The 901,037-nt window shown below is 66.0% G+C and carries 914 protein-coding genes, 13 tRNA genes, 2 other RNA genes, 6 pseudogenes and 1 riboswitch (2 of these 936 cut by a window edge); of the genes and pseudogenes, 492 read left to right on the forward strand and 443 right to left on the reverse strand.

Annotated elements, in window-relative coordinates; genetic code table 11:
* Window positions 1-819, forward strand: partial view of a primosomal protein N' gene (locus FA702_RS05630; protein ID WP_136955355.1) — the end only. Its footprint begins 1,350 nt before the window's first position; 819 of the gene's 2,169 nt are visible here — the last part of the coding sequence; the start codon falls outside the window, past its left edge; its stop codon occupies window positions 817-819.
* A gap of 77 nt (window positions 820-896) precedes the next feature.
* A complete protein-coding gene (locus FA702_RS05635; protein WP_136955356.1) occupies window positions 897-2,450 on the forward strand; it encodes a hypothetical protein in 1,554 nt (517 codons plus the stop codon).
* A 57-nt stretch (window positions 2,451-2,507) separates the two neighbouring features.
* Here the strand turns inward: FA702_RS05635 and FA702_RS05640 are convergent, their stop codons facing one another.
* Window positions 2,508-3,578 (reverse strand): bifunctional transcriptional activator/DNA repair enzyme AdaA, encoded by a 1,071-nt coding sequence (locus FA702_RS05640; RefSeq protein ID WP_136957280.1) that lies wholly within the window; start codon window positions 3,576-3,578, stop codon window positions 2,508-2,510.
* 98 nt (window positions 3,579-3,676) lie between these two features.
* On the opposite strand from FA702_RS05640, the gene FA702_RS05645 reads away from it, so the two are divergent.
* The 6 genes from FA702_RS05645 (at window position 3,677) to FA702_RS05670 (ending at window position 10,390) form a co-directional block, all read left to right on the forward strand.
* Window positions 3,677-5,233: a S1C family serine protease gene (locus tag FA702_RS05645; RefSeq protein WP_255504730.1), complete on the forward strand. Its 1,557-nt coding sequence runs from the start codon at window positions 3,677-3,679 to the stop codon at window positions 5,231-5,233.
* Window positions 5,234-5,426: 193 nt separating this feature from the next.
* Entirely contained in the window at window positions 5,427-5,981 is a 555-nt protein-coding gene (locus FA702_RS05650; RefSeq protein ID WP_136955357.1) for a F0F1 ATP synthase subunit delta, read from the forward strand.
* A 31-nt stretch (window positions 5,982-6,012) separates the two neighbouring features.
* A complete protein-coding gene (gene atpA / locus FA702_RS05655; RefSeq protein WP_124808003.1) occupies window positions 6,013-7,542 on the forward strand; it encodes a F0F1 ATP synthase subunit alpha in 1,530 nt (509 codons plus the stop codon).
* 101 nt (window positions 7,543-7,643) lie between these two features.
* Window positions 7,644-8,516, forward strand: coding sequence for a F0F1 ATP synthase subunit gamma (locus FA702_RS05660; RefSeq protein ID WP_136955358.1), 873 nt, complete (start codon window positions 7,644-7,646; stop codon window positions 8,514-8,516).
* 29 nt (window positions 8,517-8,545) lie between these two features.
* Window positions 8,546-9,994: a F0F1 ATP synthase subunit beta gene (atpD, locus tag FA702_RS05665; protein ID WP_136955359.1), complete on the forward strand. Its 1,449-nt coding sequence runs from the start codon at window positions 8,546-8,548 to the stop codon at window positions 9,992-9,994.
* 141 nt (window positions 9,995-10,135) lie between these two features.
* Complete coding sequence (locus FA702_RS05670) at window positions 10,136-10,390, forward strand: ATP synthase F1 subunit epsilon (protein WP_136955360.1); 255 nt, start codon at window positions 10,136-10,138, stop codon at window positions 10,388-10,390.
* Window positions 10,391-10,480: 90 nt separating this feature from the next.
* Here the strand turns inward: FA702_RS05670 and FA702_RS05675 are convergent, their stop codons facing one another.
* A complete protein-coding gene (locus FA702_RS05675) occupies window positions 10,481-10,915 on the reverse strand; it encodes a VOC family protein (RefSeq protein WP_136955361.1) in 435 nt (144 codons plus the stop codon).
* 154 nt (window positions 10,916-11,069) lie between these two features.
* Window positions 11,070-11,867 (reverse strand): TorF family putative porin, encoded by a 798-nt coding sequence (locus FA702_RS05680; RefSeq protein WP_136955362.1) that lies wholly within the window; start codon window positions 11,865-11,867, stop codon window positions 11,070-11,072.
* 245 nt (window positions 11,868-12,112) lie between these two features.
* Between FA702_RS05680 and FA702_RS05685 the strand changes: the two genes are divergently transcribed.
* The 3 genes from FA702_RS05685 to FA702_RS05695 all read left to right on the forward strand — a co-directional run bounded on the left by FA702_RS05685 (window position 12,113) and on the right by FA702_RS05695 (window position 17,961).
* Window positions 12,113-12,910: a metallophosphoesterase family protein gene (locus FA702_RS05685; RefSeq protein WP_136955363.1), complete on the forward strand. Its 798-nt coding sequence runs from the start codon at window positions 12,113-12,115 to the stop codon at window positions 12,908-12,910.
* A gap of 352 nt (window positions 12,911-13,262) precedes the next feature.
* Window positions 13,263-16,613 (forward strand): TonB-dependent receptor domain-containing protein, encoded by a 3,351-nt coding sequence (locus tag FA702_RS05690; protein ID WP_136955364.1) that lies wholly within the window; start codon window positions 13,263-13,265, stop codon window positions 16,611-16,613.
* Window positions 16,614-16,812: 199 nt separating this feature from the next.
* Window positions 16,813-17,961 carry a PPC domain-containing protein gene (locus FA702_RS05695; protein WP_136955365.1) on the forward strand — a complete coding sequence of 383 codons (1,149 nt, stop codon included), beginning with the start codon at window positions 16,813-16,815 and terminating at the stop codon, window positions 17,959-17,961.
* 267 nt (window positions 17,962-18,228) lie between these two features.
* Here FA702_RS05695 and mtgA read toward each other — a convergent pair whose 3' ends face one another.
* On the reverse strand, window positions 18,229-18,942 hold the full coding sequence (gene mtgA, locus FA702_RS05700) for a monofunctional biosynthetic peptidoglycan transglycosylase (RefSeq protein ID WP_136955366.1): 714 nt from the start codon (window positions 18,940-18,942) through the stop codon (window positions 18,229-18,231).
* A 182-nt stretch (window positions 18,943-19,124) separates the two neighbouring features.
* Here mtgA and FA702_RS05705 point away from each other — a divergent pair, with 182 nt between their 5' ends.
* The 3 genes from FA702_RS05705 to FA702_RS05715 are packed head-to-tail and all read left to right on the forward strand — an operon-like array spanning window position 19,125 to window position 24,996.
* The gene (locus FA702_RS05705; protein WP_136955367.1) at window positions 19,125-20,333 is read left to right on the forward strand and encodes an efflux RND transporter periplasmic adaptor subunit; all 1,209 of its coding nucleotides are present in this window, start codon (window positions 19,125-19,127) and stop codon (window positions 20,331-20,333) included.
* Window positions 20,333-23,518, forward strand: a complete 3,186-nt coding sequence (locus tag FA702_RS05710) for an efflux RND transporter permease subunit (protein WP_136955368.1) — start codon at window positions 20,333-20,335, stop codon at window positions 23,516-23,518. Before FA702_RS05705 ends, FA702_RS05710 begins: the two co-directional genes overlap by 1 nt.
* The gene (locus FA702_RS05715) at window positions 23,515-24,996 is read left to right on the forward strand and encodes an efflux transporter outer membrane subunit (protein ID WP_136955369.1); all 1,482 of its coding nucleotides are present in this window, start codon (window positions 23,515-23,517) and stop codon (window positions 24,994-24,996) included. The genes FA702_RS05710 and FA702_RS05715 overlap by 4 nt, the downstream gene beginning before the upstream one ends.
* Before the next feature lie 85 nt (window positions 24,997-25,081).
* Here the strand turns inward: FA702_RS05715 and rpoH are convergent, their stop codons facing one another.
* From rpoH to FA702_RS05750, 7 genes are all read right to left on the reverse strand, one after another.
* Window positions 25,082-25,984 (reverse strand): RNA polymerase sigma factor RpoH, encoded by a 903-nt coding sequence (rpoH, locus tag FA702_RS05720; RefSeq protein WP_124808017.1) that lies wholly within the window; start codon window positions 25,982-25,984, stop codon window positions 25,082-25,084.
* A 121-nt stretch (window positions 25,985-26,105) separates the two neighbouring features.
* Complete coding sequence (locus FA702_RS05725) at window positions 26,106-27,083, reverse strand: RluA family pseudouridine synthase (protein ID WP_124808018.1); 978 nt, start codon at window positions 27,081-27,083, stop codon at window positions 26,106-26,108.
* Between the two features lie 71 nt (window positions 27,084-27,154).
* On the reverse strand, window positions 27,155-28,159 hold the full coding sequence (locus FA702_RS05730) for a glycosyltransferase (RefSeq protein ID WP_124808019.1): 1,005 nt from the start codon (window positions 28,157-28,159) through the stop codon (window positions 27,155-27,157).
* 11 nt (window positions 28,160-28,170) lie between these two features.
* Window positions 28,171-29,457: a hypothetical protein gene (locus FA702_RS05735; RefSeq protein WP_136955370.1), complete on the reverse strand. Its 1,287-nt coding sequence runs from the start codon at window positions 29,455-29,457 to the stop codon at window positions 28,171-28,173.
* Window positions 29,454-30,773, reverse strand: a complete 1,320-nt coding sequence (locus tag FA702_RS05740) for an O-antigen ligase (RefSeq protein WP_124808021.1) — start codon at window positions 30,771-30,773, stop codon at window positions 29,454-29,456. Before FA702_RS05740 ends, FA702_RS05735 begins: the two co-directional genes overlap by 4 nt.
* Window positions 30,770-32,167, reverse strand: a complete 1,398-nt coding sequence (locus tag FA702_RS05745) for an O-antigen ligase (RefSeq protein ID WP_124808022.1) — start codon at window positions 32,165-32,167, stop codon at window positions 30,770-30,772. Before FA702_RS05745 ends, FA702_RS05740 begins: the two co-directional genes overlap by 4 nt.
* Window positions 32,167-33,270, reverse strand: a complete 1,104-nt coding sequence (locus FA702_RS05750) for a glycosyltransferase (RefSeq protein WP_168195998.1) — start codon at window positions 33,268-33,270, stop codon at window positions 32,167-32,169. The genes FA702_RS05745 and FA702_RS05750 overlap by 1 nt, the downstream gene beginning before the upstream one ends.
* A 232-nt stretch (window positions 33,271-33,502) precedes the next feature.
* On the opposite strand from FA702_RS05750, the gene FA702_RS05755 reads away from it, so the two are divergent.
* Window positions 33,503-34,591 carry a transglutaminase-like cysteine peptidase gene (locus FA702_RS05755; protein ID WP_223806463.1) on the forward strand — a complete coding sequence of 363 codons (1,089 nt, stop codon included), beginning with the start codon at window positions 33,503-33,505 and terminating at the stop codon, window positions 34,589-34,591.
* A 31-nt stretch (window positions 34,592-34,622) separates the two neighbouring features.
* Here the strand turns inward: FA702_RS05755 and FA702_RS05760 are convergent, their stop codons facing one another.
* Entirely contained in the window at window positions 34,623-35,102 is a 480-nt protein-coding gene (locus tag FA702_RS05760) for a glycosyltransferase (RefSeq protein ID WP_124808024.1), read from the reverse strand.
* The gene (locus tag FA702_RS05765) at window positions 35,099-35,551 is read right to left on the reverse strand and encodes a glucuronosyltransferase (RefSeq protein WP_124808025.1); all 453 of its coding nucleotides are present in this window, start codon (window positions 35,549-35,551) and stop codon (window positions 35,099-35,101) included. Before FA702_RS05765 ends, FA702_RS05760 begins: the two co-directional genes overlap by 4 nt.
* Before the next feature lie 181 nt (window positions 35,552-35,732).
* On the opposite strand from FA702_RS05765, the gene FA702_RS22720 reads away from it, so the two are divergent.
* From FA702_RS22720 to FA702_RS05795, 6 genes are read left to right on the forward strand one after another with little or no spacing between them, the layout of a single operon-like run.
* Complete coding sequence (locus tag FA702_RS22720) at window positions 35,733-36,053, forward strand: hypothetical protein (protein WP_168195999.1); 321 nt, start codon at window positions 35,733-35,735, stop codon at window positions 36,051-36,053.
* A gap of 1 nt (window position 36,054) precedes the next feature.
* Complete coding sequence (locus FA702_RS05775) at window positions 36,055-37,443, forward strand: O-antigen ligase (RefSeq protein WP_124808027.1); 1,389 nt, start codon at window positions 36,055-36,057, stop codon at window positions 37,441-37,443.
* Window positions 37,440-38,525, forward strand: a complete 1,086-nt coding sequence (locus FA702_RS05780) for a polysaccharide pyruvyl transferase family protein (protein ID WP_124808028.1) — start codon at window positions 37,440-37,442, stop codon at window positions 38,523-38,525. The genes FA702_RS05775 and FA702_RS05780 overlap by 4 nt, the downstream gene beginning before the upstream one ends.
* Window positions 38,526-38,560: 35 nt before the next feature.
* Complete coding sequence (locus tag FA702_RS05785; protein WP_124808029.1) at window positions 38,561-39,880, forward strand: hypothetical protein; 1,320 nt, start codon at window positions 38,561-38,563, stop codon at window positions 39,878-39,880.
* Between the two features lie 24 nt (window positions 39,881-39,904).
* A complete protein-coding gene (locus tag FA702_RS05790) occupies window positions 39,905-41,332 on the forward strand; it encodes an oligosaccharide flippase family protein (protein ID WP_124808030.1) in 1,428 nt (475 codons plus the stop codon).
* A gap of 3 nt (window positions 41,333-41,335) precedes the next feature.
* Window positions 41,336-42,316, forward strand: coding sequence for an alginate lyase family protein (locus FA702_RS05795; protein ID WP_136955373.1), 981 nt, complete (start codon window positions 41,336-41,338; stop codon window positions 42,314-42,316).
* A 4-nt stretch (window positions 42,317-42,320) separates the two neighbouring features.
* Here FA702_RS05795 and FA702_RS05800 read toward each other — a convergent pair whose 3' ends face one another.
* The 8 genes from FA702_RS05800 to FA702_RS05835 form a co-directional block, all read right to left on the reverse strand.
* Window positions 42,321-43,442 carry a glycosyltransferase family 4 protein gene (locus tag FA702_RS05800; RefSeq protein WP_124808032.1) on the reverse strand — a complete coding sequence of 374 codons (1,122 nt, stop codon included), beginning with the start codon at window positions 43,440-43,442 and terminating at the stop codon, window positions 42,321-42,323.
* Complete coding sequence (locus FA702_RS05805) at window positions 43,439-43,972, reverse strand: DapH/DapD/GlmU-related protein (RefSeq protein WP_210417592.1); 534 nt, start codon at window positions 43,970-43,972, stop codon at window positions 43,439-43,441. The genes FA702_RS05800 and FA702_RS05805 overlap by 4 nt, the downstream gene beginning before the upstream one ends.
* Before the next feature lie 89 nt (window positions 43,973-44,061).
* Window positions 44,062-44,859 carry a WecB/TagA/CpsF family glycosyltransferase gene (locus FA702_RS05810; RefSeq protein WP_136955374.1) on the reverse strand — a complete coding sequence of 266 codons (798 nt, stop codon included), beginning with the start codon at window positions 44,857-44,859 and terminating at the stop codon, window positions 44,062-44,064.
* A 10-nt stretch (window positions 44,860-44,869) separates the two neighbouring features.
* Window positions 44,870-45,832: a GDP-L-fucose synthase gene (locus tag FA702_RS05815; RefSeq protein ID WP_210417593.1), complete on the reverse strand. Its 963-nt coding sequence runs from the start codon at window positions 45,830-45,832 to the stop codon at window positions 44,870-44,872.
* 4 nt (window positions 45,833-45,836) lie between these two features.
* On the reverse strand, window positions 45,837-46,901 hold the full coding sequence (gene gmd, locus FA702_RS05820) for a GDP-mannose 4,6-dehydratase (RefSeq protein WP_124808035.1): 1,065 nt from the start codon (window positions 46,899-46,901) through the stop codon (window positions 45,837-45,839).
* A gap of 341 nt (window positions 46,902-47,242) precedes the next feature.
* The gene (locus FA702_RS05825) at window positions 47,243-48,616 is read right to left on the reverse strand and encodes a hypothetical protein (RefSeq protein ID WP_124808037.1); all 1,374 of its coding nucleotides are present in this window, start codon (window positions 48,614-48,616) and stop codon (window positions 47,243-47,245) included.
* Window positions 48,613-49,122, reverse strand: coding sequence for a hypothetical protein (locus tag FA702_RS05830; RefSeq protein WP_124808038.1), 510 nt, complete (start codon window positions 49,120-49,122; stop codon window positions 48,613-48,615). The genes FA702_RS05825 and FA702_RS05830 overlap by 4 nt, the downstream gene beginning before the upstream one ends.
* Window positions 49,123-49,221: 99 nt before the next feature.
* Window positions 49,222-50,187 carry a cell wall hydrolase gene (locus tag FA702_RS05835; RefSeq protein ID WP_168196000.1) on the reverse strand — a complete coding sequence of 322 codons (966 nt, stop codon included), beginning with the start codon at window positions 50,185-50,187 and terminating at the stop codon, window positions 49,222-49,224.
* 378 nt (window positions 50,188-50,565) lie between these two features.
* Between FA702_RS05835 and FA702_RS05840 the strand changes: the two genes are divergently transcribed.
* The 3 genes from FA702_RS05840 (at window position 50,566) to FA702_RS05850 (ending at window position 54,567) form a co-directional block, all read left to right on the forward strand.
* A complete protein-coding gene (locus tag FA702_RS05840; RefSeq protein ID WP_168196001.1) occupies window positions 50,566-51,402 on the forward strand; it encodes a class I SAM-dependent methyltransferase in 837 nt (278 codons plus the stop codon).
* A 97-nt stretch (window positions 51,403-51,499) separates the two neighbouring features.
* Window positions 51,500-53,230, forward strand: a complete 1,731-nt coding sequence (locus FA702_RS05845) for a type I secretion system permease/ATPase (RefSeq protein WP_210417594.1) — start codon at window positions 51,500-51,502, stop codon at window positions 53,228-53,230.
* Window positions 53,227-54,567 (forward strand): HlyD family type I secretion periplasmic adaptor subunit, encoded by a 1,341-nt coding sequence (locus FA702_RS05850; RefSeq protein WP_136955376.1) that lies wholly within the window; start codon window positions 53,227-53,229, stop codon window positions 54,565-54,567. Before FA702_RS05845 ends, FA702_RS05850 begins: the two co-directional genes overlap by 4 nt.
* Here FA702_RS05850 and FA702_RS05855 read toward each other — a convergent pair.
* A complete protein-coding gene (locus FA702_RS05855) occupies window positions 54,564-54,965 on the reverse strand; it encodes a hypothetical protein (protein WP_124808042.1) in 402 nt (133 codons plus the stop codon). The two genes, FA702_RS05850 and FA702_RS05855, sit on opposite strands and share 4 nt — an antisense overlap.
* Window positions 54,966-55,176: 211 nt before the next feature.
* Between FA702_RS05855 and FA702_RS05860 the strand changes: the two genes are divergently transcribed.
* On the forward strand, window positions 55,177-56,478 hold the full coding sequence (locus FA702_RS05860; RefSeq protein WP_124808043.1) for a UDP-glucose/GDP-mannose dehydrogenase family protein: 1,302 nt from the start codon (window positions 55,177-55,179) through the stop codon (window positions 56,476-56,478).
* A gap of 353 nt (window positions 56,479-56,831) precedes the next feature.
* Window positions 56,832-58,229 carry a sugar transferase gene (locus FA702_RS05865; protein WP_136955377.1) on the forward strand — a complete coding sequence of 466 codons (1,398 nt, stop codon included), beginning with the start codon at window positions 56,832-56,834 and terminating at the stop codon, window positions 58,227-58,229.
* Between the two features lie 105 nt (window positions 58,230-58,334).
* On the opposite strand, the gene FA702_RS22725 is transcribed toward FA702_RS05865, so the two are convergent.
* Window positions 58,335-58,478 (reverse strand): hypothetical protein, encoded by a 144-nt coding sequence (locus tag FA702_RS22725; protein ID WP_168196002.1) that lies wholly within the window; start codon window positions 58,476-58,478, stop codon window positions 58,335-58,337.
* A gap of 271 nt (window positions 58,479-58,749) precedes the next feature.
* Entirely contained in the window at window positions 58,750-59,544 is a 795-nt protein-coding gene (locus FA702_RS05870) for a metallophosphoesterase family protein (protein ID WP_223806607.1), read from the reverse strand.
* A 152-nt stretch (window positions 59,545-59,696) separates the two neighbouring features.
* Here FA702_RS05870 and FA702_RS05875 point away from each other — a divergent pair, with 152 nt between their 5' ends.
* Window positions 59,697-60,716 (forward strand): class I SAM-dependent methyltransferase, encoded by a 1,020-nt coding sequence (locus FA702_RS05875; RefSeq protein WP_124809202.1) that lies wholly within the window; start codon window positions 59,697-59,699, stop codon window positions 60,714-60,716.
* A 1-nt stretch (window position 60,717) separates the two neighbouring features.
* On the opposite strand, the gene FA702_RS05880 is transcribed toward FA702_RS05875, so the two are convergent.
* The 4 genes from FA702_RS05880 to FA702_RS05895 form a co-directional block, all read right to left on the reverse strand.
* Window positions 60,718-61,203: a Rap1a/Tai family immunity protein gene (locus tag FA702_RS05880; RefSeq protein ID WP_124809203.1), complete on the reverse strand. Its 486-nt coding sequence runs from the start codon at window positions 61,201-61,203 to the stop codon at window positions 60,718-60,720.
* Window positions 61,204-61,285: 82 nt separating this feature from the next.
* Window positions 61,286-62,056 carry a metallophosphoesterase family protein gene (locus FA702_RS05885; protein ID WP_124809204.1) on the reverse strand — a complete coding sequence of 257 codons (771 nt, stop codon included), beginning with the start codon at window positions 62,054-62,056 and terminating at the stop codon, window positions 61,286-61,288.
* 184 nt (window positions 62,057-62,240) lie between these two features.
* Complete coding sequence (locus tag FA702_RS05890; RefSeq protein WP_168196003.1) at window positions 62,241-64,814, reverse strand: hypothetical protein; 2,574 nt, start codon at window positions 64,812-64,814, stop codon at window positions 62,241-62,243.
* Window positions 64,815-64,994: 180 nt separating this feature from the next.
* Window positions 64,995-66,257, reverse strand: a complete 1,263-nt coding sequence (locus FA702_RS05895; RefSeq protein ID WP_136955379.1) for an acyltransferase — start codon at window positions 66,255-66,257, stop codon at window positions 64,995-64,997.
* A gap of 11 nt (window positions 66,258-66,268) precedes the next feature.
* Here FA702_RS05895 and FA702_RS05900 point away from each other — a divergent pair, with 11 nt between their 5' ends.
* From FA702_RS05900 to FA702_RS05920, 5 genes are all read left to right on the forward strand, one after another.
* A complete protein-coding gene (locus FA702_RS05900) occupies window positions 66,269-66,961 on the forward strand; it encodes a polysaccharide biosynthesis/export family protein (RefSeq protein WP_223806608.1) in 693 nt (230 codons plus the stop codon).
* Window positions 66,962-67,055: 94 nt separating this feature from the next.
* On the forward strand, window positions 67,056-67,511 hold the full coding sequence (locus FA702_RS05905) for a hypothetical protein (RefSeq protein WP_136955380.1): 456 nt from the start codon (window positions 67,056-67,058) through the stop codon (window positions 67,509-67,511).
* Between the two features lie 107 nt (window positions 67,512-67,618).
* A complete protein-coding gene (locus tag FA702_RS05910) occupies window positions 67,619-68,929 on the forward strand; it encodes an outer membrane beta-barrel protein (protein WP_168196004.1) in 1,311 nt (436 codons plus the stop codon).
* Window positions 68,930-68,995: 66 nt separating this feature from the next.
* Complete coding sequence (locus FA702_RS05915) at window positions 68,996-71,107, forward strand: AAA family ATPase (RefSeq protein ID WP_124809209.1); 2,112 nt, start codon at window positions 68,996-68,998, stop codon at window positions 71,105-71,107.
* Entirely contained in the window at window positions 71,107-71,808 is a 702-nt protein-coding gene (locus FA702_RS05920) for a hypothetical protein (RefSeq protein WP_136955382.1), read from the forward strand. Before FA702_RS05915 ends, FA702_RS05920 begins: the two co-directional genes overlap by 1 nt.
* Here the strand turns inward: FA702_RS05920 and FA702_RS05925 are convergent.
* From FA702_RS05925 to FA702_RS05945, 5 genes are all read right to left on the reverse strand, one after another.
* On the reverse strand, window positions 71,758-73,110 hold the full coding sequence (locus FA702_RS05925; protein WP_168196005.1) for an O-antigen ligase: 1,353 nt from the start codon (window positions 73,108-73,110) through the stop codon (window positions 71,758-71,760). The two genes, FA702_RS05920 and FA702_RS05925, sit on opposite strands and share 51 nt — an antisense overlap.
* 13 nt (window positions 73,111-73,123) lie before the next feature.
* Window positions 73,124-75,580 (reverse strand): sialidase family protein, encoded by a 2,457-nt coding sequence (locus tag FA702_RS05930; RefSeq protein WP_210417595.1) that lies wholly within the window; start codon window positions 75,578-75,580, stop codon window positions 73,124-73,126.
* A 129-nt stretch (window positions 75,581-75,709) separates the two neighbouring features.
* Window positions 75,710-76,516 (reverse strand): WecB/TagA/CpsF family glycosyltransferase, encoded by an 807-nt coding sequence (locus tag FA702_RS05935; RefSeq protein WP_210417596.1) that lies wholly within the window; start codon window positions 76,514-76,516, stop codon window positions 75,710-75,712.
* A gap of 191 nt (window positions 76,517-76,707) precedes the next feature.
* Window positions 76,708-78,654, reverse strand: a complete 1,947-nt coding sequence (locus FA702_RS05940) for an acyltransferase family protein (protein WP_136955384.1) — start codon at window positions 78,652-78,654, stop codon at window positions 76,708-76,710.
* Window positions 78,651-79,694 (reverse strand): acyltransferase, encoded by a 1,044-nt coding sequence (locus FA702_RS05945; RefSeq protein ID WP_124809213.1) that lies wholly within the window; start codon window positions 79,692-79,694, stop codon window positions 78,651-78,653. The genes FA702_RS05940 and FA702_RS05945 overlap by 4 nt, the downstream gene beginning before the upstream one ends.
* 277 nt (window positions 79,695-79,971) lie before the next feature.
* Between FA702_RS05945 and FA702_RS05950 the strand changes: the two genes are divergently transcribed.
* The 5 genes from FA702_RS05950 to FA702_RS05970 all read left to right on the forward strand — a co-directional run bounded on the left by FA702_RS05950 (window position 79,972) and on the right by FA702_RS05970 (window position 83,300).
* Window positions 79,972-80,331 carry a Mov34/MPN/PAD-1 family protein gene (locus tag FA702_RS05950; RefSeq protein ID WP_370385511.1) on the forward strand — a complete coding sequence of 120 codons (360 nt, stop codon included), beginning with the start codon at window positions 79,972-79,974 and terminating at the stop codon, window positions 80,329-80,331.
* 158 nt (window positions 80,332-80,489) lie between these two features.
* A complete protein-coding gene (locus FA702_RS05955; protein WP_136955385.1) occupies window positions 80,490-81,131 on the forward strand; it encodes a histidine phosphotransferase family protein in 642 nt (213 codons plus the stop codon).
* Window positions 81,132-81,148: 17 nt separating this feature from the next.
* The gene (locus FA702_RS05960; protein WP_136955386.1) at window positions 81,149-81,853 is read left to right on the forward strand and encodes an N-acetylmuramoyl-L-alanine amidase; all 705 of its coding nucleotides are present in this window, start codon (window positions 81,149-81,151) and stop codon (window positions 81,851-81,853) included.
* 7 nt (window positions 81,854-81,860) lie between these two features.
* Window positions 81,861-82,285: RNase P RNA component class A (rnpB, locus tag FA702_RS05965), an RNA gene on the forward strand.
* A 55-nt stretch (window positions 82,286-82,340) separates the two neighbouring features.
* The gene (locus FA702_RS05970; protein ID WP_136955387.1) at window positions 82,341-83,300 is read left to right on the forward strand and encodes a cation diffusion facilitator family transporter; all 960 of its coding nucleotides are present in this window, start codon (window positions 82,341-82,343) and stop codon (window positions 83,298-83,300) included.
* Window positions 83,301-83,387: 87 nt separating this feature from the next.
* Here the strand turns inward: FA702_RS05970 and clpX are convergent, their stop codons facing one another.
* Both clpX and clpP read right to left on the reverse strand, forming a co-directional pair.
* Window positions 83,388-84,644, reverse strand: a complete 1,257-nt coding sequence (clpX, locus tag FA702_RS05975) for an ATP-dependent Clp protease ATP-binding subunit ClpX (protein ID WP_124809217.1) — start codon at window positions 84,642-84,644, stop codon at window positions 83,388-83,390.
* A 158-nt stretch (window positions 84,645-84,802) separates the two neighbouring features.
* Window positions 84,803-85,510 carry an ATP-dependent Clp endopeptidase proteolytic subunit ClpP gene (gene clpP, locus FA702_RS05980; RefSeq protein WP_136955388.1) on the reverse strand — a complete coding sequence of 236 codons (708 nt, stop codon included), beginning with the start codon at window positions 85,508-85,510 and terminating at the stop codon, window positions 84,803-84,805.
* A 229-nt stretch (window positions 85,511-85,739) separates the two neighbouring features.
* On the opposite strand from clpP, the gene FA702_RS05985 reads away from it, so the two are divergent.
* Window positions 85,740-86,546, forward strand: a complete 807-nt coding sequence (locus FA702_RS05985) for a GNAT family N-acetyltransferase (RefSeq protein WP_136955389.1) — start codon at window positions 85,740-85,742, stop codon at window positions 86,544-86,546.
* Here FA702_RS05985 and FA702_RS05990 read toward each other — a convergent pair.
* The 4 genes from FA702_RS05990 to sppA all read right to left on the reverse strand — a co-directional run bounded on the left by FA702_RS05990 (window position 86,516) and on the right by sppA (window position 91,183).
* Window positions 86,516-87,313, reverse strand: a complete 798-nt coding sequence (locus tag FA702_RS05990; protein ID WP_168196006.1) for a lysophospholipid acyltransferase family protein — start codon at window positions 87,311-87,313, stop codon at window positions 86,516-86,518. The two genes, FA702_RS05985 and FA702_RS05990, sit on opposite strands and share 31 nt — an antisense overlap.
* 147 nt (window positions 87,314-87,460) lie before the next feature.
* On the reverse strand, window positions 87,461-89,041 hold the full coding sequence (tig, locus tag FA702_RS05995; protein WP_136955391.1) for a trigger factor: 1,581 nt from the start codon (window positions 89,039-89,041) through the stop codon (window positions 87,461-87,463).
* A gap of 75 nt (window positions 89,042-89,116) precedes the next feature.
* Window positions 89,117-89,201, reverse strand: a tRNA-Leu gene (locus tag FA702_RS06000).
* Between the two features lie 98 nt (window positions 89,202-89,299).
* Complete coding sequence (sppA, locus tag FA702_RS06005) at window positions 89,300-91,183, reverse strand: signal peptide peptidase SppA (RefSeq protein ID WP_136955392.1); 1,884 nt, start codon at window positions 91,181-91,183, stop codon at window positions 89,300-89,302.
* An 84-nt stretch (window positions 91,184-91,267) separates the two neighbouring features.
* Here sppA and FA702_RS06010 point away from each other — a divergent pair, with 84 nt between their 5' ends.
* A complete protein-coding gene (locus FA702_RS06010; RefSeq protein WP_136955393.1) occupies window positions 91,268-92,311 on the forward strand; it encodes an aspartate carbamoyltransferase catalytic subunit in 1,044 nt (347 codons plus the stop codon).
* A complete protein-coding gene (locus tag FA702_RS06015; RefSeq protein ID WP_136955394.1) occupies window positions 92,308-93,537 on the forward strand; it encodes a dihydroorotase family protein in 1,230 nt (409 codons plus the stop codon). Before FA702_RS06010 ends, FA702_RS06015 begins: the two co-directional genes overlap by 4 nt.
* A 21-nt stretch (window positions 93,538-93,558) precedes the next feature.
* Here FA702_RS06015 and FA702_RS06020 read toward each other — a convergent pair whose 3' ends face one another.
* The 3 genes from FA702_RS06020 to FA702_RS06030 are packed head-to-tail and all read right to left on the reverse strand — an operon-like array spanning window position 93,559 to window position 96,285.
* Window positions 93,559-94,950, reverse strand: coding sequence for a tetratricopeptide repeat protein (locus FA702_RS06020; protein WP_136955395.1), 1,392 nt, complete (start codon window positions 94,948-94,950; stop codon window positions 93,559-93,561).
* 26 nt (window positions 94,951-94,976) lie between these two features.
* A complete protein-coding gene (locus FA702_RS06025) occupies window positions 94,977-95,549 on the reverse strand; it encodes a hypothetical protein (RefSeq protein ID WP_136955396.1) in 573 nt (190 codons plus the stop codon).
* Between the two features lie 13 nt (window positions 95,550-95,562).
* Window positions 95,563-96,285: a ParA family protein gene (locus tag FA702_RS06030; RefSeq protein ID WP_124809227.1), complete on the reverse strand. Its 723-nt coding sequence runs from the start codon at window positions 96,283-96,285 to the stop codon at window positions 95,563-95,565.
* A 330-nt stretch (window positions 96,286-96,615) separates the two neighbouring features.
* On the opposite strand from FA702_RS06030, the gene FA702_RS06035 reads away from it, so the two are divergent.
* Together FA702_RS06035 and FA702_RS06040 are read left to right on the forward strand one after the other, a co-directional pair.
* A complete protein-coding gene (locus FA702_RS06035) occupies window positions 96,616-97,578 on the forward strand; it encodes an SPOR domain-containing protein (RefSeq protein ID WP_255504731.1) in 963 nt (320 codons plus the stop codon).
* Between the two features lie 4 nt (window positions 97,579-97,582).
* Window positions 97,583-98,848: a DUF418 domain-containing protein gene (locus tag FA702_RS06040; RefSeq protein ID WP_136955398.1), complete on the forward strand. Its 1,266-nt coding sequence runs from the start codon at window positions 97,583-97,585 to the stop codon at window positions 98,846-98,848.
* Between the two features lie 9 nt (window positions 98,849-98,857).
* On the opposite strand, the gene FA702_RS06045 is transcribed toward FA702_RS06040, so the two are convergent.
* A complete protein-coding gene (locus tag FA702_RS06045; protein WP_136955399.1) occupies window positions 98,858-99,529 on the reverse strand; it encodes a TIGR02281 family clan AA aspartic protease in 672 nt (223 codons plus the stop codon).
* Window positions 99,530-99,609: 80 nt separating this feature from the next.
* Here FA702_RS06045 and FA702_RS06050 point away from each other — a divergent pair, with 80 nt between their 5' ends.
* Complete coding sequence (locus FA702_RS06050) at window positions 99,610-100,404, forward strand: transglutaminase family protein (protein WP_136955400.1); 795 nt, start codon at window positions 99,610-99,612, stop codon at window positions 100,402-100,404.
* Between the two features lie 149 nt (window positions 100,405-100,553).
* Window positions 100,554-101,246 carry a L,D-transpeptidase family protein gene (locus tag FA702_RS06055; protein ID WP_136955401.1) on the forward strand — a complete coding sequence of 231 codons (693 nt, stop codon included), beginning with the start codon at window positions 100,554-100,556 and terminating at the stop codon, window positions 101,244-101,246.
* Window positions 101,247-101,271: 25 nt separating this feature from the next.
* On the opposite strand, the gene FA702_RS06060 is transcribed toward FA702_RS06055, so the two are convergent.
* The 9 genes from FA702_RS06060 to FA702_RS06100 form a co-directional block, all read right to left on the reverse strand.
* A complete protein-coding gene (locus FA702_RS06060; protein ID WP_136955402.1) occupies window positions 101,272-102,054 on the reverse strand; it encodes an SDR family oxidoreductase in 783 nt (260 codons plus the stop codon).
* Window positions 102,055-102,115: 61 nt separating this feature from the next.
* Window positions 102,116-102,847 (reverse strand): sigma-70 family RNA polymerase sigma factor, encoded by a 732-nt coding sequence (locus tag FA702_RS06065; RefSeq protein ID WP_124809233.1) that lies wholly within the window; start codon window positions 102,845-102,847, stop codon window positions 102,116-102,118.
* Window positions 102,844-104,961, reverse strand: coding sequence for a flagellar biosynthesis protein FlhA (locus FA702_RS06070; protein ID WP_136955403.1), 2,118 nt, complete (start codon window positions 104,959-104,961; stop codon window positions 102,844-102,846). The genes FA702_RS06065 and FA702_RS06070 overlap by 4 nt, the downstream gene beginning before the upstream one ends.
* A 6-nt stretch (window positions 104,962-104,967) precedes the next feature.
* On the reverse strand, window positions 104,968-105,831 hold the full coding sequence (locus FA702_RS06075; protein WP_136955404.1) for a transglycosylase SLT domain-containing protein: 864 nt from the start codon (window positions 105,829-105,831) through the stop codon (window positions 104,968-104,970).
* A gap of 157 nt (window positions 105,832-105,988) precedes the next feature.
* Window positions 105,989-106,339, reverse strand: coding sequence for a flagellar protein FlgN (locus tag FA702_RS06080; RefSeq protein WP_136955405.1), 351 nt, complete (start codon window positions 106,337-106,339; stop codon window positions 105,989-105,991).
* Window positions 106,336-106,581 carry a flagellar biosynthesis anti-sigma factor FlgM gene (flgM, locus tag FA702_RS06085; protein WP_255504732.1) on the reverse strand — a complete coding sequence of 82 codons (246 nt, stop codon included), beginning with the start codon at window positions 106,579-106,581 and terminating at the stop codon, window positions 106,336-106,338. Before flgM ends, FA702_RS06080 begins: the two co-directional genes overlap by 4 nt.
* Window positions 106,582-106,727: 146 nt before the next feature.
* Window positions 106,728-107,255, reverse strand: a complete 528-nt coding sequence (locus FA702_RS06090; protein ID WP_136955406.1) for a flagella basal body P-ring formation protein FlgA — start codon at window positions 107,253-107,255, stop codon at window positions 106,728-106,730.
* Window positions 107,256-107,314: 59 nt separating this feature from the next.
* Window positions 107,315-107,764: a hypothetical protein gene (locus FA702_RS06095; RefSeq protein ID WP_136955407.1), complete on the reverse strand. Its 450-nt coding sequence runs from the start codon at window positions 107,762-107,764 to the stop codon at window positions 107,315-107,317.
* Window positions 107,761-108,486 (reverse strand): MotA/TolQ/ExbB proton channel family protein, encoded by a 726-nt coding sequence (locus FA702_RS06100; RefSeq protein WP_136955408.1) that lies wholly within the window; start codon window positions 108,484-108,486, stop codon window positions 107,761-107,763. The genes FA702_RS06095 and FA702_RS06100 overlap by 4 nt, the downstream gene beginning before the upstream one ends.
* Window positions 108,487-108,700: 214 nt before the next feature.
* Between FA702_RS06100 and flgB the strand changes: the two genes are divergently transcribed.
* The 13 genes from flgB to FA702_RS06165 are packed head-to-tail and all read left to right on the forward strand — an operon-like array spanning window position 108,701 to window position 118,299.
* The gene (gene flgB, locus FA702_RS06105) at window positions 108,701-109,048 is read left to right on the forward strand and encodes a flagellar basal body rod protein FlgB (RefSeq protein WP_125954937.1); all 348 of its coding nucleotides are present in this window, start codon (window positions 108,701-108,703) and stop codon (window positions 109,046-109,048) included.
* Window positions 109,049-109,051: 3 nt separating this feature from the next.
* Complete coding sequence (gene flgC / locus FA702_RS06110) at window positions 109,052-109,468, forward strand: flagellar basal body rod protein FlgC (RefSeq protein ID WP_124809242.1); 417 nt, start codon at window positions 109,052-109,054, stop codon at window positions 109,466-109,468.
* Window positions 109,468-109,749, forward strand: coding sequence for a flagellar hook assembly protein FlgD (locus tag FA702_RS06115; protein WP_124809243.1), 282 nt, complete (start codon window positions 109,468-109,470; stop codon window positions 109,747-109,749). The genes flgC and FA702_RS06115 overlap by 1 nt, the downstream gene beginning before the upstream one ends.
* Window positions 109,750-109,776: 27 nt before the next feature.
* Window positions 109,777-110,571: a flagellar hook-basal body protein gene (locus FA702_RS06120; protein WP_136955409.1), complete on the forward strand. Its 795-nt coding sequence runs from the start codon at window positions 109,777-109,779 to the stop codon at window positions 110,569-110,571.
* Window positions 110,572-110,580: 9 nt separating this feature from the next.
* Window positions 110,581-111,324: a flagellar basal body rod protein FlgF gene (locus FA702_RS06125; protein WP_136955410.1), complete on the forward strand. Its 744-nt coding sequence runs from the start codon at window positions 110,581-110,583 to the stop codon at window positions 111,322-111,324.
* Window positions 111,325-111,338: 14 nt separating this feature from the next.
* Window positions 111,339-112,127 (forward strand): flagellar basal-body rod protein FlgG, encoded by a 789-nt coding sequence (flgG, locus tag FA702_RS06130; RefSeq protein WP_124809246.1) that lies wholly within the window; start codon window positions 111,339-111,341, stop codon window positions 112,125-112,127.
* A 5-nt stretch (window positions 112,128-112,132) separates the two neighbouring features.
* A complete protein-coding gene (locus FA702_RS06135) occupies window positions 112,133-112,822 on the forward strand; it encodes a flagellar basal body L-ring protein FlgH (RefSeq protein WP_136957281.1) in 690 nt (229 codons plus the stop codon).
* 20 nt (window positions 112,823-112,842) lie between these two features.
* Window positions 112,843-113,952 (forward strand): flagellar basal body P-ring protein FlgI, encoded by a 1,110-nt coding sequence (locus tag FA702_RS06140; RefSeq protein WP_124809248.1) that lies wholly within the window; start codon window positions 112,843-112,845, stop codon window positions 113,950-113,952.
* Window positions 113,949-114,266 (forward strand): rod-binding protein, encoded by a 318-nt coding sequence (locus tag FA702_RS06145; RefSeq protein WP_136955411.1) that lies wholly within the window; start codon window positions 113,949-113,951, stop codon window positions 114,264-114,266. Before FA702_RS06140 ends, FA702_RS06145 begins: the two co-directional genes overlap by 4 nt.
* 6 nt (window positions 114,267-114,272) lie before the next feature.
* Complete coding sequence (gene flgK, locus FA702_RS06150; RefSeq protein ID WP_136955412.1) at window positions 114,273-115,613, forward strand: flagellar hook-associated protein FlgK; 1,341 nt, start codon at window positions 114,273-114,275, stop codon at window positions 115,611-115,613.
* Between the two features lie 4 nt (window positions 115,614-115,617).
* Window positions 115,618-116,538, forward strand: coding sequence for a flagellar biosynthesis protein FlgL (locus tag FA702_RS06155; protein ID WP_136955413.1), 921 nt, complete (start codon window positions 115,618-115,620; stop codon window positions 116,536-116,538).
* Between the two features lie 43 nt (window positions 116,539-116,581).
* Window positions 116,582-117,445, forward strand: a complete 864-nt coding sequence (gene motA, locus FA702_RS06160; protein WP_136955414.1) for a flagellar motor stator protein MotA — start codon at window positions 116,582-116,584, stop codon at window positions 117,443-117,445.
* Between the two features lie 14 nt (window positions 117,446-117,459).
* Entirely contained in the window at window positions 117,460-118,299 is an 840-nt protein-coding gene (locus tag FA702_RS06165; RefSeq protein WP_124809253.1) for a flagellar motor protein MotB, read from the forward strand.
* Between the two features lie 10 nt (window positions 118,300-118,309).
* Here FA702_RS06165 and FA702_RS06170 read toward each other — a convergent pair whose 3' ends face one another.
* Window positions 118,310-120,064, reverse strand: coding sequence for a chloride channel protein (locus FA702_RS06170; RefSeq protein WP_136955415.1), 1,755 nt, complete (start codon window positions 120,062-120,064; stop codon window positions 118,310-118,312).
* Window positions 120,065-120,200: 136 nt separating this feature from the next.
* Complete coding sequence (locus FA702_RS06175; RefSeq protein ID WP_136955416.1) at window positions 120,201-121,028, reverse strand: flagellin; 828 nt, start codon at window positions 121,026-121,028, stop codon at window positions 120,201-120,203.
* 361 nt (window positions 121,029-121,389) lie between these two features.
* On the opposite strand from FA702_RS06175, the gene FA702_RS06180 reads away from it, so the two are divergent.
* From FA702_RS06180 to fliS, 18 genes are read left to right on the forward strand one after another with little or no spacing between them, the layout of a single operon-like run.
* Complete coding sequence (locus FA702_RS06180; RefSeq protein WP_255504733.1) at window positions 121,390-122,598, forward strand: sigma-54-dependent Fis family transcriptional regulator; 1,209 nt, start codon at window positions 121,390-121,392, stop codon at window positions 122,596-122,598.
* Complete coding sequence (gene fliE, locus FA702_RS06185) at window positions 122,595-122,972, forward strand: flagellar hook-basal body complex protein FliE (RefSeq protein WP_124809256.1); 378 nt, start codon at window positions 122,595-122,597, stop codon at window positions 122,970-122,972. The genes FA702_RS06180 and fliE overlap by 4 nt, the downstream gene beginning before the upstream one ends.
* A gap of 3 nt (window positions 122,973-122,975) precedes the next feature.
* Window positions 122,976-124,715 carry a flagellar basal-body MS-ring/collar protein FliF gene (gene fliF / locus FA702_RS06190; RefSeq protein WP_136955417.1) on the forward strand — a complete coding sequence of 580 codons (1,740 nt, stop codon included), beginning with the start codon at window positions 122,976-122,978 and terminating at the stop codon, window positions 124,713-124,715.
* Window positions 124,712-125,722 (forward strand): flagellar motor switch protein FliG, encoded by a 1,011-nt coding sequence (gene fliG, locus FA702_RS06195; protein ID WP_124809258.1) that lies wholly within the window; start codon window positions 124,712-124,714, stop codon window positions 125,720-125,722. Before fliF ends, fliG begins: the two co-directional genes overlap by 4 nt.
* Complete coding sequence (locus FA702_RS06200) at window positions 125,715-126,356, forward strand: FliH/SctL family protein (protein ID WP_136955418.1); 642 nt, start codon at window positions 125,715-125,717, stop codon at window positions 126,354-126,356. The genes fliG and FA702_RS06200 overlap by 8 nt, the downstream gene beginning before the upstream one ends.
* Before the next feature lie 56 nt (window positions 126,357-126,412).
* Window positions 126,413-127,720 carry a FliI/YscN family ATPase gene (locus tag FA702_RS06205; protein WP_370385512.1) on the forward strand — a complete coding sequence of 436 codons (1,308 nt, stop codon included), beginning with the start codon at window positions 126,413-126,415 and terminating at the stop codon, window positions 127,718-127,720.
* On the forward strand, window positions 127,710-128,141 hold the full coding sequence (locus tag FA702_RS06210; protein WP_136955419.1) for a hypothetical protein: 432 nt from the start codon (window positions 127,710-127,712) through the stop codon (window positions 128,139-128,141). Before FA702_RS06205 ends, FA702_RS06210 begins: the two co-directional genes overlap by 11 nt.
* A 29-nt stretch (window positions 128,142-128,170) precedes the next feature.
* Complete coding sequence (locus FA702_RS06215) at window positions 128,171-129,394, forward strand: hypothetical protein (RefSeq protein WP_136955420.1); 1,224 nt, start codon at window positions 128,171-128,173, stop codon at window positions 129,392-129,394.
* A 41-nt stretch (window positions 129,395-129,435) separates the two neighbouring features.
* A complete protein-coding gene (locus FA702_RS06220; protein WP_136955421.1) occupies window positions 129,436-130,029 on the forward strand; it encodes a flagellar basal body-associated FliL family protein in 594 nt (197 codons plus the stop codon).
* A 7-nt stretch (window positions 130,030-130,036) separates the two neighbouring features.
* Complete coding sequence (locus FA702_RS06225; RefSeq protein ID WP_124809263.1) at window positions 130,037-130,933, forward strand: FliM/FliN family flagellar motor switch protein; 897 nt, start codon at window positions 130,037-130,039, stop codon at window positions 130,931-130,933.
* Between the two features lie 36 nt (window positions 130,934-130,969).
* A complete protein-coding gene (gene fliN, locus FA702_RS06230) occupies window positions 130,970-131,257 on the forward strand; it encodes a flagellar motor switch protein FliN (RefSeq protein WP_124809264.1) in 288 nt (95 codons plus the stop codon).
* Window positions 131,257-131,547, forward strand: a complete 291-nt coding sequence (locus tag FA702_RS06235; protein WP_124809265.1) for a flagellar biosynthetic protein FliO — start codon at window positions 131,257-131,259, stop codon at window positions 131,545-131,547. Before fliN ends, FA702_RS06235 begins: the two co-directional genes overlap by 1 nt.
* 28 nt (window positions 131,548-131,575) lie before the next feature.
* Window positions 131,576-132,448 carry a flagellar type III secretion system pore protein FliP gene (fliP, locus tag FA702_RS06240; RefSeq protein WP_136955422.1) on the forward strand — a complete coding sequence of 291 codons (873 nt, stop codon included), beginning with the start codon at window positions 131,576-131,578 and terminating at the stop codon, window positions 132,446-132,448.
* 13 nt (window positions 132,449-132,461) lie between these two features.
* A complete protein-coding gene (locus FA702_RS06245; RefSeq protein WP_124809267.1) occupies window positions 132,462-132,734 on the forward strand; it encodes a flagellar biosynthetic protein FliQ in 273 nt (90 codons plus the stop codon).
* A 10-nt stretch (window positions 132,735-132,744) separates the two neighbouring features.
* Window positions 132,745-133,527, forward strand: a complete 783-nt coding sequence (gene fliR, locus FA702_RS06250; protein ID WP_136955423.1) for a flagellar biosynthetic protein FliR — start codon at window positions 132,745-132,747, stop codon at window positions 133,525-133,527.
* A gap of 10 nt (window positions 133,528-133,537) precedes the next feature.
* Complete coding sequence (locus FA702_RS06255) at window positions 133,538-134,677, forward strand: flagellar biosynthesis protein FlhB (RefSeq protein WP_136955424.1); 1,140 nt, start codon at window positions 133,538-133,540, stop codon at window positions 134,675-134,677.
* Window positions 134,678-134,722: 45 nt separating this feature from the next.
* Window positions 134,723-136,189 carry a flagellar filament capping protein FliD gene (gene fliD, locus FA702_RS06260; RefSeq protein ID WP_136955425.1) on the forward strand — a complete coding sequence of 489 codons (1,467 nt, stop codon included), beginning with the start codon at window positions 134,723-134,725 and terminating at the stop codon, window positions 136,187-136,189.
* Window positions 136,189-136,569 (forward strand): flagellar export chaperone FliS, encoded by a 381-nt coding sequence (gene fliS, locus FA702_RS06265; protein ID WP_136955426.1) that lies wholly within the window; start codon window positions 136,189-136,191, stop codon window positions 136,567-136,569. Before fliD ends, fliS begins: the two co-directional genes overlap by 1 nt.
* A 193-nt stretch (window positions 136,570-136,762) precedes the next feature.
* Here the strand turns inward: fliS and FA702_RS06270 are convergent, their stop codons facing one another.
* The gene (locus FA702_RS06270; RefSeq protein WP_255504734.1) at window positions 136,763-137,749 is read right to left on the reverse strand and encodes a chemotaxis protein CheB; all 987 of its coding nucleotides are present in this window, start codon (window positions 137,747-137,749) and stop codon (window positions 136,763-136,765) included.
* A 268-nt stretch (window positions 137,750-138,017) separates the two neighbouring features.
* Here FA702_RS06270 and FA702_RS06275 point away from each other — a divergent pair, with 268 nt between their 5' ends.
* The 9 genes from FA702_RS06275 (at window position 138,018) to FA702_RS06315 (ending at window position 144,871) form a co-directional block, all read left to right on the forward strand.
* Window positions 138,018-138,278, forward strand: a complete 261-nt coding sequence (locus FA702_RS06275) for an STAS domain-containing protein (protein WP_136955428.1) — start codon at window positions 138,018-138,020, stop codon at window positions 138,276-138,278.
* On the forward strand, window positions 138,275-140,440 hold the full coding sequence (locus FA702_RS06280; protein WP_136955429.1) for a chemotaxis protein CheA: 2,166 nt from the start codon (window positions 138,275-138,277) through the stop codon (window positions 140,438-140,440). Before FA702_RS06275 ends, FA702_RS06280 begins: the two co-directional genes overlap by 4 nt.
* Window positions 140,437-141,309: a protein-glutamate O-methyltransferase CheR gene (locus tag FA702_RS06285; protein WP_136955430.1), complete on the forward strand. Its 873-nt coding sequence runs from the start codon at window positions 140,437-140,439 to the stop codon at window positions 141,307-141,309. Before FA702_RS06280 ends, FA702_RS06285 begins: the two co-directional genes overlap by 4 nt.
* A complete protein-coding gene (gene cheB, locus FA702_RS06290) occupies window positions 141,306-142,352 on the forward strand; it encodes a chemotaxis-specific protein-glutamate methyltransferase CheB (RefSeq protein WP_136955431.1) in 1,047 nt (348 codons plus the stop codon). Before FA702_RS06285 ends, cheB begins: the two co-directional genes overlap by 4 nt.
* 1 nt (window position 142,353) lies before the next feature.
* Window positions 142,354-142,899: a chemotaxis protein CheD gene (locus tag FA702_RS06295; RefSeq protein WP_136955432.1), complete on the forward strand. Its 546-nt coding sequence runs from the start codon at window positions 142,354-142,356 to the stop codon at window positions 142,897-142,899.
* Window positions 142,900-142,979: 80 nt separating this feature from the next.
* Window positions 142,980-143,306: a response regulator gene (locus FA702_RS06300; RefSeq protein WP_305036249.1), complete on the forward strand. Its 327-nt coding sequence runs from the start codon at window positions 142,980-142,982 to the stop codon at window positions 143,304-143,306.
* 22 nt (window positions 143,307-143,328) lie between these two features.
* Window positions 143,329-143,772, forward strand: a complete 444-nt coding sequence (locus FA702_RS06305; RefSeq protein WP_136955434.1) for a chemotaxis protein CheW — start codon at window positions 143,329-143,331, stop codon at window positions 143,770-143,772.
* A 16-nt stretch (window positions 143,773-143,788) separates the two neighbouring features.
* Window positions 143,789-144,043 (forward strand): hypothetical protein, encoded by a 255-nt coding sequence (locus FA702_RS06310; protein WP_124809279.1) that lies wholly within the window; start codon window positions 143,789-143,791, stop codon window positions 144,041-144,043.
* 156 nt (window positions 144,044-144,199) lie between these two features.
* Window positions 144,200-144,871, forward strand: a complete 672-nt coding sequence (locus FA702_RS06315; protein WP_124809280.1) for a glutathione S-transferase family protein — start codon at window positions 144,200-144,202, stop codon at window positions 144,869-144,871.
* Between the two features lie 31 nt (window positions 144,872-144,902).
* Here the strand turns inward: FA702_RS06315 and FA702_RS06320 are convergent, their stop codons facing one another.
* A complete protein-coding gene (locus tag FA702_RS06320) occupies window positions 144,903-145,865 on the reverse strand; it encodes a complex I NDUFA9 subunit family protein (RefSeq protein ID WP_136955435.1) in 963 nt (320 codons plus the stop codon).
* A 204-nt stretch (window positions 145,866-146,069) separates the two neighbouring features.
* Between FA702_RS06320 and FA702_RS06325 the strand changes: the two genes are divergently transcribed.
* Together FA702_RS06325 and FA702_RS06330 are read left to right on the forward strand one after the other, a co-directional pair.
* Window positions 146,070-146,156 (forward strand) — tRNA-Leu (locus tag FA702_RS06325).
* Window positions 146,157-146,333: 177 nt separating this feature from the next.
* Window positions 146,334-147,536, forward strand: a complete 1,203-nt coding sequence (locus FA702_RS06330; protein WP_136955436.1) for an integrase arm-type DNA-binding domain-containing protein — start codon at window positions 146,334-146,336, stop codon at window positions 147,534-147,536.
* A gap of 235 nt (window positions 147,537-147,771) precedes the next feature.
* Here the strand turns inward: FA702_RS06330 and FA702_RS06335 are convergent, their stop codons facing one another.
* The 3 genes from FA702_RS06335 to FA702_RS06345 all read right to left on the reverse strand — a co-directional run bounded on the left by FA702_RS06335 (window position 147,772) and on the right by FA702_RS06345 (window position 150,340).
* Window positions 147,772-148,701, reverse strand: coding sequence for a retron St85 family RNA-directed DNA polymerase (locus tag FA702_RS06335; protein WP_136955437.1), 930 nt, complete (start codon window positions 148,699-148,701; stop codon window positions 147,772-147,774).
* Complete coding sequence (locus FA702_RS06340) at window positions 148,689-149,552, reverse strand: retron St85 family effector protein (RefSeq protein WP_136955438.1); 864 nt, start codon at window positions 149,550-149,552, stop codon at window positions 148,689-148,691. The genes FA702_RS06335 and FA702_RS06340 overlap by 13 nt, the downstream gene beginning before the upstream one ends.
* 545 nt (window positions 149,553-150,097) lie before the next feature.
* The gene (locus FA702_RS06345) at window positions 150,098-150,340 is read right to left on the reverse strand and encodes a hypothetical protein (RefSeq protein WP_136955439.1); all 243 of its coding nucleotides are present in this window, start codon (window positions 150,338-150,340) and stop codon (window positions 150,098-150,100) included.
* Window positions 150,341-150,578: 238 nt separating this feature from the next.
* Here FA702_RS06345 and FA702_RS06350 point away from each other — a divergent pair, with 238 nt between their 5' ends.
* Window positions 150,579-151,409, forward strand: coding sequence for an HNH endonuclease (locus FA702_RS06350; protein WP_136955440.1), 831 nt, complete (start codon window positions 150,579-150,581; stop codon window positions 151,407-151,409).
* A gap of 48 nt (window positions 151,410-151,457) precedes the next feature.
* Here FA702_RS06350 and FA702_RS06355 read toward each other — a convergent pair whose 3' ends face one another.
* The 3 genes from FA702_RS06355 to FA702_RS06365 are packed head-to-tail and all read right to left on the reverse strand — an operon-like array spanning window position 151,458 to window position 152,435.
* The gene (locus tag FA702_RS06355) at window positions 151,458-151,865 is read right to left on the reverse strand and encodes a hypothetical protein (protein WP_136955441.1); all 408 of its coding nucleotides are present in this window, start codon (window positions 151,863-151,865) and stop codon (window positions 151,458-151,460) included.
* A gap of 1 nt (window position 151,866) precedes the next feature.
* Window positions 151,867-152,250, reverse strand: a complete 384-nt coding sequence (locus FA702_RS06360) for a DUF3768 domain-containing protein (protein ID WP_136955442.1) — start codon at window positions 152,248-152,250, stop codon at window positions 151,867-151,869.
* Window positions 152,247-152,435, reverse strand: coding sequence for a hypothetical protein (locus FA702_RS06365; protein WP_136955443.1), 189 nt, complete (start codon window positions 152,433-152,435; stop codon window positions 152,247-152,249). Before FA702_RS06365 ends, FA702_RS06360 begins: the two co-directional genes overlap by 4 nt.
* Window positions 152,436-153,012: 577 nt before the next feature.
* Here FA702_RS06365 and hsdR point away from each other — a divergent pair.
* The 7 genes and pseudogenes from hsdR (at window position 153,013) to istB (FA702_RS06400) (ending at window position 161,909) form a co-directional block, all read left to right on the forward strand.
* A complete protein-coding gene (hsdR, locus tag FA702_RS06370; RefSeq protein WP_136955444.1) occupies window positions 153,013-156,393 on the forward strand; it encodes a type I restriction-modification system endonuclease in 3,381 nt (1,126 codons plus the stop codon).
* Window positions 156,393-156,719, forward strand: coding sequence for a type I restriction-modification system subunit M N-terminal domain-containing protein (locus FA702_RS06375; protein WP_210417599.1), 327 nt, complete (start codon window positions 156,393-156,395; stop codon window positions 156,717-156,719). The genes hsdR and FA702_RS06375 overlap by 1 nt, the downstream gene beginning before the upstream one ends.
* 104 nt (window positions 156,720-156,823) lie before the next feature.
* Window positions 156,824-157,597: pseudogene (gene istA / locus FA702_RS06380) on the forward strand (IS21-like element ISRsp3 family transposase); the annotation flags it as partial.
* A 259-nt stretch (window positions 157,598-157,856) separates the two neighbouring features.
* Window positions 157,857-159,320 carry an IS21 family transposase gene (istA, locus tag FA702_RS06385; protein ID WP_162832905.1) on the forward strand — a complete coding sequence of 488 codons (1,464 nt, stop codon included), beginning with the start codon at window positions 157,857-157,859 and terminating at the stop codon, window positions 159,318-159,320.
* Window positions 159,320-160,129, forward strand: a complete 810-nt coding sequence (gene istB / locus FA702_RS06390; protein ID WP_009823666.1) for an IS21-like element helper ATPase IstB — start codon at window positions 159,320-159,322, stop codon at window positions 160,127-160,129. The genes istA (FA702_RS06385) and istB (FA702_RS06390) overlap by 1 nt, the downstream gene beginning before the upstream one ends.
* 261 nt (window positions 160,130-160,390) lie before the next feature.
* Window positions 160,391-161,140 (forward strand): annotated as a pseudogene (istA, locus tag FA702_RS06395) (IS21-like element ISRsp3 family transposase); the annotation flags it as partial.
* Entirely contained in the window at window positions 161,130-161,909 is a 780-nt protein-coding gene (gene istB / locus FA702_RS06400; RefSeq protein ID WP_006955904.1) for an IS21-like element ISRsp3 family helper ATPase IstB, read from the forward strand. The pseudogene istA (FA702_RS06395) and the gene istB (FA702_RS06400), both read left to right, overlap by 11 nt.
* Window positions 161,910-161,992: 83 nt before the next feature.
* On the opposite strand, the gene FA702_RS06405 is transcribed toward istB (FA702_RS06400), so the two are convergent.
* The 8 genes from FA702_RS06405 to FA702_RS06435 all read right to left on the reverse strand — a co-directional run bounded on the left by FA702_RS06405 (window position 161,993) and on the right by FA702_RS06435 (window position 169,283).
* Window positions 161,993-163,771 (reverse strand): ATP-dependent RecD-like DNA helicase, encoded by a 1,779-nt coding sequence (locus FA702_RS06405; protein WP_255504735.1) that lies wholly within the window; start codon window positions 163,769-163,771, stop codon window positions 161,993-161,995.
* A gap of 214 nt (window positions 163,772-163,985) precedes the next feature.
* Entirely contained in the window at window positions 163,986-164,507 is a 522-nt protein-coding gene (locus tag FA702_RS23125) for a hypothetical protein (RefSeq protein ID WP_255504736.1), read from the reverse strand.
* A gap of 44 nt (window positions 164,508-164,551) precedes the next feature.
* Window positions 164,552-164,743 (reverse strand): AlpA family transcriptional regulator, encoded by a 192-nt coding sequence (locus FA702_RS06410; protein WP_023836545.1) that lies wholly within the window; start codon window positions 164,741-164,743, stop codon window positions 164,552-164,554.
* 488 nt (window positions 164,744-165,231) lie between these two features.
* Window positions 165,232-166,149 (reverse strand): nucleotidyl transferase AbiEii/AbiGii toxin family protein, encoded by a 918-nt coding sequence (locus tag FA702_RS06415; protein ID WP_136955445.1) that lies wholly within the window; start codon window positions 166,147-166,149, stop codon window positions 165,232-165,234.
* A gap of 4 nt (window positions 166,150-166,153) precedes the next feature.
* Complete coding sequence (locus tag FA702_RS06420) at window positions 166,154-166,942, reverse strand: type IV toxin-antitoxin system AbiEi family antitoxin (RefSeq protein ID WP_136955446.1); 789 nt, start codon at window positions 166,940-166,942, stop codon at window positions 166,154-166,156.
* Window positions 166,943-167,107: 165 nt separating this feature from the next.
* Window positions 167,108-167,728 carry a thermonuclease family protein gene (locus tag FA702_RS06425; protein ID WP_136955447.1) on the reverse strand — a complete coding sequence of 207 codons (621 nt, stop codon included), beginning with the start codon at window positions 167,726-167,728 and terminating at the stop codon, window positions 167,108-167,110.
* Entirely contained in the window at window positions 167,709-168,854 is a 1,146-nt protein-coding gene (locus tag FA702_RS06430; protein ID WP_136955448.1) for a hypothetical protein, read from the reverse strand. Before FA702_RS06430 ends, FA702_RS06425 begins: the two co-directional genes overlap by 20 nt.
* Before the next feature lie 183 nt (window positions 168,855-169,037).
* Window positions 169,038-169,283, reverse strand: coding sequence for a helix-turn-helix domain-containing protein (locus FA702_RS06435; RefSeq protein WP_136955449.1), 246 nt, complete (start codon window positions 169,281-169,283; stop codon window positions 169,038-169,040).
* 555 nt (window positions 169,284-169,838) lie between these two features.
* Here FA702_RS06435 and FA702_RS06440 point away from each other — a divergent pair.
* On the forward strand, window positions 169,839-171,083 hold the full coding sequence (locus FA702_RS06440; RefSeq protein ID WP_136955450.1) for an integrase arm-type DNA-binding domain-containing protein: 1,245 nt from the start codon (window positions 169,839-169,841) through the stop codon (window positions 171,081-171,083).
* A 36-nt stretch (window positions 171,084-171,119) separates the two neighbouring features.
* Here the strand turns inward: FA702_RS06440 and FA702_RS06445 are convergent, their stop codons facing one another.
* Window positions 171,120-171,437, reverse strand: a complete 318-nt coding sequence (locus FA702_RS06445) for an MbcA/ParS/Xre antitoxin family protein (RefSeq protein WP_136955451.1) — start codon at window positions 171,435-171,437, stop codon at window positions 171,120-171,122.
* A 133-nt stretch (window positions 171,438-171,570) separates the two neighbouring features.
* Between FA702_RS06445 and FA702_RS06450 the strand changes: the two genes are divergently transcribed.
* Both FA702_RS06450 and FA702_RS06455 read left to right on the forward strand, forming a co-directional pair.
* Entirely contained in the window at window positions 171,571-171,840 is a 270-nt protein-coding gene (locus tag FA702_RS06450; protein ID WP_136955452.1) for a helix-turn-helix domain-containing protein, read from the forward strand.
* Between the two features lie 2 nt (window positions 171,841-171,842).
* Window positions 171,843-173,153 carry a type II toxin-antitoxin system HipA family toxin gene (locus tag FA702_RS06455; RefSeq protein ID WP_136955453.1) on the forward strand — a complete coding sequence of 437 codons (1,311 nt, stop codon included), beginning with the start codon at window positions 171,843-171,845 and terminating at the stop codon, window positions 173,151-173,153.
* 245 nt (window positions 173,154-173,398) lie between these two features.
* Here FA702_RS06455 and istB (FA702_RS06460) read toward each other — a convergent pair whose 3' ends face one another.
* Window positions 173,399-174,187: an IS21-like element ISRsp3 family helper ATPase IstB gene (gene istB / locus FA702_RS06460; RefSeq protein ID WP_136955454.1), complete on the reverse strand. Its 789-nt coding sequence runs from the start codon at window positions 174,185-174,187 to the stop codon at window positions 173,399-173,401.
* Window positions 174,188-174,225: 38 nt separating this feature from the next.
* Between istB (FA702_RS06460) and FA702_RS23520 the strand changes: the two genes are divergently transcribed.
* The gene (locus FA702_RS23520) at window positions 174,226-174,507 is read left to right on the forward strand and encodes a helix-turn-helix transcriptional regulator (protein ID WP_370385499.1); all 282 of its coding nucleotides are present in this window, start codon (window positions 174,226-174,228) and stop codon (window positions 174,505-174,507) included.
* Window positions 174,508-174,799: 292 nt separating this feature from the next.
* Window positions 174,800-175,147, forward strand: a complete 348-nt coding sequence (locus FA702_RS06470; RefSeq protein WP_255504737.1) for an Arm DNA-binding domain-containing protein — start codon at window positions 174,800-174,802, stop codon at window positions 175,145-175,147.
* Here FA702_RS06470 and FA702_RS06475 read toward each other — a convergent pair.
* A protein-coding gene (locus FA702_RS06475; protein WP_255504738.1) for an IS3 family transposase occupies window positions 175,148-176,331 on the reverse strand; the annotation gives its coding sequence in 2 pieces (ribosomal slippage) (window positions 175,148-176,052 and window positions 176,052-176,331; 1,185 coding nt in all).
* A 5-nt stretch (window positions 176,332-176,336) separates the two neighbouring features.
* Here FA702_RS06475 and FA702_RS06480 point away from each other — a divergent pair.
* Together FA702_RS06480 and FA702_RS06485 are read left to right on the forward strand one after the other, a co-directional pair.
* On the forward strand, window positions 176,337-176,927 hold the full coding sequence (locus FA702_RS06480; protein ID WP_255504739.1) for a DUF6088 family protein: 591 nt from the start codon (window positions 176,337-176,339) through the stop codon (window positions 176,925-176,927).
* Between the two features lie 133 nt (window positions 176,928-177,060).
* Window positions 177,061-178,056 carry a DUF4238 domain-containing protein gene (locus tag FA702_RS06485; protein ID WP_168196008.1) on the forward strand — a complete coding sequence of 332 codons (996 nt, stop codon included), beginning with the start codon at window positions 177,061-177,063 and terminating at the stop codon, window positions 178,054-178,056.
* Window position 178,057: 1 nt separating this feature from the next.
* Here the strand turns inward: FA702_RS06485 and FA702_RS06490 are convergent, their stop codons facing one another.
* The 23 genes and pseudogenes from FA702_RS06490 to FA702_RS06600 all read right to left on the reverse strand — a co-directional run bounded on the left by FA702_RS06490 (window position 178,058) and on the right by FA702_RS06600 (window position 193,495).
* Window positions 178,058-178,510, reverse strand: coding sequence for a hypothetical protein (locus FA702_RS06490; protein WP_136955457.1), 453 nt, complete (start codon window positions 178,508-178,510; stop codon window positions 178,058-178,060).
* Between the two features lie 339 nt (window positions 178,511-178,849).
* Window positions 178,850-179,719: a nucleotidyl transferase AbiEii/AbiGii toxin family protein gene (locus FA702_RS06495; RefSeq protein ID WP_136955458.1), complete on the reverse strand. Its 870-nt coding sequence runs from the start codon at window positions 179,717-179,719 to the stop codon at window positions 178,850-178,852.
* Window positions 179,712-180,332, reverse strand: a complete 621-nt coding sequence (locus tag FA702_RS06500; RefSeq protein WP_136955459.1) for an AbiEi antitoxin N-terminal domain-containing protein — start codon at window positions 180,330-180,332, stop codon at window positions 179,712-179,714. Before FA702_RS06500 ends, FA702_RS06495 begins: the two co-directional genes overlap by 8 nt.
* 434 nt (window positions 180,333-180,766) lie before the next feature.
* The gene (gene istB / locus FA702_RS06505; RefSeq protein ID WP_006955904.1) at window positions 180,767-181,546 is read right to left on the reverse strand and encodes an IS21-like element ISRsp3 family helper ATPase IstB; all 780 of its coding nucleotides are present in this window, start codon (window positions 181,544-181,546) and stop codon (window positions 180,767-180,769) included.
* Between the two features lie 111 nt (window positions 181,547-181,657).
* Window positions 181,658-182,557 (reverse strand): annotated as a pseudogene (locus FA702_RS06510) (DUF935 family protein); the annotation flags it as partial.
* Window positions 182,491-182,883, reverse strand: a complete 393-nt coding sequence (locus tag FA702_RS06515) for a hypothetical protein (RefSeq protein ID WP_136955461.1) — start codon at window positions 182,881-182,883, stop codon at window positions 182,491-182,493. The pseudogene FA702_RS06510 and the gene FA702_RS06515, both read right to left, overlap by 67 nt.
* Window positions 182,883-184,355 carry a terminase large subunit domain-containing protein gene (locus FA702_RS06520; RefSeq protein ID WP_136955462.1) on the reverse strand — a complete coding sequence of 491 codons (1,473 nt, stop codon included), beginning with the start codon at window positions 184,353-184,355 and terminating at the stop codon, window positions 182,883-182,885. Before FA702_RS06520 ends, FA702_RS06515 begins: the two co-directional genes overlap by 1 nt.
* The gene (locus tag FA702_RS06525) at window positions 184,355-184,894 is read right to left on the reverse strand and encodes a phage protein Gp27 family protein (RefSeq protein WP_136955463.1); all 540 of its coding nucleotides are present in this window, start codon (window positions 184,892-184,894) and stop codon (window positions 184,355-184,357) included. Before FA702_RS06525 ends, FA702_RS06520 begins: the two co-directional genes overlap by 1 nt.
* Window position 184,895: 1 nt before the next feature.
* Window positions 184,896-185,186: a hypothetical protein gene (locus FA702_RS06530; protein ID WP_136955464.1), complete on the reverse strand. Its 291-nt coding sequence runs from the start codon at window positions 185,184-185,186 to the stop codon at window positions 184,896-184,898.
* On the reverse strand, window positions 185,183-185,545 hold the full coding sequence (locus tag FA702_RS06535) for a DUF2730 family protein (protein ID WP_136955465.1): 363 nt from the start codon (window positions 185,543-185,545) through the stop codon (window positions 185,183-185,185). Before FA702_RS06535 ends, FA702_RS06530 begins: the two co-directional genes overlap by 4 nt.
* A gap of 145 nt (window positions 185,546-185,690) precedes the next feature.
* On the reverse strand, window positions 185,691-186,173 hold the full coding sequence (locus tag FA702_RS06540) for a hypothetical protein (protein WP_136955466.1): 483 nt from the start codon (window positions 186,171-186,173) through the stop codon (window positions 185,691-185,693).
* Window positions 186,174-186,175: 2 nt separating this feature from the next.
* Window positions 186,176-186,868: a regulatory protein GemA gene (locus FA702_RS06545; protein ID WP_136955467.1), complete on the reverse strand. Its 693-nt coding sequence runs from the start codon at window positions 186,866-186,868 to the stop codon at window positions 186,176-186,178.
* Window positions 186,861-187,133, reverse strand: coding sequence for a LexA family transcriptional regulator (locus FA702_RS06550; protein WP_136955468.1), 273 nt, complete (start codon window positions 187,131-187,133; stop codon window positions 186,861-186,863). The genes FA702_RS06545 and FA702_RS06550 overlap by 8 nt, the downstream gene beginning before the upstream one ends.
* Window positions 187,130-187,387 carry a hypothetical protein gene (locus tag FA702_RS06555; RefSeq protein ID WP_136955469.1) on the reverse strand — a complete coding sequence of 86 codons (258 nt, stop codon included), beginning with the start codon at window positions 187,385-187,387 and terminating at the stop codon, window positions 187,130-187,132. The genes FA702_RS06550 and FA702_RS06555 overlap by 4 nt, the downstream gene beginning before the upstream one ends.
* Window positions 187,384-188,139: a hypothetical protein gene (locus FA702_RS06560; protein WP_136955470.1), complete on the reverse strand. Its 756-nt coding sequence runs from the start codon at window positions 188,137-188,139 to the stop codon at window positions 187,384-187,386. Before FA702_RS06560 ends, FA702_RS06555 begins: the two co-directional genes overlap by 4 nt.
* A 55-nt stretch (window positions 188,140-188,194) precedes the next feature.
* A complete protein-coding gene (locus FA702_RS06565) occupies window positions 188,195-188,755 on the reverse strand; it encodes a host-nuclease inhibitor Gam family protein (RefSeq protein WP_168196009.1) in 561 nt (186 codons plus the stop codon).
* A gap of 205 nt (window positions 188,756-188,960) precedes the next feature.
* Window positions 188,961-189,371, reverse strand: a complete 411-nt coding sequence (locus tag FA702_RS06570; RefSeq protein ID WP_136955472.1) for a hypothetical protein — start codon at window positions 189,369-189,371, stop codon at window positions 188,961-188,963.
* A gap of 15 nt (window positions 189,372-189,386) precedes the next feature.
* Entirely contained in the window at window positions 189,387-189,983 is a 597-nt protein-coding gene (locus tag FA702_RS06575; protein ID WP_136955473.1) for a hypothetical protein, read from the reverse strand.
* On the reverse strand, window positions 189,980-190,192 hold the full coding sequence (locus tag FA702_RS06580; RefSeq protein WP_136955474.1) for a hypothetical protein: 213 nt from the start codon (window positions 190,190-190,192) through the stop codon (window positions 189,980-189,982). Before FA702_RS06580 ends, FA702_RS06575 begins: the two co-directional genes overlap by 4 nt.
* A 2-nt stretch (window positions 190,193-190,194) precedes the next feature.
* The gene (locus tag FA702_RS06585) at window positions 190,195-190,965 is read right to left on the reverse strand and encodes an AAA family ATPase (protein WP_136955475.1); all 771 of its coding nucleotides are present in this window, start codon (window positions 190,963-190,965) and stop codon (window positions 190,195-190,197) included.
* 50 nt (window positions 190,966-191,015) lie between these two features.
* Complete coding sequence (locus FA702_RS06590) at window positions 191,016-192,818, reverse strand: Mu transposase C-terminal domain-containing protein (protein ID WP_168196010.1); 1,803 nt, start codon at window positions 192,816-192,818, stop codon at window positions 191,016-191,018.
* 8 nt (window positions 192,819-192,826) lie between these two features.
* Window positions 192,827-193,210 carry a hypothetical protein gene (locus FA702_RS06595; RefSeq protein ID WP_136955477.1) on the reverse strand — a complete coding sequence of 128 codons (384 nt, stop codon included), beginning with the start codon at window positions 193,208-193,210 and terminating at the stop codon, window positions 192,827-192,829.
* 45 nt (window positions 193,211-193,255) lie between these two features.
* Window positions 193,256-193,495, reverse strand: coding sequence for a helix-turn-helix domain-containing protein (locus FA702_RS06600; protein WP_136955478.1), 240 nt, complete (start codon window positions 193,493-193,495; stop codon window positions 193,256-193,258).
* A 39-nt stretch (window positions 193,496-193,534) separates the two neighbouring features.
* Between FA702_RS06600 and FA702_RS06605 the strand changes: the two genes are divergently transcribed.
* Complete coding sequence (locus tag FA702_RS06605) at window positions 193,535-194,302, forward strand: S24 family peptidase (protein ID WP_136955479.1); 768 nt, start codon at window positions 193,535-193,537, stop codon at window positions 194,300-194,302.
* 28 nt (window positions 194,303-194,330) lie between these two features.
* Complete coding sequence (locus FA702_RS06610; protein WP_136955480.1) at window positions 194,331-194,678, forward strand: hypothetical protein; 348 nt, start codon at window positions 194,331-194,333, stop codon at window positions 194,676-194,678.
* Here the strand turns inward: FA702_RS06610 and FA702_RS06615 are convergent.
* Window positions 194,675-195,244, reverse strand: coding sequence for a hypothetical protein (locus FA702_RS06615; protein ID WP_136955481.1), 570 nt, complete (start codon window positions 195,242-195,244; stop codon window positions 194,675-194,677). The genes FA702_RS06610 and FA702_RS06615 overlap by 4 nt on opposite strands.
* A 246-nt stretch (window positions 195,245-195,490) precedes the next feature.
* On the opposite strand from FA702_RS06615, the gene FA702_RS06620 reads away from it, so the two are divergent.
* The 23 genes from FA702_RS06620 to FA702_RS06730 all read left to right on the forward strand — a co-directional run bounded on the left by FA702_RS06620 (window position 195,491) and on the right by FA702_RS06730 (window position 214,134).
* On the forward strand, window positions 195,491-196,456 hold the full coding sequence (locus FA702_RS06620) for a hypothetical protein (protein WP_136955482.1): 966 nt from the start codon (window positions 195,491-195,493) through the stop codon (window positions 196,454-196,456).
* A 44-nt stretch (window positions 196,457-196,500) separates the two neighbouring features.
* Window positions 196,501-196,836: a capsid cement protein gene (locus FA702_RS06625; protein WP_136955483.1), complete on the forward strand. Its 336-nt coding sequence runs from the start codon at window positions 196,501-196,503 to the stop codon at window positions 196,834-196,836.
* Window positions 196,837-196,943: 107 nt separating this feature from the next.
* Window positions 196,944-197,873 carry a hypothetical protein gene (locus FA702_RS06630; protein ID WP_136955484.1) on the forward strand — a complete coding sequence of 310 codons (930 nt, stop codon included), beginning with the start codon at window positions 196,944-196,946 and terminating at the stop codon, window positions 197,871-197,873.
* 82 nt (window positions 197,874-197,955) lie between these two features.
* The gene (locus FA702_RS06635) at window positions 197,956-198,606 is read left to right on the forward strand and encodes a hypothetical protein (protein WP_136955485.1); all 651 of its coding nucleotides are present in this window, start codon (window positions 197,956-197,958) and stop codon (window positions 198,604-198,606) included.
* Between the two features lie 27 nt (window positions 198,607-198,633).
* Window positions 198,634-199,374 (forward strand): DUF1320 domain-containing protein, encoded by a 741-nt coding sequence (locus FA702_RS06640; protein WP_136955486.1) that lies wholly within the window; start codon window positions 198,634-198,636, stop codon window positions 199,372-199,374.
* Complete coding sequence (locus tag FA702_RS06645) at window positions 199,371-199,880, forward strand: phage virion morphogenesis protein (protein WP_136955487.1); 510 nt, start codon at window positions 199,371-199,373, stop codon at window positions 199,878-199,880. Before FA702_RS06640 ends, FA702_RS06645 begins: the two co-directional genes overlap by 4 nt.
* Window positions 199,877-200,296 carry a hypothetical protein gene (locus FA702_RS06650; RefSeq protein ID WP_136955488.1) on the forward strand — a complete coding sequence of 140 codons (420 nt, stop codon included), beginning with the start codon at window positions 199,877-199,879 and terminating at the stop codon, window positions 200,294-200,296. Before FA702_RS06645 ends, FA702_RS06650 begins: the two co-directional genes overlap by 4 nt.
* Window positions 200,293-200,511, forward strand: a complete 219-nt coding sequence (locus FA702_RS06655; protein ID WP_136955489.1) for a hypothetical protein — start codon at window positions 200,293-200,295, stop codon at window positions 200,509-200,511. The genes FA702_RS06650 and FA702_RS06655 overlap by 4 nt, the downstream gene beginning before the upstream one ends.
* Window positions 200,504-201,439 (forward strand): phage tail tube protein, encoded by a 936-nt coding sequence (locus tag FA702_RS06660; protein ID WP_136955490.1) that lies wholly within the window; start codon window positions 200,504-200,506, stop codon window positions 201,437-201,439. Before FA702_RS06655 ends, FA702_RS06660 begins: the two co-directional genes overlap by 8 nt.
* A gap of 134 nt (window positions 201,440-201,573) precedes the next feature.
* Window positions 201,574-201,960, forward strand: coding sequence for a histidine kinase (locus tag FA702_RS06665; RefSeq protein ID WP_136955491.1), 387 nt, complete (start codon window positions 201,574-201,576; stop codon window positions 201,958-201,960).
* Window positions 201,961-201,998: 38 nt separating this feature from the next.
* The gene (locus tag FA702_RS06670; protein WP_255504740.1) at window positions 201,999-202,319 is read left to right on the forward strand and encodes a DUF1799 domain-containing protein; all 321 of its coding nucleotides are present in this window, start codon (window positions 201,999-202,001) and stop codon (window positions 202,317-202,319) included.
* Window positions 202,316-206,008 (forward strand): hypothetical protein, encoded by a 3,693-nt coding sequence (locus FA702_RS06675; RefSeq protein ID WP_136955492.1) that lies wholly within the window; start codon window positions 202,316-202,318, stop codon window positions 206,006-206,008. The genes FA702_RS06670 and FA702_RS06675 overlap by 4 nt, the downstream gene beginning before the upstream one ends.
* The gene (locus FA702_RS06680) at window positions 206,008-208,650 is read left to right on the forward strand and encodes a hypothetical protein (RefSeq protein ID WP_136955493.1); all 2,643 of its coding nucleotides are present in this window, start codon (window positions 206,008-206,010) and stop codon (window positions 208,648-208,650) included. The genes FA702_RS06675 and FA702_RS06680 overlap by 1 nt, the downstream gene beginning before the upstream one ends.
* Window positions 208,650-208,955 (forward strand): hypothetical protein, encoded by a 306-nt coding sequence (locus FA702_RS06685; protein WP_136955494.1) that lies wholly within the window; start codon window positions 208,650-208,652, stop codon window positions 208,953-208,955. The genes FA702_RS06680 and FA702_RS06685 overlap by 1 nt, the downstream gene beginning before the upstream one ends.
* A 2-nt stretch (window positions 208,956-208,957) precedes the next feature.
* On the forward strand, window positions 208,958-209,617 hold the full coding sequence (locus FA702_RS06690; protein ID WP_136955495.1) for a hypothetical protein: 660 nt from the start codon (window positions 208,958-208,960) through the stop codon (window positions 209,615-209,617).
* A 13-nt stretch (window positions 209,618-209,630) separates the two neighbouring features.
* A complete protein-coding gene (locus FA702_RS06695; protein ID WP_136955496.1) occupies window positions 209,631-209,864 on the forward strand; it encodes a hypothetical protein in 234 nt (77 codons plus the stop codon).
* Between the two features lies 1 nt (window position 209,865).
* Window positions 209,866-210,234 carry a hypothetical protein gene (locus FA702_RS06700; protein ID WP_136955497.1) on the forward strand — a complete coding sequence of 123 codons (369 nt, stop codon included), beginning with the start codon at window positions 209,866-209,868 and terminating at the stop codon, window positions 210,232-210,234.
* Entirely contained in the window at window positions 210,234-211,004 is a 771-nt protein-coding gene (locus tag FA702_RS06705; RefSeq protein ID WP_136955498.1) for a hypothetical protein, read from the forward strand. Before FA702_RS06700 ends, FA702_RS06705 begins: the two co-directional genes overlap by 1 nt.
* Before the next feature lie 162 nt (window positions 211,005-211,166).
* On the forward strand, window positions 211,167-211,778 hold the full coding sequence (locus FA702_RS06710; RefSeq protein ID WP_136955499.1) for a lysozyme: 612 nt from the start codon (window positions 211,167-211,169) through the stop codon (window positions 211,776-211,778).
* A gap of 12 nt (window positions 211,779-211,790) precedes the next feature.
* On the forward strand, window positions 211,791-212,159 hold the full coding sequence (locus FA702_RS06715) for a hypothetical protein (protein WP_136955500.1): 369 nt from the start codon (window positions 211,791-211,793) through the stop codon (window positions 212,157-212,159).
* Between the two features lies 1 nt (window position 212,160).
* Complete coding sequence (locus FA702_RS06720) at window positions 212,161-213,528, forward strand: hypothetical protein (protein ID WP_168196011.1); 1,368 nt, start codon at window positions 212,161-212,163, stop codon at window positions 213,526-213,528.
* 12 nt (window positions 213,529-213,540) lie between these two features.
* Window positions 213,541-213,765 (forward strand): hypothetical protein, encoded by a 225-nt coding sequence (locus FA702_RS06725; protein WP_136955502.1) that lies wholly within the window; start codon window positions 213,541-213,543, stop codon window positions 213,763-213,765.
* Window positions 213,766-213,939: 174 nt separating this feature from the next.
* Window positions 213,940-214,134 (forward strand): hypothetical protein, encoded by a 195-nt coding sequence (locus tag FA702_RS06730; protein ID WP_136955503.1) that lies wholly within the window; start codon window positions 213,940-213,942, stop codon window positions 214,132-214,134.
* A gap of 197 nt (window positions 214,135-214,331) precedes the next feature.
* On the opposite strand, the gene FA702_RS23525 is transcribed toward FA702_RS06730, so the two are convergent.
* Together FA702_RS23525 and FA702_RS06740 are read right to left on the reverse strand one after the other, a co-directional pair.
* Window positions 214,332-214,781, reverse strand: coding sequence for a helix-turn-helix domain-containing protein (locus FA702_RS23525; RefSeq protein WP_136955504.1), 450 nt, complete (start codon window positions 214,779-214,781; stop codon window positions 214,332-214,334).
* Window positions 214,782-215,006: 225 nt separating this feature from the next.
* Window positions 215,007-215,097, reverse strand: a tRNA-Ser gene (locus FA702_RS06740).
* Window positions 215,098-215,277: 180 nt separating this feature from the next.
* Here FA702_RS06740 and FA702_RS06745 point away from each other — a divergent pair.
* From FA702_RS06745 to FA702_RS06780, 8 genes are all read left to right on the forward strand, one after another.
* The gene (locus FA702_RS06745; RefSeq protein WP_370385500.1) at window positions 215,278-216,117 is read left to right on the forward strand and encodes a peptidylprolyl isomerase; all 840 of its coding nucleotides are present in this window, start codon (window positions 215,278-215,280) and stop codon (window positions 216,115-216,117) included.
* Complete coding sequence (locus FA702_RS06750) at window positions 216,114-216,440, forward strand: DUF1905 domain-containing protein (protein ID WP_136955506.1); 327 nt, start codon at window positions 216,114-216,116, stop codon at window positions 216,438-216,440. The genes FA702_RS06745 and FA702_RS06750 overlap by 4 nt, the downstream gene beginning before the upstream one ends.
* A 109-nt stretch (window positions 216,441-216,549) precedes the next feature.
* Complete coding sequence (locus FA702_RS06755; protein ID WP_136955507.1) at window positions 216,550-217,056, forward strand: MucR family transcriptional regulator; 507 nt, start codon at window positions 216,550-216,552, stop codon at window positions 217,054-217,056.
* Between the two features lie 318 nt (window positions 217,057-217,374).
* Window positions 217,375-218,541, forward strand: coding sequence for an efflux RND transporter periplasmic adaptor subunit (locus FA702_RS06760; RefSeq protein ID WP_255504741.1), 1,167 nt, complete (start codon window positions 217,375-217,377; stop codon window positions 218,539-218,541).
* Entirely contained in the window at window positions 218,541-221,699 is a 3,159-nt protein-coding gene (locus tag FA702_RS06765) for an efflux RND transporter permease subunit (protein WP_210417600.1), read from the forward strand. Before FA702_RS06760 ends, FA702_RS06765 begins: the two co-directional genes overlap by 1 nt.
* A complete protein-coding gene (locus tag FA702_RS06770) occupies window positions 221,696-224,872 on the forward strand; it encodes an efflux RND transporter permease subunit (protein WP_136955508.1) in 3,177 nt (1,058 codons plus the stop codon). The genes FA702_RS06765 and FA702_RS06770 overlap by 4 nt, the downstream gene beginning before the upstream one ends.
* Window positions 224,869-226,311, forward strand: coding sequence for an efflux transporter outer membrane subunit (locus tag FA702_RS06775; protein WP_136955509.1), 1,443 nt, complete (start codon window positions 224,869-224,871; stop codon window positions 226,309-226,311). Before FA702_RS06770 ends, FA702_RS06775 begins: the two co-directional genes overlap by 4 nt.
* Window positions 226,312-226,328: 17 nt before the next feature.
* On the forward strand, window positions 226,329-227,186 hold the full coding sequence (locus FA702_RS06780) for a Rossmann-like and DUF2520 domain-containing protein (protein ID WP_136955510.1): 858 nt from the start codon (window positions 226,329-226,331) through the stop codon (window positions 227,184-227,186).
* 9 nt (window positions 227,187-227,195) lie between these two features.
* On the opposite strand, the gene nhaA is transcribed toward FA702_RS06780, so the two are convergent.
* Together nhaA and FA702_RS06790 are read right to left on the reverse strand one after the other, a co-directional pair.
* Window positions 227,196-228,455 carry a Na+/H+ antiporter NhaA gene (nhaA, locus tag FA702_RS06785; protein ID WP_136955511.1) on the reverse strand — a complete coding sequence of 420 codons (1,260 nt, stop codon included), beginning with the start codon at window positions 228,453-228,455 and terminating at the stop codon, window positions 227,196-227,198.
* A gap of 150 nt (window positions 228,456-228,605) precedes the next feature.
* Window positions 228,606-228,681 (reverse strand) — tRNA-Thr (locus FA702_RS06790).
* Between the two features lie 219 nt (window positions 228,682-228,900).
* On the opposite strand from FA702_RS06790, the gene FA702_RS06795 reads away from it, so the two are divergent.
* The gene (locus FA702_RS06795) at window positions 228,901-231,015 is read left to right on the forward strand and encodes a hypothetical protein (protein ID WP_136955512.1); all 2,115 of its coding nucleotides are present in this window, start codon (window positions 228,901-228,903) and stop codon (window positions 231,013-231,015) included.
* A complete protein-coding gene (locus FA702_RS06800) occupies window positions 231,012-231,740 on the forward strand; it encodes a DUF3142 domain-containing protein (RefSeq protein ID WP_255504742.1) in 729 nt (242 codons plus the stop codon). Before FA702_RS06795 ends, FA702_RS06800 begins: the two co-directional genes overlap by 4 nt.
* A 13-nt stretch (window positions 231,741-231,753) precedes the next feature.
* Here the strand turns inward: FA702_RS06800 and FA702_RS06805 are convergent, their stop codons facing one another.
* Complete coding sequence (locus FA702_RS06805) at window positions 231,754-232,767, reverse strand: polyprenyl synthetase family protein (protein ID WP_136955514.1); 1,014 nt, start codon at window positions 232,765-232,767, stop codon at window positions 231,754-231,756.
* Between the two features lie 113 nt (window positions 232,768-232,880).
* Between FA702_RS06805 and FA702_RS06810 the strand changes: the two genes are divergently transcribed.
* Entirely contained in the window at window positions 232,881-233,168 is a 288-nt protein-coding gene (locus tag FA702_RS06810; RefSeq protein ID WP_124807693.1) for a chorismate mutase, read from the forward strand.
* A 42-nt stretch (window positions 233,169-233,210) separates the two neighbouring features.
* Here FA702_RS06810 and FA702_RS06815 read toward each other — a convergent pair whose 3' ends face one another.
* Window positions 233,211-233,990, reverse strand: a complete 780-nt coding sequence (locus FA702_RS06815; protein ID WP_136955515.1) for a helix-turn-helix domain-containing protein — start codon at window positions 233,988-233,990, stop codon at window positions 233,211-233,213.
* A gap of 81 nt (window positions 233,991-234,071) precedes the next feature.
* Between FA702_RS06815 and FA702_RS06820 the strand changes: the two genes are divergently transcribed.
* Window positions 234,072-234,836: a class I SAM-dependent methyltransferase gene (locus FA702_RS06820; protein ID WP_136955516.1), complete on the forward strand. Its 765-nt coding sequence runs from the start codon at window positions 234,072-234,074 to the stop codon at window positions 234,834-234,836.
* A gap of 50 nt (window positions 234,837-234,886) precedes the next feature.
* On the opposite strand, the gene FA702_RS06825 is transcribed toward FA702_RS06820, so the two are convergent.
* On the reverse strand, window positions 234,887-235,354 hold the full coding sequence (locus FA702_RS06825; protein ID WP_124807696.1) for an Lrp/AsnC family transcriptional regulator: 468 nt from the start codon (window positions 235,352-235,354) through the stop codon (window positions 234,887-234,889).
* A gap of 218 nt (window positions 235,355-235,572) precedes the next feature.
* On the opposite strand from FA702_RS06825, the gene FA702_RS06830 reads away from it, so the two are divergent.
* From FA702_RS06830 to FA702_RS06845, 4 genes are all read left to right on the forward strand, one after another.
* Window positions 235,573-237,381, forward strand: coding sequence for a sensor histidine kinase KdpD (locus tag FA702_RS06830; protein ID WP_136955517.1), 1,809 nt, complete (start codon window positions 235,573-235,575; stop codon window positions 237,379-237,381).
* Between the two features lie 33 nt (window positions 237,382-237,414).
* A complete protein-coding gene (locus FA702_RS06835) occupies window positions 237,415-238,407 on the forward strand; it encodes a polysaccharide deacetylase family protein (RefSeq protein ID WP_136955518.1) in 993 nt (330 codons plus the stop codon).
* Window positions 238,408-238,494: 87 nt separating this feature from the next.
* Window positions 238,495-238,570, forward strand: a tRNA-Ile gene (locus tag FA702_RS06840).
* Between the two features lie 99 nt (window positions 238,571-238,669).
* A tRNA-Pro gene (locus FA702_RS06845) sits at window positions 238,670-238,746 on the forward strand.
* A 26-nt stretch (window positions 238,747-238,772) separates the two neighbouring features.
* Here FA702_RS06845 and FA702_RS06850 read toward each other — a convergent pair.
* Both FA702_RS06850 and FA702_RS06855 read right to left on the reverse strand, forming a co-directional pair.
* A complete protein-coding gene (locus tag FA702_RS06850; RefSeq protein WP_136955519.1) occupies window positions 238,773-239,339 on the reverse strand; it encodes a DUF1993 family protein in 567 nt (188 codons plus the stop codon).
* A gap of 66 nt (window positions 239,340-239,405) precedes the next feature.
* Window positions 239,406-239,858 (reverse strand): tRNA (cytidine(34)-2'-O)-methyltransferase, encoded by a 453-nt coding sequence (locus FA702_RS06855; protein ID WP_136955520.1) that lies wholly within the window; start codon window positions 239,856-239,858, stop codon window positions 239,406-239,408.
* Between the two features lie 158 nt (window positions 239,859-240,016).
* On the opposite strand from FA702_RS06855, the gene FA702_RS06860 reads away from it, so the two are divergent.
* Together FA702_RS06860 and FA702_RS06865 are read left to right on the forward strand one after the other, a co-directional pair.
* A complete protein-coding gene (locus FA702_RS06860; protein ID WP_136955521.1) occupies window positions 240,017-241,279 on the forward strand; it encodes a dipeptidase in 1,263 nt (420 codons plus the stop codon).
* Window positions 241,280-241,432: 153 nt separating this feature from the next.
* Window positions 241,433-243,853: a TonB-dependent receptor gene (locus FA702_RS06865; protein WP_136955522.1), complete on the forward strand. Its 2,421-nt coding sequence runs from the start codon at window positions 241,433-241,435 to the stop codon at window positions 243,851-243,853.
* 2 nt (window positions 243,854-243,855) lie between these two features.
* Here the strand turns inward: FA702_RS06865 and FA702_RS06870 are convergent, their stop codons facing one another.
* From FA702_RS06870 to FA702_RS06885, 4 genes are read right to left on the reverse strand one after another with little or no spacing between them, the layout of a single operon-like run.
* A complete protein-coding gene (locus FA702_RS06870) occupies window positions 243,856-244,860 on the reverse strand; it encodes an FAD:protein FMN transferase (RefSeq protein ID WP_370385501.1) in 1,005 nt (334 codons plus the stop codon).
* Window positions 244,857-245,813: a DUF4198 domain-containing protein gene (locus FA702_RS06875; RefSeq protein ID WP_136955523.1), complete on the reverse strand. Its 957-nt coding sequence runs from the start codon at window positions 245,811-245,813 to the stop codon at window positions 244,857-244,859. Before FA702_RS06875 ends, FA702_RS06870 begins: the two co-directional genes overlap by 4 nt.
* Window positions 245,814-245,824: 11 nt before the next feature.
* A complete protein-coding gene (locus tag FA702_RS06880; protein ID WP_136955524.1) occupies window positions 245,825-246,301 on the reverse strand; it encodes a DUF2271 domain-containing protein in 477 nt (158 codons plus the stop codon).
* Window positions 246,302-246,317: 16 nt separating this feature from the next.
* The gene (locus FA702_RS06885) at window positions 246,318-246,893 is read right to left on the reverse strand and encodes a PepSY-associated TM helix domain-containing protein (protein ID WP_255504796.1); all 576 of its coding nucleotides are present in this window, start codon (window positions 246,891-246,893) and stop codon (window positions 246,318-246,320) included.
* Window positions 246,894-247,196: 303 nt separating this feature from the next.
* Between FA702_RS06885 and FA702_RS06890 the strand changes: the two genes are divergently transcribed.
* The 5 genes from FA702_RS06890 to FA702_RS06910 all read left to right on the forward strand — a co-directional run bounded on the left by FA702_RS06890 (window position 247,197) and on the right by FA702_RS06910 (window position 254,215).
* Window positions 247,197-249,635: a TonB-dependent siderophore receptor gene (locus FA702_RS06890; protein WP_136955525.1), complete on the forward strand. Its 2,439-nt coding sequence runs from the start codon at window positions 247,197-247,199 to the stop codon at window positions 249,633-249,635.
* Between the two features lie 201 nt (window positions 249,636-249,836).
* Window positions 249,837-250,634, forward strand: coding sequence for an energy transducer TonB (locus tag FA702_RS06895; protein ID WP_255504743.1), 798 nt, complete (start codon window positions 249,837-249,839; stop codon window positions 250,632-250,634).
* 15 nt (window positions 250,635-250,649) lie between these two features.
* A complete protein-coding gene (locus tag FA702_RS06900; protein ID WP_136955526.1) occupies window positions 250,650-251,333 on the forward strand; it encodes a Fe2+-dependent dioxygenase in 684 nt (227 codons plus the stop codon).
* 66 nt (window positions 251,334-251,399) lie between these two features.
* Window positions 251,400-251,810 carry a hypothetical protein gene (locus FA702_RS06905; RefSeq protein ID WP_136955527.1) on the forward strand — a complete coding sequence of 137 codons (411 nt, stop codon included), beginning with the start codon at window positions 251,400-251,402 and terminating at the stop codon, window positions 251,808-251,810.
* A gap of 128 nt (window positions 251,811-251,938) precedes the next feature.
* Window positions 251,939-254,215, forward strand: a complete 2,277-nt coding sequence (locus tag FA702_RS06910) for a TonB-dependent receptor (protein ID WP_136955528.1) — start codon at window positions 251,939-251,941, stop codon at window positions 254,213-254,215.
* Window positions 254,216-254,266: 51 nt separating this feature from the next.
* Here the strand turns inward: FA702_RS06910 and FA702_RS06915 are convergent, their stop codons facing one another.
* Genes FA702_RS06915 through FA702_RS06925 form a run of 3 tightly spaced genes read right to left on the reverse strand, consistent with a single transcriptional unit; the run spans window position 254,267 to window position 258,431 of the window.
* Window positions 254,267-255,796, reverse strand: coding sequence for a DHA2 family efflux MFS transporter permease subunit (locus FA702_RS06915; RefSeq protein WP_136955529.1), 1,530 nt, complete (start codon window positions 255,794-255,796; stop codon window positions 254,267-254,269).
* Between the two features lie 12 nt (window positions 255,797-255,808).
* Entirely contained in the window at window positions 255,809-256,960 is a 1,152-nt protein-coding gene (locus FA702_RS06920; protein ID WP_136955530.1) for an HlyD family efflux transporter periplasmic adaptor subunit, read from the reverse strand.
* Entirely contained in the window at window positions 256,953-258,431 is a 1,479-nt protein-coding gene (locus FA702_RS06925) for an efflux transporter outer membrane subunit (RefSeq protein ID WP_136955531.1), read from the reverse strand. Before FA702_RS06925 ends, FA702_RS06920 begins: the two co-directional genes overlap by 8 nt.
* Window positions 258,432-258,515: 84 nt before the next feature.
* Here FA702_RS06925 and FA702_RS06930 point away from each other — a divergent pair, with 84 nt between their 5' ends.
* A complete protein-coding gene (locus FA702_RS06930) occupies window positions 258,516-259,154 on the forward strand; it encodes a TetR/AcrR family transcriptional regulator (protein WP_136955532.1) in 639 nt (212 codons plus the stop codon).
* 37 nt (window positions 259,155-259,191) lie between these two features.
* On the opposite strand, the gene FA702_RS06935 is transcribed toward FA702_RS06930, so the two are convergent.
* From FA702_RS06935 to FA702_RS06945, 3 genes are all read right to left on the reverse strand, one after another.
* Window positions 259,192-261,075, reverse strand: coding sequence for an AMP-binding protein (locus FA702_RS06935; protein WP_136955533.1), 1,884 nt, complete (start codon window positions 261,073-261,075; stop codon window positions 259,192-259,194).
* Window positions 261,076-261,157: 82 nt separating this feature from the next.
* Window positions 261,158-262,921 (reverse strand): MFS transporter, encoded by a 1,764-nt coding sequence (locus FA702_RS06940; RefSeq protein ID WP_136955534.1) that lies wholly within the window; start codon window positions 262,919-262,921, stop codon window positions 261,158-261,160.
* Between the two features lie 98 nt (window positions 262,922-263,019).
* On the reverse strand, window positions 263,020-264,534 hold the full coding sequence (locus tag FA702_RS06945; protein WP_136955535.1) for a DcaP family trimeric outer membrane transporter: 1,515 nt from the start codon (window positions 264,532-264,534) through the stop codon (window positions 263,020-263,022).
* Between the two features lie 177 nt (window positions 264,535-264,711).
* Between FA702_RS06945 and acs the strand changes: the two genes are divergently transcribed.
* Together acs and FA702_RS06955 are read left to right on the forward strand one after the other, a co-directional pair.
* A complete protein-coding gene (acs, locus tag FA702_RS06950; protein WP_136955536.1) occupies window positions 264,712-266,664 on the forward strand; it encodes an acetate--CoA ligase in 1,953 nt (650 codons plus the stop codon).
* Window positions 266,661-267,281: a response regulator transcription factor gene (locus FA702_RS06955; RefSeq protein WP_194921452.1), complete on the forward strand. Its 621-nt coding sequence runs from the start codon at window positions 266,661-266,663 to the stop codon at window positions 267,279-267,281. The genes acs and FA702_RS06955 overlap by 4 nt, the downstream gene beginning before the upstream one ends.
* Here FA702_RS06955 and FA702_RS06960 read toward each other — a convergent pair.
* From FA702_RS06960 to FA702_RS07005, 10 genes are all read right to left on the reverse strand, one after another.
* Window positions 267,255-270,599: a PAS domain-containing hybrid sensor histidine kinase/response regulator gene (locus tag FA702_RS06960; RefSeq protein WP_136955537.1), complete on the reverse strand. Its 3,345-nt coding sequence runs from the start codon at window positions 270,597-270,599 to the stop codon at window positions 267,255-267,257. The genes FA702_RS06955 and FA702_RS06960 overlap by 27 nt on opposite strands.
* Window positions 270,600-270,708: 109 nt before the next feature.
* Window positions 270,709-271,518, reverse strand: a complete 810-nt coding sequence (gene tatC / locus FA702_RS06965) for a twin-arginine translocase subunit TatC (RefSeq protein WP_136955538.1) — start codon at window positions 271,516-271,518, stop codon at window positions 270,709-270,711.
* Window positions 271,515-271,904, reverse strand: a complete 390-nt coding sequence (gene tatB / locus FA702_RS06970; protein WP_136955539.1) for a Sec-independent protein translocase protein TatB — start codon at window positions 271,902-271,904, stop codon at window positions 271,515-271,517. Before tatB ends, tatC begins: the two co-directional genes overlap by 4 nt.
* Before the next feature lie 32 nt (window positions 271,905-271,936).
* Complete coding sequence (locus FA702_RS06975) at window positions 271,937-272,191, reverse strand: twin-arginine translocase TatA/TatE family subunit (RefSeq protein WP_136955540.1); 255 nt, start codon at window positions 272,189-272,191, stop codon at window positions 271,937-271,939.
* 72 nt (window positions 272,192-272,263) lie between these two features.
* Window positions 272,264-272,938, reverse strand: coding sequence for an SMC-Scp complex subunit ScpB (gene scpB / locus FA702_RS06980; protein WP_136957292.1), 675 nt, complete (start codon window positions 272,936-272,938; stop codon window positions 272,264-272,266).
* Entirely contained in the window at window positions 272,938-273,756 is an 819-nt protein-coding gene (locus tag FA702_RS06985; RefSeq protein WP_136955541.1) for a ScpA family protein, read from the reverse strand. Before FA702_RS06985 ends, scpB begins: the two co-directional genes overlap by 1 nt.
* Window positions 273,756-274,790 carry a beta-N-acetylhexosaminidase gene (gene nagZ, locus FA702_RS06990; RefSeq protein WP_136955542.1) on the reverse strand — a complete coding sequence of 345 codons (1,035 nt, stop codon included), beginning with the start codon at window positions 274,788-274,790 and terminating at the stop codon, window positions 273,756-273,758. Before nagZ ends, FA702_RS06985 begins: the two co-directional genes overlap by 1 nt.
* A gap of 68 nt (window positions 274,791-274,858) precedes the next feature.
* Window positions 274,859-275,641 carry an SPOR domain-containing protein gene (locus FA702_RS06995; protein ID WP_136957293.1) on the reverse strand — a complete coding sequence of 261 codons (783 nt, stop codon included), beginning with the start codon at window positions 275,639-275,641 and terminating at the stop codon, window positions 274,859-274,861.
* Between the two features lie 18 nt (window positions 275,642-275,659).
* On the reverse strand, window positions 275,660-277,408 hold the full coding sequence (gene argS / locus FA702_RS07000) for an arginine--tRNA ligase (RefSeq protein WP_136955543.1): 1,749 nt from the start codon (window positions 277,406-277,408) through the stop codon (window positions 275,660-275,662).
* Window positions 277,409-277,535: 127 nt separating this feature from the next.
* Window positions 277,536-278,228, reverse strand: a complete 693-nt coding sequence (locus FA702_RS07005) for a hypothetical protein (protein WP_136955544.1) — start codon at window positions 278,226-278,228, stop codon at window positions 277,536-277,538.
* A gap of 156 nt (window positions 278,229-278,384) precedes the next feature.
* Between FA702_RS07005 and ispH the strand changes: the two genes are divergently transcribed.
* From ispH to rnhA, 3 genes are read left to right on the forward strand one after another with little or no spacing between them, the layout of a single operon-like run.
* A complete protein-coding gene (gene ispH, locus FA702_RS07010) occupies window positions 278,385-279,380 on the forward strand; it encodes a 4-hydroxy-3-methylbut-2-enyl diphosphate reductase (protein WP_136955545.1) in 996 nt (331 codons plus the stop codon).
* A 12-nt stretch (window positions 279,381-279,392) separates the two neighbouring features.
* Window positions 279,393-280,370 carry a homoserine kinase gene (gene thrB, locus FA702_RS07015; protein WP_136955546.1) on the forward strand — a complete coding sequence of 326 codons (978 nt, stop codon included), beginning with the start codon at window positions 279,393-279,395 and terminating at the stop codon, window positions 280,368-280,370.
* Window positions 280,367-280,798: a ribonuclease HI gene (gene rnhA, locus FA702_RS07020; RefSeq protein ID WP_136955547.1), complete on the forward strand. Its 432-nt coding sequence runs from the start codon at window positions 280,367-280,369 to the stop codon at window positions 280,796-280,798. The genes thrB and rnhA overlap by 4 nt, the downstream gene beginning before the upstream one ends.
* A 38-nt stretch (window positions 280,799-280,836) precedes the next feature.
* Here rnhA and FA702_RS07025 read toward each other — a convergent pair whose 3' ends face one another.
* The 3 genes from FA702_RS07025 to FA702_RS07035 form a co-directional block, all read right to left on the reverse strand.
* A complete protein-coding gene (locus FA702_RS07025) occupies window positions 280,837-281,019 on the reverse strand; it encodes a DUF1508 domain-containing protein (protein WP_136955548.1) in 183 nt (60 codons plus the stop codon).
* A 127-nt stretch (window positions 281,020-281,146) separates the two neighbouring features.
* The gene (locus FA702_RS07030) at window positions 281,147-282,223 is read right to left on the reverse strand and encodes an FAD-binding oxidoreductase (RefSeq protein ID WP_255504798.1); all 1,077 of its coding nucleotides are present in this window, start codon (window positions 282,221-282,223) and stop codon (window positions 281,147-281,149) included.
* A 79-nt stretch (window positions 282,224-282,302) separates the two neighbouring features.
* Window positions 282,303-283,265: an alpha/beta hydrolase gene (locus tag FA702_RS07035; RefSeq protein ID WP_136955550.1), complete on the reverse strand. Its 963-nt coding sequence runs from the start codon at window positions 283,263-283,265 to the stop codon at window positions 282,303-282,305.
* Window positions 283,266-283,358: 93 nt separating this feature from the next.
* Here FA702_RS07035 and FA702_RS07040 point away from each other — a divergent pair, with 93 nt between their 5' ends.
* The 7 genes from FA702_RS07040 to FA702_RS07070 all read left to right on the forward strand — a co-directional run bounded on the left by FA702_RS07040 (window position 283,359) and on the right by FA702_RS07070 (window position 290,634).
* Complete coding sequence (locus tag FA702_RS07040) at window positions 283,359-283,847, forward strand: prepilin peptidase (protein WP_124807733.1); 489 nt, start codon at window positions 283,359-283,361, stop codon at window positions 283,845-283,847.
* A gap of 63 nt (window positions 283,848-283,910) precedes the next feature.
* A complete protein-coding gene (cpaB, locus tag FA702_RS07045; protein ID WP_136955551.1) occupies window positions 283,911-284,942 on the forward strand; it encodes a Flp pilus assembly protein CpaB in 1,032 nt (343 codons plus the stop codon).
* Between the two features lies 1 nt (window position 284,943).
* Window positions 284,944-286,578 carry a type II and III secretion system protein family protein gene (locus FA702_RS07050; RefSeq protein ID WP_255504745.1) on the forward strand — a complete coding sequence of 545 codons (1,635 nt, stop codon included), beginning with the start codon at window positions 284,944-284,946 and terminating at the stop codon, window positions 286,576-286,578.
* A gap of 14 nt (window positions 286,579-286,592) precedes the next feature.
* Window positions 286,593-287,267 (forward strand): CpaD family pilus assembly protein, encoded by a 675-nt coding sequence (locus FA702_RS07055; protein ID WP_136955552.1) that lies wholly within the window; start codon window positions 286,593-286,595, stop codon window positions 287,265-287,267.
* A gap of 3 nt (window positions 287,268-287,270) precedes the next feature.
* Complete coding sequence (locus FA702_RS07060; protein WP_136955553.1) at window positions 287,271-288,554, forward strand: pilus assembly protein CpaE; 1,284 nt, start codon at window positions 287,271-287,273, stop codon at window positions 288,552-288,554.
* A 91-nt stretch (window positions 288,555-288,645) separates the two neighbouring features.
* Window positions 288,646-289,617, forward strand: coding sequence for a type II secretion system F family protein (locus tag FA702_RS07065; RefSeq protein ID WP_136955554.1), 972 nt, complete (start codon window positions 288,646-288,648; stop codon window positions 289,615-289,617).
* An 18-nt stretch (window positions 289,618-289,635) separates the two neighbouring features.
* Window positions 289,636-290,634, forward strand: a complete 999-nt coding sequence (locus tag FA702_RS07070; protein ID WP_136955555.1) for a type II secretion system F family protein — start codon at window positions 289,636-289,638, stop codon at window positions 290,632-290,634.
* Window positions 290,635-290,681: 47 nt separating this feature from the next.
* Here FA702_RS07070 and FA702_RS07075 read toward each other — a convergent pair whose 3' ends face one another.
* From FA702_RS07075 to FA702_RS07100, 6 genes are all read right to left on the reverse strand, one after another.
* Entirely contained in the window at window positions 290,682-291,464 is a 783-nt protein-coding gene (locus FA702_RS07075) for a fumarylacetoacetate hydrolase family protein (RefSeq protein WP_136955556.1), read from the reverse strand.
* Window positions 291,461-291,919: a MarR family winged helix-turn-helix transcriptional regulator gene (locus FA702_RS07080; protein ID WP_124807740.1), complete on the reverse strand. Its 459-nt coding sequence runs from the start codon at window positions 291,917-291,919 to the stop codon at window positions 291,461-291,463. The genes FA702_RS07075 and FA702_RS07080 overlap by 4 nt, the downstream gene beginning before the upstream one ends.
* A 159-nt stretch (window positions 291,920-292,078) precedes the next feature.
* Window positions 292,079-292,687 carry a TetR family transcriptional regulator gene (locus tag FA702_RS07085; RefSeq protein WP_255504747.1) on the reverse strand — a complete coding sequence of 203 codons (609 nt, stop codon included), beginning with the start codon at window positions 292,685-292,687 and terminating at the stop codon, window positions 292,079-292,081.
* Window positions 292,688-292,713: 26 nt separating this feature from the next.
* Window positions 292,714-293,586 (reverse strand): crotonase/enoyl-CoA hydratase family protein, encoded by an 873-nt coding sequence (locus tag FA702_RS07090; RefSeq protein ID WP_136955558.1) that lies wholly within the window; start codon window positions 293,584-293,586, stop codon window positions 292,714-292,716.
* Between the two features lie 59 nt (window positions 293,587-293,645).
* Window positions 293,646-294,431 carry an SDR family NAD(P)-dependent oxidoreductase gene (locus FA702_RS07095; protein ID WP_124807743.1) on the reverse strand — a complete coding sequence of 262 codons (786 nt, stop codon included), beginning with the start codon at window positions 294,429-294,431 and terminating at the stop codon, window positions 293,646-293,648.
* A 27-nt stretch (window positions 294,432-294,458) separates the two neighbouring features.
* Window positions 294,459-295,631 (reverse strand): acetyl-CoA C-acetyltransferase, encoded by a 1,173-nt coding sequence (locus FA702_RS07100; RefSeq protein WP_136955559.1) that lies wholly within the window; start codon window positions 295,629-295,631, stop codon window positions 294,459-294,461.
* Window positions 295,632-295,778: 147 nt separating this feature from the next.
* On the opposite strand from FA702_RS07100, the gene thiL reads away from it, so the two are divergent.
* The 6 genes from thiL to FA702_RS07130 all read left to right on the forward strand — a co-directional run bounded on the left by thiL (window position 295,779) and on the right by FA702_RS07130 (window position 303,349).
* Window positions 295,779-296,705 (forward strand): thiamine-phosphate kinase, encoded by a 927-nt coding sequence (gene thiL / locus FA702_RS07105; RefSeq protein WP_255504748.1) that lies wholly within the window; start codon window positions 295,779-295,781, stop codon window positions 296,703-296,705.
* Window positions 296,706-296,819: 114 nt separating this feature from the next.
* On the forward strand, window positions 296,820-298,937 hold the full coding sequence (locus FA702_RS07110) for a sodium-translocating pyrophosphatase (RefSeq protein WP_136955561.1): 2,118 nt from the start codon (window positions 296,820-296,822) through the stop codon (window positions 298,935-298,937).
* Window positions 298,938-299,099: 162 nt separating this feature from the next.
* Window positions 299,100-300,284: a GNAT family N-acetyltransferase gene (locus FA702_RS07115; RefSeq protein ID WP_255504749.1), complete on the forward strand. Its 1,185-nt coding sequence runs from the start codon at window positions 299,100-299,102 to the stop codon at window positions 300,282-300,284.
* Window positions 300,281-301,162 carry a transcriptional regulator gene (locus FA702_RS07120; protein WP_136955562.1) on the forward strand — a complete coding sequence of 294 codons (882 nt, stop codon included), beginning with the start codon at window positions 300,281-300,283 and terminating at the stop codon, window positions 301,160-301,162. Before FA702_RS07115 ends, FA702_RS07120 begins: the two co-directional genes overlap by 4 nt.
* 31 nt (window positions 301,163-301,193) lie before the next feature.
* Window positions 301,194-302,096 carry an acyl-CoA thioesterase II gene (locus tag FA702_RS07125; protein WP_136955563.1) on the forward strand — a complete coding sequence of 301 codons (903 nt, stop codon included), beginning with the start codon at window positions 301,194-301,196 and terminating at the stop codon, window positions 302,094-302,096.
* 89 nt (window positions 302,097-302,185) lie between these two features.
* Complete coding sequence (locus FA702_RS07130) at window positions 302,186-303,349, forward strand: M23 family metallopeptidase (RefSeq protein ID WP_136955564.1); 1,164 nt, start codon at window positions 302,186-302,188, stop codon at window positions 303,347-303,349.
* Between the two features lie 23 nt (window positions 303,350-303,372).
* Here FA702_RS07130 and uvrC read toward each other — a convergent pair whose 3' ends face one another.
* A complete protein-coding gene (gene uvrC / locus FA702_RS07135; protein WP_136955565.1) occupies window positions 303,373-305,310 on the reverse strand; it encodes an excinuclease ABC subunit UvrC in 1,938 nt (645 codons plus the stop codon).
* A gap of 210 nt (window positions 305,311-305,520) precedes the next feature.
* Between uvrC and infA the strand changes: the two genes are divergently transcribed.
* The 5 genes from infA to FA702_RS07160 all read left to right on the forward strand — a co-directional run bounded on the left by infA (window position 305,521) and on the right by FA702_RS07160 (window position 307,739).
* Window positions 305,521-305,766, forward strand: a complete 246-nt coding sequence (gene infA, locus FA702_RS07140) for a translation initiation factor IF-1 (RefSeq protein WP_100866134.1) — start codon at window positions 305,521-305,523, stop codon at window positions 305,764-305,766.
* Window positions 305,766-306,371 carry a Maf family nucleotide pyrophosphatase gene (locus FA702_RS07145; RefSeq protein WP_136955566.1) on the forward strand — a complete coding sequence of 202 codons (606 nt, stop codon included), beginning with the start codon at window positions 305,766-305,768 and terminating at the stop codon, window positions 306,369-306,371. Before infA ends, FA702_RS07145 begins: the two co-directional genes overlap by 1 nt.
* The gene (locus FA702_RS07150) at window positions 306,364-307,356 is read left to right on the forward strand and encodes a ribonuclease (RefSeq protein WP_136955567.1); all 993 of its coding nucleotides are present in this window, start codon (window positions 306,364-306,366) and stop codon (window positions 307,354-307,356) included. The genes FA702_RS07145 and FA702_RS07150 overlap by 8 nt, the downstream gene beginning before the upstream one ends.
* Complete coding sequence (gene yacG / locus FA702_RS07155) at window positions 307,353-307,535, forward strand: DNA gyrase inhibitor YacG (RefSeq protein WP_136955568.1); 183 nt, start codon at window positions 307,353-307,355, stop codon at window positions 307,533-307,535. The genes FA702_RS07150 and yacG overlap by 4 nt, the downstream gene beginning before the upstream one ends.
* Before the next feature lie 128 nt (window positions 307,536-307,663).
* Window positions 307,664-307,739: transfer RNA gene (locus tag FA702_RS07160), tRNA-Phe, on the forward strand.
* A gap of 23 nt (window positions 307,740-307,762) precedes the next feature.
* On the opposite strand, the gene FA702_RS22730 is transcribed toward FA702_RS07160, so the two are convergent.
* The 10 genes from FA702_RS22730 to FA702_RS07200 form a co-directional block, all read right to left on the reverse strand.
* A complete protein-coding gene (locus FA702_RS22730; protein ID WP_168196012.1) occupies window positions 307,763-308,059 on the reverse strand; it encodes a GIY-YIG nuclease family protein in 297 nt (98 codons plus the stop codon).
* A 224-nt stretch (window positions 308,060-308,283) separates the two neighbouring features.
* Window positions 308,284-309,450 (reverse strand): tyrosine recombinase XerC, encoded by a 1,167-nt coding sequence (gene xerC, locus FA702_RS07170; RefSeq protein WP_168196013.1) that lies wholly within the window; start codon window positions 309,448-309,450, stop codon window positions 308,284-308,286.
* Complete coding sequence (locus FA702_RS07175; protein ID WP_136955571.1) at window positions 309,369-310,007, reverse strand: hypothetical protein; 639 nt, start codon at window positions 310,005-310,007, stop codon at window positions 309,369-309,371. Before FA702_RS07175 ends, xerC begins: the two co-directional genes overlap by 82 nt.
* A gap of 20 nt (window positions 310,008-310,027) precedes the next feature.
* On the reverse strand, window positions 310,028-310,462 hold the full coding sequence (locus FA702_RS07180) for a hypothetical protein (RefSeq protein ID WP_168196014.1): 435 nt from the start codon (window positions 310,460-310,462) through the stop codon (window positions 310,028-310,030).
* On the reverse strand, window positions 310,423-310,590 hold the full coding sequence (locus tag FA702_RS22735) for a hypothetical protein (protein ID WP_168196015.1): 168 nt from the start codon (window positions 310,588-310,590) through the stop codon (window positions 310,423-310,425). Before FA702_RS22735 ends, FA702_RS07180 begins: the two co-directional genes overlap by 40 nt.
* A 111-nt stretch (window positions 310,591-310,701) precedes the next feature.
* Window positions 310,702-311,592, reverse strand: coding sequence for a hypothetical protein (locus tag FA702_RS07185; RefSeq protein WP_210417601.1), 891 nt, complete (start codon window positions 311,590-311,592; stop codon window positions 310,702-310,704).
* 10 nt (window positions 311,593-311,602) lie between these two features.
* Window positions 311,603-311,800, reverse strand: a complete 198-nt coding sequence (locus tag FA702_RS23130) for a hypothetical protein (RefSeq protein WP_255504750.1) — start codon at window positions 311,798-311,800, stop codon at window positions 311,603-311,605.
* A 154-nt stretch (window positions 311,801-311,954) separates the two neighbouring features.
* The gene (locus FA702_RS22740; protein WP_168196016.1) at window positions 311,955-312,092 is read right to left on the reverse strand and encodes a hypothetical protein; all 138 of its coding nucleotides are present in this window, start codon (window positions 312,090-312,092) and stop codon (window positions 311,955-311,957) included.
* Entirely contained in the window at window positions 312,092-312,520 is a 429-nt protein-coding gene (locus tag FA702_RS07195) for a hypothetical protein (RefSeq protein WP_136955574.1), read from the reverse strand. The genes FA702_RS22740 and FA702_RS07195 overlap by 1 nt, the downstream gene beginning before the upstream one ends.
* Window positions 312,517-312,804, reverse strand: a complete 288-nt coding sequence (locus tag FA702_RS07200; protein ID WP_168196017.1) for a hypothetical protein — start codon at window positions 312,802-312,804, stop codon at window positions 312,517-312,519. Before FA702_RS07200 ends, FA702_RS07195 begins: the two co-directional genes overlap by 4 nt.
* A gap of 207 nt (window positions 312,805-313,011) precedes the next feature.
* Here FA702_RS07200 and FA702_RS07205 point away from each other — a divergent pair, with 207 nt between their 5' ends.
* The gene (locus FA702_RS07205) at window positions 313,012-313,506 is read left to right on the forward strand and encodes a hypothetical protein (RefSeq protein ID WP_136955576.1); all 495 of its coding nucleotides are present in this window, start codon (window positions 313,012-313,014) and stop codon (window positions 313,504-313,506) included.
* A gap of 99 nt (window positions 313,507-313,605) precedes the next feature.
* Here the strand turns inward: FA702_RS07205 and FA702_RS07210 are convergent, their stop codons facing one another.
* Entirely contained in the window at window positions 313,606-313,935 is a 330-nt protein-coding gene (locus tag FA702_RS07210; RefSeq protein WP_168196018.1) for a helix-turn-helix domain-containing protein, read from the reverse strand.
* Window positions 313,936-314,029: 94 nt separating this feature from the next.
* Here FA702_RS07210 and FA702_RS22745 point away from each other — a divergent pair, with 94 nt between their 5' ends.
* Window positions 314,030-314,257, forward strand: coding sequence for a helix-turn-helix transcriptional regulator (locus tag FA702_RS22745; RefSeq protein ID WP_168196019.1), 228 nt, complete (start codon window positions 314,030-314,032; stop codon window positions 314,255-314,257).
* A gap of 28 nt (window positions 314,258-314,285) precedes the next feature.
* Here FA702_RS22745 and FA702_RS07215 read toward each other — a convergent pair whose 3' ends face one another.
* Window positions 314,286-314,918, reverse strand: a complete 633-nt coding sequence (locus FA702_RS07215; RefSeq protein ID WP_136955578.1) for a hypothetical protein — start codon at window positions 314,916-314,918, stop codon at window positions 314,286-314,288.
* 80 nt (window positions 314,919-314,998) lie between these two features.
* On the opposite strand from FA702_RS07215, the gene FA702_RS23135 reads away from it, so the two are divergent.
* The 15 genes from FA702_RS23135 to FA702_RS07275 all read left to right on the forward strand — a co-directional run bounded on the left by FA702_RS23135 (window position 314,999) and on the right by FA702_RS07275 (window position 321,452).
* A complete protein-coding gene (locus tag FA702_RS23135) occupies window positions 314,999-315,133 on the forward strand; it encodes a hypothetical protein (RefSeq protein ID WP_255504751.1) in 135 nt (44 codons plus the stop codon).
* The gene (locus tag FA702_RS23140; protein WP_255504752.1) at window positions 315,130-315,255 is read left to right on the forward strand and encodes a hypothetical protein; all 126 of its coding nucleotides are present in this window, start codon (window positions 315,130-315,132) and stop codon (window positions 315,253-315,255) included. The genes FA702_RS23135 and FA702_RS23140 overlap by 4 nt, the downstream gene beginning before the upstream one ends.
* Before the next feature lie 132 nt (window positions 315,256-315,387).
* Complete coding sequence (locus FA702_RS07220; protein WP_136955579.1) at window positions 315,388-315,846, forward strand: helix-turn-helix transcriptional regulator; 459 nt, start codon at window positions 315,388-315,390, stop codon at window positions 315,844-315,846.
* Window positions 315,847-315,869: 23 nt separating this feature from the next.
* Window positions 315,870-316,313 carry a hypothetical protein gene (locus tag FA702_RS07225; protein ID WP_136955580.1) on the forward strand — a complete coding sequence of 148 codons (444 nt, stop codon included), beginning with the start codon at window positions 315,870-315,872 and terminating at the stop codon, window positions 316,311-316,313.
* A 138-nt stretch (window positions 316,314-316,451) separates the two neighbouring features.
* Window positions 316,452-317,087 (forward strand): hypothetical protein, encoded by a 636-nt coding sequence (locus tag FA702_RS07230; RefSeq protein ID WP_136955581.1) that lies wholly within the window; start codon window positions 316,452-316,454, stop codon window positions 317,085-317,087.
* A gap of 108 nt (window positions 317,088-317,195) precedes the next feature.
* Window positions 317,196-317,810, forward strand: a complete 615-nt coding sequence (locus FA702_RS07235) for a hypothetical protein (protein WP_136955582.1) — start codon at window positions 317,196-317,198, stop codon at window positions 317,808-317,810.
* The gene (locus FA702_RS07240) at window positions 317,807-318,085 is read left to right on the forward strand and encodes a helix-turn-helix domain-containing protein (protein WP_136955583.1); all 279 of its coding nucleotides are present in this window, start codon (window positions 317,807-317,809) and stop codon (window positions 318,083-318,085) included. The genes FA702_RS07235 and FA702_RS07240 overlap by 4 nt, the downstream gene beginning before the upstream one ends.
* Entirely contained in the window at window positions 318,082-318,363 is a 282-nt protein-coding gene (locus FA702_RS07245) for a hypothetical protein (protein WP_136955584.1), read from the forward strand. The genes FA702_RS07240 and FA702_RS07245 overlap by 4 nt, the downstream gene beginning before the upstream one ends.
* Window positions 318,360-318,563, forward strand: a complete 204-nt coding sequence (locus FA702_RS07250) for a hypothetical protein (RefSeq protein WP_136955585.1) — start codon at window positions 318,360-318,362, stop codon at window positions 318,561-318,563. The genes FA702_RS07245 and FA702_RS07250 overlap by 4 nt, the downstream gene beginning before the upstream one ends.
* Before the next feature lie 5 nt (window positions 318,564-318,568).
* Complete coding sequence (locus FA702_RS07255; RefSeq protein WP_136955586.1) at window positions 318,569-318,802, forward strand: hypothetical protein; 234 nt, start codon at window positions 318,569-318,571, stop codon at window positions 318,800-318,802.
* Window positions 318,799-318,975 carry a hypothetical protein gene (locus tag FA702_RS22750; RefSeq protein ID WP_168196020.1) on the forward strand — a complete coding sequence of 59 codons (177 nt, stop codon included), beginning with the start codon at window positions 318,799-318,801 and terminating at the stop codon, window positions 318,973-318,975. Before FA702_RS07255 ends, FA702_RS22750 begins: the two co-directional genes overlap by 4 nt.
* Entirely contained in the window at window positions 318,972-319,925 is a 954-nt protein-coding gene (locus tag FA702_RS07260; protein ID WP_136955587.1) for a DnaB-like helicase N-terminal domain-containing protein, read from the forward strand. Before FA702_RS22750 ends, FA702_RS07260 begins: the two co-directional genes overlap by 4 nt.
* A gap of 99 nt (window positions 319,926-320,024) precedes the next feature.
* Window positions 320,025-320,786 carry a hypothetical protein gene (locus FA702_RS22755; RefSeq protein ID WP_168195954.1) on the forward strand — a complete coding sequence of 254 codons (762 nt, stop codon included), beginning with the start codon at window positions 320,025-320,027 and terminating at the stop codon, window positions 320,784-320,786.
* Window positions 320,787-320,793: 7 nt separating this feature from the next.
* A complete protein-coding gene (locus tag FA702_RS07270; protein WP_136955589.1) occupies window positions 320,794-321,135 on the forward strand; it encodes a hypothetical protein in 342 nt (113 codons plus the stop codon).
* A gap of 26 nt (window positions 321,136-321,161) precedes the next feature.
* Entirely contained in the window at window positions 321,162-321,452 is a 291-nt protein-coding gene (locus tag FA702_RS07275) for a hypothetical protein (RefSeq protein ID WP_136955590.1), read from the forward strand.
* On the opposite strand, the gene FA702_RS07280 is transcribed toward FA702_RS07275, so the two are convergent.
* The 4 genes from FA702_RS07280 to FA702_RS07295 all read right to left on the reverse strand — a co-directional run bounded on the left by FA702_RS07280 (window position 321,436) and on the right by FA702_RS07295 (window position 323,599).
* Window positions 321,436-321,960, reverse strand: a complete 525-nt coding sequence (locus tag FA702_RS07280; protein ID WP_136955591.1) for a zinc ribbon domain-containing protein — start codon at window positions 321,958-321,960, stop codon at window positions 321,436-321,438. The two genes, FA702_RS07275 and FA702_RS07280, sit on opposite strands and share 17 nt — an antisense overlap.
* A 231-nt stretch (window positions 321,961-322,191) precedes the next feature.
* A complete protein-coding gene (locus tag FA702_RS07285) occupies window positions 322,192-322,656 on the reverse strand; it encodes a hypothetical protein (protein WP_136955592.1) in 465 nt (154 codons plus the stop codon).
* Entirely contained in the window at window positions 322,653-323,231 is a 579-nt protein-coding gene (locus tag FA702_RS07290) for a hypothetical protein (protein ID WP_136955593.1), read from the reverse strand. The genes FA702_RS07285 and FA702_RS07290 overlap by 4 nt, the downstream gene beginning before the upstream one ends.
* Window positions 323,231-323,599, reverse strand: coding sequence for a hypothetical protein (locus FA702_RS07295; protein ID WP_136955594.1), 369 nt, complete (start codon window positions 323,597-323,599; stop codon window positions 323,231-323,233). The genes FA702_RS07290 and FA702_RS07295 overlap by 1 nt, the downstream gene beginning before the upstream one ends.
* 93 nt (window positions 323,600-323,692) lie before the next feature.
* Here FA702_RS07295 and FA702_RS23530 point away from each other — a divergent pair, with 93 nt between their 5' ends.
* A complete protein-coding gene (locus FA702_RS23530) occupies window positions 323,693-323,869 on the forward strand; it encodes a ribbon-helix-helix protein, CopG family (protein ID WP_136955595.1) in 177 nt (58 codons plus the stop codon).
* 15 nt (window positions 323,870-323,884) lie between these two features.
* Here FA702_RS23530 and FA702_RS07305 read toward each other — a convergent pair whose 3' ends face one another.
* Both FA702_RS07305 and FA702_RS07310 read right to left on the reverse strand, forming a co-directional pair.
* On the reverse strand, window positions 323,885-324,241 hold the full coding sequence (locus FA702_RS07305) for a helix-turn-helix transcriptional regulator (protein WP_210417602.1): 357 nt from the start codon (window positions 324,239-324,241) through the stop codon (window positions 323,885-323,887).
* A complete protein-coding gene (locus FA702_RS07310; RefSeq protein WP_136955596.1) occupies window positions 324,238-324,486 on the reverse strand; it encodes a type II toxin-antitoxin system RelE/ParE family toxin in 249 nt (82 codons plus the stop codon). Before FA702_RS07310 ends, FA702_RS07305 begins: the two co-directional genes overlap by 4 nt.
* 159 nt (window positions 324,487-324,645) lie before the next feature.
* Here FA702_RS07310 and FA702_RS07315 point away from each other — a divergent pair, with 159 nt between their 5' ends.
* Window positions 324,646-324,957, forward strand: coding sequence for a hypothetical protein (locus tag FA702_RS07315; RefSeq protein ID WP_136955597.1), 312 nt, complete (start codon window positions 324,646-324,648; stop codon window positions 324,955-324,957).
* A gap of 73 nt (window positions 324,958-325,030) precedes the next feature.
* The gene (locus FA702_RS07320; protein ID WP_136955598.1) at window positions 325,031-326,311 is read left to right on the forward strand and encodes a tape measure protein; all 1,281 of its coding nucleotides are present in this window, start codon (window positions 325,031-325,033) and stop codon (window positions 326,309-326,311) included.
* 773 nt (window positions 326,312-327,084) lie between these two features.
* Here the strand turns inward: FA702_RS07320 and FA702_RS07325 are convergent.
* The 4 genes from FA702_RS07325 to FA702_RS07340 are packed head-to-tail and all read right to left on the reverse strand — an operon-like array spanning window position 327,085 to window position 328,179.
* The gene (locus FA702_RS07325; RefSeq protein ID WP_136955599.1) at window positions 327,085-327,525 is read right to left on the reverse strand and encodes a hypothetical protein; all 441 of its coding nucleotides are present in this window, start codon (window positions 327,523-327,525) and stop codon (window positions 327,085-327,087) included.
* Window positions 327,522-327,734 carry a hypothetical protein gene (locus tag FA702_RS07330; protein WP_136955600.1) on the reverse strand — a complete coding sequence of 71 codons (213 nt, stop codon included), beginning with the start codon at window positions 327,732-327,734 and terminating at the stop codon, window positions 327,522-327,524. Before FA702_RS07330 ends, FA702_RS07325 begins: the two co-directional genes overlap by 4 nt.
* Window positions 327,734-327,943 (reverse strand): hypothetical protein, encoded by a 210-nt coding sequence (locus FA702_RS07335; protein WP_136955601.1) that lies wholly within the window; start codon window positions 327,941-327,943, stop codon window positions 327,734-327,736. Before FA702_RS07335 ends, FA702_RS07330 begins: the two co-directional genes overlap by 1 nt.
* On the reverse strand, window positions 327,940-328,179 hold the full coding sequence (locus FA702_RS07340; RefSeq protein WP_136955602.1) for a hypothetical protein: 240 nt from the start codon (window positions 328,177-328,179) through the stop codon (window positions 327,940-327,942). The genes FA702_RS07335 and FA702_RS07340 overlap by 4 nt, the downstream gene beginning before the upstream one ends.
* A gap of 372 nt (window positions 328,180-328,551) precedes the next feature.
* On the opposite strand from FA702_RS07340, the gene FA702_RS07345 reads away from it, so the two are divergent.
* The 3 genes from FA702_RS07345 (at window position 328,552) to FA702_RS07355 (ending at window position 331,459) form a co-directional block, all read left to right on the forward strand.
* A complete protein-coding gene (locus FA702_RS07345; RefSeq protein WP_136955603.1) occupies window positions 328,552-329,805 on the forward strand; it encodes an integrase arm-type DNA-binding domain-containing protein in 1,254 nt (417 codons plus the stop codon).
* Between the two features lie 434 nt (window positions 329,806-330,239).
* The gene (locus FA702_RS07350; protein ID WP_136955604.1) at window positions 330,240-330,491 is read left to right on the forward strand and encodes a hypothetical protein; all 252 of its coding nucleotides are present in this window, start codon (window positions 330,240-330,242) and stop codon (window positions 330,489-330,491) included.
* 206 nt (window positions 330,492-330,697) lie between these two features.
* Window positions 330,698-331,459, forward strand: coding sequence for a hypothetical protein (locus FA702_RS07355; RefSeq protein ID WP_136955605.1), 762 nt, complete (start codon window positions 330,698-330,700; stop codon window positions 331,457-331,459).
* Between the two features lie 578 nt (window positions 331,460-332,037).
* Here the strand turns inward: FA702_RS07355 and istB (FA702_RS07360) are convergent.
* The 6 genes from istB (FA702_RS07360) to FA702_RS07385 all read right to left on the reverse strand — a co-directional run bounded on the left by istB (FA702_RS07360) (window position 332,038) and on the right by FA702_RS07385 (window position 338,390).
* Window positions 332,038-332,847 (reverse strand): IS21-like element helper ATPase IstB, encoded by an 810-nt coding sequence (gene istB / locus FA702_RS07360; protein WP_009823666.1) that lies wholly within the window; start codon window positions 332,845-332,847, stop codon window positions 332,038-332,040.
* The gene (istA, locus tag FA702_RS07365) at window positions 332,847-334,310 is read right to left on the reverse strand and encodes an IS21 family transposase (RefSeq protein ID WP_162832905.1); all 1,464 of its coding nucleotides are present in this window, start codon (window positions 334,308-334,310) and stop codon (window positions 332,847-332,849) included. Before istA (FA702_RS07365) ends, istB (FA702_RS07360) begins: the two co-directional genes overlap by 1 nt.
* Window positions 334,311-334,684: 374 nt before the next feature.
* The gene (locus FA702_RS07370) at window positions 334,685-335,629 is read right to left on the reverse strand and encodes a hypothetical protein (RefSeq protein ID WP_136955606.1); all 945 of its coding nucleotides are present in this window, start codon (window positions 335,627-335,629) and stop codon (window positions 334,685-334,687) included.
* Between the two features lie 630 nt (window positions 335,630-336,259).
* Window positions 336,260-336,664 carry a hypothetical protein gene (locus FA702_RS07375; RefSeq protein WP_136955607.1) on the reverse strand — a complete coding sequence of 135 codons (405 nt, stop codon included), beginning with the start codon at window positions 336,662-336,664 and terminating at the stop codon, window positions 336,260-336,262.
* Window positions 336,665-336,859: 195 nt separating this feature from the next.
* On the reverse strand, window positions 336,860-337,681 hold the full coding sequence (locus tag FA702_RS07380; RefSeq protein WP_255504753.1) for a hypothetical protein: 822 nt from the start codon (window positions 337,679-337,681) through the stop codon (window positions 336,860-336,862).
* Between the two features lie 172 nt (window positions 337,682-337,853).
* Entirely contained in the window at window positions 337,854-338,390 is a 537-nt protein-coding gene (locus tag FA702_RS07385) for a DUF2939 domain-containing protein (protein ID WP_136955609.1), read from the reverse strand.
* 277 nt (window positions 338,391-338,667) lie between these two features.
* Between FA702_RS07385 and FA702_RS07390 the strand changes: the two genes are divergently transcribed.
* Window positions 338,668-339,117, forward strand: coding sequence for a DUF6869 domain-containing protein (locus FA702_RS07390; RefSeq protein WP_136955610.1), 450 nt, complete (start codon window positions 338,668-338,670; stop codon window positions 339,115-339,117).
* 127 nt (window positions 339,118-339,244) lie between these two features.
* Here the strand turns inward: FA702_RS07390 and FA702_RS22760 are convergent, their stop codons facing one another.
* The 6 genes from FA702_RS22760 to FA702_RS07415 all read right to left on the reverse strand — a co-directional run bounded on the left by FA702_RS22760 (window position 339,245) and on the right by FA702_RS07415 (window position 347,297).
* Complete coding sequence (locus FA702_RS22760) at window positions 339,245-339,415, reverse strand: hypothetical protein (protein WP_168196021.1); 171 nt, start codon at window positions 339,413-339,415, stop codon at window positions 339,245-339,247.
* 603 nt (window positions 339,416-340,018) lie between these two features.
* The gene (locus FA702_RS07395; RefSeq protein WP_136955611.1) at window positions 340,019-340,651 is read right to left on the reverse strand and encodes a glutathione S-transferase N-terminal domain-containing protein; all 633 of its coding nucleotides are present in this window, start codon (window positions 340,649-340,651) and stop codon (window positions 340,019-340,021) included.
* Between the two features lie 72 nt (window positions 340,652-340,723).
* Window positions 340,724-342,055, reverse strand: coding sequence for a cytochrome c (locus tag FA702_RS07400; RefSeq protein ID WP_136955612.1), 1,332 nt, complete (start codon window positions 342,053-342,055; stop codon window positions 340,724-340,726).
* Window positions 342,052-344,214 (reverse strand): xanthine dehydrogenase family protein molybdopterin-binding subunit, encoded by a 2,163-nt coding sequence (locus tag FA702_RS07405; RefSeq protein WP_210417603.1) that lies wholly within the window; start codon window positions 344,212-344,214, stop codon window positions 342,052-342,054. The genes FA702_RS07400 and FA702_RS07405 overlap by 4 nt, the downstream gene beginning before the upstream one ends.
* Complete coding sequence (locus tag FA702_RS07410; protein ID WP_136955614.1) at window positions 344,207-344,662, reverse strand: (2Fe-2S)-binding protein; 456 nt, start codon at window positions 344,660-344,662, stop codon at window positions 344,207-344,209. Before FA702_RS07410 ends, FA702_RS07405 begins: the two co-directional genes overlap by 8 nt.
* A gap of 274 nt (window positions 344,663-344,936) precedes the next feature.
* Entirely contained in the window at window positions 344,937-347,297 is a 2,361-nt protein-coding gene (locus FA702_RS07415) for a PAS domain-containing protein (protein ID WP_168196022.1), read from the reverse strand.
* A gap of 266 nt (window positions 347,298-347,563) precedes the next feature.
* On the opposite strand from FA702_RS07415, the gene FA702_RS07420 reads away from it, so the two are divergent.
* From FA702_RS07420 to FA702_RS07430, 3 genes are all read left to right on the forward strand, one after another.
* Window positions 347,564-348,400, forward strand: coding sequence for an alpha/beta fold hydrolase (locus FA702_RS07420; protein ID WP_136955616.1), 837 nt, complete (start codon window positions 347,564-347,566; stop codon window positions 348,398-348,400).
* A 45-nt stretch (window positions 348,401-348,445) separates the two neighbouring features.
* The gene (locus FA702_RS07425) at window positions 348,446-349,165 is read left to right on the forward strand and encodes a hypothetical protein (protein WP_136955617.1); all 720 of its coding nucleotides are present in this window, start codon (window positions 348,446-348,448) and stop codon (window positions 349,163-349,165) included.
* Window positions 349,166-349,254: 89 nt separating this feature from the next.
* Window positions 349,255-351,435 carry a TonB-dependent receptor gene (locus FA702_RS07430; RefSeq protein ID WP_168196023.1) on the forward strand — a complete coding sequence of 727 codons (2,181 nt, stop codon included), beginning with the start codon at window positions 349,255-349,257 and terminating at the stop codon, window positions 351,433-351,435.
* 63 nt (window positions 351,436-351,498) lie between these two features.
* Here FA702_RS07430 and FA702_RS07435 read toward each other — a convergent pair whose 3' ends face one another.
* Complete coding sequence (locus FA702_RS07435) at window positions 351,499-352,155, reverse strand: response regulator transcription factor (RefSeq protein WP_136955619.1); 657 nt, start codon at window positions 352,153-352,155, stop codon at window positions 351,499-351,501.
* Window positions 352,156-352,398: 243 nt separating this feature from the next.
* Here FA702_RS07435 and FA702_RS07440 point away from each other — a divergent pair, with 243 nt between their 5' ends.
* From FA702_RS07440 to FA702_RS07460, 5 genes are all read left to right on the forward strand, one after another.
* Window positions 352,399-352,761 carry a response regulator transcription factor gene (locus tag FA702_RS07440; RefSeq protein ID WP_168196024.1) on the forward strand — a complete coding sequence of 121 codons (363 nt, stop codon included), beginning with the start codon at window positions 352,399-352,401 and terminating at the stop codon, window positions 352,759-352,761.
* A 144-nt stretch (window positions 352,762-352,905) separates the two neighbouring features.
* A complete protein-coding gene (locus FA702_RS07445) occupies window positions 352,906-354,312 on the forward strand; it encodes an aldehyde dehydrogenase family protein (protein ID WP_136955621.1) in 1,407 nt (468 codons plus the stop codon).
* Between the two features lie 11 nt (window positions 354,313-354,323).
* Window positions 354,324-355,169 carry an aldo/keto reductase gene (locus tag FA702_RS07450; RefSeq protein WP_210417604.1) on the forward strand — a complete coding sequence of 282 codons (846 nt, stop codon included), beginning with the start codon at window positions 354,324-354,326 and terminating at the stop codon, window positions 355,167-355,169.
* A gap of 281 nt (window positions 355,170-355,450) precedes the next feature.
* A complete protein-coding gene (locus FA702_RS07455) occupies window positions 355,451-355,996 on the forward strand; it encodes a carboxymuconolactone decarboxylase family protein (RefSeq protein WP_136955623.1) in 546 nt (181 codons plus the stop codon).
* A 286-nt stretch (window positions 355,997-356,282) separates the two neighbouring features.
* Entirely contained in the window at window positions 356,283-357,113 is an 831-nt protein-coding gene (locus FA702_RS07460) for an alpha/beta fold hydrolase (protein ID WP_210417623.1), read from the forward strand.
* 453 nt (window positions 357,114-357,566) lie between these two features.
* Here the strand turns inward: FA702_RS07460 and FA702_RS07465 are convergent, their stop codons facing one another.
* Window positions 357,567-358,859, reverse strand: coding sequence for an ATP-binding protein (locus FA702_RS07465; protein WP_255504754.1), 1,293 nt, complete (start codon window positions 358,857-358,859; stop codon window positions 357,567-357,569).
* 5 nt (window positions 358,860-358,864) lie between these two features.
* Window positions 358,865-359,590, reverse strand: a complete 726-nt coding sequence (locus FA702_RS07470) for a response regulator (RefSeq protein WP_136955626.1) — start codon at window positions 359,588-359,590, stop codon at window positions 358,865-358,867.
* 190 nt (window positions 359,591-359,780) lie between these two features.
* Here FA702_RS07470 and FA702_RS07475 point away from each other — a divergent pair, with 190 nt between their 5' ends.
* Both FA702_RS07475 and FA702_RS07480 read left to right on the forward strand, forming a co-directional pair.
* On the forward strand, window positions 359,781-360,296 hold the full coding sequence (locus FA702_RS07475) for a hypothetical protein (protein ID WP_136955627.1): 516 nt from the start codon (window positions 359,781-359,783) through the stop codon (window positions 360,294-360,296).
* A gap of 78 nt (window positions 360,297-360,374) precedes the next feature.
* Window positions 360,375-360,803 (forward strand): EF-hand domain-containing protein, encoded by a 429-nt coding sequence (locus FA702_RS07480; RefSeq protein WP_136955628.1) that lies wholly within the window; start codon window positions 360,375-360,377, stop codon window positions 360,801-360,803.
* Window positions 360,804-360,859: 56 nt separating this feature from the next.
* Here FA702_RS07480 and FA702_RS07485 read toward each other — a convergent pair whose 3' ends face one another.
* Window positions 360,860-361,195 (reverse strand): rhodanese-like domain-containing protein, encoded by a 336-nt coding sequence (locus tag FA702_RS07485; protein WP_136955629.1) that lies wholly within the window; start codon window positions 361,193-361,195, stop codon window positions 360,860-360,862.
* 125 nt (window positions 361,196-361,320) lie between these two features.
* On the opposite strand from FA702_RS07485, the gene FA702_RS07490 reads away from it, so the two are divergent.
* Together FA702_RS07490 and trxC are read left to right on the forward strand one after the other, a co-directional pair.
* The gene (locus FA702_RS07490; protein WP_136957297.1) at window positions 361,321-361,668 is read left to right on the forward strand and encodes a carboxymuconolactone decarboxylase family protein; all 348 of its coding nucleotides are present in this window, start codon (window positions 361,321-361,323) and stop codon (window positions 361,666-361,668) included.
* Between the two features lie 21 nt (window positions 361,669-361,689).
* Complete coding sequence (trxC, locus tag FA702_RS07495; RefSeq protein WP_136955630.1) at window positions 361,690-362,127, forward strand: thioredoxin TrxC; 438 nt, start codon at window positions 361,690-361,692, stop codon at window positions 362,125-362,127.
* A 27-nt stretch (window positions 362,128-362,154) separates the two neighbouring features.
* Here the strand turns inward: trxC and FA702_RS07500 are convergent, their stop codons facing one another.
* Window positions 362,155-362,643, reverse strand: coding sequence for an Lrp/AsnC family transcriptional regulator (locus FA702_RS07500; protein WP_136957298.1), 489 nt, complete (start codon window positions 362,641-362,643; stop codon window positions 362,155-362,157).
* Between the two features lie 92 nt (window positions 362,644-362,735).
* On the opposite strand from FA702_RS07500, the gene phhA reads away from it, so the two are divergent.
* Complete coding sequence (gene phhA / locus FA702_RS07505) at window positions 362,736-363,602, forward strand: phenylalanine 4-monooxygenase (protein ID WP_136955631.1); 867 nt, start codon at window positions 362,736-362,738, stop codon at window positions 363,600-363,602.
* Between the two features lie 99 nt (window positions 363,603-363,701).
* Here phhA and FA702_RS07510 read toward each other — a convergent pair whose 3' ends face one another.
* Window positions 363,702-366,068, reverse strand: coding sequence for a TonB-dependent receptor (locus FA702_RS07510; protein ID WP_255504756.1), 2,367 nt, complete (start codon window positions 366,066-366,068; stop codon window positions 363,702-363,704).
* A 224-nt stretch (window positions 366,069-366,292) separates the two neighbouring features.
* Here FA702_RS07510 and FA702_RS07515 point away from each other — a divergent pair, with 224 nt between their 5' ends.
* Window positions 366,293-366,784, forward strand: a complete 492-nt coding sequence (locus FA702_RS07515; protein WP_136955633.1) for a MarR family winged helix-turn-helix transcriptional regulator — start codon at window positions 366,293-366,295, stop codon at window positions 366,782-366,784.
* Window positions 366,785-366,803: 19 nt separating this feature from the next.
* Here the strand turns inward: FA702_RS07515 and FA702_RS07520 are convergent, their stop codons facing one another.
* Window positions 366,804-367,499, reverse strand: coding sequence for a nuclear transport factor 2 family protein (locus FA702_RS07520; protein ID WP_136955634.1), 696 nt, complete (start codon window positions 367,497-367,499; stop codon window positions 366,804-366,806).
* A gap of 158 nt (window positions 367,500-367,657) precedes the next feature.
* Here FA702_RS07520 and FA702_RS07525 point away from each other — a divergent pair, with 158 nt between their 5' ends.
* Both FA702_RS07525 and FA702_RS07530 read left to right on the forward strand, forming a co-directional pair.
* Window positions 367,658-368,512 carry an SDR family oxidoreductase gene (locus tag FA702_RS07525; RefSeq protein WP_255504757.1) on the forward strand — a complete coding sequence of 285 codons (855 nt, stop codon included), beginning with the start codon at window positions 367,658-367,660 and terminating at the stop codon, window positions 368,510-368,512.
* Between the two features lie 71 nt (window positions 368,513-368,583).
* Entirely contained in the window at window positions 368,584-369,465 is an 882-nt protein-coding gene (locus tag FA702_RS07530; protein WP_136955636.1) for a dienelactone hydrolase family protein, read from the forward strand.
* Between the two features lie 92 nt (window positions 369,466-369,557).
* On the opposite strand, the gene FA702_RS07535 is transcribed toward FA702_RS07530, so the two are convergent.
* The 8 genes from FA702_RS07535 to FA702_RS07570 all read right to left on the reverse strand — a co-directional run bounded on the left by FA702_RS07535 (window position 369,558) and on the right by FA702_RS07570 (window position 377,742).
* Window positions 369,558-371,039 (reverse strand): carotenoid oxygenase family protein, encoded by a 1,482-nt coding sequence (locus FA702_RS07535; RefSeq protein ID WP_136955637.1) that lies wholly within the window; start codon window positions 371,037-371,039, stop codon window positions 369,558-369,560.
* 449 nt (window positions 371,040-371,488) lie between these two features.
* Complete coding sequence (locus tag FA702_RS07540) at window positions 371,489-372,277, reverse strand: CmcJ/NvfI family oxidoreductase (protein ID WP_136955638.1); 789 nt, start codon at window positions 372,275-372,277, stop codon at window positions 371,489-371,491.
* A 133-nt stretch (window positions 372,278-372,410) separates the two neighbouring features.
* A complete protein-coding gene (locus FA702_RS07545) occupies window positions 372,411-373,355 on the reverse strand; it encodes a Gfo/Idh/MocA family oxidoreductase (protein ID WP_136955639.1) in 945 nt (314 codons plus the stop codon).
* Between the two features lie 61 nt (window positions 373,356-373,416).
* Window positions 373,417-374,259, reverse strand: coding sequence for a class III extradiol dioxygenase subunit beta (locus FA702_RS07550; RefSeq protein ID WP_136955640.1), 843 nt, complete (start codon window positions 374,257-374,259; stop codon window positions 373,417-373,419).
* Entirely contained in the window at window positions 374,259-374,684 is a 426-nt protein-coding gene (gene ligA / locus FA702_RS07555; RefSeq protein ID WP_136955641.1) for a protocatechuate 4,5-dioxygenase subunit alpha, read from the reverse strand. The genes FA702_RS07550 and ligA overlap by 1 nt, the downstream gene beginning before the upstream one ends.
* The gene (locus tag FA702_RS07560) at window positions 374,681-375,706 is read right to left on the reverse strand and encodes an amidohydrolase family protein (protein WP_136955642.1); all 1,026 of its coding nucleotides are present in this window, start codon (window positions 375,704-375,706) and stop codon (window positions 374,681-374,683) included. The genes ligA and FA702_RS07560 overlap by 4 nt, the downstream gene beginning before the upstream one ends.
* On the reverse strand, window positions 375,703-376,524 hold the full coding sequence (locus tag FA702_RS07565) for an NAD(P)-dependent oxidoreductase (RefSeq protein ID WP_136955643.1): 822 nt from the start codon (window positions 376,522-376,524) through the stop codon (window positions 375,703-375,705). Before FA702_RS07565 ends, FA702_RS07560 begins: the two co-directional genes overlap by 4 nt.
* A gap of 63 nt (window positions 376,525-376,587) precedes the next feature.
* The gene (locus tag FA702_RS07570; protein ID WP_136955644.1) at window positions 376,588-377,742 is read right to left on the reverse strand and encodes a LysR family transcriptional regulator; all 1,155 of its coding nucleotides are present in this window, start codon (window positions 377,740-377,742) and stop codon (window positions 376,588-376,590) included.
* A 112-nt stretch (window positions 377,743-377,854) separates the two neighbouring features.
* Between FA702_RS07570 and ligK the strand changes: the two genes are divergently transcribed.
* The 5 genes from ligK to FA702_RS07595 all read left to right on the forward strand — a co-directional run bounded on the left by ligK (window position 377,855) and on the right by FA702_RS07595 (window position 382,838).
* Window positions 377,855-378,529: a 4-carboxy-4-hydroxy-2-oxoadipate aldolase/oxaloacetate decarboxylase gene (ligK, locus tag FA702_RS07575; RefSeq protein ID WP_136955645.1), complete on the forward strand. Its 675-nt coding sequence runs from the start codon at window positions 377,855-377,857 to the stop codon at window positions 378,527-378,529.
* A gap of 117 nt (window positions 378,530-378,646) precedes the next feature.
* On the forward strand, window positions 378,647-379,705 hold the full coding sequence (locus FA702_RS07580) for a 4-oxalomesaconate tautomerase (RefSeq protein WP_136955646.1): 1,059 nt from the start codon (window positions 378,647-378,649) through the stop codon (window positions 379,703-379,705).
* Window positions 379,706-379,829: 124 nt separating this feature from the next.
* On the forward strand, window positions 379,830-380,714 hold the full coding sequence (locus FA702_RS07585; protein WP_136955647.1) for an amidohydrolase family protein: 885 nt from the start codon (window positions 379,830-379,832) through the stop codon (window positions 380,712-380,714).
* Window positions 380,715-380,838: 124 nt separating this feature from the next.
* Window positions 380,839-382,005, forward strand: a complete 1,167-nt coding sequence (locus FA702_RS07590; RefSeq protein ID WP_136955648.1) for a GNAT family N-acetyltransferase — start codon at window positions 380,839-380,841, stop codon at window positions 382,003-382,005.
* Window positions 382,005-382,838, forward strand: coding sequence for a proline dehydrogenase (locus FA702_RS07595; protein ID WP_136955649.1), 834 nt, complete (start codon window positions 382,005-382,007; stop codon window positions 382,836-382,838). The genes FA702_RS07590 and FA702_RS07595 overlap by 1 nt, the downstream gene beginning before the upstream one ends.
* A 6-nt stretch (window positions 382,839-382,844) precedes the next feature.
* Here the strand turns inward: FA702_RS07595 and FA702_RS07600 are convergent, their stop codons facing one another.
* Together FA702_RS07600 and fumC are read right to left on the reverse strand one after the other, a co-directional pair.
* On the reverse strand, window positions 382,845-383,879 hold the full coding sequence (locus FA702_RS07600; protein ID WP_136955650.1) for a polysaccharide deacetylase family protein: 1,035 nt from the start codon (window positions 383,877-383,879) through the stop codon (window positions 382,845-382,847).
* A 111-nt stretch (window positions 383,880-383,990) separates the two neighbouring features.
* Window positions 383,991-385,373 (reverse strand): class II fumarate hydratase, encoded by a 1,383-nt coding sequence (gene fumC / locus FA702_RS07605; RefSeq protein WP_136955651.1) that lies wholly within the window; start codon window positions 385,371-385,373, stop codon window positions 383,991-383,993.
* Between the two features lie 74 nt (window positions 385,374-385,447).
* Here fumC and FA702_RS07610 point away from each other — a divergent pair, with 74 nt between their 5' ends.
* Together FA702_RS07610 and FA702_RS07615 are read left to right on the forward strand one after the other, a co-directional pair.
* Window positions 385,448-385,864: a secondary thiamine-phosphate synthase enzyme YjbQ gene (locus tag FA702_RS07610; protein ID WP_136955652.1), complete on the forward strand. Its 417-nt coding sequence runs from the start codon at window positions 385,448-385,450 to the stop codon at window positions 385,862-385,864.
* Window positions 385,865-385,940: 76 nt separating this feature from the next.
* Complete coding sequence (locus tag FA702_RS07615) at window positions 385,941-386,705, forward strand: DUF2059 domain-containing protein (protein WP_136955653.1); 765 nt, start codon at window positions 385,941-385,943, stop codon at window positions 386,703-386,705.
* Window positions 386,706-386,725: 20 nt separating this feature from the next.
* Here FA702_RS07615 and FA702_RS07620 read toward each other — a convergent pair whose 3' ends face one another.
* The 3 genes from FA702_RS07620 to FA702_RS07630 all read right to left on the reverse strand — a co-directional run bounded on the left by FA702_RS07620 (window position 386,726) and on the right by FA702_RS07630 (window position 392,307).
* Window positions 386,726-388,681 carry a S9 family peptidase gene (locus FA702_RS07620; protein WP_136955654.1) on the reverse strand — a complete coding sequence of 652 codons (1,956 nt, stop codon included), beginning with the start codon at window positions 388,679-388,681 and terminating at the stop codon, window positions 386,726-386,728.
* Between the two features lie 182 nt (window positions 388,682-388,863).
* The gene (clpB, locus tag FA702_RS07625) at window positions 388,864-391,443 is read right to left on the reverse strand and encodes an ATP-dependent chaperone ClpB (RefSeq protein ID WP_125954799.1); all 2,580 of its coding nucleotides are present in this window, start codon (window positions 391,441-391,443) and stop codon (window positions 388,864-388,866) included.
* Between the two features lie 342 nt (window positions 391,444-391,785).
* Entirely contained in the window at window positions 391,786-392,307 is a 522-nt protein-coding gene (locus tag FA702_RS07630; protein WP_136955655.1) for a bacteriophage CI repressor, read from the reverse strand.
* Between the two features lie 279 nt (window positions 392,308-392,586).
* Between FA702_RS07630 and FA702_RS07635 the strand changes: the two genes are divergently transcribed.
* The 15 genes from FA702_RS07635 (at window position 392,587) to FA702_RS07705 (ending at window position 407,938) form a co-directional block, all read left to right on the forward strand.
* Window positions 392,587-394,608, forward strand: coding sequence for a hypothetical protein (locus FA702_RS07635; RefSeq protein ID WP_136955656.1), 2,022 nt, complete (start codon window positions 392,587-392,589; stop codon window positions 394,606-394,608).
* The gene (locus tag FA702_RS07640) at window positions 394,583-395,413 is read left to right on the forward strand and encodes an ATP-binding protein (protein ID WP_136955657.1); all 831 of its coding nucleotides are present in this window, start codon (window positions 394,583-394,585) and stop codon (window positions 395,411-395,413) included. Before FA702_RS07635 ends, FA702_RS07640 begins: the two co-directional genes overlap by 26 nt.
* A 132-nt stretch (window positions 395,414-395,545) precedes the next feature.
* Complete coding sequence (locus FA702_RS07645; protein WP_136955658.1) at window positions 395,546-395,842, forward strand: hypothetical protein; 297 nt, start codon at window positions 395,546-395,548, stop codon at window positions 395,840-395,842.
* Window positions 395,826-396,293, forward strand: a complete 468-nt coding sequence (locus tag FA702_RS07650) for a hypothetical protein (RefSeq protein ID WP_136955659.1) — start codon at window positions 395,826-395,828, stop codon at window positions 396,291-396,293. The genes FA702_RS07645 and FA702_RS07650 overlap by 17 nt, the downstream gene beginning before the upstream one ends.
* A 5-nt stretch (window positions 396,294-396,298) precedes the next feature.
* Window positions 396,299-396,658 (forward strand): hypothetical protein, encoded by a 360-nt coding sequence (locus tag FA702_RS07655; protein ID WP_136955660.1) that lies wholly within the window; start codon window positions 396,299-396,301, stop codon window positions 396,656-396,658.
* Window positions 396,655-397,038, forward strand: coding sequence for a hypothetical protein (locus FA702_RS07660; RefSeq protein WP_136955661.1), 384 nt, complete (start codon window positions 396,655-396,657; stop codon window positions 397,036-397,038). Before FA702_RS07655 ends, FA702_RS07660 begins: the two co-directional genes overlap by 4 nt.
* Before the next feature lie 187 nt (window positions 397,039-397,225).
* Complete coding sequence (locus tag FA702_RS07665; protein ID WP_136955662.1) at window positions 397,226-398,122, forward strand: Mu-like prophage major head subunit gpT family protein; 897 nt, start codon at window positions 397,226-397,228, stop codon at window positions 398,120-398,122.
* A 12-nt stretch (window positions 398,123-398,134) separates the two neighbouring features.
* Complete coding sequence (locus FA702_RS07670; protein ID WP_136955663.1) at window positions 398,135-398,428, forward strand: hypothetical protein; 294 nt, start codon at window positions 398,135-398,137, stop codon at window positions 398,426-398,428.
* Between the two features lie 54 nt (window positions 398,429-398,482).
* Complete coding sequence (locus FA702_RS07675; RefSeq protein ID WP_136955664.1) at window positions 398,483-398,872, forward strand: hypothetical protein; 390 nt, start codon at window positions 398,483-398,485, stop codon at window positions 398,870-398,872.
* Between the two features lie 564 nt (window positions 398,873-399,436).
* Window positions 399,437-400,186, forward strand: coding sequence for a DUF3800 domain-containing protein (locus FA702_RS07680; protein WP_168196025.1), 750 nt, complete (start codon window positions 399,437-399,439; stop codon window positions 400,184-400,186).
* A 224-nt stretch (window positions 400,187-400,410) separates the two neighbouring features.
* The gene (locus FA702_RS07685; RefSeq protein WP_136955666.1) at window positions 400,411-402,885 is read left to right on the forward strand and encodes a TonB-dependent receptor; all 2,475 of its coding nucleotides are present in this window, start codon (window positions 400,411-400,413) and stop codon (window positions 402,883-402,885) included.
* Window positions 402,886-403,088: 203 nt separating this feature from the next.
* On the forward strand, window positions 403,089-406,007 hold the full coding sequence (locus FA702_RS07690) for a pitrilysin family protein (RefSeq protein WP_210417625.1): 2,919 nt from the start codon (window positions 403,089-403,091) through the stop codon (window positions 406,005-406,007).
* 47 nt (window positions 406,008-406,054) lie between these two features.
* The gene (locus tag FA702_RS07695) at window positions 406,055-406,351 is read left to right on the forward strand and encodes a hypothetical protein (RefSeq protein ID WP_136955668.1); all 297 of its coding nucleotides are present in this window, start codon (window positions 406,055-406,057) and stop codon (window positions 406,349-406,351) included.
* A gap of 163 nt (window positions 406,352-406,514) precedes the next feature.
* Window positions 406,515-407,159, forward strand: a complete 645-nt coding sequence (locus tag FA702_RS07700; RefSeq protein ID WP_136955669.1) for a hypothetical protein — start codon at window positions 406,515-406,517, stop codon at window positions 407,157-407,159.
* A gap of 26 nt (window positions 407,160-407,185) precedes the next feature.
* Complete coding sequence (locus FA702_RS07705) at window positions 407,186-407,938, forward strand: hypothetical protein (RefSeq protein WP_136955670.1); 753 nt, start codon at window positions 407,186-407,188, stop codon at window positions 407,936-407,938.
* Window positions 407,939-407,975: 37 nt separating this feature from the next.
* Here the strand turns inward: FA702_RS07705 and gatB are convergent, their stop codons facing one another.
* The 5 genes from gatB to rpsU form a co-directional block, all read right to left on the reverse strand.
* Window positions 407,976-409,469 (reverse strand): Asp-tRNA(Asn)/Glu-tRNA(Gln) amidotransferase subunit GatB, encoded by a 1,494-nt coding sequence (gatB, locus tag FA702_RS07710; protein ID WP_136955671.1) that lies wholly within the window; start codon window positions 409,467-409,469, stop codon window positions 407,976-407,978.
* 94 nt (window positions 409,470-409,563) lie between these two features.
* Window positions 409,564-411,060, reverse strand: coding sequence for an Asp-tRNA(Asn)/Glu-tRNA(Gln) amidotransferase subunit GatA (gene gatA, locus FA702_RS07715; protein WP_136955672.1), 1,497 nt, complete (start codon window positions 411,058-411,060; stop codon window positions 409,564-409,566).
* Entirely contained in the window at window positions 411,060-411,362 is a 303-nt protein-coding gene (gatC, locus tag FA702_RS07720; RefSeq protein ID WP_124807817.1) for an Asp-tRNA(Asn)/Glu-tRNA(Gln) amidotransferase subunit GatC, read from the reverse strand. Before gatC ends, gatA begins: the two co-directional genes overlap by 1 nt.
* Before the next feature lie 95 nt (window positions 411,363-411,457).
* Complete coding sequence (locus FA702_RS07725; protein WP_136955673.1) at window positions 411,458-412,036, reverse strand: FKBP-type peptidyl-prolyl cis-trans isomerase; 579 nt, start codon at window positions 412,034-412,036, stop codon at window positions 411,458-411,460.
* Window positions 412,037-412,221: 185 nt separating this feature from the next.
* Window positions 412,222-412,428: a 30S ribosomal protein S21 gene (gene rpsU / locus FA702_RS07730; protein WP_091145878.1), complete on the reverse strand. Its 207-nt coding sequence runs from the start codon at window positions 412,426-412,428 to the stop codon at window positions 412,222-412,224.
* Window positions 412,429-412,640: 212 nt separating this feature from the next.
* On the opposite strand from rpsU, the gene crcB reads away from it, so the two are divergent.
* From crcB to FA702_RS07760, 6 genes are read left to right on the forward strand one after another with little or no spacing between them, the layout of a single operon-like run.
* A complete protein-coding gene (gene crcB / locus FA702_RS07735) occupies window positions 412,641-413,042 on the forward strand; it encodes a fluoride efflux transporter CrcB (RefSeq protein WP_136955674.1) in 402 nt (133 codons plus the stop codon).
* Window positions 413,039-414,229 carry an RluA family pseudouridine synthase gene (locus FA702_RS07740; RefSeq protein ID WP_136955675.1) on the forward strand — a complete coding sequence of 397 codons (1,191 nt, stop codon included), beginning with the start codon at window positions 413,039-413,041 and terminating at the stop codon, window positions 414,227-414,229. Before crcB ends, FA702_RS07740 begins: the two co-directional genes overlap by 4 nt.
* Entirely contained in the window at window positions 414,229-414,831 is a 603-nt protein-coding gene (locus tag FA702_RS07745) for an FMN-binding negative transcriptional regulator (protein WP_136955676.1), read from the forward strand. The genes FA702_RS07740 and FA702_RS07745 overlap by 1 nt, the downstream gene beginning before the upstream one ends.
* Window positions 414,828-415,502 carry an HAD-IA family hydrolase gene (locus FA702_RS07750; protein WP_136955677.1) on the forward strand — a complete coding sequence of 225 codons (675 nt, stop codon included), beginning with the start codon at window positions 414,828-414,830 and terminating at the stop codon, window positions 415,500-415,502. Before FA702_RS07745 ends, FA702_RS07750 begins: the two co-directional genes overlap by 4 nt.
* Window positions 415,499-415,723: a hypothetical protein gene (locus FA702_RS07755; RefSeq protein WP_136955678.1), complete on the forward strand. Its 225-nt coding sequence runs from the start codon at window positions 415,499-415,501 to the stop codon at window positions 415,721-415,723. Before FA702_RS07750 ends, FA702_RS07755 begins: the two co-directional genes overlap by 4 nt.
* Window positions 415,720-416,415: an ATP12 family chaperone protein gene (locus tag FA702_RS07760; RefSeq protein ID WP_136955679.1), complete on the forward strand. Its 696-nt coding sequence runs from the start codon at window positions 415,720-415,722 to the stop codon at window positions 416,413-416,415. Before FA702_RS07755 ends, FA702_RS07760 begins: the two co-directional genes overlap by 4 nt.
* A gap of 22 nt (window positions 416,416-416,437) precedes the next feature.
* On the opposite strand, the gene FA702_RS07765 is transcribed toward FA702_RS07760, so the two are convergent.
* The 4 genes from FA702_RS07765 to FA702_RS07780 are packed head-to-tail and all read right to left on the reverse strand — an operon-like array spanning window position 416,438 to window position 419,960.
* Window positions 416,438-417,046 carry an ABC-type transport auxiliary lipoprotein family protein gene (locus tag FA702_RS07765; RefSeq protein WP_255504758.1) on the reverse strand — a complete coding sequence of 203 codons (609 nt, stop codon included), beginning with the start codon at window positions 417,044-417,046 and terminating at the stop codon, window positions 416,438-416,440.
* Entirely contained in the window at window positions 417,043-417,981 is a 939-nt protein-coding gene (locus FA702_RS07770) for an MlaD family protein (protein ID WP_125954787.1), read from the reverse strand. The genes FA702_RS07765 and FA702_RS07770 overlap by 4 nt, the downstream gene beginning before the upstream one ends.
* Before the next feature lie 18 nt (window positions 417,982-417,999).
* Window positions 418,000-418,833 (reverse strand): ABC transporter ATP-binding protein, encoded by an 834-nt coding sequence (locus tag FA702_RS07775; protein ID WP_136955680.1) that lies wholly within the window; start codon window positions 418,831-418,833, stop codon window positions 418,000-418,002.
* Window positions 418,830-419,960 (reverse strand): ABC transporter permease, encoded by a 1,131-nt coding sequence (locus FA702_RS07780; protein ID WP_136955681.1) that lies wholly within the window; start codon window positions 419,958-419,960, stop codon window positions 418,830-418,832. Before FA702_RS07780 ends, FA702_RS07775 begins: the two co-directional genes overlap by 4 nt.
* Window positions 419,961-420,109: 149 nt before the next feature.
* Here FA702_RS07780 and FA702_RS07785 point away from each other — a divergent pair, with 149 nt between their 5' ends.
* Window positions 420,110-422,941: a valine--tRNA ligase gene (locus FA702_RS07785; RefSeq protein ID WP_136955682.1), complete on the forward strand. Its 2,832-nt coding sequence runs from the start codon at window positions 420,110-420,112 to the stop codon at window positions 422,939-422,941.
* Window positions 422,942-423,049: 108 nt separating this feature from the next.
* Window positions 423,050-423,793, forward strand: a complete 744-nt coding sequence (locus tag FA702_RS07790; protein WP_136955683.1) for a 7-carboxy-7-deazaguanine synthase QueE — start codon at window positions 423,050-423,052, stop codon at window positions 423,791-423,793.
* 170 nt (window positions 423,794-423,963) lie between these two features.
* Here FA702_RS07790 and ssb read toward each other — a convergent pair whose 3' ends face one another.
* From ssb to FA702_RS07815, 5 genes are all read right to left on the reverse strand, one after another.
* On the reverse strand, window positions 423,964-424,515 hold the full coding sequence (gene ssb, locus FA702_RS07795) for a single-stranded DNA-binding protein (RefSeq protein ID WP_136955684.1): 552 nt from the start codon (window positions 424,513-424,515) through the stop codon (window positions 423,964-423,966).
* A gap of 95 nt (window positions 424,516-424,610) precedes the next feature.
* Window positions 424,611-426,467 carry a ferrous iron transporter B gene (locus tag FA702_RS07800; protein ID WP_136955685.1) on the reverse strand — a complete coding sequence of 619 codons (1,857 nt, stop codon included), beginning with the start codon at window positions 426,465-426,467 and terminating at the stop codon, window positions 424,611-424,613.
* Window positions 426,464-426,745, reverse strand: a complete 282-nt coding sequence (locus FA702_RS07805) for a FeoA family protein (protein ID WP_370385502.1) — start codon at window positions 426,743-426,745, stop codon at window positions 426,464-426,466. Before FA702_RS07805 ends, FA702_RS07800 begins: the two co-directional genes overlap by 4 nt.
* A 91-nt stretch (window positions 426,746-426,836) precedes the next feature.
* The gene (locus tag FA702_RS07810; RefSeq protein WP_136955686.1) at window positions 426,837-427,496 is read right to left on the reverse strand and encodes a COQ9 family protein; all 660 of its coding nucleotides are present in this window, start codon (window positions 427,494-427,496) and stop codon (window positions 426,837-426,839) included.
* A 13-nt stretch (window positions 427,497-427,509) separates the two neighbouring features.
* Window positions 427,510-428,100, reverse strand: coding sequence for an ankyrin repeat domain-containing protein (locus FA702_RS07815; protein WP_136955687.1), 591 nt, complete (start codon window positions 428,098-428,100; stop codon window positions 427,510-427,512).
* A 130-nt stretch (window positions 428,101-428,230) separates the two neighbouring features.
* Between FA702_RS07815 and FA702_RS07820 the strand changes: the two genes are divergently transcribed.
* The 11 genes from FA702_RS07820 to FA702_RS07870 all read left to right on the forward strand — a co-directional run bounded on the left by FA702_RS07820 (window position 428,231) and on the right by FA702_RS07870 (window position 438,822).
* Entirely contained in the window at window positions 428,231-428,824 is a 594-nt protein-coding gene (locus FA702_RS07820; protein ID WP_255504760.1) for an SCO family protein, read from the forward strand.
* 1 nt (window position 428,825) lies between these two features.
* On the forward strand, window positions 428,826-429,284 hold the full coding sequence (locus FA702_RS07825; RefSeq protein WP_136955689.1) for a YcgN family cysteine cluster protein: 459 nt from the start codon (window positions 428,826-428,828) through the stop codon (window positions 429,282-429,284).
* The gene (locus FA702_RS07830; protein WP_136957300.1) at window positions 429,281-430,018 is read left to right on the forward strand and encodes a M48 family metallopeptidase; all 738 of its coding nucleotides are present in this window, start codon (window positions 429,281-429,283) and stop codon (window positions 430,016-430,018) included. The genes FA702_RS07825 and FA702_RS07830 overlap by 4 nt, the downstream gene beginning before the upstream one ends.
* A 52-nt stretch (window positions 430,019-430,070) precedes the next feature.
* A complete protein-coding gene (locus FA702_RS07835; protein WP_124807834.1) occupies window positions 430,071-430,529 on the forward strand; it encodes a hypothetical protein in 459 nt (152 codons plus the stop codon).
* Window positions 430,504-431,514 (forward strand): bifunctional diaminohydroxyphosphoribosylaminopyrimidine deaminase/5-amino-6-(5-phosphoribosylamino)uracil reductase RibD, encoded by a 1,011-nt coding sequence (ribD, locus tag FA702_RS07840; protein ID WP_136955690.1) that lies wholly within the window; start codon window positions 430,504-430,506, stop codon window positions 431,512-431,514. Before FA702_RS07835 ends, ribD begins: the two co-directional genes overlap by 26 nt.
* 11 nt (window positions 431,515-431,525) lie before the next feature.
* Window positions 431,526-432,149, forward strand: a complete 624-nt coding sequence (locus FA702_RS07845) for a riboflavin synthase (RefSeq protein ID WP_136955691.1) — start codon at window positions 431,526-431,528, stop codon at window positions 432,147-432,149.
* A 477-nt stretch (window positions 432,150-432,626) separates the two neighbouring features.
* Window positions 432,627-433,184 carry a hypothetical protein gene (locus FA702_RS07850; protein ID WP_136955692.1) on the forward strand — a complete coding sequence of 186 codons (558 nt, stop codon included), beginning with the start codon at window positions 432,627-432,629 and terminating at the stop codon, window positions 433,182-433,184.
* Window positions 433,106-435,079: a TonB-dependent receptor gene (locus FA702_RS07855; protein ID WP_136955693.1), complete on the forward strand. Its 1,974-nt coding sequence runs from the start codon at window positions 433,106-433,108 to the stop codon at window positions 435,077-435,079. Before FA702_RS07850 ends, FA702_RS07855 begins: the two co-directional genes overlap by 79 nt.
* 2 nt (window positions 435,080-435,081) lie before the next feature.
* Window positions 435,082-436,437 (forward strand): LLM class flavin-dependent oxidoreductase, encoded by a 1,356-nt coding sequence (locus FA702_RS07860; RefSeq protein ID WP_168196026.1) that lies wholly within the window; start codon window positions 435,082-435,084, stop codon window positions 436,435-436,437.
* Window positions 436,438-436,454: 17 nt separating this feature from the next.
* Window positions 436,455-437,828, forward strand: coding sequence for an MFS transporter (locus FA702_RS07865; RefSeq protein WP_136955694.1), 1,374 nt, complete (start codon window positions 436,455-436,457; stop codon window positions 437,826-437,828).
* 34 nt (window positions 437,829-437,862) lie between these two features.
* The gene (locus tag FA702_RS07870) at window positions 437,863-438,822 is read left to right on the forward strand and encodes a TauD/TfdA family dioxygenase (protein ID WP_136955695.1); all 960 of its coding nucleotides are present in this window, start codon (window positions 437,863-437,865) and stop codon (window positions 438,820-438,822) included.
* 53 nt (window positions 438,823-438,875) lie between these two features.
* On the opposite strand, the gene FA702_RS07875 is transcribed toward FA702_RS07870, so the two are convergent.
* Window positions 438,876-439,661 (reverse strand): SDR family NAD(P)-dependent oxidoreductase, encoded by a 786-nt coding sequence (locus FA702_RS07875; RefSeq protein ID WP_136955696.1) that lies wholly within the window; start codon window positions 439,659-439,661, stop codon window positions 438,876-438,878.
* Window positions 439,662-439,774: 113 nt separating this feature from the next.
* On the opposite strand from FA702_RS07875, the gene FA702_RS07880 reads away from it, so the two are divergent.
* Window positions 439,775-440,665: a LysR family transcriptional regulator gene (locus FA702_RS07880; protein ID WP_136955697.1), complete on the forward strand. Its 891-nt coding sequence runs from the start codon at window positions 439,775-439,777 to the stop codon at window positions 440,663-440,665.
* A 64-nt stretch (window positions 440,666-440,729) separates the two neighbouring features.
* A tRNA-Val gene (locus tag FA702_RS07885) sits at window positions 440,730-440,805 on the forward strand.
* A gap of 32 nt (window positions 440,806-440,837) precedes the next feature.
* On the opposite strand, the gene FA702_RS07890 is transcribed toward FA702_RS07885, so the two are convergent.
* From FA702_RS07890 to FA702_RS07965, 16 genes are all read right to left on the reverse strand, one after another.
* Window positions 440,838-443,114: a TonB-dependent receptor gene (locus FA702_RS07890; RefSeq protein ID WP_168196027.1), complete on the reverse strand. Its 2,277-nt coding sequence runs from the start codon at window positions 443,112-443,114 to the stop codon at window positions 440,838-440,840.
* 43 nt (window positions 443,115-443,157) lie between these two features.
* On the reverse strand, window positions 443,158-444,108 hold the full coding sequence (locus FA702_RS07895; RefSeq protein ID WP_136955699.1) for a FecR domain-containing protein: 951 nt from the start codon (window positions 444,106-444,108) through the stop codon (window positions 443,158-443,160).
* Window positions 444,098-444,625 (reverse strand): RNA polymerase sigma factor, encoded by a 528-nt coding sequence (locus FA702_RS07900; RefSeq protein ID WP_136955700.1) that lies wholly within the window; start codon window positions 444,623-444,625, stop codon window positions 444,098-444,100. Before FA702_RS07900 ends, FA702_RS07895 begins: the two co-directional genes overlap by 11 nt.
* Window positions 444,626-444,651: 26 nt before the next feature.
* Window positions 444,652-445,497 carry a ChbG/HpnK family deacetylase gene (locus FA702_RS07905; protein ID WP_136955701.1) on the reverse strand — a complete coding sequence of 282 codons (846 nt, stop codon included), beginning with the start codon at window positions 445,495-445,497 and terminating at the stop codon, window positions 444,652-444,654.
* Window positions 445,472-446,353 carry a glycosyltransferase family 2 protein gene (locus FA702_RS07910; protein ID WP_255504762.1) on the reverse strand — a complete coding sequence of 294 codons (882 nt, stop codon included), beginning with the start codon at window positions 446,351-446,353 and terminating at the stop codon, window positions 445,472-445,474. Before FA702_RS07910 ends, FA702_RS07905 begins: the two co-directional genes overlap by 26 nt.
* 102 nt (window positions 446,354-446,455) lie before the next feature.
* Window positions 446,456-447,340, reverse strand: a complete 885-nt coding sequence (gene galU, locus FA702_RS07915) for a UTP--glucose-1-phosphate uridylyltransferase GalU (RefSeq protein ID WP_136955702.1) — start codon at window positions 447,338-447,340, stop codon at window positions 446,456-446,458.
* Between the two features lie 401 nt (window positions 447,341-447,741).
* Window positions 447,742-448,623, reverse strand: coding sequence for a succinate--CoA ligase subunit alpha (gene sucD, locus FA702_RS07920; protein WP_136955703.1), 882 nt, complete (start codon window positions 448,621-448,623; stop codon window positions 447,742-447,744).
* 3 nt (window positions 448,624-448,626) lie between these two features.
* The gene (gene sucC / locus FA702_RS07925; RefSeq protein WP_124811465.1) at window positions 448,627-449,826 is read right to left on the reverse strand and encodes an ADP-forming succinate--CoA ligase subunit beta; all 1,200 of its coding nucleotides are present in this window, start codon (window positions 449,824-449,826) and stop codon (window positions 448,627-448,629) included.
* Window positions 449,827-449,877: 51 nt separating this feature from the next.
* A complete protein-coding gene (locus tag FA702_RS07930) occupies window positions 449,878-450,810 on the reverse strand; it encodes an electron transfer flavoprotein subunit alpha/FixB family protein (protein ID WP_136955704.1) in 933 nt (310 codons plus the stop codon).
* Between the two features lies 1 nt (window position 450,811).
* Window positions 450,812-451,558 carry an electron transfer flavoprotein subunit beta/FixA family protein gene (locus tag FA702_RS07935; RefSeq protein ID WP_136955705.1) on the reverse strand — a complete coding sequence of 249 codons (747 nt, stop codon included), beginning with the start codon at window positions 451,556-451,558 and terminating at the stop codon, window positions 450,812-450,814.
* 48 nt (window positions 451,559-451,606) lie between these two features.
* The gene (locus tag FA702_RS07940) at window positions 451,607-453,628 is read right to left on the reverse strand and encodes an acetyl/propionyl/methylcrotonyl-CoA carboxylase subunit alpha (protein WP_136955706.1); all 2,022 of its coding nucleotides are present in this window, start codon (window positions 453,626-453,628) and stop codon (window positions 451,607-451,609) included.
* Window positions 453,629-453,660: 32 nt separating this feature from the next.
* Entirely contained in the window at window positions 453,661-454,944 is a 1,284-nt protein-coding gene (locus FA702_RS07945; RefSeq protein WP_136955707.1) for an O-acetylhomoserine aminocarboxypropyltransferase, read from the reverse strand.
* Window positions 454,945-454,977: 33 nt separating this feature from the next.
* On the reverse strand, window positions 454,978-457,119 hold the full coding sequence (scpA, locus tag FA702_RS07950) for a methylmalonyl-CoA mutase (RefSeq protein ID WP_136955708.1): 2,142 nt from the start codon (window positions 457,117-457,119) through the stop codon (window positions 454,978-454,980).
* A 155-nt stretch (window positions 457,120-457,274) separates the two neighbouring features.
* Window positions 457,275-457,712 carry a methylmalonyl-CoA epimerase gene (gene mce, locus FA702_RS07955; RefSeq protein WP_136955709.1) on the reverse strand — a complete coding sequence of 146 codons (438 nt, stop codon included), beginning with the start codon at window positions 457,710-457,712 and terminating at the stop codon, window positions 457,275-457,277.
* Window position 457,713: 1 nt separating this feature from the next.
* The gene (locus FA702_RS07960; protein ID WP_136955710.1) at window positions 457,714-458,892 is read right to left on the reverse strand and encodes an acetyl-CoA C-acyltransferase family protein; all 1,179 of its coding nucleotides are present in this window, start codon (window positions 458,890-458,892) and stop codon (window positions 457,714-457,716) included.
* Window positions 458,893-458,921: 29 nt separating this feature from the next.
* Entirely contained in the window at window positions 458,922-460,448 is a 1,527-nt protein-coding gene (locus FA702_RS07965) for an acyl-CoA carboxylase subunit beta (protein WP_136955711.1), read from the reverse strand.
* 114 nt (window positions 460,449-460,562) lie between these two features.
* On the opposite strand from FA702_RS07965, the gene FA702_RS07970 reads away from it, so the two are divergent.
* On the forward strand, window positions 460,563-461,984 hold the full coding sequence (locus FA702_RS07970) for a short-chain fatty acyl-CoA regulator family protein (protein ID WP_136955712.1): 1,422 nt from the start codon (window positions 460,563-460,565) through the stop codon (window positions 461,982-461,984).
* 40 nt (window positions 461,985-462,024) lie between these two features.
* On the opposite strand, the gene FA702_RS07975 is transcribed toward FA702_RS07970, so the two are convergent.
* Together FA702_RS07975 and dctA are read right to left on the reverse strand one after the other, a co-directional pair.
* Complete coding sequence (locus FA702_RS07975) at window positions 462,025-462,945, reverse strand: TonB family protein (protein ID WP_136955713.1); 921 nt, start codon at window positions 462,943-462,945, stop codon at window positions 462,025-462,027.
* Window positions 462,946-463,035: 90 nt separating this feature from the next.
* The gene (gene dctA, locus FA702_RS07980) at window positions 463,036-464,331 is read right to left on the reverse strand and encodes a C4-dicarboxylate transporter DctA (protein ID WP_136955714.1); all 1,296 of its coding nucleotides are present in this window, start codon (window positions 464,329-464,331) and stop codon (window positions 463,036-463,038) included.
* Between the two features lie 99 nt (window positions 464,332-464,430).
* Here dctA and FA702_RS07985 point away from each other — a divergent pair, with 99 nt between their 5' ends.
* Window positions 464,431-464,616, forward strand: coding sequence for a hypothetical protein (locus FA702_RS07985; protein WP_124810563.1), 186 nt, complete (start codon window positions 464,431-464,433; stop codon window positions 464,614-464,616).
* Here FA702_RS07985 and FA702_RS07990 read toward each other — a convergent pair.
* Window positions 464,583-465,836, reverse strand: a complete 1,254-nt coding sequence (locus FA702_RS07990; RefSeq protein WP_136955715.1) for a TetR/AcrR family transcriptional regulator — start codon at window positions 465,834-465,836, stop codon at window positions 464,583-464,585. The genes FA702_RS07985 and FA702_RS07990 overlap by 34 nt on opposite strands.
* 5 nt (window positions 465,837-465,841) lie before the next feature.
* Entirely contained in the window at window positions 465,842-467,611 is a 1,770-nt protein-coding gene (locus FA702_RS07995) for a class I adenylate-forming enzyme family protein (protein WP_136955716.1), read from the reverse strand.
* Between the two features lie 326 nt (window positions 467,612-467,937).
* Between FA702_RS07995 and FA702_RS08000 the strand changes: the two genes are divergently transcribed.
* The 5 genes and pseudogenes from FA702_RS08000 to FA702_RS08020 all read left to right on the forward strand — a co-directional run bounded on the left by FA702_RS08000 (window position 467,938) and on the right by FA702_RS08020 (window position 474,057).
* Window positions 467,938-468,717 carry a thioesterase family protein gene (locus FA702_RS08000; RefSeq protein WP_136955717.1) on the forward strand — a complete coding sequence of 260 codons (780 nt, stop codon included), beginning with the start codon at window positions 467,938-467,940 and terminating at the stop codon, window positions 468,715-468,717.
* A 17-nt stretch (window positions 468,718-468,734) separates the two neighbouring features.
* Window positions 468,735-469,967 carry a serine hydrolase gene (locus FA702_RS08005; protein WP_136957303.1) on the forward strand — a complete coding sequence of 411 codons (1,233 nt, stop codon included), beginning with the start codon at window positions 468,735-468,737 and terminating at the stop codon, window positions 469,965-469,967.
* 58 nt (window positions 469,968-470,025) lie between these two features.
* Window positions 470,026-471,264: pseudogene (locus tag FA702_RS08010) on the forward strand (3-hydroxyacyl-CoA dehydrogenase NAD-binding domain-containing protein); the annotation flags it as partial.
* 26 nt (window positions 471,265-471,290) lie between these two features.
* Entirely contained in the window at window positions 471,291-472,889 is a 1,599-nt protein-coding gene (locus tag FA702_RS08015; RefSeq protein WP_136955719.1) for a class I adenylate-forming enzyme family protein, read from the forward strand.
* Complete coding sequence (locus tag FA702_RS08020) at window positions 472,882-474,057, forward strand: acetyl-CoA C-acyltransferase (protein WP_136955720.1); 1,176 nt, start codon at window positions 472,882-472,884, stop codon at window positions 474,055-474,057. The genes FA702_RS08015 and FA702_RS08020 overlap by 8 nt, the downstream gene beginning before the upstream one ends.
* A 105-nt stretch (window positions 474,058-474,162) precedes the next feature.
* Here FA702_RS08020 and FA702_RS08025 read toward each other — a convergent pair.
* The 4 genes from FA702_RS08025 to FA702_RS08040 form a co-directional block, all read right to left on the reverse strand.
* Window positions 474,163-474,238: transfer RNA gene (locus tag FA702_RS08025), tRNA-Lys, on the reverse strand.
* Between the two features lie 12 nt (window positions 474,239-474,250).
* Window positions 474,251-474,772 carry a 2-amino-4-hydroxy-6-hydroxymethyldihydropteridine diphosphokinase gene (gene folK / locus FA702_RS08030; RefSeq protein ID WP_136955721.1) on the reverse strand — a complete coding sequence of 174 codons (522 nt, stop codon included), beginning with the start codon at window positions 474,770-474,772 and terminating at the stop codon, window positions 474,251-474,253.
* Complete coding sequence (gene aguB, locus FA702_RS08035) at window positions 474,769-475,620, reverse strand: N-carbamoylputrescine amidase (RefSeq protein WP_136955722.1); 852 nt, start codon at window positions 475,618-475,620, stop codon at window positions 474,769-474,771. The genes folK and aguB overlap by 4 nt, the downstream gene beginning before the upstream one ends.
* 83 nt (window positions 475,621-475,703) lie before the next feature.
* Window positions 475,704-476,555: a class I SAM-dependent methyltransferase gene (locus FA702_RS08040; RefSeq protein ID WP_136955723.1), complete on the reverse strand. Its 852-nt coding sequence runs from the start codon at window positions 476,553-476,555 to the stop codon at window positions 475,704-475,706.
* A 112-nt stretch (window positions 476,556-476,667) separates the two neighbouring features.
* On the opposite strand from FA702_RS08040, the gene msrA reads away from it, so the two are divergent.
* Window positions 476,668-477,195, forward strand: a complete 528-nt coding sequence (gene msrA / locus FA702_RS08045) for a peptide-methionine (S)-S-oxide reductase MsrA (RefSeq protein WP_136955724.1) — start codon at window positions 476,668-476,670, stop codon at window positions 477,193-477,195.
* 3 nt (window positions 477,196-477,198) lie between these two features.
* On the opposite strand, the gene FA702_RS08050 is transcribed toward msrA, so the two are convergent.
* A complete protein-coding gene (locus FA702_RS08050; RefSeq protein WP_136955725.1) occupies window positions 477,199-478,461 on the reverse strand; it encodes an RsmB/NOP family class I SAM-dependent RNA methyltransferase in 1,263 nt (420 codons plus the stop codon).
* Window positions 478,462-478,489: 28 nt separating this feature from the next.
* Here FA702_RS08050 and FA702_RS08055 point away from each other — a divergent pair, with 28 nt between their 5' ends.
* Complete coding sequence (locus FA702_RS08055; protein ID WP_370385503.1) at window positions 478,490-478,708, forward strand: DUF1674 domain-containing protein; 219 nt, start codon at window positions 478,490-478,492, stop codon at window positions 478,706-478,708.
* A 26-nt stretch (window positions 478,709-478,734) separates the two neighbouring features.
* Here FA702_RS08055 and FA702_RS08060 read toward each other — a convergent pair whose 3' ends face one another.
* From FA702_RS08060 to dksA, 4 genes are all read right to left on the reverse strand, one after another.
* Window positions 478,735-479,166: a DUF4112 domain-containing protein gene (locus FA702_RS08060; RefSeq protein WP_210417605.1), complete on the reverse strand. Its 432-nt coding sequence runs from the start codon at window positions 479,164-479,166 to the stop codon at window positions 478,735-478,737.
* Window positions 479,167-479,171: 5 nt separating this feature from the next.
* Window positions 479,172-480,641 carry an ABC transporter substrate-binding protein gene (locus tag FA702_RS08065; protein ID WP_136955726.1) on the reverse strand — a complete coding sequence of 490 codons (1,470 nt, stop codon included), beginning with the start codon at window positions 480,639-480,641 and terminating at the stop codon, window positions 479,172-479,174.
* A 103-nt stretch (window positions 480,642-480,744) separates the two neighbouring features.
* Window positions 480,745-481,113, reverse strand: a complete 369-nt coding sequence (locus FA702_RS08070; RefSeq protein WP_210417627.1) for a PilZ domain-containing protein — start codon at window positions 481,111-481,113, stop codon at window positions 480,745-480,747.
* A 195-nt stretch (window positions 481,114-481,308) separates the two neighbouring features.
* Window positions 481,309-481,767 (reverse strand): RNA polymerase-binding protein DksA, encoded by a 459-nt coding sequence (gene dksA, locus FA702_RS08075; protein WP_124810578.1) that lies wholly within the window; start codon window positions 481,765-481,767, stop codon window positions 481,309-481,311.
* A gap of 306 nt (window positions 481,768-482,073) precedes the next feature.
* Here dksA and FA702_RS08080 point away from each other — a divergent pair, with 306 nt between their 5' ends.
* Complete coding sequence (locus tag FA702_RS08080; RefSeq protein ID WP_255504763.1) at window positions 482,074-482,427, forward strand: hypothetical protein; 354 nt, start codon at window positions 482,074-482,076, stop codon at window positions 482,425-482,427.
* A gap of 42 nt (window positions 482,428-482,469) precedes the next feature.
* Here FA702_RS08080 and FA702_RS08085 read toward each other — a convergent pair whose 3' ends face one another.
* From FA702_RS08085 to FA702_RS08105, 5 genes are read right to left on the reverse strand one after another with little or no spacing between them, the layout of a single operon-like run.
* Window positions 482,470-483,600, reverse strand: coding sequence for a GNAT family N-acetyltransferase (locus FA702_RS08085; RefSeq protein ID WP_136955727.1), 1,131 nt, complete (start codon window positions 483,598-483,600; stop codon window positions 482,470-482,472).
* Window positions 483,597-484,373 carry a glycerophosphodiester phosphodiesterase family protein gene (locus tag FA702_RS08090; RefSeq protein WP_136955728.1) on the reverse strand — a complete coding sequence of 259 codons (777 nt, stop codon included), beginning with the start codon at window positions 484,371-484,373 and terminating at the stop codon, window positions 483,597-483,599. The genes FA702_RS08085 and FA702_RS08090 overlap by 4 nt, the downstream gene beginning before the upstream one ends.
* Window positions 484,345-484,812, reverse strand: a complete 468-nt coding sequence (locus tag FA702_RS08095) for a RidA family protein (RefSeq protein ID WP_136955729.1) — start codon at window positions 484,810-484,812, stop codon at window positions 484,345-484,347. The genes FA702_RS08090 and FA702_RS08095 overlap by 29 nt, the downstream gene beginning before the upstream one ends.
* Window positions 484,805-485,434 carry an HAD family hydrolase gene (locus FA702_RS08100; protein ID WP_136955730.1) on the reverse strand — a complete coding sequence of 210 codons (630 nt, stop codon included), beginning with the start codon at window positions 485,432-485,434 and terminating at the stop codon, window positions 484,805-484,807. Before FA702_RS08100 ends, FA702_RS08095 begins: the two co-directional genes overlap by 8 nt.
* Window positions 485,431-485,661, reverse strand: a complete 231-nt coding sequence (locus FA702_RS08105; RefSeq protein ID WP_370385504.1) for a DUF3572 domain-containing protein — start codon at window positions 485,659-485,661, stop codon at window positions 485,431-485,433. Before FA702_RS08105 ends, FA702_RS08100 begins: the two co-directional genes overlap by 4 nt.
* Before the next feature lie 111 nt (window positions 485,662-485,772).
* Here FA702_RS08105 and FA702_RS08110 point away from each other — a divergent pair, with 111 nt between their 5' ends.
* A complete protein-coding gene (locus FA702_RS08110; RefSeq protein ID WP_136955732.1) occupies window positions 485,773-486,135 on the forward strand; it encodes a response regulator in 363 nt (120 codons plus the stop codon).
* A gap of 10 nt (window positions 486,136-486,145) precedes the next feature.
* Here FA702_RS08110 and FA702_RS08115 read toward each other — a convergent pair whose 3' ends face one another.
* The gene (locus FA702_RS08115; RefSeq protein ID WP_370385505.1) at window positions 486,146-486,766 is read right to left on the reverse strand and encodes a Pycsar system effector family protein; all 621 of its coding nucleotides are present in this window, start codon (window positions 486,764-486,766) and stop codon (window positions 486,146-486,148) included.
* Window positions 486,767-486,896: 130 nt separating this feature from the next.
* Here FA702_RS08115 and FA702_RS08120 point away from each other — a divergent pair, with 130 nt between their 5' ends.
* Both FA702_RS08120 and FA702_RS08125 read left to right on the forward strand, forming a co-directional pair.
* The gene (locus tag FA702_RS08120; protein WP_136955733.1) at window positions 486,897-487,136 is read left to right on the forward strand and encodes an acyl carrier protein; all 240 of its coding nucleotides are present in this window, start codon (window positions 486,897-486,899) and stop codon (window positions 487,134-487,136) included.
* An 8-nt stretch (window positions 487,137-487,144) separates the two neighbouring features.
* Window positions 487,145-488,344, forward strand: coding sequence for an aminotransferase class I/II-fold pyridoxal phosphate-dependent enzyme (locus tag FA702_RS08125; RefSeq protein WP_136955734.1), 1,200 nt, complete (start codon window positions 487,145-487,147; stop codon window positions 488,342-488,344).
* A 51-nt stretch (window positions 488,345-488,395) separates the two neighbouring features.
* Here FA702_RS08125 and FA702_RS08130 read toward each other — a convergent pair whose 3' ends face one another.
* Both FA702_RS08130 and FA702_RS08135 read right to left on the reverse strand, forming a co-directional pair.
* Complete coding sequence (locus FA702_RS08130) at window positions 488,396-488,665, reverse strand: usg protein (protein ID WP_124810588.1); 270 nt, start codon at window positions 488,663-488,665, stop codon at window positions 488,396-488,398.
* 125 nt (window positions 488,666-488,790) lie between these two features.
* Complete coding sequence (locus FA702_RS08135) at window positions 488,791-489,441, reverse strand: YqaA family protein (protein WP_136955735.1); 651 nt, start codon at window positions 489,439-489,441, stop codon at window positions 488,791-488,793.
* A 322-nt stretch (window positions 489,442-489,763) separates the two neighbouring features.
* On the opposite strand from FA702_RS08135, the gene FA702_RS08140 reads away from it, so the two are divergent.
* The 20 genes from FA702_RS08140 to FA702_RS08230 all read left to right on the forward strand — a co-directional run bounded on the left by FA702_RS08140 (window position 489,764) and on the right by FA702_RS08230 (window position 505,678).
* Entirely contained in the window at window positions 489,764-490,186 is a 423-nt protein-coding gene (locus FA702_RS08140; RefSeq protein WP_255504764.1) for a hypothetical protein, read from the forward strand.
* Window positions 490,176-491,504: a DNA-packaging protein gene (locus tag FA702_RS08145; RefSeq protein WP_136955737.1), complete on the forward strand. Its 1,329-nt coding sequence runs from the start codon at window positions 490,176-490,178 to the stop codon at window positions 491,502-491,504. The genes FA702_RS08140 and FA702_RS08145 overlap by 11 nt, the downstream gene beginning before the upstream one ends.
* A 23-nt stretch (window positions 491,505-491,527) precedes the next feature.
* A complete protein-coding gene (locus tag FA702_RS08150) occupies window positions 491,528-492,694 on the forward strand; it encodes a phage portal protein (RefSeq protein ID WP_136955738.1) in 1,167 nt (388 codons plus the stop codon).
* On the forward strand, window positions 492,691-492,999 hold the full coding sequence (locus FA702_RS08155; protein WP_136955739.1) for a DUF6127 family protein: 309 nt from the start codon (window positions 492,691-492,693) through the stop codon (window positions 492,997-492,999). Before FA702_RS08150 ends, FA702_RS08155 begins: the two co-directional genes overlap by 4 nt.
* Window positions 492,996-493,415 (forward strand): HK97 family phage prohead protease, encoded by a 420-nt coding sequence (locus tag FA702_RS08160; protein WP_255504765.1) that lies wholly within the window; start codon window positions 492,996-492,998, stop codon window positions 493,413-493,415. Before FA702_RS08155 ends, FA702_RS08160 begins: the two co-directional genes overlap by 4 nt.
* A gap of 84 nt (window positions 493,416-493,499) precedes the next feature.
* Window positions 493,500-494,654 (forward strand): phage major capsid protein, encoded by a 1,155-nt coding sequence (locus tag FA702_RS08165; protein WP_136955741.1) that lies wholly within the window; start codon window positions 493,500-493,502, stop codon window positions 494,652-494,654.
* Between the two features lie 136 nt (window positions 494,655-494,790).
* Complete coding sequence (locus FA702_RS08170) at window positions 494,791-495,351, forward strand: hypothetical protein (protein ID WP_136955742.1); 561 nt, start codon at window positions 494,791-494,793, stop codon at window positions 495,349-495,351.
* Entirely contained in the window at window positions 495,348-495,506 is a 159-nt protein-coding gene (locus tag FA702_RS22765) for a hypothetical protein (protein ID WP_168196028.1), read from the forward strand. The genes FA702_RS08170 and FA702_RS22765 overlap by 4 nt, the downstream gene beginning before the upstream one ends.
* A gap of 3 nt (window positions 495,507-495,509) precedes the next feature.
* The gene (locus FA702_RS08175) at window positions 495,510-495,905 is read left to right on the forward strand and encodes a DUF3168 domain-containing protein (RefSeq protein ID WP_136955743.1); all 396 of its coding nucleotides are present in this window, start codon (window positions 495,510-495,512) and stop codon (window positions 495,903-495,905) included.
* 26 nt (window positions 495,906-495,931) lie between these two features.
* On the forward strand, window positions 495,932-496,339 hold the full coding sequence (locus FA702_RS08180; protein WP_136955744.1) for a phage major tail protein, TP901-1 family: 408 nt from the start codon (window positions 495,932-495,934) through the stop codon (window positions 496,337-496,339).
* Window positions 496,336-496,650, forward strand: a complete 315-nt coding sequence (locus tag FA702_RS08185; protein ID WP_136955745.1) for a gene transfer agent family protein — start codon at window positions 496,336-496,338, stop codon at window positions 496,648-496,650. The genes FA702_RS08180 and FA702_RS08185 overlap by 4 nt, the downstream gene beginning before the upstream one ends.
* Window positions 496,647-496,859 carry a phage tail assembly chaperone gene (locus FA702_RS08190; RefSeq protein WP_136955746.1) on the forward strand — a complete coding sequence of 71 codons (213 nt, stop codon included), beginning with the start codon at window positions 496,647-496,649 and terminating at the stop codon, window positions 496,857-496,859. The genes FA702_RS08185 and FA702_RS08190 overlap by 4 nt, the downstream gene beginning before the upstream one ends.
* Window positions 496,852-497,430, forward strand: a complete 579-nt coding sequence (locus FA702_RS08195) for a tail tape measure protein (protein ID WP_136955747.1) — start codon at window positions 496,852-496,854, stop codon at window positions 497,428-497,430. Before FA702_RS08190 ends, FA702_RS08195 begins: the two co-directional genes overlap by 8 nt.
* 26 nt (window positions 497,431-497,456) lie before the next feature.
* Window positions 497,457-499,823 carry a DUF2460 domain-containing protein gene (locus tag FA702_RS08200; RefSeq protein WP_136955748.1) on the forward strand — a complete coding sequence of 789 codons (2,367 nt, stop codon included), beginning with the start codon at window positions 497,457-497,459 and terminating at the stop codon, window positions 499,821-499,823.
* Between the two features lies 1 nt (window position 499,824).
* A complete protein-coding gene (locus FA702_RS08205; RefSeq protein ID WP_136955749.1) occupies window positions 499,825-500,649 on the forward strand; it encodes a DUF2163 domain-containing protein in 825 nt (274 codons plus the stop codon).
* A complete protein-coding gene (locus FA702_RS08210) occupies window positions 500,646-501,041 on the forward strand; it encodes a C40 family peptidase (protein ID WP_136955750.1) in 396 nt (131 codons plus the stop codon). Before FA702_RS08205 ends, FA702_RS08210 begins: the two co-directional genes overlap by 4 nt.
* A 6-nt stretch (window positions 501,042-501,047) precedes the next feature.
* Window positions 501,048-503,255, forward strand: a complete 2,208-nt coding sequence (locus FA702_RS08215) for a phage tail protein (RefSeq protein WP_136955751.1) — start codon at window positions 501,048-501,050, stop codon at window positions 503,253-503,255.
* A 31-nt stretch (window positions 503,256-503,286) separates the two neighbouring features.
* Window positions 503,287-503,739, forward strand: a complete 453-nt coding sequence (locus FA702_RS08220; RefSeq protein ID WP_136955752.1) for a DUF2793 domain-containing protein — start codon at window positions 503,287-503,289, stop codon at window positions 503,737-503,739.
* A 197-nt stretch (window positions 503,740-503,936) separates the two neighbouring features.
* A complete protein-coding gene (locus FA702_RS08225; RefSeq protein ID WP_136955753.1) occupies window positions 503,937-505,031 on the forward strand; it encodes an OmpA family protein in 1,095 nt (364 codons plus the stop codon).
* Between the two features lie 95 nt (window positions 505,032-505,126).
* Complete coding sequence (locus FA702_RS08230) at window positions 505,127-505,678, forward strand: superoxide dismutase family protein (protein ID WP_255504766.1); 552 nt, start codon at window positions 505,127-505,129, stop codon at window positions 505,676-505,678.
* 10 nt (window positions 505,679-505,688) lie between these two features.
* Here the strand turns inward: FA702_RS08230 and FA702_RS08235 are convergent, their stop codons facing one another.
* Both FA702_RS08235 and FA702_RS08240 read right to left on the reverse strand, forming a co-directional pair.
* Window positions 505,689-506,687, reverse strand: coding sequence for a GDP-mannose 4,6-dehydratase (locus FA702_RS08235; RefSeq protein ID WP_136955754.1), 999 nt, complete (start codon window positions 506,685-506,687; stop codon window positions 505,689-505,691).
* Between the two features lie 101 nt (window positions 506,688-506,788).
* Window positions 506,789-508,105 (reverse strand): nucleotide sugar dehydrogenase, encoded by a 1,317-nt coding sequence (locus tag FA702_RS08240; protein ID WP_136957310.1) that lies wholly within the window; start codon window positions 508,103-508,105, stop codon window positions 506,789-506,791.
* Between the two features lie 195 nt (window positions 508,106-508,300).
* Between FA702_RS08240 and wecB the strand changes: the two genes are divergently transcribed.
* Both wecB and wecC read left to right on the forward strand, forming a co-directional pair.
* The gene (wecB, locus tag FA702_RS08245) at window positions 508,301-509,431 is read left to right on the forward strand and encodes a non-hydrolyzing UDP-N-acetylglucosamine 2-epimerase (RefSeq protein ID WP_136955755.1); all 1,131 of its coding nucleotides are present in this window, start codon (window positions 508,301-508,303) and stop codon (window positions 509,429-509,431) included.
* Window positions 509,412-510,743, forward strand: a complete 1,332-nt coding sequence (gene wecC, locus FA702_RS08250; protein WP_136955756.1) for a UDP-N-acetyl-D-mannosamine dehydrogenase — start codon at window positions 509,412-509,414, stop codon at window positions 510,741-510,743. The genes wecB and wecC overlap by 20 nt, the downstream gene beginning before the upstream one ends.
* Window positions 510,744-510,879: 136 nt before the next feature.
* Here wecC and FA702_RS08255 read toward each other — a convergent pair whose 3' ends face one another.
* Window positions 510,880-513,210: a TonB-dependent receptor gene (locus tag FA702_RS08255; protein WP_136955757.1), complete on the reverse strand. Its 2,331-nt coding sequence runs from the start codon at window positions 513,208-513,210 to the stop codon at window positions 510,880-510,882.
* A gap of 195 nt (window positions 513,211-513,405) precedes the next feature.
* Between FA702_RS08255 and FA702_RS08260 the strand changes: the two genes are divergently transcribed.
* Window positions 513,406-514,017, forward strand: coding sequence for a TetR/AcrR family transcriptional regulator (locus FA702_RS08260; protein ID WP_136955758.1), 612 nt, complete (start codon window positions 513,406-513,408; stop codon window positions 514,015-514,017).
* Window positions 514,018-514,219: 202 nt separating this feature from the next.
* On the opposite strand, the gene FA702_RS08265 is transcribed toward FA702_RS08260, so the two are convergent.
* From FA702_RS08265 to FA702_RS08275, 3 genes are read right to left on the reverse strand one after another with little or no spacing between them, the layout of a single operon-like run.
* Window positions 514,220-515,128: a sterol desaturase family protein gene (locus tag FA702_RS08265; protein ID WP_136955759.1), complete on the reverse strand. Its 909-nt coding sequence runs from the start codon at window positions 515,126-515,128 to the stop codon at window positions 514,220-514,222.
* A 4-nt stretch (window positions 515,129-515,132) separates the two neighbouring features.
* Window positions 515,133-515,567, reverse strand: coding sequence for a hypothetical protein (locus FA702_RS08270; protein ID WP_233497517.1), 435 nt, complete (start codon window positions 515,565-515,567; stop codon window positions 515,133-515,135).
* A 15-nt stretch (window positions 515,568-515,582) separates the two neighbouring features.
* A complete protein-coding gene (locus FA702_RS08275) occupies window positions 515,583-516,017 on the reverse strand; it encodes a TIGR01244 family sulfur transferase (RefSeq protein WP_136955760.1) in 435 nt (144 codons plus the stop codon).
* A gap of 384 nt (window positions 516,018-516,401) precedes the next feature.
* On the opposite strand from FA702_RS08275, the gene FA702_RS23460 reads away from it, so the two are divergent.
* The 7 genes from FA702_RS23460 (at window position 516,402) to FA702_RS08310 (ending at window position 523,237) form a co-directional block, all read left to right on the forward strand.
* Window positions 516,402-517,175: a cold-shock protein gene (locus FA702_RS23460; protein ID WP_125954776.1), complete on the forward strand. Its 774-nt coding sequence runs from the start codon at window positions 516,402-516,404 to the stop codon at window positions 517,173-517,175.
* Window positions 517,176-517,311: 136 nt separating this feature from the next.
* Window positions 517,312-518,505, forward strand: a complete 1,194-nt coding sequence (locus FA702_RS08285; RefSeq protein WP_125954662.1) for an aspartate aminotransferase family protein — start codon at window positions 517,312-517,314, stop codon at window positions 518,503-518,505.
* Window positions 518,502-519,428 carry an ornithine carbamoyltransferase gene (gene argF, locus FA702_RS08290; protein ID WP_136955761.1) on the forward strand — a complete coding sequence of 309 codons (927 nt, stop codon included), beginning with the start codon at window positions 518,502-518,504 and terminating at the stop codon, window positions 519,426-519,428. The genes FA702_RS08285 and argF overlap by 4 nt, the downstream gene beginning before the upstream one ends.
* A 21-nt stretch (window positions 519,429-519,449) precedes the next feature.
* Complete coding sequence (locus tag FA702_RS08295; protein WP_124810648.1) at window positions 519,450-520,358, forward strand: Hsp33 family molecular chaperone HslO; 909 nt, start codon at window positions 519,450-519,452, stop codon at window positions 520,356-520,358.
* 98 nt (window positions 520,359-520,456) lie between these two features.
* Window positions 520,457-520,909 (forward strand): hypothetical protein, encoded by a 453-nt coding sequence (locus tag FA702_RS08300; RefSeq protein WP_255504768.1) that lies wholly within the window; start codon window positions 520,457-520,459, stop codon window positions 520,907-520,909.
* Window positions 520,910-520,980: 71 nt separating this feature from the next.
* Window positions 520,981-521,697, forward strand: a complete 717-nt coding sequence (queC, locus tag FA702_RS08305) for a 7-cyano-7-deazaguanine synthase QueC (RefSeq protein WP_124810649.1) — start codon at window positions 520,981-520,983, stop codon at window positions 521,695-521,697.
* On the forward strand, window positions 521,684-523,237 hold the full coding sequence (locus FA702_RS08310; RefSeq protein ID WP_136955762.1) for an MFS transporter: 1,554 nt from the start codon (window positions 521,684-521,686) through the stop codon (window positions 523,235-523,237). The genes queC and FA702_RS08310 overlap by 14 nt, the downstream gene beginning before the upstream one ends.
* A gap of 9 nt (window positions 523,238-523,246) precedes the next feature.
* Here FA702_RS08310 and FA702_RS08315 read toward each other — a convergent pair whose 3' ends face one another.
* Entirely contained in the window at window positions 523,247-524,236 is a 990-nt protein-coding gene (locus FA702_RS08315; RefSeq protein ID WP_136955763.1) for an agmatine deiminase family protein, read from the reverse strand.
* A 16-nt stretch (window positions 524,237-524,252) separates the two neighbouring features.
* Window positions 524,253-525,953, reverse strand: coding sequence for a M28 family metallopeptidase (locus FA702_RS08320; protein WP_370385506.1), 1,701 nt, complete (start codon window positions 525,951-525,953; stop codon window positions 524,253-524,255).
* 162 nt (window positions 525,954-526,115) lie between these two features.
* On the opposite strand from FA702_RS08320, the gene FA702_RS08325 reads away from it, so the two are divergent.
* The 4 genes from FA702_RS08325 to FA702_RS08340 all read left to right on the forward strand — a co-directional run bounded on the left by FA702_RS08325 (window position 526,116) and on the right by FA702_RS08340 (window position 530,989).
* Entirely contained in the window at window positions 526,116-528,824 is a 2,709-nt protein-coding gene (locus FA702_RS08325) for a bifunctional [glutamine synthetase] adenylyltransferase/[glutamine synthetase]-adenylyl-L-tyrosine phosphorylase (RefSeq protein WP_136955764.1), read from the forward strand.
* Window positions 528,821-529,294, forward strand: coding sequence for a peroxiredoxin (locus FA702_RS08330; protein ID WP_136955765.1), 474 nt, complete (start codon window positions 528,821-528,823; stop codon window positions 529,292-529,294). The genes FA702_RS08325 and FA702_RS08330 overlap by 4 nt, the downstream gene beginning before the upstream one ends.
* Window positions 529,294-530,091 carry a ferritin-like domain-containing protein gene (locus FA702_RS08335; protein ID WP_136955766.1) on the forward strand — a complete coding sequence of 266 codons (798 nt, stop codon included), beginning with the start codon at window positions 529,294-529,296 and terminating at the stop codon, window positions 530,089-530,091. The genes FA702_RS08330 and FA702_RS08335 overlap by 1 nt, the downstream gene beginning before the upstream one ends.
* Before the next feature lie 193 nt (window positions 530,092-530,284).
* On the forward strand, window positions 530,285-530,989 hold the full coding sequence (locus FA702_RS08340; RefSeq protein WP_136955767.1) for a M23 family metallopeptidase: 705 nt from the start codon (window positions 530,285-530,287) through the stop codon (window positions 530,987-530,989).
* A gap of 15 nt (window positions 530,990-531,004) precedes the next feature.
* Here the strand turns inward: FA702_RS08340 and FA702_RS22770 are convergent, their stop codons facing one another.
* On the reverse strand, window positions 531,005-531,169 hold the full coding sequence (locus FA702_RS22770; protein WP_168196029.1) for a hypothetical protein: 165 nt from the start codon (window positions 531,167-531,169) through the stop codon (window positions 531,005-531,007).
* Between the two features lie 87 nt (window positions 531,170-531,256).
* On the opposite strand from FA702_RS22770, the gene FA702_RS08345 reads away from it, so the two are divergent.
* The 5 genes from FA702_RS08345 (at window position 531,257) to murA (ending at window position 536,732) form a co-directional block, all read left to right on the forward strand.
* Window positions 531,257-531,895: a pyridoxamine 5'-phosphate oxidase family protein gene (locus tag FA702_RS08345; RefSeq protein WP_136955768.1), complete on the forward strand. Its 639-nt coding sequence runs from the start codon at window positions 531,257-531,259 to the stop codon at window positions 531,893-531,895.
* Window positions 531,888-532,358 (forward strand): nuclear transport factor 2 family protein, encoded by a 471-nt coding sequence (locus FA702_RS08350; protein ID WP_136955769.1) that lies wholly within the window; start codon window positions 531,888-531,890, stop codon window positions 532,356-532,358. Before FA702_RS08345 ends, FA702_RS08350 begins: the two co-directional genes overlap by 8 nt.
* Window positions 532,359-532,447: 89 nt before the next feature.
* Window positions 532,448-533,998: an acyl-CoA synthetase gene (locus FA702_RS08355; RefSeq protein WP_136955770.1), complete on the forward strand. Its 1,551-nt coding sequence runs from the start codon at window positions 532,448-532,450 to the stop codon at window positions 533,996-533,998.
* Between the two features lie 51 nt (window positions 533,999-534,049).
* A complete protein-coding gene (locus tag FA702_RS08360) occupies window positions 534,050-535,348 on the forward strand; it encodes a cytochrome P450 (protein WP_136955771.1) in 1,299 nt (432 codons plus the stop codon).
* 100 nt (window positions 535,349-535,448) lie between these two features.
* On the forward strand, window positions 535,449-536,732 hold the full coding sequence (gene murA, locus FA702_RS08365; protein WP_136955772.1) for a UDP-N-acetylglucosamine 1-carboxyvinyltransferase: 1,284 nt from the start codon (window positions 535,449-535,451) through the stop codon (window positions 536,730-536,732).
* A 10-nt stretch (window positions 536,733-536,742) separates the two neighbouring features.
* Here murA and FA702_RS08370 read toward each other — a convergent pair whose 3' ends face one another.
* The 4 genes from FA702_RS08370 to FA702_RS08390 all read right to left on the reverse strand — a co-directional run bounded on the left by FA702_RS08370 (window position 536,743) and on the right by FA702_RS08390 (window position 539,313).
* Entirely contained in the window at window positions 536,743-537,051 is a 309-nt protein-coding gene (locus FA702_RS08370) for a DUF1905 domain-containing protein (protein WP_136955773.1), read from the reverse strand.
* Window positions 537,041-537,292: a ribbon-helix-helix domain-containing protein gene (locus FA702_RS08375; RefSeq protein WP_136957312.1), complete on the reverse strand. Its 252-nt coding sequence runs from the start codon at window positions 537,290-537,292 to the stop codon at window positions 537,041-537,043. The genes FA702_RS08370 and FA702_RS08375 overlap by 11 nt, the downstream gene beginning before the upstream one ends.
* Window positions 537,293-537,608: 316 nt before the next feature.
* On the reverse strand, window positions 537,609-538,331 hold the full coding sequence (phbB, locus tag FA702_RS08385) for an acetoacetyl-CoA reductase (protein ID WP_136955774.1): 723 nt from the start codon (window positions 538,329-538,331) through the stop codon (window positions 537,609-537,611).
* Window positions 538,332-538,530: 199 nt separating this feature from the next.
* A complete protein-coding gene (locus FA702_RS08390; RefSeq protein WP_255504769.1) occupies window positions 538,531-539,313 on the reverse strand; it encodes a hypothetical protein in 783 nt (260 codons plus the stop codon).
* A gap of 425 nt (window positions 539,314-539,738) precedes the next feature.
* Here FA702_RS08390 and FA702_RS08395 point away from each other — a divergent pair, with 425 nt between their 5' ends.
* The 6 genes from FA702_RS08395 to FA702_RS08420 all read left to right on the forward strand — a co-directional run bounded on the left by FA702_RS08395 (window position 539,739) and on the right by FA702_RS08420 (window position 547,166).
* On the forward strand, window positions 539,739-540,149 hold the full coding sequence (locus tag FA702_RS08395; RefSeq protein WP_309229318.1) for a DUF3576 domain-containing protein: 411 nt from the start codon (window positions 539,739-539,741) through the stop codon (window positions 540,147-540,149).
* 84 nt (window positions 540,150-540,233) lie between these two features.
* The gene (leuS, locus tag FA702_RS08400) at window positions 540,234-542,756 is read left to right on the forward strand and encodes a leucine--tRNA ligase (RefSeq protein WP_136955777.1); all 2,523 of its coding nucleotides are present in this window, start codon (window positions 540,234-540,236) and stop codon (window positions 542,754-542,756) included.
* Between the two features lies 1 nt (window position 542,757).
* The gene (gene lptE, locus FA702_RS08405) at window positions 542,758-543,261 is read left to right on the forward strand and encodes an LPS assembly lipoprotein LptE (protein WP_255504771.1); all 504 of its coding nucleotides are present in this window, start codon (window positions 542,758-542,760) and stop codon (window positions 543,259-543,261) included.
* Between the two features lie 37 nt (window positions 543,262-543,298).
* Complete coding sequence (holA, locus tag FA702_RS08410; RefSeq protein WP_136955779.1) at window positions 543,299-544,321, forward strand: DNA polymerase III subunit delta; 1,023 nt, start codon at window positions 543,299-543,301, stop codon at window positions 544,319-544,321.
* A 159-nt stretch (window positions 544,322-544,480) separates the two neighbouring features.
* Window positions 544,481-545,797, forward strand: a complete 1,317-nt coding sequence (locus FA702_RS08415; RefSeq protein ID WP_136955780.1) for a glycosyltransferase family 1 protein — start codon at window positions 544,481-544,483, stop codon at window positions 545,795-545,797.
* Between the two features lie 181 nt (window positions 545,798-545,978).
* Window positions 545,979-547,166, forward strand: a complete 1,188-nt coding sequence (locus FA702_RS08420) for a polysaccharide biosynthesis/export family protein (protein WP_210417606.1) — start codon at window positions 545,979-545,981, stop codon at window positions 547,164-547,166.
* Window positions 547,167-547,285: 119 nt separating this feature from the next.
* Here FA702_RS08420 and FA702_RS08425 read toward each other — a convergent pair whose 3' ends face one another.
* From FA702_RS08425 to kdsA, 12 genes are all read right to left on the reverse strand, one after another.
* The gene (locus FA702_RS08425) at window positions 547,286-548,140 is read right to left on the reverse strand and encodes a WcbI family polysaccharide biosynthesis putative acetyltransferase (protein ID WP_136955781.1); all 855 of its coding nucleotides are present in this window, start codon (window positions 548,138-548,140) and stop codon (window positions 547,286-547,288) included.
* A complete protein-coding gene (locus FA702_RS08430; protein WP_136955782.1) occupies window positions 548,140-549,201 on the reverse strand; it encodes a GSCFA domain-containing protein in 1,062 nt (353 codons plus the stop codon). The genes FA702_RS08425 and FA702_RS08430 overlap by 1 nt, the downstream gene beginning before the upstream one ends.
* 185 nt (window positions 549,202-549,386) lie before the next feature.
* On the reverse strand, window positions 549,387-550,319 hold the full coding sequence (locus FA702_RS08435; RefSeq protein ID WP_136955783.1) for a UDP-glucuronic acid decarboxylase family protein: 933 nt from the start codon (window positions 550,317-550,319) through the stop codon (window positions 549,387-549,389).
* 10 nt (window positions 550,320-550,329) lie between these two features.
* Window positions 550,330-551,172 (reverse strand): bifunctional 2-polyprenyl-6-hydroxyphenol methylase/3-demethylubiquinol 3-O-methyltransferase UbiG, encoded by an 843-nt coding sequence (locus FA702_RS08440; protein WP_136955784.1) that lies wholly within the window; start codon window positions 551,170-551,172, stop codon window positions 550,330-550,332.
* 5 nt (window positions 551,173-551,177) lie between these two features.
* Window positions 551,178-552,293, reverse strand: a complete 1,116-nt coding sequence (locus tag FA702_RS08445) for a glycosyl transferase family 90 (RefSeq protein WP_168196030.1) — start codon at window positions 552,291-552,293, stop codon at window positions 551,178-551,180.
* Window positions 552,286-555,402 carry a glycosyltransferase gene (locus FA702_RS08450; RefSeq protein ID WP_136955786.1) on the reverse strand — a complete coding sequence of 1,039 codons (3,117 nt, stop codon included), beginning with the start codon at window positions 555,400-555,402 and terminating at the stop codon, window positions 552,286-552,288. The genes FA702_RS08445 and FA702_RS08450 overlap by 8 nt, the downstream gene beginning before the upstream one ends.
* A 1-nt stretch (window position 555,403) precedes the next feature.
* The gene (locus FA702_RS08455) at window positions 555,404-557,035 is read right to left on the reverse strand and encodes a DUF4214 domain-containing protein (RefSeq protein ID WP_168196031.1); all 1,632 of its coding nucleotides are present in this window, start codon (window positions 557,033-557,035) and stop codon (window positions 555,404-555,406) included.
* Window positions 557,025-558,857, reverse strand: coding sequence for a hypothetical protein (locus tag FA702_RS08460; protein ID WP_136955788.1), 1,833 nt, complete (start codon window positions 558,855-558,857; stop codon window positions 557,025-557,027). Before FA702_RS08460 ends, FA702_RS08455 begins: the two co-directional genes overlap by 11 nt.
* Window positions 558,858-558,950: 93 nt before the next feature.
* Complete coding sequence (locus tag FA702_RS08465; protein WP_136955789.1) at window positions 558,951-559,604, reverse strand: ABC transporter ATP-binding protein; 654 nt, start codon at window positions 559,602-559,604, stop codon at window positions 558,951-558,953.
* Window positions 559,601-560,410 carry an ABC transporter permease gene (locus FA702_RS08470; protein ID WP_136955790.1) on the reverse strand — a complete coding sequence of 270 codons (810 nt, stop codon included), beginning with the start codon at window positions 560,408-560,410 and terminating at the stop codon, window positions 559,601-559,603. Before FA702_RS08470 ends, FA702_RS08465 begins: the two co-directional genes overlap by 4 nt.
* The gene (locus FA702_RS08475) at window positions 560,410-561,519 is read right to left on the reverse strand and encodes a hypothetical protein (protein ID WP_136955791.1); all 1,110 of its coding nucleotides are present in this window, start codon (window positions 561,517-561,519) and stop codon (window positions 560,410-560,412) included. The genes FA702_RS08470 and FA702_RS08475 overlap by 1 nt, the downstream gene beginning before the upstream one ends.
* Window positions 561,520-561,702: 183 nt before the next feature.
* Window positions 561,703-562,539 carry a 3-deoxy-8-phosphooctulonate synthase gene (gene kdsA / locus FA702_RS08480; RefSeq protein WP_136957314.1) on the reverse strand — a complete coding sequence of 279 codons (837 nt, stop codon included), beginning with the start codon at window positions 562,537-562,539 and terminating at the stop codon, window positions 561,703-561,705.
* A 206-nt stretch (window positions 562,540-562,745) separates the two neighbouring features.
* Here kdsA and FA702_RS08485 point away from each other — a divergent pair, with 206 nt between their 5' ends.
* Genes FA702_RS08485 through FA702_RS08505 form a run of 5 tightly spaced genes read left to right on the forward strand, consistent with a single transcriptional unit; the run spans window position 562,746 to window position 568,032 of the window.
* Window positions 562,746-563,732 carry an SIS domain-containing protein gene (locus FA702_RS08485; protein ID WP_136955792.1) on the forward strand — a complete coding sequence of 329 codons (987 nt, stop codon included), beginning with the start codon at window positions 562,746-562,748 and terminating at the stop codon, window positions 563,730-563,732.
* Window positions 563,725-564,567 (forward strand): 3-deoxy-manno-octulosonate cytidylyltransferase, encoded by an 843-nt coding sequence (gene kdsB, locus FA702_RS08490; RefSeq protein ID WP_136955793.1) that lies wholly within the window; start codon window positions 563,725-563,727, stop codon window positions 564,565-564,567. Before FA702_RS08485 ends, kdsB begins: the two co-directional genes overlap by 8 nt.
* An 8-nt stretch (window positions 564,568-564,575) precedes the next feature.
* Window positions 564,576-565,190: a histidine phosphatase family protein gene (locus FA702_RS08495; protein WP_136955794.1), complete on the forward strand. Its 615-nt coding sequence runs from the start codon at window positions 564,576-564,578 to the stop codon at window positions 565,188-565,190.
* Window positions 565,187-566,815, forward strand: coding sequence for a beta-3-deoxy-D-manno-oct-2-ulosonic acid transferase (locus FA702_RS08500; RefSeq protein ID WP_136955795.1), 1,629 nt, complete (start codon window positions 565,187-565,189; stop codon window positions 566,813-566,815). Before FA702_RS08495 ends, FA702_RS08500 begins: the two co-directional genes overlap by 4 nt.
* Window positions 566,812-568,032 (forward strand): glycosyltransferase, encoded by a 1,221-nt coding sequence (locus FA702_RS08505; RefSeq protein ID WP_136955796.1) that lies wholly within the window; start codon window positions 566,812-566,814, stop codon window positions 568,030-568,032. Before FA702_RS08500 ends, FA702_RS08505 begins: the two co-directional genes overlap by 4 nt.
* Before the next feature lie 3 nt (window positions 568,033-568,035).
* Here the strand turns inward: FA702_RS08505 and FA702_RS08510 are convergent, their stop codons facing one another.
* Window positions 568,036-568,584 carry a sterol desaturase family protein gene (locus tag FA702_RS08510; protein WP_255504772.1) on the reverse strand — a complete coding sequence of 183 codons (549 nt, stop codon included), beginning with the start codon at window positions 568,582-568,584 and terminating at the stop codon, window positions 568,036-568,038.
* Between the two features lie 334 nt (window positions 568,585-568,918).
* On the opposite strand from FA702_RS08510, the gene FA702_RS08515 reads away from it, so the two are divergent.
* Complete coding sequence (locus tag FA702_RS08515) at window positions 568,919-569,665, forward strand: SDR family oxidoreductase (protein WP_255504773.1); 747 nt, start codon at window positions 568,919-568,921, stop codon at window positions 569,663-569,665.
* Here FA702_RS08515 and FA702_RS08520 read toward each other — a convergent pair.
* Window positions 569,646-571,130, reverse strand: a complete 1,485-nt coding sequence (locus tag FA702_RS08520) for a sulfatase-like hydrolase/transferase (protein ID WP_370385507.1) — start codon at window positions 571,128-571,130, stop codon at window positions 569,646-569,648. The two genes, FA702_RS08515 and FA702_RS08520, sit on opposite strands and share 20 nt — an antisense overlap.
* Before the next feature lie 192 nt (window positions 571,131-571,322).
* Here FA702_RS08520 and FA702_RS08525 point away from each other — a divergent pair, with 192 nt between their 5' ends.
* Entirely contained in the window at window positions 571,323-572,564 is a 1,242-nt protein-coding gene (locus FA702_RS08525; RefSeq protein ID WP_136955800.1) for a capsule biosynthesis protein, read from the forward strand.
* A gap of 16 nt (window positions 572,565-572,580) precedes the next feature.
* Here FA702_RS08525 and FA702_RS08530 read toward each other — a convergent pair whose 3' ends face one another.
* Genes FA702_RS08530 through FA702_RS08540 form a run of 3 tightly spaced genes read right to left on the reverse strand, consistent with a single transcriptional unit; the run spans window position 572,581 to window position 574,449 of the window.
* Window positions 572,581-573,162 carry an LptA/OstA family protein gene (locus tag FA702_RS08530; RefSeq protein WP_136955801.1) on the reverse strand — a complete coding sequence of 194 codons (582 nt, stop codon included), beginning with the start codon at window positions 573,160-573,162 and terminating at the stop codon, window positions 572,581-572,583.
* Between the two features lie 14 nt (window positions 573,163-573,176).
* Entirely contained in the window at window positions 573,177-573,821 is a 645-nt protein-coding gene (locus tag FA702_RS08535; protein ID WP_136955802.1) for an LPS export ABC transporter periplasmic protein LptC, read from the reverse strand.
* Window positions 573,822-573,831: 10 nt separating this feature from the next.
* Entirely contained in the window at window positions 573,832-574,449 is a 618-nt protein-coding gene (locus FA702_RS08540; protein WP_136955803.1) for a ribonuclease D, read from the reverse strand.
* A gap of 111 nt (window positions 574,450-574,560) precedes the next feature.
* Here FA702_RS08540 and ung point away from each other — a divergent pair, with 111 nt between their 5' ends.
* On the forward strand, window positions 574,561-575,241 hold the full coding sequence (gene ung, locus FA702_RS08545; protein ID WP_136955804.1) for a uracil-DNA glycosylase: 681 nt from the start codon (window positions 574,561-574,563) through the stop codon (window positions 575,239-575,241).
* A gap of 112 nt (window positions 575,242-575,353) precedes the next feature.
* The gene (locus FA702_RS08550) at window positions 575,354-576,160 is read left to right on the forward strand and encodes a cystatin domain-containing protein (RefSeq protein ID WP_136955805.1); all 807 of its coding nucleotides are present in this window, start codon (window positions 575,354-575,356) and stop codon (window positions 576,158-576,160) included.
* A gap of 74 nt (window positions 576,161-576,234) precedes the next feature.
* Here the strand turns inward: FA702_RS08550 and FA702_RS08555 are convergent, their stop codons facing one another.
* From FA702_RS08555 to FA702_RS08570, 4 genes are all read right to left on the reverse strand, one after another.
* A complete protein-coding gene (locus FA702_RS08555; protein ID WP_136955806.1) occupies window positions 576,235-577,668 on the reverse strand; it encodes a glutamate synthase subunit beta in 1,434 nt (477 codons plus the stop codon).
* 22 nt (window positions 577,669-577,690) lie between these two features.
* On the reverse strand, window positions 577,691-582,331 hold the full coding sequence (gene gltB / locus FA702_RS08560; RefSeq protein ID WP_136955807.1) for a glutamate synthase large subunit: 4,641 nt from the start codon (window positions 582,329-582,331) through the stop codon (window positions 577,691-577,693).
* Between the two features lie 213 nt (window positions 582,332-582,544).
* The gene (locus FA702_RS08565; RefSeq protein ID WP_136955808.1) at window positions 582,545-583,921 is read right to left on the reverse strand and encodes a hypothetical protein; all 1,377 of its coding nucleotides are present in this window, start codon (window positions 583,919-583,921) and stop codon (window positions 582,545-582,547) included.
* Window positions 583,922-583,963: 42 nt separating this feature from the next.
* Window positions 583,964-585,211 carry a TIGR04063 family PEP-CTERM/XrtA system glycosyltransferase gene (locus FA702_RS08570; RefSeq protein ID WP_136955809.1) on the reverse strand — a complete coding sequence of 416 codons (1,248 nt, stop codon included), beginning with the start codon at window positions 585,209-585,211 and terminating at the stop codon, window positions 583,964-583,966.
* 164 nt (window positions 585,212-585,375) lie between these two features.
* Here FA702_RS08570 and FA702_RS08575 point away from each other — a divergent pair, with 164 nt between their 5' ends.
* The 3 genes from FA702_RS08575 (at window position 585,376) to FA702_RS08585 (ending at window position 588,458) form a co-directional block, all read left to right on the forward strand.
* The gene (locus tag FA702_RS08575; RefSeq protein WP_136955810.1) at window positions 585,376-586,797 is read left to right on the forward strand and encodes a putative O-glycosylation ligase, exosortase A system-associated; all 1,422 of its coding nucleotides are present in this window, start codon (window positions 585,376-585,378) and stop codon (window positions 586,795-586,797) included.
* Window positions 586,794-587,909 (forward strand): acyltransferase, encoded by a 1,116-nt coding sequence (locus tag FA702_RS08580; RefSeq protein ID WP_255504775.1) that lies wholly within the window; start codon window positions 586,794-586,796, stop codon window positions 587,907-587,909. Before FA702_RS08575 ends, FA702_RS08580 begins: the two co-directional genes overlap by 4 nt.
* 87 nt (window positions 587,910-587,996) lie before the next feature.
* Window positions 587,997-588,458 carry a MaoC family dehydratase gene (locus FA702_RS08585; RefSeq protein ID WP_136957316.1) on the forward strand — a complete coding sequence of 154 codons (462 nt, stop codon included), beginning with the start codon at window positions 587,997-587,999 and terminating at the stop codon, window positions 588,456-588,458.
* Window positions 588,459-588,509: 51 nt separating this feature from the next.
* On the opposite strand, the gene FA702_RS08590 is transcribed toward FA702_RS08585, so the two are convergent.
* A complete protein-coding gene (locus tag FA702_RS08590; protein WP_136955811.1) occupies window positions 588,510-589,772 on the reverse strand; it encodes a polyhydroxyalkanoate depolymerase in 1,263 nt (420 codons plus the stop codon).
* Between the two features lie 224 nt (window positions 589,773-589,996).
* Between FA702_RS08590 and FA702_RS08595 the strand changes: the two genes are divergently transcribed.
* The 8 genes from FA702_RS08595 to ribA all read left to right on the forward strand — a co-directional run bounded on the left by FA702_RS08595 (window position 589,997) and on the right by ribA (window position 597,230).
* Window positions 589,997-591,787: an ABC transporter transmembrane domain-containing protein gene (locus tag FA702_RS08595; RefSeq protein WP_136955812.1), complete on the forward strand. Its 1,791-nt coding sequence runs from the start codon at window positions 589,997-589,999 to the stop codon at window positions 591,785-591,787.
* A 93-nt stretch (window positions 591,788-591,880) separates the two neighbouring features.
* Window positions 591,881-592,696, forward strand: coding sequence for an undecaprenyl-diphosphate phosphatase (locus tag FA702_RS08600; RefSeq protein ID WP_136955813.1), 816 nt, complete (start codon window positions 591,881-591,883; stop codon window positions 592,694-592,696).
* Window positions 592,697-592,813: 117 nt separating this feature from the next.
* Window positions 592,814-593,080 (forward strand): GlsB/YeaQ/YmgE family stress response membrane protein, encoded by a 267-nt coding sequence (locus tag FA702_RS08605; protein ID WP_124809942.1) that lies wholly within the window; start codon window positions 592,814-592,816, stop codon window positions 593,078-593,080.
* Between the two features lie 118 nt (window positions 593,081-593,198).
* A complete protein-coding gene (gene ppk2 / locus FA702_RS08610; RefSeq protein ID WP_136955814.1) occupies window positions 593,199-593,978 on the forward strand; it encodes a polyphosphate kinase 2 in 780 nt (259 codons plus the stop codon).
* Window positions 593,979-594,089: 111 nt separating this feature from the next.
* A complete protein-coding gene (gene rpmG, locus FA702_RS08615) occupies window positions 594,090-594,257 on the forward strand; it encodes a 50S ribosomal protein L33 (RefSeq protein WP_124809944.1) in 168 nt (55 codons plus the stop codon).
* Between the two features lie 73 nt (window positions 594,258-594,330).
* Window positions 594,331-595,023 (forward strand): outer membrane lipoprotein carrier protein LolA, encoded by a 693-nt coding sequence (locus tag FA702_RS08620; protein WP_136955815.1) that lies wholly within the window; start codon window positions 594,331-594,333, stop codon window positions 595,021-595,023.
* Window positions 595,024-595,377: 354 nt separating this feature from the next.
* A complete protein-coding gene (locus tag FA702_RS08625) occupies window positions 595,378-596,169 on the forward strand; it encodes an exodeoxyribonuclease III (protein ID WP_136955816.1) in 792 nt (263 codons plus the stop codon).
* The gene (gene ribA, locus FA702_RS08630; RefSeq protein WP_136955817.1) at window positions 596,166-597,230 is read left to right on the forward strand and encodes a GTP cyclohydrolase II; all 1,065 of its coding nucleotides are present in this window, start codon (window positions 596,166-596,168) and stop codon (window positions 597,228-597,230) included. Before FA702_RS08625 ends, ribA begins: the two co-directional genes overlap by 4 nt.
* Window positions 597,231-597,264: 34 nt before the next feature.
* Here the strand turns inward: ribA and FA702_RS08635 are convergent, their stop codons facing one another.
* Both FA702_RS08635 and FA702_RS08640 read right to left on the reverse strand, forming a co-directional pair.
* A complete protein-coding gene (locus FA702_RS08635; RefSeq protein WP_136955818.1) occupies window positions 597,265-597,564 on the reverse strand; it encodes a hypothetical protein in 300 nt (99 codons plus the stop codon).
* Between the two features lie 56 nt (window positions 597,565-597,620).
* Window positions 597,621-597,968: a hypothetical protein gene (locus tag FA702_RS08640; RefSeq protein WP_136955819.1), complete on the reverse strand. Its 348-nt coding sequence runs from the start codon at window positions 597,966-597,968 to the stop codon at window positions 597,621-597,623.
* A 289-nt stretch (window positions 597,969-598,257) separates the two neighbouring features.
* Here FA702_RS08640 and FA702_RS08645 point away from each other — a divergent pair, with 289 nt between their 5' ends.
* Together FA702_RS08645 and FA702_RS08650 are read left to right on the forward strand one after the other, a co-directional pair.
* On the forward strand, window positions 598,258-598,437 hold the full coding sequence (locus FA702_RS08645) for a DUF465 domain-containing protein (RefSeq protein ID WP_136955820.1): 180 nt from the start codon (window positions 598,258-598,260) through the stop codon (window positions 598,435-598,437).
* 14 nt (window positions 598,438-598,451) lie between these two features.
* Window positions 598,452-599,444 carry a TerC family protein gene (locus FA702_RS08650; RefSeq protein ID WP_136955821.1) on the forward strand — a complete coding sequence of 331 codons (993 nt, stop codon included), beginning with the start codon at window positions 598,452-598,454 and terminating at the stop codon, window positions 599,442-599,444.
* On the opposite strand, the gene recQ is transcribed toward FA702_RS08650, so the two are convergent.
* The 3 genes from recQ to gyrB form a co-directional block, all read right to left on the reverse strand.
* Window positions 599,428-601,179, reverse strand: coding sequence for a DNA helicase RecQ (gene recQ / locus FA702_RS08655; protein ID WP_136957317.1), 1,752 nt, complete (start codon window positions 601,177-601,179; stop codon window positions 599,428-599,430). The genes FA702_RS08650 and recQ overlap by 17 nt on opposite strands.
* Window positions 601,180-601,413: 234 nt before the next feature.
* Window positions 601,414-601,659, reverse strand: coding sequence for a hypothetical protein (locus FA702_RS08660; RefSeq protein ID WP_136955822.1), 246 nt, complete (start codon window positions 601,657-601,659; stop codon window positions 601,414-601,416).
* Window positions 601,660-601,663: 4 nt separating this feature from the next.
* On the reverse strand, window positions 601,664-604,171 hold the full coding sequence (gyrB, locus tag FA702_RS08665) for a DNA topoisomerase (ATP-hydrolyzing) subunit B (protein WP_136955823.1): 2,508 nt from the start codon (window positions 604,169-604,171) through the stop codon (window positions 601,664-601,666).
* 203 nt (window positions 604,172-604,374) lie between these two features.
* On the opposite strand from gyrB, the gene FA702_RS08670 reads away from it, so the two are divergent.
* Window positions 604,375-605,814: a M20/M25/M40 family metallo-hydrolase gene (locus tag FA702_RS08670; protein WP_255504777.1), complete on the forward strand. Its 1,440-nt coding sequence runs from the start codon at window positions 604,375-604,377 to the stop codon at window positions 605,812-605,814.
* 250 nt (window positions 605,815-606,064) lie between these two features.
* A complete protein-coding gene (locus FA702_RS08675) occupies window positions 606,065-606,673 on the forward strand; it encodes an HNH endonuclease (RefSeq protein ID WP_136955825.1) in 609 nt (202 codons plus the stop codon).
* 4 nt (window positions 606,674-606,677) lie between these two features.
* On the opposite strand, the gene FA702_RS08680 is transcribed toward FA702_RS08675, so the two are convergent.
* The 4 genes from FA702_RS08680 to FA702_RS08695 all read right to left on the reverse strand — a co-directional run bounded on the left by FA702_RS08680 (window position 606,678) and on the right by FA702_RS08695 (window position 610,046).
* Entirely contained in the window at window positions 606,678-607,019 is a 342-nt protein-coding gene (locus FA702_RS08680; RefSeq protein ID WP_136955826.1) for a helix-turn-helix transcriptional regulator, read from the reverse strand.
* Between the two features lie 163 nt (window positions 607,020-607,182).
* Window positions 607,183-607,293 carry a cytochrome bd-I oxidase subunit CydX gene (gene cydX / locus FA702_RS08685; protein WP_124809957.1) on the reverse strand — a complete coding sequence of 37 codons (111 nt, stop codon included), beginning with the start codon at window positions 607,291-607,293 and terminating at the stop codon, window positions 607,183-607,185.
* An 11-nt stretch (window positions 607,294-607,304) separates the two neighbouring features.
* Window positions 607,305-608,453, reverse strand: coding sequence for a cytochrome d ubiquinol oxidase subunit II (gene cydB / locus FA702_RS08690; protein ID WP_136955827.1), 1,149 nt, complete (start codon window positions 608,451-608,453; stop codon window positions 607,305-607,307).
* Between the two features lie 12 nt (window positions 608,454-608,465).
* Complete coding sequence (locus FA702_RS08695; protein ID WP_136955828.1) at window positions 608,466-610,046, reverse strand: cytochrome ubiquinol oxidase subunit I; 1,581 nt, start codon at window positions 610,044-610,046, stop codon at window positions 608,466-608,468.
* 154 nt (window positions 610,047-610,200) lie between these two features.
* On the opposite strand from FA702_RS08695, the gene FA702_RS08700 reads away from it, so the two are divergent.
* Entirely contained in the window at window positions 610,201-611,787 is a 1,587-nt protein-coding gene (locus tag FA702_RS08700; RefSeq protein ID WP_136955829.1) for an ATP-binding cassette domain-containing protein, read from the forward strand.
* Window positions 611,772-613,352, forward strand: a complete 1,581-nt coding sequence (locus FA702_RS08705; RefSeq protein WP_136955830.1) for an amino acid ABC transporter ATP-binding/permease protein — start codon at window positions 611,772-611,774, stop codon at window positions 613,350-613,352. Before FA702_RS08700 ends, FA702_RS08705 begins: the two co-directional genes overlap by 16 nt.
* A 2-nt stretch (window positions 613,353-613,354) precedes the next feature.
* Here FA702_RS08705 and FA702_RS08710 read toward each other — a convergent pair whose 3' ends face one another.
* The gene (locus tag FA702_RS08710; RefSeq protein WP_210417607.1) at window positions 613,355-613,945 is read right to left on the reverse strand and encodes a TetR/AcrR family transcriptional regulator; all 591 of its coding nucleotides are present in this window, start codon (window positions 613,943-613,945) and stop codon (window positions 613,355-613,357) included.
* A 136-nt stretch (window positions 613,946-614,081) separates the two neighbouring features.
* Here FA702_RS08710 and FA702_RS08715 point away from each other — a divergent pair, with 136 nt between their 5' ends.
* Window positions 614,082-615,050, forward strand: a complete 969-nt coding sequence (locus tag FA702_RS08715) for an SDR family NAD(P)-dependent oxidoreductase (RefSeq protein WP_136955832.1) — start codon at window positions 614,082-614,084, stop codon at window positions 615,048-615,050.
* 40 nt (window positions 615,051-615,090) lie between these two features.
* On the opposite strand, the gene FA702_RS08720 is transcribed toward FA702_RS08715, so the two are convergent.
* Together FA702_RS08720 and pyk are read right to left on the reverse strand one after the other, a co-directional pair.
* Window positions 615,091-616,707 carry an inorganic phosphate transporter gene (locus FA702_RS08720; RefSeq protein ID WP_136957318.1) on the reverse strand — a complete coding sequence of 539 codons (1,617 nt, stop codon included), beginning with the start codon at window positions 616,705-616,707 and terminating at the stop codon, window positions 615,091-615,093.
* Window positions 616,708-616,842: 135 nt separating this feature from the next.
* A complete protein-coding gene (gene pyk / locus FA702_RS08725) occupies window positions 616,843-618,309 on the reverse strand; it encodes a pyruvate kinase (protein WP_125954556.1) in 1,467 nt (488 codons plus the stop codon).
* A gap of 98 nt (window positions 618,310-618,407) precedes the next feature.
* Here pyk and FA702_RS08730 point away from each other — a divergent pair, with 98 nt between their 5' ends.
* The 5 genes from FA702_RS08730 (at window position 618,408) to ruvC (ending at window position 620,853) form a co-directional block, all read left to right on the forward strand.
* Window positions 618,408-618,746 (forward strand): DUF1244 domain-containing protein, encoded by a 339-nt coding sequence (locus FA702_RS08730; protein WP_136955833.1) that lies wholly within the window; start codon window positions 618,408-618,410, stop codon window positions 618,744-618,746.
* A gap of 121 nt (window positions 618,747-618,867) precedes the next feature.
* Window positions 618,868-619,104 carry a DUF2312 domain-containing protein gene (locus FA702_RS08735; RefSeq protein WP_124809966.1) on the forward strand — a complete coding sequence of 79 codons (237 nt, stop codon included), beginning with the start codon at window positions 618,868-618,870 and terminating at the stop codon, window positions 619,102-619,104.
* Window positions 619,105-619,261: 157 nt separating this feature from the next.
* Window positions 619,262-620,005, forward strand: coding sequence for a YebC/PmpR family DNA-binding transcriptional regulator (locus FA702_RS08740; RefSeq protein WP_124809967.1), 744 nt, complete (start codon window positions 619,262-619,264; stop codon window positions 620,003-620,005).
* Between the two features lie 19 nt (window positions 620,006-620,024).
* Complete coding sequence (locus FA702_RS08745; protein WP_136957319.1) at window positions 620,025-620,375, forward strand: DUF3147 family protein; 351 nt, start codon at window positions 620,025-620,027, stop codon at window positions 620,373-620,375.
* Between the two features lies 1 nt (window position 620,376).
* A complete protein-coding gene (gene ruvC / locus FA702_RS08750; RefSeq protein WP_136955834.1) occupies window positions 620,377-620,853 on the forward strand; it encodes a crossover junction endodeoxyribonuclease RuvC in 477 nt (158 codons plus the stop codon).
* A gap of 215 nt (window positions 620,854-621,068) precedes the next feature.
* On the opposite strand, the gene FA702_RS08755 is transcribed toward ruvC, so the two are convergent.
* From FA702_RS08755 to FA702_RS08765, 3 genes are all read right to left on the reverse strand, one after another.
* Entirely contained in the window at window positions 621,069-622,262 is a 1,194-nt protein-coding gene (locus FA702_RS08755) for a glycosyltransferase family 1 protein (protein ID WP_136955835.1), read from the reverse strand.
* 82 nt (window positions 622,263-622,344) lie between these two features.
* Complete coding sequence (locus tag FA702_RS08760) at window positions 622,345-622,734, reverse strand: hypothetical protein (protein WP_233497485.1); 390 nt, start codon at window positions 622,732-622,734, stop codon at window positions 622,345-622,347.
* A 208-nt stretch (window positions 622,735-622,942) separates the two neighbouring features.
* Window positions 622,943-623,419: a hypothetical protein gene (locus FA702_RS08765; RefSeq protein WP_168196032.1), complete on the reverse strand. Its 477-nt coding sequence runs from the start codon at window positions 623,417-623,419 to the stop codon at window positions 622,943-622,945.
* 284 nt (window positions 623,420-623,703) lie between these two features.
* Here FA702_RS08765 and FA702_RS08770 point away from each other — a divergent pair, with 284 nt between their 5' ends.
* The gene (locus FA702_RS08770; RefSeq protein WP_168196033.1) at window positions 623,704-626,505 is read left to right on the forward strand and encodes a DUF3857 domain-containing protein; all 2,802 of its coding nucleotides are present in this window, start codon (window positions 623,704-623,706) and stop codon (window positions 626,503-626,505) included.
* A gap of 163 nt (window positions 626,506-626,668) precedes the next feature.
* On the opposite strand, the gene typA is transcribed toward FA702_RS08770, so the two are convergent.
* Window positions 626,669-628,510 carry a translational GTPase TypA gene (typA, locus tag FA702_RS08775; protein ID WP_136955837.1) on the reverse strand — a complete coding sequence of 614 codons (1,842 nt, stop codon included), beginning with the start codon at window positions 628,508-628,510 and terminating at the stop codon, window positions 626,669-626,671.
* 427 nt (window positions 628,511-628,937) lie between these two features.
* Between typA and FA702_RS08780 the strand changes: the two genes are divergently transcribed.
* Complete coding sequence (locus FA702_RS08780) at window positions 628,938-631,679, forward strand: TonB-dependent receptor (protein ID WP_255504779.1); 2,742 nt, start codon at window positions 628,938-628,940, stop codon at window positions 631,677-631,679.
* 143 nt (window positions 631,680-631,822) lie between these two features.
* A complete protein-coding gene (locus FA702_RS08785) occupies window positions 631,823-632,239 on the forward strand; it encodes a DUF805 domain-containing protein (RefSeq protein ID WP_136955838.1) in 417 nt (138 codons plus the stop codon).
* Here FA702_RS08785 and FA702_RS08790 read toward each other — a convergent pair.
* Genes FA702_RS08790 through FA702_RS22775 form a run of 11 tightly spaced genes read right to left on the reverse strand, consistent with a single transcriptional unit; the run spans window position 632,236 to window position 636,691 of the window.
* Window positions 632,236-633,048 (reverse strand): MOSC domain-containing protein, encoded by an 813-nt coding sequence (locus tag FA702_RS08790; protein WP_136955839.1) that lies wholly within the window; start codon window positions 633,046-633,048, stop codon window positions 632,236-632,238. The genes FA702_RS08785 and FA702_RS08790 overlap by 4 nt on opposite strands.
* A complete protein-coding gene (locus FA702_RS08795) occupies window positions 633,045-633,395 on the reverse strand; it encodes a YbaN family protein (protein WP_136957322.1) in 351 nt (116 codons plus the stop codon). The genes FA702_RS08790 and FA702_RS08795 overlap by 4 nt, the downstream gene beginning before the upstream one ends.
* 7 nt (window positions 633,396-633,402) lie before the next feature.
* Window positions 633,403-633,816 carry a SufE family protein gene (locus FA702_RS08800; RefSeq protein WP_136955840.1) on the reverse strand — a complete coding sequence of 138 codons (414 nt, stop codon included), beginning with the start codon at window positions 633,814-633,816 and terminating at the stop codon, window positions 633,403-633,405.
* 54 nt (window positions 633,817-633,870) lie between these two features.
* The gene (locus FA702_RS08805; RefSeq protein ID WP_136955841.1) at window positions 633,871-634,104 is read right to left on the reverse strand and encodes a hypothetical protein; all 234 of its coding nucleotides are present in this window, start codon (window positions 634,102-634,104) and stop codon (window positions 633,871-633,873) included.
* 26 nt (window positions 634,105-634,130) lie between these two features.
* A complete protein-coding gene (locus tag FA702_RS08810) occupies window positions 634,131-634,394 on the reverse strand; it encodes a hypothetical protein (protein ID WP_210417608.1) in 264 nt (87 codons plus the stop codon).
* Between the two features lie 33 nt (window positions 634,395-634,427).
* Window positions 634,428-634,700: a hypothetical protein gene (locus FA702_RS08815; RefSeq protein WP_190287275.1), complete on the reverse strand. Its 273-nt coding sequence runs from the start codon at window positions 634,698-634,700 to the stop codon at window positions 634,428-634,430.
* A complete protein-coding gene (locus FA702_RS08820; protein WP_136955842.1) occupies window positions 634,697-634,993 on the reverse strand; it encodes a hypothetical protein in 297 nt (98 codons plus the stop codon). The genes FA702_RS08815 and FA702_RS08820 overlap by 4 nt, the downstream gene beginning before the upstream one ends.
* 41 nt (window positions 634,994-635,034) lie before the next feature.
* Entirely contained in the window at window positions 635,035-635,412 is a 378-nt protein-coding gene (gene pspC, locus FA702_RS08825) for an envelope stress response membrane protein PspC (protein ID WP_124809980.1), read from the reverse strand.
* On the reverse strand, window positions 635,409-635,717 hold the full coding sequence (gene pspB, locus FA702_RS08830) for an envelope stress response membrane protein PspB (RefSeq protein WP_124809981.1): 309 nt from the start codon (window positions 635,715-635,717) through the stop codon (window positions 635,409-635,411). Before pspB ends, pspC begins: the two co-directional genes overlap by 4 nt.
* Window positions 635,718-635,720: 3 nt before the next feature.
* On the reverse strand, window positions 635,721-636,536 hold the full coding sequence (gene pspA / locus FA702_RS08835; protein ID WP_223806685.1) for a phage shock protein PspA: 816 nt from the start codon (window positions 636,534-636,536) through the stop codon (window positions 635,721-635,723).
* Window positions 636,533-636,691: a hypothetical protein gene (locus FA702_RS22775; protein WP_168196034.1), complete on the reverse strand. Its 159-nt coding sequence runs from the start codon at window positions 636,689-636,691 to the stop codon at window positions 636,533-636,535. The genes pspA and FA702_RS22775 overlap by 4 nt, the downstream gene beginning before the upstream one ends.
* Before the next feature lie 176 nt (window positions 636,692-636,867).
* Between FA702_RS22775 and pspF the strand changes: the two genes are divergently transcribed.
* Both pspF and recF read left to right on the forward strand, forming a co-directional pair.
* Window positions 636,868-637,893, forward strand: coding sequence for a phage shock protein operon transcriptional activator (gene pspF, locus FA702_RS08840; RefSeq protein WP_136957323.1), 1,026 nt, complete (start codon window positions 636,868-636,870; stop codon window positions 637,891-637,893).
* Between the two features lie 123 nt (window positions 637,894-638,016).
* Window positions 638,017-639,090, forward strand: coding sequence for a DNA replication/repair protein RecF (recF, locus tag FA702_RS08845; RefSeq protein ID WP_136955843.1), 1,074 nt, complete (start codon window positions 638,017-638,019; stop codon window positions 639,088-639,090).
* On the opposite strand, the gene FA702_RS08850 is transcribed toward recF, so the two are convergent.
* Window positions 639,091-639,798, reverse strand: coding sequence for a GDSL-type esterase/lipase family protein (locus FA702_RS08850; RefSeq protein WP_125954545.1), 708 nt, complete (start codon window positions 639,796-639,798; stop codon window positions 639,091-639,093).
* Between the two features lie 64 nt (window positions 639,799-639,862).
* On the opposite strand from FA702_RS08850, the gene FA702_RS08855 reads away from it, so the two are divergent.
* From FA702_RS08855 to FA702_RS08865, 3 genes are all read left to right on the forward strand, one after another.
* Window positions 639,863-640,552: an ABC transporter ATP-binding protein gene (locus tag FA702_RS08855; protein ID WP_136955844.1), complete on the forward strand. Its 690-nt coding sequence runs from the start codon at window positions 639,863-639,865 to the stop codon at window positions 640,550-640,552.
* Window positions 640,549-643,116 carry an ABC transporter permease gene (locus FA702_RS08860; protein ID WP_136955845.1) on the forward strand — a complete coding sequence of 856 codons (2,568 nt, stop codon included), beginning with the start codon at window positions 640,549-640,551 and terminating at the stop codon, window positions 643,114-643,116. The genes FA702_RS08855 and FA702_RS08860 overlap by 4 nt, the downstream gene beginning before the upstream one ends.
* Before the next feature lie 124 nt (window positions 643,117-643,240).
* Window positions 643,241-643,501: a hypothetical protein gene (locus FA702_RS08865; RefSeq protein WP_125954542.1), complete on the forward strand. Its 261-nt coding sequence runs from the start codon at window positions 643,241-643,243 to the stop codon at window positions 643,499-643,501.
* Window positions 643,502-643,507: 6 nt separating this feature from the next.
* On the opposite strand, the gene queF is transcribed toward FA702_RS08865, so the two are convergent.
* The gene (gene queF / locus FA702_RS08870) at window positions 643,508-643,960 is read right to left on the reverse strand and encodes a preQ(1) synthase (protein ID WP_136955846.1); all 453 of its coding nucleotides are present in this window, start codon (window positions 643,958-643,960) and stop codon (window positions 643,508-643,510) included.
* A 225-nt stretch (window positions 643,961-644,185) separates the two neighbouring features.
* Between queF and FA702_RS08875 the strand changes: the two genes are divergently transcribed.
* From FA702_RS08875 to FA702_RS08915, 9 genes are all read left to right on the forward strand, one after another.
* Window positions 644,186-645,349 carry a hypothetical protein gene (locus FA702_RS08875; RefSeq protein WP_136955847.1) on the forward strand — a complete coding sequence of 388 codons (1,164 nt, stop codon included), beginning with the start codon at window positions 644,186-644,188 and terminating at the stop codon, window positions 645,347-645,349.
* A gap of 98 nt (window positions 645,350-645,447) precedes the next feature.
* Complete coding sequence (gene sseA / locus FA702_RS08880; RefSeq protein WP_136955848.1) at window positions 645,448-646,308, forward strand: 3-mercaptopyruvate sulfurtransferase; 861 nt, start codon at window positions 645,448-645,450, stop codon at window positions 646,306-646,308.
* Between the two features lie 44 nt (window positions 646,309-646,352).
* Window positions 646,353-647,588 carry a cystathionine beta-lyase gene (gene metC, locus FA702_RS08885; protein ID WP_136955849.1) on the forward strand — a complete coding sequence of 412 codons (1,236 nt, stop codon included), beginning with the start codon at window positions 646,353-646,355 and terminating at the stop codon, window positions 647,586-647,588.
* On the forward strand, window positions 647,585-648,607 hold the full coding sequence (locus tag FA702_RS08890) for a mechanosensitive ion channel family protein (protein ID WP_370385508.1): 1,023 nt from the start codon (window positions 647,585-647,587) through the stop codon (window positions 648,605-648,607). Before metC ends, FA702_RS08890 begins: the two co-directional genes overlap by 4 nt.
* Before the next feature lie 88 nt (window positions 648,608-648,695).
* Complete coding sequence (gene cobA / locus FA702_RS08895; RefSeq protein WP_136955850.1) at window positions 648,696-649,478, forward strand: uroporphyrinogen-III C-methyltransferase; 783 nt, start codon at window positions 648,696-648,698, stop codon at window positions 649,476-649,478.
* Window positions 649,475-649,771: a DUF2849 domain-containing protein gene (locus FA702_RS08900; protein ID WP_136955851.1), complete on the forward strand. Its 297-nt coding sequence runs from the start codon at window positions 649,475-649,477 to the stop codon at window positions 649,769-649,771. Before cobA ends, FA702_RS08900 begins: the two co-directional genes overlap by 4 nt.
* Window position 649,772: 1 nt before the next feature.
* Window positions 649,773-651,407: a nitrite/sulfite reductase gene (locus FA702_RS08905; protein ID WP_136955852.1), complete on the forward strand. Its 1,635-nt coding sequence runs from the start codon at window positions 649,773-649,775 to the stop codon at window positions 651,405-651,407.
* Window positions 651,400-651,834 (forward strand): DUF934 domain-containing protein, encoded by a 435-nt coding sequence (locus FA702_RS08910; RefSeq protein WP_136955853.1) that lies wholly within the window; start codon window positions 651,400-651,402, stop codon window positions 651,832-651,834. Before FA702_RS08905 ends, FA702_RS08910 begins: the two co-directional genes overlap by 8 nt.
* Window position 651,835: 1 nt before the next feature.
* Window positions 651,836-652,669 carry a phosphoadenylyl-sulfate reductase gene (locus FA702_RS08915; RefSeq protein ID WP_136955854.1) on the forward strand — a complete coding sequence of 278 codons (834 nt, stop codon included), beginning with the start codon at window positions 651,836-651,838 and terminating at the stop codon, window positions 652,667-652,669.
* Window positions 652,670-652,694: 25 nt separating this feature from the next.
* On the opposite strand, the gene FA702_RS08920 is transcribed toward FA702_RS08915, so the two are convergent.
* Window positions 652,695-653,387, reverse strand: coding sequence for a glutamine amidotransferase (locus FA702_RS08920; RefSeq protein WP_136955855.1), 693 nt, complete (start codon window positions 653,385-653,387; stop codon window positions 652,695-652,697).
* Between the two features lie 61 nt (window positions 653,388-653,448).
* Window positions 653,449-653,631: a hypothetical protein gene (locus FA702_RS08925; RefSeq protein WP_136955856.1), complete on the reverse strand. Its 183-nt coding sequence runs from the start codon at window positions 653,629-653,631 to the stop codon at window positions 653,449-653,451.
* Between the two features lie 399 nt (window positions 653,632-654,030).
* On the opposite strand from FA702_RS08925, the gene FA702_RS08930 reads away from it, so the two are divergent.
* Window positions 654,031-654,369 (forward strand): PilZ domain-containing protein, encoded by a 339-nt coding sequence (locus tag FA702_RS08930; protein ID WP_136955857.1) that lies wholly within the window; start codon window positions 654,031-654,033, stop codon window positions 654,367-654,369.
* A gap of 168 nt (window positions 654,370-654,537) precedes the next feature.
* Here FA702_RS08930 and FA702_RS22780 read toward each other — a convergent pair whose 3' ends face one another.
* Both FA702_RS22780 and FA702_RS08935 read right to left on the reverse strand, forming a co-directional pair.
* The gene (locus tag FA702_RS22780) at window positions 654,538-654,696 is read right to left on the reverse strand and encodes a hypothetical protein (protein ID WP_168196035.1); all 159 of its coding nucleotides are present in this window, start codon (window positions 654,694-654,696) and stop codon (window positions 654,538-654,540) included.
* A 68-nt stretch (window positions 654,697-654,764) separates the two neighbouring features.
* Window positions 654,765-656,360, reverse strand: coding sequence for an isocitrate lyase (locus FA702_RS08935; protein ID WP_136955858.1), 1,596 nt, complete (start codon window positions 656,358-656,360; stop codon window positions 654,765-654,767).
* Between the two features lie 147 nt (window positions 656,361-656,507).
* Between FA702_RS08935 and FA702_RS08940 the strand changes: the two genes are divergently transcribed.
* From FA702_RS08940 to FA702_RS08960, 5 genes are all read left to right on the forward strand, one after another.
* Window positions 656,508-657,929, forward strand: a complete 1,422-nt coding sequence (locus FA702_RS08940) for a short-chain fatty acyl-CoA regulator family protein (protein WP_136955859.1) — start codon at window positions 656,508-656,510, stop codon at window positions 657,927-657,929.
* Between the two features lie 106 nt (window positions 657,930-658,035).
* On the forward strand, window positions 658,036-658,545 hold the full coding sequence (locus tag FA702_RS08945) for a GNAT family N-acetyltransferase (protein ID WP_136955860.1): 510 nt from the start codon (window positions 658,036-658,038) through the stop codon (window positions 658,543-658,545).
* Between the two features lie 23 nt (window positions 658,546-658,568).
* A complete protein-coding gene (locus tag FA702_RS08950) occupies window positions 658,569-659,144 on the forward strand; it encodes a DUF1285 domain-containing protein (RefSeq protein WP_136955861.1) in 576 nt (191 codons plus the stop codon).
* Window positions 659,141-659,749, forward strand: coding sequence for a CoA pyrophosphatase (locus FA702_RS08955; protein WP_136955862.1), 609 nt, complete (start codon window positions 659,141-659,143; stop codon window positions 659,747-659,749). Before FA702_RS08950 ends, FA702_RS08955 begins: the two co-directional genes overlap by 4 nt.
* Entirely contained in the window at window positions 659,746-660,927 is a 1,182-nt protein-coding gene (locus FA702_RS08960; RefSeq protein WP_136955863.1) for a CCA tRNA nucleotidyltransferase, read from the forward strand. Before FA702_RS08955 ends, FA702_RS08960 begins: the two co-directional genes overlap by 4 nt.
* A gap of 247 nt (window positions 660,928-661,174) precedes the next feature.
* Here FA702_RS08960 and FA702_RS08965 read toward each other — a convergent pair whose 3' ends face one another.
* The 13 genes from FA702_RS08965 to hisB all read right to left on the reverse strand — a co-directional run bounded on the left by FA702_RS08965 (window position 661,175) and on the right by hisB (window position 670,212).
* Window positions 661,175-661,708, reverse strand: a complete 534-nt coding sequence (locus FA702_RS08965; protein WP_136955864.1) for a DnaJ domain-containing protein — start codon at window positions 661,706-661,708, stop codon at window positions 661,175-661,177.
* A 163-nt stretch (window positions 661,709-661,871) separates the two neighbouring features.
* Window positions 661,872-662,384 (reverse strand): peptidoglycan-associated lipoprotein Pal, encoded by a 513-nt coding sequence (gene pal, locus FA702_RS08970; protein WP_136955865.1) that lies wholly within the window; start codon window positions 662,382-662,384, stop codon window positions 661,872-661,874.
* Between the two features lie 140 nt (window positions 662,385-662,524).
* A complete protein-coding gene (tolB, locus tag FA702_RS08975) occupies window positions 662,525-663,925 on the reverse strand; it encodes a Tol-Pal system beta propeller repeat protein TolB (protein WP_136955866.1) in 1,401 nt (466 codons plus the stop codon).
* Complete coding sequence (locus FA702_RS08980) at window positions 663,922-664,863, reverse strand: hypothetical protein (RefSeq protein WP_136955867.1); 942 nt, start codon at window positions 664,861-664,863, stop codon at window positions 663,922-663,924. Before FA702_RS08980 ends, tolB begins: the two co-directional genes overlap by 4 nt.
* Before the next feature lie 12 nt (window positions 664,864-664,875).
* A complete protein-coding gene (tolR, locus tag FA702_RS08985; RefSeq protein ID WP_124810159.1) occupies window positions 664,876-665,337 on the reverse strand; it encodes a protein TolR in 462 nt (153 codons plus the stop codon).
* Between the two features lie 3 nt (window positions 665,338-665,340).
* Entirely contained in the window at window positions 665,341-666,042 is a 702-nt protein-coding gene (gene tolQ, locus FA702_RS08990; RefSeq protein WP_136955868.1) for a protein TolQ, read from the reverse strand.
* On the reverse strand, window positions 666,039-666,527 hold the full coding sequence (locus FA702_RS08995) for a YbgC/FadM family acyl-CoA thioesterase (protein WP_124810161.1): 489 nt from the start codon (window positions 666,525-666,527) through the stop codon (window positions 666,039-666,041). The genes tolQ and FA702_RS08995 overlap by 4 nt, the downstream gene beginning before the upstream one ends.
* A gap of 116 nt (window positions 666,528-666,643) precedes the next feature.
* Entirely contained in the window at window positions 666,644-667,024 is a 381-nt protein-coding gene (locus FA702_RS09000; RefSeq protein ID WP_136955869.1) for a histidine triad nucleotide-binding protein, read from the reverse strand.
* Between the two features lie 66 nt (window positions 667,025-667,090).
* On the reverse strand, window positions 667,091-667,417 hold the full coding sequence (locus FA702_RS09005) for a phosphoribosyl-ATP diphosphatase (protein WP_136957325.1): 327 nt from the start codon (window positions 667,415-667,417) through the stop codon (window positions 667,091-667,093).
* Between the two features lie 69 nt (window positions 667,418-667,486).
* Window positions 667,487-668,248, reverse strand: a complete 762-nt coding sequence (hisF, locus tag FA702_RS09010) for an imidazole glycerol phosphate synthase subunit HisF (protein WP_136955870.1) — start codon at window positions 668,246-668,248, stop codon at window positions 667,487-667,489.
* A 3-nt stretch (window positions 668,249-668,251) separates the two neighbouring features.
* Window positions 668,252-668,980: a 1-(5-phosphoribosyl)-5-[(5-phosphoribosylamino)methylideneamino]imidazole-4-carboxamide isomerase gene (hisA, locus tag FA702_RS09015; protein WP_136955871.1), complete on the reverse strand. Its 729-nt coding sequence runs from the start codon at window positions 668,978-668,980 to the stop codon at window positions 668,252-668,254.
* Window position 668,981: 1 nt separating this feature from the next.
* Window positions 668,982-669,617, reverse strand: a complete 636-nt coding sequence (gene hisH / locus FA702_RS09020; protein WP_136955872.1) for an imidazole glycerol phosphate synthase subunit HisH — start codon at window positions 669,615-669,617, stop codon at window positions 668,982-668,984.
* Entirely contained in the window at window positions 669,610-670,212 is a 603-nt protein-coding gene (hisB, locus tag FA702_RS09025) for an imidazoleglycerol-phosphate dehydratase HisB (RefSeq protein WP_124810166.1), read from the reverse strand. The genes hisH and hisB overlap by 8 nt, the downstream gene beginning before the upstream one ends.
* Before the next feature lie 158 nt (window positions 670,213-670,370).
* Between hisB and FA702_RS09030 the strand changes: the two genes are divergently transcribed.
* The gene (locus FA702_RS09030) at window positions 670,371-670,868 is read left to right on the forward strand and encodes an SspB family protein (RefSeq protein ID WP_136955873.1); all 498 of its coding nucleotides are present in this window, start codon (window positions 670,371-670,373) and stop codon (window positions 670,866-670,868) included.
* A 54-nt stretch (window positions 670,869-670,922) separates the two neighbouring features.
* The gene (locus FA702_RS09035; protein ID WP_136955874.1) at window positions 670,923-671,390 is read left to right on the forward strand and encodes a hypothetical protein; all 468 of its coding nucleotides are present in this window, start codon (window positions 670,923-670,925) and stop codon (window positions 671,388-671,390) included.
* A 23-nt stretch (window positions 671,391-671,413) separates the two neighbouring features.
* On the opposite strand, the gene FA702_RS09040 is transcribed toward FA702_RS09035, so the two are convergent.
* Window positions 671,414-671,791 carry a VOC family protein gene (locus FA702_RS09040; protein ID WP_136955875.1) on the reverse strand — a complete coding sequence of 126 codons (378 nt, stop codon included), beginning with the start codon at window positions 671,789-671,791 and terminating at the stop codon, window positions 671,414-671,416.
* A 79-nt stretch (window positions 671,792-671,870) separates the two neighbouring features.
* Between FA702_RS09040 and gmk the strand changes: the two genes are divergently transcribed.
* Both gmk and FA702_RS09050 read left to right on the forward strand, forming a co-directional pair.
* A complete protein-coding gene (gene gmk / locus FA702_RS09045; protein ID WP_136955876.1) occupies window positions 671,871-672,524 on the forward strand; it encodes a guanylate kinase in 654 nt (217 codons plus the stop codon).
* A gap of 9 nt (window positions 672,525-672,533) precedes the next feature.
* On the forward strand, window positions 672,534-673,391 hold the full coding sequence (locus FA702_RS09050) for a metallophosphoesterase (protein WP_136955877.1): 858 nt from the start codon (window positions 672,534-672,536) through the stop codon (window positions 673,389-673,391).
* 34 nt (window positions 673,392-673,425) lie between these two features.
* Here the strand turns inward: FA702_RS09050 and FA702_RS09055 are convergent, their stop codons facing one another.
* The 3 genes from FA702_RS09055 to FA702_RS09065 form a co-directional block, all read right to left on the reverse strand.
* Complete coding sequence (locus FA702_RS09055; RefSeq protein ID WP_136955878.1) at window positions 673,426-674,229, reverse strand: SDR family oxidoreductase; 804 nt, start codon at window positions 674,227-674,229, stop codon at window positions 673,426-673,428.
* A 45-nt stretch (window positions 674,230-674,274) separates the two neighbouring features.
* Complete coding sequence (locus FA702_RS09060; protein WP_136955879.1) at window positions 674,275-675,414, reverse strand: acyl-CoA dehydrogenase family protein; 1,140 nt, start codon at window positions 675,412-675,414, stop codon at window positions 674,275-674,277.
* Window positions 675,415-675,535: 121 nt separating this feature from the next.
* Entirely contained in the window at window positions 675,536-676,696 is a 1,161-nt protein-coding gene (locus tag FA702_RS09065) for an acyl-CoA dehydrogenase family protein (protein ID WP_136955880.1), read from the reverse strand.
* A 206-nt stretch (window positions 676,697-676,902) separates the two neighbouring features.
* On the opposite strand from FA702_RS09065, the gene FA702_RS09070 reads away from it, so the two are divergent.
* The 10 genes from FA702_RS09070 (at window position 676,903) to FA702_RS09115 (ending at window position 687,166) form a co-directional block, all read left to right on the forward strand.
* A complete protein-coding gene (locus FA702_RS09070) occupies window positions 676,903-677,751 on the forward strand; it encodes an SDR family NAD(P)-dependent oxidoreductase (RefSeq protein WP_136955881.1) in 849 nt (282 codons plus the stop codon).
* On the forward strand, window positions 677,748-679,175 hold the full coding sequence (locus tag FA702_RS09075) for an MFS transporter (protein ID WP_168196037.1): 1,428 nt from the start codon (window positions 677,748-677,750) through the stop codon (window positions 679,173-679,175). Before FA702_RS09070 ends, FA702_RS09075 begins: the two co-directional genes overlap by 4 nt.
* A gap of 117 nt (window positions 679,176-679,292) precedes the next feature.
* A complete protein-coding gene (locus FA702_RS09080) occupies window positions 679,293-680,582 on the forward strand; it encodes an acyl-CoA dehydrogenase family protein (protein WP_136955883.1) in 1,290 nt (429 codons plus the stop codon).
* 122 nt (window positions 680,583-680,704) lie between these two features.
* Window positions 680,705-681,796 (forward strand): Zn-dependent alcohol dehydrogenase, encoded by a 1,092-nt coding sequence (locus FA702_RS09085; RefSeq protein ID WP_136955884.1) that lies wholly within the window; start codon window positions 680,705-680,707, stop codon window positions 681,794-681,796.
* Window positions 681,793-682,872 (forward strand): phosphotransferase family protein, encoded by a 1,080-nt coding sequence (locus FA702_RS09090; RefSeq protein WP_136955885.1) that lies wholly within the window; start codon window positions 681,793-681,795, stop codon window positions 682,870-682,872. Before FA702_RS09085 ends, FA702_RS09090 begins: the two co-directional genes overlap by 4 nt.
* Window positions 682,873-682,986: 114 nt before the next feature.
* Complete coding sequence (locus FA702_RS09095; RefSeq protein WP_136955886.1) at window positions 682,987-683,133, forward strand: lmo0937 family membrane protein; 147 nt, start codon at window positions 682,987-682,989, stop codon at window positions 683,131-683,133.
* Between the two features lie 85 nt (window positions 683,134-683,218).
* Window positions 683,219-684,424 (forward strand): hydrolase, encoded by a 1,206-nt coding sequence (locus FA702_RS09100; RefSeq protein ID WP_136955887.1) that lies wholly within the window; start codon window positions 683,219-683,221, stop codon window positions 684,422-684,424.
* A gap of 5 nt (window positions 684,425-684,429) precedes the next feature.
* Window positions 684,430-685,443, forward strand: a complete 1,014-nt coding sequence (locus tag FA702_RS09105) for an arginine N-succinyltransferase (RefSeq protein WP_136955888.1) — start codon at window positions 684,430-684,432, stop codon at window positions 685,441-685,443.
* Window positions 685,444-685,470: 27 nt separating this feature from the next.
* The gene (locus FA702_RS09110) at window positions 685,471-686,736 is read left to right on the forward strand and encodes an N-succinylarginine dihydrolase (protein WP_136955889.1); all 1,266 of its coding nucleotides are present in this window, start codon (window positions 685,471-685,473) and stop codon (window positions 686,734-686,736) included.
* A gap of 199 nt (window positions 686,737-686,935) precedes the next feature.
* On the forward strand, window positions 686,936-687,166 hold the full coding sequence (locus FA702_RS09115; RefSeq protein WP_136955890.1) for a hypothetical protein: 231 nt from the start codon (window positions 686,936-686,938) through the stop codon (window positions 687,164-687,166).
* Window positions 687,167-687,294: 128 nt separating this feature from the next.
* Here the strand turns inward: FA702_RS09115 and FA702_RS09120 are convergent, their stop codons facing one another.
* Window positions 687,295-687,768: a DUF3237 domain-containing protein gene (locus FA702_RS09120; protein WP_124810183.1), complete on the reverse strand. Its 474-nt coding sequence runs from the start codon at window positions 687,766-687,768 to the stop codon at window positions 687,295-687,297.
* Window positions 687,765-689,246 (reverse strand): carotenoid oxygenase family protein, encoded by a 1,482-nt coding sequence (locus FA702_RS09125; protein ID WP_136955891.1) that lies wholly within the window; start codon window positions 689,244-689,246, stop codon window positions 687,765-687,767. The genes FA702_RS09120 and FA702_RS09125 overlap by 4 nt, the downstream gene beginning before the upstream one ends.
* 85 nt (window positions 689,247-689,331) lie before the next feature.
* Between FA702_RS09125 and FA702_RS09130 the strand changes: the two genes are divergently transcribed.
* Complete coding sequence (locus FA702_RS09130) at window positions 689,332-689,784, forward strand: MarR family winged helix-turn-helix transcriptional regulator (protein ID WP_255504506.1); 453 nt, start codon at window positions 689,332-689,334, stop codon at window positions 689,782-689,784.
* 60 nt (window positions 689,785-689,844) lie between these two features.
* Complete coding sequence (locus FA702_RS09135; RefSeq protein ID WP_136955892.1) at window positions 689,845-691,173, forward strand: MFS transporter; 1,329 nt, start codon at window positions 689,845-689,847, stop codon at window positions 691,171-691,173.
* Between the two features lie 25 nt (window positions 691,174-691,198).
* Here the strand turns inward: FA702_RS09135 and FA702_RS09140 are convergent, their stop codons facing one another.
* From FA702_RS09140 to FA702_RS09160, 5 genes are read right to left on the reverse strand one after another with little or no spacing between them, the layout of a single operon-like run.
* Complete coding sequence (locus FA702_RS09140; protein WP_136955893.1) at window positions 691,199-691,978, reverse strand: SDR family oxidoreductase; 780 nt, start codon at window positions 691,976-691,978, stop codon at window positions 691,199-691,201.
* A gap of 23 nt (window positions 691,979-692,001) precedes the next feature.
* Window positions 692,002-692,553 (reverse strand): NUDIX hydrolase, encoded by a 552-nt coding sequence (locus tag FA702_RS09145; protein ID WP_136955894.1) that lies wholly within the window; start codon window positions 692,551-692,553, stop codon window positions 692,002-692,004.
* Window positions 692,550-693,230, reverse strand: a complete 681-nt coding sequence (locus tag FA702_RS09150; RefSeq protein ID WP_136955895.1) for a TPM domain-containing protein — start codon at window positions 693,228-693,230, stop codon at window positions 692,550-692,552. Before FA702_RS09150 ends, FA702_RS09145 begins: the two co-directional genes overlap by 4 nt.
* A 1-nt stretch (window position 693,231) precedes the next feature.
* Window positions 693,232-694,026, reverse strand: coding sequence for a YgcG family protein (locus FA702_RS09155; protein ID WP_370385456.1), 795 nt, complete (start codon window positions 694,024-694,026; stop codon window positions 693,232-693,234).
* Window positions 694,027-694,036: 10 nt separating this feature from the next.
* Window positions 694,037-694,654 carry a LemA family protein gene (locus tag FA702_RS09160; RefSeq protein ID WP_136955897.1) on the reverse strand — a complete coding sequence of 206 codons (618 nt, stop codon included), beginning with the start codon at window positions 694,652-694,654 and terminating at the stop codon, window positions 694,037-694,039.
* Between the two features lie 228 nt (window positions 694,655-694,882).
* Here FA702_RS09160 and mscL point away from each other — a divergent pair, with 228 nt between their 5' ends.
* Together mscL and ssrA are read left to right on the forward strand one after the other, a co-directional pair.
* On the forward strand, window positions 694,883-695,329 hold the full coding sequence (gene mscL, locus FA702_RS09165) for a large conductance mechanosensitive channel protein MscL (protein ID WP_136955898.1): 447 nt from the start codon (window positions 694,883-694,885) through the stop codon (window positions 695,327-695,329).
* A 52-nt stretch (window positions 695,330-695,381) separates the two neighbouring features.
* Window positions 695,382-695,778, forward strand: a transfer-messenger RNA (tmRNA) gene (gene ssrA, locus FA702_RS09170).
* A 142-nt stretch (window positions 695,779-695,920) separates the two neighbouring features.
* On the opposite strand, the gene FA702_RS09175 is transcribed toward ssrA, so the two are convergent.
* The 6 genes from FA702_RS09175 to FA702_RS09200 form a co-directional block, all read right to left on the reverse strand.
* Window positions 695,921-697,504 (reverse strand): MFS transporter, encoded by a 1,584-nt coding sequence (locus FA702_RS09175; RefSeq protein ID WP_255504507.1) that lies wholly within the window; start codon window positions 697,502-697,504, stop codon window positions 695,921-695,923.
* Window positions 697,505-697,542: 38 nt separating this feature from the next.
* Window positions 697,543-698,604, reverse strand: coding sequence for an amidohydrolase family protein (locus tag FA702_RS09180; RefSeq protein WP_136955900.1), 1,062 nt, complete (start codon window positions 698,602-698,604; stop codon window positions 697,543-697,545).
* A gap of 34 nt (window positions 698,605-698,638) precedes the next feature.
* Window positions 698,639-699,337, reverse strand: coding sequence for a DUF2490 domain-containing protein (locus tag FA702_RS09185; protein WP_136955901.1), 699 nt, complete (start codon window positions 699,335-699,337; stop codon window positions 698,639-698,641).
* A 93-nt stretch (window positions 699,338-699,430) separates the two neighbouring features.
* Window positions 699,431-700,861, reverse strand: a complete 1,431-nt coding sequence (locus tag FA702_RS09190) for an NAD-dependent succinate-semialdehyde dehydrogenase (protein ID WP_136955902.1) — start codon at window positions 700,859-700,861, stop codon at window positions 699,431-699,433.
* Between the two features lie 4 nt (window positions 700,862-700,865).
* The gene (locus tag FA702_RS09195; RefSeq protein WP_136955903.1) at window positions 700,866-701,606 is read right to left on the reverse strand and encodes a nuclear transport factor 2 family protein; all 741 of its coding nucleotides are present in this window, start codon (window positions 701,604-701,606) and stop codon (window positions 700,866-700,868) included.
* A 59-nt stretch (window positions 701,607-701,665) separates the two neighbouring features.
* Window positions 701,666-703,090, reverse strand: coding sequence for an MFS transporter (locus tag FA702_RS09200; protein WP_136955904.1), 1,425 nt, complete (start codon window positions 703,088-703,090; stop codon window positions 701,666-701,668).
* Between the two features lie 192 nt (window positions 703,091-703,282).
* On the opposite strand from FA702_RS09200, the gene FA702_RS09205 reads away from it, so the two are divergent.
* Both FA702_RS09205 and FA702_RS09210 read left to right on the forward strand, forming a co-directional pair.
* Window positions 703,283-704,197 carry an SDR family NAD(P)-dependent oxidoreductase gene (locus tag FA702_RS09205; RefSeq protein WP_136955905.1) on the forward strand — a complete coding sequence of 305 codons (915 nt, stop codon included), beginning with the start codon at window positions 703,283-703,285 and terminating at the stop codon, window positions 704,195-704,197.
* Window positions 704,198-704,308: 111 nt separating this feature from the next.
* The gene (locus tag FA702_RS09210) at window positions 704,309-705,229 is read left to right on the forward strand and encodes an SDR family NAD(P)-dependent oxidoreductase (protein WP_136955906.1); all 921 of its coding nucleotides are present in this window, start codon (window positions 704,309-704,311) and stop codon (window positions 705,227-705,229) included.
* A gap of 188 nt (window positions 705,230-705,417) precedes the next feature.
* Here FA702_RS09210 and FA702_RS09215 read toward each other — a convergent pair whose 3' ends face one another.
* Together FA702_RS09215 and FA702_RS09220 are read right to left on the reverse strand one after the other, a co-directional pair.
* Entirely contained in the window at window positions 705,418-706,293 is an 876-nt protein-coding gene (locus tag FA702_RS09215) for a methylenetetrahydrofolate reductase (protein WP_124810201.1), read from the reverse strand.
* Between the two features lie 78 nt (window positions 706,294-706,371).
* Entirely contained in the window at window positions 706,372-707,772 is a 1,401-nt protein-coding gene (locus FA702_RS09220) for an aminomethyltransferase family protein (protein ID WP_136955907.1), read from the reverse strand.
* A 123-nt stretch (window positions 707,773-707,895) separates the two neighbouring features.
* Between FA702_RS09220 and purU the strand changes: the two genes are divergently transcribed.
* Entirely contained in the window at window positions 707,896-708,750 is an 855-nt protein-coding gene (gene purU, locus FA702_RS09225; RefSeq protein ID WP_124810203.1) for a formyltetrahydrofolate deformylase, read from the forward strand.
* A 73-nt stretch (window positions 708,751-708,823) separates the two neighbouring features.
* Window positions 708,824-709,225, forward strand: coding sequence for a VOC family protein (locus FA702_RS09230; RefSeq protein WP_136955908.1), 402 nt, complete (start codon window positions 708,824-708,826; stop codon window positions 709,223-709,225).
* 29 nt (window positions 709,226-709,254) lie between these two features.
* Here the strand turns inward: FA702_RS09230 and FA702_RS09235 are convergent, their stop codons facing one another.
* The 10 genes from FA702_RS09235 to FA702_RS09280 form a co-directional block, all read right to left on the reverse strand.
* Window positions 709,255-709,992 (reverse strand): alpha/beta fold hydrolase, encoded by a 738-nt coding sequence (locus tag FA702_RS09235; protein WP_136955909.1) that lies wholly within the window; start codon window positions 709,990-709,992, stop codon window positions 709,255-709,257.
* 30 nt (window positions 709,993-710,022) lie between these two features.
* Window positions 710,023-710,799 carry a glutathione S-transferase family protein gene (locus tag FA702_RS09240; RefSeq protein WP_136955910.1) on the reverse strand — a complete coding sequence of 259 codons (777 nt, stop codon included), beginning with the start codon at window positions 710,797-710,799 and terminating at the stop codon, window positions 710,023-710,025.
* A gap of 22 nt (window positions 710,800-710,821) precedes the next feature.
* Window positions 710,822-711,583, reverse strand: a complete 762-nt coding sequence (locus FA702_RS09245) for an SDR family NAD(P)-dependent oxidoreductase (protein WP_136955911.1) — start codon at window positions 711,581-711,583, stop codon at window positions 710,822-710,824.
* Entirely contained in the window at window positions 711,580-712,044 is a 465-nt protein-coding gene (locus FA702_RS09250) for a beta-lactamase hydrolase domain-containing protein (protein WP_136955912.1), read from the reverse strand. Before FA702_RS09250 ends, FA702_RS09245 begins: the two co-directional genes overlap by 4 nt.
* Before the next feature lie 11 nt (window positions 712,045-712,055).
* Complete coding sequence (locus FA702_RS09255) at window positions 712,056-712,928, reverse strand: amidohydrolase family protein (protein WP_136955913.1); 873 nt, start codon at window positions 712,926-712,928, stop codon at window positions 712,056-712,058.
* Between the two features lie 347 nt (window positions 712,929-713,275).
* Window positions 713,276-715,396: a PQQ-dependent dehydrogenase, methanol/ethanol family gene (locus tag FA702_RS09260; RefSeq protein WP_136957327.1), complete on the reverse strand. Its 2,121-nt coding sequence runs from the start codon at window positions 715,394-715,396 to the stop codon at window positions 713,276-713,278.
* A gap of 66 nt (window positions 715,397-715,462) precedes the next feature.
* Entirely contained in the window at window positions 715,463-717,028 is a 1,566-nt protein-coding gene (locus tag FA702_RS09265) for a class I adenylate-forming enzyme family protein (RefSeq protein WP_136955914.1), read from the reverse strand.
* Between the two features lie 7 nt (window positions 717,029-717,035).
* Window positions 717,036-717,833, reverse strand: a complete 798-nt coding sequence (locus tag FA702_RS09270; protein WP_136955915.1) for a glutathione S-transferase family protein — start codon at window positions 717,831-717,833, stop codon at window positions 717,036-717,038.
* On the reverse strand, window positions 717,833-718,612 hold the full coding sequence (locus FA702_RS09275; protein WP_136955916.1) for a glutathione S-transferase family protein: 780 nt from the start codon (window positions 718,610-718,612) through the stop codon (window positions 717,833-717,835). The genes FA702_RS09270 and FA702_RS09275 overlap by 1 nt, the downstream gene beginning before the upstream one ends.
* A 258-nt stretch (window positions 718,613-718,870) precedes the next feature.
* Window positions 718,871-719,569 (reverse strand): pirin family protein, encoded by a 699-nt coding sequence (locus FA702_RS09280; RefSeq protein ID WP_136955917.1) that lies wholly within the window; start codon window positions 719,567-719,569, stop codon window positions 718,871-718,873.
* 114 nt (window positions 719,570-719,683) lie between these two features.
* On the opposite strand from FA702_RS09280, the gene FA702_RS09285 reads away from it, so the two are divergent.
* Entirely contained in the window at window positions 719,684-720,613 is a 930-nt protein-coding gene (locus FA702_RS09285) for a LysR family transcriptional regulator (protein WP_136955918.1), read from the forward strand.
* Window positions 720,614-720,702: 89 nt separating this feature from the next.
* On the opposite strand, the pseudogene FA702_RS09290 reads toward FA702_RS09285, so the two are convergent.
* From FA702_RS09290 to FA702_RS09310, 5 genes and pseudogenes are all read right to left on the reverse strand, one after another.
* A pseudogene (locus FA702_RS09290) lies at window positions 720,703-720,864 on the reverse strand (DUF1427 family protein); the annotation flags it as partial.
* Between the two features lie 14 nt (window positions 720,865-720,878).
* Window positions 720,879-721,706, reverse strand: a complete 828-nt coding sequence (locus FA702_RS09295) for an alpha/beta fold hydrolase (RefSeq protein ID WP_136955920.1) — start codon at window positions 721,704-721,706, stop codon at window positions 720,879-720,881.
* 93 nt (window positions 721,707-721,799) lie between these two features.
* Complete coding sequence (locus tag FA702_RS09300; RefSeq protein WP_136955921.1) at window positions 721,800-722,459, reverse strand: hydrolase; 660 nt, start codon at window positions 722,457-722,459, stop codon at window positions 721,800-721,802.
* Window positions 722,460-722,603: 144 nt separating this feature from the next.
* Window positions 722,604-723,248 (reverse strand): energy transducer TonB, encoded by a 645-nt coding sequence (locus FA702_RS09305; protein ID WP_168196038.1) that lies wholly within the window; start codon window positions 723,246-723,248, stop codon window positions 722,604-722,606.
* A 39-nt stretch (window positions 723,249-723,287) separates the two neighbouring features.
* Window positions 723,288-723,728 (reverse strand): thioredoxin family protein, encoded by a 441-nt coding sequence (locus FA702_RS09310; protein ID WP_136955923.1) that lies wholly within the window; start codon window positions 723,726-723,728, stop codon window positions 723,288-723,290.
* 141 nt (window positions 723,729-723,869) lie between these two features.
* Here FA702_RS09310 and FA702_RS09315 point away from each other — a divergent pair, with 141 nt between their 5' ends.
* Window positions 723,870-725,789 carry an energy transducer TonB gene (locus FA702_RS09315; protein WP_168196039.1) on the forward strand — a complete coding sequence of 640 codons (1,920 nt, stop codon included), beginning with the start codon at window positions 723,870-723,872 and terminating at the stop codon, window positions 725,787-725,789.
* Between the two features lie 17 nt (window positions 725,790-725,806).
* Here the strand turns inward: FA702_RS09315 and mutM are convergent, their stop codons facing one another.
* Window positions 725,807-726,619 carry a bifunctional DNA-formamidopyrimidine glycosylase/DNA-(apurinic or apyrimidinic site) lyase gene (gene mutM / locus FA702_RS09320; RefSeq protein WP_136955925.1) on the reverse strand — a complete coding sequence of 271 codons (813 nt, stop codon included), beginning with the start codon at window positions 726,617-726,619 and terminating at the stop codon, window positions 725,807-725,809.
* Between the two features lie 92 nt (window positions 726,620-726,711).
* Here mutM and FA702_RS09325 point away from each other — a divergent pair, with 92 nt between their 5' ends.
* Genes FA702_RS09325 through FA702_RS09335 form a run of 3 tightly spaced genes read left to right on the forward strand, consistent with a single transcriptional unit; the run spans window position 726,712 to window position 730,191 of the window.
* Window positions 726,712-727,497, forward strand: coding sequence for a class I SAM-dependent methyltransferase (locus FA702_RS09325; RefSeq protein WP_136955926.1), 786 nt, complete (start codon window positions 726,712-726,714; stop codon window positions 727,495-727,497).
* Window positions 727,498-727,510: 13 nt separating this feature from the next.
* Window positions 727,511-729,070 (forward strand): 2-polyprenylphenol 6-hydroxylase, encoded by a 1,560-nt coding sequence (ubiB, locus tag FA702_RS09330; protein ID WP_136955927.1) that lies wholly within the window; start codon window positions 727,511-727,513, stop codon window positions 729,068-729,070.
* On the forward strand, window positions 729,067-730,191 hold the full coding sequence (locus tag FA702_RS09335; protein ID WP_136955928.1) for an acyltransferase: 1,125 nt from the start codon (window positions 729,067-729,069) through the stop codon (window positions 730,189-730,191). The genes ubiB and FA702_RS09335 overlap by 4 nt, the downstream gene beginning before the upstream one ends.
* A 42-nt stretch (window positions 730,192-730,233) precedes the next feature.
* Here FA702_RS09335 and FA702_RS09340 read toward each other — a convergent pair whose 3' ends face one another.
* Window positions 730,234-730,656 (reverse strand): hypothetical protein, encoded by a 423-nt coding sequence (locus FA702_RS09340; RefSeq protein ID WP_136955929.1) that lies wholly within the window; start codon window positions 730,654-730,656, stop codon window positions 730,234-730,236.
* 93 nt (window positions 730,657-730,749) lie between these two features.
* On the opposite strand from FA702_RS09340, the gene coaBC reads away from it, so the two are divergent.
* Entirely contained in the window at window positions 730,750-731,940 is a 1,191-nt protein-coding gene (gene coaBC / locus FA702_RS09345; RefSeq protein ID WP_136955930.1) for a bifunctional phosphopantothenoylcysteine decarboxylase/phosphopantothenate--cysteine ligase CoaBC, read from the forward strand.
* Entirely contained in the window at window positions 731,927-732,403 is a 477-nt protein-coding gene (dut, locus tag FA702_RS09350; RefSeq protein ID WP_136955931.1) for a dUTP diphosphatase, read from the forward strand. Before coaBC ends, dut begins: the two co-directional genes overlap by 14 nt.
* A gap of 133 nt (window positions 732,404-732,536) precedes the next feature.
* On the opposite strand, the gene FA702_RS09355 is transcribed toward dut, so the two are convergent.
* Together FA702_RS09355 and FA702_RS09360 are read right to left on the reverse strand one after the other, a co-directional pair.
* Window positions 732,537-733,550 (reverse strand): nitronate monooxygenase family protein, encoded by a 1,014-nt coding sequence (locus tag FA702_RS09355; RefSeq protein ID WP_136955932.1) that lies wholly within the window; start codon window positions 733,548-733,550, stop codon window positions 732,537-732,539.
* A 302-nt stretch (window positions 733,551-733,852) separates the two neighbouring features.
* The gene (locus FA702_RS09360; RefSeq protein ID WP_210417636.1) at window positions 733,853-735,106 is read right to left on the reverse strand and encodes an aspartate kinase; all 1,254 of its coding nucleotides are present in this window, start codon (window positions 735,104-735,106) and stop codon (window positions 733,853-733,855) included.
* A 109-nt stretch (window positions 735,107-735,215) separates the two neighbouring features.
* On the opposite strand from FA702_RS09360, the gene ubiG reads away from it, so the two are divergent.
* Together ubiG and FA702_RS09370 are read left to right on the forward strand one after the other, a co-directional pair.
* A complete protein-coding gene (gene ubiG / locus FA702_RS09365) occupies window positions 735,216-735,959 on the forward strand; it encodes a bifunctional 2-polyprenyl-6-hydroxyphenol methylase/3-demethylubiquinol 3-O-methyltransferase UbiG (protein ID WP_136955934.1) in 744 nt (247 codons plus the stop codon).
* 4 nt (window positions 735,960-735,963) lie between these two features.
* A complete protein-coding gene (locus FA702_RS09370) occupies window positions 735,964-736,143 on the forward strand; it encodes a hypothetical protein (protein WP_124809735.1) in 180 nt (59 codons plus the stop codon).
* Window positions 736,144-736,147: 4 nt separating this feature from the next.
* Here FA702_RS09370 and FA702_RS09375 read toward each other — a convergent pair whose 3' ends face one another.
* The 6 genes from FA702_RS09375 to FA702_RS09400 all read right to left on the reverse strand — a co-directional run bounded on the left by FA702_RS09375 (window position 736,148) and on the right by FA702_RS09400 (window position 738,869).
* Window positions 736,148-736,468 (reverse strand): DUF1294 domain-containing protein, encoded by a 321-nt coding sequence (locus FA702_RS09375; RefSeq protein ID WP_168196040.1) that lies wholly within the window; start codon window positions 736,466-736,468, stop codon window positions 736,148-736,150.
* A 60-nt stretch (window positions 736,469-736,528) separates the two neighbouring features.
* Entirely contained in the window at window positions 736,529-736,933 is a 405-nt protein-coding gene (locus tag FA702_RS09380) for a thioesterase family protein (protein ID WP_124809733.1), read from the reverse strand.
* A gap of 53 nt (window positions 736,934-736,986) precedes the next feature.
* Complete coding sequence (locus tag FA702_RS09385; protein WP_136955936.1) at window positions 736,987-737,523, reverse strand: AAA family ATPase; 537 nt, start codon at window positions 737,521-737,523, stop codon at window positions 736,987-736,989.
* Window positions 737,520-738,104, reverse strand: coding sequence for a nicotinamide riboside transporter PnuC (pnuC, locus tag FA702_RS09390; RefSeq protein ID WP_136955937.1), 585 nt, complete (start codon window positions 738,102-738,104; stop codon window positions 737,520-737,522). The genes FA702_RS09385 and pnuC overlap by 4 nt, the downstream gene beginning before the upstream one ends.
* A 13-nt stretch (window positions 738,105-738,117) precedes the next feature.
* Window positions 738,118-738,465, reverse strand: coding sequence for an arsenate reductase (locus FA702_RS09395; RefSeq protein ID WP_136955938.1), 348 nt, complete (start codon window positions 738,463-738,465; stop codon window positions 738,118-738,120).
* A gap of 92 nt (window positions 738,466-738,557) precedes the next feature.
* Window positions 738,558-738,869 carry an antibiotic biosynthesis monooxygenase gene (locus FA702_RS09400; protein WP_136955939.1) on the reverse strand — a complete coding sequence of 104 codons (312 nt, stop codon included), beginning with the start codon at window positions 738,867-738,869 and terminating at the stop codon, window positions 738,558-738,560.
* A 130-nt stretch (window positions 738,870-738,999) separates the two neighbouring features.
* Here FA702_RS09400 and aroC point away from each other — a divergent pair, with 130 nt between their 5' ends.
* The gene (gene aroC, locus FA702_RS09405) at window positions 739,000-740,100 is read left to right on the forward strand and encodes a chorismate synthase (RefSeq protein WP_136955940.1); all 1,101 of its coding nucleotides are present in this window, start codon (window positions 739,000-739,002) and stop codon (window positions 740,098-740,100) included.
* Between the two features lie 137 nt (window positions 740,101-740,237).
* Here the strand turns inward: aroC and FA702_RS09410 are convergent, their stop codons facing one another.
* Complete coding sequence (locus FA702_RS09410; RefSeq protein ID WP_136955941.1) at window positions 740,238-741,011, reverse strand: enoyl-CoA hydratase-related protein; 774 nt, start codon at window positions 741,009-741,011, stop codon at window positions 740,238-740,240.
* A gap of 146 nt (window positions 741,012-741,157) precedes the next feature.
* On the opposite strand from FA702_RS09410, the gene FA702_RS09415 reads away from it, so the two are divergent.
* Window positions 741,158-742,468 carry a dicarboxylate/amino acid:cation symporter gene (locus FA702_RS09415; protein WP_136955942.1) on the forward strand — a complete coding sequence of 437 codons (1,311 nt, stop codon included), beginning with the start codon at window positions 741,158-741,160 and terminating at the stop codon, window positions 742,466-742,468.
* Window positions 742,469-742,612: 144 nt separating this feature from the next.
* On the opposite strand, the gene FA702_RS09420 is transcribed toward FA702_RS09415, so the two are convergent.
* The 3 genes from FA702_RS09420 to dapB are packed head-to-tail and all read right to left on the reverse strand — an operon-like array spanning window position 742,613 to window position 744,476.
* A complete protein-coding gene (locus tag FA702_RS09420; RefSeq protein ID WP_136955943.1) occupies window positions 742,613-743,044 on the reverse strand; it encodes a hypothetical protein in 432 nt (143 codons plus the stop codon).
* Window positions 743,041-743,751, reverse strand: a complete 711-nt coding sequence (gene nth / locus FA702_RS09425) for an endonuclease III (RefSeq protein WP_136955944.1) — start codon at window positions 743,749-743,751, stop codon at window positions 743,041-743,043. The genes FA702_RS09420 and nth overlap by 4 nt, the downstream gene beginning before the upstream one ends.
* Window positions 743,748-744,476, reverse strand: coding sequence for a 4-hydroxy-tetrahydrodipicolinate reductase (gene dapB / locus FA702_RS09430; protein ID WP_136955945.1), 729 nt, complete (start codon window positions 744,474-744,476; stop codon window positions 743,748-743,750). The genes nth and dapB overlap by 4 nt, the downstream gene beginning before the upstream one ends.
* Before the next feature lie 480 nt (window positions 744,477-744,956).
* On the opposite strand from dapB, the gene FA702_RS09435 reads away from it, so the two are divergent.
* Together FA702_RS09435 and FA702_RS09440 are read left to right on the forward strand one after the other, a co-directional pair.
* Window positions 744,957-745,406 carry a hypothetical protein gene (locus FA702_RS09435; protein ID WP_136955946.1) on the forward strand — a complete coding sequence of 150 codons (450 nt, stop codon included), beginning with the start codon at window positions 744,957-744,959 and terminating at the stop codon, window positions 745,404-745,406.
* Window positions 745,407-745,414: 8 nt separating this feature from the next.
* Window positions 745,415-746,113 carry an NAD-dependent deacylase gene (locus tag FA702_RS09440; RefSeq protein WP_136955947.1) on the forward strand — a complete coding sequence of 233 codons (699 nt, stop codon included), beginning with the start codon at window positions 745,415-745,417 and terminating at the stop codon, window positions 746,111-746,113.
* A gap of 204 nt (window positions 746,114-746,317) precedes the next feature.
* Here the strand turns inward: FA702_RS09440 and FA702_RS09445 are convergent, their stop codons facing one another.
* The 4 genes from FA702_RS09445 to FA702_RS09460 form a co-directional block, all read right to left on the reverse strand.
* The gene (locus FA702_RS09445) at window positions 746,318-747,091 is read right to left on the reverse strand and encodes a HesA/MoeB/ThiF family protein (protein ID WP_210417523.1); all 774 of its coding nucleotides are present in this window, start codon (window positions 747,089-747,091) and stop codon (window positions 746,318-746,320) included.
* Between the two features lie 16 nt (window positions 747,092-747,107).
* Entirely contained in the window at window positions 747,108-748,481 is a 1,374-nt protein-coding gene (locus tag FA702_RS09450; RefSeq protein ID WP_124809719.1) for a class II 3-deoxy-7-phosphoheptulonate synthase, read from the reverse strand.
* 104 nt (window positions 748,482-748,585) lie between these two features.
* A complete protein-coding gene (locus FA702_RS09455) occupies window positions 748,586-751,489 on the reverse strand; it encodes a pitrilysin family protein (RefSeq protein WP_136955948.1) in 2,904 nt (967 codons plus the stop codon).
* Window positions 751,490-751,546: 57 nt separating this feature from the next.
* Entirely contained in the window at window positions 751,547-752,140 is a 594-nt protein-coding gene (locus FA702_RS09460; RefSeq protein ID WP_136955949.1) for an FKBP-type peptidyl-prolyl cis-trans isomerase, read from the reverse strand.
* A gap of 166 nt (window positions 752,141-752,306) precedes the next feature.
* On the opposite strand from FA702_RS09460, the gene FA702_RS09465 reads away from it, so the two are divergent.
* From FA702_RS09465 to FA702_RS09515, 11 genes are all read left to right on the forward strand, one after another.
* Window positions 752,307-752,606 (forward strand): hypothetical protein, encoded by a 300-nt coding sequence (locus tag FA702_RS09465; protein ID WP_136955950.1) that lies wholly within the window; start codon window positions 752,307-752,309, stop codon window positions 752,604-752,606.
* Between the two features lie 87 nt (window positions 752,607-752,693).
* Entirely contained in the window at window positions 752,694-753,275 is a 582-nt protein-coding gene (locus tag FA702_RS09470) for a NifU family protein (protein WP_136955951.1), read from the forward strand.
* A 61-nt stretch (window positions 753,276-753,336) separates the two neighbouring features.
* Window positions 753,337-753,930: a malonic semialdehyde reductase gene (locus FA702_RS09475; protein WP_136955952.1), complete on the forward strand. Its 594-nt coding sequence runs from the start codon at window positions 753,337-753,339 to the stop codon at window positions 753,928-753,930.
* A gap of 27 nt (window positions 753,931-753,957) precedes the next feature.
* Window positions 753,958-754,587 carry a tRNA (adenosine(37)-N6)-threonylcarbamoyltransferase complex dimerization subunit type 1 TsaB gene (tsaB, locus tag FA702_RS09480; protein ID WP_136955953.1) on the forward strand — a complete coding sequence of 210 codons (630 nt, stop codon included), beginning with the start codon at window positions 753,958-753,960 and terminating at the stop codon, window positions 754,585-754,587.
* Window positions 754,584-755,054 carry a GNAT family N-acetyltransferase gene (locus FA702_RS09485; protein ID WP_136955954.1) on the forward strand — a complete coding sequence of 157 codons (471 nt, stop codon included), beginning with the start codon at window positions 754,584-754,586 and terminating at the stop codon, window positions 755,052-755,054. Before tsaB ends, FA702_RS09485 begins: the two co-directional genes overlap by 4 nt.
* Before the next feature lie 161 nt (window positions 755,055-755,215).
* Window positions 755,216-755,692, forward strand: a complete 477-nt coding sequence (locus FA702_RS09490) for a MucR family transcriptional regulator (protein ID WP_136955955.1) — start codon at window positions 755,216-755,218, stop codon at window positions 755,690-755,692.
* Window positions 755,693-755,774: 82 nt separating this feature from the next.
* Complete coding sequence (locus tag FA702_RS09495; protein ID WP_124809710.1) at window positions 755,775-756,197, forward strand: Fur family transcriptional regulator; 423 nt, start codon at window positions 755,775-755,777, stop codon at window positions 756,195-756,197.
* Entirely contained in the window at window positions 756,181-756,951 is a 771-nt protein-coding gene (locus FA702_RS09500; RefSeq protein WP_370385457.1) for a lysophospholipid acyltransferase family protein, read from the forward strand. Before FA702_RS09495 ends, FA702_RS09500 begins: the two co-directional genes overlap by 17 nt.
* Window positions 756,952-757,003: 52 nt before the next feature.
* Complete coding sequence (gene miaB / locus FA702_RS09505) at window positions 757,004-758,326, forward strand: tRNA (N6-isopentenyl adenosine(37)-C2)-methylthiotransferase MiaB (protein WP_136955956.1); 1,323 nt, start codon at window positions 757,004-757,006, stop codon at window positions 758,324-758,326.
* Between the two features lie 50 nt (window positions 758,327-758,376).
* Entirely contained in the window at window positions 758,377-758,781 is a 405-nt protein-coding gene (locus FA702_RS09510; protein WP_136955957.1) for a solute carrier organic anion transporter, read from the forward strand.
* A 224-nt stretch (window positions 758,782-759,005) separates the two neighbouring features.
* Window positions 759,006-760,094: an IS5 family transposase gene (locus tag FA702_RS09515; protein WP_136957250.1), complete on the forward strand. Its 1,089-nt coding sequence runs from the start codon at window positions 759,006-759,008 to the stop codon at window positions 760,092-760,094.
* A 111-nt stretch (window positions 760,095-760,205) separates the two neighbouring features.
* Here the strand turns inward: FA702_RS09515 and FA702_RS09520 are convergent, their stop codons facing one another.
* A complete protein-coding gene (locus tag FA702_RS09520) occupies window positions 760,206-760,709 on the reverse strand; it encodes an RcnB family protein (RefSeq protein WP_136955958.1) in 504 nt (167 codons plus the stop codon).
* 272 nt (window positions 760,710-760,981) lie between these two features.
* On the opposite strand from FA702_RS09520, the gene FA702_RS09525 reads away from it, so the two are divergent.
* From FA702_RS09525 to FA702_RS09540, 4 genes are all read left to right on the forward strand, one after another.
* The gene (locus FA702_RS09525; protein WP_136955959.1) at window positions 760,982-762,019 is read left to right on the forward strand and encodes a PhoH family protein; all 1,038 of its coding nucleotides are present in this window, start codon (window positions 760,982-760,984) and stop codon (window positions 762,017-762,019) included.
* Window positions 762,016-762,510, forward strand: coding sequence for an rRNA maturation RNase YbeY (gene ybeY, locus FA702_RS09530; protein ID WP_136955960.1), 495 nt, complete (start codon window positions 762,016-762,018; stop codon window positions 762,508-762,510). Before FA702_RS09525 ends, ybeY begins: the two co-directional genes overlap by 4 nt.
* Before the next feature lie 36 nt (window positions 762,511-762,546).
* Window positions 762,547-763,488 carry a hemolysin family protein gene (locus FA702_RS09535; RefSeq protein WP_136955961.1) on the forward strand — a complete coding sequence of 314 codons (942 nt, stop codon included), beginning with the start codon at window positions 762,547-762,549 and terminating at the stop codon, window positions 763,486-763,488.
* A gap of 163 nt (window positions 763,489-763,651) precedes the next feature.
* A complete protein-coding gene (locus FA702_RS09540; RefSeq protein ID WP_136955962.1) occupies window positions 763,652-764,533 on the forward strand; it encodes a LysR substrate-binding domain-containing protein in 882 nt (293 codons plus the stop codon).
* Between the two features lie 6 nt (window positions 764,534-764,539).
* Here FA702_RS09540 and FA702_RS09545 read toward each other — a convergent pair whose 3' ends face one another.
* Complete coding sequence (locus FA702_RS09545) at window positions 764,540-765,229, reverse strand: Fe2+-dependent dioxygenase (RefSeq protein ID WP_136955963.1); 690 nt, start codon at window positions 765,227-765,229, stop codon at window positions 764,540-764,542.
* A gap of 93 nt (window positions 765,230-765,322) precedes the next feature.
* Here FA702_RS09545 and FA702_RS09550 point away from each other — a divergent pair, with 93 nt between their 5' ends.
* Complete coding sequence (locus FA702_RS09550) at window positions 765,323-766,069, forward strand: hypothetical protein (protein WP_136955964.1); 747 nt, start codon at window positions 765,323-765,325, stop codon at window positions 766,067-766,069.
* A 448-nt stretch (window positions 766,070-766,517) separates the two neighbouring features.
* Here the strand turns inward: FA702_RS09550 and FA702_RS09555 are convergent, their stop codons facing one another.
* Window positions 766,518-766,766 carry a GlsB/YeaQ/YmgE family stress response membrane protein gene (locus FA702_RS09555; protein ID WP_124809750.1) on the reverse strand — a complete coding sequence of 83 codons (249 nt, stop codon included), beginning with the start codon at window positions 766,764-766,766 and terminating at the stop codon, window positions 766,518-766,520.
* 553 nt (window positions 766,767-767,319) lie between these two features.
* On the opposite strand from FA702_RS09555, the gene FA702_RS09560 reads away from it, so the two are divergent.
* From FA702_RS09560 to FA702_RS09580, 5 genes are all read left to right on the forward strand, one after another.
* A complete protein-coding gene (locus FA702_RS09560; protein WP_136955965.1) occupies window positions 767,320-769,335 on the forward strand; it encodes a ribonucleoside-diphosphate reductase subunit alpha in 2,016 nt (671 codons plus the stop codon).
* 276 nt (window positions 769,336-769,611) lie between these two features.
* Window positions 769,612-769,998 (forward strand): PepSY domain-containing protein, encoded by a 387-nt coding sequence (locus tag FA702_RS09565; RefSeq protein ID WP_136955966.1) that lies wholly within the window; start codon window positions 769,612-769,614, stop codon window positions 769,996-769,998.
* A gap of 112 nt (window positions 769,999-770,110) precedes the next feature.
* The gene (locus tag FA702_RS09570) at window positions 770,111-771,166 is read left to right on the forward strand and encodes a ribonucleotide-diphosphate reductase subunit beta (protein ID WP_136955967.1); all 1,056 of its coding nucleotides are present in this window, start codon (window positions 770,111-770,113) and stop codon (window positions 771,164-771,166) included.
* 15 nt (window positions 771,167-771,181) lie between these two features.
* The gene (locus tag FA702_RS23535; RefSeq protein WP_370385458.1) at window positions 771,182-772,012 is read left to right on the forward strand and encodes a HipA family kinase; all 831 of its coding nucleotides are present in this window, start codon (window positions 771,182-771,184) and stop codon (window positions 772,010-772,012) included.
* Window positions 771,996-772,892 (forward strand): DUF3037 domain-containing protein, encoded by an 897-nt coding sequence (locus FA702_RS09580; RefSeq protein ID WP_136955969.1) that lies wholly within the window; start codon window positions 771,996-771,998, stop codon window positions 772,890-772,892. The genes FA702_RS23535 and FA702_RS09580 overlap by 17 nt, the downstream gene beginning before the upstream one ends.
* A 491-nt stretch (window positions 772,893-773,383) precedes the next feature.
* Here FA702_RS09580 and FA702_RS09585 read toward each other — a convergent pair whose 3' ends face one another.
* Entirely contained in the window at window positions 773,384-777,409 is a 4,026-nt protein-coding gene (locus tag FA702_RS09585; RefSeq protein WP_168196041.1) for a non-ribosomal peptide synthetase, read from the reverse strand.
* A gap of 269 nt (window positions 777,410-777,678) precedes the next feature.
* Here FA702_RS09585 and FA702_RS09590 point away from each other — a divergent pair, with 269 nt between their 5' ends.
* From FA702_RS09590 to FA702_RS09600, 3 genes are read left to right on the forward strand one after another with little or no spacing between them, the layout of a single operon-like run.
* Window positions 777,679-778,026: a hypothetical protein gene (locus FA702_RS09590; protein WP_255504508.1), complete on the forward strand. Its 348-nt coding sequence runs from the start codon at window positions 777,679-777,681 to the stop codon at window positions 778,024-778,026.
* Between the two features lie 42 nt (window positions 778,027-778,068).
* Window positions 778,069-778,965 carry a pirin family protein gene (locus tag FA702_RS09595; RefSeq protein ID WP_136955971.1) on the forward strand — a complete coding sequence of 299 codons (897 nt, stop codon included), beginning with the start codon at window positions 778,069-778,071 and terminating at the stop codon, window positions 778,963-778,965.
* A gap of 28 nt (window positions 778,966-778,993) precedes the next feature.
* Window positions 778,994-779,377: an OsmC family protein gene (locus FA702_RS09600; protein WP_136955972.1), complete on the forward strand. Its 384-nt coding sequence runs from the start codon at window positions 778,994-778,996 to the stop codon at window positions 779,375-779,377.
* 202 nt (window positions 779,378-779,579) lie between these two features.
* Here the strand turns inward: FA702_RS09600 and FA702_RS09605 are convergent, their stop codons facing one another.
* Window positions 779,580-781,238: an alkaline phosphatase gene (locus FA702_RS09605; protein ID WP_136955973.1), complete on the reverse strand. Its 1,659-nt coding sequence runs from the start codon at window positions 781,236-781,238 to the stop codon at window positions 779,580-779,582.
* A gap of 143 nt (window positions 781,239-781,381) precedes the next feature.
* On the opposite strand from FA702_RS09605, the gene FA702_RS09610 reads away from it, so the two are divergent.
* Window positions 781,382-782,377 (forward strand): bile acid:sodium symporter family protein, encoded by a 996-nt coding sequence (locus FA702_RS09610; RefSeq protein WP_136957331.1) that lies wholly within the window; start codon window positions 781,382-781,384, stop codon window positions 782,375-782,377.
* 133 nt (window positions 782,378-782,510) lie between these two features.
* Here FA702_RS09610 and FA702_RS09615 read toward each other — a convergent pair whose 3' ends face one another.
* Window positions 782,511-783,107: a PAS domain-containing protein gene (locus FA702_RS09615; protein WP_136955974.1), complete on the reverse strand. Its 597-nt coding sequence runs from the start codon at window positions 783,105-783,107 to the stop codon at window positions 782,511-782,513.
* A gap of 81 nt (window positions 783,108-783,188) precedes the next feature.
* On the opposite strand from FA702_RS09615, the gene FA702_RS09620 reads away from it, so the two are divergent.
* Entirely contained in the window at window positions 783,189-783,884 is a 696-nt protein-coding gene (locus FA702_RS09620; RefSeq protein WP_136955975.1) for a peptidylprolyl isomerase, read from the forward strand.
* Between the two features lie 163 nt (window positions 783,885-784,047).
* Here the strand turns inward: FA702_RS09620 and FA702_RS09625 are convergent, their stop codons facing one another.
* From FA702_RS09625 to FA702_RS09655, 7 genes are all read right to left on the reverse strand, one after another.
* Window positions 784,048-784,467, reverse strand: coding sequence for a hypothetical protein (locus tag FA702_RS09625; RefSeq protein WP_136955976.1), 420 nt, complete (start codon window positions 784,465-784,467; stop codon window positions 784,048-784,050).
* Window positions 784,468-784,585: 118 nt separating this feature from the next.
* Window positions 784,586-785,746, reverse strand: coding sequence for an aminotransferase class I/II-fold pyridoxal phosphate-dependent enzyme (locus FA702_RS09630; protein ID WP_136955977.1), 1,161 nt, complete (start codon window positions 785,744-785,746; stop codon window positions 784,586-784,588).
* 199 nt (window positions 785,747-785,945) lie between these two features.
* Window positions 785,946-787,202 carry an adenosylmethionine--8-amino-7-oxononanoate transaminase gene (locus tag FA702_RS09635; RefSeq protein ID WP_136955978.1) on the reverse strand — a complete coding sequence of 419 codons (1,257 nt, stop codon included), beginning with the start codon at window positions 787,200-787,202 and terminating at the stop codon, window positions 785,946-785,948.
* The gene (gene bioD, locus FA702_RS09640; RefSeq protein WP_136955979.1) at window positions 787,199-787,819 is read right to left on the reverse strand and encodes a dethiobiotin synthase; all 621 of its coding nucleotides are present in this window, start codon (window positions 787,817-787,819) and stop codon (window positions 787,199-787,201) included. The genes FA702_RS09635 and bioD overlap by 4 nt, the downstream gene beginning before the upstream one ends.
* Window positions 787,816-788,991, reverse strand: a complete 1,176-nt coding sequence (locus FA702_RS09645) for an 8-amino-7-oxononanoate synthase (RefSeq protein WP_136955980.1) — start codon at window positions 788,989-788,991, stop codon at window positions 787,816-787,818. The genes bioD and FA702_RS09645 overlap by 4 nt, the downstream gene beginning before the upstream one ends.
* A gap of 13 nt (window positions 788,992-789,004) precedes the next feature.
* On the reverse strand, window positions 789,005-790,060 hold the full coding sequence (bioB, locus tag FA702_RS09650; protein ID WP_136955981.1) for a biotin synthase BioB: 1,056 nt from the start codon (window positions 790,058-790,060) through the stop codon (window positions 789,005-789,007).
* A gap of 106 nt (window positions 790,061-790,166) precedes the next feature.
* On the reverse strand, window positions 790,167-791,687 hold the full coding sequence (locus FA702_RS09655; protein ID WP_210417524.1) for a phosphomannomutase: 1,521 nt from the start codon (window positions 791,685-791,687) through the stop codon (window positions 790,167-790,169).
* A gap of 230 nt (window positions 791,688-791,917) precedes the next feature.
* Between FA702_RS09655 and FA702_RS09660 the strand changes: the two genes are divergently transcribed.
* The 6 genes from FA702_RS09660 to fdhD all read left to right on the forward strand — a co-directional run bounded on the left by FA702_RS09660 (window position 791,918) and on the right by fdhD (window position 798,321).
* A complete protein-coding gene (locus tag FA702_RS09660; RefSeq protein WP_136955982.1) occupies window positions 791,918-792,331 on the forward strand; it encodes an NAD(P)H-dependent oxidoreductase subunit E in 414 nt (137 codons plus the stop codon).
* Complete coding sequence (locus FA702_RS09665) at window positions 792,328-793,869, forward strand: NADH-ubiquinone oxidoreductase-F iron-sulfur binding region domain-containing protein (protein ID WP_136955983.1); 1,542 nt, start codon at window positions 792,328-792,330, stop codon at window positions 793,867-793,869. Before FA702_RS09660 ends, FA702_RS09665 begins: the two co-directional genes overlap by 4 nt.
* A gap of 64 nt (window positions 793,870-793,933) precedes the next feature.
* Window positions 793,934-794,467 (forward strand): molybdenum cofactor guanylyltransferase, encoded by a 534-nt coding sequence (locus FA702_RS09670; RefSeq protein ID WP_136955984.1) that lies wholly within the window; start codon window positions 793,934-793,936, stop codon window positions 794,465-794,467.
* Window positions 794,457-797,309, forward strand: a complete 2,853-nt coding sequence (gene fdhF, locus FA702_RS09675; RefSeq protein ID WP_136955985.1) for a formate dehydrogenase subunit alpha — start codon at window positions 794,457-794,459, stop codon at window positions 797,307-797,309. Before FA702_RS09670 ends, fdhF begins: the two co-directional genes overlap by 11 nt.
* The gene (locus tag FA702_RS09680) at window positions 797,306-797,533 is read left to right on the forward strand and encodes a formate dehydrogenase subunit delta (RefSeq protein ID WP_255504510.1); all 228 of its coding nucleotides are present in this window, start codon (window positions 797,306-797,308) and stop codon (window positions 797,531-797,533) included. Before fdhF ends, FA702_RS09680 begins: the two co-directional genes overlap by 4 nt.
* The gene (gene fdhD / locus FA702_RS09685; protein WP_136955986.1) at window positions 797,533-798,321 is read left to right on the forward strand and encodes a formate dehydrogenase accessory sulfurtransferase FdhD; all 789 of its coding nucleotides are present in this window, start codon (window positions 797,533-797,535) and stop codon (window positions 798,319-798,321) included. Before FA702_RS09680 ends, fdhD begins: the two co-directional genes overlap by 1 nt.
* Window positions 798,322-798,348: 27 nt before the next feature.
* On the opposite strand, the gene FA702_RS09690 is transcribed toward fdhD, so the two are convergent.
* Window positions 798,349-798,690: a response regulator gene (locus FA702_RS09690; RefSeq protein WP_168196042.1), complete on the reverse strand. Its 342-nt coding sequence runs from the start codon at window positions 798,688-798,690 to the stop codon at window positions 798,349-798,351.
* Between the two features lie 126 nt (window positions 798,691-798,816).
* On the opposite strand from FA702_RS09690, the gene FA702_RS09695 reads away from it, so the two are divergent.
* The gene (locus FA702_RS09695; RefSeq protein ID WP_255504511.1) at window positions 798,817-799,578 is read left to right on the forward strand and encodes a TonB family protein; all 762 of its coding nucleotides are present in this window, start codon (window positions 798,817-798,819) and stop codon (window positions 799,576-799,578) included.
* An 81-nt stretch (window positions 799,579-799,659) separates the two neighbouring features.
* A complete protein-coding gene (locus FA702_RS09700) occupies window positions 799,660-800,103 on the forward strand; it encodes a DUF2721 domain-containing protein (protein WP_124809678.1) in 444 nt (147 codons plus the stop codon).
* Between the two features lie 22 nt (window positions 800,104-800,125).
* Here the strand turns inward: FA702_RS09700 and FA702_RS09705 are convergent, their stop codons facing one another.
* Genes FA702_RS09705 through FA702_RS09715 form a run of 3 tightly spaced genes read right to left on the reverse strand, consistent with a single transcriptional unit; the run spans window position 800,126 to window position 802,436 of the window.
* Complete coding sequence (locus tag FA702_RS09705; protein WP_136955988.1) at window positions 800,126-800,431, reverse strand: polyhydroxyalkanoic acid system family protein; 306 nt, start codon at window positions 800,429-800,431, stop codon at window positions 800,126-800,128.
* Window positions 800,431-801,219 (reverse strand): hypothetical protein, encoded by a 789-nt coding sequence (locus tag FA702_RS09710; protein WP_136955989.1) that lies wholly within the window; start codon window positions 801,217-801,219, stop codon window positions 800,431-800,433. Before FA702_RS09710 ends, FA702_RS09705 begins: the two co-directional genes overlap by 1 nt.
* 11 nt (window positions 801,220-801,230) lie before the next feature.
* Complete coding sequence (locus FA702_RS09715; protein ID WP_136955990.1) at window positions 801,231-802,436, reverse strand: toxic anion resistance protein; 1,206 nt, start codon at window positions 802,434-802,436, stop codon at window positions 801,231-801,233.
* A gap of 207 nt (window positions 802,437-802,643) precedes the next feature.
* Between FA702_RS09715 and FA702_RS09720 the strand changes: the two genes are divergently transcribed.
* Together FA702_RS09720 and FA702_RS09725 are read left to right on the forward strand one after the other, a co-directional pair.
* Window positions 802,644-804,227 carry a SulP family inorganic anion transporter gene (locus FA702_RS09720; RefSeq protein ID WP_370385459.1) on the forward strand — a complete coding sequence of 528 codons (1,584 nt, stop codon included), beginning with the start codon at window positions 802,644-802,646 and terminating at the stop codon, window positions 804,225-804,227.
* Between the two features lie 2 nt (window positions 804,228-804,229).
* Window positions 804,230-804,853, forward strand: coding sequence for a ParB-like protein (locus FA702_RS09725; RefSeq protein WP_210417525.1), 624 nt, complete (start codon window positions 804,230-804,232; stop codon window positions 804,851-804,853).
* Window positions 804,854-804,986: 133 nt separating this feature from the next.
* On the opposite strand, the gene FA702_RS09730 is transcribed toward FA702_RS09725, so the two are convergent.
* Window positions 804,987-806,744 carry a fatty acyl-AMP ligase gene (locus tag FA702_RS09730; RefSeq protein ID WP_136955992.1) on the reverse strand — a complete coding sequence of 586 codons (1,758 nt, stop codon included), beginning with the start codon at window positions 806,742-806,744 and terminating at the stop codon, window positions 804,987-804,989.
* Between the two features lie 146 nt (window positions 806,745-806,890).
* Between FA702_RS09730 and FA702_RS09735 the strand changes: the two genes are divergently transcribed.
* The 4 genes and pseudogenes from FA702_RS09735 to FA702_RS23155 all read left to right on the forward strand — a co-directional run.
* The gene (locus FA702_RS09735) at window positions 806,891-807,466 is read left to right on the forward strand and encodes a regulatory protein RecX (RefSeq protein ID WP_136955993.1); all 576 of its coding nucleotides are present in this window, start codon (window positions 806,891-806,893) and stop codon (window positions 807,464-807,466) included.
* The gene (locus FA702_RS09740) at window positions 807,450-807,953 is read left to right on the forward strand and encodes a DUF192 domain-containing protein (protein ID WP_136955994.1); all 504 of its coding nucleotides are present in this window, start codon (window positions 807,450-807,452) and stop codon (window positions 807,951-807,953) included. Before FA702_RS09735 ends, FA702_RS09740 begins: the two co-directional genes overlap by 17 nt.
* Before the next feature lie 128 nt (window positions 807,954-808,081).
* The gene (locus tag FA702_RS09745) at window positions 808,082-808,492 is read left to right on the forward strand and encodes an NADH:ubiquinone oxidoreductase subunit NDUFA12 (protein WP_136955995.1); all 411 of its coding nucleotides are present in this window, start codon (window positions 808,082-808,084) and stop codon (window positions 808,490-808,492) included.
* Between the two features lie 253 nt (window positions 808,493-808,745).
* Window positions 808,746-808,928, forward strand: a pseudogene (locus FA702_RS23155) (DUF2155 domain-containing protein); the annotation flags it as partial.
* Window positions 808,929-808,963: 35 nt separating this feature from the next.
* Here FA702_RS23155 and aat read toward each other — a convergent pair.
* Window positions 808,964-809,746, reverse strand: coding sequence for a leucyl/phenylalanyl-tRNA--protein transferase (aat, locus tag FA702_RS09755; RefSeq protein ID WP_168196043.1), 783 nt, complete (start codon window positions 809,744-809,746; stop codon window positions 808,964-808,966).
* Window positions 809,747-809,815: 69 nt separating this feature from the next.
* Between aat and FA702_RS09760 the strand changes: the two genes are divergently transcribed.
* The 8 genes from FA702_RS09760 (at window position 809,816) to FA702_RS09795 (ending at window position 815,678) form a co-directional block, all read left to right on the forward strand.
* A tRNA-Trp gene (locus tag FA702_RS09760) sits at window positions 809,816-809,891 on the forward strand.
* A 339-nt stretch (window positions 809,892-810,230) separates the two neighbouring features.
* On the forward strand, window positions 810,231-810,425 hold the full coding sequence (secE, locus tag FA702_RS09765; RefSeq protein WP_136955996.1) for a preprotein translocase subunit SecE: 195 nt from the start codon (window positions 810,231-810,233) through the stop codon (window positions 810,423-810,425).
* A 46-nt stretch (window positions 810,426-810,471) separates the two neighbouring features.
* Window positions 810,472-811,008, forward strand: a complete 537-nt coding sequence (gene nusG, locus FA702_RS09770) for a transcription termination/antitermination protein NusG (protein WP_124809668.1) — start codon at window positions 810,472-810,474, stop codon at window positions 811,006-811,008.
* A 70-nt stretch (window positions 811,009-811,078) separates the two neighbouring features.
* Window positions 811,079-812,404, forward strand: coding sequence for a M20/M25/M40 family metallo-hydrolase (locus FA702_RS09775; RefSeq protein ID WP_255504512.1), 1,326 nt, complete (start codon window positions 811,079-811,081; stop codon window positions 812,402-812,404).
* 175 nt (window positions 812,405-812,579) lie between these two features.
* On the forward strand, window positions 812,580-813,011 hold the full coding sequence (gene rplK / locus FA702_RS09780) for a 50S ribosomal protein L11 (protein ID WP_136955997.1): 432 nt from the start codon (window positions 812,580-812,582) through the stop codon (window positions 813,009-813,011).
* A gap of 4 nt (window positions 813,012-813,015) precedes the next feature.
* Window positions 813,016-813,717: a 50S ribosomal protein L1 gene (rplA, locus tag FA702_RS09785; RefSeq protein WP_136955998.1), complete on the forward strand. Its 702-nt coding sequence runs from the start codon at window positions 813,016-813,018 to the stop codon at window positions 813,715-813,717.
* Between the two features lie 266 nt (window positions 813,718-813,983).
* Window positions 813,984-814,199 carry a hypothetical protein gene (locus tag FA702_RS09790; protein WP_136955999.1) on the forward strand — a complete coding sequence of 72 codons (216 nt, stop codon included), beginning with the start codon at window positions 813,984-813,986 and terminating at the stop codon, window positions 814,197-814,199.
* Between the two features lie 153 nt (window positions 814,200-814,352).
* Entirely contained in the window at window positions 814,353-815,678 is a 1,326-nt protein-coding gene (locus FA702_RS09795; RefSeq protein WP_255504513.1) for an alginate export family protein, read from the forward strand.
* Here FA702_RS09795 and FA702_RS09800 read toward each other — a convergent pair.
* The 3 genes from FA702_RS09800 to FA702_RS09810 form a co-directional block, all read right to left on the reverse strand.
* Complete coding sequence (locus tag FA702_RS09800; protein ID WP_255504514.1) at window positions 815,662-816,234, reverse strand: hypothetical protein; 573 nt, start codon at window positions 816,232-816,234, stop codon at window positions 815,662-815,664. The two genes, FA702_RS09795 and FA702_RS09800, sit on opposite strands and share 17 nt — an antisense overlap.
* Window positions 816,231-816,992 carry a molybdopterin-binding protein gene (locus FA702_RS09805; protein ID WP_136956001.1) on the reverse strand — a complete coding sequence of 254 codons (762 nt, stop codon included), beginning with the start codon at window positions 816,990-816,992 and terminating at the stop codon, window positions 816,231-816,233. The genes FA702_RS09800 and FA702_RS09805 overlap by 4 nt, the downstream gene beginning before the upstream one ends.
* Before the next feature lie 91 nt (window positions 816,993-817,083).
* A complete protein-coding gene (locus FA702_RS09810; protein ID WP_136956002.1) occupies window positions 817,084-818,619 on the reverse strand; it encodes an NAD(P)/FAD-dependent oxidoreductase in 1,536 nt (511 codons plus the stop codon).
* 161 nt (window positions 818,620-818,780) lie between these two features.
* Between FA702_RS09810 and FA702_RS09815 the strand changes: the two genes are divergently transcribed.
* Window positions 818,781-819,755, forward strand: coding sequence for a magnesium and cobalt transport protein CorA (locus FA702_RS09815; RefSeq protein WP_136956003.1), 975 nt, complete (start codon window positions 818,781-818,783; stop codon window positions 819,753-819,755).
* A gap of 296 nt (window positions 819,756-820,051) precedes the next feature.
* Here the strand turns inward: FA702_RS09815 and FA702_RS09820 are convergent, their stop codons facing one another.
* Complete coding sequence (locus FA702_RS09820; protein WP_125954433.1) at window positions 820,052-820,882, reverse strand: TorF family putative porin; 831 nt, start codon at window positions 820,880-820,882, stop codon at window positions 820,052-820,054.
* A 294-nt stretch (window positions 820,883-821,176) separates the two neighbouring features.
* On the opposite strand from FA702_RS09820, the gene FA702_RS09825 reads away from it, so the two are divergent.
* The 4 genes from FA702_RS09825 (at window position 821,177) to FA702_RS09840 (ending at window position 826,282) form a co-directional block, all read left to right on the forward strand.
* On the forward strand, window positions 821,177-821,824 hold the full coding sequence (locus FA702_RS09825) for a DUF47 domain-containing protein (protein ID WP_124809659.1): 648 nt from the start codon (window positions 821,177-821,179) through the stop codon (window positions 821,822-821,824).
* Window positions 821,825-821,847: 23 nt separating this feature from the next.
* A complete protein-coding gene (locus FA702_RS09830; RefSeq protein ID WP_136956004.1) occupies window positions 821,848-822,846 on the forward strand; it encodes an inorganic phosphate transporter in 999 nt (332 codons plus the stop codon).
* A 109-nt stretch (window positions 822,847-822,955) separates the two neighbouring features.
* Entirely contained in the window at window positions 822,956-824,509 is a 1,554-nt protein-coding gene (locus FA702_RS09835) for a hypothetical protein (protein WP_136956005.1), read from the forward strand.
* 135 nt (window positions 824,510-824,644) lie between these two features.
* Complete coding sequence (locus FA702_RS09840; RefSeq protein WP_136956006.1) at window positions 824,645-826,282, forward strand: M20/M25/M40 family metallo-hydrolase; 1,638 nt, start codon at window positions 824,645-824,647, stop codon at window positions 826,280-826,282.
* A gap of 16 nt (window positions 826,283-826,298) precedes the next feature.
* On the opposite strand, the gene rimO is transcribed toward FA702_RS09840, so the two are convergent.
* Complete coding sequence (rimO, locus tag FA702_RS09845; protein WP_136956007.1) at window positions 826,299-827,693, reverse strand: 30S ribosomal protein S12 methylthiotransferase RimO; 1,395 nt, start codon at window positions 827,691-827,693, stop codon at window positions 826,299-826,301.
* A 149-nt stretch (window positions 827,694-827,842) separates the two neighbouring features.
* Between rimO and FA702_RS09850 the strand changes: the two genes are divergently transcribed.
* On the forward strand, window positions 827,843-828,253 hold the full coding sequence (locus tag FA702_RS09850; RefSeq protein ID WP_210417526.1) for a DUF1761 domain-containing protein: 411 nt from the start codon (window positions 827,843-827,845) through the stop codon (window positions 828,251-828,253).
* Between the two features lie 13 nt (window positions 828,254-828,266).
* Here FA702_RS09850 and FA702_RS09855 read toward each other — a convergent pair whose 3' ends face one another.
* From FA702_RS09855 to FA702_RS09875, 5 genes are all read right to left on the reverse strand, one after another.
* On the reverse strand, window positions 828,267-829,313 hold the full coding sequence (locus FA702_RS09855) for a TrkA family potassium uptake protein (protein WP_136956008.1): 1,047 nt from the start codon (window positions 829,311-829,313) through the stop codon (window positions 828,267-828,269).
* Window positions 829,310-830,119: a M23 family metallopeptidase gene (locus FA702_RS09860; protein ID WP_136956009.1), complete on the reverse strand. Its 810-nt coding sequence runs from the start codon at window positions 830,117-830,119 to the stop codon at window positions 829,310-829,312. The genes FA702_RS09855 and FA702_RS09860 overlap by 4 nt, the downstream gene beginning before the upstream one ends.
* Complete coding sequence (serS, locus tag FA702_RS09865; protein WP_136956010.1) at window positions 830,119-831,399, reverse strand: serine--tRNA ligase; 1,281 nt, start codon at window positions 831,397-831,399, stop codon at window positions 830,119-830,121. The genes FA702_RS09860 and serS overlap by 1 nt, the downstream gene beginning before the upstream one ends.
* A gap of 75 nt (window positions 831,400-831,474) precedes the next feature.
* Complete coding sequence (locus FA702_RS09870; protein WP_210417527.1) at window positions 831,475-831,666, reverse strand: DUF2892 domain-containing protein; 192 nt, start codon at window positions 831,664-831,666, stop codon at window positions 831,475-831,477.
* Window positions 831,667-831,762: 96 nt separating this feature from the next.
* A tRNA-Val gene (locus tag FA702_RS09875) sits at window positions 831,763-831,837 on the reverse strand.
* Window positions 831,838-831,916: 79 nt separating this feature from the next.
* On the opposite strand from FA702_RS09875, the gene FA702_RS09880 reads away from it, so the two are divergent.
* Window positions 831,917-832,240: a DUF3297 family protein gene (locus FA702_RS09880; protein WP_168196044.1), complete on the forward strand. Its 324-nt coding sequence runs from the start codon at window positions 831,917-831,919 to the stop codon at window positions 832,238-832,240.
* A 34-nt stretch (window positions 832,241-832,274) separates the two neighbouring features.
* On the opposite strand, the gene FA702_RS09885 is transcribed toward FA702_RS09880, so the two are convergent.
* On the reverse strand, window positions 832,275-833,171 hold the full coding sequence (locus tag FA702_RS09885; protein ID WP_136957342.1) for a LysR family transcriptional regulator: 897 nt from the start codon (window positions 833,169-833,171) through the stop codon (window positions 832,275-832,277).
* A 103-nt stretch (window positions 833,172-833,274) separates the two neighbouring features.
* On the opposite strand from FA702_RS09885, the gene FA702_RS09890 reads away from it, so the two are divergent.
* The 5 genes from FA702_RS09890 to mmsB all read left to right on the forward strand — a co-directional run bounded on the left by FA702_RS09890 (window position 833,275) and on the right by mmsB (window position 838,819).
* The gene (locus FA702_RS09890) at window positions 833,275-834,771 is read left to right on the forward strand and encodes a CoA-acylating methylmalonate-semialdehyde dehydrogenase (RefSeq protein WP_136956011.1); all 1,497 of its coding nucleotides are present in this window, start codon (window positions 833,275-833,277) and stop codon (window positions 834,769-834,771) included.
* Window positions 834,772-834,779: 8 nt separating this feature from the next.
* Window positions 834,780-835,922, forward strand: coding sequence for an acyl-CoA dehydrogenase family protein (locus FA702_RS09895; protein ID WP_136956012.1), 1,143 nt, complete (start codon window positions 834,780-834,782; stop codon window positions 835,920-835,922).
* Window positions 835,919-836,992 carry an enoyl-CoA hydratase/isomerase family protein gene (locus tag FA702_RS09900; RefSeq protein ID WP_136956013.1) on the forward strand — a complete coding sequence of 358 codons (1,074 nt, stop codon included), beginning with the start codon at window positions 835,919-835,921 and terminating at the stop codon, window positions 836,990-836,992. The genes FA702_RS09895 and FA702_RS09900 overlap by 4 nt, the downstream gene beginning before the upstream one ends.
* 62 nt (window positions 836,993-837,054) lie before the next feature.
* The gene (locus tag FA702_RS09905) at window positions 837,055-837,840 is read left to right on the forward strand and encodes an enoyl-CoA hydratase-related protein (protein ID WP_136956014.1); all 786 of its coding nucleotides are present in this window, start codon (window positions 837,055-837,057) and stop codon (window positions 837,838-837,840) included.
* A gap of 109 nt (window positions 837,841-837,949) precedes the next feature.
* A complete protein-coding gene (gene mmsB / locus FA702_RS09910) occupies window positions 837,950-838,819 on the forward strand; it encodes a 3-hydroxyisobutyrate dehydrogenase (RefSeq protein ID WP_136956015.1) in 870 nt (289 codons plus the stop codon).
* Between the two features lie 11 nt (window positions 838,820-838,830).
* Here mmsB and FA702_RS09915 read toward each other — a convergent pair whose 3' ends face one another.
* Window positions 838,831-839,685 (reverse strand): CHAP domain-containing protein, encoded by an 855-nt coding sequence (locus FA702_RS09915; protein ID WP_370385460.1) that lies wholly within the window; start codon window positions 839,683-839,685, stop codon window positions 838,831-838,833.
* Window positions 839,686-839,849: 164 nt separating this feature from the next.
* On the opposite strand from FA702_RS09915, the gene der reads away from it, so the two are divergent.
* Window positions 839,850-841,229 carry a ribosome biogenesis GTPase Der gene (gene der / locus FA702_RS09920; protein ID WP_136956016.1) on the forward strand — a complete coding sequence of 460 codons (1,380 nt, stop codon included), beginning with the start codon at window positions 839,850-839,852 and terminating at the stop codon, window positions 841,227-841,229.
* Between the two features lie 9 nt (window positions 841,230-841,238).
* Here the strand turns inward: der and FA702_RS09925 are convergent, their stop codons facing one another.
* From FA702_RS09925 to FA702_RS09935, 3 genes are all read right to left on the reverse strand, one after another.
* Window positions 841,239-841,955 carry an MgtC/SapB family protein gene (locus FA702_RS09925; RefSeq protein WP_136956017.1) on the reverse strand — a complete coding sequence of 239 codons (717 nt, stop codon included), beginning with the start codon at window positions 841,953-841,955 and terminating at the stop codon, window positions 841,239-841,241.
* A gap of 99 nt (window positions 841,956-842,054) precedes the next feature.
* On the reverse strand, window positions 842,055-842,534 hold the full coding sequence (locus tag FA702_RS09930) for a gamma-glutamylcyclotransferase (RefSeq protein ID WP_136956018.1): 480 nt from the start codon (window positions 842,532-842,534) through the stop codon (window positions 842,055-842,057).
* 25 nt (window positions 842,535-842,559) lie between these two features.
* Window positions 842,560-843,339 (reverse strand): inositol monophosphatase family protein, encoded by a 780-nt coding sequence (locus FA702_RS09935; RefSeq protein WP_136956019.1) that lies wholly within the window; start codon window positions 843,337-843,339, stop codon window positions 842,560-842,562.
* Window positions 843,340-843,583: 244 nt separating this feature from the next.
* On the opposite strand from FA702_RS09935, the gene FA702_RS09940 reads away from it, so the two are divergent.
* A complete protein-coding gene (locus FA702_RS09940; RefSeq protein ID WP_136956020.1) occupies window positions 843,584-844,528 on the forward strand; it encodes a helix-turn-helix domain-containing protein in 945 nt (314 codons plus the stop codon).
* A gap of 12 nt (window positions 844,529-844,540) precedes the next feature.
* Here the strand turns inward: FA702_RS09940 and FA702_RS09945 are convergent, their stop codons facing one another.
* Window positions 844,541-845,476 carry a ribose-phosphate pyrophosphokinase gene (locus FA702_RS09945; protein ID WP_136956021.1) on the reverse strand — a complete coding sequence of 312 codons (936 nt, stop codon included), beginning with the start codon at window positions 845,474-845,476 and terminating at the stop codon, window positions 844,541-844,543.
* A gap of 221 nt (window positions 845,477-845,697) precedes the next feature.
* On the opposite strand from FA702_RS09945, the gene FA702_RS09950 reads away from it, so the two are divergent.
* Both FA702_RS09950 and FA702_RS09955 read left to right on the forward strand, forming a co-directional pair.
* A complete protein-coding gene (locus FA702_RS09950) occupies window positions 845,698-847,380 on the forward strand; it encodes an NAD+ synthase (RefSeq protein ID WP_136956022.1) in 1,683 nt (560 codons plus the stop codon).
* A gap of 84 nt (window positions 847,381-847,464) precedes the next feature.
* Window positions 847,465-847,929 (forward strand): hypothetical protein, encoded by a 465-nt coding sequence (locus FA702_RS09955; RefSeq protein WP_136956023.1) that lies wholly within the window; start codon window positions 847,465-847,467, stop codon window positions 847,927-847,929.
* A 12-nt stretch (window positions 847,930-847,941) separates the two neighbouring features.
* Here FA702_RS09955 and FA702_RS09960 read toward each other — a convergent pair whose 3' ends face one another.
* The 5 genes from FA702_RS09960 to FA702_RS09980 form a co-directional block, all read right to left on the reverse strand.
* A complete protein-coding gene (locus tag FA702_RS09960; protein WP_136956024.1) occupies window positions 847,942-848,634 on the reverse strand; it encodes an HPP family protein in 693 nt (230 codons plus the stop codon).
* An 86-nt stretch (window positions 848,635-848,720) separates the two neighbouring features.
* On the reverse strand, window positions 848,721-849,275 hold the full coding sequence (gene rpsI, locus FA702_RS09965) for a 30S ribosomal protein S9 (protein WP_136956025.1): 555 nt from the start codon (window positions 849,273-849,275) through the stop codon (window positions 848,721-848,723).
* On the reverse strand, window positions 849,275-849,754 hold the full coding sequence (gene rplM, locus FA702_RS09970; RefSeq protein WP_124810456.1) for a 50S ribosomal protein L13: 480 nt from the start codon (window positions 849,752-849,754) through the stop codon (window positions 849,275-849,277). Before rplM ends, rpsI begins: the two co-directional genes overlap by 1 nt.
* A gap of 167 nt (window positions 849,755-849,921) precedes the next feature.
* Window positions 849,922-850,251 carry a divalent cation tolerance protein CutA gene (gene cutA / locus FA702_RS09975; RefSeq protein WP_136956026.1) on the reverse strand — a complete coding sequence of 110 codons (330 nt, stop codon included), beginning with the start codon at window positions 850,249-850,251 and terminating at the stop codon, window positions 849,922-849,924.
* 6 nt (window positions 850,252-850,257) lie between these two features.
* Entirely contained in the window at window positions 850,258-851,331 is a 1,074-nt protein-coding gene (locus tag FA702_RS09980) for a COX15/CtaA family protein (protein WP_136956027.1), read from the reverse strand.
* A gap of 107 nt (window positions 851,332-851,438) precedes the next feature.
* On the opposite strand from FA702_RS09980, the gene FA702_RS09985 reads away from it, so the two are divergent.
* A complete protein-coding gene (locus FA702_RS09985) occupies window positions 851,439-851,810 on the forward strand; it encodes a MerC domain-containing protein (protein WP_136956028.1) in 372 nt (123 codons plus the stop codon).
* 69 nt (window positions 851,811-851,879) lie between these two features.
* On the forward strand, window positions 851,880-852,899 hold the full coding sequence (gene thiS / locus FA702_RS09990) for a sulfur carrier protein ThiS (protein ID WP_136956029.1): 1,020 nt from the start codon (window positions 851,880-851,882) through the stop codon (window positions 852,897-852,899).
* On the opposite strand, the gene FA702_RS09995 is transcribed toward thiS, so the two are convergent.
* The gene (locus FA702_RS09995) at window positions 852,900-853,949 is read right to left on the reverse strand and encodes an aromatic ring-hydroxylating dioxygenase subunit alpha (protein ID WP_136956030.1); all 1,050 of its coding nucleotides are present in this window, start codon (window positions 853,947-853,949) and stop codon (window positions 852,900-852,902) included.
* A gap of 67 nt (window positions 853,950-854,016) precedes the next feature.
* On the opposite strand from FA702_RS09995, the gene FA702_RS10000 reads away from it, so the two are divergent.
* Window positions 854,017-854,592 (forward strand): TetR family transcriptional regulator, encoded by a 576-nt coding sequence (locus FA702_RS10000; RefSeq protein WP_136956031.1) that lies wholly within the window; start codon window positions 854,017-854,019, stop codon window positions 854,590-854,592.
* A 13-nt stretch (window positions 854,593-854,605) separates the two neighbouring features.
* Here the strand turns inward: FA702_RS10000 and FA702_RS10005 are convergent, their stop codons facing one another.
* Window positions 854,606-856,873, reverse strand: a complete 2,268-nt coding sequence (locus FA702_RS10005; RefSeq protein WP_136956032.1) for an NADP-dependent malic enzyme — start codon at window positions 856,871-856,873, stop codon at window positions 854,606-854,608.
* 48 nt (window positions 856,874-856,921) lie between these two features.
* Window positions 856,922-858,556: a hypothetical protein gene (locus tag FA702_RS10010; protein ID WP_136956033.1), complete on the reverse strand. Its 1,635-nt coding sequence runs from the start codon at window positions 858,554-858,556 to the stop codon at window positions 856,922-856,924.
* A gap of 91 nt (window positions 858,557-858,647) precedes the next feature.
* Here FA702_RS10010 and mutS point away from each other — a divergent pair, with 91 nt between their 5' ends.
* From mutS to FA702_RS10025, 3 genes are all read left to right on the forward strand, one after another.
* Window positions 858,648-861,224 (forward strand): DNA mismatch repair protein MutS, encoded by a 2,577-nt coding sequence (gene mutS / locus FA702_RS10015; protein WP_136956034.1) that lies wholly within the window; start codon window positions 858,648-858,650, stop codon window positions 861,222-861,224.
* Window positions 861,217-861,825, forward strand: a complete 609-nt coding sequence (locus FA702_RS10020; RefSeq protein ID WP_136956035.1) for a 5'-methylthioadenosine/S-adenosylhomocysteine nucleosidase — start codon at window positions 861,217-861,219, stop codon at window positions 861,823-861,825. Before mutS ends, FA702_RS10020 begins: the two co-directional genes overlap by 8 nt.
* A 108-nt stretch (window positions 861,826-861,933) precedes the next feature.
* Window positions 861,934-862,224: a GIY-YIG nuclease family protein gene (locus FA702_RS10025; protein WP_136957344.1), complete on the forward strand. Its 291-nt coding sequence runs from the start codon at window positions 861,934-861,936 to the stop codon at window positions 862,222-862,224.
* Between the two features lie 113 nt (window positions 862,225-862,337).
* On the opposite strand, the gene FA702_RS10030 is transcribed toward FA702_RS10025, so the two are convergent.
* Window positions 862,338-863,681: a NupC/NupG family nucleoside CNT transporter gene (locus FA702_RS10030; protein ID WP_136956036.1), complete on the reverse strand. Its 1,344-nt coding sequence runs from the start codon at window positions 863,679-863,681 to the stop codon at window positions 862,338-862,340.
* Between the two features lie 104 nt (window positions 863,682-863,785).
* Here FA702_RS10030 and FA702_RS10035 point away from each other — a divergent pair, with 104 nt between their 5' ends.
* The 7 genes from FA702_RS10035 to FA702_RS10065 all read left to right on the forward strand — a co-directional run bounded on the left by FA702_RS10035 (window position 863,786) and on the right by FA702_RS10065 (window position 868,876).
* Window positions 863,786-864,493, forward strand: coding sequence for a queuosine precursor transporter (locus FA702_RS10035; RefSeq protein ID WP_136956037.1), 708 nt, complete (start codon window positions 863,786-863,788; stop codon window positions 864,491-864,493).
* Between the two features lie 59 nt (window positions 864,494-864,552).
* The gene (gene argB, locus FA702_RS10040; RefSeq protein ID WP_136956038.1) at window positions 864,553-865,485 is read left to right on the forward strand and encodes an acetylglutamate kinase; all 933 of its coding nucleotides are present in this window, start codon (window positions 864,553-864,555) and stop codon (window positions 865,483-865,485) included.
* Window positions 865,486-865,532: 47 nt separating this feature from the next.
* A complete protein-coding gene (locus FA702_RS10045) occupies window positions 865,533-866,057 on the forward strand; it encodes a hypothetical protein (protein WP_136956039.1) in 525 nt (174 codons plus the stop codon).
* Window positions 866,058-866,134: 77 nt separating this feature from the next.
* The gene (locus FA702_RS10050; RefSeq protein WP_124810471.1) at window positions 866,135-866,428 is read left to right on the forward strand and encodes a YggT family protein; all 294 of its coding nucleotides are present in this window, start codon (window positions 866,135-866,137) and stop codon (window positions 866,426-866,428) included.
* 41 nt (window positions 866,429-866,469) lie between these two features.
* On the forward strand, window positions 866,470-867,360 hold the full coding sequence (gene folD / locus FA702_RS10055) for a bifunctional methylenetetrahydrofolate dehydrogenase/methenyltetrahydrofolate cyclohydrolase FolD (protein WP_136956040.1): 891 nt from the start codon (window positions 866,470-866,472) through the stop codon (window positions 867,358-867,360).
* A 51-nt stretch (window positions 867,361-867,411) separates the two neighbouring features.
* Window positions 867,412-868,254, forward strand: a complete 843-nt coding sequence (locus FA702_RS10060) for a hypothetical protein (RefSeq protein WP_210417528.1) — start codon at window positions 867,412-867,414, stop codon at window positions 868,252-868,254.
* 7 nt (window positions 868,255-868,261) lie between these two features.
* Window positions 868,262-868,876 (forward strand): MarC family protein, encoded by a 615-nt coding sequence (locus FA702_RS10065; protein WP_124810473.1) that lies wholly within the window; start codon window positions 868,262-868,264, stop codon window positions 868,874-868,876.
* A 6-nt stretch (window positions 868,877-868,882) separates the two neighbouring features.
* Here FA702_RS10065 and FA702_RS10070 read toward each other — a convergent pair whose 3' ends face one another.
* Both FA702_RS10070 and trxA read right to left on the reverse strand, forming a co-directional pair.
* Entirely contained in the window at window positions 868,883-869,509 is a 627-nt protein-coding gene (locus FA702_RS10070; protein ID WP_136957345.1) for an LON peptidase substrate-binding domain-containing protein, read from the reverse strand.
* A gap of 2 nt (window positions 869,510-869,511) precedes the next feature.
* The gene (gene trxA / locus FA702_RS10075; RefSeq protein WP_136956041.1) at window positions 869,512-870,420 is read right to left on the reverse strand and encodes a thioredoxin; all 909 of its coding nucleotides are present in this window, start codon (window positions 870,418-870,420) and stop codon (window positions 869,512-869,514) included.
* A 213-nt stretch (window positions 870,421-870,633) separates the two neighbouring features.
* Here trxA and FA702_RS10080 point away from each other — a divergent pair.
* Window positions 870,634-870,708, forward strand: a tRNA-Gly gene (locus FA702_RS10080).
* Between the two features lie 100 nt (window positions 870,709-870,808).
* Here FA702_RS10080 and FA702_RS10085 read toward each other — a convergent pair.
* Together FA702_RS10085 and FA702_RS10090 are read right to left on the reverse strand one after the other, a co-directional pair.
* On the reverse strand, window positions 870,809-871,372 hold the full coding sequence (locus tag FA702_RS10085; RefSeq protein WP_136956042.1) for an ImmA/IrrE family metallo-endopeptidase: 564 nt from the start codon (window positions 871,370-871,372) through the stop codon (window positions 870,809-870,811).
* Window positions 871,373-871,747, reverse strand: a complete 375-nt coding sequence (locus FA702_RS10090; protein WP_136956043.1) for a helix-turn-helix domain-containing protein — start codon at window positions 871,745-871,747, stop codon at window positions 871,373-871,375.
* A gap of 77 nt (window positions 871,748-871,824) precedes the next feature.
* On the opposite strand from FA702_RS10090, the gene FA702_RS10095 reads away from it, so the two are divergent.
* Entirely contained in the window at window positions 871,825-872,142 is a 318-nt protein-coding gene (locus FA702_RS10095) for a DUF2188 domain-containing protein (protein WP_255504516.1), read from the forward strand.
* A gap of 323 nt (window positions 872,143-872,465) precedes the next feature.
* Here the strand turns inward: FA702_RS10095 and FA702_RS10100 are convergent, their stop codons facing one another.
* The 3 genes from FA702_RS10100 to FA702_RS10110 form a co-directional block, all read right to left on the reverse strand.
* Window positions 872,466-872,945: a hypothetical protein gene (locus FA702_RS10100; protein WP_136957347.1), complete on the reverse strand. Its 480-nt coding sequence runs from the start codon at window positions 872,943-872,945 to the stop codon at window positions 872,466-872,468.
* 103 nt (window positions 872,946-873,048) lie between these two features.
* A tRNA-Leu gene (locus FA702_RS10105) sits at window positions 873,049-873,135 on the reverse strand.
* Between the two features lie 161 nt (window positions 873,136-873,296).
* Entirely contained in the window at window positions 873,297-874,184 is an 888-nt protein-coding gene (locus FA702_RS10110) for a zinc-ribbon domain-containing protein (RefSeq protein WP_136956044.1), read from the reverse strand.
* A 153-nt stretch (window positions 874,185-874,337) separates the two neighbouring features.
* On the opposite strand from FA702_RS10110, the gene ftsE reads away from it, so the two are divergent.
* The 5 genes from ftsE to FA702_RS10135 are packed head-to-tail and all read left to right on the forward strand — an operon-like array spanning window position 874,338 to window position 878,631.
* Window positions 874,338-875,120: a cell division ATP-binding protein FtsE gene (gene ftsE / locus FA702_RS10115; protein ID WP_136956045.1), complete on the forward strand. Its 783-nt coding sequence runs from the start codon at window positions 874,338-874,340 to the stop codon at window positions 875,118-875,120.
* Complete coding sequence (locus FA702_RS10120) at window positions 875,117-876,055, forward strand: ABC transporter permease (protein WP_255504517.1); 939 nt, start codon at window positions 875,117-875,119, stop codon at window positions 876,053-876,055. Before ftsE ends, FA702_RS10120 begins: the two co-directional genes overlap by 4 nt.
* A gap of 50 nt (window positions 876,056-876,105) precedes the next feature.
* The gene (locus FA702_RS10125; protein ID WP_124810529.1) at window positions 876,106-876,609 is read left to right on the forward strand and encodes a YdcF family protein; all 504 of its coding nucleotides are present in this window, start codon (window positions 876,106-876,108) and stop codon (window positions 876,607-876,609) included.
* 17 nt (window positions 876,610-876,626) lie between these two features.
* Window positions 876,627-877,349 carry a 1-acyl-sn-glycerol-3-phosphate acyltransferase gene (locus FA702_RS10130; protein WP_136956046.1) on the forward strand — a complete coding sequence of 241 codons (723 nt, stop codon included), beginning with the start codon at window positions 876,627-876,629 and terminating at the stop codon, window positions 877,347-877,349.
* Entirely contained in the window at window positions 877,342-878,631 is a 1,290-nt protein-coding gene (locus tag FA702_RS10135; protein ID WP_136956047.1) for an NRAMP family divalent metal transporter, read from the forward strand. The genes FA702_RS10130 and FA702_RS10135 overlap by 8 nt, the downstream gene beginning before the upstream one ends.
* On the opposite strand, the gene FA702_RS10140 is transcribed toward FA702_RS10135, so the two are convergent.
* The 16 genes from FA702_RS10140 to metA all read right to left on the reverse strand — a co-directional run bounded on the left by FA702_RS10140 (window position 878,614) and on the right by metA (window position 896,191).
* The gene (locus FA702_RS10140; RefSeq protein WP_136956048.1) at window positions 878,614-879,576 is read right to left on the reverse strand and encodes a prephenate/arogenate dehydrogenase family protein; all 963 of its coding nucleotides are present in this window, start codon (window positions 879,574-879,576) and stop codon (window positions 878,614-878,616) included. The two genes, FA702_RS10135 and FA702_RS10140, sit on opposite strands and share 18 nt — an antisense overlap.
* Window positions 879,573-880,703 (reverse strand): histidinol-phosphate transaminase, encoded by a 1,131-nt coding sequence (locus FA702_RS10145; protein ID WP_136956049.1) that lies wholly within the window; start codon window positions 880,701-880,703, stop codon window positions 879,573-879,575. The genes FA702_RS10140 and FA702_RS10145 overlap by 4 nt, the downstream gene beginning before the upstream one ends.
* A 60-nt stretch (window positions 880,704-880,763) precedes the next feature.
* Window positions 880,764-882,896, reverse strand: coding sequence for a bifunctional diguanylate cyclase/phosphodiesterase (locus FA702_RS10150; protein ID WP_136956050.1), 2,133 nt, complete (start codon window positions 882,894-882,896; stop codon window positions 880,764-880,766).
* Window positions 882,897-883,235: 339 nt separating this feature from the next.
* Window positions 883,236-884,648, reverse strand: coding sequence for an ammonium transporter (locus FA702_RS10155; RefSeq protein WP_125954384.1), 1,413 nt, complete (start codon window positions 884,646-884,648; stop codon window positions 883,236-883,238).
* A 23-nt stretch (window positions 884,649-884,671) separates the two neighbouring features.
* Window positions 884,672-885,010, reverse strand: coding sequence for a P-II family nitrogen regulator (locus FA702_RS10160; protein ID WP_124810512.1), 339 nt, complete (start codon window positions 885,008-885,010; stop codon window positions 884,672-884,674).
* A 173-nt stretch (window positions 885,011-885,183) separates the two neighbouring features.
* On the reverse strand, window positions 885,184-885,915 hold the full coding sequence (locus FA702_RS10165; RefSeq protein ID WP_136956051.1) for an endonuclease/exonuclease/phosphatase family protein: 732 nt from the start codon (window positions 885,913-885,915) through the stop codon (window positions 885,184-885,186).
* A 55-nt stretch (window positions 885,916-885,970) separates the two neighbouring features.
* On the reverse strand, window positions 885,971-886,840 hold the full coding sequence (locus FA702_RS10170; RefSeq protein WP_136956052.1) for an alpha/beta fold hydrolase: 870 nt from the start codon (window positions 886,838-886,840) through the stop codon (window positions 885,971-885,973).
* Window positions 886,841-886,919: 79 nt separating this feature from the next.
* Window positions 886,920-888,440: a peptide chain release factor 3 gene (locus tag FA702_RS10175; protein ID WP_136956053.1), complete on the reverse strand. Its 1,521-nt coding sequence runs from the start codon at window positions 888,438-888,440 to the stop codon at window positions 886,920-886,922.
* Window positions 888,441-888,512: 72 nt separating this feature from the next.
* Window positions 888,513-888,905, reverse strand: a complete 393-nt coding sequence (locus tag FA702_RS10180) for a hypothetical protein (RefSeq protein ID WP_136956054.1) — start codon at window positions 888,903-888,905, stop codon at window positions 888,513-888,515.
* Window positions 888,902-889,786, reverse strand: coding sequence for an aldose 1-epimerase family protein (locus FA702_RS10185; protein ID WP_136956055.1), 885 nt, complete (start codon window positions 889,784-889,786; stop codon window positions 888,902-888,904). Before FA702_RS10185 ends, FA702_RS10180 begins: the two co-directional genes overlap by 4 nt.
* A gap of 81 nt (window positions 889,787-889,867) precedes the next feature.
* Window positions 889,868-892,285 carry a phenylalanine--tRNA ligase subunit beta gene (gene pheT / locus FA702_RS10190; protein WP_136956056.1) on the reverse strand — a complete coding sequence of 806 codons (2,418 nt, stop codon included), beginning with the start codon at window positions 892,283-892,285 and terminating at the stop codon, window positions 889,868-889,870.
* Window positions 892,282-893,382: a phenylalanine--tRNA ligase subunit alpha gene (gene pheS, locus FA702_RS10195; RefSeq protein WP_136956057.1), complete on the reverse strand. Its 1,101-nt coding sequence runs from the start codon at window positions 893,380-893,382 to the stop codon at window positions 892,282-892,284. Before pheS ends, pheT begins: the two co-directional genes overlap by 4 nt.
* 63 nt (window positions 893,383-893,445) lie before the next feature.
* On the reverse strand, window positions 893,446-894,333 hold the full coding sequence (locus FA702_RS10200; protein WP_136956058.1) for an AraC family transcriptional regulator: 888 nt from the start codon (window positions 894,331-894,333) through the stop codon (window positions 893,446-893,448).
* 203 nt (window positions 894,334-894,536) lie between these two features.
* On the reverse strand, window positions 894,537-894,899 hold the full coding sequence (gene rplT, locus FA702_RS10205) for a 50S ribosomal protein L20 (protein WP_124810520.1): 363 nt from the start codon (window positions 894,897-894,899) through the stop codon (window positions 894,537-894,539).
* Between the two features lie 13 nt (window positions 894,900-894,912).
* Window positions 894,913-895,116, reverse strand: coding sequence for a 50S ribosomal protein L35 (rpmI, locus tag FA702_RS10210; RefSeq protein ID WP_124810521.1), 204 nt, complete (start codon window positions 895,114-895,116; stop codon window positions 894,913-894,915).
* Between the two features lie 166 nt (window positions 895,117-895,282).
* Window positions 895,283-896,191, reverse strand: a complete 909-nt coding sequence (gene metA / locus FA702_RS10215; protein WP_168196045.1) for a homoserine O-succinyltransferase — start codon at window positions 896,189-896,191, stop codon at window positions 895,283-895,285.
* 49 nt (window positions 896,192-896,240) lie between these two features.
* Window positions 896,241-896,348, reverse strand: a riboswitch (SAM-I-IV-variant riboswitch).
* A gap of 121 nt (window positions 896,349-896,469) precedes the next feature.
* Between metA and FA702_RS10220 the strand changes: the two genes are divergently transcribed.
* The 3 genes from FA702_RS10220 to FA702_RS10230 all read left to right on the forward strand — a co-directional run bounded on the left by FA702_RS10220 (window position 896,470) and on the right by FA702_RS10230 (window position 898,902).
* Window positions 896,470-896,646: a bacterioferritin-associated ferredoxin gene (locus FA702_RS10220; protein WP_136956060.1), complete on the forward strand. Its 177-nt coding sequence runs from the start codon at window positions 896,470-896,472 to the stop codon at window positions 896,644-896,646.
* Window positions 896,647-896,794: 148 nt separating this feature from the next.
* Complete coding sequence (bfr, locus tag FA702_RS10225; RefSeq protein WP_136956061.1) at window positions 896,795-897,274, forward strand: bacterioferritin; 480 nt, start codon at window positions 896,795-896,797, stop codon at window positions 897,272-897,274.
* A gap of 692 nt (window positions 897,275-897,966) precedes the next feature.
* Window positions 897,967-898,902 (forward strand): DUF4238 domain-containing protein, encoded by a 936-nt coding sequence (locus FA702_RS10230; protein ID WP_136956062.1) that lies wholly within the window; start codon window positions 897,967-897,969, stop codon window positions 898,900-898,902.
* Between the two features lie 158 nt (window positions 898,903-899,060).
* Here FA702_RS10230 and FA702_RS10235 read toward each other — a convergent pair whose 3' ends face one another.
* On the reverse strand, window positions 899,061-900,635 hold the full coding sequence (locus FA702_RS10235) for an ATP-binding cassette domain-containing protein (RefSeq protein ID WP_136956063.1): 1,575 nt from the start codon (window positions 900,633-900,635) through the stop codon (window positions 899,061-899,063).
* A gap of 362 nt (window positions 900,636-900,997) precedes the next feature.
* Between FA702_RS10235 and FA702_RS10240 the strand changes: the two genes are divergently transcribed.
* Window positions 900,998-901,037, forward strand: the 5' end (the start) of a protein-coding gene (locus FA702_RS10240) for a PQQ-dependent dehydrogenase, methanol/ethanol family (protein WP_210417529.1). It continues 2,150 nt past the right edge of the window; 40 of the gene's 2,190 nt are visible here — the first part of the coding sequence; it begins with the start codon at window positions 900,998-901,000; its stop codon lies off the right edge, out of view.

Consider the following 901,037-nt stretch of genomic DNA (forward strand, 5'->3'; position numbering starts at 1 on the left):
CGACTGTCGCGCCGGCTGGCCTGCCATCACTGCGGGCACGAAGTGCCGACGCCGGACGCATGCCCCGAATGCGGCGAGCCGGACTGCCTCGTCGCCTGTGGTCCGGGCGTGGAGCGCATCGCCGATGAGGTCGCGGAAATCCTTCCGCAAGCGCGGGTTGCGCTGGTCACTTCAGACACGCTGACAAGCCCCGCCAAGGCCGCCGAATTCGTGGAGCAGGCATCGAACAAGGCGATCGACGTGATCGTCGGTACCCAACTCGTGACCAAGGGCTATCACTTCCCCGAGCTGACATTGGTGGGCGTGGTCGATGCCGACATGGGCCTCGAAGGCGGCGATTTGCGCGCGGCGGAGCGCACCTATCAGCAGATCGCGCAGGTGGCAGGACGCGCCGGGCGCGGTGAAAAGCCGGGCGAAGTCCTGATCCAGACCCGCCATCCCGAGGCGCCCGTGATCGGGGCACTGGCCAGCGGCGACCGCGACGCTTTCTACGCCGCCGAGACCGAAGCGCGCCGCGACGCCGGCGCGCCCCCGTTCGGGCGCTGGGCGGCGATCATCGTCTCGAGCGAGGACGAGGCCGAAGCGCGCGAGGCGGCGCGTGCGATCGGCGGCACCCGCCCGGAACTGCCCGACGTGATGATCCTTGGCCCCGCCCCGGCTCCGCTTTCGTTGCTGCGCGGACGCTATCGCTACCGCCTGCTGGTCAACGCGCGCCGCTCCACCGAACTCCAGCGCGTGATCCGTGCGTGGCTGGACCCGCTGCGGTTCCCCTCGGGGGTGCGGGTGGCCGTGGACATCGATCCGTACAGCTTCGTCTAAATCCGATCGAAAAGCCGGTTGCAAACGTCTGAAACCTTGTGAGACTTGCCGCGATCTTGGCAGGGGGAACAAGGCAGATGCGCAATGGGATCAGAAGGCTGGCGGTTCTGGTGTCCGCCGGGCTGCTGCTCGCGGGAGCAGCGCCATTGCAGGCGACGACATGGTATCGTGCCCGTACCGCGCATTTCGTGATGTACAGCGATGGCGATCCCAAGGCGCTGCGGACGCTGGCGCAAAAGGCGCAGAAGTTCGAAGCGGTCCTCAATGATCGCTACAAGGCGGTGTTTGATCCCGATACCCCGCCAATCGACATATACATCCTGCGCTCGCAGGAAAACGTCGCCAAGCTGATGGGAGGCTCCAAGACCACAGCGGGTTTCTACAAGCCCGACACCGAGGGCAGCATCATCCTCTCCAACCGGGAAGGAGCCAGCAACGAACTGGATCTGGACCGGGACTCCACGCTTTTCCACGAATACACGCACTATTTCATGCTGCATAACTTCGTCAGTGCCTATCCCGCGTGGTTCACCGAAGGCTTTGCCGAACTGCTGGCGACCGTGGAGTTTCCGGCCAAGGGCGGATACGAAATCGGCCGCCCGCCGAAGTACCGCGCCTACGGACTGTTCATGAGCACACCGGTGCCGATCACGTCGATTCTGGGCGAATCGTCGTTCAGCGGCAACGCTGAACAGTTGGACTTCCGCTATGGCCGGTCGTGGCTGCTGACCCACATGCTGGTGGTCGGCACGAAGCGTAAAGGCCAGATGGATACCTACCTGAACCTGCTCAACACCGGAACGGCGCTCCCCGAGGCCGCGCAGCAGGCGTTTGGCGATCTGGCCCAGCTGGACAAGGATCTCGACAAGTACCGGTCGGGACGGCTGACCTACTACAGGTTCGATATGCCCGCTTCGGACGCCCCCGAACCGGCCATCGAGCAACTGGACGCGGTGGAAACGCAGCTCATCCCCTATCGCCTCATGCGCCGGGCCGGCGACGATGCCGCTTCGGCGGTCGAACCACTGGCCCTGATCGCGCAGGCCAACCCCGCTTCGGCGGCGGCCTGGTTCGAATTCGCCCGCGCCGCCTCCGTTGCCGCTGATGAAGCTTCGGACAGCGGCGCCAAGGCGGCTCTGCGGCAACGCGCCGCCGATGCGCTGGATCGCGTGCTCTCGCTCGATCCAGCGCATGTTCGCGCTCTGCTCTACAAGGCCGAGGCGCAGGCCGAACATCTGCACTTCATCGGCAATAACGATCCCGCGCGCTGGAAGGAAGTCGGCACGCTGTTGCGCCGGGCGAACGCGGGCAATCCCAACGATCCGCTCGTGCTGTATCAATGGTACAGGAATTTCGGGTTGCGCCGCGAGGCACCTCCGCAGAATGCTCGGGACGCGCTGGCTCGTGCATTCCAGCTTGCGCCCGACGTGACGGATATCCGCGTCGCCTATGGCTTTGATCTTGCCCGGCATGACGATTTCACCAACGCGCTGGCGGTGGTCCGGCCCATCGCTTTCGACCCGCACAATGCCCAGGCGGGAATCTCCGTGCTCCTATCGTTGCGGGAAATGCAGAAGCGCCGGGATCAGGAGAAGAAGGACGGCAAGGCCTCGGTCAACGCAGCGCATTGAAAGAGGGGCTATCATCCGCGTCCTTGCCGGTCCGGACTGCTGCTTCCCGGCCCAAGATCAAGCGCTTTCGCGGGCGAGCAACGCGCGCTTGATGTCGAGGCCATAGGCATAGCCCCCCAGCGTGCCGTCCGAGCGAATCACCCGGTGGCACGGGATCAGCACGGCGACGTTGTTCGCGCCGTTGGCAGACCCGGCCGCGCGCACGGCGGAGGGCTTGCCTACGGCCGCGGCGACTTCGGCATAGCTGCGGGTTTCACCTGGCGGAATGCGGCGCAGTTCGCGCCACACCGCCTGCTGGAACGCGGTGCCATCCACATCGAGCGGCAGGTCCGGCATTTCCGCCGGACGGTCGCAGGCGGCGATGGCCGCTTCGCGCAGGACCGCCACGTATTCGCCGCCGCGCACCAGCGTGGCATGGGGAAAGCGGGCGCGCAGATCAGCCTCGTCCTCGTTGAACGAAAGCCGGCAGATTCCCCGCGCGGTTGCCGCCAGCAGCATGGGCGCAAGGCTTGTCTCCGCGATGTCCCAGTGAATTTCGACGTTCGCGCCGCCGTTGCGCCAGGCCGATGGCGTCATCCCCAGTTCCTTTCCGGTTTCCTCGTAGAAACGGCTGGGCGCCGAATAGCCCGCCGCATAGACCGCCTCGGTCACGTTGCCCGCCGTCTCCAGCGCCTGCCGCGCCCGTTCAGCCCGCCGCTCGCGCGCATAGCGGGCGGGCGAAAGCCCGGTCTCCCGCTTGAACAGGCGCTGGAAGTGGTGCGGCGCATAGCCGACCAGCGCCGCCAACTGCTCAAGCCTGGGCGCGTTTTCCTCCTGCAACAGCGCAACCGCCCGTTCGACCGCGATCCGGTCGCGGCCAACCTCGTCGGGCAGGCAGCGCCGGCAGGCCCGGAAGCCCGCCGTCCGCGCCTCCGCGCCATCGGCATAGAACACCACGTTCTCGCGCCGGGGACGCCGCGCCGGGCAGCTTGGCTTGCAGTAGATGCCGGTGGTCAGCACCGCGCCGACAAACCGCCCGTCCAGGCTGCGATCCCGCCGCTCGAACGCGGCATAGGCCCAGTCGAAGTCGATGCCTGAGCCGTTTCCGATCACCCGGCGAGTCGTGCTGTCGATCTTGGTTTCGGGCATGGTATCAGGCGATGTCATGCCACGCTTCTATCGCGATCGCATGGCGGTCGCTTCCCGAAACTTGCGGTCAAAGCAAAACGGCGCAAGAACGGCCGATCATGCCGAGTTTCCGCTGCGCCGCGCGCGCCATCGCCCTTCTGTTCCTTGCGCTGATCGCCGCACCGGCGCTGGCCGATCCGGCGGATATCGCCGCGGCTAGCCGGGGCGTGGTGCGCGTGGTCATCATCCAGAACGATGGCGACAACGCCCAGCTCATCACGCACGGCAGCGGCTTCGCCATCGCGCCCGACCTGGTGGTGACCAACGCCCACGTCGTGGACGAACTGCGCCAGGACGATTCGCTGCTCGTGGGCGTCGTGCCCGCCGAAGGGCGCAGCGGCTATCAGGCGCGGCTTGTCGCCTATTCGCCCAGCAACGATCTGGCGCTGCTTAAGGTCGACAGCAAGGCATCGCTTTCGCCCGTCACGCTGTTTTCGGGCGCGCCGGCGGACAGCGCGGAAGTCTATGCCGTCGGCTATCCCGGCAATGTCGATCTGGCGCAGGGCCTGTCGATGGCCGATCTGGTCACACCGCAGGCCCCGGTGAAGACGCGCGGCTATGTCTCGGCCGGGCGCACGTCCAGATCGTTCGACACGCTGCTGCACACCGCACCGATCGGCGCGGGCAATTCGGGCGGGCCACTGTTCGATTCGTGCGGGCGCGTGCTGGGCGTGAACAGCTTCGGCACGGTCAGCGACAACAGCACCGATTCGGCGTTCTATTTCGCCATCTCCATGCGCGAACTGACCGCCTTCCTGCGGCAGGCAAAGGTCGAAGCCCATGTCAGCGGGCTGCCCTGCACCTCGATCGCCGACCTCGACCGCGCCGAAAGCGAACGCGCCGCCAGCGATCACGCCCGCCAGGCCGCCGATGCCGAAGCCAGGAACGCCACCAAGGCGAAGGCGCTCGAAAAGGCGCGCCGCGATGCGGAAATCGCGGTTCTTTCCGAACGCGACAACGGCATGGCTCTAGCCGCGCTTCTGCTGGTGTCGGCGCTGCTGGCCGGCGGCAGCGCCCTGCTGTTCATGCAGCGCAACGAGAGCCGGAATCTCAGGATCGCCGGCGCCGCCGGGGGCGTGCTGCTGCTGGCCGCGATCGTGACCTGGCTGGTGCGCCCGTCGCTCGAATCGATCGAGACGAGGGCGGAGGACATGCTCGCGGCTGCGAGCCCGACCCCCGGCGTCACCGCCCCCGGCGCGGCGACGGAAGGCACCGGGCGCATGGCCTGCGTGATCGATACCCAGCGCAGCCGGGTCACCGTTTCGGACATCACCGACGTTCCGCTGGAATGGAGCGCCGACGGCTGCGTCAACGGCCGGGCGCAATACGGGCTGGCTCAGGACGGCTGGACGCGAATCCTCGTTCCGGACGGCGAGGAGACGATTTCGGTCAACCGCTACGATCCGGCAACGCGGACCTACATCGTCGAGCGCTTCCTGATGAGCCTTGATGACATGAACAAGGCCCGCGCCGAACGGAAGAAAATCGTAGTCCCAGCGTGCGGCGCACCGACCGACGCCGCGCGGCGCTTTGGCGAGGCGCAGCAGGCGATCAAGGCGCTGCTTCCGGCCGAACCAAACGAGCGGATGCGCTACAACTGCCAGCCGCAGCCCTGAACGTCCGTTTCGAAACGCGCGGAACGATACGATCCGCAACGAATACGATTGCGCGACCTAGGTCGAAGGCGCGAAACTCGCATCTTGTAATACGACGGTTACGTTGCTAGGCGCGCCCCGTCTGCGGGCTACCACGTGTTAAAGCGTGTGCGTGGCCCAATCGGCTTATCCGAATGAAGGGGGACCTGAGCGCGTGGAAGTTTCCAGCGGCATTACGGCCAGTCTGCAAGGGCGTTACGCATCGGCGCTCTATGATCTGGCGCGCGAGCAGGACGCCGTTTCCACCGTGGAAGGCGATCTCGAAAAGCTCTCCGCCGCGATCCGCGAATCGGCCGATCTGGCCGCGCTGATCCGCAACCCGCAAGTCAGCCGCGAAGCCGCCGGCAAGGTCGTCGAGGGAATCGCCGGCCTGCTGGGTCTGGCGCCGCTGACCAAGAACTTCCTCGGCGTGCTCGCCGGCAACCGCCGCCTGTCCGCCCTGCCCGACGTCGTGCGCGCCTTCTCGGCGATCGCCGCCGCCGCGCGCGGCGAGGTGACGGCCGAAGTCACCACGGCGCACCCGCTCGACTCCGCGCAGCTTGCCGATCTTTCGGCGAAGCTGAAGGAACGCGAAGGGCGCGACGTGAAGGTGAAGGCCAGCGTCGATCCCGACATTCTGGGCGGTCTTGTCGTGCGCATCGGCAGCACGATGATCGACAGTTCCATCCGCACCCGTCTCAATTCTCTCGCCCAGGCGATGAAGGGCTGAAAAGCCCCACAGGTTCTACGAAAGGCTGAACATGGAAATCCGCGCCGCTGAAATCTCGAAGGTCATCAAGGACCAGATCGCCAGCTTCGGCACAGAGGCCCAGGTCTCGGAAGTCGGCTCCGTGCTGTCCGTGGGTGACGGCATCGCCCGCATTCATGGGCTCGACAAGGTCCAGGCCGGTGAAATGGTGGAATTCACCAACGGCGTGAAGGGCATGGCGCTCAACCTCGAAGCCGACAACGTCGGCGTCGTGATCTTCGGCTCGGACGCCGAGATCAAGGAAGGCGATACCGTCAAGCGCACCGGCACGATCGTGGACGTGCCCGTGGGCAAGGGCCTGCTCGGCCGCGTGGTCGACGCGCTCGGCAACCCGATCGACGGCAAAGGTCCGATCGAGGCCGCCAGCCGCCAGCGCGTGGAAGTCAAGGCGCCGGGCATCATCCCCCGCAAGTCGGTGCATGAACCCGTGCAGACCGGCCTCAAGGCGATCGACGCGCTCGTGCCCGTCGGCCGTGGCCAGCGCGAACTAATCATCGGCGACCGCCAGACCGGCAAGACCGCCGTCGCCATCGACACCTTCATCAACCAGAAGGCCGTCAACGCCGGCACCGACGAAGGCAAGAAGCTTTACTGCATCTACGTCGCCGTCGGTCAGAAGCGCTCGACCGTGGCGCAGATCGTCCGCCAGCTCGAGGAAAACGGCGCGATGGAATACTCCATCGTCATCGCCGCCACCGCTTCGGAACCGGCACCGCTCCAGTACCTCGCGCCCTACACCGGCGCGACCATGGGCGAATTCTTCCGCGACAACGGCATGCACGCCGTGATCGTGTACGACGACCTTTCCAAGCAAGCCGTGGCCTACCGCCAGATGTCGCTGCTGCTGCGCCGCCCGCCGGGCCGCGAAGCCTATCCGGGCGACGTGTTCTATCTCCACAGCCGCCTGCTCGAGCGCGCCGCGAAGATGAACGACGAGAACGGCGCCGGCTCGCTGACCGCCCTGCCGATCATCGAAACCCAGGCGGGCGACGTTTCGGCCTACATCCCGACCAACGTGATCTCGATCACCGACGGCCAGATCTTCCTGGAAACCGGCCTGTTCTACCAGGGCATCCGCCCGGCCATCAACGTCGGCCTCTCGGTTTCGCGCGTGGGTTCGTCGGCGCAGACCAAGGCGATGAAGAAGGTCGCCGGCTCGATCAAGCTGGAACTGGCGCAGTACCGCGAAATGGCGGCCTTCGCGCAGTTCGGTTCGGACCTCGATGCCTCGACGCAGAAGCTGCTCAACCGTGGCGCGCGCCTGACCGAGCTGCTCAAGCAGCCCCAGTTCTCGCCGCTCGGCTTCGAAGAGCAGACCTGCGTGATCTTCGCCGGCACGCAGGGCTATCTCGATGCCGTGCCGACCAGCCGCGTGACCGAGTACGAAGCCGAACTGCTCAGCTTCCTGCGCACGAGCCATGCCGACCTGCTCGGCCTGATCCGCGACACCAAAGACTTGGGCGACGAAGCCAAGGGCAAGCTGGTCGCCGCGCTCGACGCGTTCGCCAAGCAGTTCGCGTAACACACGTCATCCCGGCGCAAGCCGGGATCTCGTGCCGCCAGGTACGGCCTAGTGGATAGGGACCCCAGCGTTCGCCGGGGTGACGAATTGGAGAAAATTGAGTGGCTTCGCTGAAGGAACTCAAAGGCCGGATCAACTCGGTCAAGTCGACCCAGAAGATCACCAAGGCCAAGCAGATGGTCGCGGCGGCCAAGCTGCGCAAGGCGCAGGCGGCGGCAGAAGCCGCGCGCCCCTATGCCAGTCGCCTGGCCGAAGTCATGGGCAGCCTTGCCGCCAAGGTCGCCGGGCAGGACAACGGGCCGCTGCTGATGCGCGGCACCGGGTCCGACCAGCGCCACCTGCTTGTCGTGGTCAACACCGACAAGGGCCTGTGCGGCGGTCTCAATTCGAACATCGTCAAGGAAGCCAAGGCCCAGGCCCGCGCGCTGATCGCCGCCGGCAAGACCGTGACCTTCTACCTCGTCGGCAAGAAGGGCCGCGCGCCGCTGCGCCGCGATTATCCCAAGGCGATCGCGGAGAACTTCGACACCAGCACGGTGCGCACGCCCGGCTTCGACGAAGCCAGCGCGATCGCGCACCAGATCCTCGCCATGTTCGAAGCGGGCAAGTTCGACGTCGCCCACCTCGTGGCGCCGAAATTCAAGTCGGCGCTGGCGCAGGACCCGGTGACCACGCAGATCATTCCGGTTCCCGCCCCCGCCGCCGCGGCTGCGGCCGACGCGGTGGTGGAATACGAACCGGGCGAGGAGGAAATCCTCGAAGAACTGCTGCCGCGCTACGTCACCACGCAAGTGTTCGGCGCGCTGCTGGAACGCGAAGCGTCCGAACAGGGCGCGTCGATGACCGCGATGGACAACGCCACGCGTAACGCCGGCGAGCTGATCAACAAGTTGACCATTCAGTACAACCGCAGCCGCCAGGCCGCGATCACCACCGAACTCATCGAAATCATCGCGGGCGCGGAAGCGCTCTGACGATCGGGACAGAAGGCAAGGAAAGAACCATGGCCACCGCAGTAGCGACCTCCACCGGCAAGATCAGCCAGGTCATCGGCGCCGTCGTCGACGTGAGCTTCGATGGCGAGCTGCCGGCGATCCTCTCCGCGCTCGAAACCGACAACAACGGCAACCGCCTCGTTCTCGAAGTGGCGCAGCACCTGGGCGAAAACACCGTCCGCACCATCGCGATGGACTCGACCGACGGCCTCACCCGCGGCCAGCCGGTGAGCAATACCGGTGCGCAGATCTCGGTGCCGGTCGGCCCCAAGACGCTGGGCCGCATCATGAACGTGATCGGCGAACCGATCGACGAGCGTGGCCCGGTCGGCGCGGAACAGACCGCCCCGATCCACGCCAAGGCCCCGGAATTCATCGACCAGTCGACCGAAGCAGCGATCCTCGTCACCGGCATCAAGGTGATCGACCTGCTCGCCCCCTATGCGCGCGGCGGCAAGATCGGCCTGTTCGGCGGCGCCGGCGTGGGCAAGACCGTGCTGATCCAGGAACTGATCAACAACATCGCCAAGGGCCACGGCGGCGTCTCGGTCTTCGCGGGCGTGGGCGAACGCACCCGTGAAGGCAACGACCTCTACCACGAGTTCCTCGACGCCGGCGTTATCGCCAAGGACGCCGACGGCAACCCGACGCCGGACGGCTCGAAGGTCGCCCTCGTGTTCGGTCAGATGAACGAGCCCCCGGGCGCCCGCGCCCGCGTCGCGCTTTCGGGCCTGACCATGGCCGAATACTTCCGCGACCAGGAAGGCCAGGACGTGCTGTTCTTCGTCGACAACATCTTCCGCTTCACCCAGGCGGGTTCGGAAGTGTCGGCGCTGCTCGGCCGTATTCCTTCGGCCGTGGGCTACCAGCCGACGCTCGCAACCGACATGGGCGCGCTGCAGGAACGCATCACCTCGACCACCAAGGGTTCGATCACCTCGGTCCAGGCCATCTACGTCCCCGCCGACGACCTTACCGACCCGGCGCCGGCCGCCTCGTTCGCGCACCTTGACGCGACGACCACGCTGAACCGCGCGATCTCGGAACTCGGCATCTACCCGGCGGTCGACCCGCTCGACTCCACCTCGCGCGTGCTGACGCCCGCCGTTGTCGGCCAGGAGCACTACGACACCGCCCGCCGCGTTCAGGAAACGCTGCAGAAGTACAAGTCGCTGCAGGACATCATCGCGATCCTGGGCATGGACGAGCTGTCGGAAGAGGATAAGCTCACCGTCGCCCGCGCCCGCAAGATCCAGCGCTTCCTCAGCCAGCCGTTCCACGTCGCCGAAGTGTTCACCGGCATTTCGGGCAAGTTCGTGCAGGTTGAAGACACCGTCCGCTCGTTCAAGGCCGTGGTCGATGGCGAATACGACCACCTGCCCGAAGCCGCGTTCTACATGGTCGGCGGCATCGACGAAGCGGTCGCCAAGGCCAAGAAGCTGGCCGAAGAGGCGTAAGTTGGAACGCCTCTCACCCTTCGGGGGAGAGGATACGGAGACTTGCTGCGGCATAGCCGGAGCTAGTCGGAGTTGGAGAGGGGGAGCCCCCTCTCCCAACCCTCTCCCCCTGAAGGGTGAGAGGGCTAAGAGGCAAGGCACATGCTGCACTTCGAACTCGTCACCCCGGCCCGCCTCGTCCGTTCGGAAGAGGTCTACATGGTCGTCGTTCCCGGCACGGACGGGGAATTCGGCGTGCTGGAAGGCCACGCGCCGTTCATGTCCACGGTCAAGGACGGCACGATCAAGCTCTACAAGAGCCAGGGCGCCGTGCCGGAGGAAATCCAGGTCCAGGGCGGCTTCGCCGAAGTCAGCGCCAAGGGACTGACCGTGCTCGCGGAGCACGTCGAGGGCTGAAGCCTCTCGCGCTTGCCGGGCTCGGACCCATGAAAAGGGCCACTCCTCTTGCGGGGAGTGGCCCTTTCCGTTTTACCGGTTGCGCCAGCCTTACCAGCTGCCGGTGTTGGGCATGCTGGCCCACGGCTCGGCCGGTTCGAGATGCCCGTCCTGCAGCAGTTCCACCGATATGCCGTCGGGCGTCTTGACGAACGCCATGTGCCCGTCCCGCGGAGGGCGGTGGATGATATGGCCGGCATCGGCCAGCTTCTGGCAGGTTTCGTAGATGTTCTCGACCCGGTAGGCGAGATGGCCGAAGTTACGGCCGCCGGTGTAGGTTTCGCCTTCGCCGTCCTCGGGCGGCCAATTGTAGGTCAGTTCCACTTCGGCCACGCCTTCCCCGCCGGGCGCGGCCAGGAAGATCAGGGTGAAGCGGCCCTTCTCGCTTTCCATCCGGCGCACTTCGTGCACGCCGATAAGCTCGAAGAAGCGGATGGTGGCCTCCGGGTCGGTCACCCGGATCATGGTATGCAGATACTTGGTCACGCGGCACTCGCTCTGTCTGGAGGACGTCCGCGCCCAAGGTAGTGCCCTTCCCCGCCAAACCCAAGGGCGGTGCGCGGAAAGGTTTTCCCAAACGAAAGGCCAGCGCCGATTTCCGGCGCTGGCCCCCGCGTCATCCTGCCTTTCGGCCGGAAGGTCAGAAGCTGGCGGTTACCGAGAACACGCCCACGGCCTTGGCCGCGCGATAGGTTTCGAAGGGCGAAGGCGTGCCCGTCTGGTCGGCAAAGGGCGCGGCGGCCGCATCCGACTTGCTGACGTTGGTGCCGACGACCGAAGCGTCGAACGTCAGGTTCTTCCAGGTCAGGCTGGCACCCACGTTGTAGTCGATGTACTGCTTCGTGTAATTGAAGCCGCCGCCGGTGTGGCCCAGGTGCGAGTGCAGCGTGATCGGCGTGCCCGGAATGCCGCCGCTCAGCTCACCATAGACATAGGTGCTGTGGTGCGTCGGCGTGAAATCGAGCACGGTCTGCTTCGGCGCGAAGAACACGCCCGCCTTGGCGTTGACCGGACCGATCGTCTTGGCGAGCGAGCCATAGACTTCGTAGTAGTTGAGGCCCGGCGCACCCGGATAGATGTAGCCATAGAGGCCCGCGTCGATCGTCACGCCGCTGCTGCCCAGGCCATGGGTGTAACCGCCATAAACGTCGATTTCGGTGCCGCCGATGTTGACCGTGCTGTTGCCGGCCGACGCGCTCGACCCCCAGGTCGAAACATAGAAGCCCGAGCTGTGGGCAACGGTGATCGCGCCCTGCACCGCCGGACGGTTGTTCGACTGCGAGATGCCGCGGAACCGGTACTGGCTGACCACGGCGGCGCTTCCGGTGATTTTGAAATCGCTCGGCGGAGCGGTTTCGTCCGCGAGGGCGGGCGAAGCCACGGCCAGCGTCGAGACGAAAAGAGTCGAGGCCAGAAGGGCCTTGATGGACGTACGCATGAGCATTTCCTTTTGCTTGTTCTTGACGCGTCGTCCCGCCTGCGGAGCCCCGCCGGCCTCGTATATATGGGCCGACTTTGAGCTTGCGGCGCCAGAACTGCATGGCCGTGCTGCAATGCACAAGACGAAAATTGCCCTATGTTGCCCTATTGTAAATGAATGTGTCTTTTCCGCATCACCGCGCGCAACCGGCTTGTTTCGGTGCGAGGCGCCGCGCATATCCACGGGCGGAAAGCCATTCGATCATGTTCAACACGCTCCGTTCCCTGTTTGCCCGCCGCGCCGCGAACGCCGCCCCCGCGACGTCCTGGGCCGCCATTCCGCGTGGTCAGCGCCTCTATGCGATCGGCGATATCCACGGACGGCTCGACCTGTTCCGGACGATGATCGACCGGATCGAGGCCGACGACGCGGCGCGCGGTCCGGCCGACACGACCGTCATCCTCCTGGGCGATCTGGTCGATCGCGGAGCGGACAGCGCCGGCGTGATCGACACCGCGCGAACATGGAGCCGGCAACGCCGGGTCCGCTTTATCCAGGGCAATCACGAGGAGATGTTCCTCGGCAGCTTCGACAACGACGAAACGCTGCGCCGCTTCCTGCGGTTCGGCGGCCGTGAAACCCTGGCCAGCTATCGGATCGACCCGGATGCCGGCGACCACGCCACCCTGCCCGATCTTCGCAAGGCGATGGCCGAACGCGTGCCGGCGGGGGACATCGCCTTCCTGCGAGCGATGGAAGAACGCATCCACATTGGCGACTACCTCTTCGTCCATGCCGGGATACGCCCCGGCATGCCGATCGCCGAGCAGACCGCATCCGACATGCGCTGGATTCGCGGTGAATTTCTCCAGGACCGGTCCGTCCGCGAATTCATGGTGGTGCACGGGCACACGATCGCCGAAGAACCGGAATTCACACTCAACCGGATCGGACTCGACACCGGCGCCTATCGATCCGGCCGCCTGACGGGCCTGGGGCTTGAGGGCACGCGGCAGTGGTTGGTAACTGTGTCGGATAACGACCCGTCTGGAATTTCCTGACCAGGGCGCCGCCGCTTCATTGGCGAGGCCGCTCTGCATCGAAAATTCCTGCTGCGTTGCAGTATGGCAACATATGCAATAATATTACCCAAAATGACCGCGGGGAGGACCTTTTACGTCTTCTCTTCACCAAAGATCGCACATTTTTTCCGCGTGCGTCGGCGCATGTCGTCACAATGTCTAAACATTGCAATATCGGTGTCATCTGCAACCTGTTCGAGTCTTCCGGCAGGGCCGCTAAGAGTTGCCCGCCCATTGCTCCGAGGGGTGATTCCGCATCCGCGAAGGATACGGAAAACGTCGGGCGATGGACGCTCAAAGGCTGGTTTTCCGGTCCAAAACGGGGTTCGACATGCAGTTCAGATTCTTCCTTGCCGCCAGCGTGGCTGGCCTTTCGCTGGCGACCGCCATCGCCACGCCCGCTCATGCGCAGGAAACCTCCGCCTCCATGCGCGGCTCGGTTACTGACGCCGGGACCGCTATCGCCGGCGCGACGATCACCATCGAGCACCTGCCCACCGGAACGATCACCAGCGCCACCACCGACGGTAGCGGCGTGTTCACCGCCAACAGCCTTCGTCCTGGCGGCCCCTACTCCGTCAAGGTCACCGCCCCCGGCCACCCCGGCGCGACCGTGACCGACGTCTATACCGTTGTCGGCCAGACCTTCTCACTGCCCATCGAACTGTCCGCCGCCGAAACCGGCGCAGACCAGGGCGCCCCGATCATCGTGACCGCGACCCGCATCAAGGGCGCCGGCAACCTCTCCGCCGGCCCGGTGACCGTGCTGACCTCGGAACAGATTTCGAAGGTGGCTTCAGTCAACCGCGACATCCGCGACCTTGCCGCGCGCAACCCGTTCGCCACGCTCGACACCAGTTCGACCAACGGTCGCCAGGTATCCTTCGCCGGCCAGAACCCGCGCTTCAACCGCTTCACCATCGACGGCGTGCCGATCACCGACAGCTTCGGCCTGAACCCCGACGCTCTGCCTTCCCGCCGCGGTCCGGTGCCGCTGGATTCGATCGGCCAGTTCGAAACCAAGGTCGCGCCCTATGACATTCGCGAAGGCTTCTTCCAGGGCGGCGTCAGCAACGCGATCCTGAAATCGGGCACCAACGATTGGCATGGCACCGCGTTCTTCACCTACAGCTCCGATGCGCTGACCGGCAAGAAGACCGCGCCCTATATCACGCGCCCCGATGGCCGGATCCCGCTGCCCTCGTTCGAAAGCAAGGACTTCGGCGCCACGCTTTCCGGCCCGATCATCAAGGACAAGCTGTTCTTCATGGTTTCGGCCGAGCGCGTTCGCGCGGCACGCCCTGTGCAGCCCGGTACCGTCGAGGACAATTCCGGCACGCCCGTCACCGGCGCGACCAATGCCGACCTTGCCCTGATCCAGAGCATCGCGAAGACCAAGTACAGCTTCGATCCGGGTGGCATCCTGAAGACCGACGGCGACAAGGACGATCGCATCGTCGGCCGTCTCGACGCCAACCTTTCGGAAACGCAGCGCGTTTCGCTGACCGGCCTGTACACCAAGGATTCGCTGATCGTGAACACCACGACCGGCAATACCAACCTGGGCCTCTCGTCCAACGCCTATACCAAGCCCAACAAGCTGCGCGCCGGCATCCTGAACTGGAACGCCGACTGGTCGGAAAAGTTCTCGACCGAATTCCGCGCGCTCTACAAGGCCTATGACAGCGGCCAGTTCCCGCTGATGGGCCGCACCGCGCAGTTCGCGATCTGCGCCGATCCGAACACGCCCAACCGCACCGGTGGCGCGACGACGACGAATGCGAGCCTGAGCTGCCCCAGCGGTACGCCGCAGTACATTATCGGTTCGGGTGGTCCCAGCCAGTCGAACGTCCTTCAGGTGCGCACCTGGGGTGGGTCGATTTCCGCCAAGCTGCGCGCAGGCGATCACAACTTCCGCCTGCTGGGCGAATGGAACCATACCAAGACGTTCAACCTGTTCGTCAATCCATCGGCCGGCTCCTACTACTTCGACAGCATTGCGGATTTCCGGAACGGCAACGCGCAATCGTTCAGCTACAACAATGCCGGTACGCTGAATCCGAACGACGCCGCGGCGAACTTCTCCTACGACACCTACACTTTCGGCCTGCAGGACGATTGGCGTGTCAACAAGATGCTCAGCGTGACGGCAGGTCTGCGCTATGACGTGTACGGCACCTCGTCGCACCCGCAGCTCAACCCGAACTTCCTCACGCGCTATGGCTTCCCCAACACCTATTCCATTGAAGGCATGGGCCTGTTGCAGCCGCGCGTTGGCTTCACTTTCACGCCCACGCCGCGCCTGACCGTTCGCGGCGGCGGCGGTATCTTCGGTGGCGGATCGCCGGACGTCTACATCGGCAACTCGTTCTCGAACACCGGCGTTATCAATACCTCGATCACGGCGCGCGTTACCGACGGAGGCGTGTATCAGCTTAACGGCACCGCTGCCGGCGGCAATGCGGCGACCGCTTCGCAGATCCTGAACGCGCCGTCGTTCACGGTGATTCCGACCGCGGCGAATGCGGCGGTCCAGGCTGCGGCTGGGTCGCTTACGTCGAACCCCAATGCCACGACCACGATCAACGCGATCGATCCCAACCTGAAGATGCCCAACCAGTGGCGTGCGACGCTGTCGGCGGATTATACCGCCGATCTCGGCCCGCTCGGCGATGGCTGGCACTTCGGGGCCGACCTGCTCTACTCGAAGGTCCGCAGCCAGGTGACCATCGTCGACCTGCGTTCGAAGGTGCTTACCGGTTCGCTGACGCCCGATGGCCGCCAGCGCTACCAGAACGGCCTCGCCGTTCCGAACTCCGGTGACACGGGGCAGGACCTGCTGTTGACCAACACCGACTATGGCCGCAGCTGGATCGGTGTGGTCCGCTTCGACAAGACCTGGGACTTCGGCCTGACCATCGGCGGCGCCTATACCCGGCAGGACGTGCGCGATGCCGGAGCGCTGACCTCGTCGATCGCTTCGTCGAACTACGGCAACTCGACGTACTATGACCCGAACTCGATTTCGCCGGGTCATGCGAACGACGAAGTGCGCTGGGCGTTCCGGTACAACCTGTCGTACGAACATGCCTTCTTCGGCGACTACAAGACCCGCATCGATCTGTTCGGCACGACCCGTGCGGGCAGCCCGTACAGCTACGCGATGCAGGATCTTTCGGGCGGTCGTTCTGGCGTGTTCGGAACGGCAGGTACCAACACCCGGTACCTGTTCTACGTCCCGACCAGCCTCAGCGATCCGAAGGTGGTGTATGACAGCGCCACGACGGCCAACCGGATCGACGCGATCATCAACGGTTCGGGCCTTGCCGCCTATCGTGGCCAGGTTGCGCCGCGCAATGCCTTCCGTTCCAAGGCGTTCACCCGCATCGACCTGCATCTGGAACAGGAAGTGCCGCTGCCGCTCGGCGCGCGTTTCTCCGTATTCGGAGACATCGAGAACTTCACGAACCTGCTGAAGAGCTCGTGGGGCCAGCAGCTGCGTTCCAGCTTCCCCTATCGCAAGGTCGTGGCGAAGGTGAGCTGCGTCGCGAACGGCGGCAACGCCTGCGCCCAGTACAAGTACGAGCAGCCCAACCCGGACACCATTCTGGCCGACGAACTGGTGACCACCAACGGCTCCTCGCTCTACACCATCCGCATCGGCGCCCGCATCAGCTTCTGATCGCAGCGCAGAACGCACACGCAAAGCGCGGGGGAAAGCACGGCTTCCTCCCGCGCTTTTCGTTGGCGGAACAGACATCTCCGAAACGGAACAGTGTCCGGATCGGTGTGCGATTCCCCACTGCGTCGGCGCGCGCTTCATGGCATGACATCGCCGCCGGTTTCCATCTCGGACCCGGCGCATGGGACCGTTTCTCGAAATGAAGACCAGACTGCTTCTTTCCGCCTCGTTTGCCCTCGCCACGATCGCGCTTGCCGATCCGGCTCTGGCGGCCTGTTCCGCCGATGGCGCCCGCGCCTTGCCCGTGGGCAAGCTGGAGCAGGTGCCGGCAGGCTCCGCCCCGCGCTTCGCCGTCGATCTCGCGGCCGGCGAAGGTCTCCAGATTGAGCTGGCGCCGGTCGGCGCGGCCGATTCCGGCGACGATGACGAGCATGACAGCAAGGCGCCCGCCACCGGCCTTTCCGCCTGCGACGCGACCGGCAGGGTCGTGGCACCCCTCCCCAGCGACGTCTTCGCCAGCGGCGGCAGCCTGGCGCGCGCGGACGATGGCACGCTGACGCTGCGCCTGTCCGCCCCCAAGGCCGGCCGCTACGTGATCGCCACCGATGCTGCCGACGTGGCCCGTGAAATCCTGCTACGCCCGCGCGCTGTTTCCGCCCAGCCCCGCCCGGCCACGCCGCTGGAGATCGGCGGCAGCGATTTCGTGAAGATCAGCAAGGGCGCGCCGCGCGTCTGGTCGTTCGCAGGCAAGGCGGGCCAGTGGGTCAAGATCACCGCGACCTCGGAAAGCGATACCGTGCTGCATCTGGCCGCGCCGGTCGCCGGCGGCGGCTACGAAGTGATCGCCGACAACGACGACAGCGACGGGCTGAACCCCAAGATCCAGCGCAAGCTGCCGGCCACGGGCACCTATTACGTCCAGCTCGAATCGCTGTCCGACGAGACCAACGACGCGACCGTCGTGGTCCAGCCGACCCAGGCCCCTCCCCCGCCGCCGCCGCCCGCCGCGCTCCGTGCCGGCACGCCGGTGCAGGGCAAGCTCGCCAGCAGCGACGATACCCGGCTCTATATCCTGCCGGTCGTGGCGGGACGTTCCTATCGTCTCGAACTCAACGCGCCCTATGACGCCGTGCTGGAAGTCGGCCAGCCCGATCCGCTGGAACCCGAAGACGGCAAGGACGGGGCGGGCTTCGCCGCCAGCCGCACCGTGGACGACAACACCTCGGGCACCGAGAAGATGAACATCACCGCGCGCACCAGCGGCCCGTTGCTCGTGCGGGTCCGCGCCTTCAGCGTGGGCGACGATGGCGGCGATTATACGCTGATCGTCAAGGAAGCCGGAAACTGACGCCGATGGCGGGCCGGGGATTTCCCCGGCCTGCTTCGCGCTCCGGACGTCATCGGAACGCCACCTTTATTCGCCCGCCAGCCCGCTTCATGAATTTTTGGACACGCACCCTCTCAGCGGGTGGGAATGGCTGGTCCGCGTCGTCTCAACCTCGAACGAACATCGCACAGGCCGGCGGTGCGGTTCGCGGCCGACTCGATCCCGGCCGGGAGAACTCCTGATGCCTCGGGAGACGCCGGCAAGCCTCCTCCCAGCGCCAACGTCGTTTCAGCGATAGACGCAGGTGTCGTAATCGGCACGGACCGTGTTGACGCGCGCGGCGATGGCGTTGCCGTGGCGGCGGGTGAAGCCGGTCGCCCCCGTCACCGCGCGCACCTTGGGCTGCGGGAAAGCGGCGGCGATGCGGGCGGCCTCGATGCGCGAAAGGTGCCGCGCCCCCTTGTTGTAGTACCGTTGCGCGCCGGCTTCGACGCCGTACGTCCCGATCCCGGTTTCGGCGACGTTGAGATAGACCTCCATGATCCGCCGCTTGCCCCAGATCGTTTCGATCAGCACGGTGAACCAGGCTTCCAGGCCCTTGCGGAAATAGCCGCCGCCCTGCCACAGGAACACGTTCTTGGCGGTCTGCTGGCTGATCGTGGAGCCACCGCGAATGCGCCCGCCCTGCTGGTTGCGGCGCCAGGCGGTGAGGATCGCGTCCTCATCGAAGCCGGAATGGAGGCAGAACTTGGCGTCCTCGCCGGCGATCGCCGCATCGACCATGTTGCGATCGATAGCGTCCAGCGAGGTCCAGTCCTTGGTGAAGCCGTTGGGGTCCATCAGCATGGTGGCCGTGACCGGCACGGGCACGAACTTGTAAAGCACCGTCAAACCCACGCTGATGACCAGAAAGGCAATGATCGCGCGGCCTATCCACCAGCCAGCGCGATAGGCGAAGCCATGGTTGCGGGTGGGGCGGGAGGGCTTCAGGCTCTCGAACATGCCCTTTGCTTACCGGACGCCGGGCGGCAAGCAAAGAGGCTTTGAAAGGCCCGGAAATCGGCGATTCTTGCCTGCACATTACGCATGTTTAAGTTGACCCGGAACGGGGTGGACGGCCACTTCGCGGCCGCAATGCAGGCATGGTATGCTTGGCGCGCGCAGCGTTTTGACGTGGGGTACCGATGACTTTCGAACATGATGTTCCGGCACTCAGCCGGTCGCGGCAGATCAGGCTGCTGATCATCGCCGTTGTCGCCGTGGTGGCGATCTACGGCGCGATCACGCTGGCCCGCGCCCTTTTCCGGCACCCCGAAACGCCTCCCCCAGCACTGCCGCCGGGCGAACTGCAACTGACCCAGGGCCAGATCGCCAGCATGAAGATCCAGACGGTGCAGGCCGATGACGGAGAAATCCGCACCGGCGCCACCGGCATGATCGACGTGGACGGCACGCAAAGCACCCCGGTGTTCCTGCCCTATTCGGGCCAGGTGGTGAACGTCTTCGTCGAAGCCGGCGCGCGCGTCGGCGCGGGCCAGCCGCTGCTCAGCATCCGCACCGGCGATATTGCGGACGCCCGCAACGCACTGATGTCGGCCGAGGCGCAGCGCGCGGCGGCCGGCACCTCGCTTCGCGTGGCGCAGGAGAACGCCGCGCGGGCCGAACAGGTTTACAAGACCGCCGGCGGCGCGCTGAAGGACTACCAGCAGGCGCAGGCCGATCTCGCCAGCGCCCAGTCGGCCGTGCGCGTCGCCGATGCGGCGGCAGCGGCGGCGCGCGGCAAGCTATCGGTGTTCGGCGGCGGCGGCGGCAGCGGCGCGCTCGCCACGCTGCGCGCGCCGATCTCCGGCGCCGTGGCCACCCGCGCGGTTTCCGCCGGGCAATTCGTGCAGGTGGGCGGAAGCCAGCCGGCGTTCGTGATCGCCGACCTGTCGCGGGTATGGCTGATCGCGCAAGTCGCGGAAAGCGATGCCACGCGGGTGAAGGTTGGCGATCACGTCAACGTCACCACCAACGCATGGCCGGGCCGCGTGTTCGATGCGGTGATCGACAACGTCGGCGCGCAGCTCGATCCCGTCACGCACCGCCTGCCGGTCCGCGCGACCATCGCCAATGCCGATGGCGCGCTGAAGCCGCAGATGTTCGCCAGCTTCACGATCAAGGCGCCCAGCAGCACGCCGGGCGCGCTGGCGGTGCCGGCGGTCGCGGTGATCAACGAAGGCGATACCGCGCGGGTCTGGGTCTATCTGGGCAAGGGCCGGGTCAAGGCGCAGAACGTGACCGTGGGCGAAAGCCATGACGGCTACGTCACCATCACCTCCGGCATTGCGCCCGGCACCAAGATCATCACCGACGGCGCCCTGTTCGTCAACGAAGCGGGGCTTGGCGACTGATGGTCAGGCTCGTCCGTTTCGCCCTGCGGCAAAGGCTGACGATCGTCGGCTTCTTCGTCGCGATGCTCGTCGCCGGGGGCATCGCGTTCTACAACCTCAACATCGAAGCCTATCCCGATCCCGTTCCGCCGATGGTCGAACTGGTGACGCAGTCTTCCGGCCTTTCGGCCGAGGAGATGGAACGCAACGTCACCATCCCCATCGAGGTCCAGATGTCGGGCCTGCCGCACATGAACGCGATCCGCGCGATCTCGCTGTTCGGCCTGTCGGACGTGAAGATCCAGTTCACCTACGACTACAACTACGATCAGGCGCTGCAGCAGGTGGTCAACCGCCTGGCCCAGTTGCCACCGCTGCCCGGCGGGGTGGTGCCGCAGATTTCGCCCACCAGCCCGGTCGGCGAAATCTACCGCTACCGCATCAAGGCGCCGGCGGGCTATTCGGTCGAGGATCTCAAGACCCTGCAGGACTGGGTGCTCCAGCGCCGCTTCCGCGCGATCCCCGGCGTGGTCGACGTGACCGGCTGGGGCGGCAAGGAACGCTCCTACGAAGTGGTGATCGACCACGACAAGCTGGTCGCCCACCACGCCAACGTCGGCCAGGTCATCACCGCGATCAGCCACAGCAACGCGAACGTCGGCGGCCAGACGATCAACTTCGGCGCGCAAGCGGCGATCGTGCGCGGCATCGGCCTGATCCAGTCGGTCAGCCAGATCGAGGACGTCGTCGTCGCCCGCGATGGCAATGCCCCCGTGCTGGTCAAGGACGTGGCCACGATCCGCATCGGCAACCTGCCGCGCAACGGCATCGCCGGCCTCAACAACGACGACGATATCGTCCAGGGCATCGTGCTGATGCGCCGTGGCGCGCAGTCCATGCCCACGATCCAGGCGGTCAAGGCCGAAGTCGAGAAGATCAACACTACCGGCGTGCTGCCGCCCGGCGTGCAGCTCGAACGCATCTACGACCGTTCGGACCTGATCGGCGTCACCACGCATACCGTGATGGAAAACCTCGTCGCCGGCGTGCTGCTGATCTTCTTCCTGCAGTGGGCCTTCCTCGGCAACCTGCGCAGCGCGCTGATCGTGGCGGCGACGATTCCCTTCGCCCTTGCCTTCGCCGTGCTGATCCTCACGCTCCAGGGGGAATCCGCCAACCTGCTCTCGGTTGGCGCGCTCGACTTCGGCCTTGTCGTCGACGCGACCGTGATCATGGTCGAGAACATATTCCGGCACATGGCCGAACGATCGCACGAGGTGGAAGCCCACAAGGATACGGGCGCGCACTATACCTTCGCCAGCCGGCTCTCGGCGGTGCTGGGCGCGTCCAGCGAAGTCAGCCGGGGCATCTTCTTCGCCGCCGCGATCATCATCGCCAGCTTCCTGCCGCTGTTCACGCTGACCGGCGTGGAAGGCCACATCTTCGGCCCGATGGCCAAGACCTATGCCTATGCCATCATCGGCGGCCTGATCGCCACATTCACCGTGGCCCCGGCGCTTTCGGCAATGCTGCTGCCCGACAAGCTGAGCGAAGTGGAAACGTGGATCGTTACCAAGATGCGTGGCGTCTATGGCCCGGCGGCGGCCTTCGCGATGAAAAACCGCCTGTTCACGATCGGCGGGGCCTGTCTGCTGCTGGTAGGCGCGCTGATCGGAGTGCGCTCGCTCGGCATCGAGTTCCTGCCGCACCTTGAAGAAGGCAACATGTACATCCGCGCGTCGCTGCCGGCCTCGATCTCGCTGGAAGCGGGCGAAAAGACCGCGCAGTCGATCCGGCGCGACATGCTGAAGTATCCGGAAGTCACCGCCGTCCTCTCGGCCCACGGCCGCCCGGACGATGGCACCGACGCCACCGGCTTCTTCAACGTCGAATACTTCGTCCCGCTCAAGCCGTTCGATGAATGGCCATCGGGCATGGACAAGGAAAAGCTGATCAAGGAACTCTCGCAGAAGTTCCAGGAGAAGTACCCCGGCGTCGACTTCTCGTTCTCGCAGATCATCGAGGACAACGTGGAGGAAGCGGCCTCGGGCGTGAAGGGCGCGAACTCGGTCAAGCTGTTCGGCCCCGATCTGGAAACGCTGGAAAAGCTGGCCAGCCAGATCAAGGACCAGATGCAGAAAGTGCGTGGGATCACCGACCTTGGCATCTTCCAGTCGCTGGGCCAGCCGACCGTGCGCATCGACATCGATCGCGAAAAGGCCGCCCGCTATGGCCTGACGCCTGACGACATCAACCAGACCGTCGCCGCCGCCATCGGGGGCACCTCGCCCGGCGATATCTACGAACCGCACACCGACCGCCACTTCCCGATCGTGGTGCGCCTGAAGCCCGAACAGCGCGACAGCATCGAGGCGGTCAAGCGCATCACCGTGGGCGCGACCTCGCCCGATGGCACACCGATCCAGGTGCCGCTGTCGGAACTCGCCGAGATCAAGCTGACGACCGGCGCCTCGTTCATCTATCGCGAGCACCAGTCCCGCTACATCCCGATCAAGTTCTCGGTCCGCGACCGCGACCTTGGCAGCGCCGTGGCCGAAGCGCAGGCGAACATCGCCAAGCACGTGGTGCTGCCGCCGGGCTACTCGCTGGAATGGGCGGGCGAACTCGCCAACCTGCAGAACGCCATAGCGCGGCTGGAGATCGTGGTGCCGATCAGCCTCGTCATCATCATCGGCCTGCTCTACGCCAACTTCGGCTCGCTGCGGGATACCTTCCTGGCGTTCAGCGTCATCCCGATGGCGATCATCGGCGGCGTGCTGGGCCTGCTGCTGACGGGGACGGCGTTCAGCATCTCCGCCGCGATCGGCTTCGTCGCCCTGTTCGGCATATCGGTGATGGACGGCATCCTTGTGGTGACGAACTTCAACCAGGCGATAGACGAAGGGGCGGACCGTGCCTCGGCACTCAAGACCGCGATGACCAATTCGCTGCGGCCGGTGGTGATGACCTGCCTCGTCGCCGCGATCGGCCTGCTGCCGGCGGCGCTCTCGACCGGCATCGGCAGCCAGGTGCAGAAGCCGCTCGCGCTCGTCGTGGTCGGGGGGATGACGCTCGCGCCCGTGCTGATCCTGCTAGTCCTGCCGCTGCTGATCGACCGTTTCTCCAGCCGCCTGCAGCCCAATTGGGCAAAAAAGGCCGAAGGACAAGGCGACGAAGGCGAGGAAGGAACGGAGGTGCCGGCATGACGCGTCCCCTGATGAACGTCGCGCTCAAGGTGGCGCTGCTGCTCGCGACGGCCACGCCCACGCTGGCCGCTCCGGTCAAGGTCGATCTGCCGCAACCGCCCACACCGGCGGGCAACGCGCCCGCCAGCGTGCTGGACACGCCGATCGCGCCCCAGGCCGGCACCGCCCAGGCGGTCCATCCGGGCGCGGCGGTGGAAGGCGAATGGTGGAAGGCGTTTGGCAGCCCCGCTCTCGACGGCCTCGTCGCGCAGGCGCTTGCCGCCAACAACGATATCCAGGTCGCGCAGGCCACGCTCAAGCAGGCAAGCGAACTGACCCGCGTGGCGCGGGGCGGCCTGTTCCCGCAGATCGACGCGGGCTATCAGGCCTCGCGCCAGCGCGTTGGCAACGTGCTGTCGTCACCCCTGCCGACGCAAACGCCCTCGCTGTTCACGCTGCACACCGCGCAGGTCAACCTGACCTACACGCTCGACCTGTTCGGAGAGACGCGCTCGCGCATCCGCTCCGCGCAGGCGGCCACGCGCGCGCAGCAGGCGCGGCTGGCGGGCGTGAAGACCATGGTCGCGGGCAACACCGCGCTGGCGGTAATCCAGAACGCCGCGCTGGAAGCGCAGGCGGACGCCGCCCGCAGCGCCGTTACCAGCAACCGCGACATCCTGAACCTGCTGCGCCAGCGGCAGGCGCTGGGCGCGGTCGGCGCGGCCGACGTGGCGGCGCAGGAAGCGGCGCTGGCGGCGGCCGAAGGCGCGCTGCCTCCGCTGGACCGCGCGCTCTCCGCCAACCGCAGCGCCTTGCAGGTGCTGCTCGGCGTCGCGCCGGGTTTCCCCCTGCCCGCCCTGCCCTCGCTCGATGCGCTGGCACTGCCGGCAGACCTCCCGCTCAGCCTGCCGTCCGATCTCGTCGCCACCCGGCCCGATGTGGTCGCCGCAGCGGCGACGATGGAAGGCGCGGCGGCAGACGTGAAGACCGCCATCGCCGCGCGCCTGCCTTCGATCACGCTGGGCGCGAACGCCGGCGGCGCGGCGCTGGACTTCGCCAGCATGTTTGCCAGCGGCAACCCGTTCTGGGCGCTGATCGGCTCGATCGGGGCGCCGCTGTTCCACGGCGGCTCACTGCGCCACCAGCAGCACGCGGCGGAAGACGCGCTGGAAGCGGCCAAGGCCAATTACCGCGCCACCGCGCTCCAGTCCTTCGCCGATGTCTCGAACGCGCTCACCGCGCTCCAGACCGATGGCGCGGCGCTGGATGCGGCGGACCGGGGAGACCGCTCGGCCAGCACCAGCCTGGGCTTCGCCACGCGCCAGTTGCAGCTCGGTGCGGTCGGCACGCTGTCGGTGCTCAACGCGTCGGCCACGCAGGCGGCGGCGCGCCAGCAGCTCATCACCGCGCGCGCCGCGCGGCTGACCGACACGGTGGGCCTGTTCATGGCGCTGGGCGGCGGGCAGATCCCACCGGTGAAGGTGGCGAGCCAGCCCTGACTCCATAGCGGAGAAGCAGGCTTCCTAACGAAAAAGGCCGGGGAGATTCCCCGGCCTTTGTTCTTGTCCGCGCGAAGGGAAACGATCAGCCGGCCGGCAGCAGATGCCGTTCGCCGGCGATCCGCTGCATCGCCTTTTGCAGCTTCTCGAACGCCCGCACCTCGATCTGGCGCACGCGCTCGCGGCTGACGTTATAGACCTGGCTCAGTTCCTCGAGCGTCTTCGGCTCGTCGATCAGGCGGCGGTCCGTCAGGATGTGGCGTTCGCGGTCGTTGAGGCTGTCCATCGCTTCCACCAGCATTTCGTGGCGGAACTGGGCTTCCTCGGCATCGGCCACCGTCTCGTCCTGCAACGGGCGGTCATCGGTCAGCCAGTCCTGCCAGCTGCCCTCGCCATCCTCGCGCATGGGGACGTTGAGGCTGGCGTCGCCACCCATCATCATCCGGCGGTTCATGTTGACCACTTCCTGCTCGGGCACGCCGAGATCGGTCGCGATCTTGCGCACGTCGTCAGGATGGAGGTCCGAATCCTCGAACGCCTCGAGGTTCTTCTTCATCCGGCGCAGGTTGAAGAACAGCTTCTTCTGCGCGGCGGTGGTGCCGATCTTCACGAGGCTCCACGAGCGCAGAATGAATTCCTGCATCGACGCTTTGATCCACCACATCGCATAGGTGGCCAGGCGGAAGCCGCGATCCGGCTCGAACTTCTTGACGCCCTGCATCAGGCCGATGTTGCCTTCGGAAATCAGTTCCGAAACCGGCAGGCCATAACCGCGATAGCCCATCGCGATCTTGGCCACGAGCCGGAGGTGGCTGGTGACGAGCTGGGCGGCGGCCTGCGGATCCTGGTGTTCCTGATAGCGCTTCGCGAGCATGTATTCCTGCTCGGCGGTCAGCACCGGGAACTTGCGGATTTCCGCCAGATAGCGGTTGAGGCTGGCTTCCCCGTTCAACGAGGGGACGGACAGCGCGTTCTTCTGTTCACTCACCTGAACACTTCCTTTCTTCGCGTCGGAACCCCAGTGCCTGAACCCCTAATGGGCGTTCGGCGGCGGGACCACACATGGAATCTTCGCGGGTTGATATCTATTATACCAGTGGATGCTAATGCTAGAGATTGGACATAGCCACGGCATTCTGCCCCTCAACGCACAATTCGACGATCAGTTCCCGCATATCGACGGGCGTCGGGCTGGCGAAGTGGAGCGGCTGGCCGCCGACCGGGTGGAGGAATCCAAGCTCGGCCGCGTGCAATGCCTGACGGCGGAAACCAAGCCGGGAAAGAAGCGGCCGAAGCCGGGAGGGCGTGCGTCCATATACAGGATCGCCTAATAGCGCATGGCCGATTGACGCAAGGTGAACGCGCACCTGGTGCGTCCGCCCCGTCTCCAGCCGGCATTCGACCAGCGCCGCCTCGTCCAGCGGCGCCAGCGTGCGGTAATGCGTCACCGCGTGCTTGCCCCGGCCTTCCTCGACCAGCGCCATCTTCTTGCGATCGTGGCTGGACCGGCCGATCGCGCCCCGGATCGTTCCGGCAGGCGGCAGCGGCTGGCCGGCAGTGACGCAGCGATAGGCGCGCGTGATCGAGTGATCGGCGAACTGCCTGGCCAGCCCTTCATGCGCGGCATCGGTCTTGGCCACGACCAGCAGGCCGGACGTGTCCTTGTCGATGCGATGGACGATCCCCGGCCGCGCCACACCGCCGATGCCCGAAAGCTGGCCCCGGCAGTGGTGCAGCAAGGCGTTGACCAGCGTACCATCGGGATTCCCCGCCGCAGGATGAACCACCAGACCGGCCGGTTTGTCGATCACGATCAGGTCCGCGTCTTCGTACACGACCGCCAGCGGAATATCCTGCGCCACCGCTTCCGCCGGCGCGGCTTCCGGCACGCGGATCGTGTAAGGCGTGCCCGCCGCGGGTTTAGAGGAAGCCTGCGTAGCAATACGCCCGCCGACCTCGATCCCGCCTTCCTCGATCAGCGCCTTTATGCGTTCGCGAGAAAGGCCGGATACGTCCGCAAGCGCCCGGTCAAGCCGCAGCCCGCCCGCTTCGAAGATGCCCGTGATGACTTCTGCGCTTCCCCCCATGCCCCGCGATATGGGAACTGTTGCAACCGCGGCAAGGGGCTTCAGGGCATCTTTGCGCCGTTGCCCCCTGTTTACGCGAGATCGACGGATTGCAGCGGCCGCTCCGGTGGCACGCGGGGCCGGAACAGGCCGGTCACAAGACCCAATGCGGTGCTGTTCCACACGAGAAACGAATAAGGGACGAGTTCCAGCGAACGCCGGCGCCACCAGAACCACGCCATCGGCGCGAGAGCATAGGGCACGGACAACCACCAGGGCGCCCGCGCCACCAGAAGCAGGGCAAGCAGAACCCACCAGCCCAGTACGGCCACGCCCTTGCGGATATGGCCCAGCCGCCGCAAAACGACCGCGAGATGCGGCCTGCCCAGCGCGGCACGCAGCACTTCACCGGTCGCACCGGTATAGCCCGACCGGATGCGCCGCATCAGCAGGCGATAGCCCTGCGTGGTATAGCCATAGTGCCGCACCGCCGGCACATCGATACGGGCAAGCTTCCACCCCCGCGCCGCCAGCCGGGCCGCCAGTTCGAATTCCTCGAAGGCATGGAGGTTGCGGTCCGCGAAGTACCCCGCCGCGCGCACGGCATCGACGCGATACAGCCCGCCGCAATCGAGCCGGTCCACATCGCCGGGCTGCCAGTCGCTGCCTTCGGCCACCTTGGCCGCGCGGATCTTGAACTCGGCGTTGGTGGCATTCATTTCGCGCACCCGCCCCCCCACGCCCGCATGGCCTGGATGATCACGCAGAAAGGCGATGCCCGCATCGATGAAGGCGGGATCGAGTTCCATGTCTCCATCGAGCAGATAGAAGAACTCGCCGGTCGCGTGCTGGAAAGCGAGTTGCGCCCCCGCACCGCAGCACCGCTCGTCCAGGTTGGCAAGCTGCACGATGCGGATCGGGAAAGTCCGGGCGATTTCCAAAGTCCGGTCGGTCGATCCGCTGTCGGCCAGCACCACGTCGCCACCCACACGCGCCACGGCGGCCAGCGCACTGGCGATCGCGGCGGCGATGTGCTCCTCCTCGTTCAGCGCCTTGATCCCGATCGTCAGCAACGGCCGATCCTGCCCCTGTTCCATCTCTACCGTCCCTAACGCGCCCAAGCGCCAGCCACTTCGCCGCCCCTGGCGCCGGGATCGGGCCGCCGCGCCGAAGCGATCCATTGCCACGCCTTGCGCCATACCCAGTACAGGAACACCAGTTCTCCGCCCAGTACGCCCGCCACCGACCAGATCGGCTGCGCGAACACCAGAACCGTCGCCACCGTGGCGATGGAAAACGCGGCGGAATAGATGCTGGCCATCGCCAGAGGCCGAAATGCGCCGGCAGCCTGCAACAGCGCGCTTTCGGGCGTGCGGATGGCGCGGATGAAAGCCACCGTCAACCACGATGCGGCCCCCGTCACCAGCACGGGCATGGCATAATGCGCCGGAAACAGCAGGCGCGGGGCGAACAGGAACAGCGCCAGCACCGCCAGCCCCACCAGCAGGCACACACCCGCCAGCACCATCCGGAACAGCCGCAAGGCGTGCGCGGCCGAATCCACCGCGCCTTCGCCCAGTTGCCGGGCCATCTGCGCGCGCTCGAACTCCATCAGCGCATTGGTCGCCACGGTGATCGGACGGATCAGCAATTGCGTCGCCGCGATCGGCGCGAACGCCGCCGGCCCGCAGATGGCCGTCACCAGATAGGCATGGCAGTTCACCGTTGCCTCGGTTGAAACCACCCCGGCCAGGGACCAGCTCGAATGCTCGCGCCATACCCGGCGATAGCCCCGCAGCACCGCTGGTGTGGGCGCGATCAGCAGCGCCGAGGCATAGGGTCTGCCCAGCGCGCCGATCCCGGCCACAGTCGCCACCAGCAATACCAGATAGGCATGGTCGAGCGTGATCGCCTCCAGCGTGAACAGCAGGCCGATCCCCCCCATCAGCGACACCGCATAGACCACGTCCGAAGCGATGGTGCGCGTCTGGTGTCCCAGCGCGTAGGCGTGGGCGCGGCCCAGCCAGCGGACGAGGCCCAGCGAAGCGAAGAAGGCGAAGATCACCGATGCTTCCGCCGGAAAACCCGTCGCGAGCGCCAGCGCGGCGAACCCGACCGTCGCGATCGCCGCACCGACAACGCTGGCCATCAGCACCGCCTTTGCCGCCTGGTCCGCCCCCTGCTCCCGCCGTTGCGTCATGAACACCAGCAGCGGCGCGCAGAACATCGCGCTCCACACGCTCGTTGCCAGTGTCGCCGCTATCAGCAGGAACGAAAAGCCGCCGAACGCCGCCGGCGGCAACGATCGCAGCAGCAGCAGCGAAAGCAGGAACTGCGCGCCCGCCGTCGCCACCGGGCCAAGCGCGGCAAGGACGTAACGCGCCAGTCGGTTCATGAAAGCGCGTGTCGCATACTCGCCGTGGCCCATGGCGAGCTGACGCGACGGCGGTCGGCGCGATCGGCCTCGGCCTTCAACGCGGGGATGAGCGCCAGCGCGAACATCAGCATCACCTGCATGATCACGTCACGGTCGAACAGGCTGGATTCCGTGGTGTTGTGCATGAACGCGAACATGATGAACGCGATCACGATGGCCACACGTTGCGCCTTCAGCCGATGGTCGCTGAACACCTGGACCAACGGCACGACGATCACCGAGGCAACCACCAGCAGCGCGCCCGGAACGCCGATCTGGACCGCCAGATCGAGGAACCCGTTGTGGCCGTTCGCCAGTTCGGTGATCCAGCCCTTGGCGTATTTGAAGATCGGGCTGATCGGGCCGACGTTCCAGAACGAACCGTAGCCAGACCCCAGCCACAGGTGATCGTTGAGGTAGGCCAGCAAGGCACGCCAGACCGAGGAACGCCCGGTCACCGCTTCGGGATCGCGCAACAGCGCTTCCAGCGGATTGCTGTAGAGATCGTTGAGCAGCGCAGCCGCCGCGAACACCACCATCAGCAGCGGGATGACATAGACGCGGCGGCGCGCAGGCAGCCGTTCAAAGGCGAAGCCGGCCAGCACGGCCACGCCGATCAGGCCAAGCGAGGTCTTGGAGTGCGAGAAGTAGAGGAATACCGCCGCCGCCACGATTCCGGCCACACGCGGCCAGAGCCATTTGCGCGGCGCGTCGAAGATCAGCAAAGGTATCAGCAGCGCGCTGACTTCGCCGGCGAAGTTCTTGTGCATCATGATGCCACGCCAGCTTCCCACCAGTTCCTTGTCGCCGATCGCGTTGGCCTGGTGAATCCCGAAATCGGGAAACAGCGCGACGGTGACGAAGTTGGCGAAAAGCGTGACGCAGAGCGCGATCCGCAGGATGTTGACGGTCAATGCCGATCCGATCTGCCGGACGCTGACGAAGATGATCCAGATCACCAGCGTCGTCAGGATCATGCGCCGCAACGCGACCGAGGGATCGATCGACCACGAAAGGCTGAGCCAGCACCAGCCGAGCGCCACGACCAGGGGAATCGGCACGGCGATCAACCGGCGCCATTCCGCCGGGCGAAGGCCGAACAGAACCGCTGCCGTCAGCGCGAAATAGGCCAGCTGGCGCCCGGCGTTGCCCTCGCCCAGCATGGGCTGGTCGCTATAGACCATCAGCGGCCCAAGCAGCACGAGCAGCAGCACCCCGCCAAGGCAGGCGGCGAGCAGTTGGCGGTTGGCCGGCTTTTCCAGGCGCCAGCCATCATCGCGCGCTTCGGTGTTCATAGAGTTCCCCCAACCATTGCGGCATTGGTATCGGCCACCACGGCATCCGCGCCGCCGCGCGTTTCCACCGCCCCCTTGCTCCGGACGGCTTTCGCTTCACCCGACGCGCGCAGCAGCGCAGCCAGTTGGCCGAGAGCAAACATCAGATGCACTTCCAGCAAAGCGTCTCGATCCAGCAGCGTCGATTCCGTCAGATTGTGACCGAAGGCGAACACGATCACCGAAACGATCCACGCCGCCGCCCCCCGTGGCAACGTCAGGCTCGTCAGCAGGCTCGTCAGCGGCGAAACGAACACGGCGAGCATGACCAGGGCAAGGCCGACCGGCCCGATCGTGACCAGCAAGTCCAGGTAGCCGTTATGGCCGTTGCCCAGCCGCGCGACCCAGTCCTGATTGTATCGGAACACGGGGCCATCCAGCCCGACGTTCCAGAACGAACCGAACCCGGCGCCCCAGGGATGATCGTACCAATAGTCCAGCACCACCGGCCAGATCACCACGCGCCCCGTCAGCAGCGACTGGTCGGGGCTGTAGAGCGGCGCCACGATCACACCCCACCGGGTCGTGACGAAATAGCTTATGCCCGCACCGGCAACCATCGCCAGGGGGACGAGGAAGGCGCGATAGGCCGGGCTGTACAGCAGGTAAAGCCAGCCCGTGCCGATCGCCACCAGCAGAATGTTCATCGATGTCTTGGAACCGGTCCTGTACAGGAAATAGCTGCTGCCGGCCAACACCGCCGCGCGGGGAAGCAGGCGCCAGTGGTTGCCGCCGAACACGAATGCCAGAACCGTGACCGCGCACAAGGCTCCGGTGTAGTTCTTGTGCTCCAGCAATCCGCGCCAGCACCCGACCAGGTTGAGGTCCATCCTCTCCCCTTCCTGATGGACTGCCACTGGGCTGGCCGCGACCGCTGCGAAATTGAGCACCAGCGCCACCGCCAGGATGATCCGCAAGGCCGCCATCGATCGCCGGAAGCCCAGTTCATCGCATATCCGGAAGATCGACCAGATAAGGATCGCGGTCAGCAGCAGCCGGCGCATCCCGATGCCGGGATCGGCCGACCAGAACAACGTGACCGCCGACCACACGAGCACCAGCGCCATGCTCGGCGGAAGGACCCAAAGCCGCTGCATGTTGTTGTAGCACTGCGATCCCAGGATCAGCATGACGAAAATCGAGATATACCAGAACTGGCGCGTGCTGTCGCCCATCGCGGTTGCCGGATCGGCAACCCGCACCTGCAAGGGCCGGGTGCCGATCACGAGCATTCCGAACAGCATGACCATCGCGATCAGGGCGATGACCCTGCGCACGCGCGCGGGCGACATCAGCGCCATCAGCGGCGGCGGCGGCATGTTGAGCAGATAGTGCCTGTTGTTCGCCCCGCGCATCAGACCGCCAATGCCTCGTATGCGTCGACAACCGCATCGAACCGCGCTTCCTCCGCGATCCGCCGCGCAGCCGCGCTCCACCGCCGGTAAGCGGCGGAATCGTTCAGCACCGCGGTGATCGCCCCGGCCAGGGCGGCATCGTCGTCAAGCGGAACCACGATGCCGCAGGCGTCGCCACCTTCCGCCGTGACCGCTTCCACCTGCTCGGGCACATTCGAAACGATCAGCGGCAATCCTACGCGCGCGGCTTCGATCAGCCCGAGACTGTGCCCTTCGAACCTGCTGACCTGCACGAACACATCGCCCCCGGCCAGAATGGCAAGCGCCTCGCGCCGGGGGCGGACGCCAAGGAAGCGGACCCGCTCCGCAATGCCCAGTTGCTCCGCCAGCGCCCGCAATTCCGCCTCGTCAGGCCCGGTCCCGACAATATCGAGCGAAGCATCCGGCACCTCCGCCAGCGCGCGGAGCAGCATCGGGTAGTTTTTCTGATAGGCCAGCCGCCCGGTACTGACGATCCGTCGCTGGGTTGGCGCATCCCTGACTTCACCGGCCATGCCGAAAAGATAGGTTTCGATATCGGGCGGCAGCGCGTTGCGGATCGCCCGGCGTTTGGCGCGGTACGCGGCCGGCTTGCTGGCCAGCGACGCGGACACGGCGTGCGACACGCTGATGATCGCGCGGACATTGCGCAACTGCCCGGACCACGCATCGAGCCGGTTAAGCAGCGGCGCGTGCGTTTCGACCGGCGAATGATGGGAAATGGCAACGCGCGTCGCGGGGCTGCTCCAGCGCGCCACGATCGGCACCAGGACATTGGCGGCGGGCATCGCCGTCACCACCAGCCGCGGTTCATGCGCTCTGAGCCATCGCGCCAGCGCGAACACCAGACGAACGGCACGGACGGGATTGCGCAGTGGCCCGGAAACGAAATGGAGCCAGCTCCGCCCGGCTCCGCTACCATCTCCGCCACCCGCCTCTCCCCAGCGCGGCGGATAGAACGCGACGCATTGGGTCTCGAAGCCGCGCTCGGCCAGCGCATCGGCGAGATTGCCCCACAGTTCACGAATGCCACCGGACGGGTGCGTTGCAGCAAACACGATCATTCCGCGTGCCCGATGGGCCTGCCCCTGTGTCAACGATCGGGACATGCCCACCTGTTCCTCCAGAACAAAGTCGTCCAGCGCGTTTCCCGATGCACGAAAACTACCGCATCACCATAGATGCCGGGTACTTGCCCGTCAAATAGAGACATGGATTACCAAAGGTTACGTCGCGCTTAACTAAGAAGCGTTACCCGGCCCAAACCCTGCATGCGGCAAACAGCGGACGTTCATCATGGAGCGTCCGATGCGCCTGTTCTATACCGTACTGGCCGGCCTGTGGCTGGCAAGCGGCAACGCAGAAGCGAAAAGCCCAGCCGACGGCGGAAGTTTCATTCCGCTGGGCGCTCCCGCATCCGCTCCGCTGGGCTTCACCCAGATGTGCGAACGCGATACGGAATTGTGCCTCGCCGGGGCAACGAGCATCGCCGCCGCGCTCAGCCCGCCAACCGAAAGCGCGCCACTTGTGGTCATGGCTTCGGCACCACCCGCGTTCGATCGCGAAGGCGCGGGTTATCGTCGCTTGCGCGTGACGGCGGATGACTTGTCGCGCTTCGGGAAGGACAACCCCGTCGATCGCTTCGGTCTCGTCCGTCTTCTGGTCGGGGACGCGGCCGCGACAGCGACCTCTCCAGTCGCAACCGCCCCCTGCCCGCCCGCGGCTGGCTGGACGGAAAGCCTTGCTCCCGATGTCCCGTGCGACCAGGTGAGCGACGCGATACCATCGCAAACCCGGGGACTGGCGACGGCAGCCTTCGTCACGCTGGTTCCGCAGCCGTTGCAGCCTGCGGCGCCCGCGATAGCGCTTCCCCCGCTCGATGGGGAGCCTGCGAAACCGGCGGACGCAGCCTTTGACGGAAAGGCGGCATTCGCGCTGATCGGCAAGGTCAACCGCAACGTCAACGATGCCGTCGTCCAGGTGGAAGACATCAATTCCACGGGCGAGGAAGACCGCTGGAACCGTCTGGGTTACGGCTGGCGGCCCGCCGGCGATTGCGAGGACATTGCGATCGAGAAGCGCATGCGCCTGATGGAAATGGGCTTCCCCGCAGACCGGCTGTTTCTGGCCGTGGCCTACAAGTACCGCGCCGGGTTGCACACCGTTCTGATCGCGCGCCTGCCCGATGGCGATTACGTGCTCGACAGTCTCGTGCGCAAGGTCAGGCCATGGTCGAAGGTGACGTACCAGTGGCTTCGCGTGCAGACGCCCGGCGATCCGTTGGTGTGGCGAGGCCTGACCCCGGCGCCGGCGGCCGCGCCGACCGTCCGCATCGCCAGCAGCGATAGCGGAGAGGCCGCGATACCGCCCCAGCCGGCGGCCTGAGCACGATCCGCGCCGGACAGGGCCCGCCAGATCAGATTTTCCCGGTCGAAATATACCCCGTCAGCGCGTTGACCAGTTGTCCGCGCACGGCATCGTCCCAATCCGCGCGCGGCGCTTCCAGCCGCTCGCGCAATGTCCGCGCCAGCGCCTCGTCGTCTTCGGCCACGTAAATGCCGGACCGGCCGGCAAGCGCGGCGACGGTCGCCATCTGGTGATCGTTGCGATGCTCGTGCAATGCCACGCGCCTTGGATAGAGGATCAACGGCTTGTGATGGCGCAACGCCATCAGCACCGTACCGATCCCGGCGTGCGACACGATGATGCTGGCGGCCCCGAATCGGGCCTCGAACTCGCGCGGCTCGATGAAATGTTGCCACTCCATATGGTCGGGCTGATAGGTGCCGCCACCGGTCTGCGCAAAGACGGGCTGCGCCAGATCCGGCGCAATGCCGTCCATGGCCCGGATCAGCCGGTCAAAGGGCAACTGCGTTCCGACGGTGACAAGAATCAAATGACTGCCCCCAGAAAATAGAGCCCTTGGTCGGGGTTAGCCAGGTGTTGCCATTGCGTCACCCGCAGGGTTGCGAAATAGCGGGCCATCCGCCCGCTGGCCGAAAGCTCTTCGGAATTGGCGATGCTGTCGATCCACACTGTCCGCCGCCCCAGCACACGCCCCGCGATCAGGCAGGCCAGCCCCGGAAACGCGCCGGTGGACACTATCACCTCCGGGCGATGGCGCAGCACCAGCGCAAAGGCGCACCACATCGTCCGCAAGGCCGCGACGGGGCCGTTGCGGTTGGAATCAGGAATGCTGAGGACGTCCTCGATGCCTTCCCTCCAACCCAGCGCGGGATCGGTAGTGACGTAGCGGGTATCGAACTGGTCGAATGCCGCGCGAAGACGCAGCAACTGCTCCCAGTGCCCTCCGCCGGATGCCACCGCCAGAACCTTGATCCCCATATCCTCGAATCTACTCCGACGCCAAACCGATCGAAGGCTGGCTTGCATATCAACCTGCTACCATTGTTGCTGCACTGCAATCAACCGAGGGCTGAAAATGAAGTGTACCATCATGGTGCGGTGAAATTCGTTTATATATCCTTCGTTGTACGCGCCAATTCCTTCCGACAAACTTGGCCGCATGAAGTACCGCGCGCCGTCATTTGTCTGGCGCACGCCGCGGCCGGTCGGTCGAAATGCCGCAAAAAGATCATGCTGCGCAACCCGTCTTATGGGAATTCCCGCTGGCGAAGCAAAGGCATCCGTGGCAAATGACTCATTGTGCGGTGCAAATGAAACTGTCCGTGACTGGCACAGTGCAGGAAGAATACGCGTGGAAAGTGTTTCCGGTCAGGCCTGCTGGGTTATATTGGCATGGTCTTTTCCGCATAGCGTGCGCAATCATGCCGCCTTCGCCGGCACGATGACGATCGCGACTGAGCATCTGCGTCAGGAACAGTGAGATGAACGATCCCGCTTCCCTACAGACCGTGCAGGATCGACTCGTGGCCAAACGTCCGCGCAGGCCGGTTACCCGGCCCGGAACCGGCCGATCCGGAACCGGCAGCTTCGTCGATTCGATGATTGCGGCGCTGGTTGTACTGTATCTCGTCGCCGCTGCGGGGGCCACGGCCAACCTCCTCACGCCGGTCGATCCCACCGGCAAGATGCTGGAAGGCAGCGGCCTGCTGACGATAAGCTGGCTGGCGCTCTACGGCATTTCCGCCCCCTTCATCATCACCAGCCTGCGGCCATCCATCACTCTCCGGGAAGTCGTCCTGTTCGCGTTCGCCGGCCTGGCGATCGCCGGCGTGGCGTGGTCCAAGATGCCGAATGCCACGCTGATGTACGGGTTTTCGCTCATCGCGAACCTCGCCTTCGCCTGGGCATGCCATCGCCACCTTTCACTCGAACGGTTCGAGCGCATCCTGCTGTTCACGCTGAACGCGCTGATCGTCATCGGCCTGCTCATGGCCGTGGTCGGCCTGCCACACGCCTATTATTTCGATCCGATCGATCGCGCGAACCTGCTCGGCACCGTCCTGGTCCGCGGGTTGTTCAGCCACAAGATCTACGCCGGCTTCTATGCCGCGATCGCGTTCGCCATGAACATTCAGTTGCTGCGCAATCCCTGGCGCTGGCCGATGGCGGCGACGTGCGCGCTGGCGGTGCTGGTTTCCGGGTCGTCGCTGGGCCTCGTCACGCTGTTGCTGGTCTGCGTGTTGATGGTTCTGCTCCCGCGTCTGCAAGACCTTCAGCTTCGACTGCTGTTCCTGGTCATGATGCTGTTCGGCGCCGTCGTCGCGCTGCTGTCATGGCAGACCCTGTTCGCCGATGCGGTTGGCGCCCTGGGCCGCGACGTGACCCTGACCGGCCGCACCACGCTCTGGGCCTATGCCGTGCAGTTCTGGTCGGAAAAGCCGGTGCTGGGCTGGGCCTATGGCGGCATATTCGGTGACGATCCCAACGCGCCGGGCGCTATCGTCAACGTCGACAAGTACTACCAGGCACCGCACTTTCACGATGTCTACCTGCAAGTCGCGGCGGAAATGGGCTCGGTGGGTTTCCTGCTGTTCTCGACGATCCTGTTCATGACGATCGGCACCGCGCTGCGCAACACCTGGACGCTGCGGCGGCCGGTCGATACCGTATCGGCGATCTTCGCGCTGTCGCTTGCGGTCATCGGCACCGTGATGAACATTGGCGCGCGCTATAACGAACTTTCCACGATCCTGCTGGCCTACTTCTTCCTGGCCACGGGCAATGGCGCGGGCGTCTGGCGCGCGCTGCCCCGTCCTTCTTCCGGCCGCGTCCGCGCCGGAGCGCTGCAGAATCGGGCGAGCGACCGATGAGGGCAGACAGCCAGACGACAAAACCCCGTCCGACTTTCTTTCTCCTCCTGAAAACCCAATACGAAAATCTTGGCGACCTGATCATCAACCGCGAATGCATCGGTCTGCTGCGCACGCGCGGGACCGTCGCGGTCGGACTGGCCCACGCGCCTGCCGCGTTCATCGCCAACCTGCATCTCGCCCCGGGCGAAGAGCGCACCGCACGCGCCGGTTTCCATCTGGAACTGATCCGCTCCGCCCTGTCGGGCGATGGCGACACCTATTACGTGCTGCTGCCGGGCGGCTATTCCGGCGATCTGCGCGGAATGCAGGCTGTCAAGGAATGCATCTCCACGGCGTATTTCTGGCTGCTGCGGCTGTGTGGCGTGAAGATCATTCGCATGGGCGCGTCGATGGGGCCATATTCGCCGGGCCGTGCCCGGTTCGAAAAGCTGAAGTCGCGGGCGATGCGGCTGATCGGCCTGCGCGACCATATCTCGCTGGCCTATGCCGACAGCATCGGACTCGCGCATGTGCGGCGCTTCCCTGATTTTGCGTTCATGCTGCCCACGCGCCAGCACACGCCGGACAGGCAGGCTCCCTACATCGTTCTCAGTTTCCGCGCCGAAGGGGCGCAACACATCGATGAAATCGCCACGGCGGCGCGCCGGATGCTGGATGCGCTGGACCCGCAACGCCGCCATCGTATCGTCCTTTCGGCGCAGGTCGAACGCGACGAACCGGTTTGCGCCGCGCTGAAGCAGCGGCTGGAGGCGGATCGCCCCTGCGAAACCGTTGGCGCGGCCATCGGCGAAAGCGCGCTGTTCGACCTGTACCAGCAAGCCGCCTGGGTGCTCAGCAACCGGCTGCATGTCCTGCTGTTTTCCGCAAGCTGCGGCGCCCCGGTCTGGGCATTGGTTCACCCCGCGCGCAACCGCAAGATCATTGGCCTGTTCGAGGATTCGGGCATGGCGGAACGGCTGGTCGATCTGACACGGCAGGAACTGCCGGCAATGGCAACCCCTGCCGATCCGGGCGTCGACATCGCGATCTTCGCGCGCGCGCGGTCAGGCATCGTTCAGGCCATCGCCGCGCTGCCGTGACCCTCCCAGCCGCCTCTCCCCAGGATTCCCCAGTCATGCGCCTGCAGACGTTTCCCCGATACGAACTGTTCGATCCGCTGGTGCCGGTCCACCAGATTACCGATGGCAAACGGCCGACGATTCACCGCTTCTTCGACAGTTGCCCGATCAGCCCCAGCGGACGCTACATCGCCCTCAACGAGTTTCCCTATCAGGACAGGCCGCCAGCGCCCGGAGACCGTTCGTTCGTGGTGGTCGTTGATCTTGCCAGCGGCGAGGAAGTCTATCGCGACAGCACAGCGGCGTGGGACACGCAGGTCGGAGCGCAAGTGCAATGGGGCGCGACCGACGCGGCCCTGCTGTTCAACCGCATGGACGAGGCGACGTGGCTCCCGCATGGCGTGCAGGTCGATTTCACCAATGGTACGGAAAGACGGTTCGAAGCGCCGGTCTATCATGTTTCGCGCGATGGACGTTTCGCGATATCGCCCGATCTCGTCAAGATCGGCATCGCGCAGGCCGGCTACGGGGTACACGTCCCGCCCGGTCGCGTCGCCCCGAACAGTGGAGCGCCTGCCGACGACGGCATATTCATCACCGATCTGGAGCGCGGTGAAAGCCGGCTGCTGGTGAGCCTGGCGGACGTGTGCGCGGCAATCGCTCCCGCGAGCGATACTTTCGCGCCGGAAACCAACGCCGTCTATGGCTTTCACACCAAATGGAACGACCAGGGCACGCGGATCATGTTCATCGTCCGCCAGTTCCCGGCCGGTGCCCGCAAAGGCAAGAGCCGCAACTGGCTGGTGACGCTCGACGCGGACGGATCGAACATACGGGTCGCCGTGCCGCCCCATGTCTGGTCCGATGGCCACCATCCCAACTGGGAACCGAACGGCGACCGCATCATCATGAACCTGCCGCCGGCATCCAGCGCCGGCCTGTTCGGGCGGATGCGCATCCTGCTGGGCAAGATCGGTCGTCGCACGGGCCTGCCGATCGGCCGCGCCGGCGTGCCGCTGCATTTCCGGTCGGTCCGCTTCGATGGCGCGGACCTGCGCTCCGTTTCGCGTCATCAAGGTTCCGGCCATCCCACGATCCACCCCGGCGGCGGGCACCTGATGACCGATTGCTACGCCTATGAACCGATGGCCGCGAACGATGGCACCGTCCCGCTGCGGCTGATCGATCTGGCGACTGACGCCGTGCGCAACGCCGTGCGGATCGACACCGCCCCCGCCTACAAGGGACCGCGCAGCGAATACCGCATCGATCCGCATCCCGCGTGGGACGCGCAAGGGCACCTCCTGACGTTCAACGGCGCCGTGAACGGCGTGCGATCGGTCTTCGTCGCGGACTTCTCCGCCCTGTTGCAATAGACCGCCAGATCACGGGAAACCACCATGTCCCTTGCCAAGAACGTCGCGTGGATGCTGGCAGGCCGATGGGCCTACAACCTGATTACGCTGGCGTCGTTCACCACGATCGTCGCGCTCATCTCCCCCGCGGCCTTCGGCATCTATACCATCGCCTCCACTTTCCTGATCTTGTCGGACACGTTCTTTTCCGACGCGGTCGAAAACCTGATCGTCCGGCAAAATGGCGAAGAAGCGGATATAGCGCCGACAACGTTCTGGGTATCCGTCGGCATCTCGGGATTGATGGCCGCGCTGATCGCCGTGATCGCGTTCGGTTTCGGATGGTTCTACAGCAGCGTCGAAACGCAGTGGGCAATCCAGGCGATCGCGCTGATCATCGTGGTGCAAGGCGCGGCTTCCGTTCCCCGCGCACTGCTGATGCGACACGGGCGATCGCGCCAGTACGCGACCAACTCCGCGCTCTCCAACCTGATCGGCGCCGCGATCGGCGTGGCCTCCGCCTATCGTGGCGCGGGTTTCTGGAGTCTCATCATCCAGCAGGGCGCGCTGCACATCTCGATGTTTACGCTCTGCTCGATTCGTGCCGGCTTCGTCCCCAGCATGCGCCTTGACCGGACAATCGCGCATGATTTTGCCGGCCATGTCGCCACGATGCTGTGGTCCACGATTCTCAATGTCTTCGGCAACCGGCTGGACATTCTGGTGATCGGCGCCCTGTTCAGCAACAGCGTGACCGGGGTCTATGGCCTGGCCAAGCGGCTGGTGCAGATCCTGCAGGATCTCGTCGCCAGTTCGTTCGACAAGGTCATGCTGTCCATGATCGCGCGGCAGGGTCTCAAAGGGCATCAGGAGCGGATCTATCGCAGTTCGGTGCTGATGCAGGGCATTACCGCCATTCCCAGTTTCGCCGGATTCGCGGCCATATCGCCGCTGGCGATCAAGATGATCTTCGGGCCGGAGTGGGACGGCGCCGCCGCGTTGATCATCATGATGACGGTGGGCGGCATCTTCCGTTCGATGGTAACCATCGAGCGCGCCCAGCAGATGCTGGCCGGGCAGACCAGGCTCATCGCCAATGTCCGGCTTGTCGAACTGATCATCGGCGTGATTCTCGTCGTCCCGTTCGGGCGGCTTGGCCCGGCCTACATGGCGGTGGTTTTCTCGGTGCGCTATGTCATCGGCTATGTACTGGTCATCGCATCACGCATCGGGAGACGCGAAACGCCCGCGTTGCTGGCGCAGACCGCGCGGTGGCTGGCCGTTCCCGTTCTCGCCACGCTCGCCATGTCCGGCATCGTCTGGCTGGCGCAGCGCGAACTGCACGGCCTGGGGCATCCGATGCTGACGATCGCCGCTTCCGTCATGATCGGCGTCGTGGTCTTCGGAGCCATTCTTGCCGCAGCGCGCCGGTTCTGGTTACCCTATCTCATGCAAGCGCAGGAGGCGTCCTGAAACATGCCTGTTCCCGCCGTTCCGCTTCTGCTCCTTGCCGGCGCCGCCGGCGTTTCGCCCGGCTGCCCTCCGGTCGCGACGATTCCCCGCACGATGGAAATCGTCACCCGGTATGTCGCGGATGACAGCGACGCGACACGGTCACGCCTCGATCCAGGCAAAGTCCAGGCACAGGCCGGCGTGCGCGCGGCCATTGTTGGCCCCGTGCGCCGGATAAACGCGCTCGCGGACCGTTACCGGCAGGCGCCCGATCCGGCCGCGGCCCGCTGTCTTGCCGCGCACTTCGCGGCCCAGGCGCAAGCCGGTGCGATGACGGTATCTCCCGCAGATGCCGACATGTTCTTCCGCGAATGGATGATCGCCAGCCTCGCAATTTCGTACCTGAAGGCCAAGAGCGCGCTGGACGCCATGCCAGAGGGCGGAATGATCCGCTCCTGGCTGGTGCAGAGCGCCAGGGCGGTGCAGGCATTCAACCAGCAAAGGATCGATCGCGGCCTGATCGACAACCACCGTTACTGGGGCGGCCTTGCCGCGCTGGCGACCGGCCTTGCCGCCAATGACAGGGGGCTGGTCGCGTTCGGGCGTAACAGCCGCGCGCTGGGCCTCGCGCAAGTGACGCCGGAAGGGACTCTGGCGGCGGAACTGAAACGCGGTCCCAAATCGCTCCACTACCACCTGTTCGCGGCGGCACCGCTGGCCGCTTCGGCAGAGCTTGATCCGTCAGGCCTTTCCGCGGCCGAGCGAGGCGCGCTAACCCGCCTCGCCGATCGCATTCTGGACGATGCCGGCACCCCGTCCGGCGGCCGCATCGGCGCCTTGGCGGGACAGCCGCAGGAGGCGCCGGAAGCGCCCATCCTCTTCGCCTTGCTCAGGCCCTATGCAGGCCAGACCGGAGGATACCGGCAGAAGCTCGATGCCCTGCTCGCCGGCGCGCGCCCCACCTACCTGTTTCTCGGGGGCGACACCACGTTCCTGACGCGATAGGCGTTCATGCCTGCAAGGCCTTGAGCACGCCCTCCGCGAAGCGGTCGGCCATGGCCTCTATCGTATAGCGGGCAGACACGGCGCGCGCCTGCTCGCGCATCGCCGCCAGACGCTCGGGATCGAGCAGGATCTCCGCAACGGCATCGCCGTAAGCTACCGGATTTTCCCAGTCCTGCACGATCAGCCCGCTGATTCCATCGTTCAGATAGGCGATCTCGGGGCTGTGCCAGGGAAAGGCCGTGGTCACGATGGGTAGCCCTGCGGCGGCCGCGTCCAGAATCGCCAGCCCCACCAATCCCGGCATCAGGAACAACTGCCCCAGCAGCATCAGTTCGATCTTGTCCGGGCCGAACTTCGGTCCCAGCACATGGATCCAGGGATGGGGCGCCGCCTGCGTCTTGAGCGTTTCGAAAGCGGGACCGCCGCCAATCACCAGCATTTCGAAATCCGGAACCCGCGCGCGCGTCTGGCACGCGGATTCGATCAGGAAATCCAATCGCTTGTCTTCGTAAAGACCGCCCACGAACACGCCCACGTGCGTGCCCGTCAACCCCAGTTCCGCGCGCCGGTGGGCCAGCCGTTCGGGCGTGACCGCCGCGATCTGCTGGCGCACGGTTCCGGTATCCACGGCATTGTTGAACACGGTGATCCGGCTGGCGGGAAAGCCCAGCGATTCGATATGCTTGCGCGTCTCGTCGGTATAACCGAACCACCAGTTCACCCTGGTTGCCCAGAACCGCTTCCACCGCTCGGCGCGGCTGCTGCGATCGCGCGCCTGAAAGTTCCGGCCGTGGCCAAAATAGGCCACGCGCTTCAGACCAATCATCGAGGCGATGTTAAGAAAATAATTCAGGGCCAGCTTGTTTTCCTGCTGGACGATAACGAGGTCCGCTTTCAGCGCCTCGCGCAGGCCGTGCTGATACGCCAGCCCCCCAATCGTGGTGGTCGGCACCTTGATGCCCCAGGCAATGTCCACGGTATCGCGCTTTTGCCGGTTCTCCTCCGGCGGATCGCTATATACGACACGGTAATCGACATCGTGAAGCGCCAGCCGCTCCCTCAGCCGTTCGTGGAACGGATAGCGATAGTGGTGCGAAACAGGGAAAATATACCGGACCTGCCTCACGCCGCCCCCGCTCCCATCGCCGCTTCGTGTTCGATCACCTGTTCGGGCGTGAACCGCATGCCGATCCGTGACGCCGGATTGCCGGACATGATCGCGTAGGGCGGCACATCCTCGCTTACCACGGCCCCGGCAGCGATGATCGCTCCCCGGCCGATGGTGATGCCGCTCAGGACGATCGCTCCGAAGCCGATCCAGACGTCCGCGCCGATGGTCACGCTGTTGCGCGGATCATCCGCCAGACGCGGCGTGTCGCCGACCCACGCCGCGCGACTGATCAGCTTTCCCACATCGCGCATATCGTGATCGCGCCGTCCCACGATGCCGACATTGTTGGCGATCAGACAGCCGTTCCCGATCTCCCCGTTTACCTGGATTGAACAGAACTTGCCGATATAGACATCATCGCCGATCGCCAGCTTCCGCGAAGCGCTGACATAAGACAGCATGCCGATATGGAACCGCTGCCCCACCACGACGCTGCCCGATACGAACAGCCTGCGCTTCAGGGATTTCCAGGCTCTGCCGATCACGGCCGCCCCTCTTTGAGCGAGCAGTCAGGTTCACATGATTCCGATAGCGCCGGAGCAAAAACCGGCACAGGCACGGGGCAGCGCATGATTCAGCCGTTCCGTCCCTGGCGCAGTTGCATGAGCACGAACTTCGGTGCCAGGATCAGGTAACGGCGCCACAGGCGACGCGGTTCGCTCAACAGGCGATGCAACCATTCGAAACCGGTCTTGCGCATCCAGCGAGGCGCGCGTTTCACGTCTCCCGAATGGAAATCGAACGCCGCGCCCACGCCGATCAACGTGGCCCCGGGCAGACGGTCGACGTGATCGCGCATCCAGAATTCCTGCTTGGGCGTGCTGATGCCCACCCACACCACGCCGGCGCCCGATTGCTTGATCCGTTCCACGACAGCGGCATCTTCCTCCGCCGTCATCGCGCGGAAGGGCGGCGTCTCCAGACCGGCGACCTTGAATCCCGGATACTTGGCCACGAGATTCTGCGCCATGCGTTCGGCAACGCCCGGCTTTCCGCCGAAGAAATAATGGGAAACGCCCGCCTTTGCCGACACTTCGCACAACGCATCGACCAGATCCGCGCCACAAACGCGGCCCACATCCCGATGGCCACGCCAACGGGCAAGCCAGACCAGCGGCATCCCGTCCGGGGTGATCATCCCCGCCTTGTAGTGCAGCGCCATGATATCCGGGTCCTCGACGGCACGGACCACGCCATGCACGTCGCGCACACAGATGAAATGCGACTTCCGATCGCGTACCCAGCCGAGAATCGTGTTCACGGCCAGATCCATGTTCACGAGGCTGACCGGCACTCCCAGCACCTTTGTGGCTGGCAGCCCCGAAGGACTCGCCATCGTCAGCGCATCGCCCTGATTCACACGCGCCTGCATGATCGCCTCGCTACGCAAGCGAGCCGGCGGGTTCGGCGTGGTCGAGATACCACCGATACGCCTCCTCGATGCCTTGTTTCAGAGGTATTTTCGGTTCCCAGCCTAGGGCGCGGATGCGTCCGGAGTCCATCAGCTTTCGCGGCGTGCCGTCGGGCTTGGTCGGGTCCGTGGCGATATCGCCAGCGAAGCCGACCACCGCGGCGACGGTCCGGGCCAGATCGAGGATCGTCACGTCCTCCCCGCTGCCGATGTTGACGTGCTCGTCACCGGAATAGTGCTTCATCAGGAAGACGCAGCCATCGGCCAGGTCGTCGACGTGCAGGAACTCGCGCCGGGGCGATCCCGTTCCCCATATCTCGACCGCGGCGGCCCCGTTCGCCCTGGCCTCGTGCGCCTTGCGGATCAGCGCCGGAAGGACATGGCTGGTCCTGAGGTCGAAGTTGTCGCCCGGTCCGTAAAGGTTGGTCGGCATGGCCGAGATGAAATCGCGCCCGTGCTGCCGGCGATAAGCCTGCGCCAGCTTGATCCCCGCGATCTTGGCGATCGCATACCATTCGTTGGTCGGCTCCAGCGGACCGGTCAGCAGCGCGCTTTCCACGATCGGCTGCGGCGCGAACTTCGGATAGATGCACGACGATCCCAGGAACAGCAGCTTGGCCACGTCGACGCGATGGGCCGCCTCGATGACATTCGCCTCGATCATCAGGTTGTCATAGAGAAAATCGGCCGGATAGCTGTCGTTGGCCAGAATGCCGCCCACTTTCGCCGCGGCCAGGAACACGGCGTCCGGTCGCTCCCGCTCGAACCAGCCGCGCACCGCCACCTGATCGCGCAGGTCCATCACGTCGCGCCCGGCCACCACCACGTTGCACCCTTCGGCCTGCAGGCGGCGGACGATGGCCGAGCCCACCATCCCGCGATGTCCGGCGACGAACACCTTCCGGCCTGCAAGATCGAAGGCGCCGTGTTCCATCGGGTCAGGCATCCTTGGCAATCGGCGCGTCGCGCATCACCTGCAGGTCGTCCCGCACCATCTCGGCGCACAGGTCGCGGACCGAAGTCTCGTGGACCCAGCCCAGCTTCTCGCGCGCCTTGGTCGGATCGCCGATCAGCAGTTCGACTTCGGTGGGGCGGAAATAGCGCGGGTCCACTTCCACCAGGCACTTGCCGGTTTCCACGCAATAGCCGCGTTCGTCCACGCCTTCGCCTTCCCAGCGCAGCGTGATGCCCGCATCCGCGAACGCCCATTCGACAAAGGTGCGGACCGGCGTCGTCTCGCCCGTGGCGAGCACGTAGTCGTCGGGCTGTTCCTGCTGCAGCATCAGCCACATGCCGCGCACGTATTCGCGCGCGTGGCCCCAATCGCGGCGGGCATCGAGATTGCCCAGCCACAGCTTCTCCTGGCGCCCCAGCCGGATCGCCGCCGCCGCCCGCGTGATCTTGCGCGTCACGAAGGTCTCGCCGCGCAGCGGGCTCTCGTGGTTGAACAGGATGCCGTTCGAGGCGTGCATGCCATAGGCCTCGCGGTAATTGACCACGATCCAGTAGGCATAGAGCTTGGCCGCGGCATAGGGCGAGCGGGGATAGAACGGCGTCGTCTCCCGCTGCGGCACTTCCTGCACCAGGCCGTACAGCTCCGATGTCGATGCCTGATAGAAACGGGTGGTCTTTTCCATGCCCAGGATGCGAATCGCCTCCAGCAGGCGCAGCGTGCCGATACCATCGGCATTGGCCGTGTACTCGGGCGTTTCGAAACTCACCATGACATGGCTTTGCGCGGCCAGGTTGTAGATTTCGGTCGGCTGCGTTTCCTGGATGATCCGGATCAGGTTGGTGGAATCGGTCAGGTCGCCGTAGTGCAGGTGAAAACGCGAACCTTCCGCATGCGGGTCCTGGTAGATGCCCTCAATACGCCCCGTGTTGAACGAAGAAGAGCGGCGCTTGACGCCATGAACCACATACCCCTTGGAAAGCAGAAGCTCAGCGAGATAGGCCCCGTCCTGCCCCGTCACACCGGTTATTAATGCAACCTTTTCAGCCATTTTCACCGCTTACCAGACTAGCCAAAGAACAGCCAAAGCCTTCGCAGATGCACAATCCATTTGCAACCAGTTTCTCCTTCTGTCGCACGCTGGGACAATCCACCACGATTTCACACCATGTCACCGTAAAGAATTGGTATTTCGCTCAGTTCCGCGTCATTCTGAAAGAAGCACCGCGACCGGTTGCACGCTATGGAACGATAGCGACCGCCTGGAACGGAAGGGCTGAAGCGCGCACCATCGCGCGCTTTTTCCCGCGCAGCAATCAACGCTTCTCGCTTTAGCGAACAGGCGATGGAAAAGGTGGCCAGGGACGTACCCCCCCCGGCCACCCGGACCAGCTAAGCCGCGTAGGGCCTCGGCATCACGCCGGGCACCAGACTCATCTGATCGACGTAACACGCCTTGGTCCCGTCCGGCGTTGTGCCGCTGTCGATGAACAGGCGCAGGCTCAGGCCGGTGATGTCGTCGGGCAGCACGAACGGTTTCAGCACGATCCAGCCAAAGCCGTTGGTCTGCACGATGTTGGCGTCGGCGATCACCGCGTTCACGGTGCCCCCCAGCGATGCCGCCGTGGCCCGCAGGCACAGGCGGGCCAAGTTGGTGCTGGAGCCGCCCGTGTCGCGCCACACCCGCGCGCAAGCGGTCACCGGCTTGCCCAGCAGGTACTGGCGGAACTTCGTGGCATCCACCACCTGGTCGATCCACGTCTGCGCCGCGCCGCTGGCCACGCCTTTCAGCGAGAACGGCTTGCGCGGATTGGCGTAGGTCGTCGTGTCCTTGCTGAAGGCGATCGTCCCGCTCGACGTGAAGCTGTCCGGCGCGGCCGCCGTGTTGGTCCACGTCTGGAAATCGCCATTGACGATCATCTGCTGGTCCGCCGGCAGCAGCAGCGAGGGCGAGCGCGCGATGCCGGCACCCGGCGAACTGGCGTCCCACCACGCATTCAGCATCGCCACGTAGAGCGCGCAGCCGGTATCGGTGCTCTCGTGGATGCCATCGCCGTTGTAGAGGCCATTCGGCTTCCCGGCGGCGAGGTAGGCCTGATAGACCGTATCGTCCACCGCGATGCCCCACGCGGCCGCATTGCGGAGCAGCGCCGGACGCCAGCTCGTCTCCCCATTGGTATTGGCCTGGAGCGGATGCTGCGTGGTCCACAGGATCGGCGTCATGGGATGGACGGTGCGGAACTGCTCGATCGCGGCCAGCATCTCGCCTTCGATATTGGTGAAGCTGGCCAGGTTGATGCCATGCCCGATGAACAGGGCGTCCGCCGGCACCGCCGCGATCGCGCGCAGGAAATAGGCGTGCAGGAAATAGCGCGGGATCGAGCCGGAAACGCTGGCCTGATAGATGTCGAGCCACAGCCCGTTGCCGGGATCGCGCAGGGTTTCGGCCAGCACGTATTTCTGGGTACTCAGGCTGTCATAGACATAGATGCGCACGCCATGCGTCGCCGGCAGGCGGCCGGACGCGATCAGGCTGTCCGCCCATTGCGCGGGATAGCGGCGCGGCGTACCGTCGGCGGGCACGCTGTTGCGCGTGGTGCTGTCGCCCCACACCAGGATCGTTGCGTTCTGCCCGGCCGCCAGCTTGCGCTTGACCGATGCCAGCCAGTTTGCAGCGAAACCGATGCCGGCGGCGGCGGCCCAGTCCCGTTTCGGCTTCGCGGCGGTCGCCACGCCCAGCGCCTTCAGCGCGAGCGCGGCGCTCATTGCGACACCCGATAGGTAACGGTGCCGGAAGCCAGGGCGATGTCGAGATACAACGTGGCTGCCGCTTCGGTTTCCACCCAGACCAGTTCATTGAGATTGCCGGACCAGATCAGCGGCGCACTGGCCAAAGTCGCTGGCAGCTTGGTCGTTCCCCCATCGACGGAGCGCAGCAGGCTGACCGTGCCGCTCCAGGCGCCCGACAGCGTAAGGACAATTTCCCGTCCCGGCTGGGGCGTGAATGCCGGGGTCGTCACCGATGCGTTCGCGGTTCCGGTCAAGGGAGCCGATGACGCCGCGTTATAGCGCGGACCGCCATCCACAGCCAGCACCACCTCCGCGTGCGTTCCATCGCCCATGTCGCGGAAGCGCTTGGCCGTGCCGGCCAGAATGCTCGTAATCACATCCACCATGTCAGTCCTCCATTGCGGGAAAACGCGCGAGGCGATGGCCCTTCTTCGTCCGCCCTGCGCGGCGTCGGTAAGCGCCACGCCGGTCGGAACGGCCACAACCCCATGTTCTCCTTATGTTCCAATGCATGTCGCAAAGGTTGTAGGACAGGAAAATTTTCCGGAACCTTGGCCAGTCCACCGCTGGCCGGGCGAAAATCAGGGATTGGGTACGATCATCCGCTTGCCGGCCGCCGCACCGCCGGTCTTGTCGCCCCCTGCGGCAGAGGCGGGCGCCCCGGCTGCCGCAGCGGAAGCGGAGGCGGAATCGGGTGTGGTCGCCTCCATCGAGAGCAACCAGCGCGCCGTGGGGCGAGTCGGCGTCGCGGGGGCCGAGTTGATGGATTCGCTGTTCGCCAGCAACGGCCGCCGCGCGGCGCTCACGACGCCGCCCTCATCCACCTGCGTCAGCGTTTCATCCAACGCCAGCGCCTGATCCTGTCCGGTAAAGACCGGCTCATTGCCGGCATAGGCCAGATTGAACGCGCCAGGCGAACCGAACGTGCCGGGCAACCGATAGAAGATATGCCGCCCGACGACGGATACTTTAAGCAACTTGGTGATCCACACCGGCACGACGTAATCCGCATGATAGTTCGTCGACCAGCCGACCGGAGTATAGACCGAGCCGGCCAGCGCCGCTGCGGCGATCTTGCGCGCGCGATCCCACAGCGCAGTGACCGGCTTGCGCACGAGCGAGCCGTCACACGTGAAGGAAAACTGGCACCCCGTCCGCCGCTCGTGCCCTTCATAGACGACACCGCAGACGGTCTTGGGATACAGCGGGTGCCGCACCCGGTTCAGAATGACCTGGGCCACCGCCCGCTGCCCATCCACAGGCTCCAGCGCCGCTTCATAATAGATCGCGGTCGTCAGGCATTCCACCGCTCGTTCCCAGTCGCTTGCCTGGCCGCTCACCAGCGAAAAGGTTCTGGCTGCGGGACTTTTCTCGGTCGTCAGCGGAATCGCCGCATTGCGGGCCACGGCATCCGTCGGCGAAATCTTTTCCAGCTTGTCCGGATCGACGGAAAGATCTTCCACACGGAAAGGGAGCGGCGCGTTTGGCAGCGCGACGCGTACCACGCTCGAACGCGCGTCACCTTTCCACCAGCCCGCCGGCGCCACGCGCCACAGCGTCAGTCCGCCCGCGACAACCAGCGCCAACACCGTCAGCCAGACAACTGCGCGCGGAACTGGGCGCGCCAGCGGACGGATCGGCCGGGGCGGGGGCACAACGCTTGCCGCAGGGTTGATGATCGCCTGATCGTTCACAGCGGCGGATTACCAGAACGGACCGGACCGCGCGATGCAATTTATCACGGTGTACCGCAATGCACCATCTTTCTGCCGCAACGCCGCCTCTTTCCGGACTGCGGTATTGTCGTCGCGCACGCCCCGTGCCACGGTACGGATGCTTACGTCTTGGCGATGCTGCGATTGTTCTCCGCCCACAACATATCGCTCGAACGTGACGCGGTGCAAAAAGGACGATATGCAGTAGCCATGGTCCACACGCCACCACCTGCCTCCGACGGAAACGGCTTTCGCCTGTTTTTCGACAGCGAACTGACCCGTCCCACGCCCTATGATGGAGACGGGGACTACATCGGCATGGCCCGTCCGCGGCTGGATCGCACGTTTCGGCTGATCGAGCGGTACATGCCGGGCGCACATGTCGCTGATATCGGCGCGTCTCCCTTCTACCTGCTGGATCGCGCGCTGGCCGCGGGGGCAAGGCAGGCTTCAGGCGTCTATTTCGCGCACGATGCCCACCCGCTGAAAGGGTGCGACCGCATCTATTCCCGCCACGGATCGATCGCCCTGCACCACAGCAACATCGAGGACGAGGATCTGCCCTTCGCCGACGATGATGTCGATGTGCTTACCGCATGCGAAATCCTGGAACATTGCGAATACTTCCCGCTGCGCTTCGCCAATGAGGTCCGGCGGGTGCTGAAACCGGGTGGATTGCTGTGCATCACCGTGCCCAACGTTGCATCGGTGGCGAACATCGGCAAACTGCTGCTCGGGCAGAACATCTACATGAAATACCGCGCCGATCCGACGGGTCGGCACAAGCACGAATACACCATGCGGCAATTGCGTGCCTTCGTCGATTTCCTGGGCATGGACATGGCCGGCGCGGGCGTACTGCCCTTCGTGACCTCGCATCGCGCACTGCCCCGGCTCGCCTATCGCGCGGTGGCGGCCACGCCGGTGCTGCGGCGCTATTCGCCGAAAATCTACGTCCTTGCGCGCCAGCCGCTCGACAAGGACCGAACACACCTGACAACACCGCCCCGCGCCCTCTTCGACGCGGTGGAATCAATCGAAGCATGACCCTTGCAATACAAATTCCACCCCACCTGTTTTCTGATAGCGCCTGCTTTCTGTTAGCTTGAAACCTTGCCCCTCCCTCAGATCGAGGACCGATTTGGTGAGCGCGTTCAATTCCGGGGAACTCAGCGACGCCATGCGCTCACTGCGCGGCTCGCTTGTCGTGGTCGCGCTGCTGAGCGGCGCTTTGAACGTGCTGCTGCTGGGCGGCTCGATCTACATGATGCTGATCTACGATTCGGTCCTGCCAAGCCGCAGCATACCCACGCTGGTCGGATTGCTGTTCATGGTGCTGGCGGTCTATGCGTTCCAGGGTCTGTTCGATGCCTTCCGGTCCCGCCTGCTGAACGACATCGCGATTTCCTTTGATCAGCGGATGACCGCGCGGGTTCAGGACGCCGCCTTCACTGCGCGCCTGCGCGGCCTGGGGGCAAGCGGCCTGCCATCGGGCGCGGTCCGCGATCTCGATACGATCCGCTCGTTCCTTTCCGGCAGCGGTCCCAGCGCTTTCATCGACGCGCCCTGGATCGTGTTCTTCCTGCTGGTGCTGGCCATTCTTCACATCTGGCTTGCCGTCACGGCCTTGATCGGCGCGTGCATCATGGGAGGACTTACCTACCTGACCTATCGCGCCAGCGCGGAACCCACTCAGCGCAGCGCGCAGACCATCGTCGCCCGTCAGGCCGCGAGCGAGGAGCGCTTCCGCCATGCGGAAACGATTCACGCGCTCGGCATGGAGCAGCGGCTGCGCCAACGCTGGGAGGCGGCCAACCGCGTGTTTCTCGCCGCGCAGGACCGGGTAACGAGGGCCACGAACCTTTATGGCGGCATCAGCCGGATTTTCCGCATCACGCTCCAGTCGCTCATCCTTACCGTCGGCGCGCTGCTGGTGATCGACGACAAGGCAAGCGGCGGCGTGATCTTCGCCAGTTCGATCCTCTCGGCCCGCGCGCTGGCGCCAGTCGACCAGGTCATCGCGCAATGGCGCGGTTTTGCCGCCGCCCGCGACAGCTGGAACAGGCTTTCCAGCCTGCTGGCGTCGCTCCCACCCACGCCGGTGGCAGAAACCGTGCTGCCCCGCCCCGCCGCCACGCTTTCGGTCGAAAACTGCGTCGTCGCGCCCCCGGGAACCCAGCAAATCACCGCGCAGGGCGCTTCGTTCACGCTGGAAGCGGGCGATGTGCTGGGCATCGTTGGCCCCAGCGGATCGGGCAAAAGCTCGATGGCCAAGGCACTGGTCGATGCCTGGCGACCGGTGCGCGGCGCGATCCGGCTCGATGGCGCCACCTTCGACCAGTATGACCCGCAGAGACTGGGCGAATACATAGGCTATCTGCCGCAGACAGTGGAATTGCTCAACGGGACCGTCGGCGAGAACATCGCCCGCTTCGATCCCGATCACGATTCGAACGCGATCGTGGAGGCGGCGATGATAGCGGGCGTACACGATCTCATCGTGTCGCTGCCCAAGGGATATGCAACGCCGGTCGGCGCGGACGGAGAGCAGCTTTCCGGCGGCCAGCGCCAGCGCATCGCGCTCGCCCGCGCACTTTATCGGAATCCCTTTCTCGTCGTGCTCGACGAACCGAACTCCAACCTCGATGCCGAAGGCGAAGCGGCTCTCGACGCCGCCATCCGCGCAATCCAGGACCGTCGCGGAATCGTGGTCGTGGTTGCCCATCGCGGCATGGCGATCAACCGCGTCAACAAGGTGCTCTACATGGTGGGCGGGCACGCCAGGATGTTTGGCCCGCGTGACGCCGTGCTGGCAAAAATCGCCCCGCTCATTCCCGCTCCGCCGGGCGGGATCGCAGGGGAGCCGGTGGCATGAACGAGCAATTGGCGCTTTCCGTGGATGTGCCCCCTCCCTCGCCTTCCGACCCGCTGGGCGTGGAAGAACGCCTTGTCCGCACGCGGCGCCTGGCCTTCATGGGGTTGGGCGCATTCCTGCTGGTGCTGGTGCTGGCGGCGAGTGTCATTCAGGTCGGCGGTGCCGTGGTCGGACAGGGCCAGTTGGGTGTCGAAAGCCGCGTCAAGCAGATCGCCCATCCCGCAGGAGGGGTCATCAAAGCCATCTTCGTTCACGATGGGCAAAAGGTGGCGAAGGGCCAGATGCTGATCCAGCTGGAAGACAATGTGACCGGCCTCAACGCCAGCCTTTCCGTTCAGACGGTGGATCAGTTGCTGGCGCAGCGGGCACGGCTGATGGCGGAGCGCGAAAATGCGCCCGCGATCGCCTTCCCGCCGGAGCTGACTCGCAACGCAAGTTCATCCGCCGCGGCAGCCATGGCATCGGAGCAACGCCTGTTCAACCTTCGGCGCAGCGAACGCGCCAGCCTGCGCGGCCAGCTTGCCCAGCGTGTCGTGCAGCTTGAACAACAGATCGACAGCTACCGCGCCCAGATCGGCGCGCTGCAGCAGCAGAAAGTCCTGATCGAACCCGAGCGGGAGGGCGTCCGGGATCTTTGGAAGAAGGGACTGGTCACCATCAACCGGCTCAACCAGTTGGAACGGGCCGCCGTGGACATGGACGGATCGATCGCCTCGCTGCAAGCCAATATCGCCCAGACGCGCGCGCGCATCACCGAAACCCGCCAGCAGATCATCTCGATCGACCAGAACGCGCGATCCGAAGCCGGCACCGAACTGGCCCAGGTAATGACCACGCTCAACGAGCAGCAGGTCAAGAGCGCTTCCGCTTCGGACCAGTTCAGCCGGACGGAAATCCGGGCGCCCTATTCAGGCACGGTCGACAAGCTGGCTTTCGCCACCGTGGGTGGCGTGATCCAGCCGGCGCAGAAAATCATGGAAATCGTGCCCGAGAACGAGCGTCTGCTGGTGGAAGCGGCGATGAACCCCGCCGACATCAACCGCCTTCGCTATGGGCAGAAGGCACGGGTCCGGCTTTCCGCGTTCAGCGCGCCGACGACGCCGGAAATCCCCGGCACCGTGGTTTTCGTTTCGCCGGAACGGACTTCCGATCCCAACACCGGCGCCAGCTTCTATCGCGTACACGTCCTGATGGATCAGGCGGTGATCGCGCACGAGCGGCTGGATCTGAAGCCGGGGATGCCAGCCGAGGTGTTCGTCAGCGCCGGCGAACGCTCGCTGCTGTCCTATGTCCTCAAGCCTCTACGCGATCAGTTCGCTCGCGCTTTCAGGGACTAGGCCGTGAATGAAGGCGCAGCAGCCCGCGCGGCGCGGTGGGCTACTTGCGCGGAAAGCATCTGTCCTTCGCGCAGTCTCCGGGCGCGCCGGTTCCACGACCATCGGCGCAAATGGCTGGTCGCGACCAGCACCGATGGCCACAGCATCGTCAGCAGCACGTCCCGCAGGGTATCGCCACCCCGCCACGATCCGTAGAACAGCCGATCGCAGACTTCGTTGAACGCCTCGAAGAAGAACACGCACAGCAAGGCGGGAACCGATCCCCGACGCGTTCCCCAGACAAGCTGGAACAGCACGTAGATCGCAAGCCCGGCGTGAACATGCATCAGGGCATGGCTCTGCCCCATGGCGGCCACAAGCGCCTCTTTCAGCTCATGGTACTGTGAAAAGAAGTCCATATCGCCAGCCTAGCGCGAAATACCTTCGGTTTGGTTAGCGCCGGAACCGCCGCCGTTCCGGGTTATGCGGTATGCTGTTGATCGGCTTCGGGACATAAGTCATCGTTGCAATGCAGCATCAGGGGCGGTAGATGGCCAACCTGCAGATTTCGGCAAGTACAGTCCGAATGAAACATCTTAACGGCCTTGTAACGCGGGGACATTTTCAAACATGCGCATAACGATGATCGGCTCTGGCTATGTGGGTCTGGTTTCCGGCGCCTGTTTCGCCGACTTCGGCCACGACGTCGTTTGCGTCGACAAGGACATCGCCAAGATCGAGGCGCTGCGCAACGGCGAGATTCCGATCTTCGAGCCCGGCCTTGACCAGCTTGTCGCCAGCAATGTCCGCGCCGGGCGGCTGTCCTTCACCACCGACCTTGTCGATGCGACGCGCGATTCCGACGCCGTGTTCATCGCCGTCGGCACCCCGTCGCGCCGTGGCGATGGCCATGCGGACTTGTCCTACGTCTATGCCGCCGCAGAGGAAGTGGCCCACGCCCTGAACGGCTTTACCGTTGTGGTCGACAAGTCGACCGTGCCGGTGGGCACCGGAGACGAGGTCGAACGGATCATCCGTGAAGCCAATCCCAATGCGGACTTCGCCGTGGTCTCCAATCCGGAATTCCTGCGCGAAGGTGCGGCGATCAGCGATTTCAAGCGCCCGGACCGCGTGGTGATCGGCGGCGATGATGCGCGCGCGCTGGAAGTGATGCGGGAAATCTACCGGCCGCTGGCCATCGGCCGATCGCCGGTGATCGAGATGAGCCGGCGCGGCGCAGAGCTGACCAAATACGCGGGCAATGCATTTCTCGCCACCAAGATCACCTTCATCAACGAAATCGCCGATTTGTGCGAAAAGGTTGGCGCGGACGTGCAGGATGTGGCGCGCGGAATTGGGCTGGATAACCGTATCGGTTCCAAGTTCCTGCACGCCGGGCCTGGATACGGCGGCAGTTGCTTCCCCAAGGACACCCTGGCCCTTCTCAAGACCGCGCAGGATTTCGAAGCACCGCAACGCATCGTTGAAGCGGTGGTGGCGGTCAACGACAATCGCAAGCGCGCAATGGGCCGCAAGGTGGTCCACGCGCTTGGCGGCGATGCCCGCGGCAAGACGGTTGCGATCCTGGGCCTGACATTCAAGCCCAATACCGATGACATGCGCGATTCCCCGGCCATCGCCATCATCCAGAGCCTGCAGGATGCGGGCGCGCATGTTTGCGCTCATGATCCCGAAGGCACCGAGCAGGCGAAGAAAGTGCTGAACAACATCAGCTATTTCGACGGACCTTACGACACGATGGAAAATGCCGATGCGCTGGTGATCGTGACCGAATGGGACGCTTTCCGAGCGCTCGACCTGGCACGCGCCAGGGAGTTGCTGAAGGCTCCTGTCCTCGTCGATCTGCGGAACATCTACGCCCGCGAGGCGGCGGAAGCGGCCGGCTTCACCTACTACGGAATCGGCCGCTGACCCCGGCGCGAGGGGAACCGCCCCTCGCGCGGGCCTTGCTCGATTCTCTTGTCGCAAATGCGAGATGACCGGCGTGGTGGTCGTTTTCCGCCTTTGCGTTGCCGTTGCCACCACTTCGGATTTTTGCCGAATGTTGCAAGCGAGACCGATTTTGCGATGCAAAATCGCGATTCCGCACAACAGCAAAAAACCCTTGGCATTTTACAAACAGGGTGCGGTATTGGGTTGTAACGGTACTATTTTGAGACAAATGTAAAACCGTCGGAGTATGACGCAGCGCATTACTGCTATAGTCTCAGCATGGCATGAAGCGCACGTCGCAGTTAAGATTGTAACCGCTGCCGGGGGTAAAAATGGAGGAAGTGCAAGCCTGGCACGTGATGCCGTCTGCCGAATCGAGCAGTCACCGATCATCCTCCAAAGCCATGTTGCGCCTGCGCATGTATCTGATGATGTTGCTGGGCGACATCATCGCCATTTCGGCGGGCTTCCTGCTCGCCAGCAACCTGCACATCTTTCACGAAGACAACGGGCAGGGTCTCGATCAGATGGCCCTTCTCGTTCCGCTTTTCGTCCCGATCGCGTTGCTGATGCGTGCTTACTCCCCGGCGATCATGCACGAACGCTGGACCAGCATCGGTCGCGCCACCAATGCATTCGCGATGTCCACCGCGGTGATCATGCTGGTCGCCTTTTTCCTCAAGGCCAGCGAGGGCTGGTCGCGCTCCACGTTCGTCGCCGGCGTACTGCTCTCGGGCCTGTTCATCGCCGTCCTGCGCTATCTGTTCGTGCGCCATTCAAGCGCGCTGGTAGGTGGCGAGCCTTATGAAGTCGTGGTTGTCTATGACGGGGTTCCCGCCCCTGCGGTTTCCTCGGCCAGTTGCACGATCCTTGTGGAATCCGGCGAAGTATTCAATCCTTCCCGGCTGAGCCCGGCCACGTATGATCGCTTCGCCGAAGTCATTCAGTACGCCGATCGCGTGGTCGTCCAGTGCCCGCCCGAACGCCGCCAGATATGGGCGCTAACGCTCAAGGGCGCCAACGTGCAGGGCGAAGTCATCGCGCCGGAAATGACCGAACTGTCACCGATCGGCGTGGCGCGGCAGGACGGCACGCCCACGCTGATCGTTTCACGTGGGCCGCTGGGCCTGAAGGATCGTATCATCAAGCGGCTGTTCGACATTGCCGTGGCAGGATCCGTGCTGTTCCTTCTGGCGCCTTTGCTGGTGATCGTCGCCCTGGTGATCTACCTGCAGGATCGGGGACCGGTGTTCTTCGTGCAGACGCGCGTCGGCCGCTCGAACCGGCTGTTCCACATCCTCAAGTTCCGGAGCATGTATGTCGGTCGCTCGGATGCCGTCGGCAGCCGCTCCGCCAGCCGGGATGACGATCGCATCACCCCGTTCGGCCGCTTCATTCGCGCCACCAGCATTGACGAGATGCCACAGCTCATCAACGTGCTGAAAGGCGATATGAGCATCGTCGGCCCGCGTCCGCATGCCTTGGGCTCAACCGCTGAAAACCTGCTGTTCTGGCACATCGACGAACGCTACTGGCACCGTCACGCGATCAAGCCGGGCCTGACCGGACTGGCCCAGGTGCGCGGCTATCGCGGCGCCACGCACCGCAAGTCAGATCTCGTAAATCGCCTTCAGTCCGATCTCGAATACCTCGATAAGTGGACAATCTGGCGCGATGTGCTGATCCTGATCCGCACGTTCGGCGTGGTGTTGCACAAGAACGCTTACTGATACTGGCGACAGGTAAGCGGAAGCCCCTGACCTGCGGCGCATAGGCTTCCGCTTTTCACCCCGGCGAAGGTATCCGCGTTATCGGAACGCAATCACGTGGCGAATTCAGAAGGCCAGCGGTATCGTCAGCGCCAGAAACACGCTGCCCCAGAAGGCGGCGCCCAGTCCCAGTCCGTCCACCATGGTAACGATAGCGCGTTCATCGACACCATCGCTGCAGAAATACGTTGCGCTTCCAGTACGACCCATCGTTTGGCTCCCACTCCAAAACATTTACTGGTTTTTCTTATTATTGTCTCAATCTGGGGCAAAGTTCGGCGATTTGCAAGAGTCCCGCGGCGGTCATGACCGGCACGCCAGCGCACGCGGCGGTGCCTCCCGTCCGGCAAGCGCGCCGCAACGCAGCATTTCATGCGCAGGAATGAGCCGAAATTCCACTTCCGGTGCGGTCGGGATGACTTGTTGTTCTATTCGCACCGCAACCTGGCGCGCCGGCAGTCAGGTGCGAAACGGCCGGGAATTACATTCCGGCGGTGATGATTTCGCGGTCTTCCCCGTCAAGCACCAGCGCCGTCAGCGTTCCGGTCCTGTATGCGCCGGTATCGATACCGATTCGATTGTCCGCCCAATCAACCGACGCGGTGATGCTGTGCCCGTGCACGACCACCACGCCATGATCGGTGGCATCATCCAGAAATCCCTCGCGAATCCACAGCAGGTCGTTGCGGCCTTGCCGCGCCAGCGGCACGCCGGGGCGAATACCCGCATGACAGAAGAAGTAATCGCCCGACCGCGCTGACAGCGGCAGACGCCCCATCCATTCCATCAAATGCGCGGGAATGCGCTCGCGCATGGCGGCAATGGTATCTGCCGGGTCGGCATCCGCCTCTGGCACGGCAAGGCCATAGCTGCGGAGCGTCTCATCCCCGCCGGAACGTATCCAGGGCCGCAAGACACGACCGTCGCCGCCATAGACGGCCATCATCATGTCTTCGTGGTTGCCCTGAAGCACGACCACGTTTCCGGTCGTCTTCTGCAGATTGTACACATGCTCGACAACCGGCGCGGAATCCGGCCCCCGATCCACCAGATCGCCGACCAGTACCAGATGGCATCGCTTGCCCGATGCACCACGCTGATGCGCGCTGACCCGGTCCAGCAGCTCGGTCAGCAAATCGAGACGGCCGTGGACGTCACCGATCGCATAGACGCGGTCACCCTTGGCCGTTGCCGGAAGCCTGGGGCGGCGGCGAAAGAGAAATCCCATGCTGTCTGCCTCTCTTTCTGCCCGCGGAATTGCCTGTTCGCTGTCCACCACACCGCCAGGGCTGTCAAGCACGGTGCGGAGGCCGGACAACCGCCTACGACCAGTGACGAGACTCTCCCGCCGTGCCGGCAACTTCTTGGCGCATCACCCTTTCTATGCCATGAATCCGAGCAGGCCGGTCCGTTCCGGAAGGGGGAATTGTGATCGAGACATCGTCGAGCCGCTGGCAGGATGATCTGGTTTGTCCACGCTGCCGCACCAGCTTGCGCCATACGCCCGATGGCGGCTTGCAATGCGGCAACTGCGCGCTCGCAAGCGTGCCATTCCCGGTGGTGGGCGGCAAGCCGGTGCTGGTCGATTTCTCCAACAGTATTCTTGATCGGGACGCGGTACTCGCCAGCGCCGCCGCCAGTCCGATCCGGCGGGGCGGATGGCGCGCCCTGCTGACCCGTGCGGTGAACGGTACTAATCGCATCGCGCCCCGCATCGCGCAGGCAATGCTGGCAAGGCTGGCGATGCCGGGCACGCATCGCGCCCGCGTACTGGTGGTGGGCGGCGGCGCGATTGGCGCGGGGGCGGAGGCACTCTACGCAGCGGCAGACATCGATCTGATCGGCTTTGACATCTATGCCTCGCAAACAACCGATTTTGTGGCCGATGCTCACGCAATTCCGTTCGCCGATGGCAGCATCGACGCCGTATGGATACAGGCCGTGCTTGAACACGTCGCCGATCCCGGGCGGGTCGTGGCGGAGATCGTCCGCGTTCTGCGGCCCGGCGGGCTGGTCTTCGCCGATACGCCGTTCCTCTGGCCGGTGCACGAGCAAGCCTATGATTTTACGCGCTGGTCGCCCAGCGGCCATCGCTGGCTGTTCCGCGATTTTGCAGTGATTGCGGCCGGGACGTCCTCCGGACCCGGCACCGCCAGCCTTCTCGCCCTGCGCTATCTCGCGGCTGCGCTCACACGCAGCAACAAGTTGGGGCAATTGCTGACGCTTCCGCTCGTCTGGCTCCGCCTGCTCGACCGGTGGTGCGCGCCGCGCCGCAGCCTGGACGCGGCGGCGGGACTGTTCTTCTTCGGTTGCAAGACCGACCGGCCACTCGATCTCAAGGGGCTGGTACGGTTCTACGACGAGCAACTGCCGCTGGAAGCCGCCGCCCGCAGCGGCAACATCGCACAGACCAAGGTGGAAGGTACGGCTTCAACGCCGCCAGGATAGATCAGGGTGTGGCCGGCGCGGGAACCGTCGATGCAGGCGGTGGCGACGAAGGAGAGGCCGGCGACGGACGCGGCGGGGGCAATGATGCCGGTGCGGCGGGTGGCGGCACCAGCTTCAAGCCTGGCAATCCGTCCACCTTGGCATTCTCATCAAGCCCCACGACGCACTTGTAACCTTCCTTCAGCGCGATGGCGACGCCCGAAGCGGCAAGCCCCGCGCGACTGTCCGGATGCGCTGCCACGTAATCGACGAACTTGCGCCGCAACTCGCTCTGCGAAATCGTGCCAGGCACGCAAAACTCGCGCTCGCCCAACCAGATTTCATAGGCGCGCATCGTATCGTAGACCGCCGTGACATAGGCGAAGCAATAGGTGATGCCGGTCGGCGCGCTGTCATTGCAGCGATCCGCGAGTTCGCCCGCCGTGAGGAAACCCAGGCGTCCCGTACCGGCGGCCGCAAGCAGGGTTAGCGAAGCGATCAAGGACACCGGGTGCTCCATTCATGCCGGATGCGGGAAATCCAGACGCCTGGCCGCCGTGGCCATCCCATCGCCCCTGGCGCGGCTACCGTCAAGCTGCTCTGATGAGCGAATCCGTCGTAATGATGCCCCGCTGCGTCCCTTCCAGATAGACCGCGGAAAGGATGCCCGTGCGATAGGCGCCGGTATCGATGCCGATCCGGTTGTGCCGTACCTCGGGTTCGGTATGAACGCTGTGACCGTGCACGATCACCGCACCGTGATCGCCGAGATCGGACAGAAATTCTCCCCTGATCCAGAGGAGGTCGGTGGCAGTCTGGCGGTTGAGCGCCACGCCGGGCCGCACGCCCGCATGGCAGAAAAAGTAATCGCCTGACCGCGCGCGCAACGGCAAGGCGCGCAGCCAGTCGATCCAGGGACGCGGAAAGGAACGATTGAGCATCGCGGTATAGCCCGCGATGTCCACATCCTCATCCGGATCAGGCGGCGTTATGCCAAAGCTCTGCAGAGTCTGCTTCCCCCCCACGCGCATCCACGCCTTCAGCATGCCCGGCTCGCCATCGAGCGCCCGCAGCATCAGTTGTTCGTGGTTGCCCTGCAGCACCAGGACCTGATCGGTCTCGCGCGTCAGATCATACAGAAAGCCCAGCACCTTGGCCGAATCCGGCCCGCGATCGATCAGGTCGCCCAGCAGCAGCATGTGCTGCGACCGCGCGGCGGGCAGCCCCGCATCGTGTTCGTCCAGCCGCGCCAGCAGGGCAACCAGCAGTTCATAGCAGCCATGCACGTCGCCGATCGCGTAGATGCGTTCCCCACGATCCGTCGCCGGGCGGGCGCGCTGCCCTGCCGTCACGCTTGCCATCGTCTGATCTTCCGCTTCGCCAAGCCTATCTCCAGATACCAGTTTCCAGTGGTGACGCTGGTTTAGCGCCATCAACCCAAACCGCATATTAACCGCCGGGTTTCATGCGCTGTCAACCGACGGCGCGCCCGCTCCGCCAGCCTGCGCGGAAGCGCGGTTCCGCCAACCGGCTAGGGTCCTGACCCTAGATAAGAACGAAATCGTGCGCGGCCAGCGTGGCGGTGTTCTCGAAGTGTGCGAACAGCACGGCAGCCTGCGCCCCACTACCGTCCGCGTCATAGTAGAGATCGCCGCTGGCCTTGTCGTACAGCAGATGCTGATCCGGCGTCATCGCCTGCTTGCCGATCACGAAAGCGCCTTCGGCCAGCGCACCGCCATGGCCCAATGCCGAAAAGATCCCGCTGTCCAGCACCAGCTTGTCGGTTCCGCTCTTGAACGAACGGATGGTGTCCACGTCGCCATGGCCGATTGCCGTATCGAAGTAGATCGTGTCCACTCCACTACCGCAGCGGATGGTATCCGATCCGCTACCGCCGTGAAACTCCGTGGCGTAAGTCGCGCCGGTGAGAACATCGTTCCCGGCGGTTCCGGTTAGCTTGGCGGACAATGCGTTCCATTTGGCATCGAGATCAATCGTCTTGACGATATTGCCGGGGTCTATCCGATCGACATGGATACCGGTCAGCACACCGTTCGCGGAATAGGCATAGGTGGTCACCGCCGAATTGGCGACTTTCACCATGTCCCACGACAGGAGCTTGAAGGCACCGTCGTAATGCTGGGTAATCGTTGATCCGTCCGATTGAACGATGGTCTTGTCCGCGCCGACAAGGTTGAAGGCGGCGTCGAAGTGCTGGGTGACCCCCAGTCCGGCCATCACCTTGTCCGCCCCGGTCAGAACGAAATTGGCATCAAAGTGCTGGGTAACCACGCCATCCGACTGGACGATGGTCTTTTCCGCGCGGACGAGCGCATCCGCGGCGTTATAGAACTGCGTCACCGTGCTGCCGTCAGCCTGAATCACGCTGTGCTTCGTCAAGAGCTTCGCCCCGGACGCGTCGTACTCCGACGTCCAGATGGAGCCGACGGTGGAATAGTCCGAGACCGTGCTGCCCAGCGTCTTTCCGGCGCCGTCCTGATGCACAGTGGTAATCGCGCTATCCGCCTTGGTCGACGTGTCTACCGCAACGGCCTTGCCGGCCGCATCGAAGGTGGTGACCACCACATGACCATCCGCTTGATGCACGGTCTTCTTGGTCAGCACGTTGCCATAGGCATCGCGTTCTGTCGTCGTGCCATCCACGGTGGTGGTGGCCCATGCGGCCTCAAGCGCCTTGTTGGGCGCGCCGATCGTGGAAACCGTGGTGCCTTCGCCCGTCACCACCTTGGTCGTCTGCGATCCATCCGCGTTCTGCGTCGTCAGCGACAGATCGAGATTCTTGACGACCAGCCGGCCCGTGCCCGAGACGACTTCGGCCCCCAGTTCGACCGATCCGACATATTCATCCGCCGAAACGATGTGCAGCGCCTGCAATGCCTTCAGGACCGCGGCCACATCGACCGTGGCGGTGGGCAGATCCTTGTCGAACACAACCGCGGTATAGGTGTCCTTGTGATAGATCGTGGCGGTTTGGCCGTCGGGCGATACATACGTGCCGATGGCGGCGCCATAAGCCTCGAATGCTCCCTTGTGCACCCAGATCATCACTTCGTTGGTGATCGTGCTGGCGTTGCCACCGGGCTTGCTCGTCAACCAGATGTCGTAGGCGACGTTGAAGCCGGCGAGGTTGCCCGTATAGGCGAGATCCTGTTTGGCCGTGAACGCGGTGATGTCTCCCACACGCGCGGGAAAGACGTGCTCGGTATCCGTCGGATTCACGCCGGCCGGGTTCAGCGGACTAATGCCGAAGATGAGTTCCGGGAACGCCAGGATCGTGGGCGTCAGGCTGGTGGAAAGCGGTGCCGACCAGGAAAAGGTTGCCCCATCGGTCACATTGCCGGGCGAGAACTGGGTCGTGACCATCACGTCCTTGCCCCAGGCCAGGCCGCTGATGTTCCAGGTGTTGTTCAGCGCATACCAGCCGTTGAAATTCCAGCCGGCGCCGGGCCGGTCGATCACGATGGCACCGTCGGCCGCCGAAACTGGCGCAAGCGGCAGATCGAAATCGGCCGCCGTCAGGCTCGACAGCGCCACACCACGCAAGACAAGGGTTTCAGAGGATGACAACGTGACCTTGACATCCCCGCCGACCTGCTTCGAGCGGGCCAGCAGGTCATCGAACGACGTGATCGCATAGCCATCGAGATCGACCACATCCCATCCCGGCTGGAAGTTGACGATCGCGTCGGAACCATTCCCGGCGGCAACGCGGAACACGTCCGCACCCTTTCCGCCGACCAACACGTCGTTCCCGCCCAGGCCGTTGAGCGTGGCGCCCGTGTTGCCCGCGACGATCAGGTTGTCGAGATTGTTGCCCGTTCCCCAGTTCGATCCCGCCGAAACGAGGTACAGGTTTTCGACATTGCCGGGCAGCGCCATGCCACCCCAGAAGCGGACGTAGATCGAATCCACCCCGCCGCCGGCATTTTCGCGTACCGTCGAAGCCGCGTCCCACAGGTTGTAGACGTCATCTCCGGCACCGCCGACGAGCGTATCGCCCGCTATGCTGTGGAAGATATCGTTACCTGCGGTGCCGTTGCGAACCCCGCCTGCCGATCCCGTAATCGTCCAGTTAGTAGTCTTGCCGGATTCCGGCATGACTTTTCCGATGGCATTGTAATACATCGCTTGCGCCCCGACCAAGTTGGGTCGACTTATGGGGCAAGCGAATTGCGCTTAAGTTAGACGCAAAGGTAAACTGCGCATTATATATTTGCCGATGATAGTGCGGCCAGGCCCTCAAAGCAGGCTTCACCGGCAAGCCCACGCCGCGGACTTTCAGCCTTGGGCGCGTCCCGCTCCCGTCACCCGGAAGTGAGGCGATCGACCGGATGCCCAAGCGAGCAGCGGCCGCTCCACAAGGCGATGCACGATGATCCCGGCAACGATCGCGCCCCCGACGAACACGAAGTACAGCCCGGCAAGTGGCACATGCGCCGCCAATGGGCGGGCGAGCCGAAACAGAATCAGCAACACGGGGTTGTGCACGAGATAGATCGAGAACGACGCGTCGCCCAGGGCTTCGGCAGCGCGCGACAGAATCGTATCTTCATGGGGAGCGACCAGCGCCAGCCACACGAGCGGCGCCGCCAGCGCAGTCCACGCCGCGGCCCGCCAAAGCCCGGAGGGGATGGCGGTCGCTTCCACCACGACATCGGCCGCGATCACGGCGAAGGCCGCGACCAGCAGGCCCGCCCACGCCCGCGCACGCAGGATCGGCGCCGAGCGCAGATAGAGGATGCCCAACAGGAAGCCGGCAGCGAACTGGAAGTTCGCACCAACTTCGCTGCCCATGAGCAGGACTTTCAGGAACTCTGCGGCAAGCGGTCTGTCCGCCAGCGCGGACAACAACCCGGCCTGGGACAGCGCGGCATAAACCAGCGGCGCCGCAAACCAGGCATAAAGCAGCCAGATCCGGCGCCTTGTTCCCAGCAAAGCCACCGCGAACAGGGCATAGAAGATCAGTTCGTGGCGCAGGGACCACAGCACATTGGGCTTCAGTTCCCCGACGGGCGACAGAACCAGTGCCCTCAGCATTGGCCCCCATTCGACCTGATGTGTTCCGGCATAGCTCAGGAGATTGTAGCCAAGGGTGCACAGCCACATGAACGGCACGATCCGCACGAAACGCCGCCAGGCGAACGTGCCCGTGGACACACGGGCGTCACCCTGCCCGTTCAGCGAAACAAAAACGATAATGAAGCCGCTGATGACGAAGAAGATCGAGACGCCGAAGGCCCCGGTGTCGAGGATGGGGAACGGACTGAGGCCGAAAAATTCGCCATGTCCCATCATGGTGTTCGCGTGCGACACCACGACCATCGACGCCGCAAGCCCCCGCAACAACTGGATGCCAACGAGGCGATGCCCCGAACCAGCCTGACCGCTCACCCGACCGCCTTTCCGATGTCGTCCGGCCTTGCCGGCCTCGTCCCCGTCGTCGGCACTTTCACTCTCCTGAATCTGCCGGACGGTGTCGGGATCGTTGCCGCGCAGCAACGCCAGTGCAACATATTTCCCTGGGAGTCCGTCCTGAAACAAGACATCCCGCGATGCAACACATGGATAGTCATTGTGATCAACGTCATACTGTTCTATACTGCGAATGCGTAATATGTGACCCTGACATGAGGAAGACCGGACCGGGCATGATGAAAGTTGTTGCTTTCCTTCGCATCCTGATCAGCGCAGTTCTGCTTTGCACGGTGACCGCCTGCGCGGGCGCGCCAGCACAGGTCGTTTCCTCTGGCGATCGCTATGTCGCGAACGCGAACACGGATACCATCGAGGATTACAAGCTTGGCGCGGGCGACAAGATTCGGGTCACGGTCTTCAACGAACCAACGCTTTCCGGGGAATTCGCGGTCGGATCATCCGGCAACCTTTCCCTGCCGCTGATCGGTGACGTGCAAGGCACGGGCCGGACGCCGCAGGAAGTGGCCCTTGCCGTGCAAACGAAGCTGGCCGATGGCTATCTGCGCGATCCGAAGGTCAGCGTCGAGGTTATCAATTTCCGGCCCTTCTTCATTCTCGGGGAAGTCAAGGCGCCTGGCCAGTATCCCTATTCCGCAGGCCTGACGGTTCCCAACGCCGTCGCCACCGCGCAGGGCTTCACCCCGCGCGCAGCGCGCGGCATCGTCTATATCAGGCGGGCAGGCACCACCGAGGAAGTGGCGTTTCAAGTCAGTCCTGATCTTCGAGTTTTGCCGGGCGATACCATTCGCATCGGCGAGCGTTATTTCTAACCGTTTTCTTCTGAATCGTTTTCTGCAGCACTCTTGAGTTGATAAAGTCGCACTGAGGGTCCCAGGCTGCATGACTTCTACAGGGGGTTGTAAAATGCTGGGAAAAAATCGAGGAACCCGCCTGCTGGCGGCGGGATTGGCAACGGTATCGCTTCTGGCCATCGTGCCGGATTTCGCCATGGGCCAGAACGGAAGTGGCGCGCCGCAAAGCACCGAGACCTGCGCGCTGAGCGGCCCCGTGCTGTCCGAGTTCGCCAAGCTTCCGGCCAACGCGACGCTGGAGGACTACGAAGGCGCCACCCTGTTCGCGGTGAGCCAGGTATCCTGTTCCAACGAGGCGGCCATTGCCGCCCTTGAAAGCCTTGCCGGCACGCCGTCGCTTTCCGCGGTGCAGCGGCAAGCCATCCTCAACGTCGCGGAAGCGCTCAAGCGCCGCACCCTGCGGCGAGGCACCGGGGCGATCAATGGCGGTGGCGATGGCTTTGGCAACAGCGCATTCGGCTCGCCCGTGGTCGGCGTTGGCGGCGGTTCTTCGAACTACACGTCGTAAGGCCACGCGCCCGCGCCGCGAAGGCCGCGCATTGAAGGATTAACTCTGCTGCCTGCGACCGGATCGTCCGCCTGGGTGGAGGTTTCGCGAACTGGGGAAACTATAAAGTGAAACGGTTCAACATCATCGGTTCGTTCACGCTGGCGCTCGTCGCCACGGCCGTGGCGACCTCGGCTCACGCCCAATCGGCGAGCGGTTCCGTCCTGATCGATACCGCGATACCGCCGGATTTCGACAAGGGCCGCAACGTTAGCGTACAGGAAAAGGCTCGCCCGGATTACGATCCGCTGGGCATCAACGTTGGCTCCTTGAACGTTTTCCCCTCGCTGAGCACCTATGCCGGACTCACCGACAACGTCCTGCTTTCCGGCAGCAACCGCGATACCGATGGCTTCGCCGGCATCAGCCCTGCGCTGCGCGTCGAATCCGACTGGAACCGCCACCAGCTGCGCGCGCGCGCGCGTGGCGATTTCCAGCGCTTTTTCAGCACGCCGCGCCGCAACCAGAACAACTGGGATCTTGGCGTGCTCAGCCGGCTGGATGTACGTTCAGACATCGCCGTCACCCCGGAATTCCAGATCGGCCGCATCTATGAAACGCCATTCTCGGGCGGCATTCAGAGCGATTTTACGGTCCTTTCAAGCTACTTGCGCACCTATGCCGCCTTGCGGGGCAGCTATCAGGCCGGCCAGGCGCGCACGACGCTGGCCTTCGACTGGACCAATCTCGATTTCAGCACGATCAACGTGGGCAACGGCACGATCCGCAGCCAGCGGGACCGCAATCGCGAGGCATGGCGCGTCACCGGGCAGGTCGAGTACGCGCTTACCCCAAGCGCCACTGTCTTCGGCCAGTTGGGTTACGAACGCGTCGATTATGACAATCTGCTGCTCAGTGGCGATCCCAACCGGTCATCGGATGCGGTCCGCTTCCTCGCGGGGATGAATCTCGATCTGGCGGGCCTGCTGCGCGGTTCGATCGGCGTGGGCTACACGCACCGCAAATATGATACCCCCTCGCTCTATCCCACGCTCGATGGCTTCGCGGCGCAGGTCCGGCTGGAATACTTCCCGTCCGAACTCACCACGCTTTCGCTGTCCGCAAGCCGCACGATCGAGGATTCGAACATTCTGGGCACGACCGGCTATTTCGACAACCGGATACGAGCACAGATCGATCATGAGATGCTGCGCAATCTTATCTTAAGCGGTTCGGTGGACTATTCGCACCAGAACTATGTCGGAACGAACCTGAAGAATGATGTCGTCGGAGTTCGCGGGCAGGCTCGCTATCTGGCGAATCGCAGGCTGAATCTGAATTCGACGATTTCCTACACCAGCCGCAACCGCAACGGGGCGGGGTTGGGTTCCGATTTCGACGAGTTCCGCGTCCTGTTCGGCGCAACGCTGCAATACTGATCTTGGTGCACCGCGGAAATCAATGTTATAGTGCACCGCACAATCGTCTGAGGAATCCATAGAGACATGGAAGTTACGCATCAAAACGAAGCACCAGCGGGACGCTTCTCGGACTTTGTGCAAAGCGCTCAGGACACCTTGCGGCGGCGGTGGCTGACGCTGGTTATCGTAACCGTGGCCATCACTGTCGCAGGTGTTGCCGGGATTTCCCTGATCACGCCGCGCTATACTGCGGCCGCGCTGATCCGCATCGACCCATCGCGCAATCCGCTGAATAACAAGCAGCCTCAGGAAGCGCTCAGTCCCGAATCCATCGAGACCGAGGTTGCCGTCCTTAGCTCCACGGAACTCGCGCAGCGCGTCGTCAAGGCGCTGAAGCTTGAGAACGATCCGGAGCTGCTCGAAAGCGTGCGCAAGGCCGGCAATGTCAGTGGTGATCGCGATGCGGCTCTGGCGAGCGCACTGCTCGACCGCCTTTCGGTCAGCCGCGACAAGCTGACCTATCTGATTTCCGTTGGATACACCTCCGAAGACCCGCAGAAGGCCGCGCGTGTCGCCAACGCCGTCGCGGAAGGGTATCTCGACCTCAAGGTCAACACTTCGACCGGAACGGCGGCCCGGCAGGCCGACTGGTTCCGCGAACAGCTCGACAAGCTGGCCGCCGAAATGCGCGCGGCCGACGAGCAGGTTGCGCAGTACCGCGCCCAGGCGGGCCTCGCGCAGGGTTCCGGCTCAAACGCCGGCACGATCGTCGACCAGCAGGTTGGCCCGCTGTCCAGCCAGCTGGCCATGGCCGAATCCGATGCCGCGGCCGCACGCGCCGCGCTCAGCACCGCCGAACGCCAGATCCAGCGCGGCAATCTCGATTCTGTCGAGCAGGTCCGCAATTCCCCGGTGATCAACGACTTGCGCCGTCAGCGGGCCGAAATCCTGCGCAATCAGGGCGAGGTGGAGGCCCGGTACGGCCCCAGGCATCCGGAAAGCATCCGTGTGCGCGATCAGCTCGCGTCGATCGACCAGCAGATCCGCGACGAAGCCGAACGCGCCGTGGCATCCCTGCGTGCCAATACGACGGCCGTGGAAGCACGCGCCGGAAGCCTGCGCTCGACGATGGGCCGCGTGGCGGGCGAACAGGCCAGCAACACGCGTGCGGCCGTGATCGCCGACAGCCTGGAGCGCGATGCGGCAGCCAAGCGCGCGGCCTATGACCGCATGTCGCAGATGTGGCTCGAATCGACCCAGGCGTCGCAGAATCAGATTTCGCAGGCCGTGATCGTCAACCGGGCCGACGTGCCCACCAAACCCACCTTCCCCAAGCGCCTGCTGATGAGCGTGCTGTCGCTGGTCGTCGGCCTCGCCGCGGGCATCGCCACGATCATCTTCCAGGAAATGATGGTTCGCGGCCTGCGCACGATCGACGACGTCGAATCCACGCTCGGTCTGCCAGTGCTGGCCGCCGTGCCCAAGCTGCCGCGTTCATCGAACCCGGGGCGCACGCTGCTCGAAAAGCCGACCTCGCTGTTCAGCGAATCGTTCCGTATTGCCAGGGCCGCCATTCTGGGGGTCAAGTCGGCCAAGCCGCCGAAGATCATTGCCTTCACGTCCGCGCTGCCCAGCGAAGGGAAGACCACGTCGTCGCTGTCGTTCGCCCGTACCCTGGCGCTCAACGGCTCACGCGTGATTCTGGTCGATTGCGACGTTCGCCGTGCCCAGGTGCGGCATATCGTCGAGAACCCCGGTTCGGGGCCAGGGCTGGTCGAGGTGCTGCACGGCACCGCGAGCGAAGCGGAAGCCATCCACCCGGGCGATGTCGAAGGCATGGATCAGCTTCTGGTCTCCGCGCCGTATTTCAGTTCCGAAGACTTGTTCGGCAACGACGGCATGGTCACGCTTCTGAACAAGCTGAGCGACCGTTACGATTTCGTGGTGCTGGACCTTCCGCCGCTGGTGGGCCTGGCTGACGGCCGCTTCCTGGCCGCAATGGCCGACGCCACCGTTCTGGCGGTGCGCTGGGCTTCCACGCCGCCTCAAGCCGCCGCGTCCGCCGTCAACTGGCTGCAGTCGGACGGCTCGAACCCGATCGGCGTGATCTACACGATGGTCGATTCCGCGGCCGAGGCGATCGGCGGTCTCTATTATTCCAAGAAGTACACGCAGTACTATCGCGCCGCGGCCTGATGGAAGGCGGTCGTCGGGTTGTTCCGTATGACCGCCTCGTCAGCTTGGGCGTTGCCGGTGCCGTGCTGCTGTGCCTTGCGCAGTCCATCGGTGTCATCCGGACGGAACAGGCCGTTGCGCCGCTGATCCGCCAGCTCGGCGTGTTGAGCCTCCTGGCCGAACGCAACTATCCACTTTCGGGACCGTCGCTGCTTCAGGCGGGCACGGATAGTCTCCCCCCGCGCGGGCTGTTGTCGTCGGCCAACATGAAAGTGCTCGCAGCTGGCGCCGAAAACGATCCGGTGTTGCGCAGCCGGCTGCTTGATGCCGCGCGCACCGACGCCCTGCAAGCCACCGCCACGCGCCCCATCTGGGGGGAAGCATGGACAATGGTGGCCTTCAGCACGGCCCAGCGCCGGGGCGAGCGCGATGCCGAAACGCGCAAGGCGTTCGAACGCAGCTATGCCGATGCCCCATACCAGCGCAATGCTGGCGCCTGGCGCGTCGCCTATGCCTTCCGCAACTGGTCCGACCTGTCGCCGGAAACGCGATCGCGCAGCGTCGCGGAAGCGGTCTGGCTCGCTCGCATAGACAAATCCCTGCGCGATCGCGTGTTCGCGATGGCACGGCAATCCGACGCTTTCGTTCCGCTTCTTACGGAATGGCGCCGGTCACGGCTTGGAGACGCCGACTACCGGAACCGGGCGGGCAGTGCCCCATAACACGCCGGCCAGGAACATGGCGAAACAGGTGGTCGCCGGCACGTCCAGGCAGATATCGATCATGCCGTTGGCGAACAGAAAGACGAGAGCCAGCGCAATGCCCCATGCTTCCAGCGACCGTCGCCCGCCCGAAAAGTGGCGGACTACAGGCACGGCCACCATCGCCGCCGCCGCCAGCAGAAACAGCAGATAGGGCAGACCGCCTTTCAGCAGCAGTTGCAGCAGGATGTTGTGGGGCGAATTGACCGTCCACGCCGCTTCGGCCACCAGCGGATCGGGCAACAGCATGCTGTTGAGCGTGGGAAAGCCGCCCGGCCCATAGCCGAACCATGGAGAGCGCCACGCCGCTGCGAGATAACGCGACCACATTTCGGTCCGCACAGCGGCGCCAACGTCCAGTTCGCCAAGGCGGCGCACGACGACATCGGCCATCCCGGCCAGGCTGATCACTCCGACAAGACCCGTTATCAACGCGATCCGGAGAAGCCCCCCCCGCGTTCCGCCGCGCGCCAGCGCGCGTGCGCCAAGAACCGCCAGCAGCAGCCCCGCAACGAACAGCGGAAACCGCGATCCGGCGTAGAGCATCACCGCAAGGCACAGTATGACCAGCCCCAACTGCGCGGCTATGCCGGGATTGCGCACCAGAGCGCGCCAGGGTTGCCGCTGGTGCCGCAAGCGCGCGGCGACCCGCGCTGCCGTCAGCAACAAGGCGATGCCGGCCAGAACCGCCTGGATATTGGCGTTGCTCGCCAGACCGGTCAGCCGCCCATTGCGAAACATGGGAACGTCGAACGGCCCGGCCAGCACGCCCGTCCCCATGAGCAAAGACAGACCGAGCTGGAGCGCCACGATTATCAGCCAGATATCAATCAGGCGCACCACCGGAACGTGTCGATACCCGATCAGCGCGCCTGCCAGCAGCGCCATGACGGCAGCATGGAAACCGACGATGTTGCCCGTCGCCATGTCTGGTGCCAGCCAGGCCCCAGGGGCGAGCAGCGGCGCCAGCGCGATCCACGCCATCGCCAGCAGCACCGGGCCGATCACCGGCAGGAACGCTCGCCAGAAGGTCAAAGGCACAGGGCGGAACAGCAACAGCAGCAGGTAGAGGCCCATGACCAGGCAGGCCATTGCCCTACCCTCCATGCTGTCGAACGAGGCGAAGAAGAACCCGCACGACAGGGCCAACGCCCCGGCAACAATCTCGATCAGCCCCCGAATTTTCGCGAACGGGCCTTCGGGAACAGCGCCCAGCCTGTCGGCAGACAGTACCGGCCTGTGCGTCCTACCTGGAGATCCCATTCCCAGAGGCATTTCAGCGCGCCTGCTCCACCGCACTGCACTCTTCCTCGCCGGCGGCCGAAATCGTACCCGGCCGGCACGGCGCCGGCTCGCCATAGATCCAGCCGGAACCGGTGAAACCGACATAGACCCTGCCGAACACGTTCTTGTCGCCTTCGATTACCGTCACCTGATCCAGACGATCGAGCGGGAAACCGGTCAGCCGCTGCCAGGTTCGCGCGTTATCGACAGACCGCCAGATGCCAAAGCGACCGCCGACCCGCCCGGAAACGAAGATTGTGGGCATGTCCGAGCCGCGCGGCGCCTTGCCGAAAGCGACATCGTCCACGCCATCCACGTCCTCCAGAACGGTCCATGTCTTGCCACCGTCGACAGATCGCCGCAGTCGCGAATCACGGGATTTCGGTTGCCCGTTGGTCAGGAACAGCCAGCCGGCCTTCCCCGGCACGGCCCGCAACTTGGCCGCGCGCGAACTGTCTGGCACGACCTGCCCCGCGAAAACACGGCTCCAGCGCTGCCCCTTGTCGCGCGTGACCCACACCCCCGCGAGCGAGATGTTGTCGCCATCGCCGCTGTGTAAAAGATAGAACGTTCCGGGCGCAGCCCGGTCCGCCGCCAGCGTCTTCCGTTGCGGCCAATAGTCCTTGAACGATCCGGTATGCGGGAGCATCTCGCCCGGCAACACCACGCGCGACCATGTCCGGCCACGGTCAAGCGTATAGAAGGGCGAGCGGTTGAATGCCGGTTCCCACACGATGTTGTCGGGATCGTCCGACGAAACCGCGATCGTGCCGAATGACATGCGCCAGGGGTCGGCCGGATCGGTGCCCGGCGGCGTGGGCAAACTGGCGAAGCGCGTCCACGTCCGCCCCCCGTCCTCGCTATAGCCGGCCAGTACCGACTGCCCGTCTTCGGAACAGCAACCCATGCGGGTATCCGAAGCATTGGTGACCAGAAAGCCCGGGCGCGCGGGAGTCCAGTCCACCTGCTGCGCGGCGATCAGCATCCGCTGGCGCGGCCCGAATCCGGTCGAAAAGGCATCGAGATCCGGTTTGACGTGAATGCCGAAATCCCATGCGGCAAAAACCGGAGGGAAGCCGGGCGCACTGACCGCATCGTTGGTCACCAGTTCCTCGATCCCACGGGTACGGCTTTCCCAGACGACCGGTGCGCAGGCAGACGCAGGTTGCGCGGTGAAAACGCCTGTTCCCGCCGCCGTCCACAGCCGGCCGGACCGGTTGGGATCGAACATGATCTGGCCCGTGGCGAAATAGGCGTGGTCGGCGATGGCCAGCCACGGTGGATCGCGGTCCCCGACCTTGGCGCTGCGCGAGGCCATGTTCCATGTGGCTCCATCAACCGAGCACCACAGCCGCCCTCCCTGATCGCCGACCATCACGGTTCCGTGCGCCGGGTCGACGGCGACGGCAGCGAAGACGCGCCCGTCGGCTATACGGGCGGTCAACTCTTCCCATCGGCCGCCCGACAACCGCATCACGCGCTTTTCCTCGCCATCCGCGGCATAGAACGAGCCGTCGGCCGCAAATGCGCCGCGACGGACAAAGCGCGGCCCGCCGACGGACGCCATTCCGCCCCCATCGGCATTGCCGGCATAGACACCGTTCCCCGCGGATGCGGCCCACAATCGTGTGGTCCCCCCATCCTTTCGGAACCACACCAGAATACCCGGTGCCTGCACGCCGGGCTTGCCCGGCCGCATATCGCGCGCAGGCGGAACGGCGGCGACGCGTTCCCAGTGGCCGCCTCCATCGCCGCTGCGCCAAAGCCCGCGATCAGGGGAACCGAACGCTACAACATCCGGATTTTCGGGCGAAACCGCCATGAAAGCGCCATAGAGGCGAAATTCGCTATTGGCGTCCAGCGCGAATGCCTCGTCCTTGCCAGGCCCACCAAGCACGCGCCGCCAATGGCCGCCGCCATCGTCGGAACGGAAAACACCGTTCATGAAGGCCATATACAGCCGATTCGGATCGCCCGGCGCCACGACGATCTCGTAAACCCCGGCAGCCGCCCCGGCCTGCACAACATTCTCCTGAGGCATCGACCGGGCCGAGACCAGTTGCACCCACCGGTCCGCCGCCGCGTCCCAGCGATAGGCTCCGTACACGTCGGTTCGCGCCACCCACGTCTTGCCCGCGTCATCGGCGGACAACCCGGTGATGAACCCCCCGCCACCGATGGCCACGGGCCGCCAGGCCATCGCCTCGTTCGGGCGTGGGGCGCCCAGTGTCGATTTCGGCGGATTCCAGACGCGCTCGCCGCTGTCCTCGAACAGATGCGGCATCATGCCCCACAGCAGGGCAAGGCTGCCCAGCCCGAGAGAGATCACCAGCAGCACGGCCCTGAAAACGCGGCCGCGCGCCATCGACCCCGCAGGCGAACGCCTGCGCCGGCCGGTGCGGCCAGCCTCGATCCCGATCTGATGCACGCTGGCCGGAGCTATGGTCACTTCATGTCACCGCGATCGCCAGGCGCGCGACCGGCATCTGCGCGCTCAGAATTCATACCGGCACCAGCATGGTCCGCACCTGTTTTCCGCTTGGAGTGAAAGTCGCTTCCTCCAAGCTATTTCAAGCGTTTAATCGTGCGTCTTGGTCAGGATATGGTAGATAGCCGCCGGATTGCTGGCAAGATACCGCAATCCCAGCCGGCGCGGTTCCTGCCACGCGCGAAACATCCATTCGATGCCCAGATTCTGCATCCATGCCGGTGCGCGAGGCGCAAAATCGGAATAGAAATCGAACAGGCCGCCGCAGGTGCGTATCCAGCCGAGGCCGGCCAGCTTGTGCCGGTTGCGGATGGCGAAATCTTCCTGCTTGGGGCTGCCGAGACCAAGCCAGAGCACGTCGGCCCCGGAAGCGACGATCTGCGCGCAGATATCGTCTTCTTCCTCGCGGGTGAAATAGCCGTTCCGCGTACCGACCACCTCCAGTCCGGGATAGGCCTTGGTCAGATTATACGCGGACTTTGCGGCGCGGTCATCGCGCGCGCCCAGGAAAAAGAAGCGCACACCGGTTTCCGCCGCGATCGCCGATGCATCGCGCACGAAATCCGTCGTCGCAACGCGTTCCCGCACGGGGTTTTTGCACAACAGCCGGGTCGCCAGCACCAGCGGCATCCCGTCGACATCGACGATATCGGCCTGGTCGATCAGCCGGCGAAAATCCGGATCGTGATGATAGTTGGTAATGACCAGTCCATTGGTCGCAACGACCACCCGCGGCATTTCAAGTTGCCCGGCACGAGCCCGCGAAACGTCGTTGACCATAACCTCGGCCAATTCAGCACGCGTCAGCCGCGAACTACGAATTCCGCCGATGTACACCACATCGGCTTCATCGGAAGCAGGCGTTCCGGCAGTGGTATCAGAAATCAGCCGCACCATAGCTCCCGATTACTTACGGCTTCACTAGCCTACATGAAGAACCAATACCAGTAGTGCAGTGCAGCATAGTGCCATGCTTAATGGTCCCAAAAGAAGAAAACTAGCGAAATTTTGCGCTCAGGTCGCTTGATGGCCCCAAGAAGAACAATGGCATAACCGAGTTTCGAAAACGTTATGCGTGGTCTTCCCGTTCATCGCGCCTGAACCGCGATCGCGCTCGCCCATCCTCCGTCGCGCGCGGCCATCACCGATCCGCGCGCACTGAGGTGGGCGTGATCGGCATACAGAATGACGCCGTCGCGATAGGATTGGCAACGCCCGCCCGGACAAAACCAGCGATCCATGCGCACGACCCCAATATCATGTCCGCGTTCGGCGGCCTCGAGGAAATGAAGGACGGCCCGCTTTTCCGAGCGATATTCTGCTTCCGCGAAACTGCATTCCGCATTCGCGCCCAGGGTCCACCGCCCTTCTGTCCGGCGCAGCGCGCACCGGCCGTAGTCAGTGGCCGTCGAAGGAGGCGGTGCCAGGAACACCACCTTTCGCCCCATCCCCCGAATCGCCGCCACGGTCTCATCAAGCGCGTGCAGCAAGGCTTCTTCGCTGCGTGGCAAAACAACAGGCGCGCCGTTTCCGCGATCGACCAGCAGCGCGAAGCCGGGTTCGGCATCGGGCAGATACTGGCCGATGGAACTCGACAGGATCACGGTACTAAGCTCCGGATGCCGGGCCAGCATCGCCACGACGGAGCGGTTGAAACGGAGGCACGCTTCGCCCTGCCTGCGGGGATAGAGTTTCTCGTTGACCGCGGCAACGCCAACAAACGGTCCGCAGAATGTCTTGGTCGCCTGCACGATGCCTCCAGGTGTGACCGCCGCTACGCCCGGCGCAACGTGCATCCCGAACGAATCCCCCCATACCAGCGTCTCGGGGGCAGGTCCGGAACGGCAGGCGCGATCCTCCAGCGTGGAGCCATTGCCATTGCAGGCAGCGGAAAGGCCGAAATTGGGTGCACGGTCCCCCACCGCAGCGCCCGAACGCAGGGTCGCTGCATAGACCAGCCCCACGGTCACCAGCGGGATCGCGAGCAAGACCGCCAAGCTGGTCGCGCCCATCCGGAACGAACGCAGACGCCGCTCAACCCAGCGATACTGCGCCTCGGCCCAGACAAGACAGGGAATGATCAGCAGCAGGTTCACCCACAACGGCACCGGCGCAATCATGACGTTGCCGGCAAAGGCAAACACCGGCCAGTGGACCAGATAGAGCGAATAGGAACGATCGCCCGTCGCGCAGATGGGCGCCAGCATGGCGGAAAGCCGCTTGCCCGGCTCTCCGCCCGGCACGAGCAACAGCGCGGTGGCAAGGCAGCAAACCAGGGCCGCCCAGCCGGGATGGTTCGCATCATCGGCCACCAGCGGCACGATCAGCAGTATCGCAACGGCGAACATCCGCGCCGCCGGCCATCGCCCGGGCTTTACCCGTCCGCGCGCCAGCGCCAGTGCCAGAACGCTGCCGACACCCAGCTCCCAGGCCCGCGACGGCACCATGTAAAAGGCGGCGGATGGCGCAAACGAGCGTAGCCAGAGACATCCCGCGAAGCTCGCTACGGTCGCCATCGTCACCAGTGACAGGCGGAAGCGCCGGGGAGCGAACGCCAGCAGCAGCGGCAGGCCGAGGTAATACTGCTCCTCCACCGCAAGCGACCACATGTGCAACAGCGGCTTCAATTCCGCGCCGCTGCTGAAATAGTCGGCCTGCCGCCAAAGGACGACATTGACCACGAATGCAAAGGCGCCGGCCAATTGCGCGGCGAAATCCTTCAGTTCCTTGCTATCCAGCAGGAACACCGCGAAAGCGGCGGTGACGACCAGCGTGGCATATGCCGCGGGCAGCAGTCTCCGCGCGCGCCGGGCATAAAAGCCCGCGAAGGTGAAGCTGCCATTGCCCAGTCCGTCGTCGATGATCCGTGCCATCAGAAAGCCCGACACGACGAAGAAGATGTCGACGCCAAGAAAACCGCCCGGCACGAACGGGACGCGCGCGTGATGCGCCAGAACCAGCAGAATTGCCAGGCCGCGCAGGGCCTGGATGTCCAGGCGCAGTCGGCCGCCGACTGCGTGCGCCGTGGCCGTCACCGAGGCAGGCTGTCCGCCGTGCGCCGCGCCATGCGGGGTTTAAGGGACATGCGCATCATCGGCTTTTCCACGAAAGAATGCACCACCACCGCCACCACGCAGGAAAGGAAAACAGCAGGCACAAGACGGAAATCCATCGCCCAATCCCCCAGCTTGCGTAGAACGATGAACAATGCGGCGATGCAATACATATGCACCAAGTATAGCGAGTATGAGGCATCGCCCAGCAAAAGCAACAGGTTGCTACGTGGCAGCGCGGATTCCAGCCGGATGCCCCCCATGACCAGGCAGGTTCCGGCAAGCATGAAACAGGCATCGGCCTGGTTGCTGAACAACACCTCGGGCGTCACGCGCATGCCCGCCACCAGAAACACGGCGGCAGCGAGCAGCCAGCCCAGACCGGAACCGATGGAAACCTCCGCATCTCCCCCGCGCAGGTGCCACAGGCCGATGGCCATCCCGCCAACGAACGTCAGCACCACCGGGCGGCCATAGAATTCAAAGGCCACGCCTTGCGGCTGGAACAGCGCATTGAACAGCGTGATGCCGAGCAGGACCAGCGCCACCCCGATGAACCGCTTGGCCGCAGTCAGGTAACTGAATGCCGCGAACAGAACGTAGAAGAACATCTCGTAGTTCAACGTCCATCCCAGCTTCATCATCGGCACGATTTCGTCATTCCCGCGCCGGAACGGGATGAACAGCACGGATTTGACAAAGCCCTCCAGCGAATAAGTCGTATTCTTGAGCAGCATCGGAAAGACGATCGCTATCAGCGCGACTACCAGTGTGACCAGCCAATAGAGCGGCGCCACCCTCGCGATGCGCCTGAGCAGGAAATCCGGAGCTGAAAAAGCGCCGTTGCCCGTCACCGACACCATGATGAACCCGCTTATAACGAAGAACAGGATCACGGCAAAGCTGCCCAGACGGACGATCGACGGAATCTCGACATTCAGCGGATGAAGAATCGCATGTACAACGACCACCGCAAGCGCCGCAAACGCCCGAAGATACTGAATCGAGTAAAGCTTTTTCATTGCGTTTTTTTACGCCCCTGCCGAACCAGCGACAACGGGGGTTGCGAAGACCCGAATCCCAAACAGGAACACTTCGGCGCCATGGAAACATGGTAAATGCACCGGAATACAGAAGCAAAACGTGGACAAGCGCCCTCGAGCACCAGCCCTTTTGCGCCAAACCGCGAAAGTGTGGTCTATGCCTTTGCGATCCGGTATCCTTTGCCTGGCGCGTACCCACCGATGATCCCGCCGGAGCGCAATGTCCTTCGTTATCCGCCAATCCGCTCTGACCACGATGCGCCAAGCCGCAGCCGGCGCGGCGCCACGGGAAGCGTGCGGCCTGCTGCTTGGGCAAGGGGCGCATGTGGAGACTGCGATGCCCACCGCAAACGTCGCATCCGACCCGATGCGCCATTTCGAGATCGACCCGGCGGCCCTGATCGCCGCACATCGCCACGCGCGCGCGGATGGCGCAAAGGTGCTGGGATATTTTCATTCCCATCCCAACGGCCTACCCCATCCTTCCCGGACCGATCAGGCGGCAGCGGCGGGCGACAACCGGATATGGGCCATCGTGGCGCGCGGGCGCATCACCTTGTGGAAGGATGCGCCATCCGGTTTCGAACCGCTTTCCTATGACACCGTAGAAGGTTAAGGCGAAGCAACCATGCCGTACCGACACGCCGAGAGGACCGCGCACGCGCCGCTTTACGGGCCATCCCGCTCCGGGGCGGGTCATGCGCGCAGGACCGTGTCAACTTCGTCAACTTCACCAGCCCCGAACACTCCATTCCCGAAAGCAAGCGCCGGATCATGACCACCGAAGCACTCGAACTCGCCAGCCTGCTCTGCTCCCGGCTGTGCCACGACATGCTCAGCCCGGTGGGGGCGCTTTCCAACGGGCTCGAGCTTCTGTCCGATGAAAAAGACCCGGAGATGCGCAAGCGCTGCTTCGAACTGCTGGAACAGAGCGCCAAGATCTCTACCGACAAGCTGCGCTTCTTCCGGCTGGCCTTCGGCGCGGCCGGCGGCTTCGGCGATTCGGTGCCGCTTTCCGAACCCAAGGCGCTGGTCGACGCGCTGGTCGGCAACAACGGCCGCGTCACGGTGAACTGGGTGCTGGGCGGAGACACCCTGCCCAAGCCGGCGGTGAAAGTGCTCCTCAACCTCTCGCTGATTGCGCTCGATTCGCTGGTGCGCGGCGGCACGCTCGACATCGGGGCGGAGCCACGCGACGGCACGAGCGAGATCGTGGTGCGCGCTTCGGGCCAGCGCATCGCCTTCGATCCCGCCATCGGCCGCGCGCTGGACGGTAGCGCCGGGGCGGAAGAGCTTTCCAGCCGCACCGCCCCCGCCGCCATGCTGCACCAGCTTGTCGCCAGCATGGGCGGCGGCTTGCAGTATCACCTCTCCGACGACGCCCTGGTGATGGGCGCGGTGGTGCCCGCGGCATAAGGCGCTCCGGGATGGCGATGAACCGGTGGCTGATCCATCGCGAGGTTCCCTCGCCCAACTGGAACGAGCGCAAGCTGCCGGTATCGATGGTGGTGCTCCACTACACCGGGATGCGCACCGCCGCCGAAGCGCTGGAGCGCATGTGCGATCCCGCCGCCGAGGTTTCCGCCCACTACATGATCGACGAGGACGGCACCGTCACGCTGCTGGTGCCCGAGGAAAAGCGCGCGTGGCACGCCGGCCGGTCCTATTGGCGGGGAATTACCGACGTCAATTCGGCCAGCATCGGCATCGAACTGGTCAATCCGGGGCACGAATGGGGATACCGCCCCTTCCCCGACGCGCAGATGGAAGCGCTGATCCCGCTGCTGGCGGACATCGTGAAGCGCCACAACGTTCCCCGCGCCAACGTGGTCGGCCATTCCGACATAGCCCCTGCGCGCAAGGATGATCCGGGCGAACTGTTCGACTGGCCGCTGCTCGCGCGCTACCGCCTGGCGCTGCCCATCCCCAAGCCGACCATGCGGCTGCTCTACGACAACGACGGCGCGTTCTTTCTCGCGCTCGAACGCTTCGGCTATGACATATCGGACGGCCGCGCGGCGGTGCGCGCGTTCCAGCGCCGCTGGCGCCCGCACAAGATCACCGGCGAGATCGACGGACAAATCGGTGGCCTTCTGTTCGAGCTGCTGTTGGAACGCGACCTCGGCCATGCTAGGTGACCCCTCGCCAGGGGGCCGGGCAGCCGCGTCATCGCAAGATGCCGAGGAAAGTCCGGGCTCCACGAAACAGGGTGGCGGGTAACGCCCGCCGGCCTTCGCGCAAGCGGGGGTCAGGGAAAGTGCCACAGAGAGCAGACCGCCTATGCGTCGCAAGGCGCAGGCAAGGGTGAAAGGGTGCGGCAAGAGCGCACCGCGCGACCGGCAACGGAAGCGGCACGGCAAACCCCACCCGGAGCAAGACCGAATAGGGACGGCGCGCCGGGCAACCGGCAGGCGTGTTTCGCGCCAAGGTCTTCGGACCTGCAATGTCCGGGTTGGTTGCTGGAGCGGCACGGCAACGTGTCGCCGAGAGGAATGGCTGCCCCCGCCGATACGGTGCCGAATGGCATACCATCGGCGGGACAGAACCCGGCTTACAGGCCCCCTGGCATATCATCGCATCCGCAAAGCATTTTCCTGCCGGCCCGGTTCGGGCTAGGAGGCGATCATGTCAGCCGGCCATCACCTCCATCACGATCACCATGGGCATGACCACGGTTCAGGGCACGGGCACGGGCATCACCACGCCCCCGCCAGCTTCGGCCGCGCGTTCGCGATTGGCATCACGCTCAATCTGGGCTTCGTCGTGGTCGAGGCGGCCTATGGCATCATCGCCGGATCGATGGCGCTGGTGGCCGATGCCGGGCACAACCTTTCGGACGTGCTGGGCCTGGTGATCGCCTGGGGCGCGAGTGTGCTCACCGCCCGGCCGCCGTCCGCCCGCTTTACCTATGGCTTCAAGTCCAGCTCGATCCTGGCCGCGCTGGCCAATACCTCGCTGCTGCTGGTCGCGCTGGGCGCGATCGTGGTCGAAACCATCCGGCGACTGATCGAGCCGGAACCGGTGGCCGGCGGCCCGGTGATGATCGTCGCCGCGATCGGCATCGTCATCAACGCCGCTACCGCGCTGATGTTCATGCGCGGCAGCAAGCACGACATCAACCTTCGCGGCGCCTACCTGCACATGGCCGCCGACGCCGCGGTTTCGGCGGGCGTCGTCGTGGCGGGCTTCTTCATCGCGACGACCGGCTTTGCCTGGATCGATCCCGTCACCAGCCTCGTCATCGTGGCGGTGATCGCCATCGGCACGTGGGATCTGCTGCGCGATTCGGTGAAGATGGGCCTGCATGGCGTGCCCGCCAGCATTGACGAAGGCGCGGTGCGCAGCTTTCTGTGCGGCCAGCCGGGCGTCACCGCCGTCCACGACCTGCACATCTGGCCAATGAGCACCACCGAGACCGCACTAACCGCCCATCTGGTCATGCCGCAAGGCCACCCCGGCGATGCCTTCCTGCGCGAACTGGCGCACGAGCTGGAGCACGATTTCCGGATCTGCCACACCACCGTCCAGATCGAAGCCGAGCCCATGCTCGATTGCGCGCACGGGTGCCAGGGCGGCGACGCCTGAACGCGAGAAGGCGCTGAATGCGAAAGAGGCAGGCTTCCCGAAGGAAACCCGCCTCTTCAGAAGTTCAGCGAACGGGAAGCGCTGCCGTCAGGCGGCTTCTTCCTTGCCCTTGAGCACCTGCACCGGCTCCTTGCGGCCATCGACGACATCCTTGTCGACGACCACTTCGGTCACGCCTTCCAGCGTGGGCAGGTCGAACATCGTATCGAGCAGCAGCCCTTCGACGATCGACCGCAGGCCGCGCGCACCGGTCTTGCGCTCGATGGCCTTCTTGGCGATCGCTTCCAGCGCGTCGTCGGTGAAGGTAAGCTGCACGTCCTCCAGCTCGAACAGACGCTGGTACTGCTTGACCAGCGCGTTCTTGGGCTCGCGCAGGATCTTCACCAGCGCCTCGATATCGAGGTCGTTGAGCGTGGCGATCACCGGCAGACGGCCGACGAATTCGGGGATGAGGCCGAACTTGAGCAGGTCTTCCGGCTCCGCCTTCTGCAGCAGTTCGCCCACCTTGCGCTTGTCCGGATCGGCAACGTGCGCGCCGAACCCGATCGAACGCTTCTGTAGGCGATCGGCGATGATCTTTTCCAGCCCCGCGAACGCGCCGCCGCAGATGAACAGGATATTGGTCGTATCCACCTGCAGGAATTCCTGCTGCGGATGCTTGCGCCCGCCCTGCGGCGGAACGGAGGCGGTGGTGCCTTCCATCAGCTTGAGCAGCGCCTGCTGCACGCCTTCGCCCGACACGTCGCGCGTGATCGAGGGATTTTCCGCCTTGCGGCTGATCTTGTCGATCTCGTCGATATAGACGATGCCGTGCTGCGCCTTCTCGACATTGTAGTCCGACGCCTGCAGCAGCTTGAGGATGATGTTCTCCACATCCTCGCCCACATAGCCAGCTTCGGTCAGCGTGGTGGCGTCGGCCATCGTGAAGGGCACGTCGAACGTCTTGGCCAGCGTCTGCGCCAGCAGCGTCTTGCCCGAACCGGTCGGCCCGACCAGCAGGATGTTCGACTTCGAGAGCTCGACCTCGCTGCCCTTGCCGCTGTGCTTCAGGCGCTTGTAGTGATTGTGGACGGCCACCGAGAGCACGCGCTTGGCGCGGTCCTGACCGATCACGTAGTCGTTCAGCGTCTCGAAGATGTCACGCGGCGTGGGTATGCCGCCATCCTTCTTTCCGGCGATCCCGGCCTTGGTCTCTTCACGGATGATGTCGTTGCACAGTTCGACGCATTCATCGCAGATGAACACGGTCGGCCCCGCGATGAGCTTGCGCACCTCATGCTGGCTCTTGCCGCAGAAGCTGCAATACAGGGTGCTCTTGGTATCCGATCCGGAAAGCTTCGTCATTCTATCATCCCAGGCGCCTTCCCACGGAAGGCCGGCCCGATCATCCTACTACCCCAAGGGCATTAATCAACCGGACACGTTCAAAGCGAAAATCGGGTTACCGCACGGTGCCTTTCGCCAAGGTTAAGCGCCGCGCGGCCCCTGTCAGTTCTTCCTCATCAGGCGGCCGGCGCGCCGCCCGAACCTTCTTCGACACCGGTCTGGTCGGTGGCCGGACGCGATTCGAAAACCTTGTCGACAAGGCCGAATTTCTGCGCTTCGTCGGCTTCGAGGAAGGTATCGCGATCCATCGCCCGCTCGATCTCCTCCAGCGTGCGGCCGGTGTACTTGACGTAGAGCTTGTTCATCCGTTCACGGATGCGCAGGATCTCGCGCGCCTGGATCTCGATGTCGGAGGCCATGCCCTGCGCGCCGCCGGACGGCTGGTGAATCATGATTCGCGCGTTGGGCAGCGCGATGCGCATGCCCGGCTCGCCCGCCGCGAGCAGGAAGCTGCCCATCGAGCAGGCCTGGCCGATGCACACGGTGGAAACGCGCGGCCGGATGTACTGCATGGTATCATGGATCGCCATGCCCGCCGTGACGACACCGCCCGGCGAGTTGATGTACATCGAGATGTCCTTCGACGGGTTTTCCGATTCGAGGAACAGCAGCTGCGCGGTGATCAGCGCCGCCATGTGGTCTTCCACCTGGCCCGTCACGAAAATGATGCGTTCGCGCAGCAGGCGGCTGAAGATATCGAAGCTGCGTTCGCCGCGGCTGGTCTGTTCGACGACGACGGGAACGAGCGCGCCGGTGACAGGATCGGTGGTGAACTTGCCTTGAGCGCCATAGGCGCCGCTGTTGTGGCCGAACAGGTCGAGCATGAATCCCTCTTGTGGTTGCCGCGTCTATGTCGCGTGCCACGGGAAGATGTTCAAGGGCGTTAACCCGTCCATGCCGGAAATACCGCTCCGATTGCCCTTTGGACAGCGGAACTGCCACGCGCGATCTTGACGGAACCGTGGCGAATCCCCCGTTCATGCCGTCAAACTGTCACCGCTTCGACGCGCAGCGGTCACGAAGGCATCCTACGATCAAGGATCGGAGGACACCATGGGTTCGCAGACTCAACTTCGCAGGCTTTCGGTCCGGCTCGCGCGCGACGACGGCGATCTTCTGGCCGTGCAGAAACTGCGCTGGCAGGTCTTCGCCGCGGAGATGGGCGCGAACATTCCGGTTACCGGTCCATCGGCCAGCGGTGATTCCTGCATCGACAGCGATCCCTACGACGCGCTGTGCGATCACCTGCTCGTGGTCGACGAGGACGGGTGCGCCGAAGATGGCGGGAGAGACCCGCTGGTGGTCGGCACCTATCGCCTGCTGCGCGAAAGCGTGGCGCGCAAGGCCAGCGGCTTCTATTCGGAAGGCGAGTTCGACCTATCCCGGCTGGCCGGCGCGACCGGCGGCGGCGAGCTGCTCGAACTGGGGCGTTCGTGCGTGCTGCCCGCCTATCGCACCAGCGCGACCATCTCGCTGCTCTGGCGCGGCATCGCGGACTATCTCGCGCTCCATGACATTGGGCTGATGTTCGGCTGCGCCTCGTTCCCCGGCATCGACCCCGACGCGCACGCGGCGGCACTGTCCTACCTCCACCACGTCTGCCTCGCACCGGACTACCAGCGGCCCGCCGTGCTTCCCGGCAAGGGCATCGCGCTCGAACGGCTGCCGCGCGGCAGCTATGACGAGCGGCGCGCGCTGGTGCAGTTGCCGCCGCTGATCAAGGGCTACCTGCGCGCCGGTGCCCGCTTCGGCGACGGCGCGTTCGTGGACCGTGAATTCAACACGATCGACGTCTGCGTCGTGATGCCGGTGGAGCTGATCTCGGAACGCTACGCCGCCCGTTTCAGCGTGGCAGCCTGATCTTCCGTCGGGGCGGCGCAACCGCCCAGCAGGTCGGCCAGGCGCAGCGCGATTCGGGCTTGCGCTTCACGGACGACCTGCTTGCGATCCCCGCCGCTCAGCGGCTTGCCGAAATCGACGTCGATCGTCGCACCCCCGGCAGCGGCCAGCGCCAGCGCGTGCGGCAGCAGGGCGTCGTCCCCGACCCAGGCGACCAACTCCCGCTGGCGCGGATCGCGGCAGGCCAGCGTGACCGGACAGACCATGCGAAGGTCCACCGCCTGATCGGGAACAAGGCTGGTGCGGAAAGGCAGCACGCCCTCCCCGGTACTGGTCGTGCCCTCGGCAAAGAGAACCAGCGAGCGCCCCGACGCCAGCCGCGCGACAAGCTCCCGCCCCGCCTCGACCACACCGGCCCGGCGATGACGATCGACGAACACGCTGCCGTGCCGCTGCGCCAGAACGCCCAGCAGCGGCCAGCCCGCAACATCCGCCTTGGCAACGAAACCCACGTCCGCCACGCGCGCCAGCACCGCGATGTCGACCCACGACAGGTGATTCGCCAGCACCAGCGTACCCGGCACCAGGCGCCGGTCGCCATGGCAGCGCACGCGAATGCCGAAGCCGCGCAACAGGATGTCCCACGCCGCGTTCTCGATCGCGCGGCGTGACGTGCGCCAGCGGCCAGCGAGCCGCCAGGGCACCGACAGCATCAGCACAAGAACGAGCGAGGCAAGCGCGCGACCATAGCGATACCCCACGCGCAATTTCCGCCAGCCTCCGGCCATCGCCGATCCCTCCCGCGTGCAGGCCCGCACCCGGCGAGCCATGCGACACGGGCATGACAGGATCGCGACAAACAAAAAGGGCGCGCCCTGCGGCACGCCCTTCCCGTTTCGTCAGTCAGCCCCGGAAGGAGGCGACGTGGCCGGAGATCAGGCCTCTTCAGCCTTTTTCTTGGCCGGAGCCTTCTTCTTCGGAGCCGGCTTTTCGGCAGCGACTTCCTCGGCCGGAGCTTCAGCGGGAGCGGCCGCCTTCTTCTTCGGCGCGGCCTTCTTCGCGGCGGGCTTGGCTTCCTCGGCCGGGGCTTCGGCGGCGGGCGCTTCCTCGGCGGGGGCTTCTGCCTTCTTCTTGGCCGGAGCCTTCTTCTTCGCGGCGGGCTTCGCTTCGGCCGCCGGCGTCACGCCTTCTTCGGCTTCGATGGCGGCCTGCAGCTCGTCACGCGTCACTTCGCGCTCAGCCACTTCGGCCTTGTCGAACAGGAAGTCGACGACCTTGTCCTCGTAGAGCGGGGCGCGCAGCTGGGCGGCGGCAAGCGGTTCCGAACGGACGTACTCGATGAAGCGCTGGCGATCTTCCTCGCGGTACTGCTGGGCCGCCTGGCGGATCAGCATTTCCATTTCCTGCGCGGACACCTGCACGCCGTTGGCCTGGCCGATTTCCGACAGGAGCAGGCCAAGACGGACGCGGCGTTCGGCGATCTTGCGGTAGTCTTCCTTCTCCGCCTCGATCTCCTTCAGCGCTTCCTCGGGGTTTTCCTCGTGGCTCGCTTCGTGGGTCAGCTGCTGCCAGATCTGCTCGAATTCGGCTTCGACCATCGACGGCGGCACGGCGAAATCGTGGCCGGCGGCCAGCTGGTCGAGCAGCGCGCGCTTCATCTGAGTGCGGGTGAGGCCGGCGGTTTCCTGTTCGAGCTGGCCCTTGAGCAGGCCGCGCAGCTGCTCCAGGCTCTCAAGGCCGAGCATCTTGGCGAACTCGTCATCGGCCACGAACTCGCCGCCGTGCTTCACCGCCTTCACCGTGATGTCGAAGGTGGCTTCCTTGCCCTTCAGGTTCTCGGCTGGATAGTCTTCCGGGAACGTGACGGTGATGACCTTCTCGTCGCCGACCTTCAGACCGGTGAGCTGTTCCTCGAAGCCGGGGATGAAGCGGCCCGAACCGATTTCCAGCGGCTGGTCTTCGGCGGTGCCGCCCTCGAAGGCGACGCCATCGACCTTGCCGAGGAAATCGATGATCAGCTGATCGCCTTCCTTGGCCTTGGCATTCTTCGGCGCGTCGGTGAACTTCTTCTGCCCGGCGGCGATGCGGTTGACGGCTTCGTCCACCTGGTCCTCGCCCACGGGCACGACCAGCTTTTCAAGCTTCAGGCCATCGAGCGACGGCGCGGCGATGTCCGGCAGGACTTCGAGCGCGACGGTCAGTTCGGCGTCCTGCCCTTCGGCATAGCCATCGCCCAGCGCGACCGAGGGCTGCACGGCGGGGCGCAGCTTGTGATCGGCCACGAGCTTGTCCAGCGCGGCGCGGATGGTGGTGTTGAGCGCTTCCTGGTGAAGCGCCGGGCCGTGAATCTTGCGCACGAGGTTCGCGGGCACCTTGCCGGGGCGGAAGCCGGGCATCCGCACCTGCGGCGTGATCTTCTTCACTTCCCCTTCGACGCGCGACGCGATGTCGGCGGCCGGGATGGTCACGGTGTAGGCGCGCTTCAGGCCCTCGTTGGTGGTCTCGACGATCTGCATCCTGATCCAACTTTCTGTACGTCATTGACGCACCGCGCGGCGCGTCGTCCTCGGGTCGGAGCTTGGCGCAGCGACTGGTGCGGGCGAAGGGACTCGAACCCCCACATCTTGCGATACTGGAACCTAAATCCAGCGCGTCTACCAGTTCCGCCACGCCCGCATCCGGCGAAAAGCAGGCGGTGCCCCTATCGCAGCGGCGGGAAAAGGGCAAGCGCCTTGGGTCCAATCGGGCAATGCGGCCTTCCGGACGCCTCCGGATCAGCGCGCCAGGCGCGCCAGCGCGGCCAGCAAGCCCCAGCCCTGATGCGCGGCGGGAGGAGCGGCGGCGCGGTCATCGCCCACGCATTCCAGGCAATAGGCCTGCGCACCGCGCCCCGACAGCAAGCGCGAGACATCGGCCATCAACCGGCCCGCCAGCGCCTGCTGGCGCAAGGCAACGAAGCCGGCCAGATCGCCCGATGGCGCCGCCGCGGCGTCCCCGTCGTCGCTGGCCATCTGTTCCAGCAGGCTGCGCACCGTGCCATCGCCCGATCCCAGGAAAACGGGGTGCCACTTGTCGACCTTGGCCGCCTTGGCGGTCCACGCCAGCGCATCATCCAGCCCGCCGAACTGGTCGACAAGACCGATCTGACGCGCGGTGCCGCCATCCCAGATGCGACCCTGGCCGATGGCATCGACCTGCTCGGGCGTCTTGTGGCGCGATGCGCCGACAAGGCCGATGAAGCGGCGATAGTTGTTTTCGATCTGGCCCTGCAGCAGCCCCTGGAACGCCGGTGTCAGCCCGCCCAGCAGGTCGGGCTGGCCAGCCAGCGGCGTCGTGCGCAAACCATCGGCGTGGACGCCATACTGCGCGATGGTGTCCTCGACGGTCGGGATCACGGCGAAGATTCCGATCGAGCCGGTGATCGTGTCCGGCTCCGCGAAGATGCGCTGGCCAGGCGTGGAGACCCAGTATCCACCGCTTGCGGCCAGATTCGCCATCGACACGGCCACCGGCAGCCCCTTGGCCTTGATCCGTTCGATCGCGGCGCGAATCCGTTCCGAGGCCAGCACCGATCCGCCCGGCGAATCGACCCGCACCACCAGCCCGGCGTAGTCATCGCTGGCCGCCGCCTTGTCGAGCAGCGCGGCAATCCGGTCGCCGCCCGCGGTCCCCGGCCCGGCATCGCCATCGACGATCTCGCCCGCGATGGTCACCACGGCGATCGCCTTGCCTTCGCGCGGTTCAGGCTTGTCGGCGAGATAGGTCGCCATGTCGGTGGAGCGGAACGCGCCAAGCCCGGCCGACGGATCGGCGCCCGCGAGTTCGGCCACGCGCTTGCCGAAGGCGATGCGATCGCCCAGCTTGTCGACCAGCCCGGCCTTGAGCGCCGCCTGCGCCGCATCGTTATTGCTTTCGGCCAGCCACTTCACCGGATCGCCCGTCACCAGCGCTAGGTTCGCCTTGGGCCGGGCCTTCTTCACTTCGGCCTGCCAGCTGTCCCACAGCGCGGTGTACACCGCGTTTAGCGCTTCCTTCGCTTCGGGCGAGGCATCGTCGCGGATGTAGGGTTCCACCGCGCTCTTGTAGGTGCCGACCTTGAAGACGTGCGCCTTCACCTTCAGCCGGTCGAGCAGCGCCTTGTAATAAAGGTTGGTGCCACCGGGGCCGGTCACGATCGCGCCGCCGATCGGATCGACCCAGACCTCGCTGGCATGGGCCGCCAGTTGCACGCCATCGTCCTGATACATCACCGCGCGGACCAGCACCGGCTTCTTCGCCGCCCGGGCCTTGTCCATCGCCGCGCCGATATGGCTGAGATGGACCTGCCGCCCGCCCGCGAACTTCTCGAGATCGAGCACGATCACCTTGATCCGCGAATCGGTGGCCGCCTGCTCGATCGCGCGGGCGATGTCGCGTTCGCGGTATTCCCGACGCGGCTTCTCGCCGCTGGTCAGCAGGCTCAGCGGATCGATATGGCTACGTTCCTCCACCACCGGGCCATCGAGCACCAGATAGAGCGCGCCTTCACGCACCATGCCGGGGGCCGGACGCAGCGTGAGCACCGCGTAGAGCGCCCAGAAGAACAGCAGGAGGAACAGGAGGACGAGAGCGTCCTTGACGGCGACGAGGAGCTTCCAGGCCGAGCGGGCGAATTTCATGGGGGATATCTACGGCCTGAACGCGAAGAGTTCCAGCCGCAAGGCTTGAGATGCCTCCGTGCCGGGTCTAGGGCGTGGTCTTCGATGCAACCATCGACCCCCACCTCCTCCGCCGCACCGCCTTCGGCCCGCTATCCCGCCGGCGGCCTTGCCTTTCCCCATCGCGATCTGACCGGGATCGGCCGGCTTGCCCGGCACGAGATCCTGTTCCTGCTGGACGAGGCGGAACAGTGGGTGGAGCTGAACCGGCAATCGCAGAAGCGCGCCGAAGTCCTCTCGGGCCTCACCATCATCAACGCCTTCTTCGAGAATTCCACCCGCACGCTGCTGTCGTTCGAGATCGCGGGCAAGCGGCTGGGCGCGGACGTGGTCAACATGCACGCCGCCACGTCCAGCGTGAAGAAGGGCGAAACGCTGATCGACACGGCGATGACGCTGAACGCGATGCGCGCGGACGCCATCGTCATCCGCCACGCCAGTTCCGGCGCGGTGCGGCTGATCGCCGAAAAGGTCGATTGCCCGGTGCTCAACGCGGGCGACGGCCAGCACGAGCATCCCACGCAGGCACTGCTCGACGCGCTGACCATCCGCCATGCGCTGAAGCGCCCCCCCGGCAGCGACCTGAACGGCCTGCGCGTGACGATCTGCGGGGACATCCTGCACAGCCGCGTCGCCCGCTCCAACATCCTGGCCCTGACCGCGCTGGGCTGCGATGTCAGCGTCTGCGCGCCGCCCGCGCTGATGCCGGCCGAGATCGAGGCGATGGGCGTGAAGCCCTTCCACGATTTCGACGCGGCGCTGAAGGGCGCGCAAGTGGTGATGATGCTGCGGCTCCAACAGGAACGGATGAGCGGCCAGTTCATCCCCTCCCCCCGCGAATACAGGCATCTGTACGGGCTGACGCTCGACCGGCTCGCCAAGGCGGAAGCCGATGCCTTCGTCATGCATCCCGGCCCCATGAACCGGGGCGTGGAGATCGACAGCCAGGTGGCCGACCATCCAACCCGCAGCCTGATTACCCGGCAGGTGGAACGCGGCGTCGCCATCCGCATGGCCTGTCTGGACGTGCTGACACGGCGCGCGAGAGGCGTGCCCGGCTGGGCCGAAGAACAGGGAGTCCTTACATGACCCCGCGCCCGCTGACCATCACCGGCGGCAGGCTGGTGCTGCCCGAAGGCGAACCCGTTGCCGGCGCGCTGCGCTGCGAGAACGGGCGGATCGTGGCGATCGGGAATGTTTCGCCGGCGGAAGGCGATGACGTGATCGACGCGCGCGGCGCGCTGATCGCGCCGGGCCTCGTCGATCTGGGCGTCTTCGCCATCGACAAGCCGGCGTTCCACTTCGGCGGCATCACCCGCGCCGCGCTGATGCCCGATCAGGGGCCGCCACTGGACCATCCGGCGCGCGTCCGCTTCGCCGCGCAATCGGGTAAGCCCGATTTCTGGGTCCACCCGCTCGCCGCCGCCACGCGCGGGCTGGAAGGCGCGGAACTCGCCGAACTGGCCCTGATGCGCGAGGCCGGCGCACGCGCGGTCGCGACCGGGCGGAACTGGATCGCCGATTCGGGCGTGATGCTTCGGCTGCTGCGCTATTGCGCGATGCTCGGGCTGGTCGTCATCACCCATGCCGAGGATGCCGGCGTCACCGGCGCGGCCGTGGCCACCGCCGGCGAGATGGCGACCCGGCTGGGCCTGCCGTCCGCCCCGGCCGAGGCCGAAGCGCTGGCGGTGGCGCGCGACATCACGCTGGCCGAACTATCGGGTTGCCACGTCCACTTCCGGCAGGTGACGACCGCGCGCGCGCTGGATCTCGTACGCAAGGCCAAGGCGCGCGGCGCGCCGGTGAGCGCGGGCGTGACCCCGGCGCATTTCATGCTGTCCGATCTGGAACTCGCCGATTTCCGGACGTTCTGCCGCCTTTCGCCGCCGCTGCGCAGCGATGCCGATCGCAAGGCGGTGATCGCCGCGATCGCCGACGGCACGATCGACGTGATCGCATCGGGCCATGATCCGCGCGGCCCCGAGGACAAGCGCCTGCCCTTCGCCGATGCCGAACCGGGCATGGCCGGGGCGGAAACGCTGTTGCCGCTGACGCTGACTCTGGTGCGCGATGGTCATATCAATCTTGCCCGCGCGTTCGACCTGCTTGCCGGTGCCCCGGCACGCCTGCTGGGCGTGGATGCCGGAAGGCTGGAGACCGGCTGGGAAGCCGATATCGCGCTGATCGATCCGGTCCGTCCCTGGATCGTCGATTCGGACAAGATGGCAGCCAGCGCCGGCAACACGCCGTTCGACCGGCGGCCCGTGGAAGGCCGGGTCAACGCCCTGTTCAAGGGCGGCAAGCTGATCGCCTGAACGCAGGCGGGCCGAAGCCCGTCAGCGCAACCGCGCGAGACGGGTATCGGAGGGGCGGCCCGGCTGCGGCGGAGCCACACGGGGCGCGGCCATGACGAGGCACGCGCCGCCGCGCGCCTTGACCGAGCGGCACAGCGTGGCGGCGGAAGCCTGCCCGACGAAGCCAGCCGCCTGCACGCGCCAGAAGTGGCGGCCGTTGACGGTGACCTCGGTGGTCACGTTGCGATAGCCCGCCAGCGCCGGATTGCGCGACGCGAAGTGACGCCAGGCCCGGCGTGCGCCATCGGCGGTGGAGAACGCACCCAGCTGTACCAGATGCGTGCCCGGTGCGACCGTGGGACGCACCGCCAGCCTGCTTGCCGGCTTGGCCACCGGGCGCGCGGAAAGACGAACAGCCGGATGCGTCACCGGTGCGGCGATGCGATAGGGCCGGGCCTGCGGCTGAACCACCGCGACCGGCGCGGCTTTCGCCGCGGGCGCGTCGATCATCGCCAGTTGCGCGGGGCGCGGCTGCGTCGAAGCGTCCGCCACTCGTGGAGCGGGCGCGGTATCGAGCGCCGGCAGTTCCTCCACGGCGGCCTTGGCCAGCGTGGGGGCCGCGCCGGCGTTGCCTGCCTTCGGCGTCTCCGCCTTCGCCGCGGCGGCGTCGGCCAGTTGCGCCGTTTCCGGGAAGTTGGCGAGCGCCAGCGCCGTCGGCTGGCCGGCATCTTCGCGTACCGGAGCACCGATCAGCGAGGCCACGCGGAGGCGCACGTCCTCGGGATTGCCCATGGCCGCCCATTGCTGGATGCGCGCGTCGAGCTGGTCGGCGGGCACATCGAACGAAGCCATGACCCGGGCTTCCTTCCATTCGCCATGAAGCGCCAGGGCGAATGCAAGATTCTGGCGGATCTTGGGATTGGTCCCGCTGGTACGCAGCGCGTTAGCCATCATTTCGATGCCTTCGCCGGTACGGCCGGCCAACGCTAGCGCCAGCCCATAGTCCTCGACCGGAATGGCATCGCGATAGCTGTTCAGCGTGTCGACCGCCTCGTTGCTGCGGCCCATGCCGATTTCGGCCAGCGCAAGGCTCAACGCGGCCTTGCCGCTGTCCTCGCCCAGTTCCATCGCCTCGTCATAGGCCTGCCGCGCGGATTCGAAGCGGCCGGCGCGCAAGTAGCTGTTCCCCAGCAGGAGGCGGTAAGCGCCGTTGCGCGGATCGGACAACACGGCCTTTTCCGCGAGGGCGACCGCCTTGTCGGCATGGCCGCCACCCAGTTCCGCGCGGGCATTGGCCGCGATCTTGTCGGCATGCGGCCCGCCGGCCGCACAGCCCGCGAGCAGGCCAGCCGCCAGCGCGGTGGCTAACCCCATGCGCAGCCGCCGGCGAAGCGGGGCAGCGCGCGGTGCGGTGAAATCGATCGAGGGCTGCATGATCGGAAAATCCCCTGGCAAACGGATCAAGGCCGCTTGGCGCGGCAGGCCAGGTCTTCAAGACCGGGCACGGTTTCGAGAAAGCGGTCGAGCGCGTCGGTCACGACCTGCTGCGCGCTGCGGTTCTCCAGAGTGCTGGCAAGCCGCAGGCGGAAATGGCGATCGGCGTCGAGACGCAGTGTGAAAGCGGCCTTGCGGCCCGAAGCCAGGGCAACGCCATGGCGACGCGCCGGCTGCGGCGCAACTTCGGGTTCCGACGGTGCCGATACCGGCTCAAATGCGGGAGCTTCTTCCACAACCGGGGCTTCCTCGGCCACGGCCTGCGCGAGCGTCTTCATCTGGCGCACCACTTCGGGCACCGCAGGCGCGGCGTCGGCATGATCGGGCACCGGCGCACCATGGGATGAGCCATGCGACGGTGCCTCGCCCATATCGTTCCAGCCCAGATCGTCGAGAGGAGCATGGCCGCCGCCCAGCCCGACACGGTGCTGTTCGTCATAGGAAATCGGCGCAAGCTGGGGCCGCATGGCGGGGCGCGCGCCGCCCTTGCGGGCAAGAAGGCTTGGCGTCAGCGAAGCGAAGGAGCGGGGTTCGGTCATCAGGCTCCTCCCTTCACGAACCACTGACGCGGCGGCCGAAGCCTCCGGCCGCGCGTGGAGCAGCGCCGATGACTGGCGCCGGCTGCGCGGGCACCGCGAAGACGGTACGGCGGAAATTGCGTTCGAGCCGTTCGGAAATATAGGTCCACAGCGCAGTGACTTCCTGCGCCGAACGCCCCTTGGGATCGACTTCCATCACCGTGCGCCCATCGATCATCGAGGCCGCGAAATCGGTGCGGTGGTGCAGCGTTACGGGGGCTACGGTGCCGTGCTGCGACAGCGCGATCGCCGCTTCGGAGGTGATGCGTGCCTTGGGCGTCGCGCCGTTTACCACGAAGATCAGCGGCTTTCCGGCGCGCTCGCACAGATCGACCGTGGCGCCAACGGCGCGCAAGTCATGCGGGCTGGGGCGCGTGGGCACGACGATCAGTTCCGCCACGGAGATAACCGACTGGATCGCCATCGTGATCGCCGGTGGCGTATCGATTACGGCCAGCTTGAAGCCCTGCTGGCGCAGAACGGCAAGGTCGGCGGCCAGACGGGCCACGGTGGTCTGGGCGAAGGCCGGGTATTCCGCCTCGCGCTCATTCCACCAATCAGCCAGCGACCCCTGCGGATCGATGTCGATGAGAACGACCGGGCCGGCGCCGGCGCGCTGCGCCTGCACGGCAAGATGACCGGACAGGGTGGTCTTTCCCGATCCGCCCTTCTGCGATGCCAAAGCCAATACGCGCAATGGGTATCCCCCTCTTATACCGAAACGGTCCTGAACGGGAGATCGCAGAACAGACTGAAATTTCCGTTAATGCCGCGCGGGAGGGGGAAGGGACAACACGCACCCGATTTCGTGGCAATGAGGCTCGCAAGGCCGCAATTCTTTGCTAATGCGGGGTTAACCGATCACAAATACCATACCCAATCCAGCAGCTACTACACGAGCGGGGGCCTTGCCGTGCTTCGACCGAAAGCGGGAACAACCATAGGAATTGCCATACTGGCAGCCTGCGCGGCCGCCCCGGCCCTGTCCGCCCAAGCCCAGACGACAGGCAGCGGTGCGAACGCGAACGTGGTGAAATCCGGCGTCGATGCCTGGCAACGGCAGGACTATGCAGGCGCGGTCCGCCAATGGGAGACAGCCGCCGCCAAGGGCGATGCGGACGCGGAGTTCAACCTGGGGCAAGCCTATCGGCTGGGCAAAGGCGTGCCGCAGGACATGGCCAAGGCCGAATTCTATTTCGGCCGCGCCGCGCGCAAGGGACATCCGCAGGCCGGCGACAACTATGGCATCGTGCTGTTCCAGTCGGGCCGCCAGACGGAGGCCCTGCCCTGGCTCAACACCGCCGCTGATCGCGGAGAGCCGCGCGCGATGTACATCCTCGGCATCGCCGCCTTCAACGGCGATTACGTGGGCAAGGACTGGGTGCGCGCTTATGCGCTGATGACCCGCGCCGCGGCCAGCGGCCTGCCGCAGGCGACATCCAGCCTCGCCACCATGGACACCGTGATCCCGCTGGAGCAGCGGCAAATGGGCATTTCGCTGGCCGGCGATCTCGAACGGAAAGCGGAACAGGCGCGCAGCGTGCAACTCGCCGCCAGCGATCTGGGCGCCAAGGCCCCGCCGGTGCAAACGCCCGCCAACGCCGCGCCCCGGCCGTTGCCCACCATCAGCGTACCCGCCTCCACCGTCGCGGCGGCTCCGCCACCGCCCGCACCCCCGCGCCCGGCAACGCCCCGACCGGCAACGCCCCGACCGGCACCTCCCCCGCCAGCCCAGCATACCCCGCCCACCGTCCGCGCGACCGGCAACTGGCGCATCCAGCTGGGCGCGTTCTCGCAGCGCGGCAATGCCGATGCGCTGTGGAGCCGGGTGAAGGCCCGACCGGGCTTGGCCGGCCATCCCCGGATCGACATTCCCTCCGGCGGCGTGACGCGCCTGCTCGCCGGCGGCTACGGCGGACAGGCGGACGCGGAAAGGGCGTGCGACGGCCTCAAGGCTGGTGGCATCGCGTGCCTGGTGATAAAGCCGTAAGGCTTTGACGAATCACGCTTCGGACCAGCCCGCTTCCCTCCCACTTCCAGCGCATGGCGGCCCTTCGCGGATCGCGGCGATCGATTTCGTGCGCGGCATTGCCGTGCTGGGCATCCTGACGATCAACATCACCGGGTTCTGGGGTCCGACGCTCGCCAGCTTCTCGCCCGCCCTGCCCCGCGTCGAACCCGGTGCCGACGCGTGGTTCGCGCTGTCGTTCCTGCTATTCGAAGGCAAGATGCGCGCACTGTTCACGCTGCTGTTCGGGGCCAGCATGATGCTGTTCATCGAAGCCGCCGAACGGCGCGGGTTGAACGGCGATGCGATGCAGGCCCGCCGGCTGTTCTGGCTCGCCCTGTTCGGATACGCGCATTACTTGCTGCTATGGTGGGGGGACATCCTGTTTCCCTATGCCCTGTGCGGCCTGGGCGCGCTGGTGTTACGCCGCCTGCCGCCTGCCGCGTTGGCCGCCATTGCCATCGCGGTGTTCTGCGCCGCACACGGACTGGACGGCATCGGCGATGTGCCCGGCATAGCGGCCGAACAGCGCGTGCTGTCCGGGCATGGCACTGCAGCGGAACAGGCTGAACAGGCCGCGATGATGGCGCGGATCGCGCAATCGATGGCGCAGGACACGCAGATCCTGAACGCCGGCTTCCTCCAGGCGATCCGGCTGCGGCTTGCTCTGGCACCATTCCTGCCGTTCAAGATCGCGCTGGCGACGGCGACCGAAACGCTGCCGCTGATGCTGGTGGGCATCGCCCTGTTCCGCAGCGGCTTTTTCACCGGCGGCTGGAGCCGTCGCGCGATCGCCCGCATGGCGGCGGTCGGCATCGGCATCGGCGGGATGCTGACGCTGCCGGTCCTTTGGTGGATCTGGGCGCATCATTTCCCCCCGCGCGCGATGCTGGGCGTAATGGACCACATCGCGGCGATCCCGCGCGCGATCATGGCGCTGGGCTACCTCGCCGCACTGTTGCTGTGCTGGCCGCGCGCAAGCGGCCATCCGCTCGCCCGCCGCCTCGCAGCCGCCGGACGCTGCGCCTTCACCAACTACCTGGGGACCACGGTGCTGATGGGCGCCGTGTTTTCGGGCTGGGGCCTGGGCCTCGGCCCCGAACTGCCGCGCCTGTGGCTGCCGGCTTTCGTCGTACTCGGCTGGATCGCGATGCTGGCCTGGCCGGCATGGTGGCTTGCCCGATTCCGCCAGGGGCCGATGGAAGCGGCGTGGCGACGCCTGACGTTCCTGTTCGTCGCGAGGCCATCCTGATCCCGCGGCTCAGGATGGCGTATCCGCCGCCTTCTGCGGATGCTTCGGACTCAGGATCAGGACCCCGCCTTCCACGCGCCACGACTTGAGCCGTGACAGCAGGTTCATGCCCAGCACGTTGAGGCCGCCGGTCGACCCGGTGACGATCACGTCCATGTCGCGCGCCACGATCGATCCGAAGCGCAATTCGCCCACCCGCGCCATGCGCGCCTCCACTTCTCCGTTCGCCGTGCGCACCGATATCGGCAGGCGCAACGGATCGGGCCTGATGTCGGCGGCGGCGGCGGCATCTTCGGACAGCGCCGTGATGGTGGCCCCGGTATCGACCATGAAGCGCTGGCGCACGCCGTTGACGCGCGCTTCGATCCAGTAGTGCCCGTCGGCCGCCAGGGGAATGCGCGTTTCGCCACCCGCCACGCTCTGCGACGGCATCCCGATGTTGGAGGTGAGGGAATCGAACGTGGGATCGAGATGCACGAAGCGCACCACCGTCAGCGCGAACACCGCCAGCAACGCGACATTGCCGACAAAGCCCAGCAGCCGCCCGGTCAACGGTAGAAAGCCGCGAATCATGCCGGCGATCATCACCAGCACGATCGCGCCGCCCGCCGCCAGAAGCAGCGGCGGGGCACCGGTCAGCGCCGGCGGCAAGGCAGCGATCAGATTTCCCGGAATGTCCATCGAATCGCGCGTACCATGCCTTTCCTTTCACGCGGCTGACATCATCGGAACGCATGGGCGGTCAAACCATTGGAGCGATCATGATCCTCACCATAGCCACCCGCCTTTCCTGCCGCATGTATGGCGCAACCGATGCCTTGCTCCAGATCGAAGCGGCCCCGACCTCGCAACAGTCCATCCTTTCCGCAAACATCGCCAGCACGCCCACCCCGCACTTTCTGCGCGTGGGGGCACAGGATGGCATCGGCGAAAGGATATGGGTTCACCACGACGGCGAATTCTCGGTCAGTTATGATGCGCGGATCGAAGTGCTGCGCAACGATTTCGACCTGGCGTCGCTAGCCGGGCTGCCGCCGCACCGCCTGCCGGGAGAGGCGGTGCCCTATCTGCTCGATTCGCTCTATTGCCCGGCCAGCCGGCTCCAGCCCTTCGTGCAGGAGGAATTCGGCGCACTGGCGGGCGGTGCGAAGGTGGAGGCGATGCGCGCCTGGATCGCCGGCCACTTCCGTTACGTTCCGGGATCGAGCAATTCCGCGACCACCGCGCTGGACAGCTTCGTCGAGCGACGGGGCGTGTGCCGCGACTATGCCCATACGCTGATCGCCCTTGCCCGCGCGGCGGCCATCCCGGCCCGGTTCGCGTCCGGCTATGGCCCCGGCGTATCGCCGCAGGACTTTCACGCCGTGGCCGAGGTTTTCCTGGCCGATCCGGCGGGCCAGGGCGGAAGCTGGCGCATCGTCGATGCCACGGGCATGATCACGCCAGACGCCTTCGCGGTCATCGGCGTGGGGCGCGATGCGGCGGACGCCAGCTTCGTCACAAGCTACGGCACGATGGACCTTGTATCGAAGGACATCACCGTCCGCAGCGAATAGCGGCCGCCGCCGATAGCGGGAGGAACGATCGGGTTTACTTCCCTTTCAGCCCTGTGTGTTAAGCCGTGCGCAAGGCCGCGCGAAGCATGGACGCACGGCGCGCGACCGAAGGCGATGAAAGGCCGGCACCTGTGACAGACGATGGACCGATGAATCTGCTGCGCAAGCGCTGGATTCGCGTCCCCGCCGGCTTCATCGCCATGTCGCTCGCCTCGATGCTGGCGTTCCACGTCGGGCAGGATGCGGCGCAGGTATTCTTCCCGCACAAGGACGGCACCGCGCAACCGGCGACGGCGAAGCCTGCCGCCAAGCCGCCGCAACCCGCCCCTGCGCCCAAGCCGCCGGCCGACGATCCGTTCGTGGTCAAATCGATCCTGAAAATCGACGAACCGATCAAGTTCGGCCAGTTCTTCTGGGACGAAAGCAAGGGCGAACCGGGGCCGCTGGTGGTCACTGTCGATCTGGAGGCCCGCACGCTGTCGGTGTTCCGCAACGGCCACGAGATCGGCGCGACCGCGATCCTCAAGGGCTATGGCGACAAGCCCACCCCGGTCGGCGTGTTCCCGATCACCGAGAAGGACGCCGATCACGTTTCCAACATCTATGACGCGCCGATGCCCTACATGCTGCGGCTGACCAACGACGGCGTCTCGATCCACGGCAGCAAGGTGGAAAAGGGCTATGCCACCAACGGCTGCATCGGCGTGCCCGATGCCTTTGCCAAGCGCCTGTTCGAACAGGCGAAGCTGGGCGACAAGGTCATCATCACCGACGGCAAGCGCATCGGCGTGGGCGATCCCATCGTGGTGGAGCAGCAGGCCCAGACGCCATCGGGCGCCTGAACCTTGCGGCATAGGCGAATGGGCATCAGCGGGGCGCCATCCGGATCGCGCCGTCAAGGCGGATGTTCTGACCGTTGAAATAGGAATTGCGCACCAGTTCCATCGCCAGCGACGCGAATTCCTCGGGCTTGCCCAGCCGCTTCGGGAACGGGACCGAGGCGTTGAGGCCATCCAGCACCTTTTCCGGCAGGCGGCCCAGCAACGGCGTGCCGAAGATGCCGGGCATGATCGAGTTCACGCGGATGCCAAGGTCCATGAGATCGCGCGCCATCGGCAGCACCAGCCCGTTCACGCCCGCCTTCAGCGAACCGTAGGCGACCTGCCCCACCTGCGCGTCCTGCGCGGCGACCGAGGCCGTCAGGATGATGGTACCCCGTTCGCCGTCCTCCAGCGGGGCCAGCGCGGCCATGCCCAGCGCGGACAGCGAGGCAACCCGGTAGCTGGCAATAAGGATACCCTGCGCGGCGAATTCATAGTCCTCGGTCGAAAGGCGCACGAACTCCCCGGTTTCCTTGTTGCGGCCGACGGTCTTGCCCTTGCGGTTGGCCATGGCGCAATGGACGCAGATGCGTTCCTGCCCATGCGCGGCGCGGGCCTTTTCGAAGCCGGCCACCACCGATTGTTCGCTGGTGATATCGACCTTGCAGAACAAGCCACCGATCGCGCCGGCTACCTCCCGGCCCAGTTCCTCGTTCAGATCGAATATCGCGACCTGCACCCCGCTGGCGGCCAGCGCCTCTGCCGTGGCGCGTCCCAGTCCGGAAGCCCCGCCGGTAACGACGGCGGCCGTGCCCGCATCAATCCGCATCTTGCTCTCCCATGATTTAACCGATCGATTAAATCATGGGAGACGATGCGGCAAGAGCCGATCAGAGAATGTCGGCCTCATCCCCCAGCGCGGCCCGCAGCTTTTCGAGCGCCTGCGCCTTGAGCTGGTGAACGCGGGGAATGCTGACGTCGAGCACCTGCGCGATTTCGGCAAGGTTCAGTTCCTCGACGAAGTAGAGCTGGATCACGAGCTGGAGCCTTTCCGGCAACGCGGCGATAGCGAAGGCCACCCGCGCGCGCATCTGTTCGTCGGCCAGCAAGGCGAAGCTGTCGGGCCGGTCGTCGGCAAAGGCCGGATCGCTATCGGAATAGGCGCTGTCGATCGTTTCAAAGCGCACTGGTTCGCTCCCGGCGTGCAAGGTGGCAAGTTCCTGGTCGGTCAGGCCCATGGCGGCGGCCAGTTCGGCATCGGTGGGATCGCGCCCCAGTTCGTTGCGCAGCGTCGCGGTATGATCGGCCAGCATCCTGCGCCGTTCGGACACGCTGCGCGAAAGCGGCGTCACGCGGCGCACCAGATCGACCATGGCCCCGCGCACGCGCATCTTGGCATAGGCGGCAAAGCCGTCCTCTGTCGGGCCGGAGTGCTTCTGGGCGCATTCGGTCAAAGCAACCAGCCCGGCCTGCACCAGGTCTTCCAGTTCCATGCCGGCGCGCCCGGACCCATGGATATGCCACGCCAGGCGCCGGACCATGGGCAGAAACCGGCGGATACGATCCGCGGTATCGTCACGGTAGGCACGCGCGGCGGCAAATCGACGTTGATCATGTTTCATGCAGCAAGGCCCTCGGGGTGCAGCACTGACGGTTGGGGAAGCGCGGGAACGGGCCTGTGCGCCTCGTTTCCGATGACGGAAATGACCTCGATCGGCTGCGTCGGCGGCAGTTCCGAGATCGAAATGACAAGACAGGTCGGCGCACGCATCCGCAGCAGCGCCGAAAGCGCACGGCGCGCGCGGGGCTGGACCACCAGCGCCACCGGCGACGCGGTCGGCCCGCGATCGCTGATGATCTGCGCCACCCGTTCGCCGATCCCGCGCGCGAGATCGGGCTCGATCACCGGCTGGCCGGTTACCGGGTCCTGCAATCCCTGCACGATCATCTGTTCCAGCGAGCCGTCGAGCGTCAGCACCGGCAGGCGATCGTTCGGCCCGCACACCCGCGCGACGATCATCGCACCAAGGCGGGCGCGCAGGATGTCCACCAGGCGATCGTGCTCGGTCGTCTGCAACACCGCTTCGCTCAAGGCCGAGAGGATCGGCAGCGGATGGGCGATGCTGACGCCGTCTTCCAGCAGCGCATGGAACAGGCGCGTGACGGCGCCCAGCGACAGCGGCTGCGGGTAGATCGTTTCGACCAGGCCGGCCGCGCGGACCTTGACCGCGTCGAAGATGGCACGAACTTCGTCTGGTCCCAGAAGCACTTGCGGCCGTTCGCCGAGAAGCTGGTTGAGGTGCGTGGCGATAACCGTGCTGGCATCGACCGTCAGGAATCCTTCGGCGATGGCATGGTCGCGCTGGGCGGCATCGATCCACAGCGCCGGGCAGCCGAAGCTGGGATCGCGCGTGGCATCGCCCTGCAGCCCGTGGTTCTCGCGCGCCTCGCCCACGTCGATGGCCAGGATCTTCTCGCCCTTGATGCTCGCCCCGCCCAGTGTGACGCCGCCCAGCACGATGCGATAATCGTTCGGCGGCAGATCGAGCGCATCGCGGACGCGGAATTGCGGCACGATGAAGCCGAAGGTCTGGCTGAGCTGCTTGCGCACGCCGGTAATCCGGGCGACCAGCGGCGAACCGCGCCGGTCGTCGACCAGATGGACAAGGCCATAGCCCAGCTCGATGGTAACGAGCGTCTGGTCGCTGACCTCTTCCAGCGTGATGCGCGAGGGATCGACCGGGATTTCCTCTTCGACCACTTCGGGCGCGGGGCGTTCGGAGCGCTTCTTCAGCGCCCACCACAGCCAGCCCGCAAGCGCGGCCGCCGGCAGGAAGATCGACTGCGGCATCGCCGGTATCATGCCGATCGCACCCAGGATCACCGCAACCGGCAGCCAGGTGCGCGGATCGGCGAGCTGGCCGCCGATCTGCCCGGCAAGGTCGCGGGTATCCGACACGCGGGTCACGATCACGGCGGCGGCAATGGAGAGCAGCAGCGAGGGGACTTGCGCCACCAGCGCGTCGCCAACCGCCAGCGTCACGTATTTCTGCGCGGCATCGCCGGCGGTCAGCCCGTGGCTGATCATGCCCAGGCAGAAGCCCGCGATGATGTTGACCGCAAGGATCAGCAGGGCGGCGATGGCGTCGCCCTTCACGAACTTGCTGGCACCGTCCATCGAACCGTAGAAGTCCGCCTCGGTCGCCACTTCGCGGCGACGGGCCTTGGCTTCGTCGGCGGTGAGCAGGCCGGCGGCAAGGTCGGCGTCGATCGCCATCTGCTTGCCCGGCAAGGCATCCAGGGTGAAACGCGCGGACACTTCCGACACGCGGCCCGCACCCTTGGTCACCACCATCAGGTTGATGATCATCAGGATCATGAACACGAACAGGCCGACGGCGAAGTTGCCGCCGATCAGGAACGCGCCGAACGCCTCGATCACATGGCCGGCCGCCGCGCCGCCCTGGTGCCCGTTGACCAGCACGATGCGCGTGGAGGCGACGTTGAGCGCCAGGCGCAACAGGGTGCCGAACAAGAGGACGGATGGGAAGGACGAGAAATCCAGCGGCTTCTCGGCGTTCATCGACGCCATCAGGATCGCCACCGAAAGGGCGATGTTGAGGACGAAGAACACGTCGAGCATGAACGACGGGATCGGCACGATCATCAGGACGATGAGCGTGAGAATCCCCGCCGGCAACGCGAGAGCACTGGGTGAGCCTAGGCGTTTGAGCATCGTGGCTTAGAGTCCGAAAGAGCGGAGCCGGTCGTAGGCGGCGCGGACATGGCTGGGGGTGGCGGAAGCGTCGTTCAGCGCGAAGGCATCGCGCAGCGTGTCCGCCATAGAGGAAGCCGGCCGGGCCGGTTGCTGGCCGGCGGCATAGGCCGTCGCCTGAAACTCCTGCGCGATCGGACCACCGGTGAAGGTGGGTGTATTGTCAACCGGCATGACATTGCCGGACGCTGCCGGCAAATAGCCGCCGGCCCAGGCCATGTCGCTGTTGGCCGCGCCACCGGCGGCGGCAAGGCGGCCGCTGAGCAAGCTCATCACGCCCTGCAGCGAACGCGGCGCGCCGCTATCGTCATAGAAGATCGACCGGTTCGAAGCCGCAGCCTGCGGCAGCAGTGCCGCCGCCGATTGCGAGGGATCGGTCGCCATGGCGGTCAGGAAGCGTCCCGCTCCTTCCGCGCCGAGAAAGTGCGCGAGATAGAGTTCGGAATTCCCCGGCTGCCGCCCCAGCACGCCGAATAGATAGTTGCGGTTGTCGTTGGCCAGTTCGCCCGCCATCAGCGCCGAAAGCTGCGGATCCGAGCGCATCGACATGATCTGCTGGCGCAGCGCCGGATCGCGGACGCTGCCGTTCTCGATGACGCTGCCGGCCCAGTCATAGCCATGATCCGCGCCATGCTTGTCCAGCGTGCGAAGCCAGGTGGAATTGGTGAACTGGTAAAGCCCGGTGGCGCTGGACGTGCGCGCGCGCGCATTGGGATTGAGGCCGGATTCAAGCCGTGCCTGCGCCAGCAGGTAGCCGAAGTCGACTCCCGTCGCCTGTGCGGCCCGCGAGATGGCGGCGCGCACATCGCCCGGCCCGGTTGTTCCGTCCATGGCAGCGGCCCATGCGGCCGGCCCGGCGGGAGACTGGACTGAACTCACAAAAATCCCTTTCCGTCACGCTGCTTCCGAATTTCGAAAGCGGCTTCAGGAAAGGGATAAGCAAAGATCGTGCCAAACACCCCGATTAAGGGGCGCAAGGAAATAAATATCAGGCCCGGTAGTTCAGCCGGCGGGTAGAGCGATGCGCATTGTAAAGCGTCGGCGCACCGACCATCGCGTCCAGCCGCGCCGAGACGTTCGAGGCGATCAGGTTGCGCACACGGCGGTTGGCTTCGTTGAGGCGCCGCGCTGCATCCAGCAGGCCGCGGCATTCCTCATCGACCAGATCCGGCGAGGCTTCACCCAGGCGCCCGCACAGGTTGCTCTTGTCCACCGCGCATCCCATGATCGCATCCACGTCAAGTCCGGCAAGCGCGTGCCGTTCCTTTTGCAGGACGGCAACCATCTGCCGCAGCGTGTCGCGCATTTCGATGGGACGGACGGCGGCTTCATGGCTCATTGCGGGCTCCTCCAGAGCATACCGGCAGCAATCATCGCGTCAGCGATCTTGGCGGGGATCAGGGGATAGCGGCCGCTCTCGATCGCCTTGCGGATTTCCGCAACCCGTTCGGAGTTGACCGGCGCAGTGCCGGCTTTGACCGCTTCGCTGGTTTCCACCTGCGGTGTGGACGAAGCCACACTGCCGGAGGTTGCCGGCTGATCGTCCGCTTTGACCGATTGCAGGCCAGTCTCGGTGTTCACAGTCTTGACCTGAACCGCGCCAACCGGGCGCGTCGGTCCGATTTCAAATGATGGCATGGTCCCGCTCCTATAGCGTTTCTCATGCCCAAGAACGGCGTTGAAGCCGGTGCGTTAAGGCCACCCGGAAAAAAATTGCCGAATGGCGGTCATTCGATCGGTAGTTCCACCAGTCCCGGACGCACGATCTGCGCACGCACAGGGTCGGATTTGGCCGAGGTCTTGACCCGTATCCACGCGCCAACAGCCCCGGAATCCATGGCTTCTCCGGGTTGGGAGACGGCAAAGCCCTCGCCCGTCACGGAAACGGTCACGGCTTCGCCGCGCAGAACCGCCGGGGCGGCAGCTTCTTGCCGGGTTGCCGGCGCAAGGCCGACCACCGGCACGAAAATGCGCCAGCTGCCGGCGTCGGGACACTGGACGATCACGCTGTCGCGCGTGCCGCCCCGCCAGGACAGCGCCAGCGGCGCGCGGCAGGCGGCAAGGCGCATCCGGCGATCCACCGGCAAGGCCGCGCCGCCCGGCACGCCGATCGGCGCACCAGTGAAGCGCGCCACGGCGATGTCGATATCGGTCAGATCGGCCAGCCCGGCCCGCTGGGCCTGTGCAGGCGTGCCGATCGCAACGCCAGCCAGCGCCATGGCCAGTAGGGTAAAGGCAGGAATCTTGCGCTTCATGGGTTAGGACCCCGGATAAGTAAGTGTCTCACGCAAATAAGCAAACATCGTGCCATCCATCAGCTGGCCGATGCGCTTTCTTCGGTATCGAAGCCAAGCGTAACCGTGGCGCCGCGCGAGGTGCCCGGCTCCACGACAACGCGGGCGTTTTTGCCGCGTTCGCCCGCGCTCTGCGCCAGCGCCGCGGCGCGCGCGAACGCGGCCGCCTGATCGCCGGGGCCATGACGCACCACGATCGTCACGCGCAAACGCGGATCGCTGCCCTGATCGGCCAGCCATTGCGCCAAAGGCGGAGCGCCGGCACCGTCGGACCACACGCCCACAGGCTCGGCGCGAACGGAGGCCTGGACGGGCGCGGGCGGTGGCGTGTGCGCGGCGGCGGCATGAGCCTTCGCAACAGGCTGCGCCTTCTCCGGCGTGTTGGCCAGCGCGGAAGCCGCGATCATGAACAGGATCATCGACAGGTCGGCCAGAATGGTCTGCCAGCCGGTCGACGGGCGGACGATCATGCCGCTTCCCCCGCACGCGTCGCCGCAGCGGCGTGATCGTCCGCGCCGTGGCGTGCAGCGGTATGGCCGCCATGGTGATCGCCCTCCAGGCGCGCGTGGCGCGGCGTGGCGAGCGCGACCTGCTGAACCAGCCAGTCGATCACCGACTGACGCGCGGCCTCTTCGTCGCGGGCGCGCCGCTCGACCATCTTGGCCAGCGGTCCCAGCACGAGATTGGCGAAGATCAGCCCGTAAAGCGTGGTCAGCACCGCCATGCCGATGGCGCTGGAAAAGGCGCCGCGTGCCACGCCGTCAGCCGGCAGTTGCGTCAGCGACACCAGCGTTCCGGCAAGACCGAACACCGGCGCCAGATCGGCCGCCTGCGCCAGCATCCCGGCCGCCTCGCCCGCTTTCGTCCGGCGCGTGGCGCGAAAGGCCTCGTGCTTTTCGAGCAGGCCGGAGACCGACCGGGTCGACAGCATGGCGTTGGTGGCTTCATCAAACTCGCGATCGCCGCTGCGGCACGGCTGGGCGCGCAGCAGGCCGTTCGCGCGAATGTCGGCGGCCTGCCCGGCCAGGACGGCGCGGACGGTATCGGCACGGAAGCGCGGCCGGAACAGGTCCGTCAGCGCCTTCCCCGTCGTGGCGGTCGCGGACAGGCCACAGCGCAGCACCGCGGCCAGCGCGGTGCCGCCAAAGACGATGACGGCGGCGGCGGGATTGTAGAAATGCGTGAAATCCATGGATCAGGAACTCCTGCTCGGGGCGAAGAACGGCTTTGTTTTCCGAGGTTTCAGGGAGTGGCCGAACTTTGCCGGTCCCTGCCGCGAAACGGCAAACCCTTGCCGGAAACGCGCCGCGATTTTGCCGGTTGGACGATGTTCGGGAGCGGCAAAACGATTTGGCACGATGCTTGCAAAATCGATGTCGGCAACACCTATGCGGAGCTGACCGACGATGAGCGACAGTCTTTTCGGGATACATGGCAAGGCGCTTGAACTGCGTTCGCAGCGCATGGGCCTGCTGACGTCCAACATCGCGAACGCCGGAACACCGGGCTACAAGGCCAAGGACATCGATTTCCAGGCCGCGCTGAAGGCGCGCGCCACGGGCGCGAGCGAAGACCAGGCGATGGCATCGGCCACGCGCTATCGCGTGCCGGTCATGCCCAGCCTTGACGGCAACACCGTCGAGATGGCGACCGAGCAGACCGCCTTCGCCGAAAACGCGGTGGGCTACACCGCCACCCTCTCCTTCATCCGCGGACGCATCGACAACGTCACGCGCGCGCTCAAGGGCGAATAAACCATGGCAGGCCCAAACACCTCCCCCATGACGCTGTTCAACGTGGCCGGCCGCGCGATGTCCGCGCAGCTCGTGCGCATGAACGCGGCGGCATCGAACCTCGCCAACGCGGGTACGGTCTCATCCAGCGAAAGCACGGCCTACCGCCCGCTGCGTCCCGTCTTCTCCGAAGAACTGGACCGGTCGACGGGCCTTGCCACCGTCAAGGTCAACGGCGTGTACCGTTCGTCGGCGACGCCGATCAAGGATCACCAGCCGGACAACCCGCTCGCCGACCAGAACGGCGATGTCTGGTCCGCTCCGGTCGATGAAAGTGCGGAAATGGTCGAGATGCTCGAAAGCTCTCGCCAGTACCAGAATGTTGTCGAAGCGATGCAGACCGCCAAGCAACTGATGCTCGATACGATGAGGATGAAATAATGACCAGCAGCGTTTCCAATACGTCGGGCACCGGTTCGACGACCAACACGTCCACCGCCAAGAACTCGTGGGGTTCGCTCGGCGCGGGTGACTTCCTGAAACTGCTGACCACGCAGCTTCAGAACCAGGACCCGACCGCCCCGGTGGACAACACCCAGATGGTCGCGCAGCTCGCGCAGTTCTCGAGCCTTTCGACCTCGAACGACATGAGCAGCACGCTCAAGACCATTTCCAGCCAGATCGCCACCCTGAACACCAAGCTCACGGGCACGGCGAGCTAAGACCTTCAACCGGAAAGGACCTCCACCATGTCTTTCTACACTTCACTCACCGGCCTGAAGAACGCCCAGACCGATCTGGGCGTCATCAGCAACAACATCGCCAACGCGGAAACCAACGGCTTCAAGTCGAGCCGTACCGATTTCGCGGATATCGTGGCCACCACCGCGCAGACCTCGCCGACCATGACCATCGGCATCGGCGCGCAGGTTTCCGCGATCAAGCAGAACTTCAAGGCCGGCGCCACCGACCTGACAGGCAACGCGCTCGACGTCGCCATCACCGGTGAAGGCTTCTTCACCACGCGCGATGCGGTGACGGGCAACACCTATTATACCCGCAACGGTTCGTTCGACATGGACAGCAGCGGCTACATCCATGACGACACGAACAACCGTCTGCAGATCTACGCTCCGGGCGGCAGCACGCTGACCGACGCGCAGATCCCGCTGACCAACGGCGCCGGTTCGGAATACGCTGGCATCACCATTGCCGAGAACGGCGATGTCACGGCGTCCTATGCCGATGGTTCGAACACCGTGATCGGTAAGGTCGCGCTGGCCTCGTTTACCACGCCCACCGGCCTGCGCCAGGAAGGCTCCTCTAACTGGAGCGCGACCGGCATTTCCGGCGCAGCCACTTATGGCACGCCTTCGACCGGCAGGTACGGCGGGCTTCTCGCCGGCGCGGTCGAGCGTTCGAACGTCGACATCGCCGAGGAACTGGTCGGGCTGATCACCGCGCAGCGCAATTTCCAGGCGAACGCGAAGGCGATCGATACGGCGACGCAAATCTCGCAGACCGTGATCAACCTGCGGACCTGAGGCTAAACCATGGACCGTCTGATCTACACCGCCTATTCGGGCATGAGCACGTCGATGACGAAGCAGCGGATGATCGCCAACAACATGGCGAACGCGCAGACCGTGGGCTTCCGTGCCGAAATGCTCACGACCACGCCGATGACTCTGAAAGGCCCAAGCCTGGAGGCGCGGGCCATGACGGATGGCGAGGTCTATGGCGCGGACATGAAGCAGGGTGCCATCATCGCGACGGACAATCCGCTCGATATCGCGATGACGGGCAAGACCATGCTGACGGTCCAGGCGGACGACGGTTCCGAGGCCTATACCCGTCGTGGCGATCTTGCGGTCGACGCGACCGGGTTGCTCGTCAATGGCGACGGGCGGCCGGTGATCGGCAGTGGAGGGCCGATCACCGTGCCGCTCGGTTCGAAGATCACCGTCGCGCCCGACGGCAGCGTGATGGCCGCCGACCCCGCGACGCCCGACACCCCGCCGCAGGTGGTGGACCGGATCAAGCTGGTCAGCACCGATGGATCGCCGATCAAGAAGGGCATCGACGGCTTCTTCCGCGTCGAAGGCGGCGGCGTGCTGCCCGGCGACGAGGACGCCCGCGTGGTGACCGGATCGCTCGAGCAGTCGAACGTCAATCCCGCCGACGTCCTGGTCCAGATGATCGAAGCGCAACGCAGCTTCGACATCCGCACCAAACTGATCTCGACCGCGCGCGAGGTCGATGAAAACAGCGCCGCGCTCATGCGCATCAGCAGCTAACGGAGTACCGAACGATGCCAAGTTCAGCCCTTCACGTCGCCCGTACCGGGCTTGAGGCGCAGGACACGCGGATGCGCGTGATCGCGAACAACCTCGCCAACGTCGGGACCACCGCCTTCAAGCGCGATCGCGCCAACTTCGCCACGCTGGCCTATCAGGACGCGCGCGTCGCCGGCCAGCAGTCGTCGAACGAAACCGCCTATGCCACGGGCCTCAATCTCGGCACCGGCGTCGGCATCCAGTCGACCACGCGCATCGAATCGCAGGGATCGTTGCAGAACACCGACAACGCGCTGGACCTGGCGCTCGATGGAGACGGCTTCTTCCAGGTGACTCTGCCGGGCGGTCAGCTGGCCTATACCCGCGCGGGCAACTTCAGCCGTTCGGCCGAAGGCCAGCTCGTCACCGCGCAGGGCTATGTCGTGCAGCCCACGATCACGATTCCGGAAGGCGCATCGGCGATCACGGTTGCCCAGGACGGCACCGTATCGGCCACGCTGCCGGGTAACGCCGAACCGACCCAGCTCGGCCAGTTGACGGTCGCCAGCTTCGCCAACCCGGCGGGCCTGCGCGCCAGCAGCGACAACTTCCTGATGGAAACCGCCGCCAGCGGCACCGCGCAGATCGGCATCCCCGGCGACAATGGCCGCGGCCATATCAAGCAGGGCTTCCTCGAAGCGAGCAACGTCAACGTGGTGCAGGAGTTGGTCGACATGATCGAGACCCAGCGCGCCTACGAGATCAACTCCAAAATGATCTCCGCCGTCGACGAAATGCTCAAGAACGCGAACCAGACGCTGTGACCATGATGCATTCTCCCTTGAAGCGCGCGAACGCCGGCAAGGCCCTGCTGATCGGTGCGGCACTGCTGGCGCTGAACGTCGCAGGCCCGGCGCAGGCCGGCCGCAAGCCGCCGGTGGGCTTCAGCCCGACCTTGCCGCAGCAGCCCGCCCCGCGCCCCGCGGACGGCAGCATCTTCAATGCCTCGGCAGGTTACGCGGGTCTGGTCGAAGGACGCCGCGCTCATTCGGTCGGCGATCCGCTGACGATCGTGCTGGTCGAACAGATGACAACCTCGAAGTCGGCCAGCTCCAAGACCGACCGCGCCGGCAGCGCCAATATCGTGCCGCCGAGCGCGGGGCCTTTGTCGTTTCTTGACCCCAACGCCCTTAAAGCGTCGGCCGGATCGTCGTTCAACGGTAAGGGCAATGCCGCACAGACGAACTCTCTCGGGGGTTCGCTGTCCGTCACGATCGCGGAAGTGCGACCGAACGGCACCGCCCTCGTCAGAGGGGAAAAGCGCTTGTTGTTGAGCCAGGGTCAGGAATGGGTTCAGTTTTCCGGGATCGTGCGCCTTGGCGACATCGACCAGAACAACAGCCTCGTTTCGACGCAAGTCGCCGACGCGCGGATCGAATATGCCGGAAACGGCGCGATCCAGCGGGCCAGCCGTGAAGGCTGGCTCAGCAAGTTCTTCAACATTCTCAGCCCCTTCTGAGGCTTTCCTCGAGGTCCGTCATGCGCCGCCTGCTTCTTTCCCTGACCGCCGCCTTCGCCGCCGCGCTCGCTACTGTCGCCCCCGTGGCGGCCCATGCCGAGCGCGTGCGCGATCTGGGCGCGTTCCAGGGCGTCCGCACCAACCAGCTGACCGGGTACGGCATCGTCGTCGGACTGGCCGGAACGGGCGATGACAACCTGGAATACCTGACGCAGGCGATGAAAGGCACCGCTGGCCGGCTTGGCGTGCAATTGCCGCCGGGCGTGTCGCCGGGCCTCAAGAATGCGGCCGCCGTGCTCATCACCGCCGACCTGCCCGCCTTCGCCAAGCCGGGCCAGCGCATCGACGTTACCGTCTCCACGCTGGGCAAGGCCAAGTCGCTGCGCGGCGGCGCGCTGATCATGACGCCGCTCTACGGTGCGGACGGGCAGATCTACGCGATGGCGCAGGGCAACCTGGCCGTCGGCGGCCTGGGCGTCGCCGCCAAGGACGGATCGCAAGTCACGGTGAACATTCCCACCGTCGGCCGGATCGCCGAAGGCGCCAGCGTGGAACGCGCGGTCGCCACCGGCTTCGACGACAACCCGATCCTGCGCTGGAACCTGTTCAACGCGGACTTCCTGACTGCATCGCGCGTGCGCGACGCGATCAACGCGCGCTATCCCGGCATGGCTTCGGTGGAAGACGGCGTGACCCTGGCGCTGCATCTGCCCGAAGGGGCCGACGCGCGCGCCAGCACGATGGCCGCGGTCGAGATGATCGAGGTCAACCCGGCGGAAACCCCCGCGCGCGTGATCGTCAACAGCCGCACCGGCACCGTGGTGATCAACAGCGCCGTGCGCCTTGCCCCGGCGGCGATCAGCCACGGCAAGCTGGTGGTCAAGATCGACGAAAAGCCGCAGGTTTCGCAGCCCGCGCCCTTCAGCAACGGCCGCACCACGGTCACGCCGAACAGCCAGATCGACGTGCAGGAACAGCAGGCGCATGTCGCCCTGTTCAAGCCGGGCGCCTCGCTGTCGTCGATCGTCGATGCGCTCAACAAGCTGGGCGTCACGCCCTCGGACCTCGTCGCGATCCTGGAAGCGCTGAAGCAGGCCGGATCGCTCAAGGCGGAAATGGTGGTGATATGAGCATTCTTCCGATCAACGTCGGCGGCGTAGTATCCGCCGCCACCGACGCCCTCTCGACCGAGCGCGGGAAACTGCGCCAGGCGGCGCAGGGTTTCGAGGCGATTTTCCTCCGCCAGATGCTGTCGGCGGCCCACAAGACGAATTTCGCGGGCGAGGACGATCCTTTTGCGGGCCGTGGCAACGAAACATTTACCACGATGCGCGATGAACAGTTCGCCGACATCGCTTCCAAGACGGGCGCGCTTGGTTTCGCCAAGCAGATCGAGGCGCAGATTGCCGCCCGCTTCCCGCAGGCTTCGGCGAAAAAGGAGTAACCGGCGATGTCGTCAGACCTTCTCTCGATTGCCCGCAGCGGCGCGAAAGCTGCGCGGATCGCGCTGGACGTCACCGCCCAGAACATCGCGAACGCGTCGACGGAAGGCTATGTCCGCCGCACGGCCAAGATGTCCGAGGTTTCGACCACGGGCTACTTCGGACAAACGTCCGATGTTTCGCTGTCCGGCGTCCGTGTCAGCCAGGTGGTGCGCAACGCCGATGCCTTCCGGCAATCGGAAGTGCGCCGGACCGGCTCGGACACGGCGCGCGCCGATGCCGAAGTAACCGGTCTCAGCAACGTCGAAACGGCGCTGGAACAGTCCAACGTCTATGATTCGATCACCGGGTTCGAATCCGCCCTTCAGAAGCTGAAGGAAGATCCGACCGACAGTTCGCTGCGCGCATCCGTCGTGGAAAGCGCGCGGACGATGACCAACACCTTCCAGATCGCCTCGCAGCAGCTCGACGCGGTGGGCAATGGCCTGCACTTCGAGGCCAACGCCGGCGTGACCGAGGTGAACCGCCTGGCGCAGGAACTGGCCCGCACCAACGTCCGCCTCGCGCGGGCATCGGACGCGACCAGCGACCAGACCTCGCTGCTCGACCAGCGGGACAATCTGTTGCAGCAGATGAGCCAGTACGGCGACATCGCGACCACGTTCTCGCCGGACGGCACCGTGAAAGTGCAGATCGGCGGCGCATCTGGCCCGGCTATCGTCAACGGCGGCAACACCGATGCGCTGACCGCCGCGACCGCCGCGGATGGCACGATCACGTTTTCGACGGCGTCGGGCGCCAGCGTTGCCCTTTCCGGCGGTTCGCTCGCCGGCCAGAACCTCGCGCTCGGCAAGCTGTCGCAGCTTCATGGTGATCTCGATGCGCTCGCGGCGAACATCGTCACCACGGTGAACGGCGTCCAGACCGGCGGCGTGGACGTGGACGGCAACCCCGGCGTGGCCATGTTCTCCGGCACCGACGCGGCCAGCTTCTCGCTGGCACTGACAAACGGATCGCAGATTGCCACGGCCCCGGCCGGCGCCGCGGCCAAGAGCCTTAACACGACGAACCTCGACGCGCTGCGCAACGCGCTCGGCAACGCCGACCCGGCAGGCAAGATGGACTCGATCCTGTTCGACGTCTCGTCGGCCGTATCGGGCCGCACGGTAACGCGCGATGCGCTGAAGACCATTTCCGATTCCGCCAAGACCACGCTGGCCGCACAGTCCGGCGTCGATCTCGATAGCGAGGCGGTCAATCTCGTCCGTTACCAGCAGGCGTTCCAGGCATCTGGCCGCGTCATGCAGGTGGCCTCCAACATCTTCGACACGCTGATAGGCATCAGGTGATATCATGACCACTTTCGCTACCAGCACCAGCGCGTTCTACAGCCGCTCGACGCTCGATCTCACATCGCTGCGCGCCCAGGCGGAAAAGCTGCAGACGCAGATCAGTTCGGGCAATCGGCTGACGACCTCGTCGGACGATCCGGTTGCGGCATCGCGGCTGCGCGCGCTGTCGCGCACCGACACGCTGTCCAAGATCGATACCGACGCCGCCAACCGTGCGACGTCGGATCTCAATCTGGCGGATTCGGCGATGACCGAGTTTTCCAACACGATCATCCGCGTGCAGCAGCTGGCGACGCAGGCCGCGAGCGGCACAATGTCCGACACGCAGCGTTCGAGTATCAGCACCGAACTGAAACAGTTGCAGGGCAACCTGGTGGCGCTCGCGAATACGCGCGATTCCGCCGGGCACGCGCTGTTCGGTGGCCAGACGGGCGGCGACGCCTACACGGTCGATGCTTCGGGCAACGCGTCCTATGTCGGCACCGGTTCGGCCGGGCAGCTTGCGCTGGGCGACGGACAGACCGTCACGCGCGGCGTGACCGGTCCGGAATTTCTGTCGTTCAACGTGAACGGGACGCAGACCGACATCATGTCGGTCGTGAAGACCCTGTCCGACGCACTCGATGCGGGGGGCGCCGGGGCGACCACCGCCGCCAACAATGCGCTGACGTCGCTCCAGGCGGGGCTGGATTCGGTCACCACCGCCCAAACGGTGGTGGGTTCGCGACTGTCGTGGATCGACATCAACGTCCAGCGGCAGACCGCGATGGCCACATCGCGCGCCACCGAACAGAAGGACATCGGCGGCACCGACATCACCGAAGCCTTCACCCGGCTCCAGGAACTGTCGACGGTGCTTCAAGCCAGCCAGGCCAGCTTCACCAAACTTTCGGGCCTGTCATTGTTCAGCATGTTGAGCTGATCCCGAACCATACCGCTTTCGAATTCTGAAGGGTTGAACTTCCATGTACGCTGGTATCGGCATCATTATCCTGCTGGTCATGGTCTTCGGCGGCTTTGCCATCACTGGCGGCGCGCTGGGGCCGGTCATGGAGGCGATCCCGCACGAAATGCTCATCATCGGCGGCGCGGCCGTCGGCGCGCTGGTCACGGGCAACTCGATGCACGAGCTGAAGGCGATCGGCGGCGGCTTCGCCAAAGTGTTCAAGGGGCCGAAGCACACCAAGCAGGATCACATCGACGCGATCATCCTGTGCACTAAGCTGATGAAGATCCTGCGGTCGGACGGGCCGGTGGCGCTGGAAAGCCATGTCACGGACCCCGCCAGCTCACCTATTTTCGCGGAATTTCCGCGCCTTTTCGCCAACAAACCCTTGATTTCGCTGATCTGTGACACGCTGACCCTGATCGTCGTCTCCTCCGGCACGCTGGAGGTTCACGCTGTCGAGGACGTGATGGATCACGCGATGAAGACGCACTTCCACGAGGAAGCCGAGCCGCAGCACGCGCTGCAGGGCCTGGCCGACGCCCTGCCCGCGCTGGGTATCGTCGCGGCCGTTCTGGGCGTGGTGAAGACCATGGGCTCGATCGACAAGCCGCCAGCCATCCTTGGCGGCATGATCGGTTCGGCGCTGGTCGGCACGTTCATGGGCGTGCTTCTGGCCTATGGCATCGTCGCCCCGCTGGCGAGCCGCCTCAAGCAGGTGCTCGATCAGGACGAGATGATCTTCCAGGCCGTCAAGCAGGTCATCATCGCTTCGCTTCACGGGTGGCCGCAGCCGCTGGTGGTGGAAAGCGCGCGGTCGGGCCTTGGCCATGCCTTCCGCCCCGGCCTGTCCGAACTGCTCGACGCGCTGCGCGGCCGCTAAGGGAAGGCTGAACCATGGCCAAACCTCCCAGAGGCAAGAACGAGCCGCCTCCGGCGCCAATCATCGTCAAGAAGGTCACGGTGGTAGCCGGCGGCCACCATGGCGGCGCGTGGAAAGTCGCCTACGCCGACTTCGTGACCGCGATGATGGCCTTCTTCCTGCTGCTGTGGCTGCTGGGCGCGACCACCGAAAAGCAGCGCAAGGGCCTTGCCGATTACTTCACGCCCACCCTGGTCAAGATGAAGGAAGGCGAAGCCGGCTCCTATGGCCTGCTCGGCGGCTCCTCGATCACCGACGCGGACAACTATCCGCACAAGGCCGCGCAGACCGGCACCAAGACTCTGACCGTGCCGCGCGACGCCACCGGCGGCGCCAAGGACGGCGGATCGAAGGCCAAACGCACGGCCGTCGAGAAGAAGTTGCAGGAAAAGCTGGCCGCCAACGCCAAGCTGCGCCAGCTCGCCCGGCAGGTCCGCATGGTGGACACCACCGAAGGAACGCGCATCGACCTGGTCGACGACGCCAACTTCTCGATGTTCCGCCTCGGCACCACGCTGCTGACGCCCGACGCGACCGAACTGTTGCAGGCGATCGGCCAGGCGATCGGCCCCGATCCATCCGGCATCACCGTGCGCGGCCATACCGATTCGGTGCAGTGGAAGCCCGGCCAGGCTGCCAACAACTGGTCGCTATCCGCCGGCCGCGCCGAAGCCACGCGACAGGCGCTGATGCACCAGGGCGTGGCCGAAAGCCGCTTCCGCCGGATCGAAGGCGTGGCCGACCGCGAACTGCTGGTGAAGGACAACCCGTCCGATCCGCGCAACCGCCGGATTTCCATCCTGCTCGTGAACTGACGCCTGCCCCTCAGGTTTCGCCGAAAATGTCCCGCTGCGCGCTTTCGAGTTTCTCGAAATAGCGCCGGCGGGCATGGCGTTCGGTGACCACGCCGACGACGTGCTGTCCGGCATCGATCACCACCATTTCGTCCACGGCCAGCCGATCGAACAGGGCCAGCATCTCCTGGATGCCGGTCTCGGGATGCAGCGCGGTATCGACCAGCGTGGCTACCGAACTGACCAGGCCATCCATGGCAAGATCGGACCGATAGGCCAGCGCCGTGGGAACGATCCCGCGATAGCGCCCTTCGCGATCGACAAGCACGGCCTTACTCACCGACCCCAACGGGATCGCCGCGCGAAACGCGGCAATGGTGCTGTCGTCCGCGATGCTGACCCAGTCCTTGCGCATGATTCGGCCGGCGTGAAGGTCCACGACCCAGCTGATGTCGCGCGGGCTGCGCACGATCGATCCGCGCACGTGAAGACGCCAGGTGGAGAAGGAATAACCGAAGGCTTCGCGTGTGACGGCGCTCGAAATAAGCGATGCGGTCAGCACCACGCCCATCAGCGCGAAATCGTGCGTGGTCTCCAGCATCAACATGGCCAGCGTCATCGGACCACCCACCACGGACACGCTGAATGCGGCCATGCCCACCAGCGCCGCATCGTTGGAATCGATCGCCAAGCCGGGAAACAGCATGTTGCCCACACCGGCAAAAATCTGTCCGACCAGTGAACCGAGGAACAGCGAGGCGAAGAAAAGCCCCCCGCGGAAACCGAAGCTGAGCGAGATCACAGACGCCGCTATCTTGAGGGCCAGCACCGTCAGCAGAAACATGATCGGCGGATGCAGCAGAAGGTTGAGATGCAGCGCGCCATGTCCGGCCGACAGCGCCTGCGGCGACAGCCAGGCGATCGGCATGAGCAGGCAGCCGCCGATCACCGGCCGCCACGCGCCGATGCGCGTCCAGGATTGGACCACCAGCTCCATCGCCGTCACCAAGCGCATGACCACGATGCCGATGAACGCACAGACCAGCCCGAGCGCCGCATAGACAAGGTAATCGGGCGTGTGCAGCACCCGGTTCGCCGTCGTCGCGATCAGATAAGGCTCAACGCCAAGCAGGCGCGTGATGAAGACCGCCGACAACGCGGCCGTGACCACCGGCGCGATCGCGGCCGGGGTGTAGGCTCCGATCACGATCTCGAAGGCATAGAAGGCGCCGGTCAATGGCGCGCCGAAAGCCGCGCCGACGGCTGCGCCGGCCCCTGCCCCGGTCAGCGTGCGCAGATCCGCGCGGCGCAGCTTGAACCATTGCCCCAGCGCGGAGGCGACGCCCCCGCCCATCTGGGCATAAGCGGCTTCGAGCCCGACCGAAGCGCCCGCGCCGTTCGATACGATCGTCTGCCCGGCGATGATCAGGCTGTCGGACAGTGGCAACCGCCCACCGTGCAGCGCATTCGCCTCGACCACGTCGATCAGCGTCCGGCGGCGGCGATGGAGCCATCGCGCCATGAACACCAGCACCAGCCCGCCGGTCGGCAGGGCCAGCAGGCGCCAGGGGTGATGGATCGATCCCAGCGCGCTCAGGCGGTTGATCGTGACGCCATAGAAGAAGTGCTGGATGCCATGCGCCAGGAACTGCTGCGCATTGGTGAGGATGCCGGCCGCAAGCCCGGCCAGCAGCGCGAGCACGATAAAGGCCGCCTCGCTTTCGCGCAGGCGGCGGCGGAACCGGATGGCGGCGGACCGCACGAGATATTTGCCAGACGAAGCCACGGCTCCCGCCAATCGCCTCGCGCGCGCGGAGTCAAGCAGTCAAGACGAATGTCCGCGCTCAAAACGCCAAAGGCCCGGCGATCTCGCGATCGCCGGGCCGCCACCTGGTGGAGGCAGGTGTCAGGTTGCGTCAGGCTTAGCGAAGCAGCGAGAGAACGTTCTGCTGGCTCTGGTTGGCCTGGGCGATCATCGCCGTCGAAGCCTGGCTCAGGATCTGGGCCTTGGCGAGCGCCGTCGTTTCCGCCGAGTAGTCGGTGTCCTGAATGCGCGAGCGGGCATCCGACAGGTTCGTGACGTTGCTGGTCAGGTTGTTCACCGCCGACTGGAGGCGGTTCTGACCGGCACCCAGCGTCGAACGGGCCTTCGAGATGTCTTCGAGTTCCGTGTTCAGCGAAGTGAGCAGGCCATTGGCCGCCGTCGCCGTCGAAACGTCATAGGAACCGGCAGCGCCGCCGCTGGCAGCAAGCGTGGTAAGGTCGGACATTTCCAGATCGACCGTGTCGGTGGCGTTCGCGCCGGCCTGGATCGTCACGGTCGTGGTCGTGCCGTCGAACAGCGCAACACCGTTGAACTTGGTGTTGGTGATGACCTGGTCGATCTGCGAGGTCAGCTGGTCGACTTCCGTCTGCATGTAGGTGCGGTCGGTGGTGTCCTGATAGGTGCCCGAGGCCGACTGGGTGGCCAGTTCGCGGATACGCTGCAGCATGTTGGTCACTTCGCCCAGCGCGCCTTCAGCGGTCTGCGCCAGCGAGATGCCGTCGTTGGCGTTGCGGATGCCCTGGTTCATGCCAGTGATCTGCGAGGTCATCGAGGTGGCGATGGCGAGGCCGGCGGCGTCGTCCTTCGCGCTGTTGATGCGGGTGCCGGTGGACAGGCGCTGCATGGCAGTGCCCAGCATCTGGCTGGCCGAGTTCGAAGCGTTCGCCGCGCGCAGTGCGCTGATGTTGGTGTTGATAACGGTCATGTCAGTCTCCAGTGAGGATCGTTCCCGAGAGGACCGCCGAGTCACGGGGATAACGCGGCTGTCGAGGCAAAGACCGGCATGGGGATCAGGTTTTTAAGGGGAAAAAATGCGCGGCATGCAAAAAACTACGCTCAACGCCTAAGTACGAACACTGAGGTTAATGGTTCATTTAGGATTTAGAGGCAAACCGTCACCAGATATGGTTAAGACGGGGACCATTAACATGGATCAGCATACGGACGGATTGAACGTCTCTGAACAGGCCGGAAGCGTTAACGCGCCACTGGTTCAGCGGGCGGACGCTATTGTCGGGAGTTTCGGCAGCAGCGCTGGTACGTATGTGTACGCATCGGAAGAAGGCGTGCAGCATGATCCCAGAAAGATCGCGATCGCGCTAGAACGCGCACCGCACAACGAACTGATCCGCGCGCCGGGAGGCCGCCAGTTCACGCTGCGCTATGTCGATGGAGCTTCGGAAGGCGCGCTCGCCGCGCTGCTTGCCTGTGCCGCCCCCGCCGGTACGCCCGTAGCCGCCGATCCAGAAAGCCTTTCCGTCCTCGCCCTGGCCGAACGCATCGCCGCGAGCGACATCCCCGTGCTCATCAACGGCCCGACCGGAACCGGCAAGGAAGTGTTGAGCCGCTTCATCCACGATCGGTCGCGCCGCGCCGACAAGCCGTTCATCGCCATCAACTGCGCCGCCATGCCGGAAACGATGCTGGAAGCACTGCTGTTCGGCCACCAGAAGGGCGCCTTCACCGGCGCCAACGCCGCTAGCGAAGGTTTCTTCCGCGCGGCCGACGGTGGCACGCTGCTGCTCGACGAAATCGCCGAGATGCCGCTGTCGCTTCAGGCGAAGCTGCTGCGCGCCCTGCAGGAAGGCGAAGTCCTGCCGCTGGGCGCGACGCAGCCGGTCAAGGTTGACGTGCGCGTGATCGCCTGCGCCAACCGGGATCTGCCGCTGGAAGTCGAGGAAGGCCGCTTCCGCGCGGACCTTTACTACCGCCTCAACGTTTTCCCGCTGTCGCTGGGCGCGCTGTGCGAGCGCCCGGAAGATATCGCGCCGCTCGCCTTCGCGATGATGCTGCGCCACGTTCCGCGCGGCATGAACACGCCGTGGATTTCCGATGCCGCGATCGCGCTGCTGGCCCAGCACACCTGGCCGGGCAACGTCCGCGAACTGGAAAACGTGGTGCGCCGCGCGCTGCTTCTGGCGGGCGACGCGCCGGAAATCCTGCCGCAGCACGTCGTGTTCGATCGCCCTGCCCGCCTGGTCACCGACCGCAACGGCGCGCAGGCCGCAGCGATGCCAGGCACGGTAACGCCGATCAACCCGGCAGTACCAGCCGCGCCCGCCGAAATCGTCGGCGACGACATGGGCGCGTCCGGAGCCAAGCTTTCCAACATCGTTCAGATTTCCGAAGCGCGGGCAATCCTGGCCACGCTCGAGGCCTGCGGCGGCAGCCGCGTGGCCGCGGCACGCCAGCTCGGCATTTCGGAACGCACGCTACGCTATCGCCTTGCCAGCTTCCGTGAAGCCGGCATCGCAGTCGCTGGAGGTCGTCGATGAGTGGTATCAACGGAATCGGCGGAAGTGCCGCCGGGGTGCAGCAGATCATCGCGCTGCGTCAGCAGATCATTGATCGTTCCAACCTGCTTCAGCAGATCCACAAGCCCGATGCAGCCGCATCGGGCGCGGCCGAGACCCAGAGCAGTGGTCCGGCCGGCGGTTTCACCGAAGCACTCAAGTCCGCGCTCGACAGCGTCAGCGCCACGCAGAACAAGGCGGAAGCGGTCAGCGAAGCCTATGAACGTGGCGAAGTGACCGATGTCGCGAAGGTCATGCTCGCCCGACAGGAAGCCGGCGTCGCCTTCGAAGCCACGCTCCAAGTTCGCAACCGCCTGCTGTCCGCCTACCAGGACATCATGCGGATGGGGGTCTGATAAATGAGTGACCTTGTTCCCGCTGTCGCCGGTGGCAGTAGCCCTTCGGTGCTGACGCCGCTGACAGATCCCGCGCTCGGCGGCGCTTCGGCGCGGCTGCGCGCCTTCATGGGCCAGACGTCGGTTCGCCGCGCCCTGCCCTGGTTTGCCGGCATGTCGGCAGCCGGGCTTGCCGGCGTGCTGTGGATGACCATGGCCCCTGCCCCGCAGCGGATGCTCTATTCGCAGCTTTCCGACAACGAACGCGCCCAGGTGGTCGCCGCGCTCGACAAGGCGTCGATCCCCTACACAATCGACAATTCGACCGGCGCGATCACCGTGCCGGAAAGCGATCTCTACAAGGCGCGCATGGTCGCCGCCTCGGACGGCGCGATCGCCGCGCCCGAAACCGGGCAGCAGATGATCGACAAGCTGCCGATGGGCGCAAGCCGCACATTGGAAGGCCAGCGCCTTCAGGCCGCGCGCGAGCGCGAGCTGGAACTGACGATGATGGAAATCGACGGCGTGGAAGCCGTGCGCGTCCATCTTGCCGAACCGGAAAAGTCGGTGTTCGTGCGCGACAACGTCGCGCCTTCGGCATCGGTGATGGTCAAGCTTGCCCGTGGCCGCCAGCTTTCCGACAGCCAGGTTTCGGCGATCGTCAACCTGATGGCGGGATCGGTGCCGGGCCTGTCGGTCGATTCCGTGAAAGTGATCGACCAGCACGGCCGTCTGCTGTCCGCCGCCAAGGCCGGCGACAGCGATCGCATCGAAATCCAGGGCCGCATGGAGGACAAGCTCCGTCAGCAGGTTTCCCAGTTGCTGACCCCGATGCTGGGCGATGGCAACTTTTCGAGCGAGATCCAGGTCGATCTGGACATGGATCAGGTGACCTCGGCCCGCGAAAGCTATGACAAACAGGGCGCGGTCCGCACGGAATCGCAGTCCGCTTCCCAGTCGGCCGGAGCGGCCGGCGCGATCGGGGTGCCCGGTGTGCTGTCGAACACGCCGCCGCCGGCGACCACCGCCCAGCCTGGCGCGCCGCAAGGCACGCCGGCACAGGGAGCGCAGGCCGCCAACGGCCAGGCGCCGGGAACTCCGGGTACGCCCGGAACGCCCGCCACGCCGCCCGCCAATGGCGAAAGCTCGTCCACGCGCACCTACGAACTGGGCCGCGAAGTGGCCGTGTCCAACGTGGCGCCGGGCAAGATCAAGCGCCTGTCGGTTGCCGTGGCCGTGAGCCAGGAGGCGATGGCCAAGGCCAAGCCCGCCGATATCGAACAGATCAAGCAGCTCGTCAGCGCCGCCGTTGGCGCGGACCAGACGCGCGGAGACCAGGTCGCCGTTGCCATCCGCAGCTTCAAGCCGGCGGTTGTCGAAGCGCCCAAGTTCTACGAAACGCCGTGGTTCGCCACGATCCTGCGCAATGCCGTTGCCCTGCTCGCGGTGCTGCTGGTGCTGCTGCTGGGCGTGCGCCCGCTGATCAAGGCGCTGAAGCGTGATACGGCCGCATCGAAGCGCAACAAGGCTGAAAACGACGACGAAGAGGCAGCGGAGGATGGCGAAGGCGCCGTTTCCGCCCCCAAGCCGCTGGTCGCCAAGGCCGATCTGCGCCCGGCGCAGGACGCCTCCACGGGCGTCGTCGATACCGAATTGCTGAGCCGCCAGGTTGGCATCGCCCAGCGGCTGGTGAAGGAAAAGCCTGACAGCGCCGTTGCCGCCCTGCGCCAGATGCTGAAGGAAAACACGGAGGAAGCGGTATGAGCGACCTGTCTCCCATCAGCGGCGCCGAACGCGCCGCGGTGATGGTCATGCTGCTTGAGGACGAGCAGGCCGCCGAAATCCTCGGTCAGCTTGAACCGGAAGAGCTGCGGACGCTGGGCGAGAAGATGTGCGCGCTGGGCGAGATCGGCCCGATGGCGATCGCGCAGGCGATCACCGGCTTCGTCGAACGCACTGAACGGCTTGGCCTGACCGCGCACGACCGCATCGGCCAGGTCCGTTCGCTGATGACCCGCGCCGTGGGCGAGATCAAGGCGGAAAGCCTGATGCAGCGCATCACGCCGGCCGACCTGCCGCGCACCTCGCCGCTGGAACTCGCGCGCTGGCTGACGCCCCAGGTGCTGACCCCACTGATCCGCGACGAACACCCGCAGGCGATCGCGGTGCTGCTGGTGCAGCTCGATCCGGAAGTGGCCGCTGCCGTGCTGCACGCGCTGCCGGACAACATCCAGCCGCAGGTCGTGCACCGCATCGCCACGCTGGGGCCGGTTTCGCCGGATGCCATCGCGATGCTCGAACAGATGCTCAACCGCCGCATCGGCGAATGCCATGGCCAGTCGGTGATGACGATGGGCGGGCCGCGCGAAGCGGCCGACATTATCAACGCCGCCGCGCGCGCCGTCGAAAAGCGCGTGATGCCCGAGATCAACAAGATCGACAAACAGCTCGCCAAGCAGATCGAGAACGAGATGTTCAAGTTCGAGCACCTGTTCGTGCTCGACAGCAAGTCGATGGGTTCGCTGCTGCGCGAAGTGGACAGCGACACGCTGATCGCCGCGCTGAAGGGCATTCCGGACACGCAACGCGAGGTGTTCTTCGACGCCATGTCCTCGCGCGCCGCCGATGGTGTGCGCGACGAGATCAACGAACGCGGCCGCATGAAGATGGCCGAAGTGATCGAGGCGCAGAAGGCCATGGTCACCGCCGCGCGCCGGCTTGCCGCCGAAGGCGTGATCGTGTTCGGCGCGAGCGACGACGATTATGTCTGAGCCGACCCGCGCGGTTGCGCTTTCCGCATTGACGGAACGGCGCGTCGGCTTTGCCCCGGACAAGCGCTTCGTGGGCGGCGGCCGCATGGAAGTATCGCCGCTGGCGCGTCGAGCCCAAACGCCGCCTGCCCCGGTTGTCGAGCATGTCCCTGAACCGGAGCCTGAAAATCCGGTCACCCGCGCTTTCGCGGATGGCTATGCCAAGGGCCACGCCGAGGGACGCGGCGCCGCCGAAGCCGAAGCGGCGATCGCGGACGCCACGCGCCACCGGATCGAAATGGCCATGACGCGGATGGACGGTGAACAGCTTGCGCTGCTGCACGAACGGCTGCGCGAAACGGTTCTCGCCTTGTGCCAGTCCGTGCTGGACGAAGCCGCCATCGCGCCCGACCGGCTTACCGAACGCGTGAAGATCGCCGCCGGAATGCTCGCGCGCGCGCAGGACGCGCGTATCGTCAGACTGCATCCCGAGGATCTTGCACTGGTTGCCCATAACCTGCCCGAAGACTGGCACTTCGAACCTGATCCCGCCCTCGAACGCGGCTCCATCCGCGTGGAAGGCGCGCAGGGTGGCGTCGAGGACGGGCCGGAACAGTGGCGCATCGCTTTGCAGGAGGCGCTTCGCGCATGTTGAATCCCGCGCTCGCGCCGGACGCCATCCCTCCTTCCCGCATGAACCCGGCCCTGGCGATGCTCCACCGTTTCGCCGCGGCGGAGCCGGACCTGGCGCCGGCGCGCTATGGCCTGCTGACGGCCTGTGATGGCGGCATGCTGGAAGTGACCGGCCTTTCCGTACCGATCGGCACCCAGTGCCGGATCATGCACGGGCGCGGTTCGCTGGCGGCCGAAGTCATTGGCTTCCGCAACGGCAATACCCTGATGATGCTGCTCGGCGATCCCGTGCTGCTGCGCCCCGGATCGCGTGTGAAACCCGAAGGCCGCCCCGGCATGTTGCCGGTGGGCGAAGCCTTCCTGGGGCGCGCGGTCGATGGCGAAGGCAAGCCGATCGACGGCGGCGCCCCGATCGTCGCGCAGAAGGAGTGGCCTTCTGGAGGCGTCCGCGCCGGCGCGCTGGATCGCAGCCCCGTCCGCCAGACTTTCGATACCGGCGTTCGGGCGCTCAATGCCATCACCACGTTCGGGGTCGGCCAGCGCATTGGCATCATGGCCGGTTCCGGCGTCGGCAAATCGGTCCTGCTCGACATGGTCGCGCACGGGGCCGAGGCGGAAATCGTCATCGTCGGCCTGATCGGCGAGCGCGCGCGCGAAGTGTCCGATTTCGTCGAACGCCACATGAATGGCGAGAAGCGGTCGCGCAGCGTCGTGGTGGCCGTTCCGGCGGATCACGCGCCGAACCTGCGCATTCGCGGGGCGTTGCTCGCCACCAGCCTGGCCGAATACTTCCGCGCGCAAGGCAAGCGCGTTCTGCTCATCATGGACAGCCTGACCCGCGTGGCCCACGCCGGGCGCGAGATCGCGCTCTTGCTGGGTGAACCCGGCGCGGCGCGCGGCTATCCGCCGTCCGCGCTGGCGACGATCACCAAGCTGGTCGAACGCGCAGGCAACTCCGCTGCCAGTGGCGGTTCGATCACCGGCCTCTACACAGTGCTGGCGGATGGCGACAACCAGGACGATCCGGTGGTCGATACCGCCCGCTCGATCCTCGATGGCCACGTCGTGCTCTCACGCGACCTCGCGCAGCGCGGGCAATATCCGGCCATCGACATCGCCGCCTCGCTCAGCCGCGTGATGAACGACATCACCGCGCCGCGACACCAGAAGCTGGCGCGCGATTTCCGTGCCCTGATCGCCAGTTACGAAGCCAATCGCGATCTTGTGCTGATGGGAGCCTATCGATCGGGCGCGGACCCGCAGCTCGATCGGGCCATCGCCATGCATGACGAGCTGACGCAGTTCCTGTGCCAGCCGGCGCCCGAAATCGTCCCGCTCGATGCGAGCGTCGCCGCGTTGACCAAGCTGCTGGACCATGAAGGCTGAACGCGCCAAACTTGCGCGCCTGCAACGCCTGGAACGCATCCGCGACATCGCGCGACGCAATGCGCTGGTCGAAGCGGGAGTGGCGGAGGGCACCCTTGCCCAGTTGCAGGGGCTGGCCGAACGCACTGCGCGCATGTCGCTCGACTATGCCGCGCGCAGCGATGCCGAAGACGCGGCCGCGCTCCAGCACCTGCACCAGTTCGTGCGCGGGCTGGACGAGGTTACCAACGGAACCCGCGCCGACATGGAACGGGCGCGCGCCATCGCCGATGCAAAGGCCCGCGAAGCCGCGGAAGCCGAACGCAGGCGGGCGGCGGTGGAGGAGAGGGTCGAGGCCCAGTCCCAGCTCATTGCCCGCAAAACGGCGGCCAACGCCGTGGCATTGACGGCAAAAAAGGCATTTGGCACGAACCTTGAATAGAAGATCGCGGAACCACCAGGGAGTCCGCGATGTTCGAAATTGCCGCCTTCAATTCTGCGACGGCCGCGCGTGCAGGCAGCGATGCCGCACTGTCCGCGATCGACGAGAATGCAGGCAGTCCGGCGTTTCAAGCCGTTCTGGACCAACGGCGGGCGTCCGCCGCTCGCAATGCGAACGACGATCGCGCCGCGTCCACCCAACGCGATACGGCAAAACCGGCAGACGATTTGCCGGCAAGCGGCAAAACCTTGCCGGTTGCCGGCAAGACATCCGGCAACGATGACGATGACGCCTCCGAAAAGGACGAAGATCGCAAGGATGCCGAGGCCCGGGCAACGGCAAACATCGATCCCGCACTGATCGCCAGCTTTCTGCGGCAAACGCAGGCGAACGGAAACGCCGCTGGCGCTTCCGATGCCACCGGCGGCGCAAGCGCGGCCGCAACCGCTCCCGCCCTGCCCGCCGCCATCGCGCAAACGGCCAAGGCCGCTGGCGCGCAGATCGTCAATGCCCTGGGCATTCCCGAAGACGTCGCGGCCGCCAAGCTCACGCTTGAGCCGCAAGGCGCGGCACCGGCGGCGACCACCGGCGACAAGGCGCAGGCCGCGGCCCACGCCGCAGCCCCGCAGACGGCGGACATGCTGGCCCAGGCGATGGCGCCTTCCGAAACCGCCCACAAGGCACAGTCCGCCACGCTTGCCGCCGCCGTCTCCACCAAGGTAGAGAGCGATGCCCTGCCGACCGACGGCTACTCGCTTGCCGCCATTCAGACCGCGCCGGCCACCGCCGCGCAGCCCCAGGGCGCCGCGCCAGCCAACGGCGCTTCGGCGGCGCAACCCGTCAACTTCGCCACGCTGGTGGAAACGATCGCCCGCGCGAAGGAAGAAGCTGGCATGGGAACGGTTGGCGTTTCGCTCGCCCACGCCGAATTCGGCAAAGTCTCGCTGCAGTTCCGCCAGGAACACAATGGCCTGTCCGTGGCGATGAGCAGCGCCGACCCGGCCTTTGCCCCTGCCGTGGCCGCCGCCAGCCGCGCGGAAGCCGGCTCCACCAACGCCGATGCCAACGCGCCGCGATCGGAAGCGCAGCCGCGCCACGCCGGCGGCCAGGCGCAGACCTCGGCCGACGGCGCAAACGCGCAGGGCCGCCAGGGCCGCGCGCCGATCGCCGATACGCGTCCCCAGACCGCCGCGCCGCGCGTCGGCAGCCAGGACACCGCGACCGATCCCAACGCTGACGGCATCTACGCCTGACGCGCCCCACCATTCCACGAATACCGATCGAAGGACCTCGCATGAGCGATAAGAAGGACAAGGAAGCCAAGCCGAAGAAGGGCGGTGGCATGATGATGAAGATCGGCATGGCCGTTGGCCTGATCGCCGTCGGCGGCGGCGGGGCTTACGGCCTTGTCGCGGCCGGGATCATCGGCGGCTCGCACGAGGCGAAGAAGGAAGACAACACGCCCAAGCTGATCCGCAAGGGCGCCAAGGACCCCTTCGCGCCCGTGGCCAAGGAAGGCGAAGGCGAAGGCGCGGCGGCCGAAGGCGCCGAGGGCGATGGCGGCAGCGAATACCGCACGCTGTACTTCAGCTTCGCCGAGGATTTCACGTCGAACCTCAAGGATTCCGACGCGCTCGTGCAGACGAGCATCGCCGCTTCCACGCGCCGCGATTATCGCGTGATGCTGTGGCTGAAGAAGCATGAGCTGGCGCTCCGCTCCGCGATCCTCGCCGATCTCGCCGATACGCCCGAAGCGGACATCCACACTGCCGAAGGCAAGGATCGCCTGCAGAAGCGGCTGACCGCCACGATCAACAAGGTGCTGACTTCGGCCGAAGGTTTCGGCGGAGTCGACGCGGTCTATTTCAAGACTTTCATCGTCCAGTAAGGCAACCATGAAGCCAGAACGCGCCTTTATTGCCGAACGCCCGCTGGCCCAGCACAGCGAAGCGTTGCTGCGCCCCGGCCCCGGACCGGCGGAACTGATCCCGGCGCTTTCCCGCGCCACGGAACGGTTCGCCCGCTCGCTCCGCGTCGCGCTTGCACCGCTGCTGGGCAACGAGGGACCGCAGGTGGCGGTTGCCGAACCGACGAGCTGCAACTTCAAGGAATTCGTCACCACGGTTGAATCGCTGGCGGCAAACAGCCTGATGGCAGCCGGCTCCCAGGCTGCTCCGCTGCTCTGCACGATCGAGGCGGAAGCGGTGCTCAGCCTGGTGGACCGCGCGTTTGGCGGCCGCGGCCAGGTGCCGGAGGTGCTTCCCCGCGAATTCCCCCTCTCTGCGGAACTGATGATCGACCGGCTGGAACGCCAGATCGGCATCGGGCTGGCCGCCGCGCTGGGATCGAATTCGGCGGACGCCGTCCAGCCGATCCGCCGCGACAGCAGCCTGCGTCAGCTTCACCCCTTCCCGGCGGCGACGCAGCTGGCCGTGCTGACCGTGTCGGTGACGGAGGAAGGCCTCGCACCGTGGACCATGCGGATCGCGTTCCCGCTGACCACGCTGGCCCACCTGTTCGGGCATGGCGAGAAGCCACCGATCGCGCGTACCCGCGTTGGCCCGGCCGATCCGCTGTCGCAACCGTTCGCGGACATGCCGCTGCCGGTCAGCGCGCTGCTGGTCGACGTGGCGCTGCCGCTTTCCACGATATCGTCGCTGGAAGTGGGGCAGATCCTGTCCCTGCCGATCGCCCGCAACATTCCGGTCCGCGTCGGCAAACGAACGATCGCGCACGGAACGCTTGGCTCGGTCGATGACCGGGTCGCCATCCAGATCACCAACCCTTCCTGATTTTGCCAGACCACACGCATTCGAACGAGGCACCCCATGAGCTTTATTCCCCGCAGCTTTGATCTTCTGAAGGACGTGGACGTCCGCCTGACCGTGGAACTCGGTCGCACCGAAATGAAGTTGAAGGACGTTCTCGGCCTGAGCGAGGAAAGCGTCATCATGCTCGACCGCCAGACCGACGAACTGCTCGACGTCATGGTCAACGGCAAGCTCATCGCGCGCGGCGAAGTCGTGGCGCAGGGCGATCGCTTCGGCCTTCGCATCGTCGAACTGGCGGGCGACGCAACGCCTGTCGCCTTCACCGGAAAGGGCGAGGCCGCCTGATGTTCTGGTATATTCTCAAGCTGCTGATCCTGCTGCCGCTGATTGGCGGCCTGGCCTGGGCCAGCCTGAAGTTCGCCAAGCGGATGGAAGGCAAGTTCGGGCAGGGACAGGGCACGCGTTCGGTGAAGATCATCGAAACGCAGATGCTTTCGCCCACCCTGCGGCTTGCCGTGCTGGAATTCCACGGTCGCGAAATCCTCGTCTCGGCCTCGAAGAACGGGCTTGTTGCCCTGGCCGAAGCACCGGCGCGCAGCGCCTCGCACGAGCCGCTGATCGACACCACGGCCTGACGCCGCCCACCCGCAGGATCTTCTTCGCATGCGTATCTTCGGCCCCCTGGCATCCGCCCTGTTCAGCGCGTTCCTGACCATTTCCCTGATTTTCGGCAGCGTGCCGGCCGCCCATGCGCAAGCCGTGGCGCCCGCTTCCGCCGCCCCCGCTTCCACCATCGCCGCGCAGGCCGCGCCCGCTTCAGCCCCGGCTGCCGCGACCCCGTCGCCTTCGGCCGTTTCGGGCGCGCTCGACCGCGCCTTCGGCCAGATGGCCGGCAACCAGCAGGGTGGCAGCCTTTCGCTGTCGCTGCAGCTCCTGCTCATCATGGGGCTGCTCACGATCCTGCCTTCGCTGGTTCTGATGATGACCAGCTTCACCCGCATTCTCGTGGTGCTGGCGATCCTGCGGCAAGCGCTGGGACTTCAGCAGTCGCCGCCGAACCAGGTGCTGATCGGCCTTTCGCTGTTCCTGTCGCTGTTCGTCATGGCGCCGACGCTGGACAAGGTGAACGCCAACGCGATCCAGCCCTATGCCGCCGGCACGATCAACGCCGAACAGGCGATCAGTGCGAGCGGCAAGGAATTCCACGCCTTCATGATCCGCCAGACGCGCGAGCACGATCTGTCGATGTTCGCCGACATGGCCCACGCGCCCCGGTTCACCAACGCCGCCGACGTGCCGTTCTCGATCCTGCTGCCGGCTTTCGTGACCAGCGAGCTGAAGACCGCCTTCCAGATCGGCTTCATGCTGTTCCTGCCCTTCCTGGTGATCGACCTGGTGGTTTCGTCGGTGCTGATGAGCCTGGGCATGATGATGATGTCGCCAACGGTAATCTCTTTGCCATTCAAGCTTTTGCTGTTCGTTCTTGTGGACGGGTGGGCACTGCTGATGGGCAGCCTTGCGGCCAGCTTCGGCTAGGAGGAGACGCGCCATGGACGATACTTCCGCCCTCCTTGCCCTTGCCGACCGGATGCTGTGGGTGACCGCGCTGGTTGCCGCCCCGGTCCTGCTCGCCTCGCTGGCCGTCGGCCTTGTCGTCGGCGTCATCCAGGCGGCGACCTCGGTGAACGAACAGACGCTGACCTTCGTGCCCAAGCTGGCGATCATTGCGCTGGTCCTGGTGCTGCTGGGCGGCGCGATGATGGGCCTGATCGGCGATTTCATGAAGGACATCTTCGCCCAGATCGCGGCTACCGGGAACTGAGCGCCACCCGATGATCCAGCTCAACTTCGGCTTCGGCGGACTGGAACATGAGTTCTGGCGGATGCTGTTCGTGATGACGCGGATCGGCGCCGCCATCCTCGCCGCCCCGCTGTTCGGCGCGATGGCCGTTCCCTATCAGCTGCGCGTCGTGCTTTCGGCATCGCTGGCCATCATGATCTGCGCCTGGTCGCCGGTCGCCCCGCCGCCGGCGCTGCTGTCGCTGGCCGGGCTGATGGCCACGCTCAACGAGATCATGATCGGCCTGTCGCTCGGCTTCGTGCTCCAGCTTTCCTTCGCCGCGCCCACGATAGCCGCCGAAGTGATCGGCGCCAGCATGGGCATGAGCATCGCCACCGCCGCCGACCCTTCCAGCGGCGCGCATTCGCCCGCGCTCGGCCAGTATTTCGCGGTGGTGCTGACCGTGCTGTTCCTGGGCCTTGGCGCGCATCTCAACTGGATCGCGCTGATCGTGGAAAGCTATCGCGCATTCCCGCCCGGCAGCGCCTGGTTCGCGCCCGGCCGGTTCGAAATCATCATGGGCTTCGGTTCGGTGATGTTCGCCACCGCGCTTTCGATCGCGCTGCCGGTCACGCTGCTGCTGCTGCTGGTGCAGGTGATGACCGGCGTGATCAGCCGGTCGGCCCCCAGCCTCAACCTGTTCTCGCTGGGCCTGCCCGCCGGCATTCTTGCCGGACTGGTCGCCCTGATCGCCGCGATGCCGCTGCTGACCGACCGGCTGGAAGACCTTTCCGCCGCCGCCGTCACGCAGGCCGGCGCGATGATCGCCAAGTAGGAGCGCCGCCGTGGCCGAGGACAATGGCGAAAAGACATTCGCCCCAAGTGAGAAGCGCAAACGGGACGCCGCCAAACGCGGCGACGTATTGCGCTCCCGCGAAGTCACCACCGCCATTGCCGTGCTGGTGGGCGCCGCCTGGCTGAAGTTCGCCGGCCCCTGGGTGCTGACCGAACTGGGCGATACCGCCCGCGCCGGCTTCACCTGGGATCGCGGCACGCTGGAAGATTTCTCGCCCGATCAAATGATCGTGCCGGCCATCGTCGCGCTACTGCCGCCGGTGCTGGTCCTGGGCGGCCTGATCATGGCCGCCTCGCTCGGCTCGCAGATCGGCCTCAGCGACGGACGCTGGGTAGGCAGCAACCTTGCCCCCAAGGCATCGCGGATCAACCCGCTTTCGGGCCTGAAGCGGATGCTCGGCCTGCAGGGCTGGATCGAACTGGGCAAGGGCCTGGCCAAGCTCGCGCTGCTGGGCAGCATTGCCTACCTGTGGATGCGTGGGCGGATTTCGGGCCTTGTCGGCCTGGGCGGCGGCGAAGTCAGGATGCAGCTGGCCTACGCCTGGGATTCGCTGCTTTCCCTTCTGTTCATGCTCGCCGGCGGGCTTGTCCTGATCGCGATGATCGACTTCCCGGTCCAGTGGGCACGCCGCTTCATGCGCCTGCGCATGAGCCACCAGGACATGCGCGACGAAAGCAAGGAAGCCGAAGGTTCGCCCGAAAAGAAGGGCGCGATCCGCAACAAGCAGCGCCAGCTTGCCATGGGCGGCGTGCAGAAGGCGATGCGCGAGGCGCAGTTCGTGATCACCAACCCGACCCACTTCTCGGTCGCGCTGGCCTACGATCCGGACAAGGCCTCTGCCCCGATCGTGCTGGCCAAGGGCCGTGGTGAAAAGGCGCTGGCGATGCGCGAACTGGCCGCGGAACTGAACGTGCCGACGCTGGAATACCCCGCACTTGCCCGCGCCGTGTACTTCACCACGCGCGAAAACCAGGTGATCCGCGAGGAACTCTACGTCGCGGTCGCCTCCGTCCTGGCTTTCGTCTTTTCGCTCAAGCGCGGCGAGACGCCGCCCGCGCCGCAGGTGGACGTGCCGATCGAGGTTCGCTTCGACGCGGACGGCCGACCGGAACGCCAGACAATGCATTGATCCGTCACCCCTTAACTCACCAGCCAAGGGACCGTTCTTTTCGTCATGGCTACGACCTCATCCACTTCGAGCACGACCTCGTCGACATCATCCTCGTCGGTTACGTCGACATTGCTGTCGGCCCTCGGCGGTGGCAGCGGCATCAACATGGCGTCGCTGGCGGAGCAGCTTTCGTCTGCGCAGTACGCGAGCCGGATCGACCAGCTCAGCACCAAGTACGACAAGCTGACGACGCAGATCTCGGCCGCGTCCACGCTGAAAAGCATGATTTCCTCGCTGGCCACGTCGCTCGGCACGCGCGTGCGTACGGGCGACCTTGCCGTGACGCCGACGATTGCCAACGCGAGCGTGGCTACCGTCACCAAGGGAACGCTTTCGGGCAGCGGCACCTATTCGCTGGAAGTGACTTCGGTCGCCAAGAGCCAGACGCTCAGCTCGCCCGTCTATGCCGCGTCGACCTCGACCGTCGGTTCGGGCACGCTGACGCTGAAGTTCGGCACCGTGTCCGGCTCCTCCTTCACCGAGGATACGAGCCACAGCGCCGTCAACATCACCGTGCCGACCGGCGCCACGCTCAGCGATGTGGCAACGGCGATCAACGCTTCGGGCGCAGGCGTCACTGCCTATGTCGCGAACGGCTCCAACGGCGCGCAGCTGGTGCTCAAGGGCAAGAATGGCGCGGCCAACGGCTTCGTCCTGGAAGCGTCTGAGAACGCCTCCGATCCCGGCTTGTCGAATCTCGCCTGGTCCCCTTCCGGCGATCTTTCGCGCCTGACCACGACGGCCACCGACGCGGTGTACAAGCTGGACGGCGTGCAGCGCACGAGCACGTCCAACACGATCACCGATGCCGCGCCGGGCCTGACGCTCAAGCTGACGGGCACCAACGCGGGTTCGCCCACGACGATCGGCTTTTCCGATCCGACCAGCGCGATTTCGACGGCGATGACCGATCTCGTTGATGCGCTGAACTCGGTCGCAAGCGAACTGAAGAACGATACCGATCCCAACACGGGTGCACTGAACAACGATCCCGGCGCGCGCTCGCTGCAGAACACGCTGACGACGCTTGGCAGCACGGTGATCATGCCCAACGCCGCGGCCGGCGCGCCCAAGACACTTTCCGATCTCGGCCTGGTGATCCAGCGCGACGGCACGTTCGCGCTGGATTCCAACCGCCTGTCCGCCACGCTGGCGAACTATCCTTCTGAATCCGCGGCCATGTTCACCAACGGCCTGTATGGCGTCTATGCCTCGTTCGACAAGATCTCGCGCAACCTCACCTCGGCAGTGGACCCCAGTTCGCTGACCGGGACCGTCAACCGCCTGACGGCGGCGCAGACCAAGGCCGCGAGCGACAAGAGCGATCTTGCCGCCCAACAGGAAACGCTGCGCCAGCAGATGGTCAGCCGCTTCGCCTCGCTCGACACGCGGCTTAGCGCGTCGAAATCGACGCTGTCCTTCCTGCAGGCGCAGATTTCCGCCTGGAACTCCAAGAGCTCCAGTGGCTGATGCGGTATCTCCGGGATCCCAGCGAAGCCTATCGCCGGGTCGATTTTGACGCGCGCGTGTTTGGCGCCGATCCGCGCCAACTGGTGGACCTGTGCCTGGAACAGTTCACCGGCTCGCTATCGCGCGCGATCTACGCGGCAGGGCGCGGCGACAACGCCGCGAAAAGCGCGGCGCTGACGCGCGCGGTTTCCTCGCTGCTGGCGCTGGAAATGGGGGTGGATACCAGCAACCCCACCGGCCCGGCGCTCATCCAGCTCTATCAGGCGGCACGGCGCTCCGTGCTCGATTCCGCGGTGAACTTCGACGCCGACCGTCTTTCCATAATCCGCGCCGATTTCCTCGAGATCCGGCAGGCCATGCTGCAAGCGGCGCGCGGCTGACGCCACGGCCGCTTCATTCGGCTACCTTCCGGGATTGCTAAAGGATTGATCGATCCGGACCGGTCGCGGACACATCTGTCCGCCGGTCACGATCCCCCGCACCGGCCCCGCCCCTTGTCCCCGAAGGCAATGGGACGCACGGTCCGGATCGATCGTCGTGCCGGCATCGGGTCAACACCGCCCGATGCCGGCCTCAACCAATATGGCAACAGCCGATCATGGCGGTCGCGAGTTCATCGAGCGCCACCTCGCGCGAGGCGGCATCGAGTTCGATGGCGGCCGTCGGCGCTTCGGCAACGAGCGCCGTCTTGCGGTCCTGCGCGAAGGTATCGCAGCCGGCATCGCGCAACAGCTTGAGCCCTTTCGCGCCATCGTTGCCCATGCCGGTCAGCACCGCGCCCACCGCGGGAACCGCGCCGCGCGCGATCGAGCCGTAGAGCAGGTTGGCGGAAGGCCGTGCGCCTTCGATCGGTTCGCGCGCGATCAAGCGAATACGAGGGGGTGTGCCCGGTTCCACGACGACGTGGCATTCCGGATCGGCCGCGATGTGGATCGTGCCCTGGCTGAGCGTCGCGCCGTCCTTCGCCGCCTTCACCGCGCACTTCAGATCGGTGTTAAGGCGCTTGATGAACGTTTCGACGAGCGCCGGTTCCGCCTGCAACGCCACAATGGTCGGCGGACAATTGGACGGGAAATCGGATAGCAGCGTCGTCAGCGCGTCGATCCCGCCCATCGAGGCGCTGCACGCCACGATGCGGCCGTTCCATTCGAACTGGGCATCCACCTGCTTCTGGTCGCGCACCGTCTTGCGATCGCGCACATTGCTGTTGGCGGCCGCCAGCACGATCTTGCCAAGTTTGCCGACCGACTTGTTGAACTGTTCCGGCGTGGCGCGCAGCGGCTTGGGAAAGCACTCCACCGCGCCCAGCTCGAAGGCCTTGAGCGAGGTTTCGGTGCCCGCCTGCGTCAGGCTCGACAGCATGACCACGGGCAGCGGATTGTGCTCCATGATCTCTTCCAGGAACTCGATTCCGCTCATGCCCGGCATTTCCACATCGAGCGTGATCACGTTCGGGCGCAGCGCGTCGATCTGGTCGCGCGCCTCGGCGGCGTTGGCCGCCGCGCCCACGACCCGGACGTTCTTCGCCTGGTCCAGAATATCCGAAAACAGCGCGCGCATGGCGGCTGAATCGTCAACGACAAGAACTCTTGCTTCGTGCATCTGCTTGCAAACCTTCGCCTGCAGGCGTGCCCAGGCGGCACCCCTTCACGGCAAACAGGCTTAACGCTTTATCACCGAGCAAATTGCATCCGAGGGGATAGGTATCTCAACCTAGGTTCTCCGCAAGGCAGCCTTTGCGCCTCGATGGTTAAATGCCTTCCAGCGAAACCGACCGGGCAGCCAGCCTGACGGGATCGGATGCACGCCACGCGAAGGAACCGTCACGATGCCGACCATCACCCTGCCATCGCGCTGCGATCGGGCCGCCGCCGAAGCGGTGCTGCCCACCATGATCGCAGCGCTTGGCTCAGGTCCGCTGCACATCGATGCGCGCGAATGCTCGCAGATCGGGCAGGCCATGCTGCAACTGCTGGTCAGCGCGCGGCGCTCGCAAGGAGGGGCGACCATTCTTCCCTCCCCCGTCCTGCGCGATATCGCCCGGCTGGCCGGCCTAGAAGCGGACCTGTTCGATGGAGGCGCGGCATGACGAGCGAGGAAATCCAGGCCATCTTCTTCGCGGAATGCGAGGAATCGCTGGCGGCCGCCGAAACCGGGCTGGCCGCCTGCCAGGCCGGCACACAGGACGATGACACCGTCAACGCGGTGTTCCGGGGCGTCCATTCGATCAAGGGCGGCGCGGGTGCGTTCGGCTTCATTGCGCTCCAGGCCTTTACCCACACGTTCGAAACGCTGCTTTCGGATGTGCGCGACGGCACCGTGCCGCTGACCGATCCGCTGATCGAGCTGCTGCTGCGCGCGCTCGATACGCTGAGCGATCATGTTGCCGCGGCGCAAGGCGCCGGCGAGACGCCGGAAGACACGGCCCTGCTGGCCGAGCTGACGGCGGCCCAGGCAGCCAACGCCGGTGGCCCAACGGCTCCGGCTCCCCAACCGAAGGCCAAGCCGGCCAAGGCCACCAAGGCGAAGCCGGCTCCCGAACCCGCGCCCGAAGCGCAGGATGCGCCCGATGCGGAGATCGACATCGATCTTGACGCCATGCTCGATGATCTGGCCGGGGCAATGGGCGGATCGTCACCCGATGCGGAAGGCGATGACGATGATGCGGCGGGCCGCTGGGAAATGCGCGTCCGGCCGCATGCCGGTGCCATGCGCAACGGCAGCGAGCCTGTGCTCATGCTGCGCGAAGCCATCGAACTGGGCGGCCGCTGCGAACTTTGCGACATCTCGGAAGTCCCGCCGCTCGACAAGATCGATCCGGAAACCGGCTATCTCGGCTGGCATTTCAGCTTCCCCGAAGACGTCACCGAAGCCGCCGTGCGCGACATCTTCGATTTCATCGGCGACGAATGCGATCTCGTGATCGGGCGCGGTCTCGCCATGCCGCCGGTGCAGTTGCCCGACCCCAAGCCCGGCAACGTCGCTCCCGCTGCCCCTGCCCCGACTTCGGCGGCGGTACAGGAACTTCCGCGTCCGGCCCCTTCCGCCGCGCCGGCGCCGGCTGCCGCCGCGAACCAGACGATCCGCATCGAACTGGGCAAACTGGACCGGCTCATCGACGCGGTGGGCGAACTGGTGATCGCGCAGGCGATGATGGCGCAGCGCCTCGTGAGCGAAGGCGTGACCGCTACCGAGGAACTGACCATCCTCGAAAGCCTGACGCGCGACATTCAGGAAAGCGCGATGTCCATCCGCGCGCAACCGATAGGATCGGTGTTCAGCCGCGTGCCGCGCATCCTGCGCGAACTGACCCAGTCCACCGGCAAGCATGTGCGGCTGGACGTATCGGGCGAAAGCACCGAACTCGACAAGACCGTGATCGAGCGGCTGGGCGAACCGCTCACGCACCTGATCCGCAACGCGGTGGACCATGGCATCGAGGAATCCGATCAGCGCGTTGCGTCCGGAAAATCCCCGGAGGGTACGCTGACGCTTTCGGCCGAGCACCGTTCCAGCCGGATCGTTATCCGCATCGCCGATGACGGGCGCGGCATAGACCGCGAGCGCGTGCTGGCCAAGGCGATCGAAAAGGGCCTCGTGCCCGCCGATGTCCAGCTATCGAAGGAAGAAATCGACCAGTTGATCTTCGCGCCCGGCTTTTCGACCGCGCAGACCGTGTCCAACATCTCCGGCCGGGGCGTGGGCATGGACGTGGTGCGCCAGAACGTGAAGGATCTGGGCGGCCGCATCACCATCGAATCCGAACCCGGCAAGGGCACGGCCTTCATCCTGACGATGCCGCTGACGCTGGCCATTTCCGATGGCATGGTCGTCAACGTGGGCGACCAGACGCTGGTCATCCCGCTGGCCAGCGTGGTCGAAAGCCTGCGGCCCGACATCGAGCATGTGAAGGGCCTGGGCACGCAGCGCGCGATGATCAACGTGCGCGGCCGGTTCATTCCGATCATCCCGCTCCACGCCGCCGTAGGCGCGCTGGGCGCTGCCGAAACGCCCGATCACGGCGTGCTGATCGTGGTGGAAACCGAAGGGGCCGGGCGCGCCGCGCTGCTGGTCGATGCCATTCGCGATCAGCGGCAGGTCGTGATCAAGAGCCTCGACACCCACTACCGGTCGGTCGAAGGCGTGGCCGGGGCAACGATCCTGGGCGACGGCCGCGTCGCGCTCATCATCGACGTGGACGGCCTTGTCGCGCGCAGCCTCTCCGCCGCCCCGGCGCAGGAGGCCGCATGAACATCGCCGCCGCGTTCGAACCGTCGATGCCCGGGATCAGCCCGGGCATCTACGACAACGACGATTTCACCGCCATCAGCGAGATCGCGCACCGCGAGGCGGGGCTGGTCCTGCCACCGGGCAAGGCGATGCTGGTCTATTCGCGCCTCGCCCCGCTGGTGCGGGATTCGGGCTGCGCCACGTTCGGCTCCTATGTCATGCGTATCCGCGAGGATGGCGAGGAACGCTCGCGCGCGATCTGCGCCCTCACCACCAACCACACGTTCTTCTACCGCGAAGCGCATCATTTCGAGCACTTCGCACAGGAATTGCGGTCGGATTTCGTGAAGCGTCTGGAACGCGGTGGCAAGCTGCGCATCTGGTCCGCCGGCTGCTCTAGCGGCGAGGAAACCTGGTCGCTGCTGATGACCCTGCTCGGCCCCGAACGGAACGCCGGACTGGCGATCGCGCAGCGCGACGTGCGGATGCTGGCCAGCGACATCGCGGTCCACGCGCTGCGCAAGGCCAGTGCCGCGCGCTATCGCGCCGAGGATCTGAAGCCCATGCCCGAACGCCTGCGCGAAGCCTGGTGCCGGACCGACGGCGCGGACGCCACGATAGTGCCCGAAATGCAGGCCCTCGTCCGTTTCCGTTCGCTCAACCTGCAAGGCCCGTGGCCCATGCGGGGGGAATTCGACGTGATCTTCTGCCGGAACGTCATGATCTATTTCGACACCCCCACCAAGGAGCGGCTGGTCGCCCGCTTCGCCGAAAAGCTGGCGCCCGGCGGCCACCTTTACATCGGCCACAGCGAGCGCGTGACCGGACCGGCGCTGGACCACCTTACTAGCGTCGGCCCCACCATCTATCGCAAAGGAGGCAGCCGATGAGCCGCCGCCCGATCCGCGTCGTCGTCGTCGAGGATTCTCCGACCATGCGCGCGATCATCCATACGCGCCTGTCCAAGGAAGATGACATCGAAGTCGTCGCGTCCGCCGCGAACGCCGCGGAAGGCCGCCAGATGATCCGCGAGCTGGACCCCGACGTCGTCACGCTCGACGTGGAAATGCCGGGCATGAACGGCCTGGATTTCCTCGAGAAGATCATGAAGCTGCGCCCAACCCCGGTCATCATCGTATCGGGCGCAACCCAGCAGGGCAACGAAACGACCGCCCGCGCGCTGACGCTGGGCGCCGTCGATTGCTATGCCAAGAGCCAGATTTCGGGCACGCTGCCGCTCGACGATGGCGGCAAGCTGGCGCGTCTCGTCCGCGATGCCGCGAAAGTGAGCTTCGCGCGCGATGACGCACCGGCCACGCCCATGGCCGCCGCCCCGCCTCCGCCGCCTCCAGCGACCAGGAAGGGGCCGCCCAAGGTCATCGTCATCGGCTCGTCCACCGGGGGCGTGGAAGCCTTGCACACGCTGCTTTCGCAGTTTCCCGCCGATTGCCCGCCGACGCTGGTTGTCCAGCACATCAACGAGCGCTTCACCGCAGCCGTAGCGCGCACACTGGACGAAGCTTGCGCCGCCCGCGTGGTGCTGGCGCAACCCGACCTGCCGCTGCGGCCGGGCCATATCTATTTCCCGCCCGACAACGATCGCCATCTTCTGGTCGGCGGGCCGCAAATCCTGCGCACGAAGCTGCGCGCCGGCGATCGCATCTCCGGCCACCGGCCCAGCGTGGACGCCCTGTTCCAGTCAGCCGCGGAAATAGCCGGCAAGGACGCCGTGGGCATCTTGCTGACCGGCATGGGTTCGGACGGTGCCAGCGGGCTGCTGGCCATGGCGCGTGCCGGCGCGCTGACGATAGCGCAGGACGAAGCGACCTGCGCGGTCTTCGGGATGCCGCGCGCCGCCATCGCGCTGGGCGCCGCCAGCATCGTCGCGCCGATCGACCAGATCGCCCGGCACACTTTCAGCAAGGCCGCCTGACATGTATCATCGCCCTCTCCTTCCTTCCCATCCCCAGCGCCGCACGGTCATGCAGGGCCAGGCCTTCGCCAGCGACGGTGCGGACGAGGAATTCACCACCGTCCTGGGCAGTTGCGTGTCCACCTGCCTCTACGATCCGGAAGTGCGCGTGGGCGGCATGAACCACTTCCTGCTGGCCGAGCCGCCCAGCCCGAACGCGGCGATCGACGTCCATTACGGCGTCTATCTGATGGAAGTGCTCGTCAACGAGATGCTGGCGCGGGGCGCGCGGAAACACCGGCTCAAGGCCCATCTTTATGGCGGCGCGAACGTGAACCGGACGATGATGAAGATCGGTTCGATCAATGCCGAATTCGCCCGTGGCTTCCTGATCCGCGAAGGCATCGTGCTGATGCGCGAGGACCTGGGCGGCACGCAGGCGCGCCGCGTCGATTTCCGGCCCGCCTCGGGGCAGGTCCGCTGCCGCGTGGTGGAGGAACGCCTTGCCCCGCCCGTTCAACCCACCACCCGCCCGCAGAAGGCGTCGGGCGACGTCGAACTGTTCTGACAGGGAACCCCTCTCACTCGAAAGCGAACCACGACATGACCAAATCTACCCGAATCCTGACTGTCGACGACAGCCCCAGCATGCGCGCCCTGCTCAACCACGCCCTCGCCTCCAACGGCTTCGACGTGGCGCAGGCGGAAGACGGGATGGCCGCGCTCGACTGGCTGGAAAGCAACGAAGTCGACGTCGTCATTACCGACATCAACATGCCCCGCCTGGATGGCTTCGGCCTGATCGAGCGCCTGCGCGACGGCGAACGGCACCGCGATCGCCCGATTCTGGTGCTCACCACCGAAAGCTCGGACGAGAAGAAGGCCCGCGCCCGCGCCGCCGGCGCGACCGGGTGGATCGTGAAACCGTTCGATCCCGCCAAGCTCGTCGCGGCGGTCCGCCGCGTCACCCATTGATGGCTGGACGGGAGACAAACCGATGATCCGCGAACTGATCACATTCGAAGTCGAAGGCCAGGTCTTCGGGCTGGACATCATGTCCATCCGCGAAATCCGCGCCTGGTCGCCCACGACGCGCCTGCCGCGCGTGCCGTCCTATGTCGCGGGCGTGGTCAATCTGCGCGGCACCGTGCTGCCCGTCGTCGATCTGGCCGCCCGCCTCGGCTGGAACGCGACCGAACCCACGCCCCGCCACGCGATCATCGTCACCCAGATGGACGCCCAGATCGGCGGATGGATCGTGGATGCCGTCAGCGACATCGTCACCGTGCCGGAAGAGGCGTTGCAACCGCCCCCGCCCAGCACCGGCCAAGACACGGTCATCCCGTTCCTCGAAGGGCTTGCCGCCATCGATGAACGCATGGTCATGGTTCTCAACCTCGCCGCGCTGAGCAACGAAGCCCAGCTCGCCGAAGCCGCCTGACGCATGGAGGATACCGATGAACCAGGAGGCCACGCACCGGCAGATCGCCATCGTCCTTGAGGAACTGTCGCAGGAAGTCGAAGCGCTTGGCGCGTCGCTCTGCCTCGATCCCGATATCGTCGTCCGCCACATGACCACCCTGCAGGCGATCGACATGATCGGCCAGAAACAGCGCTCGCTTGCATCGCTGCTGACGGCCGATTGCCCGGCCGCCAGTATCGAGAAGATCGCCATCGACGCGCTGCGGGAACGCCTGCGCCTGTTCGGATAGCGTCTTAGGGTCGGGATCGGGCCGCGCGCGCCGATGCGCGCGGTCCGATCCGCCCGTCGGCCGATCGCGCCTTACCCCAGGCGGATGCGAAATTGTGGGGAACCCAGCCGATGGCGGCTGGACTTCGCCCGTGGCCCTGCGCCATGGAATGTCGCCATGTGGCAACTCTATCAGTTTCCCCTTTGCCCGTTCAGCCGCAAGGTTCGCCTGCTGCTCAGCGAAAAGGGTGTCGGCTATGAACTGTGGCGCGAAAATCCGTGGGAACAGCGCGACGAATTCACGCGCATGAACCCGGCCGGCCGCACGCCGGTGCTGCATAATCCGGAACGCGAGATCACGCTGGTCGACAGCCGGGCGATCTGCGAATACTTCGAGGAAACGGTCGACAAGACGCCAATGATCAACGGCACCGCCGCCAACCGCGCCGAAATACGCCGGCTGGTGGCGCTGTTCGACGAAAATTTCTTTGCCGACGTCACGCATCCGCTGATGGAAGAACGGATGCGCAAGCGGCTGATCTACCGCCAGCCGCCCGACAGCCGCCTGCTGCGCGAGGCCATGCGGCTGGCCAACGCCCATCTCGACTATATCGACTATCTCATCGACAACCGCCCCTGGCTGGCCGGCGCGACGATGAGCCTCGCCGACCTTGCCGCCGCCGCGCAGATTTCGGTGGCGGACTACCTCGGCGGCATCGACTGGTCACAGCACGAACAGGCGCGCGGCTGGTATTCGGTGTTCAAGAGCCGGCCAAGCTTCCGCCCGCTCCTGTCCGAACGCATGGACGTGATCCAGCCGCCCTCGCACTACGGCGACGTGAACGCCTGACGCCGGCGTTCACGCGCCGCCTTTGCCGGATTCAGGCCGCGCGGGGCTTGGAGCCGAAACGGCCGTGCTTGCGAAAACGGACCATCCACCGCTCCAGGAACAGCGCCAGCGGGCGCGGATGCACACCCAGATCGCGGATGCCGGGCAACGTGCCGGTCGCCGCGCTGCCCGCCTTGAGCAGCAGCCACTGGTCCCGCGTCAACGGCGCGCCAGGCAGCCAGCCCAACGCCGCGATCAGGCTGGAAACACCGTCGGGCAGATCGATGAAAGTACGGTCCCGCGCCTCCGCGCGCGCGATCCGGCGGTTGAGATCGCCCATCGTGATCACTTCCGGGCCGGCCAGCTCATAGACCTTGCCCGCATGGGCCGCGGGGTCGGCGAGCACGTTGCCCACCGCTTCAGCCGCGTCGTCCACGCTCAGCGGCTGCAACCGCGCGTCCGGACCGAATACCGGGACCACGGGAAAAGCCGCGATGATCCGGCCGAACATGGTGACGAACTGGTCATCGTCGCCAAACAGCACCGACGGACGCAGGATCGTCGCGCCGGGGAACGCGGCGCGCACCGCAGCCTCGCCTTCGGCCTTGGTCCGCGCATAGGCCACAGGCGATCCGGCATCGGCGCCCAGCGCCGAGACATGCACGAACGCGGTTGCCCCGGCCTGCGCCGCCGCGGCGGCGATGCGCCCGGCGCCCTCGCCCTGGATCGCGTCGAGATCGCCCTTGAAGGCCCCGACCAGGTTCACCACCGCGTCCGCGCCATGGACAGCGGCGGCGACCGCCTCGGGCTTGCTCACGTCCACGCGCAGGAACTGCACCTGGCCAAGATTGCCCAGCGGCTTGAGATGAAACGCCTTTTCCGGATGCCGGCTGCAGATCCGCAGGCGCGCACCGCGCGCCAGCAGTTCCTGCGCCAGATGCGTGCCGAAGAAGCCGCTGCCGCCGATCAACGTGACCAGCCTGCCTTCAAGATCGCGCGTCCTGCCCTTGCCCATATCCGTCAACCCGCCAGAAAATAGCCGTGCGCGGACCGGAACACCCGCCGCGTGCGCGAAAGCCTTTGCACGCTGGATTGGCCAAATTCAATGGCCAAGAAAAAGAGTCGGCATCATTCGACACGTCGCGGTTGACACCCGCGAATCCATCCCGTATCGGCGCGCTCCTACCCGGCGATGAGCGTTCTGGCCCATCGCCTCCGTGCCCAGATGGCGGAATTGGTAGACGCACCGTCTTCAGGTGGCGGCGCTCGAAAGGGCGTGGAGGTTCGAGTCCTCTTCTGGGCACCAAAACTCCTGCGGGAGTGGCATCAAAGATCTTGAAAAAACCGCAGAATTCTGCCAGTTTTGGCTGGATTTTGATGCCGCGTGTTTCACGCTGTTTCAGGCCGTGCCCCCACAATCAGGGGCATGGAGCGGGGCATATGCCCCCACATGCCCTTTTCTGGCGAAAGGTCATGCCCCCAAATGTCACTGACAGCCTTACAAATCCGAGCTTTTTCGCCCGGAGCTACCGCCTACAAGCGCGCCGATGAGCGCGGCCTCTACCTCGAAATCTTCCCCAACGGCTCGAAGCTCTGGCGGTTGAAGTATTACGTAGGCGGGAAAGAAAAGAGGATCGCTCTTGGAGCCTGGCCCGAAGTTAGTCTTCAGGCGGCCCGCCTCGAGCGCGACGAGCTCAGACTGCGTATTGCGAAGGGCGAAGACCCTGCTTTGACGCGAAAGAAGAACAAGGCGACGGCCAAGATCAGCGCCGCCAACACCTTCGAGTCGGTCGCGCGCGAGTACATCGAGATCAAGATGGTCGGCGAAGGCCGGGCCGAGGCCACCCTGCTCAAGGCTCGCTGGTTCCTCGATCTGCTCAAGCCCGCGATCGGGCACATGCCGATTTCGGATGTCGACCCGCAAATGATGCTCGCCCCGCTCAAGAAGCTTGAGGCACGCGGCAATCGAGAGACTGCCAAGAAGTGCCGCTCGTTTGCGAGCCGGGTGTTCCGCTACGGCGCCGCCACTGGCCGCTGCACCACGGACCCGACGGCCATCCTCAAAGGTGCGCTGCTGACGCCACAGGCCCGCCATTATGCGGCGATTCTCGAACCGGAGAAGCTGGGTGAACTGCTGCGCGCCATCGATACGTTCGAATGTTACCCTATCACCAAGCTTGCGCTGAAGGTCGCCCCGCACATTTTCGTCCGACCGGGTGAAATGCGGCATGGCGAGTGGCAGGAGATCGACTTCGAGAAGGCGATCTGGACGATCCCCGCAGGGAAGATGAAGGCGCGGCGTACACACGCAGTGCCCCTATCGCGCCAAGTGCTCGAACTGCTCACGGAGCTGAAGGCGATCACCGGGGGCCAAGGCTACATTTTCCCAGCCTTCCACACCCGGCTACGACCGATGAGCGAGAACACGATCAACTCGTCGTTCCGCCGCATGGGCTACAGCAAAGATGAGATGACCGCGCACGGATTCCGTTCAACGGCTTCAACCCTGCTCAACGAAAGCGGTCTCTGGCACCCCGATGCGATCGAACGCGCGCTGGCCCACGGCGACAGCAATGCCATCCGTGGCACTTACAATCGAGGCCAGTACTGGGATGAGCGCGTCAAGATGGCGCAGTGGTGGAGCGACTATCTCGATGAGCTGAGGTCTGGCAGAGCGTTTGATTGACAACGGCTGGGGAGCGGCTCTGGGGATGTTGCATCGCGCATTTGAACAAATGCCGCTCCCCAAAACATGGCTTTTCTAGAGCATCAAATTTGAAAGATCTAATCTTCTTACGATTATAGCGACCTCAAATCTACCGCTACCTTCCCCAAAATCTTCTGGGGAGAATCGAGCACTCAGCACGATTGTCTTCGACGCGATAGTCTTTAATTCATATGTCGTGCATTCGATTTTCTGCTTACGAGAGGTCTAGTATCTCAGCCATCAATTTCTCACCATATTTAAGCTTCATACGAAGCACGAACGCAGGCTCAGCATCGTTCGCAAATGCAAGCAGGCCTACAAGCTTTCTTAAATTTTCCGCATCGAGTAAGCCTTTTTCATAATGGTGTATCATCGCACGAATTAATTTCTTCCGCTCTCGTCCGATCGAGATCGTACCATCATTCGTCAACGTAAGGCCTGTCACAACTCTACGATACTTCGTAGTCGCAAAGACTGTCTTTTCATCGTTTAAGGTCAGACGAGGCCGATTGATTTCGCGCAATGTCGTTCTGACGATTTTCTCAATAGGCTGAAGATAGCCAGTTCGCTTTGCAGAAAAGGTTAAATCGTCGGCATAGCGAGTGTATGTGACCATCTCTCTAGCAGCTCGTTCAGCCATCAAACGGTCAAAATCATACATCAAGAGGTTAGAGATATGCGGTGAGGTCGGCGCTCCAATCGCCAATCGCATGCCCGCTGACGTTCTAGTGGACTTAAAAAGTAGCCGTGCCGACAGCTCGCGATCTTCCAAATCGTCCAGCAGGCCATGCGCTTCTGTGTATGCCACCCAGTCACTCGCCTTGATAGACGGGAAGAAATTCTTGAAATCCAGCTTTAAGATCGGCCCGTTGTGCATATGCCGCCCGGCGTTTTCCTTTATCGAAAGCCCTTTTTCGTAAGCTGTCGCGGATGGATGCACCGGAAGATTCTGGAGAAATTGTTTCTGGAAAAGCCTTTGAAGGAGCTTCACTTCTTTAGCAGGTTGCGAAATTGGACGATCTTCGCCATTACGCTTCTTGATGGTATAGTGCTTGTAACGGCGATGCGCCGTAGCAACGATTTTTCGCACATCGTTCTCAAGCAGCCCCGAGCCAGAAGCAAGTTGTTCGATCAAATGCCCCATGGCATGTTCCTTACTTCCAGTATGGCGTTATACCGATCTTCGTCATTTTCACGCCAACTCTCAAGAATCGCTAAACGGCGTTTCGTTCTAGCCGACGGAAGAGCGCCATCGCTTATCTTGAACTGTGCTGCATCCCTATCGAGAGATTTATTTGAGAAAATGAGCCAACGATCACCTTTCCTTACTGTCTTAACCCATTTCAATTGTTCTGCACATAAAAGGAACCTATCTAGCTGCTCCTCGCGAAGTTCAACGCCGATATGCTGAAGCGCTAGAAGAATTTCGGCCTTCTCCAAAGCGCCGAATTCCTGACAGAACCCGACCATCGCTTTGATGATATGTCCCTCTTTATTTAAGTCAAATGTTGTATGCGATGGTATCGATGCGAGTCGCTTATCAATTTTTGGTCTAATCAATTTTTTAAGTCTGTCTGAATCTATGGATTTCAAATTTCCAGGAGATCCATTGAGGCTTGCGAAGGTGAAAGTCACAACCGCCGCGTCATTCTCGTTCAGTAAGGCTTGGAGCGGACCTAATCGAATGTAGGACTCGACGTGAAAATGCCGCTCTTCGATGATAACCAGTGTTCGGCTACGAATTTCTTCAACGGTACAGAAGCTACCTAGCTCGCAAAAACTACCCTCGCTCTCGCAGAACAAGAGTATTATTTCACAAAGTTGAGCGATATCGCTCTCGAAACGCAGGAAATCATCGTACTTGGCGCTCTTAATATAGAATGCATTTATGTCCTCCGCCCGCACCAAAGATGCATCGGGCGGAATGGCGCCATCGATAATTTTGTAGAACACGTCTCTCAGAGACTTTGGATCATCCTCAGGCTTATCGGACATATGTCCGCCACATAGGAGGATAAATTTGGTAGGTGCTCTGACCCAGATTGCTTTCGGATCCATTTGTATCAGGAACTCAAAAAGCATTAAAATAGCTTACCTATGCTCCGGAAGAGTCCGATACGAGATCGAGCGGAGCGGCTCTGCAAGAGCCGATCTCGTATCGGACTCTTCCGGAGCCACAAGTGTGACCAATAATTTGAAGTCCAAACGAAACGTCGGACTAGATGCCGTTAGGCACCCAAAACGCGTAAGCTGTTTCACTACATAGCGGGCAAGCGGCGGGTTTTAAAGGGGGAATTTCGTGCGTTTGATGCAGTCCCTCCGAGCGAAGATGAGCAGCCGATTGGGTTTGGCTTTTACGACCATGTCGGTCCGCCAATGCGAATCGTGGCTGTCGCCCAAAGATCCACTGGCTAGATCGATTTGGGCACGCTTCAATCTGCACGCCTGATGCTATGGGACAGCAACGGGTTGACGGCGAGGATGACATCCTGGATTCAGTTTGAGAGTTTAGAGCACACTGGCGAGGCCGTTGCCGGGCGCTAAGCGCCCGGCTGCACCTTCTTGGCCTCGTCGTCCATCGGCGTGCGCAAGACGATCCGGCCATTGATCGGCACGACCTCGAGCTGGAGCGACAGGCCCTTGCGGTCGCGGTGGAACCAGGCGGCTCCGACCTTGGTCCAGAAGGCCTTTTCGCCGCGATTGCTGACGTGCCAGGCGATGAAATCCGGGGCTTTGGGCTCGGGCGCGCTGTCGGGTGCGGATGTTTGGGTAGTGCGGGCCATGGGATGTTCCTTTAGTGTTGGTGGCTCGTTGCACCAAACAGGAAGGCCGCGCGGCAAAGGGCGAGGGGTCATGTTCAACACGGGTGACGGAACGGAACCGGCGCGGGCCGGACATTGACCGTCGACCGCGTGCGGCCAGTGCGGGTGCTCAAAACGAAGCCGCCAGACCGAAGGACGCCCAGGCCCATCCCACCATCCCCCGCTTGCACCGCGCCGCGCTCTGTCCCAAACCCTTGTCATGGCAATGGAAGGCACCGCGCGGAAACGTTGGAGCGAGGAGGAGACGGTGCTCGCGCTCTACCTCTATTTCCAGCTGCCGTTCGGGAAGTTGCACTCGGGCAATCCGGAGATCCAGACGCTCGCCGCTGCCATTGACCGGTCGAGCAGCTCGGTGGCGATGAAGCTGTGCAACTTTGCCAGCCTCGATCCGAAGATCACCGAGAGCGGGCGCAAGGGGCTCGACGGTGCATCGAAGCTCGACCGCGCCACCTATGCTGAGTTCGGGCAGGACTGGTCGGGTCTGGTGGCGCGGGCCGAAGAGCTGTGGTCCAGCCAGGTCGACCGCCAGATCGCCGCCGCGCAATCAATACCGCCCGCCAGTCAGCGCCTCCACGAGAAACGCAGCGAGTTCAAATTCGAGCCGTGGCAAGGCGAGTCCACGACGCAGGCGGTAGTGAACCAGCGCGTCGGCCAGGACTTTTTCCGGCGCGCGGTGCTCGCCAATTATGAAGAGGCTTGTTGCATTACCGGCATTGCTGACCCGCGCCTGCTGACCGCCAGCCATATCAAGCCGTGGGGCAAGGACAGCCAGAACCGTCATAATCCCGCAAATGGCTTGCTGCTATCCGCCACGCTCGACCGCGCCTTCGATCGCGGGCTGATCACCGTGGACCGTGCGCGCCGCATTCATGTCTCCCGCCAGCTGCGCGACAGCCGCAGCCGCGAAACCCGCGACTATTTCCAGCAATTCGAAAAGGCGACCTTGCGCCCGGCGGCGCGGTTCGATCCGGAGCCGGCCTTTCTCGATTGGCACAATGAACACTGCTTTGTGGATCACCGCGCCGCCTGACGTGTCAGGCGGCGCGCTTGGACAGCAGACCTCAATCCACCGATCCCATCAGAACAGCGACAGCTGCGCCTCCTCGCCTGCGACGAACATGACGGGCGGACCACACATCACAAGTTCCCGTCCGGCGTGACGCACGATAATGCCATCATAAATGCCTGCCTGATCACCGCGCGCGCGATCGCCATCGCTGCACCGATCATGATAGCTGCGCGCCGCGCCGCCATACAGCGATGGATGCACGAGCCGGTAGGCCTCAGCTCCCGCAGGCCCTGTGCCAACACAGACCCAAAGCTTTCCACCGTATCGGAATGGCTTGCGGATGGGCTGACCCATGCCGATGCGGTCGGCGCTGTAGCTGGCGCGAATATCGCCTTCGCCAACCTGCTTCTCGCTGGCGTGGCACCACGCACCGAAAGCAAGTCGCGACGGTTCCACCGTGTGGGAGCGGGCCGCCATATCAATACTCGCCTGCCAACATAATGGTCAGCACCCGCCGCGTAACGGCAGGATCAGCCGGGTCCTCACTGCCGAACCGCAACGCGCGGTCATAGGCATCGATTTTCCAGAGCACGGTCATGGCAACATCCACAGGCCGCGAAGTCGACCAGACACCGTCCACCCCCTGCCAGATCGCCCCGAAGTCGCGCTCGCCATAGGGATCATTGTCCGGCGTGAAGGCATCGAAGGTCTCGACCAGCTCGCGCAGCCGCGATTGATCGTCTTCGGGCAAGGCCCGAACGCCCTCGGTCGCCACCACCACACAGGCAATGCCCATTGCGCGGCGCGCCAGATCATTGAGCCGCGCAATCCGCTCGGCACGGGACAGCACCGCGCCGCTCATGACGCGATGCTCCCGCCGCATTCGCACAGCCGCACCAGCTCGCCAAAATCCTCGCGCTCGCCGAGCTCGTCGGCCAGTTGCTGCACCGCCGCCAGCGGCAAGCCGTTGTCATGCGCCAGCATGCGCAGCCAGTCCTCGCGGCACTCGGCCCCGCACGCGCGGTAATTCAAGATCAGGTCACCCATGGTCCAAACTCCATCCGGCAAAGCCGCATCCGTCACGCGGCATGCGGCTCTGCCTTCCGGCGAGGATGGGAGGGGGAGGGAAAACCCTAATCGATGCCCTGGCGCGGGCCAGCAGGCGAAGCCTGCCACACGGGGGTGACGATTGGGGTTTGGGAACGAGAGGGCAAAGCCCTTGGCGTTCCCCTCAAGGATCGCCGCAGCGATCCGCACAAACACGGCGCCCTTGCACGGCGCCAAGCCGCCGGACGCCCTGCGCGCGGGCCAAGTGGGCCAGCGGGCGTCCGGCAATGACAGAGGCAAGAGCGCCTGCGGGTCAGCTCAGGAACGCCGCGCCCTCAGGAGCATGGCCACCGGCCATGCGGGACAGAGCGCGTCCTCCAGAACCTCCCGCTCCGCCTCCCCCCGCTCCTGATCATTACCCAGATGGGCCGGGACTACAGGCCCGGTCCGCGCCAGCGGATAGAGCAGGTCGCCCGGCAGGGTAGCGCTCTGAACTGCTTGAAGTTATTACTATCCCGATTGCCGGGTACTGCGGAAATCTGTGGTCTAAATGACGGTGTGGCGATACGTTGGATACATGATCGGGGGAAACTCGAATTTTGCATTTCTACAAAAGCTTGAGCCCCAGGCTTACCGCCTTGGGGCCTTGGCTGAGCGTTACTTCGCCGACGATCCCAACACATGCCTCATCAAGCTGAGGCAGCTTTCAGAACTCATCGCACAGCTGACCGGGTCGCGCTTCGGGTTGGAAGTCTCCCCCTCAGACAATCTCGCTGACCTGCTGCGGCGACTGAAGTTCGAGTGTAGCCTTCCGCGTGAAGTCTGTGAGCTGTTCCACTCCCTGCGCATCGCCGGGAACGAGGCGGCACATGGCGGCGCTGATGACCATGCCGGGGCTCTCAACTCACTGAAATTAGCCCGGCAGCTTTCAATCTGGTACTTTCGGACCTTCCATCGCCCGGCCGAGAAGCTTGGGCCGTTCGTGCCGCCAATTGCGCCAAGCGATGCCAACGCACCGCTTATCGAAGAGCTAAGCCGCCTGAAAGCGGAGCTTGTCGCAACACAGACAGAAGCGGAGCGCCTGAGAGCAGAGGCCGAAACAGCCGCCGCCGAGCGGAATTCTGCCGAGCAAATCGCCGCGAGCGAGCGCGAAGAGCGGGCGGTCTGGGAAACCTTGGCTGAGGATGCGGAGCGCGAACGCCTGCAGCTATCGGCGCAGCTCAAGGCAGCACTTGCGTCCGCGCGAAGCGATGATGCACCAGCGCCGGAAATCGTCGTTGAACTTGCGCGCGACGCTGCTGACCAGATCAGCCTCGATGAAGCGGGCACCCGCGCGCTGATAGATCAGCAGCTTCGTGATGCTGGCTGGGAGGCCGATACTCCCACGCTTCGATACTCGAATGGCACCAGACCCGTGAAAGGACGTAACCGGGCCATTGCCGAATGGCCGACGATGACAGGTCCGGCAGACTACGCCCTGTTTTGCGGGAAGACTCTTGTCGGTACGATAGAAGCCAAGCGCAAAAACAAGAATGTCATGGCCGTGCTGCGCCAGGCTGAGCGCTATGCGTCAGACATTCACATGCAGGAATCGGAGTTCGCCGAGGGCGGACCGTGGGACGTGTTCAAGGCTCCGTTTGCATTCTCGACGAACGGCAGGCCCTATCTCAAACAGGTTGAAGCTCTGTCCGGCATCTGGCGGCGGGATCTGCGAGACCCGAACAACCCAGCTGAAGTTCTGGCCGGGTGGCCTTCACCGCAAGGGCTCACCGAGCGTCTTGCTGTCGATGTCAAAGCCGCCACCCATGAGCTGGCGACCCAGCCATTCGACTTCGGTTTCCCGCTGCGCCATTATCAACGCAATGCCATTGAGGCTGTCGAGGGAGGTCTGGCCGAAGGTCGCAAAGCCATGCTCGTCGCGATGGCAACGGGCACCGGCAAGACCAAACTAGCCATCGCAATGCTCTATCGCTTGATTTCAGCAAAGCGCTTTCGCCGGGTCTGCTTTGTTGTCGACCGGAGCGCGCTGGGGCGTCAGACAAAGGACGAGTTCACCTCCACCAAGGTGGTCAATGGGAAGGCGTTCGCCGACATCTTTGGCCTCAAGGGTCTGGCCGATGTTGCGCCGGATGAAGAGACCCGAGTTCATATCTGCACAATTCAGGGCCTGGTGCGCCGCGTGCTCTATTCCGAGAGTGCCCAGGACGCGCCACCGATTGATCAATATGATCTGCTGGTGGTCGACGAATGCCATCGTGGCTACCTGCTGGATCGCGAAATGTCGGACAGCGATCTCAGCTTCCGGGACCAATCTGACTATGTGTCGAAATACAGGCGCGTGCTGGAGCATTTCGATGCTGTCAAAATCGGGCTGACGGCCACCCCTGCGCTCCATACCACTGACATTTTTGGCGAACCGATCTTCACCTATTCCTACCGCGAAGCTGTCGTCGACGGCTTCCTCAACGACCATGAGCCACCAATCCGGATTGCCACAAAGCTGTCGGAGGGCGGTATCCAGTTCGTTCGCGACGAAGCGGTGGATTTTGTCCACCCCGGCACGGGCCAGGTGGAAACCGTAACCCTGCCCGATGAAATCGGGTTTGAGGTCGAGCAGTTCAACAAGAGTGTGGTGACGGTTCCGTTCAACCGGGCAATTGCGCGGGAGCTGGTCAAATATATCGACCCTGCCGATCCTGACAAAACCTTGATCTTCGCTGTCTCGAAGGCGCATGCCGACATTCTTGTAAAGGAGCTGCGCGACGCATTCCGCGATGCCTATGGCCCGATGAAGGATGAAACAGTCCAGCGTTTGACCGGCGACGTCGACAAGATCGAAAATCTCATCCTCGCGTTCCGCAATGATCCCCTGCCAAAGGTCGCGGTCACGGTCGATTTGCTCACCACCGGTGTCGACGTCCCCAAGATCACGAACCTTGTGTTCATGCGGCGGGTGAATAGCCGCATCCTTTACGAGCAAATGCTGGGGCGCGCGACACGTCTTTGCCCGGAGATCGGCAAGGAGGGCTTCCGCATTTTCGATGCGGTTGATCTTTATGCGCACCTCCAGAACATGACGGACATGAAGCCGGTCGCGGCTGATCCCAAGTTCACGTTGACCAAACTGTTCGAAGAGCTGCAGGGGCGCGGTGATGCCGAACACAAGAACCGTGTCCGCGAGCAAATCATTGTCCGCCTGCGTCGCCGGCTCAAAAAACTGTCGCCTGAGGCGCGGGCCAAGTTTGAGATTGAAGCTGGCGAAACGCCCGAAGCTAGCCTTGATCGCTTCGTCAAAGGCGATCCGATTGACTTGGCTATCTGGGCTGCCGACCGACCCAATCTCGGCCCAATCCTCGACTGGACGAACGAGGACGGAACGCCTCGCATGCTCCCGATATCGGAGCACCCCGACGAGGTGACCAGCGTGACCCGCGGCTATGGCTCCGCTGACAAGCCGGAAGACTTCCTCGACAAGTTTGCCCAATTCGTCCGCGACAATGTCAACCGGATTGCCGCGCTGCGGATCGTCGTCCAGCGTCCGCAAGAACTGACCCGCGAGGAATTGCGTCAGCTCAGGCTCGCGCTCGACGCAGAGGGTTTCACAGACAGCAAGATCAAGCGCGCCTGGGTCGATGCCACCAATCAGGACATTGCGGCGTCGATCGTTGGTTACATCCGCCAGGCCGCGATTGGCGACCCGCTCGTTCCCTATGCAGACCGCGTGCGCCTCGCCGTTGAAGCGATCTTGCGAAAGCGCGATTGGACGGATGTGCAGCGCAAGTGGATTGAACGGATCGGCCGCCAGCTTGAGCTTGAAATCGTAGTGGATCGGGCTGCGTTCGATGCCGAGCCTTTCGCCTCGCTTGGTGGCTGGCCACGCATCGACCGGGTGTTTAATGGCGAGCTGGAACAGGTCGTTCGCGACCTCAATGAGAGCATTTGGAAAGAGGCAGGATAATGAACGGACCCAGGGCGCGTGAGACCGTTCAGAAGCTTTGGAACGCCAGCAAGAGCCTTCAGGGTGGCGGGGTCAGCTACTACGAATATGTCACCGAACTGACCTACCTTTTGCTGCTCAAAATGCTGGAGGAGGTATCGCGAGACGGCAAGAAGCTCGAGGAGCGGCTTCCTGCGGAGTACCGGTGGAAGGCTTTGAAGGCTAAGGAAGGCGAAGAGCGCCTCCAGTTCTATCGGACGCTTCTGGTCACCCTAGGCGACAAGTCCAAGGTCAATTTCCCGCTGGTCAATCAGGTCTTTACGGACGCAAAAACGTCTCTGTGTTGAGTTGCACTGAGAAGTGACCCGGGAGGGTTATAAGTTTTCACTGAGAATTGACCCATGTTTTCCTCGCCCCTGGCTGACAGTCAGGAGGCATCGGAGTGATCGACATGGACCTACTCAGTGTGATCCGCCGCTGGCATTTTCGGCAAGGCATCCCCATTCGCGAGATCCGGCGGCGGACTGGATTATCGCGCAACACGATCCGCAAATATCTGCGCGATGACGCGGTGGAGCCGACGTTCAAGGTTCCCAAACGGCCGAGCAAGCTTGATCAGTTTGCAGAAAAACTGACGACGTGGCTGCGGGTGGAATCTGGCAAGTCGCGCAAACAGAAGCGAACAGCCAAGCAGCTACATGCAGATCTGGTTAAGCTGGGCTACGAGGGATCATACAGCCGTGTTGCCGCCTTCGCCCGCTCGTGGAAGACCGAACGCCAATATGAAAAGCAAACCAGTGGGCGCGGCACATTCGTACCGCTGATCTTCCAGCCCGGTGAGGCCTTTCAGTTCGATTGGAGTGAAGATTACGCCCTTCTGAATGGCCGGCCTACCAAGCTGCAGGTGGCCCATACCAAGCTCTCCCACAGTCGGGCGTTCATCACGCGAGCCTATCTGCTGCAAACGCACGAGATGTTGTTCGACGCACTGACGCAGGCCTTCCGGGTGCTGGGCGGCGTGCCTCAGCGTGGAATATTCGACAATATGAAGACGGCTGTAGACCGGATCGGCCAGGGCAAAGTCCGACAGGTCAATGCGCGGTTCGCTGCCATGGCCAGCCACTACCTGTTCGAAACGGATTTTTGCAATCCGGCCTCAGGCTGGGAGAAAGGTCAGGTCGAGAAAAACGTTCAGGATGCGCGTCGACGGTTATGGCAGCCAATGCTGCGTGGCGACAACTACGATGGCCGGTTGAGCGGCAACTATGATGGCCGGTAGGATCGGTTGTCTGGGCTGATCGTAGGGAGGGGCGTAGCCCCGACCGGAGAGCGGACCAGACAACCGGTGGCGATCTTTTTCCCCTTCTTTCGGGGGGGCTGATCGGGGCTGTGGCGGGCGGTGGTATCGGAACACTCATCGAACAACGAGCGATGGGTTTGCGATGCCGGGCCACCACATTTCCGATCAGCAGGTATTTCTCTTCATGACCCATCGTCGCCAACACACCCAGGCCGTCGCGGCTGCCAAGGCCGGTATCAGCGAGCGCAGCGCACGCCGGATCGAGAACGATCCGCAGCTTCCGTCCCAGAAGAAGAAGGAGCGCCACTGGCGCACCCGCGCCGATCCGCTCGAGCCATTCTGGCCACGCGTCGAGGAGTTGCTCCAGATCGACGGTATCATTGCCGTCACGGTCTTCGAGACGCTCCAGGACGAGTTCGGCGAGGATGCTGTTCCCGATGCGATACGACGAACACTTGAACGCCGGATCGCCCGCTGGCGGGCACTGCACGGCGGCGAGAAGGAGATCTTCTTCCCGCAGCATCATGAGCCCGGTCGGCAGGGCCTGTCGGATTTCACGGTATGCGACAGTCTCAAGGTCACCGTTGCCGGCGAGACCCTGGCCTATCGCCTTTACCACTTCCGCTTGGCGGCGAGTGGCTGGGAGCATGCGGCTGTCGTGCTGGGCGGGGAGAGCTTTGCCGCCCTTTCGGAGCACCTGCAGGATGCCTTGTGGAAGCTGGGCGGCGCGCCGGCCGAACACCGCAGCGATTCCCTGTCAGCCGCCTACAAAAACCTCGACGCCGATGCGCAGCGGGATTTTACCCGAAGCTATGACGAGCTGTGCCGTCATTACGGCATGCTCGCTACCCGCAACAACCGCGGCGAGGCGCACGAGAACGGATCGATCGAAGGTCCCCATGCCCATCTCAAGCGACGGCTCGATCAGGCCTTACGCCGGCGGGGAAGCCGCGATTTCGTCAGCATCGAGGCCTGGCGCGAGTTCGTTGAGGCGCAGGTCGCCAGACAGAACCGGCGGCATGCTGCGCACATCGATGCAGAACGCAGGGTACTCAAGGCGCTGCCCGCAAGGCGAACCACCGATTTCGCCATGGTCACCGTCGATGTCACCCGCAACGGCACCGTCGCCATCGATCGGGTTACCTATTCGGTGCCTTCCCGCCTCGTCGGACGGCGCCTCAACGCGCATCTCTTTGACGATCGCATTGAGCTCTTCCTCGGTCCGGACAGGGTAATGTCCACGCCGCGTGTGCGGATCAGCCATCCCCACCGGGGGCACAGCATCGATTTCCGGCACATGATCGGTAACCTGCGCCGCAAGCCTGGTGCGCTGCGCAACCTCGTCTACCGCGAAGCCCTGTTCCCCGATCACGCCTACCGGCGGGCCTGGCAAGCCTTCGATGCCCAACTCGATGGACGGCAGGCCTGCCGCGATGCCGTCGCGCTGCTCGATATCGCCGCCAGGGGCGACTGTGTCGACGTGCTGGCCCGGCGGATCGATGAGGCACTCGACAGAGGGCGCTTGCCCGATGTCGATGCGCTCAGGGACGAGTTCCTGCCAACCGCAAGATCGCAGCGCGATGTCACTATCCCGCCTCCCGATCTGCACAGCTACAACAGCTTGATCGCCAGCGGGGAGGTGTACTGATGACCCGCACCAAGGACCAGGCCGCCGCCGTGCTGCCTACCCTGCTCAAGGCCTTGCGCCTGCCGAGTATCAACCGCAACTGGAAGCGCCTCACCGACACCGCCGATCGCGATGGCTGGCCGGCCGCCAACCTGCTGGCCTCGCTTCTCGAGATCGAGATGGCCGATCGCTCCTCCCGGCGCATCCAGCGCCATCGCGACCAGTCCGGCTTGCCCGCAGGCAAGACCTTCGCCACCTTCGATTTCGACGCAGCCCCCGGCATCCGCAAACCGCACCTCTTGTCCCTCGCCGCCGGTGACGACTGGATCGAGAGCGGCGGCAACCTGCTGCTGTTCGGCCAGAGCGGGACCGGCAAGACGCACGCAGTTGCTGCCATTGGTCATGCCCTCATCGACACGGGGCGGCGCGTCCTGTTCTGCTCCACCACCGACATGGTCCAGAAGCTCCAGTCCGCGCGCCGCGACCTCAGCCTACCCGCCATGCTCGACAAGCTCGACAAGTTCGATCTCATCGTGCTCGACGATCTGTCCTACGTCCGCAAGGACCAGGTCGAGACCAGCGCCTTGTTCGAGCTCATCGCCCACCGCTACGAACGCCACTCGCTCGCCATTACCGCCAACCAGCCATTTTCGGCATGGGACAACGTCTTCCCTGATCCCGCTATGACTGTCGCCGCGATCGACCGCCTCGTGCACCACTCGATCATCATCGAGATGAACGGCGAAAGCTACCGCAAACGTTCCGCCGTCGCCCGTATCAACGCCGGCGATTACGACCCGCCGAATGGCGCCCCGGACCGGCCATCATAATTGTCGCTGGCTTCGCGCTCGGGAGCACCCTTGCTGAGGCAACGGGTAATTGTCGCCAGCGGCAATTACATGCCAACCATCCCATGCGCTTCAGACCCTCGCTTCCGGCCAGCGTCAGCGACAATTACCCAGCGTCGTAATTGTCGCTCGACGGTTGCTCCCCGCAACAGCAAATGGTAGCCAGAATTCACCAACCGGCGCGGCCACCTATCGGCCATCATAATTGACGCCGACCGGACTCCGTAATCGTCGCGCTACACAATGCCCAACTTCCCAGATCTTGATGCCCTCAATGCCTGGTTGGAAGAGCGGTGCATCGCACAATGGGGAGAAATCCAGCATGGCGTCCTCCCCGGCACAGTTGCCGATGTGCACGCCGTTGAGATTATCAGCCTGATGCCGATGGGGCGGGCCTTCGATGGCTTTGTCGAACATACCAAGCGCGTGTCGCCGACCTGCCTGATCGCGTTCGAGCGCAATCGCTATAGCGTTCCTGCATCCTTTGCGAACCGGCCAGTGAGCCTGCGGGTCTATCCTGATCGGTTGGTCATCGCGGCCGAGGGGCAAATCTTGTGCGAGCACAACCGGATTATCGACCGTTCTCACCAGAAGCCGGGGCAGACGATCTATGACTGGCGGCACTATCTGGCAGTTGTTCAGCGCAAGCCTGGCGCTTTGCGCAATGGGGCGCCATTCCTCGAAATGCCCGAAGCCTTCCGGCAACTGCAGGGGCATCTGCTCAAGCGGCTCGGTGGTGACAGGGAGATGGTCGAAATCCTCGCCCTTGTTCTACAGCATAACGAACAGGCTGTGCTCAGCGCCGTCGAACTGGCCCTCGAAGCTGGGGTGCCGACCAAAACCCACATCCTCAATGTTCTGCACCGCCTGATCGATGGCAAGGCTCCACCGGCATCCCCAATCGATGCCCCGCAGGCCCTGCGCCTCGCCCAGGAGCCTGTTGCCGATGTCGAACGCTACGACACGCTGAGGGCGTTACGCCATGCGTCATGATCCGGCCAGCGCCGCTGTGGTTGTCATGCTACGTGGCCTCAAAATGTATGGCATGGCGCAAGCCGCTGGTGATCTGATCGAGCAGGGCGCGCCAGCCTTTGATGCTGCCGTTCCGATCCTCTCACAGCTTCTCAAGGCGGAGATGTCCGAGCGGGAGGTCAGGTCCATTGCTTACCAGATCAAGGCAGCCCGGTTCCCGGCCTACAAGGATCTGGCAGGCTTCGACTTTGCCGTCAGTGAGGTCAACGAGGCGCTCGTGCGTCAACTTCACCGTGGTGACTTTATGGATAGCGCCGACAACGTCGTACTGATCGGCGGACCAGGCACCGGCAAAAGCCACATCGCGACGGCTTTGGGCGTCCAGGCGGTTGAGCATCACCGCAAAAAGATCCGCTTCTTCTCCACCGTCGATCTGGTCAATGCGTTGGAGCAGGAAAAGGCCGCAAACAGAGCGGGCCAGTTGGCCGAGCGTCTGTTGCGCCTCGACCTCGTCATCCTTGATGAGCTGGGATATCTACCCTTCAGCCCTTCAGGCGGGGCCATGCTGTTCCATCTGCTCAGCAAACTCTATGAGCGGACCAGCGTTGTTATCACCACCAACCTGAGCTTCAGCGAGTGGTCCAGTATCTTTGGCGATGCCAAAATGACCACCGCCCTGCTGGATCGCCTCACGCATCATTGCCATATCCTTGAAACCGGCAATGACAGCTTCCGCTTCAGAGCCAGTTCCGCCGCCCCAAAATCCAGAAAGGACAAATCACCCGCTTGACCCTGCTCGTCGCAGGCAGCACATCATCCACGCCCACCCGGGTCACTTCTCAATGAAAATCCCGGGTCACTTCTCAGTGCAACTCAACACTCGAACACCTCGACCTTGCCCGCGCCCCACTGGCGCAGCCGCCAGTCCACGGATGAGCCGTCGGCGGCCTTCAATGCAACAGCGGCCTTGTCCGGATCGATCCGCTCGACCCGGTAGGCAGAGCCTCGCGTCACGCCCTTGTCGGCATAGTCGCGGGCGAAGCGGACAACATCGCCGATCGCATAGCTTGCGGCTTGCCGGGTTTCAGCACGGGTCAGTCCCTTGGCTTCCAGGGCCTCGAACCGAACGGCCGCGGATGAGAGCTCGCCGCGCTGCACCAGCTGCTGCCGGATCATGGCGGTTAGAGTGTCGCGCCCGTCGCGCGAAGGCTCGATCACCAATGTGCGCACACGCTCGGTAGGGCTCAGGGCAACATAGCGCTGTGCCATCGTCGCTAGACGGGCATCCCTGCTTGCACCTTCGATCACGTCGCCGCCGCCGCGCTCCAGCGCCGCGAGCGCCTTGCCGGCATGGCCCTCGATTGACGCCATGACGGCTTCGCGGGTGTCGGCATTGGTCTGCCGCACAACGTTGGCCAGTTTTGCGGTGGCCATGCCCGCCTGCTGCAACTGGGCGAAAGCTGCGCCCGCGCCGACTGAGCCAAGCTGCCTGACGTCCCCCACCAGCACAAGCCGTGCACCGGCCTTGTCAGCGCTGGCCATCAGAGCTGCCATGTCACGCGCCGAGAGCATCGAAGCTTCATCCACGATCCAGACCGCACCCTTGCCGAGCCCCTTGGCCTCCGGTGACACGAGATGCCGCGCGACCGTATCACCGCGAAGGCCCAGCGCCTCTCCCAGGACTGTCGCAGCCGAAGCCGTCGGCGCAAGCGCGGTCACCGTCAGCCCACTCTTCGCCGCTTCACGAGCATAGGTCGCCAGGACGGTCGTGGTCTTGGCGGTCCCGGCATAGCCTTGCACAGCTGCCACGCGGTCACGCGAGGTGAGCAGCGCTGAGGTCGCGCGCTTCTGATCGTCGGTCCAGGCAAAGCCAGCCCGCGCGGATTGCCTTGCGGCACGCTCGACCGTCCGCGCAGCAGCGAGCGACGAAGCCAGCGGTACAGAAACGCCGCGCCCGGCGGCTTCCAAGCGCAGCATGGCCTGCTCGGTGGCGATGGCTTCGGGCGTGGTGAACCCCGCAGACTCTGCGCCGCGCCGGTCTAGATAGGCGCGCGGGACCAGCGCGCCGCGCTCGCCCGCTTCGGCAATGGCAGCGCTGATGGCGTTGTGGCTGAGCCTGCCAAAGGCATAGTCACCCGCCTCTCGGGCCAGCGTGCTGGCCGGGAACACGGCCTGACGCTCGGACAGCTTGGCGGCAGCCCAGGCGACCGCCCGGGCAGCGAGGATCTCAGGGCTAGCCGCCAGTTCGCCTGCCCTTGCCCGCTCTTTGGCCTCCGCGATGGCGCGCGCCTGCGCCGCCTCGCCAAAGCCCTTCGCCTCTGCCGTCGCGCGCCAGTCGGCGCGCAAGCTCTTGTGGTCCGCATGGCTTTTGGCCTCTCGTGTATCAAGCGCGGCGATCTGCTTCTCGGCGGCGCTGGCCTCCTCACGGCTCGTGCCGCGCTCGGCAAGGCGCTCTGATATAGACCCGATCACGCTCGCCATTTCGGCAAGATCGGTCTCCCGGTCGGTGCCGTGCAAGAGCGCAAGGAAGCCTGCATCGATAACCTTCAGCAGCAAGGCATACTCCGAAAGTCCGCGCCGGTTTGCGAAGCCGGACAGGGTTCTTGCCTGCGACGGATTGAGGCGGATAGTCCGCTTGATGTAGCTTGCCATCACCACCTCCCGCGCGCGCTTGAAGCGCGCTCCCGAAATGGCGCAATTGCGACGTTTGTGGTGGCTGCGCTGAACGAGCGCGCTCTGCGCGCGCACCAAAAGCCGCAGAAATCCTTGCTGCACGCGTGCGTGGGGTGTGTATCCCTTTTCCGGGCCCGATGCATCGCATCGTGGCCCTTCACAGGTTCCGGTGAATAGTCCTGGCTGTGCTCCATTAGATATCCCCCAGGTCCCGAGGTACTCGCGCGAATGCGCGGATCTGACGCTCGGCTTCAGCATCGGCGGCAGCGCGGTCGGGGAACGGCTTTTCGGGAAGCGCGGGGACGAATGTGAGGTCCTTGTCCTGCATCCATTTGCGCACCGACCGATCGACCACAGCACGCAGTGTCTCGCGCAGATCGAAAGCATCTTCAGGGGACAATCGGGCCCATTGGAGATGGTGGAGAATGAACCCGCCGAGCGGGTATGTTTTGTCGCCGATCGCGACCAGGGGACCTTCAAATTGGGCCGAGAATTCCTCGCCCTTGAAGCGATCGATCATGGGTCGTTCGAAGTAGAGCCAGTCGGCGATGAAGTTGCGGTAACAGCTGCCATCGAGGCCCGGGCGACTGAGCCGCCTGACGTAATCGTCGATCATCAGTTCTGTCAGAGACTTGTATCGGTCATTGACCGGGACACGAACGAGCGCCCAGCCTTCCGCGCGCAAGGCGGCTTCCAACATGGAGAAAATGGACATTTTGGGAATGCTTTCTGCGGGCCACTGCCCGCCAATCGAGGGGGTCAGTAGCGGCGCAGCGGAAGGGCGTTGATCCATTCCGAGATGTCGGCGGCGCGCCAGCGAATGCGGCCCCCACCGATGTCGACGGGGTGGGGAAAGCCCCCTTTTCGCATCTTCCTCCAGATGGTGGAGCGACTGCGAATGCCGGTGAGGCGCAGCACCTCCTGGCAGGTGATCAGTTCGGTATTGGACATGACAGATTCCTCTTGGTTCAAGGTTCTGTCACTGGCGCCGTCGTCCCCTTCCGGAGTGACCGGTTGACCGTCGCAGGGCGCGCCGCACGACGGTCCTGTATTCAACCCGACACCCCTGCCTGAGCTTCAGTGACCATCAGAAGCTATGTGCGACGCCTGGCTGTTGGAAAGAACAAAACAGGATCAAATACCGTTCCACATCCTGCGAGGACGCGAGTGGACGCACCGGGACGCATTGCGGCCAGCAAGAATTGTGTGAACGACAAGCTCACGCTCGATTATGGCGGTGATCGACGGCAACCGCAGCGCATTGTGTCGGTGTTTGTTGCCGGAATCTGCGCGACTCGGTTGCGCCCATCTATCGTCACGAGCGGAGGCTTCGCCGAGCGCCTCGTTGGCGACGGAAACCTCATGGGCTGCGGACCCTAGCGCGGACGAAAGTCGGGTATTCTGCCCCCATGGCATGTCGCAACTGGCCAAGCCTACGGTTACGCAAGCAGCACATTCTCCAAGGCAGCGATCAGCTCATTTCGCTTCCCGTCAGGAAGTCGGTCGAGGTTCTGTCGCTTCCAGAGAACGGCAGGCAGTTTGTCGGCTCCAGGTATGCCGAGAAGGTCCCAATCGGGCGTGCCTTTCTTGAAGCCGACAATGAAATGCCGATGAGCTTCGGGCATTTCAGCGACCATCGCAGTGATCAGCGCCTCGCGAGCGGCTTCAAGTTCGGCAAGTTCAACCGGCTCGATGGTCATACCGACAAACCCCCGCGCATATTCCTCTGTCAGTGGTTTGCGTGCGGGGGCGAGGATCTCTGCCATCGGCCGATTATGGCTGATGAGATAGACTAGGAATGCCCGGCGCAGCTCGTCCCCTATCCCCTCATGGGCGAGAAGGTCGCGCACATCAAACAGGTCGCGCGGATGCTGGCGATCAAGAGCTGCGACGATCTTGCCGGCATAGAGGTCGGCAAAGGAGACAACCGGTATTTCGGCAAAGCCGAACTCCTCTTCGACCCTCGGTACCACAGGCGTGATGACAGGTTCGTAGACTGTGCCGCGCAAGACCGGCGTGATCTCAATCTTGATCTGCACATCCCCGGAACGGACGATCAGCTTGGTAACGATGTCGTCGCCAGCAGAGCGAGACGGATGGATCTTCGCGCCTGGAATGCCGCCGCCAATCTGCTCTGCAATTCGCAGCATCGCGGCATCTATGGCCTTGAGCGATGTGGCGCGGTCCTCGACCGGCAGATAGGTCAGATCAATATCGACAGACAGGCGGGGCATGTCGCGCACAAACAGATTGATCGCAGTTCCGCCTTTCAGGGCAAATGCCTGCTCCCTGGCGACAAAAGGGATGGTGCGGATCAGGAGCGCGACTTGCTGCCGGTAGGTATCGAGGAAAGCCATGCTCTCATTGGCCTCCCAGGTCAGACGGGACGGTTATCTGGTAGGTGGGATCGAGCTTGCCGCCTTTCACGAGAACGCGCTTGCCCGCCCCTAGATCGACCCGCTCCATGTCGAGCCGCGATCGCCAGGCATGGCGGTGCCGGTCAGCAAAGAAGAAGAAAAGCCGCTTCACCTTCACGCTTGCGCAGGCCTCGAGCAGGGTCTGCAATCGACGCGGACTGAGGTCAGTCATGCCCTCCATCAACATATCGACCTGATGGAAGCTTTCGCGGTGCGGGAGCTCGTCGAGAAGTTCGAGCAGCGCACGCTCCTTGCTGGAATATCGTATTGGGAGGCTCATGCCGGCAGCACTGTACATCACAGGTTGCGGCGCTGGTGGGGCATCAGCATCGCTCGGAAACAGGCGCAGGCTGTTGTGCCACTGGAAGTCTATATCGAGGGGCAGATCGGCCAGCCAGGTCGGGGCGCGTGTCGGTCCATAAAGGTGGACCTCGCGCATCCGCGCGGAGAGATAATGCGCATAGCCAAGCTCCTCGAGCGCAGTGCGCCCGCCTACCGTGAGCGGCAGATCCATGAGGTATTGAAGCGATATGACGACCTGTTCCCAGGTCAGCGGGGATTGGGATCGGCGATAGACGCGGCGCGCTGGGCTATGGAGCCATCCTGCACGCACATATTGGCTGCGCAGTGCAGAAGAATAGCCTTGGTCCTCTAACCAGGCAGCATCCACTAGCAGCCCATCGGGGAGCTTTTGCTGCAGCTGGTTTAGTTTTCCCTCAAAACGCGTAGCCATGCTTAGCCTTATGGCACATTCTCAAACCAACGTCGAGTTTAAGTTTAGTCGATTTCGCTAAGCTAAACTTAGCATTTTTTCTCATTGTTAAACCAGAGGCATCGGCGTCATGGTTCTCGATGCCCCACAGATTGGGGTGCGCGCCGAAAACTCGGCAACCTCGAGTCAGATCAATTGACCCTGTCGCTCAGACACCTTGCTCCGACGTCTCTGCCGACGCTTGAAGCTCCACGGTGGCTCGGGATTGTCCATCGCCCAAAGGCCTCGCCGATCACGCCGGGCATCGTCTTGCGCTGCAAAATACTCCGTCTCGCGGTCAAACGTATATTGCTCGGCCACCCAGGCCCAGCCGTTCACAATCATCTCGAGCTCGATGTTGCGCGTGACGGGACGCGCTCGCTTGACCGATCCGCCGCCCCGCTTGCCCTCGTGATAATAGTCAACCGTCCCGACATCCATCTGCTCCGTCAGGAATGCCATGCACAGCACCCGCTTGTACGAATCGATGGGCATGTAGCCAGTGGACTCCTTGCCGACCGGGTCGAGTCGCAGCTCCTTGTCCGCGATGAGACCGGCCAGAAAGTCCTTGGCTTCCTGACCGAATGGTTGCGCCATTTCGGGCGCATCGATGAACGCAAAGCGGAACGGAACGCGCTCAACCCAAGCCTGGCGGTAGGGATGCCAGACGCTTGCCAGAAAGCCATCGCCGTCGAAGACTTTCCGGACGGTCGCCTTGAAAACGTCGTCGGGACCTGCAAGGCCCGGATCATCGGGTACGATGATCATGCTGACCCACCTCGACGAATGCGGTGTCGTTTCTTCTCTTGATCGAGTGTGCGGACTTTGGACGCAAAGGCGATTGACCGGTCCCAGGCCAACGCCGGAGCCAAGCAAAGCGCTGAGGATCATGGTGGAGAAGGAATTCGCGGATGCGATGCTGCTCATCAATGGGGGCGCGCATCAGCAGTCCGCGCCAATCATTGTCGATCGTTTGGCGCGAAGCGCCAAGGCTCTCGGCCTTGGCATACCATTCGCGCCCTGCCTGGAGGTCACCAAGCTCGATGTGGACTGCGCCCAACAATGTGCAGGGCCTGTAGTCGCTCGGGGTCAATCGATGCGCGTCGTTTGCCAATGCCTTCGCGTCGTCGAGGCGGCGCAGGTCACGCATTGCTCCGCCGCGCGTTGTTGCAAGGGCCGAATGTAGTTTGGGATTTGGACCGATCTGCGCCCGCGCTGCTGCGGTCAGGCTCAAGGCTTGCTCGGGTTCATCTGCCTTGCGCCAATGCGCGCTCGCGTTCACGGCATCCCAGGGATTACCGCTGGTTTCCCATGCTTTTGTGAAGGCTTCGGCTTCCAATGCATGGAAGACTTTCTGCAGCGATTCTGTCCAGCAGTCATCGGCCTCAGTCTTCAGCCATGCGACGTCCTCGGCCTTGAGGCGCTGCCGATTGGCGACTTGCCTGAGAAGCGCCATCACGCGCGGATAGTCCTCGCTTTCGACATATCCTATGCCGAAGCGCTGCCGCAGCTCCCTTGCTTCCCGCTTCCGGCGCAGCACGGGATCATTCGCCATGGCGGCAAAGGTCTCCCTGACCGCGGCGGCTTTTGCCTCTTCGCATGCCGCCCGTTCTGCCGCATCCTTCACGGCCTTGGCCGAAGCTTCCTCAATGCGCGCTGCCTGCTCCTGCTCGGCCTGGGGGCGAAACTCTCCTTGAGTGATCTTGCCATCGGACAAGGCGCAGAGGGCGTGAAGACCCGACGCGACGAGAAACTGTCGCTGCAACGCGGTCACTTGCTCGCCAGAATCGATCTTCAACAAGATCCCGTTCAAGCGAGCTCCCAATTGGGACGCGCCGGGCAGGTCCTCCAGAAGATAGCGTTTCGCCAAATCGCCGCGCAGAGATTGTGTCATGGCCCTTCGCTACGTCTGGGGTTATGCGCACTAATGGTATCTACAACTCAGATATCGCGCAGCTTTCTATGTGCCACACCGACCTTTTGGATCTCTTAACATCTCCGGGTTGTGTCGTTGCCGGAGCGGGACGCTGCTGCGGCACACGGAAAGAGCTGGAAGCCAAAGCTAAATTGATTGGCCTTAGAAGACATCCTTGATCGAGGGGCCACGCTCTCGCGGCCCGATCTTGATATCGAGATCGAGGCTCGCGATCACGCGGAGCAGCGTGCCGAGCTTTACTCCGACGCTGCCGTTCTCGATGGCTGATATGGTTTTCTGCTGTGTACCGGAAATGTCGGCCAGCTCTGACTGGGTCATCCCCTGCCGCACACGCGCACTCTGGATGATTGCACCTAGCTGCCTCGGCAATCTTACAAGCTGATCCATCACTGCCTCCGTTGGCCCTTCTATACCCTCTAAGGTATAAACCCGCAATATACCCTGTGGGGGATCAACCTGCCGCTTTCGAGAGCTCTCCGACCGGGGGAGCATGGTCAGCAGTTCATGGCCGTAGGTGCCATGTCATGGCGCGATCGAATTGTGGGGACCCAAAGCCGGTACGTATTGCAACAAACAGTCACAAATAAATCGAACCAAAAAACTTGCATTGGAACGATACACCGTGCTACATGATGAATGTGCCTGAAACAGCGCTTAGAGACCCAAATCTTGTAAGCAATTCAAACTTGGGGGCATGGCAAGTGGCATTTCAATCTTCGAAATGTGTAGATAGTAATTTTATCAAATACTTACTTTTTACTTGTTTGTCCTCTTCTGGGCACCATTTTTCTTTCCGGACGCATCCGCAAGCGTCCGGAAAAATCCAAGAAATCAAAGGCTTTTCACGGATCTGGCGTCCGCCGGCATCCGGCTGAAATCGTTGCAATTGACGGTATCCGACGGTATTTTTGACGGTATCGAAACCGGCAAAAAGGTGGCTTCATGCTTACCGATCTGGCAGTCCGAAAGGCAGTCGCGCGCGACAAGCCCTACAAGCTCTCCGACGGCGGAGGCCTGTACCTGCTGGTCACCAAGGCCGGTCAGCGGTGCTGGCGGGTCGACTATCGCTTTGGAGAAAAGCGAGCGACAGCCGCGCTGGGGGTCTATCCGACCGTCACCCTCGCCGAGGCCCGCGCCAAACGGCTGGAAATCAAGAAACAGATCGCAGAGGGCATCAATCCTGCCGCCAAGCGCAAGATCGACAAGATCACCGGCCCGCTTGCCAATGTGAACAGCTTCAAGGCCGTTGCGGAAGAATGGCTCGACAAGGCCCGACGCGAGGGCCGTGCCGATGTGACCGTGGGCAAGCTGACTTGGCTGCTCGAATTCGCCTACCCCATCATCGGAGACCGCAAGGTCGGCGAGATCAAGGCGCCCGAACTGCTCGCCGTCCTGCGCGCTGTCGAAAAGCGCGGCCATTACGAAACCGCACGAAGGCTGCGCAGCACCTGCGGGCAGGTATTCCGCTATGCCATCGCCACCGGCCGCGCCGACCGGGACGTTTCGGCAGACCTGCGCGGCGCACTGATCGTGCCCAAGGTGACGCACCGCGCCGCGATCACCACGCCGAAGGAAGCGGGCGATCTGCTGCGCGCGATCGATGCCTATTCAGGCTATCCGGTCACTCACGCAGCGCTGCGGCTGGCTCCCTATGTCTTCGTGCGCCCTGGCGAACTGCGACAGGCCGAATGGAGCGAGTTAGACTTCACCCGCAACATCTGGACGATCGCCGCTGACAAGACGAAGATGCGCATCGCGCACCGCGTGCCGCTCAGCCGTCAGGTCCTTGCCATACTGGAAGAGCTGCGCGAGATCAGCGGCAATCGCCGCTACCTGTTCCCTGCCCAAGGCAAGCGCGACAGGCCCATGTGTGAAAACACGATCAACCTCGCGCTCCGGCGGATGGGTTTCGACGGCACCACGATGACCGCGCACGGCTTCCGCGCCATGGCCAGCACGCTGCTGAACGAACAGGGGCGCTGGAATCCCGACGCAATCGAGCGCCAACTTGGCCATGCCGAGACCGATGACGTCCGTCGCGCCTACGCGCGCGGCGAGCACTGGGATGAGCGGATCAGGATGATGCAGAGCTGGGCGGATTACCTCGACCAGCTCAGGTCCGGTGCAAAGGTGCTGCAAGGCAGCTTCCGCAAGCCATCGGGCGCTGCAAGCGCGTTGCCGGGTTGATCCTGCTGCATTGCTCAGGATCTGTCACCAATCTGTTCAGCCGGCGATTTCCGCATCAAGGTAGGCCTCGACGCGCCGCATACCTGCGAGGCCATCTGCCAGCATGAGATCCAGCGCGCTGGCTCCAGCAAAGGCCTCGTTGGGAGCACCTATCCACCGCGCGGCCCTATCGCTGTCAGCGAACATGCATCGCAATGCGCGATGAATGCCGAGTAGCGCTGCGGCCCGCCCTTCGCCGTTGAGAAGCCGTTCGGCTGCTTCATGTTGAACGCCCCAGCGCGCGACCAATGCAGCGGCGGCCCGCGTCATGGCCAGTATTTCGTTATCGTCGTATTGAGCGCTGGCGATCGACATGGACAGATCCACTGACTTCGACGCGCCCTCGATAGCACGGAACGTCCGGCCAGGTCACCAACGAACTTACCGATCGGTAAGAATTTCCGGTTGAGCCTCAACAGTAAGGGGCTTCCTTCCCGATCGGGAAGAAATGCTCTTGAAACTCTACAGCACATATGAGAACTTCCCGCTCGGTAAGACTGACATGATCGACAACGCAACCCAATTCGGCGCAGCCGTCGCCTCCGCCCGAAAGTCCCTTGGCCTTACCCAGCGGGAGCTGGCGCTCGCCATCAACAGCGGTGAGCGCTTCATCGTCGATCTGGAAGCAGGAAAGCCCACTGCGCAACTCGGCAAGGCACTCGCCGCCGCCAAGGCTGTCGGCTTGCGGCTCACCGCAACCGGCATTTCGCAGGCCTGACGGTGGACCTTCCGGTTCACCACGAAGACCGCCTGGTCGCCACGATCAGCGCAGCCCCGCAGGCCACCCGCCTTGCCTACGCGGATGCCTGGACCTCATCCGCCGACAGCTTCCCGGTCTCGCTGGCCATGCCGATCCGGCCGGAGCCCTATGAGGGAGAACAGGTCCTCCCCTGGCTCATGAACCTTCTGCCGGAGGGTGAACCGCTGCGCGCCATGACGCGCGCGCTCGGTGCAGCGCCGGAGGACGCGCTCGGCCTGATCGCGCAGACCGGCAACGATCTGGCAGGCGCGCTCAGCATCACTCCGCTGCAGCCACGCGGCAAGCCCGGCTATCGCACGATCCCGGATGTCGACGCACTGGAGCGGATCATCGAGGAACTGCCTGCACGGCCATTCCTGGTCGGCGAGGACGGTGTCTCGATGAGTCTTGCCGGCGCGCAGGAGAAGCTGCCGGTGGCGATCATCGACGGTCAGATCGCCGTGCCGATCAACGGCGCGCCCTCCACCCACATCCTCAAGCCCGACAATCCAAGCCTGCCCGGCAGCGTCCAGCACGAGGCGCTATGCATGGTCCTCGCCCGCCGCGTCGGCCTCAATGTCGCGCCGGTGACCACAGGCGTTGCGGGGAAGCGCAGCTATCTGTTGGTCGATCGCTACGATCGGATAGGTACCGGCAACGATGTCCGCCGCCTGCATCAGGAGGATTTCTGTCAGGCACTCGGCCGCCCGCCTGCCGCCAAGTATGAATTCAACGGCACCGGCATGCGCGGCCCCTCGATCGCCGACATGTTCGCCCTTGTCCGCCAGCATATGACGGCGCGCGACATCACCCGGCTGCTGGACGCCGTGATCTTCAATATCGCCATCGGCAACGTGGACTCCCACGCGAAAAACTACTCGATCCTGCTCGGCCCCGGTGCCCCGCAGCTTGCCCCGCTCTACGACCTGATGTCGGGCCTCGCCTGGACCAACATCACCCAGAACCACGCCCAGGCCATCGGCGGCCAACGCCGCGGTCGGCACATCTACGGTCGCCACTGGCGGCGCATGGCCGAAGCCGCAGGACTGGCAGCGCGAGGAACGGTGCAGCGGGTGGAACAAGTAGCGGCGCGGTTGCTGCGCGAACTGCCCGCAGCGGTCGAGGAGGTGGAAGCTATGCCAGCAGGTTCGTCGATGCTGGAAGTCTTCACAAAGGAGATCGCTGAGCGGGCAACCGAGGTCCAGGTGCATGCAGGACAGGAAGGTGAACCAGAAGCAAGCGGCGCCGTGGATGAGGCCCCTACATTGGGAGGCTCGGCATATGGTCAATAATATCTGGCTACTCGCGTCCTGGTCAGGCCCTGCGATATCGGTTAGCTGAGATCGGGTGGCTGAAGATTGGTCCGAATCCGAAATTGACGAGGTTGTCGCCGACTACTTCGGAATGCTTGGCGACGAGCTCGCGGGTCGTCCTTTTGTAAAGCTCGCTGTTGAGTTGCACTGAGAAGTGACCCGGGATTTTCATTGAGAAGTGACCCGGGTGGGCGTGGATGATGTGCTGCCTGCGACGAGCAGGGTCAAGCGGGTGATTTGTCCTTTCTGGATTTTGGGGCGGCGGAACTGGCTCTGAAGCGGAAGCTGTCATTGCCGGTTTCAAGGATATGGCAATGATGCGTGAGGCGATCCAGCAGGGCGGTGGTCATTTTGGCATCGCCAAAGATACTGGACCACTCGCTGAAGCTCAGGTTGGTGGTGATAACAACGCTGGTCCGCTCATAGAGTTTGCTGAGCAGATGGAACAGCATGGCCCCGCCTGAAGGGCTGAAGGGTAGATATCCCAGCTCATCAAGGATGACGAGGTCGAGGCGCAACAGACGCTCGGCCAACTGGCCCGCTCTGTTTGCGGCCTTTTCCTGCTCCAACGCATTGACCAGATCGACGGTGGAGAAGAAGCGGATCTTTTTGCGGTGATGCTCAACCGCCTGGACGCCCAAAGCCGTCGCGATGTGGCTTTTGCCGGTGCCTGGTCCGCCGATCAGTACGACGTTGTCGGCGCTATCCATAAAGTCACCACGGTGAAGTTGACGCACGAGCGCCTCGTTGACCTCACTGACGGCAAAGTCGAAGCCTGCCAGATCCTTGTAGGCCGGGAACCGGGCTGCCTTGATCTGGTAAGCAATGGACCTGACCTCCCGCTCGGACATCTCCGCCTTGAGAAGCTGTGAGAGGATCGGAACGGCAGCATCAAAGGCTGGCGCGCCCTGCTCGATCAGATCACCAGCGGCTTGCGCCATGCCATACATTTTGAGGCCACGTTCGCCGATGGCTATGCGCAGGCCGTCAGGGTGAAAGTCCACGAAGGGCATAAACGGCAGCTCGACAAGCTTGCGCAGGAGCAGGGAGATTGAAGCGCCGGGAAAACAAGTCGCCTGCAAGCGACGAACAGCTTGCGCTCCCGTTCGATCGTAGCCCCAAGGCAATCCGAACCAACGGCGCGGAGCCGCTCGCCGTCCGGATCCCCGATGCGGTGCGGATGACCGGAATAGGCCGGTCGAAGCTCTACGAGTTGATCGCCTCGGGCGACCTGGAGACGATCAAGATCGGCAGGTGCACACTGGTGACGGTCGATGCGCTCAAAGCCCTTCTGGCCAGGGCACGGGCCGACAGCTATAAGGGAGGCCGCTGAGCACCAAAACACTGCGGTCAGCGATTTGAGTCCTCATCGAGGACCAAGCCAAAGCGCGATACGGTATTTTTGACGGTATCGAATCAGCGAATCAGGGCAACAAAGCATTGTGATATAAAGCCTTGTTCGCACGTCACGGTCCCTCTTCTGCACCAATACTGGCTCTGGATACGTCCAGCAGCGTCCAGTAAGCGGCTGGTTTTACAGCATTTTTAGACCGAAAATCGCCAGACACCGTCCGGCGAAATCCGGCTAAGGGCAACAACAGCGGCAACAAAAGTTGCCCTTATTGTTGCCCTCGGATCGACCCGGCCTTGCTGGGAAAACGACCATACTGACCTACATCCAGATCAATGCCGCCAAGCCGAGGGAAAAGGCTTGGACCCTGAGTGATTCTCAAAGCCTCTATCTCGTCATCCAGCCCAACGGCTCGAAGCTGTGGCGCTTCAACTACCGCTTCCTCGACAAGCAGAAGAAGCTTCACCTCGGTGGCTGGCCGACCATAAGCCTCGCAGAGGCGCGCGCCCGGCGCGACGAGGCCAAGAAGAAGATCGCCAACGGGATCGATCCGGCGCTCGACAAGAAGCGCGCGCGTATCGCCGCCAATGGACTGCCCGCGATGATTGGTCCGGTTTCATGATTAGCTGATCCGGATTTCCGATGCCAGCCTGGGCGGGAGGCGAAGCGTAGCTGAGCCGAGTGTCCAGGCTGGCATCTTGATCGTTTCTGGGGCCGGTGGTCGGTAGCCGAGGCTGCTGTGCGGGCGCAGTCGGTTGTAATGATCGCGCCACCAGCTCGTGACGCAGCGGACCTCCTCCAGACTGTAGAAGATCTCGCCATTGAGCAGTTCATCACGCAGGCGGGCATTGAAGCTCTCGATATAGCCGTTCTCCCAAGGGCTGCCGGGCTCGATGTAGAGGGTGGTGACACCGAGGCGGCCCAACCATCCGCGCACTGCATGGGCGACGAACTCGGGGCCATTATCTGACCTGATATGCTGGGGCGGCCCATGCTCGATGAACAGATCGGCCAGCACGTCGATGACGTCGTTGGACCGGAACCGCCGCAGCGGTACCATCGCCAGGCATTCCCGGCTGAACTCGTCGATGATGTTGAGCATCCGGAACTTGCGGCCGTTGTCCGTCTGATCCTCGACGAAGTCGTACGACCACACGTGCCCGCGATGCTGCGGGCGCAACCGCATGCACGATCCATCGCCCAGCCAGAGTCGACGTCGCTTCGGCTGCCTCTTCGGTACTTTAAGACCCTCCCGCCGCCAGATCCGTTCGACCACCGACAGGCTGACCTGCCAGCCAGCGTCGCCGAGCAGCGCATGGATGCGGCGATAGCCGTACCGACCATAATCCTTGGCCAGCGCGATGATGTCAGCCGTCAGACGCTGCTCGTCGCCGTCATCCTTCGGACGATGTCGCTGCGTCGAACGATGCTGAACCAGAACACGGCAGGTCCGCCGCTCCGATACCGGAAGTACGCGACGGACCTGCTCGATCGCCTCGCGGCGACGAGAGGGGCTTAAAAAGTCAGCTTCGACGCCTCCTGCAGGATCGCCTTATCCAAGGCGAGATCTGCAACCAGCTTCTTCAGCTGCGCATTCTCCCGCTCCAAATCCTTCATCCGACGCACCTGGTCGACCTTCAGGCCGCCATATTCCTTACGCCACCTGTAGAGCGTTTGTTCGGCAATGCCGATCTGCCGGCAAGCCTCGACGGCAGTCCCTCCCCGCCCGACAATCACATCCACCTCACGCAGCTTCGCGATTATCTGCTCCGGCGTAAATCGCTGACGTCCCGTACATTTCTCCAATTCTCATGCCCCAAAGGGCTCGCTTCAGAATTGGACCAATTTTCTCAAGGCAGACCACCCGCAATGGCGACGTTCGCAGGATTGCCCGCGGCCTCTATGACAAGCCCAAACTCAACCACCTCACGGGCAAGCTTACGCACCCCGATCCATACGCCATCGTCCACGCACTGGCTCGCCGGGACCAAGCCCGCATCTTGATCGATGGCGCGACCGCTGCCAACGATATTGGTCTCTCCGATGCCGTACCGGCCCGCATCGTAGTGCATACCGATGCCAGGCTGAAGCCCATTACGCTCGGCAACCTCCAGATCGATTTCAGAACCACCGCGCCCAGCCGGCTCCACTGGGCCGGCCGGCCAGGCATGCGTGTGGTCCAGGCTTTGCATTGGTTGCATGACGCCGGGGGCGACACCGACCGGGCTGTCGCCAAGCGCCTGCGCACCATCTTCGCCCACCCTGATCACGGCGTCGACATCGTCAACGACCTCCAAGCCCATATGCTGACGCTTCCGCTCTGGATGCAGAATATCCTGCGTAATATGATGCCAACTACGTCGTCAGCTGACCGCCTGAAGATCAAGCGAACCGCTCGTTGATAGTGCATCGACGGGCACGACTGGTGAAAAGCTTATTGGCGGAGAACTGAGGCCAGCTGCTCTTCCTGGGCCTACGCGAGGCGTCGCATCACGACGTCTCGACATCGGCCAGCCTTGCCCCCAGCTTATGGCCATGAAGCAGAAGCCGCTAAAGACTGAATTGCACCATTGGTGGCCTCGAACCCTCGCCGACCATTGGGCGGCGGCCGACGCCATGGTCTCGGTAATCCGCCCGAATGGAACTTTGCACCGCGCGCGGCCGGGCGCGTTCGGGGCGATTACTAATGCCCATCATATGAAAATGGGCGGACCGTGGGATTCAACCTTCGAGCCGATCTTCAACGAGCCTGACAATGAAATGGCAGCGTTCGTGCGGTGGCTAGGAACGCTCGAGGCTTCGCTGGCATTGCCCGATCAGCCGATGGTCGAGCGGATACTCCCGCAACCGCTCCCCGATGAACGCGCGGCGCAGATCGCCCGTGTCACCGCGTCGCTGCTTGCCCGCAGCCCAAGCATTCGCGCGTCGATCAAACGGACCACCGAGTATTACCGGCGCAGCTTTGGCCTAGCCGATCCGACCGCTGACAAGACGCTGATCGCCGCGAACCAGCGCGGGCTTTATGACGCCTATCGCAAACGCATGATGCATGGCCGCTGGGCCATTCTGTTCAGCGACGAGCGGGAGTTCATCGCCGGCGACGGCTTCCTGCACAATTTCCCCGCCTCGCAGGACGCGCTTAACTCCGGGCTCAAGCTGGTGCTGCCGATCCTGCCGACGGCGACGATCGTCTATATGTCGCCGATGCAATATCCGTCGGAGCCGCGCCTGGTCACGCTGCGGCTCGGCGCTGAAGAGGTGGAGCGGTTGACCGCGATCACGCAGGTCTATGCCAGCGATTTCCTCTTCTATCGCGACGACAAGCCGGATCTGAGCGAGGCCTTTAAACACGGCGAGCATCGCCAGTTCCAATATCATGGCCATCATTGGCTCGATCCGTTGCTCGACGATCTGTCGCAATATAATCGCTGGGGAAAGGACGGCGCCGCCGGCATTTCCAGGCGGCGTCCGTATAGCGAATCGCTCGAAGGCAATCGCTGGCTCGACCGTTTCGTAGCCCAAGGCGACTAGCTCAGGGACCGCCCTTGCGGACCCTCGCCTCCAGCGCCGCCAGCTCGGCACGCGCCGCCTCGATAAAGGCTGTCTTCGCCGCGAATGCATCGCCTTCGGCACGATCTTTTCCTGCCGCATTGGCGGAGAGCGCCAAGTCGCAGATCTGCTTGGCCGCATACTGCACGCTCTGACCCGAGAGCAGCCAGATCTCGGCCTGGAGCGCGAACAGAGGCATGATGTTGTCGATTGACTTGGTGCCACCGGTCGCGACGGTGAGCAAGTTACGATCGGCCTCGGCGATGAATTTGGCATATAGGCGCTGCCGCTCGAGGATCCGCTCGCGCACGAGCAGCAGCTTCCACTCGTGCAGACGAACACCGCGCCCAGCGATATAGCTGACCCAACCCGCCACCAGCGCGCCGCCGAGCGACGCGGCAACGGGGACGATGATCTCGGCAAAGCTGGCGGGCATGAACGCTGGATGGCCAATTTGCGTGCGGCTGGCAATCCGCGCGCCAATCGTCCGAAGGTATTCGAGGCTGGACGCACCCTGTCAGCGCATCACCCACGCGAGGCAGCAGCGCCAATGATGCAGATCGGCCGCGCAAATATCTCGCGCCTTTTTTCGGACTGAACTGGGAGCGGCAAAGGCAGGGTGACGAGGCGTTTGATGCCTTGGCGCGTGATCGATGACCCGCCCTCTTATCGATCAAAACATCCCATAATTTGATTTATAGAGGCTTCGATAGCTCAGAATGGGTATCTCGGGACCCAAGGCGGTAGGCGTTCCCTCGGTCTGCGAAAAGCTTGATTAGGCAGTCTTTGCCGACAGCCTTTCGCATGAGGGGCCCACAAGATTCCACACCGCATCAATGATGGAATTCAGACCAACGCCTTCGAGTTCGACGGAAGCGGCATAAGCACGCCATTGGCGCTGTTTCGTTTCGTCCTCCATCATCTTGGCTGAAAGCCCGGGCGGCCGTTCTGTCGGGATAGGTGTTCCGCGCCGCTCGAAAGTCGCGCGGATGGCCACATCCAGATCCTCGGAGGCGATCTCCAGATTCCTGGGTATGGCCCATAGGTCATAATAGTCCTTCATCCGGCCATTGAGCACGCCGAGCGCCACCATCGCCTGGAACTTCTCGGCAATGACCGTCGCCGGCGGGTAGGACCTAATGTGCGGGACAGGGAGATCGAGCAGCGTCGGGTAGTCGAGTTGTTGAGCGGCATCCGCCAGCGCATCGCCGAAGCCGATGTCGATTGTCACCGGTATTCGCGTGCGCTCGAGATAGGCCGCCGTCTTGAGCCTGACGCCGCCGTATTCCATTTCCTCGCGGATCGCTGTGGCAACCAATCCTTCGGCGTCGAACACAAGGCCGTCGCCTCCTTCAATTTGCATGATTGCCCGGAAGTCGGCGACCAGCTTGTCGGGATTGGCGTCGCCATGGCCCAGGAAGTCGGCATCTAGCGTGACTCGATTGTCGTCGTCGATCCACGCCGTGACCAGCATTCCGCCCTTGAGCACGAATCGCTCGCGATATTCCGAGACCGACAGCCGATAGAGGAGGCGCTCAAGCGCGAAGCGGACCAGCAGAACGTCGAACGCGCGGCCTTCTCTTCGCGAAATATTGAGCAGGCGATCCTTGACCGACTTGGCGAGATTGACGGGCGATCTAGCCATTGGCGGTGAGGGCCTCGAGATAAGGGCGCATGGTCTTCCAGGCACCGCCGGCCTTGGCTCCTTCGGCGATTGCGCTCGGTGTCGTCTTGCGTTGCTCGATTGCCGCACGAAGTCCTTCGACTGCGACCGAACGATCGACCAGCTTGGGATTGCGGAACGCATCGGCGAGGGTCTTCGGAATCGAATAGATAGGTACGTTTACGCCGGCGATCGTATGATGCTCGACGCCTTGGCGAAGATAGGAGTCGGTGAAGCGTACGATCCGAAGTGGCGGATAGGATTGCACTGGCGACCAATCGCTCGTGCCGATCGCCATCCATATCCGTCTCGGCATTTGATCAGTCAGGCCGTGAAAGGCCAGGGCCGAGGTCAGGGCAATGACGCCCTTGGGAACCCGGATCGCAGCTTCAGCCAGTATTTGGTGCTCCTCAATCTCTGAGTCGCGCCGCTGATACAGGCCACGCGAGATGCGCTCGAGTTCACCTTCCTCGACGGCCCGCGCTATCGTTTGCGGACCGATACCGGCGGCACGCAGCTCTCCCGCGCGCCTCATTGTATGGGCGGTAAATAGACTGCGAAGCTTTGTCCGTTGCGAGATGGGCCTCGAGGCCATGTGACGAATCCTCTGATGGATTGAATCTTTATCAGAGGTTTTGTCACATGTCATCCGGTTGCAGCGAGGGCATCCCGGCGCACTGCCCGCTCAGCTTGAACCCTCCTAAACAAGTGCAATCAGGACTCGAACCATCGTATCCGAGGACGTCCACCCTTTTCCACGAATCCAGATCGTGCTATTAGTGCCCTTGGCGAGTTTGCAAGTCTATGATTTGACTGCGAAATCAACCGCTTAGTCGCCCAGCGATCAAGCTCTTCTGGCACCATTTTCACCCTCTGCAGCGTCCAGAGGCGTCCAGCAAGAGGCTGGATTTAAAGGATTGTTTCATTCAAAATCGGAGGCTGTTGAGTTGCACTGAGAAGTGACCCGGGATTTTCATTGAGAAGTGACCCGGGTGGGCGTGGATGATGTGCTGCCTGCGACGAGCAGGGTCAAGCGGGTGATTTGTCCTTTCTGGATTTTGGGGCGGCGGAACTGGCTCTGAAGCGGAAGCTGTCATTGCCGGTTTCAAGGATATGGCAATGATGCGTGAGGCGATCCAGCAGGGCGGTGGTCATTTTGGCATCGCCAAAGATACTGGACCACTCGCTGAAGCTCAGGTTGGTGGTGATAACAACGCTGGTCCGCTCATAGAGTTTGCTGAGCAGATGGAACAGCATGGCCCCGCCTGAAGGGCTGAAGGGTAGATATCCCAGCTCATCAAGGATGACGAGGTCGAGGCGCAACAGACGCTCGGCCAACTGGCCCGCTCTGTTTGCGGCCTTTTCCTGCTCCAACGCATTGACCAGATCGACGGTGGAGAAGAAGCGGATCTTTTTGCGGTGATGCTCAACCGCCTGGACGCCCAAAGCCGTCGCGATGTGGCTTTTGCCGGTGCCTGGTCCGCCGATCAGTACGACGTTGTCGGCGCTATCCATAAAGTCACCACGGTGAAGTTGACGCACGAGCGCCTCGTTGACCTCACTGACGGCAAAGTCGAAGCCTGCCAGATCCTTGTAGGCCGGGAACCGGGCTGCCTTGATCTGGTAAGCAATGGACCTGACCTCCCGCTCGGACATCTCCGCCTTGAGAAGCTGTGAGAGGATCGGAACGGCAGCATCAAAGGCTGGCGCGCCCTGCTCGATCAGATCACCAGCGGCTTGCGCCATGCCATACATTTTGAGGCCACGTAGCATGACAACCACAGCGGCGCTGGCCGGATCATGACGCATGGCGTAACGCCCTCAGCGTGTCGTAGCGTTCGACATCGGCAACAGGCTCCTGGGCGACCCGTTGTCGGTCGTCATGGTCTGCGACAGCACGACTTTGGAGATGGCGCTGTCCATGTAGGCGCATAGCTGATGGAAATCGGCCGTGCCGGATTTCGCCGCCGTCAGCAGTTCGACGGCCATTCCCTCCGGCACAACAAAGCCGCTGTCGGTGGCGATGGCTTGAAGCGCCTGGAGCAGCTTGTTGACCTGTTCCGGACTTGTCGACTGCGGATAAGTGCCCTTCGCGGTCGGCGTGCCGAACTTGTCGAGAAAGATGTTCCAGAAGCGGATGCCGTTGCGCTTGAACAGCGTGGGCCAATAGAGCCAGTGCGCCAGCCCGAGACCGTAGGGACTGTCATCGTCCGGCGCGCCGACCGCGTGAACCCAGAACTTGCGTTCCGGCATGATCTCGCCCTGCATGTTGCCGGGCACCAGCATCCGCAGGTTGTCCTGGGCATCGTAGCGGAAGCGGCGCGCGTGGCGAACCTTGATGTCCACGAAATCAAAGAGGCCATCGCGGTAGCCCCACATCATCTCTGCGACCGAATAACCGTAGAACGAGCCCATCAGCATCTTGCCGGTGGTCCGATCCCACTTCAGGCGCTTGACGGTCTTGTCGAACGCCTCGGCCGCAGCAACGGAACGCGGATCGCTTTCATCGCCGGGGATGGTGTTCCAGTCGCGCGCGACGACGGCGCCGATCCGCTGCTGCAAGGTCGATTTGACCTGATCGTCGTTCAACACGACATCGTAGGCGCCCCAATCGACCGCCATCGACAGCTTGGGGTCGCGCGCCTCGCGCAGACCGCGCACCCACGGCTGCGTGATGTCGCGCCCGTCGCGGGTGGTCGCGATCTCTCCCAGCAGAGCCGGTTGCGGCTTGGGGATGGTTGCGTCTGCCATGGTTACTTGCGGGCCTTTCGATTGCGGCGGTATTGCGCACGGCGCGCCGGATCGTTGGCGTCGGTCCATTCGGCCCGGCCCATGGCAACGCGGTGCAGGAAGACGGTGGCTTCGTTCAGCCCGGCAGCGCCATCGAGCGACACGAAGTCGAGGTGCGGCAGCGGGTGCGTATTGTTGACCGGCAGCCGGTGATTGGACACGCGGATCAGCCAGTCACGCTGGCCGGCATCGCGCAGGGTGACATAGCGCGAGGCCGAGCCGCGACTGTGGCTGGCCTTGATCGATACGACCTTCAGGCCGAGTTCGCGCGCGGCGGTGCCAAGGCGCATGGCCAGTGCAAGGATGTCCTGTGCCGTAGCGCAGCCGGCGCCGGTCACGATCCGCAGCATCGTCATCAGAAGAACAGCCCGCTGGCCCGGCGCCGGATGGTTCCGAAGCCGGTGGTGTTGATGATCATTTCTTCAGCGGTCAGCCGCGAGTCCGGGAGCCGATGCACGTCGATCGGCGCGGCATTGTCGTTCGCGGCCGATACGCACAGCGCCGCCGCCCAGAACCGGTCACCGTGACCATCGCTTTCGCCATCGTGGACCAGGCGCACGCCGCCGGTGGCGGTGAATGCCTTGGTGATCGAGTGCAGATCGTCCCGCAGCAGCATGTCGCCAACCGGGATGCGGAACTTGCGATCCTCCATGGCGTCCTTGAGCAGCGAGGCCATCGCGAACTTGCGGACCATGGAAAAGATGACGCCTTCCACGCGCGAGCGGCCGAGCAAGTCCTGGGCGGCTTCCACGAACGGTTCGCCCATGCCGGTCTGGTCGATCGCAACGCGCGATGCCCGGTCGCGGTTCACCACGCGCGCCAGCTCTGCCAGCTGCGCGCGGAACGGTGCGCGGCGCATGGTGATGATCTCGCGCGGGTAAAGCGTGTCGCCGATCTTCACCGCTACCCAGATGCAGGTAAGGTCTTTCTTGCGGGCGATATCCATGCCGACGAAGACTTCGCCGTTCGTGGGCCGCAGTTCCTCGCCATACTCCCGCTCGGCGGTGATGATCTCGCCGGTGTATTCAACGACCTTGAAACGGCCATAGCTCTCGGTTTCAACGGCGTTGATCAGATCGAAATCAAGCCACGCGGTAGCTTCGTCGAGCCACTTCAGCTCGAATTCCTGCGCCCACAGGTCCGCGTCGTTCAGCGCGGCCTTCAGTTCCTCGACGTTGCGGTCGAGGCCCTGCCTGACCGCGTCGTAGATATCGACGATATGGCGCGACCAGATCGACGGGTTGGCCGTCATGATCTCGTAGAACTTGTTGCCCTTGCCATTCGGCGTGGAAACAACGCGCAGTTTCCAGCCCTTGGAGATCACGGGGAACAGCGCGCCCCAGATCGCCTTGGACTTGGCGTGGAACGCAAATTCGTCGAGCAGGACGTTGGCCGAGAAACCGCGCGCGGTGTCCGGATTGGCGGGCAGCGCGGTGATGCGCGAGCCGCCCGGAAATTCCACCTCGAACGCGCGATAGGTGGCGCCGGTCTCTTCGGAACGCCATTCGCCCTCCTGCACTTCCGGCGGCGCGCCCTTCAGCCCGTTGTAAAGCTCCCAGAACGCGCGCGTCATCGGCTTCACGTTCTCGGTCATGGCCTCCATGGCCTGGCGTTCGCCGCGCGAGAGGATCACCCAGCGGGTACGCTTGCGCGCCAGCTCCGCTTCGATGCAGTCATCGACCAGCTCGGCGCAGGACGTGAAGGTCTTGCCCGTCTGACGCGCGAACATGCCAGCCTTGAACCGGCTGCGGTCCTGCAACCACTTCCACTGGTAGGGGTGGAAGTTGATGAGCCGTTGCAGCTCGTCACGGACCGCGAAGTCGGCCATCAGTCGGCAAATCCGAGGATGCGACGGGCACGCTTCAGCGCATCGGGGTCAAGCTCGCCCTTGCCACCGGCATCGTCCAGCTTCCGGCGCATTTCCGCTTCGGCCTGCTTGCGGCCTTCCTCGCGGACGCGGGCGTCGCGATCGGCGTCGATCTTCGCGGCCGACTGCAGTTCCTTCGTGGCCTTGGCCAGAAAATGGAACGCCTTCGGGTCGAGGTCTTCGCCGTCGCCGGCCGCCAACGGCAGGACCATGCGCGCACCGATGCTGGTGAGCAGCTGGACCATGAGCTTGCCTTCGGCGTTCTGCGCGCTGCCGAAGTCCTTGGCGAAGCTCTCGGCCACCACGCGGATATCGCGGTGCCGTTCGGCGAGGCCGGCATAGTCCTTCGCGTAGCGGCCCACGGCCGAGCGTGAACGGGGATGGCCGAGGTCGGCCAATTTCTCGACAATGCCGTCGATCGTAGCGCCGGCTTCCAGCGCGCTGACAACGGCCGCCTGCACTTCCTTGGGCAGGGTCTTGATGGACGATTTGCGGCCCATGTCAGTCGCCGGTCTTGTGGCGCCAGACGCCTTCGACGACGAGGCGGCCCTCGGCGATGTCGCGCCCGTCCACAAGGATGCGGGCGACGATGAACGGGCCGAGTTCTTCGCTGGCGATCAGCTTCTGTTCGGCCAGCCAGCGCAACTGGTCTGCCACGTCGCGCCGCGCGATGCGATGGCCAAGCTGGGCAAGCAGCATGGCGAGGACATCATCGTTCTGCTCGCCGCCGATGTCGTTGAGCAGATCGAGGATGGCGCGCCGGATCAGCGGGACGATGGCGGCCGGGATCATCGATCCAGCCCCCGATCCACGAGGATTTTCAGATAATCGTTGGTAGAGTTGAGCTGCCGCTCGATGCTGCCAAGGCCGCGCTCTACCCCGCTTACGCGGGCATCAACCGCCGCGATCTTTTCCATGAGCTGGATGCGCGTCGGCGCGCTGTCCTGCTCCTGCGCAAGATGATCGACGGCCGTGGTGGTGGCCGTCAGCCTGTTGGCGAGATCCCCGACGGTCCGCGCCAGGCTGTCGAAATCAGCCTTCGTCGGGAATTGCGTGCGGAGATAGAGGAAGCCGGCGCCGAACAGGATCGGCGTGATCGCGGAAATGATCGGCCACAGGTCGATCATGATATTGAGCAGGGAGGACGGCACGGATCAGCCCTCCACCGACGAAACAGGATGTCCGAAACGCAAAACGGCCTCCACGCGCAGCAGCGATGAAACTGTGTTTCACCGTGCTGGAATGGAGGCCGCAGGCAGGGAGTCCCCCGGTGCGCATCAAGACGCTATCGGACGGTCAATTCTCTCCGAACATTTCGAGTTGCCGGGCATCCTTCGGGCGGACCAGCAAGGGCGCCGCCTGGCATTCGGTGCCTTCGTCGGTCTGGTTGACCAGACGGGAAAGGTGCCGCCGCGCCATGCGCAGGATCGCGGCCCCTTCCACGACAGTCAGCCGACCAGCGCGGATCGCAGCAATGACGCCTTGCCGCCGTGCGCGCAAGAGCGCGTTGCGACCCGTAGGGATCGGCAGGCGTTCGCGGCCATAGACGTGGCTAAGGATCGCAGCCTTGTCCGATCCGACGATTTCGACAAACGGGCTGCGCCCGGCGTCCATCGGAATGTAAACCTCCTGCCCGGCGAAGGCATCGACCAGGCGCAGCGTGTCGTAAGGCCCGATGTGCGCCGCCATCTCCAGCATCATCGGCGGCCAGCTTTCGTGCGGCTTCGCATCGGGCGGGATCGGGATGTCTTCCGGCCGGAAGGTGCGCGGGCGGGCCATGGCTATTCGCCGCGCAGGCGCAGGATGCCGCCAAGGTGACGGATCAGGCCATCCAGTTCAGCAACATGCAGGTCATAGTAGGACCGATCGCGATCATAGCCTTGCCCCTCGACCCAGGCGGCGATGCGTTCGGCGCTGCCGCCGCCGTGGCGATCGATCCGCCCTCGCAAGGCGTTGATGACGGCGCAGCGTTCGTGATGGGTGGCCGTAAAGCCATCCGTTTCGATCTGAATAGCTGCTGTCTCTTCGCTGGTGGGCCACTGCACACCCTCACGCTCCAGCCAAAACTTCAGCGCCTCGATCACGGCGGGGGCATGGCGATGGTCGAGGAAACGCAGAGCGCTGACACCCGTCTGACGCTTGACGAAGGCGCCGATCGCCCGGTCATCCGATTTGTCGACCAGGCCCAGCCAGTACAGGCTCCACCACAGCGCACGAACCTTACCGATGTGGGCGCGGTGCCCGGCCGGGGCGGTGTGGCCGCGGTTGAGGTGATCGAGCAAGCGCGCCATCTCACCTATAGTCATGTCCGACAGGCTTTCCTTGCCGATTAATCTGGACTGGAGCGCCTTGCGGTCATCATCATCCATCTTGTTGGCGTGGCAGGCCGCGCGGACGGCGCGGTAGAACCGCAGCCGTTCAGCCGAGGTCTTGCCCTGGCGGCGCCCATGATGGACGTGAACGGTCTTAGCCATGGGCGGTCTCCCGGCGCTGCAGCTCGGCGCGCAAGGCTGCGGTCGTGAAGCGATCGAGCTGGATTTGGGCGGGCGCGATGTTGCGGCGACCGCCATGGGTTTTGACCAGATGCCCATCGCGCACGAGGGCCGCGACCGCTTCGTGAGCGCGGGTGCGGGACTTGGTGCCAAGATGCGCCGCGATCTCCTTCAACGAGGGGGCGATGCGGCGATCGGCGTAGTACTGCTCGATGAAATCGAGCGCGCGGCGTTGCTGCGGGGTCATTGGACGGTCCCCCGCGTTGGCGCTTCCGCGCGCGTGGCGGCAAAGACCGCGTCGGCCAACAGACCGGCAACGGCGTCAATCTCTTCGCCGGACAACCGGACATAGAAAGCCCGCCCGCCGCGCGAGATCGTGATAAACACCTCGTCGCCGAGGACGCCGAACGCGATCCCATCGTGCACGTGTCCGCCCGACTGATAGACGGGCATATCGCGCCCGACGACCCGGAGCGGGATCAGAGGGTTTTTGCCGCTCACTTGCCGATCTCCTTGTCCAACAGGCGGAAGAGGACATCGACGACGAACCGCCATGCGGCATGTTCCGAGCGATAGTCGCGGGCGAGCTTGGCCGCCTGCGCCATGTAGCAGGCGGCATCGACGGCCGAGCCGTCCGCCGCGCGATAGGCCGCGTGGACGGCATGCTCGGCGGCTTTCAGCGCCAATCGTTCCTGCCCAGCCGTGCCGAGGGTTAGGCGTGGCGCAAGTGCATGCTGGTGCCGCGCGGCTTCGCCAGCAGCTTCAAGTTCCTGTTGGTGATACAGGGCGCGCCAGACATCGTCGCATGCCCGCAACACGTCATCGAACCGCTCGCGCGCCGCAGGCTTGGCGCCATAGACGCGACCGGCCGACGCATCGAGCCAACGGGCCACGTCCGTGGCGTACCAGACGATTTCCATCATCAGGCCGAAGTGCACACGCGTCCAGGCATCGCCATCCAGCACCGGCCAGCGTGCGGCACGATCGATCAGGCCCGACGCGAGGCGCTGGAGCTGATGCGACGGCAGGCCATCAACGACGGCCGGAACGAACCGGGCAAGCCAGCGCGGCATGAGCGCGGCGGGGCAATCCTCGGTGCCGTTGATATCCTTGCCGAAGGCGGCCAGGAGGCACACCAGTTCGCGGCCCTGTTCGTCCTGGCGCCGCCAGTGTCCCTGCGCGATGGCGCCGGCCGCCAGATAGGACCGGGCGAGTTCCACCCGGTGTTGGCGTGTCATGGTCTGAAGTGTCATGGGGTGATCCTTGGGAAAGGGCGCGGGCAGCGCGCGGCACCGCCCGCGCCGATGGTCATTCGTCCGTTTCAGGCGTGGTGGCGGTGTCGGCCGGTTTCGGGCGCGGCCAATCGACGAAGAATTCCTCGCCCTGGGCGACGTAGGCGCCGAGTTCGCCGAGCATCCGGCCGAGTTCGTCTTCCGCCTGGATGGCCTTGATCGCCGTGGGCTTGTCCAGCTTGTGCGTGGTGCGGATGACTGCCGCTTTCTTCAGCGCCACCAGCTTTTCGACCAGCTTGGCCATCGTGGTCTTGCGCAGCTTCAGCGCGGGCGGCGACGTGCGTTCGCCGATCAGGCAGCCGGCGAGCGGCACCGACTTGCGCTTGTTCTGCGTCAGCTCGGGCGCGGCAACGGCCCACCAGGCGCGAAGCTGGAGGAAGATGGCACTGGCGCGCACTTCCAGTGGCTTCGCCATGCGATCCCGTTCCGCCTCGATCCGGGCGATGGCGCTGCCAGCGTCGGCGGCGAGCTGTTCGATCGTATCGTTCAGATCGCGGTATTCGGCGATCAGCGCGATGGCGGCTTCAAGGGTTTGCGGTGCTTCCTGCTTCGGAGCCTTGCGGCGCGGTGGTGCCATGGTCAGTCTTCCAGTCTGGTTGGGGTGGCGGGGATGGTGATGAGGGCGACGGCACCGCAGACCGCGCATTCCGCGCTCTGCCGGCCGACCAGCCAGTTGATGGAGCCGCAGCCCTGGCAACGGTTCGGTTCATCCGTGCGGAAGGCAGGAGGCGGAGAATGCGGCACAGGCACCGGGTGCGGTGCAGCCGTGACGATCGGCCGGATCACAGTTCGGCCCCTTCGGCTTCCGGCGCGTCCGTGTTGTTCGGGCAGGTCGGGCAGGCGCGGGCGAACTGCTGATGCGCGAAGTTGGCCGGCGGCCCCTTGCGGCGGCGCGCGCGGATGCAACTGTGCAGCGGGATCGGCCCATGGATGGGGCAACCGACCTGGTCGCCGCCATAAACCGACAGGACCGCGCGTTCGGGTTCGACGGTCCGGGCCGGATACTTGTTGTTGATCAGCTTGCTGATGGTGCCGGAGCTGCAGGCGAAGCCGGCCGCTGTCAGACGATCAGCGACGTTCCGCTGACTGGTCTGGTCGCAGGCCGCTGCGAGCAGATGGAGCCAGCGCGGGAGATCATCGCCCCACGCGGCAATCGCCCGCGCCATGTTGGTGGAGAGTTGATTAACAATCATGGTTAACACCCGTGGTCAAAAAAGGGGGGGAAGCGGCGGGTGCGCGGAAATTTCGCGCGCGGTGCCGGTGTTCGGATCGGTGACGATGGTGACGGTGCGCCCGCCTTCGCGGCGCTGCCCGATGACGGGCACGAGCGGGCCATAGGTGCCGGCCAGAGCATAGACGGAGCGTTGGCCGGAATTGGCGTTGCCGCGCACAACCCGCCGCAGGATGCCGGCCCGCAACAGCGCGCTGACATAGACCTTCGCCGATGCTTCGGTGACTTCGGCGGTCATGCACAGTTGCACGAGATCAAACCGCTTCAGGATGCGGATGGCGCGCCACATGGCGGTGCGCCCGCCGCGCTTGGCGCTGGGCCGAAGCGCGGCATCGAGGGCGGGCGGCGTGGCGAGAGTGCGGGCGGTTTCCGGCATGAGGTATCGCGTGCGTCCCTGACGGTCGTTGGCGGGAATGGCGGTGAGCAGCCCGGCCTGCGCCCAGCGCGAGAGGCGCCATGCGATGGAGCTGGCCGGCGCGCCGATCGCGCCCGCCAGTTCGGGGACGGATGCGGGATCGGACAGCATGCGAAGGGTGGACCAGAGCGGCTGACGGATGGCGCTGGCGGCGGTCATGGAAACACCTGCGAAATCAGAGTGGGGATGCACCGCCACGCAAGATGCGCGGCGAGCATCAGGATCGGGGGCAGGATGGCGGCCGGGAGCGCGGCGGCGATCGGCGCGACAGCCCGCGCCAAACGCCGCTGCTGTTCGCGCAGATCGTCGGTTTCGACATCGCGTGGGATGACGATGATGACGGCGGGGATAGCTTCCGGGCCGCGCATGGTCAGGCCGCCTTGCGCGTGATCACGTCGCCGGTGCGCACCGGACGATCGCCCCACCATGCGGCGTTGATGTTGGCTATGCCTTCTTCGGCCGCGAGCTTTTGGGCGGCCTGCAGGTTGTTGACGATGCGGCGCGTAACGCCCTTGCAGTGCACCCGGAACAGTTCGGCCAAGTCATCGGCAATGCGGATACGGTGGCAATAGTGATCGCGCAGCTTGATCGCATCGTCATAGGAGGCAGGCAGCGCAGCCGTAGTGGCGACGATGCGGTTGTCGAACCGCTCCCACGCCTTCAGCTTCGCCGGCAGCGCCTCTTCGCCGATCATCAGGATGGCGATGTTCGTGCCGTCGTGGATGTCGCGCAGGGTGTTAACCAGCCCCTTGTTCGCGAGGTAATCCATCTCGTCCACGATCAGATCGACGGGTTGGCGGTTGAGCTGCTCGATGATCTGGCGCAGCAGATCGGCCGCCACACGCTTCGGCCGGGCGATGCCGAGTTCGGCCGCCAGCACGTCCAGCAGCGTCTTGCGGGTCCAGAGTTCCTGCGCCTGGATATAGGCCGCGCCGGTCCGCGCCGCGCTGAAGGCGGCGGCGACCGTCTTTCCGTAGCCCGAGAACCCATGGAAGATGCCCATGCGCGCGGACGGATTGTCGCTTTCGCGGCAGTCGATCAGCGTCTTGAGGCACAGCGCCATGTTGGTGAGCTGCGCCTGCCCCTGCCCCGGCGAGTGATCGCCGAAATCAAGAGTGGGCTGGTTGGCAAGATCATGCATCGGCGGTTCTCCGTGGTTGAAGGCAGGGTGAAAGGGTGTTTCGGGGCGCATCAGGCGGCGCCCTGCTGGCGGCGCGGCGCGGCAGGGCCGGCGCGCTGGAAATCGACGAAGGTCATCTTGTGGGCGCGGTATTCGCTGGTGCCCGCGTAGAGCTGCGCCCGGCGCAGTGCGTCCGGCTCCACCGCATCCCCGCGCTTGTCCGCGGCGATGACGGCATCGGCTTCGGCGACCTTCTGTTCGACCGTGCGGGCCGGTGCCGCGACCTGTTCGGTGCGGCGCATGACGGCATCGAGCTGCGCGCGATCGACCGGCGCTTCCGGCGTGGCCGCGATGCTGGCGATGGCCGGGGTGACGTGGCGGACGGTCGGCGGCGGCAGATGTGCCAGCTTGCCCGCCGCTTCGGCCTCGGCGCGCAGCAGCTCGTCGCGCGCTGTGTCAAAGCTATAGAGCCGTTGCTTGGCGCGCAGTTCCGCCTTGGCCGCGCTCATGTGCGCCTGCATCTGGTTGCGGGCGGCCATGGCGAATTGCTGTTCGGTCATGCCGGACCGTGCGGCATCGACCACAGTGTCGATGTAATTGCCGTTCGCGTCGAACAGGAACAGCGCGCCGAGATCGTCCTCGTCACGGCGAACGTGGACCGGCTTGCCCATCCATTCGACGAGACGCGGCGACCAGTAGCGACCGTTCTTCCAGCGCACGCCGCGCTTGGTGACAGTGGCCGTGCCGACATAGGCCGAGAGGGCCAGCTTCAGTTCGCGTTCACCCGGTGCGGCGCGCGCCGGCTGCGGGCTGCGCTGCCACCGTTCCATCGGTGACATCTTCAGGCTGGAATGCGTGCGCTGATGGTATTCGCCATCAACCCACGCATCCAGAATGGTCTGCAGCTCGGCGCCGCTGATGCTGGCGGTGATCTCGGCGCGGCCGGTCTTCTTCTTGGCCTTGGCGCGCAGCTTCTGCGCCTGCGCGACATTGTGCCCGGCGAAGCCCGGCAGAAGCGCCGCGCGTTCCCGCATGAACGTCCCAAAGAGGCGCTCGACGTGCGGCTTGTCTTCCGGCGTGCCCGGCAGGCAGGGGTCGAGCGTGATGCCCAGCAGATCGAGGGCGGTGCCGATCGACGCGTTGATAAAGCCCGAGCCGTTATCGACCTTCAGCACTTCGGGCATGACGCCCCACGCCGCGATCGTGGTGACCAGCATGCGCCGGACCGACTGCGCGCTTTCCGACGCGACAACGAGGAAGCGGGCGCGGCGGCTCCAGCGATCAATTATGCCCAGCACCGACCAGCGGCCATCGGTGCAGTGCACGTCGGCCTTGGTCGTATCGATCTCCCACATTTCGTGGGCGTAACCGACGGTTGCATCCATACGGCCGAGCGCGGGGCGATAGGACGACTTGTAGCCATCCGGATCGCGCAAGGCGGTGAAGAGGACTTTCTTACGCTCTTCGAGATCACGCATGAACAGCTGAAGCACGCGCAGATGCGGCAGTTCACCGAAATTGAAGGCGCGTAGCAGCTTGAGGACGGTCGCCGCTGGGCGCCGCTGTTCGGCGATCATCGCCTCGACCGCATCGGCAATGTCCGGATGACGGTCAAAAAAGCCGGTGCCTTTCGGTCGCCCGCGCTGACGTGCCGTGGCCTTGACCGCATCGGTCTGCCGCGAAACGAAATCATCGCGGGCGGCGTCTGGCAGCGCCAGCGCGCAGTAGGCCCGTCCGCCCCCGAGATCGGCGCGGCGCTTCCACTGCCATGCCTCGGCTTCGGCCCGCTTGCGGACGCCGCGTTCGGTGGTCGGCAGGCCGGCAAGGCGCAGGTCCGCGATCTCGCGCGCGGTAAGCCAGAGGGCATCAGGCACGGCGGCGCTCATTCGCCACCGCTCTGCTTCAGCGCGCGGGCAAGCCGCTCGGCCTCGGTGCGGCCCAGCATGCGGCCGGGCGGGGGAAAGGAAACCGCAATGCCCTGCGCCTGCAACAGCCTTGCAAGCTCGCCGCTGGCGATGCTGTTGTCTGGCAGGATAACCGGTTCGTCGCCTTTGTTGACCCGTTCCGACGCAAGGCGAACATTCGCGGTACAAATGGCGCGTGGCCGCATGTATAGAGCGCGCATGAGAGTCGCGGCCCACCAGTCCACCAGTTCGCACGAGGCGGCCTTCCAGCGCGCCCAGGGCGTGGGCGTGGGAACGAAGGCATACTCGTCGATGATGATGGTGCCGCGCTTCCCGAGCAGCGGGGCGTGGGGATCAGACACGTGCGCGCGCCTCCCCGAGCAGCGAATTAGGCGAGGCAAGGCGCATCAGGCTGCCCGCCGCATCTTGATGCGCTGGCCGTCTTTTCCGTACCGGCTCGGCCAGATTTCCGACGCGGGACGTTCAAGAAAGTCCGCGATGATGCCCTCGCAACGCGCTGAAACGCGTGCGTTGATGGCAAGGCCAAGTGCCTGTTTGCTGACACCATTGGCCGCAGCCAAATCAGCGAGAGTAGTGCCTCGCTTTCTGATTGCGGCCTTGATGTCCTCGGGGTGCATATCGTCCATACCGCGCCTTTCCTCCTGTCGTTTTGCTTGTCATTAGCTATGACAGGCAAAAAGACATGTAAAGCGCAAAATGAAAATGCGTTCGTCGCTGGCTGGTCAGCTGCGGCCGCCGCGCGCCTCAAGGCCGCGATCAAAAGGTTTGGCAGTCAGGATAAAGTGTCCGCTAGCGCGGGAATTTCACGCCAATCGCTAGTAGAAATTCTACGGTTTGACGAAATTGCCGAGCGAGGTTCACGGCCTCGCTACAAAAATCTTTACGCCATTTGCGAAGCCATTGGCATAAGTGAAGATGACATAATCGCAGACGGACCAAAGGTTTCGGTAAATCTTCCAGATTTATCGAAGCCTCTTTCTGGAGACGTTCAACTCAATGGCGAAGACTTCAATTTAATAAGGCAGTATGAAGTTAATGTATCAGCCGGACCTGGACTGATACCTGCGAGAGAGAGCGCGTCAGACGGCATCGCATTCGCTCGATCGTGGCTCCTTCGGCGCGGTATAGCCGCCGATCTATCAGGATTGGTCAAGGTCAAAGGGGACAGTATGGCTCCTACCATCCCTGATGGGGCGATGGTGCTTGTCCAACTTGATCCTCATATCGAACGCGAAGGCATTTACGTATTCAGCCGTGACGGAGAAGCCTTCGTGAAACGTCTAATGCCGGTGGACGTGGCGCCAGATGGGCGGCCGAAATCAATCGTCATCATGTCCGACAACCCAGAATATCATCCGGAGGCATTGGCGGGTTCGGCACTGAAGGACATTAGAATTGTGGGGCGCGTCAGGACGGTGCTAGCGGATTTGTAGCGCACGCTCGGCTTATGGGGGAATAGTAATGAATTTCACGAAGGTTTTGTTGATATCGTCGCTGTTACTTTTGCCATGCCCGGCACTGGCAGCTTCAACGTATCTGTCGTGTGAATTTCAAAGCAACGGCGGGGTCTGGCCAGTAAACATTACGGCAGATGAGCAATCCGGAAAGGTGACTCTTTTTATGCCATCTTCCGGCCACACCGAAACGGTTCCGGCCGCATTTGGTGCTGATAAGGTTGTCTTTAGGACGGGCATGATGGCATACGAATTAAGCCGGACTGACCTGTCCATTACGCGCGTTGTGTCAGTTATTAACTCGACAGAGCAAGGGCGATGCAAGGTGCAGCAGCCGCCGAAAAGGGCCTTCTAATCGGCTGGTGCGCCTAACTCCTCACTCGGCACAGCCAGCCCATCGGCGATTAATCCCTCGCCCCAAATCCGTACCCGCTCCAGCCTCAAGGTGTTGTCGCGGAACTGGTCGTATTTGACGCGGGGGATGGTGACGTATCCTGCCAGGGCATCGGCACCGGGTCCGTCACGATCCGGGGCAGTACCGTTCGCGGCGGTGGCGGCGGGTCCGCCGGATGGACCGCAATGGACCGGGGCGCGCACGCCGGCATGAGCATCACCATAGCGATCAGCGGCAGCGCGCTGATCCACGACAGAGGCAGGTTCTTCACGATCGGCCTTTCTCGCCTGTTCGGCGTAACGGGTTTCGGTTTCGATGCGGACAGCCTCGGCGCGCGCCGCAGCAGCCTTTTCCGCTGCGGTGACAGCCTTGCGCTGCAGCTGCGCCACGTCGCGCCATTCGTTGCGGTTGTCGCGATAGTGGTTGCCGCGTAGCCAGGCCGCGATCAGGGCGATGATCAGCAGGCCGACCAGGCCGCCCGCGATCGGGACCAGGCGCATGCGCAGTGCATCGACGATCGGCTGCATTTTCATCACCCCGAAATTTGGCCCACAGGGCGCGTGGAGCGACGATCCGCTCCTTGGTACCTGAATTGACGCCGACACCCCGTAGCAGCGTGCTACGGGCAGATTTGGCGCGGTTCGATCGTCACCCTTCCGGCGCTCTTGCCATCGGTGCGGCGATGGGCCATTGCCTGCCTGTCACGTCCATTCCGGCCTGATGTCCGTCCGCTGACATCACGCGCGCGTTTCCCGCCCGGTTAGCTGGGCGGCATGGATCAGACGAAACCCCGCACCATCCGCATTGCCCGCACCGGCACGTTCACCAGCAACGAAGGCATTCAGGTCTCGTTCGGTGCGGCCGAGCTGGCGGCGACCGCCGCCGCCTATGACCCCGCCGCCGATCCGGCGCCGCTGGTGGTCGGCCATCCCAAGCTGGACGATCCGGCCTATGGCTGGGTGAGCGGTCTTGCCGTCGAGGGTGATACGCTGGTCGCCACGCCCGACAAGGTGGAGCCGGCCTTTGCCGAGATGGTGAGCGAGGGGCGCTTTCCCAAGGTTTCCGCGCGGTTCTACCCGCCCGAGCATCCGGCCAATCCCAAGCCCGGCGCCTGGTATCTCAAGCACATCGGTTTCCTGGGTGCGCATGCGCCGGGGATCAAGGGGCTTGGCACCGTACAGTTCGCCGACGGCGCGGATGAAGGCGCGGTCACGCTGGATTTTTCATCCCACGAACAGGAGGCCGCTTTGGCTGACAAGGAAAAGGAAGTGAGCTTCGCCGAGCGCGAAGCCGCGTTGAATGAGCGTGAGGCCAAAGTCGCGGCCCGCGAAAAGGCCGATGCCGAAAAGGCGGCCAAGGCCCGGCACGAGGCGCATGTGTCGTTTGCCGAAGGGCTGGTGTCGAAGGCGCTGCTGGCGCCGGCCGGCAAGGGCCTGGTCGTGGGCCTGCTCGACCATTTCGACGCCACGGCGATGGTGAGCTTTGGCGAAGCGGGCGAGATGGCCCCGGCCGACGCCTTCCGCAAACTGTTCGACGGCGCCACGCCACTGGTCAGCTTCGGCGAGCATGGCAAGAAACCCGAGGGACAGGAAACCCACGTCAGCTTCGCCGCGCCGGATGGCTACAGCGTCGATCCGGCCGCTGGTGCGCTTCATGCCGCCGCGACTGCGATCCAGCGGGACAATCCCGATCTCGACTGGATGGCCTGCGTCAGGCGCGCCCAGGCGCAGGGTTCCTGATCCGGCCCGTCACTCTCCCCGCACCATCCTGAAGGACCAGCACGATGTCCAAGACTGTTCTGTTTTCCATGACCGCCCTCGCCTCGGCAGCGGTTTCCGCCAATCGCTTTGTCGGCCTGCTGACCGGCGCGCATTGCGCGGCCGGTGCCAAGCCGCAGGGCGTGTCCTGCTATGCCGCCGCCGTGGGCGAAGCCTTCGAGGTCGATGTGTACGGCACGCGCATGGTCGAGGCCGGTGACATCATCGCGCCCGGCGCGGAGGTGAAGTCCGATGCCACCGGCAGGGCGATCCCGCGAGCCGGCGCTGGCGAAATCGGAGGTTACGCTATCAGCGGTGCTTCCGCTGCCGGCCAGCTGATTGAGGTGCTGTTGCGGTTTTAGCCGCAACCCCGACGCCCAGGGAGGCGGCCTGATCCGGCCCACATCCGGCAGTCAGGCGGCGCAACGGCCTCCCCCCGACATCATCTTTTCACGAGGAAGCAAACCCCATGTCCATGAACACTTCGCAGGCCCGCGTCGTTGATCCGATCCTGACCCAGCATGCGCGCGGCTACAGGAACGGCCAGTATGTCGGAGGCGCTCTGTTTCCGACCGTCACCATGCCGACGCGCGCAGCAAAGCGGATCGAATTCGATCGCTCGGCCTTCAAACGTCGCCGCACCCGCCGAGCGCCCGGCACGCCGATCGTTGCGCTGGAATTCGGGTACGAGGGCAAGCCGGTGGCGCTGCACCAGGAAGCGCTTTCGGCGATCGTGCCCTTTGAGCACATGGCTGATGCGAGCCAGGTGCCGGGCCTCGATCTGCAGCAGATCGGCGTGGACACCGTGCTGGCGGTGATCGCGTTGGAAAAGGAAATTCAGCAGGCCGGGGTGGCGCGATTGGCGGCCAACTATGCCGCGGCCAACAAGGCGGCGCTGGCTGGTGACGACAAGTGGTCCGATCCGGACAGCGATCCGCTGGTTCAAGTCAATGACGCGATCGAGGTAATCCGTTCGCGTATTGGCGTGCGGGCCAACACGCTGATGCTGGGCGGCAAGCTGGCCAGCAAGCTCAAATCGCACCCGAAGATCAGGGACCATTTCAAGTTCACCACCTCTGCATCGGTGACGATGGAAATGCTGCGCGCCTATTTCGATCTGCCGACCGTGGTTGCGGGCGACGCGATCTACGACATGCCGGATGGCACCACCGTCGATGCATGGGGTGGGGATGCGATCCTCGCCTATGTGCCGCTGGAGGGCGAGCGTCAGATGCCGGTCCCCAGCTACGGCTACACCTATCAGCTTTCCGGACATCCGCTGGTCGAGCCGAGCCGGCAGGACGCTGGCATCCGCAGCTGGGTGAACGACTGCCTGGATGAATTCTCGCCCGAGATGGTCGGTCCTGACGCCGGGTTCCTCTTTCAGGCCGCGCTCTGATCCTTGGCGCGGCCTGACCGGGTGGCGGCGACCTGACCCGCCGCCACCCGGCCTTTCCCTCCCCTTCGCGGAGTTTGTTTCCATGCAGACATACAAGACCTTGATCACCGTTCGCGGCCTGCGCCGCGCTGACCCGCTGCGCGCCCGCGAGCCGATTGGCGAAGGCGAAGTGATCGCGTTGCCCGATCATCTGGCCGGCAACCTTTGCGCCATCGGCGCTCTCGAAGGGACGGACGCGCCCGCTACAGTGGAGCTGGCTTTGATCGGTGTCGATTTCGCCCGCGATCCCGATCAAGCGCTTGTGGACGTGAGCACGGTCGGGATCCGCCCGACCGATATAGAGGCACTGGCGCAGGCCTTGGAGGCCCTCGGTGCGCTGGTGCTGCTGCCGGGCGAAGGACTGGCGGGCCGTGACATCATGAAATTCGTTCAAGCTCTCAAGGACTTCGGCGCGGCGGTTCTTCTGCCCGGCGAGACCGTGGGGCTGGACGATGTGCTGGCCAGTGACCTGATGGACGAGATCTCCGCGCGGATCGCGGCCGGTGCGGTCTCGGCCGCTGACCTGCCCGAAAGCGTGATCGGCCTTGCCGCGACCGTAATCAAGGTGCCCGAGGCTACCCTTGAGGCCGGTGGGCCGCCTGCCGGTTCCGAGCCACTTCCGCCCGTCGCCGACGCCCAGCCGCCTGTGGCTGCCACCGCACCCGCCAAGCCTGCCCGCAAGGGCAAGGCCTGACGGCGGCCGACACCGAAGGGCGGTTGCATGGCCGTTGAAGCCATCCTGAAACAGCCGGGCGAAGTGCTGCGGCATGCGGTGCGTCTGCCGATCGTGGTGGCGGCGATCGGCGCGGTCACCGTGATCGCGCGCGGGCTTGTGCCCGGCGCGCCGTTGCTGACGGCCGTGCCCGAGCTGGCGGACGGCGTGATCACGCTGACGCTGTCAGCCGGCGGGGATGGCGAACGCTATCTGGTGACGGTGGCGGCGGTTGGCGCGGACGGCGCCTCGGCCGAAACCGAACTGGATGTGGCGGTGATCGACGCCGCCTGGATCATGCCCGATGGCGGCGTGCCATACCTGACGATCGCCGAATTCGTCGGCCGCGTGGGTCTGCCCGAAGTGATCGCGCGCACCGATGGCATTGGCGACGGGCGCATCGACCGGGCGCTGTTGATCGGCGTACTGTCGGATGCGCAGGCGACGATCGATGCGCATCTTGCCGGCCGCTATGCCGTGCCCCTGTCCGATCCGCCGCTGATCGTGCAGAAGATGATGACCGATCTGGCCCGCGCCGCGCTTTATCCCGACGGCGCGCCGGATGGCATCGCCGACCAGGCCAAGCAGACGCTGCGCATGCTGGAGCGCATCCAGGCGGGCCAGATGCCGATCCCGGCGGCGACGCCCCCGGCGCCGGCCGCCAATGCCGACAATCCCGTCCTGATCAGCCCCGGCCGCCGCGCCTACCCTGACGGGCTGGACGGATATGCGCGCGGGTGGCCGCTATGAGCGGCGTGGAAATCACGATCACGCTGGCCAGCGCGGAGATCGAAGCCGCGCTCGATCGCGCGATTGCCGGTGGTGCGGATATGCGCCAGCCGATGGGCGAGATCGCCAGCGAATGGCTGGGCCTGGTGCACGATCGGTTCGACGAGGAACGCGATCCGCTGGGCGTGCCGTGGGCGAAGCGGCACGGCAACGCCGATCCGGACCGCAAGCTGCTGCACCTTACTGGTGATCTGCGCCTTGCGGCCCGCGAAGATGCCGGCCCCGATTATGCGCAGGTTGGCGTGCTGCCCAGCGGCGGCCCCGGTGTTTACGCGCGCATCCATAACGAGGGTGGCGAGATCAGGCCGAAGCACAAGAAGGCGCTGAAGTTCGGCGCCACGGTGGTCAGCCGCGTGGTGATGCCAAAACGCCAGTTCATCGGGTTCGGCCCCAAGGAAAACGAAGTAGCGGAGGACGTGCTGGGCGACTGGCTGCGCGGCCTGTTCGCGGGGAGCGCGCCCGCATGATCGCGCAAGCCCCGATCGTCGCCCGCCTGCTCGCTGCCGGCTTCAACCATGCCGAGGGCGTGCTGGAATTCGCGGGACTGTCGGAGGCGCCGCGCGTCAGCCCGGCGCTGTTCGTGGTGCCCGAGCGCGAAAGCGCCGGAGCGAATACGCTGGGCGCGGGCGCCGTCGATCAGAAGATCACCGAGATTTTCAACGTCGTTGTCGTGGTGCGGACGGAGCGCCGGCCGGGTGCCGTGAACGAGGCGCTCGGCGAAGCGATCGGCGCCGTGGAAACGGCGCTGGCCGGGTGGATGCATCCCGACGCGTCGTCGCACTGTCAAATCGCGGGAGGGCGGTTGCTGTCAACCGACGGACAGCGGGTGGCGTGGGCGATGTCCTTTAGCGTTTCTCGGCATTTCAGGAAGGTAAGTCAATGACCGAACAGGTTGATCTCAACCCGCCGACCGCGCCCCGCAAGGTGGACGGTCAGGGGCGTGAACTGGACCAGTGGGGCCTTCCGCTGAACGGCCCTGCGCGCATCCGCGCGCTGGCGAAGCTGGACAAGCCCGATCCGAACGTGGCGCCCGAAGCGTGGGCCGCCACCGCCGCAACGGCGAAGGGCAAGGCCAAGACGGAGACCGAAAATGGTTGATTGGGTGGCGGTCGTCCTCGCCAAGAAGGAAGTGACCTACGGCACCGATGCGGTGCCGGTGGCGGCGACCAATGGCGTGCTGACGCGCAACTATCAGGGCAAGCCGGTCGACCTCGACCAGCTGGAGCGCAATCTGGACAGCGGCCTCTATGGCGCGCAGGCCAGCGCGCCCAGCAACGAACGGCGCACGTTCTCCTACGAGGTCGAAATCGCCGGTTCCGGCGCGGCCGGCACGGCGCCCGCCTGGATGGAACTGCTGGAAGGCTGCGGCATGGCTGCGGCCGTGCTTTCGCCCGGCGTGGACGCGCAGCAGAGCTTTGCCGCTCCCGGCGTGGGCGCCAGCCTTTCGCACTATGATTTCCTGTCTGACCAGCGGCGCAAGGCGCTGGGCAGCGTTGGCACCTACCAGCTCGATTTCACGGCCGGCGCCTATCCGTTCATCACCTTCAACTGGACCGGCCTGCTGCCCGCCGCCACGCCGTTCGACAAGACGGCGCCCGGTGCAGTCGCGCTCGCGCGCTGGAAGCAGCCGGTCGAGGTCAACGACGCGAACACGGATTTCACGCTGGACGGCTATGCCGCGAAGATGCGGAGCTGGAAGGCGGATGCCGGCGTTACTGTGGCGCCGCGCAATCTGGTCGGCAGCCGCTATATCCGGCGCGGCAATCACGCGATGAAATCGACGCTGGTGATCGAGGCGGTGGACGTGGCGACGAAGGATTACCTTTCGACGCTGCGCACCGGCGCACTGGTAGCGCTGCACCTGACCCATGGCATCGCTGCCGGCAACATCGTGGAGATCACCACGGCCAAGGCCCAGATCACGAGCATCACCGAAAGCAAGGAAGATGACATCGTGATGTGGACGATGGAGCTGATCCACACGATCGACGGCGGATCGCCCGATCTGGTGATCACTGCGAAATAAACACCCGAGGGAGCGTTGCCGGCACGGCCGGCTGAATGGGTCGCTGGCGTCCGGGCCGGGCTGACCAGTAGCCGACAGAGCGGGGACACGGCCGAGACAACCGGCCCCGCACCCCAACAACACGGAGAATGAGCATGTATCGGCTGATTAGCGAGCGCATGGCCTGGTGGCCGGTGCTGTTCGACGGGGTGACCGAGGAAGGCGAAGTCGTCACCAACAAAATCGAGCTGCGCTTCCGCATCCTGGGCGAAGATGACTACGTTGCCTGGGCGCAGGAGCTGGCCGCCCCTTCGGTTGCCGAGGACGGAAGCGAGAAGGCCGTATCGACCGATGCCGCCGTTGCCCGCCTCATGCGCGTGGTATCGGACTGGCGGGGCGTGGGTGCCGAAAACGGCGAGCCGCTGCCGTTCAACGCCGCCAACTTTGGCGCACTGCTCCAGGCGCCCAACGTGGCGCCCGCTGTCGGGCGCGCCTACCTCGCGTGCCGCCGCGCCGCGCCGGAAATCCGCGAGGGAAACTGAAAAAGGCCGCTCGCGCCTGGGCAACCGGGCGGGGCGGCATGACCCGCAGGATGGCCGATCCCATGACCCAAGCCGCGCAAATGCCCGAATGGATGCAGGAGCGGCTTGGCGGAACCGTTGTGGCGCCGGGCGAGATCGAGCTGGCTCCGGACGAAGTGCAGCCGTTTGCGCTGTTCCTGTCGCTCGCCACGCAATGGCGGTGGTGCCCGATCAGCGGGCAGCGCCTCGGCATCGACTATGGTGCGATCCAGACGACGGCGGCGATGATGGATGTCACCGTGACGCCCGCGCTGTTCACTGATCTGCGCCGCATGGAAGCGGCGGCGCTGGACGCCCTGGCGGAAGGCCGGCGGCCATGACGACGATCGTAACCGGCGTTCGGCTGCAGGTCGAAGGCGGCGCCAGCTTCGTCGGGCAGCTGAAGGACATGCGCGCCGGCATCGCCGACGTGGCCGATGTCGAAAAGGTCGCTGCGGCGGCGGGCGTCCAGTTGGCCAGCGCCACGGAGGCGGTTGCCACGGCGTCACAGAGCGCGGCGAGTGGTCTGGGGCGCGCAGCCGAGGCGGCGAACGAAAATGCGGCCGCCTTCGGGCGGGCGAAAACAGCGACCAACCAATACGCTTCGGTGGCCGCGCAGCTCCGGGCCGAACTGGACCCGATGTTCGCGGTGCAGCAGCGGTTCGACCAGGAGCTGGCGCGCGCGGACCAGCTGTTCGCGGCCGGCGCGATTTCCGCGCGCGAATACGCGGCGGCGCAGAAGCTCGCCAACGATAACCTGCGGGCGGGCGCCGCCGCGATCTTTGCGGTCGATGGGGCGCAGGATCAGCTCAACAAGAACCTTGGGCTTGCCCGCGCCGGGTGGCAGGGCGTGGGCTACCAGCTGCAGGACGTGTTCGCGTCCTACGCATCGGGATCGCGGCTGACGACGATCGCCGCGCAGCAGGTCGGCCAGCTATCGTCCGCTATCTCGATGATCGCGGCGGCGAGCGAGACAAGCACCGGCGCAATGGGCCGCTTTGCCACGTTCATGGGTGGCGGATGGGGCATCGCGATCGGCGTGGCGGTATCGCTGGCCGGCGCGCTGGCCAACGCGCTCTATACCAGCGCGGATGCAACGGCGAAGGCGCACGAGGTTTCGACCGGGCTGAAGGACGTGCAGGGTCTGCTGGGCGACGTGTTCGACCTGACGACCGGCAAGATCAAGCTCAACACCGCCGCGCTTGATGCCAATACACAGGCAGCACTGCTCAACCTTCAGGCGAAGTCGCTCGATCTCAAGACGGACGCGCTGAAGCGCCGGCAGAGCTTTGAAGAGGTGTTTCGCGACGCTGCCTCGCCGTCGTGGTTTGATCTGTCGGGCGCGGCGCTGGCGGGCGACACCGTAGTCGAGGGTATCTACAAGGAAGCCGAAGGCTCGATCGTTGCCACGGTGCTGCGCAATGTCGAGAAAGGCAAACTCAGCCCGACCAAGGCGTTCGACCGCCTGAAGGGCCTTGATTACAGCGGCGCGCAAATCTCGCGCGACAAGGCGCTGCAGGCCCTGCAGGACATCGTTTCCGCGCGCGGCATGGAGGAAACGGCCAGCCTGATCGATCAGTCGCTGGCTGCCGGCGCGCTCGATCCGGCGCTGCGCAAGGAACCGAAGGCCAAGAAGCCGAAGAAGGTCAATCTCGACGCGGCGGCGCGGCGGGAAGCGGCCCGCGTGGAATTCGGCGAGGATACCGACAAGAAGATCGGGAGCATCCGCGATCAGTTTGCGGATATCCCGACGCAGGTCCGCAAGGTCAACGAGGCGCTGCGGCAGCTCGACGACCTTGCCTCGGACGTGCAGCGCCGCAAGCCGCCGAACTACAAGGATGCGCTGGGTGACATCGCCGCCCTGAAGCAGGCCATTCGGGACAACCTCGACAAGCCGTTCGGCGACTATCTCGAAAAGGCGCGGGAAAGCGCCGAGATCGACAAGCTGTTGATCGCCGGGAAGGATGACCAGGCCGCCGCGCTCAAGATTGTGCTGGACTTGCAGCGGGAGATGGGGCCGCTCACGCGCGACCAGCTTCAGACCGTGCTTGCGACCGTTGAAGCCCAGCGGCGCCAGAGCCTTGTTTTCCGCGACCAGCGGGCGCTGATCCAGACCAATGTGCGCGCCGTGCAGGACATGCGCGCCGCGTTGACGCAAACCGTTGCGGATGCGCTTCGGGGCCGGCTGTCGCTCAACAACATCCTTTCGTCTTTCGCCAATTCCTACATCAACCAGACATCGCAGCGGATCGTCGAGAAACTGTTCGGCGACACGCTCCGGTCGCTGGAGGATCAGGCCAGCGGTCAGGGCAAAGTTGATACTGCCGGCACGGAAATGGCCACGGCCATGGGCAAGGGTTCGGCGGCCGTTATCGAATTCGCCAATGTCGTGCGTGAGGCGAACAGGGCGATCGGCAACGCATCCGCACGGTCCCCGCTGCAGGAGGCCGTGGGCGATGCCTTCGGCAGTGCCGGCAACGCCGTTTCATCGACGTTGCAAGGCTTCCTTTCCGGGCTGGGCGACAAGCTGCGCGAACAGGTCGCCAACGACAATGGCGCGGATGCCCCAATCACCGTCATCGGCAAGCGGACCAGCAAATCATCCGTCGAACCGACGGGCAATATCCTTGTCGATATGGCCGGCGCGTTCCTGGGCAAGCTGGGCCTCGACATTCCGGTCAAGGTCTCGGCCGGCGTCAAATCCACGCTGAACAAGCTGGAAACCGCACTGCCGAACGCGCTGGCTGGCGCATTTACCGGTTCGTCCGCGAGCCGGATCATTCTCGGGGATCGCGGGGCAACCGGCACGATCGGCAGCGCGATCGGCGGCGCCCTGGGCCAGAAGGTTGGCGAGAAGTTCCTTACGTCCGGCCTCACGTCGATTTCCAAGAACCTTGGCGGGCTGGCCGGCCCGATTGGATCGGTCCTCGGTGGCGTGCTGGGCGGCCTTTTGGGCGGCGTTTTCCATTCGACCACCAAGGGTTACGCCGTCGTTACCAATTCGGGCGTCAGCTCGGGCGGCAACAACAACCAGCTGGTGCAGCAGGCGGCGTCGAGCGGATCGGGCCTGCAATCGACGATCAGCCAGATCGCCCAGCAGCTGGGTGCGAGCGTCGGCAACTATTCGGTCTCGATCGGTAAGCGTTCCTCGGGCTGGATCAGCGTGTCGGCGTCCGGATCGTCGCAGGTCGCGGACAAGTCGTGGAAACAGGCCAATGTCGGCGGCGACCTGATCTATGACGGCAAGGACGAGGCCGCCGCCATCGCCGTGGCGATCAGCAACGCGATTGCCGACGGCGCGATCAGCGGGATCAGCCAGAAGGTGCAGGCCGCGCTGCTGTCCACCAAGGACATCGACAGCGCCCTGCGCGAAGCAGTCAAGGTGCAAGACCTTGAACTGGCGCTGGGCGGCGTCCAGGCCGCGCTGGAAAAGGAATTCCGCAGCTTCGAGCAGACGGCCAAGGAACGGCTGTCGCTGGCGCAAAAGTATGGCTTCGATATTGTCGAGGTCGAAAAGCTCAATGCCAAGGAACGGCTCGCGCTGTCCGACAAGCTGCTGAAGGAGCAGGTCGGTTCCTTGCAAGACCTGATCGACGAAATGACCAGCGGCAGCCTGTTCGAGGGTTCGGCCGTCGATCAGCGCAACGCCTTGCTGGCCAAGATCAGCGCCACGCAGGCCGACGCCAATGCTGGCGTTGAGGGCGCGGCCGACAAGCTGGCCTCGCTCTATCAGCAGCTCGCTTCGGTCTCCAAGGATGTCTATGGCACGACGGGCGGTTTCGCTGCCGATCGGCAGGCGATCATCGACGGGGCGCAGCAGGCGATTGCAGCCGCGAATGCACGCGTGTCGGCAGCCGACAAGGCAACCGATCCCGCGTTGCAGACCACGAACACGCTGCTGGATGAACAGGCGGGCCAGCTTGCCAAGCTGACCGCGTTGACCGGGCTTTCGGCGGACTATCTCAAGTCCATTGCCGCCGCGCTCAACAAGACCGACCTGTCGAACCTGCGCGCGCAGTTGGCGTACTGATGGCTGCGCCGGTTGCCCTGGTCGAACTGCATCCCCGCAATCCTGCGGACGGCGCGGTGCAAGTTGTGCGCCTTGCCGGCGGTGGCATGGATTACCCGTACGCCTATGGCGGGTTTGTCGATTGGCGCGCCGGCAACGTCCAGCTGCCGACGTTCGTTACCAGCATCAAATTCGAAGGCGGCGACTTCGGGGCCGGCGGCGAAACGCAGGGCGCCGAAGTCCAGTGGGCGGCCACGACCAAGATTGACCTGACGGCGCTGGCCAACCTGTTCTGGATCGACGCGGACGCCGTCATGCGGATCGGGCCGGAGAATGATCAGGGCGCGCTGCCGCCGGTTGCACTGGCCGGCAAGGCGCTCGGCGCCACGGTAGAGGGCGGCGTCATCAAGATCACAATGTCCGATCCGGCCGCCGATCTCAAAAAGCCGCTGCTGACCGCACGCTATGGCGGCACCGGTGATCTGGACGGGCCGCCGGAGTGGGATGGCAAGATCAAGCCGCGCGTGTGGGGGCGTGTCTGGAACCGCGCGGGCGAGTGCATCGACAAGGCGCACAATATCTATTGCTGGGCCGATCCGCTTCACCCGATCCAGGCATTCGATGCGGTACGCGACAAGGGCGCGCCAGCCGCCGACCTGACGATCGTGAACTGGCAGGGCAGCGCCGCCGCGACGCTCGCCACGTTGCGTTCGGCTGCGGTTCCGCCGGGCGGTGGCGTGGTGTGCCCGTCGCTTGCCTGCGTCCGCTGGTGGACACAGCCGTCCGGCGACCTGACCGCCGACCTGCGCGGCGAGATCGGCGCTGGCTACGTCGAAACCACGGCCGACATCGTGGCGCGGATCGTCGCGGCCGGACCGGGCACCGCGTTCGCGGCCGGAACGATCGCGGCGGCGCGCGCGGCCCGGCCGGCGCCGGTCGGCTGGGTTGCGGCCGATGACAGCACGACGGTAGCCAGCATGGTCGAAGAGCTGCTCGGCAATTCGTCGCTCTTGTGGCTGCTCAACGATGCCGGCGAGATCGTGTTGCGCGAATGGGCGTGGGGCGCGCCGGTCGCGGCGGGGATCAGCCAGTCGGTGAAGCGCACCTCGGTGTTTCGGCCGGTCGCTACCCGCAAGCTCGGCTACTGCCGGAACGAAAAGGTCATGGCGCGCGGCGACCTGGCCGCGATCGTCCTGACCGACGGCGTGACCTATGGCGACGGCACGCCGATCGATGCGCTGAAGCCGGCACAGCCCGGCGCCGACGTGACCGGCGAGCATACTTCGGCCGACACGGGCGCGGTCAACGGCGTGCCGGCCGCGACGATCACGACGAAGCTGTCGACGCTGGAAACCGACACGGCGGCGGCGATCAGCAATATCGCCGCGCTGGAAGCGCAGGCATCGGACCTTCAGGCGCAGGCCGTGGAGCTGGGCGACGCCATCGCCGAGGTCGGCGGCCAGGTCGTGACGCTTCAGACCACGACGGCGTCGCAAGGATCGCTGATCGCGAGCAACGCGACCGCGATCAGCAACGTCGCCGGCAACCTTGCCACGCTGACCACGACGGTTTCCGCGCTTGGCACGACCGTATCGACGCAGGCGAGCGCGATCAGCAGCCTGGAAACGCAAGCGGCATCGCTCAACACGACCGTGACCGCGCACACCGCGTCGATCGCCGCCAACGCCAGCGCGATCGCCACGACCAACGCCAACGTCGCCGCTCTGACCACGACGGTTTCGGCCGGCGGCGGCAACCTGCTGACCAATTCGGATTTCGCGGCCGGGAGTTCGGCCGGGTGGACGATGTGGTACGATCCGGGTTCGGGAGCGGCGGTCGATAACGTCGGCGTGAACCTGCCGGATGCCAACTGGCACCCGATCGCCGAAAACTGTCTGACGTTGCACCAGACCAACCGCGTTGGCGCTGATACCAACATCAACTGGACGTCGGATGCCATCGCGTGTCAGCCCGGCGACGTAGTCCAGGGCTATGCATGGGTGGCCGCGCACCGCGCGCAAGTTGCTGTCCAGGTCGGCTTTCTTGATGACGCTGGCAGCTGGACGGGATCGGGGTGGTCAGGCTTGCAAACCGTCGGAACTGGCGGGCGCAGCCAGTCGGACTATACCCAAGTCGGCGTGCCTGCGATTGCCGCGCCGGCCGGCACAACCCGAGCGGTGCTGGTCGTCCTGAAGTGGGATACGGCAGCCGGCTATACGGATAGCTGGATGTGGGCGCTGCGCCCCTATCTCGGCTACGCACGAGCCGGGCAAACCACGTTCAACACCTACTCCCGCGCCAATGCGCGGGCGGTGATCCAGACGCAGGCTACGGCACTATCGACCGCGTCGGCGCAGATCGCGTCGCTGACGTCCACAGTGTCGGCGCAAGGCGCATCGATCTCGACGCAGGCGACTGCGATCAGCACGCTCAACAGCAACGTGGCCACCGCGTTCGCACGCTGGGCGCTGCAGGTCGATGCCAACGGCTACACGGTGGGCATCGAGATCAACAACAACGGTTCGACCGGGGCGATCAAGTTCCGCTCTGACCTGTTCGAGATCTCCAGCCCGGCCGGCGGCGCCAAGGTGACCTTCATTGCGGGCGTCCTGCGGTTCATCGACAGCGGCGGCGTGGCCCGCGTCGAAATGGGGATCGCCTGATGCCCGAGCCCTATGTCCGCATCCGCCGCGCCGATGGCTCGATCAAGATGACCGAGCAGTCGTTTCTGGCGCGCAAGCTGGGCAAGTTCACGCTGGCATCGACCGATGGCAGCGGATCGATGAACGTGCCCGACCTTGGCCAGGGCAAGCCGTGGGTCATCGTGATCCCGACCGATGGCGGGTATGGCGCCAGCTCCAAGTTCCCACATTCGGTGTCCGTTTCGGGCACCACGATCTCGTGGGCGCCGGGTGGCTATTCCACCTCGGTGCGCTGCGGCTCGATCGTGCTCTACGGGACGTACTGACCGTGGGTGCGTTCGCTCGCTTCAACAACAGCGTCGATGGCTCCCGCCAGATCGACGAGACGTACAAGAACCTCGCGCTGCGGGCCAAGGGCACCTTCACCGCGAGCGATGGCGTCGTGCCGGTTGCGATTACCGTGGCAGGCGTCAATCCGGTGGTCGCGGTGCGTTCCACCGGCACCAATTCGCCCGTGATGCTGCATTCGGCCACGGATAACGGCGGCGGATCGTGGACCTATCGGTTCCTGTCCAAGGCCGGCGACGTCGTGACCTATTACGTGTTCGACGAACCGGGTGGCGCACCGGCCAAGTATCTGGTGATCCGCAACGCGGCCAACGAAATCTGCTTCAATGCCAACGAGGAATACCTGATCCCGGTTTCCTATCAGGTCTATGGCTGGTCCAACGGCGGCCCGAACAGCCACGTCAACCTGCCCACCGGCCGGACCTATGCGGCGGTTCAGTGCAGCGGTGATCGCGGGTTCAGCAGCGCCTTCCTCGGCACGGGCATCTGGGCGGTCGCCGTGTTCGGCGTTGGCGCATACTTCGACGCCACCGGCGTGATCCTTGAGGGCAAGGGCATGTATTCGACCAGCGCGGCAACGCCGCTGGGCAACAGCCCCGCCTATGGCCGCTTCCTGCTCGTCGATGTCACCGGGTTCTGAAGGAGGAACGACTATGCCTACCGCGATTGAAAACCTCGCCGCCATCGTCAACACGGACGAGTTCGACCAGATCGCGACGGCCATGGCCGCGCAGCGAGCCAGCTGGATCGACAACGAGTTGGTGTTCACGCACGTCAAGGCGCTGGCCGAGATCATGCCGCGCCTGAAGGGCATCGTCGCCGGCATGAACCCGGCGCCGGCACCTGCCGCTGAAGAAGAGGCCGGCGGCGAGGCGGCGGCCAACTGATATGACGGCGGTCGATCCCCTCTATGCGCAATGGCTGATGGCCGATGCCAAGTGGCAGGTCACGACCGATGCCGCGCTCGATGCGCGCTGGGGATCGACCGCGCAGACGACCGAGCGCGTCACCACGCTGGCGACCAAGGGTGATGCGATCGTCGAGGGCGCCCGTCAGATCGCGTTCCTCGGCGGCGGCGGTCCGCTCGCGATCGAGGAGCATGAGTTGGCCGGCGCGTGGCGCCAGTATCTCGGGCAGGTTGTGACGCTGACGATCGACCGCCTTGGTTACGAGGCCGGCCTGGACGTGTTCGTCATCGGCGCGGCCGACAACATGGCAACCGGCACGTCCACTCTTACCGTAATCCGGAGGCTCTGATGGGCAACGTGCTTCTGCTGTCCCCTACGCCGATCGCCGCGATTGCCGCGTCGCGCGGCAGCGGCGTGGCCAACCTGCTGACGCGCCCGCCCAAGGAAGTGTGGGCCGATGTCGCGGCGGGATCGGTCGCCAATATCGATGTCGATTTCGGGGCCGTGGTGCCGGTGGACACGGTCTATCTCGGCTACCTCTATCCGCCCGCTGCCGGCGCGACGTGGACGATCACGGGCGGCGCGGCCGGCTATACCGACGTGACGCTGTCGCCGGCCGGCGCGCTGCGGGCCGTGGACAGCGCCAGCCGCACCCCGAAGCGCACGCACGCCTTCTGGCACGGCGACGTCTTCAACGTGCGCTATCTGCGCCTCGCCGTGACGCAGGCGGCCGGATCGCCCGCGCTGACGGCCGGCGTGGTGATGGCCGGCAAGGCATGGCAGCCGCAGTTCAACATGGAGTTCGGCAGCGGCCGGCGCGTGATCGATACGGGCACCGTGGCCAGCCTGCCTGACGGTGGATTTGCCACGATGGAGGGCGCGCGCAAGCGGGCCTGGTCCTGGACGCTGGGCGACCTCTCGGTGGCCGAGACGGACGCGCTGGAGGAGCTCCAGCTCGACCACGGCGAGACGATCCCGCTGCTGGTCGTGGAAGACCCGGACGCGACGGCCGGCCAGCGCAACCGGCTGCACTACGGCCTGTTTACGGGCCTCAAAGCGTATGAGCGCGAAGACCCGACGAAGACCAAGTGGTCATTCGATTTCGAGGAATGGGCATAGGCGATGCAGCCCGGTTGCATCGCCATTGCACCCGAGCCGGAAACCACGCTAGAGATGGCGCTGTCGCTGCCGACCTGCGCCGACCGTCAGTGGGCGGACATCAATCCGGTCAGGGCCGCGCCGGATAGTTCCGGGGATCATTCCCAAATCCCGGAACCGCTGATGTCATCCAAGATCAAGAAGGGCACGCTGGCCGCGATCGTCGGCGTGTTTGCCGCAACCACACTCTATACGATCACGCCGCAGGACGAGAGCGGGCGCACCGTGCAGGTCACGGTGGCGCCCGATGGCGAGCCGACCATCACGCATGTGAGCGGCCCGCAGTATCGGCGCGCCTATCTCGACATCGGCGGGGTCGCCACCGCGTGCGACGGGATCGCCCAGCGCATCAAGCTCGGACAGGTTTACACCGAGGCACAATGCACCGCGATGCTGGACAAGGCGCTGATCGAACACGCCCAGGGCGTGATGGATTGCTCGCCGGCCCTTCGCCAGCCAGGCCGCGACTGGCAGCGCGTGGCGGCGGTAAACCACGCCTATCAGTTCGGCGTTGCGGGATGGTGTACCTCAACCGCCCGCCGCCTGATCGAGCAGGGCAAGATCGCCGAAGGCTGCAACGACCTGGCTCGGTGGAACAAGGTGCGGCAGGGCGGCGTGCTGCAGTTCAGCAATGGCGTGCAGCGCCGATCGATGCGCCGCCTGGAATACTGCCGCACCGGCCTGCCCGGCTATCCGGTCGAGACGCTTCAGGCCCGCCTGAAGCCGTGGAAGTGAAGGAACACCGCAATGGCTGACAAACTGGTCAACATGGACACGCGCCCCGCGACGGCCAACGGCACGCAGGGTCGGCTGCGGGATTTGGGTGATGGCACGTTCGCCGAAGTCGTCTCGCTCCCGGTGTCCAACGCCGTGTTTTGGCCGGCGAACACGGCGTTCGATGCGCGCAGCTATAGCGAGATCAAATTTCAGTTCTCTGCGGGGTCAGTCGCCGTCACCAGTTCGCTGGACGATGCGGCATTGGCGTATGACGCGCAGCCGGTGCTGGACAAAAATTACTCGCCTCAGGCGGTCGCATCCATCCCGGCCATCTATTCGGTGCCGGGGCGGCAATGGCTGAAATTTTCCGCCCCCGTCTATGTGATCGGAGGCAACTGACGTGGCGGTCGATATGGCAGCGCGCGGCATGGCCTCACCCGGCGCAAAACGGGACTGGGCGGCGGGCGTTGGCATCGGTTTCGCTGCAAACTGGCTGGCATCGGTCAAGCGCAAGCTGGCGCTGCTACAGAGTGCAACGATCCTTGTGTGGGGCGACAGCACCACGCGCAACAGCGTGCCCGCTGACGGCACGCCGCGCCGCTATCCCGCGCAATGGGCGGACAGCCTGATCGCGTCCGGCCGGCTGCCGGCGACGCATGGCGTGCGCATCTTCGTCTATGATAGCTTGTCGTCACAGAAATACGTGCTGGCCGAAACCCTGCGCGATCCCGGCAACGGGCTGTGGCTCGACATCTACCAGGCCAGCGTTTCCGGCTCGATCCCGCGCTATTTCATGCACGCCTACTTCCTTCGTGCGCTGGCGGCGGTGCCAGCGGATGCCCTGTTTATCGGGCATGGCATCAACATGGCGAGTTTCACCAATATCGCCGGCGAGATGCTGGCCGCGATCGAGCAGTTCCGCACGGTCAACCCGATGGCACCGATCCTGTGGACCACGCAGCATCCGCTCCAGGCCAACACCAATGGGGAGACGAGCTGGCGTCCGGCGCTGCTCCGCAATGCGGCCGCGTGGGGCATCGCGGTGGACGATACGGTCTATCAGGCCTATCTCGACGCCGGGAAGCCGAACAGCCTCTACAACGGCGACGGCATCCATGAGAGCACCGGCACCGGCTGCGCGCTCTATGTCGATATGCTCAACAAGTGGTGGGATGCCAGTTCGCCGGGTGTCGGGATTGCTCGCCCGCCCTCGCTGCTGCTGCCGGCGGATCAGCAACTGATCGTCAACGGCGATTTCCAGACGTGGACCAACACGGGGGCTGCGCCGGACGGATGGACTGTGGGCGGCGCGGGCACCGTCGCGATCAGCAAGGACACGACGTACTACGCCAACCCGCGCAAGCCGTTTAGCTGCAAAATGATCGGCAGCGGTGCGGCTGAAAGCTACATCGAACAGCAGGTGCCTGCCGCCCTGCGCAACTACCTGTTGGGCCGCTGGGTGACCGGGGCCGCGCGCGTTTGGCGTGACAAGGGTGGGAGCAGTAATTTTCTCGGTCGCCTTTGCCTTGTCGTTACCGCCGCGTCGATTGGCGGGACCAAAAACGTCAAGATTGCCGATGCGAACATCACACAAACGGACGGCTTTGGCTGGACCGTTCTGGAACCCTACCAGATCCCCGACGACGCCACGATCGTGCGCCTGCGCATGTTCGCGGATAGCAGCACCGCGCCGGACGGGACCAAGGCGTGTTACGTCGATCAGGTCAGCCTTGTGCCCGGCGTGATGCCGAGGCCGTACAGCCTGTAAAGGAGAGCAATCATGGAGATTGGAGCGATGCGAGGCGTCTACATCGGCGTGCATGAGCATCTGCGCGGTGAGGCGGCGACGCTGGAGCAGCGCGAGGACGGGCTTTATGCCTGCTTCGACGACGTGCGGACGGGAATGAACATCGACATGCACGGGCCGTTCGCGGCCGATCAGTTCGATGTCTCACCGGATGCCGTCGAGACGGCCGAGCGGGAAAACCCTTCTTTCACCGCATGACGCATGGAAAGTTGCGCTTCCAACTCCCTTGCCGAATCGTTCCTTGTATGTTCCAAGCCGGCTATGCGACGGAAGGGCGAGCAGAAATTGGAGCGGAAATGGATGCCGTGGGGGCCGGGGCATCCCGTTCATCGCCCCATCCGCACCGGGGACAAATGGCTATACGCATGGGCCATGCAGGCATGTACCCCGTACCCGCTGATCGAGCGCAAGACCGGCATCACGGTGCAGCGCCTGCTTGCGCTGGAAGCCGGCGCAGCGCCTACAGGGCCGGAGTGCGAGGCGCTCGCGAAACTATGGCGGTGCCCGTTGGACGATCTGCTGGCCTCGATGGAGCTGGAAGGGGATATCAGGGGCGACCATGAATGAGGACTGGCATATCATCGTGACGGCCAACGGTCGCCCCCTGGTGGGTGCCGGCGGGTCGCCGATCCTGTTCCCGGATAAGGATGCTGCCGCGCCCTTTGCGACCAAGCCGACCGACCGGATTGAACCGTGGGCTGGCGGGTTCCGACCGGTGCCTTCGGCAGCCGATCCGGCTTTTTAGTGCCCAGCTTCACCCAATCTCAAGCCGTCGCTATGAGCGCCCGAACATCTTTCAGGCGGTTTTCAAGCTGGGCTTCAAGATCATTGCACCACTGCTTAAACTGTGCCGGCCGCATGGTGCTGCGGCCGCTCTCCCAGCCGTACCATGAGGCGACGGATACTCCCAACATCCGGGCGGCGGCTTCTTGCGTCAGCCCAGCTGCCTCCCTCAATTCCCGGATGTGCGATGCCATCGGCAATGGGGGGGCGATGGGACCGTCAACGAGTGCGGCTAGCCACGCCGTCCAAACGTCCGGATGCATCTTGCCCTCCCCGTTCTCCCACCGGGTCCAGGTGCGTGACGAAACGGACACAAGCGCTGACGCTTCTTCGCGTGACAAATTGGCTAGGACGCGGGCGGCCTTGACCGCTTGGGGTGACGGGCAACCCGCCAGTTCGGAGTAGGCCGGACGGCCACGGCTTCTGATCATGGTGGAGTTGCTAGCACGCACCAGATAATCCGGCAATTATTATTTATTGTCTCTAATTTGTGCTGGTTTATTTACGCCAATTATGTTCGCCAATTTTTTTCGCGCTACAGCGGAAGGGTAAGAAATCAGCGGCGCGGCCATCGGAATTTCGTTGTTGGCCAACACGTGGGCTGGCGGGGCGGCGCTGGCCTAACCCCTTGAGATTTCAACGTATTTTCGAAGAATTGGCGGAGCGGGAGGGATTCGAACCCTCGATACGCTTTTGACGTATACTCACTTTCCAGGCGAGCGCCTTCGACCACTCGGCCACCGCTCCGCATGCCTTGGAGCCACGCGCCCTAGCGGGATGAAGCGGCTTTCGCAAGGCGCGGATGCCTGCCACAAGAGACAAATGTTGCACTCGCCCGCCCGCGCCCTTTTCGCCGTCGTTTCGCTGATCTCGTTAGCCGGTATCCCGGCACGAGGCGCCGCCCCCGCTTCCCCCCGGCCACCTGCCATGGCGCCCGCCGAAATCGTCGCGACGGCACCGGATGCGGACTGGAGACGAATCGATCCCGCGGACCTGATCGTTATGGATCTTGCCCCGGACGCGGTGGGGCGCCCGCGCCGCGTGATTATCCAGTTGTTGCCCGCCCCGTTCTCGCAAGGGTGGATCGGCAATATCCGCAAGCTTACCGCCGCGCGCTGGTGGGATGGCACCAGCATCAACCGCGTGCAGGACAACTACGTGGTCCAGTGGGGCGATCCCGATGGGGAGGACAAGGCGCGGGCGAAACCGCTTCCCGCCGGCCTCGCCCGCGTGCCGCAGGACGACTACACGTCGAAAGTGTTCGCCGCCCCGGAAATGATCAGCCGGAAACCGGATGCCTACGCCCCGGGAACGGGCATCGACGCCGGCTGGCCGGTAGGGTTCGGCAAGGACCGGATGTGGCCGCTCCACTGCTATGGCATGGTGGGCGTGGGGCGCGACATGCCGCCCGATACCGGTTCGGGCGCGGAACTCTATGCCGTGATCGGCCATGCCCCGCGCCAGCTTGATCGCAATATCGCGCTGGTCGGCCGCGTCATCGATGGCATGGAGCACCTGTCTGCGCTGCCGCGCGGCACCGGCGAGATCGGCTTTTACAAGACCGCCCCAGAGCGCACGCCGATCCTGTCCATCCGCCAGGGCTCCGACGTACCCGGCCTGCCCGCCTACCAGTATCTTGCCACGATCAGCGACAGTTTTCGGCGCTATGCCGACGCGCGCGCCAATCGGCGCGATCCGTTTTATATCCGGCCGGCCGGCGGCATCGACATCTGCAACCTGCCCGTTCCCATCCGGCGCGCGAAGTGAGCGGCGAAACCTATCGCCTGACAACCCCGCTATGGCGCTGGTCCGGCCCCAGTGCCGCGAACTGGTATTTCCTGACGATCGATGGCGGCGTGGGCGATGCGCTGTCCGCCACGGCGCTGATGGAACGGCTCGAACACGGCAAGGGCCGTGGCTGGGGGTCCGTCCGCCTTCGCATCCGGATTGGCGCCAGCGCATGGCAGACCTCGGCCTTCCCCAGCAAGGAACAAGGCTGGATCGTGCCCGTGAAGGCCGCCGTCCGCCACGCGCGAAGACACGGTGCCAAGCTGGCACAATTCCCGGGCCGGAAATTCTCACCATTTTGATTGTATGCCTGTACCCCCACAGATATAGAAAGAACCGGGCATGAATGTGTTCGACATTGGCAATTCCGGCACAAATGAGAAGATTGCTCGATAAAACAGGGGTTAAGCGATGCAGGAAATGGATAAATCGGATTTGACGGCTTTAACGGTGCAACTGTTGAGTGCCTATGTCGCTAACAACAGCCTCCCCAGTAACGAACTAGCATCGCTTATCGAAACGACGCGCAATGCACTTGCCGGCAAGGTTGAGGCGCCGGCTCCGGAAGCACCGGAATTTGTGCCTGCGGTCTCGGTTCGCAAAAGCACGGCTTCGCGCGATCATCTGATCAGCCTGATCGACGGGAAACCTTATCGCAGCCTGAAGCGGCACTTGACCAGCCACGGTCTTACTCCCGACGAATACCGCGAACGCTACAAGCTGGCGAAGGACTATCCAATGGTGGCGCCCAGCTATTCGGAACAGCGGCGCGCGGTCGCGCAAAGGCTGGGGCTGGGTCGCAAGCCCAAGGCGGCCAAGGTGGCTGCGGACCCCGTCGTCACCAAAACGGTCGCGCCCGCGAAGAAGGCCGCAAGCACCCGGAAACCACGCAAGGCAGCCGCTGCCGAAAGCGCCTGAAGCCTGCAAGAGCCGTGCGCCCGATCAAAAGCGCGCGCACGGCCGTTCCATGCTCCAGGTCTGTCACGACTTGTAATCATTTGCACCCGGTTCGCGACGTTCTGTGACTTGCAGCCGGCCCGATGATCCCCGACATACCGGCAACTCGGTTGGGGCCATCGAGTCGATAATCTGGCGCGGACACCCGTCTTGCGCAGATTGAGGCAGGACCGGTTTGGAATGACTTCAGTCGAAGAAATGTCTGCGCGTGATGATCAGACGACGGCATCCGGGGCGTCGTCCCAGCCGGCCGGATCGAGCCGGACGAAAACATGGCTCATGGCCGGTGCCGTCATCCTTGGTCTGGTTCTGACCGGATTGGGCGCACGCTGGCTTTCCCAACGCGGCGGCGGAGAAGCGCGCGGGCGCCCCGCCGCGGCGGTCAACGTCGAAAAGGCATCACGGCAGGACATGCCCGTCAGCGTCACCGCGCTGGGCACGGTTCAGCCGATCGTGACGGCCACCGTGCGGCCGCAGCTTTCGGGCGTGCTGTTCAAGCTGTTCTTCCAGGAAGGGCAGATCGTGCGGCAGGGGCAGGTGCTCGCCCAGATCGATCCCCGCCCGTACCAGCTTGCACTGGCCCAGGCACGCGCCAATCTGGCGCGGGACGAGGCGCAGTTGCGCTCCGCCCGGCTGGACCTGACGCGCTACGAAACGTTGCTCAAGCAGGATTCGATCGCGCGGCAGCAGGTGGACACACAGCGCGCGACGGTGGGGCAGTTGACCGGAACGGTGGCGGCCGATCGTGCCGCGATCGGTTCCGCGGCGCTGAACCTCGATTACACCGCGATCAAGTCGCCCATCACCGGCCGCGTCGGCATCCGGCAGGTGGACATCGGCAACTATCTCACGCCGTCGGACACCAATGGCATCGTGGTGGTGACGCAAGTCGATCCCATCGACGTCAGCTTCGCGTTGCCGCAAGTGCAGCTTTCGCAGATCGGGCAGGCATCGGGCAGCGGCGCGGGGCTTCCCGTGGAGGCGCGCGACCAGAACAGCAACGTCAGGATCGCGAGCGGCCGGTTCCTGACCTTCGACAACCAGGTCGATTCCACCACCGGCACCGTCAAGGCCAAGGCCCGCTTCGACAATCCCGGCAGCGCTTTGTTCCCGGGCGGCTTCGTCAACATCGCGATGCTCGTCCAGACGCTGCACGGCGCGGTGACTGTGCCGGTGAGCGCCGTGCGCCATGGCACGCAGGGCGATTTCGTGTTCACGCTCCAGCCTGGCAGCAAGGTGAAGCTGACGTCGGTGAAGATCGGCCCCAGCGCGAACAACCGCGTCGCCATCCTGTCGGGGCTTGCGGCCGGCACCACGGTCGTCACCGAAGGCGCGGACGGCTTGGAGGATGGCTCCACCGTACGCCTGCCGGGAGCCGGCAAGGGCGGCGGGGGGGCGGCAGGCAGCCACAAGCGCGGCGCTTCCGCCAAGAGCGGCGGGAACTGATGGCGTCCGAAGACGCGCTCGACGCGCCTGCGCCCGCCGAACCCAGCGGCCCTTCCCGCCTGTTCATCCTGCGCCCGGTCGCCACCACGCTGCTGATGATCGCCGTGCTGCTGGCGGGCCTGGTCGCCTATCGCGTACTGCCGCTGTCGGCCTTGCCGGAGGTCGATTATCCGACGATCCAGGTGTCCACGCTCTATCCCGGCGCCAGCCCCGACGTGATGGCGCTGACCGTCACCTCACCGCTGGAACGCCAGTTCGGGCAGATGCCGGGCCTTACCCGCATGACCTCGGCCTCGTCCTCGGGCGCCTCGGTCATCACCATGCAGTTCCGGCTCGACCTGTCGCTCGACGTGGCCGAGCAGGAAGTGCAGGCGGCGATCAACGCGGCCAACACGCTGCTGCCCAGCGACCTGCCCGCCCCGCCGATCTACGCCAAGGTCAATCCCGCCGACGCGCCGATCATCAGCCTGGGCATCACCTCGAAGACACGTCCTTTGGGCGAAGTGCAGGGCATCGTCGAGCGGCAGTTTTCGAACAAGATCGCGCAGGTTTCGGGCGTGGGCCTCGTATCGATGTCCGCCGGGCAGCGCCCCGCCGTGCGCATCCAAGCCAACGTGCCCGCCCTTGCCGCGCGCGGCCTTTCGCTGGAAACGATCCGCAGCGCGATCGGCAACGCCAATGCCAACGCCGCCAAGGGCAGCTTCGACGGTCCGACCCGAAGCTGGACGATCGACGCCAACGACCAGCTGGCCGATGTCGCCAGCTATCGCAATCTCGTGGTCGCCTATGCCGGCGGCGCGCCGGTGCGCCTGTCCGACGTCGCCACGGTGGTCCAGGGGACGGAGAACGTTCGCCTCGGCTCGTGGATGAACGGATCGCCGGCCGTGGTCATCGACGTACAGCGCCAGCCCGGCGCCAACGTCATCGGCACGGTGGATGCGATCAAGACCGCGCTGCCCGAACTGGAAGCGCAGCTTCCGGCCGACGTCCATGTCACGCTGCTGACCGATCGCACCGCCGGCATTCGCGCCTCGGTATCCGACGTGCAGTTCGAACTGGTGCTGGCGGTGCTGCTGGTCACGCTGGTGATCTTGCTGTTCCTGGGTTCCGTCCGCGCCACCGTCGTCGCCAGCATCGCCGTGCCACTGTCGCTGGTGGGCGCGTTCGCGGCGATGTATTTCCTCGATTTCTCGATCAACAACCTCACGCTGATGGCGCTGACCATCGCCTCCGGCTTCGTCGTGGACGATGCGATCGTGGTGCTGGAAAACATCGCCCGGCACATCGAGGACGGGATGAAGCCGTTCGACGCGGCGCTGAAAGGTGCGAGCGAAATCGGCTTCACCATCATCTCGCTCACCGTCAGCCTGATCGCGGTGCTGATCCCGCTGCTGTTCATGGGCGACGTGGTCGGCCGCCTGTTCCGCGAATTCGCGGTGACGCTCGCGGTCACCATCCTGATCTCGGCGGTGGTCGCGCTGACGCTGGTGCCCATGCTCTCGGCCCGCTGGCTGCGCCCCGAACACGAGGAGCGCGAATACCGCGTGACCGCGTGGACGCGCGGGCAGTTCGACCGGTTGGCCGATCGCTATGCCCGTTCGCTCGATTGGGTCATGGCGCGCGGGCGGATGATCATGGTGGTCTTCGCCGGCACGCTGGTGGTCACCGGGCTGCTGTTCATGGTCATTCCCAAGAACCTGTTTCCCGAACAGGACACCGGGCAGATCGCGGTGACGACGTCGGCCGGGCAGGATGTCAGCTATGCCCGCATGGCGGCGCTTCAGCAGCAGGTGGCGCAAGCGCTGCTCGCCAATCCCGCCGTCGGCAGCCTCAGTTCCTCGATCGGCGTCGATGGCCAGAACGCCACGCTGTCGCAGGGCCGGATGCTTGTGAACCTGAAGGGCGAAGGGCAGCGTGGCGATCTCGATGACGTGCTGGGCGGCCTGGAGAAGGCGGTGGCCGATATTCCCGGCGTCCGCGTCTATTTCCGCCCGGTGCAGGACCTCACGATCGACACCTCGACCGGCGTCAACGCCTATCGCTTTTCGGTTCAGGGCGCCGATCAGGATCTGGTCGATCAATGGGGCGCGAAGCTTGCCACCGTGCTCAAGGCCGATAGCCATCTGCGCAACGTGACCACCAACGTACTGGCAGACGGGCGCGCGGTGGTGGTCGACATCAACCGGGATACCGCCGGGCGGCTCGGCCTCAGCGCACTGACGATCGACAACGCGCTCTACGACGCGTTCGGGCAGCGCATCGTCTCCACCATCTACACCCAGTCCAGCCAGAACCGCGTGATCCTGGAAGCGCAACCCGGTTCCATCACCGACCCGCAAGCGCTGGGCGCCCTGCGCATCCCGCTGGCGGGCGGGGCCAGCATTCCGCTGTCCACCGTCGCCACGATCCGAACCGAGGCAACGCCGCTCGTCGTGGCGCGCGAGGCGCAGTTCCCGGCCGCGACGATTGGCTTCGACCTTGCCCCCGGCGTCTCGCTAGGTTCCGCCGTGCAGGCGATCGAGAGGACCGAACAGGCCATCGGCATGCCGCCCGCGCTGTCGACCAACTTCTCCGGCGCGGCCAGCGCGTTCAAATCCTCGCTCGGCAACGAGCTGTGGCTGATCCTCGCGGCGATCGTGGTAGTCTATATCGTGCTGGGCGTGCTCTACGAAAGCTTCGTCCACCCGGTGACGATCCTTTCCACCCTGCCCTCCGCCGGCATCGGCGCGCTGCTGGGCCTGTGGCTGACCGGGTCGGGCCTGGGCGTGATCGGCATCATCGGCATCGTTCTGCTGATCGGCATCGTGAAGAAGAACGCGATCATGATGATCGACTTCGCGCTGGAAGCGATGCGCCACGAAGGGGCCAACGCCCGCGAAGCGATCCGGCAGGCCGCTCACTTGCGTTTCCGGCCAATCATGATGACCACCTTCGCCGCGCTGTTCGCCGCGATCCCGCTGATCTTCGGCGGCGGCATGGGCCATGAACTGCGCCAGCCGCTGGGCATCGCCATCGCCGGCGGGCTGATCTTCAGCCAGGTTCTGACGCTGTTCACCACGCCGGTCATCTTCCTGGCGCTGGAGGACTGGCGCGAACGCCGGGAAGCCCGCCGCACCCCCGCGCCGACACCGGCGGCAGGAACGGCTCCGGCCGCATGAACATTTCCGCGCCTTTCATCCGCCGCCCCGTCGGCACGATCCTGCTGACGATCGGGCTGATGCTGGCGGGCATCGGCGCGTTCTTCAGCCTGCCGGTCGCGCCGCTGCCAGCGGTCGATTTCCCGACGATCATGGTGCAGGCGAACCTGCCCGGCGCCAGCCCCTCGACCATGGCCGGCAGCGTCGCCGCGCCGCTGGAACGCCACCTCGGCACGATCGCGGGAGTCAGCGAGATGACATCCCGCTCCGGCGTCGGATCGTCGCAGATCGTGCTCCAGTTCGATCTTTCGCGCGACATCGATGGGGCGGCGCGCGATGTGCAGGCGGCGATCAACGCCTCCCGCGCGGACCTGCCCGCCACGCTCAAGACCAATCCCAGCTACCGCAAGGCGAACCCCGCCGAAGCGCCGGTACTGATTCTCGCCCTCACCTCCCCCACGCGCAGCGCTTCGGAAATCTACGACGCGGTTTCCACGGTCGTGCAGCAGAAGCTGCTCCAAGTGCAGGGCGTGGGCAACGTGGAACTGGGCGGCGCGGCGCTGCCCTCCGTGCGGGTGGAGGTCAATCCGCTGGCGCTGTCGCGCTTCGGCATCGCGCTGGAAGACGTGCGCACCGCGCTCCAGTCCGAAAGCGCCAACCGACCGCGCGGCGTGATGGATACCGGCACCTACAGCTGGCAGGTCTATTCCAACAAGGCCGGTCGCTATGCCGCGGATTACCGCAACACCATCATCGCCTGGCGCAACGGTGCGGCGTTGCGCCTTGCCGACATCGCCGAAGTCTCCGACGGTCCCGAAGACATCCGCACGATGGGGCTGTTCAACGGCGAACGCGCGGTGCCGATCCTCGTCAGCCGCCAGCCCGGCGCCAACATCGTCGCCACGGTGGACGCGCTCAAGGCGCAACTGCCGGCCCTGCAAGCCGCGCTGCCGCCCGACATCCACCTGTCCATCGCGTCGGACCGGACGCTGACGATCCGCGCCTCGCTGCACGAGGTGGAGATCACGCTGCTGATCTCGATCCTGCTGGTGGTGCTGGTGGTCAGCCTGTTCCTGCGCAGCTGGCGCGCCACGCTCATCCCTGCGGCGGCGGTCATCGCCTCGCTGCTGGGCACGCTGGGCGTGATGTATCTGGCCGGATTCTCGCTCGACAACCTCTCGCTCATGGCACTAACGGTGGCGACGGGCTTCGTCGTCGACGACGCGATCGTGGTGGTGGAAAACGTCAGCCGCCATATCGAAGAAGGCATGAAGCCGATGGATGCAGCGCTGAAGGGCGCGCGCGAGGTGGGCTTCACCGTGATCTCGATCTCGGTCAGCCTGATCGCGGTGTTCGTACCGCTGGTCTTCATGGGTGGCCTGGTCGGGCGCTTGTTCCGCGAATTCGCGCTGACCATGTCGGTCGCCGTCGGCATCAGCCTGATCGTTTCGCTCACCACCACGCCGATGCTGGCGGCCCGTCTGCTCCGCAACGAGGAGCGCGAAAGCCGGCTGATGCGCACCGCCCGCCATGCCTTCGACTGGGCGCAGGCGCGCTATACGCGCAACCTGGACTGGGCGCTGGCGCATCGCGGGATCGTGCTGCTGATCCTGCTCGGCACGGTGGTGCTCAACATTTACCTGATCGGGGTTTCGCCCAAGGGCTTCTTTCCACAGCAGGATACAGGCGGCCTGATGGGCGGCGTGCGCGCCGACCAGAGCATTTCCTTCACCGACCTGCAGGACAAGATGACGCGGATCACCCGGATCGTGAAAAGCGATCCGGCCGTGGCCACCGTAGTCGCTTTCGCCGGCGGATCGCGCGCGGGTGGCGGTTTCCTGTTCACCACGCTCAAGCCGCGCAGCCAGCGCCCGCCGGCGCAGGAGGTGATCGCCCGGTTGCGCCCCAAACTCGCCCGCGTGCGCGGCGTCAGCCTGTTCCTCAATCCGGTGCAGGACCTCCAGGCCGGCGGCCGGCAGACCAACAGCACCTATCAATACGTGCTGAAGGCGGACAGCCCCGATACCCTGAAGGCAGCCGGACAGAAGCTGGTCGATGCGCTCAAGACACATCCCGACCTCATCACCGATGTCGATATCGACCAGCAGGACGCGGGCGCCAACGCCTTCGTCGAGGTGGACCGCGATGCGGCCGCGCGGCTGGGCATCCTCATGCAGTCGGTCGATGCCACGCTGTATGACGCGTTCGGCCAGCGCCAGGTGGCGAACATCTATTCCGGGCTGAACCAGTACCATGTGGTGATGGAAGCCGCGCGGCAGTTCAACGGTTCGCCCGATGCGCTGGCCAACATCTATCTGCCCGTCGGCACCGCGCCCGGAGCCGCCACGGCCGCCGCCGGAATCGGTGGTACCGGAGCGGGCGGTTCGGCCACCGCCTCCGGCACCGCCGTCAGCACTTCGGCCCGCACCATGGCGCCGCTTTCCGCCATCGCCCGCTGGTCCACAGGATCGACCAACGCGCAAGTCAGCCATTCCGACGGCGAACCCTCGGCCACGATCTCGTTCAACCTGCCGCGCGGCGTCTCGCTCGGCATGACAGCGCAGATGATTGCACAGGTGCAGGCCTCGCTGGCCCTGCCCGCCACCGTTCACGGCGAATTCGGCGGCACCGCCAAGGTCTTCGCGCAATCGACATCATCGATGCCGCTGCTGATCCTTGCTGCGCTGGTCGCGATCTACATCGTGCTGGGCATCCTCTACGAAAGCGCGATCCATCCGCTCACCGCGCTGTCCACCCTGCCCTCGGCCGGGGTCGGCGCGATGATCGCGCTGATTGCCACGGGCGGCGAATTCGACCTGATCGCGTTGATCGGCATCATCCTGCTGATCGGCATCGTGAAGAAGAACGCGATCATGATCATCGATTTCGCGCTGGAGGCGGAACGCAACCATGGCCTTACGCCCGCCCAGGCCGTGCGCGAGGCGTGCATCCTGCGCTTCCGCCCGATCCTGATGACGACGCTCGCCGCCGCGCTCGGCGCGCTGCCGCTGGCGATCGGCTTCGGCGATGGCGCGGAACTGCGCCGGCCGCTGGGCGTGGCGATCTTCGGCGGTCTGGTCGCCAGCCAGGTGCTTACGCTGCTGACCACCCCGGTCGTCTATCTCGCGCTCGATCGCTTCCGCCGCCGCAAGCCCGCGCCAGACCTCACGCTTTCCACCGGAGCCCCGGCATGAACCGCGCCATCCTCGCCGCCTTCCCCGCGCTGCTGCTTGCCGGGTGCAACATGGCCCCGGCCTATCGCCCGCCGATGACCGTGGCGATCCCCGCCTCGTTCAAGGAAGACCCGCAATGGGCGCCCGCCACCCCGTCCGACGCGGCCGCGCGCGGAGACTGGTGGGCGTTGTTCAACGATCCGGTGCTGGACGGCCTGGAACGCAAGGTCAGCGTCACCAACCAGAACATCGCCGCATCGCGCGCCGCCTATGATGCCGCGCGCGCGCTAGTGCAGGTGCAGCGATCGGGCCTGTTCCCCAGCCTTACCGCGTCGGCCAGCGGCACCCATTCGGAAACCTTCGCCGGCCAGAAGATCACCAACGCCAATGGCGGCACCACCACCACGCCCGGCGGCATTTCCAGCACGACGACGACATCCCGCTACGCGCTCAGCATCGGGGCAAGCTGGGAGCCTGATCTCTGGGGCCGGCTTGGCAACGCGGTGTCGCAGGCCAAGGCCAATGCCGAGGCCAGCGCGGGCGATCTCGCCAACGCCACGCTTTCGGCGCAGGGCGAGCTTGCCACCAACTATATCCAGTTGCGTGGGATCGATGCGCAGATCGACCTGCTCGACCGCACCATCGGCGATTACCAGCGCGCCCTGTCCATCGCCACGAACAAGTACAACGCCGGCACCGTCGCCCGGTCGGACGTCTATCAGGCGCAGACCACGCTCAGCAACGCCGTGGCCTCGCGGCAGGACTTGGGGCGGCAGCGCGCGGTGCTGGAACACGCCGTGGCCGTGCTCGTCGGCGAGAATCCCTCGACGTTCGCCATCGCCAAGGCGGACTGGCGGCCCGTGGTGCCGACCGTGCCCGGCGTTCTGCCCGGCGCGCTGCTCCAGCGCCGCCCGGACGTGGCCGCCGCCGAGCGCCGCGTCGCCGCCGCCAACGCGAACGTGGGCATTCAGCGCGCCGCCTATTTCCCGCAAATCTCGTTGTCGGGCAGTGCCGGCACCAACGGCAGCTCGCTGGGCCAGTTGTTCACCGCGGCGACAAGCCTGTGGTCCCTGGGGCTCAGCGGCGCGATGACGCTGCTCGATTTCGGCGCGCGCCACGGGCAGGTCGTACAGGCGCGCGCGCAATACGAGCAGACCGCCGCGCAATACCGCCAGACCGTGCTGACCGCCTTCCAGCAGGTGGAAGACAACCTCGCCGCCACGCGCTTCCTCGCGGAGGTCACGCGCAGCCGCGCCGAAGCGAGCGAATCCGCGACCAAGGCGGAAGCGATCGTCACCAACCAGTACCGCAGCGGCACGGTCGATTACGCGCAGGTGATCGTCGCCGAAACATCGTCACTCAGCGCCCGGCAGACTCAGATCCAGGCCACGGTCGACCAGCAGACCGCCGCGATCGCGCTGGTCCAGGCGATCGGCGGGCGATGGAACGACACGCCCTGACACGCTAAGGTGGCGGAATGGCACTCGAAGCCCTCATCCGCCGCATCGGCATCATCGGCACCGGCCGCGTGGCGCGCGCGCTGGCACTGGGCTTTTCGCGCCACGCGCCGGTGACGATGTGGGGCCGCTCGCCCGACAAGTTCGCCGCAATCGAGGGTGTCGAAGCAGCTGAGACATGCGCCATACTGGCGGCGCGGTCAGACGTGATCGCCGTCTGCGTTTCTGATGATGCCATCGCGACGGTCGTCGATGAACTCGCGCGAACCGGAGCATTCTCCCACGCGCCGCTTGTCTTCCACGTCAGCGGACGCAGCGGCACAGCGCTGCTGGCACCCTTGCGTGACAAGGGCGCGCTGACGGCGTCAATCCATCCCGCGATGACCTTCACCGGCGATCCCGCGCAGGAGGTACGGCGCATGACGGGTGCACGCTTCGCGATCACCGCAGCCGATTCACAAGCGGGCGCAAAGGCTCAGGAGATCGTGGCGATGCTGGGCGGTGTGGCGGTCCCGATCGCGGAGGAACACCGCACGCTCTATCATGCCGCGCTCTCGCACGCGGCCAATCACCTCGTCACGTTGATCGCGGGCGCCTCCGACGCGTTGCGCGCCGCCGGCATAGGAGACCCCGGCGCCCTTCTCTCCCCTCTGGTTCAAGCATCACTCGATAATAGCCTGATCGGCGGATTTTCGGCTCTGTCCGGACCGCTGCTGCGCGGCGATGCCGATACGGTGCGGGGCCATATCGCCGCACTGGCAAGCGCCTGTCCCGCAGTTCTGCCCGCTTACCGCGCAATGGCGCTCGCCACGCTGGACGAACTCGAACGGCAAGGCGCGATGCCGCAAGACGCGTTGCGCGAAGACCTCAGCCGCTGAGCCGTGCCGTCACAGCGTTTTGACGTCTCCGTCCTCGTCGATCTCACGCGCGACGTCGTTCTCGACACTGGCCTGATCCGCGGCACGCGGCGCAAGGCGCAGGATCGCAAAGCCCAGCAATCCGGACAGCACCGATCCGGCCAGCACGCCCAGCTTCGCTTCGTCAATCAGCGCCGCTGCCCCGGGAAAGGCCAGCATGGCGATGAACAGGCTCATCGTGAAGCCGATGCCGCACAGCACGGCAAGGCCATAGACTTGCAACCAGGTCGCCCCGCGCGGACGCTGCGCGATCCCTGCCTTCACGGAGAGCCAGATCGCCGAGAAGATGCCCGCCTGCTTGCCCAGGAAAAGCCCGGCGATGATGCCCAGCGGCAGCGCATCGCCCAGCGCGTGGAGGCCGCTCCCGCCCAGCGCGATCCCCGCGTTGGCCAGCCCGAACACGGGCACCACGAACCACGCCGAAACCGGATGCAGCGCGTGTTCCAGCCGGTGCAGCGGCGAATCCTCGGCATCGGGCGCGCCCGGCGTCGCCACGATCGGCACGGTCAGCGCCGCAAGAACGCCCGCGATCGTCGCATGGACACCCGAAATCAGGATCGCCAGCCACAGCGCCGCAAAGCCGGCCAGATAGACGCCAAGGTGGCGCACGCCCATCCGGTTGAGCACCATCATCGCGGCGAATATCCCGCCCGCCGCCGCCAGCGCCAGCCACGAGATGCTGGCGGTGTAGGCCACGGCGATGATCACCACCGCGCCCATGTCGTCCACGATCGCCACCGTGGTCAGGAACAGCTTGAGCGACGTCGGCACCCGGTTGCCCAGCAGCGCCATGACGCCGATCGCAAAGGCGATGTCCGTCGCAGCCGGGATCGCCCAGCCGGCCCGCAGATCGGGATGGCCGCCCGAGACCAGCAGGTAGAACGCCGCCGGCACCGCCATGCCGCCCGCCGCCGCCAGGAACGGCAGCCGCCGCTGCTGCCAGGTGACCAGCCGCCCGTCGACGAACTCGCGCTTGATCTCCAGCCCCACCAGCAGGAAAAAGATCGCCATCAATCCGTCGTTGATCCACAGGTGGACCGTCATCGGCCCCAGCTTGTCGCTCAGCACCGGCCCGGTTTCGGCATGAAGCAGGTGGAAATAGGCTTCGGCCAGCGACCCGTTCGCAATCACCATCGCCAGTGCAGCCGCCAGCATCAGCACCACGCCACCAGCCGCTTCGCCCTGCAGGAAGCGCAACAGCAACGATGGGGAACGCCCCGCAGATTTCATGACAACTCCTTGAACGCCACGGACACTTTCCGGGCCAAAGCGCGACCATGCGGCCAGGGCCGCCCCCGCGCAACCCCGGATACCCGAAGGCGAACGATCAGGCCTGCCTGAACGGCGAACCGGTAGGTGAGGCTGCGATGGAGAGGAAAATGGTGCCGCTTAGGTGACTCGAACACCTGACCCCATCATTACGAATGATGTGCTCTACCGGCTGAGCTAAAGCGGCCCTACCCCGTGGGCAGGGGCGCCGTTTACAGAGGGCGCGCGGGGAACGCAATGGGTTTTGCGCAATTTCTTGCCTCCCATCGTTCCGGAGTGGAAACGCGGCGAAACTGGTGGCGATTGGCCCCCGATGATGCCCCCGACGATAGATTGTGCCGCCTTGCCGCTTTGCCTTGTTCCGGCGAATCCCGTACTCTCGCGCCCACTGCTGGGGAGTGTGGACATGCGGAACAAGAGGCGGATCGCGATCTGGACCGGGGTTGCGGGGTTGGCTCTGCTGGCGGGTGCGGGGCCGGCTGGCGCCAGTTCGGATTATTCGTGCGATCCGGTCTGGGCGCTTTCCGACAGCGGTTTCAGTTGCGGCAACCGCGCCCTGCTCGCGCCGGGCAACGATACGCGCGTCAATCTGTTCCTGTTGCGCCGGACGGCACCGTTGGGCAAGGCCATCGCCTATGCCAAGCCCACGTGGGAGGAGCGCGGTTTCGGTCACAGCTTCTTCGGCTGGTACACCTTGCGCGACACTTACGCGGGGCGTGGCGGCGCAGACGAGGCAGTCTCGGAAGACCAGCCGCTCAATTCCCGTTGTAACAGCGCAGCGTCCGGGCAGACGGCATTCGAAGCCGCGCTCGCCGCCGCGAAGGGCATTCCGGAAGGCGAGCGCACCGCGCTGCGCGGCGCGCGCGCGACCCTGGCGGAAAAGTGCTCCGAGATCAGCGATCATGCCGACGCGGCGCTCGACAATGGGTGGCGCGCGCAGGTCGCCAGCGCATCGGGGCGCGAATTCGCCGGCTACGTGGATGCCGCCACCGCGTTTTACATCGGCCAGTGGGACAAGGCGCGCGGCGGGTTCGCCGCACTGGCTGGCGCTCGCGATCCGTGGATCGCCGAAGCGGCGGCCTATATGGCGCTGCGCGTGGAACTGAACGCGGCGCAGGCTGCCAGCTTTGACGAGTACGGCGATTTTACCGGGCCGGAGAAGGTCGACAAGCCCGCGCTCCAGCGCGCCCGCGCCGCCATTGCCGCCTATCTCAAGCGCTATCCCAAAGGCCGCTATGCGGATTCAGCACGGGGCCTCGACCGGCGCGCACTGTGGCTGTCGGGCGATCTGGCGGGGCTTGGCCGCGAATACGAACGGCTGCTGCAGGCGCTCCCGCCAGACAGCGCCGAACTGGCCACGCTGATCCAGGAAATCGACAACAAGCTGATCCTCCAGAAGAACGCGGAAGCGGCGGTCGACAGCCCGATGCTGCTCGCCGTGATCGACCTGATGCGGATGCGGCAGTTCGATGGCGAGGAGCAACCGCCGCTGAGCGCCGCCACGCTGGCGGGCCAGAAAGGCCGCTTCGCCGCGCGCCCGGACCTCTATGCCTATCTCCAGGCCGCCCATGCCTTCTACATCGCGAAGGACAATGCCAAAGCCGCAGCGCTGCTCCCCGATCGCGCGCCGCAACCGGCCAGCGTGCCGCTGGCGTTCAGCGCGCGGATGCTGCGCGGCATGGCGCTGGCGGGTGGCAATGGCGAGACGGGCTACTGGCAGGGGCTGATCGGCGCGGCGTCCGATCCCTATCAGCGTCCGCTGGCCGAACTGGCGCTGGCGCTGGCTTGGCAGAAGGCGGGCCGGTTCGAGACGGTGTTCGATGCAAACTCGCCCGTGCGCGACGACCGTATCCGCGAACTGCTGCTGATGCGGTTGGCGGGCGCCGATCTGCTGCGCCGCTTCGCCGCCGATCCGGCATCGGCCCCGCATCCGCGCCAAATCGCGCTGTTCACGCTGCTGCACAAGGATCTTGCGCACGGCCACTATGCCGATTTCGGCCGCGATCGCGTGCTGGTGCCGGCGGACGCGGGCAGCGAGCTTTCGATCTGGGACTTCGGGACGGGCGACGCGGTGCCGGTGGGCGTCTTCACGAAAGGCAAGTGGTCCAGCGAACTCGCCTGCCCCGCACTGGACGTCACCGCCGGGCAGCTTTCGCAGAACCCGGCCAATGTCCGCGCGCGACTGTGCCTGGGCGAATTCTGGCGACTGAACGGCTTCGATCGCTTCACCACCCTCGACCCGGTGCAGGCCGACGGCACGCTGGCGTCCGGCCCCGGCCGCTTTAGCGGCGCGGTGCTGACGCGCGGCGCGATCTACGCGGCGATCATCGCCAACCGGCAGGCGGCGGCGGACGAGCGTGCCTACGCACTGTACCGCGCGATCCGCTGCTACGCGCCGGCGGGCATCAGCGACTGCGGGGGCGAGGAGGTTCCGATCGCCCAGCGCAAGGCGTGGTTTGACCAGTTGAAGCGCGACTACCCCAACAGCCAGTGGGCTCGCAGCCTGCGCGTCTATTGGTGATCCGCTCCATTGCCGCACTCTTGCTGTGCCTCGGCCTGCTGACGGGCTGCGGCAAGCGCCCAGCTGGCGAACGAGCGCCTGCTGGGCATGTCAACGCGGCGCAGCATGATGCCTTCTTCCTGTGGGCGGGCGTGAAGGCGCCCGGAGTGCTGGCGAAGGCGAAGACGATCTACCTGCTCGACGGCGAAGTGCGCGCCAGCCACGCCGGGGGGTTCGTGCCCCTGCGGGCAGGGGTGCCGCATGTCCGCCACACCGAGATCTGGCTGGTGGTCCGGCTCGAACGGCTCGACTGGGAGGAGCCGGTCTGGCGGCGGGTGCTGGCCGAACTCGATCGCTGGCAGGCAGCGGGCAACCGGCTGGCCGGGCTGCAACTCGATTTCGATGCGCGCACGCGTGGGCTGGACCGATATGCCACCTTCCTGGCCGAAGCGCGGCGGCGGCTGCCCCGGCGCTACAAGCTGTCGATCACCGGCCTGATGGACTGGAGCGCGGGTGGCGATCCGGCGGCATTGGCCGCCCTGGGCACCGTGGTCGATGACGTCGTGCTTCAAACCTATCAGGGACGACGCACGGTGCCGGGGTACGAAGCCTATCTCCGCTCGCTGGCGCGCCTGCCCTTCCCCTATCGGCTGGGGCTGGTCGAAGGCGGCGAATGGCGCGCGCCGCCCGAACTCGCGCGCGATCCCCATTTCCGGGGCTATGTGGTGTTCCTGCTGCCGCGCTGAACGGCGCGCGCGGTCAGAACCGGCGCGCCACCGCGAATTCGGCCGCCTCGATCATCGCGGCCTTGGCCTCGCTGGCCGGAAACGCTGCGATCGCATCGATCGCGCGCTGGGCATAGTGCCGGGCGCGTTCACGCGTGGCGAGCACCGCGTCATGCTTGCGGATCAGCGCGATCGCGTGGACGAGATCGGCATCGCCCGTGCGGTTGCCGGCAATCGCATCGCGCCAGAACGCCCGTTCCTCGTCCGAACCGCGCGCATAGGCGAGGATCACCGGCAGCGTCATCTTGCCATCGCGGAAATCGTCGCCCTGGTCCTTGCCCATCTCGGCCGCGTCGGAATCGTAGTCGATCGCATCGTCGGTCAGCTGGAACGCGATGCCGAGGTAGCGGCCATAGGCCTCCAGCGCCAGCTCGTCCGCCTCGGGCCGTTCGGCCACCACGGCGGCGATGCGGCAGGCGGCGGCGAACAGCGCGGCCGTCTTGGCGCTGATGATCGCGAGGTAGCGTTCCTCGGTGGTTTCGACCTGCCGCTGCGCGGTCAACTGGTCGACCTCGCCCTCAGCGATCACCGCCGAGGCGTTGGACAGGATGCGCAGCACCCGGATCGAGCCGTCCTCGACCATCAGTTCGAAGGAGCGGCTGAACAGGAAATCGCCGACGAGCACCGTGGCCGGGTTGCCGAACACGATGTTGGCGGTCTTCTTGCCGCGCCGCAGGTCCGACCCGTCCACGACATCGTCGTGCAGCAGCGTGGCGGTGTGGATGAACTCCACCGCCGCCGCCAGCTTGAAATGCCGCGCCCCGCCGTACCCGAGCAACGCCGCGCTGGCGAGCGTGAGCATCGGGCGCATCCGCTTGCCGCCACCCGCGATCAGGTGGCCCGCCAGCGCCGGGATCAACGGAATGCGCGACTGCATCCGGTCGAGAATCACGGCGTTGACGCTGTTCATGCCTTCGGCGACCAGCGACATCATCGGGGCGAGCGAAGGCTCTGCCTTGCGGGGAAGCGAGTGGACGGTTGCAGTCATCGCCGTCCGCTTGGCCGAGGGGCGGCGGCTTGGCAAGACGCAAGTTGCGCGTTAGCGCACGAGCGACGCGGTTTCGCCGCGCGGGTTGGGCCGACAAACGACGAGGTAAGGGAATGAGCGACGACCCGGTGCTGGCAGGATTCCGCCAGAGCATCGACAATATCGACGCGGCGATGATCCATATTCTCGCCGAACGGTTTCGCATCACCCAGGCGGTCGGCGCGTACAAGGCCGAAAAGAAGCTGCCGGCCAGCGACCCCGGTCGCGAAGAACGCCAGATCGCGCGTCTGCGCGCCCTGGCGACCGACGCCAAGCTCGATCCCGAATTCTCGGAAAAGTTCCTGCGCTTCATCATCGACGAAGTGATCCGCCACCATGAGCAGGCGGCCGCGGCGGGCTGAAGCCGGCGGATTTGACAAAGTCGCAGGCGCTTCGGCGGTCCGCTATCCGCCCGTTCCCGGAAACAGCACCACCAGCTTGTAGTCCACCCGCTCCGCCGGGATGAAAGTATGCTGTTCGTAAGCCAGCGGCCCGTCGAGCGGATGGAGGAACGTGCGTTGCCCGCCTTCGCGCACGCTGACCGACTGGGCATCCCATAGTCGCCGGAACAGCGCGGATTCCGCCTTCATCTCCGCCACCAGTTGCGCCATCGCCGCATCGTCCAGTGCGCGGGCATAGTCGGCGCGGAATTCGGCGAGCAGCCGGGCGGCGCGGTCCTCCCAGTCGGGCAGGAGGGTGCGCGCAGAAGGTTCGGTAAACGTATAGCGCAGCAGGTTCTTCTGCTGGCCCGGCCCCAGCCAGCCGCTGAACAGATGCTCCGCCGCCGCGTTCCAGCAGCAGGCGTTCCACAAGCGGTCCAGCCCGTAGGCCGGATGGGCCTGCGCCTCCACCAGCGCGCGGACCGATCGCGGCGCCTGCGGCATCGGTTCCGACCGGGGCGCATCGGGATCGCGCCGGCCCGCCAGTTCGAACAGATAGGCGCGTTCCGCCGGGGTGAGCGCCAGCGCGTTCGCCAGCCGGGCTAGCGCTTCCGGCGAAACGCGGATGTCGCGCCCCTGTTCGATCCACGCGCACCAGGTCACGCCGATCCCCGCCAGCGCCGCCAGTTCCTCGCGCCGCAGCCCCGGCGTCCGCCGCCGCCGCGTGGGCACGGATGGCGTGACCCGTTCACGGTGCGACCGGATGAACCGCCCGAGCAGGCGGCGTTGTTCCTCGCTCAACATAGGCACACTTATAACAGGATAAATGCATCTATTGTAACAGGGTAAAATGGGTGCATTCTCGCGGAACAAGGAGAGCAAGACATGACCCGTTCCCACGATGATCTGGTGCAGGACCAGTTCGGCCCCCGCGCCGAAGCCTATGTGCACAGCCCCGTCCACGCCGCCGGCGAGGATCTCGACGCGCTGGAAGCGCTGGCGGAACACGCGCGCCCGCGCCGCGCGCTCGATCTCGGCGCGGGCGGCGGCCATGTCGCCTATCGGCTGGCCCGCCATGCCGGGGCCGTCATCGCGGCGGACCTCTCGGCCGAGATGATGGCCGCTGTGGCGAACACCGCGCGCGAACGCGGCCTGGCGAATCTGGAGACCTGCGTCACGCCGGCCGAAGCCCTGCCGTTCGCCAACGCCGCGTTCGACTTCCTGGGCTGCCGCTTTTCAGCCCACCACTGGCGGGATTTCCACGCCGGGCTGCGCGAGGCGCGGCGCGTGCTGGAGCCCGGCGCGACCGCCGTGTTCATCGATGTGGTGTCCCCCGGCCCCGCCGCGCTCGACACGCATCTGCAGGCCGTGGAACTACTGCGCGATCCTTCGCATATCCGCGACTATTCGGTCACCGAATGGGGCGAGGCGCTGACCGCGGCCGGCTTCCTGCTGCGCGCGGTGAGGACACGGCGGCTGCGCATGGAGTATTCCTCGTGGGTCGAACGGATGCGCACGCCCGAACCGCACCGCGCGGCGATCCGATCGTTGCAGGCGGGCGCATCGCGCGAACTGGCGACCTATTTCGAGATCGAACCGGACGGTTCGTTCACGCTGGACACCGTGCAGATCGAGGTGGTGGCGGGCTAAGCCCCGCCACCCAGCTTCAGGCTTCCCCTCCCCCCCGGGGAGAAGGGAGCCTATTCGTCCATCGGCACGCCGGGCAGCTGCTTGGCGGTGCGGATCGTCAACGAGGTCTTCACGCTCGCCACGTTGGGCGCGGGCGTGAGCTTGCTGGTGAGGAATTCCTGGAAACTTTGCAGATCGCGGCTGACGATCTTGAGAATGAAATCGATCTCGCCGTTCAGCATGTGACATTCGCGCACTTCGGCAAGGCCGCGCATATGCTCCTCGAACTGGCGGAGCGATTCCTCGGCCTGGCTCTTGAGGCTGACCAGCGCGAAGACCGTGATTGAGAAACCCAGCTTGGACGCATCGAGATCGGCGTGGTAGCCGCGGATCACGCCCGCCTCTTCCAGCGCGCGCACGCGGCGCAGGCACGGCGGGGCGGTAAGGCCCACGCGCTGCGCCAGCTCCACGTTGGTTACCCTGCCTTCATCCTGCAGTTCGGCGAGAAGCCGGCGGTCAATCGCATCCAAAGTTGCCATGCCTTTAGCATCCCGATCGTCACCACATGAATCCATGGCGGGTATGGTAATTTTCCACACCTAATCCAGGGGCGGGTGATAATTTTATTGTGTCATATCGCAATCGTCCCACAATGCAACGCGGTCGATGATGCCGCTTCCCGAACCGCCACGATTTGTTAGGGTCTGCCGCTGTAGCTGGCCGCTCTCCGGTCCGCGGGGGGCCAATCGGAGCAGGAATGATCGTCGATGACCGCCTTGATACCGTGCTGCGTACCGTCGCGGCCGGGCCGACGGCGGCGAGGACGCAGTTCCTGCAACTCGTGGACCTGCTGCGGCGCGAGGACGCCCGCAGCGTAAAGCGGCACGATTCCGCGCTGGAGCGCCTGGATTCGCTGACCACCCTGCTGGGCGAGGACGAACGCGCCGCGCTGCTGCGCCAGACCCGCCTGACCGATGCCGCGCTGGTCGCCCGCTTCGCCGCGCAGGAGCCGCGCGTGGCGCTGGCCGCGATCGGATCGGCGCGCCTTTCCGAACAGGGCTGGCTGGACCTGATCCCCGCGCTGCCCGTGCAGGCGCGCGGATTTCTTCGCCACCGGCGCGATCTGGGCGCGAACGTGGAAGCGCTGCTCGCGCGGCTCGGGATCGACGATTTCGGCCTGCCGCAGCCCGATGGCTATCATGCGCTTCCCGCCACGCCCGCGCAGACCAGCGAGTCCGGCGCTTGGCCGATCGACGAGGCTAGCGACGGACGGATCGCCGTCCTGACGCCGGCGGCGCGCACGCCGCCCCCATCCCCTGAAACGGACGGGCAGCCCGGTCGCAACGAAGGCATCGGCGCGATCGTCCGACGGATCGAGGCATTCCGCCGCAACCGCGATGCCGCCGCCGGGCCGGCCGATCCCACGGCGCCGCATCTGCCCTTCAGCGACGAGGCGCGCGCTACGGCGCCCCCCCGTATCACCGCCGTCGACCTGCGCTGCGATGCCTCGGGCGGGATCGTCCAGGCGGGGTTGCAGGCGGGCGCCGGGCTTGGCCCGATGCTGGTGGGCTTTCGTCCGTTCACGACCGAACCGGGCGCACCGGCACGCTGCGACGCCGCCACCGTCCGCGCGGCGGAAAAGCATGTGCCGATCATCGCCGGGCGAATGGAACTGACAGGTTCGCCGCTGATCGCCGGGGCCTGGCGGATCGACGCCGCGCCGCTGTTTTCCGCCGACGGCGGGCGCTTCACCGGCTATCACGCGTTGCTGCGCCGGCCGGCTGCGCCCCATGTCGCCGGTGCGGAGGCGGCGTCCGGCCGGCCCGCCAACGACGACGTTCCCGATGGCAGCGCCGACCGGCTGCGCCAGGTGCTGCACGAGCTGCGCACGCCGATCAATGCGATCCAGGGCTTTGCCGAGCTGATCCAGCAACAGCTTTTCGGGGAAACCCCGCACCAGTACCGGGGGCTGGCGGCCAGCATCGCCGCCGACGCCGCGCGAATGCTGGCGGGGTTCGAGGAAATCGAACGGCTGGTAAAGCTGGAAAGCGGGCGGCTGGAAAGCGAACCGGGCGAGACCGACCTTGCCGAACTGGTCGGCCGGCTGCTGAAGCAACTGGAGCCGGCGACCGTTTCGCGCCAGGTGCGCCTGAGCTTTACCCGGCCGGAGGCGCCGGTTCCGGTGGGCGTGGCTAGGATCGAGCTGGAGCGCATGATCTGGCGCGTGTTCTCGGTCATGGCCGCCTCCGCCGCGCCGGGCGAACGGCTCGCCACCGCGCTGAGCGAGGATAACGGCACGGCGGTGCTGGCCCTGCCGCTGACCGCCTCGCTTGCGCTGCACGACGACGAAACCCTGTTCGCACCGGATCAGGGGCGCGGCGGCGTCCAGCCCGTTTCCGCGATGCTGGGCCACGGCTTCGCGCTGCGTCTCGCTATGGCGGAAGCCCGCGCCGCAGGGGGACGGTTGGAACGGCGCGGCTCAAAAATTATTGTTACCCTGCCCATCTTGACCCGGCCCGATCATGCACTTAGCGAAAGTGAGGGTCCCGCTGCCGGCGCGGGTTGAAGCAGTCCGGTTCCCTCGGGGGGAAACGTGGGCATGAAGACGATCCTGGATTTGCCGGCAGAGGCGGACATGGTCCGCTTTGCGGCCGACTTCGGGCAGCGCTTCATCGTCACGGTCGATACCGAGGAAGAGTTCGACTGGGGACAGCCGTTCAGCCGCACCGGGTTCGGCCTGGATCATGTGCCCCATATCGCCGAGTTCCAGACGTTCTGCGAAAGCTTCGGCGTCAGCCCGATCTATCTGGTCGACTACCCCATCGCCACAGACCCGCGCGCGGCGGAGGTGATGGGCGGCCCGATCGCGGCGGGCAAGGCCGAGGCCGGGGTACAGCTTCACCCCTGGGTCAGCCCGCCCTTCGAGGAAACCGTCAGCGTTCACAACAGCTTCTCGGGCAATCTTCCGCGCGAGCTGGAACGCGCCAAGTTCAACACGCTGCGCGATGCGATCGAAACCGAGTTGGGTTCCACCCCGCGCATCTACCGCGCCGGGCGCTATGGCGTGGGGACCGAAAGCGCGCGCATACTGGCGGACGCCGGCATCGCCATCGACACCTCGGTCCGCGCGCTGTTCGATTACAGCTCGGGTGGCGGCCCCAACTTCCGCGATCACCCGCTGACGCCCTACTGGATCGATCGTGCCGCCAACCTCATGGAACTGCCGCTGACCACGGTGTTCTGGGGCATGTTGCGCAAGCAGGGCCGCACGCTCTACCCGATGCTGTGGCGCGTGCCGCGCCTGCGCGGCCTGCTGGCGCGGGTGGGCATGCTGGAACGCATTCCGCTGACGCCCGAAGGCGTGAGCGTGGACGAAGCGCTGAAAGGCGTGGACATCGCCATCGACGACGGGCTGCCAATCCTGGTATTCTCGTTCCACAGCCCGTCCTTGTGCCCCGGTTACACGCCTTATGTCCGCGATGCCGACGATCTGACGCAATTCTACGACTGGTGGCGCACAATCCTGACCTACCTCGCCCAGCGCGGGATCAAGCCCACGACGGTTCGCGAGATCACCGCCGCCGCCGGCTGATCCTGCCTTGGCCCGTGGCTGACGCCGCATCATGCCAAGCCTGCCTTGCCAAGACCGCGCCTCCCCTCTAACGCCTCCACCGGGGTCGGGCCTGTAGCTCAGCGGTTAGAGCTGGCCGCTCATAACGGCTAGGTCGCGGGTTCGAATCCTGCCGGGCCCACCACCCCACCCGCGCGCGCCGGCCAGTCGCTGCCGCGCGGGGAATGGATGCGGCATTCCCGCTTGCGTCCACCGGCCGCCATCCCTAAGGGCAACCCGGTGTCGGGGAGTAGCGCAGCCTGGTAGCGCATCTGGTTTGGGACCAGAGGGTCGTAGGTTCGAATCCTATCTCCCCGACCACTCTTCACCACCGCCGTCCCGCCGCGTTATTGTCCGGGCACCGTCCCTGGCCGCAGATAGGCGAACATGTGCGCGACGTAGTCCGCCTTGCCGAGATCGACGCCGGCGCTGCGCAGGATCGCGTAGGCGATCATCACGTGGAAATAGAACTGCGGCAAGGTCCAATCCCGCGCGTACTGTTCGGCGGTCAGGTCGAAGATCATTCCATTGGGCAGGCCGTGCGCCAGCGCCCGTCCGGCCGCGGCATCGAGCGCCGCCGTATCGACGCCATCGAGAAACGCCAGGGTCTCGCCGATCCTCGCCTGCGCCTCGGCAAGCGAACCCGGCCGTTCTCCGGCATTGCGCCCTTCGTCCAGCAGCGTGGCGACGATCGGCGCAAACGCCTCGTCGCCGAGACGAAACACGCCTTCATAGGCCTGCACACAGGCGAAACGGATCTGCGTGGCGAGCGGAAACATATCCGGCGCAAGCCGCGCGGACAGCAGAGTCTCCGCCTCATCAGGCGACAACTGCGAGCGGGCCTTGTCCAGCCAGCCGGACAGCGCACCAAGCATCTGCCGATATGTCGGCACGACGAGACTGGCTAACGTCATGAAAAGTCCTTTCCGCGGGAGAGTGCCCGATGACGGCACCATAGGGCCATCCGCACCAACCGTCGATCAGCCAGGCAAAGTCTGCGTCTGGCGCAACGCCTCGCCCAACGCGAGCGCGGCCGACGAGGCGAGGTTCATCGAGCGGACCTGCGGCCGCATCGGAATGCGCACGCGGGCGTGGCAGGCGTCGGCGATCGCGGCCGGCACCCCGGCGCTTTCCTTGCCGAACAGCAGGATGTCGTCCGGCGCGAAGGCGAAATCATAGACCGATTGGCTGGCCTTGGTGGTGAACAGCACCAGCCGATTTGATCCTGCGGTCTCCCTGAACGCATCGAACCCGGCATGGCGCGCGATGGTGACATGATCGATATAGTCCATTGCGGCCCGGCGCACCCGGCGATCATCCCACACGAAGCCCATCGGTTCGATCAGGTCCACGGCCACGCCCAGGCACGCGCCAAGCCGCAGCACGGCGCCGACGTTCCCCGCGATTTCCGGCTCGAAAAGCGCTATACGCATTCCGGCTGATTGGCGCGGGCGCAGGCGTCATGCAAGCCCTCAGCGTGCACCGGGTATCAGCAGGATTGCATTGGCATCGCGCCGCGCATGAGTATGGTCGGCGCATCATCCGGATCATCCTGGTCCGGTCATCGTCACGCCGAAACCACTGGAACACCATGCCCGCAAGCTCCACCTGCCGCACCGCCCTTCTCGGCCTGATCGCCGTCTGCACCGCGCTGACGGCACCCGCGTTCGCCGCATCGCCCGCAGCGACGCAGGACTACCAGGCTCGCGTCGCGCGCGTCCTGCGAGCCACGCCGCTGATCGATGGGCACAACGACTGGCCCGAAACGCTGCGTGAACGCGAAGGGGACAAGCGCTGGACGATCGACCTGACCGATCTTTCCAAAAGCCCCGAAGCCTACAACACCGACATCGTGCGCCTGCGCAAGGGCATGGTCGGCGGACAGTTCTGGTCGGTCTATGTCTCGGCCAACCTGCCGGGCAAGCAGCAGGTCGAAGAGACGCTGGAACAGATCGACCTCGTGAAGACGATCGTCGCCCGTTACCCGGAAACCTTCGCGCTGGCGCGCACGGCGGCGGACGTGCGCCGCGCGCACGCGGCCGGAAAGATCGCCTCGATGATCGGCGTCGAGGGCGGCGGGCAAATCGACGGCAACCTTTCCATCCTGCGGACCTATGCCGCGCTGGGAGCGGGCTACCTGACGCTGACGCATTCGCGGACGATCGAATGGGCCGATTCCGCCACCGACAATCCGCAGCACGATGGGCTGACGCCGTTCGGCGAACAGATCGTGGCGGAACTCAACCGGCTTGGGATGCTGGTCGATCTCAGCCACGTGAGCGAGGCGACGATGCGCGATGCGCTGCGCGTGTCGAAAGCGCCGGTGATCTATTCGCATTCGGGCGCGCGCGCCGTGGACGACCATCCACGCAATGTTTCGGACGAGACGCTGAAGCTGGTGGCGGCGAACGGCGGTGTGGTCATGGTCAACTACGCGCTGCCCTATGTCTCGGATGCCTACCGGCGGTGGGCAGCGGATTCGGCGGCGGAAAAGACCCGGCTGAACGCGCCGCCGTTCGGCGGGCTGGACATCGGCCAGCCGGAAAAGGCCGCGGCCGACTATGCCGCCTGGCTGAAGGCACACCCCGCCCCGCGCGTGACGCTGGGCGAAGTGGCCGATCATATCGAGCATATCGCGAAGGTGGCCGGCGTGGACCATGTCGGCCTGGGATCGGATTTCGACGGCGTGGGCAACGAATTGCCGGAAGGGCTTCAGGACGTTTCGACCTATCCCGCGCTGCTGGCCGAACTGATGCGGCGCGGCTGGAGCGATGCCGATGTCGCCAAGCTGGCCGGCGGCAACGTGCTGCGGGTGATGGAACGCGCGGAACAGGTCGCCAAGACGATGAAATAACGGCAGCTTTCATATCCGCCGGGCACCGCGACCAATTGCGACAATTCAGGCCCGGTCCAGCAAAGCTCTGACACAAGTCTCCCCTAATCCGATCACGGACCGGGACGTGCGCGCCTCCTTTGCGTGCGCGGCCGAACAGCATCAGGGAGTACCATGCAGCGTTGTTTTCCGACCGGCCTGTGGCTGGCCACCACCATCCTGTCGCCCGTGCCCGTGCTGGCGCAGACCGCCGCGCCCGACAGCGGGGCGGCCGGCCAACCGTCCGCCCAGCCGAGCGGGCAGCAGGCGACGGATGAAGGCGAGGAAGAGATCGTCGTGCAGGGCCAGAGGCCGCGCGGCAGCGTGATCGGCGACATCAAGCCCGAACTCACCTTCAACGGCGGCGATATCCGCGCCCTCGGCGTCAGCAGTATCAACGACCTGCTGACCGAACTCGGCCCGCAGCTGGCCAGCACGCGCGGCGGCTCGCCCGTGATTCTGCTGGAAGGGCGGCGCGTCTCCAGCTTCCGCGAAATCGCGACGATCCCCGCCGAAGCGATCCAGCGCGCCGAAGTGCTGCCCGAGGAAGTGGCGCTCAAGTACGGCTATCCCGCCAACCAGAAAGTGCTGAACATCGTGCTGCGGCGGCGGTTCAAGTCGATTACCGTGGAAGGCAAGGACAAGTTCACCACCGATGGCGGCGCGAACAATCCGGAAATCGAACTGGGCCTCCTCACCATCCGCCGCAACGGCCGCCTGAACCTCAACCTCGATTACGAGAACACGGCCGCGCTCGCCGAAAGCCAGCGCGGGATCACCACCAGCACCGGCGGCGACACCCAGCGCTCGCTGGCCCCGTCGGACGAGCAACTGACGCTGACGGCGACCTACGCGCACACGTTCTCGCCGAAGGTCAGCGCCAGTCTGAACGGCGAGATGGTGGTGGATCGCCAGCATTCGCTGATCGGCGCATCGACGACTCCGGACCTCGACGTGTTCCAGCGCACGGCGAAGGACCTGTCGCTCCACCTCGGCTCGACCGTGAACGCGGATTTCCGGGGCCTGCACAACACGCTGACGACGACTTACGACCACGACGAAGGCCGCACCATCAGCGTGCGCGGGGTGCCGGCGGACGTGGCCCGCAGCACGACCGACACGGTGACGGCGGACCTGACCTCCAACGTCACGCCCTATCGCCTGCCGGCGGGCGACATCTCGCTCACCGCGCGGCTGGGCGGCACGTTCAACAGCTTCGGATCGGAGGCCTTGCGCGCGCAGGTGACACAGCAGAAAGCCGATCTCGACCGCACGACCGGCCTCGCCTCGCTGAGCGTAGACGTGCCGGTGTTCGACAGCCCCTCACCGTTCCTGGGCCGCCTCTCGGTGAACGGCAACGTGCAGTTGCAGACCCTGTCCGACTTCGGCGGGCTGACCAGCTATGGCTATGGCGCGACCTGGACGCCGCGCCGCGAAGTGAGCCTGATCGCCTCGTTCGCATCGACACAGAGCGCGCCGACGATGCAGCAGATCGGCAACCCGCAGATCCCCACCCCGCAGGTGCCGGTGTTCGATTACACCACCGGGCAGAGCGTGCTGGTCACGCGGGTAAGCGGGGGCAACAACGCCCTGCTCAGCGCCGAAAAACGCGAATGGCGGCTGGGCCTGACGCTCAAGCCTTTCACCGGCAAGGACATTACCTTCTCGGTCGACTACAACCACGCCAGCACGGACAACGGCATCATGAGCCTGCCCGCGCTGACCGCCGCGACGCAGGCTGCCTTCCCCAGCCGTTTCATCCGCGACGATGACGGCAACCTGATCCGCATCATCGGAACGCCCGTGAACATCGACCGGCAGGAAAGCGGCGTGCTGCGCTGGGGCTTCAACTTCTCCAAGACGCTGAAAACCCCCAAGGCGCAGGCCGACGCGATGCGCGCGGCCTTCATGCGCGCCTTCGCCGAACGGCAACGGCGGGCGGGCGAGGCCGGCGCACCGCTGCCCCCGCCGCAGGACGGCTTCGGTGGCGGCCCTCCCCGGGGCGAAGGCGGCCCTCCGCGCGGGTTCGGCGGGCCGGGTGGTCCCGGCGGGCGCGGGCCGGGCGGCGGCAATCGCCTCACCTTCGCGGTCTATCATTCGGTGCATCTGACCGAGACGGCGCGCCTTGCCGCCGGACAGCCGACCATCGACCTGCTGAACGGCGGCACGATCGGCAGCCAGTCCGGCCAGCCACGGCATGAAGTGGAAGTCCAGGCCGGCCTCTCGCACAGCGGCTTCGGTCTGCGCCTGACCGGCCAGTGGCAAAGCGCGACGCGCGTGGTCGATCCATCGGGCACGCCCAGCGCCAACCTGCACTTCGGCAGCCTCGCCACGTTCAACCTGCGGCTTTTCGCCAATCCTGCGCAGGTGCCCGGCCTGATCGGCAAGCACCCATGGATGCGGGGGATGCGCGTGAGCCTGGCCGTGAACAACCTGCTGAACACCCGCCAGAAAGTAACCGACGGCACGGGCGCAACGCCCTATGCCTATCAGCCTGCCTATCTCGATCCGCTGGGCCGGACGGTGATGATCAGCGTGCGCAAGCTGTTCTTCTAGGGTCAGAGCATCGCGGAAAGGGCCGGGCTGAGCCACTCGGCCCCGTCGCGCGTGATCAGGCGTGTGGCGAGACCCTCCCGCACGGCCAGATCCCTCGCCTCCGCGATGGGAACCGCACCCAGCGCGCTGGCCCAGGCGTCGGCCATCATGCAGGAGGCGTGCAGCACACTGATGGCGCTCGCCGCGCCGTACGGCACATGGCCGGTACGCGGATCGAGCGTGTGCGCGCCGCGCAGGTAGTCGCCTGAAGTCGCCACCGCCAGTTGGTGCAGCGCCACGCGCAGCGCCGGCAGGGCGATGCCTGCGGGCGTTTCCAGATCGACCCACCACGGATCGCCATCGGGGCGCATCCCGCGCCCCACGCATTCGCCCCCCACCCCGACCAGCGCGTGCGCAACGCCTGCCCGCGCCAGCAGGTCGGCCACGGCATCAGCGGCATAGCCCTTGGCCACGCCCGACAGGTCGAGCCACAACCCGCCCGGCTGGAGCAGGCGGGCCGATACGCCTTCGCCCGGCCGATCCAGCGCGAGCCGCCGCCAGCCGGAAACCTCCAGCGCCCGTGCGATCGCGGCCTCGTCCGGCGGCGCGTCCCGCCGGCGCGGCCCCAGCCCCCATACGTCCGTAAGCCGGCCAAGCGCGGGATCGAAGACCCCGGCGGACCGTTCCGCCACCTGCAGCGCCGCTTCCATCACCGCCGCGAAATCGGGCGGCAATGCGGTCCAGCTTCCCGGCGCGGCGCGGTTGTAGCGGCTGAGCAGCGAGGACGGCTCCCAGTGGCTCATCTCTGCCACGATCCCGTCGAGGCGCGCTTGGACGCGGGCCGCCAGTAGTTCCGCATCGCCGCCCGCCGGCAACGCCATGCGGACATGCCAGCGCGTGCCCATCGTCTCCCCGTCGCAATCGACGACGGGTGCGCCGCGGTCGAACCGCGCCAGCGCCGTTTCATCGATCCGTTCCGGCACAGCTATCCGCATGGCCGCCGGAACGGTCGATGCCGCGATGGTCACGGCGCCACGACTTCCAGCGTCGCGGTGTACGTCATGCGGCGCTTGGTCGCGCGCGGCGCGCTTGGCTTGTCGTCGGTCAGGCTGGCGTTCACCCAGTAGAAACCCGCGACCGGCCACTTCACCGTGACCAGGCCGTCCGCGCCGGTCATCAGCGCCTGCGCGTGATCGCCATCGCGAAAACGCTGGGCGTTGGGCACGAATTCCACCTTGAGGCCGGCCGCCGGCTTGCCATCGACCAGGAAGCGGAACTTGCCCGGCTCGCTGGTGACGAGATCGTCGGGATGCGTGACCGGCACCATTTCCAGCCCCTTGCCCGAGGCCTGGAGCACGGTCTGTGTCGGCTCGCCGGCGGTGACGAAGAACTCGTTGCGGCTCTGGTTCTGGGTGAGATCGAGATCGGTCGCGTTCGCCGGAATGTCGGCCACGGTGGCGACGACATGCGCGGGATCGATCATGCGGCGCGGCCCGCCGCCCTCGCCTCCCGGACCTCCGGGACCGCCCGGACCACCAGCGGGCGGCATCGGCGGGCGGTTGCCACCCTCGGCGCCCATGCCGGGAGCGCCAGCGCCCGGGCCACCCGGACCACGGCGCCGGCCGACCATCCAGTCCTCGCCATTGACCTTGAACCTTCCCATCACCGCATCCATCGTGGTTCCGATCCGCCAGGTCCCGGGCTTGTCGATCACCACGTCGAACGTGCTGCGATAGCGGCCCCGCGCGACGTTCTCGATCTTGCCGGCCGTGCCGTCGGGCGCCTGCACCTGCACCGCATCCACGTTCAGCGGCGCATGGTTGGCGACGAACGGCACGGACGAGGTGGCGGCATCGACCGTGATGCCCTGGTTGGTATCCGACAACACGGTGAGCGAGGGCAGGAACCAGGCGTCATGCGCCTGCGCGGGCACGGCAAAGGCCAGCGATCCCGTCGCCAGCAGAAGGGTCTTGTTCAGCATCGATCGCACTTTCAACGGACGGTGACGGAAACGGCGCCCAGTTCGGAACGCCCGGCGGCCGAAGCATCGCGCACCGGCACGGACAGCGGCACGGAAACAAGCTCCCGCCCGCCGCTCTCGCGCGCCGCCTCGACATGGACGACATAGGCGCCGGGGCGCAGATCGGCCGGTAGCGGGATACGATAGGCGCCCGGCGCGCGCGTCGCGCCGCTGACGCCATCGGCGGCCAGGTTCAGGCTGCGGCCGCCCTTGCGCCACCAGGTGCGCAAGTCGGCCAGCCACTTGGTGCCCGGCTCGTTGCCCTTCTTCTTCACGTCGTACCACACCGCCAGCGTGCGCGCCGGACCGCCGGCGGCCGGCTCAATCCAGGCCGCGACATAGGGCTTGTGGTATTCGGCGACCGAAAGGCGGGGGACGGTGATCGTCAGGGTGCCGGCGCTGGCCGGAGTGGCCACGACACCGGCCACGAGGATCAGGCTTTTTCGCATGGGCGTGAACAGTCCTTCAGTGGATGAAAAAGAGAGCGATGACGAGCGGGATCGCCGTTCCCAGCGCGACCAGCGGCCAGGTGGAAGGTCGATGCCGCGCGTGCAGCTGGAGCAGGAGCAGCCCGGTGAGCGTGAAGATGACGCAGGCGGCGGCGAACACATCGATGAACCAGAACCACGCGGCCCCGGAATTGCGCCCCTTGTGCAGATCGTTGAAATAGGAAACCCAGCCGCGATCGGTGCGCTCGGACGTTACTTCCCCGGTCTGGCGATCGATGCTGACCCAGGCATCGCGCCCCGGCCCCGGCAGGGCGACATAGACTTCATCGTCATTCCATTCGGCGGCATGGCCCCGCACGTCGAGTCCCACCAGACCGACCAGGCTGGCCGCGACGGGTTCGGGCACGGGCGCGTCCTTGCGCGCGCCGGCTTCCAGCACGCCGCGCAGGGCGGGCGGCAGCGTGGCCTGCCGCGAAGCAACCTTGGGTTCCGCGCTGATCGAACTGGCGTGGTTGAGCGTGATCCCGGTGATGGCGAACAGGAACATGCCGACCAGCGAGACAGCAGCGCTGATCCAGTGCCACGTGTGCAACTGTCTGAGCCAGAACTGGCGCGCCTTGCGCGACTTGCGGCGCGGCGCGGCCGGTGATGGCCGAACACCCGCATCCGCCGGGCGCGCATCGCCCCCGCCCTGCGCGCCGGTTTCCCGCTCGATAACCCGAATCCCGTCCAACGTTCCCTCCAGCCCGCACGATTCCCAAGCACGGGCATACTAGCGCCTCGCGACGTCTGCGGCAGCCTTTGGCATTGTTGCGAATAATTATCAATAGAATTGACTCTGCGAATTAATCGCAATATCCGGACCCGAAATTTCAAACCAAGGGGGAATCCTTCAGTGACCAGAACCACGTCGACCTCATCGTTCCTCGCGCTCGGCTGTGTCAGCGCGCTGGCTTTCGCCGGCCCGGCGCAGGCGCAGGAAGCGGAACAAGGTCGCAAGCTGGGCGGCATGACCGTGACCGACACCGCGATCACCGAAGAACCGGGCCGCACGCTGGAATCGCCCAAGCGCACGCGCCCTGTGCGCGATACGCCGCAGACCATCACCGTGCTAACCAGCGAGGTGATCGAGCAGCAGAACCTGCTGACCCTGCGCGACGTGCTCTCCACCGTGCCCGGCGTCACCTTCGGCGCAGGCGAAGGCGGCGGCGGCTATGGCGACAGCATCAACTTGCGCGGCTACAGCGCGAACAACGACATCACCATCGACGGGGTGCGCGACAGCGCGCAGTACACCCGCTCGGATCAGTTCAACGTCGACCAGATCGAGGTGACCAACGGCGCCAACTCGGTGATCTCGGGCGCCGGTTCGGTCGGCGGCAACATCAACCTGATCACCAAGCGACCCAAGGGCGATGACAGCGCGGTGTTCAGCGCGGGCATCGGCACCGACAACTACTATCGCGGCACCGTGGACGTGAACCACCGCGTCAATGACCTGATCGCGTTCCGCCTCAACGCCATGGCGCACAGGAACGACGCGCCCGGCCGCGACGTGGAGGACTACAAGCGCTGGGGCATCGCGCCGGCCGTGACCATCGGGATCGACAGCCCGACGCGCCTGACGCTGCAGTATTACCACCAGGAAGACACCAATATCCCGCAGTATGGCGTGCCCTATTACGCCTCTGCCGGTGGCAAGCCCGCGGGCTTCAGCCGTTCGGGCTATTACGGGCTGCGCGGCGTGGACAAGCAGAAGATCAACGTTGACCAGTTCACCGCGACGTTCGAGCACGAATTCAGCGACAAGGTCTCGATCCGCAACCTCGCCCGCTGGCAGGACGTGCGCCAGCTTTCCATCGCCACCGCACCGCAGGGAACCTTCTGCCTGGCGAGCGGCGTGACGCCCACGGGCGGCGCCTGCACCACTTCCGCTTCGGCAATCAGCCCGGTGACGGCGACCTCGTTCGGCGGCCCGGCCACGGTGGCGATCACCGTGCCCGCCGGATCGTACCTGCTGACCGGCCCCCAGGGCAACGTGCGCGACACGCGCAACCAGCTGATGTTCGACCAGATCGACCTGAAGGCGGTTTTCAATACCGCCGGGATCGAGCACACGCTGGACGTGGGCGCGGCCGCTTCGTGGGAGAAGTTCGAACTGTTCGGCGGATCGGCCCTGCGCAACGCCGACGGCACCAATCCCTATGACCGGACCACCACCACGCGCCACCTGCCGTTCGGCAGCATTTCCGACCCAAACAGCGCCAATCTCTACACCGGCCCGATCAATATCACTCCCACCAGCTATCAGCGCGGCGAACAGACCAATTACGCGGTCTATGCGCTCGATACGCTCAAGCTCGGGCGTTATCTCGAACTGAGCCTTGGTGCGCGCTACGATCACGTATCGGGCAGCAACCGCACCGACGCGATCGCCGCCTTCAACGGGTCCGGCCCGTCGGGCACCGCGAGCGGCCCGATCGTCAGCTACAGCAAGGGCGATCGCCTGATCGGCGCAACGCTGCGCAACAGCGCGGACCTGTTCTCCTATCGCCTGGGCCTCACGTACAAGCCGGTGGAAGCCGTCAGCCTGTATATCGCCTATGGCAACTCGCGCACACCGTCGAAAGCCTCGGTCAACGGTTCCTGCTCGACGGCGACCTGCAACATCTCGCCCGAATCCGCCAAGAACTACGAGATCGGCGCCAAGGCCGAACTGTTCGATGGCGGCCTGCTGGTCTCCGCCGCGGCGTTCCGCAACGAACGGGACCGCTACGCCGTCGCCTCGAACGATCCGATCGTGCCCGATCAGCAGCTCGACGGCCATTCACGGGTGGATGGCATCGCGCTCAGCGCCTCGGGCCGGATCACGCCCAACTGGTCGATCACCGCGAACTATACCTATCTCAAGGGCAAGCTGATCCAGTCGGTATCGGACTTCTGCCTGAACAATCCGGGCGCGACCGGGTGCGCCAACAGCGCGGCCAATCCCGATCCCGGCGCGGGTTCGGAACTCGCCAACACGCCCAAGCATTCGGGCAGCCTGTTCACCACCTATGCCCTGCCGTTCGGCCTGACCGTGGGCTATGGCGCGACCTATCAGGGCAGCTTCGCCTTCGCCGCGCCGACGCTGGCCGCGCCGACCGTGCTGCGATCGAAGGCCTACTGGGTGCACCAGGCCTATCTGTCCTACGCGATCACGCCCGAAATCTCCGCGCAGCTCAACGTCAAGAACTTCACCAACGCGCTCTACTACACGCGCATCCGCAACAACGGATGGGCGACGCCGGGCGATGCCCGCTCGGCGGTGTTCACGCTGAATGTGAAGCTCTGATCCGACCCCGCGCCGGATCGCACGCCACGTTATCCGGAGCGACCCCGCCGGCCCTGCCGGCGGGGTTTGTCGTTTCGGGACAGCCAGAACGCAACTTTGACCTGAATCATTGTTGATATGCATTTGCAACAGCAATGATATGCGAGTAATTCGCATTAAAGACAAAGCCCGTCGGATCGGCGCGAGTCACGGAGGCAGATCGTGTTGCACAAGGCTGAAGGGCTGATCGCGGACGGCGATACCCTGCTTTCGTGGGACCAGATCGCCGCCGCGACGAAAGACAATGCCCGAATGCGGCTGGTTTCGTCCAGCAACTTGCTCGATACCGCCCCGGCCGTGCCCGCCACCCGGTCTGCTCGCTATGGCGAAGGTCGCCGTTTCAGCACGCGGGCGCTCGTCATCACGGCTGCGGTGCATATCGCGGCGATTGCCGGGCTGCTGACCGTGCAGCACCACGCCGCCAAGCATCAGGAAGACCGGCTGGTGGCCGTCACGCTCTCGCTCGCGCCGCCTCCCCCGCCACCGCCCCAGGCGAAGCAGCCGCCGCAGACCCAGCCCGTTCCCACCACGCAGCCGCTGCCCCAGATCGTGATCCCGCAAGCCGCCGCGACCCCGGCCGCGATCGATCCGCTGCCGCAGCCGGTGATCCAGCCCGGCCCGCCCGCCCCGCCGGCTCCCCCCGCGCCGCCAGCGCCGCCCGCCGCGCCCAGCACGGTGCAGGGTGGCGATCTCGGCACGCGCATGGTCGCCGGCTCTCCCCCGCGCTATCCGGTGGAAAGCCGCCGTCGCAAGGAACAAGGAACCGTGGTGCTCGCCCTGGTCCTGGGGCTGGACGGCGCGGTCGAACAGATTTCGGTCAGCAACAGCAGCGGCTTCCGCCGGCTGGACGATGCCGCGCTCTCCGCCGTGCGCAAATGGCGCTGGGAACCGACCCTGCGCGGCGGGCAGGCGGTGAAAGTGCGCGGTGTCGTCGAAATTCCCTTTGTTCTGCAAGGCTGAAGGCAGCACCTTTTCATGCTTATTCCCGTTCCCGGCCTGCTGGATGCCGATGGCGTCGCGGCGGTTCGCGCCCTCATCGATCGGGCACAATGGATCGATGGCAACACCACGTCGGGCTACCAGTCGGCGCTTGCCAAGAACAACCTGCAACTGCCCGAGGAAGCGCCTGAGGCGCAGCAGGCGGGGCAGCTGATCCTGGCGGCGTTGGGCGCGTGCCCGCTGTTCATCGCCGCCGCGCTGCCGCTGAAAATCTTCCCGCCGCTGTTCAACAGCTATGCCGGCGGGCAGGCTTTCGGCACCCATGTCGACAATGCCGTGCGCATCCAGAAGGATACCAACTTTCGCGTGCGTTCGGACCTGTCGATGACGGTGTTCCTCGAAGCGCCGGAAGATTACGACGGCGGCGAACTGACCGTTGAAACGCCGTTCGGCGTCCAGCAGGTCAAGCTGCCGGCCGGCCACGCGGTGCTCTACCCCTCCTCCTCGCTCCACCGCGTGGAGCCGGTCACGCGCGGGCGACGGGTGGCAAGCTTCTTCTGGATCCAGTCGATGATCCGCGACGACGCGGCGCGCGCCAGCCTGTTCGATCTGGACCAGGCGATCCAGACGCTGGGGGCGACCGTGGGGCAGAGCGATCCCTCGATCATCCGCCTGACCGGCGTCTATCACAACCTGCTGCGGCGCTGGGCTGACGCCTGAACCCAAGCAGGCGCGGATGCAGCGGGTGCGTGACAAAGCCGCCGCGACCGACTAACGGCCGCCGCAATGGCATCGCTCCGCGCCTTTCTCCTGCGCCATCGCATCATCGCCGCCGCCCTGGTGGCGCTGGCGCTGTGCATGAAGGCGGTGGTGCCGGCGGGGTACATGGTCGCGCCGCAGGCCCGGACCTTCACGCTGCTGGTCTGCGCGGATTCGCTGGGCGAACGCACCGCCAAGCAAGTGAGCATTCCCGCCCGCGATGGGACCCACGAAGGCAAGGATGCAAGCGCGAAAGCGCATGAGGTCTGCCCGTTTGCCGGCCATGCCTTCCCGGCGCTGGGCGGCGCGGACCCAATCCTGCTGGCGCTGGCGATCGCCTTCGTGCTGGCGCTCGGCTTCGCTCCCGCCCCCTCGCCGATCATCCGGCGCGTCGCGCGCCTGCAACCGCCCTTGCGCGGTCCGCCAGCGCTTTCCTGAACGCCCGCCGGTCGCACCCGACCGGCCGTCCCGGCGCCTGAACGCGCGCCACTGTTCCAGGAAAGCATGATCGCGCCCATCCGCGCCATGCCTCCGCCATTCCACCGATACCGGAGGAGAAATCCGCCATGAGGATTTCGTTCGTCACGTCTCTTTCCACGCTGGCCACCGTGCTGGTCTTAACGCCTATAGTCGCCCATGCCGAGGAAGACGCCGCCACGGCGTCCGACGCGCCCCGTTCCGACATTCTGGTGATCGCGCAGAAGCAGGCCGCCACGATCGAGAACGCACCGTCCACCAAGGCGGCGGTGACCGCGGACCTGATCGCCGAAAAGATCAACGCGGTCAGCGTGGAGGATACGCTCAAGTACCTGCCCAGCCTGATCGTGCGCAAGCGGCACATCGGCGACAACTTCGCGCCGATCGCCACGCGCACCTCGGGCCTTGGCTCCAGCGCGCGCAGCCTGATCTTCGCCGACGGCGCGATCCTGTCCGCGCTGATCGCCAACAACAACGGCAACGGCAGCCCGCGCTGGACGTTGGTGACGCCGGAGGAAATCGCGCGGATCGACGTGCTCTACGGCCCTTTCTCCGCCGCCTATGCCGGCAACAGCATCGGCACCGTGGTAAACATCACCACGCGCCTGCCCGAGAAGCTGGAAGCCCACGCCTCGGTCCTGACCAATATTCAGCAGTCCGACCTCTATGGCACGCACCAGACCCTGCCGACGTGGCAGTTCGCCGGTTCGGTGGGTGACCGCTTCGGCCCGCTCGCGGTGTTCCTGAGCGGCACGCGCACGGTAGCGAACAGCCAGCCGATCAGCATCGTGACCGCCGCAGCCGCACCGACCGGAACAACCGGCGCCTATGACGACCGCAACCGCACCGGCACCGCAATCAAGGTACTGGGCGCCGGCGGCATCGAGCATCACGAACAGAACACCTGGAAGGCCAAGGCCGCGCTCGATCTCGGCGGCAATACGCGCCTCAGCTACGTCCTCGGCATCTGGACCGACAAGACGCGCGGCACCGTGGACAGCTATCTGCGCGACGGCTCGGGCACGACGACCTACGCCACCGCCAACAGCGGCGTGACCACTGGCTTCAATTCCGGCGTCTATACCCGCGACGCGCTGCACTTTTCGCACGCACTGACCGCTCAGGGCGGGTCGAAGCTGATCGACTGGCAGGTTGTCGGCACGCTCTACGACTACGCGCACGATCTCCAGAACGGCCCATCGACCGCGACCAGCGGCCCGACCGCCAACAGGCTGCCGTCCGCCTTCGCCGGCGGACCCGGCACGATCCAGCGGCAGGACGGCACCGGATGGATGACGCTGGACGCCAAGGCCGCGCTCCATCTCGGCGCACACGAGGTCAGCTTCGGAGGGCATGGCGATCGCTACAAGCTGGCGGCGCAGACCTTCCTGGCGAGCAACTGGCTCGGTACCGCCACCCAAGGCGCGCTCAGCACAGCCTCGCGCGGCAAGACGCGCACGCTGGCGCTGTGGGCGCAGGACGCGATCCGGATCACCCCGCAGTGGACGCTGACGCTGGGCGCGCGGCAGGAATGGTGGCGCGCGTGGGACGGCTACAACCTGATCGCCAGCGGCGCATCGGTGACGCAGGCGGAACGCAAGGCCAACGGCTTCTCGCCCAAGGCCTCGCTCGCATGGCAGCCCGCGCCGCAGTGGACCGCGCGCCTTTCGTTCGGGCAGGCGTGGCGTTTCCCGACCGTGGGCGAACTCTATCAGGCAACCACGGTGGGCACGCTGCTGGCCAATCCCAACCCCAACCTGCGGCCCGAACGTGCGCGCAGCGGCGAACTGGCGGTCGAGCATCAGGACGCCCATGGCACGATGCGCGTGTCGCTGTTCAACGAGGTGATCGATGGCGCGCTGATCTCGCAGACCAACATCAACACGCCGGGGATCACCAGCAGCTATGTCCAGAACGTCGATCGCACGCGCGCACGGGGCGTGGAACTGGCGATCGACCGGCGCGACGTGCTGCCCGGCTTCGACGTGGCCGGCAGCGTGACCTATGCCGACGCGATCACCAGCCGGAACAGCGCCTTTCCCGCCTCGGTCGGCAAGCTGCTGCCCAGCGTGCCGCACTGGAAGGCCAACGCGGTGCTGACCTGGCGGGCGAGCGAGAAGCTCTCGCTCACCAGTGCTGCGCGCTATGCCAGCCGCAACTATGCCACGCTGGACAACAGCGATACGGTGGGCAACACCAATCAGGGATTCTACAAATACTTCGTGATCGACATGCGCGCGGTGTTCCATGTGAACGACCATTTCGACTTCGCGCTGGGCGTCGATAACCTCAACAACGACCGATACTACCTGTTCCACCCGTTCCCGCAGCGGTCGTTTACCGCGCAGGTGAACTGGAAGCTGTAAGCGCCGGAAAAGCCGGGGTGGACGCAATCGCCGCCCGCCCCGGTTTCCACGTCAGTGCGCAGCCGAACGATCCACTTCGCGGCTCGGTTTCGGCGTCAGCCAGATGACCATGGCCGACGCCACGAACAGCACGGCCAGCACCAGGAAGACGTGGTTGGTCGCCTGCGCCAGACTTTCGCGATCAACGATGTTGGCGATGACCTGCCGCGTTTGGTTGAGCGAGAAGCCTTGCGCCGAGAGCCCGTCCGCCGCCTGCGCCGTGTTCAGGCGCCCGACGATCTCGCTGCGGGCGACGCGCTGGCTGTCGTCCCAATAGGTCGTGGCGACGGACGCGCCGATCGCGCCCGCCATCGTCCGCATGAAGCTCATCACCCCCGCCGCCGATGCCGTCTCGCGCGGCTCCACCGCGCTCAGGCCCAGCGCCGTCGCCGCGATGAAGAAGGCCGGCATCCCGAAGCCCTGCACCATCTGCGGGAACGACAGCGTCCAGAAATCGGCATCCGCCGTCCAGCCCGACCGCAGCCAGGACACCATGCCCAGCCACAGGATGCCGCCGAAAACGAGCAGGCGCAGGTCCACCTTCGATGCCAGGCGGCCGACGATGGGGGCCATGATCACCGCGCCCACGCCAATGAACGAGGTGGCATAGCCGGCATCGGTGGACGTGTAGCCAAGCCCCACCTGAAGGTATTGCGGGATGATCACCGAGGTTGCGAAAAAGCAGGCGTAGGTCAGCGCCAGCGACAGCGTGGATACCGTGAACCCCCGGTGCCGGAACACCCGCAGATCGACGATCGGCTGTTCCTCCGTCAGTTCCCAGGCCAGGAAAATCGCGAAGAAGATCGCGGCGACAACACCCAGCGCCACGATCAGTGGATCGCCAAACCAGTCGCGCTCGCGCCCCAGGTCAAGCAGGATCTGCAACGCCCCGATCCAGATGATCATCAGCACGAGGCCGGTACGGTCGACGCGCAGGTCTTCCGTCGGCGTTTCGGCCGGGCGCAACACCCGCATCGCGCCGAAGCTGCACAGCAGGACCACCGGCACGTTGATGAAGAAGATCCAGTGCCACGACCACGCATCGCTGATCGAACCGCCGCAGATCGGCCCGAGAATGGGAGCGACAACCGTGGTCATCGCCCACAGCGCCATCGCCTGGTTGCGTTGTTCGGGCGGGAAGATACGCATCAGCAGCGTCTGCGACAGCGGCATCAGCGGCCCGCCGCACAGTCCTTGCCCGATCCGGCAGGCCACGAGCATCCCAAGCGTGGGCGACATGCCGCACAGCATCGAGAAGATGCCGAAGCCCATCATGCAGAAGATAAAGGTACGCACCGCGCCGAAACGGCCGGCAAGCCAGCCGGTCAACGGAACGCAGATCGCCTCCGCCACGGAATAGGACGTGATGATCCATATCCCCTGGCTGGTGGAAATGCCCAGGCTGCCGGCGATGTGGGGCACCGACACGTTGGCGATGGTCGTATCGAGCACGACCATGAAGTTGGACGCCGCCAGCACGATCCCGGCGATCACCAGCGCGGCGCCACGGATCGCTACGGGAGCCTCAGTCGAACCGGCCATGGGACCGCCTCCTCACTTGCCGGAAACGTCAACCTCGGCGGTCATCGACAGGCCCACGCGCAGCGGATGATCGCGCAGTTCCTGCGGATCGAGCGTGACGCGCACGGGCAGGCGCTGGACAACCTTGATCCAGTTGCCCGTGGCGTTCTGCGCGGGGATCAGCGCGAACGAAGCCCCGGTGCCGCCCGAAAGCCCCGTGACCTTGCCGTGATAGGTCACGCCGCCGCCATAGAGATCGGACGTGAGCGTGACCGGCTGGCCGACCCTGACTTTCGCCAGCTGCCCTTCCTTGAAGTTCGCGTCGACATAAAGCTGGCCCACCGGCACCACCAGCATCAGCACGCCACCGGGCGCGACGCGCTGGCCGACCTGGACGTTGCGCCGCGTGACGATGCCATCGACGAGCGCGCGCACCACGGTGCGTTCCAGATCGAGCCGCGCCTGCGCCACGCGGGCTTCGGCGGCCTGCACTTCAGGCGCGGTGGCCACGCTGGTGCCAACGATCAGCGCGTTGTTGGCGGCCAGTTGCCCGCTGGCCGCGCCACGGGTGGAGGCGGCCTGTGCCACGCCGGCGCGGGCGAGTTCGAGATTGGCCTGCGCCGCCGCGAAGGCGTTGGTCGCGCTGGTCAGTTCCTCGCCCGATACAGCCCCGTTGGGCGCGAGACGGCGGCGGCGGTCGAGATCGATCCGGGCCTTGGTGAACTCCGCCTCGGCCGCGGCGAGCTGCGCCCGCGCGCGGGTGATGTCCGCCTCGCGCGCGGCAACCTGTGCCGCCAGCGCCGTGCTCGTCGCCGCGGTCTGGCCATACATCCGGCGGGCCTTGGCCAGTTCCGCCTCCGCCTGCGCCAGCGCGATGCGGGCGTCGCGATCGTCGAGCTGCACCAGCACGTCGCCCTTCTTCACAACCTGCGTGTCCTGCACCGGAACGCCCGCGACCTGCGCCGCGACCATCGAGGTGACGCTGGCGGTATCGGCCCCGACATAAGCATTGTCGGTCTCGACATAGTGGCTGCCGACGAGGACGTACCACACGCCATAGGCAAGGGCGGCCAGCACCACGGCCGCCGCGATCGCCCGCAGCGCGGTACGACGTTTCTCGCTGGCGCCGGATGCAGGGGCCATCGGGGCGCCTTGGGTCTGAACGGCGGGATCGGCTTCAGCCATGGGAGGAATCCTTCGGTGCGGCAACCGCGGTGCTAGTGATCGAAAATCCGCCGCCAAGCGCGCGGACAAGGGCAACGTCGAGCGAGAAGGCACGCGCTTCCAGATCGGCGACTGCCATCCGGTTCTGCAACACCTGCTGCTCGGCAGTCAGGACGTTGAGGTATGTGGAAAGCCCGCCTTCGTAGCGCTGCCGGGCAATGGAGTAAGCCTGTTCCGAAGCCGCCAGCGCCTGCCGGCTTTCCCCCAGACGGGTCGCCAGCGCGTTCCGGCTGGCGACGGCATCGGCCACTTCGCGGAACGCCGTGGCGACCGTACCATCATAGCTCGCAACCGCCTCGTCATAGGTGGCGCGCGCCTGCCGGTACTGGCCCTGCAGCGCCCCGCCCCGGAACAGCGGCAGGCTGATCGCCGGCCCCGCCTGCCCATAGGTGGATCCGCTGTCGAACAGGTTGCCAAGGCCCAGCGCCTGGAACCCCGCCAGCGCACTCAACTTGATCGCCGGATAGAAATCGGCGCGCGCCACCTTGATGCGGCTGGCAGCGGCTTCCACCCGGGCACGGGCGGCGGCGATGTCAGGCCGGCGGCCGATCAGGTCGGTGGTGACGTCCACCGGCAAGCCCCGCGCGATTGCCACCACGGCGGGCAGCGCGATGTCCATGCCGCGATCCGGCCCCTTGCCCACCAGCGCGGCGATGCGGTTGCGGGTGAGCGCGATCATTTCGTCGGTGGCGGCAAGATCAGCGCGCGAGGCCGGCACGGCGGCATCGGCCTGCTTGAGTTCACCGCGCGTATCGAGGCCTGTGGTCACGCGATCGGACACCAGCGCGCGCGTTTGCTGCCGCAGTTCCAGCGCCCGTGCCTGCACCGCGCGTTCCGCCGTGAGACGGGCAAGATCGGCATAGGCGCTGGCGATGTTGGTGGACAGCACCAGCCGCGCCTGTTCCAGATCGATCCGCGCCGCTTCAGCCTGCGAGGTGGCCGCCGCCAGCGCGGCCCGGTTGCGCCCCCACAGATCGAGGTCGAATTCCAGCGTGGCGGCGACCTGCCCGGTATCGTTCCACCCCTTCGGCACGAACGCGGGCGGGATACCGTTGTTGTAGCTCTGCTTGTTTTCGCCCACGCTGCCCTGCACGCCCAGCGATGGCAGGCGCGCGGCGCCGGCCTGCTGCTCCAGGGCACGCGCCGCGCGCAGGCGCGCCGCCGCCGCCGCCAGATCGGGCGCGCCGGCCAGCCCTTCCTCGATCAGCGCGGTCAACTGGCTGTCGCCATAGGCGCTCCACCAGTTCGTCTCTGGCCAGGCAGGAGCCGCGGTCGCAACCGTCGGCGATACCAGCGCCCGCGTAGCCGCGAAGCTGTCCGCCGATCGAACAACAGGCGCTGGCCCCTGTTGCGGAATCGACGCGCACCCTGCCAGCAACAGCGTGCCACCGAACGCCAGCGATGAAAGGAATGGGAAATTCGACTGAGTCATGGAAAAACCGTACTCTGTGGTACGGTTAGGCAATAACGTCGAACCGCCCCTTGTCAACATAAAACTGTACTCTATAGTACGGTCATGCCGCAGTCAGGAAAGAAACCTCCCGGAAAGCGCGAGGCGCGCAAGATCGACAGGCGCGAAGCCATCGTCGAAGTGGCCAAGCGCCAGTTTCTCGACAACGGCTATGCCGCCACGTCGATGTCGGCGATCGCCGCCGAACTGGGCGGCTCCAAGGCCACGCTGTGGAGCTATTTTCCCAACAAGGAAGACCTGATCGCGGCAGTGCTGGATGAGGCCACCGCCGCCTATCGCCAGCAGTTCGCCGACCTGTTGCGCCCGTCGAAGGACATGCCTTCGGCCGTTCTGCAATTCACGCGCAGCTTCATGGCAAAGCTGACCCTGCCCGAACCGTTGCGCCTGCACCGGCTGATCGTGGCGGAAAGCGGACGCAATCCGGAGCTGGGTCAGTTGTTCTTCGAACGCGCGCCCGGCCCCACGCTGGCGATGCTCCGAGATTTCATGGCGGACGGCATGGCCAGCGGACAATTGCGCCAGGCCGATCCGCAGCTGGCGGCCGACGCGTTGACCTCGCTGTGCCTTGGCGGGATGCACCGGCGCATCCTGTGGGGCGCGCCCCCCCCTGCGCCGGCGGCTGTCGAAACCGAAGCGCGCAACGTCACCGATATCTTCATGGCCGCTTTCGGACCAAGGCCCTGAGCCGGCCGCATCGCGCCGATGCGGCCGGGCGAAAGGTTCAGACCAGCGCGTGCCCGCCGACCGCGGCTTTCAGTGCATCGGGCACCGCGGGGTCCTCGATCGTCGGCGGGGTGGTGAAATCCTCGCCATTGACGATCTTGCGTAGCAGGTTGCGCAGGATTTTGCCGGAACGGGTCTTGGGCAGTTGCTGGACCACGAACGCGGTCTTGAGCGCGGCGACGGCGCCGAGTTCGGCGCGCACGGCCCGGATCACCCGGTCGCGCATCGTGTCGTCGCCCTCCGCGCCCGCGCGCGGCACCACGAACGCCACCGGAATCATGCCCTTGATGGCATCATCCGCGCCGATCACCGCGCATTCGGCCACGCCATCGACCCCGGCGACGATTTGCTCCATCTGCCCGGTGGACAGGCGGTGCCCGGCGACGTTGATGATGTCGTCCGTGCGCCCCATGATGTGCACGAAGCCTTCGGCGTCTATGTAGCCGGCATCGCCCGTTTCGTAGAAGCCGGGAAAGGCGAGGAAGTTCTTCTCGTACCCGGCCTTGTTGTTCCACAGTGTGCGAAAGGCCCCGGGCGGCAGGGGCGCGCGGATCGCAACCGCGCCGCTTTCGCCGGCTGGCACGGGATGGCCGTCTTCCGACAGGATCGTGAAATCATAACCCGGCACGGGAAATCCGGCGCTGCCGCGCTTGCGGCGCAGGTCGCCCAGCGCGAAGCACGAGGCGATCGCCGGCCAGCCGAGTTCGGTCTGCCACCAGTGGTCGATCACCGGCAGCGCCGTGCAGCCTTCCGCCCAGGCGATCGTTTCCGGATCGGCCCGCTCGCCCGCCAGGAAGATCGCCTGGCACCGCCCGGTACCGATCTCGTCGATGAACCGGCCGTCGGGGTCTTCCTTGCGGATGGCGCGGATCGCGGTGGGCGCGGTGAAGAAGGTCTTCACGCCGTGGCGCGCAATGGTGCGCCAGAACGTGCCGGGATCGGGCGTGCCCACCGGCTTGCCCTCGAACAGCACCGTCGTCGCCCCCACCAGCAGCGGCGCATAGACGATGTAGCTGTGGCCGACGACCCAGCCCACATCAGACGCGGCCCAGAACACGTCGCCTGCGCCAATGTCGTAGATATTGGCCATCGACCAGGCGAGCGCGACGGCATGGCCGCCATTCTCGCGCACCACGCCCTTGGGCGTCCCCGTGGTGCCGGAGGTGTAGAGGATATAGAGCGGATCGGCGGCCGCGACCGGCACCGGCGCGAGCATCGGATCAGCCGCCGTGGCGGCGCGCAGGGTCTGCCAGTCGCGATCGCGCGGCGCGTGCAGCGTGCCTTCCAGCCGATCCCGCTGAAGCAGCACGACATGCTCGATCCGATGCTCCGCCAGCGCCAGCGCTTCGTCCACCATCGGCTTGTAAGCAACGACGCGCGCGCCTTCGATGCCGCACGAGGCGGTCAGCAGCACCTTGGGCGTGGCGTCGTCGATGCGCTTGGCCAGTTCGAGCGCCGCGAAGCCGCCGAACACCACCGAATGGATCGCACCCAGCCGCGCGCAGGCCAGCATGGCGAACACGGTTTCGGGGATCATCGGCATGTAGAGGACCACCCGATCTCCCCGGCCAACGCCCAGCGAGGCCAGCATCGCGGCAACGCGGCCGGTTTCCTCGAGCAGTTCGGCGTAGCTATACTGCCGGACTGTGTCGGTGACCGGGCTGTCATAGATCAGCGCGGCGGCTTCGCCCCGCCCCGCCGCGACATGCCGGTCCAGACAATTGTGCGCGGTGTTGAGCGTACCGTCGGGAAACCAGCCGCCATCTTCGTCCCACACGCGCGAAGGCGCGGAGGTCCACTCCAGCGCCTTGGCCGCTTCGGACCAGAACCGTTCCGGCTGCTCGATACTGTCGCGCCATGCGCGGCTGTAGGCTTCGCTCATCGTCGAACCTCTCCTGTCCCCGTCCCCGTACCAAGGGGTTCGGCGCCGCACCTTGATCGAACACAAGGCGCGGCGCCATTGGTCATTGGTCGATGTTCCGGCGGAAGGTTTCGGGCAGGAAGAACAGCCCGATCACCACAGTGGCCGCCGCGACCACGACCGGGTACCAGAAGCCGTGGTAGATATCGCCGTTAGCCGCGACCATCGCGAAACCGATCGCCGGCAGCAGTCCGCCCAGCCAGCCGTTGCCGATGTGATAGGGCAGCGACATCGAGGTGTAGCGGATGCGGCTGGGGAACAGTTCCACCAGCATGGCCGCGATCGGGCCGTAGACCATCGTCACCAGCAGCACGAGGTAGAACAGCAGCGCGACGACGAGCGGCTTGTTCATCTGCGCCGGATCGGCCTTGGCCGGATAGCCGACCTTCTCCAGCTCGCCCACCACGGCGGGCTTGGCTTCGACCGCGGGCTTGTCGCCCTCCGCCGGCTTCGCCTTCACTTCAGGCGCACCCGCGACCTTGGCGGTGAAGGCGGCGATCGCCTTCTTCCGGTCGTCGCCGGAAACCGTGGACGGATCGGGCGCCAGGATCGTTTCCCCGCCGATGGTCACCGACGCGATGGCACCAGCCGGTGCGGCGACGTTCTCATAGTTCACCGCCGCCTTGGCGAGCGCGTTCTTGACGATATCGCAGCTGGTGGTGTCGAACTTGTTGCCGCCCACCGGATCGAACTGCGACGAGCATTCGCCGGGGAACGCCGTCACTTTCACCGGCGCCGTGGCCTGGGCCTTCGCCAGCGCGGGGTTGGCCGCGTCGGTCAAGGCATGGAACACGGGGAACAGCGTGACGGCCGCCAGCGCCGCGCCGCCGAGGATGATCGGCTTGCGACCGACCTTGTCCGAAAGCCAGCCGAAGAACAGGAAGAACGGCGTGGCCATCGCCAGCGCGATGATCGTCAGGGTGTTGGCCTGGATGCCATCCACCTTGAGCATCTTTTCCAGGAAATACATGGCGTAGAGCTGACCAGTGTACCAGATCACGGCCTGCCCGGCGATCGCGCCGAAGAAGGCGATGAGTACGACCTTCAGGTTCTTCCATTCGCCGAAGGCTTCGGTCAGCGGCGCCTTGGAGGCGGTGCCTTCCGACTTCATCTTCTGGAACACCGGCGATTCATGCAGCTTCAGGCGCAGCCACAGGCCCACCACCAGGAACAGGCCCGACAGCAGGTAGGGAACGCGCCAGCCCCAGGCCTTGAACGCATCCTCGCCCACGCCGGTCACGGGCGAACGCACCGTGATCACGATCAGCAGCGCCATGGCCAGGCCCGCCGTGGCGGTGATCTGGATCCAGCTGGTATAGAGGCCTCGCTTGTTGTTGGGCGCGTGTTCGGCGACGTAGGTCGCCGCGCCGCCGTATTCGCCACCGAGTGCCAGCCCCTGGAACATGCGCAGCACGACCAGCATGATCGGCGCGGCGACGCCGACCGTCTCGTACGTGGGCAGGCAGCCGACGAGGAAGGTGGAAAGCCCCATCACCACCAGCGTGATGATGAAGGTATAGCGCCGGCCGAAGGTATCGCCGATCTTGCCGAAGACCAGCGCGCCGAACGGGCGGACGATGAAGCCCGCCGCAAAGACCAGCAGGGCCATGATGAACGACGTGGTCGGGTTCAGCCCGGTCAGGAACTTGGCCGCGATGATCGAGGTCAGCAGACCATAGAGGTAGAAATCGTACCATTCGAACACCGTGCCCAGTGACGATGCCGTGATGATCAGCTTTTCGCTGTGTGTCGCCTGATGATGCTTTGGCAGTCCGACGGCATCCGCCGGTATTTCCTGATAGTCCATGATTGCCTCTCCCAGTCCCAGACAGGATCTGAACGTCTATTTTACGGCTGTTCGACCCGAAGAGCCGCGTGCATCGTTATGATTTTTAGGTACTTCTTCTAGAAACTATACTTCGCGGCGAAATCCAGGCGATCGACGTGGCCGTTCAGATCGTTGACCAGACGCCGGTCACCATGGCGGTATTCGACACCAAGGTCGACATTCTTGACCGGCGAATAGAATACGTTGCCGGCGATGCTCCACGCCTGGCGGTTGTACATGGCGATGCCCGCCGTGGTGCGGTTGAGATAGCCGGCGTAGCTCACACGCTGGAAGCTGCCGATCAGGTTCACGCGCCATTGATCGTTCAGCGCGAAGCGGCCCGCGCCGAACAGGGCCAGGTTGCGCACGCTGCCGAGCTGGCCATTGGCCTGCAGCACCGTATCCGGGCTGAAGTTCAGGCCCAGGTAGCGGCCAATCCCTTCGCCATAGGTCGCCTGGAAGCGGACGTCGCTGGTGTGCTTTTCGTTGAGGAATATCTTGCCGGTGGTGCTGATGCCCCAGCCCACGCGCGAATCGCTGATGTGGGCCAAGCCTGTCCGAGCGTTGTCCACGCGCAATTGGCGGCCCAGCGCGGCAACGTCGAGGAACCCGAACTTGCCCGCGTATTCGAGCCGCGCGGTGAAATCGGGCGCGTGGTCCTCGCCATTCTCGATCAGCGCGGCGGCACCTGCCGTGGCCGACGCCGTTTCGGGATTCTCCGCCGCGAGATGCAGCGTCAGCCCCTTGTCGAGCGGCAGGCTGTAGCGGACCATCGGCTGGCGCACGAAGATCAGGCCATCGACGCCGCCGACATAGTCGGTGCTTTCGGGATAGACGGCGGGGTTCGAGAAGTTGGTGAATTCCTGCCCGAACATCCACCGATCGAACTGCACGAACGCGCGCCGCATAGCAAGGTCATAGGCGTTGGTCGTCCGCTGCGTGCCCTGCCCCAGCGCCTGCGGCGTGCCCGGCGCAGCCTGGAAGTCGAACTCGATATAGGCCTTCAGCGCGTGGCTGCCGAGCTTGGTGTTGGCATCCACCCAGAACCGGGTCTGCTTGGCGGTGAAATCGGTGACACGCGTCGGCGAGGTCGGGCTGGCCGGGTTGAACACCGGGATCGACTGCGGCAGGTAAAGGTCGCGCCCCAGCGAATTGCTGGGATCGTCGCCGCCGCTGTAGCGCGCGCTGCTAGCCAGCAGCTTGATGTAGCCCGACAGGACGACGCTGGAATTGCCCGAGCGGAAACCCTGCTTCGGCGCGGCGTCCGCCAGCGCGGTGGCCTTGGCCGTCGCCTCGTCGCTTTTCGTGGCGGCGGCTTCCGCCGTGCGCGTGGCGGCCAGCGCCTGGGCCTGCGCCTGTTCGGCGGTCTGCCGCACCGCGATAGCCTGATTGGCAGCCTGATCGGCATGGGCTGCCTGCTCGTCGCGCGCGCTCTTGAGATCGGCACGCAGCTGCGTCATTTCGGCTTCGAGCCGTTGCAGGCGCGCCTCGAGTGCGGCTTCACGGCTGGTCGGACGTGCCTGGACCATGCCCGGCACCGCCAGCGCGGTTGCGGCGAGCAACCAAACAGATCCCCTGATCTTGATGCTCATTGGATAATCCCTCTCCCGGTGCCCATCTGACGAGACACTGCGGATCGGACTTTTCCTCGAACGAGAACTGGCAACCAGCCGGAGCTTGGTCTTATATCTACGACCATTGTCTAGGCGCGCCGCGCCGGCCCCGTGCGGTAGGGTTGCGGCAACGAATTATGTGAGGAGAGCCTGAGTATGGGTGAGGCCATCTACCCCGTTCCGTCGGAATGGTCGGCCAACGCGCTGATCGACGATGCGCGCTATCAGGAAATGTACCGCCGCTCCGTCGAGGAACCCGACGCGTTCTGGCGCGAGGAAGCGCAGCGGATCGACTGGATCAAGCCGTTCACCCGCGTCAAGGAAACCAGCTTTCACGAGGCCGATTTCGGCATCAAGTGGTTTGCTGATGGCACGCTGAACCTGTCCGCCAACTGCCTCGACCGGCACCTGGCCGAACGCGGCGACGCCATCGCCATCCTGTGGGAGCCGGACAGCCCCGAGGATGCGGAACGCCGCATCACCTATCGCCAGCTTCACGAGGACGTTTGCCGCTTCGCCAACCTGCTGCGCGCCAAGGGCGTGAAGAAGGGCGAGCGGGTGACAATCTACCTGCCGATGGTGCCCGAGGCCGCCGTGGCCATGCTGGCCTGCGCGCGCATTGGCGCCATCCATTCGATCGTGTTCGCGGGCTTTTCGCCCGACGCGCTCGCCGGCCGCATCATCGACTGCGACAGCCGCATCGTGCTCACCTCCGACGAAGGCCTGCGCGGCGGCAAGAAAGTGCCGCTCAAGGCCAATGTCGATGAAGCGCTCAAGCAGTGCCCCGACGTCGATACGGTGATCATGCTCCGGCGCACCGGCGCCGCCGTAGCCATGGTCGAAGGCCGCGACGTGGACTGGGCGACCGCTGTCGCCACGCAGGCCGCCGAATGTGCGCCGGAGGAAATGAGCGCGGAAGACCCGCTGTTCATCCTCTACACCTCCGGCTCCACCGGCAAGCCCAAGGGCGTGCTGCACACCACCGGCGGCTATTCGGTCTGGGCGTCGCTGACGCACCAGTACGTGTTCGACTACCGGCCCGGCCAGATCTACTGGTGCGCGGCGGACATCGGCTGGGTCACGGGCCATTCGTATGTGGTCTATGGCCCGCTGGCCAACGGCGCGACCACGGTGATGTTCGAAGGCGTGCCCAACTTCCCCGACGCCAGCCGGTTCTGGCAGGTGGTGGACAAGTTCGGCGTCGAGATCTTCTATGGCGCCCCCACCGCACTACGCGCGCTGATGCGCGAAGGCGACGAATGGGTGAAGAAGACCAGCCGCAAGACGCTGCGCCTGCTGGGTTCGGTGGGCGAACCTATCAATCCCGAAGCCTGGGGATGGTATCACAAGGTGGTGGGCGAAGGCCGCTGCCCGATCGTCGACACCTGGTGGCAGACCGAAACCGGCGGCGCGATGATCACCCCCCTGCCCGGCGCCACCGCGCTGAAGCCGGGTTCGGCTACGCGCCCGATGTTCGGCGTGAAGCCCGCGCTGGTCGACAACGACGGCACGTTCCTGGACGGCGCGACCGACGGCTGCCTGGTCGTGACCGATTCGTGGCCCGGCCAGATGCGCACCGTGTGGGGCGATCACGAACGCTTCTTCCAGACCTATTTCACCACGTTCAAGGGCCTCTATTTCACCGGTGATGGCGCGCGGCGCGACGAGGACGGGTACTTCTGGATCACTGGCCGCATCGACGACGTGATCAACGTGTCCGGCCACCGCATGGGCACGGCCGAGATCGAAAGCGCGCTGGTTGCCCATCCCAAGGTGGCCGAAGCCGCCGTGGTCGGCATGCCGCACGAGATCAAGGGACAGGGCATCTACGCCTACGTCACCTGCAATGCCGAGATCGAACCGGATGAGGCGCTGCGCAAGGAGCTGATCCAGTGGGTGCGGCACGAGATCGGCCCGATCGCCACGCCGGACGTGATCCAGTTCGCCCCCGGTCTGCCGAAGACCCGATCGGGCAAGATCATGCGGCGAATCCTCCGCAAGATCGCAGAAAACGACGTAAGTAACCTTGGCGATACGTCTACCCTTGCCGATCCTTCGGTCGTGGACCATCTTCTGGCCAATCGACCGAAATTGGCGGAGGCCGTATAAGTACGATCCTGATCGCCGACGATCACCCGCTGTTCCGTCAGGCCCTGACGGTCGCGGTTGCCCACGTCGCGCCCGAAGCAAAAATCCTGGAAGCAGGCACGCTGGCCGCCGCCGCGAAGGCGACGGCCGACGCGCCCGACCTGCGCCTTATCACGCTGGACCTGAAAATGCCCGGCGCGGTCGGCTATTCCGGGATCGCCTTGCTCCATGCCGAAAAGCCCGATGTGCCGATCCTGGTGGTGTCGAGCGCTGAGGGCGCCAATGCCGCGCAGGAAGCGCGCGCATTCGGCGCGGTGGGCTTCTTGCGCAAGGATGCCGATCTGACCGTGATCGAGGATGCCATCCGGAAGGCGCTGGGACGGCCCGAGGAGATTCACCCGCAGGCCGAGCCTGTCGATCAGGTTCGCCGCGAGGTGGCGGGCCTGACGCCGACTCAGCTCAAGGTGCTGCTCGCGGTGCTGGAAGGCAAACTCAATAAGCAGATCGCCCACGACCTTGGTATGAGCGAAGCCACCGTCAAGGCGCACATGACCGCGATTATGCGCAAGCTGGACGTGCGCAACCGCACGCAGGCCGCGCTCGTCGCGCGGTCACTGGGGCTCGACCTCGCGCATTGAGACCCGCGCGAGGAAGGCTTCCAGCGCGGACGGATCGATTGGCTTCACGAACAGCGGAATACCGCGCCGGCGCGCGCGTCGGCGCAGTTGCGCGCCGCTTTCGGCCGTGACCATCGCCATCGGCATGGCCGGACGATCCTTGTGGATCAGATCGGCCAGGGCAATGCCGTCCTCCCCGCCATCGAGGTGGAAATCGAGCAGCGCGACATCCGCGCGCGCCACCAGCGCCAGCGCCTCGGCCATGGTCGCGGCGCCCAGCACGGTATGACCGCTGCCGCCCAGCAGGGCTTCGGAGGCCTCGATGATGACCGGATCGTTGTCCACCACCAGCACCGTCAGTGCGCGGAGCGGCCGGCCGGCGCTAAACGGCGCGTGGGCATCTCCGTCCTCGTCGGGCATCGCGACGGCGGGCAGGATCACGCTGAACCGGCTGCCCTTGCCCGGCGTTGACGCAAGCTCCAGGCGAACGCCGAGCAGCCTGGCGATCCGTTCCACGATGGCAAGGCCAAGGCCAAGGCCTTCCGCCTCCACCGTCCCCAGCCGGGTAAATTCCGAAAACACGGCCTTCTGCTGGTCTTCGGGAATGCCCACGCCCGTATCGACCACGTCGATCCGCAGAGCGTTGCCGCGCCGCCGCACGCCGACGAGAATGCCGCCCTGCTCGGTGTAGCGCACGGCGTTGGAGAGCAGGTTCTGAAGAACGGAGCGCAGCAGGCCCGGATCGGTTTCCACTGCGCCGAACACCGGCCCCACCGTCAGCCGCAGTTCCTTTTCCTCCGCCATCGGGCGAATGCCTTCGGCGATGTCGCGCAGCAGGCGCGCCAGCGGAATCACCTCGGGACTGGGCTGGATGCCGCCAGCATCAAGCTTGCTGATATCGAGCAGCGCGCGCAGCAGGTCTTCCGCCGCCACGATCGAGCGCTCCACCCGCGCGACCATGATTTTCGCGCCGCCTTCCACGCTGCGATCGAGCGCGGAAGCGAACAGCCGCGCGGCATGGAGCGGTTGCAGCAGATCGTGGCTGGCGGCGGCGAGGAAGCGCGTCTTCTCGCGCGTCGATTCGGCCAGCAGGCGATTGGCTTCGGACAATTCCCGCGTGCGTTCGGCGACGCGGCTTTCCAGCTGTTCAAGCGTCCGCCGCAGTTCCCCCCGCACGCGGGCTTCCTCGGTGGTATCGGCAAAGGCGGTGACATAGCCGCCGCCCGGCATCGGCCCACCGGTGGACCGGATGACGCGCCCGTCCGGCCGCACGCGCTCCGACGTGAACGTCCGGCGCGCGCGCAGGTGCGCCAAACGTTTCTCCACTTCCTCGTCCGGCGTTCCCGCGAAATGGCCGCGTTCCACGTTGAAGCGGATCAGGTCGGCGATGGGGACGCCCACGCGCACCAGCCCCGGCGGGTAGTTGAACAGTTCGATGTATTGGGTGTTCCACGCCACCAGATTGAGGTCCGCATCGATGACGCTGATGCCCGAATGCAGGTTCTCGAACGTGGCCGCCAACAGCGTGCGCGAGAAGCGGAGCGACTGGCCGCCCTCGTCAAGCAGCCGCGCCACATCCTCGATGCTCATCTGCGCGCCGGCCAGCGCGGAGGCGACGAGCGTGCGCGCCGACGAGACTCCGACCACCCCGGCGATGAGGTCCTGCGCCCGTCGGGCCGTCAGCCGATCGACCGGCAGCGTCCGTCGATAAGCCGGGAACTCCTCTTCCGCCCGTTCCTCGCCGGTGAAGCGACCGACCAGATCGGCCAGTTCGCCGATGTTGCGCACCGGCCGCGCGCCCCGCAACATGATCGGCAGGCGGCTTCCCGGATCGCGCCCCGCCGTCCCGGCGACAAGCACGATCAGGTTGGCCGCCATGCTCCACAGCACGCCATGGACCAGCGGGCTGGCATGGCCGATGCCGAGCAGGCGCAAGGGATCGGCCAACGTTCCGGCCAATGCGATCATCCACGCTTCGGGGAGGACCTGCGGCATGGCCAGCGTCCACAGCCACAGCGCGAAGCCGGCGGCCAGGCTGGCGCGCCCGGCAACCGGATCGCGATCCTTGCCGAAAATCCCCAGCACGAAGTGCGGCGTGAACTGCGCCATCGCCGCGAAGGCGACCAGCCCGATCGAGGCGAGCGAGCTGCGCGGCGACAGCATCAGCGCCCATACCAGCGCCAGCGCGACAATGCCGACGATCGCCGAGCGCCGCACCACCATCATGCGCCGCCCCAGGGCGCCGGCGGCATCGTCGGTCTCGCTGCGCAGAACGGCGGGGAAGATCAGGTCGTTCGAGACCATCGTCGCCAGCGCGGTAGCGTCCACGATAACCATGGCGCTGGCAGAACTGATCCCGCCGAGCAGCGCGATCGAGGTCAGCCAGTGCAGCCCTGCGGCATCGGGCAGCGCCAGCACAAACAGGTCGGGCGCGGCGGCGGGCGGCAAGGCCACCAGCCCCGCAAGCGCGATCGGCAGGACCAGCACCGCCATGCCGATGACATAGGCCGCCACGCCCCACCGCGCGCGCGGCAGATCATCGGGCTGCTGCGCTTCGGCCAGGCCCATGAAGAACTGGCGCGGCAGCACCACGATCGCCATCGCGGAAATCATGCCGATCACCACGAATTCGAACGAGAGATGCGAAGGGCCGAAGCGCGCCGCCGTTTCGCGCAATCCGATCGCGAACCGCTCCGGCGGCGCCTGCGCGATGACATAGACGGCGATCGCGCTCACCACGATCAGCGCCACCAGCTTGATGATTGATTCCAGCGCGATCGAGAACAACATGCCCTCGCTTCGCCCGGCGACTTCATACCGCCGCGCGCCGAACAGGATCGCGAAAGCGGCAAGCACGACCGACGCGGCAACCATCACCGGTACCGCGACGTCGCTGCCCGAAACGACCGCTATGGCACTGCCGATCGAGCGCAATTGCAGCGCGACGTAGGGAATGATGCCCACCAGCGCGATCAGTGTGACCAGCCGCGCCATTCCGGGATCGTGCCCGAAGCGGGCGGCGATGAAATCCGAAATGGTGGTAGCCTTTTCCTCGTGCACCGCTTCGGCCAGCCGCCGCAGCAGGGCCGGGGCAAAAATCAGCAGCAGCGACGGCGCGAGGTAGATCGGCAGGTAGTTCCACCCTTCGCGCACCGCGCTGCCAACCGCGCCATAGAACGTCCAGCTCGAACAATAGACGCCCAGCGCCAGCGTGTAGGCGACATGGCGCAGCGCCGGACGACTACGCGCCGCGTCCGCGCGCGCTTCGACCAGGGCGGCAACGACAAACAGGATACCAATCAGTGCAAGCGCATAAAGCGCCGCCAACGTCAGGCTCATCCCTGGTGGCCTTTCGAGCTACTCCCGCGTCCTTAGCAACAGTCGGACACATGGCAAGCGATGCCACGCTCAAAAGGACGCGGGGTGGCCCGGGAAATCGGTCAGGGAATCAGGGCAGAAGCCGGGTGGGTTCGCCGGCGGCGGCATCGGCTTCCTGCTTCGCCTTTTCCGCCGCGTCGGATTTCTCGGCGAAGCGCATCACCACCAGCGTGCCTTCGAACAGGAACAGCAGCGGAATGGCGAGCATCAGCTGCGAAACGACATCGGGCGGGGTAATCACGGCCGCCAGCGCGGTGATCCCGACAATCACGTAGCGCCGCGCGGCCACCAGTTGCGCGCGCGTGACGATTCCCGCGCGGTTCAGCAGCATCAGCAGCACCGGCAGCAGGAAGCTGATGCCGAACGCCAGGATGAACTGCATGACGAGGTTCAGATAATCGCCCGTGCCCGGCAGCGCCTCCAGATGCAGCCCGCCCTTGTCGCCCTGAAAGCCGAGGAACCATTTGAAGGCGGTGGGCATGACGATGAAATAGGCGAGGCTGGCGCCGGCGGTGAACAGAATCGGCGTGGCGATCAGAAACGGCAGGAACGCCTTCTTTTCCCGCGCATAGAGCCCCGGCGCCACGAAGGCCCAGAGCTGGTTGGCGATGATCGGGAAGCTCAGCAGGAACGCCGCGAACAGCGAAACCTTCAATTCCACGAAGAACGCTTCGTAGAGCTTGGTGTAGATCAGCTTGCCCTGCCCCGGCGGAAACGCTTCCATCAGCGGACGCGCCAGCAGCGCGAAGATATCGTCCGCGAAATAGAAGCAGATCGCAAACGTGACCGCCAGCGCATAGACGCACCGCAACAGCCGCGTGCGCAGTTCCAGCAGGTGATCCAGCAACGGCGCCTGGGTTTCGTCGATATCGCGAATCATAGCAGCCGGGGCGCGTCGGTTTGAGGAGATGGAGCCGCTGGGGCGGTCTCGACCGGCGGCGTGGGCGCGTGCGCCGCCACTTCGGGGATCACGCCGGGCGCGGCGACCTGATCGGCAGCGGCCTCAGGCGTCTGCCCTTCGGCAGCCTTTCCCCCGTCCTGCGCCATGATCGTGGCATTCTGTTCGCGCCATTTGCGCTCCATTTCCTCCATTTCCGCCTCGCGGATCATGGTTTCGATCCCGGCGCGGAAATGGTTGGAGACGCGGCGGATCTTGCCGATCCAGCGGCCTGCTGTGCGCAGGGCGAGCGGCAGGTCCTTGGGGCCGATCACAACGATGGCGACAATGGCCACCAGCAGCAGCTCTGACGGCGCTACGTCGAACATGGTTCAGATCGGGTCCGGTATCCAGGCCGCGTTCAGGCGTTGCCCGAAGGCCCCTGCTGCTCGGCCGGAGCGGCAGTCGGTTGGGCAGACGGCGCCGGCGGCGCGGACTGCTGGAGCTGCGGCGGCGGTGCGGTTACCGGGCGATCGGTCTCTTCCGTCATACCTTGCTTGAAGCTTTTGATACCCTTGCCGAAATCGCCCATCATTTCGGAAATGCGACCACGCCCGAAAAGCACGAGAACGACCAGCGCGAGGATAATCAGGTGCGGTAGGGACAGGCTACCCATCGTAAAATCTCCTTCTCCGCTCCAGATAGGGCATCTCGCGCGGAATCGCCAGTCAATCCAAGCCGTAAAGAGTCAATCCGACCGCAAAGGTTCGTCTTCGTCGTCGGAAAAGGCCGGTTCGGCGTCGCCCCGGTCCTCTTCATCATGCCCCGTCAAGGCCGCGAAAACATCGTCCACCGGGTCAAGCAAGCCGGCAGCGCGCAATTCGTCGATCCCCGGCAAGTCCTTGCGTGACTCCAGACCGAAGTGCGCCAGGAAGCCGGGCGTCGTGGCATAGATCGTGGGCCGTCCCGGCACCTCGCGCCGCCCCGCAACGCGAATCCAGCCCGCTTCCAGCAGCACGTCCAGCGTGCCGCGCGATGTCTGCACGCCCCGGATCGCCTCGATCTCGGCGCGGCTGACTGGTTCGTGATAGGCGATGATCGCCAGGGCCTCGGTCGCCGCGCGCGACAGGCGGCGCACGTCCTCGCGCTCCTTCCGCAGCAGGTGGGCCAGATCGGCCGCCGTCTGGAAGTGCCAGCAGCCGCCGCGTTCGACGAGTTCGATCCCGCGCCCGGCGTAGTGCGCGACAAGCTGCGCCAGCGCGCCATCGACCCGTGCGCCGCCGAGATGGGCGGACAGTTGCTGGGGCGTCAGCGGCTCGCCCGCCGCGAAAAGCGCCGCTTCCACGGCACGAACGAGATCGTCCGGCGATCCGCCCCATGCGTCGGTCAGGCCATCCGCCCGATCTTCCGGCAGCTGTTCCATCACGGCTGCGCCGCCCGCAGCATGAGCGGCCCGAACATCTCCTCCTGCGCGATTTCCGCTCTCCCCTGCTTGGCCAGTTCCAGCGCTGCGACGAAGCTGGAGGCCAGCGCGGAACGGCGCAATTGCGGGTCGGTCCAGGCGGGATCGCGCCGCGACGGCAGGAACGCGCGCAAGTCCATCCAGTCCACGGTCACGCCCAGCATCGTCGACACCCGCGTAAGCGCGGATTCGAGCGTCATCACCGGGCGCTCGCGTACCATGTGGACCACCGGCGCGGTGCGCGCCTTCACCTGGCCGTAGGCCTGCATCAGCATGAACAGGTCACACTGCCAGCGCCGCTCCTGATCGACATGCAGCCCTTCCGGCGCGCCGCGCGGAAACACGTCGCGCCCCAATCGGTCCCGCGCCATCAGCCGTGCCCCCGCTTCCCGCATCGCGCCCAACCGTTGCAGGCGCAATTGCAGGCGCAGCGCCAGTTCCTCGGGCGATGGCTGGATTTCCGGATCGTCCGGCAGCAGCAGCAGCGACTTGAGGTAAGCGAGCCAGGCGGCCATCACCAGGTAATCCGCCGCCAGCTCCAGCTTCAGCGCCTCAGCCCGTTCGATATAACCGAGGTATTGGTCCACCAGTTCGAGGATCGAAATCCGCCGGAGATCGACCTTCTGCCGCCGGGCAAGATCCAGCAGCAGGTCGAGCGGCCCTTCCCAGCCGTCCAGCTCCAGATAGAGCGAAGCATCCTCGGTCGCCGCCGAAGCCACGCCGTTCCACACCGCATCGCCATCGAACAGCGAAGCGGGCGTGGCGGCGGCCTGTTCCATCAGGCGTCCGCCAGCGCGAGCAGAGCGTCGCGCTTGGCGACAAGCGCGGCATGGCGCTCCATCGGCGCGCCGGGGGCAAAATCGGCGGCGAAATCGGTGGTATCCCGCAGCGCGCGCGCCAGCCGTTCCCGCGCCGCCGCGCTGATCACGGGCGTGGCGCTGGCGATGCCGATCATATCGTCCATCTTCGCCCAGCAGTTGAGCACCAGATCGCACCCTGCCGCGATGGCCCGGGCGGCGCGTTCGGGCACGCTGCCCGCCAGCGCTTCCATGTCGAGATCGTCGGTCATCAGCAGGCCATCGAAACCGATGCGCTTGCGGATCACCTCGCCGATCACGAACGGCGATTGCGTGGCCGGATTCTCCGCGTCCCAGGCGGTGTAGCGCACATGCGCGGTCATCCCGATCGCGGCGCCGGCCAGCGTGCGGAACGGTTCGAGATCGATCTCCAGTTCCTCGGCCGAGGCATCGACGGTGGGCATTTCCTTGTGGCTGTCCGCCGTGGCGCGGCCATGGCCCGGCATGTGCTTGACCACGCCGGCCAGACCCGCGCGCGCCAACCCGTCCAGCGCCGCGCGCCCCAGCGCCGCCACGCGCAACGGCTCGGCCCCATAGGCGCGATCGCCGATCACGTCGTGCGCGCCGGGCTGGCGCACATCAAGCAGGGGCAGCAGATCGACGCTGATCCCCGCTTCGGCCAGATCGAGCCCAAGTGCCTCGGCATTGGCGCGTGCTGCTTCGATTGCGGTGGCCGGCGCCACGTCCCACAGCCGGCCGAACCATTCGCCGGGCGGATAGGGCGGCCACACCGGCGGCTTCATCCGCGCCACCCGGCCGCCTTCCTGATCGATGCAGATCAGCGTGCGATCGCGCCCGTGCAGCGCGCGCAATTCATCGGTCAGCGCCCGCAGTTGCGCGCGATCGGCCACATTGCGGCCGAAAAGCACGTAGCCGGCCGGATCGGCATCGCGAAAGAAGGCGCGCTCGTTATCGGTGAGAGTCAGGCCCGAAAGGCCGAAGATCGCCGGAACCATGCATCAGGATTCGGCCAAAACCCGCCATTCCGCAAGGCTTCGCAGCCGGAATGGCGGGGAAAACCGGATCAGCGCTTCACCTGGCACTTGAGGCCGCCTGCCTGCAACCGGCCGCACAGCGCGTTGGCTGCGCCCGCATCCCCCGCCAGCGCCTGCAAGCGATAGACCGTGCCGATATCCGCCTTGCCTTCGACCACGCGGTGATTGAGGCCCTTCAGCGCCTCGTGCTGGCTGGAAAGCTTGCTCCACGCGGTCTCGGCGGCGGAACTGCTGGAGAACGCGCCAATCTGCACGCCCACGCCACCCGCAGCCGGCGCGGCCGGGGCCGTGGCCGGCTTGGGCGCATTGCTGCCCGCTGCGGCCGACGCATTGGCGGCGGCGGAGGCCGATGCGGAAGCCGCCGGAGCCGCTCCCCCGGCAAGGTTGGCCGCGGGCCTTTCGCCCTCGCTGACCTTGAAGCTGGAATCTCCGGTGCCCTGGAACGTCTTGCCGCCTGGCTCCTTCGGCGCGATCTTGTAGGGCTCGCGGCTGGCTTCGATCAGGCTGCCATCGGCATTGGCGGCAGGGCCGCCCCGGTGCGTGGCCCAATAGACCCCGCCGAGAATCGCGGCTAGCAGGACCAGCCCGAGAACCGCGAACCCGATGAAGCGGCCGTTGCCCGGCTCCTCGTCATCGAATTCCACGTCGTCCGCGCCTTCGAGCCACGGCAACCGCTGTTCGTCGCCCAGCGCCAGACGCGCGCCGGCAGCGCTCTCGGCCGCTTCCTCCGTCGCGTCGAACGGCATCGACGCGGAGGGATGTTCATCCCCGTCGTGCCGTTCGTGCTGCCCGTCCTGATCCCCGTCCGCCATGTTCACGTCGCTGACCCTTCACAGTTCCTCGGCCGCTTCCACCCCAAGGATGGCGAGACCGTTGCGCACAACCTGCCCGATTTGCGCCGCGAGGAAAAGCCGAGCCGCCGTCAACGCCGCATCCTGTGCCACTATGAACCGTTTTTCGGGTCGATCGTTGCCCAGGTTCCAGTAGGAGTGGAAGCCTGCCGCCAGATCGTAAAGGAAGAACGCCACCCGGTGCGGCTCGCGCGCGACGGCGGCCGCTTCCACCAGACGCGGAAACTGCGCGGCAAGCTTCACCAACGCCAGTTCCTCAGGCCCCAGCACCGAAAGATCGGCGCCGGACGGCGCGAAACCTTCCGCCGCGCCCTTGCGCAGCGTCGAGCTGATCCGGGCGTGGCAATACTGCACGTAAAACACCGGATTGTCCTTCGACGCTTCCACCACGCGGGCGAAGTCGAAGTCCATCTGCGCGTCGGGCTTGCGCGTCAGCATGGTGAAGCGCACCACGTCCTTGCCCACTTCGCGCACCACGTCGGCCAGCGTGACGAACGTGCCCGCCCGCTTCGACATCTTCACCGGCTGGCCATCGCGCAGAAGCTGCACCATCTGCACCAGCTTCACCTCGAACGGGATCGGCTTGCCTTCGGCGCCGGTCAGCGCGGCGACGGCGGCCTTGATCCGCTTGACCGTGCCGGCATGGTCGGCGCCCCAGATGTCGACCAGCGCATCGGCCTTTTCCGCCTTCTGGAAGTGATAGGCGAGATCCGCGCCGAAGTAGGTCCAGTTGCCGTCGGACTTCTTGATCGGACGGTCCTGATCGTCGCCGAACCGGGTCGAGCGGAACAGCGGCAATTCCACCGGTTCCCAGTCTTCCGGCGTCTTGCCCTTGGGCGCTTCGAGATGCCCGTCATAAACCAGATCGTGCGCGCGCAGCCAGGCTTCCGCCGCTTCGGGCTTACCGGCCGCCTGCAGTTCCGCCTCAGACGAGAACAGGTCGTGATGGATGCCGAGCAGGGCGAGATCGTCCTTGATCATCACCAGCATGGCGGCGACGGCCTTCTGCCGGAACAGCGCGAGCCATTCGGCTTCGGGCGCGGCGGCGTAGCGATCGCCGAATTCCTCGGCCAGCGCCTTGCCCACGGGCACCAGATAGTCGCCCGGATAGAGCCCTTCCGGAATCTCGCCCACGGCCTCGCCCAGCGCCTCGCGATAGCGGACGTGCGCCGACCGGGCGAGGACATCGACCTGCCCGCCAGCATCGTTGACGTAGTATTCCTTGATGACCTTGTGGCCGGCGACTTCGAGCAGGCTGGCCAGCGCATCGCCCACCACCGCGCCCCGGCAATGGCCCATGTGCATCGGCCCGGTGGGATTGGCGGAGACGTATTCGACGTTGACGACCTTGCCGCCGCCCAGCGTCGAGCGGCCATAGCCGGCGCCCGCCACCGCGATCAGCCGCAGTTCGTCCAGCCAGGCGCCGTCGGTCAGGCGCAGGTTGATGAAGCCCGGCCCGGCGATGTCCGCCGACGTGACGCGCGGTTCCTTCTCCAGTTCCGCCACCAGCGCCGCCGCCAGCGCGCGCGGATTGGTGCCGGCGGGCTTGGCCAGCACCATCGCCGCGTTGGTCGCCAGATCGCCGTGCGCGGGATCGCGCGGCGGCTCGCAGGTCACCGCGCCGCGCGGCAGGCCAGCAGGTAGCGTGCCGGCGGCTTCCAGCGCATCGAGCGCGGCGTCGATCACCCGGGCAAAGGCGGCGTGAAGATTGGCTTGAACATCGGGCATCGGAAAAGGCTCACGAAAAACGGGCGAGCACCCCCGCAGGAACGGAGGCGATCATCATCCAGCGCCCCTTTGCGGCGGCGCGGCGGTTTTGCAAGCCCGGCAATCGCCGCCGGACCCGCAACAAGCGTCATCGCGTGGCGTTGAACGTCAGTTGCTGGTCGGTCAGCTGGAAACCGACGAGCAGTTCGAACGTGGCGCGCGCGATCGCGGCGCGCACGTCGGGCTGCGCCAGCGGATCGATCGCGGCATCGGCATCGCCCGCGCGCCGCTTGCGGCTGAGGCGGTTGCGAATCTCTTCCGGCAGCGTCGCCTGCGCGCGATCCACGTAGGACGCAGCCTTGGCATGGCCCGTGGCGCGGTCCTGCCCGTCGGCGAAATCGATGCTCACCGTGCCGACGCGCTTGGCGATGACAACGTTGCCGCCGCGCATCACGGTGGAGAAATAGGGCAGTTCGACGTGGCGTGCGCCGCGCGTGTCGGAACGGCGCGCCAGCACGTCGAACGTGGCGACGGTGTAGAGCTTGTCCCCACCCTGCCCCTGATCGCAGGTGCTGCGCAGGTTGGTGATCGAGGCGGTCACGTCGAGCGCGCCCGAATCGGTGCGCTTGGGATCGGAGAACAGCGTTACGTCGCCGGCGTATTCGGGAATCGCCACGCGCGGGCACGGATCGCGCAGCGCCGTCACGCCCACGCTGTCGTCCACCACCAGTTCGCCCTTGCTCTTGGCGCAGCCGGAGAGCGTCCCCGCCAGCAAGGCGACGCCGATCGCGGAACCGATGGCGACACCGGACTTCGGAACACGGCGGAAGATGGCGGTCATGAGCGCAGAAATCCTTAAAAGACGATGCCGCATCCGCGCGAACCGACAAGATGATCCACGGGGCAGCGCAATTCCTCTAGCCACGCCCGAACCTTTCGGCAATGCTTGGACTTTGAGAGGTTTCCGGAACGTGATGCCGCTGCTAATGGCCCCCCGATGAACGCCACCTTTCCAGACCAGGCCCAAACGGCCCCCGGCGATGCCGCCGACGCCAAGGCTCCGCTCAAGCTTCTGATCGCGGCGCCGCGCGGCTTCTGCGCCGGGGTGGACCGCGCGATCGAGATCGTTGAGCGCGCGATCACGCTCTATGGCGCGCCGGTCTATGTCCGGCACGAGATCGTTCACAACCGCTTCGTTGTGGACGGGCTGAAGTCCAAGGGCGCGATCTTCGTGGAGGAACTGGACGAAGTGCCCGATGGCGCGCCGGTCGTGTTCTCGGCACACGGCGTGCCCAAAGTGATTCCGGCGGAAGCCAATTCGCGCGGGCTGGACTGGCTGGACGCCACCTGCCCACTGGTGAGCAAAGTCCACCGGCAGGCCGAACGGCAGGTCGAGGCCGGGCGCCACATCCTGTTCATCGGCCACCACGGCCATCCCGAAGTGATCGGCACGATGGGGCAGGTTCCTGACGGCGCGATCACGCTGGTCGAAACGGTCGAGGACGTGGCGCGGCTGGAGTTCCCGGACGATCTGCCGCTGTCGTTCCTGACCCAGACGACGCTTTCGGTGGACGATACCGCGGAAATCGTGACCGCGCTGCGCACGCGCTTTCCGCGTATCGTTGGTCCGCGCGCCGAAGACATCTGCTATGCCACGTCCAACCGTCAGGCGGCGGTCAAGGCGATCGCGGACGCCTGCGACCTGATTCTGGTGATCGGCGCGCCCAACAGCTCCAATTCGCTGCGGCTGGCCGAAGTGGCCGAACGGCAGGGCACGCGCGCCTTCCTGATCCAGCGCGCGGCGGAAATCGATCCGGCCTGGCTGGACGGCGTGACCACGCTGGGCCTGACTGCCGGCGCTTCCGCGCCGGAAATCCTGGTGCGCGAAGTGGTGGACCTCCTCTCCACATGGCGCACGGTCACCGAGGAAACGGTGAAAGTGCGCGACGAGGAGAACATGGTGTTCAAGCTGCCTCGCCAGCTTGCCAACTGAGAAGACCGGGCAATGGCGGTCTATACCCACCTCGACGCCGGGGCGATGGCCGATATCGTGGCTAGCTTCGCCATTGGCGAGCTCGTCTCGGCCAAGGGGATCGCGGAAGGCGTCTCGAACAGCAACTGGCTGATCGAGACGACCGGCGCGGATGGAAAGGGCGCGCGGTTCATCCTGACGATGTACGAATTCCGCATCGAACTGGACGACCTGCCCTATTTCCTGTCGCTGCTCGATCACCTCGCGGCCAAGGGTTGCCCGGTGCCGCGCACGATCCACGCTCGCGATGGGCGGCTGTATCAGGTGCGCGACGCAAAGGCGCTGGCGCTGATCGAGTTCCTGCCGGGCGTTTCCGTGGCAGATCCCACGCCGGCGCAGGCGCGTGCCGTCGGCGCGGCGCTGGCGCAGTTGCACCTTGCCGCCGCCGACTTTCCGCAGACGCGCGCGAACGGCATGGACCGCGCCGAATGGCAGCGCCTGCTGGACGCGTGCGGGCATGACGGTCTTGCCTCGATCGATCCCGTTCTGGCCGATCTGGTGGAGGAAGCCCTGCCCCGGCTCGCCACGCAATGGCCCGCTGGCCTGCCCCGCTCGGTGATCCATGCCGACCTGTTCCCCGACAACGTGCTGATGCTGGGTGACAGGGTGACCGGCCTGATCGACTTCTACTTCGCCTGCAACGACACGACGGCCTACGATGTGGCGGTGACGCACGCCGCCTGGTGCTTCGACAGCGCGGGCATGGCGTTTCGCGCCGACATCTCCGCGGCGCTGCTCGAAGGCTACGAAAGTGTGCGTCCGCTGCTGCCGGAAGAGCGCGCCGCCTTGCCGGTGCTGACACAGGGCGCGGCGATCCGCTTCACAGCCAGCCGCGCCTATGACTGGCTGAACACCCCTGCCGACGCGCTGGTGACGCGCAAGGACCCGATGGCCTTCGCCCGCCGGCTGGCGTTCTATACTGATCCCGCCAACGCCGGGGTCTTCGCGTGAAGCACGTCCAGATTTTCACCGACGGCGCGTGCAAGGGCAATCCCGGCAAGGGCGGCTGGGGCGCTCTGCTCCGCATGGGCGAGCACGAAAAGGAAATGGCCGGCTCCGAAAAGGAGACGACCAACAACCGCATGGAACTGATGGGCGCGATCAAGGCGCTCGAAGCGCTCACGCAGCCGTGCCAGGTGACGCTGCATACCGACAGCAAGTACGTGCTGGACGGCATCACCAAATGGGTCTTCGGCTGGCAGAAGAACGGCTGGAAGACCGCCGACAAGAAGCCGGTCAAGAACGATGACCTGTGGCGCGCGCTGGTCGCCGCCGCCCGCCCGCACAGGATCGAATGGGTCTGGGTGAAAGGCCACGACGGCCACCCCGAGAACGAACGCGTGGATCGCCTGGCCAGCGACGCCGCGCAAGCCGCCTGAACGCGGCCGCGCGGCGCCCTTCGCCAGCTCAGCAGCGCTTATTCGACGGTCGTGTCCTTCACCGGCGCGGCCGGCCCGTTCTTCTGGATCGATTCGATCGCGCTCTTCGCGCTCGCCTTGCTGGAATAGCCTTCGGTCCAGAAAATGGTTTCGCTGTTGTAGCAGAAATAGGCCACGAACTCGCCGGCCTTGTTCTTCCGGATTTCAAAACGATGCGCCATCACACCCGCTCCTTCGCGCTGGATCAGTTAGTAACAGTCCCCGTACACGGGATAGCACGCGGCCCGGTGGCGCAAAGGGGCTATCGTCAATCGCCACCGGAATGGTGATTTTGCCGACGTCGGACCGTCAGGCAGCCATGACGAAGCGCGACGGGGCATAGCGCGCCCGGTCGACCCCCGCCGTCATCGCATCCGCCGGTTGCCCCAGCACGATCTGGGCGGCCAGCCGCGCCGCCGCCGGAGCGGTCTGGATGCCGAATCCGCCCTGCCCGGCGAACCAGAAGAACCCTTCGCGCAGCGGGTCAAAGCCATAGACCGGCAGGCGATCGGGCGCGAAGCTGCGCAGACCCGCCCAGCGCCGTTCCAGTGCGGCGATGCGCCAGTCGACCACCTGCTCGAAGCGATCGATCGCGACCGCCACGTCCAGTTCCTCGGGCGCGGCATCGCAGGGCGCGTCGGGAATTTCGTCGTGCGGCGAAAGCCACAACCGGCCGGCCTGCGGCTTGAAATAGAAGTCTCCGTTGATGCCCAGCGTCAGCGGCATGTCGGCCGACGCTTCGGGATCGGTGCGCAATTGCACGATCGTGCGCCGCAGCGGCAGGATGCCGACCGGGTCCGCACCGGCCAGCGCTGCGACCTCGTCCGCCCACGCACCGGCCGCATTGACCACGATCGCCGCGCGCGCCGCGCCGGCCCCCTGTCCCTCACCCCAGGCCACGCGCCAGCCCGCCGCATCGCGCTCCACGGCGGAAACACGCGCGCGGACGCGCAGCACGGTTCCCGCCCGGCGCCCGATGGCAAGGTAATGCTGGTGCAGCGCGGCCACGTCGATGTCCGAACAGTCCGGCTCCCACGTCGCGAAAGCCCACTCCGGGCGGAGGCCGGGCACGCGCGCTTCCATCGCCGCGCGGCTTTGCCATTCGATGTGGATGCCCATCGCGCCGAAGCTTTCGGCATAGGCTTCCAGCTTGTGCCGGTCCTCGGCCGTCGCGATGCTCAGCGCCCCGCGCGGAGACAGGAAGCCATGCTCGCGCAGGTACCTGCCCGACGCCATCGTCAGCGGAACTACGCCCGGCCCGCCGTAGGTTTCCTCCCAGAACGCTGCCGACCGGCCGGTGGTGTGATAGCCCGGTGCATCCTCCGCCTCGATGACCAGCACGCGGGCGTAAGGCGCAAGCTCGGCGGCAAGGCTGGCGCCGGCCATGCCCGCGCCGATCACGGCAATGTCGAAAGTCTCGGTGGTCACGGGTTGCGGCAGAGTCCTGAAGGCAGCATTCGGTGGGTCAACGTGCGATAGCCGGGGCCATTCGGTCGAGGAAATCGTCGATCGTCGCGATCACCCGATCGCGCACGGGGTCGGCCTCGCGCAGCAGTTCGTGGCGGCCTTCGCGGCCCCAGGTCACGAGTTGCGCGCGCGGCAACCGCGCTGCAGCCCGCGCGATCGCCCGGTAGCCGACCAGTGCATCGTACCGCGCGCCAAGGATCAGCACGGGAACGTCGACCGCCTCCAGAGCGCCCGGCTGCTCCATCCCGCGAATCGAGGCGACCGCCCGTTCCACCCAGCGCCAGGTTCCAGGCCCGATCGCCAGCGCGGGGCGCTGTTCCTTCCACCACAGTTCGTCCGCGTAACGGTCGGCATCGTGCGTCAGCAGGACATGACGGCCCGCTGGAGACGAGCCCGGCTTCTCGCTGGTCTTCCACGCCAGCCGCCCCGGATCGCCGATGCGGCACATGAAGCGCGCCAACGCCTGATGCAGCGCGGAAGGACCGGGCGTGGTCAGCCCCAGCATCGGCGCGCTGAGCACGACCGCGACCGGATCGATCCGCCGTTCCACCACCGCCCGCAGCACGAGATGCCCGCCCATCGAATGGCCAACGATCACGTGCGGCCCCGGAGTCTGCGCCCGCCAATCGGACCAGAACGCCGCCAGATCGTCTATCCACACGCCGAAATCGCGGACGTCGCCCGCCATGGGGTTCGCACCATACCGCCCCGAAGCGCCCTGCCAGCGCCAGTCGGCTGCGGTTACGCGCCAGCCCTCCCGGTGCCAGTGGTCCAGCGTCTCTAGGTACTTCTCATAGAAATCGCCGCGCCCCGGCATGAACAGCAGCGATCCGCGCACGGCAGCGGCGTCTTCGGGGGCCCGCTGCCAATCGATACGCCGGATGGCATGGCCGTCGCGCGCGGACCACCATGCTTCCGTCGCCGCGGCGGGAATCGCTCTCCGATCGATGTTCACCGCCATGCAGGTCCGATCCCCATCGGGCCAGAATCGGCGGAAATCCCCGCCAACTCTTGGTTACCGTTTGGTAAGTGGTTGTCGCGTAAGGCATAGCCCATGCAGGGCAATTTCATCGTTTACGGACTGGTCGGAGCCTTGGCAATCGCGCTGCTGGTTGCCGCTTTCACCGATATCCGTCGCCGCCAGATCGACAACTGGCTGAACGCCGCCATCGCGCTGGCCGCGCCCGCGTTCTGGTTCGCGATGGGCTGGCATGTCTGGCCGGACATCGCGGTGCAGATCGGCGTGGCGCTGTTAACCTTCGCCATTCTCGCCGGCCTGTTCGCGTTGCGGGTCATGGGCGGCGGCGATGTCAAGCTGCTCGCCGCGCTGGCGCTGTGGATACCCGGCAAGCTGTTCCTGCAATTGCTGGTGATCATGGCGCTGACGGGAGGAATCCTGACGATCGTGCTGGGCGGCTGGCACGTGATGCGGCGGCAGAAGGACAAGCTGAAAATCCCCTACGGCGTGGCGATCGCCGCCGGCGGGCTGTGGATCATCGGCACTACCAACTGGGCCGCTTTGCAAGCCGTTTCGGCAGGATAGGCCAATTTTAACCAATTTCCCTGAAAAGGCGCAAATCCGGACAAGAGGGCGGGATAGAAGGCCATGGATAGAAAGAAGCTGTTTCTGCTGGTGGGGGCGCTGATCGTCGCGATCGGCACGGCCTTTGCGGCAAGGAGCCTGCTCTCCGGCGGCGCACCGACGCCGCAGGCCGAGGCTGCCGCGAAAATCGAAAGCGGTCCCAAGGTACTGGTAGCCAAGCGGGCGTTGCCGCTGGGCACGATCATCACCGCGGATGCGATCGGCTACCAGCCCTGGCCCAAGGATCTCGTTCAGGACGCCTATTTCGTCGAAGGCGAAGCGGACATGGCGAAAATGCTCGGCACCGTGGTGCGCCAGCCGATCACGGCGGGCGAACCGGTCACGCGCGGCTCGCTCGTCTCGCCGGGCGATCGCGGCTTCCTCGCCGCCGCGCTCGGGCCGGGCATGCGCGCCGTGACCATCGCGGTTTCGGATCACACCGCCGTCGCCGGCTTCGTCTTCCCCGGCGATCACATCGACCTTGTCCTGACGCAATCGGTCAAGGGTGCGGAAAATCAGGCCGCGCTGCAGACGTCGGAAACCATCCTCAAGAACCTGCGCGTGCTGGCGACCGACCAGTCGACCGAGCAGGAAACCGTGGACGGCAAGACCCGCGTCCACACCTTCGGCACGGTGACGGTCGAAGTGACGCCCAAGATCGCGGAAAAGATCGCCGTCGCCCAGACGCTGGGCACGATCAGCCTGTCGCTCCGCTCGATCGCCGACAATTCGGCCGATCTGGAACAGGCGCTGGCATCGGGCCAGGTCAAGATCCCGGCCGGCGCGACCAAGGCCGACGAGGAAAAGCTGATCAAGCAGGCGATGCACCAGCCGGTCGAGAACGGTTCCAGCTTCGTCACCGGCGGCGACGTCTCGCGCTTCCAGCGCAGGACCATGCCTTCGATGGTGCCCGCTGGCTTCGGAACGCACGGCATGGCCGCCGGCGCGCCGCCGATGGCCGCCCCGGCCGGAGCGCCGATCATCATCAACCGTGGCCCGATCGTCAGGATCACCCGCGGCAAGGACACCGAAACCGTCGCGGTGGGGGGAAACTGAGATGACTCAGCACAAGCCCGCGCAGGCGAAAGGCAAAACCATGAAAGCCCGCATCACCTTCCCGCTGCTTCCGGCCGCGCTGCTCGTCACGCCGCTGGCCCTGGCAGGCGCCCTGGACGCGGCAAGCGCCCAGAGCGTGACCAGCCCGGCGCGCAGCATCGCCATCGCCATCGGCCGCGGTGAACTGATCACCCTGCCCGGTCGGATGTCGGACGTGTTCGTCGCCAACAACGACATCGCCGACGTGCAGGTGAAGGCCACGAACCAGCTCTATGTGTTCGGCAAGGCCGGCGGCGAAACCACCGTCTATGCCAGCAACGGCAAGGGCGACGTGATCTGGTCGGCCAATGTCCGCGTCGGCACCAACATCGACAGCGTGGACCAGATGCTCCACCTGGCGATGCCCGATGCCAAGATCTCCACGGCAACGATGAACAGCACCGTGCTGCTCACCGGTACGGTCGGCGCGCCGGAAGACGCGGCCGAGGCAGAGCGGCTGGTGAAGGCCTTCGTCGGCGACAAGACCCAGGTCATCAGCCGCCTGAAGCTGGCCACCCCGCTGCAGGTCAACCTGCAGGTCCGCATCGCCGAAGTCAGCCGCTCGCTGGTCAAGTCGCTGACGTCGAACATCACCTCGATCGACGGCACCGGCGGTTTCAAGTTCGGCATCGGTCAGGGATCGGCTGCTTCCACCTTCCATCCCGGCGCCCCGCTGGGTGTCGGTTCGAGCGTCAGCTACTATGGCGTCGACCCGTCGACCGGGCAGGTCGCGCTGCTGCCGGGCACCACGGTTAACCCCGCGTCCACCGGCACCACGCTGGCGGCGGCGGGCAAGCTGTTCGGGCTGGGCATGCTGGCCAAGCTGGATGCGGCCGAAACGGTCGGCCTTGCAACCACGCTGGCGCAGCCCAACCTCACCACGATGTCGGGCGAGACCGCCGATTTCCTGGCGGGCGGCGAATTCCCGATCCCGATGAGCCAGGGCCTTGGCACGACCTCGGTCGAATACAAGCGCTATGGCGTGAGCCTGTCCTACACGCCGACGGTGCTCTCCAACGGCCGCATCTCGATGCGCGTACGCCCGGAAGTGTCCGAGCTGTCCTCGCAGGGCGCCGTACAGATTTCCGGCTTCACCATCCCCGGGCTGACCGTGCGCCGCACGGAAACGACAGTGGAACTGGGTTCGGGCCAGAGCTTCATGATCGCGGGCCTGATGAACAGCAACTCGCAGAACAACATCCAGAAGCTGCCCGGCGCCGGCGACATCCCGATCCTCGGTTCGCTGTTCCGCTCGACCGGCTTCAAGCGCGGCGAGACCGAACTGGTGATCGTGGTCACGCCTTATCTGGTGAACCCGGTCGATGCGAACCAGATCAAGCTGCCGACCGACGGCTTCCAGGCCGCCAACGACCTGCAGCGCATCCTTGGCAACATGGAAAGCGACAGCGTCAGCGGCAAGCAGGGCATGCACCCGACCGAAAAGCCGAGCACGGTGCAGTCCGGTTCGCAGGTCGGCGCGCTCGACAAGCCATCGGGGCCGGCCGCGGCCGCCGACAAGGCCGCGCCCGAACCGCGCAACGCCCGTCGTTCCGGCAAGAGCGCCGAGGCGCCCGCGCCCGGCTTCAGCATCAATTGAGAGAGGGACGACCGATGCCCGTGATTTCCAACCGTCCTGCAAGCGTCCGTCTCGCCGGGGCCGCCATCGCCCTTTCGCTTGGCCTTGCCCTTTCCGGCTGCGCCGGCATGCCGACCAACCGGTCGCTCGAAAGCGTTCATCAGCCCGTGGTGGAGCGCAATCTCTATACCTTCGACGTCAACACCCTTACGGGCGGCGGCGTTCCAGTTGCGGACCAGCGCCGTCTGGCCGACTGGTTCGAGACGCTGGGCCTGCGCTATGGCGACCGCGTTTCGGTGGACGATCCCGTCCAGTCGGGCGCGACGCGCACGGCGGTAGAGGCCGTGGCCGCGCGTTTCGGGCTGCTGCTGGCCGATACCGCGCCGGTGACCGAGGGCGTGGTCCCGGTAGGCATGGCGCGCGTGGTCATCACCCGCACCACCGCCAGCGTGCCCGGCTGCCCGGACTGGTCCGCCAAGTCGGACGCGAATTTCGGCAATGGCGCATCGCCTAACTTCGGCTGCGCGACCAACGCCAACCTTGCCGCGATGGTGGCCGACAAGGAACACCTTGTCCACGGCGCGACCGGCACCGGCGATACGGTGGTGATGAGCTCGACCAAGGCGATCAGCACCTATCGCGACGCCAAGCCGACGGGCGGTGGTGGCACCACCGTCAAGCAGCAGTCGAGCCAGTCGGGAGTGAACTAAGCCATGAACGCGCCCTTCAAGAACGGCAATCGCGATACGTTCGCCGCCTTCATGTGTGACGACGCGGCGCTGGATGTCCTGCGATCGATCGTGGTCGACATGGGCTGGCAGCCTGAAAAGTGCAACAAGGGCGGCCTGCGCAACGCGATCCAGTCGCTCTCGATCACGGCCAGCCCGGCGATCCTGATGGTCGACCTTTCGGAAAGCGGCGATCCGCTGACCGACATCAACGCGCTGGCCGAAGTCTGCGAACCCGGCACGGTGGTGATCGCCGTCGGCCAGGTCAACGACGTGCGGCTCTATCGCGATCTGGTTGCCTCGGGCATCCAGGACTATCTGCTGAAGCCGCTGTCGCCCAACCAGGTCCGCGATGCGCTGGTCCAGGCCCAGGCGATCTTCGCCGCGCCCAAGACCAGCGATGCCGGCGCGATCAAGCGCCACATCTCGACGGCTGTTGTCGGCACGCGTGGCGGCGTCGGCGCATCGACGATTGCAACCTCGCTGGCATGGCTGTTCAGCTCCGACCAGAAGATGCCGACCGCGCTGCTCGATCTCGACGTTCACTTCGGCACCGCCGCGCTGACGCTCGATCTCGAACCGGGCCGTGGCCTGACCGACGCGATCGACAATCCCAGCCGTATCGACGGGCTGTTCATCGAGCGCGCCATGATCCGCGCGAACGACAATCTCGCGATCCTGTCCGCGGAAGCGCCGATCAATGCGCCGCTGATGACCGATGGGGCGGCCTTCGTGCAGTTGCAGGAAGAATTCCGCCACGCGTTCGAAATGACCGTGATCGACATGCCGCGCAACATGCTGATCAACTTCCCGCACCTGCTGGGGGAAGTGAACGTGGCGGTCGTGGCGACGGAACTGACGCTGGCCGGCGCGCGCGACGCGATCCGCCTGCTGTCGTGGCTGAAGGGCAACGCGCCCCACGCGCAGGCGCTGGTGGTGGTCAACAAGGTCCACGCCGGCATCGGCGAAATCAGCAAGACGGACTTCGAAGCCTCGATCGAACGCAAGATCGACTTCATGATCCCCTATGACGCCAAGGCCGCCGCCAACGCGGCCAAGCTGGGCCAGACGTTCGTGGGCGCCAACCGCAACATCAAGGCCACGACGGTCATCGCCGAAATCGGCAAGGCGATCGTCAACGCCGGCGACGATGCGGACATGAAGCCCGTGGCCGCAGCCGCGGCGGGCAAGGCTTCGCTGCTGAGCAAGTTCGACCTGAAGAAGATGCTCGCGGCCAAGAAGGGCAAGGCGGCCGCCCCGGCCTCCTGATCCCGCCCCTGCTCTGGCGCACGACAATGAAGCCACTTTTCCGTCCCCGACAGGCTGGAAGGTGGCGGTTTGAGGTAAGAGACCGATGCCGATGAACGCCCTGCCCCTGATCGTCGTCGTCTTCGGCGTGCTGGCGCTGTTCGGCATCGGCTATGCCCTCTTCCTGGGGCCTTCGCCCGCCAAGGAAAGCCAGCGCCGGCTTCAGGCCGTGCGTTTCCGCCATTCGGAAAGCGCTTCCGACAAGATGGAAGCGCAATACCGCAAGGCCGTGGCCGCGCGGAAGCCAACCACCTATCGCATCGCCGGATCGGCATCGCGGTCCGAAGCCCTTGCGCTGCGCCTGCACCGCACCGGCAAGGGATGGACGCTGACGCAGTACGTCTATGCCTCGATCGGGCTGGGCATCGCCGTCATGGCGCTGGCCACGCTCAAGACCGGCGCACCGCTGCTGGGCCTTGGCGCCGGTATCCTCGTTGGCGCTGGCCTGCCCCACATGATCGTCAACCGCGCGATCAACAAGCGGACCAACGCCTTCGTCACCCGCTTTCCCGACGCGCTGGAACTGCTGGTGCGCGGCCTGCGCTCCGGCCTGCCGATCAGCGAAACGCTGACCGTCGTGGCAAACGAACTTCCCGGCCCGGTGGGCGAGGAATTCAAGCTGGTAACCGACCGCATCAAGGTGGGCCGGACGATGGACGAAGCGATGCAGGAAACCGGCGATCGGCTGGACCTTCCGGAATTCAACTTCTTCTGCATCACGCTGGCCATCCAGCGCGAAACCGGCGGCAACCTTGCCGAAACGCTGGCGAACCTGGCCGACGTGCTGCGCAAGCGCGCCCAGATGAAGCTCAAGATCAAGGCAATGAGCTCCGAATCCAAGGCTTCCGCCTACATCATCGGTTCGCTGCCGTTCATCGTGTTCGCGCTGATCTACTGGATCAACCCCGCCTACATGCTGAAATTTTTCACCGACGAACGCCTGATCGTCATCGGCCTGGGCGGCATGGTCTGGCTCAGCCTGGGCGGCTTCATCATGGCCAAGATGGTCAACTTCGAGATCTGAGCGAGGGAAACGCACACCATGGATGCCCCGCACGGCCCCACCCTCCTCGGCTTCGACGTTCTTGCCGTCGGCTCGATCCTTGCCGGCGTCGCCGCGGCGGCGGTGATGCTCGCCATCTACGCCGCGATCACGGTCAAGGACCCGATGGCCAAGCGCGTCAAGGCGCTGAACGAACGCCGCGAACAGCTCAAGGCCGGCATCGTGACGCCCAACACGCGCAAGCGTGCGAGCATCGTCCACCGCAACGAGACGACCGATATCATCCGCACGTTCCTCGAAAAGATGAGCGTGCTGCAGGACAGCCAGCTTGCGACCATCCAGCAGAAGCTGGCGCAGGGCGGCATCCGCAAGAAGGAATGGGCCGTCGCGGTCATCCTTGGCCGCATGATCGGACCGATCGTGCTGGGCCTGATCGCCGCGCTGGTGATCTACGGCATCAACTACTTCCCCGAATGGGGCAGCTTCAAGCGCTTCATGGCGTTCGCGGTCATCGTGATCCTGGGCTACAAGGGGCCTGACCTGTTCGTGCAAAACCTCATCGGCAAGCGTACCTCCGCAATCCGCAAGGGATTGCCCGATGCGCTGGACCTGCTGGTCATCTGCGCCGAAGCCGGCCTCACGGTCGACGCCGCATTCAATCGCGTGGCGCGCGAACTGGGCCGCGCCTATCCCGAACTGGGCGATGAATTCGCGCTGACCGCGATCGAACTGTCGTTCCTGACCGAGCGGCGGCAGGCCTTCGAGAACCTTGCCTATCGCGTGAACCTGGAATCGGTGAAGGGCGTGACCACCACGATGATCCAGACCGAGCGCTACGGCACGCCGCTGGCATCGGCGCTGCGCGTGCTGTCCGCCGAATTCCGCCACGAACGCATGATGCGCGCCGAGGAAAAGGCCGCGCGCCTGCCCGCGATCATGACCGTGCCGCTGATCCTGTTCATCCTGCCGACGCTGTTCATCGTGATCCTTGGCCCGGCAGCCTGCTCGATCAGCGACAACTTCATCAACCGCAAGTAGGCGTTCCAAAGCCACGTCGTCCCCGCGCAAGCTGGGACGCCGTGGCCCTAGAACCGCGCGGCTTTCTGCTCGATCGCGCCGAACACCGCGCGGCCCTTGGCATCGCGCGCCTCGATCCGCAGCGTTTCCCCTACCGCGATCGGCACCACGCCCAGCGGCGCGGTCGCGACCAGCGTTCCCGCGCCCAGCCCTCGCACCGTCGCCAGATGCGCGATCTGCGCCCCGAAATCGGACACCGTGTCTCCCGAAAGCCGCTCGACCGGTTCGGCGCCACGCTCGACCGTCAGCGGCAGGCCCAGCCGGCCGCCCTGCCATGCCTCGCCAAGGCCGTCGGGCGTGACGAATACCGGCGAGAAATGGCGCGCCGCCAGTGCCGGCACGCCTTCTGCCCCGCGCAGCACGAGATCATCGACCAGCCCCACCAGCCTGATCCGCGCCAGCGCATCGGCGGCGGAAACGCCTTGGGGCACGTCACCCGTAACCGCGACCAAGCCAATCTGGACATCGCCCGGCACGTCATTGCCAGGCAGCGTCAGCGGATCGCGGCCTCCGCGCAGATCGTCGCTGGGCGCCCGCTCTGCGCCAGTGAACGCGGCAAAGGTGCGCGGCAGCGGCGCGGCCGCCTCGCGCTCGTGAAAACGCTTGCGCGGGATCGCGCCATGTTCGAGTTCGATCGCCAGCGATTCCAGCACCGGAGCGTTGCGATCCCAGGAATCGAGCAGATCGCGCAAGGTGGGTACGATGTGGTCCGCATCCGCATACCAGGCCAAATCGCTGGAGACGATGATCAGTCTGCCATCCCGGCCCTGTGGTAGCGACGTCAGCTTCATCTTCGCTCTCCCTCGATTACCCGCGCCGCCTTCAGCAGCTTGTCGAGCATCACGCGCAGACGTTGCGTCTCGCGCTCGGTGAGCGCGGAGAATATCCGCTCGTAGATTTCCTGCGCCTGCGGCCACAGACGATCGTACATGGCGCGGCCGGCTTCGGTAAGCATAAGATGATGCGACCGTCCGTCGGCAACGTTGGGACTGCGGCTGACCAGCCCGCGATCTTCCAGCACCTTGCAGGCGCGGTTGACAGCCACCTTGTCCATCAGCGTCACGCGCACCAGTTCGCGCTGGGTCAGCGATCCCGCATCCCCCAGCACCGCCAGCACGCGCCATTCCGGGATCTTGAGGCCGAATTCGTTCTTGTATTCGCCGGAAATGAGATCGGTTACCGCATTGGCGGTAACAGCCATGCGATAGGGTATGAACTCATCGAGACGGGTCTGCTTTCCGGCCATAAGATCGCTTCACATGAAACCAACCTGACTCGCAAGCGAAACAATGTTGCCTGCGAAAAGGACGATGCCATTAATTCAAGCGAAGCTGACCGGTCGCACGACATTTTCTTTAGGCGGGCATCGGGCCAACTACCTTGGCCCTTCCCGTGGCGGCGCGTGTCAATGCGCCAGAATACCGGCCATGATGATGTCGATGGTGTGTTCGCGATAGCGGTCGCGCAGTTCTTCGGTCAGCGTATCCTGATCGAAGCAGTGCCGCAGCACCAGCCGCGCGGAAAAGAAGCGATCAGCGGCTCCGGTCAGCGTGAAGTAGAAGAGCTGCGCATCGATCGGCCGGAACACGCCAGCCTTCACGCCTTCATCGATCAGCCGTTCGTAGGCAAGGTAGAGCGGCGTCAGGTATCGTTCGGCGATCCGCTTCGCTTCCGCATCGTCGCTGTCCCGAACCAGCCGCATCAGCAGGCGGTTGAGATAGGGGTAGGCGTAGAAGGTTTCGATGACCTTGGAGATGTGGCGCCGCAGCTTGGCTTCGGGCGCCATGTCGTCCTTGGTCACCAGCGCATCGACACTGCGGACGATGGCTTCCATGTCCCGGTCCAGCAAGGCTTTGAGCAGACCGGCCTTGTTACCGAAATAGTATTTCACCAGCGCCGAGTTCAGCCCCGAGCGCAACGAAAGCTCGGACAAGGAAATGTCCACCAGATCGCCTTCGCGCATGATCGCGGAAGCCGTCTGGAGCAGCAGCTCGCGCGCGCCGGGCGTATCCATCGTGTCCTGTTTCCTGTTCGTCTCGGTCATTCCCAGTCCGGCTCGTCCCACCATGGATAAAAGGCGGGCATATCCGATGAAACGCGTCCGGGGTAGCGGGGAGCGCGTTTTTCAAGAAAACTAGCCACACCTTCCTGTGCATCGCTGCCGCGCGACAGGGTATAGATGGCCCGGCTGTCGACGCGGTGCGCCGCCATCGGGTGGTCCGCCGCCGCATTGCGCCACAACATCGCGCGGGTCATGGCCACGGACACGGCGCTGGTATTATCGGCAATCTCGCGCGCGAGGCCCCTGGCCGCATCGAGCAGTTCGCCAGGCTCGTGCAGCGATCGGACGAGGCCGCCGCGCAAAGCTTCCTCGGCATCGAACACGCGGCCGGTCATGGTCCATTCCAGCGCCTGGGGCAGCCCCACGATGCGCGGCAGGAACCAGCTCGACGCCGCTTCGGGCACGATGCCGCGCCGCGCGAAGACGAGGCCGAAACGCGCCGTCTTCGACGCGAGCCGGATGTCCATCGGCAACTGCATGGTAACGCCCACGCCCACCGCCGCGCCATTCACGGCGGCGATGATCGGCTTCTTCGACCGGTAGAGCCGCAAGGTCAAAAGGCCACCACTGTCGCGCACCCGTGGGTCCGACAGGTCCGTGACCTGTTCATCGCTGGAGAACGGCCCGCCCTTGCCATCGGGGGTGAGGTCCGCTCCCGCGCAGAAGGCGCGATCACCCGCCCCGGTGACGATCACGACCCGCACCGCGTCATCGGCATCAGTGCGGTCGAACGCGTCGATGACTTCCTGCATCATCGTGCCCGTGAAGGCATTCATCTTCTCGGGGCGGTTGAGCGTCAACGTGGCAACGCCCTCCTCGATATCGAGGAGAATCTGCGAATAACCGGTCATGGCCCTCTCCCGGGGACGGCAGGGCGCGCCCGTTGACGCGCCCCGCGTCTGTTATGGTATCAGCGCGGCGCCATGCGGATGGCACCGTCGAGGCGCACGTCCTCGCCGTTGAAATAGCCCGTTTCGATCATGCAGAGCGCGAGGTTGGCATATTCCTCGGGCATGCCGAGCCGCTTGGGGAACGGGACGGAGGCGGCCAGCGCATCCTTCACGTTCTGCGGCGCGGCCGCCAGCAGCGGGGTGTTGAAGATGCCGGGCAGGATCGTGTTCACGCGGATGCCTTCGCCCATCAGGTCGCGCGCGATCGGCAGGGTCATGCCGACGACGCCTCCCTTCGAGGCGGAATAGGCCGCCTGGCCCATCTGGCCGTCTTCCGCGGCGACCGACGCGGTGTTGACGATCGCGCCGCGCTCACCGAACTCGTCACACGGATCAAGCGTCAGCATGCCGGCCGCCGACTTGGCGATGCAGCGGAACGTGCCGACCAGGTTGATCTGGATGATCCAGTTGAAGGCGTCCATCGGGAAGTGCTTGACCTCGCCGGTTTCCTTCGAGCGGCTGGCGGTCTTGATCGCGTTGCCGGTGCCAGCGCAGTTGACGAGGATGCGTTCCTGGCCATGGGCCGCGCGCGCCTTCGCGAAACCGGCATCGACGCTTTCGTCCGACGTCACGTTCACTTCACAGAACACGCCGCCGATTTCGGCCGCGACGGCTTCGCCCTTTTCCTTCTGCAGGTCGAAGATGGCGACCTTTACGCCCTTGGCGGCGAGCGCGCGGGCGGTGGCGGCGCCGAGGCCGGACGCGCCGCCGGTGACGACCGCGGCAACAGTGTTATCAAGCTTCATGGTTCTCAATCCTCTCCCGGAAAACGATTACAGCGCCTCGACGATGGTGACGTTGGCAACGCCGCCCCCTTCGCACATCGTCTGCAGGCCATACTTCTTGCCCCGCGCGCGCAGCGCGTGGATCAGCGTCGACATCAGCTTGGTGCCCGATGCGCCGAGCGGATGGCCCAGCGCGATGGCGCCACCGTTGACGTTGAGCTTCTCAGGGTCCGCGCCGGTATGCTTGAGCCAGGCGAGCGGCACCGAAGCGAAAGCCTCGTTCACTTCATAAAGGTCGATGTCGCCGATTTTCATGCCGGCGCGCTGGAGCGCGCGGTCGGTGGCGAACAGCGGTTCTTCCAGCATGATAACGGGATCGCCAGCGGTCACGGTCAGGCTGTGAATGCGGGCGATGGGCGTCAGATTGTAACGCTTGAGCGCCTCTTCCGAAACGACCAGCGCCGCGCTCGAACCGTCGCAGATCTGGCTGGAGGTTGCGGCGGTCAGCGAGCCGTCCGGGGAAAGCAGCTTCACGCCGGCGATGCTTTCCAGCGTCGCGTCGAAACGGATGCCTTCGTCCACGGTGTGCTGCTGTTCGCCTTCGGGCGTTTCGATCGTGATCGGCACGATTTCGTTGGCGAAGGCATTGGCCTGCGTCGCCGCGATGGCCTTCTGGTGGCTGGCGAGCCCGAACCGGTCGAGATCGTCCTTGGTGAAGCCGTGCTTCTGCACGATCATTTCCGCGCCCATGAACTGCGAGAACATGACGTTCGGATACTTGGCCTCAAGGCCCGGCGACTTGTAGTGCCCCAGCCCTTCCTTCATGTGGAAGGTGGCATTCGAGCCCATCGGCACGCGGCTCATGCTTTCGACGCCAGCCGCGATCACCACATCCTGCACGCCCGACATCACCGCCTGCGCCGCGAACTGGATCGCCTGTTGCGAGGAACCGCACTGGCGGTCGATCGTCACCGCCGGGGTGGATTGCGGCAGCAGCTTCGAGGCGAGCACGGCGTTGCGCCCCACCTGCATCGCCTGCTGCCCGGCCTGGGTGACGCAGCCCATGATAACGTCGTCCACCGCCGCCGGATCGATACCGGTGCGCGAAACGATCGCATCGAGGCTCGCCGCCGCCAGATCGACCGGGTGAACCCCGGCGAGCCGGCCACCGCGCCGCCCCCCGGCCGTGCGAACCGCATCCACGATATAGGCCGTTGCCATGATCTTCCGACTCCTCTCGGGCAAATGATTTAATCGAACGGTTAAACCGCACACGATCCATGGTCAAGCGGTCACGCCGCAACGCCCTCTATCCGCGACAGGAAGGCGGGCCTTTACCCGCACGCCGTCTCGCCCCAAAGGATGGGGGTGACCGATCCCCTCCCTCTTGACGAAAGCGGGTTCATCGCCGCGCTGCGCGCGCTGGCGCGCGATCCCGCGGCGCGCGGGCTGGCCGATGATGCCGCCGTGCTGGCGTTCGGCGGGGAAGCTCTGGTGCTCACGCACGACATGATGGTCGAAGGCGTGCACTGGCTGCCCACGCAGGACATGGCGGACGTGGCCTGGAAACTGGTCGCCACCAACCTGTCCGACCTTGCTGCCAAGGGAGCGGTGCCGGCGGGCGTTTTGCTGGGCTATATGCTTGGCCGCGATGACGCGCGGTTTCTTGCCGGCTTGCGCGAGGCGCTGGACGCGTTCGACGTACCCCTGCTGGGAGGCGACACCGTGGGCGCCACCGCGCCGGGCACGCATGCAGCCGAACGGCGCGCAATCGGGCTGACCGCGATCGGCGGGGCGACGCACCGCCCGGTTCCGTCCCGAAGCGGCGCGAAGCCGGGCGATGGGCTGTGGCTGACCGGCCCGGTCGGCGCGGCCATGCTTGGTTTCGAGGCGCTGCAGGCAGGCGGCACCCCGGCCGACACCGCAGCCTTCCGCCGTCCCGTGCCGCGCCTGGCCGAAGGCAAAGCGCTCGCACCGCTCGTCAGCGCCATGATGGACGTGTCGGACGGCCTGCTGATCGACAGCGCCCGCCTGGCCGAAGCCAGCGGCGTGACCATCGCGATCGATTCCGGCGCAGTGCCGCTCCCCGCGGCCCTGCCCGCCGCGCGCGCCGCCGATGCCATGCGCTGGGGCGACGACTACGAACTGCTGTTCACCCTGCCGGGTGGCATGACGCCCCCGTGCCCCGCGTGGCGCATCGGATCGGTCGCGCCGCAAGGTCCGCATCCGCTGCTGGTGGACGGCATCCCGCCCGCAGGAAGGCTGGGCTATATCCACGGCACCCAGGACAATTGATCCAGGTCATCGTTTCGCTTGCGAGGCGCGAATAAACCTATAGCCTCCCCGACCAACCCGCAACGACGGGCAACCGGACAGAAAGGCGCCGGATCAATAAAGGGGGATGCTCTCGTGAACCTAGTAACAATTGCAATAGTGTTGGGGTTACTAGCCATCGTCTACGGCTTCGTGACCAGCCGCCAGGTGCTTGGCGCACCGGCGGGCAATGCCAGAATGCAGGAAATCGCCGCCGCCATCCAGGAAGGCGCGCAAGCCTATCTGAAGCGCCAATACACCACCATCGCCATTGTCGGCGTGGTCGTCGCGGTCATCGTGGCGATTTCGCTGGGCGCGGTATCGGCCGTCGGCTTCGTGCTTGGCGCGGTGCTCTCGGGTGCGGCAGGGTTCATCGGCATGAACGTGTCGGTCCGCTCAAACGTCCGTACCGCCGCCGCCGCGCAGTCCGGCCTGCAGCAGGGCCTTACCCTCGCCTTCCGCGCCGGCGCCATCACCGGCATGCTGGTGGCGGGTCTGGCTCTCCTCGCGATCGCTGTGTTCTTCTACTATCTCACCAGCGTCGCCGGTGAAGCGGCCAACAGCCGCACCGTCGTCACCGCGCTCACCGCGCTCGCGCTCGGCGCCAGCCTCGTGTCGATCTTCGCGCGTCTGGGCGGCGGCATCTTCACCAAGGCCGCTGACGTCGGCGCCGACCTCGTCGGCAAGGTCGAGGCCGGCATTCCCGAGGACGATCCGCGCAACCCGGCGGTGATCGCCGACAACGTGGGCGACAACGTGGGCGACTGCGCCGGCATGGCCGCCGACCTGTTCGAAACCTACGTCGTCACCATCGGCGCCACCATGATCATGACCGCGCTGCTCGTGAAGAACGCGGCCAACCTCGATGCGCTGATGGCGATCCCGTTGCTGATCGGCGGCGTCTGCATCGTCACCTCGATCGTCGGCACCTATTTCGTGAAGCTCGGCTCCTCGAACAACATCATGGGCGCCATGTACAAGGGCTTCTTCGTTACCGCCTTGCTCTCGGTTCCGGCGATCTGGTTCGCTCTGAGCCACGCACTGGGCGGCGACATGGAAGCGAGCACGACCTATCAGGCGTTCGGCCATGACTATGCGTTCACCGGCCGCACGCTGTTCTACGCGGGCTTCGTCGGTCTGGCGCTGACCGGCCTTATCATCTGGATCACCGAATACTACACCGGCACCAGCTACCGCCCGGTGAAGTCGATCGCCAAGGCCTCGGTCACCGGGCACGGCACCAACGTGATCCAGGGCCTGGCCATTTCGATGGAAGCCACCGCGCTTCCCGCGCTGGCGATCGTTGCCTCGATGGTCATCACTTACAAGCTCGCCGGCCCGCTCGGCATCGCCTATGGCGCCACCGCCATGCTCGCGCTCGCCGGCATGGTCGTCGCGCTCGATGCCTATGGTCCGGTCACGGACAACGCCGGCGGCATCGCCGAAATGGCCGGGCTCGACGATTCGGTCCGCGAAAAGACCGACGCGCTCGATGCCGTGGGCAACACCACCAAGGCGGTCACCAAGGGCTACGCAATCGGCTCCGCCGGTCTCGCCGCGCTGGTGCTGTTCGCCGCATACACCACCGACCTGCGCGAATTCTTCCCGAGCCTGAGCGTCGATTTCAGCCTCGAGAATCCTTACGTGATTGTCGGCCTGCTGCTCGGCGCGCTGCTGCCCTACCTGTTCGGCGCGATGGGCATGACTGCGGTCGGCCGGGCCGCCGGCGATGTCGTCGTCGACGTGCGGGATCAGTTCCGCGACAATCCGGGCATCATGGAAGGCACTTCGAAGCCCGACTATGCCCGCACCGTGGACCTGGTGACCAAGGCCGCGATCAAGGAAATGATCGTGCCCTCTCTGCTCCCGGTCCTCGCGCCGATCGTCGTGTACTTCGTGATCTCGTGGGTCGCGGGGCAGGACAACGGCTTTGCGGCGCTGGGCGCCTTGCTTCTCGGCGTGATCGTCGGCGGCCTCTTCGTCGCCCTGTCGATGACATCGGGTGGCGGCGCGTGGGACAACGCCAAGAAGTACATCGAGGACGGTCACCACGGCGGCAAGGGATCGGAAGCACACAAGGCCGCCGTCACCGGTGACACCGTCGGCGATCCCTACAAGGATACCGCCGGTCCGGCGGTCAATCCGATGATCAAGATCACCAACATCGTCGCGCTGCTGTTGCTTGCCGCGCTGGCTGGCCATAGCATGGTCTGATCATAACGTCCGGCCCGAGTCGGGGAGAAAGCGACCCCGCCCGTTCATTCGGGCGGGGTCATTTCATTTCGGTGCGATCATTAACATAACTTTCGGTCCTTGCTGGTAGCCCGGACACGCGGCGTTGATCCCGCAGGCAGTCCAGGGCCGGAAGTCAGTTTCGTGAGCGCGCAACCTTTCATCGAACGCCGATCCCGGCAGCGCCTTGCGCCAGCACCGGCTAACGCCGTCATCACGGGCGATTCCGCGCTGATCGTCGCGCCGTGGAACAGCTGGGTCGATGCCGAGGCGGTGCGGCGCTGGGATGCCCTGGCGCGCGATGCCTCCACGCCCAACCCGTTCTTCGAAAGCTGGTATCTGCTGCCGGCGCTGCGCCGTTTCGACCCCGCAGGCACGGTTCGGATCGCCCGGCTGGAGCGCGGCGGTGAACTGATCGGGCTGATGCCGCTGGCGCCTTCCTGGCGCTATGGCCGGTGGCCGCTGCCGCATCTGGCCAACTGGCTGCATCCCAACTGCTTCCTGGGTGCGCCCCTGGTCGCGCGCGGGGACGAGCCGTCATTCTGGCGCGCCTTGCTGGCCTGGGCCGATGCCAATGCCGGCCCGGCCCTGTTCCTTCACCTTGCGCTGCAACCGCTGGACAACGGCCTGATCGGCAGCCTCTACGCGATCGGCGCGGAACAGGGCAGGCGCATCGCACTGGTGCATCGGGAAGAACGCGCGCTGCTGTGTTCCCGGCTTGCGCCCGACGATTACCTGCAGCGCGCGGTGCCGGGCAAGAAGCGCAAGGAATACCGCCGGCAACAGGCCCGCCTGTCCGAACTGGGAGCGCTGGAGTTCCACCGCGAAGATGGAATCGAGCGGGTCGCTTCGTGGGTCGAGCAATTCCTGACGCTAGAAGCCGAAGGCTGGAAAGGCCGTTCGGGCAGCGCGCTGGCCTGCGCGCCGCAAACCCAACTGCTGTTCCGCGAGGCGATGAACGATGCCGCCCATCGTGGACTGCTTGAACGCCTGAGCCTTACCCTTGACGGACAGCCGATCGCCATGCTGGCGAACTTCCTGACGGCGCCCGGCGCCTTTTCCTTCAAGACCGCTTTCGACGAACGCTATGCCCGTTTCTCGCCCGGCGTTCTCCTCCAGCTGGAAAACCTGGCCATGCTGGAACGCGAAGATATTGCATGGTGCGACAGTTGCGCCGCAGCCGATCACCCGATGATCGATTCGCTGTGGATGGAACGCCGCTCGATCGGCCGTCTCTCCATCGCGATCGGCGGATCGACCCGCCGCGCCGCGTTCGAACGGCTGGTAGCCATGGAACTCAACCGCAATCCCGCAGGGATCATCCCATGAAACCAGACCACGGATCGTTTGGCGAAAGCCACCGCTTGCCCGTCTTCGCCGACGAGGCCCGCGCCACCTTCGCGTCCTGCTATCCCGAACAGCCGCACAAGCTGACGCACCGGCTGGGCGATCACCCGCTGATGGCGCTGGACGCGCTGGCGGCCATGGCCGAAGCACTGCCGGCGCCATCGGTCGAATACAACCGCTCCGACTTGCCCGTGGGGCTGAACGGCGCGAAGGCCGAAGGCAACGGCCTGGGCATCGGCGATACGATCCGCAACATCGCGTCGACCGGCAGCTGGGCGGCGCTCAAGAACATCGAACAGGTGCCCGCCTATGGCGAACTGCTGGCAAGCCTGCTGGAAGAACTGCGCCCGACGATCGAGGCCCGCACCGGCGCGATGCTGAAGCCGCAAGGCTTCGTCTTCGTCACCAGCCCCGATGGCGTCACGCCCTATCACTTCGATCCGGAACACAACATCCTGCTGCACTTGATGGGCAGCAAGGTGATGACGATGTTCCCGGCGGGCGATGCCTTCTACGCCCCAGACGAAACGCACGAGACCTATCACACGGGCGGCGGGCGCGAACTTTACTGGCGCGACGAGCTGGCGGCAGGCGGCCGCGAATGGGCGCTCTCCCCCGGCGAGGCGCTGTTCGTGCCGGTGATGGCCCCGCATTTCGTCCGCAACGGCCCCGCACCTTCGGTATCGCTGTCGATCACCTGGCGTTCCGAATGGAGCTTCGCCGAAGCCGATGCGCGGGCCTTCAACGGACTGCTGCGCAGGAACGGCCTGAGCCCGCGCGCGCCCGGCCGGTGGCCCGCGAGCAACAAGGCCAAGGCCTTCGGCTGGCGCCTCTATGCCAAGGTCAAGGGTTTGCGTTGACGTAAACGGCAGGTTCGCGCATGGGAGCGCGATGACCGACGCATCCCCTGCCCCCCAGCTTTCCGGCGAGGAACTTGTCAGCGGCCTGTTGCGCCTGCTCGACGTCGATGATCTGGGCGGCGACCGCTTCCTGGGCAGCCGCAAACCCGGCGGCGTCGGCCGCGTCTTCGGCGGACAGGTCATCGGACAGGCACTCGCGGCGGCCGAACGCACGGTGCCGGAGGATCGCCCGGTCCATTCGCTTCACGCCTATTTCCTGCGCGGCGGCAACGAGGACTACGAGATCGATTTCCGCGTCGAGCGCGATCTCGATGGCGGCAGCTTCTCCAACCGCCGCATCGTCGCCAGCCAGCTTGGCAAGCCGATCCTGACCATGCTGGCCTCGTTCCACCGGCGGGAGCCGGGCGTACGCCATGCGAGTGCGATGCCCGCCGTCCCCGCGCCCGAGGAACTGGTCAACGAGCGTGAACTGCGCCGCCGCCATCTCGACAAGTTGCCCAAATCGCAGCAGGAATTCGTGCTGCGCCAACGCCCGATCGACCTGCGGCCGGTGGAACCGGAACGCTGGACCTCGGCGAAGCGGATGGAACCGGTCGCGAATACCTGGTTCCGCAGCATGGCCGCCCTGCCGGACGATCCAAAGATCCACCGCGCGGTGCTGGCCTACGCCAGCGACATGACGCTGCTGGGCACCTGCACGCTTCCCCACGAACTGCGCTGGGACAAAGGCAACGTGATGAGCGCCAGCCTCGATCACGCGATCTGGTTCCACGACGATTTCCGCGCCGACGAATGGCTGCTCTATGCTTGCGACAGCCCGTGGGCGGACCATGCGCGCGGCTTCAATCGCGGCAGCATTTACACGCGCGACGGCCGGCTGGTCGCCAGCGTGGCGCAGGAAGGCATGATCCGGCCGATCGCGCCCAAGGCCTGATCCGCGTCCGCCAGTCGCCATTCCACCAGCCGCCAAAGCGCGTCGACCAACGCGCTTGACCCGGCGGAGCCTTGTGCGAGCATGGCGGGATGAAGCTGCCTTATCCCATCCTCGCCATGCTGGCCTTTGCTCCGCTGCCCACCGGCGGCTTCGTCGCCATGGCAGAGGCACCGGCGCTATCGGGCTTTCCTGTCGATGTGGCGATACCGAAAGCACCCGCGCCGGTGGTGACCGATGACCGCGCGCGGCTGCTTTACGAACTGCGCGTCACCAACTTTCACACGGCGCCGATCGATCTGGCGGCACTGGACCTGCTCGACGATGCGGGAACGGTACTGGCCCACTATGCTCCGGCCGATCTGGCCGCGATGATCGGCACTATCGGCCCGGAGCCCACCCCCGGCACCGAACGTACGCTGCCCGGCGGACGGACCGGCGTGGTGTTCATCGATCTTGCGCTTCCCGCCGGCGCAAAAGTGCCGGCGGGCCTGGGCCATCGCCTGACTTTCTCGCTGACACTGCCCGATGGAAAGACGATCGAACGGTCGCTGACCGGCCCGGCCACTCCGGTCGACGCGCCGGCCGTGGTGATCGCCCCGCCACTTGCCGGCGACGGCTGGCTGGCCGCCAATGGTCTGGCCGCGCCCGATCACCGGCGTTCGTGGAACGCGATCAACGGGCGGGCGCATCTGGCGCAGCGCTTCGCGATCGACTGGGTCCGGCTCGACAACAAGGGTCGCTTCCTCGCGGGTGACCCGGGCCGCAACGAAAGCTATCCGGGCTACGGCGCGCCCGTGCTCGCGGTGGCGGATGCCAGGGTGGTCTCGATCATCAACGATCTGCCGGAAAACGCCGGCGCCAACCCGCAGGAAGGCCGTCGTCCGACGGTGGAGACGATCAGCGGCAACACCGTGATCCTGGACCTGGGGAACGGTGCTTTCGCGCTCTACGGCCACCTTCAGCCCGGCAGCGTTCTCGTCCATCCGGGAGAGGCCGTGCATACCGGGCAAGCACTGGCCAGACTGGGCAATTCGGGCAATTCCGATGCGCCGCACCTGCATTTCCAGCTGATGGACGCGCCGTCCGCGCTCGGGGCGGAAGGCCTGCCCTATGCCATCACCCGGTTTACCGTGGCCGGCGTGGCCCACGATTCGGCCGTGCTGGAAGGAAAGGCCGCGTGGAAAGCATCGGGCCTGCCCCATGCCGTTGCCGCCGAATTTCCAGACGACAACGCCGTCGTCAGCTTTCCCTGAACGCGTGCTATCCGTTCGGCCGGTTATCCGTTCGGATGGTAGAAATCGTACACGGTCTGCGCGACCGCTGAACTGACCCCCGGCGCGCGCTGCAGGTCCTCCAGGCTGGCCGCGCGCACCTTCCCCGCCGTGCCGAAGTGCAGCAGCAGCGCCCGCTTGCGCGCCGGGCCGATGCCCGGAATCTCGTCGAGCGGGCTGGCCGTGATCGCGCGGCTGCGCTTTTCGCGGTGCGCGCCGATGGCGAAGCGGTGCACCTCGTCACGCAGACGCTGCAAGTGGAACAGCACCGGCGAATTGACGGGCAGCGTCTTCTCCCGCCCATCCGGGAAATGGAACACTTCGCGCCCTTCGCGGCCGTGGTGCGGCCCCTTGGCGATGGCGATCAGCGGCACGTCGTCGATGCCGAGTTCCTCCAGCGTCTCGCGCACCGCGCTCATCTGGCCCTTGCCGCCGTCGATCAGGACCAGATCGGGCCAGACGCCGCTTTCGCGATCCGGGTCTTCCTCCTGCGCCCGGACGAAACGGCGGCGGAAGACCTCGCGCATCATCGCGAAATCGTCGTTGGATTGCGCCGCCTTGATGTTCCATTTGCGGTACTGGCTGTTGAGGAAGCCATCCGGCCCCGCCACGACCATCGCCCCCAGCGCGTTGGTGCCCTGGATATGGCTGTTGTCGTAGATCTCGATGCGCTGCGGCACTTCGGGCAATTCCAGAAACTCCGCCATCTCGCGGTTGACCTTGGCCTTGGTGCCGGTTTCGGCCAGACGCCGCTCCAGGGCTTCCACCGCGTTGCGGCTGGCCTGCTCCATCAGCCGCCTCCGGTCGCCCCGCTGCGGCACCGAAATCTCCACCTTGCCGCCGGCCGCCTCCTGCAAGGCCTCCGCCAGCAGGTCGGCTTCCGGCAGCGCCCGGTCGACCAGGATCAGGCGCGGCGGCGGCACCTCCTCGTAGAACTGGGCAAGGAAGCTGGTCAGCACCTCGGCTTCCTCCAGCCCTTCGGTATGGCTGGGGAAGAACGCGCGATGGCCCCAGTTCTGCCCGCCCCGGATGAAGAAGGCCTGGATGCCGATGTGACCGCCCTTCGCGGCCATGGCGAAGACATCGGCGTTGCCCACGCCTTCGGCATTGATCGCCTGGCTGCCCTGGATGAACGTGGCGGCGCGCAAGCGATCGCGCAGCATCGCCGCCCGTTCGAAGTCGAGCGCTTCGGAAGCCTGCGCCATCTGCCCTTCGATCTCGCGCTGCACGGCGGACGACTTCCCCCCCAGAAAATCGCGCGCCTGTCGCACCAGATCGGCATAATCGTCCTCGCTGATCCGGCCGACGCAGGGCGCCGAACAGCGCTTGATCTGGTAGAGCAGGCACGGCCGGTCGCGCCGCGCCATGAAACCATCGTTGCACGAGCGCAGCAGGAAAAGTTTCTGCAGCGCGTTGATCGTGGTGTTGACCGATCCGGCGCTGGCGAAGGGGCCATAGTAGTTCCCCTTTGCCTTGCGCGCGCCGCGATGCTTCATGATGCGCGGAAACGCATGGTCGGTGCGCAGCAGGATGAACGGAAACGATTTGTCGTCGCGCAGCAGCACGTTGTACGGCGGGCGGAAGCGCTTGATGAGCTGCGCTTCCAGCAGCAGCGCCTCAGCCTCCGAATTGGTCGTGACGATGGTCATCGACCGGGTCTGGCTCACCATGCGCCGCAGGCGGTTGGGCAGGCGTTCCACCTGGGTGTAGTTCGTGACGCGGTTCCGCAGCACCCGCGCCTTGCCCACGTAAAGCACATCCCCGCGCGCATCGTGCATGCGATAGACGCCGGGCTTGGCCGGCAGCGTGCGCACCACCTCGCGAATGGTCTCCACGCCCTTGTCGATATCCGGCTGGTCCGACCCGCGCAGCGCATAGGTCGCCTTGTCCTCGTGGAAACGTTCGGACGATTGCCGGTCAGGGGGAACGGAGCCGCGGGCCATGATGGTGCAGATAGGCGCTGTGCCCCGCTTTGGGGAGATGCCCGCCGCTGCGCACGGTGGACAAACCGGGCACATCCACCCGCGCCGCCTGACGGCGTCGGCATGGGCTTCCCTTTTTGCTCGCGGGACGCTATGGGCGCGCCGCGCGGGACTGTTTCCGACAACCTTGCGACATACGCAAACCAAGCGAAAAGGCATCCGAACCCGCCGATGGCGAAAGAAGAACTCCTCGAAATGCGCGGCACGGTGGTGGAGCTGCTGCCCAACGCGATGTTCCGCGTGCGCCTTGAAAACGATCACGAGATCCTGGGCCACACCGCCGGTAAGATGCGTAAGAACCGCATCCGCGTGCTGGTGGGCGACGAAGTGCTCGTGGAACTGACGCCCTATGACCTGACCAAGGGCCGGATCACCTACCGCTTCATGCCCGGCCGGGGCGGCCCCGGCCCCTACTGATGGTCGGCGTACCCACGCCGCCTTCCCCGCTGCCGCCCCTGGTTCTGGCCTCCGCCAGCCCGCGCCGCCTTGAGCTGCTGGCACGGCTGGGCGTGACGCCCGACAGGGTGCTGGCCACCGACATCGACGAAACCCCGGCGAAGGGCGAACTGCCCCGCCCCCACGCAGTCCGCCTCGCCGCCGAAAAGGCGCGCGCCGCCGCCGCGCAGGCGCCCGGGGCCTTCGTGCTGGCAGGCGATACCGTGGTGGGCGCGGGCCGGCGCATCCTGCCCAAGGCGGAAGACGAAGCCACCGCGCGCGCCTGCCTGGCGCTGCTCTCCGGCCGCCGCCATCGCGTGTTCTCGGCCGTCGCCGCCGTCACCCCCGACGGAACCCTGCACGAGGCGCTGAGCGAGACGATCGTGCGCTTCAAGCGGTTCACGACAGAGGAAACGGAAGGCTACATCGCCGGCGGCGAATGGCGCGGCAAGGCCGGCGGCTATGCCATCCAGGGCAGCGCGGAAGGGCTGTGCCTGTGGCTTTCCGGCAGCCATTCCGGCGTGATGGGCCTGCCGCTCTACGAAACCCGCCTCCTGCTGCGCCGCGCGGGCTTTCCGCTTGGCTGAATGGCTGCACGAAGACGGGATCGGCGAAGAACGCGCGATCCTTGTGGAACGGGGCGACATCATCGCCGCGCGCGTCGACTGGGGCGAAGCGCTGCGGCCCGGCTTCACCGGACCCGCGCAAATCGTGGTGAAGCACAAGGGCACCCGACGCGGCATCGCGCGGTTCGCCGATGGCGGTGAAGCGCTGGTCGATGGCCTCGATCCCGCCGTCACCGAAGGGGCTACCCTGCTGCTGCGCGTGACCCGCGCCGCGATCGCGGAAAAAGGCCGCACCAAGCTGCCGCAGGCGCGCCCCGCCGGTCCCGAAGCCCTCCCCGCCCCCGCTCCCGGCCTGCTCGCGGAACTGCGCGCCGGCCCCTTGCCCGTCCGCTCGCTGCCGATCACCGACCGTTCCTTCGACGAAGCCGGCTGGCACGAACTGGTCGAACAGGCGCAGGGCGGCGAGATCGCCTTTCCCGGCGGCAGCCTCCTCGTCAGCCCGACGCCGGCGATGACGCTGATCGACATCGATGGCACGCTGCCGCCGCCGATGCTGGCGCGCGCCGCCGTCCCCGCGATTGCCCGTGCGCTGACGCGGCTGGACATCGGCGGATCGATCGGCGTCGATTTCCCGACGCTGGCGGACCGAAAGGACCGCCTTGCCGTCGATGCCGCGCTCACCGAAGCGCTGGCCGGATGGAAGGGCGAACGCACCGCCATGAACGGCTTCGGCTTCGTCCAGCTCGTCGCCCGGCTCGAACGGCCCTCGCTGGTCGCGCGCTTCGCCCGGCACCGCACGGGCGCCGCCCTGCGCGCCCTGCTGCGGCAGGCGGAACGGGTCACCGATCCCGGCGTGCTGCTGCTGACCGCCGCTCCGGCGCTCCGAAGGGCCATGCCGGCGGAATGGGAAGCCGAACTGATCCGCCGCACCGGACGCGCCGTGCGCTGGCAGGAGGACACTGGCCTTGCTCTCGACGGCGGATTCGCGCAGGCAGTTGCGGCATGACCCTCAAACCCACTCCGCGCGCGAACGGGCAAAGGCGCTGCCCGATCTGCGGCAAGCCCCGCGTGGAAGCCCACGCGCCGTTCTGCTCCACCCGCTGTCGCGATCGCGATCTGGTGCAGTGGCTGGACGACGGCTATGCCCTGCCCGGTCCGCCGGCCGACCCTGACGCGCAGGATTGAACCGCGCCCGCCGGCGTTCGACGGGGAGCGGTGAAAAGTGCAAAACAGGGCTGGACAAGCCAGCCGCGCTTCGCCATAGCCGCGCTTCCAATCGCCAGACGCCCTCTCGGGGAAACGTCCGCAGCGATGCCCGGGTAGCTCAGTTGGTAGAGCACGTGACTGAAAATCACGGTGTCGGCGGTTCGACTCCGTCCCCGGGCACCACCTTTAAAATAGCGCATTGATTTTCATCCACTTTTTCGGTTGGACATTTTTTCAGAGGCATCGGTTGGACAAATTCCGACTTTGAGAAGGCGCTTTATCTCATCGGAAAGCTCCGCCTTTCTCGAGAACCATTCGCCATTTATGCGTAGATGAGCGAATTGCTCGTGGTACGCCGCTTCTGCGCTTTCATCCCCGAATGTCCATGCAAGAAGTCTCAACCTATGGGGCGATCCCGTCTGCAGTTTCTTCATGCGCGCAGGAAGATTGATGGTGATGCCAATTTTCACGGCACCCTTCTGATTTCCGATAAAGTAGATCACACTCCTGCCTTTCGGGACGAGAGTATGGTCGGTCAGATTTGATCTGGGTTTCCGCCTGTCTTGGGGGCGATAGTCAGGATCCTGACAGTCAGAATATGACCGCAGGAATTGTTCTGTACCTGGTTCGCCTTGGACATACCGGCTTGGAAGCCCCTTACGACGGAATCGGTATCGCGCCTTGCCATGGCGATCTTTCGTCGCTCTGACATTTGGTGGAAGTTCCATCACTGTTCCTTATCGAACGTGGACAGCAGGTTGGACATTGCGGCGTCTGCCAGCTTGCTTCGGTTCGCCCTGGCGCGGTACTTCACGAACGTCGCCGCCTTCTTGTGACCGGTGATCGCCATGCCCTCGGCATCGGTCCCTCCGCTCTCGGCGATCCGGCGCGACACCGCTTTGCGCAGGCCGTGCATTGAGCAGTTCTCCAGCCCGGCATCATCGCACCACTTGCGCATCCGATTTCCGAGCCCGGCGACGCTGAAAGGCTTGCCGTGCTGCGTCGTGACCAGATGCCGGATCGGCGCTGCCGGCAGGGCTTCCAGCGCCGCTTTCGCCATCGGTAGCATTTCGACCGAAGCCTCTTCGTTGTCCTTGGCGTGGGCGATGATGATCCGGCCGTTCTGAATATCGTCTCGGGTCAGGGTGGCGACGTTGCAACGCCGTGCCGCGGTGTTGAGGGCAAGCTCCAACGTCAGGCGCGCCATGGTGCCCAGCTCGTGCTTGGCGCGATAGCGCTCGATCTCGTCTTCCGTCCATGTATGGAAGCCGGGGCCTTCCTTATAGACGTCGGTGAGCCGCGCCGGGTTTTCCGTGCGCCATCCTAGCCGAATGGCATGGTCCATCACGCCCGCAAGCACCTTGCGCAATTCATTCGCGGCGGCAGGCGTGGCAGACATGCCGGCAAGGATCTTGTCGAGCCAGATGACGGTGATCTTGGCCACCGGCCGGTTCCCGTATCGACGCCCCTTCTGGTCCTTGCGATCAGCAAACCGCTCAAGGATGCGGGCCTGCTTATACATGGTCCTCTCGCCCTTCTTCTTCCACTTCGTCGTGGCCTTGAAGCGGGCGATCAGGTCATCAAGGCTTTGCGGCTCGATCCTCGCCGCCGACACCGGTCCTGTCTCTGCCAATGGGCCGGCCTTGATGATGTTCGCATAGCCTTCGTGGAATGCGATTGATCCGGGATCTCCGGGAACATAGGCGCTTTTCCAGCCCTTGCGGCGGAACCGGTAGCGTATCTTGCCGTGGCGATCGGGGACGGCGCAGACGTTGGGCGGAAGTTCAGACATCTTCATCCGTCCATTCTTCATCACCCGACGGCTTCGTGTCGACCGATTCGCCGATAACCACCTCGATCGTCGCCCGCTTGAGATCCATGATGATCCGGGCACGCGCGATGCCTGCGTTGGCGACGGCCTTGGTGGCGCGATCCATGTCCGCCTGGGTAATGCGTGCCGGGGCCGTCATGCCGACTGCCCGGAAAAGAGCCCCGGCGCTCCGCGGCAACGCGCTCGCGTTCGGCCCGCGCCTCCGCTTCCTTCTTGGCGGCGTAGTCGTTGAGCTGGCCCTGAACCTTGTTGCGGGCAGTCATCAGCTTCGCGCCAAGCTCGTTCTTCTCGGCATCGACCACGCGCCCGCCGGTCAGATAGTGGGCCTTGGCCGACTTGTGCGCGGTATCGACGTGATCGATCGCGGCACGCACCAGCTTGATGAAGCTGCCGCCACGGGCATAGCTTTCGTCGTCAACGACCTTGGCGCGATCGGCGGCCGCCATGATGTCCTCGACCTTCTGCTCGAAGTCGGGGCGATCGGTCAGTAGCGCCTCACGAAACGCCGCGCGCGCCTCCTCCTCAACCGGTGGCTTGTTGTGGCCGGAAAGGGCTTCGGCCGGCTTGGGCTTCTCAGGCCACGGCGCGACATCATCGAACACGGGTTGGGTAATCGGCATGGGGAATGCTCCTTCGGGGGTCAGAAAGGCAAAGGCGTGTTGGTGCTCAGCCGGTCGATTTTCCGCCCGCGCTCCGCGTAGGCGCTGTCCGGCGCTTGCTCGCGCGCCCACGCCTGCCGGGCGACGAGCGAGCGGTATTCGGCTTCCGTCACCGGTCCCCCGGCGCACTTCGGCCACACGGTATCGAAGTCGATCGGCTCACCGTTGGCCTCGGCCTGCCAGCGCCACGACCGGTCCATGACCTCGCCGGTCTCGGGATCGTGCGGCGGGCCAAACCAGAGGCGGACGCCAAGAATGATCGTGTCGCGGCCGAGCCGGACCTTGTAGAAGCCCGCCACCGGCTCGGATGCATCGACACCACGAAAGGTGCGCGCCATGACAGCCTGGGCATCGGCATAGGTGGCGGGCGCGCGGCTCATTTCGCGATGAACTTCGATGCGATCCACCGCCACCACGGCGCACGCTTGGCCATGCGCTCGGCGTACCATGCGCGGGTTGGCGTCACGCCGAACAGGGGCGGATGCGCGGTGCCGGCGCTGCTCTGGCGCATGGTGGGCACGGGGACGTGGACGCGGGCGGTCATGATACAGGGACCAGCTTGCCCGACTGGCAGACGTACCAGACATCGGCATCAATGCCGTCCTGCCCGACAATCCCAGCGGCTACAGAGATGATCTTGTAGGAAGGGTAAGCCTCACGCTCGACAGCAAAGATTGCGCATCCTTCCGCGCCCATAACTCGTCCGACATAGCCGGTCGCACTGGCCGCGCCCCAAGTGCCGGTCGCACTGGCCGCGCCCTGATCGCCGGTCGCACTGGCCGCGCCCCAAGTGCCGGTCGCACTGGCCGCGCCCCAAGTGCCGGTCGCACTGGCCGCGCCCCGAGTGCCGGTCGCACTGGCCGCGCCCCGAGTGCCGGTCGCACTGGCCGCGCCCCGAGTGCCGGTCGCACTGGCCGCGCCCCGAGTGCCGGTCGCACTGGCCGCGCCCCGAGTGCCGGTCGCACTGGCCGCGCCCCAAGTGCCGGTCGCACTGGCCGCGCCCTGATCGCCGGTCGCACTGGCCGCGCCCCAAGTGCCGGTCGCACTGGCCGCGCCCCAAGTGCCGGTCGCACTGGCCGCCCCGAGTGCCGGTCGCACTGGCCGCGCCCCGAGTGCCGGTCGCACTGGCCGCGCCCCAAGTGCCGGTCGCACTGGCCGCGCCCTGATCAATCGTCACATGGGCGTCATCGGACTTGATCGCCCGTTCCCACACCCAATCCCATGCGCGCTTCACCAGATCGCCGATGCCGATCTCGATATTGACGGTCAGGATAGTGCTGGCAGCCTTGTCGTCTTCGCGGCGGCAAATGTCGCCGGACTGCGTGACCGTGAAATACCTGGACCGTCCGGGAGCGTAATATCCGAACACCGAAAGCGGATGAATGTCTTCGGGGCAGGCATGAAAGCCATTGCCGCAGCACTCCGCCTTGCCTTCGACGGTATAGGTCTTGCCCGGTTCGAACTGGAAACCGCGACAGGTCAGATCGGTGTTGAAGCCCTTGATCGACTGGATCGCCGTCTCGGGCTGCTCTTTTTTCTTGGACATGGGGAGCCTTTCAGGACCGCAGCGCGGCCACCAGTTTTTCGGAAAGGAAGACGTTTTCGGTCGCGCCCGAGAACATCGGGGCGATGTCGCGGGGATCGTGCCCGGCAAGACCGCAGCCAATCGCGGTCACCAGAAAGGACATCTCGGGATGTTCCGCCGCATACCGAACGAAATCGGCGACATACGGAGCAATGCGCTCGACCGGCATCGTCCGGATATTCTCGTCCTTGGTAGGGATGGCGTAGGAATTGCCGGACAAGCCAACGCCGCACCCCAGCGCAGCACCCCATGATTGAAGCGCCTCGCGGGCAGCGCCGGCACCATGGGCACCAGCCAGATTGGAACCGAAAACGAAAATCGGCTTAGCCACAGAAAGCCTCCATAACGAGAACGAGAAACGGTGAGACGGCCATCGCCACCGCCACGACAAGCGCGGTCAGGGCGGTATCGGCAGGGTCAGCGGCGAGGATGGCGCGCGCGGTGCGGAGCTGGTGGAGCATCACAGCCTCACCTCGTTCCGATCGGCCCCGACGACATCGGCGCCGGGCGACCATGACCACGGCTCAACCGGATCGAACGCGTCCATCGCCATGGCGAACAGCTTGACCGAATAGGGCACGCCGACGTTGCGCGTGACGCCGGTGTCCGGGCACTTGAGCCACTTCTTGGTCTCCTTGACCTGGTAGAAGTGGGCCACCGTCTTGCCGGTGATCGTGTCCGTCTCGTGGATGACGAAGTGCCGCTTGTGGAACAGCGGAACCTTGCCCAGCGCTTCGGCGAGCGTGGTGGCGTCCGCTACGTCGATGGCCGCGCATTCGGTGCTGTCCATGATGTGCCACGCCCGATAGGTGTGGCGGACCAGCGGGCGGGCGCGCATATCAGCCTTGACGCTATCGAAGCAGGCGGCGCGGGTGCGGGTGGCGTTCATGCCACGACGCTCCCCGACAGGCCCAGCGCGGCGTTTTCAGCCATGCGCCCGGCAAGTGCCCCGGCTTCGATCCGCTCGATCGCGGAGCGCATCCAAGCGGCATCCTCGCTCAGCGCCGGGCCGAACACGCCGACCGCCATGCAGACGGACTCGGGCTTGCTCAGGATGCGCTCGATATCGCCAAGCGCGGCCGACAGCTTGATCCGCAGGCGCTCCAGATCGCGCACGACTTCATCGCGATCGTAGTTCGCGGGAATTGCCGAAGTGATGGATTGCAACTGCATCTTCGCCTCCATTGCCATCGCTGGCTTCCGGGTCTGCGCTTTCGGCTCACCGGGTATGGAGGTTTAATATTTGCATATTGCAAAGTCGTCAACTGGAAATAGTTGCAATTTGCAAACTTGGTGCGAATCACCTATCCGCAGACTGCGCTTATGGCGTAGATGTAGGAAAGCTATTTGACGCGCGGGCCAAGGCAGGAGTTCGGGACCATGATCAATCGCGATGAGATTGGCCTAAAGGAGATCAATCAGGACGTGGCGCGCGAAGCATTTGCTCAGGCTGAGCGCTATCTGACTGACGTAATCGAAAACAAGGACCGCATCGATCAGCGATGCTTCATCTTGCTTGCAGGATACCTCCCTGTCACGCTGGCTGTAGCCAGCGGCAAGCCCGATTTATGGGGCGCACTTGCGGCTCTGCTGCTTACGGCCGGGTCCGTCTCGTTACTTTTGGCGCTTCGGGCTTTACCTTATCCTGCGGTTGCCGTGTCACCGGCGGCCTACATGATGGAAGGTATAATCGACGGGGATGAGAGAGCCTTGCCAATAGCGCAAGCCGCCTTGGCCCATGACGCAATTGAAAAAATCGCTATTGCGGTCAAGTCGAACCGGATGAAGCTGCGGATGCTTGGCTTCGCTATCTGGTGCGGAGCGCTTTCGATTGCCGCGCTGGCAGCGATCAGAATTTACGCAGCGGTGAGCTAGGCACTGACCGCTCGAAGTATTCGTCTTCTCGCGCCGGCAACGGCTGCTGCTTGGGTGTCGGGCTAGGTGATGGCTGCGGGGCTGGCTTCGGCTGATCTGTCATCCGTTGGTTCCATCCTTAATGTAATCGACGACAAACTTTTCGACCTTGGCAAGCTGAGCTGGGGCCAGATCCGAGATCATCTCTAGCGTGCGTGTATCGACCTCCTTGGGGTCGTACTCTGCGATGAAGCCTGGGCGAGTTTTGAGGGCCGGCGCGAGCCTGCGCAACCACTTGAGAGAAAGGCCGCGCTCGCCTTCTTCAAGCAGGCTGATGACCGCCCCGGTGGTAGGGGGCTCGCATAGATTTGCTAGCTGCTCCTGCGTCAGTTTCATGAACTCACGCCACGCCCGAAGGTGGTTTGGTCCGCCGTTTTTGTCATCAGCCATTTTCGCAGTTTGCAAGATGCAACGCGGCATGTCCTCACGCATACTGCAAAGGTTGGGCTTGCAAGTCTCTTTGCAATCTGCAAAGTAATGCGCCATGGAAACGATCACTCCCACGGCGCTGGCGGAGGCTTCTGGCATCTCGCTTCCCTATGCCTCGCAGATTATTAGCGGCAAGCGGACTCCCGCTCGCTCGCTCGCCATCCACATCTTGCGCACGACCGGCTGGCGGCATGGCAGCATTGCCAAGTTGACCGACGAGCAGATCAGCACGCTCGAAAGCGTCGATCCATGGGTTCCCCGCGCCTCCCCGGAGGCCGCGTGACCACCGGGTTCTGCATCACCCCCGATGATTACCTGTCGGTCGGCATGGCGCTCGCCGCGTGCATGATCTCGCTGGCGACGTGCGTTTTGCTCCACCGGAACGAGCGCGCGTGGTTTCGCGACCAGATCGTCACGATCAGGCGCGAGCGCCGGCAGATCATCGGATGGACCAAGGAAGGTTGGCCCATCGCCAGCGCCCGCGACACTGCCGTCATGGTGGACAGCAGCCGCGTCGCCTTTACCCCGATCGCGGAACTGCCTTTGCCCTCCACCGGTCCGGGAGAGGCGTAAACATGGATCGTCTCCACGCCCCCGGAGGTAACCACCCGGTTGACTGCAAAGGCTTTGGTGACGGGCTTTGCATCGGACGGGCTCCAGCCCGCGACTTCGATGCCGGCAAACAGGCTCATGGTAGAGCCATTCACAAACCTGCTGCCGGGCCGGTCCATCAGTTCGATGGAGCGCACTGTCCACGTCGAGGCGGTCTTGTTCTCGACACGCACCTCCAGCCTGACCCAATTCGGCCACGACGTTTTTTTGAAATCCACGCTGAACACGGGTGCATCCATCCAGTGCGCCCTTTTGTGCGCGGCTCGCGCGTAACGAAACGACGCCGCGCTCAGCAGCAGCGCCAATCCCGAAATTGCCGTGGAGATGGTCAATGATCTGTCCCGCGCAGTTCTTGTTGGCTGCCGCGCGCACGATGCAGCGCGCTGGCACCGAGTCAAGGGAGGCGGCGTAGATGCTCGCCGCCCTCCTCACCTTCGGCCTTCGCCTCTCCGCCGGCGCGCTCGTGATGATCGCGGTGAGCTGCGCGGCCGACATCCTGATCCGCCGGGCGCGCCGCGCGCTCCGCAACCGCAGGAGCCGGCCATGAACATCGCGACGCTTGTCATCTTGGACGTTATCGCGCTCGCCGTCCTGTTCTGGCTGGCCGCACGCGCGCCGCTCGGCTGGCAGGATGAGGACGGGTTTCATGTCAGGGAGCGTCCCGAATGAGTGGCATCCCCACAGTTTGCCCGCCGGGTCGCACCGCAGGGCAGGAGGCGGCGGCCTCCATCCTCTCCCGGCTTGCCGCCTCCAACCATTCCCATGTCGCTGACCCGTACTTCCATAATGGAGATTTCCCACATGCATGACCCGTCGTCAGCGTCCGAAGGCGGTTTCGTTGGACGAGATCGTGTCTGCCGTGTCGTGCAGGGGCTTCTCCGCGGCGCGCAGCAGATGGGTTGGACCGACGAGAGCCTGGCCGCCGCATCCGGCGTGCCGGCGCGCACGATCAAGTCCTATCGCGTCGAGGGCAAGGAGCCGTCGCTGAGCAATGCGCTGTCGCTCGGATCGGCGCTTGGCCCGGCCGTCGTGAACGGGCTGCTCGCCGTGATTGGTTTCGGCGGCGCCCGGTCGCTGGGCGAGGAAGACGCGATCGACCCCGCGCAGCTGGTCGCAACGGTGCTGGAGCCGCTGTCCGCAATCGCTTCGGCCGCCGCCGATGGTCGGATCGACCACACCGAGCGCCCGGCGGTCGAACGCGCCGCCGACGCCATCATTGCCACCATGGTTCCGATTTCGAGCGCCGGCCGCAACGGCTGAGCGCGATGCAAGGGAGGGTCCCCATGATCGATTTCCTGAATGCGGCTTACGCTGGTTTAGGCGCTGCTGGGTTTACCGTCGGCTTGGTGCAGACGGCGATCGCGTTTCACGAGAACCGGCGCGCGGCCGCTTTGGCGAAACTGCTTGCCGATGCCGTCGAGCAGGGCACCGCCGCGCGCGGCCACGTCGTCAACCTCCAGCAGTCGTTGACCAAGATGGCAACCGACCTCGACGAGGCACTGGTCCGCAGCGTCGAAATCCACGCCGAGAACGACAAACTGCGCCAGCAAGTCGAGCGCGTGCGCCAGCAGCGCATTCGCGCCTCCCGCGCCGCAGCCGCCAAGCGGATCGCCGACGCGCAGCAGCGCCGGGTCGCCGCGCAGACCAAGACCATCTCCGCCCTCGCCGGCGGCGCACTTCGTCCCCGCGACGAGGTTGTCGCCGACGTGCGCCGGCACAGCGCCTGAAATCCACGGGGCGCGGTGGCCCCGATAGAGGAACGATGCGGTCCCGATAGCCCGTGCGACGCTGATGGATACGGTGCCTTTACCCACCGGCAGCGCCAATCGTTCCCCACCGGCCAACCCCAAGCACAGGAGGCCGCCATGGCCAGACGTAGAGCCCCCGATACCGAGACTGAGCAGGATAACGGCGGCGTGTATAACCGCCCGAATGCCGAGGTCGCGCTCAAGATCCTCGACACCGAGATCAAGCCGCGCAAGGCGTTCATCCAGGAAAAGACCGGCGACCTTTCCGACCCCTACAAGCGGGTCAAGGACGAGTGCCACTTCCCGCGATCGATCCTCGACCTGATCGCCAAGTTCGACGGCATGGAAGACGCCAAGCGGGATCACAACCTGCTCGCCCTGCACCTCGCGCTTGAGCTTCGCGGCTATCGCCGTCCGCTCGATCTCGTTTCCATGGCGGAAGGCGCTCAGGGCAACGAGCCGATCGTGAAGGCCGGCGCCACCGGTGGTCGTCCGAGGCTGGCCACGGTGCCCGACCATACCGGCGGCGACGACGATCTTGCCGAAGCCGGCGGGGCCGATCCGACCAATCTCGACCTGGGCGGCGGCACGGATGGCGACAAGGCCAATCCGTTCGAAGCGACCGACGAGGAACTGTCCAAGCAGGAAGGCCGGGGCAAGAGCCGCGCCAAGGACAAGGACAAGGCCGAGCCCGGATACGGCACCAGTGCCGCGGCGATGGCCGCCATGTCCGGTTCCACGCAACTCAACTGACCATTTCCGGGCGGGGCCGAAATGGTGCCCGCCCGGGTCTGCCGGAGCGTCATAATGCAATACGCTGCTTTCGACCTGGCCAAATCTTGCTCCGGATGGGCTGTCCAGATGGAGGGAGACATCCGGGAGAAGTTTTCAGGAAGTTCATGGCTTAAGGCACTCGAGCGCCTTCGCCTAAGCAATGTCAGCCGAAATTGGCGTGTGTTTGAGGATCCCAAGCGTGGCGTAATTTCGGTAGCTCACGGTTATTGGATTTTGGCCACCGAATTTGACGATGAAGGTCAGTGCCTCGCGCTTCTTCACGAGAACCTTGCAATACTTCACGAGGTTTTCGGATTTGACGCGATGTTATACGAACGATCTCTTACCCCGGAGCAGAGGGGTGGTAGGTCGAATGAAGCAAATGACGTCCTTATCGAACTGAATGGTCATGCAAAAAGCTTCTATTTTGCGTATCGCCGCGCCGGATTGATGCGCACCATTCAAGGAATTCATCGAGCTTCATGGCAAACTGGATTTCTCGGCGGAGTTAAGCGCGGAACCAAGCGCAAGGAACTTACCGAACTCTATGTAGATCGCGCCAGAGAATACGGTTTCGTATTTCGTAAGCCCGATGAAGCCGCTGCACTCGGCATCCTCACGTATGGAATGCTTTCACGAAAAGAGCATGTCCCGTGGGTCTTGGACGAAGTGCTGAGACCTATGGCGGAAGCGCGCGCATGAAGAAGCTCAGCCTCACCCACGCTGCCCGCGCCGCCCGCCGTCGCCTGATCCTGCGTGAGTACCGCGCCGGCATGAAGGCGGAAGCCTTGGCCGAGCGCTACGGCGTCAGCCCTCGCACGGTCCGTCACTATGCTGCCGACGCCAAGGTCCAGCGCCCACGGGGACGTCCCAGCGTGTGGCCGGAGTGCCCGCCCGACCAGTTGCGGATCTTCCGCAAACTCGCGCGTGAAGTCGGCGCCATAGCGGCCCGTGCTGCAATGGAAGGCGCCCGATGAGCGAGCGCATCGAAATGCTGCGCCAGAAGGCGCGCGAGGAAGCGGCCGAGCGCGAGCTGAGCTTCATCCACGCGAACCGGACCACCGGGATGCGGCACGACATCGGCGCGGCCGAGCATTCGTCTGCCGGTATCCGCTGGTTCGGCGGCGTGCGCTCCCTTGGCGGCATCCGTGGCGGCGACATCGAGAATGGCGGCCAGATCGTCGCCGACCGCTCGCCCTGCCCGCGTTGTGGCATCCGAAGTGACATCGGCTGCAAGCATCGGAGGCCAGCATGATCCCGATCCGTGGCACGAGAGCCGCGCCGCCGCGCTGGCCCTACACCGATCACCGGACGATCGCGGAAGTCGATGCGGCGATGGCGCGCCCCGATACCGTGCCGCCGAACAAGACCTGGTGCGAGCATTGCCGCGTGGCGTTGTCGGCCAAGCAGATCGGGTCGTGCGTGCGTGCGGCGTGCCCGGTGAGGATCTGGTAGCCACGATGGACCTCGACCAGACCCCCACCATGTGCTGCCCCGATCAGGACCGGATCAAGGACGTCGAAACGCGCGATGGAAGCGCCGTGGCGGACGTACACCGGCACAAGGGCCTGTTGCGCGGCTTCATCCTTGAAAGCGGCTCCTACGGCACACGCCGGCGGCTGATGCACTGGCTGCGGAATGGGCGTCTGACGCGGGCCGTGGAGCATCCTCAGGATCTCAGGAGGGTGCGGTGAAGCGCAAGATCAAGCACGCAGACGGACGCGCCGCCGAAATGGCGTTTGAGGTCCATGCGGCCCTGCTCCGTACCGAAACAGCAACCCCGTCCCTGCGCGACAATCCGCTTTGGATCATGCTCCGCCAGGACGCCTACGAAACCTTCTATCTCGCGCTGGACAAGATCATATGAATGCGCAGACCGCAGAAATCACCGAGCTTCCGCCGCCGGCCGACATCTCGAATGTCGAGGCCGAAGCGTTTCTTCTTGGCTGCATGATGACAAATCGTGCCGCGATTGATCGCGTTGCGGACATCCTGCGCGCCGAGGACTTTCGGCACCCGCTGCATGGTCGCATTTTCGAAACGCTGGTACATCAGGCATCGCTTGGGCGCGGCACTTCGCCGATCGCCATCAAGGGTATGTTCGAAGGCGATCAAGACTTAGCCGATCTAGGGGGGGCCAGTTATCTCGCCAAATTGACCGGCGACAATTCCATCGGCGTGCTCGACGAGCGCGAGTTTGCCCGCCAGATCATCGACCTCGCCGATCGCCGCCGGATGCGCGCCGGGCTGCTCGAAGCCGTCGCCAAATGCTCGGACTTGAACGCGCCGCTTCTTGAAATCGCATCCTGCGCCGACGCCGCTGTATCTGCCCGCGCCGAGACTGGCCTGGTCGAAGCCGATGCCGCCGATTGCGTGGCATCGTTCATGGCCGAGATGGATGATGATTCCACCGGGGTTCGCTGCGTCAACATTCCCGCGATGGACGATCTTCTCGGTGGCCCTCGCCCCAAGAGCCTGACGATCCTTGGCGGTCGCCCCGGCATGGGCAAGACCGCTGTCGCCTGCTCCTACGCCCGCGGCGCCGCCAACAATGGGCACGGCGTCCTGTTTGTCACGCTGGAAATGGCCAAGGAAGAACTGATCGGACGAATGATCGCCGAAGCGCTGTTCGACAACGAGAAGCAGCGCGTGCCCTACAGCGTCCTGCGAGGCCGCCCGAACCATTGGGAGCGGCAACAGATCGAAATGGCCGGGAACTACCTCTCCAGCCTGCCCCTGACCGTCGTGGATACGCGCGCATCGATGGGCGGATTTCCACGAGCGAAGGCACCCTTGGCGACGACGAGGTCGCCGTGATCCCGATCAGCATCCTCACCGCCTGACAACCTGTTTCCCGGCCTTCCGGCCACCACCTTGCCCCGCCGCTTTGGCGGGGTTTTCTATGGAGTAGTGCAAATGGCACAGTACGGATTCGGCGCGGGCGTCCTTGTCGGCACCGCGCAGTCGGATGCCGCGGGCAACGCGATCGCCGCGCCCACCCCGATCCAGTTCGGGATCATGCAGGAAGCATCGGTCGACTTCTCGTTCGACATCAAGGAGCTGTTCGGCCAGTACCAGTTCCCGGTCGCGATCGGGCGCGGCAAGGGCAAGATCGCGGGCAAGTCGAAGTTTGCGCAGCTCAACGGCCTGACCATCAACTCGCTGTTCTTCGGCCAGACGCTGCTTTCCGGCGAAATCGGCGAAGTGATCGACACGACGGGGACGGCCATTCCGGCAACCCCCTTCACGATCACGCCGACCGTGCCGAACTCCGGCACCTGGACGAACGATCTCGGCGTGCTCGACCCCAACGGCCTCCCCATGACCCGCGTGGTCAGCGGGCCGACGGCGGGGCAGTACAGCGTCAGCGCCGGGGCTTATGTATTCGCAGCGGCCGACACGGGCAAGGTTGTCCGCATCAGCTACCAGTACACCGCGACGTCGACGACGAAGAAAAAACTTGCGATCAGCAACGTGCTGATGGGCTACGCCCCGCAGTTCCGGGCCGACCTGCTCGTGCCCTACGGCGGCAAGCAATTCGTCCTCACGCTGCCGGCGTGCATTGGCACCAAGCTTTCGTTCGCGACGAAGCTCGACGACTTCATGGTCCCCGAGTTCGACTTCTCGGCCTTCGCGGACGCCGCCGGCAACGTCGCCTATCTCGCAACCTCGGAGTAACGAAACCATGATCCCCGGCATCCCCATGCAGCTCGGCGACGGAAAGACCTACACCATCCCGCCGCTGACACTCGGCTCCCTCGAGGATCTTCAAGACCGGATCGACGCCGTCTCCGGCATGGACAAGGCATCGATCGCGACGATGATCGATGTCGCCCTGGCCGCGCTCAGGCGCAACTACCCGGACCTCACCCGCGAAGAAGTAGGCGGCCTGATCGACGTTGCGAACATGGACGAGGTTTTCACCTCGGCGCTCGACGCATCTGGTCTCAAGCGAAAGGCTCTGGAGGCTGAGGCCGCCGAAGCGCAAGGCGCGCCGGAGGGAAACGCACCAACCGAGAGCGAATAACCGCTCTCATCGCCTGGCTCGCGACCATGACCGGATGGACGTGGGATCAATGCCGGGCACTCGACCTTCCCCGTGTCGATGCCCTCCGTGCCGCCTGGCGGGACAATCCGCCGCTGGCGATCACGATGCGAATGGCGGCCGAAGCGCTGGGCGCGCGGTTCGATGGAGCGAGCAAGCCAAATGCCGCGCCGGCCGAGGAGACGGCGCGCGGCGAGCAGGCAGATCCGCACGCCTTGATGGCCGCGCTGGGTCAGTCCGAGCCTGTGCCCTATGTGGCTCCGAAGAGGGGAATTGCGCTTCCTACAGACGGCGGTTGACGCGATCGGTCAGAATGAAAACTGCCTTCGGGCAGCTCTTGTTGAAGTACGAAGCCTCTTCCTTGGGCGATCCATCCTTGAAGGCAACGAATGATCGGTTCATCCCACCGAACCCGTTTCGCGCCCGATACTCTATGCAGACAAGCGACCCGGCATCATCCGTGCCGATCCGCTCTACGACGAGCGAATCGGGGTCTCTCAGCGCGGCCTTAACGGCCTTAGCCGCCGCGACCGCAGATTTGAGCCTAGTCTGATCCGCTACCTGATCGGCACTCAAGGTTGGGGTCGCGGGGACGGTCGGCTTGATGTCCGGGTTGAAAACCAGAACAAGGCCATTCGCGACCACTCCGAGACCAAGGAAGCAGAGGATGTAAAACCAGCACCCTCGCTTCTTTTTGGCGCTCAACTGCACCTGCTGCTGCTCGAAGTTGTAGCCGCAATGCTTGCACACAACCGCAGCGGCTTTGATGGTCTCGGCACACTTAGGGCACTGCTTTTCGTCCGACATGTGAAACCCCTCTTTCGGCGCAGAGATTATTCACTGTCGGCAGATAGTCCAGCGTTAGGGCGTCGTGAGCCATTCACCGCCGTTGTGGGTTCGAACTGCGAGTGAAATGGAGGTGGCTCACTGCCACCCCCATCCATCACGGTTCAGCGCCTGCCTAGCCCCGCCATGCCAAGCCACGCCTTGCTGAGCCATACCGTTCCATACCTTGCCTTGCCTGCCATGTTTCGGGGCCTATTCGGCGCCCCGAGCCTCGTCGATTGCCGCAAAAACCTGCGCCAGTTCCACGAGCTCTGCGTAGCGCTTCCGCCACGCCTCCAGTTCCGTGAGCGCCGCCCTTAGAACCTGCTTGCGCAGATCGGGATCGCTCATCGCGTGAACGACGCTGGTGTAAGACCGGTCGCGCTCCTGCACAACCGATACGAACGCCCGCATCGGCTTCCGCTCTTCCGCCGCCTCAACCACGACCTCAATCGACCGGATGATGCCTCTGGCCTGATCGACGCGGTAATTCTGCGCCGCCACGTTGTCATCCCACTCGAACAGGTCGTGCAGCGGGTTCTTGGCGGCCTTGGCAGTGTGAACCACCCATTCCGGCTCAAGGCGGCCATTGTGGCGAACGCGGATGCGCTCAAGTTCGTCGCCGGCCGCCTGGGGGTCAACGGAGATCCGGGCGCCCTCTTTCCAGCGGTAGATCATGCCTCTGCTCCTCCGACATGGAAGCGCCCATAGGAGCCGTTCCGTTCCGGCCGCCATTCGCCAATCCCGACCCCAAAGCCGGCGACGTTGAGCAAGTTGGCAATTTGCTCGGCACTGATCGCGGACGTGTTGAACTTGATCTGGACCGGGATGCTCCACTCCGGAAACTCGGGGCGATAGCGAATGTCGGCGGTCCCCATGCCGACGCGGACCATGTCCTCGCGCGGCCGTGGTTCCCCGATCACCGGCAGCATTTCGGCGTCGATATGGAACGCGCCGCGCAAGACGGTCATCTTGGCGTCAACGTACCGCGCCGCCGAAACCATGGCAGCCTTCACCCCTATCGCGGGGAAGCCATAGGCTCCCGTCTCGGTGCGATAGAAGCAGGCTTCGTAATCGGCCTCGGGGTCTTTCGCCTCCTTGCCCTTGGACGCCTTCTTCATCTGCTTGTCGAGCATCTGGCGCTTGGCCTTCTCGCTCCAGGCATGGACAATAAGGGGACTGTCCCCGATGAGCATGAGCGTGATCGTTTCGATTTGAAGCGCCGGGAGGATGATCTGTTGGGAGGCGGCCATTATGCGTTCCCTCCTGCAAGCCTGGCAATGTCGGCAAGAATGATATCGAAATCGCTTGCCTCAAGGATCATGTCCTCGCTGAAAGTCCGACACCAGCGCAGCTTCCATTCGACCGCGCGTAGATCTGGAGCCGGCATATCGAGCAGAACGCCTTCAGCTTTCACTAGCGCGTCACCCGACCCATTAAGGTAATTCTGCGCATCAGCCTCCGCTTTAGCCTTGATGCAATCCCGCATCGCAGCATCCCATTGCGCTCGAAGGCCGGGGCCATAGATGTTGACGGCGGCGGCCACCGGAGCGGCGGCAGCAAGTGCGATACCAGCGGATAGGAATCCGCGGCGATCTGATGTAGTGGCAATCGAAGCCATGACCTGATCCTTCGGTGATCGGTTGCGGTTAGGGCGGCTTGAGAGGGCTCAATCTCTCTTGCCGCCCGCCTTTTATGCGCGTATAAAAGGCGCATGTCAACAATTAATCCGCGCAAAAAACCACGAGGCCGCCCGCCTGTCGAAAGCGAGGAGATCCGCGCTCGCGTGCAACAACCATTGCTAGGTAGGTTGGACGAATACGCGGAGAAGAATAATTTGCCGCGCTCTGAAGCCATCCGCCGCCTGGTCGAAAAGGGGCTGGGCAGCTAAGACTTGCGACGCTTCCTAAACCAAGTCCTCAACACCAACCTGCAGCGCCGCCGCCAGCTTGCACACAGTCTCTACCGAACCTTTCTTCCGGCCGGCTTCGATGTCAGCAATCTGAACGCGGTTCACGCCCGACGCGCTGGACAGGGTGGCTTGTGTCATGCCGCGAAACTCACGCCAGACGCGCAAGGGGTTTTCCCCGCTAACAAGCCGCTTCGCAACATCGGCTGGCACCAGCTCATCGCGGCCGGCGGCGATGTCGGTCATGGCGCGATCATAGGTGCGCAGATCGGCGAGTTCATCGACCGCAGCCTTGAGGTTCCGGTACTCGTCCAGCGGGATCGTAATCATCTCGCCCATGTTCATCTCCATCATTCGTAGATGCCGCCGCGCGGCCCAATTTCCAGAACGGCCAACACCACGCCATCATCCATGATGACGCGCCAGTCGCCGACCCGCAGCCTGATCCCTTCGCGACCCTTGAGCGCCTTGACGTTGTTCGCGAGCGATACCGGATCAGCCGCATATTGCTCGACCTTGCTGATGATCCGAGCAGCATCATTCGCGGGCATCTTGCGAAGGGTCTTGATCGCGGCGCGGGTATAGCTGATCGGCTTCATGCGATTTGTGTAGCCTAAAGCTACATTGTAGTCAATAGCTACATTTACAGATGTGCGTTTCGCCTTGCCACCGCTGCAACGAAAACGTATCAGTTTCATCACCTCGGGAACTGCGCCCATAGGCCGGAAGCCCGATCCCCACAGATCAGGATTGACCCCGTGAGCGACATCGTGTTCCTTCGCGGCGTGAGCGAGAATCGCGACTTCGAGGCGCTTGGGCGCTACGTGGATGCCAGCGAGCGTATCGACAGGCTGTTGTCCGCGCGTCACAATCTCGGCTCCGCCATCGCGCAGATCGTCAGGCCGTTGTCGTTGCCCGCCGACAAGACCTCGATACCGTCCATCGATGTCGACGCGCTTGCCGAGCAGGTGAGCAACCTCACCGTGATCGAAAGCGAGCTGCGCGCCGCGATCGATGACGCCAACCAATACGCCGAAGCCGCCGGGAAGAAGGCCGTTCGCCGCCTGTAGGCGACACCGCAACATCACCGACAAGCATCGATAGCCGTCCCTGACCGGGGCGGCTTTTTCATTTGGAGCGACCATGACCGACAAGGTCGAAGTCAAGATCGTTGGCGACGAGTCCAGCGCGCAGGCCGCGCTGCGCCGTTCGGCCGCTGCGGTCACGGAAGCCTCCAACGTGATGCGGGACCGCCTGGGCGCGATCCGCGATCGCTCACGCGAGGCGTTCGCTGGCATGGCGCAGGACGCGCAGAAGGCTGAGGGTGATGTCCAGCAGGCCACCACCAGCATTGGCTCCGCGTTCGATCGGCTGAAGGCCCGCTTCGATAGTTTCACCACGGGCTTCAAGCAGGGGTGGCGCGAGGCCGACGCTGAGATCAAGGCGGCCCGCCAGAGCGCGGAGAATGCTTCCGCTTCGGGCGGCAAGCTCGAGCGCGGGTTCGGGGGCGCCCTCGAAGTCGCCAAGGGCTTCGTGATTGCCAAGATCGCCGAGCATATTGCCGAGATCGGCTCCAAGACCATCGAAACGGCGACCGAGTTCGAGCGACTTCGCTCTGTCCTGACGACGCTGCAGGGATCGGAGGCCGGTGGCGCGGCGCAGTTCGCCCAGCTCAAGAAGTTCTCGACCGACACGCCTTACGAGCTTTCCGAGGTCGTCGAATCGTTCGCCAAGCTGAAGTCGCAGGGCCTTGACCCGTCGAATGCCGCCCTCACCTCCTACGGCAACACCGCCGCGGCGATGGGCAAGTCGCTCGACCAGATGATCGAAGCCGTGGCTGATGCCGCGATGGGCGAATACGAGCGCCTCAAGGAATTCGGCATCAAGGCGGTCGATGCCGGCGACAAGGTCATCTTCAATTTCAATGGACAGGCGACCGAGGTCAAAAAGAACAGCGCCGACATCCAGGCTTACCTCCAGAAGATCGGCAACACCGACTTTGCGGGCGCGATGGACCGCCAGATGGATACTTGCGGCGTACTCCGACTGTTCAAGCGCACGATCCGCCTCAACGATAGCCTCCTGCATAGCCTTGAGACGATCCCTATAACCCTCCGCCATGATGATGCAGGCATCCCGCTGCTTGGTCAGCCGCTCGTTTTCCTTGGCCAGTTGGTCGAGGGCGGTGAGGGCGTTGGCCAGCAAATCTGGCCAAGGGGACGGCGTGAAGCCACCACGATCATCTGCCCACCGCGACCCGCATGCTTCGCATATCGTCCAGATGGTTCCTCCGCGATGGGTGTCCTCATGAGTGCAGATGCTGCGTCCGGCATAGTCGAGCGCCCTCCGCACCGCTTCAATGTCGATCTCGCTCATGACTGTTGTTCCTCGGTTGGGGTGCCGCTCGATAGGGGCGCATCCTGACGGACCGCGCTCTCGTGAACGGAGCCGGTGCCCGTCTCCGCCCTGCGGGCATCGATCGCTTGCGCGGTGAACCGGATGAGTTGCTCTCCGTCGCCACTGAGCATCCAACCATAGGTCTGGCGGTGCAGACTCAACTGGAACAGCCACGGAATGCCGATGCGGCTTGCCCGCTTGCTAATGAAAACCCAGTGGCGCGGATTCCACGAACGCAGCCGCGAGGCCTTTCCTATGCTGAACCAAACCGACCATTCCCAGCATAGTTGAGCGCGATGGTGGTAGCTAACTAGCGTCCACGAGCCCCGGACATTCGTCCTTGAAAACCAGCGCAACGGAGACTGCCACCCCTTGATCTGCTTGAGAGCACGAACCGTTGCCAGACCAAGGACAGTATGGGGCTCGCCACTGGTTGCGCGATACGCTTCAACCAAGTCTAGGAGGTGGCGCGCTGTCGATTGGGTGATGTTGTCAGCAGGGCCGTACCAGCGAGCAACCGACATTATCTTGTCAGCGTCAGGGATTGAAGCCCGTAGGGTGGAGACGCTTGCGGCTCCATCGTCAGACGAAAGCCCGCCCGGACGCCCCTCCATATCCTCGCTCATACTTCACCGCCTTCCTTGGATGGCGTAGGCTCCTTGGGCTGATGATCGCCGCACCAGTCTTGCACATATACGATCGGCCAATAGAAGGATCGCTGCCCCGCCCATGCGGTCGCTTGCGGCGGAACGAGACGGCAGCGGCTATTTTCCATGAACCGGCACGTCGCACAGGTCTGCTTATCCATGGGTCACCTCTGCTTTGGTGAGGGCGGCGATAGCCCTGCCTAGGGGGCAGTTGCGCTCATGCTCAGCGGCGCTATTCTCGCGCATGTCAGCGTCGCAATAATCGCAGAATACGTCTGCAATGCCCGCCGCGATTTCCGCATCGACTATCCCTTTCAACGCCTCCACCAGATCCCGGTGAGCATCGGTCTCCGGGTTATTGGCAGTTGTTGGCAGGGGGGTGGCCTCACGGTTTGCGCGGATGAGCGCTTTCTTCGCGACCTGCGCATCTGTCTTGCGGCGCTGCAATTCCGGGCCTACCGCCTTAGGATCGGCATAGTAGTCGTCGCCAATGCGGATGAACCATTCGCTACCGCCACCAAGATGGCTGACAATTACCTTCGTCAGTTCGCGAAGGTGCTTGGCCAATGCGGCCTCCAACGGTGTCTCTGTCATGAGGGGTTCCCTTCGGTGGAAGGCGTGCCAAAAACCTTGGCAAGGCATTGGGGGCACGTTTCCCAATCGTAATCGCCATGCTCGCAAGGCCCCATCGCGCGGATGAAACTCTCGCGCTGGGCTTCACGCATGGCCTTCTTTTCCTCTGGCGTGGCATTGCGCTCCCATTCGCGGGCACGCTCCAGCAGCCTCTCAAGCTCGGGGTCCATCAGGGGTTCTCCACCTTGTAGGCGATGATGTCGTTGTCGTGGTTGTGGGATTGCCAGCGCCACCAGTCTTCACCAGGGCCAGACCAAAACTTGGCTCGTTCCCGTTCAACGACCTGGCCATCGCGGAACACCACGGTCACCATCGTATCTGGCGCCACAGGGCACGGCCCACCGGAGTGCGCAACGAAGCCTTCGGGGAGAGAGGTCATGGGAGGAAATCTCCGATGCAAAAGGCGTGCTGGTCCGGCTCATCAAGCGCGACCAACCTCACCGCCTCCGATCGCCGGTCATATGGTCCATCGCAAATAGCGCCCTTGAGCACCCACCACTTGCCAGCCCAAATTCCGCGACCAGGAACAATCCGAGAAGGATCGTCGCCATAGGCCGCAGCAAGGCTGCCGGCGCGCGCGATTGCATCTTGGTTGCGGCGCTCAACGGCTGCCATCGCCGCCTCATACCTTTCGGCCCACTCACCCTTGCCCCCGCCCACATCGGGGTTCGGAGTCGGTTCGACTCCCGATTGCGGAATCCCGCTCGAATGGTTGGACATCGCAACTGCGGGACTCGGCGGGATTGCGTCGGTCAATGAAGATGGTTGGTCACCGCTAAGTGATTGTTTTTCATCACTGCCCGCATTCCGTCCCCGGGCACCATTGGAAACCCCGAATTTCCCCGCATGACCCTTTACAAGCCCGGGAAATCCTAGGAATATCCTCACATATTGACCCGCATTAACCCGCGAAGGACTTGGCGCAGCCGGGGGCTTTGGGGGATCAGATGGGGGCATTCTTCGGAAATCCGATAATGTGAGGCCCCCATGCCCCTGACCGATACGGCAGTCCGGAACGCAAAGCCCCGAGAGAAGGCATTCAAGCTTGGTGACAGTGGCGGCCTATATCTTCAGGTGACGCCAACAGGCGCGAAACTGTGGCGCCTCAAGTACCGCGTGCACGGCAAAGAGAAGAAGCTGGCGATCGGCGTTTACCCCGAGATCAGCCTCGCCGATGCTCGGGCAAAGCGCGATGCCGCCAAGGCAGAATTGGCCTCGGGCAAAGACCCTTCACGCGAGAAGCAACGGCGGGCGATCATCGCCAAGGCTGACGCCGGCAACACGTTCGCCCTGATCGCATCCGAGTTCATCGCGCATAAGAGGCGTGATGGAAATCGGGCCTGGGCACCCAAGACTGCCGACAAGAATGAGTGGTTGATCGGACTGCTTACCCCCAGCCTTGGCTCGATCCCGATCGCGGACATTGAGCCGGCCGAGGTGCTTCATGCGGTTCGCAAGATCGAAGCTCGGGGCGCCATCGAGTCAGCCCGTCGGGCTCTTCAACTTGCAGGTGGAGTGTTCCGGTACGCGGTAGCGACCACCCGCCTTCGATCCGATCCAACCCGCGATCTGAAAGGCGCCCTGCTCTCACCCGACGTCAAGCACAGGGCCGCAATCCTCGACCCCAAGAAGCTGGGTGAATTGCTTCGGGCGATCGACGGCTACAATGGCCACTACACCACGAAATTCGCTCTGGAACTCGCGCCGCATGTGTTCGTGCGTCCGGGCGAACTCCGGCACGCCGAATGGCCAGAAATCGACTTCGACAAGTCGGTGTGGGCTATCCCGGCTGCCAGGATGAAGATGCGCAAACCGCATCATGTGCCCCTGTCCCGGCAAGCGCTCGAGATCTTCCGCCGCCTTTATGCTGTGCGCGTGAGCGAAGGTTACATCTTTCCCAGTATTCGAACGCACAAGCGGCCGATGAGCGAAAACACCCTCAACGCGGCATTGCGCCGGCTGGGGTTCGGTAGCGATGAAGTTTCGGCGCACGGCTTCCGCGCAACGGCGTCAACGCTGCTGAACGAAGCACAAGACGCGAAAACCGGACAACCCCTTTGGAGCGCCAATGCGATCGAAAGGGCATTGGCCCATGGCGACGAGGACAAGGTCCGCGCCGCCTATCACCGCGGCCAGCATTGGCCGGAGCGCGTGAAGATGGCCCAGTGGTGGAGCGATTATCTCGATACGCTCCGTACTGGGGCCGAGATCGTGCCGTTTCCCGAGAGGGAGGCCGGATAGAGTTTCACCGGGCACGGTGCCCGATGAAAGCGGGCCAGCTGGGGAGCCACTACCTCCCCCGCCGGCCCTGACCACCAACCGCCACAGGAGGGCGATTCGATGACTTGTGCCGACCTAGACACCCTTGCCGTAGCGAGCAAATGGCCCTCGACCGTGCTGGGGGAAGATGATCCGATTTCCCGGTTTTGCATGATGTTCGTTGCGCACAACGAGGACCCCAGCCTTGAGCCGGAATACCTCGCAGCGCTGTCCGCCATGGACGAATACCAGCCGCAAACGAGCCGCGACGCGCTGCGGAAGTTTGTCGCGATCTACGATTGCGGCGGGCATCCTACCGACGATCGGGAGAAGGCCTTGATCGCCCAGGCGAAACACGTCCTCCAAACGAAGCCAACGCGAGCGCGAAACACCAGGCCGTTAGGCGAATGGTCCTCGTGGCGCAGGAAATCTCCGTCAAGGCAGGTCAGATAGCGCAGTTGATCGAGACCTGCGAAGAGGCGGCCCACAATCTGTACGCGGGGTATGAGAGAAGCAAAGAGGAACAGTCAGCGGCGTTACGCAGGATCGACTTGTTCCACGACTTGGCGCGCAGCGTGGCGGTGCAAATCGAGAAAGCAGGGGAGCAGATCGAGCGAATGGAATCCGATTTAGGCCACCCGAACGCAAATCTGGCCGGAGTCCACTGACATGCAGCTTCCAACTACCATAAACGTGCTTCCAGCCGTTTCTGAAACGCCGGATTTCGCGCTCGACGATTTACGCGTGTTCTCGAGCATCCCCAATGCTCATTACGATGTGGTGCCCCTGCTCGGCATGGTCGCGGTTTACGAAACCGACACCCTTACACGCGCTCGACATCAGGGCGCTTGCTGCAATCGCGCTCCGGGATGGGATGTCTCTAGTTCGCTCCGGCGGCGGTCGGGGCTGCTTCGCGAAATGGCAGACGCTCGCCGATGACATCGGGGTCGACATCGCCCGATTTTCGAAATCCCTCAAACGGCTGCGCGAGTTCGGTTACGTCGTGATTGAGCAGCAGGACGATGACCGCCGACGCAAAACAATCCGGGTCGTATATCCCGAAAATAGTTGCACTGAGCGACAAGTATCTAATGCGGAAATGGTTGCCACCAGCGACAACAATCTCAGCGAAATGGTTGACATGGGAGACAACCAATCGGGCGAGATAGTTGACATACGCGATTTTGAAACCCGCAGAAATCTGCCAAAAACTACCCCCTATTATATTCCCTTAAAGGGGGAATTACATGTTGCCGAAGCAAGAGGATTATATGCTGTTGAAACAGCGCGCCGGTTTGGCGCGTGTGATGACGATGATGATTTTTCAGATGAGATAGCGAACGCTGTCCAGCAGGTCGGCAAGCGTGCTTCCAAGGCGGAGCTTCCAACCAGCGGCATCCGCCTGAACGACATTCTACCTGGCGCTTGGAAGAGCAAGTCCATTGGCGCCTGCCTCGCAGGACTCGAGCGCGGGCTGCAACTCATCGGCTACCGCACAGACCGCCTGATCCCGGAGGACGCGGAGTCCGTCCAACGGTTCCTGTCGAGCCTGGCTAACGTCAGCGCCGGCGAGCAAGATGGATACCGCGCCGAGCGGATGCTCGAACGGATCGAACAAGCGGAAGCCGCGGCATGACTCGCGCGCCTCATCTCGAACCAGTTCACCCCGTGAGCGCCGGCACGAGTGCCCGCGTGCCGTCGCTCCACCACCATCGGAGACTATCGTGATCAATGCCGCCATTGACCGGGCACCGCTTCAGCGCGCCTCCCGAAACTTCAGATCAGAAACCGAACGCCGCGTTGAACGCGCAGCCCTGATCGCATCCGACCAGGCAAGCCGGATCGCAGTGCGCTCGATCCGCGAAGCAATGGCGGGGGCTGACGGGACCTCTGAGCAAAGACTGGCGTCGCTCTTTTCTGCCGAAATACACTCGCGGAACCACCTGCGCCTTGACTGTAGCGCGACGATTACGGAGTCCGGTCGGCGTCAATTATGATGGCCGATAGGTGGCCGCGCCGGTTGGTGAATTCTGGCTACCATTTGCTGTTGCGGGGAGCAACCGTCGAGCGACAATTACGACGCTGGGTAATTGTCGCTGACGCTGGCCGGAAGCGAGGGTCTGAAGCGCATGGGATGGTTGGCATGTAATTGCCGCTGGCGACAATTACCCGTTGCCTCAGCAAGGGTGCTCCCGAGCGCGAAGCCAGCGACAATTATGATGGCCGGTCCGGGGCGCCATTCGGCGGGTCGTAATCGCCGGCGTTGATACGGGCGACGGCGGAACGTTTGCGGTAGCTTTCGCCGTTCATCTCGATGATGATCGAGTGGTGCACGAGGCGGTCGATCGCGGCGACAGTCATAGCGGGATCAGGGAAGACGTTGTCCCATGCCGAAAATGGCTGGTTGGCGGTAATGGCGAGCGAGTGGCGTTCGTAGCGGTGGGCGATGAGCTCGAACAAGGCGCTGGTCTCGACCTGGTCCTTGCGGACGTAGGACAGATCGTCGAGCACGATGAGATCGAACTTGTCGAGCTTGTCGAGCATGGCGGGTAGGCTGAGGTCGCGGCGCGCGGACTGGAGCTTCTGGACCATGTCGGTGGTGGAGCAGAACAGGACGCGCCGCCCCGTGTCGATGAGGGCATGACCAATGGCAGCAACTGCGTGCGTCTTGCCGGTCCCGCTCTGGCCGAACAGCAGCAGGTTGCCGCCGCTCTCGATCCAGTCGTCACCGGCGGCGAGGGACAAGAGGTGCGGTTTGCGGATGCCGGGGGCTGCGTCGAAATCGAAGGTGGCGAAGGTCTTGCCTGCGGGCAAGCCGGACTGGTCGCGATGGCGCTGGATGCGCCGGGAGGAGCGATCGGCCATCTCGATCTCGAGAAGCGAGGCCAGCAGGTTGGCGGCCGGCCAGCCATCGCGATCGGCGGTGTCGGTGAGGCGCTTCCAGTTGCGGTTGATACTCGGCAGGCGCAAGGCCTTGAGCAGGGTAGGCAGCACGGCGGCGGCCTGGTCCTTGGTGCGGGTCATCAGTACACCTCCCCGCTGGCGATCAAGCTGTTGTAGCTGTGCAGATCGGGAGGCGGGATAGTGACATCGCGCTGCGATCTTGCGGTTGGCAGGAACTCGTCCCTGAGCGCATCGACATCGGGCAAGCGCCCTCTGTCGAGTGCCTCATCGATCCGCCGGGCCAGCACGTCGACACAGTCGCCCCTGGCGGCGATATCGAGCAGCGCGACGGCATCGCGGCAGGCCTGCCGTCCATCGAGTTGGGCATCGAAGGCTTGCCAGGCCCGCCGGTAGGCGTGATCGGGGAACAGGGCTTCGCGGTAGACGAGGTTGCGCAGCGCACCAGGCTTGCGGCGCAGGTTACCGATCATGTGCCGGAAATCGATGCTGTGCCCCCGGTGGGGATGGCTGATCCGCACACGCGGCGTGGACATTACCCTGTCCGGACCGAGGAAGAGCTCAATGCGATCGTCAAAGAGATGCGCGTTGAGGCGCCGTCCGACGAGGCGGGAAGGCACCGAATAGGTAACCCGATCGATGGCGACGGTGCCGTTGCGGGTGACATCGACGGTGACCATGGCGAAATCGGTGGTTCGCCTTGCGGGCAGCGCCTTGAGTACCCTGCGTTCTGCATCGATGTGCGCAGCATGCCGCCGGTTCTGTCTGGCGACCTGCGCCTCAACGAACTCGCGCCAGGCCTCGATGCTGACGAAATCGCGGCTTCCCCGCCGGCGTAAGGCCTGATCGAGCCGTCGCTTGAGATGGGCATGGGGACCTTCGATCGATCCGTTCTCGTGCGCCTCGCCGCGGTTGTTGCGGGTAGCGAGCATGCCGTAATGACGGCACAGCTCGTCATAGCTTCGGGTAAAATCCCGCTGCGCATCGGCGTCGAGGTTTTTGTAGGCGGCTGACAGGGAATCGCTGCGGTGTTCGGCCGGCGCGCCGCCCAGCTTCCACAAGGCATCCTGCAGGTGCTCCGAAAGGGCGGCAAAGCTCTCCCCGCCCAGCACGACAGCCGCATGCTCCCAGCCACTCGCCGCCAAGCGGAAGTGGTAAAGGCGATAGGCCAGGGTCTCGCCGGCAACGGTGACCTTGAGACTGTCGCATACCGTGAAATCCGACAGGCCCTGCCGACCGGGCTCATGATGCTGCGGGAAGAAGATCTCCTTCTCGCCGCCGTGCAGTGCCCGCCAGCGGGCGATCCGGCGTTCAAGTGTTCGTCGTATCGCATCGGGAACAGCATCCTCGCCGAACTCGTCCTGGAGCGTCTCGAAGACCGTGACGGCAATGATACCGTCGATCTGGAGCAACTCCTCGACGCGTGGCCAGAATGGCTCGAGCGGATCGGCGCGGGTGCGCCAGTGGCGCTCCTTCTTCTTCTGGGACGGAAGCTGCGGATCGTTCTCGATCCGGCGTGCGCTGCGCTCGCTGATACCGGCCTTGGCAGCCGCGACGGCCTGGGTGTGTTGGCGACGATGGGTCATGAAGAGAAATACCTGCTGATCGGAAATGTGGTGGCCCGGCATCGCAAACCCATCGCTCGTTGTTCGATGAGTGTTCCGATACCACCGCCCGCCACAGCCCCGATCAGCCCCCCCGAAAGAAGGGGAAAAAGATCGCCACCGGTTGTCTGGTCCGCTCTCCGGTCGGGGCTACGCCCCTCCCTACGATCAGCCCAGACAACCGATCCTACCGGCCATCATAGTTGCCGCTCAACCGGCCATCGTAGTTGTCGCCACGCACCTTGACCGTCGCCCAACACCGCAAAAAGGTGTGAGGGATAGTTGACTGCTGTTTTGTACCCGTCGACGAAATTCATAGGACGGATCTCAGCACCAACTCTTACTGCCCGTCGCCGCTAGCACGTCGGTTCGCCTTTATTCATCTTCTTCAACCGGTTGTGAAGATCACTCCATATCGGTTCTCCCGAATCTATCGGGGACTGCCCGAAAGGCAGCGACACTGCGCCGGATCGGCCGGTGTCCAGATCATGGAAAATGATGGCTGCGTCATAAGCTTTGCTTAAAGCGCCCGGCACAAGGGCTGCACGGAGTTCGTCATCTGCATTGGGAGCCACAAACCCGATCCCGAAGGGCACAGAAACCTTGGCCTTAGGAGGTATGTTGACAGGGGAGAGCGTCCACTCCACCCCTCCACCGTTTTGAGCATTCAAGTCGTTCTTGTTCAACTGACGCTCCCAGCGCCCCTTTCCATCTCCGCTAAGCTTTGCCGACAAGCCCTCACCCTTAATTGTAAGTTCCCACGACAATCTAAGGGGGCGGTCGGTGAGATTTCGTAAGTCAAAACTCGATATCCCGAGCATGACGTCATCATTTTCGACGTCGCCCACCTTCCCGAAATTGGCATATCCAGCTACTGGCCACTTGATGCAGGTAGTGGCGAGCGGAAGCCCCGGAACAAGCGTCTCGGGATGAATGTAACCTGGCACTGGGGGCTCGAGAAGGAGCAGAAGAGGTGGAACGGGTAAACGCTTTGGTTTTGGCGTATACCATGCCTCTGCGCGCTCCAAGCCAACGTGAACTACTAGTAGCACAGCAGCCACCAGGAACCGATTCATGCGGGTGAGACGCTTTGTCGTAACGCTAAAGAATAAGATCGATAGGCATAGCAGAAACGATGCCGCAATCATCAATCTAGCAACAAAAAGTGTGTTCAGCCCAGCGGTCGCCAGCGAGCCCAAGAGCAATGCCGCTGCGGTGCTGATTAGCAGCGAACCAATCGGATGGCTGGCAACAGCTCTAAGAATTGGAATAGACATCGCAAGCAGGATGCGAACGCCCAACGATAGCGTCAAGGTGCTGACAGCTCAATCGCACCAAAGAAAGCGGAGTTATCGCGCCGGCGGCCGGGACTAAAACTTCAAACTATCGATAACGTCATAACCTCACGCAGTGAGAACAAAAGCGGTTCCACAGCGCTTATGTCGTTCAATCCGCCCAGGTAGGACCCGCGATTTCGCCGCCGTTTCCCGTCTGACGGGCGCTGAGAGGCAATACCCCATTCGGATGGATCAGGAGATGGTTTCGACATTATCGAGCCGGGTGCGCTTACAGCGGCAAATTCGGCAAGGAAGCGCGCAGTAGCGGAGTGAAGCTGTCTGGGCTGGTATCAGACGCTTTGGATCGGAAGGCGCAACGGGGTTACTACATCAACGCCCTTGAGATCCGCGACCAGAGGTCATTGCCAAACGCCGCTAGCTGTCCCGATGGATCTTCCTGCACCGGATTGAATATGGTCCACCGCAAGTTCCAATCGAGGGCAAGCGCCGGTGCCAGATCGGATCGGTTGTCCGCTTCGCCGCTTACAAGAACGATCGGAACAGCCACAGCATCGAAGCCGTCCGTTCGATCATAATTTCGATGGCAACCGGGCCGGCACCAAACATTGTACCTGTCACTGACGTACTCGCAGCCTAGATCAGCGCCCGCCCGAGCAACCCTATCGGCGCAATCAGACCGCAGGCCAGAATAACCGCGCAGCCGGTCCCACCAGCACCATTCGAGGACGGTCCAGCCGTATCGACCTCTCCATTCTCCGCCTGCCGCTTCATCTCCCTGATCACATTGTCGATCTTGCTCTTTGCCTCACCGAATAGATCGAGTGCCACCACCTGTCCGCCACGGACGTTCTGCTTTGCGGTGCCAGACACTTCGAACAGGTACGGCGACACCTCATTGTAGATGATTGTGCCGCTGACCCCGGTCCATGACCCCATTGTCATGCCCGTGGTGAAGGTGATGGTGCCGGAGGCCTCGTCGACCGCGTCAACGCGATAGTTCGACGCCTGCACGGCAGACTTGCACAGAGCCACCATCATTTCGCGCGTTGCACTAAAACGCCCGTCAACGAATGAGGGACGGTCCGGGGCCGTAGCCGTCTCTTCTCCGACCACGACAGGGGCACCGCATCCTGGGCAGGTTGCCGCCTGGTCCGAAATGTCACGATTGCATTCAGAGCATTTGATGAGCGCCATACAACCCACCCGCCTTGCAGTTACGCCAGTGGTGGCTGGTCAATCCACCGCGAAATCGAAGATGCGGGCTGTCACCGCGCCCCCAGCCCCGCCGCCTGCGAGCGAGTAGATGAAACCGTACTCGCCCTTTGCTAATTGCGCGGTGGGCTGGACGCGGAAGACGCCGGGCCTAACCATCTGATAGTCGAAGCCGATGCGATCCTTGTCCATGACGCCGGTCTTGGCGCCGGCGAGATTGATACTGCCGACGCGCGCTTCACGACGTCCGCTCTTTTCCATGAGGTGGACAAGCGTGAATTCGGCCGCCGAGGTCACGGTCGCGGCGGTGCCCGATGCCCAGGTCACGGCGGCATTCTGGGTATTCGGATTGGATTCGTCGAAGAAGAAATAGAACGTCGGCTGTTTCGCCGGCGTGTGCGTCCGGGCCGAAGCGTTCTGGATCGCCGCTTTCACGCTCATGGAAGCGATGCCGCCGGTCAATGCATACCCGAACAGGCCTCCGGTCTTGGCCTGGTTGGTGACGGTCGGATCGATCCGCACCATCTTTTGGGCCATGTCGTTCAAGAGGTAGACACCCGGGGCATGCGGGACGGCCGGGTCTGGCGAGTCCAGCGACAACTGCGCCGGGGCAGCACTCACTGCCGGCGCCTCGAGCAGCGCCGCAATCACCGGCCCGGACACCCCCTTCTTCTTCAGATCAAGGATCTGATCGACGCTCAGATCCATGTGGGTCGCCGAGTTTTTGACCTTGGCAACGACCGCCTCATCACCAATGCCGGATTGTGACAACAGGATGATCTCATCCAGAGTGAGAGGTGACGCCATCGCTGGCACAGAGAGACCCGCGGCGACGAGCGCCATAACGCACCCAACGGTTTTCATAATGCCCCCCGAAGAATCGATGCAGCTTGATGGCATGCTGCGATGACAGTGGCGAGCCGAGGATTGATCAAATTTGGCGGCGCCGGATCATGCATTGTATCGGAGAGGTCATCCGCGGACAGGTCCCATTCCGATGGATGGGTCGATAGGGCTAGGGCTTCTCGTTCATCAGCCCGGGCGGAAGCTCCAGCCTGATTACCTTCCACGTTGCGAACCCACGTCTCTCGAGCAAAAATGAAGGCCCTTCCTGGTTCAGTTTCACATTGCGCAACCGAACCCGGAACCGATCGAGAGACACGTACCTTGCCTGACTTTGGATGTCTGGATTGTCCTCGATCTTGGTCTTTTCCGTCGGATTTTGGCCTCGGAGGATCGCGGCAATTCCATCTGGTGTGACGTAGGCATCGATCATACGATCCACGATGCCAGGAAGGACAAGTAGGCCCAGACCAGAGAACGGATTGTTTTTCATCTCTGGATCGTTCTGCATCTTATTCACTAGCGCGGCCGTCATCTGCGATTTCAGATTGTCACGAACGGCCGGAAAATCGACGTTTGCCTCAAGCTTGTCAGAGTCCGCATCTATCGCAGCGGCTCGCAGCGAATGCAGCGCATAGTATGGCGATCCGCCGTAGATGCCGATCGCAACCAGACCAATTGCCATAGCGATTAGGATCGACTTCTTCATTTCAACCCTCGAGAATCGACGCTGATATTCAAGACCACTTTGGGTGTACGGGAAAGACGCCGGCGAGAGGCAGACTGAAATAGATCGGATTTGACCACCGGCATCGACCAAAGAGCACCCAGCGACTTAGGGCGCGTGGAAGAATTCCGCTTTGGAGGATGTCTGCTATTCGGGATCGCCGACGAGCGTTCGAACGGCAAGGAGGGCGGGGTAATCGGACATTAGGCTGACGGCATTATCGGAGCTTGCTTGAAACGCGACAATGAGATGAACGGCTATGAGCTATTCTGACGAACTTGATGCGGTGCTGGCGCGGGACGATGCTGACAAGTTGATCCGACAGCTTGACGCTTACGCCAGCTATTATGCCAATGGAGAGGGTGAGTGGCCAGAAGAACACGTTGAGGATTTCAGCGAGATTCTGGAATGCCACAATTACGATTCTGAACAGGCGCTAGCCTACGTTATCCTCGCAGTAGCCCGCGTGGACGATGCAGATTTCCTTCGCCTCATGGGATGCAGCCTCCTCGAAGACGTGCTGCGAAATCCGTCGGACGAGATATTGCAGCGCATTGTCGCTCAGGCACGCAAATCGGCGCGGTTTCGTTGGATGCTTAGCTGTCCATTCAAAGTAGCACTGGCCGTCAATGCTTGGGATGCGATAGAAGCCTTCCGCATTACAGGTCCACATGATGAGCCACCTCTCGACACCTTGCCTTCTAGGTAGCTATTGTCCGCAATCGCGGCGTGTCCGGAAGGGCGCTTGTCGTCGAAACTTGGTGGATTGCGGTCATGCAGCTTATCGATGACGTAGGGCGTGAAACCACATAAATTGACCGTCAAACCGGGGGCAATCAATGACAGAGATTTGCATCGGCGGTCGGTATCTCATCGATGGATATCCAGCGACCGTAATTGGCATCCTTGCCGGCCGGCAGTTTGCCGCAGGATATCCCGCGGACGAATGGGCTGATGTTCTTGGGACCGGCATACTTGTCAACGATGATCAGGCGGGGCTGTTGCATTACCCTGACCTTGGAGACATCCGCATCGAACCTTTATGACTGCAGATGGGCGTTCCGGTAAGACCGCTCTCAAGGGAAAATTTGGGATAGCTGCCGCTCCGGCCACGCCCGAATTTGTCTACGCCGTCTAGCCAATTCCGAGACCACGGCAGCGCTGCAAAGCCCGACCGTCCTCCGGCCAGGACCGACGCGATCGGCCCCGAAGGCCCGCCAGCCAGCAAAACGGCAAACTGAAACTGAAACTAATGTTTATTGAATCGCAGACCCCTCACAGGGAGATGTCTGGAAATGGCAGATTTCCCCATTGGACGTGATCACACTGAGCGATAGCAAGTCGGAGGCGGGGTGAAGATCACTGCCTCGGCTGCACTCAAGGCCCCGAACACCAAAGCGGCGCAAATTTTTTTCGGGGCAGCATAAGCTAAAAGGGGCTTCAATGGGGGCACTGAAAATCTCGTAAAATCAAAACGATATTTAAATCAACGCACTAATGCGTATTTGAGATGACGTCCCCGACCATAGCGCACTGATGAGTGTCCTGATCGAACTTCGCCAGGCGGCGGGGCGACGCCATCCTCGAACACCCCAGTCGCGTTTCGAAACCTACGGCAGCGGGATGGTGTCGTCGGTCGTGACAAGGCCCTGCCCCTCGGCCGCAATGGCCACCGCTACCGAAGGCCGCCGCCCGACAACGCGCAGCAGCGCGGCGATGCGGGGAAAGGGCGCCAGGGAAATTTTGAAATACCGCGTCCAGCTGGCGATCACGAAGAAATAGGCATCCGCGGCGGTAAAGGTCGCCCCGGTGAGAAAGGGGCCAACAAGATCGCGCTCGGCCTGCGCAAGGCGGCCCTCGATCCGCTCCAGCGCAACGGCGCGCGCGCGTTCGTCAAGCGGCCAGCGCAGCGGCACGAAGCTCTTGTGCAATTCGGCGGCGGTGAAGCTCTGCCATTCGAGCACCCGGTAGCGCTCCATCGTGCCGACGGCGGAAAGCAGATCGTCGCGACCGAACCGTTCGCACAGGTATTGGGCGATCACGACGTTCTCGGTCAGCCATGTGCCGTCCTCAAGCAGCAGCAGCGGCACCATCCCGCGGGGGGCGACGGTGCGATAGTCCGAACCGTCCGGTCGGCGCTTCTGCGATACGTCGACCACTTCAAGCGCGAATGGCGCACCGATTTCCCGCAGCAGGATATGGACGGAGAGCGAACTTGCGCCGGGATGGGTAAACAGCTTCATCGCAGGTTTGGTTTTCGTTTCAGGAACGCCGCTCCGGCATTCGGCACATGTATCAAGGCAGGGCGATCCCTCTCACTGCTCTCGCAGTTCCCGCACGTTCGCGGCGGTCAGATTCGAAGCCTGCGTGCCAAACCGGGCGGTAACGTAGTTGGCAACCGCCGCGATCTCCGCGTCCGAATAGGCGGCATGGAAGGCCGGCATGTAGGGACCGGGCGAATGCGCCGAACCGCCTCCATTCAGCACCATCAGCGCGACATTGTTGCCGGTACGATCGTTGACGGCGCGGATACCGGTCAGCTGCTGGAAAGGACTGACGGCTCCCTTGCCGCTCCACGCGTGGCAACTGACGCAAGCCTGCTCGAACACGCGCTTGCCGTGAGGATTGCCCGTCGGGCCTTGCGAAGCGACAGGGTTGGCCGGCCCGGCCATCGCGGGCAGGCCAGAGCTGCGAATGGACGGAATGGTCCGCAGATAAGCCGCGATCGCGGCAACATCCGAAGGTGTCAGCCGCCCGGTGCTCAATGCAACCACCTCGGCCATCGGACCGGAGGCGACACCGCGTTGCGGCGCATGCCCGCGCGCAAGATAGCTGACGAGGTCGTCCGACGACCATGCTCCGATGCCGCTGACCTGGTCGCTGGTGATATTGTAGGCGTTCCAGCCTTCGGCGGCACCGCCGGCGAACTTCTGCCGGGTGTTCATGGCCTGCATCAGCGTGCGCGGCGTGTGGCATTCGCCGCAATGACCGGCCGCTTCGACCAGATAGGCGCCGCGGTTCCACTGGGCATCGCGCTCGGCGACCGGACGGAACACCGGTTCGCGGTTGAACAGCGCTCCCCAGATCGCCATCAGCCAGCGCTGGTTGAAGGGGAAGCTAAAAGTGTTGGGCAAGTTTGCCCGCCGCACCGGGGCCAGACTGGCAAGATAGCGACGGATCGCCAGGACATCGTCATCGGTTAGCATGGCGTAGGATGCGTAAGGGAACGCCGGGTAGAGCCGCTGGCCATCGCGGCCGATGCCCTTGTGCACGGCGCGCACGAATTCGGCATCGCTCCAAGCCCCGATACCGGTCTCCCGGTCGGGCGTGATGTTGGGGGTGTAGATCGTGCCGAACGGCAGCTTGAACGCACGCCCGCCGGCAAATGGCTTGCCACCCTTGGCGGTGTGGCAGGCCTGACAATCGGCTGCCTCGGTCAGATAGCGGCCCTTCGTGAGCGGATCAGCCGATGCCAGTTCGGGTGGGACCCCGGTGGGCGATCGTCCACGGTAGGTGGCCAGATCGACCTGCTGGCCGCCCGCGAACGCCAGCGGGCCGGGCAAGGCCACTTGCCACCAGGCAAGTCCTCCCGCGATGGCTACCGCCGCAATGGCGCCAAGGACGATCGTTTTGCGGGGCCGTTTCATCGCCAGGCACTCTTGCTCAGCAGGGAGGAATCGACGGGCATGCGGCTGAGCTGGATGCCCGTTGCGGCGTAGATGGCGTTGTTGAGCGCGCCCTGGACCGTGACCGTGCCAGGTTCGCCGATCCCGCCGGGCGCCTCGGCGCTGGGCACGATATGGACCTCGATCTGCGGCATCTCATCGATGCGGACGACGCGGTAATCGTGGAAATTGCTTTCCTGCGTCCGCCCGTTCGCCAGGGTGATCTGGCCATAGAGCGCGGCGGAAAGGCCAAATACCATGCCGCCCTGTATCTGGGACACGATGCCGTCCGGATTGACGGGCGATCCGCAGTCCACCGCCGTGGTCAGCCGCTTGACCGCCACCGTGCCGTCCTCGGCCACGACAACTTCGGCCACGGTGCAAAGATACGTACCGAACACGTATTGCAGATTGATGCCACGCCCCGCGCCGGCCGGCAGCGGCGTGCCCCAACCCGCTTTCTGCGCGGCAAGATCGAGCACCGCGCGGGCGCGTTGATGTTTGCCGATCAGGCTGCGGCGAAAGGCTAGCGGGTCCTGCCCCGCTTCGCGCGCCACGCGGTCAACGAAGCTTTCGGTGGCGAACACGTTCATATTCGGTCCGACACCGCGCCAGAACGCGGTGTACACGCCGCGTGGTTCGTGGCGGACCCAGTCCACGAGCAGGGCGGGCATGTCGTAGGGCGTTTCCGCCGCGCCATCGACGGCATCGCTATCAATTTTGCCGTCGTAGGCGGGCGGCAGCCAGCGCGCGACCACGCTGGGGCCGACAACGCGATGCGACCAGGCCTCGACCTTGCCGTTCGCGATCCTGGCCTTGAGCCAGGCGCCATAGACCGAGCGATAGGGCGCCCGCGCTACATCCTCTTCCCGGCTCCAGACGACCTTGACCGGGCCATCGACATGTTTGGCGATACGCACGGCCTTGCGGACCCCGTCCACCTCCAGGCGGCGACCGAAGCCGCCACCGATAAGATGGTTATGGACCGTTACCTGTTCCGGACTCAGACCTGCCTCTTGCGCGGCAGCCCGCTGCGTCATCGTCATCACCTGCGTGCCAACCCAGACCTCGCATTTTCCGGACGTGAGGTGGACGGTGCAGTTCATCGGCTCCATCGGGGCATGGGCCAGGAGGGGCAAGGCGTAGTGCGCCTCGATCACGCCATCGCCCGACAATTTCGCCGCTGCGCCGGTATCCAGCGCGACGTGCGCCTCGGCTTGCGATGCCTTGTCCAGGTCGGCCCACAAGTCGGCGCTACCCAAAGTGGCGTTGGGGCCATCGTTCCAGGTGATGTCCAGCGCCGCCAGCGCGCGCATCGCCGCCCAGCTGGTTTCGGCCACCACCGCGACCATGTCATCAAGCACGATCACCTGCTGCACGCCGGGCAGGGCCTTGGCCGGGCGATCATCGACCCGCACGACCTTCCCGCCTACCACCGGAGCGCAGGCCAGCGAGGCGAACCGCACGCCTTCGGGCATCGCGTCGATACCATAGCGGAGCGAGCCATCTACCTTGTGCGCGGTATCGAGCCGTCGCTGCGAACGACCGATAAGGCGGAAGGTTTCTGGCGACTTGAGTGGCGGATCAGCCGGAACCGGCTCACGCGCGGCCTGTGCGGCCAGCGCGCCATAGGCAAGGCGTCGACCACTGGGCTGGTGGACGACTTCACCCGGCTCGGTGCGGCATTCCGCCGCCGGCACACGCCATTGCCGCGCGGCAGCTGCGATCAGCATGGCACGGGCGCTGGCGCCGGCCTTGCGCATGACCGGCCAATAGCCGCGTACCGATGTCGAACCGCCGGTGGCCTGCACCTTGAAGATCGGATTGCCGTAGAGCGCGTCGTCGGCCGGCGCCTCTTCCAGCTTGACCGCCTCAAGCGCGACATCCAGTTCCTCGGCGATCAGCATCGCCAAAGCGGTGTAGATTCCCTGCCCCATCTCGGTCTGCGGCATCACCAGGGTTACGTTCCCGTCCCCAGCCAGGCGGATGAAGGCGTCGGGGGCGAAGGCTGCGGAGGCGGGGGCCGCGCCGGTTGCCGCAACCACCGAAACGCCCCGGACGGTAAGGCCAAGCACCAGCGCACCGGCGCCAAGCGACGCGCCGCGCAGCACCTGTCGGCGCGAGAGAGCCGGATCAGCCATGACGCGCCGCCTCCTTGATGCCCTCGCGGATACGCACATAGGTTCCGCATCGGCAGATGTTACCAGCCATGGCGGCGTCGATCGCGGCATCATCGGGCGTCGGATTGCTGGCCAGCAGGGCCGCGGCCGACATGATCTGCCCAGACTGGCAGTAACCGCACTGGATCACGTCCAGATCGAGCCACGCCTTCTGGATGCGTGCCCCCGCCGGGGTCGCTCCGATCGCCTCGATGGTCGTGACCGGCCTGTTGCCAATCTCGCCCACCGGCAATTGGCAGGACCGGACGGGTGCGCCATCCACATGAACCGTGCAGGCGCCGCATTGCGCGATGCCACAACCGAACTTGGTGCCAGTCAGACCCAGATCGTCGCGCAGCACCCATAGCAGCGGTGTTTCGGCATCTACTTTGACCTCACGCTGTTGGCCGTTCACGTTGATGGTCGTCACGCCTGATGCCTCCGATTTTTTGGCAGGTTATGGCAGATCGGATGCGACGGATAGCCCTACCTGCGTATGGTTTAACCGACGAAGAAGACCGGCGATAAATGGCCACCGCATTGAATGATGCCGGCGCACCTCTTCAGCGTCCCTGGAAGGGAGAGGCCCTTTTTGCCCAACAGCAAAGGGTGCGGAAGGATTGGGGACGCTTGGCGACCGTTCCATTCCATCCTGGAAAGTACCTTCAGCTCCGCTCTGGCATGACCCCGCCCGACCAGGGAGTTCAGTCCACGGCGGCGATGCTGGGCACGGTAAAGCTGAATACCGCGCCGCCGCCGGGCTCGTTCCGCGCATGCAGGTTCCCCCCCATGCCCTGCACCGCATTGCGACAGACCTGCAGCCCCATCCCCATGCCGGTAGCTTTGGTGGTAAAGAACGGTTCGAACAGCTTGTCGCGGACATCGTCCGCAATACCTGGGCCAGCATCCCGCACCGAAACCGCGATGCCTTCGGACACGTTCGAGATTTCGACGGTGATCTTGCGCGGATCGGACCCTGCCTGCATCGCCTCTGCCGCGTTGGTGATGAGGTTGACCAGAACTTGCTGGAACTCGACCGGATCGGCGAGCACCAGCGCAAGATCGGGATCACAGTGCAGCACCAATTGCGCCTCCGCCCGCCGGACCTCGCTTTCGAGCAGACCGCAGGTGGCCTGCGCCAGCGCGCTGATATCGACACGCCGCAATTCGCGGCGCCGCGGCGCAAGACTCTCGCGCGTGTGCTCGACGATCGCCTGGACACGGTGAACCGTCCGGGTCAGCCGCTCGATGCCACGGATCGCCGCCTCAAGGTTGGGTGTTTCCCCGGTCAGCCAGCGCATGGTGGTCTGCACATCCATCGCCATCGACGCGATGGGCTGGTTCAGTTCATGCGCGATGGTGGCGGAATAGGCACCCACCGTTGCAATGCGGTTGGCCCGCGCCAGTTCGTCCTGCGCGGCGCGGCGCATCTCCTCGATCCGCTGCTGTTCGGAAAGGTCGACGAGGTTTGACAGGTGCAGGTCGTCCGACAGCCGGTTCACGTTGAAATGAACAGGTATCCGGCGCAAATCCTTGCCGATCAGCACGGTCTGCCCGGAAATATGCTCTTGATCGTAATAGACCATCTCGAGCTGGCTTATCAGGACGTCACGGCCGTCCTCGGCGTTGTGCGCGGGCGGGTTGGCCGCCAGTTCGGCGAGGTCTGCATAGCCCATCATCTGGGCGAGCGCCCGATTGACCCGCGTGGTCCTGATATTCGACAGGCATTCCTCGAGAACATGCGGATTTCCCTCGAAATACGCCCGCAAGTTCTGGACGCCTTGCGCCTTGATGCGATCAAGGATGGGCTTGGTTACGCTGAAGTCCATCTCGGCGAAGCTGATGCCGCCCACGTCGAACAGGCTCGAATAGCGCGCTTCCGTGCGCAGCAGTTCGGCCGTCCGCTCGGCGACCCTGCGTTCGAGGTTGGCCATCAGGTCGTTGACGCGCTGCTGGGCCAACACCTCGTTGTGGATGTCCGTCGCGCCGCCATAGAAGCGCAGGATCTCGCCGGTCTCGGCGGACCGCACCGCCCGACGTGCCATCGACATCCAATGGTAGCTGCCGTCCTTGTGCCGCAGACGGACCTGGCAGGCGATATCTTCGCCCGTTTCCAACGATCGCGTCAGCACCTGGCGCAATGGCCCGATATCCTCGGGATGGATGCATTCGCGCCAGGTTTGCCCGGCGATGCCTTCCTCTCGTTCAACGCCGGTAATCTCGGTGAAGCGCCGATTGAGAAAATCCCATTTCCCGTCAGCCGTCGAGCGCCAGAGCAACTGGGGAACCGAATCCGCAAAAACTGTCAATTCGCGTTGGCTTTCTTCCAGTTCGTTGCGGAGCTTTTGCAGTTCCTCCTTCGCGGTGACCTCTTGATGAACATCGGAAAGCCCGCCGAAGCGTTCAATCTCGCCGGTGAACGGTGAGCGGACTGGCTTGTCGTAAATTTGCATCCAGCGATACGAACCGTCGGCCTGGCGCACGCGGATCTCGAGGTCGGTCAGGGTCTGCGTGGCGACCGCATGGGGAACCGCGGCATGAAGCGCGGCAAGGTCATCCGGGTGGACGACATCGTTGTAGCGCTCGTTCGCCAGCACACTTGAGCGATCCAGTCCGGTTACATGGGTCCAGTGTTCGTTGAGGTATTCGATCTCGCCCCGGGGGTTGGACCGCCACAATACGAACGGGACCGAGTTGAGGAAATGTTCGATCTCGGCCCGGCGGCGGTCTGCCTCCGCGCTCGCCGCGCGCAGGCGCCGCTGGCTTATCAACAGGAATGCGACAAAACCGATCGCGATGCAGGGTAACAGAGCCTGTAGTGCGGCAGCAAGCGGCTCACGGTCCGCCTGCGCCATAAGCCGGGCGACGATAGCCAGCGCCATGCAGACAGGCGCCCCAACGAGAACGGCGATTTCCCCGCCGCCTGCAAGGGCCGCGGCGACTACGACAAGATGGAGAATGGAAACAGGCAGATTATCGCCAGAGGCCCGGTCGAGGAAAAACACCGCCCATGCCATGAGGAAGGCGCCGGACAGCCAAAGATAGCTGTATTTGCGGTCGGTCATGCCACTCGGTCCCATCGCCCAACTCGCCCGTCATTCCATCGCTATTCGCGCCTGACAAGCCGCCGCCGCCATAAGCCTAACGTCAAACCCCTGTTGCCGCCAAGCACGTACAGAGCCGCCAGGAGGCGGCCCCGGCCAGTGCGTGAACACCATTAGCCGTCCGGCGCTCGACCGCGATTGCTGCGCGCTGGTATGTCCTCCCCCTACCTTGTTCTGCCTAGCCATCGCGAAGGGCCATGCTCAACCTCCCGCAAAAGGAGTAAGCCATGTACCAGCACAACACGGCGCCGACGCAGCACATCACAGTCGGCGATACGCGCTATGCTTATCGCCGGTTCGGCGAAGAAGGCGGAACACCGATCGTGCTCCTCCAGCATTTCACTGGCGGAATGGATCACTGGGATCCGCTGCTGACCGATGGTCTTGCCCGCAAACGCCCGGTCATCCTGGTCAACAGCGCCGGGGTCGCCAGTTCCACGGGCACCGCCCCCCCGACGATCGAGGGGATGGCCGGATGCATCGCCGAATTCATCGATGCACTCCAACTCCGCACGTTCGATCTGCTCGGCTTCTCGATGGGGGGCATGGTCGCGCAGGCGTATGCCAAGCAACATGGCGACCGCGTGCGCAAGCTGGCTCTCCTGGGCACCAGCCCACGCGGCGGCGATCCCACGCCCTTCCAGACCGAAGTGGCGCAGCGCGCCAGTGGCAACGCCAACCTAGAGGACTTTGCCTGGCTGTTTTTTGGCCATTCCGAAGCGGGCCGCGCAGCCGCTGCGGCATTCTGGCAGCGCCGGCATGAACGGACAGAAGATATCGATCCGCCAAGCGGCATGGCCACGATCATGGCGCAAGTGGCCGCCGGACGGGACTGGCTCGTGCCACACGGCGAACGCTTTGCCGATCTTGCAGCGATCAACTGCCCGACGCTGGTCGTCAATGGCAGCCTCGACGTGATGCTGCCAACGATCAATTCATTCCATCTCCAGCAGCATCTGCCCGATGCGCAGCTAATTCTCTATCCCGACGCAGGCCATGCCGCGCAGTTCCAGTATCCCGAACTGTTTCTGGCCCATCTCCTCCTGTTTCTCGACGGACACTGAGCAGCCTGCGGACGATTTTCGTCCCTGCAAATTGAAGGACATGCTATGAATCCCCTCGCTACAGCAACCATTGCCGCCCATGGCGGGCTGGATCAATGGAAGCGCTTCAGCACGCTTTCCGCGCGGCTCGCCCAGGGCGGTGCGCTATGGCCGCTCAAGGGGGTCGGCGGCGTGCTGGACGATACCGTGGTGACCATAGACCTGACCCGCCAACAAGCCTCGCACGCGCCCTTTGGCGACGCGGCGCGCAAGTCCGCGTTCACGCCACATCGGGTTGCGCTTCTGTCCGGCGCGGATGCCGTGCTGGAAGAACTGCTCGACCCGCGCGCCTCGTTTGCCGGACACACCCTCGAAACCCCGTGGACCGAACTGCAACTGGCCTACTTTGCCGGCTGCGCGATGTGGACCTATCTGACGCTGCCCTTCCTGCTGGCCGAGCCGGGCGTCACCGCGCAGGAAATCGAACCCTGGGAGGAAAACGGCGAACAATGGCGCCGCCTCGCCGTGACATTCCCCGCGAACATCGCCACCCACAGCACGCAGCAGACGCTCTATATCGGCAGTGACGGCCTGCTGCGGCGCCACGATTACGACGTCGAGATCACCGGCAACACACCGGGCGCGCACTATCCGTCCGCCTATATCGACGTGCAGGGCATCCGTTTTCCCACCAGCCGCCGCATCTATCCACGCCAGGCCGATGGCAAGCCGATGGCCGAGCCGCTCGTCGTGTCGATCGATCTTGGCGAAATCGTGCTGCGCTGATGCATCGCGGCCCATTGGAACGACCATGGCGGTACGACCGATTGACCGATAGAAACCCCGGAATGCGGCACACAATTTTCGGGGCGTGCTTGTTCGTCGCAGCCTTCTTCGCGGCGCCTTCGGCAGCGTTCGCCAGCGATTCCGGCAGCGGTGCTACCGCGATTGAGACCTCGCAGATCACCGTGACAGCCTTGCGCCGACCGCTGCCTGAAGATGCCGTGCCCGCCAGTCTGACCGTTCTGACCGGGCAGCAGTTGCAAGCCCGTTCCGTCCGCTCGTTTGCCGATCTGGCGATGGTCGAACCCAGCCTCCAGATTTCCGCTTATCAGGGCGAAAGCCAGATCTTCCTGCGCGGGATCGGCGCAGTCACGTTCCTTGGCGGATTTGATAGCAGCGTTGCGGTCAACCTGGACGGCGTTTACCTTGGCAGGCCCAGCGCGGCAGCATCGGCGATGTTCGATCTCGACCGGATAGAGATCCTCAAAGGCCCGCAAGGCACGCTCTATGGCCGCAACGCCACCGGCGGCGCAATCAATCTGGTGAGCCGCGGACCGACGAAGGACTGGCACGCCGACGGGCGCGTGGCATTCGGCAATTATGCCCGCGCCGATGCGTTCGCCAGCATTGCCGGCCCGCTGACCGACAGACTGGCAATGCGCTTGTCGGTGGGGAGCAGCAATCACGCCGGCTACACCCGGCTGATCACCGGACGTAATGCAAGTGGCAAGGACCGCGTTGATCACGCCGAGGACCAACACGACCAGAGCGCCCGCTTGCGGCTGGACTGGCAGGCCCGCAGCAATCTGAAACTTACCCTCTCCGCCGATGTCAGCCGGGCTGATGACCGCGCCGTGGTGTTCCACTTTGCTGGGCCGGGCTATGGCAACAATCCCGTCTTCCTCGCGCGCCTTGCGCAAGGCATCGTCGGCCCGGTCGGAGCGCGCACCATCGCCTCGTCCGTGCTGCCGTTCAACCGGCCGCTGAACTGGGGCCTGATGGCCCGGGCAGAGCTCGATCTGGGCAGCGCCATCCTGAGCACGACGGCAGCGTACCGCCAGACCCACCCGAAAAACTTCGACGACCTGTCGAACAGCACCGTGCTAGCCGAAACGCAGTACAAGGAAGAGGACGCCCGGCAATGGAGCGTTGACGTGGCGCTGCATTCGATGCCTTCGGCCACGCTCACCTACTGGCTCGGCGCCTCGCACTACATCGAGCGCAATACGGTTCGCAACGAGTACTTCTTTCCCTATCTCGTTACGCTTCTGGGCGGCACCGGCAGTGCTGATTGCTGCCTGCTGCGGGCCAACGGCACCCAGCACACCCTTGCCAATGCGCTCTTTGGCGAGGTGGGCGGCGCGATCCTGCCTCGAACCACCGTCACCGTTGGCGGGCGCTGGACGCGCGAGCGTCGCCGAGGGACCAATCTGCTCGATTTCACCGGGCTCCAGACCCTGAACAATGCGGTTCTTGCTCCAGCCGAGTTCCGTTCCTTCACGCCAAAGGCCGTGATCGACCACACGTTTTCGGAGTACGGCCACATCTTCGTGTCGGCCGCGCGGGGCTACAAGGCAGGCGGCTTTAACCTCGGCTCTGCGCAGAACACGCCCTACGCCCCGGAAAAGATCTGGTCCTATGAACTGGGTGCCAAGTTTGCCGGCCCCAACTGGAAGATCGAAGCGAGTGCCTTTCACTACGATTACCGCGATCTTCAGGTGCAGGATGTCGACGCCAATTCCGTGCTCATACGCAACGCCGCGACCGCACGGGTCGATGGAGTGGAACTGGGCCTGCGCGGCGCGAGCGGGCCGCGGTTCCGGTTCGCGGCGCAAGCGACCTGGCTGAATGCGCGCTTTTCGCGCTACGCCACCATCAACACCAAGCAGCCGGGCCTCGGCGTGCAAGACCTTGCCGGTAACCCGCTACCCCATGCGCCGCGCTGGCGCGTGCTGGGCTATGCCGAACGGGATTTTGCGCTGCATGGCGGCGCCATCCTGCGGCTGCGCGGCGATGCCAGCTGGCAGGACCGGACCTGGTTCACCGCCTTTCGCGATGCGCGGGCCACCCAGGCTGCGTGGTGGTGGCTCAAGGCCCGGGCGACCTGGATCCCCGCGCATGCGCGCTGGCAGGCCGCCGTCTTTGTCGACAATCTCACGAATACGCGCGCGTTCACCAATGTCTCGATCACCGGCGATCTCGACGCGAGCCGGGCGCTCGGCAACATGGCTCCGCCTCGCACGTTCGGGTTGGAGTTCGGCTTCAGTCTCTAGGGTCAGGAGCCATTGCCGACACGGCAGGGCCAAGCACCCGTGCCACCCATCGGCAGCGTCCGCCTAGATGCCGAGCAGATCGATCTTGCGCAGCATATCGGCGACCGAGATCGACTTGAGTTTGCGCCCGGCGCTCGAGCGATGCATCTTGACCGTGATCTCGGTGATGCCGAGTTCGTGGGCGATCTGCTTGTTGAGCAAGCCGCGCGCTACCCCGCGCAAGACGTCCGTTTCACGGGGTGTCAGGCTTTCGCCCAGACGCCGCACACTCTTGCGCTCGCCGCCGTCTTTTTGTTTCTCGCCTTCGGTGCGCAGTGCATGAGTCACCACGTCAAGCAGTTCCTGCTGCCGAAAGGGCTTTGGCAAAAAGTCGATCGCGCCGGCCTTCATCGCTCTGACGGAGGTGGCGACATCAGCGTGACCGGTAATGAACACGATCGGCACGAACTGGTTCATCTCCCGCAGTTGCGCCTGGAGTTCGAGGCCGCCGGTACCCGGCAGCCGTAGATCGAGCACGAGGCAGCATGGCCGATCAGGTATGCCATGCTGCAGCATGTCTGCGGTGGATTCGAACACGGCCGTTTCAAGGCTCACGGATTCGAACATATCCTGCAGACTTGCGCGCACGTCGGGATCATCATCTACGACAAGCACAAGCGGCTGCCGCGATGTTACCTGGGCCGATGCTTCCTGCACGAGAACTGCCCTGACGGTAGCCATGGATCGCCTTTCCGGCCGATCGGCCTTGTATTGCGTCGCCAATCTACAGCGACTTTGCACGCAGTGCCAGCCGCCGCGCCCCATACCTCGGTATGGGACGCCACGGAACAAGAGCTAGGCAGCCGCAAGACTGCTATCAATTAGCTGCAAAGTAGCGGATGACCACTAAAGGCGACATCGGCCTGGCAATGCCACGCGGCCCCGAACGAGAGGACAATGTTGGTGCCTGGGCCTTCCCCGAAAATGCCGGTTATCATCGGGATTGTCGACGATGATGATGACGTGCGCGAGGCATTGGAAGAGATGCTGGAAAGTCATGGCTATCTGACGATTTCGTTCAAGTCGGCTACCGATTTCCTCAAATCTGCCGATGTCGCGCGTATGTTCTGCGTCATCACCGACTTCCAGATGCCGGGCCTGACCGGACTCGACCTGATCGATGCGCTGCGGGAATTTGGACTGCCCACGATCCTGATCACCGCATTTGCAACGCCGATGATCGAGCAGCAGGCCCGTAACGCCGGCGTGCACCGTTTCCTGCGCAAGCCTTTCAATCCCCAGCAGCTTGTTGCCGCCATCAAATCCATTCGCGGCGGGATGTTGTGAATCGTCGGCCGCACTGCGGGTAATCACGGAGCCTTGGCGCCGGGCGGGGCATACCACGGTAGAGCTTTGCCGAATGCCGACACCCGATCATGGTGGCGACCAAGCCGCGTCACACCAGAGGGCGCCGCCACCAAGGAATTGCGCATGCCCTATCACCTTCTCATCGACGGCGCTCTGGTCGACAGCGCCGACGTCATCGACGTCATCGACCCGACGACGGCCCAGCCCTTTGCACAGTCGCCGCGCGCCAGTGCCGCTCAGGCCGATGCCGCCATTCTGGCCGCCAAGCGTGCGCAGCCAGCCTGGGAAGCCCTCGGTTACGAAGGCCGCAGGCCCTATCTTGAGCGGTTTGCGGAGGCGATCACCGCCAACCTCGATTCCATTGCAGCCACTCTGACCCGTGAACGCGGCGGCCCGATTGCAGATTGCCGCTTCGAGGTAAGCCGCGCACGCGATGCCATCGCCCACTTCGCCACGCAGTCTCTGGTCGACCGCGTGCTGCTCGAAACGCCCGGACAGCGCATCATCGAACAACGCTACGCGCAAGGGGTGCTGGTCGCTATCATGCCGTGGAACAGGCCGATGACGCTGCTCTCCTTCAAGCTCGGGCCAGCGCTGATTACAGGTAACACGGTGATCGCCAAGCCCGCGCCGACCACGCCGCTTTCCACCCTTCTCCTCGGCCAGCTGGCTGCCGACATTTTCCCCGCCGGCGTCTTCCAGACTCTGGTGGATGCCAATGACCTCGGCCCTCTGCTGACCAGCCATCCCGACGTCGCTCACGTCAGCTTCACCGGCTCGACGCCGACCGGCAAAAAGGTGCTGGTGTCGGCCGCCGACACGCTGAAGCGCTTTACCCTGGAACTCGGCGGCAACGACGCAGCCATCGTGCTGGACGACGCCGACATCGCCAAGGTTGCAGACCGCATCTTTGCCGCAGCTTTCATCAATGCAGGCCAGGTCTGCTTTGCCACCAAGCGCGTCTACGCCCCGCGCCGGCATGCAGCCGATCTCGCAGCGGCCCTTGCCGAACGGGCCGCGGCGGCGGTTCTGGGCGATGGCATGAACCCTTCCACCACCATGGGCCCGCTGCAAAACCGCATGCAGTTCGACAAGGTGCTGGACGTGATCGCGTCCGCCCGCGCGCAGGGCGGCCGATTCCTGACCGGCGGCGACGCCACCGGTCAGGGCTACTTCATCCGCCCGGCAATCGTCACCGGTCTGCCCGAACAGGCGCGGCTGGTTCAGGAGGAACAGTTCGGCCCGGTTCTTCCGGTTCTGGCCTATGAGCATGTCGACGAAGCGGTGGCCGCGGCAAACGCCAGCGACTTCGGGTTGGGCGGCACCATCTGGGGCTCGGACACGGACCGGGCCATGGCCGTGGCCAGCCGCATCCAGACGGGCACCATCTGGGTGAACCAGCACATGGCGCTGCCCCTGGACGTTCCGTTCGGCGGCGCCAAGCAATCGGGCATAGGTCTCCAGAATGGCCTTCCGGGCATGGAAGACGTGACCCAACTGCGCATTCTCAACGCCATTCTGGCGGAATGAGGGGACCGATAATGGACAACACCACGTTTCGGATCGGCGGTGAACTTGAGGTAAGCCGGCTAGGCTTCGGCGCCATGCGTCTCACCGGACCAGGCATATGGGGGCAGCCCACCGACCGGGAAGCAGCCCTCGCCACGCTCCGCCGGGTGCCCGAACTGGGCATCAACCTGATCGATACGGCGGACAGTTACGGGCCGGATGTTTCCGAACCGCTGATCCGTGAAGCCCTGCATCCTTACGCCCCCGGCATGCACATCGCCACCAAGGCCGGGCTGCGCAGGCCCGGCCCCGATGCGTGGATGCCGCACGGCGATCCCGACTATCTCATCGCCCAGGCGCGCAGGAGCCTGACGCATCTTGGCGTAGAGCAGATCGATCTGTGGCAACTGCACCGGATTGATCCCAGCGTACCGCGTGACGAGCAGTTTGGCGCCGTTCGTGCCATGATCGACGAAGGGATCATCCGCCATGCTGGGCTCAGTCAGGTAACAGTTGCGGAGATCGAGGCGGCGCAACGGGTCTTTTCGGTCGCGACCGTGCAGAACCGCTTCAATCTTTCCGATCGCTCGAGCGAGAATGTGCTGGATTACTGCACGCGCCACGCGATTGGATTCATTCCATGGTTTCCGCTCGCGGCAGGGGCGCTAACCGGGCCGGGCTCCGCCCTTGCCGTTATCGCTCAGGCACATGCGGCGACGCCGGGCCAAATTGCCATCGCCTGGCTGCTGCGTCGCAGTCCCGTCACCTTGCCCATCCCGGGCACCGGGAGCGTGGCGCACCTCGAAGAAAATGCTCGGGCATTGCATATCGTGCTGAGCGATGACGAGTTCGCCAAGCTTGAGGCCGCTTACCGATAGAATCGGGACTCATTACCACAAGCCGCGAGCCTGAAAGACGTCGCGTTTTCCAGAAGGGAATTCCTCACAATCCGCCACCCCTACCAAGGGACGGGAAAGACAAACCATCGCAGGCCTGTTCCACCCCCGTCGTCGGGATCAGACTGGCCCTGTTCGGACCAGCTGCGGTGTAAACCGGGCGCCGCCACATTCGAGAACAAGATCCTTGAGCTGGCCGATCACCCCCTGCCGGGGCGCTAGACCGCCGCGGCCACCCGCCTTCGCCACAACGGAGAATGAAGATGTCCCGCATTGCCATCACCAGCCGTGACCAAGCCCCTGCCGCCTCCCAACCCACGCTCGATGCCGTGCAAAAGCAGCTCGGCTTCACCCCCAACTTCTTTGCCGTGCTGGCCAACAGCCCGGCGGTCCTTGCCGCCCACGGCGCCTTCGACGGTGCGCTCGGCAAGACGCTCGATTTGAAGACCCGCGAAGGGATCGCCCTTGCCACGGCGGCCGTCAACGGGTGCGAATACTGCACCGCCGCCCATACCTATACCGGGCACACCTTCGCACGGCTTTCCGAGGCCGACATTGCGGCAGCGAAGCGCGGAGAGGCAGCGGATGAAAAGCTTGCCGCCGCGCTGCATTTCGCCCGGCGTGTCGCTGAAACGCGGGGCAAGGTTGGCGATGACGACCTGGCGCAACTGCGCGCGGCGGGCTACGGTGATGCCCAGATCGTGGAAATCGTGGCCAACGTCGCCAAGAACTTCCTCACCAATCTCATCAACAACGTGGCGCAGACCAACGTCGATTTTCCGGCGATCACCGCCAGCGCAGCCGCCTGAAAACGCACATGGCCGGGGCGGCGCGCGGACGGCGGAAGCCGCCCTATACTCTCGTGTTATTGCGCCGCGCTCGCGCAGTGTGGTTCTTTTGCATGCACCGGGCGCCGCTGCCGCGGCACTCGCTCCAACGGAACACGAAGGCTGATGCGTCATGAGCCAAGCCGATTTCGAACTCTCCCGTCGCCAAGTGGTAGGCGGGGCCGCCCTTTCACTCGGGCTCGCGCTATTTCCTGATCCCGCAATGGCGTCCGTGCTCCAACACGCCGCATCAATAGGAAACATGACCATGGGAACGATCAAAGTCGCAGACGGCACAGAAATCTTCTTCAAGGACTGGGGACCGAAAGGCGCGCAGCCGATTGTGTTTCACCACGGCTGGCCGCTCAGTGCGGACGACTGGGACGCCCAGATGCTCTACTTTCTGGCGCAGGGTTATCGGGTGATCGCCCATGACCGCCGCGGCCACGGGCGCTCCACCCAGACCGATACGGGCAACGACATGGACACTTACGTGGCCGATGTCATCGCGCTCACCGATCACCTAGATCTGCGCAACGCGGTGCATATCGGTCATTCGACCGGCGGCGGAGAAGCGGCACGCTACGTCGCCCGCGCGAAGCCAGGCCGCGTTGCCAAGGCCATTCTCGTCGGCGCCGTCCCGCCGATCATGGTGCAGTCTGCCACGAACCCCGGCGGCACCCCGATGGCGGTATTCGACGGCTTTCGCACGGCGCTTGCAGCCAACCGCGCGCAGTTCTACCTCGATGTGGCGAGTGGTCCGTTCTACGGCTTCAACCGTCCGGGGGCCAAGATCTATCCCGGCACCATCCAGAACTGGTGGCGGCAAGGCATGATTGGCGGCGCCAAGGCGCACTACGACTGCATCGAGGTGTTTTCGGAAACCGATTTTACCAAGGACCTGCAGGCGATCGACGTCCCCACGCTCGTGCTGCACGGCGATGACGATCAGGTCGTCCCGATCGCGGATTCCGCGCAACTTGCCATCAAGTTGCTGCGCAAGGGCCAGCTAAAGGTGTACCCGGGCTATCCGCACGGCATGCTGACCGTTCACGCCGATGTGCTCAATCCCGATATGCTGGCCTTTATCAAGGCCTGATCCGGAAACTGGAACGCTGCCCCGGAAAGGCCGCCCTCATCACGAGGGCGGCCTTTTCGTGCACGAAAACGGCGCGCTTTGATGTGAGGTAAAATCCCTTCGCGCGGTGCAGTCTCGCGCCAGCCCTTCGGCGGCAGTAGCCGGTTCGAAAGGCGATCTTGGAGATAGAAAGTGCCGGGCGGCCCCAGGAGAGGGGGGGAGCATCGGGGCCGCCCGACAAGGTTGGGACCACATCAGGCCCTGTGCGTGCCAATAGCGGGATCGGGAGAGTTGGCACCGCATCGATTCCGGATCGATGCCATGATGGTGCGCTAGTTTCAGCCCGGAGGCTATAACGCGGAAGTATGTAGGGTGTCTTGCCAGACCATACCGAGGTGCTGTTCTCTTTCATCCATCGGAAGGACCACAAGCCTGCTCGCGTGGATTGCCGCGCGAACGCGATCATGTCCTCAGTCACGCCGCGCGCAGCAGCAGCGTTATTGCGAAACGGCCGTTGCGGCGGCCGAACGTGACCGTGCCGTTATGCGCGGCCGCCACGCGGCTGACGATGGCAAGGCCCAGCCCGGTCCCCTCGCCGCCGCGCGCGCTATCGCCGCGGGCGAAGGGGCGCAGCATCTGTTCGCCCGCGGTGGGCGCGATGCCGGCGCCGGCATCGCTGACCGTGATCCGCAGCGCGCCCTCTTCCAACACAGCGTCCATCCTGATCGGCGCCATGCCGTGACGCGCCGCGTTCGACAGCAGGTTGGCCACAGCCCGCGCTACCGCCTGCGGTCGCAGCGTGAAGACCAGGCCCGTTGCAACATTGGACGCGACATCGGGCAGGACCATGCCCGCCAGCCCGGCATCGGCCGCGGCATGCGCCAGAAGTCCGGCCACGTCGGTCGGCACCGGTGTCTCGTTTTCGAAGCCGCGGCCGAAATCGAGGAACTGGGTCAGCATCGCCTCGATCCGGTCCACCTGCCGCAGCGCGGTGTCCTCCAGTTCCTCGTCCTGCCCGCGCAACATTTCCAATGAGAGCCGCAGCCGCGTCAAGGGCGTGCGCAAGTCATGGCTGACCCCGGCCAGCATCAGCGCGCGCTCGGCTTCCTGCCCGGCGATCCGCGCGGTCATGCGGTTGAGCGCGACGGCCACGGCGGCGACCTCCGCCGGGCCGGAAACGTCGAGCGGCGGCTGGGTGCCATCGGCGCGGTAGCCGTCCACGCTCCGCGCCAGTTGCCGCAGCGGCCGGTCGATCCGGCGCTGCAGCGCCAGTCCGCAGGCGATAGCGATCACGAACGCCACGGACGAGGCAAGCATCAGGCTGGCCAGCGCCCCGCGCTGGCGCGGTGGCGTGATGCTGACCCAGTAATCGCCCTGCCCCATGCGCAGCAGGAACCATAGCCGCCCACCCTTATCGGTGCGCCAGACGAGTTCGTCCTGCATGTGCAGGCGCGAAGCGAGAGTCAGCGTGAACTGGCGCTCGACCATCGTGGGAAAGCGCGGCCCGTCCGAAGGCACATCCGCCGCCGGGCGCACCGCCATGCTGCCCGCGCGGTTGATCCCGTCGATCAGCGTCGCCTGGCGGGCCGGGTCCATATCGCGCATCGCCTGCGACAGCGCGGTGACCATGTCCGCGGTGACGGCGGCGACGCGGATCACTTGCGGGCGGATCACCAGCGTCATCACGAGAATGCCGGCAAGCAGCTGCCCCGCCAGCACCACCGCCACCAGCAGCGCCACGTTGCGATGGAACAGCCGCCGGAACACGCGCTTCAGCCCCCCGCCGTCCTGTCGGCCATGCCTTCCGTCAACACATACCCGACGCCCCATACCGTTCGCACATGGCGCGGATCGGCCGCATCGTCGCCGATCGCGCGGCGCAGGCGGACGATTTGCACGTCGATGGCGCGGTCGGTCACTTCCGCATCGCGCCCCAGCGCCCGTTCGATCAGTTGCGCCCGGCTGAGCGGCCGCCCGGCGCTGCGCGCCAGTGCCGCGAACAGCGCGTATTCGCGCGAGGACAATGGCAGCACCGCGCCATCGCGGCTGACCGTCATTGCGGAGAAGTTGATGCGGAACGGACCGATCTCGCGCTCCTCGTCGCGCGCCATGATCCGCTCCGGCCCCAACCGGCGCAGGATCGCGGCGAGCCGCGCCACCAGTTCGCGCGGCAGGAACGGCTTGGCGAGGTAATCGTCCGCGCCCATCTCCAGCCCCAGCACGCGGTCGATCGGATCGCCACGCGCGGTGAGCATGATTACCGGCGTCGCGTCGCCCGCAGCGCGCAGCCGGCGCACCACCGCCAGGCCATCCTCGCCGGGCATCATCAGATCGAGCACGATCACGTCGGCCGGCTCGCGTTGCAGCGCCGCGTCCATCGCCTTGCCCCCGTCCACCGCGCGCACGGCATAGCCATGCTCGGACAGGAAACGCTGCAACAGCGCGCGCAACTCGGGATCGTCGTCGACAACAAGCACGCGGGGCGGACGGTGGCTCATGCCCCGCCTTGTGCCATTCCCGCCCGGCCGCCGCCAGCGCGCAAGCTGTGACAAATGGTGACAGCGCGCCGTGCGTGTCACGCCTTGCCGCATCATCGCGCTTCGCCGGCATCGTCGCGACACATCGCCCGGCCATTCCCTTTCCATCGCCGGACAACGGCGTTCATTTTCACGCAAAGGAAACCAGACCATGATGCGCAAGACCATGAACACGATGATCGCCATGCTCGCCGCCACGACCCTGCTTGCCGGTGCCACCGCCGCCGAGGCAAGGCAGGGGATGGTGCGCGTTCGCGGCGCCAATGGCGCGGCCACCGGCGTCGCCGGGCCACGCGGCATCGCCGGACGCGCCCACGGCACCTATCAGTCGTCCGACGGCACAGTGACGCATGCCAGCGGCAGTGCGTTCCGCGGCGCCAACGGCAGCCGCGGCTATCGCGGCTCGTCCACGTCGGTTTCGCCCGACGGCACCGTGACGCGTAGCGGCCAGGCCGCCGCCAGCGGTGCGCGCGGGGCCGCCAGCAGCGCGGGCAGCTTCACCCGCTCGGCCGATGGCACCTGGAACGGCAGTCGCTCCACCCAGGCGACAAGCGCCACCACCGGCAATTCCTATTCGGGTTCGACCACGATCGATCCGGCCACGGGCAAGCCCGTCCACTCCGGCAGCTGTACCGATGCCTCCGGCGCCACGATTCCCTGCCGCTGATCCCGGCCCTTCCCTTTCCCTCCGGCGCGGGGAGCTTCCGGCTTCCCGCGCCCTTCCCGTCGCCGTAAGGAAAAACCTATGAAAGCCCTTTCGATCGCGCTGGTCGCGCTGGCCATCATCCCCGCCGTCGCCCATGCCGCCCCTGCCCGCGCCACCGCGCTGCCCGAAGGCGCCGCCGATCGCCTGCGCGAAGCCGATGCCAACGGGGATGGCGCGATCAGCCGCGCTGAACTGGGCGCATGGCGCGTCAGCCAGTGGCAACGCATGGATCGCAACGGGGACGGCGCCTTTTCGCGCGATGACCTGCCTGCGCTGATGCGCAGCCGCTGGGATTCGGATCGTCTGGTCCAGTTGCGCCAGCTCTACGACCGCAACGGCGATGGGCGCATCAGCCGCGCCGAATTCGTCGACGGCCCCGCCCCGGCCTTCGAGGCGGCGGACACCAACCGCGACGGCGTGGTTACCGCGCAGGAGATGCAGGCGTTGAAGGCCCGCAAGGCCGGCTGAGCCGCCGCCCGCTTCCCCAAACGCGCCCCTTGCAGCCGGATGTCCGGCCGGATCGATCAGCGCTTGATCGGCAACCCGGCCGAAGCCCATGCGTTGAAGCCGCCCGCCAGGTGCGTGTCGACGGCGGCCTGCGCCACCGCGCATTTGTCGAGCGCCATGGCCGAACGCTTGCCGCCAAGGCAGTTCAGCACCAGTTTCCTGCCAGCCGCATCGGGCAGGCGCGAGGCCTGGAACGTCGACAGCGGCATGTTGACCGCACCGGGAATGTGGCCAGCGGCGAACTCGTCCGCCTCGCGCACATCCACCACCAGCGCCTTGCCCTCGTCCAGCAGCGCGGCAAGCTCGGTTGCGCCGATTTCCGCATGCCGGGGCGTTCCGAAACCGAAGACCATCCGTTGTCCTTTCCGTGTCCGGAGGGCGATTTGCGGCGCCCTCATAATTTGATGTTGCTTATATTGTAATTACATTATATAAGTCAATATTAATTTACAGCGAAATCCGGTAAAGGAGCATGACAATGCACAAGGACTGGCCAGCGATGGCAACCGAACTCTCGGGGGCGATCAAGGAAGTGCGGCTTGGCGCGCCCGAGGTGATGAAGGCGTTTTCGGCCATGGCCAAGGCCGCCACGGATGCCGGCGCGCTCGATACCAGGACCAAGGAACTGATCGCGCTGGCCATTGCCGTGGCGATCCGCTGCGACGGCTGCGTGGCCTTTCACGCCCAGGCGGCGGTGAAGCACGGCGCGACGCGCGAAGAGGTCATGGAAACCATGGGCATGGCGCTCTACATGGGGGCAGGCCCCAGCCTGATGTATGCCGCGCAGGCGGTCGAGGCCTATGACCAGTTCGCGGCGAAGGGCTGATTGCCAGAACGGACGAGCCGTATGACCCCGACCGATGCCGCGATCGTCATCTGCCCCCGGTGCGAGGCGGCCAACCGCGTGCCGCAGGGGCGACTGACGCAGCATCCCACCTGCGGCAAATGCAAGGCGCCGCTGTTCACCGGCCAACCGCTGAACGCCACGCTGGCCGCGTTCGACCGGCACGTGGGCAAGGGCACGCTGCCCGTGCTCGTCGATTTCTGGGCCGAGTGGTGCGGTCCATGCAAGATGATGGCCCCGGCCTTCGCCTCGGCCGCGCAGGCACTCGAACCCTCGGTGCGGTTGCTGAAGGTGGATACCGAACGGGAACAGGCGCTGGCCGCGCGTTATGGCATCCGGTCGATCCCGACGATGATCCTTTTTTCGGGCGGGCGCGAGGTGGACCGCATCTCCGGGGCGATGGACGCACGCCGCATCACGGCCTGGGCGCAACGCCCCTGATCGTTGCCGCCCATCGCAAGCCGTGCGCTACGCCGTGGCTTCCACAGACAACGGCAGGGCGGTTTCGTACTTCACCGCGCGCAAGGCGAAATGGGAAGAGGCCGCGCCCACCGACGGGTGCTTGAGCAGCACGCGCATCAGGAACGCCTCGTAATCCCGGACATCGCGCGCCACCACGCGGATCATGTAGTCCCATTCGCCGGACATCGAATAGCATTCCATCATCCGGGGCTGATCGCGCACGAACGTCTCGAACGCTTCCACGCTCTCCGTCTGATGGCCCTTGAGCCGGACGTTACAGATCACGTTGACGCCCTGCCCCAGCCGTTCGGGGTCGGCCAGCCACACCGGCTTGTGCAGAACTCCCGCATCCTCAAGCTGCTTCACCCGTCGCCAGCACGATGGCGCGGTGCTGCCGACGCGCTGCGCGAGATCGGTGTTCGACAGCGCGCCATCGCGCTGAAGTTCCGTGACGATGCGCCGGTCGAGTGCGTCCAGGTCGAGCGATTCTTTCATAATTTCCACGATTGCGAAATTCTATCTCACATATCGCACGATGCGCCTGCATTTTGAACAGGAATTGCACGCGCGTTGTGCGATCATGCGGCATGGCTCAGGAACACACCGCCCGCCCGCCCGAAGCGGCAGAAGATTGGACGATCCGGCAGGACTGGGCATCCTATACCCCCGCCGAACACGCGATGTGGGACCGGCTGTTCGAACGGCAGGCCAGGATGCTGCCCGACCGGGTCGTGCCCGAATTCATCGCCGGGCTGGACGTCCTGCGCATGACGAAGCCCGGCATTCCCGATTTCGAGGAACTGTCCGAACGGCTGATGAAGGCGACGGGATGGCAGGTGGTCGCGGTACCGGGCCTCGTGCCGGACAAGGTGTTTTTCGAGCACCTCGCCAACCGCCGGTTCGTGGCCGGCCGCTTCATCCGGACGCCTGACCAGATCGATTACCTGCAGGAACCTGATGTGTTCCACGACGTGTTCGGCCACGTCCCGCTGCTCGCGCACCCGGTGTTTGCCGACTACATGCAGGCCTATGGCGAAGGTGGTCTGCGCGCGGACGGGCTGGGAGCGATCGAGCGGCTGGCGCGGATCTACTGGTACACGGTGGAATTCGGACTCATCCGGCAGGAGAGCGGGTTGCGGCTCTATGGCGCCGGGATCGTCTCGTCGTTCGGGGAATCGGTGTTCGCGCTGGACGATCCCTCGCCCAACCGTCTGGGCTTCGACCTGCGGCGGTTGATGCGCACGCGCTACCGCATCGACGATTACCAGCAGAGCTATTTCGTGATCGACAGCTTCGAAGACCTGCTGCGACAGACCATCGAGACCGATTTCGCGCCGCTCTATGCGGAATTGGACGGCCAGCCCGATCTGGATGTCGATACGGTATTGCCGACCGATCGCGTGCATACGTTGGGGACGCAGGCCTATGCCCGCGAAAAACACGCGACGGCCTGATACTTCCCCCCAACCCGACACGGGCAAGCCCGGAGCACGCGCAAAAAGGGGCGACCGTTGCCGGCCGCCCCTTCGCTGGCGTTCACGCGCCGGGGAAGATCAGAACTTCTTGTTCACCGTCACCGCGAATTCGCGTGGCCGGCCGACGTTCGAATAGGCCGTGCCGGCGGACGACGCGAGCGCCTGGAACCGCAACGGCAGGTAGTAATACTTGTCGAACAGGTTCTGCGCTTCCACCGAAATCGACAGATCCTCGTTTGCGTTCCGCCAGGTGATGCGAGCATTGGCCAGCGTGTAGGACGGGTTGTAATCCAGCGGCCCGAAGTTACCGCCGCCCAGCGCGAGGCGCCCGATCGTCTGCTTGCCCACATGCGACAGGTCGATGCGCGGCGTGATGGAACCGGAAGAACCGAGATCGGCGCGGTACTGCACGCCAAGGCTCCACCGCCACTTCGGCGTGGTGATCGGATCGGCCAGACGGATCGATCCGCCCACCGTCGGCCCGATGCGCGACCACGAGCCGTCGATGTAGCTGAGCGAACCATCGATATCGAGACCGGGGATCGGGCTTGCGCTCAGTTCGGCCTCGGCGCCCGCCATATGCCCGTCACCCGCGTTCTGGATCGCCGCGCAGGGGAACGGATCGGTTCCCACGGCAAAACCATCAAGCAGCGAACAGTCGCCGATCGGCAGCTGGATATTCTTGTAGTCGTTGTAGAAGCCGGAAAGGTTCAGGCGCAGCTTGCGGTCGAACAGATCGGTCTTCAGGCCGCCTTCGTAAGCGGTCAGCGTTTCCGGCGTGAAGGTACCGTTCTTCGCCTGCGCCTTGGTGAACGGACGCGCGGTCACACCGCCGCCCTTGAAACCGGTGCTGACGGTCGCATAGGCCAAAACTTGCGGGCTGAAGCGATAGTCGACCGAAATACGCCAGTCGACCTTGTGGCCATCGTACTTGGCAACCGAACCATCCAGCGCGCCGACACCGAAGATATCGACCAGCGGACCGCCGCTCCAGTTCTTGCGAACGAAGGTGTAGTCCTTGTGCTCCTTGGTGTAGCGCAGACCACCGGTGATCGTCAGCCCTTCGACGGGCCGGACGATGACCGTACCGAACGCCGCCTTGCTGTTGGCGTTGACCGGATCGTTGCCCAGGAACTGCAGGAACAACGGCGGCGCGCCATGGCCGATATAGCGGATGTCCTGCCGGGTGAAGTAGATCGACTGCTGGTCGTTGTAATAGCCACCCAGGGTCCAGTCGACCATATCGCCGATCTTGCCGTTAAGGCGCAGTTCCTGGCTGAAGAAGCGGAAGCGCAGATCGTTGAAGCCGGCGCCGCCAATGAGCGGATCGGGCGTGTAATCGTCATCGGTGCCAAACTGTTCGCGATATTTGCGATAGGCCGTGATCGACTGGATCTTCAGCGAATCGTTCAGCGAAATGTTCAAATTGCTGGAAACGCCCCAGCCCGTGAACTTCGTGGTGTTGGGCATGGTATAGGCTTGCGCGGCCTGCCCGCCAGCCGGAAGGTAGAAACTGGCATAGGTGCAATAGCGGCCGCAGGTAAAATCGATCCCGTCCGATTTCGCAGGGTTGGAATAGGACAGCACACCCGCCGCGTTGGTGCGGTTTTCGTAGGTGTAATCGCCGGTCACCGTCCAGTCGATCGTGTCGTTGGGATTGTAACGCAGTGACCCGCGCAGACCCGAATAGTTCTTCTCGCCAAGCTTGGCGACAACGCAGTTCGACGGCGTGGAGGCATTGCCGGCGATACCGAGGGCATTGCCCGGCTTCGCACAGCCATAGTCAATCTGACTGACATAGCCGTCCTGGCGCTTGAACACCCCGGAAACGCGGGCATAGAGCCCCTCGGCAAGCTTGAAATTGGCACTTCCGCGCAGATCGATGCGGTTGCGGGAACCATAGGCCGCCTCGACCGAGCCGCTGTTTTCCGCGGCGGGCTTGGCCGAGAACAACTTGATCGCGCCACCGATGGAGTTCCGGCCCGTCAGCGTTCCCTGCGGACCACGCAGCACTTCCACGCGATCCAGGTCCAGCAAGTCCATGACGCTGCCGGTCAGGGTCGCGAAATAGACGTCATCGACGTAGATGCCGACGCCCGGTTCGTAGGCGGGGTTGAAGTCATACTGGCCGATGCCGCGAATGTAGGCCGCCATCGACGATCCGAAGGCCCCGCCCATCTGCGTCAGCTGGACGTTGGGCGCCTGGGCCGCGATCTGGGAAATATCCGTCTGGTTGCGTGCTTCCAGAAGCTTGGAATCGACCGCCGTGATCGACAACGGGGTATCCTGCAAGCGTTGCGACCGGAACTGCGCCGTCACCACGATTTCCCGCGACGCGGCGGATTCATCCGCTGATGATTGTGCCTGCGCGGCTTCCTGCGCGAAGGCGGGCATGGCGAGACCAAACGCCAGCGCCGCGGCACTTCCCGCGGAAAAAAGACGCACGATTCCTGCAGTACGGTTGGCGATTGCCATATCCCCTCTCCTGTTAGTATCCTCTACGGGAAAGCCTTGCTAATTGTTAGTTAGGCATACAAACTTACTCATGGCAAGCGCTTCCTGCACCATGCCGCAGCAAAAACCGCGCTGATGCACAAAAGCCACAAGAACTCTGCCCGCTTGGCGCCCGCCTCTTGCCGTACGCGCCGGGTGCGGCGATAGGAAACGCCATGACTTCCATGGCTTCCGCCCCCACCGATCCCCAGACCGACGGCAACGAAAACGTCGCCCTGCTGATCGACCTGCTGAAGCTCGCCACCTTCATCGCCGGTCCGATGCGCGAAGGCGTGGCGGAGCCGCTCGCACTGAGTGCCACCGACCTGCGCCTGATCCTCGCGCTCGGCGGCGAAGGCGAACTGGCTGGGCACGACCTGTCCGAAATCATGGGAGTGCCTCCCATGAATGTCAGCCGCGCGCTGGCCAGCCTGCTGGAACGCGGCCTTGTCGAATCCGGCAGCGATCCGGCGAACCGGCGCCGAAAACCTTTCCGGCTGAGCGCGCGAGGGCAGGCTGTTTTTGCCGACACGCTGCCCGCCATGGCGAACGTGGGCGGAGCCCTTTTCGCCGATCTCGGCAAGGCGGAGCGCGCGGCGTTCGGCCAGGCCATGCAGGCCGTGCTGGCGCGCATTCCGGCCTGGATGGATCGTCACGGACCCGCCTGACGATCGATCCCAACGCGCGTCATGATGTCGCCTTGCTGGCCAGCACCGCGCCAAAGCGGGGATGGGCGAAGTGCATCGGCACATCATGGCGGTGTGGCCATGTCTGGCGGATTTCCGCGCTGCGGATTTCATCCGGGCCGAACGGATTTTCGGGATAGCATTCGGTCAAGGGCTGTAGATGCGCGGTGGTCTTCGACCAGCCGGCTTCGTATTCGCCCTGCCACTGCATCATGTAGTCCAGCCGCTTGATCTTCCACACGCCATCTTCGCGCACGTAATCGTTCTCGTAGATCCCCGCTTCCATAAATTGGAGCGGCAGACCTTCCGGCTTGAAGGCGCGTGTTTCGTGGCTGCCGCCAAACAGCATGCCGCGGAACCGGCCCTTTGCGGTTTGCCGGTCGGGCGCGACGGTGATGATGTCCTGCATCTGGAAATGATCGAGCAGGAAGCCATAGGCCGGCGCTTCCTCGCCCGGGGCCAGGAACAAGCTTCGGAACCAGGTGCCATAGAGCCGGCGGGCGCCTTCGCGGCCCCGGTAGATGCCCGACAGGAAGATCACCTCGCCATCCTCGGCAAAAAGCTCGGCCACGTCGTCGGCCCGGTTGAAGTCGATGTAATAGCCATAGGCCCAGTGCAAGCGGCGGATGGCGTTCACGTCCTCCAGCAGCCCCAAGCGGTTTTCCAGCGCCTCCAGGCGGGCGGAAACGTCCGTCATTTCTACTCTCCCAATTCCAATTTTTGTATGTAACACTAACAATAACAAGCGAGAGAACCATTGCGAGAGGAAAACATGGCGGCTGCAAAAAAAGACGGTTCGGAGTGGTCCGGCCAGGTCGCCTTCGTGACGGGGGTGTCACCGGGATCGGTCTTGGCGTGGCGCAGGCGCTTAGCGATGCCGGCCTGCGGCTGGCGCTCAGCTATCGCAACGAGGCCCATCGCGAACAGACCGCGCGCTGGTTTGCCGACAACGGGCGGGAACCGCCGCTGTTCGTGCCGCTGGATGTGACCGACCGTACCGGCTTCGCCGAAGCGGCCGAGTCGGTGGAACGGCATTTCGGCGCGGTGCACGTGCTGGTGAACAACGCCGGCGTCAGCGTGTTCGGACCCACCGACGAGGCGAGCTATGCCGACTACGACTGGATCATGGGCGTCAATTTCGGCGGCGTGGTCAACGGACTGGTCAGCTTCCTGCCCGGGATCAAGGCGGCCGAGGGACCGCGTCACGTCGTCAACATCGCCTCGATGGCGGCCTTCCTGCCGGGGCCGCAAGCCGGCATCTACACCGCCAGCAAGTTCGCCGTGCGCGGCCTGACCGAATCGCTGCGCTACAACCTAGCCCCCCACGGCATCGGCTGTTCGCTGTGCTGCCCGGCGCTAACCCGGACCAACGCATGGGATTCGGCGCTCAAGCGCCCGGACACTTTCGCCGACAGCGGTTTTGCGCCCGTTGCCCGGGCGGAGCTGGAGCAGTTCGGGACGGCTTTCGAGGCGGGGATGGACCCATACGAAGTCGGCCGCAAGGTGTTCGCGGGCATGGTCGAAGACAGGGCGCTTATCCTCACGCATCCCGAGTTCCGCGAGGATTTCGAGGAAATCTTCCGGGACAGCGTGGCCGCCCTGCCCGACGAGGAAGCGCCGCCCGCCCGTCGGGAAATCGAACGCCTGCGGCGCGAGGCAAACAAGGCGGCAAAGGCCGGCCGGATCATCGGTCTTTCCGATCTCACCTGACGGCCATCGGTTGCGCCACGCGGCTTCGTCGCTATCCTCGCGATCGGCGGGGATTTCACGGAGAGATGACGATGTGCGATCAGGATACCGAAGCCGATAACCAAAGCTGGCTGGCGTTGAACCGCCGCCAATTCACCGCCCTGGGGGCGGGCGCGGCAGCTATGACCATCGTACCCGGCTGCATGGCCCAGACGCGTGATGGCGCGGGCGCGATGAAGGTAGCCAGCCGCGCAGTGACGATCACCACGCCTGACGGAAAGGCCGATGCCTTCTTCGTCCACCCCGAAGGCGGCAAGCATCCCGCCGTGATCATGTGGCCGGATATCGCCGGCCTGCGCGACGCCTACAGGACCATGGGCACGCGGCTGGCCGAAGCGGGCTACGCTGTGCTCGTTGTCAACCAGTATTACCGCTCCAGCCCGGCGCCGATTCTCAACAGCCTGTCGGAATGGCGCTCACCCGAAGGGCAGCAAAAGCTGGCGCCGATGATCGCGGCGATCACACCGGCGGGAACCGTGCGGGATGCCGCCGCTTTCGTCGCCTGGCTGGACGGGCAGTCGGAAGTGGACACGGGGCGGAAGATCGGCACCTGCGGCTATTGCATGGGCGGACCGTTCACCGTCCGCACCGCGCTGGCCAATTCCGCACGGGTCGGCGCGGCGGCCTCGTTCCATGGCGCCAGCCTGGTCAACGACACGCCCGACAGCCCGCACAAGCTGCTCGCGCAGACTCAGGCGGCCTACCTCTTCGCGATCGCGCAGAACGATGACGCACGCGCGCCCGACGACAAGGTCCGGCTGCGCGAAGCGGCGGATGCTGCGAAGCGGCCCGCCGAGATCGAAGTCTATCCCGCCCAGCACGGCTGGTGCACGATCGACGCGCCGATCTACGACAAGGCGCAGGCCGAGAAGGCCTGGGGCCGCATGCTGGCGCTATACACACAGTATCTCTGACGGGTCCGTCAGACGGAAATGCTGCGCGCGGTGTGGCGCAGCATTTCCGCAATTCCCAAGATCATCTTGCTGCCCGGCGATGACGATGCGCGTCACGCCACCGCATCCAGTTGCGCCTGCGGCACCCACCAGCCGTGCACTTGCGGACGCAACCGGGCGGGTATCGCCACTTTCGCCACCGGCCCCGCCGCAAGGTTGCCGGCATCGACTACCCAGGCCTCGTGCACGAAGCTGTTGTCGCCAACCTGCCGGTCCACGATCATGATCAGCCATCCATCGTGCCCCGGGTCCTTCGCCGGCACGTGCACTGGCTCGTTATAGCCGGCCTGCGGCGGCAGGGGCAGCGCCTGCGAGACGTGCGGCGCGGCCGTGTCCATCCCGTCCAGACGGACCAGCAGGTTGAAGCTGACCCCCACCGGCCCGGCGAACAGCGGCGGCCCCTGCAACGCGGGATTCATCGACAGCATCCAGCCGTGGCCATAGCGGCGCCCCTGTTTCGCGGCGGGGATCACCGGGAAATCGCCCGGTGGCCCGATGATGGTTTCGGTCACTTCGCCGCTCTCCGCCTTGGGATCGACGGTCCAGCGGGTCAGCGCACCCTGGACCTCCTGCGGCGCCATGAAGATGCCCGATGGTTCGCGGATGAACGCGAAGGCGTTGGTGTTGTTCAGGCACGCATCGAAATGCAGCAGGCCGTTCTCGTCCTCCCACGCGTTCATCATGTGGTAGGAGTGGCACCCCTCCGGTCCCTTGAACCACCGAATTTCCGATACGTCGCCATAGCGCGGCATCACGCCCAGCCAGGACGCGAGTTCCGGTTCGTGGTGCCAGTGCTCGCCCCCGGCCTTGATGCGATCCAGATCGGCCGTCGTCGGATAGATCGGGAACAGCGCATAGTTCTCACTGATCGTGAAATCGTGCATCATCGCGCAGTAGGGCGCATCGAACCACTGCTCCGACTTCAGCACGCCATCAGGGCCGACAATGCAGTAGGCGACTTTCGGCGATGCAAGGCCGTCCGCCTCGTAGCCATAGAAGAACAGTTCGCCGGTCCCGGCATCGATCCGCACGTGGGCGGTCATGGTCTCGGACTTCAGCGCGCCGTCGAAATCATGCGAGCCGATGGTTTCGAGCGTGCGGGGATCGACGCGATAGGGGCGCCCATCCTCCTTCGCCATGAGCAGGCGGCCAGCGTGCCAGACCGGCGTGGTGTTGGCGACGGTGCGGTCGATCCCGCGCACGTCCTCGTCATCGGTATAGGGGTTGCGGTATTTGCCGAAGCGCGCGCGGCCCCGTTCCTTCTCCGCCCTGTGCCGCGCCGTTTCCACGAACCGGATCGCAAAATCGGCCGTGCCGTCCGCGTTGAACGACAGGCGGCTGACCATGCCATCGCCCGACAGCGTGTGATCGTCGGCGAACTTGGGCGGAAAGGCCGGATCGGGAACCGCGCGGAAGAAGCTGCCGTGCACTTCGGCCGGCAGCGTGCCCTCCACGGCCAATCCCTTCAGGTCAACGTCCTGGCCAACCGGTTCGTTCAGGCCGGTGAAATACGGAGTCTGCGGAAAAGCGCCCATCGATCCTCATCCTACCAATTGTTATTATTTCATACAGGCCGGCGCGTCCGATGCCAACCGATTCCGCAAGGGCGCGGCGCGATTTGAAACGGAGGAAGGTGCAGCATTGCCGCATTTCGCCAGGGCCAAAACGGAAAGGACCGCCGCCGCAAATGCGACGACGGTCCTGGAAGCTGCCTTCCCGCTGGGCGGGTAAATCGGCCTCCTCTCCAACCGATCAGAAGTCCGTCCCTAAACGCCTGTGGCTGACCAAATGTTCGCACAGCGATGTGAAACAGGGAGCGACAAACAGGTTGTGGACTTCAAACGAAACGGACTGCGACTCCTTGCATTCCCGACTGCTCGCAAGCGAAGTTTATCGCGAAAATAGCCTCCTAGGCGGTACGACGCAATCACTGTTGCAAAGCAGGTGCCACGGGGTGCCGCAATTGCACCACCGGCGAACGGGATCACGCCCACCACCAGGCCGTTGCGCGCATCTCTATGCTGACCCGGGCCGGCGCATCCGCCGGGCAATCGGGCAGGTCAAACGCCACGTGGGGAACGTGATGCGCCCGATCCTCATCCGTATCGTTGGTCTTGAACAGGATCGCCTCGTCCCGCATCAGCGCGGGGAAATAGTGCCAGCGATGCGCGGCATTGTGCGCAATCACCAGCCCTTCGAACGACCATTCCGGCTTGCCCTCCTCGTCGAACACGGCATCGGCTTCGATCAGGTCTTCCAGCGCCAGCGTGCGGGCATCGCACAGGGCCAGCGGCACGTCCTGCGGCGGCGGGGACAGCGCGCGCCATACGTTGTAATGCGCGCAGCGCAGGAACGGCCGGCCCGCCGCCCCGCGTTCGCCGAACAGCGCGGCGGTCCTGTCCGAAATGTCGATATGCGCGAAGCGCGCCGGCATGGAATTGTTGAGGCTGCCCGCCCTGCCCGATCGTTCGCTGAAGCGCAGCAAGCCGGGGCTGCCGACGTGGACATGATCCGCCCCGGTCACATGGCGGACCAGTTCCACGATCTCGTGCATGTGCAGTGAAACGACCTGTTCGCGGTCTGTGAAATCGGAAACGGCGCTGCGATGGGTGACGAGTTGGAAGCCCTCGCGATCGATCGTTGTCCCGATGGCGCGCGCATCGTGCAAGGGCATGGGCACCGGCGAAATATCCACCTCGTCCCGCTCGTGCGCGTTGGCATAGTAGCGCGGGCGTGCGAAGCGGCGACCCGAATAGGCGATGAGCGCTTCCATCGATGCATCCTTCTCCTGCGCCCGCCGCTACCGCCGGACGATCCGGAGAAAAGACCACAATTGTTAGTATTGCAAACAGAAAGGTCCGCTCCGCCAGCGGGCTGAGCGGACCTTCGGGGAAAGGGTGCGGGAATCAGCCCTGAGCGAGCTGCTGCTCCAGTTCACCCAGCACGCGATAGCAATCGAACACCTTGGCCACCGAGCTGTTGGGATCGCGCCCTTCGCGAATCGCGCTGACGAATTCGCGATCCTGCAGTTCGATGCCGTTCATGCTGACGGCAACCTTCGACACGTCGATCGGTTCTTCCTTGCCGTTCACCAGATCGTCGTAGCGCGCGATGTAGGTCGCGGTATCGCCGATATAGCGGAAGAACGTGCCCAGCGGTCCGTCGTTGTTGAAGGACAGCGACAGCGTGCAGATCGCGCCGGTTTCGCTCTTGAGCTGGATCGACATGTCCATGGCGATGCCCAGCTCGGGATGGACCGGGCCTTCCACCGCGTTGGCCTTCACGATCTTGCCCGCCTGATAGGCGAACAGATCCACCGTGTGCGCGGCGTGGTGCCACAGCAGGTGGTCGGTCCACGAACGCGGCTCGCCCTTGGCGTTGATGTTCCTGCGGCGGAAGAAATAGGTCTGCACGTCCATCTGCTGGACGTTGAACTCGCCCGCCTTGATCCGGTTGTGCACGAACTGGTGGCTGGGATTGAAGCGGCGGGTATGGCCCACCATGCAGACCTTGCCGGTTTCCTCCTGCACGCGCAGCACGTCCTGCGCATCCGCCCAGCTATCGGCCAGCGGAATCTCGACCTGAACATGCTTGCCTGCCTTCATGCAGGCGATGGCCTGCGATGCGTGCATCTGGGTGGGCGTGCACAGGATCACGGCGTCCACGTCGTCGCGCGCCAAGGCGTCTTCCAGTTCGGTGGACGAATGCTTCGCGCCATACTTGGCGGCAACGGCGGCAGCCTGTTCGCCGGTGCGGCTGATGATCGAGACGATTTCGACGCCATCGATGTTCTTCAGGCCATCGAGGTGCTTTTCGCCGAACGCGCCGGCGCCTGCGAGGGCGATACGCATGGGGTCAGTTCCTTCAAAAAAGACCGGGCGGCCCGGAAGCCGCCCGGCAGGGTGGATCGTTTCAGTCCGCCGGTTCGAGCACGATGTGCCCGATGGCGGTGTTCGAGCAGGGAATGTGGTAGTGGCGGTTCAGCCGCTTGACCTTCTTGCCCAGCGCGCCGCGCATGATCAGCCACATCACCATCTCGATGCCTTCGCTGCCGGTTTCGCGCAGGTATTCGATATGCGGGATATGGCGCACGTCGTCATTGTCCGATTCCAGCAGGTCGAGGAACTTGTTGTCCCATTCGCGGTTCAGCAGGCCGGCGCGCGGCCCCTGAAGCTGGTGGCTCATGCCGCCCGTGCCCCAGATCTGCACGTTGAGGTCTTCCGGGAAGCTTTCGACCGCGCGGGCAATCGCCTCGCCCAGCGCCCAGCAGCGGTTGCCCGAAGGCACCGGATAAGTGACGACGTTCACCGCAAGCGGCACCACCTTGCACGGCCACTTTTCCGGCTGGCCGAACATCATCGAGAGCGGCACGGTCAACCCGTGGTCGACATCCATCTCGTTGATGATGGTCATGTCGAAGTCTTCGAGAATCAGGCTCTGCGCGATGTGCCAGGCGAGATCGGCGTGGCCTTCCACGTCGGGCACCGGGCGCGGCCCCCAGCCTTCGTCGGCCGACTTGTAGTGCTCACCACAACCGATCGCGAACGTCGGGATGATGTTCGCGTCAAAGGCGGAAGCGTGGTCGTTATAGACCAGGATCACCACGTCGGGCTTCGTTTCCTTTTCCCATTCGCGGGTCCATTCGTACCCCTTGAAGATCGGGCCGAAATAATCGTCCTGCCACTTGCCCTGGTCCACGGCGACACCCAGCAGGGGAACGTGGCTCGAACCGACGCCAGCAGTAATCTTGGCCATCAGTAGCCTCCCTTGATCGATCGGTTGCCTTCGGGCGAGCGGCCGCCGTCCAGCATCATCTGGCGGTATTCCGGCCAGGTCATATCCGTCATCGTGCTCACCGCTTCGGCAAACGGCAGGCCGTCCGACGAGAAAAGCTTCGACAGGAAGTAAACGTTCCCGCCCAGGTCCAGCAGGCGGTTGTAGTCCCGCGCCAGCAACGCTTCCTTCGCGTCCTCGCTGATCTTCCATTCGTCCAGATAGGCCCGCTCGTCGGCCTTGAACCGCTCGCGGTTTTCCGGCTTCATCAGGCTCATCGCGAACTGGTTGATCCAGTATCCCTTGCGGGCGCGGGCGGCGGTATAGACGCGGGTGCCCGGTATGTCCTCGAACTCGGCAAGGTATTCGTGGATGTTCTGCGTGGGCTTCTGGTTCGTATCGCTCACAGGCCCCTCTCCTTCAGCTTGGCGTCAAGGCGCGGGAACACCCGGCGCGCATTGCCCTCGAAAATCGCGTGGCGTTCGGCGTCGCTGATGTCCAGCGCGTCGACATACCGCTTGGTGTCGTCGAAATAGAACCCGGTGGTCGGATCGATCCCGCGCACCGCGCCGACCATTTCGCTGCCGAACAGGATGTTCTTGTTCTCGATCACGTCGGCCAGCAGATCGATGCCCGGCTGGTGATAGACGCAGGTATCGAAGAACACGTTGTTCATCAGGTGCGTGTCGAGGCCGGGCTTCTTCAGCATGTCGGCGAGGCCACGATACCGGCCCCAGTGATAGGGCACCGCGCCGCCGCCGTGCGGGATGATGAAGCGCAGAGTCGGGAACCGGCCGAACAGGTCGCCTTCCAGAAGTTGCATGAACGCGATCGTGTCCGCCGCGATGTAATAGCCGCCGGTGGCGTGCATCGCCGGGTTGCACGAACCCGAAACGTGGATCATCGCCGGAACGTCGAGTTCGCACATCTTCTCGTAGAACGGGAACCAGTATTCGTCCGTCAGCGGCGGATGCTTGAAGTGCCCACCGCCCGGATCGGGATTGAGGTTGCAGCCGATGAAGCCCAACTCGTTCACGCAGCGCTCCAGCTCCGCGATCGAGCTGGTCATGTCCGCTTCGGGCGATTGCGGCAGCATGCACACACCCGCGAACGTTTCGGGATAGAGGCCAACGACGCGCGCAATCAGATCATTGCAGACCTGCGCCCACTTCACCGCGACCGACTGGTCGCCCACATGCGGCGCCATCGCCGAAGCGCGGGGCGAAAAGATCGTCATGTCTGCGCCGCGCTCTTTCAGCAGGCGAAGCTGGTTCGATTCGATGGTTTCGCGGATCTCGTCGTCCGAGATATCGGGGTAAGCCGGGCATTCGGTCCCGGCCTTGAACGCGGCCTTCTGCTTTTCGCGCCATTCATCGTGCGCCTTTGGCAGCACGGTGTAATGGCCGTGGCAGTCGATGATCATGGTCATGCGACTTCAGTCCTCTCCGGTTTGAATGCGATCGTCTTGCCCGCCTGCTCGCGCTGGCGGCGGACCGTTCCGCTGGTCATCACCGGTTCTATCCCCAGCGATTCCAGCGTCTTGCAGCTTTCTTCCATCTCGGCAGCGCGGCGGATGCCGTGCGTCGTCATGCGCTCTACATTGTAGGCGGCGCGGACCGCCCAGCTTTCCCGCTTCTCGCTGGCGTCGAGCGAGGCCAGCACTTCGTCCACCACGCCGGCGGCGCTTGCGGCCAGCATCATCTCGGCGGTCAGCGCCTCGACGCCCTTGACCATGATCGAACGGATCATCTTGATCGCGCTCGCCCGGCCGATCTCGTCGCCCACGATGCGCACGTTGGCGAATCCGGCTTCGCGTAACAGCGCTTCCGCGTCGGCCGCCGCTTCGCCGGCCAGCAGCAGCGGCACGTTCATGCGCGCGGGATGGACCGGCGCCAGCACCGCCACGTCGACATAGCGCCCGCCCGCCGCCTCGATCGCCTTCGCAGCAGCGCGCTTGGTATCGGGCGCCACCGAATTCATGTCGCACCAGATCGCCCCCGCCTTCAGCAACCCGGCATAGTCGCGCGCCGCCGGCAGGGCGGAATCCGCCGTCACCAGCGAAAGCGCGAAGTCCGCGCTGGTCAGCGCGCATTCGGCGGTGGCGCAGGCGACGACGCCGGCCTGCTCCATCACCGCGCGCCGCGTGGGATCGATGTCATAGGCCAGCGCGCCCGCTTCCCAGCCGGCGGCCTTGGCGAACGTGGATCCGGCTTCGCCGAACCCGATCAGGGCAAGAGTGGCATCCATCGATCGCCCTCCTGCGCGGAGAGGCCCGCCCCGGGAAATGCAAAGATGGGCGCAGGCATAAATTTATGCGAAACCCGCCTCCGCAACCTCGTGCAGCAGCGTGACGAACGCGGCCTGCGGCGCGGTGGGCCGCCAACCCTGACGGGTGGTGATCCCGATCGTGCGCGTGACCGGAACCGGCGGCGGCCGCATCGCTAGCACACCGGCATCCAGTTCCACCGCGAGCTGCGCCGGCGACAGCAGCGTCAGCGCATCGCTTCCCCGCAGCAGCTGGCGCACGGTCAGCACCGATCCGCATTCGATCCCGACATGCGGCGGGTCCGCCCCCACCGCGCGCATCATCGCTTCCCAGTAATGGCGCAACGGCGTGTCGCGCCCCGACAATATCCAGGGATAGGCGGTCATCGCCGCGCCATCGACCGTGGGCAGCGCCAGCAGCGGATGGCCCGCGCGCATCACCAGCGCGGGGCGATCCTCGAACACCGCTTCCTGTTCCAGATCGTCGAGCAGGGCCGCCTCGCGCAGCGCGCCCAGCATCAGGTCGATCTCGCCATCGCGCAGCGGGCCGGCGAGCTCGGCATGACTGCCTTCCACCACCGCGACATCCACCCCCGGCCAGTCGCGCACGAAGCGCAGCATCGTTTCCGGCAGCCAGCGCGCGCGCGAAAGCGGCATCGCCCCCACCACGATGCGCCCCGCCGCCTTGCCCTGCCAGGCCGCCACTTCGGCAAGGCCCGCGCGCAGTTCCGCCATGGCGAGGCCGAACCCGCGCGCGCGCCGCTCCCCAGCCGGCGTCAGCATCACCGAACGGCCGCGCCGGTCAACCAGCCGCTGCCCCAGCGCGACGGCCAGATCGGCCACGGCCCGGTGCAGCGAGGCGGTGGAAAGCCCGGTCTCCTCGGCCGCGACGGCATAGCTTCCCGCCCGAGCCAGCGCCAGGAACGCGCGCATCTGCGTGCCGGTCACACGCGGGGAACCGATGTGCGCAAGCGCCGCATCGGCGCGCGGCGCCAGCAGCAGCGCGGGTTCCGTCGGGGTCATGCCAGCCGCGCCGCGCTCGAACAGCGCGCAGCCGAGGTCCGCCTCCAGCCGCGCGATCGCCTGTGTCAGCGCAGGCTGCGTCAGATTGATGGCGCGCGCCGCGCGGGTCACGCTGCCGTGCCGCACCGTTGCCGCCAGCGCAGCGAAGTGCCGGATATTGAGAGGCCGCTCGCTCATGCCACTCGCTTAGCATTTCCTTATGCCCCGCGCCAAACATTGCATTGGCTGGCATGGCGCGTGCGGCCCATGGACACGGCGAGATCACGCCATTCAATTGGGAGCACGGGCTATGTCGGGTATCGTCGTCCAGAACATCGAGCGGGCCGATCCGGCCGTGATCGACGGCCTTGCCGCCTGTGGCGTGGCCACCGTGCACGAGGCGCAGGGCCGCACCGGCCTGCTCGCCAGCTACATGCGCCCGATCTATCGCGGCGCGCGCATCGCGGGTAGCGCGCTGACGATCAGCGCCCCTCCCGGCGACAACTGGATGGTCCACGTCGCCATCGAACAGCTCCAGGCCGGGGACATCCTCCTGCTCGCGCCAACCTCTCCGTGCGAGGACGGCTACTTCGGCGATCTTCTCGCCACCAGCGCCCAGGCGCGCGGCTGCCGCGGCCTAGTGATCGACGCCGGCGTGCGCGACGTGCGCGACCTTACCGAGATGGAATTCCCCGTCTGGTCCAAGGCGATCTATGCGCAGGGCACGGTCAAGAACACGTTGGGCAGCGTCAACGTGCCCGTGGTCTGCGCCAATGCGCTGGTCAATCCGGGCGACGTGATCGTAGCCGATGACGATGGCGTCTGCGTGGTTCCCCGCGCCAACGCCGAATCCGTGCTGAAAGCCGCGCAGGCGCGCGAAGCCAACGAAGGCGAAAAGCGCGCCAAGCTCGCCGCCGGGGTCCTGGGGCTGGACATGTACAAGATGCGCGAACGGCTCGAGAAGGAAGGGCTGAAGTACGTATGAGACAATACGTATGAGACAAGGGGTGCGCGCAAGCGCCCCTTCCCCGTTCGCGTCGAGCGTAGTCGAGACGCCGCGCGCAACGTGTCTCGACAGGCTCGACACGAACGGAGCTTTGGCATGAGTTCTCATTCAGCACCCTGCATGTGGATGCGCGGCGGCACGTCCAAGGGCGGATACTTCCTCAAGGAAGACCTTCCCGTCGATACCGCCGCGCGCGACGCGTTCCTGCTCGGCGTGATGGGCAGCCCCGATCCGCGCCAGATCGACGGCATGGGCGGCGCGGACCCGCTGACTAGCAAGGTGGCCGTGGTAGCGAAGTCCACGCGCGAGGGGATCGACGTCGATTACCTGTTCCTGCAGGTCTTCGTCGATCAGGCGATCGTTACCGACGCGCAGAACTGCGGCAACATCCTGGCGGGCATCGGCCCCTTCGCGATCGAGCGCGGTCTTGTCGCCGCCACCGGCGAGGAAACCCGCGTCGCCATTTTCATGGAAAACACCGGCCAGGTCGCGGTCGCCACGGTGCAAACGCCGGGCGGCAAGGTGACGTACGCCGGCACTGCCGCGATCGATGGCGTGCCGGCCACCCATGCGCCGGTCCCACTGGAGTTCCGCGATACCGCCGGATCTTCGTGCGGGGCGCTGCTGCCTTCGGGCAACGCGGTCGATGTGGTCAACGGCGTGCCGGTCACGCTGATCGACAACGGCATGCCCTGCGTGGTGATGAAAGCGCAGGACGTCGGTATCACTGGCTACGAGGACCGCGACTGGCTGGACAACGCCACCGAACTGAAGGCAAAAATCGAAGCCATCCGCCTGGCCGTGGGCGAGCGCATGAACCTGGGTGACGTGAAGGAAAAGTCCGTCCCCAAGATGATGCTCGTCGCCCCGCCGAAGAACGGCGGCGCCGTTACGGTGCGCAGCTTCATTCCCCACCGCGCCCACGCCACGATCGGCGTGCTGGGGGCGGTGAGCGTCGCTACCGCCTGCCTCATCCCGGGTTCCCCCGCCGCCGAAGTCGCCGTGATCCCCGAAGGCGAGCGCAAGACGCTGTCGGTGGAACACCCCACCGGCGAAATGAGCTGCGTGCTCGAAACCGACGAAACCGGCGCCGTACGCACCGCCGCGCTGCTGCGCACCGCGCGCAAGCTGATGGACGGCGTGGTGTTCGGATAGCCTGTCACCCACATTGCTTCGTCATTGCGAGCAAAGCGAAGCAATCCAGAGGTCCACGCACAACCGCCCTGGATTGCCGCGTCGCCTCCGGCTCCTCGCAATGACGAAAACCGGAGAAGTACGAATGACCGATCGCATCCTGAGCTGGCACACCAACCCGTCCAAGCCGCGCTACACGCCGCCCGCCGGCGCCATCGACGCGCATTGCCACGTGTTCGGCCCGATGGCGCAGTTCCCGTTCAGCGCCAAGGCCAAGTATCTGCCGCGGGATGCCGGGCCGGACATGCTGTTCGCGCTGCGCGATCACCTGGGCTTCGCCAAGAACGTGATCGTGCAGGCGAGCTGCCATGGCACCGACAACGCCGCCACGCTGGATGCCATCGCCAAGTCCGATGGCAAGGCGCGCGGCGTGGCCGTGGTCGATCCCGCAATTTCGGAAGCCGATCTTCATGCCCTGCACGAAGGCGGCATTCGCGGCATCCGCTTCAATTTCCTCAAGCGGCTGGTCGATGACGCGCCGAAGGACAAGTTCCTCGAAATCGCCAACCGGCTGCCCAAGGGCTGGCACGTGGTGATCTATTTCGAGGCCGATATTCTCGACGAACTGCGCCCGTTCATGGACGCCATCCCCGTGCCGCTGGTGATCGACCACATGGGCCGCCCCGATGTGCGACAGGGGCCGGACGGGGCGGACATGAAGGCCTTCCGCGCCTTCCTGGACAGCCGCGACGACATCTGGTTCAAGGCCACCTGCCCCGACCGGCTCGACGCGATCAAGGAAGGCGGCGCGGGCGATCCGTGGAACGCCTTTGCCGACGCGGTGGCGCCGCTGGTGGCGGACTATCCTGATCGCTGTCTGTGGGGCACCGACTGGCCCCATCCCAACATGGACACCGAAATCCCCGACGACGGCCACCTTGTCGATATGATCCCCCGGATCGCGCCGACCGCGGAACTCCAGCGCAAGCTGCTGATCGACAACCCCACCGCGCTGTACTGGGCCGACTGACAGCCCGCACGGGCAGGCCCCGCGCCTGCCCGATCACCCCCTTGTCAGGCCGCTGCACCACCCGGCGCGCAGCGAAAAATTAAACCCCTTCGGTTAGAGGCCACTCTGACGGAAGGGACGGCAAGTGATCCGCACGCAACCGCATATCGAGGGCGAGACCGCGCCGCGGTCGGCTTCCGTGCGCGCGCCCAACGCGGTGGCGTTTGGCCCGGCCCTTGCCGATCCCGCCTTTTGCGCGGCATGGACCCGCCTCGAAGCGTCCGCCGCCCTGCCAACGCAGGGCCTGGCCTTCGTCACCGCGCTAGCCTGTTCGATGCTGGCCGGCGCCGACATCAACGTTTTCGCCATCACCCACGAGATCGGCGGGCAGGAACTGGCCGCGCAGGGCTGGGAGGGACTGGCGGCGCTGCTGCCCTTGTATCGCGATGCGTCCAGCCGACCACACCGCTGGCGGATGCCCGGCGCGCGCGAGGTCTATGAACCTTGCGATGCGCTCTATGATAGCCCCGAAGCCGCGCGCCGGCTCGCCCAAGCCATCGCCGGGCAATCGCAGCCCGTCTCGCTGGACCGGATACCGGCGCAGTCGCTGCTCGTCCCCACGCTGCGCGCGGCGATGAAAGGGCGCGGACTGGTGTCGGTCCGGTCCGCCCTGCCCTGTCCCACGATCACGCTTGGACCGGCGTGGGAACACCCTGACGACCAGTTCAACGCCGGCCGCCGTTCCGACTTCCGCCGCGCCGCGCGCAAGGCCGCGGCCATGGGTGCCGTGACCTACGAGGTCCACGCGCCCGATCCAGACACCTTCGACCGCTGGTTCGACGAGGCGCTCGATGTCGAACTGCACAGCTGGAAGAAGGAGGCAGGGACGGCCATGGCCAGCGATCGCGCCAAGGCCGATTTCTTCCGGGCCTTCTTCCGCGCCGCCAGCGCCGCCGGCACGTTCCGCGTCGCCTTCGTGCGCATCGATGGACAGCCGGCCGCCATGCAGCTTGCGATCGAGCACGCCGCGCGCTTCTGGCTGTTCAAGATCGGCTACGACGAACGCTTCGGCAAATGTTCACCGGGAACGCTGCTGATGCTGCACACGCTGCAATACGCCGCCGCGCGCGGGCTGATCGCCTACGAACTGCTCGGCAATATCGAGCCATGGATTTCCGAACTGTGGACGCGCGATCACCACGAATGCGTGCGGCTGCGCACGTATCCGTTTTCGCTCGCCGGGCTGGCGGCACTGGCCGTGGACGGCGGCGATTGGCTGCGCCAGCGCCTGTTTCCCGAAACCGGTGCCTGATGCACGGCGTGAAAGCCGCCCTGCGTGACGCGCGATATGCCCTTCCCGGCCGTCTGGGGCGCCTGCTGCCCGCGCCGGATGCGCAATCCGTCGCGCGGCTGGCGCGGCGGCTCGAACAGCGCGGGATCTGGGTAACAACGGGTTACATCCCGGGGCCGGACGCGGAACCCGCTGCCGTGGCGGCCAAGAACATCGCCGTGATCGCGCTGCTGGCAGGGCAGGACGGCACGCCGTACCTCGCGGCGAAGCTGCCAACGCTGGCGTTCGACGAGCCAGCCTTCGCCACCATCGCGCAGGCGGCAGACAGCGCCGCCATGCCTCTCCTGTTCGATGCCCACGCGCTGAAGGACGCCGGGCCGATCCACGCATATCTCGCGGCCCTGCTCCCCGAACGCCCCTGCACCGGCTGCGTTCTCCCCGCACGCTGGCGGCGCAGCATGGATGATGCGGCGCGCCTGCGCGACACCACCGCCCGCCTGCGCATCGTCAAGGGCGAATGGGCCGATCCCGACTGGCCCGATTGCGACATGGACCACGCCTATCGCGCGCTGGTGGAAACGCTTGCCGGCCGGTCGGCCCCGGTGGCGATCGCAACGCACAAGCCGGAACTAGCGGAGCATGCGCTGCGCACCTTGCGCGCCGCCGGCACGCCGTGCGAACTCGAACAGTTGCGGGGGCTGCCGATGCGGCGCACCACGGCCATCGCGCGCAAGCTGGGTGTGCCGGTCCGCGTCTATATCCCGTTCGGCGAAGGGTGGTGGCCCTATGCGCTCGACAAGGCGCTCGCCCGCCCGTACCTGCCGCTGTGGATGCTGCGCGACCTGATCGGCTGAAACGCCCTACTTTTGATCCGCATCCACGCGCTTGTAGTCCTCCTGGATGGCCTTGGGCACATCCTCGAAGCTGTCCCACGGCAGCGGCTTGTGCAGTTCCATCGACCAGCGTTCGAGCCATTCGATCCCGTCCTTGCCGCTATAGGGATCGGGCGTGCGGTACGCCGGATCACGCATCGCCTGGTCCAGCGAGACCGGACGCAGCCGCTGGCGCTTCAGAATGGCGGCCAGTTCGTCCATGCTGTCCGCATTGAGCCGCGTGGCGTGCAACAGCATGACATAGGGAATGTCGCGACCGAACAGCGCGCGCGACGCCGTGCGATACCAGCCGATCGTGCGTTCGGTATAGGCCAGGTACGTCGCGCGAATGCGCTGCCGACGGGGTTCGTCATGCCGGGCGATGGCGTCATCGTAAGGCTCGGCGAACTCCCAGTCGTCCGCGTCGATGGTGACCGGGGCGTTGTGGTAGCCATGCTCCGTCAGCCACTGCTCGATCTCGCGCTTGACCGCTTCGGGCGATCCGGTCTCCAGATAGGGGTAGCGGAACCAGCGCGGCCGGCGATGGCGTTCCGCCAGCAGTTCGCGAATGACCGGCTCGCCGCGCGCGATGTCCGCAATATAGGCCCGCGCCCCGATCTGGTTGGGCGAATTGTGCGAGAAGGTGTGGTTGCCCAGATCCATCCCGGCATCGAGCCAGCGCCGCAGGTTGGCGATCTGGCGCGGACGGTCGAGCGCGAGCTTCCCTTCGTTGACGAAGCCCGTCGCCGGAAAATGATAATGCCGCAGACCCCGCAGGATCATCACGTTGATGTAATCGACGTAGGCCTGGCTGTTGAGCTGGGTCAGGCCCGGCAAGTCATCGAACGTCAGCGCGATCGTGCCGCGTGGCGGGCGCGCGGCCGTCTTTGGCGCGGGCTTGGCAGCGGCATTCGTCGCAACCGAGGCGTTGGGCAAGGCATGGGCATTGGGCGCGGCACGGACGGCCGGCGCCACCAGCGCCAACATTATCAGTGACGGCAGGAACGACAGGAACTTGCGCATTGGCTTCCTCTGACAGCGGGCAGTCCCCGACCGCGCTCTAGCGCGGCGAGCCGGGATGCGCCACTCGTCCAAAGGTTTGCATGCCCGGCGGTCCGATCCAAATAGGATCGATCACACCATGTCGGCCGGGCGCACCAGCCGGTCGAACGTGGCTTCGTCCACCAGCCCCAGCGCCAGCCCCGCCTCGCGCAGGGTCAACCCCTGTGCGTGCGCGTGCTTGGCGATCTTCGCGGCGTTGTCATAGCCGATCGCCGGCGCCAGCGCTGTCACCAGCATCAGCGAGCGTTCGACCAGTTCGGCGATGCGGCCCGCATTCGGCGCGATGCCTTCGACGCAGCGCTCCGCGAAGCTGTCCATGCCCGTCGCGAGCAGGTGGACGGACCGCAGCACGGCCGCGCCGATCAGCGGCTTGAACACGTTGAGTTCGAGATGGCCCTGCAAGCCCCCAACCGTCACCGCCTGATGGTTGCCGATCACCTGCGCGGACACCATCGTCAGCATCTCGCACTGCGTGGGGTTGACCTTGCCCGGCATGATCGAACTGCCCGGCTCGTTGGCCGGCAAGTCCAGTTCGCCGAGGCCCGAACGCGGTCCGGAGCCGAGCAGGCGGATGTCGTTGGCGATCTTGGTCAGCGCCACCGCCAGCGTGGCCAGCGTGGCCGAAAACTGCACCAGCGCATCGTTCGACGCCAGCGCCTCGAACTTGTTGGGCGCGGTCACGTATGGCCGGCCCGTCAGCGCCGCGACTTCGGCCGCGAAATCCGCGCCGAACCCTTCGGGCGCGTTCAACCCCGTGCCCACGGCCGTGCCGCCCTGCGCCAGGCGAAGCAGAAAGGCCTCCGCATCGCGCAGGCGGCGATAGGCATCGCGCAACTGCTGGACATAGCCCGAAAACTCCTGCCCCAGCGTTAGCGGCGTGGCGTCCTGCAGATGCGTGCGGCCGATCTTGACGATGCCCTGCCACGCCTCCGCCTTGACCGTCAGCGCGCCGCACAGCCGGTCGAGCGCGGGGATCAGGTCATCGTTGAGCGCCTGCACCGCCGCGATATGCAAGGCGGTCGGAAAGCTGTCGTTGGACGACTGCCCGCGATTGACGTGATCGTTGGGATGGACCGGGCTCTTGCCGCCGCGCGTTCCCGTCAGGATCTCGTTGGCGCGCCCGGCGATCACCTCGTTGACGTTCATGTTCGATTGCGTACCGCTGCCGGTCTGCCAGATGACCAGAGGAAACTGATCGTCGTGCCGGCCCGCGATCACTTCGCCCGCCGCCGTGCCGATCGCGTCGGCCAGTCCGGCATCCAGCCCGTGACGCCGGTTCACCCGCGCCGCCGCCTGCTTGACCAGCGCCAGCGCGCGCACGATGCCCAGCGGCATCCTTTCCTGCATACCGAAAGGGAAATTCTCGACGCTGCGCTGGGTCTGCGCGCCCCAGTAAGCGGATGCGGGGACGGCGATTTCGCCAATACTGTCGGATTCAAGGCGCGTGGCGGTCATGGGATCACTCCGGAAGGGCGGTCTTATCCTACACCGGCTCGACAGCAAGGCCAGCCGGTGCGATGAAAACCGCGATGCGCCAATCCCTGACCGAACTTGCCGTTCCCACGCCGGGTCGCGGCCTTCACGAAATCACGCCCGAAGTCACGGGCTGGGTCGCCGCGCAGGGGATCGAGACCGGGCTGCTGACCGTGTTCTGCCGGCATACCTCGGCCTCGCTATGCATCCAGGAAAGTGCCGCGCCCGAAGTGCGCGGCGACGTGGTCCGCTGGCTCGACCGGCTCGCGCCCGAGAACGCTGGGTACGCGCACGACGACGAAGGGCCGGACGACATGCCGGCGCACCTCAAGGCAATCCTGACCGGCGTTTCGCTGTCGATCCCGGTTGCGGGCGGGCGCCCCGTGCTGGGCACATGGCAGGGCATCTACCTGGTCGAACACCGCCGGGCGCCGCACCCGCGCAGGGTGGTTCTTCATCTGCTGGGGGCATAGGCATACCGGCGCAATCCGCGCTTCATGGTGTCACGCGAATGCGCTAACGCGGGGCCGCCCCGATCCGGAGACCCCGATGTCCGCACTTCTTCGCGCTACCGTTGCCGCAGCGCTGTTGCTCTCTCCCGCCGCCGCCATCGCGCAGGAAAGCCCCGCGCCCGCAGCGAGCGCAAGCCCCGCTCTGCCGCCCGTCGATCCCGCGCGGCTACAGGCCGCCACCGCCACGGTCGACCACATCTTCCCGGCCGGCACGTATGCCAAGATCATGAACGGCACGATGGACGGCATCGTCCGGCAATCGGTCGACAGCATGACCGCGCTGCCGATGCGCGATCTTGTCGGCCTGGCGGGCCTGAAGCCCGAGGAAGCGGCCAAGGTCGGCAAGGGCACCATCGCCGAAGTCATGGCCATTCTTGATCCCGCCTTCCGCCAGCGCACGGATCTTTCCATGGCGGTGATGCGCGACGAGATGACCACGATGATGACCCAGTTCGAGCCGGACATGCGCGCAGGGCTGGCCGAAGCCTATGCCCGCCGTTTCTCCGCCGCCCAGCTCGACGAGATGAACCGCTTTTTCGCCACGCCCACGGGCAGGGAATATGCCAGCAATTCGATGACACTGTTCATGGACCCGGCCGTCATGGGCCGGATGCAGGCGCTGCTGCCGCAGATCATGCGCCAGATGCCGGCGATGGTCCAGAAGATGACCGCCGCCACCGCCAACCTGCCCAAGCCGCGCCGCTATAGCGACCTGACAGCGACGGAACGCGCACGGCTTGCCCAGCTGCTCGGCCTCAGCGAGGCCGATCTGGCAGGGCGCCAGCCGCGCAAGGGCCAGTAGAGCAAAGCACCGGCGCGCGTTCAGTCCGCGGGGTTGTACTTCGCCAGGAACACGTCGAGCCGGTCCAGCCATTGCTGCATGTTGGCGCTGGTGGAAAAGCCATGGCCTTCGCCTTCCAGCGTGTAGAACTCATAGGGTTTGCCGGAGAGCTTGAGCGCGTCGGCAAACAGTTTCGACTGCTTGAAGGGCACGCGCTGGTCCTCGGTTCCGTGCATCATCAGCACCGGCACCCGCAGGCGATCCAGCGTGAACAGCGGCGATACGGTCTTGAGGTCGAACGTTTCCTCACCCTGCACGGTCCGCCGCCAGTCCTTGCGATACCGCTTGCTGACCTTGAACGCGATCTGGAACTTGAGCTGGCGCGGCAGGTCCGAGATGCCGGCGAAACTGGCTGCGCAACGATACCGTTCGGGATTTCGCGCGGCGCCCCACAGCGCGGCATAGCCGCCATAGGAAGCACCGACCAGGCACACCCGCTTGGGATCGATCGTGCCGTCCCTGGCCAGCCAGTCCATCCCGTCATCGAGATCGTCCTGCATGGCCCGGCCCCACTGGCCCTCGCCCTTCTCGTAGAACGCCTTACCATAACCGCCCGAGCCGCGGAATTCAGGCTGGAGCACCGCATAGCCGCGATTGGCCAGGAACTGCACCTCGGGATCGAACGTGCCATCGTCACGGACATCGTAAGGCCCGCCGTGCGGCAGGATCACCAGCGGCAGGTTCTTCGGGTCCCGCCCGGCCGGCAGGGTGAGATAGGCGGGCACATCAAGACCGTCACGCGCCTTGTAATGCACATAGCGGGTCGGCACGAGGTCGGCGGAACGCAGCTTTTCGTTCACGCGTGCCAGAAGCATCATCTTGCCGGCGTCCTGCCCGTACAAATAGTATTGCCCAGCGTTACTGGACGACCCGAGGTGGACCATCAGCACGGAATCGTCGCGGCTGCGCGAAACGATCGACGCCTGCATATCGCCGACCGCCTTGTCGATCGCGTCCTGCACATCGTGCATCCCCTTGTCGAACCAGTGCACCCGGGGCTTGTCGTCGGTGTACCATGCGGCCAGCAGGTTCGCGCCATCGGGCGTGGTATCGAAATCGTCGATGTCGTTCGACACGTTGTCGAGGATCAGTTCGCCCCGTTCGCGCGTGGCGAAGTTGAAGCGGTAGAGCGCGTAGCGCCCGGTCGCCTCGTTGTTCATGATCCGGTAGCCGAGATCGCTGCCCTGATAGATGCGGAACGCGTCGAAACCGGCGTCCTCATCCCCCTGTTTGGCCTTCACCACCGTATGGAACGATTCCGTGGCGTTCGGGCGGTAGATCATCGTCCAGCGCTCTCCCGACCAGCCGAAGCCGGCCCGCACCACGCCCTTGTCATCGGCATACCAGTCCCAGATGTCAGTGCGGGAGGGAACGACCTGCTTCTGTTTGTTGGTCGCAAGCTCGATGCTGAACACGGAGGGGTAGTCATAGATCGTGCTCTGATAGGCCAGCAGGATCGACTGCCCTTCGGGATCGATCCAGAGCACGTCATCGCCGACCAGCCCTTCCTCCCGGCCGCCGATGAAGCGGGTCTTGCCGGTGGTGATGTCGAACGCCACCAGCCGCGTCTGCCAGGCATCGTCGCCGTCCCAGGGCACCGATTTGCCCATGCTTATCAGGATCGTGCCGTTTCCGGCCCAGCGATACCAGTTGAGATCGTAATCGTTCCCAAGGGCCATGACCCGGGGATTGTTCTCGCCGATCTTGATGACCCCGATGCAATCCTTGCCGGCGACATTCAGCCGGGCGACAATGCGCGTACCATCGGGCGAGAGCTTGGGATTGCGCATGAACGGCTGGTTGGCCAGCACGCTGGTTTCGATGCGCGGGGGGCGGGACTGCGCGGCCGGCGCGGCATCCGTTTGTGCGAGGAGCGGCGCCCCGACCGCAAGCATGATCGTGGTTGCCGCCCCGGCAAGCCAGCGCTTGTAGAACATCGAATCCCCCGGTCTTAAAACACCGCCCTGTGCCGAATGAGGCGATGGAAGACGCCGCCGTCAATTCTCTTTCCGCGTTACATCTCCATGAAATAGCGCAAGAATGGACGTTCCAATGCGAAACCGCCCCCTCCCGGTAAACGGGAGAGGGCGGCTGTGTTCGCGCCGGGACCGGCCGCGGGTCAGGACACGCTGAAGTTCAGCGCGCCATCGCCTTCGTCGATCCGCACGGTGCTGCCGTCCGGAATCTCGCCGCCCAGCAGTTTCTCGGCCAGCGGGTCCTGCAGATAACGCTGCACCGCGCGCTTGAGCGGCCTTGCGCCATAGACCGGATCGTAGCCCACCCGGCCCAGCCAGCGCTTGGCGGCGTCGGTGAGGTCGATCGCGATCTTGCGGTCCTTGAGCAGCCCGGCCACGCGCGCCACCTGGATGTCGACGATCGGCGCCATGTGCTCCTGGCCCAGGCGGTGGAACAGGATGATCTCGTCCAGCCGGTTCAAGAATTCCGGCCGGAAGTGCCCGCGCACCACTTCCATCACCTGCGGTTCGACCGAGGTGACGTCCTGCCCTTCCTCAAGGTTGGCGAGGTACTGGCTGCCGAGGTTCGAGGTCAGGATGATCAGCGTGTTGGTGAAATCCACCACGCGCCCCTGCCCGTCGGTCAGCCGGCCATCGTCCAGCACCTGCAGCAGCACGTTGAACACGTCGTTGTGCGCTTTCTCAACCTCGTCGAACAGCACGACCTGGTAAGGCCGCCTGCGAACCGCTTCGGTAAGAACACCGCCTTCATCATAACCAACATAGCCCGGAGGCGCGCCGATCAGGCGGCTGACGGAGTGCTTCTCCATGAACTCGCTCATGTCGATGCGCACCATCGCGCTGTCGTCGTCGAACAGGAAGCCGGCGAGCGCCTTGGTCAGCTCGGTCTTGCCGACGCCGGTGGGGCCAAGGAACAGGAACGAGCCGAGCGGCCGGTTCGGGTCCTGCAACCCCGCGCGGGCGCGGCGCACCGCCTTGGACACGGCCACGACCGCGTCCTTCTGCCCGATCACGCGGCGGCCAAGCTCCTCCTCCATGTGGAGCAGCTTCTCACGCTCGCCTTCCATCATCTTGTCGACCGGCACGCCGGTCCACTTGCTGACCACGGCGGCGATATCCTCGGCCGTCACTTCCTCACGCAGCAGCGCGTTCTCGGACTGGGTATGCGCGTCAGCCAGCTGCTTCTCCAGCTCGGGAATGCGGCCATAGGCCAGCTCGCCCGCCTTGGCGAGATCGCCCTGGCGCTGCGCCTGCTCCAGTTCCATCCGCGCGGCGTCCAGCGCCTCCTTGATCTTGCCCTCGGCGGCGATCTTGTCGCGCTCGTTCTGCCAGCGCGTCGTCAGTTCGGACGACTGCTGCTCCAGGTTGGCCAGCTCCTCGCGCAGGTTCTCCAGCCGGTCCTTCGAGGCCGTGTCGCTTTCCTTGGCGAGCGCCATTTCCTCGATCTTGAGCTGGATGATGCGGCGGTCGAGCTTCTCGATCTCCTCGGGCTTCGATTCCACTTCCATGCGGATGCGGCTGGCGGCCTCGTCCATCAGGTCGATGGCCTTGTCCGGCAGGAAGCGGTCGGAGATGTAGCGGTTGGACAGCGTGGCCGCGGCGACGATCGCGTTGTCGGCGATGCGCACGCCGTGGTGCAGCTCGTACTTGTCCTTGATGCCGCGCAGGATGCTGATCGTGTCCTCCACGGTCGGCTCGCCCACGAACACCGGCTGGAACCGCCGCTGCAGCGCGGGGTCCTTCTCGATGTACTTCTGGTACTCGTCGAGCGTGGTCGCGCCGATGCAGTGCAGTTCACCCCGCGCCAGCGCCGGCTTGAGCAGGTTGGAAGCGTCCATCGCGCCATCGGTCTTGCCCGCGCCGATCAGCGTGTGCATCTCGTCGATGAACAGGATGATCTCGCCCTCGGCGCCCTTCACCTCGTCCAGCACCGCCTTGAGCCGTTCCTCGAACTCGCCGCGATACTTCGCCCCGGCGATCAGCGCACCCATGTCGAGCGCCATCAGCCGCCGGTCGCGCAGCGATTCCGGCACGTCGCCATTGGCGATGCGCAGCGCCAGGCCTTCCGCGATCGCGGTCTTGCCCACGCCGGGTTCGCCGATCAGCGCCGGGTTGTTCTTGGTGCGCCGGGCGAGAATCTGCACGGTGCGGCGGATTTCCTCGTCGCGGCCGATCACCGGATCAAGCTTGCCCTCGCGCGCCGCCTCGGTGAGATCGCGCGCGTACTTCTTCATCGCCTCATAGGCGTTTTCCGCCCCGGCGCTGTCGGCCGTGCGGCCGCCGCGCAACTGGGTGATCGCCGCTTCCAGCGCCGGCGCGGTGACGCCCGCGGCCTTGAGCGCCTGCCCCGCCGCCGTGGTGGTCGCCAGCGTCAGCGCCACCAGCATCCGCTCTACGGTGACGAAGCTGTCGCCCGACTTGGCGGCGATCTGCTCGGCCTGATCGAGCACGCGCACGGCATCGTTGTCGAGGCCCGGCGTCTGCTGCGCGCCGGAGCCGGACACGGCGGCGATCTTCGCCAGCGCCTTGTCGACTTCGGCCTGGGCCAGCGCGGCATTGCCGCCGGCGCGCTGGATCAGCCCGGAGGCCATGCCCTCGCCGTCTTCCAGCAGGGCTTTCAGGATATGATCCGGCGTGATCCGCTGATGGTTCATGCGGATGGCAACGGTCTGGGCCGCCTGAAGGAAGCCCTTGGCACGATCGGTGAATTTCTCGAGGTTCATGGGGTCTAATGTCCTCCTGTTGCGCCAGAGATAGTGTTGCGTTTGGGCAACACAAGGACATGGGTCAAATTTTCGGGCGCTGACATGTTTCACGCATCCAAATGCGGACGGGGGCTAGATGAGCGCTGGAGCGGATCATAGAGATTGGCATTGGGGAACCTCCCCAGTCGGGTCCCCAATGTTGCCGCAAAAGCCTAAAAAATGGCAGAAATCGGCCAGAAGGCAGGGGTGGCGACGACAATCTCTATGATCCGAGGGTCCTCAATACCGAAATCGCCAATTTCCGCCGTTTCCGATAGAGTCTGGCGCGATTGGAGAACCATTGAGGACCCTGTTGAGGACCTATTCAGGACCATCGCTTTCCCGGTGCCCCTCTCCTACCGGCCCATATCCTCGTATCAGCGCCAAGTTGATGCCAGTGCGAACGTCGGGTGATTCAAGCGCACTCATTAGCTGAAGATATTCAGCCTCATTTTCGCATCTTGGTCTGCCGAATAGCGCCTCGCATACCCGTACTATTTCTCGAACTACGCTGAGCACGCGTGCTTCACGTGCCCAACCCAAATCTGGTGGGCTGAGAGATTCATCGAAATTCATCGCATCGGGCGGAATATTGGCCAATGCTGCGCTCAAGAGAAAGCGCCCAACACCGTCGCCGTAGATACCTCGGCGATCCGCGCTTCGAACATAGCGGTCGATTGCAACGCGATCCGGTAGACGAACCAAATCGCGATAGCGAACAGGCACTTGGCCACGACGCCGCCACTGCGCAATAGTTGAGCGATCCAGTCCTAGCTTCGCCGCTAGGTCAAGATCGGTCTGCGCGCCAACGGCTACGCGAAGTTTATCAACGTCGTCGCTCATCACCATGTTGACATGTCACACTCATCACGGCATGTGACATGTCACACAACGAGATGAGTACAGCGATGAAGACCAACGCCGTTCCTGCGGGGAGCGATAGCCTACTTCTTCAAGTGCGGGGAGGGTTCATTCTTCACCGCACGAGCCTGGCCTCTTGGTGCCGGAACCACGGTGTGGATCACGCGCACGCACATAGGGTTTTGCGCGGCCTAACGAATGGGCCGCGAGCCAAGGAACTGCGGAGCCGCCTCATCAACGCGGCTAGCAGGATGCCCGACCATGCCTAACGAGAACTGGATCGGCACGAGCAGCCTCGCAGCAGCAGCGGGCATTTCGCGGCGCAAAGCAACGGCGGCGTTGATTCGCGGAATTGGTGGACGAACATGGCGGGGTGTTCAACTCGTAGTCCGCACTGAACTGGGTCATGGTGGCAAATCTGGCCTTCGCTACGAAGTCCTTCTAAGCAGCCTGCCAGAACCTCTTCAGAGGGCTTTCAGAGACCTCTCACCAAACGATGATACGTATGCCATCGTGGCACACGTAACGCCGCCGCTTCCCAAGTTCATCGCGGCGCTGAACCAGGGCGCAACCGAGACGAAGCGCTATGCGGTGCTTCGTCTTGTGATGGAGACCGCAAAAGGTACTCCAGAACGGGCCGTGGCTATCCGGGATGCGGCACGGCATCACGGCGAGAACGAGCGCACCATCCAACGTTGGGTGCAACGCTGCGAAACGCATGGTTGGGATTTGGACGCGCTCGGTCGGAAACGCCCTGAAAATGCCGACCGAAAGCGGGTTTGGGTATCGCGCGCATTCGACAAGCGCTTCCGCGCCGCCGGACATACCCAGGCCGATCTGGAACAACTGAGCGCCTGGCTCACGCGAGAAATCGCCGGCTGGTGGCAATCGCCCGTCCAGAGGGCTGGCTGGAAGCGTGTCCGCCTGGAAGTGCTGACTTCGTTGCGCCGGGAGTGCATGACGCGCGGCTTCGATCTGCCGGCCACCGCTTTCGACATTTCACGACGCCGCATCGAAGAACTGCGCTTCCATCGCGCGGTGGACGTGATGAAGCACGACGCCAAGCGGCACGACGACGCCAAACCGCGCATTCGGCGTGACAACAGGCGGTTCAAGCCCATGGAGCAGGTAGTCATGGACGTGAAGCCGCTGGACTGCGTGCTCATGCGGGCGGACGGTACGTTGGCATATCCCAAGCTCATCGGCTTCATGGATACCGGCACGCATCGCCTGTTCGGTCGCATCATCCTGTTGCCGCAAGGCGAAGGGGTGCGCCAGGAGCATGTGACCGATGCCTTTCTTGATATGGTGGATCATCCCGACTGGGGCTTCCCGCAACAGCTATATTGCGACAACGGCTCGGAATATAAGCATTTCGATCTGATCCGCGAAGCACTCAAGATGATCGCGGACGAAGACGCGCAGGTCATCATCCACGCGAAACCCTATTCCGGTGCCTCCAAGCCTATCGAAAGCAAGTTCTCCGTCATTGACCAGCAAATAACGTCGCTCATGGACGGCTACACGGGTTCCAACCGGATGGACAAGAAAATCCACCGCATGGGCCAGAAGGCCAAGCCTTATGGCGGATCGATCGAGCAATTCGAGGAAGAGTTCTTCCTCCGCCTGGCCGATTTTCACGCGATGCCGATCGGCAGTGGCCCATTCAAGGGCAGAAGCCCGATGGAAGTCTATCATGGGCACCTGGATAACGGCTGGTGCCCCGTCCGCGTCAACCGCCTCGCCCTGGACTGCGCATTCGCCAAGCAGCTCGGGCAACGCAAGATCGACCGCGGCGCGATCACCATCGGCAACGAGCGGTTCCGGCATAGCGAGTTGGCCGCGTTCGCCGGACGCCGCGTGCAGGTGGTCAAGCCATATCGACGCGCGGCATGGCCGCTCGCGAACCTGCCCGATATCGGCTGGGTCGCGCTCGAACCGGAAATGCTCCACCTGCCCGGTGCCGTTGACGGTGCGATAGAAGCCGGTCGGATGCAGAAGCGCCACAATCAGGCGATCCGGCGCATGAAATCCGGGGCCAATGCAGTCGATCCAACCGCCAACATGCGTGATCGGATCACGAAGCTACCGACGCGAGCCGCTCCCGCTCCGCTCATCGATGTGATGCTCTCCAGCGAAGCCGAGAACTTTGCCGGTGCAAGGATCAAGGCGGAACAGCGGCGCGAACGTCAGCCCAGCGACGTGCAACGCTTGATTGCGCAGCAGTGGGAAGAAACCGAATTTTTGGAGGGATACATTGCATCTCGACGCGCAAAAACCTGACGCCCTGCCTTTCGTCGATACGTCGATAGCCAGGCAGTTGCTCGCCCGGATGACGATCACGCACGAAGAGCGAGGCATTTCCGTCATCTCTGGCCCTTGGGGGATCGGCAAGACCACCGCAATCGACGCGTTCGCGCGCGATCATGAATTTGAGTGCCTTGTGATCAAGGTAGAACCGGGTGCCCACAAGCGTGGCGCAACCTACGGCGATGTCATGAAGCGTGTCGTGGAAGCGCTCCGCGGCCTTCGTGATCTCCCGGCCGGGACCCAAATTTCAAACTCGACCTGGACGCTGCGCCAGATGATCTACACGCACCTGACGGAACTATTCGACTATCCTCGCTATTATGAAAGTGGATCGGCACCAGCATTCACGTTCATTTTCGATGAAGCGCAGTATCTGTCCCGAGAGGCCATTGAAGCGTTGCGCTTTTGGAACGATTCGGATCGAGGAACAACACCGTTCCCGGTTGGGTTGATATTTGTCGGCAATAACGAGTTTGCCCTGGCGGAAAGTCTTGGTGGCGAAAGCGTGATTTCCGGCGCTGTGCGCAGCAGGTTGCTATTCGAGGTCCCACTGACCTACGCACATGTGAGCGACGCCGATCTTGCGACCTTCGCTCAGTCTCGCGGCGTCATCGAAAAATCCGCCATAGAGGCGTTTCTAACCTATTTCAGCAAACCCCGCATCGCCCGCGACCTGCGCCAGGCCGAACGCAAGCTGTCATCCTGCCGGCGAAGGGCAGGAGAAGGCCCTATTTCAGCCGATATCATAAATTCAGTTCTTCATCCGGACAGAATTTAAGGACACCAACCGATTACCCGCGCGATCGTCCGGATCGGTTATAGGTCAGCGGCAGGTATTCAAATAGGTTTTTCTCCCGTCCGCATACCCGACTTCGTTAACCATATTTTATGGCAACCAGGAGTTATCGACATGGGATACGTCAACAACACTGTTGCCCGCCATTTCCACACTGGCGAGCATAAGAGAAATGATCCGAAGTCAATTTTCAATGACCTCGACTTGGGTCTCTCCAACGCGGCTGACCTAATCCTGATGATCCAAGATCAGGTTCTTGAGCCTGGAGAAGATACCCTTGAGCACGTGGACCGCATCGCATCCGCGCTCAATGCCCTGCTGGCATATTTGGGCCAGATGGGCCGGTGGCTGGATGCTTTGGAGCCAGCCGTGTGCGATCTGGGAGAGGTGGCTCATGTCAATTTCCCTTGAGCCGCGCCAAGAGCGCCGCCGCACCGCCCTCCCGCATCCAACCCCGAAAGAAGTGCGCACCCCACCTCTTAGCCCTTCTCAAATCCAATCTACGGCGTGCCCAGCCTGCGGGCACACCCCACCTCTGTCGCATGAGGAGGCGCACGCCGCGTTTTCCGCTGGCTTGCGTGCGACGCGTAATCTGCATCGCAGGTTCATTCTGGAAACGCTCGACCAGTACCGTCCTCACGGTGCGAATGCGTGGTTCATTCGGATTCTGGCTGAGCATACCGCGCACCTGTTCATGTTCGAGGAGGGGATAGAACAGGAATTTCATCTTTTTGCCGCCGCTGGCGTGCTGGCGTTGCAACCGCCAACGCGCGCGCGGCCTCGCTTGAAAGCACGGCTGACGATCGGCCGCGCCGAACTGGCGACCCGGATTGACCAACTTGTCATCGGCATAAGGAACTGACCGCAATGGCGCGTCGAAATGCACCGGAACTCGATCCAGACTTTCAGAAGATGCAACGTGTCCTGGACATGCTGGACAGCATGGACGCTCGCGTAAAGCAGGAACTGGAAGCCGCAAAGGAGCGTGATTTCGAGAAGCTGCTGCTGGCGCATCCGATGGCCGACAGCCTCGAAATCCAGAAGATCATCGCCGGTTTGCGAGGGATAGACGCTACAGTCGCCGGCCGTCGTCGCGCGGAAATCATCCGCCTCAGTCTGGCCGGCGTCCCCGTCAAACAAATCGCCGTCGAAGTTGGTTTGGCCTACTACTATGTGGTCCAGTTGCGCGCGCGTTTGGGTCTATCGAAGCCCAGGCGGAAACGATGACCGCGCGGGAACTGCCCGGTGACGATGCCTTGACGACGCTGGCCGGCGCGGTTGGCGATGAGCTTGCCATGAAATTGGCGACGCGCTTTGGTGGCGTCCGCCTTTATGTTCCTCGCCAGATTGGCGAACATCACCCGATTTGTGCCGCCCTTGGCCGTGAAGACGCCGATCGCCTGGCCGCATGGGCAGGCGGCGGCAGTTTGGATATACCCAAGCAAGCGGCCCGGCGCGAGCGCGTGCGGCAACTGCGCTCGCGAGGGGCATTGACAATCAGCCAGATCGCGTTGGAAACAAGCTACACCGAACGGCACATCTATCGCCTGCTTCGTGCGCAACGCGATACCGATCAGCCGTCTTTGTTCGACGACCTTTCATCCTGAAGACGCGCACGCCCTGACCTGCGTCAGGAGGCAACGCGCTGCCTTTGCTCCGATACTGGTGGCGCGCGCCGGATCGGGTCCCGTCTCCAATCCCGGCATTCGGTTCGGTGCGTAGCGATCGGCGGTTTCGAGCTGCGGCGACAGCCCGCACCGCCGATCGCTTCCGCTATCGAAAGGGAACGTCGCAGTGCTGGTAACGCCGGAAAACCTCGCCAAGCTCAACATTGGTTTCAATACCAAGTTCAATGCCGGCTTCGCTGGCGCAAAGCCGATCTACGATCAAATCTGCATGATGACGAACTCATCCGGCAGTGAAGAGGTCTATGCATGGCTGGGCCAACTGCCCAGCATCCGGGAGTGGATCGGCGCGCGCGTTCTTCACAATCTGGAACTTCACGGTTTCAGCATCTCTAACAAGACGTTCGAATCGAGCGTCGCGGTGCCTCGCACCAGTATCGAGGATGATAAGGTAGGCGCATTTTCGCCTCTGTTCGAAGACCTTGGCCGCCGCGCCGCCGAATTTCCTGACGAACTGTTTGCCGCCCTGGTGCAATCCGGCTTCACGACCAACTGTTACGATGGGCAGTATTTCTTCGACACCGACCATCCGGTGGTTGGCGCGGACGGCGTCACGGTTTCCAGCGTTTCCAATTTTCAGGGCGGCGCTGGCACCGCGTGGTATCTCCTCGACCTCTCGCGCGCGATCCGCCCGTTCATTTATCAGGAGCGCATTCCCTTTGCGCTGCAAAGGCGGGATCGGGACGGCGACGATAACGTCTTTGTCCAGGACGAATACCAATACGGTGTTCGCGGTCGCTGCAATGTCGGCTTCGGGCTGTGGCAGTTGGCCTACGCATCCAAGCAGGCATTGTCGCCCGCGACCTATGAGAACGCCCGCTCGACGATGGCCAAAATGCGCGGGGATCAAGGCCGCAAGCTCGGCATCAGGGGGACGCATTTGCTCGTTCCCACCGATCTCGAAGGGGACGCCCGCCGCCTCCTGAAAAACCAGCTTGCCGCCGATGGCAGCAGCAATCCGTGGTTCGACAGCGCCGAACTGCTCGTTTCGCCCTGGCTCGACTGACAGGAGATTTACATGCCCCAGCTTTCAAGCGTGACCTGCTATTTCGTCAACCCAATCGTCGGAACGGTCCGGGAAGATGACCGCACGGCGTCGTGGACGCTTACCGAAGTCACGTTCGCCTTTCTGTCCGGTGACCAGGCGCAGCCGACCGATGGGTTGGTATTCAATTGCCATCACGCGCTGCGCGACCAGGACGGCAACCCCGTGCCCTCGGAAATCCTGGCCCTGCTCGATCTCGAACAGGGATTGCGCGACGCCTTCAAGCGCGAGTTCGGCGCAGCCTGGGCGGCAATCGACGCAGGCTGATCGGTTCGGCCGTTACCGCCGCGAGCAAGCCCTTTCAATTTGAGCGGAGCCACCATGCCCAAGCATGACAACAACCATATCGATCTGACGGCCGTTCTGTCGGCAATGGAAGTTATTGCGCTGGTGGAAGCGTTCGGCGGAACCCGCCTGTATCTGCCAGTGCAGATGACCGAAGAAAATCGGATTGCCAAGGCTATCGGATATGAAGCGGCGCTGAAACTATGGGAGGCCCTCGGGTTTGGCGTGCTGCGCATACCGATTGCCCGCGATCTGCGCGCACGGCACTATCGCGCCCAAGGGGATAGCTACGCGAAGATCGCGCGTAAAATCGGCATGACCGAACCCGGCGTGGTACAGTTGTTCAAGCGGATAGCGAAGCAGGAAGGGGAGTCCCCGAGCCAACGTCCGAAACAATTCCCGGTTGTCGGTCGATTGAAGCGGTGAGCCTGTCCGCAGCATCGATGATGCGCCCCCGCGCCAACGTCCGAAGCCGTTCCCGGTTATCGGCCGGGCGCCACGGTGAACGCATCGCGTGACAATGTAGGCGGGTTTCGGCCGGACATCAACGCAGGGCTTACCACAATGAAGGGCAGGCTTTTCCCGATCACCATGTTATGGTTTGCGGCACGCTCCCCGACCTTACGTCCATGCCGAACCCTCACCTGATGAGGGTAGTCGATGCTCGTGCCGAATGCCAATTACCGCCGACACGGCACATGGGCAATATTGGCCTCTGAGGCACTTCTGAGAAGGCAGTTAGACGCGGACGCTCTAGCCGGGAACTGTAAGGTCTGTCCCAGTTCCTTACCGGGAAGATGCGAGCCGCCGACTCGGTTATCCCGCCTAATGTAAGGTGCCTTATGACTACGCCGATAGACTGCGGATCGGCTTATCTCGGCTGATCCCGCCTTTGGGTCCAACGACAATCTCTATGATCCTATCTAGCGCTATGACGCTGGCACCTTCATGTGGCTAAAAGAGCTTTCCATACCCCTCGAGAGGTACGCTGTGATCTTTGCTGAAGCATACGTGGATGAGAGCGGAACGCATGATGGTTCGCCCATGCTTACGGTCGCGGGATATATGTTCAAACGGGAACAAGCGCGCCGGTTTTCCCGGGACTGGGAAAAGGTCCTGTCGAAGCATGGGCTGCCGTTTGCTCATCAAACTGACTGCGCAACTGGCAATGGTCATTACAAGGCAATGTGTAAAGATGAGAGGATCACTGTTCAATCTGCGCTGATTGAGCATATCAAGCGACGAACTATATTTGGTTTTGGCGTATCAGTTGATCCTAGAGCTTATACCGAAATTGTCGGAATTGAGAATAATGCCCCAAGCGCGTACACCTTTGCCCTCCAAGGTTGCTTCACCATTATTCGGCGCTGGGTAGAAAGGACTAACTTCGCGGGATACATCGCATATGTCTTTGAGGCCGGTCATGCCTCAGAGGCAGAGGCTGCCCGATACATCAGGGATGCGCTACTTAAGAGCGACAGTGCCAAACAAAAGCACCGCTATGTAAGCCATAACTTCATAGACAAGCGTTTTGCACTCCCCCTTCAAGCGGCTGACATGTTGGCATGGCAGTACCATCATTACCTCGCCAGAAGGATCGAAAAAGGCATTACTAACCCGCGAGCAGATTTCTCCGCACTGATCCGGAAGAAGGACGTTTGCATCGAGCATAACAACGATAGCCTCGTTCGTTTCCGCAAGGAAGTAGTAGATGAGGGGTGGCTTACCGGGCGATATTAGTGGTCACTTATCCATTGCATCTATCCTTTTGAGCTCCTCGCCCCTCCCGAGAAATACCCCACCCCCCCAACGCGTTAACCCGCCCTGACCCACCCCGAATTGCTGCATCGCAACAAGCCGGTCACGCCACCGTCACCGGACCTGCGCCGAACTGCAACCTGCGCCCCCTAGGTGCCGCCCGGAAGCCCGATCGGGTCGGGCGGTTCAAACCCAGGGGGACAAACATGATCGCATTCCAACCGCGCCTGGCGCTGCGCGCCTCTTGCCTTGTGCTGGCCACCATGCTGGCCACGCCGGCGCTCGCCGCGCCGGACGACCAGGCCGCGCCGGCCGCCGATGCGCAAAGCCCGGACGCCGAGGCGCCGGGTGGCGGCGGGCAGCTTTCCGAGATCGTGGTGACCGCGCAGAAACGCCGGGAAAACCTGCAGGAAACGCCGATCGCGATTTCGGTCCTCACCAGCCAGAGCCTTACCGACCGCCACGTCACCTCGCTGCTCGATCTGGGTGACGGCGCCATTCCTTCGCTGAAGGTCGCTCCGTTCTTCTCGCGCCCCGGCGCGCTGATCGTCAACATCCGCGGCGTGGGCGTGCTGTCCGATTCGAACCAGCCCGCGCGCGATCAGGGCGTGGGCGTCTATGTCGATGGCGTGTACATGGGCCGCGCGCAGGGCCTTGGCACCGCGCTGTTCGATGTCGAGAACATCGAAGTCCTGAAAGGCCCGCAGGGCACGCTGTTCGGCCGCAACACCATGGGCGGCGCGGTCAACATCGTGACCAAGAAGCCCAGCGGCCAGTTCAAGCTGAACGCGACGGCCGGGGTCGGCAACTATGGCTCGTACAAGGGCGAAGTGCACGTCGATCTGCCGGAGTTCTCGAACATCAGCCTGAAGGTCGATGGCGTGATCGCCCGCCGCAATCCCTTCGTGAAGAACCCGATGCCGGGCCAGCTGGGCTTCAACTCGTATGACAAGCACGGCGTGCACGTGGAAGCGCTGTGGAAGCCGGTCAGCAATTTCAGCGCCGACCTGTCGTACGACAACAGCTACGACGCGACCAGTACGCTGTACATGCAGCAGATTTCGGCGCCGCTCGGCCTGCCCGTTTCCGCCTCGGGATCGGCGGCGGTTCCGGCCAACATTCTCTCTCCGCTGTTGATCCTGCAGCCCGACCGCGCCTCCACCGCCGTGGTCGGCGCGCCGCAGCAGGCGAGCGTGGGCAAGGCCGAAGGCGGGCGGCTCGGCCTGGAATACATCGCCACGCCGAACCTGACCTTCCGGTCGATCACCAGCTACCGCGAAATGACGCAAAGCCAGTTCGACAACGGGTCCGTGGCCACCAGCATGCAGCGCCCCACCTCGGTCACCAGCTTCCAGAACTTCGCCTTCGGCCGTTACAGCCTCGCGCCGTTCCGGCAGAACCAGTTCAGCCAGGAAGTGCAGGTGATCGGCGAAGTGCCGCGGCTGAAGTACCAGGCCGGCGGGCTCTATTACCAAGAACGCGTGGAAGACAGCGCGCAGGCGCCCAACACGCTGATGTTCACCAACGCGGCCGGCACCGCCTATACCATCTGCGATCAGGCACTGGTTTCAAGCTGCCGCTATGTGACGCAGCGCGCCAGCCACGTCAAAACCACTAGCATCGGCGTTTATGGCCAGGCGACCTACACCCCGCCCGTGCTGGAAGACATGGTGCACCTGACGGTCGGCGCCCGCTGGACGCGCGACAAGAAGGAAGGTTCGCTGTTCACCATCAACGGCGCCGCGCCGTCGATCCCGGTCAACGGCGTCAACGTGGTCGGCCCGATCGCGCTCAATCGCAGCTGGTCGCGCGTCGATCCGCTGGTGAACCTGGCGTTCGATGCGTCGCGTGACCTGCACTTCTACGGCAAGTGGAGCACCGGCTATCGCTCCGGCGGCGCCAGCTCGCGCTCGCTGACGTACCGCGCGTTCGATCCGGAAAAGGTGTCGATGTTCGAAATCGGCGCGAAAACCGAATTCTTCGACCGCCATGCCCGGTTCAACATCGCCGCCTACACCGGCACCTACAAGAGCATCCAGCTCGACTTCAGCGGCCTCTATGTCGATACCGTCAACGGCGTGCCGCAGCTGACCACCCGCACCACGACCGACGTCGTCAACGCGCCCGGCACCGGCCGCCTGAAGGGCGTGGAAGCCGAACTGCTGCTGATGCCGCTGGATGGTCTGACCCTGTCGGCGAGCTACGCCTACAACAGCGTGCACATCCCGCCGACGGTCAACCCGTTCCCGCAGACCGGCGGCGTGCTGATCACGACGCCGGTGCCGATCTACCAGGTTTACACGCCGAAGCATTCGGCCAGCGGATCGATCGACTACGAACGCGAAGTGACGGCCGGCGGCGCGATGCTGAAACTGCACCTCGACGGCAACTACGATTCCGGCTTCTACGCCAACTATACCGACTCCAACTATGACAATGTCACCCGCGCGGTGCGTTACGCACAGGTCAAGGGTGACTCGGCGCTGGTGTTCAACGGGCGCATCGCGCTGGCCGACATTCCCATGGAAGCGAACGGTGCGAAGGTGACGGTGGCGTTTTGGGCGCGCAACCTGTTCAACGAACAGCACCTGTTCTACAAGACCGGCAGCGCCGCCGCCGGCATCAGCGGCTTCTTCAACGATCCGCGCACCTGGGGCGCTGAAATCAACGTGAAGTTCTGATCCGCGCGCTACGGCGCAAGGCATCCCGAAGGCCGGTCCGCACGCATCCCGCGTGGGCCGGCCTTTCGCGTATGCAAGTTTGCAAGCGGCGTTCGACGAACGGACACGTCGTTCGTCGAACGCCGTTCAGCTTCTGTATGGCTTCGGTTTCTGAAACGGTTACAAAGGATACAGAGTCTCCTGTAGGATAACCCATGATCCGCATGCCTTCCGCTTCGCCGTTCGTCTCCACCTCCGCCCTGGCCACCGCCATCGCCGCCGCTCTCGCCTTCGCCGGAGCGCAGCCGGCGCTCGCGGCGCAACCGGCACCGCCCGAGGCAACCAAGCCCGCCCCCGTCGCCGATCTCGTCAGCCGGGTGAACATTCCCTACGAAAGCTTCACCCTGCCAAACGGCCTGCGCGTGCTGGTCAGTACCGACCGCAAAGCGCCGGTGGTGGCGGTTTCGGTGTGGTACGCGGTCGGCTCCAAGAACGAACCGAAGGGCAAGACCGGCTTCGCCCACTTGTTCGAACACCTGATGTTCAACGGGTCCGAACATGCGCCCGGCGATTTCTTCGAACCGCTGCAGCAGGTCGGCGCGACCGACATGAACGGCACGACGTGGTTCGACCGCACCAACTATTTCGAGACCGTGCCGACGGCCGCGCTCGACCGCACGCTGATGCTGGAAAGCGACCGCATGGGCTACCTGCTGGGCGCGGTCACCCAGGAAAAGCTCGATAACCAGCGCAGCGTCGTTCAGAACGAGAAGCGGCAGGGCGATAACCAGCCGTTCGGCATGGTCGAGTACGAGGAGCTGGAGACGCTCTATCCCTCGGGCCATCCCTATCACCATTCCACCATCGGCTCGATGGACGACCTGAACTCGGCCTCGCTCGAAGACGTCAAAGGCTGGTTCCGCGACCACTACGGCCCGAACAACGCCATCCTCGTGCTGGCGGGCGACATCAATCTCGCCACGGCCAAGGCCAAGGTCGCCAGATGGTTCGGCGCCATTCCCGCCGGCCCGGCGGTGCAGCCGGTGTCCGTGCCGGTGCCCACGTTGCCCGCGCCGGTCAGCAAGACGATCAAGGATCAGATCGCCACCACCCGCATCTACCGCGTCTGGACGATCCCCGGCCTCGACAACCCGGAATACCTGCCGCTGCAGATGGCGGGCGCGGTTCTTGGCGGGCTTGCCAGCTCGCGGCTCGATGACGCGCTCGTCCGGCAGCAGCAGCTTGCCGTCGCGGTCTCGGCGAGTACCTCGATCTTCGCGCAGGGCGGGCAGTTCGAGGTCTTTGCCGACGTGAAGCCCGGCACCGATCCGGCGAAGGTCAGCGCCGCGCTCGATGCCGAAGTGGCGCGGTTCCTTGCCCAAGGGCCGACGCAGGACGAACTGGAACGCGCCGCGACGACCTTCGCCGCCGGGCAGATCCGCGCGCTGGAATCGGTGGGCGGCGGCAACGGCAAGGCGCCGACGCTGGCCGAAGGCCTGCTCTACCAGCGCGATGCCGGCGCCTATCGCAAGGAACTGAACGCCGCCGCCGCGCTCACGCCCGCGCAGGTGCGCGACGTGACCCGGAAATGGCTTTCGCGTCCCACATTCGCGCTGACCGTGGAACCGGGAACGCGCACCGAAGGCGGCGAACACCGTGGCGGTTTCCTGACCGATCCCAAGAGCCCGTCCGCCCGCCCCGCCTTCTGGCGCGATCCGCGCTTTGCGGATGGTTCGGCATCGGGCGCGGGCGTAAGCGCGCCCGACCGGTCGGAGCTTCCCCCCGTGGGGCAGCTCAGCCCGCTGGTGTTCCCAAAGATCGAACGCGCCACCCTGCCCAACGGGATGAAGGTCTATTTCGCCCGTCGCGCCGACGTGCCGGCGGTATCGGTGCGCGTGAGCTTCGACGCCGGCTATGCCGCCGATCCCAAGAACGCGCTCGGCACCGAAGCGCTGCTGCTCAAGCTGATGAACGAAGGCACGACCACGCTCGATTCCTCGGCGTTCGCGCGAGCACGCGAACGGCTGGGCGCCAGCATCTCGGGAAGCGCGAACCCCGATACCACGTCGTTCCAGCTCGATGCGGTTACGCCCAATCTCGCTGCCTCACTGGGGTTGCTGGCGGACTATATCCAGCATCCGGCGCTGGATACCCGCGAACTCGAGCGCGTGCGTGCCCAGCAACTCACGGCGATCAGCGGCGAGATGAAGGACCCCACGTCGCTGGCGTTCCGGGTGCTTTACCCCACGCTCTACGGGCCGCAGCACCCCTATGGCATTCCCGCCACCGGAACCGGCGATCCGGCCGTCGTCGCGCGCCTCTCGCGCGATGATCTGGCCACGTTCCACAAGCGGTGGTTCCGCCCGGATACCGCCAGCGTCTTCGTGGTCGGCGATACCACGCTGGCCGAAGTCACCAAACTGCTGGAAAAGAGCTTCGGCGCCTGGAAAGCGCCGGCCGAACCCGCCCCGGTCAAGAACTTCGCGGTGCCGGTTCCCGTCCAGAAGCCGCGCATCATCCTGATAGACCGGCCCGCCTCCCCTCAATCCGTCATCATGACGGGCGAAGTGCTGGACGCGAAGGGCACCGACGACTTGCTGGCGCTGCGCACCGCCAACGACATCTTCGGCGGCAACTTCCTCTCACGCATCAACACCAACCTGCGCGAAACCAAGGGCTGGTCCTATGGCGTGTCGAGCGGCGTGGTCGACCGGGAAGACCGCGTCCCCTTCCGCATCATCGCGCCGGTGCAGACCGACCAGACCGGCCCCGCCATTGCCGAACTGCGCAAGGAACTCACCAGCTTCCTCGGCGCGAAGGGCGTCACCGCCGACGAGATCAAGTGGTCTACCAGCGGCAGCGCGCGTGAACTGCCCGGCATGTTCGAAACCTCGCGCTCGGTACTCGATGGCGTGAGTTCGATCATCGAAAACAAGCGGCCCGACAACTACTACGAAACGCTCGCCGGCCGCTATGGCAGCATGACCGCGCAGCAGGCGGACGCCGCCGCCCGCGCCGCAATCTCGGCCGACAAGCTGGTCTATGTGGTGGTGGGCGATGCAGCCAAGGTGCGGCCACAACTGGAAGCGTTGGGCCTGCCAGTCGAATCGCTTGCTATTGACAGCAATGTAGGTAGCAAATGAAAGGGCGTCGCCGGCGCTTGCCGGCGGGCCGTTAACGGGAGAGAACCATGTCTGTTGCCGGTACCTATGATTGCGTGACCAAGACGCCGATGGGCGATCAGTCGAGCAAGTTCACCGTCGAAGTCAGCGGCGATACCTTCACCGGCAGCAACGCCGGCCCCACCGGCACGATGGCGGTGGAAAACGGCAAGGTCGATGGCAACACGCTGACCTGGCAGATGAAGATGACCGTGCCGATGCCGATGACGCTGGACTGCAAGGCCACCGTCGATGGCGATACGCTGACCGGTTCGGTCACCGCCGGCATGTTCGGCACCTTCCCGATGAACGGGACGCGCGCCTGAACGAAGGCACCACGATTCCTTACGCGGATGGGCGCAACTTGCGTCCATCCGCGTCGTCGTGAAGATGGTGCCAATCAGCGTAATGCGCGGCAAACGCGGTAAGTAAAATCGGCATTGTTGGCTTTCCCCCACAGGTATACTGGGCGTTGCAGGGGGTTCGACGATGCGGACGATTTTATGGGCCTTGGCGGCCGTTTTGGCGCCGCAGAATGCGGCGTACGCGGCAGACAGCACCGCCGACACCGCCGCCGCCCCTTGTGAATTGCATGTGTGGCCATCCGGCCCGTTGCGCTCTACCTATTATGGCTGGGTACATGGCGGCATCGTCGATGGCTCCGTGCAGGGCCGTCCGGGGTATCCGAAACTGCCTGATCAGCCGTTGACCACCGCGCGACAGGTGGAAATCCTGAACAGCCAGGATCTGCCAGCCATCCTCGGCTTGCTCGGCTTCCGGACGGTGCTGCACGATCAGCCGCTGGAAAGCCGCGTGTTGCGTGGCACCGTTGGCCGCATTCTCGCGAACAGTCCCCCCTGCTACGCGGAACTCGCCATCGATGACGTCTTCTTTCAGGCAGATGTCTTCAGCGGTGCCTATCTCAAGACGCTCGTGCGCTTCCGCAGATTTGACGCCGGCGATACGCCGACCCGCTCGTTCGGCACGATTGCGACCGAGAAACTCAACCAGTTCCCGCCGGCAAAAAGCGATGCGGACCCCGCGGATGCTGTCGCCGAACTGTCTGCGGCCTTTGGCAAAAGCCTGACCGATTTCGGCAGGATGCTGGCCGCCCCGCCGAAGCGCAAACATTGACCGAACCAGGATAAGAGGGGGTACGAATGAAATATCCAGGCCTTGTGCTCGGAACGATGCTGCTTGCCGGCAGCGTGCAGCACGCCTGCGCACAGGAACAGGGGTCGGCGACTACCCCGGCGGCGGTCGCGCCGGATCAGACCGCCACGGCTCAACCCGCTCCGGCTCCGGTCGAGGTCATTGCGCATCCCCCTGCTGATGTCGCGGCGGATGGGTGCGAACTGCATATCTGGCCCGCGCAACGAATGACCTCGATGACGACCGGCCTGCTGGGCGGAGGCTTGCTGGATGCGGCGATTCACGGCAACCGGGATGCCACCAACCGCACGCTGCTGGCCAGCGCCCTCGACAGTCCGAGCCAGCTGGATGCGCTGCAGGCGCTGGATCTGCGGACGGAACTGAAGCTGACGCCCGGCACCACGATCATCACGCATTCGCAACCGGTCGACCGCCACACCATGAACTCGGTCAAGACACGGCGCGGGGAATCGCCAAGCAAGTGCTATTCCGAGCTGATCGTGGCTGACGTCTCCTACCAGAAAGCCGCCATTTACGGTCGTTCGCTGCGAACCCTGTTCATGGTTCGCGATTTCGGGGCCGGCGAGAAGATCGCCTTCGAATACAAGGCCTGGGGCGGCAACGGCCTGAAACTGTTTCCACCCAAGGAAGGTGAAGACGCCGTGGCCGCGCTCGACGAGCTGGTCTCCGTGTTCAAGAAGAACTTCCAGGAATACGCCAACAACGAACGCAAGGCGCCACGCACGCCGGCCAAATCCTGATTGATGGGTTCCGGCCCGCGCAGCGCGGGCCGGAGCGTTACCCCAGCTTCTTCTTCAGCAGTTCGTTGACCATCTGCGGGTTGGCCTTGCCCTGCATGGCCTTCATCGTCTGGCCCACGAAGAAGCCGAATAGCGCTTCCTTGCCGCCGCGGTACTGTTCGACCTTGTCGGCATTGTCGGCCAGCACCTTGTCCACCACCGCCTCGATCGCGCCGGTGTCGCTGGTCTGCTTCAGGCCCTCGCGCTCGACGATCGCCGCCGCGCCGTCGCCCGTCTCCAGCATCTTTTCGAGCACCTGCTTGGCGATCGAGCCGGAAATCGTGCCATCGCCCACCAGGGCCAGCAGTTCGGCCGCGCCTTCGGGGCTGACCGGCGAATCCTCAAGGCCCCGGCCCAGCTTGTTGAGCGCGCCGAACAGTTCGGAGGTCAGCCAGTTGGCCGCCTGCTTCGCCACGTCGGCTTCGCCCTTGCCCTGCTTGCCCGCGCTTTCGGCCAGCAGCTTCTCGAACCAGCGCGCGGTTTCCACGTCGGCGGTCAGCACGCCGGCGTTGTAGGGGGACAGGCCCAGCACGGTTTCGTAGCGGTGGCGCTTGGCGTCCGGCAGTTCGGGCAGGCTGGCGCGGCATTCCTCCAGAAACGCATCGTCCAGTTCCAGCGGCAGCAGGTCCGGATCGGGGAAGTAGCGGTAATCGTGCGCGTCTTCCTTCGACCGCATCGAGCGGGTGGAGCCGCTGTCCGGATCGAACAGGCGCGTTTCCTGCACGATCTTGCCGCCGCTCTCCAGCACATCGACCTGGCGGTTCGCCTCGTGCTCGATCGCCTGCATGACGAAACGCACCGAATTGACGTTCTTGGTCTCGGTGCGCGTGCCGAACGGCTCGCCGGGCTTGCGCACCGAGACGTTGACGTCGGCGCGCATCGAGCCCTGATCCATGTTGCCGTCGCACGATCCGACATAGCGCAGGATCGTGCGCAGCTTGGTGAGATAGGCCCCCGCCTCCGCCGGCGAGCGCATGTCGGGCCGGCTGACGATCTCCATCAGCGCCACGCCCGAGCGATTCAAGTCCACGTAGGACATCGTCGGGTGCTGATCGTGCATCAGCTTGCCCGCATCCTGCTCCACGTGGATGCGCTCGATGCCGATGGTCTTGGTGCTTTCGGGGTCCTTGTCGTCGAGCTGGATCTCGATCGTGCCCTCGCCCACCAGCGGGTGATAGAGCTGGCTGATCTGGTAGCCCTGCGGCAGGTCCGCGTAGAAGTAGTTCTTGCGGTCGAAGCGCGACCATCTGTTGATCTGCGCGTTGATCGCCATGCCCGTGCGCACCGCCTGGCGGATGCATTCGCGGTTGGGCACCGGCAGCATCCCCGGCATCGCAGCGTCAACGAGGCTGACCTGGCTGTTCGGCTCGGCCCCGAAGGCCGTGGCCGATCCCGAGAACAGCTTGGCGTTGGACGTGACCTGCGCATGGACTTCGAGGCCGATCACGACCTCCCATTCCCCCGTTGCGCCCTGAATGCGATAGCTGCTCATCTCGTTCTTCCGTCATCCCCGCGCACGCTGGGATCTCGTTGATCTGGGTCGGACCTTCAGGCCCGAGACCCCGGCTTACGCCGGGGTGACGCGATTACCACCACTTCTCCGGCTTGGCCGCGAACCCCGCGCGTTGCTCGATCGCGAGTCCGGCGTTCAGCACGCCCTGTTCGTCGAAGGCCTTGCCGATGATCTGCAGGCCCAGCGGCAGCCCGTTGCGGTCCAGCCCCGCCGGCACCGACATCGCCGGCAGGCCGGCAAGGCTGGCGGGCACCGAGAACACGTCGTTCAGGTACATCGCGAGCGGATCGTCGCTCTTTTCGCCCAGCGCGAAGGCGGTGGTCGGCGCGGTCGGCGCCAGGATCACGTCGACTTCGGTGAAGGCGTTCTTGAAGTCGTGGCTGATCAGCGTGCGGACCTTCTGCGCCTGCGTGTAATAGGCGTCGTAGAACCCGGCCGAGAGCACATAGGTGCCGATCAGGATGCGACGCTTGACCTCCGCGCCGAACCCGGCCGCGCGCGTGGCGGCGTACATGTCCTGCAGGTTCGCGCCATCGGGCAGTTCGCGCAGGCCATAGCGCACACCATCGTACCGCGCGAGGTTGGACGAGGCTTCGGCCGGCGCGATGATGTAGTAGGTCGGCAGCGCATACTTGGTGTGCGGCAGCGAGATGTCGACGATCTCCGCGCCCGCTTCCTTCAGCCAGGCGATGCCATCGTCCCACGATTTCGCGACGTCCGGGTCCATGCCGTCCATGCGGTATTCGCGCGGGATGCCGACCTTCTTGCCCCGCAGGTCGCCCGAGAGCGCCTCTTCCCAGGCGGGCACCGGCAGGTCGAGGCTGGTCGCGTCCTTGGGATCGAACCCGGCCATCGCTTCCAGCATGATCGCGCAATCGCGCACGTCGCGCGCCATCGGCCCGGCCTGATCGAGCGAGCTGGCGAAGGCCACGATGCCCCAGCGCGAGCAGCGGCCATAGGTTGGCTTGATACCCGAAATGCCGGTGAAGGCCGCCGGCTGGCGGATCGAACCGCCGGTGTCGGTTCCGGTCGCGGCCGGGGCCAGACGCGCGGCGACGGCGGCCGACGAACCGCCCGACGAACCGCCGGGCGCCAGCGGCGCGGTATCGCCCGGGCGGCGCCAGGGCGAAATCACGTTGCCGAAAGCACTGGTCTCGTTCGACGAACCCATCGCGAACTGATCGAGGTTCAGCTTGCCCAGCATCCCCGCGCCGGCATCCCACAGCTTGCTGCTGACGGTGCTTTCGTACTCGGGCGTGAAGCCTTCGAGGATATGGCTGGCGGCGGTGGTCTGCACGCCCTTGGTGGCGAACAGGTCCTTCATGCCAATGGGCACGCCCGCCATCTTACCCAGCGGCTTGCCGGCGGCGCGATCGGCATCGACCTTCGCGGCGGCTTCCAGCGCCTTTTCGGGCGTGGTGAGGATGAAGGCGTTGAGCGCGGGCTGCGCCGCCGCCACCGCCGCGTTGAACGCGGTGGCGACTTCGGTGGCGGTAAATGCACCCTTGGCCACACCTTCGCGGATGGCGGCGATGCCCAGTTCGGTCAGTTCGTTTGCGGTATTGGACATTACTCGATCACCTTGGGCACGCCGAAGAAGCCGTGTTCGGCCGCCGGCGCATTGGCCAGCACCGCATCGCGAATGCCGCCGCCGGTCAGCGGATCGGCGTTCACCACGTCATCGCGCAGGCGCAGGGTATTGGGGATCACGGCCGTCATCGGTTCGATGCCGGCAACGTCCACTTCGCCCAGCTGCTCGACCCAGGCGAGAATGCCGTTGAGTTCGGGGACCATCGCCTCAAGCTCCGGTTCGGTAACCTTGAGGCGGGCCAGCGAGGCGATCTTCGCCACCGTGGCGGTATCTACGGACATGGGATTTCCCTGCCTTGGACAAACGAAAAAACAAAGGACGCCGCGCGCTAGCATCGCGCGCGGCGTCCTTCAAGCGAACGGACGGAAACGCGCGATCAGCGCTGCGGGGCTTCCCCAGCGGGCGGCGCGCCATGCGGGCCACCGTGCGGACCGCCGGGCATGCCCTGCATCCCTTGCATCTGTTGCAGGACGCGCCGCTGCTGCTCCAGCTCGGCGGCGCTCTTGAAATCGATCAGTTCGACTTCGAACACCAGATCGCTGTTCGCCGGGATCACCACTTCGCCGGTGCCCTGGTTGGTCTGCGGGCGATCGCCGTAAGCATCGGCGGCCGGAATCTCGAGCCGGTACTTGCCGCCGCGCTTCATCATCTGAAGCCCCTTGGAAAAGCCGGGGATCACGCCATCGACCGGCATGGCGACACGTTCGCCGCGATCGAATTCCTTGCCGGTGGAAGCGAGCCGCCCGACATAGTTCACCAGCGCGACATCGCCCGTCTTCGGCGATTCGCCTTCACCCTGCTTGATCGCCTCGACATAGACCGCCGCAAAGTGCTGCGGCCGCGCGGCATAGGCCCCGCCGATCCCGATCAGAGCGGCCACGGCAACGCCAAGCCAGATCTTGGTGACCGACCCCTGCGCAACAGGCTGCAGCGGAACGCGCGTGATTTCGGACATTGCTTCCCCTTTTGAGCGCCCCGGTCTGAGGCTCCCCCTGCGGTAAGGCGCGAATCGCCATCGGCCGCAAAGGCCGGATGTGCGAAAGGGCGCCGCGATGACGGCGCCCCTCTTGGCCCAGCCGGGCCGTCGCGGCAAGAGGCTAGATGGCGGATGAGACCAACGTCTCTTCCGCCGCCCGAACCTTACTTGGCGCCGTCGCGCTCCAGCCGCTTGCGCTCCAGCTTGCGGGCGCGGCGAACGGCGGCGGCCTTTTCGCGGGCGCGCTTTTCGGAGGGCTTTTCATAGTGGCGGCGCAGCTTCATTTCGCGATACACGCCTTCACGCTGCAGCTTCTTCTTGAGCGCGCGAAGAGCCTGGTCGACATTGTTGTCGCGAACGAGAATCTGCATAAACCGACACACCTCAAACAGCTTCAGGCGAGAGCCCGCCAATCATGCGGGGGTCACCGTGATTCGGGAAACACGAACGGGGCCGAATCCATGCTGGACCGGCTCCAACCGGCGGCCCGTTAGCAGTGCGCCGAACGAAAGGCAAGCAAACTCGCGCCGCGATCGTTCCCGCGCCCTTCCCCCGGAGCCGCGGAACGTCTAAGGCCGCAACCATGAATTCTCCCTCCACCTTGCAGGCATCGCTGCTGGTCGCCGCTGGCGGCGCCGGCGGATCGGTGCTGCGCTATCATGCCGGCCGGCTCGTCGCGGGCATCGCCGGCCCCAACGCGGCCTTTCCCTGGCCCACCTTCTCGATCAACGTCGCGGGCAGCCTGCTGATGGGGCTGCTGGCGGGCTGGCTCGCCCGGCATGGAACAAGTGGCGAAGCCTGGCGGCTTTTGCTGGCGGTGGGCGTGCTGGGCGGCTTCACCACATTCTCTTCGTTCAGCCTCGAAACCGCGATGCTGGTCGAGCGCGGGCTGATCGGCACGGCCACGGCTTATGCGGCGGGTTCGCTGGCGGCGGGCCTTGCCGGGCTGTTCCTGGGCCTTTTCGTGATGCGGGCGGCGGCATGAGCGAAGAAGTCCGCCAGTTCACCATCGCGCACGACGATGACGACATCCGGCTCGACCGTTGGTTCAAGCGCCACCTGCCGCAAGTGGGCTTCGCCACGGTCTCGCGCTGGGCGCGCACCGGCCAGATCCGCGTCGATGGCAAGCGCGCCGACGTCGATACCCGGCTGACAAAGGGGCAAGTGTTGCGCGTGCCGCCGGGCGGGACCACCCCACCTATGGGCGGCAAGGGCGCCCGCCCACGCAAGCCGCTGACCGAGGAGCAGATCGCGCTGGCCGAATCCATGGTGCTGGAGAAAGACCGCGCGGCGATCGTGCTCAACAAGCCCCCCGGCCTCGCCACGCAGGGCGGCAGCGGCACGCACGAGCACGTCGACGGGCTGCTCGATGCCTATGCCGAGGACAAGGGGCCGCGCCCGCGCCTGGTTCACCGGCTCGACAAGGACACCTCGGGCGTCCTGCTGATCGCCCGCACGCCCGGCAGCGCGGCGTTCTTCTCCAAGCGCTTTTCCGGCCGGTCGGCCAGGAAGATCTACTGGGCGCTGGTGACGGGCATTCCCGACATATCGGACGGGCTGATAGAACTGCCGCTGGCCAAGCAGCCGGGCACCGGCGGCGAGAAGATGATGGTCGATGAAAGCGGCCAGGGCCAGGCGGCGCGCACCCGCTACCGCGTGGTCGATCGCGCCGGCAACCGGGCGGCCTGGGTGGAACTCCAGCCGCTGACCGGCCGCACCCATCAGCTTCGCGTTCACATGGCGGCGATCGGCCATCCGATCGTGGGCGATGGCAAATATGGCGGACAGGCGGCGTTCCTGACCGGCAGCATCAGCCGCAAGATGCACCTCCACGCCCGCCGCCTGCGCATCGAGCATCCCGAAGGCGACCTGATCGATGTGACCGCGCCGCTGCCCGAGCATTTCGCGGCCAGCATGGCGCAGCTGGGCTTTGACGAAGCCGATGGCGCTCTCCAGCTCGAACCGGTCAAGCTGGTCGACGAGAAGGACGAACAGAAGCGCGCGGCCAAGGCCCATGCCAAGCAGTACCGCAAGGAGCGGCGCGGCGAACGGCGCAAGCGGGCCGATGGCCCCACCGGCCGCAAGCCGACGGGCAAGCGCGCCGCTGCGAAGCCGGCCGCCAGGAAGCCGGCCGCGCGCAAGACGCCATCGCCCCGCACGCCCAAGCGCTGATGCATCCCAACCCCGCCTTCCGCAGCGACGATCGCGATCTGCACGAAGCGCTGATCGCGGAAATCGGATTCGGCATGGTGTTCCTGACCACGCCGGACGGGCCGCGCGTGGCGCATACGCCGCTGCTTTCGACCGGCGATGGCGCCGTGCAGTTCCATCTCGCGCGCGGCAACGCGCTGACCCGCCACCTGGACGGCGCCATGGCACTGGCGGTGGTCAACGGGCCGGACGGCTATGTCAGCCCGCGCTGGTATGCCGATGCCGCACAGGTGCCGACGTGGAACTACGTGGCGCTGGAACTGGAAGGGCGCGTGCGGCGCATGGATCAGGATGGCCTGCGCGCGCTGCTGGATGGGCTTTCCGCGCGGCATGAGGAGCGCATCGCCGATGGCGCGCCGTGGACCATGGACAAGATGCCGGAACCGCAACTGCGGCAGATGATGGGCGCGATCGTGGGCTTCGAGATGGAAGTGCTGGCCTGGCGGCCCACGTTCAAGCTTTCGCAGAACAAGCCGGCCGACGAACGCACCCGCGTGGCGGCGGGGCTTGAGGCGGAAGGATCGCCCGCCATCGCCGAACTGATGAGGAAGCTGGTGCCATGACGTCCGACGCGCCTTTGCGCCTTGCCATCTTCGATTGCGACGGCACGCTGGTCGATAGCCAGGCCGACATCTGCGCGGCCATGGACGCCGCGTTCGCCACCGCCGGGCTTGTCCCGCCCGATCGCACCGCCACACGCAGGATCGTGGGCCTTTCGCTGCACGAGGCGATGCGCCGCCTGCACCCCGCCGGCGGAGACCGCGACCATGCGACGCTGGCCGGGTACTACAAGGACGCCTTCCGCGCCCGGCGCGAGGCCGGCGCCGTGGCCGAGCCGCTCTACGAAGGCATCGCCGCGCTGGTGGAGGAACTGGTGGGCACCGGCTGGCTGCTGGGCGTCGCCACCGGCAAGAGCGACCGGGGCCTTGCCCATTGCCTGGCCACCCATGGCCTTGCCGGGCACTTCGTTACGCTGCAGACGGCCGACCGGCATCCCTCGAAGCCCCATCCTTCGATGGTGGAAGCCTGCCTCGAAGCCACCGGCGCCAGCGCCGCGCACACCGCCATGATCGGCGATACCGCCTATGACATGGAAATGGCGCGCAATGCGGGCATCCGCGCATTCGGGGTGGACTGGGGCTATCACGATCCGGCGGAGCTGTTCGACGCGGGCGCCGAAGCAGTGGCCACCACCATGGTCGAACTGCGCGCCCTGCTGAAAGGCATGGAATGAGCGCCGAGCGCGACCCGGCCATCGCCCGTTTCGCCATCCTGCAACTGGTCCGTCTTTCCGGCACGCTGCTGGTGCTGGCCGGCGCGCTTGTCGCTTCGCGCAAGGTCGGGTGGCTGGCGGGCCTGCCCGAAGCGGCGGGCTATGTCCTGATGGTCGCCGGCCTCGCCGATTTCTTCGCGCTGCCGCCCCTGCTGGCGAAGCGCTGGCGGAGTTCCGAATGAAGCGTTTTTACAAGGACGTGACCGTTGTCGCCGAAGATGGCGGCTTTCGTGTGGCGCTGGACGGACGGGGCATCCGGACCGTCGGCGGACGGCAGCAGATCGTCCCCAGCCGCGCGCTGGCCGAGGCCATGGCGGCGGAGTGGGCCGATCAGGGCGAAGAGATCGACAGCACGCGCTTCATCCTGCGCGACATGGCCGATTTCGCGCTGGACGTGGTGGCGCCCGAACGCGCCCGCACCATTGGCGAACTGCTGCCTTATGCCGAAACCGATACGCTGTGCTATCGCGCCGAGCCGGACGAGCCCTTGGCGGCGCGCCAGCGCGCGGTGTGGGAACCGCTGCTGTCCGCCATGGAAACGCGCATCGGCGTGAGCTTCCACCGCGTTTCGGGCGTGATGCACCGGCCGCAGCCGCCCGAGGCGATCGAGCGCATCGCCGGCGAACTGGAAGGGCTGGACGCCTTCGCGCTGGCGGCGCTGCGCAACACCGCCAGCCTGGCCGCGTCGCTGACGCTGGGCCTTGCCGCGATCGCGCCGGGCGCGGACGTGGAAGCGCTGTGGAACGCCGCCAATCTCGAGGAAGACTGGCAGGCCGAACTCTGGGGCAAGGATGCCGAGGCGCAGGACCGGCGCGACAAGCGCTTCGCGGCGTTCCGCGCGGCAACCCGCTTCGCGGAACTTGCGCGGGCTTAAACCGCTTTCCTGCCAATCAGGATCAGCCGAACCAGTCGACCACGTCCTTCGCCACGGCGTTGGCCGCCTTGTTCAGCGCCGGCCCCACCTCGCTCGCTTCCGGCGCGACGCCCGGCACGTCCTGTTCGAAACGCTTGGTCTCAATCTTGCCGCCGGGCAGTTCCTTCACCGCATCGAACCGCACGATCACGCGCCGGCTGCGCGCGTCGTAACCCATGTCGAGCAAGCGGCCGGACAGGCGCGGCCCGCTGACGCCCAGATCGTTCTCCACCACCAGCCTGCCGCCCTTGGCGCGCAGGGTTTCGGCCAGCAGGCGCTGGAACAGCCGCGTCGGCCGTTCGACCCATTGCGTGCCCTTGAGATAGGCCACGTTGGAATCGTCGATCTGCACCGGAATCCGCAGCACCGCCAGCCGCGCCTCCGCCGCAGGCTCCAGCACGGCGGTAGCGCCGGCAAGATTGCCGGACGCGCCCGCGCCGGCGGCAGGCGCGTTTTCGGGCGTCAAGCTCATCAGCGTGCCCGGCACCTTGGTGCCGATATTGACGCAGGCCGAAAGGGCAAGAGCGAGGGCGGACGCCAGCAGCGGCGCGACCAGGATCGGTTTGCGGATCATCGCGATGGTCCCTTTCATGGCTTGTAGTCCGGCAGCTTCGGGCTGCCGACGATGGCGCTGACGCCCCGGTCGTTGATCTTGTCGGTCACTTCGCGCAACGACCGCGTGGTCGCCTGCAGATCGCGGATCGCGGCTTCGGCGGCCGGCAGCGTGCGTTCGTTCAGCTGGCGCGCGGCCGGGCGCGTATCATCCAGCGTGGCCTGGAGCGCGTCCGCCGCGGACTGAGCCGATTTCAGCGTCTGGCGCAACTGCTTGGCCAGGCCGCTGCCTTCGTCGTTGATCATCGCGTCGGTCGATCCGGCCAGCTTCTCGAAGCTGGAAAGCGTGTAGTTCGCCTGCCGCAAGGTCGCCTGCAATTCGGACAGCACCCGCTTCACATCGGGCGAGGCAGCGGCAAGGTTGCCGGTCATCTTGTCCGTGTTGCGCATGATGTTTTCGAACGACTTCAGGTTCTGGTCGGACAGCACCATCGTCAGCCGCTCGGTCAGCGTCGCCAGCCGTTCCAGCAGCAGCGGCGTGTTGGCCAGGATCTCTCCGAGCCCGCCACGCTTGGTCGGAATCACGGGCACGCCTTCCGGCCCCTTTTCCTCGATCGGCGGCGCGCCCTTGACCGCGCCCTGCAACTGGATGGTGGTCACGCCGGTGAAGCTGCCCTGCAGGCTGGCGGTCGTGCCCTGCAGGATCGGCACCTTCCTGTTGATCTTGATCCGCACCCGGACGAATTCGGGGTCCTTCTCCCACAGATCGATGTCTTCCACCTGCCCCGAAGGCACGCCCGAGAACGAGACTTCCGAACCCTTGGCCAGACCATCCACGGACTGCTTGAAGAAGATGTCGTAGTGATCCTGTTCACCCTGGTTCAGGCGCGCGATCCACACCGTCAGCGCGGCGATGCCGGCCAGCAGCAGGAGGGTAACGGCCCCGACCCAGATATGGTTTGCGCGCGTTTCCATCGGCTGTGTTCCCGTATCCTATGCCTCGTCCTGCGGATCGTCGTCCACCGGAACGGCAACCCCCGGCGGTGCGATGCGATCCTGCGCGGCCTTGGCGGCACGGCCGCGCGGGCCATTGAAGTATTCCTGAATCCACGGATGATCGAGCGCCAAGAGTTCCGGGATCGTCCCCACCGCGATCACCTTCTTGTCGGCCAGCACGGCCACACGGTCGCAGATTTCGTACAGGGTATCGAGATCGTGCGTGATCAGGAACACCGTCAGCCCCAGCGTCTGCTGAAGACTGGCGATCAACTGGTCGAACGCCGCCGCGCCGATCGGGTCCAGCCCCGCCGTCGGCTCATCCAGAAACAGCAGTTCGGGATCGAGCGCCAGCGCCCGCGCCAGCCCGGCGCGCTTCTTCATGCCGCCGGAAAGTTCGGCTGGGTACTTGGCCGTGGCATCCGCCGGCAGGCCGGAAAGGATCACCTTGTAGCGCGCGATCTCGTGCCGCAGCTCGTCGCTGATCTCGGGATAGAATTCGCGCAGCGGCACCTCGACGTTTTCGGCCACGGTCAGTGTGGAGAACAGCGCGCCGCCCTGGAACAGCACGCCCCACTGGCTGCGGATGTCGATATCGTCGTCGTCGCGCGCGTCGGTGATCGAGCTGCCCAGCACCTCGATCTCGCCCGCCTCGGGAATCTGGAGGCCGATGATCGCGCGCATCAGCACCGATTTGCCCGTGCCCGAGCCGCCAACGACGCCCAGAATCTCGCCTCGCCGGACATCGAGATCGAGGTCTTCGTGGACGACATGCGGACCGAACACGTTCTTGAGTCCGCGCACGCGGATGAGGATGTCCGGATCGCTCATCCCCAGCCGACCTTGGTGAAGAACACCGCAAAGAAGGCATCGAGCACGATTACCATGAAGATAGCCATGACCACCGCCGCCGTGGTGCGCGTACCCACTTCCTCGGCATTGGCCTTGACCTGCATCCCCTGATAGCAGCCCGCCACCGCCACGATCAGGCCGAACACCGGCGCCTTGACCAGCCCGACCCACACGTCGTGCAGCGGCACCACTTCCTGGATGCGCGAAAGGAAAGTGAGGAAGGGAATGCCCAGCGTCGTCGCCGAAAGGAACGCGCCGCCGATGATGCCGACCACAGCGGAATAAGTGCCGAGCAACGGCAGCATCAGCATCGTCGCCAGAATGCGCGGCAGAACCAGCGCTTCCATCGGCGAGACCCCGATCGTGCGCATGGCGTCCACTTCCTCGGTCAGCTTCATCGTGCCGAGCTGCGCGGCGAAAGCCGAGCCGGACCGGCCGGCGACCATGATCGCGGTCATCAGGATGCCGAGTTCGCGCAGCGTCAGCCGGCCGACCAGATTGACCGTGTAGATCTCCGCGCCGAACTGGCGAAGCTGCACCGCGCCCTGCTGCGCGATGACGATGCCGACCAGGAAGCTCATCAGCCCCACGATCGCCAGCGCGTTCACGCCCACCAGTTCCATCTGGTGAATCATCGACTTGCCGCGAAAGCGCCCCGGATGCCGCAACAGCGTGCCCAGCGCCTGCACCACCTGCCCCAGGAAGCCCAGAACCTGCAGCGAACCCCAGGCCAGCCCGACCACGGCATCGCCCACTTTGCCCGGCACGCGTTCGAACAGCGGCAGGCGCGGGGCGCTCACGCCCGAATCGTTCTCTCCGGCCTGGCCCACCGCGGCGATCAGGCGCTCCGCTTCGCTGCTGGCGCCGACGATCTCCGCGCCCCGCTCCTGCGCCAGGCGCCACACCATCCACGCGCCCACGGTATCCATGCGTTCGACGGCGGACAGGTCGATCCGGGCGATCGGTTCGTCCAGCGCGCGCACCCGGGCATCGAGCGCGCCGAGCGTGGACACCAGCATGGCGCCGCTGAACGCCAGCGTGGCGCCACCGGCTTCCTCGGTTCCGGCATCGCCGGGCTGGATCGTGAAGTCGGCTAGCGCCCGCATATGATCCGCTTCATGCGGGAAAATGGCTGGGGCGACAAGTGCATGACGTGCGACACAACGTTTCAAAGTCAATTTGGGTTTCAAGCCGCCGTGCCGGTTTGGCGCCCCGGCGCTTGCAGGCGGGCGGAACGGCTGGCAAAGCGCGCGCCATGACCGAACAGACTCTCGACAAGACCTTCGAGCCCGCCGCGATCGAGGCGCGCTGGTACAGCCATTGGGAAACGAACGGGCTTTTCCGCCCCGAACGGCCCGAAGCGGTGCCGTTCACGATCGTAAACCCGCCGCCGAACGTCACGGGATCGCTCCACATCGGCCACGCGCTCGATAACACGCTGCAGGACGTGGTGATCCGCTACGAACGGCTGCGCGGCAAGGATGCGCTGTGGGTGGTCGGCACCGACCACGCTGGCATCGCCACGCAGATGGTGGTCGAGCGCCAGATGGAAGCGCGGCAGGACAAGCGCACCAACTACACGCGCGAGCAGTTCGTAGAGAAGGTGTGGGAATGGAAGGCCGAATCCGGCGGCACGATCACCCGCCAGCTGCGGCGGCTGGGCTGCTCGATGGACTGGTCCAGGGAACAGTTCACCATGGACCCGCACTTCACCAAGGCCGTGGTGAAGGTGTTCGTCGACCTTTACAATCAGGGCCTGATCTACCGCGACAAGCGGCTGGTGAACTGGGACCCCAAGCTCAAGACCGCGATCAGCGACCTCGAGGTGGAAACGCGCGAGGTGCAGGGCGGGTTCTGGCACTTCAAGTATCCGCTGGCCGATGGCGTGACCCGCGACGACGGGCTAGATTACATCGAGGTCGCCACCACGCGGCCCGAAACGATGCTGGCCGACATGGCCGTGGCGGTCCATCCGGACGATCCGCGCTACCAGAGCGTGATCGGCAAGGACATCCTCCAGCCGCTGACCGGCCGCCGCTTCAAGGTGGTGGCCGACGAACACGCCGACCCGGAACTGGGCAGCGGCGCGGTGAAGATCACGCCGGGCCATGACTTCAACGACTTCGAGGTCGGCCGCCGCGCCGGCATCAAGGCGGGCGACATGCTCAACATGTTCGATGCCGAAGCGAAGGTGGTGCAGACGACGGACGGGCTGGTGCCCGCCGAATTTGTGGGGCTGGACCGCTTCGACGCGCGCAAGCTGGTGGTCAAGCGGATGAAGGAAGCCGGCTTCCTGATCCCGCACGTGACCAAGGACAAGGAAGGCAACGAAGTCCTCCACGATGCCGAACCGCGCACGATCCAGACGCCGTTCGGCGATCGCGGCGGCGTGGTGATCGAACCGTGGCTGACCGACCAGTGGTATGTCGACGCCGAAACGCTCGCCAAGGCGCCCATGGAAGCCGTGCGCTCCGGCGCGATCGAGATCGTGCCCAAGACCTGGGAAAAGACCTTCTTCAACTGGATGGAGAACATCCAGCCGTGGTGCGTGAGCCGGCAGTTGTGGTGGGGGCACCGGATTCCGGCGTGGTTCGGTCCGAAGATCGAAGGGAATCAGATACGCTACGATCTGGGACTTTCGAACGTCGAAGTCTTTGTCGCGGACGATGAGTTGGAAGCAGAAAAGCTTGCCCTTGCTAAATACAAGGCGTTGGGACGTCCGATTGCGTTCTTGGACTCTCCCGCCCGCTTGCAAGAGGTGACAGAGCCCGGTCGAGACCCGGACTACATTTATCTCTGGCAGGAAACGGACGTCCTCGACACCTGGTTCTCCTCCGCGCTCTGGCCGTTCGCCACGCTCGGCTGGCCGGATGAAGACGCGCCGCTGCTGAAGAAGCACTACCCCAACGATCTGCTCGTTTCCGGCTTCGACATCCTGTTCTTCTGGGACGCGCGCATGGCGATGCAGGGCCTGCATTTCATGAAGGAAGTGCCGTGGAAGCGGCTCTACCTGCATGGGCTGGTCCGCGCGGCGGACGGGCAGAAGATGTCCAAGTCCAAGGGCAACGTGGTCGATCCGCTGGGCCTGATCGACCAGTACGGCGCGGACGCGCTGCGCTTCTTCATGTGCGCCATGGAAAGCCAGGGCCGCGACGTGAAGATGGATGAAAAGCGCGTGGAGGGGTATCGCAACTTCGCCACGAAGCTGTGGAACGCCGCGCGCTTCTGCCAGAGCAACGGCATCACCGGCGGTATCGGCGATCACACCGGCCCCGGCATCGCGCCACAGCTTGCCGTGAACCGGTGGATCATCGGCGAAGTCGTCGAAACCGTCACCGAACTCGACAAGGCGATGGCCGACCTGCGCTTCGACGCCGCCGCCAACGCGATCTACCACTTCGTGTGGGACACGTTCTGCGACTGGTACATCGAACTGATCAAGGGGTCGTTCGACGACGAAACCAAGGCCGTCGCCGGCTGGGTGCTCGACCAGATCCTCGTTCTGCTCCACCCGTTCATGCCCTTCGTGACGGAGGAGCTATGGAACAAGACGGGCGCGCGCGCCGGCGAGCTGATCGTGGCGGACTGGCCGCAGCCGACGGCGGCGGTGGATGCGACGGCCAAGCGCGAGGTAGAATGGCTGATCGCGCTGGTTTCCGCCTTGCGCACCGCCAAGAACGAGCTTGGCATCGCGCCCGGCGCCAAGCTGGACGCCTATCTGCCCGAACCCAGCGCGGCCACGCGCGCGATCATCGAGGCGAACGGCCCGGCGATCGACCGGCTGGCGCGGCTTTCATCGATCCGCTTCGAACCGGCCCCTGCCGGCCCGGCGATGCAGATCGGCGCCGGCGATGCCAACATCGCGATCCCCCTTGAAGGCGTGATCGACATCGCCGCCGAAAAGGCCCGTCTCGAAAAGGCGCTCGCCGCCGCGCAGAAGGAAGCCAAATCGCTCGAACGGCGGTTGAACAACCCCGCGTTCGTCGAGAAGGCCAAGCCCGAGGCGGTCGAGAAGGCCCGCGCCGATCACGCGCACCACAGCGCCGAGGCCGAGCGGCTGGCGGCGGCGCTGGCGCGGCTGGGGTGATGTGATGCCTGCTCCGTTCGTGTCGAGCGACGTCGAGACACTCCGCGCGATGGTTCTCGACATCGCTCGAACCGAACGGAGGCTGGATTGCGTCCGCCAGACCACGCCATGCTAGTCCTCGCCACCACCACGCCGGGCGAACCGGAAATCTTCGCCTCGCTGCAGGGCGAAGGGCCTTCCGCCGGCCGCCCTTCGGTGTTCCTGCGGCTGGCGCGCTGCAATCTCGCCTGCCGCTGGTGCGATACCGCCTACACCTGGCGCTTCACCGGCGACAACCGCCCGCACCGCGACGGAATCGCGTTCGAACGCAGCGAGAACCAGATCACGCTGGACGAGCGCGAGGTGGCCTTGCGCCTGCTGGCCCATCCGCAGGACCGGCTGGTGGTGACCGGCGGCGAACCGCTGTTGCAGGCCCCCGCCCTCGTCCGCCTGCTGGCAATCCTGAAGGAAGCGCGGCCCGGCCTGCATATTGAGATCGAGACCAACGGCAGCGTGCCCCCGACGCAGGCGCTGGATGCGCTGGTCGACCAGTATAACGTCAGCCCCAAGCTGGCGCATTCGGGCAATCCGGCCGATCTGGCGCTGGTGCCCGAACGGCTGGCGCACTGGGCCATCGAACCGCGCGCCTTCTTCAAGTTCGTGGTCGCCACGCCCGACGATCTGGAGGAGATCGCGGCGCTGCAGGCGCGTTACGCCATTCCGTCGCAGCGCCTGTTCGTGATGCCGGAAGGCACCGCCAGCGCCCCCTTGCGCGAACGGTCGGTATGGCTGGCCGAAGCAGCGCTGAAGGCCGGCTGGCGCTTCACCGACCGGCTGCACATCCACCTCTACGGGGATACGCGCGGCACATAATAAACAAGAAAGTTGATCTGGCAGGTTTGCCAAAGCTGCAAACTTGCTAATCGAGACAGGTCGTAGAGGTAGTTTGTGCAATCATCCTTTTGGAAGGGAATGATTCTCGGCCAGAGAAAACTACCTCTACGGCCCTCCGTTGCCTTTGGAGGGCAACGGTAACCCAAAATTCAGAACGGAATATCGTCGTCCAGATCGTCGGAGAAGCCGCCACCGGACGATCCGCCGCCACCCTGGTTCCAGCCCCCACCCGAAGACGCGCCGCCCCCGCGTGAGGAGCCGCCGCTGCCGCCTTCGTTCCATCCGCCTCCGCCGCCGCCCGAACGCTGACCGCCCCCGAAGCCACCACCCCCGCCGCCACCGGCACCGGGCGCGCCATCCAGCATGGTCAGCACCGCACCGGGGCCTTGCAGCACGACTTCGGTGCTGTAGCGGTCGTTACCCGACTGGTCCTGCCACTTGCGGGTGCGGAGCTGGCCTTCGATATAGACCTTGCTGCCCTTGCGCAGGAACCGTTCGGCCACGCCCGCCAGACCTTCGGAGAAGATCGCCACGCTGTGCCATTCGGTACGTTCCTGCCGCTCGCCGGAATTGCGGTCCTTCCACGTTTCCGACGTGGCGATGCGCAGGTTGCAGACCTTGCCGCCGTTCTGGAACGAACGCACTTCCGGGTCCGCCCCCAGATTGCCGACCAGAATGACCTTGTTGACGCTGCCTGCCATCGAATCGTGTCCCGTGTGAATGTGGAGGTTGGCCTAGCCAATGCGCGGCGGCAGGGCGAGTCCGCCCCCTGCCCTTTCCACAACGCGGAGGAAAACTATCCCAGCCCGAAGGCGCGCGCCGTCCAGAAGGTCACGCCCGCCGCCAGATAGGCAAGGCCGAACAGGTAGGCGAGCATGAACGCCGGCCATTTCCACCCGTTGGTTTCGCGCCGGGTAACGGCGATCGTCGACATGCACTGCGGCGCGAACACGAACCAGGCGAGGAACGCCAGCGCGGTCGGCAGGGTCCAGTGCGCCTTGAGCTGGTCTTCCAGCGCGTTCGCCTGCGCGTCCTCGTCGTTCGCGTTGTCCACGGCATAGGTCGTGGCGAGCGAGCTGACCGCCACTTCGCGCGCGGCCATGGCGGGGATGATCGCCAGCGCGATATCGCGGTTGAAGCCCACCGGTTCCACCACCACGGCCAGCCCGTTGGCGATGTGCCCGGCGATAGAGGCGTCCACCTGGCTCTGCCCCTCGCCCGCGCGGGGGAAGTTCAGCAGGAACCACAGCACCACCGTGACCGTAAAGATCATCGTGCCGGCGCGGCGCAGGAATATCCACGCCCGTTGGAACAGGCCGAGCGCCAGATCCTTCACCGTGGGCAGCTGGTACTTGGGCAGTTCCATGATGAAGCCGCTGGCCGCGCCCTTCGTCACCGACCGGCGCAGCACCAGCGCCACCACCATCGCCCCCACCACGCCGAACACGTAAAGACCGAACAGCACCAGCCCCTGCAGGCCGAAGCCGGGGCCGACGGTGCGGTGCGGAATGAACGCGGCGATGATCACGGCATAGACCGGCAGGCGTGCCGAACAGGTCATCAGCGGGGCGATCAGGATCGTGGTCAGCCGGTCCCTGGGATCGGTGATGCTGCGCGTGGCCATGATGCCGGGAATGGCGCAGGCGAAGCTGGACAGCAGCGGGATGAAGCTGCGCCCGGAAAGGCCCACCGTCGCCATCAGCCGGTCCATCAGGAAGGCGGCGCGGGCCATGTAGCCGGTCGCCTCCATCGTCAGGATGAAGAAGAACAGGATCAGGATCTGCGGCAGGAACACGATCACGGCCCCCACGCCCGCGATCACGCCATCGGTCAGCAGATCACGCGCGAGCGAGGGCGGCAGCTCGGTCTTGACCAGATCGCCGAACGCCGAAACCCCCGCGTCGAGCGCATCGGCAAAGGGCGTGGCCCAGCTGAACACCGCCTGGAACACCACGAACAGCAGCGCCAGCAGGATCGGCGGCCCCAGCCACGGGTGCAGCAGCACGCGGTCCATCCGGGCGTGGATGCGGTGTTTGGCGGTTTCCGCAAGGATCGCTCCATGCGCCATCTCGTGCGCCAGCATCCGGCGTTCGGGCAGCGTGACATGCGCGCGCGGCGCGGTTTCAGCGGACACGCGATCGCGCGCTTCGGCGATCGCGGCGGACAGTTCGGCCAGCCCCCGGCGCCGCACCGCCACGGTCGGAATCACGGGCACGCCCAGCGCGGTTTCCAGCGCCGCCGGATCGAGCGTCAGCCCGTCACGCTCGGCAAGGTCCACCATGTTGAGCGCGACCACCGCCGGGCGGCCAAGCTCCAGCACTTCCTGCGCGAACACGAGATGCTGTTCGAGGTTGGAGGCATCGAGCACGATCACCAGCACGTCGGGCTGGGCCTGCCCCACCTGTTCGCCCATGATGACCTTGCGCGTCACCTCCTCATCCGGGCTGGTGGCGTTGAGGCCGTAGCTGCCCGGCAGGTCGACGAGTTCCACCGGTTCGCCGCTGGGCAGGATCATGCGCCCCGCCTTGCGCTCCACGGTGACGCCCGGATAGTTGGCGATCTTCTGGCGCGCGCCCGTCAGCGCGTTGAACAGCGCGCTCTTGCCCGCGTTGGGATTGCCGACGAGCGCGGCGACGCAGGCGTTGCGGCTCATGCCGTTGCTCCGATCAGTTCGACATGCATTGCCCGGGCATGAACGCGCCGCAGCGCGACCGTCATCCGGCCGATCTCCACCGCCAGCGGATCGCGCGAAACGAACACCCCGCGATAGGCAAGGCGCACATGCGCCCCGGCATCCAGCCCCAGCGCGCGCAACCGCTCCGCCTCTTCGGGCACGAGCAAGTCCCAATCGACGGAATCGATTCGCGCGGGCGTGCCGAGTGGGATCTGGTCGAGTGTCACGCCCACGGCGCTGCCATAGCCCGAAAGCATTTGCAAGGCATTCGCAATAAGCCGACTGAAATTAGCATGGCTCCAATGGCGCGGCCCAGCCGCCGCGCGCATTGATGCCGGTCAAGTGCTCTTATCGCGCGGGATACCGCAGGCGGCCGAACAGGCGCATCACGCTGAAGGTTTCCTCGCGCGGGCGGGTCAGCCGGGCCTTGGCCTTCTCGAAACGCATCACGCCCTCGATCCGCCGATCGAGGAACGCGCGCGTATCGGCATGGCCTTCGCTCTTGTCCTCGGCGTGGACGGCCAGCGTCGCGGCATAGATCGCCGCCAGCGTGGCGCGCTTGGTATAGTGGTTGTAGTCCGTCGCGGTATCGCCGGCGAGCCGCCACATCGCGTCCGCGCTGTGCCAGCCGAGCTTCATGGCCGTGGGCGCATTCTGCGGCATGGCCATGATCGCCAGCGCGCGGCGCAACGCCTCCTCGCGCCCCGCCAGCGCATCGAGCCGGAACTGCACCAGCGATCGGATGCGCTCGCGGATCGGCAGGTTGCCGATGCGGGCTGTGGGCAGGGCTTCGGCCATGTCGGCATCGATGCGCGCGATCCACGCCGCGATCATCGCCATCGGCTTGCCGCCGAACGCGAACGCGGCCACCGCCGGGTCCACCCCGGCCGCGTCCGCCGCGCTGGCCACCGCCGCCTCGCCCCAGCCATCGAAGACGGCGGCTTCGGCGACATGAGGCGCGAGTTGCAGGCGGATGTCGTCGAGCGTCGGTTCGGAAACGGATGTCATCGCCACAGCCCGATCAGAACGAAGGCCCGTAGGTGGGCTTCTGCGGCGCGGCCTTGGCGGCCTTCATCGCGTTGTCGATCTCTTCGAGCACGGCACTGTTCTTGCCGTCGAGCGCGGCATAATCCCGCGCGGAACGCCCCGAATTATCCGGCCGCTCCGGATTGGCGCCCGCCTTCAGCAACATGCGGATGATCGCCATGTCGCGACGGTGCACCGCGTTGATCAGCGGCGTTTCGCCGGTGTTGTTCGGCTCATCCACGCGCGCGCCGCTCTTGATCAGGAAATCCACGCCTTCGGCAAAGCCAAGATCCACTGCCATCACCAGCGGCGTGGTGCCCTTTACGTCGCGGATGTTCACGTTGGCGCCCTTGGCGACGAGGAATTGCATCCACGTCAGATCGCGGCGGGCGGTGACGATGTGCAGCGCGGATTCGCCAGACGTGACGTCGCGCGTGTTGACGATCTGAGTACCGGGCTCGTTCAGCGCGTTCTGGACCTTTTCGCCGTCCTTCTTCTTCACGGCTTCCAGGAACTTGTAGCTTTCCGAAAACTGCGCTTGCGCGGGCGCGGCGAGGCCCAACCCCAGCCCGAGTCCGGCGATCATCGCCAGTCCCGCCAAAGCCGATCGAAGCCCGTTGTGCCGCCGCGTGTTCACGTCCCTGTTCCTTCTGCTGCGAGCCTGCCGGACTCGCCCCTTGCGGAACCCGTGTTAGCAGAGCATGAACCGTCCCGCCATGGCCCGACCGATCTTGCTTGCAGCGCTAACCGCCCTGGCCGCCACGCTTTCCGCGTGCGGCGGCTCCGCCCCCACCGAAACGCCACCGCTGGAAGGCGCGGCGATCGGCGGGGATTTCACCCTTGTCGACAAGGACGGCAAAACCGTCCACTTCAACGATTTCGCGGGCAAGTACCGCATCGTGTATTTCGGCTACAGCTTCTGCCCGGATGTCTGCCCGCTCGATCTCCAGCACGTGATGCAGGGCTACCACCTGTTCGCGAAGGACCACGCGGACCTTGCCAAGAAGGTGCAGCCGATCTTCGTGACGATCGACCCCGCGCGCGATACGCCGCAGGTCGTCGGCCAGTTCGCCGCCAATTTCGGCCCGGAACTGCTGGGCCTGACCGGCACCGAAGCGCAGGTCGCGCAAGCGGCCAAGGCCTTCGCGGTCTATTACCAGAAGCGCCCCGGCACCGCGCCCGATGCCTATCTGATGGACCACAGCCGCGGCGTCTATCTGATGGGGCCAGATGGCAAGCCGATCGCGCTGCTGCCTGGCGAGAAGGACGGGAAGGCCGTCGCCGCCGACCTTGCGAAATGGGTCCGCTGACATGGCCGCGCTGGCCGACCGCTTCTGGGAAAAGCCCGTCGAGACGCTGACCCGCGACGAATGGGAAGCGCTGTGCGACGGCTGCGGCAAGTGCTGCCTGCACAAGCTGGAAGACGAGGACACCGGCGCGGTCTATCACACCAACGTCGCGTGCCGACTGCTCGACCTTTCGACCGCGCGCTGCGCCGACTATCGCCACCGCAAGGCGATGGTGCCCGATTGCCTGCGGCTGACCCCGCGCATCGTGGCGGAAGTGCCGTGGCTGCCAGCGACCTGCGCCTATCGCCTGCGCGCCGATGGCCGCCCCCTGCCCGCGTGGCATTACCTGATTTCCGGCGATCGCGATGCGGTTCACCGGGCGGGCGTCTCCGTCGTGGGCAAGGCCGTCAGCGAGGTTCTCGCGGGGCCGCTGGAAGACCATATCGTGCCGGAAGAGGTATGGCAGGCGTCGGGGGGATGATCGACTGGCTGCGCCGCCCCGCCGCGCCGCGCGTGGTCAAGCCGCGCACCCTGCGGATCGGTGGGCAGGACCTGCCGCTCGTGATCCGGCGGCTGCGGCAGGCCAAGCGGATGACGCTGCGCCTTTCGCCCGACGGCAGCGAAGTGCGCATCTCGATTCCCGCCTGGGGCCGCGTCGGCGATGCCGAGGCGTTCGCGCGCGATCGCGCCGACTGGCTGGCGCAGCAACTGGCGCGCCTGCCCGCGCAGCAGACGCTCGAACCCGGCGCGCCGGTGCCGTTCCGCGGCGTGGTGCGCCGGCTCGACTGGCATGCGAACGCGCCCCGCAAGCCATCCGTCGGGGACGACGCGATCGTGCTTGGCGGCCCGCGCGAGGGGCTGGAAAGCCGGCTGCGCCGTTGGCTGGAACGCGAGGCGCTGGCCCTGCTGGCCGACGATCTGGCGCATTACTGCGCGCGTGGGGGCCACCCCGTGCCGCGCCTCGCCCTGTCGCGCGCGCAGCGGCGCTGGGGCAGCTGCGCCGCCGACGGATCGATCCGGATAAACTGGCGGCTGGTGATGGCCCCCGATTTCGTCCGGCGGTCGGTCGTGGCGCACGAGGTCGCGCATCTGCGCCACTTCGACCACAGCCCGGCCTTCCACGCCGAACTCGATCGCCTGTTCGAACGGAGCATCGACGAGGCAAACCATTGGCTGAAGCGCGAGGGGCGCGGGCTCTACCGCCCGTTCGGCTGATCCTGGCGCAGGGCACTGGCGGAATCGGCGGCCACCGCCTATCTAGGCGTCGATGAAGGACTTCTTCCGTAACGTCTCGCCCCGGCGCGCGATCATGGATCTGTGGCAGATCATGGGCGCGCCCAGCGAATACCGCACGCGCGGCCTGCTGCTCGCCGCCTGCGTGACCGGCGGGATCTTCTACCTGATGGTCCAGCAGGAAGGGCGCGGCCTGCCCCGCCCGCCCAAGGTGCTCTACTTCGAAAGCTGGCGCGCGGACCGTTCCGACAAGGAGATCATCGCGGGCAACATCGCCGCGACGAAGAAGGCCCGCGCCGAAGAGGCGGAAGAGGAACGCCACGCCGAAAACATCCGCCAGATGTACAAGGCCGTGGGCGCGGCGACGGGTATCGATACCGAGAAGATGTATCAGGAAGGCAAGGCGGAACGCGAAGCCGAAAAGAAGGCCGAGCAGGAACGTGCCGAGAAGATCATCCAGCAGCATCGTGCCCAGCCCAGCCCCCAGCCCTGACACTGCGCGGCCGGATCGGGACTGGCTGGACGCGGCAGCGGCGATCGCCGCGCGCGGCCGTCCGCTAAGCCGCCCCAACCCCGCCGTCGGCGCGGTGATCGTGCGCGACGGGCGCGTGGTCGGGCGCGGATGGACGCAGCCGGGAGGGCGCCCCCATGCCGAAGCGATGGCGCTGGCCCAGGCCGGCGCCGGCGCGCGCGGGGCCACGCTCTACGTCACGCTGGAACCCTGCGCCCACGCCAGCGCGCGCGGACCGTCCTGCACCTCGCTGGTGCTGGCATCGGGCTTGGCGCGCGTGGTGATCGGCTGCGAAGACCCCGATCCGCGCACGGCCGGCAACGGCATCGCCCTGCTGCGGCAGGCCGACATCGCGGTGGAGCTGCTCCCTTCCGCCGCCGCGCAGGCGTCGCTGGACGGCTATCTTGCCCGCAGCCGGCTGGGCCGGCCGCACATGACGCTCAAGCTCGCCACGTCGCTGGACGGGCGGATCGCGCTGGCCGACGGGACGAGCCAGTGGATCACCGGCGCACAGGCTCGCGCACATGTCCATGCCGAGCGTGCCCGCGCCGATGCCATCCTCGTCGGCGGCGGCACGCTGCGCTCCGATGCGCCCCGGCTGGACGTGCGTCTGCCAGGCCTGGACGATCGCAACCCGGAACGCTGGGTGCTGACGCGCGGCGCTGCGCCGGACGGGTGGCGCGCCGTTGCGGACATTACCGCGCCCGATGCTTTCGCCGATGCGCAATACCTGTTCGTCGAAGGCGGGGCCGGTGCCGCCGCCGCGTTCCTGGCCGCCGACATGGTCGACCGCATCCTGCTTTACCGCGCGCCCATCGTGATCGGCACCGGGCTTGCGGCGATCGGCGATATCGGCCTGGCCGCGCTGCCCGATGCGCACGGCCGCTGGCAACTGGCCGAACGGCGCCAGCTTGGCAGCGACACGCTCGACGTCTACCACCGTCTCCGTCCCACCCTTCCAGCCTGAAAGCCGCGCGCATGTTCACGGGTATCGTCACCGAAATCGGCAATATCATCGCCATCGAGGATCGCGGCGACCGCCGCGTGACGGTGTCGTGCGCGATGGACCCGGCGAAGATCGCGATGGGCGCCTCGATCGCCTGTTCGGGCGTGTGCCTGACCGTGGTGGACAAGGGCGGCGTGGCCGGCGAAGCGTGGTTCGCGGTCGACGTCTCGCGCGAGACCGTGTCCCGCACCGCGCCCGCGCAATGGCAGGCCGGCCGGCCGATCAACCTCGAACCCGCGCTCAAACTGGGCGACGAGCTTGGCGGGCACATCGTGACCGGGCATGTCGACGCGGTGGGCGAAGTTGTGGGCATCTGTCCCGAAGGCGCCTCGCGCCGGATCGGCATCGCCGCCCCACGGGAACTTGCCCCGTTCATCGCGCCCAAAGGCTCGATCACGGTGGACGGCGTATCGTTGACCGTCAACGAAGTGACCGACCAGCCCGATGGCACGGCGCACTTCGCGCTGAACATCATCCCCCACACCGCCGAGGTCACCACGCTTGGGCGCCTTGCCCCCGGCGACAAGGTCAATCTCGAGATCGACGTGCTCGCGCGCTATCTCAAGCGCATGCAGAGCCTTGCCGCGCCGGCCTAGGGTCGGGGTCCGTCAAGGCGGCGCGAAAGCCTGCCTGTTGGGCGCAAAAGCAAAGCTTGCGCTTGACGCTGATGACTCAACCAAATAAGTAGACATTCATCCCTCACGGGTTCCGGTGACCAGGCCGGCCGTGTCTTCAGAGGGTCCTGGTCCGCGGCATTTGATCGGGAAGCAGCTTGCTCCGCGTGACCAACCGCTAAAGCGCGCGATGCTGGGGCGACAGCGCCAGGCATCGTGTTCCCTCACGCCAGGTGATGAGGTGATACGATGCATGCCATGAGCTTTATCTGACGTAACCCGCCGTGTCCGGCCGCGCCCTGCGCGCGGAGGGAGCCGGATCGCCCGGCCGGTTACGCCCCGCACAGACCATAAAATCCTCGCTTTGCAACTGACGCGGCCATCATGCCCCGCGTTCCGGTCCACCGGACGCATGCGTGCGGCACGCCCTTCTCCATCTTCAGGTTTCAGGGATCATCCATGTCCGATTTCATGTCGTCCGCGTTTCGCGGAAGCCTTTCGCGCGCCCTTGCCCGCTCCATCGCCACAGCTTCGGTCAGCCTCGTCGCGCTCGCCGCCGCACCGGCCTGGGCAGCCGCCGCCGATGCCCCGGCGGCCGATGCGCCAGCTGACAACACCGCCGCGCCGGACGGGGAAGCCGCCGATGCCGGCAACGAGATCATCGTCACCGCCCGCCACCGCGAGGAACGGCTGCAGGACGTGCCGCTCGCCATCTCCTCGATCGCGGGCGGTGAACTCAACGCCCAGCATCTCGATCGCGTCTCGGACTACACCGTGAAAGTCCCCAACTTCGGCGCGATCCAGCAGAACACGCGCGTTTCGGGCCTCTACATCCGTGGCGTGGGCGGCAATGCCAACAACGACGGCGCGGAAGGCGGCGTCGGCCTGATCGTGGACAACGTGTTTTTACCCACGTCGGCTTCAGCTGGCTCGATTTCGTGGACCTGGAAGGCGTCGAAGTCGTGCGCGGGCCGCAGGGCACGCTGCTCGGCAAGAACACCACGGTCGGCGCGGTGATCGTGCGCACCGCCAAGCCCAAGTTCGACCCCGAACTCAACATCAGCGCCACTTATGGCGGCCGCAACCGCTTCCAGGTGCGCGCCAACGCCACCGGCCCGATCATCGCCGACAAGCTGGCCTATCGCGTCACGTTCGCCACCGATCAGGGCGGCGGCTGGATCCGCAACGCCTATGACGGGGCCAAGTATCTCGACAACAGTCGCTGGTCCGTGCGCGGCCAGTTGCTGTTCACGCCGGCCAGCAACATCAGCAGCCGCCTGATCGTCGAGCATTATGAAACGCGCGAATACAACAACTTCTACCCGGCTTCGGCCGACGTGAACGCCAATCTGAACCTCGATGGCTCAGTACGATCCGTCCGCGCCGGAAGCTGGACCAACAAGCTGGGTGCGCTGTTCGGCTACACGCCCAGCTTCGACATCACCAAGAACGCCAACCTCAATTCGCAGCAGCGGCTGGTCTCGCGCACCAACGGCATCTCGAACGAGCTGAACTGGGACTTCGGCGGCGCGACGCTGACCTCGGTCAGTGCCTGGCGTCAGCTCTATTTCCGCCCCTACAACGACAGCGACCTGACGCCGCTGCCGATTTTCCGCGCCGGCTATGACGTCGATGTCGACCAGTATTCGCAGGAACTGCGGCTTGCCTCGAACAAGGGGGGCCTGCTCGACTGGCAGGTAGGCGCCTATTACCTGCACGAAGACCTGGTCAGCGATTACCGCACGATCTTCTATTCGGGCGCGGCCGCGTTCCTGACCGGCAGCAACGCCACCCCCGCCGCCATCCTGAACGGCATCGATTACAGCAAGCGTGGCAAGCTCAAGATCGATAGCGGCGCGGTGTTCGGCCAGGCCACGCTGCACCTGACCGACGCCCTCTCGCTGACCGGCGGCGTGCGCTTCACCCGCGAACGCAAGCAGGTGAACGTGACCGGTTCCTACACCGGCGGCGCCACCCTGCCCCTGCCGGCGCTGAACACCGCCCGTTCAACCATTCTTGCCAGCCTTGGCGGCACCACGGCGCCGGAAGGCGGCCTTTTCACCGTGGGCGCGGCCAATACGCGCAATTCTGTCGCCTGGCTGGTGAACCCGTCGTTCAAGGTCAGCGACAACATCCTGCTCTATGGCTCGGCCAGCTATGGCGAAAAATCGGGCGCGGCGAACACCACCGCCTCCACGCTCACGCAGTCGGTCATCATCACCCAGCCGGAAAAGTCGCTCGACTTCGAAGCCGGCTTCAAGACCACCTGGCTCGACCGCAAGCTGACGCTCAACGTCAATTTCTACAACAACACGATCAAGGGCTATCAAGCCGCGCAAGTCGATACGCAGCGGCCCACGCTCGGCTCCTACCTTGCCAACGTGGGCAAGGTGCGGCTGCGCGGGGTGGAGTTCGAAACCACGATCGCGCCGGTTCCGGGCCTCACCCTGAACTTCAACGGCGCCTATAACGACGCGAAGTACCTCAACTATGCGAACGCGCCCGCGCCGCTGGAATTCCAGGCCGCGCTGGGCGGAGCGACCTCTACGCTCAGCCTCACCGGCTACCAGATCGCCAACGCGCCCAAGTGGGTGCTGCAGGGCGGCTATAACGTCGAGCAGCCGATCGGCGGCAACCTCAAGCTGACGAGCTACGCCACGGTCAGCTATCGCAGCCGCACCGCGTTGATCAATCCGCGTTCGATCTACGGCTGGCAGAACGCCTATGCGCTGGTCAACGCCGGCATCGGGCTGCGGACCGAGGACGATCGCTATTCGATCCTGCTTTGGTCGAAGAACCTGTTCGATAAGCGCTACGCCGCGGCATTCGGTGCGGCCAGCGCCAACACCCCCATCATCACCATCCTGGGCGAACCCCGCACCTGGGGCGTGACCCTTTCCGGGAAATTCTGACCATGGCCGAACCCCGTCAAATGCGCCTCGGCGCATTCCTCTACAGCATCGGGCACCATGTCGCCGCCTGGCGCCATCCCGATGTTGATCCGCACGACGCCTTCCGCTTCGAGTTCTATCGCGAACTCGCGCAGAAGGCGGAAGCCGCCAAGTTCGACGCGGTGTTCTTCGCCGACAACGTGGGCCTGCTGGGCGGGTCCGCCGAGGCGATCAGCTACGCCCCGCCGGTCTATTTCTGGGAACCGCTGACCCTGCTGGCCGCGCTGGCCACGCATACCAGCCGGATCGGCCTGATCGCCACGGTATCCAGCACCTACATGCCGCCCTACCATGTGGCGCGGAAGTTCGCCGCGCTCGACCAGTTGAGCGGCGGCCGCGCGGGCTGGAATCTGGTGACGTCGGGCACCAATGCCGAAGCGGCCAACTTCGGCCTGTCGCACCAGCTTGCCCACGCCGAACGCTATGACCGCGCGGCAGAGCATATCAGCGTGGTCAAGGGCCTGTGGGACACCTGGGATGACGATCCGCTGGTGCTGGACAAGGAAAGCGGGCGCTTCTTCGATCCGGCCAAGGTCCGCTTCCTCAACCACGAAGGGCCCTATTACAGCGTGCGCGGGCCGCTCCAATCGGGCCGGCCGGTGCAGGGCCATCCCGTGATCGTGCAGGCGGGATCGTCCGCCGACGGACAGAAGCTCGCCGCCACCACCGCCGAAGTGGTGTTCACCGCGCAGCAATCCCTGGAGGAGGCCGTCGCCTTCGCGCAGGGTGTGAAAGACCAGGCCGAAGGCGCCGGGCGCAGCCGCGACAGCCTGCTGGTGATGCCCGGTGCCAGCATCTACGTCGCCCCCACACGCGAGGAAGCGCAGGCCAAGTTCGACGCGCTCCAGCGCTTCGTCGACGTCAAGGCCGCCGCGCAGGGGTTCAAGACGTTCCTCGACTGGGACCTCAGCGAAGTCGATCTGGATGCGCCGCCCCCTCCCCCACCCTTCACCGAAGGCTGGCAAAGCCGGCAACGGCTGCTTTACGATCTGGCGGTGCGCGAGGGCCTGTCCGTGCGGCAACTGGTCGGCCGGATCAGCGCGGCGCGCGGCCATCTCGTGCTGGTCGGCACGCCCGCCGACATCGCCGACACGCTGCAGGAATGGTTCGAGGCAGGCGCCGCCGACGGTTTCAACATCCTCGCGCCCACACTGCGCGACGGGCTGACCGACTTCATTGATCTCGTCCTGCCCGAGCTGCGCCGGCGCGGGCTGTTCCGCACCGAGTACGAAGGCACGACCCTGCGCGATCATCTGGGGCTCGCGCGGCCCACCGTCGCCCCGCGCCCTACCGCCGCCGTCACCGAAGCGGCGGCCTGAACCAGGAACGGCCCGGCATGACACGCTCCCCGCAATCCGCTCCATCGGCGTCGCAACTGATCCGCTTCGCCGCGATCGCGGTGCCGATCTATGCGGCCGCACAGCCCGTTGCGGCTTACCTGCCTGCAATCATGGCCAAGGATTTCGGCCTGTCGCTGGGCACGCTCGGCCTGTTGATGCTGGTCGGCCAGATCATCAATTCGGTGCTCGATCCGGTGATCGGGACATTAAGCGACCACACCCGCGCGCGGTTCGGCCGGCGGCGGACATGGATCGCGGCGGGCGGGCTGACCTTCACCGCGGGCGCCGTACTGCTGTTCTTTCCGCCGCCCGGCGGCAGCATCGTCTGGCTCGCAACCGGCCTCCTCCTGTTCTATGCCGGCACATCCGCCGTGCAGACGCCATTGCTCGCCTGGTCGGGCGAACTCAGCAGCGATTATCATCAGCGCACGCGGATCACCGCCTACATCACCGTGCTGGTCGCGGTGGCGCTGGTGGTGACGCTGGCCGTCGCCGCCGTGGGCGACCGCCTGTTCCAGGGCGATGGACGGATGCGGCTGGCGCTGTTCGGCGCGCTCGTTCTCGTCACCGCCCTGCCTGGCCTGTGGCTGACGCTGACCGCCGCCCCTGATCGCCCGGCGGAGCTGATGGCGCGGGCACCGTTCTCGCTGCGCACCACGCTGGGCGCGGTGTTCGGCAACAGCCTGCTGGTCCGCGTGATCCTGTCCGATGCCGCCGTCCGCACCGGACAGGGCATCCGCGGTGTGCTGCTGGTGTTCTACGTGACCTATTATCTGCGGCGGCCGGAATGGGCGGCGGGGCTGTTCCTGTTCCAGTACATCTTCGGCATGGCGGCCGGCCCGATCTGGCTGCGCATCTCGCTCAGGCTCGGCAAAAATCGGACGGCCGTGCTGGCGGAACTGGTCCAGGCCGCCATCAACGCCGGCCTGTTGCTGACCGCGCCCGACCGCTTCGGCCTCGTCCTGTTCCTCGCCTTCGCGCAGGGGCTGGCGCAGGGATCTGGCAACATCATGCTCCGCTCGATGGTGGCGGACATCGCCGACAAGCACCGCGCCGAAACCGGCGAGGACTGCGTCGGCCTCTACTATTCCGTGTTCAGCGTCTCGGAAAAGCTCGGCACCGCGCTGGCAGTGGGCCTTGCCCTGCCGCTGGTCGCGGCGCTCGGCTTCGATCCGAAAAGCACCGCCAACACGCCGCAGGCGCTGAACGGCCTGCTGCTCGTCTTCGCACTCGGTCCGTCGATTGCCCATGCCGTGTCGGCCGCGCTCGTCGCCGGCTTCCCGCTCGACGGGAAGCGTCACTCCGAAATTCGCCGACAACTCGAGGCGCGGGACCGCACCAGCGCCGCCTCCCTCGTGCCGGCCGAATGATCCCTCCTGCCCCCTGTTTCAAGGAGACTGCATCATGAACGCCATTACCACCTACACCAACGCCCGCGATCCCAACTCCCCACTCGACATCGTCCCCGTCACCGGCACGATCGGCGCGGAAATCCGGGGCGTGGCCCTCTCCGGCGATCTCGATCCCGCCACCGTGCAGGCGATCAAGGATGCCGTGGTGCGCCACAAGGTCGTGTTCTTCCGCAACCAGCACGAATTGGACGATGCCCGGCACGAGGGCTTCGCCGCGCTGTTCGGCGATCCGGTCGCGCACCCCACCGTGCCCGTGGCGGAAGGTTCGCGCTACCTGCTCGAACTCGACAGCAAGGAAGGCTACGCCGCATCGAGCTGGCATACCGACGTAACCTTCGTCGACGCCTATCCCAAGGGATCGATCCTGCGCGCGATCACCATTCCGGAGGCCGGCGGGGATACCGTGTGGGCCAATGGCGAAACCGCCTACGAAGGCCTGCCCGAACCCTTGCGGCAACTGGTCAACACGCTCTGGGCCACGCACACCAATCTCTATGACTATGCGGCGGCGCTGGGCAATCCCGCGCGCGGTAGCGAAGACAGCGTGCAGCGCGAGCGCATCGCGCAGCACCGCAACGTCTTTGCCTCCACCGTCTATGAAACCGAGCATCCGGTGGTGCGCGTCCATCCGGTGTCAGGGCAGCGCAGCCTGCTGCTCGGCCATTTCGTGAAAGGCTTCGTCGGGCTGAACCAGGCGGATTCGCAGCGCCTGTTCCAGATCCTGCAGGACCACATCACCAAGCCGGAAAACGTGGTGCGCTGGCGCTGGCAGCCGGGCGATGTGGCGTTCTGGGATAACCAGTCCACCCAGCACCGGGCCGTCGCCGATTTCGGCCTCCAGCGCCGCACGCTGCGCCGTGCGACGATCGCCGGCGACGTGCCGGTGGCGATCGACGGACGCAACAGCCGCACCGTCCGCAAGGAAAAGGCCACGCAGTACGAAGCCGTCTGACGATAATCCGCCTTCCCGTGCCGCGAATCTGTTCGGCGGCACGGGATTGCGCTTCAGGCGATCGTTGGAATGATCCCGCCTTCCATGCGGACGGCAGCGCCATTGGTGATCGCGCCCAGCGGGCTGGCGAGCACCGCGACCTGCGCTGCGATCTCATCGGGTTCGATCAGCCGCCGGATCAGCGAAAGTGGACGGAACTTTGCAAAGAACTCGGCTTCGCGTTCGGCTTCGGGCGCATCCTTGTTGTCCACCACCGAGCGGATGAATCCGGCAATCCCTTCCGAGCGCGTCGGCCCCGGCAGGATCGCATTCACTGTCACGCCGGTGCCGCGTGTCTGCTCCGCCAGCCCGCGCGCGATCGCCAGCTGGGCCGTCTTGGTCATCCCGTAGTGAATCATCTCCTGCGGCGTCGCCAGCGCGCTTTCGCTGGACACGAAGATCACGCGCCCGGTGCCCCGCGCCAGCATTTGCGGGAAATAATGCCGCGCCAGCCGCGCGCCACTCACCACGTTGACCTCGAAGATGTGATGCCAGTCGGCATCGCTGATCTCGGCAAAGGGCTTGGCTTCGTAGATCCCCAGATTGTTGACGAGGATATCGACGTCGGGAAGCGCCGCGATCAACGTGGCCGCACCTTCGGCCGTCGCGGGATCGGCCAGCACGCCCCGCGCGCTCCCCTTCGCCCCGATCGCCTTTACCGCGCGCTCCAGCTTTGCAGAATCGCGGCCGCTGATCGCAACCGCTACGCCTTCGGCGGCCAGTCTTTCCGCAATGGCAAGGCCGATGCCCGCCGTGGCGCCAGTGACGAGGGCCGTCTTTCCGGCAAGGTTAAGATCCATGATGCGTCTCCATGAAACGGGATTGTTGCATGGTACATAAGCGCGTCACCGACTTGTGATTAGACAGCACTGATGTATTTTAGAATTGATTATAATTCACGAGTATCCTCCTCATGGATAACCGCCTCGGCGAAATGGAAACTTTCCTCGCGGTGGCGCGGCAAGGCAGCCTGGCCGGCGCGGCGCGGGAACTGCGCCTCACACCCTCCGCCGTCAGCCGGGCGCTCGGGCGGCTTGAAGCGCGGCTGGGCGTGCAACTGATCGCACGCACCACCCGCGCGCTCGCCCTGACGCCCGAAGGCGAAGCCTACCGTTTGCGCGTGGCTGGCCTGCTGGAAGAAATAGACGAACTGGAACGCGATTTCCCGGCCACCGGGCAAAGCCCTTCGGGCCGCCTCAGGGTCAACGCCTCCGTCCCGTTCGGCGTGCATTGCCTGATCCCGGTCCTGCCCGAATTCCAGCGCACCTTCCCGGCGATAACGCTCGATCTGGCACTGACCGACGCGATGGTCGATCTGGTCGACGAACGCGCGGACATCGCCATCCGGGTTGGCCCCTTGCGCGATTCCGGGCTGCGCGCGCGAAAGCTGGGGCACAGCACGATGGCCGTGGTGGCAAGCCCTGCCTATCTGGAGCGCCACGGCACTCCGCGTGTTCCCGCGGACCTCGAGCGCCACACCTGCCTGCGTTTCAGCTTCCGCCGTTCGGTCGATTCCTGGCCATTCCGGACCGACGGCGTGACCACGCACCAGGTCATGGATGGCCGGTTTCTTGGCAACTCGGGCGAAGTGGTACGCATGATGGCGCTGGCCGGCGGGGGCATCGCGCGGCTCGCCCGCTTCCATGTCGCGGCCGATCTGGCGGCCAGCCGGCTGGTCGAACTGCTCACCCCCTTCAACCCCGGCGATGGCGAGGACATCCACGCGCTGCACGTCGGCCACGACCGCCTGGCGACGCGCATCCGTGCGTTTCTCGATTTTCTCGAAACGCGTATCCGCCTTTAGACGGCACGCCCCAACCGGGATTGACTACCCCGACCAAACCGCGCATGAGCGCGGCTCCCGCGAGGGGCGGTTAGCTCAGTTGGTAGAGCATCTCGTTTACACCGAGAGGGTCGGCGGTTCGAGCCCGTCACCGCCCACCACGTTCCTGTTCCGCTTCGACGGAACCGGTACCCTACCACGCCACCGACACGCCGAACCGCACGGTCAGCGGCTCCACGGGCACCGACTGATCGCGCCTGTACAGCAGCAGGGGGTTGCCCAGCGCGAAGCGGTTGGCGCGGGTGTTGAAGAGGTTGGTCGCCGCCATCGAGAGATCGACCGGCCCCCGGCGAAGCCCGGCATGGAGGTCAGCCACGGCATAATTGCCCTGCGAGACATCGAACAAGGCGCCCGGCCCGAGCACCGATCGCCCGACGTAGCGCATGTCCAACCCGGCCCGATAAGTGGTGATGCCATGTCCCCAGCCGTAACGCAGGCTGGCGGCGGCCGAAAACGGTGGCGTATCCGGCAAGCGCCGGTCGCGGCCGACGGACTGCGCGGGCAGCGCGCCGGTCGTTCGGTTCGAGGTGAAGAGCACCGAGCTTTCCGCTTCCAGCCCCGGCACGATCACCCAGTTTCCGCTCGCTTCCAGCGCGAAAATCTTCGCGTTGCCGACGTTGGTGGTATAAGAAAAGCCCTTCGCGCTCACCAGTTCGGCCAGCACGTTCTGCCACCGGGCATAGGACGCCGCAGCCGAGAACGAGAGCCCGGTAGGCCCCGAGCGCGAACGGCGAAGCCCCACCTCCCCCATCACGATCGAATCCGCCTGGAACTCCGACACCTTGCCGACCCCGCGCGCCACCGATACCCCGCCGTTGCGGTAGCTGGTCTGGAACCGGGCAAAGAGCGAAAGGTCGTGCCGGACAGGCCAGAGCAGCGCCACCGTGGGGTCTATGCGCGAGGCGCCCTTGCCCTTGATCGGCGAGGATACGCCGCCGCGCGATGGTTCGCTGTCGGTCCGCGCGGTGGTGGCACGCGCGCCCAACGTCGCCTTGATCGCGCCCAGCAAGGGGAAGGTGACCTGTCCGAACAGCGATCCGCTGCGGGTGACATTGGTCAGTTCGTCCAGTTCGGGCGGCGCCTCGGGCATGCCCAGCGAGCGCGACTGGCCGTCGCGCACCCGTTCATAGGCAAGACCCAGCACCCAGGTGACCGGCCGATCGAGCGGCCCGGACAAGCGCGTTTCCGACGAGAACGTGCGGGTCGATCGCTGCGTCTGGTAGGCGCGGCGGGGCGTGCCCGGGGTGGTGGCGTCAAACGTATCGAGCGCCGATCGGCCGCCCAGGCTGGCCGTTGACGTCAGCCGCATCCCGTTCGGCGCGCTGTATTCCACGTAGAGGCGGCCCAGCCCCAGCTCGCTGGAATAGGGTTGCGCGATCGCCGCGCGATGCGAAAGCGCGCCGGATGCATCGGCATAAGGGGCATCCCGCGCGCTCGTGCGCTGATAGAGCCCGCTGGCCTCGACGGGGAAGCCGTCGCCCAGCCGGGCCGCCAGCGCGCCGCGCCCTCCCGCTATATCGACCACGTTGCGGTCATGCCCCAGCCCCGGCACATCGATATAGCCGCCGTCCCGTTCGCGATAGGCCACCAGCCGCACGCCCGCTTCCGAGCGCAACAGGGGCATGTTGAGCATGGCCGAGCCATCCCAGCCGGTAGTGGCATCCGGGGAAACGCTGACGCCGCCGGTGACCGATCCGGCATAGCGATCGAGGTCGACCGCGTTCGGCATGATGCGGATGACCCCGCCGATCGAGCCCGAGCCATAGAGCGTGCCTTGCGGCCCCTCCAGCACTTCCACCGACGCGATGTCGTGCAGCTTGAGGTTGGGCGTGGGGCTGCCAAAGCCCAGCAGCGTATCGCCGAAATAGATGCTCGTCGTGGGCTGCGTCCAACTGTTGAAGCTGCTGTCGGCAATGCCACGGATGAAGATCTTGTTGCGCCCTTCCCCGAACGCGGTGGTCTGAAGGATGGGTTGCGCGCGGGCCATGCTGTCCAGCGAGGACGGGTCGCCCAGCCGGGAGCTTTCTTCGCCGGGCATCCGCCCCACGCTTCCCGGATAGAGCATGATCGGCGTGGGAAACTTGCCCCCCACCACCACGATCGGCGGTTGCGACACCGTGGCAGGCGGGGGGAAACTGGCAGGTGCCGCGCGCGGACGCCCCCGCGCAAGCGGCGCCCGTTCGATCCGGAACCCCCGCGCGCCGATCCTGACCGCGCGATAGCCGGTCCCCTTGAGCAGTTGCGTCAACGCGCGCGCGGGATCGGACCCTACCTTGCGCGCCTGGACGCGCACCGTCGCCACCGCGGGATCGACCGAAACGATCTCGCTGCCGGTGCTTTCGGCCAGACGGCGCAGGGCGACGGAAAGCGACCCGGCCGGCAGGGAAATGACCGGACTATCGGCGGCCAATACCTTCGTGCCCGCGGAACAGCAGGCCAGCGCCAGCAGGGCGCTAGCTGCGACCCTTCGACGGCGAAAGCACCCAGATTTCGCCTTCACGACGGCAATCAACTCCGACCAGACGCGCGAGATGTTCAACGTCGCGCGCTGTCTCTCCCGAAAGCCTGACATTGCCAGTAAACGGCATGGCCGACAAGCCGCCCTCCAGCCGGATTTCCGCACCATTGCGGCGATGGAAGGCCGCCACGACATCCGCCAGCGTGGCCTGGTCGAAATCCAGTTCGCCGGTCTGCCAGCCGCCCACCGACGCCGCCTTCCAGCGCGTGGCAAGGCCACTTGCTTCGTCGATCGTCAAACCCTCGCCGGCGTGGAGGGCGAGGCGGGCACCGTCCGGATCGACCATGACGCTGCCTTCGCTGACCGAAACCATCAGCCGCCCGGCATCGCGCCGGACGTTGAACACGGTTCCGACATCGACAATGCGGTAGCGGCCCGCCTCCACCGTGAACGGCGCATCGGCGCGATGGCGGATCGCGAACAGCGCCTCGCCACCATCCAGCCGGACAGACCGTTCACCGTCCCCCCGGGTCAATCGCGTATCGCCGTTGAGCACGATCGCGGTGCCTTCGGCGAGGCGCACGGTCTGCATCTTGCCGGCCGCCGTCGCGAAGGTCGTCGGTTGGCGATCGCGCGGCGCGACCGTCCACAGCGCCACGCCGGCCAGCGAGGCCGCGAGCGCGATGCCGGCGCCCGCACGCCGCCATCCCCGACGTGCCAGCACCACCGGCTGCGTTTCCCTCGCCGGTTGGCGCAGGACCGGCGCTTCGGCCAGCAGGCGATCCGCCGCCGCCACACGGTCGAACGCGGCCTGATGCTCCGGCGCGGCTTCCAGCCAGGCGACCAGATCAACCCAACGCGCAGCGTCCATCGCGGGCATCCGCACATGCCACGCGATTGCCGCCTCCATCGCCCCGTCCGGGGCCTCGTGCGTTTCAGCGCTCATGGCAATCAACCTCATGCTGGCCGCGCTCCCCGTGCGCGGCAGGTTCCATCACGGGATCGGCAAGACCGGCCACCAACTGGCGGTACGCCCTTCCCAGCAGTTTCTCGACGCCCGACAGGCTCATCCCCAACTCCTGCGCGATCGCCTTCTGCGGCCGCTGTTCCAGCCGGAACATCAACAGCGCGTCACGCATCCGTTCGGGCATCGCATCCAGCAGGCTTCCGACCCGTTGCAACTCGCCGCGCGCGATCAGGCCACGTTCGGCGTCCGGATACTCCCCGCTTTCGGGCTGCACCGCCTGCCACGCCTTCTCGCGCACGCCGCGGCGGGCCGCAGCGATGCGGCGGTCGGTGGCCAGGTTGCAGGCCATGCGGAACAGGTAGGCGGCCGGATCAGCAATCGGGCCGGGACGCGCATCCTGAAGCCGCAGCCAAAGCTCCTGCGCCGTCTCTTCCGCCTCATCCCGATTGCCGAGACGGGCGGACAGCAATCGCAGGATCATCGGACGCTGTTCCATGAATACGCGCTCCAGCCCGGCTTCGCTCACAGAGGCACCACCCGCTCTATCCGGGCCAGCCGTTCGGGCAGCGCCGCGGCGGCCAGCACGCTGGCTTCGCGAATGCGCGCGTCTGCGATCGTATCGCCGTCAAGATGACCGGCACCGGGATGACACATGACCACGTGCATATCCGAAGGCGCGGCAAAGAAGCGCGGCAAAAGCGCGGCATAGTCGGTGGTGAAGTCGTAGTGCCCGCCAAAGCTGCGGTTGCTCGCCACCCCGCGCCGGGACAGCAGCCGCCGGAAGCCGGCCGCGTGAAGGCTCGATCCGATAGCCTTGTCGATGAAGGGCCGCCGGCTCATCGCCCCCAGCCGATCTCCGGGGTTGCGCACCCAGGCGTGCGGCGCGTGTTCCAGCACCGCATCGACCACCACCTCGCGCAGGCCCGGATAGACATGGACGTGCTGGTGCGCGTCGACGAAATCCGGCGCCGCGCCCCGCACCGCCACGAAGGCCGCGATCTGCGCGTCGATCTCTGCGCGGAATTCCTTGAGGTCCAGCTTGCGCCGGTGCGCCATCACCATCAGCGCGTCTGCACTGGGCAGGCGGCCATCGGCATCCGTGCAGGACATGCGCGTGATCGGGCGCTCGCTGGACAGCGTAAGGTGCAGCCCCACATGCAGCGGCCCGTGGCGCGGATCGCGCACGCGCGCGGCCTCGACCAGCAAGGGCGCATCCTTCTCCCAGTTCGCGAAGGGCACCATGCAACTCACCGCGTTGATGCTGCCCGATGCCGCCAGCGAAGCGATCGTTTCGCTGATCCCGCGCGAAAGCGCGAAATCGTCGGCGCACAGGATGAAGCGCTCAGGCGTGGGATAGCTGGCTTTCATGGCGTCTCAACCTTTCGCTGCTGAGGGCGCGCGCGCGCAGCCTGTCCGCAAGGTATCCGTGGAAGAACGCCTTGCGATTCGCCGCGCGCGAGCAATGGTACAGGATGCGTTCGTGAAAGCGCCACCCCGGCGCAGGGGCGGAGCCGGACCGTTCGGCCGGCGCGCATTCGAAGTGCCGGTGATAGGCGATGCGGCCCTGCTGCTCGATCCGCGCCATGATCTCATGATCTTCCAGCACCCAGTTCCAGATCTGCGGATCGAAGCCGCCGACCGCCCGCAGCGCAGACGTGCGGAACACCTGCCCCGCGCCGCCGTTCAGGCACTGTTGCGGCAGCAGCTTCGACGTCAGTTCCAGCTTCCATCCCGCGAACCGCCGTTGCCAGCGCGAAGCGCCGGGCGGTTGCGTGGCGGCGACAGCGGCCACCGTGCCCCGGGCCAGCAAGCCGGCGGCGCGCGAAAGATAGTCGGGCGGGTACAGCGTATCGGCATCGCACGTGGCGACGAATTCGGTGCCCGTCACCGCCAGCCCGGTCCGCAGCGCGGCAACCTTGCCCGGCTCCTGTTCGACCAGCAATTCTGCCGAGACCCCCGCCGCCGCGCACGCCGCCAGCGCCACCGCCCCGCTGCCATCGGTCGAGGCGTTGTCCACCAGCACCATACGGAACGGAACGTCCTGCCGTGCTAGGCTGGCGATGCAGGATGGCAGATGCGCGCGTTCGTTGAAAAACGGCACGATCACGGTCCAGCGCTCGGCGTGCCAGGCGTGAATGCCGCCCGCCCCTTGCGAAAGACCGCTCATCGCCTCGGGATCGCCCGATGCGGTCATGCCTGCCGTGATGCTTGTCGCGTCTCTCATGCACAGAACTCCCCGTCCGTGCATGAGACGACAGCGAGAGGCGACTCCCGCCTCCCGCGCTTTCAAAATTCGGTCAGACTGGCGCCATCGGCGTTGCCGGGGTCAAAGCCCCAGCAGCCTCCGGGCGACGGCGCGCACCTCGTCCGCCATGTCGGGCCGTTCCAGCGACAGCGCCAGCGTGGCCTCGACGAAGCCGGTCTTGCTGCCACAGTCGAAGCGGCGGCCGGCGAAGGTCACGGCATGGAACGGCTGTTGCCCGATCATGGCTGCCATGGCGTCGGTCAACTGGATCTCGCCCCCCGCGCCCTTTTCCTGCCCTTCCAGCGTGCGCATCACTTCGGGCTGGAGGATATAGCGCCCCGAAATGATGAGGTTCGACGGCGCATCCTCGCGCTTCGGCTTCTCGACAAGCCCCTTGACCTCGGTCAGCGTGCCCTGGCGCGCGCCCGGCGCGATCACGCCATAGCTCGACACTTCCTCGTCCGGCACTTCCAGCACGCTGATGAGGTTGCCGCCAACTTCGTGATAGGCATCGACCATCTGCTTCATGCAGCCCGGCGCGCCGATCATCAGTTCATCGGGCAGGAAGATCGCGAACGGTTCGTCGCCCACGATCGCGCGCGCGCACCACACCGCATGGCCCAGCCCCATCGGCACCTGCTGCCGCACCGTGACCAGATTGCCCGGCGGAATGCGCGTGGGCTCCAGAACCGCGAGATTCTTGCCGCGATCGGCCATCGTGCGTTCCAGCTCGAACGCGGTATCGAAATGCTCCACGATCGAGGTCTTGCCGCGCCCGGTCACAAAAATCATCTGCTCGATCCCGGCCTCGCGCGCCTCGTCGACCGCGTACTGGATCAGCGGCCGGTCGATGATCGGCAGCATTTCCTTCGGGATAGCCTTGGTCGCCGGCAGGAACCGCGTGCCCAGCCCCGCGACGGGAAACACCGCCTTGCGGATCGGCTTGCGTTCGGTCGAACCCTTCATGCTCACTCCTCGATAGCGTTACGGCCAGAGCATCACCCGGCGTTGCTCCGACATTGCCATGCGCCCCGCACTCTTTTGTATGCCCGACGCTTGCTGCGCCAAGGCTTTGCGCCCGCCTGTTCCACCAGGGGGCACCAGACGCGGAATGGCTCCGCTACACCCTGCTCATGCGACACGGCCGTGACATAAGGCACAACGAATGTTGCATTGCAACAAAATGAAACAGCTTTTCGTAGCCCGCTGAAAGCGCTGCGCTATTCCGCTGGCTGTCTATCGCAGAGGAAGCTTTGACATAGCGTTACCGGCCGCCGGAACGAAAAAGGGAGCCATAAGGCTCCCTTTCCCGTTTCCGTGCCGGTCCCGGCCCGTCCAGCTTGCGCCGGAACCGGGCACCGAGCGCCTTACTTGAGCGCTTCGGCCAGCGTTTCGCCCAGCAGGCTGGGCGAGGGGGAAACGCGGATGCCCGCCGCTTCCATCGCCGCGATCTTGCTTTCCGCATCGCCCTTGCCGCCCGAAACGATCGCGCCAGCGTGGCCCATGCGGCGGCCCGGAGGCGCCGAACGGCCGGCGATGAAGCCGGCCATCGGCTTCTTGCGGCCGCGCTTGGCCTCGTCGATCAGGAACTGCGCGGCCTGCTCCTCGGCGTCGCCGCCGATTTCGCCGATCATGATGATCGACTTGGTCTCTTCGTCCGCCAGGAACAGTTCCAGCACATCGATGAAGTTGGTGCCGTTGACCGGGTCACCACCGATGCCGACGGCCGTGGTCTGGCCAAGGCCGATGTTCGAGGTCTGGAACACCGCTTCATAGGTCAGCGTGCCCGAACGCGAGACCACGCCGACCGAACCCTTCTTGAAGATGGAGCCGGGCATGATGCCGATCTTGCATTCGTCCGGCGTCAGCACGCCAGGGCAGTTCGGGCCGATCAGGCGCGACTTGCTGCCCGAAAGCGCGCGCTTCACGCGCACCATGTCGAGCACCGGAATGCCTTCGGTGATGCAGACGATCAGTTCCATCTGCGCATCGATCGCCTCGAGAATGGCGTCGGCCGCGCCCGGAGGCGGCACGTAGATGCACGAAGCGGTGGCGCCGGTGGCGGCCTTCGCCTCGGCGACAGTGTCATACTGCGGCAGGCCGATGTGGGTTGTGCCGCCCTTGCCCGGCGTCACGCCCGCAACCATCTGCGTGCCATAGTCCAGCGCCGCCTGCGTGTGGAACGCACCGGTCTTGCCGGTCATCCCCTGGGTGATGACCTTGGTGTTCTTGTTGACGAGAATGCTCATGGTTCAGGAAACCTTCCGGACTTCTGCCACGATCTTCTGCGCGGCATCGCCAAGGTCGTTGGCGGGAACGATGGGGAGACCCGAGTTGGCGAGGATGTCCTTGCCCTGCTGCACGTTGGTGCCTTCGAGGCGGACGACGAGCGGAACCTGCAGGTTCACTTCCTTCGCCGCGGCGACGATGCCGTCGGCGATGATGTCGCACTTCATGATGCCGCCGAAGATGTTCACCAGGATGCCCTTCACCGCGGGATCGCGGAGAATGATCTTGAACGCCGCCGTCACCTTCTCCGTGGTGGCGCCGCCGCCCACGTCGAGGAAGTTGGCCGGGAACTCGCCGTTCAGCTTGATGATGTCCATCGTCGCCATGGCGAGGCCCGCGCCGTTCACCATGCAGCCGATGTTGCCATCGAGCTTGATGTAGGCGAGGTCGTACTTGCTGGCTTCGATTTCGGCCGGGTCTTCCTCGGTCTCGTCGCGCAGGGCGACGACATCGGGGTGACGGTAGAGCGCGTTCGAATCGAAGCTCATCTTGGTGTCGAGGACGAGCAGATTGCCGTCCTTGGTTTCGACGAGCGGGTTGATTTCGAGCATGTCGCAATCCAGCGCCATGAAGGCGTTGTAAAGCTGCTGCGCGATCTTCGCGGCCTGCTTGTTGAGATCACCCGTCAGCTTCAGCGCATAGCCCACGGCGCGGCCGTGGTGCGGCATGAAGCCCTGCGCCGGATCGATGGTGATCGTCGCGATCTTCTCGGGGGTCGAATGGGCGACTTCCTCGATGTCCATGCCGCCTTCGGTCGAGACGATCATGGCGACACGGCCGGTGGCGCGGTCGACGACCATCGACAGGTAGTATTCCTTGGCGATGTCCACGCCATCGGTCACGTAGAGGCGGTTCACCTGCTTGCCGGCCTCACCGGTCTGCACGGTCACCAGCGTGTTGCCGAGCATTTCCTTGGCGAACGCCTCGACTTCCTCGACGCTCTTGGCCAGGCGCACGCCGCCCTTGGCGTCGGCCGGCAGTTCCTTGAACTTGCCCTTGCCGCGGCCGCCGGCGTGGATCTGCGCCTTGACCACATACAGCGGTCCGGGAAGCTGCTTGGCGGCAGCGACGGCCTCTTCGACCGTGAGCGCGGCGATGCCGGCCGGAATGCCGACTCCGAACTTCGCCAACAGCTCCTTGGCCTGGTATTCGTGGACGTTCATGATCCCTCCTGGGGTGGAATGGAAACTGCGAATCGGTAGCCCTCTCGGGCCTTAGAGCTTGCTCGTCAACTCCGGGACGGCGGAAAAGAGGTCCGCCACCAGGCCGATATCGGCGACCTGGAAGATGGGGGCGTCCTCGTCCTTGTTGATGGCGATGATGGTCTTGGAATCCTTCATGCCGGCGAGGTGCTGGATGGCGCCGGAGATGCCGACGGCGATATAGACTTCGGGGGCGACGATCTTGCCCGTCTGGCCCACCTGGTAGTCGTTGGGCACATAGCCCGCGTCCACCGCCGCGCGGCTCGCGCCCACGCCCGCGCCCAGCTTGTCCGCCAGCGGCACGATCACCTGCTCGAACGTCGCCGCGTCCTTCAGCGCCCGCCCGCCCGAGACGATGATCTTGGCCGAGGTCAGTTCGGGACGCTCGCTCTTGGCGATCTCCGCGCCCACGAAGCTGCTCGTCCCCGCATCGGCCGCGCCGCCCACCGCCTCGATGGCCGCGCTGCCGCCGTCCGCCGCCGCCTTGGCAAAGGCCGTGCCGCGCACCGTGATCACCAGCTTGGCGTCGCCGCTCTCCACCGTGGCAATGGCGTTGCCCGCGTAGATCGGCCGCGTGAACGTCTTCGGCCCTTCCACCGAGAGAATGTCCGAGATCTGCATCACGTCGAGCAGCGCCGCCACGCGCGGCGCCACGTTCTTGCCCGTCGTCGTCGCCGGCGCCACGAACGCGTCGTAGTCCGCCATCAGCCCCGCCACCAGCGGCGCCACGTTCTCCGCCAGCGCGTTGGCCAGGCTCGCGTCATCGGCCGTGACCACCTTGGCCACGCCCGCGATCCGCGCCGCCGCCTGGGCCACGCCGTCCACGCCCGCGCCCGCCACCAGCAGCGTCACCTCGCCCAGCTGCGCCGCCGCGCTCACCGCCGACAGCGTCGCATCCTTCACCGCCGAACCATCGTGTTCGACCCATACCAGTGCCTTGGTCATCTCAGGCTACTCCCAGTTCCTTGAGCTTGGCCACCAGCGCGTCCACGTCGGCCACCTTGATCCCCGCCTGCCGCACCGGCGGCTCCGATACCTTCAGCGTCTTCAGGCGCGGGCTCGTGTCCACGCCGTAGTCCCCCGGCGCCTTCGTCGCCAAGGGCTTGCTCTTCGCCTTCATGATGTTGGGCAGCGAGGCATAGCGCGGCTCGTTCAGCCGCAGGTCCGTCGTCACCACCGCCGGCAGCGCCAGCCGCACCGTCTCCAGACCGCCGTCGATCTCGCGCTTCACCACCACGGCGTCGCCGTCCACCGTCACCTCGTTGGCGAACGTCCCCTGCGGACGGCCCAGCAGCGCCGCCACCATCTGCCCCACCTGGTTCGAATCATCGTCGATCGCCTGCTTGCCCGTGATGATCAGGCCCGGCTGCTCTTCATCGGCAATCCCCTTGACGATCTTCGCCACCGCCAGCGGTTCCACCTCGTCGTCCGACTGCACCAGGATCGCTCGGTCCGCGCCCATCGCCAAGGCCGTGCGCAGCGTCTCCTGCGCCTTCGCCGGTCCCACCGACACCGCCACGATCTCCGACACCACGCCCTTCTCCTTCAGGCGGATCGCTTCCTCCACCGCGATCTCGTCGAACGGGTTCATGCTCATCTTCACGTTCGCCAAATCAACACCCGTGCCATCCCCCTTCACCCGGGGCTTCACGTTGTAATCAATCACCCGCTTCACGCAGACCAGGGCTTTCATTGCAGCGTTCCTCTCTTCGACGGGGCGGCAGGCGCGGCCCCGGATGACTTATTCAAGTTCCAGAATGATGGCATCCACGGCCAGGCTGTCGCCCGCCTTGGCATTGACGGCCTTGACCTTGCCCGCCTTTTCCGCGCGCAGGATGTTTTCCATCTTCATGGCCTCGACCACCGCGAGCGGCTGCCCCGCCTCCACCGTATCGCCTTCGCCCACGTTCAGCGCCACGAGCAGGCCCGGCATCGGGCAGACGAGGTACTTGGACATATCCGGCGGCACCTTCTCGATCATGTGCCGCGCCAGATGCGCGATGTGCCCCGGCAGGACCTGGACATCGTGGATCGCACCGCGCGTGGTCAGGCGCAGGCCCGAAGCCTTCGCCTCGACCTTGACGATCAGCGCCTCGCCATCGGCCTCGGCATGAATGAGGCGATCGCCCGGCGTGTATTCGAGCGCGAGGTCGATCTCGGCCCCGTCGACCGTGATCGTGTTGCCGCCCACTTCGACCGCGTGGGTTTCGCCGGCGATCTTCACCGCCCACGACGACGGCGGATCGAGTTCGTCGCCCAACTGCCCGTCGATCTGCCGCGAACGGTCGGCCCGCGCCGTGGCGAGGAAGCCCGCCAGCCCCGCCAGCGTGCGCTTCAGCGCATCCGACGTTGCCGCTCCGTGGAAGCCTTCGGGATATTCCTCGGCAATGAAGCCGGTGGTCAGCTCGCCCGACCGGAAGCGCGGGTGCTGCATGATCGCGCTGACGAAATCGATGTTGTGGCCGAGCCCCTCGATCTCGAAAGCATCGAGCGCGGCAATCTGCCGGTCCGCCGCCTCGTCGCGCGTCCGCCCCCAGGTGATCAGCTTGGCGATCATCGGGTCGTAGAACATCGAGACTTCGCCGCCTTCATAGACGCCGTCGTCCACGCGCACGCCATCGACGCCGCGACGGCCATTGGCCTCGCCATCGTCGGTCCAGCCGGCCAGCGGCGGATTGTAGCGGACCAGGCGTCCGGTCGAGGGCAGGAAGCCGCGATAGGGGTCTTCGGCATAGACGCGGTTCTCGATGGCCCAGCCGTCGATCTTCACGTCGTCCTGCGTCATCGCCAGCTTCTCGCCATAGGCGACGCGGATCATCTGTTCGACCAGGTCGATGCCGGTGATGGCCTCGGTGACGGGATGCTCCACCTGCAGGCGGGTGTTCATTTCCAGGAAGTAGAAGCTCTCGCCCGTCTTGTCCGCGCCCGAGACGATCAGCTCGACGGTGCCGGCCGAATAGTAGCCCACCGCCCGCGCCAGCGCGACGCACTGCTCGCCCATCGCCTTGCGCATCTTGGGCGTGACGAACGGCGAAGGCGCTTCCTCCACCACCTTCTGGTGGCGGCGCTGGATCGAGCATTCGCGTTCGTTGAGGTAAAGGATGTTGCCGTGCTGGTCGCCCAGGATCTGAATCTCGATGTGGCGCGGGTCGAGAATGAATTTCTCGATGAACACGCGATCGTCACCGAACGAATTGAGGCCCTCGCGCTTCACGCTCTCGAAGCCTTCGCGCACGTCCTTCTCGCTGTAGGCCAGGCGCATGCCCTTGCCGCCACCGCCGGCCGAGGCCTTCATCATCACCGGATAGCCGATCTCGTTGGAGATGCGCACCGCGTGCTCGGTATCCTCGATCTCGCCCACGAAGCCGGGTACCACGTTGACGCCCGCCTGCTTGGCCAGCTTCTTGGATTCGATCTTGTCGCCCATCGCCGCGATCGCGCCGACCGGCGGCCCGATGAACGCGATGTTCTCCGCCGCCAGCGCCTCGGCGAACGACGTCCGCTCGGACAGGAAGCCATAGCCCGGATGCACCGCTTCCGCGCCGGTCTGCTTGCACGCCGCGATAATCTTGTCCGCGATCAGGTACGACTGCGCGGCCGGCGACGGACCGATATGCACCGCCTCGTCCGCCATCTGCACGAACGGCGCGCGCGCATCGGCATCCGAATAGACGGCCACCGTCCGGATACCCATCCGGCGGGCGGTCTTGATGACGCGGCAGGCGATTTCGCCACGGTTGGCGATGAGGATTTTCTTGAACATGCCTATCTTTCCGTCGCTGCAATTACCGTAATTCAGACCTGCTCCAGCGCCTGCGCCAGATCGGCCACGATGTCGTCGATGTGCTCGATGCCCACCGAGACGCGCACCGTGTCCGGCCCTGCCCCCGCGGCGACCAGTTCTTCCTCGCCCAACTGGCTGTGCGTGGTCGAGGCGGGGTGGATGATGAGCGAGCGGGTGTCGCCGATGTTGGCGAGGTGGCTGAACAGCTTGGCCGACTGGACGAGCTTCACCCCCGCCTCGTACCCGCCCTTCACGCCGAAGGTGAATACCGCGCCGCCCTTGCCGCCAAGGTACTGCTTCGCCAGTTGGTGATAGGGGTCTTCCGGCAGTCCCGCATAGCTCACCCACGCCACCTTCGGATGGTTCTGCAGCCACTGCGCCAGGTGCAGCGCATTGCTGCAATGGCGCTCCATGCGCAGGGCCAGCGTTTCCATGCCGGTCAGCGTGAGGAAGGCATTCATCGGCGCCATGGCAGGGCCAAGGTCGCGCAGGCCCAGCACGCGGCAGCCGATGATGAAGGCGATCGGGCCGACGGGCTTCAACGCCTCGGTCAGCACCGCGCCATGGTAGCTGGGGTTGGGCTGGGTGAGCGAGGGGAACTTGTCGCTGGCCGCCCAGTCGAACTTGCCCGAATCCACGATCAGGCCGCCGATGGAATTGCCGTGGCCGTTGAGGAACTTGGTGCACGAATGGACGACGATGTCCGCGCCATGCTCGATCGGGCGGCACAGCGCGGGGCTGGCCATGGTGTTGTCCACGATCAGCGGCACGCCCGCCGCATGGGCGATGTCGGCAATCGCCGCGATGTCCTGCACCACGCCACCGGGGTTGGCGAGGCTTTCGATGAACACGCCGCGCGTCTTGTCGGTGATCGCCGCGGCGACGGCGGCAGGATCGTCGGCGTCGACGAACACCGCCTTCCAGCCGAACTTGGCGAAGCTGTGCGCGAACTGGTTGAGCGTGCCACCATAGAGCTTCTTGGCGGCCACGATCTCGCAGCCCGGCTCCATCAGGGTGTGGAACACGATGAACTGCGCGGCATGGCCCGATGCCACGCCCAGCGCGCCCACGCCCCCTTCCAGCGCCGCGATCTTCGCTTCGAGCGCAGCGTTGGTGGGGTTCATGATGCGGGTGTAGATATTGCCGAATTCGGCGAGGGCGAAGAGGTTCGCCGCGTGTTCGGCACTGTCGAACACATAGCTCGCCGTCTGGTAGATCGGCGTGATCCGCGCCTTGGTCGTCGGATCAGGCGCGCACCCGGCGTGGACCGTCAGCGTCTCAAGCTTCTGCGTCATGGCATCCTCCTTCGTGTAGCGCGCGCGACCCTATCACGCCGCTTCGATCTCGCTACCCAGTGGCGGCATGTTGTGGCCCAGCAGCCGCAGCATGTCCGCCGCGCATTCCACGACGTTGGAGCCGGGGCCGTAGATGCCCTGCACCCCTGCTTCGCGCAGGAATTCATAGTCCTGCGGCGGGATCACGCCCCCGGCGACGACCTTGATGTCGGGCCGGCCGGCGGCTTTCAGGTGGCCGATCAGTTCGGGGATCAGCGTCTTGTGCCCGGCGGCGAGGCTCGATGCCCCCACCGCGTCGACGTCCTTTTCCAGCGCCAGCGCGCAGGCTTCCTGCGGCGTCTGGAACAGCGGGCCGCTGGTGACGTCGAAGCCCATGTCGCTGAAGGCGCTGGCGATCACGTTGGCGCCGCGATCGTGCCCGTCCTGGCCCATCTTGGCGACGAGCATGCGGGGCTTGCGGCCCAGGCGGCGAGTCACGGCCTCGACGCCGTCCAGCACCTGCCGGTAGCGGCTGTCGCCGGCATAGGCCGCACCGTAGATGCCCTTCACCGGGGTCGGCACGGTGCCGTGGCGGCCGAACACGATTTCCATCGCGTCCGAAATCTCGCCCAGCGTCGCGCGGTGGCGCGCGGCTTCGACCGCAAGTTCAAGCAGATTGCCGCCCGTCTTCGCGCCTTCGGTCAGCGCGTTGAGCGCGGCGCGACACTTGGTCTCGTCACGCCCCGCGCGCACTGCCTTCAGCCGCGCGATCTGCGCTTCGCGCACGGCGTGGTTATCGACTTCGAGCGTTTCGATCTGGTCTTCGCTGGCAAGGCGATACTTGTTGACGCCGACGATTACGTCCTCGCCCCGGTCGACCCGCGCCTGGCGGCCGGCGGCGGCTTCCTCGATCATCGCCTTGGGCCAGCCGGCGGCGACGGCCTTGGCCATGCCGCCCTCGCTATCGACGCGCTCGATGATCTCCCAGGCCTTGTCGACCAGTTCCTGCGTCAGCGCCTCGATGTAGTACGACCCGCCGAGCGGATCGACCACCTTGGTCATCCCCGTCTCTTCCTGGATCACGATCTGCGTGTTGCGCGCGATGCGGGCGGAGAAGTCGGTGGGCAGCGCAATGGCTTCGTCGAGCGCGTTGGTGTGGAGCGACTGGGTGCCGCCGAGCATCGCGGCCATCGCCTCGATCGTGGTGCGGATGACGTTGTTGTAGGGGTCCTGCTCCTGCAAGCTGACGCCCGAGGTCTGGCAGTGGGTGCGCAGCATCTTGGAGCGTTCGTCCTGCGCACCGAGCTTGGTCATCACCCGGTGCCACAGCACGCGGGCGGCGCGCAGCTTGGCCACTTCCATGAAGAAGTTCATGCCGATGGCGAAGAAGAACGAGAGGCGACCGGCGAACTTGTCGATGTCCAGCCCGGAGGCCACGCCGTACTTCACGTATTCCATCCCGTCGGCGATGGTGAAGGCGAGTTCCTGCACCTGCGTCGCCCCGGCTTCCTGCATGTGGTAGCCGGAAATCGAGATCGAGTTGAACTTCGGCATCTCGCGGCTGGTATAGCCGAAGATGTCGGAGATGATCCGCATGCTGGGTTCGGGCGGGTAGATGTAGGTGTTGCGGACCATGAACTCCTTGAGGATGTCGTTCTGGATGGTCCCGTCGAGCAGCTTGCGGTCAACGCCCTGCTCTTCACCGGCGACGATGAAGAAGGCGAGGATCGGGATCACCGCGCCGTTCATGGTCATCGACACCGACATCTGATCGAGCGGGATGCCGTCGAACAGGATCTTCATGTCCTCGACAGAGTCGATGGCGACGCCCGCCTTGCCGACATCGCCGACGACGCGCGGATGGTCGGAGTCATAGCCGCGGTGCGTCGCAAGGTCGAAGGCGACCGAGAGGCCCTTCTGCCCGGCGGCGAGGTTGCGGCGATAGAAGGCGTTGGATTCCTCCGCCGTGGAGAAGCCTGCGTACTGGCGGATGGTCCACGGGCGACCGGCGTACATCGAGGCGCGCACGCCGCGCGTGAACGGGGCGAAACCGGGCAGGCCGGGATCGGCGGTGACGTCCTCGGCGGTGTAGAGCGGCTTGACGGCGATGCCTTCCGGCGTCTGCCAGGTCAGATCCTTGCCCTTGACTTCCTTGGCGGCGGCGGCCTGCCAATCGGCCAGTGTCTTGTCGGTCATCGTCTCAATCTCCATGCCCTCTCCCCGGTCGGGGAGAGGATACGCAGGCTAGGCAGCTTGCTGCCTAGCCGAAGTTGGAGAGGGGCCTTGCGACGCTTTGGGTGCGCGCGCCCCCTCTCCCAACCCTCTCCCCTGAAGGGGAGAGGGCTAGAAGCTCAGTGCCCGCCCTTGGGCGTCTCCATGATCTCGGTCAGCTGCCCGCCCATGTCCTTGGGGTGGACGAAGAAGATCAGCGTGCCGTGCGCGCCGATGCGGGGTTCGCCGAGCACGCGCTTGCCCTGGGCTTCGAACCAGGCCTTCGCTGCGTGGATGTCGGGCACTTCGTAGCAAAGGTGGTGCTGGCCACCCAGGGGATTGGCGGCGAGCCACTTGCCCACGGCGCTGTCCGGGCTGGTCGGCTCGATCAGCTCGATCTGCGTGCCGGCAGTACCGTTCTCACCCGGCGTGTTGACGAACGCCACGCGCACCTGCTGGCTTTCCAGCACGAACGGCTCGGTGATCTCGCTCGCGCCCATGACGTCGCGGTAGAAGGCGATGGAAGCGTTCATGTCAGGCGTGGCGACGCCGACGTGGTTCAAGCGGCCCAGTTTCATCTCAGACCCTTTCAATGACCATGGCGATGCCCTGACCGCCGCCGATGCACATGGTGATCAGGCCGTACTTGCCGCCGGTGCGCTGCAACTCGTACATCGTCTTGACCGTCAGGATCGCGCCGGTCGCGCCGATCGGGTGGCCGAGCGAGATGCCCGAGCCGTTGACGTTGGTCTTGGCCGGATCGAAGCCGAGTTCCTTGGCGACGCCACAGGCTTGCGCGGCAAACGCCTCATTGCTCTCAATCACGTCGATCTGGTCGAGCGAGAGACCTGCCCGCTGCAGCGCCACCGGCACCGCCTTGACCGGGCCGAGGCCCATCACACTGGGTTCAACGCCCGCATGGCCCCAGCCGAGGATCTTCGCCATCGGCTTCAGGCCAAGTTCTGCCACCGCCTTGCCGCTGGCAAGCACGACGGCCGCCGCACCGTCATTGATGCCGCTCGCGTTGCCTGCGGTGACCGTGCCGTCCTTCTTGAACACAGGCTTGAGGCCAGCGAGCGATTCCGCCGTCGTCTCGCCGCGCACGTGCTCGTCGGTGTCGAACACGGTCACGCCCTTGCGGGTCTTGATCTCGACCGGGACGATCTGGTCCTTGAAGTAACCCGCGGCGATGGCCGCAGCGGCGCGTTTGTGGCTTTCCGCAGCCAGCGCGTCCTGATCCTCGCGGCTGATCGCGCAGCGTTCCGCCACGTTTTCCGCCGTCACGCCCATGTGGATGCCTTCGAACGGATCGTGCAGCGCGCCGAGCATCGCGTCCATCAGCACCTGATCGCCCATCTTCTGGCCGTTGCGCGCGGTGAGAATCATGTGCGGCGCGTTCGACATGCTTTCCGCGCCGCCGCCGACGGCAATGTCCTGCTCGCCCAGGGCAATGCCCTGTGCTGCCGAAACGATCGCCTGCAGGCCCGAACCGCACAGGCGGTTGACGTTCATGGCCGGGGCCTCGATCGGCACGCCCGCGTTCACCGCAGCGACGCGGCTGACGTAGGCATCCTTGGGCTGGGTGGGTACGACGGTGCCGATCACCACGTTCTGTACCTTGTCCGCAGTGATCCCGGCGCGGGCAATGGCTTCCTTGATCACGATCGCGCCCGTCTCTGCCGGACGCAGCGGGGCAAGGCTGCCGCCGAAGGAGCCGATCGCGGTACGCGCGCCCGAGACGATGTAGATGTCGGTCATTGTCGGTCTTTCCAAAATCCGGGGGCAGATCAAAGCGGAATGTTGTCGTGCTTCTTCCACGGGTTCTCGAGGCTCTTGTTGCGCAGCTTGCGCAGGCCGAGCGCCACGCGGCGGCGGGTGGAGTGCGGGTAGATCACCTCGTCGACGAAGCCCTTGCTCGCCGCCACGAACGGGTTGGCAAAGCGGTCTTCGTATTCCCTGGTCTTCTCGGCCTGCTCCTCGGCGGAGAGGCCGCGGAAGATGATCTCGACCGCGCCCTTGGCGCCCATCACCGCGATTTCGGCGGTGGGCCAGGCGTAGTTGAGGTCACCGCGCAGGTGCTTGGAGGCCATGACGTCATAAGCGCCGCCATAGGCCTTGCGGGTGATGACGGTGATCTTGGGCACGGTCGCCTCGGCATAGGCGAAGAGCAGCTTGGCGCCATGCTTGATGATGCCGTTGTGCTCTTGGGCGGTGCCGGGGAGGAAGCCCGGAACGTCGACGAAGGTCACGATCGGAATGTTGAAGGCATCGCAGAAGCGCACGAAGCGGGCGGCCTTCTTCGACGAGTTGATATCGAGCACGCCCGCCAGCACCATCGGCTGGTTGGCGACGATGCCGACGGTGCGGCCTTCCACACGGCCGAAGCCGACGATGATGTTGCCGGCATGCTTGGGCTGGACTTCGAAGAACTCGCCCTCGTCCACCGTCTTGCGGATGACTTCGTGCATGTCATAGGGCTGGGTTGCCGAGGCCGGGATGATCGTGTCGAGGCTCGGCTCGCTACGGTCGTAGGGGTCCGAGGTCGGCCGCTCGGGCACGTCCTGGCGGTTCGACAGCGGCAGGTAATCGAAGAAGTCGCGCGCAGCGAGCAGCGCCTCGATGTCGTTCTCGAGCGCGAGGTCGGCCACGGAGGTCTTGGTGGTGTGCGTGACCGCGCCGCCCAGTTCCTCCTGCGTGACGATCTCGTTGGTCACGGTCTTGACCACGTCAGGGCCGGTGACGAACATGTAGGACGAGTCCTTCACCATGAAGATGAAGTCGGTCATCGCCGGGGAATAGACCGCGCCGCCCGCGCATGGGCCCATGATCAGCGAAAGCTGCGGCACGACGCCCGAGGCGAGCACGTTGCGCTGGAAGATCTCGGCATAGCCGCCGAGCGAAGCAACGCCTTCCTGAATGCGCGCGCCGCCGGAATCGTTGAGGCCGATGACAGGCGCGCCGACCTTCATCGCCATGTCCATGATCTTGCAGATCTTCATGGCGTGGCGTTCGGAAACCGCGCCGCCGAACACAGTGAAATCCTGGCTGAACACGAACACGAGCCGGCCGTTGATCGTGCCCGATCCGGTGACCACGCCATCGCCGGGAATGACCGTATCGGGCATCCCGAAATCGACGCAGTTGTGCTCGACATACATGTCGACTTCCTCGAAGCTGCCTTCGTCGAGCAGCACTTCGAGCCTTTCGCGCGCGGTCAGCTTGCCCTTGGCGTGCTGCGCGTCGATGCGCTTCTGCCCGCCGCCCATCCGCGCGGCTTCACGACGCTTTTCCATTTCGGCGATATTCGCAGACATATCCTCGCCCCAAACCTGACCAGATAATCGGCCGCGATGGCGCAACAGGACCGCAGAGTCCAATGTTAAGTTGCAAACTTGCAAAGCACAGATTTGCAAATTATCAACTAAAGTATGAGCAAACGCCGCGTCTTTGCCGGAAACCAGTTGCGCGCGTTGCGAACGCGGCGAGGCCTGTTGCAGACCGAGATGGCGCGCGCGCTGGGCATCAGCGCTTCCTACCTCTGCCAGCTCGAAAACGACGAACGCCATCTCACCCCCGCGCTGGCAGACCGGCTGCGCGCGCAATTTCCGGTGGACTGGGAAGACCTTGCGCCGGACCGGCAGGACCTGCTGGCCGATGCGCTGCGGCAGGCGGTGGCCGACCCGCTGCTGCCCGCCACGCTGCCGGGCGAACAGATCGAGCGCGTGGCCGAACAGTTCCCCGCGTTCGCCGAACAGTTCGTGCGGATGCACGCCATCCACCGCCGCGACCGGCAGCGGCTGGAAATGCTGGACGAGGCGCTGGGGTCGGACAGCGTGGCGGCGGGGATCACCGGCGGCCGCCTGCCGTGGGAGGAAGTGCGCGACTGGTTCCACCTCGCCAACAACTACGTCGATCTGATCGACCGCCGCGCCGAAGTCCTGGCGCGGGAACTGGCCGCCGATCAGGCGTCGCCCTCGATCGACCGGATGGAAGCGTGGTTCGCGGCGCGCGGCGTGACCATCGACTACCGGCCGGGCGGCCCCTTGCGCCTGTTCGATCCGGTGCAGCGGCGCTTGGTGATTGATTCCAGCCAGCCGGTCGAAAGCAGCCGGTTCCAGATGGCCTACCAGTTGACCGCGATGGCGCTGGAACAGGACATCGCCGCCATCGTCGAGGACACGCTGCTCGCCAGCGACGCCGCACGCGAACTGCTGACCGTGGGGCTGGGCAACTATGCCGCGGGGGCGTTGCTGATGCCCTACGAGCAGTTCCGCACCGCCGCACGCGCGCTGCGGCACGACGTCGACCGGCTGCGGCAGGTGTTCGGCACCAGCTTCGAACAGACCTGCCACCGCCTGTCCACGCTGCAACGCCCGCAGGCGCGCGGCATTCCGGTGTTCTTCTGCCGCGTGGACATGGCCGGCAACATCACCAAGCGCCATTCGGCCACCCGCCTCCAGTTCGGCCGGTTCGGCGGCGCCTGTCCGCTGTGGATCGTGCACGAGGCGGTGGCGATCCCCGACCGCATCCACGTGCAGGTGGCCGAGATGCCCGATGGCGTGCGCTATGTCTCGATCGCGAAGGGGCTGGTGAAACCATCGGCCAGCTTCTACCGCCCGCCGCGCCGCTATGCTGTGGCGCTGGGCTGCGAAGCCGCGCTCGCCAGCGAATTCGTCTATGCCGACGGCCTCAACCTCCAGCGCGACGAAGCCGTCGCCCGGATCGGCGCCTCCTGCCGCATCTGCCCGCGCGACACCTGCGACCAGCGCGCCTTCCCCCCCAGCGACAAGGCGATCATGGTCGATCCCAGCCAGCGCGATCTGGTGCCCTACCGGATCGGGGAGGGATAACCGGCGGTTGCTGACGATCCGGGTCCGTCACCCGCAGCGATCAAGGCCCCGTCAGCGGGATAATCCAGCGAATACGCTCGATGGCAACGGGCGACGCAGCCTTGCCATCTCCTGGCGCCGACAACGTGTAATACGCGCGAGAAGACATGACCTCGCACGACTTCTGATCCAATGACGAAACCTTGCTGCTGACAATCACGCGACAGGCATCGACACGGCCCGAACTGTTCAGCGTGAGCGCCACGACCACGGTGCCGCCGACTTCCAAGTGCAAGGCTTCGCTAGGATAATCTTTCCAGCTCACCCAACTGTCCGGTTCGATCGCTTGCGGGCGAATATCCGCGCGCTGCGCGATCACGACACCGGGATTTCCGCGATGCGCTTTCCCTTCGGCACCGGATGCCGGGAACGACCCAACAACGCCCGCAGGATCAATCTGCCACCCGCGCAGGAGATCGTCGTAGCACGGTTGCAGCGCAGCGAACGCCTTCCCAAAATCCTTGAGATTCAACGCGAACAATAAGTCCCCGGCAACGGAGAACGATGCCGCCTGATTATCGGGCGCCGTTGCCAGCAGCTTCGCATCGACATCGTATGCGCCGATGAGACGTGCGGATTTGCCCGGCACCTTGATCGTCTCCGCTCCGAACTGTTGCGAGCGGCCTTCCGGGTCGAGCCGAAGATCGACCTGCACGCGCGCGGCGAGCTTGGGCACCCCGCCCCCGGCCAGCAGAATATCGAGGCTGTCCGGCCCCGCCGATTTCGCAATATCGAGCGTAACCTCCTGACTGGCGGTTCCGAAATGGCGCTGCAGATGACATCCGTCGTCAGCATAATTCACGCGCCACGGCCCATCCGGTTCCAAGGCCGCAGCAGACGGCGGAGACGGAGGAACCTGGGCGGAAGCCGGCACGCTTCCCAGGAACGCGAGGACGCATACTTGCCTGAAAAATTCGCGCACGGTCTATCTCCTCTTTCGGAATGCCACGCCAAAATGAAAGATGCATAACAGCACGGGAAAATCGCAAGGCGCTTCCGACACCAAAGCCCGCTAGCCGCCACCCCCCAGCGCAGCCCGCAGCGCACCTTCGTCCAGCTTGCCCTCCCAGCGCGAGACGACCACCGTTGCCACGGCGTTGCCGATGAAGTTGGTCAGGCTGCGGCATTCGGACATGAAACGGTCGACGCCCAGGATCAACGCCATGCCCGCCACCGGCACGGAAGGCACGATCGAAAGCGTCGCCGCCAGCGTGATGAAGCCCGCGCCGGTTACGCCCGCCGCGCCCTTGGACGAAAGCATGGCGACGCTAAGCAGCAGCACCTGCTGACCCAGTGTCAGTTCCACTTTGCAGGCCTGCGCGATGAACAGCGAGGCCAGCGTCATGTAGATGTTGGTGCCGTCCAGATTGAAGCTGTAGCCGGTGGGCACGACCAGGCCGACCACCGCCTTGGGGCAGCCGGCGCGCTCCATCTTGTCGATCAGCGCGGGCAGCGCGCTTTCCGACGAGGACGTGCCCAGCACCAGCAGCAGTTCATCCTTGAGATAGGCAATCAGCCGCAGGATCGAAAAGCCCGCCAGCCGCGCAACGACGCCCAGCACCACCAGCACGAACAGCGCCGAGGTGAGGTAGAACGTCAGCACGAGGTGGACGAGGTTCGCCAGGCTATCGATGCCATACTTGCCGATGGTGAAGGCCATCGCGCCGAACGCGCCGACGGGCGCCGCCTTCATCACGATCGCCACCAGCCGGAAGAACGCGACGGACACGTCTTCCAGCAGCGCGACCACCCGCTCGCCCCGCGCGCCCGTGGTGGCGAGCGCGATGCCGAACAGGATCGCCACGACCAGGACCTGCAGGATGTTGCCCTCGCTCAGCGACGACAGGAAGGTTTCCGGGATCATCGCCATGAGGAAGCCGGTCACGCTCGCCTCGTGCGCCTTAGCGGCATAGGCGGCGACCTTTCCGGCATCGAGCGACGCCGGATCGATGTTCAGCCCCGCGCCCGGCCGCACGATGTTGCCCACGATCAGCCCCACGATCAGCGCCAGCGTGGAGAAGAACAGGAAATAGGCGAAGGCCTTGGCGGCGACCCGACCAACCGAAGCGAGATCGCGCATCCCGGCGATGCCCGTCACGATCGTCAGGAAGATCACCGGCGCGATCACCATCTTCACCAGCTTGATGAAGGCATCGCCCAGCGGCTTCAGCGCCTCGCCGGTGGCGGGCGCGAAATGGCCGATCAGCACGCCGGCGGCGATGGCGACCAGCACTTGCAGGTAGAGGTGGCCATACCAGCGGCGCGACGCGGCGGGCGCTTCGGCAACGGTTTCATCGGGCAGCATCATGGACGCGGACAATTGCGCAGTCCGCGCCGCTTGTCACCCGATGGCGCAGTCAAAGGCGTGCATACCGGACGTTAACCCGCGCCTGATACAGCGCAGGCCATGATCGACAAGATCACCGTCCTGGTGCCGCACTTCCTGATGGCCTTGATGATCTGGCGCCTGCTGCACCGGCCCGATCTCGATCGCGATCCGCTGGTCGAAGGCAAAGGCGGATCGCCGGATGCGCAGGACCGCAAACCAGGCCGTTGGCGTCAAACGGGCTCCACGCCTGACAGCAGGCCATAACAAAAGCAGGCGGCATAGCATTCCACCGCCTGCGCAGGATCGTCGAAACCCGCCGCCCAGCTCCGCAATTCGTTGGCCGGATTGATTGTCGCCGCCAGCACTTCGGCGGCGACAAGCGGATCGACCGGCAGCAACGAGCCGTCCGCGATCCCGTCCGAGAGCATCCCCGCGAACCGCCGCGCGATACGTTGCGCGCTGTTCAGCACCGCATCGCGCCGTTCCTGCGGCAGGGCCTGCAACGCCGTCGTGCGCAACAGCGGCGTCGGATCGGAAAGCTGCAACGCCACCAGTTCGGCCACCGCGCTCGAAATCCTCCCCCAGCCGTTGCGCGGCAGCGTGGCGGCGGCGAACTGCACCGCCGCGATCCTTTCGTTGCCGTGCTCGAAGCAGGCGAGCACCAGATCGTCCTTGGCCTCGTTGTGGTGATAGAAACTGCCCTTGGTCACGTTCAGCCCGCTGGCGATGCGGTGGACCGAAGCGCCCTTGTAGCCGCGCTGGTTGATCGTCAGCGTCGCCATGCGCAGGAATTCCCCGCGCGGGTTGCGCATTCCCTCCGGCGGCGTCCGCCATGGCGCATCACCGCCGCCGAGCGCTTCGGGCCGCCATGCCGCCCCGCGCGGCGCGATCCCATCCGCCAGAACGGACAGCAACCGCTGCTTGAGGCGCGGGAAGTCCTGCACGGAATAGAGCGGCGTCCACGCCGGCAACCAGAACATCACCTGAAGCAGGATGTGCGCCCGCGCGGTGCGCACCGCATGGTCGCGCTCCCCCGGCCCGGCCGGCAACAGATCACGCACCACGCGGAACAGCTCGATGTACCGCTCCTGCAACGGGCGGTGCAGCGCTTCGGGCAGCGTGCGCATTTCCGACAGGACGGCAATGCGCCCTTCCTCGCCCCGCCGGATCATCGCACGCAGATCGACGTGCCCGTCGATCCAGCAGGCCAGCCGCGCGCGCGGGGTGGGCGCCTGCGCCGCGATCCGCGCCAGCGCGATCAGGCGGTCGATCGTGGCCTCGAACACCGCGTGGACAAGGTTCTCCTTGCGCCCGAAGTAGTAGGCAACGCTGCTGGCATTGAGCCCGACGCGCGCCGCCACTTCGCTGAACGTAGTGCCCTTCACGCCCTTTTCGTTGATGAGGTCGGTCGCTGCGCGCACGATATCGCGGCGGCGGCGCTCGAACCGCCCCGCGTCGTTGTCGGGATGCGCCTGGCTTGCCATGCCGTTCAGGCGAAGTGCCGCCGCAGTTCGGACTTGAGGATCTTGCCGTTGGCGTTGCGCGGCAGCGTCTCGGCGCTGAACACCACGCGCACCGGCACCTTGAACGCCGCCAGCCGCGCCGCGACGAAGGCGCGCAGTTCCTGCTCGCTCGCCTGCATGCCCGGCGCGAGGTGGACCACCGCTGCCGGCTCCTCGCCCAGCGTGCGATGCGGCATGCCCACCAGCGCCGCGTCGGTCACGGCCGGGTGTTCGTAAAGCACGTTCTCCACCTCGATCGAATAGATGTTCTCGCCGCCCCGGATGATCACGTCCTTGGCGCGATCGGCGATCGTGCAGAAGCCTTCCTCGTCGATCCGCGCAAGGTCGCCGGTACGCACCCAGCCGTCCACGAAGGTCTGCGCGGTCGCTTCCGGCCGGTTCCAATATCCCGCCACGATCATCGGCCCGCGCGCCCACAGTTCGCCGATCTCGCCCGCCGGCAACACGGTGACGCCATCGTCCGCGCGCACCTCGATATCGGCGACGGCGACCGCCGGACCGCAGCTCGACGGGCGGTTGAGATAATCCTCCGCGGCATGGTGCGTCAGAGTCGCCATCGTCTCGGTCATGCCCCAGCCGTTGCCGGGCAAGGCGCCGAAGGTTTGCCAGATCGCCTGCACCAGTTCGGGCGCGGACGGCGCGCCGCCATAGGCGATCGCTTCGAGCGAGGAGAGATCGTACTGCGCGCGGTCGGGATGCTCGATCAGTTGCCACGCGATAAAGGGCACGCCGCCGGTGGCCGTGACCTTCTCACGCTCGATCAGCCGGAACGCCTCGACGGTGTCCCACTTGTGCATCAGCACCAGCTTGCTGCCACTGGCCAGCGACCCCATCAGCGTGGCGCTGCACGCGGTGACATGGAATAGCGGGATCACCATCAGGATGGTGCGCGGCTGCGGCGCGGGCGGCATCTCGCCCCGGCGCAACGCGGACTGCGCGCCGCTGAAGGCACTGGACAGGATGTTGGTGGTGAGATTGCGGTGCGTGCCCAGCGCGCCTTTCGGCCGCCCGGTGGTGCCGCTGGTGTAGAAGATCGTGGCAGGATCGTCCGGAGCGATTCCGGCGTCGGGCAAGGGACGGTCGGGAAGCGCCGCATAGCGGTCCGGACGGCCGATTACGTCCTCCAGCAAACGGGTGCCTTCCGGTGCCGTCGCGCCCTCGTCTGCGCGGCACACCAGCACATGCGCCAGGCCCGGCAGGTCCGCGCGATCGGGAACGATGCGCTGCCACCGATCCGCATCGGCGATCAAGACGTGTGCGCCACTGTCGGACAAAGCGAAGGCCAGCTCATCGCCCTTCCACCAGGCGTTGAGCGGCACCGCGATCGCGCCGAGAACCGTGGTAGCGAACAAGGCCACCGTCCATTCGGGCAGGTTGCGCATGGCAATCGCCACGCGGTCCCCCTTCCCCACGCCCAGTTCCGCCAGATGGGCGGCCAGCGCGGCGACCGCGCGATGCCAGGCATCGAACGAAACCCGCTCCGCGCCATAGACAAGGAACGTGCTGTCCCCGTGCTGGCGGGCCAGGGCCGCCAGAGCGCCGAGATGCGGCAGGGCGTTCTTCCACACGCGCGTCGGCACGCCCCGGATGGTCACCGTTTCCATCTCGAACGGCATGCCCGGAGCGCAGAGCTTCGCCCGCACCTCCTCCAGCGACATCGCCGGCCAGCCGGCCGGGATGGCGGGCAAGGCCTGGTCGATGGACGCATGGTCGGTGGCATGGCGTTGCTCTGTCATGGTGATCCCGTCCCGATCGGGCCATCCTGCCCGGCATTGTCGTTCGCCGCGCAGACTATCTGCGCCACCCCCGTTCCGGCAACCCGCCCGCGCAAATTTTCATGAAGTGGGTATGGCCCACGCGAAGCACCGGATTCCGTAACGTAAAGCATGAAATTATCTGTTTTTTGCATGAAATCGTCACCCAAATCACCGTGCAAATCCCCTTTTCTGAAAAGACGGTATGGACTAGCCACAGGACGGGATTCGGGCTTAACCTGCCCGTGGGAGAGATTGCGCCATCATGAAACCAAGCCTGGAAACCTCCGCCGCATGAGCCTGCTGCCATGAGCATGGGGGCGCTGATCGCGCGGTTGCAGCCGGATGGCACCGACCGGCTGGTCCTGTCCGGCGCGGACGGCTGGATGCAGGGGCGCACGATGTACGGCGGCGCATCCACTCTGATCGCCTATGCGGCCGCGCGCAGGCTGCGGCCCGACCTTCCGCCGCTGCGCGGCGCGCAGATCGGCTTCGTCGCCCCCGTGGGCAGCGATGTGGAAGCGCGCGTCGGCGTCCTGCGCGAAGGCCGCAGCGTGGCGCAGGTGACGACCGACCTGTTCTGCGAAGGCGCGCCGGTCCTGCGCGCGCTGTGGCTGTTCGGGGCGGCGCGGCCGACCAACGGTGGCGTGCCCGCCCAGCGAACGGACGAAGCCATTCCCGTCGAAGAGGCCGCTCCCGTAATCGCGACCGACGATGCGCCCCAGTTTATCCACAATTTCGAAATGCGCCGCGCCGAGCCCCGTGGCGGCGTGCGGCCGAGCGTCCTCCGCCGCTGGGTGCGCCTGCGCGACCGCGCAGGCCTCGACCCGATCGCGGAACTGGTGGGGATCGGCGACGCCCTGCCGCCCGGCGCGGTCCGGGCCATGGAACGGCGTGGCCCGATCAGTTCGATCAACTGGTCGCTGACGCTGCTGGGCGACGCCCCGCAGACGCGCGACGGCTGGTGGCTGCTGGAAACCGCGTCCAATCACATGGCCGACGGCTTCAGCAGCGAAACCCTGCGCATGTGGAACGCCGATGGCGTGGAAGTGATGCGCGGCCTGCAAAGCGTGGCCATTTTCGGCTGATGGAGAACCAGCAAGCGATGGACCTGATCCGCCCCGAAGACGCCGGTTTCGACGCCGCCCGCCTCGCGCGAATCCCGGCCTTTCTCGAAGAACGCTACCTTGCCCCCGGCAAGCTGGCAGGAACCGATGTTCTGGTGGCGCGCGACGGCCTGCCGTTCTTCCGCGCCACGCTGGGCAAGGCCCGCGCCGATGGAACGCCGCTGCGCGACAATGCCATCTTCCGCATCGCCTCGATGACCAAGCCGGTCACCTCGATCGCGCTGATGATGCTGGTCGAGGAAGGGCTGATCGCCCTCGACGATCCCGTCACGCGCTTCGTGCCGGAGTTCGCGAACCTGACGGTCTATGCGGGCGGCGGGGGCGAAGCGCCGTTCGTGCCGGGCAAGCCCGCAACGGGCATGCGGATCGTCGATCTGCTGACGCATATGTCGGGCCTCACTTACGGCATCCAGAACCGCACGAACGTCGACGCGGCCTATCGCAAGGGCAAGCTGGACGGGCACGCCAGCCTGCCGGGCAACGACCATTTCGTGACCGAACTCGCCAAAATCCCGCTTGAATACGCGCCGGGTACCGGCTGGAACTATTCGGTATCCACCGATGTGCTGGGCGTGATCGTGGCGCGCATTTCGGGCCTGAGCCTGGGCGAATTCTTCCGCACGCGCATCTTCGAACCACTCGGCATGGTCGATACCGCTTTCCATTGCCCGCCCGAAAAGCAGGACAGGCTGACCGACGCCTGGAACTACGTGCCTGGCAAGCCGCCCGAACTGCTCGACGAAGCGGAGAAGACCAACCTGACCCGCCAACCGCGCTTCGAAAGCGGCGGCGGCGGCCTGCTTTCCACAACCGCCGACTACCACCGCTTCTGCGCGATGCTGACCGGCGGCGGCGCGGCGAATGGTGCGCGCATCGTTTCGCCCAAGACGTTGCAGCTGATGGCCCGCAACTACCTGCCGGGCGGCGTCGACCTCACGCAAGTCTCCACCTCGCTGTTCAGCGAAGCGAACAACGCCGGCACCGGGTTCGGACTCGGCTTCGGCGTGCTGCTCGATCCGGCCAAGGCGCTGGTGCCCGGCAGTGCCGGCGAATTCTTCTGGGGCGGTATCTTCTCGACCGCCTTCTTCATCGATCCCGTGGAGAAGCTGCACATGGTCTTCATGACGCAGCTTCTGCCCTCCTCCGCCTACCCGATCCGGCGACAGCTCAAGACCCTGATCTACGGCGCGATGGCGCAAAGCCGCGCCTGAACCCGCAACCAGACCCCATACTCAGGAGAGGTACATCATGTCCGACCCCATTCCCGGCGCCAAGGAACACATCGACGCGGCCCGCATCGCCGCCGCGCGCGTTGACGACATTCCGGCCGACACCGCGCTTCTTCCCGTCAACCGCGTCGGCGTGATCGGCGCCGGCACCATGGGCGGCGGCATCACCATGAACTTCCTGACCGCCGGCATTCCCGTGACGATCGTGGAAATGACGCAGGAAGCGCTCGATCGCGGCGTCGCCACGATGCGGAAGAACTACGAGAACACGGTGAAGCGCGGCAAGATGGACGCGGCGCTGGCCGAAGCGGCGATGGGCCGCCTGACGCCGACGCTGGACTTCGGCGCGCTGGCCGAGGCCGACCTCATCATCGAGGCGGTCTATGAGAACATGGACGTCAAGAAGGAGGTCTTCGGCCGGATCGACGGCATCGCCAAGCCCGGCGCGATTCTGGCCAGCAACACCAGCTATCTCGACGTCAACGAAATCGCCGGCGCCACGTCGCGTCCCGAAGCGGTGCTGGGCATGCACTTCTTCTCGCCCGCCAACGTGATGAAGCTGCTCGAAGTGGTGCGTGGCGCGAAGACCGGCAAGCAGCAGCTCGCTACGGTCATGGCGCTGTCGGTCAAGATCGGCAAGGTGCCGGTGGTTTCGGGCGTGTGCCACGGCTTCATCGGCAACCGCATGCTCTCGCCGCGCCAGGCCCAGGCGCACGCGCTGATCATGGAAGGCGCGAACTACTGGGAAGTGGATGAGGCGCTGCTCGAATTCGGCTTCCCGATGGGTCCGTACCAGATGTCGGACCTCGCCGGTGTCGACATCGGCTGGCACCGCGATCCCAACCGCATCGAAACGCTGCGGGATTCGCTGTGCGCGGTCGGCCGCTGGGGCCAGAAGACCAAGAAGGGCTTCTACGATTACGACGACAACCGCCAGCGCACGCCGTCGGAAGAAGTGAAGAAGATCATCGCCGAATGGGCGGCGCGCGAAGGCAAGCCGCAGCGCACGATCGGCAAGGACGAGATCCGCGAACGCCTGCTCTATCCGATGGTCAGCGAAGGCGCGCTGATCCTGGAGGAAGGCATTTCGCAGCGCGCGTCCGACATCGATACGGTCTGGCTCAACGGCTATGGCTGGCCGGCCTGGACGGGCGGCCCGATGTTCTGGGCCGATCACATCGGGCTGGATACGGTCGCCGCCGGCCTGGAAAAGTATGGCCTGCCGGTCGCGCCGCTGCTGGCGCGCAAGGCCGCCGCTGGCGAAACGTTCAACGCCTGATCCACAACGGCGGCGGGAGAGAAACCTTGCGGATCGAAGACATCGCCGAAGCGGATTTCATCCCGCTCACCACCATCCTGCGCGCGCACGCCGCGCGCAGGGGGAAGGCCACCGCCATTGCTGACGAACATGGCAGCGTAAGCTGGGCGGAGCTGGACGCGCTGCTCGACCGCGTCGCCGCCGCGCTCCAGCGGGAAGGCGCGGGCAAGGACGAACCCGTCGCCATTGCCGCGCTTAATTCGGTGCGCACGGGCCTGGCCTTCCTCGGCGCTATCCGGGCCGGCGCCGTGGCCGCGCCGCTGACCTCCACCGCCGCGCCCGAAACGGTGCTGGCGATGCTGGCCGACAGCGGCAGCCGCGTGCTGCTGCTCGACGCCGAGATGGCGGACCGGCTGGCGGGGCTTCCCTTCCCCGCCGGCGTCCGGCGAATCGCGCTGGACGACAGCGCCGTGGGGGAACCGTTCTCGCAATGGATCGCGCCGGAAGGCGCACGGCCCGAAGAACGCCTGCCCGCGCCCGGCGATCCGTTCAACATCATCTATTCGTCGGGCACCACCGGATCGCCCAAGGGCATCGTGCAAAGCCACAAGATGCGCCACGAATACGCGCGGCGCACGATCGTCGGCGGCTATGACGACGATACCTGCGTGATCTGCTCCACGCCGCTCTATTCCAACACCACGCTGGTGAGCTTCCTGCCCACGCTCACCGCGGGCGGCAAGGTCGTGCTGATGAAGAAGTTCGACGCGCGCGGCTTCCTGGAACTCTCCCAGCGCGAACGGGTTACCCACGCCATGCTGGTGCCGGTGCAGTACCGCCGCATCATGGAAGTGCCCGATTTCGAGAGCTTCGATCTCTCGTCCTACCGGCTCAAGTCCTCGACCTCGGCGCCCTTCCCCGCCTGGCTCAAGGCCGATGTGCTGCGGCGCTGGCCGGGCGGTCTTACCGACGGCTACGGCATGACCGAAGGCGGCGCGACCGCGATCCTGGTGGCGCACCTCCACCCGGACAAGCTCCACACCGTCGGCCAGCCCAGCCCCGGCCATATCATCAAGATCATCGACGAGGCAGGCAACGAGCTGCCGCAAGGCGAAGTCGGCGAAATCGTCGGCCATTCGCCGATCATGATGAACGGCTACCACGGTCAGGACGAGAAAACGCGCGAAGTCGAATGGTTCGACGGCGAAGGCCGCCGCTACATCCGCCATGGCGATATCGGCAAGTTCGACGAAGACGGTTTCCTGATCCTGATGGACCGCGCCAAGGACATGATCATCTCGGGCGGGTTCAACATCTTCCCGACCGATCTTGAAGCCGAACTCACCCGCCAGCCCGCCGTGCGCGAAGCGGCGGTGGTCGGCGTGCCCAGCGAGAAGTGGGGCGAAACCCCGCTCGCGGTGGTCGTGCTGGCCGATACCGCCGCCGATCCGCAGGCGATCCTGGCCGAAGCCAACAGCCGCCTCGGCAAGACGCAGCGCATCGCCGCGATCGAAGTCGTCGACGAACTGCCGCGCAGCCCGATCGGCAAGGTGCTCAAGCGCGAACTGCGCGACCGCTTCGGCGGCAACCCGATTGCCCAAGCCACCTCAATGACCCGGACCATCAAGGAGACAGACCATGCGTGATGCCGTTATCGTCGCCGCCGCGCGCACCCCGATCGGGCGCGCCTACAAGGGCGCTTTCAATGCCACCCCCGGCGCCACGCTGGGCGCGCTTTCGCTGCAGGCCGCCGTTGCGCGCGCCGGGATCGAGCCGGGCGAAGTCGACGACGTGGTGTGGGGCGCGGCGCTGCAGCAGGGCGCGCAGGCCGGCAACATCGCCCGCCAGGTCGCGCTGCGGGCCGGCCTGCCGGTCACCACATCGGGCATGAGCATGGACCGCCAGTGCTCGTCGGGCCTGATGACCATCGCCACCGCTTCCAAGCAGGTCATCATCGACCGCATGGATGTCGTCGCCGCCGGCGGACAGGAATCGATCAGCCTTGTCCAGACCAAGGACATGCGCGTCATGCCCGACCGTTCGCTGGTGGAAATGCACAAGGCAATCTACATGCCGATGCTGCAGACGGCGGAAATCGTCGGCCAGCGCTATGGCATCGGCCGCGAAGCCTGCGACGAATACGCGCTCCAGTCGCAACAGCGCACCGCCGCCGCGCAGGCCGCGGGCAAGTTCGATGACGAGATCGTCGCCGCCGATGCCTCGATGGCCGTGGCCAACAAGGAAACCGGCGAAGTCACCTACCAGGACGTCCATCTCGCCAAGGACGAAGGCAACCGGCCCTCGACCACGCTGGAAAACCTGGCCGCGCTGAAGCCCGTGATCGAAGGCGGCATCGTCACCGCCGGCAACGCCAGCCAGCTTTCCGACGGTTCCGCCGCGGTGGTGATCATGGAAGCCGCCGTGGCCGCGCAAAAGGGCCTGACGCCGCTCGGCCGCTATGTCGGCATGGCCGTGGCCGGCACCGAGCCGGACGAGATGGGCATCGGCCCGGTCTTCGCCATTCCCAAGCTGCTTCAGCGTTTCGGCCTCAAGATGGACGACATCGGCCTGTGGGAACTGAACGAGGCCTTCGCGGTGCAGGTGCTGTACTGCCGCGACAAGCTGGGCATCCCCAACGATCTGCTGAACGTCAACGGCGGCTCGATCTCGATCGGCCACCCCTATGGCATGACCGGGGCGCGCTGCACCATGCACGCCCTGATCGAAGGCAAGCGCCGGGGCGCGAAGTACGTCGTGGTAACGATGTGCGTCGGCGGCGGCATGGGCGCGGCCGGCCTGTTCGAAGTGCTGTGAACCACGCGGAGGGGGCGCGGCGGCGCTCCCTCCGATCGGCGCGCATATGGTGCGTTGGCGCCCCGTCCGGATGGGGCGCTGCGTGCAAAACCGTCGATGCTGGAATGGTGAGCCCTGCTGGATTCGAACCAGCGACCTACTGATTAAAAGTCAGTTGCTCTACCGACTGAGCTAAGGGCCCGACCAAGGCCGATCACCTAGGGCGCGGGGTGCGGCGGGTCAAGCGGGCGTTGTGGTGTTTTATGCGCAGGCCGGTTTCAGGATCGCGCCAGCCGGGGGCGATGGCGGCGGCCGGGGTGAGGACGAACGTCCGCTTGCGGTATTCCGGATGGGGGATGCGTAGCGCGGGCGCGGTGCGTGGTGCCTGGCGCCAGACGCCGCCGCTCCACAGGATCACGTCGAGGTCCAGCGTGCGCGCCCGCCAGCGCTGGCCGCGCCGCACGCGGCCGAAATCGTGCTCGATCCGCTGGAGCAGCAGGAGCAGCGCGGGAGGCATCAGATCGCCCGCCACGATCGCTACCGCGTTGGCATAGCGCCGGCGCGAAGGCCCGAGTGGGGCGCTCACGATCGTACGCGAGACCGCCTCCACCGCCAGCCCCTGCGCCGCGAGCGCGCGCACCGCCGCGCGCAGGACGGCGGCCGGGGCACCATGCCGCGCGTGGCGCACGTTGGACCCCAGCGCGATCAGGTAGCGCTGCGCCGGCGCGGGCGTCACACGTCCTGCGCCAGCCGCGCGTAAAGTTGCGGGCGGCGATCGCGGAAGAAGCCCATTCCGGCGCGATGCTTCGCGGCTTCGGCCAGGTCGATTTCCGCCACGAGCACGCCGGTTTCCTCCGCCCCGTATTCGGCGAGGAAATCGCCCCACTGATCGCTGATGAAGCTGTGCCCGTAGAAGCGCTGTTCGTTCTCTTCGCTGCCGATACGGTTGGCGGCGATCACCGGCATGCAGTTCGACGCGGCATGGCCCAACATCGCCCGGCGCCAGATGCGGCTGGTATCGAAGCTGGCATCATAGGGTTCGGAGCCGATCGCGGTGGGGTAGAACAGCAGTTCCGCCCCCATCAGCGCCATCGCGCGCGCGCATTCGGGATACCACTGGTCCCAGCACACGCCCACGCCGATGCGGGTGCCGAACACATCCCACACCTTGAAGCCGGTATTGCCGGGGCGGAAATAGAACTTCTCCTCGTACCCCGGGCCATCGGGGATATGGCTCTTGCGGTAGATGCCCATGATCTCGCCGTCGGGGCCGATCATGGCGAGGGTGTTGTAGTAGTGATGGCCGTCGCGCTCGAAGAACGAGGTGGGGATGGCGATGCCCAGCGCTTGCGCCAGCTTGCGCATCTCGCGCACCGAGGGATCCTGGTCGAGCGGATAGGCCAGCGCGAAGCGGGCCTCGTCCTCGGTCGTGCAGAAATAGGGGCCAGCGAACAGTTCCGGCGGCAGCACGACTTGCGCGCCGCGCGCGGCGGCCTGTTCCACCAGCGCGGCGACAGCAGCGATGTTCTGCGCTTCGCCGGCATTGAGGGCGAGTTGCAGGGCGGCGACGGTGATCTTGCTCATGGCCGGGGACTTATTGCCCCCGGCCCGGCAATTCAACGGCAAGACCGTGACAAAGCACCGCCAGGGTCAGGACTTTGGGGCGATCAGGGGCGCTTGCGGAACAGCAGCGTCATGCGATCGCTTTCCCCCACGCCAGCAAAGCGCATCCGATCGGCATCCCCCTGCGAGAAGGTGGGCGGAAGCGACCAGACGCCGGCGGGGTGATTCGCGGGGTCCTTGGGGTTGGCGTTGATCTCGCTCTGGCCGACGAGTTCGAAACCGTGCGCTTCGACCATGGCGATCACGTCCTTCTCCCGCAGATAGCCCTTGCTGCCATCGGTGTAGGAGGCGGGAGCATCGGGCCGGGCGCGATGCTGGACAATGCCAAGCAGGCCATCGGCCTTGAGCAGGCGGCGCATCGCCAGCAGATCGGGGTAGAGCCAGCCTCCGCGCCACATGTTGTGCACTTCGCGGAAGATCAGCACGCGATCGACCTTGCCGTCGAGATCGGCGGGCAGGCTGTCGGTGTTGAAGGCGAGGATGCGTTCGGCGGGAACGCCGGTCCACTGCGCGGCCTTCGCGGGGAAAGTTGCGCCAAGGTTGCCGAAGGCCTGCTTCGTGCGTTCGGGCGCATTGGCGACACCGGGATTGAGCCCGATGTACTGGCCCTGCGGCCCAAGGTAAGGCACGAGGACGCGCGTGTACCATCCGCCGGACGGCAGATAGTCCACCACCGTCATGCCCGGCTGCACGCGGAAAAAGCCCAGCGTTTCGGCGGGGTGGCGCCAGATGTCGCGGGCACGGTCGCCATCGCGGCGCGGATCGGCCAGCACCGCCGCCATGGCCGGCGATGTTGCGGCGGGGGCCGGCGTTTCGGCCTGGACGGAGGTCTGGGGAACCAGGCCGGCGACCGCCATGGTCAGGCTGGCGGCAAGGGCTGTCAGGACAGTGCGCACGCGCAAATTCCTCTCTCGGTTGGGATCGCGCGTAAGGTAGCCAAGTGGGAAGCGATGACAAGCGCCGGTCGCATTCCTATCTAGCCTTCAACCAAACAGGAAAGGACAAGCGATGGCCCAGGCCATTTTCGCAGGCGGGTGCTTCTGGTGCACCGAAGCGGTATTTCGGGACGTGATCGGCGTCAGCAACGTGGAAAGCGGCTATATCGGCGGCGCGACGCCGAACCCGACCTACAAGCAGGTCTGTTCGGGCAACACCGGCCACGCCGAAGCCATCCGGGTGACGTTCGATCCCGATGCGATTTCCTACGGGCAATTGCTCGACATCTTCTTCGCCACGCACGATCCGACGCAGCTCAACCGGCAGGGCAACGACATCGGCACGCAGTACCGTTCCGCCGTGTTCCCGCTGGACGAGGAGCAGCAAGCCGAGACCGAGGCGGGAATAGCCCGCGCGCAGGCCGATCGCGCGGAGCCGGTCGTCACCACCATCGAAGGGCCGGCGGAATGGTATCCGGCGGAGGACTACCACCAGGAATACTGGGAAGGCGAAGGGCAGCGCAATCCCTATTGCCTGGCCGTGATCCCGCCCAAGCTGATGAAGCTGCGCAAGAGCTTCGCCAACAAGGTCAAGGCGTAAGCATCAGACCTTGCGCCAGCGGGCGGCGAAGAAGCCATCGATGCCGCCCGCATCGGCCAACATCCCCGGATCGCTGCGCGACCATCCTTCCGGCGTCGGCGCGACGCCGGCGGGAAGCTCCTCGGTCGCGATGGGATCGGGCGCCAGCGCGGTGAAAGCGCGGGCCTGCGCCTCGCCTTCTTCCGGCTCCAGCGAACAGACGGCATAGACCAGCACGCCACCGGGGCGCAGCCATTCTGCGGCGCGCTCCATCATGCTGTGCTGAAGCGCGGCCAGTTCCTCGATTACCGGCAAGCGGTGCAGCACATCGGGATGCCGGCGGCAGGTACCGGTGGCGGTACAAGGCGCGTCGAGCAGGATCGCGTCAAACGGTTCCTCCGGCTGCCAGGCGAGCGCGTCGGCCGCAACGACCTGTGCCTCCAGGCCGGTGCGCTTCAGGTTTTCACGCAGACGATCGAGCCGCCGGGCCGATTTGTCGAGCGCGGTAACCTGCCAGCCGGCAGCCGCCAGTTGCATGGTCTTGCCGCCCGGCGCGGCGCAGAGATCGAGCGCGCGCCGCCCTGCCCCCGGCCCCAGCAGCCTTGCCGGCGCGGTGGCGGCAAGGTCCTGCACCCACCACGCGCCTTCGCCGAACCCCGGTAGCGCTTCCACCGCGCCCGCGCGCGGCAGGCGCACATGGCCGGCCATCAGGGAAACGCCGCCCAGCCGCTCGGCCCATTCGGCCGTGGCATCGGGATCGCGCAGGGTCAGATCGATCGGAGGCGGATCGGCGAGACCGGCGGCGATGGTCCCCACGCGGTCCGGCCATGCGGCCTGCCACCGTGCCTCCGCTTGCACGGGCAGGGTCGGCGCCGCGGGCAGCTTCGCCGACCCCCGGATCACCGCCGAGAACACGCCGTGCGCCAACCGGCGCGGCCCACCCGCAAGCAGCGGCAGACCGGTCGCCACCACGGCATGGGGCGGAAGATCGAGCCGCAGGGCCTGCGCCAGCATCAGCCGCAGCACGGTGCGCGCCTTGGCATCGTCCGGCAGGCGCTGGCGCGTGGCCCCGTCGATCAGGAGATCGAGGTCCTGCATCCAGCGCAGCGTTTCCTGCGTGATCGCCAGAACGAGCGCGCGATCGTCCCCGCGCTCTATGCCGCGCAGGATCGGGGGCGCGATCTGGTCCAGCGGATCGCCCCGGCGCAGCACGGCATCGAGCAGGCGCAGGGCGGCGCGGCGAACCGGCAAGCCGGGCGTATCATCGGGAACGGGGGGACGCGACATCGCGCGCCTATCGCGCGTCCGGCGGCGCTTGGCAATTGAACTCGGCGCCAGGAAGGTCCATCTGGAGCGCATGGACAAGCCCACGCCCCGCGCCACCCAGCGACCGGCCGGTTTCACGCCGCCCGACTACTGGACCAATCCGCCCGTGCCGGAACCGAAGGCAGCCGTTCCGACGGAAGACCCCGACGGGCTCGATCCCACGCGCTTCGGCGACTGGGAAAAGAACGGCATCGCGATCGACTTCTGATCGCCGACGACTGACTGCTGGCGTAATCAGCCTTCGATGATCCGCGTCTGCGGATGATGCCGATCGAGATGCTTGCGGACGATCCGCAGGTTGCGCGTGTTCGAGCGGAACAGGAAATCGAAGGCATCGCCGGCAACCGGCACCGCGCCCAGCAATGCGTCGAACGCGACATTCGCACCCATCCGCAGCAGCTTCCATTTGGGCAGGCCGAGATTGCGCGCTTCCCACACAATCCACGCCCCCATCGCCGCCGTGACGAAATCCCCCACCACCGGTATCAGCCCGGCGAGCGCATCGAGTCCCACCGGCCGGTTGATGCCAGGAATGACGAAGCTGCGTTCGAGCAGGTGCTCCATCAGTTCGATGAGCTGCCGCACCGACGCCGGATCGCGCCCGGTGCCGGGAAGTTCGATGCCCATCCGCACGGGACGGGCGCGGGATCGGGATGCCTGTGCCATCCCCCCTATTTGGGAAGCATGGCCAGCGGCGGCAAGGGATGCCATCCCCAGGGGTTGGGCGCGAAGCCCGTCACGCGGCTGCGCACCAGCGACCAGCGCAGGGGGCGGGCGATGGGGATGTAGCCGTTGACGGCGGTTATTTCCGCTTCGGCCTCCGCCAGCAACGCGGCGCGCTGCTGGGGATCCTTCGCCACGCGTGCGTCATCCAGCCGGGCATCGCCCGCAGCGCTGCACACTGGCCGGCGCGCGGCGCAGGCCAGCTGGTTCAGGAACCACGTAGCGCGGCCATAGCGGGCAACGGAATCAATCAGGCGCAGGTCGGCCGGTGCCGCCTCTCCCACCCGCTGTACCTCGACGCCGATACCGCCGAAGTCGGCGCGCAACCGGTCGAAGACGATCTGCGAGCCCGGACCACGGCCGATGGCGATGCGCAGCACCGGCGGCGGGTTGCCCGCTGCCTTCCAGCGCGCCACGCGCTCCGCCGCCGCCGCCCGGCGCTGGTCGATTCCCATCCCGGCCCAGCGTTCGCCGATCGTGCCGAGATCGCCGGGCGTTTCCGGGGCCACGATCCGCGTTGTCCCCGACCAGCCGCTGACATTGAACGCGCCCAGCAGCGCATCGCGATCGATCGCCATGGCCAGCGCCTCGCGATTGGCCGCCTCGCCCAGATAACCTTGCGCGTTTTCGACCATCAGCCCGAACAGGCCGCTGACGGGATCGATCTGCACGTTGCCGCGCATCAGCCCGCCGACACCGGCGAGAGGCAGGGAATCGATCCGACCGCCCAGCAGCACGTCGATATAGCCATCGTTGAAACGCGCCACGGCCTTTTCGGGCGTTTCCACTTCGACGATCACGGAACGGGCGCGGCGGGCGAAATCCTCCTGCGCCGGCAATCCGCGCTTCGCGGGCGGAATAAGCGAGAGGACCGCGCCTTGCCGGGTGCGCTGCATCGCCATGGGGCCGCCGCCCTGTCGCGCATGGGGAAGGCCGAGTTCGGGCTGCGCCAGCAAGGTCAGCAGATCGGGCAGCGGGCTTTGCAGATCAATCTCGATCACGCGATCGGTCATCACCCGGATCTCGTCGATCGAGGCGAGATCGAGGCCCAGCGGCGATCCGCGCAGGGCGGCCAGCGCGCGCCGCAGCGAAGCGGCGACATCCTCGGCATCGATCCTTGCGCCATCGGGCCAGGTGCCATCGCGCAGGCGGAAGATATAGCTCTGGCCATCGTCGGTCACGATCCAGCGATCGGCCAGTCCCGGCACGACCCGCCCTTCCGCGTCGAATCCCACCAGCCCTTCGACCGTGGCGGCGCGCAGTGTCTGTCCGGCAGGGGAAAGCCGCACGCCCTGCGCCTTGAACGCGTCCGAATCGCCTACCAGGCCAAGCTGGAGCGCGCCGTCGCCGCGCCAGCCACACCCCGATGCCGCAGCGGCAAGGGCAAGGGCCAGGGCGAGGCGTGAAAGACGAGACATTTCAGCACCGGCCTAGCAGATGGCGATCAGGTGGTCAGCGGTGAAAGCCGAGAAATGTGCGCATGGCAGAGAGAGGCCAAACGGCAAGGGACGCGGATAGCGTTCAGATCTTGCGCATCCGGCCACGCTCGTGCGTCGGCAGCGGCGGCCGCACGAAGCGGGGAGTCAGTTCGTCCGATGTCGGACCGGAGGCGGTGGCGCGCACCACCTTGGGATCGATGTCCTCGACGAAGGCAATGCCGAAACGGTTTTCCTGAATCCAGGCGACGACGCCCTCGATCCAGCCCAGATTGCGCAGGTTCACTTCCAGCCGCATCCCGACAACGACGCGGACGTTGCCTTCGGCCATCATCCCGCCGGCCGAAAGGTTGCGCACCTTGACCTTATGTTCGCCATCCACGCCATCAAGACGCAGATCCGCCATGAGGAACAGGCTGTCACGCCCGATCTGACGATGCTCAAGCTCTGTCACGGCGAAACCGATCACCCCTGCAAACCGCCGAAATGCTCCGCAATGGATACCGAGCCGGCACCTTGGACAAATCGCATGATTCTCTCTCCACGTCCTATACGGATGTGGCAAAGAAATCGTTAAAAACGCCCCGATTAACCAAGCAAACGTGCCATTTCCGGACAATTCGCAGGGTCCGGGGCGGAAAGGTTTGACTCACATATCGCGCGAGATTTTTTCCCGGCGTTCATGCGCTTCCTGCGCCTCGACCGTCATCGTCGCGATCGGACGGGCGATCAGGCGCCCCAGGCCGATCGGCTCGCCGGTCACCTCGCAGAAGCCGTATTCCCCTTCGTCGATCCGGCGCATCGCGGAATCGATCTTGGCGATCAGCTTGCGCTGGCGATCGCGCGTGCGCAGTTCGATGCCCCAGTCGGTCTCGCTCGAGGCGCGATCGTTGAGATCGGGTTCGCGCAACGGCCCGTCCTGCAACGCCGAAAGCGTGCCGGCCGACGCGGACAGGATCGACTTCTTCCATTCAAGCAACAGGCGGCGGAAATAATCGAGCTGCGCCTCGCCCATATAGGGTTCGTCATCACTGGGAACGTAATCACCCGGCATGGCCCGGCGAGCCTTGGCCAGAACGTCAATCTCGTCACTCAAAACGCCAGCCATCCGGCCCTCCAGATAAACGCCTTCCGACCCGACCGGCAATCGCCGCGACGCATCGCGCGTTCCCGGTTTGTGGCGCCCTATAGGAGCCGCCCCGAACCGGCACAAGCCATTCCATGCGGGGGATGGAACAAGGAAGTTGAAGCCCGGCAGAACGCCAAGACTTCAAAAATCGCCGTTTTGGCGAGGTTTTCCGGAAACGCTTCCCCCCGCTGTTAACCATTTGTTGACCAAACTCGGTGACTGTCTGACACGCCGGGACCCGTGAAAGGCCCGGATAGCTTGGTTTTCAACCGGGGGTATTGGTAAATGGGACAAGCCTGGATCAAACTGGTCGCCGATGACGCGGCCATGACGTACGCCGAGAATGCCGACCTGCACGAAGGCGCCGACCTTCTGGTGGCAACCTGCCTGGCCGCCGCCGCGCAGGGCGACACCAATGCGCTGTTCGACCTTGGGGTGGCCTTTTCGACGGGCAGCCACGGGGTGGAATGCGATCTGATCGAAGCGCACAAGTGGTTCAACCTTGCCGCCGTGGGTGGCCATGACGATGCCGCGCAGTGCCGCGCCGACATCGCCGAGGAAATGACCGCGCGCGAGATCGCCGAAGCGCAGCGTCGTGCGCGCGAATGGATCCGCGCCTCCAGCCGCCGCGCCGCCTGACCTAACTTTCAACGGGTCTATCGGCCGGCACGCGCCGGACGGCTATCCTTTTCTGAACGGCGTATGTTCGCCCAGCGTGAGCTGGTCCTGCGCCACGCCTTGCCGTTCCCGTTCGAGAAAATCGGCGACGGCGGCCCGAAATCCCGGGTCCACGATGTAGTGGGCCGACCATGTGCGCACCGGCTCGTAGCCGCGCGCCAGCTTGTGCTGGCCCTGCGCCCCCGCCTCCACCCTGCCGAGGCCCAGCGCGATCGCCGCGTCGATCGCCTGATAATAGCACAGCTCGAAGTGCAGGAACGGCCTGTCGACGATCGCGCCCCAGTACCGGCCGTAGAGCGCGTCCGCGCCAATGAAATTGAGCGCGCCGGCCACGGCCTGCCCGTCCAGGAAGGCCAGCACCAGCAGCACCCGATCGGCCATGCGATCGCCCATCAGATCGAACGCCTGCCGGGTCAGATAAGGCCGCCCCCACTTGCGCGCGCCGGTATCCTGATAGAACTGCCAGAAGGCGTCCCAGTGTTCGGGCCGCAACGCGTCGCCGGTCAGTGCCCGGATCTCCACGCCCTGCTGCGCCGCCGCCCGTTCCTTGCGGATGTCCTTGCGCTTGCGCGACGACAGCGCGGCCAGGAAATCGTCGAACGAGGCATAGCCCCGGTTCTCCCAATGGAACTGGATGTCGGAGCGCAACAGCCAGCCCGCCTCCTCGAACAGCGGCAACTGGGCCGGTTCGATGAACGTGGCGTGGGCGGACGACAGCTCGTTGCTTTCGCACAGGCGCTTCGCCACGCGCAGCAGCGACGACGCAAGATCGGGCCGGTCCCCCAGCAGCAGGCGCGGCCCGGTGGCGGGGGTGAACGGCACGCTGATCTGGAGCTTGGGATAGTAGTTCCCGCCCGCCCGCTGCCAGGCATCGGCCCAGCTGTGATCGAACACGTACTCGCCCTGGCTGTGCGCCTTGAGATAGGCGGGCATCGCCGCCACCGCCCGGCCGCCCTCGTCCTCGATCACCACCGGCAGCGGCGACCAGCCACTGCGCCCGCCGACGCTGCCCGATTCCTCCAGCAGCGAAAGGAACGTGTGCCCGGTAAACGGATTGCCGCCGCCCGCCAGCCGGTCCCAGTCTTCGGCCGCGATCGCGCCGACAGAGTGATGGATGCGCGCGGTGACGCTCACGACAGGCCCGCGCCCTCCGCAATCGGGGCGTCGGCATGGGCAGACGCCTTTTCCGCGAGTTCCGGCGAGCGCACCGTCCAGGTGAGCACCGGCAGGCCCCGGCGGCGCTGCAACGCGGCGAAGCGGCTGGGCAGATCGCGCACGTCATAGGCCAGGAATTGCGGCTTGCCATGCCACAGCGCCAGATGCCGGCGCGCGCGCGCGAACAGGGTGCGGCGCCCTTCCTCGGTCACGACAAGGCCATGGACGATGTGCGGGGAATAGCGGCGGAACCACGCCGGCACGCGCGGATCGAAGCTCATCACCGCGACATCGCCGCGATAGCCTTCCAGCACCCGGCGGACCGCCAGACACAACGGCGCCACGCGCAGATCGCGGCGCGACTTGATCTCGATCAGCAGCGGCGCGCGCCCGGCGACCAGATCGAGCATCTGGCGCAAGGTGGGAATCCGCTCCCCTTCGGCGCCGCTCAGCGCGATCGCGCCAAGCTGGGTGGAACTGTGGTCGATGATCGCGCCGCTGGCGTCGGTGAGGCGATCGAGATCCCAGTCATGGAACACCATCGCCTGGCCATCGCTGGTGCGCTGCACATCGCATTCGATCCCCAGCCCGCGCTCGATGGCGAGCGCGAAGGCGGCGAGCGAGTTTTCCGGCACGCCCGCGCGGTGCAACCCGCGATGGGCATAGACGCGCCCGCGCAGCCAGCCGACCCGTTCCGCCGGCGGAACGGGGACGAGCCAGCGGTCAAGCAGGGCGAACAGCAAATACAGCATCGACTTCCACGGCCGCGCCCAGCGGCAGAACGGGAACGCCAACCGCGCTGCGCGCGTGGCGGCCGATGTCTCCGAACACGGCGACCATCAGTTCGGACGCGCCGTTGGCGACCTTCGGCTGGTCGGTGAACGTCCCGGCGGAGTTGATGAACGCGCCCAGCCTGACGACGCGCTCCACGCGATCGAGCGAACCCAGCGCCGCCTTGACCTGCGCCAGCAGCATCAGGCCGCAAGCCTGCGCCGCGGCCACGCCCTGTTCCAGCGACACGTCCTCGCCCAGCCGCCCGGTGACCAGCTTGCCATCGACGAACGGCAACTGGCCCGACACGTGCAGCAAGCCCCCGACCTCGACCGTCGGCACATAGGCCGCGACCGGCGCGGCGGCCTGCGGAAGCGCGAAGCCCAGGTCGGCGATCTTCGCGGCAACGGTATCAGTCATCATTCGCTCCATGAATTTGCGCCATCAGCCAGGGCAGCGCGGCGGACCATTCGTCGATCCGGGCATGGGCATGCCCCTGCTGATGCGCACAGTCGATATGGGGGGCCAGCATAGGCTCTCCGCACAAGTGCAGCCGCGCGACATGCGGCGCGAGTTCCGCGACCGACCCGTGGTGTTGTGGCAGATCGTCGATGAATACCGCGCGTTCCGGTCGGTATTCGTCGAGAATCGCCTTGAGCGCCGGCCCCTTGGGTCCGGTATTGGTGAAAACCCGCGCATGGATGCCCACATCACGCAACTGCCGCGCGCGATCCTCGCGCCGGTGATCGCCCAGGTTGGTGAGGATCACGACGTCGGCGTGTTCGGCCAGCGCGTTGACCCCCTCCACCGCGCCTGCGATCGGCTGCTGGCGGTACATTTCGGTATCGAAGAACAGGTTGAGCAGGCGCCAGATCTCGGCCGGTTCCACATACCCGCCATCGGCATAGCGCATGGCCTTGCCGAAATCGTTGCTCTGCATGGCGAAGTCGATGCCGTGCCGTTCGGCCAGCCATTCCTTGTAGGGAGCGACCATGTGCAGCAGCACTTCATCGCAATCGCTGATGATCAGCGGGCGGCTCATCTCAATTTCTCCCGGATCGCGGCAAGGGCCTCGGGTGCAATGTCGAGTGCTTCCGCCGCCGCGACAAGGTCCGATTCATGGTTGGCGAGAAAATCCATCACCGCGCCCAGCACGCTGGAGTCACCCAGCCCGGCGCGCAGGGATTCGGGCGTCAGCCCCGTCAGCGCCAGAAACCGGTCGGCCCGGCCGCCATCCGCCAGCACCCAGCCGAGCGCCTGCAAGGCCACCGTCTGCGCATCTGAAACCGGGGCGGGTTCACGAATGATTGTCAGGGCCTTTCCGGGTCAATAGAGGGTCAACGGCGCAGCCGGCTTCCGGCGCTCGCACCCGAGGGCTCAGTGGCAAAAAGAATTCTGGTTGTCGAGGACAACGACCTCAATCGCAAGCTGTTCTGCGACCTGCTGAAGGCCAACGGCTTCACGGTCGAACCCGTAGCCGACGGGCGCGAGGCGATCGAGCGGACCCGCCTGTTCGTCCCCAACCTCGTCATCATGGACATCCAGCTGCCCAACGTTTCGGGCCTGGAACTGATCGAGGCGCTGAAAGGCGACCCCGAACTGCGCACGATCCCGGTGCTGGCCGTGACCGCCTATGCCGGAAAGGGTGACGAGGAACGCATCCGCGAAGCCGGTGCCGAAGGCTATCTGGCCAAGCCAGTATCGATCGGCCCGTTCATGGCGGCGGTGAACAAGCTGGTGTGAGCCTACCCTCCTAGGAGGGCATGTAGGCGCGCAGGTGCTCGATCGCGAAGGTCACGACGGTCAGGCACAGGCCGACCATGAACACACGATAGGCATAGCCGAGGAAGCGGTACTTCTTGCGCTGGAGCACCTGGCCGTTCTGGTAGATATCGCGCAGCATCGTGCGGAACACGGTTTCATCGGCGTGCAGTTCATCAAGCACGCTGTCGATCCACTCGTCTTCCGGAACCTGCGTGAAATAGCCGAAGAACAGTTTGTTGGGCAATGATGGACCAGCCTTGCCCCTGCCCTGCCCGCCGATCGAGGGCAGCACGGCGAACACCGCGCACATCGCGGAAATGAACGCGGACAGCGCCAGCACGCCCAGCGACCATGGCATCGTTCCGCTTTTCGCCTGCCCGACCGCGATGGTGAACACAAGGAAGGTGGCCCCCATCAGCAGCGAAGCCTTGGCATCCGCCATCTGGCTGAGCGTAAGGTTCATCTGCTGCGAGGTGCGCACGAGGTGAATGGCGTGGTTGGAGAAGCCCGAAGGCGACAGCGGCGAAGGCGTGGCGCGAGCCAGCCGCGCTGTGCCGCTATCGCCTGCTCCCTCGGACGCACCCGCTGATGGTGGCGACGGCTGGTTCAACGCATTTCCCCCCGGTACGGCATCGCGGCTGGGGATGACACAGGTCGGTCCGGCTTGACAAGCGGACCGCGTGGCCGCTTTTCAGCCGCAATCGTCTGGCAGGGGGCTTGCCCCACAGTGGAGAATACCGATGGACCGCGCCGCAACCGCCAACCGGATCGCCGAGCTGATCGAGCCGTTCAACAAGAAGGGCATCGCGATCGCCGAGGGGACGACCTTTGCCGGCGACCTTGAATGGGACAGCCTGACGGTGATGGACTTCGTGGCGGCCATCGAGGACGAATTCGACATCATCATCAGCATGAACCAGCAGGCCGAGATCGAAACCTACGGCCAGCTGATCGATGCCGTGACCAAACTGCAAGGCTGACGCGCCAAATGACCGATCTGTTCAGCAAGTTCGACCCGCTGATCGAACAGCGCCGCGCCCTTCTCGCCGGCGGGGTGGAAGACCCGTTCAACCTGGTGATGGAACGCGTGCTTTCGCCCACCGTCGCGGTGTGCAACGGGCGCGAGACGATCCTGCTCGGCACCTACAACTACATGGGCATGACGTTCGATCCCGACGTGATCCTGGCGGGCAAGCAGGCGCTGGACGATTTCGGTTCGGGCACCACCGGCAGCCGCGTGCTGAACGGCACGTATGCCGGGCACCGCGCCGTGGAGGACGCGCTCAAGGAATTCTACGGGATGGAGCACGCCATGGTGTTCTCCACCGGATACCAGGCGAACCTGGGGATCATCAGCACCATCGCCGGCAAGGGCGACTACATCGTGCTCGACATCGACAGCCACGCCTCCATCTGGGACGGCTGCAAGATGGGCGACGCCGAAGTGGTGCCGTTCAAGCACAACGACATCGTGGCCATGGAAAAGCGCCTGAAGCGCATCCCCGAAGGCGCGGGCAAGCTGGTGGTGCTGGAAGGCGTCTATTCGATGCTGGGCGACATCGCCCCGCTGAAGGAGATGATCGCCGTCGCCAAGGAAAACGGCGCGATGGTGCTGGTGGACGAGGCGCATTCGATGGGCTTCATCGGCCCCAATGGGCGCGGCGTGGCCGAAGAGCAGGGCGTGCTGGACGACGTGGACTTCGTGATCGGCACGTTCTCCAAGTCGGTCGGCACCGTCGGCGGCTTCTGCGTTTCCAACCACCCCAAGTTCGAGATCCTGCGGCTGGTCTGCCGCCCCTATGTCTTCACCGCCAGCCTGCCGCCGAGCGTGGTCCACACCGCGGCGACATCGATCCGCAAGCTGATGCACGCGGGCAACAAGCGCGCGCACCTGTGGGAAAATTCGCGCACGCTGCACAAGGGCCTGCGCGACCGGGGCTTCCAGCTTGGCACCGAGGAGCCGCAAAGCGCAATCATCTCGGTCATCATGCCCGACCTGGAACGCGGCGCGGGCATGTGGGAAGCGCTGCTCCACGAAGGGCTGTACGTGAACCTGGCGCGGCCGCCGGCAACGCCCGCCGGGATGACGCTGCTGCGCTGTTCGCTGTGCGCGGAGCACACCGCGGAACAGGTGCAGACGATCATCGGCATGTTCGAACGCGCGGGCAGGAAAGCCGGAATCATCTGACCGTGATGGCTGGCCGGAGGATATTCCGGCCAGCCGGTTGGTGCCATTCCGTCAGTGCAGCCGGATCTCGCCGTCCACCGCCCGCCATTCGCTGGGGCGGATCAGATGGTTGTGCGCCACGCGGACCGAATGGATCACCGCCTCGATATCGCGCCGCCAGAAGTCGAGGAACCGTTTCAGTTCCGGGAACCGGGGTGCGACGTCGTAGCGCTGCAGGACGAATTCCTGCAGCAGGCTGGGATGATCGGGCATGTAGTAATGGATCTGCCAGGTGGCCAGCCCGTAACCGGCCAACTGAAGCCGAAAGTCGCTGTCTTCCATAGTCCTCCTTCCCCCTCGCTGGTGAAGAAATACCGGGAAGCAGCATGCTCCTTCATGGTTAACGGACCGTCAACGGGGTCCGTGGCACTTTTTTGTGCATTGCAACAAACAGGAACGCGTGCGGTTCAGGCGCTGGCGGTGACCGACTGCATCGTGGCGCCGCTGCATTCGTCGGCGCCCTTCTGCCCGTGCCCGCCCAGCATCGCGGCGGCGACGAAGCCGGCCAGGATCAGCGCGATGAACCCGATCACGGCAAAGCCGAGATAGCGATCGATCCACGCCTTGATCGGCGCGCCGAACAGGCGGAACAGCACGCCCACGATCATGAAGCCGATGCTGCGCGAGATCAGGCTGGCGAGCAGGAACTTGCCGATCGGCATACCGATGAAGCCGGCGGTGATGGTGATCAGCTTGAACGGGATTGGCGTGGCGCCCTTGGCGATGATCGCGAGGAAGCCCGCCTCGCCCCGCAGCTTGCATGCGGCATAGGGGAAGCTCTGCGTCAGGTGCAGCGCGGACAGCAGCTGTTCGCCCACGCTGGCGAACAGGAAATGGCCGATCGCATAGCCCAGCATCCCGCCGATGACCGAGGCAATCACAGTGATCGCGGCGAAGCGGACCGCCTTCTTCGGTTCGGCCAGGCACATCAGCCCCAGCAGCGGATGCGGCGGGATCGGGAAGAAGCTGGCCTCGACGAACGCGAACAGGGCAAGCCACCATTCGGCACGCGGATGCGAGGCCTTGGCCATGGTCCAGTCATAGAGGCGGCGAAGCATGGGCAAGGCATCCGTTAACGCGGCTGAGTATCGCGCGGGTGCTTAGGGCAGCGGGCGGCAAAGTGCCATAGGCGGAATATCCGGCCCGCAGTTCGGCCTTGACAACGTGACGCTAAATGAGTACATAACAGGAACATCGTGAAAGACCGAGTCGCCCGCCCCCCGTGGTGACCGGCGCGAAACCTTCCCCAGATACGGATATTTCATGTCAGCCAGATCAACGGGCGCGTCCCCGACGCGTGCCGCAAAACCGCGTGCGGGCGAAACGTCCACGCGACGGGGACCCGCGCCGCCGCGCTGGGTCAAACCGTTCCTGGCCGCATTGGCCGATACATCCAACGTCGCCGCCGCCGCGCGCAAGGCCAAGATCGACACCTCGGCCGCCTACCAGCGCCGCCGCAACGATGCCGAGTTCAACCGCCAGTGGCAGATCGCGCTGTGCGAGGGGTACGACAACCTGGAAATGGAACTGCTGCACCGGCTGCGCACCGGCGAAGTGAAGCCGCCCCCCGGCGCGAAACGGGCGGCGCGATCGTTCGACAACGCCACCGCGTTCCGTCTGCTGGCCGCCCACCGCGAAAGCGCGGCGCGCCAGCGCGCCGTCCGCGATCAGGTGAGCGCCGCCGACATCCGCGCCTCGATCGACCGCAAAGTCGAGGAACTGCGCCAGCGCGTGATGGCGGCGAAGGCCGCGCGCGGGGCGGTGACAGCGGGGACAACGAAGGAAACCGGCAATGCCGGCTGACCGGCTGGATTTCCTGCGCGACGACCAGGACGGCCTCGGCGCGGACATCGGCGAGGCCTTCGATCAAAGCGAAAGGGACGAATGGCACTGGAACTGGCCGCTGTGGGCGCGCACCGCGCAACTGCCGCCCGAGGGCGACTGGCGCGTCTGGCTGGTGATGGCCGGGCGCGGCTTCGGCAAGACCCGCGCCGGCGCGGAATGGGTGCGGACCATCGCCGAGGCCGATCACGAGGCCCGCATCGCGCTGGTGGGCGCTTCGTTGCACGAGGCGCGGGCGGTGATGGTCGAGGGCGAAAGCGGGGTGATGGCGGTGTGTCCGCCGCACCGCCGCCCGCGCTTCGAGCCATCGCTGCGGCGCGTGATCTGGCCCAACGGCGCGCAGGCGATGCTCTATTCGGCGGGCGAGCCGGAATCGCTGCGCGGACCGCAGCACAGCCACGCCTGGTGCGACGAAATCGCCAAATGGGATGACGGCCAAGCGCAGGCCCGGCGCAGCTGGGACAACCTGCTGCTGGGCCTGCGGCTGGGCACCGCTCCGCGCATCGTAGCGACCACCACGCCGCGCGCGGTGCCGCTGGTGCGCCGCCTGCTGGAGCAGGCCGCCAGCGATGCCGACGTGACGGTGACGCGCGGCGGCACGCGGGAGAACATCGCGCATCTGCCCACGCGGTTCATCGCCGACGTCGAGCGCGAATTCGGCGGCACGCTGCTGGGCCGGCAGGAACTGGACGGCGAACTGATCGAGGACCTGCCCGGCGCGCTGTGGACGCGCGCGTTGCTGGAACGGTGCCGCGATGGCGCAGTGCCGCCGATGACCCGCGTGGTCGTGGGCGTCGATCCCCCGGCCAGCGCGCGGGGTGATGCCTGCGGGATCGTGGTCTGCGGACTGGGCGAAGACCGGATCGCGCGCGTGCTGGCCGATGCCTCGATCGAGCAAGCCAGCCCCGAACGCTGGGCCGGCGCGGTGCGCGATGCCGCGCGGGCATGGGCGGCGGACCGGGTGGTGGCCGAAGCCAACCAGGGCGGCGAAATGGTGGGCGCGGTGCTGTGCGCGGCCAATGCCACCCTGCCGCTGCGGCTGGTCCATGCCAGCCGGGGCAAGGTGGCGCGCGCCGAGCCAGTCGCCGCGCTCTACGAATCCGGGCGCGTGCGCCATGCCGGTATGTTCGCCCGGCTGGAGGACGAACTGTGCGGGCTGATGCCGGGCGGTTCCTACCAGGGGCCCGGACGATCGCCCGACCGGGCGGACGCCTGCGTCTGGGCGCTGACCGAACTGATGCTGGGCCGCGCGGGCGAACCGCGCGTGTGGTTCGACTGACATTTCCGACAGAAAGGCCGTTCATGTCCTTTTTTCAATCGCTTGCCGCCGCCTTCAAGGGCGAGCCGGTGACGCCGCGCGCGCCCTTGGGGCGCAGCTTCGTCTCGCCCTGGGTGGAAGCCTTCGAAGCACGCGGCACCGCCGGCACGCGAATGCCGATCCATTATCCGGCCGCGATCCGCGAAGCCTATCTGCGCAACCCCGTGGCGCAGCGCGCGGTGCGGCTGGTGGCCGAAGGGGTGGGCAGCGCTCCGGTGCGCGCCTCCCACCCCGCACTCGCCGCGCTGATCGCGGCGACGAGCGCGGGGCAGGCGCTGCTGGAAACGCTGGCCAGCCAGTTGCTGCTGCACGGCAACGGCTATGTGCAGGTGCTGCGCGACGCCGAAGGCAATCCCGCCGAACTGTTTGCGCTGCGCCCGGAGCGGGTGACGATCGTGCCCGACGCGGCGGGGTGGCCGGCGGCGTTCCTCTACAAGGTGGGTGAACGATCGCTGACGATCGACGCGGTGGACGACCTGGGCCTGCCCAACCTGATCCATATCCGCAGCTACCATCCCGGCGACGATCATTACGGAGCGGGCTGCCTCGAAGCGGCGGACGAGGCAGTGGCGCTGCACAACGCGGCGGCGCGGTGGAACCGGGCGCTGCTGGAAAACGCGGCGCGGCCATCGGGTGCACTGGTCTATGATCCGGGCGAGCCGGGCGCGGCACTTTCCGCCGACCAGTTCGAGCGTATCCGCGCAGAATTGGCGAACGCCTTTTCCGGGCAGGCCAATGCCGGGCGGCCGATGCTGCTGGAAGGCGGCCTGAAATGGCAGGCGATAGCGCTGACTCCGGCGGACATGGACTTCGCCACGCTGAAAGCCGCCGCCGCGCGCGACATTGCGCTGGCGTTCGGCGTGCCGCCGATGCTGATCGGCCTGCCGGGCGACAGCACCTATGCCAATTATCGCGAGGCCAACCGCGCGCTGTGGCGGCTGACGCTGCTGCCGCTGGCCGCCAAGATCCTCGACGCGCTGGGCGAAGGGCTGGCGCCGTGGTTCGCGGACGCCAGCCTGGCGGTCGACGTGGACGGGATTCCGGCGCTGTCCGAGGATCGCGAACGGTTGTGGTCGCAGGTGAGCGCTGCCGATTTCCTGTCCGCCGACGAAAAGCGCGCGATGCTGGGTATCGCCCCGGTGCAGCCGTGATGCGCGAGGAGATGCTGGCGCGGCTGATCGCGCAGGCGGAAGCCGAAGGATCGGATCTGGTGACGCTGCGCGCCGTGGTGGAAGAAGCCTGCGACCTGGGCGCGGCGCGCGTGCTGGAGCGGATGGGCCTGGCCGACGAGACCGCGCACGCCGACCTGATCGAGCTGCGGCAACTGCTGCAAGCCTGGCGCGACGCCAAGACAAGCGCATGGCAGGCCGTGGTGGACTGGGCCGTCCGCGCCGTGCTGGCACTGCTGCTGGTGGGGATCGTGGTGCGGCTTGGCCTGTGGGACATGATCCGGTGAGTGCCCCGCAAGCGCCGCTGCGCTTTGCCGGCTATGCCGCGATCTTCGACAAGCGCGACAGCGGCGGTGACGTGATCCGGCAAGGCGCCTTCGCCCGCAGCCTGACGCAACGCGCAGAGCGGGGCGAGCGGCTGCCGCTTTATTGGCAGCACCGCCCCGACCGCCGGATCGGCTGGATCGACGCCGCCATCGAGGACCATCGCGGCCTGCGCGTGACCGGCACGATCGACGCGTCGGCCGGGTTGCCAGCACGGGCGCTGGTCACCCGCGCCGTGAACGGCCTGTCGTTCGGCTACCGCGTGACGGCGGGCCATGCCACGCCGGACGGGCGCGAACTGCACGCGGTGGACATTCTGGAAGTCAGCCTCGTCTCCCGCCCGATGCAGCCATCGGCGCGCGTGCATCTGGCCGGCTGAGCCGCCCCCCTTTTCTTCCTGCCCTGTTTCTTCGGGCCGCCTTTTCGGGCGGCCTCATTCCCCGCCGAAAGGACGTTCGACCCCATGGACATCGAAGCACCCGCCCCCATCGAAACCAAGAACGACGCCTTCGACGCCTCGTTCGACATCGTTGCCCGTCAGGACGCGCAGGACGAGGCGCTGGCCGCGGTCCGTACCGACATCGAGGAGGTGAAAGGCCGGCTCGACAAGGTCGGCCGCGCCGCGATCCGCCCGCTGCTGGCCGGCGGATCGCCCACCGGCACGGAGATGAAGGGCTTCGTCGACGGCTATCTGCGCCATGGCCGCGAGAGCGAACTCAAATCGCTGTCGCAGGGCGTGGCGGCCGATGGCGGCTATGCCGTACCGCGCGAGATCGACGAGGTGCTGGCGAAGCGGCTGGCCGAAATCAGCCCGATTCGGTCGATCGCCTCGGTCGTCCGCACCGGCACCAGCGGGTTCCGCCGGCTGATCTCGATCGGCGGCACGGCATCGGGCTGGGTTTCCGAAACCGCCGCGCGGCCCGAGACCGCCAGCCCCAAACTGGCCGAGATCGCGCCGCCGTGGGGCGAACTCTACGCCAACCCGTCCGCCACGCAGGCCATGCTCGATGACGCCGCGTTCGACGTGGCGGAGTGGCTGGCTGGCGAGATCGCCACCGAGTTCGCGCGGGCCGAGGGCGCGGCCTTCATCAACGGCAGCGGCACCAACCAGCCCAAGGGCTTCCTGACCGGCGCGACGAGCACCGCGGGCGATGCCGCGCGGACCTTCGGCACGCTCCAGCACATCGGATCGGGCGCGGCGGCAGGGTTCGACACCAGCCCCGAAGCCAAGCTGATCGACATGGTCTTCGCGCTCAAGGCCCCGCTGCGGCAGGGTTCGGTCTGGGTGATGAATTCGACCACGATGGCCACGGTGCGCAAGTTCAAGAGCGCCGACGGCGCGTTCCTGTGGCAGCCGGGGATCGCCGAGGGCCAGCCCAACCGCCTGCTGGGCTACCCGGTGATCGAGGCGGAGGACATGCCCGACGTGGCCGCCGGCGCGCTGCCGATCGCCTTCGGCAACTTCCAGGCGGGCTACCTGATCGCCGAGCGCAACCAGACCACGATCCTGCGCGATCCCTACAGCAACAAGCCCTACGTCCAGTTCTACGCCACCAAGCGCGTGGGCGGGCAGCTGCTCGACAGCGACGCGATCAAGCTGCTGAAGATCACCACCTGATCGCGGACACCCGCATGGCTTCCGGCGCGATTCCCCTCCCCTGGCGCGCCGGCACTGGCGCCCGCGATCGGTCTCCCCCCCTTCCGATCGCGGGCGTCCCTTCCGCCCTTCCCGACGAACAATCCCGGAGATTGCCATGATGCGGGCCATCGTCACGCCGCCCGTGCTTTCGCCGGCGGCGCTTTCCGACCTGAAGGCGTGGCTGGGCATTTCCACCAGCACCGACGACGCGGAGCTGACCGCTCTCCTGATGACCGCGCTGGAACTTTGCGAAGGCTTCACCGGCACGATGCCGCTGACGGCAACCTGCGAGGACACGGTGCCCGCCTGCGGCGCATGGCAGGTGCTCTCCGCCCGCCCCGTGCAGGCGATCACCGGCGTGTGGATGCTGGCGGTGGACGGAACCCGCACCGCGCTGGAGGCCGGGGCTTATGCCATCGATATCAGCGCGGACGGCACCGGTAAGGTGCGCCTGCGCGCGCCCGGCGATCCGGCGCGGGCGGTGGTGCGCTATACCGCCGGGCTGGCCGGCGAGTGGACCGCGCTGCCCGACGCGCTGCGCCATGGCGTGATCCGCCTTGCCGCGTATCACCACCGCGAACGCGATGACACGGGCGGCGGGAAAACCGCGCCGGTGGCACCACCGGCGGCCGTCGCCGCACTGTGGCGTCCCTGGCGGCGGATGCGTCTGTCGTGATCGCAGCACAGGCCGACTTCGCCGGCCTTCTCGCGCGGCTGACGCGCAAGGCCGAAGCGATCGCGCAGGCCCGCGCGGCGCAGCGCGCCGAGGGGACATCGCCCCGGCGCTGGCGCTCCGCCCACCTGCTGTGGCCGCTGTTCGGACAGGAGTAAGCCATGGAAACCCCCTTTCGCGCGGTGCTGCTGGCCTGGCTGGCGGCGGACCCGGCGCTGGCGAGCGCGCTCAACGCCATCGTCGAGGAGGCGCCGCTGCGCGCGGCGCTGCCCTGGCTGGCGCTGACCGCCAGCGCCAGCACCGACTGGAGCACCAAGGACGCCACCGGGCGCGAAGTGCGCGTGGCGCTGGAGCTCAACTATCGCGGGGACGATCCGCTGTCGGACAGCGGGCTGATCGCCGCAATCGAGCGGCGGGTGGAGAGCCTGCCGGCCGACCAGTCCGCCGCCGGCTTCCGCATCGCAAGCCTGCTGTTCCTGCGCGCCCGCGCCGAGCAGCGCGGCGAGGCCTTGCGCGCCCTGCGCCTAGAATACCGGGCGCGCCTGCTGGCCGCCTGACCCCCTCATTCCCAAGGAGACCCGACATGGCAGCCCAGAAGGGAAGCGCCTTCCTGTTGAAGATCAGCGATGGCGCGCCGACGCCGACCTACAACACCGTGGCCGGCCTGCGCACCACGCAGATGTCGATCAACGGCGAAACGGTGGTCATCACCAACAAGGATTCGGGCGGCTGGCGTGAACTGCTGTCCGGCGCGGGCACACGTTCGGTCACGGTCAGCGCGGCCGGCATCTTCCTGGGCAGCACGGCCGAAGCACAGGTCCGCGCCAACGCCCTGTCCGGCACGATCGCCGACTACGAGCTGTCGTTCGAGGGCGGCGAGAAGATGCACGGCCGCTTCCTGGTACAGCGGCTCGACTATTCGGGCGATTTCAACGGCGAGCGCAACTACACGATGACGCTGGAAAGCTCCGGCGCGGTCGCCCCGGCGTGAGCGACCAGGCCAACCCCCATCGCGGCGAAACCACGCTGGTGCTGGACGGGGTGTCACACGCGCTGCGCCCCAGCTTCGCCGCTCTGACCGGGGCCGAGGAGGAACTGGGGCCGCTGTTCGCGCTGGTCGAGCGGGCGGGCGCGGGGGAACTGCGCCTTGCCGAAATGGTCGCCCTGTTCTGGCACTGCCTGAAGCGGCGCGAAGGCCTTGCCCGCGATGCCTTCGCCGAAGCCGTCTGCGCCGAAGGCCTTGCCGCCTGCACCGCGCCGCTGCGCGCGCTGCTAGTGCAGATCCTGCGCGGCAGGGCATGAGCGCCGATCCCGCCGAAGCGCGCTTCGGACCCGGCGCGGCGCGCCTTTCGGGCCATGCCGCGCTGCTGCTGGGGTGGTCGCCCGACACGTTCTGGACCGCCACGCCGGAGGAACTCGCCACCGTGCTGGCCGCCTTCGCACCGGTCGAGGCTGGCGGCATCGACCGCGCCGGACTCAACGCCATGATGGAGCGCGATTGCGATGGATGATCTGGATTCGCTGGTAATCGACGTGCGCGCCAATACCGCCGGCTTCACCGCCGACATCGGCCAGATGCGCAACAACTTCGATTCGGTGCTGGTCGATGGCTTTTCGCGCGCCGGGGATACGCTGGAACGCGGCTTGCTGGGCGCGATCCGGCGCGGCAGCCTGGGCTTCGAGGACTTGCGCCGCACCGCGCTGAACGTGGTGGGCGATATCGCCGCGCAAGCTGTCCGCAACGGGCTGGGATCGATCGCCGGTGGCGGCGGAACCGATGCCGGCGGCGGCATCCCGGGCCTTGGCAGCCTGATCGGATCGCTGTTCGGCCTGCCAGGCCGCGCGACCGGCGGGCCGGTGGCGCCCGGACGCGGCTATGTGGTGGGCGAACGCGGGCCGGAACTGTTCGTGCCGACGTCCGCCGGGCGCGTCGAAAGCGGCGGCGGCGGCGGCGGGGGCGGGCGCAACGTCAACGTCTCGATCCGCGTGGTCTCCCCGGCGGGGAGCAGCCATCCCGAAAGCCTGCGCCGGTCCAGCCGCCAGGTGGCGCAGGCGGTCCGCCGCGCGCTGACCGACTATTGACCTCGCCCGCCACGGGAGCACGAGACATGAGCTTCTGGCTCGCCAAGCGCCGCACGGTGCAGCAGACGGACACCATCCAGCGGTTCGATCCGCGTTTCTGGACGGTCGATTTCCCGCGCCCGGCGATGGCCGCCGTGACCACGATCGCGCCTGACGGGCTGCGCGTGGACGCGGTGTTTCTCAAGGCCGATGACATGGTCGGCCTGATCTGGGAAAGCGAGGACCGGTGCGACCATCCGCTGCTGTCCTACGAAACCAGCCGCGACTACAGCCGGCTGACGCTGGCGTTCCGCTGGCGCTCTTCCGGCGTGATGCCGCTCGACGCGCTCGACGGCCCGACGCTGACGATCGAGGGGCGCGATGCCGCCGGAGCCCTGCACACCTGGTACGTGCGGCTGTGGAACTACGCCACGGGAACGCCGACCGACGCGCGGATCACCTTGCGCTTTTCCGATCTCGCCGGCGGATTCACGCTGCCCAGCGAAGCCGACGCGGTCCATCCGGCGGACATCGACCGCCTGTTCGTGTCGCTGGTGGCGCCGGGCTATGACGCGGGCAGCGAGACCCCGTTCGCCGCCGCCGCGAACGGCTGGGTGGAAATAACCGACATCCGCTGCCAGGGGCACAGGCCCATGCTGACGGTGGGCGACGTGATGATCCCGCCGCACGGGTTGTCGATCGCGACCGGATACGACGATGCCTATAACCAGACCCCGGCGCGCGTGCTGCGCGCGGTGCGGGGCCTCGGCTATCGGGGCAGCATCAACCACTACCTGGGGATGAGCCATTTCCTCGCGCTGGTGGCCGACGGCGCGGGCGGGTTCGTGGTCGACCCCGATCTGCCGGCGTTGAACGCCGCCGCCGACGCCTGGCACCGGGATTTTCTGGCGCGGGCGAAAGCGGCCGGCCATGCCGTGATCCTCTCGCAATCCTACGAGGTGCTGGCGCAGCATTGCCCGGCAGACTGGCAGCAGCACGCCGACGACGGCACACCCGCGCGGACCGGATGGTCTCCCCCTTCGGCCCTGCTTTCCCCGGCCAGCGCCCCGGCGATGGCGTGGCTGCGCAAGGTGGCGGTGACGCTGGCCGGCCTGATGCGCGATGCCGGGCAACCGGTGCTGTATCAGGTGGGCGAGCCTTGGTGGTGGATCACGCCCGATCGCCGCATCTGCCTGTACGACGATGCGGCGCGCGCGGCTTTCGGCGGCGATCCGGTGGTCATTCCCGATCTGGCGGCGGCGCTTTCGCCCGCGCAGACAGCGTTGCTCGACGCGGCCGGCGCGCTGCTGGCGCAATCGACGGCGGACCTGGCGGAAGCGGTGCGCGAGGCGGCCGGAAGCGCGGGCGCGACGATCCATCTTCTCACGTTCCTGCCCACGGTGCTCGATCCCGCCATGCCGGAAGCGCGGCGCGCGAACCTGCCCATCGGCTGGGCATCGCCCGCGTTCGACGTGCTTCAGATCGAGGATTACGACTGGGTCACCGCCGGCGCGGAAGGGTTGCGGGCGCAGGGCCGCGCCACCGTGGAAGCGCGGCTGGGCTATGCGCGCGCAGCACAGCATTACCTCGCAGGCTTCGTGCCCGATGCCGGCGGCGCGGAAAGCCAGTGGCCGCGCATCGATGCCGGCGCAAGCGAGACGCAGGCGCTGGGCGTGGCGCAATGCTTCGTCTGGGCCTTGCCACAAGTAAGCCGAGACGGCTTCACGCGGCTGCCCGATCCCGCCGCGCCGCTTCCCGAACCACACTCAGGCGAGGAACCGACGATGCAGGCTTTCGACGACGTGCTGTTCCCACTGGCGCTGGGCCGCGACGCTACGGTGACGCCGGAATTCGCGACCAGCGTGACGATCACCGCATCGGGCTTCGAGCGCCGCAACAGCCTGTGGTCCGATGCGCGGCTGCGCTTCGATGTCGGCCCCGGCGTCCGGTCCGAGGCGGAGCTGGGCACGCTGATCGGTTTCTTCCGCGCCCGGCGCGGGCAGGCGCGCGGCTTCCGATTGCGCGATCCGTCGGACCACAGCTCGTGCGGCATGACCGGTACGCCGACGCCGCTGGACCAGTGGATCGGCACGGGCGACGGCCTGACCGCGCGCTTCGCGCTGGCGAAGCATTATGGCGAAGGCAGCGAGGCGCAGCGGCGGCGCGTGACCCGACCCCGCGCGGACAGCGTGACCGTAAGCATCGATGGCGTCACGGCAGGCGGGTGGTCGCTGGAGGACAAGGGCGTGATCCTGTTTGCCGAAGCGCCGGCCGCAGGCGCGGCGATCCGCGCGGGCTTCCTGTTCGATGTGCCCGTGCGCTTCGCGGAGGACCGGCTCGACATCTCCGGCGCAGCCTTTGCCGCCGGCGAAGCGCCGAGCGTACCGCTGATCGAACTGCGCGAGGACGCCTGACATGGCCGGGAGCACCCGCACCTGGTTCACCGGCCCACTGGAAACGGTGGCTACCTGGTGGCGCATCGAACGCGCCGACGGCGTGACGCTGGGCTTCACCAGCCACGACCGCGATTTGGCGTTCGACGGCCTCACGTATCGCACCGCGCCCGGCATGGTGCCGTCCGCCATCCGCCGGACGGCGACATTCGAGGCGGACAGCGCGGAAATCACCGGCGCGCTGAGCCACGACGCCATCAGCGAGACCGATCTCGCCGCCGGGCGCTTCGACGGCGCGCGCATCGCCATGGGGCTGGTGGACTGGGAAACGCTGGAAACGACAACGCTGCACAGCGGAGCGATCGGCACGGTCGGACGGGAGAGCACCGGCTTTTCCGCCGAACTGCTTTCGCTGAAGGACCAGCTAAGCCGCGATGTGGTGCCCCGAACCGCACCGACCTGTCGTGCCGCGTTCTGCGGGGAAGGCTGCACGCTTTCCGGCACGCGGTTCGAGCACGACGCCACGCTGATGGATATAACGGAAGCCGGGGACGCGATTCGCATCGCCTGTGCCGTTCCCGCAAATGCCCTGCTGTTCGGCCGCGTGCGCTGGATCGACGGACCGAGCGCGGGCCTGACGCGGCACGTCATCGGAGTCGATGGCGACTGGATCGCGCTGGACCAACCGGTCTTCGCCACCATTTCCGACGGCGGACGCCTGCTGGTGCGCGAAGGGTGCGATCACACGCTGCAGACCTGCGCGGACCGCTTCGGCAACGCGGTGAACTTCCAGGGCGAGCCGTTCCTGCCGGGCAACGATCTGCTGACCCGCTATCCCCCGGCATGAACGCCGATCTGGCCGCCGCCGCGCTGAACCTGATCGGCACGCCGTTCCGGCTGCACGGCCGCGATCCGGCGACGGGGCTGGATTGCGTGGGGCTGGTCGCCGAGGCCATGCGCCGCGCCGGATTTCATCCGGTTCCGCCCGGCGGATACGGCCTGCGCGCCTTGTCCGTCGACGCGCTGGTTCCCCATGCGGGGGCCAGCGGCCTCGTGCCCGTGCCGCGCGACGGCGACGTAGTGCTGGCGCGCGTCAGCCCGGTGCAGGCGCACCTGCTGATCGCCGCGCCGGACGGCTTCGTCCACGCCCACGCCGGCCTTCGCCGCGTGACCTTCCTGCCCGGCCCCCTTCCCTGGCCGGTGCCGCTCGCATGGCGCATCCCGTCCGAAAGGCCCTGAACGATCATGGCAACGCTACTTCTGACCGCTGCCGGCACCGCGATCGGCGGGCCGCTGGGCGGCGCAATCGGTGCCCTCGCCGGACGCCAGATCGACGCGGCGATCATTGGCACCCGCCAGATCGAAGGCCCGCGCCTGAAGGACCTTGCCGTCCAGACATCGAGCTATGGCTCCGCGCTGCCGCTGCACTTCGGCACGATGCGCGCCGCCGGGAGCGTGATCTGGGCGACCGACCTGCAGGAACATGCGACGCGCGAGGGCAGCAAGGGACGCCCCACGGCAACGCGCTATAGCTATACCGCGTCGTTCGCGGTGGCGCTCGCCAGCCGCCCGGTCAGCGGGATCGGCCGCGTGTGGGCGGACGGCAACCTGCTGCGCGGGGCGGCGGGCGACCTCAAGGTGGGCGGGGCCATGCGCGTCCACACCGGATACGGCGACCAGCCGGTCGATCCGCTGATCGCGCAGGCCGAAGGGATCGACCGCTGCCCTGCGTTTCGCAACACCGCCTACGTGGTGTTCGAGGATCTGGAACTCGCCGATTTTGGCAACCGCATTCCATCGCTCACGTTCGAGGTCATCGCCGACAGCGAGGGCTGCACCATGGCGCGGATCATCACCGCGCTACTGCCCGAGACTCTCAGCGCGGCCATCGACACGGCATTGTCCGGCTTCAGCGTGGATCAGGGAACGTGCGGCGATATCCTTGCCACCCTGTCCGATGCGATTCCCCTCGCCTGCGTGGTGCATGACGGCGTGCTGGACATCCGGCTGGCAGAAACGGTCGGCGATACCCCCGCCCCCCTCCTGCCCCAACCGGCGGCGACAGGCGACGGCAACCCGGACGACACGAAGGGCGACGGATGGACTCATCGGCGCGAACCTCTGCCGACGGTGCGCCAGTGCGGCGTGCGCTATTACGACCCCGCGCGCGACTACCAGCCGGGGCTGCAACGCGGCATCGGACGCAGCGAGGCGGGCACGCTGGCGGTGATCGAACTCCCTGCGGCGATCGACGCCGCGCAGGCCCGCTGGCTGGCGGAAGCGGCCAGCCAGCGGGCGAGCCGCCCGCGCGACACCATGCGCTATCGCGTGACCGAGATCGGCCCCGCGACCGCCCCCGGCGCGATCGTCCGCGTGCCGGTTGCAACCGGCCTGTGGCGGATCGAACAATGGGAATGGCAGCAGGACGGGGTGATGCTCGATCTGGTCGCGCTGCGCATGGGCGCGGGAACGGGCGGCGGCGCAACGACCGCCGATCCCGGCCGCTGCCTGGGCGCGATCGACCTGCCTGCCCCGCCTACCCGGCTGGTGGCGTTCGAACTGCCCTGGGACGGCATCGGCGATGGGAACACGCCCGCGCTGTTCGCCGGGGTGTCTGGTGCGAGCGCCGGCTGGCGCGGCGCGGCGTTGTTCGCAACCACGGTGGCCGGGGACGCCATGCGCCCACTGGGCGGCAGCGGCCAGCAGCGCGCCATCGTCGGAAAGTGCGAGTCGGCTTTGTCAGCGGCCTCGCCGCTGCTGGTGGACAGAAGCTCGACCGTGGATGTCCGCCTGGCCGCCGCCGATCTTGTCCTGGCCGATGCAACGCTGGCAAGTCTGCTCGACGGCGCCAACCGCGCGCTGATCGGCGCCGAAGTCATCCAGTTCATGCGCGCGGAGCCGCTTGGCGACGGGCTGTGGCGCCTGTCGGGCCTGCTGCGCGGACGCGGCGGCAGCGAAGGAGCGATTGGCCAGCACGCGGCCGGAGAGGACTTCGTCCTGCTCGACGACCGCATCACCACGCTTGACCCAAGGATCGTCGGCGAGGCGGCCAGCGCACGCATCGCAGCGATCGGACCGGGCGACGCGGCGGCCGTCAGCACGCCAATCGCGGGCGCCGGAACGACCTGCCGCCCGCTTGCGCCGGTTCACGGCGCGGTGCGGCAAAGCGAAACGGGCGGCATCTCCCTGACATGGGTGAGGCGCGCGAGAGGCGCGTGGGTCTGGGCCGACGGGGTCGACGTACCGCTGAACGAGGACGTGGAACGTTGGACGATAGGTTATGGCGACGCCGTAACGCCGGCTGTGGGATGGGAAACGGACGTTGCCCGGCTCGATCTCTCGCCCGCGCAGACCGAGTCACTGCTCAGCCTGGACGCGCCGCCCCAGTTTCACATCCGCCAGAGCGGACGCGCCGCGCTCTCCCGGCCGCTCACCATTTTCCTGCCGGACTGAACGCCAGTTCCTCCCCGATCGGAGCACGACCATGACCGACCCGACAAGTTTCGCCTCCACAACGGCTCGATTCAACCTGCCGCTGCTCCATGCGGGGCAGTCACAGAAGGAAGTGACGGTCAACGAAAGCCTGCTCCTGCTCGACTCGCTGGCGCACACGGCGGTGGAGGGGGAAACCGCCACGCCGCCGGAAACGCCGGAAAACGGGCAAGCCTGGCTGGTAGCGGCGGACGGCACGGACGCTTTCAGCGGGCATGACCAGGCCCTTGCCGTGTGGGGTGAAGGGGGATGGCGCTTTCTTCCCCCGCGCGAAGGCATGCGAGTGTTCGATCGCGAACGGCAATGCTTCCGCCTGTTTGCGGAAGAGTGGCGCGGTATCGAGGCGCCGGTGCTGCCCACGGGCGGCAGCACGATCGACGTGGAAGCGCGCGCATTTCTCGCCGATCTGGTTCAAAGTTTGCGGAATTGCGGTTTGCTCCCCTGAAATTACGGGAACAAACGCCCTCATGAAGCATTTCGGCGGAACATGAGGGTATTTCTGCCGCGGTTTACGAAGAGGCGCAGCGCAACAGCGTTGTATTTTCGCAACACCTGGCAAGCGTGCCCGCTTGCATGAGCACTTGAGAACCGGTAGACAACCGCCACGACGTGGCAAGATTATTGCAAAAAGGGGAATCAATAATGCGGAAACTGGTCCTAGGCCTGGCCATGGCGTCGAGCGCCCTGGCCACGCCAGCTCTCGCCCGGGATAAGTCCTGGTACGTCGAGGGTGACGCGGGTGCCATGATTGTGGAAGACATCTACAATTTCACCGGCAAGAACAACGACGGCACGCTGGACACCAAGGCCGGCTACGACTTCGGCGGCATCGTCGGCTACGATTTCGGCCCCTTCCGCCTGGAAGCAGAAGCCAGCTATCGTCGCGCCGAAGAAAAGGCCTATCGCAGCTCGACCCAGAACTACACCGACTCCCAGCTCGGTGGTGGCGCCAGCGCGCTGAGCTTCATGGCCAACGGCCTGCTCGACTTCGGTCCCGATGACGGCCTGCAGGGCTTCGTTGGCGGCGGCGTCGGCGTCGGCCGCGTCAAGAACGCAGTGATCACGCCCGTCACTGGCCCGACCTCGGTCAACGTCGTGGATTCGGACACCGGCTTCGCCTGGCAGGCTCTCGCGGGCATCCGCGCGCCGATCAGCAAGCACGTCGACCTCGGTCTGAAGTATCGCTTCTACAACCAGGACCACAACGATCTGGTGAACAACGCTGGCACGAACGTGCGCACGCGCTTCCGTTCGCACTCGCTGATGGCGACGCTGGCCTACAACTTCGGTGGCGCCGAACCGGTCGCTCCGCCGCCGCCCCCGCCGCCGCCGCCCCCGCCGCCGCCCCCTCCGCCGCCGCCCCCGCCGCCTCCGCCGGTGGCCGTGTGCAACAAGGGTCCGTACATCGTGTTCTTCGACTGGGATAAGTCGGACATCACGCCGGAAGCAGCGACCATCCTCGACAACGCGATCACCGCGTATGGCAACTGCAACAGCGTGCCGATCATGCTGGCCGGTTACACCGACCGTTCGGGCACGCCGAAGTACAACCTCGGCCTCTCGGCCCGTCGTAACACCTCGGTCCGTGCGTACCTCACCTCGCACGGTATCCCGGATGGTTCGATCACCAGTCAGGCCTTCGGTGAGGCCAACCCGCGCGTTCCGACCGCGGACGGCGTCCGCGAACTCCAGAACCGTCGCGTGGAAATCACCTACGGTCCGGGTTCGGGCATGTAATTTCAGGCTTTTTGCCGAAATCGAACGAGGGGTCGGAGCAATCCGGCCCCTTTTTCGTTATGGCTGACTAGGCACCATGCCAAGGAGGCCCAGATATGACTCGCTTGCCCCGCTCGCTCACGCCGCTGTCGCTGACCGCCGTTTCCCTGATGACGCTGACCGCCTGCGCCGCGACGGGACAGGCGGCGACATCCTCAACCGTTCTTGCGACCGCGCCGCTGGCAACCGCGGATGGTCATCCCGCAGGGAGGGCGGAACTGGTGACCAGTGGCGATCAGATCCTGCTGCATCTGACCGCATCGGGCCTGCCGGCCGGCGCACATGGCGCCCACCTGCACACCACGGGGCGCTGCGAGGCGCCGGGCTTTACCACCGCCGGGGGTCATCTCAATCCGGCCGGACACCAGCACGGCACCGAAAACCCCGCCGGCCCCCATCTCGGCGACCTTCCCAACCTGATCGTGAAGAATGACGGCACCGGCGAACTGACCGTGCCGGTCAGCGTGGCGCGCGCCGATTTCGATGCTCGCGTGTTCGACACGGACGGCACCGCCATCGTCATCCACGCGGGGCCGGACGACTACAAGACCGACCCCAGCGGCAACAGTGGCGGCCGCATCGCCTGCGGCGTGTTCGCACGCCCGTAAAGGCCCTACATCAGAGGCCGTGGTACTGCTTGTACCACGCGACGAAGTTCGGCACGCCGACGTCAATGCTGGTGGTGGGCTGGTAACCCAGGTCGTTCGCGATGGCGTCGATGTCGGCAAAGCTCTGGCGAACGTCGCCCGGCTGCATCGGCAGCAGTTCGACCTGCGCCTTGCGGCCGCATTCCGCCTCCAGAATCTCGACCACCTTCATCAGGTGTTCGGAGCGATGGTTGCCGATGTTGTAGAGCCGGTGCGGCTTGAGGCTGCCACCGGCCTTGGGCGCGCCATCATCGGGCGGCGGATTGTCGAGGCACGCCATGACGCCAGCGATGATATCGTCGATATAGGTGAAATCGCGGTACATATCGCCGTGGTTGAACACCGGAATCGGTTCGCCGGCGAGAATCTTGCGCGTGAAGATCCACATCATCATGTCAGGCCGCCCCCACGGGCCATAGACCGTGAAGAAGCGCAGCCCGGTGAGCGGCAGGCGATAGAGATGCGCGTACGTCTCGCTCATCAGTTCGTCCGCCTTCTTGGTGGCGGCGTAGAGCGACAGCGGATGATCGACGCGATCGTCGACCGAGAACGGCAGCTTTTCATTGCCACCATAGACCGAGCTGGAGCTGGCATAGACCATGTGCTCGACCTGGCGATGGCGCCCGACCTCCAGCATGTTGAGGTGCCCAACGAGGTTCGCCTGAACATAGGCGTGCGGGTTTTCGATCGAATAGCGCACCCCGGCTTGCGCGCCGAGATGGACGATCCGTTCGAACTCCAGCCCATCAAGCGCGATGGTCACCGCCGCCATGTCCGCGAAATCGACCTTCAGGAACGTGAAGCGGTTGCCGCCCAGCTCCTCGAGCCGCGCCAGACGCGCTTCCTTGAGCCGCACGTCGTAGTAATCGTTCACGCAATCGATCCCGATGACCGTATCGCCGCGAGCGAGCAGTTTCTGCGTCAGCGAAAAGCCGATGAAGCCGGCAACGCCGGTAACCAGTACGCGCATCGTGTTCTCCAGGCCCCGAACCGGGGCCGATTCATATGTCAGTCAAAGCGCGGCGGCCACAACGCCCGCGAACGGGCGAAGTTCTGCCCCGTCGCGCACGATCAGAGCTGCCAGTCCGCCTTGCCGTTGAGAACGCCCTTCAGGTCGGCCAGCGTGCCGCCCGGCGCGACGAGAGCCGCGATCGCCTCTTCGCCCAGCGCCAGATAGGTCTGGTGCGGCACGGCGAGCAGAACGAGATCGTAGGTCCGCTCCAGCGCGTCGGCAGACAGGTCCAGTCCGTATTCGTGCCGGGCTTCGCCAGCATCGGCCATCGGATCGTGCACCGTGACCGCATGCCCCATCCCCGCCAGCGCGTGAATGACGTCGGCGACCTTGGAATTGCGCAGATCGGGCACGTTTTCCTTGAAGGTCAGCCCCAGCACCAGCACGCTGCCCGCGGCCCCGCCGCGCTTCGCGTGCAGTTCGTCCGCCACCCATCGCGCCATCGTATCGTTGACGCCGCGCCCGGCGAGGATGACCTGCGGATCGTGCCCCAGCGCCTCGGCCCGGTGCGAAAGGTAGTACGGGTCCACGCCAATACAGTGGCCACCGACCAACCCCGGCGTGAACGGCAGGAAATTCCACTTGGTGCGCGCCGCTTCGAGCACGTCCCACACGGAAATATCCATTTTCGAGAAGATTTGCGCGATCTCGTTCATGAACGCGATGTTGATGTCGCGCTGGGCATTCTCGATCACCTTGGCCGCTTCGGCCGCCTTGATCGAGGCGGCGCGGAACACGCCGCCGCTGGTGATCGCGCCATAGAGATCGGCTACCCGGTCGAGCACCTCGGGCGTCTGCCCCGACACCACCTTGGTGATCCGGTCGATGGTATGTTCACGGTCGCCCGGATTGATCCGTTCGGGGCTGTAGCCGAGGAAGAAATCCCGGCCACACACCAGCCCCGACGCCTCTTCCAGCAGAGGCCCACAAATCTCTTCCGTCACCCCCGGATAGACCGTGCTTTCGAACACCACCACCGGCGTGCGCCCTTCCCGCACGGCAGCCGGAAGCATGGCGCCGACGGTGCGCGAGGCGGCTTCGACAAGGCGCAGATCCGGGCGATTCGCGTCATCGATCGGCGTCGGCACCGTCACGATGTAGAAATCGCTGGGCGGGCAGACCTGCGCATCGCTGGTGACCCCGAGACCCGAGAGCGAAAGCTGCCCGGCCTCGATCTCGCCCGTGCGGTCGTGCCCTTCGGAAAGTTCGGCGATGCGGCGGCGATCGATGTCGAGACCGGTGACGAAGAACTGCCGCGCCAGCGCCACCGCCAGTGGCAGCCCGACATAGCCGAGGCCAACCACGGTCACCCTTGTCGCCGCGGTGACGGAACCAGTGGCCCCGGGCTGTGGCTTGGCGGCAATCGGGGGGTACATGGCAGTCACAGGCAGGCCTTTCCTTCGCGCGGCGCGCACGCCGCTGTGTGCCCGCTTTAGGCCAAGGCTCTTATTTCGTCGTTAATGGCCCGGCGCGAATTGCCGGCGGATCGGCGCCAATTCCTGCCGCAAGACGGTTGCCGCATCGCCGGCCCCATAACACGGGTTTAACGACTGGGTGATAGGAGCGTGCCGATGACCAAGACCGTCCTCGTCGTATTCGGCACCCGCCCCGAAGCCATCAAGGTGTTCCCCGTGATCCACGCCCTGCGCGCGGACCCGCGCTTTCGCGTGGTGACGTGCGTTTCGGCGCAGCACCGGGGCATGCTGGACCAGGTGCTGGACATCGCGGGGATCGTGCCCGACCACGATCTGGACCTGATGCGCCCGGACCAGACGCTCGACGGGCTGACCGCCGCGCTGCTGACCGGGCTGGGCCGGGTGATGGACGCCGAACAGCCGGACTGGGTGGTGGTCCAGGGCGATACCGCCACGGCCATGGCCGGCGCGCTAGCCGCCTATTACCGCAAACTGCCGGTGGCGCACATCGAGGCCGGACTGCGCAGCCACAACATCTATCACCCCTGGCCGGAAGAGGTGAACCGCAAGATCATCGGCGCGATCGCGGCGCTCCATTTCGCCCCTACCGAGACTTCCGCCGCGGCGCTCCATGCCGAAAACGTCCCCGCCGACACGGTCCATGTGACCGGCAACACCGTGATCGACGCGCTGCAATGGATCACCGCGCGCATCGCCGCCGAACCGGCGCTGGCGGCAGGCCTCGGCGAACTGGAAGCGCGCTTTGCGGGCAAGCGGATCATTGGCGTGACCAGCCACCGGCGCGAGAACTTCGGTGGCGGACTGGAAAACATCGCCGAAGCGATCCGCCGCATCGCCGCGCGCGAGGACGTGGCCCTGATCTTCCCCGTCCATCCCAACCCCAACGTGCGCAAGGTGATGGACGCGGCGCTGGCCGGCCTTGCCAACGTGGCGATGATCGAACCGCTCGACTACCCGCATTTCGCGCGGCTGCTGGCGATCAGCGAGATCATGCTGACCGACAGCGGCGGCGTGCAGGAGGAAGCGCCCGCGCTGGGCAAGCCTGTGCTGGTCATGCGCGAGACCACCGAGCGACCCGAAGGCGTGGCCGCCGGCACGGCAAAGCTCGTTGGAACCGATGCGGACCGTATCGTTTCCGAAATCTTCACCCTGCTCGACGATAAGGCTGCCTATTCGGCCATGGCGCGCGCCCACAACCCGTTCGGGGATGGGCAGACATCGCGCCGCATCGTGGAGCTTTTGGGACATGTCGAACCAGCCCGGTAACCTCAAAACCGGTGAAGTGAAGCCCGACGTCTGCGTTGTCGGACTGGGATATATCGGCCTGCCCACCGCCGCGATCATCGCGCGCGCGGGGTGCCGGGTGCTGGGCCTCGACGTGTCCGAACGCGTGGTCGAAACGATCAACCGCGGCGAAATCCATATCGAGGAAGTCGATCTCGACGGGCTGGTGCATGGCGTGGTCCAGCGCGGCCTGTTGCGCGCCTCCACGCGGATCGAGCCGGCCGACGTCTTCGTGATCGCGGTGCCCACGCCCTTCGAGAAGGACGAGCACCACACGCCCGACATTTCCTATGTGCTGGCGGCGGCGACAGAAGTGGCCGCCGTGCTGAAGGCGGGCGATGCCGTCATCCTCGAATCCACCTCTCCGGTGGGCACGACCGAGAAGATGCGCGACCTGATGGCCGGCCTGCGTCCGGACCTGAAGTTTCCGGGCCTGACGCGTGAAACCCCCGACGTTTCGATCTCCTACTGCCCCGAACGCGTGCTGCCGGGCCGCATTCTGGAAGAACTGACCAACAACGATCGCTCGATCGGCGGCATCACCCCGCGCTGCGCGCGCAAGGCGCTGGCCTTCTACAAGCGCTTCGTCCGCGGCACCTGCGTGACCACGGACGCGCGTTCGGCCGAGATGACCAAGCTGGTCGAGAACGCCTATCGCGACGTCAACATCGCCTTCGCCAACGAACTGTCGGTGGTGGCGGACACGATGGGGCTGGACGTGTGGGAAGTGATCCGGCTGGCCAATCGCCATCCGCGCGTCAACATCCTCCAGCCCGGCCCCGGCGTGGGCGGGCACTGCATTGCGGTGGACCCGTGGTTCATCGTCCACGGCGCGCCCGAACAGACGCCGCTGATCCGCACCGCGCGCGAAGTGAACGATGGCAAGATGCACCACGTGATCGCCAAGGCCACGGCGCTGCTGGAAGCGCATCCGGGCGAGAAGGTCGCCTGCCTGGGCCTGGCGTTCAAGGCCAACATCGACGATTTCCGCGAAAGCCCGGCGCGCTATGTCGCGGCGACGCTGGCACGCCGCTTCGGCGATCGCATCAGCGTGGTCGAACCCTATGCCTCCGCCCTGCCGATCGAGTTCACCGACACCGGCGCGGCGCTGATCGACCTCGACACCGCGCTGGAGGATTGCGGCGTGCTGATCGTGCTGGTCGATCATGACGTGTTCCGCGTGGTGCCGCTGGCCGAACGCAGCGGCAAGGCGGTGTATGATACGCGCGGCATCTGGCCCGATCAGCCGGTAGCGGAAGCGCCGGCAGCCGGATCGCTGCGGCTCGCCAGCTAGAACCGCCCTACAGTTCCCCGAGAGGAAAGGCCGGAAGCAGGGTCACCTGCTTCCGGCCTTTGCGTATTGACCCCGTTGGCGCCCCTTCCGCCGAGGGAGGAGAGGAGGGGGAAAGGGGCGCCGGGGATCGCGTGCGTCAGAAGCGCACGCCGAGCGTGAGATTCCAGGTGCGCGGATCGCCGTAGTACACGGTCTGGATGTTGCCGACCGAGCTGAACTCCTGCCCGTCGGTCTTGTAGAGCGCGTTACCCACGTTCTTGACCATGCCGCGCAGGTAGAACCGGTCGTAATCGAGCTGGGCATAGACGTTGCCCAGCAGATAGCCGTCCTCCGTCAGGCCGGGGCGGTTGTCGACCGAAAGGTACTGCTTGTCGACGAAGCGGACATCACCGCCGAAGCTGAGCGAGGCTTCGCCCAGCGGAATGCGGTAGTCCGCGCCGATCCGCATCGTGAGCGGCGGAGCGAAGGCCGGCTTGCAGGTGATCTTCGTGCCGGTGGGGTTGCAGCTGAACGAGGGCGCGCGACGGCCGTCGTTGAACTCCTTGTACTTGGCATCGAGGTAACCGACCGACGCGGTCAGCGTCAGCGGCGTGGACGGGCGCACCGCCGCTTCGAATTCGAAGCCCTGAATGCGCAGCTTGCCCGCGTTGATGACGGGGAAGCTGCCGCCGTTGATGCCGGTGTTGCCACCGCCGACACGCGCCTGGAAGTCCTTGTAGTCGGAATAGAACGCCGCCGCCGACAGCGAGACGCGCCCGTCCAGGAACGTGCCCTTGGCGCCGGCTTCATAAGTCCACACCGTTTCCGGCTTGAACGTCGGCACGATCTGCGTGGTGCCGTTCACCGCCAGCGTCACGTCGGCGAGGCTGTTGACGCGGCCGTTGAAACCGCCCGACTTGAAGCCCCGGCTGGCCGAGGCATAGACCAACGTGTTGGTGGTCGGCTTGTAGCTGAGCGTGGCCGATGGCGTCCACGCATCGTAGCTGACTTCGTCGAGCGTGTTGTATGGCGCCGGCAGGCTGGTCGGGAACGCGAACGTGCTGACGATGCGGATCGCCGGGAACACCGGGCTGGTGGTCGTTGCCGTCGTGGTGCGGAAGTACTTCTTCTTCTCGTGCGTGTAGCGCAGGCCCGCCGTCAGCGCGAGCTTCTCGGTGAAGTTGTAGGTCAGCTGGCCGAACGCGGCATAGCTCTTGGTGTTCTGCCGGTCATCGATCGTGCGCAGGAAGTTCAGCGGCGTGCCGACATACTGGAGGTAGCTGTCGGCATAGGCTTCCTGGTGCGAATTGACCTGTTCGTCGAGGAAGTAGAGCCCGACCACGCCCTTCAGCTTTTCGGTATCCAGCTTGAGCTGCAATTCCTGGCTGAACTGGTGCTGGCGCGTGCCCACGAACACATCGCCCACTTCCGCCGCCGTGGCATCGATATCGACGTAGAAGTTCGTCTTCAGCTTGCGATAGGCGGTGATCGAGGTGAGCTGGAGGTTGTCGGTCAGATCGACATTGATCGTGCCCGAAAGACCCCAGTGATCGAGCCGCTGGCCTTCGCCGTTCTTGAAGCTGGTCGATGCGGTGTAGTTATAGCGGCCGGTCGGCGCTGTGGCGATGACGAACGGCGTGACGCTGGTGAAGGTGGAATTGTAGTTGAAGCCGATGAGGTTGGCCGTGGCCTGCCCCAGCGTGAGCGCGTTGCGCTGGCGGGTGTAGTCGCCGGAGATGAGCACCTCGACCCGGTCGGACGGCTTGGCGCGCAGGATCGCGCGGCCCGACAGGTTGTTGCGATCGTTGTACTTCTTGCCGGTGGCGGGATCGGTGACGATGCCATCGCGGTTGTCATAGACGCCAGCCAGCGACAGCGCGAGCTTGTCGGTCACCAGCGGCGCCGTGATATAACCCTTGGCAGTCACTTCGTTGAAGCGGCCATAGGTGAACGCGCCCTCGCCCCGGATCGTGTCCAGATCGGGCTTCTTCGACACCACGTTGACCGCGCCACCGATGGTGTTCTTGCCGTAAAGCGAGCCCTGTGGCCCGCGCAGCACTTCCACGCGCTGCACGTCGAACAGGTTGAGCAGCGCGCCCTGGATGCGGCTGAGATAGACGCCATCGACATAGACGCCCACGGCAGGGTCGAAGGTCTGCAACGCATCGGGCTGGCCGATGCCGCGGATGTAGAAGTTGGCCGACGAGGCCGAGCCACGCCCCTGCACGATGTTCACGTTGGGGATCGCGCCCTGCACGCCGGAAAGGTCCTTGGCGCCGGCCTTTTCCAACCCTTCGGTGGACAGCGCCGTGATGGCGATCGGCACATCGACCAGGCGTTCCTCGCGCTTGCGGGCAACGACGACGATTTCGCCCGAATCATTCGCCACAGCTTCGGAGGCAGCTTCCTGCGCGAAAACGGGCATGGCGGGCAGCGCAACAAGCGCAGTGGTGGCGGCCGCAAGGGCGCGCACGCGAAAACGGTTCATGGATCAGGCTCCCTCTCACGGACCGATGAAAGGCCCGTCTGCGCGAACCGATATTGAAAGTTGAACCATGTTTCAACTTTTCATTTGAGACAAACCGAAATCGTGGATAGGACGTGGCGAAAGCGCAACAGCCCCGGCACTAAGGACCGGGTTCGGGCGGTCGGAGGGACGATCGCCCACGGATGGGAGAGCAGGGTGTCGGTAGATCCGGAAAAGGCGAGCCCCGGCAAGGCCCCGCGTACCGCGCGGGGACGGGAAACGCTGCGGCGCCTGCTCGATGCCGCGGCGGCCGAGTTCGGCGAACGCGGCTTCCACGAAGCCTCGATCAGCGGGATCACCCGCCGCGCGGGAACGGCGCTAGGCAGCTTCTATACCTATTTCGATTCGAAGGACGCGATCTTCACCGCGCTGGTGCGCGACATGTCCGCCCGTGTCGCCACCACCGCGGCCGCGGCCGTCAGCGCGGGAGCAACAGGGCTGGTGCGCGAGCGGGAGGCGCTGGAAGGCTTCCTGCGCTTCGCGCGCGAGCACAAGGAAATCTACCGCATCATCGACGAGGCGGAGTTCGCCGATCCGCAAAGCTACCGTGCGCACTACGAAGGCACCGCGCTGCGCATCGCCGCGCGCCTAGACGACGGCGTCGCCCAGGGTACGCTGCGCGCAGGCGATCAGGAAGTGCGCGCCTGGGCGCTGATGGGCATGAACGTGTTCCTGGGCCTGCGTTTCGGCGTGTGGGACGCCAGCCGGCCGGTGGAAGACATCGCCGGAGTGGCGGCGGACCTGCTGCGCGACGGGCTTTCAATCTAGAGCCCGTCGCCCAAAATCAAATCCCGTCATCCCGGCGAAGGCCGGGATCTCATGCCGGATTGCCTGAGGCCAGAGATGCCAGCCTACGCTGGCATGACGGGGGAAGATGGAGAGGCATAAAGGGGTCTTGACGGTTGTCGCCCATTCTCGGTCGCTCCACTCGCTCCTGCATTTGTCCACGCCAGGACATCAATCGAGGGGCTCAACCCGAGGCTGCCCCGTCCTGCCGTTCGCGCCAGCGCTGCCGGATACGGTCGGACGTGTCGCGGCTGCCATCGTGGCTCCACCCCGGTTCGCGCACGAGGTAGGCCAGCTTGTAGCGTAGCGGCGCGACCGCGAAGTCCTTCAACATGCCCGCCCATTCGTGGAACACCGACCACCCGATCCCGAACGTGCCGAGCTGGCGGACGATGCCGTAGCGGATGCGTTCGTCCTCCAGTTCGGGCTGGAACGTGCGGAACAGGCGATCCCACACGATCAGCGCCCCGGCATAGTTGCGATCGAGATAGACCGGGTTGGTCGCATGGTGGACCCGGTGATGCGACGGCGTATTGAACACCGCCTCGAACCAGCGCGGCATCCGGCCGATCGCCTCGGTGTGAATCCAGAACTGGTACACCAGGTTCACGCCCCCCACCGTCACCAGCATCGCCGGGTGAAAGCCGAGCAGCGCCGGCCAGATGCGGAACACGAACGAGAGCGCGAAAAAGCCGGTCCAGGTCTGCCGCAGCGCGGTGGACAGGTTGTAGTGCTGGCTCGAATGGTGGTTGACGTGGCTTGCCCAGAACCAGCGGATGCGGTGGCCGGTGCGGTGCGCCCAGTAATAGTTGAAATCGTCGAGCACGAAGCACGCGATCCAGGCCCACCAGGCGAACGGCACCGTAGCCACGCGGTGCTGATAGAGCCACATCGCGGCGGCATAGACCACCCCGGCGGTCAGCGCGCCGGCAACCGTACTGCCCAGCCCCAGCGCCAGCGAGGTCCAGGTATCGCGCGGTTCATAGGCTTCCGGCGCGCGGCGGCGCGCCCACGCCATTTCCGCGATCATCGCCAGGATGAAGAACGGCACCGCGTAAGTCACGATATCGAAAGGATGGATGTCCGGCGTCATGGCCCTATCCTTCCAGCCGGCGGAGGCTTGCCGCCCAGGCCTGCGCATCGGGGCCGAGGTTGAGCGTGATCGTGCCGAAGCGGCTGTCCCCGGTGGAAACGGTCAGGAACTGCTGGTCGAGCCGGACGCCGGCGTGGCTTTCCAGCAGTCGCGCGGCGAAGTGGCTGCCATGGCGGCGAATCAGCATGACCCGGCCCTGCGCATCGCGCACCAGCGCGCCGATCCGCGCCTTGTCGAGCCCGACCGCCACCGGCACGAAGCCGCACATCGCCTCGTCGGCCAGCGCGCCCGCGTGATCCTCGTCGCGAATCCGCACGTCGCCGCCCAGATTCATCCAGCGCGCGAGTTGCACCACGAACAGCACCCCGACCAGGGAAGCCAGCGTCTTGAGCACGAGAAGCACGCCGGGCTGGGCAAGAAACGCCTGCACCACTTTCACGATCGCTGTACCGGCTCAACCGGCCTGCGCCGCGAGCATATCGACCTGCGCGCGAACCGGCGTGATGTCATACCCCGCGCCGGCCGCACCCGCCGCGATCCGCGACGGATTGCGGCCAGCCGCCGCCTCGGCCAGCGCCCACAGCAGCGTGGAGCGCGTACCGGATCGGCAGTAGGCGAGCACTGGCCGGTCGCCCGCCTGGTCCAGCGCCTTGCGCATCGCTTCCACCTGCCAGGCAGCGAAGCCCGCGTGCGTCACGGGGATCGCGTGATAGGCGATCCCGGCCTCGCGCGCCGCTGCCTCGATCGCGGCACCCGGCGTCTGATCGTCGGATTCGTCCTCGGGACGGTTGTTGATGATCACGGCGATTCCCAGCGCTTTCGCCTCGGCCACGTCCGCCACCGTGATCTGCGGACTGGCATAAGTGCGATCATCGATCTTGCGGAACAACGGTGCCTACTCCCGGATTGAGGCTGACGACGGCGAATGCCGGTCGTGGCAGGACTCGTGCAGGTGATCGCGCCGGCTCGCCCTCCGAAACGGCACGCAATTGACAGTGCTTCTGCCCAAACCACTGGCCAAGAGCAAGCATTCGCAGCCGCCTCCGGGATCGGAAAAATTGCCTCCGAAACGGCGGATCAACGAAAGTTCCCGGAAATCCGGTCTCTTTTGCCGATTCCATTCGCGCTATGGCTTTTTCTTCGCTATAGAGATGAGTGCAATGAAGAAGGTCGGCCTTTTGTCCGGCGCGGATTCCTTGTCGTGCCGCCGGTCTCCGCATCCGGCCCGCGGCGCCGGGGAAAGCAGGGGCGGAACGAAGGTCTATTGAAGTTTATGGGTTTTGACAGAGGGCGGCGGGGTCGCGGACGGGATAAGCGCGACGGATTCGGCGAAGACAATTTCGATCCCTACAGCGGCGGTGGCGGCGGCTTCGGCGGCGGTTACGATCGTGGCGGATTCGGCGGTGGTGACCGCGGCGGATTCGGCGGCGGCAACCGTGGTGGCGGCTTCGGCGGCGGTGATCGCGGTGGCTTCGGCGGCGGTGGCAACCGTGGCGGCGGCTTCGGCGGCGGCGGCGGTGGTGGCGGCTTCGGCGGCCCCCGTGGCGGCGGCATGCCCGCGCAGGTCGTCGGCACCGGCAAGGGCAAGGTGAAGTTCTTCAATGCCCAGAAGGGCTTTGGCTTCATCCAGCGCGACGAAGGCGGCGAAGACGTTTTCGTGCACATCAGCGCGGTTGAACGCGCCGGGCTGGAAGGCCTGGCCGAAGGTCAGGAACTCGAATTCAACCTGGTCGATCGCGGCGGCAAGATTTCGGCGGCGGACCTTCAGGTCGTCGGCGACGTGATCGAGGTTGCCTCCAAGCCGGCCGCGCCGCAGCGCGAACTGACGGGCGAAAAGGCGACCGGCACGGTCAAGTTCTTCAACGCGATGAAGGGCTTCGGCTTCATCACGCGTGATGACGGCCAGCCGGACGCGTTCGTGCACATCAGCGCTGTGGAGCGTTCGGGCATGCGCGAGCTGAATGAAGGCGACAAGCTGGAATTCGATCTCGAGGTCGATCGACGAGGCAAGTACTCGGCGGTCAACCTGGTGCCGCGTCAGGATTGATCCGGTCCGCACCGGCCCCGGCATTTGACCGGGGGCCTGCAACACAATAAACGCGCGCAAATGGCGGCCAGTCGGCCGCCATTTGTCGTTTGCGATTCCCGTCTTCCGATTTGCGTGAATGAAACAGGAGCTGCCCATGTCGATCACACCGCTCATGCCCGTCTATCCCCGGTGCGGCGTGCGACCTGTGCGAGGGGAGCACTGCCACCTCATTGACGAGAACGGCACCCGCTATCTCGATTTCGCCAGCGGCATCGCCGTCAACCTGCTCGGCCATTCGAACGCGCACCTGATCGGCGCGATCCAGCAGCAGGCGGCGACGCTGATGCACGTGTCGAACCTCTACGGCAGCCCGCAGGGCGAGCATCTTGCGCAGCGGCTGGTCGATCTGACGTTCGCCGATACCGTGTTCTTCACCAATTCGGGCGCCGAGGCTGTGGAATGCGCGATCAAGACCGCGCGCGCCTATCACCAGCATGCCGGCGACGATCACAAGTTCGAGCTGATCACGTTCAAGAACGCATTCCACGGCCGCACGATGGCCACGATCAGCGCGTCGAATCAGGACAAGATGCACAAGGGCTTCCTGCCCCTGCTGCCCGGCTTCAAGTACGTCGAGTTCGACGATCTGGAAGGCGCGAAAGCCGCGATCGGCCCCAACACGGCCGGCTTCCTGGTCGAACCGATCCAGGGCGAAGGCGGCATCCGCGATGGCTCCGACGCGTTCATCAAGGGCCTGCGCGACCTGTCCGACGAAAACGACCTGATGCTGGTGTTCGACGAGGTGCAGTGCGGCGTGGCGCGCACCGGCACGCTCTATGCCTATGAACAATATGGCGTGCTTCCGGACATCATGGCGACGGCCAAGGGCATCGGCGGCGGATTCCCGATGGGCGCCTGCCTCGCCACCGAAAAGGCCGCGCGCGGCATGGTCTTCGGCACGCACGGCAGCACCTATGGCGGCAACCCGCTGGCCATGGCTGCCGGCGAAGCGGTGCTGGATATCGTCGCCACCCCCGAATTCCTGTCCAACGTGCGCGCCACCGGCGAACGCCTGCGCGGCCGCCTGGAACAGTTCATCGGCAACTACCCGGATCTGTTCGAACTGGTGCGCGGACGCGGGCTGATGCTGGGCGTCAAGATGAAGATCGAGCCCCGCGCGTTCGTGGCGCATCTGCGCGACAACCACCAGCTGCTCACGGTTTCGGCCGGCGACAACACCCTGCGCGTGCTGCCACCGCTGGTGATCGACGATTCGCATATCGATGAATTCATGGACAAGCTCTCGGCCGGCGCCGCGAGCTACAAGGTCGAGGCCACGCCATCATGACCCGGCATTTCCTGAACCTGACCGACGCGGGCGGCGATGCCGTTGCCGCGATGCTGAACGACGCGATCGACCGGAAGGCGGCGCGCAAGGGCTTCCCCAAGGGGCGCGTCGACGACGATGCGCCGCTGGCCGGGCACGTGCTGGCCATGGTGTTCGAGAAGAACTCCACCCGCACGCGCGTGTCGTTCGACGTGGCGATGCGCCAGCTTGGCGGCAGCGCACTGGTGCTCGACGCCGGTACCACCCAGCTTGGCCGGGGCGAGACGATCGCCGATACCGCGCGCGTGCTGAGCCGCATGGCCGACGCCATCATGCTGCGCACCGACGATCACGCCAAGGTCGAGGAACTGGCGCACCACGCGACCGTGCCGGTGATCAACGGGCTGACGGACCTGTCGCACCCCTGCCAGATCATGGCAGACCTGCTGACCGTGATCGAACACGGCAAGGCCCTGCCCGGCCTGGAAGTCGCCTGGCTGGGCGATGGCAACAACGTGCTCAACTCGATCGTCGAAGCGGCGGGGCTGATGAAGTTCAACGTTCGCATCGGCGTGCCCGAAGGCTATGAATCCGATGCCGGGTTCATCGCCCGCGCGCAGGCCGGCGGCGCGCGCGTCTCGCTTCACCGCGACGCCGCCGAAGCGGCGCGCGGCGCGGACGTGGTGGTAACCGACACCTGGATTTCGATGGGGCAGGCCCACGCCGAAGCCAAGCTGCAGGCCATGGCGCCCTATCAGGTCAACGATGCGCTGATGGCGCAGGCAAATGCGGACGCCCTGTTCCTGCACTGCCTGCCCGCGCATCGCGGCGAAGAGGTGACCGATTCGGTGATCGACGGCCCGCGGTCGGTGGTATGGGATGAAGCGGAGAACCGCATCCATGCCCAGAAGTCGGTGCTGCGCTGGGTTTTCGGCCAGATCTGAAGGCAACGGTGAACACGGCTGATGAGCGCTCCTGATATTCACGATGGCGAAACCGGCTTCGACCGGACGCTGCTGTTCACCGTGCCCGATCGCGACGCGCGCGGCCGGGTCGTGCGGCTTGGCCCGGTGCTGGATCGCATCCTTTCGGCGCACGCCTATCCCGCACCGGTCAAGCATCTGCTGGCCGAAGCGCTGGTGCTGACCGCGCTGCTCGGCTCGCTGCTCAAGGACGAGCAAGGCCAGCTGACCATGCAGGCGCAGACGCGGGAGGGCGTGATCGACCTGCTGGTCTGCGATTACCGGGGCGGCGAACTGCGCGGCTATGCGCGGTTCGACAAGGCGCGGCTCGACGAGCTGGGGCCGGCCCCCACGCTGCACGCCCTGTTCGGCGATGGCTATCTGGCGGTGACCTTCGATCTTCCCTCCACCGACCAGCGCTATCAAGGCATCGTGCCGCTGGAAGGTTCGTGCCTGGCCGAAGCCTGCGAAGCCTATTTCCTCCAGTCCGAGCAGGTGCCCACGCTGATCCGGTCCGCCGTGCGCCACGATGCCACGGGCTGCGTCGGCGGCGGCCTGCTGCTGCAGCACCTGCCCGAGGGCGAGGAGGGTCGCGAGCGGCTGCACGCGCGGCTCGACCATCCGCAATGGGAGCATATCGCGACCATGGGCGGCAGCGTGAAGGCCGAAGAGCTGCTCGATCCCGCGCTGAGCATGGAAAGCATCGCGTGGCGCCTGTTTCACGAGGAACGGGAAGTGCGCGTCGAACGCGGACCGGCGCTGGAACGCGGTTGTCGCTGCACCGTCGAGCACTACCGATCGATACTGTCCCGCTTTCCCGAAAGTGAGCGCGCCGAAATGCGCAACGAAGATGGCGTGATCGTGGTCGATTGCGCGTTCTGTTCGCGCGATTTCGCAATCGATCTGGATTGAGGTCATGCCGCGCCGGCGCGGGCCATTGAATCTGGTCCGGACCGCCCTATTTTTGTCATGAAATATTGTGAAATCCCGCACTGACAACGGACGTGGGGATGTCATTGTTAATGGCCATGAACTGGAACGAGCGAATCATTGCGCGCCTGGGGCGCGGTGCGGTCCTTGCCGGGATCGCGACGCTGGCCTTCGCCGCGCCGTCGCTGCTGGCGCAGCGTTCGGGCCTGCTGATGCTTGACCGCTTCGAAGCGGGCCAATGGGACGTCCGCGTGCGCGATACCACGACCACACGCAGTTCGCTGTGCATCGACAACGGACGCGACCTGGTCCAGCTGCGCCACGCCGGCGCCGCCTGCCGCAGCGTGGTGATCGAGGACACGCCCAGTGCCGTCACCATTCAATACACCTGCCCCGGCAACGGCTATGGCCGCACGCGCATCCGCATGGAGAACGCGCGGCTGGCCCAGATCGAAACGCAGGGCATCGCCCAAGGGCTGCCCTTCGACTATTCGGCCGAAGCGCGCCGCGTGGGCAGTTGCACGCCGCGCTGACCCTATCCCGCATCCCGGTCCTGTTCGTGCTTGCCATTGCCAGCGCGGCTATGCCCCGCTAGCCCAAGGGGATGGTCGAACACGTTGACGTGCAAGTGAAGAATACCGACGCGGCTCCCCTGGCCGTGGTGCTGCTGTCCGGCGGGCTGGATTCGATGGTCTGCGCGGGGCTGGCGCTGGAACAGGGCTTCCGCGTGCTGGCGCTGACGATCGATTACAACCAGCGCCACCGCATTGAACTGGACGCCGCGCGCAAGATCGCCGCCCGGCTCCGGGTGGACCGCCACGTGGTGCTGCCGCTCGATCTGCGCCAGTTCGGCGGTTCGGCGCTGACCGACGCCATCGACGTGCCCAAGGACGGCGTCGGGCCGGACATTCCGGTCACTTACGTGCCCGCGCGCAACCTCGTGTTTCTCTCGCTCGCGCTCGCCTGGGCCGAAGCGGCGGGATCGAAGGACCTGTTCATCGGCGTCAACGCGCTCGACTATTCCGGCTATCCGGATTGCCGCCCGGAATTCGTGGCGGGGTTCGAGGGACTGGCGCGCATTGCCACCAAGTTCGGATCGGAAGGGGGCACCGTGCGCGTCCACGCGCCGCTCCAGTACCTGACCAAGGCGGGGATCGCGCGCGAAGCCGTGCGACTCGGGCTGGATACCAGCGAAAGCTGGTCCTGCTACGATCCCCTGCCCGATGGGACCGCCTGCGGCCTGTGCGACAGCTGTCGCCTGCGGCAGGCGGGATTTGCCGAAGCGGGACTGGAGGACGGCACGCGGTATGGAGGATCCTGAAACCCCGGCGAGAGGCGAAAAAGCCCCCCGGATCGAACCCTATAGCTGGTACGCGCTGGGCGTACTGGTCATTGTTTATATACTCAACTTCATCGATCGCCAGTTGCTGACCATCCTTGCGGTGGACCTGAAGCGCGATCTGGGCATTTCCGACAGCGAATTCGGCTTCCTCTATGGCACGGCGTTCGGCGTGTTCTATGCGCTGTTCGGCATTCCGCTGGGCAAGCTGGCGGACCGCTGGACGCGCACCCGGTTGCTGGCGATCGGCCTCGCCGTATGGTCGGCGATGACCGCGCTTTCCGGCCTTTCCCGCAATTTCACGCAACTGGGCCTCGCCCGGATCGGCGTGGGCGTGGGCGAAGCCTCGGCCGGCCCCTCCGCCTATTCGCTGCTGTCCGACTACTTCCCACCGCAGCGCCGCGCCACTGCGATCGCGATCTATTCCGCCGGTATCTATCTGGGCGGCGGTGTTTCGCTGTTCATCGGCAGTTCGATCGCCAATGGCTGGAACAATGGATTCGCGCCCGGCGCGCATCCGTTCGGGCTGGCGGGCTGGCAGGTCGCGTTCCTGGCCGTGGGCCTGCCCGGCCTGTTGCTGGCGCTGTGGGTGAACAGCCTGCGCGAGCCGGCGCGCGGCCGCTACGATCCGCCCGCACACCGGCGTACGCCACCGGAGGGCTCCCCGTTCAAGGCTTTCCTGGGCGACCTTGGCACGATCGTGCCGCCCTTCACCCTGATCGCCGCCGCTCGGCGGGGCGGGGCGGCGCTGACGGCCAACATCGCGGCCGCGGCGATCATCGCCGCGCTTTCGGCGGGCATCACCGCGCTGCTGGGCGATCCGGTGCAGTGGATCGCGCTGGGCGTGGGCAGCTATGCCATCTTCTCGTGGGCGGCGAGCCTGCGCGTGCAGGACCCGGCCGCTTTCGCCGCGATCTGGAAATCGCCTTCGGTGCTGGGCGTGACCGTCGGCTACGGCTTGATCAGCTTCGTGTCCTACGCCAATTCGGCGTTCGGCCCGCTCTATGCCATCCGCACCTTCCACGCCAGCACCGACGAAGTGGCGATCATGGTCGGCGGGCTGGCGGCGGCTGGCGGCGCGGCGGGGGTGATCGCCGGCGGCGCGATGGCGGACCGCCTGAGCCGGGGCCACGACAACGCCCGGCGCGTGCTGGTGGTGATCGGCGGTCTGGCGACAGGCCTGCTGCCCTATGCGGTGATGCTGACCACGGGCAGCAAGGCGGTGTTCTACGCGATGATCTTCCCGACCTGGTTCCTGCTGAGCGCCGCGCTGGGCGGGGCTTCGGGCACGATCGTCAACATCGTGCCGCCGCAGGTGCGCGCCACGGCGACGGCGGCGTTCCTGCTCGGCGCGACGATGCTGGGGCTGGCGCTCGGTCCCTATGCCGCCGGCCGCCTCTCGACCGATTTCGGCAGTCTCAAGGTCGGGCTGGTGGGGGTTCTCGCCGTGGTTCCGGTCGCCTTCGCCGCGCTGTTCATCGCGTGGCGCACGCTGAACCGCCAGCACCAGGGTGAAGGGTAGGAGAACGCTTCAGGCGGACGGCATCTGCTGGCTGGAACAGTGGAAGCCGCCACCACCCGCCAGCACCGCATCGGCCATCAGCCCCACGGTGTCGCGCCCCGGAAACAGCGCGGCGATGGCGGCCACGCCTTCGTCATCGTGGGGCGAACCGAAGATCGGGACCACCACCAGCTTCGTGGTCACGACGAAGTTCATGTAGCTCGCCGGCTGGACCATGCCGTCCCATTCGATCCGGCCAGGCGACGGCACTTCGGCCACCTTCACGCCCATCGCCCGCGCGCGCGCCGCGGCGTCGGCATAGATCGCGGCATTGGGATCGTCCGCCCCCGTCGCGCGCGGCAGGGCGATGCGGTTGGGCGCGACGAACCGGCCGAGATTGTCGACGTGCCCGTCGGTGTGATCGTTGATCAGGCCATCGCCCAGCCACAGCACCCGGTCGAACCCGAGATCGCGCGCCAGCCGCATTTCGAGATCGGCTTGCGAGAGATGCGGATTGCGGTTGGGATTGAGCAGGCATTGCCCCGTGGTTGCGACCAGCCCGGTGCCGTCCCCATCCAGCGCACCGCCCTCAAGAATCCAGTCGCAACGGTCGGCAGCCAGCCCGGCGCTGTCGGCCAGATCGGCGCCGATCCGCGTATCGCCATCCATCACGTACTTGCCGCCCCAGCCGTTGAAGCCGAACAGCCGTGCCCGGCGGTTTCCTGCCGCATCGCGCACCACCAGCGGCCCGGTATCGCGCAGCCAAACATCGCCATAGACGCGCTGTTCCAGCCGCACCGCGCCGCTGACGAGTTGCCGCGCGCGCGCGGCATTGGCTTCGTCGCGGACGATTAGGCGCACTTGCTGGCCGCTTTCCGCAACCGCGCTGGCGAAGGCGGCAATCTGCTCCTGCGCCGTTTCGATAACGCCGGACCATTCTTCCGCCAGATGCGGAAAGCCGATCCATAGCCAGTCCTGCGGATGCCATTCCGGCGGCATCCGCATCCCGTTCCCGCTCATCGTCCGTCTTGTCCTGTTACTTCGTCTTAACGCCCGCTTCGGCCAGGCTCCGGTCCCGAATGGCCCGGAACTCGTCGCCCGGATGCCAGTTCGGCCAGACCGTGCTGTCGGCCAGCGCGCGGCCGAGCCGGTAGTAGAGTTCCACTTCCTGCGCCATGCCGGAAAAGTCCCAGTTGTCCGAATATTCGTCGCTGGGCTGGTGATAGCGGTTGTTGGTGTAATCTTCCGACGCGGCCTCGCCCGCTGCCTTGCCGCCCACGACAAGATCGGTGCCACGGCCGACCGCGAACATCGGCACGCCGCGCTTGGCCATGCTGAAGTGGTCCGAACGGTAGTAGTGGCCGCGCTCGGCGTGATCCTCGGGCGTTTCGACCAGACCCATCTCGCCTTCGACGCGACGGAGAATCGCGGTCAGTTCGGACTTGTCGCCGCCCGTCACCTGCACGTCGCGCGTGGCGCCAACGGGGTACAGTCCATCCATGTTCACGCCGCCCACGGTCTTCGCCAGCGGATAGATCGGGTTGCGGGCGTAGTATTCCGAGCCGAGCAGGCCGGATTCCTCCAGCGTGACCGCCAGGAACACCTCGCTGCGCTGCGCCGGCCCCGCCGCGCGGTTCATCTTGGCAAGCTCGGCCAGCGCGGCCACGCCGGTGGCGTTGTCGACCGCGCCGTTGCAGATGTCGTCCCCCTTGGCATCGGCCTGGCAATGGCCGAGGTGATCCCAGTGCGCGGTGTAGAGGACGTATTCGTCCGGGCGCGTCTTGCCGGGCAGGATGCCGATCACGTTGTGCGAAACCGACCGCCGGATCGCATTGTCGAACGAGAAGCTGACCTTGAGCCCCAGCGGAACCGCCTTGAAGCCCTTTTGCTTGGCGGCGGCGGTGAGCTGCGCAAGGTTCTGGCCCGCCGCGGCGAAGATCGCTTCGGCCACCGGCTTCTGCAACCAGCCATTGGCCTCGGTCTGGTCCGCGCCGTCGTTCGGCGTCTGCACGAAATACTGCGCGCCAGCCCAGCTCGATTCCACCACGTTCCAGCCATAGGCGGCGGGGAAGGTATCGTGGACGATCAGCGCCGCTTTCGCGCCCTGCCGCGCCGCTTCCTCGAACTTGTAGGTCCAGCGGCCGTAGTAGGTCATCCGGCGCCCCTTGAACGGTCCGTCCTCGGTCGCGGTTTCGTAGTCGGGATCGTTGACGAGGATGACCACCGTCTTCCCCTTCACGTCAACGCCGGCATAATCGTTCCAGCCCAGTTCCGGCGCGTTGACGCCATAACCGACGAAGACCAGTTCGCTGTCGCGCACGTCGGTCTTCGACGTGATGCGGTAGCTGCCGGCAACGAAATCCTTGCCGCGCGTGAACGTCAGCGGTTGCGCGGCGCCCGTCACGACCAGCGGGCTGACGTTGCCTGCCGTGACTTCCACCGTGGGCACGTCCTGCAGCCAGCCACCCTTGTTGCCGGGTTGCAGGCCCGCCTGCTTGAAGCGCGCGATGATCGCATCGAGCACCTTGGGCTCGACGGCGGTGCTGGGGCCACGCCCTTCCAGCGCGTCGGACGCCAGCGTCTTCACCATGTCGCGCATCAGCGCCTGGTCGACCGGAGGCACCTTCGGCGCCGGAGCGGCCATCGCGGCGGAAGCAACCAGAACGGAGGCCATCACACTGCCGGCGAAGCGCGCCGCAAACCGCGCGGACGAACCGCAAACCTTGCGATATGTCATTGAGCAACCTTTCGAAAATCGATCATGCGCCAGAGCCCCTCTGGCGCGCAATGCGCGGACCTTGGCAGAGCCGGGAAAGCCGCGCAAGGCACGCCCGCGCTTGATCGCGCCGCCTTCACGAGGCATCGCGGGAAGGCGCAGGGACGAGGGAGCGGAAACACGATGACGGACTGGCAAAACGCGATCGGACGGGCGCGCGATCATGCCCCGTTCCTGTGCCGCGCGCTGGACAGGCTGCCCGCCATCGAAGCCCTGCTCGCCGACGGGCGGATCGAGGATGCCCTCGCCGCCGCCAAGGGCATGGGCGAAGGCATCGACGATGTCTCTGTCGCGCTCCGCCGCGAACGGCTGGCGCTGGCGCTAGCGCTGGCGATCGGCGACCTCGCCGGCGCTCTGCCGCTGGAACGCGTGGTGGGCGAGCTTTCCACCTTCGCCGACCGCGCGCTGGACGCGGCCATCGCCGCCGCGATCCGCCGGCGCGCGCCCGATGCCGATCCGCGCGGTTTTTCCGCCATCGCGCTGGGCAAGCACGGCGCGGGCGAACTCAACTATTCGTCCGACATCGATCCGATCCTGCTCTACGATCCGCTCACCCTGCCCCGGCGCGATCGCGACGAGCCGGGCGAAGCCGCGCAGCGCGTGGCGCGGGCGGTGGTCGAGATCCTTTCCACCGTGAACGCCGACGGCTATGTGTTCCGGATCGACCTGCGCCTGCGCCCGGCGTCGGAAGTCAGCCCGCTGGCCCTGCCCTTCGAAGCGGCGATCACGCATTACGAATCGAGCGCGCTGGCCTGGGAACGCGCGGCCTTCATCCGCGCGCGCGCCGCCGCCGGCGATGTTGCCGCGGGCCAGGCCTTTCTCGACACGATCCGCCCGTTCGTCTGGCGCCGCAGCCTCGATTTCGGCGCGATCGCCGAGATCGGCCGCCTGACCACCCGCATCCGCGATCACTATGCCGGCGGGCAGGCGATCGGCCCCGGCTATGACCTGAAGCGCGGGCGCGGCGGCATTCGCGAGGTGGAGTTCTTCGCGCAGACGCACCAGTTGATCCATGGCGGGCGCAATCCCGCCCTGCGCCAGCGCGGCACCCGCGCCTCGCTCGACGCGCTGGCGCAGGCCGGCATCATTGATGCCAGCGATGCCCGCGTGCTCGGCGACAGCTATGACCGCCTGCGCGTGCTGGAGCACCGCCTGCAGATGGTGGCCGACCAGCAGACCCACAGCCTGCCGACCGACCCCGCAGCGCTCGACAGCGTGGCCCGGCTCGACGGGCTGCCGCACGGCAAGGCGCTGGTCGATGAACTGGCCACGATTTCGGAAGCGGTCGGCACCCGGTTCGACGCGCTGATCCGCATCTATGCCCCGACCGGCGCGGTTGCGGTTGAGACCCGGCCGCTGGTGGGCGAGCTGGAACAACTGGGCTTTGCCGATGCCGAGGCGCTGGCCACGCGCATCGAAGGCTGGGAAGGCGGCCAGTTCCGCGCCCTGCGCGGCGCCGAAGCGCGCAACGCCTATGCCCGGCTGCGCCCGCAGCTGCTACGCGCGCTGGCCGAAGCGCCCGATCCGGAACGCGCGCTGCTGCGCTGGGAGCAGTTGCTGGGCGGCCTGCCATCGGCGATCAACGTCTTCCGCCTGCTCGAAGCTCGGCCCGGCCTGCTCGCCGTGGTCATGCGCATCCTGGCCCATGCGCCGACGCTGGCCGACGAACTCGCGCGGCGCAGCGACCTGCTCGATACGCTGATCGACCGCTCCGCCTTCGACCTGCCCGGCAGCGTGGAGGAGATCATGGCAGAGCTTGCGCGCTGCGAGGCCGGCGACGATTACCAGCGCGTGCTCGACGCGGTGCGCGTCAAGGTCAGCGAACTGCGCTTTGCGCTGGGCGTGCAACTGATCGAGGGGCAACACGATCCGCTGGACGTGGCGGCGGCGCTCTCGCGCGTGGCCGAAGCGGCGATCGAGGTGCTGGGCGCGGCCGCCGTCAGCGAATTCGTGACGAACCACGGCGTGGTTCCGGACAGCCGGCTGGTCGTGCTCGGCCTCGGCCGACTTGGCGGCGCGGCACTGACCCATGCCTCGGACCTGGATCTGGTGTTCCTGTTCAGCGGCGATCACATGCGCGAAAGCGATGGAAGACGGCCGCTGGGCGGCACGTTGTACTATAACCGGCTGGCGCAGCGCGTGATCGCCGCGCTGTCCGTGCCGACGGCGGCGGGCGCGCTCTACGAAGTCGATACCCGGCTGCGGCCCTCGGGCGCGCAGGGGCCGATCGCGGTCAGCCTCGACAGCTTCGAGCGCTACCAGCGCGAAGACGCCTGGACCTGGGAACACATGGCGCTGTGCCGCGCCCGCCCGCTGCTCGGCACCGCAGACGACCGGGCGGAACTGCATGCGATCATCGACACGGTGCTGCACGCCCCGCGCGATGCCGCGAAGCTGCGCGAGGACGTGCTGCACATGCGCGGCGAGATGGCGAAGCACAAGCCGCCAAAGGGGCCGCTCGATGTCAAGCTGGCGCGCGGCGGGCTGGTCGACCTGGAGTTCATCGTCCACTACCTGCAACTGCGCGAGCACGCGGGGCTGGACCCCGATCTGGGCCGCGCGATCGAGGCGCTTTCCGCCGCCGGCCTGCTGCCCCCCGATCTGCGCGCGGCCTACGAGCTGCTGGTGCGCCTGCTGATCGTGGTGCGGCTGGTTGCCCCCGATGGCATGTTCCCGCCCGAGGCAAGCCGCTGTATCGTCGCCAATGCTTGCTGCCTGGAAAGTGGCGGCGGCGACTGGAACGCGCTGCTTGACGCAGTGCGGCAGGCGCGGCAGCGCATCGCCGCCGCGTGGCAGCAGATGTTCGACGAAGAACTGGAGATCGAGGAATGAGCGAGAGACCCGGCCCGGGCGATGCCCTGCCTGACATGGCCCTGACCACGCCCGATGGCGGCACGGTGCGCACGTCCGATTTCGCGGGCCGCAAGCTGGTGCTGTTCTTCTACCCCAAGGACGATACCCCCGGCTGCACCACCGAGAACAAGGATTTCTCCGCGTTGGCCGGCGAATTCGACGCCGCCGGCGCCGCGCTGTTGGGGGTGAGCAAGGACCCGCCCAAGAAGCACGCGAAGTTCATCGAGAAGCACGGCCTGGCCGCGCCGCTCGCCTCCGATGCAGAGGAGGGCGGGCTGTCTGACGCCCTGGGCATCTGGACCGAAAAGTCGATGTACGGCCGCACCTACATGGGCATGGAGCGCACGACCTACCTGGTCGGCGCGGACGGCCGGATCGCGCGGGTCTGGAACAAGGTGAAGGTCAAAGGCCACGCCGAGGAAGTGCTCGCCGCCGCCAAGGCGCTTTGATGACCGATCGCCCGAGCGTTTCCGCCGCGATCCGCGCGGCCATGCTGACCGCCGCGCCCGATGCGAAGGTCATGGCCACGCGGGCCGTGGCGCGCGACTGGGCGGCGGGGCGGCTGGCCTTCCGCTTCGAGGCCGCGATGCCCGACATGCCGGCCCGGCCCGCCGCACCCGTCCTGCTGCGGCCCAACGCCATGCCCAAGCGCGGGCGCGGCGGATCGGAGCGCGGCCGCATCGCCCTGCTCCACGCGCTGGCGCATATCGAATTCGTCGCGATCGATCTGGCGCTGGACGCGGCCGGACGGTTCGGCGCGGAGCGCGGCGCGCAGTTCGTCTCGGACTGGTTGTCGGTGGCCGCCGACGAAGCGATGCACCACGCCCTGCTCGCGCGGCGGCTGCGCACGCTGGGCAGCTTCTATGGCGCGATGCCCGCCCACGACGGCTTGTGGGATGCCGCGCGGGAGACCGCTCACGATATCGCCGCGCGCCTTGCGGTGGTGCCCATGGTGCTGGAAGCGCGCGGGCTGGACGTGACGCCGACCACGATCGAACGCTTCACCGCCGTTGGCGATGAACGCAGCGCGCGCATCCTGTCCCGCATCCTGGCCGACGAAATTCGCCATGTGCGCTTCGGCACATCGCACTTCGCGCAAGTCTGCCAGGAACGGGCTGAATCGCCGCCCGACCTGTGGCGAACGCTGGTTGCGCGGCATTTTCGCGGCACTGTTAAGCCACCGTTCAACGACTCAGCGCGTCGATCAGCCGGTTTATCGTATGATTTCCTGAAAGGGGTTGCCTAACCGCAACACCCCCCTCTACCCCTTGCGTCACGAGATGGCGGGGGGGCTTCCGACCAACTCTGACACAAGAACCGACGGCAGCAGGCAAAGCCTGTCTGCGGCCTGAGGGCAGAATTGTACTGGGGAAAATCGTGATCCGGACAGAGGCGCCACGCCTTCCTGCGGATCGGATAAAAGGGTTGTTCGGGTCGTAATGTCGCAAAACAAAACCTTCCAGTCGGTCTTCGGTGCCCTTGCCGCCGCAACCTTCGCATTCTCCGCCGCTCCGGCTTTGGCCAACAGCGCCGCCGCCGCCGATATCGCCGCTCCGCTCCGCGCCGCGGAAGCCGCCAAGACCGGCGCTTCGGATAACGGCGACGAGGAATTTCACCAGCTTTTCGCCAGCTGGCAGGCTCTCGATACCGGTTCGTCGACCGCAGCGCCCGTGCGCCGCTCCGGCCCGGTTTCCATCCCCTCGCTGATCCCGGTCACCAGCAGCCGTTCCATGAGCAGCGGCTTTGGCCTGCGCGTCCATCCGGTTCTCGGCGGTCTGCGCGCCCACAAGGGCATCGATCTTCCCGCGCCCACTGGCACGCCGATCCATGCGACCGCCGATGGCGTCGTCGGCCGCGCCGACTGGTTCAGCGGCTACGGCCTCTATGTTCAGCTCGAACATGGCGGCAACATGGAAACGCGCTATGGCCACATGTCGCGCATTGCCGTTGCCGAAGGCCAGACCGTCCACAAGGGTGACGTGATCGGCTATGTCGGTTCGACCGGCCGTTCCACCGGCCCGCACCTGCACTATGAAGTCCGGGTTGCCGGCGAAGCCGTGAACCCGCTGCCTTACATGCAGACGCCCGCGAGCGGCCTGCTTGTCACCAACGACCCGGCCGAAGGACGCGGCGGACCCGAATAACAAGCCGTCCCGGTTTTAAAGAAGCATCTTGGAGAGGGTGCGGAAAAAGGCGGCGGTGACGTCGCCTTTTTCTTTGGTGATTGTATCGCCTTTGCCTTGGGCCTGTTCCTTCTGACAGCCATCCGCCGGCGCTACACCCGAGCCCACCGGGATATTCTCCCATAAATCGGAAGAATGCATTCCTTTCCTGGCCGATTATCAAAGAGGTTTTCGGAGCCTACAACGAATCCCGACGCTGGCGACGTGGCTGGCGAACGGGAGGTTCCTATGGCCTACGGTTTTCTGGACATCGCGATGACGCCGAGCGTGCGCGCGGCGCAGCGCGCCATGGGCAGCGCGGACATGTGGACCGATATCCGCACGGATCGTTCGTTCGATCGCTTTACGGAAGCGGAAGCCGCCTTCATTGCCGCGCGGGACAGCTTCTACATGGCCAGCACCTCGGAAACCGGCTGGCCCTATGTTCAGCACCGGGGCGGAACGCCCGGCTTCCTGCGGATGATCGACGATCGCACGCTTGCCTTCGCGGACTATCGCGGCAACCGGCAGTACATCAGCCTGGGCAATCTGTCGGCCGATGACCGGGTTGCCCTGATCCTCATGGACTATCCTCGTCGGCGGCGCATGAAAATCTATGCCCACGTAGAGGTGGTGGCGCTCGATGCCGATCCGGAACTGACCGCCAAAGTGATCGATCCGCGCGACAAGGCGAAGCCGGAACGGATTTTCGTTCTGCGGCTGCGCGCCTTCGACTGGAACTGCCCGCAGCATATCACGCCACGCTACACGGACCGCGAAGTGGCGCTGGCCATCCAGCCGCTGCGCGATCAGCTTGCCACGCTCGAAGCGGAAAACGCGGCGCTCCGCGCCCGCATCGCCACCCAGGAAGGACACGACGATGACTGAACAGCGCCCTCCGCTGCCCCCGTTCTCCGAAGAGACCGCCATCACCAAGGTCCGGCTGGCCGAGGACGCCTGGAACAGCCGCGATCCGGAACGGGTGGCGCTGGCCTATACGCCGGACAGTCTCTGGCGCAACCGCGACACCTTCCTGCAAGGGCGCGCCGCGATCGTGGCGTTTCTCGCCGCCAAGTGGCAGCGCGAGCGGGACTATCGCCTTATCAAGGAACTGTGGGCCTTCCACGAAAACCGGATCGCCGTGCGCTTCGCCTACGAATGGCGGGACCAGGCCGGGCAATGGTTCCGGTCCTACGGCAACGAGAACTGGGAGTTCGACGAACACGGGCTGATGCGGCGGCGCATTGCCAGCATCAACGACGCGCCGATTGCCGAAGCCGACAGGCGCTTCCACTGGCCGCAAGGACGGCGGCCCGACGATTATGAGAGCCTGTCCGCGTTCGGATTCTGATCGTCAGCCATTGCGCAATTTAATCGGTCGGTTAAAGTACTTCGCAAAGGAGTCCCTGAAGACTCCGCGCGAAGAAGGATGCCGAACCGATGCAATACCATCCGACGTTCCATGCCCGGACCAATCCCGATCGCCCGGCAGTGATCATGGGCGGGAGCGGACGGACCATCACCTATCGCGAGCTGGACGAAGCCAGCAACCGGGCGGCGCAACTGTTCCGGTCGCGCGGGCTGAAGATCGGCGACACGATCGCGATCTGCCTTGAGAACCATCCCGATTTCTTCTCGGTCGCCTGGGGCGCGCAGCGGGCCGGGCTGGTCTATGTCGCAGTCTCCAGCCGCCTTACCGCGCCGGAAATCGCCTATATCGCCAAGGACAGCGGCGCGAAGCTGCTGATCGGTTCGGCCTATCTCGCCCCCGTTCTCGATGAAGTCGCCGCGCTCGATCCCGACCTGCCCCAATTGCGGTTCGGCGGAGAGGGCAACCTCAGCGCCGAAGCGGCGTTCGCGGCCATGCCCGCCACGTCCATCGCCGACGAGCGCGCGGGCTGTGACATGCTCTATTCCTCCGGCACCACGGGCAAGCCCAAGGGCGTGCGCGTGCCGCTGCCGGAAGACCCGGCAATCGGCGCGCCGAATTCGCTGCTGGCGCTCGCCTCGCAGGCGTTCGGCATCGGGCCGGACGCCGTCTATCTCTCCCCTGCCCCGCTCTATCATGCCGCGCCGTTGCGCTGGTCGATGACGGTGCATCGCCTTGGCGGCACCGTCGTCGTGATGGAAAAGTTCGATCCGGAAGCGGCGCTGGACCTGATCCAGAGGCTCAAGGTCACCGACAGCCAGTGGGTGCCGACCCATTTCGTGCGGATGCTCAAGCTGCCGGAGGAGGTCCGCGCCCGCTATGACGTGTCCTCGCTCAAGAACGCGATCCACGCCGCCGCGCCCTGCCCCGTGCCGGTGAAGAAGGCGATGATCGAATGGTGGGGGCCAGTGCTGCGCGAATACTACGCGGGCACCGAAGGCAACGGCTTCACGTTCATTTCCAGCGAGGAATGGCTGCAACGGCCGGGCTCGGTCGGGCGCGCGCTGCTGGGCACGATCCGCATTTGCGACGAGAACGGCGACGAGGTGCCACGCGGCACCGAGGGGCAGGTGTTCTTCGAGGGCGGCAGCGTGTTCAGCTATCACAACGATCCTGACAAGACGCGCGATGCCACCAACAAGCACGGCTGGACCAGCCTGGGCGACGTGGGCATCCAGGACGAGGAAGGCTATCTGTTCCTCACCGACCGCAAGAGCTTCATGATCATTTCGGGTGGGGTGAACATCTATCCGCAGGAGATCGAGAACCTGCTGGTGCATCATCCCAAGGTCGCCGATGCCGCCGTGATCGGCGCGCCCGATCCCGACATGGGCGAACGCGTGATCGCCGTGGTCCAGCCCGCGAACATGGCCGACGCCGGGCCAGAGCTTGCCGCCGAACTGACCGAATGGCTCGCCCCGCAGCTTTCGCGGGTGAAGATGCCGCGCACGATCGATTTCCGCGAGGAACTGCCGCGCGAACCCACGGGCAAGCTGTTCAAGCGCCTGCTGCGCGATGAATACCGCGCCGCCGCCGAAGCCGCGAAATCACCAACCGCCTGAACATCTGCCCCTGATCGCCCGCAGGCTGACACGAAGCGAGGAACACGTCCCATGGCCTCCACCACCACGCCCCTGGCCCCTGCCGACTATGCGCGCGCCGTCATCGATCCGCACGCTTATGCCGCGTGGGATCCGTTGCTCGACAAGTTCGACTGGCTGCGCACGAACATGCCGGTAGCGCGCATCGAGGCGCCGGACGATTCGCACGATCCGTTCTGGCTGCTGACCCGCTTCGACGACGCGATGAAGGTGAGCAAGGCCAACACGACCTTCCTCAACCACCCGCGCGCCAGCGTGTTCGGGCTGAAGTCCAGCGAAGCGTTGATCAAGGATATCACCGGCGGCAGCCCGCACCTTGTCGAATCGCTGGTGCAGATCGATGCGCCCAAGCACCCCAAGCTGCGCCGGCTGACGCAGGACTGGTTCATGCCCAAGAACCTGGTCAAGCTGGAGGGCGAAATCCGCAAGATCGCCAACGCGGCGGTCGATCGCCTGCTGGCGCATGGCAGCGAGGGGGATTTCACCAAGCTGGTCTCCTCGCCCTATCCGCTGCACGTCGTCATGCAGATCCTGGGCGTGCCCGAGGAGGACGAGGCGCGGATGCTGGTGCTGACCCAGCAGATGTTCGGCGGGCAGGATGAAGACCTCAGCCAGTCGGGCCTGAAAAACCTGACGCCCGAACAGATTTCCCTGATCGTGGCGGGCGCGGTGAAGGATTTCGAAGCCTATTTCGCCGGGCTGGCCCGCCATCGCCGGGCGAATCCCACTGACGATCTCGCCACCGTGATCGCCAACGCGGTGATCGATGGCGAACCGATGAGCGACCGGGACACCGCCGGTTACTACATCATCACCGCCAGCGCGGGACACGATACCACATCGGCCTCCACGGCGGGCGCGATGCTGGCTTTGGCGCGCGATCCGGCACAGTTCGCGCGGGTGAAGGCCGATCGCGGCCTGCTGGCCGGCATCGTCGAGGAAGCGATCCGCTGGACCTCGCCGGTCCAGCACTTCATGCGCACGGCGGCGGAGGACACCGAAGTCGGCGGGCAGGCCATTGCCAAGGGCGACTGGCTGATGATCAACTACGTCGCGGCGAACCACGATCCCGAACGGTTCGAGGACCCGCGCCGGTTCGACGCCTCGCGCCAGGCCAACCGCCACATCGCCTTCGGCGCGGGCGCGCACCAGTGCCTGGGCCTGCACCTCGCCCGGCTGGAAATGCGCATCCTGTTCGAAGCGCTGCTGGACCGACTCGACAGCATCGAACTGGCCGGCGAACCGCGCCGGGCAAGTTCCACCTTCGTGGGCGGGCTTAAGGCGCTGCCGCTGCGCTGGAAGGCCGCCTGAACCCGTCGAAACCGCCGCAACGGCACCGGTTCGCAGGCTGACGCCCGGCATCGCGCGGGCGTCCTCTTGCGTGCCATGGCAAACCGGCTAAACGACCGCGATGGACAAGATCATCATTCGCGGCGGCAAGCGCCTTTCGGGTACGGTTCCGGTCTCCGGCGCGAAGAACGCCGCGCTGACGCTGCTGCCTTGCGCGCTGCTGACGGATGAGCCGGTTACCCTGCGCAACCTGCCGCGCCTGGCCGACATCGACGGCTTCCAGCACCTGATGAACCAGTTCGGGACGTCAACGTCGATCGCCGGCGCGCGGCCCGAGGATTTCGGCCGGGTGATGACGTTGCAGGCGACGCGGCTGACGTCCACCGTCGCCCCCTATGACCTCGTGCGCAAGATGCGCGCCTCGATCCTCGTGCTCGGCCCACTGCTGGCCCGTGCCGGCGAGGCGACCGTTTCGCTGCCCGGCGGCTGCGCCATCGGCAACCGCCCGATCGACCTGCATCTGAAGGCGCTCGAAGCCTTCGGCGCGCAGATCGAGCTCGCCGCCGGCTATGTGCGCGCCATCGCCCCCGATGGCGGCCTGCCCGGCGGGCGCTACAGCTTCCCCGTGGTCTCGGTCGGCGCGACCGAGAACGCGGTCATGGCGGCCGTGCTCGCCAAGGGCAAAAGCACGCTGCACAACGCCGCGCGCGAACCGGAAATCGTGGACCTGTGCAACCTGCTCGTCGCCATGGGCGCGCAGATCGAAGGGATCGGCACGTCCGACCTGACCATCCACGGCGTCGATCGCCTGCACGGCGCGACCTACATGGTCATGCCGGACCGGATCGAGGCGGGCAGCTATGCCTGCGCCGCGGCGATCACCGGCGGCGAAGTGACGCTGGCCGGCGCAAGGATCGAGGACATGGAAGCGACCGTGCAGGCGTTGCGCGACGCGGGCGTGCGCGTGGAGCCGGTCAAGGGCGGCATCCACGTCGCCGCCGACGGCCCGCTGCGCCCCGTCACCATCTCCACCGCCCCCTACCCCGGCTTCGCCACCGACATGCAGGCGCAGCTCATGGCCATGCTGTGCCTGGCGCAAGGCTCCAGCGTGCTGACCGAAACGATCTTCGAAAACCGCTACATGCACGTTCCCGAACTGAACCGCATGGGCGCGCGGATCGAGACCAAGGGCCGCACGGCGATCGTTCACGGCGTCGACAAGCTGACCGGGGCCGAAGTCATGGCGACCGACCTGCGCGCGTCGATGAGCCTGGTCATCGCCGGCCTCGCCGCCGAAGGCGAAACGCAGGTACACCGGCTGTACCACCTCGATCGCGGCTACGAGCGGCTCGAAGAGAAGTTCGCGCTGCTCGGCGCCGATGTGGAGCGCGTCGGCGGGGACTGAGCGCGGCGCGTCAGCCGATCTCGATATGCGCGGACACGCGCGCGCCTGGGCCGATGCTCTCTGCCCGTTGCACAGCGACCTTGACCGGCAGCAGATAGCCGCCGTCGCGCGGGAAAAGCGACGTGGTGAAGCGCGTTTTCCCGATCACCGCCGCCACCGGCACCACCCCCCAGCCGTAACTCGCCTGGCGGGCCGCATGGGCGATCTCGCCGCGATGGCGATCGGGGATCGGCGCGAACACAAACGGCGCCGGACCGCGCCATTCGATCAGAAGCGCTTCAAAATCGAGGCTAACCAGGGGATCGCGCCTATCCGTCATGCGCAAGGCCAATCCCCACGCGCGCCACCAGCCACAGCCGGATGGCGCTGGCAAGGCCGGGCGGCGTGGGGCTGGCGATGCGCTGGGCGTCGATGCGCGCCACCAGCGCGTTGATCGGCAGCGCTTCCGCCTCGGCGGCGGCGCGGAGCATCTCCCAGAACAGCGGTTCCAGGCTGATCGAGGTCTTGTGCCCGGCGATCTCCACCGAACGCTTGACGGGAGGATGGTAGAGCGAAGCCACGCCCTGTTTTACCAGCGCCACGGGCGGCCGCAAAGCCGCCCGTGCATAGGGTCAGGACCCATTACTGGCGCGGTCGAGGTTTGAAGCAATTTGCCCCAGTGCAAGGAGAGAGGGCGCAGGAATATGTCGATATTTCAAGTCCTCTCGACGCCGCAATGGGGCAAATTGGTCAAATCCCTGCGGGACGCCCAAATGGCTTCCATCTCGAACCGAAAGGCGCTTGCAAAGGCAACCAGCCTTCGCCGCGCGCCTTTCGGCCCGATATGTTCGCCATTTGGACGGCTCGACCGTGCCAGTAATGGGTCCTGACCCTAAATCAGTACATATGCTGGCCGCCGTTGATCGACAGCGTCGATCCGGTGACAAAGCCCGCCTCTTCCGAACAGAGGAACGCCACGCCGCGCGCGATTTCGGAAGCATGGCCCAGCCGGCCGACCGGAATCTTGGCGACGATCTTCTCCAGCACGGCGGGCGGCACCGCCGCGACCATGTCGGTATCGATGTAGCCCGGCGCGATCGCGTTGACGGTCACGCCGTATTTCGCGCCTTCCTGAGCCAGCGCCTTGGTGAAGCCGTGGATGCCGGACTTGGCCGCGGCATAGTTGACCTGGCCATATTGCCCGGCCTGCCCGTTGATCGAACCGATGTTGACGATGCGCCCCCAGCCTCGTTCGCGCATGCCCGGGAAGGTCGCCTTGGCCATGTTGAAGCACCCGCCCAGGTTGATGCGCATGACCTCGTTCCAGTCATCGAACGTCATCTTGTGCAGCACACCGTCCCGCGTCACGCCGGCGTTGTTCACCACGACATCGACAGAGCCGAAATCCGCCGCCACCTGCGCGCACCCGTCAAGGCAAGCCTGATGATCGCCGACGTCCCAGCGATAGGCCTTGATGCCGGTGGCGTCGGTGAAGGCCTTGGCCTTCTCGGCATTGCCGGCATAGTTGGCGGCGACCGTAAAACCGAGGTCCCGGAGTGCAAGACTGATCGCTTCGCCAATACCCCGAGTACCGCCGGTAACAATTGCAACACGCGCCATGTCAAAACTCCAGTATTCACCCCAATCGGCGTCAAGCGTAAGGATATGGGCGCGGAGCTACAAGCGCTTTACGGATCAAAATCCAATTATTGCAGCGCGATATATTGCTGCATCGCAGTATAATGCTGCCATTAATACTGCACGCGCGAAGAAACGTGCCAATAATGCGGCATCCCGGAAAACCTGCGATGTAGGGGAATCAGAAGTGGAACTGCGTTCCGACGTAAACGGCCTGGCTGTCCTGCTTACCGTCCGTCAGCGGACGCAGACGGTCACGCTCCGACGAATAGCGGATGCCAGCCATGACGTTGAGATTGCCGGTCAGGCGATAGCTGCCGCCCAGATCGACTTGGTAATCGCCCTGGTTCTCAAGCGTGCGCGGCGCGCGCCCGGCGCGTTCCTTCTGGTCAAGCTCCAGCCGCGGCGAAAGGCGGCCCGGCGCCGTCGGCGCAGGACCGGACAGCTTGAACGCCTGGAAATCGGGCATTTCCAGCCGCGCGACTTCGCGGGGCTGCGATCCATCGATCGCAAAGCTCTGGTATCCGCGCGCAAGACCGAGGTTGTAGGCCGTGGGCGCGATCCGCACGGTGGCGGCACCCGGCGTCGTCGCGGCGGCGGCGAAGGCCTGGCGGACGGACACGACACGCGACGTATCGTCGTTCACCCGAACCGCCACGGTCACCGCGCGGTCCGGCCGTGTTTCGGTGCCGGCGGGCGTGAAGCGGAACAGCTTGCCATTCGACAACGCCCGCACGGTGATCTGCGCGGCAAGGCGCGGATCGATCGAGGCCGGCGTGAAGGAGCCGATCCCGCCGCGCGCGGCAAGGCTGACCGGCGAGGCATCGAAATGGTTCGCGAAAGCGCTGCTGACAGTGGGAGCGATAAGAAGGCCGGCGGAAGCCGCCGCACCGATCAGCAGGGGCGCACGCAAAATACGGCGCAAGCCGCCTTTTTTGCCGTTGCCATCAACCCTGCCAGTCATCTCGAAACGGTCCCTCAGCCCTGTTGCAGAGCCCCCTTTCACGCGGAATATGTGATTCTCGTGACAAAGGCGATCTCTTTGTTTGTCCTTATAACCATTATGGCCAGAAGGCGAGTCTCCATGTGGGTGCGGCACCGCTTGCTGGCAAGCTGTTGCACGATGTCCACAGCCGCCACGGCATTCAGGACCGGTTCACGCCAGGCGCCTGCTATGTGGACTCTTGTTTCATCGCGCTTGCGGCCCGCGGCGCCGGGGTGATAGAGGCCCCGGACCGGCGTGCGGCAAGCGCGCTTCATATCAGGACCGGAAGGATGCGCCAGCCGCCTCCTTCCCGCCAGCAAGGACGAAGTGTAGTGACCGTCAGCGCCTCTGGATTCCGCCGTGCCAAACACCTCGCGTCCGGTCGCGCCCTCGTCACATGCGCTGTGCTCGGCACGCTGGCGCTGGGGCTGTCCGCCTGCGGTCACAAGAAGCAGCGCCCCCGGCTGGACCTGGCCGCCAGCAAGGTGACGACGATCGGCGTCAACGCCTACCTCTGGCGCGCCAGTCTCGAAACGCTCTCGTTCATGCCGCTGCTGCAGACCGACAGCAACGGCGGCGTGATCGTCACCGACTGGTACGCCAATCCGAAGAACCCGGGTGAGCGCGTCAAGGTCACCGTGTCGATCCTCGATCAGGACCTGCGCGCCGACGCGCTGCGCGTCGCCGCCAGCCGGCAGGTCTCGCAGAACGGCCAGTGGGTCGATGCGCCCGTGCAGGCCGCCACCGTGCAGAAGCTGGAAGACGTGATCCTGACCAAGGCGCGCGACCTGCGCCGCCAGACGATCAAGGGCTGAACGCACAGATAGAGGGCCGGCGGGGCACTCCGGCCGGCATCGACCGCCTTGCACGCGCGCGCCGCGCTCCCTAGAGGAGCGGGCATGACTGCAGACCGTTTCGATCCTTCTTCCGCCGATATCCGCTGGCAGCGCGTCTGGGACGAGCGCGAGAGCTTCCGCGCCGACGACGCAAGCGCCAAGCCGCGCAGCTACGTGCTGGAGATGTTCCCCTATCCTTCGGGGCGCATCCACATCGGCCACGTTCGCAACTACACGATGGGCGACGTGCTGGCCCGCTACAAGCGGATGAAGGGCTTCGAGGTGCTGCACCCGATGGGCTGGGACGCCTTCGGGATGCCGGCCGAGAACGCCGCCATGGAAAAGGGCGTCCACCCCGGCGGCTGGACGCGCGACAACATCGCCAACATGAAGGCGCAGCTCAAGCGCCTGGGCTTCGCGCTCGACTGGAGCCGCGAGATCGCGACCTGCGAGCCGGAATATTACGGCCACGAACAGGCGCTGTTCCTCGACCTCTACGAGGGCGGCTTGGTCTATCGCAAAGAATCGGCGGTCAACTGGGACCCAGTCGACCAGACCGTGCTGGCCAACGAACAGGTGATCGACGGGCGCGGCTGGCGTTCGGGCGCGCTGGTGGAAAAGCGCAAGCTCAACCAGTGGTTCCTCAAGATCACCGATTTCGCCGAGGAACTGCTGGAAGGCCTGGGCACGCTGGAAAACTGGCCGGAAAAGGTCCGGCTGATGCAGGAAAACTGGATCGGCAAGAGCCAGGGCCTGCAATTCGCCTTCACGCTTTCCAGCGGCGAAAAGCTCGACGTCTATACCACGCGCCCGGACACGATCTTCGGCGCGAGCTTCGTCGCGGTCGCCGCCGATCACCCCGTGGCGCAGGCCGTTGCCGCCGGCAGCACCGCCGCGCAGGACTTCATCGCGCTGTGCAAGCAGGGCGGGACGACCGCCGCCGAGCTGGAAACGGCGGAAAAGCTTGGCTTCGACACCGGCATCACCGCGAAGCATCCGTTCACCGGCGCGGACCTGCCGGTCTTCATCGCCAACTTCGTGCTGATGGACTACGGCACCGGCGCGATCATGGCCGTGCCGGGGCATGACCAGCGCGACTTCGATTTCGCCACCAAGTACGGACTGCCGATCCTGCGCGTCGTCGCCGCGGACGCGGCCGATGCCGGCAAGCCCTTCGCGGGCGAGGCCGAAGCCGGCGACGGCGTGCTGGTGAACTCCGGCTTCCTCGATGGCATGGCCGTGGCCGACGCCAAGGCCGCCGTGATCGCCCGCGCCGAAAGCAAAGGCTGGGGCCAGGGCAAGACGGTGTGGCGCCTGCGCGACTGGGGCGTCAGCCGCCAGCGCTACTGGGGCACGCCGATCCCCTTCATCCACTGCGAGGTCTGCGGCGTGGTGCCGGTGCCCAAGAAGCACCTGCCCGTCACGCTACCCGAGGACGTCGATTTCCAGACGCCGGGCAATCCGCTGGTCCGCCACCCCACCTGGAAGCATGTCGATTGCCCGCAATGCGGCAAGCCCGCCCGGCGCGAGACCGACACGCTCGATACCTTCGTCGATTCGTCGTGGTACTTCCTGCGCTTCGCCAGCCAGCCCGCCGACCGTCCGTTCGATCCCGAACAGATCCGCCAGTGGATGCCGGTGGAACAGTATATCGGCGGGATCGAGCACGCGATCCTGCACCTGCTCTATGCCCGCTTCTGGACGCGCGCGCTGGCGCGGATCGGCAAGCTGGACGTGAAGGAACCGTTCGCCAGCCTGTTCACGCAAGGGATGGTGACGCACGAGACCTATTCGCGGATCGACGACGCCAGCGGCCAGCCGGTGTGGTTCGCCCCGGCCGAAGTCGAACGGACGGGCGAGAGCGCGACGCTGAAGGCGGATGGCGCGCCGGTCGAAATCGGCCGCGTCATCAAGATGTCGAAGTCGAAGAAGAACGTCGTCGATCCCGATGAGATCGTCGGCCAGTACGGCGCCGACGCGATTCGCTGGTTTATGCTGTCCGACAGCCCGCCCGAGCGCGACTTGCCGTGGTCCGAGGCCGGCATCGAGGGTTGCGCCCGCTTTGTCCAGCGTCTGTGGCGCCTGTTCGCGCAATACGACGCCGCGGCCACCGGCGAGGACAAGGCCATCGACCGCAAGGCGCATCAGACCGTCCACGCCGTGGCGCAGGACATCGAGGCGCTGGGCTTCAACAAGGCCGTGGCGCGCATCTACGAACTGACCGGCGCGATCGAGAAGGCCGCGCCTTCGGCCTGCCGCTCCGCCGCGATTCGCGCGCTGCTGCTGCTGGTCGCCCCGATGATGCCGCACCTGGCCGAGGAAGCCTTCGCGCGCTTCGGCGAAGGGCTGGCGGCCGACGCGGCCTGGCCCGCCGTCGATCCGGCGCTGCTGGTCGATGACGAGGTGACCGTGGCGGTGCAGGTCAAGGGCAAGCTGCGCGATACGCTGACCGTGGCCAAGGGCACCGCGCGCGAGGAGCTGGAACGCCTTGCCCTCGCCAGCGACAAGGTGCAGCGTGCGCTGGACGGGGCGGAAGTGAAGAAGGTGATCGTGGTGCCCGATCGGCTGGTGAACCTTGTCGCGTAACATGCCTCCCCTCCCCCGGCTGCTGGCCAGCGCGCTGCTGACGGCGCTGCTTGCCGGGTGTGGCGGGCTCAGCCCGATGTACGCCGGGGGCGGCAGTGGCACCGTGGCCCGCGCGCTCAGCGGCGTGGAAGTGCCCTCGATCCAGGGCCAGTCCGGCTGGCTGGTGCGCAACGCGCTGGTCGACCGGCTGGGCGCGGGCGGCAAGGACGGCGCGCGCTACCGGCTCGACGTGCGGCTGGACGAGCGCCTGCAGGGCCTCGGCATCCTCTCCGACGATACCGTCACCCGCGAACGCCGCACCCTGCGCGCGCGCTTCCAGCTGGTCGATCTTGCCAGCGGCGATGTCGTGCTGGACGCGACCGCCGGCGCCGATGCAGGGCTGGACGTGGTCTCGAGCGAATACGCGGTGATCGCGGCGGAACAGACCGCGCTCGAAAACCTTTCGCGCGAAGTGGCCGGCCAGATCGTCACCCGCGTCGCGGTCAAGCTGCGCAAGCCGCAATGATCCGCGCCGCGCGGGCCGCCGGACCGGGCCGCCGGCCGTGAAAGCCACGCAAAAGAACTTCGCCGGCACCGCCGCCCGCGCCGCGCGCGAATGCCGCGTGTTCTATTTCTGCGGTCCCGACGAAGCCGGCGCCGGTGATGCCGCGCAGAAGATCGCCGGATTGCTGGGCGAGGCCGAGCGCGTGGAGATTTCCGGATCGGAGCTGAAGCGCGATCCGGTGAAGCTGGCCGACGAGGCACGTTCGGTCTCGCTGTTCGGCGACAAGCGGCAGATTCACGTGCGGACCGCCGGAGACGAGGCGTTCGACGCGGTGGAAACGCTCCTCGCCAGCCCCGTCGATGGCTGGCCGGTGCTGATCGTCGCCAGCTCCGCCACCGACAAGTCGCGCGTGGCCAAGCTGCTGGGCGACCGGCCCGATGCGCTGGTGGCGATGTTCCATCCGCCCGACGTCAAATCGGTGACAGAGGCCGTCCGCGTCATGGCCGACGCCGCCGGCGTGCGCCTGACCGGGGAACTGGCCGAACGCATCGCGCGCGGCACAGGTCTGGACACCCGCATGGCGCGCAGCGAGATCGAGAAGCTCGCGCTCTACCTCGACGCCAGCCCCCAGGCCCCGCGTACCGCCGACGGCGCCGCGTTCGACGCGATCGGCGCGGTCAACGAAGACGATGGTTTCATGCCGCTGGTCAACGCCGTGCTGGGCGGCGATGCCGCCCGCCTGCCGGGCGAGCTGGCGCGGATGCGCGAACTGGCGCTCAATCCGGTGGGCCTGCTGCTCGCCTTCGAACGGCGCGCGGTGCAGCTGGCGGACCTCGCCGGCCGCCTCGGCCACCGCAGCGACCTTGGCGCCTTCATGGAAGACGAAGTGTCCTCGCGCCGCGTGTTCTTCCGCGACCGGCAAGACCTCGCCAACCAGCTCCGCCGCTGGCGCGGCCGCAAACTGGAACGCCTCCTCGCCCGCCTGATCGCCCTGCACCGCACCCTGCTGGGCGACAGCCAGAACAGCGAACTGGCGCTGGCCCAGGGCCTGGCGGAGATCGCCCGGGCGGCGGGGCGGTGATAGGAAGTCGATTTACGATCGATCAAAGCACAGGCATCCACTCAGAGCCAAGCCGGCTTGATATATCCGAAAACCCCGTCAAAATGGGCTGAGCCCAGTTCTTCCAATAGTATAATCATTCCAACATCGGTCAATTTTGAAAATAGAGCAATACAAGAAATGAACGATGCCCAACCATCCATTCACCGCAAAATCTTATTATATATAAAAAAAAGGTGGCTGCGGACACAAGATCATATAAATAAACGCTGGTTCCGCTATTTTTCTTGGCGGAAATATGTTTACGAGCTGCAGAATCACTCGTTTTCCGCGATTACAGCCCGGCAGACAGGAAAGGTATACATTGATGTTTCTGTGATTTGTACGGATGACGCGGCGACCGGGATTCAACGTGTTGTAAGATCGGTAGCCTTTCATCTCAACAAATCAGGTGAGATGCTGAAATTTTCCCCCATCTTTATACATACATATAAAAAAAATCATTATATAGTAAATATAAATGAAGGGCGTTTCGAAAAAACAAATGAATTAGTCGAATATTTTGAGGGTGATGTTTTCTTTGGATTAGATTATTGCCTGGATACCATTTGGAGAATGCGGAAGCAATTATCTTTAATGAAAAAGAAAGGTGTTAAGTTCTGGTACCTTGTTCATGATTTTTTACCATACACGCATCCATCTTGGTTTTCATCGCCCACGGTACTCCGTTTCTACAATTGGTTAGCAATTATCGCAGCATCCGCTAACGGGTTTTTCTGTGTATCCCAACCCGTTGCGCGACAATTGCGTAACATCATCAAGAGCGACTTTGGCGTAACAAACGACGTAGCGATTCAAGTCATTCCCCTTGGGTGCGATTTATCGCACAATAGTCCGCTAAAAGGATTTCCCGACGGGTTCGATGTGTTGCTCGAGAAAGTTCGCACCACACCATCTCTATTGATGGTGGGCACGATCGAGCCACGTAAGGGTCACAAGGATGCGCTACGCGCAATGGAAGTGCTATGGAAAGCGGGGCATCCAACGCAACTGGTGCTGGTAGGCGGCAAGGGATGGAAAATTGCAGAGTTTATCGCCGAACTCGATGCGCATCCAGAGAACGGCCATCGATTGATCCGCACAGACAAGATCAGCGACGAGGCGCTGGACCTCCTCTATCAAAACTGCACCGGTGTATTGTTCCCCTCTTTGGCGGAAGGCTTCGGCCTTCCGGTAGTGGAAGCGCTCAAGCGCGGGAAGCCGGTGCTGGCACGTCGGTTGGAGGTATTCGCCGAACACGCGGGCAAAGGCGTGACATTTTTTGACGAGGAAATTGATGCTCCAAAACTGGCCTCGACGATCTCCGAGTGGCTCAAGGGATTGCCTGGTGACGAGCCCGCGCGCCCGGATTTGCTCGCGACATGGGATGACACTGCCCGTTGCATCGCGGACATCCTACGTCATTCCAGAAATGGATTGGGGCAAATGACGCCGTGATGCGATAGTTTCCGCTTCATTTTGCAATGCGTATCCAGAACGATCGCAGCAAACTCGTGAACCACCATGGCTTGACCCACCAGTCAAAAATGTTGAATGAGCAGCACGCTGGGAGCCGCGCTTCATCGTCAGGCAACATACTCCACGCTACTAGCGCGCTGGATTGCTCAAGGATTTCGGAATGAATGATACCATTTGGAGGATGCGGTTCCGAACGACAATCTTGCTGAGCGCGTGTGCGATAATCCTGACATCCTGCACATCGCTCGGATCATCCGGGCCGAATGGCGGCGACGTACGCAAAGCGGCAAACCAGTCCTTGCGGAATACGTCAATCAAGGTGATTGAACTGACAGCACCGGTCGCATCTCGGGTCGTCCAAATGAACCAACCCGCAACATTCTCGGATGCTTTAGGAGAAGGCACGCCGATCGGCACGATTATCGGACGCGGCGATACTTTGGATGTAGCAATCTGGGAAGCACCGCCAGCAGCGCTATTCGGCACGGTTATCACCGACAGCAGACTGGCATCAGCCACGACGGTAGCGCGCGGATCGTCGCTACCGGAACAGATGGTCGATGCTAACGGGCAGATCAACATTCCCTTCGCGGGGAGAATTGCGGCAGCCGGCCGAACGCCTACGCAGATCGAGCAAGATATCGTGAGGCGCCTGGGGGGCAAGGCACATGACCCTCAGGCCGTCGTTCGACTGGTCCGCAATGCCAATACTAACGTCACCGTAGTCGGCGACGTAGCGAGCAGCGTGCGCATACCCCTAACACCGAAGGGAGAGCGCTTGCTTGATGCCCTAGCAAGTGCCGGCGGCGTCAAGCAACCAGTCGGCAAGACGACCATACAGGTTACGCGCGGCTCAAAGGTAGTCACGATGCCGCTCGAAGGAGTAATCAAAGATCCACATCAGAATATCCGCCTGCAACCCGATGACGTTATTACCGCGCTCTACCAGCCCTATAGCTTCACTGCGCTTGGCGCGATCGCCAACAATGCGGAAATCAATTTTGAAGGAACGGGGATCACGCTGGCACAGGCACTTGGAAGAGTAGGTGGTTTGCGAGATGATCGCGCCAACGTACGCGGAGTGTTCATTTTCCGCCTTGAAGATCCCGCAGCGCTGGATCCAGCCATGCTAGGAGACTCCACCGCGACGCCGGATGGCAAAGTCCCAGTCATTTATCGTGTGGATTTAAAGAATCCCGCAAGCTTCTTTATCGCTCAGGATTTCCCCCTTCACAATAAAGACGTACTTTACGTATCAAATGCGCCAGGCGTAGACTTGCAGAAGTTCGTGAACATAGTCTCACAAATGGCCTTCTCGGTCATTTCGATTGGAAATGCGATAAATTGACCTTTGTTATCCTGCAATGAAGTAACCTGTAAACGGTGATATCGGCTTTCTAGTTGGTAATAATTATCCAGAAAAATGTCTGCACAGCGAAATCGTCCTCGCCAACCAACGGAAGCGCATCAAAGCGCCCGCTCAATTTGTTCGAACGTATGCCTAAATTCACCGGTAACGCCTAACGCTTCGCGCGGATATCGATCGTACATCGCAAAGCTTCCTGCAAGGAACTCGTCAAGACCAAATTGCCGATAGGTATCGTAGGTTTTGAATATGTAAGAACCAGGCACCCCGAGACTTTCTCCAATTTCCGGGTACACGGCAAATCCACCGGCATACGCAAGGTTATCGTGCGGCATAGTCACATTGGCCAACGGCTCTCGACCGATTGATTTCACCAATTCTTTCGCCAAATCAAATAGTACCCGGATCTTCGGATGGTTCGTACTATACATGAAAGCGTCGTTGTCACCCCAACGCCGAATTTGATGTGTGATGTCGATGCCGATCTGATGAAGATGGTCAACAATGCGATCACGTTCCGACTGCCACCAGCCGAACAAACCGCAGATTTCAAACGTTCGACCACGATAGAGTTCACGCGTATCTGCCAAGCTCATACCCTTGCGATAGGCGGCGAGCGCGATCCCGGAGTGGTAGTCATCCGCCGGACTCTTGAATGTAACACCCCCGCATTGCGCGTACACAAGATCCGGATGATAAGCACGGAAACTGAACCACGGCAGCATCGTGTGCTGCTTGATACGCTCCAACCTAGCGCGAGGGATCATCTTCTCGATGCCGGGGGATATAAACAATCGATCATACTGGGCTAAAGTCCGATTGTTGCGCAACGGAGCATTATTGAAACTGTGCGGGTACATTCCCGTCACTTCCACATCAGGTACAAGTGATTGCAAAGAATTCGCGAGCCCATGGGTCTGGCAATTTGCGATAACCAGCCAACGTTCTTGTGCCATCACATGGCCTCACGCGAATCTAGAACTTCTTCATCGCATAGATATTGAGTTATCTGCGGTCGATCAGCGACTGCAGGCAAGGCGCTGCCCCCCTCGTTCAGCGCATTCCCCCCCTCTAGGTAACTAGACAGGAAGCAACGCATCGCATGCGCCACGCCCAGCCCGTTTACCTCTCGAGCATCGTCTTCAAAGTAGCGACCACGCGCCTGACTGCCGGTGATGATCTCGTAGGAAGGAAAATAGTCAACCCAATCGTGCTCCTTCCAAGCCAATTCAGCAACCACGCGCAGCACAGCCTTGCTGTAAGCCGTTGCAACCGTGATGGAACGCTTATCTGCCGTCGCAATTAATGGCACTGGCGAAACAGTCAACATTACCTGCGCTCGCGGATTTACATCCCGAAACTTTCCTAAAAAATCTCTCAGCTCGGCATAACTTTGTACGACGTCCAAATTTGTGAAGATATGCTTTGTGGAATCGAAGCTATCGGCTATCACCCCGGGAGCGGCAGAATAGACTGATCCGTCGGACAAGGCGCGCCAGCATTCTGTCAACCCTAAGGTAAAAACGAAAACGTCGCATAACTCGAACATCGCCCGAACAGCCTCGAGGTGTTCGGCTCTGCTTTCGACAACCGCCTCTGCATCAATGAAACCATCGGGTTCAATCTGCTGCCGGAATGGGTCAATCCACCGCAGATCCGGCCGTTGCCACGCACGATCATCGGGAATCCGTTTACCAAATGCTTCGTCGAACAGCTGGTTGAGCTGCATCGTGGTGTAGATATTGCCGAACCGAGCTGAAAATATGCCGTATCCAAGTCGTGCGCGCTCGCCTGAATCTAAATGCTCGCCCATCTCGGTCTGGAAAAAGTTGCATCCTGCGTCCGCCAGCGCCCTTGCGATATGCTGGGCGAAACAGCTGCCTGCCGTGGCGACACGAGAATGGCGGTTAATAGTGAAGCGCGGCTCCAGTACAGGATTGAAGCAATGCGCTTCCGTACGGGCCACAGACCGGCGCCAGTATCTGTTATCGGGGAGATCTCGATAGGGATTTGTCATGGCCTGCCTCTCACTAGATCATTTTCCCCGCCCTGTTGATCGGCAGTCTCGAAAATCGCTCCGGGAGAAGGGATGAATGACTGCTCGAGGGTCGTTTCAATTCGTGCGAGGCGTCCGCTTCGATCATAATGACGATAAAGAGAGCAACTCGCGCCTGGGTCAGCCAACTGCGACAGGCTCCCCAATCAGACAATGGATCGGAAATAATCGATCGTTTCCTTCAACCCGTCCTCCAACGCCACTTTGGGCTCCCAGTCCAAACGAGACTGAGCGAGCGTTATGTCAGGGCAGCGCTGCTTTGGATCATCTTGCGGCAGGGGTTCGAACACCAGCTTCGATTTCGTCCCGGTTAAGCGGATCACGGTTTCCGCCAATTCGATCATCGTAAACTCGCCAGGATTGCCCACATTGACCGGCCCCGTGAATTCAACCGAGCTGTCCATCAAGCGGATCATTCCTTCGATCAGATCGTCCACATAGCAGAAACTGCGAGTCTGCAGGCCGTCGCCGTAGATTGTAAGATCTTCCCCGCGCAGGGCCTGGACGACAAAATTGGAAACCACACGCCCGTCTTGCGGATGCATGCGAGGTCCATAGGTGTTGAAAATGCGCATCACCTTGATTTCCAGGTGGTGCTGGCGATGATAATCGAAGAACAATGTCTCTGCGCAGCGCTTGCCCTCGTCATAGCAACTGCGAATGCCGATCGGATTAACGTTACCCCAATAGCTTTCCATCTGCGGGTGCATTGATGGATCGCCATATACCTCGCTGGTCGACGCCTGAAGTATCCGAGCCTTCACCCGTTTCGCCAGCCCCAACATGTTGATAGCCCCATGGACGCTCGTTTTCGTCGTCTGCACCGGATCATTTTGATAATGAATGGGGCTTGCAGGACATGCAAGATTGAATATACGGTCAACTTCTACATAAAGCGGCCAGCATACATCGTGGCGCATCAGCTCGAATGACGTCTTTCCCAAAAGATGGGCGATGTTCCTTTTGCTACCTGTATAGAAGTTATCGACACACAGCACGTCATCGCCACGCGCAATCAGTCGATCACATAAATGTGATCCGAGGAAACCTGCACCACCCGTAACCAGCACCTTACTCATCAAATTTTCCTCATTTCCCATTCTTGGCGAAAACACCGATAATTGTATTACGCATCAATGGATGATCCATTTCGCCGTATTCAGCCTGAAAATCATAGACGTGATGGGCAGAACCGGATCTCCAATTGGCATGATCATTCATACCAAAATAGTTCTTAACCGAGAATCCATTACCCTCAAAAAGCTCCCTAACTTCATGCGGAGTAAACTCACGATTATGCCTATCAGTTCCACCAAAGAATATATCTGAATCCCAGAATATATTCCGACCATTCAGAAGTGATATTATGTTACTTATATTACAGACGTTAGGTGTAGAAAACAGAACAACACCATCCTCACGTAGAACACGAAGAAACTCCGGCAGAATTTCTCGAGGGTGCCGAATCGCGATGTGTTCCAGAACCTCTGTAAATACGATCGCATCGAATGCACCATCCGGATAGGGCAATGCTGATTTCTCAATATCGCATGCCTGTACACGAAAGTGGTCGACGAATGACAAGTCTGGATAAGTCGAGTTCCATGCGTCCGACAGGTTAATTCCATCGATGCTGTAACCAGCTTTGTCGAGCATAATCGCCAAGTAGCCGGGGGCATTGCCAATGTCCAAGATACGTGCCCCGGGAGGCAGATGCATCATGCCCATTGAAACGAGCGTAGAAAATCTGTCCCTGCAGCATTGATAGTAATCACCTTTTACGGCCTCTTCTCCGATTACCAACTCACTTTCCGCCACAATCTCGCGCGTGGCGTGCGCTATTGCTTCCGGTATGGAAGGCGCCGCAGGTAAGTTGATTGCATCAGAGGGAACCTCTTTGAGCGTCGATTCTATAATACGGTTGAAATTCATAGCGCTCAAAATCCTGATTGAGAGGCCAAGCTGACAGCGAAATCGCACATCTGCAGAGCTGCTGCTTCAAATTGACTTTCAAACGACAGGCCCTCGGCCATCGCCTTGCCTTCTGCGCCGATCTCTTCGGCAACATCAGGGCGAGCCTCCAGTATGCCAAGGCTGTGATCGAGATCAACTATATCGCGTGCCACCGGGACGAAATTGCGCCAAGGCGACAGCTTATCATAGTACCATTGCCGGAAACCCATATCGGACTCTATTTTGAGCACTGGAGATCCGGCCAACAATTTGATGAATAGGCCAGTCCATGCACAACTCCAGCCATCGACATCCAGGTTGTACCGATAATCGAGTATATTCATTTGCGGCTCTGGTGCGCCCAGACCTCCCACGCTCCTGACTCGTTCGCCGACAGCCTCATCGATTCCATTTAGCGAAGCGAAGCGTACATTATAAGATGCCGGCCTAGGGCTTTCCAAACTGTGCAATACCAGTTGCACGCGCTGGGAAAACGCATGATCAGCATATTTCTGCATACCGCTTGGCGCACCACGCCAATATATCTGTGGCTTGCGCTGATCCCAGCCTTTCCAGTTTTCTGAGATTTCCGCCTTTTCCTTCGCGTACGCGCGAGTCAGGAAAAAATAAGGATCCGGAATAAGCCAAGAACGTTCCAATTGCGAGGAAAAGGCCAAGCATCGCCTGCCCCAATCGCTATCTCCAAGCGAAACAGGCACCTCACCCACGAGCGCATTGCCACGCAAGGCATCAGCCAAGCGCGCTATGCCAGCCATCGGCACAAGCCGCGCCAGAAGAACGTCAGGGAGGTTCTCAGTCACCTTCAAAAGGATACGATCGCTCAGAAAAGCGATATGCAGCATTTCATCAGCTAAATGGTTGTCCCAAGTATAGCCTTCGCTCTCAACCAGACGCAATCTGTCGAAGCAGACAAAGATAGGCCGCATAGCGCCGTCACTATCAAGTATAGGCATTTCCATGCCAACCCGCGCGTGTCCCCCGGCAACATGAGGTTTTGAACGATTAACCCACGCCCACATGTCTTCGGGCTGCCAATTGCACGGCTGCCCCGGCAATACTTCAACCGGTATCTCAGCCATCGAGGCGCTCCCTGATCCAGGCTGGCACAGCATCTCCGACTATGCCCAAATCGGAAAAGCCATCGAGCAGTGCGTCCTTGAAGCCCGGCGTACTCAGGAAATGTCCTTCAGCGTTAAAGAGTTTGCGATACCGTTCAGGATGCTTTCGCCACAACAGTGCGTCCTTCACGAAAAAACGTGTACGCTCGGCGAGCGATTCCCGCTCAATAGATCGCGGTTGCGCCGGGTGGAACACGATCACGTCACGAGCGTAAGGAACCTTGCCCAAGTCCTGCATGCGCCAGCCAAAATCCGTATCCTCACGGAAATGGGGCTTGTCGAACTGCAAATCGAATCCGCCCAGATGTTGGAAAGCGTCGGAGCGAACCATCAGATTGGCGGTCATGAACCCGATGCCCTCAAAGCCTACGTTGGTGACAGGCCGCCAATCAGGATCGTCCTCGTGATCGGAGCGTATCAAACCCTCCAAACCGATGACGTCGGTATCGCCGAAATACTTGCGGGCGTTGAGCAGCCATTCGGGTTCTGGCAGGCAATCGTCGTCGATGAATGCAATTATCTCACCCTGGGCCAGCAGGGCGCCATTGTTGCGAGCGCGGACCGCCCCTTTGACCGGGCTGTGATAATAGGACAGTGGAAAACCCCAGATTTCGCCGGCACGCTGCCAAGCGTTCTGGGATTGATCAACCACAATCACCTCGAAATCCCGCTCGATTTGCGCCTGTAGCGCATGCATCAGGTTGTTCAGTTGCTCGGGTCGTTCATAGCTTGGAATCACGACCGAAAACTTGGGCTTTGACTGAGCAGCGATAGACTCGCGCATCGTCATGAAGTGGCCCAGTAAACCAGAGATGCGTTCCCACGAATAACCTTCTTCGACGCATTGTCGCGCCGCTCTGCCCATCCTTTCGCGGAGATCAGCGGAGCGCAGTGTGTTGATGGCGTTGGCAAAGGCATCGGCTGTCGGCTCGACTACCAGCATCGTCTCACCATCGCGTGTCTCGATTCCACGAGCGCCGGTCGATGTAGTGACCACAGGCAACCCAGCGGCCATGAAGTCGAACATCTTGATGTTCGTCCCTGACCCCGCGGTCATAGGATTTACAGCAAAATCCGCGGCAGTATACCAGAGGTCGCGACTAGCGTCATCGAGTTGCCCAGTGACCACAACGTTGGATCGGGCTGCTGCAACAGACCCACCAACGCCGCCCGCAATCACGAAAATCTCTTTGGGGCAGGCAGCCGAGAGCACTTCATTGATGAAATTGGCCGCCTCCTTGTTCGGTCCATAGGCACTGCCAATGAAAATGCCTATGAACGCATCGTCGGCCAGGCCCAGTTGCTTACGCGCCGCACGCCGGCTAGCGGGCGTTGGCAGGGGGTTGGCAAACGCCATCACGCCGTTGGGCACCACACGCATCTTGGCGGGAGAAAACCCGTAAAGTCTATTGAAACGCAACAAATCCTCTTGCGAACACGCGAAAATCCAGTCGGCGCGCCGCCCGCACTCCAGTTCATCCTGCACTACGCCTTCCAGCACCTCCCGTTCCACCGGGTTGGTCGCTTCAAGCAACTGCGCACGCAAATAGCCCTCAACATTATGTGAGTCATATATCACTACTTGATTCGGCCGCAGCTTGTCCTTGACCAGCGGGTATATCCATGGATGGGAAAAAACGACGATGTGCGCTTCATCGGTCGCCTTGCGCACCGCCGCAACAAAATCCGGCGATAGGTGCGCCTGCCGACTGAAAGCAAGATCGATCACATTCTTGCCGCCAGCGCGCTTGGCCAAGTCTGCCGCTGCTCTGTGGTGCGCTTCCGTCAGCGGAATATCCGTCTCGAAGAGCGTCGGCGAAAGCGCGTGGGCACGGTACCGCTCACCGGGCCAGTCATAGGTACCAACATATTTGCATTCCACGCAGTCACCAAGGTTATGGTATAGCCCCAGTAAACGCATCCGACCGCCACCGGTGGGCGGATCAATGGGCTGCATGTCCAGCACCGCCACCTTCAACGGTGCGTCACGGATATCGGAAAGACCGTCCACGGCCGAGCAAGCAAGTTCGTAGGCGGTATCCCGCCAAGACATAGTCTCAATAAGGGTCAATCCATTCCGGCCCATTTCACGGGCCTGCTCGCGATTATCCCAAAACCAGTCGAGTGCAGCAGCTATAGCTCGGGGAGTGGGCTCAACCACCAGTCCGTTATCATAGCTACGCACGATATGCGCCGGCTCGCCCGCATCCGTGCATGTCAAGACAGGGCAAGCGCTCGCAAACGCCTCCAAGGTCACATAGCCATAGTCTTCGCGCTGGGGAAGGAAAGGGACAGCGATAGCACCCGAATAGAGATTGACCAGATCTTCGTCGGAAACACGACCGAGAAATTCAATCCGCGGTTCGCCTTCAGCCATTTTGTGCAACGTTTCCGCGTACTCTCCCGCGCCAGCAATCAGCAAGCGTATCGGGCGAGATGCATGCCGCACCGCATCGATCAGAAGGTCAAATCGTTTCCACGGGTGCAATCTTCCAGCGATGAAGAAGTATGCCCCTGGCCCATTCCCGGGCTGGAAGGCACTGAACCCCAATGGAGGATGCAACACGCGTGAAGGCAATCCGCGCCAACGCATCAGGCGTCGGGCAATCTCATAGCCTTGCGATAGATGAGCGCGAACATTCAAAAGTGCATCAAGGTCTGCTCTGTGAACATGCGCACGGTTACGATAGTCCTCGCCATCTGCTTGAGGGAAACGATCCTCAAACATGTCATCATAAACACGGACTGCGTGATTGAGAAACACGACATGGTTTGGATGACACACGGAATAAGTAGGCACTTTGCTCGACACGACGATATCAAAGTGCGAAATATCATGCTGAGTAGCCAAATCATAGTTACGCAGAATTTTGTCTACCGAAGGCTCATCGGCCGCTACCTCGACAAACTCCACCTTACAACCAAGAAGTTCAAAGCCATTTTTTAGGCCTGAATAAAACCTCTCCGCCCCTCCGTTACCATCAATCGGAGAGCCTGCCGTAATGATGGCGACTCTTTTTCCATGGAAGCGGCCGTCATCTTGCTTTGTTGGTAGTGCGATACTGCGCATATCACTTAAGGCCCAGTTCCTTGAGCTCGCTTTCAATTAAATCAATGACTTGCGAAACCGTTCGTTGAGCGGAACAATCACCCAGCAGATTAGGCACGATAGCATCCCCAGCAGCCGGTTGCACTGTTCCGCCCTTGCCCTTTTCAGGCGTTGGCAGAGCAGATGATGCGCTCGCGGCAGTTGCGCGCGCGGCGGCGACGCGCTCCTCGATGAGTTGTTCGATCTCTTCCAATTTTTCCTGCGCGCCACGCCACATCTGCTTGATTTCGCATTCCAGCGTAGCGACGCGCCCTGCCTGCCAAGCATGACGCCACCCGGGCAAACGCCGGCATAATAGTCGTTCGAGAACGTAATTTGCGCGGCTTTGGCGGCGGTTTGCGTTCCAGATCGCTCTTAGCGACGACCCCGTCACGGTTGCGGCCTGGCGGGACTCGGCTGACCTGGCAAGGTCCAGCAAAACGATCCCGCGAGAAGCGCCGGCATCAAGCTTTGCGAGATAGTATTCCAGTCCACCCGTATCCGCGCCGCGATTCAGTAATAAATCATAGGCAGACATCAGAAAGTTGCGGTTGCCTGCGCCGCGAACGGCCGAGCCATCGTACAATCGCCTAGCCGCTTCTTCGGACCGCGCCAAATCGAGCAGCAATTCTCTCCGCGTCATGCGGACGCGCAACTTAAGTCTATAGTGCTCTCTGCCATCCGCATCGACCGGACGCCCCAATACCCAGCGGAAAGCGGCTGCAATAAATGTTTCATCTGTCCAGATACTGCCCGCGGCCACTTCGAACGCAATTGAAACGCCGTCGCCCATGGCGGGCTCAGCATAGGAAGCAAGCCAAACAACCGCCTCATCAACTGACTGAGGTCGAATGTCGATATCAAACGGAGTGTCGAGGAGGAGACCAATCGCCGTGCGCGCATGGGCATTTCCATGCCCCCCGGCTTGCCGAATGACCTCTGTTAGCACGGCAATTTGCGATATGAACTGCTTGGAGCGGGTGGCCTCATGCATCGTCGCAACTTGCCCTTGCAAGCGCGCTTCCTGCGCATTTTCACGCAGCATGGCTTCGCGCGCACGTGCATTCCGCTTCAAGGCAGCAACCTCGGCTTGTGCTGCGTCGTGAGCCGCTACTGCCCTGTCGAGATCAACCCGCGCCCGCTCCGCAAAGCTATGTGCCTGCTCCCGAACTTGCTGACACATCTCGCCAAGTTCGCCTAGTCGCGCCTCCGCATCGGCCAGCCTCTCTTTAAGATTGGACTCCGCCTGACGGTGCCTTGCAAACAGCGCTTCAACCTGGCTTTGATGAACCAGCTTGAGTCGCTCGATTTCGCGTTCAAGACGGGTGCGCTCCTCACGGATCACCTCCAGTTCCTGTTGCTGTCGTGTGGCGTCTTGCGCTATCTGGTTGCGCTCCCCACGCACCAGCGCGATTTGAGCGGACAACTCCCCTGCGCTAGCCAGAGCTCCGTCAATCACAGCCTCCAGACGAGCCTCAATCCGCGATAGTTCCCCTTCGCGCATCGTCAGAATGCCTTGTAGCTCCGACATCTCCTCTTTAAGGCGCTCGTCAAATGCCCGCCCAAGTCGGCTGATCGCCCGCGCATCGACCGTTCCACCACTCTCATCTGCCATCGCTGTCACGCTCTTCAGTGCTTGGAATTTCGATCGGTAAGCTTCCGAATCCCCATAGGCGCAACGGAAAGTCATCGCCAGACCCGTTGTCCGACCGCGCCGAAACCTCGATGCCGTGAATGATAAAGCCTAAAACGCGCTCATCGTCACCGAGATTCAGTTCCCTCGGTGACGCCGCATGGCTACACTGAACATGGAACCGGCAATTGGCAAGGACCGGCACAACCGCAGAAAATTGCAAGCGGTAGTAGGGCTGATCGCCCATCCGATGAACTATTGAAGAACAAGGCCTTTCATTAACATATAGTAGAAAAGCTGGCATTTCATGCAAAATGCCTCGAAAAAAGGAAAAGTTTATCGCCCCCTCGATCCTTAACTGAATTCCCGAATCAGCACTAATTGGTATTTCAATCGTCCCCTGCTCCCCTTCGGACCAGGCCCCGTCTTCCTCGACGGCACAAAAGCCGCTAACCAGGGGCAGATCGGCAAGACAGTTTTGAGGATCCCAGCGCCAAGTTCCTCCATCAACGAGCGGACCTGGAACAAAATTCAGCGCGATATCAGATCGGCGTGCCTCGGCAATCGCCCGTTCGCGGCAGCCTGCAGAAGCCCCTGATAGGATATTCGCCAACCCGTCCAACTGCGCACCCGTGGCCTGCGCCGCAGGAACGACGAACTTCTCCATCGGGGAAAAAGGGTTGTCACCATTCAGGGCAGAGAAGGACCATCCCTCCAACGTGCCACGAACAAAATTGTCTCCAAGATAGAAAGCTTCGTTCCGCGGTGCGATTCCATCACCGGTGCCGTCCATTATCTGCAACCAGAAGTCAGGCTCGAAGAGGCGATGGTCCAGCATTATCTGGGACGGGTTATCCAAACCCCTGACTGAAAATTTTTCGCACGGGTCTGCCAACAGGAAGCGCACATCGTGGCCGAAGGCCCTCGCCTCCACACCAATGGATGAAGACAGTGTCACCATCGGCCCAAATGACCCTCCCGACATGACGAGAGGATAACTGTTGCCCGAAACAGCGATCACGGTCTTCCCAAGACGCGAACGGAGAAGTTCGATAACATCGTTCCGCCATTCCGCCTGAGGGTGGCGCACGAAGGCCACTTCGGTGTAATTGCGCAACAGATCGTCAAGCGCTTCGACATAGTCCTCCCAACCCGCGAAAACGCCGCTGGTGATTAATGAGGCGTCCCGGGCGGTTTGACCGAACAGCACCGGACAACCTTCCGGCAATCGGGCTTGCACCGGATCCAGCCGGGCGAAGCGCGCCGCGAAGCGCGCCACCTGCCGATTTATCTCTTTGGGATTGCAGGCTATCGCTTCCAGCGAAGCGACAGCCGCCCCCGCGTTGGAGTAGACTCCAAAAGGCAAATCTCTAAGAAATCGAAGCGGGTGGTTATGGAACGACAGGTAGTCGAACCCACGCATGGCCAGCCCACGGCGCATGACCGGCGGAATCTCAAAACCCAGGATTAAGCTGTCGCGATCGATCGTGTCATACAGTTCGGCAAAACAATGCTCGGGAACATCGCCGTCAAAACTGCTCGCCCAAGCCATTTCGGGATTGGCAACATATTGCCCGAACAGCGCATTATCACCGAGCTGCCGGGCAAAGATCTCTCTGCGCGCAGAGGGCATCACCTGCCGCAACGCGCCCGCTCGGCCCCCTACAGCGGGAGCGAGAAGATGTGAAAGCCAGGCGACATTGCCCGCTTGAACGACAGCGATCCGCTCACCCGCTCCTGCCGTGCAGCGGAACCAGTCACCAACGACCGTGCAGGAGGAGTACCTTCTCGCCATGACTGCCACCGTATTCCCGTGTCAGAGACGGATGCCATTGCATCGTCCGTCCGAAAACCGGATCGCTCCGAAATCCATGCGAGCACCTTTCACCGTCCGTCTTCAGCCAAATTTCATTTTGTAGTATTCAAATGCCTCATCTGCATTTTCAAAATCTATGATACGTCCGCCGTCTATTACCGCTATCCGATCACAATGCTCTCTAATAAAATACTCATTATGGGAGACAATTATCATAGTCCTATCAGATCGTTTTTCGAACAACTCCACATGGCATTTTCGCTGGAATCGATCGTCCCCAACCGCGATAACTTCGTCGATCAAGAAGCAGTCAAATTCGATAACCATGGAAATAGCGAATGCCAACCTGGCACGCATACCCGCGGAATAGGTGCGGAGCGGTTCGTATATGTATTCGCCCAACTCGGCGAATTCCTGAACATAGTCCAATTTCCCTTCCGCACTGACCCCATATATGCGGCAAATGAAGCGCAGATTGTCTATGCCGGTAAGCGCAATCTGAAATGCACCACCAAAAGCCAGCGGCCACGAAACCGACATTTGCCGGGTAACTGTCCCGCTATCCGGCAGTTCCGCTCCCGAAATGACGCGTATCAGCGTCGATTTGCCCGCTCCATTTCGTCCAAGAAAGCCTACCCGCTCTCCCTTGTCGATCCGAAAACTTATATCGGAGAGAACATGCTTGCGCCCAATACGCGTATGATAGGATTTTGAAACATTTTCGAGGAGGATCATTCTGGGATGACCTTCAAACTAATCCGCTTGGTCTGAATAAGCCCAAGAAGCGTCATCACAAAGTTCACCTTTGCCATATACCAAAGATCATAGTGAGCGTGCATTTGCGAGCCAAAAAAACCGGCACGTATGCATTCGGTAGCATGAACCATTGGGAGATATAGCACCAGTCTTTGCGCCTCGACTGGTAGAGCATCGACCAGAAATGCCGCACCCGACAAGGGGAACAACAGATAAGACCCCGGATGCCATAACTTTTCAAAGGTTTCGTACTCTTCGGAGTACGAAGCCAGTACAATCGCTAACGCGGTGCCGAACCAGGCGAGCATAAGCCAGCCTGAAATGACAAGCATCATATCTTCTGGTACGGAAATCCAATTCACCGACATGAATGCGATCGACAGGATCACAAACGACATCGTCGCGCCCGCAGCTTCCAGCAAAAGGCGCGACAGGTAAATATCGACGATCCGCACATTGCGATGATACATCAATGCAAGATTTGGCTGCACGGCGCCGACACACCGATTGGGCATGTTCCGCCATAGGAGTACGCTGGAGTAGCCGGTTAAAGCAAATGCTGTGATCGGAATGCTGGATCCGTGGACAGCTTTTAGCGCAGTCCACAACGCAGTAACCCCCAAGGTGAACAGCATTGGTTCTATGAACAGCCACAAAAAGCCAAGGTTGTGCCGCCCATACCGTGTCAGCACCTCGCGCATCAGCAACGCACCGATAACGCGCCGCTGGATTGCCCACGATTCCAGCAGCGAACCGGCTGAATTCAGGACGTAGCGGACGGGCATCAGTTTCGATGCTCGCGGATGCCCGCCAGAAGCATTGAAGCAACACCCCATATAATCATGCTGAGCATGAACGTGGTGAGCATGCTACGAAACCGAGACGGTTCGAGAGCTTCATCGGGAAGGTTGGGCTCGGCAATTCGCTCGACGTAAGCCTGTTTGCGACGAGCTTCGTTCTGCGCTTCCTGCAAGGAAGCCATGGCTGCAGCGAGTTGCCGATCCGCAAACTGACTTTCCAATATCAACCGTTGATATTGCGCAGCCGATGCCGCGAGCGATTTCTGGTCCCCCGCGATCAAGCCGGATTGGCGTCCAATCTCCTCCTCCAGCCCCGCAATACGCGTTACGAGCACCGGAACCTGGGGACTCTGAGGAGCATACTCACGTAATTCGCGCAACTGCGTTTTCGTTGCAATCAGCTCATCCTGAAGCTTGGAAATCATCTGCAGTTGAATGACCGCCTGCTTGTCCGGATCGACCAACCCCTTTGCGTTCCTAAAGGCAGAAAGCGCCAAAGCCGCGTCACGCGCCTGGTTCTTCGCGATCTCAACTTCAGCATTGGCAAACTGGATCAAGTCCTGGCGGCCACGACTGTTGAGGCGGTTGACCGTAACCTCAGCCATACGTAGCAACTGCTCGTTAAACTTGCGAGCATCGCCTGGCTGGTAGGCGCGCACCGTCAAAGTCGTGATTGACGAACCCGCATCGTACTCAACACCAACGCGAGACTTGTAATATTTAAAAAGTGCCTCGAATGTGCCATTCCATCCAAGCGGGTCAAAACGGTTGAACACCGAGATAGTCGGTCGCGAATAAGCGCGTCGAAACTGCCCATCGCGATCGAGCTCGCGCAGCGCATCGCGGGAGTCGAGAAACCCTTGGGCAACATGGATCTCGTCGCCAGCATTAGAGAAACCTGCGCCCTTTAGCAAAAGTCCAATAGCACTTGGAGAGGATTTTTCCGGACTTCGCACAACGAACTTCGATTCGGATATAAATACATCCGAAGCAAACACCCCGTAATACAGTATAGCCGCTACGGTTGGGATCAGTACAAATATTATAAAAAGCGGATCCAACCTATTGACCACGCGCCTTAATAGATGCAGCATATCAAGGAATTTACCTTATTTTACAAGAGGCACGCTAGGCATAGAGTCCATCAAACCGGGCGATTAATGCCCCGCCCGATATGGTTTTGCAAGTCCATCAACGCATGCGAGCTGTTTTGAGGCGACGAGCCGTGACGCCGCCTTCTCCTACCCAGGGGCATATCTGCCATCACCCCTATCCGATCATTCAGATTCCCCCTTCACCACCTCATCGATCGCCAGCAGCTGCCGCATCAGCGGCTCGAACGCGTCGAGCGGCAGGGCGTTGGGGCCATCCGACAGGGCCTGGTCCGGATCGGGGTGCGTTTCCATGAACAGACCGGAAATGCCCGCCGCCACGGCCGCGCGGGCGAGCAGGGGGACGAATTCGCGCTGCCCGCCCGATCGTTCGCCAAGGCCGCCCGGCTGCTGGACCGAATGGGTGGCGTCGAACACCACCGGGCAGCCGGTTTCCGCCATGATGGCGAGGCCACGCATGTCGGACACCAGCGTGTTGTAGCCGAACGAGGTGCCCCGGTCGCATAGCAGGAAGGCATCGGTCTCGTGCCCCGCCGCGCGCGCGGCGTTGCGGGCCTTGGCCACAACCTGGCGCATGTCGCCCGGCGCCATGAACTGGGCCTTCTTGATGTTCACCGGCTTGCCCGAAGCGGCGACGGCGGCGATGAAATCGGTCTGCCGCGCGAGGAACGCCGGCGTCTGGAGCACGTCCACCGCCTGCGCCACGGCCGCGACCTGGCCAGCTTCGTGGACGTCGGTCAGGACGGGCAGCCCGGTCCGTTCGCGGACCTTTTCCAGAATGCGCAGGCCTGCATCCATGCCGAGCCCGCGAAACGACTGGTCCGAAGTGCGGTTCGCCTTGTCGAAGGAGCTCTTGAAAATCAAGAACAGGTCCAGCTTGTCGGCGGTGGCGGCCAGGCGTTCGGCGACGCTCAGGGTAAGATGTTCGTTTTCGATCACGCAGGGGCCGGCGATTGCAAAAAGCTTCGAATCAGCACCAATGTCGCGTTCGCAAAGCCGCATGAGGAATTCCGCCACCTTTCGCCACCCGGGCGAGACCACCCGATTCAGATACGAATAAACTTGATTTCAACGATCTGGCCCTCATGGATAAGCAAGGCCATTTTGGCAATTTCTCTTGTTACAAATATCTGAAATACATGCAAAACGCCCGCTCCGCACGGCACCTAGCAAGGCCTTGAGCGAACAGTGTAGAGAACAAGGTGGAAATGAAGATCGAGAATTTCCGGCCGGTTTACACGGCTTCCGCATTGAAAACGCTGGAGATCGAGCTTCAGGCGCTGAAGACCCTGAAAGGCGTGCTGCAGACGCAGCGATTCGGGCACTCGCTCGACATGGCGATCGATGCCATGGTGCAAACCAAGGGCCGCGTCATCGTCAGCGGCATGGGCAAGAGCGGGCATATCGGCCGCAAGATCGCCGCGACGCTGCGCTCGACCGGCACCTCATCGGTGTTCCTCCACCCGGGCGAAGCCAGCCACGGCGATCTGGGCGTCATCACGCAAGGCGATGTCGTACTGGCCATCACCTGGTCGGGCGAAACCGCCGAACTGCGGGACATCTTCGATTATTGCCACCGCCTGGGCTCCAAGCTGATCGTGGCGACGGCGCATCCCGACAGTTCGGCGGCGCGGGCCGCGGACATATGCCTGGAACTGCCGCAGGTGCGCGAAGCCTGCCCCAACGATCTCGCCCCCACCTCGTCCACCACGCTGCAGCTTGTGCTGGGCGATGTGCTGGCGGTGGCGCTGATCGAAGCGCGCGGCTTCACCCCTTCCGACTTCCGGGTGTTCCACCCAGGCGGCCGACTGGGTGCGCAGCTTTCCACCGTGGCGCACGTCATGGGCACCGGTAGCGCTATCCCCAAGGTCACCCGGCACGCGACGCTGTCGGGCGCCACGCTGGAAATGAGCCGCAAGCGCTATGGCGCGACGGCGGTCGTCGACGATGCCGAGCGGCTGATCGGCGTCTTCACCGATGGCGACCTGCGCCGCTGCATCGCGGTACATGACCTGAACGACGCGATCGGCCTGCACATGTCGCCCAATCCGGTGACGGTATCGCCCGACATGCTCTGCTCCGACGCCCTGCGCATCCTCAACGAAAACGCGGTGTCCGTGCTGTTCGTGATCGAAGGCGAACGGCTGGTGGGCGTGGTCCACATGCACGATATCGTCAGGGCCGGCATTGCCTGACACTTTACCTGATTCCGGGCCAGTTTCCGGGCCGGACATCATCGTTATTCCGGCCCGTTTCGGGTCCACCCGCCTGCCCGGCAAGCCGTTGCTGCCCATCGCCGGGCGAACGTTGCTGGACCGGGTGGTGGCCATCGCGCGCACGGCGGCGGCTCAGGCCGGCGATTGCGAGGTCGTGGTGGCGACCGATGACGAGCGGATCGCCGCGCACGGCCGCCAACTGGGCGTCGATGTCGCCATGACCTCGGCCGATCTCGATTCCGGCTCCGTCCGCGCCTTTGCGGCGGCGTCCACGCGCGCGGCCCCGCCCGCGTTCGTCGTCAATCTTCAGGGAGACGCCCCGTTCACGCCAGCCGCGATCGTGGCCGGGCTGCTGGACGTCCTGCGCCGGCGGACAGCCGCAGTCGTGACGCCGGTGTTCCAGCTCGATTGGCCACGGCTGGATCGCCTGCGCGCGCACAAGCAGACGGCGCCTTTCAGCGGCACGACCTGCGTGCGGGCGCCCGATGGGCGGGCGCTGTGGTTTTCCAAGACCATTCTGCCCGCCCTGCGCGGGGAAGACGGTTTGCGGGCACAACCGCTTTCTCCGGTCTGGCAACATCTCGGCCTTTACGGATATAGCTTTCCGGCCCTGGAATGGTTCGCATCGGCGCGGGCCAGCCAGTACGAGAAACTGGAAGGTCTGGAACAGTTGCGCTTCCTCGAACATGGATGGGCGATCGACACGATCGCCGTGGACGTCCCTCCGCATGTCCTTTCCGGAATCGACACGCCCGCAGACCTGACGCTGGCCGAAGAAGCCATCGCCCGGTTCGGCGATCCCTATCCCGCGTAAGCGCCCGCGTGTTCATCATCGTCCGCCACGGCAAAACCTTTGCCGCCGGGGAAGCGCCGCGCCGCATCGGCGCGCGCACCGATCTTCCGCTGACTGACGAAGGCGAACAGGAAGCCCGCCGGCTGGGCGACCACTTCGCCGAACTGGGCTGGCGTTTCGGCAAGGTACTGGTTTCACCCCTGCTCCGCGCCCAACGGACCGCAGCGCACATCCTTGCCGCGCAAGGCACGGCGATCACGGCCGAGGAGGCGGATTTCCTTGCCGAGATCGACCACGGACCGGACGAGAACCAGACCGAAGACGCCGTGCTGGCGCGGATCGGCAACGCCGCGTTGCGCGCCTGGGATCACGCCGCCGAACCGCCGCCCGGATGGATCGTGGACGCGCCCGCGCGGATCGGGGCCTGGGCGGATCTGTTCGCACGTACACCCGCAGATCGCGATGCCCCGGTGCTGCTGGTGACCAGCAACGGCGCGGCGCGCTTCGCGCTGCTGGCCGATCCGGCCCTCAGCAAGGCCGCCGAAGCGCTGCCGTCGCTCAAGCTGCCCACGGGCGGCTATGGCATGATCCGCCGCAACGCGGACGGACGGCTTGAAGTTCCCGTGTGGGGGCAGCGCCCTTGAGCGCGACCGCCCCCCAGTCCTTGCTACGCGCGCCACCGTTTCCGGGCCTTGATGCAGGAGTCACGATCGCCGGCATTGCCTCCGCGTCGCCGGAAAACAGCGATCCGGCGGCTCTGTTCGCGCGTATCCGCGCGGCGCGAGTCGGCGGCGCGTTCTGGGAAAGGCCCGCCGCGCTTTCGCGCCCTGCCTCGGTCGTCCTGCGCCCCCGCTCGCCCGGTGAAGCCGCAACGCTGGCCAGCGGTCTCAACCAGCAGGAAGCGGCAGAGGCACTGTGGATCACACCCGCTCGCGCGGATGCAGCCGATCCGTGGTCCGCGCTGGAAGGCGCGGGGACACTCGTCGCGCACGGCGATGACGAATGGGTCGCCCTGGCGTGCATCGCCGGCGTGCCGGTGCGCGTTCTCTCGCCCGGTCCCTTCGGCGCGCCGGGCGACGGGCAGGCGGCGCTGGAAGCGGCCGCCCTGCGCGCGCTGGCCACGCCGTGCTATCGCGATCCCTTCACCGGCGAAGCCACGACCCTTCTCGCGACGATTGCGACTCTGGCCGAATGGCGTCGGATCATCGACGGCAACCGGGCCATCGTCGCGGCCTGCGGCATGGCATGGTGGAAACGGGAGGAAATCCGCCGCTTCCTGTGGTGCCCCGGTCAACCGTTGCGAATCGTCTCGCGCCCCGCGCGGGCGCTGGATCTCGCGGCACGGCACGATGGCCAAGTGGCGATCTGGCCATCGCGCGTATCGCCCGCACTGCTGGCCGCGGCCGCAGACAAGGGCGTGCCTCTCGTGCGCGTGGAGGACGGGTTCGTCCGCTCGGTGGGCCTTGGTAGCAACCTCGTGCCGCCCTCCTCGATCGTGGTGGACCGCCAGGGCATCCATTTCGATCCTTCCGGCCCCAGCGACCTCGAAACGATTCTCGCCGCCACCCGCTTCGCGCCCGACCTGATCGACCGCGCGCGCACCTTGCGCGAAACGATCGTGGCCGCCGGGATCAGCAAGTATTCCACCGGCAGCGCCTCATCCGCCCCACCCCGCCAGCCCGGGCGGCGGCTGGTGCTGGTTCCCGCGCAGGTAGAAGACGACATGTCGGTGCTGGCCGGTGGCGGCGGGCTGCATTCCAACCTGGAACTGCTGCGCCGCGTCCGCGCGCTGGAGCCGGATGCCGAAATCTGGTTCCGGCCGCACCCCGATGTCGATGCCGGCCACCGCAAGGGCGCGGTGCCCGATGGAGAGGTGCTGCAACTGGCCGACCGCATCGTGCGCGAAGGCGGCATGGCCCCGCTGCTCGACGTGGTCGATGCCGTGCACGTGCTGACCTCGCTGACCGGGTTCGAGGCGCTGATGCGCGGGCGCGCGGTGACCTGCCATGGCATACCGTTCTACGCCGGCTGGGGGCTGACCCGAGATCTCGCCACGATACCCGACCGGCGCGGGCGCGCGCTGACCCTGGACGAACTCGTCGCCGGGGTGCTGATTCTCTACCCCCGCTATCTCGATCCGGTCACCGGCCTCCCCTGTCCGCCCGAAGTGCTGGTGCGCCGCATGGCGGAAAACCAAGCGCCCAACCGGCTGGGCTGGGTGGCGCCCTTGCGCCGCTGGCAGGGGCGGTTCATGGCGATGTGGCGATGACCGCCGTCATTCTCGACATCTCGCGCCTGATCTCGCGCGTGCGCCACAATACGCCGTCGGGCGTGGACCGGGTGGAGATGGCCTACGCGCGCGGCCTGATGAAGCGCTATGGCGACGGGCTGGCCTTCGCCGCCGTCCACCCCACCGGTCTCTATGGGCGATTGCGGCGGGCGCAGGCCATCGCCTACCTCGACGAACTCGAGCGGCGCTGGACGCAGGAAGCGGAAGACCCGGACCAGCGCCCGCACCAGCGATCGCTGCCGTCCGTCCTGCCACAGATGGCGGCGTTGTGGCCGCAACGGCCCCCTGCTCCGACCGGCCCGGTGCCCCCGGTCTATGTCCAGGTCTCGCCCCATCACCTCACCCGCCAGGCGCTGGTGCGCCGCATCCTGCAACGGGAACGGGCGCGGTTCATGTGCATGGTGCACGATCTAATTCCGATAGAATTTCCTGAATATGCGCGGCCTTCGGGCGCGGCGCTGCATCGGCAGCGCATGGAAACGGTGGTCGCCTGTGCCGATGCGGTAATCGTCAATTCGGCTGCCACCGGCCGATCGCTGCGCCCGTGGATCGAACGGAGCGGCCGGGCGATCGCCACGCATGTCGCCTTGCTGGGCACCGAAGACCTCACCGCCCCAGCCGCTCCAGCGACCTCGGCGGAGCGGCCCGCGTTTGTGTGCCTCGGCACGATCGAGCCGCGCAAGAATCACCTGCTGCTGCTGCACCTGTGGCGCCACCTGGCGGAAACGATGCCGGCGCCGGACGTGCCGCGCCTGGTGATCATCGGCCGCCGCGGCTGGGAAAACGAACAGGTGGTGGACCTGCTGGAGCGCTGCCCAGCGCTGAAGAGCCATGTCGAGGAAATCAACGGCTGTTCCGACCAGCGGATGGCCGCGCTGCTGGCAAGCGCCCGCGCGCTGCTCATGCCCTCGTTCGCCGAAGGATTCGGGATGCCCGTTGCCGAAGCGCTGTCGCTGGGCGTGCCGGCGATCTGCAGCGATCTTCCCGCCTTGCGCGAAGTGGGCGGAAACACCCCCGACTACCTCGATCCGCTGGACGGCCCCGGCTGGAAGGCGATGATCCTTGACCACGCCCGCTCCGGCCCGGCCCACGCCGCGCAGAAGGCACGGCTTGGGCAATGGCACAAGCCGCTGTGGAGCGAGCATATGGATATTGTCGAACAGGCGATCGCCGGCCTCCGCCAGCCGACAGCCTGAGCGTCAGTGCCTCGGCTTGGTCGAGGTAATCGCGGTTCCGAACAGGCGGTCCCACAGCGGCGTCGTGATCGCGTAGTTGCCATGTTCGCTGATGTGGTGGTGGCGCATGTGGTGTTGCTTGATTGCACGCGCCATGCGCCCGCGCATCGGCCACTGATGGCACGCGAAATGGGTGAAATCGTAAACCACGTAGCCCGAGATAAAGCCCAGGAACAGCCAGTCCCCACCCGGCCCCACCATCGAGACACAGGCATACCACACCGCCGCCGCAATCGGCACGCTCACGATTGGTGGCATCATGTTGCGCAACCGGTCATTGGGGCTCGCGTGATGATTGCCGTGCATGATGAAGGTGAAAGCCTGCAGCGGCTTCCACTTTAGCCGCAAGTGGAACAGGAAGCGATGCATGGCATATTCGAACAGCGTCCACAGCCACAGACCGCCCACGACCAGGCTGAACGCAGCAGCCACGCTGACGGTGCCCCAGCCCATCCAGACCAGGAAGGGGAGAAACATCCCCCAGATCGCGCCGAAAGCGACAGGGGAAACCACGGTCAGCTTTTCAAGCCACGCGTTCCGAAACAATCTGATCGGTTGCAGATGCGAACTCCGGGCTGTCATAACCTTGACTCTGGACAGGACAGGCCGCCAAGTGTCAAGAGTCTAAAGTCCCCAAAATAGGCGAATGCACCCCTCCAGACGACAGGATGCCCAAACCGCCATCCCACTGAAAATGCGGTATTGGCGCGTGTGCAGTGCAGTAGAAATTGCATAAATCCACGGGTTCGCCCTTGGTTAGGACTCAGGATTACACGCCTATATGTTCAGCCCTATACGGTTTGATGGCAGTTTTGTTCCTGCCCCCCACACAGGCCGGGTTCTTGTCGTGGGAGCATCGGGCGAACTGGGTGGCGCCCTCGCGCGGCACTATGCCCGGGCCGGCGCCCAGCTATCGCTGTGGGGGCGCGACAGCGGCCGGCTCGATGCCCTCGCCGCAGCTTGCCTGGAGTTTGGCGCGGGCGCGGTGGCTACCCGATCCCTGGATCTATCCGATACCGATGGCGCGCTGGACGCCCTGTCGCGCGAAGAGGCCGACGAGCCGTTCAGCCTCGCCCTGTTCGCGGCGGGCTGTGGCGATGTCCGCACCAAAGGCGCCATGGTGGAAGATGCCGCGCAGGTGGCCCGTCTGGCGCAGGTCAACTTCCTGGCGCAAGCGGCCATGGCCGCCCGTTGCGCCCAGGCGATGGCCGCGCGCGGGCACGGCGCGATCGTCGTGATCGGGTCGGCCGCCGCCGATCACGCACTGCCTTTCGCTGCGGCCTATGCCGGATCGAAGGCGGGTTTGGCCCGCTTCACCGACGCGCTGCGCATCGGTGTGCGGCCGTACGGCGTATCCGTGACGCTCGTATCCCCCGGCTTCATCGACACGGCGGCAGCCCGGCGGGTCCCTGGTCCCAAGCCGCTGATTCTGCAGCCTGACAGAGCCGCCGCGCTGATCGCGAAAGCGGCGGCGCGCGGAAAAGCCCATGTAGTGCTGCCCTGGCCGTTCGGGCTGCTGCGGCTCTTCTCGGCGATCCTGCCGCGCTTCCTGCGCGATCGGTTGCTGCGCGCGCTTACGCCGCCGGGGGTGTAGCCAGAAGATCGTGGACCGCGTGATGGAGCTGCGCCGGAGTGAGGTCCACGCGCCGCCCCTCCCCCTCCACCACCGCGCCGGAGGCATCGAGGCGAACGACAACATACGGCGTGTGGCGTACCGGCCCCGGCGTGGTGACACCGGGGATGCTCGGGCGGTGATCGCCGAAGAAGACGAGGACCGAAGGCCGGCCAAGGTCAGCCAGCGCTTCGAGCAATGCCGCCAGCATCGCATCGCTGTTGCGTACAAGGCGCAGGTAAGAGGCAACGAGATCGCGCGGCCCCGATCCATCCTCCGGTGCCCAGGGGCCATGATTCTCGATCGTCACGGCGTAAAGCATCGTTGCTTCCGTTGCCTTTCGCGCCAGATCGCCAATCGTTCCGGCCATCGCCGCGTCGGTCACGTAGCGCCCCTCCCCTGCCGAGGGTTGCTCGAAATGCTCTTCGCCCACCATCTCCGCGAAGCCGGCGGCAGGCATGATGCGGTGCCGGTTGTAGAATCGCAGGTCGTGCGGGTGGAGAAACAGGCTGCGCCATCCTCGCCCGGCAAGCCGCGCGGGCAAGGCGTGCGACGCTTCGCCCACCGCGGTCAGGAACGGATCGTACCGGCGGAAGCCCAGTTCCTCCTCGTCGCGACCGAAGATCAGGCCATACTCGGTGCGCATGGTATAGGCGCCGAACCCGCTGACGTTGAGATCGCCCCATTGCCAGGCGACCGAACGGGCGCGGGCCAGGCCCGGCAATTCCAGCGCCGGATCGCCGAACAGGTCCACGGGATCGGCGAAGGATTCGCATTGCACGATCACCGCCAGCGGAGGTTCGACCGCCATCATTCCGACCGCCACCTCGGGGTGAGCACGCGGCGCGGGATCGACCGTCGCGCGCCAGCGCAGCCAATAGAGCAGCAAAGTCGCCAGCAAACCGTGGCGGCGCACGTCCCCGTCCAGATCGGGCTCCGGAGCAAGACCGCGCCACGGCGGAATTGCCATGACCCACCGCAACAACACCAGACTGCCCCCTAGCAACAGCGCGCCGGCCAGATGGGCACCGATGTCGCCGACGAATAGCCACGCGAACAGCGCCAGCAGCACCGGTCCGCTGGCGATCAGCACCCCCTTTTGCACCGGGCTCAACGCTGACAGATAGAACTGCGGATGGCGCAGCACAGCGCCGACAAGCACGAGGTCGGAGAACACCAGCGGTTCACCCAGCATGGTGTGCTTGGCGTTGGAAACGACCGTGAACAGCGCCACCAGCGCCAGCGTCAGGATCGCGGAGGCCAGCGGATTGCCGCAGATGCCAAGGAATAGCCCGAAGCCGCTGGCGACCAGCAGCATGTGCAGCACCATGCCGGCCGCGCTGCGCAAGGGCCAACGCGCATCGCCATCGCGCCGGGGGCGAACCAGCCCGTCCAGCACCAGCGACGCGGCGACAAGCCCCGAAAACAGCAGAAACGTGCCTGTCACAGCCCCTCGATAAAACATTCGCGCGGGCAGGGTGGCCGCAGCGTGGATGCCTTAGCCATCCCCGAAGGCAATGTCATGGGCGGCTCGTGCGCAAGTGGATGAAATTGATTGGTGGAAACCTGGACGTGGCTCATCGACGCTTCATGTGCTTCGCCCTAGGGACGTTTGGATGAGGTTCCGGAACACTTGCCGATGCCCGATGAAATAGTGCGTACCGGGGAACGGCGCCGGGTGCTGTTGCTGCAAGGCCTGATGGGTCCACTGTTCCGCCATCTGGGCCAGGGGCTGATTCGCGCCGGGCATACGGTTTACAAGGTCAATTTCAACGGCGGCGACCGGGCGTTCTGGCGCCTGCCCGGCGGCATCGACTATCGCGGCACCCTGCAGGACTGGCCCGCCGCGCTGGAAGCCATCCTGCGCGATCGGCGAATTACCGACGTGGTGCTGTTCGGCGATTGCCGCGATCACCACATGGCCGCCACGCGGGTCTGCCGGGCGCTGGAGGTGCCGGTCCATGTCTTCGAGGAAGGCTATATCCGGCCCGACTGGGTCACGCTGGAACTGGGCGGGGTCAATGGCCATTCCTCGCTCCCGCGCGACCCGCAATGGTATCGCGATAGCGCCGCCGCCTTGCCACCCGTCCCGCAGCACAGCCAGGTGCCATCCTCTTTCCGCCGCCGCGCGCTGGAAGGGCTGCTCTACAACGTCGCCGACGTGTTCACGCGCTGGCACTATTCCAACTGGAACAACCATCGTCCCTGGCCCCCGCTGGTGGAAGGCATGGGCTGGCTGCGCAAGCTGCGCGCGCGGAAATTGCGCGAGGCGCAGGCCGCCCGGTTGTTCGCGCGCATGGAAGCGTCGCCCGAGCCCTATTTCCTGTTCCCGCTCCAGCTTGACTCGGACGCGCAGATCCGGCTTCATTCGCCCTTCGCGGGCATTGCCGAGGCGCTGAACCTGATCATCGCCTCGTTTGCCCGGCACGCGCCGGCCGATACGCGGCTGGTCATCAAGGAGCACCCGCTCGACAACGGCGTGCGCGATTGGGAGCAGACCGCACACGACCTGGGCGAACGCTATGGCGTGGCCGCGCGGATCGATTATCTGGCGGCCGGAGACATCGTGGCCATCGCCCGTGGCGCACGGGGCATGGTGACGATCAACAGCACCAGCGGAACCTTCGCGCTGGCGATGGGCGTCCCCGTCGTCGCGCTGGGCCACGCGGTCTATGACATCCCGGACCTTACCGCGCGCGGCGGGCTGGACGCCTTCTGGCAGAACCCGGTACCGCCCGATCCGGAAACCTTCGCCGCGTTCCGGCGCGTGCTGATCGAACGCTGCCTGATCCCCGGGGGCTTCTTCTCGAAGGAAGCGCTCGACAAGGTCGTCCGGCACGCCATCGCGCGGTTCGAGGGAACGCCCCTTCCGCCCGAATAACCGGCGGGAAGACGCCCTACTGCTTGCTGTCGTTGCGCTTCGGCACCTTGAACGTGCCCGAAATGCGCCCGCCGCCGTTGCCGGAACCGTTGACGCCGGGAACGGAGGAACCGCCCGAACGGCCATCCACGCTGGACAGGCCGCTATCGAGGTCGATCACCAGCCGGCCGCCGTTAAGAGTGTCGGTGCCGCGCCGCAGCGCCACGTTGCCCACCATGGTGATGAGGCGGCGGTTCACGTCATAGACCGCCACATCCCCGCGCGCGGTTTCATCGCGCTGCGTCACCACCACGCCGCCGGTCGCGTCGATCCGCTGGATTTCGGTGTCGCCGCCCGTGTTGGTATAAGCCATGACCGTGCGGGCCGAGCGCATCCGCATGTCGTCCTGCGTGATATCGACGTTGCCCGTCAGAATCACCCGGTTCTGCTTGTCCTGCAGTTCGATGCGGTCCGCCGCGAAGTTGACCGGCGCGTCGCTGTTGACCCGCGAGGCGGCCTGCGCGGAAAGGGCCGCGACGACGGCGCCGGCCCCGGCGAAGCCCAGCAGGAACGCCCGGAAAGGCCGGGCGGAACGGATCGTTTCGCGAAGGGAAGTCATTTTCCGAGGTGCAGTCATGGCTTGCGCATCTTGCCCGGTTCCATGTGAAGACGTGCATGGCCGTCCAGCGTGACGGTATGCGCGGAGAGGTCGGCGAATATCCTGTCGGCAGAGAAGGTGCCAGCCGGAATGCGCCCTTCCGCCGGACCCTTGCTGCGCAGGTTCTTGGCCCGCACATCGAACACCACGTTGTTCGCGGTCATGCGATAGCCGTCCGACGTCTGGAAATTGACCGGCCCGGCCACGTCCACCTGTTCGCGGCTGAAATCGTAGTTGCCGGCATTGGCCGAAAGGATCGCCGGCCCGTCGTCCATCAGCATCCGCGCGGTCAGGTCGTTCATCACCACCACCGGAACCCGCGCCGAATGCTGGACGGCGGAACCAGCGGTGATCGAGAACGTGCGGCCATCGTCGTCGAGACCGCGATACATGGCGCTGGCCGCGCGCAGCCGGTCTTCCAGGATGGAAACCTTGTTGCGATCGAGCAGGAAGCTGATCTCGCCGCGCGGAGAAAGCGGCGTCAGCACCATGACCGCCGCCAGAACGCCGATCGCGGCCGGCAGCGCCATCGCCAGAAAGCGCACCAGACGGTCATGAAAGCCGCCCGGCGCCGCAAAATGCTGGCGGCGCGAGCGCATCTTCTCGGCTTGGACGGTCATCCCCGCAGCCTCATTCGTGACTGAAGATGTCCCGCTCGGCCCAGCCGGCCAGATCGAGGCGCGCGCGCACAGGCAGGAAATCGAAACAGGCCTGCGCCATCTCGGTCCGCTTCTCCCGCGCCAGCCGCTCGACCAGAATGGCGTGCATGGCGTGGAGATGGCGCACGTCGGACGCGGCATATTCCTGCTGTGCGTCGGACAGGACCGCCCCGCCCCAGTCGCTCGACTGCTGCTGCTTGGAAATCTCCTTGCCCAGCAGTTCGCGCACCAGATCCTTCAACCCGTGGCGGTCGGTATAAGTGCGGACCAGCTTGGATGCGATCTTGGTGCAGAACACCGGCGCGGCGGTCACGCCCAGATAGTGCTCTATTGCCGCCAGATCGAACCGGGCGAAGTGGAACAGCTTCAGCCGCGCGGGATCGGCCAGCACCGCCTTCAGGTTCGGCGCGGCATAATCGCTGCCCACCTTGAAGCGGACCAGATGCTCATCGCCCTGCCCGTCGGAAATCTGCACCACGCACAGCCGGTCACGCGGGGTGATGAGCCCCATCGTTTCGGTATCGACAGCGACGATGCCCGGCGCCAGCGCGCCTTCGGGCAGATCTTCTTCATGCAGGTAGACGGCCATGGACCCCGCCTACGATGAATGCCGGGAAACGGCAACCTTGGCTTTGCCCCTTCGCCTGGGCGCTGTCAGGCTTGTGCGGCCGTTTCGAGTTGCGTTAGGAACGCCTTACCTATGGCAACTCCCCTTCCCGATAGCTGGCAGCCGGCGCTGGCCCCTGTTCTCGCCACCCGCCCGCTGCGGGCGCTGGGCGGCTTCCTCAGCGCGGAAGAGGCCGCCGGAAAGGTGATCTTTCCGCCGCGCGGATCGCGGTTGCGCGCGCTGGAACTGACCCCGCTGGAGGACGTGAAAGTCGTTATTCTGGGGCAGGACCCCTATCACGGCCCCGGCCAGGCGCACGGCCTTTCGTTTTCGGTGCCGCAAGGGGTCAAGCCGCCACCCTCGCTGGTGAACATCTACAAGGAACTGGAATCCGATCTCGGCCTGCCGCGCCCGTCGCACGGCAATCTGGAAAATTGGGCGCGGCAGGGCGTGCTGCTGCTGAACAACGCGCTGACAGTGGAAGCCGGGCAGGCCGGATCGCACGCCGGCAAAGGCTGGGAGGATTTCACCGACGCGGCGGTGGCCGCCGTCGCGCAGCGCGACGTGCCAACCGTCTTCCTGCTGTGGGGCAGCCACGCGCAGAAGAAGGCGGCGCGGGTGCAGGGCCTTGCCAGCGGACCGCACCTCGTCCTGAAGGCGCCGCACCCCAGCCCGCTGTCGGCACATGCCGGCTTCTTCGGCTGCCGCCATTTCAGCCAGGCCAACGGTTTTCTCGAACAGCACGGCCGCGGCGCGATCGACTGGCGGCCCTGAACGCCGCGCCGGAGGCGCGCAATCGCCTCCGAAGCAGACGCAAATCCGGTTGCCGCGCCACCGGCGCACCGTCACTCTTCCCGTCCGCGCGATGCGGGAGGGAGCCTGAACCATGTCGAAAACACTGTCGCTGGCGCTGTATGGGGCGCTTGTCACACTTACGCCCATCGCCGCGCAGGCCACTCAACCCGGACCGGCGATTCCCGGCGGCTGGGCGCCGGCCGGCGTCAACGATCCGCAAGTGCGCCAGGCCGCCGAATTCGCCGCATCGCAATTGCCGGGCGGCGGCGCGGTCAGGAGCGTCGATTCGGCCAGCCAGCAAGTCGTCGCCGGCATGAACTACCGCATCGAGCTGACGCTGGCCGATGGCAGCCGCTGGGCCGTGACCGTTTACCGGATGCTATCCGGCCAGATGCGGCTGAGCGAATCGGCGCGGCTGGCCTCCGCCACGCCGCAGGCAGCCGGTAGCCTGCGCCTCGCCCGGAACGGGCTGCAGGTGCGCCGCGCCGGAGCCGCGCCCGCCGCCATCGCCTTCGGCGCATCCCGTGCACAAGTCATGGAAGCGCTGCGTTTTCGCGCCGCGCCGCAGACCGGCACCAACCGCGAATGCGGCGCAGGCCCCGTCGATTTCCTGCAATGGCAGGACGGCGTGAGCCTGCTGTTCCAGCATGACCGGTTCGGCGGCTGGTCCCTCAGCAAACCCAACGCCTCCACGAATACCAGCACGATCAGCACGACCGACGGCATCCGCATCGGCACGACTCTGGCGGAACTGCGCAAGAAGCGTGGCTTCCGGCTTCAGCGGACCACGCTGGGCCATGAATTCACCGTGGGCGCGATCAGCGGCATCGTGAGCGGCACTTCCGCCCGCGCGCGCGTGACGGACCTGTGGGCGGGCCTGTCCTGCACCTTCCGCTGACCCCAAGCCGAAACGGAAAAAGGGCGCCCCGTTAGGAGCGCCCTTCCTGTTCTTGTCCCGCGGAACCAGCCGGATCAGCGCGGCAGTTCGGACACGCCCATCAGCGCTTCGTCCACCGAACGCGCGCACTGGCGGCCTTCGCGGATCGCCCAGACGACCAGGCTCTGCCCGCGCCGCATGTCGCCGCAGGCGAACACGTTCTCGACGCTGGTCTTGTAGTCCACCACGTTGCCCTTGACGTTGCCGCGCGCGTCCAGCTCGACGCCGGCCTGTTCGAGCAGCCCCTGCTTGCGCGGGCCGAGGAAGCCCATCGCCAGCAGGATCAAGTCCGCCTTCAGCGTGAATTCGCTGCCCGGCACTTCCTGCATCTTGCCATCGACCCATTCGACGCGGACGCATTCCAGCCCGGTCACGTCGTTTTCGCCCACGGCCCGCTTGGTCAGCACCGCGAATTCGCGCTCGCAACCTTCCTCGTGGCTGGAAGAGGTGCGCAGCTTGAGCGGCCAGTTGGGCCAGCTCAGCGCCTTCTCTTCCTTTTCCGGCGGCCGGGGCATGATTTCCAGCTGCGTGACCGAGAGCGCGCCCTGGCGGTTCGACGTGCCGACGCAGTCCGACCCGGTATCGCCACCGCCGATCACCACCACGTGCTTGCCGGTGGCGACCAGCGAGCCGCGCGGCGCGGCGCGGATTTCATCGTCGCCCGCGTTGCGCTTGTTCTGCTGGGTCAGGAATTCCATGGCGAAGCGCACGCCGGGCAGCTCGAAGCCCGGAATGTCGAGGGGACGCGGGTCTTCCGCGCCGCCCGCCATCACGATGGCGTCGAAGTTTTCCTTCAGCGAGGCGACCGAAACGGTCACGCCCACTTCGACCGAAGTGCGGAACTGGACGCCTTCGGCCTCCATCTGCACCATACGGCGGTTGATGACGTGCTTTTCCAGCTTGAAGTCCGGAATGCCATAGCGAAGCAACCCGCCGACGCGGTCCGACTTCTCGAACACCGTCACCGAATGGCCGGCGCGGGCCAGCTGCTGCGCGCAGGCGAGGCCCGCCGGGCCGGAGCCGACGACGGCGACCGACTTGCCCGTCTTCTTGGCGGGCACCTGCGGTTCGATCCAGCCTTCCTTCCAGCCCTTGTCCACGATCGCGCATTCGATCGACTTGATCGTCACCGGCTGGTCCACGATGTTCAGCGTGCAGGCCGCCTCGCACGGGGCGGGGCAAATGCGGCCGGTGAATTCCGGGAAGTTGTTGGTCGAATGGAGATTGTCCAGCGCCTCGCGCCAGTCGTTCTCATAGACCAGGTGGTTCCAGTCCGGGATCTGGTTGTTCACCGGACAGCCGTTGTGGCAGTACGGGATGCCGCAGTTCATGCAGCGCGAAGCCTGCATCTGCAGCCCCGCCGCATCGTGCGGAATCACAAATTCGCGATAGTGCTTCAGCCGTTCCGCGGGGGAATCGTAGGTACGGTCCTTGCGGTCGACCTCGAGAAAGCCGGTTGCCTTGCCCATGATGTTTCCCTGATCCCTGTTCTTATTCGGCCGCGACGTTGGCGGCGGCGAGGCGCTCGGCCTCCATCTGGCGCAGTGCCCGCGCATAGTCGCGCGGCATCACCTTGACGAAGCGCTTCACCTCGTCGGCCCAGTTGTCGAGAATCGCGCGCGCCCGCTTGCTGCCCGTGTAAAGGTGATGGCGTTCGACCAGCACCTTCAGCCGTTCCGCATCGTGGCGCAGCATGTCGCCCATGCCATAGTCATAGACGTCATGGCCGCGCTGCTGCGGACGGCCGGCGCCCTCGTCCTCGTCGCGCTCGTTCGAAACGGGGATCAGGTCCACCATCGCCGGGTTGCACAGCTTTTCGAACTGGCCATCCGGATCATAGACATAGGCGATGCCGCCCGACATGCCCGCCGCGAAATTCCGGCCGGTCCGGCCAAGCACGGCCACCACGCCACCGGTCATGTATTCGCAGCCATGGTCCCCGGTGCCCTCGACAACCGCGATCGCGCCCGAATTGCGCACGGCGAAGCGTTCGCCGGCGACGCCGTTGAAGTAGGCCTCGCCCGCGATCGCGCCATAGAGCACGGTGTTGCCGACGATGATGTTCTCGGTCGGCTCGCGATCGACATGCGCGGGCTGACGCACGATCACGCGGCCGCCCGAAAGGCCCTTGCCCACATAATCGTTGGCATCGCCCACCAGATCGAGCGTGACCCCGTGCGCCAGGAACGCGCCGAAGGACTGGCCGGCAACGCCCGTGAAGCTGACCTGGATCGTGTTATCCGGCAGCCCCTTGTGGCCATACTTCCGCGCCACTTCGCCCGACAGCATCGCGCCCACCGTGCGGTTGACGTTGATCACCTTGCGTTCGAGGCGAACCGGCTCGCCCGAGTCCAGCGCGGGCGCGCTGGCGGCGATCAGATCGTTGTCGAGCGCGGCTTCAAGGCCGTGGTCCTGCGTGCCGCTCCAGTTGAGCGTGGTGCCCGGAACCGGATCGACCTGGTGCAGCAGCTTCGACAGGTCGACGCCCTGCGCCTTCCAGTGCGCCACCGCCTTCTTGGTATCCAGCCGGTCGACCCGGCCGACCATTTCCGCGACGGTGCGGAAGCCCATCTCGGCCATGATCGCGCGCAGTTCTTCCGCGACGAAGAAGAAGTAGTTGATGACGTGTTCCGGCTGGCCGGTGAAGCGCGCGCGCAGCACCGGGTCCTGCGTGGCCACGCCCACCGGGCAGGTGTTGAGGTGGCACTTGCGCATCATGATGCAGCCGGCCGCGATCAGCGGGGCGGTAGCGAAGCCGAACTCGTCGGCGCCGAGCAGCGCGGCGATGGCCACGTCGCGTCCGGTGCGGATGCCGCCGTCCGCCTGCACGCAGATGCGCGAACGCAGGTTGTTGAGCAGCAGCGTCTGTTGCGTTTCGGCAAGCCCGATCTCCCATGGGCTACCGGCGTGCGTCAGCGAGGTCAGCGGCGAAGCGCCGGTGCCGCCTTCGTAACCCGAGATCGTCACATGATCCGCGCGCGCCTTGGAAACGCCCGCCGCCACGGTGCCCACGCCCACTTCGGACACGAGCTTGACCGAGATGCGCGCGCGCTGGTTGGCGTTCTTGAGATCGTGGATCAGCTGCGCCAGATCCTCGATCGAATAGATGTCGTGGTGCGGCGGCGGCGAGATCAGGCCGACGCCCGGCGTGGAGTGCCGCGTCTTGCCGATGGTCTTGTCCACCTTGTCGCCGGGAAGCTGGCCGCCTTCGCCGGGCTTCGCGCCCTGCGCCATCTTGATCTGGATGTCATCGGCATTGACGAGGTATTCCGCCGTCACGCCGAAGCGGCCCGAAGCGACCTGCTTGATCGCCGAACGCATCGAATCGCCGTTGGCCAGCGGCTTGAAGCGCGCCGGATCCTCGCCGCCCTCGCCGGTGTTCGACTTGCCGCCGATGCGGTTCATCGCCACGGCCAGCGTGGTGTGCGCTTCCCAGCTGATCGAGCCATAGCTCATCGCGCCGGTGGCGAAGCGCTTGACGATCTCGCTCGCCGGCTCGACCTCGGCAATGTCGATGGACTCGTCGGCCTTCTTCAGATCCATCAGCCCGCGGATCGTCAGCATCCGTTCGGACTGGTCGTTGATCGACTGAGCGAATTCCTTGTACTTGTCCGGAATGTTGCCGCGCACGGCGTGCTGCAGATTGGCGATGTTCGAGGCCGTCCAGGCATGTTCCTCGCCGCGCAGGCGCAGCTGGTACATGCCGCCAACGTCCAGCATCTTGCGGTAGATCGGGTTGTCGCCATAGGCCGTCGCGTGGCGCCGCACGGTTTCCTCGGCGATCTGCTCGATGCCCACGCCCTCGATCGTCGTGGCGGTGCCGGTGAAATACTTGTCCACGAAGGCGGAGCTGAGGCCCACCGCGTCGAAGATCTGGGCGCCGCAATAGGACTGGTAGGTCGAGATGCCCATCTTGGACATGACCTTGAGGATGCCCTTGCCGATCGCCTTGATGTAGTTCTTCTGCACGTCCTTGGTGGTAAGCGGCAGCTCCTTGTCCACCCGGATCGCTTCCAGCGTCTCGAACGCCAGGTACGGGTTGATCGCTTCCGCGCCATAGCCCGCCAGGACGCAGAAGTGATGCACTTCGCGCGCTTCGCCGGTTTCGACGACAAGGCCGGTCTGCATGCGCAGGCCCTGGCGGACAAGGTGGTGGTGCACCGCCGCCGTGGCCAGCAGCGCCGGCATCGGGATGCGGCTGTCGCACTGGGCGCGATCGGACAGGATCAGGATGTTCTTGTCCGCCAGCACGGCCTCGGTCGCCGCCCAGCACATTTCCTTGATCGCCAGTTCCAGCCCCTGCGCGCCGGCAGCGGCATCCCAGGTGGTGTCGATCGTGGCGGTGCGGAACGCGCCGTCGAGCGCGGCCTCGACCGAACGGATCTTGGCGATGTCCTCGTTGGTCAGGATCGGCTGGTCGACTTCGAGCCGCTTGTGGCTGCCGGCGTCGCGACCCAGCAGGTTGGGGCGCGGGCCGATCATCGACACGAGGCTCATCACCAGTTCCTCGCGGATCGGATCGATCGGCGGGTTGGTGACCTGCGCGAAGTTCTGCTTGAAATAATCGTAGAGCAGGCGCGAGCGGCTGGACAGCACGGCGATCGGCGTGTCCGTGCCCATCGAACCGATCGGGTCGTCGCCATAGACGGCCATCGGTTCGAGGAACTTGGTCACGTCCTCCTGCGTGTAGCCGAAGGCCTGCTGGCGATCGAGCAGGCTGGTCGTCTCGACCGGCAGCGCAGCCAGTTCGGGCTCGACCACTTCAAGCTCCTTGAGCTTGTATTGCGCCGATTCCAGCCAGTCCTCGTAGGGCTCCGCGCCCGCGAGTTCGGCCTTGATCTCCTCGTCCTCGATGATCGCGCCCTTTTCCAGGTCGATCAGCAACATGCGGCCGGGCTGGAGCCGCCACTTGCGCACGATGTCTTCCTCGCGGAACGGCAGCACGCCGCTTTCCGAGGCCATGCAGATCAGGTCGTCGCGGGTGATCGAGAAGCGCGCGGGGCGCAGCCCGTTGCGGTCGAGCGTGGCGCCGATCTGGCGACCGTCGGTAAAGGCCACGGCGGCCGGGCCGTCCCACGGCTCCATCAGCGCGGCATGGTATTCGTAGAAGGCGCGGCGCTTGGAATCCATCAGCGGATTGCCCGCCCAGGCCTCGGGCACCAGCATCATCACCGCGTGGGCTAGGCTGTATCCGCCCGCCAGCAGCAGTTCGAGCGCGTTGTCGAGGCTCGCGGTATCGGACTGCCCGTGCGGGATCAGCGGCCACATCTTGTCGAGGTCCGGACCCAGCAGCTCGGATTCCATCGTGCGGCGGCGCGCGTTCATCCAGTTCACGTTGCCGCGAACGGTGTTGATCTCGCCATTGTGGGCAATGAAGCGGAACGGATGCGCCAGCTTCCAGCTCGGGAAGGTGTTGGTCGAGAAGCGCTGGTGAACAAGGCCCAGCGCGGAGACGCAGTCCGGATCGCGCAGGTCGTCATAGAACGAGCCGACCTGGTTCGCCAGCAGCAGCCCCTTGTAAACGATCGTGCGCGTCGAGAAGCTCGGCATATAGAGCTGCGTCACGCCCGGAAGCCCGTGCTTTTCGGCCATGGCGGCAAGCGGGTTTTGCGTCTGCTTGCGGATCGCCAGCAGCTTGCGCTCGAACGCGTCCTGATCGGGCGTGCCCTCGCCCCGCTTGATGAAGCACTGGCGCACCACCGGCATCGATTCGATCACGGTCTTGCCGAGACCGTCGAGCGTGACGGGCACGTCGCGCCAGCCGATCAGTTCCTGGCCTTCCTTGGCGATGAACTTTTCGAAGAACTCGGTCACGAAGTTCCGCGAAGGCTCGTCCTGCGGCAGGAAGCACATCGCCACGGCATAGTCGCCCGGCGCGGGCAGTTCCTTGCCCTGCGAAGCGGCCCACTTGCGGAAAAGCTGATCGGGCAGCTGGATCAGGATGCCCGCGCCATCGCCCAGCAACGGGTCGGCGCCCACCGCGCCGCGATGGTCGAGATTTCGCAGAATTTCCAGCGCCTGCTCGATAATCGCGTGGCTTTTCGCCCCTTTGATATGGGCGACGAAGCCCACACCACAGGCGTCATGCTCATTACGCGGATCGTACAGGCCCTGAACCGGCGGAAATCCCATATCGAAGGTCGTCCCTACATCCAGAATTGGAAATATCGCACGAATCACGCCGCCCCCCTTGGCGACGAAAGTTGCGCGAATATCCCCCATGACTGCAGGAAAGTTATTTTGCAACCGCGAGCGTCATTTCCCGCGCCGATCCGCGCGGGAAATACGGTTGCACCCTCCAAAACGGCCGGGATTCCGTCGAAAATGGCTTGTTGAGCCGGGCTTTCAGCCCTTGGCCGTCATCCTCTGAAGCGTGGCGAGGGCGGCGCGCAACGCGCGATCGGCCTCTTCGGGATCGCTGAACGCGGGGACGGACCCGGCCGGCGGCGCGAAGGCGGGCGGCTCGGGTTCCATCGCGGGCGATGGCATGGCCCGTCCACGACTGGCCAGCGGCGTATCGGGTCGGGCGAATGGCGGCTCCGCCGGCGCGTCGACATGGCGGCGCGGCGCGGGCGATGGCATATCGACCAGCGAGGGATAGCGGTGTTCGGGCATCGGCGCTTCGCCGGGCACGATCGCCAGGAAAGGCGGCGCGTCCGCCCCTCCGCCCTCTTCCGTATCCTCGACGTCCCCTTCGGCCGCGTCGTCGGCATGCGGGACGGTAGCAGGCGGCGGCACGGCGTCGGCTTCCGCTTCGGCGTGGCGATCCTGTTCCTCCCGTCCCTGCTCCTCATGCCGGGCCAGCTCCTCGCGCCGGACCGCGATCGCCATCGCCAGCCGTTCGATAAGCTGCACGAGACCCAGCGATTCCAGCGGCGCGGCATCCATCGCGGGCGTAACCGCGCGCGCTTCCGCCGCGTCGTTGAAAATGCCGGGCGTGGGCAGTGTCGGATAGGGCTGCGCCAGCGGAGGCGGATTCTCGGCGGCCGGGGGCACCCCGGCCTCGTCTTCGCCGGAGGGAGCCTCAAGCCCTGCCAGATCCAGGCTCGTATCGACCGATGGCTCGTCCGCCAGCACGGCCGGAAGCGTAACCGGCGGCGGCGCGAAAGGCCCGTCGTCGATCAGCGGCGCGGCAAAGCGCGGGGGATCGGCGACCTCTTGCGCAACCGCTTCGTCTTGCCCGGCCGCTTCGTCCGTCGCTTCAAGCGCCGTTGGGGACAAGTCCGCCTCGCCACCCGGCTCCGGGTCCTCGAGCGCCGGCACCGTCGCCAATTCCTCGCTCAGCACCAGCGGCCGGCGCGGCGGGGCGTCGGGGTGCGCGTCGCGGGCGCGTATTTTCACAGCAGGTTGGGAGACCGCGATGGCGGGCGTCTCAGATTCCATCGCCTCGTCGCGATCGGGCATCGCCGGCGTGGCGAGCTTGGCCGCCTTTCCCCGGCGCAGGCGCGCGGCGATGACAAGGCCGATCAGCCCGCCGAGTACTGCCAGCGCGAAAGCCACCAGCACGCGGGCGGTGAAGCCCAGCGGCGGCGCGGCGGCCGGCAGGACCTTGGGCAGTCCGCTCGCCACGACCAGGCTCGCCAGCATCCGCGGCGGCACGACGAAGCTCGTCAGCCCCAGCAGCGCGGCGAACCATACCATCATCACCACCGGGAACAGGCGGTGTGCCGAAATCGATGCGGCCTGCTTGCGTTTCGCCTGCTTGCCCTGCGGAATGGTCACGTGCGTATCGATCCGTTCAAACCTGGCAAGTGCCCCACGCCGTCAGGCGGCGACACCCGCAATTGTACGTTTCCCGGCTATCACCTTTTGGTAAACAGCTTGATAACGACGAACATTACCGGCCCAGTCGTGCTCGCGCTCGACGAACCGCCGCGCCACCGCGCGCCGTTCCGGCCAGGCGCTCCGGTCGTCCAGCAGCGCGATCATTGCCTGCGCCAGCCCGGCGGGATCGTCGGCGGGAAACAGCGTGCCGGTCACTCCGTCCTCGATCAGTTCCCTGTGCCCGCCCACGTCGCTCGCGGCAACCAGCTTACCCTGCGCCATCGCTTCCAGCGGCTTGAGCGGCGTGACGAGGTCCGTCAAGCGCATGGCCTTGCGCGGATAGCACACTACGTCGGCCAGCGCGTAATAGCGATCGACCTCGGCGTGCGGAACGCGGCCAACGAAGCGGATCGCGTCCGCCACCGACGAAGCCTCCGCCTGCGCGCGCAGGGCATCGCCCGCCGGGCCGCCGCCGACCAGCAGCAGCCTGGCTCCCGGCACTGCCGCCACGATCGCCGGCATGGCCGCGATCAGGTCGTCCAGCCCTTCATAGGGATAGAAGCTGCCGAGGAAGCCGATCACCGGCCCGTCGCCCAGCCCCAGCGCCTCGGCCAGCGCCGGATCGCGCGGCTGCGCCTGGCCGAACACCGTAAGATCGACGCCATTGGGCATGATCGACAGGCGATCGCGTGCCACGCCCCGCGCCGCCAGATCCTCTAGCAGGCCCCGGCAGATCGTTACTACCGCATCGGCGCCGGCAACCACGCGGTTCTCGAGTTGGCGGGTCAGCCAGTAGCGCGGCGAACCCTCGCGGCCGGTGCCATTGCCCACGGCCGCGTCTTCCCAGAACGCGCGGATTTCATAGACCACCGGAATGCCGAGCCGCCGCCCGGCGCGCACGGCGGCAAGGCCGCACAGCGCCGGAGAATGGGCGTGGAGCACATCCGGCCGCCACGCGCGGGCCACCGCTTCGATCCGGCTGGCCAGAGCGACCACCTCGCGCCACTCGCGCACCCCCACGATGCCTTCGGCTTCCCCCGGCGTGCGATGGAATTCCAGCCCGTCGATCTGTTCGGGCGCGCCGTCGTCCGCCGCCAACGGCCCATCGGGCAAGCGGTGGCGCTGCCCGGTGATCGCGCGCACCTCGATCCCCTGCGCCTGCTGGGCCTTGAGGATCGCGCGCGTGCGGAAGGTATAGCCGCTGTGCAGCGGCAGGCTGTGGTCGAGAACGTGCAGAACGCGGGTCATGCCCCTTTCCTGCCACGCAAGCCTTAACGCGCCGTCAACCCCGTTCCGCTAAGCCCGCGGTCCCGGCAACGATCATCGCGCGGACATGACCCTGACGCCCTCCCCCCTGTCGCACTGCCGTTTGCCGCGCCTGCCCGGAACGTTACGCCGCCAGCGGGGCCGCCGTGCTTAACCTGTTCCTTACCGCCTTCGTGCTGGCTTTCCTGGGCGCCGGGATGCGCCGGCCGTTCCTGCTGGTGCTGGCCTATACCTATATCGACATCGTCGCGCCGCAGAAGGTCACCTGGGGCTTCCTCGCCCATATCCCGATCTCGCTGATAGCGTTCGTCTGCGCGTTCGGCGCCTGGATGGTGGCCGAAAACAAGCAGGGCATCCGCTTCTCGTTCCGCCAGTTCCTGCTCCTGCTGCTGCTGGTCTATTGCGGGCTGACCACCCGCACCGCCGACTTTCCGGTGGAAGCGGCGGAAAAGTGGGGCTGGGTGTGGAAGGCGTTGGTCTTCGCGATGTTCCTGCCGCTCACCCTGCGCACGCGCCTGCGCATCGAGGCTCTGGCACTGGTGATGGTGCTGTCCATCAGCGTGATCGTGATCGGCGGCGGGATCAAGACGCTGTCCTCCGGCGGCGGCTATGGCGAACTGAAGCTGCTGGTGAACGATAACACCGGCCTCTACGAAGGCAGCACGCTGTCGATGGTGGCGGTTGCGATCATGCCGCTGATCTACTGGCTGGCGCGGTACGGCACTATCTTCAAACCGGGAAAGCTAGTCACGCTTTATGCCCTGGGGCTCGGCTTTGCCTGCCTGCTGATCCCGGTGGGCACGCAGACGCGCACCGGCCTGCTGTGCGTGCTGTTGCTGGGCGTGCTCGTGCTGCGCACCACCAAGCGGCGCTTCACCTATCTCGCGGCAGCGGGGGTACTGGCCGTGGTGGCGATGCCATTCCTGCCCAAGAGCTATACCGATCGCATGAGCACGATCGAAAACCATCAATCGGATCAGTCCGCCTCCACCCGCGTGGCGGTGTGGAAATGGACGTGGGAATTCGCCAAGCACAACCCCTTCGGCGGAGGCTTCGAAGCCTATCGCCAGAACGAGGTGAGCTACAAGACCGTCAACACCGACTATGCCGTCAAGAACAACGCCGCGCTCGAAACCAACGATATCGTGGAAAAGGGCCGCGCCTATCATTCGGCCTACTTCGAGATGCTGGGCGAGCAGGGCTATCCCGGACTGGGCCTTTGGCTGACGCTGCACCTTCTGGGGCTGTGGCAGATGGAGCGGGTGCGCGCACGCTGGACCAAGCGGGGTGGCCCGCAGGAGAGCCTGCCCGATGCGCGATGGATCGGGCCGCTGGCCAATGCGCTGCAACAGGGGCAGTTGGTCTATATGGTCGGCGGCAGCTTCGTCGGCATCGCCTTCCAGCCCTTTATGTACATGCTGATCGGGCTGCAGATCGGCCTGCGCGCCTATGCCATGCGGATCGACCCGAGCCGGGAGACGTTCCGTCCGCTTCGGCGGGTTAACGCGCCGTCGCGCGCGGCGACACAGGCCAGTCCGCAGCAGCCCCCGCTGAGCGCGCCCAGATGAGCGAGCCCCATCTCCACAAACCGAGCGAACGCAGACCACGCCATCTCGACTCCCTGACCGGCCTGCGCGGGATAGCGGCGTGGCTGGTGGTCCTCTATCATATCCGCTTGTCGCTGGTGTCCATACTGCCCCAAGGCGTCATCGTGGTCCTGGCGCGCGGCTATCTGGCGGTGGATCTGTTCTTCGTCCTGTCCGGCTTCGTCATGTGGTACAATTATGCCGTTCCACTGGCGTCGGGTGGGCCACGCGCCGCCGCCCATTTCCTGTGGCGAAGGATGGCGCGAATCTGGCCGTTGCACCTGTTGATACTCGGCGGCTTCGTGTTGTTCCGAGCGGCGCTGACCGTTTCCGGGCGCCCCGTGGAGGGGCTACCACTGGCCGAATTGCCGCTGCAGGTGCTGCTGATCCAGAACTGGGGCTTTACGCACGAACTGGCCTGGAACCACCCGGCCTGGTCGATCAGCACCGAATTCGCCGCCTATCTGGTGTTTCCCGCGATCGTCGCGGCGGGCCAGCCGATCATGGGCCGCCGTCGCCTGGCGATCGCGATCGCGGCGCTGCTGCTGGCGGGAGAATATGCGCTGTTCGCGCATAAGGGCTTGCACACGCTGGGCGCGGACATCCCCACCATGGGGCTGTGGCGCTGCCTGATCGGCTTCACGCTGGGCACGCTGGCGTGCATGATCTGGCAAACGGCACGATCGCCGCGCGCCTGGCGCTGGGCGCTGTTCGCGGCAGGCTGGATCGCGCTGGGGAGCGTGGCCGGCTGGCCCGAAACCGCGATCGTCCCGCCCGCGATCGTCACCGCGATGCTGGCGCTGACTTATGCGAAGGGTCTGCTGGCGCGCCTCCTCTCCAGCCGCGCGGCGGTGTGGCTGGGCGAGGTGAGCTATTCCACCTACCTCGCGCACGCCTTTCTGTTCCTGGTGTTCAAGCTGCTGTTCGTTGATGCCTCGCTGCAAATCGGCTGGGCGGGACTGGCGGCCTATCTCTTGCTGCTGCTGATCGCGTCGTGGACACTTTATCGCCTGATCGAAAAGCCAGCCCAGCGCTGGCTCAATGCGCGAACGCCGGCCTGGACCCGCCCCTTGCCCGCTTCCCCCGCCGAATAGCCCGTCCGTCCTGACCGGATTGCGCCCGGTTGCACCTTTGCAAGGGTCCGTCCATGAAGGCGGAACAAAAGAATGGAGAGCAACGGTATGGCGAGGATCATTCCCGCGACAGAAATCAAGGCGCTGGCAGGCACGATCGTGGGCACGTCGGAATGGGTCGAGGTCAGCCAGGAGCGAATCAACCAGTTCGCCGAAGCGACGGGGGACTTCCAGTTCATCCACATCGATGAGGAAAAGGCCAAGCTGACGCCGTTCGGCGGCACGATCGCGCACGGCTTCCTCACGCTGTCGCTGATCCCGCTGCTGACCCAGCTCAGCGACTGTCCGCGCCCCGAAGGCATCAAGATGGGCGTCAACTACGGCGGCAATCGCACCCGCTTCCTCACCCCCGTCCGTTCGGGCAAGCGCGTGCGCGGCGTGTTCAAGCTGCTGGAGATCGAGGAAAAGCGCCCCGGCCAGTGGCAGCAGACCATGGAAATCACGGTGGAGATCGAAGGCGAGTCGAAGCCCGCCCTGATCTGCGAGTGGCTGACCCAGTTCTTCGTCTGAGGACGGGTTTTGCCGGGCGGGGCGGAGAGGTTCTCCGCACCGCCCCGGTCTTCAGGCGACGGCCGTCAGCTTGCGGCCCTTGCCCCGGCCTTCGTGGCGCACGATCCACGCATCGACCACCGGCGCGATCTTGGTCCGCCAGCGCGATCCGTTGAAAATGCCGTAGTGCCCCGCCTCGGCCGCGAGGAGGTACTGCTTCATTTCCTCCGGCACGTTCGGCGTCACCTTGAGCGCGGCCTTGGTCTGACCGATGCCCGAGATGTCGTCGCGCTCGCCCTCGATGCACAGGATCGCGGTGTCGTGGATCGCGCCCAGGTCCACCGCTTGCCCGCGATGGACGAATTCGCCCTTGGGCAGGGCATGGCGCTGGAACACGACGTCCACGGTCTGCAGATAGAACTCCGCCGGCAGATCGCAGACCGCGCGGTATTCGTCATAGAACGTCTTGGTCGCCTCGGCGCTCTCGCCGTCGCCCTGCACCAGGTGCTTGAACAACGAATAGTGGCTCATCATGTGGCTGCCGAGGTTCATCGACATGAAGCTCGCGAGCTGGACGAAGCCCGGATAGACCTGCCGCCCTTCGCCCGGATAGTTCACCGGCACCGTGGTGATGACGTTGTGCTTGAACCACACGTAAGGCTTGGTGATCGCGTGATCGTTCACCGCCGTCGGCGATTCGCGCGTATCGATCGGCCCGCCCATCATCGTCAGCGTCACCGGACGGCACGGATGGTCGTTGGCGGCCATGATCGCGGTAGCGGCAAAGGCCGGCACCGAAGGCTGGCACACCGCCATCATGTGCGCGCCGGGGCCGATATATTCGAGGAAGCCGACCAGATAGTCGATGTAATCGTCCAGATCGAAGCGCCCTTCGGCCAGCGGCACGTATTTCGCGTCGGCCCAGTCGGTGATGTAAACCACGCAGCGCTCCAGCATCCGCTCCACCGTGCCGCGCAGGAGCGTGGCGTAGTGGCCGCTCATCGGCGCCACGATCAGCAGGCGCGGTGCGTCTGGCGGCAGCCCGTCATGCGTGAACTTCTTCAGATCGCCGAACGGGCGGTGGATTTCGGTCGATTCCCGGACCGCGTGGGTCGTGCCGTCGACGTGGATCGTGCGGATGCCGAACGCCGGCTTGCCGCGCGGGGCCGCCGCATGGGCGAACACTTCCAGCGCTGATGCCATCATCTGGCTGGGGCCGAAGCCGCTGAAGGGAAGCCGGGGATCGCCCAGCATATCCGCCGTCATCGACGCCATCGCGCTGCTCGCGCTGAGCAGGGAACGCTGGATTTCATAGGCCTTATACAGCACGGCCATTGTCCTTGTTGTGTTGCCCGGCAGCACCGGGACTCGATTGCCCCCAGATTGCCGCGATTCGTTTCCTTGTGCAACGCAACATTGAAGATTGCGCTACGACCGGACCAAACCGGACCCGAATCCGCGCCCGATCGCGCTCGGGACGAACCTCGGGATGCGCATTGCCGCGCCTTACCGGCATGCTCCCCCTTCCGGCGCGGGCGCGCTTCGGCTAGGCGAGCGGAATGGACGAGGGAACCCAGCCTGTCGAAGCCCCGCGCCCCGCGCGCACCCTGACCCCCTTGCGCATGGTATGGCGCCAGGCGCTCGACTATCCGGGACGGGTCGCCGCCGCCGCTGCCGCGCTGCTCGTGACCGCCAGCGCCACGCTGGCCATCCCATCCGGCCTCAAGCTGATCGTCGACAAGGGCTTCTCGCAAGGGGCGGACATCACCGAGATCGGCCGCTGGTTCCGCTATCTGCTGCTCGTCGTGCTGGTGCTGGCGATCGGCACCGCTTGCCGCTTCTATTTCGTGTCGTGGCTGGGCGAACGCGTGGTCGCCGACATCCGGCTGAAAGTGCAGGCCAACCTGCTGCGCCTGCCGCCCAGCTTCTTCGAAACCAACAGCCCCCGGGAAATCTCCTCACGCATGACGTCCGACACGGCGATCATCGAACAGGTGGTGGGCACCACGGTGTCGGTGGCGCTGCGCAACGCGATCATGGCGCTGGGCGGCATGATCTACCTGTTCGTGCTGGCGCCAAAGCTGACCGGCGCGGTGATTATCGGCATTCCGCTCGTGGTCCTGCCGATCGTGTGGTTCGGGCGGCGCGTGCGCAGCGTCTCGCGATCGAGCCAGGACCGCGTCGCCGCGATCGGCGTGATCGTGTCGGAAACACTGGGCGCGATGAAGATCGTCCAGGCCTTCGGGCAGGAAAAGCGCGAGCTGGAGCGGTTCGGCGAGCGCGTGGAGCGGACGTTCGACGTGGCCCGCCGCCGCATTATCCTTCGCGCGGTAATGACCGCGATCGTCATCCTGCTAGTGTTCGGCGGCATCGTCCTGCTCGTGTGGCAGGGCGCCGTGGGCGTGGCCGAAGGCACGATCAGCGGCGGCACGATCTTCGCGATCGTGGTCACGGCGGGCCTCGTCGCCGGTGCGCTGGGCGCGCTGACCGAAGTCTATGGCGATCTGCTGCGCGGCGCCGGCGCGGCCAGCCGCCTCAACGAACTGCTGCTCGAACAGCCCGACATCGCCCCGCCCGCGCGGCCGACCGCGCTGCCGATTCCCCCGCGCGGCCAGCTGGCGTTCCAGAACGTCGGCTTCCGCTACCCCAGCCGCCCGGAAGTTTCAGCGCTGGAGGACTTCTCGCTGACCGTCGAGCCGGGCGAGACGGTGGCGATCGTCGGCCCTTCCGGCGCGGGCAAGTCCACCCTGTTCCTGCTGGCGCAGCGGTTCTACGATCCGCAAGCCGGCACCGTGCGCATCGACGGCGTGCCGCTGCCGTCGGCCGATCCGGCGGAAATCCGCGCGCGGATGGCGCTGGTGCCGCAGGACGGCACGCTGTTCGCCGCCAGCGCGCGCGACAACCTGCGCTATGGCAACTGGTCCGCCAGCGACGAGGACATCTGGGAAGCCGCGCGCGCCGCCAATGCCGAAAGCTTCCTGCGCGCGCTGCCCGAAGGGCTCGATACCTTCCTGGGCGAGGACGGCGCGCGCCTATCCGGGGGCCAGCGCCAGCGCATCGCCATCGCCCGTGCGGTGCTGCGCAACGCCCCGATCCTGCTGCTCGACGAAGCGACCAGCGCGCTGGACGCGGAAAGCGAACAGCTAGTCCAGGCCGCGCTCGACCGGCTGATGAAGGACCGCACCACGCTGGTCATCGCGCACCGGCTGGCGACGATCCGCGCGGCCGACCGGATCATCGTGATGGATGGCGGGCGGATCGTCGAACAGGGCAACCACGCCAGCCTCACCGCCGCCAACGGGCTCTACGCCCGGCTGGCGCGGTTGCAGTTTCAGGACGCCGCCGCCTGATCCGCATCCGCCCCGCCAGGGATTGCCGAAATTTAAGGTTGCGGAACGCCGACCGCCCTTGACAGCGTGCTGCGCTGCGGCAACGCCCCGTGCATGGACAGCACGATCGTTACCGCCGTACTGCTCGGCATCGTCGAGGGCCTCACCGAGTTCCTTCCGGTCTCCTCGACAGGGCACCTCATCCTTGCCACCGAACTGTTCGGCTATGACGCCGCGCAATGGGCCATGTTCAATGTGGTCATCCAGCTCGGCGCGATCCTGGCGGTGGTCGTGCAATACTGGCGCACGTTCTGGGCCGTGGGCATGGGCCTGCTCCGGATGGAGCCGCTGTCGCTGCGCTTCCTGCGCAACCTGCTGGCCGCGTTCATGCCCGCCGCGGTGATCGGCCTGCTGCTCAAGCACCAGATCGAGGGCCTGCTCGGCAGCCCGCTGGTGGTGTGCTGGGCGCTGATCGTGGGCGGCATCGGCATTCTGGTGGTCGAACGCTTCGCCAAGGGCGGGGAGCCGACCGGGATCGGCCAGCTGCCGCTGCGGCAGGCCGTGGGCGTGGGCTTCGTGCAGTGCCTGGCCATGATCCCCGGCGTCAGCCGTTCGGGCGCGACCATCATGGGGGCGCTCGCCATGGGCATCGAGCGCCGCACCGCCGCCGAATTCAGCTTCTTCCTGGCCATCCCGACGATGCTGGGGGCGACCACGCTGGAACTGCTCGACAAGCGGCACGAACTCGCCGCCGGCACGCTGGGCGTGGGCTGGGCCGAGATCGCAGTGGGGTTCTTCGTCTCGTTCGTGGTGGCGCTGGCGGTGATCCGCTTTTTCGTCGCCTATGTCAGCCGGCACGGTTTCACGCCGTTCGCATGGTACCGCATCGTGGCGGGCGCGGCGGCGATGTTCTGGCTGCTGCGCGCCTGACCGCCCACCGCTTTCCGCACCTCCGATCAATCACGCCGTAACGGTGCGATTTCCGGAACCAAATCCCCGCCGCCGGATTGTGAAAGGCATCAAGGCAACAATGGGGATGTCCGGAAAATGGGTATCATCGTCCTTCTTATCGTGGGTGGCATTCTGGGCTGGCTGGCCAGCATCGTGATGCGCACCGATGCGCAACAGGGTATCTTCCTCAACATCGTGGTCGGCATCGTCGGCGCCATGCTCGGCGGGTTCCTGCTGACGCCGTTCATCGGTGGCGGCAGCATCACCCAGGGCATTTCGGCGGGCAGCCTGATCGTGTCCTTCCTGGGCGCGGTGATCCTGCTGGCGATCGTCAACCTGGTGCGGCGCGGTTCGGTTCGCTAACCGCGACGGAACAGAATCCCGAGGGAAAGGGGTGGCCACTCGTGGGCTGCCCCTTTCTTGTATGGCCCTTTTTCGTGCACGATCTTCCTCCGTTCGAATCGCACAGGCATCGCGCTCCATGGGTGAACTGAAGAAGAAGGACTACGAAGACCTGCTGGAACCCCTGCAGGAGGAACTGACCTGCATGGCGCGTTGGGTGGCCAAGACCGGCGCGCGCGTGCTGGTGATCTTCGAAGGGCGCGATACCGCCGGCAAGACCGGCGTGATCCACGCGATCCTGCAAAAGCTCAATCCCCGCCAGTGCCGCACCGTGGCGCTGCCCAAGCCGACCGAGCGCGAACAGGGTCAGTGGTACTTCCAGCGCTATATCGCCAACCTCCCCGCCGCCGGGGAAATCGTCCTGTTCGACCGCAGCTGGTACAACCGCGCCGGGGTGGAACGCGTGATGGGCTACGCCAGCGAGGATCAGGTCCGCGCGTTCCTGGCCCAGGCGCCCGCGTTCGAGAAGCTCCTCGTGGCGGACGGGTTGCTGCTGTTCAAATACTGGCTGACCTGCGACCAGGAGGAACAGGAGCGCCGCTTCGCCGAGCGCCGCGACGATCCGATGAAACGCTGGAAGCTGTCGCCAGTCGATCTGGAGGCGCGCGGCAAGTATGCGGCCTATACCGAAGCGCGCGAGGCGATGCTGGCGGCCACTCACACGCCCGAATCGCCCTGGACGCTGGTGGACTTCAACGACCAGCGCCGGGGCCGGCTCACCGTGATCCGCAACCTGCTCGACCGGATGCCCGATACCCGCGTGGATGTGCCACCGCTCGATCTGCCGCCGCTGAAGGACAAACCGCTGAAGGAACGCTTCGGCCTGGTCGAACCGCTGCACCCTTATCCCAAGGCTTGACTTTCGCGCGATTCTCCCCCAACGCCCGCGCCCTGCGAAGGCGGCGTGGCAACGCGCCGCCGCAATAGTTTTCAGCACGCGCGCGCAAGCTAGTTCAGGATTGTTAGAGCCATGGCAAAGCCCACCACCGTCAAGATTCGTCTGGTCTCGACCGCCGACACCGGCTTCTTCTATGTGACCAAGAAGAATCCCCGCAACAGCACCGAGAAGTTCAGCTTCCGCAAGTACGATCCGGTGGCGCGCAAGCACGTCGAATTCAAGGAAGCCAAGATCAAGTAAGGCGTTCCGCCTACGTCCGCCGGAACCTTCCCGGTTCACGGCGAGTTCAACGCCGACCCTGCAACAAACGGCGATGAACACGATGCTTGATCTCTTCCGCCTTCCCTGCCGCTCCCGTCTGATGCACGCCGTCGCGGTTTCCGCGATGGCCTGCTCCGGCCTTGGCGCGGTGATGGCCCCGGCCCCGCTCGCGGCGCAGAACGCGCCTGCTCCGGCTCCCGCCAACGACGTCGATCGTGCGGTGGACGCGCTGCGCGCGATCACCACGATGCGCGCCAACTTCGTCCAGACCGACCGGTCCGGCCAATCGCTGTCCGGCGTGATGACGATGAAGCGCCCAGGCAAGATCCGCTTCCAGTACGAACGCGGCGTGCCTTTGCTGATCGTCTCGGACGGGCGCGCGCTGACGCTGATCGACTACGAGGTGCGGCAGGTCCAACGCTGGCCGATCCGCAACAGCCCGCTGGGCGCGCTGCTCGATCCCAGCAAGGACGTCGCCCGCTTCGCGCGGCTGATTCCGACCAACCACCCCAGCGTGGTCAGCATCGAGGTGCGCGATACGCGCCACCCCGAATACGGCACGATCACGCTGATCTTCATCCGCAAGGCTTCCGCGCCGGGCGGACTGGAGCTCGATAGCTGGGTCGCGCTCGATTCGCAGAACAAGCGAACGACCGTGCGCCTCTCGGGCCAGCAGTACGGCATCGACGTGCCCGAAAACACGTTCCGCTGGAACGATCCGCGCCCCAATTCGCCCAAGCATTGACGCCGATTTCCGGTGCGCCTTTCCGGCCGTGCGCTTCCGCTCGTCGCCGGAACGCGGCGCTTCGGCAACAACCTGTGCGGCGCACGCGACAAGCTGCGACAAACTTGTCGTTTCCGTTCATCCGCCAGCAAGCGCGGCGGTCCTAGAACGGTTTCAGACGAAGCGGTTGAGGCGGGTTTCCCCCCTGTTGCCCAGCCTTCGAAACGCCGCCGCGTCTAAGCGTGACGAACGCAGATGGAACCCTCGCCCCCAATGCCCCCGGGGCGAGGGTTTTTTCGTGCCGGTTCGCGCTTCCATCACGAGACAGCGCTTCGGGCTTGCACCGGCCACCGGCCTGCACCTAAAGCCTTGGCCATGGTCTCTATCGCTACCTGGAACATCAATTCCGTCCGCCTGCGCATCGATCAGGTCGAGCGCTTCCTGGCCGAACAGGCGCCCGATGTCCTGTGCCTGCAGGAGATCAAGACCGCCGAGGAACTGTTCCCGCACGAAATGTTCGAACGGCTGGGCTACACCCACCGCGCGGTGAACGGGCAGAAGGGCTACCACGGCGTCGCCACGGTCAGCCGCATTCCCTTCCGCGAGATCGGCCGGCACGATTGGCAGGACAATGGCGAGGCGCGCCACGTGGGCGTGGAACTGCTCGGCCCCGGGCAGGGCATGCTGCTGGAAAACGTCTATATTCCGGCGGGCGGCGACATTCCCGATCGCGAACTCAACCCCAAGTTCGGGCAAAAGCTCGATTTCCTCGAACGCATGACGCGCTGGGCGGACAAAGTGGACCGGCCCACGCTGATCGTCGGCGATTTCAACATCGCCCCGCTCGAATCCGACGTTTACAGCCACAAGGCGCTGCTCAAGGTGGTCAGCCATACCCCGATCGAGGTCGAGACGCTGGCCCGCTTCCGCGACGCGCACGGCTGGATCGACCTGGGCCGCAAGCACATCCCCGCGCCAGAGCGGAACTACAGCTGGTGGAGCTATCGTTCGTACTGGCGCAACAAGGACCAGGGCCGGCGGCTCGACCACATGTGGGCCTCGCCCGATCTGGCCGCGCAATCGACGGAGCATCGCTTCGTTGAGGAGACGCGCAAGTGGGACCAGCCTTCGGATCACATACCGCTGGTGACCGGGTTCGACCTGTGAGCGATACGCGCACGGTCGCGCGCGCGCTCGACGCGCTGCGCCACGGCTGGGCCGTGCGCGTCACCGCCGACGATGGCGCGCTGGACCTGCTGCCGGCGGAAACCGGCTTCGCCCAGCCCGGCGTCTATGCCGCGAACCTGCTGATCTCCGCCGCCCGCGCGGCCACGCTGAAACTCGCCAACCAGCGCGAGGCCGCGGTGCCCGAAGCGCCGGTGCTGATCCACGGGGCCGATCCGTTCACCCAGCTCAGCGCGCGCGAACTGGCCGATCCCTCGCTCGATCTGGACCGGCCGCTGCGCGGACCGTTCCGCGCGCTGCCGATCGCGGCGCACGAGGCCGCCGTCACCGCGATGGAACTGGCGCGGCTGGCCGGCATCCTCCCCGCCTTTCTGGTGGCGACGGGGGTGGAACCGGCGGTCACGGTCTCCGCCGCCGATCTCGCGGCGTTCAAGGACCCGCTCAACCTGACCATCCAGGCACGCGCGCGCCTGCCGGTCCACGCCTGCGAGCACGCCGAAATCGTGGCCTTCCGCGCGCGCGACGACTTGCGCGAGCACGTCGCGCTGATTCTCGGCACGCAGGGCAGCGAGCGCGTGCCGCTGGTCCGCCTGCACAGCGAATGCCTGACCGGAGACGTGCTGGGCAGCCTGAAGTGCGATTGCGGACCCCAGCTCGACGCCGCGCTGGCGCGCATGGCGGAGGAAGCCAACGCCGGCGGCTGGGGCGTGCTGCTCTATCTGCGCCAGGAAGGGCGCGGCATCGGCCTGATCAACAAGCTGCGCGCCTACGAACTGCAGGACCAGGGCTTCGACACCGTGGACGCCAACGAGCGGCTGGGCCTGCCGAGCGAGGCGCGCGATTTTCCGGTCGCCGCGCGGATGCTGGACCTGCTGGGGGTGAACCGAATCCGGCTGATGACCAACAATCCTGGCAAGGTGGCCGCGCTGCAGGAACTGGGCGTGGACGTGGCGGAACGCGTGGCGCACCAGCTGCCCGCCAACCCCCACAACGAACGCTACCTTGCCACCAAGCGCGACCGCACCGGCCACCTGCTGCGCTGAGGCAGGCGGCTGCACGCCGCCTGCCTATGCCGTGCTACAACGCCCGGAACATGATGAGGCCGACGCACAGCACCAGCACGGCCGCGCCGGCGATTCCCTTCATCGCGTCCTTGAGCGTGAAGCGGTCGATATGGTCGCCCCGGAACCGGGCATATCCGCTCGCGATGGCGGGATTGCTGGCGATCATCCCGATGTCGAGCGCATTGGCCTCGCGCCGGAAATAGTTCACGAGCACGCCGTGCTCTTCGGTGGAAACGTCGGGATAGGCCGCCAAAAGCGCCTCGATATGCGCGCGGCGGGCGAGAGCAGCGGGGCTGCTTTCCTGAATGGTCATGGGGATAGTCCTGATATGCGTGAAGTCAGCGCCCGAACGCGGGGCGCGGCGGCACATCAGGACGTGGGCGGGCCTCGTGGCGCGATCTTGCGCGCCAGCGGCGCGGGGAGCGGCGGGCCGGTCTGTTCGGGCCAGGCATGGGGAATCGCCGCCACCAGCGGCATCGCCGGCAAGACGGTCGCCGATACCACCGGCAGCACCGGCGTCACCTGCACGACGGAACGCTCGACCGCGATCTTGCGCGCGGGCGCGATGGCGACGTCTGCCGTGGCCGCGCTGAACGCCGATCCGCTGCGCACCACCAGCGGCGCCTCGAAAGGCGTGACCGCGTGGAACGCCACGGTCAGGACCAGCAGCGCGGCCCAGAACCGCGCGGCCAGCCGCGAAGGAATCCGGCTCAGCACCCGGTCAACGTAGGGAACGGAGGCGCGAACAGCAAGCGCGCGGGCCGGTTCCAGCGGCTCGCCGAACCGGGGGACTTGAAATCCGGAGCGATTCGGTCCACAAAGGGATCGCGGGACCGGGCCCCTCTGGCTTGGCGCGCTGGCCCATTCGGGCAGCCGCCTTGCGATGTCGGACCGCATCGGGTGACACCGATGCCTGCCGGTCCGGGTTCCTTCCCATTTCCCGACCATGGACCGCAGGGCTTCGGTGCGCCCGATCGAACACCACGTTTCGATCGAGGAGCAAGCAATGTCCGACCTAACCTTCCGCCTGATGGAGCGCCACCAGCAGATCGACGAGGCGCTGCGCGCCGAGCGTCGCCGCCGCTGGCCTGATCCGCTGGCCATCCTGCGCCTGACGCGCGCCAAGCTCGCCCTGCGTCAGCGCCTTGGCCGCCTGATGCGCCGCCGTATCGCCCTGCACGGCTAAGGCGGAGAGCGACCATGGAAATTCTGTTCGCGGACTGGCTGGGGACTCCGGCCTGGTTGTGGCTGGTCTTCGCCGGCCTGGTCGTCGCGCTCACCGCCTTCGACCTTGGCGTCCTGCACAAGGAAGACCGGGCGATGGGCATCGGCGAATCGCTGCGGCTGACCGCCTTCTACATCACCATCGCCCTGATCTTCGGCGCCTGGGTCTGGGCCGAGAAGGGCGCCGATTTCGGCATGGCCTGGTACACCGGATTCTTCATCGAAAAGGCTCTGTCGATCGACAACGTCTTCGTCATCGGCCTGATCTTCGGCACGTTCGCGATCCCCGCGAAGTACCAGTACCGCGCGCTGCTGTGGGGCATCATCGGCGTGATTGTGCTGCGCGGCGCGATGATCGCGGCGGGCGCGGCGCTGGTGTCTGAAGCCTATTGGGTGCTCTACCTGTTCGCCGCGTTCCTGATCTTCACCGGCGTGAAGATGCTGCTGGGCGGCGACCACGCGCCCGACGTGGGCAGCACCCCGGCGGTGCGCTGGATCAGCCGCCATATGCGCGTGACGCCCGCGCTCCACGGCCAGCGCTTCTTCGTGCGCGTGCCCGATCGCCGCACCGGCCGGCTGGTGCTGGCCGCGACGCCGCTGTTCCTGGCGCTGGTGGTCATCAACGTTGCCGATCTGGTGTTCGCGGTGGACAGCGTGCCGGCGATCTTCGCGATCACCACCGACCCCTTCATCGTCTATACCTCGAACATTATGGCGGTGCTGGGCCTGCGCGCGCTCTACTTCGCGCTTTCGGCGATGGTCGACCGCTTCCAGTACCTCAAGGTCTCGCTGGCGGCGGTGCTGGTGTTCATCGGCGCCAAGATCTTCGTGTCCGACTTCCTGCTGGGCGGCGCGAAGTTCCCGCCGCTCGCCAGCCTGGGCGTGACGTTCGGCCTGATCGCGGCGGGCGTACTCTATTCGCTGTGGAAGACGCGCGGCGCGCAACCTGCGCTCAATGCTGCCGAATGACCTCGAGGAATTGCTCGCCATAGGCATCGAGCTTGCGTGCGCCCACCCCGCCGATCCCGCCCAGTTCGGCGCGGCTGGCGGGGCGGGTCGCCGCCATCTCGCGCAGCACCGAATCGTGGAAGATCACATAGGGCGGCACGCCCTGTTCCTGCGCCAGATCGCGGCGCAGCGCGCGCAACGCGTCGAACAGCGGATCGCCCACCGGGTTGAGCGCGGCACCGGCCGCGCCCTTGCGCCGCCGGCCACCGCTTTCCTGGCGCGGCGGCAGGATCAGGTCGACGCGCACATCGCCTTTCAGGATTTCCCGCGCGTCGCCGCCCAGCGCCAGCCCGCCATGCTCGGTGGCGACAAGGCTGCCCCGCGCCTGCAAGGCCCGCGACAGCACGCGCAGCAGCGGCGCATCCTCCGCCGTCACGATGCCGAAGACCGATAGCTGATCGTGCCCACGCGCCGTCACCCGTTCGTCGGCGCGGCCGGTCAGCACTTTCTCGATATGGCCGAAGCCGAAGCTCTGCCCCGTGCGATAGACGGCGGACAGGAACTTGCGCGCCAGTTCGGTGGCATCGGTCTGCGCGGGTGGCGACAGGCAGTTGTCGCAATTGCCGCAGGTCGGCGGCGGGTCCTCGCCGAAGTGGCGCAGCAGCACCGCGCGGCGGCACCCGCCGGCCTCGACCAGCCCGGCCATGGCATCCAGCCGCTGGCGCTCGCTGGCGCGGCGGTGTTCCTCGACCTCGCCGATGCGCTGGCGCGCGCGCAGGAAATCGTCGGCGCCCCACAGCAGCAGCGCCACCGAAGGATCGCCGTCGCGCCCGGCGCGCCCGGTCTCCTGGTAATAGCCCTCGATCGACTTGGGCAGCGCGGCATGGGCGACGAAGCGCACGTCCGGCTTGTCGATGCCCATGCCGAAGGCGACCGTCGCCACCATCACCATGTCCTCGCTGGCGACGAAAGCGGCCTGGTTGGCGGCGCGCACCTCGGGCGGCAGGCCGGCGTGATAGGGCAGCACCGGCCGCCCCTGCCCGGAAAGCTGCTCCGCCAGCCGCTCCACCCCGGCGCGGGTGGGCGCATAGACGATGCCCGGCCCCGGCTGCTCCGCCATCAGCCGGGTAAGCTGGCGCAGCGGATTGTCGCGCGGGGTAATCGTGTAGCGGATGTTGGGCCGGTCGAACCCGGCCACGATCAGCCCGTCTTCGGCGATGCCGAGCTGTTCGAGGATGTCCGCGCGCGTGTGCCGGTCGGCCGTGGCGGTCAGCGCCAGGCGCGGCACCGCCGGGAACAGGTCCATCATCGGCCGCAACAGGCGATAGTCCGGGCGGAAATCGTGCCCCCATTCGGACACGCAATGCGCCTCGTCGATGGCGAACAGCGCCACGCGGCCCTGGGTCAGCAGTTCGCGGAAGTGCGGCTGGCTGGCGCGTTCGGGCGCAACGTAGAGCAGATCGAGATCGCCCGAAAGGAACCGGTCGATGGTCTGCCCCCGGTCGGTATCGACGCTGGTCAGCGTCGCCGCGCGGATGCCGTTGGCGGTCGCCGAGCGCAACTGGTCGTGCATCAGCGCGATCAGCGGCGAAACGACGACGCAGGTTCCCGCCATCATCACGGCGGGCAACTGGTAGGTCAGCGACTTGCCCGCGCCGGTGGGCATTACCGCCAGCGTCGATTGCCCCGCCAGCACGCGCGCCACCACTTGTTCCTGCACGCCCCGGAACGCCGAAAACCCGAACACCGCGTGCAGCGCCTCGGCCGGATCGGTCCAGACGGGGGCAGGCGGGGCTGACCCAGCGGACGCGGCTTCGGGAAAGAACAGGCCGGGGTCCGAGAAATCCCGTTCGTCCTCTTCGGCGTAGTAGGAATAGGTATGGGGTTCGTCAGGCAAGGTCACGCTCGCCGCTATGGCAGAGGTCGGGGCCACAGGAAACCTGCGCGCGGCCGCCCGCCACGGGAAAAAGACGGTGCGACCACCGGCGCGTTACTGTTCCGCCGCCAGCCGGTCCGCCAGCTGCGCGATCTCGTCCGGGTCGAGAATCCACGTCCGCGTGGCGCGGCCTTCGCGATGCACCGGCACCGTCAGCAGCACCCGCGCCTGCGTGCGGGCATGGGGCTTGTAGAGGGTGTAGTGCATCGCGCAGTCGCGGATCGTGCCGATGATCGGCGCGCGCCCTTCCAGGTCGATCATCGTGGCTGCCTGATCCCACGGAATGCTGGCCGTCAGCATCGGATCAGACGTCCAGATTGGCGACGTTGAGCGCGTTTTCCTGAATGAAATCGCGCCGCGGTTCGACGATGTCGCCCATCAGGCGGGTGAAGATTTCGTCGGTCACGTCGGCGTCTTCCACCTTGACCTGCAGCAGCGAGCGGTTGTCCGGATCGAGCGTGGTTTCCCAGAGCTGCTCGGCGTTCATTTCGCCCAGCCCCTTGTAGCGCGCGATGGACAGGCCCTTGCGGCCGCCCGCCAACACCGCGTCGAGCAGTTCGGACGGGCGCGTGATCGCGTCCTTCGGCGCGGCACGCGGCCGGGCCGCTTCCTGCTCGCTCTCGTCGGCGGTGGCGGCCGGCTCCGGCTCGGCCACGGCAGCGGAAGCGCGGACCAGCCGCGCGGTGGCGGAATAGACGTCGGCGTGTTCGGCAGCGAGCCGCGCCAGCTTGCGCGCCTCGGCGCTGGTCAGGAAGCCCGGTTCGATGATGTGGTGGTCGGTCACCCCGCGCCACTGGCGCTGGATGTGATAGCCGCCCTCTTCGGACAGCACCGCCGTCCAGCGCGCTTCGGTATCGCCCCGGTCCAGCCAGCGGGCGGTGCGCGCCAGCGCTTCGACGCGGGCATCGACCGAAAGATCGGGATCAAGCGCACCGGCCAGCGCCAGCGCCTCGATGATCGCGGGATCATAGCGGCGCGGCACGAAGGCCATCAGGTTGCGCATCCGCAGCGCGTGTTCGACCAGCGCATCGAGTTCCACGCCGCCCCGCGCGCCGCCGGCCGTTTCCAGCACGCGCCCGGCAAGGCCCGCCTCAATCAGGTAGCGATCGAGCGCGGCGTTGTCCTTGAGATAGACTTCCGACCGGCCCTTGGCGACCTTGTAGAGCGGCGGCTGGGCAATGAAGAGGTGCCCGGCGCGGATGATGTCGGGCATCTGGCGGTGGAAGAACGTCAGCAGCAGCGTGCGGATGTGCGCGCCGTCGACGTCGGCGTCGGTCATGATAACGATCTTGTGGTAACGCAGCTTTTCGAGGTTGAACTCGTCGCGGATGCCGGTGCCCATCGCCTGGATCAGCGTGCCGACTTCCTTGGACGAGATGATCCGGTCGAACCGCGCGCGCTCGACGTTCAGGATCTTGCCCTTCAGCGGCAGGATCGCCTGGTAATGGCGGTCGCGGCCCTGCTTGGCGCTGCCGCCTGCCGAGTCACCCTCGACCAGGAACAGTTCGCACTTGGACGGATCGCGCTCCTGGCAGTCGGCCAGCTTGCCGGGCAGGCTGGCGATGTCCATCGCGCCCTTGCGCCGCGTCAGTTCGCGGGCGCGCTTGGCCGCCTCGCGCGCGGCGGCGGCGTCGATGATCTTCTGGATCACCGCCTTGGCGTGGGCCGGGTTTTCCTCCAGCCACTCGGTCATCTTGTCGCCCATCAGGCTTTCGAGCGGCTGGCGCACTTCCGAGCTGACCAGCTTGTCCTTGGTCTGCGAGGAAAACTTCGGATCGGGCAGCTTGACCGAGACGATCGCGGTCAGCCCCTCGCGCATGTCGTCGCCGGTCAGGCTGACTTTTTCCTTCTTCAGCATGCCGCTCTTTTCGGCATAGCCGTTGAGCGTGCGCGTCAGCGCCGCGCGGAACGCCGCAAGGTGCGTGCCGCCATCGCGCTGCGGGATGTTGTTGGTGAAGCACAGCACGTTTTCGTAATAGCTGTCGTTCCATTCGAGCGCGACGTCGATGCCGATGCCATCGCGCTGCGCCGAGATCGCGATCGGATCGGGCAGCAGCGCCACCTTGTTGCGATCGAGATAGCGCACGAAGGCCGCGATCCCGCCCTCGTAGTAGAGATCGTGCTCCTTGACCTCCTCGCCGCGCTTGTCGCGCAGCAGGATGCGCACGCCCGAATTGAGGAACGCCAGTTCGCGGTAGCGATGCTCGAGCTTTTCGAAATCATAGACGGTGACGTTCTTGAACGTCTCGTCCGAGGCGAGGAAGGTCACGCGCGTGCCCTTCTTGCCTTCGGGTGCCGGCCCGCGCACCACGAGCGGCGCCACCGCGTCGCCATGCGCGAACTTCATCCAGTGCTCCTCGCCATCGCGCCAGATGGTGAGCTCCAGCCATTCCGACAGCGCGTTGACCACCGAGACGCCGACGCCGTGGAGGCCGCCCGAAACCTTGTAGGCGTTGTCGTCGCTGGTGTTCTCGAACTTTCCGCCGGCGTGCAGCTGGGTCATTATGACCTCGGCCGCCGACACGCCCTCTTCGGCGTGGATGCCGGTGGGGATGCCGCGCCCGTTGTCCTCGACCGAAACCGACCCATCCGGGTTCAGTTCGATCAGCACCAGGTCGCAATGCCCCGCCAGCGCCTCGTCGATCGCGTTGTCGGAAACCTCGAACACCATGTGATGCAAGCCCGACCCGTCGTCGGTATCGCCGATGTACATCCCCGGGCGCTTGCGGACCGCGTCAAGACCCTTCAGGACCTTGATCGAATCCGCGCCATAGGAATTGGTGTTCGGGGTGTTTTCTGAAGAGCTGGCCATACCGAGCATATAGGCAGAGCCGCGCCCAAGCCCAAGCGAAAGAGCCCTGATGCGGGGGATTTTCCACAAGGAATGGTCACAAATCCGCACGGTTTGCCGCGATCCGCCGCGCGCGCGCGAAAAAGGCATCGCCGGGCCGCTTCCCAACGCCGGGGAATGGTGCTGAAACGGGCGCCATGGAAACGCTTTTTCGGGGAATAGGAATGCGTTCGTTCCGCCTTGGCGCCCTTGCCGCCAGCCTGCTTGCCGCCACGCTCATGACACCGGCCGCCCGCGCGGCCGACGCGCCCGCACCAGCGCCCTTGCGCGCCGATCAGGCGAAATTCCGCGAACTCTACAAGGAGTTCGTGGAGACCGACACGTCGATCACCACCGGCAGCTGCACCGCGCTGGCCGACAAGATCGAAGGCCATCTCAAGGCCGCCGGCTTTGCCGACACGCAGATCACCCGCTTCGCCGTGCCCGATCATCCCAAGGAAGGCGGGCTGGTCGTGGTGCTGCCGGGCAGTTCGAAGACGCTCAAGCCCATCCTCCTGCTTGGCCATCTCGACGTCGTCGTCGCCAAGCGCGAGGACTGGACCCGCGATCCCTACCAGTTCATCGAGGAAAACGGCTATTTCTATGGCCGCGGCGTGGCCGACATGAAGGCGATGGACGCCATCTGGGTCGACATGCTGATGCGCTTCAAGTCCGAAGGCTATCGCCCCAAGCGCACGCTCAAGCTGGCGCTGACCTGCGGCGAGGAAACGAGCTGGGCGTTCAACGGCGTGCGCTGGCTGGCGGAGAACCGGCGCGAACTGATCGACGCCGAATTCGCGCTGAACGAAGGCGGTGGCGGCCGCACCGACGGATCGCCCGAAGGCAAGGTGATCCAGCAGAACCTGCACGTCGGCGAAAAGGTCGTCGCCAACTTCAAGATCGAGGCGACCAATCCCGGCGGCCACAGCTCGATCCCGATCCGCGACAACGCGATCTACGAACTGTCGGACGCGCTGGTGAAGCTGCGCGACTACGAATTCCCACTGATGCTGAACGATACAACGCGCGGCTATTTCGCGAAGCTGGGCGCAACGCGGAACGACGCGATCGGCAAGGCCATGCTGGCGATCGTGGCCAACCCGGCCGACAAGCAGGCCGAAGCCACGCTCAACACCGACCGCTCGTTCCATTCGATGCTGCGCACGACCTGTGTCGCCACGCTGCTCGAAGGCGGCCACGCCAACAACGCGCTGCCGCAGCGCGCGGCGGCCACGGTCAACTGCCGCATCTTCCCCGGCGTCTCGTTCGAAGCCGTGCAGAAGACGCTGACGGACGTTATCGCCGATCCGCGCATGACGGTGACCAAGATCGACGATCGCGGCCCGCTGCCCAAGGCTCCGCCGCTGACCCCGCAGATCACGGGTCCGATCGACAAGCTCATGGCGAAGTACTATCCCGGCGTGCCGCTGGTCCCGGTCATGTCCACGGGCGCGACCGACGGCATCTACCTCGAAGCAGTGGGCATCCCCTCCTACGGCCCGCCCGGCCTCTATGGCGATCCCGACGGGAACGGCGCGCACGGCCTGAACGAACGGATGCGCGCGAAGGCCGTCTATACCGGCCGCGATTTCCTGACCGATCTGGTCAAGGCCTATGCCGGCTGACGCGCCCGCCCGTTTTTCGACGCGTCCCGGCCCTGCCTGTGGAACAAGCTGTGGATAGCGCGTGGACAAGACTCTTGACGCATCCCGCGCCGCGGTGTTCCTTGGCTGGCATGCGTCACGAAGCGGTCACGCAGATTCCCCACATAGCCACGCAGGCGGGCATCCCTCCTGCTGCCGCTGCCCGCTCTGGCAGGCTCTGGTTCGCTGAACCGGCGCCCGCGAGGCAGGTTTGCGGGAGACGCGCCGGAGCATGCTTCATACCGCGTTGATAGAGCGGGCGGCTGCGGCCAGGCCCCATAGCGGCGATGCCGCGCGGAACCTGTCGGGTTGCCCCGCGCTTGTCCTCAATGCCGATTACACCCCGTTGAGCTACTATCCGCTCAGCCTGTGGCCGTGGCAGACGGCGATCAAGGCCGTGTTCCTGGAGCGGGTGGACATCATCGCCACTTATGACCGCGAGGTGCACAGCCCTTCGCTGGACATGAAGATCCCCTCGGTGATCGCGCTGCGCCAGTATGTGCGGCCGAGCGAGTTTCCCGCCTTCACCCGCTTCAACCTGTTCCTGCGCGACCGGTTCGTGTGCCAGTATTGCGGCAGCCCGGACCAGCTGACGTTCGATCACGTAGTGCCCCGCCGCCTGGGCGGCCGCACCACCTGGGAAAACGTGTCGACCGCCTGCGCGCCGTGCAACCTGCGCAAGGGCGGGCGCACGCCGAAGCAGGCGCACATGCGGCTGATGGAGGAACCGATCCGCCCGACAACCTGGCAATTGCAGGAAAAGGGCCGGGCGTTCCCGCCCAACTACCTGCACGAAAGCTGGCGCGACTGGCTTTACTGGGACGTCGAACTGGAAAGCTGACGGATCAAGCCGCCGCCTGCCCCGCATCCAGGCCGCTATCATGCTGCTGATCGCAGATGATGCACAGGGCATGGATGATCGCGCGGACCACCGGGTCCTTCAGGCTGTAGAACCGGGTCTGCGCCTCGCCCCGGATCGCCACCACGCCTTCCTCGCGCAACATGGCCAGATGCTGCGACACGGCCGATTGCGACAGACCGGTCAGCGCGACCAGTTCGTTCACCGAAACCTCGCCTTCGTCCATCCGGCACAGCATCAGCAGGCGTTCGGGATGGCTCATGATCTTGAGCCGCTGGGCCATGCGGTTGGCGTTGGCCTTCAGGTCGGAGAGGTCTGCTGGCTTCATGACTTGCGTGACGTAAGTGTTTCGCGGCGGGAGACAAGCCCCGCCGCCGGCACAAACACACCAAATCCGCCCGATTGGTCAAAAGAAGGGGCGGGAACCCGCGCAGGCCCCGCCCCCAGCGCGCGGGACCGTGACAGTCCCGGCAGGGTCCGGATCGATCGCGTCAGATCGCGGGATCGTCGTCGATCGGCGAGTTGAATTCGTGCCACATGCCGTTGATGATACCAAAGGCCAGCGCGAGGCCCAGGCCCAGAATCCACGAAAAATACCACATCGGCGCTGTCCTCAATAGAAATCGGGGTTGGTGCGGACGTCCTGGATCGTCACGCGGCCGAACAGCACGCTCATGACCCAGCTTGTATAGGCCAGCACGATCGGCAGGAGCACCACCGTCACCAGCAGCATGATGAATAGCGTCAGGTGACTCGACGAGGCGTTCCACACCGTCAGGCTCGATCGCGGATCGATCGAACTGGGCAGGATGAACGGGAACATCGACAGGCCGACCGTGGCGATAATGCCTACCGTTGCCAGCGACGACCCGATCAGGTTCAGCACGGAACTGCGCCCGCGAATGCCTGCCAGCGCGATCGCCGGGCCGGCAAGGCCCAGCAGCGGCGCGACGAGCATCCACGGATGGGCGCCGTAGTTGGCCAGCCAGGCGCCGGGTGCCGCCGCCGCGCTGGAAAAGCGCGGATTGGAAGGCCCGGCGGCGTCGATCAGCCCGTCCAGGCGGAAACCCAGTCCGCCCTTGGCCACGATCAACCCACCCGCCGCGAACAACACGATCGAGCCGATTGCCGCCCAGGTGCCGATCCGCCGCGCGCGTTCCATCACCGGGCCGTCCTCGATCTTCACCGAAAGCCAACCCGCGCCGTGCAGCACGACCATCGTCACCGACAGCAGGCCGGTGAGCAGCGTGAAGGGCGTGAACAGGCCCAGCAGCGTGCCTTCGTAGGTTACGCGCAAGTCGCTATCCAGCCGAAACGGCGCACCGGCCAGGACGTTGCCCACCGCCACGCCGAACACCAGCGCGGGCACGAAACCGCCAATGAACAGCGCCCAGTCCCACCGCGCGCGCCAGCCGGCATCGGGCTTCTTGGAGCGGTACTTGAACGCCACTGGCCGCAGGATCAGCGACGCCAGCACCAGGAACATGGCGAGGTAGAAGCCGGAGAAGCTCACGGCATAGACGAACGGCCAGGCCGCGAAGATCGCGCCGCCGCCCAGGATCAGCCATACCTGATGGCCTTCCCAGTGCGCCGCCACCGCGTTGATGACCAGCCGGCGCTCCTCGTCGTCCTTGCCGACGAACGGCAGCAGCGCCGCCACGCCCAAGTCATAGCCGTCGGTCAGCGCGAAGCCGATCAGCAGCGTGCCCAGCAGCACCCACCAGATCAGGCGCAGCGTTTCATAATCGAGCGGGATACCCATGCCCCTGTCTCCTTATTCCGCCGGCAGCGGCGCAAAGCCGCCATTCATGCCGTCCTTCGCGCCATTCTCAGCCGGCGCGTGATGCTCGACCGGTCCCTTGCGGATCGACGCGAGCATCAGCCGCACCTCGATCACCGCCAGCGTGCCGTAGAGCAGCGTGAACCCCGCGATCGTCGTCCATACTTGCGCGACCGTGAGCGAGGATGCGCCGAGGAAGGTCGGCAGCACGCCGTCCACCGCCCACGGCTGCCGGCCGATTTCCGCCAGCACCCAGCCGAACTCGATCGCCAGCCACGGCAGCGGAATGATCGCCACCGCCACGCGCAGGAACCATGTGCGGTTGAACTGGCACACCGACGCGCACCAGAACGCCGCCGCGAAGAAGGCGATGAAGAAGAAGCCCAGCCCCGCCATGAAGCGGAACAGCCAGAACATCACCGGCACGTTGGGCACGGTGTCCCACGCGGCCTTGAGGATCTGCGCGTCGCTCGCCTGGCGCGGATCGGCCATATGCCGCTTGAGCAGCAGGGCATAGCCGAGATCGGCCTTGTGCTTCTCGAACGTGGCGCGCGCGGCGATGTCGTTACGGTCGGCCTTCAGCTTCTCCACCGCGTCATAGGCGATCAGCCCGCTGTGGATGCGTTCGTCGGCGCGCAGCACCAGTTCGTTGATGCCGGTCACCTCGCCCGTCAGGCTGCGCGTGGAGATCAGCCCGAGGACGTAGGGCACCTTGATCTCGAACCGCGTTTCCTGGGCCTGCATGTCCGGGATGCCGAACAGCGAGAGCCCGGCCGGAGCCGGTTCGGTGTGCCACATCGATTCGATCGCGGCGAGCTTCATCTTCTGGTTGTCGGTCAGGGCGTACCCCGATTCGTCGCCCAGCACGACGACCGACAGCGACGAGGCAAGGCCGAACGCCGCAGCCACCATCATCGACCGGCGGGCGACGTTGGTCCACTTGCCCTTCAGCAGGTACCACGCCGAAATGCCCATCACGAAGACCGAGGCGCAGACATAGCCCGCGCTGACGGTATGAACGAACTTGGCCTGCGCCACCGGATTGAACAGCACCGAATAGAAGTCGGTCACTTCCATGCGCATCGTGTCGGGATTGAACGTCGCGCCCACCGGGTTCTGCATCCAGCCGTTGGCGATCAGGATCCACAGCGCGGAGAGGTTGGTGCCCAGCGCCGTCAGGAACGTTACCAGCAAGTGCCCGATCTTCGACAGCCGGTCCCAGCCGAAGAACATCAGGCCCACGAACGTCGCTTCCAGGAAGAAGGCCATCAGCCCCTCGATCGCCAGCGGCGCGCCGAAGATGTCTCCAACATAGTGCGAATAATACGACCAGTTGGTGCCGAACTCGAATTCCATGGTAAGGCCCGTGGCCACACCCAGCACGAAATTGATCCCGAACAGCTTGCCCCAGAAGCGCGTGACCACGCGCCATATCTCCCGGCCGGTCATCACGTAGATGCTCTCCATGATGACGAGCATGAACGAGAGGCCAAGCGTCAGCGGCACGAACAGGAAGTGGTACATGGCCGTCAGCGCGAACTGAAGGCGGGAAAGCTCTACGACTGCCATATCCATCTGGCATGTTCCCCGTTAATTGGCCGGCAGATTGCGGGTGCGGCATGGTTGGTGCCACCGGGCCGGCGCCGGAAGTTTGACTGAAGCCCTTGAACAATTGCAATATTTTCTAATATAAGATTTTCCGAATATGTCAAGCAGCGCAATCTCTGAAATGCCTCAAGGAAACCGCCGCGGCGCGGGCCGCGCCGGCGCCTGGTGGCTTCTGGACAGCGCGGGCGCCGTGGCGGTGGCGCTGGCGCTGGCCATCCTCGTCGGTCGGCGGGCGGAAGGCCATCCTGCTTTGGTATGGGTCCTCCTCCTGCTGGCGGGCGGAGCCTTGCGCGCCTTCGCCGTGGCCCGCGCGCGCGTCAGCGGGCAGATCGCCGCCAACGCGGAAAAAAGAATGGTGCGACAGGATCTCCACCGCGCGCTCCTTCCGACAAGGCTGCAACGCGCACGCCTCGTCGGCGAGGACCTACACCTCGCCGTGGACGCGGTCGATGTGACAGAAGGTCTCACCGCGCGCTTCTCCCCCTTGCGGCTGGCGGCAACCGTTTCACCCTTTCTTATTGCGCTTGCCGCCGCGCCCGCAAGCGTCGTCGCGGCCGGCATCATGCTGGTGACATTGGCGCCGTTCGGCCTGGCCATGGTGCTCGCCGGATCGGCCGCGCGCCGCGCCGCCGATGCCCAGCACCAGGCGCTGTCGCGGCTTTCGGGCCTGTTCGTCGACCGCGTCCGCACCCTGCCGGCGATCCTGGCGTTCGGGGCGGAGGCGCGCGTGGCCGCGCACCTCGGCACCGCCTCCGCCGATGTTGCGCGGCGCACGCTCGCGGTGCTGCGCATCGCCTTCCTGTCGAGCGCGGTGCTGGAATTCTTCGCCGCGCTCTCGGTCGCGCTGGTGGCGGTCTATTGCGGTTTTTCGCTGCTGGGCCTGCTGCCCTTCCCCGCGCCCGAACACCTCACGCTGACGCGTGCCTTTTTCGTCCTCGCGCTCGCGCCCGAATTCTACCTGGGGATGCGCCGTCTGGCCGCCGCCTATCACGACAAGCAGACCGGCGAAGCCGCGCTGGCCGCGATCGCCGCAGAACGCGCGCGGATGCCGGCCCCGGTGGCGACGCAGACCGTCCCCTCGGCCGCGACCGCGCTGGCCGCGCGCGGGCTGGTGCTGCGCCATCCCGAAGGCGCGGCGATCGCGGTGCCCGACGCGGACTGGCGCGGCCTCGGCTTCCACGCGATCACCGGCCCCACAGGCGCGGGCAAGTCCTCCCTGCTGCTGGCGCTGATCGGCCATGTCCTGGTCGAACAGGGCATCCTCACGCGTCACGGAACGCCCTTCGTGCCCGGCGCGCTCAATCCCGCGATCGGATGGGCGGGGCAGAGCGTCGCGCTCGTGCCCGGCACGCTGCGCGACAATCTGGTGATGACCGACACGCCGCCCGACGAAGCCGCCACCCTGATCCTGCTCGGGCGGCTGGGACTGGGCACGATGATCGGATCGCGCGGCGGGCTGGACGCGCCGCTCGATCATCGCGGCAGCGGACTTTCGGGCGGGGAACGCCGCCGCATGGGGCTCGCGCGTGCCATCCTCAGCGGCCGCCCCATCCTGCTGCTGGACGAACCGACCGCCGATCTCGATGCCGACACCGCGCGCGCGATCCGCGCGATTCTGGCCGATCAGGCTGCGCGCCGCCTTGTCATCGCCGCCACGCACGACGCCGATCTCATCGCCATGGCAGGGTCCATATGCCGCCTCTCCTGATCGACACCTTGCTGGCCGAGGCCGCCCGGCCGCAGCGCGCCACGCTGCGCCTCGCCATGCTCTGCGCGGGGCTGGCCGCGGTGGCCGCCGTAACACTGCTGGCGCTGTCGGGCTGGTTCCTGGCGGGCGCGGCGATCGCCGGGCTGAGCGGCATGGCGGCGGTGCAGGCGTTCAACTACCTGCTGCCGAGCGCGGCGATCCGGGGTCTTGCCATCACGCGCACCGCCACGCGCTATGGCGAGCGGCTGCTGGGCCACAAGGCCGCGCTCCTCACCCTTGCCGGTCTGCGCCCGCGCCTGTTCGCCCGGCTCGCCGCCGCCCGCCCCGCCGAAGCACTGGAGACCAGCACCGGCGATCTCGCGGCCCGGCTCGGCAACGATGTCGACGCGCTGGAGGACAGCGTGATCCGCCGCGCCACTCTGCCCGCCGCGCTGGCCTCGGCCACCGTCGCGCTGGTAGCCGGGCTGGCAATGGGCCACCTGCCGGTGCTGGCGCTGGCGCTCGGCATGGTGGCGATGCGGCTCGCCGCCCGGCGCATGGCCACACGCCAGCTGGCGGAACCGCTTGCCGCCAGCGCGGAAGCGCTCGCGCGGATGAAGCGCGACTATGCCGACCGCGCCGCGCCTTGCGCCGACATCGCCGTCTATGGCCTCGCCCCGCGCATCGCTGCGCTGACCGCCGATGCCGCAACCGACTACGACGCGGCGCGGCTCGCCACCGTCCGCGCCGAAGCGCGCATCGGCGCGGTGCAGACGTTGCTCGCGGTCACGACCGTCGCTGCGATGATCGCGCTCAGCCCGGCCGGCGCGCCTCTGCTCGCGCTGGGCGCGCTCGCCGCGCTGGGCGGGCTGGAAAGCTGGGCCACGCTGGCGCAGAGCGACACGCAAGCCCCGCGCGTCAATCTCGCCCGCCACCGCCTCGCCAGCCTTGCGCAGCCCGCCCCCCCACCCAAAGGCCCGGCCATCAAGGGCGAAACGCTGGCCATCGCCGGCACGTCGTTCGCGCGCGGCGGACGGCTGCGCATCGCCGGACGATCGGGCGCGGGCAAGACGCGGCTGGTCGAAACGCTCGCCGGCCTGCGCGACGACGCCCCGCAAGCCATGGCAATCGACGGCATACCGTTGACCGCCATCGCCCCCGAAAGCCGTCGCCCGCTGTTTGCGCTCGCCGCACAGGACGCGCCGCTGATCGCCGGCTCCATTGCCGACAATCTGCGCCTTGCCGCGCCCGGCCTCGACGAAGCGCGCATGTGGGACGCGCTGCGCGTCGCCTGCGCCGACGACGTGGTGCGCGCGCTGCCCGAAGGGCTGGACCAGTGGCTGGGCGGCGATGGCGCGCGGCTTTCGGGCGGCCAGCGCCGCCGCATCGCGCTCGCCCGCGCGCTGCTGGCCGGCCGGCCCTGGCTGGTGCTCGACGAACCGAGCGAAGGTCTGGATGCGGAAACCGAGGCGCTGCTCGTCGCCCGCCTGCGCGACTGGCTCGATACGAGCGGCAGCGGCCTGATCCTCGTCAGCCACCGCCCGGCGATGGCCGCACTGGCGGAGCAGACCGTTCCGCTCGGCTAAGCCTAAGGCGCGCGCAGGCCGGCAATCAGGATGTCGACCATCGCGCGCGCCGCCGGGCCGCCATCGTCATCACGGCCAAGGCCGGCCACGCCGCCCAGCGCGCGCAGCAGGTCGAACGGATCGCCATCGAACCGCATCTCGCCCGCAGCCACCGCGCGACCGATCAGCGCGACCATCGCCTCGCGCATCACGGCGCCCGATGCCGCATAGAGCTGGCCCGGGCCGGCCGGCATCGCGTTGAGCAGGTCGGTCATGCCCTGCTTGGTCGCCATGTAGTCCACGAAGGCCAGCATCCACGCGCGCAGCGCCGGCAGCGGTGGCAGTTCGGCGGCCAAGCGCCGCGCCGCTTCGCCAAGCTGGTCGGTCTCGTTGCGATAGACCGCCTCGATCAACGCATCGCGGGTGGGGAAATGGCGGTACAGCGTGCCGATTCCCACGCCGGCCGCGCGCGCGATCGCCTCCAGGCTCGCATCGGCGCCCTTCGCCGCGAAGACCGCCTTGGCCGCATCGAGCAACCGCGCACGGTTGCGGGCCGCATCGGCACGGGGCCGCCGGCCGGCTTCGGCACCGGAAACTTTTTCGACCGTCGCCACACGACGCCCCTTGATAAACGGAGGATGCCTCCGTATTAAAGCGGAGGAACCCTCCCTTTCATATACCCTCAACCGGCGGCAGGCAACGGGCCTTCTAGCGGAGGGAGCGGTGCGCCCCAGACAGGAGTTCATTTTCATGCCCCAGACCTTCGGAGCAACCTCCACCACCGATGACGTGCTTGCCGGTGTCGATCTTTCCGGCAAGCGCGTGCTGGTCACCGGCGTATCCGCCGGCCTCGGCGTCGAAACCGCGCGCGCGCTGGCCGCGCACGGTGCGCAGGTCGTCGGCGCCGCGCGCGATCTCGCCAAGGCGGAAGCCGCAACCGCCGTGGTGCGCGAACAGGCGGCCCGCGGTGGCGGACTCGACCTGATCGAGCTCGATCTGGCCTCGCTCGCCAGCGTCCGCGCGGCCGCCGACGCGCTCGTTGCCGATGGGCGGCCGTTCGACCTCGTCATCGCCAACGCCGGCGTCATGGCCACGCCGTTCGGCAAGACGGCGGATGGCTTCGAGACCCAGTTCGGCACCAACCACCTCGGCCATTTCGTCTTCGTCAACCGCATCGCCGGGCTGATCGCGCCGGGTGGCCGGTTCGTCGCTGTCGCCTCGTCCGGCCACCGCTTCTCCGACGTCGATCTGGACGATCCCAACTTCGATCGCACGCCCTATACGCCGTTCGAAGCCTATGGCCGCTCGAAGACCGCGAACATCCTGTTCGCCGTGGAATTCGACCGCCGCCACCGGGAGCGCGGCGTGCGCGCCACCGCGCTGCATCCGGGCGGCATCAACACCGAACTGGGCCGCCACATGGGCCAGGACGCGCTTGACGCGCTGGTGGAGCAGATCAACGCGGATCTGGCGACGGAAGGAAAGCCCCCGTTCGCTTGGAAGACCATTCCGCAGGGCGCGGCAACCTCGGTCTGGGCCGGCGTGGTCGCCAGTGCGGACGAGGTGGGCGGCCGCTATTGCGAGAACTGCCACGTTTCCGAAGTGACCGACGGCCTTATCAGCCCGGTGTCCGAAGGCGTGCGTTCCTACGCGCTCGATCCGGACAACGCCCGCGCGCTCTGGGCGAAGAGCGAGGAAATGGTCGGCGAACGGTTCTGAAGCCGAAGGTGGCGCGGGGCTTCTCTCCCGCGCCGCCGCGCTATGCGACGAGCGCGTGGAACAGCAGGTAAAGCCCGCCCGAGAGCAGGATCGAGGCCGGCAGCGTCAGTACCCAGGCCATCAGCAGGTTGCGGATCGTGCCCATCTGCAGGCCCGAGCGGTTGGCCGCCATCGTGCCCGCCACGCCGGAGGAAAGGACGTGCGTGGTCGAAACCGGCAGGCCCAGCATGTCCGCGCCGGCGATCGTGCCCATGGCCACGAGTTCGGCCGAGGCGCCCTGCGCATAAGTCAGGTGCGACTTGCCGATCTTTTCGCCCACCGTCACCACGATGCGCTTCCAGCCGACCATGGTGCCCAGCCCGAGCGCCAGCGCCACGGCCACTTTCACCCAGGTGGGAATGAAGCGCGTGCCGGCGTCGAGCGACCCCTTGTAGGCGGCGAGCGCCTTCGTGCTCGCTTCGGGCAGCGCGGCCTTCTTGTCCTTGCCCAGCCAGCGGATCGCCTCGGAAGCAAGGTACATGTCGTTGCGGATGTTGCCCACGGCGGCGGCCGGCACCTTGGCCAGCGAGCCGTATTCGCTGACCTGCACATCGACATCGCGGATAAGCACGCCCAGCGCCGGCAGCGTGGCGGGCGTGAACTTGCGGTCGGCAATGTAGTGCGTGATCGTCGCGCGCGCCTGTGCGGGCGTCGTGCCAGCGGCGGCAGGGGCGCCCAGCACGCCGGCGGCGGCCACGGTATTGGCATGGAATTCGGCCATGTAGCGATCGGGCACCGCGCGGTTGAGCGCATAGGCGGTGGGCACCGTGCCGATCAGGATCAGCATGATCAGGCCCATGCCCTTCTGCCCGTCGTTCGACCCGTGGGCGAAGCTGACGCCGGTGCAGGTGAAGATCAGCAGCCCGCGAATCCACCACGGCGGCGGCACGCCGTCCTTCGGCTCGGCATAGAGCGCGCGGTTGCGCACCAGCACTTTCATCGCCAGCAGCAGCAGCGCGGCCACGCCGAAGCCGATCAGCGGAGACAGCAGCAGCGCCTGGCCGATCTCGGTCGCCTTGCCCCAGTCCACGCCCGAGGTGCCGCTCTTGCCATGCAGCAGCGCGTTGGCGACGCCGACGCCGATGATCGAGCCGATCAGCGTGTGCGAACTGGACGAAGGCAGGCCGAACCACCAGGTCGCGAGGTTCCACACGATCGCCGCGATCAGCAGCGCGAATACCATCGCGAAACCGGCGTTGGACCCCACCTTGAGGATCAGTTCCACCGGCAGCAGCGAAACGATGCCGAAGGCGACCGCCCCCGAAGAGACCAGCACGCCCAGGAAATTGAAGAAGCCCGACCATACCACCGCGGCGTGCGCGGGCATGGCGTTGGTGTAGATCACCGTCGCCACCGCGTTCGCGGTATCGTGGAAGCCGTTCACGAACTCGAAGCCCAGCGCGATCAGCAGGGCCACGAACAGCAGCACGAACGGCAGGTAGGTCGTCGGCTGCACGCCCGAGGCCGCGGCGTCGGAATAGATGCTCCAGGCGACATAGGCGACGGCCGCAGCGATCGCGCCGACGAAGGCGATCATCCCCACCCGGCCCAGGCCGCGGTCAAGATCGGGCCGCCCGGCCGGCTTGGAACCGCCGACGCCGGAAGCGGCGCCGGACATGGTAATCAATGCGTTCATGAAACCCGAATCTGTGGCCCTGAGCATTCTTGCTCAGACTTGCCGTAGGCGCGCCACATGACACTTTTGTTTCAATGTTACAGCGCCCCCGCCGCGCGGAGACCCGATCGTCACCGGTCAGGTGTCGGGCTGCTCGCCGTGCCGCGTCAGTTCGTCGCCTGCCAGCGTGACCACGTGCAGCAGGTTGGTCGCGCCCGGCGTGCCGAAGGGAACGCCGGCCAGCGTCACCAGCCTGGCACCGGCCGTGCCGAAGCCGTGGCGCAGCGCCATGCGCTTGCCCTTGGCGATCATCTCCTCGAAGCTGCCGATGTCGCGCGTGGTCACGGCGTGCGCGCCCCACAGCAGGCCCAGCTTGCGCGCGGTCTTTACCGACGGCGTCAGCACCAGCATCGGCACCGCCGGCCGCTCGCGCGCGACGCGGCGCGCGGTCGATCCGGATCCGGTGAACACGATGATGCCCGAGATCGGCAGCGTATCGGCAATGCTGGCGCAGGCTTGCGACAGGGCGTCTGCCGTCGTCGGATCGGGCAGGGTCTCGATGAAATGGACGCGCGCGGCATAGCCGCGATCGGCTTCCACTTGCGCGGCGATGCGGTGCATGATCGTCACCGCTTCCTCCGGCCAGGCGCCGGCGGCGGTTTCGGCCGAAAGCATCACCGCGTCCGCGCCGTCATAGACCGCGTTGGCCACGTCGGAAACTTCGGCGCGCGTCGGCGTCGGGGTTTCGATCATCGATTCGAGCATCTGCGTGGCGACAACCACCGGCTTGCCCTGCCGCCGCGCGAATTCGACGATGCGCTTCTGCAGCGGCGGCACTTCCTCGGGGTTCAGCTCCACGCCCAGATCGCCGCGCGCCACCATGATGCCGTCGGAGAGTTCGATGATCTCCTCCAGCCGCGAAATCGCCGCCGGCTTCTCGATCTTGGCCATCAGCGAACCGTATCCGCCCATCAGGCGACGCGCCTCGGCCACGTCCTCGGGCCGCTGCACGAACGACAGCGCGATCCAGTCCGCGCCATGCTCCACCGCGAAGGCCAGATCGCGGCGGTCCTTGTCGGTCAGCGCCGGCACCGGCACCACCGCATCGGGTACGTTCACGCCCTTGCGGTCGGAAATCACCCCGCCGACCTCGGCCGAACACAGGATCGCGTCCTTGTCCGCGCGGATCACGCGCAACCTCAGCTTGCCGTCGTCGATCAGCAGGCGCTGGCCTTTTTCGAGGATGCCGAACAGTTCGGGATGCGGCAGGCAGACGCGCGTCTCGTCGCCCGGTTCGGGATTGCGGTCCAGCGTGAAGTGGCCCGAATGGCGGATCACCGCGCGGCCTTCGCGGAACGTGCCCACGCGCAGCTTCGGCCCCTGCAGGTCGCACAGGATCGTGATCGGCCGGTTGACCTTCTTTTCCAGCGCGCGGATCGAGGCGATCGTTTCGGCGTGGGTGGCGTGATCGCCATGGCTCATGTTGACGCGGAAGGCGTCGGCGCCGGCACGGAACAGCTTTTCGAGCATCTCGGGCGCGCGGCTGGCCGGGCCTACCGTCGCCAGAATCTTCACCTTGCGGCCCCGGGGATCATGTTTCGCCACGCGTGGCTCCCTAGTTTTTGCGGCCCTTACGGAAAGCGCCTCTTCAACGGCCCCGGCCTATGGCCTATGCGACGGGAAAACCCAAGGGAATGATTGCCATGGATACGAATGCGACACCCGGTGCCGGCGATACCCCCGCCGACGCGCTCGATACCCTGCCCGATGCGGTGGCCGCCGCCGCGTTCCGCCGCCTGGTGCGCCATCTGCGCCACCGCCACGATGCGCAGAACATCGATCTGATGGGCCTGGCGGGCTTCTGCCGCAACTGCCTGGCCGACTGGATCAACGAAGCCGGCGCCGGGCTGGACAAGACCGCCGCGCGCGAAGCGATCCACGGCCTGCCCGCCGCCGAATGGAAGGCCCGCTTCCAGACCGAGGCGACGCCCGAACAGCTGGCGCGCATGGAGGAAAGCATGAAGAAGAACGCCGGACACTGACGATCCGCCGATAGTTCCGCCGCCAGCGGAGAGGATTTCCACAGCCGCCGCTTTGCGCGAACCGGCGCGCCCGCTATCAGCGCGGCCGACCGATTCACCATAACCTTTTCGGAGTTTCCCGATGGCCGAAGCCGCCGATGATCGCCTGCGCCTCCTGATCGAGCGCATCGAACGCCTTGAAGAAGAAAAGAAGGGCATCGGCGACGACATCAAGGATGTCTACAACGAAGCCAAGGCCGTGGGCTACGACGCCAAGATCATGCGCCAGATCGTACGCCTGCGGAAGATGAAGCCCGACGACCGCCGCGAGATGGAAATGGTTCTCGAAACCTACAAGACCGCGCTGGGCCTGGGCTGACCCCGAACCGACGCGGAACCACCGCGCGCGCGAACACCGACAACAGCGGGAATTCCGGGGGCGGTTGCTATCGCCCCCCCGCGCGGTGTAAGGCGCGCGCAACCGGGGCGCCGAGGATGCCGGAAGCTCCGCAACTCGCAGACTTCCGAAGGTTCCCATGGCAGGCCATTCCAAATTCAAGAACATCATGCACCGCAAGGGCGCGCAGGACAAGAAGCGCTCTGCCCAGTTCTCCAAGCTCAGCCGCGAAATCACCGTCGCGGCCAAGATGGGCATGCCCGATCCAGACATGAACCCGCGCCTGCGCGCCGCGGTCAACGCCGCCAAGGCGCAGTCGATGCCCAAGGACAACATCCAGCGCGCGATCGACAAGGCCAGCAAGGGCGATGCCGAGAACTACGAGGAAATCCGCTATGAAGGCTACGGCCCCGGCGGCGTCGCGCTGATCGTCGAGGCGCTGACCGACAACCGCAACCGCACCGCCACCAACGTCCGCACCGCCTTCGCCAAGAACGGCGGCAATCTGGGCGCCAGCGGCGCGGTCAGCCACGGCTTCGAACGGCTCGGCCTGATCGAATACCCCGGCAAGGCGGGTGACGAGGAGAAGGTCCTCGAAGCCGCGATCGAGGCCGGCGCGGACGATGTCGAGAGCGACGAGGAATCGCATTCGATCTGGGTGGCGGTGGAAAACCTCCACGAAGTCGCGCGCGAGCTGGAAAAGACGCTGGGCGAAGCCGAGGGCGTGAAGCTGGCCTGGCGGCCCAACCTCAAGACCGAGGTTTCGGCCGACGACGCCGCCACGCTGCTCAAGCTGATCGACGTGCTCGACGACGACGACGACGTGCAGACCGTCTGGGGCAACTACGAGATCCCCGACGAAGTCATGGAAAAGCTTGGGTGACGGAAAAGCTGGTCTGACGATGGGCGCGCTGATCGCCAAGGCGCTGATTTCGGGCGTGCTGATCGCGCTGATTTCCGAGATCGGCAAGAAGCTGCCTGCCACCGCCGCGCTGGTCGCCTCGCTGCCTCTGGTATCGGTGCTGGGCATGATCCTGCTCTGGCGGGAACGGCCCGATGCGGAGAACCTGGCGGTCCACGCCGGTGCGACCTTCTGGTACGTGTTGCCCTCGCTGCCGATGTTCCTGCTGATGCCGGTGCTGCTGCGCGCGGGCGTGTCGTTCTGGCTGGCGCTCGCCTGCGGTTGCGCGCTCACGGTCGCGCTCTATCTGCTGATGATGCACGTGGGGCCGCGGCTCGGCCTCAGGCTGTGACATGATCATCCTCGGCATCGATCCCGGCCTCACCTGCACCGGCTGGGGCGTGGTGGCCAAGGCGGGCAGCCGCCTGAGCCACATCGCCAACGGCCAGATCCGCACCGACGCCAAGGCCAGCATGGCCGAACGGCTGGTAGAGCTGGACGCCGCGCTGACCGACGTGATCCTGGCCCACCGCCCCGATACCGGCGCGGTCGAGGAAGTCTTCGTCAACGTGAACCCGCAATCGACGCTCAAGCTGGGACAGGCGCGCGGCGTCGCCATGCTCTCGGTGGCGCGCGCGGGCATTCCGGTGGCGGAATACCCCACCAAGGTCATCAAAAAGGCGCTGGTCGGCACCGGCGGCGCGGAAAAGCAGCAGGTTCAGGCCATGCTGAAAGTGCTGCTCCCCGGCGTGAAGCTGGCCGGCGAGGACGCGGCGGACGCGCTGGCCGTGGCGATCACCCACGCCAACATGCTGGGGAGCCACCGGTAAACGCCTGTTAGGCGGCCGGTCCGGACGCGACGCGATTGCGGACTTTGGGTGGGCACGCAAAACCACGTTCGTCCTGAGCCCGTCGAAGGACCCGCGATACGGTTGATCTTGAGGCGGTTTACCGCGCGCGGCCAGCACGGCGCGCGTCCTTCGATAGGCTCAGGACGAGCGGACATGGGGGATTGCTCGCAAACCGCATCCCTCCCCGAATACCCCTACCGCCGCTTCGTCTTGCCCTTCTGCCGGATCAATCGCAGGTAGGTATCGGCCACCGCCTGGTTGATGCGGTCCCAGCTGAATTCCAGGCTGCGCGCCTCACCCGCCGCGCCGTGGCGCGCGCGCAGGGCCGGGTCCTCGACATAGGCGCGCAGGGCCTCGGCGAACTGGCGCACCGCGCCGGGGGTGATCAGCCGGCCGGAAACGCCGTCGTCGACCAGGCTCTGGCTGCCCGTGGCCGCCGCCGCGACCACCGGCACGCCGCAGGCCATCGCCTCCAGCGTGACGTTGCCGAACGTCTCGGTGACGGACGGGTTGAACAGCACGTCCATGCTGGCGACCGCGCGGCCAAGGTCCGCGCCGCCCTGGAAGCCGGTGAACACTGCTTGCGGCAACCGTTCGGTGAACCAGTCGTGCGCCGGGCCTTCTCCCACCACCATCACCCGGTGCGCCACGCCGCGCCGGGCGAGCTGGTCGATCGAATCCGAAAAGACGTCCAGCCCCTTTTCCATGACCAGACGGCCCAGAAAGCCGATCACCACCTCGTCATCGGCAATGCCCAGGCTTTGCCGCCAGGCCGTGTCGCGCGCGCCGGGATGGAAGACATCGCGGTCCACCCCGCGCGACCAGATGTCGATGTCGTAGTTCATGCGCTGCGCGCGCAGCACTTGCGCCATCGATTCGGACGGCGCGACCAGCGCATCGCAACGGCGATAGAAACGGCGCAGCACGGCTTCGAGCACCGGCTCCAGAAACGCCATGTTGTAATAGCGGGGGTAGGTCTCGAACCGGGTGTGGACCGAGGCGAGGATCGGCAGGCGGTGCCGGCGCGCCCAGCTGACCGCGCGGTGGCCGGCGATGTCGGGCGAGGAAACGTGGACCACATGCGGCGCGAAGGCCGCCAGATCGCGCCGCACGCGCGGGCTGAGCGCCACCGGCAGGCGGTATTCGGCGCGGCCGGGAATGGCGATCGAGGGAACGCCCACCAGCTTGCCCTTGGACGGAAACGCAGGGTTGGCCACCTTGGGCGCATAGACCCGCACTTGCGCGCCCTGGCGCTGGAGGTAACCGACCAGCCGGTTCAGCGCCTGGTTGGCGCCATCGCGAACGTAGTTGTAGTTGCCGCTGAACAGCGCCACGCGCAGCCCCTGGGTGGTGGCGGGCAAGGAAGCGGTATCGGGGGAGTCGACCATCGCGCCCCCTTAGCCGCCCCCTTCGTGCTTGGCGAGTACACGAAAGGTAGCGGCCAAGGCTCGGTCGTGAACTCCGGCGATTTTACCAGCCGCGCCGGTATCCATGGTGCCAGCCGCCGTGCCAGCCCCAGCCCCCGCGATAGACAACCACAGGCGGAGGCGGCGGCGGCGCGTAATAGTAGCTGCGCGGATAGACCGGATAGGCGGGATAGACCGGCGCCGGATAGGCGGGGTACGCCGGATAATCGGCATAGTAGCCGCGATCGTAGTAGCGGTCCCGGTGGTTCGACGCGATGGCCGCGCCGACCGCCAGGCCGACAATGCCGCCCGCGATCGCCGCGCCGGTGCTGTCACCGCCACGATGGCCGTAATAGGGACCGCCGTAGTAGGGGCGCGCCTGTGCCGGTGCCGCGGCCGCCAGCGCGGTGGCCGCCAGCGTCATCGCAACGATGCCCTTCTTGAGATGGTTCACGACTGTTCTCCTCATATGCCGTGTCGGTCCCTGGCACGGACTGTTGCCTTTTCATCTGCCCGGCTCGCGCTGAACGGAGCCTGAAAAATCGCGTCACACGGCGTTATCGAGGCACGATCCGCCGCAAAATGCCGCCATCCCGGTGGGATTTCATTGTCGGGGCGACGGCTAAAACGGGACGGAGTCGCCTCCGTCCCGTCCCCCCGGATCAGTTGCCGTAAGGATAGCCGCGCGGATCGCCGCGATAGCCGTCCCGGTAGTCGCCGCCGTAGCCGTTGTTGTAGCCCTGCCCGTTATAACCCTGCCCGTTGTAGCCGTCCCGCCCGTAGTAGCCGTTGTCGTTGTAGCCGCGGCGGGCGTAATAACCCTCGTCGTCGCAGGGCCGGCCGTTCTGATCATAGCGGCGACCGTCGCGGTCCCAGTAATAGCCATCGCGCCAGGTCCAGCCGCGATCGCGGTAGCGGTCGTGCTTGTTGCTGTTGGCGCTCGAGGCGATCAGCGCGCCGATGGCGATGCCGACGATCCCGCCGACGATAGCGGCGCCCGTGGCGTCGCCACCCCCGCGATGATAACCGCCGCCATAGCCGCCGCCGTAATAGGGACGGGCCGAGGCCGGCGCGACGCTGCCGAACGTGGTGGCGGCCAACGCGGTGGCGAGGATCGCCTTCTTCGCGAATTGCATCATGAGCGTTCTCCCGGCACGGTCCCTGGAAAGCCCCGTGCCTTCCCCGATGTGCCGCCGTGGGAAGCGGTCTAGGCGATTCGCGCTGAACGAAACCGGAAAGGAACTGGCAGCTTTCGTTCAGGTTCATTCCGGATTTGATGAACAACTGCACGACCGGAGGGACGGCGGAAATTGTGTGCGTTTTGGCGGTACGGGTTGCGTTGCGGCAAATAACTCGCCCTACTTCAACAGGGTTAAGCGGGTTCGCCGATGGCGTGCGCCCGCCGGTACGGGGGCAAAGACGCATGGGCAGAATCGGTTTGGCGGGTGTTTCGGCAATGGCGTCCGTGCTGGTGGCGCAATCCGCCGTCGCCAGCGAAACGCCGCTGTATCAACCTTCGCCCGCCTGGATTCACCCGGTTTCGCTGCCCGCGACGCTGGCGAGCGACAGTGCGTTCGCGCCGCTCTACGACTGGCAGGTGCGGATCGCCGATGGCCGGGTGTGGAGCTATTTCGACATCACGGTCAAAATGACCAACGCCGAAACGATCGCCAGCAACTCCACGCTCGCGCTGCCATGGCTGCCGGACAAGGGCGATCTCATCGTTCATGAAGTCGCGATCATCCGCAACGGCGCCACGATCGATCTGCTCAAGGACGGCAAGCGGTTCGATGTCCTGCGGCGCGAACAGCAGCTGGAACAGCGCCAGATCACCGGTCTCCTGACCGCCACGATGGAGCCTGAGGGCCTCCAGATCGGCGATACCCTGCGCGTGCGCGCGTCCGTCACCACGCTGGACAAGGCGCTGGGCGATCGCGCGCAGTGGCAGGCGCCGCTGATCGCATTGCCGGCCAAGACCAGCGGCGCGACGATGGCCCTGAGCTTCCCGTCGAAGCGGCCACCGCGCTGGCAGATCGTGGGCGCCACCCCGCAGACCACCACGGTCACCCGAGATGGCTTCACCACCGTATCCGTGGCGCTGCCCACGCCGAAGAAACCGGAGATGCCCGGAGACGCGCCTTTGCGCTTCCGTCAGCCCGCTTTCATCGAAGCCTCCGATTTCGCGTCCTGGAGCGATGTCTCGAAAGTGATGAGCCCGCTGTTCGCTACGGAAGGCAAGATCGAGAAGGACGGAGCGCTGGCGGCGGAAATCGAATCGATCCGCAAGGCCAGCGCCGACCCGCTGACGCAGGCGGCCCTGGCGCTGCGCAGCGTACAGGACAAGATCCGCTATGTCGCCGTTCAGATGAACGGCGGCAACTATGTTCCGCAGGCACCGGAGCGGACCTGGTCGATACGGTATGGCGATTGCAAGGCCAAGACGCTGCTGCTGCTGGCGATGCTGCGCGCGCTGCAGATCGATGCCGAGCCGGTTCTCGCCAGCGCGACGATGGACGATCTGGTGCCGCAGCACTTGCCGTCGGCGGGCGCCTTCGACCACGTTTTCGTGCGCGCACGCATCGGCGGTCGATCGGTCTGGCTCGACGGGACGGACACGGGCACGCGCCTGCCCGATCTCGGCGACACGCCGGCGATGCGGCAGGTGTTGCCGCTGCGCACGGACGGGGCGGAGCTCGAAGCGATCGAGCGAACCGCGCCCGCGCGCCCTACGGTCGATATCACGCTGGACATCGATGAAAGCACCAGCACCGATTTGCCCTCGCTGACGCAGGTCAACGCCGTCTTCCGGGGCGGCACGGCCATGCTGATGAATACCGCCCGGGAACAACTGGCGGAAAAGGAACACGAACAGTTCCTCGAAACGATGCTGCAACGGCTGCTTGGCGAAGGGCAGTTCGTCGATCTCGCGTCCAAGCCCGATCCAGACCTCGGGACGGTGGCCGTGTCCGGCAAGGCCGTGTTCACGACGCCGTGGACCACCGAGGACCACGTGCGCAAACGGCAGGTTGCGCGCCTGAGCGGGGACCAGGAATTCAGCCCCGACCGCGCGCGCACGTCCTGGGCGAATATCCCGGTAACGACCGGCACGCCGGATCGCATGCACTACAAGGCCCGCATCCGCCTGCCGGAAGATGGCCGGGGCCTGACGGTCGAAGGCGAACGCCATCTCGATACCGAGGTGGCCGGGCGGCACCTGCAGCGCAGCCTCTCGCTGGAGGGCGCCGTGCTGACCCTGGACGAAACGATGACCATGGCCGGCACCGAAGTGGCGCCTTCCGCCGTGGCCGGCGAACGGGACCGGGCGGCCGCCGTCAGCGCGCACGCGCCACGGCTGATCGCGCCGCTCGACACGCGGCGCCGCTGGCAGTTGACCGACGCGGTGGCGCGCGCCTCGTCCCAGATCGCCGGCATCAACGCCGTCTATGAACGCGCGATCGCCACCGCCGAAGCCGACGACATGGTGCCCTGGAGCAACCGGGCCAACTATCGCAAGGGCATAGGCGACTGGAAGGGCGCCATCGCCGATCTTTCGCACGTGATCGCCACCCACCCGTCGGTCGACGATTACCTCGTGCGCGCCGACATCTACGATACCGTCGGCGATTATGCCGCGGCCGAGAAAGATGCCGATGCGGCACGGGCGCTTGATCCGTCATCGACCGCCGCGATCGGCCGGTTCGCCTACTATGCGGCGAAACAGGGCAAGGTGGACAATGCGCTGGCCCTGCTGGACGAAAAGATCGCGCTCGGCGGCCAGACGCGCTTCGACTACCAGATGTCGCGCGCGCAAATTCTCGGCGAGTTCGGTGATCCGGCGGCGGCGATCGGGCAATACGACGCGCTGATCGTGCAGAAGCCGGGCAAGCCCAGCCTGCTGAACGGGCGCTGCTGGACCAAGGCGCTGCGGCAGGTCCAGATCGATACCGCGCTGAAGGATTGCACCAGCGCCATCGAACTGAGCGACGACACTTCCGAAATCCTCGACAGCCGCGCGGTCGTCTGGCTCCGGCTCGGCAAGTTCACCGAAGCGCTGGCCGATATCGACGCCGCGCTGGTCCAGTCGCCCGGCCTGGCGCAGAGCCGCTACATCCGCAGCCTGATCCTGCGGCGTCTGGACCGCGGGGCCGAGGCCAACAGCGAACGCGAACAGGCCCTGCGCATCCTGCCCATGGTCGAAAAGGAATACCACCGCTACGCGCTGTAGGGGGATTGGGGAGATCGGCCGCAAGTCCTGCTCCCCTCCCGCTGGCGGGAGGGGCCGGGGGTGGGCAACACGCCATCGCTTGCAAACGCCATAACCGCGAAAAAGGCGGCAGGACCGAAGTCCCGCCGCCTTTCCTGTATTCCGTTGACCGGGAAACCGTGGCTTACGCCGCTTCCTTCTTCCGGCTGGCCTTCTTGCGCTCGTTCGGATCGAGGATCGCCTTGCGCAGGCGGATCGTCTTCGGCGTCACCTCGACCATCTCGTCATCGTCGATATAGGCGATGGCCTGTTCCAGCGTCATGATCTTCGGCGGGGTCAGGCGGATCGCGTCGTCCTTGCCGCTCGACCGGAAGTTGGTGAGCTGCTTGGACTTCATGGGGTTCACTTCCAGATCCTCGGGCTTGGCGTTCTCGCCGATGATCATGCCTTCGTAGATCTTGTCCTGCGGACGGATGAACAGGATGCCGCGTTCCTCAAGGCTGTTGAGCGCATAGCCCACCGCCTCGCCGGTGCCGTTGGAGATCAGCACGCCGTTGAGCCGCCCCTCGATCGGCCCCTTGTGCGGGCCGTACTTCTCGAAAAGCCGGTTCATGATGCCGGTGCCGCGCGTGTCGGACAGGAATTCGCCGTGATAGCCGATCAGGCCGCGCGACGGGGCGGAGAAGATGATGCGGGTCTTGCCCACGCCCGAAGGCTTCATCTCGGTCAATTCGGCCTTGCGGCGCTGCATCTTCTCGACGACCGTGCCCGAGAATTCGTCGTCCACGTCGATCACGACCGTTTCGTAAGGCTCGGTGCGCGCGCCCGTCTCGTCGGTGGCGAACAGCACGCGCGGGCGGCTGATGCCGAGTTCAAAGCCTTCGCGGCGCATCGTCTCGATCAGCACGCCCAGCTGGAGTTCGCCGCGACCGGCCACTTCGAAGCTGTCCTTGTCCGCGCTTTCGGTCACGCGGATGGCGACGTTGGTTTCCGCTTCACGCAGCAGGCGGTCGCGGATCATGCGGCTGGTCACCTTGTCGCCCTCGCGGCCCGCGAAGGGGCTGTCGTTGACGGCGAAGCGCATCGCCAGCGTCGGCGGATCAATCGGCTGCGCGGCGATCGGCGTGCTCACCGAAGGATCGGCGATGGTGTTGGCCACGGTGGCCTTTTCGAGCCCGGCCAGCGCGATGATGTCGCCCGCGCGGGCTTCTTCCACCGGCACGCGGTCCAGCCCGTTGAACGACAGCAGCTTGGAGGCGCGGCCGACCTCGATCACCTTGCCTTCGGCATCCAGCGCGTGGATGGGCTGGTTGACCTTGATCGTGCCCGACTGGACGCGGCCGGTCAGCACGCGGCCCATGAAGTTGTCGCGATCGAGCAGCGTCGCCAGGAACGAGAACGGGCCGTCCACGTCAAGGTTCGGCGCGGGCACGTGGGCCACGATCTTCTCGAACAACGGCTCCAGCGTGCCTTCGCGCGCGGCCTCGTCCTCGCTGGCGTAACCGTTGCGGCCCGAGGCGTAGAGCACCGGGAATTCGAGCTGTTCGTCGTTGGCGTCGAGGCTGACGAACAGGTCGAACACCTCGTCCAGCACTTCCTGCGCGCGGCCGTCGGGACGGTCGATCTTGTTGACCACCACGATCGGCTTGAGGCCGAGCGCCAGCGCCTTGCCGGTGACGAACTTGGTCTGCGGCATCGCGCCTTCCGAGCTGTCGACCAGCAGGATAACGCCGTCGACCATCGACAGGATGCGTTCCACCTCGCCGCCGAAGTCGGCGTGGCCGGGGGTATCGACGATGTTGATGCGCGTGGTTTCGCCCGACTGGGGCGAGGTCCATTCGACCGAGGTGCACTTGGCCAGAATGGTGATCCCGCGTTCCTTTTCGAGATCGTTGGAATCCATGGCGCGTTCTTCCACGCGCTGGTTGTCGCGGAACGTGCCGGACTGGCGGAAGAGTTGGTCGACCAGGGTGGTCTTGCCGTGGTCGACGTGGGCGATGATCGCGATATTGCGCAGGGCGGACATGATGGCGCTTTCGGTAAGGCGGGTGTTCTGGGTTCGGACCCGCGCGCCACTTACAGGGGCAGGCCGGCTCGGGCGCGCGCTTAGCGGGAATTGTGCGTTGCGGCAAGGACAGTCTGGCGCCGGGCGGGATCGCACCCCCGCTTCGCGCCCCCTGTTACCCCCGCCGCTACCCCCGCTGTTACCGGCATGCCACAGGCCCGGCCTTAGCCGCCACGCCGCCGGAAAAACATCAAAATGCCGATTGTAACGCGTCCTTCAGGCTCATATTGGTCCATCCCAGAAGGGATGAGGGGTGTCGATTTCCCGTCGGAATGGACGGAAGGCTTTGTTCCGGGGGCGTTTTTCCCGCCATCTGGTGCCGGCTTCGGCCACGGGCCTTCCCCGCGCCTGCTCCCGTTACCAGCTCAGCTACAGGATTGGTTGCCACATGAAATTTGCCGAACTCGCCCGCGCGGGCCTGCTCGTGGGGGTCTGCGGTTTCACCATGACGGTGCCCGCCGTCGCTTTCGCGCAAGCCCAGGCCATGCCGCAACAGGCCGCCACCGACGGGGAAGAAGCCCTGCCCGCGCCGGAAGAAGACGCGAAGCCCGCCACCGACCGTGGGGAAGACACCACGCAGGGCAACGAGATCGTCGTCACCGCGACCAAGCGCGAACAGACGCTGCAGGACGTGCCTGTTGCCGTCACGGTCACCAGCGCGCAGACGCTCGAACGCGCGCAGATCCGCGATCTCAAGGATCTCGCCAGCGTGGTGCCCTCGCTGCGCGTCAACCAGCAGCAAAGCTCGGCCAATACCAACTTCATCATTCGCGGCTTCGGCAACGGCGCCAACAACGCCGGGATCGAACCGTCGGTCGGCGTGTTCGTCGATGGCGTCTATCGCTCGCGCTCGGCCGCGCAGATCGGCGATTTTCCCGATGTGCAGCGGATCGAGGTGCTGCGCGGACCGCAATCCACGCTGTTCGGCAAGAACGCGTCGGCCGGTGTCGTCTCCGTGGTCACGCAGGCGCCCCAGTTCAAGTTCGGCGGCAATCTGGAGGCGACCTACGGCAATTACGATGCCGTGGTGCTCAAGGGCGTGGTCACCGGCCCGGTGGCCGATAACGTCGCGGTCAGCCTGGCCGGCGGCTACAACAAGCGCGATGGTTACATCCACGATCTGGGCACCGGGCACACCCTGAACGACCGCAACCGCTGGTTCGTGCGCGGGCAGGCGCTGTGGGAAGCAAGCCCCGCCCTGCGCGTGCGGATCATCGGCGATTACAGCCGCATCAACGAGAACTGCTGCGCCGCGATCAATCTCCAGCCTTCGGCCGCCACCACGGCGATCCGCGCGCTGGGCGGCAAGGTCAACAACGCGGCGGACCGCTATGCCGACGTGACCTACAGCAACTTCGATTCGCCCAACGACATCCGCAACTGGGGCCTTTCGGCGCAGGCCGACTATGACCTCGGCCCGCTGACCTTCACCTCGATCACCGCCTACCGCCGCACGGATGCGGTGACCAACCAGGATTCGGACTTCACCAGCGCCGACCTCCTCGGCGAGAATTCGCAAGACCTGCGGATCAAGACCTTCACCCAGGAATTCCGCGTCGCGACCAATATCGAAGGTCCGCTGAACTTCATGCTGGGCGGGTTCTATTTCAACGAGAAGATCGACCAGTCCAACCGCGTCGCCTATGGTTCGCAGTATCGCCCCTATGCCGATCTGCTGATCCGCTCGGGCACCGGCGGCGCACTGAACGCCTCCTCGCTGGAAGCGACGATCAGCGGGCTGACCGGCCAGAACTACGCCGGCCGCTTCTTCGGCGCCGGACAAGGGCTGGACGAACGCTATCGCCTGAAGAACGAGGCGTTCTCGATCTTCGCGCAGGCCGATTTCAAGGTGCACGATCGCCTGACCATCACCGGCGGCATCAACTTCACCCGCGATACCAAGCATTTCTCCGCGCAGGTCGCGTCGAGCGACGTGTTCTCGGGCCTGTCGCTGGCGGACATCGGCCAGACCGGGCTGACGCAACAGTATCTCGCCACGGCGGTCGGCACCGCGCTGGGCCTGGGCGCGGCGGCCAATGCCGCGCAGATCCAGGGCTTCGCCACGGCCCAGCCCGGCATCTTCGGCACGCTACGTACGCAGGCGGCCGCGTTCGGCGCGGCCAATGCCAACCTCACGCCCGCGCAGGCGGCGGCCAGCGGCAATCCCGGGCTGGTCGGCAACCCGCTGCTCGCGCTCAAGAGCCTCCAGTTCCTGCCGCCGTTCCTGGGCGTGCCCAACGGCGTGGAGCCGGGCCGCACCAGCGACAGCAAGTTCACCTATACCGCGCGGATCGCCTACGATCTGACGCGGCGGATCAACTTCTACGCCAGCTTCGCCACCGGCTTCAAAGCCAGTTCGATCAACCTTTCGCGCGATAGCCGGCCGGCCGCCTCGGACGCGGTGGCGCTGGCCGCCGCCGGGCTGACACAGGTCAACCAGACTTACGGCAGCCGCTTCGCCGGGCCGGAAAGCTCGACGGTGCTGGAACTCGGCCTCAAGGCCAACTGGGGGCTGGTAACGATGAACGTCGCCGCCTTCCGCCAGTCGATCAAGGGCTTCCAGTCCAACATCTTCACCGGCACCGGCTTCTACCTGTCGAACGCCGGCAAGGAAACGGTGCAGGGCCTGGAATTCGAAGGCACCGCGCGGCCGGCGCGCGGCGTCCAGCTGTCGATGGCGGTGACCTACCTCGATCCCAAGTACGACAGCTTCGGCCTTTCGGCGGTGGGCGATCTTTCGGGCACGCGCCCGGCGGGGATTCCCTCGATCTCGGCCACCTGGGGCGCGCAGATCGACCATGCCTTCCCCAACGACGATCACCTGATCCTGCGCGGCGATTTCCACTACGAAACGCAGGTGCAGATCCAGGAAGGCCTGCCCGGCTTCCTTTCGGGTGGCACCGACGCAGCGATCGCGGCGGCGCGGCCCTTCACGCGCGAGGTGAGCGAACTCAACGGCTCGCTCACCTGGGCGATGCGCAACGGCATCGAGCTGTCGGTCTGGGGCCGCAACATCCTCAACCACCGCTGGCTGCTCAACATTTTCGATTCGGTGGCGCAGCCCGGCTCGATTTCGGGCTACGTCAACCAGCCGCGCACCTGGGGCGGCACGGTGCGCTACCGGTTCTGAAAGACCGCTCCACAATCGCGCCGATGCGGAGGAGGAAAGGGAGGCCGCGGCCTCCCTTTTTCTTGCGGACCGCCGGAAATCGTGCGTTTCTCCGCTTTATAGGCCGCCAGCGTGTCAGAGCGGCCCAAGCAGGGGATTGTCCGATGGAATGGATGTTGATGCCGTACCGGCGCTATGCCGATTTTTCCGGCCGTTCGCGGCGCAAGGAATACTGGATGTTTATCCTGTTCACGGCCATCGTCTACGCGGTCGTTTTTTCACTTATGATGGCTGGTGGCTTCAGCTTTTCGCCCGATGGAACACCCTCGCGGGGGCCACTGTTCTGGCTGGGCGCGCTGCTTCTGGGGTTGTTCGTACTTGGCAGCTTTATCCCGTCGATAGCCGTGCAGGTCCGTCGCTTTCACGATCAGGACAAGTCCGGCTGGTTCGTGCTGCTGGCCTTCGTGCCATACGTCGGCGGTTTGATCGTGCTGATCTTCATGTGCATCGAAGGCACGCGCGGCCCCAACCGCTTCGGCCCCGATCCCAAGAATCCCAACCAGGCGGACGTTTTCGCCTAAAGCACCTCCACCGTGTCCCCGACCGCGATCGCGGCGGGGCCGTCGGGAATCGCGTTCTGGCCGAAGACCGGCATCTTCTGCCAGACGCGGCCCATCGCCTTCAGCGTATGCAGCGGTTCGGGGCCGGTGCTTTCGCCGGTCTCCACGTCCTGCGTGGTAATCACGCAGCGCGTGCAGGGCTTGACCACGCGCAGCGTCAGGCCGCCTACGCGCAGCCGCCGCCAGCCGTCCTCGGCAAAGGCCGCCCCTGCGCCTTCCAGCACGATGTTCGGCCGGAAACGCGCCATGTCCACCGGCGCATCGAGCCGCGCGTTGAGCGCCGCAAGCGATTCGACCGTGGTCACCAGCAGCGGAAAGCCATCGGCGAAGCTTACCCGATCGCCCGCCGCGCCATAGTCCGGGTGGACCGGGCGCACCGTTTCCTCGGCCATGTGGACCAGCCGCACCGGACGCCCGAACAGCGCGGAAAGCCATGCGGCGGCGGCGGGGCCGGCATCGTGGCCAGCCACCTCGTCTCCCCACACGCGCACCGGCAGTTCGGGAGCGCCCGACAGCGGCACCGGCACGTCCATTTCGCTTGCGGCATCGACACCGGGCACGCGATGGCGCAGGCGCAGCCCGTGCTCCGTGGGCCGAGCCGAAACCAGCGCCATCGCCGGCAATTCGCGGCGGGTGAGGAAGCGGCCGTCCTCGCGCACCATCATCCAGCGCCGGTCGCCTTCCAGCCCGCGCGACGTGACCATGGCCCGCGTCATGGCCTCTCCGCCCATCGACTTGACCGGGTAGCGGTGCAGGGAAACCACTTTCATTCCGCGCGCGTCCATATCCAGGTGCCCGAAATCGCCATGACCGCCGCCGGGACAAGCACCCAGGGCCAGCCCGCGATCAGGGCGGTGATGCCCACGCTGATCGCCATGGCAATCAGCGCCGCCTTCTTGGCGCGGCGCGAGATGGCGCGGCGTTCCCGCCACTGGCGCAGCGCGGGGCCATATTTCGGGTGATCGAGCAGGCGCTGTTCCCACGCCGGATTGCCCTTGGCGAAGCAGAACGCAGCCAGCAGCAGGAACGGCACGGTCGGCAGCAGCGGCAGGAAGGCTCCCACCGTCCCGATCGCAACGAAGGCAAGGCCGGCCCCCGTCCAGAGATGCCGGCCCAGCACGGCGCTATCCGGCCGCGATCCGAGCGGCGTGTTCGCGCACCAGCGCGATCATGTTGGGCACGCCCTGCGTCCGGTTGGAGGAAAGCTGGTTCTTCAGGTCGAACGGCGCCAGCCGCGCGGCGATGTCGGTTCCGGCCACGTCCCGCGCCGGCCGGTCCTGCACCGCGGCCAGCACCAGCGCGACGATGCCCTTGGTGATCGCCGCGTTGCTGTCCGCCAGGAAATGCAGCTTTCCAGCCCCTTCGTTCTCGATGGGATAGACCCAGACGCTGGCCGAACATCCGCGCACCAGTGTGGCGTCGGTCTTGAGCGCATCGGGCATCGGCTCCAGTTCGCGCCCCAGTTCGATCAGCAGGCGATAACGTTCGTCGCCATCGAGAAACGCGTATTCTTCCAGAATGTCTTCAAGGCTGCGCATCAACTGTCTTGCCGTCCACGGTCCGTCTTGCGCGCCGGGATAGGCGCAGGACCGTCAGAGGTCCACCCCGCTTGCGATGGCTTCCAGCTTGCGGATGCGTTCCTTGAGATCGGCCACCTCGATCAGGCCGACCGCCGGCATATCGCCATGGCGGTGCTGGAGTTCCAGCCGCTTGAAGGCCAGCCAGCCGTTCCAGGCGCGCAGCAGCGCCGCGGCGACGATGACGAGGCCCACCAGCGCGGCGGCGGCGATCAGGGTGGGATCGGTGAACAGAGTCGTGTCCGGCATGTTCGTTCTCCGGTAGGGCGGGCGCGTCAGCGGTCGCGCAGCGCCTCGATCTCGCTGGCCAGACGGCGCGTATCGTGCGCCTGGCTGGTGCTGGCGTCGGTCACGATCCGCTCCACCACTTCCAGCCGCTTGCGCAGGGTTTCCACCTCGCGCTCCAGCTCGGCGGTATAGGCGGGATCGGTGGGTGGGCCGGCCTGGTACCCTTCGCTTTCATGCCAGCGGCGGTGCATCCGCATCTTGGCAAAGGCGAGGATGGCGACAATGGCGACCATGGCGCTCCAGAAACTCACGGGCGTATTTCCTTGTACCTGCGGTTGAATACCTCAGTGGACTTCGGTTTCGCGCAGTGCCTCGATCCGCAGCGCGAGGTCCGTGCCGGAATCGGTGACGAGCCGTTCCAGGACGCGCACGCGCTGTTCCAGCCGCTCGTTGTGCGCGATGTATTGCGCGGTCTTTTCCGCCGTCTGGCGCGAAAGCAGTTCCATTTCCCGTTCCTTGAACGCCAGGCGGCGCTTGTAGAGGTCCGAGACGATGCCGAGCGTGACGGGCAGGCCGATGACGATGCCCAGCGCGGCGAGAAAGACCGATGGCATCATGGCCGCAACTCCGGCCGGGCCATAGCCTCGGCGGCCAGGATGCCGGCGCCGTCGGAACGGAGCGCCTCGATCTGCGCGGCCACGTCATAGCTCTTGTCGGTGACGATGCGTTCGAGCACGCGGACCCGCTCCTCCAGCGCCTTGACCTGCGCCGCGGTGGCGCCGTCGCCCTGCACCGCGCCCGCTTCCACTTCACGGATGCGCAGTTCGGCCATGCGGCGCTTGTGGCGCGTGACGATGGCCACGATCGGGATGCTAAGCGCCACGATCGGTATCGAAATCGGATCGAACATCGGTCATTTTCCCCTCAGCGCTGCCCCGGAATGACCGGATTTCAGCGCAATTTCTCGATCTCGGCCGAAAGGCGCGGATTGCTGCTGACATAGAAGCTTTCCACTTCGGCCAGCCGGCGGTCGATATCGCGGAACTGGGCGCGGACTTCGCGGGCGGTGCGCGCCGGAGACTGGCGGACACCCTGCCAGAACTTCTGCTCCTGCCGGTCGCCGTAAAGGTAGCCGGGCTTCTTTTCGGACAGGAAGCCGAGCGCCAGGTACACGAAGGGCAGGAAACCGAGGCCGCAGAACGTCAGCACCACGAAGCCCAGCCGGACCCACAGCACGTCCACGCCGGTGTAATCCGCGATGCCCGCGCAAACACCCATGAACTTCCCGTTAACCTTATCCCGGTAGAAGCGGGTTCGTGGACTATTCACTTCGACATCCCCTTCTTTTCGGCGAGCATGCGATCAAGCTCTCGCAGCTGCTGGTTGTCTGTTTCGCGATCGTGCTGAATGCGCGCGGGGCGGAATTCCGGATTGTCGGACGCTACCAGCCGCTCCACCGTATCCATCCGCTCGTCCAGGCGGCGCGCCAGCTGGTACAGTTCGTCCAGCAGCGCCTCGTCGCCCGTGGTCAGCGTGGCGGCGGTCTTCCAGCGGGTTATGTAGTGAAGGATGATCCAGGGTAACCCGACGAAGATTCCCAGGATCGCAACGAGCGGGATGAGCACCTCTTCCATGGATCAGTTGCCTTTCGCCAACGCGCGCTTCATCGCTTCGAGTTCCTCATCCACCTTGTCCTGCCCGGCCAGCGCGGCGATCTCGTCCGCCAGGCTCGGCGCCTTGCCATCGGCCAGGTTCAGCGCATCGGCACGGCCTTCGGCATAGTCGACGCGGCGTTCGAGCTGGTCGAACCGGGCAAGCGCCTCATCGACGCGCTCGTTGGTGAGCAGGCTGCGCAGGCGGACGCGGTTCTCGGCGCTTTCCAGCCGCGCGGCGATCGCCGTCTGGCGGCTGCGCGCTTCACGCAAACGGGTCTGGAGCTTCTCGATGTCCTGCTCGTAGGCGCGCATCGCGTCGTCGAGGACGCCGATCTCGGCCTTGAGCTGTTCGGCCATGTCGGTCGCCTTGTTCTTCTCGACCAGGGCGGCGCGGGCCAGATCCTCGCGATCCTTGCTGAGCGCGAGCTGGGCCTTTTCCGCCCAGTCGGCCTGGAGCCGTTCCAGCTTCCCGACGTGCCGCTGCATCTCCTTCTGATCGGCGATGGTGCGCGCGGCGGAGGCCCGCACTTCGACAAGCGTCTCCTCCATCTCCATGATGATCATCCGGATCATCTTGGCAGGATCGTCCGCCTTGTCCAGCAAGTCGTTGAAATTGGCAGCAATAATGTCGCGCGTCCGCGAAAAAATGCCCATCAGGTTGACTCCGTTGGTGAAGATGGGACGCGATTGGCCATTCGCGTCCTGGAAACGGGTGTTGGCGCGCAGCGCATCCAGTTCCGCATCGAAGCGGGACGCGCGCGACCCTTCCGGTCGTACCGGGGTCAGGTCTTCGGTCACGCCAGTTCGCCGGTAATCGCGGCGCTGGAGGCCAGCACCTGCGGCGCGGCCTGAATCTGCTGGGTCAGTGCGAAGCAGTTGAGAGCCAGCATCGCGCCAATGCTGGCGAGCGCTGCGCGGCCGAGCTTGGTCGAAAAGAAGCGGGCGGTGTACATCTGCATTCTCCGTGGAAGCGTGGCCGAAGATACCGGGCCAGTGCGTTTGTTCACCTTTCAGCAAGCCGCGTGCCAAACCGCGGGAAATCCCGGAAATCCGCCATTTTTATGCCCGTGTCGCACCTATGACATGGCATCCGTTGCCTTGATTTGGTGAAATATGCTAAAACTTGGCGATGGATCGGGAAGTTCAGTTCATCGGCCAGTCCGGCGCGTTTCTTGACGCCGTCGAACGCGCCAGCCGCGCCGCGCCCATGCGCCGTCCCGTGCTGGTGATCGGCGAGCGCGGCACCGGCAAGGAACTGATCGCCGAAAGATTGCACCGCCTGTCCACCCGCTGGCAGGAGCCGCTGATCACCCTGAACTGTGCTGCACTGCCAGAAACCCTTATAGAAGCTGAACTTTTTGGCCACGAAGCCGGTGCTTTCACCGGCGCGACGCGCGCCCGCGCCGGCCGTTTCGAGGAAGCGGACAAAGGCACGCTTTTTCTCGACGAACTGGCGACTTTGTCGATGAGCGCGCAGGAGAGGCTGCTGCGCGCGGTCGAATATGGCGAAATCACGCGGATCGGCGCCTCGCGTCCGGTGCGCGTGGACGTCAGAATCGTCGCCGCGACCAACGAAGACCTCCCAAAAGCCGCGGAAGAAGGCCGTTTTCGCGCCGATTTGCTCGATCGGCTGAGTTTCGAGGTCATTACCCTGCCCCCGCTGCGCGTGCGCGAGGGCGATATCGCGGTTCTGGCCGATTATTTCGGACGGCGCATGGCCGCCGAGCTGCACTGGGATTCCTGGCCCGGCTTTGCCCCCCACGCGGCGCGGCAGCTGGAAGACTATGCGTGGCCCGGAAATGTCCGAGAGTTACGTAACGTAATCGAGCGCGCGGTCTATCGCTGGGACGATTCTGGCGCCCCGATCGCGCATATTCAGTTCGATCCGTTCGAAAGTCCGTGGAAGCCGGCGTCCCTGCCGCGCATCGCGGAGGCCCCGTCGCCCGCGCCGGCAGCCTCGCCAAGAACGGCACAAGATTTTGATTTTATTGACGATCTTCGCGGCGCCGTGGACGCGCATGAGCGCGCGATCCTGGAACACGCGCTCGGACGGCACCGCTACAACCAGCGCCAGACCGCAAAAGCGCTGGGCCTGAGCTACGATCAGCTCCGGCACTGCCTGAAGAAGCACGGTCTGCTCGAAAAGGGCGATTAGTTACGTAACGAAATGGATTTTGTTACGTAACAATAGGCCATTTCATCACGTAACGCGCGCTGCCAGACCCGCCAGCGCCGAAATCGGTTCCCCCCTGCCTGTACGATGTTCTAAGCCGCCGCCATGTCGCTCACCCGCCTCACCTTGCGTCATTTTCGCAACCACGTGGCGACGCGCCTGGAAAAAACGCGCGATTTCAATATCTTGGTCGGCGAGAATGGCGCCGGCAAGACCAACGTGCTCGAAGCGGTCTCGCTGCTGGCGCCCGGACGCGGTTTGCGCCGGGCGCAGCCCGCCGAAATGGCCGGGCGCAGCGGCGATGGAGGCTTCGCCGTGGCGGCGGAACTGGAAGATGGCGCGGTCGCGCTCGGCACGGCCAGCACGGCGGATGCTCCAAACCGCCGGAATGTAAGGATAAATGGTGCGGAAGGGCCGGCAGCACGGTTGGCCGAGTGGCTCTCCATCACCTGGCTGACCCCGGCCATGGACCGCCTCTTCGCCGAAAGCGCGAGCGGACGGCGCCGCTTCCTCGATCGGCTGGTGCTGGCGCGCCTGCCCGGACACGCCCGAAATGCCGGCCGTTACGAGACGGCGTTGCGCGAACGCAACCGCCTGCTGGCCGATCCGGCCGATCCCGACCCGCTGTGGCTGGACGCGCTTGAGGCGCAAATGGCTGAAAACGGAGCGTTAATTGCTGCCGCCCGGCGCGATCTGGTCGCCGACCTGACGCGCGCTATCGCGGTGCTGCCGGAGCAGCCTTTCGCCCGTCCGGCGCTCGAATATGCCTCCGAAACGCCTTCGGACGGCGAAGAATTGCGCATTTTGTTACGTAACAACCGTCGCCGCGACCGCGCGGCAGGGCGCAGTTTGACCGGTCCGCACCGCGATGACCTGGCCGTGACCCTCGCCGCCAAGCAATCGCCCGCCGCGGACTGCTCCACGGGCGAGCAAAAGGCCATGCTCATCGCGATTGTGCTGGCCCACGCACAGCTCACCGCCGGCGAGCGGCCCCGCCTGCTGCTGCTGGACGAAATCGCCGCGCATCTCGATCCGCTGCGCCGCGCGGCACTGTTCGAGCGATTGGCGGCATCGGGCGCACAAGTGTGGATGACCGGCACCGAACTCGCCCCGTTCGAGGAAATCGCAGGCGGCAGCGCGGTGTGGCGCGTGGCGGACGGCGTGGCCACGCGGGCCTGATCAGGCCCCGTGCCTGTCCTCCGCCGCCTTCAGCGCCTTCGCCACATCGCCCTGCGTGGCCACCACGATGCGATCGATTCCTTGCGCGTTTGGGTGGATATTATCGCCCAATAACAACGCTTTGTTGCCGATCACGGGTTGCAGGAAGAACGGCACCAGCGGCACGTCGTACTTCTTCGCCAGCGCCGGCCAGATCGGGTTGAACGCCCGTGTGTAGTCCGCCCCCATGTTGGGCGCGGCGAGCATTCCGGTGAGCATCGCGGGCAACCCGCGCTTCTTCAATTCGGCCAGGATCGCATCGAGATTGGCGCGGGTTTCGGCCGGTGGCAGCCCGCGCAGCATGTCGTTGCCGCCCAGCCCCACCAGCACCAGCGCGGGCTTTACGGGCTGGTTGTCGAGCGTGAACGCCAGCCGTTGCAAGCCGGCCGCCGTGGTATCGCCGGAGACGCCCGCGCCCACCACTTTCACCGGCGTTCCCGCCGCGTTGAGCGCCACCTGCAGCTTCGCCGGATAGCTCTCGTCCTGCCGGAGCTGGTATCCGGCGTAGAGGCTGTCGCCGAACGCCAGGATCACCGGGGCGTTGGCGGGAACGGGCGCGGCCGAAACCGCCGTCGTTGGGGACGCGGAAGGCTCTGAATCCGCAGTTTTTTCGCCCGAACAGGCGGCCAGCGACAGGACAAGGGCGATAACGAGCGGGAAACGGCGCATGGGGGCTTTCTGGATCGGACGGCACAGGTTGCGAAGCGCAACCAATCTATGCCACTCCTGCGCGGTGACAAGCACCTCTCCGATCATCTCCGCCCGCAACCTGACCCTCCATCTCGGCTCCGGCGAGGGCCGCGTCGACATCCTGCGCGGCATCGACCTCACCGTCGGTGCGGGCGAGATGCTGGCGCTGCTCGGCCCCTCCGGATCGGGCAAAAGCTCGCTTCTGGCCGTGCTCGCGGGGCTGGAACGCGCCAGCGGCGGCGCGCTGGAGGTGGCCGGCGCCGATTTCACCGCGCTCGACGAGGACGGCCTTGCTGCCGCGCGGCGCGGGCGAATCGGCATCGTCCTGCAGGCGTTTCACCTCCTGCCGACGATGACCGCGCGCGAAAACGTCGAAACGCCAATGGAACTGGCGGGCATGGCCGGGGCCGAAGCGCGGGCGGAGGCCGAACTCGGTGCCGTGGGGCTGGGCCACCGCCTGAATCACTATCCGGCGCAGCTTTCCGGCGGGGAACAGCAGCGCGTCGCCATCGCCCGCGCGCTGGCGCCGCGCCCGGCGATCCTGTTCGCGGACGAGCCGACCGGCAATCTTGACGCGGCGACCGGCGCGGCGGTGGCGGACCTGCTGTTCCAGCGCGCGCGGGAAGCCGGGGCGACGCTGATCATGGTCACGCACGACGAGGCGCTGGCCGCCCGCTGCGGCCGCGTGGTGCGGCTCGCCGATGGCGAAATCGCTTCGGATTCAACACGATGACGGCAAGCCGGATGGGCTGGGGCACCGCCTGGCGGCTGGCCCGGCGCGGGCTCGACTGGCGCTTTCGCGGCCTGCGGCTGCTCCTCGTCTGCCTGGTGCTGGGCACCGCCGCGCTGGCCGCGATCGGCACGCTGACCGGCGCGATCGAGCGCGAATTGACCAGCCGGGGCCGCGTGCTGCTGGGAGGCGACCTGCAATTCACGCTGGCGCAACGCGGGGCGTCGGACGCCGAAATGGCGGCGATGCGCGCGCTGGGCACGGTTTCGGCCGGCACGCGGCTGCAGGCGATGGCCCGGCTGCCGCAGGGCGACGACGTGGCCGTTCCGGTGGAGCTGAAAGCGGTGGACGCGCGCTGGCCGCTCTATGGCGCGCTCACGCTGGAAGGCGGCCGCCGGGCCGGCGCCCCCACCGGCATGACCGCGTGGATCGCCCCCGGCGTGGCCGACCGGCTGGGCGTGACAGCCGGCGGAAAACTGCGGATCGGCGATGCCCTGCTGACCATCGGCGGGGTGATCGCGGACGAGCCGGACCGGCTTTCCGAAGGGTTCTCGCTTGGCCCCACCGTGATCGTCAGCCCGGAGGCGCTGGCCGCTTCGGGGCTGGTCCAGCCCGGATCGATGATCCGCGCGAAATACCGCGTCCGCCTGCCCGCCGGTGGCGCGGCCGCCGATCCGCAAGCGCTGGCCGATGCTTTCACCGCGCGCTTCCCCGTGGCCGGGTTCGAGGCGCGCACGCGCGACAAGGCATCGCCGGGGCTGGACCGCTTCGTCGGGCGCATGGGGCAGTTCCTGGTGCTGGTGGCGCTGGCGGCGCTGTCGATCGCCGGGATCGGCATCGGCAACGGCGTGTCCTCCTATCTCGAAGCGCGACGCGGCAGCATCGCCACGCTCAAGATTCTCGGCGCGGAAAGCCGCGATATTGCAAGAATTTACCTGCTGCAGATGGCCGTCGCCTCGGCCATCGCGATCGCTACGGGCCTGCTGATCGGCGTGGCCACCACGCCGTTGCTGGGCCGCGCGCTTTCCGGCCTGCTGCCGGTGGAAGCGGGCGTGGTGATCGACGCGAAGGCGCTGCTGCTCGCCGCCGCCTATGGTGCGCTGATCGCGCTGACCTTCGCCGCGCCGCCGCTGATCCGCGCGCGCGAGTTTCCGGCGATGGCGCTGATGCGTGCCCGCGTCAGCCCACTGCGCACGCGGTGGCGGGCGGCGGTACGGTCCATGGGCTTGCCGGTCGGGGCGGGGCTTGCCGGCATCGCCGCGCTGGCGATCGCAACCGCGCCGCAGAAGGAACTGGCGGCGGGCTTTCTCGGCGGATCGGCGGCGCTGTTCGTGCTGCTGGCGGCCCTCGGACTGGGCCTCGCCCGGCTCGCCGCGCGCCTGCCGCGTCCGCGCGGGGCCATCGCGCGCATGGCGCTGGCCAACCTGCACCGCCCCGGCGCGCAGACCAGCGCGCTGGTGGTGGCGCTGGGCTTCGGCCTGTCCGCCTTCGTGCTGCTGGCGGCGGTGGAGACGAGCCTCGATGCCAATATCGCGCGGCGCGTGCCCGATCGCGCGCCCGATTACTTCGTGCTCGACGTGCCGCGCGATGGCCTTGCCCGGTTCGAAACGGTGGTGCGCCATGCCGCGCCCGGTGCGACGATCCGCACCGTCCCCGCGCTGCGTGGCACGATCGTCGCTTATGGCCCGCAAGACCGGATGGTGCGCGTGGCCGATCTCAAGGAACTGCCCGAAAACGCCTGGGCGCTGCGCGGCGATCGGGGGCTGACCTATGCCGAGACGGTGCCGGAGGGGAACACCCTCACCGCCGGCAAGTGGTGGCCAAAGGACTATGCCGGCGAACCGCTGGTCTCGGTGGACGCGGACCTCGGCAAGGCGCTGAACCTGAAGCTGGGCGACCGGATCACGGTGGGCCTGCTGGGCGTGGAGCGCACCGCCACGATCGCCTCGTTCCGGCAAATCGACTGGGAAAACATGGGCTTCAACTACGTGCTGGTGTTCAGCCCCAACGCCATTGCCGATGCGCCGCACAACCTGGCCGCCACGATCGAGCTGCCCCCCGCGGCGAAATCGCCGGGCGTACGCCGCGCGATTCTCTCGGGCCTCGTCCGCGCGCTGCCATCCAGTTCGGTGGTGGAAATCGGCCCGGTGCTGAACCAGGCGCGCGACATCCTCTCGCAGATGGGCACGGCGATCCTCGCCGCCGCCAGCGTCGCGATCCTGGCCGGCATGGCGGTGCTGGCCGGCGCGATCGCCGCCGCGCGCGAGCGGCAGCAGTACGACAACGTGATCCTGCGCGTGCTAGGCGCCAGCCGGCGGCAGCTGCTGACGCTGATTCTCGCCGAATATGCGCTGCTTTGCGCGGTGCTGGCCGTGATCGCGCTGGTGCTGGGCTGCGGCGCGGGCTGGCTGGTGATCGTGCGCCTGTTCGATTTCGCGTGGATGCCCGGCTGGACGCGCATCCTCGTCGTGCTGGGCGCCGGCGTGGCGCTCGTTCTGGTGCTGGCGCTGGCGGGGTCGCTGGGGCTGCTCCGCACCCGCCCGGCGCAGGCTTTGCGCGAGCTTTAGGGCCTGACTTCGGTTCGCCATTGCGAACGCACTTGAAGCAATCCAGAGTGCTGCGTGCGGCTCTGGATTGCCACGGGGCTTCGCCCCTCGCAATGACGATACCGCCCGCTTTCACAGGGGACTCATGGATTTCGACGACCAGATGCGCCGCTATTTCGGCACCACCGAGCTGGAAACGCTGACCCCGGCCGCGCTGGAAAGCGGCAAGGAGCGGCTGGCGGTCGAGTTCGGGCTGGAGCGCGACCGGGGCCGGCGCTTCGCGATGTGGGCGCTGATGCACATCCTGGGCAACGCGCCCGATCTCGACGTGGCGTTCAAGGACCCGGCGGATCAGGACATCGCCCGCGATTTCATGGATATGCTGGCGCAGGCCAGCGGCGGTTAGCCCGCGTTACCGGCCGCGATAGGCGGGGACGCCCTGATCGGGCAGCCACAGCCCTTCCGGCGGCGCGCCGGACTGCCAGAACACGTCGATCGGGATGCCGCCGCGCGGATACCAGTAGCCGCCGATGCGCAGCCAACGGGGGCGCATCTCGTCGAACAGGCGCTGGCCGATGCCGACCGTGACATCCTCGTGGAAGCCGTTGTGGTTGCGGAACGATCCGAGGAACAGCTTGAGCGCCTTCGATTCCACGATGGTTTCGCCGGGGGCGTAATCGATCACCAGATGCGCGAAATCGGGCTGGCCGGTGACCGGGCAGAGCGAAGTGAACTCGGGCGCGGCGAAGCGCACGAGATAGAGCGCGCCGGGGCGCGGGTTGGGCACGTAGTCCAGCACCGCCTGCTCGGGCGAGGCGGGCAGCGTGCTCGTCTGGCCGAGGTGGAGGGGTCCGTTTGCAGCCATGGGGCCTTCCTTGGGAACTAGGTCTATGGCCGCAGCCCATGCACCCGCCGCCGATCAAGGGCAAGCCGGCGGATTGCCTCCCGCCAGCAAGGCGCTATTCAGGCGCGCTTGCGCTCGGCTGGCCGGCAAGGCGGCAAGACGCACGGCAAGACAATACGGACGGAACGAATGACGGCAGGGTTCAGGGGCGGAAACCGGCGGACAGGTGCGATAGCCACGGCGGCCATGGCGGCGGCGCTTCTGGCGCACGGCCCGGCCGCGCGGGCGCAGCAGGACTACCAGTTGCCCAGCGCCACGCCGACCCCCACGCCACCGCCCCGCGCCGCCGGCCCTGTGGCGGAGGGCGCGCCCCCCCCCACGCCGGTCGCGTCGCCGACGGGCGCGCAACCGACGATCGTGCTGCCGACGCCGCGTGCCACGCCCACAGCCACGCCCGCGCCTACGCCGGCCGTCTCCCCTTCCACCGCGCCAGACCGCCGCGTCCGGCCCGAGGCGCGGCCCACCCCGACCGCACCCGCGCCCTCCCCCACCCCCGCCCCGGCCGCCTCGACAACGCCGGAGCCGCTGCCGGAAGCCGATGCGTCCACCGCGCCTTCGGCCGCGCCGGAACCGGAAACCACGCCGTCCGGGGCGCCTGTCGCCAGCACGCCGGATACCGGCGGATGGCTGTGGTGGATCGGCGGCGGCGCGCTGGCGCTCGCGGTGCTGGCGCTGGCTGCCTGGGCGCGACGGCGGCGGCGAGCCGCTCCGGACGAGCCGGCTGAAGTGCAGGAGGCAGAGCCGGAGAGTGCGCCTTCGGTTGCAGCGATGCCGGTCTCCCGCCCCGCGCCAACGCTCCTTCCGCCGCCGCCTGCGCCCGCACCTTCCCCCGTGGCGCCCGCAGCCGCGCGCGGCCTCGTGCTGACACTCGAAGCGGTGCGGCTGGGCGCGACGCTGGTCAACACCACGCTTGCCTACCGCCTGACCGCCACCAACGCCGGGCCGGACGCGCTGAGCGACATCGCGATCAGCGGCGACATGACCGCAGCGCACGCCTCGCGCTCGATGGAGGAACAACTCGGCATCGCCGGGCCGGAACTGCCGCCGATCGGCCGGATCGAACGGCTCCAGCCGGGCGAAAGCGCCGTTCTGGAGGGCGAATTCCGCCTGCCGCTGGCTGCCGTCACGCCGATTCGCCACGGGCAGGCGCAGCTTTTCGTGCCGGTGGCTCGGTTCGACGCCTGGGCCAGCGACAGCGCGCACCGGGCCGTCTCGGCGCGGGCCGCGTTCCTGGTCGGGCAGGATAACGCTACGGCATCCGACCGTCTCCAGCCGTTCCGGCTCGACCTTGGCCCGCGCGTGTGGGACGCGATCGGGCAGCGCGCGCTCGAAATACCCGAAACGCTCTGAATCGTTCGTTTTTCAGTCTCGACGCGTCTTGGCCGCCTGCCTAAGTATAAGGGGAATCCGCGATAGACGGATCACCCATGCAGGCAGGAACAACCACGATGGATCCCTTGGTCTCGACCCAGTGGCTCGCGGACGAAATTGGCGCGAGCGATTTGCGCATCGTCGACGCGAGCGCGTTTCTTCCCGAGCAGAAACGCAATCCCGCGCTGGAATACGAAGCCTGCCATATTCCCGGCGCGGTCTTCATGGACCTCGCCAATCTGGTCGACACCACTGCGCCGGTGCCCAACACCCTGCCATCGGCCGAAAAGTTCGCCAGCCGGATGCAGAGCCTGGGCCTGGGCGACGGCAGCCGCATCGTGCTCTACGACGACAGCCCGGTGAAGAGCGCCACGCGCGCCTGGTTCATGCTGACCATGTTCGGCGCGCAGAACGTCGCGCTGCTCGATGGCGGCATCGCCAAGTGGAAGGCCGAGGGCCGCCCGTGCGCGCAAGGGCGCGAGACATTGCGGCACCGGCACTTCACCGTCTGGAGCGACGAGAGCCACGTCCGCTCCAAGGCCGACGTGCTGCGCAACCTGAAGGACCGGCGCGAACAGGTGATCGACGCGCGCGGCGCCGGGCGCTTTACCGGCGAACAGAAGGAAACCAACCCGGCGCTGGCCAGCGGGCACATCCCCGCCTCGCGCAACGTGCCCTATGCCAGCCTGTTCCGGCCGGACGGCACCTGGAAAAGCCCCGACGAGATCCGCGCGCTGTTCGACGCGGCCGGCGTGGACCTGTCGCGCCCGCTGATCAGCTCGTGCGGATCGGGGATGACGGCCAACGTGCTGATCTTCGCGCTGCACCTGATCGGCAAGGACGACGTCTCGCTCTACGACGGCAGCTGGTCCGAATGGGGCGCCGATCCGGCGACGCCGAAGGAAACCGGGCCGCAGGCCGCCGTGCAGCCGGCCTGAAGAGGCGCCTCGAAAGCCCACGCAAGGTTTGCTAGGGGCCGGCGATGAGCAGCACGCGCGATGATCGCCCCCTGAAGCCCGCCACCCGCCTTGCCGCCGCCGGCCGGCGGCCCGAATGGACCGGCACCGCCGACCAGCCCGGCGCGGTGGTCAGCCCGGCGGTGTGGCGCGCCAGCACCCATCTCTATCCCGACATGACCGCGCTGCGGCAGGGCGGCGGCCGCAACGAGGACGGGCGCTTCTACTACGGGCGACGCGGCGCGCCGACGCAATGGGCGCTGTGCGAGGCGCTGACCGAACTGGAGCCCGGCGCGGCCGGCACGGTGCTCTATCCCTCGGGCGTGGCCGCCATTGCCGGCGCGCTGCTGACGGTGCTGCGCCCCGGCGACGTGCTGCTGCTGACCGACAACGCCTATGAGCCCAGCCGCGCGATGGCGCGCGGACTGCTGCGCGATTTCGGCGTGGAAACGCGCTGGTTCGATCCGTGCGACACCGCCGCGTTCGAGGCGGCGATCTGCGAACGGACGCGCGCCGTGCTGCTCGAATCGCCCGGCAGCCTGACCATGGACGTGCAGGACGTGCCCGCCATGGCGGCGATCGCCCGCGCGGGCGGCATCGTCTCCGTGCTGGACAACACCTGGGCCGGGCCGCTTGGCTTCCCGGCGCTGGAAAGGGGCGTGGACATCACCGTGATGTCGCTGACCAAGCATGTCGGCGGCCATTCCGACGTGATGATGGGCAGCGCCTCGGCCGGTGCGGAGTGGTACCGCAAGCTGCGGCTGCGCGCACAGGGGCTGGGCCAGGTCGTCTCGCCCGACGACGCGGCGCTGGTGCTGCGCGGCCTGCGCAGCATGAACGTGCGGCTCGACCGCGAGACCGCAAGCGCGCTGGCCATTGCGCAATGGCTGGAAACGCGGCCCGAAGTGGCGCGCGTGCTCTGCCCGATGCTGCCGGGATCGCCGGGGCATGATCTGTGGGCGCGCGATTTCGCGGGCGGCTGCGGCCTGTTCAGCTTCGTGCTGAAAGGCGGCTCCAGCGCGGCGCGCGACGCGCTGATCGACGCGCTGGCGCTGTTCGGCATCGGCTACAGTTGGGGCGGCTTTGAAAGCCTGGCGACGCCGGTCGATCCCGCCAGCATCCGCACCGCCTCGGCCTGGCCGCTGCCGGGCATGAACCCCGACGACCGCTTCGGCGTGCGCCTGTCGATCGGGCTGGAAGACGCCGGCGACCTTATCGCTGACTTGGAAGCCGGGCTGGCGGCCTGGGCGGCGGCGCTGTGAAGCTCGCTACCGCCATGCTCGCCGCGGTCATGTCCGATTCGGCGGTCCACGGGCAGGTCGTGCACGGCTGGGCCAAGTTCCGGCGCGATGCGCGCGCGTTCATGGACGTGCTCGACGATTACGGCTTCGACATCGGGCACTACCACATCTCGGTGTTCAACGCCGCGAAGATGGTGCTGGTGGTCGTGGCGATGTTCATGATCGCGCGGCTGGGCAGCCGGATCGCGCGGCATCTGTTCTCGCGCATGACCAGCCTGGACAGCGCGCAGCAGGTGCTGGGCGAAAAGCTCGTTTCGCTGGCGGTGTGGGTCTTTGCCTTCCTGCTGGGCATCGACCTGCTGGGCATCAGCCTGACCGCGCTGACGGTCTTTTCCGGCGCGTTCGGCCTTGCCATCGGCTTCGGCCTGCAGAAGACCTTCGGCAACCTGATCGCCGGGATCATCCTGCTGATGGACCGCTCGATCAAGCCGGGTGACGTGATCGCGGTGAACGACGGCAAGGGCAGCAGCTTCGGGCAGGTCCGCAAGATCGGCATCCGCGCGGTCTCCGTCGCCACGCGCGACAACCGCGAATACCTGATTCCGAACGAAAACCTGATGACCAGCCAGGTCGAGAACTGGTCCTATTCCTCGCGCGAGGTCTCGATCCAGATCCCGGTGGGCATCGCCTATGGCAGCGACATCGATCTGGCCGAACGGCTGATGCTGGAAGCCGCGCGCGGGGCGAACCGGGTGCTGGCCGACCGACCGCCCGGCGTACTGCTCAGCGCCTTCGGCCCCAATTCGATCGACATGGTCATCGTGTGCTGGATCGGTGATCCGGAAGAGGGCGTGGGCAACGTCCGCTCCGAAGTGCTCAAGCGGGTGTGGCACCTGTTCCGCGAGAACGGCATCGAGATCCCCTATCCCCAGCAGGACGTCTCGCTCAAGGATTCGGAAGGGCTACGCCGGCTGGCCGATGCGCTGGCGGCGCGGCACGAGGCGCGCGATCAGCCTGAGCCGGCAGGGCAGGATGATTAGCCCCTTACGTTCGCCCCTAAAGTTGGCCTAGGCCACCCCCAAACCATTCTCGCTGGTGCGAAAGGGCACGCGCGCCCATCTGCCCCTCATGAAGAATCCCTCCCCCAAGTCCGGCACGGTCTATCTGGTCGGCGCCGGCCCCGGCGATCCGGACCTGCTGACGCTGCGCGCCGCGCGGTTGCTGATGCGCGCGAAAGTGGTGGTGCATGACGGGCTGGTCGATCCCGCCGTGCTGGCCATGGCGCCGCGCGGCGCGCGGTTCGTCTCGGTGGCCAAGCAGCGCGCACGCCACACGATGAAGCAGAGCGAGATCAACGCCCTGCTGGTGCGCGAGGCACGGCAAGGGCACGACGTGGTGCGGCTGAAAGGCGGCGATCCGTTCGTGTTCGGGCGCGGCGGCGAGGAAATGGAAGCCTGCGAGGAAGCCGGCGTGCCGGTGGAAGTGGTGCCCGGCGTCAGCGCGGCGCTGGGCGCGGCGGCGGCGGCGCGCATTCCGCTGACCCACCGCGAGAACGCCAGCATCGTCAGCTTCGTGGCGGGCCAGTGCAAGGGCTTGTCCGACCAGAACTGGGCGGGCCTTGCCGGCGTGGGCCGCACGCTGGTGATCTACATGGGCGTCGCCACCAGCGAGGCGATCGCGGAGAAGCTGATCGCGGACGGGCTGGCGCCCACCATGCCGCTGGCCGTGGTCGAGAACGCGGCGCGGCCGGACATGCGCGTGCTGCGCGGGCCGCTCGCCGGCCTGGGCGAGCTGGTCGCGCGCGAAAAGGTCAAGAGCCCGGCGCTCATCATCATCGGTGAGGTCGCGGCGCGGGGAGAAACGATGGAACTTGCGAAAATGGCCCGTGCGGCCGGGGAGACGGTGCTGTGAAAGTCCTGACCGGCAACGATCTCAAGACCGGGGACGTGATCTGGTGGGCCGGCGAAGGCTGGTCGCGCCACGTCAACGACGCGGTGGACGCGGGCGAACACCCCGAAGCGATCCTCGCGCGCGAGGAAGCCGCGCAGCGCGTGGTCGGCTCCTACGCCATCGACGCCTCGGTGACCGGCGAAGGCGTGCGCCCCGCGCACATCAAGGAACGCATCCGCGCGCTTGGCCCCACCGTCCGGCTCGACCTTTCCCTCAAGCCCGCCGACCCCGCCGCCGGCAACTGGGTGATCTGACATGTACCAGTATGACCAGTACGACCAGGCCATGGTCGATGCCCGCGTCGCGGAGTTCCGCGATCAGGTGAACCGCCGCCTGGCCGGGGAAATCACCGAGGACCAGTTCAAGCCGCTGCGCCTGAAGAACGGCCTCTACCTCCAGCTGCACGCCTACATGCTGCGCGTGGCGGTGCCCTACGGCACGCTCAATTCCGCGCAGATGCGGATGCTGGGCGATATCGCGGACAAGTACGACCGCGGCTATGGCCACTTCACCACGCGCCAGAACATCCAGTACAACTGGATCAAGCTGGAAGACGCGGCCGACATCCTGGCCGACCTTGCCAGCGTGGAAATGCACGCGATCCAGACCAGCGGCAACTGCATCCGCAACACCACCGCCGACCAGTTCGCCGGGGCGGCCGCCGACGAGGTGGAAGACCCGCGCCCCTATGCCGAACTGCTGCGCCAGTGGTCCACGTTCCATCCGGAATTCGATTACCTGCCGCGCAAGTTCAAGGTCGCGATCATCGGGTCCGATACCGACCGCGCGGCGATGAAGCTGCACGACATCGGCATCCAGATCGTCAAGAACGAAGCGGGCGAGACCGGCTGCCGCTTCTACGTAGGCGGGGGCATGGGCCGCACGCCGATGATCGCCCCGGTGATCGGCGATTTCGTGCCGCCGCTGCAAATGATCAGCTACCTGGAAGCGTGCCTGCGCGTGTACAACCGCTATGGCCGGCGCGACAACAAGTACAAGGCGCGGATCAAGATCCTGGTCCACGAGATCGGCGCGGACGAATACCGCCGCCAGGTGGAAGAGGAATTCGCCCATATCCTGACGCTGGGGCTGGAACCGCCGCCGGCCGAACTGGAGCGGATCAAGGGCTATTTCGCCGATCCGGGCTTCGAGACGGGCCTGTCCGGGGACATCGATCGCAGCGATCCGGATTTCGCGCTGTGGCTGGACCAGAACGTCCACGCCCACAAGCAGCCGGGCTATGCCATCGTCACCATCAGCCTGAAGCCCACCGGCGGCATTCCGGGCGATGCCAGCGCCGACCAGATTCGCCTGATGGCCGATCTCGCCAAGGCGCATTCGTTCGACGAACTGCGCGTGACCCACGCGCAGAACATCGTGCTGCCCCATGTGAAGAAGGCCGACCTCTACGCGCTGTGGCAGAAGCTGGACGCGGCGGGCCTCGCCAGCGCCAACCTGGACCTGATCAGCGACATCATCGCCTGCCCGGGCCTCGATTATTGCAGCCTCGCCAATGCCCGCTCGATCCCGGTGGCGCAGAAGATCAGCGAACGCTTCGCCGATCTGGGCCGCCAGCGCGAGCTGGGCGAGCTGAAGCTGAAGATTTCGGGCTGCATCAACGCCTGCGGGCACCACCACGCCGGCCACATCGGCATTCTCGGCGTGGACCGCAAGGGCGTGGAGAACTACCAGCTGCTGCTCGGCGGATCGGAAGGCGCGGACACCTCGCTCGGCACGATCACCGGCCCCGGCTTCAACGAGGACGGCATCGTCGATGCGGTGGAGAAGGCGACCGGCGTCTATCTGGCCCAGCGCACCGACGGGGAGCGTTTCCTCGATACCTACCGCCGCATCGGCATGGCCCCGTTCAAGGAGGCGATCTATGGTTGAGAACGCGCTGCGCTATCGCGACGACGAACCCGTGGCCGATCCGGCCGTGACGGTGGACGCCTTCGCCGAACAGACCAACGCCTCGGCCGTGCGGATCGAACCGGGCGACGATGCGCGCATCCTGCTGCCGCACCTTGGCCGGCTCAGCCTCGTCGAGGTGAACTTCCCCGCCTATACCGACGGGCGCGGCTATTCGGCGGCGCGCATCCTGCGCGAGCACGGCTATGCCGGCGAACTGCGCGCGGTGGGCGACGTCCTGCTGGACCAGCTTTCGCACATGCGCCGCTGCGGCTTCGACAGCTTCGCGCCCAATCAGGCGATCGACCGCGCGGCGGCGGACAAGGCGCTGGCCACCTGGCCCGAGGTTTACCAGAAGACGGTCGATGGCCGGGCGGCGATCTGGGCCAAGCGGCACGGGCTGGCCTGACATGGCGGAAACGGCGGCGCGCAAGCAGGATTCCCGGGCGCAGGGCCGGCGCATCGATCTGATCGATACCGCGCCGCGCTTCACCGAAACCGACGCGATCCGGCTGAACAACCTGTTCCGCGGCAGCGACACGCAGGACATGCTGCGGGGCGTGTTGCGCGACCGGCTGGCCGGCGATCTTGCCGTCGTGTCCAGCTTCGGCGCGGAAAGCGCGGTACTGCTCCACCTGATCGCGCAGATCGATCCGGCCACGCCGGTGCTGTTCCTGGAAACGCACAAGCATTTCCCGGAAACGATCGCCTACCGCGACGAACTGGTGGCGCATCTGGGGCTGACCGGGCTGCAGATAGTGGAGCCGGACGCCGAGGTGATCGCCAAGAAGGACGACAACGGCCTGCGCTGGTCGTGGGATCCGGACGGCTGCTGCGAAATCCGCAAGGTGCAGCCGCTGGCGAAGGCGCTGCTGCACTTCGATGCCTCGATCACCGGCCGCAAGGGCTTCCAGTCCGCCACGCGCGCGGGGCTGCCCCGCTTCGAGATCGATCATTCCGACGCGCAGGGCCGCCTGAAGATCAATCCGCTGGCGAGCTGGACCAAGGACGACCTCGAAGGCTGGATGGACCGGCACGGCCTGCCGCGCCATCCGCTGGTGGCGCTGGGCTATCCCTCGATCGGCTGCGCGCCCTGCACCAGCAAGGTCGCGCCCGGCGAAGACCCGCGATCGGGCCGCTGGAAGGGCTGGGACAAGACCGAATGCGGCATCCATGTGCCGGGATCGACCGACAGCGGTTCCGGCATCGACGACGTGCCGCCGGGATACGACCCGATCTTCTGAGGCCCTTCAAGGCCCCGGGCGGCGCTCAATCGAGCGCGTCCAGCCATTCCGCGATCATGCGGCGCCCGGCGGAAACCGCGCCCGGCCCGTGCGCCTCGTGCGCCGCGCGCAGCGTTTCCGGGCTGTAACCGGCCGCCGCGACATCGTCCGGCGACTGTTCGATCCAGGCGTCGAAGCGGGGGTCCTCGCCCATCTCCGCGTGGAATTGCAGCGCCAGCAGATTGCGCCCGCGCCGGAACGCCTGGTGGCGATAGACGTGGCTCGACGCCAGCAGTTCGACGCCTTCGGGCAGGTCGAAGGTATCGCCGTGCCAGTGCAGCACCGGCACGCCTTCGACATGGCGCAGCGGGCTGTCCCCGGCATGGACGCTGACCGGATGGAAGCCCACTTCCCGGACGCCGCCGGGATAGACGTCCGAGCCCATGGCGGCGGCGATCATCTGCGCACCGAAGCAGACGCCCAGCGTGGGCCGGTCCGCTTCCAGCCGTAGCGCCAGCCGGCGCATCTGGCAGCGTATCCAGGGATGGGCTTCGTGTTCATAGACGCCCATCGGGCCGCCCATCATGATGAGCAGATCGGGTTCGCGCAGATCGAGCGAGGCAAAGACCGGGTCCGACACGTCGATGCGGTCGACCGCGTATCCCGCCTGCTCGATCGGGTCTCGATAGCCCGCCACCCCCTCGTGGGGAACGTGGCGAATGATCAGCGCTGTCTTCATCGTGCCTTTGGTCACCCATCCGCAATCTGCTGTCAAAACCCCGTTTCCGGGACCGGACGGCTTACAGGCCGAGCCGGTCCCAGAAGTCGGTCGCCGTGGCCACCGCCGGCCGGGTACGCCCTTCGCCGCTGTCGCCACGCGCCCATGAGGGATGGGGCAAAGGCGGCACGGCGCGGCGGCGCGGAATGCGCGCCAGGGGGGCGGACCGGGACGGGGATGGTGACGACGGGGCTGCTCTCGACATTCGCATTCTCCTGTTCGCGGAACACGAAGCTGGCGAGGTCGCCCGGGTTCGTGCGCTTTAGCCGTTGGTGACGCGGAGCAAGCTGACATCCATCAAAAGCCGCGGTCCGGACGGCGAAGGGAGAGGGAAGCGTCGCCCGGACGCCTTATATCTACTTAATCAGTTGAGTTTATCAAGGACAGGCTTGCTTGGGTGGCGCAAAGCCTGGCTTTGCCGGCGCCGATTCCCGCAGAACATGGTTCCCGGACGGGTGCCCGCAGCGGGCGGGTGCTCCGGCCTTGCGGGGCAAGCAATGGTAAACAAAGGCCTTTTCCGAGGCCGTCGCACGGCCCGCTCTTAACCACTTCTTAGCCAGACCTGGTGTATCCCCATTAAACACAATCTTGCGGAACAACACCGATGGTCTCTGCCGAATATCAACAGGTCGATTTGAGCCAGCGCCGCAAGGCGCGCCGCACCCAGGTGGCTGCCGACGCCAAGGTGAGCGGCGACAAGCTGGGCAGCGCGCTGTGCAAGATCGTGGACATTTCCACGCACGGTTCGCGGATCGAAACCTATTCCGAACTCAGCCCCAACGCCGACATCTGCCTGCGCATTCCGCCGAACATCCTGGTCGATGCCAAGGTGGTGTGGACGAACGGCTATGTTTCCGGCTGCCAGTTCCTCAAGCCCATCGCCGAGGACCTGCTGGAAACCGTGTTCGGCATCCTCCCTCAGGGTCGCGCCCACGCGCATTGACGCCTTCCCTTCCCGAGCTTCCTCCCGAGACCCCTCCGGATCACCGTCCGGAGGGGTTTTTGCATGGCGGTCGTCGCGAAAGGGCGGAAACGCGCCAGAAACGGGAAGGCCCGCCACGCGGTCGGCGTGGCGGGCCAGCTTTCCTCCCCAGGAAAGTTCCGTGCGGGATCAGCGCCCCATCGCGCTGCCGAGCCGGTGGTAGAGGTTCGAGAACTTCACCGATTCCGGCTGGTCCTCGATCGCCTTCAGATAGTGCAGTACGGCTTCGCGGATCAGCTTGAAGTCCTCGGTCGAGAGGACCGCGCGGGCACGTGCAGGTTCAGCCATGGTGGGTCTCCTTCTTGGATCTTCGGGGCTTGATTGCCGCGAGGATTGCTTTGCCAGTCCGCCGGGGCTTAGGCGGCGAACTGGTTCATCGTGTTGTGGGCGCCGCCGGCCTTGAGCGCGGCTTCCCCGGCGAAGTATTCCTTGTGGTCGTCGCCGATGTCGGAGCCGGCCATGTTCTGGTGCTTCACGCAGGCGATGCCCTGGCGGATTTCCTCGCGCTGGACCTGCTTCACGTAGCCCAGCATCCCCTCTTCGCCGAAATAGCGCTTGGCGAGGTTGTCGGTGCTGAGCGCGGCCGTGTGATAGGTCGGCAGCGTGATGAGGTGGTGGAAGATGCCCGCCTCGCGCGCCGCGTCCTTCTGGAAGGTGCGGATGCGCTCGTCGGCCTCGACGCCAAGCTCGGTGCCGTCATAGTCCACGCTCATCAGCCGCGCCCGGTCATAGGCGGAAACGTCCTTGCCGGCCGCTTCCCAGGCGTCGAACACCTGCTGGCGGAAGTTCAGCGTCCAGTTGAAGCTGGGCGAGTTGTTGTAGACCAGCTTGGCGTTGGGGATCACCTCGCGGATGCGGCTGACCATGCCGCCGATCTGGCCGATGTGCGGCTTTTCGGTTTCGATCCACAGCAGGTCCGCACCGTTCTGGAGCGAGGTGATGCAATCGAGCACGCAGCGGTCCTCGCCGGTTCCCGGACGGAACTGGTAGAGGTTCGAAGGCAGGCGCTTGGGCTTCACCAGCTTCCCGTCGCGGGTGATCAGGACGTCGCCGTGGCCGAGGTTGGCGGTATCGACCTCCTCGCAATCGAGGAAGCTGTTGTACTGGTCGGCGATATCGCCCGGCTCGCGGACGAAGGCGATCTGCTTGGTCAGGCCCGCGCCCAGCGAATCGGTGCGCGCCACGATGATCCCGTCATCGACGCCCAGTTCCATGAAGGCATAGCGGACGGCGCGGATCTTCGCGAGGAAGTCCTCGTGCGGCACGGTGACCTTGCCGTCCTGGTGGCCGCACTGCTTTTCGTCCGAAACCTGGTTCTCGATCTGGATGCAGCAGGCGCCCGCCTCGATGAACTTCTTGGCCAGCAGGTAGGTCGCCTCGGCATTGCCGAAGCCGGCGTCGATATCGGCGATGATCGGCACGACGTGGGTTTCGAACTCGTCGATCTTGTGCAGCAGGCGGTGGGTGTTGACCGCGTCGCCCGCGGCCTTCGCCGCATCCAGATCGCGGAACAGCATGCCCAGCTCGCGCGCGTCGGCCTGCTTCAGGAACGTGTAGAGTTCCTCGATCAGCGCGGGAACGCTGGTCTTTTCGTGCATCGACTGGTCGGGCAGCGGGCCGAACTCGCTGCGCAGCGCGGCGACCATCCAGCCCGAGAGGTAGAGGTAGCGGCCCTTGGTGGTGCCGAAGTGCTTCTTGATGGAGATCATCTTCTGCTGGCCGATGAAGCCGTGCCAGCACCCCAGCGACTGTGTGTAGTTCGCGGGATCGGCGTCATAGGCAGCCATGTCGCGGCGCATGATCTTGGCAGTGTAGCGGGCGATGTCGAGACCGGTGTGGAAGCGGTTTTGGAGGCGCATCCGCGCGACCGATTCCGGTTCGATGCCATCCCAGGTCTGCTGGAACGGGCCGATCGCCTTGCCGGCTTCGACGATGGTCTGGTGGTAGGTCATGGTATCCGATTCCCTTCCGCGTCATGCGTCTGTGATTGAGGCTGGGATAAGGGGCCGAATCCGCGCGCGGAACCGGGCGCGCGGTGCTGTTGTCAAACTTTACAGATTTTCGTTGTAAAGTTGTACAGGCATGACAGGATGCCGCCCATGGCCAGCACGCCCCCTTCCGCCAAGTCCCCCGCCCGCCCGCTCTACCTGGGGCCGCGCATCAAGCGCCTGCGCCGCGAGCTGGGCCTCACCCAGCAGGCCATGGCGGAGGAACTGGGCATTTCCCCTAGCTACATCGCCTTGCTGGAGCGCAACCAGCGCCCGCTGACCGCCGACCTGCTGCTGCGCCTGGCCCGCGCCTACAAGCTCGACATGGCGGACCTCGCCGCCGACGAGCGCGACGATTACGCGCGGCGGCTGGGCGATGCGCTGCGCGATCCGATCTTCGCCGATATCGACCTGCCCGCGCTGGAAGTCGCCGATGTCGCCACCAACTTCCCCGGCGTGACCGAGGCCATGCTGCGCCTGCACGGCGCCTACCTGCGCGAACAGCAGGCACTGGCGGCGCAGCACGGCCAGGGCAGCAGCGATCCGGCGGCGGACCCGGTGAGCGAGGCGCGGCGCTTCGTGGCGGCGCGGCGCAACTATTTCCCCACGCTCGATTCGAAGGCCGAGGAACTCGCCGCGGAGATCGAGCGCGCCGGCGGCGGCGCGGAATGGCTGCGCAAGCAGGGCGTGCGCGTGCGCTTCATGCCGCCCGATGTGATGATGGACGCGATCCGCCGCTTTGACCGGCACAACGAACAGTTGCTGCTCGACGATACGCTGCCGCCGGCCAGCCGCGCCTACAACATCGCGTTGCACATCGCCTATACCGCGCTGCGGCCCGAAATTTCGACGATCATCCGGGGGGAGAGCTTCGCCAGCCCGACCGCCGCCAACCTCGTGCGGCGCGCGCTGGCCGGCTATGCCGCCGCCGCGCTGGTCATGCCCTATGACCGGTTCGCTCGCGCGGTGGAAGCGCGACGTTATGACATCGAGGCGCTGTCGGGCCTGTTCGGCGCCAGCTTCGAACAGGTCGCGCACCGCCTGACCACGCTGGGCCGGCCGGGGCAGGAGCGCGTGCCGTTCTTCTTCCTGCGCGTGGATGCGGCAGGCAACGTGTCCAAGCGGCTGGACGGCGCCGGCTTCCCCTTCGCCGCGCACGGCGGAGGCTGCCCGCTGTGGAACGTCCACACCGTGTTCCGCACGCCGGGCGAGATCGTCACGCAATGGCTGGAACTGCCCGACGGCCAGCGCTTCTTCTCGATCGCGCGGACGGTGGTCTCGGGCGGCGGCGGGCACGACCGGCCGCGCACCACCCGCGCCATCGCCCTCGCCTGCGCCGCCGAACATGCCGCAAAGCTGGTCTATGCCGCCGGGGCCGATCCGCTGGCCGCATCGGCGACACCCATCGGCGTCACCTGCCGCCTGTGCAACCGCGCGCAGTGCACCGCGCGCGCCGAACCGCCGATCGGCCGCGAGATCCTGCCTGACGACTATCGCCGCGCCGCCGAACCATTCGCTTTCGCGGAAAGCTGAGCACCGCCCCCGGCGCGCGACAAGCCCCGCCAGCGCTTGCGGCGCGGGCAGCGGGGGGCTATCGGCCGCTTCCCTGTCCGTTCCGCCGCAAAGGCACCCCTATCCCGTGTCCAAGATCATTCCCCTTGCCGACGTCGATCCCGCGATGGTCGAGCAGCTGCTCGATACCGCCTTCGAGCCGGAGCGCCGCCAGCGCACCGCGTACAAGGTGCGCGAGGGCACCGAATGGCTGCAGGGCCTGTCGTTCGCCGCGCTGGACGATGACGACATGCTGGCGGGCACGATCCAGTGCTGGCCGGTGGCGCTGAACGACGCGGCCGGGCGGGCGCACCCGATGATCATGGTCGGCCCGGTGGCGGTGATGCCCGCGCTGCAGGGCAAGGGCTATGGCCAGGCGCTCGTCACCGCCAGCCTGACCGCGATCGATCCCCGCGCACCGCTGCCGCAGGTGATGATCGGCGATCCGGAATACTACGGCCGTTTCTTCGGCTTCGCCAACGCCCACACCGGCGGCTGGCGCCTGCCCGGCCCCTACGAGCAGCACCGCCTGCTGTGCCGCACCGCCAATCCGGCGGTGCTGCCGGCGGAAGGCATGCTGGGGCCTTGGCGCGGCTGATCCGATCTGGCATCGGAATCGCGATGCCCTATACCCCGCCCCCCGAACTCGCGGCCATGTCGCTCGCGGAACTGGCCGAGGCCCATGCCGAACGCCGGTTGCCGCCGCTCGACCAGTGGTCGCCCGAACGCACCGGCGACAGCCACATGCGGATCGCGGCGGACGGGACGTGGTTCCACGAAGGATCGCCGATCCGCCGCCCGGCCATGGTCCGCGCCTTTTCAGGCCTGCTGCGGCGCGAAGCGGATGGCGGGCATTGGCTGGTTACGCCGTTCGAGAAGCTGTCGATTGAAGTCGAGGACGCCGCGTTCATCGGCACCGACGTGCAGGTGCGGCATGACGGCGAGGGGGGCCGGCCAGTGCTGGCCTTCCGCCTCAACACCGACGATGTGGTGCTGGCCGGGCCGGAGCATCCGCTGCGCGTGGCGGGCACCGCCGATGTCCCCGCGTTTTACCTTACGGTGCGCCACGGCACGGAAGCGCGCCTCAACCGCAGCACCTATGGCCAACTGATCGACCACGCGCTGGCGGCGTCCGGAGACGGCGCACTCGCGGTGGAAAGCATGGGTGCGCGCTTCCCGCTGGTGCCCGCCGCATGACCGCACCGCTGCTCGACCGGCTGACCGCGCTCTACGCGGACGGGCACAGCCACGCGCTCGACGACCTGTACAGCGACTGGCGCGCGCCCAGCGAAGACGCGCTGCGCGACGCCGCGGTGCTGATCGCGGTGACCGACCGGCGGGACCACCCCGACGGGCCGGGCGTGCTCGTCACCCACCGCCCCTCGCACATGCGCGCGCATCCGGGGCAGGCGGCGTTTCCGGGTGGCAAGCTGGAACCCGGCGAAACCCCGATCGAGGCGGCGCTGCGCGAGGCGGAGGAGGAACTGGGCCTTCACCGCCGTCATGTGACCGTGATCGGCGCCACCGATTCCTTCCGCACCGGCACCGGATACCACATCACCCCGGTCCTCGCCGTGGTGCCCGAAGGGCTGGCGCTGGAACCCAATCCCAACGAAGTGGCCGAATGGTTCGAGCCGCCGTTCGGCTTCGTGCTCGACCCCGCCAACCACATCCGCAAGACCGGCTTTCACAACGGCATCGAGCGCGCCTACCTCGAAATCATGTGGCACCAGCATCGCATCTGGGGCGTGACCGCCGGGATCATCGCCAACCTTTCGCGCCGGATCGCGTGGGGCGCATGACCAGCCATCTGCCCGCCGCCCCGTGGACGCAGCGCGCGGACCTCGCCGCGCTCGTCTCCGCGCTCGATCCGCTGGCGCAAGGCAATTGCCGCTATGTCGGCGGCGCGGTGCGCGACACGCTGCTGGACGCCCCGGTCAAGGACATCGACATGGCGACCCAGCTGGTGCCGCAGGAGACCATGGCGCGGCTGGAAGCGGCCGGCATCCGCGCCATTCCCACCGGCATCGCCCACGGCACCGTCACAGCGCTGCTGCCCGAAGGCGGGGTGGAGATCACCACGCTGCGGCGCGACGTGTCCACCGACGGCCGCCACGCCACCGTCGCCTTCTCCACCGCATGGCGCGAGGACGCGGCGCGGCGCGATTTCACGATCAACGCGCTCTATGCCGATCCGCGCACGCTGGCCGTCACCGATTTCTTTGGTGGGCTGGACGATCTCGCCGCGCGCCATGTCCGCTTCATCGGCGAGGCGGAGCAGCGCATCCGCGAGGATTACCTGCGCATCCTGCGCTATTTCCGCTTCCAGGCGCGCTTCGGCACGCTGCCCGCCGATGCCGAGGCGGAACGCGCCTGCGCGGCGCTGGCCGCAGGGATGAAGGGCCTTTCGCGCGAACGTATCGGCTGGGAACTGCTCACTCTGCTCGGCCTGCCCGATCCCGCGCCCACGGTGCGGCGCATGGCGGAGCTGGGCGTGCTGGCGCAAGTGCTGCCGGAAGCGACGGCAGCGGGGCTCGACGCCCTTGAAGCGCTGATCGCCAGCGAACGGCGCGAAGGGCTGACGCCCGACGCCCTGCGCCGGCTGGCCGCGCTGCTGCCCGCCGATCAGCCGCAGGCCGAACAGGTGGCGGCGCGGCTGCGCCTGTCGATCGCCCAGCGCAAGCGGCTGGCCACCGCCGCCGCGCGCGATGGCGCGGTGTTCGATCCGCGCGGCCTGGCCTATCGCCTGGGGCGCGAGGAAGCGCTGGACCGGCTGCTGCTGGCCGGCGTATCGACCGCGCCGCTCGCGGGCTGGGATGTCCCGCGTTTCCCGCTGAAAGGCGGCGAGATCGTGGCACGCGGCGTCGGCAAGGGTCCGGACGTGGCGCGCATCCTCAGGGCCGTGGAAGCGCGCTGGATCGCGGAAGGCTTTCCCGACGCGGCGCGCGTTGGCGCACTGCTGGACGCGGAACTGGGCTGAGCGGACCTTTTGGTTTCGCGCGGAAGCGTGAGGGTGGCTTGAGCGCCCGCAGAGCGGCCTAAGGGGACAACATCACCCTCCATCGTCATTGCGAGGGGCGCAGCCCCGCGGCAATCCAGAGTGGCATGTACGCCGGGGCGGCAAGCCGGGCTCTGGATTGCTTCGCTAACGCTCGCAATGACGAAGCAGGTAGAAAGGCTACAAGCCGGTCATCACGCCTCTGCGCCTCTGCGCGAACCGAGACGCTCTACCCCCGCCACTCCCGCCGCTCCTCGGCGGCGCGCAGCACTTCGTAGGAGAGTTGCAGGGCATGAAAGGCCTTGGCGGCTTCGGCATCGCCCGGCCGCACATCGGGGTGGACTTCCTTGGCCTTGGCGCGCCAGGCCTTCTTCACCGCTTCGAAATCGGCGTCCGGGTCCAGCCCCAGCACTTCGAGCGCGCGCAACTCGTCGCGGCTGCGCGTGCCGTCGCCCGATCCGCCCCACTGGGTCCACGCGGACTGGCGATAGGCCTCGCCCGTCGCGCGCTCGGACTGCTCGCGCTGCTCGGCCTCTTCCTTGTCCAGCCCTTCGAAATAGTTCCAGCCTGCGTTGTATTCCGCCGCGTGCTTTTCGCAGAAATACCAGCGATCCGGGCTGTTGGGCGATTTGGGCGCGGGGCAGTCGCCCTTCTCCTCGCACCCGGCGCGGTCGCACAGGCGCACGGTCGCCGCCTCGCTCGCGGCGCCATACCCGCGCCAGCGCGGGAAACCCCAATCCACCGATCGTCGTTGACGGGCCATCAGCGCCTCCGCGCGCGCAGCCGGCGCGCATCGGCGGAACTAACGGGGATCGTCAGGCAGAGGATCAAGTCATGCATCCGGCCACCATAGCCGTTCACGGGCGGCATCGGCTAGAGGGAAGCCGGCGCGCAGGCACAAAGTCCGCCGCGCCGGCCTTCGCGCGCTACTGCACCGTCACGGTCACCGCGCGGCGGTTCTTGGCCCAGCTTTCCTCGTCAGAACCCAGCGCGATCGGGCGTTCCTTGCCATAGCTGACCGTGGTGATGCGCGAAGCATCGATGCCCACGCTGGTCAGGTAGTTCTTGGCGGCATTGGCGCGGCGTTCGCCCAGCGCGATGTTGTAATCGCGCGTGCCGCGTTCGTCGCAATGCCCTTCGATGGTGATCTTCTTGTCGGGATAGCGCGCCAGCCACTGCGCCTGGCTTTGCAGGATGGCCTGCGACTGCACGTCGACGTTGTAGCGATCGGTGTCGAAATGGATCGTGTCGGACGTCACCGAGGCCACGAAATCCTCCTGGCTGCCCGGTGCGGGGCCGGCCGGCGTCGTTACCGGGGGCGTGGTGGTGGTGGTCGTCGTCGTCGGGGCCGGCGGCAATTCCTTCGGCGCCTTGGGCGCGCAGGCGGCGAGCGTCAGGCTGGTGACGAGGGCGCTGGTGATCAGGATCTTGCGATGCACAGCATTCTCCTTGTGCAAGAGAGGGTACGGGGGAGGAAAAGCGGGACGAACGCGAATGTTTGGCGATAGGTACGATGGAGCGAGAGAAAAGTGCGACGGAAAGCGCCTTGGTACAACCCCTTGCGGCCCGTTGCGTTCCGTTACGGCAGCACTGGCCCCCAGGCCGGGTCCGATCCGTCGACGGGCGTGTTCAACTTGCGCTCGTTGCGGCCGGTCAGGTCGACCTGCCAGATGCCGGTCCGGCCACTGTTCCGTTCGGTGCGGAAGAACTGGATGATGCGGCCGTTGGGCGACCACGTCGGCGCCTCGTCCTGCCAGCTGTCGGTCAGATCGCGCAGGCCGGTGCCGTTGGGGCTCATCACCGCGATGCGGAAGTTCCCCGCGATGTGCGTGAAGGCGATCTGGTCGCCGCGCGGGCTCCATTCGGGCGTGGCCGCGCGGCCGCCGAAGAAGCTGATGCGCTTCTGGTTCGTTCCGTCCGCGTCCATCACATAGACCTGCTGGCCGCCCGAACGGTCGCTTTCGAACACGATCTTGCTGCCATCGGGCGAATAACTGCCACCCACGTTGATGCCGGGGGTGTTGGTCAGCTGCTGCGATGGCCCGCCGTTCGCCGATACGCGATAGATGTTGGTGTTGCCGCCCGTGGCCATCGAATAGAGGATCCACTTGCCATCGGGCGACCAGCGCGGCGCGAAGGTGGGATTGGTGCTCTGCGTCACCAGCCGCTGCTGGCCGGTGCCGATATCGTAGATGTAGATGCGCGGCGCGCCGTTCAGGTAGCTGAGATAGACGATCTGGCGGTAATCGGGCGAATAGCGCGGGGTCAGCGCGGTGGCCTGCCCGTTGGTGATGAAGCGGTGGTTCGCCCCGTCCGAATCCATGATCGCCAGCTGCTTGCGGCGATGGTCCTTCGGCCCGGTTTCGGCGATGTAGGCGATCTTGCTGTCGAAGAACGGGCTTTCGCCGGACAGCCGCGAATAGACCATGTCGGCGCACTTGTGCGCGGCGCGGCGCCATTCCTCGGGCTTCACGATATAGCCCTGCCGGCCCAGCTCGCTGCCCAGCTGCACGTCATAGAGATAGCAGCCCACGGTCAGGCGGCCGTCCGGGTTGCCCTTGACGAAGCCCTGCACCAGCATTTCGGCCGAACGCCCGCGCCAGCCGTCGAACGCGGGCGCGGTCACTTGCGCGAACTCGATCGCGGGCAGCGCGTCCGGCCCCACCGGCTTGAACAGGCCGTTGTTCTTGAGATCGTTGTAGATCACCCGCGCCAGGTTCTTGCCCAGCGCGGCGGTGTTGCCGCCATCGGCCGAGGTCGGCACCGCCTGGTCGGTGGCGAAGGTCGGGATGGCGATGCCCAGGTCCTGCCAGGCGTTGTCGTCGGTGACCGAGCCGGTCAGGCCGCCATCGTCATGCGGTGCGGCGGGCGCTGGCGCGGCCGAAGGCGGCAGCAGCTGCGCCTGCGCGAAAGCCGGCGCGGCGATGCCGAGCGGCAGCAGGGCAAGGCTGAACAGAAGAACGGTCTGGCGCGAGGTCATTGGGACAACTTCCTGTCGAAGCGGAACTGCGCGATGCGCTTCCAGCCATTGTAGTATTGAGCGGGGAGGTTGAAAGGCGCGGCAAGCTGCACCGCGCGGATCGCCATTTCGGCATGGCGCTGCGCCTGCGGGCGGTTGGCGTCGGTGATGCCGGATTGCTGGACGACGCGCGGCCGGCCGGCCAGCGAACCATCAGGATTGAGATCCCAGGCCAGGATCGTCACCAGCAAGTCCGCATCGGCCCCCTGCGGCGCGGTCCAGTGCGGCTTGATCTGGCGCGAGATCGAACTGGCGAGCGACGAGCGCACTTCCGGGCCGAGTGTCGCGGCGGGCGGTGTTTGCGCGGTGCCGGGCGTGGTTGCACCGGCCACGCCCTTGAGGAAATCGCTGCCGACGAAGCTGCCGCCCGCCGGCGCATCGGGCCGGCGGCGCGGGCGGTCATCACCGGCGCGCGGGGCGGCGGCCTGGGGGCGCGCCGGGGCGGGGCGAGCCTGCGGCGCGGGTTTCGGAGGTGCGGGATGGGGCGGCGCGGGACGCGGCGGCACGGGCCGGGGCACCGGCTTGGGCGGAACCGGGCGCGGCTGCGGCGCCACGGGCTTCGGTTGCGGCTGGGGCTTTGGCTCAGGCTGCGGCTTGGGCTGAGGTTGCGGCTGCGGCGCCGGCTGCGGCTCAGGCTGCGGCAACGCTTCCTGAGCGGGCTGCGGCTCCCCCAGCGCGGGCGCGACATCGGGCGCGGCCTGCGCGTTGGGATCGGGCGAGGTCGACTTGTCGGCGATCTCGTCCGAGAACGTCACGGTCATGCGCTCGGGCGGCGGCTGCAGCTTCTTACCCGGCGGCGACAGCGTCAGCGCCAGGATCAGCGCGGCATGCGCCGCCACCGCGATCGCCAGGGCGACGCCTTCTTCCTTCGAGAGGCCCGGAGCGGAGGGATCGCGCATCGTCGATAGCGCCTATGGCGTGGCCGCTGAACCGTTGGTGACCAGCGAGATCGACTTGAACCCGGCGTTGTTCAGCTCGCCCATCACCGCCATCACGCGGCCGTAATCAAGCCCGCGGTCCGCGCGCAGCGTCACCAGCGGCGGCTTGCCCACCCCTTCGGCCGGGCGCATGGTCATCAGCCGATCGCCCAGTTCGCCGGGGGCAAGCTCCTGATCGCCCAGGAAAATGCGCCCGTCCGCGTCCATCGACACGGTGATTTCGTCCTGCTCTTCCTTCAGCGCTTCGGCCTTGCTGTCGGGCAGGTCGATCGGCACGCCGGCGGTCAGCATCGGCGCGGTCACCATGAAGATGATCAGCAGCACCAGCATGACGTCGACCAGCGGGGTGACGTTGATCTCGGACATCGGACCGCCCCGGCCCCGCCCGCGCCGTCCGCGCCGCCCGCCGCCGCCCGCCGAAAGGTTCATCGCCATCGGCTATTGCTCCAGCTCGCGGCTCAGCGTCGCCTGGAAGCGGTCGGCGAAGCGGAACAGGCGCGCTTCGAACCGGTTCACCCGGTGCGAGAAGCGGTTGTAGGCAACGACCGCCGGAATCGCGGCGAACAGGCCGATCGCGGTGGCCAGCAGCGCTTCGGAAATACCCGGCGCGACCACCGCCAGCGAGGAATTCTGCTGGGCGCCGATGTTGAAGAAGCTGTCCATCACGCCCCACACGGTGCCGAACAGGCCCACGAACGGCGCCACCGAACCGACCGTGGCCAGGAAGTTCAGCCGCCCGGCCAGCGCGTCGCTTTCCGCCGTCACCGCGCCTTCCAGCGCCAGGCTGAGCCGCTGGCGCGTGCCCTCGCGGTCGATCGCCCGACCAGAGGTGGACCGGCGCCATTCGCCCAGCGCGGCGTTGACGACGCGGGCCGAGGCCACGTCGCGCTTCCCGTTCTCCTTCTGGAACGCGTCAATGTCGTGCGCGTCCCAGAACTCGCGCTCGTACTTGTCGCACTGGCGCTGGACGCGGCCGATCTTGATCCGGAAGCCGACGATGATCGTCCAGACCCACACGCTGGCGAGCACCAGCCCCCCCATCACCGCCTTCACCACGATGTCGGCGTGAAGGAAAAGGTCCACCGGATTGAGCTGGGTCGGCGCGCCGGCGGCGCCGCTGGCGAGAACTTCGAGCATCATGCGGAAATCGGGCCTTCCTGTTCGGATGAGGTCGCTTCGGATGGAGCAACGAGGACGGTGTGGAACGCATCGACCCACGCGCGCGGCTGGCGGCGGGGCCGGCCAGTGGGCGCAACGAAGGCGACACGCACGGTCGCCTGGGACAAGAGCGCGTCTTCCCTGAACGCACGCTGGACGATCCGGCAGGTCGCGGGGGAAATATCGGAAACCTCGCTGCGCACCAGCACCGCATCGTCCAGCCGGGCGGGCCGGAGATAGCGGATCGCCAAGTCGGTCACGGCATAGGCGCCCTCGCCCGCGTCGTGCGCGCCGCGCTGGTCGATGCCCAGGCAACGCAGCATGTCGGACCGGGCGCGTTCGAACCAGCGCAGGTAGTTGGCGTGATAGACCACGCCCGACAGGTCCGTGTCCTCGAAATAGACGCGGACCGGGAAAAGATGGACGGCGCCGTCGAAACGGCCGGAAGGCGGCGCGGGCGGGAGCATGGGCGTTCCGCTTCTAGCCGTGCGACGAGTCGAAGGGCAAGGTTGTGCGGCGAACTTTGTTAAGCATCAGGCGAACCGAAGGGCGGAAGCGGAAAGCGCCGCCCCGCCGCCCTCGCTCAGCGCGTCACCAGCATCGGCCCCAGCGGACGGCCGGCGAAAAGGTGAACATGCAGGTGCGGCACTTCCTGGTGGCTGTCCGGCCCGACGTTGGCGAGCAGGCGATAGCCGGGCTCGATCACTCCAGCCTCGCGCGCCACTGCGCCCACCGCGCGCACGAAGCCGCCGATCTCCGCGTCGGACGCCTTGGCCGAGAAATCGTCCCAGCTCACATAGGCGCCCTTGGGGATCACCAGGATGTGCAGCGGCGCCTGCGGGTTGATGTCGTGGAACGCCAGCGCCCATTCGTCCTCATAGACCTTGCGCGAGGGGATCTCGCCCCGCAGGATCTTCGCGAACACGTTCTGGTCGTCGTAAGGCAGGGTGGCGTCAACGGCCATGGCCGGCTCTCCTCTTGGCATTTCTTGTCGGAATGGCGGGTCTTTCGGGGTCGCTTACTCCGGCGCTTACTCCGTGGGGCGGCTGGCCTTTTCGGCGATGCCGGAAACGCCTTCGCGCCGGTCCAGTTCCGCCAGCACGGCGGCCAGCGGCACGTCCCGCGCACCCAGCAGGACGAGCAGGTGGAACAGCAGGTCCGCCGCTTCACCGGTCAGCTCCTCGGCGCTGCCCGAAAGCGCGGCGATCACCGTCTCGGTCGCTTCCTCGCCCACCTTCTGCGCGATCTTGCCCAGCCCCCGCGCGTTAAGCTTGGCGACATAGCTGGTCGAGGGATCGGCGTTGCGCCGCGCCGCGATGGTCGCTTCCAGGCGCGATAGAGTGGTGGCGTGGTCCATGGCGCGGGGGATGGAGCGGCGGGGCCGCCGGGTCAAGAGGCCCCTAACCGCCTCAGGCCCGAATCCCGCTCAAGCCCGCGCCGGCAGGCCCGCCGCCCGCAGTGCGGCGTGCGCCTCGGCGATGGAATGCGTGCCGAAGTGGAAGATCGACGCCGCCAGCACCGCGCTGGCGTGGCCCTCGATCACCCCGGCAACGAGATGGTCAAGCGCGCCCACGCCGCCGCTCGCCACCACCGGCACGCTGACGGCATCGGCGATCGTCCGCGTCAGGTCTAGGTCATAGCCCCGCTGCGTGCCGTCCCCGTCCATCGAGGTTACGAGCAGTTCGCCCGCGCCTAGTTCGGCCAGGCGCACCGCATGGTCCAGCGCGTCGATCCCGGTCGGCTTGCGGCCGCCGTGGGTGAAGATTTCCCACTTCCCCGGCGCCACCCGCCGCGCGTCGACCGAGCCGACCACGCATTGCGCGCCAAAGCGCTGGGCGATGTCCGCCACCAGTTCGGGCCGGGCGACGGCGGCGGAATTGACCGCGACCTTGTCCGCCCCCGCCAGCAGCAGCGCGCGGGCATCCTCGGCGCTGCGCACGCCCCCGCCCACGGTCAGCGGCATGAAGCAGACTTCGGCCGTGCGCGCGACCACGTCGAGCAGCGTGCCGCGCCCTTCGTGGCTGGCCGAAATGTCGAGGAAGCACAGCTCGTCCGCCCCGGCCTTGTCATAGGCGCGCGCCTGCTCCACCGGATCGCCGGCATCGCGCAGGTCGACGAAGTTGACGCCCTTGACCACGCGCCCATCGCGCACATCAAGGCAGGGGATGACGCGGACGCGGACGGTCATCGATCAGCCCTTCGCCGCCATCTGCAACGCGGCGCGCAGGTCCAGCCGCCCGTCATAGAGCGCGCGGCCGGTGATGACGCCCTCGATCCCGTCCTCGGCGTGGAGCGTCAAGACGTGGATGTCGTCCAGCCCCTTCACCCCGCCGCTGGCGATCACGGGAATGTCGACGCGCCGGGCCAGGTCCACTGTCGCCTCGATGTTCACGCCCTTGAGCAGCCCGTCGCGGCCGATGTCGGTGAACAGCAGGCTGGCGACGCCCGCGTCCTCGAACCGGCGGGCGAGATCGACCACCGAGACGTCGGACACGTCGGCCCAGCCCTCGGTCGCGACCATGCCGTCGCGCGCGTCCACCGCCACCACGATGCCGCCGGGAAATTCCTTCGCCATGTCCTTGACGAAGTCCGGGTCCTTCAGCGCGGCGGTGCCCATGACCACGCGGCTCACGCCCAGGTCGAACCAGCCCGCCACCGCTTCGCGCGTGCGGATGCCTCCGCCCAGCTGGACGTGACCCGGAAAGGCTTCGAGAATGCCTTCCACCGCCTCGCGGTTCTCGGCGCGGCCGGCGAACGAACCGTCGAGATCGACGACGTGCAGGTGCATCGCGCCCGCTTCGGCGAACAGCAGCGCCTGCGCGGCCGGGTCGTCGCCATAGACGGTCGCCCGGTCCATATCGCCTTCGGCGAGGCGGACGACCTGCCCGGCCTTGAGGTCGATGGCGGGAAAGACGATCATGTCAGGGCTTCCATTCCAGAAAACGGGCCAGCAGCTCCAGCCCGTAGGACTGGCTCTTTTCGGGGTGGAACTGCACCCCCAGGATGTTCTCGCGCGCCACGGCCGCGACGATTCCGCCGCCGTGGTCGGTCATCGCCGCCACGTCCGCGCCCGCTTCGGGCACGAAGTGGTACGAATGCAGGAAATAGGCCTCGCCCGGCTCGATCAGGCCCGCCGCCGGCGCGCCGGCGTGGTGCGCGGGGGCCACGTCGTTCCAGCCCATGTGCGGCACCTTGATCGCGGGATCGGTCGGTTCGATCAGGCGGACCTCGCCGCCGATCCAGCCCAGCCCCGGCGTCACGCCGTGCTCCACGCCGCGATCGGCCAGCAGTTGCATCCCCACGCAGATGCCCAGGAACGGCGCGCCGCCCACCAGCACGCGCTCGCGCAGCGCCGCGACCAGCCCCGGCACCGCCTCCAGCGCCTCGATGCAGGCCTTGAACGCGCCCACGCCGGGCAACACGATGCGGTCCGCCGCCCGCACCACGTCGGGATCGGCGGTGACCGCGACGCCATCCGCCCCCGCCGCCTTCAGCGCGTTGGCCACCGACCGCAGGTTGCCGGCGCCGTAGTCGACCAGCGCGAGGACTTCAGCCACCGAGGATGCCTTTGGTGGACGGCACCGCATCGCCCTTGCGCGGATCGATTTCCACCGCCTGCCGCATGGCGCGGGCGAAGCCCTTGTAAATGCCTTCGATGATGTGGTGGTTGTTCGAACCGTAGAGCGATTCGATGTGCAGGGTGATGCCGGCCGCCTGGCTCACCGACTGGAACCAGTGCTCGAACAGCTCGGTGTCCATCTCGCCCAGGCGCGGCTGGGTGAACGCGGCCTTCCACACCAGCACCGGGCGCCCCGAAATGTCGAGCGCGACGCGGCACAGCGCCTCGTCCATCGGCGAATAAGCGGTGCCGTAGCGGGCGATGCCCTTCTTGTCGCCCAGCGCCTGGGTGATCGCCTGGCCCAGCGCGATGGCGCTGTCCTCGGTGGTGTGGTGCTGGTCCACGTGCAGGTCGCCCACCACGCGCATCGTCACGTCGATCAGCGAATGACGCGAGAACTGTTCGACCATGTGATCGAGGAAGCCGATGCCGGTCGACACGTCATAGGCGCCCGTGCCGTCGAGGTTGACCGAAACCGCGATGTCGGTTTCCGCCGTCTTGCGCGCGACCGATCCGGTACGGGACTGCTGCATGGTTTGGTCCTGTGCTGTCTGGGCCTGCGTATCCGAGGCGGACTCAACTGCGCCGCCTATAGGCGGGTGCGAACGAGAATCAATCTTTGCGCGCAACAAGGCCGCATGGAGACATGCCCTCTTGACCGCGCGGGCGGCCAAGGCCAGTTGTGGCGACGATGAACGATACGCCCGACAGCCTGATCCCCTATGACGAGATCGTGCAGGAGGCCCTGCGCGCCGTCGTCGGCCGCGTGCTGGGCGAAGTGGAAGCCTCCGGCGGCTCGCTGCCCGGCAACCACCATTTCTATATCACCTTCAAGACCCAGGCGCCCGGCGTCTCGATCCCGGCGCGCCTGAAGGAGCGCTTCCCCGACGAGATGACGATCGTGCTCCAGAACAAGTTCTGGGACCTGAAGGTGGAAAGCGACCGGTTCAGCGTGGGGCTCAGCTTCAACCAGGTGCCCGCCATGCTCGACATCCCGTTCAGCGCGATCACCGCCTTCGTCGATCCGGCGGTGGATTTCGGCCTCCAGTTCCAGGCGATCGCCGACAGCGACGACGAACCGCACGAAAGCGCCGAGAACGATTCGCCGGAACAGGCGGACGGCCCGGCCGTTGAACGCAACGAGGACGGGTCCAACGTGGTGACGGTGGATTTCGGCCGCAAGAAATAGCGGCGGGGCCTGGCGCAGGAGGTCGGCCCCGGCGGGAATACCGAAGGGCAAGACATGACGATCAGGGACAAGCTGGCGAAGATCAAACCCACGCGGATCGCGGGGAAGGCGGCGGAAAAGGCCGCCGGCGCCGTGCGCGATGAAGCCACCAAGACTGCCGGCTCCAAGACTACCGGCCCAAGCATTCCCGGCCCCAGCACCAACGCCATGACCAATCTGATCCTGGCCGACATCGCGCTGCGGGCCGGCGGCGCGCTGCTGCGGCGCGGCGTGGAACGCGGGCTGCTGGGCAACAGGACCGGCGCCGCCAGGGCCAAGAAGATCATCCGCGGCCGCACCATGGGCGAAACGCTGATCGGCACCGCGCTGGCCCGCGTCGCCACGCGCTCGGTGCCGGGCGCGATCGTGGTCGGCGGCGGCCTGCTGGCCAAGACGCTGTACGATCGCCGGCACGTCAAATCCGCGAAGGCGGAAGGCGAGGCGGCCGTGGACGCGAAGGCGGAAAAGGGCGCGAAGGAATAGCGCGCTCGGTCCGCTTGCGGCCGTCAGCGAAGCCGGGCCGAAAGCTCCATCAGCTCCAGCCGGTTGCCGAACGGATCATCGACATAGGCGTGCTGGTAGCCATCGCGCGAGGCCTCGTCGCGGATCACGTGGCAGCCGGCATGCTCCAGCTTCCGCACCACATCGCCGAGATGCGACACGATGAACGCCACGTGGGCCTTGTGGACGGCGCGAAAGTCCGGATCGGCGCTCAGATGGACTTTCACGGCATCGCGTTCGAACCAGCAGCCACCCAGCTTCGCCAGATGCGGCGGCTTGGGCACTTCACGAATGCCCAGCACGTCGCGGTAGAACGCCCGCGCGCGGTCCTCTCCGCCGGGCGGCATCGCCAGTTGCACGTGATCGAGCCTCTGAATGTCCATCCACTGCTCCCCGTTCGCGGCCCGGTCATGCTCTTATAGCGGCCTTGACCACCGCCTTGTCCATGCGCCACTAGCACGCATGGCCGACAACACCACGCATACCACGGATACGCTCCATCGCAGGGGGCTGATGTTCATCCTGTCATCGCCATCGGGCGCGGGCAAGACGACGATCGCGCGCAAGCTGCTGGACGAGGACGACGAGATCGCGATGTCGGTGTCCGTCACCACCCGGCCGATGCGGACGGGCGAAGTGGACGGCAAGGACTACTACTTCGTCAGCCAGCCCGAATTCGACCGCATGGTGGAGGAAAGCGCGTTCTACGAATGGGCGCATGTCTTCGGCAACAGCTATGGCACGCCCAAGGCGCAGATCCGCGCGGGCCTGAAGGAAGGGCGCGATTTCCTGTTTGACATCGACTGGCAGGGCACGCAGCAGCTTTACCAGAAGGCCGAAACCGATGTGGTGCGCGTGTTCATCCTGCCGCCCAGCCTGGACGAGCTGCACCGCCGCCTGACCGGGCGCGGCACCGACAGCGCCGAAGTGATTGCCAGCCGCATGGCCCGCGCCCAGGCGGAGATCAGCCACTGGGACGGCTACGACTACGTCGTGGTCAACGACGACGTGCAGAGCTGCTTCGACAAGGTGAAGCAGATTCTCGCCGCCGAACGCATGAAGCGCGCGCGCCAGACCGGGCTGATCGGCTTCGTCCGCGAACTGATGCGGGGATAGAACCCGGGCATGGGCAGGCGGCGCAGGCTGATCCTCTTCGCGGCGCTGGCCGCGGTGGCGCTGGCCGCGGTGGCGCTCTTCGCCTGGCGCAGCGCCGTGTCCGATCCGGTCGAACGGCGGATCACCATCCGCCTGCCGTCCCCCGCGCTGCGCGCGCGGCCGCTGCGGCTGGCGCTGGTTTCGGACATCCATCTGCCCGCCATCGCGATGACGCCGGACCGGCTCGACCGGATCGTCCGCCAGATCAACCGCGCCCGGCCCGACGCGATCCTGCTCGCCGGCGATTTCGTCAACGGCCGCAAGCCGCGCGATGCCGCGTTCCGGCCCGATCTCCTCACCGCCCCGCTGGCGCGGCTGCGCGCGCCGCTGGGGGTCTATGCGGTGCCGGGAAACCACGATCACTGGACCGATATCAACCGCGTGACCGCCGCGCTGCAAGCGGCGGGCATCACGGTCCTGGCCAACGATGCCAAGGCGCTGGGACCGATCACGCTGGTCGGCATCGACGATGATCTGACCGGCTACGCCGATGTCGATACGGCGATGCAACTGGCCCGCGCTGCCGGCCGCGGCATTCCGATCGCGATCACGCACACGCCCGATGTCGCTCCCACGCTGCCGCCCGATGTGCCGCTGATGCTGGCCGGGCACACCCATTGCGGGCAGATCGTGCTGCCCGTGCTGGGATCGCTGGCGCTGTATTCCCCGTTCGACGAACGGCGCCCCTTCGATCCGCACTATCGCTGCGGCGTGATCGCCGATCCCGGCCGAACCGTCATCGTCACCGCCGGGGTCGGCGCGGGCGAAGTGCCGTTCCGCCTGGGCGCGCCGCCGGACTGGTGGATGGTGACGCTGGCGGGGCGGTGACCATCACCGCCCCTGCCGGTCAATGCCTGGCCGATCAGTGTCCCGAAGGATCGGCGAATTCGCTGGGGATCCAGGCGTTGACGATGCCGCCATCGATCGGGATCGTCGTCCCGACCACATAATCACCCGCGCGGCTGGCCAGATAGATCGCGCCACCGGCGATGTCCTCTGTGCCGCCGATCCGGCCGGACGGGATGCCGCGCGCCGATTCCTCCGGCTTGCGCGCCGCCACCTTGTTCATTTCCGAAGGGTAGGCGCCGGGCGCGATGCAGGTGACGACGATGTTGTCCCTGATCAGCCGCGCCGCCATGCGCCGGGTCAGGTGGACCACCGCCGCCTTCGACGCCTGATAGCTGTACGTTTCCCAGGGGTTGATCCGCATCCCGTCGATCGAGGCGATGTTGATGACCTTGGCCGGCTGCCCCGCCGACGCGGCCGCCTTGAGCAGCCCGTGCAGCTTCTGCGTGAGGAAGAACGGCGTCTTGACGTTCAGGTTCATCACCTTGTCCCAGCCGCCTTCGGGGAAGTCTTCGAAGTCCGCTCCCCACGCCACGCCGGCGTTGTTGACCAGGATGTCGATCTTCGGCTCCAGCTTCGCCAGATCCTCGGCCAGCGCCTCGATCCCGGCAAGCGTGGAGATGTCGCCCGGCAGCGCGATCACGCGATCGCCCAGTTCGCGCGCGGTTTCCTCCACCACGGCCGCCTTGCGCGCGGTGATGTAAACCTTCGCGCAGCCGGCGGCGAGGAAACCCTCGGCCAGCATCCGGCCGATCCCACGCGATCCGCCGGTAATCACCGCCACGCGGCCTTCAAGGCTGAACAGCTTGCTGAAATCCATGTCAGTGCCTTTCGCTTTCCTTCCGCACGGGAAGGGCAATCAGGGTCAATATCCGCTCAGCTTCGCCACGCGCTCGGCATGGTAGAACTGGTCGCCGGTAAATTCGGACAGCGCGCGGTCGCGCTTCATGTAAAGGCCGATGTCGAACTCGTCGGTCATGCCCACGCCGCCGTGCATCTGCACGCCTTCGCGCACCGCCAGGTTGCAGACCTTGCCCGCCTTGGCCTTGGCCACGGCGACCATCAGCTCCGCCTTGTCGGAGCCGGCATCGAGCAATTGCTGCGCCTTGATCACGGCGGCCTCGGCGATCTCGATTTCGGAATAGAGATGCGCGGCGCGGTGCTGCAGCGCCTGGAACTCGCCGATCAGCTGGCCGAACTGCTTGCGCGTCTTGAGATAGGCCGTGGTGATGTCGAACGCGCCGGAAGCAACGCCGGTCTGCTCCGCCGCCGCGCCGACGCGGCCGGCATCGAGCACCCGGTTCAGCAGGGCGCGGCCGCCATCGACCTCGCCGATCACGCAATCGCCATCCAGCTCCACGTTGTCGAACGTGACGTGGCTGGCCATCGCGCTGTCGACCAGCCGCACCACGTCATGCCGCACGCCCGCGGCGTCCTTCGGCACCGCGAACAGGGTCACGCCATCGGCATCGTCGTCGCTGCCCGAGGTGCGCGCGGCCACGATCAGCGCATCGGCCGAGGCGCCGTGGACCACGAAGTCCTTGCGGCCCGAAAGGCGGAAGCCATTGCCCGCCTTCTCGGCGCGGCAGGCGATGCGTTCGGGCCGGTGCTTGGGGCCTTCGTCGATCGCGATGGCCAGCACCGTCTCGCCCGCGATCACGCCCGGCAGCCAGCGGCCGCGCAATTCGTCCGATCCGGCGGACAGCGCGGTTACGCCCATGACCGCCGTGGTCAGGAACGGCGAAGGGGTAAGATTGCGGCCGATTTCGGTGAGGACGATGCCAGCCTCGACATGGCCCATCGCCAGCCCGCCATCGGCTTCGGCGGCGAGAATGCCGGTCAGGCCCAGTTCGGCGAACTGCTTCCACAGCGCATGGCCGAACCCGTCCGGGCAGTTGATGTCGCGCCAGTGGCGCAACTGCTGCTTGATCCCGCCTTCGTCGGCCATGAAGCCGGTAACGGTTTCGGCGAGCATCGCCTGGTCTTCGGTATGGTAGAGCGGCATGTCGTTTGCTCCGTTTCCCCTCCCGCTTGCGGGAGGGGTCAGGGGTGGGCATAGGCTTGGGGGGGCGCCTCGTTCGGCCCACCCCCGGCCCCTCCCGCAAGCGGGAGGGGGGATCGAAGCGTCAGGCCCCCGGAAGGTCCAGGATGCGCTTGGCGATCACGTTGAGCATGACCTCGCTAGTGCCACCCTCGATCGAGTTCGCCTTGGTCCGCAGCCACGACCGCGCCGGCGTGCCGCCGCTGGTCGCTTCGCTTTCCCATTCCAGCGCGGTGCTGCCACCGGCCGCCATGAGCAGTTCGTGGCGGCGCTTGTTCAGCTCGGTGCCGGCGTACTTCATCATGTTGGGCTGCGCCGGATGCGCCTTGCCCACCTTGATCTCGTCGAGGAACTTCTCGCCCATCGCGGTATAGGCCAGCGCATCGACATCGAACTGCGCCAGTTCGGCGCGCAGGATCGGGTCTTCCAGCCCGTTCCGCGCGATCACCGCGCCGATCGTGGTCAGCCGGTCGCTGCCGCCCGCGCCCGAGATCATCTCGCGCTCGTGGCCCAGCAGGTATTTCGCCACGTCCCAGCCGCGGTTGAGCTGGCCGACGATCTGCGCCTTGGGCACCTTCACGTTGTCAAAGAATGTCTCGCAGAACGGTGAACTGCCCGAAATCAGCTTGATCGGCTTGGTGGTGACGCCGGGGCTTTCCATGTCGAACAGCAGGAAGGAAATGCCCTGGTACTTGTTGGTCTTGTCGGTGCGGACCAGGCAGAAGATCCAGTCGGCCTTGTCGGCATAGGAGGTCCAGATCTTCTGGCCGTTGACCACCCAGTGATCGCCCTTATCTTCGCCGAAGGTCTGGAGCGAGACGAGGTCGGAGCCCGATCCGGGTTCGGAATAGCCCTGGCACCAGCGGATTTCGCCGCGCGCGATCTGGCCCAGATAGTGGACCTTCTGCTCCTCGGTGCCGAACTTCAGCAGCGCCGGCCCCAGCATCCAGATGCCGAAGCTCGACAGCGGCGGGCGCGCGCCGATCCGGGCGCATTCCTCGCGCCAGACCTTCGCTTCGGCCGGCGACAGGCCCGCGCCGCCATAGGCCTTGGGCCAATCGGGCACGGTATAGCCCTTGGCCACGCAGCGTTCGAGCCAGTTCTTCTGCGCCGCGTTCTTGAACTGGAAGCGCCGTCCGCCCCAGCATACATCGCCTTCGTCGCGCACCGGTTCGCGCATTTCCGGCGGGCAGTTGGCTTCCAGCCACGCGCGGATTTCCTGACGGAAACTGTCCAGATCAGACATCTTCGGGCTCCTCTCTTAATCGCAAGGTTAAGGCGAGTCGCGATGCTTGCGCAAGCGCGGATTTCCAAGGGTTTGCGCGATGCAAGGATGCCGTAGCGTCAAGCGCCAAGGCATTGACGAAGGCCCATTCGCGCCTAAGCTTCCGGCCAAACAGACAGACCGGGACACGGTCCAGAACACAGGCCCGCCCGGGCCGGGAGAGAACCATGCGCTTCGAAGGAAAGACCGTTGTCGTAACGGGTGCCGCCTCGGGAATCGGCCGCGCCACCGCGCTCAAGTTTGCCGCGGAAGGCGCGCGCGTCTATGCGGCGGACATCGACGAACAGGGCCTTGCCGCGCTGGCGGCGACCACCAACGGCAGCATCGCCACCGCGCGGTGCGACGTGACCCGGACCGAGGACATCAAGGCGCTGATGGACCGCGCCGCCGCCGAAACCGGCGGAATCGACGTGGTGTTCAACAATGCCGGCGCGGGCGGCGATCGCGCCACGATCGACGAGATCGAGCCGGCCGGCTGGGACCGCACGATGGACCTGCTGCTGCGGTCGGTGGCGTTCGGCATCCGCTATGCCGTCCCGCACATGATCGGCCGCCCGGGCGCGGCGATCGTCAACACTTCCTCGGTCGCGGCGGTCGGGCCGGGCTATTCGCCCACCGCCTATGCCGTCGCCAAGGCCGGGGTGCTGCACCTGACCAAGTGCGCGGCGGCGGACCTCGCCAAACACCAGATCCGCGTCAACGCGGTGCAGCCGGGCTTCATCAACACCAACATCTTCACCCGTTCGCTGGAAATGCCGGCCGAACTGGAAGCGCAGGCCAAGGGCGCGATCGCGATGATGTCGCAAAGCGCTCAGCCGGTGGCGCGCGGCGGCCAGCCGGACGACATCTCGGACGCCGTGCTGTTCCTGGCCAGCGACGCGGCCGGCTTCGTCACCGGCACCTCGCTGATCGTCGATGGCGGCATCACCATCGGCCCGCGCCACAGCTGGGACCCCGCCATGCCGGGGATGTTCGACGCCCTGCAGCAGATGGCAGACGCCGGGCAGCCGGCGTGATCCCGATAGAAGGCCGCGTTCCGACGCGGACCGCGGCGTTTGCCGGGCTTGGCAGCGTGGCCTATGGGATCAAGGACAACGGCTTCTCCACCTTCCTGCTGCTGTTTTACAACCAGGTGCTGGGCATGGACGCCCGGCTCGTCAGCCTGGCGCTGCTGATCGCGCTGGTGTTCGACGGGCTCGTCGATCCGCTGGTCGGCCATGTCAGCGATCGCACGCGCACGCGTTTCGGCCGCCGCCTGCCGTTCCTCTACCTTGCCCCGATCCCGCTGGGGATCGCGTGGGTCCTGCTGTGGTCGCCCACCGGCGCGCCCAGTTTCGCCACGCTGCTGGTCTCGGCCATTCTCGTGCGCGGGCTGGTCGCGGCCTGCGAAGTGCCCTCGGCCGCGCTGGTCGCGGAAATCAGCCGCGATTACGACGAGCGCACCCGGCTTACCCGCTTCCGCTTCGTCTTCGCCTGGGGCGGCGGCCTGCTGATGCTGCTGCTGGCCTATGGCGTGTTCCTGCCCAACGCGATGCTGGCCCGCGAAGGTTATCGCGCGTTCGGCATCGCCGGGGCGATCCTGATGGCCGGCTGCGTGCTGGGTTCGGCCGTGGGCCTGCACCGCACTATCGCCGGCTGGCCGCCGCAACAGACCGCCCCCGGCAAGGGACTGCTCGGCTCGCTGGGCGAGATCCGCGAAAGCTTCTCGCACCCCGCCTGCCTGGTGGTGATGGCCGGCATCGCCTGCGCCATGACCAGCCAGGGCATCACCTTCGCGCTGTCGAACTACCTGTACCTCTACGTCTGGCGGTTCACGCCCACGGCGCTCCAGATCTTTCCGGTCGTGCTGTTCGGCAGCGTGATCGGCGCCTCGCTGCTCGCCGGCCCGGCGCAACGGCGCTGGGGCAAGGCGGGCGCGGTGGCGGCCACCGCGCCGCTGGGCATGCTGTTCTGGGTCGGCCCCCTGCTGCTGCGCTATTTCGATCTCTGGGCGGCGGACGGCAGCACGCCGGCGCTGGTGGCGATGTTCGTCTGCACGCTGCTGGCCAACACGTTCACGGTGACCTCCTCGATCGCGCTGTGGTCGATGGTGGCCGATGTGGTGGAAGCGTCGGAGGAACAGACCGGGCGCCGGTCCGAAGGGACGCTCTCGGCCGGGGCGTTCCTCGCCTCCAAGTGCGCTACCGGCCTGGGCATCTTCGCCGCCGGGCTGCTGCTCAGCTATGCGCAGTTGCAGCCCAACGCTCGGCCCGACGCGGTGCCGGCGCTGGTGATAGACAAGCTGAGCTTCGCCTACGCCGTCTGCACCGCCCTGCTCGCCATCGCGACCGCCACGATCGCGCTGCGCTTCCCGATCGATCGCGCCGCCCACGAAGCGCGGCTCGCCCTGCTCGACAAGCTGGCGCAGAGCGATCCCGACGCGGGAGGACTGCATCCTTAAAACCGATCCCCGAACCGGTTTTGCCCAGGATCAAGGCCCGCGTTAACCGCACGATTAGTTTTCGCTTGAATTCGCCCGATGCCCGGTGAATTCTTCCCGGACGCAAGGAGAGGACAGATGGATTTCGACCCCACAGAACGCCAGGTCTATTGGCGTGACCGCGTACGCCAGTTCATCGAGGGCCATGTCCGCCCGCGCAACGCGGAGTTCAAGGCCGAAAAGAACAGCGGCGATCGCTGGAAGGTGATCCAGGTCCTTGAGGAGGAAAAGGCCCGCGCCAAGGCGCAGGGCATCTGGAACCTGTTCATGCCGCCGCAGTCCGGCCGTGCCCATGTGGACGACAGCTTCACCTTCGAAGGCCCCGGCCTCACCAACCTCGAATACGCGCTCTGCGCCGAGGAAATGGGCCGCGTGGGCTGGGCCAGCGAAACCTTCAACTGCTCCGCGCCGGATACCGGCAACATGGAAGTGCTGCACCGCTACGGCACGCGCGACCAGAAGGACGAATGGCTCAAGCCGCTGATGAACGGCGAAATCCGTTCCGCCTTCCTGATGACCGAGCCGCAGGTCGCCTCATCCGACGCCACCAATATCGAAACCTCGATCCGCCGCGAAGGCGATGAATACGTCATCAACGGGCGCAAGTGGTGGTCCTCGGGCGCGGGCGATCCGCGCTGCAAGATCGCCATCGTCATGGGCAAGACCGATTTCGAGGCGAAGCGCCACCAGCAGCAGTCGATGGTGCTGATGCCGCTGGACGCGCCGGGCGTGACGATCGAGCGCTTCCTGCCGGTGTTCGGCTATGACGACGCGCCGCACGGCCACATGGAAATCCGGCTGGACAACGTGCGCATTCCGGCCTCGAACATCCTGCTGGGCGAAGGGCGCGGGTTCGAGATCGCGCAGGGCCGCCTCGGGCCGGGCCGCATCCACCACTGCATGCGCACGATCGGCGTGGCGGAAGAAGCCATCGCTAAGATGGCCAAGCGGCTGCAATCGCGCGTCGCCTTCGGCAAGCGCGTGTCCGAACATTCGATCTGGGAACAGCGCATCGCGCAGGCCCGCATCGACATCGACATGACCCGCCTGCTCTGCCTGAAGGCGGCGGACATGATGGACAAGGTGGGCAACAAGGCCGCCGCGCTGGAAATCGCGATGATCAAGGTGCAGGCCCCCAACATGGCGCTGCGCATCATCGACGATGCGATCCAGGCGCACGGCGGCGGCGGCGTTTCCGAAGACTTCGGCCTCGCTGAGAGCTATGCCCACATGCGCACGCTGCGGCTGGCCGACGGCCCGGACGAAGTTCACAACCGCGCCATCGCGCGCATCGAGTTCGCCCGCCACGCGGAAGGCCCGCAGGGCGATCGCGGCTTTAGCTCGGGCGATCTGGGCGTGGCGCGCTAGGCCTCTCTGGCGCCATCTTCCCCCTCCCGCACGCGGGAGGGGTTGGGGGTGGGCCGATCGGGCATTCCGCCGCAAACGCTCGCCCTGCTCCGTCCCGATGGGAACGCAAAGGAACAAGAACCATGAAAGCCGCCATTCTCGAAAAGCCTGGCCAGCCGCTGGAAATCGACCGGCTCGCCATCGCCAAGCCCGGCCCGCATGAGGTGCTGATCCGCACGGCGGCCTGCGGCCTGTGCCATTCGGACCTCCATTTCATCGAAGGCACCTATCCCCACCCGCTGCCCGCCGTGCCGGGCCATGAAGCCGCCGGCATCGTGGAGGCGGTGGGCAGCGAAGTCCGCACCGTGAAGAAGGGCGATGCGGTCGTCACCTGCCTGTCCGCCTTCTGCGGGCACTGCGAATTCTGCGTGACCGGCCGCATGGCGCTGTGCCTGGGCGGCGACACGCGGCGGGGCGCCGGCGAAGCGCCGCGCCTGACCCGCGCCAGCGACGGCAGCGCGGTCAACCAGATGCTCAACCTGTCCGCCTTCGCGGAAATGATGCTGGTGCACGAACACGCCTGCGTCGCGATCAATCCGGACATGCCGCTCGATCGCGCGGCGGTGATAGGCTGCGCGGTGACCACCGGCGCGGGCGCGGTGTTCAACGCCTGCAAGGTGACGCCGGGCGAAACCGTGGCCGTGGTCGGCTGCGGCGGCGTGGGCCTTGCCACGGTCAACGCCGCGAAGATCGCCGGCGCGGGGCGGATCATTGCCGCTGACCCGATGCCGGAAAAGCGCGAACTGGCGAAGAAGCTGGGCGCGACCGACGTGGTCGACGCCATGGCCCCCGATGCGGCCAAGCAAATCCTCGAACTGACCAGGGGCGGCGTCGATCACGCGATCGAGGCGGTGGGACGGCCGGCTTCGGGCGAACTCGCGGTCAAGTCGCTGCGCCGGGGTGGCACCGCCACGATCCTGGGCATGATGCCGCTGAACCACGCGGTCGCCCTGCCGGCGATGGACCTGCTTTCGGGCAAGAAGCTGCAAGGCGCGATCATGGGCATGAACCGCTTCCCGGTGGACCTGCCGCGCCTGGTCGATTTCTACATGCGCGGCCTGCTCGATCTCGACACGATCATTGCCGAGCGCATTCCGCTGGAAGGGATCAACGAAGGCTTCGAGAAGATGAAGCAGGGCCATTCCGCCCGTTCGGTGATCGTGTTCGACCAATGAGCGAACCGGCCCCGATCGACGCCCAGGCCGCCTTTACCGGAACGGTCGTGCCCGAAGGGGCCGACCGGCTCGACGAAGCGCGCCTGACCGAATGGTTCGCGGCCAACGTGGCGGGCTTCCGGGGGCCGCTGACGGTGCGCAAGTTCAAGGGCGGGCAATCCAACCCGACCTATCGCATCGACGCGCCGTCGGGCAGCTACGTGCTGCGGCGCAAGCCGTTCGGCAAGCTGCTGCCCTCCGCGCACGCGGTCGATCGCGAACACCGCGTCCAGGCCGGGCTGGCGAAGACCGGGTTCCCGGTGGCGCCGCAATACGGCCTGTGCACCGACGATTCGGTGGTCGGATCGATGTTCTACGTCATGAGCATGGTCGAAGGCCGCACGATCTGGGACGGCGCCATGCCCGGCGCCACGCCCGATTTCCGCCGCCAGACCTACCACGCCATGATCGACACGCTGGCGGCGCTGCACGGCGCGGACATCGCGGCGGCGGGGCTTTCGGATTTCGGCAAGCCCGGCAACTACTTCGGCCGGCAGGTCGATCGCTGGACCAAGCAGTACAAGCTGGCCGAAACCGAACACATGGACGTGATGGAGCGGCTGATCGCGTGGCTCCCCGCCACGCTGCCCGAACAGACGCGCACCTCGGTGGTCCACGGCGATTACCGCATCGACAACATGATCTTCGCGCCCACCGAGGCCCGCGTCGCCGCCGTGCTGGACTGGGAACTGTCCACGCTGGGCGATCCACTGGCCGATTTCACCTATGTCGCGCTCGCCTGGGTGACCGAGAACGGCGGCCGGTCGGGCGTGATGGACCTAGACCGCAAGGCGCTGGGCATTCCCGAACTGGACGAGATCGTCGAACGCTACTGCGCCGCCACCGGCCGCGATGGCGTGCCCGATCTGAACTGGTACTTCGCCTACAACTTCTTCCGCCTGGCCGGGATCATCCAGGGCATCAAGAAGCGCGTGATCGATGGCACCGCTTCCAGCGCGCATGCCCGGCAGATGTCGGAACGGGTCACGCCGCTCGCCGAAACGGCGTGGTCCTTCGCGGTCAAGGCCGGGGCCTGACCGTTACGTAACCAGGAACCAAAGCGGCGGTCCCGCGTAGATTGGCATCGCAACAGGAAAGCGCCGCGCATCCCCAGAGGATGCGCCGGCCGCAACCCGGAAAGGATGCCAATCATGCTGATGACAATCGCCGTCGTGCTGCTCGTTCTGTGGCTGCTCGGCGTGTTCGTGTTCAAGATCACCGCGGGCCTGATCCATGTGGTGCTGGTGGTGGCGATCATCGTCGGCCTCGTCCAGCTGTTCACCGGTCGCAGAGCCTAGCCGGAGTCTGAACCAATTGTAACCGGCACGGTCCTCTGCCAACGGGGGTTCACCCCGCGCGCGGCAGCGGCTACACCGGTTACATATGCAACAGCTTTCAGCGACAGAACGCGATCTCGTCGGCCGCTTCAACGCCGACGCCATGCTTTCGCAAGTGCAGGCGTGGAGCGCGGTCAACACCGGCACGCGCAATCTGGAAGGGCTGGCTCGGCAGTGGGATCTGCTGGCGGAGGCCTTTTCCGATCTGCCGGGAGATATCCGCAAGGTTGAACCCGCGCGGGTGACCGCCATCGCGGCGGACGGGCGCGAGGAAGACGTGGGCCACGGGGCTCATTTCGTGCTCTCGGTCCGCCCACAGGCCGCGCGGCGCTATCTGCTGACCGGGCACATGGACACCGTGTTCCCGGCCATCCACGCCTTCCAGCAGCAGCGCTGGCTGGACGACGAGACGCTTAACGGCCCCGGCGTTGCCGACATGAAAGGCGGGATCGCGGTGATCCTGGCCGCGCTCGCCGCGTTCGAAACCAGCGTGGCGGCCGGCAACGTCGGCTACGACGTGATGATCAACTCGGACGAGGAGACCGGCAGCCTCGCCTCCGCCGCGCTGATCGCGGAACTGGCGCGCGGCAAGGCGGCGGCGCTGACCTATGAACCCTCTGCCTTGCCCGATGGCACGCTGGCCGGCGCGCGCGCGGGCAGCGGCAACTTTTCGCTGATCATCACCGGCCGCTCCGCCCACGCCGGGCGCAATCCGCAGGACGGGCGCAACGCGATCGTCGCGGCCGCCGATCTCGCCCTGCGGCTCAAGCACATGGAAACGGCCACGCTTTCGGTCAATCCCGCGCGGATCGACGGCGGTTCGGCCAACAACGTGGTGCCCGATCACGCGGTGCTGCGCTTCAACATTCGCCCGCGCGCGGTGACCGATGCCGATCGCTTCGCCGTGGCGCTGCGCGGCCTGATCGCCGAGATCGAGCGCGAGCATGAAGTCTCCATCCACCTCCACGGTGGCCTCTCGCGTCCGCCCAAGCCGCTCGATCCCCCGGCCGAGGCGCTGTTCGGGCTGGTCCGCGATTGCGGCGCGGCGCTGGGGCAACCGATCCGCTGGCAAAGTTCGGGCGGGGTCTGCGATGGCAACAACATCGCCGCGCTGGGCGTGCCCGTGGTGGACACGATGGGTGTGCGCGGCGGCGCGATCCATTCGCCCGACGAATTCCTGATCGTATCCTCGCTGGCGGAACGCGCGGCCTTGTCCGCGCTGGTCCTTCACCGGCTTTCCGGAGGCAACTGACCGTCATGACGCACCGTATCCGCGCCGCCAGCGCGCAGGACCTCCAGCACTTGTACGAGATGGCCAAGCTGACCGGCGGCGGCTTCACCAACCTGCCGCCCGACCGCAAGGCGCTGCAGGCCAAGCTCGACCGCTCGGCCGAAGCCTATGGCACCGAGGAAACGGGCGGCGACGAACTGTTCGTGCTGGTGCTGGAGGACATCGAGACCGGCGAAGTGCGCGGCACCGCGCAGCTGTTCACGCGCGTCGGTCTGCAGTGGCCGTTCTATTCCTATCGCATGGCCACGCTGACCCAGCATTCCAAGGAACTGGGCCGCACCTTCCGCGCCGAAATGCTCAACCTCGTCACCGATCTCGAAGGGTCGAGCGAGGTCGGCGGGCTGTTCCTGCACCCGTCCGAGCGCGCCGGTGGCCTCGGCATGTTGCTGGCGCGCAGCCGCTACCTGTTCATCGCCATGCACCGCCCGCGTTTTTCCGACCGCATCCTGGCCGAATTGCGCGGCATCATCGACGAACGCGGCGGATCGCCTTTCTGGGATGGCGTAGCCGGGCGCTTCTTCGGCATGAGCTTCCAGGAAGCGGACTATTTCAACGCCATCAACGGCAACCAGTTCATCGCCGATCTGATGCCCAAGCACCCGGTCTATATCGCGATGCTGCCCGATTCGGCGCGCAGCGCGATCGGCCTGCCCCACCCCTCCGGCCGTGCCGCGATGCGCATGCTGGAAGGCGAAGGCTTTGCCAACGAAGGCTATTTCGACATCTTCGATGGCGGCCCGACGATGACCGCGCGCACCGACCGGGTGAAATCGATCGCCGAGGCGCGCCATGTGCAAGTGGCGCGGGTCTGCCCGCCCGACAATCCGAAGAAGGCGCTCGCCGCCACCGGCCACCTTTCCACCTTCCGCTGCACCTTCGCGGAAATCGGGGAGGATGGTGACGGGGTGACGCTCGATCCCATGGCCGCCGCCGCGCTGGACGTGCGCGAGGGCGACATGATCTGGCATGTGGAACGCTAAGGCCGCGCGAACCGGACGGAGTCTCCTGTGAAACTGGTGGAAATCAACTTCGACGGCATCGTCGGCCCGAGCCACAACTACGCGGGGCTGAGCCTTGGCAACCTCGCCTCGGCCAGCCACGCCGGCGATGTCTCCTATCCCCGCGCCGCCGCGCTGCAGGGCGTGGCCAAGATGCGGCACAACCTGGCGCTGGGGCTGGCGCAGGGCTTCTTCGCGCCGCTGCCCCGGCCCAATCCCGCGCTGCTGGACGCCATGGGCCTGACCGCGATCGACGAAGGCGATCCGGTGCAGCGTCGGCTGCGCGCGGCGGCGTGGTCGGCCTCGTCGATGTGGACCGCCAACGCCGCCACCGTCAGCCCCGCGCCCGATACCGCCGACGGGCGCTGCCACCTGACCCCCGCCAACCTCGTGACGATGCTCCACCGCTCGCAGGAATGGCCGGACACCGCGCGCCAGCTCGCGCTCGCCTTTGCCGACACGGCGCACTTCGCGCTCCACGGCGCGGTTCCGCCGTGCTTCGGCGATGAAGGCGCGGCCAACCACATGCGCATGGCCGCGCGACATGACGCACCGGGCATCGAGATCTTCGTCTATGGCCGCACCGGCGGCGCGTTTCCGGCGCGCCAGCACGAACAGGCGAGCCGCGCTGTCGCCCGGCTGCACGGACTCGATCCGGACCGCGCGCTGTTCATCGAGCAGGCGCCCGAGGCGATCGCCGCCGGCGCCTTCCACAACGACGTGGTCGCCGTCGCCAACGAACGCGTGCTGTTCACCCACGAACAGGCCTTCGCCGATCCCGAAGGCGCCTATGCCGCGATCCGCGCGAAACTGCCCGAGGCGGAGATCGTGATCGTGCCGGCCGCCGCGGTGAGCCTGGCCGACGCGATCCGCAGCTATCTGTTCAACGCGCAGCTGCTGACGCTGCCCGATGGCGACATGGGCCTGGTGATCCCGCTGGAAGCCTGGGAGAATCCCGCCGTGCGCGGCTGGCTGGACGGGATGCTGGCGGGCAACGGCCCGATCCGCCGCGTGCTGCCGGTGGACGTGCGGCAATCGATGGCCAACGGCGGCGGCCCCGCCTGCCTGCGGCTGCGCGTGGTGGCCGATCCCGCCACGGTCGATCCGCGCTTCCTGCTGGACGAGGCGAAGGCCGACCGGATCGAGGCCACGATCGCCCGGCTCTGGCCCGAACAGATCGACCCGGCCGATCTCGGCCGCGAAACGCTCGTCACCACGGTGCGCGCGGCGCGGGCCGGTCTGCTTGATGCGCTGGAGCTTGACGCACTGGCCTGACCCCGCAGCGGGATCACTCCCACATTGGAACATCGGGACCCGCAGATTTCCGTACCTGTCGCCGCGTTTTACAGTTACCATCCGGTTAACCTTGCTCGTCCCCGGAAATCCGGGGCTGGCACGATGATTGCTGACTGGTGGTTGTAAAATGGCGCCGGCCGTCCCCGCAGAGAAGGACGCAGCGGCGCAGGGGATAACAATGTTCGGAAAGCTCGGTCGTCTTTTCGTCATCAAGACACGCTTCGAAGCCTGCGCCATCATCTATGCGCTGGCGTTGGGCGCGGTCGAGCGCGGGCAGGTTTACCTGTCGGTCTATCCCGGATTCGGGGGCAAGCTGCTGTTCCTGGCCTGCACCACCGCCGTGTTCATGGCCGGATCGAAGATCTTCGACTGCCTGCGCCACGAACAGGCTGCCAGGCTGCGGCTATAGCGCCAGACGGTTCCACCCCGGCATCGTCATTGCGAGCGCAGCGAAGCAATCCAGAGTCCCACGTGCCGCTCTGGATTGCCACGGGGCTTCGTCCCTCGCAATGACTAAGCCAGGGAATACCTCACGCGCTACAGCACGCGCCAGACCCACAGCTTGATGCCCAGCGGAAAGCGCGCGCCCGAACAGATGAAGATCGAGCGGTTCATCCATTCGTACCGGCCCTTGGGCGCGATGAATTCCGGCACCGTGCGGAAATAGTATTCCGCCGGGTCCACCGCGTCCCCGGCGGCGAGCCGCTGCATCACCTCGGGCGGGCCGTGGCGCAGGCCACGGTTGCGGATCTGGATGACCACGCCGTCGTCGGTCTCCAGCGCGTAGATCGCGTCGGCCACCGTCACTCCGTCGGGGCGGGTCAGTTGCCAGTCCGCCGCGTTGCCGACCAGCTTTCCGCTGATCAGCGGCCCTTCCACGCGCCCGCCGCCCACGATCGGGATGATCCGCCGCGTCCCGTCATAGGTTTCGCCGATGGGACGCGGCGGTTCGAGATCGCCGGTGGCCTCGTAAACGAATTCGAGGCCCGGCGGACTTACCGGCGGATTCACGCGGCCGCCGCTTCGAGCAGGCCGATGTCTTCGGCATTGGCCCAGTTGCCGTGCAAGCCGAAGCGCAGGCGGATGGGAACGTTGATCGTGGCGATAGGCCCCTTCTCGATAGCGAGCGCGTCGAAGATCAGCAGATCGCTGCGCTGTTCCTCCAGCCGGTTGCAGACCTGCACGATCCAGCCATCGCCTTCGGGCGCGTCTTTGGAGCGGGGGACGAACGCCGGCTCCTGCAGGCTGCTGACCGGGCCGCACCACCAGTGCTGTTCGGCACCGGTCTCGAAGTCCTTGAGGAACAGGCAGTTCATCAACGCGCCGGCGGCGCTGCCGCCGCGCAGCTCGACCGGGCGCTTCATGTCCATCTCCAGCCCCCAGCCGTAGCGCGTCTTGCGACCGGTGAAGCGATCGTCGATGCGCGGAAACTCGCTGGCGGTGTCGGTAAGCTGCCGGATTTCGGCGAAATCCTCGCTGTTCGAGGCCATATCGACCACCCAGTCGGTCAGCCGGCTCATCGCTTCCATTCCGTTGAACGGCGCGCCGTGCACGTCGGGGAAGAACGGGAACATGTTGTTCTTGGCCTCGGGCACGATGAAGTGGATCTTGGTGCCTTCCTGCCAGGCGTTCAGCACGTGGCTGGCGAAGCAGTTGTCGCGCTTGAACCAGCGGATGTCGGCATCGGTCACGCCATCGCGGCGGGGGATGATTCCCAGATAGACCGGCAGCGTCGTGTCGAAGCCGAAGTGCGGCTTACCCTGTTCCAGCCGTTCCCAGCTGCCGATCGAGGGCACGATGTGCAGCACCAGGTAATCCTCGGTGATGCCGAAGTCATGCATCATGCAGTAATAGGGCACCTTGAACCAGATCTCGCGCACCAGTTCGCCCGCCGGGCTGATCTCCATGTAGGTCACGTCGTCGGTGCACAGGCCCGATGCGGCATAGCCGATCGCCACCATGTTGCCGCTCGCCGGGTCCACCTTGGGATGCGCGGTGAAGGTCTGCCCGGTCATCTTGCCGCCGAACTTCTCGAAGCCGAAGCTCTCCATCGTCGCCGGGTCCATGACCAGCGCGGGGCTGTCCTCCTTCATCGCCCACAGCTTGCCGCCGAAGATGAAGGCGTTGGTGTTGGCGGTGGAGCGGATCTCGCCCTTCACGCTCTCGTCGTCGGTCAGCGGGTTGCGATAGGCGCCGAACAGCGCCTTGCCGGCCTCGTTCTCCAGCTTCCACTTGTCGGTCTTCGCCCAGCGCTGGCGGAAATCGCACTGGCCATCGTGGATGTGGAAACGGGTGATCATGCCATCGCCGTTGAAGGCGATGTCGTCCCCCAGCCGCGGCGGAAATTGCGGGTCGGGCTGGACGCGGTAGAATGCGCCGTTTAACTCCTGCGGAATCGTGCCTTCGTGGGCCAGATCGGCGATATCCGCCTCCACCCGCGACGGCGTGTTGAAGCCCGTGAAACTCGGGGTTTTTGGAAATTCGGCCATGGCATCCTCCTTGTGATATTTGTATGCTACACAAACAAATAAGCAAGGGGCATCGGGGGTGGATGCATTGATCAAGGACAAATTCGTGGACGCGATTACGCCGGCCGAGCCGGAATCCGGCGATATCGGCGCGATCAACGACATCCTGGGGTTCCACATCCGCCTGGCCCACGGTGCCTGCCTGCGCCACTTTACCGAGACATTTACCGATCTCGATCTGACGCAGAAGCAGGTTTCGGTGCTGTGGCTGGTCGATGACCATCCCGGCATCGCCCAGACCGATCTGGCGCAGCGCCTGCGCATGGACCGCGCGACGACGATGGCGATCATCAACCGGCTTCAGGCCAAGCACCTCCTGCGCCGCGACCGTTCGCCCAGGGACGGGCGCAAGCAGGCGCTCTATCTGGAGCCGGCCGGGGTGGAAATGCTGGCCAGCGCCAAGCGCGCGATCGGCGAGCACGAAGCCTGGGTCAAAAGCCGCTTCAGCGATCGCGAGGTGAAGATCCTGCTGGAATTGCTGGCGCGCATTCACGAATGAGTTATAAGAAATAACAGTTTCGGCGCCGGCAGGGACCGATCTGGCGCGAAGGGGAGAGTGATGGCCGATACGAGCACCGATCCACGCAGCATCCTCGACGATGCCCCGATGACCGCACGGCAATGGATCGCGGTTGTCATCACGATCTTCCTCAACGCGCTGGACGGCTTCGACGTGCTGTCGAGCGCCTTTGCCGGCCCCGGCATCAAGAAGGAATGGCACCTCGCCCCCGACGGGCTGGGCGCGGTGCTGTCGATGGAACTGATCGGCATGGGCCTCGGCTCGCTGCTGCTGGGCGGCGCGGCCGACCGCTTCGGCCGGCGCCGGACCACGCTGGGCTGCCTGCTGCTGATGGTGGTGGGCATGTTCATGGCGACCACCGCCACGTCGCCGGTCGGCCTTTCGATCTGGCGCATCATCACCGGCCTCGGCATCGGCGGGATGCTGGCCGCGATCAACGCGATCGCCTTCGAGCTTTCCAGCCGCAAGGCGCGCAGCATGGCGATGTCGCTGATGGTGATCGGCTATCCGCTCGGCGCGTTCCTGGGCGGCCTGGTCGCGGCGCAATTGCTGAAAGCGCACGACTGGCGTTCGGTGTTCCTGTTCGGCGGGACGATGACCGCCATCTGCCTGCCGCTGGTGTGGTTCCTCGTGCCCGAAACGCCGGCGTGGCTGATGCGCGCCCGGCCCGCCGGCGCGCTGGAGAAGATCAACCGCGCGCTCGCCGCGCTGGGCCAGCCGGCGATCGGCGCGCTGCCCCCGCCGGCGCCGCACGAGCAGAAGGCCAGCCTGGCCGACATCTTCAGCCCCGCGCTGCGCAAGGCCACCCTGATCCTCTCGCTCGGCTATGCCGCCCACGCGCTGACGTTCTACTACATCCTCAAGATGACGCCCTCGATCATGTCCGATCCGCAGTTCGCCGGGCAGAATTTCACGCAGGCGCAGGGCGCGGGCGTGCTGGCCTACGCCAACCTTGGCGGCGCGATCGGCGGCGCGGCGTTCGGCTGGTTCATGCACCGCTTCGGGGTGAAGCAGGCGACGCTGGCGGCGCTGGCGCTGTCGGTGCTGCTGGTCGCGCGCTTCGGCTTCGGCGCCAACAGCCTGATGGGCTGGACGCTCGCGGTGGTCTCGGTCGGCCTGTTCACCAATTCGGCGATCGTCGGCTTCTACACCGCCTTCGCCGCCGTCTATCCCACGCACGTCAAGGCCACCGGCACCGGCTTTGCGCTCAGCATCGGCCGCGCCGGGGCGGCGCTTTCGCCCTATCTCGCGGGCACGCTGTTCAAGGCCCAGCTCGGGCTGATGACGGTCTCAATCATCATGGCCGCCGGTTCGCTGCTCGCGCTCGCGCTGATGCTGTTCCTGCCGCTGCGGCGCGATCAGCACTGATCGCGGCCGCGGGCAGGCCCGGCGCTCACATCGCGGAAATGCCGCCGTCCAGCTTCAGTTCGGCGCCGGTCATGAAGCGGCTTTCGTCGCTGGCGAGGTAGAGCACGCCCGCCGCGATGTCGTCGGGCTGGCCCACGCGGCCCAGCGGGATCTGCCGCGCCAGCTTGCCCATCACCACGTCCTTGTCGAGATTGGCGTTGGTGGCGATGCCATCGAGGATCGGCGTGTCGACGAACGTCGGGTGGACCGAATTGCAGCGCACGTCCCAGCCGCGCTTGGCGCAATAGAGCGCCACCGACTTCGACAGCATCCACACCGCTGCCTTGCTGGCGTTGTAGCCGGGCATCGTGTCCGACGCGATCAGGCCGGCGATCGAGCTGATGTTGACGATCGATCCCGGCTGGTTGTCCTTCAGCAGCGGCAGCGCCTTCTGGCAGCCCAGGAACACGCTGTCGACGTTGATGGCGAAGCCGCGCCGCCAGTCTTCCAGCGTGCAGGTCTCGATATTGCCGCGCACGCCCACGCCGGCGTTGTTGACCAGCACCGAAAGCCCGCCGAGCGCTTCGCCCGCCAGCGCGATCGCCGCGTCCCAGTCGTCGGGGCTGGTCACGTCGTGGCGGATCGCGAAAGCGGTGCCCGCGCCCAGCTCGGCGTTGATCGCCTCGGCCTGCGCCGCCGCTCCCGCGCCGTTGATGTCGGTCAGCAGCACCTTCGCGCCCTCGCGCGCCAGCATCCATGACTGCGCCGCGCCCAAGCCCTGTGCCGCGCCGGTTACCAGCGCCTTCTTCCCCTGAACCCTGCCCATTCGATCCTCTCCGTTATGATCTTTCAAGTGCCGCCCAGCAGGCGCGGCCCCAGCAGCATGAGCATGCGCACGTCTATGCCATAGCCTTCGGCCCGGCGCGCGGCGATGAACCCTTCGATCTCTGCCAGCGGTACGTGATGGACGGTGATGCCTTCGCCTTCCACCCCGCCGCCATCGGACACGCGCTCCAGATCGTGCGCGCGGAACAGCGTGAAGCTTTCCGAGACCATGCCCGGCGAGGAATGGAACTCGCCCACCGCCTCCATGCGGCCGGGGCGATAGCCGGTTTCCTCTTCCAGCTCGCGCGCAGCGGCGACGGCGGCGTCCTCGTCCGCGCTGTCGTCATGATCGCCGATCAGCCCCGCCGGCAATTCGATCGATGGCCTGCCCAGCGGCACGCGGAACTGTTCGACCAGGATCACCCGGTCCGCGCTGTCGATGGCCAGGATCACCGCGGCGCGGATGTTGCGCGTGCGGCTCACGTATTCCCAGCGTCCGCGCGTCTTGGCGACGATGAACCGCCCTTCCCAGCGCACCTGCTCGGGTTCGTCGCGATACTCGTCTTCCAGGCTCATACTTCGATCAACCGGTCCGGCAATTCATTCGCGTCATCATCGGCACGCGGCAGGTGCTGCGCAAGCACCGCGCCCACGCCTTCCACGGCGGCGATCATTCCGTCGGCCACGCGGCCCTGCCGGATTTCGGCCAGCAGCGCGTGCATGGCATCGCCCCATACCTCTGGCGCGACCCGCGCGGCGATGGCCTCGTCGGCGATGATCTCGGCCCGGTGCTCCGCCATCGACAGGTAGATGAGGATGCCGGTGCGCCCGGTGGTGCGGCTTTCGGCGCCGATGCGGAAGCAGGTCAACGCGCGGGCATGGACGCGCGCGCGCTTGATCGGCCGGGGCACCAGCCACAGCCGCAGCGGCTCCCAGGCCTGCAGCAGCAGCATGGCCAGGAACTTGACCACCGCCACGGTCAGCGCCACCCCCAGCACCGCGCGCGGGCTCCATTCGGTCGCCCACAGCCCCAGCGCGCGGTCGATCAGCGCGAGGTAGAAGTGCGGCGCGAACTCCAGCGCGGCCAGCGCCAGGAACGCCACCGCCGCCGCCCAGGCCAGCGCCACGTCGCGATAGGGATCGGACCGCGCGGTCACGATCGTCACGATCTCGCCCGCGCTGCGCAGCTCGGCGGCGGTGACCGCCTGCGCGATGCGCTGCCGGTCGCTGTCGGTCAAGTGCAAGGCCGCCATCCTACCAGTCCCCCGAAGCGCCGCCACCGCCGAAGCTGCCGCCACCGCCGGAAAAGCCGCCGCCACCGCCGCCGCCCCAGTCGCTGCCACCCCAGCTGCTTCCACCGCCACCGCTGCCCCAGCCGCCGCCGGGGAAGATCATCACGCCGGGGCTGCTGCCATAGCGCCGCCCGCCTCCCCGCATGGCGCGGATGAACGGCAGCACGAAGAACAGGAAGAAGATCACCAGGAACACCACAGTGCCGATGTCGAACCGCGGCGCGCCGCCCTTGCTGGCCCCTGCCTGCGCCTGTTCGGCCACCTTGCGCGCCTCGTCATCGGGCAGCTTGAGCTGCGCGATGAGCTGGTCCACCGCCGCGTCGATCCCGCCGGCATAATCGTTCTGCTTGAAGCGCGGCACGATCTCACGCTGGATGATCACCTGCGACAGCGCATCGGTGAGGATGCCTTCCAGACCATAGCCGACCTCGATCCGCACCCTGCGCTCCTTGGGTGCGACGATCAGCAGCGCCCCATCGTTGCGCTGCTTGTCGCCCAGCCCCCAGGCGCGGCCGAGCTGGTAGCCGTAGTCCTCGATCGGCATGCCCTGCAGGTCGGGAATCGTCGCCACGACAAGCTGGCGCTGCGACTGCTGCTCCAGCGCGGCCAGCTTGGCGTCGAGCGCGGCGACCTGCTGCGGGGTGAGCAGGTGCGCATCATCGACCACGCGGCCGGTCAGCGGCGGAAAGGTCTGCGCGAAAGCCGGGCCGGCGACGAACGCCAGCACGGCCATCAGCGCGATCAGGAAACGCCGCACGGCGCGGCGATCAGTTGAAGTTGACCTTGGGCGCCTCCTGCGCCCCCGGCGTGGTCGCCTCGAACGGTACCAGCGGCTTCGCGCCATAGATCATCTTGGCGCCGATCACTGCCGGGAACGTGCGGATCGTGGTGTTGTATTGGCGCACGGCCTCGTTGTAATCGCGCCGCGCCACGGAAATGCGGTTCTCGGTGCCTTCCAGCTGGCTTTGCAGCGCCAGGAAGTTCTCGTTGGACTTGAGATCGGGATAGGCTTCCACGTTCGCCATCAGGCGGCCCAGCCCCTGCGACAGCGCGCCCTGCGCCTGCTGGAACGCGGCCATCTTGGCGGGATCGGTCAGGTCGTCGGCGGAAACCTGCACGCTCGTGGCCTTGGCGCGCGCCTCGGTCACCTTGGTCAGCGTGTCCTGCTCCTGCTTGGCATAGCCCTTCACCGTCGCCACCAGGTTGGGGATCAGGTCGGCCCGGCGCTGGTACTGGTTCTGCACGTCGGCCCACTTGGCCTTGGCGTTTTCCTCGGCGGTGGGGATCGTATTGACGCCGCAGCCGGCCAGCGTCGCCGCGGCGGCGGCCACGAACGCGAAACGCGCCAGGGGGCGGGAAAGGCGGCGGAACAGGGAAGCGGCCATCGGTCGGAATACCCTTATGTCATCCTGCCGGGCGCGCGGCCCCGGCAGGGCCGCTCCGGCGTTGCTGCCCAGGAACATAGCGATAGCCGGTGACCGTTCAAGGGCAGGACCGGATCACGGCAACCTGCACCATTCTGGAGAGAGCCGCAGCACGTTTGCCGCTTGTCGCGCCCGGCGGCGGGTGGCAAGCAACCGGTAACAGGGCCGTCAGAACTACGGGGTAAGCTCATGGGCATGATGCAGGAATTCAAGACGTTCATCGCGCGCGGCAACGTGCTGGACCTGGCCGTTGGCGTGATCATCGGCGCGGCGTTCGGCAAGATCGTCACCTCGCTGACCGAAAACGTCATCATGCCGGCGGTCGGCTATTTCACCGGCGGCGCCGATTTCTCCAAGTATTTCATCCGCCTCGGACCGATTCCGGAAACCTACAAGGGCAAGCCGGACGATTACGCCGCGCTCAAGGAAGCGGGCGTGGCGATGATCGGCTATGGCGATTTCGTCACCCAGATCGTCAACTTCGTGATCCTGGCCTTCGTGATCTTCCTGATCGTGAAAGCCGCGAACAAGGCGTTTGCCAAGCCCGAGGAACCGGCCGCTCCGGCCGCGCCCGCGGGGCCGAGCGAAGTGGAACTGCTCGCCGAAATCCGCGATGCGCTGAAGAACCGGGTCTGACCGGTCTTTCTCCGCGCGCGGGCATCCGGGCACGGCAAGGGGCGCTTCGGCGCCCCTTTTCATTTGGCGGGCGATCCCTATATGGGGAGGTGCCGGCTTGCCGGCTATGGTGATAAACTGCGGCGTGCAATAGGCGCAGCGGACCCGGGGGCGGTACCCGGCGGCTCCACCACCTTTCCCGTCCGGCCTCCTTTGGCGGCAGGCGGGGCAGATGACGGGGCCGAACTAGGATCGACGTGTGTTGAAAAGCGCTGTTTTCGCCCGGGCTGAGTAACCCGTTCAAGGCTCAAAACCAACAAGTGCCAACGACAACGAAGCACTTGCTCTCGCGGCGTAATTCTAGGGGCTAACGCCCTGAAGTTACAAAGCCAGAACGCGGTTGGACCCACCGGTCAACAGAAGCGGATTCCAGCGGCTTGGGGGGTGCCGGGCAACAGAAACCCCCTACCGTCTGCCCTGCGACGGGCGCACGATGCCGGCCCTCCACTTCGTCATTGCGAGCACAGCGAAGCAATCCAGTGCCCCGCGCGCCACTCTGGATGGCCACGGGGCTTTGCCCCTCGCCATGACGAGAGGCCATGTCATCCGACTTTATGCGGAACCCGCACGCTCCAGCAGCGCCGCCTCGTCGCGCGCGGCGCGGCGGGCGATCAGCAGCATCAGCACCACGATCGGCACGGCCACCGCGTTGATGCTGAGCATCGAGGCGCGCAGGTTGCCGGTCGCGTCGGACAGCAGCCCGACCAGATAGGGGCCGATACCCATCCCCAGGATCGTCATCGCCAGCAGGTAGAGGCTCGCGGTCAGCCCGCGCATCCGCGGCAGCACCTGATCGTAGAGGATGGCGTAGAGCGGCGGCATCCAGCCGGTCAGCACCAGGCTGTAGAGCACGAACCGCCCATAGAACGTGCCGGCCGCCGGCGCGGTATAGACCCAGAACGACAGCAGCGGCGAAACCGCCATGGCGAACAGCGCCACGCCTGCGCGCCCGCCGCCCGGATAGCGGCGGTGGAGCCGGTCCGACAGCGGCCCCCACAGCAGCGGGCCAACGATGCCCATTCCGGCCGAAACCATGCCGAACTGCAACGCCGTCTCGCGCATCGACAGGCCATAGCTCTGGATCAGGAACGTGGGGTTGAACGCCATCATGCCATAGTTGATCGCCGACTGGAGCGTGCCGACCGCGATCGCCATGATCAGCGTGGGCGATCGCGTGATGACGCGGTGCGCCTGCGGATCGGACAGCCGCATCCCCTGCACCAGATTGACGATCACGAACACGCCGAAGCCGATCACGGTCCATTGCAGCGCGTGCGGGTTGATCGCCAGCCCGGCGATGACGAACGGCGGTCGTGGCGAAACCGCCATGCTCACCCGCGTCAGCACCACCATCAGCGCCACGATCGCCGCCAGCCCCGCCAGATTGCGCAGCACCGTGCCCCGATCGCCGCCGCGCCGGATCATGCCGATCCAGTGCAGGCCGGGCAGCACCGAACCCAGCAGTTCCAGGCTGGCCGCGAAAGGGCGCGGATCGGGCGCGGTCGGCAATCCGTCCATCACGCCGCGTTCCGGTTCGCGCAGGCGCAGCAGGAACAGCGCCAGCACGAAGCCGGGGGCCGAGGCGACAAGGAAGGCGAACTGCCAACCCTTCAGCCCGAACGGCGCCACCGTGCCGGCGTAGCGCTCGGTCCATGCCTGCGCCGCCACCCCGCCCAGCACCAGCGATCCGCCCAGCCCCAGCGCGATGGCCGAGGCCAGCACCGCCATCACGAAGCCCCGGCGCGGCTTGGGCCAGTAGTCATAGATCAGCGAGGTGCCGGCCGGCTGCGTCGCCGCCTCGCCGATGCCCACGCCCAGCCGCGACAGCGCCAGCGTGGCGAAACTGCCGGCCAGGCCACCAAGCGCGGTGGCGGCGGACCAGAAGGCGATGCTGATCCCCAGCAGGCGCGTGCGCACCCAGCCGTCCGCCAGCCGCCCCACCGGCAGCGAGAACAGCGCGTAGAACAGCGCGAAGACGGTGCCATAGAGCAGCCCCATCTCCGCATCGCCGATCGCCAGGTCCTTCTTGATGGCGGGCGCAAGGATCGCCAGGATCTGGCGGTCGAGCAGGCTCATCGCGTTGGTCAGCGCCACCAGCGCGAGCGCGTACCATCCGCCCTTGGCGACTGCGTTCACCGGCTCTCCCTTTCCGCCTGCGGCGCCCATGCGCCGGTTCAGATACCGAACCAGCGTTCGGCGTTCGTCTGGAAGAACTTCTTCTTGAGTTCGGGCGAGATGTCCATGGTGTCCATGGCGCGCACCTCGCGCGCCTCCACCTGATAGGGATAATCCATCGCGTACATCACGCGGTCCTCGCCCACCACCTGCTGCGCGAAGCGGATCGCCGGCTCCCACGCCATGCCGGAATTGGTGATGAGCACGTTCGAGCGCATGTATTCGGCGATGGTCTTGTTCAGCGGCTTCATCCGCTCGTAGCGCTTCGAGCGCACGCCGGCCTGGTGCATGAAGTCCAGCCGATAGAGCCAGTAGGGCAGCGCCTCGCCCATGTGGCCGACCATGATCTGCAGATCGGGGTAGCGGTCGAAGATGCCGATGGTGATCAGCCGCAGCAGATGCATCCCCGTTTCCACCCCGAAGCCGAAGATCGCCCCGTCCAGCCCGGATTCGAGCAGCGGATCGATCATCGAGTCCGGCGGCGTGGCGGGATGGATGTACAGCGGCTGGCCGGTATCGGCGAGCGCGCGGAAGATCGGGTCGAACTTGGGATCGTCGAGGTACTCGCCCTGGGTGTGGCTGTTGATCTGCACGCCCTTGAAGCCCAGTTCGCCCGCGCCGCGGCGGATTTCGGCGGCGGACCATTCCGGGTCCTGCGGCGCCACGGCGGTCAGGCCGATGAAGCGGTCGGGGTGCGCGGCGCAGCGTTCGGCCAGATAGTCGTTGGCGCGCGTGGCGATGCCCTTGGCCTCGGCCAGATCGAGCATCGGCTGCACGCCGGGCGAGGTCAGCGCGAGCACCGCCTTGTCGATACCATGGGAATCCATGTCGGCCAGCCGCCGCTCGCCCAGATCAAGCAGACGGTCCATGATCTGCGTGGCGCGTTCGGAGGGCGACTGGGCATAGAAGCCCCACAGCGAGACCATGCCTTTGTCGGCCGTGCCATCGCGCACCATGCGCAAATAGACGTCGACCTGTTCGCGCGTGGCGAAGGCTTCCTCGGTGGCGATGCGCAGATAGCCGCGGTCGCCGCCGGTCCGGAGGGGGTGGTCACTGGTCATGGGCTGTTCCTTTTCCGAAGCAGCCCGGCGACGGTCACCTGCGCAGCGACAGCGAAAGGCTGATAACGTGGTTCATGCGGTCCGGCTGGCGATAGCGGGCGATGTACTGCCCCATATAGCCGGGTTCGAGAGCGATTCCCCTGGCCACAGGCAGGGAGACGCCGGCAAAGGCGCGCACCTGGTCGAAGCCCGCGCGCTGGCCCCAGCCGGTGGTGTTGAAGCTGACGAAGGGTTCGAGCGTGGAGATGAGCGCCACGCCCCGGTCGCCCAGCGGCAGCGTGCCGCGCACCTGCTGGCGCAGCCGCCAGCCGGTGTGGCCGGTCCAGCCCTCGACGAAGCGCTGCTCCAGCCGCGTGCGCCCGGTCAGCGTCGGTCCCTTGCCGTCTCCGGCGATGCGGAACGTCAGTTGCTCGAACACGCGATGTTCGTCGGTCGGCGTGCCGCCAAGCGGATCGGTGGTGACGAAGGCATAGCCGATATAGGCCGCCGTGGTCTTGTCCAGATAGACGCCGATCGCCGGCCGGATCAGCACCTGCCCCTGGCGCGAGGCGCCGTCGGTCACGCGGTACTGGACGTCGAACGCCGAGGTCGCCCGGCCGCCCAGATCGACGGTGCCCTGCACCACGCCCCAGACCTGGTGATCGTTCTGCGCGGCACGGGCCGGCAGGGCGGTCAGCGCCAGAATCAGCACGGGCAAGGGCAGAAGCAGGGCACGGCAGGGCAATCGCGGCATGGCATTCTCGCTGAGCGAACCGGAAAACGGTCCGCTCAGCTAGGTCGCCCATGTTTCCCAAGGATTGCCCGGCCATGACGTTGCGCTGCCCGGTCAGCCTTCGTGGACCGCCTTGGTGACCATGCAGGCCATCACGCCTTCGGGGCCGTCCTCCGCGCCGTGGCCCGACCACTTGACCCCGCCGAACGGCGCATCCGCGCCGCCGATCATCGTGGTGTTGATACCCACCATGCCGCTTTCGATCTCGCGCGCCACGCGTTGCTGGCGCTTGCCGTCCTGCGTCCAGGCATAGGCGGCCAGGCCATAGGGCAGGCGGTTCGCCTCCTCGATCATGGCCTCCTCGCCCCGGAACGGGTTGAGCAGCGCCACCGGGCCGAAGGGCTCCTCGTTGAGGACCGCGGCGTCCAGCGGGATTTCGGACAGCACCGACGGCGCATAGAAGAACCCGGCATTGCCCACGCGCTCGCCCCCGGCGAGCAGCTTCGCGCCGCGCGCCGTGGCATCACCGATCAGGCGCTCCATCGCCTCGGGCCGGCGCGCGTTGGCCATCGGCCCCATCTGCACGCCGTCTTCCAGCCCGTTGCCGACGCGGATCGCCTTGACCCGCTCGACAAAGCCGTCGCGGAAGCGGTCGAACACGTTTTCCTCGACGATGAAGCGCGTGGGGCTGACGCAGACCTGCCCGGCGTTGCGGTATTTCGACGTCACCATGGTATCGAGCGCGCGGTCGATGTCGGCATCGCCGAACACCAGCACCGGACCGTGGCCGCCCAGCTCCATCGTCGTGCGGATGCAGTTGTCGGCGGCCAGCTTGCTCAGGTGCTTGCCGATCACGGTCGATCCGGTGAAGCTCAGCTTGCGGATCACCGGGCTGGCCAGCAGGTGCCGGCTGACCTCGTCGGGCACGCCGAACACCGCCTGCGCCACTTCCTTGGGCAAGCCGGCGTCGAGCAGGCATTGCAGCACGCCCAGCGCCGAGGCCGGCGTCTCTTCCGCCGCCTTGAGGATCACCGAGCAGCCCGCGGCGATCGGCGCGCCCAGCTTGCGGCCCGGATTGCCCAGCGGGAAGTTCCACGGCGCGAAGGCGGCGACCGGGCCGACCGGCTCGTGCGTGACGGTGGAGCGCATGCCCGCCGGGCGCACCAGCGTGCGGCCATAAATCCGGAACACCTCGCCCGCGTAGAAGTTGAACAGGCCCACGTTCATCATCACTTCGATGCGGGCCTCGGGAAGCGTCTTGCCCTCTTCCAGCGTGGCGATGCGGGCCAGGTCGTCCTGCCGCTCCAGCATCAGCCGCGCCGCGCCCTGCAGCACCGCCGCGCGCTGCTGCGGCGTGGAATCGCGCCAGATGCGGAACCCCTTGCGCGCGGTTTCCAGCGCGCGGTCGAGATCGGCCGGCTCGGCCAGCGGCAGTTCGCCGATGGTCTCGCCGGTCGCGGGATTGACGACCGCGTGCGTGCGGCGCCCGCCGCCGGCCACGCGCTCGCCATCGATCACCATGTGGAGGGCAGGATAGGCGGTCATGGGATCAGCCTTTCGCCTTTTCGCGGGCTTCATCGCCTTCCCAGCGCTGCGCCACGATTTCCTCGCCCGTCACCGGGTGGGGGAAGTGGAACGGCGTCAGCTTGTGGGTCGGCCACAGCCAGTGGCCCTCGATCAGTTCGTCCGGCCCGGTCGGGTCGGTGGGATAGGTTTCCTTGGGGAACGGCACGTATTCGGGCCGGGTGTTGGCCCAGCCGGTTTCGAAATCGGCGTGCCAGATCGGCATGTAGTTCAGGATGTGGATGCGCCAGGTGCCGTCCACCTTCTTGTAGGTGTTCTCGTAGATGCCGCCTTCCCACCATTGGCGGCTCTTGAGCCAGGGCTGGTCGCCTTCGAAGTCCTTGTGCCGCCCCGCCTGCATCATCGAGCGCGCGCGGGCCAGCGCGGTCACGCCGTCGGGCTGTACGTTGATGATGTCCTGCAACTGCGGGTGTTCGAGCAGGAATCCGTCGATCGGGCCGTTGTTGCCATAAGTGAAGCGCTTCTGGAACCGTTCGACATAGAGCCGGCGCACGCCTTCCTTGCCTTTCCAGATGCCGCCGAAGAAGCGCACTTCGCCATCGTCGGTGAACAGGTCGGCCGTCTCGTTGTACAGGCACTTGTCGATGAGATAGCCGTAAAGGTGCTGGAGCTTGCGGATATCAAGCTCGTCCTCACGCACGGTCAGGCGGCGACCAAGCTCGGCAACCTGCGCTTCAAGCGTGGCGATACGATCGGAATCGGACATCTGGAAACTCTCCCGGATTGTACGTGTTGCAAACAAACTGCGGCAACTTCATTGAACTGTCAACGACCTTCCGCTTCCAGCCGCGCCACTTCGGCGCGATAGGGGCGGATGGCCAGCACCATGCACAGCGTGGCGATCGGCAGCAGCGTGCCGGCGGTGATGACCAGCGCCTTCCACAGGTCCGCCTCCACCCCCACGATCCGCTGCGCGACCACGCCGACCACGAAGCTGCCGAGCGCGCCGAAGAAGGTGAACATGAACAGGTAGATCGCGGTCACCTGCCCGCGCATCTCGTTGGGGGCGATGCGCTGGATCGCCGCGTTCTGCGGCACCGCGCCGGCCAGGCCGAACACCCCGCTCAGCGCAAACACCGCCAGCGCCATCTCGCCCGTGGGCATCAGCGGCGCGGTGATCGAGCAGATCGTGACGAGCGCGAACAGGATCGCCGCGCAGCGCACGTTGGCATCGACGTGGCGCTTGGCCATCCATTCCACGAACACCCCGCCCAGAAACACGCCGGCCAGCTGCGAGACGAGCAGCATCGGCGCCATGACCAAGCCGATGCGCCCCTCGTCCCAGCCATAGGTGCGGATCATGAATGGCACGCGCCAGAACATCAGGCCGAACGTTTCGATCGCGCTCAGCGCCAGGCCGCCGAACAGCGGGTAATAGACCCGCCCGCGCGCATGGATCGCCTTGGCCGCGTCCAGCCCGGTAAAAGCGAGCACGCGCCGGCCCAGCCCCTGCCGCTCCGGCACCGGCACGCGCCCTTCCGCCGGCGCACGGACGAGGCGCGGCGGTTCCTTGACCAGCAGCAGCAGGCCGGCCGCCAGCAGCCCCAGCACCGCCTGGCCCACGAGGATCAGCTGCCAGCTATGGACCCGCAGCCCCAGCACGTGCGCCTCGCTCCAGCCCGCCAGCGCGACGATCAGCTTGCCGCCGGCCAGCACGCCCGCGGTCGTCCCGCCGATGAAGCCCAGTTGCAGCAGCGCGAAGGCGCGGGTGATCTTCTTCGGCGGGAAATAGTCCGCGATCATCGAATAGGCCGCCGGCGCGTGCGCCGAACCGCCCGCGCCCAGGAACATGCGGCTGCCGATGAACTGGCCGAACCCCTGCGCGATGCCGCCCAGCCCCATGATCACGCCGGTCGCCGCCATGCCGCCGGCCAGCACCAGCTTGCGCGGATAGATGTCCGCCAGCCGGGCCAGCGGGATGCCCACGAACACGAAGAAGATCACACTGGCGGGGCCGCCCAGAAAGCCCAGCTGTTCGTCGGTCAGCCCGAAATCGATCTTGATCCGCTGCGCCAGCATGCCGAACACGGTCTGGTCGAAAAAGTTCAGGAACGTCGCCGCGATGATCGCGAACAGCGCGAAATAGGCCGATGCGGTTGACGGCCAGCGCCGCTCGGCGCCCCCTCCTTCCGCCTTGCTTTCAGATACTTCCGGCGCACCGGTCATCGCCGGGGATGCTGCTCCCGCCATCTGCTCTCCTCTCCCGGCCAGTCGATTCTCCGACCTGTTTTTCGCACCGGACAATTGTTAGTCTTGCATACAATCTCGCGCTGGTGAATAGAAAAGACGATAACGAATGGTCGCATGGCCCCGGCACCCGGCTCCGCCTCTGAAACGGACCGTGGCAACCGGGCGGGCGGCGCAGCATGGAGAGAGGCAAGGATGCAGAATCTTCCCGGCAAGACGGCTTTCATCACGGGCGGGGCCAGCGGCATCGGCCTCGGCATCGCCAAGGCGCTGCTCGGCGCGGGGATGAACGTGACCATCGCCGACATCCGCCAGGATCACCTCGATTCGGCCGTCGCCGAACTGGACGGGGGCGACCGCGTGCTGGCGGTGAAGCTCGACGTGACCGATCGCGCGGCCTTCGCCGCCGCGGCCGACGCCGCCGAAGCGAAGTTCGGCAAGGTCCACATCCTGTGCAACAACGCCGGCGTCGCGGTGGTCGGCCCCACCGACCTCGCCACCTTCGCCGACTGGGACTGGGTGATGAACGTCAACCTGGGCGGCACGATCAACGGCGTGGTCACGATCCTCCCGCGCATCCTGGCGCATGGCGAAGGCGGGCACATCGTCAACACCGCCTCGATGTCGGCGCTGGTGCCGGTGGGCGGAACCACGATCTATTCGACGGGCAAGGCCGCCGTCACCGCGATGATGGAATGCATGCGCCCCGAACTGGAGCCGCGCGGCGTGATCTGTTCGGCCTTCTGCCCCGGCGCGGTCCAGTCCAACATCGCCGACGCCGGCAAGACGCGCCCCGCCGACCTGTCCGACACCGGCTATGCCGAGGCGGACAAGCGCCGCGCGGCCGGCGGCAACTTCATGCACCTCTACCAGACCAAGGAAGAGGTGGGCGAACGCGTGCTGCGCGGCATTCTCAACGACGAGCTCTACATCCTCACCCACAGCGAGTTCCTGGCCGGCGTGCGCGAACGCGGCGAAGCGACCACGGCGGCGGTGCAGACCCACTTGCCGGAAAATCCGGAATACAAGGAAACCTTCGCCATGCTGTTCCGCAACCCGGCAATCACCGCCGAGATCGAACGGCAGAACCGGCTGCGCGCCGGCGCCTGACCATAAACCCCTCCCGCGGGCGGGAGGGGTTTGGGGTGGGCAATCCCACGCACATCACATTTCAGGGAGAGGCCCACCCCCGGCCCCTCCCGCAAACCGGAGGGGAGACATATGAAGGATTTCGCAGGCCGCACCGCCTTCGTCACCGGCGGCGCCAACGGCGTCGGCATCGGCCTCGTGCGCCAGCTGCTCAACGAAGGCTGCAAGGTCGCCATTGCCGACATCCGCCAGGATTCGATCGACAAGGCCCTCGCCGCGCTGGACAACCGCGAGGTCATGGGCGTGCAGCTCGACGTCGCCAGCCGCGAAGGCTTCCGCGAGGCGGCCGACCGCGTCGAGGCGGAAATGGGGCCGGTCTCGATCCTGTGCAACAACGCCGGCGTGAACCTGTTCCAGCCGATCGAGGAAAGCTCGTTCGACGATTGGGACTGGCTGCTGGGCGTGAACCTGCACGGCGTGATCAACGGCGTGATGACCTTCGTGCCGCGCATGGTCGAAAGAGTGAAGGCGGGCGAGCAGAAGGGCGGCCACGTCGTCAACACCGCCTCGATGGCCGCGTTCCTCGCGGCGGGCACGCCGGGCATCTACAACACCACCAAGTTCGCGGTGCGCGGCCTGTCGGAATCGCTGCACTATTCGCTGCTGCAATACGGGATCGGCGTGTCGGTGCTCTGCCCCGGCCTGGTGAAGAGCTACATCTACGCCAGCGACGATATCCGCCCCGATGCGCTGAAAGGCCAGATGAAGGCGGTGGACAAGGCGGCGGTCGATCGCCTTGCCGGGGTCCACGAATTCGGCATGGAGCCCGACGTGATCGGCGCGCGGGTGATCGACGCGATGCGCCACAACCGCCTGCACATCTTCTCGCACCCCGATCACAAGGACGAGATGCGCACCATCTTCGACGAGATCATCGCCGAATATCAGGACTATCCGAAGGACCCCGGCTTCGACCAGCGCGTGGCCTTCGAGAAGTTCCGCCACGATGCCTTCGCCGAAGCCCGGCGCAAATCGCGCACGGCGGATTTCTGAGGGGAGGAAACAACTCTCGCGCCAACGTCATTGCGAGCGCCAAGCGAAGCAATCCAGAGTCCCGCGCGCGGCTCCGGATTGCCAGGGGGCTCCGCCCCTCGCAATGACCGCGGTACAGCGTTATCGCGTGGTCACACGCGCCGGGCCCCGTCCCCGCCCGGTGGACGAGGACGTAGTCCGTCATCGCCTCAGATGCCGTGCTTGCGGTTGTACTCGTGAATCCACTCGAGCGTCTTCACCAGACCGCCGAACGGATAGAAGTGCAGGCGCACCCGGCCGTGTTCCGGCCCCAGCCCCTGGGCGAAGGCGTTCACCAGCTTGTCCGGCCCGGCCGAGCCGAGCAGGTTGGTGACCGAGATGCCGTACTTCTTGAGGACAGACGTGGACGCGCCCACGCCGCAGCGCGCGGCAAACGCGAGCAGGCGCTTGATCCCCGCAGGCCCCGGCACGCCGATGCGCACCGGCGCGTCGATGCCGCGCGCGCGCAGCTCCTTCAGCCAGGCGAGGAACGCATCGGGATCGAAGCCGAACTGGGTGACGATCAGCGGGGCCATGCCGCGCCGCTCGATTTCCGCCACCTTCTTTTCCAGCACGGCCCAGCATTCGGCCACGGTCATGTTGGGGTGGCCTTCGGGATGCCCGCCAACGCCGATCGCCTTGATCCCGGCGCGCTCGAACGCGCCCGTCGCGATCAGCGCGGAGGTATCGAAATAGGGGCCTTGCGGCTCGGGCGGGTCGCCGGCGACGATGAAGCAGCGCTCCACCCCGGCCTGTTCGACCACGGCCTTGAGATAGCCTTCGAAATCGTCTTCCGACAGGATGCGGCGGGCCGAGAAGTGCGGCATCGGCTCGAAGCCCAGCTCGCGCACCGCCACGGTCGCGGCGACGCGGGCGGCCACGTCCTCGCCCGGCAGGAAGGTAACGGCGATCGGCGTATCGGCGGGGATGAGCGGGGCGGCGTCGCGCAGCGAGGCCTCGTCCTTTGCGGTCATCTCCAGGCTGAAGCCGTCGGTGATCCCGTCGGGCGCCTTGTCCCAGTTGGGATGAATCAGGGGTGTTGCCATAGCGGGATCCTCTTTTGGTGGAAGGCCATCCGCCCGGCCGCCTTTGCGGCGATCCGGGCGGGGCCAGTCTTCATTGCATCAGCGGGCGGTACGCCAGCCTTCCGCGTAGTTTTCGCGCGCCACACGGCTGTAGGGCACCGGCGAGACGATCGCGCGGACCTCGATCTGCTTGTGCGGTTCGACGGTGGTCTTGCGGGTGCCGCCGTTCTCTTCGCCCCACACCACGCGCAGTTCGGTGCCGACCGGGATTTCCGGATCGATCGTGGCGAGCGAAAGCGCCTGCTTCTCGTTGTACGAATAGCCCGTGAACATCGAGAAACCGACGGTCTTGCCGCCCGCATCGACCACGCGGTCGTAGTTCGACGAGGCATAGTTGGCGAGCGGGGTGTCGAAGAACTTGTACTGTTCGCCATCGGGGTTGAACAGCGAGGCCACGATCTTGGTCATGTCCTCGGGGTTCCAGGCCAGCGTCACCTTCTTGCGCTGGTCCGCCGGGTTCAGCGCTTCCAGCGCCTCGCGGCCGTGGAACTCATGGTCGAACTTGACGAAGTTGCCGTACCCCAGTTCCCACGGGTTGAGGTAGTAGTCCTCGATGTTGTCCGACACGAACGAACCGCCGATCGAACCGGTCGCTTCGTAGCTGTCGGCGCCCAGCCATTCGCGGAAACCCTTGAGCTTTTCGCCGGTGTAGATGGCGGGCAGCGGCGAGGGGATCCAGCCGGATTCGAGCGTGTTCGACGGGTAGGCGCGGCTGCCGCAGGCGATCAGGCCGAATTCCTTGCCGGCTTCGAGGATCGCGGCGCGGATTTCTTCCTGCTCGGCATAGGGACCCCAGATTTCCAGGCCCGGCGCGCCCGACATGCCGTGGCGCAGCGTGCGCACGGTCTTGCCGGCGATGTTCATCGTGCTCATGTTGAAGAACTTGAGCTGTTCCAGCGGGCCGCCGTGCAGCTTTTCGATCACCGCCCAGGCGTTCGGACCCTGGATCTGGAAGCGCCATTCCTTGCGGGTGACGGGCTTGCCCATCGGGCGCATCGGCGAACGGTCGTCCAGCTCGATTTCGCAGTCATAGCCGCCGGTCGCCGCGTGATAGCGCAGCCAGTTCGAAGCCGGTGCGCGGCCGACATAGGTGAACGATTCCTCTTCTTCCCAGAAGATGATGCCGTCGCCGATGACATGGCCATAGGGCGTGGTCGGCACGTACTGCTTGGCCTTGTTGACCGTCCAGCCCTTGGGGCTGTTGATCATGGTGTCGGACAGCAGCTTCAGCGCGTCCTTGCCACGGATATAGAGGTTCACCATGTGGTGCGACTGGTCGAACAGCACCGCGCTGTGCTGCCAGGCCCACTGTTCCGAACGCCAGTTCGAAAACTCCGGTGCGACCACCGGATAAACGTAGGCGCCGAGCTGCGAATTGCGCAGCATTTCGACGATGTTGCCGCCCGCGTTGAGGACTTCTTCCAGATTCTTGGCTGCCATGCCTTCTCTCCCGACAAAAAATGGCTGGTTGAAAATTTGTATGCAACACATACAATATCAAACGAGATTCGCAATCGGAAATCGTGCGCCCTATGAGGCCCACGCAGACGGGAGAGACTTTTGATGAGTGCACCGCTGATTTTGACGCTTTCGTGCGAGGACAAGCCGGGCATAGTCGCCCGCGTCACCGGCAACCTGTTCGAATCGGGCGCCAACATTCTCGAAGCGCAGCAGTTCGACGATACCGAATCGGGCCGCTTCTTCATGCGCGTGGTGTTCGATCCCGGCGAAGCGGGCGCCGACGCGCTCCGTTCCGCCTTCGCGCCCGTGGCGCAGCAGTTCGCCATGGACTGGACCATGCGCGATACCGCGGCCAAGCGCCGCACCATCCTGATGGTGTCGAAGTTCGATCACTGCCTGGGCGATCTGCTCTACCGCACGCGGCTGGGCGAGCTGCCGATGGACGTGGTGGCGATCATCGGCAACCACCCCAAGGAAGCGCTGAACATCTCGCTGATCGGCGACGTGCCCTATCACCACCTGCCGATCACGCGCGATACCAAGCCGCAGCAGGAAGCCGAAGTGAAGCGCATCGTCAACGAAACGGGTGCCGAATTCGTGGTGCTGGCGCGCTACATGCAGATCCTCTCGGACGATCTGGCGCGGTTCCTATCGGGCCGCTGCATCAACATCCACCATTCGTTCCTGCCCAGCTTCAAGGGCGCCAAGCCCTATCACCAGGCGCACGCGCGCGGCGTGAAGATGATCGGCGCCACCGGGCATTACGTAACGGCGGATCTCGACGAAGGCCCGATCATCCACCAGGACGTGGAAACGGTCAGCCATGCCGACACGCCCGAGGATCTCGTGCGCAAGGGCCGCGACATCGAACGCCGCGTGCTGGCCGAAGCGGTGCGCCTGCACCTGGAGGACCGCGCACTGCTGAACGGCAACAAGACCGTGGTGTTCAAGGGCTGATACGGTTGCCGGGCGGCGGCACCAGCCCGCCGCCCGGGGCCGCCTCCGGTCCTGTTTGCGAGAGGAGAAGGCCATGCGCGTCAACGCGCTCGATCACGTCAACATCATCACCGACCGGCTCGACGAAACCGCCGAATTCTACCGTTCCCTGCTGGGCCTGGAACGGCGCGACGCGCCCGCCCCGCTGACGCCGCGGAACGCGCAGTGGATGTACGATCACGCCGGCCGGGCGATCATCCACATCAATTCGGAAGACTGCCCCCGCACGTTCGACCGCACCGTGCGCCCCGGCGAACTGACCGGCGCGATCCACCACGTCGCGCTCAACTGCACCGGCTATGACGAGATGCTCGGCCGGATCGAGGCGCGCGGCATGGCCTATCAGGTCAATACCGTCGCCGCGATCGGCCTGCGCCAGATCTTCACCGCCGATCCCAACAACGTGTTGCTGGAACTCAATTTCTTCGGCGATTGAACCCCGCCTGCCGCGCGGAGCCGCTCGTCTCAAGCCGGAAGGCTGGCTTCCAGCGCATCGGCCAGCTCGACCGGGCGCGACAGATAGGGGCTATGGTCCGCATCCAGCGTCACCACCCGCGCGCCCGGCGAAAACTGCTGCATCTTGCGCTGGCTGTCGATCGGGATCGTGCGGTCCTGCGTGCATTCCACATAGGTGCGCGGCAGGCTGCCCCACCGTTCCGGCGTTAACGCCAGCTTTTCCGAACGCGGCCCGTGCGGCTCGGCGATCAGGCGCGGCAGCACCGCCGCCACCAGATCGGGCGGGGAAACCTGCGCGAAGACCGCGCCCGCCGCCGCCGGATCGACCACCGTGCCCACGCCGCCGTGGACCGGGCTGATGATCGCGTCGAACGCGGGGTTGGGGCCTTCCAGCTTCTTGAACTCGGCGCGCGAGAGGCCGTCAGGCAGCATCATCGCGCAGATATAGACCAGCGCGTCCATCGCCTGCGGATCGCGCTCCGCCGCCGTGCTGACCACCAGCCCGCCCCGGCTGTGCCCGGCCAGCACCACCGGCCCGCCGGTTTCGGCGCGCAGCCGGCGGCAGTGCTCCAGCGCGAAATCCGCCCAGCCTGCGAGCGTCACCGCCGCCAGTTCCTCCGCCGTGCCGCCCATGCCGGGCAGCGTCGGCGCCAGCACCGCATGGCCCCGCGCGCGCAGGATCTCGGCGACCGGATCGAAGCACCAGCCGCCGTGCCAGGACCCATGAATCAGGACAAAACCGGCCATGTCGTTCCCATTTCTCCCTTTCGCCGCGCCTTAGCGGACATGCCCGGTCCAGGTGCGCAGCCCCGGCGCGGTGCGGTCCTCGCCGCGCAGCGCTTCGGCCACGCCGGGGCGCGCGGTCATCCGCTCGCGCCAGTCGACCAGGCGCGGCGCGCGCTTGGCGATCTCCAGTTCGGGGAACATGCGCTCCACCATCATGCCGCAATGGGCGAAGAAATTGATGTCGGCCAGGGTGTAGGCATCGCCCGCCAGCCACGGCGTTTCGCCCAGCTGCTTTTCGACCTTGTCGACCGCGTATTCGATCTTGGCCGTGGCGTTGGCCAGATCGGCCTCGGAAAAGCCCGATCGCGCCGTGGCCCATTTCTTGCGCTGGTCGGGCAGCGGAATGTTCTCCAGCAGCTTCTCGAACTCCCCGTTCTCGATATTGCGCGCAATCACGCCGATCATGCGGTGCCAGCCGTGCATCGAGACGAAGTTCATCACGTGCTCGTCGATGAACTTGTTCCAGTAGCGCATCCGCGCCGCGCCCAGCGGATCGCGCGGGCGCAACGGGCCGGAATCGGGCTGCGCATCGGGGAAGGCGTCCTCCAGGTATTCGTTGATGACGGTGGTGTGGGTGATCACCGTGCCATCGTGATCGAGTACCGGCACCTGCCCTTCGGGATTGATCGCCACGAACCACGGCTGATGCTGTTCGAACTTGTGCAGATCGACATAGACGCTTTCGTAGGCGAGGCCCTTTTCCTTCAGCGGAATCATCGACTTGAGCGAGTTCGCCACCGGCTCGGCGTGGTAGTATTTCAGGGCCATCGACTTTCTCCCGTGGGCGCGTTCAGACGCGCATCGTTCCCAGCATCCCGCCATCCACCGCCCAGGCCTGCCCGGTGACGTGGCTCGCCGCGTCCGACAGCAGGAACGCGGCGACCTCGGCCAGTTCCGCCGCCGTGCCGGTGCGTCCCTGCGGCACCGCGCGCGCCATCTGCGCGGCGGCTTCGGGCGGAAGCCCTTCCAGCATCGGCGTATCGATCAGGCCGGGGATGATGCAGTTGCAGCGCACGCCGAACGCGGCCGCCTCGATGGCGACGGCACGCGACAGGCCCAGCACCGCGTGCTTGCTGGCGACATAGCCCACGTTCATCGGAAAGCCGCGCTCGCTGGCCAGGCTGCCCGTCACCAGGATCGCGCCCGCGCCGCGCTGCTTCATCGCCGGCAGCACATGCTGGATCGCCCAGAGCACGCCCTTGAGGTTCACCGCCATCACCGCGTCGAAGGCATCGTCGGGATAGTCCTCCACCGGCGCGAAGGTGCCGCCGATCCCGGCGTTGAGGAACAGCCCGTCGATCGACCCGTTCGCCGCGACGGCGGCGTCGAGCGCGCCCTTGAGCGCAGCCTTGTCGGCCACGTCGGCGGCGGCGAAGGCCGCGCGGGCGCCCGTTTCGGCGCGCAGGGCGGCCACCGCCTGCTCCAGCAGGTCGGCGCGGCGCGCGATCAGCGTCACCGCCGCGCCGGCCTGCGCGCAGCGCGTGGCGCTGGCGCGGCCGATCCCGGTCGATGCCCCGGTGATCACGACATGCCGACCCGCAAGATCGGTCATCGCGCGGATTCCGCGATAAACGCGGCCCAGACTTCCGCCTCGGGCCGGTCGCTGCCGTCGGGCGACCACTGGCGTTCCATGATCGCGCGCGCTTCCGGCTCGGGCATGCCGCGATGGTCGCGATTCAGCCGGTAGAGGAACGCCGAAACGCGCCAGTTCATGATGCAGTGGACGTGGACCGGGCGCGGGCCTTCCTCCACCGCCTTGCGAAAGGCGGCGAAGTGATCCTCGCCCGGCGCGTCGAACGGCACCGGGATGTGGGTATAGGCGATGCCCTGCCCGGTCAGCTTGGCGCCTTCGTCCGCCAGCGCCTCGGGATGGGTTTCCAGCGCGAGGTTGACGACGTGGCGCACGCCCAGCGCCGCCAGCCGCGCCACGTCCTTGTCCTCGATCCGGCCGGAGGTGGTGATCTCCGCGTCGAGCCGCTGCCAGGCGCGGATGTCTTCGGGATCGCCAGCCATGGCCCCCTCCGTCAGGCCAGCCCGAGCACGCGGGTGGCGTTGTCCTTCATGATGCCGGGCAGCACGTCTTCCTTGAAGCCGACCTTGAGGGCCGCCTCGATCCACTTCTGCGGATGAATCAGCGGAAAATCGCTGCCGAACAGCATCTTCTTGCGCAGCTGCGTGTTGGCGTACTGGATGATCTGCGGCGCGAAATACTTGGGCGACCAGCCCGACAGGTCGATGAACACGTTGTCCTTGTGCAGTGCCATCGACAGGCTTTCGTCCACCCACGGCCAGCTCGGATGGGCCAGGATGATCTTCATGTCGGGGAAATCGACCGCCACGTCGTCGACCAGCATCGGCTGGCCGTACTTCAGCCGCACCCCGCCGCCGCCGCGCATCCCCGTGCCCATGCCGGAATGGCCGGTGTGGAAGATCGCGGGCAGCTTGTATTCGTTGATGACCTCGTAGATCGCATAGCCGACCTGCTCGGCCGGGTGGATGTTCTGCATGATGTGGTGGAACTTGAAGCCCCGCACGCCGTGGTTCTCGATCAGGTCCCGCGCCTCGCGCGCGCCCAGCTTGCCCTTGTGCGGATCGATCGAGGCGAAGGGGATGCAGATGTCGTCATGCTTCGCGGCGAATTCGGCGATCTCGTAGTTCGACAGGCGCTTCGCACCGATGCCGCTCTCGCAATCGACCGTGAACAGGCAGAAGGCGATCTGCTGTTCGCGGTAGATCTCGACGATCTCGGGCATCTTGGGCCGTTCGCGCGGCGCCTTGAAATAGGCCGAGGCGGCATCGAAGAACTTGCCCATGATCGGGTCTTCGGGATCGTGGCACGAAACCTCGGCATGGACGTGGACGTCGATCGCCTTGATCTTGGTTAGGTCGATGGGCATTTTCCAGACTTTCCAAAAAGATGCCCGTCATCCCGGCGAAAGCCGGGATCTCAGGCCGTTGCAGGGCAAGCGCCGGGTGGATCGGCCCAGCCTCACGAGATCCCGGCTTTCGCCGGGATGACGGTGACACCTACAACCGGTGAGTCACCGTCTTGGTCTCGCGATAGGCACCGATGTTCTGGCGATCACGTCATTCCTCGCGAATTTCTTCTCCATGAAAAATTCTGATCCGTGAAAATCCAGCTGGTAAGCGAGGCATACGAATTTTGCCAGCGCAAACCACCATTATGCAGGGAAGCGAACGATCGGCCGCATGCCTCGTCCGCCCCGCACCGGATAGTCCAGCGTCAGCCGCCTTGCGCGGCCAGCGCCTTGTCCTCGTTCGCGCGCTTGATCACGTAGAGCCGGATCGTCTCGATCTGCGCCGGCGTCAGCACCGGCGACCAGGCGATCATGCCGTTGTCCTTCAGCGCGCCGTCGTGCACGATCATCTGCCACGATTTCGGATCGGCCAGAAAGCCGCTGCGGCGCAAGTCGGGCACCACGCCCCCGCCGATCGCGGCATCGCCGTGGCAGACGTTGCAATAGCGGCCGAAGTGCTGCGCGCCTTCCGCCACTTGCGCGGGCGTGCCGGTCAGGGCGGGCGGATCAAGCGGCAGTTCGTTCAGCGCCGGAGCCGGCGGCAGGCTGGCCTTGCCGCCGATCTTGAACACCAGCAGGCGGCTGACGTTGCGCACCGGGCCGGATTTTTCGGCGAGGATGCCGGTCGCCAGCGGCCACACGCCGCCCCAGCCGGCCAGCACCGCGACGTACTGCTCGCCGCCCGCCATGAACGTGACGGGGGCCGCGACCGCGCCGGTCTGCGCGGGGAACGACCACAGTTCCTTGCCGTCCCGGATCGAATAGGCCGCGAACGTGCCCTTGGCGTTGCCCTGGAACAGCAGGCCGCCCCCGGTGGCCAGCAGGCCCCCGTTCCACGGGCCGGGGAAGCTGACGCGCCAGCGTTCCTTCTGCGCTACCGGGTCCCAGGCGATGATCGCCCCAGTGGTGGCGGCGCGCGCCTCGGCGCGGACCTTGGCGTCGGCCGGCATCGCGCTGGCCGCCTGGTCGATGCCCACGTTGAAGCCAACCGGCGAAGGCTTCCAGTTCTTGTCGGGGAAATAGGGGAACGCGGCGAACTGCGCGGGGATGAACACCAGCTTCTGCGCCGGGTCATAGGCCATCGGGTGCCACGAATGCGCGCCCGCCGCGCCCGGCGTGCTGATGAAGGGCTTGCCCGTCTTGTCATAGCGCGAATCCGGGTTCTCGATCGGCCGGCCGCTCACCGGGTCCAGCCCGGTCGCCCAGTTCACCGGCGCATAGTTGTTGCCCGAGATGAACTGGCCCGTTTCGCGGTCGATCATATAGAAGAAGCCGTTCTTCGGCGCGTGCATCAGTACCTTGCGGACCTTCCCGTTGATTTCGAGGTCGGCCAGCATGATGTGCTGCGAAGCGGTGAAGTCCCAGGTTTCGCCCGGCGTTTCCTGGAAGTGCCAGACGTACTGGCCGGTCTTCGCGCGGATCGCGACGACCGAGGACAGGTAGAGGTTGTCGCCGCCGCCCGGCGACCGGTACGACTGGTTCCACGGGCTGCCGTTGCCCACGCCGATGTAGAGCAGGTCGGTGGCCGGGTCATAGGCCATCGAATCCCAGACGGTGCCGCCCCCGCCCAGCTTCCACCATTCGCCGTGCCAGGTGGATTCGGCCTTCTTCAGGTATTCCTCGGTGTTCTTCCCCGGCTGGTCTGGCACGGTGTAGAACCGCCAGACCTGCTTGCCGGTCTGCGCGTCGTAGGCGGTGATATAGCCGCGCACGCCCATTTCGGCGCCGCCGTTGCCGATCAGCACCAGCCCGTTGATCACGCGCGGCGCGCCGGTGATGGTATAGGCCTTGGTCTGGTCGACCGTCACGGTGGACCACACCTGCTTGCCCGTCGCGCGGTCCAGCGCGATCAGCCGGCCGTCCAGCGTGCCGAGATAGAGCTTGTCGCCCCACGCCGCCATGCCGCGGTTGACCACGTCGCAGCACGCCTTCACCGCGGTTTCACCGGGCACCTTGGGATCGAACTCCCACAGCAGCTTGCCCGATACCGCGTCATAGGCCTTGGCCTTCGACCACGCGGTGGTGATGTAGATCTTGCCGTCGATCACCAGCGGCGTCGCTTCCTGCCCGCGCGCGGTGTCCATGTCGGCGGACCAGGCCAGCCCCAGCGAGCCGATGTTGCCCTGGTTGATGCGGTCGAGCGGGCTGAAGCGCTGCTCGTCATAGGTGCGGCCATAGGAGAGCCAGTCCACCGCGCTGGCGGCCTGGATGCGCGCGGCGTCCACCACGCTGCGGGCGCCACCGTTCGCCGCCGTCACCATGTCGCTGGCGGTCAGCGTTGCCAGCAGCACCGCGCCCGATGCCAGCGCCCATCGGATTCCACGCATCATTCGCATCTCTCATCCTCTCCCGTCGGCCGGCTTCCGGCTCGGATTCGCGCCCCGTTTAATGGGTTAGTTAACCATCCGCTGGGCGTCACCCCAATACTTCACGCGCAGCGCCTTCTTGTCCATCTTGCCGGCGGCGGTGCGCGGGATTTCGGGCACGAACTCGACCGACTTGGGCGCCTTCACCCCGCCCAGGCGATCCTTGGCATAGGCGATGATCTCCTCCCCGGTGATCCCCTCGGCCACCACCACGGCATGGACCTGCTCGCCCCACTTCTCGTGCGGGATGCCGAACACGCAGGCCTCGCGCACTTGCGCGAGTTCGGTGACCGCCGCCTCGACCTCGGCGGTGAACACGTTGAACCCGCCGGAGACGACCATGTCCTTCTTGCGGTCGACGATGTAGAGGTAGCCGTCCTCGTCGAACTTGCCGACGTCGCCGGTGTGATGCCAGCCGAACTTGCGGACTTCGGCGGTTTCCTCGGGCTTTTCGAAATAGGAATGGCTGACCAGCGCGCCGCGCGCGCAGATCTCGCCCGCCTCGCCGCGCGGCACCTCGCGGCCGTCGTCGTCGAGCAGCGCGACCCGGATGGAGCGCGTGGGCCGGCCGCAGGCGGCCAGCTTTTCGGGCGCTTCCTTCGCGAACCGCGCCACGTCCTCGGGCGGGAACCACGCCACGATCATCGGGCATTCGACCTGGCCATAGGACTGGCACATGCACGGCCCGAAGATGTCGACCGCCTGCCGCAGCTTTTCCGGGCTGCACGGCGAACCGACCAGGATGAAGATGCGCAGGCTGGAATAGTCGTGATCGCCGATCTCGGGCGATGCCATCAGCTGGTACAGCGCCGTCGGCGGCAGGTACATGTGGGTAACCTTGTAGTCCGCGATCGTCCGCAGCACGCGCTCGGCGTCGAAGCCGGGCAGGATCACCTGCGTCGCGCCCAGGCTCAGCGTGGACAGCGCGATTGGCCCCGCCGCGTGCGTGATCGGCGCGGAAACCAGCGCCACCGGGCTGTCGGTGCGCCCGCCCATGCCGTCGGCGGCCGTCTCGATCATCGTGCCCCAGCCCAGGTTGGTGACATTGGCGCCCTTCGACGGGCCGGTGGTGCCGCCCGTGGGAAAGATGCCGACCAGATCGGACAGGTTGCCGAAGGCATCGACTTCCGGCTCGACGAAATCGGCGGCGGTCACGCCCGCCATGAACTCCTCGAGGCTGGGATCGTCGCCCATCCGCTTGTCGAGGCAGACGAAGTGCTGCATCACCGGGCAGCGGTCCTTGAGCTGCTGGACCTCGTCCGCCTTCGACGAATGATAGACCAGCCACTTGCAGCGCACGTAGTTGATGTAGCCGGCGTTGGCATCGATGGCGTTGCGCGTGTTGACCGGGATCCACTTGCCGTTGGCGCGCCACATCGCCAGCAGCACCACCAGCAGCATCCCGTCGTTCGGACCGTACAGGCCCAGCAGATCCTGGTTCTCGAACCCGCCGCGCTGCAGCGCCGCCGCGATCCGTTCGGACAGTTCCTTGGTCTCGGCGAAGGTCAGCTTCAGGCCGGTTTCGGTGTCCACCACCGCCAGCCGCTGCGGATCGCGATCATGGCCCCGGTCGAAATAGTCGATTGCACGCATCGTCGGATTACCCCCAGCGATTGATTTCAGGCCCCGGCGCCCAGGCGCGGAGCGGTTCGGATACGGTGGCGCGCGCCAGCGCGGTGGCCACGGCGGGCCGCTCCTGCACGCGCGCCAGCCATGCGGCGGTTTTCGGCGCATCGGCGAAGGCTTCCGGGCGCAGCAGGGCCATGCCCGCGAGCCAGGAGAACGTGACGATGTCGGCGATCGAATAGACGCCCATCAGCCAGTCGCGCCCGTCGGCCAGCTGGCCTTCGCAGCGCGCGACCGCCTGCGCCACCTTGGTCTCGCTGTCGGCCACCTGCGCCGCGTCCACCGCGCCGTCGTGCAGCGCCTGCCAGCGCTGGCGCAAGTCGTCGGACACGATGCTGGCGGTGATCCCCGCGAAATCCTCCGCGCCGATGGCGGCGATTTCCACCTGCGAGGAGGCCAGGTTGCCGAGCAAGGCCGCCGCCGGCGAAAGCCGTTCGGTGATCTGCCGACACCACATCATCATTTCCCAATGGGCATGGGAATCTTCTGGCTGAAGTCCGGCACCGCCCGCGCGTTCGTCGAGGTACTGCGCCAGGAACACCGACTCGGTCATCGCCTCGCCGTCGATCACCAGCACCGGGCCTTCGCCCTCGATGCCCATGTCGAGCGCGACGCGTTCGGTCAGGCCGGGGATGCCGTGCCGTTCACCGGCCAGCAGGTCGATCGGCCGGCAGGCGATGCCCAGCGCCGCTTCGCCGCCCGCTTCCGCAAGCGCCGCCAGCACCGTCAGCGAAGCGCCGTTCGGCTCGCCGTGATAGAGAACCGCGCCCATCAGTCGATGCCTTCCATGATCAGGCTGTAGCGGTGGGCCAGGTCGGTGCGCCCCATCGCCCAGGTCTTCTGCACCGCCTCGCGCTGGTACACGCGCTTGAGCCAGCGCATGATGTTGGGCGTGCGGTCCTTGCCGGCGAGGTCCGGCTGCGACAGCGGCAGCGAATAGGTGCTGTTGAAGATGTTGATGTCGGCCAGGCTGTATTGGTCCGAGCCGACATAGGCGCGCTTGCCCAGCTCCTGTTCGAGCAGATCGATGCCCAGCGCCACGCGGCGGCGGCTTTCCGCCATTTCCGCTTCCCCGAAAGCGCCGCTGATCGCCTTGCGCCAGGCCACGCGGCGTTCGGGCAGCGGGATGCGCTCGATCGCCGCGTCCAGCTCGGCCGGATCGCGCTGGCGCACCATCGGGCCGACGAACACACTCCAGCCGATCATCGAGAAGCTGGGGCCAAGCCACTGGTCCATGAACTTCATCCACCAGCGGATGCGCCAGCGGTCGCGCGGATCGGCGGGCATCAGGGCAGGCCCGGCGAATTCCTCGTTCACGTATTCCATGATCGCGGTGCTTTCGGTCAGCACGCGCGTGCCCCACGCCCCGCTGTGCGTCATCGCCGGGATCGTGCCCTGCGGATTGATCGCGAGGTATTCGGGCTTGTGCTGGTCGAACTGGAGCATGTCGATGTAATGGCTGTCGAACGACACGCCCTTTTCCATCAGCGCCAGCATCGGCTTGCCCGAATTGGCGTTGGGTTCCCAGTGGTAGAGCGCGATCCCGCTCATGCCGCGCCGCCGTGCTGCACCATCGACTCTCTCCCGATCGGGCCATCCCGATTTTGTTAGTGTTACATACTAATTTGGACCGAGAGTCGGTCAAGAGCCATCGCGTGAAAATTTGCGGCACTTTGGGGCAGCCGCGCGCGCCGCGCCGCTCCCCTTGCGGCGGGGTTTCATACAGTGAAACCAAAAGGCGCTATTGTGGCGAACACGGAAAACCCCGCGCCGGGGCGGCGCGGGGTTCCGGGGATCAGCAGGGAATGGTCAGGCGGCGTCGACCATCACGATCTCGCTGTCCTCGATCGCGGTGATGCGCACCACGTCGAGGTCGCTGATCGCCGCGCCGTCGCGGGCATTGACGCGCACGTCACCCACCTGCACCGCGCCGCTGGCGGGCACGAGGTAGGCCTTGCGATCGCGGGCCAGCGGGTATTCCGCGGTTTCGCCGGCCTTCAGCGTCGCGCCCACCACCCGCGCGTCGGTGCGGATCGGCAGCGCGTCGTTGTCGTTGTCATAGCCCGAGGCGAGCGTGACGAAGTGGCCCGAACGGTCGTCCTTGGGGAACGGGCGCGAACCCCAGCTCGGCGCGCCGCCATCGCGGGTCGGGATGATCCAGATCTGGAAGATCCGGGTGGTCACGTCCTCCAGATTGTATTCGGCATGGCGGATGCCGGTGCCGGCGCTCATCACCTGCACGTCGCCCGCTTCGGTCCGGCCCTTGTTGCCAAGGTCGTCCTGGTGCGTGATCGCCCCTTCGCGAACGTAGGTGATGATCTCCATGTCGCGGTGGGGGTGCGGGGGAAAGCCGCTTTTCGGCGCGATCGTATCGTCGTTCCACACGCGCAGGTTGCCCCAGTGGACGCGCGCGGGATCGTGATAGCTCGCGAACGAGAAGTGGTGCTTGGCATCGAGCCAGCCGTGGTTGGCGCCGCCAAGGCTGTCGAATGGGCGCAGTTCGATCATGGTATGTCTCCGTGGCGCGCCTCACAGCAGCGCGCCGTTGGACCCTATTTAGGCGTTGCCATCCTTTCCGTTCAGCCAGATAAATTGCGGCAATTCATTCGAGGAATCGGAAAAGTGAGCAACCCCGGCACGCCTACCTTCGATCAGCTGCGCATCTTCCTCGCCATCGTCGATACCGGCAGCTTTGCCGCCGCCGGGCGCAAGCTCAACCGCGCGGTTTCGGTCATCAGCTATGGCATCGCCAACCTCGAGGCCCAGCTCGGCCTCGAACTGTTCGACCGCGAAGGCACGCGCAAGCCGACGCTCACCGTGGCCGGGCGCGCGCTACTGGCCGAAGTGCGTTCGATCTCGCAGGGGATCGACGGGTTGCGCGCCAAGGTGAAGGGCCTGCTCGACGGGCTGGAGGCCGAAGTGGACCTTGCCATCGACGTGATGCTGCCGCCCGATCGGCTTGGTCGCGTGCTGCGCGCGTTCAAGCAGGAATTTCCGACCGTCCAGCTCAAGTTGCACATGGAAGCGCTGGGCGCGATCGCCGCCATGGTGCTGGACCGCAAGGCCATCGTCGGCATTTCCGGCCCGCTTTCGGCCGGCGTGGAAGGGCTGGAATCGCGCATGGCCGGGTCGGTGGCGATGGTCCCCGTCGCCGCGCCCGATCACCCGCTGGGCCGCGCCAGGGAAATCCTGCCCGGCATGGGCCGCGAATATACCCAGCTCGTGCTGACCGACCGCTCGCGCTTCACCGAAGGCCGCGACTATTCGGTCACCAGCCCGCAGACCTGGCGCCTGGCCGACCTTTCGGCCAAGCACGCGCTGCTGCGCGAAGGGATCGGCTGGGGCAACATGCCGCTGCCGATGATCGACGGAGACCTTGTGGCCGGCACGCTGGTGCGGCTGCACATGCCCGATCACGTCGGCGGCACCTATCGTTTCAACGGCGTGTGGCGGCGCGATACCCCGCCCGGCCCGGCCGCCTCGTGGCTGCTCGACCAGTTCGTGGAACTGGGCACGCACGACCGCGAGCTCGAAGGGCTGGGCGACATTTGACGCGAAAACGCCCGCCGGACCTTGCGGGCCGGCGGTCGCTTCGGAGGGCGGGGCGTTCAGCGCGCTGCCGGTTGCGCGATAGCGGGCGGGTCCAGCACCGCCCTGGCCGCCGGCAGCGCCTGTTCGCCCAGCAGGATTCCCGCCAGCCCGATCAGCGCGATCACCGGCGGGGCGGGCGATTTGACCCCCAGCAGGCCATAGACCATGCCGGCCAGCGTTCCGGCGCCCAGCGAAAGGAGCATGGCCTGCATGGCGGTCCTCCTCCTCAGGCCTGGATGAAGGCCAGCAGGTCGGCGTTGAACCGGTCCTGGTGCGTCGCGGTCAACCCGTGCGGCGCGCCTTCATAGATTTTCAGTTCCGCGCCCGGCACCATCTTCACCGCCAGTTCGGCCGCGTTGCCGATCGGCACGATCTGGTCGTCGTTGCCGTGGATGAACAGCGTGGGCACGTCGATCGCCTTCAGGTCCGGGGCGTAGTCGACTTCCGAGAATTCGTGGACGCAGAGGTACTGGCCCACGATCGAACCCTGCATGCCCTGCCGCCAGAACGACTGGCGCAGTCCTTCGCTGACCTGGGCGCCATCGCGGTTGAAGCCGAAGAAGGGCGTCGAAAGATCGAGGTAGAACTGCGACCGGTTGTCGGCCACGCCCTTGCGGATGCCGTCGAACACCGAAAGCGGCAGGCCGCCGGGATAGATGTCGCTCACGGCCATGCGCGGCGGCACCGCGCCCACCAGCACCATCTTCGCCACCCGCGCCGTGCCATGCCGGCCGACGTAGTGGGCGATCTCGCCACCGCCGGTCGAATGGCCGACCAGCACCACGTTGCGCAGGTCCAGCGCTTCGATCACCGCCGCCAGATCGTCGGCATAGGTGTCCATGTCGTTGCCGGTGTCGGGCTGGTCCGAACGGCCGTGGCCGCGCCGGTCATGGGCGATCACGCGGTAGCCCTGCTGCAGGAGGAACAGCATCTGGCCGTCCCAGGCGTCGGCCGAAAGCGGCCAGCCGTGCGAAAAGACCACGGGCTGGGCGTCCTTGCTGCCCCAGTCCTTGAAGAAAATGCGGGTGCCGTCTGCGGTGGTAACAAAGCTCATGGGAATTCTCCTTGGGATCACAGGAGGTTGGCAGAAACGGCCGGGCGGGAGGGATAAGGGGGAGACCGCCCGGCCGCAGGGGAAACAAGGGGTTCAGTGCGCGCCTTCGGAGGCGTTGAACATCGCGCGGGCATAAGTGATGCCCAGACCGTAGCCGCCACCCCACTTGCGGGCGATGCCGGTGGTCAGGTCATAGGTTTCCGCCCGCGCCCAGTCGCGCTGGAGTTCGAGCAGGTATTGCAGCGAGGTGATCGGCTTCGCGCCGGCCTGCACCATCCGCTCCACCGCCCGTTCGTGCGCTTCGTCGGAGATGTCGCCGCTGGCGTCGGTGATGACATAGGCTTCGAAGCCCTGTTCCAGCGCCGACAGCACCGGGCCGACGATGCAGACCGAGGTCCACAGGCCGGCGAAGACCAGCCGATCCTTGCCGATGCGGTTGACCTCGTCGATCACGGCGGCGTCTTCCCAGGTGTTCATCGACGTGCGGTCGAGCAGGGGCTGGCCAGGGAAGGCATCGGTGATTTCGCTGAACATCGGGCCGGAAAAGCTCTTTTCGGCCACCGTGGTCAGGATCGTGGGCACCTTGAAACCAGCGGCGGCATTGGCCACCAGCGCGGCGTTGTTGCGCAGCAGTTCGGGCGCGATCGACTTGGTGGCGAAGGCCATCTGCGACTGGAAGTCGATCAGCACCAGCGCGTGGTTGGCAGGATCGAGCAGGGCCGTGGCGGGGGTGGGCGTTGCGGTGACGGTCATGGCGGTATCCTTCTGGGAAAGCTCTGGAAAGTGCGTTCGTTCGCCCCGGGTCGCTGGGGTGAGTGAAGGAATACGGCGACTCAGTCTTTCAATGCAGAGGCATAATCTGGATTTGAACGTTCTATATTTTGGAAAAGTTGGCGCTTATTGCGCGGCGACCTTTTCCGCCTCGGCGCGGGTCATCACTTGCGCCAGCACATAGCGGATCGCTTCCGGGCGCACGCCCGGCGCCAGGCTTTTCGGCGGGGGCACGGTCAGCTTGCGCGCCATGAACGCGCAAGCGTCGCTGTCCACCACAGTGCTGCCGCTCGATTGCAGGATGTCGCAGGCGTGGATGTGGCCCGTCTCGTCGAACGCCACCTGCGCGCGCACGGACTGGCGATAGTCCTCGGGCAGCTTCGCCGCCTGCAGGGTCAGGCGGATGTTCGAGGAAGCCATGTGCTCGCCCATGCCCCACGATGTCGAAAGCGCGAACCGCCCGGCCACCGGCTGCCCGGCGGCGTCCTTCGCCGGCTCGAACCGCGCGCGGTTCTGCAACAGCGCGCAGGTCGCCGTGTCGAGCGCCGGGAAACCGCTGCTTTCGGTCACCGCGCATGCCGTCGCACGGCCCTGCGGCGAAACCTCCAGCGCCACCGAGACCACGCCGAATTCCTCGCGTTTCAGCGATTCTCGCGGGTAATCGTCACGCCCGATCATCCCCATGGGATTGCGCAGGCGGGGCGGTTGCTCGGCCTTCGCGGGCGCGGGGCCACCCAAGGCCAGCGCCGCGAGAAACAGCAGATAAGCCATCCTCTCCATCCGCCCATGCTACGCCTGCGCGCGGCATAATCAATCCGTCGCGGAAGGGGATTGGCGGTTATCGCAGCGCTGTCGGAACGATGGGACATCCGCCGGTCGCAACGGCCCGCGCCAGATGGCGCAAACGCGGCCCGAGCGCGCTATCAGGATGGCGAAAGGCAACCCTCTGCCCTCACCGCCATGCGCTTCGGCCAGCGCCCGCGCCGCCGACAAGGGCAATATCCGCGCGCGCCTGTCGGGAACGTCGGGCAGGCTGGGCGGACGATCGACCCAGGCGAGTTCGAGTTGGTCCGGCGCGCTTGCCGCCTCCAGCGCCGGCAGGGTCCGCAATTCGAGCTGGCAAGGCGCGCACCAACGCGCACCGACCAGCACGATCCGTCGCCCGGTATCGTCGGCGGCCGGTTGCGCCAGCGCGGCCGGCACGAAAAGTGCCGCAAGAATAAACGCAACTGCAATGGACAGCCGTCTCATGGCGGCTAGATTATCTGACATTGCCAACGCCGCAAAGGTTCTTGGATGCGCTTGAAATCCGCCTGTCTTTCCATTGCCTTGGCGATCTTGCCAGCCGCAACCGCTTGGGCGGCGGACGCCGCGCCAGCCGCGAAACCGAGCTTGCAGGAGGAATTCAACAAGGCATCCGAAGCGGCTGAAAACGGCCAATGCGGAACCGCGCTTGAAATCTTCAATCGTCTAGCCGTCGACCCCCGCGTAAAGCCTGGCACCCTTTCCTACGCCGCGATCGCGGTGCGCCGGGGCAATTGCCTGGTATCGGATGGAGAATTCGAGGAAGGCAGCGAACAGATCCACAAAGGCCTGCCCATCCTGGTCGCGGCCGGACCCGATTTCACATTCGACGTCATGCGGGCGGAGGATTCACTCGGCCGTGCCGCCGCGCAGGCCTTCGATCACGATGCGGCGATCATCCATTACCGCAAGGCGCTCGCGCTCGTCCAGGGCGCGCCGCGCGCGCAGATCCTCGTCCACCTTGCCCAGGTCACGGCGTTCGACGGGGGCACCGTACCGCTCGACTATGCAAACGAGGCCCTCGGCGTCGTGCAGTCGATCCCCAAGGCGAGCAAGGAATCGCTGGCGATCGCCTACACCACGCGCGGACGCATCTATCTCAATCAAGGCCAGATCAAGGAAGCGACCGCCGATTTCCGCAAGGCGGTCGACCTTGCCGGGGGGCTGACCCTGAGCAAGGTTTCGATCAACGACGTGGCGATACGCTCCGATCTGGCGCAAGCGCAGTTGCTTGCCGGCAAGCGGGACGAGGCACGCTTGACGCTGGCCTACACCGGTGCCGGGCGTATCGAGAAATCCCGGTTTACGCCGGGCAGAGCGATGCCGGTGCCCGAATGCGGGCAGGAATTCGGCTTGCGGCCCGAGGATTCGGCCATTGTCGAGTTCTCGATCGACGATGACGGCCACGTTCTTTCCGCCCAGACGATCTATTCGCGCGGCAATTACCGGACAGCGGCGACGTTTGCCCGTGCGGCCTTGGACTGGTCCTGGCAACCCGAACAGATCGCCAAGGTTCCCGCCTTCTTCCGCGCGCTGACCCGGGTGGAAATGCGTTGCTCCAACAGCGGCGCGGGCATGCCCGGCATCGTGGCGCCGCTGTTCCACCGCATGGATGAATGGGCGTCTCCGATCATCCAGTCGAGCGGCTTCCCTAATTTGGAAAACAGCCGGCTCTATCGCAGCAGGGAACAGCTTCACCAGTTCGGCGCCAGCCGTGAAACTGCCGGCGACGCGCGCGGCGCGGCCGCCGCCTTCGCGCTGGCCGCCCTTGCCGATGGCCGAGCCATCCAGTCGCGCGTCGACGAAATCGACCATGCCATGGCGCTTCTCGAGGGCGCGAAAGGCAATCCGCAGGCATTGAACAGCCTGCGCGTGATGCGCGAGGTGATTGCCTTGGCAATGTCGGCGAGCAAGACGAAGGATCCTCGCTCGTCCGCGGCCAACCGGTTCCTTTCGCTTGCCGACATGCCGGACATCGCCGGGGATGCCCTTGCGCAGGCCACGGTTCGCTTGTTGGCGGCCGAACGCCTGAGCAGCAAGGCCGGCGCGGAGCAAAAGGTGGAACTTTACCAGCGCGTCGCAGACGATGCGCGGCTGGGGGAAGGGCATCCGTTGCGGCAGGTCGCGCTGCTCTATCTGGCCAACATCGCGGCCGCCCAAGGCCACCTGCAGGACGCGCAAGGCTTCTTCCAGCGCACCGGCCTGACCGAACAACAGTGTTCGGTGATCGGTGCAGCGCCGGCGCTGCGCAGTTCGCGTGCGGACAGCAGCGATTATCCCTTGGAAGCCCTGCACATGGGCTTTGAAGGCTGGGTGAAACTGGAATTCGACATCAGCGCGGACGGCAAAACCGCCAATACCCGCGCGCTCCTCGCCTATCCGCCGTTCGTCTTCGTCGACGCGGCTTCAGGCATGGCGCGCGATTTTCGTTATGCCACCAGCTATCGTCCCTCGGGCGGTTCCGCCTGTGCAGCCCAGAGCGAAGTGGTGAACTTCGTCAACCCCTAGGGTCGGGACGAGTCCCGTCACGTCTGGCACCTGCGGCAGAAGAACGTGGAGCGGCCGCCCTGCACCACGCGCTCCACGATGCCGCCGCAGGGGCATGCCTCGCCCTCGCGGCCATAGACGCGCCAGTCCTTGGCGAAATAGCCCAGTTCGCCATCGGGCCGGGCATAGTCGCGCAGGGTCGATCCCCCCGCCGCGATCGATTCCTCCAGCACCGCGCGGATCATCGGCACCAGCCGCTCCAGCGCCTTGCGGGTGACCTTGCCGCCCGCGCGCTCCGGGTGGATGCCGGCGCGGTTCAGCGCCTCGCAGACGTAGATGTTGCCAAGGCCCGCCACGATGCGCTGGTCCAGCAGCAGCAGCTTCACCGCCGCGATGCGATCGCGAAAGGCAGCGGCGAGGTGCGCGGCGGTGAGGTCCGCGCCCAGCGGCTCCGGCCCCAGCGCGGCGAAGGCCGGCCAGGCTTCCAGCAACGGGGTATCGACGAGATCGACCGAGCCGAACCGCCGCGCGTCGTTCAGTGCCAGCACGTGTCCGTTGCCGGTTTCCAGCACCAGGTGATCATGCTTGCCGATGTCTGCGGGATCGATGCGCCAGCGGCCGGACATGCCCAAGTGGAACACCATCGTCCGGTCGCGGTCGGTGTGGACCAGCCCGTACTTGGCGCGCCGCCCCATCCCGGTCACGCGCGCGCCGGTCAGCGCCTGCGCCAGATCGGCGGGGAACGGGCGGCGCAGATCGGGGCGGTTGACGCGCACGCGCGCGATCGTCCGCCCTTCCAGCACGGTGGCCAGCCCGCGAACGGTGGTTTCGACTTCAGGAAGTTCGGGCATGATGGTTCTTTTTTGCGTGGATGCGCGCGGTGCCGACCCACTCCCCTAACAGGCTTTGCCGTCCGGACAATTCCCCACTAAAGGCGCTTGGCATGAACACTGGCACATCGGGCACCGAAACGGACACCGCCGGAACGGGCAACACGCAGGGGGAAACCGCGTCCTTCGGCTACGAGGACGTTCCCGCCGAGGAGAAGGTTGCCCGCGTCGGCGCGGTCTTTTCCAGCGTCGCGCGCAAGTACGACGTGATGAACGATGCCATGTCGGTGGGGATGCACCGGCTGTGGAAGGACCGGTTCGTCAAGCGGGTGAAGCCACGCGAGGGCGAATCGATTCTCGACATGGCCGGCGGCACCGGCGACATCGCCTTCCGCATGGCCCCGTCCGGCGCCGCGATCACCGTGTCCGACATCAATCAGGACATGCTCGACGTGGGCATCGAACGGGCCATGAAGCGCGGCATCGACGGGCTCGTCTGGTCGCGCCAGAACGCCGAGGAACTGAGCTTCGGCGATCGCTTCTTCGATGCCTACACGATCGCCTTTGGTATCCGTAACGTTACGCATATTGACAAGGCGTTGGCCGAGGCTTTCCGCGTGCTCAAGTTCGGCGGGCGGTTCTTCTGCCTGGAATTCTCGACCACCGAATGGCCGGGCTTCTCCGAGGTCTATGACGCCTATTCGCACAAGCTGGTGCCGAAGATCGGGCAGGCCATCGCCGGCGATGCCGACAGCTATCGCTACCTGATCGAATCGATCCGCCGCTTTCCGCCGATGCCGCAGTTCGAGGGGATGATCCGCGCGGCGGGCTTCCGCCACACCAGGGTCGAACCGATCCTGGGCGGCCTTGTCGCCATCCATTCGGGCTGGAAGGTCTGAGGGGGCGCCGGCCTTGACCCTGCCCGCCACCCATATCCGCCGCCTGCTCGGCTGGGGCCGCGTGCTGGCGCGCCACGGCGCGCTGCGCCTGCTCGAACAGAGCCCCAACACGCCCGCGCCGGTGCGCCGCCTGTGCCGCATCGCCCGGTTCGGCACGCGCCAGCCGGCGGAGCCGGACTATGCCGGCGCCTTCCGCGCGATCGGCCCGGCGGCGATCAAGCTGGGGCAGACGCTGGCCACACGGCCCGATCTGGTGGGCGAGGAAGCCGCGCGCAACCTGTTGAGCCTGCAGGACCGCCTGCCCCCGGTGGCGTTCAAGCACATCCGGCACGAGATCGAGACCACGTTCGAGCGCCCGCTCGAAGCGATGTTCGCGCAATTCGATCCCGAACCGGTCGGCGCCGCCTCGGTCGCGCAGGTGCACCGCGCCACCACCACCGAAGGGCGCGAGGTCGCGGTCAAGGTGCTGCGCCCCGGCGTGCGCGAGAAGTTCACGCGCGATATCGAGACCTACGAATGGGCCGCCGCGCACCTGGAAGCGCTGGGTGGTGAGGCCAGCCGCCTGCGCCCGCGCCTTGTCATCGCCAACTTCAAGCGCTGGACCGTGCGCGAGCTGGACCTGCGGCGCGAGGCCGCCTCCGCCTCCGAACTTGCCGAACAGATGCACGCCTTCGCCGGCTACCGCATCCCCGCGATCGACTGGGACCGCACCAACGGCCGAGTGATGACGCTCGACTGGATCGACGGCATCAAGATCAGCGATAACGCCGCGCTCGACGCCGCCGGGCACGACCGCAAGGAACTGGCCAGCCGGCTGGTGCTCGCCTTCCTCAACCAGGCGATCAGCGGCGGCTTCTTCCATGCCGACATGCACCAGGGCAACCTGTTCGTCGAAGCCGACGGGACCATCGCCGCGATCGATTTCGGCATCATGGGCCGCATCGACCGGCGCGCCCGCGCGTGGCTCGCCGAAATCCTCTATGGCCTCACCACCGGCAACTACCGCCGCGTGGCCGAGATTCATTTCGAGGCGCAATACGTGCCGAGCTACCATTCGGTCGACGAATTCGCGACCGCGCTGCGCGCCGTGGGCGAACCGATGCGCGGCAAGCCGGTCAGCGAACTTTCGGTGGGCCAGATGCTCGACGGGCTGTTCGCGATCACCCGCGATTTCGACATGCAGACCCAGCCGCACCTGCTGCTGCTGCAGAAATCGATGGTCATGGTCGAAGGCATCGCCACCCAGCTCGATCCCGAAATCAACATGTGGGATACCGCCGCGCCGTTCGTGCGCAGCTGGATTCGCGACGAACTCGGCCCCGAATCCGCGATCGCCGACCGTATCCGCGAGGACGCCGAAACGCTGCTGCGCCTGCCCGCGCTGGTGCGCCGGATCGAGGACCGCTTCCCCGCCAAGGGCGGCGCGCCCGAACCGCCGCCGCTGCCCGCCGTGGAACTGATGTGGGAGCGCAAGCGGAGCACCTCGTCCGGCGGCTGGGCGGGCTATGCGCTGGCCTTCGCGGCGGGCGCCGGCGTCACGCTCGCCGGCAGCCTGCTGGGCTGGTGGGGATGAACGCCGCGCCTCCTTCGGCGAAAGGCCGCCTTCGGCTTTCCAAGAGGCACTTCAACGCCCTCGATTTCTCGCGCCTGCTCGCGGCGGTGGCCGTGCTGTTCTGGCATTACCAGCACTTCTTCGTGCCGCCGGTCGAATACGGCTTCCACGTCCGGCGCTCGGCCGTGGTGCCGCTCTACCACGCGCTCGCCTGGCTCTACGACTACGGCCACACCGCCGTGCAGTATTTCTGGGCGGTTTCGGGCTTCGTCTTCGCGCACGTCTATCTGGCCGACACGCAGGGGCGCGGGCGCTTCTGGCTGGCGCGCGTGGCCCGGCTATGGCCGCTGCACCTGCTGACGCTGATGCTCGTGGCGGTGCTGCAGGCGGCCTATGCGGGCCTCAACGGCACCGATTTCATCTACCACCAGAACAACCTCAAGCACTTCCTGCTCAGCCTGCCGCTGATGCAGTACTGGGGATGGCAGGATAACCAGTCGTTCAACGGCCCGTCGTGGTCGCTCTCCACCGAAATGCTCGCCTACGCGGTGTTCTGGCTGACGCTGCCCGCTTTGCGCCGCGCGCCGCTGGCGCTGGGCCTGCCGATCGCGGCGGGCTTCGTCTGGGCGGTGTTCGCCAAGCTGCCCGACCGGGACGTGATGGCCTGCATCGGCTATTTCTTCGGCGGGGTGGCCGTCTATGGCATGGCGCTGCGCGGCTGGCTGCGCCCGGCCACGCTGCTGCCGCTGGGCGCGCTGCTGGTGGCGGGGGCGTTCTGGGCCTGGAACGGCTGGCAATCGCGCGACATGGTGATCCTGGCCGGCACCTTCGCCGCGCTCTGCCTCACGCTCGCGCTCGATCTGGCCGACCGCCACGATCGTTTCGCCATCGGCAAGCAACTGGGCGATGCCTCCTATGGCATCTACCTGTGGCATTTCCCGCTGCAGCTCATGCTGGTGCTGCTGATCGACGAGACGGTCGGCACGCGCCGCATCGCCAGCCAGCCCGCCTTCCTGGTCTTTTTCCTCGGCCTCGCCATCCTGGCCGGCTTCGCCTCGCACCGCTGGTTCGAACGGCCGGCGCAGCGCTGGGTGTTCCGCATGGCCAAGCGGCTGCGCGACCACCACCCGGCGCACGCCTGAACCGCTGCCCTCGAATAGCCCTGAAATGCGCCTGGAAGGCTTCTAAGCGGCGATGTCGCTGATCCGGTGGTGCGGCAGCAGCCGCCACGCCGCAAGCGCCAGCGCGACGTGGAACGCCTCCACGCCCATCGGCAGCGGCCATTGCGGATAGGGGCCGACCACCGCCACGTTCACCGCGCGGCCGACAAGCGACACGCCGAACAGCAGCGCCGGCACCAGCAGCAGGTCCGCGTTGCGGCGCCAGGCGCCCCACATCATGCAGAACGCACCGACGCCGAAGAACGAGGTGAAGTCCGCGCGGATCGTCGAAAGCCCCGCCGCCGCGCCCTGCGGCCCACCGGCCATGCCGATCGCCGCCACGCCCAGCCCCGCGCCAGCGCTGCCCGGATCGAGCAGGAACGAAACCGCCATGAACAGGTCGAACAGACCGGTCAGGAAAATCAGCGCGGTCACTACAAGACGCATATCGGTCCCTCCGTTTCGGGCCGGTGTGCCGCAAGTTCGCCTTTCGCGCAAAAGGATTGCGCGCGGGCGAACCTCATTGCACAAGCGCGGGCGATGAACGGACCGCGCATTCTCCTGATCGTCGGTGGCGGAATCGCCGCCTACAAGGCCGCCGAACTGGTGCGGCTGATCCGCAAGGAAGGCGGCTCGGTCACCTGCGTCCTGACCGACGGCGGATCGCACTTCGTCACCCCGCTCACGCTCGCCGCGCTCAGCGAGAATCCCGTCCATACGACGCTGTGGGACCTCAAGAACGAGGTCGAGATGGGGCACATCCAGCTGTCACGGCAGGCCGATCTGGTCGTCGTCTGCCCGGCGACGGCCGATCTGCTCGCCCGCATGGCGGCGGGCGTGGCCGACGATCTGGCCACCACGCTGCTGCTCGCCACCGACAAGCCGGTGCTGGCGGTGCCGGCGATGAACGTGCGCATGTGGGGCCATCCCGCCACGCGGCGCAACGTGGCCACGCTGCGCGCCGATGGCGTGACCGTGCTGGAGCCGGACGAAGGCCCGATGGCCTGTGGCGAATACGGCCCCGGCCGCCTGCCCGAACCGCCCGCGATCTGGCAGGCGATCGCCGGCATGTGCGGCCTCAGCGCGCGTCCGCTCGCCGGCAAGCACATCGTCGTCACCGCCGGCCCCACCCACGAACCGATCGATCCGGTGCGCTACATCGCCAACCGCTCCAGCGGGAAGCAGGGCTTCGCCATCGCCGCCGCCGCCGCGCGGGCCGGGGCGCGGGTGACGCTGGTGGCGGGGCCGGTCCAGTTGCCGACGCCGCCGGGCGTGGACCGGGTGGACGTGGAAACCGCGCGCGCGATGGCCGCCGCGGTCGAGGCCGCGCTGCCCGCCGACGCCGCCGTGATGGTCGCCGCCGTGGCCGACTGGCGCGCGGCGGACGAAGCGCCGCAGAAGCTCAAGAAGGACGGCTCGGGCGAAATTCCGCCGCTGCGCCTTGCCGAAAATCCCGATATCCTCGCCACGCTCTGCCGTTCCCCCGCCCGCCCCCCGCTGGTGGTCGGCTTCGCGGCGGAGACCGAGACCGTGATCGCCCACGCGCAGGCCAAGCTGGCCCGCAAGGGCGCCGACTGGATCGTCGCCAACGACGTGTCGGGCGATGTGATGGGCGGCGCGCGCAACGCCGTCCATATCGTCACCGCCGCAGGGGTCGAAAGCCTGCCCGAAATGCCCAAGGACCAGGTCGCCGCCGCGCTGGTCGAAAGGATAGCCCATGCACTCGCCTGAAACCGCCGCCGTTCCCGTCCGCGTCAAGCGCCTGCCCGGCGCCGGCGACCTGCCGCTGCCCGCCTATGCCACCGCCGGCGCGGCGGGCATGGACGTGGTTTCAGCCGAGGACGTGACCCTGGCCCCCGGCGCGCGCCATGCCGTCGCCACCGGCCTTGCCGTGGCGATTCCGCAAGGGTTCGAGATCCAGGTCCGTCCGCGTTCGGGCCTCGCGCTCAAGCACGGCGTCACCGTGCCCAACACGCCGGGCACGATCGATTCGGATTATCGCGGCGAACTGAAGGTCATCCTGATCAACCTGGGCGCAGAACCCTTCGCCATCCGGCGCGGCGATCGCGTGGCGCAACTGGTGCTCGCCCCGGTGACCCAGGCAAGCTGGCTGGAAGTGGACGAACTGGACGAAACCGCGCGCGGCGAAGGCGGCTTCGGATCGACCGGCGGGGTGGTCGCCTTCAGCGAATAAGGCTGGACGCCCCGGGGCAGAGACGCTTCGTCATTGCGAGCGCAAGCGAAGCAATCCAGAGTCCCGCGTGTTACTCTGGATTGCCGCGGGGCTTCGCCCCTCGCAATGACGGTGAAGGGCGATCTTTCCGGCTTCAGCCGCGCGCGTTCAGCGCGGCTTCGCTTTCCGCCAGCAATTGCGCGATGATCGCGGTGACGGGTTCTTCCTTCGTCACCATGCCCACCGATTGCCCGGCCATGATCGACCCGCGCTCCACATCGCCGTCGATCACCGCGCGGCGCAGCGCGCCGGCCCAGAAATGCTCGATTTCGAGCTGCGCCGCCGCCATGTCTACCGTGCCCTGGTCCAGCAGCCGCGCCACTTCCACCTGCTTGGCGGTGAATTCCTCGGTGCCCTTGTTCTTCAGCGCGCGCACCGGGATCACCGGCAGGCGCGGATCGACCTGGACCGAGGCGATCGCGTCGCGCGCGTTGGCGCGGAAGAACGCCTGCTTGAACGCGGGATGGGCGATGGATTCGCTGGCGCAGGCAAAGCGCGTGCCCAGCTGCACGCCGCTGGCGCCCATTTCGAGGTAGGAGGCGATCATCTCGCCCCGGCCGATGCCGCCGGCCACGAACACCACGTGGTCCTCCGCCAGCGCCGGCAGGAATTCCTGCGCCAGCACGCTGGTGGACACCGGGCCGATATGGCCGCCGGCCTCGCTGCCTTCGATCACCAGCGCGTCCGCGCCCGAGCGCAGCAGCTTCTTCGCCAGCGCCAGCGTGGGCGCGAAAACCAGCACTTTCGCGCCGAAATCCTTGATCGCCTCCACGCTGCCCTTGGGCGGAATGCCGCCCGCGAGCACCACATGGCCCACGCCATGCCGCGCGCAGACCGCGATCAGGTCGAACAGTTGCGGGTGCATGGTGATGAGGTTCACGCCGAACGGCCGGGCGGTCAGCGCCTTCGTCCCCGCGATTTCGGCATCGAGCAGGTCGGGCGTCATCGCGCCGCACGCGATCACGCCGAAGCCGCCGGCATTGCTGATCGCGGCCACCAGATTGCGCTCCGAAACCCAGCTCATCGCGCCGCACAGGATGGCGTGTTCGGTGCCGAGGAACGCCGCGCCGCGCGCCATCAGCGCCGAAGTCTTCACAGGTGCAGTCATCAGGCTTCCCATCGTCCGTGCCAGAGCGGCAGCCCCTTAGGCCGCGCGGCGGGCGCCGACAAGAGCGGGCGGCAAGAGCAGGGTGCGATAGCGGACAATGATCGGTCCAAGCGATGACTGTGACCGCTTTATCCCGTTTTACCAATCAGAGCGCGCGGCCTATACCGCTTTCAACACGAAGCGAACCCGCTTCCCCGTTCCGGACTGGCATCAACCCCTCCCCCAGAGCCAGTCGGGTCGCGCCCCGCCTCCGGTTTCTCCCCCCTGTCCGGAGGCGGGGTTTCGCTTTCAGAAACAGTCCTTTACGCGGCGTCCAGCCCATAGGCGGTGTGGAGCACGCGCACGGCGAGTTCGGTCTCGTCCTCGTCGATCAGCACCGAAACCTTGATTTCGCTGGTGGAAATCGCCTGGATGTTGATCCCGCGATCGGCCAGCGCCTTGAACATCGTGCCGGCCACGCCCGCATGGCTGCGCATGCCCACGCCAACGACGCTGATCTTGGCGACCTTGCTGTCGGCGATCATGCGATACCAGCCGATCGTGTCCTTCTGCTCTTCCAGCAGCGCCTGCGTGCGGGCGAGGTCCGCCTGCGGCACGGTGAAGGTCACGTCCGTCTCGCCCTTGTCCTTGGCGACGTTCTGGATGATCATGTCGACGTTGATATTGGCCTCGGCCAGCGGGCCGAAGATCGTCGCCACCGCGCCGGGACGGTCGGCGATGCGCGTCAGGGTGACCTTGGCGTCGTTCTTGTCGGCGGCGATGCCGGTGATCAGCTGACGTTCCATTTCCAATCCTTCCAGTTCCCCGATCAGTTCATCCTCGCTCACGATCATCGTGCCGGGGATGCTGTCCGCCGGCGGCGCGTCGTCGTCGATGAAGGATGACAACACCTGCACCCGCACGCATTCCTTCATGGCGAGGCTGACCGAGCGGGTCTGCAGGACCTTCGATCCGACCGAGGCCAGCTCGAGCATTTCCTCGAACGTCACGTTCTTGAGCTTGCGCGCCTTGGCGACAATGCGGGGATCGGTGGTATAGACGCCGTCGACGTCGGTATAGATGTCGCAGCGGTCGGCCTTCACCGCCGCTGCCACGGCCACCGCCGAAGTGTCGGAACCGCCACGGCCCAGCGTGGTCACGCGGTTGTCCGCGGTAAGTCCCTGAAAACCGGGAATAACGGCGATCTCGCCCGCGGCCATCGAGGCCAGCAGGGCTTCGGAATCGATCGTTTCGATGCGGGCCTTGGCATGGGCGTCGTCGGTGCGGACGGGCAACTGCCAGCCCAGCCACGAACGCGCCTTGCAGCCCAGCGCCTGGAGATGCATCGCGAGCAGCCCCGAGGTCACCTGTTCGCCGCTGGCGACGACCACGTCGTATTCAGCAGGATCATAAAGGGGATTGGCTTCGCGGCAGAAATTGACAAGGCGGTCGGTCTCTCCGGCCATCGCCGAAACCACCACCGCCACTTCGTGCCCGGCCGCCTGCTGGCGCTGCACGATCCGCGCGACACGGCGGATGCGCTCGGTGCCGGCCATCGACGTGCCGCCGAATTTCATCACGATCCGGGCCAAGGGGGTACTCCTGCCTGTGGGCGCAACGCATTGCGCAACAATCTTGCCCGCGCAGCCCCTCGCCGTGCGGCGGGCGTCCTGTTAGGGATGCCTCATGAGCAATGCAACACCCTCGGCACTCGCGCCCACCATTCGCCCGGAAGAGGCGGCGCATTTCGGCAAGCTCGCGCAGGACTGGTGGGACCCGAAGGGCTCCTCCGCCATGCTGCACCGTCTCAACCCGGTGCGGCTGGGCTTCATCCGAAACGCTATCGATTCGCATTTCGGTACCAGTCCCCGCTCGCTTAAACCACTGACAGACCGGCGCGCGCTGGATGTAGGCTGCGGCGCCGGTCTGCTATGCGAACCGCTTGCCCGCATGGGCGCGGCGGTTACTGGCGTCGACGCGGCGGCAGAGAACGTCGCGGCGGCGCAGGCCCATGCGGCGGGCGGTGGCCTGGCCATCACCTATCGCCTGGGCGAGATTGGCGCCTTGGACCTTGCCGGTTTCGACCTCGTCACCGCCATGGAGGTGATCGAGCACGTGGCCGACAAACCGGCCTTCGTCGCGGCGCTGGCGGCAGCGCTGGGCGAAGGCGGGCTGATGGTCCTGTCCACCCCCAACCGCACGGCAGCTGCACGCCTGCTGCTGGTGGAAGGGGCGGAAACGCTGGGCATGGTGCCCCGCGGTACGCACCACTGGGACGATTTCGTCACCCCGGTGGAATTGCACGACCTGCTCTCCGAAGCAGGCCTGGTCATGGGTAATCCAATCGGTATCGCTTACAGTCCGACCAAGGGTTTGCACCTGTCGGATAATCTCGCACTTAACTACATTGTCACGGCAAGAAAGGGCTGATCCCATGGCCGAACGCTTTGAACGGCACAAACAACCCTGGACAGCCGATGAAATACATAAGCTACACACTCTCGCAAAGAAGGGCATGGCGCTGAAGGCTATCGCCAAGGCGCTGACCCGCAGTGAGGAATCGGTGAAAATTCGGGCCAAGAACGATGGCCTGGGTATTGTGAAACTGCGCTAGCCGCTCAGGGCGGCAGCGGTTTGGAGAGAGCCCAGACCTTCCAGCCCGAAAGAGCCGGGACCGGCAGGAATGGGTTGACGTGCAAGACGCGCGGGAGCAGTTCCGTGTGGGTCTTGTGGCGAAACAGGCTGCTCCAGAGCGACGCCCCCAGCGTTCCACGAAGGAACGCCAGATGCAGCAAGGTGCCCTCGCTGATGCGCGAACGCTTTGCGCGGGCTTTCCATTTCAGGATGCCGAACAAGGCCACGACCAGCATGGACAACGCTACGAGCGCCTTCGCAAGGAAGGCTGGCGTCAGCAGCAGCGCGATGATTGCAGTAGTCATAAGCGGCATGGTAACCGCATATGGTTAACAATCGGTTTTACGGGATTTCCTGGCGCCGCGTCATTCGCCCGAGGGCAGGAACTTTTCCACCAGATCGCGCGCCAGCCGGGCCGGGCGGTGCGTCACCGCGTCCACGCAGCACCAGCTGGAACGGACTTCGGCCAGCACGTCCTCGCCGCGCTTGATCACGGTTTCGTAGAAGGCCTTGGCGCCCTGCACCTTTTCCAGCACGACATGCGCGATCACCGTATCGTCCAGAAAAGTGGGCCGGCGATAGGTGATTTCGTGCTTGAGCGCGACCCACAGGTGCCGCGCCACCGCTTCCGCCGGGGCCAGCGCCTGCCAGTGGTCGATCACCGCCTCCTGCACCCATTTCAGGTAGCTGGCGTTGTTGACATGGCCCATGAAGTCGATGTCCGCCGGATCGACATTGATGGGGTAGAGATGGGGATTCGCGTTATTCACAAGAATGTAGATAACACGAATCGCGCCGGGCCAACAGGGCCGCGCGCCACTCTTTATCGCACCGGCGGCTTCGACCCGGCGCGGCGCAAGGCTTCCTCGATCGCCGCCACCGCCTGCGCCTCGCGGAACGGCCAGTCGCCCGCGATCCGGCGATAGGGCACGCCCGCGCGCACCAGCATGTCCTCGGCGATCGCGGCGAAGCGCGCGCGCTTCTCGTCGGTGCCGAAAAAGCGCGTGCCGTCGGCCACCCACGGCACGTCCGGCTCGAACAGCAGGTAGAGATCCGCCTTGGGATAGGCCAGCAGCGCCTCGGGCACGTCGTCGAACAGCATCTGCGCCCAGGCCGCCGTCATCAGCGGATCGGTATCCAGCACCAGCACCTGCGGCTGGAGCAGCGCCGCCCCGCGCACCGCGCGATCATGCCCCTCGGCGATCTCCAGCAGGTCGTCGATGGTCAGCTCCAGTCCCATGGTCTCGCAGAACGAACGCCCGTATTCGGGCACCCACGGCCAGCCGAACCGCTTGCGCAACCGGTCGGCCAGCACCGACTTGCCGGTGCTTTCGGCGCCATGAAAACAGACCTGGATCACGCAAACACCTCATTCCCCGCCGGCCGCCGGGCCGCGCCGATCCACGCGCGCAGGCCCACCGCCGACATCACCAGAAACGCGCCGTACAGCGCTGCCAGCAGCGGCAGCCCCCGCGCCAGATAGAGCGCGATCGAAACCACGTCGATCGCGATCCACAGCACCCAGTTCTCTATCCGGCGATACGACAGCAGGAACTGCGCCGCGATGCTCGCCCCCGTCACCGCCGAATCCGCGAAGGGCAGCGCGGCGTTGGTGAAGCGGTGCATCGCCCAGCCCAGCGACAGGCTGAGCGCCGCCGTCACCCCGGCCCAGGCGATCCGCTGGCGCGCGCTCATCCAGCCGACCGGCACGCTGTCGTCTTCGGCCCCTTTCGCCCGGCTCCACAGCCACCAGCCCCAGCCGTTGACCACGAAAAAGAACGCCTGCAGCCCGGTTTCGCCATAGAGCCGCGCGCGGAACAGCACGAAGGCGGTGGCCGTCACCATCGCCATGGCGAAAGGGAAGTTCCACACCGACCGCCGCACCAGCAGCGCGATGTTGATCAGGCCCAGAACGGCGGCCAGGGCCTCGACGGGATTCACCGGCGCGCGCCGCTCAGCCCAGCGCCGCCGCCCATTCGGCGTCCTTGAACCCCACCAGCAGCCCACCGGGATATTCCACGATCGGCCGCTTGATGGTGGAGGTATGCTCTGCCATCAGCGCCACCGCCTTGTCCGCGTCGAGATCGGACTTCGCCGCATCGTCCAGCTTGCGGAAGGTCGTGCCTGCCTTGTTGAGCACCTTGTCCAGCCCCGCCTGCGCCACCCATCCCGCGATCCGCGCCGGGTCCGCGCCCTGCTTCTTGTAGTCGTGGAACGTATAGGCGATGCCGCGCGCCTCCAGCCAGACACGCGCCTTCTTCACGGTGTCGCAGTTGGGGATTCCATAAACCGTCACAGCCACGCGCCGATCCTTTGCGTCAGACTTTCCAGTCCCTTAGCGTCGATCGGCAAGGGCGGCAAACGCCGTGACTGCGAATGCGGCGCCGCGTGCCCCTATCCCCCATCGCGGCAGAAGCGCCGCGTCCGCGTGGGGTTGCCGGCATAGAGCGTGTAATCCTGGTAATAGGCGTCGCGCGATCGCCCCTGCACCTCGATGTGCGCCACCTGCCGGCGCCAGCCCAGCGCGGCCTCCTCGCTTTCCCATTCGGACAGCGCCAGCACCTCGCCATCGTCGGCGTGGTAGCTCTTGAACGAGACGAAGCCGGGCTGCGTGCGCGCCAGGCGCTCCATGCGCGCGGCATCGACGGCATAGGCATCGGCATCGATGTCGGCGCGCTTGCGGTTGCGGAAAACGACGATGAACATGCGCGCTTTCTAACAGAATGTTACCAAAATGGGCGCAAATTCTGCGATAGCCGCAAAGTGCGGGCGTGAATATCGCATACGAACAGGCCGGCATGGACATTTCCGGCGAATCCCGACAAAGCCGCAGCCCATGAGCCTGAACAGCTTCGGACACGTCTTCCGCTTCACCACCTGGGGGGAAAGCCATGGCCCCGCGCTTGGCGCGGTCGTCGACGGGTGCCCGCCCGGCATCCCGCTGACCGAGGCGGACATCCAGCCTTTCCTCGACGCGCGCCGGCCGGGCCAGTCGCGCTTCACCACGCAGCGGCAGGAACCGGACCAGGTCCGCATCCTCTCCGGCGTGTTCGAGACGGCCGACGGCGTGCGCCGCACCACCGGCACCCCGATCAGCCTGATGATCGAGAACGTGGACCAGCGCTCCAAGGACTATGGCGGCGTCGCCAAGGCCTATCGCCCCGGCCATGCCGACTATGCCTATGATGCCAAGTACGGCTTTCGCGATTATCGCGGCGGCGGGCGGTCTTCCGCGCGCGAAACCGCCGCGCGCGTGGCGGCCGGCGCGGTGGCGCGCAAGCTGCTGGACGGCGTGACGATCACCGGCTGGGTCAGCGAAATCGGCGGCGACGCGATCGATCCCGCCCGGTTCGATGCGGCGGAAATCGGCCGCAATCCGTTCTTCTGTCCCGATGCCGAAGCCGCCGCGCGCTGGGAAAAGCGGGTGGACGAGGCGCGCAAGGCCGGCTCCTCGCTGGGCGCGGTGGTCGAATGCGTGGCCACCGGCGTGCCCGCCGGCTGGGGCGCGCCGCTCTATGCCAAGCTCGATGCCGAACTGGCCCACGCGATGATGGGAATCAACGCGGTAAAGGGCGTGGAAATCGGCGATGGCTTCGCCGCCGCGCGCAACACAGGCGAAGGCAACGCCGATCCGATGCGCCCGAAGCAGCCCGGAGAGGGCAACGACGGCCCGGCGTTCCTCGCCAACCATGCCGGTGGCGTGGCCGGCGGCATTTCCACCGGCCAGCCGGTGGTGGTGCGCGTGGCGTTCAAGCCCACATCGTCGATCCTCACCCCCATGCCCACGATCACGCGCGAGGGCGAGGCGACCGAGCTGTTCACCAAGGGCCGCCACGACCCGTGCGTGGGCATTCGCGGCGTGCCCGTGGTGGAAGCGATGATGGCGCTGGTGCTGGCCGACCAGAAACTGCTGCACCGCGCGCAGACCGGGCGCTGAAGCGGCAGAGACCCGCTTCCCCCCTCCCCGTTATCCCGCGTCCGACCAAGTATCCTATTGTAATTGCAGGGAAATTTTAACCCGGATCACGACCCGAGTGACGGCCGCGAAACCGTTACGTTACGGAAACATGCTCCCTACCGCCCCTGCCACGCCGGCGCGCGCTTTTCGGCGAAGGCGCGCGGCCCTTCGGCGGCGTCGGCGCTGTTGAACCAGGTTCCGAACGCGGGATAGCGCGCCTGGTTGGCGAGCGCGGCAGCAAGGCTTGGCTCGTCCAGCCCGCGCATCACCGCCTGCTTGGACGCGCGGATCGACAGCGGCGCGCCTTTCAGGATCGCCGCCGCCCAGCGCTCCACCGCCGCGTCCAGTTCGCCATCGGGCACCACCTCGGTCACGAAGCCCAGCCGCTCGCCCTCGCGCGCGTCGACCCGGCGCGAGGCCAGGATCATGCCCATCGCCTGCTTCAGCCCGATCTGGCGGGCGAGGCGGTGCACCCCGCCGCCCAGCGCCACCGCGCCCACCAGCGGTTCGGGCAGGCCGAAGCCGGCGCTTTCCACCGCGATGATGATGTCGCAAGCCAGCGCCAGCTCGAACCCGCCGCCCAGCGCCAGGCCGTTGACCGCCGCGATGATCGGCTTGTCGCAATCGAACCGCTGGATCAGGCCGGCATAGCCGTGTGCCGGATAGGGCTTGCGCCCTTCCGCGACCACGGATTTCAGATCGGTGCCGGCGCAGAAGGCCCGGCCCGCGCCCGTCACCACGCAGATCCACTGTTCCGGATCGGCGGCAAAGGCGTTGAACGCCTGTTCCAGTTCGTCGTGCATCGCCGCATTGATGGCGTTCAGCACTTCCGGTCGCGCCAATTCGATGCGCGTCATCCGCCCGCGCCGCTCCACCCTGATATGCTGCATCCCGTCCCTCTTTCCTGATTTTCGCGGCGCAGCCTATGCACCTTTGTCGTGGATGAACACCCGCCGATGGCGTTGCGGGGGGCGAACGCGGCCGTTAGTCTCAAGCGCAACAACTGCAGCGACATTTCAGCGGGAGCGATCGTCCCTTGGCCAAGCGCCTTACCCTCTACATCGTGATCGGCATGATCGCCGGCATTCTCGTCGGCTATGCGCTCAACCGCGCCTACCCCGCCAGCGATCCGTCGCTCGCCTTCTATGCCGATCTGCTGAAGCTGCTGCCGGAGATTTTCCTCCATCTTATCAAGATGATCATCGCGCCGCTGGTCTTCGCAACGCTGGTCAGCGGCATCGCCGGCATGGGCGATAGCGCCGCGCTCGGGCGGATCGGCGGGCGCGCGCTCGGCTGGTTCATTACCGCCAGCCTCATCTCGATCGGGCTGGGCCTGGTGCTGGTCAACCTGTTCAAGCCCGGCGTCGGCCTCGCGTTCGAGGCGGCGGGGCCGGTCAAGGATCTCGCGACGGCGGACTTCACGCTGCGCCACTTCATCCTGGCCGTGTTCCCCACCAGCATCATCGACGCGATGGCCCGCAACGATGTGCTGCAAGTGCTGGTTTTCTCGTTGTTTTTCGGCGTCGCGCTGTCGGCGCTGGGCAAGAAGGGCGCGATGATCGTCGAAGGGTGCGACGCGCTGGCGCAAGTCATGCTCACGATCACCGATTACGTGATGCGCCTTGCCCCGCTCGCGGTGTTCGGTGCGCTCGCCGCCGTGATCGCCACCAAGGGCCTTGGCATTATCATTACCTACGGCGTGTTCGTCAGCGAATTCTATTTCGGCCTGCTGCTGCTGTGGACGCTGCTGTTCGCGATGGGCACCGCGTTCCTGGGCAAACGCGCGCTGTTGCTCGCGCGCTATATCCGCCAGCCGGTGCTGCTCGCCTTCTCCACCGCCAGTTCGGAAAGCGCGCTGCCCAAGCTGTTCGAACAGCTCGACCGCTTCGGCGTGCCACGCCGCATATCGGGCTTCGTGCTGCCGCTGGGCTACAGCTTCAACCTCGACGGGTCGATGATGTACACCAGCTTCGCCACGATGTTCATCGCGCAGGCCTACAACATCCCACTCTCCGCCGGGCAGCAGATCGCCATGCTGCTGACGCTGATGGTCACCTCGAAGGGCATCGCCGGCGTGCCGCGCGCCAGCCTGGTGGTGATCGCGGCCACGCTGACGCAGTTCGGCCTCCCGGTGGAGGGCGTGGCGCTGCTGCTCGGCGTCGATACCTTCCTCGACATGGGCCGCACCGCCACCAACGTCGTCGGCAACGCGGTGGCCACTTCGGTCATCACCAAGTGGGAAGGCATGTTGCAGCCCCCGCTCGATCCCGACGCCGAAGCGCCGATGCCCCCGCACAGCACGCCCGAACACGGCCGGAAGGGGCTGAATCTCGATCCGGATCAGTAAGGACGCGGCGCAACGCCAAAGCACCCGGACTCCCCGAAATGAGAGCCAAAACCGCGCAAAACGTAACGTAACGAAGTGTCCGAGGTGACGTTACAGGACGGGTCTGGCGCCAGGCCTCGCCCCCGCCCCGTCGCCAGAAAAACCCTACTTTTTCAGCTTCTTCGTCAGTTCCACCGGCTGGAAGCTGCCCAGCCCGCACGATCCGCGCGGGCCGCCGCCACCGCCCGTGGCGATCACGGTGATGATGTCGGTGTTGCACAGCTGCGAAAGCGAGGTCGCGTAGCTGAACGCCCGTTCGAAACCGAGCGAACTGCAGCGATAAGGCAGGGTGTTGCGATACCACTTGTTGCCCGCCGTGCGGAAATCGATCGTCCAGTCGTCGCGCACCTGGCTTTCGCGAATCCCGACCAGCGGAATGCAGCTTACGGCTGGGCCGGTGGGCGTGGCGGCGGGTACGTCGCGGCGGTGTCCGTCGGTGGACATGGTGCCGGCAGCCATCCCCATCGAGCCGCCGATCGCGGTGGCGGCAACGGTGGCCAGAACCAGGCCGGCGGCGGCGAATCCCTTGCGCTTCATGCCGTGCGCTCCTTGCTTGCCCGCGTTCCCTTGCGTGCGGCGGGCTTCTTCGCGGAGTCGGGCTTCACGCCCTTGGCCGGAGTTTTCTCCTTGTAGGCGCAAAGGTCAATCACCGGGCAGCGCCAGCATTCGGGCGTGCGCGCCTTGCAGATATAGCGCCCGTGCAGGATCAGCCAGTGGTGCGCGCCCACGCGGAACGGCTGCGGCACCTTCTTTTCGAGCTGCTTTTCCACCGCCAGCGGCGTCTTGCCCTTCGCCAGCCCGGTGCGGTTGCCCACGCGGAAGATATGCGTATCCACCGCGAACGTTTCCGCGCCGAACGCGCAGTTCATCACGACATTGGCGGTCTTGCGGCCCACGCCGGGCAGTTCGGTCAGCTTGTCGCGGTCGGCCGGCACCTCGCCGCCGTAATCGCGCACCAGGATTTCGGACAGCGCGATCACGTTCCTGGCCTTGGCGTTGAACAGGCCGATCGTCTTGACGTGCTGCTTCAGCCCTTCTTCGCCCAGATCGATCATCGCCTGCGGCGTCTTCACGTCACGGAACAGAGCGCGCGTGGCCTTGTTGACGCCCACGTCCGTCGCCTGCGCGGAGAGCACCACCGCCACCAGCAGCTGATAGGTATTGCCGAATTCCAGTTCGGTCTGCGGATCGGGGTTGGCCTCCGCCAGCCGCCGGAAGAACTCGAAGATCGCGTCCTTCTTCAAAGCCCCAGCACCTCCGGCATGGTATAGCGCCCCGCCGCGCGCCCGATCAGCCATTCCGCTGCGCGCACCGCGCCCCGGGCGAAAATCGCCCGGTTTTCCGCGAGATGCGACAGCGAGAGGCGTTCGTTGTCGGCCAGGAAATGCACGGTGTGGTCGCCCGCGACGGTGCCGCCGCGCAAGCTTGCGAAGCCGATCGTCCCCGCCTTCCGCGCCCCGGTGATGCCATCGCGCCCGCGCACCGCTTCCTCCGCCAGCGACACGGCGCGGCCCTTCGCCGCCGCCTCGCCCAGCAGCAGCGCGGTGCCCGAAGGCGCGTCCACTTTCATGCGGTGGTGCGTCTCGACGATCTCGATGTCCCAGTCCTCGCCCAGCCGGCTCGCCGCCTCGCGCACCAGATGGGCGAGCAGCGTCACGCCCAGCGAGGTATTGCCGGTCTGCAGCACGGCCACCGCATCCGCCGCCGCATCGCACAGGAAATGGTGGCGTTCCTCCAGCCCCGTGGTGCCGACCACGATCGGCACGCCCGCCGCCACCGCGGCATCGAGATTGCCTTCGAGCGCGGCCGGAGCCGAGAAATCGACCAGCACGTCGCTCGCCCGCGCCAGCGCCAGCGCATCGCCGCCCCGGTCGATTCCGCCCGCCAGGTCATGCCCCGCCGCCGCGACCGCCGCGCGCAGCGCCTGCCCCATGCGTCCTTCACTGCCGATAATTCCGATTCTGGCCATGGCTCACCCCGTTTGCACCGCGCTTCATGGCCGCGATCAACGCCATCCGCAATATCGTGATCCGCACGGGCGCGAGCATCCGCTAGCAGCTTATGAAAATGCTATCGGATCAAGGAGATGAACGCACCCGAAGCCATCACCCCGGAACCGGCGCCACACTCACGGCCACCTTGCAGACGGTTTGTTAACCAAGCCGATCTATACAGCGCTCATCGCACTTATCGAATCACGGCAATTCATCGCAGTAACGGCCCAAGCGGGTCGATTTTTGCCTACATTTCTGGATTCCGGGGGGCATAATTGCTCTCATTCTTGGCGCCGACCAGATGTGGACGAACCACCTCGTCGATACGCCATGCAGAGTTCCAGACAAAAAAGTCGAGCCGTCGAGTTCGAGCTTTTCAGCCTGAACACCCGAGCGGTTGGATAATACATCAAAGCTATCGTTGATCTAAGCGTGGCAAAGCGCAAAGATGCGGAATGAGCGTCCTATTAGATGCCTGTGGCATTCCCTTTGACCCGCGCCCATTGATCGCGCGCTGGAAGCAGGGGGATAGCGACGCAATCAGACTGTTGTGGGAGCACCTTCACCACCAAGGCGAATTGGGTTCGGCATCGTTCGCTGCCGTCCCCGACCTGGTAGATCTGTTGGGGGCGTTGGATCAGCCAGATTGGAACGTATATGCGCTCGTTGCCACCATCGAAGAGGTGAGATCTCTGAAAGGTGAGATGCCTCCCGTGGCTTTGGCTTCAGCGTATTCAACTGCTTGGACATCAGTCCTCCCGTTTGCCCTGCGTGATCTCGCGGGAGCATCGGAAGATAAGCTGGTGCTCAGTTTAATCGCTGTAATCGCTCATGCCAAAGGGCAGCACACGCTTGGAGCACTTGCCCTTTGCACGGAGGATGAAAGACAGGAAATGCTGGGTTAACCCACGCTATGGCAGCCATTCGCAACATCGTGATCCTCACCGGTGCGGGCATCAGTGCGGAAAGCGGTATCGATACGTTTCGCGGAGCGGGCGGGTTGTGGGAGAACCACCGGGTGGAGGACGTCGCCACGCCCGAAGCCTTCAAGCGCGATCCCGATCTGGTGCTGCGCTTCTACGACATGCGCCGCGCGGCGATCCAGACGCGCGAGCCCAATGCCGCGCATCACGCGCTCGCCCGGCTGGACCGGGAATGGCGGGGCAACCTGCTGATCGTGACGCAAAATGTGGATGATCTCCACGAGCGAGGTGGCGCAGAACGAGTGCTGCACATGCACGGCGAGCACCTCAACGCCTGGTGCACCGCCTGCGACGCGCGACCACGCTGGACCGGCCCGCTGATCGACCGCCCGCCCTGCCCGGTATGCGGCGCCCCGGCGCTGCGGCCGGACATCGTGTGGTTCGGCGAGATGCCCTATCGCATGGAAGAGATTTACGACGCGCTGCGCGCGGCGGACCTGTTCGTCTCGATCGGCACCTCGGGCGCGGTCTATCCCGCCGCCGGCTTCGTGCGCAACGCCCGCGATCTGGACGCGGCGACGCTGGAACTGAACCTCGAACGCTCGCAGGGGTCCAGCTGGTTCGACGAAAGCCGGCTCGGCCCGGCGACCGAACTGGTCCCGGCCTGGGTGGACGAACTGCTGAGCTAATTTTTACGATTTTATTCAATTGCTTATGCAGAAATCTGGGGTGGAGAGCGAAAAGCCCACCCCGCTGCGACTAACGCCGCCTTTGGCGGCGCAAGTCTCACTCCCCTCCCGCGAGCGGGAGGGGCTGCCCCTTGTTCTCCCCTCCCGCTTGCGGGAGGGGCTGGGGGTGGGAAGCCCCGTGCGCTTCCCTTGCGCGAACCCGCTCTACCGAACGCCGCCACACCCCCGGCATTCGGGGTCTTTCGCGATGCGCATTGCGCGCAGCGAGGGCTTGAGGCCGTCGAACACGTGCAGCTGGCCCCATTGCGGATCGCCGAGCGAGGCCACGCCTTCCAGCAGCGCACGCATAGCGTGCATCGCTCCGAACGCGCCCACCATGCCCACCATCGCGCCCAGCACGCCCAGATCGGCGCAGGAATCGCAGTCCTCGGCATCGAAGGCGTCGCCCACGAAGCAGCGGTAGCAGGAATGCCCCTCGCGATGGCCGGCGAAGTTCGCCACCTGCCCCTGGAAGCGGCCGAGCGCGGCGCTGGTGAGCGGAATGCCCGCCGCCACGCACGCGTCCGACACCGCCAGCCGCGTGGCAAAGTTGTCGCAGCCATCGAGCACAAGGTCCGCGCCGGCGATCAGTTCCGCCGCGTTGCCCCGGTCGATCCGCGCCTCGCACACATCGAAATTGATTGCCGGATCAAAGGCTTGGAGCCATTCCCCCGCCACCTCGGCCTTCGGCCGCCCGATCGCGGCTGGGGTGAAGATCGTCTGGCGCTGGAGGTTCGACGCCTCGATCACGTCATCGTCGATCAGCGTGAAGCGCCCGATCCCCGCGCCCGCCAGATACTGCAGCGCGGGCGAGCCGATGCCGCCCAACCCCACCAGCACGACGTGCGCGCGAACCAGCTTCGCCTGCCCCGCGCCGCCCACGTCGGGCAGCACGATATGGCGGGCGAAGCGGTCCAGTCTGTCCGGCGCCAGCGTCATGCCGCGACTCTGGCGATCAGGCCGCCTCGGCCTTGCTGCCCGCCAGCTCCAGGTTGAGCATTTCCGCCAGCAGGAATGCCAGTTCCAGCGATTGCCCCGCGTTGAGCCGCGGATCGCAATGCGTGTGATAGCGGTCCGCCAGCCCTTCCTGCGTGATCGCGATCGCGCCGCCGGTGCATTCGGTCACGTCCTTGCCGGTCATCTCGATATGGATGCCGCCGGCATGGGTGCCTTCCGCGCGGTGGACGGCGAAAAAGCCCTTCACTTCCGAGAGGATACGGTCGAACGGACGGGTCTTGTAGCCGTTGTCCGCCTTGATCACGTTGCCGTGCATCGGATCGCAGCTCCACACCACGGGATGCCCTTCGCGCTTCACCGCACGCACCAGCGCCGGCAGGCCAGCTTCGACCTTGTCGTGCCCGAAGCGGCTGATCAGCGTGATCCGGCCCGCCTCGCGCGCGGGATTCAGCGTGTCGAGCAGGCGCAGCAGCGCGTCGGGCGCCAGGCTCGGGCCGCACTTCATGCCTATGGGGTTGCCCACCCCGCGCAGGAACTCGACATGCGCGGAGCCGTCGAACCGCGTGCGGTCGCCGATCCACAGCATGTGCGCGCTGGTGTCGTACCAGTCGCCGGTCAGCGAATCCTGCCGCGTCATCGCCTGTTCGTACTGCAGCAGCAGCGCTTCGTGGCTGGTGTAGAAGCTGGTGCCCTGCAGCTGCGGTACGCTCGACGGATCGACGCCGCAGGCCTGCATGAAGTCCAGCGCCTCGCCGATCTTGTCGGCCATTTCGGTGAACTTCGCGGCCCACGGGCTGCGGCCGACGAAATCCAGCGTCCACTGGTGGACCTGGCGCAAATTAGCATAGCCGCCGCCGGCGAAGGCGCGCAGCAGGTTCAGCGTCGCCGCCGACTGGCTATAGGCGCGCAGCATCCGGTCGGGATCGGGAATCCGCGATTCGGGCGTGAAATCAATGCCGTTGATGTTGTCGCCCAGGTAGCTCGGCAGCTCCACGCCGCCCTGCGCTTCCACCGGCGAGGAGCGCGGCTTGGCGAACTGCCCGGCCATGCGGCCGACCTTCACCACCGGCTGCTTGCTGGCGAAGGTCAGCACCACCGCCATCTGCAGCAGCACGCGGAACGTGTCGCGAATCGTGTTCGGATGGAACTCGGCAAAGCTTTCGGCGCAGTCCCCGCCCTGGAGCAGGAAACCCTTGCCCGCGCCCACTTTCGCCAGCTCGGCCTTCAGCGCGCGTGCTTCGCCCGCAAAGACCAGCGGCGGAAAGCTCGTCAGGGTCGTCTCGACCTCGCCCAGCTTTTCGGCATCGGGATAAGCCGGCATGTGCCGCGCTTCTTGTCCCCGCCATGAATCCGCAGTCCAGTTGCTTGCCACGTTTCCTTCCTTTCAAGGGGCGGGGCCATACGCCTCCCTGTGGACAATTGCAAAGGAACCGTTGCGATCACGGTGATCGGCTTCTGGTCCATTCCGGAGACCGGTTACGGCGCCTTCTTTTCCGGCACCACTTCCAGCCGCCAGCTCTGGTCCTTGCGCAGATAGCGCGCGGCCATGGCCTGCATCCGTTCAGGCGTGGTCTGGCTGTAATCGGACAGGATCGAGCGCAAGTCGGCGAACTTCTGCGGCTCGGTCGCCCCGCCTTCCAGCTGGAACATGTAGAAGCCGTTGCCCGTGCTGGCGCGCGTGATCAGCTGCTTGAGCGGCTCGGTCACGCGCGCGATCTCGTCGGCGGTGGGCGGCGTCGCGGCAAGATCGGCGGCGATCTTGTCGGCGGCGGCGAAGAACGCGGGCAGATCCTGCGGGCGCAGCTGCACCGTGGCGGCAAGATACCCGCCAGTGGGCAGGTCCAGCGGCCAGGTGGACGCCACCTGCGGCGCATAGCTCGCCCCGATCTTCTCGCGCATCTCGTCGAACAGGCGGTTGTTGATGATCTGCGCCAGCAGTTCGAGCTGGCGCGATTCGTGGACGCCGGCGCGCCCGCCCCCGGTCGGCCAGGCGACCAGCGCGGCAGCGGTGTTGGCGTCGCCGCGGTGCGTCAGCACCAGCGGTTCGTCGTTGTGCGCGGGGATGTGCGGGGCCAGCGTGGAGGCGGGCGCCGGATCGCGCTTCGGCAGCGCGCCGAACGACTTTTCCAGCGCGGCGATGGCGTCCTCGCGCTTGAAATCGCCGAACATGTCGATCTCGATCGGCCCCTGCTTCAGCAGCGGTTCCCACACCTGGCGGAAGCCCTCGGGCGTCGCCTTGTCAAGCTCGGCCGGCGTCGGCACGGCATAGCGCGGATCGCGGTTCTTGAGCAGCCAGTTGGCATCGCGCGTCAGCACCGACTGGGGCGAAGCGGCATAGCTTTCATACTGCAACCGTGCCGCCGCGCGGGCGCGCAGCACCGGGTTCGCGTCCCAGCGCGGCGTGGCCAGCTTGCCCGCCATCAGGTAGAGCTGGTCGGCCATGTCCGCCGGGCGCGTATCGGCCGTCATCGTGAAATCGGTATCGTCGATATCGAAGTTCAGGCTCAGCTTGCGGCCCGTCGCCAGCCGGTCCAGGTCCTCGCGGCTCAGGTTGCCGAAGCCGCTGTCCATCAGCGCCGCTTCCGCCAGCGGGCCATAGACCGCGTCCTTCGGGTCGATCGCGGCATAGCCGCCACCGAAGCGCACTTTCATGATGATCCGGCCCGGTTCGGCATCGTTGGGCCACAGCAGCACCTTGACCCCGTTCGAGAGTTCGAGCTGCTCGATCTCGAGAATGCCGGTCTTCTGCGCCGACGCCACCGTGCCCGGCGTGCCGATCGGCGGCAGGTCGGCGAACTTGATGGTCGAGGCGGCCAGGCGGCTGCCCTTGGCGGCATCGACCGGGGCCAGCAGCGCGGTGCGCAAGTCGGCGGCGGTCGCGTCGCTGGCCGATGGCGTGATCAGCACCGGCCGCACCACCGTGCCGGTGAACAGCGTGCGCGTGTGCTGGAGCACCGCCGCCGGGGTGAACAGCGGAATGCTGCTCTTGAACACGTTATAGACGGTTTCGGGCGACGCCACCGTCTCGCGGATGTCCACCGCGTTGACGATGTCGTCCGCCAGCTTCGATCCGGCGAGCGTTTCCTGCGTTTCCACCGGCACCTTGAACGCCACGTCGAACTCGGCGACCTCGCGCGCGATCTCTTCCTTGCTCGGCGGCGTGGCCAGCGCGTCGGCGATCACCGCGCGCACGTCGCGCACCGCCGCCTTCCAGTCGTCGCCCAGCGGCGTGACGTTCACGATCGTCGCGTCGGTGGAGCGCGAGATGTCCTGCTGTTCGACCGAGGCCGCCAGGAAGCTGCCGCCCGCGCGCGCCTTCGCCTCCAGCCGGCGGTTGATCAGCGCCATCGCCAGCCGGTCGACCATCAGGCCCTGGTTATAGGGGATCGTGTCGTTGACCTTCACCCACGGGCGCAGGATGGCGTAGTTGAAGATGCGCGGCAGGTCCGGCTCCACCAGCACGCGCGCATCGCCCACCGGGTTCTTCGGATCGGCCCCGGCCGGTGCCACCGGCTTGCCGAAATCGGGCTGCGCCGGCTTGGGGCCGGTGCCTTTCCACGGCCCGAACCACTGCGTGATCTCCTCGATCAGCACCTTGGGATCGGCATCGCCGGCGACCACGATCACCGCGTTGTCGGGCCGGTACCACTTGTCGTGGAACGCCTTGACGCTCTCGGACGTCGCCGCCTGCAAGGTATCCACCGTGCCGATCGGCGAACGCGCGGCCAGCAATTGCCCCTTGAAGAACAGCTCGCGCGTGCCGTCCAGCGCGCGGGCCTGCGCGCCCGATCGTTCGCGCATTTCGGCGAGCACGATCGGCACTTCGGTCTTGACCCCCTGCGGGGTGAAGATCGGCGCGGTGATCATACCCGACAGCAGGCGGAACGTTTCGTCCAGCTTGGGCGGCGTGGCGTCGGGGATGTCGAGCTTGTACACCGTCTGCGTCGCGGTGGTTTCGGCGTTGGTGTCGCTGCCGAAGGTCGCGCCCAGCCGCTGCCAGGTCGGCACCGCCTCGCCCGACTTCAGGTACTTCGAATCGCGGAAGGTCAGGTGCTCGATCAGGTGCGCGAAACCGCGCTGGCTGTCGGTCTCGTAAAGCGAGCCGGCATCGACCAGCACGCGGATCGAAACCTGCCCCGGCGGCACCCCGTTGCGGCGCACGGCATAGCGCAGCCCGTTGGGCAGTTCGCCGAAGATCCATTCCTTGTCCTGCGGCACGTCGCTGCCGCGATAGAGCCACGGCACCGGCGCTTTCGGCGTAGGCTTCGCCGCCGTGGCCGCGCGGCGGACCGGGGTCCTTGCCTCGGCGACGGTGCCGGTCAGCAGCAGGACGGGAAGGATCAGGCAGAGATGGCGGGCGCGCCGGGAGAAGGACGTCATCCCGCCTCTATAGGAAGCGTGCGGATGAAGGGCCAGTGAATAGGCTCACACGGCCGATCAGGGCTGCGGAGCGGGAGCCGCGCCGCCCGGCGCGCCCTGCTGGGCCTGCGCCGCCTTGCGCATGGCTTCCACTTCGGCGGCGGACTTGTGATCCACCAGCTCCACCTGGAACACCAGATCGGCGTTCGCGGGGATGTCGCCCGCGCCCTGCGCGCCATAGCCCTGCGCCGAAGGCACGCACAGGCGGTAGATCGCGCCCTGCGGCAGCAGTTGCAGCCCTTCGGAAAAGCCCGGAATCACGCCACCCACGGGGAACGCCGCCTGCATCCCCTGATCGAACACCGCGCCCGTGGCGGCGATATAGCCGATGTAGTTGACCAGCACGAAATCGTCCTTGGTCGGCTTCGCGCCGTCGGCGGGCTTGAGCACGGTATAGCCGAGGCCCGAAGCCGTCTTCATGGCGCAGGCGCGCTGGCTGGCCGGGATCACGGGATTGAGCGGCAGCGGAATGATCTGACCCGCGGCGGCCGGCGCGGCGGGCGTGGCCGCCAGGGCGAATCCCGGCGCCAGCGCAAGGGCCAGCGCGGTGAACGCGCGGCCGGCGGAAACGGAAAAGGCGGAGGGGCGCGGCGCGCGGGAGAAGGTGCTCATGCCGTCGCTATAGGGGCACGGGCTGGCGTCGAACAGTCGCGATTTGTCGCATATCGACCATCCTGATCGGGATTAAGACCTGCTTAACCATGGCCCGCCAGAAAGGCTTAACCACGTCATGGGAAAACCATGAGGCCCACAGCGAAGGCAGGAGCGAGTCGACCGGATGACGATCAGCAGCGATTATAGTTCTCCGGTCTGGGTAAATGGCTTTTCCTGCCGCAATTGTTCGGAAGTGGCGCTCGCCCAGAAGAACGTCGATCCCGCGAATCCGACGGCGGGGCCTTTCGGAGTCAACGATCCGAAGAAGGCCGATCGCAACGTCCTCTCGGCCGATCCGGCCCAGCACGATCGCATGAAATCCATCCACCACGAGCTTCAGGCCTCGCAAGGATCGACGATCAGCGCGGCCTACAGCGGCGTGGCCACGGTCGCGCCGGGGCAGTTCGTCAACGTCACGGCCTGAACGCAAGGCCGGAACCTCGCCGCCGACCGGGCGCGGGCCTGACTTCCGGGGCTTGACCCCCTCCGCCGCGCGCCTACATGCACAAGTATGTTCATCGAAACCGAAACCACGCCCAACCCGGCCACGCTGAAGTTCCTGCCCGGCGAACAGGTCATGCCCTCGGGCACGCGCGAATTCCTCTCCGAAGAGGAAGCCGCCGCGTCGCCGCTGGCCGAAGCGCTGTTCACGCTGGGCGATGTGACCGGCGTGTTCTTCGGACGCGATTTCGTCTCGGTCACGATCGCGCCGGGATCGCAGTGGTCGGATGCCAAGCCGCAGGTGCTTTCGGTGCTGCTCGATCACTTCGTCAGCCAGGCCCCGCTGTTCGCGCCCGGCACCGCCGCCGGCATCGTCGTCCCGGGCGAGGAGGCGGAGGCGGACGTGGGTGACGATCCGGCCGATGCCGATGTCGTCGCGCAGATCCGCGAACTGATCGAAACCCGCATCCGCCCGGCCGTGGCCAACGACGGTGGCGACATCGTCTATCGTGGCTTCCGCGAAGGCGTGGTCTATCTGCAGATGCAGGGCGCGTGTTCGGGCTGCCCGTCGTCCACGGCCACGCTCAAGCACGGCATCGAAAGCCTGCTCAAGCATTACGTTCCCGAAGTCAGCGAAGTCCGCGCCGCCTGATTCCGGGGGCTGCCGGCCCCAGGGCTGGCCCCCACTGCCCGAACAACGCCCAGGAGTCCTCATGTCCCAGCCGCTTGCCGATGCCGCGCTCGATCAGCTTTTCCGTACCGCGCGCACCTATAACGGCTATCTCGACAAGCCGGTGACCGAAGCGCAGCTTCACGCGATCTGGGATCTGATGAAGATGGGGCCGACCTCGGCCAACCAGATGCCCGCGCGGCTGGTCTGGTGCGTCACGCCGGAAGCCAAGGAAAAGCTCGCGGCGCTGGCCGGCGGCGCCAATCCCGACAAGATCCGGCAGGCCCCGGTCACCGTGATCATCGGCATGGACCTCGATTTCCACGAACAGCTGCCCTGGCTGTTCCCGCACACCGACGCCAAAAGCTGGTTCGAGGGCAACGAGCCGCTGCGCGAGATTTCGGCGATGCGCAATTCCACGCTGCAGGGCGGCTACTTCATCCTTGCCGCGCGCGCGCTGGGGCTGGATACCGGGCCGATGTCGGGCTTCGACAACGCCGCCGTCGACGCCGCGTTCTTCGCCGATACGCCGCGCGTGAAGTCCAACTTCATCTCCACGCTGGGCTATGGCGATCCCGCCACGATCTTCGAGCGCAGCCCGCGCCCGGATTTCGGGACGTTCAACACGATCGCCTGACCGGCGCCTGACCGGCGGACCAACCCTATGAGACGTCTCGTCATCGACAGCGCGACGGAAGACTGCTCGGTCGCGCTGTTCGACGGGGATGACCTGATCGCGGGCGAATGCCTCGCCCTGGGGCGCGGCCATGCCGAACGGCTGGTGCCGATGATCGCCGCGCTGCCCGGCAAGGGCCGCGCCGACGCGATCGCGGTCGATTGCGGCCCCGGCAGCTTTACCGGCATCCGCGTCGGCCTTGCCGCCGCGCGCGCGCTGGCCCTGGCCTGGGGCGCGCGGATCGAAGGCTTCGAAAGCCTGGCGCTGGTCGCCGCCATGGCGCGACGCGATCATCCGCACGCCGCCGTCGACGTGGTCATGACCGGCGGGCACGGCGAATGGTTCTTCCAGTCGTTCGATGCGGCCGGCCGTCCCGGCGGGCCGGTGCTCTCGCTCGCGCCCGAGGACGCCGTGGCCCGCTCCACCGCGCCGCTGGTCGCGGGCAGCCAGGCCGAAGCCGTGGCGGCGCGGCGGGGGGAAACCGGCGTTGCGCCGGCCGCGCTGGTGCGGCGGCCCGACGCGCGCGCCTTCGCGCTCCTGCCGGAACAGGCGATCACCGCCGATCCCGTGCCCCGCTATGGCCGCGCGCCCGACGCGAAGCTGCCGCAGCCGCGATGATTGCGCCCGAAGACGATCTCGACCGGATCATCAGCGTCATGGAGCGGGCGTTTCCGCCCGAATACGGCGAAGCCTGGAACCGCCGGCAGGTGGCCGACGCGCTGCTGCTCGGCCGCTGCCGCTATGGCCTGATCGCGGCCGACGGCAGTACCGCTATCGAACCGGGTGACGAAACCGCCGGCTTCTTCCTGGGCCGAAGTATTCTGGACGAAGAAGAACTTCTTCTTTTCGCAATCGCGCCCGAATACCGCCGACGGGGACTTGGCCACCGCCTGTTGTCGCGGTTCATCGCAGAAGCGCGCGCGAACGGGATCAAGCGCGTTTTCCTCGAGATGCGGCATGGCAATCCCGCGATGCATCTCTACACCGCGCATGGATTTACCCCGGTCGGCATCCGGCGCGCCTATTACCGGACGCCGGGCGGCGAACGGCTCGATGCGATCAGTCAGGAACTCGTATTGGACTGAGGCAATACGGCCGGCATGAAAAATCATTCATATTGCGGCCTTTCATGTAACAATGCGTTGTCTTGAAAACGAATGGTTCTATAGGAATTGATCCTATATGGTCCATGGGACAGCCATATCAAAATACGCAAAACCAAAACACTAAGAAGGTCGACATAGAAATGAGCGAAATCGAAAACGACATGCGTGAAACGCTGATCACGCTGACATCGGACATTGTTGCCGCGCACGTCAGCAACAACAGTGTCTCGGTCGGCGATCTGCCCACGCTGATCTCGAACGTCTATTCGGCGCTCGCGGGCCTGAACCCCAGCGAACCCGCCCCCGAACCCGCGCCCGAGCCGGCGGTTTCGATCCGCGCCTCGGTCAAGAACGATCACATCGTCTGCCTGGAAGACGGCAAGAAGCTGAAAATGCTCAAGCGCCACCTCGCCACGCGCTACAACATGACGCCGGAACAGTACCGCGCGCGCTGGAACCTGCCCGCCGACTATCCCATGGTCGCGCCGGCCTATGCCGAAAAGCGCCGCGAACTGGCCAAGAAGATCGGCCTCGGCCGCAAGCCCGGCGCGCCCGCGCCCAAGACCGCGCCGGCCGCGGCCAAGCGCGGCCGCGCCAAGGCGGCCACGGCGTCCTGAACCCGCCGCGTCTTCGCAGGTTGAAGAATTGGCCCGCCGGTCTATGATCGGCGGGCCATTTTCATTGTTAACCGGGTAACACGTGCACCAACCGATCGACATCGAAGCTCTCTGTGCGGAACGGGGACTGCGCATCACCGACCAGCGGCGCGTGATCGCGCGCGTCCTGTCGGAAAGCGAGGATCACCCCGACGTCGAAAAACTGCACGAACGCGCCGCCGCCATCGATTCCCGCATCTCGATCGCCACGGTCTATCGCACCGTGCGGCTGTTCGAGGAGGCCGGCATTCTCGACCGGCACGATTTCGGCGACGGACGCGCGCGCTACGAGGCCACGCCCGAAGCGCACCACGATCACCTGATCGACGTGGAGACCGGCAAGGTCATCGAATTCGTCGATCCCGAACTCGAAGCGCTCCAGCGGCAGATCGCCGAAAAACTGGGCTATCGCCTGGTCGATCACCGCATGGAGCTTTACGGCGTGCGGCTTGAACGCGACGCTTGAGCTGCCGCGTCCGGCGGGCATTCCGCTGGGCGGCCGTCTGCGCATCCTCGCGCGCCTGCTCGCCATGGTGGCGCTGCTGCTCGCCTGCGTGCCGCTCTATTACCTCTGGCGCATCGCGCGGCGGCGCGACAATCCCTGGCCGCGCCGGTTCCTGGGCGGTGTGGCGCGAATCGCCGGCGTACGACGACGGACGGCGGGAACGCCCGCCCGGCGCGGCGCGTTCCTCGTCGCCAACCACCTCAGCTGGCTTGACATTCCGGTCCTGTCGGGCGCCACCGGCACCGCCTTCGTCGCGCACAGCGGGCTGGCCGGGCACGGGCTGCTCAAGTGGCTGTGCGACATGAACGATACCGTCTTCGTCGCCCGGCATGACCGCACCAGCGTGCAGGCGCAGGTCGCGCACGTGCGCGCGGCGCTGAGCGATACCGGCGCGCTGGCGATCTTTCCCGAAGGCACCACCAGCGATGGCACGGGCATGCTGCCGTTCAAGTCCTCGCTGCTTTCGGCGATCGATCCGGTGCCGCTGGGCATCGTCGTCCAGCCGGTGTGGATCGATTACGGCGCTGAAGCCGCCGCCATCGCCTGGGTGGGCGACGAACACGGCGTCGACAATTTCCTGAAGATTCTCGCCCGGCGCCGGCCGATCCCGGTCACGCTGCATTTCCTGCCGGTGCTGACCGAAGCCGAAACCGCCTCGCGCAAGACCATCGCGGCGCAGGCCCGCGCGCGCATCGCCGCAGCCATGGCCCGCTGAATAGACGCGGCACGGTTTCCAAAAGCCCGAAATTCCCGTATCGGCCGGCGCCATGGCTTCCCCCACTTCCCCCCGGACCTTCCACGTCAAGAGCTTCGGCTGCCAGATGAACGTCTATGACGGCGAACGCATGGCCGAACTGCTCGCCGCGCAGGGCATGACGCCCGCCGACGCGCGCGACGATGCCGATCTCGTCGTGCTCAACACCTGCCACATCCGCGAAAAGGCCACGGAAAAGGTCTATTCGGACATCGGCCGCCTGCGGCGCGAGGATGGTTCCTCGCCGCTGATCGCGGTGGCGGGCTGCGTCGCCCAGGCGGAGGGCGAGGAAATCATGGCGCGCGCGCCTTCGGTCCGGGTCGTGGTCGGCCCGCAGGCCTACCACCGCCTGCCCGAGATGGTCGCCGAAGCCGCCGCCGGCAAGCGCGCCACCGAAACCGACATGCCGGCCGAGGCCAAGTTCGCCGCGCTGCCCCGCCGCCGCCGCTCCGGCCCCAGCGCGTTCCTGACGGTGCAGGAAGGCTGCGACAAGTTCTGCACCTATTGCGTGGTGCCCTATACGCGCGGCGCGGAGATCAGCCGGCCCTTCGCCGATCTGGTGGAGGAAGCGAAGCTGCTGGTCGAAGGCGGCGCGCGCGAGATCACGCTGCTGGGCCAGAACGTCAACGCCTGGGCGGGCGAGGACGCGAAGGGCCGCGCCACAGGGCTGGCCGGGCTTGCCGCCGAACTCGCCGCGATCCCCGATCTGGCGCGCATCCGCTATACCACCAGCCACCCGGCCGACATGGACGACGCGCTGATCGAGGCGCACGGCACCAACGCCAAGCTGATGCCGTTCCTGCACCTGCCCGTGCAATCGGGCAACGACCGCGTGCTGAAGGCGATGAATCGCAGCCATACGGCCGAAAGCTACCTGCGCCTGCTCGAACGCGTGCGCGCGGCGCGGCCGGACATCGCGCTTTCGGGCGATTTCATCGTCGGCTTCCCCGGCGAGACCGAGACCGAGTTCGAAGACACGCTGCGCATCGTCGATGCCGTCGGCTATGCTCAGGCGTTCAGCTTCAAGTATTCCCCCCGCCCCGGCACGCCCGCCGCGACGATGGAGGATCATGTCCCGGCCGAGGTCATGGACGAGAGGCTCCAGCGCCTCCAGGCCGCTCTCAACCGCGATCAGCTCGCGTTCAACCGGGCCAGCGTGGGCCGGCGCTGCACCGTGCTGGTCGAACGCCGGGGCAAGCATCCGGGGCAATGGCTGGGCAAATCGCCCTGGCTGCAGTCGGTCCACTTCACCGGCGATGCCGCGATCGGCGATCTGGTGGAGGTTGATCTGGTCGAGGCCGGGCCAAACTCGCTGGCGGGGCAGCCGGTAGAGTAGCGGGGAGCGCCAAACCCATACCCGCTCGTCCTGAGCCTGTCGAAGGACGCGTGAAACGGTTCGATCGTGGGAAGGTTTACCGCGCAAGGCCAGGACATCGCGCGTCCTTCGACAAGCTCAGGACGAGCGGGGTTTCGCAGGTCGGAAGCCGCGTGCTAAGCTACTCTTCAGAGGCGGAGGAAGCTGTGCATTTGCAATTTCTGATTGTCGGCGGCGTTTGCCTGTTCTCCGGGCTAGGGATGTTCCTCTTCCCTCGAAAGAAGCGCTTGGCTGCCGCAGCTAAAATCAGATTAAGAAAGCAGGAACTCGCGGCAGGGGCTCCCGAGCGATATTTCGAAGAGGGAAGATCAATAGATGCCTATCCCTTGCCTCCCACTGACAGCAGATGGCGTATCAAGGGCGCCTTTTTGACGGTCTGCGGCGTAGCGTTGTGGCTACTGGAATACTTCCGCTAACGGGGCGTTTCCGGAGAGCCTCCTCTAGACCTGAAATTGCGGACAACCGCCTCGTTCCCGGGCTCGAGCCCGGGAAAGTACAGGAAATCCGGGGGCCGCCCTCCACAGGACAAACCCCCGGAAACCACTGTTTTCCTTACAGGAAGAAGCTGGAGGGTTCGAAAAACTCTGGCGCTTGTCGGCCTGACCTGATTCACTGCCCTTGCGGATGAGCGGAGGCGATGATGGCGGGACAGCCCGGTTTCTTTGATCTTTCGAACCGGTACGAGGCCTTGAGCGCAGCGGGTGATCCGTTGGAGCGTCTGTCCGGGGTGGTCGACTTTGAGGTTTTCCGGGGGCCATTGATCGCCGCTCTGCGCCGCAGTGTTCGTGGCAAAGGCGGGCGGCCGCCGTTTGACCCGGTGATGATGTTCAAAATTCTGGTGCTGCAGGCGCTCTATTCGCTTTCGGACGAAGCGACGGAATTCCAGATCAAGGATCGCTTGTCGTTCCAGCGCTTCCTGGGCCTTGGGCTCGATGGCACGGTGCCGGATGCAACGACGGTGTGGCTGTTCCGCGAGCGCTTGGTGCAAGCCAAGGCAATCGACAAGCTCTTCGCCCGCTTCGATGCCGCACTGACCGACCGGGGCTATCTCGCCATGGGCGGCCAGATCATCGATGCTACCGTTGTGCCTGCCCCCAAGCAGCGGAACACCGACGAGGAGAAGGCAGCGATCAAGGACGGCCGGATCCCGGAGGCATGGAAGGCAAAGCCAGCCCGGCTCCGTCAGAAGGATCGCGATGCCCGCTGGAGCGTGAAGTACACCAAGGCCAAGGTGAAGGAGGGTGCCGATCCCAAGGCCTTCAAGCCGGTCGATCTCGCCATCCCGATGTTCGGCTACAAGAACCACATCGGCATCGACCGGGCTCACGGGTTGATCCGGACCTGGGATGCCAGTGCCGCCAATGCCCATGACGGCGCCCGGTTGCCTGACCTGATCAGCACGAACAACACCGGTTCGGGCGTCTGGGCTGATACCGCCTACCGGTCGAAGAAAAACGAAACCTTTCTCGAGAGGGGCATGTTCAAGAGCCACATCCACCAGCGCAAACCGAACCGCCGTGCCATGCCCGAGCGTGTCGCCAGAGCCAATGCGAAGCGATCGGCCATCCGCTCGGCAGTCGAACACGTCTTTGCCGGGCAAAAGCACCGCATGGGCCTGATCGTGCGCACCATCGGCATTGCCCGCGCCCGCATCAAGATCGGCATGGCCAACCTTGCCTATAACTTCCAGCGCCTCGCATGGCTTGAGGGGCGTACTGCGCCCGCGTGACCCAAAAACCGGCCCACGCAGCCGGCTCCGCCAAGAAAATAAGCAGATCAGCAACCCAAGCCTGGAGCTCGCCACCCGCTCCTGTGCCATCACATCGCAATTACGCCAAAATCAGACGGTTCTTCGAGGTGTCCAGCTGCCGATCACCTGTAACGTTACGCCGCTGCGCGTGTCGATCAGCACCACGTCGTTACCGTAACGCACCCAGCGCTGGTAGCCGTAGCGCGGCGGCGTCAGGCGATAGGCCCAGGGATCGTTGATCCAGTAGCGCTGCGCGTAATAGGGCGGGGCGAAGCGGTAGCCCACGCGCACCGGGCGGTAGGCATAGCCGCGCGGGCCATAGTACCCGCCCCGGCGATAGACGTCGCCATGGGCGCGGCGATAATCGCGCCAGTCCTCGCGGTATTCGCGACGGTCTTCACGGTACTCGCGGCGATCCTCGCGCGCCTCGCGGTAATCGCCCCGGCGCATGTCGTGGCGGATCTCGGCGCGATCGCGCTGCATTTCGCGGCGATCGTGATGCAGTTCGCGCGCGCTCTGCGCGCTGGCGGCGGTGGGGGCCACGGCGGAAGCCAGTGCGCTGGCGGCCAGCGCGGCCATCATGATCTTGCGCATCGTTCGTCTCCTTCAACGGATGGTCCGGCTGGTTTCCCGTGTCGGATACCGGGGCCGGACATCTGCCCCGGTTATTGTCCGATTCGGGTGAACCGGCGCGGAACCCTGCTGTCAGCAACGCGAAAGGAATCCCTTTGTTTCAGCACCCTGCGACGAGCGCCGGGTTTTCCCCGACAAAAGCCGTGTGATAGCGCCCCGTCCCGCTTGCGCCGCGCCCCGGCCGATCTATCTTGAAGGTACGGCCGCGGTCGCGGCCCGCATGAAAGGAGCGCATGGCCCGCAAACTGCATCGTGCCCATGATGAGGCGCAGCATCGCCCCGAAACCAGCCGGCCCGACCATCACAGGCGCGCCCGGGTGGAAGTCGAATTCGATGAACAGACCGTGCTCGGCGCCCTGTTCGGCCAGTTCGACACCAATCTCGTCCAGATCGAAAACCGGCTCGGCGTCTATATCTCGGCGCGCGGCAACCGCGTGCTGATCGAAGGGCCGGAAGACGCGGTGGCCCGCGCGCGCGATGTGCTGAAGGCGATGCACCAGCGCCTGCTCACCGGGCAGGACATGGACGCCGGCGCGGTGGAGGCGCTGATCGCGATGAGCAACGAGCCGACGCTCGACGGGATCATCACCGGCACGCCCGGCGCGCCGCCGCCGATCCTGATCCGCACCCGCAAGAAAACCATCGCGCCGCGCTCGGTCACCCAGATCGAATACATGAAGGCGCTGGTGCGCGACGACGTGATCTTCGCGCTCGGCCCGGCGGGCACGGGCAAGACCTACCTCGCGGTGGCGCAGGCGGTGGCGCAGCTCATTTCGGGCAGCGTCCAGCGGCTGATCCTGTCGCGCCCGGCGGTCGAGGCCGGCGAGCGGCTGGGCTTCCTGCCCGGCGACATGAAGGAGAAGGTCGATCCCTATCTCCGCCCGCTCTACGACGCGCTCTATGACTGCATGCCGCCCGAACAGGTCGAACGCCGCATGGCCTCGGGCGAGATCGAGATCGCGCCGATCGCGTTCATGCGCGGCCGCACGCTGGCCGATGCCTTCGTCATTCTCGACGAGGCGCAGAATACCACGCCGGCGCAGATGAAGATGTTCCTCACCCGCTTCGGCCAGAACAGCCGCATGGTGATCTGCGGCGATCCGAAGCAGGTCGACCTGCCCGGCGGCACCAGCGCCAGCGGCCTGGCCGACGCGGTGCAACGGCTGGAAGGCGTGGACGGCATCGGCGTGGTCCGCTTCAGCAGCGCCGACGTGGTCCGCCACCCGATCGTGGGCCGCATCGTCGAGGCCTACGAAGGAAAGGATTCGTGAGCGCGCCCACGCTCGAAATCGACATCGATCCGGTCTGGGGGCAGGACACCGACTGGGAAGCGCTGGCCAACCGCGCGGCCGAGGCCGCGGCGCGCGCCGCGCCGGAGCTCGCGCGCGACAACCTGATCGTCAGCCTGGTCCTGGCCGACGACGACGAGGTTCATGCGCTCAACAAGCAATGGCGCGCCAAGGACAAGCCCACCAACGTCCTGTCGTTCCCCATGCTTTCCCGCGCCGAAGTGCTCGCGGCCAGTGCCAACGCGCCCGAAATGCTGGGCGACCTGATCCTGGCGCATGGCGTGTGCCGGCGCGAAGCGGCGGAAAAGGGCGTGCCGGTGGAGCACCACGCCACCCACCTCGTCATCCACGGCCTGCTCCATCTGGCGGGCCACGATCACGAGCTGGGCGAGGACGAGGCGGAGGAAATGGAGCATCTGGAACGGAAGGCGCTTGCCATGCTGGGTATCGCGGACCCATATGCGGACCGCTGACAGCGAACGGTTCGCGTAACAGGGGAGTGCAGACCAGTGCCCGAGGGCAACGGGTCCGGCGGCGACAGTCGCTCGGGCGAAGGGGACAGTAACGGCGCGCTGTGGCGCGCGATCAGGGCTTTCTTCAAGGGGCCGGACCAGGACCAGTCGCTGCGTGCGCAGATCGAGGAAGCGATCGAGGAGCACGAGGGCGAACATGGCTCGCCCGGCGGTTCGGACGGCGATCTGGTGGCGCTCGAACGCCAGATGCTGAAGAACCTGCTCCATTTCAGCGAACACGATGCCGATGACGTCGCCATTCCGCGCGGCCAGATCATCGCCGTGCCCGCCGCCGCCACGTTCGAGGAACTGGTCGGTGCCTTCGCCGAACACGGCCACAGCCGCCTGCCGGTCTATGGCGATTCGCTCGACGAGATCGTGGGCATGGTCCACGTGAAGGACGTGTTCGGGATCGTCGCCGGCATCGCCCTTTCCGGCAAGCCCGCGCCCAAGGACTGGGCCGGCCTGATGCGCCAACCGCTGTTCGTGCCCCAAGCGCGCGGCGCGCTCGACGTGCTGGCCGACATGCGCGCCAGCCGCACGCACCTGGCCGTGGTGATCGACGAATATTCGGGCACCGACGGGATCATCACGATCGAGGATCTGGTCGAGGAAATCGTCGGCGAGATCGAGGACGAGCACGACGATGCGCCGGAGGAACTGCTCAAGCGGCTCGATCCCGATACCTGGGACGCCGATGCCCGCGCGGAACTGGATGACGTAGCGGAAATCGTCGATCCCCGGCTTGCCGAAGTGGAAGAAGACGTTGATACGCTGGGCGGCCTCGCGGTCGTCCTCGCCGGGGAAGTCCCGCCCGTCGGGCGCGTGCTGGAACACGGCAGCGGCTGGCGGATCGAGGTGACCGGCGGAGACGAGCGCCGCCTCACGCGCCTGCGGCTCCACGCGCCGCGCGCGCAGGAGGACGGGGAAGAGGACTAGGTCGGGCCGGGCCGGGCTGCGCACGGTCCGCCACCTGTCCGGAAGGGAATACGCCACCCGGCGGATTGCTCCGCTCTGACGGGAATGGCACTGTGGGAGGATGCGGATCGCGTCCGGCCCGCACGGAATGCAACGCAACTGAAGTCCGGGAACGAAGACACCGATGATCCGCCGCCTGCCTCCGCTGCGTTCGCTCGAAGCGTTCATTCGCGTCGTGCGCGCCGGCTCGGCCAAGACCGCCGCCGCCGAACTGGCGCTCAGCCCGTCGGCCCTCTCGCGCCGGCTGGGCGCGCTGGAGGATTTCGTCGGCAAGGCGCTGTTCGAACGCAAGCACCAGATGCTCAAGCTGACCGAGGAAGGCCAGCAGCTCTACGACGCGGTCGCCCCGCTGATGGACGAGATGACCGACCGCATCGACCGGCTGGTCGATACCGGCAAGGTCATGCGCCTGCGGCTGGGCGTGCTGCCGCTGTTCGGCAGCCAGCGCCTGTTCCCGCGCCTGGGCGAATTGCGCAAGCTGCACCCGCAGCTGCATATCGACATCGACAGTTCGCACGCCGCCGAAACCAAGCTGGGCGATACCATCGACGCGGCGATCGTGCTGAGCGAAGGACCGGACGGCACGCTGCATTCCGTACGGCTCGATCACAACCGCGTCCATGCCATCACCTCGAAGGAACTGGCGGCGGAGCTGGGCGAACGGCCCGACATCGCCAAGCTTTCGAAGCAGACCTTCCTGGTCCACAACGATCTGCCCGCCAGCTTCGAGGCGTGGAAGCGCGCGCTCCATCTCGAACGGCTGGAGCCGGCGGCAGTCGATCACTTCGATTCGGGCCAGCTGATCCTCGAAGCCGCCGCGCAGGGCCTCGGCATCGCGATCATGCACGACGACCACTACAACCGGTCGCACGATCCGCGCCTCGCCCAGCTCTACAACATCGAGGTGGACAGCCCCTACAGCTACTGGTTCGTCTGCCGGCCCCGCGCGCTGCAATCGCGGCCCGTGCGGCTGTTCCACGATTGGCTGATCAAGGCGGGGCTTTAGGACTTCCTACCCCGCCCAGCGGCGCACGAGGTTGTGATAGACCCTGGTCAGCCGCAGCGCCTGCGGATCGCCGCCGCCTCCCCCACTCCCGCCCTGCCGCGCGTTGAGCGCCTGGATGGTCTGGTCGAGATCGAACAGCACCTCGCGCGCGGCGCCATCGCGCACCAGCGATTCCACCCAGAAGAAGGCGCAGATGCGCTCTCCCCGCGTCACTTCGTTCACCCGGTGCAGGCTGGTCGCGGGGTATAGCACCATGTCGCCGGCGGCGAGCTTGTAGGCCATGCGGCCGAAATCGCCAGCGATGGTCAGCTCCCCGCCGTCGTAATCCTCGGACAGGAACAGCGTCGCCGAAAGGTCGGTGCGCAGCCGCGCGCCAGTGGCGGGATCGATCCGCAGCGCGTTGTCGACGTGGTCGCCATAGTGTTCGCCGGGGCCATAGCGGTTGAACAGCGGCGGGTAGATCGCCCTGGGCAACGCCGCCGACAGGAACAGCGCGGAGGCCGACAGCGCCTGCTGCACGCGCTGGCGCGCGGTTCGGGCCGCCTCGCCGTCCTCGGGCAACTGGCGGTTGCGCTTGACCCGCGCCGCCGCCGGGCCGCTGGTCACGCTGCCGTCCACCCAGTCGGCCGCGGCGATCGTCCGGCCCAGCGCCAGCGCCTCGTCACGGGGCAGAACGTGGGGGATGATCGTCAGCATCGCGTGTCCTTCGGCATCGCCATGGATGGCGAACCAGCTTAGAGGCCAGCATAGAGGAACCAAGCGCCCGAGTTCCAGCAGGAGATTGCCGCGATGGCCGATGCCGATTTCACCGATCCCCGTCCCTGGCCGCAGGAAGGGCGCGAACGGATGATCTATCCCTCGCCGGTGGGCTGGAAAGGCACCGACTTCGTCGACAACGAGGCCGAGCTGCTCAAGCGGCTCAACCCGAAGACGGTGTTCATGATGGGCGACAACCCCGCGCTGCCGCGGATGCCCGAACGGCCGCGCCTGCTCGATTTCTTCCGCTGCCGCTTCGGCGACATCACCGTGCGGCACCTGCTGGTCAGCGCCAAGCGCGCGCTGGACGACGGGCAGGACGAAAAGGTCGTGATCGCCTGCCTGCTGCACGACATTTCCAACGGCTGCCTGATCCGCGCGGATCACGGCTACTGGAGCGCGCAGCTCGTCGCGCCCTATGTCAGCGAGGAAGTGGCCTTCGCGGTGAAGTACCATCAGGCGCTGCGCTACGTGTCGGACGAAAGCGTGGGCTATAGCTACCCCGAAAGCTACGACCGCTTCTTCGGCCCGGACTACGCGATGCCCGAATACCTCCAGCGCGATGCCGACTACGCGCGCGGCCACACATGGTACGGCACCGCGCGGCAGGTCACGCTCTACGACACCTATTTCTTCGACGATTTCCCGCCGGTCGATCCCGACGAACTGACCGACGTGATCGGCCGCCATTTCCGCGAACCGGAGGAAGGACTCGGCTTCGACGCCAGCCCCACCGCGCACATGTGGCGCACGATGATCTGGCCCAACAACTTTCTCTAGCGGAATCAGGCGCGCGCGGCGGGACAGTCCGGAACGGGCCGTTCCCCGCTTTGCGCCAGCGCGGACAGCGGCGATAGTGCCCCGACGGAACCGGCGAAAACGGTCTCCGGGCGCGGATTGCACGCGGACCGCCCCGGGGCTTCGCCCGATACCCGAAGGCCCGTCCCGCGCCCCCGCGGCGCCTCACGTCGACGACCGGGCCGTCCAGGCCACGGTGCCTCCCCCCCGAGCGCCGTGGCCTCTTTTTTTGGTGGTTGCATCTTTTGGGGCGCTTCCCACCCCCAGCCCCTCCCGCAAGCGGGAGGGGAGAATAAGGGGCAGCCCCTCCCGCAAGCGGGAGGGGAGCGAGACTTGCGTCGCCGCAGGCGGCGCTAGTCGCAGCGGGGTGGGCTTGCCGCACTCGGCGTTTGCAAAAGCGCGCGCATTGAGGGCAATCGCTTCCCCCGCCCTACCAGTGCCGCCCCAGCCAGATCAGCAGCAGCGCGCCCAGCACCGAGGCCAGGCAGCCGGCGCGATTCACGCCTTCGCCGAAGGTGCTGCCCGAACGCCAGCTGGCGAACACCCCGGCCACGATCGATCCGCCGATTCCCAGCAGCACCGTTTTCACGAAACCCAGGTCCACCGGGCCGGGATAGAGGATTTCGGCCAGCAGCCCCACGAAGAAGCCGGTGATCACGATCGAGATGAGGTTGAACACGGTTTTCGCCTCCGCCTTCCACAGCTTTTTTCCTGCTCCGCGGGGTGTGCCCGATCCGGCGCGATTGTCCACAGGATGGTGGTTTGGATCGAAAAATTTTGGACCCGTCACGATTTGGTCTTGAAGTGCCGTTTCCCCCGCGCGTCGCTGCACTGCACAATGGCATTCGCTGCGACGAAGCGAATCGGGATTACGACGAACCGAATCGTCAACTCATGGTTTACCCTCTTGTGTCTGAATCCCGTTGAGGCACTATGGATAGTGGTCGGACCGTGTGGGGGCCTCTAGACCTTGTTGAGAACGGAAGCGCGCCTTGGCGCGTGCGGCGGCTGCCGGCCTTGTGCCGGCGCCCGCTTCCGTGCCTGCGCAAGGGGCGCGAGACCCGATTTCATCCCCCGCGCGGGCCATCTTGTGGTAAGATCGGGGTCTTGCTCCCGATTCGAACGGAAGCGGAACATCGGACCGGCCGGAACAGGCCGGCGGGATGTCCGGCCAGCAGATTTGGACGACCGGCCGGGTTTCGATCGGGCGGTGGTGAAACCGGGGGTTAGACGTGGATTTCAGGACTGGGGACGGCTCCGTGGCGGCGCAGGACGAATTGGGCCTTGATGGCGTGACTCTCGAAGGCGCGCCGCCGGCAGAAGGCAGAACGGCGATGACTTTGAATACGCAGGATTCCGGAACCGAGGCGCTGGTCGCCGCCGTGGCGGCGGGCGCGGCCGCCAGCGCGCCCGCGCCCGAGAAGGAAAACTCGCGCACCGTCCGCGCCCGCCGCTTCGGCATCGTCACCGATGAATCGCGCGATGCGCTGCTCACGGCGTTCGGCAAGGATACGCTCGACGACCGCTACCTGCTGCCCGGCGAGAAGTATCAGGACCTGTTCGCCCGCGTGGCCGATGCCTATGCCGATGACGAGGCGCACGCCCAGCGGCTCTACGACTACATCTCGAAGCTGTGGTTCATGCCCGCCACGCCGGTTCTGTCCAACGGCGGCACCGGGCGCGGGTTGCCGATCTCGTGCTACCTCAATTCGGTTGACGACAGCCTGGAAGGCATCGTCGCCACCTGGAACGAGAACGTCTGGCTGGCCAGCCGGGGCGGCGGCATCGGCACCTACTGGGGCCAGGTGCGCGGCATCGGCGAAAGCGTGGGCCTGAACGGCAAGACCAGCGGCATCATTCCGTTCGTGCGCGTGATGGACAGCCTCACGCTCGCGATCTCGCAGGGGTCGCTGCGGCGCGGTTCGGCCGCCGCCTATCTCGACGTCTCGCACCCGGAAATCGAGGAGTTTCTCGAAATCCGCAAGACCAGCGGCGATTTCAACCGCAAGGCGCTGAACCTGCACCACGGCGTGCTGCTGACCGACGAGTTCATGGAAGCGGTGCGCGATGGCGCCGAATTCGCGCTGCGCAGCCCCAAGGACGGCTCGGTGCGCGGCAAGGTGGACGCGCGCAGCCTGTTCCAGAAGCTGGTCGAGGTGCGCCTCGCCACGGGCGAGCCCTATCTCGTGTTCTCCGACACCGTGAACCGCATGATGCCCAAGCATCACCGCGATCTCGGCCTCAAGGTCTCGACCTCGAACCTCTGCTCGGAAATCACGCTGCCCACGGGGCGCGATCACCTCGGCAACGATCGCACCGCGGTCTGCTGCCTGTCCTCGCTCAACCTCGAAACCTGGGACCAGTGGCACGGCGACAAGCACTTCGTCGAAGACGTGCTGCGCTTCCTCGACAACGTGCTGCAGGACTATATCGACCGCGCCCCCACCGAAATGGCCCGCGCCAAGTATTCGGCGATGCGCGAACGCTCGGTCGGCATGGGCGTGATGGGCTTCCACTCGTTCCTGCAGCAGAAGGGCATCGCCTTCGAATCCGCGATGGCCAAGGCGTGGAACCTCAAGATGTTCCGCCACATCGCCGCCAAGGCGGACGAGGCCAGCCTGCTGCTGGCGCAGGAACGCGGCCCCTGCCCGGATGCGGCGGACATGGGCGTGATGCAGCGCTTCTCGTGCAAGATGGCGATCGCGCCCACCGCGTCGATCTCGATCATCTGCGGCGGCACCTCCGCCTGCATCGAGCCGATCCCGGCCAACATCTACACGCACAAGACGCTGTCCGGCTCGTTCGTGGTCGAAAACCCCTATCTCAAGGCGCTGCTCCAGCAGAAGAGCAAGGATTCCGCCAACGTGTGGAATTCGATCCTCGAGAACGGCGGATCGGTCCAGCACCTCGATTTCCTCAGCCCCGAGGAAAAGGCGGTGTACAAGACCAGCTTCGAGATCGACCAGCGCTGGCTGCTCGAATTCGCGGCGGACCGCACCCCGTTCATCGACCAGGCGCAGTCGCTCAACCTTTATATCCCGGCCGACGTCGACAAGTGGGACCTGATGATGCTCCACTTCCAGGCGTGGGAAAAGGGCATCAAGTCGCTCTACTACCTGCGTTCGAAGTCGGTGCAGCGCGCCGGGTTCGCCGGCGGGGTGGAGGCGGACAACACCGCCGAAGCGCCGAAGATCGAACTCAGCGCCGGCGACCAGACCGACTACGAGGAATGCCTCGCCTGCCAATAAGGGCCTGCCAATAGGGGCCTTGCGCTAAACAGGCCCCCGCATTTCAGGAAACCGCCGCCATGGGCACCGGACCTGCCATCGCCACGCTTCCCGCCCCTCGGGGCGCGGCGGGGCGCATGGCTCCGGCCGTGCCGGGCGGCCCCGTTTCTCCTCCCGCCAGCACCGGATCGATGACCGCCCCATCCTCCTTACATTCCGCGACATTTTGCGGCTTGCCCGCAAGCGCCGCGGCGTGTCTGGAAGCCCCGGATCGTTTGCATTCGGGAGTATCGGGCAATGCGCAAGTGGCACCGCTGGACCACGGTGTTCTTCGGGATTTTCATGCTGTGGATGGCCGTGACGGGCATCGCCAGCCACGTCACCGCGCTGTGGCCGGCGGGCGAAGCGCCGGCCGCTTCGGCAGCGCCGGCCGTGCCGCCCGGCTTCCATTGCCCCGAAACCATGACGTGCAAGCCCAAGGCCCCCAAGGGCGGGATGCGCGCCTGGGTGGGCATGTTCCATCACCTGCATTCGGGCGAGACGTTCGGGCCGCTCGGCACCGTGATCTCGCTGCTGACCGGCTGCGCGCTGCTGTTCTTCAGCGTCTCGGGCCTGTGGATGTACCTCCAGATGTGGCGCAACCGGAAGCAGCGCAGCCTCAAGCCGGGCTGGTTCTGGGAGTAACGCTTCCGGCGGTGGATAACCGCCCTTCCTTCCCGGCGCGCGCGGCGGCCTCGCTTCCGCGCGCGCCTTATCGTGCCTATCTCTCGCAGACTCACTGACAGGACTCACGCCCATGCCGCTTCTTGAAGCCCGCAAGACCTACAAGCCCTTCGAGTATCCGTGGGCCTACGAATACTGGAAGCGCCAGCAGCAGGTCCACTGGCTGCCCGAGGAAGTGCCGCTGGGCGAGGACTGCCGCGATTGGGCGCAGAAGATCAGCGAGCACGAGCGCAACCTGCTCACGCAGATCTTCCGCTTCTTCACCCAGGCCGACGTGGAAGTGCAGGATTGCTACCACGAAAAGTACGGCCGCGTGTTCAAGCCCACCGAGGTCAAGATGATGCTGGCCGCGTTCTCCAACATGGAGACGATCCACATCGCCGCCTATTCGCACCTGCTCGACACCATCGGCATGCCCGAGACCGAATACGGCATGTTCCTCGAATACGAGGAAATGAAGGCCAAGCACGATTACCTCTCGACCTTCGGCGTGGAGACGGACGAGGACATCGCGCGCACGCTCGCCATGTTCGGCGGCTTCACCGAAGGGCTGCAGCTTTTCGCCAGCTTCGCCATGCTGATGAACTTCCCGCGCTTCAACAAGATGAAGGGCATGGGCCAGATCGTGAGCTGGTCGGTGCGCGACGAAAGCCTGCACTGCGAAGGCATCACCCGCCTGTTCCACGCCTTCGTCGCCGAGCGCGGCTGCCTGACCAAGGCGGTGAAGGAAGACATCATCGATTGCTGCCAGAAGACGGTGCGGCTGGAAGACGCCTTCATCGACCTGGCCTTCGAACAAGGCCCGGTGCCGGGCATGAGCGCCAAGGAAATCAAGAAGTACATCCGCTACATCGCGGACTGGCGGCTGGGCCAGCTCGGCTTCCAGCCAATCTACATGATCGACGATCACCCGCTGCCCTGGCTCGCCCCACTGCTCAACGGCGTGGAACACGCCAACTTCTTCGAAGCGCGCGCCACCGAATATTCCAAGGCCGCCACGCGCGGCAACTGGAACGACGTCTGGTCCAGCTTCGACGCCCGCCGCAAGGCCAAGTCGGCCGCCAACGCCGACGTGGGCGCGGAAAGCGAGGAAGACATGTTCAAGGCGGCGGGAATCGCGGCGGAGTAAGCGCGAAGCAACGCAATGCCTGACCCTTTTTCCTCCTCAGAAAACTTCTTCAGGCCCATTAGGACTGGGCCTGAAGAAGCAAGGCAAGCGTTGCAACCTTCATTGCTCAACGTTCGTGTCAGTACCGTATACCCGCCCTATCCAATTGGGAAACATATAGCTTTTGTATGCACGGGAGATGACGGTAGAGATTATCACTGCAAAGACGATGATGGCCCGTTACCCATTAGAGCAACCGAGTGGGTTGCGACGCGGCTAGCCGATCATTTAGGCGTTTCTGTCGCAGAGTGTGCGATTCTTGAGAATGACGCGGGACAGACATATTTTGGCTCCAGGAATCCGCTATCATTGGGTGATGAGCACCGCCTGAACGCTATCTTGCATGGACAGGCGAAGGACGAAATCGGACGGCCCATACCTTGGCTCGGGCAATATCTTGCGCGAGTTGCAGCTTTAGACATTTTTCTCGAAAATCCCGACCGGAATTTGCGTAACTTCATTCTCGACAATGACGGGCGCATATCACGGCTTCGAGCAATCGATTTTGCGTCATCAAGATTTTTAATCGAGTTTGATGCAAACTTCCCGATTGCCTCTTCCAACACGACCCATGTAGGAAAATACCTCAGGCAACGGCACGGTGGCCATCACGAGGCCGCATTTGAGTTGCTTGATCGGATTGGGGCCATACCGCTGGGCGTTATCGAAGGTATCATACACGAGATGCCCTCCGATTGGCTTCCCAGAGACCAAATGGGAGGTTTTTTTGAGGTTTGGTCTAATGGTCAACACAAGGCGCGCGCTCTTCGGATCAAGGCTCTGATTGAGCATGGTTGGGAAGTTTGACTATACCGTTGTGCGGGTTGAAGATCGCCATCGCGGCGAACGCCTCAATGCCGGCATAGCGATACTGAAACCCGATGGTCTTGATATACGCCTCCCTCGTCGGCTCGAAAGGTTACGTGCGCTTTCTGGCGCACTCGACATAGGCAATGTGCGCGCGAATCTTGAGAAACTAAGCGATCTGGATGACTTCGCTCGGGCGACAGCGGGGAGCGACGTTGAACAGCGGTTGGACCTGATCGGATCCTTGACCGCGTTCTCATTTTCTCCGATCGGATCATTTATTGCCCATAATACAGCTACTTATGAGTCCGGCATATCTCGGCTAATTCGAATACTCGTTGAGCCGGAACTGCCTCCCGTTCGGATGACTCAGAAACGAACCCACCTTTCATCTGCCTTGAAAGCAGCCCTTCGCGGAGAACGCGTTCTTGCCCGCAAGGGCGAGGGTCTCTCCGCACACAGAGTAGTTTCAAATGTTCAAATCGCGGAAGGTTTATCGGCGGATTTTGTTCTTAAAAATGGTGCCATGCATGTAATTGAGACGGTAGACGCAAGCTCAGAAGATATTTCGTTAAAAAAAGTCATAGCAAATATTGCAGTATCAGCACTAGTTCTAGAACAAGCAAGAATGATTTTTGGTTCTATAGAGACAAAAGGCAGGCTTGTATATAATACGTCTTCTTCTATGGAAAAGTTAACAATTCCGTCGTTAGAGGCGGTTGCACATCAGGGTGCCGATCTTATTAATTGGTCGAGCCTTGATGATAGAAATCGCCTAATTACCGATTTATCTAAGCTAGCCGAACCGTTGCCAACGAAGCGCGAGGAAAAATTCGTTTCTCTTCACGCTAGCACTCAGAGCAAGTTTCTATTGAATTAGTTATCGGCAATGCAACGACAGTAGCTGTCTCGTTCACTCGCCCTCCCCCCTTGACAAAACGAACCATATAGGTTAGTCACCCTCCCCACGGATCGGGAGCAGGGCTTGGCCGGCCTTGCCCACGCTCCTTCGGGCCGGGCGCCACGCGCGTTCCGGCCCGGCGCGACCGGTGCGGGGCGCGGGTTCAAGGCGGGGCGTTTGCCAAGTCCCTGGCCCAGGCACACCAGCACCGGACGGGAAGCGTGGATGTGGCGCGGTGGTTCAGCCGCTGCCGGCACGGGGCCGTACCTGCGAGCCGCCGCCCCTGCCGAAGCCCCTTCCCCCAAGGCCGAGCCGGACCGGGCCTGCTGCCCCGCCGGCCGTTCGCGACCGCAGCCTTCGACACGCCCTTCCCGCGCACCTTCCGGGTGCCGCACCGGTCGCGCGTTTCCGTATCGTCCTTTCAGGCCAGGGTCCGGGTTCGCCGCCGGATGCGGGCGCTTGTCTGCGGTTCAGCCCCGCTCGCGCCCCATCACCCGCGTCGGCACGCCCTGGTAGCGCAGGCCCGGCAGCAGGCGTTCCTGCTTCATGATCACGCTGTGCCCGCCCACGCACGCGCCATCGCCCACGTCCGCGCCATAGAGCGGCACGGTGCCCGCGCCGATCGTCGCGCCCTTGCCGATGAACACCTTGTCCACTTTCAGCACGCGATCCTCGAAGGTGTGCGCCTGGAACATCGCGGTCACCGTCGCGCCATCGCCGATGTGGATCATGTCCGGGTCCACCACTTGCGCGAACTGCGGCCCCAGCACCGCGCGCTTGCCGATGGTGAGGCCCATCGCGCGCAGGAAGCCGAGCAGCAGGAACGTGCCTTCCAGCCGCTGCAGGATCAGGTTGGCGTACTTGGCCCAGGCGACATAGACATAGTCCCAGCGGCTGCACCAGCATGACCACAGCGCGTGCTGGCCCGGCTTCACCCGCCCGATCAGCGTCCACTTCAGCGCCCACACCGCCGCGAGCAGCGCCACGACCGGGGCGAGCATGGCCCCCGGCAGCACCAGCAGCGCGAAGGCGGCATCGCCCGTCACGCCCCGGCCGCGCGCCACCATCGCGTACCACAGCGCGGAAAGCAGCAGCGGCAGCACCGGCAGGGCGAAGCGCGCCACTTCCCAGAACACGCGGTTCCAGTAGCGGACCGGCGAGGGATCGTGCGTGAGGCTGCGGTCCATGTCCACCACCTCGCGCCGGGGCAGATCGAAGCAGGGGTGGCCGAAGCGCGATTGGCCGGCGGCGATCCGGTCGGGCCGCGCCACGGTGGCGATGCCGATCAGGATGTCGTCGGGCAAGCGCGTGTTCGCCGGGATCACCGCGTGGTTGCCCAGGAACGTGTTGCGCCCCAGCTCCACCGTGCCGAGCGTGACCGTGCCCGCGCGCACGTCCGCGCCGCCGAGGTAGATGCCATCGGCGAAGAACGTTTCCGCTCCGATCTCCACCAGTTCGGGCACCACGTCGATGATCGTGCTGATCTCGCAGCTTGCGCCCACGCGCATCCCGGCGAGGCGCAGCCACTTGGACCAGAACACCGTGCCGCTCAGCCATTCGCCGGCGGCGTGGAGCATCCCGGTCTTGATCCACACCCGCACATAGGCCGGGCTGAACCGCCCGATCGTGCCCGGCCGCACGCGCCCCATCGCGCGCAGCATCAGCGCGCTCCACACCAGCGTCATCGGCACCGCCGCCACGGTCAGGCCGATCAGCACCAGCCCGGTGCGCGACAGGAGCGAAGGGTGCGCCATCCACGCCCACATCGCGTCATAGGTCACGCCAGCCCGCCACATCACCGCCAGCGACAGCAGTTCGGCGGGCAGCGCCGCGACCAGCGCGGCCAGCCCTTCGGCCGCCAGCAGCAGCGCGCTGTGCAGCGCGGGCGAAAGCGCCGTGCCTTCGGCTGGTGCCGGCGCGTCCGGCGCGGGGCCGACGCTGCTGGCGGGCACGCCGTCCCACAACTCGCCCGGCGGGATCGTGCCCCCGGCGTTGAGGATCGACAGCGCCGTCAGCACGCTGCCCGCGCCCACGTGGCAATCGCCTTCAAGCCCCGCGCGCACGCCCAGCGTCGCGCCTTCGCCGATCGTCACCACGCCGAACACGATGTCGCCCCGGTCGAGTTCGGACAGGCCGATATGCGCGTCCTGCCCCAAGGAGGCGTTGTCGCCGATCGTCAGCAGGTCCCACCCGCCGCGCCGCAGGTCCACCCCGCGCGCGATGTGGACGTTGCGGCCGATCCGCGCGCCCAGCGCGCGCAGCGCCGCCTGTTGCACCACCGTGCCCTGGATCAGCGGCCAGGGGATCAGCCGCACCACCTGGAACACCACCCAGTGCCGCAGGTAGAGCGTGCTCCACACCGGCGCGCGCACCGCGCGATAGCGGCCCACCGCCAGCCGCTTGACCAGCACCGCGAACAGGATCGCCGCCGGCACATAGAGCGCCAGCGCGCCCACCGCCGCCAGCGGGGCGAGCAGGACGAACGCGGTCATGCTCATGTGCCCGAACAGGCGGGGGATGACCTGGAACGCCGCGAACCACGTCAGCCAGCCGCCCGCCGCCAGTTCGCCCAGCAGCCAGCCGGTCTGCACCGCTTGCGCCAGCCGCGGCCGCGCCACGCCTTCGCGCACCAGCGGCGCTTCGTCGGCCGCGTCCGCCGCCGGCATCGCCCGGTCGGCCAGCCGCGCCAGAGCGCGCACCGTCCGCGCCTCGTAGATGTCGGACACGGTGATCCAGTCGGTGCGCGGATCGTCGCGCAGCAGCGTCACCAGCAGCGCCGCGCTCAGCGAATCGCCGCCCAGATCCTCGAAGAAATCGTCCTCCACCGAAACGCCGTCGCCGCGCTTGAGGATGTCGGCCATCCCGGCGGCGAGCAGGCGCTCCATCTCGCTGGCGGGTTCCGCCCGGCGCCCGCTGCCCGTGGCGGCGCCGGTGGCGGGCGCGGCGATGTCGATCAGCGGCAGCGCCGCACGGTTGAGCTTGCCGCCCACCGTCGTCGGCAGGTCATCGATCAGCGCAATCTCGCGCGGGACCATGTAGCGCGGCAGGGTGGCGAGCAGATCGCCGCGCAGCGCGTCGAGGTCGGGCGGCCGGCGCGGATCGTCGGCCACCACGAAGGCGACGAGTTCGGGCACGCCGCGATGGTCCTGCATCCGGCAGCCCGCCGCGCGCACGCCCGGCAGTTCAGCCAGCCGCGCCTCGATCTCGCCCAGTTCCACGCGGTATCCGCGCAGCTTGACCTGCGCGTCGATCCGCCCGTGGTAATAGAAATTCCCGTCCGCCTCGCGGTGCACGAGGTCACCGGTGCGATAGATGCGGCCCAGCACCGGATGATCGCAGAACTTCTCGGCGGTCAGGTCCGGCCGGTTGCGGTATCCGCGCGCCACGCCCGCGCCGCCCATGCACAGTTCCCCGCGCATTCCCTCGGCCACTTCATCCAGCGCTTCATCCAGCACCCAGGCGTGCATGCCCGGCACCGGCGCGCCGATGGTGATCGGCTTGCCCGGCACGATATCGCCGCGCAGGCACGTCACCGCGCATTCGGTGGGGCCATAGCCGTTCACCAGCCGGCGGCCCTTCTGCCACAGGTCGGCGATGTCGCGCGGCAGCGCCTCGCCGCCCACGTAGAGCAGCTTCAGGTCGGGCAGCGCGCGTTCGGGATCGGCGCAGCCGCTGGAGCGCAGCAGCGTGGGCGGCGGGCAGAACACGGTGGCGCGCTCGTCGCGCAGCCAGCCGACGATGTCCGGCCCCAGCCGCGCCGCCGCGTCGTCCATCACCAGCAGCGTCGCGCCGGTGGCGAAGGCGAGCCAGGTCTCCTCCAGCGAGGAATCGTAGGCGGAAGACGATCCCTGCACCACGCGGTCCGCCGTGGTCAGGCCGAATTCGGCGATGTCGGAGGCGACGAGACTGGCGATGTTGCGATGCTCGATCATCACCCCCTTGGGGCGGCCCGTGGTGCCCGAAGTGTAGATCACATAGGCCAGCCGGTCGGCGGAGAAGCCCTCCGGCAGGTCGCCTGCCGGGGGGTTGCGCGCCAGCAGCGCTTCCGCATCGAACAGCCGCGCGGGATCGGCCACCAGCGGCGCCAGCCGGGCCATGCCGGCCGCGTCGGCCAGCACGGCGACGGGTTCGGCATCCTCCAGGATCTCGCGCATCCGTTCCTCGGGGAACGACGGGTCCAGGCAGGTGAACGCCGCCCCGGCCTTCAGCACCGCCAGTTGCGCGACATAGAGCAGCGGCGAGGTGCGCGGCAGCAGCAGCGCGACGATCGCTTCCCCGGCGATCATCGGCGCAAGGTGACGCGCCAGCCGGTCCGAAGCGTCCGCCAGTTCGGCATAGGTCAGGGTCGCGCGCACGGCGCGGTCGCGGCCCGGCGGAATGTCCAGCGCCACCTGCCCCGGCACGCGCGCGACGGTATCCGCCAGAAAGGCGTGCAGCAGGCGGCCATGATCGTCCGCCGTCCCGCGCGCCAGAATTGCGCTGTCCTCGAAATTCATAGGGTCCCCTGCTTCCGGCCCGAAGCGGCCCGCGGGTTGCCCCCGCATGGTTCCGCTTTGCCGAAGCCGCGCGCCATGCCGATACAATCCGCGATTTTCCAGCAATAGATGCGACCTATCGACTGCAAAGTGACCGTCAAATTAAGGTCCGGTAAGGAAGGCCCCGCGTGACCTTTCGATAATCTCGAATGCTTTGACCCACATTATCCGGATCATTCCGACTCAGGCTTTGCGGCATAGTCACCACATCGCACGATGGAGACGACGCCATGCTCAAAGCCCTGCTCGACACCGCCGCCCCGCGCCTCAGCCCGGCCGAATGGCAGGATGTGAAGGCCGCGCTCAACGCCGTGGCCGATTGCCCCTGCGGCCAGCCCCCGCTCGCCGGATCGCTGCGCGACCGCGTGGGCCGTGCAGTTGGCGCGATCACTGGTCACGTCGTCAAGCCACGTTCGCGCGCCGCGGCCGACACCATTCCCGCCCATCTGCGCCCGGTGCGCGATTTCCTGTGCGAAAGCCACCGCACCCGCGCCCTGGCCCGCCAGCACATCCCCGCGCTCGCCGCGCAGGGCTATTCGCCGGCCCAGATCGAAGCGATGGCGCTGCTCGGCGCCTGATTTCCCCGCACACCGCTCCTCCTCCCAACAAGGAATCCCGCCATGACCACCCGCACTTCCACCGTCGACGGCGTCGATCTCGTCATCCTTCCGCCCGTCCGCGATCTGGGAGACGGCTTCCAGGTCCGCCGCGCGCTGCCTTCGGCGCACCGCCGCATGGTCGGCCCGTTCATCTTCTTCGATGAGATGGGGCCGGCCACGTTCGATGCGGGCGAAGGGCTGGACGTGCGCCCGCACCCGCACATCGGCCTCGCCACGATCACCTACCTGCTCGAAGGCGAGATCCTGCATCGGGATTCGCTGGGCTCGGTCCAGCCGATCCGCCCCGGCGAGGTCAACTGGATGACCGCCGGCAGCGGCATCGTCCATTCCGAACGCACCGCGCAGGAGCAGCGCAGCCACGCCAACGCGCTGTTCGGCCTGCAGACCTGGGTGGCGCTGCCCACCCAGGCCGAGGAAGTCGATCCCGCCTTCGTCCACCACAAGGCCGGGGAAATCCCGGTGATCGAGGACGCCGGCACGCGCCTGACGCTGATCGCCGGCACGTCGGACGGGCTGGTCTCGCCGGTGAAGACGTTCTCCGACATGGTCTATGCCGATATCGCGATGGCCGATGGCGCGCGCTATCAGGTGAAGGCCGAACACATCGAGCGCGCGATCTACGTGGTCGGCGGCGAAGTGGAAGTGGTCGGCCAGACCGGCACGTTCGCCAAGGACGAGCTGGTGGTGTTCAAGCCCGGTGCCGAAGTGATCCTGCGCGCCCGGGGGCAGACCCGCCTCATGCTGCTGGGCGGCGAACCGCTGCCCGAAAAGCGCAACATCTTCTGGAACTTCGTCTCGTCCTCGGCCGAACGGATCGAGCAGGCCAAGGAAGACTGGAAGGCCGGCCGCTTCGCCCGCGTGCCCGGCGAAAGCGAATTCATCCCGCTGCCGGCCTGACCGCCCGCCCGTTTTCAGGAGAAATCCCATGGTTCACGGCACCGCCCATATCGGCAAGGACCGCTACCGCACCGAGATCGAGGTCGACGGGCACCGCATCGTGGCCGACGAACCGCCCGCGCTCGGCGGCGCCAACGCCGGCCCGGCGCCCTATGACCTGATTCTGGCCGGGCTGGGCGCCTGCACCGCGATCACGCTGCGCATGTATGCCGATCGCAAGCAGTGGTCACTCGAATCGCTCGACGTGGCGCTGCGCCTCAGCGGCGGCAAGGACGATCGCCGGATCGAACGCACCCTGACCATCGCCGGGCTGGACGCGGACCAGCAGGCGCGCCTCGCCGACGTCGCCGAACGCACCCCCGTGACGCTCACGCTGAAAGGCGGCATCGCGATCGACACGCGGCTGGCGTGAATGCGCGTGGCCTGACGTCGGCTCGCCCTGACGTCGGCTCACCCTGCGTTTCGCCCCGCCTTCCGCCCCCTTCTTTCGTCATTGCGAGCGCAAGCGAAGCAATCCAGGGCGCCACGTGAGGCTCCGGTCCGCGTACCACTCTGGATTGCCGCGGGGCTTCGCCCCTCGCAATGACGATTCAAGGCGATGCCGTCCGCCGCCCCTATCCCGCCGCCAGCTTGCGGCCTTTCGCCCCGGCCGCCACGGTGAAGCGCGCGAGGCGGCTTTCGCTGTAACGCGGCTCCATCACCGTGGAGACGGCCATGTAGTCGGCCACGGCCTGCGCTGGCGTCAACGTCAGCAGGACATAGCCCTTGGCGCGCTGGTCGCAGAACACCACTTCGGGGCTGGCTTCGCGCAGCATCTCGGCCAGCGGCACCGCCGGCATTTCGTCGCCGATCGAGGGGCTGGTGATCGACGAGGTGCCGAATTCCACGGCCACGGCGTTGCCGGCGTCGTCCGCCAGGTTGGTGGCCCAGAAGGCATGGCTGTCGCCCGCCAGCACCAGCGGTTCGCTGCCGGCGCGGCGGAAGCTGGCATAGAGCCGCTCGCGCGCCGCCGGATAGCCGTCCCACGCATCGAGGTTGAACGGCACCCCGGCGCGATAGCCCGCCTGCGCGGCTTCCGCCCGCCGCCGCGCGCGGGGCGACATCGCCGCCAGCATCGCCGCCGCCTTGACCGGCCCGAACTGCTTGTCCAGATCGGGGCCGTTGATCCGGCCCATGTTCACCTGGTTGCCGATCACCTGCCAGGGCGTGCCCGCCGTGACCGAACCGGCCAGTTCGCGCTCCACCCACGCACGCTGCGGTTCGCCCAGCATCTCGCGGTCCGGGCGGTTGCGCTCTGCCAGCACGGCGGCGATGTCCTCGGCGGCCGGCACCCCGTCCTTGTGTTCCGCCTGATGGCTGCGCGCCAGCAGCCGCGTTTCCACCATCAGCAGCGTGGCCAGATCACCGAAGGCGAAGCTGCGGTTGATCGCTTCCCATGGCTGGCCCGGCCGGGGATCGCGGATCGGCAGCCATTCGAAATAGGCCTGCATCGCCGCCGCCTTGCGCTTGCCCCAGTCGCCCTCGGTGGCCGGCTGGTGGTTTTCGGCGCCGCCGATCCAGCTGTCGTTCGCGGTCTCGTGATCGTCCCACACGCAGATGAACGCGGCGCGGGCGTGCGCCGCCTGCAGCATCGGATCGCGCTTGTAGAACGCATGGCGGGCGCGATAGTCGGCCAGCGTCACCACTTCGTGCGCCGGCTCCACGGTGCGGCCGATCTTCTGCCCGATCGCCGCGCCATAGCCGTCCGCGCCATATTCGTAGATGTAGTCGCCCAGGTGGATCACCGCGTCGAGCCGGTCGCGCTTGGCCAGCGCGTCATAGGCGTTGAAAAACCCGCCCGGATAGAGCTGGCAGGTCACCACCGCGAAGACCACGTCCGCCGTCGCGCCCCGGGGCAGCGTGCGGAAGCGGCCGGTGGGGGACCGGGTGCCGTCGGTCAGCTCGAACCAGTACCAGTAATCAGTGCCCGCCTGCAGCGTGGCCGGCTCCACCTTCACCGTGAAATCACGCGCCGCACGCGCCAGGGCCGCGCCGCTTTCCACCGGCTTGCCGTTCTCGCTCGCCGCCACGTGCCAACGCACCGGGATGGGCGCGGTGGCGGCGGCATCGTCCGGAGTGACGCGCGTCCACAGGATCGCGCCCGTGGTCGTGGGATCGCCGCTGGCCACGCCGTGCAGGAACGCCGCTTTCGGCGCGGCGGCTTCGGCGGCGAACGCGGGCAGAATTGCGCCGGACCCAAACATGCCCAGCGCGGAACGACGGTTGATTTTCATGCCTTGTCTCCAGTCCCGATTCGCATGCTACGCCGGAATGCCGCGCTAGGCGCGAAGTTTGAAACGGGCGTGACAGCAAGCAGGCACGGACTGGCCGCCGGTTGGCACTGGACAGAAACCGCGCCCGCGCGCATCTGGCCGCCATGATCCGCAAGCTCGCCGCCCTTGTCGAACCGTTCATCCTCGCGCTTCTTGGCACCGTGCTTCTCGCCAGCGTGCTGCCAGCGCGGGGGCAATGGGCCGCGGTCGCGGAAAGGGCAGCCGATGCCGGCATCGTCCTGCTGTTCTTCCTCCACGGGGCCAAGCTCTCGCGCGAGGCGATCTGGGACGGGATGCGCAACTGGAAGCTGCACCTCGCCACGCTGGGGGTAACGTTCGCGCTGTTTCCCGCGCTGGGGCTGGCCTTCGGCAAGCTACCCTTCGTGCCGCCCGCCTTTGCCACGGGCCTGCTGTTCCTGACGCTGCTGCCCTCCACGGTGCAGTCCTCGATCGCCTTCACCGCGATCGCGCGCGGCAACGTGGCGGCGGCGGTCTGCGCCGCCTCGTTTTCGAACTTCGTGGGCATCTTCGCCACCCCGGCGCTGGTCGCGCTGCTGATGGGGGGGACCACCGGCGGCATTTCGTGGCAGTCGGTCGAAACGATCCTGCTGCAACTGCTGCTGCCCTTCGTGGTCGGGCACCTGCTGCGCCCGTGGGTCGGCGCCTTCGTCGCGCGGCACAAGGCGCTGGTCGGCCGGGTCGATCGCGGCTCGATCCTGCTGGTGGTCTATTCGGCGTTCGGCGCGGCGGTGGTCGAAGGGCTGTGGCAGCGCGTCTCGCCGGAAAGCCTCGTCGTGCTCTCGGTGCTGTGCGTCGTGCTGCTGGGGATCGCGCTGCTGCTCACCACGCTGCTCGGCCGCGCGATGAAGCTGCCGCGCGCGGACGCGGCGGTGCTGCTGTTCTGCGGCTCCAAGAAAAGCCTCGCCAGCGGCGTGCCGATGGCGGGCGTGCTGTTCGCGCCGGCGCAAGTCGGCATCGTGCTGCTGCCGGTGATGCTGTTCCACCAGTTCCAGCTGATCGCCTGCGCCATGATCGCCCCGCGCCTTGCCGCCGCCGCGGAGAAGGACGCGGGCCAGGAAGGTAACCCGACTTCCGTTTGACCCGCTTTCGTCATTGCGAGCGCAGCGAAGCAATCCAGAGCCTCGCGAGCCGCTCTGGATTGCTTCGGGGCTGTGCCCCTCGCAATGACGAGGGAGGGCGATGTGTTCCCGCTCCAGGCGACGCGAGCGCTGCCTAGAACCCCGCCTCCACCGCCACGCGGATGGCGTCGGCGCTGGTCTTCACGCCCAGCGCGCGGAACATCGCGGCGCGGTGCATCTTGATCGTGCGTTCCGACAGGCCCAGGTCCCAGGCGATCTGCTTGTTCAGCTTGCCCCGCGCCATTTCCAGCAGGATTTCGCGCTGGCGATCGGTCAGCGCGTCGATCCGCTGGCGCGCGGCGGCATGCGTGCCCTCGCCGGGAGCGGCCTTCGCGCCTTCGTCCGGCACTTCCATCTGCGAACCGAGGAAGTATTCGACCTCGCCATCCGCGTTGAAGATCGGCGCGATCATCACGGCGTTGCGGAACGGCGTGCCGTCCTTGCGGTAGTTGCGGATTTCCACGAGCGCGGGCTGGCGGGCGACGACCGCCGCGCGCAGCGTGTCGGTCAGTTCCACCTCGGTCCCCGCCCCGCGCAGGAAGCGGCAGTTGCGGCCGATGATCTCCTCGCGCGCATAGCCCGTCAGGCGGATGAACGCCGCGTTGCAGGAAACGATCGGGTTGTCCGGCTGGCGTGGATCGGTCAGCACCGCGGCGGTCGCACTGTTCTCTATCATCGCGTCTGGCACCATGGACCCTTCCTAGCGCCAGACGGGCGGTGCAGGCAACGGGGAGACTGGCGTCGCTGCCCGCCATGGCGTTAGGTTCGGACCATGAACCGCCGATTCGTGCTTGCCGCCCTGCCCGTGTTCCTCGCGCTCACCGCCGCCGCGCCGTACCGCGCCAAAGCGCCCGCGCGCCCAGCCCGCCCGCCGGCGGAAATCCCCCTGGGCGATACTGTGCGCGTGGCGATCAACACCGAACTGGGCGCGATCGTGCTCGATCTCGATGGCAAGCACGCACCCATCACCACCGCCAATTTCCTGCGCTATGTCGATCAGAAGCGGTTCGATGGCGTGGTGTTCTACCGCGCGATGCACCTTGCCTGGGGTGAACAACCCAACGGGCTGATCCAGGCCGGCGTGCGCGGCGATCCCAAACGCGTGCTCAAGCCGATCGCGCACGAGCCGACGAACGTCACCGGCATCCTGCACAAGGCCGGCGCGATCTCGATGGCGCGCGGCGCGCCGGGCACGGCGACGGGCGATTTCTCGATCATGCTGTCCGACATCGCCGGGCTGGACGCCGATCCCGCCTCCGTCAACCCCGAAGCGCAGGCGGGCTATGCCGCGTTCGGCAACGTCGTTTCGGGCATGGACGTGGTGCGCAAGATCTGGGATTCGCCACTGTCGCAAACGCTGGGCGAAGGCGCGATGCGCGGGCAGATGCTGGAAAAGCCGGTGAAGATCCTCACCGTGCGGCGTGTGCCGTTGCCGGCGGTGGCGCCGCCGGCGGTCCCGGCGCAGTAGCACCCACTCCCCATCCGTTCGTCCTGAGCCTGTCGAAGGACGCGCGCGATGCTCGCCTTCGCGTGGGCAACCGCTTCAAGGCCCAACCGTATCGCGCGTCCTTCGACAGGCTCAGGACGAACGGGGCTCCTTGTGGTCAAGGCCGCCATCGCACCGGAGAGGGCTAGTACAGCTTCAACTCGAGACAGAATTGCAGCAGGTTGTGATTGATGCCTTCCAAATCCAGAGCCTTGGACAGACCTTCGATATCCTGCTCATGTTCCCATTGCGTAAAGGTGCCGTCGGCCGACCAAGGCTCCTCAAGAAAGGTGCGCGGAATAATGACATGCGCAATTTCTCGGTAGCGGAATGGCTGGCCCCAACAGCTTCCGTCAGCAACCGATGTTTCATGTAGCTCTGACTCCCAAGGCAGTTCAGCGGACCAGTAAACCGTATCGCATTCCAGCCTACCGAAAGTCGTCCAGCAACTCCATGACCGCATTCTGTGCGGCGCGTTTCCATTGCAGTGTTCGGAAAGGGACGACCGTGCTGGCCGTGACAGATGGCGTGTTGCCGTAAGCAGAAAATTTCGCACGTCGATCATCGTCGCCAACCATCGCAGCTATGGATTGCTGTCTGCTTAACTTTCGGCATGTCCGCGATCGCGCCACGTCCGGAAAGGCCGGTTTGAGCGCAAAGGCGTCGAAAGCGAATACTTCTCCCTACGCCTTCAACCCCATCACCTTGGCGAAGGCCGTCTTGAACGCCGCCATTTCCGCCGGCGTGCCGAAGCTGATCCGCATCCAGTCGGGCATGTGCTTGCGCGATCCCGAGGTGAACACGCGCTCGCGCGCCAGCGGCGCCTGCACCTCCTCGCCCGGCCGGCCGACGTGGAGCATGGCAAAGCTGGTTTCCGACGGCAGGGTGCGGATGCCGCGTTCCTTCAGCCAGGCGAACACATCGTTGCGCACGGCGGCGGTATAGGCCTTGCGCGCGGGAACCAGCGCGGGATCGAGCAGGCTCGCTTCCGCCGCGACCACGGCCGGCATCGGCGGGATGTTCACGCCATAATCCATCAGCCGGTCGAGCAGGTCGCGCCGCGCGGCGACGAGGCCCAGGCGCAGGCCGGCGAGGCCGTAGATCTTCGAGAACGTGCGCAGCACCAGCACGTCCGCGCCCTTGGCCACCAGATCGAGGCACGACTGGGCGCTATCGCTGTAATGGATATAGGCCTCGTCGATCAGCAGCAGCGATCCGGCGGGCTTGTGGGCCAGCAGCCATTCGATATCCGCGCGCGGGGTGACGAGGCCGGTGGGGTTGTTGGGATTGCAGATGTAGAACAAGCCGGCATCGGGCGCGGCGGCCAGCAGCGCGCGCACGTCGAGCGCGAAATCGCCGGCCAGCGGCACGGTGACGGCGCGCGTCACCGGCTGGCCATTGGCGCCGTAGAAGCCGTCCGAAAAGGTCGGTTCGGCATAGGCGATCGGCCGTTCCTTGCTGGAAAAGGCCAACATCGCGTTGCGCAGCGGCGCGAACGAGCCGGGATGAACGGCGATATTCTCCGCCTTCAGCCCGTTCTGTCCGGCGAACAGCGTGGCCAGCCGCGCGGACAGCGGAAAGCCATAGCGCCCGCCCAGCTTTTCCAGCCCGGCCAGCGCCCGCAACGCGCTTTCGCCGGGGCCGAGCGGGTTCTCGTTGGCGTTGATGAACACCCCGTCGGTCAGCGAGGCGATCATGCCCGCCGGGTCCTGCGGCGGCAGCGGCATCGCCGGTTGCGCCTGCGCGGGGGAAAGGCGCGCCGAAAGCGGCAGCGCGGCGGCCGCGCCCAGCGCGCCGCGCATCAGCATGCGGCGCGAAACGGTGCCTGCAAGATCGTCGGTCATGGCTTTCCCCTGTGGCCCCGTGGCTGGTGGTGCCAGAGTGCCGTGTGCGGCGCGCAATGCAATGGCCTTGTTTGCGGCGATGTAACGCACCGCCCACCCCCGGCCCCTCCCGCCTGCGGGAGGGGAGCGAGACTTCGCCGCCGCCGGCGGCGTTAGTCGCAGCGGGGTGGGCCTGCCACGCTCGGCGGCGCGGAACCGCTCAGCCCTTCAGCACCACCGCCACCGCATCGGCGATCGCATCGTGGACCCGCGTCAGGTCTTCGGCGGAGATGCAGTAGGGCGGCATCACGTAGATCGTGTTGCCCAGCGGGCGCAGCAGCACGCCGGCGTCGCGGAACAGCGCCATCAGGCGCGGCGCCAGCGCGGAGAGATAGCCGCCGGCGGGGTCTTCCACCTCCAGCGCGATGATCGTGCCGCAGCGGCGGGGGTTGCGGATGCCGGGCAGCGCGGCCAGCCGGTCCAGCCCCGCTTGCTGGCGCGCGCCCAGCGTGGCGATGCGCTCCAGCACCGGCTCCTCGCGCCAGATCGCCAGGTTGGCGCGCGCGGCGGCGCAGGCGATCGGGTTCGCGGTATAGCTCGACGAATGGTAGAACGTCCTGGCGCGGTCGGTGGACAAGTGCGCCTGGAAGATCGGCTCGCGCGCCAGCGTCACCGCCAGCGGCATCGACCCGCCGGTGAGGCCCTTGGCCAGGCACAGGATGTCGGGCACCACGCCCGCCTGTTCGCAGGCCAGCAGCGTGCCGGTGCGGCCCCAGCCGGTCATCACCTCGTCGGCGATGAACAGCACGCCATGGCGGCGGCAGACTTCGGCCATCGCCGCCAGCACGCCGGCGTCGTACATCATCATGCCCCCGGCGCCGAGCACCAGCGGTTCGACGATGAAGGCGGCGGGGCTTTCGCGGCAGGCCGCTTCGAGCGCCGCGATCGTGTTGGCCCCGTCGCCCACCGGGAACGGAATGCGGCCGACATCGAACAGCAGCGGATCGTAGGGCGCGTTATAGACCCCGCGCTCTCCCACCGACATCGCGCCGATGGTATCGCCGTGGTAGCTGTGCTCCATCACCAGGATGCGGTGGCGCGGTTCGCCGCTGTGCGCCCAGAAGCCCAGCGCCATCTTGAGCGCGACTTCGACGGAGGTGGAACCGCTGTCGGAAAAGAACACGCGGGTCAGCTCGGGCGGCAGGATTTCGGTGAGGCCGCGCGCCACGTCTTCCGCCGGATCGTGGGTCCAGCCGGCGAAGATCAGTTGGTCGATCTGCCCCGCCTGTTCGCGGATCGCCTCGACGATGCGCGGGTGGCAGTGGCCGTGGGTGGTCACCCACCAGCTCGATACCGCGTCGATCACGCGGCGGCCCTCGGCGGTGAACAGCGCCGCGCCTTCCGCGCGGGTGACGCGGATGACCGGATCGCCCAGCCCGTGCTGCCAGAACGGATGCCAGACGGGCGATTCGCTCACCGGAAGTCCTCGATGCGGAAATGCGTGGCGAAGGCAGCGGCGACCGTCTGCGCCGTCAGTTCGGCCAGGCGCGGCAACCGTCCCAGCCGGTGGACCTGCCCCATCGCCGCGATGGTCGCCTCGCTGTCCTCGTTGCCATCGCCCACGAAGGCCACGCCCAGCACCGGCACGCCGCGCGCGCGCAGCACCTCGATCGTCATCAGGCTGTGGTTGATCGTGCCCAGTTCGGTCCGCGCGACGATCACCGTCGGCAGGTTCCACCAGGCGAACACGTCGGCATAAGTCGTGCCGCGCGTGACCGGCACCAGCGCGCCGCCCGCGCCCTCGATCACCAGCGGGTCCACGGCGGGCACCGCCAGCCGCGCCGGATCGATCACCACTCCGTCGATCTCGGCGGCGCGGTGGGGGGAACAGGGCGTGGTCAGACGATAGGCCTCGGGCAGAACCCGGTCGGCGGGCAACCCGCCCAGCCGGGCGACGTGATCACGGTCGGCGCCATCCTCCAGCCCGGACTGAACCGGCTTCCAGTAATGCGCGCCCAGCGCCCCGGCGAGCGCGGCGGAAAACACCGTCTTGCCGATGCCGGTATCGGTGCCGGTGACGACGATTCGGGTCATGCCAATACGCCCCCCAGCGTTGCGGCGAGCGCGTCGATGTCCGCGCGGGTGACGTTGAGCGTCAGCGAGATGCGCAGGCGGCTGGTGCCCTGCGGCACCGTTGGCGGGCGGATGCCGCGCACGTCGAACCCGGCCTGCTGAAGCGCTTCCGCCACGCGCATGGTTCGCGCATCCTCGTGCAGGATCAGCGGCAGGATCTGCGATCCGGTGGGTTCCACGCCGAACGGCGCCAGCGCGCGCTCGGCATGGCGGACCAGCGCGGTCAGGTCGTCGCGCCGGCGCGGTTCGTCCGCCAGCATCCGGATCGCCTCGCGCGCGGCGGCGCAGACCAGCGGCGATGGCGCGGTGGAGAAGATGAAGGCGCGGCCCCGGTTGACCAGGAATTCGCGAACGATCCGCGGCCCCAGCACCAGCGCGCCCTCGCAACCCATCGCCTTGCCGCAGGTGCGCAGCACGATCGTATCGGGCCGGCCTTCGAGATGGGCGGCCAGCCCGCGCCCGTCGGGGCCGAACACGCCGGTGGCGTGGGCCTCGTCGATGAACATGATCGCCTCGTGCCGCCGCGCCACCTCGGCGAAGGCATCGACCGGGGCGATATCACCGTCCATCGAATAGAGCGTTTCGAAGGCGAGCCAGATGCGCCCGGTATGGCCCCGCGCGCGCCATTCGCGCGCCGCGTCGTCGAACGCCTGCGGATCGTTGTGCGCCGCCGCCACCGCCGTCGCGCGCGTCAGCCGCAGCCCTTCGTGCATCGAGGCGTGGACGAGTTCGTCATGCACGATCAGGTCGCCGCGCTGGGGCAGCGTGGAAAGCAGCGCGGCATTGGCGGCATAGCCGGCGGAGAAGAACAGCGCGGCTTCGCTGCCGAAGAAGGCGGCGGCTTCGGCCTCCAGCGCCTCGTGCTCCGGGTCGTTGCCGCGCAGCAGGCGCGATCCGCCCGATCCCAGCGGCACCCCGCGCGCCACGGCGCGTTCCACCGCCTGCGCCAGGCGCGGCGCGCGGGCCATGCCGAGGTAATCGTTCGAGGCAAAGTCCACGCCCCGGCGCGGCGCCAGCGCGCGCAACCGCGCCCGTTCGCCCAGCGCGGCAAGGTCCGCCGAATGCACGCGCCACAGCGCGGCGGCGCTCAGCGTGCCGGCGCTCTCCGTATCGATCCCGGTTCCGCTCTCCATTCCGCGCTCCGGTTCAGGCCGCGCAGGCTCCCGCGCAGGGGCGTTCGGCTTTGGCGGCGCGCGCCGGTTCCTCGCCTTCCATCGGCTTGAGGCCCAGGCGGGCGAACAGCGCCGCGTCGGCATCGTCGCCGGCGTTGGCGGCGGTCAGCAGGCGGTCGCCGGTGAAGATAGAATTGGCCCCGGCCAGGAAGCACAGCGCCTGCGTCGCGTCCGACATGCTCTCACGCCCGGCGGACAGGCGCACCATGCTCAGCGGCATGGTGATCCGCGCCACCGCCACGGTGCGCACGAACTCGATGTCGTCGATCTTGGCCAGCGGCGTATCGGCCAGCATGTCGCCCAGCACGGTGCCCTTGATCGGCACCAGCGCGTTGACCGGCACGCTTTCGGGATGCGCGGGCAGCGTGGCCAGCGCGTGGATGAAGCCCACGCGGTCGGCGCGGGTCTCGCCCATGCCCACGATCCCGCCCGAACAGACGTTGATCCCGGCGTTGCGCACGTTTGCCAGCGTATCGATGCGGTCGGCGAAGGTGCGGGTGGTGGTGATCTCCTCGTACCGTTCGGGCGAGGTATCGATGTTGTGGTTGTAGTAATCGAGGCCCGCCTCGGCGAGCTGCGCGGTCTGCGCGGGCGTGAGCATGCCCAGCGTCATGCAGGTTTCCATGCCCATCTGGCGCACGCCCTTGATCATCTCGATGATCGCCGGCATGTCGCGGTCCTTGGGGTTGCGCCAGGCCGCGCCCATGCAGAAGCGCTGCGATCCCGCGTCCTTGGCCTGCGCCGCCGATTGCAGCACGGCCTGCACGTCCATCAGCTTGGTCGCCTTCACGCCGCTGTCGGCGGAGGCCGATTGCGAACAGTAGCCGCAGTCCTCGGGGCAGCCGCCGGTCTTGATCGAGAGCAGGGTGCACAGCTGCACCTCGTCCGCCCGGTGGTGCGCACGGTGGACTTCCGCCGCGCGGAACAGCAGGTCGGTGAACGGCAGGTCGAACAGCGCCGCGATCTCGTCGCGCGTCCAGTCCGTGCGCGGTGCCGGCCGGGTTGCGGGGCGAATGGCGGTGTCCTGCATGGTGCGGTTCCCTTACGCGTTTGAGTCCCGCGCCCTTAACCCAAAAGCGGCCGGGGTGCCCTCAAAAAAAGCGATGCGTTGTCCAGCGTGGAAAGCGCGCGGATTTTCACGCCCCTGCCGGCGCTCCTGTCGTCTCCCAGGGCCGCCGTTCGAGCAGGAGCGCCAGCGCGTCGCGGTTGAGTGCCATCGCCTCCGCCTCGCTGTCAGCCTCGGTATAGCAGCGCAGCTCCGGCGCGTTGCCCGAAGGGCGCAGGTGGATCACCGCGCCGCCGGCGAAAGTCATGCGGAACCCGTCGGTCCGGTCGATCGTGGCGATCGGGCCGGCAATGGGGGCGAACAGCGCTTCGGCCCGTGCCTTCTGCGCGGCGGCGTCGCCCGCGGTCAGCACGGCGATCAGCGCCTTGCTGTTTTCGACCGGGAATTCCTGCAACCGGTCCGAATAGGTCACGCGCGGCGGCAGGGTGGCGAGCAGGTCGGTCAGCTTTCCCGGCCGCGCCGCGTGTATCACCGCCAGCATCGGCAGCACCGCGTCGCGCGTCGGCAGTTCGGTCAGCGTCGCGCCGTCCTTCACGATGGCGTCGCCCAGCAGGAAGCCGCCGTTCGCCTCGTACCCGCAGACGCGCGTGCCGCCCTCCGCGCGCGCCTCATTCATCGCCGCGATCACATAGGGCGAACCGATGCGCGTGCGCAGCGTGTGGGCGAAGCTGCCCGACCGTTCCAGCACGGTGTTGCTGCTGACCGGAGTGACCACGCGGTCCGCGCCCAGCGCCCGCGCGCAGAGCACGCCCAGCACGTCGCCGCGCATCCAGGTGCCGGTGTGGTCGGCCAGCAGCGGCCGGTCCGAATCGCCATCGGTGGAAACGATCGCGTCCAGCGGCTGTTCGGCGGCCCAGGCCTTCGCCAGCGCGATGTCCTCGGGGCGCACGGCCTCGGTATCGACCGGGATGAAGCTGTCGGCCCGGCCCAGCGGCACCGCCTCCGCGCCCAGCGCCTCGACGATCCGGGTCACGATGTCGCGCCCCACGGCGGAATGCTGATAGACCCCGATGCGCAGGCCGGCGAGCGCGTCGGCGCCGAAGAAATCGCGATAGCGCGCGCAATAAGCGGTCTCGACGTCGATCGGCTCGGGCAATGGCGCGGGAATGGCCAGCATCCCCTCGTCGGTGAACTTGCCTTCGGGCAGCGTCACCGCCTGCTCTTTCATCCCGGCCTCGTCGTCCTTCAGCACTTCGCCGGCGGGACGGTAGAACTTGATGCCGTTGCGGTCGGCCGGGATGTGGCTGCCCGTCACCATCAGCGAGGGGATGCCCTGGGCAAAGGCGTGGAGCGCCAGCGCGGGCGTGGGCACATAGCCGCAGAACACCGGCTCCGCCCCCAGATCGCGCACCGCTTCGGCGCAGGCGGCGAGGATGCGCGGCGTACTGGGGCGCAGATCGCCCGCCAGCGCCACTTGCGTGCCGGGCGCGAATTCGCCCAGCCCGGCCAGATAGAGCAGGAAGCCCTGGGTATAGCCGTAGCAGACCCGGTCGGTCATCGCGGACACCAGCCCGCGCGCGCCGCTGGTGCCGAAGGCGACGCCCGATTGCGTCATGAGATCCTGGACGGAAGGGGATGCTGGCTGGTTCATCGTGCCCTGATACTGGAAAGAAGGACTGGCGGGAGGTCGGCATGGACCGGCTCGCCGGGTATCGCAATGCCGCAGACCGGCTATTATCCCAAAATGGCTCGATGATTGTATCGTTCCAACCGGCTGTGCAAAATGGCCGAGATGGCGCTAAAGCCTCGGCTGGCGGGCGACAGGCTCGCCTCCATTTGTATGTGTTGCATACAATACCGCCGCGTATTAGGGTACGACGCATGGAGAGGTTCGCAGAAATCATCGCGGCGCACGCGGGGCGCGAGGGGGCGTTGCTCCCGATATTGCACGATGTGCAGGCCGCGTTCGGGCACGTTCCGGAAGAAGCGGAGCGCGCGATCGCGGCGGCGCTGAACCTGAGCCGCGCCGAAGTGCACGGGGTGGTGAGCTTCTACCACGATTTCCATGCCGAGGCCGACGCGCGGCCGGTGCTGAAGCTGTGCCGGGCCGAAGCCTGCCAGGCGCGCGGGGTGGACGCGCTGGCGGCGACGCTGCCCGAGCAGAACCGCGTGAAAGTCGAAACGGTCTATTGCCTGGGCCTGTGCAGCGTGGGGCCGAACGCGATGGTGGGCGGCAAGGTTCACGCGCGGCTCGATGGCGCGAAGCTCGCCGCGCTGGTGGAGTCGCTGGCATGACGGTGACGGTCCGCATTTCCGATGACGCGCTGGCGCTGGCCTGCGGGGCCGACGAGGTCGCCGCCGCGTTCGCGAAGGCCGGCTGCACGGTCGAACGGGTGTCGAGCTGGGGGATGCACTGGCTGGAGCCGCTGGCCGAGATCGACGGCGCGGGATATGGCCCGCTGACGGCGGACGACGTGCCCGCCGTGCTCGCCGGCACGAGCCCGCTCGGCATCGGCCCGATCGCCGAACACCCCTTCATCGCCCGCCAGCAGCGCTTCACGTTCGCGCGCGCCGGCAAGACCAGGCCGCTGAACCTGGGCGACTACGCCGCCAGCGGCGGCTGGGCGGGCCTGCGCAAGGCGCACGACATCGGCGCCGAGGCGACGATCGCCGAAGTCACCGCATCGGGCCTGCGCGGGCGCGGCGGCGCGGGCTTTCCGGCGGGGATCAAGTGGACCACCGTGGCCAAGGCGAAAGCGGCGCAGAAGTACGTGGTCTGCAACGCCGACGAGGGCGACAGCGCCACCTTTGCCGACCGCATGGTGATGGAAGGCGATCCCTTCATGCTGATCGAGGGCATGGCGATCGCCGCCTATGCCGTCGGCGCGACCCGGGGCTACGTCTATATCCGCAGCGAATATCCGCACGCGATCGCCAAGATGGAAGCGGCGGTGCGCGCCTGCGCGCACATCATCGCGCCGTTCGTGCTGGAAGTGCGCACGGGGGCCGGCGCCTATGTCTGCGGCGAGGAGACCTCGCTGCTCAACAGCCTGGAAGGCAAGCGCGGCGAAGTGCGCGCCAAGCCGCCGCTGCCCGCGCTGGAAGGGCTGTTCGGCAAGCCCACCGTGGTCAACAACGTGCTGACGCTGGCGGCGGTGCCATGGATTCTGGCGCACGGCGGCACGGCCTATGCGGCAGTCGGCTTCGGCCGGTCGAAAGGCACGATGCCGATCCAGCTGGCCGGCAACGTGAAGCACGGCGGCCTGTTCGAAGTCGGCTTCGGCATCACGCTGGGCGAACTGGTCAACGAAATCGGCGGTGGCACGGCCAGCGGCCGGCCGGTGCGCGCGGTGCAGGTCGGCGGGCCGCTGGGCGCCTACCACCCGCCTTCCGACTTCCACCTGCCGTTCGATTACGAGAGCTTCGCCGCCGCCGACGGGCTGATCGGCCACGCCGGCCTCACCGTGTTCGACGATACCGCCGACATGAGTGCGCAGGCCCGCTTCGCCATGGAGTTCTGCGCGGCGGAAAGCTGCGGCAAGTGCACGCCCTGCCGCATCGGCAGCACGCGCGGGGTGGAACTGATCGACCGCATCCGCGCCCGCGCCCCGCGCGCCGCCGACGCGGTGGAGCGGCTGCCCCAGACGCACAATGCGCGCAAGGGCGCGCGCACGCTGGCCGAGGAAATCACCCTGCTCGAAGACCTGTGCGAAACGATGAAGTTCGGCTCGCTCTGCGCGCTGGGCGGGTTCACGCCCTATCCCGTGCTGTCCGCGCTCAGGCACTGGCCAGAAGACTTCGGGGCGGCGCTTCCGGCGGAAGCGGCGGAATGAGCGGCCGTGTCGCGCGCGACCTGAGCTTGTCGAAGCACGCGCGCCAACGCCGGCCGCGCACGCCATGATCCTCGGCGCGGTCCTGGCCGGCGGGCAATCCTCGCGCTTCGGCAGTGACAAGGCGCTGGCCGAACTCGCTGGCCGCACCCTGCTGGCCCGCGCGGTGGAAGCGCTGCAGGCGCAGTGCGACGCGGTGGTGGTGGTGGGGCGAAAGGATGCCCCGGTACCGACCCTGCCCGACCGCCCGCGCCCTGGCATGGGGCCGCTGGGCGGCATCGCGGCGGCGCTGCACCACGCGGCGGACGCGGGCTACGACGCCGTGCTGACCTGCCCGGTCGATGCGGCGGGGCTGGCCGGCACCGTGGCCGCCGACCTCGCCCCTTCGCCCGCCTATTGCGCGGACCAGCCGGTGATCGGCCTGTGGCCGGTCAGCGCCCGCGCGCCGCTCGACGCGATGCTGGCGGGCAACGGCAAGCATTCGATGCGCGCCTTTGCCGGGCTGATCGGCGCGCGGGCTGTGCAACTTCCTGTCCTTCCTGCTAATATCAATACACCGGCGGACCTCGAGTCCGCGGAGAGGCGATCCCATGGGTTATGAGCGTCAGGCCGATTTCGGCACTCCGGAAGTCCGTTCCGACACGCAGGTCACCTGCACGATCGACGGGCGCGCGGTAACGGTGCCCGCCGGCACCACCGTGATGCGCGCGGCGGCGCTGACCGGCGGGGCCATCCCCAAGCTCTGCGCCACCGACAACGTCAAGCAGTTCGGCTCGTGCCGGATGTGCCTTGTCGAGATCGACGGGATGCGCGGCACGCCCGCCTCCTGCACCACGCCCGTGGCCGAAGGGATGACCGTCCACACCCAGACCCCGCGCCTGCAGAAGCTGCGCAAGGGGGTGATGGAACTCTACATCTCCGACCACCCGCTCGATTGCCTGACCTGCAGCGCCAACAACGATTGCGAGTTGCAGGATACCGCCGCGCAAGTGGGCCTGCGCGACGTGCGCTATGGCTATGCGGGCGAGAACCACCTCGATCAGCCGGCCGATACCTCCAACCCCTATTTCGATTTCGATCCGTCGAAGTGCATCGTCTGTTCGCGCTGCGTGCGCGCGTGCGAGGAAGTGCAGGGCACCTTTGCGCTGACCATCGACGGGCGCGGCTTCGGCTCGAAAGTCTCGGCCGGCCTCGCCTCGGACAGCTTCCTCTCGTCCGAATGCGTCTCGTGCGGAGCCTGCGTGCAGGCCTGCCCGACCGCGACCTTGCAGGAAAAGGCAGTCAAGGAGATCGGCAAGCCCGAACGCGCCGTCGTCACCACCTGCGCCTATTGCGGGGTGGGCTGCACCTTCCGCGCCGAGATGCGCGGCGAACAGTTGGTGCGCATGGTGCCGTGGAAGGACGGCAAGGCCAACCGCGGCCACTCCTGCGTCAAGGGCCGCTTCGCCTGGGGCTATGCCCAGCACCAGGACCGCATTCTCAAGCCGATGATCCGCGCGAGCATCGACGAACCCTGGCGGGAAGTGAGCTGGGAAGAGGCGCTTGGACACACCGCGCGCGAACTGAAGCGGATTGAGGAAAAGTACGGCCGGCAGGCGCTGGGCGGCATCACTTCCAGCCGCTGCACCAACGAGGAGACCTTCCTCGTCCAGAAGCTGATCCGCGCCGGCTTCGGCAACAACAACGTCGATACCTGCGCGCGCGTCTGCCATTCGCCCACCGGCTATGGCCTGAAGACCACGTTCGGCACCTCGGCCGGCACGCAGGACTTCGATTCGGTCGAGGATTCGGACGTGATCCTGGTGATCGGCGCCAACCCCACCGATGGGCACCCGGTGTTCGGCAGCCGCATGAAGAAGCGGCTGCGCCAGGGCGCCAAGCTGATCGTGATCGATCCGCGCCGCACCGATCTGGTGCGCAGCCCCCATGTCACGGCGGACTACCACCTGCCGCTGCGCCCCGGCACCAACGTGGCGGTGCTGACCGCGCTCGCCCACGTGATCGTCACCGAAGGCCTCGCCGACGAAGCCTTCGTGCGCGAACGCTGCGACTGGGACGAATACCGCCACTGGGCCGATTTCGTGTCCGACGCGCGGCACAGCCCAGAATTCCTCGAACCTGTCACCGGCGTTCCCGCCGAAGCCTTGCGCGGCGCGGCGCGGCTCTTCGCCACGGGCGGCAACGGGGCCATTTATTACGGCCTGGGCGTGACCGAGCATTCGCAGGGTTCGTCCACCGTCATGGCCATCGCCAACCTCGCCATGGCCACGGGCAACATCGGCCGTCGCGGCGTGGGCGTGAACCCCCTGCGCGGGCAGAACAACGTGCAGGGCGCCTGCGACATGGGCAGCTTCCCGCACGAGCTGTCGGGCTATCGCCATGTCTCCGATGCCGGCGCGCGCGCGCTGTTCGAGGCCGAATGGGGCGTGAAGATCGATCCCGAGCCGGGTCTGCGCATCCCCAACATGCTCGACGCCGCGACCGACGGCGTGTTCAAGGCGCTCTACATCCAGGGCGAGGACATCCTCCAGTCGGACCCGGATACGAAGCACGTTTCGGCCGGCCTCGCCGCGATGGAATGCGTGATCGTCCACGACCTGTTCCTCAACGAGACCGCCAACTACGCCCACGTGTTCCTGCCGGGATCGAGCTTCCTCGAGAAGAACGGCACGTTCACCAACGCCGAACGCCGCATCCAGCCGGTGCGCAAGGTGATGGAACCGCTGAACGGGTACGAGGACTGGCAGGTCACGCAGGAACTGGCGCGCGCGATCGGGCTGGACTGGAACTACACCCATCCCAGCGAGATCATGGACGAGATCGCGCGGCTGACGCCGACGTTCTCCGGCGTGAACTATGCCCGGCTCGATGCCGAGGGATCGCTGCAATGGCCGGTCAACGCCGCCGCCCCCGATGGCTCGCCGATCATGCACGTTGATGGCTTCGTGCGCGGCAAGGGCAAGTTCGTGGTCACCGACTACGTGCCCACCGACGAGCGCACCGGCCCGCGCTTCCCGCTGCTGCTGACCACCGGCCGCATCCTCTCGCACTACAACGTCGGCGCGCAGACGCGGCGCACCGCCAATGTCGCGTGGCATCCCGAGGACCTGCTCGAAATGCACCCGACCGACGCCGAAAACCGGGGCGTGAAGTCTGGCGACTGGGTCCGCCTCGCCAGCCGCGCGGGCGAGACCACGCTGCGCGTGACCGTGACCGACCGCGTCGCGCCTGGTGTCGTCTATACCACCTTCCACCACCCGGCGACGCAGGCCAACGTCGTCACCACCGACTATTCCGACTGGGCCACCAACTGCCCCGAATACAAGGTCACCGCCGTGCAGGTCACCCCCAGCAACGGCCCGACCGACTGGCAGGAGGGCTACGAGGAACTCACCCGCCGCTCGCGCCGGATCGAGGGCAGCGCGATGGAGGCCGCCGAATGAGCAGCCACACGCCCGAAAAGCTCGCCTACATGGCCAACCAGATCGCCCGAAACCTCGCGCTCGAACCCGATGCGGTCGGCATGGTCGCCCAGCACATCCAGGACTTCTGGACCCCGCGCATGAAGCACATGGCCTGCGCCCTCGACGGCGCGGCGCTGGACCCCGTCGCCCGCGAAGCGCTCGCCCGGCTGGCCGGGCAGTACGGCGCCGCCGCCGCGTCCTGATGTCCAGCCCGGACGGCGCGCGCGCGTTTCCGTTTCGCGAACATTTCGCCGATGGCCGGCCGCCGCGCGCGATCGACCGCGCGCTGGCGGTGGAAGCGCCCGTCGCGATCGAGATCAACGGCATCGGCTATGCCGTGATGATGGCGACGCCCACCGATCTTGAAGACTACGCGCTGGGCTTCTGCCTGTCGGAACAGCTCATCGCTGCGCCGGACGAGTTCCATTCGGCCGACGCGCACGCGATCGACGGCGGCGGCTGGATGCTGCGCGTGCAGATCGCGCCGTCCCGCGCCGCGCCCCTGCTCGATCGCGCACGGCTGCGGCTGGCCGAGGGCAGTTGCGGGCTGTGCGGGATCGAAAGCCTGGAACAGGTGCTGCGCCCGCTGCCGCAGGTCACGGCGCGCATAACCGTGGAGGATGCCGCCGTGTTCGCGGCGCTGGCCGCGCTGCCGGACCATCAGCCGCTGGGCGAGGCGACGCGCGCCGCCCACGCCGCCGCGTTCTGCGCGCCCGATGGCACGATCCTGGCCGCGCGCGAGGATGTCGGCCGCCACAACGCCTTCGACAAGCTGGTCGGCGCGCTGGCGCACCAGGGATGGTCGCCCGCCGCAGGCTTCGTCGTGCTGACCGCGCGGTGCAGCTACGAACTGGTGCAGAAGGCGGTGATCGCGGGCTTTCCGCTGCTGGTCACCGTCTCGGCCGCCTCGACCATGGCGACGGAGCGCGCCGCCGCGCACGGGCTGCGGCTGTACAGCCTTGCGCGCGGAGACAGCCTGCTCGAGTCCTGACCGGCCACATCTTGGCCGGCCGCGTCTTCAGGCCATCCGCGCCAGCGCGTCTTCCAGAGCCGCCATCGAAACCGGCTTGGACAGCAGCGGCGCATCGGGCGCGCCCGTGCCGGCGTCCAGCGTGGCGTGGCCGCTGAGATAGCAGAACGGAATGCCGGCGTCGCGCAACTGCCGCGCGACGGGAACCGAATTGCCGTCGCTGCCCAGCGAAAAGTCCAGCAGCGCCGCTTCCACCGGGTTGTCCGTCAGCAGGCTCAGCGCGTGTTCGGCGCTGGCGGCCGGCCCGATCACCTCATGCCCCAGATCGGCCAGGCTTTCCTCCAGCATCATGGCGAGCAACGGCTCATCTTCGACCACCAGCACGCGCATGTCTGTTCCCCTGGCGGTCGTCGCCGCGTCCCCGTTCCGGTGGGATACTGCATTGCGATGAAAACGGATACAATCCCATTGGGTGACTAACATATGAGGGTCCACAGCGTTAACATGAGTCCGCCGGTGACCCCGCCAATGCCCTCGGCCCCGTCCGCTCCGGCCCGTTTCGACACGGCGCCGGGGCTGGATCGCCGCGCGCGGCTGGGCGTGGCGCTGGGCGTGGCCGTGCTGCACGCGCTGGCGATCTGGGCGGTGGTGCGGGCGTTCGGCGGCCTGCCCGCGGTGCTGCGCGAGGTGGGGCTCGAATCGGTCGTGGCCGCCTACGACGTTCCTCTCGACAAACCGCCGCCGTCGGCGACCGCCACGACCACCGAGCCCGAAGGCGCGGAAGGAGCATCGGGCCGCAAGGCGAAACCGCGCGAAATCGTGGCCGCGCCCGCCCGGATCCCCAACAAGGCGCCACCGGCCGCCCCGGCCGCGTCGACCGGCAACGATACCCGCTCCGGCGCCACCGCGGCGGGCGCCGGCACAGGCGGGGGAGCGGCGGGCGGTGGCACCGGCAACGGTGGCAACGGCAACGGCGCGGGCGGGCGCTTTGTGGCGCAGAAGGCGGTCAAGATCGCCGGCGACATCACCTCCGCCCGCGATTATCCGGCCACCTCGCGCACCAGCCGGCTGGGTACCAGCGTGATCGTCGCGCTGGTGGTCGGAACCGACGGCCGGGTGAAGGGCTGCACGGTGCGCAAGCGCAGCGGCGATCCCGAGGCCGATGGCATCACCTGCCGCCTTGCCATCGACCGCTTCCGGTTTCGCCCCGCGCTCGACCAGAACGGCGATCCGCTGGAATCGGTCTATGGCTGGGAGCAGCGCTTCTTCGCGCCCTGATGCGCCGATTATCCGCGCGGCATCCGGTAATTCGTATCCCCGCCCCTTGCGGCCGTGCGCGCTTGCCGCGAAACTGGGGCCATGATCGCGCAGACCATCCAGCTCGCGCTCGCCCCGGTTTTCGTGCTGGTGGCGATCGGCAACATCATGAACATCCTGACCACGCGGCTGGGCCGGATCGTCGACCGTTCGCGCGCGCTGCAGAAGCTGCACGCCGAAACGCACGGGGCGGAGCACGATCGCGTGGTGGTGGAACTGCGCTATGTCGACCGGCGCATCCAGCTGATCGGCCACGCCCTGCTGCTGCTGGTCTGCTCGGGGCTGGCCATTGGGGTCACCGTCGGCACGCTGTTCATCGGCGATATCAACGGGTTCGAGCTGCGCCACGTCACCAGCGTCACGTTCTTCCTCGCCATCGCCCTGCTGATGGTGGCGCTGATCTACCTGCTGCTCGAAACCCGGCTGGTGGCGCAGACGCTGCGGCTGCCGCAGGAACTGCTGGAACTGGAACGCCGCGACCTGTGAGCGGCTGACCCCGGCGAAACGGTCAGGCCAGCAGCTTCTCGCCCTTTTCGCGGATCACGCCCTCGATCATCCGCCGCGCGAAGCCGAGGCCATCGGGCATCGTCACGTCGATCACCAGTTCCGCCTCTTCCAGCGTGACCGCGCAGGGGACGGTGAAGCCCATCGCCGATACGTCCATGGCCAGATGATCCTCGTCGCGCCAGGTCATGTCGACCGAGGCGAGGCTGCCGAGCATGTCGCTGGCCTTGGCTGAAGCCTTGCCGGCCTTCTCCTGCATCCGGCGGCGCACCTCGTCCTTGCCAAGCGAATGGGGAATGGCGACGCGCATCAGGTGTTCTCCGGCGGGGCGGCGGGTGGCGGGTTCAGTTGCGGAGTCGCCTCGGCCTCCCCCAGCCCTTCGCCATAGCGATAGTCGAGGTAGCGCCCCCGCACGGCCAGATCGTCGATGTCGCCGGCGGCCAGCTTGCGCGTGATCTCGTCGATCTCGCGGCTGATCTTGCCCAGGCCATCGGCCAGCTGCTGATCGGCGTTGCGCCCGCCGCGTTCCTCGCGCTTCAGGTGCGCGGGGATGCGGCGATAGCTTTCGACCATGCCGGGCAGGTGTTCGCCCACCAGCTTGCGCACTTCGGCGACGGCGGGCTCGGCCGGATCGATCCCTTCGAGCTGCACCCCCAGCCCGTCCAGCTGCACGCCGATCTGGTCGACAAGCTGCACGGCGGGCGCAGGCAGCGCCGGGCGCTGCGCTTCCAGCCACAGTTCGGTGCGTCCTACCATGGATCGGACGTTGCCGGTGTTCAGCGCGGCCAGATCGGGCACTTTCAGGCGCGGATAGCGGCCGAAGAAGAACAGCGCCGCCGCGATCGTCAGCACCATCAGCATCAGGCCGGTCACGCCGATCCCGTCGATGGCCAGGCCCACGCCCATCGCCGCGACCAGGATCACGCCCACCGCCATGGCCATGCGCGCCGCCTTGCGCGCGACATGCTGGCGCTTCATCTCGGCCGAACGCTGCCCGATCGAGCGCCCGCCCACGCGCCGCCCGCCGGCCTGCTGGCGGACCAGCGAAGCGCGCGCTTCGGTCAGGATGCGCTGACTGTCATGCGATTCGCCGGCCATCGTCCGGTCCATCAGCCTTCAAGGCTCAGCAGCGGCGAGGTTTCGGGGCCGGCGAGCTTGGCCTGCGAAGCGCCTTCGGCCCGCGCGATATAGCCCTTGGATTTCTCGACCTCGCCCGAAAGCGTCGTCACCGTCTGCTTCATCGCGTCGAGCGCCTTCAGCTTGAACGTGTCGATGGTGTCCATCGTGTCGTAGATGTTCTGGAACGCGCGCTGCAACGTTTCCAGCGGGATCGTGCTGGAAGCGGCCATCTCGTGGATCTTGCCGGTCTGCTCGCGCAGCAGCTTGCCGGTCGAATCGATGATGTTGGCGGTCGTCGTGTTCAGCGCGGTGATCTGCTGCAGCACCAGCCGCTGGTTGGTCATCGCCTGGGCCACGGTGACGGCGGTGCGCAGCGCGGCCACGGTGGTGGTGCTGGCGCGATCGACGCCCTTGACCAGTTCGACATTGTTCTTCTTGACCAGATCGAGCGCGAGATAGCCCTGCACCGTCACCGCCATCTGCGTCAGCAGGTCCTGCGTGCGCTGGCGGGTATAGAACAGCGCGGATTCGCGGATCGCCTTGGCCTTGGCCGGATCGGTCGCGTCGAGGTCGTTGGCGGCGTCCTCCAGCTTCTGGTCGAGCGTCTTCGAGATGTGGATCATCTGCTCCAGGTTGCCCATGGCTTCCCACAGCTTCTGCCGCTCCACGTCGATCGCGGCATTGTCCATCAGCAGCTCGTCCTTGCCCGAGGCAAGCCGGTCGAGGATCGCCTTGATGTGCCCCTGGGCGGAGGTGTAGCCGTCGAAGTAGTTCTTCAGCTTGTTGCCGAACGGGATGATGCCAAGGAACTTGCGCGGCGAGGAAAGATTGCCCTGCCGGCCGGGATCGAGGTCTTCCACCGTGCGGCGCAACTGGGCAAGATCGGCGCCGACGCCGCTGTCCTTGTCCATCGCGCGGATCGGCCGGTCGAGAAAGCGGTTCGACATGCCCGCGGCCGCCACGATTTCCTTGCGGCCCATGTTGGTAAGCTGATCCACCCGCTTGCCGAATTCCGGGCTGGCCGCGTCCTGCGCGATCAGATCGGCGACGAAGGCATCGACCTTGGCTTCCAGCTTGCCCCGGTTCTCGTCGGACACGGGCACCAGGCCCGCCGCCTGCGCGGGCGCGACGACCGGCACCGGATCGGGCGGCGTCAGGGTGATCGGGCTGATGGTTTCGGTGGGTGTCGTGGCCATGGTCGTTTCGCTCGTTGAGGGCGGTTATGCCACGATAGATGGGGAAAGCCGTTCCGTCACGCAAGCTGTATTATGCAAATAACACAGCCTCACCCGCTGCGAAGCCGTATCGACCTTGCGCCCGAACGGGCGTAGCGATGAAGCGCACCGGGGGCCAAGGAGGGAACAGCGATCAGGTTCGATCCGAAAGACCTGCCGAAAGACCTCGTGGCCGGGCTGGCCGTCGCCGGCCTCATGATCCCCGAAGGCGTGGCCTATGCCGGGATTGCCGGGCTGGACCCGGCGCGGGCGCTGGCGGCCGGCATCGCGGGCGGATTCGCCTATGCGCTGGTGGGGCGCAGCCGCTTCGCCGTGGTCTCGCCCACGTCCTCGTCCGCCGCGATCCTGGCCGCCGCGCTGACCAGCCTGCCGGGCGACGCCGCGACGCGGGCGGTGCTGGCGACGGTGCTGGTGGGCATGACCGGGCTGATCTTCCTGGGCGCGGCGCTGTTCCGGCTGGGCAGCCTCTCGGCCTTCGTCTCGCGCCCGGTGCTGCGCGGCTTCGCCTTCGGCCTCGCCATCACCATCGTCGTCCGGCAATTGCCCAAGCTGCTGGGCATCGCCGGCATCGCCACGGGCAACATCGCGGTCATGACGGCGGAAATCGCGGGCGGGCTGCGCGCGGCCAATCCCGCCAGCGCGCTGATCGGCCTGGCCGCGCTGACGCTGCTGCTCCTGGTGCGGGCGCGCTGGCCGCGCGTGCCGGTCACGCTCGCGGTGCTGGCGGCGGGCATTCTCGCCAGCGTGGCGCTGGACCTCTCTGCGCACGGCGTGGCGCTGGCGGGCGAGATTCGGCTGGCCATGCCCACGTTCGACCTGCCCACGCTGGCGGCGGGCCAATGGGCGCGGATGGCGCAGCTCGCGGTGCCGATCGCGCTGATCCTCTTCGCCGAAAGCTGGGGCACGATCCGCACCATGGCCCTGCGCCACGGCGATGCGATCGAGTCGAATCGCGAACTCGTCGCGCTGGGCGTGGCCAACATGGCCTCGGCGCTGGTACGCGGGATGCCCGTGGGCGCGGGTTTCTCCGCCGGCGCGGCCAGCGAGGCGGCGGGCGCACACTCGCGCCTCACCGCGCTGACGGCGGCGCTGGCGGTGCTGCTGCTCGCGCTGTTCGCCACCGGCCTGATCGCGGCGATTCCCGAACCGGTGCTGGCCGCCGTGGTTATCGCAGCGCTGGCCCACGCGCTGTCACCGGGGCCGCTCGTGCGCCTGTTCCGGCTGGACCGCGACCAGTGGATCGCGCTGGGCGCGGCGCTGGGCGTGCTGACGCTGGGCGTGCTCAACGGAATGCTGGCGGCGGTGGCGCTCTCGGTCGCGGCGCTGCTCCACACCTATTCGCGGCCGCGCATCAGCGCGCTGGGGCGCGTGGGCGACGGGCACGATTTCGTCGACATGCGCCAGCATCCCGACGCGCGTGGCCTGCCCGGCGTGGGCATCTACCGTCCCAACGCGCCGCTGATCTTCGCCAACGCCGAAGGCGCACTGGCGGAAGTGGCGAGGCTGGCGGCAAGCGACGGCGCGCGCACCGTGGTGCTCAGCCTGGAGCAGAGCGCCGATCTCGACAGCACCGCCGCCGAGGCGCTGGGCGAATTCGTGGGCGCCCAAGGCAAGGCCGGCCGCCGCGTGATCCTCGCCCGCCTGCACGATCGCGCCCGCGCGGTGCTGGCGGCGAGCGGGCTGGACGGCGTGGCCGCCACGGGTACGTTCAGCGTCGCCGATGCGGTGGCGCAAGCAATGCGGGAGCAATGACGATGGCGATGGCCCAGAGGATAGAACCGCTGCTGCATCCGGTCGAACTGCGCCGGCTCCGGCCGACGCAGATGACGGTCGGCTTCATCGAGGTCGAACGCAAGCAGCACGCCTGGCGACAGCAGGTGGCGGAAGCGGGCGGCGAATACCTCGGCCGGCACATGATCCCGGTGGTGATCGGGCCGAAACAGGTGCCCTGGCTGATCGATCACCACCACCTTGCGCTGGCGCTGCTGCGCGAAGGGGTGGAGCACGTGCTGGTCAGCGTCGTCGCCAAGCTCGATCACCTCCCGCGCGACCGGTTCCTGACCTTCCTCGACAACCGCAACTGGCTGCATCCCTATGATGCGGACGGGGAGCGGCGGCCGCTGAAGGACCTGCCGAAGCACCTCGACGATCTGGCCGACGATCCTTACCGCTCGCTGGCCGGCGAGGTCCGCCGCGCCGGCGGCTACGCCAAGTCGCCCACGCCCTATGCCGAATTCCTGTGGGCCGATTTCCTGCGCAGCCGCGTGTCGGCCAAGCAGATCGCCCGTCACTACCCCCGCGCGCTGGCCAAGGCGCTGGACGCGGTGCGCTCGCACGAGGCGGCTTATCTGCCGGGGTTCGCCGGGGTGGATGAGTAGGGATGTATCGCTTGCAGACCCGGAGCGTGGCAAGCCCACCCCGCTGCGGCTAACACCGCCTGCGGCGGCATAAGCCTCGCTCCCCTCCCGCAAGCGGGAGGGGTTGGGGGTGGGAACCCCTCGCCTCCCGCCGTCAGGCCGCCAGCCGGTAAGGCTCGATCTCGCCCGCCAGATAGAGCTTCTTGGCCTTGGCGCGGCTGAGCTTGCCCGAGCTGGTGCGGGGCAGGGTGCGCGGGGGGACGAGTTCGACCACGCAGTTCATGCCGGTGATCGAGCGGACCTTCTCGCGGATCTGGTCGCGCAGCTTCACCCGCTCCACCGGATCGGAAACGCGGCAGTGGACCAGCACCGCCGGCGCTTCCTCGCCGTTCTCGGTTTCCACCGAGAAGGCGGCGATATCGCCCTGGTGGAAGCCCGGCAACTGTTCCACCGCCCATTCGATGTCCTGCGGCCAGTGGTTCTTGCCGTTGATGATGATCATGTCCTTGGCGCGGCCGACGATGAACAGGTAGCCCTCGGCGTTGAGGTAGCCCATGTCGCCGGTGTCGAGCCAGCCATCGACCATGCAGGCGTCGGTCGATTCGGGATCGCGGAAATAGCTGTGCATCACCGACGAGCCGCGGCACCACACCTTGCCGATGTGATGATGCGCCAGCGCGCCGCCGTTCTCGCCGCGAATCGCGATGTCCATGCCCTTCACCGGCACGCCGCAGTTGACGATGGCGCGGTAGCGCGCCGGGCGCGAGAGGTCGCGCGGGCAGCCGGACAGGCGCTCTTCCTCGACCAGTTCCACGCGGATGCCTTCGCCCGGCGGCATGATCGTCACCGCCAGCGTCGCTTCCGCCAGGCCGTAGCTGGGCAGGAAGGCGCTCGCCTTGAACCCGGCCTCGGCGAAAGCGTTGACGAAGTTCTGCATCACGTCGGGCCGGATCATGTCCGCGCCGTTGCCCGCCACGCGCCAGCGCGACAGGTCGAAGCGTTCGGAAACGTGGCTCTGGCTGGAAATGCGGCGGGCGCAGATGTCGTAGCCGAAGGTGGGCGAATAGGAGAGCGTGGTGCCCGGATTGCGGCTGATGAGATCGAGCCAGGCGAGCGGGCGCCGCGCAAAATCCTCGGTCTTGAGGTAGTCCACCGAAACCTGGTTGGCGATCGGCGAGAGGAAACAGCCGACCAGCCCCATGTCGTGATACCACGGCAGCCAGGAGATGCAGCGGTCGGGCGTGGTGATGCCCATGCCGTGCGCGTGGCCCGCCAGGTTCGCCAGCAGCGCGCGGTGCGTCACCGCCACGCCGTGCGGGAAACGCGTCGAACCGCTCGAATACTGGAGATAGCAGATCGCGTCGGGATCGGCCGGCGGCAGCGGCTGGTCCGAAACCGGGCCGGCGTGGAATTCATCCCACGACAGGCCCTTGCAGCCCTGCCGCGCGGCGGCTTCGCCCGCCATGGTCGCGATCTCGCCGGGGAACAGCAGCATCAGCGGGTCCGAGCTGGCGAGCTGGACCGCAAGCTGGTCAATGTAGCTGTCCTTGCCGCCGAAGCTGGTCGGCAACGGCAGCGGCACCGGCCAGGCGCCGGCATAGATCGTGCCGCAGAACAGCGCCGCGAAATCGGGGCCGGTTTCGGCGACCAGCGCGATCCGGTCGCCCGGCCGCACGCCCATGGCCAGCAGCCGGCCGGCCGCCGCCAGCGCGTCGGCGCGCAGTTCGGCGTAAGGGTAGGGGCGGGTCAGCGTGCCACGCGGATCGTGGAAATTGAGGCCCTTCTCGCCCTGCGCGACATAGTCCAGCGCATCGCAGAAGGTATCGAAATCGGAATAGCGACGCGGCAATGCATCGTCGTTCGGCGTGGGAACGAGAGCCGCCTTCTCCACAACGGCGTCCGTAACGGTCATGCGATACCCCGGTTTCTCTGTCTTTTTCCTGCCGGGCGTTTCTGCTTCGGCAGGTGAACGGCCCATGACTGTGTCCCGGTTCCCCTGCGCGGGGTACGGGTGCGGACGTTCTCATTTAATCCTGACTGTGGCACGAATGTGGCGCGATGAATCCGCAAGGTGTTCCAGACCGGCGCAAACGGCCGCCCAAACCACTCGATCCGGCCCGGATGGAGGACATGGCGCTCGCCTATGTCGCGCGCTTCGCCACCAGCGCGGGCAAGCTCGCCGCCTATCTCGCGCGCAAGCTGCGCGAACGGGGCTGGGACGGGCCAGCCCCGCCCGACGTCGACGGGCTGGTCGCCCGCTTCGTGCGCGCGGGCTATGTCGACGATGCCGGCTATGCGCGGGGGAAGGCGCAGGGCCTGCTGCGGCGCGGCTATGGCGCGCGGCGGATCGAGCAGGCGCTGGGGCACGCGGGCATTGCCGAAGACGTGCGCGCGGAGGCGCGCGGATCGGAACGCGACCGCCGCCACGCCGCGCTGGTGATGGCGCGCAAGCGGCGCTTCGGCCCGTGGGGCGGGGATCGCGAAGCGGAGGGTCCGAAGATCGATCCGGCCCGGCGCGAACGGCAGGTCGCCGCGCTGCTGCGCGCGGGGCACCCCCTTGCATACGCGCGCCGACTGGTCGATGAGCCTAGCATCGAGGCAGCGGAAGAATGGGTCGATGAAATTCTGGATTAAGACCGCCGCACTGGCATGCACCGTGGCCGTGATCGGCTGCTCGCCCGTCGCGGCCGATACGGGCGGGAAAAGCGCCGCGCAGCCCGCCGCCGCCGCGCCGGCGACGCATCCGGTCTCCGGCCTGCCCGTCGTCACGCTCACGGTCACCGGGGCCAAGGGGCCGCACGCCTTCCGCGTCGAAGTCGCCCGCACCAGCGAGGAACAGGCGCAGGGCCTCATGTTCCGCACCGCGATGGGCGCGGACGAAGGCATGATCTTCCCGATGGACCCGCCGCGCGACGCCGCGTTCTGGATGAAGAACACGGTCATCCCGCTCGACATCATCTTCATCGGCCCGGACCGGCGCATTCTCAACATCGCCGCCGGGGCGGTGCCCTATGACCTGACCCCGCTGCCGTCGGACGGCGTCGCTTCGGGCGTGCTCGAACTGAACGGCGGCCGCGCGGCGGAACTGGGGATCAAGCCCGGCGACAAGGTGGCGTGGTAGGAGCGGGCCAGCGCTGCGGTTCGACCATTTGCCGTGGGGGCAAGCCACTAAAAGGGGACTATCCCGGCTTGCGGAATCCCCCCCTCAGGGGCTAAGCGGCCCCCACCCTCGCGAAAGATGACGGCATCATGAGCTTTCTCGGCAAGATCTTCACCTGGTGGGACGGCGCCACCATCGGCACCCTGCTCGACAGTTCGCTGAAGGGCGAACTGGTGGGCACCGACGCGCAGGGCAACAAGTACTACCGCTCGCGCAAGCCCTATCCTGCCGGCCATCCGCGCGCGGGCGAGGAACGCCGCTGGGTGATCTACGATGGCGCCAACGACGCCAGCCGCGTGCCCGCCGAATGGCATGGCTGGCTCCACGGCGGCTTTGACGGCGTGCCCGAAAGCAATCTGCCGCCGCCGCACATCTGGGAAGCGGACTACACGCCCAACGCCACCGGCACCGCACTGGCCTATCGCCCGCAGGGCGCGCTGGAACGCGGCGGCAAGCGCGCGCCCGCGACGGGCGACTACGAAGCCTGGTCTCCGGAATAAGCGCCGTCCGGCCCCGATGAACCGTCTTTCCCGGCCACTGCTTCCGCTTGCCGCCTGCGTGGTGCTGGCGGGTCTTGGCGGGTGCCAGCGCCAGCCCGAAGCCGCGCCTCCGCCCGAGGCGACCGAAACCGGCGCGCCGGCGGCGGCGGGATCGGGCGGCGTGGTCGAAAGCGAATACGGCACGCCGGTCAAGGACCGCGTCGCCACGCTGGGCTTCCTCAACAAGCGTAACAACATCACGCAGGTGCTGGTGATGAAGACGGGCGAATCGCGCCGCATCGGCAACGCGATCGTCAAGCTGGCCACCTGCGAGCGCACCGCGCCGTGGGAAGACCCGCAGGAAACCGGGGCCTTCGTTCAGCTGTTTGTCGAAGAGCGCGCGACCACCCAGGAAAAGCTGGCGTGGCACAAGATCTTCTCGGGCTGGCTGTTCAAGAACTCGCCCTCGCTCAACGTCGTCGAGCACCCGGTCTATGACGTGTGGGTCAAGGACTGCGCGATGAAGTTCCCCGGCGAGGAAGACGATCCGGCCTCCGCCAGCAAGGCGGCGAAGCCTGCGGGCAAGCCGAGCACCGCTCCGGTTTCGGCGCCCGCCGCCGCCGCAACGCCTGTCGCACCGAAACCGGCCACCCCGAAACCGTCTGGCGCCAGCACCGACGAGTGAGGCCGCTGCGCGTGGCGCAGCATATCGAGATAGCGTTCCTGCGGAATTTCGACCGCGCCCAGCGAGGCCAGGTGCGGCGTGGTGAACTGGCAATCGAGCAATTCCGCGCCCGATCGCCGCAGGGCCGCCACCAGCCAGGCCAGCGCTACCTTGGACGCGTCGTTCATCCGGCTGAACATGCTTTCGCCACAGAACACGCGGGCGAAGCCCACGCCATAGAGCCCGCCGACCAGCTGTCCGTCGGCCCAGGTCTCGATCGAATGGGCGTGTCCGACCGCGTGCAGCTTGCGGTAGCTTTCGCGGATGCGCCGGCTGATCCAGCTTTCCTCCGCTTCCGGACGCGGCGCGGCACAGGCATCGATCACCGAATCGAACGCGGCGTTACAGGTCACCGTGAAGCGCCCGCGCCGCAGCGTGCGCGCCAGCGAGCGCGACAGGTGGAACCCGTCGAGCGGCAGGATCGCCCGCATGCGCGGCTCCACCCAGAACACCTCGGGATCGTCGCGACTGTCCGCCATCGGGAAAATTCCCGCGCGATAGGCCTTGAGCAGCAGCTCGGGCGGGATGATCGGTTCGTCGGGCGGCGTCATCGTCGTCGAAATGTCTTTGAGTCGGTTGCGCTCGCGCCGTCAACCCACTAAGGGCGCTTTTCCGAGCACAGGAGTGTAGCTCAGTTGGTAGAGCATCGGTCTCCAAAACCGAGGGCCGCGGGTTCGAATCCTGCCACTCCTGCCATCCTCTCCGCCGCGGCGTAGAGAGGTTTTCGTTTCCTTTCAGGCTTGTGCGTCCGCATGGGCGACGCGCGCGCGCCGTGCCCGACCGGTCCCGCGGCACGGCGGCGAAGGGTCCGGACCGGACGCGATCGCGCCGCCGGCAAACCGCCACCTGCCGCCCCGCGAATCGTCGCGATCCGCCACCGCTCTCGCCGCTCTTGCCAATCCGCCGGCTTGCGCCTAGATATCGGCCATCTTCCGACATCGGAATCATCGCCTGCCCCTCCCGGACCTGTCCGGGGCGGCGATGTCCCCTAGGCGGAAGACAGGATTTCATCAGGTAGCGAAAGCGGCAAGGATCATGGCGAAGACCAGCCCCGGCGAATTCATCAACCAGGTACGCGCGGAAGCGCGCAAGGTGGTCTGGCCGACGCGGCAGGAAACCACCACCACGGCGATCTTCGTGGGCATCATGATGCTGATCCTGGCGGTGTTCTTCCTTGGCATCGACAGCCTGTTCGGCTTCGTCGTGCGCTGGCTGCTCGCCCAGGCCTGACGCCCGCCGCTCCCTTCGGCACCCGACAAGACTTCAAGGATTTTCCATGGCCCGCTGGTACATCATCCACGCCTATTCCGGTTTCGAAAACAAGGTGCGCGATTCGATCCTCGCCGAAGCGGAACGGATCGGCCTGTCGCAACTGGTCGAGGCGGTGGAAGTTCCGACCGAAACCGTGACCGAGGTCAAGCGCGGCAAGAAGGTGCAGGTCGAACGCAAGTTCATGCCCGGCTACGTGCTGGCCAAGCTGGCGATGAACGACGACATCTACCACCTCGTCAAGAACACGCCCAAGGTCACCGGTTTCCTCGGCACCAACAACAAGCCGCAGCCGATTTCCGACAAGGAAGCCGCCCGCTACTTCGGCGCGCGCGAACAGGCCGCCGCCGAACCGCGCAAGAACGTGGCGGTCGATTACGAGATCGGCGATTCGGTCAAGGTCAACGCCGGCCCGTTCGCCTCGTTCAACGGCACGGTGGAAGAACTCGATTTCGAAAAGCAGCGCGTGAAGGTCGCCGTGTCGATCTTCGGCCGCGCCACGCCGGTCGAACTGGCGTTCGAGGAAGTCGAACTGGTCAAGTAATTTCACGGACGCGCCGGCAGGCCGGACCGGCGCGCTTTCGCCGCGCGCTGGCCGCTGACCGGAGAGTCCGTTGCTGACCACCCTGATCCTCGCGCTGGCGGCAGCATCCGCGCCGGTCGCGGAAAGCGCCGCGCCACGCCCGCCTGCCCCCGTTCCCGCTTCCGCCGCCAAAGCGCCCGGGGAACTGGCCAGAGAACTTGAACGCCTGCTGGTTTCGCCCCGGTTCGCCGCCGCGCGGGAGGCGTTGCGCGCGGATCATGCCCGGCTGGTCGATGATATCATTGCCCTGACCGAAATTCCCGCGCCGCCGTTCGGCGAGGAAGCGCGCGGCCGCGCCATGACCGCGATGATGCGCGCGGGCGGCCTGCCCGATGCGGCAATCGACGGCATCGGCAACGTCATCGCCACGCGCCGGGGCACGACGGTCGCGCTTGCGCCACTGATCGTGGCCGCGCATCTCGATACCGTGTTCCCGGCCGGCACCGACGTGAAAGTCCGCCGCGAAGGCACCCGCCTGATGGCGCCCGGCATCGGCGACGATACTCTGGGCCTGGCGGTGATGCTGGCGATGGTCCGCGCCATGGACAAGGCCGGCATCCGCACCGAACGCGATATCGTGTTCATCGCCAACGTGGGCGAGGAAGGGCCGGGCGATCTGCGCGGGATGCGCCATTTCTTCGCGCAGGACCCGCGCGCAAAACAGGCGGCCGGGTTCATCACCATCGATGGCGCGGGCTCGGGCTGGATCACCACGCGCGGAGTGGGATCGCGGCGCTGGCGCCTGGTGTTCGACGGACCGGGCGGGCACAGCTTCGACAAGTTCGGCATCGTCAACCCGCTGGCGGCGCTGGCGCGCACCGTGACCGGGCTTTACGGCATTCCCGTGCCCGCGCAGCCGCGCACCACCTATTCCGCCAGCGTGGTGGGTGGCGGCACCTCGGTCAACACGATCCCGGCGCAAGTCTTCCTCGATGTCGACATCCGCTCCGAATCGCCGGCGGAAATCGACCGCATCGATACCGCGCTCCATGCCATCGCCACGGCGGCAGTGGACGAGGAGAACCGCGCCCGATCGACCGACGGCGGCCGGATCGCCGTGACCTTCAAGCCGATCGGCAATCGCCCCGCCGGCACCACGCCCGAAACCGCGCCGCTTGCGGTGATCGCGGCAACGGCGGCGCGGGCGGCGGGGTTCGCGCCGCACTTCGAGCCCCTGTCGACCGATGCCAACGTGCCGATGAACCTCGGGATTCCGGCCATCGCCATTGGCGCAGGCGGTGATGGCGGCGGTGCGCACGCGCCGAGCGAATGGATCGACGTGGCCGAAGACGCCAGCGTGCGCGGCGCGGCGGCTGCCATGGCGACGGTGCTGGGGGCCGCCAACGCGCTGCCGTGAAGCGCGGCATGCCGCGTCCCCACCCCGAAACCCCTTGCATTTCGCGCCATTTGCGCTAGGTGCGCCCGCTTCCGGGCAATCGGGAATCCGTGCGGAAGAGGGTTCGCCCTCGTCTGACCGCTCACTCTGAGGAGCCGGAAATTCCGGTCTCCGACAGGAAGAAAGGAGGCCAGCAATGGCCAAGAAAATCGAAGGTTACATCAAGCTGCAGGTCGCCGCCGGCGATGCCAAGCCTGCACCGCCGATCGGTCCGGCCCTGGGCCAGCGCGGCGTGAACATCATGGAATTCTGCAAGCAGTTCAACGCTGCCACGCAGGAACTTGAAAAGGGCATGCCGCTTCCGACCATCATCACGGTCTATGCGGATCGCTCGTTCACGTTCGTCACCAAGACGCCGCCGGCAACCTACCTGATCAAGAAGGCCATCGGTCTCAAGTCCGGCTCGAAGGCGCCGGGCAAGGAATCGGCCGGCACGATCAAGCGCTCGCAGCTCGCCGAAATCGCCCAGGCCAAGATGCAGGACCTGAACGCGAACGACATCGACGCGGCGACGAAGATCATCGAAGGCTCCGCGCGCGCGATGGGCCTGCAGGTTGTGGAGGGCTGATCCGATGGTGAACCTGACCAAGAAGCAGAAGTCGCTCACGGAAAAGCTGGGCGACAACCAGAAGCTCTATGGCGTTGACGAAGCGATCCAGCTTCTCAAGGACCTGCAGAGCGCCAAGTTCGACCAGACGCTTGAAGTCGCGCTGAACCTCGGCGTCGACCCGCGTCATGCCGACCAGATGGTGCGTGGCATGGTCACGCTGCCTTCGGGCACCGGCAAGGACGTGAAGGTCGCCGTGTTCGCCCGTGGCGACAAGGCCGAAGCCGCTCTCGCCGCCGGTGCCGACAAGGTGGGCGCCGAAGACCTGCTGGAAGACATGCAGGCCGGCAACCTCGATTACGGTCGCGTCATCGCCGCGCCCGACATGATGGGCATCGTCGGCCGCCTCGGCAAGGTGCTCGGCCCCAAGGGCCTGATGCCGAACCCGAAGCTCGGCACCGTCACGCCGAACGTCGCCGAAGCGGTCAAGGCGGCCAAGGGCGGCCAGATCGAATTCCGCGTCGAAAAGGCCGGCATCATCCACGGCGGCATCGGCAAGCTCTCGTTCTCGAACGAAGCGCTGCGCGCCAACTTCGACGCGTTCGTCGATGCGATCGTCAAGGCGAAGCCGGCGGGCGCCAAGGGCAAGTACGTCCGCAAGGTCGGCCTGTCCTCGTCGATGGGCCCGGGCCTGAAGATCGACGTTGCGCAGGTGCAGGGCGGCTGATTTCCGGCTGATCCAGACCCAACGCGAAAAAGGCCGGGGGGCATGTCTCCCCGGCCTTTTTTCGTGGCCATCATAGTATCCGCCAACGCTGGCGCGCTGCCCACCCCAACCCCTCCCGCCAGCGGGAGGGGAGCGAGACTTGCGTCGCCGCCGGCGGCGTTAGTCGCAGCGGGGTGGGCCGTCTGCGCTTTGCATTGGCAAACGATGCCACGGCTTTTTTCGTCAGCGCGCTATCCTTGCCGGCGGCGCTGGTGCAGGAGGCGCGCATGGCCGACGATCCGCTTCGCAGCAATCCGCCTTCCGACCCGGCCGGCAATCCCGTGCGGCGCGCCCGTGCCATGGTGGAAGCCGAAGTCCCCCCGGCCCGGCGCGGCCCCGGCTGGGACCGGCACTGGCGCGAACTGGAAGCCTATGTCGAGGCGCAGGCGGGCGTCTGGACCGGCGCGGGCGCCGGGGAAGAGCCGTTCGCCAGGGACGATTGATCGTTCGGCAGATTGACCGCCTCACCGCGCCCGCTCTAACGCGCCCTATCGCGAATCGCGCGATGCGGAAGGGGCCGCGCGTTGGGGATCACACCGTCCGGAAGGGCCAGGCCGCGATGGCGGCGCGCGTCCACCGCCTTCATGGCTATCGCGATGACAGCGGCGGCGGCGGCTCCCGCACGCGCGACAGAAGCGGACGACGGCCTGCGCGTAACCGGCAACGTGCGCTTGCGCGTGGAGTCGATCGATGGACAGGCGCGCACCGGCTTCGACAGGAGCGATACGCTGGTCAACCTGCGCACGCAGGTGCTGGCGCAATACCGCAGCGGGCCGTTTCGCGTGGTGGCCGAAGTCCACGACAGCCGCGTGTGGAACGCCGATCCCGGCACGCCCGTCACCACCAGCGAGGTGAACACGCTGGAGCCGGTCCAGGCCTTCCTCGGCTATGACCTGGGGCCAATGCTGGGATCGGGCACCAAGGTTTCGGTGCAGGGCGGGCGCTTCACCGTGGCGCTCGGATCGCGCCGGCTGATCGCGGCCGACGAATACCGCAACACGGTCAACAGCAATACCGGCCTGCGCATGGACATCGCCGGGCGGCGCGGCCTGCAGGCCACGCTGATCTATGTCCTGCCGGCGATGCGCCTGCCCGACGATGCCGCATCGCTGCGCAGCGGCAAGGTGGAACTGGACCGCGAGAGCTTCGACGCGGTGCTGTGGGGCGGGATCGTCAGCCGCACCGTCTCGCGCGCGGGCGCGGGGGTGCCGGTCACGGCCGAACTCGGCTTCTTCCATTTCGGCGAACGCGACGCCCCCGGCCGCCCCACGCGCGACCGGTCGCTCAGCACCGCAACCGTGCGCGTGATCGCCGATCCGCGCCCCGGCCATGCCGATGGCGAGGCGGAGGCGATGGTCCAGTGGGGGCACACCCGCACCTCGCTCGCCGCCGCCGCGCCCGAATTGCCGGTGCGCGCCACGTTCTTCCATGCCGATGCCGGCTACACGTTCGGCGGTCCGTGGCGTCCGCGCCTGTCGATCGAGTTCGACTACGCCAGCGGCGCGGGCAGTGGCAGCCGCTTTGGCCGTTTCGACACGCTGTTCGGGATGCGGCGCGGCGATCTGGCGCCTTCGGGCATCTACAACGCGGTCACCCGCGCCAACATCATGACGCCCGGAATCCGGCTGGAAACCGCCCCCGACCGGCGGATGGACCTGCTGGCAACCTACCATCCGATGTGGCTGGCCGATTCGCGCGACAGTTTCGCCACCACCGGCGTGCGCGACGCCAGCGGCCGGTCCGGCTCTTTCGCCGGGCACCAGTTCGACTTACGGCTGCGCTACTGGCTGCTGCCACGCCGCCTGCGCCTGGAGCTCGGTGGCGTGCTGCTGGCCAAGGGCCGCTTCCTGACCGACGCGCCCAACGCGCCGCCGGGGCGCACCACGCGCTACGGCTCGTTCAATCTCAGCGCGCTGTTCTGACCGGGGCCAGGTTGGCACGGGTATAGCATTCCACGACCAGGCTGATCGCGGTTCCCCCAACCAGACGCAAGACCGCGCGGTGCGACAGGACCGTGCTCGCCGGGCATTCGGCCATCCGCCCACGCCGCGCCTCCAGCCGTTCGCGCCGGAAGCCGAGCGGCATGACGACTTTGCCGAACGGCGTGTCGGTCGTCTCCAGCGTGCGGTTCATGTCCGGGGTCAGCCGCGCCGGCACGTACCAGTTGCGCGCGTCGGACAGCACGGTTCCGCCGCACGCCAGCCGGACATGGCGGTAGGCGACCGGCTCGTCCGCCGTCACCCCCAGCGCCTTGCGCACGGCGGGCGGTGACGCATCGTGCGCGTCCCGGTCCGCCATGGCGCGGATCGTCGCCGGTCGGGCGATGCCCCGCGCCGCGCACCATTCGCCCAGCGCCTGCGTCGCGCTGTCGTGCGCGGCCAGCGTGGCTTCGAAGCGGGGTAGCGTGGGGGAGCATCCCGCCACCGACGTCGCCGACACCGCCAGCATGGCCACGGCGCCCGCGCGGTGTACGGTCAAATGCCGCCCGCCACCGCTTCGCGCCCGGTCGCTTCCAGCCCGGCGATCAGCGCCGCCGCGCACGCTTCAAGCTGCGCGGTATCGGTCGACCGGATCACGAAGTTCGCGCCCACCCGGCCTTCGCGGAAGAACGGGTAGCTGCCGATCTGGCACCCGTCGAAGGTCTTCTCGGTCTTGCTGAGAAGCTCGGCGATCTCGCTTTCAGGAACCCAGCAGCCGATCGTCGCCGATTGCAGCGGCAGCCCGCCTTCCAGCGTGCCGGTCAGCCCGTCGAGCATCTGCGCGGTGATGTGCGGCACGCCGGCCATCAGGAACACGTTGCCAATGCGGATGCCCGGCGCGCCCGACATGCGGTTCTCGATCAGGCTCGCCCCCGCCGGCACGCGCGCCATGCGCAGCCGACCCTCGTTCAGCCCGCCGCGCGAGGCGTAGTAATCCTCCAGCACCTTGCGCGCATCGGGATGGATTTCCACGCCCACGCCCAGCGCCTGCGCCACCGCGTCCACGGTGATGTCGTCGTGCGTGGGGCCGATGCCGCCGGTGGTGAACAGATAGTCGTTGCGCGCGCGCAGCGTGTTCACCGCCTCGACGATCGCATCCATCACGTCGGGCACCACGCGCACTTCGCGCAGGCGGATGCCCTGCACGCCCAGCCAGGTGGCGATCTGCGCGATGTTCTTGTCCTGCGTGCGGCCAGACAGGATTTCGTCGCCGATCACGATCAGCGCGGCGGTCCAGATGCGGGTTTCTTTAGTCATCGGGAAGAACCGATACCGCAAACCCGCGCCAGTGCAAGCGCGCCCCGGCCGCGATGCCCCAAAGGCCGCGCGGGGCGGGGACAGACGATCGCTATTCGGCCGCTTCGAGCTGGGGCTGCGCCTGCGTCGCGGGCTGCGCGTGGCCCAGCGCCAGGATGCCGTCCTCGATCGGCGAGGCCTTCATCCACGCCTTGTCGTAAACGTAATCCTGATTGAGCCGCCACGGCAGCGCGGCGGCACTCTTGGGCATGATGCTGAGCGCGCGCTGGAGATAGCCCGACGAGAAATCGAACACGTTGTCCTCGACCAGCCCGTGGTCGGCCGCCAGCAGAGGTGTCGCCACGTGCGCGCCCTTCGCCTTCATCGTGTTGAGCAGGCGGCAGGTGTAATCGGAAATGAGGTCCGCGCGCAGCGTCCACGAGGCGTTGAGATAGCCGAACACGGCCACCAGGTTGGGCACGTTCGAGAACATGCAGCCCTTGTAGTAGAAATGGTCGGCGAAGTTCAGCGGCACGCCATCGAGGCTCAGCGCGATCTTGCCGCCCATGGTCAGGCGCAGGCCGGTGGCGGTGATGATCACATCCGCATCGAGATGGCGGCCCGACTTGAGCTGGATGCCGGTGGCGTCGAAGCGGTCGATGTGATCGGTCACGATATCGGCCTTGCCCGCCTTGATCGCCTCGAACATGTCGGCATCGGGCACCAGGCACAGACGCTGATCCCACGGATCGTAGGGCGGGGTGAAGGTCTTGGCGTCGTACTTGTCGCCGAGCGCCGCCTTGATCTTCTTGGTCAGGTAATCCTTGACCTTTTCCGGCTGGCTGCGGGCGCGCTTGAACACCAGGTTCTGCAGCCGCACGTTCTTGAAGCGGGTGATCGCATAGGCGACCTTTTCCGGCAGGATGCGGCGCAACGCGTTGGCCAGGGCATCGCGCGCGGGGCGGATCGCGTACCACGTGGGCGTGCGCTGCAGCATGGTGACGTGCGCGGCCTTGTGCGTCATCGACGGCACGATCGTCACCGCCGTCGCGCCCGAACCGATCACCACCACGCGCTTGCCCGCGTAATCGAGATCGCGCGGCCAGAACTGCGGATGGATGATCTTGCCGCGGAAATCCTCGCGCCCGGCGAACTGCGCATCGTGCGGCGTGTCGTAATCGTAATAGCCCGAGCCCAGGTAAAGCAGGCGCGCGGTCACGCTCCGGCGCGCACCCGCCTCGTCCTCGGTCACCACCGTCCACAGCGCCCGCGCGCTGTCCCAGTCGGCGGACAGCACCTTGGTGCCGAAGCGGATATGCGGGCGGATGCCGTGCTCGTCGGCGATGCGGTTCAGGTATTCGAGGATCGCCGGGCCGTCGGCGATCGATTTCTCGTGCTTCCACGGCTCGAAGATGAAGCCCAGCGTGTGCATGTCGCTGTCGGAACGGATGCCGGGGTAGCGGAACAGGTCCCAGGTGCCGCCGATCTGTTCGCGTCGCTCGAGGATGGCATAGCTGCTGCCGGGGCATAGCATCTGCATGTGCGCGGCCATGCCGATGCCCGAAAGGCCGGCACCGACGATCGCCACGTCAACGTCCGGCGTGGCGTTGACCGACTGCCCTTCCGGCTTCAACGCGGCTGCACCCATGATTTCACACCCCTCCAGTTTCTGATTGCAACCGAACCTATCGCAATCCCCGCGAATTGCCAGCCCGATTCGCGCCTTCAGCGGCTTGCCGACTCGGCCCGCCGCGATGGACCAGCCAGGGGCGATTGCGCGCGACTGCGGGCTTTGCCACAAGCAGACCCATGCCGATCATTGCGTCCCGCCGCTACAGCCAGGGCCAGGCCCACGAAGTCGACATCGTGCTCGATGGCGTGCCGCGCGCGCCGCTGCCGCCCCAGACGTTCGACTGGATCGGCCTGTGCGAACCGACCGTGGAGGAGATGGAGCGGGTGCGCCGGCAATACGGGCTGCATCCGCTGGCGGTCGAAGATGCGCTCAATCCGCGCCAGCTGCCCAAGGTGGAGGCCTACGGAAAGCAGCTGTTCGCGGTGGCGCGCACGGCCAGCCTGCACGATGGCGAGATCATCTCCTATGGCCAGACCGCGTTCTTCCTGGGGGCCGACTTCATCATCTCGGTGCGCTTCGGCAGCACGCGCGCGCATCTGACGCTGCGCGAGGAACTGGAGGCCAGCGCCGAACGGCTCGCAGAAGGGCCGGACTACGTACTGCACGCCATTCTCGATTTCATCGTCGATGGCTACCAGCCGATCACCGATGGGCTGGAAGACGTGGCGCAGGACATGGAGGAAGCGGCGATCGAATCCTTCCCCGGCCCGGCCACGATCCGCCGCATCTTCCGCCTGCGCCGCCAGTTGCGCCGGTTCGAACGGGTGATCGGGCCGATGCAGGAAATGTGCGAGCGGCTGGTCGAGGCCGACCTGCCGACGATCGACCCGGCCGCGCGCATCTGGTTCCGCGACGTGCTGGACCACGTGCGCCGCTCGATGACGCGGGTGCGCGGCGTCAAGGAAACGCTGGCGGCGATCGTCGAAACCGCCAGCCTGCTGGAACAGCACCGCCAGGGCGAGATGACCCGCCAGCTCGCCGCCTGGGCCGCGATCCTGGCGGTGCCCACCGCGATTGCCGGCATCTATGGCATGAACTTCGAATATATCCCCGAGCTGAAATGGCGCTTCGGCTATTTCCTGGTGTGGAGCGTGATCCTCTCCGTCTGCGGCGGGCTATGGTATCGTTTCAAGCGGATCGGCTGGTTGTGATTTTCAGAATGATGAAAAAGAATGCGGCATTGTGAAAATCACAGCCAGCAGAACGCAGCGCGTGGGTAGCCCACCCCGCTGCGACTGACGCCGCCTGCGGCGGTGCAAGTCTCGCGCCCCTCCCGCAAGCGGGAGGGGACTCGCATATTCTCCCCTCCCGCTTGCGGGAGGGGCTGGGGGTGGGCAGCGTACCACCCTTCCCCAACAGTTCTGTCGCCCATAAAAAAGGCCGCCCGCCCCGATGAGGGGGCAGGCGGCAGGCTCATGCATGCGGAAAAAGGCCGATCGTCAGGCGATCAGAAGGCAACGGTGCCCGAAACCACCACCGCCGCGCCGGCGATCGAGGAGCCGTTCTTGGTCTGCGAGAAGTTCGGCTGGAGGTAGAGCGCTTCCTTGTTGCTGATGTCGGTATCGACATAGGCCACGCCCAGCACCACCGGGCCGACGGCCACGTCGGCGCCCAGCATCCAGTCGGCATACTTGCCCGTGGGCGCGACCGAGGTGCCGTTGGGACCAAGGCCGGCGTTGCCGTCCGAATAGCCGACATGCGCCTTCAGCGTGACCGGGGTGTTGGGGATCGCCGCGCTGGCGTCGGTCCAGACGTAGAGGTTGTCCGACTTGGCGCCCGGCGCATCGGGCACGCCGGTGGCGTAGGACGCCCCGCTCAGATACCAGCGGCCCAGCGATTCCTGCTTGGGCGCATAGGCAACGCCCGCCAGCAAGCTGACCGGGCCGACGGTGCCCGAAAGCTTGACGTAGGGCTCGGCGAAGTCGGTCTTGTCCGCGCCGCCCGGATACATGTACCAGGTCAGGCCCACGTCCACCGTGACGCCACCGATCGGCATCTTGTAGCCGCCGTAGATGTCCAGTTCGGTGTTGGAACCGCCGAAGGTGCCCCAGCCCGAAAGGTTGGAAGCCCAGGTGCCGACATAGAGGCCGCTTTCGTGCGACACGGTCAGACCGGCCTGCACGGCCAGCGCGCGGTCACTCTGCGACACGCCACGGAAGCGATAGTCCGAAACGATGGCGGCAGACCCGGAAACGGTAATGGGCTTGGGGGCTTCCTGGGCCAGCGCGGGGACCGAGAAAGCAAGCGCGGCAACCGCCGCCGCGACACGATAGAACATTGGAACGTCCTCCCTGGACTTGTCTTGGGAACGTTCCGCCTGCGTCCGCCGCGCGCTGCCACTCTGTCTGGTGTGGGGCCGCTTCACGCCGGAGCCGTTGGGATACGCAGCCATTTTTGCCCCCATTTTGCCTTTGTGTAAGGAAACATTGCTGGCTCGCGCGCCGCCGCGCCGGTGGACAATATGGCACGTTCATATTGAGAGAGGCGGGCAACTCTCCTAGTGCGCGCGACGAGCACCGCGCGCAGACCGCGATTCGCTCCAGGGACAGAACTTTTTACGGAAGCGATAGCGATGTTCGGCTGGTTCCAGCGCCTCCTGCCCAAGTCCGGCGATTTCTTCGACATGTTCGAACGCCACGCCGCAACGCTCGTGGCCGCCGCCGAGGCGCTCTCGCGCCTGACCCGTTCGGAAGGCAACGCGGCGGAATACATCGCCACGATCCGCAAGCGCGAGCACGAGGCGGACGATATCATCCGCGAAGTGCTCTACACCGTGCGCCGCACGTTCCTGACCCCGTTCGATCGCGGCGCGATCACCTCGCTGATCGCCGCCATGGACGATACGATCGACGAAATGCAGGCCGCCGCATCGGCCATCGAGCTTTACGAAGTCGCGAAGTTCGAGCCGGAAATGCAGGCCATGGCCGACAAGATCGTCGAAGCCTGCGACCTCATCGCGGAAGCGATGCCGCTGCTGCGCGACGTGGAACGCAACGGCGCGCGCCTGCACCAGTTGACGGAGCGCATCGTCAAGCTGGAAGGCGCAGTGGACCTTGTTCACCAGGCGGGGCTGAAGGCCAACTTCATCACCCGGCGCGGCGATGGCGATCTGGTCGCCTTCATCGTCTCGCGCGAAATCTACAAGCACCTCGAAAAGATCGCCGACGCGTTCGAGGATGTCGCGAACGAGATCGACGCCCTCGTCATCGACCACGCCTGATCGGCCGGCCGGGAACGCGCACCATGCACGAAATCGCCTTTCCGCTGCTGGTCGGCCTCATCGCGCTGGCGCTGGCCTTCGATTTCCTCAACGGGTTGCATGACGCGGCCAACTCCATCGCCACGGTGGTTTCCACGCGGCTGCTTTCGCCGGTACAGGCGGTGCTGTTCGCCGCCGTCGGCAATTTCGTGGCCTACTGGATGGTGGGCCTGCACGTCGCCGAAACGGTGGGCAAGGGCATCATCGACAAGGACGTGGTGACGCCGGCGGTGGTGTTCGGCGCGCTGATCGGCGCGATGTTCTGGAACGTACTGACCTGGGTGAAGGGCATTCCCTCCTCGTCCAGCCACGCACTGATCGGCGGCCTGCTGGGCGCGGGCATCATGCACGGCGGGTTCGGCGCAGTGGAAAGCTCGGGCACCAGCAAGACGATCGTCGCGATCTTCCTGTCGCCGATGATCGGCTTCGCGCTGGCCATGCTGATGGTGCTGATCACCAGCTGGCTGTTCCGCGGCTTCCAGCCACGCCGGGCGGAGCGGGTGTTCAAGTCGCTCCACCTGGTCAGCAGCGCGGCCTATTCGATCAGCCACGGCGGCAACGACGCGCAGAAGACGATGGGGATCATCGCGGTGCTGCTCTATTCCACGGGCACGCTGAAAGGCGAATTCCACGTGCCCGAATGGGTCGTGATCGCCTGCTACGCCGCAATTTCGCTGGGCACGCTCTCGGGCGGCTGGAAGATCATCCAGACGATGGGCAGCAAACTGACCCAGCTCAATCATCACACCGGCTTCTGCGCCTCCACCGCCGGCTCGATCGTGGTGTTCGGCGCCAGTGCCATGGGCATTCCGGTCTCGACCACGCACGCCATCACCGGCTCCGTCGTCGGCACCGGCGCGGCCCGCCGCGCCAGCGCGGTGCGCTGGGGCGTGGCGACGCGCGTGGTCGTGGCGTGGTTCATCACCATTCCCGCCAGCGCCGCCGTGGGCGCCGCGTTCTACCTGCTCACCCGCCTGTTCTGAACGCCGAGCTGTCCTGAGCATAGGCCCGTTCGGGCTTTGACAGCCGGCTTCCCGCGCGACACTGTGCGCCGGCGCGGGGTTTGGCGCGCGGCAACAGGGGCATGGGCATATGACGGTTCGCGCAGGTTTTCGCGCGCTGATGGCAGGCGCGGGGCTGGCGGCCACGGCCCTGCCCCTTGTCCCGCTTGCCACCCCCGCCCGCGCCGCGACCCCGGCGGAAAAGATCGCGGCGATGGACGACGCCGCGCTGTTCGACCGGTTCGGCAAAGAAGTGGTCAAGCTGGGCAAACCCGCCGTCTGCGAGGCCGTGCCCTATACCGACGAGATGGCGCGGCGGCGTCCGGCGCAGCGGCTGATGGCCATTGCCGCGCTGCTCCGTTCCAACTGCGCGCTGTTCCAGGACCGCTATCCCGATGCGCTGCGCGAGGGGGAGGAGGCCGAAGGGTTGGGTTTCGGCCGCGACGGGGACGAACTGCGCGTGCTGGTCGATTTCCTCGCCATGCAGGCCGCCCTGCGCGCGGGTAACGGCGATGCCTATGCCGAGCACCTTGGCCATGTCGCGGCGCGCGGCAACGCGGCGGAGTTCGCCGGCCTGCAGCGGCCCGCCATCTTCGTCGGCCTGCGCACGGCCGCCATCGGTAACCAGGATCGCGCGGTGCTGGCGCTTGCCCGGTCGCCGGCGTTTCCGTCACTCACCCCCGATATGCGCGGCCCCGTGGCGGCCAAGGCACTGCGCCCGGCGCTGGCGGCGGGCGATACCGCCGTGGCAGACATGCTGGTGGGCGAGCTGCGCTTCCCGAAGACTGCTCTCGATATGCTGGTCGACCGCGACTACGAAAACGGCTGGCCCATGCTGGCCCGCCGCGTCGGCCCCCATGCTCAAACGATACTGCTGCAAAGCGTCGAAGCCGCCACGGCCGATCTCGCCAAGGCGCCGGAAGACCACACGGTGCTGTCGCGCCTGGTGGATGCGCTGGTCGATGCCGGACGGTTCGACGAGGCGATCGCGGCGGCGCAGCGGATCGATCACACCGACAAGGGGCTGCGCAAGGCGGGCGAGTACGACGGCTGGATCATCAATGCCGAGGTCCGCGCGCTCGACGCGCTGGGCCGCACGGCCGAGGCGGACGCGCTGTTCGACCGGCTCACCGCCCTGCCCTGGCGCGAGCGCGGCTGGATGGTCAATTTCGTCATCAACCGCGCGGAACGGCTGGTGCGCCACGGGGCGTGGGACCGGGCGGTGCTGGCCGCCGCGCTCGCCACCGAAGTCGCCAACGCGCAGGGTTCGCCCTATGCCCGGCTGTCCGCATCGGCGCAGCGCCTGTGCGCGATGCACCACGCCCAACCCGATCAGGACCAGCGCCTGCTGCGCGAGGCGATCTATGCCCATTGGCGGGATTCGGTTGATGCGGCGGTACAGGCTGCGCAGTGCCTGGGCGATGATGCGGCGGGACGGCAGTTCCTGAAGGACGGCCTCGCCGATGCGAAGATGCGTTCCTACGGGCTCGCGCTGCTCCAGCCAGAAGGTGTGGACATCGTCAGCGATTCCGCCAGCACTGCGCCCCACGCACGCGAACTCATGGACGCCGACGCCGATCTGCGCGCCGCCTATGATCGCGCGGGCCGCGATCTTCCGGAAGACCTGCGCCCCGCGCGGCGCTGACGACGCGATCGCGCGCGGGAAGTGGCCAAAAAGGGCGTGGGATTTCCGGGCATTGCCCCTTGGCAAAGCGCGCGGCGATGGCAGGATGCAGCCTTGTCCATTTCGGCCCGAACCCTTCCGGGGAGAACCTTTTCCATGTCCAGCCGTCCTGCCTTTCGTGGCGCCCTTCGCGCCGCCGCCGCGCTCTCTGTCCTGCTCGCGCCGCTGCTGCCAGCGCCCGCGCTGGCCGGGCCGGCCGAGGACGCCGCCGTCGCGCGGATCATCGACGAAGGCATGAACCGCAGCGCGGTGATGACCACCGCCAGCCAGCTGATGGACGGCATCGGCCCGCGCCTCACCAATTCGGAAAACCACCGCAAGGCCGAACGCTGGGCGATGGACGTGCTGCGCGGCTATGGCCTGGCCAACATCCACGCCGAACCGTTCAACTTCGGGCTGGGCTGGAACGCCGATGGCTGGTCCGCCGCGATGGTCTCGCCCCGCCCGCTTGCGCTGACGGCAATTCCGGTGGCGTGGTCGCCGCCGACCACGGGCGCGGTGCGCGCGCCGGTGATCGTCGCGCCGATGAGCCGGGAAGAGAACTTCGCCGAATGGAAAGGCAAGCTCGCCGGCCGCATCGTGCTGGTCTCGCTGCCGGGCGCGACCAGCGAATCCAAGGACCCGGTGTTCAAGCGCTATACCGATGCCGAGATCGGCGAATTCGACAAGTTCGACCAGCCGCGCTTCGATCCCGAAGCCGCCGCGCTGCAGATCCGCAACCGCAGTTTCCTGCGCAAGCTGACCGAATTCCTCAAGGCCGAAGGCGCGCTCGCGCTGGTGCGCATGAGCTATCGCGACGGCAAGCTGGTCCATGGCGAAGGCTATGACTTCGTGCCCGGCAAGACGCTGGCCGTGCCGGCGATGGAACTGGCGCAGGAGGATTACCGCCGCCTCGTCCGCCTGGCGAAGACCGGCGCCGCGCCCGAGATCGAACTGAACATCGAGGCGCGCTTCGACGACAAGAACCTGATGGCGGAGAACGTCATCGCCGAAATCCCCGGCACCGATCCCAAGGCGGGCTATGTCATGGCCGGCGCGCATTTCGACAGCTGGATCGCGGGCGACGGCGCCAACGACAACGGTGCCGGCAGCGTCGCCGTGATCGAGGCCGCACGGCTGATCGCCAAGCTGGGCGTCCGGCCGAAGCGCACTATCCGCTTCGCGCTGTGGAGCGGCGAGGAACAGGGCCTGCTCGGCTCGCGCGCCTATATCGAACAGCACCTTGCCTCGCGCCCGGTCGATCCCGCGCTGACGGGCATCGAATCCTATGTGGCGTGGCGCAACGCCTTCCCGATCACGCCGAAGGCCGAATACGCGGCGCTGAAAGCCTATTTCAACATGGACAACGGATCGGGCCGGTTCCGCGGCATCTATGCCGAGGGCAACCTGGGCGCGGGCGCAATCCTGAGCGACTGGCTGGCCCCGTTCAAATCGATGGGCGCGGGCCGCGTCGTCGCGGAGAAGACCGGCGGCACCGACCACGTCTATCTCCAGTCGATCGGCCTGCCCGGCTATCAGTTCATCCAGGACCCGCTCGATTACGACAGCCGCGTCCACCATTCCAGCATCGACACGCTGGACCACATGCGCGCGGACGACATGCGCCAGGCCTCGGTGATCCTGGCGGGCATGCTGTGGCAGGCCGCCAACAGCGACAAGGAACTGCCGCGCAGCCCGCTGCCCACGCAGCCCGCGCCGACCGACCCGTTCAAGGTGGCGGACCCGAACCAGTAGAGCGCGATGGATCGCGTCAGGCGATCACGCCGTAGAGGTCGTGCGCGTCGGCGTCCTCGATCCGCACCTGCGCGAAATCGCCCGGCTTCAACGTAGCGGGCACGTTGCGCAGATAGACCGCGCCGTCGATTTCCGGGGCGTCGGCCTGGCTGCGCGCGGTCGCGCCCAGATCGCCGTCCTCGTCCGGCTCGCCCACCTCGTCCACGATCACCTGGATCGTACGGCCGACCTTGGCGGCGAGCTTGGCCGCGCTGATCGCCTCGGTCTTTTCCATCAGACGGGCGTAGCGTTCCTCCTTGACCTCCTCCGGCACCGGATCGGGCAGGTGGTTGGCGCTCGCGCCGTCCACCGGTTCGAAGCGGAAGCCGCCCACACGGTCGAGCTGCGCCTCGTCCAGCCAGTCGAGCAGGTACTGGAAATCCGCCTCGGTCTCGCCGGGGAAGCCGACCACGAAGCTCGACCGGATGGCGATGTCGGGGCACACTTCCCGCCAGGCCTTCAGCCTGTCCAGCACCTTGGCCTCATTCGCCGGCCGCTTCATCGCGCGCAGCACGCTGGGGCTGGCGTGCTGGAACGGGATGTCGAGATAGGGCGTCACCAGCCCTTCGGCCATCAGCGGGATCACCGCGTCGACATGGGGGTAAGGGTACACGTAATGGAGGCGCACCCATGGCGTTTCGCCCTGCGGGGTGCGCAACTGGCCCAGCTCGCGCGCCAGATCGGTCATGTGGGTGCGCACGGGATGCCCCTTCCACTGGCGCTCCTCGTGCCGCACGTCCACGCCATAGGCCGAGGTGTCCTGGCTGATGACCAGCAGTTCCTTCGTCCCCGCCGCCACCAGCTTCTCCGCCTCGCGCAGCACGGCGTCGATGCGCCGGCTGGCCAGCTTTCCGCGCAGGCTGGGGATGATACAGAACGCGCAGGCGTGGTTGCAGCCTTCGGAAATCTTGAGGTAGCTGTAATGGCGCGGCGTCAGCTTGATCCCGCCCTGGTCGTCCAGCGCCTGCGGGATCAGGTCGATATACGGCCCCATGCCGGGCGGCGCGGCTTCGTGCACCGCTTCCACCACCGCCTCGTACTGGTGCGCGCCGGTTACCGCCAGCACGTCGGGGAACTTCGCGCGGATCAGCTCGGCCTCGTTGCCCATGCACCCGGTCACGATCACGCGGCCGTTCTCGGCGATCGCCTCGCCGATCGCGGCCAGGCTTTCCTCCTTGGCCGAATCGAGGAAGCCGCAGGTGTTGACCAGCACCACGTCCGCCCCGGCATAGTCCGCGCTCATGGCATAGCCATCGGCGCGCAGGCGCGTGAGAATGCGTTCGGAATCGACCAGCGCCTTGGGGCAGCCAAGGCTGACCATGCCGACGCGCGGCGCTTCGGGAAGCGTGATGGGGGAATTCTGGGATGTCATGGCGACCGCGCCTTACGCGGATTCGCGCCGCCCGTCATCATGCGGCATCATCATTCGGCGTCATCAGCCATCATCGCAGCGCCCGCGAATTGCCAATGTGACGTCATCTCGCTACCGTCTCGCGAGGCGGGAAGCGAGGAAAGAGCAGAATGGGTCCGGTGAACTGGCTGGCGGTGTTTCTCGCTATGCTTGCCGCGCTGACGGTGACCGCGGTGTGGTATGGGCCGCTGTTCGGCCGCGCCAAGCTGGAAGAGGTCGGCCCCGGTGGCCTCGGCACCCGCACCGCGCCCGCGCGCACGCTGGCGATCACGGCCGCGCTGCTGCTGGTGACGGCATCGATGATGGGGCACATGTTCGCGCGCGTCGGCCCCGAAACGCTGGCGGTGAAGCCCTGGCTCTATTTCATGATGTCGGGCGGCCTTGCCGGTGCCTTCGTGATCCCGTCGCTGTGGATCAGCTATACCCAGCAGCGGATTTCCACCCGCCTCGCGCTCATCGACGCCGGATTCTGGATGGTCGCCTACCTGGCGATGGGGCTTGTGTTCTTCCTGATCCACTGATCGCTGGCGACGGTTAGGCCATGGACGCGCCGACAGCGCCATCGGTCGGCGCGGTAGGCACGATTTCCACGATCATGTCGCCAGGCGCCAGTTGCCTGCTTTCTTCTTCCCAGAAGCCATAGGCCTTGCCCGCGCGATAGATGCGCAAGCCCTGCCCGCCGGATGCCAGGCGGGTCAGCGGCCGGCCCACTTCCTCGTCGCGCACCGGTCGCTCGACAAGGTGGACGCGCCCGGAAATGGACGCGAGATCAGAAAGATAGCCGGCCGTGTGCTGCCCGTGCGCGGTGCCGGCCAGCAGTTGCCCGGTGAAGCGCACCGGGTTGATAACGTTGGTGGCGCCCGCCTGCTGCGCCAGCACTTCGTTGTCCGCGGCGCGAACCACGGTGCTGATCGGCACGCCGGGCGCCAGATGCCGCGCCGTCAGCGTGATGAGGATCGAGGTGTCGTCGCGCCCCGCGGAAATCAGGATGGCGCTGGCCCTGGCGATGCGCACGTCGATCAGCGTGGTGTCGCGCGTGGCGTCGCCGGGCAGCACGTTGCACCCCATGCGCTCGGCTTCCGCCAGCCGCCCTTCCGCCCCGTCGACCACCACGATCGTCGCGGGATCGGTGCCGCGCGCGATCAGTTCGGCGACCGCTTCGGAACCCGATATGCCAAAGCCCAGCACCACGACGTGACCCGACAGGGCATTCTGGATCTGCGCCATGCGCCACCTCTCCCAGCTGCGCTTGATGATGAAGTTGTAGGCCGTGCCCACGAAGATGAAGATCACCGCCAGGCGGATCGGCGTGACGATCACCGTTTCGATCAGCCGCGCCCGGTCGCTGACCGGCGCGATGTCACCGAACCCGGTCGTGGTGATGGAAATCATGGTGAAATAGACCACGTCGAGGAAACTGACGTGCCCGTCGTGGTTGTCGGCCAGCCCTTCGCGGTCGATCCAGTGGATCAGCACCACCAGCGCCAGCAGCGCGAAGGCGGCCGATAGCCGCAACGCGATGTCGGCCCACACCGGAACCCGGATCAGCCGGCGCAGTGCCTGGTGCCCGACCGGCCTCACAGCCGGACTGGCAGGTACACGACCGGATCGCGCGGATCGTTGTCGCGGCGCAGTTCGAAGTGCAGCGTCGGCCGCTTCGCCTCCCCGCTCTTGCCGATGCTGGCGATCGCCTGCCGGGCCTTTACAACATCGCCCTCCTTCACCCGCACCTGCCCGAGATAGGCATAGGCGGTGACCCAGCCCTGTCCGTGATCGATGACGATCAGCTGGCCGAAGCGCTCCGGCTCGTTGCCGGCAAAGATCACGGTGCCGGCACCGGCGGCGCGCACCGTCAGCCCGGCGTAGGCGGCGAGATCGATGCCCCGGTTGCGCTGGCCGGAAGCGACCGACCCCGATGGAACCGGCGTGCCGAAGCGGCTCAGCACCGCGCCCGATACCGGCCAGGACAGCGCAGGCGCGCCCGCCTCGCGCACATGCGGGGCCGGCGCGGGGCGCAAGGGCGGCGCCGGGCGCGGCGCTGGCGCGGGCCGGGGCGTCGCCTTGGGTGGCGTCGACGTCTGCGGAGCCGGCGTCGGCACGGGGGCCGGGCGCCAGGGCACCGGCATCGGATCGGGCCGTTTCAGCACCTGCCCCACGCGGATGATATAGGGCGAAGGAATGCCGTTGGCCCGCCCCAGCGCTTCCATGGTCACGCCCATGCGCTGCGCGATGGCGCGGAAGGTATCGCCCGGCTGGACTTCGTAGGTCCAGGCGATGATCGGCGCGCCAGCCCCGGAGCCGGCGGCGTTCTGGGCGAACGATGGCGCGGCCGGCGCCGCCGCCAGCAGCAGCGCCGCGAATCCGGCGGCCGTTCGCCGCGCGCGCATCAGCCCTGCGGCACCAGCCGCGTCAGCCCGCCAAGGTAGGGGTGCAGCGCGGCGGGCAGGTCCACCGATCCATCGGCCTGCTGGCCGTTCTCCAGCACCGCCACCAGCGTGCGCCCGACCGCGAGGCCCGACCCGTTGAGCGTATGGACGAACTCGGTGCCCTTCTGCCCTTCCGGGCGATAGCGCGCGTTCATCCGCCGCGCCTGGAAATCGCCGCAGTTGGAACACGAGGAAATCTCGCGGTAGGCGCCCTGCCCCGGCAGCCAGACTTCGAGGTCATAGGTCTTGCGCGCGGTAAAGCCCATGTCGCCGGTGCACAGCAGCACCTTGCGATAGGGCAGTTCCAGCGCCTGCAGCACGCCTTCGGCGCAGGCGGTCATGCGCTCGTGCTCGGCCTCCGAATCCTCGGGCCGGGTGATCGAGACCAGCTCCACTTTCTCGAACTGGTGCTGGCGGATGAACCCGCGCGTATCGCGCCCGGCCGCACCGGCTTCCGAACGGAAGCACGGAGTCAGCGCGGTCATGCGGATCGGCAGCGCGGCCTCAGCCAGAATCTGCTCGCGCACCGCGTTGGTCAGGCTGACTTCAGCGGTGGGAATAAGCCAGCGGCCGTCGGTGGTGCGGAACAGGTCTTCGGCAAACTTGGGCAACTGGCCCGTGCCGAACACCGCCTCGTCCTTCACCAGCAGCGGCGGGATGCATTCCAGATAGCCGTTCTCGCCGGTCTGCCGGTCCAGCATGAAATGCGCCAGCGCGCGGTGCAGCCGCGCCATCCCGCCCTTGAGGAACGTGAAGCGCGCGCCCGAAATCAGCGCGCCGGTTTCGAAATCGAGCCCCAGCGCCGGGCCGAGATCGGCATGTTCGAGCGGGGTGAAATCGAACGCGCGCGGCGTGCCCCAGCGGCTGACCTCGACGTTCTGCGCCTCGTCCTCGCCCGGCGGCACGTCGTCGGCCGGGCGGTTGGGCCATGCCGCCAGCGCGTCGGCGAGCTGCGCGGTCAGCCGGCGCTCCTCGTCCTCCAGCACGGGCAGTTCGGTCTTCAGCGCGGCGACTTCGGCCTTCAGCGCCTCGGCCGTGTCCTTGTCGCCCTTGCCCATGGCCGCGCCGATCGCCTTCGACGCCTCGTTGCGGCGGGCCTGCGATTCCTGCATCCGCGTCGCCACATCGCGCCGCGCGCTGTCGAGCGCGAGGATGGACTGCGCCACCGGCTCCACGCCCCGGCGGGCAAGGGCGGCGTCAAAAGCGGCGGGGTTTTCGCGGATCAGGCGGATATCGTGCATGGTCCGGGGCTATGCCGTCTCGGCGCGGCCCTTGCAACCCGATCGGGAAAAGGCCGATCGGAGAAACGGGGACGTCTATCGCCGGGGGCAGGTGTTCACGCCGATCAGCGAATAGAGCGGGCAAACGCGGAACAGCCCGGTCAGCAGCGGCACAAGGCCGATCCAGCCCCAGCCCGTTTTCGGCCCAACGAAGACCATCGCGATCAGCACCAGCCCCAGCACGATCCGCAGCACGCGATCGATGCCGCCCACGTTGAAGTTCAGCATGAAACCTCTCCTCCAGTTGCCGCGCCGTTCTGGACGCAAGGAGAAGCGCGGGCATTGATGCCCGTCAAAGCCGAAATGTCGTGAGGACCAGGGAAGTGGTGGGCGCGACAGGGATTGAACCTGTGACCCCACCCGTGTGAAGGGTGTGCTCTACCGCTGAGCTACGCGCCCACTTCCGTTGCGGAAGCGCGCCCTTAGACATCCGCGCGTCAATTGACAAGCGGGGAAAGCGGGATAGAGGCGTTTTCCCATGAACGACCACGCTTCCGACCAGACGCCCGAAACCGCAACCGGCACCCCGACCACTGGCGCGGACGTGCCGCCGGACCGGCTGGCCATCAACCCGCGCAGCGCGCATTTCGATGCCGACAAGCTGCGGCGCGGGGTTGGCATCCGCTTCAAGGGCACGGTGCGCACCAATGTCGAGGAATACTGCATTTCCGAAGGCTGGGTGCGCGTGCAGGCGGGCAAGACCATGGACCGCAAGGGCAACCCGCTGACGCTGAAGCTCAACGGCCCGGTCGAAGCCTGGTACGAGGATCTGGGCGAGGACGCGCCGGTCGCGAAAGCCTGATTTCCGGGTTCGCCTGCGCGAACCCGATCATCCCCTACCCCGGCAGGAGCCGACTCCGCTCCGCCACCACGATTCCGGTCAGCCAGTCCTTGAACGCGCGCACGCGGGCAAGGTTGTGCGTGTCCTTGTGCGTCACGACCCAGAACGAGCGGGTAATGCGCCGTTCGGGCAGGATCGGCACCAGCGCGGTATCGTCGTCGCCAATGAAGCAGGGCAGCACGCCGATGCCGGCCCCGGCCGCGATCATGCGGTATTGCGTGATGATCGACGAGCTGCGCAACGCGGCGGACAAGTCGGGTTCGATCTCCGCCAGATAGCGCAGCTCGGGCGCGAACAGCAGATCGGGCACGTAGCCGACCAGCCTGTGGCGCGCGGTCAGGTCCGCCGGGCGTTCGGGCGCGCCGTGCGCCGCAAGGTAGGTGGACGAGGCATAGAGCCGCAGCGCATAGTCCGATAGCTTGCCCGCGATCACCGGCCCGGCGCGCGGGCGCGAAAGCGTGACGGCAAGGTCCGCCTCGCGCTTGGACGGGCTGAGGAACCCGGTGGAGGCGACAAGGTCCACCATCAGGCGCGGGTGCGCTTCGGTGAATCCGTGGACGCGCGGCGCGACGAACCAGGTGCCGAAGCCTTCGGACAGGCTCACCCGCAGCAGGCCCGAAAGCCCGCCCGATACGGCCGCGCTTTCGGCGATGCGGCTGGCGGCCTGCTCCATCGCCTCGACATCGACGAGCATCGCCTCGCCCGCCTCGGTCAGCACCTGCCCTTCGCGCGTCTGTTCGAACAGCGTCGCGCCGACGCGCGCTTCCAGCCGGCGCAGGCGGCGGCCCATGGTGGTGGCGTCCACCCCCATCGCAGATGCCGCGCGCGCCAGCTGCCCGGCGCGGGCGATGGCGAGGAAGGCCTGATAGTCGTTCCAGTCGGGAGCCTGCATCATTGCAGGTAGAACTCGCACAATCACCGGTTGCCTGCAACTGGTCCGGAGTGCAGGACAGCGCCGAGGTCATTTCGATCCCGTCAGGAAGAGGATTCGCGCAATGCGCCTGATCGATCATTTCATCGTCGGTGGTCCCGGCGGCGCCCCCGCTCGCAAGAGCGACGTCTTCGATCCCAACAGCGGCGGCGTGCAGGCGCAGGTCGCGCTGGGCGATCAGGCGGTGCTCGATCGCGCGGTTGCCGCCGCGCAGGCCGCGCAGCCCGCCTGGGCCGCCACCAACCCGCAGCGCCGCGCCCGCGTGATGTTCCGCTTCAAGGAGCTGGTCGAAGCGAACATGGACGAGCTGGCCCGCCTGCTCTCGTCCGAACACGGCAAGGTCATCGCGGATTCGAAGGGCGACATCCAGCGCGGCCTGGAAGTGGTGGAATTCGCCTGCGGCATCCCGCACGTGCTCAAGGGCGAATATACCCAAGGCGCGGGACCGGGCATCGATGTCTATTCGATGCGCCAGCCGATCGGCATCGGCGCGGGCATCACCCCGTTCAACTTCCCGGCGATGATCCCGCTGTGGATGTCGGCCGTGGCCATCGCCTGCGGCAACGCCTTCATCATCAAGCCTTCGGAACGCGATCCCTCGGTGCCGGTGCGGCTGGCCGAACTGTTCCTCGAGGCCGGGCTGCCCGAAGGCATCTGCCAGGTGGTGCAGGGCGACAAGGAAATGGTCGATGCGATCCTCGATCATCCCGCGATCGGCGCGGTCAGCTTCGTCGGCTCGTCGGACATCGCGCATTACGTCTATAACCGGGGCGTGGCCGCCGGAAAGCGCGTGCAGGCGATGGGCGGGGCCAAGAACCACGGCATCGTCATGCCCGACGCCGATCTCGACCAGGTGGTGAACGACCTGGCCGGCGCCGCTTTCGGTTCGGCGGGCGAGCGCTGCATGGCGCTGCCGGTAGTGGTGCCGGTGGGCGAAGACACCGCCGAGCGCCTGAAGGCCAAGCTAATTCCGGCGATCGAGGCGCTCAAGGTCGGCGTCTCGACCGATCCCGACGCGCACTACGGCCCGGTGGTGACGCAGGCGCACAAGGAGAAGATCGAGGGCTGGATCGCGAAGTGCGTCGAGGAAGGCGGCGAACTCGTCGTCGACGGGCGCGGCTTCACGCTGCAGGGCCACGAGAACGGCTTCTTCGTCGGCCCGACGCTGATCGACCACGTCACCGCGGACATGGACAGCTACCACAACGAGATCTTCGGCCCGGTACTCCAGATCGTGCGCGCGAAGGACTTCGAGGAAGCTCTCGCGCTTCCCTCCAAGCACCAGTACGGCAACGGCGTCGCCCTGTTCACGCGCAACGGCCATGCTGCGCGTGAATTCGCGGCGCGGGTCAATGTCGGCATGGTCGGCATCAACGTGCCGATCCCGGTGCCGGTGGCCTATCACACCTTTGGCGGCTGGAAGCGTTCGGCATTCGGCGATACCAACCAGCACGGCATGGAAGGCGTGAAGTTCTGGACCAAGGTGAAGACCGTGACCCAGCGCTGGCCCGACGGTTCGCCGGACGGGGGCAACGCCTTCGTCATTCCGACGATGGGATAAGACGCCAGATGACCGACCAGTTCCAGCTTACCGAGGACCAGCTCGCGATTCAGGAGATGGCACGGCGGTTCACCGCCGACGCGATCACGCCCTTCGCCGCGCAGTGGGACGAGGAACACCTGTTTCCACGCGAAACGATCAAGGCCGCCGCCGAACTCGGCTTCGGCGCGATCTATGTCAGCGAGGAAGCGGGCGGCATCGGCCTCGGGCGGCTGGAAGCGGCGCTGATCATGGAAGCCATGGCCTATGGCTGCCCGGCGACCAGCGCGTTCATCTCGATCCACAACATGGCGGCGTGGATGATCGACACGTTCGGTGGCGACGCGATCAAGGCGCGCACGCTGCCGGGCCTCGTCACCATGGACCTGATGGCCAGCTATTGCCTGACCGAACCAGGTTCCGGTTCGGACGCGGCGGCGCTCAAGACCACCGCCCGCCTCGAAGGCGACCACTACGTCGTTACCGGCACAAAGCAGTTCATCTCGGGCGGCGGGGTGAACGATCTCTACGTGACGATGGTGCGCACCGGCGACGATGGGCCGAAGGGCATCACCTGCCTGGTGATCGAGAAGGACATGCCGGGCGTCAGCTTCGGCGCGCCCGAGAAGAAGCTGGGCTGGAACGCCTCACCCACCGCGCAGGTCATCCTCGACAACGTGAAAGTGCCGGTCGCCAACCGCGTCGGCGCGGAAGGACAGGGCTTCGCCATCGCCATGGCCGGGCTGGACGGCGGGCGGCTCAATATCGGCGCCTGTTCGCTGGGCGGCGCGCAGCGCTGCCTCGATGAAGCGGTCGGCTACGTCAAGGACCGCGCGCAGTTCGGCAAGGCGATCGCCGAGTTCCAGAATACCCAGTTCACGCTGGCCGACATGGCGACCGATCTGGAAGCGGCGCGCGCGCTGCTCTACCTCGCCGCCGCCAAGGTGACTTCCGGCGCGCCCGACCGCACGCGCTTTTCGGCGATGGCCAAGAAGCTGGCGACCGACAACGGCTCCTCGGTGGTCGACCGCGCGCTCCAGCTGTTCGGCGGCTATGGCTATCTGCGCGATTACCCGATCGAACGCTTCTGGCGCGACCTGCGCGTGCATCGCATCCTGGAAGGCACCAACGAGGTGATGCGCCTGATCGTGGGAAGGGACCTGTTGAAGTGACCGATGACGTTCTGATCCGCACCGAAGGCGCCGCCGGCTTCCTTTCGCTCAACCGCCCCAAGGCAATTCACGCGCTGACGCTGCCGATGGTCCACGCCATGACTGACGCGTTGCTGGCCTGGCGCGACGATCCGGCGGTGCAGGTGGTGGTGATCGACCACGCGGTTTCGCCGGACGGCGATCCCAAGCTGTCGCGCGGGTTCTGCGCGGGCGGCGACATCGCCTTCCTGCGCAACTCCGCGCTGAACGATGGCGGCGTATCGGGCCGCCAGTTCTTCTTCGACGAATACCGGCTCAACCACCTGATCTTCACCTATCCCAAGCCGGTGGTCGCGTTCATGGACGGGATCACCATGGGCGGCGGCGTGGGTCTTGCCGGGCCTTCGCAATACCGCGTGGCGACCGAGGCAACCAGGCTCGCCATGCCCGAAACCGGGATCGGCCTGTTTCCGGACGTGGGCGGCGGCTGGTACCTTTCGCGGCTGCACGACCGGCTGGGTCCGTATCTGGCGCTGACCGGAGCGCGGCTGGACGGGGCGGAATGCCTCTGGGCCGGTCTCGCCACGCACTATCTGCCGTCCGCCGCCACGGCGGAGGCCAAGGCGCGCATCGCCGCCGATCCTTCCGCTATCGCCGCCACGCTCCACGCGCTGGCCGCCGTGCCGCCCGAAGCGAAGATCGCCGCCGTGGCCGAAACGATCGCGCGGACGTTTGCGTCGGACCGCTACGAGGACATCCTGGCCGCGCTGGCGGCCGAGGACGGCGACTGGGCGCGCGCGACGCTGGAAACGCTGGGGCACAAGAGCCCGCAGACCTGCAAGGTGGCGCTGCGGCAATTGCACGACAGCCTTTCGCTCGCCGATTTCGCGGACAACATGGCGATGGAATACCGCGTGGCCAGCCGCGTGCTGGTCCGCCCCGATTTCGCCGAGGGCGTGCGCGCGGTGATCGTCGACAAGGACCACGCGCCGCGCTGGAATCCGGCCACGCCCGACGGCGTGACCGACGACCTGATCGAGGCGATCTTCGCCCCGCTGCCGGCGGACGAGGAATGGACGCCATTGCCTTGAGCGCCGCTTCCCGCGAGAGCGGGTAGCTGCCCGCCCGGGCGACACATCTGGAGACTGCTGAGATGGCCGAATACGAAACGATCCTGGTCGAACAGAAGGGCGCCGTCACGCTCATCACGCTCAACCGCCCGCAGGCGCTGAACGCGCTGAACTCGCAGGTGCTGGAAGACCTGATCGGCGCTTTCGCGGCGTTCGAAGCCGATCCCGCGCAGCGCTGCGCGGTGCTGACCGGATCGGGCGAGAAGGCCTTTGCGGCCGGCGCGGACATCAAGGAAATGGCGGAAAAGCCGGCGGTCGATTTCTTCAACCAGGATTTCTTCGCGCGCTGGACCAGCCATCTGGTCAAGACCACGCGCAAGCCGTGGATCGCCGCGGTGAACGGCTTCGCGCTGGGCGGCGGCTGCGAACTGGCGATGATGGCGGACTTCATCATCGCTGCCGACACGGCGAAGTTCGGCCAGCCGGAGATCAAGCTGGGCGTTGCGCCGGGCATGGGCGGCTCGCAGCGCCTGACGCGCGCGGTGGGCAAGGCCAAGGCCATGGAAATGTGCCTGACCGGGCGGATGATGGGCGCCGAGGAAGCCGAACGCTCGGGCCTGGTCGCGCGGATCGTGCCGCTTGCGGACCTGCTGGCCGACGCGCTGAAAACGGCCGAGACGATCGCCGCGATGCCGCCGGTCGCGGCCATCGCCAACAAGGAAATGGTCAACGCCGCGTTCGAAACCACGCTCGACCAGGGCCTGCTCTACGAACGCCGCCTGTTCCAGATCCTGACCGCCACCGAGGACAAGGCCGAAGGCATGGCCGCGTTCATCGAGAAGCGTCCCGGCGTCTGGACGGGTCGGTAACCTTTGAATCGCCCCTCCCGCTGGCGGGAGGGGTTGGAGTGGGCCAGCCCCACATGAGCAAGGGAGCGAGCCCACCCCCGGCCCCTCCCGCCAGCGGGAGGGGAGCAGCATGAAAATCGCGTTTATCGGTCTCGGCAACATGGGCGGCGGCATGGCCGCGAATCTGGTCAAGGCCGGGCATGAGGTTCATGCCTTCGACCTTTCCCCCGATGCCCTGGCACGGGCGAAGGGCAACGGCTGCGCGACCTATACCTCGGTGCGCGAGGCGGTGCGGGGCGCGGAGGCCGTGGTCTCGATGCTGCCCAACGGCGCGATCGTGGACAGTGTCTATGGCGCCGACGTGATCGGACAGGCCCCGCAAACAGCATTGCTGCTCGATTGCTCGACGATCGACGTCGCCACGGCGCGCAAGGTCGCGGCAGCGGCCTCGACCGCCGGCTATGCCATGGTCGACGCCCCCGTTTCGGGCGGAATCGCCGCCGCGAACGGCGGCACGCTGACGTTCATGGTGGGCGGCGATAACGCGGCTTTCGCGCGGGCGGAGCCGATCCTGGCGGCGATGGGCAAGGCGGTGATCCATGCCGGCGGCAGCGGCGCCGGACAGGCGGCCAAGATCTGCAACAACATGATCCTGGGCGCGACGATGATCGCCACCTGCGAAGCCTTTGCCATGGCGCAGAAGCTCGGCCTCGATCCGCAGGTGTTCTACGACATCTCGTCGAAGGCTTCCGGCCAGTCGTGGTCGATGACCAGCTATTGCCCGCTGCCCGGCGTGGGGCCGCAGAGCCCGGCGGACAACGATTACCAGGGCGGTTTCGCCACCGCGCTGATGCTCAAGGACCTCAAGCTGGCGGTTGCCGCCGCGCGCGATGCCGGATCGCAGGTGCCGATGGGCACGCGGGCGGAAGAACTCTACGAAGCCTTCGCCGCCGCCGGCAACGGGGGCCTCGATTTCTCGGCGATCATCCGCACGCTCTGATTCCGGCGGGATCAGCGCATCCGCGCGGCGATGATCCGACCGATCGGGTCGCTGTCCATCGCCCCGGCGCGTGCCGGCTTGGTGCGGGCCGCCGGGGTACGGGGCGCATTGGCGGCAAGAGTCTGCCGGGCCGGGCGCAGGGCCGCCGGAGCCGACGTGCCGCGCGATTCGGACGCGATACCCTTCAGGAAGTCCGCGCCAATGCCGCCTGCGCCGCGGCCGGTCGCGCTCCGTGCGGGTTCGGCGCGCGCCATTAGCGGCGCGCGCGCCGGAGTGGCCGCGCTGGCCGACGCCAATACCGTCAGGCGTTCGTTCTTGCGCGGTTTCTCGTTATAGATGAAGCCGTTGACCGGCCAGCGCGTGGTGCCGAGATCGGCGATCGGGGCGTACCACACGCGCACTTCGCTCCAGTCGTTTTCGGGCGAGACGTCGACCGCGCGCACGTCTTTCTCGATCTGCCCGCGCCGGCCGTTGATCGGCGACCAGTTGGCATGGCGCAGCAGCACCGTGCGCGAATCGATAATGCGGCTGACCGCAGCGACATGGCCCAGTTCCATGCCGCCATAGGGCCGGAAGCTCATCACCGCGCCCACGCGCGGCTGGTGGCCGCGGGCATAGCGCCCCGCCGCCTGATCCCACCAGGTCAGCGCGTCGCCATAGATACCGATGCCCGAAACCTGCCGCGCATAGGGCACGCACTGGAGATAGGGCAGCGCGTCCGGATCGCCATCCGCATCCTGCTGACGCGTCATCGCGGCCGCGCCGGCTGCCTGCAACGTCGCGGGCGCGGCGTGCGCCACGTTCGCCGAGCCCCATACGGCTCCCGATACGGCCAGCGCCGCGATTTTGCCGGTCAATCCCTTCATGCCGGCAATTTTCTGCCGGTAAGGTAAGAATCACCCTCACCGATGTAGTTAACACGCATTTAAAGCGCCGAACGGCGATTACGGAGGTGCGGAAAGGCCGGTTTGCGGACGATTCGCGCCAAACCGTCCTTGCCATCGCCGCGCGCGCGGGCCAACGGTGGGCGATGCATCCGCAAGTCATCATCATAGGGCGTCCCAACGTCGGCAAATCCACGCTTTTCAACCGCCTCGTGGGGAAAAAGCTGGCGCTGGTGGACGATCAGCCGGGCGTCACGCGCGATCGCCGCTTCGGCGAGGCGACGCTGCTCGGCCTCGAATTCACCATCGTCGACACCGCCGGATGGGAGGACGAGGACCCGTCCAGCCTACCCGGCCGGATGCGCCAGCAGACCGAGGCATCGTTAACCGGCGCCGATGTGGCGCTGTTCGTGGTGGACGCGCGCGCCGGCATCACGCCGCTGGACGAAGAGATCGGCCGCTATCTGCGCGAACATACCCTTCCGGTGATTCTCCTCGCCAACAAGGCCGAAGGGCGCGCGGGCGAAGCGGGGCTGCTTGAGGCCTATTCGCTGGGTTTCGGCGATCCCGTGGGCGTTTCGGCCGAACATGGCGAGGGCATGGGCGACCTGTTCGAGGCGCTGTACCCGCTGATCGGCGAACGCGAAGCCGATGCCGAGGACGGCGAGGAAGACGGCGAGGAAGCGGAATACGATCCCGAATCGATTCTCAAGCTGGCCGTGGTCGGACGGCCCAACGCGGGCAAGTCCACGCTGATCAACCGCATGCTGGGCGAGGATCGCCTGCTGACCGGCCCGGAGGCGGGAATCACCCGCGATTCGATCGCGATCGATTGGGACTGGAACGATCCCAAGAGCGGCAAGACCCGCCCGATTCGCCTGATCGACACGGCCGGGATGCGCAAGAAATCGCAGGTCGTCGAAAAGCTGGAGAAGCTTTCGGTCGCCGATGCGCGCCGCGCGATCGATTTTGCCGAGGTCGTCGTCCTGCTGCTCGATGCCACGCGCGGGCTGGAGCATCAGGACCTCAAGATCGCGTCGATGGTGCTGGAGGAAGGCCGCGCGCTCGTCATCGCGATCAACAAGTGGGACGTGGCCGAGGACGCCAGCGGCCTGTTCAACGGCGTGCGCGCCGCGCTGGACGAAGGGCTGGCGCAAGTGCGCGGCGTTCCGCTGGTGGCCGTATCGGCGCGCACGGGCAAGGGGCTGGACACCTTGCTGTCCGTGGCCTTCGACATTCGCGATGCGTGGAGCTGCCGCGTGCCCACCGCCGCGCTCAACCGCTGGTTCGACGATGCGCTGTCCGCCAATCCGCCGCCGGCGCCGGGCGGCAAGCGGATCAAGCTGCGCTACATCACGCAGGCCAAGACGCGCCCGCCCGGCTTCGTGCTGTTCGGCACCCGGCTCGACATGCTGCCCGAAAGCTACCGGCGCTACCTGATCAACGGCATCCGGCGCGAGCTGGGGTTCGATGCCGTGCCGATCCGCCTGACGCTGCGCAGCCCGAAGAACCCGTTCGCGAAGTAACGCGCGCGCTCAGTCGTGCGTCTGCACTTCCCAGGTGGCGTGGGCCACTGCGTGCGTCCGTTCCAGATGCGCGGCGATCGCATCGAGATCCTTCTCGGCCGCCGCCGTGCTGACCAGGCGGGCGCGGACTTCGACCGTGTCCTCGGCGCGTTCGACCAGTTCTGTATCGGCAACCGGATAGCGCATCAGTTCGAGGTGATCGACCAGCAGGTCGCGCAGCCTGTCGGCGTTGGCCGTGTCGGTGGTGACCGTCACCCAGTACGTCGCTTCCAGCGACGCGGCGGCCAGCGGGATGCGGTTGATCGCGTTCACGACAAAACGGAGCAGCGTGTTGCCGGCCACGACGAACACGGTCAGCGTCACGGCTTCGGCCAGCATGTCCGTACCCGCGCAGGTGCCCACGGCGGCCGAGCACCAGAGCGTTGCGGCCGTGTTCAGGCCGCGCACGTTCTTGCCCTCCTTCATGATCACCCCAGCGCCCAGAAAACCGACGCCCGAAACGACGTAGGAAATCACGCGCACCGCTTCGGCATCGCCGGCCAGCCGCTGGCCCAGATCGACGAACGCCGCCGCGCCCAGCGCGACCAGCGCATTGGTCCGGAGGCCGGCCGTGCGCTGGCGATACTGCCGTTCCGCCCCGATCAGCGCGCCGAACAGCAGCGCCGCCGCGTAGCTCACCAGCGAATCGAGGTAGGGCACCAGATGAAAGGTTTCCTGAAAGCGCATCCCGCACCGCCTTTTCCGTGGCTATCCGCCGGCGAATCCCCGACCCGCCCATGCGACAGGACTGTGACGGTGAAAAGACCCGCCGTCAGCGCCCCTGCCTTACCTCCGACGCGCGCCCGCGCGGCCCGACCCCAGCGCGGACAGGCCACGGGCGGCGATGAAGGCGGCGAAATCCCCGCCCGGTATGGGGCAAAGGCCCGGGTGCAGCGGCCGGTTGAACAGATAGGCATCGGCGCGGACGGTGCCTTGTCCCGGCACATGAACGGTCACCGTGCGCCGGCGATATTCCGACCGCGCGGGCCGGCGCGGATCGCAGTTCTCGTAGGAATCCAGCAGCCGCAGCGTGGCGCGGGTGAAGCGCGGCCCACTGTCATAGACATAGCCGAACGCGCGGCCGGATACGCTGCCGGCGCTCACGGGCTTCAGCACCGGATACCAGCCTTCGCCGTGGCGCACGGCGTGCAGCCGGCCGCGTACCCAGCCCCGCCGCGCCGGGCCGAGCAGCGGCAGCACGGCGCGCGTCACCGGATTGTCGTGGGCATGGGTCAGCGTGCCGTAGAAGAAGAACCGTTTCTTCATCGCGCCCGCCGGTTCCTGGCAGCGCTCAGTGCCCGCAGGCCAGCGCCTCGACCACGTCGTCGAGCCGCGCCGGATCGCCCAGCGCGATGACGTAGCCGTCGGACCCGGCGTGCAGCGGATTGCCGTTCCAGTCCGCCATAGTGCCGCCCGCGCCTTCGACCACGGGGACCAGTGCGGCCCAGTCGTGCAGCTTGAGATTGGCTTCGCAGACGACATCGAGCTGCCCCGTCGCGAGCATGGCGTAGTTGTAGCAATCCCCGCCCATGACCATGCGCTTGTGGTCGGTCTTGGCCGCCAGGCCCATGAAGTGCGCGCCATCGTGGTCGTTGAAATAGTGCGGGCCGGTGGTCGCCAGCGTGGCGTCGGCCAGGCTGCGGCAAGCGCGGGTGCGCACCGGCTGGCCGTTGAGCGTGGTTGGGCGGCCCGTCGCACCCACCCAGCGTTCGCCGGAAATCGGCTGGTCGATCACGCCCAGCACCGGAAAACCTTCCACCACCAGCGCGATCAGCGTGCCGAACAGCGCGCGGCCGGCGAGAAAACCAGCGGTTCCATCGATCGGATCGAGCACCCAGCTCCGGCCGGAAGATCCGGTGGTCGCCCCGAACTCCTCGCCGATCACGGCATCGCGCGGGACTTCGGCGGTCAGGATGCGACGCATCGCTTCCTCCGCCGCGCGGTCCGCCAGCGTCACCGGGGTGGCATCCCCCTTGCGTTCGGCTTCGACAGCGCGGAAATAGGGGCGTATGGCCGCGCCGGCGGCATCGGCAAGGCGCAGGGCGAGGGCGATATCGTCGTCCAGTTTCATGGCTTCCGCTTTGGCCCGCTGTCGGCATGCCGGTCAAGGACAACGCGGGTCGCGTCACGGAAAGGAGGTATCGGCCTGTGCGCAAACGCACCGGTCGGCAGTGCGCCAGATCACTCGCTATCGGCATGGAAGTTATTGACAGTGAAAGCAAATTTTCACCATGGGCGTGACCGGTGACACAGACACGCCGGAGGGGTCGGGATAGACGGCGAGCAGCAAGCTGTTCGTCATTCGGGGAGCAACAATGTCTCGCAATACGAGGCCGGCGATCGACCGGTCGATCGCGTCCGCGGCGGGGGTGACGCGCGACGGCCAACCCTTGTCCTACAACCGCGCGCCGGCGGCGGATCTCGCCCCGTGGATCGGGCGGCTCTATGTGACCGTCGTGGAAATGCCGGACGATTATCTTCTCGATTGCGGCCTGTTCAACGACACCCCGTTCTTCCGTATCCAGTTGCGCGGACAATGGACTGCTGACACCGCCGACGGGCGCCTGCATTCCGAAGGCGAGGCGTTGTTCTTCGGCCCGCACACGCGGCGCATGCCGGTTTCGGTGCGGGGCAGCTTCACCAGCGTGGGTCTCACGCTGCGCCCGGGAGCCTGCCATGCGCTGCGTGGCCCGGCGGCCCGCGATCATCTCGACCGGATCTGCCCGCTGGACGACATCGGCCTTTCCGGCCAGCGCTGGCTGGACCTGTTCGATCCGGATGGCACGCCCGAGGATTGGTGCCGCGCGATGGAGGACGAAATGCGCCAGATCATCGCGGCGCGGGGGAGTGAGATTCCCGAACCGCTGACCGCGCGCTTCGAGGCCGAGGCTTTCGTCGATCCCTCGATCACGGTCACGCGCTTCGCGCGGGAGATGGGCGTGGAGCAGCGCCGGCTGGAACGGTGCGTGCGCCGCGATTTCGGCATGCCGCCCAAGCAGGTGCTGCGCCGCGCCCGCGCGCTCGACATGGCGAGCCACTTGCGCGGCGTGGCCGACCACGACGAAGCCGAGGCGCTGTCGCTGCGCTACTACGACCAGAGCCACCTCATCCGCGAGTTCACCGACCTGTTCGGCATGTCGCCGCGCCAGTTCGTGGCGCGGCCGCAACCGCTGATGACCCTGGCGCTGGAAACGCGGCAATCGCGCCGGCTGGAAATGATCGAACGCATCCAGCCGGGGCAGATCCGTCCCTGGCAGTAGGTCCGCGCCGGATCAGTCGAACAGGCTGGAGACCGAGCTTTCATCGGCAATGCGGCGCACCGCCTCGCCGATCAGCGGCGCGATGGTCAGCACGCGGATGCGGTTGCATTCCTTGGTCGCGTCGGTCGGCAGGATGGTGTCGGTGATGACCAGTTCCTTGAGCGCGGACCCGGCCACGCGCGCCACCGCGCCGCCCGACAGCACGCCATGGGTGATATAGGCCGAAACGCCGATGGCGCCGGCGTCCATCAGCGCCTGCGCGGCGTTGCACAGCGTGCCGCCCGAATCGATGATGTCGTCGATCAGGATGCACATGCGCCCCTTCACGTCGCCGATGATGTTCATCACCTCGGACTGGCCGGGGCGGTCGCGCCGCTTGTCGACGATGGCGAGCGGCGCGTTGTCCAGCCGCTTGGCCAGCGCGCGGGCGCGCACCACGCCGCCCACGTCGGGCGAAACGACCATCAGCGGCTGCCCGCCGTAGCGGGTCTGGATGTCCGCCGCCATCACCGGGGCGGCATAGAGGTTGTCGGTCGGGATGTCGAAGAAGCCCTGGATCTGGCCGGCGTGGAGATCGACCGACAGCACGCGGTCGGCGCCCGCCTCGGTAATCAGGTTGGCGACGAGCTTGGCCGAGATCGGCGTGCGCGGCCCCGGCTTGCGGTCCTGGCGGGCATAGCCGAAATAGGGGACAACAGCGGTGATCCGGCGGGCCGAGGCGCGGCGCAGCGCGTCGATGCAGATCAGCAATTCCATCAGGTTGTCGTTGGCGGGATAGCTGGTCGACTGGACGATGAACACGTCCTCGCCGCGCACGTTCTCGTGGATTTCGACGAAGACTTCCTCGTCGGCGAAACGGCGCACCGAAGCGTCGGTCAACGGCAGTTCGAGATAAGCCGCGATGGCGCGCGCCAAAGGCAGGTTGCCGTTGCCGGACATGATCTTCATGCGTCGTTCCCCAATGAGCCTGAAACCGTGGACCTGACAGAATGAACCAGACGGACTGATGGTCTTTCCCGCGCCCTTAGCCCAAGATGACAGCTTTGCAACGGCAGAGACACATTCGTCCCCCACCAACGGCCCACCATTACCGCGTCATTCCGGGCTTTGCTCCCGAACGGGCGCATGGTGACTTGCCCGCGCAGGGCGTTGCCGCCTAGGAACGGGGCATGGCCGATACTCTCACGATCACCCTTGCCCAGTTGAACCAGACCGTTGGCGATCTTGCCGGCAATGCCGACACGATGCTGGCCGCGCGCCGCCGCGCCATCGCGGAGACGGACGGGGCCTGCGATCTGATCGTGTTCCCGGAAATGCAGCTTGTCGGCTATCCGCCGGAGGATCTGATCCAGAAACCGGCGCTGATCGAACGCGCCGCGCGCGAGCTGACCCGGCTGGCCGAAGCCACGGCGGACAGCGGCCCCGCCATGCTGGTCGGCTCGGTCTTCGTGCGCGATGGCGCGCTGCACAACGGGGTGGCGCTGCTCGATGGCGGCAAGGTCGTCGCCACGCGCTTCAAGTACGAACTGCCCAACTACGGCACGTTCGATGAAAAGCGCTATTTCCTGCCCGGGCCGCTGCCCGAGCCGGTGCTGTTCAAGGGCGCGATGCTGGGTCTGCCGATCTGCGAGGACATCTGGCACCCCGACGTCTGCCGCCACCTGGCCGAACTTGGCGCGGACATCTTCATCTGCGTCAACGGCAGCCCCTACGAGATCGACAAGGACGTGCTGCGCATCGATGGCGTGGCCAAGCGCCGCGCGATCGATACCGGCATTCCGCTGGCCTACCTGAACCGCGTGGGCGGGCAGGATGAGATCGTGTTCGACGGGGCGAGCTTCGTGGTCGGCCCCGAAGGCGCGCTGTGGGCGCAGCTGCCCGACTGGGAAGAGGCGATCGTCCACACCCGCTGGAACCGCGTGCCGGTGGGCGCGGGTTACCGCTGGCGGTGCGAGCCGGCGGAGGTGAACGAACCGACCGAACATCCCGAGGACATCTATTGCGCGATGGTGATGGCGCTGCGCGACTACGTGGAGAAGAACCGCTTCCCCGGCGTGGTGCTGGGGCTGTCGGGCGGGATCGATTCGGCGTTGTGCGCGGCGATCGCGGTCGATGCGCTGGGCGCGGACCGGGTGTGGTGCGTGATGCTGCCCAGCCGCTATACCAGCGCCGAAAGTCTCGAGGACGCGGCCGAATGCGCGCGGCTGCTGGGGTGCCGGATCGACACGATCCCGATCGAACCGGCGGTGGCGGGCTTTGCCGAGATGCTGGCCCCGGCCTTCGCCGGCCGCAAGCCCGATCTGACCGAGGAGAACATCCAGTCGCGCATTCGCGGCGTTACCCTGATGGCGCTGTCGAACAAGTTCGGCCCGATGCTGGTGACGACCGGCAACAAGAGCGAGATGAGCGTGGGCTACGCCACGATCTACGGCGACATGAACGGCGGCTACAACCCGCTCAAGGATGCCTACAAGACCACGGTCTTCGCGGTTTCGCGCTGGCGCAACACGCGCAAGCCCAAGATCGGTCTGGGGCCGGACGGCGCGGTCATGCCCGATCGGGTAATCACCAAGCCGCCCAGCGCCGAACTGCGGCCCGATCAGAAGGATTCGGATTCGCTGCCGCCCTACGACGTGCTCGACGCGATCCTGTTCGGGCTGGTGGAGCACGAAAAGAGCGTTGAGCAGCTGGTTGCCGAGGGTTTCGACCGCGATGTGGTGGTGCGGATCGAGCGGCTGCTGCACGTGGCCGAATACAAGCGGCGCCAGGCGCCCCCCGGCGTAAAGCTGGGAATGCGCAACTTCGGGCGCGACCGGCGCTATCCGATCTCGCACGGCTTCCGCACGGCCTGACCCTTATTGCGAATGATTCGCATTGACGGGCGGGAACGGCGCGCATAATCTCCTTGCGAATTGATCGCAAGAAAGGGAGTTCCGATGCCTGCCCAGACTCACAGCGCCGGTGCGCCGGGCGTGCCGCCCGGACGCTTCGCCGAAACCGTGCGCGCGATGGCCCGCCCGCAGGACATCCGCGCCCTCTCGCTGATCGGGCTGCACACGGTGATGGCGATGCGGCTGTGCGCGCTGTTCGAACGGGCCGCGCGCGATCCGGTGCCGGACCTGGCCCAGCGCTATCGCAGCGTCGAGGCTGCCGTCGGCGTGCACGATCTGGTCCGCACGATCGTGACCACCTGGCCCGAGGCCTTCATGGTCAATCGCCCGTGCTGCCTTGTCATGTCGCCCGACGAGGCGACGCTGGCCGAACTGGTCCGTTCGACCTGCCTTGGCGATCGCGCGCGTTTTGACGCCACGATCGCCGGCTTCGTGCGAAGCGACCGGCACGATCGCCTGTTCGACGCCACCGTGCGCGCCGTCGCGCTGTTGCAGGCCTGCCCCGCCTAGCGTCCAGACCCGTTACTGGCGCGCGCTTTCCCAGCGCGCCTGCACGCGCCGCTCCAGCGCGCGGAACAGGGCGTCGAGATCCTCGCGGTCGATGTCGAGCACTTCGTCCCAATCCGCCAGCACCGCATCGAGATCGGCGATGTCGTAGGTGCCGGCCCAGGTATCCCGTGGCAGCACGGGCGGCGGCGCGGGATGGTGCGGCCAGGGGTGGCCGGTCAGCCGGTTGTAGAGCCACCCGGAAGCGGCCAGCGCCAGCACGTTCGGGGCCAGCGGCATCAGCAGGAAAGACCAGCCCCAGCCGTTCGCGCCAGCGCCCAGCGCGCAGAGCAGCGCGCAGGCTCCGCCGGGCGGGTGCAGGCAGCGCGCCATTGCCATCAGCGCGATCGCGCAGCCCACGCCCAGGCTAGCGGCGAGCCATGGCGCGGCGATCCAGTGGCCGGCCGCAAGACCCACGGCGGCCGAAATGAGGTTGCCGCCGATCACGGGCCAGGGTTGCGCCAGCGGGCTGGCCGGGACCGCGAAGACCAGCACGGCGGCGGCACCGAGCGGCGCGACCAGCCAGGGCAGCCCAGGCGATGCCATCCCCGGCAGACCCGCCTGCGCGAGAAAGCGCGTCAGCACGCCCGCCACGGCGATCCCGATAAGCGCGCCCAAGGCGCCGCGCGCCCAGCCCAGTCTGCCGCCGGCGGCGGGAAGGAAGGCCATGGGTTACTCCGCTTGAGACAGGGCAACAAAAAAGGGGCCGGCAAGCGCCAGCCCCTCTTTCGAAATCGACCGTGAGGCCGAAAGACTTAGCGCTTCGAGAACTGGAAGCTGCGGCGAGCCTTGGCCCGGCCGTACTTCTTGCGCTCGACCACGCGGCTGTCGCGGGTGAGGAAGCCAGCGGCCTTGACGGCGCCACGCAGCGCCGGCTCGAACTTCGACAGCGCCTGCGCGATGCCGTGCTTCACCGCGCCGGCCTGACCCGAGAGACCGCCGCCCTTGACCGTGGCGATGATATCGTACTGGCCTTCGCGACCAGCGACCTGGAAGGGCTGGTTGATGACGAGGCGCAGCGTCGGGCGGGCGAAGTAAACTTCCTGATCGCGGCCGTTGACCACGATCTTGCCCGAACCGGGCTTCAGCCACACGCGGGCCACGGCGTCCTTGCGGCGGCCGGTGGCATAGGAACGGCCATAGGCGTCCACTTCGCGATCGCGCAGCGGCGCGGCGGGAGCGGCGGGGACGACCGGAGCGGCGTCACCAGCGGCAGCGGCCGGAGCCTCCGCAGCCGGAGCGGCGGCGGTCAGGTTCTTGAGATCCGCCAGGCTCGAAACGGAATCGGTGGTGTTGGGGGTATCCGACATTATGCGCCCACCTTGTTCTTGCGGTTGAGCGAAGCGACATCGAACGCTTCGGGCTGGTTGCCGCCGTGCGGATGCTCGGTACCGGCATAGAGGTGGAGCGCGCGCATCTGGTCACGGCCGAGCGGGCCGCGCGGGATCATGCGTTCCACCGCCTTTTCGAGCACGCGCTCGGGGAAGCGGCCGCCCAGCACCTTGTCGGCGGTAACCGCCTTGATGCCGCCGGCATAGCCGGTGTGCTTGTAATAGGTCTTCGCCTTGAGCTTGTTGCCCGTGAGGCGCACCTTGTCCGCGTTGATGACGACGACGTGATCGCCGCAATCGACGTGCGGGGTGAAGCTCGGCTTGTGCTTGCCGCGCAGGATGTTGGCGATGATGACGGCGAGACGGCCAAGCACCAACCCATCGGCATCGATCAGATGCCACTTCTTTTCAACCTCGGCCGGCTTAATCGACCGGGTGACCTTGCTGAGAGCCTTCATGGCTGGAACGGTTCCCTAATCTGTGCACCGCACGCAGACAAAAGGCCCGCATCGCAGTGAGGAAGCGCGCCTTTGTTGCAAGAGCCCTGCCGAGTCAAGCATTCGCGCGGGTTTTCGAGGAGGTAAAATAATACCTTCTCACTTCAACCCCGCTCTTGCGCGGTGTTTTAAGCGTTTTTACCGGTCTCCGCGACCAGCCAGGCGAGCGTGGCTGGCGGCGCCGCATCGGCGCGCCAGCCGAGGATCGCGGGGCAAGCGTAAGGATGGATTTCCGCCAGTTTCGCCACGGCGGCATCGAGCGCGGCAGCGGTCGTCTTGCACAGCATCGCCACTTCCTCGCCACGCCCGCGCTCGCCCTGCCAGATATAGAGCGAGATCATGCCCGGCAGGATATTGGCGCAGGCGATCAGCCCGGCATCGAGCAGCGTTCCGGCGGCGGCTTCCGCATCCGCGCTGCTGGCGAACGGGCTCCAGATCAGCGCCACGCCATCCGCCATCGCGAATCAGCGCTTCTGGCCGAGCGCGTGCGCGCCCCACGTCGTCGCGGCCACCAGCAGCGCGCCGACAAGCTGGTGCGCCACCGCGATCCAGATCGCCACGCCGCTCATCACCGTGGCGATGCCGAGCAGGATCTGCGTGCCGAAAGCGCTATGGATGGCGACGGAGGCGGACCGCGCCTGCGCCTTGCGCAGCTTGCGCCCCATCACCACCAGCACCGCCACCACCGCCCAGGCCCACCAGCGGTGGACGAAATGGACGAGGAACGGATCGGACAGGAAGGCGTGCGCCCCGCCGTGCGACCAGTCGATCCCGGCGGGGAACAGGCTCCCCTGCATTAGCGGCCAGGCATCCCAGTTGAACCAGCCGCCCCCGGCCGCCGTGCCCGCGCGCAGGCCCGCCAGCAGCGCACCATAGAACAGTTGCAGCACCAGCATCGCCAGTGCCAGCGCGGCAAAACCGGTCAGCCGCGACCGCGCCCGGCCCCGCGCCAGCGCACACAGGTCCAGCGCGGTCCATACGAGGCCGGCCAGCGTCACCAACGCGACCAGCAGGTGCGCGGCCAGACGGAAGTGACTGACCTTGACGTCGTGGACGATGCCGGACTGCACCATCCACCAGCCGACCGCGCCCTGCAGCCCGCCCAGCGCCAGCAGCGCCAGCAGGCGCGGCTTGTAGCCCGCCGGAATGCGCCCCTTCACCCAGAACCACGCCAGCGGCAGCGCGAAGACCATGCCGATCGTGCGCGCCAGCAGGCGGTGGACCCATTCCCAGAAGAAGATGAACTTGTAGTCCGCCAGCGTCATGCCCGCCGGGCCGTTGACCAGCCGATATTGCGGCGTCTGGCGATAGGCGTCGAACTCGGCCTGCCACTGCGCGTCGGTCAGCGGCGGCAGGGCGCCGGTTACCGGCTTCCATTCGGTGATCGAAACCCCCGATTCGGTCAGCCGCGTCACCCCGCCGACCACGACGATCATCGCCACCATCGCCGCCACGATCAGCAGCCAGCGGGCAATGGCCAGCGGTGCGGCGCGCACTTCACGGGGGGCGGCGAACGGAGAGGGGATCGCGGATTCCATGGGCAGAAGCCTGTCCCACCGACATCACGCCAGCGCAAGCGCGAATCCTGCTCCGGGGCGGTCATGCCCTCTTGTGCAATGATACAATGTAACATATATGCACTGCCATGAATGACGCGCTGCAGGCCCTGCGTTCCCGGCTCGACCGGTTCGGCGTGCTCCTTTCGGGGCTGTGCCTGCTGCATTGCCTGGCCGGCGTGTTTCTGGTCGGCCTGCTCGGCGTGGGCGGTGGTGTACTGCTGGACCCGGCGATCCATCGCATCGGGCTGGTGCTGGCCCTGACGGTCGGCGCCACCACAATCGGCCTGGGCGCGCTGCGGCACGGCCATGTGCTGCCGCTGGCCGTGGGCGGAACCGGCCTGGCGCTGATGGCGGCGGCGGTCGTGACCGGGCACGGCACGCAGGAAGCGGTGCTGACCATCGGCGGCGTGGTGCTGGTGGCAACGGCGCACCTCCTCAACATGCGGCGCGGCTGCTGAGCGGCTACTGCTGTTCCTGCCCCTGAGCGCACGCTTGCGCGCCGCGCCCCGCACGCTAAAGCGGCGGGCATGAATGCCAGCCCTTCCCCCGCTTCGCTTTCGATCACCGTCAATGGCGAGCCGCGCCGCGCCGCGCCGGGTTCGATCGCCGATCTGGTGCGCGACATCGGGCTCGATCCGGCCAAGGTCGCGGTCGAGCGCAACGGCGAGATCGCGCCGCGTTCGACTCTGGCCAACGTGGCGCTGGCGGATGGCGACGTGCTGGAGATCGTCCACTTCGTGGGCGGCGGACAAGAAGAAGGAATGCGGGCCGTGAACGACGATGACAGCTGGACCGTGGCAGGCCGCACCTTCCGCTCGCGCCTGATCGTGGGCACCGGCAAGTACAAGGACTTTGCCCAGAACGCCGCCGCCGTCGCCGCCTCGGGCGCGGAGATCGTCACCGTCGCCGTGCGCCGCGTGAACATTTCCGATCCCAAGGCGCCGATGCTGACGGACTTCATCGATCCGAAGAAAATCACCTACCTGCCCAATACCGCGGGCTGCTTCACCGCCGAGGACGCGATCCGCACGCTGCGCCTGGCGCGCGAGGCGGGCGGCTGGGATCTGGTCAAGCTGGAGGTGCTGGGCGAGGCGAAGACGCTCTATCCCGACATGCGCGAAACGCTGCGCGCCACGGAAATCCTGGCCAACGAAGGCTTCCTGCCGATGGTCTATTGTTCGGACGATCCAATCGCGGCGAAGCAGCTGGAAAGCGCCGGCGCGGTCGCGGTCATGCCGCTGGGCGCACCGATCGGTTCGGGCCTTGGCATCCAGAACCGGGTGATGATCCGGCTGATCGTGGAAGGCGCCAGCGTGCCGGTGCTGGTCGATGCCGGCGTGGGCACCGCGTCGGACGCGGCGGTGGCGATGGAACTGGGTTGCGACGGCGTGCTGATGAACACCGCGATCGCCGAGGCGAAGGACCCGGTGCGCATGGCGCGGGCGATGAAGCTGGCAACCGAAGCCGGCCGCGAAGCCTACCGCGCGGGCCGGATGGGAACGCGGAAGTACGCCGATCCCTCCAGCCCGCTGGCCGGCCTGATCTGATCAGGCCGCGACGGAAACGCCTTCCCGCTCCTCGCGCGCCAGCCGTTCGACCAGGCGGTTGTACAGCACCACGCCCTTGTCGAACGTCACCGGCAGGACCGGGTGGGCGGGATCGCGGTCGATCACTTTCTGCTGCGCCTCGATCATGGTCTTGTCCTCGGCAAAGGCCATGGCCGCCACGCCCATCAGCCGATCGCGCAGCGCATCGTCGCCATGGTCGCGATGCGGCCCCCAGCTAAAGAAATAGCGGCTGGTGCGGTCGGTCAGCGCGGTCACGGCCTGGCTGGTAAAGGTGACCCCGGTCCTGGGCAGATCGGGCGGCGGCGGCGCATCGCGCAGCCGGTCGGCGGTTCCGGCGGGATAGCTGGCGCTGGGCATCAGCAGGATGCCCGGCACGTGGTATTCATAGCAGCTCCACAGGTCGACCGGCTCCAGGCCACCGTTGATCGTGCTGCGGTTCTGCCCGCGGACCCAGCGTTCGAACCGCACGCCGCGCGGCAGTTGCGTGACCTTGGGCCGCGTGCGCGCCCATTCCTCGTCCGCGCCGAAGCTGTTGGCATGGACGAAGGCCAGGTGCGTGAAATCGCACAGATTGTCGTGGATCAGCCGGGCCTCAGCGGCATAATCGAGCTGGCCCCGGCCGAGAATGTAGTCCGGATCGTCGAACCCGACCGCCGGCGGGATCAGCGCGGGATCGGCCCGCGCGGGATCGCCCAGCCAGACCCATATCCAGCTGTGCCGGTCCACCACGGGATAGCTGCGCGCGCGGGCGGTGGCCGGGATCGTCTCCTGCCCCGGAATGTCGCTGCACCGGCCATCCGCCTCGAACTTCAGGCCGTGGTACAGGCAGCGCAGCGCCTCGCCCTCGCACCGGCCCAGCGACAGCGGCGCCAGCCGGTGAACGCAGCGGTCCTCCAGCGCCACGACGCGCCCGCTTTCGGCGCGGAAGATCACCACGGGATCGTTGGCCATGGTTATCGCGAAGGGCTTGCCCGCTTCCAGGTCCATCGACCAGCAGGCCACGTGCCAGGCGTTGCGCACATGAATCATCGGGCTTCTCTCCCAAAAACCGACGACCCGAGTTTACTTAACGTCGTTAAATTGTCAAACGGGAACGATGGCCCGCCACCGCGACATTGCGATCGATCGCTCCGGCATCGTTGCCGCCGCCTTTGCCCTGCTCGACGAAGCGGGGCTGGATGGCGTGACGATGCGGGCGCTGGCGGCGCGGCTGTCGGTGCAGGCACCAGCGCTGTACTGGCACGTGCGCGACAAGGCCGCGCTGGTCGGGCTGATGGCCGAAGCGCTCTATGCCGAGGCGCGCGCCGGCCTGCACGACGGCCTCGACGCGCGCGCATGGCTGCTGGCGTTGGGCCGGGGGCTATGCCGCAGCCTGGCGCGCCATCGCGATGCCGCCCGGTTGCTGGCTTCGGCGCGGCCGCTTGCGCAGGCCAGCGACGAAACGGCCGCGGGCATGGCCGCGCCGCTGGTGAAGCGCGGGTTTAGCCGCGAACAGGCGCTGGAAGCGCAAGCCGCCGTGCTGTCGCTGTCGCTGGGCTGGTCGATCTATCGCGAGAACGCCGCGATGCACGCGTTCCTGACCGGGATGTTCGATCTGGAGGAAAGTTTCGAGCGCGGCCTGCAGGCGCTGGTGGACGGCCTCGTCATCGAGGCCGTCCCCGCGTCGTCTTGATCGCGTCCGGGCGTTACTGCGCCACACCGGCCGCCGCGAGCACGGCCAGGGTGAGGATGTCCGGCGCGATCGCGGTCATCGGCGCGATCTGCACGGGCTTTTCCATGCCCAGCAGCATCGGCCCGATCACCGCGTTGCCCGCCAGTTCGCGCAGCAGCTTGGCCGAGATGTTGGCCGATTGCAGCCCCGGCATGATGAGCACGTTGGCCGGCCCCGACAGGCGGCTGAACGGGTAGTTCGCCATGACCTTGGGGTTGAGCGCGGCATCGGGCGCCATTTCGCCTTCGTATTCGAAGCCGGGGTTCGTCTCGTCCAGGATCGAAACCGCGCCGCGGATCGGCTCCACCCAGCGCCCCATCGGATTGCCGAAGGTGGAGAACGACAGGAACGCCACGCGCGGTTCGTGACCCATGCGGCGGGCGACGGCCGCCGTTTCCACCGCCATGTGGGCCAGGTCTTCCGCGCTCGGCCGCTCGTTGACGGTCGTATCGGCCAGGAACACGGTGTAGTTCTTGGCGACCATCAGGTGAATCCCGAAGGGCACCTTGCCCGGCGCGGGATCGAGCACCTGCCGCACTTCCTTCAGCGTCTGCGAGAAGGTGCGCGTCATGCCGGTGATCAGAGCATCGGCATGGCCGAGCTTGACCAGTGCCGAGGCGAAGACGTTGCGATCCTGGTTGACCATGCGGCGCACGTCGCGCTCCAGGAAGCCGCGCCGCTGGAGCCGTTCATAGAGCATCTCGACCATCGCCGGCACGTGCGGGCTGATCGCCGAATTGTGGATCTCGAAGCTGTCCGGATTACCGATGCCGAGTTCGACGAGCTTGTCGCGCACCAGCTGATCGCGGCCCACCAGCACCGGTTCGCCATAGCCGAAATCGCGGAACTGCACGGCGGCGCGCAGCACCACCTCGTTCTCCGCCTCGGCGAAGACCACCCGCTTGGGGTTGCGCTTCACCTGGGCATAGACGTTGGTCAGCACCGAGGTCGTCGGGTTGAGCCGCGCCTTCAGATCGTGGCGATAGGCGTCGAAATCCTCGATCGGCTTCATCGCCACGCCCGAATCCATCGCCGCCTTGGCCACGGCGGAGGACACCACTTCCATCAGGCGCGGATCGAACGGCGCGGGAATGATGTAGTCGTGCCCGAACTGCATCGACTGCCCGCCATAGGCGGCGGCGACTTCCTCCGGCACCGGGCGACGGGCCAGTTCGGCGATCGCCTCGGCGGCGGCGATCTTCATCTCCTCGTTGATCGCGGTCGCCCGAACGTCCAGCGCGCCGCGGAAGATGAAGGGGAAGCCCAGCACGTTGTTGACCTGGTTCGGATAGTCCGAACGGCCGGTGGCGATGATGCAGTCCGGCCGGGCCGCCTTGGCTTCGGGCGGCGTGATTTCCGGATCGGGATTGGCCATCGCGAAGATGATCGGCTGCGGGGCCATGGCCTTGACGTATTCCGGCTTGAGCGCGCCGGCGGCGGACAGGCCCAGGAAGATGTCCGCGCCCACCAGCGCCTCTTCCAGCGTGCGCGCCGGCGTATCAACCGCGTGCGCGCTTTTCCACTGGTCCATGCCGTCGGACCGGCCGCGCCAGATCGTGCCCGAACGGTCGCACATGATGACGTTGTCGTGGCGCACGCCCATCGCCTTGATCAGCGCGGTGCAGGCGATCGCCGCCGCGCCCGCGCCATTGACCACGACTTTCACGTCCTTGAGATCGCGCCCAGTCAGATGGCAGGCATTGACGAGGCCGGCGGCGGTGATGATCGCGGTACCGTGCTGGTCATCGTGCATCACCGGAATCTTCAGGCGTTCGCGCAGCGCCTGTTCGATGATGAAGCATTCGGGCGCCTTGATGTCTTCCAGGTTGATGCCGCCGAAGCTGGGCTCCAGCAGCGCCACCGCGTTGATGAAGGCTTCCGGGTCTTCGGTGGCGACTTCGATGTCGATCGAATCGACGTCGGCGAAGCGCTTGAACAGCACCGCCTTGCCTTCCATCACCGGCTTCGAGGCGAGCGCCCCCAGATTGCCGAGGCCGAGGATGGCCGTACCGTTGGAGATCACCGCGACCAGGTTGCCCTTGGCGGTATAGTCATAGGCCGTCGCCGGATCGTCCGCGATGGCGCGCACGGGCACGGCCACGCCGGGCGAATAGGCAAGGCTGAGATCGCGCTGCGTCGCCATGGGCTTGCTGGCGATGATCTCGATTTTGCCGGGCCGGATCGTGTTGTGGTAGAACAACGCCTCGCGTTCGGTGAAACGGACGTTGCTTTCCTCTGACATGCAAATGCTCCCACGCTGGGTGGACCGGACAGGGCCGGCCGGGCGGTGTCAGAAGTCCCTAGGCTTCCAGTTCGGAAAACCCAAGGGTCTGACGGCAAAAAGCAGACTGCGCCCATCCTGCCACACGAGCTGGAGGCGCGGATCGGGGCGGCGCGGCAGGCCGGTGTCGATCAGCCAGACATAGTCCACCCGCTCGATCGGCGCATACTTCAGTGCGGAATCCACGCTGCGCAGGCGGCCACTCTGGCAATTGGGCGACCACACGAATTCGGACGGGTCGGCGGTGAAGTTGCGGCCGGGGCGGAAGCGCGGCACCACCATGTGCAGCCCCGGCACCGCCCAGTTGTCGTTCACCCAGGCCTGGCGATAGAGGCTGGCAAGGCTGGCGAGATGATCGCGCCGCGTGTTGCGCCAGCTTTCCTCGATGCAGGTATGTTCGACGAAAGCCAGCACGCGGCTGCCGGGCTGGACGTGGTGCAGCGCCGCAAGCTGGCGCTTGTAGTCCTGCGCGTAGTCGGCGAAGCTGGCGCCGGTCACCACCAGCCGCACGCCCAGCAGCGCCATGCCGATATAGGCCACCGCGCGGGCATAGGAAGGCTTCGCCTGGCTCCAGTCCTGCAGCGCCAGCAGCAGCATCGCCGCCACCGGCAGCAGGCGGATGTCCACGAAGGCGCTGCCGTTGATGTCGCTGGGAATGGCCACGAACAGCAGCAGCACCAGCAGGCCGGGCAGGCCCTGCCGCCAGCTCCACCGCGCGCCGGCCAGCCAGCCGCACAGGATCAGGCCGAAGCAGGCGATCGTCGTCGCCGCGTCGAGCACGAGCGACTGGTCGCGCAGCGTCAGCACGAACGACCAAGCCTTCTGATCCCAGCGCCAGCGGTTCATGCTGGCGACCGGTTCGGGCGAGAACGTCTTCCACAGCACCACCACCAGCACAGTCGTCAACAGCGGCCAGCAGGTGACGAACAGGCGCTTGGCGATCGCCTTCCAGTCCAGCTCGCGCGCCAGCGGGCGCCAGCGCGAAGGCCGCCAGCTTCCCGCGGGGAGCCGGTCGATCTCGCGCCCCAGCGCCGCGCCGCCGACCAGCAGCGCCAGCAGCACGCCGCCGATGGCATGGCACAGCATGGCGACCGGCTGCGCCACGATCAGCATCGCGGCGCGCTTCTTCGGCTGGTTTTCGAGCCAGACCGAAGCGGCGAAGGCCGACAGCGAAAGCCCGGTGGCGAGGATGTAGTTGAGGAAACCCGTCAGCAGCGGAAAGCTGAACACGAACATCAGCGCCCAGGCGGTGGCATGGCCGCCGCGCGGATTGAGCACGCGCGCCGTGGCCAGACCGCCGCCGGCGAACAGGCCGGTCGCCAGCACCGTGCTCCACCACCCGGCGGCCAGAATGCCGAACTGCGCGCCCAGCAGCTTCATCAGCACACCGCCGCCGATGTTCAGGGTGAACACCCATTTCCAGGTGAAGTAGCGTTCCAGCGGGTTGCCGGGGCCGGCGGCCTCGATCGCGGCGGCGCCCATGTGGCCCGGCACGTCGATCAGCGGCGGCACTTCCACCAGCGCGAACGGCAGGCACACCAACAGGACCGTGAGCACGATGCCCGGCGCGGAGAGCCACGGGAGCGCCGCGGCATGCCAATCGAACGACCAGGCCTTGGGACGGCCTCTTTGCTGGCTTTGCATGAGCCCCTGTCGATATCCGGCTTCGATGGTTTGTGAAAACCCCGCGCTTCGTCTAGCCACTCGCGCCGTGACGCCAAATGCCCCAACTCCGATGATGGCGCAATATCTTGCGCTCAGACAGCAGGCGGGAGACTGCCTGCTATTCTACCGGATGGGCGATTTCTTCGAACTTTTCTTCGACGACGCGAAAATCGCCGCACACGTGCTGGACATCGCGCTGACCAGCCGGGGCGAACACGGCGGCGCGCCGATCCCGATGTGCGGGGTGCCGGTGCATGCGGCCGAATCGTACCTGGCCCGGCTGATCAAGGCGGGCTGCCGCGTCGCCATTGCCGAGCAGGTGGAAACGCCCGAGGAAGCGAAGAAGCGCGGCGGTTCGAAGGCGCTGGTCGCGCGCGACATCGTCCGCTTCGTCACCGCCGGCACGCTGACCGAGGAAGCGCTGCTGGAACCGCGCCGCGCCAACGTGCTGGCGGCGGTGTGCGAGGTGCGCGGGCTGGTGGGCATTGCCGCCTGCGACATTTCCACCGGCCGCATGGAGCTGGAGGAGTGCGAGCCGGCGGCGATGGGCGCGGCGCTGGCCCGGCTGGGCGCGAGCGAGATCGTCGCCAGCGAAGACTGGGCCGATGCCCCGTTCGACGCGGTGCGGCGGCCGGGGCGTGGCTTTGACAGCAACGCCGGCGAGGCACGGCTCAAGGATCTGCACGGCGTGTCCACGCTCGACGGTTTCGGTGCGTTCACCCGGCCGATGCTGGCGGCGGCGAACGGGCTGGTCGACTACCTCGACCATGTCGGGCGCGGCCGCCTGCCGCTGCTGCTGCCCCCGGTGGCGCGCACCGCGGGCGGCCACATGGCGATGGACGAAGCGACACGCGCTAGCCTCGAAATCCTGGTTTCCACCGGCGGCACGCGCAAGGGCAGCCTGTGCGAAGCGATCGACCGCTGCGTGACCGGCGCGGGCGCGCGGCTCCTGGCCGAGGACCTCTCCGCGCCGCTGACCGATGCGCCGGCGATTCGCGCACGGCTGGAACTGGTCGGCTGGCTGCACGACGATCCGCTGCTGCGCGCCGACCTGCGCGCGATCCTGAAGGCCGCGCCCGACATCGGCCGCGCGCTGGGCCGGGTCGTCGCCGGGCGGGGCAGCCCGCGCGATCTGGGGCAGCTGCGCGACGGCCTGTCCGAAGCCTGGCGGCTGCGCGAGGTGCTCACCGCGAGCGCACTAAGGCCGGCGCTGGCCGAGGCGCTGCTGCCGGCGCTGGGCGGGCACGGCGCGCTGATCGATCTCTATGTCCGCGCGCTGGTGCCCGCGCCGCCGACCGAACGCGCGCAGGGCGGGTTCATCGCGGAAGGCTATGACGCGGCGCTCGACGAACTGCGCCGCGCCGCCGGCAATTCGCGCCGCGCCATCGCCGCGCTGGAAGCGAAGTACCGCGATGAGACCGGCGTTTCCGCGCTGAAGATCCGCCACAACGGCGTGCTCGGCTATTTCATCGAAGTGCCCGCGCGCCACGCCGACAAGCTGATGCTGCCCGACAGCGGCTTCACCCACCGCCAGACGATGGCCGGCGCGGTGCGCTTCAACGCGCTGGCGCTGCACGAGGAGGCGAGCCGCATCGCCGAGGCGGGCGGGCATGCGCTGGCGGCCGAGGAAGCGCATTTCGAGGAGCTGGTCGCCGCCGCCGTCGCCGCGCGCGAAGGCATCGCCGCCACCGCCGCCGCGCTGGCGCGGATCGACGTCGCCTGCGGGCAGGCCGAACGCGCGGCCGAAGGCGGCTGGGCGCTGCCGCATGTCGTGGCCGAGCCCGTGCTGGACATCGCCGGTGGACGGCATCCGGTGGTGGAAGCGGCGCTCGCGGCCAAGGGCGAACGCTTCGTCGCCAACGATTGCCGGCTCGCGCCCGAGGACCGGCTGTGGCTGGTCGGCGGCCCCAACATGGGCGGCAAGTCCACCTTCCTGCGCCAGAACGCGCTGATCGTGCTGCTGGCGCAAGCGGGCGGGTTCGTGCCCGCCGACGCCGCGACGATCGGCATGGTCGACCGGCTGTTCAGCCGCGTCGGCGCGTCGGACAACCTCGCGCGCGGGCGATCGACCTTCATGGTCGAGATGGTGGAGACCGCCGCCATTCTCGCGCAGGCCAGCGAACGCAGCTTCGTCATCCTCGACGAAGTGGGGCGCGGCACCTCGACGTACGACGGCCTCGCGCTCGCCTGGGCGGTGGTGGAGGCGGTCCACGAGGTCAACCGCTGCCGTTGCCTGTTCGCCACGCATTACCACGAACTCGCGCGGCTGGCCGAAAGCTGCGACGCGCTGTCGCTCCACCATGTCCGCGCGCGCGAATGGAAGGGCGACTTGGTACTGCTGCACGAACTGGCCGAAGGGCCGGCGGACAAGAGCTATGGCCTCGCCGTCGCCCGGCTGGCCGGCGTGCCCGCGCCGGTGGTCAAGCGCGCCAAGGCGGTGCTCGACAAGCTGGAGAAAGGCCGCGCCTCCACCGGGGGCCTGGCCGCCGGGCTGGACGACCTGCCGCTGTTCGCCGCCGCGATCGAGGCGGTGGAGGAGAAGGTCGATGCCTTGCGCGACCGGCTCAACGGGCTGGACATCGACGCGCTGTCCCCGCGCGAGGCCTTGGACCTGCTTTACCAACTGAAGGCGCAGGCGAATGGTTGAACTTACCCCGCTCGGCAACCGGCGCGTGCTGTTCGTGATGGCGGCGGAACCGGAATACGGCCCGCACTTGCGCGCGCGCTTCACCCCGCTGATCACCGGCATCGGCCCGGTGGAGGCCGCGCTGCACACCGGCGTGGCGCTGGCCCGGCTGGACGCGGCGGGGCAATTGCCGGACCTGATCGTCTGCCTCGGCTCGGCCGGATCGCGCCGCTGCGCGCTGGGCTCGGTCCACCAGATCGCCAGCGTCTCGTGGCGCGACATGGACGCCTCGCCGCTCGGCATCGAACCCGGCGTGGTGCCTTATCTCGACGAGCCGAAAGAGCTTCCGCTGGAAACCCCGCTGGACCTGCCGGTCGCCACGCTATCCAGCGGGGGCGACGTGGTCAGCGGCGACCACTGGGACCACGTCTCGGCCGACATGGTCGACATGGAAACCTACGCCGTCGCCCGCGCCGCGCGCACCTTCGGCGTGCCGCTGATCGGCCTGCGCGGCGTCAGCGACGGCCCCGGCGAACTGGCGGGCGCACACGACTGGCACAAGCTGCTGGGCTACCTCGATGGGGAGCTGGCCAAGGCGGTGGACTTGTTGCACGGGCTGTAGGCGCGTAACCGCCTGAGATCCCGGCTTTCGCCGGGATGACGAAGACAAAATAGGACCGTCATGCCAGCGCAGGCTGGCATCTCAAGCCACCAGGTGTACCCTCCCGTCATGCGCAAGGGCGGCTGGACCTACATCATGGCGAACAAGCCGCGCGGGGTGCTCTACGTCGGCGTCACCGCCGATCTGGCGACCCGCGTCGTCCAGCATCGCGAGGGACACGGATCATCCTTCTGCCGCCGTTACAACCTTCAGCGTCTGGTGCTTGCCGAGGAACACGCGACGATCGAGGACGCGATCCGGCGCGAAAAGGCGCTCAAGGCGTGGAAGCGGGACTGGAAGATCGACCTGATCGAGAAAGCCAACCCGGCGTGGGACGATCTCTTCGCGGTCCTTCTGTAGCCGCCCGAGGTCCCGGCCTTCGCCGGGACGACGAGGATGAAGCCAAAGCCGTCATGCCAGCGCACGCTGGCATCTCAGGCTACCGGGGGCATCCCAGGCCCCCGCGCGAAACATCACAACGACAGGAACAATCCCGCCAGCGCCGCGCTCATCAGGTTGCTGAGCGCGCCGGCTAGCAGCGCGCGGATGCCGAGTTTGGCGATCATCGGGCGCTGGTTGGGGGCGAGGCCGCCGGTCACCGCCATCTGGATCGCGATCGAGCTGAAATTGGCGAAACCGCACAGCGCGAACGTCACCAGCGCGACGCTGACCTTGGACAGGCCGGCGTCCTGCCCCAGTTCGATGAAGGCGACGAATTCGTTGAGCACGATCTTGGTGCCGAACAGGCCGCCCGCCTGCATCGCTTCCGCCCAGGTGGGGGAGCCGAGCAGGTAGAACATCGGCGCGAAGACCGTGCCGAGGATCTGCTGGAACGAGAGGTCGGGATAGCCGGCCAGCCCGCCCAGCCAGCCGAGGATGCCGTTGGCGAGCGCCACCAGCGCGACGAAGGCCAGCACCATCGCGCCCACCGCCACGGCCAGCTTGACCCCGGTCTGCGCACCCTGGCTCGCCGCCATGATCAGGTTGGCGGGGCGTTCCTCGTGTTCTTCCGCCACCGGTTCGCCGCTGGCGGCGACGCCGGGCTGGCTGGTCACGTCATCGCGGTTCATCGCGGCCGCGGCCATGCCGGCGGGCGGCACCAGCGTCGGCGGATCGTGCGGGTTGGGCAGCGGATCGGCCGCGACGTCGGCCGGTGTCGGCGGCTCGTCGGGCATCATCGTCTTGGCCATCAGGATGCCGCCCGGCGCCGACATGAACGCGGCGGCGACCAGATAGTCGATGCGGATGCCCATGCTGGCATAGGCGGCCAGGATCGTGCCCGCCACGCCGGCCATGCCCACCGTCATCACGCAGAACAGCTGCGAGGGATTGAGCGCGGCGAGATAGGGGCGGATCACCAGCGGCGCCTCGCTCTGCCCCACGAAAATGTTGGACGCGGCGCACAGCGATTCGACCTTGCTGATGCCGGTGATCTTTTCCAGCCCGCCGCCGATCCAGCGGATCACCAGCTGCATCACGCCGAGGTAGTAAAGGATCGAGATCAGAGCGGCGAAGAAGATGATCACCGGCAGCGCCGAAATGGCGAAGCTGGTCCCGCCGATCTCGGGCTTGGCGAGCGGGCCGAACAGGAACGTCACGCCGGCCTTGGCGAAGCCGAGCAGCCGCTCCACGCCGTGCGCCGCGGCCTGTAGCGCGGCGTTGCCCCACGGCAGGTAGAGCACCAGCGCGGCGAAACCTGCCTGCAGGGCGAAGGCTGCGCCCACCACGCGCGGGCGGATCGCGCGGCGGTTGGTGGAAAGCAGGAAGGCGACCAGCAGGATGATGCCCATCCCGACGAGGCTCAAGACAACGCGCATCGGGGGCTATCGGCTCCGGACGAGGAAGAAGGGAAGGACGAACTGGTTTCTCCTGCTCCTAAACGGGATTTGGCGGCCGGTCAAAATCCCGCTATCGCCCGTCCATGCAAGACACCGCCCCGCACCGGGCCGCACCGGCGCCGCAGACCCCGATCTCCGCATCGACCTCCTCCGCGATCCCCCGCTCCCTGTTCGCCTTCGCGCTGCTCTATGGCGGGCTGGCCGTGCTGGCGGGCGTGCTGGGGACCAAGCTCGCCTCGCTGGGCCACTGGCCGCTGCTGGGCGATCTGGCGGTCGAATCCGGGATCTTCGCGTTCCTGCTGCTGGTGATCCTGGCCAGCGCCGTGGCCGAACTGTTCGGGCAGGACATGGCCAACCGGCTGGTGCGCTTCGGCTTCGTGCCGCTGATCGTGTCGATGGTGCTGCTTTCGCTGGTCATCCATGTGGTGCCGCCCGCGCCGTTCTGGTCGGATCAGGAGGCTTTTGCCCGCCTGCTGGGGCAAGGCGCGCGGATGCAGTTCGCCGGGCTGATTTCCTACGGCACCTCGCAGACGCTCAACGTCTATCTGTTTTCCCGTATCGCCGGCGGGCGGGGTCGGCTGCTGATGCTGCGCGCGTGGATCGCCAGCATGCTGTCGCAGATCGTCGATACGGTGCTGTTCATCACCATCTCGTTCTACGGGCAGGACCTGCCGATCGGCGCGATCATGGAAGGGCAGATCATCTCCAAGCTGGTGCTGTCGACGATCATGGTGCCGCCGGGCATCTGGCTGTTCGTGCGGCTGGGGCGCTGGCTGGACGCGCCACGCTGATCCGCGCGCGCACGAAAACGCTTTAATTTCGCGCCAAGGGGCGTAAGGGCGCGGCCATTATGGCCACGAACCACGAAATCTCCGATTCCTATCGCGCGGCGATGCTCGCCAAGGCGGAAACGCTGACCGAGGCGCTGCCCTATCTCCAGCGCTATGCCGGCAAGACCTTCGTGGTGAAGTATGGCGGACACGCCATGGGCGATCCGGAGCTGGCGCACGATTTCGCCGAGGACATCGTGCTGCTGAAGGCAGTGGGCATCAACCCCGTGGTGGTCCACGGAGGCGGCCCGCAGATCGGACGGATGCTGAAGGCGCTGGGCATCGAATCGCAGTTCGTCAACGGCCTGCGCGTCACCGACAAGCAGACCGCCGAAGTGGCTGAAATGGTCCTGGCCGGCGCGATCAACAAGGAACTGGTCGGCTGGATCGCCCGCGCCGGCGGCAAGGCCATCGGCATTTCCGGCAAGGACGGCGGCATGGTCGTGGCCCGCAAGGTCCAGTCCAAGGCGCCCAAGGTCATCAACAACTCTGGCGAGGACGACGGTGAGCCGCTGGTGGTCGACCTGGGCTTCGTGGGCGAGCCGGACCGGATCGACACCACCGTGATCGACACGATCTGCGCCGCCGGCATGATCCCGGTGATCGCCCCGATCGGCGTGGGCGAGGACGGCGCGACCTACAACATCAATGCCGATACCATGGCCGGCTGCATCGCCGCGGCGCTGGGCGCATCGCGCCTGTTCCTGCTGACCGACGTGCCCGGCGTACTCGACAAGCAGAAGAACCTGCTGACCGACCTGACGCCCGCCGACATCGCGGAACTGGCGCAGGACGGCACGATCAGCGGCGGCATGATCCCCAAGCTCGAAACCTGCGTCCACGCGGTCGAGGCCGGGTGCGAGGCGGTGGTCGTGCTCGACGGGCGCGTGCCGCACGCGATGCTGCTGGAAATCTTCACCTCGCGCGGCGCGGGCACGCTGATCCGGGCGTGATCCGGCGAAAGCCGGGAACGGAACCGGCGGTCGTGCGTCCCTTGCGCATGATGCGCTCTCGCATAGCCCCCTCGCTCGCCCTGCTGCTGGCCGCCTGCGGTGGCACGCCGCCCGCGCCCGAACCGAGCGAGGCCGACAGCGATGCCATCGCCGCGCTGGCTTCGGAAGCGGTGCCCGTGCCTTCCCCGACGCCGACTGCCGAGATCACCGAACGAGGCGTGCCATCGGCCTCGCGCGATCCCGCCGAGGTGCTGGCGGCCTGGGGCAAGGCGGTGGAAATGCGCGACTGGGAGACCGTCCGCGCCTATTGGGGCGATAAGGGCGCGCGCAGCGGGATGGACGAGCGCGCCTTCGCCGCGAAATGGAGCACCCTGCTCGACCCGCGCGTGACCATGGGCAAGGGTGAAAGCGAGGGCGCGGCCGGCTCGCTTTACTACACCGCCCCCGTCACCGTCACCGACGGCACGCGAGTGCTGAAAGGCGATGTCGTGCTGCGCCGCGTGAACGACGTGCCCGGCGCGACCGAGGAACAATTGCGCTGGCATATCGAGAGCACCACCCTGGCGCCCTAGGCGACGCAGCCTCCAGTTGCCTTTGCGCCCGTCTCTCGGCTAACAGCCGTAAAGACCGTCGCAAGAAGAAAGCGCCCATGTTCCTGTACACGCTCGTCGCCATGATCAGCTACCTGGTGCAGATCATCACCGTGGTGGTGATCGTCCAGTTCGTGCTGGGCCTGTTGATTTCGTTCAACGTCGTCAACATGCACAACAATGGCGTCGCCGCGATCTGGCGGGCGCTGAACGCCATTCTCGATCCGCTGCTCAACCCCATCCGCCGGATCATGCCCGAGACCGGATCGATCGACCTGTCGCCGATGGCGCTGATCATCGGCCTTAACCTGCTGATGATCCTGCTGAGCGGCCTTGCCGCATCGGGATATTGACCTGCCGCCACCGGACGGAATGGCTTGAAGGAATTGCAGAGATGACTGCTGCCGTGATCGACGGAAAGGCCTTTGCCGCGAACCTGCGCGGCGAAGTGGGCAAGCTGGCCGCCGCGTTCGAGCAACAGGCCGGGCGCAAGGCGGGCCTGGCCGTGGTGCTGGTGGGCGAAGACCCGGCAAGCCAGGTCTATGTCCGCTCCAAGGGCAAATCGACGCTCGAGGCCGGCATGGCGAGCTTCGAGCACAAGCTGCCTGCCGATACCGCCGAGGCGGATCTGCTGGCGGTGGTCGAACGGCTCAACGCCGATCCCGCCGTCGACGGCATTCTCGTCCAGTTGCCGCTGCCCGGCCATATCGACGAGCAGAAGGTGATTGCTACGATCAACCCGGACAAGGACGTGGACGGCTTCCACGTCACCAACGCCGGGCGGCTCGCGGTGGGGCAGCCGGGCTTCGTCCCCTGCACCCCGCTGGGCTGCCTGATGCTGCTCAAGGACCGGCTCGGCGATCTTTCCGGGCTGGATGCGGTGGTCATCGGCCGTTCGAACATCGTCGGCAAGCCGATGGCGCAGCTGCTGATCGCCGAAAGCTGCACCGTCACCGTCGCGCACAGCCGCACGCGCAACCTGCCGGACGTGGTGAAGCGGGCGGACATCGTCGTCGCCGCCGTCGGCCGCCCGGAGATGGTCAAGGGCGCATGGATCAAGCCCGGCGCGACCGTGATCGACGTGGGCATCAACCGCGTGCCCGCCGCCGAGGGCAAGACCCGGCTGGTGGGCGACGTGGACTATGCCGGCGCGGCCGAAGTGGCCGGCGCGATCACCCCGGTGCCGGGCGGCGTCGGCCCGATGACGATCGCGGTGCTGCTGCGCAACGCGCTGGTCGCCGCCTATCGCAACGCCGGCATTGCGCTGGCAGACGGCGCGATCTGATTTCTCCATCGCGGGTTTGACCGGGCGCGGCTTTGCTTTAGGTTCAAGGGCATGTCGCGCCCCGTACGTGCCGCCCTGGCCCTTGCCCTGACGTTCTCGCTGCTATCCGCGCCGGCGCTTGCCCAGCGCCCGGGGCGTGGTGGCATGCCGGGCGGCGGGCTGACGCCGGCCGGGAACCCCAGCGCGCTGATCGCCGCCGAAATCGCCTTTGCCCGGCTGGCGCGCGAAAAGGGCCAGTGGACCGCGTTTCGCGAAACCGCCGCTGACGATGCGGAAATGTTCACGCCCCGGCGCGTGGTGGCGAAGGACTGGCTCAAGGGCCGCAAGGATCCGGCGCAGGCGGTGCAGTGGGAAACGCACCGCGCCTACGCCAGTTGCGACGGCAGCTTCGGCGTGACCTATGGCGGCTGGACCGGCGGCGCGGACGCCGGCTGGTTCAGCACGGTTTGGCAGCGGCAGAAGAAGAAGGGCGCGTTGAAGTGGGTGCTCGATCAGGGCGAGCCGCTGGCCCGGCCGCTCGCCGCGCCCGACTGGATCGAGGGCAAGGTCGCCGATTGCCCCGCGCGCCGGACGCATTTCGTGGCGCCAGGGGGGCCACCGCCACCTGGTACGGCCGACCGGCCCGCGACGAAGGACCTGCCCGTCCAGCGCCCGCTCGCCGGGCCGCTGCCAGCGCTGGCCGCGCCCGCCGGATCGGACAGCAAGGACGGCCAGTCCGACGATGGCACGCTGGCCTGGCGCAGCACCGTGCTGCCCGATGGCGCGCGCGAATTCACGGTGTGGATGTGGAAGGACGGCAACATGACCCAGGTGCTGCACGAAACCGCAGCCGCTCTCGTGGCCCCTGCCACGACACCCGCCACGACACCCGCCACCGCTCCGGGACAAGGATAAGCGCGCGATGTGGGAACTGTTCGTCTCCGCCTTCGTCACGCTGTTCGTGGTGATCGATCCGCCCGGCTGCGCGCCGATCTATGCCGGGCTTACCGCCGGGGCCAGCCCCGCGCAGGCGCGCAACATGGCGATCCGCGCCACGCTGATCGCCACCGGCATCCTGCTGGTCTTCGCGCTGTTCGGGGAAAAGCTGCTGTCGGGCCTGCACATCGAGCTGGCCAGCTTCCGCATCGCCGGCGGCATCATGCTGTTCGTGATCGCGCTCGACATGGTGTTCGAAAAGCGCACCGAACGGCGCGAACAGCGCGCGGAAAAGGTCCGCCATACCGAGGTGGACGACGTCTCCGTCTTCCCCATGGCCATGCCGATGATCGCCGGGCCGGGCTCGATCGCCACGGTCATGCTGCTGACCAGCCGCGCGCAAGGCAACGAACAGACCATGGTCGTGCTGGGCGCGCTGGCCTGCGTGATGGTGTTGATCCTCGCCGCACTGCTGGCAGCCGGCCCGCTGATGCGGTTGGTGGGCCAGCAGGCCGAAGCGGTCGTTACGCGCCTGCTGGGCGTGCTGCTCGCGGCGCTGGCCGCGCAATACGTGATCGACGGGATCAAGGCGCAGTTCTGAGCGCGTTTACTGCAGCGTCACCTGGTTGTCGTCGCTGTCGCGCCGGCCGAAGAATTGTAGCAGCTGCACCAGCAGTTCGCAGCGCGTGGCGAGATCGGGCGCTTCCAGCAGCGCCTGCTTGGCGGCGATATCGAACGGCACGATCTGCGACACGCCGTTGATCAGCGCCATGTCGTCCAGCCGCGTCACCGATTCCCAGTCCACCGCATAGCCCTGCGCATCGGCGAAGATACGCGCCTCGCGCTCGAACGAGGCACGCTCGACCGCGCTCAGCACCGCATCGGGATCGTCCTCGATCAGTTCGGCCTCGACCTGCCGGAACGGCGTGCTCACATCCAGTTCGCGCAGCACGCGGAAGCGCGAAAGGCCCTGCAGCACGATGTTGTAGCGGCCGTCCTCCAGCGCCTCGACCTCGCCAATCTTGCCGACGCAGCCCACGCTGAACAGCGGCGCGCCCTCGGCCGGGGCCTGCGGCTGAATCATCGCGATGCGCCGGTCGCGCGCCAGCGCATCGGAGACCAGCGCGCGATAGCGCGGCTCGAAGATGTGCAACGGCAGCTGCAGCCCCGGAAACAGCGTCGCGCCGGGGAGCGGGAAGATCGAAAGCCGCGTGGTGTCGATCGTTCCGCCCATGGTCAGCCGAACAGCACGGTCGACAGCTTGCGCCGCGTCGCCGCGACCCACGGGTCTTCCAGCCCGATCGCCTCGAAGATCTGGAGCAGGCGGGCACGCGCCGCGCCTTCGTTCCACTCGCGATCGGCGGCGATCATCCGCAGCAGCGTGGCGGCGGCGGCATCGCGATCCCCGCTGGCATAAAGCGCGTTGGCATAGGCGAGTTGCGCGTCCATGTCCGCCGGATCGGCCTCCGCCGCGGCGCGCAGCCCGGCCAGCTCGCCGGCCTCGGGCGCGTCCTCGGCCAACGCCAGCGCCGAACGCGCCTGCGCCAGCGCGGGGTCGTCCGCCAGCTTCGGATCGAGCGCGGCCAGCACCTCGGCGGCTTCCTCTTTGCGGCCGGCCAGCAGCAGCGCGCGGATCAGCCCCGCGTGCGCGGGCGCGCTGTCGGGCGCGATCTCGATGATCTGGGCGAAGATGTCCGCCGCGCGATCGCCGTCACCGCCCGCCAGCACCTCCTCGCCCATCTCCAGCAGCGGGGTGATGTCCTGCGCCGGCTCGTCACCGGCCTGCACCGGCACCTTGGCGAGAATCTGGTCGAGGTACTGCTTGAGCTGCGATTCGGTGCGCGCGCCGGTCAGGTCGGCCACGGGCTGGCCCTGGAACATCGCATAGACGGTGGGGATCGAGCGCACCTGGAACTGCGCGGCGATGAACTGTTCCTCGTCCACGTTGACCTTGGCGAGCACCACGCCCTTGTTCGCGTATTCGGCCGCGACCTTTTCCAGCACCGGCGTCAGCTGCTTGCACGGCCCGCACCATTCCGCCCAGAAATCGAGGATGACCAGCTTGGTCATCGACGGTTCGACCACGTCCTTGCGGAACCGGTCCACCGCCTTCTGTTCTTCCAGGTTCAGGCCAAGGCTTGCCAATGTCGATCTCCGATGCGCGGGAACAATGCGATGCGCCGACCACCATGTGGGAATGCGGCGCCGTTCGGCAAGGGGTTTGTCCCCTTTCCACAGGCCATCGGCGGACGAGCGGCGAGAAAGTGCATTTTTGGTGTTGCGGCCCTCCCGAGTCGATGCTAACGGCGCGCCTCACCCCGGCCGGAAGGGGTTTCCAATCCGGTCCGAAACGCACGAGCGGGCGTAGCTCAGGGGTAGAGCACAACCTTGCCAAGGTTGGGGTCGAGGGTTCGAATCCCTTCGCCCGCTCCAGTTTTTCCATATAAATCAGTGCTATAACCGCCCTTTGGGCGAGACGGAATTGCGTCTTCGCTCTGTGTCGCCACGCGACAAGCTATTCCCTATCTATCCTCTAGGCGGATCGGCGGTACGATAATCGCTTTTCAACGCCTGTCATTCGGCAGCGCCAGTTGCATAGGTCCAAGCTGACTCCAAACATCTGAGCGATCTGAGCCGCGCTTTTGCCGGCCCCTCGATGATGCAGCAAAGCAGCTTCTGGCAACAGCAACGCCGCTCCCAGCCAATCGGCTTCACTCTCCTGATCGTCGGAATAGTCGGAAAGCAACACCATACCGCTTACCGAAGTTACCGCGCTGGCTGGAGCGTGGTCGAGCATTATATGAGCCAGTTCGTGCATGAGTGTAGCGCATTGCCGTGCCCGGCTATGAATCGGATTTAATACGATCAGCTTCACGCCGCGTTCGGCTAAGGTCATTCCCGACCAGGAGTCTGGGTCATTGACCATAAGCTGAGCGACGTGTTCAGCCGCTAGACCGAGTTCATCGGCTCCGCGCACTAATACGCCCCGATGGGCTGCCGTCCTCCAAGGATCGAGAACGTCGATCTTTGCCAATCCAAGCTCGGCACGGACTGAAGCCGCAATCCTTTCCGATTCGGCTTTGAAGCCCCGACGCATTTACTGCTGCTGGAGAGTTTTGAGATGGGCGTGGAGAGCGTCCTGAGCAGCCAATATGAGCGCTCCCAGTGATGTGGCCGTATCCGTCGAGACCGTTTTTTTCTTTCGGAAATGAACGACCGCAGGACGCTCTTCCTGTGCAGTGCTAGTTTCGACCCCCAAGAACTGGGCTGGATCGATCTCTAGCCATCGACAGATTTTGGCAAAGGTGGCGAGGTCCGGCACATTGCCATTTTCGACGCGCGATAAAGTGGCCGGGCTCACGTTGGCTTCCAACGCAGCCGCTCGAATCCCTCTTCCTTCGCGCTTTCTACTAATTAGGCGCCCTAATTCTTCAATGGGAAGGCGGCCCTGATCCTCGATAGGAAGCGCCATATAATCTCCACGCGCTGACGGGTTGACTCGCCCGGCACCGACGTCCATAGTGTTGCACATGTAAGACAAATCGTCTCATGAATGAGACTGTCTTACCTATGAGACGGGGAATCATTTCCAAGGGGCTGAGTCAAGCCTTTCTGGCGAACTCCGAGACGAAAGGTGCGATTATGACCGGTAAGAATCAGTATGTGGTCCGCAGAGGCGACGGTTGGGGTGTGCGTGGTGAAGGCAACAGCCGCCTCACTGCCTCATACGATACTCAGCGCGAAGCCATCGAGCGGGGGCGCGAGATCGCCCGCAACCAAGGCTCGGAACTTCGGATTCAGGGAAGCGACGCCAAGTTCCGTGAGGCATGGTCTTACGGAAATGACCCTTTCCCGCCGGAAGGATGATCCGAGTGGGCTGTGCTCGGCGGGTGCGGCCTTTTTTATGGAGAACTAAATGCAGATCGATGGGGCTTTGGTACAGGAGCAATGAATGTACAAACCGCGAAAGATTCATCCACCCCGTCCGCCTAAGCCGATGGACCGTATGCAAAACATGAAAACCATCCGGCCCATTGGTAAAACGAAGTGGGTCCGCGCCCATTGGCGCTATGACTATGATCGTCGGCAGTGGGAGTGGGTCTTAGGGCATTGGGTGAAGTAGAAAACGAGGGAATCTCCTCGACGAGCCACTGCCGCCTATTTTCCGTTGAGACAATTGGCGGCCACGATCAAGCCCCAAGTCGGTGCGGATCGTTGGCGAATGGTGGCTTGCCGTGAATATGCCGGAAGGACGCTATTAGCGCTGCCTCGACTTCAATAGGGATGCGGTCCGGCGTCGCTTTCCAACCCACAATAAGCCGTTCCGTGGCGGGCAACTGCCAGATTAGGCGTCCGCCCCAATGCCCAACGGGCTTTCCTGCCCCGAAATCAGCATATTGTGTGAGACGACGCCGAAGCTGGTTGGCCTTCCCGATATAGACCACTTCTACACCATCAACCCAGTTGGCGGTTAGGGCGTCTAATTTGACGGTCGGGTCTTTGCCTTTGAACCAACCGCCGCAACTGCGCCCGGAAAAGATGACCGGATGATCTGCATCGTATGTGACGACATAGACGCCGCCGGTAGTGGGACAGCCGCTCGTTCGAATGGCTGCGAATGGTAGCCAGCCGGTAAAGCCTGCTTTTTCAAGTTCTGACCGCGTGAACATCACGTCGGTACACTAGCACATTCCTCGTGCTGCGCAGACCGGCAGAACAAGCGCTCAGCTTCCCCAAAGGGGAACCGCCTTCACTCGCGATTTTCAGGATGACTGGTGCGGTCGAGAAGACTCGAACTTCCACGGGTTTTCACCCACAACGACCTCAACGTTGCGCGTCTACCAATTCCGCCACGACCGCAAAATCAACGGAACCGGTCCTCTGCGAGGGGGTCCCGTGGGGGGTAGGAGCGGGCCCTTAGCAAAGGGGTTTGCAGGGCGCAACTGCCATGATGCGGTTTTTTCCCGGAGCTTCCGGGCCATCGCCTTCCCATCCACGCCGATCCGCGCCCGTGCGGCGGATCAATCGGGCTTCCAGCCGATTTCCGCGATCTTGGCGTCCTTGGGCACGTCGGTCACCGCTTCGTTGATCGTCACGCTTTCCCCGGGCGCGAGCGTTTCCTTGGGCGGGGTGACGTTCCAGGTATAGACGATGCGGTCCTTGCCATCGCGCAGCACGATCAGGATCGGCGGCACCGTGCGCACTTCCTTGCCGACGTTCGTCACCGTCCCGCTCGCGCCGAAATATTCGGTGCCGTTGGGCAGCGTGCGCCGGTCCTGCCGCTCCGGCGGGAACGACAGCGCGAGGTCCGATGGCGCGGCGCCGAAGGTGGGGCGGGCCACGGGCAGCCAGTCCGGCATGCCGAAATAGCTCACCGCCCCGATCAGCGCGGCCACCGCCAGCGCGAAGGTGACGGCCGCGGCGGTCCACAACCGGGCCGGGTTGCGGCGCGGGCGGAACGGCGGCTCGTGGTCGAAGCTCGATGGCATCGACACGAATTCTTCCACGTCCTGCTCGACCGGCAGGGCGGCAAAGGCCGGTGGCGGGGCAGCAGCCTCGCTGTCTTCGGCCCGCGCCGCCGTCTTTTCGGCCAGAATGCGCGCCATGGACGGTTCGGCGGGCTGATCGCCGGCGCCGTCCGGCATGGCGGGACCGTCGCCGGCGGAGGATGGCGGCGGCGCTTCCGGCACGGGTGCGGGTGCGGCTTCCGGGGCTGACGGCTGCTGCACCGGGGGCATGGGGGCCTGTGCCGGTTCGGCCAGCGGCGCATCCGCGCGCAGGGGAAGCTCCGGCCCCTCCTGGAACCAGCTATGGCGGCAGCGGGCGCACCGCACGGTGCGGCCTTCCGCACCGATCGCGCTGTCGGGAACGACATAGCGCGTCGAACAGGCTGGACAGGCGATGATCATATTTGCGGTTAAGCATGGCGAAGCGGATTGAAACAATAGGCCGACGCCCTAGAGATGCGCGTCCACAGCCTTTTTTCCACATCGATTGACGAGTATAGCCGCTGACGCTGCGAAAAGAGCGCACGACAGCAACCCGGGGACGCCTTCTTCATCATGACCCAGCCAGACGCCGAGATCGTTCAGTTCGACAATGTCGGGCTGCGCTACGGCACCGGCAAGGAAGTGCTGACCGATGTCAGCTTCACGCTTTTTTCCGGCAATTTCTATTTCCTCACGGGCGCCAGCGGCGCGGGCAAGACCAGCCTGCTCCGCCTGCTCTACCTGGCCCAGCGCCCCTCGCGCGGGCTGATCCGCATGTTCGGCACCGACGCGATCACTCTGCCGCGCGACCGGCTGCCCGGCTTCCGCCGCCGGCTGGGGGTGGTGTTCCAGGATTTCCGGCTGGTGCCGCACCTGTCCGCCTTCGACAACGTGGCGCTGCCGCTGCGCGTGGCGGGCATGGTGGAGAAGGACATCGTCCGCCCGGTGAACGACATGCTGGACTGGGTGGGGCTGGCCGACCGGCGCCATGCCCAGCCCGCCGCGCTGTCCGGCGGGGAGCAGCAGCGCGTGGCGATCGCCCGCGCGGTGATCGGCCGGCCCGAATTGCTCATCGCCGACGAACCGACCGGTAACGTCGATGCGGACATGGCGTTCAAGCTGATCGGCCTGTTCCAGTCGCTGAACGGGCTGGGAACGACGGTGGTGGTCGCCACCCACGATCCGCAACTGATCCGCCAGGTGCCGGATTCGCTGATCATGCGGCTCGATAAGGGCAAGCTCCACGATCCGACGGGCGCGCTGCGCTATCCCCCCCGGCGATCCGCGCCGGCCACGGCGGGGGCGGCGGCAATGGCGTCGCCGGGCCAGCCGGGGCCTGAGAGCTTCGCGCCATGAACGTCTTTTCCTGGCTTGGCGCGGCGATGGCCGATGGCCTGCGCGATCGCGCGGGCAACAGCGACGCGCGCCTGCTGCCCGAAGCGCGCCTGTCCGGCCCGATGCCCTGGGTGATCGCCATCATGATCGCGCTGACGGTGGTGGCGGCGGCCAGCGGCCTGGCCCTGCGGAACGCCGCGCAGACCGCGAGCGCGGACGTCGAGGGCGGCGTCACGGTCCAGGTCGTGTCCGCCGCGCCGGCCGAGCGCAACCGGCAGGCGCTGGCCGCGCTGGCCACGCTGCGCGGCGCGCCGGGCGTGGTATCGGCGCGGGTGGTGCCCCAGGAGGAGCTGAACGCGCTGGTCGAACCATGGCTGGGCACCCGCCCCGGCGACGACGTGGAAGCCCTGCCCATCCCCGCCCTGCTCGACGTGCGTCTTGCCGGCCATGCCACGCCCGACCGGATCGCCGCGTTGCGCGCGCGGCTGGCGCGCAACGCCCCGGCCGCGCGGGTCGATGCGCAGGCGGGCTGGCTGACCCCGGTCTTTTCCGCGATCCACGCGCTGCAATGGCTGGCGGGCGGGCTGATCGCGCTGCTGGCGCTGGCCACCGTGGCCGCCGTGCTGCTGGCCTCGCGCAATGCGCTTGGCAACCATCGCGATACGATAGAGATCGTGCACATGCTGGGCGGCACCGACAACCAGATCGCGCGGATCTTCCAGCGCAGCATGGCGATGGACGCGGCGGCAGGCGGCATTGTCGGCCTGCTCGTGGGCCTGATCGTGGTGGTGCTGCTGGGCCGGCAGTTCGCGGCGCTCGGTTCGGGCATGACCACGTCCGCCGGGCTGCTGTGGAGCGACTGGATCGTGATCGCCGCGATCCCGCTGGCGGGCGTGGCGCTGGCCGTGGTGACGGCGCGCGTTTCGGTGCTGCGCAACCTGAGGCGCATGTTGTGAGGCGGCTGCGCAAGCCCCCCGGCCTGTTCCGGCGCATCGCCTCGCTGACGATGCTCGCCTGGGTGCTCGGCTTCCTGTGGTTCGCGCTGCTGCTGCCGCAACCGGCCGACGACCGCACCACCGACGGCATCGTGGTGGTGACGGGCGGCGGCGGCCGCATCCCGCGCGCGCTGACGGAACTGCGCGCCGGCCACGCGCGCAAGCTGCTGATCGCCGGGGTGGATCGCGAAGTGAAGCCGGGCGAATTCGCGGCCGAATACGGGGTGGAGCCGCGCCTGCTGCAATGCTGCATCACGCTGGGCTACGATTCGGTCGATACCCGCTCCAACGGCCTGGAAGCGGCGCGCTGGGTGGCGGCGCAGCGCCTGCATTCGATCCGCCTCATCACCACCGATTGGCACATGCGCCGCGCCGCGTTCGACCTCGCGGCGGCGCTGCCCGACGATATCGTGATCGTGCGCGATGCGGTGCCTTCGCGCCCGTCGCTGCGCATCCTGTTCCTCGAATACAACAAGCTGCTTGCCCGCATCGGCGCATGGGCCGCCGGCTGGTAACAAGGACAAGCGCCACCATGACGTCTCCGATAGCACCGCCGCTGCCGCGCGGCAGCATCATCGACATCCCGCGCAGCCTGGCGTTCTACCTCGTGTTCTACACGGGCACGGTGCTGCTGGTGATCTGGGTGGCGCTGATGATGTCCGTTTCCGAACACCGCTTCCGGTCGGCCATCCGCAGCTGGGGCAAGTATCACCGCGCGTGCTGCCGCTACCTGCTGGGCATCCGGCGCGAGAGCAACGTCACCCATCCGCGCGGCGGCGTGCTCTATGCGATCCGGCACGAATCGTTCTACGAGGCGATCGAGCTGCCCGCCACGTTCGATACGCCCGTGGTCTTCGCCAAGATGGAGCTGATGCGTCTGCCACTGTGGGGCAAGGCGGGGGTCCGCTATGGCCTGATCGGCGTGGAGCGCGATGCCGGCGCGAAGGCCTTGCGGACGATGCTGACCGAGGCGCGGCGGTTGATCGCCAACGGCCGCCCGCTGGTGATCTTTCCCGAAGGAACGCGCGTGCCGCACGGGTCGGTCGCGCCGCTGCAATCGGGCTTCGCGGGCCTCTACAAGCTGCTGAACCTGCCGGTGATTCCGGTCGCGGTGAACAGCGGCCCGCCCTACCATCGCCTGTGGAAGCGATCGGGCACTGTCCGCTATCACTTCGGCGAGGAGATTCCCGCCGGGCTTCCCCGCGAAGAGGTGGAGGCCCGGGTTCTGGCGGCGCTCAACGTGCTGCATGACTGACGCCCCCGATCCGCTGGCGGACGACGGCGAAGAAGCGCCGCCCCGCCGCTCCCCTCTTGCGGTGCTGGGGCCGGGCCTCGTCACCGGCGCAGCGGACGACGATCCCAGCGGCATCGGCACGTACAGCCAGGTCGGCGCGCAGTTCGGCTATGGCATGGCGTGGACGCTGCTGTTCAGCCTGCCGCTGATGACCGCGATCCAGGAGATTTGCGGCAGGATCGGGGCGGTATCGGGGCAGGGCATCGCGCACAACCTGCGCGCGCATTACCCCCGGCCGCTGCTGCGCGGCGTGGTCATGCTCCTGCTGATCGCCAACGTCATCAACCTGGGTGCAGACCTGGGCGCGATGGGGGCGGCGCTCGCCCTGGTCCTGCCCGGCCGCGACATGCCGTTCATCATCGGCTTCGGGCTGCTCAGCATCGCGCTGGAAGTGTTCGTCAGCTATGCCCGCTATGCCAGCATCCTCAAATGGACCACCCTGTCGCTGCTGTCGTATTTCGCGGTGGCGGCCGTGGCGCACGTTTCCTGGGCCGATGCGGTGCGGGGCGTGCTGATCCCGCATCTCGCCTTCGACAAGGCCAGCGTGATGGCGCTGGTGGCGGTGCTCGGCACCACGATCAGCCCCTACCTGTTCTTCTGGCAGGCCGGGCAGGAAGTGGAGGAACAGCGCCGCCGCCACACCAAGCCGCTCTGCGTCGCGCCGCGCACCGCCGGGGCGGAGCTGCGCCGCATCCGCATCGACACGCTGGTGGGCATGGTCTTTTCCAACCTGACCGCGATCTTCATCGTCATCGCCACGGCGGCGACGCTGCACCGGGCGGGAATCACCGAGATCGACAGCGCGGTGCAGGCGGCCTCGGCGCTGCGGCCGCTGGCCGGAGACTTCGCCTTCGGGCTGTTCGCGCTGGGCATTGTCAGCACCGGCTTGCTCGCCATCCCGGTGCTGGCCGGCTCGGCCGCCTATGCTGTCGCCGAAACCTTCGACTGGAGCGAGGGGCTGGACCGGCGCCTGCGCGAAGCCAAGGCGTTCTATGCCGTGATCGCGCTGGCCACGGTGGCCGGCATCGCGCTCAACCTGCTGGCGATCGATCCGATGCGCGCGCTATACTGGGCGGCGGTGGTCAACGGGCTGCTGGCGCCGCCGCTGATGGTGGTGACGATGCTGATCGCGCGCAATCCGCGCGTGATGGGCGCCTTCGTCATCTCGCCGGCGCTGGCGCTCGGCGGCTGGCTTTCCACCGCCGTGATGGCGGCCGTGGCCCTGCTATTCCTGCTGGCCTGAACGTCGGTCCGCGCCCTCGTCGTGAACGCGGCCGAAATCGGGGCGCGCATCGTCCTGGCCCTGTTCGATGATCGAGCGGCGGATCGCGCGGGTGTGGGAGAAGTGGTCGAACAGCGCCGCGCCGTCCCCCACCCGGATCGCCTTCTGCAATCCCATCAGGTCCTCGGTGAAGCGCTGGAGCATGTCGAGCACGGCATCGCGGTTGTTCAGGAACACGTCGCGCCACATCGTCGGGTCCGACGCGGCGATGCGGGTGAAATCGCGGAAGCCGCCGGCCGAATACTTGATGACCTCGCTCTGCGTCACCGCCTCGAGATCCGACGCGGTGCCGACGATGGTGTAGGCGATCAGGTGCGGGAGGTGGCTGGTCACGGCGAGCACCAGATCGTGATGCTCCGCGTCCATGATGTCGACGCGCGCGCCCAGCATTTCCCAGAACGCAGACAGCCGCGCCAGCTGCGCCGGATCGGCATCGGCGGGCGGCGTCAGGATGCACCAGCGGTTGCGGAACAGCGTGGCGAAGCCCGCGTCCGGCCCGCTCTGCTCGGTACCGGCCACCGGGTGCGCGGGGATCACCGCATGGCCCGGCAGCGCTTCCGCCAGTGCGCGGGCCACGCTGGCCTTGCTTGATCCGACGTCGGTCACCAGTGCGCCGCGCGGCAGGTCCGCCGCCAGCGCCTGCGCCGCCGCGCCCATCGCCCCCACCGGCACGCACAGCACGACAAGGTCCGCCTCGCGCACCGCCTCGCCCGCGCTTTCGGCAATCGTGTCGCACAGCGCGATCTCCCGCGCGCGCAGGCGCACGGTGGCATCGGCATCGAAGCCGCTTACCGTGGCATCGGGCGCGTAGGCCTTCACCGCGCGCGCGACCGATCCGCCCAGCAGGCCCAGCCCGATCACCGCAACGTGGCGGAACGGCGCGGGTGCGGACGCGGGCGTCGTCACTTCGCCGTCTCGCACATCTGCCGCAGCGCGGCCGCGATTTCGTCCATCTGCGCTTCGGTGCCGATGGTGATGCGCAGCGCCTGCGGCAGCCCCTGTCCCGGCAGCCAGCGCGTGATATAGCCGTGCTCCATCAGCCCCAGATAGGCCGCCTCGGCGCTCAGCGCGCCTTCGAACAGGATCAGCACGAAGTTCGCCTCGCTCGGCAACGGACGGATGCCGTGGTTGCCCAGCGCGTTGAGCGCCGCCACGAACTTCGCGCGCTGCGCGGCATTGTGCCGGCGCGATGCCTCCACGAAGTCCTGGTCCGCCACCGCCGCCAGCCCGGTCGCCTGCGCGGTCAGCGACAGGTTGAACGGGCCGCGAATGCGGTTGAGCATGTCGACGATCGCGGCATCGCCCGTCGCCCAGCCGATGCGTTCGCCGGCGAGGCCATAGATCTTCGAGAACGTGCGCGTGACCAGCACGTTCGCCGCGCGCGCCGCGAGGGCAAGGGCGCCGTCCTCGTCCTCGGGCGCGACGTATTCGGCATAGGCCTGGTCGATCACCAGCAGCACGTCCGGGCGCAGCGCGGCGTGGAGCCGGGCGATCCCTTCCCGCGGCAGGAAGCTGCCCGTGGGGTTGTTGGGGTTGGCGAGGAACACCACCCGCGTCCGCTCGGTCACGCAGGCCAGCAGCGCATCGACATCGGTGCCATAGTCCGCGTCCGGCGCCACCACCGGCACCGCGCCGCACCGGCGCGCGGCGATGTCATAGACCGAGAAGCCATAGCGGACATAGACGATCTCGTCGCCCGGCCCGGCATAGGCCTGCGCCGCGATGTGCAGCAGTTCGTCCGAACCGGTGCCCATGACGATGCGGTCGGCGGGAATGCCGTGCAGCGCGCCCAGCGCGGCGCGCAGGTCCTTGCTGTCGGGATCGGGATAGCGCGAAGGCTCCCCCGCGCCGTGCCCCGCCCCACCGCGCGCCGCCAGCGCGGCCGCGCTGGTACCCAGCGGGTTCTCGTTCGCCGAAAGCTTGATCAGTGGACGCCCGTCGGCCCCGGTGGACTTGCCGGGAACATAGGCGTGGATCGCCTTGATCCATTCCTTGGGTTGCGGCCGGTCCGGGGATGTCTGCGCGTCTGCCATGATGCGCCGGGCATTAGGCGGCGTTGACAAATTCCGCAACGGGTAGCCCGCGCCTGCCGTTCAGGCCGCCTCGGTGCGCAGGGCGGCTCCGTTCCATTCGCTCGCCAGGCTGAACGCGGGCAGCATGACGCGGCCGTCGTCGCTGCGGGTGATCAGCATTGGCCCGGCATGGCCCGGCGTCTGGGTCAGGCCCGCCGCCGTCAGGGCATAGGGCGAAACGCGATGGCGCGTACACAGCCCGCCATTGCCGTCCGCCACCATTTCCTGTTCGAACTCAACACCCTGCTGGTGCTTGCGCGAACGGCGCACCGTGGCGATGACCAGCTGGCCGTCACCCAGATCGAGCACGAATTTCGTGCCCAGTGGCACGTCCACCATGCCCTCGATCAGCGCGCCGGATACCGACAGGTTGCGCAGCACGATCGGATAGTAGTGATCTTCGTGGATCGCGCCGATCCGGCGGAACATCGCCTGCCGGTCATGCCGCTGCCGCGCGGGTCCAGACGGGGCGATGATCCATCCATCGCCATCCAGCCGGGCCAGGAAATCGTCGTTGGTGATCGCGGGGCTGTAGATGAAGCCCTGCACATGGCTGACTTCCAGGCTTTTCATCAGATCGAACTGGTCGAACGATTCGACGCCTTCGGCCGTCGTTTCCATGTCCAGCGCCTTGGCCAGCGCCACGATCGCGGCGATGATCGCGCGGTTGCGCGATCCCGAACCCGTCGCGCCGCGCACGAAGCTCTGGTCGATCTTGATCTTGTCGAACGGCGCGGTCTTCAGATAGGCCAGCGAGGAATAGCCGGTGCCGAAATCGTCGAGCGCCAGGCGAACGCCCAGATCCTTCAGCGCCCGGAACATCGCGTCGGTGGTCCCGCCTTCCTGCAGGAACACGCCTTCGGTTATTTCCAGTTCCAGCCGGTCGGGCTCCAGCCCCGACGACGCCAGCGCACTCGCCACCAGCGCGGGCAGCGACGAATCCGCGAACTGGATGGGGGAGACATTGACCGCCACGCGCGCGTCGCCCGGCCATGAGGCCGCGTCTTCACACGCCTTGCGCAGCACCCATTCGCCGATGCGGCAGATCAGGTGCGATTCTTCGGCGATCGGGATGAACCGCGCGGGCGAAATCCAGCCCTGCTCAGGATGATTCCAGCGCAACAGCGCCTCCATCCCGACGATCTGGTTTGACGTGGCTTTCACGATCGGCTGGTAGTGCAGTTCGAGCTGGCCTTTCGGCAGCGCGTCGATGAGGTCTTCCTCCAGCACGCGGCGATCTTCGGCCGCCTTCAGCAGATCGTTCGAAAAGAAGCGGAACCGGCCGCGCCCGCTGCCCTTGGCGGCATAGAGCGCGAGATCGGCGTTGCGCACCAGTTCCTCGCTGGCCTGCCCGTCGAACGGCGCGACCGCCACGCCCACCGACGCGCCGATGGTGCAACGGCTGCCTTCGATCGAATAGGGCTGCGAGATGCTGCTGATGATCGAGGTGGCCATGTCTCCCAGCACGCCGCGATCTTCCTGATCGGGCAGGATGACCTGGAACTCGTCGCCACCCAGGCGGCAGACCTTTTCCTTGTCGCCCACGATCTTCACCAGACGATCGGCCACCTGCTTGAGCAGCGCGTCGCCGGCGGCGTGGCCCAGCGTATCGTTGACCTGCTTGAAGCGGTCGAGATCGATCAGCATGATCGCGCACGAGCGGCGCTGCAGCGCATAGGCCGTCAGCGTGCGTTCGAGCACTTGCGTCATGCGCCGGCGGTTGAGCAGCCCGGTCAGCGGATCGTGCATGGCCAGCCGCGAGCTTTCCTCGGCGGATTCGCGTTCGCCGGTAATGTCGGCGCAGTGCCCGCGAAAGCCGGTGAAGGTGTTGCCATCGCTCTGCGGTTCGCCCGAGATCGACCACCAGCAGCCCCGTCCACCCGCTTCGCTCCGGGCGATCACGCGCTCGAAGCGGCCCCGGCGGGCCAACGCGAAGGACAGCGCCCGCTGGCTGTCTCCTTCGGCTTCGCGATCGGGCGGCAGGAACAGCTCGAGGAAAGGCCGGCCAATGAGGCCGTCCTCGCCGCCGCCGAGCAAGGCCTGCGCGGCGGGCGACATGTAGGTCAGCCGCCCCTCGCCATCGGTCGTCCAGAAACTGCCGAGGCCCAGATCCTCGTAAGCGAAACAGAGAGCCGCCGCATCCCCTTGCGACATGCGCCGCGCCCGGGAGTTTCCTTCCCCCGCACCGGACCGACGCCCCAACAGACTTCTTAGCTTGTTGCTGCCCACTACGTAGTCTTTCGTATGCTCTGGGTGTTGAGCCGAAGTGACCTCAGTATCGACCAGCGGTTGCAAAGCTCTTAAGCGCCGCGCATTTTTCCGACGGTGGACCTTTCCGGGCGCCTGTCGCGCCCTCCTTTTGCGCCAGACAATAAAAGAGGCCGGAGTGGGCTAGCACTCCGGCCTTAGTCTGTTCGCAGGAGGAACATCGTCTGGCGGGGTCGGGGGAGAGAGGGAGAGGATCACGCCCCCCGCCCCGCCAAGCTCGGTAACTCAGTAGTTGTAGGCGCGTTCGCCGTGCTCGGTGATGTCAAGGCCTTCGCGTTCGGCCTCTTCGCTCGGACGCAGACCGATGGTCTTGTCGAGGGCGAAGAAGAGGATCGCGGAGACACCGCCCGAGAGGACCAGCGTCAGCAGCACGGCCTTGATCTGGGTGAAGACCTGGGCCGCCATGTCGTACTTGCCGGCAACGGCGGGGAACACGGTGTAGTCCACCCAGCCCTGGCCGCCGAACGCCGGGTTGGCGACGATGCCGGTGCCGATCGCGCCGACGATCCCGCCGATGCAGTGCACGCCGAAGACGTCGAGCGTATCGTCGTACTTGAGCGCGTTCTTCACGGTCGAGACGAACAGGAAGCAGATCGGCGAGACGACGAGACCCAGGATGATCGAGGTCATCGGCGCCGCGAAGCCGGCGGCCGGGGTGATCGCGACGAGGCCGGCGACGGCACCCGAGGCGGCGCCCAGCATCGAGGGCTTGCCGTGCTTGATCTGCTCGACGATCGCCCAGGAAACGGCGGCGGCGGCAGTGGCAACGAAGGTGTTGATGAAGGCGAGCGCGGCGAGGCCGTTGGCTTCGAGGTTCGAACCGGCGTTGAAGCCGAACCAGCCCACCCACAGCAGCGAGGCGCCGATCATGGTCATGGTCAGCGAGTGCGGCGGGGTGGCTTCCTTGCCGTAGCCCACGCGCTTGCCGATCACGAGGCAGCCGACGAGGCCGGCGATGCCCGCGTTGATGTGAACGACGGTGCCGCCCGCGAAGTCCAGCGCGCCCCAGCCATAGAGCAGACCGGCATCGGTCGGCGCATCGGCCAGGAAGTCAGGACCGGCGAAGTACCACACCATGTGGGCCATCGGGAAATAGACCAGCGTTAGCCACAGGACCGTGAAGATCATCAGCGGCGTGAACTTCACGCGTTCCGCGAAGGCGCCGACGATCAGCGCCGGCGTGATGCAGGCGAAGGTCATCTGGAAGATGACGTAGGCGTATTCGGGAATATAGACGTTGTTCGAGAACGTGGCGGCGTAAGTCGAGGCCGAAACGCCGGCCAGGAACATCTTGGAGAGGCCGCCGAAGTACGGCGAACCGCCGGTGAAGGCCATCGAATAGCCCCAGCTCACCCAGCACAGGGCGGCGACCGACACGATCATGAAAACCTGCATCAGCACGCTGAGCATGTTCTTGGTGCGGACAAGGCCGCCGTAGAACAGCGCGAGTGCGGGAATGCTCATCAGGAGGACGAGCGTGGCCGAAAGCAGCATCCAGGTGGTGTCACCCTTGTTGACCATCGTGGCCATCTGCTCGGCGGTCGGCGCCTTGATCGGGCCGGCCTGTGCGAAAGCGGCGGTAGAAGCGAAGAGCGATACGCCCACGCCCGCAACGCCACTGATCATCTTACGGATCATATGGGTTCCCCTCGTGTCGGAAATCAAAGCGCGGTGTCCCCGGATTCACCGGTGCGGATGCGCGTGGCGGAAGCGAGATCCAGAACGAAGATCTTGCCGTCGCCAATCGCTTCGGTGCTAGCGGTCTGCTGGATCGTCTCGACGATCTGCGGAGCGAGGTCATCGCTGGCCGCAATCTCGATCTTCACCTTGGGCAGCATGTTGGTGGAGTACTCGGCGCCGCGATAGATTTCGGTTTGCCCCTTCTGCCGACCGAAACCTTTCACTTCCGACACCGTCATCCCTGCCACGCCCAGAGCCGACAGTGCTTCACGCACTTCGTCGAGCTTGAACGGCTTGATGATGGCGATGATGAACTTCATTCACGCCCCCCTTTCCAGGCCTCTACGCCGGGCGACCCGCCGGCGAGACACTTTAAGCAAAGGGCGTGCCATTTACCGAAAGTTCAGGAATTCGAGGATTTTTGGAGGCAAATGCGCTCGGGGCGGCCGCGCGCAGCCCGAATCTTGTGCAAAGTGGACCTTTTGCCTAATTTTTAGGCAGAGCAGAGCGCCAGGCGCGCCCACACCGGCAGATGATCGGAACCGACCGCCGACAGCGCGCTGTGGTGCACGCCCAGGTCTTCCACCCGCCATTCGCCGCTCACCACGATCCGGTCGAGCTGGGCGACCGGCCGCCGCGCGGGAAAGCTGCGCCCCGGCGCCAGCAGGCGCCAGCCTTCCTCTAGCCCGCGAAAGGCGCCGCGCGCCGCCGACCATTCGTTCATGTCGCCCATCAGCACGGCCGGGGCTGCGCCGGCGCAGCGCCCCACATGATCGCAGATCGCCTGCAACTGGTGCCGCCGGCGCAGCCCCGACAGGTCGAGATGCATTCCCACCACCCGCAGGCGGGCCTCGCCCACGCGCAGGTCCGCGCAGATCGCGCCGCGTGGCTCCAGCGTCGGCAACGGCACCGCGCCCACCGCCTCCACCGCGATCTCGCGGCGCACCAGCAGCACGTTGCCATGCCAGCCGATGCTCGCCGGGCGGGCGCCACCGCCGCGTCCGGTTATCGCGCCGTTCGGGGCGACCGGACGCCACGGGCTGTGCTCCAGGATCGCCTGCCGCGAAAGCACCGCCTCGCGCGTGCCGAACCGGCGATCGGCTTCCTGCAGCGCGATCACGTCGGCGTCGATCTCGCGCAGGATGCCAAGGATGCGATCGGGATCGCGGCGCCGGTCCAGCCCTACGCCCTTGTGGATGTTGTAGCTGGCGAACGTAAGCCGCACCGCCGGGGCCGCATTCAGCGCAAGGCGTTGAGCGCCGGCACGACCGGACCGGCGATCACAGGAAGTCCTTCAGCGTCTTCATGAAGCGGCCGAACTGGTCGTGGTGCAGCCAGTGCCCAGCGTTCTCGAACTCGATCACCGTGGCGTCGCGAAAATGCCGGATGCGCCCGTCGCGCTCGGGATTGCCCGCCCACGAATCCGCGCCGTTGAGCAGCAGCGTGGGGCAGGTGATCGCTTCCCACAACTCGTGCTTGCGCTCGTTGGTGATGTCGAACGGGTGATCGAGATGGACGTAAGGATCGAACTTCCAGGTGAACGTCCCGTCCTCGTTGCGGTTGATCCCGTGCTTGGTCAGGTGCCGCGCCTGCTCGTCCGTCAGATAGGGGTTCTCCGCCTTCATGCGCGCATAGGCGTCTTCCAGCGTGGGATAGCGGCGCGGCAGGCGGCCGGCGGCCTTGCGCTTTTCGGCGATATATTCGCGGATGCGCCGGGCGAAAGGCACGTCCTTCATCCGCATTTCCCATTCGGGCGTGGGAAAGATGCCCTCGATCGCCACCAGCTTGCGCACATCCTCGGGGAACAGCCCGGCATAGCGCAGCGAGACGTTGGCGCCCCACGAATGCGAGACGATCGTCACCGGCGCCAGGTTGAGCTGGTGGACGAGCTGCGCCACGTCATAGACCATGTCCATGGTGCGGTAATTGCCGTCGGAAACCCATTCGCTGTCGCCGTGGCCGCGGTGGTCCATGGCGATGACGTGCCAGTCCTCGCGCAGCGCCTCGGCCGTCCAGTCCCAGCTGCGGCAATGGTCGCGCCCGCCGTGGATCAGCAGCAGCGGCGGCTTTTCCGTGTTGCCCCAGTCGACGTAGTGCAGCCGCAGCCGCTGCGAGATGAAGCTCTGCGAAGTGGGTCCCAGCAAGTCCATCCTTCCCTCCTGCCTTGTCGTTGGGTGCAGTGCAACAGGAGACGCGCCGGAAGTCCACCCAAATAGGCGGTGCCGGCCGCTATCTTTCCTTGGTCGCGGAAAAGGCGAGGTCGGGGTTGCGTTCCTGCTGGTAGCCGACGTCCCAGGCCGATCGCGCCAGGAACACCGGATCGCCATCGCGATCCTTGGCGAGATTCGACAGGTTGAAATCGGCGAAGGCCTTCAGCGCCTCGGGCGTGCCCTTCAGCCAGCGGGCGGTGTCGAATGGCGATGGTTCCAGCACCGCCTCCACCTTGTATTCCGCCTCCAGCCGCGAAATCAGCACGTCGAGCTGGAGCTGGCCGACCACGCCGACGATCCACTGCGCGCCGATTTCCGGGTAGAACACCTGGATCACGCCCTCTTCCGAAAGATCGTCCAGCGCCTTGCGCAACTGCTTGGTCTTGGTCGGGTCCTTCAGCGCCACGCGGCGCAGGATTTCGGGCGCGAAGTTGGGCAGGCCGGTGAAGCGCACGTCATTGCGTTCGGACAGGGTATCGCCCACGCGCAGGGTGCCGTGATTGGGGATGCCGATGATGTCTCCGGCTTCCGCCGTATCGGCTATCTCGCGGTCCTGCGCGAAGAACAGGATCGGCGAATGCACCGCGATCGGCTTGCCCAGGCCCGACGGAGTCAGCTTCATCCCCCGCCGGAACGTGCCCGAGACCATGCGCATGAACGCGATGCGGTCGCGGTGCTGCGGGTCCATGTTGGCCTGCACCTTGAACACGAAGCCGGTCACGTCGGGCCGCTCCGGCTCGATCGTGCCCTGCTCCGACGATTGCGGGCGCGGCGGCGGCGCATATTTCGCGATCGCGTCGATCAGTTCGGCCACGCCGAAGTTCTTGAGCGCCGATCCGAAAAACACCGGGGTCAGGTCGCCATGGCGATAGGCTTCGAGATCGAATTCGGGATAGCCCGCCTGTGCCAGCTCGATCTCCTCGGCGATGTCCTCGGGAATGTCCGCCGCCGGCTCCACCTTGCCCAGAAACTCGCGGCTGTCGCCCTCGGGCCGGCTGATCGTGTTGGTGGCAAGGTTCAGCACGCCCTGGAAAATGCCGCCCATGCCGACCGGCCACGACATCGGCACCACGTCGAGCGCCAGCGCATCGGCCACCTCGTCCAGCGTCTCGAACACCGAACGGCCCTCGCGATCGACCTTGTTGACGAAGGTGATGATCGGCACCGAACGCATCCGGCACACTTCGAACAGCTTGCGCGTCTGCGGCTCGATGCCCTTGGCCGCGTCGATCACCATGATCGCCGAATCGACCGCGGTCAGCGTGCGGTAGGTGTCTTCCGAGAAGTCCTCGTGGCCCGGCGTGTCGAGCAGGTTGAAGACGATACCGTCCTTCTGGAACGTCATCACCGACGAGGTGACCGAGATGCCGCGCTGCTGCTCGATCTTCATCCAGTCCGACCGCGCGCGCCGCGCCTGCCCGCGCGCCTTGACCTCGCCCGCGAGATGGATCGCGCCGCCTTGCAGCAGCAGCTTTTCGGTCAGCGTGGTCTTGCCCGCGTCGGGGTGCGAGATGATGGCGAAGGTGCGGCGATTGGACATGGGATGCGCCCCTAGCCGAGGGGCCGGCCGGCGTCCATCATCCAGCGGGGCGGGAACGGTCTGGGTCTAAACCTAACGCTCTCCGCCCAGACAGGCTTTCAACGCCGCCGCTTCCCCGCCCTCAAGCGCGCGACCGCCCTGTGCCGCGATTTCGAGCCGCCTCCGCGCGCCTTGATCGATCACGTCCACACGCAGGGTCCGCGCCGCGTTCCACGCGCGGCGATGCCCTTTCGTCTCCGGCACTTCGGTCCAGCCGCCAGCCAGCGGCACGCGCTGCATCATGCAGCCTTCGAGTTGCGCCGCCGCCCGCGCCGAATTGGCGAAGAGGACATTGCGAATTTCCACCTCCTGCCGGTGCCGGCCGTAGGTAGCGGCGAAGACCAGCAGCACCGCCAGCACGCCCAGCAGCAGCGTCCACGTCCGCCTGGCCGACCGCTTCGGCGCCGGGGCAAGAGCCTCGCTCACGCGGCCCGCACCGTCACGTCCATGCGGAAATGGCGCTGCTCGCCCGGCGGCAGCAGCACCACACCCGGCCTCTCGCGGAAATCGCCGGCAAAGCCCACCGCATCGGCATGGCCCTGCCACGGTTCGATGCATAGGTAGTCCGCGCCCGGCTTCTGCCACAGCCCCAGCATCGGCGTGTCCGGAAACGCGATGTCCAGCCACGATCCCCCGTCCGCGCCATAGGATAGCGCCCGACTGGCAAGATCGTCCCAGATCAGCGCGTCGGCGGCGAACAGATCGGGCGAGAGCGCCAGCTCCCGGCCCTTTACCGGGGTGGCGCGCGGTTCGGGGGCAACCAGCCCACTGGCCGCGTCGAGTACGCGCAGGGCGGCCGGCTCGTCCCGTTCGAACACCACGCGGTGCGCCGCCTTCGTCGCGCCGCCCGGCAGCGGCCAGGCGAAGGCGGGGTGATACCCGAACGCGAACGGCAGCGGCCGGGCGCCGGGGTTGGACACGGTGGCGGTCATGCGCAGTGTCGCGCCGTCCACCACGAAGGCCATCTCCAGCACGAAGGCGAAGGGATAGACCGCGCAAGTCGCCGCGCTGTCGGTCAGGCGAAAGGTGACGCGATCGTCGTCCCGCGCCGCCAGTTCGAACGGCATTCTCCGCGCGAAGCCGTGGCGCGGCAGCGTGAAAGTATCGCCATCGATGCGATAGCGGTCCCCCGCCAGCGCCCCCACGATCGGGAACAGCAGCGGCGCGTGGCCGCTCCAGAACGCCGGATCGGCATCGGTCATGAACTCGCGGCCCTGGGCATCGCGCAGCGACCACAGTTCCGCGCCAAGCGGGTGGACGCGCACGGTGAGCGCGCCGGACGCGATGGTGACGAGGTCTTCAGGCATGGGAGTTTCAGGCATGATCCCTCACGGCAAGCCGTCCTGCTGCGCAGGTGCAGCATGACGGCTTGCGCGTGATCTGTCGACCTATCCGCGCAGCACGCCGCCCAGTTTGCCCGCCGCCGCGACCACCTTGTCGGCAATCGCCTTGAGCGCGGCGTCGTCGTAGCTCTTCTCGCCCGGCTGGAGCGTGACTTCCACCGCCAGCGACCTCTGCCCCTCGGGCACGCCCTGCCCCCGGAAATCATCGAACAGCCGCGCGGCGACGATGTTGGCCTTGTCAGCCCCCTTCACCGCGCGGACCAGATCGCCCGCCGGCACCCCGGCATCGACGAGGAAGGCGAAGTCGCGCGTCACCGCCTGCAGCGCGGGCGGCGCATAGTGCGGCCGGGCGAATCCGGGCGCGGCCTTCTTCGGCGGGATGCGATCGAGGAACAGCTCCACGGCGGCGAGCGGCCCGTCGAGATCGAAGGCCTTGGCGGTCGCCGGGTGCAGCATGCCGAAGCGCGCCAGCACCGTCTTCGGCCCCAGCCGCAGCGTGGCGGACTGGCCCGGATGGAACTGCGGCCCGGCTTCTCCCATCACCTGCAGGTTGTCGACCGGCGCGCCGGCTTCGGCCAGCAGCGCCAGCGCCTCGGCCTTGGCGTCGAAGGCGTCGAACGCCTGCGCCTTGCCGGTCTTCCAGCCGCGCGGCCTCTTTTCACCCGCCAGCACCACCACCAGGCTCAGCTTCTCGTCGCTCGCCCCGGCCTCGCCGCGCAGATAGCGGCGGCCGATCTCGAACAGGCGGACCGAGGCCGCGCCACGATCGAGATTGCGCCGGGTCGCCGAAAGCAGGCCTGGCAGCAGCGACGGGCGCATCGCCTTGAGGTCTTCCGAAATCGGATTGGCCAGCACCCACAGCCCGCCGTTGCCATCCGTGAAAGGCTCCGCCTCGGCTTCGGGCAGGAACGACCAGGTGACCGCCTCGTTCAGCCCGCGCGCGGCCGCGGCGCGGCGCACGCGGCGCTCCATCCTCTGCGCCGGCGTCGCCGTGGGCTTCGCCACGCCATCCTCGCGCGGCAGCGGCGTGGAAGGCACCGCGTCCAGCCCGTGCACGCGGATCACTTCCTCCACGATGTCGGCCGCGCCATCCACGTCGGGGCGCCAGGTGGGCACGGTCACCGTCCAGCCGGACCCTTCTCCCGCCGCCGCCTCGAAGCCCAGCGCGGCAAGAATGCGGCGCTGTTCATCCTCGGCAACCGCCACGCCGCCCAGCCGGCCGGCCAGCGCAGGATCGTAAGCCACGGTCTTGCGCGCCAGCGGCGGCGCGCCCACGCGCAGCACCTCGGACGCTTCGCCACCACAGAGGTCGAGGATCAGCCGCGTCAGCAGCTCGATCCCGGCATCAAGGAACGCCGGGTCCACCCCGCGCTCGAACCGGCCGCGCGCATCGCTCGCCAGCGCCAGCGCCTGCCCGGTGCGCGCGATGCGCGCCGGATCAAAATAGGCGACTTCCAGCAGGACATCGGCGGTATCCTCGGAGCAGCCCGAATGCTCGCCGCCCATGATGCCGGCCACGTCGTGCACGCCCGCCGCGTCGGCGATCACGGTCATCGTCGAATCGAGCGTGTATTCCTTGGCGTTGAGCGCGACGACCTTCTCGCCATCGTTCGCGCGGCGCGCCACGACCGCACCGTTCAGCTTCGCCAGATCATAGGCGTGCGCCGGACGGCCATAGGCGAGCATGACGTAATTGGTCACGTCCACCAGCGCCGAGATCGGCCGCTGGCCCGCGCTCTTGAGCCGGTCCTGCAGCCATTGCGGCGAGGGGCCATTCTTCACGCCCCGGATCACGCGGCCGTAGAACGCCGGGCAGCCTTCGGCGTCCTCGATGCGGATGTCCGCCGGGCACGGGAACGCGCCCGCAACGGGCGCGGCGTCCACCGGCTTCAGCGTGCCCAGCCCGGCGGCGGCCAGATCGCGCGCGATGCCGTACACGCCCATGCAATCGGGCCGGTTGGGCGTGATCGCCACGTCGAACACCGGATCGGAACCGAGGTAGTCGGCAAAGGTCGTGCCCACCGGCGCATCGGCCGGCAGTTCGATGATGCCATCGTGTTCCTCGCCCAGGCCCAGCTCGCGCGTGGAACACATCATGCCGTTGGATTCGACACCACGGATGGCCGACTTGCGCAGTTCCATGCCGTTCGCGGGCACGACCGCGCCGGGCAGGCCGAGCACACCGACCAGCCCCGCGCGCGCATTGGGCGCGCCGCAGACCACCTGGAGCGGCGCGCCGTCTCCCACATCGACCGACAGCACCTGCAGCTTGTCCGCCTGGGGATGCTTTTCCGCCGTCAGCACGCGCGCGATGCGGAACGCGCCGAGCGCGGCGGAGGCATCCGCCACGCCTTCGATTTCAAGGCCCAGCGCGGTCAGCTTGCGCGCGATGGTATCGACGTTGGCCCCGGTATCGGTGCCAATATCGAGGTGGTCCTTCAGCCACGAGAGCGAGAACTTCATGCCTTCACCCCCACACCGCCGGAAAGCGTCGGCACGTCGAGCGCACCGAAACCATAATGTTGTAGCCAGCGCACATCGCCGTCGAAGAACGCGCGCAGATCGTCCATGCCGTATTTGAGCATGGCCAGCCGGTCGACGCCGGTGCCGAAGGCGAAGCCCTGCCATTGATCGGGATCGAGCCCGCCGAATTCGATGACGCGGCGGTTGACCATGCCGGAGCCCAGCACTTCCATCCAGCCGCCGTTCTCGACGTCACCGCCGCCGCCGACCACGCGCTTGCCGTTGACCACCGTGTAGCCCACGTCGACTTCCACCGACGGTTCGGTGAACGGGAAATAGCTCGGGCGCAGGCGCAGCACGATGTCGTCGCGCTCGAAGAACGCCTTGAGAAAGGTTTCCAGCGTCCACTTCAGGTGACCAAGGTGGATGCCCTTGTCGATCACCAGGCCTTCGATCTGGTGAAACATCGGCGTGTGCGTGGCATCGCTGTCACTGCGATAGACGCGGCCGGGCGCGATCACGCGCAGCGGCGCGCCCTGCTTCAGCATCGCGCGGATCTGCACCGGCGAGGTATGCGTGCGCAGCAACATGGCGCGCCCTTCCGCATCCTTGTCGGGGAAATAGAAGGTATCGTGCATCGCCCGCGCCGGATGCGTTTCGGGCATGTTGAGCGCGGTGAAGTTGTGCCAGTCGTCCTCGATCTCGGGGCCGGACGCCACGGCGAAGCCCATGTCGGCGAAAATTTCGGCCAGTTCGTCCATCACCTGGCTGACCGGATGGACCGACCCCTTCGGCGCTTCGGGCGCGGGAAGCGAAAGGTCCACCGTCTCGGCCGCCAGCCGGGCATCGAGCGCCGCCGCTTCGAGCGCGCCCTTGCGCGCGGCCAGCGCGGCGGTCACCGCCTCGCGCGCGGCGTGGATCTTCGGGCCTTCGCTCTGGCGCTGTTCCGGGGACATGCCGCCCAGCGTCTTGAGCAGGGCGCTGACCCAGCCCTGCTTGCCAAGCGCGGCTACGCGGATCGCCTCGACCGCTTCGGGCGTCGCGGCATCCGCGATCGCGCCCAGCGTTTCGGCCTGCTGTTGTTCAAGCTGTTCCATCGCCGGTGCCGCTAGCGCCAAACGGTGCGGAATCAAAGGGCGAAACGCAGCGCCCCCGTCGCATCAGTCCCCGGTCCGCGCCGGCAGGTGCAGCGCCTGCACGGCCGCGCCGGCCGCCTCGAAGCGCGCGCGCATCACGGCCGACAGCACCGGACGCGGATGCGCCACATAGGCGCGCGGCGTCATCCCCATGAACCGCCGGAAATCGCGAACGAACTGCGCCTGGTCATGATAGTGCCCGTCGATCGCGCCGATCCACTTGAGTTCGGGATCGAGCATGTATTGCGACAGGCTGCGCATGAAGCGCTGCCGCCGCAGCAGCAGGCGCGGGGCGAACCCGAAATAACGGCGGCAGATGCGCTCGATGGTGTACGAAGCCAGGCCCGTCGCCGCGGCCACGTCCGCCACGGAGCCCGTTTCCGGATCGACGATCGCGCCATGGATGGCTACGATCCGGTCTTCATCGGGCACCGGCATGTCCACGCGCGCCGCGAAAAAGGCGGTGATCCGTTCCAGCTCGCCCGCTTCGTCCGGACACGCGCCGAATACGCCTTCGATCAGCGGACCGAACTGGGCGAAGTCAGGCTCCGCGCAGGGATCGAAGATGCGATCGGCCCAGAGGTGCGCCGGCGCCCGTGCGAACTTGGCCCAGCCCAGCGGCAACAGGCCGATGCCCCATATGCGGCAGCGGCCGGCGGTGAAGCGGATGGTCGTGCTCGTCGGCCCGGTGCCGATCGCGGCGATGCCGGGCGGCCCCTTCGTTCCGGCGATTTCGGCTTCGGGCATCGCGCCCTGGAACAGCCGCAGGTTGGCCCATTCGGGATGCAGGTGATCCTGCACCCGTTGCCCTTCGGGAATGTCGATCTCGGTGAGGTAAAACGTCGTGAAATAGGGGCGCAGCGCCAGGGGCGGCTGATGGAATCGAACCTTTACGCGGCAATCCGCTGGCAATCGCGCGACCCTTCGGAATCGTTGCTGAGTAGCAATCCGTTACAAATCGCCATAATCGTTTGTTGCGCGCTGCAAAAGCCTCCAGATCGGCGATATCGTCACGCAGGTTAGCAGAAGTGGGGGTAGTTTCTGATTTTCCAGCAAAAAGGGCATTGGTCCGGATCGGACCAATGCCCTTTGATGCGGTTCGCGGTGCGAACGGCTCAGGCGGCGGGAAGCGCTGCCTTGGCCTGCGCGATCACGGCGTTGAACACGCCGCCCTCGTTCATCGCCAGATCGGCCATCGCCTTGCGATCGAGTTCGATCCCGGCGAGCTTCACACCGTGGATGAACTGCGAATAGGTGAGGCCTTCGGCGCGGACCGCGGCGTTGATGCGCTGGATCCACAGGGCGCGGAACGTGCGCTTCTTAACCTTGCGGTCGCGATAGGCGTACTGGCCGGCCTTTTCGACGGCCTGACGGGCGACGCGGATCGTGTTCTTGCGGCGGCCGCGGTAACCCTTGGCCTGGTCCAGAATCCGCTTGTGCTTGGCACGGGTGGTAACACCACGCTTGATACGGCTCATAAGTCAGCGCTCCTCAGTTCAGCCCGTAGGGCGCCCACTTCTTGATCACCTTCGCGTCGGCGTCGGAAATCACTTCCGTGCCGCGGTTCTGGCGGATGTACTTGGCGTTGTGGCTGATCAGGCGGTGGCGCTTGCCGGCAACGCCGTGCTTCACCTTGCCGGAAGCGGTGATCTTGAACCGCTTCTTCACGCCGCTCTTGGTCTTGAGCTTGGGCATTTTCGTCTCCTAGATTCGACGCGCCAGATTCGCCGTGGCAGCCCTTTCAGCCAGGCGAATCCCGAATGGTGTGTCGGTTGAAGGTGGCGCCCATAGTCAGGTCCGCCCGGAAAGGCAAGCGGGCGCTGGCTTTGATGCCGCTCCTACCCCTTCCAGGCGATCCTGTTTAGCGCCCGCCCACGTCCGCCAGATCGAACGGCGTGGTCTGGTAGGTCTCGTTGATCCAGTTGCCGTAGAGCAGGTGCCCGTGGCCACGCCAGGTGTTGGCGGGCGCGGCCTGCGGATCGTCGCCGGGGAAATAGTGCTGCGGCAGATACCCGCCCTCGTCCCGCGCATATTCGCCGGCCAGCGTCAGCGTATCGTATTCCAGGTGGTTCAGCATGTGCAGCGCGCGATGGGCGGGATCGTCGATCAGGCACAGCCCGGTCTCGGCGCTGTCGGCCAGCACGCGCAGTCCGCGCCCTTCGGGCAGGTCGGCGGCGCGCACCTCGCTCCAGCGCGAGACGGGCACGTCGAACACGTCGGGCAGCCCGCGCATCCACGGGCTGGCCGGCGCGCGGTTGTCGTGCCGGAACACGCCCGAGGCCTTGGACGCCAGCGCGTGCTTGGGCACGCCGTGGAAATGGTGCAGCGCCGCCATCGCCCCCCAGCACACGTTGAGCGTGCGGTGGACGTTGACCTGCGACCAGTCGAAGATGCGCCGCAATTCGTCCCAGTAGGTCACTTCCTCGAACGGGATCTGCTCCACCGGCGCGCCGGTCACGATCAGCCCGTCGAAGCGTTCCTCCCGCACATCCGCCCAGGGGCGATAGAATTCGGCGATGTGCCCGGCGGAGGTGTTCTTGCTGACGTGGTCGGAAATGCGCAGCAGTTCCAGTTCCACCTGCAGCGGCGTGGCCCCCAGCACCCGCGCGATCTGGGTTTCGGTGGTGATCTTGTCGGGCATCAGGTTCAGCAGCGCGATGCGCAGCGGGCGGATATCCTGCCGCGCGGCTTCGGTTTCGCCCATCACGATCACGCCTTCGGATTCCAGCGTGCGGCGGGCGGGCAGGTTGTCGGCAATCCGGATCGGCACTGTCTTGGCGTCTTTCTTCTCGTCCCGTGGGGAAAGACGCCGCGCGTGTCCGTGTCCGTTTGGTTGCCGGATCGGCCACATCCTCCTTGCGGAGCGCCACCTTGCCCGGATCGGCAGGTTGGCGTCGGGGCGCCTACCCCAACTCTTGATGCGGTGCCGGCTTTATCCCGGAACGCGGCGCTTGGCAATCGGGGAAGCACACCCCGTCAACGGCCCTTGCTATTGAGACTGCCTCGCATTAATAAAGACACATTCGGTCGAGAGAATCGGGTGTCCTGATGTACGTCTGCATCTGCAATGCCATTCGCGAGAAAGACCTGCGCTGCGCCGCGCGGAGCCATTCCGGCGATGCCGAAACACTCTACGGCCGGCTGGGCTGCCAACCCCAGTGCCGCCAGTGCCTGGACGATGCCGAGGACGTGGTGGCGGACGAACGCGCCTGCGCCCTGGCGTAAACTACCGGCGCCTGACCAAACTCGCCTGATCGCGCTTCCTGCAACCGCCTGTCATTACCGCCACCCCGGCGCGAATCGTTCGCGCTTGGCCGATCGCCCCAGGCCGCATAGGCTGCTGCCCACCCCGGACGTTTGAAGGAGCCGCGCCATGAAGGGCGACGCCAAGGTCATCGAATTTCTCAACAAGGCGCTGTTCAACGAACTGACCGCCATCAACCAGTACTGGCTGCATTACCGCCTGCTCGACAACTGGGGCATCAAGAAGCTCGCCCACTTCGAACGGCACGAATCCATCGACGAGATGAAGCACGCCGACCAGCTGGCCGACCGCATCCTGTTTCTCGATGGCCTGCCCAATTTCCAGGCGCTGGGCCGGCTGCGCGTGGGCGAATCCGTGGAGGAAATCCTCAAGGCCGATCTCGCGCTGGAAATGGAGGCGATCCCGCTGCTCAAGGACGCGATCGCCCATTGCGAAAGCGTGCGCGATTACGTCAGCCGCGATCTGTTCCAGCACATCCTCGAAAGCGAGGAGGAGCATGTCGACACGCTGGAAAAGCAGTTCGACATGATCGCGCGCATGGGCCTGCAGAACTACATCCAGCTCAACAGCGAAGCGCCCGAAGACTGAGGCCACACCTGCGTCCTTGCGAGCGCAGCGAAGCAAACCAGAGCGGCACGCGGAGCCCTGGATTGCTTCGCTGCGCTCGCAATGACGAGACAAGATAACTGTCAGCAAGAAAGGGCGGTGCGGAAGGACCGCCCGGCCAGACGCCAAGGCATCTGGCCGGAGCTTTTCAGTCCTGCGGTTGCTCCTGACCGGCTCATGCCCGCGAAAGGCGGACGCACCGCCAGCCCCGGAACATGCCCCGTGCCGAACAGGTCGACCGGACAACACCATTGCGGATTGTATCACAAATCGCTCCGGAAAACAGCGTGTTTCGGTGTGTTGGCGGGCTTGGGGCCGGGTGGCCGGGCCTTGGCACTGACCGCTGGCGGGCGGGAGAGGGCCGGCAACCGGATATTAACTGTCGGCGTCGAACGAAAACCGGAACTTGCCCGTGCGGGCGGGAATGGGTGCTAGACGCAGGTTGGGGACGCCCATTGGCGGCAAAGCGCGCCTAAGCGTGCCGGAAAGGCCGGACTATATCCGTTTCGGTGCATTTCGGCGCACGAACAATCTTGCCCGAAACGCTGCGATTCGCAGCGAAGCGAATCTATTCAAAGGTCACGTTAGCAATGATTTAGGAGGCGGGGTTAGCGTGAGTACGCAGACATCCTGATAGTCTTGGCCTCTCACAAGCCCGTCACTATCATCCGGGAATGTCCGACCCGAAGCGTCATCACTACTTGCCCGAATTCTACCAAAAGGCTTGGATGGGCAACGACAACAAGGTCACTGTCTACCGGCGACGCCACGCAGGGAAGCTCGACATCCAGCGCAAAGCCCGGAAGTCAGTTGGTTGGGAGAGTGAACTCTACTCCGATCTAAGCGAAGCAGACCCCGAACTACGTCAACGGGTCGAAAGCGGCTTTTTGAAGCGGGTCGATGGCCTCGCCTATGAAGCACTGGCGGAGATGCTGAGGACGGCAGCACCTCCCATTGACCAGCAGAGGGCGAGCGCATGGGCGAGGTTCCTTATGTCGCTGCTGCACCGCCATCCCGCTAGGATGGCACTACTCCGCCGGGCCGTCGAACTCAACATGGAGGAAACCTTAGAAAGGGTCCGCCAACAATATCCGTCCCTTAAAGGAGAGAACGACCCGGAGAGTTTCGATGAGTACATCGTGGCTTCGCGCGGACGACTTCAGGAGAATGTGCTGGCACTACTCTTACCCCGCATCGTCGACTCACAAAAAGTCGGCAATGCGCTTCTCGAAATGACTTGGGGTGTGGGAGCAGCCCGGGGGACCAGATTCCGCTTCCTGACAAGTGACCGTCCATTGATGACGAGCAACGGCCTCGGCCACCGCGAGAGTTTTCTCGTGCTGCCGATCTCACCGGAGTTTTACTTCATCGCAGCCCGACGCAGGGAGACGATTGAGGCTTTCCGGCTCTTGAAGCCGAACGCCTTTATTGCCGGCGTTAACCACGCCGTCTGTCTCCAAGCCGAGGAGTTCGTCATCAGCCACGACGAAACGCAAACAACGTTCGTCGACAACCGACTGGGCGGATCCCCCTTTCATCCGGTTGTCCGTGACAGTCAGGGATCGATTTTTTGGGACAATCCGTACAGGTTTGACCCGTGGATCGCCTGACGGGAGTCCGGTCGGCAATTAGAAGATTGGGATGTGCACGCTCGTAAACATAGGCCAGCTACGCCGGCTGTAAGCGCCCGGAAGCCCCCCTAGCCCAACACCCGCGTTCGACACCTCGATCCCTTCGCTAGCCCGGACGGCTTCGGTCTCAACACCCCTCACAACCCAATCGCCCTCCCCACCCCAACCGCCTCGCGAAACGCCGCATCATGGCTCACCAGCAGCAGCGCGCCGTCGTAGCCGCGCAAGGCCTGTTCGATCACTTCGATGGATTCGATGTCCAGATGGTTGGTCGGCTCGTCGAGCAGCAGCAGTTGCGGCACGTGCGCGCCGGATAGCACGCAGGCGAGGCCGGCGCGCAGGCATTCGCCGCCGCTGAGATCGCGCACCGGCCGGTCGCCCTCCACGTTGCGGAAGGCGAAGCGGGCGAGCGCGGCGCGGGCGGCGTTTTCGTCCAGCTCCGGGTTGCGCCGGCGCATGTTGTCCACCAGCGTCGCCCCGCGATCGAGCAGGCTGACCGTCTGGTCCAGCAGGGCGAGCGGCACCGGGCGTTCGATGCGGCCCGCCGTGGGCGCGGCGAGGCCGGCGGCGAGGCGCAGCACCGTGGTCTTGCCCGCGCCGTTGCGCCCGGTCAGCGCCACGCGCTCCGGCCCGTGCAGCGCGAAGGACAGGCCCTCGACCACCGCGCGTTCCCCGGCGCGCCAGTTCACCGCGTGAAAGGCCAGCGCCAGCCGGTGCGGGGGCAGGCCGCAGGGCGGCAGCGCGATGGCGAGCGGGGTGGTCACCTCCACCTGCGCCCGCGCCGCGTCGAGCGCCGCCACCCGCGCCGCGATCCGCTGTTCGCCCAGCGCCTGGCCGCGCCCGCCGCTGTTCTCGGCGCGTTCGCGCTGGCGGCCCAGCAGGATTTTCGGCGCGCTGCCGCTGGCGGCGTGGGCCTGCCCCGCCCGATCACGCCGCGCCTGCCGTTCGCGCGCGGCCTGCGCCTCGCGCTGCGCCGCGCGCGCGTGCCGCTGCGCCTCCTCCACATCGGACAGCGCCCGCGCCCGCGCCGCGTCGCGCTCCGCCACCCACGACGACCAGCCGCCGCCGTGGACCGTGACCGCGGCGGGCGACAGCGCGACGATGCGGTCCACGCCCTCCAGCAGCGCGCGATCGTGGCTGACGAGCAGCACGCCGCCGCGCCATTGCGCGAGCAGGCCGGCAATCGCCGCGCGGCCCGCGTCATCCAGGTTGTTGGTCGGCTCGTCCAGCAGCAGCAGGTCCGGCGGATCGATCAGCAGGCGGGCGATGGCGATCCGCGTCCGCTCCCCGCCGCTGAAGCTGGCCAGCGGGCGGGCGAGATCGAGCGGCGGCAGGCCCGCCCCGGCCAGCGCGCCTTCCAGCCGGTGCGGCAGCGTCCAGTCGGCCTCGGCGAAATCGCGTTCGGTGCCCAGGCCGGCCTCGATCCGGTCCAGCCGGGCCAGCGCGGCGGCGACGCCGAGTGCTTCGGCGGCGGTTTCCCCGCCCGGCTCCACCACTTGCTCGAGCATCCCGGCCGTGCCGTGGACGGCGATCGTGCCGGCCTGCGGCGCGATCTGGCCCAGCACCGCGCGCAGCAGCGTGGACTTGCCCGCGCCGTTGCGACCGACCACGGCCACGCATTCGCGCCCCAGGTTCAGCGAAAGGCCGGAAAACAGCGACCGGCCGGACGGCGTGGCCAGTGCCACGGAATCGAGCGTGAGGAAGGAAGACATGACGGCACCGGAATTGACGAAGGGACGGGCGGTTTCAGCGCGTCTTCCGGTCCATTTCATGCTCCTGCGGGTTGTGCGGCCCAAGCCGCGATTTCAGAGTGTTACCAGATTGGCGCGGCGGCCGCAAACGGACATCGGAAGGCCCACCCCGCTGCGGCTAACGCCGCCTGCGGCGGCGCAAGCCTCGCTCCCCTCCCGCAAGCGGGAGGGGCTACCCCTTCTTCTCCCCTCCCGCTGGCGGGAGGGGCTGGGGGTGGGCCTTCGCGCCCCTCTGCCCGCGTTTGCAAACAGCACGATGGCACCCGCCCGCCGGATGCGGTATCGGCAGGCAACGTGCAAAAACAAAACACGGGAGAGTGGGCATGAAACGGTGGCTTGGAGGCTTCCTGGCGGGCGGCGCGG

The organism is Novosphingobium sp. EMRT-2, from assembly GCF_005145025.1.
Taxonomy (GTDB): domain Bacteria; phylum Pseudomonadota; class Alphaproteobacteria; order Sphingomonadales; family Sphingomonadaceae; genus Novosphingobium.

Coding starts and splice junctions, on each gene's coding strand:
- FA702_RS05635 (WP_136955356.1), top strand. CDS start 897: ATGCGCAATGGGATCAGAAGGCTGGCGGTTCTGGTGTCCGCCGGGCTG.
- FA702_RS05640 (WP_136957280.1), bottom strand. CDS start 3,578: ATGCCCGAAACCAAGATCGACAGCACGACTCGCCGGGTGATCGGAAAC.
- FA702_RS05645 (WP_255504730.1), top strand. CDS start 3,677: ATGCCGAGTTTCCGCTGCGCCGCGCGCGCCATCGCCCTTCTGTTCCTT.
- atpA (WP_124808003.1), top strand. CDS start 6,013: ATGGAAATCCGCGCCGCTGAAATCTCGAAGGTCATCAAGGACCAGATC.
- atpD (WP_136955359.1), top strand. CDS start 8,546: ATGGCCACCGCAGTAGCGACCTCCACCGGCAAGATCAGCCAGGTCATC.
- FA702_RS05670 (WP_136955360.1), top strand. CDS start 10,136: ATGCTGCACTTCGAACTCGTCACCCCGGCCCGCCTCGTCCGTTCGGAA.
- FA702_RS05680 (WP_136955362.1), bottom strand. CDS start 11,867: ATGCGTACGTCCATCAAGGCCCTTCTGGCCTCGACTCTTTTCGTCTCG.
- FA702_RS05685 (WP_136955363.1), top strand. CDS start 12,113: ATGTTCAACACGCTCCGTTCCCTGTTTGCCCGCCGCGCCGCGAACGCC.
- FA702_RS05690 (WP_136955364.1), top strand. CDS start 13,263: ATGCAGTTCAGATTCTTCCTTGCCGCCAGCGTGGCTGGCCTTTCGCTG.
- FA702_RS05695 (WP_136955365.1), top strand. CDS start 16,813: ATGAAGACCAGACTGCTTCTTTCCGCCTCGTTTGCCCTCGCCACGATC.
- mtgA (WP_136955366.1), bottom strand. CDS start 18,942: ATGTTCGAGAGCCTGAAGCCCTCCCGCCCCACCCGCAACCATGGCTTC.
- FA702_RS05705 (WP_136955367.1), top strand. CDS start 19,125: ATGACTTTCGAACATGATGTTCCGGCACTCAGCCGGTCGCGGCAGATC.
- FA702_RS05710 (WP_136955368.1), top strand. CDS start 20,333: ATGGTCAGGCTCGTCCGTTTCGCCCTGCGGCAAAGGCTGACGATCGTC.
- FA702_RS05715 (WP_136955369.1), top strand. CDS start 23,515: ATGACGCGTCCCCTGATGAACGTCGCGCTCAAGGTGGCGCTGCTGCTC.
- FA702_RS05725 (WP_124808018.1), bottom strand. CDS start 27,083: ATGGGGGGAAGCGCAGAAGTCATCACGGGCATCTTCGAAGCGGGCGGG.
- FA702_RS05730 (WP_124808019.1), bottom strand. CDS start 28,159: ATGGAACAGGGGCAGGATCGGCCGTTGCTGACGATCGGGATCAAGGCG.
- FA702_RS05735 (WP_136955370.1), bottom strand. CDS start 29,457: ATGAACCGACTGGCGCGTTACGTCCTTGCCGCGCTTGGCCCGGTGGCG.
- FA702_RS05740 (WP_124808021.1), bottom strand. CDS start 30,773: ATGAACACCGAAGCGCGCGATGATGGCTGGCGCCTGGAAAAGCCGGCC.
- FA702_RS05745 (WP_124808022.1), bottom strand. CDS start 32,167: ATGCGCGGGGCGAACAACAGGCACTATCTGCTCAACATGCCGCCGCCG.
- FA702_RS05750 (WP_168195998.1), bottom strand. CDS start 33,270: ATGATCGTGTTTGCTGCAACGCACCCGTCCGGTGGCATTCGTGAACTG.
- FA702_RS05755 (WP_223806463.1), top strand. CDS start 33,503: ATGGAGCGTCCGATGCGCCTGTTCTATACCGTACTGGCCGGCCTGTGG.
- FA702_RS05765 (WP_124808025.1), bottom strand. CDS start 35,551: ATGGGGATCAAGGTTCTGGCGGTGGCATCCGGCGGAGGGCACTGGGAG.
- FA702_RS22720 (WP_168195999.1), top strand. CDS start 35,733: ATGAAGTACCGCGCGCCGTCATTTGTCTGGCGCACGCCGCGGCCGGTC.
- FA702_RS05775 (WP_124808027.1), top strand. CDS start 36,055: ATGAACGATCCCGCTTCCCTACAGACCGTGCAGGATCGACTCGTGGCC.
- FA702_RS05780 (WP_124808028.1), top strand. CDS start 37,440: ATGAGGGCAGACAGCCAGACGACAAAACCCCGTCCGACTTTCTTTCTC.
- FA702_RS05785 (WP_124808029.1), top strand. CDS start 38,561: ATGCGCCTGCAGACGTTTCCCCGATACGAACTGTTCGATCCGCTGGTG.
- FA702_RS05790 (WP_124808030.1), top strand. CDS start 39,905: ATGTCCCTTGCCAAGAACGTCGCGTGGATGCTGGCAGGCCGATGGGCC.
- FA702_RS05795 (WP_136955373.1), top strand. CDS start 41,336: ATGCCTGTTCCCGCCGTTCCGCTTCTGCTCCTTGCCGGCGCCGCCGGC.
- FA702_RS05810 (WP_136955374.1), bottom strand. CDS start 44,859: ATGCAGGCGCGTGTGAATCAGGGCGATGCGCTGACGATGGCGAGTCCT.
- FA702_RS05815 (WP_210417593.1), bottom strand. CDS start 45,832: ATGGAACACGGCGCCTTCGATCTTGCAGGCCGGAAGGTGTTCGTCGCC.
- gmd (WP_124808035.1), bottom strand. CDS start 46,901: ATGGCTGAAAAGGTTGCATTAATAACCGGTGTGACGGGGCAGGACGGG.
- FA702_RS05825 (WP_124808037.1), bottom strand. CDS start 48,616: ATGAGCGCCGCGCTCGCGCTGAAGGCGCTGGGCGTGGCGACCGCCGCG.
- FA702_RS05840 (WP_168196001.1), top strand. CDS start 50,566: ATGGTCCACACGCCACCACCTGCCTCCGACGGAAACGGCTTTCGCCTG.
- FA702_RS05850 (WP_136955376.1), top strand. CDS start 53,227: ATGAACGAGCAATTGGCGCTTTCCGTGGATGTGCCCCCTCCCTCGCCT.
- FA702_RS05855 (WP_124808042.1), bottom strand. CDS start 54,965: ATGGACTTCTTTTCACAGTACCATGAGCTGAAAGAGGCGCTTGTGGCC.
- FA702_RS05860 (WP_124808043.1), top strand. CDS start 55,177: ATGCGCATAACGATGATCGGCTCTGGCTATGTGGGTCTGGTTTCCGGC.
- FA702_RS05865 (WP_136955377.1), top strand. CDS start 56,832: ATGGAGGAAGTGCAAGCCTGGCACGTGATGCCGTCTGCCGAATCGAGC.
- FA702_RS22725 (WP_168196002.1), bottom strand. CDS start 58,478: ATGGGTCGTACTGGAAGCGCAACGTATTTCTGCAGCGATGGTGTCGAT.
- FA702_RS05885 (WP_124809204.1), bottom strand. CDS start 62,056: ATGGCAAGCGTGACGGCAGGGCAGCGCGCCCGCCCGGCGACGGATCGT.
- FA702_RS05890 (WP_168196003.1), bottom strand. CDS start 64,814: ATGCCGGAATCCGGCAAGACTACTAACTGGACGATTACGGGATCGGCA.
- FA702_RS05900 (WP_223806608.1), top strand. CDS start 66,269: ATGCAACACATGGATAGTCATTGTGATCAACGTCATACTGTTCTATAC.
- FA702_RS05905 (WP_136955380.1), top strand. CDS start 67,056: ATGCTGGGAAAAAATCGAGGAACCCGCCTGCTGGCGGCGGGATTGGCA.
- FA702_RS05915 (WP_124809209.1), top strand. CDS start 68,996: ATGGAAGTTACGCATCAAAACGAAGCACCAGCGGGACGCTTCTCGGAC.
- FA702_RS05920 (WP_136955382.1), top strand. CDS start 71,107: ATGGAAGGCGGTCGTCGGGTTGTTCCGTATGACCGCCTCGTCAGCTTG.
- FA702_RS05925 (WP_168196005.1), bottom strand. CDS start 73,110: ATGGGATCTCCAGGTAGGACGCACAGGCCGGTACTGTCTGCCGACAGG.
- FA702_RS05935 (WP_210417596.1), bottom strand. CDS start 76,516: ATGGTGCGGCTGATTTCTGATACCACTGCCGGAACGCCTGCTTCCGAT.
- FA702_RS05945 (WP_124809213.1), bottom strand. CDS start 79,694: ATGAAAAAGCTTTACTCGATTCAGTATCTTCGGGCGTTTGCGGCGCTT.
- FA702_RS05950 (WP_370385511.1), top strand. CDS start 79,972: ATGCGCCAAGCCGCAGCCGGCGCGGCGCCACGGGAAGCGTGCGGCCTG.
- FA702_RS05955 (WP_136955385.1), top strand. CDS start 80,490: ATGACCACCGAAGCACTCGAACTCGCCAGCCTGCTCTGCTCCCGGCTG.
- FA702_RS05960 (WP_136955386.1), top strand. CDS start 81,149: ATGAACCGGTGGCTGATCCATCGCGAGGTTCCCTCGCCCAACTGGAAC.
- FA702_RS05970 (WP_136955387.1), top strand. CDS start 82,341: ATGTCAGCCGGCCATCACCTCCATCACGATCACCATGGGCATGACCAC.
- clpX (WP_124809217.1), bottom strand. CDS start 84,644: ATGACGAAGCTTTCCGGATCGGATACCAAGAGCACCCTGTATTGCAGC.
- clpP (WP_136955388.1), bottom strand. CDS start 85,510: ATGCTCGACCTGTTCGGCCACAACAGCGGCGCCTATGGCGCTCAAGGC.
- FA702_RS05985 (WP_136955389.1), top strand. CDS start 85,740: ATGGGTTCGCAGACTCAACTTCGCAGGCTTTCGGTCCGGCTCGCGCGC.
- FA702_RS05990 (WP_168196006.1), bottom strand. CDS start 87,313: ATGGCCGGAGGCTGGCGGAAATTGCGCGTGGGGTATCGCTATGGTCGC.
- tig (WP_136955391.1), bottom strand. CDS start 89,041: ATGCAGATCGTCGAGACCACCAACGAGGGCCTGAAGCGCGCCTACACC.
- sppA (WP_136955392.1), bottom strand. CDS start 91,183: ATGAAATTCGCCCGCTCGGCCTGGAAGCTCCTCGTCGCCGTCAAGGAC.
- FA702_RS06010 (WP_136955393.1), top strand. CDS start 91,268: ATGCAACCATCGACCCCCACCTCCTCCGCCGCACCGCCTTCGGCCCGC.
- FA702_RS06015 (WP_136955394.1), top strand. CDS start 92,308: ATGACCCCGCGCCCGCTGACCATCACCGGCGGCAGGCTGGTGCTGCCC.
- FA702_RS06020 (WP_136955395.1), bottom strand. CDS start 94,950: ATGCAGCCCTCGATCGATTTCACCGCACCGCGCGCTGCCCCGCTTCGC.
- FA702_RS06025 (WP_136955396.1), bottom strand. CDS start 95,549: ATGACCGAACCCCGCTCCTTCGCTTCGCTGACGCCAAGCCTTCTTGCC.
- FA702_RS06045 (WP_136955399.1), bottom strand. CDS start 99,529: ATGGACATTCCGGGAAATCTGATCGCTGCCTTGCCGCCGGCGCTGACC.
- FA702_RS06050 (WP_136955400.1), top strand. CDS start 99,610: ATGATCCTCACCATAGCCACCCGCCTTTCCTGCCGCATGTATGGCGCA.
- FA702_RS06055 (WP_136955401.1), top strand. CDS start 100,554: ATGAATCTGCTGCGCAAGCGCTGGATTCGCGTCCCCGCCGGCTTCATC.
- FA702_RS06060 (WP_136955402.1), bottom strand. CDS start 102,054: ATGCGGATTGATGCGGGCACGGCCGCCGTCGTTACCGGCGGGGCTTCC.
- FA702_RS06065 (WP_124809233.1), bottom strand. CDS start 102,847: ATGAAACATGATCAACGTCGATTTGCCGCCGCGCGTGCCTACCGTGAC.
- FA702_RS06070 (WP_136955403.1), bottom strand. CDS start 104,961: ATGCTCAAACGCCTAGGCTCACCCAGTGCTCTCGCGTTGCCGGCGGGG.
- FA702_RS06075 (WP_136955404.1), bottom strand. CDS start 105,831: ATGGACGGAACAACCGGGCCGGGCGATGTGCGCGCCGCCATCTCGCGG.
- FA702_RS06080 (WP_136955405.1), bottom strand. CDS start 106,339: ATGAGCCATGAAGCCGCCGTCCGTCCCATCGAAATGCGCGACACGCTG.
- FA702_RS06090 (WP_136955406.1), bottom strand. CDS start 107,255: ATGAAGCGCAAGATTCCTGCCTTTACCCTACTGGCCATGGCGCTGGCT.
- FA702_RS06095 (WP_136955407.1), bottom strand. CDS start 107,764: ATGATCGTCCGCCCGTCGACCGGCTGGCAGACCATTCTGGCCGACCTG.
- FA702_RS06100 (WP_136955408.1), bottom strand. CDS start 108,486: ATGGATTTCACGCATTTCTACAATCCCGCCGCCGCCGTCATCGTCTTT.
- flgB (WP_125954937.1), top strand. CDS start 108,701: ATGAGCGACAGTCTTTTCGGGATACATGGCAAGGCGCTTGAACTGCGT.
- flgC (WP_124809242.1), top strand. CDS start 109,052: ATGGCAGGCCCAAACACCTCCCCCATGACGCTGTTCAACGTGGCCGGC.
- FA702_RS06115 (WP_124809243.1), top strand. CDS start 109,468: ATGACCAGCAGCGTTTCCAATACGTCGGGCACCGGTTCGACGACCAAC.
- FA702_RS06120 (WP_136955409.1), top strand. CDS start 109,777: ATGTCTTTCTACACTTCACTCACCGGCCTGAAGAACGCCCAGACCGAT.
- FA702_RS06125 (WP_136955410.1), top strand. CDS start 110,581: ATGGACCGTCTGATCTACACCGCCTATTCGGGCATGAGCACGTCGATG.
- flgG (WP_124809246.1), top strand. CDS start 111,339: ATGCCAAGTTCAGCCCTTCACGTCGCCCGTACCGGGCTTGAGGCGCAG.
- FA702_RS06135 (WP_136957281.1), top strand. CDS start 112,133: ATGCATTCTCCCTTGAAGCGCGCGAACGCCGGCAAGGCCCTGCTGATC.
- FA702_RS06140 (WP_124809248.1), top strand. CDS start 112,843: ATGCGCCGCCTGCTTCTTTCCCTGACCGCCGCCTTCGCCGCCGCGCTC.
- FA702_RS06145 (WP_136955411.1), top strand. CDS start 113,949: ATGAGCATTCTTCCGATCAACGTCGGCGGCGTAGTATCCGCCGCCACC.
- flgK (WP_136955412.1), top strand. CDS start 114,273: ATGTCGTCAGACCTTCTCTCGATTGCCCGCAGCGGCGCGAAAGCTGCG.
- FA702_RS06155 (WP_136955413.1), top strand. CDS start 115,618: ATGACCACTTTCGCTACCAGCACCAGCGCGTTCTACAGCCGCTCGACG.
- motA (WP_136955414.1), top strand. CDS start 116,582: ATGTACGCTGGTATCGGCATCATTATCCTGCTGGTCATGGTCTTCGGC.
- FA702_RS06165 (WP_124809253.1), top strand. CDS start 117,460: ATGGCCAAACCTCCCAGAGGCAAGAACGAGCCGCCTCCGGCGCCAATC.
- FA702_RS06175 (WP_136955416.1), bottom strand. CDS start 121,028: ATGACCGTTATCAACACCAACATCAGCGCACTGCGCGCGGCGAACGCT.
- fliE (WP_124809256.1), top strand. CDS start 122,595: ATGAGTGGTATCAACGGAATCGGCGGAAGTGCCGCCGGGGTGCAGCAG.
- fliF (WP_136955417.1), top strand. CDS start 122,976: ATGAGTGACCTTGTTCCCGCTGTCGCCGGTGGCAGTAGCCCTTCGGTG.
- fliG (WP_124809258.1), top strand. CDS start 124,712: ATGAGCGACCTGTCTCCCATCAGCGGCGCCGAACGCGCCGCGGTGATG.
- FA702_RS06200 (WP_136955418.1), top strand. CDS start 125,715: ATGTCTGAGCCGACCCGCGCGGTTGCGCTTTCCGCATTGACGGAACGG.
- FA702_RS06205 (WP_370385512.1), top strand. CDS start 126,413: ATGCTCCACCGTTTCGCCGCGGCGGAGCCGGACCTGGCGCCGGCGCGC.
- FA702_RS06210 (WP_136955419.1), top strand. CDS start 127,710: ATGAAGGCTGAACGCGCCAAACTTGCGCGCCTGCAACGCCTGGAACGC.
- FA702_RS06215 (WP_136955420.1), top strand. CDS start 128,171: ATGTTCGAAATTGCCGCCTTCAATTCTGCGACGGCCGCGCGTGCAGGC.
- FA702_RS06220 (WP_136955421.1), top strand. CDS start 129,436: ATGAGCGATAAGAAGGACAAGGAAGCCAAGCCGAAGAAGGGCGGTGGC.
- FA702_RS06225 (WP_124809263.1), top strand. CDS start 130,037: ATGAAGCCAGAACGCGCCTTTATTGCCGAACGCCCGCTGGCCCAGCAC.
- fliN (WP_124809264.1), top strand. CDS start 130,970: ATGAGCTTTATTCCCCGCAGCTTTGATCTTCTGAAGGACGTGGACGTC.
- FA702_RS06235 (WP_124809265.1), top strand. CDS start 131,257: ATGTTCTGGTATATTCTCAAGCTGCTGATCCTGCTGCCGCTGATTGGC.
- fliP (WP_136955422.1), top strand. CDS start 131,576: ATGCGTATCTTCGGCCCCCTGGCATCCGCCCTGTTCAGCGCGTTCCTG.
- FA702_RS06245 (WP_124809267.1), top strand. CDS start 132,462: ATGGACGATACTTCCGCCCTCCTTGCCCTTGCCGACCGGATGCTGTGG.
- fliR (WP_136955423.1), top strand. CDS start 132,745: ATGATCCAGCTCAACTTCGGCTTCGGCGGACTGGAACATGAGTTCTGG.
- fliD (WP_136955425.1), top strand. CDS start 134,723: ATGGCTACGACCTCATCCACTTCGAGCACGACCTCGTCGACATCATCC.
- fliS (WP_136955426.1), top strand. CDS start 136,189: ATGCGGTATCTCCGGGATCCCAGCGAAGCCTATCGCCGGGTCGATTTT.
- FA702_RS06270 (WP_255504734.1), bottom strand. CDS start 137,749: ATGCGCGCGCTGTTTTCGGATATTCTGGACCAGGCGAAGAACGTCCGG.
- FA702_RS06275 (WP_136955428.1), top strand. CDS start 138,018: ATGCCGACCATCACCCTGCCATCGCGCTGCGATCGGGCCGCCGCCGAA.
- FA702_RS06280 (WP_136955429.1), top strand. CDS start 138,275: ATGACGAGCGAGGAAATCCAGGCCATCTTCTTCGCGGAATGCGAGGAA.
- FA702_RS06285 (WP_136955430.1), top strand. CDS start 140,437: ATGAACATCGCCGCCGCGTTCGAACCGTCGATGCCCGGGATCAGCCCG.
- cheB (WP_136955431.1), top strand. CDS start 141,306: ATGAGCCGCCGCCCGATCCGCGTCGTCGTCGTCGAGGATTCTCCGACC.
- FA702_RS06295 (WP_136955432.1), top strand. CDS start 142,354: ATGTATCATCGCCCTCTCCTTCCTTCCCATCCCCAGCGCCGCACGGTC.
- FA702_RS06300 (WP_305036249.1), top strand. CDS start 142,980: ATGCGCGCCCTGCTCAACCACGCCCTCGCCTCCAACGGCTTCGACGTG.
- FA702_RS06305 (WP_136955434.1), top strand. CDS start 143,329: ATGATCCGCGAACTGATCACATTCGAAGTCGAAGGCCAGGTCTTCGGG.
- FA702_RS06310 (WP_124809279.1), top strand. CDS start 143,789: ATGAACCAGGAGGCCACGCACCGGCAGATCGCCATCGTCCTTGAGGAA.
- FA702_RS06315 (WP_124809280.1), top strand. CDS start 144,200: ATGTGGCAACTCTATCAGTTTCCCCTTTGCCCGTTCAGCCGCAAGGTT.
- FA702_RS06320 (WP_136955435.1), bottom strand. CDS start 145,865: ATGGGCAAGGGCAGGACGCGCGATCTTGAAGGCAGGCTGGTCACGTTG.
- FA702_RS06330 (WP_136955436.1), top strand. CDS start 146,334: ATGTCACTGACAGCCTTACAAATCCGAGCTTTTTCGCCCGGAGCTACC.
- FA702_RS06335 (WP_136955437.1), bottom strand. CDS start 148,701: ATGGGGCATTTGATCGAACAACTTGCTTCTGGCTCGGGGCTGCTTGAG.
- FA702_RS06340 (WP_136955438.1), bottom strand. CDS start 149,552: ATGTCCGATAAGCCTGAGGATGATCCAAAGTCTCTGAGAGACGTGTTC.
- FA702_RS06345 (WP_136955439.1), bottom strand. CDS start 150,340: ATGGCCCGCACTACCCAAACATCCGCACCCGACAGCGCGCCCGAGCCC.
- FA702_RS06350 (WP_136955440.1), top strand. CDS start 150,579: ATGGCAATGGAAGGCACCGCGCGGAAACGTTGGAGCGAGGAGGAGACG.
- FA702_RS06355 (WP_136955441.1), bottom strand. CDS start 151,865: ATGGCGGCCCGCTCCCACACGGTGGAACCGTCGCGACTTGCTTTCGGT.
- FA702_RS06360 (WP_136955442.1), bottom strand. CDS start 152,250: ATGAGCGGCGCGGTGCTGTCCCGTGCCGAGCGGATTGCGCGGCTCAAT.
- FA702_RS06365 (WP_136955443.1), bottom strand. CDS start 152,435: ATGGGTGACCTGATCTTGAATTACCGCGCGTGCGGGGCCGAGTGCCGC.
- hsdR (WP_136955444.1), top strand. CDS start 153,013: ATGATCGGGGGAAACTCGAATTTTGCATTTCTACAAAAGCTTGAGCCC.
- FA702_RS06375 (WP_210417599.1), top strand. CDS start 156,393: ATGAACGGACCCAGGGCGCGTGAGACCGTTCAGAAGCTTTGGAACGCC.
- istA (WP_162832905.1), top strand. CDS start 157,857: ATGACCCATCGTCGCCAACACACCCAGGCCGTCGCGGCTGCCAAGGCC.
- istB (WP_009823666.1), top strand. CDS start 159,320: ATGACCCGCACCAAGGACCAGGCCGCCGCCGTGCTGCCTACCCTGCTC.
- istB (WP_006955904.1), top strand. CDS start 161,130: ATGCGTCATGATCCGGCCAGCGCCGCTGTGGTTGTCATGCTACGTGGC.
- FA702_RS06405 (WP_255504735.1), bottom strand. CDS start 163,771: ATGGCAAGCTACATCAAGCGGACTATCCGCCTCAATCCGTCGCAGGCA.
- FA702_RS23125 (WP_255504736.1), bottom strand. CDS start 164,507: ATGTCCATTTTCTCCATGTTGGAAGCCGCCTTGCGCGCGGAAGGCTGG.
- FA702_RS06410 (WP_023836545.1), bottom strand. CDS start 164,743: ATGTCCAATACCGAACTGATCACCTGCCAGGAGGTGCTGCGCCTCACC.
- FA702_RS06415 (WP_136955445.1), bottom strand. CDS start 166,149: ATGGCTTTCCTCGATACCTACCGGCAGCAAGTCGCGCTCCTGATCCGC.
- FA702_RS06420 (WP_136955446.1), bottom strand. CDS start 166,942: ATGGCTACGCGTTTTGAGGGAAAACTAAACCAGCTGCAGCAAAAGCTC.
- FA702_RS06425 (WP_136955447.1), bottom strand. CDS start 167,728: ATGATCATCGTACCCGATGATCCGGGCCTTGCAGGTCCCGACGACGTT.
- FA702_RS06430 (WP_136955448.1), bottom strand. CDS start 168,854: ATGACACAATCTCTGCGCGGCGATTTGGCGAAACGCTATCTTCTGGAG.
- FA702_RS06435 (WP_136955449.1), bottom strand. CDS start 169,283: ATGGATCAGCTTGTAAGATTGCCGAGGCAGCTAGGTGCAATCATCCAG.
- FA702_RS06440 (WP_136955450.1), top strand. CDS start 169,839: ATGCTTACCGATCTGGCAGTCCGAAAGGCAGTCGCGCGCGACAAGCCC.
- FA702_RS06445 (WP_136955451.1), bottom strand. CDS start 171,437: ATGTCGATCGCCAGCGCTCAATACGACGATAACGAAATACTGGCCATG.
- FA702_RS06450 (WP_136955452.1), top strand. CDS start 171,571: ATGCTCTTGAAACTCTACAGCACATATGAGAACTTCCCGCTCGGTAAG.
- istB (WP_136955454.1), bottom strand. CDS start 174,187: ATGCCCTTCGTGGACTTTCACCCTGACGGCCTGCGCATAGCCATCGGC.
- FA702_RS06480 (WP_255504739.1), top strand. CDS start 176,337: ATGCCCCAAAGGGCTCGCTTCAGAATTGGACCAATTTTCTCAAGGCAG.
- FA702_RS06485 (WP_168196008.1), top strand. CDS start 177,061: ATGAAGCAGAAGCCGCTAAAGACTGAATTGCACCATTGGTGGCCTCGA.
- FA702_RS06490 (WP_136955457.1), bottom strand. CDS start 178,510: ATGCCCGCCAGCTTTGCCGAGATCATCGTCCCCGTTGCCGCGTCGCTC.
- FA702_RS06495 (WP_136955458.1), bottom strand. CDS start 179,719: ATGGCTAGATCGCCCGTCAATCTCGCCAAGTCGGTCAAGGATCGCCTG.
- FA702_RS06500 (WP_136955459.1), bottom strand. CDS start 180,332: ATGGCCTCGAGGCCCATCTCGCAACGGACAAAGCTTCGCAGTCTATTT.
- istB (WP_006955904.1), bottom strand. CDS start 181,546: ATGCGTCATGATCCGGCCAGCGCCGCTGTGGTTGTCATGCTACGTGGC.
- FA702_RS06515 (WP_136955461.1), bottom strand. CDS start 182,883: ATGACGATGCTGCGGATCGTGACCGGCGCCGGCTGCGCTACGGCACAG.
- FA702_RS06520 (WP_136955462.1), bottom strand. CDS start 184,355: ATGGCCGACTTCGCGGTCCGTGACGAGCTGCAACGGCTCATCAACTTC.
- FA702_RS06525 (WP_136955463.1), bottom strand. CDS start 184,894: ATGGGCCGCAAATCGTCCATCAAGACCCTGCCCAAGGAAGTGCAGGCG.
- FA702_RS06530 (WP_136955464.1), bottom strand. CDS start 185,186: ATGATCCCGGCCGCCATCGTCCCGCTGATCCGGCGCGCCATCCTCGAT.
- FA702_RS06540 (WP_136955466.1), bottom strand. CDS start 186,173: ATGGCCCGCCCGCGCACCTTCCGGCCGGAAGACATCCCGATCCCGCCC.
- FA702_RS06545 (WP_136955467.1), bottom strand. CDS start 186,868: ATGGCTAAGACCGTTCACGTCCATCATGGGCGCCGCCAGGGCAAGACC.
- FA702_RS06550 (WP_136955468.1), bottom strand. CDS start 187,133: ATGACCCCGCAGCAACGCCGCGCGCTCGATTTCATCGAGCAGTACTAC.
- FA702_RS06560 (WP_136955470.1), bottom strand. CDS start 188,139: ATGACACTTCAGACCATGACACGCCAACACCGGGTGGAACTCGCCCGG.
- FA702_RS06565 (WP_168196009.1), bottom strand. CDS start 188,755: ATGGCACCACCGCGCCGCAAGGCTCCGAAGCAGGAAGCACCGCAAACC.
- FA702_RS06570 (WP_136955472.1), bottom strand. CDS start 189,371: ATGATTGTTAATCAACTCTCCACCAACATGGCGCGGGCGATTGCCGCG.
- FA702_RS06575 (WP_136955473.1), bottom strand. CDS start 189,983: ATGACCGCCGCCAGCGCCATCCGTCAGCCGCTCTGGTCCACCCTTCGC.
- FA702_RS06580 (WP_136955474.1), bottom strand. CDS start 190,192: ATGCGCGGCCCGGAAGCTATCCCCGCCGTCATCATCGTCATCCCACGC.
- FA702_RS06585 (WP_136955475.1), bottom strand. CDS start 190,965: ATGCATGATCTTGCCAACCAGCCCACTCTTGATTTCGGCGATCACTCG.
- FA702_RS06600 (WP_136955478.1), bottom strand. CDS start 193,495: ATGGACGATATGCACCCCGAGGACATCAAGGCCGCAATCAGAAAGCGA.
- FA702_RS06605 (WP_136955479.1), top strand. CDS start 193,535: ATGACAGGCAAAAAGACATGTAAAGCGCAAAATGAAAATGCGTTCGTC.
- FA702_RS06610 (WP_136955480.1), top strand. CDS start 194,331: ATGAATTTCACGAAGGTTTTGTTGATATCGTCGCTGTTACTTTTGCCA.
- FA702_RS06615 (WP_136955481.1), bottom strand. CDS start 195,244: ATGCAGCCGATCGTCGATGCACTGCGCATGCGCCTGGTCCCGATCGCG.
- FA702_RS06620 (WP_136955482.1), top strand. CDS start 195,491: ATGGATCAGACGAAACCCCGCACCATCCGCATTGCCCGCACCGGCACG.
- FA702_RS06625 (WP_136955483.1), top strand. CDS start 196,501: ATGTCCAAGACTGTTCTGTTTTCCATGACCGCCCTCGCCTCGGCAGCG.
- FA702_RS06630 (WP_136955484.1), top strand. CDS start 196,944: ATGTCCATGAACACTTCGCAGGCCCGCGTCGTTGATCCGATCCTGACC.
- FA702_RS06635 (WP_136955485.1), top strand. CDS start 197,956: ATGCAGACATACAAGACCTTGATCACCGTTCGCGGCCTGCGCCGCGCT.
- FA702_RS06640 (WP_136955486.1), top strand. CDS start 198,634: ATGGCCGTTGAAGCCATCCTGAAACAGCCGGGCGAAGTGCTGCGGCAT.
- FA702_RS06645 (WP_136955487.1), top strand. CDS start 199,371: ATGAGCGGCGTGGAAATCACGATCACGCTGGCCAGCGCGGAGATCGAA.
- FA702_RS06650 (WP_136955488.1), top strand. CDS start 199,877: ATGATCGCGCAAGCCCCGATCGTCGCCCGCCTGCTCGCTGCCGGCTTC.
- FA702_RS06655 (WP_136955489.1), top strand. CDS start 200,293: ATGACCGAACAGGTTGATCTCAACCCGCCGACCGCGCCCCGCAAGGTG.
- FA702_RS06660 (WP_136955490.1), top strand. CDS start 200,504: ATGGTTGATTGGGTGGCGGTCGTCCTCGCCAAGAAGGAAGTGACCTAC.
- FA702_RS06665 (WP_136955491.1), top strand. CDS start 201,574: ATGTATCGGCTGATTAGCGAGCGCATGGCCTGGTGGCCGGTGCTGTTC.
- FA702_RS06670 (WP_255504740.1), top strand. CDS start 201,999: ATGACCCGCAGGATGGCCGATCCCATGACCCAAGCCGCGCAAATGCCC.
- FA702_RS06675 (WP_136955492.1), top strand. CDS start 202,316: ATGACGACGATCGTAACCGGCGTTCGGCTGCAGGTCGAAGGCGGCGCC.
- FA702_RS06680 (WP_136955493.1), top strand. CDS start 206,008: ATGGCTGCGCCGGTTGCCCTGGTCGAACTGCATCCCCGCAATCCTGCG.
- FA702_RS06685 (WP_136955494.1), top strand. CDS start 208,650: ATGCCCGAGCCCTATGTCCGCATCCGCCGCGCCGATGGCTCGATCAAG.
- FA702_RS06695 (WP_136955496.1), top strand. CDS start 209,631: ATGCCTACCGCGATTGAAAACCTCGCCGCCATCGTCAACACGGACGAG.
- FA702_RS06700 (WP_136955497.1), top strand. CDS start 209,866: ATGACGGCGGTCGATCCCCTCTATGCGCAATGGCTGATGGCCGATGCC.
- FA702_RS06705 (WP_136955498.1), top strand. CDS start 210,234: ATGGGCAACGTGCTTCTGCTGTCCCCTACGCCGATCGCCGCGATTGCC.
- FA702_RS06710 (WP_136955499.1), top strand. CDS start 211,167: ATGTCATCCAAGATCAAGAAGGGCACGCTGGCCGCGATCGTCGGCGTG.
- FA702_RS06715 (WP_136955500.1), top strand. CDS start 211,791: ATGGCTGACAAACTGGTCAACATGGACACGCGCCCCGCGACGGCCAAC.
- FA702_RS06725 (WP_136955502.1), top strand. CDS start 213,541: ATGGAGATTGGAGCGATGCGAGGCGTCTACATCGGCGTGCATGAGCAT.
- FA702_RS06730 (WP_136955503.1), top strand. CDS start 213,940: ATGCAGGCATGTACCCCGTACCCGCTGATCGAGCGCAAGACCGGCATC.
- FA702_RS23525 (WP_136955504.1), bottom strand. CDS start 214,781: ATGATCAGAAGCCGTGGCCGTCCGGCCTACTCCGAACTGGCGGGTTGC.
- FA702_RS06745 (WP_370385500.1), top strand. CDS start 215,278: ATGGCGCCCGCCGAAATCGTCGCGACGGCACCGGATGCGGACTGGAGA.
- FA702_RS06755 (WP_136955507.1), top strand. CDS start 216,550: ATGCAGGAAATGGATAAATCGGATTTGACGGCTTTAACGGTGCAACTG.
- FA702_RS06760 (WP_255504741.1), top strand. CDS start 217,375: ATGGCCGGTGCCGTCATCCTTGGTCTGGTTCTGACCGGATTGGGCGCA.
- FA702_RS06765 (WP_210417600.1), top strand. CDS start 218,541: ATGGCGTCCGAAGACGCGCTCGACGCGCCTGCGCCCGCCGAACCCAGC.
- FA702_RS06770 (WP_136955508.1), top strand. CDS start 221,696: ATGAACATTTCCGCGCCTTTCATCCGCCGCCCCGTCGGCACGATCCTG.
- FA702_RS06775 (WP_136955509.1), top strand. CDS start 224,869: ATGAACCGCGCCATCCTCGCCGCCTTCCCCGCGCTGCTGCTTGCCGGG.
- FA702_RS06780 (WP_136955510.1), top strand. CDS start 226,329: ATGGCACTCGAAGCCCTCATCCGCCGCATCGGCATCATCGGCACCGGC.
- nhaA (WP_136955511.1), bottom strand. CDS start 228,455: ATGAAATCTGCGGGGCGTTCCCCATCGTTGCTGTTGCGCTTCCTGCAG.
- FA702_RS06795 (WP_136955512.1), top strand. CDS start 228,901: ATGCGGAACAAGAGGCGGATCGCGATCTGGACCGGGGTTGCGGGGTTG.
- FA702_RS06805 (WP_136955514.1), bottom strand. CDS start 232,767: ATGACTGCAACCGTCCACTCGCTTCCCCGCAAGGCAGAGCCTTCGCTC.
- FA702_RS06810 (WP_124807693.1), top strand. CDS start 232,881: ATGAGCGACGACCCGGTGCTGGCAGGATTCCGCCAGAGCATCGACAAT.
- FA702_RS06815 (WP_136955515.1), bottom strand. CDS start 233,990: ATGTTGAGCGAGGAACAACGCCGCCTGCTCGGGCGGTTCATCCGGTCG.
- FA702_RS06820 (WP_136955516.1), top strand. CDS start 234,072: ATGACCCGTTCCCACGATGATCTGGTGCAGGACCAGTTCGGCCCCCGC.
- FA702_RS06825 (WP_124807696.1), bottom strand. CDS start 235,354: ATGGCAACTTTGGATGCGATTGACCGCCGGCTTCTCGCCGAACTGCAG.
- FA702_RS06830 (WP_136955517.1), top strand. CDS start 235,573: ATGATCGTCGATGACCGCCTTGATACCGTGCTGCGTACCGTCGCGGCC.
- FA702_RS06835 (WP_136955518.1), top strand. CDS start 237,415: ATGAAGACGATCCTGGATTTGCCGGCAGAGGCGGACATGGTCCGCTTT.
- FA702_RS06850 (WP_136955519.1), bottom strand. CDS start 239,339: ATGACGTTAGCCAGTCTCGTCGTGCCGACATATCGGCAGATGCTTGGT.
- FA702_RS06855 (WP_136955520.1), bottom strand. CDS start 239,858: ATGCGTATAGCGCTTTTCGAGCCGGAAATCGCGGGGAACGTCGGCGCC.
- FA702_RS06860 (WP_136955521.1), top strand. CDS start 240,017: ATGCCCGCAAGCTCCACCTGCCGCACCGCCCTTCTCGGCCTGATCGCC.
- FA702_RS06865 (WP_136955522.1), top strand. CDS start 241,433: ATGCAGCGTTGTTTTCCGACCGGCCTGTGGCTGGCCACCACCATCCTG.
- FA702_RS06875 (WP_136955523.1), bottom strand. CDS start 245,813: ATGCTGAACAAGACCCTTCTGCTGGCGACGGGATCGCTGGCCTTTGCC.
- FA702_RS06880 (WP_136955524.1), bottom strand. CDS start 246,301: ATGCGAAAAAGCCTGATCCTCGTGGCCGGTGTCGTGGCCACTCCGGCC.
- FA702_RS06900 (WP_136955526.1), top strand. CDS start 250,650: ATGCTTATTCCCGTTCCCGGCCTGCTGGATGCCGATGGCGTCGCGGCG.
- FA702_RS06905 (WP_136955527.1), top strand. CDS start 251,400: ATGGCATCGCTCCGCGCCTTTCTCCTGCGCCATCGCATCATCGCCGCC.
- FA702_RS06910 (WP_136955528.1), top strand. CDS start 251,939: ATGAGGATTTCGTTCGTCACGTCTCTTTCCACGCTGGCCACCGTGCTG.
- FA702_RS06915 (WP_136955529.1), bottom strand. CDS start 255,796: ATGGCCGGTTCGACTGAGGCTCCCGTAGCGATCCGTGGCGCCGCGCTG.
- FA702_RS06920 (WP_136955530.1), bottom strand. CDS start 256,960: ATGGCTGAAGCCGATCCCGCCGTTCAGACCCAAGGCGCCCCGATGGCC.
- FA702_RS06925 (WP_136955531.1), bottom strand. CDS start 258,431: ATGACTCAGTCGAATTTCCCATTCCTTTCATCGCTGGCGTTCGGTGGC.
- FA702_RS06930 (WP_136955532.1), top strand. CDS start 258,516: ATGCCGCAGTCAGGAAAGAAACCTCCCGGAAAGCGCGAGGCGCGCAAG.
- FA702_RS06935 (WP_136955533.1), bottom strand. CDS start 261,075: ATGAGCGAAGCCTACAGCCGCGCATGGCGCGACAGTATCGAGCAGCCG.
- FA702_RS06940 (WP_136955534.1), bottom strand. CDS start 262,921: ATGGACTATCAGGAAATACCGGCGGATGCCGTCGGACTGCCAAAGCAT.
- FA702_RS06945 (WP_136955535.1), bottom strand. CDS start 264,534: ATGAGCATCAAGATCAGGGGATCTGTTTGGTTGCTCGCCGCAACCGCG.
- acs (WP_136955536.1), top strand. CDS start 264,712: ATGGGTGAGGCCATCTACCCCGTTCCGTCGGAATGGTCGGCCAACGCG.
- FA702_RS06960 (WP_136955537.1), bottom strand. CDS start 270,599: ATGAGCCTGACGTTGGCGGCGCTTTATGCGCTTGCACTGATTGGTATC.
- tatC (WP_136955538.1), bottom strand. CDS start 271,518: ATGATTCGCGATATCGACGAAACCCAGGCGCCGTTGCTGGATCACCTG.
- tatB (WP_136955539.1), bottom strand. CDS start 271,904: ATGTTCGACGTAGCGCCGTCAGAGCTGCTGCTGGTGGCCATTGTCGCC.
- FA702_RS06975 (WP_136955540.1), bottom strand. CDS start 272,191: ATGGGTAGCCTGTCCCTACCGCACCTGATTATCCTCGCGCTGGTCGTT.
- scpB (WP_136957292.1), bottom strand. CDS start 272,938: ATGGAACAGCTGCCGGAAGATCGGGCGGATGGCCTGACCGACGCATGG.
- FA702_RS06985 (WP_136955541.1), bottom strand. CDS start 273,756: ATGGAACAGGCCGCCGCCACGCCCGCTTCGCTGTTCGATGGCGATGCG.
- nagZ (WP_136955542.1), bottom strand. CDS start 274,790: ATGGTTCCGGCGATCTTCGGCCTTTCGGGCCTGACTCTCACCGATAAC.
- FA702_RS06995 (WP_136957293.1), bottom strand. CDS start 275,641: ATGGCGGACGGGGATCAGGACGGGCAGCACGAACGGCACGACGGGGAT.
- argS (WP_136955543.1), bottom strand. CDS start 277,408: ATGCCCGATGTTCAAGCCAATCTTCACGCCGCCTTTGCCCGGGTGATC.
- FA702_RS07005 (WP_136955544.1), bottom strand. CDS start 278,228: ATGACCGCCATCTTCCGCCGTGTTCCGAAGTCCGGTGTCGCCATCGGT.
- ispH (WP_136955545.1), top strand. CDS start 278,385: ATGAACGCCACCTTTCCAGACCAGGCCCAAACGGCCCCCGGCGATGCC.
- thrB (WP_136955546.1), top strand. CDS start 279,393: ATGGCGGTCTATACCCACCTCGACGCCGGGGCGATGGCCGATATCGTG.
- FA702_RS07025 (WP_136955548.1), bottom strand. CDS start 281,019: ATGGCGCATCGTTTTGAAATCCGGAAGAACAAGGCCGGCGAGTTCGTG.
- FA702_RS07030 (WP_255504798.1), bottom strand. CDS start 282,223: ATGGCCGGCGCCAGCCTTGCCGCCGAGCTTGCGCCTTACGCCCGCGTG.
- FA702_RS07035 (WP_136955550.1), bottom strand. CDS start 283,265: ATGGCGGTGAACATCGATCGGAGAGCGATTCCCGCCGCGGCGACGGAA.
- FA702_RS07040 (WP_124807733.1), top strand. CDS start 283,359: ATGCAGGGCAATTTCATCGTTTACGGACTGGTCGGAGCCTTGGCAATC.
- cpaB (WP_136955551.1), top strand. CDS start 283,911: ATGGATAGAAAGAAGCTGTTTCTGCTGGTGGGGGCGCTGATCGTCGCG.
- FA702_RS07050 (WP_255504745.1), top strand. CDS start 284,944: ATGACTCAGCACAAGCCCGCGCAGGCGAAAGGCAAAACCATGAAAGCC.
- FA702_RS07055 (WP_136955552.1), top strand. CDS start 286,593: ATGCCCGTGATTTCCAACCGTCCTGCAAGCGTCCGTCTCGCCGGGGCC.
- FA702_RS07060 (WP_136955553.1), top strand. CDS start 287,271: ATGAACGCGCCCTTCAAGAACGGCAATCGCGATACGTTCGCCGCCTTC.
- FA702_RS07065 (WP_136955554.1), top strand. CDS start 288,646: ATGAACGCCCTGCCCCTGATCGTCGTCGTCTTCGGCGTGCTGGCGCTG.
- FA702_RS07070 (WP_136955555.1), top strand. CDS start 289,636: ATGGATGCCCCGCACGGCCCCACCCTCCTCGGCTTCGACGTTCTTGCC.
- FA702_RS07075 (WP_136955556.1), bottom strand. CDS start 291,464: ATGAAGCTGACGTCGCTACCACAGGGCCGGGATGGCAGACTGATCATC.
- FA702_RS07080 (WP_124807740.1), bottom strand. CDS start 291,919: ATGGCCGGAAAGCAGACCCGTCTCGATGAGTTCATACCCTATCGCATG.
- FA702_RS07085 (WP_255504747.1), bottom strand. CDS start 292,687: ATGGATACGCCCGGCGCGCGCGAGCTGCTGCTCCAGACGGCTTCCGCG.
- FA702_RS07090 (WP_136955558.1), bottom strand. CDS start 293,586: ATGACCGGTTATTCGCAGATTCTCCTCGATATCGAGGAGGGCGTTGCC.
- FA702_RS07095 (WP_124807743.1), bottom strand. CDS start 294,431: ATGAAGCTTGATAACACTGTTGCCGCGGTCGTCACCGGCGGCGCGTCC.
- FA702_RS07100 (WP_136955559.1), bottom strand. CDS start 295,631: ATGGCAACGGCCTATATCGTGGATGCGGTTCGCACGGCCGGGGGGCGG.
- FA702_RS07120 (WP_136955562.1), top strand. CDS start 300,281: ATGAAACCAGACCACGGATCGTTTGGCGAAAGCCACCGCTTGCCCGTC.
- FA702_RS07125 (WP_136955563.1), top strand. CDS start 301,194: ATGACCGACGCATCCCCTGCCCCCCAGCTTTCCGGCGAGGAACTTGTC.
- FA702_RS07130 (WP_136955564.1), top strand. CDS start 302,186: ATGAAGCTGCCTTATCCCATCCTCGCCATGCTGGCCTTTGCTCCGCTG.
- uvrC (WP_136955565.1), bottom strand. CDS start 305,310: ATGGCCCGCGGCTCCGTTCCCCCTGACCGGCAATCGTCCGAACGTTTC.
- infA (WP_100866134.1), top strand. CDS start 305,521: ATGGCGAAAGAAGAACTCCTCGAAATGCGCGGCACGGTGGTGGAGCTG.
- FA702_RS07145 (WP_136955566.1), top strand. CDS start 305,766: ATGGTCGGCGTACCCACGCCGCCTTCCCCGCTGCCGCCCCTGGTTCTG.
- yacG (WP_136955568.1), top strand. CDS start 307,353: ATGACCCTCAAACCCACTCCGCGCGCGAACGGGCAAAGGCGCTGCCCG.
- FA702_RS07175 (WP_136955571.1), bottom strand. CDS start 310,007: ATGCCGATTACCCAACCCGTGTTCGATGATGTCGCGCCGTGGCCTGAG.
- FA702_RS22735 (WP_168196015.1), bottom strand. CDS start 310,590: ATGACCGCCCGCGTCCACGTCCCCGTGCCCACCATGCGCCAGAGCAGC.
- FA702_RS07185 (WP_210417601.1), bottom strand. CDS start 311,592: ATGTCCAAGAAAAAAGAGCAGCCCGAGACGGCGATCCAGTCGATCAAG.
- FA702_RS23130 (WP_255504750.1), bottom strand. CDS start 311,800: ATGCCGGTCGAGCGCATTGCTCCGTATGTCGCCGATTTCGTTCGGTAT.
- FA702_RS22740 (WP_168196016.1), bottom strand. CDS start 312,092: ATGCTCCACCAGCTCCGCACCGCGCGCGCCATCCTCGCCGCTGACCCT.
- FA702_RS07195 (WP_136955574.1), bottom strand. CDS start 312,520: ATGAACGCCACCCGCACCCGCGCCGCCTGCTTCGATAGCGTCAAGGCT.
- FA702_RS07200 (WP_168196017.1), bottom strand. CDS start 312,804: ATGCAGTTGCAATCCATCACTTCGGCAATTCCCGCGAACTACGATCGC.
- FA702_RS07205 (WP_136955576.1), top strand. CDS start 313,012: ATGATCAATCGCGATGAGATTGGCCTAAAGGAGATCAATCAGGACGTG.
- FA702_RS07210 (WP_168196018.1), bottom strand. CDS start 313,935: ATGGCTGATGACAAAAACGGCGGACCAAACCACCTTCGGGCGTGGCGT.
- FA702_RS22745 (WP_168196019.1), top strand. CDS start 314,030: ATGGAAACGATCACTCCCACGGCGCTGGCGGAGGCTTCTGGCATCTCG.
- FA702_RS23135 (WP_255504751.1), top strand. CDS start 314,999: ATGCTCGCCGCCCTCCTCACCTTCGGCCTTCGCCTCTCCGCCGGCGCG.
- FA702_RS23140 (WP_255504752.1), top strand. CDS start 315,130: ATGAACATCGCGACGCTTGTCATCTTGGACGTTATCGCGCTCGCCGTC.
- FA702_RS07220 (WP_136955579.1), top strand. CDS start 315,388: ATGCATGACCCGTCGTCAGCGTCCGAAGGCGGTTTCGTTGGACGAGAT.
- FA702_RS07225 (WP_136955580.1), top strand. CDS start 315,870: ATGATCGATTTCCTGAATGCGGCTTACGCTGGTTTAGGCGCTGCTGGG.
- FA702_RS07230 (WP_136955581.1), top strand. CDS start 316,452: ATGGCCAGACGTAGAGCCCCCGATACCGAGACTGAGCAGGATAACGGC.
- FA702_RS07235 (WP_136955582.1), top strand. CDS start 317,196: ATGGAGGGAGACATCCGGGAGAAGTTTTCAGGAAGTTCATGGCTTAAG.
- FA702_RS07240 (WP_136955583.1), top strand. CDS start 317,807: ATGAAGAAGCTCAGCCTCACCCACGCTGCCCGCGCCGCCCGCCGTCGC.
- FA702_RS07245 (WP_136955584.1), top strand. CDS start 318,082: ATGAGCGAGCGCATCGAAATGCTGCGCCAGAAGGCGCGCGAGGAAGCG.
- FA702_RS07250 (WP_136955585.1), top strand. CDS start 318,360: ATGATCCCGATCCGTGGCACGAGAGCCGCGCCGCCGCGCTGGCCCTAC.
- FA702_RS07255 (WP_136955586.1), top strand. CDS start 318,569: ATGGACCTCGACCAGACCCCCACCATGTGCTGCCCCGATCAGGACCGG.
- FA702_RS07260 (WP_136955587.1), top strand. CDS start 318,972: ATGAATGCGCAGACCGCAGAAATCACCGAGCTTCCGCCGCCGGCCGAC.
- FA702_RS22755 (WP_168195954.1), top strand. CDS start 320,025: ATGGCACAGTACGGATTCGGCGCGGGCGTCCTTGTCGGCACCGCGCAG.
- FA702_RS07270 (WP_136955589.1), top strand. CDS start 320,794: ATGATCCCCGGCATCCCCATGCAGCTCGGCGACGGAAAGACCTACACC.
- FA702_RS07275 (WP_136955590.1), top strand. CDS start 321,162: ATGACCGGATGGACGTGGGATCAATGCCGGGCACTCGACCTTCCCCGT.
- FA702_RS07280 (WP_136955591.1), bottom strand. CDS start 321,960: ATGTCGGACGAAAAGCAGTGCCCTAAGTGTGCCGAGACCATCAAAGCC.
- FA702_RS07285 (WP_136955592.1), bottom strand. CDS start 322,656: ATGATCTACCGCTGGAAAGAGGGCGCCCGGATCTCCGTTGACCCCCAG.
- FA702_RS07290 (WP_136955593.1), bottom strand. CDS start 323,231: ATGGCCGCCTCCCAACAGATCATCCTCCCGGCGCTTCAAATCGAAACG.
- FA702_RS07295 (WP_136955594.1), bottom strand. CDS start 323,599: ATGGCTTCGATTGCCACTACATCAGATCGCCGCGGATTCCTATCCGCT.
- FA702_RS23530 (WP_136955595.1), top strand. CDS start 323,693: ATGTCAACAATTAATCCGCGCAAAAAACCACGAGGCCGCCCGCCTGTC.
- FA702_RS07305 (WP_210417602.1), bottom strand. CDS start 324,241: ATGATGGAGATGAACATGGGCGAGATGATTACGATCCCGCTGGACGAG.
- FA702_RS07310 (WP_136955596.1), bottom strand. CDS start 324,486: ATGAAGCCGATCAGCTATACCCGCGCCGCGATCAAGACCCTTCGCAAG.
- FA702_RS07320 (WP_136955598.1), top strand. CDS start 325,031: ATGACCGACAAGGTCGAAGTCAAGATCGTTGGCGACGAGTCCAGCGCG.
- FA702_RS07325 (WP_136955599.1), bottom strand. CDS start 327,525: ATGACAGAGACACCGTTGGAGGCCGCATTGGCCAAGCACCTTCGCGAA.
- FA702_RS07330 (WP_136955600.1), bottom strand. CDS start 327,734: ATGGACCCCGAGCTTGAGAGGCTGCTGGAGCGTGCCCGCGAATGGGAG.
- FA702_RS07335 (WP_136955601.1), bottom strand. CDS start 327,943: ATGACCTCTCTCCCCGAAGGCTTCGTTGCGCACTCCGGTGGGCCGTGC.
- FA702_RS07340 (WP_136955602.1), bottom strand. CDS start 328,179: ATGGCAGCCGTTGAGCGCCGCAACCAAGATGCAATCGCGCGCGCCGGC.
- FA702_RS07345 (WP_136955603.1), top strand. CDS start 328,552: ATGCCCCTGACCGATACGGCAGTCCGGAACGCAAAGCCCCGAGAGAAG.
- FA702_RS07355 (WP_136955605.1), top strand. CDS start 330,698: ATGTCTCTAGTTCGCTCCGGCGGCGGTCGGGGCTGCTTCGCGAAATGG.
- istB (WP_009823666.1), bottom strand. CDS start 332,847: ATGACCCGCACCAAGGACCAGGCCGCCGCCGTGCTGCCTACCCTGCTC.
- istA (WP_162832905.1), bottom strand. CDS start 334,310: ATGACCCATCGTCGCCAACACACCCAGGCCGTCGCGGCTGCCAAGGCC.
- FA702_RS07375 (WP_136955607.1), bottom strand. CDS start 336,664: ATGATGGTGGCTCTGTGCAAGTCTGCCGTGCAGGCGTCGAACTATCGC.
- FA702_RS07380 (WP_255504753.1), bottom strand. CDS start 337,681: ATGGCGCTCGTCGCCGCGGGTCTCTCTGTGCCAGCGATGGCGTCACCT.
- FA702_RS07385 (WP_136955609.1), bottom strand. CDS start 338,390: ATGAAGAAGTCGATCCTAATCGCTATGGCAATTGGTCTGGTTGCGATC.
- FA702_RS07390 (WP_136955610.1), top strand. CDS start 338,668: ATGAGCTATTCTGACGAACTTGATGCGGTGCTGGCGCGGGACGATGCT.
- FA702_RS22760 (WP_168196021.1), bottom strand. CDS start 339,415: ATGCAACAGCCCCGCCTGATCATCGTTGACAAGTATGCCGGTCCCAAG.
- FA702_RS07395 (WP_136955611.1), bottom strand. CDS start 340,651: ATGAAGCTGTTTACCCATCCCGGCGCAAGTTCGCTCTCCGTCCATATC.
- FA702_RS07400 (WP_136955612.1), bottom strand. CDS start 342,055: ATGAAACGGCCCCGCAAAACGATCGTCCTTGGCGCCATTGCGGCGGTA.
- FA702_RS07405 (WP_210417603.1), bottom strand. CDS start 344,214: ATGGCTGATCCGGCTCTCTCGCGCCGACAGGTGCTGCGCGGCGCGTCG.
- FA702_RS07415 (WP_168196022.1), bottom strand. CDS start 347,297: ATGACCGACCGCAAATACAGCTATCTTTGGCTGTCCGGCGCCTTCCTC.
- FA702_RS07420 (WP_136955616.1), top strand. CDS start 347,564: ATGTACCAGCACAACACGGCGCCGACGCAGCACATCACAGTCGGCGAT.
- FA702_RS07425 (WP_136955617.1), top strand. CDS start 348,446: ATGAATCCCCTCGCTACAGCAACCATTGCCGCCCATGGCGGGCTGGAT.
- FA702_RS07435 (WP_136955619.1), bottom strand. CDS start 352,155: ATGGCTACCGTCAGGGCAGTTCTCGTGCAGGAAGCATCGGCCCAGGTA.
- FA702_RS07440 (WP_168196024.1), top strand. CDS start 352,399: ATGCCGGTTATCATCGGGATTGTCGACGATGATGATGACGTGCGCGAG.
- FA702_RS07445 (WP_136955621.1), top strand. CDS start 352,906: ATGCCCTATCACCTTCTCATCGACGGCGCTCTGGTCGACAGCGCCGAC.
- FA702_RS07450 (WP_210417604.1), top strand. CDS start 354,324: ATGGACAACACCACGTTTCGGATCGGCGGTGAACTTGAGGTAAGCCGG.
- FA702_RS07455 (WP_136955623.1), top strand. CDS start 355,451: ATGTCCCGCATTGCCATCACCAGCCGTGACCAAGCCCCTGCCGCCTCC.
- FA702_RS07460 (WP_210417623.1), top strand. CDS start 356,283: ATGGGAACGATCAAAGTCGCAGACGGCACAGAAATCTTCTTCAAGGAC.
- FA702_RS07470 (WP_136955626.1), bottom strand. CDS start 359,590: ATGAGCCACCGTCCGCCCCGCGTGCTTGTTGTCGACGACGATCCCGAG.
- FA702_RS07475 (WP_136955627.1), top strand. CDS start 359,781: ATGATGCGCAAGACCATGAACACGATGATCGCCATGCTCGCCGCCACG.
- FA702_RS07480 (WP_136955628.1), top strand. CDS start 360,375: ATGAAAGCCCTTTCGATCGCGCTGGTCGCGCTGGCCATCATCCCCGCC.
- FA702_RS07485 (WP_136955629.1), bottom strand. CDS start 361,195: ATGGTCTTCGGTTTCGGAACGCCCCGGCATGCGGAAATCGGCGCAACC.
- FA702_RS07490 (WP_136957297.1), top strand. CDS start 361,321: ATGCACAAGGACTGGCCAGCGATGGCAACCGAACTCTCGGGGGCGATC.
- trxC (WP_136955630.1), top strand. CDS start 361,690: ATGACCCCGACCGATGCCGCGATCGTCATCTGCCCCCGGTGCGAGGCG.
- FA702_RS07500 (WP_136957298.1), bottom strand. CDS start 362,643: ATGAAAGAATCGCTCGACCTGGACGCACTCGACCGGCGCATCGTCACG.
- phhA (WP_136955631.1), top strand. CDS start 362,736: ATGGCTCAGGAACACACCGCCCGCCCGCCCGAAGCGGCAGAAGATTGG.
- FA702_RS07515 (WP_136955633.1), top strand. CDS start 366,293: ATGACTTCCATGGCTTCCGCCCCCACCGATCCCCAGACCGACGGCAAC.
- FA702_RS07520 (WP_136955634.1), bottom strand. CDS start 367,499: ATGACGGACGTTTCCGCCCGCCTGGAGGCGCTGGAAAACCGCTTGGGG.
- FA702_RS07530 (WP_136955636.1), top strand. CDS start 368,584: ATGTGCGATCAGGATACCGAAGCCGATAACCAAAGCTGGCTGGCGTTG.
- FA702_RS07535 (WP_136955637.1), bottom strand. CDS start 371,039: ATGGGCGCTTTTCCGCAGACTCCGTATTTCACCGGCCTGAACGAACCG.
- FA702_RS07540 (WP_136955638.1), bottom strand. CDS start 372,277: ATGGAAGCGCTCATCGCCTATTCGGGTCGCCGCTTCGCACGCCCGCGC.
- FA702_RS07545 (WP_136955639.1), bottom strand. CDS start 373,355: ATGCGTATCGCCCTCGCAGGCGCCGGCGCGTTCGGCGAAAAGCACCTC.
- FA702_RS07550 (WP_136955640.1), bottom strand. CDS start 374,259: ATGGCCAAGATTACTGCTGGCGTCGGTTCGAGCCACGTTCCCCTGCTG.
- FA702_RS07560 (WP_136955642.1), bottom strand. CDS start 375,706: ATGACCATGATCATCGACTGCCACGGCCATTACACCGTGCTGCCAAAG.
- FA702_RS07565 (WP_136955643.1), bottom strand. CDS start 376,524: ATGGATGCCACTCTTGCCCTGATCGGGTTCGGCGAAGCCGGATCCACG.
- FA702_RS07570 (WP_136955644.1), bottom strand. CDS start 377,742: ATGAGCGAGCGGCCTCTCAATATCCGGCACTTCGCTGCGCTGGCGGCA.
- ligK (WP_136955645.1), top strand. CDS start 377,855: ATGTCGGGTATCGTCGTCCAGAACATCGAGCGGGCCGATCCGGCCGTG.
- FA702_RS07580 (WP_136955646.1), top strand. CDS start 378,647: ATGAGTTCTCATTCAGCACCCTGCATGTGGATGCGCGGCGGCACGTCC.
- FA702_RS07585 (WP_136955647.1), top strand. CDS start 379,830: ATGACCGATCGCATCCTGAGCTGGCACACCAACCCGTCCAAGCCGCGC.
- FA702_RS07595 (WP_136955649.1), top strand. CDS start 382,005: ATGCACGGCGTGAAAGCCGCCCTGCGTGACGCGCGATATGCCCTTCCC.
- FA702_RS07600 (WP_136955650.1), bottom strand. CDS start 383,879: ATGCGCAAGTTCCTGTCGTTCCTGCCGTCACTGATAATGTTGGCGCTG.
- fumC (WP_136955651.1), bottom strand. CDS start 385,373: ATGACCGCCACGCGCCTTGAATCCGACAGTATTGGCGAAATCGCCGTC.
- FA702_RS07610 (WP_136955652.1), top strand. CDS start 385,448: ATGCGCCAATCCCTGACCGAACTTGCCGTTCCCACGCCGGGTCGCGGC.
- FA702_RS07615 (WP_136955653.1), top strand. CDS start 385,941: ATGTCCGCACTTCTTCGCGCTACCGTTGCCGCAGCGCTGTTGCTCTCT.
- FA702_RS07620 (WP_136955654.1), bottom strand. CDS start 388,681: ATGTTCTACAAGCGCTGGCTTGCCGGGGCGGCAACCACGATCATGCTT.
- clpB (WP_125954799.1), bottom strand. CDS start 391,443: ATGAACCTCGAGAAATTCACCGATCGTGCCAAGGGCTTCCTTCAGGCG.
- FA702_RS07630 (WP_136955655.1), bottom strand. CDS start 392,307: ATGAGCGACGACGTTGATAAACTTCGCGTAGCCGTTGGCGCGCAGACC.
- FA702_RS07635 (WP_136955656.1), top strand. CDS start 392,587: ATGCCTAACGAGAACTGGATCGGCACGAGCAGCCTCGCAGCAGCAGCG.
- FA702_RS07645 (WP_136955658.1), top strand. CDS start 395,546: ATGGGATACGTCAACAACACTGTTGCCCGCCATTTCCACACTGGCGAG.
- FA702_RS07650 (WP_136955659.1), top strand. CDS start 395,826: ATGTCAATTTCCCTTGAGCCGCGCCAAGAGCGCCGCCGCACCGCCCTC.
- FA702_RS07655 (WP_136955660.1), top strand. CDS start 396,299: ATGGCGCGTCGAAATGCACCGGAACTCGATCCAGACTTTCAGAAGATG.
- FA702_RS07660 (WP_136955661.1), top strand. CDS start 396,655: ATGACCGCGCGGGAACTGCCCGGTGACGATGCCTTGACGACGCTGGCC.
- FA702_RS07670 (WP_136955663.1), top strand. CDS start 398,135: ATGCCCCAGCTTTCAAGCGTGACCTGCTATTTCGTCAACCCAATCGTC.
- FA702_RS07675 (WP_136955664.1), top strand. CDS start 398,483: ATGCCCAAGCATGACAACAACCATATCGATCTGACGGCCGTTCTGTCG.
- FA702_RS07685 (WP_136955666.1), top strand. CDS start 400,411: ATGATCGCATTCCAACCGCGCCTGGCGCTGCGCGCCTCTTGCCTTGTG.
- FA702_RS07690 (WP_210417625.1), top strand. CDS start 403,089: ATGCCTTCCGCTTCGCCGTTCGTCTCCACCTCCGCCCTGGCCACCGCC.
- FA702_RS07695 (WP_136955668.1), top strand. CDS start 406,055: ATGTCTGTTGCCGGTACCTATGATTGCGTGACCAAGACGCCGATGGGC.
- FA702_RS07700 (WP_136955669.1), top strand. CDS start 406,515: ATGCGGACGATTTTATGGGCCTTGGCGGCCGTTTTGGCGCCGCAGAAT.
- FA702_RS07705 (WP_136955670.1), top strand. CDS start 407,186: ATGAAATATCCAGGCCTTGTGCTCGGAACGATGCTGCTTGCCGGCAGC.
- gatB (WP_136955671.1), bottom strand. CDS start 409,469: ATGAGCAGCTATCGCATTCAGGGCGCAACGGGGGAATGGGAGGTCGTG.
- gatA (WP_136955672.1), bottom strand. CDS start 411,060: ATGTCCAATACCGCAAACGAACTGACCGAACTGGGCATCGCCGCCATC.
- gatC (WP_124807817.1), bottom strand. CDS start 411,362: ATGTCCGTAGATACCGCCACGGTGGCGAAGATCGCCTCGCTGGCCCGC.
- FA702_RS07725 (WP_136955673.1), bottom strand. CDS start 412,036: ATGTCCGAAATCACGCGCGTTCCGCTGCAGCCTGTTGCGCAGGGGTCG.
- rpsU (WP_091145878.1), bottom strand. CDS start 412,428: ATGCAGATTCTCGTTCGCGACAACAATGTCGACCAGGCTCTTCGCGCG.
- crcB (WP_136955674.1), top strand. CDS start 412,641: ATGAATTCTCCCTCCACCTTGCAGGCATCGCTGCTGGTCGCCGCTGGC.
- FA702_RS07740 (WP_136955675.1), top strand. CDS start 413,039: ATGAGCGAAGAAGTCCGCCAGTTCACCATCGCGCACGACGATGACGAC.
- FA702_RS07745 (WP_136955676.1), top strand. CDS start 414,229: ATGCATCCCAACCCCGCCTTCCGCAGCGACGATCGCGATCTGCACGAA.
- FA702_RS07750 (WP_136955677.1), top strand. CDS start 414,828: ATGACGTCCGACGCGCCTTTGCGCCTTGCCATCTTCGATTGCGACGGC.
- FA702_RS07755 (WP_136955678.1), top strand. CDS start 415,499: ATGAGCGCCGAGCGCGACCCGGCCATCGCCCGTTTCGCCATCCTGCAA.
- FA702_RS07760 (WP_136955679.1), top strand. CDS start 415,720: ATGAAGCGTTTTTACAAGGACGTGACCGTTGTCGCCGAAGATGGCGGC.
- FA702_RS07765 (WP_255504758.1), bottom strand. CDS start 417,046: ATGAAAGGGACCATCGCGATGATCCGCAAACCGATCCTGGTCGCGCCG.
- FA702_RS07770 (WP_125954787.1), bottom strand. CDS start 417,981: ATGGAAACGCGCGCAAACCATATCTGGGTCGGGGCCGTTACCCTCCTG.
- FA702_RS07775 (WP_136955680.1), bottom strand. CDS start 418,833: ATGAGCGATCCGGACATCCTCATCCGCGTGCGCGGACTCAAGAACGTG.
- FA702_RS07780 (WP_136955681.1), bottom strand. CDS start 419,960: ATGCGGGCGCTAGCCGACTTCACGATCCAGCCCGGCGATGCCGGAACC.
- FA702_RS07785 (WP_136955682.1), top strand. CDS start 420,110: ATGACCGAACAGACTCTCGACAAGACCTTCGAGCCCGCCGCGATCGAG.
- FA702_RS07790 (WP_136955683.1), top strand. CDS start 423,050: ATGCTAGTCCTCGCCACCACCACGCCGGGCGAACCGGAAATCTTCGCC.
- ssb (WP_136955684.1), bottom strand. CDS start 424,515: ATGGCAGGCAGCGTCAACAAGGTCATTCTGGTCGGCAATCTGGGGGCG.
- FA702_RS07800 (WP_136955685.1), bottom strand. CDS start 426,467: ATGAGCCGCAACGCCTGCGTCGCCGCGCTCGTCGGCAATCCCAACGCG.
- FA702_RS07805 (WP_370385502.1), bottom strand. CDS start 426,745: ATGCTTTCGGGCTATGGCAGCGCCGTGGGCGTGACACTCGACCAGATC.
- FA702_RS07810 (WP_136955686.1), bottom strand. CDS start 427,496: ATGACATCCGTTTCCGAACCGACGCTCGACGACATCCGCCTGCAACTC.
- FA702_RS07815 (WP_136955687.1), bottom strand. CDS start 428,100: ATGATCGCCGGACTCGGGCTGGGGTTGGGCCTCGCCGCGCCCGCGCAA.
- FA702_RS07820 (WP_255504760.1), top strand. CDS start 428,231: ATGGCCCGACCGATCTTGCTTGCAGCGCTAACCGCCCTGGCCGCCACG.
- FA702_RS07825 (WP_136955689.1), top strand. CDS start 428,826: ATGGCCGCGCTGGCCGACCGCTTCTGGGAAAAGCCCGTCGAGACGCTG.
- FA702_RS07830 (WP_136957300.1), top strand. CDS start 429,281: ATGATCGACTGGCTGCGCCGCCCCGCCGCGCCGCGCGTGGTCAAGCCG.
- FA702_RS07835 (WP_124807834.1), top strand. CDS start 430,071: ATGAAGGACTTCTTCCGTAACGTCTCGCCCCGGCGCGCGATCATGGAT.
- FA702_RS07845 (WP_136955691.1), top strand. CDS start 431,526: ATGTTCACGGGTATCGTCACCGAAATCGGCAATATCATCGCCATCGAG.
- FA702_RS07850 (WP_136955692.1), top strand. CDS start 432,627: ATGTCCGATTTCATGTCGTCCGCGTTTCGCGGAAGCCTTTCGCGCGCC.
- FA702_RS07860 (WP_168196026.1), top strand. CDS start 435,082: ATGGCCGAACCCCGTCAAATGCGCCTCGGCGCATTCCTCTACAGCATC.
- FA702_RS07865 (WP_136955694.1), top strand. CDS start 436,455: ATGACACGCTCCCCGCAATCCGCTCCATCGGCGTCGCAACTGATCCGC.
- FA702_RS07870 (WP_136955695.1), top strand. CDS start 437,863: ATGAACGCCATTACCACCTACACCAACGCCCGCGATCCCAACTCCCCA.
- FA702_RS07875 (WP_136955696.1), bottom strand. CDS start 439,661: ATGGATCTTAACCTTGCCGGAAAGACGGCCCTCGTCACTGGCGCCACG.
- FA702_RS07880 (WP_136955697.1), top strand. CDS start 439,775: ATGGATAACCGCCTCGGCGAAATGGAAACTTTCCTCGCGGTGGCGCGG.
- FA702_RS07895 (WP_136955699.1), bottom strand. CDS start 444,108: ATGAGCGCTGAAACGCACGAGGCCCCGGACGGGGCGATGGAGGCGGCA.
- FA702_RS07900 (WP_136955700.1), bottom strand. CDS start 444,625: ATGGAACAGCGTCCGATGATCCTGCGATTGCTGTCCGCCCGTCTCGGC.
- FA702_RS07905 (WP_136955701.1), bottom strand. CDS start 445,497: ATGAAAGCCAGCTATCCCACGCCTGAGCGCTTCATCCTGTGCGCCGAC.
- FA702_RS07910 (WP_255504762.1), bottom strand. CDS start 446,353: ATGAGAGACGCGACAAGCATCACGGCAGGCATGACCGCATCGGGCGAT.
- galU (WP_136955702.1), bottom strand. CDS start 447,340: ATGAAGGGTTCGACCGAACGCAAGCCGATCCGCAAGGCGGTGTTTCCC.
- sucD (WP_136955703.1), bottom strand. CDS start 448,623: ATGAGCATTCTCGTCAACAAGAACACCAAGGTCATCACCCAGGGGATG.
- sucC (WP_124811465.1), bottom strand. CDS start 449,826: ATGAACGTCCACGAATACCAGGCCAAGGAGCTGTTGGCGAAGTTCGGA.
- FA702_RS07930 (WP_136955704.1), bottom strand. CDS start 450,810: ATGACCAAGGCACTGGTATGGGTCGAACACGATGGTTCGGCGGTGAAG.
- FA702_RS07935 (WP_136955705.1), bottom strand. CDS start 451,558: ATGAAAGCCCTGGTCTGCGTGAAGCGGGTGATTGATTACAACGTGAAG.
- FA702_RS07940 (WP_136955706.1), bottom strand. CDS start 453,628: ATGTTCAAGAAAATCCTCATCGCCAACCGTGGCGAAATCGCCTGCCGC.
- FA702_RS07945 (WP_136955707.1), bottom strand. CDS start 454,944: ATGACGCAGAAGCTTGAGACGCTGACGGTCCACGCCGGGTGCGCGCCT.
- scpA (WP_136955708.1), bottom strand. CDS start 457,119: ATGACCGACAAGACACTGGCCGATTGGCAGGCCGCCGCCGCCAAGGAA.
- mce (WP_136955709.1), bottom strand. CDS start 457,712: ATGAAACTGGGCCGCTTGAACCACGTCGGCGTCGCCACGCCTGACATG.
- FA702_RS07960 (WP_136955710.1), bottom strand. CDS start 458,892: ATGACCGACATCTACATCGTCTCGGGCGCGCGTACCGCGATCGGCTCC.
- FA702_RS07965 (WP_136955711.1), bottom strand. CDS start 460,448: ATGTCTGCGAATATCGCCGAAATGGAAAAGCGTCGTGAAGCCGCGCGG.
- FA702_RS07970 (WP_136955712.1), top strand. CDS start 460,563: ATGAGCAAACGCCGCGTCTTTGCCGGAAACCAGTTGCGCGCGTTGCGA.
- dctA (WP_136955714.1), bottom strand. CDS start 464,331: ATGATGCTGCCCGATGAAACCGTTGCCGAAGCGCCCGCCGCGTCGCGC.
- FA702_RS07985 (WP_124810563.1), top strand. CDS start 464,431: ATGATCGACAAGATCACCGTCCTGGTGCCGCACTTCCTGATGGCCTTG.
- FA702_RS07990 (WP_136955715.1), bottom strand. CDS start 465,836: ATGGCAAGCCAGGCGCATCCCGACAACGACGCGGGGCGGTTCGAGCGC.
- FA702_RS07995 (WP_136955716.1), bottom strand. CDS start 467,611: ATGACAGAGCAACGCCATGCCACCGACCATGCGTCCATCGACCAGGCC.
- FA702_RS08000 (WP_136955717.1), top strand. CDS start 467,938: ATGAGCATGGGGGCGCTGATCGCGCGGTTGCAGCCGGATGGCACCGAC.
- FA702_RS08005 (WP_136957303.1), top strand. CDS start 468,735: ATGGACCTGATCCGCCCCGAAGACGCCGGTTTCGACGCCGCCCGCCTC.
- FA702_RS08020 (WP_136955720.1), top strand. CDS start 472,882: ATGCGTGATGCCGTTATCGTCGCCGCCGCGCGCACCCCGATCGGGCGC.
- aguB (WP_136955722.1), bottom strand. CDS start 475,620: ATGAGCAAGATCACCGTCGCCGCCCTGCAACTCGCCCTCAATGCCGGC.
- msrA (WP_136955724.1), top strand. CDS start 476,668: ATGGCCCAGGCCATTTTCGCAGGCGGGTGCTTCTGGTGCACCGAAGCG.
- FA702_RS08050 (WP_136955725.1), bottom strand. CDS start 478,461: ATGTCGCGTCCCCCCGTTCCCGATGATACGCCCGGCTTGCCGGTTCGC.
- FA702_RS08060 (WP_210417605.1), bottom strand. CDS start 479,166: ATGGCACAGGCATCCCGATCCCGCGCCCGTCCCGTGCGGATGGGCATC.
- FA702_RS08065 (WP_136955726.1), bottom strand. CDS start 480,641: ATGTCTCGTCTTTCACGCCTCGCCCTGGCCCTTGCCCTTGCCGCTGCG.
- dksA (WP_124810578.1), bottom strand. CDS start 481,767: ATGGCTGGCGTTTTGAGTGACGAGATTGACGTTCTGGCCAAGGCTCGC.
- FA702_RS08080 (WP_255504763.1), top strand. CDS start 482,074: ATGGGACAAGCCTGGATCAAACTGGTCGCCGATGACGCGGCCATGACG.
- FA702_RS08090 (WP_136955728.1), bottom strand. CDS start 484,373: ATGCTGTATTTGCTGTTCGCCCTGCTTGACCGCTGGCTCGTCCCCGTT.
- FA702_RS08095 (WP_136955729.1), bottom strand. CDS start 484,812: ATGACTGATACCGTTGCCGCGAAGATCGCCGACCTGGGCTTCGCGCTT.
- FA702_RS08100 (WP_136955730.1), bottom strand. CDS start 485,434: ATGAGCCGCCCGCTGATCATCAGCGATTGCGATGAAGTGCTGCTGCAC.
- FA702_RS08120 (WP_136955733.1), top strand. CDS start 486,897: ATGGACCGCGCCGCAACCGCCAACCGGATCGCCGAGCTGATCGAGCCG.
- FA702_RS08125 (WP_136955734.1), top strand. CDS start 487,145: ATGACCGATCTGTTCAGCAAGTTCGACCCGCTGATCGAACAGCGCCGC.
- FA702_RS08130 (WP_124810588.1), bottom strand. CDS start 488,665: ATGGAAGACAGCGACTTTCGGCTTCAGTTGGCCGGTTACGGGCTGGCC.
- FA702_RS08135 (WP_136955735.1), bottom strand. CDS start 489,441: ATGCTTCGCCGCCTCTATGACTGGACCATGGCCAAGGCCTCGCATCCG.
- FA702_RS08145 (WP_136955737.1), top strand. CDS start 490,176: ATGCCGGCTGACCGGCTGGATTTCCTGCGCGACGACCAGGACGGCCTC.
- FA702_RS08150 (WP_136955738.1), top strand. CDS start 491,528: ATGTCCTTTTTTCAATCGCTTGCCGCCGCCTTCAAGGGCGAGCCGGTG.
- FA702_RS08165 (WP_136955741.1), top strand. CDS start 493,500: ATGGACATCGAAGCACCCGCCCCCATCGAAACCAAGAACGACGCCTTC.
- FA702_RS08170 (WP_136955742.1), top strand. CDS start 494,791: ATGATGCGGGCCATCGTCACGCCGCCCGTGCTTTCGCCGGCGGCGCTT.
- FA702_RS08175 (WP_136955743.1), top strand. CDS start 495,510: ATGGAAACCCCCTTTCGCGCGGTGCTGCTGGCCTGGCTGGCGGCGGAC.
- FA702_RS08180 (WP_136955744.1), top strand. CDS start 495,932: ATGGCAGCCCAGAAGGGAAGCGCCTTCCTGTTGAAGATCAGCGATGGC.
- FA702_RS08190 (WP_136955746.1), top strand. CDS start 496,647: ATGAGCGCCGATCCCGCCGAAGCGCGCTTCGGACCCGGCGCGGCGCGC.
- FA702_RS08195 (WP_136955747.1), top strand. CDS start 496,852: ATGGATGATCTGGATTCGCTGGTAATCGACGTGCGCGCCAATACCGCC.
- FA702_RS08200 (WP_136955748.1), top strand. CDS start 497,457: ATGAGCTTCTGGCTCGCCAAGCGCCGCACGGTGCAGCAGACGGACACC.
- FA702_RS08205 (WP_136955749.1), top strand. CDS start 499,825: ATGGCCGGGAGCACCCGCACCTGGTTCACCGGCCCACTGGAAACGGTG.
- FA702_RS08210 (WP_136955750.1), top strand. CDS start 500,646: ATGAACGCCGATCTGGCCGCCGCCGCGCTGAACCTGATCGGCACGCCG.
- FA702_RS08215 (WP_136955751.1), top strand. CDS start 501,048: ATGGCAACGCTACTTCTGACCGCTGCCGGCACCGCGATCGGCGGGCCG.
- FA702_RS08220 (WP_136955752.1), top strand. CDS start 503,287: ATGACCGACCCGACAAGTTTCGCCTCCACAACGGCTCGATTCAACCTG.
- FA702_RS08225 (WP_136955753.1), top strand. CDS start 503,937: ATGCGGAAACTGGTCCTAGGCCTGGCCATGGCGTCGAGCGCCCTGGCC.
- FA702_RS08230 (WP_255504766.1), top strand. CDS start 505,127: ATGACTCGCTTGCCCCGCTCGCTCACGCCGCTGTCGCTGACCGCCGTT.
- FA702_RS08235 (WP_136955754.1), bottom strand. CDS start 506,687: ATGCGCGTACTGGTTACCGGCGTTGCCGGCTTCATCGGCTTTTCGCTG.
- FA702_RS08240 (WP_136957310.1), bottom strand. CDS start 508,105: ATGTACCCCCCGATTGCCGCCAAGCCACAGCCCGGGGCCACTGGTTCC.
- wecB (WP_136955755.1), top strand. CDS start 508,301: ATGACCAAGACCGTCCTCGTCGTATTCGGCACCCGCCCCGAAGCCATC.
- wecC (WP_136955756.1), top strand. CDS start 509,412: ATGTCGAACCAGCCCGGTAACCTCAAAACCGGTGAAGTGAAGCCCGAC.
- FA702_RS08255 (WP_136955757.1), bottom strand. CDS start 513,210: ATGAACCGTTTTCGCGTGCGCGCCCTTGCGGCCGCCACCACTGCGCTT.
- FA702_RS08265 (WP_136955759.1), bottom strand. CDS start 515,128: ATGACGCCGGACATCCATCCTTTCGATATCGTGACTTACGCGGTGCCG.
- FA702_RS23460 (WP_125954776.1), top strand. CDS start 516,402: ATGGGTTTTGACAGAGGGCGGCGGGGTCGCGGACGGGATAAGCGCGAC.
- FA702_RS08285 (WP_125954662.1), top strand. CDS start 517,312: ATGTCGATCACACCGCTCATGCCCGTCTATCCCCGGTGCGGCGTGCGA.
- argF (WP_136955761.1), top strand. CDS start 518,502: ATGACCCGGCATTTCCTGAACCTGACCGACGCGGGCGGCGATGCCGTT.
- FA702_RS08295 (WP_124810648.1), top strand. CDS start 519,450: ATGAGCGCTCCTGATATTCACGATGGCGAAACCGGCTTCGACCGGACG.
- FA702_RS08300 (WP_255504768.1), top strand. CDS start 520,457: ATGTCATTGTTAATGGCCATGAACTGGAACGAGCGAATCATTGCGCGC.
- queC (WP_124810649.1), top strand. CDS start 520,981: ATGGTCGAACACGTTGACGTGCAAGTGAAGAATACCGACGCGGCTCCC.
- FA702_RS08310 (WP_136955762.1), top strand. CDS start 521,684: ATGGAGGATCCTGAAACCCCGGCGAGAGGCGAAAAAGCCCCCCGGATC.
- FA702_RS08315 (WP_136955763.1), bottom strand. CDS start 524,236: ATGAGCGGGAACGGGATGCGGATGCCGCCGGAATGGCATCCGCAGGAC.
- FA702_RS08320 (WP_370385506.1), bottom strand. CDS start 525,953: ATGACATATCGCAAGGTTTGCGGTTCGTCCGCGCGGTTTGCGGCGCGC.
- FA702_RS08325 (WP_136955764.1), top strand. CDS start 526,116: ATGACGGACTGGCAAAACGCGATCGGACGGGCGCGCGATCATGCCCCG.
- FA702_RS08330 (WP_136955765.1), top strand. CDS start 528,821: ATGAGCGAGAGACCCGGCCCGGGCGATGCCCTGCCTGACATGGCCCTG.
- FA702_RS08335 (WP_136955766.1), top strand. CDS start 529,294: ATGACCGATCGCCCGAGCGTTTCCGCCGCGATCCGCGCGGCCATGCTG.
- FA702_RS08340 (WP_136955767.1), top strand. CDS start 530,285: ATGTCGCAAAACAAAACCTTCCAGTCGGTCTTCGGTGCCCTTGCCGCC.
- FA702_RS22770 (WP_168196029.1), bottom strand. CDS start 531,169: ATGCATTCTTCCGATTTATGGGAGAATATCCCGGTGGGCTCGGGTGTA.
- FA702_RS08345 (WP_136955768.1), top strand. CDS start 531,257: ATGGCCTACGGTTTTCTGGACATCGCGATGACGCCGAGCGTGCGCGCG.
- FA702_RS08350 (WP_136955769.1), top strand. CDS start 531,888: ATGACTGAACAGCGCCCTCCGCTGCCCCCGTTCTCCGAAGAGACCGCC.
- FA702_RS08355 (WP_136955770.1), top strand. CDS start 532,448: ATGCAATACCATCCGACGTTCCATGCCCGGACCAATCCCGATCGCCCG.
- FA702_RS08360 (WP_136955771.1), top strand. CDS start 534,050: ATGGCCTCCACCACCACGCCCCTGGCCCCTGCCGACTATGCGCGCGCC.
- murA (WP_136955772.1), top strand. CDS start 535,449: ATGGACAAGATCATCATTCGCGGCGGCAAGCGCCTTTCGGGTACGGTT.
- FA702_RS08370 (WP_136955773.1), bottom strand. CDS start 537,051: ATGACGGATAGGCGCGATCCCCTGGTTAGCCTCGATTTTGAAGCGCTT.
- phbB (WP_136955774.1), bottom strand. CDS start 538,331: ATGGCGCGTGTTGCAATTGTTACCGGCGGTACTCGGGGTATTGGCGAA.
- FA702_RS08390 (WP_255504769.1), bottom strand. CDS start 539,313: ATGACTGGCAGGGTTGATGGCAACGGCAAAAAAGGCGGCTTGCGCCGT.
- leuS (WP_136955777.1), top strand. CDS start 540,234: ATGACTGCAGACCGTTTCGATCCTTCTTCCGCCGATATCCGCTGGCAG.
- lptE (WP_255504771.1), top strand. CDS start 542,758: ATGCCTCCCCTCCCCCGGCTGCTGGCCAGCGCGCTGCTGACGGCGCTG.
- FA702_RS08415 (WP_136955780.1), top strand. CDS start 544,481: ATGAACGATGCCCAACCATCCATTCACCGCAAAATCTTATTATATATA.
- FA702_RS08420 (WP_210417606.1), top strand. CDS start 545,979: ATGAATGATACCATTTGGAGGATGCGGTTCCGAACGACAATCTTGCTG.
- FA702_RS08425 (WP_136955781.1), bottom strand. CDS start 548,140: ATGGCACAAGAACGTTGGCTGGTTATCGCAAATTGCCAGACCCATGGG.
- FA702_RS08430 (WP_136955782.1), bottom strand. CDS start 549,201: ATGACAAATCCCTATCGAGATCTCCCCGATAACAGATACTGGCGCCGG.
- FA702_RS08435 (WP_136955783.1), bottom strand. CDS start 550,319: ATGAGTAAGGTGCTGGTTACGGGTGGTGCAGGTTTCCTCGGATCACAT.
- FA702_RS08440 (WP_136955784.1), bottom strand. CDS start 551,172: ATGAATTTCAACCGTATTATAGAATCGACGCTCAAAGAGGTTCCCTCT.
- FA702_RS08445 (WP_168196030.1), bottom strand. CDS start 552,293: ATGGCTGAGATACCGGTTGAAGTATTGCCGGGGCAGCCGTGCAATTGG.
- FA702_RS08450 (WP_136955786.1), bottom strand. CDS start 555,402: ATGCGCAGTATCGCACTACCAACAAAGCAAGATGACGGCCGCTTCCAT.
- FA702_RS08455 (WP_168196031.1), bottom strand. CDS start 557,035: ATGGCAGATGAGAGTGGTGGAACGGTCGATGCGCGGGCGATCAGCCGA.
- FA702_RS08465 (WP_136955789.1), bottom strand. CDS start 559,604: ATGATCCTCCTCGAAAATGTTTCAAAATCCTATCATACGCGTATTGGG.
- FA702_RS08470 (WP_136955790.1), bottom strand. CDS start 560,410: ATGCCCGTCCGCTACGTCCTGAATTCAGCCGGTTCGCTGCTGGAATCG.
- FA702_RS08475 (WP_136955791.1), bottom strand. CDS start 561,519: ATGCTGCATCTATTAAGGCGCGTGGTCAATAGGTTGGATCCGCTTTTT.
- kdsA (WP_136957314.1), bottom strand. CDS start 562,539: ATGCGGCTTTGCGAACGCGACATTGGTGCTGATTCGAAGCTTTTTGCA.
- FA702_RS08485 (WP_136955792.1), top strand. CDS start 562,746: ATGAAGATCGAGAATTTCCGGCCGGTTTACACGGCTTCCGCATTGAAA.
- FA702_RS08505 (WP_136955796.1), top strand. CDS start 566,812: ATGACCGCCGTCATTCTCGACATCTCGCGCCTGATCTCGCGCGTGCGC.
- FA702_RS08525 (WP_136955800.1), top strand. CDS start 571,323: ATGCCCGATGAAATAGTGCGTACCGGGGAACGGCGCCGGGTGCTGTTG.
- FA702_RS08530 (WP_136955801.1), bottom strand. CDS start 573,162: ATGACTTCCCTTCGCGAAACGATCCGTTCCGCCCGGCCTTTCCGGGCG.
- FA702_RS08535 (WP_136955802.1), bottom strand. CDS start 573,821: ATGACCGTCCAAGCCGAGAAGATGCGCTCGCGCCGCCAGCATTTTGCG.
- FA702_RS08540 (WP_136955803.1), bottom strand. CDS start 574,449: ATGGCCGTCTACCTGCATGAAGAAGATCTGCCCGAAGGCGCGCTGGCG.
- ung (WP_136955804.1), top strand. CDS start 574,561: ATGGCAACTCCCCTTCCCGATAGCTGGCAGCCGGCGCTGGCCCCTGTT.
- FA702_RS08550 (WP_136955805.1), top strand. CDS start 575,354: ATGTCGAAAACACTGTCGCTGGCGCTGTATGGGGCGCTTGTCACACTT.
- FA702_RS08555 (WP_136955806.1), bottom strand. CDS start 577,668: ATGGGCAAGGCAACCGGCTTTCTCGAGGTCGACCGCAAGGACCGTACC.
- gltB (WP_136955807.1), bottom strand. CDS start 582,331: ATGGGATTTCCGCCGGTTCAGGGCCTGTACGATCCGCGTAATGAGCAT.
- FA702_RS08570 (WP_136955809.1), bottom strand. CDS start 585,211: ATGACCCGCGTTCTGCACGTTCTCGACCACAGCCTGCCGCTGCACAGC.
- FA702_RS08580 (WP_255504775.1), top strand. CDS start 586,794: ATGAGCGAGCCCCATCTCCACAAACCGAGCGAACGCAGACCACGCCAT.
- FA702_RS08585 (WP_136957316.1), top strand. CDS start 587,997: ATGGCGAGGATCATTCCCGCGACAGAAATCAAGGCGCTGGCAGGCACG.
- FA702_RS08590 (WP_136955811.1), bottom strand. CDS start 589,772: ATGGCCGTGCTGTATAAGGCCTATGAAATCCAGCGTTCCCTGCTCAGC.
- FA702_RS08595 (WP_136955812.1), top strand. CDS start 589,997: ATGGACGAGGGAACCCAGCCTGTCGAAGCCCCGCGCCCCGCGCGCACC.
- FA702_RS08600 (WP_136955813.1), top strand. CDS start 591,881: ATGGACAGCACGATCGTTACCGCCGTACTGCTCGGCATCGTCGAGGGC.
- FA702_RS08605 (WP_124809942.1), top strand. CDS start 592,814: ATGGGTATCATCGTCCTTCTTATCGTGGGTGGCATTCTGGGCTGGCTG.
- ppk2 (WP_136955814.1), top strand. CDS start 593,199: ATGGGTGAACTGAAGAAGAAGGACTACGAAGACCTGCTGGAACCCCTG.
- rpmG (WP_124809944.1), top strand. CDS start 594,090: ATGGCAAAGCCCACCACCGTCAAGATTCGTCTGGTCTCGACCGCCGAC.
- FA702_RS08620 (WP_136955815.1), top strand. CDS start 594,331: ATGAACACGATGCTTGATCTCTTCCGCCTTCCCTGCCGCTCCCGTCTG.
- FA702_RS08625 (WP_136955816.1), top strand. CDS start 595,378: ATGGTCTCTATCGCTACCTGGAACATCAATTCCGTCCGCCTGCGCATC.
- FA702_RS08635 (WP_136955818.1), bottom strand. CDS start 597,564: ATGACCATTCAGGAAAGCAGCCCCGCTGCTCTCGCCCGCCGCGCGCAT.
- FA702_RS08645 (WP_136955820.1), top strand. CDS start 598,258: ATGTCCGACCTAACCTTCCGCCTGATGGAGCGCCACCAGCAGATCGAC.
- FA702_RS08650 (WP_136955821.1), top strand. CDS start 598,452: ATGGAAATTCTGTTCGCGGACTGGCTGGGGACTCCGGCCTGGTTGTGG.
- FA702_RS08660 (WP_136955822.1), bottom strand. CDS start 601,659: ATGCTGACGGCCAGCATTCCGTGGGATCAGGCAGCCACGATGATCGAC.
- gyrB (WP_136955823.1), bottom strand. CDS start 604,171: ATGGCCAGCTCTTCAGAAAACACCCCGAACACCAATTCCTATGGCGCG.
- FA702_RS08670 (WP_255504777.1), top strand. CDS start 604,375: ATGCGTTCGTTCCGCCTTGGCGCCCTTGCCGCCAGCCTGCTTGCCGCC.
- FA702_RS08675 (WP_136955825.1), top strand. CDS start 606,065: ATGCTTCATACCGCGTTGATAGAGCGGGCGGCTGCGGCCAGGCCCCAT.
- FA702_RS08680 (WP_136955826.1), bottom strand. CDS start 607,019: ATGAAGCCAGCAGACCTCTCCGACCTGAAGGCCAACGCCAACCGCATG.
- cydX (WP_124809957.1), bottom strand. CDS start 607,293: ATGTGGTATTTTTCGTGGATTCTGGGCCTGGGCCTCGCGCTGGCCTTT.
- cydB (WP_136955827.1), bottom strand. CDS start 608,453: ATGGGTATCCCGCTCGATTATGAAACGCTGCGCCTGATCTGGTGGGTG.
- FA702_RS08695 (WP_136955828.1), bottom strand. CDS start 610,046: ATGGATATGGCAGTCGTAGAGCTTTCCCGCCTTCAGTTCGCGCTGACG.
- FA702_RS08700 (WP_136955829.1), top strand. CDS start 610,201: ATGCCTCAAGGAAACCGCCGCGGCGCGGGCCGCGCCGGCGCCTGGTGG.
- FA702_RS08705 (WP_136955830.1), top strand. CDS start 611,772: ATGCCGCCTCTCCTGATCGACACCTTGCTGGCCGAGGCCGCCCGGCCG.
- FA702_RS08715 (WP_136955832.1), top strand. CDS start 614,082: ATGCCCCAGACCTTCGGAGCAACCTCCACCACCGATGACGTGCTTGCC.
- FA702_RS08720 (WP_136957318.1), bottom strand. CDS start 616,707: ATGTCCGGCGCCGCTTCCGGCGTCGGCGGTTCCAAGCCGGCCGGGCGG.
- FA702_RS08730 (WP_136955833.1), top strand. CDS start 618,408: ATGGATACGAATGCGACACCCGGTGCCGGCGATACCCCCGCCGACGCG.
- FA702_RS08735 (WP_124809966.1), top strand. CDS start 618,868: ATGGCCGAAGCCGCCGATGATCGCCTGCGCCTCCTGATCGAGCGCATC.
- FA702_RS08740 (WP_124809967.1), top strand. CDS start 619,262: ATGGCAGGCCATTCCAAATTCAAGAACATCATGCACCGCAAGGGCGCG.
- FA702_RS08745 (WP_136957319.1), top strand. CDS start 620,025: ATGGGCGCGCTGATCGCCAAGGCGCTGATTTCGGGCGTGCTGATCGCG.
- ruvC (WP_136955834.1), top strand. CDS start 620,377: ATGATCATCCTCGGCATCGATCCCGGCCTCACCTGCACCGGCTGGGGC.
- FA702_RS08755 (WP_136955835.1), bottom strand. CDS start 622,262: ATGGTCGACTCCCCCGATACCGCTTCCTTGCCCGCCACCACCCAGGGG.
- FA702_RS08765 (WP_168196032.1), bottom strand. CDS start 623,419: ATGATGCAATTCGCGAAGAAGGCGATCCTCGCCACCGCGTTGGCCGCC.
- FA702_RS08770 (WP_168196033.1), top strand. CDS start 623,704: ATGGGCAGAATCGGTTTGGCGGGTGTTTCGGCAATGGCGTCCGTGCTG.
- typA (WP_136955837.1), bottom strand. CDS start 628,510: ATGTCCGCCCTGCGCAATATCGCGATCATCGCCCACGTCGACCACGGC.
- FA702_RS08780 (WP_255504779.1), top strand. CDS start 628,938: ATGAAATTTGCCGAACTCGCCCGCGCGGGCCTGCTCGTGGGGGTCTGC.
- FA702_RS08785 (WP_136955838.1), top strand. CDS start 631,823: ATGGAATGGATGTTGATGCCGTACCGGCGCTATGCCGATTTTTCCGGC.
- FA702_RS08790 (WP_136955839.1), bottom strand. CDS start 633,048: ATGAAAGTGGTTTCCCTGCACCGCTACCCGGTCAAGTCGATGGGCGGA.
- FA702_RS08800 (WP_136955840.1), bottom strand. CDS start 633,816: ATGCGCAGCCTTGAAGACATTCTGGAAGAATACGCGTTTCTCGATGGC.
- FA702_RS08805 (WP_136955841.1), bottom strand. CDS start 634,104: ATGCCGGACACGACTCTGTTCACCGATCCCACCCTGATCGCCGCCGCC.
- FA702_RS08815 (WP_190287275.1), bottom strand. CDS start 634,700: ATGATGCCATCGGTCTTTCTCGCCGCGCTGGGCATCGTCATCGGCCTG.
- FA702_RS08820 (WP_136955842.1), bottom strand. CDS start 634,993: ATGTTCGATCCGATTTCGATACCGATCGTGGCGCTTAGCATCCCGATC.
- pspB (WP_124809981.1), bottom strand. CDS start 635,717: ATGGAAGAGGTGCTCATCCCGCTCGTTGCGATCCTGGGAATCTTCGTC.
- FA702_RS22775 (WP_168196034.1), bottom strand. CDS start 636,691: ATGTACACCGCCCGCTTCTTTTCGACCAAGCTCGGCCGCGCAGCGCTC.
- pspF (WP_136957323.1), top strand. CDS start 636,868: ATGGATCGGGAAGTTCAGTTCATCGGCCAGTCCGGCGCGTTTCTTGAC.
- recF (WP_136955843.1), top strand. CDS start 638,017: ATGTCGCTCACCCGCCTCACCTTGCGTCATTTTCGCAACCACGTGGCG.
- FA702_RS08850 (WP_125954545.1), bottom strand. CDS start 639,798: ATGCGCCGTTTCCCGCTCGTTATCGCCCTTGTCCTGTCGCTGGCCGCC.
- FA702_RS08860 (WP_136955845.1), top strand. CDS start 640,549: ATGACGGCAAGCCGGATGGGCTGGGGCACCGCCTGGCGGCTGGCCCGG.
- FA702_RS08865 (WP_125954542.1), top strand. CDS start 643,241: ATGGATTTCGACGACCAGATGCGCCGCTATTTCGGCACCACCGAGCTG.
- queF (WP_136955846.1), bottom strand. CDS start 643,960: ATGGCTGCAAACGGACCCCTCCACCTCGGCCAGACGAGCACGCTGCCC.
- FA702_RS08875 (WP_136955847.1), top strand. CDS start 644,186: ATGGCGGCGGCGCTTCTGGCGCACGGCCCGGCCGCGCGGGCGCAGCAG.
- sseA (WP_136955848.1), top strand. CDS start 645,448: ATGGATCCCTTGGTCTCGACCCAGTGGCTCGCGGACGAAATTGGCGCG.
- metC (WP_136955849.1), top strand. CDS start 646,353: ATGAGCAGCACGCGCGATGATCGCCCCCTGAAGCCCGCCACCCGCCTT.
- cobA (WP_136955850.1), top strand. CDS start 648,696: ATGAAGAATCCCTCCCCCAAGTCCGGCACGGTCTATCTGGTCGGCGCC.
- FA702_RS08905 (WP_136955852.1), top strand. CDS start 649,773: ATGTACCAGTATGACCAGTACGACCAGGCCATGGTCGATGCCCGCGTC.
- FA702_RS08910 (WP_136955853.1), top strand. CDS start 651,400: ATGGTTGAGAACGCGCTGCGCTATCGCGACGACGAACCCGTGGCCGAT.
- FA702_RS08915 (WP_136955854.1), top strand. CDS start 651,836: ATGGCGGAAACGGCGGCGCGCAAGCAGGATTCCCGGGCGCAGGGCCGG.
- FA702_RS08920 (WP_136955855.1), bottom strand. CDS start 653,387: ATGAAGACAGCGCTGATCATTCGCCACGTTCCCCACGAGGGGGTGGCG.
- FA702_RS08925 (WP_136955856.1), bottom strand. CDS start 653,631: ATGTCGAGAGCAGCCCCGTCGTCACCATCCCCGTCCCGGTCCGCCCCC.
- FA702_RS08930 (WP_136955857.1), top strand. CDS start 654,031: ATGGTCTCTGCCGAATATCAACAGGTCGATTTGAGCCAGCGCCGCAAG.
- FA702_RS22780 (WP_168196035.1), bottom strand. CDS start 654,696: ATGGCTGAACCTGCACGTGCCCGCGCGGTCCTCTCGACCGAGGACTTC.
- FA702_RS08935 (WP_136955858.1), bottom strand. CDS start 656,360: ATGACCTACCACCAGACCATCGTCGAAGCCGGCAAGGCGATCGGCCCG.
- FA702_RS08940 (WP_136955859.1), top strand. CDS start 656,508: ATGGCCAGCACGCCCCCTTCCGCCAAGTCCCCCGCCCGCCCGCTCTAC.
- FA702_RS08950 (WP_136955861.1), top strand. CDS start 658,569: ATGCCCTATACCCCGCCCCCCGAACTCGCGGCCATGTCGCTCGCGGAA.
- FA702_RS08955 (WP_136955862.1), top strand. CDS start 659,141: ATGACCGCACCGCTGCTCGACCGGCTGACCGCGCTCTACGCGGACGGG.
- FA702_RS08960 (WP_136955863.1), top strand. CDS start 659,746: ATGACCAGCCATCTGCCCGCCGCCCCGTGGACGCAGCGCGCGGACCTC.
- FA702_RS08965 (WP_136955864.1), bottom strand. CDS start 661,708: ATGGCCCGTCAACGACGATCGGTGGATTGGGGTTTCCCGCGCTGGCGC.
- tolB (WP_136955866.1), bottom strand. CDS start 663,925: ATGACCTCGCGCCAGACCGTTCTTCTGTTCAGCCTTGCCCTGCTGCCG.
- FA702_RS08980 (WP_136955867.1), bottom strand. CDS start 664,863: ATGCGCGATCCCTCCGCTCCGGGCCTCTCGAAGGAAGAAGGCGTCGCC.
- tolR (WP_124810159.1), bottom strand. CDS start 665,337: ATGGCGATGAACCTTTCGGCGGGCGGCGGCGGGCGGCGCGGACGGCGC.
- tolQ (WP_136955868.1), bottom strand. CDS start 666,042: ATGATGCTCGAAGTTCTCGCCAGCGGCGCCGCCGGCGCGCCGACCCAG.
- FA702_RS08995 (WP_124810161.1), bottom strand. CDS start 666,527: ATGCTCCCGCCCGCGCCGCCTTCCGGCCGTTTCGACGGCGCCGTCCAT.
- FA702_RS09000 (WP_136955869.1), bottom strand. CDS start 667,024: ATGGCCGTTGACGCCACCCTGCCTTACGACGACCAGAACGTGTTCGCG.
- FA702_RS09005 (WP_136957325.1), bottom strand. CDS start 667,417: ATGGACCACGCCACCACTCTATCGCGCCTGGAAGCGACCATCGCGGCG.
- hisF (WP_136955870.1), bottom strand. CDS start 668,248: ATGACCGTCCGCGTCCGCGTCATCCCCTGCCTTGATGTGCGCGATGGG.
- hisA (WP_136955871.1), bottom strand. CDS start 668,980: ATGATCGTCTTTCCCGCCATCGACCTCAAGGCCGGGCAGGTCGTCCGC.
- hisB (WP_124810166.1), bottom strand. CDS start 670,212: ATGCAGCAGTCCCGTACCGGATCGGTCGCGCGCAAGACGGCGGAAACC.
- FA702_RS09030 (WP_136955873.1), top strand. CDS start 670,371: ATGAACGATACGCCCGACAGCCTGATCCCCTATGACGAGATCGTGCAG.
- FA702_RS09035 (WP_136955874.1), top strand. CDS start 670,923: ATGACGATCAGGGACAAGCTGGCGAAGATCAAACCCACGCGGATCGCG.
- FA702_RS09040 (WP_136955875.1), bottom strand. CDS start 671,791: ATGGACATTCAGAGGCTCGATCACGTGCAACTGGCGATGCCGCCCGGC.
- gmk (WP_136955876.1), top strand. CDS start 671,871: ATGGCCGACAACACCACGCATACCACGGATACGCTCCATCGCAGGGGG.
- FA702_RS09050 (WP_136955877.1), top strand. CDS start 672,534: ATGGGCAGGCGGCGCAGGCTGATCCTCTTCGCGGCGCTGGCCGCGGTG.
- FA702_RS09055 (WP_136955878.1), bottom strand. CDS start 674,229: ATGGATTTCAGCAAGCTGTTCAGCCTTGAAGGCCGCGTGGCGGTGATT.
- FA702_RS09060 (WP_136955879.1), bottom strand. CDS start 675,414: ATGCCGCTCTACCATACCGAAGACCAGGCGATGCTCGCCGAAACCGTT.
- FA702_RS09065 (WP_136955880.1), bottom strand. CDS start 676,696: ATGTCTGATCTGGACAGTTTCCGTCAGGAAATCCGCGCGTGGCTGGAA.
- FA702_RS09070 (WP_136955881.1), top strand. CDS start 676,903: ATGCGCTTCGAAGGAAAGACCGTTGTCGTAACGGGTGCCGCCTCGGGA.
- FA702_RS09080 (WP_136955883.1), top strand. CDS start 679,293: ATGGATTTCGACCCCACAGAACGCCAGGTCTATTGGCGTGACCGCGTA.
- FA702_RS09085 (WP_136955884.1), top strand. CDS start 680,705: ATGAAAGCCGCCATTCTCGAAAAGCCTGGCCAGCCGCTGGAAATCGAC.
- FA702_RS09090 (WP_136955885.1), top strand. CDS start 681,793: ATGAGCGAACCGGCCCCGATCGACGCCCAGGCCGCCTTTACCGGAACG.
- FA702_RS09095 (WP_136955886.1), top strand. CDS start 682,987: ATGCTGATGACAATCGCCGTCGTGCTGCTCGTTCTGTGGCTGCTCGGC.
- FA702_RS09100 (WP_136955887.1), top strand. CDS start 683,219: ATGCAACAGCTTTCAGCGACAGAACGCGATCTCGTCGGCCGCTTCAAC.
- FA702_RS09105 (WP_136955888.1), top strand. CDS start 684,430: ATGACGCACCGTATCCGCGCCGCCAGCGCGCAGGACCTCCAGCACTTG.
- FA702_RS09115 (WP_136955890.1), top strand. CDS start 686,936: ATGTTCGGAAAGCTCGGTCGTCTTTTCGTCATCAAGACACGCTTCGAA.
- FA702_RS09125 (WP_136955891.1), bottom strand. CDS start 689,246: ATGGCCGAATTTCCAAAAACCCCGAGTTTCACGGGCTTCAACACGCCG.
- FA702_RS09135 (WP_136955892.1), top strand. CDS start 689,845: ATGGCCGATACGAGCACCGATCCACGCAGCATCCTCGACGATGCCCCG.
- FA702_RS09140 (WP_136955893.1), bottom strand. CDS start 691,978: ATGGGCAGGGTTCAGGGGAAGAAGGCGCTGGTAACCGGCGCGGCACAG.
- FA702_RS09145 (WP_136955894.1), bottom strand. CDS start 692,553: ATGAGCCTGGAAGACGAGTATCGCGACGAACCCGAGCAGGTGCGCTGG.
- FA702_RS09150 (WP_136955895.1), bottom strand. CDS start 693,230: ATGGCGGCCTTGCACTTGACCGACAGCGACCGGCAGCGCATCGCGCAG.
- FA702_RS09160 (WP_136955897.1), bottom strand. CDS start 694,654: ATGGCCGCTTCCCTGTTCCGCCGCCTTTCCCGCCCCCTGGCGCGTTTC.
- mscL (WP_136955898.1), top strand. CDS start 694,883: ATGGGCATGATGCAGGAATTCAAGACGTTCATCGCGCGCGGCAACGTG.
- FA702_RS09180 (WP_136955900.1), bottom strand. CDS start 698,604: ATGACCAGTGACCACCCCCTCCGGACCGGCGGCGACCGCGGCTATCTG.
- FA702_RS09185 (WP_136955901.1), bottom strand. CDS start 699,337: ATGCCGCGATTGCCCTGCCGTGCCCTGCTTCTGCCCTTGCCCGTGCTG.
- FA702_RS09190 (WP_136955902.1), bottom strand. CDS start 700,861: ATGACCGCCTATCCTGCCCTCCACATGGTGATCGATGGCGAGCGCGTG.
- FA702_RS09195 (WP_136955903.1), bottom strand. CDS start 701,606: ATGTCCGATTCCGATCGTATCGCCACGCTTGAAGCGCAGGTTGCCGAG.
- FA702_RS09200 (WP_136955904.1), bottom strand. CDS start 703,090: ATGGCGGGAGCAGCATCCCCGGCGATGACCGGTGCGCCGGAAGTATCT.
- FA702_RS09205 (WP_136955905.1), top strand. CDS start 703,283: ATGCAGAATCTTCCCGGCAAGACGGCTTTCATCACGGGCGGGGCCAGC.
- FA702_RS09210 (WP_136955906.1), top strand. CDS start 704,309: ATGAAGGATTTCGCAGGCCGCACCGCCTTCGTCACCGGCGGCGCCAAC.
- FA702_RS09215 (WP_124810201.1), bottom strand. CDS start 706,293: ATGGCAACACCCCTGATTCATCCCAACTGGGACAAGGCGCCCGACGGG.
- FA702_RS09220 (WP_136955907.1), bottom strand. CDS start 707,772: ATGGCAGCCAAGAATCTGGAAGAAGTCCTCAACGCGGGCGGCAACATC.
- purU (WP_124810203.1), top strand. CDS start 707,896: ATGAGTGCACCGCTGATTTTGACGCTTTCGTGCGAGGACAAGCCGGGC.
- FA702_RS09230 (WP_136955908.1), top strand. CDS start 708,824: ATGCGCGTCAACGCGCTCGATCACGTCAACATCATCACCGACCGGCTC.
- FA702_RS09235 (WP_136955909.1), bottom strand. CDS start 709,992: ATGGCCGGTTTTGTCCTGATTCATGGGTCCTGGCACGGCGGCTGGTGC.
- FA702_RS09240 (WP_136955910.1), bottom strand. CDS start 710,799: ATGGCCCTGAAATACTACCACGCCGAGCCGGTGGCGAACTCGCTCAAG.
- FA702_RS09245 (WP_136955911.1), bottom strand. CDS start 711,583: ATGACCGATCTTGCGGGTCGGCATGTCGTGATCACCGGGGCATCGACC.
- FA702_RS09250 (WP_136955912.1), bottom strand. CDS start 712,044: ATGGCTGGCGATCCCGAAGACATCCGCGCCTGGCAGCGGCTCGACGCG.
- FA702_RS09255 (WP_136955913.1), bottom strand. CDS start 712,928: ATGCCCATCGACCTAACCAAGATCAAGGCGATCGACGTCCACGTCCAT.
- FA702_RS09260 (WP_136957327.1), bottom strand. CDS start 715,396: ATGCGTGGAATCCGATGGGCGCTGGCATCGGGCGCGGTGCTGCTGGCA.
- FA702_RS09265 (WP_136955914.1), bottom strand. CDS start 717,028: ATGCGTGCAATCGACTATTTCGACCGGGGCCATGATCGCGATCCGCAG.
- FA702_RS09270 (WP_136955915.1), bottom strand. CDS start 717,833: ATGGGCGCGGTTCTCTATCACGGCGAGCCGAACGGCGCTTCGCTGACG.
- FA702_RS09275 (WP_136955916.1), bottom strand. CDS start 718,612: ATGAGCGGGATCGCGCTCTACCACTGGGAACCCAACGCCAATTCGGGC.
- FA702_RS09280 (WP_136955917.1), bottom strand. CDS start 719,569: ATGATCGAACTGCGCCCATTCGACAGCCTTGGCGGCGCCAACCACGGC.
- FA702_RS09295 (WP_136955920.1), bottom strand. CDS start 721,706: ATGAGCTTTGTTACCACCGCAGACGGCACCCGCATTTTCTTCAAGGAC.
- FA702_RS09300 (WP_136955921.1), bottom strand. CDS start 722,459: ATGACCGTCACCGCAACGCCCACCCCCGCCACGGCCCTGCTCGATCCT.
- FA702_RS09305 (WP_168196038.1), bottom strand. CDS start 723,248: ATGGCTTATCTGCTGTTTCTCGCGGCGCTGGCCTTGGGTGGCCCCGCG.
- FA702_RS09310 (WP_136955923.1), bottom strand. CDS start 723,728: ATGAGACGGCTGTCCATTGCAGTTGCGTTTATTCTTGCGGCACTTTTC.
- mutM (WP_136955925.1), bottom strand. CDS start 726,619: ATGCCCGAACTTCCTGAAGTCGAAACCACCGTTCGCGGGCTGGCCACC.
- FA702_RS09325 (WP_136955926.1), top strand. CDS start 726,712: ATGAACACTGGCACATCGGGCACCGAAACGGACACCGCCGGAACGGGC.
- FA702_RS09335 (WP_136955928.1), top strand. CDS start 729,067: ATGAACGCCGCGCCTCCTTCGGCGAAAGGCCGCCTTCGGCTTTCCAAG.
- FA702_RS09340 (WP_136955929.1), bottom strand. CDS start 730,656: ATGCGTCTTGTAGTGACCGCGCTGATTTTCCTGACCGGTCTGTTCGAC.
- coaBC (WP_136955930.1), top strand. CDS start 730,750: ATGAACGGACCGCGCATTCTCCTGATCGTCGGTGGCGGAATCGCCGCC.
- dut (WP_136955931.1), top strand. CDS start 731,927: ATGCACTCGCCTGAAACCGCCGCCGTTCCCGTCCGCGTCAAGCGCCTG.
- FA702_RS09355 (WP_136955932.1), bottom strand. CDS start 733,550: ATGACTGCACCTGTGAAGACTTCGGCGCTGATGGCGCGCGGCGCGGCG.
- FA702_RS09360 (WP_210417636.1), bottom strand. CDS start 735,106: ATGAAATTCGGCGGCACGTCGATGGCCGGCACCGAGCGCATCCGCCGT.
- ubiG (WP_136955934.1), top strand. CDS start 735,216: ATGAGCAATGCAACACCCTCGGCACTCGCGCCCACCATTCGCCCGGAA.
- FA702_RS09370 (WP_124809735.1), top strand. CDS start 735,964: ATGGCCGAACGCTTTGAACGGCACAAACAACCCTGGACAGCCGATGAA.
- FA702_RS09375 (WP_168196040.1), bottom strand. CDS start 736,468: ATGACTACTGCAATCATCGCGCTGCTGCTGACGCCAGCCTTCCTTGCG.
- FA702_RS09400 (WP_136955939.1), bottom strand. CDS start 738,869: ATGTTCATCGTCGTTTTCCGCAACCGCAAGCGCGCCGACATCGATGCC.
- aroC (WP_136955940.1), top strand. CDS start 739,000: ATGAGCCTGAACAGCTTCGGACACGTCTTCCGCTTCACCACCTGGGGG.
- FA702_RS09410 (WP_136955941.1), bottom strand. CDS start 741,011: ATGCAGCATATCAGGGTGGAGCGGCGCGGGCGGATGACGCGCATCGAA.
- FA702_RS09420 (WP_136955943.1), bottom strand. CDS start 743,044: ATGAAGCGCAAGGGATTCGCCGCCGCCGGCCTGGTTCTGGCCACCGTT.
- dapB (WP_136955945.1), bottom strand. CDS start 744,476: ATGGCCAGAATCGGAATTATCGGCAGTGAAGGACGCATGGGGCAGGCG.
- FA702_RS09435 (WP_136955946.1), top strand. CDS start 744,957: ATGAGCGTCCTATTAGATGCCTGTGGCATTCCCTTTGACCCGCGCCCA.
- FA702_RS09440 (WP_136955947.1), top strand. CDS start 745,415: ATGGCAGCCATTCGCAACATCGTGATCCTCACCGGTGCGGGCATCAGT.
- FA702_RS09445 (WP_210417523.1), bottom strand. CDS start 747,091: ATGACGCTGGCGCCGGACAGACTGGACCGCTTCGCCCGCCATATCGTG.
- FA702_RS09455 (WP_136955948.1), bottom strand. CDS start 751,489: ATGACGTCCTTCTCCCGGCGCGCCCGCCATCTCTGCCTGATCCTTCCC.
- FA702_RS09460 (WP_136955949.1), bottom strand. CDS start 752,140: ATGAGCACCTTCTCCCGCGCGCCGCGCCCCTCCGCCTTTTCCGTTTCC.
- FA702_RS09465 (WP_136955950.1), top strand. CDS start 752,307: ATGACGATCAGCAGCGATTATAGTTCTCCGGTCTGGGTAAATGGCTTT.
- FA702_RS09470 (WP_136955951.1), top strand. CDS start 752,694: ATGTTCATCGAAACCGAAACCACGCCCAACCCGGCCACGCTGAAGTTC.
- FA702_RS09475 (WP_136955952.1), top strand. CDS start 753,337: ATGTCCCAGCCGCTTGCCGATGCCGCGCTCGATCAGCTTTTCCGTACC.
- tsaB (WP_136955953.1), top strand. CDS start 753,958: ATGAGACGTCTCGTCATCGACAGCGCGACGGAAGACTGCTCGGTCGCG.
- FA702_RS09485 (WP_136955954.1), top strand. CDS start 754,584: ATGATTGCGCCCGAAGACGATCTCGACCGGATCATCAGCGTCATGGAG.
- FA702_RS09490 (WP_136955955.1), top strand. CDS start 755,216: ATGAGCGAAATCGAAAACGACATGCGTGAAACGCTGATCACGCTGACA.
- miaB (WP_136955956.1), top strand. CDS start 757,004: ATGGCTTCCCCCACTTCCCCCCGGACCTTCCACGTCAAGAGCTTCGGC.
- FA702_RS09515 (WP_136957250.1), top strand. CDS start 759,006: ATGGCGGGACAGCCCGGTTTCTTTGATCTTTCGAACCGGTACGAGGCC.
- FA702_RS09520 (WP_136955958.1), bottom strand. CDS start 760,709: ATGCGCAAGATCATGATGGCCGCGCTGGCCGCCAGCGCACTGGCTTCC.
- FA702_RS09525 (WP_136955959.1), top strand. CDS start 760,982: ATGGCCCGCAAACTGCATCGTGCCCATGATGAGGCGCAGCATCGCCCC.
- FA702_RS09540 (WP_136955962.1), top strand. CDS start 763,652: ATGATCCGCCGCCTGCCTCCGCTGCGTTCGCTCGAAGCGTTCATTCGC.
- FA702_RS09545 (WP_136955963.1), bottom strand. CDS start 765,229: ATGCTGACGATCATCCCCCACGTTCTGCCCCGTGACGAGGCGCTGGCG.
- FA702_RS09550 (WP_136955964.1), top strand. CDS start 765,323: ATGGCCGATGCCGATTTCACCGATCCCCGTCCCTGGCCGCAGGAAGGG.
- FA702_RS09565 (WP_136955966.1), top strand. CDS start 769,612: ATGCGCAAGTGGCACCGCTGGACCACGGTGTTCTTCGGGATTTTCATG.
- FA702_RS09570 (WP_136955967.1), top strand. CDS start 770,111: ATGCCGCTTCTTGAAGCCCGCAAGACCTACAAGCCCTTCGAGTATCCG.
- FA702_RS23535 (WP_370385458.1), top strand. CDS start 771,182: ATGCCTGACCCTTTTTCCTCCTCAGAAAACTTCTTCAGGCCCATTAGG.
- FA702_RS09580 (WP_136955969.1), top strand. CDS start 771,996: ATGGTTGGGAAGTTTGACTATACCGTTGTGCGGGTTGAAGATCGCCAT.
- FA702_RS09585 (WP_168196041.1), bottom strand. CDS start 777,409: ATGAATTTCGAGGACAGCGCAATTCTGGCGCGCGGGACGGCGGACGAT.
- FA702_RS09590 (WP_255504508.1), top strand. CDS start 777,679: ATGCTCAAAGCCCTGCTCGACACCGCCGCCCCGCGCCTCAGCCCGGCC.
- FA702_RS09595 (WP_136955971.1), top strand. CDS start 778,069: ATGACCACCCGCACTTCCACCGTCGACGGCGTCGATCTCGTCATCCTT.
- FA702_RS09600 (WP_136955972.1), top strand. CDS start 778,994: ATGGTTCACGGCACCGCCCATATCGGCAAGGACCGCTACCGCACCGAG.
- FA702_RS09605 (WP_136955973.1), bottom strand. CDS start 781,238: ATGAAAATCAACCGTCGTTCCGCGCTGGGCATGTTTGGGTCCGGCGCA.
- FA702_RS09610 (WP_136957331.1), top strand. CDS start 781,382: ATGATCCGCAAGCTCGCCGCCCTTGTCGAACCGTTCATCCTCGCGCTT.
- FA702_RS09615 (WP_136955974.1), bottom strand. CDS start 783,107: ATGGTGCCAGACGCGATGATAGAGAACAGTGCGACCGCCGCGGTGCTG.
- FA702_RS09620 (WP_136955975.1), top strand. CDS start 783,189: ATGAACCGCCGATTCGTGCTTGCCGCCCTGCCCGTGTTCCTCGCGCTC.
- FA702_RS09625 (WP_136955976.1), bottom strand. CDS start 784,467: ATGATCGACGTGCGAAATTTTCTGCTTACGGCAACACGCCATCTGTCA.
- FA702_RS09630 (WP_136955977.1), bottom strand. CDS start 785,746: ATGACCGACGATCTTGCAGGCACCGTTTCGCGCCGCATGCTGATGCGC.
- bioD (WP_136955979.1), bottom strand. CDS start 787,819: ATGACCCGAATCGTCGTCACCGGCACCGATACCGGCATCGGCAAGACG.
- FA702_RS09645 (WP_136955980.1), bottom strand. CDS start 788,991: ATGGAGAGCGGAACCGGGATCGATACGGAGAGCGCCGGCACGCTGAGC.
- bioB (WP_136955981.1), bottom strand. CDS start 790,060: ATGCAGGACACCGCCATTCGCCCCGCAACCCGGCCGGCACCGCGCACG.
- FA702_RS09655 (WP_210417524.1), bottom strand. CDS start 791,687: ATGAACCAGCCAGCATCCCCTTCCGTCCAGGATCTCATGACGCAATCG.
- FA702_RS09660 (WP_136955982.1), top strand. CDS start 791,918: ATGGAGAGGTTCGCAGAAATCATCGCGGCGCACGCGGGGCGCGAGGGG.
- FA702_RS09665 (WP_136955983.1), top strand. CDS start 792,328: ATGACGGTGACGGTCCGCATTTCCGATGACGCGCTGGCGCTGGCCTGC.
- FA702_RS09670 (WP_136955984.1), top strand. CDS start 793,934: ATGATCCTCGGCGCGGTCCTGGCCGGCGGGCAATCCTCGCGCTTCGGC.
- fdhF (WP_136955985.1), top strand. CDS start 794,457: ATGGGTTATGAGCGTCAGGCCGATTTCGGCACTCCGGAAGTCCGTTCC.
- FA702_RS09680 (WP_255504510.1), top strand. CDS start 797,306: ATGAGCAGCCACACGCCCGAAAAGCTCGCCTACATGGCCAACCAGATC.
- fdhD (WP_136955986.1), top strand. CDS start 797,533: ATGTCCAGCCCGGACGGCGCGCGCGCGTTTCCGTTTCGCGAACATTTC.
- FA702_RS09690 (WP_168196042.1), bottom strand. CDS start 798,690: ATGCGCGTGCTGGTGGTCGAAGATGAGCCGTTGCTCGCCATGATGCTG.
- FA702_RS09700 (WP_124809678.1), top strand. CDS start 799,660: ATGATCGCGCAGACCATCCAGCTCGCGCTCGCCCCGGTTTTCGTGCTG.
- FA702_RS09705 (WP_136955988.1), bottom strand. CDS start 800,431: ATGCGCGTCGCCATTCCCCATTCGCTTGGCAAGGACGAGGTGCGCCGC.
- FA702_RS09710 (WP_136955989.1), bottom strand. CDS start 801,219: ATGGCCGGCGAATCGCATGACAGTCAGCGCATCCTGACCGAAGCGCGC.
- FA702_RS09715 (WP_136955990.1), bottom strand. CDS start 802,436: ATGGCCACGACACCCACCGAAACCATCAGCCCGATCACCCTGACGCCG.
- FA702_RS09725 (WP_210417525.1), top strand. CDS start 804,230: ATGGCGATGGCCCAGAGGATAGAACCGCTGCTGCATCCGGTCGAACTG.
- FA702_RS09730 (WP_136955992.1), bottom strand. CDS start 806,744: ATGACCGTTACGGACGCCGTTGTGGAGAAGGCGGCTCTCGTTCCCACG.
- FA702_RS09735 (WP_136955993.1), top strand. CDS start 806,891: ATGAATCCGCAAGGTGTTCCAGACCGGCGCAAACGGCCGCCCAAACCA.
- FA702_RS09740 (WP_136955994.1), top strand. CDS start 807,450: ATGAAATTCTGGATTAAGACCGCCGCACTGGCATGCACCGTGGCCGTG.
- FA702_RS09745 (WP_136955995.1), top strand. CDS start 808,082: ATGAGCTTTCTCGGCAAGATCTTCACCTGGTGGGACGGCGCCACCATC.
- aat (WP_168196043.1), bottom strand. CDS start 809,746: ATGACGCCGCCCGACGAACCGATCATCCCGCCCGAGCTGCTGCTCAAG.
- secE (WP_136955996.1), top strand. CDS start 810,231: ATGGCGAAGACCAGCCCCGGCGAATTCATCAACCAGGTACGCGCGGAA.
- nusG (WP_124809668.1), top strand. CDS start 810,472: ATGGCCCGCTGGTACATCATCCACGCCTATTCCGGTTTCGAAAACAAG.
- rplK (WP_136955997.1), top strand. CDS start 812,580: ATGGCCAAGAAAATCGAAGGTTACATCAAGCTGCAGGTCGCCGCCGGC.
- rplA (WP_136955998.1), top strand. CDS start 813,016: ATGGTGAACCTGACCAAGAAGCAGAAGTCGCTCACGGAAAAGCTGGGC.
- FA702_RS09790 (WP_136955999.1), top strand. CDS start 813,984: ATGGCCGACGATCCGCTTCGCAGCAATCCGCCTTCCGACCCGGCCGGC.
- FA702_RS09795 (WP_255504513.1), top strand. CDS start 814,353: ATGACAGCGGCGGCGGCGGCTCCCGCACGCGCGACAGAAGCGGACGAC.
- FA702_RS09805 (WP_136956001.1), bottom strand. CDS start 816,992: ATGACTAAAGAAACCCGCATCTGGACCGCCGCGCTGATCGTGATCGGC.
- FA702_RS09810 (WP_136956002.1), bottom strand. CDS start 818,619: ATGGGTGCAGCCGCGTTGAAGCCGGAAGGGCAGTCGGTCAACGCCACG.
- FA702_RS09815 (WP_136956003.1), top strand. CDS start 818,781: ATGCCGATCATTGCGTCCCGCCGCTACAGCCAGGGCCAGGCCCACGAA.
- FA702_RS09820 (WP_125954433.1), bottom strand. CDS start 820,882: ATGTTCTATCGTGTCGCGGCGGCGGTTGCCGCGCTTGCTTTCTCGGTC.
- FA702_RS09825 (WP_124809659.1), top strand. CDS start 821,177: ATGTTCGGCTGGTTCCAGCGCCTCCTGCCCAAGTCCGGCGATTTCTTC.
- FA702_RS09830 (WP_136956004.1), top strand. CDS start 821,848: ATGCACGAAATCGCCTTTCCGCTGCTGGTCGGCCTCATCGCGCTGGCG.
- FA702_RS09835 (WP_136956005.1), top strand. CDS start 822,956: ATGACGGTTCGCGCAGGTTTTCGCGCGCTGATGGCAGGCGCGGGGCTG.
- FA702_RS09840 (WP_136956006.1), top strand. CDS start 824,645: ATGTCCAGCCGTCCTGCCTTTCGTGGCGCCCTTCGCGCCGCCGCCGCG.
- rimO (WP_136956007.1), bottom strand. CDS start 827,693: ATGACATCCCAGAATTCCCCCATCACGCTTCCCGAAGCGCCGCGCGTC.
- FA702_RS09850 (WP_210417526.1), top strand. CDS start 827,843: ATGGGTCCGGTGAACTGGCTGGCGGTGTTTCTCGCTATGCTTGCCGCG.
- FA702_RS09860 (WP_136956009.1), bottom strand. CDS start 830,119: ATGCGCGCGCGGCGAACGGCCGCCGGATTCGCGGCGCTGCTGCTGGCG.
- serS (WP_136956010.1), bottom strand. CDS start 831,399: ATGCACGATATCCGCCTGATCCGCGAAAACCCCGCCGCTTTTGACGCC.
- FA702_RS09870 (WP_210417527.1), bottom strand. CDS start 831,666: ATGCTGAACTTCAACGTGGGCGGCATCGATCGCGTGCTGCGGATCGTG.
- FA702_RS09880 (WP_168196044.1), top strand. CDS start 831,917: ATGAACGACCACGCTTCCGACCAGACGCCCGAAACCGCAACCGGCACC.
- FA702_RS09885 (WP_136957342.1), bottom strand. CDS start 833,171: ATGCAGGCTCCCGACTGGAACGACTATCAGGCCTTCCTCGCCATCGCC.
- FA702_RS09890 (WP_136956011.1), top strand. CDS start 833,275: ATGCGCCTGATCGATCATTTCATCGTCGGTGGTCCCGGCGGCGCCCCC.
- FA702_RS09895 (WP_136956012.1), top strand. CDS start 834,780: ATGACCGACCAGTTCCAGCTTACCGAGGACCAGCTCGCGATTCAGGAG.
- FA702_RS09905 (WP_136956014.1), top strand. CDS start 837,055: ATGGCCGAATACGAAACGATCCTGGTCGAACAGAAGGGCGCCGTCACG.
- mmsB (WP_136956015.1), top strand. CDS start 837,950: ATGAAAATCGCGTTTATCGGTCTCGGCAACATGGGCGGCGGCATGGCC.
- FA702_RS09915 (WP_370385460.1), bottom strand. CDS start 839,685: ATGAAGGGATTGACCGGCAAAATCGCGGCGCTGGCCGTATCGGGAGCC.
- der (WP_136956016.1), top strand. CDS start 839,850: ATGCATCCGCAAGTCATCATCATAGGGCGTCCCAACGTCGGCAAATCC.
- FA702_RS09925 (WP_136956017.1), bottom strand. CDS start 841,955: ATGCGCTTTCAGGAAACCTTTCATCTGGTGCCCTACCTCGATTCGCTG.
- FA702_RS09930 (WP_136956018.1), bottom strand. CDS start 842,534: ATGAAGAAACGGTTCTTCTTCTACGGCACGCTGACCCATGCCCACGAC.
- FA702_RS09935 (WP_136956019.1), bottom strand. CDS start 843,339: ATGAAACTGGACGACGATATCGCCCTCGCCCTGCGCCTTGCCGATGCC.
- FA702_RS09940 (WP_136956020.1), top strand. CDS start 843,584: ATGTCTCGCAATACGAGGCCGGCGATCGACCGGTCGATCGCGTCCGCG.
- FA702_RS09945 (WP_136956021.1), bottom strand. CDS start 845,476: ATGAAGATCATGTCCGGCAACGGCAACCTGCCTTTGGCGCGCGCCATC.
- FA702_RS09950 (WP_136956022.1), top strand. CDS start 845,698: ATGGCCGATACTCTCACGATCACCCTTGCCCAGTTGAACCAGACCGTT.
- FA702_RS09955 (WP_136956023.1), top strand. CDS start 847,465: ATGCCTGCCCAGACTCACAGCGCCGGTGCGCCGGGCGTGCCGCCCGGA.
- FA702_RS09960 (WP_136956024.1), bottom strand. CDS start 848,634: ATGGCCTTCCTTCCCGCCGCCGGCGGCAGACTGGGCTGGGCGCGCGGC.
- rpsI (WP_136956025.1), bottom strand. CDS start 849,275: ATGTCGGATACCCCCAACACCACCGATTCCGTTTCGAGCCTGGCGGAT.
- rplM (WP_124810456.1), bottom strand. CDS start 849,754: ATGAAGGCTCTCAGCAAGGTCACCCGGTCGATTAAGCCGGCCGAGGTT.
- cutA (WP_136956026.1), bottom strand. CDS start 850,251: ATGGCGGATGGCGTGGCGCTGATCTGGAGCCCGTTCGCCAGCAGCGCG.
- FA702_RS09980 (WP_136956027.1), bottom strand. CDS start 851,331: ATGGAATCCGCGATCCCCTCTCCGTTCGCCGCCCCCCGTGAAGTGCGC.
- FA702_RS09985 (WP_136956028.1), top strand. CDS start 851,439: ATGAATGACGCGCTGCAGGCCCTGCGTTCCCGGCTCGACCGGTTCGGC.
- thiS (WP_136956029.1), top strand. CDS start 851,880: ATGAATGCCAGCCCTTCCCCCGCTTCGCTTTCGATCACCGTCAATGGC.
- FA702_RS09995 (WP_136956030.1), bottom strand. CDS start 853,949: ATGATTCATGTGCGCAACGCCTGGCACGTGGCCTGCTGGTCGATGGAC.
- FA702_RS10000 (WP_136956031.1), top strand. CDS start 854,017: ATGGCCCGCCACCGCGACATTGCGATCGATCGCTCCGGCATCGTTGCC.
- FA702_RS10005 (WP_136956032.1), bottom strand. CDS start 856,873: ATGTCAGAGGAAAGCAACGTCCGTTTCACCGAACGCGAGGCGTTGTTC.
- FA702_RS10010 (WP_136956033.1), bottom strand. CDS start 858,556: ATGCAAAGCCAGCAAAGAGGCCGTCCCAAGGCCTGGTCGTTCGATTGG.
- mutS (WP_136956034.1), top strand. CDS start 858,648: ATGATGGCGCAATATCTTGCGCTCAGACAGCAGGCGGGAGACTGCCTG.
- FA702_RS10020 (WP_136956035.1), top strand. CDS start 861,217: ATGGTTGAACTTACCCCGCTCGGCAACCGGCGCGTGCTGTTCGTGATG.
- FA702_RS10025 (WP_136957344.1), top strand. CDS start 861,934: ATGCGCAAGGGCGGCTGGACCTACATCATGGCGAACAAGCCGCGCGGG.
- FA702_RS10030 (WP_136956036.1), bottom strand. CDS start 863,681: ATGCGCGTTGTCTTGAGCCTCGTCGGGATGGGCATCATCCTGCTGGTC.
- FA702_RS10035 (WP_136956037.1), top strand. CDS start 863,786: ATGCAAGACACCGCCCCGCACCGGGCCGCACCGGCGCCGCAGACCCCG.
- argB (WP_136956038.1), top strand. CDS start 864,553: ATGGCCACGAACCACGAAATCTCCGATTCCTATCGCGCGGCGATGCTC.
- FA702_RS10045 (WP_136956039.1), top strand. CDS start 865,533: ATGATGCGCTCTCGCATAGCCCCCTCGCTCGCCCTGCTGCTGGCCGCC.
- FA702_RS10050 (WP_124810471.1), top strand. CDS start 866,135: ATGTTCCTGTACACGCTCGTCGCCATGATCAGCTACCTGGTGCAGATC.
- folD (WP_136956040.1), top strand. CDS start 866,470: ATGACTGCTGCCGTGATCGACGGAAAGGCCTTTGCCGCGAACCTGCGC.
- FA702_RS10060 (WP_210417528.1), top strand. CDS start 867,412: ATGTCGCGCCCCGTACGTGCCGCCCTGGCCCTTGCCCTGACGTTCTCG.
- FA702_RS10065 (WP_124810473.1), top strand. CDS start 868,262: ATGTGGGAACTGTTCGTCTCCGCCTTCGTCACGCTGTTCGTGGTGATC.
- FA702_RS10070 (WP_136957345.1), bottom strand. CDS start 869,509: ATGGGCGGAACGATCGACACCACGCGGCTTTCGATCTTCCCGCTCCCC.
- FA702_RS10085 (WP_136956042.1), bottom strand. CDS start 871,372: ATGCGTCGGGGCTTCAAAGCCGAATCGGAAAGGATTGCGGCTTCAGTC.
- FA702_RS10090 (WP_136956043.1), bottom strand. CDS start 871,747: ATGGCGCTTCCTATCGAGGATCAGGGCCGCCTTCCCATTGAAGAATTA.
- FA702_RS10095 (WP_255504516.1), top strand. CDS start 871,825: ATGAATGAGACTGTCTTACCTATGAGACGGGGAATCATTTCCAAGGGG.
- FA702_RS10100 (WP_136957347.1), bottom strand. CDS start 872,945: ATGTTCACGCGGTCAGAACTTGAAAAAGCAGGCTTTACCGGCTGGCTA.
- FA702_RS10110 (WP_136956044.1), bottom strand. CDS start 874,184: ATGATCATCGCCTGTCCAGCCTGTTCGACGCGCTATGTCGTTCCCGAC.
- ftsE (WP_136956045.1), top strand. CDS start 874,338: ATGACCCAGCCAGACGCCGAGATCGTTCAGTTCGACAATGTCGGGCTG.
- FA702_RS10120 (WP_255504517.1), top strand. CDS start 875,117: ATGAACGTCTTTTCCTGGCTTGGCGCGGCGATGGCCGATGGCCTGCGC.
- FA702_RS10125 (WP_124810529.1), top strand. CDS start 876,106: ATGCTCGCCTGGGTGCTCGGCTTCCTGTGGTTCGCGCTGCTGCTGCCG.
- FA702_RS10130 (WP_136956046.1), top strand. CDS start 876,627: ATGACGTCTCCGATAGCACCGCCGCTGCCGCGCGGCAGCATCATCGAC.
- FA702_RS10135 (WP_136956047.1), top strand. CDS start 877,342: ATGACTGACGCCCCCGATCCGCTGGCGGACGACGGCGAAGAAGCGCCG.
- FA702_RS10145 (WP_136956049.1), bottom strand. CDS start 880,703: ATGGCAGACGCGCAGACATCCCCGGACCGGCCGCAACCCAAGGAATGG.
- FA702_RS10150 (WP_136956050.1), bottom strand. CDS start 882,896: ATGTCGCAAGGGGATGCGGCGGCTCTCTGTTTCGCTTACGAGGATCTG.
- FA702_RS10155 (WP_125954384.1), bottom strand. CDS start 884,648: ATGATCCGTAAGATGATCAGTGGCGTTGCGGGCGTGGGCGTATCGCTC.
- FA702_RS10160 (WP_124810512.1), bottom strand. CDS start 885,010: ATGAAGTTCATCATCGCCATCATCAAGCCGTTCAAGCTCGACGAAGTG.
- FA702_RS10170 (WP_136956052.1), bottom strand. CDS start 886,840: ATGGACTTGCTGGGACCCACTTCGCAGAGCTTCATCTCGCAGCGGCTG.
- FA702_RS10175 (WP_136956053.1), bottom strand. CDS start 888,440: ATGTCCAATCGCCGCACCTTCGCCATCATCTCGCACCCCGACGCGGGC.
- FA702_RS10185 (WP_136956055.1), bottom strand. CDS start 889,786: ATGCCTGAAGACCTCGTCACCATCGCGTCCGGCGCGCTCACCGTGCGC.
- pheT (WP_136956056.1), bottom strand. CDS start 892,285: ATGAAGTTCTCGCTCTCGTGGCTGAAGGACCACCTCGATATTGGCACC.
- pheS (WP_136956057.1), bottom strand. CDS start 893,382: ATGGAACAGCTTGAACAACAGCAGGCCGAAACGCTGGGCGCGATCGCG.
- rplT (WP_124810520.1), bottom strand. CDS start 894,899: ATGAGCCGTATCAAGCGTGGTGTTACCACCCGTGCCAAGCACAAGCGG.
- rpmI (WP_124810521.1), bottom strand. CDS start 895,116: ATGCCCAAGCTCAAGACCAAGAGCGGCGTGAAGAAGCGGTTCAAGATC.
- FA702_RS10220 (WP_136956060.1), top strand. CDS start 896,470: ATGTACGTCTGCATCTGCAATGCCATTCGCGAGAAAGACCTGCGCTGC.
- bfr (WP_136956061.1), top strand. CDS start 896,795: ATGAAGGGCGACGCCAAGGTCATCGAATTTCTCAACAAGGCGCTGTTC.
- FA702_RS10230 (WP_136956062.1), top strand. CDS start 897,967: ATGTCCGACCCGAAGCGTCATCACTACTTGCCCGAATTCTACCAAAAG.
- FA702_RS10235 (WP_136956063.1), bottom strand. CDS start 900,635: ATGTCTTCCTTCCTCACGCTCGATTCCGTGGCACTGGCCACGCCGTCC.